The sequence below is a fragment of the Paenibacillus sp. FSL K6-1096 genome (assembly GCF_037977055.1).
Taxonomy (GTDB): Bacteria; Bacillota; Bacilli; order Paenibacillales; family Paenibacillaceae; genus Paenibacillus_AQ.
Map to the genome: position 1 here is coordinate 3633302 of NZ_CP150274.1, position 922746 is coordinate 4556047.

Below are 922746 nucleotides of genomic sequence, written 5' to 3' on the forward strand. Positions count from 1 at the left end.
ATTCCGTTCCTTCAGGCTGACGATCATATTGCGGAACATCCGGGCGAAATATACCCACTGCACCAGCATCAGAGCGATCACCAGCTGGGATAGCCCCGGCCCCAGGATTCCGATCAGACCGAACACCAGGATCATATTGGGAAAAGCCATAATTCCATCGCACAACCGCATCAGCACCGCATCCAGCCACCCGCCTCTGTAGCCGGAGACCACTCCGGCGAACAGCCCTATTCCCAGCGAAGCAGCAAAAATAAGGGCGGCGAGCCCCAGCGATATCCGGGTTCCATACAGCAGTCTGGACAGATTGTCCCGGCCCAGCTGATCCGTCCCCAGTAGATATTCCCGGGAGGGCGGACTGAGCTTCGCTGCCAGGTTCACCCGGATGGGATCATGGGGTGAAATCCAGGGAGCCAGGAGCCCCGCCAGAGTAAAAAGCAGCAGAAGGCTGCCGCAGATGACAATCACTCTCTTGCCTTTGAAGACGCTGCTGAAGTCACTCATCCTTGGCTGACCCTCCCTTTGCGCGCAATCCGCGGGTCCAGGAACAGCTGGAGCAGATCGGCCGCCAGATTGCTTCCCACGATCACACAGACCGAGAGCATGACATAGCACTGGATCACCGGAATATCGCGGTTAATGACCGCTTCAATGAAATAACGGCCGAAGCCCGGCCAGGAGAAGACCTGCTCTACGATAATCGCGCCGGTCAGCAGCTTCCCCAGGTTGATGCCCAGCCCTGTAATCAGCGGAGCTATGGCAATTCTCAGCACATATTTATACAGAATGACACGTTCCTTAATCCCTCTCGCTCTGGCATAACGGACATAGGCCTCTTTGAGTTCTTCCAGGACGGTCGTCCGCAGCAGGCGCGCGTAGATGGCAATCAGCCAGAGCGCCAGGGTAATAGAAGGAAGAATCAGATGCCGGAAGGACCCTCTGCCCTCTACAGGTAACCATTCCAGCTTGACCGAGATAAAGAACATCAGCAGATACCCGATCCAGAAGACCGGTACACAAGCACCGATATAAGCGAACACCCGGATGACATGATCCACCATCCGGTTGTGGTAGATCGCCGCTAACACTCCAAGGGGGATGCTGACCACCAGCGCCAGTACGATACTGGAAGATGCAAGCTGAATCGTCGCAGGCAGCTTCTGGGCAACCTCCTCCCATACAGGCATATTGGATATGTAGGACTGGCCGAAGTCCAGCCGGAGCAGCTTGGCTACGGACTGGACATATTGCACCGGCAGCGGCTGATCCAGCCCGAACTCATGCCGCTTGGCGGCCAGCACCTCATCGTCCGGCTGGATATGGGCCGCTGCCAGATAAGCCTCCGCCGGGTCCACCGGCCCCACCCGGATCATCACGAACATCAGCAGCGAAGAGAACAGAATAATGGGAATGACCGATAGCACTCTTTTTCCGATATATGCGCCCATTTAGAACCCTCCCGGGAGACCGCTATTTCTTCTCAATGCCACGCAGCGGATATTCATCCCGGTTGGACGGGAACTGGAAATTAGCTACATCGTCCCGGTACACGGCCAGCTGCTTGATGTAGGAGATCGGCAGAATAGAGGACTGCTCTTGCAGGGTGGTCAGCACAGAGCCGAACAGCTCAGCACGGGCCTTGTCATCTGTCGTTGCCATGCCCTCCTTGATCTTCTTGTCAATCTCCGCCTTCATCGGCAAGGCCGCCAGTGTATCCGAGACCCCGTAGCCCGGCTGCACAACAGCAGTCATGAAGGAATGCGGATCATACGGCGCACCGAAGGTGGAGTAGAAGTTCATGTCGAACTCGTTGGCTTTGCGGCGCTGGATATAGACGGTCAGCTCCACGCCGGTGATTTTCAGATTCACACCGATTCCTGCCCATTCGGCCTGCAGAGTCTCCGCCATGGCTTTCATGGTCTGATCCGCCTTGTCATACATCAGCTCCAGCTCCAGCGGCTGCCCATCCTTCTCCCGGACGTCCGAGCCTGCCGGCAGCTTCCAGCCTGCCTCATCCAACAGCGCCTTCGCCTGCTCTACATCATATTTCACCGGGCTCACCTTAATATTGGCATAAGGCAGATTCGGCGGCAGGATATGATCCGCCTTCTCCTCCAGCCCCAGCGTTACCCCCTCAACCATCGCTTCCTTGTTGAAGCCCATGCTGAGCGCCTGACGGACCTTCAGATCAGCCAGCTTCGGATTCATCGTATTCAGCACCAGATTGCGGGTAGCCACCGGTTCAGACAGCTTAGTGATGTACTTCCCGGTGCTCTCAAGCTCCTTGTAGGCGTCATAGCTGATCAGGCCTTCGCCGTAGATGAGATCCACGTCCCCTTTTTCAAAAGACAGCACACGGGTCTCCGCATCAGGAATCACCTTCACCACGATCTTGTCCACCTTCGGCTTCTCTCCCCAATAATTAGGGTTCGGGGTGAAGGTTGCCCATTCATCCTTCTTGTATTCGCTTAACACCCAAGGTCCGGTTCCGATGGGGCTCTTCACGCCCTTGGACGTATCACCATCCTCCGGGAAGCCCGCCTCGCCCAGGAAGCGTACAGGCCGCACCACCGCAAGATCATGCAGTACCGGGTAATACGACTCGGTCAGCGTAAGCCGGAAGTCCGTCTCATCCAGTGCCTCCGTCTTCGCAATCAGCGGAATCATTCCCAGCCACGTATGCAGCTTCTTATTATGTAAAACAGCATCGATATTCTTCTTCACAATCTGTGCGTTAAACGCGGAGCCGTCCGAGAATTTGACGTTGCTGCGCAGCTTGAACGTGTAGGTCTTCCCATCGGGCGATATCGTCCAGGACTCCGCCAGCGCAGGGACGATCTTCCCGTCTCTATAACTGACAAGCGGCTCATAGATCATGGATTGGGCTAACAGCTGGGACGGATTATATAGATGCGGATTCATCGGTCCGATATCCCGGGGCCAGGCCATCGTGATTGTTGTGGCAGCCTGCACCCCTCCGGCGCTAGCCGATTTCTCCGTATTATTCGATGAACAGCCTGCAGCGACGAGTGATATAACCAGTAATACGAGCAGGCCTTGCAGCAGCCTTTTGCCTTTAGCTCTAGATGCGGACATAGTGTGAACTTCCTTCTTTCCAATCGAGAATGATTATCATTATAAATCAAAATATTACTGTACCCGACACAATTCTGTCAATGGTAACACTTGTGAGCCCTATACAATGCAAAAAAACCACCCCAGGACCCGGAGTGGCGATGATGTCATACGTTATATGATTGGTTAATCCTGCTGTTGCGTTTCTTCTTCCGGTTCCCCGAATCCCTCATCCGGCACGGGCTTAACGTAAGCCTGCAATATGGAATCCAGCAGCCCGGGGAACCGCTCGTCCAGCTCTTCCTTCCGCAGGGACAGAATACGCTGAGTACCCTGCACCCGGGTATGAATAACCCCCGCTTCGCGCAATGTCCGGACATGGTGAGTCAGTGTAGACTTGACAATCGGCACCTTGAAGCTGTTACAGGCCTGCGGACCGTGGTTACAGATCTCCGACACGACATATAGACGGATCGGGTCGCTAAGCGCATACAATACCGAGGAGAGCTGAATGGCTTCGCGCTCCGGATGATGGAGCTGCTTCATGAATAAGACTCCTTCAGAGTAGTAGTTAATAGTACTTCATTTCTCGATGATTTCCTAATTGCATTTTACATTAGCCCATGCTATATTTCAATAATTCGCAAGTAATCGAACTATACAACAACTTAATGAAGGAGTGGCTTTCTCATGACCTCATCACCTGCTTCTGAGGGCGATCAAGAGCTTTCGACGGCTGCTCCGCAAGCAGCCCTTCCACGGGAAGGACTGTTAACTCTGCTATTCAGCGTTGCTGTCGTTCTTGTCATTATGAATACAGCGATGTTCAATCTGGCCCTGCCTGATGTAACCGAGACCTTCGGCATCACCGCAGCGTCCGCCTCCTGGATTGTAACCGGGTATTCCATCATGTTCTCGATTGCCTCCATCACATACAGCCGGCTCTCGGACTTCCTGCCGATCCGCCGGCTGCTGGTTATCGGGCTGCTCACCTTAGGGCTTGCCGCTGTGGCCGGATTCTTCAGCACCAGCTTTATTTTTCTGCTGATTGTGCGTATTCTGCAGGCGTCAGGTGCAGGCGCGGTGATGTCGCTGTCCCTTGTCCTGTTCACCCGCTACATTCCGCAGGCCCGGCGCGGCAAAGCCATGGCGACGATCATGTCGGCCGTCTCCCTGGGACTGGGTCTGGGTCCGGTAGCCGGCGGCACCATCGTTGAATATCTTGGCTGGACCTGGCTGTTCGCGGTCACTGCCGCCATTCTGCTGCTGGTGCCGCTCTTCCTGGTCCTGCTTCCTAAGGAGGTTCCGGCTAGCGGCTCATTCGACGTCCTGGGCGGGATCTTCCTTGGCGTGGGTACCACCGGGCTGCTGCTGTTCCTGACCAGCGGACTGTGGATTGCGCTGATCGCCGGCATCGCCGCGATTGCCTTATTTGCAGGGCGTATCCGCACGGCCGCTGATCCCTTCGTCCTGCCCGTGCTGTTCAACAACCGTTCATATCTGGTCCTGGCGCTGATCGGGGTTGCCTCTTACCTGTGCAGCTTCGCTACCCTGTTCCTGCTGCCGCAGATTCTGACTCACCGCTTCGGCTTCAGCGCCAGCCATGCCGGGCTTGTTATTTTCCCGGGCTCGCTGCTGGCCATCTTCGTCTCCCGGCTGGTCGGACGGATGATTGACCGCTACGGCAATACCGGAATCCTGCGCTTCGCACCGCTGCTCGTTCTGGCTGCCACCGTATTGTTCGCTCTATTCGCCGGACAGTCCTGGATCGCCGTCATGCTCGTCTACATGATCATGAGTCTGTCCTTCACTGTGCTGTCGAGCAGTGTATCGAATGAGATCTCGCGCGTCCTGCCTGCTTCGCAGATCGGCTCCGGGATGGGACTGTTCCAGCTGCTGCAGTTCTTCAGCGGTGCCTTCAGCGTAGCGATGGCCGCCAGCGCCCTGGAATGGCAGCGCAGCCTGCCGCTTCAGGCCGCCTACTCCAACATCTACTGGGGATTGTCAGCTGCGGCAATTGTGGCGGTTAGCTCCGCCTTCATCTACCTGCGGGGCAGTGGGCGCAGACCGCTGGCCGACATGGCGAACGCCGCAGACTGCCAGATACAATAATTACGCGCATACGCCCGTACGCCAAAACACCCTGCAGCCCTTCCCGGCCACAGGGTGTTTCTTATTCAGCCGTCCTCAGACGACCAGATATTCCGCATTCCGTTCACATTCCGCACATTTCGCCGGCGGGTCCCAGTCCGAGAATTCCGTCTCCTTCAGATCCACAACATCCGGTGCATCCTCGTACTCGTCCACAAATTTGTCGATGGCCAGCTCTACGTGTTCCTTACACACTACATACATTCAATCAAGCATCCCTTTCTGTGCCGCTGAGGCGTAGACTCATACTACTGTTCTACCACACTTCCCCCCAAAAAGGAACCGCCCGCAGCGCAATATCCATCCTTCCCCTGTTCCGCGAACTTATTGATATCCTCCGCAATGAAGCCCAGCGCCTCCCGCCAGAAATCGAGGGAATGCACATCAATATCCATCAGCTTCGCGGCATCCGCGATACTCCGGGTACTGGTTGCTGTGAGGAACTGCTCATAACGGCTCACGAACGCCTTCCCCTGCTTCTTATACTGGGCGTACAGGCCCTTGGAGAATAGCAGTCCGAAGGAATACGGGAAGTTCAGGAACTCATTGCCTGCCATATAATACCCGGCCTTGCTGATCCACTGGTAAGGATGAATAGAGCCCGGCAGCACACTGTCCCCGTAAACAGCTTCCATCGACTCCAGCATCAGCGCATTCAGTTCCTCCACCGTTAAGGGACCGGATGTCCTGCGGGCGTATAACCCGCTTTCGAAGCAATATCTGGCATAAAAGTCCACAATATAATACCCGGCGTCTGAAAGACTCCGTTCCAGAATGGCATCCGCCTCTTCGTCGGGCAGGGATTGCAGCAATTCATAATTAACCAAGCTCTCGCAAAAAATCGACGCTGTCTCCGCAATCGGCACCGGATAATCCATATTGACCATACTTAATCCGGCAAGGCGGCTGCTGTGGTACGCATGTCCGATCTCGTGGGCCAGCACGCTCACATCTATATAATGACCATGGAAGCTTGTGATAATCCGGCTCTCTCCCAGCGGTGCAATATCGACACACATCCCGAAGTTGCCCTTGCCGCTGCGCGGCTCGGCATCAATCCAGTGCTGCCCGAACACCTTGCGGGCGAAGCCGCCCAGCTCCGGACTGAACCTGTCGAAGCCTGCAATAATGATCGCTTGGGCCTCAGCATAGGTGATGCGGGCCGAAGCTTCCTCCCCAATAGGTGCAAAAACATCCCAAAACGGCAGCCTCCCTCCCTCGTGCCCCAAGCGTTCTGCCTTGCTGGCATAATACCGCTGAAAGGCCGGCAGGCTCTCCCGGATCGCCTGAAGCATCACCTCCAGCGTCTCTTGGTCCATCCGCGAGGCGTCCAGCACCTTATGCAGCGGCGAGGCATAGCCTCTTAGCTCATAGACCGCCGTAGCCTCGCCGCTTACCGCATTCAGACAGGCAGCACTCTGTTCAGCTACACTGCGGCAGGCCTCGTGTTCCGCTTGAGACGCAGCCCGCCGCACCGCAGGATCGGGATCATAGACGAGATTACGCAGCTCCGCCAGCGTTACCTTACGGGTCTCCTCCCCCAGCACCATATCGGTGCGCAGGGTAGACAGCGTCTGCATGTACAACCGCTCCCAGGCTTTGGAGCCGGTGCTCTGCAGCCGGGCAATTACCGCTTCGCCCTCTCCGCTAAGCATATGCTGTGAGCGGCTCTTTAATCCGCGCAGGTAGAAGCCATGCTGCTCCAGATATGCACTGGACCGGATGCTCTGCTCCAGCTCATCCGCACTTACCGCAGCCAGCCATTTGCTGAAGCTGACCAGCACTTCGCCCGCACCATAGTTGATCTCCTCCAGCCCGTCCATCAGCCGGACGGCCTCGGTGCAGTCACTGTCCGCACTGAACCTTAACTCCGCATAACTGAACAGGCGTAAATAGATCTGCAGATAAGCATTATATTGGCTCAGGAATTGTTCCATCACTCCGGCAGCCGCTCTTCCGGTATTCCTCTGCTGCGCCGCCGCCCATGCTCCCAGCTCCCCGGCCAGCGTCTCTGCTTGCACCCGGTCCTGCTGAAGCTGCTCCGACTCGAAGGAGGGATAGATGCCTTCCAGATCCCATGTTAATTCGCATGTTGATTCCATTGATTAACCTCTCCTTATTCATAATCGCAGGAGCTCTCCGTTATCACATGCTTCCACCCCGTTCACTGACCCATTTCCAGGATCGACCAATTAAGTGTACCTTAATTTCGCGGGTTTGTCCCATCGACCTGGCGCTTACGCAGAATGTATTCGGTTTTTCGAATACATCTGATCCACACGCCCACACAACGCCAAATGTATTTGGTTTTTCGATTTCATTCGGCCCGCACCCCCTCGCACCTGCCTATTGTAATCGGTTTTTCGATTTCATTCGGCCCACGCGCAAAAAAGCCCTCCCCGCCCCTAACTGGGCAGAAAGAGCTTCTTCCGTCGTACTTACACTTGCCTCGGCTCCAGACCTAGCCGTTACTAACCGTCCGCATCCAGAACTTGCCCCGGCCGGTCCAGTTCATACAGCTTGCGGTAACGCGGCTGCGTCGCCAGCAGCTCGGCATGGGTGCCGCGCATCTCGACCTGGCCGTTCTCCATGAAGATCACCTCATCCATCTGCTCGGCGCCGACCAGATGATGCGTGACCCAGATCAGCGTCTTGCCCGCCATCGCCTCGAACATGGTAGCCAGCAGCTCGCGCTCCGTACGCGGGTCAAGGCCCACCGTCGGCTCATCCAGCACAACCACCGGCGTATTCTGCAGCAGAATACGGGCCAGGGCGATGCGCTGGCGCTCCCCGCCGGAGAAGCGCTGACCCGCCTCCCGTACCGGCGTGTCATAGCCCTCCGGCAGCGAGGAGATCAGCGCATCCAGCTTCGCCAGCTCCGCCGCCTGCCGGACCGCAGCGTCCGAAGCCCCCGGGTTCCCGAGCCGGATATTGTTCGCCACCGTCGTGTCGAACAGATGCGGGCTCTGGTTCAGCACCGCGATGAGTTGCGGAATCCGCTCACCGTATGCCGCCGCGTCAATGCCGTTAATCGTCACAGACCCGCTGGTCGGCGTAATCACGCCCTGGACCAGCTTGAGCAGTGTCGATTTGCCGGCCCCGCTGCGGCCGATTACGGCGACCTTGCGCCCCTGCGGCAGCGCCAGGTCCAGCCCCAGAACCGAGAAGTCGTGGCCCGCCGCATAGCGGTAACCCGCCGACTTCAGTACAATCCAGGCCTGCCCGCTGGCCTGGATGGCCTCCACAGCAGCTGCCGCCTCCGCAACTCCGGCGGCATCCGCCAGCGGCGCAGTCCCCGCCGCCGCTTCCACGCCGTCCAGGCGCTCCAGCGAATTCCGGTACTGCGGAATCCGCTCCACGGCCTCGGACACGGGCAGGAAGGCATCCGCGACCGGGAATACCACCAGCACGAACGCAGCAATCAGCGTTCCGGCGATGGCTCCGTCAGCGTACTGGCCGCCTGCCCAGTAGAGCAGCGACAACACGCCCAGGCCGACCACAGCCTGGCCGATGAACATGCGCACGCGCGCCCAGCGGCGCAGCGCACTATCGGTGCGGGCAACAGCCTGCTCGTCGGCCTCATAGGTGTCAACGAACTGGCGCTGCCGTCCGCTGATTACCCAATCGCCTAGGCCGAGGACGGCATCGGTCAGCTTCTGGTACAGCCGGTTGCGCTGCTGCTTCACCTCGCGCTGGCGCTTCTGGGTCAGCAGCAGGGAGATCAGCGGCAGAACGGCAACCAGCACCAGCATGTACAGCCCCATCAGCAGGGCGAAGGCCCAGTCGAAGGTTCCCAGCGCAATCACCGCCGCGCCATAGATCAGCAGCGCGATGATACTTGGGAAGACCGTGCGCAGGTACACATTCTGCAGATGCTCGATATCATCGGCCAGCATTCCGAGCAGATCGCCGGTCCGGAAGCGCGAGGACAGCAGCAGGGCCTGCGGCTCCAGCAGATGATACAGCCGGACCCGCATCTTCGACAGGATACGCAGAATCGTGTCATGCCCGACCAGCCGCTCCACATAATGGATGACAGCCCGGCTGGTCCCGAAGGTACGGACGCCGACAATCGGCACATAGATCATCAGGATATTTTCCGGCGGAATGGAAGCCTTCGAGATCAGGAAGCCCGAGGTATACATCAGCGAGGACGCCGAGAACACGGTCAAAGCGCCCAACACAACAATTAACACGAACCGCCAGAAATAAGCGGCAGAATAGGGAGCAAACCATCCGTCACGTTTCAATGGATTCCCTCCAGTTGACTCTGAATCAGCCCATAGTAGACACCCTTGCGGGCAATCAGCTCGCGGTGCGTGCCTGTCTCGGCTACCCGCCCCTGCTGCATGACGACAATCAGATCCATATCGGTCATCCAGTGCAGGCGGTGCGTAGCCAGGAACACCAGCTTGCCCTCGAACAGCGGCAGCATCGTCTCCTTAAGCTCGTATTCGGTCTCAATGTCCAGATGGGCCGTCGGCTCATCCAGCAGCATTACCGGGCGGCGGCTCAGCAGTGCCCGGGCCAGCGCCACGCGCTGCTCCTGCCCCCCGCTGAACGACCGTCCGCCTCCGCCGATCATCTCGTTCAAGCCATCGGGCAGCGAGGATACCAGCTTCGACAGTCCGGCAGCGTTCAGAGCAGCTTCAACCGCCTCTTCCGAAGCCTCCGGGTAATAGAACCGTACATTATCCGCCAGTGTTCTGCTGAAGATATACGGGCGCTGCGGAATGTAGGCCGTCTGCTTGCGCCACTGCTCATCCGTAAGCGCACTGACCCGGCTTCCGTTAATGCTGACCGTGCCGGACGTAGGATGCAGGAAGCCGCCCAGGATATCGACCAGCGTAGATTTTCCTGCCCCGCTCTCCCCGATAATCCCAACCTTGGCATAGCCGCTGAAGGCAAGGCTCACCTCCTCCAGTGACGCTGCCCCCTCCGCTTCATGCTTCATTCCTACGGCATCAAGCCTCAGTGCACTGCTATTGTTCCACGTGAAAAAGCTCCCCGCCGGATCTCCGCCCACGCCGTCTCCAAGCTCCAGCACCTTAGCCTGCACCGTCTCCCGGTCGATAATGCTCTTCATGGCTTCCCCGGCCTCCTTGCCGTCCAGTGTAGCATGGAAGTCTGCACCCACGAGCCGCACCGGCAGGAAATATTCCGGCGCCAGAATCAGAATCGTCAGCCCGGTCACCAGTGTCATCTGCTCATTGACCAGACGCAGGCCAAGACTTACCGCGACCGAAGCGACGGACAGCATGGTGAAGAAGTCCATGGCGAAGGAAGACAGGAAGGCTACGCGCAGGGTACGCATCGTGGCCGAGCGGTAGCGGTCGCTGACTGCGGCAATGCTCTCGCTGTGGCTGCGGCTGCGGCCCAGGAACTTCAGTGTCTCCAGGCCGCGCAGTGAATCCACGAAGTGGTTCGATAAGGTGCGGTAGGATTTCAGCTGGCGGTCCATCTGCTTGCGGGCCGTCATGCCGATCAGAATCATGAACACAATGATGATCGGCATCGTTAAGGTAAGAATAACACCGCTGGAGGTATCCTGAGTGTACACATAGACCAGCAGCAGAGCGGGGGTCACCGCCATGCCGACCATCCGGGGAATAATCAGCTCCAGATAAGTGCGGAACTTGGTAACGCCTTCGAGCACTAAGGTGACCACATGTCCTGTTCCCCGGTCGTAAGCCAGTCGCGGTCCCAGCTGGAACAGCTTATCCATCATCTGTCTGCGCATGCTGCTTCCGGTCGCTTCCGCGAAGCGGTAAGCCGCCCGGCTCATCAGCAGGGCACAGGCATGACGCACGAGAAAAGCAAGAAGGAACAAGAGCGCTTTAGCCCCTTGTTCCTTCAGCGGTTCTCCCGCAAACAGCGCAGAGACAACTTCCGCCAGCGACTTCGCCAGCAGAAGAATGGACAGGCTTTGCACCAGGGTAAGGAAGCCAACCAGCACGAAGACAGGCTTTACTCCTTTATACCCAAGCAAATTTTTATCCATTAGTATTCAAGATGCTCCTTCTCATGAACCCGTTTGTGGAAGATGAAATAACTCCAGATCTGATAGCCCAGCACGAACGGCAGCAGGGTCAGCGCAACAATCGTCATCACCTTCAGCGAATAAGGGCCGGAGGCCGCATTCGTGATCGTCAGGTTGAATGCCTGATCCAGCGAGCTGATCATCACCCGCGGGAACAAGCCGATGAAGATCGAGGCCACCGACAGCGCCATCACCGCGCCGGTCATTCCGAAGGCATAGCCGTCCTTCTTCTTGCTCATGAAGTATCCGGCCAGCAGGTAAGCAGCAACACCGAGCACTACGACAATCCACAGCAGCACGCCGCGCTTGTCGAAGATGTCTGTCATGGTGTAGGTCATAATAACGAAGGCTACCAGCAGCACCGCGAGCGGGATCAGCAGCTTCCGGGCCAGCTTGCGTGCCCGTTCCTGCAGATCGCCAATGGTGCGGAGCGTGGTGAACATCAGCCCGTGAACCAGACACATCAGCACGACTGTAATACCGGCAACAACTGTATATCCGTTAACAATATCGAAGAATCCGGCATGCATTTCCATGTCGCTGCCAATCGGCAAGCCCTTGATGAAGCTGGCGAACACTACAGCGAGCAGGAACGGCGGCAGGAAGCTGCCGAAGAAGATGCAGACATCCCATGTCTTCACCCATGCCTTGGAATCGCGCTTGCCTCTGAATTCGAAGGCCACACCGCGGGCAATCAGCGCCAGCAGGGCGAACACGAACGGAATATAGAAGCCGCTGAACAGTGTGGCATACCAATGCGGGAAGGCGGCAAACATCGCCCCGGCGCCTGTAAGCAGCCACACCTCATTCGCATCCCAGAACGGTCCGATCGAGTTGATCAGTACCCGGCGCTCGGTATCATTTTTGGCCAGAATCTGCGTTTCCATCCCTACGCCGAAGTCGAAGCCTTCCAGGAAGAAGAACCCGACGAACAGCACGCCGATCAGCAGAAACCACAGTTCATTAAGAGAAAGCATGAGTTGATCCCTCCTTGTTATACGGATCGTGGGATTCGCCGTGCTCGTTATCCATCGCATACGGGCCTTTGCGGATCACCTTGATGAACAGGCCGACCAGCACCGCACCCAGTATCGCATAGATCGCGGTGAACGAGATCACCGAGAAGAGCACCTGTCCGCTCGTAATATTAGGCGACACGCTATCCTCTGTAGTCATCAGTCCGAATACCGTCCATGGCTGTCTCCCGATCTCTGTCATAATCCAGCCCGAAGTATTGGCGATCGGCGGAAGCAGCAGCCCCCAGAACATAAAGCGCATGAACCAGGTATTTGGTTTGTCCAGCTTTTTGCGCCACATAAGGTAGATCGCATATACGCCAAGTACGATCATCAGCGTGCCTGCCGCAACCATGATCCGGAAGCTCCAGAAGGTTGTTTTGACAGGAGGAATATAATTGCCCGGGCCGTATTCCTGTTCATATTGGGCCTGCAGCTCATTCATTCCCTTCACTTCACCGGAGAATTTACTGTAGGACAGGAAGCTGAGCAGGTATGGTACCTGAATTTCATTCTTGTTGGTTTTGTTCACAGTATCAATTGTGGCGAACACGGTCCAAGGAGCCGGGTCTCCGCTCTTGCCCCACAGCCCTTCGGAAGCAGCCATCTTCATCGGCTGGGTCTCAACCAGGTACTGCGCCTGGGCATGACCGGCAACGGCAACACCGAATGAAGAGATAATGCCCACAATTGCCGCGATTTCAAACGATTTACGGAAGAAAGAAACCTCCTGCTTCTTCAGCAGCTTGTAAGCACTAATCCCTGTGACCAGGAAAGCGCCTGTAGCATATGCGGCAAGGACGGTGTGCGGAAATTCAACCAGCAGCTGGCCGTTCGTAATCAGTGCAAAGATATCATTCATTTCAGCCCGCCCGTTGTTCACTGCGAAGCCTACCGGATGCTGCATGAACGAGTTGGCGGCGAGAATCCAGAAAGCGGACAGCATCGTGCCGAGGGCAACTAACCAGATCGAGGCCAGATGCACCTTCTTGGATACCTTATCCCAGCCGAAGATCCAGATTCCGATGAATGTGGACTCCATGAAGAAGGCCAGCAGCGCTTCAATCGCCAGCGGAGCCCCGAACACATCACCGACGAAGCGGGAATAGTCAGACCAGTTCATGCCGAACTGGAACTCCTGCAGAATCCCCGTGACGACGCCCACAGCGAAGTTAATCAGGAACAGCTTCCCCCAGAATTGCGCCATTCTTTTGTACTCTTCATCGCCTTTTCTGACGTACATCGTCTCCATGATGGCAATCAAGAGCGCTAGTCCGATCGATACCGGCACGAAGAAATAATGAAAAATTGTCGTCGACGCAAATTGTATACGTGACAGCATGACTGTATCCATGTGTCTCCCCTTCCTTCTCCCTATTGGTACGTCTATTCTGTCAAATTTCAGGCAAGGGCAGTGTGACAATAATCACATTATACGCCCTGATTTAGCATTAAAATCAATAAATTTGTGACAAATATCACAAAATCACGTTCATAAAGCAAAAAAAATAAGACGGTTTCACCGTCTTGACATTTGTTCACCTGTATCAGGTCTTGGCTCATAAAGGTTATGGGTCTAGGTAATGGAAATACCTTTCTTAAGCGATTTGAGATCGCCATTTGAATTAAGCAATTGCGGCAGCATCTTCATGCTGCGGGCCATCGGAGAATGGCAGAGAGGACATTCAGGCGCATGTTCAAAAGAGAAATTGTCCCTCATCCATCCGTTGCATTCATCGTTCGTACAGGCCCAGATTGCGGTGTTTTCTTCAGGTATTTCTTCCAGAGGCTTCTTCCGGTAGTTCATTGCCGTTCCTCCTTCCTTTATGCTGCAAGCTGAGGTTACCAGTCTATTCGGTTATGATAAAAAAAGACCGTCCCAACTTTCACAAGCGGGGACGGTTCTTCAATTAATTACAGTTTTACAACGTTTTCGGCTTGTGGTCCACGGTTGCCTTGAACAACGTTGAATTCAACGCGTTGGCCTTCATCCAAAGTCTTGAAGCCTTCGCCTGTGATAGCGCTGAAGTGTACGAATACGTCGCTTCCGCCTTCAACTTCGATGAATCCGAATCCTTTTTCTGCGTTGAACCATTTAACTGTACCTGTTTGCATGTGTGTTACCTCCACAAATTTAAATTAATATGTTCTTTTTATCTTCAGACAAAGAAAAAATTCACACATTGAAAAAGGTTGTTCCAAGTTGACAGCCCTTTTCAATACGAGAATTAGGTATCAATCTGTGTCTGTATAAGTAATTTAATGTTACCACACCTCAATAACAAAGGCAAGCTATCTTATCCTAATTTCTCCGGATTTTCCCTATTCAGGTCCTGCTCCCAATGTAAGGGCTACCAGACAAACAGACGAACCATAAATCATACTATTCTTTACCCCGTTGCCGCCCTTTTGAAACGGCCCCGCCCCCTTATTTATTCTTTAAGGGGACGGCTTGAACCGTTTCCTTGATCGTGACTGCTTCACTATTATATACAGGCAATTCCCAAATTATTCTCCCGGCTTCTCCAAAAGCTTCACGGTCGCCTGCTTCACTTCACCGTTGCGGTAGAAGGTAATCTTCAGCTTGTCACCGATCTTGGTATGATCGTACAGATATTTGCGCAGGGCCAGGGTTGAGGTAATCGGCTTGTCATCGAACTTCGTAATCACATCGTTGAATTGCAGACCCGCTTCCTTCGCTGGTCCAACAGCATCCAGCACCACGACACCGTCGGTGACCGTCTTCGGAAGATTCAGCTCCTTCCGCTGATCCTCGGCCAGCGGCACATACGGATTATTCAAATCCACCGAATACACACCCAGGTACGAACGGGCAATCCGTCCCTTGGCCGTCAGCTCATTGGCGGTATCCATCACATGGTTGGCCGGAATGGCGAAGCCTAGACCCTCTACGCCTGTATCGGAGATCTTCATCGTATTGATTCCGATCACCTTGCCGTTCAGGTCAACCAGCGCACCGCCGCTATTGCCTTCATTGATGGCGGCATCGGTCTGAATGACCTCCTGCTCCCAGTCATATACGCCGTCCTGATTCAGGGATACCGGAATCGTCCGCTCCGTATAGCTGACAATGCCTGAGGTCAGCGTGTCACCCAGCCCCAGCGGATTGCCGATGGCAATAACGGTCTCGCCCAGCCGCAGCTTGGAGGAATCACCGATCTCTGCAACCGTATGGATGCCTTTGGCGTCAATAGAGAGCACTGCAATATCGCTGACCTTATCTGCACCCACCAGCTCCGCTTTGCGTGTCTCGCCGTCAACCGTTACGATCTCCAGCTTACCCGCGCCTTCAATCACATGATTATTGGTAATGATAAATGCCTTATTATCGTCTTTTTTATAGATAACTCCCGAGCCTAATGCCGATTCATCGAGAATATTGAGTTCCTTGTTATCTTCCTTATGGTTAATAATGCTGACTACCGCCGGACGGACATGTGCCGCGGCCTGAATGATCCGGTCATAGGGGTCGGAGCTGCTGGCAGCCACTTTATCAATAATCACCGGAGCCTGGGCCTTCTCCCGGGTGAACTGTCCTGTTACCGTGCCGAACAGCAGGACGGCTACCACCGCACTGCAGAGCGAGCAGATCAGCGCAACCTGCCACGTTGCCAGGGACCGCTTTGATTTACGGACCGCCCATTTGCCATCCGCGAATCCGCCGGAGGATTTGGACTTGCCGTTTCTGCGCCGTGACACCTTGGTTGAATAGAAATCATCATCGAATAATCCCACGTTACCTTCTCTCCCCTCTATTGCCACTGCATTCATGACCTGAACGCCAAGCAACCACGCCCGAGCTTAACTGCTATATCTCTTAGACTTCAAGAAGTGCTAAAAGGTTTCACATGATTTATTCACCACATTTCTGTGGGTTCTAAGCGCAAGGGATGTCTCTTATTCTTGCAAGCTACCAAAATATCAAACGCTTGTATAAGGAATATTTTGCAACTTAAAAGACTACAATAGTGTTAGAACGCTTTATATTGATTGTATCACAGGCAGCGGTGCGGCCCACATTTTTTCTGTGTAAAAAAGCTGTAAATAATTTACTCTCACATAACAAATGATTTCCTAAGGAGGGCTGGAGACAATGGAGTCTTTTTCAGCTAGTATGGATCTGGTACAGTTTATCGGCAAGCTGGGTGACCTGAAGGATGAGCACTACCAGCTGATTCTCGTTCAACATGCGATGATTGAGCTGCTGATTGATAAAGGGGTATTCTCCCGCCAGGAGCTGGAGCACAAGGTGACCGAGATTGACCGCCTTATGACTGGCTCACCTTATCCCATGGCGTAGGCCGGTCATAGTAGGTATCGCAGAGCCGGAATTCGCTGTCTTTATAAAAGCAGCCCCGGTCCTCCATCGCCCCGCGCACGGACATCTTCGCCAGATCCATCATATTATGGTCCCTGCTTAAATGTGCCAGATAGGCGCGTTTGGTCCGTCCCGTCAGAATCTCGCTGAGCGCTGCGCCTGCCGCCTCATTGGACAGATGGCCCAGATCGCCGAGAATCCGCCGTTTCGTATTCCACGGATACCGCCCCATCCGCAGCATTTCAATGTCATGATTCGATTCCAGCACCAGCACATCAGCATCGGAGATGGCCGCTTTCACCTTATCGCTGACATACCCGAGATCGGTCGCCACACACAGCTTCTCCTTGCCGTCGTAGAAATTATAAGCCACCGGCTCCGCTGCATCATGGGAAATCGCGAATGACTCCACCCGCATACTGCCGAAATCCCGGTGCTGTCCGGTCTCCAGAATAATTTTGTTATGCTCGGCAATCTTGCCGATCCCCTTCTCGATTGCCCCCCAGGTGTTCTGGTTCGCATAGATGGGAAGATCATATTTGCGGGCCATCGCGCCAAGCCCCTTAATATGGTCGGAATGCTCATGGGTTACCAGAATCCCGTCCAGATCTGTTCCTGTCAGCTCACGCATCGCCAGCAGCTCATCGATCCGCTTCGCACTTAAGCCCGCATCGATCATAAGTGTGGTCTCGCCGTTACGCACCACCGTCACATTCCCGGTAGAACCGCTGGACAGCACTGTAAATGAAATTCCCATATCTCTCTCCTGCTCCTTCTACTCTGTTGTCTTGGGACTGATAATGTCCGCACTGATCGCATCCATATAATAGGCGCTTCCGTCCTCCAGGATGAACCGCCACATCGGCGAAGCCACCTGACTCTCAGAGTTGAACAGCTCGCCGTAATAGCCCAGCTCAATCTCCTTCACTGCCGCATCCGCCGGAAAATACTTCTCGATCAGACTGCTCAGCGCCTGTGAGGCCGGAAGCACCTTCTGCAGATTATCGCTGCGGCTCGCCCCGATCTCAATCTGCGGCATGCGGTACGCCACAATCTTCTGGTCGCTGTTAATCAGCTCCAGCCTCACTCTGAACAATGACCACTTGCCGTCTACCAGCGGATGCAGGACGAACTTGCCTACCTCACTCTCCTGCGAATCGAACCGGTAATTAGCTATGTCGGGAATCTCGTTCTTCAGCAGGCTGCTCAGCTCAGAGAACGATGAATACATCAGCTTGCTGTCAATCGGCTCCTTCAGCTTCACCGGCGGCTCGTTCTGCTCCTCTCCGGAGTAGCGGTACGTGATATCCGGCAGCTGCGGAGTGGCCGCCGGGATCGGGCACAGCAGCCGGATGCCCTTCTCCTCCATCACCGCCTGGGTCTCGGCGGACAGGGAAGTGAAGTCAAGCCCTGCGCTGACCTGATCGCGCACATCCACCCACAGCTGATAACACAGCAGCAGATTAAGCACCAGAAAGGCGTATATCAGTACACTTTTGGCCCTGCCCCAGTCCATCCCGTTCCCTCCTTAGCTCACAGCTTCATCATCCTTGCCGCCGGTATTTCTCAGTTCAGCATAACCACACTTCCGTCAAGCAGCGTGACCCGCCAGACCGGATGGAGCTGCAGCTTATTCTCCTTCAATGAAGGCATATATGCCGGTGTAAGGTCGGTGATCCGCTGGATACTGCTGACCTGAGCCAGCTGCTGCTTCAGCGCTTCGCCGCCGGACAGCTCGACGATCACCTTCTCTGACTTACTCTCATCCATATACATCAGGGAGCGCTCATAGGACGAGACGGTTCCCTGCTGCAGCTCCAGATGAATGACGCCGTACTGCAGCTGCGGATTACTCATGATCGGATAGGAGCCGGACGGATAAGCCCCGTAATATTGCTGGAATGTAACCTTGCGGTCCTGCCGGCCCTCCTCGGTAGCAGCCAGCCGGTAGGTTCCATTCCATCCGCCGTGCCGGTTGACGAAGTCCACCGCCTCCAGCGCATCCTTGGCCGGGGTGCTGTCGCCGTCAGGCAGGGCAGCCGGATCGCTGTAGCTCATCCAGTTCTGCTCCTGGTCCACCTGCAGGCTGCGCTTGCTGTCGGTGTAGATCCGGGAGCCGTCCTTCTCGGGAATATAACGGGTGCTGCCCGCATCGAAGAACAGATTGCTCTGCATCTGCTCAATGGTGTACATCCCCGCAGGCATGGTCACCTCGACCAGCGGAACCGCCGCCTCCGGCACATAATAATCTCCGTTCACGGTGGTGTATCTGGTCAGATTCCTGCCGAAGTCCACATGCTGCTGCACATCCTGCACCGTAAGGTCGGCCTTGGCTGCCTCGTACACAATATCCCCGCGGGTGCTGAAGAAGATGGCATGGGCCTTGGAGTCATTCTTGACATTGTAGATCCAGATCCGGTCAATGCTCTCCCCCTCGAACAGGGAATCCGGGGAGATCTGCATCACCCGCTGCAGCAGCGTGACCGGAATGCCTGATCCGAATGACAGCTCAATGCCCGGATTCTCGCGGCGGATCTTGTCCCAATCGAAATCCTGCACCGACCGCCGCTGGAAGCTCTCGAAGCTGCGGCCGTTCAGACGGTTCAGAATCAGATTATAGAAGGTGGAGCTGGGATAGAACAGCGTATGCTTGTCCTCGCCCATATGGATAACCATTCTGTCCGGGTACAGCAGATTCTCGACCTTCTCTTCCGGGCCCATATTATCAGTCTTCACATACAGGTTCTTCGACAGCACCGCCGAGTCGCTGCCCGGCAGCCTGTAGATCAGATAATAGCTCTCCACAAGGCTTCCGAGAATGAGCACGACCAGCACCCATGATTTGATTTTCTCCTTCACGCCTCACTCCCCCTTTGCTTCATCAAAGGCAGCGTGAACGTGACCAGCGACCCTTGATTCAGCTCCGACTGCAGGGAAATGGAGCCGCCGTGGGCTTTGACAATTTCCCGGGCAATGGACAGTCCCAGACCTGTGCCGCCCATATTCCGCGAGCGGGCCTTATCCACTCTATAGAACCGTTCAAAAATACGCTCAATGTCCTTCTTCGGAATTCCGATACCGGAATCGCGGACCGACACGGCCAGCATTCCTTCCTCGTTCTTCTCCGCCTCCAGCTGAATCGTTCCGCCCTCCGGCGTATACTTCAAGGCATTGGAGACCAGGTTGCCGAGCACCTGATCGATCTGATCCCGGTCCAGCCAGGCTGTAGCGACCTCCTTGCGCACGCGGGTGCTGATATGAATCCGCTTCTGGCGGATCTGGAAGGAGAAGCGGTCGGCCACATCCTCCAGCATCTCGGAGATATCCGTCTGCTGGATACGCAGGCTGGATTCCTTGGAATCGAGCCGCGACAGATGCAGGAGATCGGTCACCAGCCGGATCATCCGCTCCGTCTCATTGCGGATCACTCCGACGAACCGCACGGCCAGCTGCGGGTCCTCCAGCGCGCCGTCATCCAGCGCCTCCGCATAGCTCTTGATGGTCGTCAGCGGCGTCCGCAGCTCATGCGATACATTGGCTACGAACTCCCGGCGTGATTCCTCCAGATTCTCCTGCTCCGTGACATCCTGCAGCACGGCAATCGTTCCGGCAATCCGTCCGCCCTCGCGGCGGTGGATCGGCGTGAAGGTAACCCGCACGATGTTGGGGTCCTCACCGCCCATGGGAGACAGATGAAGCATCGCCGACTGGGCAATGCCCTGTGTTACCGACACCGACTGCTCATGGTCCAGACCAAGCAGCCCGCCGAGCGGAGCACCCTCCGGAAGCGGCCCGTCTGTCCCCAGCATCAGAGCGGCGCGTGTATTCATCAGAATGACCGCCCCGTTCTCATCGGTTGCCACCACACCATCACTCATGTTCGCCAGAATAGAGGTAAGCTTCTCCTTCTCCTCTTCATTCTGCTGCAGCGCCTCGCGCAGCCTGTCCGTCATATAGTTGAAGGCCTGGCTGAGCTGCCCGATCTCATCGTTGCCGAACACGGGAACCTTGCGGTTGAACCGGCCTTCGGCCACCGCAGTAGCATGCTTGGTCATCTCCTTGATCGGATGGGTAATGGTATGGGCCAGAATAACCCCCAGCACTGCCGTCAAGGCCAGGGCAAGCAGCAGCCCCGAGAGGAATACGCTGTTAATCCGGCTCATCGTCGCATACAGATCCTTCATATCGGCAGCGATATAGATCGCTCCTACGACCTTATCACCGGAGATCACCGGCTTGGCCACTACCTTCTTGCGCACATTATCATCGGCGATGATATATTCCTCGTTATCGCTGATGCCCTGCAAGGCGCGGCTGACAACGGTCTGCGTATTTCGCTGGCCCACATAGTCATTCTGGGAGGGAACCGAGGTGGTAATAATCTTGCCGCTCGCGTCCAGCACCTGAATCTCTGCGCCATTGATATAGAGATTGTTCACCATGCCGCGCAGGCTCTCCACCGCCGATTCCTCATCGGCCGTCCCCGTCTCGCTCCCGAACTTGTCTGCGGTGAGGATCGAGAGCATCTCAGCCCGGGCCTTCAGGTCCTTGGTGAAATTATCGGTCAGCGAGTTCTTCATCGAGCTGACGAAGTACACGCCGATCAGCTGCATCGCAATCAGAATCAGCAGTACATAGATCACAATAAGCCTGGCCTGGATCGTCCGAAAAAAGGACCATGCTTTCATCACAACCCTCCGTTTTTGGGGCTATGCATCAAATAACCGAGTCCGCGCCGGGTATGGATATATTCCGGCTTGCTGGGATTCTCCTCAATTTTCTCTCTGAGCCGGCGGATCGTCACATCGACCGTCCGCACATCGCCGAAGTACTCAAAGCCCCATACGGCCTGCAGCAAATGCTCCCGCGTCATGACCTTGCCGGCATGACGGATCATATAATAGAGCAGCTCATATTCCCGATGCGTCAGATCAAGCGGCTCGCCATCCTTGTAGACCATGTACATATCCGTGTCGATGAATAGTCCGAAATGGTATACGCCCTGTTTGCTCTCCACAGGCTCGCTGGGCGTCTCCGACAGGGCCGGCTTATGCTGGCGGCGCATCTGTGCCTTGACCCGGGCCAGCAGCTCCCGGGTGCTGAACGGCTTGGTCACGTAATCATCGGCCCCCAGCTCCAGGCCCAGCACCTTATCAATCTCTCCGTCCTTGGCCGTAAGCATGATGATCGGAATATCGAGATGCGCCGAGCGCACCTCACGGCAGACATCCATCCCGTCCTTGCCGGGCAGCATGAGGTCGAGCAGCATCAGATCCGGGCGGCTGGACAGCGCCAGCTCAACGGCACTGTTACCGTCGAAGGCACAGATCACCTCGTAGCCCTCTTTTTCCAGATTGAATTTCAATATATCAGCAATAGGCTGTTCATCATCCACTACCAGAATCGTTCCCATTTGCATATGGTCAGCTTCACCTTTCTAACGGTAACTAGAAACCTGATTCCTATATTCTAACATACCTGCCTTGGCGTCACATCTAACGAAATGAAATAAACAACCGCCCGAAATGATCCGGGCGGTTGTCAGAAGTCGGAGCCGTCAATTGTTATCTCAGGAATCTCATCGGGTTCATCGCTGTTCCGTTCTTGCGGATCTCGAAATGCAGGTGTGTTCCGGTAGAGCGGCCGGTGTTGCCCATAATACCGATCTGCGTGCCTTGTCCGACCCGTTGTCCGGCGGAGACCGAGATTCTGCTCAGATGCCCGTAGTACGTAGAGTATCCATTGTTGTGGTTAACGATAACCACATTGCCGTACCCGCGCTGCACCCCGGCGAAGCTTACCGTCCCTGCGTCTGCTGCCTTGATCGTGCGGTTGCCCGAGACCAGATCTAGGCCCTTATGGGTGCGTCCCCAACGCTCGCCGTAGCTGCTGGAGATTCTGGCTCCGGTGACCGGCCAGGCAAACATTCCGGTTGCCTCGCCCACAACCTTGGCTGTAACCTTCTTGGCAGTCTTCTCCGCGACCTTGGTTCCTGAGTAGACCACCTCAGGCAGGGAGGCCTTCACCACTTCCTGGCCCAGCCATTCCTCCTGGACCACCCGCCCGTTCTCTTTGGTCAGCCGGTACTGCATCGTCTTCAGTCCGGTCTGCCCGGGGCGGACCACCTTACGCTTACCGGCCGGGAGCTGATCGCTCTTGCGGATAATGACCTCCGGCTCCGTGACTACCTGCTCGCTGACATGCTCTACTGTGACCACGGTCAGATCCGGCTGGGGAACCGTCAGCTGCAATTCATCGCCAATCTGCAGGCTAAGCTCCTTCACCCCCGGATTGTTGCGGAAGATCTCCGCCTGGGGGATCTTGAACTGGGAAGCGATGGCGGAGACCGTGTCGCCTTCCTGAACCGAATACACCAGCGGCGCTTCCTTGCCTTCGGTCAGCAGCTTCACGGCTTCCTGAACACTCAGCACCTTGTTGGGATCAGCCTTTACCGGAACGACGCTAACCGCTTCGCGGATTTTGACCGATTCCACCTTGTCGGCTGCCGCAGGGGCAGCCGTCTTCGCCTTCGCCGCCGTCTTTACCAGCTTCGCGGAAGGCGCAGCCGCTGCCTGCGGAGTGTAATGCTCCTTCACTGCCTTAAGGACCGCGGCCGCTGTCTCCTGATCCTTCACGATGCCCAGCGGCTCGCCGTCCACCTCCAGCTGTACGCCTACGGCATAAGCTTTGAGCATAGTATCCAGCTTGTCCAGCGTAGCTTCGCTGTCCACCTCCGGCTTATAGGCCTGCTGCGCCTCCGTAGTGATGCCGCTGGTCTGCAGCACCATTTCCGTATCCGGATATTTGAGCTGATACTCCTGGCGCTTCTCTTCGAACAGCTTAGTCAGTTCCTCCTGCCGGTTCAGGGCACCAATCTCCTTGCCCTTCACCAGCACCTTGTAATAGGTTACCGTATTCGCTGCAACCTCTCTCTTGTGTGCCCCTACCAGGAAGGCAGACAGAAGCACCAGGCCGGCTGAAGCCAGAACCCACGAACGCCAGCGTCTCCGGGATTTCGTTCCCGGCTGGAACACACGGGCTTCGCCTGTGCCCATCTCCGCCTGTTGACCTGCTGCTCCGGACCCTGCGGATGCTTCTTCATGGCTTTGCAGGTTCCCCGTCCGGTTCATAAACTTGAATCCTTTCATGAAACTCTCCCTTTCAGTCCGTCCATACGGTCCGCCGTAGCGGCTCAACTAATTTTATGGCCCCGATTTTTATAGCATAACTATATCTGCATATCGTATTATGTCTGTTTGCATGAGTGTGAATTTCCGCTGTGAAAAAGACACACAAAAGGTTACAAAATATTAACCCTTTGTAGTCCTTTTTTACTGTACCATACGCTGCTCAAAGATTTCAACTTTGCGGACACAACAAAACCCGCGGTTTTCGCGGGTTTCTTCCCAATTTTTGCGTTTTAAACAGCGATATCGTGTCCAAAAAGTGACAATTTTTATGATCACTCGGTTCCCTTCTTATCAGGTGTAAGCATTTTCATCAGAGCTGCATATTCATCCGCATCCACATATTTCGCAATGATTCCCTGCAATTCAGCTGCTTCGCTCTCTGTCAACCCGCCTTCCAGCATAGCGGAGATCTTGATCATCTCCTCCTGCGGAAGCTTGTTCATCAGAATATTGAAAATATTGGTTTTCTCGTCTGCGGGGAGGTTCTCCTTCAGATCATTCATCGCCTCCGGCGTCATGACCAGATTCTGGTCCAGTGTCCCCCTGCTCTGTTCCTCTCCCGCAGCTTGTCCCATCACCGGCAGGGCGTCCTCCGGTACATTCTCGTCCACTGTCTTCTCATCCGTGTGACCGGAGGATGCTCCCCCGTCCTTCTTCTCTTCATCCGCCTTCACCTTGCTTGAATCAGCCTTATCTCCGCCCTCCTTAGAGGTTTTCACGGTTTCTTTGGAGGCCGGGCTGCCGCCCATTCCCGTCAGACTCTTCACGAAGCCGCCGATGCCGGGTCCCGGTCCGTCCAGTTTGATCTCGAAGCTGGCCAGCACAGATTGGATATACGTATTTACTACATACGCTGTTGTCAGCATGGACAGTACGCTGGACAGCAGAACAATCAGGCAGATGCCCAGCGTGCGCTTCATTACCTTCATTATCATCTCTCCCTTGCAACCCTGCTCTATCCTACTCATGAGAATCAGTTCCATATGATCCTATTCTCTTAGTATTGACTAGAACACGGCCCGGGAAACGTCCCTGCACCACATAAGCATAGTTCTTCTTCGTACATATACAGCAGAACAGGGACCTCAACGAGGCCCCTGTTCCTGATTCATTCTATTGATTCTAAACTGCTGTGCGCTTAGATATAGATAGGCTGAACTTGATTCGTCTGTTCCCGGTTGCGGCCTACAGAGAAGATCGAGATCGGAATGCCGGTCAGCTCCGAGACCCGTTCTACATATCTGCGCGTATTGGCCGGAAGATCGTCCAGCGTCTTCGCGGAGGTGATATCCTCGCTCCAGCCTGGAAGCTCCTCATATACTGCCTCACACTCCGCCAGCATCTTCAGGCTGGCCGGGTAGTGGGTAATCACTTCGCCGCGGTATTTGTAGCCCGTGCAGATCTTAACCGTCTCAAGGCCGCTAAGCACGTCCAGTGAATTCAGCGACAGGCCGGTAATTCCGCTGACGCGGCGGGCATGGCGCACCACTACACTGTCGAACCAGCCTACACGGCGGGCACGGCCGGTAACCGTTCCGTATTCATGTCCCGTCTCCCGGATATAATCACCGGTGGCATCGTTCAGCTCTGTCGGGAACGGACCGTCACCGACACGGGTTGTGTACGACTTGGCTACACCGATGACCTGCTGAATCTTGGACGGGCCTACGCCCGAGCCGATGCAGACCCCGCCCGCCGACGGATTCGATGAAGTCACGAACGGATACGTCCCTTGGTCAATATCCAGCATGACCCCTTGCGCGCCCTCGAACAACACCTTGGCATCCTTGTCAATGGCATCGTTCAGCACCACTGAGGTATCGGTTACATAGTTACGCAGCACTTCGGCATACTCCAGATATTTCTTCAGAATCTCTTCTACATCCAGCGGCTCGGCACCGTAGACCTGGGTGATGACCTGGTTCTTCTCTGCCATCAGCGGGCGGAGTCTCAGCTCGAATTCCTCAGCATCCATCAGATCGGCAATCCGGATGCCGTTGCGGGCCGCTTTATCCATATAGCACGGGCCAATCCCTTTGCGGGTAGTACCGATTTTGTTCGGGCCCTTGCGGTCTTCCTCCAGCGCATCAAGCACCATATGATAAGGCATAATGACATGGGCACGGTCGCTGATGACCAGATTCTTCGTATCGAAGCCGTTGTCATGAATATAATTAATTTCCTGGATCAGGGCTTCGGGATTAATAACCATTCCGTTGCCGATTACGCAAGTCTTCTCTTTATAGAATACACCCGATGGAATCAAGCTCAGCTTGAACTTCTTTCCGTCAATCAGAATCGTGTGACCGGCATTGTTACCCCCCTGATACCGGGCGACCACATCTGCACTTTCCGCCAGAAAATCCGTGATCTTGCCTTTGCCTTCGTCTCCCCATTGTGTTCCCACGACGACTACCGTTGACATGTTCATTCCTCCGTAGGTGCTTACAGGCACCATTATTTTTCCACATATAAAAGGGGCTCTGTACGCGCTTCTGAAGTACGCAGCCCTCCGGATATCAGGCAGGCGAACCTGCCAAACACAATAATCAGTGTAACAGCGGCACTTTTTAAAGTCAAACAAAAACGAACGATCACCACAAGAATAGTGCGATCGTTCGTGTATTGTGCGAAATTTATCTAACCTGCAAACGGTTCGGCATGGGCCCGCTCGTAGTTGACGAACTTGTTGAAGTTCTTGAGGAACACCAGCTCTACCGTTCCTACAGGGCCGTTACGCTGCTTGGCGATAATAATCTCGATAATATTCTTCTTCTCAGTATCCTGATTATAGTAATCATCGCGGTACAGGAACGCAACGATGTCAGCATCCTGCTCAATCGAGCCCGATTCACGAAGGTCACTCATCATCGGCCGTTTGTCCTGGCGCTGCTCGACACCACGGCTGAGCTGGGACAGGGCAATGACCGGAACATCAAGCTCACGGGCAATCTGCTTCAGGGTACGGGAGATTTCCGATACCTCCTGCTGGCGGTTCTCGCCGGGCTTGCCGCGGCCCTGAATCAGCTGGAGGTAGTCAATGACGATCATGCCCAGACCCTTCTCCTTCTTCAGCCTGCGGCATTTCGCCCGGATGTCATTCACCGTAATGCCGGGCGTATCATCAATATAGATTTCAGATTCGGACAAGGACTGGATACCCATCGTAAGCTTCGACCAGTCATCATCGCTCTTGAAGTCACCGGTACGCATAATGTTGGCGTCCAGGTTGGCCTCCGCGCAGATCATACGCTGTACCAGCTGGGGCGCCGACATTTCGAGACTGAAGATGGCTACAGTCTCCTTGGCCCGTACCGCCACATTCTGGGCGATATTCAGGGCGAACGCCGTCTTCCCTACGGAAGGACGGGCCGCCACAATAATAAGGTCATTGCGCTGGAAGCCGTTCGTCATATGGTCCAGATCGACGAAGCCGGTTGGAATCCCTGACGTTCCGCCCTTATTCTGATGGAGCAGCTCCACCCGGTCGAATACCTGCATCAGCACATCGCGGATCGCGATGAATCCGCTGCCGCTGCGCCGGTTCGAGATTTCCAGAATCCGCCGTTCGGCGTCGCTTAGCATGATGCTTACGTCTTCGCCGCCGGTGTAGCCTTCGCTGACAATCTGTGTGGCGGTGCGGATCAGCCTCCGCAGCATCGCCTTCTCTTCGATAATCTGAGCATAATAGTCCACGTTGGCTGCAGTCGGCACCGCATGTGCCAGCTTAGCCAAATAGCTGACACCGCCAATATCCTCAAGCTCTCCCCGGTCCTGAAGCCGGGAGGTCAGGGTAATCAGGTCAATCGGCTGGCTCTCTTCTCCAAGCTGCACCATCGCTTCAAAGATCATCTGATGCGGTTTGTCGTAGAAGTCTTCCGTACTCACCCGCTCCATCGCGGTTATGAGCGCTTCATCGGACAGCAGCACCGCACCCAGCACGGCCTGTTCCGCTTCCAGATTCTGCGGGGGGACCCGGTCGAAAAAGAGATCTCCGCCCATCCTACTCCTCCGTTACCTGAACCGTGAAGGTCGCCTTTACTTCAGTATGCAGCTTCACACCCACCTGGAACGTTCCGACATGGCGGATCGGATCATTCAGCTCAATCTTGCGTTTGTCTACCACGATGCCGTGGGAGGCAGCCAGGGCTTCGCCGATCTGCTTGCTGGTGATTGCGCCGAACAGGCGGCCGCCTTCACCTGCTTTTGCCTTCAGCGTCAGGGTCAGCTCATCAATCTTCTTGCCGAGCTGTACCGCTTCCTCTTTCTCCTGATCCTTGCGGCGCTGTTCCGCTGCCGTCTGGTTCTCCAGGGTCTTCACATTGCCGTCAGTAGCCAGGCGCACCAGCCCGCGCGGCAGCAGGAAGTTCGTCGCATAACCTTCCGATACCTCTTTGATCTGTCCTTTCTTACCTTGCCCTTTAACATCCTTCAAGAATATGACCTTCATTCAAATAACCCCTCTTTCGCTTCAATTTCGGCCAGTACTGCAAGCAGTCTGGCTTCTGCATCCTTACAGGTTCCTTCAAGCTGTGCGGCTGCATTGGACAGATGCCCGCCGCCGCCCAGCTTCTCCATGACGACCTGCACATTCATCCGTCCCAGGGAACGGGCGCTGATGCCGATGAGGCCGTCAGGCCGCTCGCTGATGACGAAGGAAGCCATCACATTCGTCATTCCCAGCAGCGTATCCGCTGTCTGGGCGATCAGCAGCTGCGGAATCTTCGTCCCGGGCGTTGTTACCACCAGCGCGATATGATCATAGATGATGCGTGCGTGCTTGATAATCTCCGCCTTGGAGATGTACTCCTGCAGGTCCTCCTTCAGCATCCGCTGGATCAGAACCGTATCCGCCCCGACCCGGCGCAGGAAGCCGGCGGCCTCGAAGGTCCGCGACCCCGTGTGCTGGGCGAAATGCTTCGTATCCACCGTAATGCCGGCCAGCAGCATCGTGGCCTCCAGCGGGCTCAGCTTGATCTTCTCATGAATATACTGCAGCAGCTCTGTCACCAGCTCGCAGGTTGACGAAGCATACGGCTCCAGATACACAAGGACCGCATCATTAATGAATTCTTCACCCCGGCGGTGATGGTCCACCACCACGATCCGGCTGGCATGCTGAACCACCTTCGGCTCAATGGTCATAGAGGCCTTATGTGTGTCTACCACAATCAGCAGCGTATGCTCTGTCATCACCTGGAGCGCCTGCTCCGGCGTGATGAAGGTCTTGAAGAGTGCCTCATCCTTGCGGATCTGCTCCATCATCTTGGCAATCGACGGATTCGGGGTCTCCATCACAATGCCGGCTTCCACATTATACATCTGGGCAGCCTTCAGCAGCCCGATCGATGCCCCTATCGCATCAATATCCGGTATCCGGTGCCCCATAATCAGCACCCGGTCGCTCTCCTGCATCAGGTCCCGCAGCGCATGGGCAATAACACGGGCCCGGACGCGGGTACGCTTCTCAGCCGCGTTGCTCTTGCCGCCGTAGAAGGAGAGCCGCTGGCCTGCCTTCACCGCCGCTTGGTCCCCGCCCCGGCCCAGAGCCATATCCAGACTGGACTGGGCCAGCGCTCCAAGCTCACTGGCTGATTCCGAGCCGTAGGCAAGGCCGATGCTGAGCGTCATCGGCACCTTAAGGTCAGCCGTCATCTCCCGCACATCGTCAAGCACCACGAACCGGCTCTCCTCCAGCGCCTGGAGGCTGCGGTGGTTGAGCAGCATCAGATACCGCTCGGAGGACAGGCGGCGCAGATATACATCGTACTGCTTGCTCCACTCTGTGATCTCGCTGGCCACCTTGGCGATCAGCGACGTACGCTGCTGGTCATCCATGCCCTGCGCAGCTTCGTCCAGATTGTCCATCATGACAATGCCGATCGCCAGCTTCTCTTCCTCATACCGTTCACGCAGCACCACAAGCTCAGTAATGTCATATAGATAGAGCAGACGTTCACTCGGAATCACCACGACCTGATAATAGCGTTCATCCACCGTAAGCTCATGGCGGTGATCCTTCAGTACCCCGTCTTTGGCCGGCTCCCGCTTCTGCGCCGTAGTCGGCAGCGAAGCCATCACCTCCGGCATCAGCTCCTGCATGTCTACACCTACCAGAGATTTCCGCGAGAAGATGGTGCCGGCATTGCGGTTATGCCACTCCACCTTGCGTTCTTCGCTGTAGAGGATTATACCCAAGGGAAGCATGCTTACAGCCTCCCCCTCCACCCGCTTGATTCGGAAGGACAGGCCGTTAATGTAATCAACAAGGTTGCGGCGGAACGACAGCTCGGCCTGCAGCATAGTGAAACATAGGGTGCCGGCCAGGAACAGACTGGCCACACCCAGGACCCAGTTATAGATACTGACGACTATAATCAGGACCAGCAGCAGCAAGAACGCCCACACGGTATGATAGCCGTGCCAGCGTCTTTGCAGAAATTTTGGCATGAGCTCTCACCCTATCGTTTCGATTTCTTCACTAGCTCCCGCAGCGGAAACGCCAGATCCACCACACCGATAATCCAGAATCCCGGCAGAGCGATCACAGGGATCGACAGCAGGAGAGCCACAATCTTGCTCCACTTCCGTTCATACACCAGGAAGAAGAGGAAACCGATGGTTTGGATCTTGAACGCAATTTGCAGGAGCGGCAGCAGATTGGCCGAGACCATCAGCATGAAGCCGCTGTCTGCACCGCCGAACAGAATGGTGATCACAGCGCCGATCAGATAATACCAGATGAAGGCTCTGCCCAGCCGCCATTCTCTTGCAGGCTTCAGCTTCGGTACAGCATAATCCATGCTGTTCAGAATAGGACGGACGATGGAATGGGTAATAACAGCAATAATGAAGGCGCTGAGGATCAGCGTCATCGGAATTGCCTGGATGGTCAACCAGCTCATCTGGCCGATCTGATCGGAGGAGATGGTAATTTCGGACAACAACGGATTGCTTGCCCCCATGCTTGCCAGCCAATCCGTATAGGTCTGGAGAACATCGTAGACGTAGTCGTACAGGTTGAACTTAAGGAATGCCGTACTGACCAGCAGGATCAGCAGGAATTCAGCTAATACAGCCACCATGCCGGCGGTTAATGTAGACATCGCTGATGCACGCTTCTTGTAACGGTGTCCCATCACCAGCGCCGGAATCAGGAAGTAGGCCGCGATCAGAATGTAGAACGGAGTAATCAGGCCTACAATCAGCAGGACCGGCACCAGGTGCAGGATGAACTGCTTGGTGCTTAAGGTGGTGTAGAGCACTATGGCCGGAATAATCATAAACAGTGTTGTAATAAGCAGCAACGGGGTTGACAGAGATAACAGCAGCAGCAGATAAGCGATGCTCCAAGCCACAGATGTCCAGCGAAATTTCAACAGTATTCACCTCTTACGCATATGTTCTTCTAACGCAGATATATCCTGGTACCACTCTTCCAGCTGATGCCCTTCCTGCCTGTGCTTTCTCAGCTTCTCCATCAGCAGATCATCCAGATCACGATAAGGGATACCAAGTCTGCGCCCCAGGATATATGAGCTCATAAGCAGGCTGGCCAGGCTGTCGCCTACACGGGCGGTGCTGCCTTCCCACAACGCCTTGAATAATCTTGAGACTTGATCAATCACTTCGGTCTTTAACCACTCAATTACCTTGGCGCGTTTGGCCACATCCAGATCCTTCGGCACATTGGGCACGTCTCTCTACCTCCGGCAAAAAGCATTATTCTCCATTATAGCATAAAAATTTCCGGGCCACACAGCTGCCTCCCGCCCCCGGGGCGAAGGGTACAGCAGCCTTCATACCTTATAACTCACTGCTTTTCCGAAAAAAGCCCGCATTCCGTGATGCCGGAAATACAGGCCTTTGTCCCTTCAGCATTGCCTATCCGATGATGAGATTATAACGATTCCAGCGATTGCCGGGACACGAACTTCTCGCAATATTCAATAATCTGGCTCCGTCTGACAATACCGATGAACCGTTTCATATCGTCTACAACCGGCACAAAGTTCTGCACCTTGGCCAGATTAATCAGATCCTCCATATCCGCATCGATCGAGACCGGCAGATTGTTCATCCGCAGCGGCACATCCTTCAGCAGAAATTTGGAAGCATTCTCAAAAGTAACCGAACCGCCGGACTCCTTCATGTACCAGAGCAGATCACCTTCCGTAACCGTTCCGGCATATTCCCCGTGCTTGTTCAGGATCGGCACGGCCGTATATCGGTGAAACTCCATCCGTTCCAGGGTCTGGCGCAGCGTTGAATCCAGAGTAACGCAGGCTACCTCCTGTTTCGGAAGTAAAAAAAACGCAATATTCATCTCTTGATCCTCCTCAAAGAGTTCCGAAGGAATGATGCTCTACCTTCCTTGCTGTAAGGCCCACCGTAGTTATACGCCTGACGCAGCAGTTCGTTCCACCCCATTATAACATGAAGACAGTAAACAGCAGCCATTAACCTTGCACAATGGCTGCTGTTATTCATGTCTTACTGTACGGCTGGTGTAGCCGTAGGCTCCAGTGCATTGCCGGCCTTGCCCGGTTCAATCAGCTGGTCCACCGGTGTGCCGGGGTTCATCCAGTTATCAATCAGTGCTTTGGCCTTGTTCAGATCCTCTTCGTTCACAATATCGTAGTAAATCCCGTCGATACGCTTGCCTTCTCCCATTACGGTGAAGCTGGAGATATCCATGTCCTTGCCGCCCATGAATTTCTTGGCCAGGCTGATAATCATGGAAGGCTCGATATCCGTTTTGAAATTATCGCCCATAATATCCAGCAGCTCAGGGATATTGCCGATCTGGCTGATCGATAACATTTTATTCGCTACCACATCAATAAAGACCTGTTGCCGCTTCGTGCGGTTGAAGTCGCTATCCTCACGGTAACGGGTATAGTTCAGCGCCTCTTCGCCGTTGTAGTTCGACTTATTGGCTTTAATCGTGAACTTCTCATGGTCTTTGCCTTTGTTGACAATATCCTTCTTGATCGGCAGAGGCACGCCGCCAATGGCATCCACGGCATCCTTCAGCCCCTGAAAGTTGATGGTGGCATAATATTGAATATCATGGCCGAGCAGCGCTTCCAGTGTATCCTTGGACATCTGCTGTCCGCCAAAAGCATACGCATGGGTAATTTTGTCCTTCTTGTTATCCTTATATCCGATGATTTCCGTGTACGTATCGCGGGGGATAGAGATCAGCAGAATTTTGTAGTCCTCCGGCCGGATGACCGCATACATCATCGTATCAGACCGCGCAACCTCGTTGCCCCGCTGATCCGTACCCAGCAGCATCAGAGAGAACGGATCGCTTTTGAGAGCCACGGGTTCTGCCTTAACGGTGGTCGGGGTCTTGGTGGTGTTATTCTCCAGAGGCACATAGGAATCCTGCGCCAGCTTGTTCTCTACCCGGTCGGACAGGAAGAGGTCAAAGGCCAGCACGGCCAGCGGCTTCTGGAACAGAAACGCTCCGGCGGCAATAACAAGTACGAGTATGAGCGCAATGTATCTTTTCTTTATTTTTTTGATCTTTTTCATCATTTGATTCCTTCTTTATGGTGGATTGGACATATAAATGCCGTAATCTATTTACAATGCCCGTCTGGGCGTCCAGACAGTCATGATTGGGCTCTTCCTGCTGCTATGCGCCGCCCTGCTTCAAGATGTATGATACCCCCTTTCCGGGATTCGGGTCGTTCTAATTTTAGAATAAACCTGGGAAACGGCTTTGACACATAAACAATATTTCTATTGTAATCACTTCGCCACTAAAAAGAAACAACAAATAACGACAACTTTAGCAATCTCAGCTTTTTCTTGGCCCTAATGTATATGACGCAGCAGACTGCGTTTTGATTCTTATTTCCGCAAAAAAATAAAAATGACGGTCCATGCTTCCAGCAGGACGCTGCAGCTTGAACCGTCATTTCCGTTCTAATCGTTGGTCTTAATCCACCAGCTCTGCGGGTCGATAATACTGCTCACGGCGTTCGTGGTTACCCCCTGCAGGCGCTTGTTCACTGCGGTAATACTGGAGCGTTCGGAGAAGAAGATCATCGGAACCTCATCATTAATCAGCTTCTGCCATTCATAATAGATCTGTTTGCGGTAATCCTTGTCATATGCCTTCAGACTGATCCCTTCACGGATCAGCTCCTCGCTGCGCTCCGAGGTCCAGCGCGGATAATTCCAGGGATCCTTGGCCCGCCATAAGCCTGTCGGATCAGGATCAATAGCCAGTCCCCATACCCCGTTGAACAGCTCCACCGACGGGTCGTCTTCTTCCACGGCCTCGTAGAAGACATTCAGCTCCTTCAGGCTTCCTCCGTTCAGCCGGACATCAAGTCCCACATCCCGCCAGTTCTGCAGAATGGCCTCGGTCCGGGCCTCGGCTGTTTTGGTTCCGCTCATCGCATCGTAGTGGATAATGAACTTGCCTCCGCCGGGGTCCTCCCGGAATCCGTCGCCATCCTGATCCAGGTAACCCGCCTCATCAAGCAGGCTTCTGGCCTTATCCGGGAGGTAAGGATAGGTGTCGATCTCCCCGTCAGGAATCTTAGCCCAGCTGGAGCTGGGCACAGGCGTCTCGGTCAGTGTCCCGAGACCATACGAGAATCTGTCAATGATGCCCTGGCGGTCCAGCGCGTAATACATGGCTTTGCGCAGGCGCTTGTCCCGGAATTTCGGGTTATCCATCACAACCTGTCCGCGTTCCTCATCCCAGCGTCCGAATTTGAAGCCGATATACTCCAGCGACAAGCCAGGAGCGGTCATAACCTCCACATTATCCAGTTGGCCCACCGCCTGGTAAGCGTCGCGCGGCACCGCCCCCATATCAATGCTGCCTGCTTCCAGCAGAGCGGTCATTTTCTTGCTGTCCACAGTCTTGTAGGTTACGCCATCCAGCAGCGCACTGCCCTTGTAATACTCATTGAACCGTTCCATTTCCACCCGCTCGCCGGGTACGATCTCCGTGATCTTGAACGGTCCGGTGCCGATCGGCCGCTTGCGGACCTGATCGCTGTCTGCCATATCTTTAACAGCTACTCCCTCGAAGTACCGCTTGTTCATCGGATAAGCCCACAGATTGTCGATCAGGTTCACCTGCGCAGAATTCATGGTCACACGCAGCGTATACGGGTCCAGCACCTTCAGCCCCGTAATGCTCTTGGCCTTCCCCTGATGGTAGGCCTCCGCCCCCTTGATCATCTCTACACTATAATATCTGGAGCCGGTATACTCCGGGCTGGCGATTGTCTCCAGCGCGAACTTCCAGTCTTCTACCGTCAATTCATCCCCGTTATGCCAGCGCACCCCGGGCTTTAGCGTGAAGGTGAAGACCGTGTGGTCCTCTGACTCCTGCCAGGTGGCCAGGTTGGGCACTGTAGACAGTTCATCGTCCACCGTGAACATGGCTTCCGTCGTGAATTCCAGCACATTCGCATCGTCCTCCCCTTCAAAGAAAGCCGGCTCAAAAATGCCCTGAAACGCCGACGGATATCCGAAGGTGACCGTGCCGCCCTTTACAGGTTCATCTGCTGATTTGCTGAGACGCTCAATGTAAGACTGCACGGACGGGCTTGACCCGCCGCATGACGATAAAGCCACCACGAAGATCAGCGGTAGCATCAGTCTGCCGATGAGCTGCTTTGACATATAGATATTCCCTCCCGGGTTGGATCACACTTTTATGTAAGCGGTTTCCGAACTAAATTTTACTCTAAAGCCTATTATGCATATTATGGACAATTCATAGTTCCACATTATAGAGGATATACAATATCCGCGCTAAAGTGAAGACCTATATTTATTTTCCTGAGTCCACAGCCCGGTCAGCGTTCATCAAATCACCACAGTTATCGCAGCAAAAAGCCTGCCCTGACGGGCAGACTCCGGTTCACAAATCCCTCTATTTCTCCTCTTCAGGCAAAGTGATGCTTAGTCCTTCAACATGCCTCTTGGCCATCAGCTTGCGCTTCTTCCGGTTCTCCTTACTCTCAAAAATGATATCCAGATCATAGTCCTCCGGGTACAGCTCCTCTTTGGACAGGTACGGCTTCAGCCGCTTGTGGTTCACCGTTATTTTCTGCTTCTGGATCATCACTCCGACCATGCCCCGGCTGTCCTTCTTCGCATAGACAATGCCAGTGCGCCCGAGTGAGCTGACATAGACGGCATCCCCGATCTCATATTCCCGCTTGGCCTGCTCTGCTTCCTCTGCCGGGCTGTTTTGCGGCCCCACCCTATCCGCTCGTTCAGCTCCTTCAGCTTCTCCGGCTTCACCTGTTCCAGCGCTTCTCTTCCTTCTTACAGCACCCTTCCAGGGATCATAGCTGCCCCTGCGGCTCTGCTGTTCCGTTACAAGCTCCCTGGCCCGTTCAATAACCGTCCTTCCGATACCCAGCTTCTCAGCGATCTGCAGCGCATAGCTCTCGCCCGCTTCGCCGATCGTCAGCTTATATAACGGCTGCAGCGTATGCTTGTCGAACTCCATGCGCGCGTTCTCGAACCCCTCCGTTGCTGCCGCGAAGGCCTTCAGCTCATTGAAATGGGTAGTCACAACGATATTGGCCCCCTTGCGGTTCAGCTCCTCCAGGATGGCAATCGATAGAGCGAAGCCTTCCCCCGGATCGGTGCCGGCGGCCAGCTCATCAATCAGCAGCAATACTCCCCTGCCTGCTTCGCCAAGCATCCCTTCGATGCTTTTCATTTGTGCCGAGAAGGTACTAAGCGACTGGGTCAGACTCTGGCCGTCTCCGATCACGCTGATCACATCTTTGAACACGGTGAAGTCACTTCCGGGCTGGGCCGGGATGAGAAGACCAGACTGCACCATCAGAGAGAGCAGGCCCAGTGTTTTGAGCACAACCGTCTTACCCCCGGTATTCGGCCCGGTCACAATCAGTGACTTATACCCCTGCCCGAATTCCAGACTGACCGGCACCATGTCCTTTAACAGAGGGTGCCTACCCCCGTTCATTCTCAGATAACCCCGCTCGTTCAATGACACCCGGACCGCATCCATCCCCTGCGCATACTTCCCTTTGGCAAAAATAAAGTCATACATGCCCGTGATCTCAATGTTCTGCCTGATGGCCGCCTGCTCCTGCTCTAACAGCCCGGTCAGCATACTGAGGATAATTCCCTCTTCACGGGCTTCCTCCGCCGTCAGCAGCTCAATCTCTCCCTGGAGAGACGCTGCCTCCTCCGGCTCCACGAACACGGTCTGCCCGCTGGTAGACTGGTCCAGCACCGTCCCCTTAATCTGCTTATGATACTCCCGCTTCACCGGAATGACATAACGGCCGTTTCGCATACTGACCAGACTCTCCTGCAAAATAGCCTTATGCCGGTTCATAATGCTCTCCAGCTTCCGGTTCAGCCGCTCCTTGGCCATGCCCAGCCGCTTGCGCACCCGCTCCAGCCCTTTACTGGCCCCGGTCTCAATGACGCCCAGCCGGATACAGCGGTCGATCTCCTCTTTAACCGCCCTCAGCTCCTGCAATGAAGCTCCGTAAGCGGCAATACGGGGTGCGGTCTGCTCCTTGGAGGCCATGTATTTCCTCAGCTGTGCGCAGCTGTTCAGGAACTGGGAGACTGCTGTGAAATCCTGCTCATTATACATATATCCGGTTCCCAGCAGTGACAGCACCCATTCAATGCCCTCTAATGAAGGAACCGGCACACTCGCCCCGCGCATAAGCAGCTCCTTCGCTTCCTCCACCTCCTCAAGGGCCCGGTGTATAGCCGGAAGATAGGTCATCGGGGCAAGCTCACTCACATATCTTCTTCCTTCATAGGACACCGCATGGCGCATCAGCTCCTGCCTGACTGTCTCGTATTCCAGCGTATGCAGACTTTGGGTATTCATTGGTATTCCTCCCTCAGGTTTGATTCCTAACGTAAAAAGGGCGAAGACCGCCACCACGGCAGTCTTCGCCCTCATTCATGCTACTCTTCCCTTTGGCTTCTGATAACAGAAAAAACCGTGCTGCAAAGAGCACGGTTGATCACAAAGAGAACAATAGCCGTAAAGAGGCCATCATGACGCTTCGCGTGTGTTCTTAACTAAAGTCATTCATTCCAGCAGTCCGCTCTCATCGATGTGCCAAGGCACAATCTAACAAGACATGCTCCGGTCAAAATTCGGTACATGCCGCGGTTTACTCCGGAATGATATGAAATTGCTTAGTTAAGAACGCTCACCGACATCAATATTTCCCCTTCAGTTATAGGATACCTGTAATTTACTACACCTGGAAATGGTTTGTCAATTGCCGGTAAAGCAATTCAGCACCCAAGTGATTCCGTTTTTGCCGTCAGCAACCTGTCCATGCAGGGCGCCGAAGAAGGTCTGCTGCAGCTCCACCTTGATCTGACCGCCATCCGCTGCCAGCTGCTCATAGATCCGGCGCAGCTGATCTTCATGATCCAGCGTCAATAGGATGCTTACCTGCTCTGTCTTCCGGCCTTTGCCGTAATCATCAGAGAAATGCAGAATACTCGGCCCCAAATGCAGCTCGGCATGGAGCAGCTTACCCTTGTGTTCATTCAGTACCTTAATCTCCCCGCCGAATACACTCTTGTAATAGTCTAGCGACTCCTGCACATTCTCAATAACAAGGTATGGGCTTGCGCTGATCATGGGATCATTCCTCTCTAGTAATCGATAGAATAGAAAAAAGCAGCCGGCTTAGCCGGCTGCTTAAGAAACGTCTTATTCCGTTGTGTAAGGCAGCAGCGCGATTTGACGCGAACGCTTTACAGCAATAGTCAGAGCGCGTTGGTATTTAGCACTTGTTCCAGTTACACGACGCGGCAGGATCTTTCCGCGTTCGCTGATGAACTTCTTCAGAAGCTCAGTGTCTTTATAATCAATGTGAGTGATCTTGTTCACAGTGAAATAGCACACTTTTTTACGCTTGTTGCGTCCACCACGACGTGCTGGTCTCTTGTCGTTGTCTCCGCCTTCTCTTGGTTTGAAAGCCATGTTCTGTTCAGTCCTTCCTTATTAAAATGGCAAATCATCGTCCGATATATCGATCGGTTTTCCATCGCCCGAAAAAGGATCTTGAGTATTGTTGTTACGCGAGAAATTATTGTTATTTCCGCGAGCATTGTTCCCGCCGTTACCACCGCCGTAGGACGGCTCTTCAGGCATACTTCCGCTCTGTGATGCATTTCCGCCTTCACGGCTCTGCGCGGACTCCAGGAAACGGACATTATCAGCAATAACTTCAGTAACGTATACACGTTTGCCTTCATTATTCTCATAGTTCCGTACTTGGATGCGTCCTTCTACGGCTGCCAGTCTTCCTTTGCGCAAGTAATTGGCACAGGTCTCAGCCAGCTGTCTCCAGGTTACTACCGGGATAAAGTCCGCTTCGCGTTCACCATTCTGGCCCGTAAAGTTACGGTCTACGGCAAGCGTAAACTGTGTTACGGCAACACCAGCAGGAGTATAACGAAGTTCTGGGTCACGGGTCAACCGACCGATCAAGATGATGCGGTTCAACAATTAGGTCCCCTCCTTAATAGCGCGATTCGTTACAAAGCTTGTCAGAATCTTAGGCAACGTCGTTCGTAATGAGATAACGAATAACTTCGTCCGAAATCTTCATGATACGCTCAAGCTCAGTAACTACTGCAGGTTCTGCAGTGAAGTTAACCAGAACATAAACGCCATCACGGAATTTCTTGATCTCATACGCAAGACGGCGCTTACCCTGCACTTCGTGCTTTGTAATTTCTCCGCCGTTGGAGATGATGCCTTGGAATTTTTCGACTGCTGCTTGAACGGCTTCTTGTTCAATGTCAGGACGAATAATGTACATGACTTCATATTTGCGCATAATTTTCACCTCCTTATGGTCTGCGGCCCCTGATCAGGTCAGGAGCAAGGAACGAGCACAAACATAGACTCGCACCAAATTAATATACCAAATCGGGTAGCGGATTGCAAGCTTTATTAAAGCGAGGCGAACCAGATGCTGGGCCCACAGAGAGATAATGCTGCCGCTTTCGGTAAGGAAGCCGGAGTAATCACCTATCGTCAGGGTCACAATATTAGAGCTTCATCACTCTACAGCAGGAGGTATCCACACATGGGCGAACAGACCGAATACGAAAAAGGCGACAAAGCCCCCAACCCGGGACTCTACACCGAAGTAGGCGAAGCGCGGAGCTTCCATACCGAAATCCAGAATCCGAAGCAGATCAGAATGGAGAAGGGTGACACCTTCCCTGAGACCACCAACCAGAACCGCAAATGGAAAAAGGTTGAGAAAGCCCGGGTCCATTAATTTGGCGCAGCCAGGTATAAAACCCTGAAGGCTGCACATACTAGTCCCAGGCAGTACAAAAGAGAGGTGTGGTTCCGTTGAACGTCGTAGACGAACACGATCACAGGGATTCTGAATTCAGCACCTATCGTAATCCGGGGAGAGTTAAGCTGGCTCTGTAAAAAGGAGTAACAGCTTTGGCATTACCCAATCACAGTAGTGGCTATAGACAGAGATTTCCGAACATCAATGATGTACTGCCTCTGGAAGAGAGACCTGCGAAGGTCTCTCTTTTTGCATTGAAGATCAACCAGCACACAAAAGGGTACAGCCGCTGGACCCTTATCCTATCGGTTACATTCGGCCCACCGCCCGTGCCGCTGCCCATTGTGTTCGGTTTTTCGATTACATTTCTCCAAACGCCCGCGCTGCTGCCCAATGTGATCGATTTTTCGATTATATTCCGCCCACATGCCTGCGCCATCGCCTATTCTAATGGATTTTTCGATTACATTCAGCTCACCGCCTGCGACATCGCTTATTGTAATCGGTTTTTCGATTACATTCCGCCCACATGCCTGCGCCATCGCCTATTCTAATCGATTTTCCGATTACATTCAGCTCACCGCCTGCGACATCGCTTATTGTAATCGGTTTTTCGATTACATTCCGCCTAACGGCCGTGCGCTTACAACAAAAAAACCTCCGCATCAGATCGGAGGATTCGTAATTTAAATATATAATTGCTGAAGTGGCGGAGAGGGTGGGATTCGAACCCACGCACGCTGTGACACGCCTAACTGATTTCGAGTCAGCCCCCTTGGGCCTCTTGGGTACCTCTCCGCAGCAAGGTTTATTATATCATGCTGATACAATAATTGCAAGCTAAATTATTTCAAGCCATGCCTTCCGCTGTAAGCTCATTATTGATTTTCCACTTCACCTGCTGCGGAATGCAGCACCTTCTTCAGGTTCTTCTCGAATTTGGCTCTGGGAATAAGAACACTATGCTGGCAGCCGGTGCACTTGATCCGGATATCCATCCCCATGCGGATGATCTCCATTTCGTTCGTTCCGCAGGGATGCGGCTTCTTCATCATCACGATATCACCCAGCCCGAATACTTTGCGTTCCATCACTCTTCCCCTTCCTCTCCCTCTTGTGCGGCAGCCACCTGTCTCCTTGGGCTTGCCTCATGCCCTTCACTGGCTCTGCGGGCTTCCTCAGCGGACTGCTGCCTGCGTGCCGCTTCAGCCTCTCTGGCTTCCCGCTCCGCCTGCTCCTGCGCCTCCTGCTCGGCCTTAGCCGCCTCCAGGGCACTCTGCTTCTCCAGCGCCTGCTTGATATCATTCTGAATCTGCCGTTCGGCGGCATCTCTGGCATTAGGCATACAGTTGGCCGCAATCCTGATCACATACTCGGATGTGCTCATGGATTGGATGCCCAGGATATTAGGATACGCTATCACGCTTTCGCTCCGCTCCTCGATGCCCTTCAGCGCCTCGCCAATCAGTGCCAGGGTAGCTTCCAGCCCCCGCTCCATTTTGACCGGAACATCAACTACGGCCAGCGCATTGGCCAGCGAATAATTCGTAACATTGACAATCGTTCCGTTCGGAATAATATGAACCTCTCCCGTTGCACTGAGCAGCCGGGTCGTTCTCAGCCCGATCATCTCCACCGTTCCCTTATAGGTCCCGCTCTGGATCACATCCCCGACAGCGAACTGATCCTCGAATATAATGAAGAATCCGGTAATTACATCTTTGACCAAACTTTGCGCGCCGAAACCGATCGCCAGCCCCACGACCCCTGCCCCGGCCAACAGCGGCTTCAGATCGAAGTTGAACTCCGAGAGAACCAGCAGAATCATTGTAAAGTTACAGAAGAAGGTCACCACATTCTTCATCAGTCCGCCGACTGTGGAGAAGCGCCTGTTGTTCGCTAACATCCGCCCTCTCGTCTCCCGTTCAAGAGAACGGTCAATCAGGCCAGAGACCACCTTGATAATGATCCTCGTCAGGATAAAAATCAACAGAATCCGTATCCCGGCAAACAGCACCGTAGCCCACATATCGGCGTTCGTCAGCCACTCCCATACCCGGTCCTTGAAGCGGACCGCATCCCGGATGGCCTCTTCGCCTGTTGCCTCCAATATCCAGTTATTCATTAAGCCCCTCCTTCTCCGCCTAACTCCACATAACCGTCACCCCGAGCCGCTCTGGCAAAGATCCCCCGGATCTCAATATTCTGCTCGGACACCAGCTGGCGCACGGCCTCCAGATCACCGCGGCTGAACTGGATCGACATCGCACAGCCGGCCGTGATCTCCTTGGGGGTGGGAAAGATATCAATTTCTATCTCTGCATATTCAAGCAGCATCTCGGCGCGCAGCGCCTGCTGGGTTGAATCGAAGGCTATCAGCAGTTCCTCCTCCACACTTCACGCCTCCCTCTAGGCTGTTCGTCCTATCTATTGCTGCCATAGTATAAAAAACCACTTCTATCCATATACTAGGATCATCAGAACACGCTCAGACGGCTTGCCCCAGAAAGGACGATGATATGAACATCTCTACCAAAGCCTCATCTCTGAAAGAACCATCCTGTTTAAAAATATCATATACAGATCCCAATATCTATTCCGCCATCACCCACAGGCTGCTGTTCCACTTCTCGCGTACCCGCCCGGATACACCGGTTGTGATTATTTGTGTGGGCACAGACCGCTCTACCGGGGATTCGTTGGGTCCGCTGGTCGGCACCACACTGGCACGCTTCCACAGCCCGTTGTTCCATCTCTACGGAACGCTGGACGAGCCGGTTCATGCCATTAATCTGGAGGATACCCTTTCCCTTGTCTATGAGAAGCATTCAGACCCGTTTATCATCGGAATCGATGCCTGCCTGGGCCAGTCCACAAGTGTCGGCTGCATCCAGGTCGTTGACGGACCGCTGCGTCCGGGGGCCGGGGTCAACAAGCAGCTTCCGCCGGTAGGCGACATTCATTTGACCGGCATTGTTAATGTCGGCGGCTTCATGGAATACTTCGTCTTACAGAATACCCGGCTGAGCCTGGTGATGAAGCTGTCGGATATCATCTCCTCCAGCCTTTATTCCGCCTTGAAGCAATGGAATCTCCATGCTAGATCTGCTGCAACGCGAGAGCAATAACCTCCTTCTCCTCCGGAGACAGAGCATAGGAGGACTCTCCCTTTTCAAGCGGCTTGGCATAGATATAAGAGCTCTCGCGGTTGTGCAGACTGCTCAGTACAATTCCGCTATGGTTGTCATCCAGAATGGCAAGCGAGAAGCTCAGGTCATTGCCGCGCTCCCCGAAGGCGTTATAACGCTTCATAGCCACCTTCGATTTCATCCCGCGCATTCTGGCATGTGCAGCCTCAATCAGCTCCTTCTGTTCGCGCTGTCCATCCTCCAGCATATCGCTCTGATTCTTCAGATTGACCAGCAGCGTCTCCAGATCCTCTACTCCATTTCCGCTCATCATTGCTTCATATCTGCGGCGCATTTTGCGCAGTCTGGCCCCCTGAACGATCATTAGAATAGCCATCAGAAGTATTACCCCGGTCAGCCCCATCACGAACAATGAGATTTGCTCTATTATGATTTCATTAAGTTCCGACATGTTGATTCACCCTTTATGTTTATCTTGTACGTGATGCGCCGAGCATATCCTGCATGGCATACAGCAGCTTATGAACATCCTCTTCTGTTGAGCTTACTCCGACACTGGCTCTTACCGCCCCGCTGTTCAAGGTATCTACAGCTTGATGGGCCAGCGGAGTGCAATGCATTCCGGCGCGGACAGCAATCTGATATTCCCGGTCCAGGCGGTGGGCAATATTCGCCGAGTCCTGTCCCTCTGCTACAAAGGCGACAATTCCGCTGCGCGGAGCGCCAGCCTCAGGACCAAGTATGCGGATCGATGGAATCGCTGAGAGTCCCTCTATCAGCAGCTGAGTCAGCTCCCATTCCTGCCGGTGAATCTGTCCGATCCCTAGAGCCTTAACTGCCTTCACGCCGGCCATAAGCCCGGCAATCCCGACTGCATTCTGCGTCCCCGCTTCATACCGGTCCGGGCGCACATTAGGCTGATCGCTATTTTCCGATTGGCTGCCCGTTCCCCCATGCATGAGCGGCTCCAGGTCCAGATGCGGTGAAATATACAGCCCCCCTGTTCCCTGCGGGCCGAGCAGTCCTTTGTGCCCTGGAAAAGCCAGCAGATCGATATTCATGGCCGCCACATCAATAGGCAGTGATCCGGCACTCTGGGCAGCATCGACCAGGAATACCGCTCCGTGCGATTTCGCGATATCACCAATCTCGCCAACCGGAAGAATACTTCCCAGCAGATTGGAGCTATGATTGCAGATAACCATCCGGGTATTCGGCCGCATCAAGTTTTTAAGCTCCTGCAGATTCAACTGTCCCTGCTGATTCACCTGCACATAATCCACTTCAATTCCAATCGTCCGGCGGAGGTATTCCAAAGGCCGGCGGACAGAGTTATGTTCAGTCATCGTTGAGATGACATGATCTCCACGTTGAAGTGTACCCTTAATAGCCATATTTAGCCCCATGGTCGTATTATGGGTAAAAGCAATATCCTGAGCGTTTGCGACACCGAACAGATCAGCCAGCAACGCCCGTGCCCGGACCAGCACCCGTCCTGTCCCGATCGCCAGTGAATGGTTGCCGCGCCCGGCGTTTGCGCCTGACTGCTGTAACGCCTCCATCATCGCCGCCGCAACCTCTGGAGGCTTCGGCCAAGAAGTCGCTGCATGATCGAGATATACCAGTCCCTCCATTTTCCACCCTCCCTTTTTTCCGTTTAAAAAACATACCCCTCCATATCCGTATTCAGGATATCTCAGGATATGTTTTCGGCACAAATATCCAAATCAGTTACCCAGCAGCTCCAGTAATCTTTCCAGGTCTTGGGCACTGTAATAGTTTAATTCGATTTTCCCCTTCTCCTTGCCTTGCTTGATTCTGACCGTCGTTTTGAACCGTTCACGCAGCACTTCTTCAATATTATCAATGTACGGATCACGTTTTACAACCTTTGCCTTGATTCCGTTCGCCGGCTTGCGGTCGAGATTCTTCACAACCTCTTCCAGCTCTCTTACACTCCATTGCAGCTCTACGCACTGTGCAGCCAGCTGTTTAATGATTTCTGGATCTTTAAGGCCAACAATTGCCCGGGCATGTCCCATCGAAATTGTTCCACGTGAAACATAATCCTTCACTTCTTCCGGCAGGCTGAGCAGCCGCAGGAAGTTAGCAATATGCGATCTTGATTTACCCACCTTCAGGGATAGCTCCTCCTGAGTGAGCGAGAACTGATCCATCAGCCCCTGATAAGCGACTGCAATTTCCATCGCATTAAGATTCTCACGCTGCAGGTTCTCGATCAGGGCAATTTCCATCACCTGCTGGTCACTAAGGCTGCGGACTACTGCCGGAATCGTAGCTTTGCCGCAATACTGCGAAGCGCGGAATCGGCGTTCACCCGCAATGATCTCATACCCTTTCAACACACTCCGCACGATAATCGGCTGAATGACTCCGTGCTGTCTTATGGACTCAGCCAGCTCCTGGATTGCTTCTTCATTGAAGTCCTTGCGGGGTTGATAAGGATTAGCCCGCAGCTGGGAGAGCGGGATCTCTACGACCTTATCATCTTCATTAATCGATAAGGAAGGTATTAACGCATCCAAGCCTTTGCCTAAACGCTTACTCATAAGAAATCACTTCCTTTGCCAGCTCTAAATATACTTCCGCCCCTTTGGAACGGGAATCATAGGTAATAATTGACTGTCCATGCGAAGGCGCCTCACTCAGGCGCACATTACGCGGAATAATCGTTCTGTATACCTTTTCCTGGAAATATTTCTTCACTTCTTCAATGACCTGAATTCCCAGATTCGTCCGGGCGTCCAGCATCGTGAGCAATACTCCCTCGATTTTGAGATGAGGATTGAGATTCTTCTGCACCAGCCTTACGGTATTAAGCAATTGGCTAAGCCCTTCAAGGGCATAATATTCGCATTGGATCGGAATAATCACGGAGTCGGCTGCGGTCAGAGAGTTAATGGTAAGGATACCCAGCGATGGCGGGCAATCAATGATAATGTAATCATAGTTCACCTTAACAGCATTCAGCGCCTTCTTCAGCTTCAGTTCTCTTGATATTGTAGAGACCAATTCAATCTCAGCACCTGCCAGTTGAATAGTTGCCGGAATAATATGAAGGCCTTCGATCTGAGTCTCCAGAATTGTATCCTGCGGCTCCGCTTCATTAATAAGAATATCATAAATGCAATTTGCTACATCCGCTTTGTTGACGCCAACGCCGCTGGTAGTGTTGCCTTGCGGGTCGATATCTACAAGCAACACCCTCTTGCCCAAAGTTGCCATGCTGGCCCCCAGGTTAACAGAGGTTGTTGTTTTACCGACACCGCCTTTTTGATTTGCTATGGCAATAATCTTAGACACTTAGTTCACCTCGAATTGTTTAGGAAGAATCATCTTGTAGTTCATGCTGTCAAACGGCATAATCATCTGAATATACGGGGCATCACAGTTGCGGAAATACAGAACAAATATGCATGAATTCATCCTTAAGTGTGTATGTGTGATAACATCCGGAGTTAGTCATAGAAAAAGCGGCCAACACCTCAGGGCCGCCTTCAGCTTTTGTTGCCTTCTATCTTTTGGGAATCTGGATCACAATCTCATAATGATCTCCGCGATCATTCTCGGAAGTCTTAATCTCCATTCCCGAGCCGGTTACCATATCTATGGAGTGACGAATTGTATTGAGTGCGAGACGTACATCCTTGGTATAAGATGTCCGTTTGGATTTTTTGGTCTGTGCAGCAGCTTTGTAGAAGGCAATGCGCGCTTCCGTCTGTTTCACGTTCAACTCTTTGGCTATAATCTCAGCCAGCAGCTTCAGTTGCAGCTCTTCGCCGTCCAGGGAGAGCAATGAACGTGCATGCCGCTCTGTGATCTTCCTCTCCATCAGCGCGGTCTTGACCTGCTCCGGAAGATTCAGCAAGCGGATCTTATTGGCAATGGTGGACTGGCTCTTACCCAGCCGCTGTGCCAGACTCTCCTGAGTCAATTGATGCAGATCAATCAGCTTCTGATAAGCAATGGCTTCTTCAATAGAGGTTAAGCCTTCGCGCTGCAGATTCTCGATCAGGGCAATCGACGCCGCCTGGGAATCATTGAACTCGCGAATAAGTGCTGGAATGGTCTCTAAGCCTAGCTTTTTAACCGCCCGCCAGCGTCTTTCACCTGCAATAATCTCATACTGGGAATCACGCATACGCACAACGATCGGCTGGATAACTCCATGAGTTTTGATAGTCTGGCATAGCTCATCTATCTTCTCGTCATCAAAAATCGTCCGTGGCTGATATGGACTGCTAATGACCTCATGAACCGGGATTTGTTTGATCTCTTCTCCGCTGCTCCGCTCCGTAAATCCAAAAAGCTTGGTGAATTGTTCTTTCATTCCGTTCATAACCACCTAATTTCGTTATAGTACGATCCTCTTAACCTTTCATGCGAAAAGCCTATCGTACAGCGCAGGAATAGAATCTATTATCATTCCTAGCAATCATCAACTATCCATAAAAGCCTTACTATAGTATTCTATCACTTTTCTGCTAATAATCCTATTCTCCATCACGACCTATTTTTCCTGCATTTCCCCCTAAGGACGAGTGCCTATTTGCCAAAAAGAAAAGACCAAGCCCAGGGTACACACTGAGCTTGGTCTTGAACTATAAACCTTAACTATCCAAAATTTGTTTCACGTGAAACAATCAGATTAACGGCGACTTGGCCGGCACGCCAGGCTTACGCGGGTACTTGGCTGGTGTAGCACCAGTCTTGCGTACCAGAATAATATGCCTTGAAGAATCTTCCACCGGGAGACTGAAGGACTCCACACGGTCCAGCTCCGCGCGCAGCTCCTTGAAGCTGCGGTTTGCTTCCGCCAATTCCTCTGCCGGGTCACTTCCCTTCATCGCGGCGAAGATTCCGTCCTTCCGGGTGAACGGAAGACAAAATTCATTAAGCAGCGACAACCGGGCCACAGCCCGGGCAGTAACCACCTCATAAGCATCACGATGAGCAAATTGTCTGGCTACATCCTCTGCACGGCCGTGAATAAGCTGGACATCAGTCAGTCTCAATGTGTCACACACATGCTGCAGGAAAGTAATACGTTTGCTGAGGGAATCGACAATCGTCAGCTTCAGATGCGGAAAGCATATTTTCAGCGGAATACCCGGGAACCCTGCCCCGGAGCCAATGTCAGCCAGCGTCTTGATCTCCCCCATCTTGAGGTAGAACGCCAAGGTTAAAGAATCATAGAAATGCTTCGTGTACACTTGGCTCCGCTCGGTGATCCCGGTAAGATTCATTTTTTCATTCCAGGAGACAAGCTCCCGGAAATATAGCTCGAATTGTTCCAGCTGCTCCGGGCTGAGCTGTATTCCATGCTCCCGCAGAGCAGCCGAGAACTCGGCTGCTGTAGTATCCATAGATTATCCTTTCGCCGCTGTCACACGGTTGTAATGCTCCAGATAGACCAGGAGAATAGAAATATCAGCCGGGGTTACACCCGCGATACGTGAAGCCTGACCGATAGAGATCGGCGCGATCTTGGTCAGCTTCTGCCGGGCCTCCATCGCCAGTCCGTGAATCTCATTATAGTTGATATCCTCAGGAATCTTCTTCTTCTCCATCTTCTGCAGCTTCTCTACATGCAGCAGCTGTTTCTCAATATATCCGGCATATTTAATCTGAATCTCGACCTGTTCCTTCATCTCTTCATCCAGCTCCTCTGGAGCAGGCGATATCCGGTCCACAAAGCTGTAAGCGACCTCCGGGCGGCGCATTAAGGTCAGCAGATTGCTTCCGTCTACAATTGGTGCAGATCCATATTCAGCAAGCGTCTCATTCACCTGAACCGGCTTAACCTTCGTCTCCTGCAGACGGATAATCTCCTGCTCTACCCGCGCTTTCTTATCAAGGAAGGCCTCGTAACGAGCCTCAGCAATCAGTCCAATCTCATGGCCGATCGGTGTCAGGCGGAGATCCGCATTATCATGGCGGAGCAGCAGCCGGTATTCGGCACGCGAGGTCAGCAGCCGGTACGGCTCGTTGGTTCCCTTGGTAACGAGGTCATCAATTAGTACTCCGATATATCCCTGTGAACGGTCAAGCACGACCGGTTCCTTCTCCTGCACCTTACGGGCGGCATTGATTCCGGCGATGATTCCCTGTCCTGCAGCCTCCTCATACCCGGAGGTACCATTGATCTGCCCGGCGGTGAACAGCCCGGGCAGACGTTTGGTTTCCAGGGAAGGCCAGAGCTGGGTCGGCACCATCGCATCATATTCGATAGCATACCCGTTGCGCATCATCTCCACCTTCTCCATCCCGGGAATCGAACGCAGCATAGCGAGCTGTACATCCTCAGGAAGACTGGTGGACAGACCTTGTACATAGTATTCCGATGTGTTTTTGCCTTCCGGCTCCAGGAAAATCTGATGCTGCGATTTATCGCTGAACCGGACAATTTTATCTTCAATAGAAGGACAATACCGCGGGCCGGTTCCTTCAATAATACCGGTGAACATCGGCGCCCGGTGCAGGTTGTCATTAATGATCTGGTGTGTATCCGCCGACGTATAGGTCAGCCAACAAGGGAGCTGCTCATTATCAGAAGATTTGGTTTCGTACGAGAAGAACTTAAGCTTCTCATCCCCCGGCTGAATCTCCGTCTTGGAGAAATCAATCGTATCCTTATGCACCCGCGGCGGTGTACCGGTCTTGAACCGGACCAGCTCGAAGCCCAGCTCACGCAGATTCTCGGACAGCTTCACGGACGGCTGCTGATTGTTAGGGCCGCTCTCATAGGTCAGCTCGCCCATAATGACTTTACCGCGCAGATAGGTTCCGGTAGTGAGAATTACAGTCTTGCTGCGATAGACGGTTCCGGTCTTGGTAACAACCCCGGCACAACGTCCGTCCTCGACGATCAGCTCTTCTACCATCCCCTGGCGCAGTGTCAGGTTCGGCGTCTTCTCCATCGTCTCTTTCATCGCATGCTGATAGAGGAACTTATCCGCCTGGGCACGCAAAGCGTGGACAGCAGGTCCTTTCCCCGTATTCAGCATCCGCAGCTGGATGAAGGTCTTGTCAATATTGCGGCCCATTTCACCGCCCAGCGCGTCGATCTCCCGCACCACATGGCCTTTGGCCGGTCCGCCAATCGATGGATTACATGGCATGAAGGCCACCATATCCAGGTTAATCGTGATCATCAGTGTGCGGCAGCCCATCCGTGCAGCAGCCAGTGCCGCCTCACAGCCGGCATGTCCGGCACCGATGACGACAACATCATAGCTGCCTCCATCATAATTCATAGCTGTTATCCCTCCTTTTATTTGCCTAAGCAGAATTGCGAGAAAATCTGGTCCAGCAGTGAATCCGCAGCCGTATCCCCGACAATCTCTCCAAGCTGCTCCCAGGCCAGACGTACATCAATTTGAATCATATCTATAGGAATCAGCATCTCCGCTGCTTCATAGGCATCCTGCAGTGACTTATGGGCCTTCTTCAGCAAGGCAATATGTCTTACATTACTGACGTAAGTCAGATCACCCGACTCCAGCTTGCCTTCAAAGAAGAGCGCCGAGATCGCCTCTTCGAGCTTATCCAGCCCTTCCTCCTCCAGCACAGACATCGGCACAATACTCGCTTCATCGAAAAAGGAGCGCAGTCTGTCCTTGTCCAGACGGGACGGTAAGTCCATTTTATTCATGATGACCAACGCTTGTCTACCGTGGATTTGTTCCATCAGTGCCAATTCATCTTCATGCAGCTCTTCACTGGCATTCAGCACCAGCAGAATCAGATCGGCATCACCGAACGCCGCCTTCGAGCGCTCCACCCCGATCCGCTCCACCACATCCATTGTTTCACGGATGCCGGCCGTGTCCAGCAGCTTCAGCGGAATATTATTAATCGTTACATACTCTTCTATTACATCACGCGTCGTCCCCGGAATATCGGTTACAATCGCCTTATTGTCGCGGGCCAGGGCATTAAGCAGTGAGGACTTGCCTACATTCGGCCGCCCCACAATCGCCGTGGTAATGCCTTCACGCAGAATTTTGCCTTCGTTGGCTGTCCGGAGCAACTGTTCAATGCCGTCCATCACCTCACGGCTCTTGCTCTTAATGAAATCCGCCGTCAGCGATTCCACGTCATGCTCGGGATAATCAATGTTCACTTCAATATGAGCCAGGGTCTCGATCAGGGTATGGCGAAGCGCATGAATCTTCGCGGACAGTGAGCCTCCTACCTGCTTCAGGGCAACAGAGAAGGCCCGGTCCGACTTGGAGCGGATCAGGTCGATGACCGCCTCCGCCTGGGACAGATCAATCCGTCCGCCCAGGAAGGCCCGCTTGGTGAACTCCCCCGGCTCGGCCAGGCGGATGTCCTGCTGCAGCAGCAGGTCCATCACTCTTCTTACAGAGATGATGCCGCCATGGGCGCTGATCTCCACCACATCCTCTGTTGTGAAGGAACGCGGTCCCTTCATGACTGTGACCAGCACTTCCTCCAGCTGCTCCCCGTTCTGAGGACTGACGATATGCCCGTAATGCACGGTATGGGATTCTGCCTCTGTCAGGGGAATGCGGCTCCGGAACAGGGGCGCCACCTGGGGTATCGCCTGCGGTCCGCTCACCCGGATGATGGCAATGCCGCCCTCCCCCAGAGCTGTCGATACAGCGGCAATGGTGTCACTAAGCATGTTGGTATTCACCTCTTCATTGGTTTTGAAAAAAACAATGACCCCTCGTATTGGTCAAGGAGTCATTGCAGCATATAGTTCTACTTGAGCGTTATAACGACGCGGCGGTTCGGTTCCTCGCCCCGGCTGAGCGTATTCACCTGGCGGTGATCCTGCAGCCGGGAATGGATAATCTTGCGCTCCTGCGGGGACATGGGCTCCAGGACAACCTCTTTGCGGGTCCTTACCACACGTCCTGCAAGACGGTCAGCCAGCTCCTCCAGCGTCTTCTTGCGGCGTTCCCGGAAATTCTCCGCATCCAGCACCAGCCGGATGAAGCTGTCGGAATAACGGTTGGCAACAATATTAGCCAAATATTGCAGCGCATCGAGAGTCTGGCCTCTTCTGCCGATCAGCAGCCCGAGATCCGGACCCGAGATTTGCAGAACAGTTGATTCTTTGGTATGCACAATTTCAACTTCTACTGAAAGCCCCATGCTCTTGGCAACATCCACAATGAAATGAACGGCCTCCTGGTAAGCTTCCTCCACCTGTTGTCCGGAATCCTGGCGCGGTACACCGCCGGTAGCCTCTGGTTTGCTCTCTCTGGCTGACTGCTGAGACAGTAGCGGAGCACTCGCCGCTGATGCCGGTGCGGCTTCAGGAATCAAGGTTAATTCGACCTTGGCCCCCTTCGCACCGATCAATCCAAGGAATCCTTTTGACGGCTGTTCAAGTACGTTGACCGTTACCCGGTCCTTGTGAACCCCAAGCTGATTAAGTCCCCGTTCTACAGCTTCTTCAATGGTTTTCCCTGTCGCGACGACTTTGCTCATTTTGACTTTTTGACCCCCTTCTTCCCTTTGCTGGCGTTGCCTTTTGCAGCAGGAGTAACATCTTTGCGGGCGCTGTTATTACTGTTCTTGCTCTTATTCAGATTCACTTCCTTGCTCTTACCGCTGTTGGCAGCAGCATTGGCAGCTACGATAGCCGCTTTGTGCTTATCATTGTTGCGGTACAGGAAGTAGTTCTGGACAATGGTGTAAATATTGCTGTATACCCAGTACAGAGGCAGAGCAGCCGGGAAATTGTAGGACATAATGAAGATCAGAACCGGATAGACCATCATCATGAACTGCATTGGACCCTGCTGTTGTACCGGATTCATCTTGGTCATCATGCGGGTCTGAATGAAGGTGGTTGCGGCAGCCAGTACCGGCAGGATGAACAGGTGATCGGGCTTGCCGAGCTGCAGCCATAAGAAGTCATGCAGTCTGAGATCCGGGTTATAGTAGATGGAATTGTATAGGGCGATAAAGATTGGCATTTGTACAAGCAGCGGCAGACAGCCGGCCATCGGATTAACCTTGTTCTCCTGGAACAGCCGCATCGTTTCCTGCTGTACCTTCTCAGGCTCATCTTTATATTTTTTCTTAATTTTCTCCAGCTCCGGCTGGATCGCCTGCATGGCGCGCGAGCTCTTCACCTGCTTGATCGTCAGCGGCAGAATCAGTGTACGGACGATAATCACCATTACAAGAACGGCGAAGCCGTATTGGCCGTTAAACCACTTCGCGAAAGTATCCAGGGCAATGGCGAAATAATAGACAACATTACTCTGCCAGAAGCCTCCATTTTTCAAATCCTCCGTAGTGTGCGTCACTGATGTCGCAGACGGAGAGCATCCCGACAGAACAGCGATCATTAGAACCATTAACCCGAGGAGAAGAAACATTTTTCCCCGCTTAGTCTTCATTAGAGACACTTCAAAACCCCTCTCATAAACATTCCACTGCACCGTAAATCATAACATAATTATGGATACAAATAAACAAGCCCTCTTCCGGCCCGTTTACTTGCGTGAAGCCTTGAGCAGCTTGGCTTTGCGGAGCACATGCAGCACACTTTTCTCAAGCTCGGCGTAATCCTTGGAAAGCGCTCCCTTTCGGACGATGAACACGATGTCCAGGTTGCCTGCGATCTCCGGCTCATGGTGGCGGACAATCTCCTTGACCAGCCGTCTCATCCGGTTGCGGACCACGGCATTCCCGACCTTCTTGCTGACGGATATGCCCACCCGGAACCGCTCTACCTCTCTACGCGGGAACCAATACACTACATATTGATGATTCGCAAATGACTTCCCATGGCGGTATACGCGGCTGAAGTCAGCACGATTTCGTAATCGTAAACTTTTGTGCACGGGAATCTCCTTGTTTAAATACCGGGCCTTGTCCCTCTCTCCGGCATTTTCATTCTTAATTAGTATTGTCATTCAGAGGATGCCATAAACAATCAGGCTGCCTGCGGCCTGGAGGATCTGCTGATGATTCTCTATATTCAAAAAAAGCCCCGCTAAAGGGGCATCCGTTTCTGCGCTATATATAGTAGAGAAAAAACAAGAGTAAAAAAGGACCACAGCAGTGGTCCTTAAGTGGCCTAACTTACGCACTCAAAACTTTTCTGCCTTTCAAGCGGCGGGCTGCCAGCACTTTACGGCCGTTTTTCGTGCTCATTCTTTTGCGGAAACCATGTACCTTCTTGCGTTTGCTCACATTCGGTTTGAACGTCGGTCTCATGTATTGCACCTCCCTTACAGGAACTTATTTTACTGTCATATAAGCAGAAACGGAACTAGCCGTCCTTAGGTAGGGACAGTATCTACAAGTATTATTGATTTCAGTTGGAGACATATCCTCACAGAAAACACCTTTATATATTTAAACACACACTGGCGTCAAAAGTCAACCGCATCTCTTCCTCCCTCTTTTGCTAAAAAAATAATCCACAGCCCCATCCGGTTATCCACCTGTGATTAAAAAAATCGTCGTTTGCTCACAGCTGAGAACAACCTGTGTATAAAAATCTCGAAGGTTTGGCGGAAGTTGTCGAACGGTGAACAAATTATCAACAATATGTAGTGGTGTTCTTAAAAATTATACACAAGTGATTGAATTTGTGGATAAAATAACGCGGCTCATTGAAAAACAAGGGGGCTTTTGCTATGATGGTATTACTTTTGAATGTGAATAGATTTATTTGTTCAATATATTATCAACAAGCTGTGGATAAAGTTGTGAACAAATCAAATCTATCCATATTTTTTTGTTTCTTTATCTTGCGTACTGGGGATAAGATTCAGCACTAACCCATTTTCTTCGACATTTCCACTTCATGGCTGACGCCACATTTGGAAGATTTAAAGGAGTGACAGTCTGTGGACAGCCATACTTCCGAATTATGGCAGCAAATTTTATCGATTATTCAAACCAAACTAAGCAAGCCGAGCTTCGATACCTGGTTCAAGGCCACCAAGGCCCAGGCGTTCAGCCCCCAGGCCCTGATCATCTCGGCGCCAACAACCTTTGCCGTAGAATGGCTGGAAAGCCGCTACACCAAACTGGTGGGAGCCACAGTATATGAGGTCACCGGACAGCAGGTTGAAGTCAAATTTGTAATTGAAGAGAACAAGCCCTCTGAGCCTGTTGTTCAACAGACAGCGCCCTCTCCCGCAGTATCTCGCGAAGAAGCACAGACGCATTTGCTCAATCCCAAGTACACTTTTGATACATTCGTCATCGGTTCGGGCAACCGCTTCGCCCATGCAGCCTCACTGGCTGTTGCCGAAGCGCCGGCCAAAGCTTATAACCCATTATTTCTGTACGGCGGTGTAGGTCTCGGGAAGACTCACCTCATGCACGCGATCGGCCATTATGTGCTGGAGCATAATCCTAACAACAAGGTCATCTACATCTCGTCCGAGAAGTTCACGAACGAATTCATCAACTCCATCCGTGACAACCGCGGCGAGAGCTTCCGCAACAAGTACCGCAATGTTGACATTTTGCTCATAGACGACATCCAATTCCTGGCCGGCAAAGAGTCAACGCAGGAGGAATTTTTCCATACATTCAATGCGCTGCATGAAGAACGCAAGCAGATCATTATCTCAAGCGACCGGCCCCCGAAGGAGATTCCCACACTGGAGGAACGGCTGCGTTCCCGGTTTGAGTGGGGCTTGATCACCGATATCCAGCCGCCTGATCTGGAGACACGGATCGCCATTCTCCGCAAGAAGGCGAAGGCAGAGAATCTGGATATCCCGAACGAAGCGATGATGTACATCGCCAATCAGATCGATACGAACATCCGTGAGCTGGAAGGCGCACTGATCCGGGTGGTGGCTTATTCTTCCCTGACGAACCAGGATGTAACCACCCATCTGGCCGCCGAAGCGCTGAAGGATATCATTCCTTCCAGCCGTCCGAAGATGATTACTATAGGCGATATTCAGCAGAAGGTCGGCGAATATTACAATTTGCGCATGGAGGACTTCAAGGCGCGGAAGCGCACGAAGGCCGTTGCTTTTCCCAGACAGATTGCCATGTATCTCTCGCGTGAGCTGACCGATTATTCGCTGCCCAAGATCGGCGAAGCCTTCGGAGGACGCGACCATACAACCGTGATTCATGCCCATGAGAAGATTACGCAGCAATTAAAGGCAGACCAGGAGCTGTACAAGGTGGTAAACAATCTATCAGAGAAAATTAAAAATCCTTCCTAAGAGGAATACAGAGCCTATGCACAATCTATACACATGTGGATAGGCTTAATTTTATGCTGCCCGGTGACTTATCCACATAAACGGAGCCCCTACTACTAATACTATTAAATAACTATAATTATTCTTCTTCTAAGAGCAGCGTGCAGAGCAGATGAACAACCAACCGTTTCCCAACTTTTCAGCTAGGAGTGAAAATATGAAAATCAGCATTCTCAAAAATGAACTCAACGAATCCATAAGCCATGTCTCCAAAGCCATCTCCAGCAGAACGACCATTCCGATTCTGACCGGGATCAAGTTCGAGGTGAACCACCAGGGAGTCACCCTGACAGCAAGCGACACCGATATCTCAATTCAATCCTTCATTCCTGCCGAGAATGACAGCCAGACAATCGTTAAGGTTGAGCGTCCGGGCAGTGTGGTGCTTCCAGCCAAATTTTTTGTCGAGATTATCAAGAAGCTTCCCTCCAAAGAGATTCAGATGGAAGTGAAGGAAGGCTTCCAGACCTATCTCTCCGCCGGTTCGACTGAGATTCAGATCGTGGGGCTTGACCCAGAGGAGTTCCCGGTTCTGCCAAGCATTGAGGAGAATGAGACCATCTCGCTGCCGGGCGATCTGCTGAAGAATATGATCAAACAGACGGCCTTCTCCATCTCCACCCAGGAGACGACCCCGATTCTGACCGGGATTCTGTGGAATCTGACGGATAACGAATTCAAGTTCACGGCCACCGACCGCCACCGCCTGGCGACCCGGGCTGCGCATCTGGAAGGAACCGAGAATATCCAGTTTGCGAATATTGTCATTGCCGGCAAAACGCTGAACGAGCTGAGCAAGATCATTCCCGACCAGAATATGCTGGTGGATATTGTCGTCGCCGACAACCAGGTGCTGTTTAAGATCGACAAGGTGCTGTTCTATTCCCGCATCCTGGACGGCATTTATCCGGATACTTCTAGGATTATTCCGACAACCTACAAAACAGAACTGACACTTGACACCAAAAAACTCAGCGAGTCGATTGACCGTGCGTATCTGCTCTCCCGCGAAGAGAAAACCAATATCGTCCGGATGCAGACGCTGGAGAACGGCGATGTCGAAATTTCCTCCAGCTCGTCGGAGCTGGGTAAGGTACGTGAAGAGCTGGAAGTAATCGATTTCAAAGGCGAGCCGCTGCGGATCTCCTTCAACTCCAAATATATGCTTGATGTGCTGAAGGTGGTTGAGAGCGAGCAGCTGGTCATTGCCTTCACCGGCATGATGAGCCCGATTATTCTCAAGCCGCTGGATGAGAGCCGCAGCCTGTATGTTATTTTGCCGTACCGGACAACCAATTAACGCCCTGTCCATGAGCTGTGGATAAGTGGCGGAAAGGAGCAAAATCATGAAAAAAATAGTTATCCACAGTGGATATATCAAGCTGGACCAGTTCCTGAAGCTCGCGGATTGTGTATCCACAGGCGGGATGGCCAAGGCGCTGCTGCAGGAAGGCCATGTACAGGTGAACGGGGAGGCTGAAGAACGGCGTGGCCGGAAGTTATACCCTGGTGATAAGATAGAGGTACAGGATTGCGGCGTATTTGAAGTTGAAGGCGGCGGAGTCAAGGAGGAGTAACCCTAAGGAGGAACAGGCTCTTGTTTGTCAAAAATATCGGTCTGCAGGATTACCGCAACTATGGGCTGCTGCGTCTTGAGCATCTGGGCGAGGTGAATCTCATTCTCGGCCAGAATGCCCAGGGCAAGACCAACCTGATGGAGGCTCTATTTGTCCTGGCGATGACCAAAAGCCACCGGACCTCCAAGGACAAGGAGCTGATCTCCTTCGATGCCCCGGCAGGCTCGGCCCAGATTGTCGCCGAAGTGGAGCGGAAATACGGGGACCTGAAGCTGGAGCTGATGCTGTCCCCCCAGGGCAAGAAGGCCAAAATCAACGGACTGGAGCAGCGGCGGCTGAGCGAGTTCATCGGTTCGCTGAATGTGGTCATGTTCGCCCCGGAGGATCTGGAGATCGTCAAAGGCACTCCGGGCATCCGGCGCCGGTTCCTGGATATGGAGATCGGCCAGGTTCAGCCCAGCTATCTGTTTCATCTGCAGCAGTACCAGAAGATTCTGCTCCAGCGGGGCAATCTGCTGAAGCAGCTATGGGGCAAAGAGGGCGGAGGCCGGGAGCTGCTGGACATCTGGGATACCCAACTTGTAGAGCATGGTGTTAAAATCGTCAAAAAAAGGAAACAATTCATAAAGAAGCTCCAGTTATGGGCAGAAAGCATCCACCGGGGCATTACAAACGGCGGCGAAGAGCTGAAGCTGCTCTATGTCCCCTCGTTTGGTGAGCGTGAAGAGGAAGATGAAGCTGTCTTATTGGACAATTTTATGTTAAAGTTATCACAAACAAGAGATCAGGAAATCAGGCGCGGTATGACGCTGACGGGTCCCCATCGGGATGACCTGTCCTTTTTTATCAACGGAAGAGAAGCTCAGGTCTACGGCTCCCAGGGACAGCAGCGTACGGCAGCTTTATCGCTCAAGCTGGCGGAAATTGAACTGATTCATGAGGAGATCGGAGAATATCCTGTGCTGCTTCTTGATGATGTTCTGTCCGAGCTTGATCCCTACCGTCAGACCCAGCTGATCGAAACCTTCCAGAGCAAGGTCCAGACCTTCATCACCGCTACCGGTGTAGAGGGCCTGAATGCTGACAAATTAAAGGGTGCAGTCCTGTATCATGTTCATGGCGGCAAAGTGGAGCTATAAGAGCGGAGGAAGACCATGTATATTCATTTGGGCGGAGAAAAAATTATTCGGTCCTCAGAGCTGATTGCTATATTTGATATTTCGATTGAGAAATCCTCCAAGGTATCGAAGCAGTTCATGACTCATTCCCAGCAGGACAGGAAGCTGGAACGCATTGGTGAAGAGGAAGCGAAGTCTATTGTCGTGACCAGGAATACAGTCTACTACTCCCCGATCTCCTCCTCCACACTCAAAAAAAGAGCCAAAGTCTTGTTAGAAATATAATGCTGTACTAGTTACTGGAGATAATCTGAAAGAAGTAGGTGAAGGCATGTCAATGAATCAACCGACATATGATGAGAGCCAGATTCAGGTGCTGGAGGGGCTGGAAGCGGTTCGGAAACGTCCCGGCATGTACATCGGCTCCACCAGCTCCAAAGGTCTGCATCATTTGGTCTGGGAGGTTGTCGATAATAGTATCGACGAGGCGCTGGCAGGTTTTTGCGACCGGATTCAAGTCAAGATCCATGAGGATAACAGCATAACTGTAATTGACAACGGCCGGGGGATTCCTGTCGGCGAGAATGTTAAGCTGAAGAAATCCACGCTGGAAGTGGTTATGACAGTTCTTCATGCGGGCGGCAAATTCGGCGGCGGAGGCTATAAGGTGTCCGGCGGTCTTCATGGCGTAGGGATCTCTGTAGTTAACGCATTGTCTGAGAAGGTGGTAGTCAACGTTAAGCGTGACGGCCATGTCTATCAGCAGGAATACAGACGCGGTGTGCCGCAATACGATATCAGAATCATAGGGGATACCGAGGAGACCGGTACGACGACGACCTTCCACCCGGACCCGGAAATTTTTACCGAAACAACGGTTTTTGAATATAATACCCTCCTTACCCGCATCCGCGAGCTGGCCTTCCTGAACAAGGGAATTGAGCTGTCGCTGCTGGATGAGCGGACCGGCGTTGATAATGTATTCAAGTACGACGGCGGGATTGTGGAGTATGTGAAATACCTCAACGAGAAAAAAGAAGCGCTTCATGAGGAACCGATCTACGTGGAAGGCTCACGGGATATGATTGCTGTCGAAGTGGCTCTGCAATATAACGATTCATATACAGAGAACATCTATTCGTTCGCCAACAACATCAACACCCATGAAGGCGGAACGCATGAATCCGGCTTTAAGAGCGCCTTGACGCGGATTATCAACGATTATGCGCGCAAGTCAGGCGTGATTAAGGACAGCAGCCAGAATCTGACCGGGGACGATGTCCGTGAAGGTCTGACGGCGATTATCTCCGTTAAGATACCTGAGCCGCAGTTCGAGGGCCAGACCAAGACGAAGCTCGGCAACAGTGAGGTCCGCGGGGTCGTTGAATCCTTGTTCGGCGAGAAGCTGCAGGAGTTCCTGGAAGAGAATCCGGCCGTCTCGCGCAAGGTGCTGGAGAAGTCGCTGCAGGCTTCCCGGGCCCGCGAAGCGGCCCGCAAGGCCCGTGAGCTGACCCGCCGCAAGAGCGCGCTGGAGGTCAGTGCCCTGCCGGGCAAGCTGGCCGACTGTTCCTCCAAGGATGCATCGATTAGTGAGCTGTACATCGTCGAAGGGGACTCTGCGGGCGGATCAGCCAAGCAGGGGCGCGACCGCCATTTCCAGGCGATCCTGCCGCTGCGCGGGAAGATTCTCAACGTCGAGAAGGCCCGGCTGGACCGGATCCTGTCGAATGCCGAGATCCGGGCGATTATCACCGCACTGGGCACCGGAATCGGCGACGATTTCGACCTCTCGAAGGCGCGCTACCACAAGGTTGTTATCATGACCGATGCCGACGTTGACGGCGCCCACATCAGAACGCTGCTGCTGACCTTCTTCTACCGTTACATGCGGAAGATTGTCGAAGCCGGTTATATCTATATCGCTCAGCCGCCGCTCTTCAAGATCGAGCGCAACAAGGTTGTCCGCTATGCGCAGAGCGAGAAGGAACGGGATGAGATTCTCTCCTCCTTCGGCGAGAATGTGAAGGTTAACGTTCAGCGCTACAAAGGGCTTGGCGAGATGAATGCTGAGCAGCTCTGGGATACGACCATGGACCCTGAGAGCCGGACCATGCTGCAGGTGACCATTGAGGACGCCATGCTGGCAGACAGCATTTTCGATACGCTGATGGGCGACAATGTCGAGCCGCGCCGCGACTTTATCCAGGAGCATGCGCAGTCTGTCAAGAATCTTGATATCTAAGCTGACAAAAGTCAGAGTCGCATAACGAACCTCCGGTTCATCCCTTGCGGGGTGGGGCCGGAGGTTTTTTGCGCTAAAGCTTAAGTGTGCGTTACCTGCGGCTGCCGGAAGCGGTCCGGTTAGGCTTCAAACGTCCGTAGGCAATGGCATAACGCTGGATTCTGCGGTAGATGGCTTTATTGGGGAACTTCTTGAAGACGATGATGGACGGCAGGGTGTTCACTTCAAGCAGCCACAGATCATGATGCTGATCTATCGCCACATCCAGCCCGATCTCCTTGAGCCCGGGATAGGCTGTCTCCAGCTGCGCTCCGATCCGGACGCCCAGTGACTTCAATTGCTGGATGGTTGAAGTTTTCTCATCGGGCGACATATGTTCTCTGAACAGCTCCCCGACCTGGAAAATGCTGCCCCCGCTGTGATAATTCGTGATCACCTTGTGCGGTGCGGCTACCCGTCCCAGCAACCCTGTCGTCTCCCAGGAGCCTTGGAGATTCTTCTGGGTAAGGACCCGCAGGTCGAACGGCCGCCCCTGATGCTGAAGCAGGTCAATGCCCTGCTGAATAAGATACGTAGGCCCGTTGATCCGCGACGACAGGGCATCATGGAGCTCCTCCGGGGTGTTATAGACCTCGGCATCCTTTGCATATCTGAGAATATACATGAGCGTGGGGGCTGCCGGTGCTTCTGCCTCATCGTCTCCTGCTTCTATTGCCGGATCACTGTAATCCGTCTGCAGCTCACTGGGGGTAAGATGGACCAGCCGCCGCTCCACTCGCATCACCCCGCTGCCATAGGTGCCGCGGTCCGGCTTAACGTATACAGTTCCATACATGTCCAGAAGCTCTATCAGATTTTCCAGAGCGTATTTGCGTGTTTCCGGGATGAAGACCGAGAGCTGACGGTTCTGCATAATGACTTTCGTTTTGGCCCATTTGCTGGACACGCGTTGAATCCTCATGATCTGCCTCCGTTTCTTTACGCATAGCGATTTTTCAGGACAAGCAACCGAATCAATGGTATAATAAAAGGATATGGGATCATGTCTTCTGAACGTAATTAGGGTCATTCATCCTTTCTTCTTGTCTTTATAGTCTATGTACTGAAGACACCAGCGGAGAGGGCGTATATCCTTACCCGTACGAAAAGAAAATCAATTAAGACCATACCAGGCTATCATGTTTAATTGTGCTGCATTTGTGAAAGTAATATAATATAGGGTAGCGGTTTTTAACTGAAGGAGGTCCACCAACTCATGGCTGAACAAAATAACCCGCAAATCAGGGATCGGGACATTGGCGTTGAAATGCGTGAATCCTTTATGGATTACGCAATGAGCATCATTGTTAGCCGGGCTTTGCCGGATGTGCGGGACGGACTCAAGCCTGTTCACCGACGCATTTTGTTTGCAATGTCGGAACTTGGAATGTCCTCGGATAAGCCTCACAAAAAATCAGCGAGAATCGTCGGAGAGGTTATCGGTAAATACCATCCTCACGGTGATTCGGCGGTCTATGAAACCATGGTGCGTATGGCCCAGGATTTCTCCATGCGCTATATGCTCGTAGACGGTCACGGCAACTTCGGTTCCATTGACGGGGATATGGCTGCAGCCATGCGTTATACCGAAGCGCGGCTATCCAAAATCGCCGGGGAAATGCTCCGCGATCTGAACAAAGAGACCGTTGATTTCGCTCCCAACTATGATGGTGAAGAGAATGAGCCTGTAGTATTGCCTGCCCGTTATCCGAACCTGCTTGTCAACGGTGTTGGCGGGATTGCGGTGGGGATGGCGACCAATATTCCTCCGCACAATCTTGGCGAGGTTATTGACGGCGTACAGGCGATGATTAAGAATCCAGATATTACGCCTATGGAGCTTATGGAATATATCCAGGGCCCTGACTTCCCGACAGCCGGTTATATTCTGGGCCGCGAGGGAATCCGTCAGGCCTACCGCACTGGACGCGGCTCGGTGACGATGCGCGCCAAAGCGACGATTGAAGAGAATAACGGCAAGGCACGAATTGTTGTGCATGAGCTTCCTTACCAGGTTAACAAAGCAAGGCTGGTTGAGAAGATTGCTGAACTGGTCCGCGAGAAAAAGATTGAAGGGATCACGGATCTGCGGGATGAATCCGACCGTACCGGTATGCGTGTAGTCATCGAAATGCGGCGCGATGTGAATCCGAGCGTTGTGCTTAACAATCTCTACAAGCATACCTCCATGCAGTCCACCTTCGGCATCAACATGCTGGCTATCGTTAATAGTGAGCCGAAGATTCTGAACCTGCGCGATGTGCTGTATCACTACCTGCAGCATCAGATCGAGGTTATCCGCCGGCGGACGATCTTTGAGCTGAAGAAAGCGGAAGCTCGGGCGCATATTCTGGAAGGCTTGCGCATTGCCCTGGATCATCTGGATGAGGTCATTGCCCTGATCCGCGGTTCACGGACGACTGATATTGCCCGTGAAGGCTTGATGGAAACCTTCAGTCTAAGCGTAGAGCAGGCCCAGGCGATCCTCGATATGCGGATGCAGCGCCTGACTGGTCTCGAACGCGAGAAGATTGAGAATGAATATAACGAACTCCTCGCCAAGATCGCTGAATACCGTGAGATTCTGGCGAACGAGCATCTGGTGCTGGAGATCATCAGTAACGAGCTGCAGGAGATCCGGGATAAGTACTCTGATGACCGCCGTACCGAGATCACGGTCGGGGAAGAGAGTATCCTGGACGAGGATCTGATCCCGCGTGAAGAAGTGGTAATCACCATTACCCATACCGGATATATCAAGCGTCTCCCGGTCAGCACCTACCGCAGCCAGAAGCGCGGCGGACGCGGTGTAATGGGGATGGACACCAAGGACCAGGACTTTGTGGAGCATCTCTTCGTGAGCAACTCCCATAATTATCTGATGTTCTTCACCGATAAGGGCAAGGTCTACCGGATTAAGGCTTACGAGATTCCGGAGCTTGGACGCACCGCCCGGGGAACGCCGATCATTAACCTGATTCAGATTGAGCAGGGTGAGAAGATCAGTGCGGTCATCCAGGTAGAAGAAGCGGACAGCGACAAATACCTGTTCTTCGCTACCCGCGAGGGCATCGTGAAGAAGACGCCTCTGGAGGACTATAACAACATCCGCAAAGGCGGCCTGATTGCAATCAACCTCCGTGAGGAGGATTCCCTGATTGAAGTGAAGCTGACTGACGGGCAGCAGAACCTGATTATCGGTACCGCCCGCGGCATGTCGATTACCTTCTCGGAGAATGATGTACGCTCTATGGGCCGCAGCGCTACCGGGGTTAAGGGCATCACGCTGGATGACAATGACCATGTCATTGGAATGGATTGTGTGGACCCTGAACTTGAAGTGCTGATTGTTACCTCCAAGGGGTACGGCAAGCGGACGCCTGCCAGTGACTACCGGTATCAGACCCGGGGCGGCAAGGGCATCAAGACCATTAACCTTACGGATAAGAACGGGCCGGTTGTCGGGCTGAAGGTCGTCAAGCGGGACGAGGATCTGATGATTATTACCACCAGCGGCACCCTGATCCGTACCAGCATGGACGGTATTTCCACGATGGGCCGTTACGCGCAGGGCGTGAAGCTGATTAACATCCGTGAGGATGATGCTGTAGCTACGCTGTGCAGAGCGGACAAAGAGGAAGATGAATTAACCGAACAGGCGGATGGTGAAGAGGTTCAAGCACTAGCTGTGGAGGGTGAAGGCGACAATGGCCAGCCTGATGCAGAAGTAAATGCGGACCACGAAGAGGATCATCAAGAATAGGCAGATATAGAGGAGCATGGGTTTCTGATTTATAGAGACCCATGCTTTTTTTTGGAGTATAATTTAGAGCATTACAGGTGTCACCGAACTAAAGGGGCTGAACGTATGCCGAACATATCCGTTGGAGAGATTCAGGCGGGGGCTAAGATTATTAAGGATGTTATTACTCCTCTTGGAGGGGTGTTATTCAGTAAGGGGAAGATCATTCTCCCGCGGGATATAGAGATATTGCAGGCTTTTCTGATTGGCCAGGTTGAGGTTGAAGGCGCACAGGGAGAAGACAAGGCCGCGGAGCCGGTCAGACCGGCGGGTAAGCAGCAGGCGCCCCGGGCAGGAGCCTTAATTAACGAGTCCGTACTCGCCAAAAGCAATTCCCCGCTTCACGATGAATATGAGAAGATGCTGGTGCTGATCAAACAGAGCTACCGGGCGGCGGCGGCCGCCGCCCTTCCCATCTTCGAGCTGCGGAGCCAGCTGGAGCTGCTGATTAGCCATCTGAAAGATTATCATGTCCTGAAATTTGCACCGCGTGTTCTGCTGGACCAGGATTATAATTATCATAATGCCGTATTATCTGCCCTGACATCATACCGGATTGCCCAGTGGTGCGGATATCCCCAGAAGGACTGGATGCAGGCTGCTTTTGCCGGCTTGCTGCATGATATAGGCAATATCAAGGTGGATGAGGCGCTGCTGCAGAAGCCGACTCCCTTGTCCGCAAGTGAGCTGGATGAAGTGCGCAGACATACAACCTACGGATATCAGCTGCTGCGCAATGTCACTGCGATTAACGAGGGGGTCAGACTGGCCGCTCTCCAGCACCACGAGAAGATCGATGGTACAGGCTATCCGCTCCGGCTGGATGGCACCCAGATTCATTTCTACGCCAAGATCGTGGCGGTGGCTGACATCTTCCATGCCATGACCCTGGGCAAGGCCTACAGGAAGGCACAGTCGCCTTATCTGGTCCTGGAGCAGCTTCAGAAGGAGAGCTTCGGCAAGCTGGACCCGGTCATTGTCCAAACCTTCATCCAGAAAACAACCGATCTGTACAGCGGAACGCGGATACGTCTTAGCGACGGGCGCCACGGGGAGATTATCTTCACTGACCGTACTCATCCCACCAGGCCGATGGTTCAGGTAGAAGGCACCATTGTGAATCTGGCCCAGGAGCGGGAGCTGCATATTCAGGAGATTATTGCTTAAGCATGGTTTTGATAGCGAATAGAAAGCTATGTCATCCGACAGCTGAGTTGCTGTTATAAGGAAAGTGACATAGCTTTCTGTAATTTTCGAAATAACTCTTGCAATGAATCTCTAACCATGGTATATTCTATTTCTGGCCGCGAAACATCAACGCCTTGCTCGAAAAGAAGTTAAAAAAAGAGCTTGCATTGATCGGTCGGATGTGATATATTATAAGAGTTGCTGGCGACGAGATAATGATCGCTGACAACGAGCTTGATCTTTGAAAACTGAACAACGAGTGAGTATCGGAAATCACCTCGGTGATTCCAAATTAGAGAATGTAACCATTCTCGTCAGATGTTTCAAAATGAGCTATCGCTCTTTCTATAAGCGCTTACTTCGGTAAGCGTCCTAATTGGAGAGTTTGATCCTGGCTCAGGACGAACGCTGGCGGCGTGCCTAATACATGCAAGTCGAGCGGAGTCTTGTTGGAAGCTTGCTTCCAACTTGGCTTAGCGGCGGACGGGTGAGTAACACGTAGGCAACCTGCCCCTAAGACTGGGATAACTACCGGAAACGGTAGCTAATACCGGATAATCTCTTTCCTCTCCTGAGGAAAGAATGAAAGGCGGAGCAATCTGCCGCTTGGGGATGGGCCTGCGGCGCATTAGCTAGTTGGCGGGGTAACGGCCCACCAAGGCGACGATGCGTAGCCGACCTGAGAGGGTGAACGGCCACACTGGGACTGAGACACGGCCCAGACTCCTACGGGAGGCAGCAGTAGGGAATCTTCCGCAATGGGCGACAGCCTGACGGAGCAACGCCGCGTGAGTGATGAAGGTTTTCGGATCGTAAAGCTCTGTTGCCAGGGAAGAACGTCCGGTAGAGTAACTGCTGCCGGAGTGACGGTACCTGAGAAGAAAGCCCCGGCTAACTACGTGCCAGCAGCCGCGGTAATACGTAGGGGGCAAGCGTTGTCCGGAATTATTGGGCGTAAAGCGCGCGCAGGCGGCTATTTAAGTCTGGTGTTTAAACCTTGGGCTCAACCTGGGGTCGCACTGGAAACTGGGTGGCTTGAGTACAGAAGAGGAAAGTGGAATTCCACGTGTAGCGGTGAAATGCGTAGAGATGTGGAGGAACACCAGTGGCGAAGGCGACTTTCTGGGCTGTAACTGACGCTGAGGCGCGAAAGCGTGGGGAGCAAACAGGATTAGATACCCTGGTAGTCCACGCCGTAAACGATGAGTGCTAGGTGTTAGGGGTTTCGATACCCTTGGTGCCGAAGTTAACACAGTAAGCACTCCGCCTGGGGAGTACGGTCGCAAGACTGAAACTCAAAGGAATTGACGGGGACCCGCACAAGCAGTGGAGTATGTGGTTTAATTCGAAGCAACGCGAAGAACCTTACCAGGTCTTGACATCCAACTAACGAAGCAGAGATGCATCAGGTGCCCTTCGGGGAAAGTTGAGACAGGTGGTGCATGGTTGTCGTCAGCTCGTGTCGTGAGATGTTGGGTTAAGTCCCGCAACGAGCGCAACCCTTGACTTTAGTTGCCAGCAGGTGAAGCTGGGCACTCTAGAGTGACTGCCGGTGACAAACCGGAGGAAGGTGGGGATGACGTCAAATCATCATGCCCCTTATGACCTGGGCTACACACGTACTACAATGGCCGGTACAACGGGAAGCGAAGCCGCGAGGTGGAGCCAATCCCAGCAAAGCCGGTCTCAGTTCGGATTGCAGGCTGCAACTCGCCTGCATGAAGTCGGAATTGCTAGTAATCGCGGATCAGCATGCCGCGGTGAATACGTTCCCGGGTCTTGTACACACCGCCCGTCACACCACGAGAGTTTACAACACCCGAAGTCGGTGGGGTAACCCGCAAGGGAGCCAGCCGCCGAAGGTGGGGTAGATGATTGGGGTGAAGTCGTAACAAGGTAGCCGTATCGGAAGGTGCGGCTGGATCACCTCCTTTCTATGGAGAATCGTCTTCTGCGATGAAGACATTCAAATTTGAAATCTAGCCGGTCGGCTAGTTGCTCACTCGTTGGTCAGTTTTGAGAGTTTAAGCTCTCAGTTTCTGAAAGGTTTGGACGATCACGAAAGTGCCGTTAAACGTTTCAGACTACAACTTGATCCTTGAAAACTGGATACCGAAACGAATTTGCGTTTTAGAACATTCCTTTAAGCTGAACTTGTGTAAACAAGTTTGAAGTTTTTAGTTATACTAAGTGAAGGTTTTGGATTGTGAGCGACCTTTGGCTTTGAATATTCCAGCGGGCGGATTTATCCGTATGCGCTATTCAAAACAAGATGAGCAAATAAGCCAATACCGGAGCGATTGGTTAAGCTACTAAGAGCACACGGAGGATGCCTAGGCGCCAGGAGCCGACGAAGGACGTGGCGAACAACGAAACTGCCTCGGGGAGCTGTAAGCAAGCTTTGATCCGGGGGTGTCCGAATGGGGAAACCCAGCTGTGGTAATGCACAGTTACTCGTATCTGAATACATAGGATACGCAGAGGCAGACCAGGGGAACTGAAACATCTAAGTACCCTGAGGAAGAGAAAACAATAGTGATTCCGTCAGTAGCGGCGAGCGAACGCGGAACAGCCTAAACCAAGGGGCTTGCCCCTTGGGGTTGTGGGACGTCTCACATGGAGTTACAAAAGGTTAAGGTAGGCGAAGAGGTCTGGAAAGGCCCGCGATAGAGGTAAAAGCCCTGTAGCCAAAAGTTTAACCCCTCCGAGACGGATCCCGAGTAGTGCGGGGCACGTGAAACCCCGTATGAATCCGGCAGGACCATCTGCTAAGGCTAAATACTACCTGGCGACCGATAGTGAATCAGTACCGTGAGGGAAAGGTGAAAAGCACCCCGGAAGGGGAGTGAAATAGAACCTGAAACCGTGTGCTTACAAAAAGTCAGAGTCCTCTATATGGATGATGGCGTGCCTTTTGTAGAATGAACCGGCGAGTTACGTTCAACATGCAAGGTTAAGGTGAGAAGCCGGAGCCGCAGCGAAAGCGAGTCTGAATAGGGCGACTAAGTATGTGGGCGTAGACCCGAAACCGTGTGATCTACCCCTGTCCAGGGTGAAGGTGCGGTAACACGCACTGGAGGCCCGAACCCACGTACGTTGAAAAGTGCGGGGATGAGGTGGGGGTAGCGGAGAAATTCCAATCGAACTCGGAGATAGCTGGTTCTCCCCGAAATAGCTTTAGGGCTAGCCTCGGTGAATGGAGTGGTGGAGGTAGAGCACTGATTGGGTGCGGGGCCCGCAAGGGTTACCAAGCTCAGTCAAACTCCGAATGCCACTTACTTCTTGCCGGGAGTCAGACAGTGAGTGCTAAGATCCATTGTCAAAAGGGAAACAGCCCAGACCATCAGCTAAGGTCCCCAAGTGTGTGTTAAGTGGGAAAGGATGTGGAGTTGCACAGACAACCAGGATGTTGGCTTAGAAGCAGCCACCATTGAAAGAGTGCGTAATAGCTCACTGGTCGAGTGACTCTGCGCCGAAAATGTAACGGGGCTAAATACACCACCGAAGCTATGGCTTGATGCTTGCATCAGGGGTAGGGGAGCGTTGTATGTAGGTTGAAGGTGTACCGTAAGGAGCGCTGGACAGCATACAAGTGAGAATGCCGGTATGAGTAACGAAAAGATCAGTGAGAATCTGATCCGCCGAAAGCCCAAGGTTTCCTGAGGAAGGCTCGTCCGCTCAGGGTAAGTCGGGACCTAAGGCGAGGCCGACAGGCGTAGTCGAAGGACAACAGTTTGAAATTACTGTACCACCGTAATCCGCTATGAGCGATGGGGTGACGCAGGAGGGTAGTGACGCGGACTGATGGATGTCCGTCTAAGCAGTGAGGCTGATGTGCAGGCAAATCCGCACATCATAAGGCTGGGCTGTGATGGGGAGCGAAAATTACAGTAGCGAAGGTCATGATCTCACACTGCCAAGAAAAGCCTCTAGCCAGGAGAAGGTGCCCGTACCGCAAACCGACACAGGTAGGCGAGAAGAGAATTCTAAGGCGCGCGGAAGAACTCTCGTTAAGGAACTCGGCAAAATGACCCCGTAACTTCGGGAGAAGGGGTGCCTCGGTAGGGTGAATAGCCCGAGGGGGCCGCAGTGAAAAGGCCCAAGCGACTGTTTAGCAAAAACACAGGTCTGTGCGAAGCCGCAAGGCGAAGTATACGGGCTGACGCCTGCCCGGTGCTGGAAGGTTAAGGGGAGTGGTTAGGGGTAACCCGAAGCTATGAACCGAAGCCCCAGTAAACGGCGGCCGTAACTATAACGGTCCTAAGGTAGCGAAATTCCTTGTCAGGTAAATTCTGACCCGCACGAATGGCGTAACGACTTGGGCGCTGTCTCAACGAGAGATCCGGTGAAATTTTAATACCTGTGAAGATGCAGGTTACCCGCGACAAGACGGAAAGACCCCATGGAGCTTTACTGCAGCTTGATATTGAATTTGGGTACGATCTGTACAGGATAGGTGGGAGCCGTGGAAAGCGGAGCGCAAGCTTCGCTGGAGGCGCCGTTGGGATACCACCCTGATCGTATCTAGGTTCTAACCTGGTACCCTAAGCGGGTACGGGGACCGTGTCAGGCGGGCAGTTTGACTGGGGCGGTCGCCTCCTAAAGAGTAACGGAGGCGTTCAAAGGTTCCCTCAGAATGGTTGGAAATCATTCGAAGAGTGCAAAGGCAGAAGGGAGCTTGACTGCGAGACCTACAAGTCGAGCAGGGACGAAAGTCGGACTTAGTGATCCGGTGGTACCGCATGGAAGGGCCATCGCTCAACGGATAAAAGCTACCCTGGGGATAACAGGCTTATCTCCCCCAAGAGTCCACATCGACGGGGAGGTTTGGCACCTCGATGTCGGCTCATCGCATCCTGGGGCTGAAGTAGGTCCCAAGGGTTGGGCTGTTCGCCCATTAAAGCGGTACGCGAGCTGGGTTCAGAACGTCGTGAGACAGTTCGGTCCCTATCTGTCGTGGGCGCAGGAAATTTGAGAGGAGCTGTCCTTAGTACGAGAGGACCGGGATGGACGTACCGCTGGTGCACCAGTTGTTCCGCCAGGAGCATGGCTGGGTAGCTACGTACGGACGGGATAAGCGCTGAAAGCATCTAAGCGTGAAGCCCCCCTCAAGATGAGATTTCCCAGTATGTAAGACCCCTTGAAGACGACGAGGTAGATAGGTTGGAGGTGGAAGTGCAGCAATGCATGGAGCTGACCAATACTAATCGGTCGAGGGCTTATCCAATAAACTACCCCAAAAAGTGAAGAAGACGCTGACAAAGCGGATTCCGAGTACTTTCCGGGGGCCCCGTAACAAGGGCAAACGCAGATTTCTGTTTCGGATTCAGTTTTCAGGCGATTAAGCCTGGCAGGAAGTTAAACCGATGGTTTGATATTTTCTGTAGCGATTTCGAGAAGCGTAGGCTTCGAAAAATCATGTTTGGTGGCGATAGCGGAAGGGTTCCACGCGTACCCATCCCGAACACGACCGTTAAGCCTTCCAGCGCCGATGGTACTTGGACCGAAGGGTCCTGGGAGAGTAGGACGCCGCCAAGCACACAAAACCACTGTTGATCACTCGACAGTGGTTTTTTTGTATGCATGGGCTGCATGGCTAATGAGATGGGCGATGTCTGAATGGATCGGATAAACGGGGATGAAAGACAAAGGGGAAGGGGAAGTAGTTGGATTTTGTACACTTGCTGGGGAAGGAATGGACGATCCTCAGACAGCAGTTGGATAAACAACACTTAATTCTTTCGATTCCAGCCCAAGTAACCGTAACGCGTTCCAATAGATGCTATTAATCCAATTGCTTCCACCAAATGCGCAGAAACCAGCAAAATAAGATACGTTTGTCCAACTGCTTCAGCCAAATACACAGACACCGCCGAAGTAGGATAAGTTTATACAGCTCTTTAGTCAAACGCACAGAAATCAGCGAGATGAATTACGTTTTGCTGCTTGTTTTGTTGTATCAGTAGTTTAAGCGGGTTGTACTTGTATAGCAGTGGATAAGGAGCGAAGGTTCTGAAAAGTAGAAGACGGTCCTATGGCGACTGAAGACGATGATTCGACAATAGTATACTTGAGGCCTAGGCACATAGAAATAAAGGGATAGGACTGCGAAACCAAAAATAATAAAAACGCTTACAAACGGGTGACATTTTTGTTACCGACAAGGCGATGGTTCCAAGTATAATGGAAAAGTGCAATTATTAAGCAGATGCCTTAATACGAATGAACTACATTGAAATTCTGACCTGGAATTTTCTTGCGTCTTAAGATGCATGGTAGAGGTAAGGAGGATTTAAGGTATGAAGCGAACCCAACCTATATGGATATTCGTTATTCTTTGTATAGTCGGACTTATGCTGGCTGGTTGTGGAACGAAAGAGCCTGCCTGGGAGACTTTTGATGGTGCGCTCAATGAGAAGGAATTCCCCGTCCCGAAGGAGGCCAGTTCTCCCGACCGGACCACGACGAACGTTGCCATGGATTATGTGCGGTACTCTCTGCCCGGATTGAAGGAGAAGAAGGGTGTACCGGAGCCGTACCTGGAGACTATTAAGGAGTGGGGCTGGGAGGAGCAGGAATCTAATGATGAGGAGTCCGGAAGCTCCCGGGTGTTCGAGAAGGAAGGAACGATTGTACACCTGACTGTTCATGATGGCTACTTCATTGTGATGATTCCGAAGGAGAAGAAGGTCACTACGAAAGGCTTGAAGAGCCGCTAAAAAATCGCCGTCCGGTATTGCGGATGGCGATTTTTTGTGGGAAGGCTGCTGGATTCAAAGTTTATGTATAGCTGATATGGATTATTGGGTGTAATAGGAGGCGTCGGCCGCACTGAATTTGAGCATTCCGTCTTGTGCGGCACGGTTCAGGCGCAGCAGGGTATAGAGCCGCGGCAGAAGGAGCCACAGATGGCATACGGCCAGGGATGACGTGAAAGCAGGCGGAGCCCAGACAATGAAAAGTGCGGCGATACACAGGCCGATCCAGAGGTTATGCAACTGGACTTTGCGGAAGATACCGTAGTTGATGTACTGGTCGGGCATGTAACCGGGCCATGGCAGCCGCAGGGACAGTCTCCAGCGCTTGGCGACCGGATGCCCGGTAATCAGCAGGACAGAGCGCGAGATGACATACTGAATCCACAGCATGACCGGTGCGGCGATAATCATATACAGGATGCTGAACCAGGACAGGAAGATGCTCTCAAGTATCAGGCAGAGTAGGGGGAGGACCAGATATATCCGCACCAGAGGGGCGGTAATATTGATTTTTCTGATAAGCTTGTATTGATAGAATGTTGCTGCACCTTTGGTATTGGGTTCCATACAGGAATTCCGGACCTCCTCAGAAGTGATCTTGTTATTAATATCGGCCTGTGCGTGCGTTTTGTTAAACCGGCCGGACCGGAATCACCGATTGGGGATATGGCGAATATATATATTTCAGGCTATGAAGGGTTAGGAAAAAACTATGAAAAGGTTTAAAATGATAGAAGGTGTAGCATACTGTTCTTAAAAGAGTCAAGGTGGGATGATTATGGAACAGCAACAGCAAACAGGGCAGGCCTGCATCATCTGCGGCCAGGAGAAGGAAGAGGGCATTGTGATTGTCTCACATTTCATCTGTGAGGATTGTGAGAGTGAGATGGTGCATACGGAGGCGGAGGACGCGAAGTACCGTTTTTTCATCGGGCGGATGAAGAAGATCAATCTGATGAAGAATGCTTAACCCAAGTGCTCTGCCTGTATCAGAATTACCCTATAAAGAGCGGGTGGTGAAAATGTGCTTTGTCTCCTGCAAAATGATGTATTCTCTTAACGGCTGCTCTGCCCTGAACGGGTGAGGGGAGCTTTTTTATTGTAAAGGAAAAGTTGTAGGATCTCCGCCAAGCGGACGGGAGTTTATTGAGGATTCGGATGCAGAACAATAGGCGTAAGGCTGGATTTACGCTAAAATAGAAGGTAACCCGAAGGAAGGAAAAGCCGATGGACAAGCTACAGCCTGAAAGGGCGCCTATATACGAAATGTTAGAGCAATACAGACAGAAGGGAAATATATCTTATCATGTGCCGGGCCATAAGAATGGTGCGGCTTACCGGAACCCTGAAGATGCCGGGCTTCTGGTGGAAGTGATGCGCTATGATGTAACGGAGATTACCGGAACGGATGATCTTCATCACCCGGAAGGAGTGATCCGCGAGGCGCAGGAGCTGGCAGCAGCCTGTTATGGCGCGGAGGAGAGCTTCCTGCTCGTAGGCGGAAGCACAGCGGGCAATCTGGCGCTGATTCTGACCGTCTGCCCGGAGCCGGGGATGCTGCTCTTAGTGCAGCGCAACGTCCATAAGTCGGTCATCCATGGACTGATGCTGGCAGGCGCACGCGCCGTGTTCCTGGAGCCGCTGCTTGACCCGGGCAGCGGACTTGCCGTTGCACCGTCACCGGAGACGGTGCAGGCTGCGCTGGCAGCCTACCCGGAGGCTGCCGGCGTACTGGTGACCATGCCGAATTACTACGGCATGGGCAGCGACCTTGCGCCCCTCGCGCAGGCCTGTCACACCAGCGGCGTGCCGCTGCTGGTGGATGAGGCCCATGGGGCGCATTACGGGCAGCACCCGGCGCTTCCGCCCGGGGCGCTGGCCTGTGGCGCGGACGGCGTGGTGCAGTCCACGCATAAGATGCTGACGGCGCTGACGATGGGCGCCATGCTGCATGTGCAGGGCCCACGGCTCGACCGCGCGCTGTTGCGCCAGCGGCTGGCCATGGTGCAGAGCTCCAGCCCATCCTACCCCGTGATGGCTTCGCTCGATCTGGCCCGGCGCCTGCTGCACAGCCGCGGCGCCGCTGCCTTCACGGCGGGGCTCGCCGCCGTGGACGCCCTGCAGCGCGGCCTGGCGGCGCTGCCGCGCTTCCGGCTGCTGCAGCCGCCGGCGCAGCAGCACAGCCCCGGCGGCGCTGGCAACGCCGCCGCCGGGACCGGGCCGCCGCCGCTGCGCCCGGCGGCGTATACGGCCCAGGACCCCTTCAAGGCGGTCATCTATGATGCCGCGGGGGTCCTGGGGGGCTTCGAGCTGCAGCGGCTGCTCGAAGCGAGGGGGATCGTGCCGGAGATGAGCGACGACCGGCACGTGGTGCTGGCCTTCAGCCTCGGCTCGAAGGCGGAGGAGGCAGCGGTGCTGCTGGAGGCGCTGCGGGATATTGCAGCGCAGAGCCCCGGCATCCCGGGGAACACCGCCCAGGATGCATCATATAATGACAGCAGAGAGGGGATACCATCCTCACCTGCTCAACATTCCACGTGGAACAATTTCAGTGTTCCGCAGATTTCGGCCCCGGTTGCGTTCTCTACGAAGCCGGTTGCCGCCGGACAGACAGAGAGCGTCAAGCTTGAAGCCGGTGCGGGCAGGATGGCGGCGGAGATGGTGATCCCCTATCCGCCAGGCATTCCGCTGCTGTACCCTGGAGAGACAATCACAGCGCCTGTACTGGGCAGGCTGATCCGGCTGCGCGATGGCGGGGCCAAGTTCCAGGCCTGTGCCGATCCCGCCTTACAGCGGATTAAGGTATACAACAATCAGAAGGGCGGAGAAGCATAAGTGAAGCGAGAAGGTTTCTTCATTACTCTGGAGGGAGGGGACGGCTCCGGCAAAACAACGATACTGGGCAGAGTAGCAGCCTATCTGCAGAACCACTCCATGCCCTATATCATTACCCGCGAGCCGGGCGGAATCGAGATTGCGGAGAAGATCCGCTCCATCATCCTGGACCCGGCCCACACAGCGATGGATGCGCGGACGGAGGCGCTGTTATATGCGGCGGCAAGAAGCCAGCATCTGGCCGAGGTGGTCGAGCCGGCACTGGAGCAGGGAATTACGGTGCTCTGTGACCGTTTTGTCGACAGCAGTCTGGTCTATCAGGGGGTGGCAAGAGGTCTGGGGATTGAAGCGGTGCGGGAGATTAACCGGTTCGCTACAGGCGGAAGAATGCCGGATCTTACCTTCTACCTTGATGTGGACCCCGAGGTGGGCCTGTCCCGGATTGCCGCCAATCATGGCCGTGAAGTCAACCGCCTGGATCTGGAGAGCCTTGAATTCCATCAGAAGGTGAAGGCGGGCTATGAACAGGTCATTGCCGCAGAGCAGCAGCGGATTGTTGTGCTTGACGCCAACCGTCCCATCCATATGGTGGAGCAGGAGCTGGTGCAGGTATTGAAGGACAGGATTTTGAAGGATTTCTAAAAGGTTTTGTCTAATATAACGGTAGAGGTATAATGATTACACACAGACCTGTAGCGCATAAGCTGCTGCCAGCTCTGTGATTACCAATATGCAGGAGGGGATACGAGATGAATTTGATCATTGCAATTATCCAGGACAAAGACAGCAACCGGCTATCCAGTGAACTGGTTAAGGCGAATTTCCGCGCGACCAAGCTGGCCAGTACAGGCGGATTTCTCCGCGCGGGTAACACTACCTTTCTGATCGGGGTAGATGATATTCAAGTAGATGCTGTTCTCACTGTTATCCGCAACAGCTGCAAAGTGCGTGAGCAATTGGTCACTCCGGTTACGCCGATGAGCGGTACGACCGATTCCTATTTGCCGCTTCCTGTGGAAGTGCAGGTAGGCGGAGCCACCGTATTCGTGCTTCCTGTCGACCGGTTCGAGCATTACTGAGCCTAAGGGGCTACAGACCATAAGGGCGGTAGATATCCTTGAAGATCAACCCGGGCTACAGGCCCCTCAAAAGTGAATTATCGGCGACTGACGCTGAAAGACGGCCGGTTGAACACAAAAACTTCAACGACGTCTTTCAGCAGCATAGCCAGCAGAAGACGATAGATGAGTTAAACCGCCAGATTAAGGACATCCAGCAGCAAGGCGACCGGTTATCCAAATCGATGACTGTCCGCGAGCTGGCGATCTACCGGAACATGATCAAGCGGTTCCTGGAGGAGACGGCCCGCCGCGGCGTCATTCTGAAGGAAACGAAGGGCTGGGACCGGCGGGGGCGCGGCAAGCGTTACAAGCTGCTGGAGGAGATTGATGCCGCGCTGCTGAATATGGCCGATGATCTGCTGGACAGTGAGCAGGGCCGGATCGATCTCCTGGGCAGGGTCGGAGAGATCCGCGGACTGCTGATTAATTTTTCTTTCTGACAGAGTTGGAGGAGCATATGTCTTTTGATGAAATATTAGGGCAGGAGGATGCCAAGCGTCTGCTTCAGAATGCTCTGCGCAAGGATGCGGTAAGCCATGCCTATCTGTTTACCGGCCCCGCAGGCAGCGGACAGGTTAAGACGGCGCTGACGTTCGCCCAGGCGATTTTCTGCACCGGCTGCAAGGATGATGCCTGCGGGGAATGTCTGGAATGCCGGAAGGTGGAGCATGGGAACCACCCGGATTTGACACTGCTTCGCCCTGACGGGGCAAGCCTCAAGATTGACCAGATTCGCGAACTTCAGCGTGTGTTCTCCTACCGCTCGGAGGGAATTCACCCGAAGGTTTATATTATAGAAGGTGCAGACCTTATGACGGTGCAGGCTGCCAACAGTCTGCTGAAATTTCTGGAGGAGCCGCCTGCTCCGGCCGTTGGAATTCTGATCTCGGATAACAGCAGTGCCCTGCTGCCCACGATCCAGTCCAGAACCCAGCGTATCCCGTTCAGCCCGCTTCATCCCGATATAATGCTTCAGGCACTGTCCGGCGAGGGTGTTCCGGTGCCGCTGGCCAGGTGTGCGGTATCCTTAAGCGCAGGCATCGACGGCTGCAGGGAACTTTTGGCACAGAATTGGTTTGCAGAAATGAGAAATCTAGTGTTACAATTAGCGAAGGAGTCCCTGGGCAAGGGCAGCTCTGCGGTGGCGACCGCAGGATCTAAGCTGTTCAAGACCGGACTCGGTGAACATTTGGATATTCTTTTCAGCATGTTTCACTTATGGTTCAAAGATATGCTCTACTTCCTGTACCGAAAGCACGAAAGCATCGTTTTCATAGATCAGTTAGACTTTATTTCCAAGGCTGCCCGCCAGCGGAGTACGGAACAATGGGTGGCTTATATGGAATATGCAGCGGAGAGCAAGCGGAAGCTTCGTTCCAATGCCAATGCCCAGCTCTGTCTGGAGCAGTTCTTAATCCGGCTGGAAGGCTAGAGGTTCGGGTTAAATAAGATAATCCTCAGCACCCTGGAATATCAGGTTTAGCGGACGAGGAAGGACAAGCATGGATCATGAGGGAAACAGTCTTGCTTAAGGGTTCCTTTTACCGTCAAACAAGGGGGTTAATTTTTGTACAGCGTAGTAGGTGTCCGCTTCAAAAAAGCGGGTAAAATATATTACTTCGATCCGCTTGATTTCCCGATTGAACGCGATCAATGCGTAATTGTCGAGACTGCAAGAGGGGTCGAATACGGTAAGGTTGTCGTTGGCAAAAAAGAGGTGCAGGAAGCTGACGTGGTGCTGCCGCTCAAGAAGGTCATGCGGATTGCCGGTGAAACCGACGCGCGCGTGGTGGAAGAGAATAAAGGTGCAGCCAAGGATGCTTTTACGACCTGTTTAAATAAAATCCGCGATCATGGCCTCAAAATGAAGCTGGTGGATGTGGAATTTACGTTTGACCGTAACAAAATCATTTTCTATTTCACGGCTGAGGGCCGCGTCGATTTCCGTGAACTGGTCAAGGACCTGGCGAGCATATTCCGCACCCGCATCGAGCTCCGGCAGATCGGTGTGCGTGATGAAGCCAAGATGCTGGGCGGACTTGGACCCTGCGGGCGGGTGCTCTGCTGCTCCTCCTGGCTGGGTGACTTCGAGCCGGTGTCGATCAAGATGGCGAAGGATCAGAATCTCTCGCTGAACCCGACCAAAATCTCCGGATTATGCGGACGGCTCATGTGTTGCCTGAAATTTGAGCATGATAACTATGAGAGCACGAAGGAAGAAATGCCGGCCGTAGGCAAGATGGTGATCACCTCGCTCGGTGACGGCAAGGTTGTCGGAATTAACGCCGGAAGCCGCACCGTTCATGTACAGTTGTTTGAAGTGGGCAAAGTTAAAGAACTTCCAATGGATGATGTTGTCGTCAAGTAAACCATTATAAGGTTACTTTCGGGGTGGAGACTTGGAGAACAAGAATATATTTGCACACATGCAGGAGATGGAAGCGCAGATTGATGAGATGCGCGCCACGCTTGGCGATTGGAAACAGACGGTCAAAGAGCTGATGGAAGCCAATCAGAAGCTTAGTCTGGAGAATGAGCAGCTGCGTATCATACTAAAAAGGGAAGCACCTTTGGATAAAACCGCCCTTTCTGCTGAGGCCGAGGCCATTCTTGCGGCTGAAGGGAAAGAAGAGGTGGTCGGGGAAGGTTATGATAACCTGGCCCGGCTGTATCACGAAGGCTTCCATATCTGCAATGTCTACTTTGGACATTTGCGGACAGAAGGCGATTGTCTGTTCTGTCTTTCGTTTCTTAATAAATGAGGATATCCAGCCGTAGGAGATTGTCGCCTACGGTTTTTTTGAATGTTGCGCAGGCTATGCTGCTGAAGGCATAGGCTTCACCATAAGTTGAGGAGAATACGATGACCCAATCATTTCATAATTCATCTGTGCCGGTATATGAGGCGGAACGGATTGATGATCTGCTGACCCATAATCTGAAAATCATCCAGAGCGATGAAGTGTTCAGCTTCTCGATGGATGCTGTGCTGCTGGCCCGGTTCGCCAGTGTTCCCCCGCGCGGGAGAGTGCTTGATCTGTGTACGGGCAACGGGGTCATTCCCATGCTGCTGACGACGCGGACGAAGGCTGCCATTGAAGCTGTCGAAATTCAGCCCCGGCTGGCCGATATGGCCCGGCGCAGTGTGGCGCTTAACGGGCTGGAGGAGAGAATCCAGATTCATGAGGGAGATCTGCGGGAGCTGCATACTACGGCAGGCTATGGCGTATATGATGCCATTACGGTAAACCCCCCTTATATGCCGCTGAATGGAAGCGATCTGAAGCTGAATAGCCATCAGGCAATGGCCCGCCATGAAATCGGCTGCACGCTGGAGGAGGTCATTCAGGCCTGTGTACGGCTGGTCCGCACCGGGGGCAAAGTCAGCATGGTGCACAAGCCGCAGCGGCTGGCCGATATCATTAGTCTGATGCGCAAGCACCGGCTGGAGCCGAAGGTGATCCGCTTTGTGCATCCCCGTGCTCACTTAGAGGCCAATATGGTGCTGATTGAGGCTGCGCGGGACGGGAAGCCTGAGGTGCGTTTACAACCCCCGCTTATCGTATATAATGAGGACAATCAATACTGTCCGGAGATTCTGGACATCTACTACGGGAACAAAGAGGATATCCGCCAATGAAGATACAATGCCAAAGCAGCTTTCAGAATAACCAGGCTGGAGCGAAGCCGGACGGATGCGGGAAGCTGTATCTGGTAGCGACGCCGATCGGCAATCTGGAGGACATGACCTACCGTGCCGTCCGCATGCTGAAGGAATGTGACATCATTGCTGCAGAGGACACCAGACAGACACGCAAATTACTGAGCCATTTCGAGATTACGCCGTCCCTGCTGTTCAGCTATCATGAGCATAATAAGGCCGCCAGCGGGCCTGAGCTGATACGCTATATAATAGAAGGTAAAAATTTGGCATTGGTTAGCGACGCCGGCCTGCCGGCGATTTCCGACCCTGGTGCCGATCTGGTCGCGCTGGCCGTCAGCCACGGGATTCCGGTCATTCCGGTGCCCGGGGCGAATGCCGCCTTGTCTGCTCTGATCGCATCCGGTCTGCCCACTTCCAGCTTTACCTTCGTAGGTTTTCTGCCCCGTGAGCGCAAGGACATCCGTACCGTTCTGTCATCCCTGCGTGCGGCACAAGGGACACTGCTCTTCTACGAGTCCCCGCACCGTGTCGCCAAGACACTGGCGCATCTGCTGGAAGCGTTCGGCAACCGCCGGGTCACGCTGGCGCGTGAGCTGACGAAGCGTTATGAAGAGTTCCTGCGCGGAACCCTGGAGGAATGCCTGGCCTGGCTGGAGGAGCATCCACCGCTCGGCGAATACGTCATCGTACTGGAGGGGGAGAGCAAGGAAGAGGCAGAACTGGCCGAATCCTCCTGGTGGCGCGAGCTTGAGGTGGAGGCGCATGTTGCCCACTATGAAGCTTCAGGCTTACCACGTAAAGAGGCTATGAAAAAAGCCGCGTCCGACCGCGGCCTGTCTAAGAGGGATATTTATAACTCGCTGCTCGAGCGGGAATAGAAGATTACTTTGGAAAAAGAAATATTTAAAGGGTATAACTGGTTGTAAATGGTTGAAATTTATTTATATAATAGGTAACAAGCGGTTGGGATTAGCTAACTAATAGAAGCATTCTTATCCAAATCATCCATGGTGTGATGTTCCAACTATATAAAATAAATCCTTCGGCACTATAACTCCTGTCATGGTCGGCGAAGCCGCCATAAGGTCTTGTCATGGCTGGCGAAGCCACCATAAGGTCTTGTCATGGCCGGCGAAGCCGCCATACCGCGCAGCCGCCGTAGGCAATATGCCTATGGCGCCCCCCTCGCGGGTAAGGCCCTGAGGACGTACCGTCAGGGAGTCCGAGAAGGGCCGGTCCTGCGCCGAACATTGCTTCCTTCCGCGCCAGTTGCAGGGATTCGCCGAGCTTCCAGGTGTCCAGAGGGCAGGTGCCCTTTGGGGCCCTCCCCGTGGGGAGGGTTTGGGAGGGGAAGCAGCAGATTTTATAAGTCAAGGTTGTGAAATGGTTGTAAAAATGCTTTCTAGGGAAAAGGGGAATCCGGGGAAAGTCCCCGGAAATTAAGATAAAAAAATACCTCCCGCGCGAACAGGAGGCCAAGGAGATATAAAAAGGTTAGAATTAACAATTGGATTAGTTCCTATTATACCCTATTTATCTTAGTTTGTCACAGGGGTAGGGATAGTAGAAATACATTCATGGCAAACAATTTTACCCTTGAAGTAAGTTACATTCTCAGCATTGCCGCAGAAAATACAAGCAGGCTCGTATTTCTTAAGCATGATCCGCTCACCGTCCACGTAAATTTCGAGCGCATCTTTTTCTCCAATGCCAAGGGTGCGACGCAATTCAATCGGAATAACGACCCGTCCAAGCTCGTCTACCTTACGTACAATTCCTGTTGATTTCATCATTACAATCGTTGCTCCTCTCAATGTTCAAAAGCGTCATTATTCGACATTCTTCACTGTTTTATGATATTTATAATACCAACCATTCCCAAAACAGTCAACCTTTTTTGAGGTTAATTTTAAGGAATCTTTTGCGAAAACTTTTATTCCGCTGGGGAACAAGCATTTTCTTTACAAAGAGCAGTAAAAGTCTTTTGTCGATTTGTCAGTACAATAATCGTCAACTTTCGACATTATATGACACTATTTCTTATAAAACAAGAAAAGGAGTTGAGCTCATGAGGCAGCCTTTGTCTGAAGAGAAAGTATTTAAGGACCCGGTTCACAACTATATTCACGTGCAGGACACCATTATTTGGAGACTGATTAACACCCCGGAATTCCAGCGTCTGCGGCGCATAAGGCAGCTTGGCACCTCTTATCTGACCTTCCATGGCGCAGAGCACAGCCGGTTCTCCCATTCGCTTGGCGTGTATGAGATTACCCGCAGAATCATCTCCCAATTCGAACGGAGCGGCTACAAGGACTGGATGCCTGAAGAAAGACTGCTTACGCTGTGCGCCGCGCTGCTGCATGATCTGGGACATGGCCCGTTCTCCCATTCTATAGAAGAAGCTTTTGAAATGGATCATGAGGACTGGACCCGGCGGATTATTCTGGAGGATACCGAAATTACGGCCATCTTGCGCGATGTGGCAGATGATTTCCCCGCCAAGGTGGCTTCGGTCATTGCCAAAACCTATGAGCACGAAATTGTTGTCAATTTGGTGTCGGGACCGCTGGATGCCGACCGGATGGATTATCTGCTGCGGGATGCGTACTATACAGGGGTGAATTACGGAACGATCGACATCGACCGGATTCTGCGGATGCTGCGTCCGTATGACGGCCGGGTGGTGGTCAAGGAATCAGGAATGCACGCTATCGAGGATTATCTGATGTCCCGTTATCAGATGTATTGGCAGGTCTATTTCCACCCGGTGACCCGCAGCTCGGAGATTATTCTCCGGCAGATTCTCCGCAGAGCCAAGGAGCTGGTGCTGGAGGGACATGCCTTCCGGTTCATGATTGAGCCATTAAGCGATTTGTTCAGCGGAGAGGTGTCGGTGGCCCAGTACCTGCTGCTGGATGAGGCGCTGATGCAGACGGCCTTCATGCAGTGGACGCTGGAGGACGACCCGGTGCTGAGCGATCTGTGCAGCCGGTTTATTCACCGCAGGCTGTATAAATATGTAGAGACGGAGCATCTCGATTCCGAGACGATTGACGAAATCCGCCGCAGCTTCTCAGCGGCCGGGCTGCGTGCCGATTATGATCTGGAGATTGATTATCCCACCGATCTGCCTTATGATGTGTTCCGTCCGGGAGACGGATTCGACAGCAAACAGATCCTGCTGCTGGACCGGCATGAGCGGCTGAGGGAAATCTCTGAGGTCTCGGATATTGTCCGCTCGATCAGCGGAATACACCGGGGGCGGTACCATCTTTATTTTCCGCAGGATAAGGTACAGAAAGCCCTTCCGCAGCTGCCGGCAAGGATAGCAGAAATTTTCGCCAGGTAACCGCTTAAGCTTGACCCTATACTATAGAAATTAAGGCAGAAAGGATGTTCATTCATGCAGTTATTCGACACACATACCCATCTGGATGCGCCGCAATTCGACGAAGACCGCGAAGAGGTGATTGCCCGCGCCCATGCCTCCGGAGTCAGCAAAATGATCAATATCGGCTTCAACCGCGAGACGATTCCGACCACGATGCAGCTTGCTGAGCAATATGATTATATTTATGCAGCGGTGGGCTGGCATCCCCAGGATGCGGTCACTATGAAGGACGGGGACCTCGAATGGATTGCTTCCCTGTGCGCCCATCCCAAGGTCGTTGCCATCGGCGAGATCGGGCTGGATTACTATTGGGATACCTCTCCGAAGGATGTGCAGCATGAAGTATTCCGCAAGCAGATTGGCCTGGCCCGTGAGCTGAAGATGCCGATCAGCATTCATAACCGGGATGCCCATGAGGATGTTGTCCGCATTCTCCGCGAGGAGAAGGCCAGTGAGGTGGGAGGCGTGATGCATTCCTTCTCCGGGAGCTGGGAGACTGCCAAAATGTGTCTGGATCTCGGGTTCCATTTGTCCTTCGGGGGGCCTATCACCTTCAAGAACGCCAGGGTGCCCAAAGAGGTGCTTGCCCAGACTCCGCTGGACCGGCTCCTGATCGAAACGGACTCGCCATACCTGACACCACACCCGTTCCGGGGCAAGCGAAATGAGTCCGCTCATGTGAGATTGGTCGCCGAGGCAGCAGCGGAAATAAAAGGCTTGGAATTACAGGAATTGGCGGAAATTACGTATGCGAACGCACTGGAACGATTTGGGATAGTCTGAAAAAGCGAGTAAAAGCGGTCAAAAATGAAGTATAGCCGATATATTGAACTTTTTTAATCGAAAAACAGCCGGATATTACAATATTTTAATGATTTTTTTACGTAAACGTGGTTGAATCGTCCTTTACAACATGCATCAAAACAGGATATCATCTTTTCAGTGCAGTGAGCTGTTGTTTCAGTGACAGCCACTTATTCATGGATCGTCTCGCTTAATCTCCGTATGGAGAACGGGGGAACCGATAATTGCTCTGCCGCATGAACGTACCTAGCACAGCACAGAATTGCCGCAGACAATTATTTGATTTCTTTACGTGGTCTTTGGGGTGAATTTAAGGGCAACCGCCGTGAGCGGGTGACCTAAGATAGGGCATCTCTCTTATGCCCGAACCCGACAGCTAACCCCGTAAGCGTAAGTAAGAGAGGAAACCTCGTGCATAGCCGCCTGTATTCGACACCGGAGAAGCCACGAAAGAGTCCTCTGTGAACTCTTTCTTGGCTTTTTTGTTTTGAATATTGCGGATGATCCCGGCATACTGTTATATAACAGATCCGGGAGTCACCATGCCGAGAGGCGATCCATGAGCAGGAGACGCTGAAGCAATGCGGGCGTATCCTGTTGTAATCTCAAACTTAGTTTCGTCAGAAGTGATTCAGTCACCTTGATATACTTGGACGACGGGGCTATGTAAGGAGGATGGAGAGAGTGGGCGTATTCCAACCAGAGGTATCCCATGATTCGCAATCATCCAGCAGGTCTTTCGCATTACGGTGGAAGCAAGTCAACCCCCGGGTATTATTGCTTGCCGGTGTGTTATCCCTTGTGATCGCACTGTTCATTCTGCTGTACGTACACGGTCAGAGCAAAAAGGAAATTACTCTAGTCATAGACGGACGGGTACAGACGCTGGAGACGCGCGAGGCGCTGCTCAGTGATGTACTGGCCAAAGAACAGATATCGCTCCAGGAGCATGATGAATTATCTTTTGCCCTTAGTGATGAGATAAAAGACGGCGACCGTGTCGTTATTAACACCGCACAGAGGTTCATCCTTACGGCGGACGGAAAGACAAAGGTATTATTCACGACCGAGGATACTATTGGTCAGGCAATCGGCAAGCTGGGCTATAGCCTGGAAGGCTTAGACAAGATTTACCCTTCGAAAGACACCGCAGTATCTGCCGATATGAAAGTCAAGATTGTCCGGGTTAACAAGCAGGTCGTCCAGCGGACCACCAACCTGCCGTTCCGGGTCATCAAGACAGCAGACCCCTCATTAACCAAGGGAACCGTTCGGGTAGCACAGGCAGGCAAGCCGGGCGTAATGATCCAGCACATCGAGAAGGTCTATCACGATGGCGAGCTGGCATCCATGCGCATGATCGGCAAGGAAGTACACACAGTCACCAAAGACAAGGTGATTGCCGTGGGCACCAAGCCTCTTCCTAAGCCCGTTGTTGTGGCCACAACTTCCAAACCCGAAGCAACCTCCAAATCATCCAAAGTCAGCGCTAAGGCGAACAAGGTAACGAGCAAGGCAGGCGTGAATTTTGAGTATAAGCGCATGATCAAAAATGTATCCATGACGGCGTATTCCTCGCAGGAGCCGGGTATTGGAACCCGTACCGCCTCAGGCACACGTGTGACAGAAGGGCGTACTATCGCTGTTGATCCGAATGTAATTCCGATTGGCTGGTGGGTGTACATTGAAGGATTAGGATTCCGCCGCGCAGAGGATACCGGCGGTGCCATCAAAGGCAATAAGGTGGATGTCTATTACGATTCACTGAGCCATGCGCGTAATTTCGGCCGGAAGTCACGGACCCTCTATGTCATCGGACCGGTGAAGCCGGAGCTGAATTAACGCGGGACTTTTGCAAATTAGCGGTATATAGGATATAGTGAGGGAAGCACTTACGAAGCTTGAGAGCTGCCGCTCATCACTTATACATTCTTTAGCCAAAAAGAAGGGGAGCGAATCCTCTTCTTTTTGCGTTCTGGAGTAAGGAGTCAACTTATCGATGATCAAGGAATTAATTGTTGTGGAAGGCAAAAGCGACACTGTGGCCGTGAAGCGCGCGGTAGAGGCCGACACGATCGAAACCGGCGGCTCCGCCGTGGACCGTAAGGTCATTGCCAAGATAGCGCTGGCTATGGAGCGCAGAGGCGTCATCATTCTCACGGACCCTGACCATGCCGGGGAGCGTATCCGCAAAATCGTCTCCTCCAAGGTGCCCGGCTGCAAGCACGCCTTCATCCCGGAGAAGGACGCAACCCGCAAGGGGGATATTGGCGTGGAGAATGCCTCGCCTGAAGCGATCCGCCATGCGCTGGAGCATGTCCATACCTCCTTTGAGGGCGCTCCGGCCGTAATCGGAATGGACGAGCTAATGGCTGCCGGCCTGATGGTGCATCCCCGCGCGGCCGAGCGGAGAATGCAGCTTGGCAATCTGCTGGGCATCGGGTACTGCAACGGCAAGCAGCTATATAAACGTCTGGCGATGTTCGGCATCACACGCGAGGAGTTCGCGCGGGCAGTCGCCCAAATTGACGAGGGAGGCATCACTTCATGAGCGGCATTGACCATATCTCATCCCCGACCAGAACCAAAGCGATCATTGCGCGCTACGGATTCTCGTTCAAAAAAAGCCTGGGCCAGAACTTCCTGATCGATCAGAACATTCTGGAGAAAATCGTGGACGCCGCCGGCCTGGACAAGGCGGCGGGTGCGCTTGAGATCGGACCGGGGATCGGCGCGCTGACCGAGAAGCTGGCGATGACAGCCGGAGCGGTGACAGCGGTGGAGATCGACCGCAGGCTGATTCCGATCCTGAAGGATGTGCTGTCTATTTACCCCCATGTGAAGATCCGCAACGACGATGTGCTGCAGGTGAATCTGCAGGAGCTGTTCGCTGAGGATTTCGCCGGCAGGGACCGGGTCAGCGTCGTAGCCAATCTGCCGTATTACGTGACAACACCGATCCTGATGAAGCTCCTGGAGGAGAAGCTGCCGCTTGAGAATATCGTGGTCATGATCCAGAAGGAGGTTGCTGAGCGCATGGCGGCCGCGCCGGGCGGCAAGGAGTACGGAAGCCTCAGCATTGCCGTGCAGTATTACAGCGAGCCTGAGCTGGTCTGCATCGTGCCCCGGACGGTATTCATTCCCCAGCCGAATGTGGAATCGGCGGTGATCCGGCTGAAGGTCAGGGAACGCCCTCCGGTAGAGGTGGCGGATGAGGAGCATTTCTTCAGCGTTGTCCAGGCGGCGTTCACCCAGCGGCGCAAGACGATCGCCAATAATCTCAAGGCCCGCTTCTTCCCCGGCGAAGGGCGCGAGCGGCTGGAGGCTCTGCTGGCGGAGGCGGGCATTGAGCCGTCCCGCCGCGGCGAGACGCTCAGCATAGAGGAGTACGCGCGTCTGAGCGCGGTCCTGCTGGCTGCCGGAATATCATAAATCCCCCCCCGGAGGATGAACCAACCGGGGCCTTTGCCCATACCATGGGGTAGAGGTGGTGTTGTAATGAATATAGGAGACTTGGTCATCCGTAAATCCTATGGCGGCGATGTGACCTTCCGGGTAGACAATATATTGCAGAATCGGGCAGTCATCAAAGGAACGGAGTTCCGTCTGCTGGCGGATTCACCGCTGGATGATCTGGTGCAGGTGCCGCCGACGCGGGTCAGCGAGCGGGGGCAGCAGGCGCAGATCAAGGCGAATGAATCGCTCAGCTGGCTGCGCAAGGACCGGCGGGAGCAGAGCCAGCGCAGCGGAGAGAGTGTAGCCGGGGCCTCCGGTTCATGGTCTCCGTCTCCGCAGGAACCGGCGTACTTTGAAGTGCCGGGCAAGGTGCTGCATCTGGACGGAGACGCACTGTATCTCAAGAAGAGCCTGAGCCTCTACGAGCAGCTGCGCATTCCGGCGGAAGGGCATCATGTCCATGAATCCAAAATGGCGGAGACGCTGTTCCGTCTGCTGCCCCGTGTGCGTCCCGATATCGTTGTCATTACCGGCCATGACGGAGTGCTGAAGCAGCAGCAGAATTACGATCTCTACAGCCTGAGCAGCTACAAAAATTCACAGAGCTTCGTGGCTGCAATCCGGGTAGCCCGCGAATATGAGCGTAATTTCGATGCGCTGACGATTGTGGCCGGAGCCTGCCAGTCCCATTTCGAGGCGCTGCTTGGCAACGGCGCGAACTTCGCCAGCTCCCCGGGCAGAATCCTCATTCATGCCCTTGATCCCGTCTATGTGGCAGCCAAAGCCTCATTTACCTCCATCCGCGATACGGTGAATCTGGGCGATGTCCTGAACCATACCATCAGCGGAAATCAGGGGATGGGCGGGATCGAGACGCGCGGGAGCTTCCGCATCGGGATGCCGAAGCTGAATAACCTGGCTACACTGAAGGTGACGCCATCCATAATGTAATTGCGCCTGAAGGCGGACGGGATATGCATAAGTGCATATCCTTTTTTATTGATTTTGAAGACAAGCTGTTCTAATGGAGAGGATAACGTGCTAACGCAAGAATACCGCTAACAAGGTGATTAAGCCGGGACAATCACTGTCTAAAAAAATTCCGTTGACAATGAATTTATCATCCACTATAATTATTTATTTAATTTGACATTCACCTCTTAAGACTGTATAATGGACAAGAAAAGAGGTGGTCGTCAGGAATGGCTAATAACGCGCTGATGGAAATCAAACGCAGTCTCGAAGCTCACGTCGGTCACAAGATTACACTACGGGCTAACGGGGGCCGTCGCAAGACGGTTGAACGTACCGGTGTCCTGGAAGAAACGTACCCTTCTGTTTTTATTGTCAAACTGGATCAGGAGCAGCAGAGCTTCAAGCGTGTCTCCTATAGCTATGCCGATATACTTACTGAATCTGTGGAAATCACAGTTAACGAAGACGATGGGCAGATGCGGATAATGTATGTCAAAGCTTAGCGTCACGGACAGTCCTCCGGCAGGGGGGCTGTTTTTTTTCGAATATAAGAATTTCTATGTTTCACATGATAACTTATCCTTCACATGGAATGGATATGGCCCCTCGGCGCATACTACAGAGGCAGTACGTTCATCATCCACTAGCACAAAGGGAGGAATCCGAAATGAGCCGCAGAAGACGGGGCATGATGTCGGAGGAATTGAAGACGGAGCTGGCGAAGGAGCTTGGCTTCTACGAGACTGTGGAGCGGGAAGGCTGGGGCGGAATCCGGGCGGCTGATGCCGGGAATATGGTGAAACGGGCAATACAGCTGGCTGAACAAGCAGCAGCACGCAAATCGTAGACTGCCGGGGGAGAGGACGTTCATGCATACAGGTATCGCCTGCGGGCGGTGCCTTTTTTTATCGATAACAATTTATATGTTGTGGGGTTGTTTTGGTGTATGAACAGGCTGCGGGGGGATATAATGGACTTCACTGCAAGTTTCTCATATAATATGTTAAGTTGTTTTTACGGGAAAAGCGAGGGTGGGTGAACGCCTTGAAAATGTATGAGAAAGCGCCGGCCAAAATCAATCTGATGCTGGATGTGCTGCACAAGCGGCCTGATGGATTTCATGAAGTAGAAATGATCATGACGATGGTCGATCTGGCCGACCGACTGGAGCTGTCTGAGCTGAAGCGGGATTCCATTATTATCTCTAGCCAGGCCGGATATATTCCGCTGGACGAGAAGAATCTGGCGTTCCAGGCTGCACGGCTGATCAAGGATCGGTATAACGTAAGAAGCGGTGTACATATCCATCTGGACAAAAGAATCCCGGTTGCCGCCGGTCTGGCCGGCGGCAGCAGCGATGCCGCGGCCACGCTGCGCGGCCTGAACCGGCTCTGGCGCCTCGGTATTCCGGCAGAGGAGCTGCAGGAGCTGGGCGCCGAGCTGGGCTCAGACGTCCCGTTCTGCGTCACCGGAGGCACGGCCCTGGCTACGGGCAGGGGGGAACGGCTGACTCCGATCCAGAGCCCGCCGCAATGCTGGGTTATCCTGGCCAAGCCGCCGATCAATGTATCGACGGCAGAGGTATACGGACGCGTACGCGCGAATCAGATCGCGGTTCATCCGTCAGCGCTCCGGATGCGGCAGGCCCTTGAGGCCGGCGATTTCGCAGCTGTCTGTGCGGGCCTGGGGAACGTGCTGGAGGATGTGACCCTGAAGCTCCATCCTGAAGTGCAGCAGCTCAAGGAAGCGATGGAGAAGCTGGGGGCGGACGGCGTATTGATGTCGGGCAGCGGCCCGACAGTCTTCGGCCTGGTCTCCAGGCAGTCGAAGGTAGCCAGAATCTATAACGGGCTGCGCGGCTTCTGCAAGGAAGTCTATGCGGTGCGTTCGCTGAGCTAGCGTATTCCGGCCAGACCGTTTCCACTTGTATAAATCCGTACAATAATGATATTATTCATTATAATATTCGGTTTTGTATAAAGTGAATTTAAGAATCAAGCATAAACGTCATTCTTAAATTCAGCTTATATGGCGAGGAGCATTCCGTGAAGAAACTTAAACGAAGCCAGCGGCTGGTTGATATGACCCAATTTCTGTTGGAGAAGCCGCACGATCTGCTTCCGCTGTCCACCTTTGCAGAGCGGTACGGGGCGGCGAAATCATCAGTCAGCGAAGATCTGGCAATTATAAAAGAGGTATTTGAAGGTGAAGGCGTGGGCGAGCTGCAGACGCTCGCAGGCGCGGCAGGCGGGGTACGGTACATTCCGCAGATGCCGATGGACATGGCGCTGGCCTTCGTGAACCGGCTGTGCGGACAGCTTGAACAGAGTGACCGGATTCTGCCGGGCGGTTATCTGTACATGTCGGATCTGCTGGGCCTTCCATCGCTGATGGAGCAGGCCGGCAAGCTTATAGCGACCGCCTTCTACGGCGTGGAGATTGATGTGGTGATGACCGTGGAGACCAAGGGAATTCCGCTGGCCTACGCGACCGCTGCGCAGCTGGGACTGCCTGTAGTTCTGGTGCGCCGCGACCATCAGGTAACGGAAGGCTCGGCGGTAAGCATTAACTATGTATCCGGCTCGCACAAGAGCATTCATACGATGTCGCTCTCCAGAAGAGCGCTGCGCGAGAAGTCCCGGGTGCTGATCGTGGATGACTTCATGAAGGCAGGCGGCACGGTGCGGGGCATGGTTGATCTGCTGGAGGAATTCAACGCCGAGGTGGCTGGCGTAGGGGTGCTGGTGGAATCCGGCGCCGTGGAGAAGGAAGAGCGCCTGCTGCATGATTATGTGTCGCTTGTGAAGCTGACTGAGGTGGACTCCAAGGTGCGGCGGATTTCGGCTCTGCCGGGCAACTATTTCTCCTCTTGAAATGGCGGAAATTGTCCTTCTGGAAATTCGCTTAAAATGTCGAATCGGTGAGGATTCTTAAGATAACTGCACGAAATCTGTCGAAATCGAAGATTCGGCAAAAATAATCTTCATTATCAGGCATTTTTTGGAATACAAAAGAAGGATTTCGCTTTGCTGTGTGGAATTATACACCAAGTCTCTGATGGAAAAAGGTGGTGAACACACACATGCAAATTACGGATGTCAGACTCCGCCGCGTCAACTCTGAGGGTAGAATGAAAGCAATTGCATCCATTACAATCGATAACGAGTTTGTTGTTCATGACATACGCGTCATCGACGGGAATAACGGGATGTTTGTTGCGATGCCCAGCAAGCGTACACCTGACGGTGAATTCCGCGATATCGCACACCCGATCTCTTCGGGAACGCGCGAGAAGATTCAATCTGCGGTACTGGCCGAGTACGAACGCGCCGCTACGGAAGAAGAGGAAGTCATTGAAGAGGGAGCTTAAGCGTATGCGCTGACTCTCCTGGATTGCTGCCTCCCCAAGGGCGGCGACAGGCCATACCGATTGGTATGTTTCGGGGCCCCCGCCAAGTACCCGGGTCAGCCTCGGAGCCAAAGCCTCACTTTGTGGGGTGATTCTATTGGGGTTCGAAGAAAAGGGAACCATGCAGGCAATGGTTCTCTTTTCTTTTTGCGCGGAATGAGATATATTCAGTAGTGAGTTCAAGAAGTAGGAGGTTGGCATTCTTGAAAAGAATGGCTGTTGTTCTTGCTGCAGGCCAAGGCAAGCGCATGAAATCAAAATTATACAAGGTACTGCACCCTGTCTGCGGGAAACCGATGGTAGGGCATGTGCTGGATACGGTGAAGGCCACCGGCTGTGAGCGTACCGTTGTTGTCGTAGGGCACGGGGCGGAGAAGGTTAAGGCTTATCTCGGCCAGGTTGCTGAATATGTGCTGCAGGAAACACAGCTCGGTACAGGCCATGCCGTCAAGCAGGCCAAGGATCTTCTGGGCAGTGAGGAAGGTACGACGGTTGTGGCTTACGGTGATACACCGCTGATAACCGCAGAGACACTAAAGGGATTGATGGCACTGCATGAAGAGCAGGGCGCTGCTGTTACGGTGCTTACTGCAGTCATGGAAGATCCATCAGGCCTCGGCAGAATTATCCGTAATGAAGACGGTGCTCTGATGAAGATCGTTGAGCAGAAGGACTGCTCTGCTGAAGAGGCAGCGGTCTGTGAGATCAACACTGGGATTTATTGCTTTGATAACGCTAAATTATTCGCAGCACTGGAGGAAGTCACTCCAAACAATATGCAAGGCGAGTACTATTTAACGGATGTTATTGGCATTCTGCGGGAACAAGGAAATCTTGTTCTGGCATTCCAGACGGAGGATGCTACAGAATCTATCGGTGTGAATGACCGTCTGGCATTATCGGAAGCGGAAGGCTACATGCGCGAGCGCATCAACCGCAGACATATGCTCGGCGGAGTAACTATAATTGACCCGGCTTCAACCTATATTGGAGCAGAGGTCGTCATCGGGGCAGATACGGTGCTCTATCCGGGCACGGTACTGAAGGGCAAGACCGTCATCGGTGAGGATTGTGTCATCGGACCGGCCAGCGAAATTGAAGACTGCGTGATTATGGACGGTGCTGCGGTGAAGCAGTCGGTTCTGAATCAGGCACAGGTCGGCACACGGGCTACCGTTGGGCCTTTTGCATATTTGCGCCCGGGCACGGTGCTGGGCCAGGAGGTCAAGATCGGCGACTTCGTGGAGGTCAAGAATGCCACGATCGGCGACGGATCCAAGGTCTCCCACTTAAGCTATGTCGGTGATGCCGAGGTCGGCAGGAATGTCAATATCGGCTGCGGCGCGATTACCGTGAATTATGACGGGTACAATAAGTCGAAAACGGAGATCGGCGATGATGCTTTTATCGGCAGCAACGTGAATTTGGTGGCTCCGGTTACTGTGGGCAAGGGCGCCTTCGTGGTCGCAGGCTCAACCATCACGCGTTCGGTATCAGCGGATGATCTGGCGATTGCCAGAGCAAGGCAGGAGAACAAGCCGGGATACGCGGAGAAGATCCGTGCCCGCGCCAAAGCGAAGAAAGACCAGCATAGTCCATCGTAAGAGGTTCAGGCCAAACGCGCCGGACGGACTTCTTGCACATCCGCGCCGGTGCTGTTTGGACGTTAAATTCCGTCACGGAGGGTTTATATTTTATGACTTATTGTGATTCCAAACTCAAGATTTTCACCTGCAACTCCAATCCCAAGCTGGCCAGCCAGATCGCCGATTATATCGGCATTCCGATGGGCGAGTCCCATACCACCAGCTTCAGTGACGGGGAGATTCAGGTCAAGCTGTCGGAGAGCGTCCGGGGCTGTCATGTCTACATTGTGCAGTCCACCTGCGGTCCGGTGAATGACAATCTGATGGAGCTTCTGGTGATGGTGGACGCGCTTAAGCGTGCATCTGCGAAGAGCATCAATGTCGTCATTCCTTACTACGGGTATGCCCGTCAAGACCGTAAGGCCCGTTCCCGCGACCCGATTACGGCCAAGCTGGTAGCGAACCTGATTGAAAAAGCAGGTGCACACCGTGTCATTACGATGGACCTTCATGCCATGCAGATTCAAGGCTTCTTCGATATTCCGGTCGATCACCTGCTGGGTGTTCCGATTCTGGCCCAATATTTCCGTTCCAAGCAGATCCAGAACCCGGTGGTGGTATCCCCGGACCATGGCGGCGTGGTGCGGGCCAGAAAGCTCGCCGACTTCCTCAATGCCCCACTGGCGATTATCGACAAGCGGCGTCCTGAGCCTAATGTGAGTGAGGTTATGAACATCATCGGGAATATCGAAGGCAAAACAGCGATTCTGATCGATGATATTATCGATACGGCCGGTACGATTGTTCTGGGAGCCAATGCCCTAATGGAGGGCGGCGTGAAGGAAGTTTACGCGTGCTGTACACATCCTGTCTTGTCCGGTCCTGCGCATGAACGTCTGGAGAACTCTCCAATCAAGGAAATTATCGTGACGGATACCATTCCAATCCGCAGCAGCAATCCTACAAGCAAGCTCAAGGTGCTGTCTGTCGCCCCGCTGATGGGTGAAGCCATTATCCGGGTGCATGAGGAGCTGTCCATCAGCAAGCTGTTCGAAATCGAATAGACTGCGCTAAATAGAAAAAGGGTTACACCTTTCCTGATACGGAAGATGTAACCCTTGTCGGCGTGATGCGGGCGGAGCTTCGACTTAAGCCAGAAGCCTTAATAGCCCGGGCGGGAGATGAAGGTGAAGAGGCTGCGGTTATACAGTGTTCCTTGCAGCTCTACGAAGCCTTCGTCCACCGCTGTAATTACACCGATGTCTACGTGCGCGTTCCCCCTATAGACTTCAACAGGCACAGCATTTTGAATATGGTACTGGAAATGGCGCTGTAGTGTTAGAATATCGCCCTGATGTGGCATTGTCATCACCTGTCTCCGGAGAATACACTTATTGTACCAAAAACGGAACTCTTCTGCTGAAAGTAGCATATGGAAAGGATAAACCTTAATTATGAAATGGATTGTTGGACTCGGGAATCCCGGACCGCAATACGCGAAGACCCGGCATAATGTCGGCTTCATGGCGCTAGATCAGCTTGCGGCCAGAAATGGCATCACCTTTAACCAGAATAAATGCAAATCGGTGATCGGCGAAGGCGTCATCAGCGGCGTCAAGACGGTACTGATTAAACCGATGACCTTCATGAACCTGTCCGGTGAAGCCGTACGGGCGTATATGGATTATTATAAGGTACAGCTGGAGGATATGATTGTGGTCTATGACGATCTGGATACCGAGCTGGGCAAGATCCGGCTGCGCTATCAGGGCAGTGCCGGCGGGCATAACGGGATTAAATCGATTATCCAGCACACCGGCACCCAGACCTTCAACCGGGTACGCATGGGTATCTCCCGGCCGGAGCCGGGCTTCGCAATCGTCGACTATGTGCTGTCGGCATTCCCCAAGAAGGATGGGGCGAAGCTGGAGAGCATGATTACCGGCACTTGTGATGCTCTCGAATTCAGCCTGCAGCATACCTTCGAGCAGACCATGGCCAAATTCAACGGCTAATACCAAGGCATAGGGTTCAGTTACTTTGAGGCTAAAGCGATCCAGGGCGGGGCATACTGAAGGTATATACTATCTTCGGGAGGCATATAGATGGCAATACACTATGTATGCAGGCATTGCAGGACATTCCTGGGAAGCATCGGCAGAAGTGACATTACAGAAATGCAGCTTGGGCTGCATTCCTTGACCCCTGCGGAGCGCAGAGATATAATAGCGTATGATTCAGAAGGCGAGATTACGGTGAAGGTGACCTGCGATTACTGCAAGCAGGCGCTGGAGTATAATCCCGAGCTCAGCCTCCTGGCCAGTCCGCTTCAGTAAGGTGGAAGCGCCTGTCTCTATCGTTATCCGCAAGCCTTGGCCTTATCGCTAAGGCTTGTTTTCGATTCTAATTATAACGGGTGTCAGCGGCTCTGCCGCTGTCCGCCTGTTCAGTAAGAGAGGTGCACCTGTTGTTACAAGGTCTTATAGAAGCTTTTTCCAAGGATTCTGATTTCCAGTCTGTCACCAGCGGCCTGGCTGCAGGCATGAAAGAACAGCTCATCTCCGGCTTATCCGGCTCCGCCAGACAGATTATGCTGGCTGCGCTGCATGAACAGACCGGACGGCCGCTGCTTGTAGTAACCCACAATATGTTCTCCGCCCAGAAGATGGCCGAGGATTTGCAGGAAGCGCTTTCCCCGGACCGGGTGCTGCTCTATCCGGCCAATGAGCTGGTGGCTGCCGAAGCGGCGGTCTCCAGTCCCGAGACGCTGGCGCAGCGGATTGATGTGCTGACCCGATGCGCCCAGGGCTTCCGCGGCGTTGTGGTCGTGCCTTATTCCGGTGTACGGAGACTGCTCCCCGCCCCCCATGTGATGGCGGAGGCCCAGCTCACCGTGTCACAGGACAGCACGCTTGTGCTGGATGACTTCCTGCTGTCCATGATAGAGATGGGCTACGAGCGGGTGGAGCGGGTAGAGAACCGCGGCGAGCTTAGTGTCCGCGGAGGAATCATCGATTTCTATCCTATGACTTCTCCACTGGCGTACCGGGTGGAGCTGTTTGATGATGAGGTAGACTCCATACGTACCTTTGACCCGATGGATCAGCGCTCAATCGATAAGGTCAACAGCGTGAAGATTACACCGGCGAAGGAGATCATTGCCGACCAGCTGCGCCAGGACGCGGCTTCTTCAGCTGCGTCAGCCATGCTGGAGCGGCAGCTGGAGAAGATGACCGACCGCCAGGCCAAGCTGCGCCTGCGCGAGGAGATCGGCCGGGAGCTGGAAATGCTGCGCCAAGGCACTTATTTCCCGGAGGTCTACAAATATATCAGCCTGCTGTATCCTGAACGTACCCATCTGTATGACTATATGGCAGAGGATACGGTGCTGATTCTCGATGAGCCGGCGAGACTGCTGGAGACGGCCAAGCAGCTGGAGCGCGATGAGTCGGAGTGGAACCTGCATCTGCTGCAGAACGGCAAGAATCTGCCTGAGCTGCACCTCTCCGTCGAGAACGATGTCATTATGTACAGCCGCCCGTTCCAGAGTCTGTTCATGTCCACCTTCCTGCGCCAGGTTCCGCATATTCAGCCGCAGAACATCCTGGGCTTCATCAGCCGGGGCATGCAGGACTTCCACGGTCAGATGAATGTGCTGAAATCGGAGATGGAGCGCTGGCACAAGTCCGGGGTGAAGGTAATTATGCTCGCCAACGGCGAGGAACGGATCGAACGGGTCCGCCGGGTCCTCGACGATTACGGTATTGAGGAGCCGACCATCCTTCAGGGGAATCTCGGCTCCGGCTTTGAGCTGCCTTCCATCCATCTGGCGGTCATTACGGAAGGCGAGATGTTCTCGCAGAAGCAGCGCAAGGCCCGCAAGGTCACCAAGGGAATGGATAACGCTGAACGCATCAAGAGCTATACCGAGCTGAAGATCGGCGATTATGTGGTACACCAGAACCACGGGATCGGCAAGTACATGGGCATCGGAACGCTGGAGGTCAGCGGGATTCACCGTGACTATATGCATATTCTCTATGCCGGAGGCGACAAGCTTTCAGTTCCGATTGACCAAATTGACCTGATACAGAAATATGTCGGCTCGGAAGACAAGGAGCCGAAGGTATACAAGCTGGGCGGCAATGAATGGACGAGGGTAACCAGCAAGGTGCGCAGCTCCGTCCAGGATATCGCCGATGACCTGATCAAGCTGTACGCAGAGCGCCAGAGCGCGCTGGGCTACGGGTTCGAGAAGGATACCCAGGAGCAGCGTGAATTCGAAGAGATGTTTCCGTATGAGGAGACCCGTGACCAGCTCCGGGCGATCGAAGAGATCAAGAAGGATATGGAGCAGAACCGTCCGATGGACCGGCTGCTCTGCGGAGATGTGGGATACGGCAAGACGGAGGTGGCGATCCGGGCCGCTTTTAAATCAGCGATTGAAGGCAAGCAGGTGGCGGTCCTTGTGCCGACAACCATCCTGGCGCAGCAGCATTATGAGACCTTCCGCGAGCGCTTCGCCAATTATCCGCTGAATATTCAGGTGCTCAGCCGCTTCCGCAGCCGCAAGGAGCAGAACGAGACGATTAAGGGTGTAAGACAGGGGACTGTGGATGTGGTCATCGGGACGCACCGTCTGCTGTCGCAGGATCTGGTCTTCAAGGATCTGGGCCTCCTGATTGTCGATGAGGAGCAGCGCTTCGGGGTTACCCATAAGGAGAAGCTGAAGAAGCTGAAGACCAATGTCGATGTTCTGACCCTGACGGCCACGCCGATTCCCCGTACGCTGCATATGTCAATGCTCGGCGTGCGCGATCTGTCGGTCATTGAGACCCCGCCGGAGAACCGCTTCCCGGTTCAGACGTATGTGGTGGAGCATAGCCAGACCCTGATCCGCGAGGCGGTAGAGCGCGAGCTCGCCCGGGGCGGGCAGGTCTATTATCTGTATAACCGCGTTCAGGGCATCCAGGAGATGGCCGCACAGATCTCTATGCTGGTGCCGGAGGCGAGAGTGGGCATCGGGCACGGGCAGATGTCGGAGTCGGAGCTGGAGAAGACCATTCTCGACTTCCTGGACGGGGAGTATGATGTGCTGGTCAGCACCAGCATTATCGAGACGGGTGTCGATATTCCGAACGTCAATACGCTTATTGTGCATGATGCCGACAAAATGGGGCTGTCCCAGCTGTATCAGCTGCGCGGACGCGTAGGCCGGTCCAACCGGATTGCCTATGCTTATTTCACCTACCAGCGCGATAAGGTGCTGACAGAGGTGGCCGAGAAGCGCCTGCAGTCGATTAAGGAATTCACGGAGCTGGGTTCCGGCTTCAAAATTGCCATGCGCGACCTCTCCATCCGCGGAGCGGGCAACCTGCTCGGCGCAGAGCAGCACGGCTTCATCGCTTCGGTCGGCTTCGACCTGTATTCGCAGATGCTGGCCGAGGAAATCCGCAAGCGTAAGGTCAGCGTGCTGGGCGAAGAGGATACCTCGCTGAAGCAGGGCAATACGGTCATTGATTTGTCGATTGACGCGTATCTTCCGTCCGAGTATATTTACGACAGCATCCAGAAGATTGAAATCTACAAAAAAGTGGCTGCAGTGGCATCCTTCGAGGATGCCGCAGAGCTTGAGGATGAGCTGCTCGACCGGTTCGGCGAATTGCCGGAGTCAGTCGTTAATCTGCTCTCCGTAGCCCGGCTGAAGGTGTACGGCAAGCTGTACGGCATGGAATCGGTTGTCCGGCGCGGAGATGAGGTCTCGCTGAATTTCCATGAAGGAAGCATCGGGGCCTTTGATACGGCGAAGCTGGCCAAGGTTGGTAATAGCTTTGAAAGACGTGTACAATTTGATAAGGATGCCAAAGCCACCATCCGGATCAAGGTGAAGGATCTGGGTGACAAGGAGCTGCTGGATCTGCTGGAGCAATTCCTCGCGGCAGCCGGACAGTCTCTAAAATCGAAGGGAGAATTACACAATGTCGTTAAATAAAAAATCCTGGAAGGTACTGGCGGTCGCGCTGACCGCAGCCCTGTCCTTCTCCATGCTTGCTGCCTGCAGCAACAAGAATAGCGATACTGCAGTGGCGACCTATAAGGGCGGCACGATTACCGAGAAGGAATTCAACGTGGACACGCGTGTAATGAAGTTCCTCTCACCCGAGCAGGCCCAGTACTTAGAGATTGATATGTTCAAGGAATCGATTCTGAAGCAGGAGGTTGCCTTTGAATACCTGGCCGGACAAGCCAAGGATGAGGCGAAGAAGGCAGCCGAGAAGGAAGTCGATACCCAGATTGCCAATATCAAGACTACGCTGGGCGATAACTATAAGAAAGCGCTGAAGGAACAGGATCTGAGCGAATCCGACCTGCGCGCCTATATGCAGCGCGTGCTTACCGTATATCAGGACATGCTGCTGAAGGTAACGGACGAGCAGGTGAAGAAGCAGTATGAAGACACCAAGGCGGACTATACTGTGGCTACACTGCGCCACGTCCTGATCGGCCTGACGGACAGCGCCGGCAAGGAGCGGTCCGATGCCGATGCGCTGAAGCGCGCCCAGGAAGTGAAGGCGAAGCTGGACGGCGGGGCAGATTTTGCCGCTGTGGTGAAGGAATACACCGATGATACCGCTACGAAGGAGACGGGCGGCGAATACAAGGACAAGCCTCTCGTAAATTATGTAGCAGAATTCAAAGCTGCGGCTCAGACCCTGCCGCTGAATACGATCAGTGATCCGGTCAAGAGCAGCTTCGGATATCACATTATCAAAGTGGAGGACCGCAAGGATACTACCTTCGAGACGCTGACGCCGGAGCAGCTTCAGACGGTGAAGAATTCAGCGGCTTCCGCTGCCCTGGAGAACTTCCTGGAGAAGGATCTGGACAGCCTGGAGATCAAAATCAATCTGCCGAAGAGCTCTCCTGCTGCCGGCCAGCCGGAAGCCAGCGCTACGCCGGCTGCAGGCAAGGATGAACCGGCCGCAACCGAAGCGCCTGCGGCAACACCTGCTGCCACCGAAGCAGCCAAATAAATCTGAATGAACAAGCCGCCCTGGTGCTGTACGCATCCGGGCGGCTTTTTTTCAACAAATAATGCTCCAGGGAAGTTATGGTATATAAATCACAAATTATGATCATAACTGGAATGATGCCGGGCCATGGCGTTCTAATTTCAGCTGAGCAATGATATGCAGGACGGGCGATGTATAAGGAACTGGGAAGAGATGAATACTATGGTCAGATATTACGATAAATCACTGGGATTAACCACTCCCTTAATGGACAGTAGTTGGAACATACTTCTTAAGAAAGCGGGGCAACATGTGAAATGAAAGCTACTGGTATTGTTCGCCGTATTGATGACCTCGGACGGGTTGTTATCCCCAAGGAAATTAGACGCACGTTAAGGATTCGCGAAGGAGATCCTCTGGAAATTTTCGTTGACCGTGATGGCGAGGTGATCCTGAAGAAATATTCGCCGATTGGTGAGCTGGGCGATTTCGCCAAGGAATACGCAGAGTCGCTGTATGAAGGAACAGGCCATATTACCATGATTACGGACCGGGACAGCTTCATCGCGCTCGCCGGCGGCTCCAAGAAGGATTATCTGGACAAGCAGGTGGGTATGCTGCTGGAGAAGGTGATGGAGAGCCGTAAGACAGTGCTTGAGACCAATGGCGGCAGCTATGACATCAGCAAAGACCACTCGGAGTTGTTATCGAGTTATGTGGCGGCCCCCATTATCTCCGGCGGTGATCCCATCGGCTGCGTAGTGCTGCTGAACAAGGATGATTCGGTTAAAATGGCGCAGATGGAAGTGAAGATGGCCGAAACAGCCGCCGCCTTCCTGGGTAAGCAGATGGAGCAATAATAGCAGGTGTATTCACATTGAACCCCGCTTTTCCTTAGACTGAGGCCAGTCTAAAGGGAAGGACGGGGTTTTGTTGCGTCAGGGGGCGTCAATTTTCACTTACGGGCTAAGATCAGTTATAATATAGAAATTCATTCTATTCCAAAGCAGGTACATGATGACACCGAATCCGCAAGGCTCGAAGCTGCTGCAAGGCGCATTCATTCTGAGCGCCGCAGCGATATTCTCCAAACTCATCGGCACTCTGCAGAAGATTCCGCTGCAGAATCTGGGCGGTGACGCCGCCTTTGGTATCTACAACACAGTCTACCCGCTGTACACCATTCTGGTTACGGTCGCAATGCTGGGCCTGCCTGCCGCCATCTCCCGGTCCGTGGCCGAGGCTTCGGCGGCGCAGGATGAGCAGAAGGGACGGCGGGTCCTGCTGCTGTCCGCCGGAATTACAGCGGTCAGCGGCCTGGTGCTTGGCGTTCTGGTCTATGCCGGGGCGCCGCTGATCGCGGTATGGGTCGGCAGCCCCCATATTATTCCCGCCCTGCGCAGCAGCGCCTGGGGGCTCGCGGTGGTGCCGGTGATGGCGGCGCTGCGCGGGTATTTCCAGGGGCTGCACAACATGGTGCCCACTGCCGTGTCGCAGGTGGCCGAGCAGTCGGTGCGGGTGGCGGTGATGATCGCGCTGCTACTGTATCTGACCTCGGCCGGAGCAGACGCGGCCGGCATTGCCGCCGGAGCCCTGCTCGGCCCGGCCGGCGGCGGGCTGGCCGGCCTTGGCGTGATGCTGCTGTACTGGCGCAGCCACCGCCGCCGCAGCGTGCAGGCCGGATGGCCGGAGGCTCGGCTGAAGCCCTGTGCCGCTCCGGCATCAGCCCGCAGCGGTCAGGGCGTCTCTGCCCGCCAGCTGCTGGCCTACGGGCTGCCGGTGATGCTGGGCGCGCTGGCCGTTCCGCTGATCGGCCTGGTGGATGTGTTCACCGTTCCCCGCCTGCTGGCGGGAAGCGGCCACAGCGGGACGGAGGCGATGGCCCAGTTCGGCATCTACAACCGCGGCCTGCCGCTCGTGCAGATCGTCACGATGCTGGCGACCTCGCTGTCGGTGGTGTTCATCCCCGCCCTGGCCGAAGCAAAATACAAGGGCGATGAGGCGCTGATCCGCACGCGCATTACGCTGTCGCTGCGCTGGTTCTGGCTCCTGGGCTTAGCCGCGTCTGTCGGCCTGGCCGTGCTTGCCGAGCCGGTGAATACGGCTCTGTACGGGGACGCCGCCGGCAGCGGCGCGATGGCCTGGCTGGCCTTCACCGCCGCCGGCGGGACGGTCAGCATCATCTCGGCCGCGCTGCTGCAAGGCCTGGGCGCCGTGCGCGCGCCGGCGCTGAGCCTCCTGGCCGCCGCTGTGCTGAAGGCGGCCCTGAACCTGCTGCTGGTTCCGCAGCAGGGCATTACCGGGGCGGCCGTCGCCGGCGTGGCCGCCCATCTGTTCGCAGCAGCGCTGAACGTGCTGCTGCTCCGCCGCCAGGGCTATCTGCGGCTGCGCGCAGCAGATGCCCTGGTGAAGCCCGCGGCGCTGCTCGCGGGCCTGGGGCTGGCGGCCGCAGCCGTGAGCCTCGGCGCAGGCCGGGCGGCAGACGCCGCCGGCTTCGGCGGCGGGCGGGCCGCGGCGCTGGCGCAGAGCCTGCTCGGCGTGCTCGCAGGCTGCGCGGTCTTCGCGCTGGGCGCAGTGGCGCTGCGGCTGCTCAGCGAGAGCGAGCTGCGCCAGCTGCCGGGCTTCGGCCCGCGCCTGGCGGACAAGCTGAAGAAGCTGCGCCTGTTCCCTTAAGGCGCCGCGTGTATCACATACATAGTGCAGCCGCCCGTAGTACAGCAGGCGGCTGCCTGGAAGGAGTGGACCTAGCATGAGTGCAACATTAACCGTGGTCGGCCTGGGCTCCGGGAACCCGGACCGGCTGACGCTCGGCATTATCAAGAAGCTGAAGGTGGCCTCCGCCGTATACGTGCGGACCGCTGAGCATCCCGTCATGGCCGCTCTGGCCGAGCTGGAGATTGCCGCAGAGTCCTTCGACGGGCTGTATGAGTCATACTCCTCCTTCCCGGAGGTCTATGAAGCCATTACCGCCCATCTGCTGGAGAAGGCAGCAGCGGCCCCGGACGGCACAGAGATTGTCTATGCTGTGCCGGGCCACCCCATGGTGGCCGAATCGGCAGTGTCGCTGCTGCGCGAGCGCTGCCCGGAAGCGGGGATCGCGCTTACAATTCTAGGCGGTGAGAGCTTCCTGGATGAGGCGTTTGTCCGCCTGGGCTTTGATCCGATTGAAGGCTTCCAGCTGCTGGATGCCTCCGGCATGAGCAGCGCCCAGCTTCACCCGGAGCTGCATACCCTGATCGGCCAGGTCTACGACAGCTTCACCGCCTCCGAGACCAAGCTGTGCCTGATGGAGATCTATCCGCCGGAGTATGAGGTCATTGTGGGTCATGCGCTTGGCGTAGAGGGCGAAGAGCAGATTCTGCGCGTGCCCCTCTATGAGCTGGACCGGCTGGACGGGTACGGCAACCTGTCGCTGGTCTATGTGCCGCTTAACCGTGCCGATGAGGTCCGCAAGCGGTCTTTTGCCCGGCTGCATGAGATTGTCCAGATTCTCCGCAGCCCGGAGGGCTGTCCCTGGGACCGCGAGCAGACGCATGAATCCTTGCGCAAGAACCTGATCGAAGAGACGTATGAGGTGCTGGAGACGATTGATGAGGACGACCCGGACCATATGAAGGAGGAGCTGGGCGACCTGCTGCTCCAGATTATGCTCCACTCCCAGATGGAGGAGGAGCTGGGGACCTTCAGCGTCTATGATGTCATTGAAGGGCTGAATGAGAAGCTGATCTTCCGCCATCCGCATGTGTTCGGCGATCAGGCGGCCGGCAATGCCGAGGAGGCGCTGCAGAACTGGGAGGGCATGAAGGCCGAGGAGAAGCGCCGCAAGGGCGTGAAGCCGGAAGCCCTGTCTGTGCTGAGCGGCGTGCCGCGTGATCTGCCTGCACTAATGAAGGCGTACAAGCTGCAGAAGAAGGCCTCCAAGGTCGGCTTCGATTGGGGCAACACCGGTGATGTATTGGCCAAAATCCGCGAGGAGGTGGACGAGCTGCAGGAAGCGATTGAAACGGGGCAGACTCCCGAAGAGCAGATGCTGGAGCTGGGTGATCTGCTGTTCGCCGCCACCAATCTTGCGCGCTTTATCGATGCCGATCCGGAAGAGGCCCTGACCCGCACCAACCGCAAATTCGTGTCCCGCTTCCAGTATATTGAGCAGCGTCTGCAGGAGAAGGGTACAGGGGTGCAGGACAGCAGCCTGGAGGAGATGGAGGCCCTCTGGCAGGAGGCTAAGGGAGCCGAGCGCAAGCCGATAGATTAGCAGAATATAAGAGTATAAGACGCCGCTGAAACGGCAATGCTGTGGATACGGCCGGAATCTCTGACTTTGCTGATTGGAAACCGGATGAGAGGTTTATAATGTTAGAGTGCCCTGGCTGCTGCTGAATCCTACGCAGGATGTTACTTTTTCAAAAAAAACGGCGGATCACGGCAGGAATTGCGGACAGAAGCAAGAATATCATAAAGACGAAATGACGATTTGCGGCAAAAGCTATGCGGCAAACCTGAATTTCATTTATTTTTTGTATCCTAGGAGGAACTTCAAATTATGAACAAAACAGATCTGGTAAACAACATTTCCGAAAAAAGCGGATTGGCCAAAAAAGATGTAGAAGCTGTAATCAACGGAGTACTGGGTGAAATCACTGAAGCGCTCGCCAGCGGCGACAAGGTTCAGCTGATCGGCTTCGGCACCTTCGAAACACGCAAACGTTCCGGCCGTACCGGCCGCAACCCGCAATCGGGCACACCTATCGAAATTCCTGAATCCACTGTGCCGGCCTTCAAGGCAGGCAACAAGCTCAAAGAAGCCGTTAACTAATGCGTCTGGACAAGTTCCTGAAGGTGTCCCGGCTGATCAAGCGCCGCACGGTGGCCAAGGATGTGTCCGAACAGGGCCGGGTGCTGATCAACGGGCGCGAATCAAAACCGAGCAGCACGGTGAAGATCGGTGACGAGATCACGGTGCAGTTCGGCCAGAAGCTGGTAACCGTCAAGGTGGAGAAGCTGGTGGAGACGACCCGTAAGGACGAAGCCGCCGGAATGTACACACTGCTCCGCGAAGAACCGGTAGCTAAGAGCACCGGGCTTGACTGGTAGAGTATAACGCGTATGTTCAACTGACCATCCAATCATCGAAGAGGTATTCCCGGCAGCCGTAAGACGGCTGATCCGGGAGGCCTCTTTTTTTGATATATGTTTTGGGGTCCCCGCAAAGTACCTGAGTCAACACCTACGCTAAAGCCCCACTTTGTGGGGTTATTTTGAAATATAAGAATGTATATGTTTCACACTGTACATTATCCTTCTATTTCTCGCCGAAACGGTACCGTCCTTTAAAAGGACGGCAAAGCCGTTTCCACTTGGCGGTATGTTGGTTATTATTTGTGGACGGCCTGTTCTAACCCCTGTCCCTTCCTCATAGATTAGAATCAAGAAGGAGGGGTACATGCTATGATCGAGCCAGCCAAAGGAATGAAGCAGCATGATCTTCATATGCGCAGCCGCAAGCAGATTGAGCTGACAGGCGTGCAGAATGTGGAGAGCTTTGACAGTGAGGAGTTTCTGCTTCTTACAGAACTCGGCCAACTGACCATCCGGGGGACGCATTTACATATCAAGAATCTGAATCTGGAGAATGGGCTGCTGTCCCTTGAAGGCAATGTTCATTCCCTGATTTATCTCGACCCCGGTGCGCAAGGCAAAAATAAAGGGATTCTCCGCAAGCTCTTCAAATGAATCCCGCAGTCCAATGGATCACCCTGATCTACATGCTGCTGGCCGGCATTGCCATGGGACTGGCCTATGACAGCTACCGGGTGCTGTCGCTGAAGCTGGGCTTTCCCAAATGGCTGAATGCGCTGCTGGATCTGCTGTACTGGGTGGCTTCGGCTCTGCTTGTCTTCCGTCTGCTGTATGCCGGAAATCAGGGACAATTGAGGTTTTATGTCATTCTTGGCCTCTTTCTAGGCGTATGGATCTATTTTTTGATCTTCAGTATTCCGGTACGGCGATTTGTGGTAATGTTAATTCAGTCAGTACAGTACATGTGCAGGCTGCTGTGGCGGTTTATCCAAATAGCGGTGGGCAGGCCAATTCTTTGGCTGTGGCGTCTCATTAAGGGTACGCTGCGGCTGATCGGCCGGGTTCTTCTGTATATTTTTAAGCTGCTGCTGCGTCTAACTAAGCCAATCTGGGTACTTCCTGTAAGGTGGGTCTCTCCGCATTTGCACCGGTTGTCACACAGCACCCGGGTCAGGCGGATCACCGAATGGATCTCAGGGTGGCGGCAGCGCTGACCTTGAACCGGGAATTGGAGGGTTGCTGAATGAACAGATTCGCTGCGGAAGAGAAGAAGAGTAACCAGAATGCTTCGGCCGCAGGCGCGAAGAGAAGAAGGTTTATTTGGATTTTTGTTATGGCCGTATTCTTCGGCTGGGCCGGCTTCACCTTCTTTGCCCAGAGCGCAGCGATTGCCGACAAGAGCGCACAGCTCGCCCGTAAGCAAGAGGCGAACGACAGTGTGACCGCCTCGCTGAATCAGCTCAAATATGAAGTCCAGCGCCTGAACAACGATGAGTATGTCGGACAATTAGCGCGTAAATGGTACAATATGTATCCTGCAGGTGAATCACCTATCCGTACAGAGCCATCCGGGCAATAAAAGCAGGCGAAAAGGGGCTTCTGCTCTGTTGCCTTGCTTTGTTCTTTCCTGTATAATCAAATCACCGCAGACAGGATAGACAATATATTCGTCTGTATATTTTTAAGGGAGGATCATTTTATTCTATGGCAATTGAAGTGGGCACCAAGTTAGAGGGCAAGGTGACAGGCATCACGCATTTCGGAGCATTTGTGGATCTGTCAGGAGGTGTCACAGGTCTCGTTCACATCTCGGAGATCGCCGATAATTACGTCAAGGATGTTAACGATCATTTGAAGATTGCGGATGTCGTAACCGTCAAGGTGATCAATGTTGACAAAGACGGCAAAATCGGACTTTCCATCAAGCAAGCCGTTGATAAGCCGGCATCGGAAGTACGTCCCCCCAGAGCTCCAAGACCTGAACGTCCAAGCGGTGGAGACCGTTTCGGCGGTGGTGGCAGCGGCGGAGGCGGCGGTGGATTCAATCGTGAACGGGGTGGGCGTCCATTCAAGCCTGCTGCCGGTAAGCCTTCATTCGAGGATAAAATGTCACGCTTCCTGAAAGACAGCGAAGAACGGATGTCTTCGATCAAGAAGAACACAGAAGGAAAGCGCGGCGGCCGTGGAGCCAAGCGCGTATAACCTGAGTTTTGCACATAAACAGCCGCTGGGGCTTATGCCCTTCGCGGTTTTTTTGTGTTTGAGCGCGCGGGCCGAATGTATAACAAAAACCGAACACAATCGGCGGCGTAGAGACGCGTGAACCAAATGTATGTGAAAAACCGAATACAATCGGCGGTGTGGAGGCGCATGGACCAAATGTATGCGAAAAACCGAACACAATCGGCGGTGTGGGAGGCGCATGGACCAAATGTATGCGAAAAACCGAATACAATCGGCGGCGTGGGTGCGTGTGAACCAAATGTATGCGAAAAACCGAACACATTCGGCGGTGTGGGTGCGCATGGACCAAATGTAAGTGAAAAACCGACTACAATTTACTCGTGACGCAGAATGGAGCGCTCACCCCGCCCCTGTTCTATGCCCGGGCGCTCCGGCTTCCGGCTATTTTTGTCGCTACCCGGAAAATTGCCGACAGCATCCATCCCATTCTCACATAACTCCGGGGCAATCGCTGACGAATACCCGCACCCCTGGCGCGGCAAACCGGCAGCGTTACCCGGCCCGGGGGGAGCTGAACTTGTACCCCGTAAGGGATCGGGGCACTTTTTCCGGTAAATGTCGGGACAGGCTTTTTTGTCGGAAATTTTTTACAGATGGCTCTCTGTTTCTGACAAACTTCCTAAAGACCCCCGCTATATAATGGGATTCATAAATTCTTATACGGGTGGTGCTGGGGAATGAGTAAAAGCAATGTGGTGAATTTGCCGGAATGGACAAGAGCTGCAGGTAGCAAAGACAAGAGTCAGAAAGAAGCCTTGGGTGCACGTCTGAAGGCGTGGGGCACGAAGCTGCCGGCTGTCCAGTTCATCACGGTCAAGAAGTGGACGCTGCTGCTGAGCCTGATGGGGTTCCTGCTGGGCCGGGCCATGATATTGGACGAGCTGACACCGTTTGCTGCTGCTTATTTCGCCGTCATTGTATTTATGCGCCGGGACTCCATGCTGCCGGTAGGTGCAGCTATTCTGCTCGGAAGTCTGTTCACCCCGTTTCCCGGGGCGGCTGTTATTGCTGCGGAGCTGGTCATTTTCTATCTGATCTACAAGGGGCTGGAGAGCTTCCAGCGGGTGGAGCTGTCTTATGCGCCTATTATGGTATTCGTGGCATCCTTTATGGTGGGACTGTTCCAGGTAGTCATCGGGCCTTCCCTCAGCTGGTATCCGCTAATGATGGCGACGATTGATGCCGTGCTCGGGTTCGTGCTGACCCTTGTATTTTTGCAGGCGCTTCCTTTATTCACCTATAAGCAGAAAAGCAGGGCGCTCCGCAATGAGGAGGTCCTCTGCCTGATTATTCTTCTGGCCTCGGTCATGACCGGTCTTGTCGGCTGGTCCATTAACGGGCTGTCCCTGGAGCATGTCTTGTCCCGGTTCCTTATATTGCTGTTTGCTCTGGCCGGTGGAGCGCCGCTTGGGGCGGCTGTCGGTGTGGTAACCGGGCTGATTCTCAGTCTTGCCGATATCGGGGCCATCTACCAGATGAGCCTGCTGGCGTTCTCCGGTATGCTGGCAGGCATGATGCAATCCGGACGCAAAGGAGCCGTCTCCATCGGTATGCTGCTCGGCTCAACCATTCTGTCCGTCTATTTCATGGGACCGGGTGATGTGATGAGCTCAACCTGGGAGACCTGCGCGGCGGTCGTGTTATTTCTTCTGACTCCGAAGAGCATGATCAGTGCCATAGCCAAATATGTACCGGGCACCGCAGATCACAGCCGCTCCCAACATGAATATGCCCGAAGGGTAAGAGATATTACCGCAGACCGGGTCACCCAGTTCTCACAGGTGTTCCAGCAGCTCTCCAGCAGCTTCGGCCAGATCCCCCGCGCCGGGGAAGCAGGCAAAAGCGACAAGGAGATGGAGGACTTCATGAATACGGTAACCGAGGGGGCCTGCGCAAGCTGCATCCGGCGCAGCCACTGCTGGGACACCCGGTTCTATCAGACCTACCGGTATATGACCGATATGATGACAACGGTGGAGGAATGCCCGGACATTACCGCAGCGCAGCTGCCGCCGGAATGGAGCCGGATCTGTGGACGGACGGGCGAGGTGCTTGACGTGATGAAAGGCCAATATGAGCTATACCAGCATGATATGCGCTGGAAGCGGCAAATATACGACAGCCGCCAATTTGTGGCTGAGCAGCTCTCCGGCGTCTCCCAGGTGATGGAGGACCTGGCGAGGGAAATTAAGCGGGAAGGTCAGGCGATGTACCGCCAGGAGAGCCAGATCCGGGAGGCACTGGAGCAGCTGGGCTTGTCGATCCACAGCATTGAGATTCTGAGCCTCGATCCCGGACGGGTGGAGATTGAAGTGGTCCATGCCTACACCCGCGGCTTCGATGAATGCCGCAAAATGATCGCCCCGCTGCTCTCCGATATTCTGGAGGAGAATATCGCGGTGGTCAGTGAGACGGCGGTTCATCCCCGCGAGGGCTTGTCGATGGTAACCTTCGGCTCGGCCAAGGCCTATGAGATCAGTACTGGTGTGGCCGGCGCAGCCAAGGGTGGCGATGTGCTATCCGGCGACAGCTTCAGCACAGTGGAGCTGGGCAATGGCACCTTCGCCGTCTCCATCAGCGATGGCATGGGCAACGGGGAGCGGGCCCGCATGGAGAGCAGCGCGGCATTATCGATGCTGGAGAAGCTGCTGCAATCGGGGATGGATGAGAAGCTGGCGGTCAAGTCCGTCAATTCGATTCTGCTGCTGCGTTCTCCGGATGAATTCTATGCCACGGTAGATATGGCGCTGATCGACCAGTATTCCGCACAGACGATCTTCATGAAGATCGCCTCTGCGCCGAGCTTTATCCGCCGGGGCAGCGAGGTGATCCCGGTGACGGCCAGCAATCTGCCGATCGGCATCATCAAGGATATTGAGGTCGATCTGGTCACGATGCAGCTGCGCCCCGGGGATATTCTCATTATGATGACCGATGGTATTTACGATGCGCCCGGATATGCCGTTAATAAAGAGATATGGATGAAGCGCCTGATCCAGGAGCTGGAGGGCGATGACCCGCAGGATATCGCTGACAGCCTGCTGGAGAAGGTGATCCGCTATCAGGGCAATGAGATTCATGATGATATGACCATCGTGGTGAGCCGTGTCGATCACTACCACCCCGAGTGGTCCAGCCTGCATATGCCCGGCGTGGGCCGGATGGAGCGTCCGCGTACGGTTAGTTAGGTGAGCTATTAGGTTAGATCTTGTCTGGAAATCTCTAAATGGAAGTGTTGCACAAAATGCAACTTGGTGCGGAAGATACCTGGGCGTGGAGCTGGATTGCTGCAATAATTGCAAGATTTATTACACTAATTTACTTAAGGGAGGAGGATTCCTGCCTTTTGTGCAACAATTTCGATTTCGGGACGGATCTATGAGAGGAATGTTGCATTTTAGGCAGGATTATGGGCCTTGAAACGGAATAGCCGCGTTTGAAATCTCTCTATCTTGGATATGCTAGTAACTAGATACCAGGCAAAGGGAGGAACGGTCATGAAGCAAATTCTGCTCATTACGGACGGTTGTTCAAACGTGGGGGAGAGTCCGGTGCTGGCAGCGGCCCATGCCCGGCAGGAGGGAATTACAGTCAATGTTGTCGGGGTCGTGGATTACGGGACAATCGGTGAACTGGGCAGCCGGGAGATTGCCGACATTGCCAAGGCGGGCGGCGGGATCAGCCGGATTGTGGGCACCCCCCAGCTCGCCCAGACGATTCAGATGATGACCCGCAAGACGGTGGTTCAGACCATTCAGCAGGCGGTGAATATAGAGGTACAAAAAATTCTCGGCGAGGGCACGCTGGCGGAGCTGCCTCCGCAGCAGCGCTCCCAGATGGTTACGGTGGTCGATGAGCTGACGGAGACGTCGCCGCTGCGCATCGCGCTGTTAATTGATGCAAGTGCCAGCATGAAACCGAAGCTCGGGGCCGTGCTGGATGCGATCCGCGATCTGGCGCTCAGTCTGGAGGCGCGTGAAGGGCGCAGCGAGATCGCCGTGTTTCATTTTCCCGGACGGTCCAGCAGTGAGGATGCCATGCTTGATGTTGACTGGACACGGGATGTGTCCGAGATCCGCTCGCTCTTCTCCAGATTGAAGATGCGGGGGGCTACGCCGACCGGACCGGCGATATTCAAGGTGCTGGAACATTACCGTTGTGATAAACTGGATGAATATCATGATGATCCTCCGGGCGGAGAGGACAGGGCAAGAGAAGGGATGATTGGTGGGTATGTCGTCTAATCCACCCTATCCGGCAGGCACTGTGATTACCGGCAAATGGCGGGGGAACCGTTATGTCGTGGAGCGGGTGCTGGGGAAAGGGGCTAACGGAACCGTATATCTGGTGCAGCGGCAAGGCCGGCGGGAGCGGTATGCGCTGAAGATCGGATACGATACGCTGGAGCTGCAGTCCGAGATTAACGTGCTGACCTCCCTGCAATCCTGCCGCAAGCGCAGTGAGCACCGGGCCCGCCGGGAGTCGCCGCTGTCCTCCTATCTTCTGGAATCGGATGACTTCAAGGACAGGGACCAGATTCCCTTCTATGTGATGCGTTATGTGGAAGGCAAGCCGCTGCATCATTTCCTCTCCAGGAACGGGGCGTCCTGGCTGGGGCTGGTGGGCATGACGATTCTGGAGAAGCTGAACACCTTGCATGAATGCGGGTTCGTCTTCGGCGACCTGAAGCCTGAGAATGTCATGGTCTCTGCCTACGGCGAAGCGGAGCTGATTGACTACGGCGGGGCCAGCCCCATCGGCCGCAGCGTGAAGCAGTTCACCGAGTGGCATGACCGCGGCTTCTGGAACGCCGGCAGCCGGACCGGGGATGAGGGCTATGATCTGTTTGCGTTCGCCATCCTGTGCCTGCGCCTGCTGAATGAAGAGGGCCTGAAGTCGGCCGCCCGGCAGCTGCCGCAGACCAGAAGCACCCAGGATCTGCTGAAGCTGGCCAGGGAGCTGCCCGACCGGAAGCTGTCCTCCTGGCTGTGCCTGGCGCTTCAAGGCGGATTCCCGGGCTCCGCGCAAGCAGCGGAGATCTGGAGAAGCCACATCTACAGGGGGCGCAAGGCCGGCAAGGAGACTGTCGCCACCCCGCGCTGGCTGAAGAACGCGTTTGCGCTGTCACTTGGCCTGCTGGCTTTTACCCTGTACTGGGTATTCCGTTTCTGAGAATTGTACATAATCTTCAAATCCCCGGCTGCCTGAGCCGGAGAAGCAAGGACTGCTGGAAAGGAAGCCGCTGATGGAGCAGATGAAAGAACTGGTGGAATACGTATTGGAGGCCGCGGCTGAACACGCGCTGTGGCAGCCCCATGACACCATTGTAGTCGCAGTTTCCGGGGGGCCGGATTCTGTGGCTCTTTTGCGTATCCTGCATGAAATCTCCCGCACCCGGATGCCGCTTCATCTGGTCTGTGCCCATGTCAATCACGGCTTCAGAGCCGAATCGGCAGCGGAGGCCGAGCTGGTGCGGGGCCTGGCGGAGGAATTGTCCCTCCCGTATGAGCTGGCGGAGTTCGATATTCCTGCGGTGATGAAGGAGAGCGGGCTTGGCCCCGAAGGAACAGCGCGGGAGAAGCGCTACGAATTCCTGATTGACACCGCACACCGGTACAAGGCAAGAGCCGTGGCTCTCGCCCACCATGCAGATGATCAGGCGGAGACGGTGCTGATGCGGCTGCTGCGCGGAAGCGGGCTGTCGGGGCTTGCCGGAATGCGCTGGAAACGGACCGAGAAAAAGGTGGAACTCATCCGCCCCCTGCTGCGTATTAACAAAACGGCTCTTGTCGGCTTATGCCAGAGTGAGGGCTTTGCTTACGCGGAGGATGCCAGCAATCAGCTGGCGATCTATCAGCGCAATGCCATCAGGCTTGAGGTGCTGCCCCTGCTGGAGCAGCATAACCCGCGGGTGAGACAATCGCTTCTGCAGCTGGCTGAAATTGCCGGTGCGGAGGATGAATATATGGAGGCGAATGCGGCAAAATGCTTGGATGAGCTTGTTTTGGCCGAGCATGGAAAATACACCTTAGAGAGAGCAGCTTTTGCGGGCGTACCCTCTGCTTTACAACGGCGTTTGATTAAACTAATATTAAATTATCTGTCGGCGGAATTATCCATGGACTTCTCTAAGGTAGAAGCTGTCCGCCGGAGAGCGCTGCAGGAATACCCTACCGTATGGACACTCGATCTGGGTGGCGGTTATGTCTGCATGCGGCAATATGACAGTCTTGTGTTCTCGTCCAAGCCTTTGATTCAGCAGGTAAGCTATACATATCCCCTGTCTTTGGCCCATCCCCGTATGAACCTTGCGGAGATCGGAAAAGTTATGGAGATGAGGGTCCTGGAGAGAGAAGGTTTCACCGTACAGGAGGAGGGTCCCGGGAAGCGGTCAGCCTGGTTTGACGGAGGCGAGCTTGTCCTGCCGCTCACCATTCGTTCCCGGTTGCCTGGAGATACCATAAGGGTTATGGGATTAAACGGAAGCAAAAAGGTAAAAGATATTTACATTGATGATAAAATACCTTCTTCCGAACGCTCTGCCATTCCCCTCGTTTGTGATGGTCTCGGCAACATTATCTGGATTCCGGGTGTAAGACGCTCGAATCATGCTCTGGTTAAGCGGCACACGGATACAGTTCTGCTTCTGACCCTGGAGGATATGGAACAGGGCGAAGAGACGTAATGGCCGAAGTAAGTCTTTCATAGTATATCTTAGGAGGTTCGCAAGTTGCAGAATGACATTCAGGAAATCTTGATCAGCGAAGAAGAAATCCAACAAAGAATCAGGGAGCTTGGCGCCCAGCTGAGTAAGGAATATGCAGGCCGCACACCTTTAGTGATCTGTGTACTCAAAGGTGCGTTTATTTTTATGGCGGATCTGGTTAAAGTGATTACAGTACCTGTTGAAATGGACTTCATGGCGGTATCCAGCTACGGCGGGACAACCAAATCATCCGGCGTAGTCAAAATCATCAAGGACCTGGACACATCGGTAGAAGGCCGCGATGTTCTGATTGTCGAGGATATTATCGACAGCGGTCTTACACTCAGCTATCTGATTGACATGCTGCAGGGCCGTAACGCAGCCTCTGTCAAAGTAGTCACCCTGTTCGACAAGCCGTCAGGCCGTGCCGTCAATCTCGAAGCCGAATACACGGGCTTTGTGATTCCCGACGCCTTCCTGGTGGGTTATGGACTGGACTATGCCGAGCTGTACCGGAACCTCCCTTATGTCGGTGTACTGAAGCCTGAGATTTATACCAGTTAAACGAATCGACAGCCTAAGATCCACGGATCACTTTTCTGGATTTCCTGACAATTTGAGGAGTCCGGTCAGGCTATGGTACAATAACTTGAGCGTTGTGAGAGGAGGTAGGGGATGAATCGGTTCATCCGGAATTCTGGTTTTTATTTGATTTTATTTTTAGTTGTGGTGGGCATCGTCCAGTTTGTCAGCAATGGAAATGAATCCGCCGATTTCCCTAGTTATGATAAGTTTCGGCAGGAGATTAAGGACAATAATGTGAAGAGCATGACGGTTCAGTTCGAGGGGAATGCCTTCCTGGTGAAGGGCGAATACAGAGAGCAGCCCCCAGAAACGAAATCGAAGAATTTCTCCACATATATCCCTCCTACAGACCAGGCTCTTAATGAACTTGTAGCTGCCAGTGATGCGAATGGCGTTGAACTGACCCAGAAGAAGATGGAAGGGGACAGCATCTGGCTGACCTTCTTATCCTCCATTATTCCGCTGGTGATCATGTTCATCCTGTTCTTCTTCCTGTTCAATAATGCACAGGGCGGCGGCGGCAAGGTCATGAACTTCGGCAAGAGCAAGGCCCGGTTATATAATGAAGAGAAGAAGAAGATCAGCTTCGAGGACGTAGCCGGAGCAGACGAAGAGAAGCAAGAGCTGGTTGAGGTTGTTGAATTCCTCAAAGACCCGCGTAAATTCGCAGCTGTCGGTGCACGTATCCCCAAAGGGGTACTCCTTGTGGGCCCTCCGGGAACAGGTAAAACCTTGCTCGCCCGTGCGGTAGCAGGCGAAGCCGGGGTACCTTTCTTCAGCATCTCCGGTTCTGACTTCGTAGAAATGTTCGTCGGTGTCGGTGCATCCCGTGTCCGCGACCTGTTCGAGAATGCGAAGAAGAATGCGCCTTGTATCATCTTCATTGATGAGATTGATGCGGTGGGGCGCCAGCGCGGCGCCGGACTCGGCGGCGGGCATGACGAACGCGAACAGACCCTTAACCAGTTGCTCGTTGAAATGGACGGCTTCGGCGGCAACGAAGGTATTATCATCGTAGCGGCTACCAACCGCGCCGACATTCTCGATCCGGCCTTGCTCCGTCCGGGCCGTTTCGACCGTCAGATTACGGTTGACCGTCCGGATGTGAAGGGCCGTGAAGCTGTACTGAAGGTTCACTCCCGCAATAAGCCGCTGACCAAGGATGTTAAGCTTGACGTCATTGCCAAGCGGACAACCGGCTTCACCGGTGCGGATCTGGAGAACCTGCTGAACGAAGCTGCATTGCTTGCCGCGCGCCGTAACCGCAAGGATATTACGATGCGTGAAGTGGATGAAGCGATCGACCGCGTTATTGTCGGTACAGAGAAGCGCAGCCGGATCATCAGCGACCGCGAGAAGCGGATTGTGGCCTATCACGAAGCGGGCCATACCGTTGTCGGTTACTTCCTGGAGCACGCTGACATGGTGCATAAGGTTACGATTATTCCGCGCGGCCGCGCCGGCGGATATGTAATTATGCTTCCGAAGGAAGACCGGATGCTGGTGACCAAGCAGGAGCTGTTGGATAAGGTAACCGGACTCCTGGGCGGCCGGGTAGCGGAAGAAATGTTCATCGGCGAGGTTGGTACCGGTGCTTACAGTGACTTCCAGCAGGCCACACGTATTGTCCGCAGCATGATTATGGAATACGGAATGAGTGACAAGCTCGGACCGTTGCAGTTCGGTGCAACCCAGGGCCAGGTCTTCCTGGGCCGCGATATCGGGCATGAGCAGAACTACAGTGATTCCATTGCCTATGAGATCGACCAGGAAATGCAGAACTTCATCCGCAGCTGCTATGAGCGATGCAAAGAGCTGCTGACCAAGCATTCCAAGGAAATGCATCTGATTGCGAACACCCTGCTGGAGAAGGAGACGCTGGAGCTGGATCAGATCAAGGAACTGATTGAGCAAGGCTATCTGACCGAGGACGGCAAGCCGGAGGATAACGGGGCTGTGACTCATGAAGCAGGCGAGCCGGTGATCGATTCAATCGGCGATGTCCGCGTCCGGATTCAGGGCAAAACAGGCGAAGAATCGCCGCTGGACCTGTCCAAGGAGCTTCCGAATAAGCCGGACCCTGAAGAGGGCAACGGATCGGGTGACGATAATAAAGGCGGCGGGAGCCTGACTTAAGGCTTCTGAAGCTGAGGATTGATGATGAAGTCCGGAGAACCACAGGTTCTCCGGATTTTTTGGTATAAACAGGGGCAATTCATCTCTCGATCGGAGGCCCGGTTACATTGACAGGGGGTAGAACCTTGTGTACATTAATGAATAAATATTAAATAGTATTATGCAGCAGATTGCACTGGCGGCAAGCCATGAAGACATAAGGGGGAGAATGACCGTGGAAGCTCTGGCGCTTGAGCGCAAGCAGGAACAGAATCGTGAACTTCGTGTGCGCCTCGAACAGCTCAAGAAAGAACGGAATGCAATAATTCTGGCTCATTATTATCAGCGGGATGAAATTCAGGAAGTGGCGGATTTCCGGGGGGACTCGTTCCTGCTGGCCCAGAAGGCAGCCGAGACCGATGCGGATGTCATCGTGTTCTGCGGGGTCCATTTCATGGGGGAGAGCGCCAAGATTCTTGCACCCAATAAGACGGTTCTGATTCCCGATGAACGCGCCGGCTGCCCGATGGCTGACATGGTCAACGTGGACGGCCTCCGCAAGCTGAAGGCACAGCACCCGAATGCCAAGGTAGTCACCTATATTAATTCCTCGGCAGAGATCAAAGCGGAGACCGATATCTGCTGTACCTCAGCCAATGCCGTTAAGGTGATTGAATCGCTGGATGCTGAAGAAATTATCTGGGTGCCGGATAAGAATCTCGGCCAGTATGTCCAGGATCAGACCGGCAAGAAGCTGATTATCTGGGAGGGCTACTGCAATACGCATGATATGCTTACTGTGAAGGATGTCATGGAGATGAGAGCCAAATATCCGGAAGCGGAATTTGTCGTTCACCCGGAATGCCGTCCCGAAGTGGTAGCTATGGGGGATTATGTAGGCAGCACCACCTCCATTATCGAATACTGCCGGAAGTCGGACCGCCGGCAATTTATTGTGGGTACTGAAGATGGTACCGGATACCAGCTGCGCATGGACAGTCCTGACAAGGAATTCCACTTTGCCACCAAGTTCCTGGTATGCCCGAATATGAAGGTTAACAATCTGAAGAAGCTGGTCAAATGCCTGGAGACGATGAAGCCGCAGATTTATGTACCGCCCGCCGTTGCCGACAGAGCCAGAACATCCCTAGAGCGCATGTTACAAGTCCGGTAACATGCGCTACTCTTTCGTTGAAACAGGTGAAAGCGGTCATGATTCCACAATATTTGGTTGATTTCGAGCTGGAGGGCCTTTCTGTCGTCAAGACAGACTGCCTTGTGATCGGTTCAGGCATTGCCGGATTGTTCACAGCAATCAAGGCGAGTGAGGACCGGAAGGTCATTATGATTACGAAGAAAGCCGTGCTGGAGAGTAACACACGGTATGCCCAGGGCGGCATTGCCGCCGTCATCTCCGAAGAGGATTCGCCTATGTATCACCGGCAGGATACCCTGCTGGCCGGTGCCGGGCTGAACTCCTCTTCGGCTGTTGATGTTCTGGTTAACGAAGGCCCGGAAGGGGTCCGTGAACTGATCCGGCTTGGTGCGATCTTCGATAAGGAGAACGGGGAGCTGGCCTTGACCCAGGAGGGGGCCCATAGCCGCCGCCGGATTCTTCATGCCAACGGGGATGCTACAGGCTATGAGATTGTCCGCGCATTGGCTGATCAGGCGGCCCGGCATGAGAATATTGAGATCTGGGATGACCATTATGTGATTGATCTGATCACAGAGGACGGCGAATGCCTGGGAGCACTGATTCAGCGCCCGGGCGGCAGCCGGCTGTTCCTGCAGGCGGATGCCACGGTCCTCTGCACCGGCGGTGCCGGGCAGCTGTACCGTTACACAACCAATCCTGAAGTGGCTACAGGGGATGGAGTGGCCATTGCCTACCGCGCCGGTGCCCATGTGCGGGATATGGAATTCATCCAGTTCCATCCGACCGCCCTGAGTTACCCTGGGGCTCCGCGCTTCCTCATCTCTGAGGCGGTACGGGGTGAAGGCGCTGTGCTGCGCAATATTAACGGGGAGCGGTTCATGGAACGCTACCATGAGCTGATGGAGCTGGCGCCGCGCGATATCGTGGCCCGGGCAATCGTCAGTGAGATGGAGCTGACCAAATCGACCTTCGTGTATCTGGATATTACCCATGAATCAGCGGAGATGGTGAAACACCGGTTCCCGACCATATATGCAACCTGCATGAGCTATGGACTGGATATTACCACCGACTGGATTCCCGTCGCTCCTGCTGCGCATTATATGATGGGGGGCGTCAAGACGGATCTGAACGGGGAGAGCACCGTAGCCCGCCTGTTTGCCTGCGGGGAGGTCTCCTCTACCGGAGTGCAGGGGGCGAACCGGCTGGCCAGCAACTCGCTGTCAGAGGCCATTGTGTTTGGCCGCCGGATCGTTGACCGCATCCGTCAGCTGCCGCCGCTGGCCAGGGACAACATAGCGGTGTCCTACAATAAGGGCCGGCATGAATCCCCGACACAGCCAATTGTGGAGCGGCGTCTCAAGCTGCAGAAGGTGATGGTGCGGTATGCCGGACTGCGGCGGAACCGGGAGATGCTGAGCAAAGGCCTGGACGAGCTTAAGCGTCAGCTGCCGATTTTTAATGCGGTACTGACCCGCCGGGAAGAATACGAATTCGCCAATATGCTGACCTGCTGTCTATTGATTACCGAATCAGCCCTGGCGCGGGAGGAGAGCCGCGGTGCGCATTACCGTGAGGATTATCCGCAGCGCAGTGACTCGCAGTGGCAGAAGCATCTGCTCCAGATCCGCGAGCTGGGAATAGTGGAGGAATTAAGTGATGATGTTTAACGGCTATAATGAAGAACTGCTTCAGTCTATCAAAAGCTGGCTGCAGGAGGATGTTGGTTCAGGCGATATAACCACCCGTACCACCATCCCTCAGGGCCATGAATCCAAAGGGATTATCCATGCCAAAGAGGACGGGGTGATCTGCGGAATCCCGGTCGCTGAGCTGGTCTTTGACGTGGTAGACCCGGCGCTGGTTTTTACAGCCCTGGTGCAGGAAGGCCAGAAGGTATCTGCGGGCACAATCATCGCCGAGGTGGAGGGCAGTACTCACTCCATTCTTACCGGTGAACGGCTTGCGCTCAATCTGATGCAGCGGTTGTCCGGCGTGGCTTCAAGAACCGCAACCTTTGTGGAGGCGCTTCAAGGTCTGCCTGTAAGGCTGGTCGATACCCGCAAGACCACTCCGGGGCACCGGATGCTGGAGAAGTATGCAGTGCGCATCGGCGGCGGAGCGAATCACCGCTACGGCCTGTATGATGCCGTCATGATTAAGGATAATCATATCAAGGGAGCCGGAGGCATCCGCCAGGCGGTAGGGCGTGCGCGGGCCAACATCCCGCACACCATGACCATTGAAGTGGAGACAGAGAGCCTGGAGCAGGTGGAGGAAGCACTTGCTGCCGGGGCGGATATTATTATGCTGGATAACATGTCCCCTGAGCTGATGGCGGAAGCCGTTACAAGAATCCGCACCAAGGCGAAGCATGTCACCATTGAAGCCTCCGGTAATGTCTCTCTGGACACCATCCACGGGATTGCTGAATCGGGCGTTGATGTGATCTCTGTCGGGCGGCTAACCTATTCGTTCGCCAGCCTGGATATCAGCCTGGACTTGAACGGCAAGAAGGAGGGTGCCCTCTGATGATACTTGTCGTAGACATTGGCAATACGAACATTGTGCTCGGAGTCTACCGGGAGCGCGAGCTGCTGCACCATTTCCGGCTGAGCACAGCCCGCCAATCGACCGTGGATGAATACGGGGTGCTGATCCATAATTTGTTCAGCATGTCGGGCCTCTACTTCAAGGATGTGGAGGGGGTCATCATCTCCTCCGTAGTTCCCCCGCTGGTTCAGGTCATTGTAGAGATGTGTGTCAAATATATCGGCAAAGACCCGCTGCTGGTAGGACCCGGTATCAAGACCGGGCTTAATCTGCGTTACGAGAACCCGCGTGAAGTCGGCGCGGACCGGATTGTGAACGCTGTGGCAGCGATTGAACAATATAAATGTCCGCTGGTCGTCGTTGATTTCGGAACAGCCACCACCTTCGACTGTATCGATGCCGGGGCTAACTATCTCGGCGGCGCGATTGTACCGGGGCTGGGCATTTCTACAGAGGCCTTATACCAGCGGGCCTCCAAGCTGCCGCGGATCGAGCTGGAGAAGCCGAAGAAGGTGATTGGCCGCAATACAGTGCACGCGATGCAGGCCGGAATTATTTTTGGTTATGCCGGCCAGGTCGAGGGCATCGTAAGACGCATTAAGCAGGAGATGAATGCGCCGGTCCTGAAGGTAATTGCTACCGGAGGGCTTGCCTCCCTGATTGCCAGCGAGACGGAATGCATTGATGAAGTGAATCCAATGCTGACCCTGGAAGGTTTGCGCATTATTTACAACCGCAACAAATAATCATAAAGATGACCTTATACAGGCCACAACTGATAGGAGGAGTATGCACCCAATGGAAAAGAAGGATCGGCTGATCCGCGGAACAGCCATGAACGGCAGGGTTAGAGCGTTCGCTGTCCGCACGACAGAGCTTGTGGACGAATTGCGGCGCAGGCACGATACGTATCCGACAGCTACTGCTGCGCTCGGACGCACCGCTACGGCAGCAGCTATAATGGGAGCGATGCTCAAAGGGCAGGAGAAGCTGGCGGTTATGGTCAAAGGGAACGGTCCGCTGGGGCAGATTCTGGCTGAATCCAATGCCCTGGGGGAAGTTCGCGGATATGTACAGAATCCGCATGTGCATCTGCCCAGCAATGCCCAGGGCAAGCTGGATGTTGCAGGTGCTGTAGGGACGGAAGGCTTCATTGATGTCAGCAAGGATCTCGGGCTGAAGGAGCCTTACCGGGGGAGTGTGCCGATCATCTCGGGAGAGTTAGGCGAGGATTTCACCTATTATTTTGCCATATCGGAGCAGACTCCGGCAGCGGTTGGATTAGGTGTGCTGGTGGAGACAGACAACTCGGTAAGAGTGGCCGGAGGCTTCATTATCCAGCTCTTGCCCGGCCTGAGCGATGAGGAGATCACGGAAATTGAGCGGGCGGTTGGAGCTATGCCTTCTGTGACGACACTGCTGGACCAGGGGCTGGAGCCTGAGGAGATGCTGAAGCTGCTCCTGCCGGATGCGGTCGTCCTGGATGAGCTTGAGATCCGGTTCCAGTGCCAATGCTCGCGCGAGCGCATTGAACAGACCTTGATAAGCCTGGGCAAGCATGAGCTTCAGCAGCTGATTGAAGAAGATCAGCAGGCGGAGGTCGTGTGCCATTACTGCAATGAGAAGTATGTCTTCAACAAGGATGAACTGCAGGTAATCCTCGACCAAGCGAAATCGTAGGGCTGTGCGATGATGACAAGACAGGAACGGGTGCTGCGCAATGCGGTCATATTACTCGCCGTCGCGACCCTCATGCTGGGCGGCCTGTTATTCTGGAGTCTGCGGGCCATGGCGCTGCTTAAGGGGGAGACGGCGGAAGGCGAAGCCTCGGATATCGCTGCCGCCGGAGGACAGCCGGTCACGGACCAGGATTGGACCCGGGAGCTGAAGCGCAAGCATGGCGATGAGGTGCTGCTGAGTATGCTTAACCATATTGTAGTGGGCAAGGAAGCGGGAGCACTGGGCATTAAGGTGACGGACGAAGAGATCGAGCGGGAGCTTAAGCGCGGAATGTCCGGGTATGGCTCCGAGGAGCAGTATTACAGCCAGATGGAGTCTGAGCTTGGGCTGAGCCGCGAGGAGCTGCGCGAGGAGACCGCCTACCGGCTGACTCTGCAGGCGGTAGCCACGGCTGGTATTACCATCAGCGAAGCGGAAGTGGATGATTATCTGGAGCAGAATGCGGAGAGCCTCATGCCGAAGAAGCAGATGCAGCTCTCGATCATCACAACAGAGACTTACAGTGAGGCTGGCGAGGTGATGGACCGTCTGGAGCAGGGCGAGGACTTCGCCGGGCTGGCCGCTGAGGTCTCTACCGATGAGGAGAGCCGCCAGCATGGCGGCAATATCGGGATGGTGGAGGAGCAGGACCCGTTCTGGCCGGAGGATATGTTGAAGACAGCCGCGGGCCTTGAGGCCGGCGATATCGCCGGTCCGCTGCAGACCGCAGACGGGTATGCCGTCATCCGGCTGGAGAAGCTGATCGTTCCGGAGCAGCCGGATCAGGAGGAGCTGCGCAGGATGGTCCGCCAGCAGCTTAAGCTGGAGCAGGCCGCCCCTTTGCAGCAGGTGGAGCGCGATTTGCGGGCTAAATATGATACAGCGATATATATTGACAACAGCCTGCAAGATTGATAATATGAATTTAAATACAATACCTACTGATTTAGTCGGAAATAATTAATTTTAATAGTATATAATTCATTTATCATTCCAAGGAGGTTTTATTCATGGCTAAAGTCGTCAATAGTGTAACAGAACTGATCGGAGGTACTCCGCTCGTTCGCCTGGGCCGGATTGTACCGGAAGGCTCTGCAGAGATCTATCTGAAGCTGGAATATCAGAACCCGGGCTCCAGCGTGAAGGACCGTATCGCCATCAGTATCGTAGAAGAGGCTGAGAAGGAAGGCCTGTTGAAGCCGGGCGGCACCATTATTGAAGCGACCAGCGGCAATACCGGGATCGGTTTGGCGCTTGTTGCCGCAGCCAAGGGCTACAAGGCCATTATTGTTATGCCTGAAACGATGAGCCTTGAGCGCCGTAACCTGCTGCGCGCGTATGGCGCTGAGCTGGTACTGACTCCTGGATCTGAGGGAATGAATGGTGCGGTCAAGAAGGCAGAGCAGATTCTGAGCGAGAACCCGGATTATTTCCTGGCTGATCAGTTCAAGAACAAAGCGAACGTGAAGATTCACCGTGAGACCACCGGGCCGGAGATCGTGGAAGCCATTGAATCCATCGGCGGTCCGCTGGATGCCTTCATCGCAGGTGTAGGTACAGGCGGAACCATCAGCGGTGCAGGTGAAGTGCTGAAGAAGCAATACCCTAATGTGAAGATCTATGCGGTTGAACCGGCAGCTTCGCCGATTCTGGCCGGCGGCAAGCCGGGTCCGCACAAGATTCAGGGGATCGGCGCCAACTTTGTCCCTGAGATTCTGAATCAGGATATCTACGACGAAATCATTCATGTAGAGAATGATGAAGCTTTTGAGACGGCCCGCCGTGTAGCGAAGGAAGCAGGCGTATTGTCCGGTATTTCTTCCGGCGCAGCTGTATTTGCAGCCCTCAAGGTAGCCAAGGAGCTGGGTGCAGGCAAGAAGATTGTCGTCATTATCCCAAGTAACGGCGAACGCTACCTGAGCACTCCGCTTTACAACTTTGAAGTATAAATTGCTGGGAACCAGCAGTTCACAAGAGTCTGCCTATCCGCTTCCGCAGGGATAGCGCAGGCTCTTTTTTTGGATAATAGAGGTTACGGGCTTTTCAAAGCCACCCGATGTACAGTATACTGACAGGCAATAAACTAGCTGTGCAGCTACACAAAACTTAAGCGTATGCTTCCGAAGCGAGTTTTGTTGCGAAACAAGTTCAATGAAGGATAGGCTACACAAAACTTTTAGCGTATGCTTCCGAAGCGAGTTTTGTACGAAGCAGGTCAGTGAAGATGAAGCTACACAAAACTTTTAGGAGGATGGGCGTGGAGATCTTAACAGCTTGGCAGGAATGGGAGCAGTGGAGCGGGGCCGGCGAAGCCTGGAGCGTTCTTCCTCTGATTCTGAAGGAACCGCAGGACAGCAAGGGACTGCCCGGCAGCTGGAAGCAGGCCTGGGAGCTGGCCTCGCCCTATTCGGTTGTTCTGGAGAGCGGAAAGGGCGGACGTTACACCTACCTGGGACTGAATCCAGTCTCTGTGATCGAAGGCAGCGGGAGGGCTGCGAGTCTCTATACACTTTCCGGCCCGGGTGAAGCCTCAGGCCAGACGCAAACAGCTCTGATTGAGGGCCAGCCGCTGGAGGTACTGCAGAACTGGATGAAGGCCTACACCTCGCCACGTCTGCCGGCTGAAGGCCTGCCGCCGTTCACCGGGGGCTGCATCGGGTTTCTGGGCTATGATGTAGCCCGCTCTCTGGAGAAGCTGCCGTCTCTTGCCAGACGTGATCCTGATCTCCCCGATTATCTGTTCATGCGGCTGGAGGAAGTGTGGATCTACGATCATCATAAGGATATGCTCTATTGCGCTGTGCATGTTCCTGTCCCTGATTCCCTGTCCGCCCGCTCTGATGGCTTAAGGACGCTGTATGATATGGCTGTGAACCGCGCACAGGATATGCTTAAGCAGTGGCATCTGATCTGTGCATCTGCCCGGGAAGCAGCAGCAGCCGCGCCAGACTATGCTGCAGCCGATCATGCCGAGTCCACCGGCGAGTGGCCCGGCATGAGCTCAGACTTCTCCCCCGCGCAGTTCCAGCTCGCGGTGTCGAAGGTCCAGGAATACATCCGCGCCGGCGATGTATTCCAGGTCAACCTCTCGCTGCGCCAGCAGGCGCGGCTCCGGTCCACACCCGAGAACGTCTACGAATGGCTCCGTAGACTCAACCCGTCCCCGTATATGGGCTTGCTCCGCACGCCCGGCTTCGCGCTCTCCAGCGCGTCGCCGGAGCTGCTCGTGAAGCTGCACGGGGACAAGGTCAGCGCCCGCCCCATTGCCGGCACCCGGCGCCGGGGCCATACTCCCGCGGAGGATGCCGCCATGGAGGCGGAGCTGCGCGGGAGCGAGAAAGAGGTCGCCGAGCATATCATGCTCGTCGATCTGGAGCGCAACGACATCGGCCGTGTCGCTGCCTACGGGACGGTCCGCGTGCCGGAGCTGCTGACCGTGGAGCGCTACTCGCATGTGATGCATCTCGTCTCGCAGGTGGAGGGCATCCTCGCCCCCGGCAGGGATGCCTATGACGTCATTGCTGCCCTTTTCCCCGGCGGCACCATCACCGGCGCGCCCAAGGTGCGCACGATGGAGATCATCGAAGAGCTGGAGCCGGTCCGGCGGGGACCGTATACCGGCTCCATGGGCTGGATTGACTATAACGGCAATATGGAATTAAATATAATCATACGCACATTAGCAGTGAAGGACGGAACCGGCTACATTCAGACAGGCGCGGGCATCGTGATTGATTCGGACCCTTACCGTGAATACCGGGAATGCCACAACAAAGCCAAAGCGGTAGTCAAGGCCATACTCTGCAGCGAGCAAGAGCAGGAATGGCGGGCTGCCCTCGGCGTCAAAGGGGGAAACGCACTATGATCTTGGTCATCGATAATTATGATTCCTTCACGTATAACCTGGTGCAATATCTGGGTGAGCTGGGGGAGGAAGTGAAGGTCGCCCGCAATGATGAGATCACCTTAGAGGAGATTGAGCAGCTGGCCCCGGATCATATTCTGATCTCACCGGGACCCTGCACACCGAATGAGGCGGGCATCAGCCTGGCGCTGCTGGAGCATTTCAAGGGGAGCATCCCGATCTTTGGCGTGTGTCTGGGCCATCAGGCCATCGGACAAGCCTTCGGCGGCAAGGTCATCCGCGCGGAGCGCCTGATGCACGGCAAAACCTCTCCGATTCACCACAAAGGCATCTCGGTCTTCGAAGGGATGGAGTCGCCGTTTACGGCAACCCGCTATCACTCCCTGATTGTCGAGCGCGAGAGCCTGCCTGATTGCCTGGAGATTACGGCTGAGACCGCAGAAGGCGAGATCATGGGTCTGCGCCATAAGGAATACCCGATTGAAGGTGTTCAGTTTCACCCCGAATCCATTATTACGGATCACGGGCACACGATGCTGCGCAATTTCCTGAAACGGAGAGCCGGAGAACCGGCATGAAATATATAGGAGTGAACAACAAAGCAGTCGCAGCCAAAGACGCCGTGGTCTCCGCTCTGGATCACGGCTTTTTGTACGGCATGGGCCTGTTTGAGACCTTTCGTACCTACGGGGGCCGGCCTTTTCTGCTGGAGCGGCATTTGCAGAGAATGGCTGAGGGGTGCAGACAACTGGGGATTCCCTTTGAGCCGGATGAACAGGGGCTGAAGGAATGGATTGCCCTGCTGATGGACAAGAATGAGCTGGACGAAGCCTACATCCGCTACACCGTGACGGCCGGGGAGGATATTCTGGGCCTGCCGTCCGCAAGCTATAACCAGCCTAATCATCTGCTGTATGTGAAGGCCCTGCCGGCAATCCCGCCCGGTCTCTACACAGAAGGCAAAGAGCTTCAGCTCCTCAACCACAGGCGCAACACCCCGGAAGGCCCGGTACGGCTGAAGTCGCTGCATTATATGAATAATATTCTGGCGAAGCGGGAACTGTCACGGTATCCGTCAGCGGCCAGAGGGGCCGAGGGGCTGATGCTGACGGCACAAGGCGGGCTGGCCGAAGGCATTGTGAGCAATATTTTCTACATCACCGGTAATTGTCTGTACACACCCGCTATTGCAACAGGCATTCTGCCGGGAATTACCCGGGAAATGGTGCTCGAACTGGCGTCAGCAGCAGGGCTGAAGACGGAGCAAGGCTTGTATACCATGGAGCAGCTTGAGCAGGCGGCTGAGATCTTTCTTACCAATTCTGTGCAGGAGCTGGTTCCGGTGACCACCCTCTGGACCGGGGAGCGGCAGATCATCATAAGCGGCGGGCGCTGCGGGGAACGGACCAGTGTACTGTTGAAGCTGTATAGAGAAAGGACGGGGCGCGAATGAAGCCGGTTATCTACAAACGGAGCTACCGCTGCGGAAGCACTGAGCTGACCTTGGGCGGTCGGACCCTGATTATGGGCATTCTCAATGTGACGCCGGACTCCTTCTCTGACGGGGGATTATGGACGGACCCGGAGCGGGCGGTTCAGCATGCGCTGCAGATGGCGGCTGAAGGGGCGGATATCATTGATATCGGCGGAGAATCCACGCGTCCCGGCCATCAGCCGGTAGCTGCGGAAGAGGAGCTGGCCCGTGTGCTGCCTGTGATCGAGAGCATACACCGGGCGGCTCCGCACCTAGTGCTGTCCATCGATACCTACAAGGCGGAGGTTGCCCGCCAGGCGCTTCAGGCTGGTGCGCATATCATCAACGATGTGTGGGGGGCCAAGGCCGATCCGCAGATGGCGGCAGTGGCTGCGCAGGCAGACTGTCCGGTTATTTTGATGCACAACCGCCGTGACCGCAACTATCAGGATCTGCTCAGCGATATGACCGAGGATCTGAACGGAAGCATTCAGCTCGCTCTGGCGGCCGGAGTGAAGCGGGATAACATAATTCTGGACCCGGGCATCGGGTTCGCGAAGGATCACACCGAGAATCTTCAGGTCATGACAGGCCTGGGAAGGCTGACGGAGCTGGGGTACCCCGTGCTGCTGGCCACTTCGCGCAAAAAATTCATCCGCACCATACTAAATCTTCCGGCTGAGGATGTGGTGGAGGGCACTGCGGCTACCGTCGCTTTTGGCATCGCCCAGGGCTGTCAGATCGTTCGGGTCCACGATATTGCTTCAATCAAGCGGACCGTAGACATGTGTGACGCCATGCTGTATGCCGGATCACCCCGCTTGCGCGAGTAGAAGAATAATCTCAGAAGAAGGCAGGGACCTTGTTATGGATAAAATGAAGCTCCACCGTATGGAATATTACGGCTTCCACGGTGTGTACGAAGAGGAACGCAGACTGGGCCAGCGCTATTATGTGGATCTGGAGCTGGAGCTTGATTTGCAGCCGGCCGGCCGCAGCGATGATCTGGAGCAGACCGTGAATTATGCCGAAGTGCATGCCCTGGTCAAAAAAATTGTCGAAACCACCTCCTTCAAGCTGATCGAAGCTTTGGCGGAACATATTGCATCCGGACTACTGGACACTTATACTGTTATCAGTGCCGTGACGGTCAAGGTGACCAAGCCGCATCCGCCCTTTGATATTCATTTTCAGGGAGTGACCGTAGAGCTGCGCCGGAGCAGAAAGTGAGACAGACTGATGAATACACATTCCACCTCTGAGGCATCAGAGGCTTATATTGCTTTAGGGGCTAACCTGGGTGACCGGCAGGGCACCTTAAGAGAGGCCTTGAACCGGCTCATGCAGCACGAAGAGATTGAGGTTCTGCGCACCTCCCGGGTGTACGAGACCGATCCTGTCGGCTATCTGGACCAGCCCCAGTTTCTGAATATGGCCGCTGTGCTCCGTACCACCCTGGCCCCGGAAGCGCTGCTTCAGGTGATGCTGGAGACGGAGAATCAGCTCGGACGTGTCCGCGATATCCGCTACGGGCCTAGAACCGTGGATCTTGATTTATTATGGGTAGAGGGAATGAGCATGGATACGCCGGATTTGACGCTGCCGCATCCAAGGATGCTGGAGCGGGCGTTTGTTCTGCTGCCGCTCTGCGACATCGTTTCTGACAATGAAGAGTCCTTCGTATTCCGCAGTTTAATTACATCAGCGCTTCAAGACATAGACGGAAAGGAAGGAATTCGCTTGTGGACAACAAACGTATGGGAAGGCGGGTCAGAGCGTTCCGGAAGCTGAAGGGCTACACTCAGCAGGAGCTGGCGGATTCTGTCGGAATATCGCTTGCTGTGCTTGGCGCAGTGGAGCGTGGCAACAGACGTTTGGAAGATCAAATTTTAAATAAAATTGCAGCTTTTCTCGGAGTGACCGTTGAGGAACTGGCCAACCCGGAGCCTTGAGGCACGGATGAACGCTATTAAAGAGTAAAGGGAAGGGATTCAAGCATGCTGAAGATTGGTGATATTGAATTGAAAAACCAGGTTGTCCTGGCACCTATGGCCGGCGTGTGCAACCCGGCGTTCCGTCTGATTGCCAAGGAATTCGGGACCGGCCTGGTCTGTGCTGAAATGGTCAGCGGCAAAGCAATTGTCCACGGCAACGCGCGTACGCGTGAGATGCTGTTTGTCGATGAGCGCGAGAAGCCGCTGAGCCTGCAGATTTTTGGCGGAGACCGGGAGTCGCTGGTGGAAGCGGCCCGAATTGTCGATAAAGAGACAAATGCCGATATTATTGATATTAATATGGGCTGCCCGGTGCCGAAGGTAACGAAATGTGATGCCGGAGCGCGCTGGCTGCTGAACCCGGACAAAATCTACGAGATGGTATCGGCCGTAGTCGAGGCCGTTGATAAGCCGGTCACCGTGAAAATGCGGATCGGCTGGGACAGCGAGCATATCTTCGTTGAAGAGAATGCGCGGGCTGTCGAACGGGCCGGAGGCCAGGCGGTCAGCGTGCATGGACGTACCCGTGAGCAGCAGTACACCGGGCGCGCCGACTGGAATTATATCCGCATGGCTAAGCAGGCGGTATCCATCCCGGTCATCGGCAACGGTGATGTGAACACCCCGGAGGATGCGCGGGCGATGCTGGACCAGACGGGCTGTGACGGCGTTATGATCGGGCGGGGCGCACTCGGCAATCCTTGGATGCTGTACCGGACCATTCAATACCTGGATACCGGAGTGCTGATGCCGGAGCCGAGCCCTGACGAGAAGATCAAGGTGGCCATTCTGCATATGGACCGTCTGATTGCGCTCAAGGGGGAGGCGGTGGCGGTGCGCGAAATGCGCAAGCATCTGGCCTGGTATCTCAAAGGGTTCAAGGCCGCAGCCCGCGTGAAGGACGTTATTATGGAAGAAACGAAACGTGACGAGATGGTTCGGATTTTGGAGGATTTTGTCGGGCAGCTTCAGCAGGATGAGGAGCAGGATCGCGCAGATCATGTCCTTTCCGCCGTCTGATCGGCACATTTTCCCGGGAAGCAAGTCCTATCCTGTGTGCTTTATTGAGTATCGCTAAACATTATATGGGGCGTCATTGACATTTTGTAGCGGTTCCAATATAATTTCACAGTATAAAATCGCCGTTACAGCAGGAGCAATGGTGCAGGAGGGTTCTTATCCCTCCGGATTCGCATATAGTATGGTGTTTTCAATAAATGTATACGACAGGAGAATCGGTTGAGATGAGCGATAAAGAAGTCATTCTTACACCGGACGGACTTAAGCGTCTGGAAGAAGAACTGGAGACCCTCAAATCCGTTAAGCGCCGCGAAGTGGCGGAACGTATCAAAGTGGCGATCGGCTACGGAGATATCAGTGAGAACTCGGAATATGAAGACGCCAAGAACGAGCAGGCTTTTATTGAGGGCCGTATTATTACCTTGGAGAAAATGCTCCGCAACGCCCGCATCATTAACAGTGATGAGATTGCTACCGATGTGGTCAGTGTAGGAGTTACGGTTACCGTAGAAGATATGGAGTATGGCGACACTATGGAATATACTATCGTAGGCACTGCCGAATCCGATCCGCTCAATAACAAAATCTCCAATGAGAGCCCTGTTGGAAGAGCAATCATCGGCAAGAAGGTCGGTACCATTGTGGATGTAAGTGTTCCAGCAGGCGTCATTCAATATAAAATTCTCGATATCAAAATGAAGTAGATCCGAAAGCTTCCTTAGGGGAGCTTTTTTCGCAATGCTTCTAACCAAAAAATATGGGTGAACACATACAGCTTATATTTTGTACCGGAACGGACTGTCCCCGGATTGGGACGGAGCCGTTTCTTCTTTTGTATACCGCGAGAGTAAGAAAGGATGAAGAACATGACGGAAGAATTGAACAACGTCGAAACCACAGAGAATGAGCTTAGTGAATTGCTGAAGATCCGCCGGGGGAAGCTGGACGAGCTCCGCGCCCTCGGGATTGACCCGTTCGGCAAGAAATATGACCGTACCGCTGCTGCGGGCGATCTTCTGGCCAAATATGACGGACAAACCAAGGAAGAGTTGGACGAGCTGGCCTTGGAGGTTAGTGTGGCCGGACGCATTATGGCTAAGCGGGTAATGGGTAAAGCCAGCTTCTCGCACATTCAGGACCTCAGCGGCAAAATCCAGATTTACGTGCGGCAGGACAGCATTCCCGAGTCCCAATACGCTGCCTTCACCATCCTCGACCTTGGCGACATCATCGGTGTCCGGGGAACTCTGTTCAAGACCAAGACCGGCGAAACCTCTATTAAAGTAGATCATCTGGAGGTACTGTCCAAGTCCCTGCTGCCGCTTCCCGAGAAGTATCATGGACTGAAGGATGTGGAGCTGCGTTACCGCCAGCGTTATGTGGATCTGATCATCAACCCTGAGGTTCAGCAGACCTTCATCACCCGTTCACGGATCATCCAGTCGATGCGCCGTTATCTGGACTCGCTGGGCTATCTGGAGGTCGAGACCCCAACCCTGCACTCCATCGCAGGCGGAGCTGCGGCACGTCCGTTCATCACCCATCACAATACGCTGGACATGCAGCTGTATATGCGGATCGCCATCGAGCTGCACCTGAAGCGCCTGATTGTCGGCGGTCTGGAGAAGGTATATGAGATCGGCCGCGTCTACCGCAACGAGGGAGTCTCGACCCGCCACAATCCGGAATTTACAATGATTGAGCTGTATGAAGCGTATGCGGACTACAAGGACATTATGCATCTGACCGAGAGCCTGATCGCTCATATTGCCCAGGAAGTGCTGGGCAGCCAGGTGATTGAGTACCAGGGGCATGAAGTGAACCTGTCCCCGGGCTGGCGCCGTGTAACCATGGTGGATGCTGTCAAAGAAGTGACCGGAGTAGACTTCGGCGTTCAGATGTCGAATGAAGAGGCCCATGCGCTCGCTAAGGAGCACCGGGTACCGGTAGAGAAGCACATGACCTACGGGCATATCCTGAATGCGTTCTTCGAGCAGTTTGTAGAGGAGACCTTGATTCAGCCGACCTTCGTGATGGGACATCCTGTCGAAATTTCACCGCTTGCCAAAAAGAACGATCAAGACCCGCGCTTCACCGACCGTTTCGAGCTATTCATTGTGGCCCGCGAGCACGCGAACGCGTTCAGCGAGCTGAATGATCCGATTGACCAGCGTCAGCGGTTCGAGGCACAGATTCAGGAGAAGGAGCAGGGCAACGATGAAGCCCATGAGATGGACGATGACTTCATCCGTGCGCTTGAATACGGTATGCCGCCTACAGGCGGACTGGGAATCGGCGTAGACCGTCTGATTATGCTGCTTACCAACGCTCCGTCGATCCGTGATGTGCTGCTGTTCCCGCATATGCGCAATAGAGATTAATCGTTCTTGGATTGATACCAACACTCCCGGGGAAGCTGCTTAGGCGGTTTCCTGGGGACAGTGCTGGGACGAAGGAAAGTTAGACTTAAACTTCTGTAATAAAAAGCTTGCAATGAATCTCTAACCATGGTATATTCTATTTCTGGCTGCGAAACATCAACGCCTTGCTCGAAAAGAAGTTAAAAAAAGAGCTTGCATTGATCGGTCGGATGTGATATATTATAAGAGTTGCTGGCGACGAGATAATGATCGCTGACAACGAGCTTGATCTTTGAAAACTGAACAACGAGTGAGTATCGGAAATCACCTCGGTGATTCCAAATTAGAGAATGTAACCATTCTCGTCAGATGTTTCAAAATGAGCTATCGCTCTTTCTATAAGCGCTTACTTCGGTAAGCGTCCTAATTGGAGAGTTTGATCCTGGCTCAGGACGAACGCTGGCGGCGTGCCTAATACATGCAAGTCGAGCGGAGTCTTGTTGGAAGCTTGCTTCCAACTTGGCTTAGCGGCGGACGGGTGAGTAACACGTAGGCAACCTGCCCCTAAGACTGGGATAACTACCGGAAACGGTAGCTAATACCGGATAATCTCTTTCCTCTCCTGAGGGAAGAATGAAAGGCGGAGCAATCTGCCGCTTGGGGATGGGCCTGCGGCGCATTAGCTAGTTGGCGGGGTAACGGCCCACCAAGGCGACGATGCGTAGCCGACCTGAGAGGGTGAACGGCCACACTGGGACTGAGACACGGCCCAGACTCCTACGGGAGGCAGCAGTAGGGAATCTTCCGCAATGGGCGACAGCCTGACGGAGCAACGCCGCGTGAGTGATGAAGGTTTTCGGATCGTAAAGCTCTGTTGCCAGGGAAGAACGTCCGGTAGAGTAACTGCTGCCGGAGTGACGGTACCTGAGAAGAAAGCCCCGGCTAACTACGTGCCAGCAGCCGCGGTAATACGTAGGGGGCAAGCGTTGTCCGGAATTATTGGGCGTAAAGCGCGCGCAGGCGGCTATTTAAGTCTGGTGTTTAAACCTTGGGCTCAACCTGGGGTCGCACTGGAAACTGGGTGGCTTGAGTACAGAAGAGGAAAGTGGAATTCCACGTGTAGCGGTGAAATGCGTAGAGATGTGGAGGAACACCAGTGGCGAAGGCGACTTTCTGGGCTGTAACTGACGCTGAGGCGCGAAAGCGTGGGGAGCAAACAGGATTAGATACCCTGGTAGTCCACGCCGTAAACGATGAGTGCTAGGTGTTAGGGGTTTCGATACCCTTGGTGCCGAAGTTAACACAGTAAGCACTCCGCCTGGGGAGTACGGTCGCAAGACTGAAACTCAAAGGAATTGACGGGGACCCGCACAAGCAGTGGAGTATGTGGTTTAATTCGAAGCAACGCGAAGAACCTTACCAGGTCTTGACATCCAACTAACGAAGCAGAGATGCATCAGGTGCCCTTCGGGGAAAGTTGAGACAGGTGGTGCATGGTTGTCGTCAGCTCGTGTCGTGAGATGTTGGGTTAAGTCCCGCAACGAGCGCAACCCTTGACTTTAGTTGCCAGCAGGTTGTGCTGGGCACTCTAGAGTGACTGCCGGTGACAAACCGGAGGAAGGTGGGGATGACGTCAAATCATCATGCCCCTTATGACCTGGGCTACACACGTACTACAATGGCCGGTACAACGGGAAGCGAAGCCGCGAGGTGGAGCCAATCCCAGCAAAGCCGGTCTCAGTTCGGATTGCAGGCTGCAACTCGCCTGCATGAAGTCGGAATTGCTAGTAATCGCGGATCAGCATGCCGCGGTGAATACGTTCCCGGGTCTTGTACACACCGCCCGTCACACCACGAGAGTTTACAACACCCGAAGTCGGTGGGGTAACCCGCAAGGGAGCCAGCCGCCGAAGGTGGGGTAGATGATTGGGGTGAAGTCGTAACAAGGTAGCCGTATCGGAAGGTGCGGCTGGATCACCTCCTTTCTATGGAGAATCGTTTCCTGCAACGGAAACATTCAAATTTGAAATCTAGCCGGTCGGCTAGTTACTCACTCGTTGGTCAGTTTTGAGAGTTTAAGCTCTCAGTTTCTGAAAGGTTTGGACGATCACGAAAGTGCCGTTAAACGTTTCAGACTACAACTTGATCCTTGAAAACTGGATACCGAAACGAATTTGCGTTTTAGAACATCTTTTAGCTGAAACTTGTGTAAACAAGTGGAAATAGTTATTAGTTGCTACTGAGTGAAGGTTTTGGATTGTGTAAACAAGCCAATACCGGAACGTTGGTTAAGCTACTAAGAGCACACGGAGGATGCCTAGGCGCCAGGAGCCGACGAAGGACGTGGCGAACAACGAAACTGCCTCGGGGAGCTGTAAGCAAGCTTTGATCCGGGGGTGTCCGAATGGGGAAACCCAGCTGTGGTAATGCACAGTTACTCGTATCTGAATACATAGGATGCGTAGAGGCAGACCAGGGGAACTGAAACATCTAAGTACCCTGAGGAAGAGAAAACAATAGTGATTCCGTCAGTAGCGGCGAGCGAACGCGGAACAGCCTAAACCAAGGGGCTTGCCCCTTGGGGTTGTGGGACGTCTCACATGGAGTTACAAAGGAATATGGTAGGCGAAGAGGTCTGGAAAGGCCCGCGATAGAGGTAAAAGCCCTGTAGCCCAAACTGTGTTCCCTCCGAGACGGATCCCGAGTAGTGCGGGGCACGTGAAACCCCGTATGAATCTGGCAGGACCATCTGCTAAGGCTAAATACTACCTGGCGACCGATAGTGAATCAGTACCGTGAGGGAAAGGTGAAAAGCACCCCGGAAGGGGAGTGAAATAGAACCTGAAACCGTGTGCTTACAAAAAGTCAGAGTCCTCTATATGGATGATGGCGTGCCTTTTGTAGAATGAACCGGCGAGTTACGTTCAACATGCAAGGTTAAGGTGAGAAGCCGGAGCCGCAGCGAAAGCGAGTCTGAATAGGGCGACTGAGTATGTGGGCGTAGACCCGAAACCGTGTGATCTACCCCTGTCCAGGGTGAAGGTGCGGTAACACGCACTGGAGGCCCGAACCCACGTACGTTGAAAAGTGCGGGGATGAGGTGGGGGTAGCGGAGAAATTCCAATCGAACTCGGAGATAGCTGGTTCTCCCCGAAATAGCTTTAGGGCTAGCCTCGGTGAATGGAGTGGTGGAGGTAGAGCACTGATTGGGTGCGGGGCCCGCAAGGGTTACCAAGCTCAGTCAAACTCCGAATGCCACTTACTTCTTGCCGGGAGTCAGACAGTGAGTGCTAAGATCCATTGTCAAAAGGGAAACAGCCCAGACCATCAGCTAAGGTCCCCAAGTGTGTGTTAAGTGGGAAAGGATGTGGAGTTGCACAGACAACCAGGATGTTGGCTTAGAAGCAGCCACCATTGAAAGAGTGCGTAATAGCTCACTGGTCGAGTGACTCTGCGCCGAAAATGTAACGGGGCTAAACACACCACCGAAGCTATGGCTTGATGCTTGCATCAGGGGTAGGGGAGCGTTGTATGCGGGTTGAAGGTGTACCGTAAGGAGCGCTGGACAGCATACAAGTGAGAATGCCGGTATGAGTAACGAAAAGATCAGTGAGAATCTGATCCGCCGAAAGCCCAAGGTTTCCTGAGGAAGGCTCGTCCGCTCAGGGTAAGTCGGGACCTAAGGCGAGGCCGACAGGCGTAGTCGAAGGACAACAGTTTGAAATTACTGTACCACCGTAATCCGCTATGAGCGATGGGGTGACGCAGGAGGGTAGTGACGCGGACTGATGGATGTCCGTCTAAGCAGTGAGGCTGGTGTGCAGGCAAATCCGCACACTGTTAAGGCTGGGCTGTGATGGGGAGCGAAAATTACAGTAGCGAAGGTCATGATCTCACACTGCCAAGAAAAGCCTCTAGCCAGGAGAAGGTGCCCGTACCGCAAACCGACACAGGTAGGCGAGAAGAGAATTCTAAGGCGCGCGGAAGAACTCTCGTTAAGGAACTCGGCAAAATGACCCCGTAACTTCGGGAGAAGGGGTGCCTCGGTAGGGTGAATAGCCCGAGGGGGCCGCAGTGAAAAGGCCCAAGCGACTGTTTAGCAAAAACACAGGTCTGTGCGAAGCCGCAAGGCGAAGTATACGGGCTGACGCCTGCCCGGTGCTGGAAGGTTAAGGGGAGTGGTTAGGGGTAACCCGAAGCTATGAACCGAAGCCCCAGTAAACGGCGGCCGTAACTATAACGGTCCTAAGGTAGCGAAATTCCTTGTCAGGTAAATTCTGACCCGCACGAATGGCGTAACGACTTGGGCGCTGTCTCAACGAGAGATCCGGTGAAATTTTAATACCTGTGAAGATGCAGGTTACCCGCGACAAGACGGAAAGACCCCATGGAGCTTTACTGCAGCTTGATATTGAATTTGGGTACGATCTGTACAGGATAGGTGGGAGCCGTGGAAAGCGGAGCGCAAGCTTCGCTGGAGGCGCCGTTGGGATACCACCCTGATCGTATCTAGGTTCTAACCTGGTACCCTAAGCGGGTACGGGGACCGTGTCAGGCGGGCAGTTTGACTGGGGCGGTCGCCTCCTAAAGAGTAACGGAGGCGTTCAAAGGTTCCCTCAGAATGGTTGGAAATCATTCGAAGAGTGCAAAGGCAGAAGGGAGCTTGACTGCGAGACCTACAAGTCGAGCAGGGACGAAAGTCGGACTTAGTGATCCGGTGGTACCGCATGGAAGGGCCATCGCTCAACGGATAAAAGCTACCCTGGGGATAACAGGCTTATCTCCCCCAAGAGTCCACATCGACGGGGAGGTTTGGCACCTCGATGTCGGCTCATCGCATCCTGGGGCTGAAGTAGGTCCCAAGGGTTGGGCTGTTCGCCCATTAAAGCGGTACGCGAGCTGGGTTCAGAACGTCGTGAGACAGTTCGGTCCCTATCTGTCGTGGGCGCAGGAAATTTGAGAGGAGCTGTCCTTAGTACGAGAGGACCGGGATGGACGTACCGCTGGTGCACCAGTTGTTCCGCCAGGAGCATGGCTGGGTAGCTACGTACGGACGGGATAAGCGCTGAAAGCATCTAAGCGTGAAGCCCCCCTCAAGATGAGATTTCCCAGTATGTAAGACCCCTTGAAGACGACGAGGTAGATAGGTTGGAGGTGGAAGTGCAGCAATGCATGGAGCTGACCAATACTAATCGGTCGAGGGCTTATCCAATAAACTAACACACAAATTCGTTTCGGATTCAGTTTTCAGGCGATTAAGCCTGTAATCGTTTGGTGGCGATAGCGGAAGGGTTCCACGCGTACCCATCCCGAACACGACCGTTAAGCCTTCCAGCGCCGATGGTACTTGGACCGAAGGGTCCTGGGAGAGTAGGACGCCGCCAAGCACACAAAACCACTGTTGATCACTCGACAGTGGTTTTTTTGTATGCATGGACAGCATGGATAATGAGATGGGCGATGTCTGAATGGATCGGATAAACGGGGATGAAAGACACTGGGGAAGTAGTTGGATTTTGTACACTTGCTGGGGAAGGAATGGACGATCCTCAGACAGCAGTTGGATAAACAACACTTAATTCTTTCGATTCCAGCCCAAGTAACCGTAACGCGTTCCAATAGATGCTGTTAATCCAATTGCTTCCGCCGAATGCGCAGAAACCAGCAAAATAAGATACGTTTGTCCAATTACTTTCCCGGCTCACCTAGATTGATTCGGCCAGATCAGCCAGAGGGAAGCTCCCCAGCCAGTGCCATAAAGATGGTGTATACAAAAATGTCCACCACACACGGACTTTCGTCCAAGAATTCGCTTACCTGAGGCCGGTTGGCGAAATCCTCTTCCAGGTGAAGTAATGTTCTTGACAGGCCAAAAGGCCTTTGCTAAGATGGCAATAATATATTTTTGGACTAGCCTCTCAAACCTTAACTGAAGACATTATTATGTTGAACTCCCAGGCTCATACCGCTGTCTATCGGGTATGGACTTGAATCAGGAGTTTCTTTATTCATAAGTTGGCAGGCGGGTGGAGACAAGAACATTTTGAGGAGGAATGACCCAGGTGTGGGAAGATAAGTTTGGTAAAGAAGGATTGACTTTTGATGATGTGCTGCTGGTTCCGCGTAAATCCGAGGTGCTGCCCAAGGAAGTGGATCTTTCTACTGTACTCAGCAGTGGGGTTAAGCTTAACATCCCGCTGATCAGTGCGGGTATGGATACTGTTACAGAAGCTGCTATGGCCATTGCGATTGCCCGTGAAGGCGGGGTCGGCATTATCCATAAGAACATGACTGTGGAGCAGCAGGCTGGGGAAGTAGACCGCGTGAAGCGGTCCGAAAGCGGCGTAATTACCAATCCTTTCTCTCTCACCCCGGATCATCTGGTCTCAGATGCTGAACGGCTTATGGGCAAATACCGTATTTCCGGCGTTCCGGTTGTTGATGAGTCCAACAAGCTGGTTGGCATTATCACGAACCGCGATATGCGCTTCATTCATGATTACAGCGCACCAATCAGCGAGTATATGACACGCGATAACCTGGTAACGGCTCCGGTCGGCACTACGCTTCAGGAAGCTGAAGTGATGCTCCAGAAGCATAAGATCGAGAAGCTGCCGCTGGTGGATGATAATAACATTCTGAAGGGCCTCATTACGATCAAGGACATTGAGAAAGCGATCCAATTCCCGAACGGCGCGAAGGATGCCCAGGGACGCCTGCTGGTAGGCGCAGCGATCGGGATCTCCAAGGATGCCGAAGAACGTGCCCAGGCGCTGATTGACGCAGGTGTGGATCTGCTGGTTGTAGATTCTGCGCATGGACATCATATCAATATTATTGAAGCTGTACGCAATCTGCGCGCTAAGTATCCTGATCTTACGATTGTAGCCGGTAATGTGGCTACAGGTGAAGCTACACGCGAACTGATCGAAGCCGGGGCCTCCATTGTGAAGGTAGGCATCGGGCCGGGCTCGATCTGTACAACCCGCGTCATTGCCGGTATCGGTGTACCGCAGATTACTGCGATCTATGATTGCGCAACGGTTGCCCGTGAATACGGGGTGCCGATCATTGCAGACGGCGGTATCAAGTACTCCGGAGAGATTACCAAGGCGATTGCTGCCGGGGCATCAGCGGTTATGATGGGCAGCCTGTTCGCAGGCACGGAAGAAAGCCCAGGAGAATCGGAATTGTACCAGGGACGCAAGTTCAAGGTATACCGCGGAATGGGCAGCATGAGCGCTATGAAGCAGGGCAGTAAAGACCGTTATTTCCAGGATGATGACAAGAAGCTGGTGCCTGAGGGTATTGAAGGGCGTGTAGCCTTCAAGGGGCCGTTGTCCGATACCGTTCATCAGCTGATCGGCGGACTGCGTTCCGGTATGGGATACTGCGGAACGAAGACGCTGGAGGAGCTGCGCAATGACACCTCATTTATCCGTATTACCGGAGCGGGTCTTCGCGAGAGTCATCCGCATGATGTGCAGATCACCAAAGAAGCTCCGAACTATTCGCTGTAAGCTGCGGAGAATCGCATATTTTGCTGACAGGCAGGACGAATTCGTCCTGCCTGTCTTTTTTTGCAGATACCCCTGTGTTAGAATAGAACAAGCACTGATTTGAGAAGTAAAAGGAGAGTAGTAATCATTGAATTCCAAGCGGAAACTAAGCGGTAAGCAAATTGTGATTAAGACAGCGACTGTAGGTCTGCTTCTAAATATGTTAGCATTTCCGGCGGCTTCTGTAATGGCAGAGGCTGCTTCCAAACCGGCTGCGACATCATCCGGCAATAAAGCGGCAGCTGCAGCCCCGGCCAAAACAGCCGCAGCCAAGATTCCAAGTGTGGAATCGCTGGGGCTGAATGTACGATCAGCAGTGCTGATTGAGCCTACAACAGGCGAGGTGCTGCTCTCGCTCAATGCCGATCAGCCGATGCCACCGGCAAGTATGACGAAGATGATGACTGAATACCTTGTGACGGAAGCTGTCAATAGCGGCAAAATCTCCTGGGATCAGAAGGTTACTATTCAGGAGAATGCATCCAAGCAGATCGGTTCCCGGATTTTCCTCGCTAAGAACGACGAACATACCGTGAAAGAACTCTACATAGCGATGGCCGTAGGCTCTGCCAATGATGCTACGGTTGCCTTGGCCGAACTGGTCGCGGGCTCAGAGCAGCAGTTCGTCACGATGATGAATGAAACAGCGAAGAAGATGGGCATGAAGACGGCTCATTTCATTAACTCGACCGGGCTTGACCGCAAGGACATGCCTGCCAAATTCCGTCCCGAGGCTGAAGGCGAAACGGTAATGTCCGCGATGGATGCTGCTATTCTCGCCAAGTACATTGTCACCGATCATCCGGATTTTACCGATTTCACCACCATTCAATCCTATAAGTTCCGGGAACGCGATGCGAAGCCGATGGTTAACTACAACTGGATGCTGGAAGCCAACAAGGATATTCCGAACTTCAAGGCTTATGCGTATCCTGGTCTTGACGGGCTGAAGACTGGCCATACCTCCAAGGCGGGGAACTGCTTCACCGGAACGGCTGTTAGGGACGGTATGCGTCTGATCAGCGTTGTTATGGGAGCTGACTCTGAAGCCCACCGCTTCACAGAGACGAAGAAAGTGCTGGATTTCGGCTTCAACAACTTTGAGATCAAGCAGGTAGTTGCGCCTAAGGCAGTCATTGCCGGTACGGAGACAGTTCCCGTGCAGAAGGGCAAAGATAAACAAGTATCTGTCGTTACGGATGCGGGGGTTACGTTCATGGTACCGAAGGGAACAACCTCGCCGCAGATCAAGACAGCAGTGGTGACGAATGATCCCGCTACATTGATTGCCCCGATTGCCGGAGGCAGCAAAGTAGGTAAAGTCACCTACTCCTATCAGATTGAAGGGATGCCGCAGGTTCAAGAGAAAACCGTCAACCTGATTACTGCCGAAGAAGCAGAGAAGGCGGGCTGGTTCAAGCTGCTGCTGCGGGCGATCGGGAGCTTTTTCAGCGACTTGTTTAAGGGAATCAAGGACCTGTTCTAAGAAACTGGTTAGCTAAAGCCGGCAGTACGGTCAAATCCCAGCAAATGGGTTGTATATATGACCGCCTTACGGTAGAATTACAAGTTAGATTGGGATAGATTAAGCGGGAGGCGGAGACATGGAGACAGGAACATCGCGGGTTAAGAGAGGTATGGCAGAGATGCAAAAGGGTGGCGTCATTATGGACGTCATGAATGCAGAACAGGCAAAAATCGCAGAAGCAGCTGGTGCAGTAGCTGTTATGGCGCTGGAGCGGGTTCCTTCCGACATCCGTGCAGCGGGCGGAGTTGCACGCATGGCCGATCCCACAATTGTTGAAGAGGTTATTGCAGCAGTGAGCATTCCTGTTATGGCAAAAGCCCGTATCGGCCATTATGTTGAAGCCAAGGTGCTCGAATCTCTGGGTGTTGACTATCTCGATGAGAGCGAAGTGCTCACGCCTGCCGACGAAGTGTTCCATATCAACAAGCATGAATTCACTGTACCTTTCGTATGCGGGGCCAAAGACCTGGGTGAAGCGCTGCGCCGGATCAGCGAAGGAGCTTCCATGATCCGTACCAAGGGCGAGCCGGGAACCGGCAACATTGTAGAGGCTGTCCGCCATATGCGCTACATTAACAGCCAGATCCGTAAAGTGGCAAGCCTCTCGCCGGATGAGCTATATAATGAAGCTAAGACGCTGGGAGTACCATATGAGCTGCTGTTGGAAGTACACCAGCTGGGCAAATTGCCTGTAGTTAACTTCGCTGCCGGAGGTGTCGCTACGCCTGCGGATGCTGCACTGATGATGCATCTTGGCGCGGATGGCGTGTTTGTCGGCTCGGGAATCTTCAAATCGGACAACCCGGAGAAGTTCGCACGCGCCATTGTAGAAGCAACTACCCATTTCACAGACTATAAGCTGATTGCTGAAGTGTCGAAGAACCTGGGGACCCCGATGAAGGGGATTGATATCGCCTCGCTGACCCCGGCTGAACGTATGTCGGAACGCGGCCGCTAAGAGAGAAGGCTTCTGGATGAGAATAGGAGTACTGGCGCTGCAGGGCGCTGTAACGGAGCATATAGTTAGTATCGGGAAGACCGGGGCTGAAGGAGTGGCAATCAAGCGTACAGAGCAGCTTAGCGAGATAGACGGCCTGATTATTCCCGGCGGTGAGAGTACAACCATCGGCAAGTTAATGCGCAAATACGGCTTTATCGAGGCGATCCGCGAGTTTGCCGGGCAGGGGAAGCCGATCTTCGGCACCTGCGCCGGTATGATTGTATTGGCGAAGCAGATCGAAGGCGGAGAATCCGCTCATCTGGAGCTGATGGATATTACTGTTGCCCGGAATGCCTTCGGCCGCCAGCGGGAAAGCTTTGAATGTGATCTTGAGGTGAAAGGCATCACCGAGCCAGTGAGGGCGGTATTTATCCGCGCGCCGCTGATTACCGGAACGGGTAAGGACGTTGATGTGCTTGCTGTCTATAACAGTGAGATTGTAACAGCGCGCCAGGGCAACCTGCTGGTTTCTTCCTTTCACCCGGAATTGACTGATGATTATAGGCTGCATCAATATTTTGCCGATATGGTTGAGGGCAGGATTGCGGCCAATCTATAGAACTGCATATAAGAACATCTTTGACTCTTTCATAGCTGTCCATGACGGCCTGATGAAAGAGTTTGGGCTGTTTTCAGGAGGGAAACGTTGTGTTAGATGTTAAAGTATTGCGCAGTGATTATGCCAGAGTTGAAGAGGCGCTGAATAAAAGAGGGAAATCGCTTGATCTCATTGCCGGCTTCCCGGAGCTTGACCTGCGCCGCCGCGAGCTGTTGCAGGAAACGGAAGGCCTCAAAAACCGCCGGAATACCGTCTCGGCAGACGTGGCCAAGAAGAAGAAGAATGGCGAGCCGGCCGAGGATCTGATCGCAGAAATGCGTACCGTATCCGACCGGATCAAAGAGCTGGACGATGAGGTACGCGAGCTTGAAGCCAAGATTGATGAGCTGACGATGAGCATTCCGAACATTCCGCATGAGTCGGTGCCTGTCGGCAAGTCTGAGGAAGATAATGTCGAAGTCCGCCGCTGGTCGGAGCCCAAAGAATTCGGCTTCACGCCGAAATCACACTGGGAGCTGGCGCAGGAGCTGGATATTATTGATTTTGAAGCGGCTGCCAAGGTTACGGGTTCCCGGTTCGTGTTCTATAAGGGCCTGGGGGCCAGACTGGAGCGGGCGCTGATTAACTTCATGATGGATCTGCACAGCGGTGAGCACAACTATGAGGAAATGCTGCCGCCGTATATCGTCAATAAGGACAGCCTGTACGGAACAGGACAGCTGCCGAAGTTCGAAGAGGATCTGTTCAAGCTGCGGGATACTGAATATTATCTGATTCCTACAGCGGAAGTGCCTGTGACGAACTATTACCGGGAAGAGATTCTGACGGCTGCCGATCTGCCAAAGTATCATGTGGCCTACAGCTCCTGCTTCCGGTCAGAAGCCGGATCTGCCGGACGCGATACGCGCGGCCTGATCCGCCAGCATCAGTTCAATAAGGTGGAGCTGGTGAAGCTGGCCAGTCCGGAGACCTCCTATGAGGAGCTGGAGAAGATGACAGCCGATGCGGAACGTGTTCTGCAGCTTCTGGGCTTGCCTTACCGCGTCCTGCTGCTGTGTACAGCCGATATGGGCTTCACCTCCGCGAAGACGTATGATCTGGAGGTATGGCTGCCGGAGAGCGGAATGTACCGTGAGATCTCCTCCTGCTCCAATACAGAGGACTTCCAGGCCCGCCGCGCCAATATCCGCTACCGTAAGGAGCCTAAGGCCAAACCGGAATTCGTGCATACACTGAACGGCTCTGCACTTGCTGTGGGCCGCACCGTAGCTGCGATTCTGGAGAATTACCAGCAGGAGGACGGAAGCGTACTGATTCCGGAATGCCTGCAGCCGTATATGCGGAATGTGAAGTCGATCAGCCCGAGAACTGCCCAATAATTGTGCTTGCATATGATTTAATCGGTGTGGTATAATTCCTAATGCATGTGAAATTTGATTGCATTGGAGAGGTACCGAAGCGGTCATAACGGGGCGGTCTTGAAAACCGTTAGGGTGCAAGCCCACATGGGTTCGAATCCCATCCTCTCCGCCATTCCCTACAATAATATAATGAAGATGGAAGCCGTTCTCCTCTGGGGGGCGGCTTTTTTGCAGTTTGGTGTGCTCTAATGGAAGGAACCTGGGCTCAGCGGGAATAAAAAGCCGTCTTTCTCCGCAATGTATTAGAGAAGGAGGCTGATAATCAAGATGGACCGACAACTACAAGTAGACCAGCAGAGTCTGGTATCTGCCTGGCAGGAGCGTATGCCTGCACTGATGGAGGAGGGGGAGAGCTTCAGTGTGCAGGGAGATGCCGCTAATCAGAACAGCCTGCTGATCCATTTCAATGCTGCCGGGCGGCAGGGGTATTCTCTGGATTTCCGCTGCACGTATGTAGACAGCCGCGAGGTGGCGGTAGATCTGCTGGATGCGGAGCAGCACGGCGCGCCTGCCGATGATCATCTGGAGGCAGTACAGGCATTAGCGCAGCAGTATACGAGACAGATTCATGAGTGCGCCCAGGCCCTTCAGGGCATAACCAATCCGTAGGAGGTCAATCCGATGAGCAAGCCAAAGAGTATGCCGGTTCCCGGTGTACAGCAGGACGGTCAGGAGCCCCGTAAAGAGCATCATTCTTCAGGGCCGGAGCCGCTGTCCGGGTCCAAAAAGGTGAAGCAGGCCAATCATGTGGATCATCATAATCCTCAGGGCTGAACACAGAATGTAATGAAATTACTGAGAAATGTTTCTCATATTTGCCAAATGGTTTATCATTAAGGAGGGGAAAGAAATTTTGTACATGGGAGAGGAGAAAAATAATGAACAAAAAATGGGGGTTGTCCGCTGCCGCACTGATGCTTAGTGCTGCATTGATCCTGCCGGGATGTGCGAAGAAGGAGGAACCGAAGGAAGCTCTGACCGCTGCCGCATCCAAGGCTACGACGGACATGAAATCTTACGAAATGAAGACGAAGCTTGTCATAAATGATCTGACAATTGATACAGGCACGAATGAAGCAGACGCATCAACCGGGCAGATCATGAGTATGCTGAAGAACGCTGAGCTTACCATTGATGGTGTCTACCAGGCAGAGCCTATGCAGACAGAGCTTACTACAGTTCTGAATCTCAAAGGGGATATGGCCATGTCCTTCACAGTTCCAATGGTCATGACTGGCGACAAGTTGTACGTTAAGGTGCCTTCAATTCCGTTCCTGCCGATTCCGGAGACGATTGTAAATAAATTCGTTGAGCTGGATCTTAAAGAGCTGGCGGAGCAGCAGGGAGCAGAATTCAATCCTTCACAGATGGATGCACAGAAGATGCAGAAGCTGTCGAATGAAGTGATGAATACCTTGCTTGGCGAATATGATGAGACAAAGTACTTCAGCAATATTAAGCCCAAGGATGCCGGCCTGCCTGAAGGCGTAGAAGCCAAGCAGGTCGTTCAGTTCAAGGTGACTAACGATAATGTCAAAGAGGCGCTCACCATTCTGGTGAACAATGCGATGCCGAAGATTATCGATATTCTGGGCAAGGACGAATACAAGGATCTGCTGCAGATTGAACCTGCCAGACTGGCTGAAGCCAAAGAAGAGCTTCAATCCAGTGAAGCTCGTGCTGAATTCGACAAGAATCTGGCTGACCTGAACAAATATCTGACGATCAACCAGTTCCACCTGAATACGGCCCTCAATAAAGACGATTATCCGGTATATCAGGATATGTTGATGGATATTAAGGTAAACGACCCTGATAAGGGTGAGAATGTGACTGTATCGATGAATGCCAGCAACCAGTACAGCAAGATCAACGAGAAACAGACCTTCAAGATTGGTATTCCGCAAGGCGATGATGTGATTACCCTCGAAGAGCTGCAGCAGCAGTTCGGCGGTTCGGGTATGAGCACTACTTATTAATACAAAATAATCCCCACCTGAAGATCCCGCAGAAGCGCTTATGGCTCCTGCGGGATTTTTGGGCGGTGCTGCTTCATTCAGAGGCCGTCTCTGCCCTGGTCAGAAAGTCCTCCGCCAGGATGGCATAAGTGCGGTGGTCCTGCCATTCTCCGTTAATCTTAATGTAACGGCGGGCCAGTCCCTCTGCCTGAAAGCCGTTCTTCTCCAGTACTCTGCGTGAGGCGTTGTTATGGGGCAGGATGGCAGCCTGTACCCGGTGGAGCCCCAGAGAGCGGAAGGCGTACTCCAGGACGAGATGGACGGCTGTGCTGGCGTACCCTTTGCCCTGCCGGGTGTGGTCAATCCAATAGCCAATGTCGGCATATTGCCCCACTCCACGGACTACATTGGAGATTGTAATCTGTCCGATCAGCTCACCGCTCAGAAGAAAGATGCCGAACATATACGCCCGGTCCACCTGAGTCTCCAGTCTGCGCTGATTAATCAGATGATGCTGGCTCTCCAGCGTGTAGTAATCCTCATCCCGCAGCGGTTCAAATTCCTGATGGGCGGTGCGGTTGTTCAGACGCAGTTGAAGCAGCGCCTCGGCATCCTTAAGCTCCAGCAGCGAGAGATAAATCCCCTGAGGGGTGTTATACAGCTTGAATGACATGAAACATCCTCCTTATGAAATTATACATGTGTAGATGCGGGTTAGAGCCGGGCAGGCCTCTGCTGCCGCAGCCGGCGGAAGAAGGAGGTCAGCAGCTCCGCGCATTCTTCCTGCAGGACACCCTGGATCACCTCGGTCCGGTGATTGAAGCGGGATTCCTCCAGCAGGTTCATCAGGGTGCCTGCACAGCCCGCCTTGGGGTCAGGTGTCCCGTATACGGTAAGCGGCACGCGGGCCTGAACCATCGCGCCTGCGCACATCGGGCAGGGCTCCAGCGTAACGTAGAGCCTGCAATCGAGCAGACGCCATGACCCGAGGGCAGTGCTTGCTTCACGGATCGCGACCATCTCTGCATGGGCGGTGGAATCGAGCGTGGTCTCACGCAGATTATAGCCCCGGCCGATGATGGCATTGTTATGAACGACAACTGCCCCGATCGGCACCTCGCCCAGGGCTTCGGCCTTACGCGCTTCTCCGATCGCTTCTGCCATCCAGTGTTCGTGCAAGGCCCGCTCTTCGGCTGACAGCTCTTCCAGACGTATATTCAATTTCATCCTCCCTTCTTAGAGTACCCCTTGTCCAACGAACAAATATTCGCGCTTAACAAATTGTGCATAACTCTGTGGATAAACCGCTACTTATACACAAAATTGTGCACATCAGAGCATGTTTAATTGTAGATATGTGCATAACCTGTGGATGGTCCTTATTTATTGTAGAGAAACTGTGCGAAGAATTCAATATTTTCCGTTGTTTAGGCAGTTTGGAAATGTCTTTTCAAATGAGGGGGCAACAGGTATGATTATGATGAATGCCCCGCTAGGATTTACCAGCGGATAAGAGGTGAAGATTACGCTTGTCCATCAAAACGAAGTTATCAGTGATTCTATTTGGCTCTGTACTCCTGATCCTGATGCTCAATCTTACACTTAATCTGTATGCTGCCCGGAATAACCTGCGTAATGAAAGTGTAAGCAATATGAAGATCACGGCGAAGCAGGTGGCCGTCTCGGTGGAACAGAGCAGTTACAGCTCCAACTATGTTCAGCACAAAATTGCCCAGAACCTCCGGCTGATCGCCATTCTGGCGTCGTATGAGCTGGACCCGGACATTAACAATATTGATAATAGACAGCTAAAGGATCTGGCGAATAAGCTTGCAGTGTCTAATATTTCGCTGCTGGTCAAGACGGATGATGATATTGTCGTTGCCAAGTCATCGGACCCTGCGGAGATCGGGCTGTCAACCAAGGGAATGGGGTACTGGTATGTAGCCTTTCTTGAGCTGTTTGCAGGCCAGCGCGTCTCTGTGGACAAGGGGCAGTCGCTGGAGAATTTCTGGTCCGGCCCGTTTGAGTTTTCGACATCCAATCCCGATTTTATCGACAAATGGGGTTACTATTACGACGGCAAGCGCAACTATATCATAGATCCGTATGTCCGCAGCACAGCGGTAAGCGACTATGTCAAAATCATGAATCCGGAAGAGATTATCCAGGAATCCAAGGCCGTCAACCCGGGGATTCTGGAGATTACGGGCATTAATCCGCAGACCTTCGGTTCGTCCAGCATGATGCCTGACGGCACCGATCCCAAGAATACGAAGCTGCGCAACCGTCCGATTCAATATGGAAGCTACACTTACGGCAATATAGCAGAGGATAAGGCGGCCATCCGGGATGCGCTGAACAAGAGTGAACCGGTAACCCTGGATACAGAAGCCCTCGGCAAAAGAGTACTGAAGAGCTTCATCCCCATCTCACAGCCCGGTGCAGGGGATTACGTCATCAGTGTGGTCATGGACTATTCTACAATCTCCTCTGTCATTAAGGAGCAATTGTTCAATAATATTACCACATCGGTATTACTGCTGGTTGTTTTCTTGCTGGCCAGTTATATTATGGCCGGTGTTGTGACACGCCCGATTAAGGATATACTGGCTAAGGTGAACGATGTGGCCAAAGGGAAGTTCGAGCCGCCACTGAATGTGGCCAGCCGCGATGAGCTTGGGCAGCTGGCCCAGCGGATTAATGCGATGACCTCGCATTTGCTGCAGCACACGAACCGGCTTGGCCAGACACTGGAGGAGAACCGGGCAGTGAAGGAGCACCTGGAATCGGTGATTAACGGAACCTCGGATGCGATTCACACCGTGGACATGGAAGGGCGGATCATCAGCACGAACAGGGCTTTTGAGGAGCTCTACGGCTGGGGAGCGGAGGATGCGCTGGTCAAGCCGCCGTATCTTGTACCGGCTACGGTACAGGAGCAGGAGAATATCCGCCTGCAGCTGCTGAAGGACGGGGCGACACTGCCGCCGGTGGAGACTGTCCGGCTCAAGCGGGACGGCTCGCTGGTGGAGGTCAGTGTCAGCAGCTCGGTGATCCGGGATGAAGAGGGGCAGCCCCAGTCGGTGGTGCATGTCTCGCGTGATATGACCGAGCGCAACCGGATTGAGGAGCTGCTCCGGCGTTCCGAGAAGCTTACTACGGTCGGCCAGCTTGCGGCTGGGGTAGCCCATGAGATCCGTAATCCGTTGACTACCTTAAGGGGCTTCCTGCAGCTTCAGCAGGAGAAGAAGGTGCTGGTCCCCCTGCATATTGACCTGATGCTCTCGGAGCTGGACCGGATTAATATGATTGTCAGCGAGTTTCTGATTCTGGCCAAGCCGCAGGCCGTTCATTTCCAGCAGAGGGATCTGCGGCATATTGTCGGCGATGTGGTCTCGCTGCTCGACAGCCAGGCGCATCTGTTCGGCATAGAGTTTGCTACGAACTTCTCGCCAGAACCAGCCATGGTGCATTGTGAAGAGAATCAGCTGAAGCAGGTCTTTATCAATGTCATCAAGAACGCAATCGAAGCGATGCCGGACGGGGGAACGATTACCCTGGAGCAGCACCGGCAGGATGATTCAATCGTCGTTATCATTACGGATGAGGGCGGAGGCGTTCCCGAAGAGATGCTGCCCAAGCTGGGGGAGCCGTTCTTCACGAATAAAGAATCAGGCACCGGGCTGGGCCTGATGGTCAGCCAGCGGATTATCCAGGCCCACAAGGGCAGTCTGGAGATCAGCAGCGAGTATGGCCGGGGCGCGCAGGTCATTATCAAGCTGCCGGAAGCGGGAGCGTCTGGTCCTGCAGACGGCATGAATACAGAACGGAGTGAAGACAACCATGAGAATCAATAAATTCATCAGTGAGACAGGCTACTGTTCACGCCGTGAAGCGGACAAGCTGGTGGAAGGGGGAAGAGTGACCATCAACGGTGAGCCCGCTTCCCTGGGCAGCCAGGCTGAAGCCGGGGATATAGTGCTGATTGACGGCAAGCCGCTGGAGAAGGGCCACAGGGTCGTCTATATTGCGCTCCATAAGCCGGTAGGGATCACCTCCACAACGGAAGCGCATGTGCAGGGCAATATTGTCGATTTCATCGGCCACGAGGAGCGCATCTTCCCCATCGGCCGGCTGGATAAGGATTCGGAGGGTCTGATTCTTCTGACCAATGACGGGGATATCGTGAACAAAATATTACGTGCAGAGGGCAAGCATGAGAAGGAATACGTGGTGACTGTGGACCGGCCGGTTACGCCGTCTTTCCTCACCGGTATGGCCTCGGGAGTGAAGATTCTGGGCAGCAAGACGCTGCCCTGCGAAGTCACACGTGTCAGCGAGCGGGTATTCCGCATTGTGCTGACCGAGGGCAAGAACCGGCAAATCCGCCGGATGTGCAGCGCCTTCGGATATGAGGTGCGGCGGCTGCAGCGCATCCGGGTTATGAATATCCGCCTGGGTGCCCTGAAGACCGGAGAATGGCGCGAGCTGACCCTGCAGGAGAAGCAGGAGCTGGGCGGTATGCTGAATTATCAGCTGCAATAACACAGAAAGAGCTGTTCTGACAGGCCAGGGCCTGCCGGAACAGCTCTTTCTTTCATTGGGCGGGAGGGGCTGCATTGGTTACATCAGTAGTCTCTGCCGCCGGATCTTTATACTTGCGGAGAATTGACACTTCCACCCGGCGGTTCTTGGCCCGCCCGGCCTCCGTAGCATTGGAAGCGATGGGATGATATTCGCCAGAGCCGGTCGGGCTGAACTTCGTCGGGTCCAGGTTCGGATTCAGCAGCAGAATCTTCATGAAATGAAGGGCCCGGTCCACGCTTAGGTCCCAGTTCGAGGAGTATGTGCTGTTAGAGATCGGAACATTATCGGTATGTCCCTGCACCAATACCTCGTAATCCGGGAATTGCTGCAGCATCGTAGAGATGGACTTGGCGAGCTGGCGGGCATCATCCTTCACCACCGCCTGCCCCGAGGCGAACAGAGCGTTGTCGCTGATCGTAATCATCAGCTGGGACTGGTTCAGCTTCGTGCTGAGCAAGTCGGTCATTCCGTTATTCTTAATATATTGATCGAACTGCTTCTTCAGCTTCTCCAGGTCTTCCTGCTCCTTGGCGCGAAGCTTGGACAGCTCGGCCGTTCCGGTATTCTTGTCAATCACACTGTTCATTTTGTCTTTCTTGCCCTGGTCCAGCTGGGTATCCGTAGGCGAATCGGACCGGTATTCCAGAACGCCGCCGCCGCCGCTGAGCGCTGAGTTGAAGGCTTCGGCCATCTGCTGAAATTTCACAGCGTCCGTAGCACTCATGGCATACATAACCAGGAACAGCGCGACCAGCAGGGTCATCAGGTCAGAATAAGGCAGCAGCCAGGATTCGTCGGCATGTTCTTCGTGATCCTCATGCCTAGTCTTTTTGCTCACTCGAACCGCCCTCCTTCTCGCTCAGCTTGGCGCGTTCGGACGGAGTCAGGAAGACTGACAGCTTCTGGTTAATGGCAATGGTCGATACCCCGGACTGTATTGAGAGCAGACCCTCTACCATCATCAGACGGACTTCAATCTCCTTCTTGGAGATCCGCTTCAGCTTGTTGGACATGGGGTGCCACATGACATAACCGGTGAATATCCCCAGCAGGGTAGCAATGAAGGCACCGGCAATGGCGTGAGCCAGGACGTCCATATTACTCATATCGCCCAAGGCGGCAATCAGCCCGATAACCGCCCCCAGCACCCCTAGTGTTGGAGCGTACATCCCCGCTTGGGAGAAGATCAGTGCGCCGGCTTTGTGTCTATCCTCGGTTGCGTGGATATCCTCCATTAAGACATCGCGGACGAATTCCTGATCGTTGCCGTCAATGATCATCCGCATGCCGTTCCGTAAGAAGGCATCCTCGATTTCATCCACGCTGGATTCCAAAGCCAGCAGGCCCTCGCGGCGGGTGATCGAAGCCCAGTCCATGAACATGGTGATCAGCTCCGGCTTGCCGATCATCTTTCTTTTGACGAACAGAATCTTCATGAGCTTAGGGAAGTTCTTAACCTCTGACATAGGAAAGGCCATGAAGACGGAAGCGGTCGTCCCCAGAAAGATAATGACGTAGGCCGCGGGGTTGTTCAAGCTGGCCAGCGGAGCATGCTTAAGGACCATCCCCCACACTACAGCGATCAGACCAAACACCAGGCCCAGAATTGTTGAAATTTCCATTTATGCACCTCATCCATGAGTAATAAGAAGTGATCGACTGCCCGCGTATTTCGTCCTTGAAGCGCGGGAGAACACACTGCTCGTAACCAAATCACGTATATTCTTATTTATCGACAGCATTCCGTTTTTTGTGAAGTGATTTTTTCGGCTATAATGGATAAGGTAAGGTATTATTCATTAGCGGAGAAAACGGAGTGATTGATGTGGGAGTTAAGCATGGCAGAGATTACAGTGAGATTCTGGTTGATCTGACAGGAGCCGTCGGACGGATTTCGGACGGATACATTTTTTTTGAGATGGACCCTGAGGAATGGGAGCACCTGCCGGAGGAATCGAAGCTGGAGGTGTGGGAGGCGCTTGCGGAGGATCTGTTCTATGCGCTGGGCAATGAGCCGGTCATCCAGGTGGGCAGCGGGGTTGTGATGTACGACAAAGACACCCACCGTATTAATATTCTGCTTGGTGATGAGGATCTGGCTTCCGTTCTGCTGGTGTAAGCCATCCGGCAATTAGCCCCGCGGTTTGTCCCCGGGATCAGCCCATGTTAAAATTGGGAGGAAGTAATATTTGCCGGGAATCAGGAATACATTTAATCAAAAAAATCTTTGGCCTGGCACATCCCTTGGACTTTCAGAAGCTGAGGGATGTTTTATTTAAGGAGAGAGTGCAGTACTGTACAGTTAACTTAGCAAGGGAGGAAGCACATTGCAATTTACAGAGGAAGAGCTGCAGGAAGAGGTCGGCAAGCTGGAGGGCTGGAGGCTGGAGAAGGAGAGCCTGGTGCGCAAGTACATGTTCAGTGAATACATGAAGGGAATCGCTTTTGTGGATGAGGTGGCTGCCATCTCGGAAGCATTCGATCATCATCCGCACATCACCATTGATTACAAGACCGTTATTCTGCGCCTGGCTGCAGATGCGGAGAAGCTGGATATCCGCCAGGCCCATCAATTTAATGAGGCCTTTGAGAAGAACCGTTAGGGAGACAGTATCTATAGATATGGAAATGACAGGTGAGCCTGAATCATAAAAATGCCCGCTCCAGGAGAGAATTCTCTGGCAGCGGGCATTTCACATTGAATAGTAGACGTATTATTTCTTCTCGGCCAGCCATAACGCAATGTTGGCAATTTCTTCAGGGGCCAGCTTGTCTTTGAAAGGAGGCATTTGCCCGCGTCCCTTGGTGACAATCGTGAAGATCTGTGCTGCATCGTGCTTGCCGCCTTCCTGCTGCAGGCTGGGGCCTACACCGCCCTGAAGCTGGTCACCGTGGCAGGAGATACAGCTGGCCTGCACGGTAGCCTCTGCACTGGCAGCATCCAGCACCACCTCAGGCATCGTTGGTTTATTCTCTTCGGCCACCTCGGACTTGCCGGGTAAGGTAAACATTAAGATCACTGCAAAGGCGCAGGCGGCAAAAAACAAACCGCTCATGATCCATTTCTGCATCTGCATCCGTCCCTCCCTGTAAGCTGCTTCTTCCATTATAGCGGATGGTGAAGCGTTATCATAGTATTTGTGTCAAAAAAACGAACGGAAAACCCCTGCTTTTTTGCACATAACCATGCCTCGGGTGTTATTTGTCATAGACCATGCAATAAAACGGCTTATTGCCGGTAGGCGTTCTGCGTTCATACGTATCGGTTATGGTGAACCCGCTCTTCTGGTAAGCGCGGATAGCGCGCTGATTCCAGGTCAACACCTCCAGATCGATCTCCCGCTCCGGGTAACGGGCCAGTGCAGCCTGCACGATAGCCTTCATGAACTGCTGCCCCAGGCCATTGCCGCACAGGTCCGGCCGCATCCCCACGCCGAGCCTGACTACACCCTCCATGGGGAACAGCTGGGCGAACCCGCACAGAATGCCTTGTCCGTCCACCACAGAAACATATTGCTCGCTGCGCAGCTGCGGGTCCCCGAATTCCACGCCTAGTGCCTGCATCTGCTCCCAGGACATCCAGCCGTATATATTGTAAGGCGGGCTATATTCCCACTTGCAGATCTCTTCGGCATGAAGCGATTCCATCGGTACTACATAAAAGGTTAGCGGAGAACGAATCATAGGCCAGTCTCCTCTCGTTAAATGCTCTTGTTAACTATATATACATCATACGCCTGATTCCGCGCAAATTCCTTGCCGGGAGGCGGAAACTTGACAAATGCGAAAAAATATTTTCTGAAATGCCGGAAAGGGTGTTTGGCCAATTCTGAGACGGGTAAGTAGGGAGTAAGAAAGAAAAAGCTCTTCCCCAAAGATGTGTTATCATCCTGGAAAAGAGCCTATGCATTAGCAATATGAAGTCTATTGTACGTCGTCGTTGTCCTGGGAATCCGTCGCTACCGTCTTGTAAGCGTCTGTGCTCATAATGCGCTTGGCACCGATATAACGGTTGACATAATAGCTGTCGCTAAGCGAACTGATGGTAACCCCGCGGGAAGAAGAAGCATGTGCGAAATCGCCGTCACCGACATAAATGCCGACATGGGAGACGCCTCTGCCATTGGTATTGAAGAATACAAGATCGCCTGCTCTTAGCTCATCACGGGATACGGCTGAGCCCATCTGGTATTGGGAACCCGATTGGTGCGGCAGATTAATGCCGATCTTATCAAAAACATACATGGTGAATCCGGAGCAATCAAAGCCATTGGTGGTAGTACCGCCGGATACGTATTTGGTTCCGATGGCCTTGTCGATCACCTTATCCATCTTGGAATCCGCGAAAGCGCTTCCTGCCCCGATTGTGAAGATAATGGATAAGCTCAGTACTGCGGCTGCTAGCTTCTTCTTCAAAAGTAAATACCCCTTCCGATGCCTACGAGGTTAGCTTAAGGGTTCGGTTGAAGGTCCCCTATGACCCCTCTTAGAATAGGAGGTCAATTCACCCAAAACTGGTTCCCCCGTTTCCCTAATTCATTAGGGAACTCGGCACGACTGTTGATTAGGATTAGCTATTTATCCGATTCATGACAAAAACTTGATTAAAAGTCACTCAATAATTACAAAAATGTTACTAAAAGCTCACTGCGATAATTGTAGCAAAGACTGCAGAGATTGGCAATCACTAATAACATATTAATGCATCTTTTTTGTGTTTTTTAGAGTTATAGCCCATCGTTAGGACAAATATCTATGCGTACAGCCAGTTTTATATGTTTTTTTCTTTTGGTTTTCCATAAAATGCTGTTTCAAGATCGGAAATCCGGTGTAAAAGGTAGAATAAGGTAAAGGAAAAACCCGGAAATGATTACGGCAATAATCAAATTCCGGGCTTCTATAAGTTACATTTGGATGTTAGAGGTTAACAGTTGCGGGGTTTGATTCAAACGTTCAGCTCAATCGTACGCGACAGCCTGGTAGGCTGTGGTGCTCATTACCCGTTTGGCGCCAACGTAGCGGTTGGCCCAGTAGGACTGGCTCATTGAAGTGATAGTGACTCCGCGTGAACTGGAAGACTGTGCAAACTTACCGTTTCCGACATAAATACCAACATGGGACACTCCGTTGCCCAGGGTATTGAAGAATACGAGATCGCCGGAACGGAGATTGCTCTTGGATACGGCCGTCCCTACTTTGTACTGTGCCTTAGAGGTGCGCGGCAGGGTAAGTCCTACATTCTTGAACACATATTTGGTGAATCCCGAGCAATCAAATCCGCTGGTGGTGGTGCCTCCGGTTTTGTACGACGTTCCAATGGTTTTGGAAATGACTTTATCCATTTTGGAATCGGCGAAGGCGCTGCCCGCCCCAAGTGTGAATACCATCACAAGACCCAGCGCTGCGGCGGTGCATTTCTTCTTGAAGTTCTGAACTCTCAACAGATGTACTCCTTCCAAGGCCTGCGGGGTTAGCTTAAGGATTCGGTAGAAGGTTCCCCTATGACCCCTCTAAAGCGAGATCAATTCACCCAAAATATGGTTCCCCCACTTCCCGGTGCAAAGGAATTAGGCGTGTTAGGCACCAGAATAGTGACATATCGACAACGTTACATTTCATGGTTGGCAGAAATTCATGTCATAAAGATTACAACTTTGTTACTAGTACAGCCATCATTGTAACAGAGGATTTTCCGATTTGCAAATGCTTTTACCCATCCGGCTGTCTATGCCCAAAGAAAAAAGAGTCCTGCGCCCTGGGGAAGGGGCGGTGACTCTTTTTAGTATGCCGGATTATCCGGAGTTTATTGTGGAAATGATTTGCTGGACCATAGATGGTACTGTGCAGCGATTCCCCACATGTCAAGCAGGTTAGAGGGCAGCGGGGCTGCCTGGCGCAGCAGCAGTGCGGGCAGGCCGGGATACAGCAGCGCGGACGCACTGCAGATCAGCAGCACGGCGAGACTGCCCGCCCCCATAACGATAGATATACCAATGGAGGGCAGCAGTACCTTGAGGCAAACCAGCAGCGAGGAGAACATCCCGGTACCGGCGGTATATCCGAACTGCATATAGAGCAGGAGCTTGCGGATGATGAAGAGGTAGAGGAGCCAGCCCAGCACATAGGGCACAAGCTTCAGCAGAAGCGGATAATTCATGATGCCGCCAAGCAGCAGCCGGTACATACGCGGAAGCAGCCAATAGAGCGGAAGCAGGGTCAGCACCCACTCGGCAAGGCTGAACAGCAGCACAGGCAGCCCGTACTTTTTCATACCCGGAAAAAAGAACAGCCCCCGCGCCCCGGCGCGCTCCTGATGAAGCTCATGCAGCAGACCTGCCCGGATGAAAGGGGAGAGCAGCAGCCGCAGGACCGTCAGGCCCAGGAGGAGCCACAGCCACCGGAGCACCGCAGGATCGCTCTGCAGGGCCGTATGCCCCTCGATATAATACAGCAGCCTGCCCATTTCGCTGCCGCCGGCGCCCGGGTCAGGGTAGCGGAGCAGCACAGGAACCACGGCGCTTTTAATGAATTTGTACAGGAAATATCCCCAGAACAGCCGGTAGATAAACAGCAGAATCAATATATAGAATTGCTCTTTCATGCTGAGCCAACCGCGGGCTATTGAACTTTTCACCATTCCCTCACCTCACCAGCCAAGAGTTCCGAGCAGAGTTTCCAGCAGTGTCGTCGCACTGAGCGTCCAGCGGGAGAGCGTGCGCTCCTCCAGCCCCGCCATGCGGAAATTGTTAAGATGTCTGCTCTCCAGCAGGACAGAATGCATCGGATCAATCTCAGCGGAGACCAGAGGTGCCTTGTACGCTAACTCGAAGGATGTGGACTTGCCCTCGCCATTCCAGTACTGCTGCACGGTGTACCCGTCGGAGAAGGTGAATTTAACGGGGACATCGGAATATAGCGTGCCTTTGTTGCTTACGTCCACTACCGCCTTGTACCCGGGTGCTTCGCTGCCGCCGGCCTCACTGGCAGAGAGCCTTATATCGTCCACTGCGAAATCGGGAGCGCCTCCGGCATAGACATAGCGGTCAAAATAAGTCTGCCAGGACTGCTTGGTTACCTTCTCGACAATCTTCTGGAAGTCGGCGGTGGAAGGATGCTTGAAGCGGTATTTGCGGGCATAGGCGGAGAGAATGGCATCCATATTCTTGGCTCCCGTAATCCGCTCGATATCCTTCAGCACCAGCTTGCCCCGGATATACACATTGCGTGTGTAGGCATCGTCGCCGCTGTATTTCCAGGTCTCCAGATTGAGCGGCTGCGATGACGAGACCAGGCTGGACTGGAGCGGGAGGCTTGCGGCTACACCGTATTCCTGCTCCATCAGCCGGTCCTCGGCGTAAGAGGTGAAGCTCTCATCCAGCCAAGCTTCTTCAAATTCATTGCTGGCCAGCATCCCGTAGAAGTACTGGTGGCCGATCTCATGGATGATGGTGCGCTCCAGCGAGGTTCCCGGCGAGGCCTCCGCAGCGCCGAAGGCGGTGATCAGCGTCGGATATTCCATTCCCCCTGCGCCGTTGCCGGACTCCGGCGGAACGACAATGGACAAGGTGGAATACGGGTAAGGGCCGTACCATTTGCTGAAGGCGGTCAGCGCCGCCTCGGCTGCCTGGAAGTAGCGCTCCTGCAGATTCTTGTGCAGCGGGTCTAGATAGAGCTTGATCCGTACACCCGGCACCTCCGGCGCTGAGAAAGCCTTCTCCGCAACCACGAAATCGGGCGAGGCAGCCCAGGCGAAATCATGCACGTCGTCTGCGTAGAACTGATAGATCTTGCGGCCCTGCGCCAGCCGGGCGTCCTTCACCGGGAAGCCGGTTGCGGCCACGATATACCCGGGGGGAACAGAGATGGTGACATTGTAAATTCCGAAATCACTGTAGAATTCGGAGGTGCCGTGATACTGGTGCAGATTCCAGCCTTCCTCCTTCAGACCTCTTCTGCCGGCCGGCTCGTACACGCTCAGCTTCGGGAACCACTGTCCGGCCATAACGAAGCGGTCAGCAGTGCCCATCCGGGCGAATATTTTGGGCAGCTTGACCTCGAACTTCAGCCGTACGGTCACACTCTCGCCGCCGTTAACCGGCTGGGGCAGGTGGACCTTGAGCAGTGTCCTGTCATGGACATTGCCGTCATCCGGCTGAACGTACTGGGTGCGCTGCATCAGCGACACGCCCTCGGAGGTCCGCAGATCGGTGAGCGTGATGCTGCCGTATCCGCCTGCGGGCATGGAATCTCCGCGCAGCTTACCCCCGGATTCCTTCATGAAGGTAGTATCCGCTGAAGCGAATGCGTTGGGATACAGGTGGAAATAGAGCTCCTGAACCGGTTTTTTGCCCGGATGGGTCCAGGTGAGCGTCTCGGAGGCTGTCAGTGTCCCGGTGTCCGGCAGGAGCTGCACATCCATGTGGTATTCGACCACACGCTGGCTTAGCGCCTCAGTCTCAGGGGGAGACATCGCTTCCTCCGGATAGGTGGACTGGACCGGCTGCTGCCGGGGGATGACGGCGGGGGACTTGGCCTCTTTTGGCGCAGCGGCTGTCCATGCGGCAGGGCTGTGCCCCGCCTTCAGCCAGATTCCGCCTCCAAGCAGGAGGATAACGCCCAGCATTGCGAAGATGAGGGTATACTTTAATGAATGTGGCTTCATATTGTGATTCCTCCCGTGACAAGCATCTACGGGATGTATATGTTTGCAATCGCCGCATTATTAGCTAAAATTAAATAATTAGTGAATGGAGAGGAGTGCTACTGTGGATAACGTACAACCAGGAGGCAAGAAGCAGATTGCCCTGAATATTGTAAATGCCAAAGCGAAGCATAAAGGGTTCGGCGCAGGCTCTATTGATCTGAACAATGTATCGCCCGTCATCATTGACCGGGGGGAGGCCGTTATCGATATCGGTGCCATGCACGCCAAGAGTAAGGTGGAGAAGGGAATCAAATTCTCCACGAACCGTGAGGATGTGCCGGAGGGAAGACAGGTCTGGGTCGTATGGGTGGCTGTAGACCGTACACCGGAGGGACAGCATTACGGGGGAATCACCGCCTGCGAGATGTGGATTGATACGGAGGCCCGCCGCGGCTGGAAGATTCTTGCCGATCATGTGAATAAGCTGGATGCCGCCCTGAAGCGGAAGGTGATCCTGGAGGGACTCGGGAGTACGGAGCGGGCAGCGCTGAAGTCACTGCTGATCGCTCATAATGAAGAGTGGTGGGCCGCCTCGCCCGAAGAACTGAAGGCCGCATTGTCAGAATAGAAGAAGGTGCGCAGGCGCACATAAATGAAGGCTTGGCCCTCTGTGATGGAGAGCCAAGCCTTATGCAGGTTCTGGGTTGGGATGAATAAGGTTACTGGGGAGCCGATCGTCCGGAAGCCCCCAGCTTGCGCTTGAGCTGGCTGACCCTGGCCTGGCTGATGCCAAGGACCTCGGCAAGCTGCTTCTGATTGGCGTAGGGATGATCTTCCATGGCTTGCTGGAGACGTTGACTCATCTCCTCCGTCTTGGTTCTCCGTCCGCGGGGAGGACCCTGAGGCTCCGCTGAGACCGGGGAGGCGATGACCGGTTCTTCTGATCCGCGCGCCGGATCACTCAGCTCCTTCAGGCAGGAATTACAAATAAACTGATCCTTGTAGTACGTTACATGATCAAGGCTTCTGCAAAAGGTGCATTCTGTCGAGGTGTACTTGCGGAGGACGATAATATCGTCATCCAGAATAAAAAATTCGATCGGGTCCCCAATGTCAATATTGCGCGTCATGCGGATTTCTACGGGAACTACAATTCTTCCAAGACTGTCTAGACTCCGGATCATACCTGTATCTTTCATCCCATGTTCCCTCATTTACTTATTTATATTTTTTGTAGATATATATGATTATAACAGTTATTGTAAGTTTAGAGAACGGGGAAAGCGCGTTCAAACAGGGGGAAATATTGTAATTTTATAGGAATGTTTATCATTTTATGGCGAAAGAAAATATTTTGACGAATAAACCTGCCCTGGTACGACAGAAACAGAAACAGCCTCTCCCTGTGGAAAGTTCCAAGGGAGAGGCTGATTAGGGTTCAATTCTATATACCCCGATACAAACCCTGCCGAAACAGCGGTTGGGCAATTCAGTCCGGAGCGAACGGCCGGGCCTGAGGGTCAATGACTGATACATAAGGATTACCCTGGAGATAGAAGCGCCAGGGACGGTCCGCATAGTCTTCGGCATAGGGAATATTGATGCGCGGAGCCTGTACAATGCTCAGGGATTCGGCAGGCTCCCCCTGTTCGATCCACATTGCGCCTTCCTTAAGGTCGAACCTCGACAGGTTCAGACTTTTATCGATCCGCAGCGCCCTGCACAGCTTGCCCGGTCCCCCGGACAGATCAGCGGGCTTCCTGACCGCTATGCCCCTGTAGCGGGCCATTAGCTCGGCATCGCGGGCGGTTAGCGGTTCTACGGCCCGGATGAGGACGGCATGAGGCTCGTCTTCTGCGGCGGTTACGACATTCACGCAATGGTACATTCCGTAGATCAGGTAGACATAGACTGCCCCTCCGCTGCTGAACATCGCTTCTGTCCGAAGGGTGCGACGTCCGCCGTAGGCATGGCTGCCCTTGTCCTCGGCGCCGCCGTAGCTCTCCGTCTCGACAATGCGGCAGCGGATCTCCCCGTCCTCCGTGCGGCGGACGAGGTGCTGGCCCAGAAGGCGGGGCGCAGCTTCCAGGGCAGGCAGCGCATAGATTTCAGGCGGCAAAAGCGTCCCGGCACCCGCCTCCCGGCTGCCGGATGAATTGGGCTTCATGAATGGAGTGGACACCTTCCTGCGGCAGAGTCAGACGCTGGATGCGCCTGCGCCGGATTGTTGTTCCTTCCATCCTAACGCAAGCTGCCTGGAAGCGGCAACCCGGCCCGGTCAGTTCATCCACCAGCGCTTGATGCTGTTCCATAGCGAACGGTCTTCCTTCTCAGGGTCTGCTTTATCGGAAAGGCCGCCCCCGCCCTTGCCTTCGGCAGGAGAGCCCGTCTCCCCTTCACCGTGCAGGCTGCAGTATTCTGTCGGCTCTGTGCCGCTGATGAAGGCTTCAAGCTTCTTCTCAGGGCAGTCGGCGGTAGCGAGCAGGCCGGACTGCGGATTCACATAGACGTTGACCACACCAGGCGGAATCGGGAAAATCTTCGGCGGCACATTCTCCAGCGCCTGTTCCGTGAACTGCGCGAAGATCGGCGCTGCCCGCCTTCCGTCAGCGGTAGCAATCTCCCGGCCCTTATCATACCCCACCCATACGGCGGTGGAGAGCTCCGGGGTGAAGCCGACCATCCAGCCGTCAGTGTCGGTCGTGCCTGTCTTGCCGGCGACCGGGCGCTTGATCATCGCGGCGACCCGGTTGCCTGTCCCCCCGCTCTCGAACACCCCTTCCATCAGCCGGGTCAGCACATAAGCGGCCGCCGGGTCAACCACGGATTCCCCCTGTGGCTGAGGGGCTTCATATAGAAGGTTCCCGGCGTTATCGGTGATCTTCAGGATGGCCGTTACCGGCTGCTTCACTCCGCCATTCGCAATCACCGCGAAGGCGGAGGCCATCTCCAGCGGGCTGACCGGCGAGGTGCCGAGCGCCAGCGAGGGCACGCTGTGCAGCGGGCTCTTGATCCCCAGGGAAGCAGCCATCGCAGCCACCTTGTCCGCGCCGATCTTCATGATCGTGTTCACGGCATAAATATTGTCGGAGGCGGCGATCGCCTGCTGCATATTAATCTCCCCGAGATACTTGTCGCCGAAGTTCCGGGGCTGATAGGTTTTGCGGTTGTTGTCGTAGTGGAACAGGGTCGGCTGGCTGTTGAAGACGGACAAGCCCGTCATCTCCTTGGAGGCCAGGGCCGTCAGATACATGACCGGCTTGAACGAAGAGCCGGGCTGGCGGGTACTGGCCAGGACATGGTTGAACGGGCTGGAACGGTAATTGGTCCCGCCGACCATAGCCTTCAGATAGCCGGTACGCGGATCTATGGAGACCAGCGCGGTCTCCAGCTCACTGGCCGGGTCCATGCCCTGATCCACCGCCGCTTCCGCAGCCTGCTGCATATCCGGGTCAAGCGTGGTGTACACATTCAGCCCGCCGAGGTCCAGCTCGTCGCTGCTGAGCTTCAGCTTGTCCATCACAAGCGTGCGCACATAATCGCGGAAGTACGGCGCAGCCACGGTCGTATCCTTTTGCCCCTGCGGATTAAGCCTTAGCTTCTCACCGGCAGCCTCCCGGGCCTGGGCCTCCGTAATATCCCCTACCTCGGCCATCGCGCTCAGAATAATCCCCTGGCGCTTCCTGGCGCTATCCAGATGGTTATAGGGGGAGTAGTAGGTCGGGCCTTTGGGAATTCCGGCCAGCAGAGCGCTCTCCGCCAGATCAAGCTCTGCGGCAGACTTGCCGAAATACATCCGGGCCGCCGCTTCTATCCCGTACGCACCGTGGCCATAATAGATTTCGTTCAGATACATATTCAGAATTTCGTCTTTGGTATATTTCATCTCAAGCTGAAGGGTATACAGCGCTTCCTTGCCCTTGCGGGTCCAGGTCTTCTCATGGGACAGGTACAGATTCCGCGCCAGCTGCTGGGTGAGGGTGCTTGCCCCCTGGGAGCGCTTGCCCGCCTCCAGATTCGCGAGGACTGCTCTGCCCATCCCCTTCAGGTCAAAGCCGATATGATGATAGAATTTCCGGTCCTCTACTGCCAGTGTGGCCTTGATGAGCAGAGGGGAAATCTGGTTAAGCTTCACAGGCTCGCGGCTGCGTCCGTCTGTGGTGAAGGTGGTCATCACGTTGCCTCTGGCGTCGAACAGCCTGGAACGGACATCATCCCCGAGCGGGGGCAGCGGTTTGTGATATAAATATCCCAGCAGCGCCCCGGCCCCCAGCACGAACAGGAGGGCAGAGACACCCAGCAGCCGGAGAAACAGGCGGAAGCGGCGTCTTGGGACTTGGGGTACGGCAGAATCGCGCGTCATGGCATCAGGCTCCTTCTTATTCAAGCGAAGACACAGCTGGCATAGCAAGGCCGCTGATGGCTTGTATTCCTCATTATGGGAAAGGAAGGGGGGAGATATTCATGGGCGCGAACCTCCCCCCTGTAATTTTGCTGCCCGTTAACCCGATATGGTAAAATTCTCGATATAGTGTACAATGGGAAAGCGAATATGAACTTTATGCATACAGGCAGATATAAGCGAGGAACATGTGATGACTGAAGCGCAGCAAGGTAAATACGGCGTTTCTGTAACGCTGGTGAGTGTGCAGGGTACGGAGCGCAGTGTCGTTCATGCCGCCGGGGAAGCTTTTGCCAAAGGGCAGTCGCTGTATATCCGTTACGGGGAGCTGCAGCCAGGTCCTGACGGGAGAGAGGCTGCTGTCCGCAACACACTGAAGATTACCGGGGACGGACTGAAGCTGATCCGCCATGGCGCGGTCGAGTCGGAGCAGTCATTTCAGCCGGGACAACAGCTGCCGGGGTTCTACCGCTCACCGTATACCCAATTCAATCTCACCACCGACACCAAGACCTTAGACATCCGGCGCAGCGGAAGATCGCTTGACGCTTCCTGGGAATATGATCTCTACGTATACGGGGAATTATCTGGACAGTTCGCCATCAGTTTGAAGATACAGGAGGAACCACAATCATGACACAACGTTTGAATCCGCTCCAGCTTGCCCATGAACGGGTGAAGGAGGCCATCGCCGACGCCGTGGTAGCGGCCGGTCTGGTCGCGCGCGAGGAGCTGCCTGCCATTATTCTGGAGGTGCCCAAGGACAAGGCGCATGGAGATATAGCGACGAATGCTGCTATGCAGCTGACCCGTATTGCCAAGCGCAACCCGCGGCAGATCGCCGAAGCGATTGTTGAGCATCTGGATACCAGCCGGGCTTCTATTGAGAAGGCGGAGATCGCCGGACCGGGCTTCATTAACTTTACTCTGTCCAAAAGCTATCTGTATCCCGTGATCGCGCTTGTCGCCGAACAGGGCGGGGACTACGGACGGGTAGATATCGGCCAGGGCAAGAAGGTTGAGGTGGAATTCGTCAGCGCCAACCCTACCGGCAGCCTGCATCTGGGCCATGCCCGCGGAGCGGCTGTCGGCGATGCGCTGTGCAACCTGCTGGACTATGCCGGATACCAGGTCACCCGGGAATACTATATTAATGATGCCGGGAACCAGATCTCCAATCTCTGCCTGTCGATTGAAGCCCGCTACCTGCAGGAGCTGGGCCAGCCCGCCGAGATGCCGGAGGATGGCTACCACGGCGAGGATATCAAGGGCTTCGCGAAGGAGCTGGTCGCCGAGAAGGGCGATTCCCTGCTGTCGATGACACCGGGCGACCGGGCAGCCTTCTTCCGCACCTATGGCCTGGCCAAGGAGCTGGATAAGATCAAGCGCGACCTCAGCCGCTTCCGGGTGAACTTCGATATCTGGTTCAGTGAGACCTCCCTCTATGAGAACGGCGAGGTGCTGCGCTCACTGGACGAGCTGCGTGAACGCGGAGAGGTCTATGAGAAGGAAGGGGCTACGTGGCTTGCGACCACCAAATACGGTGACGACAAGGACCGTGTCCTGATCAAGAATGACGGTACGTACACTTACCTCACTCCGGACATCGCATACCATAGCGACAAATACGGACGGGGCTACGATACGATGATCAACATCTGGGGAGCGGACCATCACGGTTATATTCCGCGGATGAAGGCAGCCATGGCGGCGCTGGGCAATGATCCCGACAAGCTGGTGGTGCTGATTGCCCAGATGGTCAGCCTGTTCCAGAACGGCGAGAAGGTCAAGATGTCGAAGCGTACCGGCAAGGCCGTGACGATGGAGGATCTGATGGAGGAGGTCGGCCTCGATGCCATCCGTTACTTCTTCACGATGCGCAGCATGGATTCGCATCTGGATTTCGACATGGATCTGGCGATTTCTACCTCCAACGACAATCCGGTCTTCTATGTCCAGTACGCCCATGCACGGATCTGCAGCATCTTCCGCCAGGCGGAGGAGCAGGGCATTGTGCTGCCGGCTGCGGACCAGCTGGATTACAGCAAGCTGACGGCTGCCCATGAATACGACCTGCTCCGCAAGATCGGCGAGCTTCCCGCTGAGATTACGGTGGCCGCCGAGGGCTATGCGCCGCACCGCCTGATCCGTTATGTGTACGATCTGGCTTCGCTGTTCCACAGCTACTACAAGGCTGAGCGTGTCATCACAGAGGATGCGGAGCAGACCTTGGCCCGCCTGGCTCTGCTGGGCGCCACGCGGACAGCTATTGCCAATGTTCTGCGGCTGGTCGGTGTGACTGCACCGGACCGGATGTAGCTTCATATGTATACAGCGCCGCCCCTGTACCCCAGGGGCGGCATTTCTGTCTCCCGCCGCCTATGCCTTCGCGGCGGCCACGGCCTTGGCGCCGCTGCCGCTGGTGCGGCGCCGGGCCCGGATGCCTGCGCGCAGCAGCCGCAGCGCATCGGCAGCCCCGCCGCCCAGCGCAGCGCGGCGCTGGCCCTTGCGCAGCCGCACCGGCATGGAGGTGCGGCGCAAGAGCAGCTTCAGCTCGCGCGGCGTGAGGCCGGGCCTCAGCGCGAGCAGCAGAGCCGCGGCACCGGTGACATGCGAGGTCGCCATAGAGGTGCCGCTCATTTCCTTGTACCCCTCCCGCAGCCAGCAGGAGGGGATGTTCTCGCCCGGACCGTAGACATCGATATACGGTCCGCGGTTGCTGAAGGCGGCGACGCGCTGCCTTCTGTCCAGGGCCCCTACGGCAATAGTCTCCGGATAGCGGGCTGGGTAATCCCCGCCGCGCTTGCCGTCGTTGCCGGAGGAGGCGATGATGGCGATCCCGGCCCGGTAGGCCTTGATCACCACATCGTGCAGTGCCTTGCTCCGGTTTCTCATCCCGAAGCTCATATTGATGAGATCGATTTTGTTCTGGACGCACCAATCGATCCCGAGAACAATGTCGGACACATAGGCGGAGCCGTTGTGGTCGAATGCCTTCACCGGATACAGCAGTGCCCGGGGGGCGACGCCCATCATGTTCCGCGCGCCTCCGGCCGCCGCCAGCGTTCCGGCTATATGCGTGCCGTGGCCGTTGTCATCCAGCGGCATCATGCCGCGGTTCAGCAGATTGACGCCGGAGGCCAGGGAATGCTTCAGATCGGGATGGCGGAAATCGACACCCGTATCAATGACGCCGATCTTCACATGGACGCCGGTCGACCGCGACCAGGCCTGCGGGGCCCGGATGGCCTTGATCCCCCAGGGCATCAGGGAGGAACCGCCTTTGTCCTCAGCCATCGAATGCACTCTGATCCGGGAATCTTCTTCTATACACAGGGAATCGGCATAACGGTCCATCAGCCGCTGGGCTCCGGCGGCGGGCATGACAAAAGCCCGGATCAGCGTAGACACCCGAACCTGCCGCAGCCCGGGCTTCTTGGCCTTCAGGGATTTCCATTGCGCCAGCGCTCCGGCATAATTCCGGGGATCGTTGAAGGTCACAATCTGCCGCTGTGCACTAGTGGGGGCAGCCTTCATTTCTTCAAGCAGCATCTGCCAAAATCCGTAATAATCCATAAGTAACGCCGTCCCCTCCTCGGTGCCGTGCTGACATATAGTATGACAAGGGGAGGGGGGCCGAATGGGAACTTGCCCTTTTTTGAGGAAATAGGCTGCCCATCGTGTCAAAAGGCCTGCGTTTACATAAAATAAACAGAGGGAACCGTAAAGCTCCCTTTGCAACATCCCGTAAGGAGCCGATTCCTTGGCGTGGATACAGTCATGCGCGGAGGGTTTCCCTCCGCCTTTTTACCACCTTCACTCATGATTAGAGCCTTTCCGGAGAGGACAAGCCTCTGCCGGGCGGAAGTTACAGGCGCTCCTCCCTGTAGTCATGAGTAATAGACTTGCAATTTAACCGCAAATAGGTTTTACTTAGGTTTGTTAATGGATATCATGAATGAAGATATAATGAATGGTGAAGAATGTGTGAGAGGAAGTGTCCTTTAGTGAGTACGCCACTCAATTTGAAGCTGGACCCTGAGAAAGTCAAAGAAATGCCGATGGTGGACCTGGCTTTTCTGGTGCTTAAGGCAGCCAATACGCCTTACTATTACCGTGATCTGATGGTTGAGGTAGCCAAGCTGCGCGGAATGACCGACCAAGAGAGCGAAGATACGATTGCCCAGCTATATACCGAGATTAATATCGACGGGCGTTTTGCCTGTGTCGGAACCAACCTGTGGGGCCTGAAGCGCTGGTACCCGCTGGAACGCTCCGATGATCCTGTCGGCAACACCAAGCGTGTGCGCATCATCAACGATGAGGACGACGATCTGGAAGATGATGACTTCACCGAGGAAGAAGATAACTACGCTGCAGAGGAAGAGGACTTCGATGCGATTGACGAAGACCGCGACGACCTCTATTCCGATGACGACAGCGAAGAGGAAGTTGACGAAGATGTGGTCATTGATGAAGACGACATTGACGAAGACGAAGAAGAGTCGGATGACCTGGACGAAGAAGAGGCTGACGGCGAGGATGAAGACGATAATTACTAATCCGTAGTCTTGGCCGGGGGTACAAATTCCACCCTTGACAGCGGCAGGACCGTCAGAGTACACTATTGCATGGGCTTATAATGAAAGTTAATATTGTTTTCCAAAATAAAAAGTGCCCCGGCTCTACGGGTGTCACTTTTTTGTTTTTTTAGAGGAGAAGTAAGGAAGAATTCCGCGGTTTTTCGCGCATTCAAGGTTCCTGATCTTTCTTTGGGTTCCCCGGTTGGATGATGGAAAAAAGGGTTACGATAAGCAACAAGCGTCCCCTGAATTTCTGGACTTTATTTAGGAGGGTTTTTACAGTGACAAAGTATATTTTCGTAACGGGTGGCGTCGTGTCCTCCCTGGGCAAAGGCATTACCGCTGCCTCGCTGGGCAGACTGCTCAAGAACAGAGGTCTGAAGGTAACGATCCAGAAATTCGATCCTTACATTAACGTGGACCCGGGAACGATGAGCCCGTATCAGCACGGGGAAGTATTTGTGACCGATGACGGTGCGGAGACTGACCTTGACCTTGGGCATTATGAACGGTTTATTGACATCAATCTGTCCAAGAACAGCAACGTGACGACAGGCAAGATTTATTCCTCCGTCATCAGCAAAGAGCGCCGGGGGGAATATCTGGGCGGAACCGTGCAGGTCATCCCGCATATTACGAACGAAATTAAGGAACGTGTCTTCCGCGCAGGCCGTGAGACCGGCTCCGATGTGGTCATCACTGAAATCGGCGGCACGGTGGGCGATATCGAGAGTCTGCCTTTTATGGAAGCAATCCGTCAGATCAAGAGTGACATCGGCCGGGAGAATGTCATGTACATTCACGTAACCCTGATTCCTTATATCAAGGCAGCGGGTGAAGTGAAGACCAAGCCGACCCAGCATAGCGTCAAGGAGCTGCGCAGCATCGGGATTCAGCCGAATGTCATTGTGTGCCGTACCGAATATCCCCTGACCGATGATATGAAGGCCAAGCTGGCCCTGTTCTGTGATATTGATGCGAGTGCAGTGGTGGAATGCCGCGACGCCTCGACCCTGTATGAGGTTCCGCTCAATCTGCGCGATGAAGGACTGGACGAGATTGTTGTCAATCATCTGAAGCTGACCACGCCTGCACCGGATATGCGGGAATGGGAGAGCATGCTGGAGCGGATTCAGAAGCTGGAGCGTACCGTTGAGATTGCCATCGTAGGTAAATATGTGGCCCTGCATGATGCCTACCTCAGTGTAGTAGAGTCCCTGTCCCATGCCGGATTTGCTTCCAATGCCGAAGTGAAGATCCGCTGGGTGGATGCCGAACTGGTAACCGATGAGAATGTGGACGAGCTGCTGGGCGGCATCGGCGGTATTCTCGTTCCAGGCGGCTTCGGCGACCGGGGCATTGAGGGCAAGATCTCGGCGATCCGTTATGCGCGTGAGAAGCTGATTCCGTTCTTCGGCATTTGCCTGGGAATGCAGGTGTCCGTCATTGAGTACGGCCGTTCCATGCTGGGACTGGCAGGGGCGAACAGCTCCGAGATCGATCCTGCGACCCCGCATCCGCTGATTGACCTCCTGCCGGAGCAGAAGGATATTGAAGATATGGGCGGCACGATGCGTCTGGGGCTGTACCCTTGCAAGCTGCTGCCGGATTCCCTGGCGATGTCCTGCTATGACGATGAACTGGTGTACGAGCGCCACCGCCACCGGTACGAGTTCAATAACGCATACCGCGATGAGATTGAAAAAGCCGGTCTGGTCATTTCCGGAACCTCCCCGGACGGACGTCTGGTGGAGATTGTCGAGCTGCCGGGTCATCCGTGGTTCCTGTCCGTGCAATTCCACCCGGAATTCACGTCGCGCCCGAACCGTCCGCAGCCGCTGTTCCGTGAATTTGTCGCAGCTTCGCTGACACATTCCGAGCAAATGTAAGGTATTGGGCCAATAGGTAAAATGAACAGGCCGGCCCGGCCTGCGGGAGCCTCCTTAGGGAGGCTTCTTTTTTAAAGGATAGCCCTGCACAACTCCTTCCGGATTGCAAGGGGACTGTACTCCCGCTTTTTCACAGATATCCCCCCTTTATATGGCATAGATTTACGCATTTTAGCCAATTAGCAGGATTTTGGCTGCAAAGCACGAATAATAGGTTTCGTATAGAATTAAGTTGAAGCGGGGCCGTTAGCTGTTGAGAGGGCGCGGTATGGACAATCTGCCTTAAACTCTGGGAGGGTATCGTATGGAAAAGAAGAAAGTATTAATCGTCGACGATCAGAATGGAATCCGGATTCTTCTCATGGAAGTATTCAATAGTGAAGGTTATGCCACCTTTCAGGCAGCTAACGGAAAAATGGCGCTGGACATCGTCAGGACCGAGTCGCCGGATATGGTTCTTCTGGACATGAAGATTCCTGGAATGGACGGGCTGGAGATCCTTAAGCATCTGAAGGAGCTGAATCCGTCAATCAAGGTCATTATGATGACCGCCTACGGGGAACTCGACATGATCAAGGAAGCCACCAAGCTGGGCGCCCTGATGCACTTCACCAAGCCGTTTGATATCGATGAGATGCGTGTCGCCGTCAATATGCACCTGCACAACAAATCGGTAGACCAATGCAGCTAGCTTCAGAAGTTCGGAGTTTGGGAATGTCTTGTTATGGATACGCTAAAATAGGAAAATGATCCGCAGATAAAGGGTTGGCTAAATATCGTCCCACCGGGACATTTTTTTGTGTATCCTATTTAGTATTTAATACAGGATGTGCTATAATAGGCCTGTATGTGATGTCGGCTTATATAAGCAGCCCAATATTTTAGGAGGATTGAAACCATGCCATTAGTATCTATGACAGACATGTTATCCAAAGCACTTGAAGGAAAATATGCGGTTGGCCAGTTCAACATCAATAACCTGGAGTGGACTCAAGCGATTCTTGGTGCAGCAGAAGAAGAGAAGTCACCGGTAATCCTTGGTGTATCCGAAGGCGCAGCCCGTCACATGGGCGGATTCAATACGGTAGTGAAGATGGTTGAAGGTCTGATTCAGGACATGAAGATCACCGTTCCTGTAGCGATTCACCTGGACCACGGTTCCAGCTTTGACAAATGTAAAGAAGCTATCGATGCCGGATTCACTTCCGTTATGATCGACGGCTCCCACCATCCAATCGACGAGAACATTGAAATGACTAAGAAAGTCGTTGAATATGCTCACGCCAAAGGCGTATCTGTAGAAGCAGAGGTAGGTACTGTAGGCGGACAGGAAGATGACGTTATCGGCGGCATTCAGTATGCTGACCTTAACGAATGCGTACGCATCGTTAAAGAGACCGGCATTGACACCCTGGCTCCTGCACTTGGCTCCGTACACGGCCCTTACCATGGCGAGCCTAACCTGGGATTCAAGGAAATGGAAGAGATCTGCAATGCAGTTAAGCTTCCGCTCGTGCTGCACGGCGGTACTGGTATTCCATTGCATGATATCCAGAAGTCCATCTCCCTGGGAACTTCCAAGATCAACGTGAACACTGAGAACCAGATTGCATTCGCTAAGGTTGTCCGTGAAGTGCTTGCTGCTAAGCCTGATGCTTACGACCCGCGTACATTCATCGCACCGGGCCGCGAAGCGATCAAGCAGACCGTTATCGGCAAAATCCGTGAGTTCGGCTCCAGCAACAAAGCCTAATTATTAACCTGCCGCATAACCCGTTTTTCCACACAAGCCATTCGTTTTCCTCAGAAACGGTCGCCGTCCTAAGCTAAGGGCGGCGCAGCCGTTTCTTCTTCTAATCACCAATCACCATTACCGTATGTCTCACAAGCCACAACTGGTATTGCCGCAACAAGATGCAATACACGTAGGGGGAACCTGATAAATTTATGGAAAAGTTAATGATAGGCGGCGGACGTCCACTAGAGGGTGTTGTAACCATCAGCGGGGCCAAGAATAGCGCCATTGCGCTCATTCCTGCGGCAATTCTGGCGGAGTCTGAAGTGGTGCTGGATAATCTGCCTGCGCTTAGCGATGTTGCCGTGTACTCCGAGATTCTGGAGGAGCTGGGCGCAAATGTGTCGTGGACAGGCAGCCAGATGAGAATTGATCCCTCCCGCATCGTCTCCATTCCCATGCCGAACGGACCGGTTAAGAAACTCCGGGCCTCTTACTATATGATGGGCGCCCTGCTGGGCCGTTTCAAGGAAGCGACCATTGGCCTGCCCGGCGGCTGCAATTTCGAGCCCCGTCCGATTGACCAGCATATCAAAGGCTTTGAAGCGCTTGGTGCAACGGTTACCAATGACCACGGCTCCATTCACCTGTATGCCAAAGAACTGCGCGGCGCCAAGATCTACCTGGACGTATCCAGTGTGGGCGCCACCATTAATATCATGCTCGCGGCTTCCCGTGCCAAAGGCTCTACAATTATCGAAAATGCGGCTAAAGAGCCTGAGATTATAGATGTAGCTACCCTGCTCAACTCCATGGGCGCTGTGATTAAAGGCGCCGGCACTGAAACCATCCGGATCGAAGGCGTAAATGAGATGCACGGCTGCCGCCATTCCATCATTCCTGACCGCATTCAAGCCGGAACATACATGATTGCCGCTGCAGCAACGCGGGGCAATGTGCTGATTGATAACGTGATTCCCAAGCATCTGGAGGCGCTGACCGCCAAGCTGCTGGAGATGGGAGTAGACATAGAAGAACTGGATGAGAGCATCAGGGTGATCGGCAGACCCTCTTACGAGCATGTTGATGTCAAGGCATTGATATATCCCGGCTTCGCCACGGACCTGCAATCGCCGATGACCAGCATCCTTACCCAGGCTGAGGGAGTCAGCGTCCTGAGCGATTTCGTATACAGCAACCGGTTCAAGCATGTGCCTGAGCTGGTCCGTATGGGCGCCAAGATCCGGGTGGAAGGACGTTCGGCGATTATTGAAGGCGGCAAGCTGAATGCGGCCAAGGTCAAGGCTGCCGATCTCCGGGCAGGAGCAGCGCTGGTAATCGCCGGGCTTACCGTTGAGGAAGGCATTACTGAAGTAACGGGCGTGGAATTCATCGACCGCGGATATGACAACCTCGTAAGCAATCTGCGCAATTTGGGAGCCGAAGTCTGGCGCGAGCACGAATAATGAGGATACCCGGATATGGAACGTGTATATTTTGCTGTTTATCTGCATATCTCCTTCCAATTCGGGTAATCCTATCCTAATAAGCATTTTCATAGACTCATAGTTTAGAACTCATCATACAAAATTGAATAGGTGGTTATTACATGGATCTTCAAATTTCCGATCTGGAAGAAATGAAGCTGACCGATCTGTATAAGCTGGCTAAGAAATACCAGATTCCTTACTACGGGACGCTTAAGAAGCGGGAGCTGATCTTCGCGATTCTCCGCGCGCAGGCCGAACAGAGCGGCCTGATGTTCATGGAAGGCGTGCTTGAGATTCTGCCGGAGGGCTACGGCTTCCTCAGACCGATTAACTATCTGCCGAGTGCCGAGGATATCTATATCTCTGCTTCGCAGATCCGCAAGTTCGACCTTAGAAGCGGTGACCTGGTCTCCGGGAAATGCCGGACGCCCAAAGAGAATGAACGCTACTTCGGACTCCTGCAGGTCAATGCCGTCAACGGCGAGAATCCGGCAAGCGCAGCGGAACGGCTGCATTTTCCAGCGCTGACACCACTGTATCCGCAAGACAAGCTGCCGCTTGAGACATCCCCAACCCATCTATCTACCCGTATCATGGACTTGCTTGCTCCGGTAGGCCTGGGGCAGCGCGGTTTGATTGTAGCACCTCCCAAAGCGGGCAAGACGCTCCTCCTGAAAGAAATTGCCAACAGCATCTCCACCAACAATCCTGAGATTGCACTGTTTGTTCTGCTGATCGATGAACGTCCGGAGGAAGTGACGGATATGCAGCGTTCAGTCAAAGGTGAGGTCGTGGCTTCAACGTTCGATGAGCTGCCGGAGAATCATATCAAGGTGGCTGAGCTTGTGCTGCAGCGCGCGCTGCGTCTGGTAGAGCACAAGAAGGATGTCGTCATTCTGCTGGACAGCATCACCCGTCTCGCCCGGGCCTATAATCTAGTGGTTCCGCCGTCCGGACGGACGCTCAGCGGGGGGATTGACCCTGCGGCCTTCCACCGGCCGAAGCGCTTCTTCGGTTCCGCGCGTAACGTGGAGGAAGGCGGCAGCCTGACGATTCTGGCCACCGCGCTGGTGGATACCGGGTCGCGTATGGATGATATTATCTATGAAGAATTCAAAGGAACAGGGAACATGGAGCTGCATCTGGACCGCAAGCTGGCGGAACGCCGGATCTTCCCTGCGATCGATATCCGCCGTTCGGGTACACGCCGTGAAGAAGTGCTGCTGTCCAAGGAAGAGCTGGATACCATCTGGTCGATCCGCAAGAATATGAACGAATCGTATGACTTCGTAGAAGGCTTCCTCAAGAAGCTGCGTGACAGTAAGACGAATGCTGAGTTCCTGGCTTCCTTTGATGTAGCCGGCAACAAGGAATCCCAATCGGCAAGCGGCACGGCCAGCAAGGGCGGAACGTCGAACAGCGGGGCATCTGCCCGCCGTACTACCCGGCCTAAGGCACCGACTGTGCCTACAACCTAAGGAATGAGAACAAGAGGAGAATAACATGTATCTGGTATATGCTGACGAGCAAGGAAACGTATATGATCATCCCGAGCTGTATGCTCTTGCCCGCAGCGGCGATATGATTGTCGAGATGCTGGAGGAAGAGCTGATTCCGCTGCCTGAAGGGGCCACTCTGGTGGGACTTCCCTGTACGTGGGCGGTGGGGATGAATCCTGAGACAGGCGAGATGCTGCCGCTGCCGGAAGGCTCCCAGGCGGTCGGGGCGCTGCTGCCGCAGGGATATACCCGTCTGTGTCTTCCGGGTTATGTCAAGACAGACAAGTCGTATAAGCTTCCGCTCTTCGGTTATTCCGCAGTGGTGTGGAAGGATGGCCGGTTCTATGTGGCGGCTGATCTGACTGATGATCCGGAGCAGTGGAATCCTCTGAATTGCGACCGGGAGCTAGTGAAGGCCGGTGTGGGTGACCTGACGGCCAAATATCCCGAGAACCGTCTGTACGGCCATTTATCCAACTGTGCGCTGGGCTATGAATGCCTGACTTCATCGAATACCTTCCTGGGCCGGTGGGAGGGAGCGGTTCCTGTCTCCTATTCCTGTAATGCCGGATGCTTCGGCTGCATCTCGGAACAGCCGGATGACAGCGGATTTGTATCCCCGCAGACGCGGATGAACTTCCGTCCTACGGTGAGTGAAATCTCCCAAGTTATGCTGGAGCACCTGAAGACGCCCCAGTCGATCGTCAGCTTCGGACAAGGCTGTGAAGGGGAGCCTTCCACCCAGGCCAAGCTGATCATTGAGTCTATCCGTGAGGTGCGCGCCATCACCGATATGGGCTATATCAATATCAATACGAATGCCGGGCTGAGCGATCATATCCGCGGGATTGTCGATGCCGGCCTTGACCTGATGCGGGTCAGCACAATCAGTGCTCTGGATGACCATTATAATGCGTATTACAAGCCGCGCGGGTATACATTGGCTAATGTTGAGAAGTCTCTCAAATATGCGGCATCCCAAGGCGTTTACACTTCCATCAACTATCTGATCTTCCCCGGGGTTACCGACCGTGAGGAAGAGATTGAGGCGATGGTTGAATTCGTCAGACGTACAGATCTGAAGCTGATTCAGATGCGGAATCTGAATATTGACCCGGAGAGTTATCTGGCGCTCATTCCGCCGGCGCAAGGCGAGATTCTTGGCATGAAGACGATGCTTGAGATTTTCCGGGAGGAGCTTCCTGGCGTGGTCATCGGCTCCTTCACCCATGTTCCGCCTGCTGAGCTGGCCCGCGCGAAGCAGCGCAGTGTACGGATCTAGCGCTAGCGGATAGACAGCGGCAGAATCTATTGCAGTGCCCGGGCTTCCATGCTAGAATGTAGTTTGCGTAATCATATAACTCTAGGCCCGCATGAGGCTTAGGGCATGAGAGGTGAGATTTTAGATGCAAACAGCCATTCAACCCAAGTACAACGTAACGAAGGTGACCTGCTCTTGCGGCAACACGTTTGAGACAGGCTCGGTTAAGCAGGAGCTTAAAGTCGAAATTTGCTCCAGCTGTCATCCGTTCTACACCGGCAAGCAGAAGTTCCTGGATGCCGGCGGCCGTGTTGACAAATTCAAGAAGAAATACGGAATTTAATGGATCTGCCGCTCTGCGGCTTAAGATGACGGACCCTTGCGGCGATTGGTGCTGCAGGGGTCTTCTTGTGGTCTGCGGCAGAGAGTTGCTCCTGCATGAGGGCGTTGCCAATCTATATGAATAGTTGATTTTTGCCCGGCCGTAAGCTATACTTATCTTCGCCGTGCTAGACGGGGAGGTAGCGGTGCCCTGTAACTCGCAATCCGCTGTAGCGAGGTTGAATTCCTGTTAGAGGTGCTGTCGATGTGAGGCCTTGGTACCTATGGGCTGTGTTGACGGCTGGGTCCTCCGCAATGAGTGCTTGTGAACCTGGTCAGGTCCGGAAGGAAGCAGCCATAAGCAAGTTTTCTCTTGTGCCGGAGGGTGGCCTAGCCCGAGCAGTTTTGTAGGATTACCGCTCGGATCGCAGTCATCAATAACAGGTGCACGGTTTATATACTTGGATATGGATAGCGTCTTTGCCACTAGCGAAGATGCTTTTTGTTTTTTCGGATGATGAATAAGACCTGTGCCTGATTGCCGTATTCCCGTTTCTGCATGGTTAACCACTGGGGAATATAGTATAATAAATTAGCGACAACTGCCGGAAAGCGGCAGCCTGAGAGAGGGTAATGCATAGTGGAACATATCGCGCTGTACCGTGCCTGGCGGCCGCAGTCGTTTCAAGATATGGTGGGGCAGCAGCATATTATCCAGACCCTGCAGAATGCCATCCGCGAACAGCGGGTGTCGCATGCCTACCTGTTCAGCGGTCCGCGGGGAACCGGTAAGACCAGTGCTGCCAAGGTATTGGCCAAGGCAGTCAACTGTGAGCGGGGACCCGGTCCGGAGCCGTGTAACGAATGCCCGTCCTGTCTGCGGATTACCGCTGGCAACATCATGGATGTCCAGGAGATCGATGCGGCGTCCAACCGGGGCGTAGAAGAGATCCGCGATCTTCGGGATAAGGTGAAATATGCGCCTACTGAAGTCCGCCGTAAAGTGTATATTATTGACGAAGTGCATATGCTGACAACAGAGGCATTCAATGCCTTGCTTAAGACACTGGAGGAGCCGCCGCAGCATGTGATGTTCATTCTGGCGACCACCGAGCCCCATAAGCTGCCGGCCACGATTATATCCCGCTGTCAGCGGTTTGATTTCCGCCGGGTCTCGCTGGAGGAGCAGACCGGACGCCTGACGGAGATCTGCCGGAAGGAAGGCATCTCAGCCGATGACGATGCCCTTCAGTATATTGCCCGCCTGTCAGACGGTGGGATGCGGGATGCGCTGAGCATTCTCGACCAGATCTCTTCGTTCACTGACGGGAAGGTAACCTACCAGCAGGTGCTGGGCATGACCGGGGGGATTCCCTCCGAGCAGTTCGCCCGGCTGGCGGCTGCGATTCTTGAAGGCGACATGGGACAGCTGCTGGAGCTTGTAGAGCAGCTCATGCATGAAGGCAAGAGCGCGGATAAGTGTCTGGAGAATCTTTTGTATTATTTCCGCGACTTGCTTATGATCAAGATGGTGCCCGGAGCAGACCAGCTGACGGACCGGGTGCTGAATCCGGCTGATTTCCGTGACATGGCTGCGGCCTACAGCCGTGAGCGGCTGTTCGTGATTGTGGAGACGCTGAGCCGTTATCTGGGTGAGATGAAGTATGCCTCGCATCCGCAGACGATCTTTGAGGTGGCGCTGATGAAGCTGTGCAGCAGCGGATCAACTGCGGGAGATGCGGCGGGGATTCCGGCTGCAGACGCGGTGATGCCTGCAGCGGCGGGTGCCGCGGGGGCGGCCCAGCCGGGTGAGCTGGAGCAGCTCAAGCGGCAGATTGGGGCGCTGGAGAAGAAGCTGGAGCAGGCGATTCAAGCCGGCGGCGTCGGCGGAGGGCGCGAGCAGGCGGCCCCGCAGAGGACGGCTGCACCTCCAAGCGCCCCGCGGGTATCCGCGCCATCGAAGCTTCCGCCGCAACTCGACAAGTTCATCGCGAGTAAGGACAGCTCTGACTTCGGCGAGGTGTATAAGCAGTGGAGTCACGTGCTGCAGGGTGTGAAGGAAGAGAAGGTTACGGTTCATGCCTGGTTCGTCGACGGGGAGCCGGTATCGGTGATGGATGATGCAGTGCTGGTCGCCTTCAAGAACACCATTCACCGGGATACGACGGAGAAGCCGGCGAATCGGCAGGTCATTGAGCATGTGCTGAATGCCAAGCTGGGCAAGCCTTACCGGCTGGTCACCATGATGATGAAGGACTGGAGCGAGGCTGCGACCAAATCCGCCTCCGGTGCCACAGAAGAGCTGCGTCTGGAGCATGAGCATGAAGCCGTTGAAGCGAAGTCTGAACCATGGATTGACGAGGCGATCCAGCTCTTTGGAGAAGACCTTGTTGTCATAAAAGAATAAACTGCAAGCCTATCCGCGCTGGAATGCGCATCCCAAAGGAGAGACGATGTATGAATAATATGAACCAAATGATGAAGCAGGTCAAAAAAATGCAGGAGCAGATGCTCAAAGCCCAGGAGGAACTGGGGAATAAGACGATCGAAGGTTCATCCGGAGGCGGCGTGGTTACCGTACAGGTGAACGGCCACAAGAAATTGCTATCCATTCAGATCAAGCCGGAGGTTGTTGATCCGGAGGATATCGAAATGCTCCAGGATCTCGTAATCACTGCTGTTAATGATGCTCTGACCCAGGCTGAAGAGTTGGCTAACAACGATATGGGTAAATTCACCGGCGGAATGAAGATTCCTGGCCTGTTCTAGGTCATTCCACTCCCGGGCATAAGGAGAACATACTTTGTATTATCCCGAACCGCTAGCCAAGCTGATTGAAGCTTTCACGCGTTTGCCCGGTATCGGCCCGAAGACGGCTGCCCGGCTGGCCTTTCATGTGCTGAACATGAAGGAGGATGAGGTGATTGATTTCGCCAAAGCCCTGGTCAGCGTCAAACGGAATCTTCATTATTGCTCGGTCTGCTGCAACATTACTGATACCGACCCGTGCCGGATCTGCCAGGACAAAACCCGCGATGCTTCCGTTATCTGTGTGGTTCAGGACTCCAAGGATCTGGTTGCTATTGAACGGACCAAAGAATATGGCGGCTACTACCATGTGCTTCAAGGCGCGATATCCCCGATGGAGGGGATAGGGCCGGATGATATCCGGCTGAAGGAGCTGCTGACCCGGCTCAGTGATGAGCGGGTGAAGGAGCTGATTATGGCGACTAATCCCAACATTGAGGGGGAGGCGACGGCCATGTATATTTCACGCCTGGTCCGTCCGTTCGAGCTGAAGATCACCAGAATAGCGCATGGCTTGCCGGTAGGCGGGGATCTGGAGTACGCGGACGAGGTCACCCTGTCGAAGGCGCTGGAAGGCCGCCGTGAGCTGTTCTGAGCGTGCTGCTGCGCTACAATATAAGTTATTAAGGAGCCTCCGGGCTCCTTTTTTCTATTTCCCGTTGTCTTTAGTTCCAATTAAATGCGGTCATATGCTTCCTCAAGGTTCTAAGTTTGTCCCTGTTCCGATATGTATGAGATTAGAGAGTACTGAGCATTGGCTTAGTCTGCACTTATTCATATCAGGAGGGATCGCGATGAAATGGTGGAACGTCAAGTGGCTGGGCGGAGCTGACGGGAGAGCGGAGAGAGCGAAGGCGGAAGAGGAGCTGGGAACGGTGTACCATGAAGTACGCAAGGCGCATTCCGAGTGGGAACGGGCCTATCTGATGTTTGATGAGGCGCTCGGCCAGGACCAGATTGACTACGCCATCTACATTCTGGAGGCAGCAGAACGTAAATATCAGATTCACCTTAAGCACGCCAAAAACCTGGGACTCGACCGGAGCCGGCTGCTGCTATGACCAGACTGATCGGTGGAGGGATGCTGCAATGCTGAGATTATTGGCTATAGCTGTACTGATTGTATCGGGTGTTCTGCTGCTGCTGACGGTATTCCGGCATAAGCTGGGCTGGGCATGGCTGAGTGTATTCGGCACTCATCTGATATTGGCTGCGCTGGCGATATACATTGTTAATTTTTCCGGTGTTGTAACGAATCTGCATGTTCCGCTCAATCCCGCCACGATAGGGACGGTAACCATCCTCGGACTGCCTGGAGTGCTCCTGCTGCTGGGCTTAAAATTAACTTTGTTCTAGAGGTTGACGCCGGCTGCCCATTCGTGATACATTAAGTCTCGGCCCTTTGGACAAGGCATCTTCGGATCACTTGCTGAAAGCTAAAGCGAAAAAGAAATTCAAAAAAACGCTTGACTGAAACAAGGGCGCTGTGATATATTATAAAGGTCGCTGCTGAGACAAAGTTAAGCGACAAAAGATGTGCTTGATCCTTGAAAACTGAACAACGAGTGAGTGGAAATCACCTCGGTGATTTCAAAAAAAATGATGAATTTCACAGCGTCTTGTGCGCTTTAGAAATATCATCTTGAGAATGCAAATTCTCGTCAGATGTTTCAAAATGAGCTATCGCTCTTTCAATACCTAATTGGAGAGTTTGATCCTGGCTCAGGACGAACGCTGGCGGCGTGCCTAATACATGCAAGTCGAGCGGAGTCTTGTTGGAAGCTTGCTTCCAACTTGGCTTAGCGGCGGACGGGTGAGTAACACGTAGGCAACCTGCCCCTAAGACTGGGATAACTACCGGAAACGGTAGCTAATACCGGATAATCTCTTTCCTCTCCTGAGGGAAGAATGAAAGGCGGAGCAATCTGCCGCTTGGGGATGGGCCTGCGGCGCATTAGCTAGTTGGCGGGGTAACGGCCCACCAAGGCGACGATGCGTAGCCGACCTGAGAGGGTGAACGGCCACACTGGGACTGAGACACGGCCCAGACTCCTACGGGAGGCAGCAGTAGGGAATCTTCCGCAATGGGCGACAGCCTGACGGAGCAACGCCGCGTGAGTGATGAAGGTTTTCGGATCGTAAAGCTCTGTTGCCAGGGAAGAACGTCCGGTAGAGTAACTGCTGCCGGAGTGACGGTACCTGAGAAGAAAGCCCCGGCTAACTACGTGCCAGCAGCCGCGGTAATACGTAGGGGGCAAGCGTTGTCCGGAATTATTGGGCGTAAAGCGCGCGCAGGCGGCTATTTAAGTCTGGTGTTTAAACCTTGGGCTCAACCTGGGGTCGCACTGGAAACTGGGTGGCTTGAGTACAGAAGAGGAAAGTGGAATTCCACGTGTAGCGGTGAAATGCGTAGAGATGTGGAGGAACACCAGTGGCGAAGGCGACTTTCTGGGCTGTAACTGACGCTGAGGCGCGAAAGCGTGGGGAGCAAACAGGATTAGATACCCTGGTAGTCCACGCCGTAAACGATGAGTGCTAGGTGTTAGGGGTTTCGATACCCTTGGTGCCGAAGTTAACACAGTAAGCACTCCGCCTGGGGAGTACGGTCGCAAGACTGAAACTCAAAGGAATTGACGGGGACCCGCACAAGCAGTGGAGTATGTGGTTTAATTCGAAGCAACGCGAAGAACCTTACCAGGTCTTGACATCCAACTAACGAAGCAGAGATGCATCAGGTGCCCTTCGGGGAAAGTTGAGACAGGTGGTGCATGGTTGTCGTCAGCTCGTGTCGTGAGATGTTGGGTTAAGTCCCGCAACGAGCGCAACCCTTGACTTTAGTTGCCAGCAGGTTGAGCTGGGCACTCTAGAGTGACTGCCGGTGACAAACCGGAGGAAGGTGGGGATGACGTCAAATCATCATGCCCCTTATGACCTGGGCTACACACGTACTACAATGGCCGGTACAACGGGAAGCGAAGCCGCGAGGTGGAGCCAATCCCAGCAAAGCCGGTCTCAGTTCGGATTGCAGGCTGCAACTCGCCTGCATGAAGTCGGAATTGCTAGTAATCGCGGATCAGCATGCCGCGGTGAATACGTTCCCGGGTCTTGTACACACCGCCCGTCACACCACGAGAGTTTACAACACCCGAAGTCGGTGGGGTAACCCGCAAGGGAGCCAGCCGCCGAAGGTGGGGTAGATGATTGGGGTGAAGTCGTAACAAGGTAGCCGTATCGGAAGGTGCGGCTGGATCACCTCCTTTCTATGGAGAATCGTCACCTGCAACGGTGACATTCAAATCGGAAGCTTGACTTCCATTAGAGCCTTCGGGTTCACACACTCACTCGTGTTCAGTTTTGAAAGAGCAAGTCTCTTTCAACAACGTTTGGTGGCGATAGCGGAGGGGTTCCACACGTACCCATCCCGAACACGACCGTTAAGCCCTCCAGCGCCGATGGTACTTGGACCGAAGGGTCCTGGGAGAGTAGGACGCCGCCAAGCGGATCATTCATTCGTGAATGCATCCAATAGAAGTTTTGTTATATGGGCTTTTAGCTCAGTTGGTTAGAGCGCACCTCTGATAAGGGTGAGGTCGGTGGTTCGAGTCCACCAAGGCCCACCATATAACAAATTTGAATTGAATAGTGCACCTCACTTTGGGGTATTTTATGGGGCCATAGCTCAGCTGGGAGAGCGCCTGCCTTGCAAGCAGGAGGTCAGCGGTTCGATCCCGCTTGGCTCCACCAATTATGTTTTACAAAAGTATATGCAAGACCTTGATCCTTGAAAACTGGATACCGAAACGAATTTGCGTTTTAGAACATTCCTTTAAGCTGAACTTGTGTAAACAAGTTTGAAGTTTTTAGTTATACTAAGTGAAGGTTTTTGATTGTGCAGCGACCTTTGGCTTTGAATATTCCAGCGGGCGGATTCATCCGTACGCGCTATTCAAAACAAGATGAGCAAACAAGCAAAACACCGGAACGTTGGTTAAGCTACTAAGAGCACACGGAGGATGCCTAGGCGCCAGGAGCCGACGAAGGACGTGGCGAACAACGAAACTGCCTCGGGGAGCTGTAAGCAAGCTTTGATCCGGGGGTGTCCGAATGGGGAAACCCAGCTGTGGTAATGCACAGTTACTCGTATCTGAATACATAGGATACGTAGAGGCAGACCAGGGGAACTGAAACATCTAAGTACCCTGAGGAAGAGAAAACAATAGTGATTCCGTCAGTAGCGGCGAGCGAACGCGGAACAGCCTAAACCAAGGGGCTTGCCCCTTGGGGTTGTGGGACGTCTCACATGGAGTTACAAAGGAATATGGTAGGCGAAGAGGTCTGGAAAGGCCCGCGATAGAGGTAAAAGCCCTGTAGCCCAAACTGTGTTCCCTCCGAGACGGATCCCGAGTAGTGCGGGGCACGTGAAACCCCGTATGAATCTGGCAGGACCATCTGCTAAGGCTAAATACTACCTGGCGACCGATAGTGAATCAGTACCGTGAGGGAAAGGTGAAAAGCACCCCGGAAGGGGAGTGAAATAGAACCTGAAACCGTGTGCTTACAAAAAGTCAGAGTCCTCTATATGGATGATGGCGTGCCTTTTGTAGAATGAACCGGCGAGTTACGTTCAACATGCAAGGTTAAGGTGAGAAGCCGGAGCCGCAGCGAAAGCGAGTCTGAATAGGGCGACTGAGTATGTGGGCGTAGACCCGAAACCGTGTGATCTACCCCTGTCCAGGGTGAAGGTGCGGTAACACGCACTGGAGGCCCGAACCCACGTACGTTGAAAAGTGCGGGGATGAGGTGGGGGTAGCGGAGAAATTCCAATCGAACTCGGAGATAGCTGGTTCTCCCCGAAATAGCTTTAGGGCTAGCCTCGGTGAATGGAGTGGTGGAGGTAGAGCACTGATTGGGTGCGGGGCCCGCAAGGGTTACCAAGCTCAGTCAAACTCCGAATGCCACTTACTTCTTGCCGGGAGTCAGACAGTGAGTGCTAAGATCCATTGTCAAAAGGGAAACAGCCCAGACCATCAGCTAAGGTCCCCAAGTGTGTGTTAAGTGGGAAAGGATGTGGAGTTGCACAGACAACCAGGATGTTGGCTTAGAAGCAGCCACCATTGAAAGAGTGCGTAATAGCTCACTGGTCGAGTGACTCTGCGCCGAAAATGTAACGGGGCTAAACACACCACCGAAGCTATGGCTTGATGCTTTGCATCAGGGGTAGGGGAGCGTTGTATGTGGGTTGAAGGTGTACCGTAAGGAGCGCTGGACAGCATACAAGTGAGAATGCCGGTATGAGTAACGAAAAGATCAGTGAGAATCTGATCCGCCGAAAGCCCAAGGTTTCCTGAGGAAGGCTCGTCCGCTCAGGGTAAGTCGGGACCTAAGGCGAGGCCGACAGGCGTAGTCGAAGGACAACAGTTTGAAATTACTGTACCACCGTAATCCGCTATGAGCGATGGGGTGACGCAGGAGGGTAGTGACGCGGACTGATGGATGTCCGTCTAAGCAGTGAGGCTGGTGTGCAGGCAAATCCGCACACTGTTAAGGCTGGGCTGTGATGGGGAGCGAAAATTACAGTAGCGAAGGTCATGATCTCACACTGCCAAGAAAAGCCTCTAGTCAGGAGAAGGTGCCCGTACCGCAAACCGACACAGGTAGGCGAGAAGAGAATTCTAAGGCGCGCGGAAGAACTCTCGTTAAGGAACTCGGCAAAATGACCCCGTAACTTCGGGAGAAGGGGTGCCTCGGTAGGGTGAATAGCCCGAGGGGGCCGCAGTGAAAAGGCCCAAGCGACTGTTTAGCAAAAACACAGGTCTGTGCGAAGCCGCAAGGCGAAGTATACGGGCTGACGCCTGCCCGGTGCTGGAAGGTTAAGGGGAGTGGTTAGGGGTAACCCGAAGCTATGAACCGAAGCCCCAGTAAACGGCGGCCGTAACTATAACGGTCCTAAGGTAGCGAAATTCCTTGTCAGGTAAATTCTGACCCGCACGAATGGCGTAACGACTTGGGCGCTGTCTCAACGAGAGATCCGGTGAAATTTTAATACCTGTGAAGATGCAGGTTACCCGCGACAAGACGGAAAGACCCCATGGAGCTTTACTGCAGCTTGATATTGAATTTGGGTACGATCTGTACAGGATAGGTGGGAGCCGTGGAAAGCGGAGCGCAAGCTTCGCTGGAGGCGCCGTTGGGATACCACCCTGATCGTATCTAGGTTCTAACCTGGTACCCTCAGCGGGTACGGGGACCGTGTCAGGCGGGCAGTTTGACTGGGGCGGTCGCCTCCTAAAGAGTAACGGAGGCGTTCAAAGGTTCCCTCAGAATGGTTGGAAATCATTCGAAGAGTGCAAAGGCAGAAGGGAGCTTGACTGCGAGACCTACAAGTCGAGCAGGGACGAAAGTCGGACTTAGTGATCCGGTGGTACCGCATGGAAGGGCCATCGCTCAACGGATAAAAGCTACCCTGGGGATAACAGGCTTATCTCCCCCAAGAGTCCACATCGACGGGGAGGTTTGGCACCTCGATGTCGGCTCATCGCATCCTGGGGCTGAAGTAGGTCCCAAGGGTTGGGCTGTTCGCCCATTAAAGCGGTACGCGAGCTGGGTTCAGAACGTCGTGAGACAGTTCGGTCCCTATCTGTCGTGGGCGCAGGAAATTTGAGAGGAGCTGTCCTTAGTACGAGAGGACCGGGATGGACGTACCGCTGGTGCACCAGTTGTTCCGCCAGGAGCATGGCTGGGTAGCTACGTACGGACGGGATAAGCGCTGAAAGCATCTAAGCGTGAAGCCCCCCTCAAGATGAGATTTCCCAATTAGTAAGACCCCTTGAAGACGACGAGGTAGATAGGTTGGAGGTGGAAGTGCAGCAATGCATGGAGCTGACCAATACTAATCGGTCGAGGGCTTATCCAAAACCACTAAAATGCATGATTCGTTTCGGATTCAGTTTTCAGGAATTAAGTTCCTGTACGGATTTACATGGCTACCATTTATTTGGAGAGATACCCAAGTGGCTATAAGGGGACCCTCTGCTAAGGGGTTAGACTGCGTAAGCGGTGCGAGGGTTCGAATCCCTCTCTCTCCGCCATTATAAATCCAATCTTTACAGCATGGCGGCGTAGCTCAGCTGGCTAGAGCGTACGGTTCATACCCGTGAGGTCGGGGGTTCGATCCCCTCCGCCGCTATATAGATTTATGGAGGCTTAGCTCAGCTGGGAGAGCATCTGCCTTACAAGCAGAGGGTCGGGGGTTCGAACCCCTCAGCCTCCACCATCTTTACAGCTTCGATTCACCTTACACCGTGCCGGTGTAGCTCAACTGGTAGAGCAACTGACTTGTAATCAGTAGGTTGGGGGTTCAAGTCCTCTCGCCGGCACCATTTTTAACTGCAAATTGTGGAACCGTGGTGTAGTTGGCCTAACATGCCTGCCTGTCACGCAGGAGATCGCGGGTTCGAATCCCGTCGGTTCCGCCATTTTGTATTTTAACTGGCTCATTTACATGGCTCGGTAGCTCAGTCGGTAGAGCAAAGGACTGAAAATCCTTGTGTCGGGGGTTCGATTCCCTCCCGCGCCACCATATGGAGGCTTAGCGAAGTGGCCAAACGCATCAGACTGTAAATCTGCTCACGTACGTGTTCGGTGGTTCGAATCCATCAGCCTCCATTCCTTTTTATGAGCCATTAGCTCAGTTGGTAGAGCACCTGACTTTTAATCAGGGTGTCGAAGGTTCGAGTCCTTCATGGCTCATCTGAAAGCAAACTCAAGTCATCACCATACGGTGGTGGCTTTTTTTGTATGATAAGAATTTGCAAGGGTTATTTTGTCACTCAGGGTTCAGATGGGGTGTGCCGCATCTTGCGGCAAAATATGATAAAATAAGCGAAAAAGCAAAAGTGGTGGAGAATGGTGACGATGGATAGTGAGGTTTTGCGTCAAAAGCTGGAGCAACTCACCGGAAAGCGAACCGGCATTAAGCAGCTCGGAAGACAGCATTCAGCTTCACTTTTTGGCATAGGTGCAGATCAAGATCAGGAGCAGCCGGTAATTCATGAGGGGTACTTATGGATTCCCCTGTATGACAATGACAGCCGTGTAACGGCGGTGTGGGTAGAGACCGAAGGGCTGTCGCCCCTTGAACTGCAGCTGGTGAATTACGCCGGCCGGAACTTCGCGGTCGCGCTTAAGGCCACCGGGCTTAAGGAAGAAGGAGAGATGGAGGCGCGCCAGCTCAGCGGATGGCTGAATTCACAGCTGGAGCAGGAGAAGGACGATGCCGAAATTCCGGATGAGGTCTCTCTGAAGGGCCGGCTGTTCGGCGAGATGATTCCGTTCATGCTGGTGAGCGAGAATGTCCATAACCCGCAGATGACGTACCGTTCATTAATGAAGCTGCTGCGGAGCTATTTCGAGAATGAGGTTCTGCTGGTTCCTCTGCAGGACAAGGAATGGTTAATATTAGCCCGTAAGGAACTGCTTACTGGCGGAGATGATAAAGAGGACGAGGAAGAAAGTGCAGAGGATCTGCTGGCCCAGACGGCCATGGGTCTGCATGAACTGATTGCCAGCGAATGGGTTGGCGTCTTCCACCTGGCGGTATCACCGGCCATTATTCCGGTCAAAGGGCTGACAGGTGCGGTAGCGCTGCTGCGGGAGACGATTGTTCTCGGCCGGATTTTCCAGGTGGGTGATTATATTCATCTGCCGTGGGAGCTGCATATGGAGCGGCTGGTGAACAGTATTCCTGATGAGCGGCGCAGACAGCTCCTGGGCCAGATCGGTGATTATACGGCGGTGCTGGCGGATAAGGAAATGCTGATGACACTGGAGACTTTTTTTGAAATGGACTGTAATGTCAGTGAAACGGCCAAGAAGCTGTATATTCATCGAAATACGCTGCTGTACAGGCTGGACAAGATCAAACAAGAGACTGGAGCCGATGTACGGAGCTTCGGAGATGCCGCGATTGTGAAGCTTGCTATGTTATTGTATAAAGTGACGAAAAGAAAATAGGTTTTTTGTGAACCATGCAAATAGCCATCTGTCCGGCTGTGGGGTAAGATAGGTATACAAGAAAGCGTTTGATTTCTAATCCAATATTAGACTTGAGGGGGAAATACAATGGCAGGCGTACGTTTAGAGCATATTTTCAAAAAATACCCGGGTGCCGATAAAGCAACAGTAATTGATATCAATCTTGATATTAAAGATAAGGAATTCCTCGTACTGGTAGGTCCTTCCGGTTGCGGTAAATCCACAACCCTGCGTATGATTGCTGGCCTGGAAGAAATCTCTGAAGGTAAAATGTACATTGGTGACCGTGTAGTGAATGACGTGGCTCCGAAAGACCGCGATATTGCGATGGTATTCCAATCCTACGCCTTGTATCCTCATATGAGTGTATATCAGAACATGGCCTTCGGTCTGAAGCTGCGTAAAGTGAAGAAAGAAGAAATCGACAAGAAAGTACGCGAAGCTGCCAAAATCCTCGATATCGAGCATTTGCTGGACCGCAAACCGAAAGCCCTGTCCGGTGGTCAACGCCAACGTGTCGCTCTGGGCCGTGCAATCGTCCGTGATCCGCAAGTCTTCCTGATGGATGAGCCGCTCTCCAACTTGGATGCTAAACTTCGTGGTCAGATGCGCGCTGAAATCACTAAGCTGGTGAAACGCCTTGAAACCACTTGTATCTACGTAACGCATGACCAGACAGAAGCTATGACGATGGGTGACCGTATCGTAGTTATGTACGATGGTATCATCCAGCAGGCTGCTTCTCCTGAAGAGCTGTACAATGAACCTACGAACCTGTTCGTAGCCGGATTTATCGGTTCCCCTACCATGAACTTTATCAACGGTACACTGTCCGAAGTGAACGGTTCTGTCCGCTTCCGCGCTGAGAACCTTGATGTTGAAGTTCCTGGCGGCAAAGCTACACTGCTGCGCAACAAAGGCTACATCGGCAAGGATGTAATCATGGGCGTTCGTCCAGAAGATATCCATGAAGAGCCGGTATTCCTGGAAGCTTCCCCTAACACAATCTTCACTTCGATGGTTGATGTTACGGAGAACCTGGGTCATGAAATGCTCCTCTACTTGAGCGGTCTTGGCGCTAACACTGTCATTGCCCGTGTAGACGGACGTTCCACTACCCGCGAAGGCAGCAAGCCTAAGCTGGCGATTGATATGAACAAGATCCACATCTTCGACAAAGAATCCGAACTGAACGTACTGCTGGGATAATACCCTTGCATTACTAATAGAGTCTATAATGAACAAAGCCGCCTGAGAAGGCGGCTTTTTCATGTTGAGATCATGAAGGGTGAAGGGTGCGGCCGAGGGGTTTAAGATTGCATTCACCGGCATTATCCATTAAGATAGCAGGAGAATTACCTGTTGCTGGAATGGCCAGACTGAGGACCAGCAGGCGGGGAGCGGCGCTTGACCGCAGGTGACGAAAGGACGGAAGATATGGCTAAGAAGGTAAAGGTATCCGAGTTGGTGCAGCATTTTCAGTTAGAGGTAGTATCCGGGCATGAGGGACTGAAGAGACCGGTCACGGTGGACGATCTGAACCGTCCGGGACTGGAAATGGCCGGTTATTTCGAATATTATCCCGAAGAACGTGTGCAGCTGCTGGGCAAGACTGAGCTGGCCTTCTTCTCCATGCTCTCCGAAGAAGAGCGGAAAGAGCGGATTCGCGGAATCTGCAATGATAATACGCCATGTATTGTAATTACAAGAGGGCTGGAGGTTCCCCAGGAGCTGGTGGACATCAGTAATGAGAAGGGGCTTCCGGTGCTGCGCAGCGCGATGGCGACGACGATTTTCTCCAGCAGACTGACCAGCTTCCTGGAAGGCAGACTGGCACCGACGGCAACCATTCACGGTGTTCTCTGTGATGTCTATGGGGTAGGGATGCTGATTACCGGCAGCAGCGGTATCGGTAAAAGTGAAACGGCACTGGAGCTTGTAAAGCGCGGCCACCGTCTGATCGCCGATGACGCGGTGGAGATCCGCCAGACCTCGGATAATCAGCTGCATGGTACGGCCCCGGAGCTGATCCGGCACCTGCTCGAAATCCGCGGTGTTGGAATTATCAATGTCATGACCCTCTTTGGCGCAGGCGCCATCCGTAACCATAAGCGCATTACACTGGTCGTCAGACTTGAGGCTTGGCAGCAGGACAAGCAGTACGACCGCTTGGGACTGGATGAGGAGACTACCCGAATTATTGATACTGATGTGCCGCTGGTAACCATTCCGGTACGCCCGGGCCGTAACCTTGCGGTTATCATCGAGGTGGCTGCAATGAATTACCGTCTGAAGCAAATGGGCTTCAATGCGGCGCTGCAGTTCACGAATAAACTTACAGCCACTATCTCTGAAGACATGGATGATCTGGATTAGGAGGGTGAGAGCATGTTCTATTCATTAGCGATTGATCCGATTGTCTTCTCGATTGGATCTTTGCCTGTTCACTGGTATGGCCTAATCCTGGGGCTTGGCGCGCTGGCCGGGCTATACCTGTGTATACTGGAGGGCAAACGGTACGGTATTTCGCAGGAGTTCTTCATGGATATGCTGCTGCTGGGCGTGCCCTCGGCTATCATTGCGGCGCGGATTTATTTTGTAGCGTTCAAGTGGGAGGATTATAAGGACAATCTGTGGGACGTCTTTAAAGTCTGGAACGGCGGTATTGCCATCTATGGCGCGTTGATTGGAGCAGTCATCTGCGGAGTGATCTATTTCCGCTATAAAGGCTACTCGGCTTGGCGCCTCATTGATATTTGTGCACCTGGTCTGTTGGCGGGTCAAATGATCGGACGCTGGGGGAACTTCGTGAATCAGGAAGCTTACGGCGGCGTGGTGGAGGAATCGTTCCTGCGCGACAAGCTGCATCTGCCGGATTTCATCGTCAATCAAATGTACATAGGGGATGCCTTCCGTCACCCGGCCTTCCTGTATGAATCACTCTGGAGCCTGCTGGGCATTGTGCTGCTGTTCGTACTGCGGCGTCAGAAGTTTGTGCGTGCCGGTGAAATTTTTATGTCCTATCTCATATGGTACTCCATCGGCCGCTTCTTCATTGAAGCGTTACGGACGGACAGCCTGGCCTTCAACGGCAGCAGTGGGGCGGCCTCATTCATTAATGCGCTGTGGAGTCCGATGAAGTGGCTGGGCTTCGAGCAGGGGTATCTTGACCCGGCTTACGGCAATATTCGTGTCTCGCAATTACTGTCGCTACTGATTATTGTTGCGGCGATTGCCCTGATCATTATCCGGCGCGTTAGCGTCCGGCCGCTGCCTTATTATTCTGATCCGATTGTCAGCACCAAAGCAGCGGCAGCGGATGCTGTCGTTCCAGAGAGTGCAGCAGGCACGGCCGAGAAGGCACCACGGCCGGAGCAGCCGCTTCCAGAACCGAAGGAAGATAAGGAAACAAAGGAGTAGTTGAATTTAATGATGGAATGCGTGTTATTTGACCTGGACGGAACGATTGTGAATACCAATGAGCTGATTATTAACTCATTCATGCACGCACTGAAGGAGAATAATCTGCCTTCTCTAACCCGGGAGCAAATTATTCCGCTGATGGGAACTACACTCCAGCAGCAGCTAAGCTCGTTCTCCGGCCTGGAGGCGAAGGATATTAGTATGCTGGAGCGGTCTTACCGTTCGTACAACAATGCGCATCATGATGAGCTGGTCCAGGCTTTTCCCCATGTGAATGAGACGATGGAGGAGCTGCGGCGCAGGGGTATCAAGCTTGGGGTGGTGACCACCAAGATCCGGCCCAACACACTGAAGTCGCTGGAGCAGTTCGATCTGCTGAAGTACATGGATACGATTGTGACGGTCAATGATGTAACTCATCCGAAGCCGCATCCCGAGCCGGTTCTCACGGCCGTAGCCAATCTGGGCGTTGATCCGGCGAGAACATTGATGGTAGGCGACAGCGCGGTTGATATTCAGTCTGCCAAGGCGGCAGGAGTACGTGTAGCAGGGGTGGCCTGGTCGCTCAAGGGTGAGGATGTGCTGCGGACCTATGAGCCGGATTACATTATCCATGAGATGACGGACTTGTACACTATTGTGGAACAGGAGACCATGCAGCCGTGAGAAAGATAACCCGTTATCCGGTGGAGGGGCCTAATTCGCTCTGGCATATTTACCGTACGGTGAGCCCGTGGAAGGGTGTGCGCAATTTCATTTTTATTCAGATTGCCCGCTATTGCCCGGTCCTGCCGCTGAAGAACTGGATCTACCGCCGGGTACTCGGGATGAAGGTTGGCAAGCATACAGCGTTTGGGCTGATGGCAATGGTTGATGTTTTTTTCCCGGAGCGAATTACGATTGGAGAGAACTCCATCATCGGGTACAACACAACGATCCTGGCTCATGAGTACCTTATCAAAGAGTACCGGCTGGGGGATGTCGTCATCGGTGATCATGTCTTGATCGGTGCCAACACGACCATTCTGCCGGGGGTCACTATCGGGGACGGAGCGGTGGTCGCGGCGGGTTCGGTGGTGCATAAGGATGTGGCTGCCGGAACCTTCGTCGGGGGCAATCCGCTGCGTGAGCTGCGCTCGGCCTCTACGGAGTCACCCCTTGGCGAATAGTCTCTCGGTATACAGACGGGAACGGAACCCTGCAGTTTCAGATTGCGTGTATCTGCGCAGGAGCTGCGGGGTTTCTTGCGTTACCTGCCTGTTCAGGGCAGAATTGGCGGATGGAGCAACCTTTGAGGGTCAGACGAGTATATATTGGCGTAACACTATAGTGCACTTGGTGGGCTAATCAGGAGGAATGTTCATGCTTCAAAAGGAAAGAATTCCCCAGCTTGATATCTTTCGGGCAATTGCTATTTTTGCGGTTATCGCTATTCATGCTACTTCACGGACACTTGCGGAAACACTGGACACGTCTATGTTCGCTCCGTTCCTGTTCATTAATAAGTTCAGCCAGTTTGCGGTTCCTTCGTTTATTTTCCTGAGCGGATTCGTGCTGTTCTACAATTATATCGACCGCCCCCTGGGAGGGAAGGTACTGGCGAAATTCTACACCCGCAGGCTGATCTATATTATTGTGCCTTATCTGGTCTTCTCGGTGCTGTACTTTGCCCTGAAAATGACGGCCGGACATACCTGGGGTCTGCCTCTGCAGGAGCTTGCAGCGAAGTTCGGCAAATACCTGTGGACCGGCACGGCGTATACACATCTGTATTACATCATCATTATTATTCAGTTCTATGTGTTGTTCCCGCTGATGCTGTGGTGTCTGCAGAAGCTGCGGAAGCTGGCGGCATGGGCACCGGTTGCCGGGCTTGCGCTTCAGTGGGGCTTCGTGCTGCTGAACAAGTATATGGTGAACCACGGGTACTGGAAGCTGTCCAAGGGCAGTCTGGCCATCACCTATTTCTCGTATTTCCTACTGGGTGCGGCCATTGCGGTCTATTACAGCTCTCTGAAAAAATGGCTGATTCCATCCCGCGAAGGCTGGCGCTCCGGCAAAGGGGCCGGCTGGGTCGTGCTATGGCTTCTATGGGCAGCGGCTGGAATCGGGCATGTGGTCCTGTGGTATAACAATTATACGAAGAAAACAGTAATCAACAGCCTGTGGTATGAAGGCTTCTCGAACTTCCATGCCCTGCTCTCCTGTCTGGTGCTGTTCCAGTTGTCCTTCCTGCTGTACGGTGCAGGGCGCAGCCTGCTGACCCGGTTGCTGCTCTCGGCAGGGGCCTGCTCCTTCGGCATCTATCTGCTGCATCCGCTGCTCCTGTTCATGTACCGGAAGATTCCGTTCCACGGCGGATCTCTTGCCTACACGGCGGCGATTGCAGGCGGCTGGCTCGTAGCCCTGCTGGGCTCCTGGGTGGTGGTCGCGCTTGCCTTCCGTTATGTGAAGCCCGCTTGGATGGTGTTCGGCTCGGCACCGCAGAAGCCGGCAGCAGCAGCGAAGCCAACCGGGTCGTCCGTGAATTAATAAAAGCGCCTGCTGGCCGCATATCTTATGCGGCTGGCGGGCGCTTTTGGGCTATATTGAAGATTAATTCGTCTGCTCGCCGGCCTGCTCACGCTGGAACTCGGCAATGGCCTGATACTGGTCCTCCAGGCTGCGGAAGACGGAGATGAAGATCGGCAGCAGCTGCTTGTAGGCTTTGGCATGGGCGGTGACCGGCTCATGGCGGTGGGTGGAGCCGATCATGGGGAACACCGCATCGAAGGAGCTGATCCGGCCCAAGGCGTACAAGCCAAGGACAACAGCGCCAAGGCAGGAGCTCTCGAAGCTCTCCGGGACCACCACCTCCTGGTCGAAGATATCGGCCATCATCTGCCGCCATAGCTCAGAGCGGGCGAAGCCCCCGGTGGCCAGGATTCTGACAGGCTCACCGATGCATTCCTCCATGGCGAGCAGTACAGTATACATATTGAAGATGACGCCTTCCAGCACAGCGCGGATCATATGCTCCTTGCGGTGGTTCATGCTCAGGCCGAAGAAGGAGCCGCGGGCATCGGGATTCCACAGCGGAGCGCGCTCTCCGGTCAGGTAAGGATGGAACAATAGCCCATTGCTGCCCGGCGGCACCTGTGCGGCGATCCGGGTCAATACTTCATAAGGATCTATGCCCAGGCGCTTCGCCGTCTCCACCTCGGAGGCGGCGAACTCGTCCCGCACCCAGCGGAAGAGCATCCCGCCATTGTTCACCGGGCCGCCGATGACCCAGAGCTTGTCCGTGAGCGCATAGCAGAAGATCCGTCCTTTGGGATCGGTCAGCGGGCGGTCCACTACGGTGCGGAGGGCTCCGCTGGTGCCGATCGTTGCAGCAATTACGCCCGGCTCGATCGCGCCAACCCCCAGGTTGGACAGCACACCGTCACTGGCCCCCACCACGAACGGGGTCGCAGGCAGCAGCCCCAGCTCCGCGGCAAGTCCAGGCAGCAGCCCGCGCAGGATCTCGGTGGTCGGTACAGGCCGGGACAGGTGCTCGCGTGTGACACCGGCAATCTGCAGGGCTTCATCATCCCAGTCCAGCTGCTCCAGATTGAACATGCCTGTAGCAGAGGCGATGGAATAGTCGATAACATAGTCGCCGAACAGCTTGAAGAAGACATACTCCTTAATGGAGATGAACTTATGGGTCTGCTTGAACAGTTCAGGATGGTCTTCGCCAAGCCACATCAGCTTGGTAATCGGGGACATGGGATGGATCGGAGTCCCTGTGCGCATATACAGCTCATGTCCGTTCAGTTCATCCTTAAGCCGCGCCGCACTGCGGCTGCTCCGGTTATCTGCCCAGGTAATGCAGGCGGTCAGCGGGGCTCCTGAGGCATCCACAGCGATGACGCTGTGCATCGCCGAGCTGAAGGAGACCAGCAGGACCTGTTCCGGGGAGACACGGCTGTCTTGCATGACTGAGGCAATGGTATGGAAGACGGCCTTCAGAATCAGCTCCGGGTCCTGCTCGGCGACAGAGGGGGAGGGCTGGTGCAGCGGGTAGCCTTGATTACTCTGGGCCAGAATGGTTCCGCTCTCCTCAAAGAGAACAGCCTTGGTGCTGGTGGTTCCGATATCTACGCCTATCATATAGGAGGTACTCAAGCTGTCAGTCCTTCTTTCTGTTATGGAATAGCTCTCTAATTACCTTCATTATATGCGCCGCCTCTACCGGAGGCAAAAGGAACTCTTGCAAAAGAAGGCCAAGGCCATGGAAGTCTGGCTTCCGGCGCGGTATGATTGTAGTGTATTGTTGACGCCGCATGAGAGTCCGTGATACGATATTGCCACTACTTTACTTTGCTACCACTTTACCATGTTGAAGTGTTATGGAGAACCCTTCCTAGATTATCTGATGAGGTGAACATTGACGATGGCTAAGCCCAAGGGATTTGAAAAGCCTGCCGGCGTGAGGGATTATCTCCCGCGTGCGGTGACGAAGCTGCGCAAGATCGAGAAGGATGTGCTCTATTGCATGAGCCGCTGGGGTTACCGGCAGATGATTACGCCTACGCTTGAATATTACGATACGGTCGGTGTGGCCAGCTCCACATCGGACCAGAAGCTGTATAAATTGCTTAACAACCGGGGCCAGGCGCTGGTGCTGCGCTCGGAGATGACGGCCCCTGTAGCCCGTGTGGTCTCGTCTCTGCTCAAGGATGAGCCGCTGCCGCTGCGCCTGTCTTATCATGCCAACGTCTTCCGGGCAATTGAGGAGGAGGCGGGCCGGGAGGCCGAATTCTTCCAGACCGGGGTGGAGCTGGTCGGGGATGATTCGCCGGAGGCCGATGCCGAGGTGGTGGCGCTGGCAATTGCCTCGCTGCAGGCGGCAGGGGTGAAGTCCTTCAAGATTGCCATGGGGCATGTCGGCTTCCTGGACGGCCTGTTCCAGGAGGCGGTGGCCGGTCTGCCGGAGGCCCAGGAGGAGCTGAAGAGCCATCTGCTCAGCCGGGATTATGTCGCCTTCCGCGATACGCTGCGGCGGCTGGACCTGTCTGAAGCCCAGAAGCAGGAGCTGGACGGCCTGCTGCGGCTGCGGGGCGGCAAGGAGATCTGCGGCCAGGCGCTGGAGCTGAGCAGCCATCCGCTGGCGCGCGCATCCATAGAGCATCTGTGCAAGGTGTGGGAGGTGCTGGTGGCTTATGGCGTCTCCGAGCATGTGCTGATTGATCTGACAATGATCGGCGATTTCTCCTACTACACCGGCATGACCTTTGAGGGTTACGCTGCGGAGCTGGGCTTCCCGGTATGCAGCGGCGGCCGGTATGACAATCTGCTCCAGCAGTTCGGACGCCCGGTTCCTTCGACCGGCTTCTCGCTGAAGACGAACCGGATTCTCGATGGCGTTCCGGGGCTGCCGGAGGAGGAGGAGCTGCCGGTTCTGGTACAGTATGACGCCCTCCGGCGTCAGGAGGGGCTTGCTGAAGCCGCACGCTTACGGAGTGAAGGACATGCGGTGGTAACCCGGCTGGCCGCCGGACCGGAGGAGCTGAAGACGGTGAAGCGGCTGGATACGGACACGGTGGAGGCTGAGGGCGAGCGGTACGGGGAGATCTACACGTTCGTATCTTTTGTCAGCGAGCACGGTTGAGTGCGGCAGCGGGTTGTAATCTTGATACGGAATGCCTGACACGGAATGCTGGATATAGAATGCTAAATACGGAATACCTGACAAGGAATGCGTTAGAGCTGTACTGTTACTATAGGAGCGAAACACGAAACGGAGGCGGAATCGTTGGCACAGATTCTTAAGGTGGCCATGCCGAAAGGCCGGATATACAATAAAGCGGCAGAGCTGTTCCGCAAGGCGGGACTGCCGATTCCCCCGGACGGGGAAGAGTCGCGCAAGCTGGTGATTGCCCTGCCGGAGGCAGGGATGGAATTCATTCTGGCCAAGCCGGTGGATGTGCCTACTTATGTAGAGTACGGGGTAGCGGATATCGGCATTGTCGGCAAGGATGTACTGCTTGAAGAGAACCGTGATGTCTATGAGCTGCTGGATCTGGGCATCGCCCGCTGCCGGATGTCCATCATCGGGCTGCCCAACTGGCAGCCGGGCATTCAGCAGCGGGTCGCGACCAAATACCCGAATGTGGCTTCGCGGTACTTCCGCGAGCAGGGCCAGCAGGTCGAGGTGGTCAAGCTGAACGGCTCGATCGAGCTGGCGCCGCTGATCGGCCTGGCCGACCGGATCGTCGATATGGTGGAGACCGGCCAGACGCTGAAGGATAACGGACTGGTGGAGATGCAGAGCATCTTCGAGATCACCAGCCGGCTGGTGGCGAACCGGGTCAGCTACCGGATGAAGAACGGGGAGATTCAGCAGCTGTGCGACCGCCTGCAGAATGTTATCGCAGGGCCGGGGCTGCAGTTGAAATAGTGCTTGAAGAAGAGGCAAAAGGGGGAAGAGCGGTGAAGGTTCAATCCAGCAAGGATTTCAAGCTACAGCGTGAAGTGGAGTATGGCACGCCGGAGCAGAACAAGGCGGTGCGCGAGATCGTGGCAGCGATTAAGCAGGAGGGCGATGCAGCGCTGCTCCGCTACACGGAGCGCTTCGACGGGGTCACTCTGACGCCCGCGCAGCTGCGGGTGACGCAGGAGGAGCTGGAGGAGGCTTACAGCCGGGTAGAGGCGTCCTTCGTGACGGCCATCCGGGCAGCGGCCGATAATATCCGGGCCTTCCATACGCGGCAGAAGCGCAATTCCTGGATGGATCTGCAGCCGGACGGCACGATCCTCGGCCAGATCATCCGCCCGCTGAAGCGGGTGGGCGTGTATGTTCCCGGCGGCAAGGCAGCGTACCCGTCCTCGGTGCTGATGAACGTCATTCCGGCACAGATCGCCGGGGTGCCGGAGATTGTGATGGTGACACCGCCTTCGACAGGCGGCCGTGAAGGCATAGATCCTTATATTCTCGTGGCCGCCGCCGAGGCGGGCGTACACGAGATCTACCGCATCGGCGGCGCGCAGGCAGTCGCCGCCCTGGCCTTCGGCACGGAGTCAATCGTGCCGGTGGACAAGATCTGCGGGCCGGGGAACATCTTCGTGGCCCTGGCCAAGCGCGAGGTCTACGGCGCGGTCGACATCGACAGCATCGCCGGACCGAGCGAGATCGTCGTGCTCGCCGACGATACCGCCGAGGCCGCCTACATCGCGGCCGACCTGCTCTCGCAGGCCGAGCACGACGAGATGGCGTCGGCGATCCTCGTGACGCCGTCGCAGCGTCTCGCGGAGGCGGTGGCTGCCGAGGTGGAGCGGCAGCTTCAGGCGTTGCCGCGCGAGCCAATCGCGCGGGCCTCGGTGGAGAACTACGGCGCGATCATCGTCGTAGACTCACTGGCGGAGGGCATCTCCGTGGTGAACCGGCTGGCGCCGGAGCATCTGGAGATTGTGGCAGCGGACCCGATGGGGCTGGCCGGCGCGATTGAGAACGCCGGGGCGATCTTCCTGGGTCCGTACAGCTCGGAGCCGGTCGGCGACTACTTCGCCGGACCGAACCACATTATCCCGACGAACGGAACCGCCCGGTTCTCTTCGCCGGTGGATGTAGATGACTTCATCAAGAAGTCCAGTCTGATCTACTACAGCAAGGAAGCGCTGCTGCGGGATGGAGCAGCCATTATGGAGCTGGCCCGGCGCGAGGGGCTGGAAGGCCATGCCCGGGCGATTGAGCTCCGGCTGATGAACGAAGCGAAAGGTGGAGACGGAAATGGACAATAATAACGAACAGGCGCTGCGCAAGGCCGGACTGAGCCGGACAACCAACGAAACGGATATTAAGCTATCCTTGGCTGTAGACGGCAGCGGGGTGTCCGAGCTGGAGACCGATGTGCCGTTCCTGAATCATATGCTGGATCTGTTCACGAAGCATGGACAGTTCGACCTTGCCGTGCAGGCACGCGGAGATATTGATATTGATGACCACCATACCGTGGAGGACATCGGCATCTGTCTCGGACAGGCGCTGCGGGAGGCGCTGGGCGACAAAAAAGGCATTAAACGTTACGCAAGTGTCTTCGTCCCGATGGATGAGGCACTGGCCCAGGTTGTGATTGATATCAGCAACCGCCCGCATTTTGAATACCGGGCGGAGTATCCTTCGCAGCAGGTAGGCAGCTTCTCGACAGAGCTGGTGCATGAATTCCTGTGGAAGTTCGCGCTGGAGGCCCGAATTACGCTGCATGTCATCGTGCATTACGGGGCGAACACCCACCACATGATTGAAGCGGTGTTCAAGGCGCTGGGCCGGGCGCTGGATGAAGCGACCCAGGTGGATCCCCGCGTGAAGGGCGTGCCTTCCACGAAGGGAGTGCTGTAGCATGGCCGTAGCAATCGTCGATTACGGCATGGGCAACCTGCACAGCGTCAGCAAGGCGGTGGAGCGGCTGGGCTATACAAGTCTGGTCACCGCCGATGCCGCTGAGATTCTGGCGGCAGACAGCGTTATTCTGCCCGGGGTCGGTGCATTCGGCGATGCGATGGAGCATCTGCGGGAGAGCGGGATGGACACCGTCGTCCGGGCCGCCGCAGCAGCAGGACAGCCGCTGCTGGGTATCTGTCTCGGGATGCAGCTGCTGTTCGACAGCAGCGAGGAGCATGGCGAGCATCAGGGGCTGGGGCTGCTGCCCGGCTCGGTGGTACGGTTCGCGCCCCGGGACGGCTATAAGGTGCCGCATATGGGCTGGAACAGGTTGAGCTTCCGTCAGCCGGAGAGCGAGCTTGTGGCCGGGCTTACCGAAGGCCATGTCTACTTCGTCCACTCCTATCACGCCCTTCCTGCGGAGGACAGCGATCTGATCGCCGTGACGGATTACGGACATCCGGTAACGGCAATTGTGGGGCGGGGCAATGTCTACGGAATGCAGTTCCACCCGGAGAAGAGCGGGGAGCTGGGCATCAAGCTGCTGGATCATTTCCTGCACATCAAGGCACAGCAGGCCTAGGCCTGCCTGGAATCACTATAAATGCAATGAAAGCGGGGAGCGTTCATGTCTTCATTTATCATCTACCCGGCGATTGACATCCGGGACGGCAAGTGTGTCCGGCTGCAGCAGGGCGATTATGCCCAGGAGACCATCTATAACGACAGTCCGGTGCAGGTGGCCAAAGCATGGGAGGAGCAGGGCGGACAGTACATCCATCTGGTCGATCTGGACGGAGCCAAGGCGGGACATCCCGTCAATGATGAGATTATCGGCGCCATTGCCCGGCAGGCGAATGTTCCGGTGCAGGTCGGCGGCGGCCTCCGTACGCTGGCAGACGTGGAGAAGCTGCTGGGCCTCGGGGTCAGCCGGGTGATTATCGGTACAGCGGCGATTAACGATCAGGCTTTTACGGAAAAGGTGCTCGCTGAATATGGCGATAAGGTTGCTATCGGGATCGATGCCCGCAACGGCTATGTGGCTACCCACGGATGGCTGAACACTTCGGAGGTCCGGGCAGAAGACCTGGCCCGTGAGCTGGCCGCCAAGGGTGCGGAGACCTTCATCTATACCGACATCTCCCGGGACGGGATGATGCAGGGGCCGAACGTGGATGGGATTCTGTCGATGGCCAAGGCCAGCGGCAAGAGTGTCATCGCCTCCGGCGGGGTAACGAGCCTGGACGATCTGCTGCGTCTGAATGTACATAACGGCAGCGGAATCGGCGGGGCGATTGTCGGCAAGGCGCTGTATACCGGCAACATTGCGCTGCCTGAAGCCTTGCAGGCGCTGCGCACATCCTCAGCCCCGCAGTAATTAAGAATACGATAGCCTGTGCAATACAAGGAGGGGTCTTAGGATGTTGGCGAAACGGATTATCCCCTGTCTGGACGTGAAGGACGGACGGGTGGTGAAGGGCGTTAATTTTGTGAACCTGCGCGATGCCGGAGACCCGGTGGAGCTGGCGGCGCTGTATGACCGCGAGGGAGCGGATGAGCTGGTGTTCCTGGACATCTCCGCTTCGGTGGAAGGCAGAGCGACTATGATCGAGGTGGTCCGCCAGACGGCTGGAGAGATCGCGATTCCCTTCACCGTCGGCGGGGGGATCTCAACCCCGGACGATATGAAGCGGATTCTGCGCGCCGGAGCGGACAAAATCGGCATCAACACGGCCGCGGTCAATAACCCCCAGCTGATCCTGGAGGGTGCGCGTCGCTTCGGTTCCCAGTGCATTGTGCTGGCGATGGACGCCAAATATAATGAAGCCTGGGGCGAATGGGAAGTGTATACCCACGGCGGGCGCAAGCCCACCGGTATCCGGGCTCTTGCCTGGGCCAAGGAGGCCGAAGCGCTGGGAGCGGGCGAGATTCTGCTGACCAGCATGGATGCCGACGGCACCAAGGACGGCTTCGATCTGAAGCTGACGGCGGCGGTAAGCGATCTGCTGAGCATCCCTGTCATAGCGTCCGGCGGGGCCGGAAGAATTGAGCATTTCTATGATGTATTTACCGAGGGCCGGGCGGATGCCGGACTTGCTGCTACGATTTTCCATTATAAAGAGATTGGCATTCATGACCTGAAGACTGATCTGAAGCAAAGAGGGGTAGAGATCCGATGAGCGAGGACAAGAAGGACATAGCACAGCGCCAGCAGGAAGCGGTGGAGGGCATCCGCTGGAACGAAGCGGGGCTGCTGCCTGCGGTAGTTCAGGATGCGCGTACCCTGGAGGTCTTAATGTTCGCCTATATGAATCCTGAGTCGCTGGAGCGTTCCCTTACGAGCGGCCAGACCTGGTTCTGGAGCCGTTCGCGCAGCGAGCTGTGGCATAAGGGCGGAACGTCAGGCAATACGCAGGCGATCACCTCGATTCACTATGACTGCGACAGCGACACGCTGCTGGTGAAGGTGGTGCCGGAAGGCCCGGCCTGCCACACTGGGGAGAATAGCTGCTTCTACCGCGAGATTCCGCTGGATGCACCGGCGGCCGTAACGGAAGCTCCAGGCGCTGACAGCGGCCGCTTCGCGGTACTGGGTGAGCTGGAGCGTGTGATTGCTGAGCGCGAGGCGAACCGTCCTGAGGGGGCGTACACCACTTATCTGTTCGATAAGGGCGTGGACAAGATTCTGAAGAAGGTCGGGGAGGAAGCCTCCGAGACGATTATTGCCGCCAAAAATAAAGATAACGCTGAGCTGCGTCTTGAGGTCAGCGATCTGATCTATCACCTGCTCGTACTGCTGCAGGAGCGCAAGCTGCCGCTGGATGAGATTCTGGATGAGCTGAGCGCCCGTCATGAGCGGCCCCGCCGCGATTAGGAGGGATGAAGCCGGTATGCATATCGATTATCATACCCATCATGAGCGCTGCGGCCATGCCGTAGGGAAGCTTGAAGAGTACGTGCAGCGCGGCGTGGCCCTGGGGCTGACGCAGCTTGGGCTGTCGGATCATCTGCCGCTGATTCATGTCGATCCCGAGCATTATTATCCCGAGATGGCGATGCCGCTTGCCGAGCTTCCGCGTTATGTGGAGGAATGCCTCACGCTGAAGGAGCGTTACCGCGGAACGATTGAGCTGCGGGTGGGGCTGGAGGCGGATTATATCGAGGGCTATGAGGAGCAGATCCGCGAGCTTTTGGCGCCGTATCCCTGGGATTATCTGATTGGCTCGGTGCATTTCCTGGGCGAATGGGATATTACCGATCATAGGCAGACCCACGGCTGGGAGGGCCAGGATGTAATGCAGGTCTACCGCCGTTATTATAAGGCTGTACAGAAGTCGGCGTTATCGGGATTATATGATATTATAGGACATATGGATGTCATCAAACGGTTTGGATATGGGCCGGTGTCTCCTGAAGAGCAGGCGGAAGCCAGAGCACTGGAGCTGGACACGCTGAAGGTCATTGCAGATTGCGGAATAGCGATGGAGCTGAATGCCTCGGGGCTGTTCAAGCCCTGCGCCGAGATGTTCCCGGCCGGGCATGTGCTTGCTCAGGCATTCGAGCTGGGCATTCCGCTTACACTGGGCTCTGACGCGCATGATCCTATGAAGCTTGGGGACGGCTTGCCGGAAGCCCGGAGAATGCTCTGGCAGACCGGCTTCCGTGAGCTGGCCGTCTTCGAGGGACGCCGCCGCAGCTCCGTGCCGTTTGAAGTCTAAATTGAATCCCAGGAGGGTATTATGCATCATCAATTACGGATTTTTTCCGGTTCGTCGAATCCGAAGCTGGCCGCTGACATCGCGGAGCGCCTTGGCGCACCGCTGGGCCTGGTCAAACTGACACGTTTCAAAAGCGGCGAGATTTATGTGCATTATGAAGAGAGCATCCGGAACTGCGACGTATTTTTGGTGCAATCCCTGGCTCATCCGATTAACGAGCTGTTCGTCGAGCTGCTGGTGATGATTGATGCCGCCAAACGCGCCTCGGCCAGAACGGTGAACATTATCGTTCCGTATTACGGGTATGCCCGGCAGGAGCGCAAATCGGCCCCGCGTGAGCCCATCTCCGCCAAAATGGTCGCCGATGTGCTGACGACTGCTGGCGCGACCCGGGTGATTACCATCGATCTCCATGCGGCGGCGATTCAAGGATTCTTCAATATTCCGGTGGATCATCTGACGGCGCTTGACCTGATCAGCGGGTATCTGAAGGTGAAGGGGCTGAGCGATCTGGTGGTGGTCTCCCCGGATGCGGGACGCGCCTCCATGGCCGAGAAGCTGGCCAGCCGGCTCGATTCCCCGTTCGCCATTATGATTAAGAAGCGTCCGGCCCACAACGAATCGGTGATTACACATGTCATCGGCGATGTGGAGGGCAGAACGCCGATCATTATCGAGGATCTGATCGATACCGGAACCACGATCGTGAACGTGGTCGAGGGACTGAAGGAGCGGGGCGCCCGGAACAGCATTGTCTGTGCAACGCACGGCCTGTTCTCCGGGGATGCGCTGACGCGCATGGATCACCCCAATATCGATGAGATCGTCATCACGGATTCTATCGCCCTGCCGGCTGAGCATTCCAGCCGATTCGCGGTGCTCTCGGTCGCTCCCATGCTGGCCGAAGCCACGAGAATTATCATCGAGGGCGGTTCCATAGACAAGCTGTTCAGAGACGCGGGGATTTAACGCCTGCGTCTCTTTTTTCTGCCCATAGACTCGGCCGGACTGCCGGAGAAGCCCTGTGTTCACCTGTCTATGAGAAACACAGCTGCGAGGCTGCAGCTTTTCAAGCTTTTACCTCCCCCTCAGCCTTCTCTGAGATTGAGAATCTCCCTGCCACATGTGGTATACTGTGTGAAGACAGACAGCCGGAACCGTAAATGGAAACGAACAGGCAAGGCTGGGGAAGCTGATTAAGGGAGGTGTCTTGCTTCCATGATGGAGATAACTTCAGAGCATACCGCAGAGGACCTTAAGGTCATTCCGGTGACTCTGGATGCGAATTTCTTCTTTGAACGAGCCGTGCGGTCGCTGGACCGCTTTCAATATGACAAGGCATTAAAGAATTTTCGCAAAGCTGTTGAATATGAGCCGGATAATCCGGTGAATCATTGCAATATGGCGGGTATATTATCGGAGATGGGGAATTATACAGAGTCGAATAAGATTCTGGCCCATGTCCTGGAGAAGATTGATCCGGCCATGACCGAATGCCATTTCTATATGGCTAATAACTTCGCGAATATGGAAAGCTTTGAAGAAGCGGAGCGCGCGCTGGTCACTTACCTCGAAGAGGATGCCAGCGGCGAGTTCATCGCTGAATCGGAGGAGCTGATGGAGCTGCTGCAATATGAGCTGAACCGTCCGGCTCCGCTGGTGCGCATCCGCAGCCGCGAAGGTGCCTTTGAGCATGACAAGGCCCGCAGTCTGCTGGAGGAGGGCAAATTCCCCCAGGCGGTGGAGCTGCTGGAGGAGATTACGGCGAGCACGCCGGACTTCCTGGCGGCACATAATAACCTGGCGCTGGCCTATTTCTACATGGGCCGGTTCGCCAAATCGCAGGAATGCCTGAACGAGGTGCTGAAGCAGGACCCGGGCAACCTTCATGCGCTCTGCAACATGGCGATCTTCCTGCAGTATGCGGGCGAGAAGGAGCAGCTGGAGCCTCTGCTGGCGATGTTGGAGGCGACTGTGCCGTTCCACCAGGAGCATGTGTTCAAAATGGCGACCACGATGGGCATCCTGGGACGGCATGACGCGGCTTACAGCCATTTCCGCCGTCTGCTGAAGGATGAGGAGGTCTCCGGCGATGCCGGGCTCTACCATTACTGCGCGGCGGCGGCGAGCAACAGCGGCCGGTACAGTGAGGCGCTGCGCTGCTGGAGGCAGGCCGCCAAGCTGGACCCGGACTCGGCTGTGCCGGCGTTCTTCCTGGCCCAGCTTCAGCAGGCACAGGGGGAAGGCCGGTCCATGCCTGCGGTCAGCTACAATTACCAGCTGCCCTTCCAGGAGCAGCTCAAGCAGTGGAAGGGCCAGCCCGGCCGCTTCACGGAAGAGGTGCGGAATAACCCGCTGCTGCGCGCTTCATTCTTCTGGGCGCTGCGTTACGGGGACGCCTCCACGAAGTTTCAGGTGACCGAAGCCCTCCGCTGGATTGAGGACGAGGAGCTGTCCGGGTCGCTGCGCGGCGTGCTGGAGGAGGAGCTGCTGCAGACGGACCGCCTGCAGGAGGCAGCCTTGTTCAGCCTGCAGCGGCTGATCGGGGGTCACCGCGAGGAAGCGGGCGCCCCTCTTGAGAACCAGGAGCCGGCTGGCGGCAAGCTGCCGGGAACGGGTGGCTTGCCGCCATCCACCACCGGAGTGTAAACTGTGCATGATACTTAACCCACTTACAAGGAGGCCAATGCAAATGTACAAGACGATTGTAATCGGAACAGGCCCGGCCGGGCTGACGGCCGCGATTTATCTGGCGCGCGCGAACCTGAGCCCGCTGGTCATTGAAGGCTTACAGCCTGGCGGACAGCTGACAACGACGACAGAAGTGGAGAACTTTCCAGGCTTCCCTGAAGGCATTCTGGGACCGGACCTGATGGACAATATGCGCAAGCAGGCGGAACGCTTCGGCGCTGAGTTCAAGAACGGCTGGGTGGAATCGGTTGATTTCTCGCAGCGTCCGTTCAAGGTGACGGTTGACGGGATGGGTGTGCTGGAAGCGGAATCGGTGATTATCTCGACCGGAGCATCCGCGAAATATCTGGGCATTCCGGGCGAGCAGGAGAATGTGGGACGCGGGGTCAGCACGTGCGCAACCTGTGACGGCTTCTTTTTCCGCGGCAAAAAGATTGTCGTGGTCGGCGGCGGCGACTCCGCCATGGAGGAGGCCAGCTTCCTGACCCGCTTCGCCTCTAATGTTACGCTGGTTCACCGCCGTCCGGAGCTGCGCGCCTCCAAGATCATGCAGGACCGTGCACGCGATAACAGTAAGGTATCCTGGGCACTCAACCGTACCCCGGTCGAGATTACCGTGGGCGATACCGGCGTGAAGGGAATCACCGTGCTGAACAACGAGACCGGCCAGACCGAGCTGCTGGAAGCCGATGGCGTGTTCGTGGCGATCGGGCACACTCCGAATACCGCCTTCCTGGGCGGGCAGATCAACACGGATGCGAACGGGTACATTATCGTGAAGCCGGGCACGACCGAGACGAATATCCCCGGTGTCTTCGCCTGCGGCGATGTGCAGGATAACCGGTACCGCCAGGCGATATCGGCAGCCGGAACCGGCTGTATGGCCGCGATGGATGCCGAGAAGTACCTGGAAGGCAGCATGGTGCATGACTGGAGCGAATCGCTGGACAAATAGGTTTTGAATAATTAAGGGTTTACAATATTTACTGTAACAGGTAGAATACACTCAATTAGATAAGATATCCGCTAGGGGAGCCTGAATAGGCTGAGACGGGAAAATTGAATTTCCGGACCCTTGAACCTGATCTGGATCATACCAGCGTAGGAAAGTGGAGCCGGACCTGTTTGAAATGCAGTCTTATTAGGCTGCTTCTTTGGATAAGCCGCTCCAGGTGGAGCGGCTTTTTGACGTGCAGGAATCCATGAATTCTTCGGCTCAATCTGCTGTATGACCTCTTATCTGATTAGCTCATAAGCCAAGAGGAGGAGATAGGAATGTCAGTAAGGATGAAGAACGAAGCGGTGGATCTTTCACAGTTCCCCGCAAGCCGTAAGGTGTATGTGGAGGGCTCGCGCCCGGATATTCAGGTTCCGATGCGGGAGATTAGCCTTAGCCGAACCGAGGGCGTTGCCGGGGATCAGGAGAATGAACCGCTGCGTGTCTATGACACCAGCGGTATCTATACCGATGCTGCGCAAGCGGCCGATATCCGCACAGGGCTGCCGCCGCACCGTTTGCACTGGATACAGGAGCGCGGTGATGCCGAGGAATACCTGGGGAGAGAGGTGCGGCCCGAGGATAACGGCATCCGCGGGAGCAAGCCGCCTGCAGAAGCATATCCGGGACTGCAGCGGAAGCCCCTCCGGGCGCAGGCCGGGCGCAATGTAACGCAAATGCATTATGCCCGGCAAGGAATCATTACACCGGAAATGGAGTTCATCGCGATCCGCGAGAATACCCGGCCGGAATTCGTAAGGGATGAGGTTGCTGCGGGCCGGGCCATTATTCCGGCCAACATTAATCACCCGGAGAGCGAGCCGATGATCATTGGCCGCAGCTTTCTGGTGAAGATCAATGCGAACATCGGAAATTCGGCAGTCTCTTCTTCCATTGAGGAGGAAGTAGAGAAGATGCGGTGGGCTACCCGCTGGGGAGCCGACACCATTATGGATCTGTCCACCGGCGCGAACATTCATACCACCCGGGAATGGATCATCCGCAATTCACCTGTGCCTGTCGGCACGGTGCCCTTGTACCAAGCCCTGGAGAAGGTGAATGGCATCGCGGAGGATCTAACCTGGGAGCTGTACCGCGATACGCTGATTGAACAGGCGGAGCAGGGGGTGGACTACTTCACCATTCATGCCGGGGTGCTGCTGCGCTATATCCCGCTGACCTCCCGGAGAATGACCGGTATTGTATCGCGGGGCGGCTCCATTATGGCTGCGTGGTGCCTGGCCCATCAGCAGGAGAACTTCCTGTACACCCACTTTGAAGACATATGTGAGATTATGAAGAGTTATGATGTGGCCTTCTCGCTGGGGGACGGACTGCGGCCCGGCTCCATTGCCGATGCTAATGACGAAGCCCAATTCGCCGAACTGGAGACGCTGGGAGAGCTGACGCTACTTGCCTGGAAGCATGACGTTCAGGTGATGGTAGAAGGCCCGGGGCATGTGCCGATGCATAAGATCAAGGAGAATATGGATAAGCAGCTTGAGATTTGCCGGGAAGCCCCCTTCTATACGCTGGGGCCGCTGACTACGGACATTGCGCCAGGGTATGACCATATCACCTCGGCTATAGGGGCCGCAATGATCGGCTCGATGGGTACGTCGATGCTGTGTTACGTAACGCCCAAGGAGCATTTGGGCCTGCCGGACAGGAATGATGTACGCGAAGGCGTGATTACCTATAAAATTGCTGCACATGCCGCAGACCTCGCCAAAGGTCATCCGGGTGCGCAGGACAGGGACGATGCTTTGTCCAAAGCGCGGTTCGAGTTCCGCTGGCGGGATCAGTTCCATCTCTCCCTGGACCCGGAAAGAGCGCTCGCGTATCATGACGAGACTCTTCCGGCAGAGGGGGCGAAGCAGGCGCATTTCTGCTCCATGTGCGGCCCTAAATTCTGCAGCATGCGAATCTCGCATGAACTGCGTAACAGCTATAATCTAAGCAAATCGCTGTCATTCTAATCAGACTCATATCGTGGCTGTCCCTTGCTGTTCATAGCGGGGGGCAGCTTTTTTTAGTTGAGAATTTATATGTTTTGGGGTCCCCGCAAAGTACCTGAGTCATCATCGAAGCTACAGCTTCACTTTGTGGGGTGTTTTGTATGTTTTGGGGTCCCCGCAAAGTATCTGAGTTATCACCTGCGCTATAGCTTCACTTTGTGGGGTCAATTTGTGACTGCAATCACAATGTGACTCCATGCCCTATGCTAAGCTGTGAGTGAGAAGAATTCTCACTTGTGAGGTGGGCAAAACAATGAGCAAAACGTTTAGGCTGGATGAACCGGTCTTCGAACTGGTGAACAGGCACCCGGAGGTTGTGGATATTATGGTGGAGCTGGGCTTCCGTGACATTACCAAGCCTGGAATGCTGCAGACGGCAGGACGGTTCATGACGCTGTCCAAGGGCATGAAGTTAAAGCGTATAGAGCCGGAGACCGTTCGGCGGGCCTTTGAGAGCCGCGGCTTCGAGATTATCGAATAGAAGGAGAGAAGAATATGAGCGAGCTGATTAATAACCGCGAGGCCGGTGTCCCGGAGCAGACGCGCCGTCAGGCGATGCTGCGGGAGATCATCAAGGAGCTTCATGCCGGCAAAAGTGTGGAGGAGGTCAAGGCGCGTTTTGAAGAGGCGGTAGGTGATGTGACGGTCGCGGAAATCTCCGCCATGGAACACTCTCTGATGACAGAGGAAGGTATTCCGGTAGAGGAGGTACAGCGGCTCTGCTCCGTGCATACCGCCATCTTCAAAGGCTCGATTGAGCAGATTCACCGTTCTTCGAAGCCTGAGGAGCAGCCCGGCCACCCCGTGCATACCTTCAAGCTGGAGAACCGGGAAATCGAGCGGCTGGTTAACTTCCGGCTGGAGCTGCATAAGGACAAGTTCAAGAAGAAGGCCAGCGATGAGATGATTTACAAGCTGCTGGAGGACTTAAGCCTGCTGCTGGATCTCGACAAGCACTACAGCCGCAAGGAGAATCTGCTGTTCCCTTACCTGGAGAAGTACGGCATTTATGGCCCGACCAAGGTCATGTGGGGCGTCGATGACGGCATCCGCAGCATGATTAAGGAAGCGAAGAAGGCACTTAACACCTTCAACGGGGAGACAGAGCAGATCGCAGCCTCACTGGAAGAGATTATCAAGGAAGTCAATGAGATGATCTTCAAGGAAGAGAATATTCTCTTGCCGATGGCGCTGGATAAGCTGACCGAGGATGAGTGGGTGCGGATCGCCCGGGAGAGCGCCGAGATCGGCTTCTGCCTGGCAGCCCCGGAGCAGGAGTGGATACCGGAACGCGCTGCTGAGCCTGAGGGTGCAGAGGTGCCGGCGGCGGAAGGGGAAGGGCTGTCGCCGCAGGGCTTCATCCGGTTCGAGACCGGGCTGCTGTCGCTCCACCAGCTGGAGACGCTGATGAATCACCTGCCGGTGGACCTCACTTTTATCGATGAGAACGATGTCGTCCGCTACTTCTCGCACGGCAAGGAACGGATCTTTGCCCGGACGAAGGCTGTGATCGGCCGCACGGTGCAGAACTGCCATCCGCCGCAGAGCGTGCATGTTGTGGAGAAGCTGCTGGCTGATTTCAAGGCGGGCGTAAAGGATGCTGAGGACTTCTGGATTAACATCAAGGACAAGTTCATCTATATCCGGTACTTTGCCGTGCGTGATGCAGACGGGCGGTATATGGGAACGCTGGAATTCACCCAGAATATCGCACCGATCCGTGCCTTGGAGGGCCAGAAGCGGATTTTGTCGGAATAGCATATTTATTATAGAAGAAACAATTGGACTTTCACGCGGGTAGCGGCGCTGAGAGTCTTTTTGCTACGCTGGGACCCGGGTGTATCGCCTTTCCTTGACCGCAGGGGAGGGTTCTATTATAGTGGGTACGTAGGATTAACTATTTTAGCATAGAAAAAGGTGGCTTGTTACATGTCTGAAAATATCTACGTTGGCGTGGATTTAGGTGGTACCACGATTAAGGTTGGAATCTGCAATGCCGAAGGAAGCCTGCTGCACACTTACGAGGGTCCGACAGGGACTGCGGACGGCGTGGATGCTGTCATCGACAATATCGAGAAGTATGTGCGTCAGATTGTAGAGGATTCTCCGTACTCCTGGGACCAGCTGGCCGGTGTGGGAGCGGGGCTCGCCGGGTTTACGAATATTCGTGAAGGCATTATTATCCTTGCGCCGAACATAGGATTTCGGGATGTGCCGATCCGTTCCATTCTGGAGGGTCGTCTGAACAAGCCAGTCAAAATAGACAATGATGCCAACGTGGCAGCGCTGGGTGAAGCCTGGAGCGGTGCAGGACGCGGCATTGACAACTGTGTCTGCTATACGCTCGGTACGGGTGTCGGCGGCGGTATTATCATTAACGGCCGGGTATATCAGGGCTTCGCCGGTCTGGCCGGAGAGCTTGGACATATCTCGGTGGTACCTGACCTGGAGGCGATCCAATGCGGCTGCGGCAATATGGGCTGTCTGGAAACCGTTTCCTCGGCGACAGGCATTATCCGTATGGCGAATGATGCTGTAGCCCGCGGAGACCGCACCTCGCTGTCCACTGTGGAGAAGATTGCTGCGAAGGAAGTATTTGATGCCGCCAAGGCCGGAGATGAAGCTGCCCTGCGGATCGTGAACCGGGCGGCGTTCTACCTGGGCAAATCTATGGCGTCCGTTGCTGCTGTTCTGAATCCGGAAGTGTTCATCGTCGGCGGAGGGGTCTCCAAGGCAGGCGATATTCTGTTCGATGAGGTCCGCCGGGTGTTCGCCAAGCTTGCTCCTGCACCGCTGCAGACCGGTGTCTCGATCGTGCCTGCGGCCCTTGGCAATGACGCTGGTATTATTGGTGCCGCTGGTCTGGTGCTGCGTTCTTAAGCAGCGGGAATTATTCATATACTATTCTTGGGGAGGGATGCTGTAATGACCAACACCGAGCAAACATTACCCGGTCACGCCACCCTGATTATCATTACAGGCATGTCCGGTGCAGGCAAGACGATCGCGGTGCAGAGCCTGGAGGATCTCGGATTCTTCTGCGTCGATAATCTTCCGCCTGTACTCATCCCGAAGTTCGCTGAACTGATTGAGCAGTCGAAGGGCAAAATTGCCAAGGTGGCGCTGGTCATCGACCTCAGAGGACGGGAGTTCTTCACCGCCTTGTCCGAATCTCTGGCGTATATTAAGGATGAGTCTACAATCGGCTTCGAGATTCTTTTCCTGGATGCAACCGATTCGGTGCTTGTCCAGCGCTACAAAGAGAGCCGCAGACATCATCCGCTGGCCCCCAAAGGGATGCCGCTTGATGGAATCCGCATGGAGCGCCAGATGCTGGAGGAGCTGAAGAATTCAGCGACCCTCTGTCTGGATACCAGCAGCATGAAGCCGGCGCAGCTCAAGGCCAAAATCGTGTCAAGGTTCTCCCATGTCGGCAAAAGCACGATCTCGGTGAACATTACCTCATTTGGCTTCAAGTATGGCATTCCGATTGACGCTGACCTGGTGTTCGACGTCCGGTTCCTGCCTAATCCGCATTATGTGGATCATTTGCGGCCCAAGACAGGCCAAGACAACGAAGTGTACGACTATGTAATGAAATGGCCTGAAACGCAAGAGTTCCTGACCAAGCTGTTAGACATGCTTCAATTCCTGATTCCGCAATACCACAAAGAAGGCAAATCCCAGGTTATTATCGGCATCGGATGCACTGGCGGCAAACACCGCTCGGTAGCCATCGCTGAATATCTGGGCAAAATGCTAGGGGTTAGCGAGACGGAATCCGTAGCTGTCAGCCATCGGGATTCCGAACGTGACCGGCATGGATGAGAGAAGGGATAATAGTGGCGGAAGAACAAGGAGTGCGCCCCAAGATCGTCGTCATGGGCGGGGGAACCGGACTCTCCGTAATGCTGCGGGGGCTCAAGGAGAAGCCGCTTGATATTACAGCGATCGTCACCGTGGCGGATGACGGCGGAAGCTCCGGCATTCTGCGCAGTGAGCTGCAGATGCCGCCGCCTGGGGACATCCGCAACGTGCTGACAGCAATGGCGGATGTTGAGCCGCTGATGGCGCAGATTATGCGGTACCGCTTCAGCAGCGGGGAAGGGCTCGCCGGGCATAGCCTGGGCAATCTGATTCTGGCCGCACTGACCGACATCTCCGGCGATTTCGTCACGGCTGTCAGAGAGCTGAGCCGGCTCTTCGCCGTCCGCGGCCGGGTGCTGCCCGCCGCCGGTGAGGCGGTGGTTCTCCATGCAGAGATGGCAGACGGCACCATTGTGTCCGGGGAATCCAAAATCCCCGAGGCGGGGGGCGTTATCAAACGCGTCTTCCTGGAGCCGGTGGATGTGGAACCGCTGCCGGAGGCACTGGAGGCGATCCGCAGCGCAGACGCTATTCTGCTGGGTCCGGGCAGCCTGTATACCAGTATTCTGCCGAATCTGCTGGTGCCTAAGCTGGCAGAGGCGGTAGTCGCTTCAGAGGCGATCAAGATTTTTGTATGCAATGTAATGACCCAGCCCGGAGAGACGGATAATTACACGGTGAATGACCATCTCCAGGCGGTATACGACCATATCGGGCTGCATCTGTTCGACTATGTGATTGTGAATGACGGGGAGATCCCCGAGCAGGTTCAGGTCAAATATGCTGAGAAGGGCGCCCGCCCGGTGCAGCTTGACCGCGAAGCCGTCGACGGGAACGGGTATAAGGTGATCGCCGACAAGCTTGTATTATTCCGGACGTATTTAAGGCATGATACAGATAAGCTGAGCCACCATATTTTCCAGCTGGTGCAGGATTGGATTAACAGAAAGAGTTAACACGAAAGAGGTGAGCCCCTTGTCTTTTGCGGCCCTTACCAAAAAAGAGCTGACGATGATCGAGAGCCCTCCCTGCTGTGAGAAAGCAGAAATGTCAGCGCTTATCCGTATGAACGGTTCGGTGCAGCTTTCGAGCAAAAAGGTCGTTCTTGACATATCGACGGAGAATGCCGCGATTGCAAGGCGGGTATATTCTTTGCTTAAGAAATATTACCAGGTCCATATCGAGCTGCTCGTGCGTAAAAAAATGCGTTTGAAGAAGAATAACGTCTATATCGTAAGAATCCCGAACCAGGTGCAGGAGATCCTGAAGGATCTGCGGATTGTCTCGGAGGGCTTCATCTTCACGGACGGGATTGATGAGGAAATTGTCGGCAAGAACTGCTGCAAGCGGGCCTACCTGCGCGGAGCGTTCATGGCCGGCGGCTCGGTGAATAATCCGGAGGGCTCCTCGTATCACTTGGAAATCGCTTCCATGTATGAGGAGCACTGCAAGGCGCTCGTCCGGCTGGCTGGTGAATTTCACCTGAATGCCCGCTGCATAGAACGCAAAAAAGGCTTCATCCTATACATCAAGGAAGGCGAGAAGATCATCGAGTTCCTCAGTCTGATCGGAGCCCACCAGGCGCTGTTCAAATTCGAGGATGTGCGGATCATGCGCGATATGCGCAACTCGGTCAACCGGATTGTGAACTGTGAAACGGCCAATCTCAACAAGACCATCAGCGCCGCCGTACGCCAGATTGAGAACATCAAGCTGCTGCAGCGCGAGGTGGGACTGGAGAACCTGCCGGATAAGCTGCGGGAGGTCGCCGAGATCAGACTGGCCCACCCGGACATCAACCTGAAGGAAGTCGGGGATATGCTGGGCGGCACCGTCAGTAAATCGGGAGTAAACCACCGTTTGCGCAAAATTGACGAGCTGGCGGACAAGGTGCGGGGCGGCTGATTATTTTTTTTCTAGTGCCGTAGGCGTTATAATGATATAATATTATAAAATTAATGTGAAATTTTTGGGCAGATCTTAAATAGGGGGTAAGCGTTTCATGACAAAGCACCCGGTAGTTGTCCGGTTGAAGACGGGGCTCCATGCCCGGCCGGCAGCCTTGTTTGTGCAAGAAGCTAACAAGTTCTCGTCGGAGATCTTCGTGGAGAAAGACGATAAAAAGGTTAACGCTAAGAGCATCATGGGCATTATGAGCCTGGCAATCAGTTCCGGTACGGAGATTCATATCAGCGCAGACGGCGCCGATGCGGAACAGGCTGTAACCGCTTTGACCAGTCTAGTGAGCAAGGAAGAACTGGAGAACCAATAATTTTTACAATGTCTGACCAAAAGCCCTTAGGGGCTTTTTTTCATACCGCCATAACCGAAGCGGACGGAAATATCATCCGGCGCTTCTGGCTGGACACCAAATAAAATTATCAAATATTACTTATCTCTTATGCAACCTTTACCAGTCTGGCCCGTCTAGAGGGTAATAACACTTAATAGAAGCGAAAGGGGATGGCAAGCGTGAGAACATGGGTGAAATCGGTTGGTGCGGTATTGCTGGCAGGGAGCTTGATGATTGGAGGAATGGGATTGAGCGGAGGACTAAAGGGACCTGAAAGGGCTTACGCGGATGAGGTGCAGAAGAATATTGTGAACGTGGTAGGCAAAGGCGAGCTGTCGATCAAACCGGATATCGCTTATCTCTCCATTGGGGTAACCACTACGGCGGATACAGCGCAGGAGGCACAGAAGGGCACGGCCGCGAAGATCTCCAAGCTGACGGCACTGTTCAAGACTACTTGGGGCATTGCGGACAAAGACATTCAGAGCAGCCAGTTCTACGTACAGCCTAACTACACTTACAGCGAGAAGGACGGCCAGAAGGTAAAAGGCTATAACGCCCAGCACACGCTGGAGGTATCCTACCGCGATCTGACCAAGGTCGGACAACTGCTCGATGCTGCTTCGGCAGCCGGTGCGAACAACATCGGCAACGTTCGGTTTGCGATCGAAGATCCGTCAGCTTTTGAAGCACAGGCAATCGAAAAGGCCATGCAGAATGCAGATGTCAAAGCGGCAGCTATTGCCAAAGCAGCCAAACGCGGACTGGGCATGGTGGTCACTGTAGTTCAGAGTGATGACGGGAATAATCCGGTAGTCTTCGCTCAAGCAGAGGCTATGCAGAAATCCGCTATGGATGGCAATGGTGGCAGCTCCGTGGAGCCAGGGCAGGTTAAGATCACCACTCAGCTCAACGTGACGTACGAGTTGAAATAAACCGCTGTATAAGGTGCTTGCTCTGCTGATTGATTTGGCAGGGCAGGCGCTTTTTTATGCCGCAGGATTATTGAAATCTCTCAATTTGTTTATATAGAGGTAACAATATCTTTAGATAGACCCTTCAAACTTTAAGAAACTGTAAAGCGGATTGTAACATCCCCGGCGCTGGTTCTCCCTATAATAGGAAGAGTGGAACTGAGGCAACACATCAAGAACAAACATAAGAACCGGATGAGAGGAGAACTACTAATGACTAAGAACTCTACTTCAAAAAACAACGCCCGCAGATGGGGTGCCGGTATACTTGCCGCAGGGCTGCTCCTTGGAGGAACGGGAATATTCCCGTCCGGGACTGAGGCTGCTCCGGCTGCCGCCCAGACGAAAGTATCGAAGCCTGCCGCCTCCCTGGTGGTCCTGAAGGTGAACGGCAAGATTACATCCCAGACGGGGCTGTTCAAGGATGGCAAGGTGTGGGTGCCGGTAGCCTTCATGCGCGATTCGCTCGGGCTGCCGTTGTCTTATGACAAGGCGGAGAAGACCTATACGATCGGGACGGGTACTGCACAAACCAAGCTGACCACTACTGACTATGGCATTACAGTTAGCGTGAATAACTATTATATTGGCGAATATGAAGCCCAGCTGTGGAATAACAAGCTGTTCGTTCCGGTTGATCTGCTGAATGATTACCTGGGCTATAAAAGCGACTGGAGCGTTGCCTCTGGACGGCTGAACCTGATGAAGAGAGCGCAGAATGCAGTGACGATCAAGACGGTCAGCTATGTGAAGGATCATAAGGATGCGCCGGTCCGGCTGGATTATCCGCAGGTCAGCGGACTGGCCAGCCCGGAGGCGGAGAAGGCCATCAATGACACGATCAAGCAGACGGTAATGAATTTCGCGGCGGATGCCGAGGATCAAATTGCCAAGCGGGCCGAAGATGACCGGCCCTATGAATTCGATGGCGGTTATGTGATTACCTATAATCAGGATGGTGTGCTGAGTCTGATTACGAATCAATATGAATACACCGGCGGCGCCCATGGTATGACTTACCGCAATGCCTTCACCTTCTCGCTCAAAGACGGAAAGCGCCTGCTGCTGGGCGATCTGTTCGGAGCTAACCCGAATTACAAGAAGCAGCTGAATGCGAAGCTGTCCAAAGAGCTTAAGGCGAGCGGCAGCTACCTGGGCGGGTTCAACGGACTGAATACCGAGAAATACTTCTACTTAAAAGACGGCAAGGCCGTGCTGTTCTTCCAGCTCTATGATTACACGGTCTATGCTGCGGGCTTCCCTGAATTCACCTTCAGCTTCAAGGAGCTGCTGCCGGACGGAAGCAGCCCGTTCGCAGCGCTGAAATAATTCAACCGCTAATCCGGTATACCCTTGTGCTCCTATGACGGGATCACAAGGGTTGTTTGCGTGATGGCCTAATCAGGCGGGCCTGCCGTTACCACTTCACCCGGCCTTTCATAAGCTAAAGAAGGCAAGCAGCTTATTATCACGGGAGGGAAGGAAATGGTCTATCAGTATACGGCGATTGGAGATTCATTGACCACCGGATTCGGCGCGCTGCCCGGTAACGGCTTTGTACCCGTCTACCGCCGGATGGCAGAAGGCCGGCTGCGCACCCAGGTAGTCCCGGCGAATCTTGGAGTCAACGGCCTGACTACGGAGGGGCTGAAGCAGCGGCTGTCATCTGCCACCTACCGCTCGGCTGTGAAGGAAGCGCAGATCATTACGGTATCCATTGGCGGTAATGACCTCATTAAGGCCGCCAAGTCCACAGGTCCGCGGCCTGGGGAATTCCAAAGGGTGCTTCAGAACGCGCTGCAGAATTGCAAACGGAATTTCAGCGATATTATGGGCACCCTGTCACACCTGAAGGCAGGCACCCGCAGCCCGTATATCCTGCGGATCGTAGGCTTGTATAATCCCTATCCGCAGGTGGATGAGGCAACGGAGTGGGTGCGGCAGTTCAACCGTTATGCGGCCGGCTACAGCAGTTACAATGTAGGGTTTGCTTCCATCTATCATGAATTCGCAGGCAATGAGCGGGGGCTGCTGTTTCTGGATCATATCCATCCGAACGGCAGGGGGTACCGGGTGATCGCGGGCAAGCTGGATGCGCTAGGCTATGGCGGCTTGCGATAGAAAAAGGCTGCTTCAGACCATGAAGGTCTGAAGCAGCCTTTTATTTGAATTCCGGGGATGAGTTACACGCCTGCCGGCAGTGTCTTCTCAATCACCTTATCGACGATACCGTATTCGGCAGCATCTGCAGCACTCATGAAGTAATCGCGGTCGGTGTCCTTCTCGATCTTCTCCAGCGGCTGGCCGGTACGTTCGGACAGAATGCGGTTCAGCTTCTCACGCAGCTTGATGATGCGGCGGGCGCGGATTTCGATATCCGAAGCCTGGCCCTGGGCACCGCCCAGCGGCTGGTGAATCATAATTTCGCTGTTGGGAAGAGCAAAGCGCTTGCCCTTCGCGCCGGCGTTCAGCAGGAAGGCGCCCATAGAAGCAGCCATCCCTACACAGATGGTGGAGACATCCGGCTTAATGTATTGCATTGTATCGAAGATGGCCATACCCGCTGTGATGGAACCGCCAGGGCTGTTGATATACAGGTGAATATCCTTCTCCGGGTCCTCGGCAGCCAGGAAGAGCATTTGTGCGATGATAGAATTGGCAACCACGTCATTAACCTCCGTTCCAAGGAAAATGATGCGGTCCTTCAGCAGGCGGGAATAGATGTCATAAGCACGCTCACCGCGGTTGCTCTGTTCTACGACCATAGGAATATAACTCACGTGGAAAACCTCCTTAAAATGGGTGCTTCGGATGTGTTCATTTTTACTGTTACCGTATTAACCACATGATAAACAAATTCAAACAAAAAGTCAAAGAAAGTCAAACTCAGTTTTAAAAAAAAGAGCCCGTAAGCGGCTCTGTTGGTTAATATATGGTATGGCTTGCTAAAACATGCATAAAAAAGCAAAAAAAAGTGGCGCGCCCGCCAAGAATCGAACTTGGATCTCAGGCTTCGGAGGCCTACGTCATATCCATTGGACCACGGGCGCAACAGAAGTTATTATAATATACTTATCAGATAAAAGCAATGTGTAATCTTTGTGCCGCGAAAAATAGTTTTGGTGTGCCTTCATGAAGGGCTGCCGGAGGTGCTGTCCCAGCCTGCGGATGAATGGACAAGCCAGCGGGGAATGATGTATAAGATGAAAGCGCCCGGAGAATTATAGTCTCGGAACACTTGCACTCTGCGTCCGTTTTGGGTAGAATATGGGTGGGACTTAAAAAGTTAACCCGGGACATTTTGAGACCACGAACAAGGGATAAGAGAAAGACGAAGTTGCAGGAGTGAAAGCATGCGTAATTTATTGGAAATCCAAAAGCAGCTTCTGCCTGATCTCATGGACACCCTTAAGAGACGGTACACGATTCTACATCAGATCATGCTGTCCGATATTATCGGCCGCAGGACGTTAGCCGCATCGCTTGATATGACCGAGCGGGTATTGCGCGCCGAGACGGATCTTCTGAAATCGCAAGGGCTCATTGAGATCGAGAGCGTCGGTATGCGCATCAGCGATGCCGGACGCAGACTGCTTGACCTGCTGGAGCCGGTCGCCAAGAGCCTTTTCGGCCTGGATGATCTGGAGGAGAAAATTCGTACCACGTACGGTCTTGCCAAAGTGATTGTAGTGCCTGGTGATTGTGAGACCTCGCCGTTCACCAAGCGTGAGCTGGGTCGTGCAGGCTCCAAGGCGCTGCTGAGTGCGCTGCGCAGCGATGACACGGTCGCCGTTACCGGCGGTTCCACCCTTGCCGAGATGGCTGACCAGCTGACTCCGCCGCTGTCCCCCTCCTATAAGAACGTCTGGGTTGTCCCGGCACGCGGAGGACTCGGGGAGAGCATGGAGATACAGGCCAACACCATTGCTTCAACGATGGCCAAGCGGATTGGCGCTAACTACCGCCTGCTGCATGTGCCGGATCTGCTCAGCAATGAAGCCTATCAGTCACTTGCCATGGACTCCAACATTGGAGAGATTGTACAGACGATCCGCGGATCGCGTATCATTGTACATGGGATTGGCGATGCCATTGAGATGACCCACCGCCGTAAGCTGGATGCTGCTACCATCTCTGAGATTCAGGGCGAGGGCGCTGTAGCCGAATCGTTCGGATACTATTTCGATGAGAACGGCCAAGTGGTACACTCCATGCTGACCATGGGGCTGCGTCTGGAAGACATTATCCGGACAGAGGTTGTTATCGGGATTGCCGGAGGCAAGCGGAAGGCGAAGGCCATTCATGCCATGCTGAAGTTCGGGCAGGAGGATATTCTTGTCACTGACGAAGCGGCTGCTGTCGAAATCGGCAAAGAAATCGACAAAGATTCGCAAAAGGTCCTATAGATTCCATTTAATGGGGCGCGCGAAGCGGTATTATGCATTATACTTAACCTTGTTGTCTTGACTAGCCTTACGGCCTGTCTTGAATAAATAAAACGAAATCTAGGAGGAACTATTCAATGAGTGTAAAAGTGGGAATTAACGGTTTTGGACGTATTGGACGCCTTGCATTCCGCCGTATTCAAAATGTAGAAGGTATCGAAGTGGTAGCCATCAACGACTTGACTGACGCCAAGATGCTTGCTCATTTGCTTAAATATGATACAACTCAAGGTAAATTCCAGGGAGACGTTGAAGTACATGACGGATTCTTCAAAGTAAACGGTAAAGATGTTAAGGTTCTGGCGAACCGCAACCCTGAAGAGCTTCCTTGGGGAGAGCTCGGCGTTGACATCGTTCTGGAATGCACAGGCTTCTTCACAACTAAAGAAGCTGCTGAGAAGCACCTGAAAGGCGGAGCTAAGAAGGTTGTTATTTCCGCTCCAGCTACCGGCGACATGAAGACTGTTGTATACAACGTTAACGATGACATCCTGGACGGTTCCGAAACTGTAATCTCCGGCGCATCTTGCACAACAAACTGCCTGGCTCCTATGGCTAAGGTTCTGAACGACAAGTTCGGTATCGTAGAAGGCCTGATGACTACAATCCACGCTTACACTGGCGACCAGAACACACTGGATGCTCCGCACGCCAAAGGCGACTTCAGACGCGCCCGCGCTGCTGCTGAGAACATCATCCCTAACACTACCGGTGCTGCCAAAGCAATCGGCCTGGTTATTCCAGAACTGAAAGGCAAGCTGGACGGTGCAGCACAACGTGTGCCTGTAGCTACTGGTTCCCTGACTGAGCTGGTAACTGTTCTTGAGAAGAACGTAACCGTTGAAGACATCAATGCAGCTATGAAAGCAGCTTCCGATCCGGAAACTTATGGCTACACTGAAGATGAAATCGTATCTTCCGACATCAAGGGCATGACTTTCGGTTCCCTGTTCGATGCTACTCAGACTAAGGTTCTGACTGTTGGCGACAAGCAGCTGGTTAAGACTGTTGCCTGGTACGACAACGAAATGTCCTACACTGCACAGCTCGTCCGCACTTTGGAGAAGTTCGCTAAGCTCGCTAAGTAAGACCGATTTCATATAAGCGGTACAATAGAGCGGAAACAAGGAAAGTCTGTTTCCGCTCTTTCTAAATGAAATGGCTTCGTGAAGCAACCAATTCTGGGTGTGGAGGAAATAATAATCATGAACAAAAAAAGTGTCCGTGATGTAGAAGTAAAAGGCAAACGCGTATTCGTGCGTGTAGATTTCAACGTGCCTGTGGAAGAGGGCAAGATCACTGATGATACCCGTATCCGCGAAACCCTTCCAACAATTAAGTACCTGATCGAGCACGGTGCAAAGGTCATTCTGGCCAGCCATATGGGCCGTCCTAAGGGTGAATTCGTCGATTCCATGCGTCTGACCACCGCGGCAGAACGTCTGTCTGAGCTGCTCGGCAAACCGGTTGCCAAAGCGGATGAAGCCGTTGGCGATGCCGTGAAAGCGAAGATCGCTGAGCTGAATGAAGGCGATGTGCTGGTGCTTGAGAATGTCCGTTTCTATAAAGGCGAAGAGAAGAACGATCCTGAACTGGCTAAGCAGTTCGCAGAACTGGCTGACCTGTTCGTTAACGATGCCTTCGGCGCAGCTCACCGTGCCCATGCATCGACAGAAGGTATCGCACACTTCCTGCCGGCAGTATCCGGCCTTCTGATGGAGAAGGAATTGTCCGTTCTCGGCAAAGCTCTGTCGAGCCCTGAACGTCCATTTACTGCCATCATCGGCGGCTCCAAGGTTAAAGACAAAATTGACGTGATCGACAACCTGCTGAACCTGGCGGACAACGTACTGATTGGCGGCGGCCTCTCTTACACCTTCACCAAGGCTCAAGGCTACGAAATCGGCAAATCTCTGGTAGACAACGACAAGATTGATGTAGCGCTTGGATTCATCGAGAAGGCCAAGAAGCTGGGCAAGAACTTCCTGCTTCCGGTTGACGTTGTTGTCGCTGATAAATTCGGTGCGGATGCCAACACCAAGATTGTTGATGCAACTGACATCCCTGCGGACTGGGAAGGCCTCGACATCGGACCTAAGACCCGCGAAATGTATGCTGATATTATCAAAAACTCCAAGCTGGTCGTATGGAACGGACCGATGGGCGTATTTGAAATCGACATCTTCGCTGAAGGTACAAAGGCTGTAGCTCAGGCTTGTGCAACTACCGAAGGCTACACAGTCATCGGCGGCGGGGATTCCGCTGCGGCTGCTGAGAAATTCCACCTCGCAGACCAGATGGACCATATCTCTACAGGCGGCGGAGCATCGCTTGAGTTCATGGAAGGCAAGGCGCTTCCAGGCGTTGAAGCACTGAACGACAAGTAAGACCGAAGAGGGAGGCAATACATCACTATGAGTAGAACACCTATTATCGCCGGCAACTGGAAAATGTTCAAAACCGTTCCGGAAGCCGAAGGCTTCATCGCTGAAATCAAAGGCAAGGCAGAGGTTGCAGGCGTTGAGACTGTAATCTGTGCGCCATTCACCAACCTGCCTGCTCTGGTTGCAGCGGTACAGGGCACCAGCATCAAAATCGGTGCACAGAACCTGCACTTCGAAGATAACGGCGCGTACACTGGCGAGATCAGCGGTGTAATGCTGAAGGACCTCGGAGTAGAGTATGTAATCATCGGACACTCCGAGCGCCGCGCTTATTTCGGCGAAACGGACGAGATCGTTAATAAGAAGATGCATGCGGCATTCCGTCACGGCATCACTCCAATTGTCTGCGTAGGCGAAAAGCTCGAAGAGCGTGAAGCTGACCAGACTAAGGACGTATGCAAGGTTCAGACCGAAGCGGCATTTGCCGGTCTTAGCGCAGAGCAGGCAGCAAGCGTAGTTATCGCTTACGAGCCGATCTGGGCGATTGGTACAGGTAAATCCTCCACTTCCCAGGATGCCAACGAGGTTATTGCTTACATCCGTACCCTTATCAAAGGACTGTACGATGAAGCAACTGCTGAAGCTGTACGTATTCAATACGGCGGTAGCGTGAAGCCTGAGAATGTTACAGAATACATGAGCCAGAGCGACATCGACGGCGCTCTCGTCGGCGGTGCCAGCCTGCAGCCAGCTTCCTTCGTGTCACTCGTTGAGGGGGCGAAGTAATGTCAGCACCAAGACCTGTAGCTCTAATCATTATGGACGGGTTCGGATTGCGCAATACGGATGAAGGCAACGCTGTTGCCCAAGCCAACAAGCCGAATTACGACCGTTACCTGAAGCAATATCCGAACACTACACTTACCGCTTGCGGTGAGGCTGTAGGTCTGCCTGAAGGACAAATGGGCAACTCGGAGGTAGGACATCTTAACATCGGCGCCGGCCGGATCGTATATCAGGATCTGACCCGTATCGACAAGTCGATCCGTGACGGTGAATTCTTCGAGAACGAGACGCTGGTAGCTGCTGTGAGAAGCGCGAAGTCAGCAGGCAAGAAGCTTCATCTCTATGCTCTTGTATCGGACGGCGGCGTGCATTCCCACATCAACCACTTGTTCGCGATGCTGGATCTGGCGAAGAAGGAAGACCTGCATGAAGTCTATATCCATGCCTTCATGGACGGACGGGATGTACCGCCGGACAGCGGACAGAAGTTCATTCAGGACCTCATCGCCAAGATTGAAGAGGTTGGTGTAGGAACGATTGCTACGGTATCCGGGCGTTACTATGCTATGGACCGTGACAAGCGCTGGGAGCGTGTAGAGAAAGCTTACCGTGCGATGGTATACGGCGAAGGCCCGAAATATACCGACGCTCTGCAGGCGATCACTGCATCCTACCAGAATTCCGTGTATGATGAATTCGTGGAACCAAGTGTAATTGTGGATAGCCAGAATAACCCGGTAGCGACAGTGGGGAGCGGAGACTCCGTAGTGTTCCTGAACTTCCGTCCTGACCGTGCGATCCAGCTGTCCCAAGTATTCACGAACTCCGATTTCCGCGGCTTCGACCGGGGTCCCAAGTTCCCGCAGAATCTGCATTTCGTCTGTCTGACTACCTTCAGCGAGACCGTTCAGGGCTATGTAGCTTATTCTCCGAAGAACCTGGACAATACCCTTGGTGAAGTGCTGGTTCAACACAATAAGAAGCAGCTGCGCATTGCGGAGACCGAGAAGTATCCGCATGTAACCTTCTTCTTCAGCGGCGGACGCGATGAAGAGCTTCCGGGCGAGACACGCATTCTGATCAATTCGCCGAAGGTGGCAACCTATGATCTTAAGCCTGAGATGAGCGCATACGAAGTGGCGGCGGCCTGCGTAGCGGAGATCGAAGCGGACAGACAGGATGCCATTATCCTGAACTTCGCCAATCCTGATATGGTTGGACACTCCGGTATGCTGGAGCCTACCATCAAGGCGGTAGAAGTGACGGACGAATGTGTAGGCAAGGTTGTAGATGCTGTGGTAGCCAAGGGCGGCGTGGCCATTATCATTGCCGACCATGGTAATGCCGATATGGTCTTCGATGAAGAAGGCCGTCCGTTCACAGCCCACACCACCAACCCGGTTCCGTTCATTGTGACTACTGAAGATGTGGTGCTGCGCGAATCCGGTATTCTTGCCGATGTGGCGCCAACGATCCTGGATCTGATGGGCATTCCGCAGCCTGCGGAGATGACCGGCCAATCCATGATTGCCAGCCGCAAGTAAGCAAGAGACAGACGCTGTTTCCGTTTCAAATGTAATACCAAACCCAATGTTAAAAGGAGATTAACTTACATGACTATTATTTCTGATGTGTATGCACGCGAAGTCCTTGACTCCCGTGGTAACCCTACTGTAGAAGTTGACGTATATCTGGAATCCGGCGCGAAAGGCCGCGCGATCGTTCCTTCCGGCGCTTCCACCGGTGCTCATGAAGCGGTTGAGCTTCGTGACGGCGACAAATCCCGTTACATGGGCAAAGGCGTTCTGAAGGCTGTTGAGAACGTGAACGAGATTATCGCTCCTGAAGTAATCGGTATGGACGCTCTGGACCAAGTGGGCATCGACAAATTGATGATCGCTCTGGACGGAACTCCGAACAAAGGCAAGCTGGGCGCGAACGCAATCCTGGCTGTATCCATGGCTGTAGCCCGCGCTGCTGCAACAGCACTGGATATTCCTCTGTACGTATACCTGGGCGGATTCAACGCTAAGGCTCTGCCAGTACCAATGATGAACATCATCAACGGTGGTGAGCATGCTGACAACAACATCGACGTACAGGAGTTCATGGTTCTTCCAGTTGGAGCGCCTAGCTTCAAAGAAGCTCTGCGTACAGGTGCTGAAATCTTCCACAACCTGAAATCCGTACTGCAATCCAAAGGCCTGAACACAGCTGTTGGTGACGAAGGCGGCTTCGCACCGAACCTGGGTTCGAACGAAGAAGCAATCACTACCATCATCGAAGCGATCGAAAAAGCCGGTTACAAACCAGGCGTTGACGTATTCCTCGGTATGGACGTAGCTTCCACTGAGTTCTACAAAGACGGCAAATACACACTGGCTGGAGAAGGCAAATCCTACACCTCCGCTGAGTATGTTGACCTGCTGGCTTCCTGGGTTGAGAAGTACCCAATCATCACTATCGAAGACGGTATGTCCGAAGATGACTGGGAAGGCTGGAAGCTGCTCACTGAGAAGCTGGGCGACAAGGTTCAACTGGTTGGTGACGACCTGTTCGTTACGAACACTGAGCGTCTGGCCACTGGTATCGAAAAAGGCATCGGTAACTCCATCCTGGTTAAGGTTAACCAGATTGGTACACTGACTGAAACCTTCGACGCCATCGAAATGGCTAAACGTGCCGGCTACACTGCTGTAATCTCCCACCGTTCCGGTGAGTCCGAAGACAGCACGATCGCTGACATCGCAGTTGCTACCAACGCTGGCCAGATCAAGACGGGTGCTCCTTCCCGTACAGACCGTGTGGCTAAATACAACCAACTCCTCCGCATCGAAGACGAGCTGGGCGAATTGGCTCAATACAACGGCCTGAAATCCTTCTACAACCTCAAAAGATAATTTCTTTTGAATCAATAAGTACGTGTGAGCCTGCCGGTTTCCGGCAGGCTTTTTAGTTTGAGAGCAGGATGGCATGTATATGAAAAACCGAAAACAATGGGGGGCTGCGCTGAGGGATGGGCCCCATGCTTCATATAGGCAATAACCGTTATAGTGGAATCCTGTAAGAAGTGCAACAATACTGTCCAATAAAAGCTGCCTATCCTTGAAATCCTGCACGAAAAGCAACAAATCCAGCGCTAACTTGCTCTTTTCACCGGAATTTATGCAAATATTGCAACAATGCACCGCAGCCAGTAATAGTTACAGAAAAATCTTGCAAGATGTGCAACAATGCCGCTTCATTCAAGCTGTCTGAGATTTTCATAGTGTGACAAGGCTGGAATGCAGTCCGGAAGGTTGTATTCATTCTGTGGCTATGTTAAAATAAAAATGCTGTTTATGATACGTGAATACTAATTTAGCATAGATAGTGATGCTTGGACGTAGGAGGTGGAAGTGAATGGATATCTTTTTGAAAGTGGTGCTTCTGATTTTTGCCGTAGGTCTGATCGCGGTCGTTCTTCTGCAAAAAGGGAAAAGCGCCGGTCTATCTGGTGCCATCTCCGGCGGTGCTGAGCATCTCTTCGGCAAAACGAAAGCGCGCGGTATGGAGCTTGTCCTTCAGCGTGTTACGGTTGGTCTGGCAGCCGGATTCTTTATCATGTCAATTGTTGTAGCCATTGTGGTTGATTAATAGGACTACAGTAAGCCTTCGCACTGTTCTGAATGGAATGGGTGAAGGCTTTTTTGATAGATTTGGGGTCCCCGCAAAGTACCTGAGTCATCATCGAAGCTAAAGCCCCACTTTGTGGGGTTATTTTGTATGCAGATTTGACATTGTGAACATCCTAACAGGGATGCCGGGGATTGATTTCGTGTATACTAGGGTATGAAGTAGTAAAGGTAAATTTTACTTGGATGTACTGAATGTGAAGTAGGACAAGACATACATATATGCCAGGGGCATGTATGCTGCGGAGGGCCGAGGTGACGAACATGATAACACAGGAAATTTTACTCGATTTCATGCGGGAGACCGCTTATAAACCATTAACCTATGATGAACTGGTGAGCCATTTCGCCATAGAGGACCGGGAGGACTTCCGGAATTTCGAGGAGCTGCTGATTGCGCTTGAGAAGGACGGGCGGATTGTGCTGACCCGCAACAACCGGTATGGTGTGCCGGAGCGGATGGATCTGCTGCGCGGACGGCTGCAGGCCCATGCGAAGGGGTTTGCCTTCCTCATCCCCGATGACCGGGACCACCCGGATGTGTACATCCACGCCAACGATCTGAAAGGCGCGATGAATGGCGACATCGTATTGGTTCGAATCACCTCCAGAAGCTCGTCCGGCGGGCGTATGGAAGGCGAAGTGGTGCGGATTCTGATCCGGGGCGTGACCCAGACGGTGGGCGTCTTCCAGAGCCTGGAGACGTACGGATTCGTGCTGCCTGATGATAAGCGGATTAACCGGGATATTTTCATTCCCAAGCAGTCGTTCAAAGGTGCAGTTGACGGGGAAAAGGTCGTAGTCCGTATTGTGAACTATCCGGAAGGCCGGGCGGCGGCGGAAGGGGAGATCATTGAGATTCTCGGCCACAAGGATGATCCCGGCGTGGATATTCTGTCGGTCATCCGCAAGCATCAGCTGCCGGAGGCCTTCCCGGCCGAGGTGATGAAGGAGGCAGAGCAGGCCCCGGATTCCATCACGGAAGAGGAGATTATACAGCAGGGACGCCGCGATCTGCGCGGACTGAACATTGTGACGATCGACGGCGCGGATGCGAAGGACCTGGATGATGCGGTGAATGTGCAGCGGCTGGAGAACGGCCATTATAAGCTGGGTGTTCATATTGCCGATGTCGGGTACTATGTGCGTGAAGGCTCGGAGCTGGATAAAGAAGCCTATGACCGCGGATGCAGCGTGTATCTGGTGGACCGGGTGATCCCGATGCTGCCTCACCGGCTGTCCAACGGGATCTGCAGCTTGAATCCGAAGGTGGACCGGCTCACCATGTCCTGTGAGATGGAGTTCGACGAGCAGATGAAGGTCGTGAAGCATGATGTGTTCACGAGTGTCATCCGCACCAAAGAGCGAATGACCTATTCGGATGTACGCAAGATCGTCGAGGACGAAGATCCCGAGCTGTTGGAGCGGTATGCTCCGCTGATTGAAGATTTCCGGCTGATGAAGGAGCTGGCGATGAAGCTGCGCGGGGCGCGGATGCGGCGGGGTGCGGTTGATTTTGATTTTGAAGAGAGCAAGATTATTGTGGATGAGAACGGCAAAGCGATTGATATTGTGAAGCGTGAGCGTTCTGTAGCCGAGCAGATTATTGAGGAATTCATGCTGGCGGCTAATGAGACGGTAGCCGAGCATTTCCACTGGCTGAAGGTGCCGTTCCTCTACCGGATTCACGAGGACCCGGACCCGGAGAAGCTGCAGAATTTCATGGCGTTCGCTGCTAACTTCGGCTATCACGTGAAGGGACGGGGAAATTCCGTTCATCCGCGCGCGCTGCAGGATCTGCTGGAGCAGATTCAAGGCACCAAGGAGCAGACGGTGATCAGCACGATGATGCTGCGCTCGATGAAGCAGGCGAAATACGATGCCGAGAGCACGGGCCACTTCGGACTGGCGGCGGAGTTCTATTCCCACTTCACCTCACCGATCCGCCGTTATCCCGACCTGGTGATTCACCGTGTAATGCGCGAGGTGCTGGAGAATGGCGGAGCACTGACCGAGAAGCGCCATGAATATTTGGCCTCCCGGATGCCGGACATTGCCCAGCAGTCGTCAGAGCGTGAACGTGTTGCCGTTGAAGCTGAGCGCGATACCGAACAGCTCAAGAAGGCTGAGTACATGCAGGACAAGGTGGGCGAGGAATTCGACGCTATGGTCAGCAGTGTCACCAGCTTCGGAATGTTCATTGAGCTGGAGAATACGGTGGAAGGCCTCATTCGCCTCAGTGCGCTGACGGATGATTACTACCACTTCGATGAAGGCCATATGGCGCTGATCGGCGAGCGCACCTCCAAGGTGTTCCGTATTGGCGATGAAGTGAAAATCCGTGTCGCTAAGGTCAACATGGACGATCACACGATCGACTTCGAGCTGCTTGATATGAAGCCGCGCGCAGCCGGGGAGCACCGCAGCTATGGCGGACGGGGCGGCTTCGGCAAGCCGTTCGCCGGTAAGGGCGGAGGCGGCAAGGGCCGTGGCGGTAAAGGTAAGCCCGGGAGTGCGGCCGCCGCGGGCAAGCACGGCGGGAAGAAGAAGGGCGGCGCGGGTAAAAGCGCGATCTTCGGTGCGGCCGGCAAGGGCAAGGGCGGCGCTGTGATGGAGCCGCGCCCTGAAGGTGCGGCGGCCTGGGATGCGGGCGGCGACGCAGGAAGCGGCCGCCAGCACGGGCGCGGGCCGGAAGCAGCGGCCCGGCGCGGTCTGGCCGCCGCGTCTGCCGCAGGCGCGGCGAAGGGTGGCCGCCGGGGTGAAGCCGGCGGTGCTGGCGGTTCGCGCGAGCGCGGCAGAGGCCGCGGCGCGGACGGCGGTGGCGGTGCCGGGGGGCGCGGCATCGCGTTTGGTTTTGGCTCCGGCAAAGGCGGCTACGGCGCGCCGGGCGGTGGCGGGTCTGAGCAGGCGGGCAGTGAGCTGCGCGGCGTAGACGCGAGCACACGGTTCCGCAGCCGCGAGGACCTCGGGCCCGACGGGCGCGGCGGTGCAGCGCCGGAGGGCAAGGGCCGCCGCAAGAAGAAAGGCGGCGTGTTCATTAGCCCCGCCGTGACGCCAGGCAGCGGGGAGTTGCCAGGCCAGGCGGGAGCTGAGGCTGGCGAGCAGAGCGGACGCCGGAAGCGCAAGAAGAAACCTAAGGCGTAGGTAGAACGGTGAGGCTGGGACGTAACCTAAACCTCTAGATGAAGAAAGTGGAATCTAAATAGAGACTCCACTTTTTTCATTATTTTTTGCTTTTTAACACCCAATCGCCTGTATACAACCATAATTCTTCTCCTTCATGCGTTAATTTTAGCTCCTGCCAGTCTCTAGGATCATCACTTTCCAATGTCTCCACAATTTTATATTCTGAGAACGCATTTTTTGTTTCTGGTAACTTGGCAAAAATGTAGTCCTTGGGAGGATGTAATTGTAATAAATCAATTTGCTCAAGCCACTGAATTGCCGTGTCGAGCTCCAGCTTTTTTTCTAGTATTTGAGCATGATCAGCCGCTTGCGCTGTTTTTAGTGCATGAATGAGCTGTTGCCGTTCCACTTTTAGCCCTTGAATTATACTCTCCATATGTACCTCCTTGATAAGTAAATCCTTCAAATATATTGACATGGCGAACATGAAATTACAATATAGTGCAGCTGTATAATAGCCCTCACAAGGCCGCAACATAGGAGCGTTCCTTCCTTGCGCTGGCCGCTTGCCTTTTGATACAATATAGACCTGGTGTCCGTTAAGGATTGCCGGGAATTCGATGCAAGGAGTGACGCTCATGGGTAAAAAAGCAGACGGGAAAGTGCTCGCCCAGAACAAAAAAGCTTCCCATGACTATTTTATTGAGGACACCTACGAAGCGGGGATGGTACTGACTGGTACCGAAATTAAGTCGCTGCGCAATGGACGGGCGAACATCGGCGATGCTTTTGCCACCATCCGTAACGGTGAGATTCAAGTACACAATATGCACATCAGCCCGTTCGAACAGGGGAACCGCAGTAATCCAACCGATCCGACCCGCACACGCAAGCTGCTGATGCATAAGGCGCAGATTCACAAGCTGCTCGGGCAGTCCAAGCAGGAGGGCTATTCGATCGTGCCGCTTAAGGTCTATGTGCGTAACGGTTATGCGAAGCTGCTGATTGGCCTGGGTAAGGGGAAGAAGCAATACGACAAACGCGACTCCGCCGCCAAAAAAGACGCTCAACGCGACATCCAGCGTGCCCTGCGTGAGAAGCAGAAGGTCGCCAGATAATCGGCCCGGCCGGCTGTTCCAGATTCAACCTTCAATGCCTTTAACCCACGTGTTAAAGTGTTGATAAATGTGCTATACTGGGTAAGTAGATTTTAATGCTTCTGAACAGCATCTTATGAAGATCGCTGTGGATTGGATCAGCACTATGCTGGATCGATCCGTTAATCCGAAGCGCCCTTTTTAATGAGGGGCCGTTCTTGGATTCGACGGGGGTAGTTCGAGCATGAGTAGCGAGTAGTGGGGACGCGTCCGCTTCATCAACGCTAAAGCCTATTAAACGGCAAACAACAAAACAACTACGCTTTCGCAGCTTAATAACCTGTGTGCGTGCTTCTACTCTGCATCGCCCATGTGACAGGGATAGGGGCTAACAAGTAGTGGGATACGCTGTCTGGTCTCCGCCTGGGGTCAGCAGAAGAAGATAATCAGGCTGACCCGAAGAGGACCCGGTTACGGGGGGCTTCTAGGGTGACATCAAAACTGTAACTACACTCGTAGAAGCTTATGTGCCGTTATCTTCGGACAGGGGTTCGACTCCCCTCGGCTCCATATGGAGTAAAGTAGAAGACACCTTGAAGGGTGTCTTTTTTCGTTTCCCTTTAAGACTCAGTTCACTTGAAAAATGCTATAATAATAACGAATCTGAGGTGCTGAAGATGAATGAGCCAGGATTGGAGAAGGCAATGGACACCTTGCAATATTTGAGTCAGGATTCAGAGGCCAGACGGTTGTATGAGGCGAGACAGAAATATTTGCATGATGAGGCTTCTATGCTGGGAAGTGCAGAACTAGCAGGTATAAAGAAAGTGGCTAAAAATATGCTTGATTTGAATCTGGACATATCGATTATTGTAAAGGCTACTGGATTATCAGAGCAAGAGATCAATGCTTTGAGAAAGTAAAAAATGTGGGAGCATCCAATGTGAGGGTGCTCCCTTTTTTTGTTACTAACGATGCCTTCCTTTATTAGGGGTGACGATTGATTCATTCAGGGGATTGCAGGAATTTCAAAAATGGAATATTATTACCTTATAATTAACGTATTGGCTTACTAATTAATAATTATATTAATTTTATTGGAGTGGATGTATTATGTATCCCCATCATCAAGCTGCCATTGATACCATCACCAACAAGCTTAAAGCCAGACCCGACGTACAAGGGATCATCATCGGAGGCTCCGTGGCGCATGGTTTTGCTGGCGAAACCTCTGATATCGACATTATGATCGTCCTTTCTGAAGAGGATTACAAGAAAGCTTGTTCCATCCATAATCTGGGGTATTTCGAAACGGAATCCTGTTCTTATGAAGGCGGTTACGTGGACGGGAAGGTTGTATCCGCTTCCTACATCAAGCAAGTGGCCGAATCCGGCAGCGAGCCTGCTAAGTTCGCATTCCAGGATGCGTTCGTCACCTATTCCAATATAGAGGGGCTGGAACGGTTGGTCCAAGACGCTCCCCGATATCCGGTGGAGAACAAGGCAGAGAACATGCAGAAGTTCTATGCACAATTTGAAACCTGGAAATGGTATTACTACGAAGGAATGAAACGCAACAATCGTTTATTAATCGACTACTGTTTGACCCACTATGTCTTCTTCGCAGGCAGGCTGATTTTGGTACATAACGAAACGCTGTTCCCTTCTTATAAGTGGTTCTTAAAGGTTCTGGAAGGGGCCCAAAAGAAGCCGGAGAATTTGTTGGTGGACATCCACCGGGTACTGGAAGAACGAACGCCGGAAGCCGTCGAGAATCTGTACGAGCGTATTGTGGAATTTAATAACTGGTATCAGGCAGAGCATCATTGGACGGTTCAGTTCATGATGGATAGCCAGCTGAACTGGATGGACGGACCGGTTCCGGTTCTCGATTTATAAACTGTTCCGCTAGCACATAACCAGCCGTCTCCCCTGGATGGCTAAGCGGAAAATGATGCCCATACGGAACAACATCAACGTTACCAAGCTGTACCGGAGCAGAATAGCGCCGATCTTGATCTCCCCAGATAATATGAAGATTAGACCTCGGTACTTTGGTGAAATCACCCTGATAGTCTTTTGACAGATAACGGTTGAGCTGAAGAGTTGTATTTAGAATTCTAGGCGAAGTAAAGCTGCTGCGTACTTTGGCAATATAATGCTTCGGAATGCTCTCTGTAGTTTCAAACAGACCATGACCAATTAAATAACGTTCTAAATAATTAGCCGTTGCTGACTTCAATGCCCATTTGTTTATAAATTGAGGGGCATTGAACGATGTGGAATTTTTTTTGGCAACAGGTGGCTGTAGTAAAGTAATTGGATTCTTCGTATCCAGGTACTCTCGCCCTAACGCTTCCAGTAGAATAACCGCTCCGAAGGAATGGCCAATCCAGTGTGCGCCATGAGCAGCTTGTGCTGATAACTCCTTCACTACATTTAAGTAGAGATCCAGAAGATGTGCCTCCCGCTTAAAAGGGGAACGTCCTAAACCTGGAAGATCGGGAATCCATACGGGGCGGCCCGTTTTGTCATGAAGCTCTAGTCCTAAAGGAAATAAATCGGCTCCATCACTGAGTAAACCGTGGAATAAAATAAATGGCTTGCCCTCGCCTGGTATTTGATACATCACTGTGTTTCCGATTAAGGTTCGTTCAAATGCATGACTGTGCTGGTCATTGGGGTACATCAGGCGGTAATCCAAATCTGCTACTACGGCCGGGAAAAAATTCATCACACTCGTCTTAGTAAACCACTCTGCTCCCATGACTTTTTTCGGCAGATCATTTGAAAACGTTCTGTTCGTAATAAAGTTCAGTCCATCCGATGGTATTCGTGTGATTGTACTGAGCCCGCTGTTCATAAGTGCCTTCATGAAGCGAAGCGGCACAGAGATTGTCGGTGCGGCCATATTCATACTTTCTGACATCGCGCCTAATAATTCAGAAATATCCGGATCAAGCTTTTTGTCTGGAACAAGGGTATAGGTTTGAATAGACGACGGCTCACGCTTCACAATCTGAACAATAAACTTCGCCAGTGCATCGTTTGCAATAAGCGGTAATTTATACCCCTTGCCTCCAGGAATTACGGGCATCAGCCCTCTTCGCATACTCTCCACAAGCAAGCCTAAGCCTGCTACCTGCTCCGTACTCCCTGTTGTACTGCTGCCGACTACAGTTGGCGGATTAATTACAGACAGCGGATAGCCTACTCCGGATGCCTGCTGGCGAATATACAGATCAGCTAGAAATTTGGTTCTTTCGTAAGGATTTTTTATTTTCAGATAGTCGTGTCCTTCCTGGAACACATCAATCGCAACCTTGCTATTATCATCATCAAAAGGGCTCATATATCCAACGACATGAACAAAGTGCTGCAAACCCTTCAGTTTATGGATACGTTCAGCGAATTCACTGATATGCTTGGCACCGTTTAAAAATACAGAGGTTGCCGCCTGCGTTGTCGCTTGAATATCCATTTGCCCACCTGCATGAATAATAACATCCGTACTCAATACCTTCTCTTTATCTTCATCGCTTAGACCTAAGTCTGGTTTCGTCAAATCACCTTCCATAAAGTGCATGGCTGCCTCGCTGAAAATACCCTTTTCCTGAAAAACACGTCTTGCTTTACTCTTCGACCGCACTAAAAGGAAAATCATAACCTCCTCTTTAAGTAGCTCCTCCACGAGTTGCCTCCCGATATAGCCTGTTCCACCTGTTAAAAATATGGTCCTCATATCATCTGTTCTCCTTTTTAGTACTGAATGGTACTAATTATGTGTAATAAAAAATGCTTCACTATCGAAGCAAATTGAAAAACTGGCTGGCTGTTCTCGTGATCACCGTTGCATCCTTCAATGTCTCTGAAAGAAACAGTGCTCCTTCAAGATTCGTAATAAAAAGTGCCGCTACCTCGTCAATATGAATCGTATCTCTAAACTCGCCTTTTTCTGCTCCTTGCTTAAGTAATAGAGAGATTTTCGTTTGTAATCCTGTAAAAAAGAGACCAATTTTTTCTTTGATGTGCGTAGCCTGTGCCGGAGTCTGAATATAAAGCGTAATAAACGGACAGCTCCCCTTATACTCTCTGGACTGAACTCCCTGCGATAAATGCTTTAGAAACATCTGGACACGCTCTTCAACGGATAATTGGCTTCGGGAAAGGATTTCATCCATTGCACGCTCATACGTTTCAATCCAATAATCCACGACCCCTGATAACAATGCCTCCTTGTCCGCGAAGTGATAATACACATTCGATTTGGACACTTTGCTTACACGTACTAGTTCATCCATGCTGGTATAAGCAAATCCCTTTTCTAAAAACAATCTTGCCGCGACTTCAATCACACGTTGTTGGTTCATTATTTTTGCATTTGTCATGATTAGAACTATACAGTACTAAATTGTGTATTGCAAGTATTTTCATTTTTGCGAAATCCCCAATAATCCTCTATAATTGTAGGCTACTATACACCTGTCAGGAGGAAATGATGAATTTTATTAAAAAGCACCTAGCAGGATATGGCGTGAGTGAGCAAATGAGTGTGTATCTCTCGAACATCATCATGGTCATATTTATTGCTTTACTCTCTGTAGTGGCTAATCTGGTAGCCAAAAAAATCGTCCTGAAGATCATCATTCGTATGATTAATAACAACCGGTATACGTGGGATAATATCTTTTTGGAGAAAAAGGTATTCCACAAGCTGTCGCATCTTGCACCAGCTTTTATTATCTATTACGCCGCACCTGTGTTCCCGCTGTATCAGTCTCTCCTTGCTAAGCTCGCCTTAGTGTATATGATTATCGTAATGATCACGGTGCTCAATGCCCTGCTTGATGCCATCGATGCGATTTACCGCACGTATGAGGTATCCAAGATTAGGCCGATCAAGGGCTACATTCAGGTTGCGAAGATTATATTGTATATTATTGGTGCGATTGTGGTGATCTCTAACCTCATGGGCCAGAATCCTCTGATTCTTCTGAGTGGCTTGGGTGCTTTATCGGCTGTTCTTATGCTGGTTTTCAAGGATTCCATATTGGGCTTGGTGGCAGGAGTGCAATTATCCTCTAACGATATGGTCCGTGTAGGCGACTGGATTGAGATGCCTAAGTATAATGCTGACGGCAATGTAATTGATATTACGCTGAATACGGTAAAAGTGATGAATTTCGATAAAACCATTACCATGATTCCGAGCTATGCTTTGATATCAGATTCTTTTAAAAACTGGCGGGGCATGGAAGCTTCCGGTGGCAGAAGGATGAAACGGAGTGTCTGTATCGATACAAACAGCATAGGGTTCTGTACCAAAGAAATGATTGAGGAATTCCGGAAGGTCCACTATCTTAGCGATTACATCACGACAAGATTAGCTGAAATTAACGCTTATAATATCGAGCATGATATTAATATGGAGAACAAAGTGAATGGAAGACAGCTAACGAATATCGGGGTATTTCGGGAGTATGTCCAAGAATATCTGCGCAATCATCCCAAAATTCATAAGGATATGACCCTCATCGTCAGACAGTTGGAAGCAGGAGACAGCGGACTGCCTTTAGAAATTTATGCGTTCAGCAATGAGACGACCTGGGGTGTGTATGAGTCGGTGCAGTCCGATATTTTTGATCATATTTTTGCGATTATCCCTCTGTTTGGACTTCGCGTTTTCCAGAACCCGACGGGCCAGGATATTGTTAATTTAAAAGAAAGCAGGGAGTATTCGGCGGGGTATTGAGGGGCATGACTGCATCCGTAGAGGCTTATGTGTTGTTATCTTTGGGAGGGCTTGATTCCCCACAGCTGCATTTGAAAAATGTTATAATAATAACAAAAATGGAGCTGACGCCGATGGATCTGCTGGACCCCAGGGTAGATTTTGTATTCAAACGGATATTTGGCAGCGAGAACAATAAAGATGTACTGTTGGCTTTTCTTAACCGAATCTTTACTGAAGCTGGCGAACCGCCGTTAACCGAGATCATTCTGATGAATCCTTATACGGATAAAGACGATCCGCTCGACAAACAATCCATTTTCGATGTTTACGCCAAGACCTCTGAAGGTAAGCTGATTGATATAGAAATGCAGTTGTTTAATAAGTACGACATAGAGAAGCGGACCCTCTTTTATTGGAGCAAACGGTATGCCAGCCAGCTTAGTGAGGGAGAGAAATATCAGGAATTAAAGAAGTGTGTAACCATCAATATTTTGAACTATGCGTTCCTGAAGAATAAGGAATACCATAATGTATTCCACCTGCGGGAAGACCGGACAGGGATATCCTTAATCGATGACATTGAGGTACATTTCTTGGAATTACCGAAGCTAGATGAACATAATGTTCCATCTGAAGGCGGACTAATCAATTGGCTGTTGTTTCTAAAAGGTGCCGATACATCATACTGGGAGGTGCTTAAGATGAATGAACCCGGATTAGAAAAAGCTATGGACACTTTGCAGTATTTGAGTCAGGATTCTGAGGCCAGACGGTTGTATGAGGCTAGACAGAAATATCTGCATGATGAGGTGTCTATGGTTGAGGGGGCAAAGGCTGCAGGGATTATGGAAGGTAAGCTGCTAGTCGCTCGTAATTTGCTGGCAACAGGAATGGATTATGCCAATGTTGCTAAGTTAACAGGCCTTAGTGAAAAGGAGATCAAGTCTATAGAACTTTAAAATTGCTATGTTTTTGGTAAGCAAAAAAAAGAAGGACATGGATAAGCGATCCAGTGTCCTTCTTTTTTTTGAAATTATGAAGTCACAACTCCGCCCCCCGATACCCCATCTTCCGGTAGCCCTTCACCCGCTTCTTGAACATCCCCATGAGCATGGGGACCTGGAGGTCGATATAATCATATATTCTTACTTCTTCTTTATTGTCATGACTCCGGTGCAGGCGGCCTGCATACTGCTGTAAGGTGCCTGACCAGGAGATGGGATGGACGAGGAAGAGGGTGTCCAGTCTGGCGTCGTCGAAGCCTTCACCGATCAGCTTGCCGGTAGCGATAACAACTCGTTCCTGATCGTCAGGAATAGCGGCGATTTGGGTGCGGAGCGCCTCGCGCTGTTTTTTGCCCATGCGGCCCTTTAGTACAATGACGTTCTTGGCAAAAGCCTGCAGCCGCTCTGCAAAATACTCCGCATGAGCCGTTCGTTCAACCAGCAGCAGCGGAGAGCGGCCTTCGTCCAGACAGGTGAGCAAATCGTCGAAAATAAGGGTGTTTCGCTCTTCATCCTCCACTAACTGCTGATAGATGTCTTGAATCCCGGTAGTCTTGTCTCCTGGCTTAAGTTGAAATGTAGTATACCGGGGAACCACCCTAAGAGAAAATCCTCTGGCGCTGTTAAGGGTTTTGGCATCAATCTTCATGATCACCGGGCCAAGCTGGAACCGCACAATGGCCTCCTGACCGTCCTGCCGTTTTAGGGTAGCGGTTAAGCCAAATACATACTTGGCTCGGACTCTTTGCAGAACCTGCTCGAAGCTGTAGGCAGATACGTGGTGGCACTCATCCACGATGACTTGGCCGTATTCACCTACCAAAGGTTTAACCTCTCCTTTATAGTTAAGGCTTTGAATGACGGCGATGTCGATGATGCCGGTTGGTTTGTTTTTGCCGCCGCCAATGAGTCCGATGGCTTGTTTCGGAACATCCAGAAAAGTGCGCAAGCGCTCCTGCCATTGCTCCATCAGCTCCCGTCGGTGCACCAGAATAAGAGTGTTCGTTTTTCTGGAAGCGATCACGCTGGCGGCAACGACCGTTTTGCCGAATGCGGTGGCAGCGGAGAGAACGCCGATATCCCGGTTCAGGATAGCTCTGGCTGCTGTATCCTGAAGCGTAGTCAGAGTACCGGTGAACTCAGCTTCAATAGCCACGCCAGATGAACGCTGGTCCTCCAGTGACACCTTGACTGCATGTTGCTCGAATAAGGACAGCACCTCCTGCAGGCATCCCCTTGGAAGCACTATAGCATTACCCAGATCCTCTGCGCAGGAGATGACCCGGGGCTTGCCGTAGGTGGAGAGCCGCATGGCTTGTGCCTTGTGGAACTCGGGGTTTGCAAAGGAGGCTATTCGCATTACAGCATGAATGGCACTTGAAGGCAGCCCGGACTTGGATATATACAGACGATCCGACTGTAGAATCTGTATTTCCGCAGGGAGGGTTTCTGGCAGAATCGCTTGCCCATTACTTTGATTCTGTTTAAACAGATTCAATTCATCTGCTTCATCACCAGACCCTGCCGAAATATTGTCATTGCCAAACAGTCCCCGCTCCCCGTGCTTGTGTATAAAGCTCCAGACCTCGTCCTCGCTGATTTTGTCGATTCCCGATAAGGCGCTCCATTGGTCTGCATACGGTTCAAAATGTTCGTCCACAAACACACTATTCCCCTGTTTCCGGGGCCCGCCTTGAAGCGGGAGTGCAATAAGGTTGCCGAAGCCGCCTTTGGGCAGCGTATCCTGATTGGGGAAAAGCCGGTCGTACGATTCCATGCCAATCTGGTATCTGTGGTTCATGGTCAGACTCAGCAGGGTCATTCCAAATCTTCTGGCTGTTGCCGCTTCAATCTTCTGACTGAAGAAAATCCAAATATGCCCGCCGTTGCCGGAACGCGAACGCTCTAAGAGGGCGGGAATTCCATGTTGAGTGCATAGCTCCATCACGGCAGTAACATCCTGCTTCCAATCACGTTTGTCGAAATCCATGGCGAGCAGCCAGCAGGTCTCATCCGGCAGCATGGGATAGATTCCAATGGTCCGGTCTTGCCTTGCATCCAGATGGGCGGACAGAACCTCGGCGGTGAGCGGCATGAAGCTCTGATGTTGGCATACGGAGCATTTCACGCGGGGCTTCTCACACACAGCAGTCCACTCATTGGCGCATACTGGTGAATACCCGGATTTACCCTGCTTGTTGCTCCAGCGGATCGGGTACACATCTTCTCTGCCGCGGAAATAACTTTTATATAGAGCGAGTTTGTCATCTACAGTGGAGTATTGATGAATATTCGATTCGCCAACCGTTATCTCAGCGCTGGATTTTTCAGAAAAAGTGTTTGTTCCGCCCTCCTCCTCGGCATGTCCCAGAAGAGCGCTTAACCGGCTGATCTCCAGCTCAAGCTCCTTGATATATGCCAGCGCCGCCTTATATTTATCCTCTATATTGTCCATTGATAGGTCCTCGTGTTTTCTTTATAGTATACCTTGAAAGCCATCGAGAGGAGTGCTCCAGTGCCGAAACTGAGAAAAACAACACTCAAAAAGCATCTGAACCAATTTACGAAGGAAGAGCTTGTTGAACAAATTATGAATCTGGTGAAGCAGCAGCCGATGCTTGAGTAGAGTGCGGGGTGGACTTCACCCGGGCTTACGGAGACATCGATGAGCGGTTCTATTTGACGGTATCCAGTATTTATAGACAAGCATTGGAATACATTGTGAAGAATGGTTTGGAGGAAAAATTCGTAGACCGGTGCAGAAGGGTGACGGAACGTAGTCAGGGCATTGGCTGGGGATTTGGAGATGCCATGGTCGAATTCTATTATGACTATTTAGGGCACATGGAGGAAGAGGAAGAAGAGGATTAACCCCCGGATTATAGCAAAAGAAAAAGCGATAAGGAACCCCTTCCTTATCGCTTCTTCACGCGCCCCTCACACCTTCCCCCCGCCATCCCCCGCCCGGTACTTCTTCCGGTACTGGGCCGGGGTCATGCCGTATACCTTCTTGAAGCTGGAATAGAAGGTGTTGAGGGATGAGAAGCCAAAGTGCTGGACGATCGGCTCGATCGGCGAGTCGGAGGCAATCAGCTCCTGGCAGATGAAGGTCAGGCGTTTTTCGGATATTTTGTCGGTGATGGACTGGTTGGTCTCGGCTTTGTACAGGCTGCGGAAATAATTGACCGACAATCCCAGGTGATCGGCCAGCATGGTGGCTGACAGATTCGGGTCGGTGAGATGGCTCTCAATGAACTGGTCCACCTGTCCGATCAGGGCGATATTCTTAGACTGGCTGCGGGCCGTGGCAATATCTTCGAGCGTCTTGGTAATCAAGGCTTCCATCCAGGGCATGACGTTATCTATGGTCTCCTGCTGGATGATCTGCTTCTCGATGGACGTCAGTCCCCATGAGCTGGGCAGCGGCTGGGCGGCATGCTCCTGGATGAGCCGGCGAATGTCCATGAACAGGGTGATCAGCGACATTTTACATTCAAAATACGGCAGCTCCCGCAGCTTCACTACCGCCGAGCGCAGCATCTGCAGAATGACGGCGGCGTCCCCCTTAAGGATGGCCTGTGCCATCTGCCGCTCCTGGCTCACAGGCAAATGATACAATTCCCCCGGCGCCTCCGGCAGCCATGCCTTCACAATGAGTGCCCGGTGTCCGAACCGGAACCGCTCCTGCGTCAGCTCATACGTCTCCAGATACACCTCATGCATGTCGGTTAAGCTAGGCAAGGTCCGGCCCCAGGCAATGGTGGTTCCCACGGACAAATACTGCTGGATCAGCTGCCCTGCCACCTGCAGCTCCTTCGCGAATTCCTCAGATAAGTCAGCCGATACGATGACAGCTACGTGGTCGTCCCCCATATCGACTGTCAGCAGCTTGTGCCTGGACGATTGCAGCGACTCCTGAATGATATTGGACATCGCGAACCGGAGCAGACGCCGGTCCTTGTCCGGGTATCTTCCCGAGAACTCCGCGAAGTGGTCGATCCGGAAGATGGCTACCGACAGCTGATCCTCCGGCAGATCAATCCCCCATTCCAGGAACTGCGAACGGATCTCCTCCGCCGAGTGGTAGCTCTCCCCCAGAAAATCCCTTAAGAAGCGTTCTCTGCCCAGAAATTTATTATGCCGCCATTGCTCAGTCAGCTCGTGAATCTGATTATGCTGGGAGATGAAGACACTCGACAGGTATTCCAGCTCATTGGCGTTCACGCCAAGACCCGGCTTCTCCGCCTGATGCTGCTGCATGACCCGGCTGATCAGCTCCTGAATGGGCGAGTACACCCGTTTGGAGATTAGAATAATCACCGCCAGGGAGGCCGCGAACAAGACGAGGAACAGGACCAGACTGGTATCGCGCAGAACAGTGATTTTGCCCAGGATGGCGGATTTCGGGATCATCTCAATGAAGGTCCAATCCTGGATGCCCTTCACGGAGGAGTCGGCATAGACCATCAGCTTCTCCCCCTGGCCATAGGGCTGGAACAGCTTCCAGCCGCTTGCGCCCTTCACCCCGTTGCTTCTAAGCTCCGCAATCTGTTCCTTCGTCATGGCCATGCTGCTGAACACCGTCTCGTCCCGGTCATTCAACACAGTAATTGAACGGCTCGCAAAGTTCGAATTATTCTGCAGCAGGGTCATCAGATTATGGGTGTCCACATTCATGACGAATGCGGAGATGGAGCTGCCTTTTTCATAAAATCTGACGATGGTCATCACTTCTTTGGGCGTGTTCCCGGTAAGAGGGAGGGACAGGGTTCTTGGGATAAGAACGCTATGGTTCGCTGTTTCCGGGTCCCGTAAGCGCTTAATAATATCCTGGTCGTAAAAAGTAGCGGTATCATTCAATCCCAGCCTGGAGTCAATGACCGTATTCGTATAATCGTTAATGAGGTAGACGGAATCAATGGAGGGGTTGGCGTTCTTAATATCCATCAGCTGGCTCCAGACCTCGTAGGTTTCGAAATCGCTGTAATGATCGGAGAGGGCATACACCTTAAGCGCACTGTCATTGCTGGAGGAGAAGCTGAAATCAAGCGCCCATTCCATCAGCCGCGACGTATTCCGGGCCCCGTTCACCAGAAGGGATTCCGAATGATCTCCGATCTCCTGCAGCAGCGTCTTCGAGGATTGCCCATAGAGCAGGACGAAGGATACTCCAAGTACCAGTACATTGGCACTGACAAAATAAAAAATAAGCTTCATATAGGTAGGGTGCCGCCTCAGCGATGCGAAGAATGGTTGTCTGAATTTCATGGCGCTAAGAACCTCCGTAATCATAACTGTCCGGCTCATCATAAGCAGATTCATTATAGCACAACAGGCATTTTCGTCTGCCGAATCGTTTGTTTTGGGAAGAGTGTTGTTTTTGGGAAGGCGGTAAATCTGCGCTTGCGGGAAGGATGAGAGCTTCTCGGAATTGCTCCTGCGGCAAGGGCTTGATAAGGTGACGGCATAGATCACGGAGCGCTTTTCTAGCGGTGACCGGTCTTGAGGAAAGGGGGGATGTATAGATGAACTACCAGCTTAACGCAGGTAAACGTTCAAAATGGAGGCATATTGTGCAGAATCCTTTTCTGTATATTATGGCTGTGCCGGGGCTGCTGTTTTTTCTCGTGTTCAGTTATTTTCCCATTTACGGGATTACGATTGCCTTCAAAGACTATGATTTTGCCAAAGGAATTACGGGGAGTGAATGGATAGGCTTTAAGAATTTCAATTATTTCTTCACCTCAGATGACTTCTGGGTTATTCTGCGCAACACACTGCTGCTCAATGTGCTGTTCATTGTGTTCACAACAGCCGCCGCTGTTCTGATTGCACTCATGTTCAATGAGATCCGCAACAAGTACTTCAAACGGATTTCGCAGTCGCTTATTTTTCTTCCATACTTCATGTCCTGGATTGTAATCGGGATGATTGTGCAATCCTTGTTCGGCGGGGAAGAGCCCATGCTTAATGTCTGGCTGCAGAACCTTGGCATGGAGCCGGTCAACTGGATGTTTGAGTCGAGTCTGTGGCCGTATATTCTGACGGTGATCCGGGTGTGGCAGGGGGCCGGTTATCTGTCGATTATTTTCCTGGCTGCCATTACGGGAATTTCAGAGGATCTGTATGAGGCGGCCCGGATTGACGGAGCTTCTAAACTGCAGATTGTGACGCGTATTACGCTGCCGCTGCTGGTTCCGACGATTATGATTATGACGCTGCTGGCCGTGGGCAAAATTTTCAATGGAGACTTTGCGATGATCTATGCCATCATTGGAGACAACTCGATGCTGTACCCGACTACCGATGTTATTGATACCTTCGTCTTCCGCTCGATGCGGCAGCTGCACGATTTCGGGATGTCTTCCGCAGTGGGGCTGTTCCAGTCGGTGATGGGTCTGATCTTCGTCATTGCCGCCAACTGGGTAACCCGCAGGGTATCCAAAGAATCTGCTTTATTCTAGGAGAGGTACTATGATACAGAAACAAAGCGCTGCGGACCGCACCTTTACGGGATTCGCCCATACGTTTATTTTGTTGTTCACTCTATTTTGTCTGTTTCCGTTTCTGCTGATGATTGCCGGCTCCTTCACGGATGAGGAGGAACTGATTGCACACGGCTATACCTTATTTCCGCAAAAATTATCGCTCGCCGCCTATAAGGCGGTGCTGCAATCCGATGTATTATTCAATGGCTACGGGGTTACGATCCTGATTACGGTGGTCGGGGCGTTAAGCGCCCTATGCATTTCCGCGATGCTCGGCTATTCACTGGCGAATAAACGGAATGTTCTGCAAACGCCCTTTCTGTTTTTTTGCTACCTGCCTATGCTCTTCTCGGGAGGCATCATTCCCTTCTATATTGTAGTCAGCCAGTGGCTGCATTTGCAGAATACGATCTGGGTGCTCATCCTGACGATGCTATGCCAGCCGTTCCTCGTCTTCCTGCTCGTCAGCTTCTTCCGCACCATACCTGAGGAGCTGGAGGAAGCCGCCCGAATTGACGGAGCGAACGAGATGAGAGTGTTCTTCCAGATTATGATTCCGATTTCCAAGCCGATTCTGGCTTCCGTCGGCCTCTTCTATGCGCTAAGCTACTGGAATGACTGGTTCATGGGGCTGATGTTCATCGACAACGAGAAGCTGTTCCCGCTGCAGTTAATTCTGCGCCGGATGGTCTCCAATATGGAAGCGGCCAGGAATCTGATCCCTTCCGGTGCTGCCATTTCAGTGACTCCACCGACGTACGGGGTGCGGATGGCGACGACGGTACTGACCATCGGCCCGATTGTGCTGCTGTATCCGATGCTTCAGAAGTATTTTGTCAAAGGTCTTACGGTTGGAGCTGTCAAAGGGTAAGCCATTCAGATTGTCCATAGATACGGGAGGGTTATGAGATGACGTTAAAAAGATGGTTCGGCACGGCAACAACAGCGGTCTTGGTATCATCACTGGTACTGGCCGGCTGCGGGGGAAATGCGAAGAATGAAGGCAATACGGCGAATTCTACGAATTCTCCGGCCAGTACAGAAGGGGCTGCATCTGCAACCAAGGAAATTGTGACGCTTAAGGCTTATTTCCCGGGAGATAAACCGGCCGGGTTCGACGATGTGCTGAAGGCAGTTAACGACAAGCTGAAAGCGGATAATATCGGAGCTGCGCTGAATGTCAACTTCATGCCATGGTCCGATTACGGAAATGCGGTATCCGTGAAGATGTCTGCCGGGGAAGAGTTCGATATGTATCTGGATGCCCCGTGGTTATCGATGAACCAGATGATTGAGAGCAAATCTCTGCTGGAGCTGGATGCGGCAGTGGATGCACGGCCGGAGCTGAAGGCGTCCATTCCGGAGGAGATGTGGCAATATAACAAGTTCGGCGGCAAAATTATGGGCATTCCGCTCGGCACCACCCAAGGCCAGCTCTACGGCCTGCTGATCCGCAAGGATTTACGCGAGAAATACGGGCTTCCCGAGCTGAAGACGCTGGATGACCTGGAGAAATTCCTGTATGCGGTGAAGGAAAATGAGAAATCCGTCAAGCCGTTTGTCATTAACGGAATCAAGGCCGATAAGCTGCCGTTCATCCTGAGTAGCTCTGCGAATCTGGCGCAGGATGAAGTGCTGGAGATCGGGGTCAACATGTTCTCGTATTCGGTCAAGGATAAGAAGGTCATTGGCCAGTGGGCGAGCCCGACGATTGCCGATGCCTATGAACGCGTTACCAAATACTACAAGGATGGAATTATCTCCAAAAATATCGCCCAGGAGCAAAATGCCGAGACGCTGTTCAAGCAAGGGAAATATGCGGCGACCTACTATGCAGCAGATGGTGTAGAGGGGCTGAAATACTCGGAAATGTTGAAGGATGGCAGCGACAAGCTGGAGATTTTCATTCCGAACGGCGACCAGGCTAAGCCCTATACGGCTTATCAGCAATGGAACTTCCTCTGTATCCCGACGACCTCCAAGCACTCGGATGTCACGATGGACGTCATGAACTGGCTGTCGGTTAAGGAGAACCATGACCTGATGGAATACGGCATTCAAGGCAAGGACTGGGAGCCGGTCGGCGACTCGAGCTACAAGGTGCTGTCCAGCTATACCTTCCCTGGTTATGTGCTGACCTGGCGGCCGACGCTGAACCGTACACCGGACACCATGATGCCGGATGACAAGAAGTGGTTCGACTTCTCGACCCAGACATCCAATTTCACACTTAGTCCAATTGCAGGCTTCAACTTTAACGCCGAGAAGGTGAAGACGGAATATGCCAAAATTACTCCGCTTCACGACTCGATCTTCCTGCCGCTAAGCCAAGGCCTGATCCCTGCGGAGGAAGGAAGAAAAACGATGGAGGACAAAATGGCCAGTCTCGGCGGACAAAAAGTAATTGATGAGATTCAGGCCCAGATTGATGCCGTTACCTCCGGGAAATAACCGTACTTCAAACACAGAAAGAGGTCACTCCAATGAAAATAACACGCAGCGCGCACAACCCGCTGATTGAAGCAGGGGATGTTGCCCCCTCCCGTCCCGATTTCCGGGTGCTGGGCGCGTTCAATGCAGGCGTTGCGCAGTTACAGGATGAGACGATCCTCTTACTGCGCGTGGCCGAAGCACCAATATCAGACCGGGCGGACGAGGTGCTCGTTCCCCGGCTGAATGAAGCAGGAACGGAGGTGCAGGTCGAGCGGTATGACAGGAATGATCCGGGCTATGATTTCGCTGATTCGCGCTTCGTCGCCAAGGACGGGCAGACGGTGATGCTCACCTCCTTATCCCATCTCCGGGTAGCGCGAAGCCAAGATGGCATTCATTTCGAGGTGGAGCCGCAGCCGGCCCTGTTCCCGGAGCACCCCCTGGAAGCATGGGGGATTGAAGATCCGCGTGTGACCCGGATCGGGGACATCTATTATATCACTTACAGCGCAGCCTCCGCGCGCGGTGTTGGCGTCGGGCTGGCGGAGACCAGTGACTTCCGCACCTTCAAGCGGCGCGGGCTGATGCTGCCGCCCGAGAATAAGGATGTCATGATTTTCCCTGAGCAAATTAACGGCAAATACTACGCGCTGCATCGTCCGGTGCCGAAGTCTTTCGGTGCGCCCGAGATGTGGATCGCGGAATCGCCCGATCTTGACCATTGGGGGAATCACCGCTTCCTGATGGGACTCGGCGAACAGGGCTGGGACTCGGCCCGTATGGGCGGCGGGGCGGTTCCGATCCGCACACCGCAGGGCTGGCTGGCGCTGTACCATGGCGCGGACAGCAGCCACCGTTATTGCATGGGGGCGGTGCTGCTGGATCTGGAGGACCCGTCCCGGGTCATTGCGAGATCGCGTGTCCCTGTGCTGGAGCCGGAAGCTCCCTATGAGGTGAACGGATTCTTCGGCAAGGTAGTCTTCTCCTGCGGTGCGCTGCTAATGGACCAGACGGTCCGTATGTATTACGGCGCGGCAGACGAGGTCATGGCTGTGGCGGACATCCCGCTTCAGGATATTTTAGATACCCTTGTGTAAGAGGAAGGAGGCAGTGTGAGCTGCCTTCTTTAATCCCTATATAGATTGAACTTGAAAATACTACGGAAAGGGAAAAGTGGCGGAGGGGAATTTTGGAACTGTAGGAGCGGTAGCGTCCGCCTTTGTCACCGGATTTCATCCGCGAACAGCGGTTTAAATCAAGAAATCTGGGGACAACAGCGGCCGGAAGTCCAAACATTCTCTGGAGTCACGTCTATCCCATAGCAAAAAATCACAAGTATATTCTATATAGTTTAGTAAGCGCTAACAAAATTCTGATGCAGATAAGCAAAGGAGCGTGTACATGACTGGTAAAATGAAAAGCAGGGTCCAGAGATGGATCTGTCTCGTTATGGTTGGTTTGATGATCTCGACCCTCGGGTTCCAGTATCCTGTATCGGCGGCGGATAGCTCGTCGCAGGAGAAGGCCGAAATGAAGCTGATGAAGCAGCGGGCGGTTGATTTCTATATTTCCAAAGACATCATCAATGATGGAACCAATGGCCGGGTTGAGTGGACTTTTAAATCACAGGCCGGCACCTACTTATCCAGTCAACAAGCGAACGGAAGCTGGGCGGATGTAGACTATGCGAATACCACCTCCAGCGCGAACGGCAGAGCCTGGTCGCCTTACCTTGCGCTGGATCGGATGCAATCCATGGCTCAGGCATTCGCAGACCCTAAGGGTCCGTACTATCACGATGAAACCATGTTAGCCGGTATTCAGAAAGCACTGGATCACTGGTTCACGGTCAAGCCGACCTCCACCAACTGGTGGGAGACCGGCATCGGCAAGCAGCTGCGGCTGAGCAAAATTGCGCTGCTGTGTGAAGGCTATCTGACTGCGGAGCAGGCTGCCAATATTATTGGTACGTTAGACAGCGAACCGAATACGGTCGATGGGGCCAATTCGTCCTGGTACAACCAGAATTATATGATCCGCGGCTTGCTGCTGGAGGATGCCCAGAATGTCCGGAATGCGGTGGAGGCGTTCAATGTGCTCTCGGCTGTGACAGTGACGCTAACGGGCATTCAGTCCGACATGTCCTTTTTCATGCATGGGAAGACGAATTATACCACGGGCTACGGCCGAAGCTTCGCCAGAGATATGTCCTTCTGGGCTTATGTGGTCTCGGGTACAAGCTTCGCCTACAGCCAGGCTGCTATTGACTCGTTGTCCTCTTATGTGCTGGATGGAACCAGATATCTGGTGAGAGGCGATGTTGCCGATCTGGGGATGGGGATGAATGGACCGGAGTGGCCGGACTATGAGAGCTCTGCGCTGACCTTCTATGAAGATCCGCTGGAGTGGATGCAGGCGGCCAACCCGAAGCGGGCGGATGAGTTCGCCGTTTTCCTGGATAATATCCGGGGTGTTGGCACAGTCACGGGCAATGGACTGGATGCGAACAATATGACGCAATGGCAGACCCTGGTCTCCTCTCATATGCGGAAGGATTACGGAATCACGGTCAAAATGTCCTCCAGCACGGTCAAGGGCGGCGAATGGAGAACCATTAACCCAAGCGGATACAATCTGCTCTACTGGACTCCGCAAGGCGCCACGGCCATCCAGAGAACCGGGGATGAGTACAGAACCGTGTACCCGCTGATGGACTGGGCTCATGTGCCGGGGACAACAGCTCCCTATGTGCTCACGAAGGACGGGAATTTCAACAATCCGAAGACATTCGTAGGCGGCGTAACCAATGAGCGGTACGGGGCCACGGCATTTGATTTCAATAAGCTGAGTACCAGCGGGAAAAAGGGCTACTTTTTCTTCGATGATGAAATGGTAGCGCTGGGCGCAGGCATCACTTCAACGAATGCTGCTCCGGTCCATACTACCCTGAACCAGAGTCTGGCTGTAGGGGATGTGCTGGTAGACGGCAAAGCAGTGGCAGATGGAACCTCACAGGTGAACGGACGCTGGGCTTATAACGATCAGACCGGGTATGTGTTCCCGGATAAGACGGATTTCCAGGTGAAGCAGGAGACGAAGACCGGGAAATGGAACGATGTAGTTTCCGGCAGCTCAACGGAGCCGATTACTAAGCCGGTGTTCTCAATGTGGCTGGATCATGGCGTGAAGCCGGTCAATGCCTCCTATCAATACATTGTATTGCCGGGTAAAACCGCTGAGGAGGTAGGCAGCTACGCGGAAGCAAACCCGATCCGTATTCTCGCAAATACACCGTCTGTGCAGGCGGTCCGGCATACTTCGCTGGGCATTGCGGAATTGCTGTTCTATCAGCCGGGTACTGTTACGCTAAGAGAAGGCCTCAGCGTAACCGTAGATAAACCGTCGATGGTGATCGTCGATGAATCCGCAGCTCCTGTCCGCATCTCGGTGGCGAATCCCGAAACGCCGGGGATCACAGTCAATGTAACGCTGAACCGGAACGGGGAGCAGACTACGACTACTTACCGGCTCGGCAAAGATACGTTTACCGGCCGGAGTATGACGCTGAGCGAGGGAGCTTCTCTCGATGATAGAGGGTATGATCTGGCTTACAGTAAAGGCACGGTTGCTTCCTCCAGCGTGGGCAAGCAGTTTGCGTCGGGCGCTACCGATCTGTACAGAACCTCCAGTTGGAGCTCGAACGCTTCAGACGATGAATGGATTTATGTGGATTTGCAGGATCAATATATGATCAATAAGGTTAGACTGCATTGGGAGAAGGCGTACGGTAAAAGCTACAAAATTCAGGTATCCGATAATGCAGCCAACTGGAAGGATGTTTATGCGACGTCTATGGGGGATGGCGGCATCGACGACATCTCCTTCGCTAAGACTAGCGCAAGGTTCGTCCGGATGCAGGGCATTCAGCAGGGAACCGGAGAAGGCTACTCGCTCGCTGAATTTAATGTCTACGAAGCGGTACTCCCCAATCTTGCGGAAGGCCAGCCGGTGATGGCAAGCTCGTCCAAAGCCGCCGATGTGCCGGCGGGGAATGCGGTAGACGGCTCATTGACTTCCCGCTGGGGGTCTAACTATGCCGATCCGCAGTGGATTTACGTCGATCTGGGGTCCATTCAGGCGATCTCCAAGGTGATGCTGCATTGGGAGGACGCCTATGGCAAAGAATACCGGATCGATGTCTCCGATACGCTGGACGATTGGAAGACGGTATATAGTACGTCCAATGGAGACGGGGGTGTCGATGAGATCTCCGTAGATCCGGTGAATGCCAGATATGTACGGATGTATGGAACACAGAGAGGGAGCAAATACGGATACTCGCTCTGGGAATTTAAAGTATTCGGTCCAGAGACTGAAGCCCGCGTTCCCGCCCGGGTTGAGCTTGCGGCAGCGCCATCTCCGGTGGTGCCTGGAGGCAAAGTATCCGTTACGGGTGCTGTCTACGCCGATGGCGATCTTCCGTTGTCCGGTGTAGAGGTTGAACTCACAGCAGCCGATGGAAGCCTTGAGCCTGCCAAAGTCACTACAGATGTGTACGGCAAGTTCAGTACGGTCTATACTGCGCCATCGGTTCCCGGCAAGGTATCCATCTCAGCCATCCTGCCGGCAAGTCCAGCTGTGACAGGGGCGGTAACCGTATCCTTAGAAGAAGAGGCTGTGCCTGAAGCAGCCCGGATTGAATTGGAGGCCAACCCGTCCTCCGTATCCGCTGGAGACAAAGTGTCCGTTACGGGAACCGTCTATGACGGTGAGGATCTTCCGTTAGCGGGTGCTGCGGTCCAGGTCATGGCAGCCTCCGGCAGCTTTGAGCCTGCTGTTGCCGTCACGGATGAGCACGGCCGGTTCAGCACGGTCTTTACGGCACCGTCTGCGGCCGGGGATGTGGTTATTACAGCCGTACTGACCGCCAACCCATCCGTGACGAATACGGTAACCGTGTCTGTAAGCAAAGCCATGCCAGTTCCTGTTCTGATTGAACTTCAGGCAGCGCCGTCTGCTGTGAATACCGGAGATGAAGTATCCATCACAGGGACCGTCTCAGGTAGCGACAATCTTCCGGTCTCCGGCCTGGAGGTGGGACTCACGGCTTCCTCCGGCAGCCTTGAGCCTGCTCATGCTATAACGGATGCTTACGGCCGGTTCAGCGCAGTATTTACAGCACCGTCTACACCTGGAGAAGTGACGGTTACGGCAATTTTGAGCGCGTATCCGTCCATTACGGGAAGAATTAACGTTTCGGTTAACGAGCGTTCGGGTGGCGGAAATGGCGGTGATCCGGGAGGCGGAACACCAACGTCTCCGTCAGTACCAGTGCCGCCGGTTATTGTTGGAACGCCTACTAAGCCGAATGAGGGCCCTCAAGCCTCGGCTAATCCTCCGGTGATTGGTCCATCTCTCACCGATATTGCCGGACATTGGGCCGAGGCCAGTATCCGGGAAGCTGTTCAGCTGGGCATCATTACAGGCTATCCGAACGGCTCTTTCCAGCCTAACCGCAACGTGACCCGTGCTGAATTCACGGTGATGCTGGCGAAGGCGCTGAAGCTTCAGAACGCAGAAGCAGCGTTGCACTTCAAGGACAGTGACCGGATCGGTTCGTGGGCCAAGACAGCCGTTGCGCAGGCCGCAGCCCTGGGAATCATCCAGGGCGATAACAACAGCAACTTCCGTCCAGATGCACCTGTAACCAGAGCGGAAATGGCTGTCATGCTGGCAAGAGCATTACAGCTGGCTCCCGTTGCCCGCTCCGCTGGATTCACGGATGACCGCGACATCCCGGCTTGGGCGGTTGGAGCGGCAGCCGAGATGAAGAAGTCAGGACTGATGCAAGGCAAAGGCAATAACAGCTTCTTTCCGAAGGATGCCGCAACGCGGGCAGAGACGGTTACGGTTTTGCTGCGGATGCTGGAGGCTAAGAAGTAAGACATCAGACCCAAAAATAAAAACCAGCTGTCCAAAAGTGACAGCTGGTTTTTATTGTGGGAATCATGAATGCGAAAAACAGCATATATTTGCTGGCGCGCAGGCGTGTGGCCTGAATGTATGCGAAAAACAGTATACATTTTACTGATGCGTAGGCATGTAGCCCGAATATATGCGAAAAACAGTATATATTTGCTGACGCGCAGGCGTGCGGCCTGAATGTATGTGAAAAACAGTATACATTTGCTGACGCGCAGGTAATATCTCATCGCTGTGAACAACGTTCTGTTGCGGAGCGTCCCCCTCCCCTAAGTGCTCACGCTGAATCTACTCCAGCCTAAAGAGCTATCCTAAGCATCCGTTTCGCTTCTGGGACAGCTCCTTTGAATATTCAATGAACAAGTAACATTTTTCAGAAAAATTACTGGAGTTGATTAAAATTTTAGATTAAACTGTTGCTATACTTTTTAATAAGATAGGGGATAGCAAGCTGGAAGATGTATTATTTCATCAGACTGTCGCGGAGCTGTTAGCTCTTTCCGGCAGTAACGTAAAGGTAACCATTGAACCCAGGTTTCAGAAGAACCGGCTGGTCGGCGGTAAATATCATTTAGCCAGTCATACGGTTTATCTATATAAAGAAGAGATTGTCAGACAATGCAATGAACTCTTCGGTTCACCTTGCCGGTTGAAGGAATACATTGCAGTGATATTGGCCCATGAGCTGGGTCATGCTGAAGACCCGGAGCTGGAGCAGCTCGCCGCTGCGCTGGATGGCCCCCTCACTGGAAGGCAAGAAGCCGAAATCCGGCTGAGGATAGAGGAGAATGCGTGGGCGTATGCTGTTTCTTTGCTGAGGGAAGCAGACTCTTCATTTTTGCACATCATTATGGAAGAATCCCTCTTCAGTTACCGGGACCAACTGGACCGGTTCCTGATCGCTTAATTTCAAATATAAGGCCAAGCTCTCTTCTGAGAACCTGGCCTTATATTCATGTTTCATATATTTAGCTAATGCCTGGTGATCTCTTAATTATTGTCACGTTGACGGGCCCGCGCTTCTCCGCCTTTGCGTCCCGCTTCCTCACGGCTCATCTTGCCGTCGTCTCCGCTATTGCCGACTGAGCCGCCTGAATTGCTGCGGCTGCGTGCTTCTCCGCCTTTTTCGCCAATTTCCTGATAGAACTCACGGTCATGATTTCTTGATGTGGCTTCTCCACCCTTACGTCCCGCTTCTTCGCGGCTCATCTTCTGATCGTTCTGGTTGTTCTGTGCCATTTCGAATTCGCTCCTTTTCGGGTATTGAATATTTTTTGTTGCACTCTTACTTTACCCACACCTCTGGGTATGAAACGTAGATTTTGAGAATCCGTCACGAAAAAACTCGATAGATTGATGTCTTTCACAGGATCATGGATGCTGCTGTATCATAGGACCGTATGTTCGTAAAAAAAGGGTTTGATTCCTTCAAATTTGGTATATAATAAAGCTTATTGCCCAGCTTGTTCCAGGGGGATTTACATGAGGAGGAATCACTTATGGCAACCATCCATCAGAGAATCATTCCGCATATCTGGTATGACAAAGAGGCGGTAGCTGCGGCTCATTTTTACGCGTCGGTGTTCCCGGAATCCCGGGTTACGAATGTTACCACCCTTCATGACACGCCTTCGGGTGACTGCGATCAGGTTTCTTTTGAAATTTGGGGGCAGAAGTTTATGGGGATTAGTGCAGGCCCGTATTTTAAGCTGAATCCGTCCGTATCCTTCTTCGTTAACTTTGACCCGTCACGGGATGAGAATGCGGCACAGCAGCTGGATGAGATCTGGGACAAGCTGTCCGAGGGGGGAACTGCATTAATGCCTCTTGGCGAGTATCCCTTCAGTAAGCGGTATGGCTGGATTCAGGATCGGTATGGTGTGTCCTGGCAGCTGATTCTTACGAATCCGGAAGGGGAGGAACGGCCGGCTATCATCCCATCGTTGTTATTTGTCGGGGATCAGTGCGGCAAGGCAGAAGAGGCGATGTCCTTCTATCAATCCGTCTTCAATGATACACGGCAAGGGCTTGTAGCCCGTTATCCTGCCGGAATGGAGCCTGACCAGGAAGGAACGGTGATGTTCGCCGACTTCATGCTGGAGAATCTGTGGTTTACCGTAATGGATAGTGCGCATAATCATCAATTCAGCTTCAATGAAGCAATCTCCTTCATGGTGAAATGCGACTCGCAGGAAGAGATCGATCACTACTGGGATAAGCTGTCTGCGGTTCCGGAAGCGGAGCAATGCGGCTGGCTCAAAGACAAGTTCGGGATATCCTGGCAGATCGTTCCTGGTGGGATGGACGAGATGATGAAGCAGGGTTCACCGGAGCAGCGCGCGCGCGTGACGAAGGCTTTTCTTAAGATGAAGAAGTTCGACCTTGCAGCATTGCGCCAGGCCTATGAGGGTGAGTAGAGGGTAATTATAATATGGGAAATGCGGGGAGAGAGGCTCACCGCTTTTTTTGATGTGCGTTGAAGCGGGTGTTAGAAGCTGGCAACTGGTATGCTATAATAATAGAAATTACTCGAGCGGAGGTGTCCAAGATGCGATGGGTTGAAGTTCAGGAGCGTTTTCCGAATGAATGGGTCGTTCTTGAGGCGACTAAGGCCTACTCTAAGGAAGGCCAGCGCTATATTGAAGAGATGTCCGTGATTGATTCCTATGAGGATTCTACTCAAGCATTGAAGCGGTACAGTGAACTGCACCAGGAAAATCCTCACAGAGAGTATTGTTTCTTTCACACCTCCCGTCCCGAGGTTGTCGCACGAGAACGGTATGTGGGAATTAGAGGGCCCAGATGAGATTAACAGAAATTTATGGGCTTCCTTTCGTAAGCATAACTGTTGTATTTAGGGGAAGAAAGTTAAAGCTGGAGAGGGTTCTGCTTGATACAGGCTCTGCAAGTACGCTTTTAAATGCGGACATTATGCAGGAAATCGGTATGGTTCCTGAAGAAAATGATAACGTTGATATTATAAGGGGTGTAGGCGGTGTGGAGTATGTGTACACCAAGTACCTGGATTCAATTATTGTCGATGAAGCGATACTTAATAATTTTCAAGTCGAAATCGGGAGTATGGATTATGGCATGGAAATCGACGGTATCCTTGGTTTTAACTTTTTGAAACAAACAGGGTCCGTAATTGACACGGGAGAAATGCAATTGAAAACCAATTATATAAATTAGCCAGAAAGACCATCTTCTTAGATGGTCTTTCTATATCCTTCTGGTAAAATATACGTATCTGTAACTTGAAGCGGATGGGTGTGATCAAGATGGCCAAGGATAATTCGTTTATCTCGTCGGGAAATGAAATCGAGTTTATCAAAAATGAACGTGGCGAATTGATATTGCCAAAATTCCGGGTTGCTACATGTCCTGATCAAGTTCGACCTGAGGTGATTGGGGCGTACTGTGATGTGTTTGAAGAGGATCTGGGTATTCTTGAAGACCTAAGAAATCGTTGATGACTACATAAAGGTAAGGTGTCCAAATGGCTGATGAACATATCTGGGTTATTTTTGTTGCCGGGCAGACGGGCCGGTTTCCTAATTTTTATCCTGTAGGAGTTTTTACAATACGGGACAGGGCTGTAGAAGAAATAGACAAGCTGCCTAAGGATAAGAATTATCAGCTTCTACGGCTGCCTGTTAACCGGATGTTTCCGTATTTTCATAAGAAGAGCAGGGAGCTGGTTGGAATGGATGCGATTCATCATGAGCATTTTCATTTCAAAGATTTAGATGAATAAGCTCAACTAAGTCAAGGAGGCTTCATTGATATGAGAGCAGCAGAGCTGCCGCTGAACGATGGCCCTGTAATCCGCAAAGAAAAAATCATAGCTTCAAAGATGATTCGTATCTATTGCAAGAGAAAACATCATGAGCAGGAGCTCTGTGAGGAATGCCGGAATTTAAATGAGTATGTTATGACAAGACTCTCCTACTGCAAATTCGGTGAAGAGAAAACAGCTTGTGCAAAGTGCCCGATTCATTGTTATACCCCAGTCTACCGCCAAAAAATCAAGGGGGTTATGCGTTTCTCAGGACCAAGGATGCTGCTCTATCATCCGTTAGAGTCCATAAGGCATATCCCCTTACCAGAAAAGTTGAAAAGACCGCTGTCCCGATAGCGGGCAGCCATCTCTCACGGCTGCCGGGCGAATGGGACTACACCATCCCCACCCACTCCCGCTTCAATATAGCGAACTGCTGGGTGTTCTCGTACTTCGGCGTTCCGTCTTCATTCGTGGTGAAGGAGATGAATTCGAGGAAGCAGCCCTCCCGGCGCATGCCCAGCTTCTCGCAGAGCTTCTGCGATCTGGAATTGTCGTCCTCGACGTAGGCGTAGATGCGTCTGGCTTCCTGCTCCACGAAAAGATAGCGCAGCAGCGCGCGGGCGCCTTCGCTGGCATAGCCTTTGCCCTCGTAGGCCGGATTAAAGTGCCATCCCACACTGTAGGTGTCCGGCTCCTCCTTCATACAGAACAGGTCGCCAATGATCGCCCCGGTCTCCTTCAAGCTTACAGCCAGATGCGAGTCATCCTGACTTCGTTCGCTGGCGGTGGCGATGGCCTCCTCTAAGGTAGAGATACGCTCGCTAAGGAAGCAGTTGACCCGCGGATTCGCCAGGTACTCCAGCATTCCCGGTGCATCCGTCTCCCGGAAGTTTCTGATGATTAACCGGTCGGTTATAATCTCTTGCATGATGGTTCCTCCTTAAGGTGGGTGGGCGCAGTTTTGTACCCCTATTATAAACAACATGTAGGAATGATGTCTGTAACTTGGACATAGAGTGGAACTACAGGAGGCGGTGCATATGTTAATTCAGCTTAGTGTTGCTTTGGCTGCGGTTGCTTTTGTCGGACTGGTGGTATTCGTGATTCTTACGCTGCGCAAGGGAATGACTACACTCGGGGAAACCAACAAGACGCTGGGCGAGGTGAGGAATGCCATTCACGGGCTGACGGGAGAGGCAACGCAGCTCATTCACACCGCCAATCAGGTCACCCGGGATGTCAAAGGGAAGATTAAGACCATCGACCCGATTTTTGAATCTGCGCACAATGTTGGAGAGGTTATTCAGACCGTGACGGAGACCTTCAAGAAGAACGCTACCGACATCGGCCAGAACCTGAGCCAAGAGCCTGAGAAGCCGGCGGTCAAAAGCAAAAGCGGCCAGATCCGCGTCAATACGAAGTTTCAGTGACCTCAGCATCACCAATAGTAAGCGATAGTTGTAGGCACCCTGAGAGGGTGTCTTTTTGGTGCACAGGTATCATTTCGCTGCAAAATAATCATTAACTCATAATAGTGCATCAACGCCGGAGAACTGAGCAAATGATTGTTTAGTACTATGGGGGTGTCTGCTATGCTCGGGGTGTTCACATACTCTAATCGGGAGGCTTAGGAATGAAAAGAACACCGGCAAAAGGTATCAGTATCCTATTATTGCTGACTCTGGTATTGACGCTAACATTCAGTGGGTGGGGAACTCCATTGGTCCACGCAGCGGGACTTACGGTAACCGGCAGTGGAGGAGGGAATGAAGCTGCTTACGTACAGTGGTCGCCCGTCAGTAACGCATCCGGCTACAAAGTCTATGTTAAAGCTGCAGGCGCAGCAGATTCCCAGTATCAGCAGCTTCACAATGAACTGATCCGCAAATACGCTTCCTATTGGAGAGCGGATGCGGTAGGGCTGGCCGCCGGCAGCTATGTCATGAAGGTTGAAGCTGAGCTGTCCGGCGGGGGAACGGCAAGTGCAGTAACGGGGACGCTGGCTGTGGCGGGGTATGACCGGTCGGGGTTTGCTTTTTCCACTGCATCTCCTTATGGTACAGGCTCCGGTGCTTATAATGACAATGGAACGCTGAAGAGCGGGGCGCAGGTGCTCTATGTCACCTCTCAGAACGCGCAGACTGTAACGCTTCCCGTGGTGGTCAGCAGCTCGGGCACAGTGCAGACGGGGACAGGTCTTGGCAGCATTCTTGCTCTCCGGCAAAAAGGGTATGATACCAACCCGCTAGCCATCCGGCTCATCGGGAAAGTGACAGCGGCCGACCTGAGCGGGCAGCTGAACAGCAACGGTTATCTGGAGGTCAAGGGGAAAAGCAATTATACCCAAATGAACCTGACCATTGAAGGGGTTGGCAATGACGCGTATGCCTATGGCTGGGGGCTGCTGCTCAGATACGCGGGAAATGTGGAGGTGAGGAATCTCGGCCTGATGCTGTTCCCGGATGACGGGATTTCCATGGATACAGGCAATGCGAATATGTGGGTGCATAATAATGATATTTTCTATGGCTCGGCGGGAAGCGATGCGGACCAGGCCAAGGGCGACGGCTCCACCGACCTCAAGAAAGGCTCAACGTATATCACCATCTCCTATAACCACTACTTCGATTCCGGCAAAGCGGCATTGGTCGGTCTTAGCGAAACCGCAGAGTTCTTCGTCACCTTCCACCATAACTGGTTCGACCATTCCGACTCCCGTCACCCGCGGATCAGAGTGGCCTCGGTCCATGTATATAACAACTTCTATGACGGTGTGTCAAAATACGGTGTAGGCGTAACGACCGGCGCATCAGCCTTCGTGGAGAGCAATGTGTTCCGCAATGCCAAATACCCGATGCTAAGCTCCCTTCAGGGGACGGATGCGCTGGGCGAAGGCACCTTCTCTGGGGAGAACGGCGGGATGATCAAGGCCTTCAATAACAGTGTGGTTGGGGCAGCAAGCTTGATCTATGCAAACTCCGGTGCAGGAACGGCTCCGGCGAATGCGACTTCTTCGGATGCTTATCTGGCCTCATCCAGAAGCGAAGCCGTTCCCGGTTCATACAAAGCGCTTGTCGGCGGAACGGCGTATAACAACTTCGATACGCTGGTCGATACAGGTGTCAGCGCAGCTGCTGTCGATAGTGTAAGCGCAGTGGAGCAGAAAGTTAGAGCGGGAGCAGGACGCCAGGGCGGAGGCGACTTTAGCTGGAGCTTCAATAACGCCGTGGACGACACCTCCTACGCGATCAATGCTCCGTTAATGGCGGCGATCCGCAGTTACACCTCGGGGCTGGTATCCGTGGGCGGCGAGGCGAATCCGGGCGGTCCATCGCCGACTCCATCAGCAACGCCTGCGCCAACGGCAACTCCGGTGCCGACAGCGGCGCCAACTTCAACGCCTACCCCTGGAGCGGCGGTGCACAATTTTACCGTATCCGGGACATCGAGCAGCTTCTTCACCATTCAAGGCAACCTCTCTACCAGCAAGGGAACGGTCTCCTATAACGGCCTGACCTTAACCCAGTGCCTGAAGATCGAGAGCGCCACCCGCATTCAGTTCACCACAGCCAAGGCTTCAACGCTAACAATGGTGTTCAATTCAGAGGGCTCGAAGATCAAGGTCGATGGCACCAGCTACCCGATCACGAACGGCATAGCTACCGTTTCCCTTGCAGCGGGTGCGCATACGATTACCAAGGATACTACGGCTAATTTGTATTATTTGGTGGTGGAGTAGATAAGCTCTGGGGTTAAGAGTCTACCCAGGCGGAGTGAACAAAAGACACCTCACACCTTAGGGGTGTCTTTTGCTCTACTTTTTGAGAAGCTTGCCTATTCTTGATCTTCCGATATATCAACTAAATCAATTATTTCCCGTATATCTTCAATGTTTAAAGCCTCTGCAATTCTAACGATATGGCTGAAATTAATGCTTTCTCGTTTTCCATTAGTTAATTCGCTTAATGCTGCGTGGCGGACCTTCGATAATCTAGACAACTCCCGCATCGAAATCTTATGTTTTTTAGTTAGATCAGCTATTTTCACTACTATCCTTTTTTTCATAATAATCCCTCACTCATTCTGAGCCTAAATTATGATGAAACCCATGAAGGAGGTCCCTATGCCCGACATTCCCGATTCCCTATATCACGACCCCCATTACCGCCCGCTCAACAGGCAGATTACTGATTCTCTGGAAGCTTGGAAACAGAGGCTGTCCCCAGAGGAGTTCGAGGAGCTGGAGGCCTTATTGGAGCTGTATTCACAAGTGCAGGGAATGGATATGACCGCTGCATTTGTGTCCGGGTTCAAGGCCGGGACGATGATGATGATTGAAGTACTGGCCGATGATCAGGAACGATCCACGATGAAGAACTGATAGACGACATACAGATTCTCAATAATCAGGATGATGTATAGCAGATTCACGAATGGTTTGGTCTTTTTTGCTGCTGCCTGGTTTGACTTGATCCGGCTTGTTCGGGTTGGAATTGGCCCTGAAAGCGGAGCTGCCTGGTCACGGGATGAGCTGGAAGCAGAGCCCGGAAGAGAGATTTTGGAGATCATAATACTGAACAGAATGATTTGCGATAGGCTCCCAATGGCCATCTCGATCATGCTTAGGATCTTCAGGAACCCTTTGGGCGAGAAATCCCCATACCCCACTGTAAAAAACGTCGTCGCACTAAAATACACCGCATTGAGCAGGCTTAAATGGTAATGCTTGTTCTCGATGTTACTATGATTAACCTCAACCGGGTTACCAGCTCCGTATTCACTATCCGGCAGCAGGATATAATCTCCGGCAGGCTCCTCTTTGTGGATGTTAGAGGAATACTCGAAATCCGGCAGAGAATATGAGATTTCTGATCGTGTCACAGTGGTATTAGAGTAGCCTTGATACAGGATGGCAAACCCTACAATCACCAGGACCATGAACAGGAAGATTTCCAGAGTCACATAGAGCAGATTCTTTTTAACCCTTGAGAAGATAAATAACACAAATTCGCTAACACAGATCAAAACAAACGATAAGAAAATTACCGGCGGTACCCAGAAGTATTCATGTATTGAATTGGCGAAATAAATCTGGGAAGCAGGGAAGCCGGTGTTGAGAATAAGTGCTGAATACAACGCAATAACGCCCAAAACGGTCCTATTCCTAGTATACAAAGTATACACTACAAGACTAAACACAAAGTTAAGCCAGACGAAGACAAGTGTATAAGGAATCGTATTACTGCTCGCCCAACTTCCGGGAAAATCTACATAGACGATGATATCCCACAGCCCGGATTTTAACATCCTCGCCTCTTCTTGTTGAATCAACAAATTAGGGAGCTTACGGTGGTCCTTGGAGACCGTGACAAATCCCGCCTTCACGGCCAATTGATTCAGGGAATGCTGCTTCGCAGAATCCAGATAGACAATGAAAGAATTCGCTGAAGCTTCCTCCAGATACACCGTTGTCCCCAGAACAAGCTCCTGATACAGACGGATGCCCCTGTCTACGAGATGCTCAATGGACTCCCCCTTGAAGTAGGTCCCAGATGTGTATAGCTCCCCTCCCTCGGGCAACTCGACAGTTGAGGCATCTTTTAACTTCTGATTGTATTTCCCCACATATTCATTGCTGATCCCATAGAGTGGAATGATTCTTCCATCCCCGGCTTTGAGCGTCACAAGATCGATCACTTTAGTGATCTTAACATGTTGAAGGGGGAGCGGGTTGTTCTCAGCAGATACCTGCGTATGATTACAGAAGAGACTTATAATCCAGATCAAGGAGAGGACAAGAATGACCTGTCGCCTGAACACCATCGCCTTCACTCCGCCAGCTCCCCATACCTCCCCACCGCCATCTCCGCCGACATCAGCATACGCTGCTTCAGCTGCTCGCCCTCGGTGATCTTCACGCGCAGGCCCAGGAAGCGGATGCGGGAGAGCAGGAATTCGCTGTCATCCCTCATGTAGTGGACGGTGATGTGGTAGAGGCCGGCGGATTCATCGAAGGAGACGGACTTGTCAAAGCAGGAGAAGGCGGCCAAGATCCGCGACAGCTCGGCATTGTAGACGGGAATGACCTGGATGCAGGCGGAGGCCTTCCGGCCATCCAGTAAGCGGGCGATCCGGGCCTTGAGGCCGTCGATGCGCTTAGCCGGGACCGGGGCGGGCCTGACCGAGATGATGTTCGCCAGCTTCGTGGACATGAGCGAGCGCTGCCGGGTGCTGTACCATTGCAGATACCATTCCCGCTTGTACATATTGTACTCCAGCTTGTGGGGGAAGCCGGACGGATCGGTCCGTTCCCCGCCATGCTTGATCGCATAGGTAATCTCAATCCCCTGATCTTGCATGATGATGCGGCGCAGGTGGCGGAGCAGCGGGTGATAGACCTGGCGCTCCTTGCTGCGGGCCTTCTCGATTATGATCTCCCCCACTTCAATCGAGGTTTCGGTTTCCAGCAGGGAGTTCAGTTTAAGCAAGGTTTCCGGTGAAAAAGCCTCGGCCGCCGCCGGATGCCGCAGCATCGTCTTCAGCCAGGAACGCTCCTGCGAGGTCAGCGCCAGAGAGCCTGCCTCCTCCAGGCGGGAGATGATCTGGAAGTTGAATATTTTCTCAAAAGGATTCATAGTAGCTCTTCATCTCCTTCCATTCCTCAATGAACTGCTTACGCAGCCAGCGGGGCTCCAGAATCTCGCAGCTGGAGCCGAAGCTCCGCAGCCACGGCTTGATCTCAAAAATCTCATTCACCGTAATCTCATACAGGAAGGTCGTATCGGATTCCTCTGTAATCACGCCCCACTGCCCCTGCGCCTCGACCCGCTCCCGGATGAAGTTGGCCCCGGACCGTCTGGGGTTAAAGAACCGGACGGCGACCTTGACCGCACGGTTAGTATCGGTTACCCAGCTATGCTTCATCTGGAGCTCCAACTGCTGAAGCCGCTGTGCAAATTCCTCTTCCTCTACAGGCTCACCTTCTTCAATCTGGGTTAGGCCGTCCATCCGTAATTTCTTAATCCCTGTCCGGCTATGATAGCCGATCAGATACCAGCGCCCATACTGATGATCGTAGACGACACGAAGCGGAAGCAGGCTGTCGCTGACACCCGCCGATTCCCGCGCGAACAGGGGATTGGTGTTCTGGGAGGTGTAGTTCATGCCTTTTTTGGGCGACAGGTAGAGGAAGCTAATTCTCCGGCGTTGCTGAATCGCCCCGTGGATCGTATAGAGATGGGCCTCATCCAGAATCCTTGAATGGTAATGGTATTTGTAGCGGTGGGTCTCTGTAGCCTCGGGATTCATCCCCCGTATCCGCAGCGCCTTCTTCAGGTTGTCACGCAGCAGGTAACCCTGAACAGACGGAATCTGCGTATTGGCGATCACATCCACATAATCGAACAGGTCGAGCAGCTCGTCATCCGTCAACTGGTCCAGCAGATCATTGGCTGCCTTGTACCGGTAGGGACGTTTGTCATTCACCCGTACAATTACGCCGACCTCCTCCAGGTATTTCAGGTCTCCCCGGATCGTCTTCTCGTCCGGCAGCGGCGAATCGGCAGGCATCTGGTCACAGCAGCCGTCATGCAGCTCCTTGGCCGTCAGCTCCTGCGCTTGAAGTGCGGTTAACAGCAGCGTCAGCCGGATGCTCTCCGTTTCCTTTAGCGATTTCGCCCGGAACAGAAACAGGAGCAGCGGGTCGGCGGACTCATAGTAATTGTAGCGGAGCCACTCGGACAGCTCGGTGCCTTGCTCAGCAGGCAGGTCCTGCTGCAGGACCGTCACCATCTCCTTGAGATTGCGCAGCGTTTTGTCATAGGTATGTACGGAAATGCCGAGCCGCTCGGCGAACTGCTGCCTGCTGTAAGCGCCCCCGGCTAACGACAATAAGCGAAGAAACTGTATTTCTTTATCGAAGCTTTCTCTGGCCATATGTATTCCCCCAGCCTGTTATGCAGTCAAGAATTGTATTAGTTAATACCTCTATTAAGCACCAGAGTTGCATGAAATGGAAGATTTTTGTCCGCCGCCATACTTCCACCCTGTTCCTCCCTGGCAAAATGAAGGAAGATAAAGCCAGCGAAACCGACTTGGAACGGAGGGACACCATGAATCCTATAAATACGCTCATCCATGAGCAATTGAAGCAGGTTGAACAAGAGGAGCAAGTGACGATCCTCTATGCGTGCGAGTCTGGCAGCCGGGCATGGGGCTTCCCCTCGCAGGACAGCGATTACGATGTGCGGTTCATCTACCTGCATAAGCCGGAGTGGTATTTATCGATCTGGGATACACGAGATGTCATAGAGCGTCCAATTAATAATATGCTGGATTTAAGCGGCTGGGATCTGCGCAAAGCGCTGAGACTGTTCCGCAAATCCAACCCGCCGCTGCTGGAGTGGCTGCAATCCCCGATCCAGTATGCTGAGAAGTTTAGTGTGGCGGAGCAGCTCAGGGGGATCTCGCCGTATACCTTTTCCCCGAAATCCTGTATGTACCACTACCTGAATATGGCCAGAGGGAACTACCGCGATTACCTGCAAGGGGAGCAGGTCAAGATCAAGAAATATTTCTACGTGCTGCGCCCGGTGCTGGCCTGTGAGTGGATTCACCGGTACGGGGAGATGCCGCCGATGGAATTCGAGGTGCTGGTGGACCGGCTGATTCCAAGAAACGGCCCGCTGTGGCCGGTGGTGCAGCAACTGCTGGCCCGGAAGCGGTCAGGAGAGGAGCTTGACCTGGAGCCGCGGCTTAGTGCGATTAATGAGTATCTGGAAGAGCAATTGCAAGCGCTGGAGAAGACAGCAGCGGCATACCTGAGTACCAAGGGGGACAATCGGGACCGGCAGCTTGATGCTCTTTTCCGGGATGCTTTGCAGGAAGTGTGGGGACTGAATTTGTAGAGGAGGCAGACAATCATGGCTATTATACAACTGAGATCAACGAACCCGCAGCTGAGCTTCATCATCCGCAAGAATCCGCAGAGCGGGATGCAGCTGCGCCCGGTCCGCCAGGGTATCGCCTACGGCTGGTATTCGGATGAGACCACTTATAATGTGTATTTTAAGGACGCTGACAATGAAATCTCCTATAAAAAGAACGAAGGCGAGAGCTTCGAGTACCTCAATGTCTCCCGCTATAACACTCCGCTGTTCCCGCTGAATGCGGTGAATGAGTTCTTCTCGGCCCCGTTCAAGGCGCTGGATGATCGCGATGCGGAAGGGTATGAGCATTCTTGGTACATCCAGATGATTCACGTCGAGCGTCTGCATTATATAAAGTTCTTCGCGCAGCATCTGAAGGACTACACGTTCAAGCTGGAGCATCAGGCGCATAAGAGCTACTCCCTAACCATTACTACGCGCAAAAGCCTCTACCACCTCCTGCATGTGGTCAGCGTACTGTCGTTGTTCCTATCGATCTTCGGGGACGAATATATCGATATCTCCGACCGGATTCTGGAGAAGTATATCCCCAGCCTGAGCGTGATGGATGCGCCATTCTATATCCGCAGCCTGTTCGCCCGGAGCCTCTTGAAGACCCGCGAGCAGTTCAGACGGTATAAGGCCGCCATTGAACATACGGAGCTGTATTCGATCGGGCTGGAGTATGGAAGTACCGCCATGCAGCGGCGCACATATATCTCGGGATTGCTTTCATTCGATAAGCCCATCCTGGATGTCGGCTGCGGGGAAGGCTTCTACGCTATTCCGTATGCCGGGAAGATCGAGGGCACCTATTACGCAGTGGATATCAACGAGGAGCTGCTGGAGGCCGTGAACCGCAAGGCAAAAGCCAAGGACATCGACAACATCGCGACCTTCCGCTCGCTGGAGCATTTCCTGGAGTCGTACAACGGGGAGCAGGTGGATGTCATTTTGACTGAGGTAGTGGAGCATATGAGCGAGGCAGAAGCAGCGGCGCTAATCCGCCAGATCATTCGTGAGGTGGACTTCGGGCAGCTGATCGTGACCACGCCGAATGCGGATTTCAACCCATACTATGAGCTGGAAGGCTTCCGGCATGAGGATCATAAGTGGGAAAAGGGTCAGGCGGCGTTCCAGGAGTGGCTGACTGCTACACTGCAAGGACTGGATGTGGAGATCGAATTCTCACTGGTAGGCGACCGGGTAGGCGAGATCCGCACCACACAGAGCGCCATTGTGCGCAGACAGGAGGGATAAACCATGGACATTCAGACGAAGGTACACACGATATTCATGCTGGTTGGCGCGACGGAGTGCGGGAAGTCTACTTTTGCCAAGGAAGTGCTGATCCCCCAGCTTAAGCTTTCGGACAGCGCCACAGGTCTGCGCACGAATGTGCAGTATCTGTCCTCGGATATGATCCGTCAGGAGATCCTGGGCTATGATTACGATAAATACGACCAGGTGATGCTGGAGGCCAGCTCACATACATTCGCGCTGTTGTTCGAGCGGCTGAAGCGGGTCACCTCCTGGCCGATTAATGCCGAGTTTGTCATTCTGGATACGATTGGCCTCGCCGAAGACTACCGCAGCAAGGTGCGGGCGATTGCCCAGGAGAATAACTATAACGTTGAAGTGATTCTGTTCGATTACCGTAAGCGGGAGGATTATTATGCCTCGGAGCGCTCGAAGAAGCTGATTTCCAGCCACCTGAACCGGCTGCGCCGAGAAGTGCTGCCTGTGCTGTCCCGCGAGGGCTACGGTAGTGTTCATAAGGTGCGCGCGAAGGATTTTCTGCTGGAAGGTCTGGAAGGTACTGAAGGTACGGGGAAAAAGCAGCCGAACCCGGATTACCGGGTGCATATTCAGGACTGGGAGGCGTATGCCGCTGCGGTGCTTCCGCAGGATCAGGAATACATTGTGGTCGGAGACGTACACGAATGTGTTCAGGAGCTGCAAGGCCTGCTGCGCAGCTACGGTTACAAGATCGAGGAAGGGAAGCTAAGCGTTACGGATAAGCTGAAAAATACACGGATCATCCTGGCGGGCGACTGGATCGATAAGGGTAAGCAGACCCGGGAGATCATAGAGTTCCTGTATAACAATCAGGAGCATTTCCTGTTCGTCATGGGCAACCATGAGAACTTCGTCTACAAGTATCTGCGCGGGGAGATCAAGGGGGTCGAGCCGGAGCTGTTGAGAAGTTATTTTGACTCCACTCAGGTGTTACAGGAGGACGAGGAGCTGTTCCGACAATTCTCCGTGCTGGTGGAGAGGGCGAAGCCTTTTTACCGTTATATCGGGATGCACGGCCCTTCCTTCTATGTGACGCATGCGCCTTGCCGCAACAAGTATATCGGGAAGCTGGATACGAACTCGCTGCGCCATCAGCGCAACTTCCGGCTGGACCGTGAATCTGCTTACGAGCCGCAGCTTGAATTCCTGAAGGAGGAAGCGGAGGGGAACCATCCGTTTCACCTGTTCGGCCATATTGCGGCGAAGCAGACGTTCCGGATCAAGAACAAGCTTCATCTCGACACGGGGGCTGTGCAGGGGAACGGGCTGACCTCGGTCCGCATCTCCTTCAAGCCGTTCTACAAAAGCCATAAATCCCAGCAGCCTCTACTGCAGGAGGAGTTGCCGGTCCTCTTCCGCGAGGAGCACAAGGTCTCTCTGCAGGAGCTGGATACGGAGTCCATGCGCAGACTGCACTATTCCTCACAGAATAAGGTCAACTTCATCTCCGGGACGATGTCGCCGGCGGATAAGGATGAAGCAACGGGCGAGCTGGAGTCGCTGCGCAAGGGCTTGGACTATTACGCCGGACGCGGGATATCCGAGGTGGTCCTTCAGCCTAAATACATGGGCTCCCGCTGCACGGTGTATCTGTACCGGGACGTAGAGCATTGCTATGCGGTTAGCCGTAACGGTTATAAGGTCAAAGCTGTCGATCTGACGCCGGTTTACGAAGGGCTGCTGGAGCGGTTCGGAACGTATATGGTGGAGCAAGGTATCCGTGTGCTGCTGCTGGACGGGGAGCTTTTGCCCTGGAAGGCGCTGGGGGAAGGGCTGATCGAACGCCAATTCGAGCCGATTGGGCGGGCGCTGGAGAATGAGCTTGCGTTCCTTAGAGAGCACGGGTTCGAGGAATCGCTCGGTGAGCTGATCCAGGTGTATGAAGCCAGCGGGTTCGAGCAGGACCAGCATCATCTGACCAAAGAAGCGCTTAACAAGAGCTACGGCGCGCATGTGTACCAGACGTTTAAGCATGTGCGCAGCATCCGGGACTCTTACGTGGGGCTTGACCAGCGGGATGAAGCATACCGGGTGTATAAGCAGCAGCTGGAGCTGTACGCCGGGGATGCGGAGCTGGACTATAAGCCATTTGCCATCCTAAAAGAGGTGCTGGAGAGCGGGGAGGAACGGCTGCCTGAGGGGGTAACCTCGGAGCAGTACCGCTTCCTGAATGACGATGAGATTCTGGTGCTGGACCTGCAGAAGCCGGAGGCTTACAGCCTGGCTGAGGAATATTTCGCCGCTATTACGGTTGAGCAGAAGATGGAAGGCATCGTCATCAAGCCGGAGCAGGAGCAGCCGGGAGTGGTGCCTTACCTGAAGGTCCGCAATCCGGGGTACCTGTCGATCATCTATGGCTACGATTACCGGTTCCCGCACAAATATGCCAAGCTGCTGAAGCAGAAGAACATCGTGCCGAAGCTGCGGACATCCTTAGCCGAGCACCGGCTGGGCAAGCAGCTGCTGGAGGTCAAGCTGGAGGAGATCTCAGCGGACAACGACACCTACAAGCAGATTGCCGCGAACCTGCTGTTCGAGGTGAAGAAGGAGCAGGAGATCGATCCAAGGCTATAAAATGGTGAGGCAGGCTGCCGGGAGGCTCCCGGTGGTCTGCCTTTGTTTTGTTATAGAGATGATGTTTTACGTCTGAAGATATATACCGCGTGATCCTCCGAGGGCGGCAGGATGAGCCGAGATAAAGACTCATTCAGCTCCATGCTGAAATGGTCCGCCCGGGTATACGTATCGAAGTCGCCCGTAATCGCCGGGTCTCTGCTGCCAATAACGATGTACATATCGGCTGAATTCGAGCTGAATACATGCTTCTCATAATTATTTTTAGGCACTGGCCAGGAGCAGATGACCACCTGGGGTGCATATTTGTTCAGCGCCGCTTTGGCATCGGCCTTCTCTACGTCCTCCGGGTAAGTGATGTAGTGTGCCCAACTGTGATCATCCGTTGCGATGCAGTTCGTCCCGTTGTCCTTCAGGAACCGGGTTAATGTGCCATCCCCCGCAGCAATCTCCACACACTTCTGATCCCCGATCAGAGCGGACAGCTCCTTGATTAGGCGGCTTGAATAGAAGCAGTAGATGCCTTGCTTGTTCACAAGCGGCATTAACACCTTTTTACGGATAATCACGGGCCAGAACAGCCTGAACAGCGGAAGCGAGACAGGCTTGCGTTCAAGCTTCCGCTTGAACAGGAGCTTTTGCAGAATGAAGCCGTCCCATAGATTGAACCTCACGCTCCCGGAGGCAGTCCCGGTGGACACCGCTAGCTGAAGCTGCTCGATCAGATAAATCGCGAAGCGCGCTTTAATAATATCCGGTAAGAAGGCATCCACGGTGGTCTGGTTGAAGCCGCTTTTTAGAATTTTTGACTTGGCGAGCTTGGCACTGCTTGTATATTTGCTCAGCAGATTATGAATCAGGCTAGTTTGCTGGTTGCTGGTCAGACGCTGTATTTCCTGAAGCACCTCCTCTTTGTATTCGGGGTACTCCCGCAGCAAGGTGCTCGTATCTATTTCGTTCATCAGAATTTGCTGGGCATCAATTTTATTGAATGGTTGCATGGTTCTCTCCCGGTCTACGTTATAAGTTAACTATAGCAGGAATGCTAGTATGTTGAAAACGCCTCAAAATTCTAATATAAATTAAAAATTATTAAAGTGATGTATTATACTGACAATTAGAATGTTTAATATTAGGATTTAATTAAATTAATGGAACTTGGGGTGTGAGAATGAAGTTAAATCTCTTTACCACGAATACCTGCAATTTAAATTGCAATTATTGTTATGAAGGTGACAAGAATAAGAACCGGATGACCAAAGAAACAGGCAAGCAGATTATAGACTTTTTTTGGGACAAAGATAAAGATGGTATTTTTAACATTAATTTTCATGGCGGAGAACCGCTTATCGAATTTGAGCTCATTAAGTATCTGGTTGAATACATAAACGAAAAAAGAAAATTAACCAACCCGGATTTCCGGCTGGAATTCTCAATGACGACTAATGGCACGCTGTTGACCCAAGAGATTGCCGATTTCCTGCATGCTCATCAATTTATATTGCGGCTGAGCCTGGATGGAAATGAACAAGCACATAACCTGCATAGAAGAACTTTTAATAATAAAGGATCATTTGAGCAAGTTCTCCAAGGTGCCGGCTATCTCCGAAACGCAGGAGCAGATTTCACAGTACGCATGACCGTTACTCCGGAGAATGTAGTCTACCTTACGGATAGTGTGGAGTGGTTAATCGCTAATCATTTTCTGAAAATCAATATTATTGCCGACTCCTTCGCCAACTGGGATGACCAGTTTGAACGCCTTACTGCTTCGTTTGAGCGGATTAAAGAGTTTTACCTGATAGAGAGACCCGTGAGTAACCTGAAGATTAATCTATTTGACGGCAAATTCTCTTGTTATATGCTGGATTCCCCTCCATTGTTCTGCAATGCGGGGTTTGGCAGCTTCTCGTTAAGCACCTCGGGGGAGATCTATCCATGCGTGTATGTGGTGGATCAGGAAGAGTATTGTATCGGTGATATCTTCCGCGGCATCTCCCCTTTGAAACGCAAAACTTGTATTGAATCCTCGTTGCTCAGAGAGAACGGGTGCGGTGACTGCAGCATACAGGGCTTTTGTCATGCCAGGAAGTGCGGGTTCCTGAACTTGGTGACAAATGGATACCTGGACCGGCCGAATCCATTTTTGTGTAAGCATGAGCAGGTGTTATACAGCATGCAATCTGAAGTGGTTGAGCAACTATATCAGAACGGGGATCAGCAGATCCATTGGATGTTCGATAAGCTCAAAACTATGCCAGAGCTAAAGGTAAATCAGAAGATTGAAAAATACATCCGTGGAGAGGAACGAGTCTATTGACCGGGAACCCATTCAAGGTTGGTCTGGTTGTACCGTTATTTTGTCCTACCCATGAATTCAGTGATATGGTGGTTGAATATTTGGGGTTCGGCTATATCGCCTCGTATCTGAGACAGTTCGGTGTAAGTGTGGAGATTATTGAGCCCTTTGTGGAAAGGTTAAGCATCGAAGAGGTTGCTGAGCGAATCTCACACGGCAAGTTCGACTTTCTGGGCTTCACCCTGATGTCCTCGGATTATTTCAGAGGAATGCGCAGCATATTAGATCAGCTATCCGGGGCAGACCTGGAGAATGTACATATTAATGTCGGCGGATATTACGCAACCTTCTTTAGGGATCAGATTCTTCAGCGGGAGGCTAGAGTTCATTCGCTCACCCTCGGGGAAGGGGAACGAACCATCAAGGAGCTTATTGAGCGGTTGAAAGAGAATGCCTCTATAAAGGATGTTGCCGGCTTACTCTACCGGAGAGAGGACGGGATTGTGCTGAGCAGCGGCGACCGCAGGTTAATGTCCGCCGAGGAGCTGAATGAGCTGCCGTTCCCGGCGCGGGATCATATCGATATCATCTTGCAGAGGAAAGGCCGAATACAGGTGAATTCCAGCCGCGGGTGCTTCGGCCAGTGTACGTTCTGCGCGGTGCATTCTTATTATGATCAGCAGCAAGGCATGAAGTGGAGAGGCAGAAGCGCTGAGAATGTCGTGCAAGAGATTGAGCATCTGGTCACAACGTATGGGGTGAAATATATCCACTTCTCCGATGAAGAATTCGTCGGTCCGGGGATTAGAGGCCAGGAGCGGGCCAGGCAGATTGCACAGCTGCTGCTCGATAAGAACCTGCACATTAAATTCAGTTTGTATTGCAGGGCGGACAGTGTTGATCCGGAGACGTTTCAGCTTCTAGCGCAAGCCGGTCTGGAGAGTATATTTCTTGGTGTTGAATTCGGGGTGCAGAGCACCTTGAATGACTACCGGAAGGGGATAACCGTAGATCAGATAAAGAAAGCGCTCTCTATCCTTAATGGTCTAAAGATTCGCATCAACGTCGGTTTTATGATGTTTGAGCCGCTGTCAACGGTTGAGAGCTTCAGGGAAAATATGAAGTTTTGTATCGAGCATACCAAATTCACGCTAAGACGAGTGATCAGTCGGATGGCTATTTATCCGTATTCGGTTGCGTATCACCGCTTAAAGCCGGTCATCGATATGGATGAGGAGCTGTCGTTCGATGATATGTTTGGCGATCACTATCCGTACAGATTTCAGGATCAGCGGGTGGAATTCTTGTATCATCTGCTGACCCAAAGCCTCAAGGTGATTTCACCGTCCATTAAGTATCTGGAAATCCGCAAGACTCCTTCCCCGCAGCGCAGGGAGCAGCTCTTAGCCCGGTGGTCCTATGAGGTCTATTCGCTGATTGACTCCATATCTGCAGAGATTCAACATGAGCCGGATTTAACTGACGCGAGTCTCCAGGCATACATACAGAAATTCAACAACCAATTAACCGCATGGGATGCGGACGGGAGCCTGGTAAGCCTAACCTCGTGAAATCCTTCATCCATATTACGTGAAGGAGGTGATATCAATGGACAAAGAACAAGAATTGAACCTGACGGCTCCGGCAGAAGAGGAATTTGAAGTGGAAGGCTACTATAGCTGCTCCTCTGCAGCGGCTATGTGCTATCATGACTGCATTTTCTCGACCGTTATATTTACCGAAGCTGACTAATGCATAATGTACAACAATGCCGTCCCGGGTCTTCCAGAGAAAGGACGGCATTGTTATTAAGTCCTGAATGAGGTTTGCTGATGAACAGTATTAAGGTTGCCATCATTGATAGCGGCGTGAATATTAACCATCCGGTCCTTGCTGATAAAGACATCCGTAACCTGCGATTATACGAAGAGAACGGGAATGTGCAGATAGAGAATGATATCCATGATGTCAATGGACATGGCACGGCGGTCGCCGGCATTATCACCGGCAAATGTCCAGAGGTTGAAATCTTAAGTCTCGGCATATTGGATGGGAAACTGAAATGCAGATTTGCTCTGCTGAAGCAAGCCCTTCAGTACGCTCTCGCTGCGAAGGTTCATATTATCAACCTTAGCCTGGGCACAACCATGGAGAAATATGCTCCTGAGCTGCAGGCTCTCTGTGATGAAGCTGAACGGGCCGGAGTCGTGATTGTTGCTGCGTTTAACAATATCACTGAGGTCAGTTATCCTGCCTCTTTCACCAATGTGTTCGGCGTCAAAAGTGAGTATGTGAAGAACAAATATGGCTTTGTATATGATGCCGATTCTATGAATGTGTATGCGAACGGCTTCCAGCAGAAGGTCTGTACCCAAGACGGTGCTTTCACTTATGCGGGAGGCAATAGCTTCGCTTCGGCGCATTTCAGCGGTATTCTGGCACACCTGATGTACACGGGTAAGCACCGAGATAAAGAATGGATCATCAATCAATTAGCTGCCCGGAGCTTGAAGCTGTCATCTATTCATTCCGACCAGGCCTGCAACCGGAGACTGGACATTGAGAAGGGGCTGCTCTTTCCGGTGAACGCAGAGAATATGGAGCGGATCAGAGTCCACCAGAAGGGCGATCCGGTCATTGTAGGGTTCTATGACTACCGAAAATTCGATAGGAATTCTTTTTATATAAGCACAACTGAGGGGCATTGCCGGGTTAAAGTCTTCACCGATCTGGAGGAGGGGCTGGCGCTGGCAGATACTCTATTGATTGGTGACGTCAGTTTTATGCCAGACGAACTTAAAGAGCGGATGATTCATGAATTAATTACCCGGGCGGTACGAATGGGGAGAAATGTTCTGCTTAAGGATGCTCTTCCGCCCGATGTCCATGCTGAGCTGTACCGGTTGGCTTCAGAAGCCAAGGTTTTTATCAAGACCCGTTATATTTAATGCGCTCTGCACATTTATGGAGGTATCTATGTACAAAATAGCGCTGGAATTAACTAAGAATTGTAATTTGCGCTGCAGTTATTGTTATCAGCCCCGCTTCACCAACACCATGGATATAGAGACGGCCTGCAGGGCGATAGATCTGGGGATAGAGAGAGCGAAGGTACTGCCCACCAGGAAGCTGCTGATCAGCTTTTTTGGCGGGGAACCATTATTGCAATTTCCGCAAATGGTCTCGCTGGTTGAGTATTCCAAGTCAGCTGCAGACGGATATGATATCGCTTATGAATTGACTACGAACGGTACGTTGTTGCAGGCTAGGCATATTGATTTTTTTGCAGAGCATCAGTTTTTCTTGAAGGTAAGTATTGACGGGCTCCCAGAGGATCATAATCTCAACAGGCGGAATCCAGGCAATGCGGACAGTTACCAGCTGGTCATCCGGAATCTCGACTTGTTCATGGACTACCAGAGGAAGCTAAAAAAGCCGATTCAGGTAAGCATGGTCATCAGCCGGAATAACTATACTCATTTTCTGGCGAATATCCGGCACCTCGCGGACTTAGGGTTCCGTATGTTTGATACGGCGCTGAATTTCACTGATTGCTGGAGTGATCAGGAGTTGGCCGGCTTGAGAGCCGAATATGAACAAGTTGTCGATCTCTACTTTGAACGCATTCAGAACAAGAGGGGCTTCATCTGGACCTTCATTGATAATGGACTGATGCCGCAGATTAAGCCAAGGAAGAACTATTACTGCGGTGCAGGCATCAGCAGCATGTATGTGAATACAGAAGGGGAGCTGTATCCGTGTTACGCCTGCTTCAAGGATGAGGTGAGAATCGGGTCAACCGCAGAGGGCATCAATGAGGCCCGGGCCAACCGGTTCAAGCACTACCAGCGGGAGCTGACCGGGGATTGTATCGATTGCAGCATCCAGGCCTATTGCCCGGCATGTGATTGCCTGATGATGAACATGGAGCAGACCAATGACTTCTATACCGTGCCTAAAATGTTCTGTGAGCATGCCAAAATGCGCTATGAGCTGACGAATAAGCTGCATCATAATCCGGAATGGAAGCGGATGTTAGAGATGATGAGCGTTCCGAAAGGAGTATAGGAATGAATGATTATATCTGGAGTGCGGATGTGGAAGTGCAGCGCAAGCATGATAAATATTTGTTTATCAATCCGCAGCGGGGCAGCTGGCTCAAAGTAAACCAGACTGCCAAACAGCTCGTCGACCGTATGCTCAGCCATGAGGATGTTCCGGACGTGGATGCCCGCATAAAAACATCAGTGTTTAATAGCTTTCGCCATTCTGGAATGATAGAATCGCCAGATGACTCTTTTCACAGCGATACAGAATCTATCAAGTCCGTCTATTTAATTGTCACCAAATCCTGCAATTTAACCTGCGACTTCTGTTCCATGGGCTCCGGCCCGTGGAGCTTCGAGCAATTAAGTACCTGTGAACTGAAGCATACGATTGATAAGCTCGCTGTCCATAAGGTTGGACGTCTGGTGATCACCGGCGGGGAGCCTTTCATGAGAAGGGATATCCAGGAGATTATAGATTACGCTTACCTTAAGCTGAATTGTAAAATTATCGTCAGCTCCAACGGCTTGTTGCTTACGGCTAAGAAAATAGCTCAGCTTAAAGGCAAGCTCGACCGGGTGGACATCAGTGTTGAGAATATTTACTCGGATGATAATAACTCAACCACAAAAAGAATGAAATCAGTTATTGCCAGCCTGCAAAAGAATGAGATCGGCGTATGCCTGTCCTATGTGCTGACTAAACAGAATTGGCAGCATGTGTTTCCCTTCCTGGATTACGTTAATGCCTCCGGTGTAGGCTTCTCCCTGAAAATTGTTGCGCCTGTGGGAAGCGCCAGAAACCATCAGCATCTGTTCGACTCGGAGGATTCCTTTGAGCAGATCTATTTAAGAATCTTCAAATATATTCATGAACAGGGGTACGCCGGAAGAGCCTTTCACAACTTTGTGTTTCCGCATTTAAGCCCCTCCTACGGTTGCTCGGCCAAGGATAAGATTCTGTGCATCTCATCTGATGGTAAGGTGTATTCATGCCATTCGCTGCTGTTTCCTGAATTCACTGTGGGGGATATTCGTACCGAGGATATTCAGCATATTGCTGAGCATAGCAGGCAGCAGGCCGGGACGCCGCTGTACCAGGAATCCTTTCATGTGGACAAGAGGACATCCTGCAGCGATTGTGAAGTGAGATATTTTTGCCAGGGCGGATGTTATGCAGAGATCCACGATAACGAAGCCCGCCAAGATACTCTTCCCCCGGAATGTGAGATCAAGAAATCGATCATCCTGTTTAAATTATGGGAGTATGATAAGCGGCAGAGCTTCCTTGATAATTTAGAAGGCTTTATACGCTTCTATGAAGATAGAATTCATCGTAAGGAATTGAATAAGATTTTGAAGTAGCATGATGTGAAAAAGAAGGAGAGCAGTCCCGCCGGACGCTCTCCTTCTTCGTATCTCTCTATGCCGTTCCTAAGAACGGCGAATGTTAACCCATCACAACCAGCACTTCGTTCTCCGCCGCCATCCGGGACACTGGAATCAGGTTGCCTTCGATCTCCTCGCCGTTGATAACGATGCGGGTAACGCCTTTCTGCACGCCGTTCTTGTTCTCGACCTGGATGTTCAGCTTCTTCCCGCGGAATTCGCGCACCATGGAGAAGTCGGTCCAGTCCGAAGGGACACACGGGTCCAGACGGAGGCCGTCCTTCTGCGGCTGAACCCCCATAATACCCTCTGCCAGCGAGACCATCACGGTGGAAGCCGTGCCGGTCAGCCAGTGGACATGGGCCCGGCCCTGATACGGGCTGTCTTTGGACTCCACGAACTGGCCGTGGACATAAGGCTCCAGCTTGCGGACCTCCGCATTCTCGTTCATGGTGGCCGGGCTACAGTTCAGGAAGTACTCGAACGCGCGTTCACCGTTGCCGATCATCGTCTCTGCCAGAATGAGCCACCCCTGCGGCTGGCTGAAGATACCGCCGTTCTCCTTTGTAGAGGCATTGAACAGTGCCATCAGTGCTACCGGCAAGCCGTATTTGCGGAACGGCGGGTAGAACAGCATCGTGCCGTAATCGGTCCGCAGGTTGTCATAGACCTTGTCCATGGCCAGCTTGGCCTGTTCTGGGCGGGCTGCGCCGCTTAGCACTGACCAGCTCTGCGGGTTCAGCCAGATCCGGCCCTCATCGTTCTCCCAGGAGCCGATGGTATAGTTGTCCTCGGTGAAGCCGCGGACGAACTGGTCGTTCTCCCAGGCATACTTCTGGATGTTGCCGTCCAGCTCCTCCAGCAGGCCTTGCGCCCACGCGGCATCCTCCAGCTTGTTCTTGTTCTCCGCAATGCCCTTGAAGACCTTGAAGCCCATATATAACTGGAAGGCCACAAACAGCGATTCGCCCTTGGCCCCAAGCCGCAGACAGTCGTTCCAGTCGGCATGGAGTCCGACCGGCATCCCGTGCGCGCCCATCCGGTCCAGGCTGAATTGAAGTGCCTGCCGCAGGTGCTCATATACCGTAGCTTCGCCTTGATCTGAATAAGGAATGACCTCATCCGTGAAGTCCCAGTTCCCGCTCTCATTCAGGTACTTAATCACCGTCGGGAACAGCCACAAGGCATCGTCAGCCCGGTAGTGGGGATGTCCGGTCTCGCGCACATATTCAGGGTCGTCCGGTGTCCCCTCATGGCCCGGGTTATGGTCGAACTTCACCAGCGGCAGCCCGCCGCCGTTAGATACCTGGGCAGAGATCATCAGCCGCAGGCGTTCGAGGGCCATCTCATGGTCCAGATGGATAATACCTTGGATGTCCTGCACCGTATCCCGGTAGCCGAGCCCGTTGCGCAGGCCGGAGTACTGGAAGGAGGCGGCGCGCGACCAGATGAAGGTAATGAAGCACTGGTAAGCATTCCAGGTGTTGATCATATGGTTCAGATTGCTGCTTGGCGTCTGGACCTGGAAGCGGTTAAGCTTGCTGTGCCAGAAGGTCTTCAGCTCTTCCAGCTCCTGCTCCACGACAGACAGGTCCCGATAGTGGCTGAGAATATCAGCTGCACCCTGCTCATCATACTGGCCCAGCAGGAAGGCGACCTCCTTCTCTTCCCCCGGCTTCAGCTCTACATTCACCTGCAGGGCACCGCAGGCATTGGCATTATAGTTCAGCGAGTTCGAGCATTGCCCGTTCTCTACGGAGAGCGGATTCCCATAGCTGCGGTAGTCACCCAGGAAGGTGTCGCGGTCCCCGTCATAACCGGCCACCTCTGCTCCGGCCGCGCCGAAGAATCTCCACGTCTGCTCTCCCGCAATATTTTCATTGATGACCTGGAGGATTTTGTCGTGCTTGAAATAAGTCCGGGAAATAAACAGCGTGTATTGCAGGTTAACCGTATCCTGCTCATAGTTGTTATCGTTGGTGAACTCGGCGAAGCCGAAGAGGGCCAGCCTCCGCGCCGCAGTGCCGTCATTGCGGATCTTCATGCGCCAGACTTCATAGGTCTTGTTCAACGGTACATAGTATAAGGACTCGGTATGAATATTGTCATAATCTGAGACGATGTTCGTGTATCCGGTTCCATGATGGCAGACAGACTTGTATTGACCCAGATCCTTGCCGACCGGCTGCCAGGAGCCGGACCAGTAATCCCCGTTCTCCAGATCCTTCACATAGATATAGCGCCCCGGCTCGTCCTTGGAGTTGAAATGATAACGGATATGCCGTCCGTTGGCCCCGGATTTCACGAAGCTGTAGCCTCCGGCATTGCCTGAGATAATGGCGCCGTATTCCGGCGAACCGAGATAGTTGGCCCAAGGAGCGGGCGTATTCGGCTTCGTAATCAGATACTCCTTGTTCTTGTCGTCAAAATGACCGTATTGCATAACCATTCCTCCTCATGGTAGATGACAGGCAGGGCTATGAACGCGCGTTCACAGACGGCTGAAAGAGTCCCGCCTAATTCCATTATAAGACAATCGGAGCGGGCGTTGCATTCTTTTAGAAAAGTTTTATATTTTGACAGAAATAATAGATATTTTGCCCTTTTTTTGGATCTGCCATATAGAAATTATTGGTTGATTAAAGTATGATCTTTAGTGTTCTACATTAATATACAAAAGTATTTAAGGGGAGTGTTTATGCAGAGAGTAAGAAAAATTTTTATTTTAATGTTAGCAGTATTTATGCTTTGTAGCACATTGGGAGGCGGAACCTCAACAGTCATGGCAGATTCGCCAGCTGGGTCTTTGGAGCTGTCCCTTCCCGCTGATTTGACAGATTGGATTCTGGACGAGAATGCGGGTTACATCTATGCTATATCAAGCAGTGACGATAATCTCTATTTCATCCGTACAAGTGACCTCACGATTGAGAAGACGCTGAATGTTGGTTCCCGTCCCTTGTATATGACAAAAGATGGGCATTCTTTGCAGATTGGGCTTTCCGGCGCAGAAATGATCAAGACCGTTGATCTCTTGACTCAACAGATTTCAGATTCCATCACTACTTCCAGTGTTCCTCTATCAGTCGCTGCAACTTCAGAATATTTGTATTATGCAAACGGTGTAGGTCAGATATATAAATATAACAAGGCCACTAAAGAGAACAGCTTATTACCCTTTAATGCTTTTACAACTTCATACTTAGCCTTGGCGGTTGATGAACCTTCTAATGTACTTTATGTTGGGCAGCTGACTTCATATGCCGGGATACAAGCTATTAATGCCGAGACTGGTGCAGTCCTTAGCGAAGATATTGATGACCATACGGAGATTGGTGGAGGCGCTTACTCTATCAAGCATATTTTTATTGATGAACATTCGGTATATTTTGGAGGACATCAATTCTATAAGCAGAATTTGAATGAGACTACGGGTACCTATGTCCGGGCAAAGGATGATTATACATATCTCGAATCAGTTATATTGGGTATTACTGATAAATATGTGGTTACGACACAGGGTGTATATGATAAAAAAACGTATATGCCATTGACCCAGTTTGAAACGGATCAGAAGTTTGCTTTACTTGCTTCAGACGGGCATGCTTACATTGCAGGAATCGCTAACTGGTATACAGATTCCAAAACAATCAAGCGAGTAAATCTGAGCATTCCTGCTCATTACGATACGGCCGTCTTTACATCGGATACTTATTCCATCAAGAGTGATCATCCAATTACAGATTGGGCAACTGCGGATAACTTACCCTATATTTATGCTATTGTGGGAAGCACCAATGAACTTGTTGTCATTGATAAGCGAGATATGCGAGAGGTACAGAAGCAGTTTGTTGGCTCCAATCCGGCAGTAATCAAAATATATAATAATAAAGCCTATATTATCTTCAAAGGTGAGAATCACATCAATATTATTGATCTCCAAGACGGACTCCCGTCGAAGTCGGCTATCTCCAAAATAACGACTAAGCATTATCCGCTGAACGTCTTCCCTGATCGTACTAATCGTATTCTATATGACGCTGGAAGGTCTGAGTATGGTATCAGTGTGACGTCAGATGTGTATACTTCGGTCTCAGATGCAGTTTATTATGAAAAAAATGCGGGAGTTAGAACTTATGAGAGTTATATTCTAGATGCCGATAACGAACTATTCTACGGTGCAGACAACTACAATCTCTCTATGTATGATAGTCAAACATTCAAGTTAAAGCAAAGTAATGACATCAACGGAGGGTACTACGAACCTACACTCCATCTTGATGAAGATAGTATTTATTTCGGCAGCGGAAGGTATGATGCAAACAATCCTTCTATACTGTATGGCAAATACCCGGAACGAATTATATACGCGCGTGGCGATCTGGTATTCAGTCATGGTTCTGTATATGACAAGGATAGTTTTGCCAAATTGTCCGATCTGTATATGTTTATTAAAAAAGCCTATACGGATGCAGCCCGTACCATTTTTATATCAACGGATCGTCGTTTGTATAAGTTCAACAGCTTGGATGAACTACAAACAGCCATGAAGGAAACAAGAATCCCTTCTAATGCTGTAATGATAGATGAGAGTCTGACTGCTGGAGCAATCGCAGGAAACTTGTTTATTAAACCACCCGCTAACCAGGATGGAATTACAGGATATATTGCTTACTTCCTGGATCAGCAAGGAAATAGGCTTAAGCAAGTAGGTATTTCTAAGAAAGATAATTTATCCAGCGACGAACGTCTTGTATTTGACGTAGGTAATTCGTTGCTGCCTGCGGGTGCAGTAGGCATTGGAATCTATCCTGTTACCCGCAGCGACAATTACGGCAGTGATGGAACCTTTGGACTCTATGCACGCCTGTTGATTAGCTAAATTATGGGAATGTAAGATTATTAGTCAAAAAAGTAATCCATTCTACGGGTAATCGTTGCAGCGTAAATAAGCGGTCAAAATCGGCAAACGTTAGTTTGGCGCTCCAATGAACCACTGCATTTCCTTTGTCAAAGAGGAATTTCAATAACACATAAACCAGTAAAGCGGTATACAACTGTCCGTACACAGCATTGGGTGTGGTCCCAAATAAGGTTGGAATGTTTAAATGCTGCTTAATCCAGCGAAAAAACACTTCGATCTGCCACCGCTTCTTGTAAATTTCTGCAATCCGCTCAGCGGAGTGCCAGTGCAGATTCGTAGCAAGAATCACCGGGTTGCCTTGTGGGTCTCTTAGAATTACTACGCGAAAACGGTTCTTGGAAAGCCGTTGTCCTTTTCCTAATTGGCAGGTGAAATCTTGTTCGAGAGTTCCTGTGAAGGGTTCGCTTCGTATCCGGGCAACCGGGGACTGAAAGAGCGTGTTGTCCCGAAGCCGAATGACAAAGCATTGGTGCTGCTCCAGATACTCATCGAATCGTTTGTGACTGCCATACGCCCGATCGGCTACGATAATAAACCGTTTGTCGATCAGCTCGGGACAGCTTTTAAAATCATGGGAATTCCCTGTGGTCTCGGTCACCTTAAAGAGCCGGCCTTCATCGGCCACCACCGACACGTGTAATTTGATTCCTGCGCGTTCGCCTTTCAGCGGAGCCCAAGGAAGCCGTTCTTTCCCGACGGTAATTTTGGTGGAATCGACGAGAAGTAAGGCTTTGGGAATCCCTAAATGTCTTCGGGTCGAGCGATTACACAGATCAATCATGAGGTTCAGCAATTGCTTAAAAAGCTCGAAGGGAACATCTTTCGCTTTTTTGGAAAGCGTTGAATGGTCTACGGGTCTAAGGCCGCTGGAATCCATGCGTACTTCACCATCCCGATATCCCTCCCACTGCTGGAACGAAGCCTCCGCCAAGAATAAAAAGAGGTCATAGACGGTAAACTTTCTTGCTGTATCGACATATTCAAGTTCTTGAAGAAACGGTGAGAGTTTCTCTTCAGGAATCACTAATTGCAGAATGTTCGAGATTGAAGTAGACTTTTTCATGAGGTCGCCTCGTTTCGGATGTTTGTAGGGGTACAAACACTTTACCGAATGAGTGGCCTTTTTGCTACCTTTTTTTGGCTAATCAACAGGCCTGGACTCTATGCAACAGCTGCGATCTATGATGCTCCGGGTTATCTGCCGATCGACTTTTCAGTAACGGATACAGATCCTGATATGAATATATTCTCTGGTTCTGTTGCATGGAAACCAGGGGCCAGTGAATTGCCAGGAGCTCGTTATTCATTGTACTTTATTGGCTACAATGGTGTCATTGGTGACAAGATAACAGAGGTTAAGGGTGGGGAAAAGAGCTATTCTCTTACGATTAATTCTATCAGTGTGCCTAAGGATGCTTTAGCCATAGCTATATTTATTGAAAATGATGAGCTCGAATCGCCGTTCTACAGTGTAGGAATTTTGGATGATAAAGTGACATTGGATATCCCGTTATCCTCTATTACAGTCAATAAGTATATGGTGAAATCAGATGATGTTGTTGTCACTAACCTTATTGCTGGCGATATTATCCGTATATACAATGAAAAGTCCTATATACTGGGGTATGGAGTTGTCAAACCAGGTGAAACTAGTGTAACAATTCCAATTAGCAACCTTGGAAATCCTGGACAGAAATTACGTATAACCCGGCAGTCACTAGATCGACTAGAAAGTCTAGGAACAATGGTTCTTATCCCTGCTGTTGTTAATGACAGCGGTGGAGGAACTGACGGCGGTGGAGGAACTGGCAACGGTGGAGGAACTGGCAACGGTGGAGGAACTGGCGGCGGTGGAGGAACTGGCGGCGGTGGAGGAACTGGCGGCGGTGGAGGAACTGGCGGCGGTGGAGGAACTGACGGCGGTGGAGGAGCTGCTGGCGGTGGAGGAACTGCTGTTAGCCAGCCTGCTTCTAATGCAACTGGCACAACGTTGACTGATGTTACAGCGGCGCTAATCTCTAAGGCAATGGACAATCCCGAATTCAAGAAGAATCCAGTGATCACCATTAAGGCAGAGGATAAGCCATCTACACTCAGTAGCCAATTCCAGATCAATACGGATGTTCTAAAAGATATTCTAAATAACTCTAAGGAAACTGTTCTCATTCTGGAATCTTCATCCGGCAAGCTTCAGTTGCCTGTGAACTCCCTATTCTCAGCTGTCTCCAAACAGATTGTGCCTGGTCAAAAGATTATTATTACTATCTCTAATGCGGCAAGCGAATATAAAGTTAAGTTATCTGCCCAATTCGGAGGTTCTGCCGGTACTACTCTGGTGGGAGAGCCGATGGACTTCCAGGTTCATCTTGTGGGCAATGGTAAGGAAGCAATAATTTCAAACTTCTCAGACTATGTAGGTCATGTAGTCAATGTCGGCGTTACTCAAGATGTGAATGCTGTATATTCAGGCTTAACCTATGATTCAGTGAATCAAATCTATGTGCCGGTACCAACCACTTGGGAATGGAAAGATGGCGTGCTTCAGGTGACGATGAAGCGTAAAGGGAACTCCGTTTATGCGATTGTTCAGAAAGATGTCCAGTTTAATGATTTGACTAATAGTAATCCGTTTATAGATAGCATCCTAGCCTTAGCAAACCGCAATGTAATTAGCGGATACGCAGATGGAAGCTTCAAGGCGGACCAGGTTGTAACACGCGCTGAATTCGCTACGATGCTTAATCGTGCTCTAGGTATTCTGCCTTCACAGCAATCTGCCAGAAGCTTCAAGGATGTTAAAGCTGGAGCGTGGTATGAAACACAGGTAAATGCTGCTGTTGATGCTGGCCTAATTAACGGGTTTACTGATGGAACCTTCCGTCCAACTCAGGAAATCACCCATCAAGAAATGATTGTTATGCTGGCCAACGCCTTGAATAATAACGGAACAATTCCTGAAAATATCAAACCGGGAACGACAACAGTTCCACAGAATGTGGCGGTCTGGGCCAAACCATATTATGTTATTGCCTTTGAGCATGGTTTACTGCCAATTGACAGTACATTTAAATTTCAGACAAATAAGAAAACGGAGAGACAGGAAAGTGCCTTCCTGCTCTATCAATTGATGAAGGTATTAAAGCTTACGAATGACTTGTAGTTGAACCAACTGTTTATGAGAAAAAGGATACTCTCAGGAGTATCCTTTTTTGCGTGTGCTTACGGTCACATCAAAGTTTTGGATTTCACTCAGAATAGGAATATTCGCAATTACGCAATGATATTTGTCACAAAAAAGGAGATTTGTAGAGTTAATGTAGAGGGCTGTCGGATACTATTAGAAACTAAGAGATTATTATGCACAATCTGTCTGTATTTGTTTCGCACGATTTGGTGAACGCCCGCATAGGAGAGGAGGAATATACGGGTTAAAGGCAAGCGGTCTATGAACCATAGGTAGTGTCCGTTAATCAAATAAAAGTCCCTTAGATGAGGAGAACACACAAAGATGACAATATCGAAGAAATGGAAAAAAAGATGGTCCCGCGCGCTGGCCACCTCTTTGTCAACTGCGCTGGTCGCCGTCAATTTTGCGCTGCCTGGGCCTGTGGCTCATGCGGCTGTAGCGGAGAATGATGGTTCGGAACAAATTTTCACTTCAGAAAAGTACCGGAACTTCACTAAGGATGGCGGGGCGGCTGTAAACTTAACCTTCCCGGAGCTGTTCATTACCTCAGATCCGGATGAAATGATGGCAGGGGCTACGGTTGTCATTAATGGTTATAAAGCGGGCGATCAGATGACTTTCGCCACATCGGGTACGGGAATTACAGTGGCCTCCAGCGGGGACAATGGCGCTTATATCTTAACAGGCAATGCGCCGGTCGAAGTCTACCAGCAGGTATTGGAAAGTGCCCAGTTTAAGATGACTACACCGGGTGAACGCAGCCTGACCTTCGGTCTCGGATCTGTACTCGCTTTTAATAAGAATGGTCACTTCTACGAATATGTGACGGATGCAAGTGTTAAGTGGCCGGATGCCCGGGCGAAGGCCGAGCTGCGGACCTACTATGGACGTCAAGGGTATTTGGCGACGATTACTGACCCGGATGAGAACGCTTTTATTGCGGAGAAGGCTCAAGGAATTGGTTGGATTGGCGGTAAGGACGTAGCCCGTTCAGAAGATGCCAACGGAAGGGCTAACACACGAGTGTTCTCCTTGCAGAATAACAAATATAACGGTTACGGCGATTGGCGCTGGGTAACCGGACCCGAAGGAAAGCTGGAGTACGAAGGTAAGTCCGGGCTTCCTTTCTATAAGGGTTACAATGCTAATGGAGGAAAAAATGATTCCGCCACGGTAACGGATGCTACTTACGGCATCGGCAGTGATCATATCATGCACAATAACTGGGATGCAGGAGAGCCGAATGACTCTACCTACGAGCATGTGGTCCATATCTTTAAAAATGGTACATGGAACGATTATGCTACCAACAGTGTGGTCAATGCCTACCTGGTCGAATACGGCGGTATGCCGGGCGATGCCGACACTAGCATCAGTACTACCATTACACTGGTAGATAAAACTCCGCTGAAAACGGATGCCGATACAGCAGAGGGCTATCTTAATCTTGAGCCGCAGGAATACACAAAGGCCTCTCTGGCGGTTCTGAAGGATGCTTCAGACGCGGCCAAGGCCATCCTTGATGATGAACATGCTTCCCCGGAAGAGATTGAAGCCGCACGCAAGGGTCTGGCGGATGCGGTTGCCGGACTGGTTAAGCAGCCGCCGGTGGCGGACAGCGCCAGCTACACAGAGGGAAGCAGCAACCAGGTATCCATCAAGTTTGATAAGCCTATACAGTTCAAAGAGGGCGATGCCGATTCTACGGATGATTTCCGGGTGACGCTGGACGGCAGACTGGTTGATGTTACGAATGCTGTAGTATCAGACCAAGATCCGAGTATCATTATTCTGACCTTGGACAGCCCGTTGGCCAATGATCCTGTGGTCAGAATCGAATACGATGCCGCGCAATCGGCCATCGAGGCTCAGACGCCGGGAAAAGAGCCGGTTTCAGCATTTACGCTCATTGCGAACGGACCGTTCGGGGATTCCTTGGAGATTCTAACACCTGCCAAGGATACTGAGGTCTATGGAGCAGATTTCCCGCTCCCGGTATCCGGACAAGCTGCCTTGGACTCAGTAGTTACGGCTGCTGTCTACAATGTGGATGCTCATCCGGACGCCTATCTGTTTGACCTTGAGGTAGGCATTACGGTAACTGATGATGTCTATAAGTGGGACACCAAGCTGCCGGGACCGCTGGCACCGGGCTCCTACCATGTGGCGGTGACGTCTACCAAGACCTTCGGTGATGAAGTAAAAAAAGAAACGAAACTGATACCGTTCACCGTGCCGCAGCTGGAATTGACCCATGTGGCGGTAATCGAAGGCCAGCCGGATCATGCGGTGCTGACGTTCAACCAGCCTGTTGGCTCTGCGTTGACCGATGCTGATTTCACCGGGCTTACCGTCGATGGACGGAAAGTGATTGCTGTGAAGTCCGTTCAAGGCGATAAAGTAGAAGTCGTTCTGGAGGAAGCGCTCGGTCCAGATGATGCATTAATCGTAGGGTACGACCCTGCTGCCGGTAATGTTACGGCTGAAGGCAATGTCCTGAACGAATTGAAGCCGATCCAGGCCGGCGACCAGTCCGGCATCACGAAGAATAACAATGTGATTCCGCTTCAGCTCGTTGCTGCTTATCCCGAAGAGGGGCAGCTCAAGCTGGTGTTCAACAAGCCGATCAACGACCTGACCGATCTGTCCGGGTTCACTTACGGCGGCGTGCCGCTTCAGGGACCTTTTGAAATCAATGGTAATGAACTGATCGTTCCCATTCCTTCAGATCATAAGGGCGGCCTGCTCAGTTACGATCCGCAGCTTGGAAGTGTGACTGAGAATGGCAATAAGCATAACCCGCTTACGGGCCTGCAGCCGGGGATTGATCTCGGCGGGGACGGCAAATATATCGCAGACGGCGGCAAGCTGCCGGAGAACGGTCTGGGATTGAGTGCCGGGGATCAGCCGGTATCCTTAAATCCGGGCTTCCAGCCGGATGTGCCAAGCGGCTACCAGGCGACTGTGCCAAATGAAACAGATTCGATTGCCCTCAATCTTGCTCCGGCAGGAGATAACGGTACGCTGCGCAAGGTAAGCCTGAACGGTGTCCAGGTTCCTGATGGTGACTGGAGCAAGCTGCCGCTTCAGGAAGGGGTTAATACCATCCAGGTAGACATTGTCGATGCGAAGAACCCGGGCATTAAGCTGGGGCAATACCAGATTCAGGTTATCCGGGCCAGCGGGAAGCTGGTTTCGCTTGAGCCTTCCAGCGGCACCCTACAGCCGGAGTTCAAGCCTGAAATTGACAAGTATGAAGCAACTGTAAGCAACAGCGTGTATGAAATTTCCCTTAAGCCGTTTACACTGGACCCGGGGGCTGTAGTAACGGTCGGCGTTGCGGGTGAACCTCCGGTACAGGTGAAAAGCGGCGACTGGAGCACAGCGCTCCCGCTGAAGGTAGGAAAGAATGAGGTTGTGGTGACCGTCAAGGATTCCGCAGGCGGAACGAACACCTACACCGTGACCATCACCAGACAAGAGCCTGCTCCATCCGGCGGCGGAGGCGGAGGTTCCGCTCCGGCGGCTCCTGAAACATCCAAAACTGAAGTGATTCAGGTAGATGTCGCTATCGGCGGTGCGAATGCAGCCGGCATTACGAAAGTACCGGTACAGCGGACAACGCAAAGCAATGGCACGATCACAGATCTGGTCCGCTTCACCAAGGATAAGGCTGAGGAAGCGGTGCAGAAGGCGAAGGAGACCGGGCAGAGCATCGCCCGTGTAGTGATCCCGGATGCCGCGGACAATGTCAGTGAGGTTAACGTCCAAGTTCCGGTAGAAACTGCTAAGCTGCTGAAAGATAACGGTATTGTGCTGGAGATCTACACAGAGAATGCAATTGTTCGCATTCCGAACGAATCTCTCGACGGAATCACGCAGGACTTCTATTTCCGGCTTGTGCCGGTAAGAAATGCAGTAGAGCGTAGCGAAATTGAGAAGAGAGCTACACTTGAAGCCGTTGTGCGTGAAGTGGCGAAGGACAACAAGATTGAGGTGGTCGCCAGACCGATGACCATCGAGACGAATCTGTCCAGCCGGGCGGTCACGCTGATTCTGCCGCTGAAGGACGTGAAGCTGCCTGCCGGTGAAGCAGAGCGCAACAGGTTCCTGGCGCAGCTTGGTATTTTCATTGAGCATACTGACGGCCAGAAAGAGGTTGTTAAAGGCAAGCCAGTTACCTACAAAGAGGGATTGCTTGGACTGGAATTCTCGGTAAGCAAATTCAGTACCTTTACGATTATTAATTTCAACAATCAGGCCTCTGCGATGCATGAAGCCTACATCATTGGCTTCCCGGACGGTGAATTCAAGCCGGATGAACGGGTTACACGTTCGCAGATGGCACTCATGATTGCCCGGAATCTGGGTTATGATGCAAGTGCAGCTGTGAGCAGTCCTCCTTTCCCGGATGTGGCTGTCCGTCATTATGCAGCGGGAGCTATTGCCTTCGTGAATGCACAAGGTGTGATGAAGGGCGATCCGGCCGGGCAATTCCGGGGGGCTGCACCGATTACGAGAGCGGAGATGGCCGCTGCTGCTGCCAATTACCTGAAGCTTGCAGTGCCGGCAGACGGACAATCCAGCTTCAATGATACAACCGGACACTGGGCGCAAGGTGTCATTGAAGCCAACGTGAAGGCTGGCCTGCTGAAGGGCTACCCGGACGGCAGCTTCAAGCCGAATGCCTATCTGACCCGTGCGGAAGCGGTGGTTATCGTCAATCAGATGTTTGACCGCGGCCCGCTGTATGGAGCGGATGCTGTCAAGTTCCCGGATGTCTCCAAGAATCATTGGGCTTACCAGGATATCCAGGAGGCTGTGATTGACCATCACTACCAGATTGATGCCGACCAGAGAGAGCAAAGGGTATCGGAATAAAAAAATGGGGGCTGCAGGAGAGGTTTATTCTCCTTCAGCCCCCGAAATCATTAAATTTGAAGTATAATAAACCTAACATTGCATTGATCTGCCCGTAATGAAGGAGATCCGAATGAAAGCAATCCTGATTGATGATGAAGCGCTGGCACTGAATTATCTGGAGCATCAGCTGCGCAAGCTTGGTGAGTTCGAAATCATCGGCAAATATACGGACCCGCTGCTGGGCAAACAAAGGGTGGAGGAGACCGAGGCCGATATTGTGTTCCTTGATATCCATATTCCCGAGCTAAGCGGGATTGAGCTGGCTGAAATGCTGCTGGAGCAGAGACCCGATCTGCAGGTTGTGTTCGTAACGGCCTATGACAAGTATGCTATCAAAGCATTCGAGCTTAACGCGCTGGATTATGTGCTTAAGCCGATTCAATTAGACCGTCTGAGACTTACGGCCCGAAGGCTGGATGCCCGCCGGAAGCCGCGAACTGCCTCGGTGGTAACAGAGCAAAGCTGGAGCATCCTGATGTTCGATGCCTTCCGGATCTTTGAAGGCGTGCGGGAGCTGGCACCGCTTCAATGGAGAACGGCGAAGGCGCAGGAAATTTTCTTTTATCTGCTGCATCATCGCGGTAAGGTGGTCAGCAAAGCGACCCTGATTGAACTGCTGTGGCCCGAATTCGATCTGGACAGGGCTTACCCGCAGCTGTATACCGCAGTGTATCACATCCGCAAAATGCTGGAGCCCTTCAGCCGGGAGCGGATTCTGCTGCAGAACACAGCCGACGGCTATCTGCTGAGGCTGGACGGCGTCTATCTGGATGCAGATGAGTTCGACCATTTCATCCAGGCGGGGATTGAAGTATCGGAATATACGGTACCTGAATATGAACGTATCCTGAAGCTGTTCAAGAGCGAATACCTGGAGGGCTACGATTATGTATGGGCAGAGCTGGAACGCCAGAGATTTCAGCTGCACTGGATACGGCTCAAGCTGAATCTGGTCCACTGGTATATGGAGAACGAAGCGTACGAACAGGCCTTCAAGCACATCGAGCAGGTCTGTACCCGTTATCCGCTGGAGGAGCAGGCGCAATTATTGTATATGAAAATATCCGATCGCATGGGCTTTCATTTTCTGGTACAGCGGCAGTATCTGTTGCTGGAGACGGTGATGGAGGCTGAGGTGTCAGAGAAGCCTGGTCAAGAGGTTATGAAATGGTATAAGGATTGGGATAAGAAGCGGCAGAAAGGGTGAATCCGGGGGATTCATCCTTTTTACCCTATCTAAATTATGATATATTTAATCTTGAACATTTCGTTCTGCAAAGTTTCGGCGAAGGAGACCCCCATGACCCAATTTGTCTACAAGCAGATTATTGCTGACCTCAAAATGAAGATCTTTGCCGGACAGTACGCTGACATGAAGCTGCCGGATGAGCGCAGTCTCAGCGAGGCTTATCAGGTGAGCCGCAGCACCATCAAGCGTGCGCTGATGAAGATGGAGAGCTCGGGTATTATTTTCAAGAAACGCGGCTCCGGCACCTTCATCAATCCGTTATACATAAAGAACGATTCGATCTTCAATTACGAAGGCTCTAATCTCGGGGTGTCGGACAACTTCCAGATGCATGGCAAGAAGCCGGACATCAAGGTGCTGAGCTTCGAGGTCATCCGGCCTACGGAGGAGCTTCAGCGCGATTTGTTCCTGCAGCCTCATGATTTCGTGTACAAGATCGTGCGTCTGCGCCTGTTCGACAGTGCGCCGTTTATGATTGAGACCGGATACATTCCGATCAAAATCGTCCAGAATCTCGACCAGACCATTATCGAAGGCTCGATTTTTCACTATCTGGAGGAGTCGCGCAATCTGGCGGTGACCAAGTCGTTTTTGTCTATTTTTGCCGAGCCTTCACTGCCTGAAGATCAGGAGCTGCTGCATCTCAAGGAGAACGAGCCTGTGGGAATTATGGAGGGAATCTTCTTCCTGGACAACGGGACGCCGTTCGAGTTCTCGCATATGCGGTTCCACTATGAGTATCTGAGGTTCAATACGTTCGTGTCGGTTCATTAACGGGCGGACGGCATAAATACATAACTGAAGCAAGAGCGGCCGGGGAGGAGTCCCGGTCTTTTTTGATTTTTTTAGGAAATGATACTCTATGTCTGCCCGCAGGCACATGGTCTGAATGTATGTGGAAAACAGTATACAATTTCATCATCCATCTGGCTAGCGCTGTATCCCCTCCAGTTAGATCCCTCACAGGTTGAGTTCACCTTTCTTGAATTAGAATATTAATCCATAATTATAAAAATAAACATTATTTTGTGCGTGATTAGCAACGAATTTCATACTATGTTCAAAATTTCACAATATTGGACCGTATTAATTTCTAAAAAGATTGAATTTCTGAAATCCCGATGTATGATGTAACTGTAGAAGTGATACATTCAATTTACAAAGAAAAAATTAGGGAGTGGAAAGACATGGGATTAACAATCGAACAGGTGGATTATTCCTCCAAAACGTATCTGGCAAAGCTTGACGCTTACTGGCGCGCAACCAACTACATCTCTGTAGGCCAGCTTTATTTGAAGGATAATCCGTTGTTAAGAGAACCGCTGAAGGATGCAGACATCAAAGTGAAGCCGATCGGACACTGGGGTACTATCCCTGGGCAGAACTTTATCTATGCGCACCTGAACCGTGTCATCACTAAATATGATCTCAACATGTTCTATATCGAAGGCCCGGGACATGGCGGACAGGTGATGGTCTCGAACTCTTATCTGGATGGCAGCTACACTGAGATCTATCCGCAGATCACCCAGGACATCCCTGGTCTGAAAAAGCTGTTCAAGCAGTTCTCCTTCCCTGGCGGTGTTGCTTCCCATGCTGCTCCTGAAACTCCCGGATCGATTCACGAAGGCGGCGAGCTGGGTTACTCCCTGTCGCACAGCGTGGGCGCGATTCTTGATAACCCTGACCTGATCTCCGCAGTGGTTGTAGGTGACGGCGAAGCCGAGACCGGCCCGCTGGCTGCTTCCTGGCTGTCCAACCGGTTCATCAACCCGATTACAGACGGTGCGGTATTGCCGATTCTGCATTTGAACGGCTTCAAGATCAGTAACCCGACGATCCTCTCGCGGATGAGCAGAGAAGAATTAACCGCATATTTTGCCGGAAACGGCTGGGAAGCCTTCTTCGTAGAAGGTGAGAACCCGGATCTGATGCACCCGGAAATGGCGAAGGTGCTGGATACAATCGTAGAGCGGATTGCCGCAATCCAGAAGAATGCCCGTGAAAATAACGATGCCACCCGCCCGGTATGGCCGATGCTGGTCTTCCGTTCCCCTAAGGGCTGGACTGGTCCGAAATCCTGGGATGGCGTACCGAATGAAGGCTCCTTCCGTGCCCACCAGGTGCCGATTCCGGTAGATCAGAAGAATATGAAGCACGCTCCGGCGCTGCTGGAATGGATGAACAGCTACAGACCGGAGGAACTGTTCGATGAGAACGGCCGCCTGAATGCGGAGCTGGCTGAGATTCTGCCAACCGGCGACAGACGTATGGGGATGAACCCGGTCACCAATGCCGGTAAGCTGATCAAGGACCTGCACAAGCCGAATTTCCGTAACTATACGCTCGATAACTCCGCACCTGGTCAAGTAATTGCACAGGATATGGCGGTGCTGGGCAAATACCTGAAGGAAGTGGTTACGCTCAACGAAGAGAACCGCAACTTCAGAATCTTCGGACCGGATGAGACCATGTCGAACCGTCTGGGACCTGTGTTTGAAGTGACCAAGCGCCAATGGATGGATGCCATTCAGGAACCGCAGGATGAATTCCTGGCTCCATACGGCCGTGTAATTGACTCTCAGCTGTCCGAGCATCAGGCGGAAGGGATTCTGGAAGGGTATGTACTGACCGGACGCCACGGATTCTTCGCCAGCTATGAAGCATTCCTGCGCGTGGTTGATTCGATGATCACCCAGCACTTCAAATGGCTGCGCAAGGCGACAGACCAGAGCTGGAGAGAGGATATTCCTTCGCTGAACGTGATCGCTACCTCTACCGTATTCCAGCAGGATCATAATGGCTATACCCACCAAGACCCGGGTCTGCTCGGCCATCTGGCTGACAAGAAGCCTGAATTCATCCGTGAGTATCTGCCGTCCGATGCGAACAGCCTGCTGGCTGTGTTCGACAAGATCCTGAATGACCGCCAGAAGATCAACCTGATCGTATCCTCCAAGCATCCGCGTCCGCAGTGGTTCTCGGCCGATGAAGCGCAGGAGCTGGTGGACAAAGGCCTCAAGATCATTGACTGGGCCAGCACTGACAAGGGCGGAGAGCCGGATCTCGTCATCGCTTCCTCTGGTACTGAACCTACAATGGAAGCCCTGGCTGCCATCTCGATCCTGCATGAGAAGCTGCCTGAGCTGAAGATCCGCTATATCAACGTGGTCGATCTGCTGAAGCTGAGAAGCCAGAAGCTCGATCCGCGCGGCTTGTCTGACGAGGAGTTTGATCAATTTTTCACAAAAGATAAACCGGTCATCTTCGCCTTCCACGGCTATGAAGGCCTGATCAAAGACCTGTTCTTCGACCGCCACAACCATAACCTGCATGTGCACGGCTACCGCGAGAATGGCGACATCACTACACCGTTCGATATGCGCGTCCTCAATCAGATGGACCGCTTCGATCTCACGAAGGAAGCTGTGCTGAGCCTGCCGGATGCAAGCAAATACCAGACCATCGCTGACGAGATGGATGCTATGGTGCAGAAGCATCACGCATACATCCGCGAAGAAGGCATCGACCTTCCAGAAGTAGAGAGCTGGGTATGGAAGGCGTTGAACTAAGCGTCATTCAATAATGTTATTTCATTAATAATATAGCAGGCTTCAATCAGGGAGCGCTCCGGGGTCAGGCAATGACTGCGGAGCGCTCTTTGTGTGCAGCGGCTGCTTCGGCGCTGCAGCCCTTAGCGGAGGCTTCCGCTGCGCGCCAGCAAGGGCAGGAACACCGCCACTGCCGTTCATCTCCACCATGTGCTTCCAGTAGCGCTTTGGCATCTTGGAGGAACGCAGCCGGTCGTTATAGCGCTCCTTGATGCCGATGGCGTGATAGAAGCCGGTCCACAGGCGGCGGTATGCTTCCTCGGTCTCATCCGGCTCCGGAGGAGTCCATTCGCTTAACGGCACAATGGCCTCCCGTCCGGGCTCATGGATCAGCGCTGCTCCGTGGGTCTGGTCGTAGATCATGAAGCTCTCTCCCTGGAACCGGTCGCAGAAGTGCTCCTTGATTACAGGCAGCACATAGCCCTGCGGCTCAATGACTGCGGCCATGACCGGGCCGTATACGGAGAAGCGGACGAAGCCCGTATACAGATGCGCCTCATGCCGGAGCTGCTGAACGGCCTTCATTAGCGTGTTCACGGTGTCATCGGCCAGCATACTCATCACCTTGCGGCCATGCCGGAAGCCGAGATACAGGAAATTCAGCAGCAGCATTTCTTTATCACGGGCGCAGCTCCAGAAGCCCAGACGCACCAGTTCCTCGGCTTCGCGGCTGATCCGCAGCGGCAGGGACTTCGCTACCCGTGCGGCCTTGTCCTTATCGGTCTCAATCCATTTGGCCTCCAGCAGCAGCCCCTGCTCTGCGTCTGCGGAATGAATTGTCAGCGGAGTCTCCTTCCAGGCATAGCTCTCGAACACACAGCACAGCAGCCCCTCGAAGGTTCCATCATAGGTATACGCGAGGGCGGACGGCTTGAACATCAGGCCTTCGCCCCCTTCGTGAAGCTGTCCCAGTCTCCGGCTGCGGGCAAGGCGGAGAGGTTGAAGTCATCGAACAGCGTGAGCTGCTCGACCTGCGGCTGCTGGAGGGCAAGCTGCTCCCCGGACATGAGCGAGCGGAGCAGGGTATGCTCGCTGACCTTCAGCCCCTCCAGCGGCTTATCCTTGCAGGTGATGAAGAACTGGGCGCGCTTCAGCACAACGCCAAGCTTCTTCAGCGCGTGGAAATCAAGCGCTCCGGCCCGTCTGGCCTTGACGATCCGCTGGGCGCTTCTGACACCAATCCCTGGCACGCGCAGCAGCATCTCATAAGGGGCGCGGTTGATCTCTACAGGAAACTGCTCACGGTGGTTGACGGCCCAGCTGCATTTCGGGTCCAGCAGCGGGTTGAAGTTCGGCACAGCCTCATCCAGCAGTTCATTCGCCTTGAAGCCGTAGAAGCGCAGCAGCCAATCGGCCTGATAGAGCCGGTGCTCCCGCAGCAGCGGCGGCTTCGTATCGAGGGAGGGCAGCAGGGAATCCTCCACCACCGGGGTATAGGCCGAGAAGAAAACGCGCTTCAGCGCGTATTTGCGGTACAAGCCTTCGGTCAGATTGAGAATCTGGTAATCGGTATCGGGGGAGGCGCCTACGATCATTTGGGTGCTCTGGCCGGCAGGCGCGAAGCGGGGGGCATGATTATATTTGACGATATCGGAGCGGTTCTCCTTGATCCGGTTCGTGATCAGTCCCATCGGCTGCAGGATGGACACCTTGCTCTTGTCGGGGGCAAGCCGCCCGAGGCTCTCCTGCGAGGGCAGCTCGATGTTGACACTCATGCGGTCAGCGAGCAGCCCGAGCCGGGACAGGAGAGCATCATCTGCGCCGGGGATGGCTTTGACATGAATATATCCGTTGAAGCGGTACACATTCCGCAGCAGCTCCAGCGCGGCGATCAACTGCTCGGTGGTATAATCCGGGTTCCGCATAATGCCCGAGCTAAGGAATAATCCTTCTATATAATTGCGCCGGTAGAACTGCATAGTGATGTCCGCGATCTCCTCAGGGGTGAAGGCAGCCCGCCGGACGGGGTTAGATTTGCGGTTGATGCAGTAGGCACAATCATAGATGCAGCCGTTGGTCATCAGCACCTTGAGCAGTGAAATGCAGCGTCCGTCTGCGGCGAAGCTGTGGCAGATCCCCATGGCCGTTGTGTTGCCGAGCGCTCCGGTCTGGCCTTTGCGGGTGGAACCGCTTGAGGTGCAGGCTACATCGTATTTGGCCGAGGCGGTTAGAATCTCTAGTTTCTCCATGACATCCACGGGCTCCATCTCCCTTCTATAAGAGCATTATAACCAGAACATGTGTTCCTGTCAAAAGGCATTCCTGTGCGCCCGTCCCGCGAAAATGTATGCGCATTCCCTCTTGTGCTATAATAGGACGTGATGGTTCTTAGCATCCAAGGAATCATACCGTTACTGAAAATCGGGTTAGGAGTGTTGCTGAAGTGAGAGGATATAACATCTGGCGGCCCATTATGCTGATTGCGGTTGCGCTGCTGACAAGAACCCTGGTCAACAGTGTCTGCCTCATGTTTGGCATGTCGCCGGAAACCGCAGGCAGTGTAGCCGTGCTCGGCATGGTGGTTGCCGCGCTGATCATGTATAACCGCATGATGAAGGGCCGCCGCCGCAGATAGCATATAGAGAGGGTCCGGCCGGAGCAACCGGTGAAGCGGGCCCTATAGGAACAGGCTTGAAAGACGCCCGCACAGGTGTCTTTTTATTATATACAGCCCGTTCCTGATCATACGGGCAGGAGGTCTGCCCGGCATTCCGGCAAGCAGTGCTTGAATAATAAGGCCGGAGCTTTTATTCTTAGAAGGATGTGCTGTATAGATACAGGCTTTAAGTTCAAGATAAAGGGTATCCCGCAGGGGAACCGCAATCTATAGAATCAGCAGCACTCAGCCCGGAATTTACAAACAGGAGGAAACCACTTGAGTACACACAAGATTGGAGTGCCCTTAGAGGGTTTTGCAGAATTCAGCCGGAAGGTAGCCGCAGAAGGTGCGGTGCTGCTGAAGAATGAGGGACAGGTGCTTCCGCTGGGGAACGGCGATAGCGTGGCTGTTTTTGGCCGAATACAGGTGAATTACTACCGTAGCGGCACCGGATCGGGCGGAAGCGTTCATGTTGCTTATACAACGAATCTGCTGGACGGCCTGCGCAGCAAAAAGAACATCAGCGTCAATGAAGAGCTGGCTGCCGCCTATGAGGAATGGATTGGCCGCAACCCGTTCGACGACGGCGGGAAGGTCTGGGCCGGTGAACCGTGGAACCAGAAGGAAATGCCGCTTACGGACGAGCTGGTGAAGCAGGCCAGAAGCCAATCGGACAAGGCTGTCGTGGTTATTGGCCGCACCGCTGGTGAAGACCAGGATAACGCCGATACACCGGGAAGCTACCGGCTGACGGAAGATGAGAAGGCGATGCTGAAGCAGGTTACGGCTTATTTTGAACAGACGGTTGTTGTGTTGAATGTGTCTAACATTATCGATATGAGCTGGGTGGATGACGCTGCTTATGTGCATCCTATCTCGGCTGTGATCTATTCCTGGCATGGCGGGATGGAAGGCGGTAACGCGATTGCCGACGTCCTGGCCGGAGAAGTAACGCCAAGCGGTAAACTGACCGATACGATTGCATATTCCATTGCCGACTACCCTTCCACCAAGAACTACGGCAATGAGTTCAAGAACCTGTATGAGGAAGATATCTATGTGGGCTACCGTTATTTCGAGACGTTCTGCCCGGAGAAGGTTCAATATGAATTCGGCTATGGCATCTCCTACACCACCTTCAAGCTGGAGACCGAAGAAGCGAGGCTGGTGGAGCAGGCTGGCGGGGCGCAGATCGAGCTGGGCGTAACCGTAACCAATACAGGAACTGCCTATGCCGGTAAAGAAGTGGTGCAGGTCTATTATGAAGCGCCGCAAGGACAGCTGGGCCAGCCGGCCAAGGCGCTTGCAGGCTTCGCGAAGACCCGGCTGCTTCAACCGGGCGAGTCCCAGCGGCTGACGGTAAGCTTCCCGCTGCACGCTATGGCTTCTTATGATGATGCCGGGGTGACCGGTCATCCGTCCGCTTATGTGCTGGAAGCCGGAACCTACCGCTTCTATGCCGGAACCAGTGTGAAGGCTGTATCGGCTATCTCTCTGGATGGACAAGAGGGTTATGTGCTGGAAGAGCTTAAGGTGGTAGAGCAGCTGCAGGAGGCTATGGCCCCTACCGAGAGCTTCATGCGCATGAAGCCGGGCGCGCGTAAGGAAGACGGCTCCTATGAGCTGACTTCTGCCGAGGTGCCGGTCCGCAAGGTGGATCTGGCCGCGCGGATTGAGAACAACCTGCCGCCGGTAATTGAGCAGACCGGCAATCAGGGATATATCCTGAGAGATGTGCATGAAGGCAAGGTCAGCATGGAGGCCTTCATCGCCCAGCTCAGTGACGAGGATCTGGCCGCGATTGTGCGCGGCGAAGGGATGAGCAGCCCGCTGGTCACTCCAGGCACGGCTTCGGCCTTCGGCGGAGTGAGCGACAGCCTGTTCAACTATGGTATTCCGGTGGCGGCAACCGCAGACGGCCCGTCCGGTATCCGTATGGACAGCGGTGAGAAAGCGACTCAGGTATCCATCGGAACCCTGCTGGCCGCGACCTGGAACGAAGAGCTGGTAGAAGAGCTGTATGTGCTGGAAGGCCAGGAATTGCTGCGCAACCGCGTGGATGCGCTGCTGGGGCCGGGCCTCAACATCCGCCGCAGTCCGCTGAACGGCCGGAACTTCGAATACTTCTCGGAGGACCCGCTGATCTCAGGGATCTTCGCTGCTGCCTGTACACGCGGAATCATGAAGGGCGGTTCGAATGCCACTCTGAAGCACTACGCCTGCAACAATCAGGAGAAGCACCGCAGCAAGGTTGATGCTGTCGTATCCGAACGGGCGCTGCGCGAGATCTACCTGAAGGGCTTCGAGATCGCCGTGAAGCAGGGCGGCGCGAATTGCATCATGACCTCTTACAATCCGGTGAACGGCCATTGGGCTGCTTCCAACTATGACCTGAACACAACGCTGCTTCGCGGCGAATGGGGCTTCCGGGGAATTGTAATGACCGACTGGTGGGCGCTGATGAATGATGTGGTGAACGGCGGGCCGGCAGACCGGAAGTTTACGAACTGGATGGTCCGGGCACAGAATGACCTGTACATGGTGGTCAGCAACTACGGCGCGGAGATCAATGCCTATGAGGACAATACCATTGCTTCGCTGGAGAACGGAACACTTACCCGGGGCGAGCTTCAGCGTTCGGCCATTAATATCTGCGAATTCATTATGAAGGCGCCGGTATTCTCCAGAAAGCATGAGAGTCTGGAGAAGGTAGAGACCTTCAAGGCAGATCCGGGTCTTGCGGCTGAGCAGGTTCAGGTGCTGAGCGAGAACGCGCAGGTGATCCCTGCGGTGTCCGCTCCAACCTATATCGAGGTGAGCGAGGCCGGTCCGTACCGTATGATTGTCAGCATGATGTCCACCGAGCCGGAGCTGGCCCAGAGCGCCTGCAACATGACCCTGAACGGACAAGCCGTGACGACCATTCAGACGCACGGCACGAACGGCAAATGGATCAGACAGCGGCTGGTGAAGATTGAGCTGGAAGCCGGACGGTATGAGATGAAGCTGGACTTCGTCAAGCCGGGCCTGCAGATTGAATGGATCGAATTCAAGCGGGTATAAGCTTTAGAGCAAGCTTGATTCACACCAATATCAGCAAAAGATTAGGCACCCTTACGGGTGTCTTTTTGCCGTAATCAAATGCTCCGCTTGCCATATACTGTACGGTTTCCGCCTGAATCCGCATACCCGCAATCCCGCCGAATAAAATAGGGTATAACGGCTACGATGAAGGAGTGTGTACAAGGATGCAGATACATGTAGTGCAGCCGGGGCAGACGCTGTATGGAATTGCGCAGGCCTACGGCGTGAGCATGGATGCGATTGAGGAGGCGAATAAGCTGTCTGCGCCGGAGCAGCTGGTCTCCGGGCAGGCGCTGGTGATCCCGATTGCCGGGCATTATTACTGGGTCCAGCCGGGCGACAGCTTTTACAGTATTGCCAAAAGGTTCGGCCTGAAGGCCAGCACCCTCGCGGAGGTGAACGGATTGGCGCTGAACCAGCCGCTGCAGACGGGAGTCCGGCTGTATATTCCCCCTGCCGCAAGGCGGGAGGCCGAGGTGAACGCTTATGTGGAGCCCAGAGGAGAGACCTTCTCCCAGACGCTCCAAAAGGCCGCAGCCGACGCAGCCCCGGATCTTACGTACCTTGCCCCGTTCAGCTTCCGCATCCAGCGTGACGGCTCGCTGCAAGCCCCGCCGCTGGATGATCTCGCCTCCATTGCAGCGCAGCATCAGGTGACCCTGATGATGGTCGTAACCAACCTGGAGAATGCCCAGTTCAGCTCGGAGCTGGGGCGTATTATTCTGAATGACCAGGAGGTCCAGGACCGGCTGCTGAAGAATATCATCTCGGAGGCGAAGCGGCTGAACTTCCGGGACATTCACTTCGACATGGAGTTTCTGCGGCCGGAGGACCGGGAGGCATACAACGCTTTTCTGCGCAAAGCGGCTGAGCTCATCCATAAGGAAGGCTTCCTGCTGTCCACCGCCCTTGCCCCAAAGACCAGCGCATCGCAGACGGGGGCCTGGTATACGGCGCATGACTACAAGGTCCACGGTCAGGTGGCGGACTTCGTGATTATTATGACCTATGAATGGGGCTACAGCGGCGGTCCGCCGATGCCTGTCTCGCCTATTGGACCGGTGCGCCAGGTGCTGACGTATGCAGCCAGCGAGATGCCTTCGCGCAAGATTATGATGGGGCAGAATTTGTACGGGTATGATTGGACGCTGCCCTTTGTAGCGGGCGGTCAATATGCCAAGGCGCTTAGTCCGCAGGCGGCGATTGATCTGGCCAGGAACCGGAACGCGGCGATTCTGTATGACTACAGAGCCCAGGCACCGCATTTCAACTACACCGATGATGCGGGCAAGCAGCATAAGGTATGGTTTGAGGACGCCCGCTCCATCCAGGCCAAGTTCGACCTGATCAAGGAGCTGGATCTGCGCGGAATCAGCTACTGGAAGCTGGGCTTGCCTTTTCCGCAGAACTGGCTGCTGCTTCAGGATAACTTCAAGGTGGTCAAAAAATAGCTCTCATCCCCCGCCACCTCCATACAGCTTGAAGGAACGATAAAAAAGGCTGCGCCTCCTACACGGGAAGCACAGCTTTTTTGGATTGTGCGGAGGGCCGGCTTAGCCCATTAAGCTCTTGAGTCCGCCCAGGAAGGGCCGGATTGACTTGATCATATTGTAGCCCATCTTCATGACCGGCATAGCCTTCTGTACCATACCGAACATCCCCATGAGCCGTCCCAGTCCGCCAGCCCCGGCAGCTCCCCCTGCCCCGCCCATGAGCGAACCCAGTAGGGGCATAAAGCTGGAGACATTCGCTTTGTGCGCAGCTGCGGAGGATTTTCTCCGTTTAGACTTGGAGCCTGGACGTGTGCTTGGTCTGGAGAGGATCACGGCCTCCTGATTCAGGTCAGTAATCCACCCGACGTAAGACCGCCCGTTATGCAGCGTGATGCAGACAGGCTGGCCTTTAAGCCGCTGTGCCTGCTTGCGAAGCTTTGCTTGCTGTGCCATTTTTCCTTCACCTCACCGTTTTTACTATATATCTTACTCAGAACCCGGGAGACGGCTTGTGCAGGTATGGAGTTTTAGGGGAATTTGTTAGAACAGGTACGGGCTGTTTTATATATATGATTAGCGTAATATTAAGGGGAGAGTGAGAACATATTCCATTATTTTAGAGGAGGAGAGAGATTATAATGCAAGAAATAGAGAAGCTGGCGCGGTTTATCGCGGCTTGCAATACTGAAAGCCAGCACTGCGGGTATGCGGGCAGCACGCTGGAGGATATCTTACATGACCTCAGTGACGGGTTGGCAGAGAGCAGCTATGTGTTATATGAAGGAGACGATATCACCGGCGCGATGATCCTCGATATCTATGATGTTGGTGGAGATCTGCAGGATATAGAGGTCTGGGGACCTTATTATTCCGTCCATCCTAAGGAGGAGCTCCGGCGTCTGTTCCATGATCTGAATGAAGTGGTCCAAGCCTCAAGCATCCGGTATGTTCACTTCTTCATTAGCAGCGCTAACTTGCCGCTCTATGAATATGTCAGCCGGCATCGTATTGAGAAGGTGAGGGCGCATCACCATTATTCATTAGATACCGCATTCGGGCAGAAGGGCAGCCCATCCGTTGGCCTGACTGTTCTGCAAATCACAGATTCTGAATCCAAGTGGACCGGACAGATTATGGAGCTGCATGACCGGCAGTTTCCAGGCGCTATCCTTACTAATGAGGAGATTCAGGCGGAAATAGAGGATAGCGGGGACAGTGAATATGATATCTATGCCGTGCTTGACGGCGATTCCTTCCTGGGCTACCTGATTGTCCGCAGAAACGAACGGACCCGTGTTCTTCATCTGGAATACATCTGCATCCGTCCTGAAGCGAGAGACAAGGGGGCGGGCAAGCAGTTGATCCAGTATCTGGCGGCGGCATACGGAGCGCAAGGTTATACACGGATTGAGCTGGATGTCAGTGAGGAGAACGAAGCGGCCATCCGCTTTTACGACAGAAACGGGTTCAGCAGGGAGCGTGTTATGAAGCATATTGTGATTGCAACTCAAGTCATATCTACACTCTAGGCCTCTGCTAAAATCAGCAATGAGAGGAGGAGAACAACCATGTACGAATGGAATGAGATGGTTCAGCGCATGATTGACTGGGTGGAGGAGGATCTTGCGGCTTCGCCTACGCTGCTGGAGATGTCGGAGCAGCTGGGGTATTCGCCGTATTACTGCACCCGGCAATTTCATGCGCTGACTGGGATGACGCTGCGGGACTATGTCTGGCAGCGCAGGATCAGCCGGGCGGCCCTGGAGCTTAGGGACACGGAGACGCGCATTCTGGATATTGCCGTGAAGTTCGGCTTTTCCTCCCAGGAGGCGTTCACTCGGGCCTTTCTTAGAGCCTTTAAACTCACTCCCCATGCATACCGGAAGGCTCCCCAGCCCATTCCGCTGGCTATTCGTGCCGAGGTGTTCTCTCCTTATCATTATTTGATTAAGGAGCGGGATAGAATGAGACAGGTGCATTTGCAGGAAGCAGAGATCAAGCTTGAGTTCATACCAGCGCATAAGTTTATCGGTATCCGCGACATCGATTCCAGTAATTACGGCGGGTTCTGGGAGAATGGGCATGACTGTGATGAGGTCTCCGGAACCCTGGAGAGCATGTCGCATGATACGCTGCCCGGGCAACTGGGCCAGACGGCAGGCTGGTTCTATCAGGAGGGGCGCAAAGGCTACCTGTATGGTATCCTTGTCGCGGCTGATTATGACGGGGCTGTTCCTGAGGGCATGGAATGCTGGGATATCCCGGAATCGGAATATCTGGTCTTTTTTCACCCGCCCTTTGATTACTTGCAGGACAATGGACAGGTGATGCGCATCGTGGAGGATGTGGCCTGGAATTATGATCCTGCGGTTATGGGCTATGTGTGGGACGAGGAGGAGAAGCAGGATTATCAGCGGCATTTCCCGGAGGGGTACGGCTATGCGGTGCTGCGGCCGGTCCGTAAAATAAGCTGACCTGAGCTGAGCACCAGGCTGGGTCAAGGAGAAGCGCAGGGCGCTTCTCCTTAAGTGGTTCGACCATTAATGCTCCTTTTAGTTAAGGGTAAGTTTCAGTGCTTTTCGTGCCAGAGCATCCGCCCTGTGCTCCATCGCAGCAACCTCCGCCAGTAGCTCGGCCTGCTGCTCCCGCTGCCGGGGTGTCCAGCTATCTCTGGGAGAGACGCCACTTGAGCGGAGGACCGCTGGGTCGGGCAAGTTCTGATAAGCCTCATCCAGCAGACCGGCCATTTCTCCATAGATCTCAGTCATCTTCTCCAAGGCAGCCTGTTCGCGCGGGGTATCCACCAGCGGCAGGGATTCACGCAGATAAGCTGCGGCGCTCCGGCGGGCATCCGCCAGGGCCATCATGCAGAAGTGATTGACCGATAACCTCCGGCTGAAGGCTTCACCGTCTGCTGAGGCATACCAAGCATGGTCCAGCAGCCCCTCGCTCCACGCCTCCAGTGCTTTGTAGCCTGTTGCATAAGAACTGTGGGCTGCACCCTCAGTCCCCATAGATTCCAGCTTCAAGCGAAGCGAGGCATACAGGTTCTCCAAGGCGGAAGGGGCCGCCGTCTGTTCACCCAGCCGGATGATCCGGTAAGGCCAGTGATCGACAAGGAGATACCCGTGAGATGCCTCCATATGGGCCTGAAAGTCAGGATCGTTCTCAAGCTCCGCGAAGGTCTCATCGTCGAAGTAACTGCGGCACAACAGCACCCTACCATCCTCCAGGTATCCGGTAATCACTCCCCACTCAGGGGCCACCCTCAGGTTAATTGCCACGGGCAGTCTGCCCTGCCGGATATCCTCCAGAATCGCAAGCTTCTCGGCGGCACGCTGCTGCGGCTCCAGACGGCTTAAGCGGGTGGCATCAATTCCATAAGCCCTACAGGCGGGGATTGAATAATCATAGACCACAAGAGCATCCGCAGAGCTGTAATCCCACACCGGCTCAAAAGCCACTCTCCAGCAAGCCCCCGAATTTCCCATAACCTGATCATAGGTTGTCTCTATGCCTCTGGCAGCAAGGGAGACCGTCATAGCCCCTGCCCAGGAGCAATCCATGCTCCGCCCGAAGCCAAGCCGCTGGATGCCTTCCACAATACATTTCTGCTGCGGAGAATCGGCCTGGTACAGGCGGCTGCGGTCTGTGCTGTAGCAGATCCGCTCGCCTTCAGCGCAGCTTACCGCATGAATCCCTTCGGCATTCATATAGACCAGCAGCAGATAATCGTTGCCGTCATTGTCGATCTGGCTTGGGAACAGCTCATGGGTGGCATTGAACTGATTCCAGCGGAAATGCTCGTAATGCTTCATTTTGGCCACGACATTGCGGTTCATCTGATCGTTACCATAGTACGCAGCAATGATTTGCAGCTCCCCGCTAGTCGCGGAATCACCGGCAGAATGGACATCGATGGTGAGCAACTGGCCCTTCAGCACAAAAGTCGAATACACACCGGCAGGTGTCTCATAGGTAACCAGCAGCAGCTTCAGCCGGTCGCTGGTCCAGGTACCAGGGAAAAGATGGTCCCCGGCCATCAGGCTCAGGCGGTCCGAGGCGACATACGGATTCACCAGACGGGTAACCTCCAACTCCTGCTGGCCGTCCGTGCAGATGGCAGAGAGGACCACTAGCTCCTGGGGCAGCAGAATGCTGTCAATCGGGTGGCCCAATGCTGCGGACAGCAGGGGAAGAGTGGCCGTCTCCGGCAGAGATTTCCCGGTTTCCCATTTGGAGACCGCTTGGGCGCTGACCTGTAGCTGTTCAGCTAATTGTTCCTGGGACAAGCCTTTCATTTTGCGGAGGGTGGCAATCCGTTTCCCCACTTTATCGTTATTAATCATGCTTCGTACAACTCCCGTTAATGGATTCCGACGTCGTAAGCTTATTATAATCTCAGCCCCCGGAATAACCCATATATTGGAGTAGGGGGCGGATCGTATGGGAATCAACTGCAGGTTGAGCTATACTTGCCTGCGCTGTTCTAATGCTGATCGTGATAAGTTTATTAAAAAAGCTTGCGCTTCTTCTGAATTCATGATATATTATTTCTTGCGTTGCATTACATCTTTTGCGGTCGTGGCGGAATTGGCAGACGCGCACGGTTCAGGTCCGTGTGGTAGCAATACCGTGGAGGTTCGAGTCCTCTCGACCGCATATCAGCTTTAGCACAATGCACGGAAGGCCCTTCTTGATGAAGGGTCTTTTTTGTTGTGACGAGCAGAATGTAATCGAAAAACCGATCATATTCGGCGCCGAGTAGGCGTGCGGGCCAAATGTAATCGAAAAACCGATTACAATCGGCGTCGAGTGGGTGCGTGGGCCGAATGTAATCGAAAAACCGAATACATTCGGTACTGAGTGGGCGCGCGGGCCAAATGTAATCGAAAAACCGAACACATTCGGCACCGAGTAAGCGCGTAGGCCAAATGTAATCGAAAAACCGAACACATTCGGTGCTGAGTAAGCGCGCGGGCCAAATGTAATCGAAAAACCGAATACATTCGGCGCCGAGTAGGAGCGCGGGCCGAATGTAATCGAAAAACCGAATACATTCGTCGCCGAGTAGGCGCGCGGGCCAAATGTAATCGAAAAACCGAACACATTCGGCACCGAGTAAGCGCGTAGGCGAAATGTAATCGAAAAACAGGCATGACAAGGCAGAGGCCTTGTCACCCCCAGGAATGAAAATAAGTGGTTGGCATCCGTCGCATCCATTCTAAATGAGGCTGTAGTCGTCAACACTTACATATACAAATCAAAGGGCGGAAACGGTTACTGGGACCCACCCCGTTCGAAAAACCGTTCTATTGCGCTTTTCGAGCATCGCCTATTGTAGCCCCCAAAAGTACGTGTATTAAATTACACTCACTCGAGCGCATGATTTGTAAACTGACGATGGAGGATGGTAGGAATGGATGCTGTACGTATGTGTTGCGCCGGTCTGGACGTGCATCAGGAAACCGTTGTAGCCTGCGTGTTAAAAGGACCGATCGAACAGAAACCCCAATATCACCTGAAAACGTTTGGGACGACAACCAAAGAATTGCTCGGCCTGCAAGATTGGCTGAGTGAACACGGCTGCCGGGAAGTGGTGATGGAGAGCACCGGCGTGTTATGGAAACCGGTATGGAACATCTTAGAGGGCAGTTGTGACCTCGTCCTGGCCAACGCCCGGCGGGTAAAGAATACGTCGGGTCGAAAAACGGACATGCAAGACGCGCGCTGGTTAGCGCAATTGCACCGTTGCGGGCTCATTGAAGGCAGTATGGTGCCCGAACAGGACATCCGGGATTTGCGGGATTTGACTCGTTACCGGAGTAAGATGGTGCAGGCGGTGACGGCGGAGAAAAACCGCATTCACAAAATCCTGCAGGATGCCAACATCAAACTAACCACCTTTATGTCCGATCTCTATGGGGTTACGGGACGGGGCCTGCTCCAGAAGATCATGGACGGCGAGGTCGTGGACGAAGTGACCGTTAAAAACCTGGTCAAAACCCGTTTAAAAAAGAAAGTTCCGCAGCTACTCGACGCGCTCAATGGCAAGTTGCGCCGTCATCATCGGGAGATGATTCGAGACCACTGGGACCACTTGGTCTATTTGGAGAAAAGAATCACGGAACTGGAAGCGCGAATCGAGGCGAAGGCAGAACCGTACCTGGAGGTGATTGAACAAATTGACTCCATTCCAGGAATTGAGCGGACGTCTGCTGTGACCATTTTTGCCGAAGTGGGGCCGCATGTCGCGGAAATGTTCCCGAGTGATGCGCAGTTCGCTTCATGGGCGGGAGTGTGTCCAGGGAACAACGAAAGTGCGGGAAAGCGAAGAAAGTCAAAAACGATGCAAGGGAACAAGCATCTGAAAGGTGCGTTGTGTCAGGCGGCTTGGGCGAACGCTCGCTCCTCGAACCGGATCGGCCAATTCTTTCGACGAATCCGGAAGAGACGAGGAGATAAAAAAGCAAACGTCGCCACGGCGCATTTGCTGATTCGAATCCTCCATGCCCTGATGCGGGAGAAGAGGTCATACCAAGAAATAGACGTCTCACTAGGCGATGAGACGTCCAAGAAAAACAGGTTGGATCGGTACGTTCAATATATCCAGCAGTTAGGATATAGCGTGCAACTAAATCCTACCCCATAGTCTTCCCTTTTTCAAAAAAACGAAACGTTTTTTGGGGGCGGTGGGTCTTTTTTTGTCAAAACCCAGTCTGCGGCGCGTTTTCCGGTACTTTTATTTTCGTATTAAACCGAACACATTCGGCGCCGAGTAGGTGCGCGGGCCAAATGTAATCGAAAAACCGAACACATTCGACGCCGAATGGGTGCGCGGGCGAAATGTAATCGAAAAACCGATCACATTCGGCGCTATGTGGGCTAAACAGCCCCCTGTCCCACATTCAAGTGGAGACAGGGGGCTGCTGCATTACCCGTGCATAGCTCACCGCTGCCGGGACAGCGGGTGTCTATCTACTCTATCGATGTTGCCTATGCTATTCTCTCTACCCCTGCCAGATGTCGGCAATCTGCACCGGCTGGCCGGTGCGCATGGAGCGGTTGGCGGCGATGCCGGTCATGATCGACATAGCGCCGTCCAGATGGGAGGCAGCGCGGTTGAAGCGGTCCGCCTGCTTGTCGCCAAAAATATCGCGAAGCAGCACCGGGTCGCCGCCGCCGTGTCCGCCGCTGCCGCTCTCGAACTCTACGCGGTACGGCGCCTTGAAGTGCGGGTAGATCATCAGGCTGATGCCGTTCAGTGCGCCTTCATCCGCTTTGTCGCCGCCGGAGTTGACATAGGATTGCTCCGTAATCCGTACCTCCATCCTCCCCTGCGTGCCGTTGAACACGATAATGAAGCCCTCCCACGGCATATAAGCATTAAGCGAATAGTTCATGACCGTCTTATTCTTGTATTTGACCATAACACTCATCGTGTCCTCGATGCTGATATTGTCCCCGAACACACTCTGGTCGCGCTGATACCCGTCTTCATGCTCGGCGTCCAGATACATGCGCTTCAGGTGTTCATTCTGGTCCAGGTGCAACGCGAAGGGGTCGTTCTCAGCCGCCTTGCTGCCGTACGCCCGCTGGTAGAACTCGGTGATGCCCCGTTTCTCGGCATTCTCCCGGCCATAGAAGCGCAGGTCGCCCATAGCGAAGACCGTGTCAGGCTGCGACCCCAGCCAGAAGTTCATCAGATCAAAGTGATGCGTCGATTTGTGCACCAGCAGGCCGCCGCTGTTCCGCTTGTCGCGGTGCCATCTGCGGAAATAATCCGCCCCGTGCTGGGTGTTCAGCAGCCATTCGAAGTTCACCGACAGAATCTCGCCCAGCACGCCATCCATAATCACCTCACGGATCTTCGTGTTGTGCGGCGCGTAGCGGTAGTTGAAGGTAACCCGCAGACTCCGCCCGGTCCGTTCAATCGCATCGAAGATGTCGCGGCATTTCTCCTCATCGATGGTCATCGGCTTCTCGGAGATTACATCGCAGCCCAGCTCCATAGCGCGGATAATGTACTTATGGTGCGTCCGGTCAATCGAAGTCACCAGCACGAAGTCCGGCCGGGTCTCGGTGATCATGCGGTCGAAATCCTGGGCTTTGTAGGTTGGGACCGCCGGGTATTGGTATTTATCCTGAAGCAGATGATTCGCATAATCCATCCGCGTCTGATTGACATCGCAGAAGGCCACCAGCTCGGATGTATCATTGTAAGCGGTAACAAGAGCGCCATAGAAAAATTCAGCCCGCCCGCCGGTGCCGACGAGCGCATATTTCTTTTTGGACAAGGGGATCACTCCATTTACTTAGGGTTGCTTCTATTCTATAGTATAGAAAATGCAGAAAGTGAACGGGATTTAGTCTCTTTCTCCCCAAAGTAAGCATATCTTATCCTGACAGGAGGTCCGACACAGCAGAATGGAGCCTATCTTTCACATCGAACAGCTGAAGCGAATCGGGCAGTTCAATATGGACACCGACCATTTCCATGATTTCTATGAGATCTACTATCTGCTGTCCGGGCAGCGGCATTACTATATCCGTAACCGCATGTACGCACTGGAGGCCGGAGACCTGGTGTTTATCAACAAAAACCATTTGCACCGCACCACAGGCGGAAGCCATCTGCCGCATGAGCGGGTGCTGGTGAGCTTTGGCGATGCGGACCTTGCGCCGGTGGCTCCTGCACCGGACTGGATGAATGTGTTCGGCGGGGAGAGCTTCCTGCTGCGGCCAACCGCGCATGAGCAGGGACGAATTGCCGATCTGCTTCAGGCCATGCTGGAGGAGCAGAGGGAAGGGCAGCTCTGGAGCATGGAATACATAAGGACGCTGCTGCTGCAGCTGCTGATTCTGCTGGAGCGCATCCGCAAGGCGAAGCCGGCCCTGGTCTCGCCGGAGCAGAGCGAGGGGCAGCGCCGGGTGTACAGCATTATCGAATATCTGGACAACCACTACAGCGAGCGGCTGAGCCTTGGGGGAATTGCCGAGCAGTTCTACGTCAGCTCCACCTATCTGTGCCGGATCTTCAAGCAGACCACCGGATTCACGATCATTGAATACCTGAACTATGTCCGCATCCGTGAAGCCAAGGCGCTGCTCATCCAGACGAATTGGCCAATCACCCGGGTGGCTGATACGGCAGGCTTCGAGAGCATCGCCCATTTCGGACGGGTGTTCAAAGGAATAACGGGACGCTCCCCGCTCCAGTACCGCAAGCAGCACAGGGCATGATGATAGCGAGGCACATCCCTTGTTTCGTTTCGGCAATGGCTGCGGAAATGTTACATATTTTTCAATCTTTGGCCCAGGGTTTGCCTTATAATGGTGAAGGTTGAAATACAAATATTGGGGTGTGTGATGACAATGAAATCAGGGGGCCTCTGGCTTGCTGCCGCCATGCTTGCGGTAACCGTAACCGGGTGTTCCTCGGACAATGCAGGCGCTGGCAGAGAGAGCATGGAGAAGCTGAAAACAGAGATTAGTGAGCTGCAGAAGGAGAACAGATTCCTGAAAGAGGAGAATGACAGGCTGAAGGAGAGCCTGGTGAAGCCTGTGACAGCGGAGGAGGAGCAGGGGGCGGTGAAGCTTCTTAATAACGGGAGCGGTGCTGCTGCGGCTGATTCCGGGGAGGTTTACAAGCTGATCATCAAAGGCACACCACTGGTGATTGATGAGACGGGTGAGTATACCATTACCAAGACCTCTTTCAGCAAGAAGGTAACTCCATCCAATCCGGGGTCATTCTACACTTACTATGAAGCCAAGGAGCCGGGTACAACCTATCTGGCGATCACCTTGAGGGTGAAGAATCTGGCAGGCCAGGCGATTAGTGCGGACAAAGTAGCGGATGTGGAGGTTACATATGACAACAAATATGTGTACAGCACCTTCGCGACGATGGAGAAGAACGGCGGCGAAGATTTCACCTATACCAACATCTCGACGATTGGACCGCTGAAGAACGGTACTCTGGTGTTCCTGGCCGAGGTTCCTGATGAAGTGAAATCCAGCGGCAAGCCGCTATATGCCGACTTCGGGATTGAGGGCGAAACCTACCGCTATACCATTGTAAAATAAAAAAAGAGCCTGTGCGCCGCAGAATGGTCTGCGGTCAGCATAGGCTCTTGTTGATATTATGGGATTAGTCCTGAGCGAAAAAAGCCGGCAGATACTCCCGGTTCGCCTCCAGCATCTCATCCAACAGGGCAATCGCCACTTCCACGGAACGGATGAGCGGGTGATGGGCGAGCGCCTGAATCGCCAGGCTGCGGTCGCCCGTGACGGCAGCGTCGATGGCGAGCTGCTCGTAGGTCTTCACGGCGTGGATGAGCCCTTTGGCCATCGGCGGAATTTTGGTCAACGGCAGCGGGAGGGGACCGGTCTTCGTAACCACACAGTTGACCTCGACGCTGGCGTCATCCGGCAGGAAATCCAGAATGCCGCGGTTCGCCACATTGAGCGTCTGGATGTCATTGGTCCCGTTATAGAGCGAGCGCATCAGATTCACAGCCGCCTCCGAATAAAAGGCTCCGCCGCGCTGCTCCAACTGCTTCGGCTTCTCATTAAGCTCCAGGTCGCTGTAGATGGCGAACAGCTCCTCCTCCACACGCTTAACGACCTCAGCACGGTTTCCGCCTTGTGCTGCGGCTTCCTGCTGCTCTGCAAGCATCGCATCCGTCATGTAGAAGTACTTCAGATAATAGGAGGGCAGGGCGTGCAGCGATTGCAGGAATTCCGGGTTCCACTCGCGTGCCGGCACATTCTTCGCGCTGTAGCCTGCGGTATCCTCCAGCATCTCTTGCAGCTTGTCTTCACCCTCCACATCGATCCGGGTAATCCAGTGCAGGTGGTTCAGGCCGACGAACTCGGCATAGATGCGGTCAGGGGCGGCGTCATACTTGGCCGACACCTGCTTAATTAGGCCAATCGGGGCATTGCACAGGCCGATGCTCTTCACCTTGGAGTACCGCAGCACGGCTTCCGTGACCATGCCCGCCGGGTTGGTGAAGTTGAGCAGCCAGGCGTCCGGCGCCAGCTCCTCAATATCTTGGCAGATGCCGAGAATAACAGGGATGGTGCGCAGCGCCTTCAGCATGCCGCCGGGACCGGTCGTCTCCTGGCCGATCACGCCGTACTTCAGCGGAATCGACTCGTCGCGGGCGCGGGCGTCCAGCATCCCGACGCGGATCTGGGTGCTGACGAAGTCGGCCCCGGCAATAGCCTTGCGGCGGTCGGTAGTGAGATGGACCTCGATCGGCAGGCCCGACTTCTCCACCATGCGCTTCGCCAGAGCGCCTACGATGTTCAGCTTATGCAGGCCTGCTTCAATGTCTACAAGCCATAGCTCCCGGACCGGGAGCTCCTTATAATGCAGGATGAAGCCTTCAACCAGCTCGGGGGTATAAGAAGACCCCCCGCCGATGACGGCAATCTTCAGACCTTGGTTTGCTGTCACAATGAATCACTCCTGTCTGGTGATGATGGTTGGAATCTGCTCAAATTCCTGGTAAGCACGCATCGTCTCATACATATCCCGGCTGATCGTAATCCCGTCCCGCTCCAGCGCCGACCAGACGGCGCCAATCACAGGCTCGGTGGACAGGGTGACCACCGCGGCCCCCGGTGCCGCTTCGCGTACCGCCTGCTCGACCGGACCGCGGATCCAGCCGCGGTCGCCCCGGGTCAGCAGGCTTCCGGCCAGCACCACATCGAAGGTATCCTTCTCCATGCCGAGCCGGCGGATAACGGCCGCCGCCGCCTTGCCCAGCTCCACGCCCTGGCGGTTCAGAATCGCCAGCGCAGCCGCATCGCCTTCCGCTGCCGCCGGGAACAGCAGGCGGGCCGCATCCAGCGGCACCTGCTTCCCGTGATCGAGGAAGTCATCGTACATATCGTCCACCCGCTCATAGCCAAGCAGCCTGAGGAGCGGCTCCGTCAGCAGCGTGGGGACCTCGCGGCCGTCCCAGGCCCGGATGACCGTGCGGAACACCTCGATGTTCAGCGCGCCGCCGCCGCCGAAATCGCCGTACATATAATCGAAGCCGCCGCATTGGAAGTGGCGGCCCTCAGGATTCAGGCCCGCCGCATTGGTGCCGGTGCCGCAGATCAGGGCTACCCCGTAGGGGCGGTCCGTCCCCGCCCGCAGGCCGATCATCGGGTCGCCGCTGATCGTGTAGTCCGCGAATCCGATGCGGCGGATCATCGGATGGAGAATATTATAATCGGTCTGGCGGTCAGCTCCGGCCAGCCCGAGGAAGGCATGACGGAGCTGATCCAGCCGCAGTCCGGCTTCGGCCAGCGCCAGGGAGGCCGCTTCGCGGATATTGTTCTCCGCCTGCGTCACGCCGGTCTGGTGGTTGCCGTTGCCGCTCCTGCCCTTGCCGAGAATGCGGCCTTGTTCATCGCATATGAGGGCGTAGGTCTTGCTGCCGCCCCCGTCGATTCCCATATAATAAGCCAATGGTTTGTCACTCCTATAATTTTATCTTCGTCGATTCCCGCACAATCAGCTCCGGATCGATCTTAATATTGGAGCCGCGCTTCATCTCCCCGCTGATCCGGCGCAGCAGCATCTCGGCGGCGGCCACGCCGATCTTGTCCGCCGGCTGGCGCACCGTGGTCAGATGCGGGCGGAGCCGGGAGGCGATATAGTGGTCGTCGTAGCCGACGACGGCAACCTCCCCGGGCACCTGTATACCGGCCTCCATCAGGGCATTGATCACCCCGAGGGCAATATTGTCATCTCCGGCGAATACCGCCTCCGGCAGCTTGCCCTCCGCGAGCCAGCGCTGCGCGGTGTCATAGCCCATGCCAATCTCGAATTCACCGGGAACGATCTCGAACGGATCAAGGCCCTGCTCCTGCAGCGCCTGCAGGAAGCCCGCGCGCCTCTCCCGCGTGCTGCGGAACATCTCCTGCCCGCAGAGATGGGCGATGGAGGTATGCCCCAGCTCCAGCAGGTGGCGTGCTGCGGCATACCCGCCTTTGAAATTGTCGATGGTGATCGAGTAGCTGTCATTCTCCGGCAGCTGGTTGTCGATCAGCACGTAGGGAATCCCCCGCCGCTTCAGCTCGACAATATAATTATCCTCCTGCATCGGGGAGAGCAGGATGAGCCCGTCAACCCGGTCTTCCTGGATCAGGTAATGATTCTCGTCCGAATCGATGCCTGTCGAGACCGAGACCGCGAGGAAATACCCGTGCAGGGCCAGTGTCTCATTCAGCTCCTTAACCACGGCATCGAAGAAGGAATCCTGCAGGGTCGTTACAATCAGGCCGATGATCCCGGTCTTGCCGCTGGCCAGACTGCGGGCCGCTGCATTCGGGTGGTAATTCAGCTCCTTGATCGCGTCGAGCACCTTCTGGCGGTTCTTCTCGCGCACAGTCCCGGCCCCGTTCAATACCCGCGATACGGTGACCACGGACAGCCCTGATTTTTTGGCAACATCAAAAATACTCACTTTCATCCCAAGCGCTCCTTGCGGTAGATTGTCCGGTACTCTTAAAATATAAGAATTTATATGTTTCACACGATAACTTATCCTTCTATTTCTCGCTGAAACGGTACCGTCCTTTAAAAGGACGGCAAAGCCGTTTCCACTTATTCTATCTCCAGTATACAGGTCGCGCCGCGGTTCCGCTAAACATATAACATCGGCCGGGCCGCCTTATCTCTGGATGATCTCCGTAACCTTCTTCTGAATCACCGGCATCACCTCTTCCAGGGTCTTGTGTCCGGTCTCGACCGGCTGCAGCTCATTGATGAACATGTCGTTGATCTGCGAGTAGTTGGTGATCAGATGGTTATAGGATTCATAGCCGTATTTGACCGCGCCCTCGTAGACCTTCTTCACATCCTCCGGATCAATGCCGTCAAAATGCTTGTAATAGACCTCAGCCGCTTCCGTATTGACTGGCGGATTGCCGCCGCTCAGCTCGATGGACTTCTCCTGAACCTCGGTGGTGATCAGGTATTTGATCCATTCAAAAGCCTCCTTCGGATGCTTCGAATCCTTCAGAATCAGCAGCGGATCAACGAACAGTGTGCTGCGCACCTTGTCGTTGCCTCCCCATGGCACGGCGGCTACGCCAACCTTGAACGGAAAATCGTTAGACCCGGCGAGGTTCCAGGAGCCGCCGACTGACATGCCGATTTTGCCTGCGACGAACGGGTCGCCGTTCTGTCCGGCTACGCTTTTGCTCCACTCGGAGGTCGGGGACACCTTCTCCTTGAACACAAGGTCGAACAGCTTCTGGTAAGCGGCAATCACCTCAGGGGAATCGAAATGCGTCTCGGAAGGAACGCCGCCGTTGGTCCAGGTATCTTCAGAGTAAGGCTCTGCCCCGAAGTACAGCGGCCGCATATCCCGCTCCGCCCAGGTGAAGTCTACGCCGTATTGTGTTTTGGCGATATCGTCCGAGACGACCGTCAGCTTCTTGGCATCCTCAACCATGCGGTCAAAGGTCCAGCTCTTATCCTCATAATCGCTCGGCGGGTAGGAGACGCCTGCAGCATCGAACATATCCTTGTTGTAGAGCATCAGGGTGACGTACATATTGACCGGTATGCCGTAAGTATGGCCGTTTACAGTGTATATTTTCATCAGATTCTCAGGGATATGGTAATCCTCCGCCTTGAAGCCGTCTTCCTTGATAAGGTCCGTCAGATCGAGCAGCATATCCTTGTTGTAATATTCGGCAAATCCTCCGTATCCGTAGTGGCTCGTTACATCCGGGGAATTGCCGCCGGCAATCAGCGTCTGCAGCTTGCTGTCGAACTGCTCATAGGGAGCCTTCTCCACCTTGACCTTGATGTTCGGATGCTCCTTCTCGAATTCCGGGATCAGCTTCTCGATAAAAGTCCGGTCCTCCGAATCAATGGTATAGTGGGATATCGTCACTTGCTCTCCCGAACCGCCGGTATTCCCGGCTCCGCTGTCCCCGGCCGCCACATTGCCTGCCGACTTGCCTCCGCCGCAGCCCGCCAGAACTGCCGCCCCTGTCAATGCTGTTGCCAGCAGCAGCGCATACCTCTTGCTCTTCATCTTATTCTTCATTGTCCAATCCCTCCTGATTTCAAGTGTTGTAACCCGGCAATACTTGGTGCATTACTTGATGCCTGTCAGTACGATGCCTTCCACGAACTGCTTCTGGGCGATAGCGAACAAGGTGACGATCGGAACCATCGCCAGGACGGAGGCGACCATCAGCAGATGCCACGGCGGAATGCGGAAGCGCGATGAGGTGAGGGAGGCCATCCCCACGGGCAGCGTGAATTTGTCCGACGAGCTTAAGTAGAGCACAGGGGTCAGCAGATCATTCCAGCTATAGATAAAAGCGAAGATCGCCACCGTCGCCAGCGCCGGAGCAGACAGCGGCAGCGCGATGGTCCGCCACATTCTCAGCTCGCCGCAGCCGTCAATGCGTCCGGCATCGAACAGCTCCTCAGGCAGCGTGGAGAAGAACTGCCGCAGCAGGAAGATGTTATACGCCGAGCCGAAGAAGGCAGGGACGATCAGCGGGAGGAAGGTGTCGATCCATTGCATCTGAGAGAACAGCACGAACTGCGGGATCATAATGGCCGGATAAGGCAGCATCATCGTGCTCAGCAGCAGGATGAACCAGAAGCTGTTGCCGCGTCCCCGGTACCTGGCGAACCCGTAAGCGACCAGCGCCGAAGAGAGCAGAGTGCCGAATACGGAGAAGCCGGCGATGATCAGGCTGTTCTTGTACAGGGTGCCGAACTGCAGCGTCTCGAAAATATCGGCATAATTGCTCCAGGCCCAGCTCTCCGGGAGAAAGGTCGGCGGGAACTTCAGCATTTCCCGTTTCGACTTCAGCGAGGTGGAGACCATGAAGAACAGCGGCAGCAGCATGAGGAACGTTGTGATGAGCAGCGCGGTGAAGCTGGCGATCTTAACGGGCTTGATTCTCCGGCGCAGCCGGGAAGGCTGGCCAAGCGGGCGGGTGGCCTTAACGGTACTCATCGTTGGCTGCCTCCTTCATAATGGACATAACGGCGCGACAGCCTCATAATGACTGCCGTGAACAGCATGACGACAATCAGCAGCACCCAGGCCAGCGCGGAGGAGTATCCGGCACGGTATTCCTTGAAGGCACTTGTATACAGGTTGTATACATAGAACCAGGTGGAATAATTGGGTCCGCCCTGCGTCATGACGAAGGCTTGCGTGAATACCTGGAAGGAGTCGATCAGACCCATAATCAGCTGAAACAGCAGGACGGGTGAGATCATCGGCAGCGTAATATTTAGGAAAATGCGGAAGCGCCCTGCCCCATCCAGATTGGCGGCTTCGATCAGGCTGGCCGGCACTCCCTGCAGACCGGCGAGGAAGAGGATCATGCCTGAGCCTGCAGTCCAGAAGGACATGATGATTAGGGCGTACAGCGCTGTATCGGGATTCATCAGCCAGGCCGGGCCGTGAATGCCGAACCAGGAGAGCATATAGTTGAAGAGGCCGATCTGCGGATTGAAGATCCAGTACCAGAGGAGCGACATGGCCACACCGGAGACCATACTCGGAAAATACATCGCTGTCCGGAAGAAGCCGCGCCAGGGGAGGGTCTGATGCAGCAGCAGGGCGAAGCCCAGACCGAGCAGCAGCTGTACCGGGACACTGATGAAGGTGTACCTTAGGGTAACTGTCACAGAACGCCAGAACAGCTCATTGTGGAACATCTCCGTGTAATTGGCAAGGCCGATGAATTTGGGCGGATGAATGATGTCATAGTCGGTGAAGCTGTAGAACAGCGAAGACAAGATCGGATACAGGGCGAAGATCAGGAAGCCGATCAGCCATGGGGAGATGAACAGATACATGTAGAACGTCTGCCGCCGGCTCTCACTCTTAATCACGAACACACCAGCCTTTCTTGGTTAAAAGTATAAGCGCTTTAATTTTAGTGGAAAATAAAAATGTAATCTGCCAATATTTTTTATAGTGGACAAATTGTAAGTTAAATCGCTTTAACTTTAATGTCGTCCGTTGACCTAATCATAGTGGATGATCACTAAATAATCAACCCTTTATTTCGGGAATAAAGCGTTACCAGTCAATAAATATAACAAATGAATGGATAATAATGCTGAAAATGATGAAAAATCTGCTGTGACCCGAGATTTTGTGTAAGGTAACCTGACTTTTGAGGCGCGATTTCTAGAGTAGCTCACCTGTGGGCGGCCGATTACTTGCTGGCTTTTCACCTGCGCTGGCCCCGGTAGCTATCGCGCTGCCCAATATACTCGGTTTTCGCATACGTCTACTCCCGAGACAGCAAAAAACCGTCCGGCATTGCCGGACGGCTCCTGCACCACTATCAGCGGGTGCGGGGCTTAATTCCACTGGTGATCGCCGGACAGATACTTCTCGGTCAGTACAGACAGCAGCTCGATGCCCACCTGATTCTGTCCGCCTTCGGGGATGATCAGGTCCGCGTATTTCTTAGAAGGCTCGATGAAGGCTTCGTGCATCGGCTTCACCGTAGTCAGATACTGCGTATGGATCGAACGGATCGTCCGTCCGCGTTCCTCGATGTCCCGCAGCACCCGGCGCAGGATGCGCACATCGGGATCGGTGTCCACGAACACCTTGATATTAAGCTGCTCGCGCAGCTTCTCGTCGGACAGCACATGCAGCCCCTCCAGAATGACGATGTTGTTCGGAGCAAGGCTCACCGTCTTCTCGGTGGAACGGGCATGGATGGTGAAGTCGTAGACCGGAGCGAAAGCGGCTTGTCCGGTCTTAAGGCAATTCAAATGCTCAATCAGCAGGTCGTTGTCGAAGGCCAGCGGGTGGTCATAGTTAATCGCACCGCGTTCGGCCATGCTGAGGTAAGAATGGTCTTTATAGTAGTTATCCTGGGATATAAACGTGACTTTGTCTGAGCCGAGACGGTCAATCACGGAGCGTGCGACTGTGGTCTTGCCGGAGCCGGTCCCGCCGGCGATACCGATAATAAGCATGGTTTTTTCGTAAACCTCCCTAAGCAATTGCCTTTGCAATTCCAATATTGTAGCACAGCAGTCGACTTATTTCATCATGATGGAGAGGAATATCATGTGAACATTCGGATAAATCGGTTATTTTGTAGAGAAATGATATGATTTGAAGGATACGTATAGATGAAGGCCTAATGAGAAGGGGGCAGATTGAACAATATGGATATGCAAAAGGCTCTAATGGAAGCGTTCGGCAGCACACAGGTACAGCTGGCAGGCCATGGCGCACGGGATGCCGCCGTGCTGAAGCGGTCACTGGCGGAAACGGAGGATACCCTTGCAGCCGACATGTACGGGAGCGGGGCTGTGATTGAGGAGTTCCAGGCGGAGATGGCAGAGGTGCTGGGCAAGGAGAGCAGCGTCTTCTTCCCCAGCGGCACGATGGCGCAGCAGATTGCCCTGCGCATCTGGAGCGACCGCGCAGGCAGCCGCAGCGTGGCGTATCATCCGCTGTGCCATCTGGAGATCCATGAGCAGGACGGGCTGAAGGAGCTGCATCATCTGGAGCCGAGATTGCTGGGAAGTGCAGACCGGCTGATTACCCTGGAGGATGTGCAGAGCATGGGGCCTGGGGTAGCCTGTCTGCTGCTGGAGCTGCCGCAGCGCGAGATCGGCGGGCAGCTGCCGGCGTACACCGAGCTGGAGGCCATATCGGCCTACTGCCGGGAGCAGGGGATTAAGCTCCATCTGGACGGGGCGCGGCTGTTCGAGGTGCTGCCTTACTATGGCAAGACGGCGGCCGAGGTCTGTGCGTTGTTCGACAGCGTGTATGTCTCCTTCTACAAGGGGATCGGAGGGATTGCTGGAGCGATCCTGGCCGGAGGCCGGGAGTTCACGGAGGCTTCAAAAATCTGGAAACGCCGCCACGGCGGCGACTTAATCAGTCTCTATCCTTACATTGTACCGGCCCGGTATTACTACCGGCAGAGAATCGGCAACATGGCCAGGTATTACGAGCAGGCCAAGGATCTGGCAGCCCTGTTCAATAGCTGCCACAAGGTATCCACGCTGCCGGAGGTTCCGGTCTCTAATATGTTCCATGTACATTTCGCGATAGCCAGAGAACGTCTTACGCCGGTGCTAATGGAACTGTACAAGGAGACCGGCATCGGCCTGACGCCGCGGCTGAAAGAGACCGGTGATTCTTCTTGTTCCTATGAGATTAATATCGGCGATCTCTACGGTGAAGCAGACCAGACGGCGCTAAGAGAGATGTTCCGGCTACTGGATGAGCGGCTGAAGACGCTCTGAACGGAGCAGGGGCTGTCCCCGGAGCCAAATTAATGGCTAACTCAGGACAGCCCCTGAATAACAACCCCGGCTTACCGGGAACCCTGCGCCTGACCGCGCAGCGCTATTTTGCGTACCGGTCCGGCAACCATCTGCTTCTCCGCCGGATTGAGGCCGAACAGCCACAATGTCAGCGCATAGATGAGGGAGTAGAGGATCACATACAGGCCGAGATACAGGTAGGATGTAATACTGACGAAGCTTAGCAGCAAAATGCCCAGCGCAGTCAGCACCACCACCGGGGTGAATACCCGGAGGATCTGCAGCCAGAAGTGGAGGATATCGAACTTCAACTTGTATTTATAGTAGATATTATTCAGGCAGACGTTGATGAACATCCCGATGGCCGTGGCAATCGCGCAGCCTGTAATACCCCAGAACCGGATGAACCAGAAGGTCAAGGCGACCTTAAGCACCGCAACCGAGAAATAGATGAACGCCTTCACCCGGTGCATATTCATCGCTTCCAGCATCGTGGCGAACAGGGACTGCACAATCGAGGTGATCTGGGGAATGATGATGATCAGGGCGATCGTATAGGCATACCTGTAGCCTTCGCCGAGCCAGATCAGGATGAAGCTCTGTCCGAAGATCACGAACCCGGAGACGATATACCCTACGATCAGCGCCTGAATGCGCCCGATTTTGACCAGCTCCAGCATGAGGGCCGCCTGATCCGCACCCTTGACGATCATCTTGGTGAGCTTCGGCAGGTAGAAGCTGGCCAGCACATTCGAGAAATTAAGAATATACGTATTGAGCTGGGCAGCGATCGCGAAGACCGCGATGGGCATTGCCCCCAGGAACATCCCGATGATGAGCGGGTCGGCATTCGTATAGATCTGGAAGGCGATCGACGACAGCAGAATATACGATGAATAGCTAAAGATCTCCTTGAACAGCTTGGTATCGAAGCCGTGGAATCTGACCTTCAAGTTCAGCTTGGTCCGGCAAAAGACCACATTCAGCACACCAATCGCCAGATTCAGCACCAGCGCGACCGTCACCATTCCCGTGGATCTGAAGCCGAACAGCAGCACCAGCACCATCATGGCCGGAGACAGGACGACGCGGATCAGGTTGATGATTTTGAGATACACGAACCGTTCATAGGCCGTAATAATGGAGCTGAAAATATTCAGCGGGAACGACACCGCCACATTGACCGCCGCAATGATGAAGATCTGCTTCAGAATGCTTAATTCCTTCTCATGGAGACTGCCGAAGATCGAGCCGAAATTAAGCACCAGAATCAGACTGGCCAGGAACGAGACCAGACCGATCGCGGAGAACAGCAGCAGGAACATCCCGTTGATATTGCGCTGTCCTGTAGCGTCATTCTCGGAGATATACTTCGCATTGAAGCGGATGACGGCACTGCCGAAGCCCAGGTCCAGCAGGACGATATAGGCGATAATCGAGTTCACCAGGGAGAACAAGCCGTATTCGGATTTTCCCAGGGTAGATACGATGAAGGGAGTCGAGCCCAGGGAGATAATCACGCCTAAGAATACGGAAGCATAGGTGATGATGGCGGCAAGTTTAATATTGGTTTTCACACAGATCGCTTCCTCGCTACGGAGAGTGTCAGGTGCTACAGCTTAAGCGGTCACGATGGATGAAGCCGCCGCTGCCTCAGCAGGGCTGCCCGACATGGCCTGAATGATCTGGCTGTAATGCGCAGTGGAGAATTCATTATTGTATCTCGGATGATCAAGCTGTCTCAGCTCCTCCAGAAGTTCAGGAATCCGGTCCAGCTCATTCGTGAACTTTACGAACCCCAGGTGCTTGATCCATTCATAGCTGCCTACAACCTTATAGTTGTAATTACCGAGGGCAATGCAAGGCGTAGACGTAATCGCGGCAAAAATCATCCCGTGCAAACGATCCGTAATCACAACCTCCGCCCCCTTGAACTGATCCCACAGCGTGTTCAGCTCCATATCGCGGTCTTGTACAGAGACAGGGCGCTCGATACAGGTGTCCGTGAACGTGATGCTGCTGTAATGCTTCGCGGTGTACGCCTCAATGGTACGCTTGTCCTGATCCCCGAAGATGCTCTCCTTGTCCGCTCTGATGCACAGAAGCGCGCCATGGCGTTCCTTGGGCGGGTCCGTGATATCCAGCGACATAACAATATCCGGTGTTAACAGCACTGCGTTGTTTCTGAAACCGGCTTTCATAATTTCGTACGACGTTGCCTCTCTGGCGACCAGAGTGAGGTCCTTATGGGAACCGTAGAGGTCCTGTGTCTTCTTGAACTCCGCGCGTCCCAGCTCGGTATCGCCGAAGTAGATGGTTTGCGGGAATACGATGATTTTGTTATTAGGGAATTCGGAGATGATCTTGCGTCTTACCTCTTCTTCCCGGAAATATTCAATCCCGAAGTTGCCCCCGCCCTGAAGCACGAAGATATCCTCCGGGGTGCAGAACTCCTCCAGGCACTTCATGTTATGCATCAGCCGGTTGGCGACAATCTCAATCAGGGTATAGTCAGGAAAAGCCTTCCGCAAAAAATTCATCTGCGCATACGTTATGGCATGATCGCCGAGATTGTCATGCTCCGGTGAGCCGACGACATAGATGGCTTTGGTCTTGCCTTTATACGCATTCCGGTAGCTCAGATAGCCCTTATAATATTGGTAGACGGGAATATTGCTTACATAATTGCGGAAGGACAACGGCAGAATCTTCTCAAGGGCTTGGCTCATATCATATTACTTCCCTTCAGGCGGAGTTTGGAATAATACAGCATTTTGTAAATGGTAGAGCTGGTGATGATCAGCACGGAGGCGGTCTTCATCTCCCGGCGGAGCTTCCGGTTGCGGAGAATTTTCGAGATATGCTTGTTCAGGAATCCGCCCAGCTCGACCAGATATTCCTTGTTCATGGCTTTCTCGCCGGTAATCAACTGGTAGTTGCACAGTTCAATTCCTTCGGTCACGGTCCGGCACAGCGAGATTTCTTCGGCCACCGGATAATTCTGCTCCGAGATGGTCTCGTAGATCTCCAGGGCGGCACAGAAGCGGTCATAGTATTTCCGGGTGTTCATCGCGCCGGTGATGCTGTCGCTTCTTTTCAGATACATATATTTGGGGGAGTCGAGCGAGACCGTGGTGCGGGCCTGGAGGAATAGCTTGTAGGTGGTGAAAATGTCCTCGAAGTATTTGCCGACCGGATACCTCACATGGGTGAACAGCTCCGCCTTGTACAGCTTATCCCAGGCCAGATTCTGAATCTCGGTGTCCTCCAGGAGCTTATCGAGGGCTTGCTCGTTATTATAGACATGGACTTCATGGGTGAAGCTCTTCGGAAGCGGCACATCGTCCATAACCTCAACATGGCCGCACACGGCAATATCTGCATCATGGGCGGTCACCAGGGAATATAGGGATTCATACATATCCGGCTCGATCCAGTCATCGCTGTCCACGAATCCGAGATACCTGCCTTTTGCCACTTCAATTCCATAGTTGCGGGCATCGGACAGCCCCCCGTTCTGCTTATGGATGACGACTACCCGGGGGTCCAGCGCCTTGTAGGCCTCGCAGATGTCACCGCACCCGTCCGGCGATCCGTCATTGACCAGAATCAGCTCGAAATCCTTGAAAGTCTGGGCTAAGATCGAATCCACACATTTCTTCAGGTACAATTCCACCTTGTAGATCGGCACAATAATACTGATCTCTGGCTTCACTTGAGCAGTCACTTCCTTTCCAGGGAGAATGCAATCGCAGCTTATTGCTGTATTGAGCAAGAGTCTACGCGTCACTTGAGTTGTGAATATCTTACTATCCGGGTCAAAAGGTTGTATATACTACTTTAGTGTACTTATGGTGCGCAGAAGGTCGTATCCTGCCTGGGACATAGCCGCAATTCCGCAGCAAAAAAGCCGCAGCACCATAGAGGTGACTGCGGCCTTCGCCTGCTGAAATTTAGTTGAACGTAATCGCCAGCGCGCTGGTAAACCCGCCGCCCGGCGGCAGGGAGATGACGTTCTGCTTCTCCCGGATATCGCCGGTGAAGCCGGAGGTATCGGCCACGCCATGCCAAGGCTCGATGCATATGAACGGTGCATTCTTCGGCTGCCAGATGCCGAGATCAGGGAAATTGGTGAAGGCGACTGTTACGCTCTTGTCAGACTGTCTGCTTTTGAGGGCAACCGATTTAGACTGGACATTGCGGAAGACCAGGGCGTCGTGCGCGAACATCTCGTGGTTCAGCGGCAGCTTGTTGTCTCCGCCGAGCATGGCCTCGCTCTTATCCGGAGTAATCAAGCCATTCTCATTCAGGAACAGGCGCTCCAGGCGCTCCGGCTGCTCAAATTCAAGATAATAGTCAGTGAAGCTGCCTTCCCCGCCGATCGGGCAGTTGAAGGCCGGATGGGTGCCTAGCTGGAAGAACATTTCCTTTTCTCCGGGATTCTCCACCCGGTAACCGATGTCCAGCGTGCTGCCGTTCAGCGTATAGGTCAGATATAGATGGAACGGATACGGGTAGCTGGCCAGCGTGTCCTCGCTGTGGGAGAGCCGGAAGATTGCCTGCGTCCCGCTGGATTCCACCAGTGTGAATTCACTGCGTCTGGCGAAGCCGTGGCGGGCCAGCGGATACGACTGTCCGTCTACACGGACCGCTTCGCCTGCGGCTGCCCCGATCATCGGGAACAGCACCGGGGAACGGCCTGTCCAATAGGCGGCGTCTCCGCTCCACATATATTCAGTCTCTGTATCAGTTCTTCTGAAGCTGACCAGCTCAGCGCCCAGTGAACTGATTTCGGCCACGGCCAGGCCGCTGCGTAAAATAGTGTTCATGCTTGTACCCCTCTCGTTTCTCAGTTGATATCCTCACGTCTCATATTCTAACAGAGATTGCCGCAGGTGATGCAAATTACGGAAATTCATCAGCCCATATTTTTTACAGTATGTAAAATGACAAACATGTGTAATCCGTTAACATATAAAGATAGCATTCATTCCATATCAGCGGAAACGGGGGAATAAGCCGATGCAGCTTAAGCAAATATTGGTGAACGGTGAGCGGCTGAAGGAGACGATTGAGGCTTTTGCCGCCTTCGGGCGGACGGACAAAGACGGGGTAACCCGGCTGTCCTTGTCGGAGCAGGATGTGCAGGTGCGCCGCTACTTCGCCGCCTGCTGTGAGGAGCTGGGCATGAGCGTGGAGACGGATGACCTGGGCAATATGTACGCCACCCTTGCCGGGAGTACCGAAGGCCCTCCAATCGTAATCGGCTCGCATCTGGATACGGTGAAGAAGGGCGGCAGATTCGATGGCGTGCTGGGTGTGATCGCCGGCCTTGAAGTGGCAAGAACCCTGGTGGATCACGGTATTCAGCCCCGGCTGCCCGTTACGGTGATGAACTTCACCAATGAGGAGGGGGCGCGCTTCGAGCCGTCCATGATGGCCTCTGGTGTCCTGTCCGGCAAGTTCGATAAGGCGGACATGCTGGAGAAAAAGGATACGGAGGGCGTCAGCTTCGGCGAGGCGCTGGAGGCCAGCGGCTATGCCGGGGAGGCGGAGAACCGGATCAGGGAAGCGGCGGCTTATCTGGAGCTGCACATCGAGCAAGGCCCTGTACTGGAGAAGGAGAACCTCCAGATTGGCCTGGTCGACTGTGTCGTGGGCATGGCCTGCTATGAGATTGAAGTGACCGGGGAATCGGATCATGCCGGAACGACGCCGATGGAGATGCGCCGGGATGCGCTGTTTGCTGCAACCGATCTGATTACGGAGCTGCGCCGCAAGCTGTCTGTGCTGGACCCTGAGCTGGTCTATACGATGGGGCGGATGAACGTGCTGCCGAACATCCATACCGTAATTCCGAACAAGGTAATCTTCACCGTGGAAGCGAGGCACAAGGATATGGACGTGGTCCGGGAGGTCGAGGCGGTCATACACGGCCTGCCGGAGGAGCTGCTGGATTGCACCGTGTCGAAGAGTAAGCTGTGGGGCCGCGATACGGTATGGTTCGATCCGGACATCTGCGGGCTGGTGGCTGACGCAACGCAGAAGCTGGGCTACAGCAGCCGGAAGCTGGCCAGCGGCGCAGGGCATGACGCCCAGTTCGTGGCGGGGTTCCTGCCGTCGGCGATGATTTTTGTCCCCAGCGTGAACGGCAAAAGCCACTGCGAGGAAGAGCTCACCTCCTACGAGGATTGTGAATCGGGCGTGAATGTGGTGCTGGAGACGGTGCTGTCGCTGCTGTCCCGGGCTTGAGCTGGGAGTAGACTGTAGACTAAGCGGAATCCATAGTTTGGCGTTGAAGACACCTAACCGGTGTCTTTTTTTTCGTGTCGGTGAAGGTGCGCGGGCCGATTGTATGCGAAAAACCGAACACATTTGGCATCACGGGGGTAGCCGGGCCGAATGTATGCGAAAAACCGAACACATTCAGTATCGTGAGGGTATCCGAGCCGAATGTATACGAAAAACCGAACACATTTGGCTTCACGAGGGCAACCGGGCCGAATGTATGCGAAAAACCGAATATAATATGCTGGCGAGGTGGTGCTCCAGAATCAATACTGATTCCTCAACATCCATATACAATTTCTGTGATGGACAGGCTGTAAGCAATATATCGATATCGCGGCAAGAATGGGAGATAGTCAAGGCGGAGCTGGAAACGTTAAGTTAGATGGGCGGGAGGGCCGAACGCAGCAGGACGGCAAGTAAAGCAAAGCGAATCGAGTCGTTCACTTCCGGCAGCTCAATATCTATCATGAACATACGGGGGAGATGAGAAGAATGAAGAAAGCTTGGAGAAAGCGGATGCTGCTGGGTGCCAGCCTGTTGCTGGCGGTAGGCGGACTGGCAGGCTGCACGGGCGGCGCAGACGGGAATAAGAATGCGGAGGGGGCAGCGGCCGATGGGCCGACACCAATCTCGATCTGGGCATCGCTGAACACGAATGTCTCGATTACGCTGAAGAATATGAGTGAGATTACGGCGATCAAGGAGTGGGAGAAGAAGACCAACATTAAGACGGAATTCCAGCATCCGGCGGTCGGGGCAGAGACGGAGCAGTTCAACGTGATGCTGGCATCCAACAAGCTGCCGGATGTGATGTTCGTCTATGGCGACTATTCCAAGCTGTACACGGACGGCAGCATCATTAAGCTGAACGATCTGATTGACCAGTACGCGCCTAACCTGAAAAAGATTCTGGACGAGAATCCCGAGATGGCGAAGCAATTGAAAGCGGATAACGGGGACATCTATGCCATCCCGCATCTGCGGCTGGGCAAGTACAAGACCTTCGGCGGCATGTTCATCCGCCAGGATTGGCTGGATGAGCTGAAGCTAGAGCAGCCGGAGACGATTGCCGAGTGGGAGACGGTGCTGAAGGCCTTCAAGGAGAAGAAGGGCGTCACCGCTCCGCTTCTGTACGGCGCTCCGCCCAAACTGACGACGATGGGCCCGGCAGCCGCCAATTTTCTGGAGGCCTACGGCATCACGAATACAATCTTCCTCAAGGACGGCAAGGTGGTCTTCGGACCGGTAGAGCCGGAATTCAAGGAGTTCCTGACCACCTTCCACCGCTGGTATCAGGAGGGGCTGATCGATCCGGACTTTGCCACCAATGATCAGAAAACCTTTGATGCCAAGATTCTTAGCGGCCAGGCCGGTGCCTTCTTCACGTACATCGGCGGCGGGATCGGGCGCTATCTGCCCGCCCTCCAGGAGAAGGAGCCAGAGGCCAATCTGACGGCCGTGCAGTTCCCCATAGTGAACAAGGGCGATGAGCCGATGTTCACCGGCCGGTCCTGGGAGTGGAGCGGTGCCGGAGCCACGATTACCAAGAGCAACAAGCACCCAGAGGAGACCGTGAAGGCGCTGGATTATTTCTTCAGTGAGGAAGGCCATATGCTGAAGAACTTCGGCGTAGAGGGTGTGACGTACACGATGAAGGACGGATATCCGACCTACACGGATGAGATTCTGAAGAACCCGGACGGACTATCGGTGGTTCAGGCGATGGCGAAGCATTTCATTGCCAACTATCCGTTTGTCGGGGAGGATGACGACCGGTACAACGAGCAGTATTACCAGTACCAGCAGCAGAAGGACGCGGTAACGCTTTTTTCCAAATATAGTGACAATACGCTTAAGGTCGGTCTTCCGCCCGTCAGTCTGACTACCGAGGAATCCAGTGAATACAGCAAAATCATGAGCGACATCACCACCTACCGCGATGAGATGTTCATCAAGTTCGTCATCGGCGCGGAGCCGCTGGAGAACTTCGATAAGTTCACAGCCCAGATCGGCAAGTTCAACCTGAAGCGGGCGATTGAAATTCAGCAGGCGGCAGTAGACCGCTACAATGCAAGATAAATCAGGATGAAGGCCACCTGCGGAGCGGCAGAATGAGCTGATTATGCCCCCGCAGGCCGGTCCTGCAAAAGAAAGGAGGGAGACCTGTGACACAGAAGTTATCCCTGGTCTGGCTGAATTACAAGCGGAACAAAGTGATCTACTGGATGGCTTTTCCGGTGGTTCTGTACTTTCTGGTCTTCAAGTATCTGCCGATGTATGGTGCGGTCATCGCGTTCAAGGAATACACCGTCGGCAAGGGCATCTGGGGCAGTGAGTGGGTGGGGCTGCAGCATTTCCGCGATTTTTTTCAGAGCTATTATTTCTGGCGGGTGCTCAAAAACACACTGATCCTCAGCTTCTACCAGCTGCTGTTCGGCTTCCCGGCCCCGATCCTGCTGGCGCTGCTGCTCAATGAGCTGAGGCATGAGATGTTCAAGCGCACGGTGCAGACGGTCTCTTATATCCCCCACTTTATCTCCCTGGTGGTCATTTGCGGAATGGTGGTCGATTTCTCCTCCCGTGACGGGCTGTTTAATTCGATCATTACATTCTTCGGCGGGGAGAGCAGCGCGCTGCTGAGTGAGCCGGGGAATTTCCGCACGATCTATACGGCCTCCTCCATCTGGCAGGAGCTTGGATTCTCGACCATTATCTATCTGGCGGCGCTCAGCGGAATTAATCCCGAGCTCTACGATGCATCGATGGTGGACGGGGCCAGCCGGCTCCGCCGGGTCTGGCATATTACCCTGCCGGGAATTATCCCGATGATTGTCATTCTGCTGATTCTGCGCATAGGCGGGCTGATGGAGATCGGCTTCGAGAAGGTCATCCTGCTCTATAATCCGAACGTCTACGATACAGCGGATGTCATCTCCACCTTCGTCTACCGCAAAGGGATCAGCGAGAGTGCAGAGTTCAGCTATACGACGGCCGTTGGCCTGTTCCAGTCGCTGGTCAATTTCATTCTGCTCATCGGGGCCAACCGTCTCTCCAAGGCCGTATCCGACAATAAGCTGTTCTAAGTGAGGGATTCTCATGACGATTAAACGAACGATAGGGGAAAAGCTGTTTGACAGCCTCAACGTGCTGCTCATGATCCTGCTGATCATCATCACCTTGTATCCGCTGTGGCATGTGCTGAATGCTTCGTTAAGCGACTCCAACCGGCTGATGGCCCATAGCGGCCTGCTGCTGCTCCCGGACGGGTTCAACCTGGACAGCTACAAGCTGGTGCTCAGTAATCCGAGCATTCTCTCCGGCTACCGGAATACGCTGGTGATCGTAGTGTTGGGCACGGCGCTCAATCTGCTTTTTACCATCCTGGGGGCCTATACCCTCTCCCGCAAAAGCTTCATGCTGCGCAATCCGATCATGCTGGCCATTGTGTTCACCATGTTCTTCAACGGAGGCATTATTCCGACCTACCTGCTGATTAACAATACTCTGCATCTTGGCGATAATCTGCTGGCGCTGATTGTGCCGGGGCTGGTCAGCAGTTATAATCTGATCATTATGCGTACAGCCTTTCAGGGAATCTCCGAGAGTCTGCTGGAATCGGCGAGAATTGACGGGGCGGGGGAGCTGCGCATCCTGTGGCGGATTGTCGTCCCTTTATCGATGCCGGTCATTGCGGTCATGATTCTGTTCTACGGGGTGGGCCACTGGAACTCCTGGTTCAGCGCCATCCTGTACATCCGCGACCGTGATCTGTATCCGCTTCAGCTGGTGCTGCGGGAGATTCTGATCCAGAACAGCACGGATTCGATGACCACCTCGGCCGCCATGGGCGACAAGGAAGCGATCGGAGAAAGTGTGAAGTACGCAACGGTGATGGTGGCTACGCTGCCGATTCTGTTTATTTATCCGTTTTTGCAGAAGTATTTCGTGAAGGGCGTCATGATCGGCGCAATCAAGGAATAGACCGGAGCCGCACCAGCACTGCATCCACATCATGAACAAGGAGGAGGAGCGCCTTGAAAAAGAAAAGCATCCTGCTGTCCTGGAGCCTCTCTTATCTGGTCATCCTGCTCATCCCCGTGGCCATCGGGGCGGCTGTATTTGCGGAAGCCCGCAATCTGCTGAAGGAAGAGGTGAACCGCTCCAACATGGTGCTGCTGTCCCAGGTGCAGGAGACGATCGACAGCCAGATCCGGGATATCAGCAGCATCAGCAGCCAGCTTATGGCCGATTCCCAGCTCAGCAGCTTCATTAACCATGCGTCCGAGCAGGATGCCAGATGGCGGCTGATGGGGCTGGAGCTGATTAAGAACCTCAAATCGATCCGCATCGGGAACGGGCTCATCCGCGAGCTGTACATCTATGTGAAGTCTTCCGATGTGGCGCTGTCCTCCTCTTCGCTGATGTCCAAGAAGCTGCTGTATGAGATTTATTATGAGGGCACCGGGGTAAGCGGGCCGGAGTGGACTAAGCTGATGGAGGAGTCAGACCAGAGCGCCTTCCGCAAAATGAAAGTCCTCAGCGAGGACCTCCGCATAGAGGAGACCTTGGTCTACCTTCAGCCTTATCCGGTTCAGGTGTCGCCGGGCAGCCCGGCTACCTTTGTGGTCATGCTGGACCCGGAACGGTTCCAGCAGGCGATCAATAATGTGCGGCTGGAGCCGGAGAGTATAGTGTTCATTCTGGACCGTGACGGGCGTGCGCTTTTCTCCACAGGCACTGTTGAAACCCCTTACACGATCCAGCAATATTTGCAGCAGAACAAGGACGGCGGTAGACGGGCCGGCACGGCCGACTGGAACGGGGAATCGGTGACGGTCTCGCAGATCTCCTCCAATGTGGAGGAGTGGCAGTATGTCTCTATCGTTCCGACCCGGATCTATGCCAAGAAGCTGATGGTCATCCGCAGCATCACCTTCGCCGGTGTAGCTGCGGTGCTGGTGCTGGGCGGTGTGGCCGCCTGGTGGTTCACCCGGCGGAATTACCGGCCGCTCGGCCGGATTATGAATATTATCTCCGATAAGGTCAAGGGGAAGCTGGAGCAGCCGGATGATGAGTTCGGCATTCTGCAGACGGTGCTGACCCGGGCCTGGGAGGAGCAGGACCAGTTCGCCACGCGGCTCAAGGAGCAGCAGACGATGGTACGCAGCAGCTTCCTGACGAGGCTGCTCAAGGGACGGGTACAGCCGGGAGAAGGGCTGGCCGGGGAGATGGAGCGTGTAGGCCTTATTTTTGAGAGCGATTCCTTTGCGGTCTTGCTGGTGCACATAGAGAATTATGAGGGGCTGTTCCGCACAAGGGCCCCGGAGGACAAGGAGGAGAAGCGCCAGTTCGTGCATCTGATCCTGACCAATGTGCTGGAGGAGCTGCTGGGGCCAGCCGGTCCTGTATATTCCGCAGAGATGGATGGACGGATTGCGCTGCTGGTCAATCTCCGGGGAAATACGGCAGAGGCAGTGCCGGAGCTGATCCGGGCGACCGGAGAGGCGCAGCATTTCATCCAGTCCCGCTTCCTGATCTATTTCTCCGTTGGCGTCAGCAGTGTCCACACCTCTCTGGCAGACATCTCCGCCTGCTTCCGGGAGTCGGAGGAGGCGCTGGAATACCGGCTGATTCTCGGCATCGGCCAGATCATTGACCAGGACCGTATCCGCCAGCCCAAGGAGGAGCTGTATTATCCGCTCGATCTGGAGCGTCAACTGGTCAATTATATTGCCACAGGCAACTATGCCCGTTCTACCGAGGTGATGAATGAGATTCTGATGACCAATTTTGCCGGAGAGCCCTTGTCCGTAGAGCTGGCCCGCTGCCTGATGTTCGAGCTGATCGGGACCATGCTGAAGGCCACGGAGCAGATCAAGACGGATGACCAGAAGGAGCTGACCCGGCGCAATGAGCTGATCCGGCGGCTGTTTGCCTGTGAGACCTTCGAGGAGATGGAGACGGAGCTGCTGCAGATTCTGGAGACGGTCTGCCAGATGGTGCATGAACGCAAGCGTTCCCACAACACCGAGCTGAAGGAGCAGCTCCTGGAATTCATTCATGAGAATTACAACGATGTGAATCTGGGGCTGACCCATATTTCGGAGCGCTTCCGGTTCCATGCTACGTATGTCTCCAAGTATTTCAAGGAACAGACCGGCACCAACGTTATCGACTATATCAACCAGTACCGGATTGAAGAGGCTAAGCGGATATTACAGGCGGATGATTTGACGGTGCAGGAGGTCTCCGAGCGCGTGGGCTTCCTGAACAGCAATTCCTTCATCCGGGTGTTCAAGAAATATGAGGGGATCACTCCCGGCCAGTATAAACAGGCCAGCCGGCTGATCCAGCAGGATCATGTATAACAAGGAGGCTATTCTGATATGTGGAAGCAAGCGATTGAGGATGTACTTCAAGTAACGAAACGCAATATTTCAAGATTCGGGGACCGCTTCCCTCATGTGAGTGCCGGGGATGAGCACTATACATTGAATGATAATACGGAGTGGACGGCGGGCTTCTGGTCCGGCATCCTCTGGCTGTGCTCTGAGTACAGTGAAGATCCGGTCTACCGGGAACAGGCGTTAAGCACCGTGCGGAATTTCCGCCGCCGGATGGACCAGAAGATTATTTTCGATCATCATGATATCGGCTTCCTGTACTCTTTGTCTTCCAAGGCCCAGTGGATCATCGAACGGGACGAAGGCGCCCGGCAGCTTACGCTGGAGGCGGCGGACATGCTGATGAAGCGCTGGCGCGAAGGCCCCGGACTGATTCAGGCTTGGGGCCGGGAGGGCGATGCGGTCAACGGCGGACGGATCATTATCGACTGTCTGCTCAATCTGCCGCTATTGCTCTGGGCGCATGAGCAGACCGGCAATGAGGCCTACCGGCGGGTGGCCGAGCTGCATGCGCTTAAGTCCCGCCGCTTCCTGGTGCGTGGGGATGATTCCAGCTATCACACATTCTTCTTCGATCCGGTGACCGGAGACGCTATCCGCGGCGGCACACATCAGGGCTACAGGGACGGCTCGACCTGGACGCGCGGGCAAGCCTGGGGCATCTATGGCTTCGCCCTAATTAGCCGGTATCTGAAGAGCGCAGAGATGCTGGAGACGGCGAAGCGGCTGGGCCGTTACTTCGTGGCCCATCTGCCGGAGGATGGGGTCGCCTATTGGGATTTCGACGCTCCCGTTGAACCGGGAACGAAGCGCGACAGCTCGGCCTCAGCCATTGCTGCCTGCGGGCTGCTGGAGATCGCTTCACAGCTGGAGGCCGGTGACCCGGAGCGCCGCTTCTTCCAGGAGGCGGGGGAGGCGTCGGTGAGAGCGCTGGCGGAGCATTATTCGACACATGGCAGCGATCAGGCGGAGGGTCTGCTGGAGCATGGCGCGTACTCGGCCAGATCCGGGGATTCGCCGGATGATTACACCATCTGGGGCGATTATTATTATCTGGAGGCGCTGATGCGGCTGGAACGGGGGATTCCGGGGTATTGGTATGAGCGGTCCGTTCTATAGATCCCAGCTATGTGGGATGGCAGTTTCTGCGTGCAGCCGGGATAATGGAGCCATGAGCCGGAGCCGGCCATGGCTCCTGCTCATGACTGGAGGGGATAGAATGAACAACAATATAGCTAATGGGGCCAGCCCGTGGGAGCAGGCAGACGGCGATCAGTATGTACAGAATATCAGCCGCAAAATCCCCGGCTACGCGCTGCAATATGACCTGATGGATACGCTGCTGACCGCACGGCTTGGAGGGCGGGAGAAGCCGGAGCTGCTGGTCGTGGGAGCAGGCGGAGGCCAGGAGATACTGAAGCTGGGCCAGAGCCACCCGGACTGGAGCTTCAGCGGGCTGGACACCTCGCAGAGTATGCTCCAGGCTGCGAGGCAGCGGCTGGAGGCTGCGGGTCTGATGGGTCTGCTGGATAGAGTGCGGCTGCATCTTACGGAAATTAGTGCCTGGAGCTGTGCCAGAGCATATGATGCCGCAACCTGTATGCTGGTGCTGCATTTCGTGCAGGGGCGGGAGAACAAGCTGGCTCTGCTCCGCAGCATTGCCGCGCGGCTTCAGCCGGGTGCACCGCTCTGCCTGTCCGCCATCTGCGGGGAGCCGGGCTCACCAGCATGGGAGCTTCAGATGGCGGGCTGGCGGCTGCATATGCTCGGTAACGGCATCCCAGAGGATCAGTGGCAGACCTTTCCGCAGTCGTTCGGGATGACCTCCCATCCGCTTCCTGCCGCAGAGATGGAGCAGCTGCTGGAGGAGGCCGGGTTCACGGCCGTATCCCGCTTCTTCGGCGCTTATCTGATTGACGGCTGGGTGGCGGTGAAGGCGGAGGAACGATAGCATTGCACTTTGTACAATGGAATGCTGTAGAAGAGGCTTCGAAATAGGATCTATTGTATTCCGTACAATCGGATATTGAAAAAAGGCCCTTTTTCACCTCAAACACAACATTCTACTGTATGAATTACAATAGAATCGTATTTTACGGTCAGCAATGCGTTTTCTATTGCAGGAAATACAATCAGTTACTTGAATTGAAGGGTAGAGGTCAGCAACGGGCGCTGGGTCAGCCTAATATCAGCTCTATGTTCAAGCTCAGTCTTTAATTAGAGATAAGTGTATTCTGTGCAACTATAAACAGTGCACCCGAAGGTTTTCCTCGTCTAACGGTATTCTGTACAACTATATTTGCCTGGATGGGCGAAAATCCAGTTATAGAGGCATTTTACTTGTACGAAATACAGCTAAACCGAGATTCGGCGGCACATCCGGCGGTTTAGATGTACAGACTACAATTAAGCCTACCCCTTGCACCTTAATCCGGCACAGCAACCCTGCCCCGTCACCCCTTCACCGCCGAGCTGGCCACTCCTTCAATGATGTACTTTTGGCCGAGCAGGAAGACGAGAATCATCGGGATGATCCCGGCGGTTGCGGCGGCCATCATGCCGTTGTAATCGACATTGTTCTCCAGAATGAAGTTCTGCAGCCCGAGCGGAACGGTGAACAGGTCCTGGTCGATCAGGAAGACGAGCGCATTCTCATAATCGTTCCAGTGCCAGGAGAAATCGATAATCGCCAGCGTCGCCAGCGAGGGCTTGGCCATCGGCAGGATAATCCGCGAGAAGATGCGGAAATGGCCTGCGCCGTCGATGAAGGCGGCCTCCGAGATTTCGTAGGGCACGGAGAGGAAGAACTGCCGCATCATGAATACGCCGAAGATGGTGAACATGCCGGGCAGAATCAGTGCCCAGTGGGTGTTATAGATGCCGGCCCAGTCGAACATGATGAACTTGGGCACGAACAGCACCTGCGGAGGAACCATCATCATCGACAGATAGACCAGGAACATCGTGTTACGCCCCTTGAACTCAATTCTGGCAAACCCATAGGCCGCCAAGGCGGACAGGGAGACGGCGCCGATGGTGCTCAGCACAGCGACCTTAAGGGAATTCAGGTAATAGGGCACGAAGCTGCCCTGGCCGGACCACACCTTTACATGATGACTCCAGTTGAAGTGGTCTGGAATCCACTGGATCGGATAACGGAATACCTCGGATGGGGTTTTGAAGGAGGTGCTGATCATCCAGAGGAAGGGTACAATCATGACGATGCTGAAGAACAGCATGATCAGGGTAGCGGTGATTTTGGTAACGGCGGCTTTATTCATATTCTCAGCTCCTTAGTAGTGAACCCAGCGTTTCTGGCCCAGCCATTGAATCACGGTGAAGATCAGAATGATCAGGAACAGGGCCCAGGAGACCGCGGACGCATAGCCCATCTCGTAATAGCGGAAGGCATTCTGATAGATGAACAGGGATAATACGGTGGTGCTGTTCCCGGGGCCGCCCTGCGTAATCGCCTGGATGATGCCGAACTGCTTGATCGACATAATCAGCCCGGTAATCAGCAGCAGAAAAGTGGTGGGACTGACCAGCGGCCACAGGATGCTGCGGACCGTCTGCCAGGTGCGGGCACCGTCGATGGTAGCTGCCTCCAGCAGCTCGCCGGACACCTCCTGCAGGGCGGCGAGGTAGATAATCATGTTATAGCCGAGCATGAACCAGATCCAGATGATATCAATGGCATACATGGAGGTATCCATCGTGGACAGCCAGCCGGGAGGGTTAGCGATACCCATGGAGCGGAGAATGCCGTTGATCGGCCCGTTATTCGGGTGGAACAGCAGCATCCAGACGAAGGCCACGGCTACGCCGCTGGTAATGTAAGGCATGAAGTAGAGGGCACGCAGCAGCTTTTTGAGATAGACAGAACGGTTCAGAATGACAGCTACCAGAAATGCCAGCCCAATCGATATGGGAACGGAGACCAGGAACAGCAGCGTGTTCTTAATGGCAATATAGAAGACCTCATCCCCCAGCATCCGCCGGATATTCGCCAGCCCGATGAACTTGGTATTGGGACTCATAAACTTGTAATCTGTAAACATGAGATAGAACGAATACATAGCCGGTATAATAAAAAACAGCATCACGCCAATCATATTGGGCCCGATAAACAGATAGCCCAGCAGCTGCTGGCGTCTCATCCAGGTTGCCTTCACAATAGCCCCACTCCTTCAGGTCTTTTGAGTACATAACAAGCATAACAAGCACCCTTCCAGAGGATAAGGAACAAAACCACCCACTTCATGGCACAGAAATATACATTTACGCAAGCGGCGGCAGGCGCTCCGGTCTTAGTTATGTTCTATCCGTGTGCAGACCAAAAAGCAGCATTCCCGGAGGGAATGCTGCTGTAATAGGGTACAGACCGGCAGGCTATAAGCTCAAGCGATCCGGCTTCTCCCGGTGCTGATGCCTGTATTGGCTGGGTGTCTGTGCGGTCAGGCGCTTGAAAATCTTGATAAAGTAGTTGTCGCTTACGAAGCCGACCCGGTTGCCGATCTCATAGACCGGCAGGTTGGAGCCGGTCAGAAGCCGGATCGCCTGATCCACCCGTATACGGTGCAGATAGTGGATGAGGGTGTGGCCGGTTTTCTTTTTGAACAGGGTGCTGACATAATTCTCGGCCATCATGACATATTGGGACATCGACTTCACGGTAATATCCTCGGCGTAGTGTTCATGCAGATAGTGCAGGATCTTCTGGATCTCCGGGTGGCTGGTCAGCTCCTCATGGGCCGGCAGAGACGGGGGCGGGGGAACCTCCTGGTGCATATCCGGCCCTGCCTTGCGGTGCTTCTCCAGCTCGCCGCTGATCTTACGCAGCGTGTCCCGGAGTGAATTGACGCTCATCGACAGCTTCAGAATATAGTTGGACGCCCCGTATTCCATGGCCTGCCGCACATTCTCGAAGTCATTCATACAGGTCAGCATGACGAAGCGGGAATCATAGCCTTCCTCACGCGTTCTGCGCAGCAGCTCGACGCCATCCATCTCCGGCATGACAATATCCGTAATCACCAGATCGGGCGCATCCTCCCGGATCATCTCCAGTGCCTCAGCCCCGTTGCCTGCTTCTCCGCTGACCGTGAAGCCAAGCTCCTCCCAAGCGATAATCTCGCGAACACTCTCCCGTACGAATACCTCATCCTCCACCAGCAGTACCTTCCACATGTGTAATCCCTCCCGTAGTTATGCGCCTTAAGCCGGATGTTCGTTGCCGTATGGTGTGGACAGGAGCAGCGGCAGCGTCAAGCGGACCGTAACGCCTGCGCTGGTCGAGTGCACCTCAAGCTGTCCTTCCTCCCGGAAAAGCAGCCGCAGCCGCTCCTGAATATTACTCAGCCCGATGCCCGGACGCTTGCGCGGAGCCTTGGTGCCGCCGCTCTGCTCCATGCCTACGCCGTTGTCCCTGATCTCGACAATCAGCCGATGCTCCTCGCGGCGGACATTCAGCTCAATGAGGCCGTGGCCGGGCAGTCTGCTGATCCCGTGAATAATGGCGTTCTCCACCAGCGGCTGAAGGCTGAGCTTCGGCACCAGGGCATACAGAACGTCCTCGTCATACGTGAAGGTACAGTCGAATTTGTGGGCATAACGGACCTGCTGAATATGGACATAGGCCTCTACAAGCTCAATTTCATCCTTGAGATGGATCAGATCTTTATCGGTGTTCAGACTGGCCTCCAGCAGCTTGCCGAGCGACAGGGTCATGTTCGTAATATCCTCATTCTGCTCGCGGATGGCGATCCATTTGATCGTATTCAGCGTGTTGAGCAGGAAGTGGGGATTCGTCTGGGCCAGCAGCATCTGAAAATGCACCGCCTCCTTCTGCCGCTCCTCCGCCTTCAGCTTCTGGATCAGCAGGCTGGTGTCGTCAAGCATCGTATTGAAGGTCCGGGTCAGCTCCAGAATCTCGCCGCTGAATTTGTGCTCCGGCAGGCGGATCTTCAGGTTCTTGTGCACCGCCGCCTTCATCTTGTTCTGCAGATGGGATAAGGGCCGCGTTATGGTTGTAGCAATCACGAAGGTCATCATCAGGAAGATGCTTGTCAGCACCAGGAACGTAAGGAAGTACTGCTGCTTCAGCCCCTCGATCTCCACGAACAGCACAGACAGCGGAATCCGGTTGACGATATACCAGTCCAGCGACTCCACATAGATATAATTAATCAGGGCGTTCGATTCTTTGTCGATAAAATACTGCTGTCCCGGCTGTCCGGCAAAGCCCGCTTTCACCTTCTCAGACAACTGGCTGCCCGGAACCGACTGGGAGATGTCCTCGCCCGAGCGGGTAATCAGGAAATACTGCTGCTCCAGATCGGACTGCTTGTGGATGGAGCGCAGCCAGTACGTATAGTCAATGCTGATCCGGGCCATGCCATACGGCTGATTGCGGGCATCCTCCAGATACGCATATAAGGACAGCAGATAGGCACTGGTAGAGACATCGCGCAGCACGTAGTTAGTATCATTGGGCACCCAGTGATAGGAGTTGTTATCCATCTGCTTCCGGTCGAACCCCGGATTAGCCCGCAGTTTGGAATAGACCAGTGGATCTTTGGGCGGATAAGATGTGTATGCGCTTTCAGATAAATCCAGAATCATGAAGTAGACCGAAGGATTATACAGGAAGAAGCTGTTATTCAGATTCTTGAAAATATTCTCCATCAGCCGCTTATTCTCCAGCTCATTACGCTGTTCGGGATGGAGCAGTACAGACTTCACGGTGTCATCCTGCTTCAGGAACAGCAGTGTCTTGAAGGCGATGCTGATCTGGTCCTCCAGCGTGCGGTACATCTGCTCCAGCTGATAGTGGCTCTGCTGGCTGATTTTCTTCTGGACCAGTGTCTCAATGCGCTGATAGTTATAGACATTCAGTGCGCCGAACGGCAGCAGAATCAGGCACACAAACGCGGTGAACAGGCGGTATTTCAACTTCTGGGGAATTAGCACACGCAGCAGCTGTGACACAGGGAAGCACCTCCAAGCCTGACTGAACCCGCCCGCTCAGGGACGGTTGATATGGCTAGATTATAGCATAATCCCTCCGCCGGATTGGCGATATTTCAAATTGCATGGTTTTGTTCCAGCGGGCATGGGAGGATGGCGGAAATGCATAGTTTTGTTCTACCCAGGCTACTTGACAGCGCGAGAAGGCGAAGCGGATCGTTATCCGCTCCGCCTGGTCAAGGGACCTCTTGGAGTATGCAGGGGCATAAGACGTCAGTTTAATCGAATGATGTTGTACTTCAGCGCAAGCAGAAGAAACACCCCAGCCAGGAGCAAGACTCCCGCCGATACTAATCCGCCTATAATGATGGTTCTGTCAAAGGCTTTGAAGCTTCTGAGCATTTCATCACTCCTTTGTAAAGTTAGTCCCTCCTCCCTAATTATAAACGATCTGCCAGTGTGCGCGGTAATGAGGGGTCCTGAACGCTTGTGCCGCCTATGATTGTGGACTGATGGATTGATGGACTGATGACCAACGGATGGACGGACCGACGGACTCACAGACCTTTATATCACTCCAGGTAGCCGGAAATGAAGCTGAAAATGGTAGTTAAGCGCATCTGAGTCCGCGTAGCCTCCAGAATCGCGCGATTCGCCCAAATAAGCGCATCCCAGTCCGCAAGCATACTGCATTTCTCTATTTCTACGCTGTCCACGCTTTCTCCACCTGCGCGCTATTTCTTCTGCTTCAAAAACTCGTTATGCCGAGCTGCCATGGCCTGCAGAGTCTGGTCGAGCGATTGCGAGCCGAGGAAATATTTCTCGTACTCCTGTGAGCGCAGGTCCATTACCTCTTGGGGCAGGCTGCGGACATAGGTCGGCGTCTTATTGTCGAACATGACGTACATCAGGGAGTCCAGATCGTAGGAGTCGCTGTTGTCGCCGATGAGGCTTTTGAGCGCATCCTCCTGCTTGGCATCCTTAGAGGCCGGGAGTCTTCCGCCCGCTGCCATCGGGGCCATGCCGCCATCGGAATACCACTTCAGGAATTCCCAGGCTGCCTCCTGCTTCTTGGACTTGGCGTTGATGGAGATGTAATCGCCGAGGCCTCCGCGGGTCACATAATCACTGGCCGATTCAGCGAGCCGGGGTACCGGAGCGAAGGCGATTTTGAAATCACGCGGGAAGTCGGTGAAGTTATTCGAGCTGCGCAGCAGCCACGCCCCGATATTGAGCATCGGCACCTCTCCGCTGAGGAACACCTGCTCCACCGGCATTTTGGAGGTCAGTTGCTCGCCGAGCGGCGGTGTGGTCTTATCGTCCTGCATCATCCCGTTCAGCGTCTCCAGCCATTGTCTGACCAGGGGATGATCGAGATTCGAGGTGCCGTCCGCCTTGGTATAGCCCTCCTGGGAGAGCACGGAGTCGATCGGGTCAACGAAGGGCTCCATATTTTGAATAAAACCATACGAATCGCCGTTCTTCAGCTTCTTCGCATACTCGCGCAGCTCATCCCAGGTCCATTCCTTCGGCACCGGCAGGCCGGCCTTGTCCAGGGCGTCTTTGTTCAGGGCGATGAAGAACGGGCTTTTGGTTGTCGGAACGCCGTAGAACTTGCCGTCAATCTTCCAGCTCTCCGTGTCCGCGCCCATCTTCTCCTCAATGTTGTAATCGGTGAAGCCGCTGAGGTCCAGGGCCAGCCCCGACTCTACCCGCTTGGAGGCGTGGGAGATCGTATAGTTCACGAACAGATCCACATCCTGGCCGGTAATCATCGCCGTATCCAGCTTCAGATTGCCGTCATCATCATTAACATAGCGTACATATTCCACCTGAATATCGGGGTGTTCCTTGTTCCAGTTATCCACTACCTGCTGCGGGCCGGATTCCGGCGGGACACCGCCCCACATTTTGAGGGTTACGGGTGCATTCTTGCCTGTAGCAGAGCTCTCATTGCCTGCTGAAGATGTATTGCTGCTGTTCCCGCAGCCTGCGGTCAGGCCCATGATCAGAATGAGTGAAGTGATTCCGGCGATAACACGGCTTTTATTCAAAAGCGACAACCTCCCTGTGTGTACTATATAGGCTTGCAACTCAAGAATAGCAGATGGCCGGAAGCGTCAGAAGGAACAAAAAACAGGAGAATATGGAACATAACTTTACATTTCTCTCCCCGGATTAGGGCAAGGGCGGCTATAGTGCAGGGAAACGTTCTATCCCTGGGGCAGCTGCTGCGGCGCTTCAGCCCATTGTGTAAAACCACAATCATGTCAGATCATGTTTTTCTTTTTACCCAAAATGCAGCGCCAAGCCGTATGTTATGATTCTTCACATAAGAGAACCATATCAGACGGGAGCGATGAGAGATGATTATTGGTGTACCGAAAGAGATCAAAAACAATGAAAACCGGGTAGCAATCACCCCGGCGGGTGTTGTCAGCCTGACCGCAGAGGGCCACAAGGTGCTGGTGGAAGCAGGAGCGGGTGTAGGCAGCGGATTCCAGAATGAAGAGTATGCCGCAGCCGGTGCTGAATTGGTGGCAGAAGCCGCCGCAGTGTGGGCTGCCGCTGAAATGGTAATGAAGGTAAAAGAGCCGCTGGCCAGCGAATACGGTTACTTCCGTCCGGGCCTGATCCTCTTCACATATCTGCATCTGGCTCCAGAGCCGGCGCTTGCCGCCGCCCTGAAGGACAAAGGTGTGTTCGCGATTGGCTACGAGACCGTAGTGGATGGACGGACCCTGCCGCTGCTCACTCCGATGAGCGAAGTGGCCGGACGGATGGCGGTACAGCTCGGTGCACAGTTCCTGCAGAGAAACTACGGCGGACAGGGCATCCTGCTCTCCGGTGTTCCCGGCGTAAGCCGCGGCAAGGTCAGTATCATCGGCGGCGGTGTCGTCGGCACCAATGCAGCGAAGATGGCCATCGGCCTCGGCGCTGAGGTGACCATTATCGATCTGAGCGCAGACCGGCTCCGCCAGCTTGATGATATCTTCGGGTCGCAGATCAGCACCCTGATCTCGAATCCGTACAATATCGCCAAGGCTGTTGCCGAAGCGGACCTGCTGGTTGGGGCCGTATTGATCCCGGGCGCTAAAGCTCCTAAGCTGGTAACCGAAGCCATGGTGCAGACGATGAAGCCGGGCTCGGTGATTGTCGATGTGGCGATTGACCAGGGCGGAATTGTGGAGACGATTGACCGGGTGACCACGCATGATAACCCTGTTTTTGAGAAGTATGGGGTCCTGCACTATTCAGTTGCCAATATGCCGGGTGCAGTGGCGAAGACCTCGACCATCGCCCTCACCAACGTCACTGTTCCTTACGCGCTGCAAATTGCCAACAAGGGTGTATTCCAGGCGATCGAAGACAATGCCGGCCTGAAGAGCGGCGTCAACGTAGCGAACGGCAAAATCACCTGCCAGGCCGTAGCCGAAGCGCTTGGGGAAGAGTACTTCACGGTTGAAGCTGCTGTCGAGCAGGAGTTCACGCTGATCTAACTATAGAGAGAAAAGTCGGCTAGAGCAGAGGGGCAATAAAGTAGACAGAGATGGAGTCCGGTGAGCGATCACCGGGCTTTTTTGGCGGAATGGGCCGAATGTAATCGGAAAACCGATCACAATGGACACGTCGAGGGTGAGCGGGTCGAATGTATGCGAAAAACCGAATACAATCGGTCGGCGAGATTCGTGTGGGCTGGATGTATGCGAAAAACCGAATACAATTGGTCAGCGGGAGGCATGTGGGCCGGATGTATGTGAAAAACCGAATACAATCGTTTGGCGGGTGTCGTGTAAGCCAGATGTATGCGAAAAACCGAATACAATCGGTTAGCCGGATTCGTATGGGCCAAATGTATGCGAAATGGCTGATGCTAAGGCCAAGACAGATGTGCCAGATGCACACTCCATGTAAGGTATCGCTCCACACACACAACTTTTGACGCAAATTCTTCATGAGATGTCAGGTTTTCTCCATAATTCTGGTGTGTTCCTATAGGCAACCATCAGGCGGCGTAATATAATGTAATCACTTATTCTGCTATTCTTCAGGTTGAGGTGGGAGCATTGGCGCAAACAGAGCCATCATTTGACCGTTTTTTTGACAGTATGGAATCCCTGGCGGATACAATCAGCGAATCACTCCAGTCCCAGGTGACGATTGAGGACAGCAACCATCATGTGATCGGCTACAGCTCGCATCAGACGGAGAGCGATCCGGCGCGGATCTCGACCATCATTGGCAAAAAGGTACCGAGCGCCGTCATCATCGGCCTGCGCAAAAAGGGCGTCATGCATGAGCTGGAGAGCAGCAGCCATCCGATCCGCATCCCTGCGGTGATGGAGGTCGGGCTTGGTCCCAGGCTGGCGATGTGCATCAGGCACCAGCAGGAGATTCTGGGCTATATCTGGGTGGTGGACCGGGGCAATCTTGCCGCAGGGCAGGCGGAGGAGATTGTGGAGAAGGCTGCCGGCATTGCCGGACGGTATCTGCTGAAGCAGCGCGGCTGGAAGACGAAGCAGGAGAAGGCTCTGGAGGACTTCTTCTGGAAGCTGCTGACCTCGCATTATGAGAGCGAGACCCGTATCCGCCAGGAGGCGGAGGCCGGGTCGGTGCTGCTGCCGGAAAGCTATTACATCGGGGTGCTGGAGAGCAGCGGGCCGGTGAATGAGCACTTCCTGCAGAGCTTCCGCCGGGTCATGGACACCTATACCGGGCAGCGGCTGCTGTTCCAGACCGCCGAGCAGAACCGGCTGATTATCCTGTTCTCCTTCGTATTCCCTCTGGAGGGGACGGAGCGTCTGGCCTCATTCCTGCACGGGCTGCTCCGGGACCTGGGCCAGCGGGAAGACGGCAGACTTACTGCGGGCTGCAGCTCGGGATACCGTGAATATACCTCAGCGGCAGCTGCGTATCGGGAAGCACTACAGATTCTGGAGATGAAGCAGTTACTGCCGTATCATACACGTGAGCTGCTGCTTTATGAGGAGATGGGATTCTGGGCCTATCTTCCAGTCATTCTGGAGCAGAAGCGGAGCCGGACCCGCAGCAGCAGGCTGCTCTATCCCCTGAAGGAGCACGACCGTGAGCATAAAAGTGATTTGCTGAGGACCCTCGCCGTATACCTGTCGCTGGACGGCAATCTGAAGGAATCGGCCGCTTTTCTGCATATTCATGCCAACACCCTGATGTACCGCCTGAACCGGATCGCCGAGATTACAGGCAGGAGCCTCAAGGAGACCGGTTACCGTACCTCCGTCTATCTGGACCTTCTGACCGAGGAGACGGAGCAGATGAATCTCTGGTTCGGGTAATTAACGCTTCCGGGCGATCCGAAACGCATTATTAACCTGTTCTAAGCCAATCTGAGGATAAAAAGACAAAGCCTCCTCGGAAGATAAGAGCACGATGGCTACCTGATCCCCTAATGTCTCTTGAAGGAGCTGCACCAGGTTTTTGCCTATATTACGTTTCTGATACTCTTTGATGACGGCCAGATCCGATAGATAACAGCAATAACAGTAGTCGGTGATGGCCCGTGCTACTCCTACGACCCGGCCGCCATCCCAGCAGCTGATTAAGACATCGGCTTGATCGAGCATTTTCCCCATACGCTCTAAATCGTTGTAAGGACGCTTCAGCCCGGATAATCTAAATACTTCAGCCAGTTGTTCAGGCAGCAGCGGTTCGTTGACTTTGAATTCCAATGCCATAACAACTCTCCTTTTACATCCATTTTTATTATTATAAGCTATAAATGAGCAAAAATGGATTAAGGATATTCTTGCATCGTCTATGATTAAGAATATAAAAAGCCTGCCTTTCAGATGGGCAGGTTCTTTATGTAGAAGTGTCTAGACACCTCAAGCGAAGGCCAATGTGTTGCCCGTCTAAGCTGTGACGACCCTGTTACGGCCGAGGCTTTTTGCTTTATATAGAGCTGTATCCGCCCTATGTAGAACCTCGGAAAAACTCTCGTTGTAGGATCCGTGCGCAATGCCTATGGATATCGTATAATTAACTGTTAGTGCTTCGCATTTGACGCCGCTTGCTTCGACACTTGAGCGCAGAAGTTCGCAAACAGGCAGAAACTCTTTCCCCATCGATTGTTGAGAGATTACAACGAATTCCTCGCCGCCAAGCCGCCCAACACACAGCCCAAGTTTATCACTTACCGCCTTCAAAATACCTGCGAGGTTTACAATAACCGTGTCACCGAAAGCGTGGCCGTAGGCATCATTGATGCTCTTGAACTTGTCGATGTCGATTATTGCCACGTCCAGATGGCTAGGTAACGAATCGACGTAATCCCTCACACCTTTCCGGTTGAGCAACCCAGTCAATGGATCCGTTCTGCTCAAGTGCACAGATTTATCATAAGAATTCAGCAGCTTTTGGAAAACGACAGAATTAATGTAGGTCACAGTGAACGAAATCGTGAACGCCAGAGTGGCTGTTATTGCCGTTCCCACCGCCAGCGCATTAAACGGGTACAGAACTAGCCCCATTTGCATCGCGACCGTAATCACCAAGAGGTATAGCAATATGGCTATTGGAACGATGCACACGCTCACTCTGGTGGCGAACGCAGTTGGGCTGAATGACGGTCGATCGCCGTCCCGAACAATTGGAAAGAGCAGAAATTTAAATATCCGGTAGAAAGGAATGTTAGTCATAAAATGCGCTCACAAGCAAATTTTGTTTCGTACCAAAGTGGCGAAATAATGTTTTCTCAACGGTTAAGGCAATCTCCTGCGTTGTAACACTTTTATATCCTTTTAGCGAGATCAGATCAATCGCCGTTAACATCAGCTTCTCTTTTGTGCTCCGGTTTATTGAATTGGACATTAAGCTCTCCTTTTACCAATATCAGTAACCACTGTAATAAATGAAGACTACCTTTTGAATCAGTCCTTGTCAAGTATAAATTTGAGTGTTCGTAATAGGCGGGATTATGCGTTTTAGAGAATGCGCCCCACTTCATCCATCGCCTGCACGGTGAGTTGAAACGCTCGAATTCTTCTCTTGAGCAGGGTACACTGTTAAATCACGGCATCGGTACATGTAGCACTGTTCTAAACGGCAAAAAGGGCTGTAACCGCTCGCAACAGTCAATTTAAATTCCCCTGTTATAGACGTGCGGCAAAAAAATTATTGTTCTGGTTGTATTCCATCTGTGTAAATCTCCTTATGTAGTGAAGGCATCTGTTCTAAGCCTATATGCTAACTAGAGGAGTGTGATAACCATGAAGAATGTGCTATATGTACCGCTTGATGACCGGCCCGTTAATCTGGATGATGTGATCGTGCAAGGGAGATCGGCTGGCATTCATGTAATTGCCCCGGCTGCAGCTTATATCAAGAACCGTCTGGATTCGCAAAAGACTTCGTCCGGCACGGTCCTGCTGACCACCTCCTCACCGGCTTATGGGGACACCGCCGCAATCCGGCAATTTGTGCTGGATCATGCCGCTTCGGTGGACGGCTTTATCCTCTCAGCGGATATGCTTGTGTATGGGGGATTGATTGGGAGCCGCCGTCTCCGCACGGATGCGGGAGGAGCTTATCCGGCCTATGATGCTACAGCTACAGACCTGCTGGACGTTATCCGCGAGGTGAAGCAAGCGCACCCGGACAAGCCGGTGTATGTGCTGGACACGGTGATGAGGCTGGCTACGACCGCTTTTGCCGAAGGGTTGGACTTGGCTGCTTATACGGAATCACGTAATTTCATGCTCCAGCCCCGGAGAAGCTTTACGGAGTTTGCAGATATTCTCGGAGGATATAATCTGTCGCCTACAGATGTGTATGGAGATCCGGCCACTTTTGATAAAGAACAGTATTACAATGCCAGACGGCATAAGTTCAAGACGAACCGCTATCTTCTGGAGGAGCTGGCGCAGGAGGGATACATCGATTTCCTCGCTATAGGTGTCGATGATGCCAGTACCCAGGGTGTGCAGATCAATGAGATTCACTATGTGGAAGCGCGTATTGATGAATGGCTTGGCGGCTCCGGAGGGCAAAATCCTGACAAGGCTATCATCCTCCCCGATGCAGACGGACTGGGGCAGGCGTTACTGGCGCGGATGGCGAATCAGCTCTACCGGAACGGGACAGCGACCAGGTGTACGGTTGAATATTTCGGACCTCATGGCTCGACTCTTACAAGTCCGTATGAATATATGGATGTGCATCAGAACATTTTGCGCCATCTGGATATTGTCGGGGGAGAGGCGGCAGGCGATGCACGTGAGCTGGAGATTATCGCTATAACTGCTGCGGACCAGGCGCTGGCTGCGGTGAACCGTATAGAAGATAACTTTGCCCGCTGCGTCCCGTCGTTAGTAATTGACTGTGTCGGCGCGGGCGCAGCAGATGCTGCGGTCACTGAAGCCTTGCTCGGCAGCAGGCAGACCGGAAGTCTGCTGGGATACAGCGGATGGAACACGCCAGGCAACAAAATCGGACTCGCCCTGGGTATGGCCCAGGCCCGGTATGCCTTTACGGTTACGGAGACGGCTCCGGCGGCGCTGGATGCTGCGGTTAATGCCCACGGCTCGCTGCTCTTCAAACGTTTCCTCAAGGATTATTACTATAAAAGGCTGGCGATCGGTGAAATCCGGACCTACTCCAGAGCCCATTCGTTATATGAGAATACCGCTGCCTTTGCAGATCAGAATATGCTGCTGTTTAACAGTCCGGAGGATTACTCGTATCTCCAAGACCTGCTGAGAGAGCGGATGCAGAAGCATACGGACACTCTTTTCTGCAAAAATGCCTTCCTGAATGTCTGTGCTGCACCGGCTTCGGCCATCCGCCAGATTGGCGGGGGCGGCTGGTCGCTCTCGCAATATAGCAGTGCTGCACTTCCCTACGATGACCCGGATTATTTGTGGGGGCGTGCGTTTGAAATCACTTTGAATCCTGATGTAACCTTGCAATAATAGACGGCTCCCCGTGGATGATTCGGCGGGGAGCCGTATTTGTGTGCTGAACCAATCTCCTGCGCACCAATATAGGGCCCGACACGTACAATAACCTATATTTCATGACAAGAGGATGAAAGGGGACGGCAGAATGGGATATGGATATATGGCTCCTGCAGATCCGGCGTTCGAGAACAGAATGCGCGGGGAGATTATTGCGGCAGCCCGGGCGATGAATGTGGGAGGGACGGATTTCTCAACGTTCGAGAACTCCCGCTGCAATCCAATGTATTGGAACCGTACGGCTAATGGTGGGTTTGAGCTAAAAGCCAATGTCGCGCCTTCGGCAGCGATCAACGATATTTTTGTAAATGGGCAGCTGTATGCCTTTGAATGTGCGATGGCGATGGTCATGATTCTCTACCGGGCAACAATCAGCATGATCGGGGAGGCTGCGTTCAACCGCTACTTCACGGATCTGTTCCTGTGGGATTGGAACTACGACAGCAATCTGAAGCTGATTACCACGTTCAACCAGTCAGAGCTGCGGCCGGGCGATGTGGTCTATTTCAAGAACCCTGACCATGATCCCTCTAAGCCGGAGTGGCAGGGGGAGAACGCGATCATGCTGTCGAATGACAGCTTTTACGGGCACGGGCTGGGGATTAAGAGTGCTGCGCAGATGATTACTTCACTCAACAGGGAGCGGGTGCCGGGCAGCCGGACTTCGGCTTACCTGACGGATGAGGGGCTTCATCCTGATTTCGCCTATATCGCTTCCCTCGGGAACTCGCGCTTAGGTCCTCCGGCAGCGGCCAAAAACAATCCCAAAACCGCCATCTACACCCGGATTGGAGTCAGATCCTATATTACCCGCTAGAGGAGAGCGGCCTTTCCGTTCATCTTTAGCCAGGCCCCTTGCGGCAAGCCGGACACCTGCACCGGGCTGCTGCGAAGGGGTATTTATGTGTTGTCTCCTATTTATACAGGATATATGCCGGATTGGAGCAGTAATGCACACACCGGGAGCAAATGGAAGAATATTACTATATAAACCAATCTATCTGCTGCGAGCTTCCAGTCAGTTACAAGATAGATTCAGTAGAGAAGGGGTTGATTGGTGATATTCCAAATCTGCGATAAGGGAGACTGAGCGATGAGTTTATTATCAACAGGACCACTGGAGAATAATCCGGTTGGAGGGGTGAGACCCACCACACAGGTGACGGTAAGAGTTGATAACCGCAGTGCGGTTTCGTCTGCCGCCATATTAATAGAGGGTTACTACACTCTGAGCGGAGTAAGAAATATGTACGTTTATCAGACGCTTAATCTAGAGGCCAATGAATCTGTTACTAACACGTATTTTGCGGATTTGGATGCTTTTGAGTTTATGTTTCTTACCCCGGCGGTGACCAATGATCCGATCCAGATCTCGGTATGGGGCAAGGATAGCGCCGGACAGCTCGTCACCGCCCACCGCCTGGTATCGGCTGAGCTGATGGGCGAAACTGTCGGCACGGGAGCGACCGGTGCGACTGGGCCGGCTGGAGTGACGGGAGCAACCGGTCCGACCGGGGCAACGGGAGCGGGAGTGACGGGTGCGACTGGGGCGACCGGAGCAACCGGTCCGACCGGGGCAACGGGAGTGGGCGTGACGGGTGAGACCGGGGCGACCGGAGCCACGGGAGTAGGCGTGACGGGAGCGACTGGTCCGACCGGAGCAACGGGAGCAGGCGTGACGGGAGCGACCGGGGCGACCGGAGCAACGGGAGTAGGCGTGACGGGAGCAACCGGTCCGACCGGAGCCACGGGAGTAGGCGTGACGGGAGCGACCGGGGCGACCGGAGCCACGGGAGTAGGCGTGACGGGAGCGACCGGTCCGACCGGAGCCACGGGAGTAGGCGTGACGGGAGCGACCGGTCCGACCGGAGCCACGGGAGTAGGCGTGACGGGAGCGACTGGTCCGACCGGGGCAACGGGAGCAGGCGTGACCGGAGTAACCGGTCCGACCGGAGCCACGGGAGCAGGCGTGACGGGAGCGACCGGGCCGACCGGAGCCACGGGAGTGGGCGTGACGGGTGAGACCGGGGCGACCGGAGCCACGGGAGTAGGCGTGACGGGAGCGACTGGTCCGACCGGGGCCACGGGAGTGGGCGTGACGGGTGAGACTGGGGCGACCGGAGCCACGGGAGTAGGCGTGACGGGAGCGACTGGTCCGACCGGGGCCACGGGAGTAGGCGTGACGGGTGAGACCGGGGCGACCGGAGCAACAGGTCCTAACGTTGCAACCGAAGGGTTCTCTGCATTGCTGCCAACATTCTCCGTCTCGACAAGCACCCAGCTGACGGGCTGGACCGTGACCTCTCCTTACTATGACAGTGCATCGTTTAATGAAACTACGGGGAATTATACGATTCCAACATCGGGCAGATACTCGTTTGAGGCGACTATTAACTACAGCACTACCGCTGCGATCACGGTAGGGATAGGAACGGGAGTTAATCCGGCCTTTGTTGTGCGGAGAACCTCGCCAACGGTAACCGATCTGGTCAGCGGATTGTTCCCGCTGCTCAATGTTAACATTGCGCTTATCCTGACGCTGCGGACGATCCTTGGAAACGGCACAGTAACACTGGCCGGGGAGTTTGACCTGACGGCGGGCGACGTGATCGGACTCTTCTATGTAGCAGACGGCTTAACCCTGCCGCTTGATCTTGGAAGCACCTCTTCCGGTATTGTCTGGTCTGTTCACCAGCTGACCTAATTCCACAACAGCACAGCAAGGCGTTCCACAGCTAATGTGGAGCGCCTTGTTCGATTTCCAGCCTAATCTCGAAAATAATCATATCGTCCAGGATCTGCGCCTGTATCGTACCCTTCATTGACTGGGTAATTGTCCTGGCAATCGATAAGCCCAGACCGAGATGCCCCTGAGCCTCTATGCGTTCTTCCGTATAGAACCGCTCAAAGATCTTCTCCGCCTTCCCGGGGGCAAGCCGTACCCCATCGTTCTTCACCCGCAGAACCAGGTGCCGGCCTTCAATTGCCGAAGATAGCGACAGCAGATTCCGGGTATAACGGTAGGCGTTGCTGAGTACATTCTGGACCGCCCGCTCAAGCTGATAGACATCAATACACGCCGTAGCCTGATCCTCCGGGTTCGATTGGCCGGCCATCAGCAGAATGCCCAGGAGGACAGCTGTCTCCAGCACCTTATCTGCCAGCATAGCGACCACTATGGCGATCATCCCAAAGGCAAAATAGGAGAAGGCAAAGGCGAGTCCGGTAAGCATTGTGACAGCAAATCCTTCCCAGCCGCCTGATTGGACTGAAAAGAACACCAGAGAATCGCCCCAGCCAAAAAACAGCAGCCCAATCACATATCCTAAAGCAATCATCAGCAAGGTGAGCCACAGGGACAACAGCCATACGGCCAGTACCTTGCCCATGTAATACTCCAGCCTGGAGACAGAGCGGGTTAAAATAAGCTTGATCGTTCCTTGTGAACGGTCCTGAGAGATCATCTGTCCGATATAGATCGCAAGAAAGGTGCCGGTGAACAGGAAGCTGGCCTGCAGATGCTGAATCGGGAACGTTTGGGCATTCCCCAGAGTGAGTACAGAGCCGTTATTTCCCATGATTTTGAAAAAATCGCCGAGGTCTTGGACCGTACCATCCGCCACACCCCAGACCCGGCAAGAATGCCTGCTGTTCTCATGAGGTGCCCCCCTTTACACAAGCAAAGAATACATCCTCCAGATTATCTGCTCTGTAATCCCTCAGCAGGTCATGGACAGCGCCGGATTCGATGAGTGTACCCTGCTGAATGATGCTGACCCGGTTGCAGAGGTCCTGCATTTCTCGGAGCATATGGCTGGAGATCAGAGAGGTAATGTTGTCCTCCCGGGCCAGCCGCTTGATCAATTCCTTCATCTCCCGCAGCCCGAACGGGTCTATGCCATGGGTGGGCTCATCCAGAATAATCAGGGACGGACGGCATAACAGGGCGTTCGCCAGACCCAGCCGCTGCTTCATGCCCAGCGAGTAGGTTCTGACTTTATCGTTCGCGGCACCGGTCAGCCGACAATGTCCAGCACCTCATCGATTCTGGTAAAGCCTATGGTGTCGCGGGCTAACCTGGCGCTTACCCGGAGGTTCTGCCTTGCGGTCAAGCTGCTTGGTGAGCCCCTTCAGCTCCAGAACCGGGACGGGGGTGTGCTCTGCCATGGGTATACCTCCTGTGGTGTGTTGTACAACCAATGTAGCAGAGGCACATAAGTCCCTTATGCGCGAAAATAAAGTTTCGATAAAGTGCATCTCGGTTGCCTATAGACACAGCAAAGAAGCCGGCCCGGAAGAGTTCCGGGTCCAGCTCCTGTTTCAATCAGTGGCTTCTATTGCGGCAGCTCGGTAAAATCCTCCCGGAACCGCTCGTAATCGGCGGCCCGGCATTCCAGCTTCAGGCGTGTGCCCTGCTCCTCATAGCTGACAGCCTGCACATCGGCATGTTCATTGAAGTAGGAGACCAGGCTGCCCCGGTCATACGGGATCAGGATCTCACACTCCATGTAGTCTGTGAAAATACGGCTGCGGATTAGGGTGACCAGCTCCTGAATTCCGCGGTTCTGCACGGCGGAGAGGGTCACCGAATTCTCCTCCACCTGCGGGTACGGCTGGCCGGTAAGATCGGCCTTGTTGTAGGCATACACCGTAGGGATATTGTCAGCGCCCAGCGCCTTCAGCGTCTCCTGCGTGACGGCCATATGCTGCTCATGCTGCGGGTCGGCAATATCCACCACATGAATCAGCAGATCCGCTTCCGTGACCTCCTCCAGCGTCGAGCGGAAGGCCTTCACCAGATGATGGGGCAGCTGGCTGACGAAGCCGACGGTATCGGTTAACAGGAAGGTTTTGTGGCCGGGCAGCTCGATGCTGCGCACCGAGGTCTCCAGCGTAGCGAACAGCATATCCTTCGCCAGCACCCCTTTGCCCGAGCCGGGATGATAGGTCTCCACAAGGGTGTTCATCAGGCTTGACTTGCCGGTATTGGTATAGCCGACCAGACAGACCACCGGCACCTCGTTCTTGTGCCGCTGCTTGCGCTGAATCTGCCGCCGCGACACCTGCGCCTGGAGCTCAAGCTGCAGCGCGGAGATCCGTTCTTCGATCCGTCTGCGGTCCAGCTCCAGCTTCGTCTCGCCGGCGCCCCTGTTCTTCAGGCCGGACCCGCCGCCTTGTCTGCCAAGCGATTCGCGCAGCCCTGTCAGGCGGGGAAGCATATATTGCAGCTGGGCGACCTCCACTTGGAGCTGGGCTTCCTTGGTCTTGGCCCGCTGGGCGAAGATATTGAGAATCAGAATGGTCCGGTCGATTACCTCGCGGTCCAGAGCGGACTCCAGATTGCGGATCTGGGACGGTGACAGCTCATCATTGAAGATGGCGACCGTGGCTTCATGCTGCTCCATCAGGAGCGCCAGCTCCTGGATTTTGCCGGTTCCAAGGTAATGCGAGGGATTCACCCGGCTTGACTTCTGGCTTAGCTCTGCTGCGACCTCAATGTCGCAGGCGTCGGCCAGATTGCGCAGCTCCTCCATTGAATAAGCAAAATTCAGGTCATTCTGCAGCTGTATGCCGACGATGACGGCTCTTGGTTGTACGGTTTCCATATATCGATCATCCTCCATAGTATAATTTGAGCGCAAAAAAACACAGGCAGTCTGCCTGTGCTAACAGTAAAGTGGAGGAACAACAGAATAGGGTATACAGCAATGCCTTACCATAGACGGACATATAGGGTAGAGAACCTCCCGCCGTCGGGACTGTCCCGGAAGCTAAGGGTCAGCATATCCGGCTGGCAGAGGGTGCCTTGAGCCTGTATAGCTGCCCTGCTTCGGAGGCATACGCCTCCTGAATAAGGAGAGTCTAAGGCTCTGGTCACTGCCTTGGCAGCGGATGAATGCTCTTGTCTATTGTCTATGGGAAGCAATGGTTACGGGTCGCCGGTAATGGACAGACCTATCCTGAGTCCTCTGCACAGGGCAGAGCTTTCGCGCTATGAACATTGATTAGCCGCGTAAAGTACGAATCCGGATAAAGTCTATTATCACGTGCAACCCTCCGTTCTCCAAAAGTTAAGTTGATTCTAACACAGCCGGCTGCTTCTGGCAACAACCTCCAGTTACGGAAGTTCCCAGGGCTGTACGGCTGCTCTGTCTGTCAATCGACCAGAAACTTCCAAATTCTGTTGCATATACTGATAGAAAGCAGCTTTCATGGGAGGGTGATCACTGTGCCAGTCCTGACAACTAATATGTTAACAAAGAACCCTACCCCGGGGGCGGGTTCTATCAGCCAGGCTGTGGTGAAGATCGTGAATAATGGAGCCGATCAAGGCTCATTGTATCTGACCGGGCTTAACGGTGACGTCAGTCCGGAGACGTTATTCGCCCAGGAATTATTTCAGCTGGGGTACCGGGAGGTCGTCACTAGAACGTATAATGTGACGCATCCCTTTTTTCAGTTCAATGTCGTGTACTCTCTGGAGCAGATGCGGGTCCGCATCTATCTGGTCGACAGCAGCGGACTGTGGATTTCCGTCCCGTTACAGCCGGTAGTGCTGAACCGGATTACCTCGGAATTTCGCAACAACATTGCGGTAACCGACAGCGACACCGCAGTCATCAGCTTCCGGCGGAGCGCCGCGGTTACCATTCCTGAAGCGGTCGCCGCCGAAATCCGTCCGGACGGGCTGGAGATTCTGGCCTCCACTCCGATCCGTTATAAAGTCATCGCCGGCGGGACCGTGAACGGAACCTTCGTGAATTATCCTACGCCGACTACCGCCATTCCTGCCACCGAAACGGCACTGCTGGTGAACTATACCTGTACGGCGGTCACCGGCGGAAGAGTGATTACGCAGGGCATCGGCTCCGGTATATCCGGGGCTTACCAGAACGTGGCGTTGAATCTGCTGAATCAGCAGCTGCTCTACAATGTGCAGGACAACCCGGTCACGCTGGTGGTCAGCTCGCTTGCCGGTGAGGATAATGTGGCGGCTGCCTTCCGGATGGCGGAGCAGTGGTGAACGGCAGGGCTTCCGGACAGGCGGAGTTACAGATGGCTGGAAGGGCAATCTCTGCGCCGGTCTGCGGTTATCCCACCCACTCCCGGCGCAGGGTGAACAGATCCTTCAGCTCGTCCGTAGACAGCTCTGTAATCCAGCCCTCGGAGCCGGAGATGACATCATCACTGAGCTGCTGCTTGCTCTCCAGCATCTCGTCAATCTTCTCCTCCAGCGTGCCGAGCGAGATGAACTTGTGCACCTGCACATCCCGGGTCTGGCCCATCCGGTAGGCCCGGTCGGTGGCCTGGTTCTCGACCGCCGGATTCCACCATCGGTCGAAGTGGAACACATGATTGGCGGCGGTCAGGTTGAGGCCAACCCCGCCCGCCTTGAGCGAGAGGATGAAGACATTCGGCTGGCCGGAAGGGCCTCCGGCGCTGTCTGCTGCGGCCCCGCCCGCAGGCGCCGCAGGAGCCTGGAACTGCTCGATCATCCGGTCGCGTGTCTTCTTCGGGGTGCTGCCGTTCAGGTACAGCACCGGCTCCTGCAGCTCCTGCCGGAGGACGGCCTGCAGCATCATGCCCATCCCGACATACTGGGTGAAGATCAGGCAGCGTTCGTTCTCTTCGCGCAGCTCGCGGACCATGGCGAGCAGCCTCTCCAGCTTGGCGGAGCGTTCGATCAGCGGTCCGGTGTCCAGTCCGCTGCCGTCCTCCGGCTGAGGCAGCGCCTCCTTGGTGAGCAGCGCCGGATGGTCGCAGAGCTGCTTCAGGCTGGTCAGGGCGGCCAGAATGGCGCCCTTACGCTCCATGCCCTCCAGCTTCTGCATCCGTTCCAGCAGCGTGTTCACATGCTGGTCGTAGAGGGCGGCCTGCTCTGCCGTCAGATGAATATACGTCTTCATCTCGTTCTTCTCCGGCAGATCGAGCTGAATCGCCGGGTCCTTCTTCTTGCGCCGCAGCATGAACGGCTTGACCAGCCGCTGCAGATCGGCGGTCCGCTCGGCATTCCGCTCCTTCTCCACCGCTCCGGCGAACCGGTCCTGGAACCCCTTGGCGGTGCCCAGATAGCCCGGCGTAATGAAGTCATAGATCGACCACAGCTCGGACAGCCGGTTCTCAATCGGCGTTCCGGTCAGGGCGATCCGGTGCAGGGCCGGGAAGCTGCGCACGGCGGCGGACTGCTTCGTTCCGGCGTTCTTGATGTTCTGCGCTTCATCCAGGCATACGGCGGCCCAGGTGAACTGCTTCAGCAGCTCCTGATCCAGCGCCGCAGTCGCGTAGGAGGTCAGGACCACATCGGCCTGCGAGGCCGCGCCGTAGAAGTAACCGGCCTCCAGCCGTCTGCTTCCGTAATGCAGCATGACGTTCAGGGAAGGAGCGAAGCGCTGCAGCTCCTTCTGCCAGTTGCCGAGCACCGAGGTCGGGCAGATGATCAGCGCCGGCCAGCCGGGCGGATCGGTCTGCCGCCGGGCGGCCGGTTCTCCGGAGGCCGCAGCTTCGGCCTCCAGCTCCTTCACGTGGAGCAGGTAGGCGATGAGCTGCACGGTTTTGCCGAGTCCCATGTCATCGGCGAGGCAAGCGCCCAGGCCGAAGCGGCGCAGGAACGCCAGCCAGGCGAAGCCCTCATGCTGGTAGCTGCGCAGCTCGGCGCGCAGGCCGGCGGGAATCTCTGGCTTCGGCCACTGGCTATGCTGGGCGAGCTGGCTGATCAGCTTCAGGAGATGCCCGTTCAGCTCGACTTCGAGCTTCACCCGGGCCGCCTCCGCTTCGGCCAGCTCCGCCGCTTCTTCCGGCGAGCCGCCGTCCTCTCCGCTGCTCAGCAGGTGCAGCTGGAGCACATCCTGGAAGGACAAGCCGCGCGACTTGTCCATCCCGGTCATGGCCCGCTGGATCTGCGCCAGCAGCGCAGGATCAAGCGCAATCCACTGGCCGCGGAACTGCACCAGCCGTTCCCCGCGCGCCACCAGATCAGCGAACTCCGCCTCGGACAGATCGGCGTCGCCGATGGAGATGCGCCAGTCGAAATCGACCAGCGCATCCAGACCGAACAGCGACTGCCCGCGGCCGCCCTCAGCGCTGCTTGAGCTGATCCGCGCCCGCAGGCGCGGCTTCCTGCGGCTGGCGGCTTCCCACCACGCCGGCAGCAGCACCTGCCAGCCCGCCTCCAGCAGCAGGCGGCTGTCCACGCTCAGGAACCGCCACGCGGCCTCGCCGCTCAGCGGTTCCGCCAGCACATCGGCGCCATGCCCGATGTGCTCCGGCAGGCTGCCGCGCAGCCGCGGCAGCCACCCGCCCGCCCGCTCGCGGACATGCGCGTCCCACGCGGCGGGCCACTGGCCATGCGGCTCGCCGTCCCCGGAGAGCCGCAGCGGCACAAGCGCGGACTCGTCGCGCTTGTCCTGCAGGAGCAGCCGGAGCCGCCAATGCGGCAGGTCGGCGTCCGGCTCCAGCAGCTGCAGCACCGGCCGGAACGGCGCGGTGTCTGCCTTCCAGCCGATGGACATCAGCCAGCTGTCTTCGTCCATCCCGGCCGCTGCGCTCTGGTTCCCGCTGAACAGCAGCGGGAACTCACTGCGCAGGTCACCGGCCTGCGCCTCGGTGCCGTAATGCCGCTGGAAGACCGCCGCCGAGAAGGCGGCCTCCAGCCCTGCGGCGAATGTGCTGCGCTCCTGCAGGCTGTGCAGCGCAGCCGCATCGTCCCAGTCAGCTTCGGCGGCGGCCGCCAGCGCCTTCCCGTCCCAGGCCCAGCGGAGCTGGCCTTCCCGGTAGGCTGCAAGGCTGGGCGCGTACCGCTTCGTCTCCAGCAGGTCCGCCAGCAGCGGGGCCAGCTTGATCATCAGCTTCGCATCGCCCTGCCAGCTCCAGCCGACATGGCGGAGCAGCCGCAGATCGGCGAAGAACGGAATCACCTGCTCGGCGGGGAGCACCACCAGCTCGACATCATCGGCCTTCGAGGTGCCCAGCTCCGTACCGTAGAAGGATTCCTCATGCCAGGCGAACAGCTGATGCTTGAGCAGGACGCCAGGCATGTAATCATCCCGGTCATCCACCCCATAGATCAGCGCGTCCCCATACTGGCTCAGGGCCAGCTGGACTGTAATATTTCGCATCATTGTCGTCATGGAATCAGTTTTCCCTTCCGCAGCTCCTCCTGGAGAGCGCGCAGCCGGCTGTGTCTGTCCGTGAAGTTATCCAGGAACTCGTTCCAGCGCGCTTCGCGTTTTGTTTTTTTGTACAGCTTCGCCAGGCGCTTCAGCAGCTTCACCGCCGCCTTATAGCTGTGCCGGTTCTTCTCCAGCACGAAGCGCTCCACCGCCTGATGATAGAACGGCAGGAGCAGCTCCGGCGCATTCTTCTCCACCGGCTGCAGGTCGCTCACCCGGAAGTGGGCAGGCGTGTGGCCGGCAGATAGCTGCATGTCCATCCATTCTTGCCATTTGCCGTAGGCCAGCAGTTGTTCTTCATAGATCTCGCGCGACAGCGGCAGCATGGCGGACAGGGTATCCCACATCTGCGGCTCCGTCTCAGGCAGATGCCGGACCGCCTCATCCCAGCAGCCCGCATAATCCCGCAGATTATACAGGCGGCTGCTGAGCAGCGGCCCGATTGCGGCCAGCCACTGTGCCAGACGCTCCCACTGGCGGGCCTCCGCCAGCGGGGTCACGAAGCTCATCAGCTCCTCCGGGTGCAGCCCGGGCCGCTCCGCTGCGGTGCGCAGCTCCTCCAGGGCTGCGGCATCCTCGTGCAGGAGCGCAAGCATCCGGCTTCTGGCCAGCTGCAGGGCATGGCGGGGCACCCCGGCGCCCAGCTGTTCCTCCGCCTGCTGCAGCTCCTCCAGCTCACGGGTATACAGCTCGGTTCCGCTTAGATTCGGTGTAATCCAGTGCGTCCACAGCAGCGCATAACAAGCGGAAAAATAAGGCTGCTCCCGCGAGCGGTCACGGGCTTCCGTCAGCATCTCGCTGCGCATATAGGCGATGGTATCATAGATTCTGGGCCATTCCTCAGGAGCCTCCGCGAGCGGCAGGCCCTGCTTCATGAGGGCTGTAATCTGCTTTTGCAGCTCGGAGATGGCAATAGAGGTATAGTAGCCGACAGAATAACCAAGGGAATAGATATTGGAGGCCAGCGGCTGTCCTCCGGGTTTAATCAGGCTGTCCAGCACACATAGGCAGGCGTGGAGCTTGAACAGCTTGGCGGCAGCGGGAGCCAGCTTGGGCTGTGCCCCGGAGATGGCGGCCAGCGCCCGCTCGGCATACTGCGGATTGCGTACCGTATGGGCCAGAGGCCCGATCGCCAGGTACATGAATTCACGCCACTGCTGCACCGTCCCTCCGGGAAGCTGGGCCGCCAGTGTCTTCAGCTGTTCATTGCGCTGACCGGGAGGAACAGTATCCGCATAAGACGGAATCTTAGGCCGGTCTACAAGGGCCTTGGCATTGGCGATGGAATGCACCGGCTTCTCCATCCGCTCGGCATAGCTCATCAGCACCGCCGCTATATGCTTGCACAGCCCGGATACGGGACAATCGCAGTGGCTCTCCTCCAGATCGTCCAGATCGATAGAGACCGCATAATCCTCCCTGCCCTCAACCAGCGACATGATCCGGTGCGGCGTAATCATCCGGAAGGCTTGGACCCGCTGCTGCTTATAATATTGAAATCCCCGTTTCAGGGTCAGATCATCGAAATTGCTGGCGACCTCCGAGATCAGCTTGTCCCATCCGGCATCGTCCAGCTCATATTGTTGCTGCATGGCTATCGTTCTCCTGTAGCAGATTGGGTGAATCCGTCGTTCCATTATATCATTTTTGTATAGCGTATCCCGGAAAAGTCTGAAATCCTGTCAGGTATGATATGGCTGACAGCCAGAGGGGGCCATGCTCGTACATTGTAGTGAAATCCTGCAAAATGTGCAGCAATACTGTTTAATAGAAGTGACCGATGCTGAAATCCTGCATGAAATGCAACAAAGCCAGCTCTAACCTGCTTTAAACACCGGAATTCCTGCAATTTATGCAACAATGTGCCGTAGCCCATAAGATTTTTAAGAAAAATCCTGCAAGAAATGCAACAATGTGTAGTTACGCCTGATTTCAAGACCGACCTCTATAACGAAGGCTTCCCGGCGGGAACGTATAATATGGGAACGATTGTTGATATGAAGGCTGTTGCAGGTACAGACAGCAGCTTAACCGTGCGGATTGTCCAGAGAGTGACTGCAGAGGATGAGTACAAGGTGAAGGTGGAGCGGTGGAATTTTGTTTTTGGGCAGGGGGCCATCCAATCTGTGAAGGTTGTACCGGACACTGCAAAATATCTGGACCGGTACACCCTTTTCCCGGGAGCTGACTTTGGGATATAGGTTCCTTACTCCGGGATTGCCCGGATTAGCTCGGTGTAAGAGAGGCCGGGGAATTTAAATGTTGTTACAGTGCCGTCGCTAAGCCTGTGATATCTGCTTCCGAAGCCTGCCATATGGCGGTGGCATCGGCAACGAAATGGCTAGCGGGCCGGGCTGGAAGCAGGGGCTGCCAGAATAACGTTGGGAAGCAGGAATAAGAAAGTCATGCAGACAGAAAGCATTTTCTTAAGCATATACAGTCATCCCCTTCCAGTAATTTGATATATTGATTATATCGTGAAATTAAAATTAGCATAGGTATGGGGGGAAGCATGAACAAAAAGGACTGGATTGTAGTAGCTTTAGTAGTTTCTCTATTCGGAAATGCTATGTTTTTTATGGAGTCTAAGCGTGTCAGCAGGAATGAAGAGTTGAGACATGAATTACTGAATGCTTATATTCAACGAGATCTGGTGCAACTTGAGGAAACTATACAATATCAGCAAGATCATAATTGGGAAAATGAAACTCTTGTTACACAGAAGCTGGATGATGCGATCGATTCGATTATCCTGCACAGTGGAATGGAAAGCGATAAGGAGAAGGAGAATATCCTAATGAAATTGTACGATTATATAAATGAGTTTAAGGCGGGTGACCCTACTTTTGATGTTAGCCTAGATGATAAGCAACGTGCTGATTACACCCATTTAGCTCAAAAGCTGCGTACTAACGGATGGAATTACGGTGTTGGATATGATACAAACTGGGATGCTTTCGCTTCAAAAGTAAACAAGCTCATAGGAGGGTCATAGAATTCTTCACCCTGGCCCGGAAAAAAGCCCTCCAGATGCCTTTATGGCTGGTAGAGGGCTTATAGGGGTTGTATTTTATTTTTTCGCTACAGGAATCCATACCTCGCAGATACATTCATCGTGCTCATCATTCGTCCAGAAGTATTTCTCGATGCACGGACCTTCTACTTGCTCAAAGCCTGACGACGGGAACCATTCCGCATAGATCCGTCGCCACACATTCTTAATGTCTGATCCCAGCTCCGGGTCATTTGGCACTTTATCCAGGCAATCGAATACAGCATACGTCTGGTCGGGTATAGTCAGCTTCACCAGCTCTTCCGGGATCTCCATTCCTTCCGGCAGTTCCATTCCCATCAGATACCGCTTGGTCCCATCCTCACGGAAGTCGTAATAATAGCCGAACAGCAGCGAGCCCGCAGGTCTGCCTGCCATTTCGTTAATGCGGTCATGCGTCCCATCGTTCCAGATCTTCTCTACAAACGCAGGAATTTCACTATAAGCATCCTGGTGGATAATAACCTCCTGCCCTATGACGCTATAGCCCTTCTCTTCAACCATCCTGTAATTCATTTCGCTTTCCCCTTTGATCTGAATTTGAAAGGAGATGCGGGGGAACGATTTGAGCTTCACATTCGGCTTCTTCGCCATATTCGGAGTCACTCCATGCACACGCTGGAACGCTCTTGCGAAGGACTCCGGCGTCTCGTACCCGTACTTCAGCGCAATGTCGATCACCTTGCCGTCCGTTCCTGCCAGCTCTTCCGCCGCCAGTGTAAGCCTCCGGTTGCGTACATATTCGGTAACAGTGAAGCCCGTCAAGGCATGGAACATCCGCTGAAAATGGTACTTCGAGGTCATCGCCGCTCCGGCAATCTCCTCGACGCCGATGGCGTTATGCAGATTCTGCTCTACGTAATCAATCGCCTGCTGGAGCAGCCGTATCGTCTCCATCTCCTCATCTCCCTTTCAATATTCATTGTAAAGAAGCGGGCAGGGCGGGGCCTGACCGGGAATGCTCTGAGTTGTCCGGACTTTTGATCATATATTCCATTCTATGCGTTTCCTGAAACCCGAGGCTGTTACCCTGAAGGTCTGAACGTACACTAACCCGGATAAAGATAGTTCATTCAAGCAGTCCATTCTAGCATTAATAGGTGCTGTTTTTCCACTTTTTTCCGAACACCGCCCGAATACCGGCTATACCCTTAACCTCACTGTCGTAATCTTGCTCTCCTATTTCAATAGGCTGCATAAGCCGGAACGAATCGTTTATACTGGCGGTAAGAGATGAGGGGGAGGTGATGGAGTGGACCCGCAATTGTTCGAACGCATCTATGAAACGGTGGTGCGGCGCGAGCCGACGTATGACGGGATCTACTATACGGCGGTGCTGACAACGCATATTGTCTGCCGTCCATCCTGCCGGGCCCGGACGCCGAAGGCCTCAAATGTGGTGTTCTACGGCTCCTTGCAGGAGGCTGTAGCGGCGGGCTTCCGGCCCTGCAAAAGATGCCGCCCCGAGGAAGGAGGCACCCTCCGGCCGGACGCGGTGCTGGCGGCGCAGACGGATGCGATTATGGACGGGCAGTTCGGCCGCAAGCTGACTCTGGAGGCGATGGCGGCCGAGCTGAAGGTCAGCCCGTTCCACCTGCAGCGGACGTATAAGCGCGTTACCGGCCAGTCGCCGGCAGCGCGGCTGGATGCGCTGCGCGCGGAGGAGGCCGGCAGGCTGCTGACGGAGACGGAGGCGGGAGTGGCAGAGGTCGGCGGGGCCGTGGGGTTCCGCACTCCCTCCCATTTTGCCGCCTGGTTCTTGAAGAAGACGGGGCTATCCCCTACAGAATACCGTACCAAGCATAAAAAAGGAGGAGATCCGCATGAAGCCAAGCCGGAGTAACAGCCGGAGTACAAATACTGTCACGATTTATCATCATACCCTGAATCCCGGAAACGGGGAGTGGACCCTGTGGGCCAGCGATAAAGGCCTGATCCGAGTATCCTTCCCGCAGGATGAAGGGCAATTACCCGCCTCCTGGTTGAAAATGTATGCGCCTGCCCATGAGCTCATTGAGGATGCCAAGAAATTTGAGCAGCTTGGGGTGATCACGCTGCTGGAGCGGTATTTTGCCGGAGAACCGGTGGACTTCAGCAGTGTGGAGCTGGATCTGTGGGGCACCCCGTTTCAGCAGGAGGTGTGGCGGGGGCTGCTTACAATCCCGCATGGTGAGACGGCCAGCTACAAGCAATTGGCTGAGCGTATCGGCAGACCGTTGGCGGTTCGTGCTGTCGGTGCGGCCAACGGCCAGAACCCGGTGCCGGTCATTGTACCCTGCCACCGGGTGATTGGTGCGAACGGTACCTTAACCGGCTTCCGGGGCGGACTCCAGATGAAGCAGGAATTGCTTGAGCTGGAAGGCATTCTGAATGTGAAGGCGGCGGGGCATGAACGATTTGCTTTTTGAGCTGCCGCTGCCGGAAGATTTCGACCTGGATGCCTGTCTGGAATACATGAACCGCTCGCCGCTGGAGTGTCTGTTCCGCACGGACGAGGCAGGGGTAACACGGTTGTTCCGGCTGGCGGGCGGCCCGGTCCTGATCCGGTTGAGCGTGTCCGAAGAGCACAGGCTGAACGTAACCCGGCTGCATGGTGCGGTTCCATCTGTGCCTGAGCAGGAATGGCTTGCCCGCTACATTGTGGAATGGTTCGATCTGGACCGTGATCTTGCCCCGTTCTACAGGCTGGCGGCAGCGGACCCACTGCTCGGGCCGCTGGCCAGCGAGCACCGGGGGCTGCGGATCATCGGCATCCCGGATCTGTTCGAGGCGTTATGTTGGGCGATTCTGGGCCAGCAGGTGAATCTGGCTTTTGCCTACAGGCTGAAGCAGCGCCTGACCGCAGAATACGGGGAGGCGCTGGAATGGGAGGGGCAGACCTACTACCGTTTTCCCGGACCGGAGGTATTCGCGGGGGTGCAGCTTGAGGAATTATGCGCTCTGCAGCTGACCCGCAGCAAGGCGCAGACGATTCTTACAGTCGCCGGGCTGATCGCAGCCGGAGAACTAAGCCGGGAGGAGCTGCTGGCGCTCCCGTCCCCGGAGGCCGCCGAGCAGCGATTGCTTCAGATCCGCGGGATCGGCCCGTGGACCTCACAGTATGTGCGGATGCGCTGCCTGCGCGATACGTCCTCTTATCCGGTCGGCGATGTCGGCCTGCAGAACGTGATCAAGCATCTGACCGGCATGGACCGCAAGCCGACACCGGCAGAACTGCTTGATCTGGCCCGGCCGTGGCAGGGCTGGGAGGCCTACGCCACGTTCTATCTGTGGCGGGCATTATATTAGAACGAAGCCCTGTTCCGCCGGATTCCGGTGGACAGGGCTTCGTTTGCGTTGCGAATGTATGCGGAAAACCGAATACAATTGGACTGTGCGCTCCACGTAGACCGAATGTATGCGGAAAACCGAATACAATTGTACTATGCGAGCCACGTAGGCCGAATGTATGCGAAAAACCGAATACAATTGGACTATGCGCGCCACGTAGGCCGAATGTATGCGGAAAACCGAACACAATTGGACTGTGCGCGCCACGTAAATCGAATGTAATCGAAAAACCGATTACAATGGACGCCGCGATGGCTGATGAGCCGAATGTAATCGAAAAACCGATCACATTGGCCCGCGCGCAGGCACAGGGCTGTGGAGCATAGTGTTCCCCCTAATGTGTGTTTTCCCCAATTCCCATCGCCCCAATGTTACCTCAACTCCCCAGCCTCACCGCTCCCTCATCGTAAAGATCTGGAAGCATACCCCGAACTTATCAGTAACCATGCTGTAAGCGGGACTGTAATAGGTGGGGGCCAGCTCGATATCGACGGTTCCGCCTGCCTTCAGCGCGGTATACAGTTTCTGCGCTTCATCGGCGGTAGCCACCGAGAGGCATACATTGATGCTGTTGCCGCGGCTGCGCGGCATTTCCGGCTCATAATCTGCTACAAAGAATTTGCTGTCTCCCGCCAGCAGCACGGCATGGGCAATCCTTGCTTTTTCCTGCTCCGTCATCGGCTTCTCCGGGTTCTGCGGGCCTTCGCCCACCGTTTGTTTGAACAGCACCTTAGCGCCCAGCGCCTCCTGATAAAAGGCAATCGCTTCTCCGGCAGACCCGTCCACCAGAATATAAGGGTTCACTTGCAGATTCATGTCACATTCGCTCCTCGGAATATTATTTGCCTTGGCTAACCGGCTATGGTTATAGTGTAAGCTGTAATAGTGACAGGTTCTGTCATAGTTAAAATATTTATAAGGAGCGAACACCATGCCGAAATCCAAAAGGCTGCTGGAGCTGATGATGACGGTCAACCGCAAGCGCAGATTCACCGTCAGGGAGCTGGCCGAAGAGTTCCAGGTCTCTGCCCGGACCATTCTCCGCGACCTGCAGGAATTGGGGGAGCTGGGCGTGCCGCTCTACTCTGAAGTAGGGCCGCACGGGGGCTATCAGGTGCTGAAGGAGCGGATTCTGCCGCCGATTGCGTTTACGGAGGGGGAGGCGGTGGCGATTTTTTTTGCGAGCCATGCGCTGCGCCATTACAAGTATCTGCCGTTCAAGGAGGAGTCCTTGTCAGCTCTGCATAAATTCTATAACTATATGCCCGGCGATGTCCGCGACCGGATCGATGAGATGAAGAACAGGATCGATTTCCTGACTCCGGAGCGGCAGGCGGAATTCCCGTATCTCTCCCTGCTGCTGGAGGCGTCCACCGGGCAGAAGGTGCTGCGGATCGACTATGAGTCGAAGGGACAGCGCCGGGAGCGGTGGATTCAGCCTGTAGGCATCTATGCCAGTAACGGCCTATGGTATTGTCCGGCGTATTGCTTCCTGCGCGAAGGGTTTCGCGTCTTCCGCTGTGACCGGATCTACTCGGCAGGGTACGGGGAGCCGGGGCCGGAGGCGCTGGATCTGCGGCAGGTCCATCTGGGCAACATGGCAGCGTTCAGCCGCCCGGCGCAGGAAGAAGCGGCAAGCCCCGTCCGGCTGGAGGTGGAGCTTGGGCGCGGAGGCGTTCAGGCTTGCGAAGCGGAGGTGTGGTCAAGGCAATTACTGCACATCCGTGAAGACGGCACGGGCTGGCTGGAGGGCGAGGTGCCGGGAAGCGACTTAAGCTTCTTCGCACGGTTTGTGATCGGCCTCTGCAATGAGGCCACGGTACAGGAGCCGCCGGAGCTTAAGGCAGAGGTGAAGCGGATGCTGGCCGGTATGCTGGCAAAATACGATGAGCAGGGCTCACGGTCCTGAAGTGGAAGTGGAGAGACTCCTGTGAGCCTGCCTCAGCCACACCCCGGCCAGCCGGCGGATGCCTTCATCGATCAGTTCTAAGGCGATTCCGGCAAAACCCAGGATGAATACGGGTTCATCCCGGTCCGGCTGATCCCACCACGTATAAGACATCGGAGTGACGCGGATGCCTTCTGCTTCTGCGGCAGCGGCAAGCTCCCTTGCGCTGCCTGCACCCGGCGCGGTCAGGGTCAGCAGCAGATGGAAGCCGGCGTCCGTTCCGCTGAGCACAGCGGCATCGCCGAAATACTGCCTGACCGCACGCAGCAGCGCATCATGCTTGCGCTGGTAGAGCAGGCGCATCCGGCGCAGATGCTGCTCGAAATAGCCCCGCTCCATGAAGTAGTGCAGCGCAATCTGATGCAGCCGTGAAGCTGAATGCTCCAGATACAGCTCGCTTCTCAGGCTGTGGTAACGCGGCAGCAGCTCCTCCGGCAGCACCATATAGTGAATGCACAGCGCGGGTGCCACAGACTGCGCGAAGCTGCACATGTAGATGACCGGGCTGCCCTCAGCAAGCCCCTGAAGCGCCGGAATCGGCCGCCCGTGATAGCGGAATTCCCCGTCATAGTCATCTTCAATGATATAGCCGCCCGTGGACCGGGCCCATTCCAGCAAGGCAAGGCGTTTGGTAATCGGCATCGCCATGCCCCGGGGGAACTGATGGGAAGGAGAGAGATACACCGCATCTGCACCGCTGCTATGCAGCTTCCCCAGATCCAGCCCGTCCTCCTCCAGCGGAATCGGCATGATCCTGTAGCCGCTGCGCCGGAAGGCTGCCGGAATCAGGTGATAGCCGGGGTCCTCAATGCCCAGGCTGCTCACCCGGCCCTCCAGCAGGAGGCACAGCAGTGAGCATAAGGTGTACTGGTCGCCTCCAATCACGATCTGCTCTTCTGTACAGTTCAGCCCGCGGAACCGCCGAAGATGGGCGGCGATGCTGTGGCGGAGTGCAGGCTCGCCCTGCGGGTCGCCGTATTGGAGCAGGTCGGCATTCGCAAGCTGTTCCTGATAGAGACTGCGCCAGATCCGGTGCGGGAACAGCGAGAAGTCATTACGTGAGATGTGGAAATCATAAGCGAACCTCCGCGAATCGCGGGGCGTGATTGGACGGGCGGCCGGGCGCGGCCGCTCCCCGCTGTCCGCCGCACTGCCGCTGCTGTGGACCGGCAGAATATAGTAGCCGCTGCGCGGCCTGCTGGAAATGAAGCCCTCCGCCGCCAGCTGCTGGTAAGCCAGCTCTACCGGAGTGGCGCTGATCCCGCATAACGCCGCCAGGCGGCGGATGGAAGGCAGGCGTGTTCCGCTCTCCAGAGCCCCGCCGAGGATGGCTTTGGTGAAATATTCATAGAGCTGTATATAGTAAGGCACCCCGCTGTGTTCATCCAATTTCGGCACAAGCAGCATAGCATTCCCTCCATCTGTCCTTCTAAATATAACGATTCTGTATATTTCATAGTATACAGTTCTATATTACTATAATGGCAATTACAACATTGGGAGTGGACAGGATGAACAGGCAATCCGCGCTTTTGACAGGCAAAACAATCCTTCTGCGCCCCCTCAACGGGGAAGACGCGGAAACGTATTACCATCTGTTCTACGGGGATGAGGTCCGCAGGCTGACAGGAACCAAGAAGCATATTACCAAAGAGCAAATCGAGCAGTATATCGCCCGTAAATCAGGGGATGATAGCTCCGTGCTGCTGCTGATTGCGCTGAAGGAGACCGGTGAGGTCATCGGCGACATCGCCATTCAGGATATTGATCCGCACAACCGGAACGCCAATCTGCGGATCGCCATCGGGGATGAGCGCCATCAGGGGAAGGGGTACGGGCGTGAGGCGCTGCTGCTGCTGCTGGACTACGGCTTCGGCATTCTAAATCTGCACAGAATTGAACTGGAGGTCTACAGCTATAATGCCCGGGCAACGCATGTCTATGAGTCCATCGGGTTTGTCCGTGAGGGCGTTCGCCGCCAGACGCTGTACTATAATCATGAATACCATGATGTCATTATGATGGCGATGCTGGAGAATGAGTACCGGGCGCGTTATCTGAAAAAAGAGCAGTAAGGTCAAAAAAGGTCAATTTTTTAAAAATGTTAAAATTTATACGAAAAACTTAGCCGAAATGCCGGATTTCCCCGGTTTTTCGGCTTATACGGGTTTTGTCATCCCCCGGGACCCGGACTATAATAAAGCCATAAGGTCAAATAAAGTCAAAGTCAAACCAAGACCGAAAAAAGTCAATGAGAGGAGAATGGATTATGTTTGATTTGGTTCCTTTTGGCAAACGCAGAGATGATGCTTTCGGTATGCTGGCGAAGTCGCTGAACGAAGTGTTCAACGATGATTTCTTCTCGCCGCTGACCAGTCACGCTCTGTCCTTCCGGACCGATATCCGTGAGAGCGAAGGGGCGTATCTGATTGAGGCCGAGCTGCCGGGCTTCAAGAAAGAGGAAATCGACATCGATTACTCCAGCCCTTACTTGACGATCAAGGCGGTACGCAAGGAAGAGAACAGCGAGGAGAACAAGGAGCATCAGACCGTGCGCCGGGAACGGCGGTATGGCGAATATGTGCGCCGTTTCTACGTTCAGGATATTGACGATGAGGGCATCCGCGCTTCCCTGAGAGACGGGGTGCTGAGCCTGGAGGTGCCGAAGCGGCAGAAGTCCCAGGGCAAACGGATTCAGATTCAGGACGGCGGCAATGACTCTAACCCGCAGCTGCAGTAAAAGAGGAAGCAAAGCTTCCAAGCCCGGCTGAAGCAGCCGACTATCGCGGGAACCCGGGCTAAGCGGCGGCGGCCGCAGCCTATCCGGTTCCCCGGGCGGCAGATGGAGTTCACCGGGCTTTTCATATAGCAGTTCATACCAGAGGCGCATTGTAGTGGGGATTCCGGCTATGATGCGTCTTTTCCCGGAGAAGCAGATGAATGATCGTCCGTTCCGGGAATAGGCTGAATAGAGAGCGGTATTCTATAAGGTAAGGCATACAGGAAGTTTCCCATTATACGAGAGGAGGAGGTACCGGTGGCAGCCAACTATTATGATACGCTGGGTGTCGGCAGGCAGGCCTCGAAGCAGGAGATCAAGAAGGCTTACCAGAAGCTGGCCAAAAAATGGCATCCCGACGTCAACAAAGCCCCCGAGGCGGAGGCGAGGTTCAAGGAAGCGGCCGAAGCCTACGAGGTGCTGGGCGATGAAGAGAAGCGCAAAATCTATGATGAGGAGCTTCGCTATGGAGCCGGATTCGGCGGATCGCGGGGGCAACGCGGCTCGGCCTCCTCCGCGTCATGGGAATCCCCGTTCGGCGCAGGCTGGGGCAGCGGAGCCGCATCCGGGGACCACTCCGGGGATGATATGTTCGGCATGTTCTTCGGCAGCCGTGGAGCGGCGGACCGCGCGGGCTTCAGCTTCTTCTCCGGCAGCGGCAGCGGCCGCCCGGGGAGAGGCCCGTGGGCCGATGAGTTCAGCACGATGCAGGCCCAGCTTGAGATTACGCTGGACCAGGCTTATAAGGGCGGAACGATCAGCGTCCAGGCGGCGGGGCGGAACCTCAACGTGCAGATTCCGGCACGCTCGGCCGAAGGAACAGTGCTCCGGGTGCCAGGCGGCGGCAGCGGAGCCGGGCAGGAGGGCGATTTGCTGATCTCGCTGCATCTGCTGCCGCATGACATCTATGAGCCGGACGGCGGAGATCTGCTCGCCACAGTGGAGATTGCCCCCTGGCAAGCGGTGCTGGGCGGGGAGGCCAAGGTGCAGCTGCCGGACGGCAGCAGCGTGAAGCTGAAGATTCCGGCAGGATCTAACAACGGCAGAACACTGCGCCTCTCCGGCAAGGGCCTGAAACGGCTGGACGGGACAAATGGCGATATTCTGTTCCGGCTGGAGATTGCCGTTCCGCCTGCGGTCTCCGAGGAGGAGAAGAAGCTGTACCGCCAGCTCGCCGAGGCCAGCGGCTTCCAGGCAGGAGCCAAGCGCAATAGTTCCGGCGGTACACAGCGGACCAAAGCGGCTACAGGGTAATAAAGGAATATAACGCCGCTGCTTACCGGCGGCATCCTATACTAACGAATGGAATGGAAGAGGCGATGAATCTATGGATTTCAACAAACTGACCCAGAAGCTGCAGGAAGCTGTGGCCGAGGCGCAGTCGCTGGCGGCTGCAGCCGGGCATCAGGAGATTGATAATCTCCATCTGCTGAAGGCGCTGCTCCAGCAGCATGAAGGACTGCTGCCCCGGCTGCTGCAGAAGATGAATATTCCCGCAGCCGGGCTGCTGCAGGGCACGGAGGCGCTGCTCCAGCGGAAGCCGAGCGTGAGCGGAGGCGGGGCGGGCACGATGCGCCGCTACGCCTCGCCTGCGCTGATTGCCATGCTGGAGCAGGCTGAGCAGGAAGCGGCGAAGATGCAGGACGAATTCGTGGCGGTGGAGCATGCCGTCCTGGCGATGGTCTCGGATTCCGGCAGCGGGAACCGCGAGCTGCGCGAATTGTTCACCAGCCGGGGCATCACCCGGGAGAAGCTGCTGGAGGTGCTGGCCGACATCCGCGGGCATCAGCGGGTGACCAGCCGGGAGCCGGAGGCCACCTATGAGGTGCTGGAGAAGTACGGCCGCGATCTGGTGGCCGAGGTGCGGGCCGGCAAGGTCGATCCGGTAATTGGCCGGGATGCCGAGATACGCCGTGTGATCCGCATCCTCTCCCGCAAGACGAAGAATAACCCGGTGCTGATCGGGGAGCCGGGCGTCGGCAAGACGGCGATTGTCGAAGGGCTGGCCCACCGGATTGTCCGCCGCGATGTGCCGGAGGGGCTGAAGGACAAGACGATTTTCTCACTGGATATGAGTGCGCTCATTGCCGGAGCGAAGTACCGCGGGGAGTTCGAGGAACGGCTTCAGGCGGTGCTGAAGGAGATCCGCGAGAGTGACGGGCGGATTATTCTGTTCATCGATGAGCTGCACACGATTGTCGGCGCGGGCAAAACCGAGGGAGCGATGGATGCGGGCAATATGCTGAAGCCGATGCTGGCCCGGGGCGAGCTGCACTGTATCGGGGCGACCACGCTGGATGAATACCGCAAATATATCGAGAAGGACCCGGCGCTCGAACGCCGCTTTCAGCAGGTGCTGGTCAGCGAGCCGGACGTTGAGGATACGATCTCGATCCTGCGCGGGCTGAAGGAACGCTTCGAGGTGCATCACGGGGTCAAAATCCACGACAGCGCCCTGGTCGCCGCCGGAGTGTTATCGAACCGCTACATCACCGACCGCTTCCTGCCGGATAAGGCGATTGACCTGGTGGATGAAGCCTGCGCGATGATCCGCACGGAGATTGATTCCATGCCCGGCGAGATGGACGAGGTGACCCGCCGTCTGATGCAGATGGAGATTGAGGAAGCTGCGCTCAAAAAAGAAACCGACGACGCCAGCGCCCGCCGCCTGGAGAGCCTCCAGCGGGAGCTGGCTGACCTGAAGGAGAAGCATCTGGGCATGACTGTCCGCTGGGAGAAGGAGAAGTCGGCAATTCAGGGCATCCGCGACCTCAAGAAACGGCTGGAGCAGGCCCGCAAGGATCTGGTCGATGCCCAGGAGGTCTACGATCTCAACAAGTCCGCCGAGCTGAGCTACGGGATCATTCCTGATCTGGAGCGCCAGCTGAAGGCGGCGGAGGAAGCGGCGCAGCAGGACCAGGAGACCCGGCTGCTGCGTGAAGCGGTGACTGAGGAGGAGATCGCCGATATTGTTTCGCGCTGGACGGGTGTTCCCGTAAGCAGATTGGTAGAAGGCGAGCGGGATAAGCTGCTGCGGCTGGAGGATACGCTGCATGAACGGGTGGTCGGCCAGGATGAGGCTGTCCGGCTGGTAGCCGATGCCGTCCTCCGGGCCAGAGCCGGGATTAAGGACCCGAACCGCCCCATCGGCTCGTTCCTGTTCCTGGGGCCGACCGGTGTCGGGAAGACCGAGCTGGCCAAGGCGCTGGCGGTTTCGCTGTTCGACCGCGAGGACGGCATGATCCGCATCGATATGTCGGAGTATATGGAGAAGCACAGTGTCTCCCGTCTTGTGGGCGCTCCTCCGGGATATGTCGGCTATGAAGAGGGCGGCCAGCTGACGGAAGCGGTGCGCCGCCAGCCGTATACGGTGGTGCTGCTCGATGAGGTGGAGAAGGCGCACCCGGATGTGTTCAACATTCTGCTGCAATTGCTGGATGACGGGCGGCTGACCGATTCGCAGGGCCGAATGGTGGACTTCAAGAACACCATTGTCATCATGACCTCCAACATCGGGTCGCCGCATCTCATTCAGGGCACGGATGACAACGGCGATCTGACCGAAGCCGTTAAGGACAGGGTGATGAAGGAACTGAGTGGCCACTTCCGTCCGGAGTTCCTCAACCGGGTGGATGATATCGTGATGTTCAAGCCGCTGACCATGAATGAGACCGAGAGAATTGTCGTGAAGCTGGTCGATGGGCTGCGCCTGCGCCTGGCCGAGCGGAATATCGGGCTGGTGCTCAGCGGACGGGCGGTCCGCTTCATTGCCGAGGAAGGCTTCGACTCCGTGTACGGCGCCCGGCCGCTGAAGCGGTTCATCCAGCGCAGCCTGGAGACGCGGGTGGCGCGTGCGCTGATCGCCGGTGAAGCGGAGGAAGACTCCGTGATGACCGTCGATGAAGCAGACGGGGAGCTGACGGTCAGCATCGCCAAGCCGGAGTCTGCCGAGACCGTTACAGCCGAATAATAAGTGCTCCTGTCTCACTGGAGCACCGCCAAGCAAGCGGGCAACGCCAGGGGTACTACGGCGTTGCCCGTTTGTTCATGTGTTATCCTCCACCTGAATGAAGGCCAGAATCTCGGTTACAATATGGGAAATGGCATCCTCCCGCGGAATCAGGATGTGCCTGCTGACCATTTCAATGTCCTCCTGAAACAGCTCGATGATCCGGAGCATGGCCTCCGGCTGCTTCTGTCTGGCTGCTGTCAGAAGCTCTGCGAACTGGCTGTCTGTGATAGCTGCCGGAGCATCTTTTGCTTCCATTTGTTAACCCCCTGTTGACTCATATGCAGCTGAGCGGCAACCTCAGCCTCTGTCATCTCCTGCAGGTAAAGCTTCTGCAGGATGACCTTCCCTTTGGCAGGCAATGTATCTAACAATTGCTCGATCGACAACCGGTTGATCATATCCTCCGCCTCATCCCGTTGGGCGGGACGGATATCCATGAAGGTGCACTCATGCCTGCGGGTCCGCTTGCTCCGGTATTGTAAGCGCCAGCCGATCCGGTAGATTTCCTTGCGGTAGCGCTGGATCATTTGCTGTTCCATGCGAGTATGCCTCCTATTCTATATACAACTTTCTAATTATAGGGAAATATTAGGCGGGTATTTACAACTAAAATACGAACTTATGTTCTGTTATTTTAGCATATTTGACAGCAAACCTACAGTAACAGGCAAAAAAAGAAGCCCGGGTCAGGGGCTTCTTACAATTGTATGGCTCAACTCACGGGCATTTCCGCCGCTGGCTGCCTATTCATTCCACGGCACCAGCCGGGGATTCGGATCAAGGATAGACTGATACTGTTCCATCCAGCCGTATTTTCCATCCGGGTCCAGCCGCATGTACCGCTGATATTTCGTATACCTGGATTCCGGATTGGACCAGCCGAGATGCTTCAGCCGCAGGCCGCTTAACTGATGGGGCAATTCCGCAATATTCATGGGCAGCCGCCCGCAATGCTGGGGTGCTCGATTCCAGACATAGTTGAAATCTTCCTGGTAGCGGAGCAGGAGCGGCCAGTAACTTAGGTGAGCCCGCCAGTAAAAATCGTCACGGTAATGATTCTCATCCCAGAAATCGTAAAGGCGGAAACAGAATAAGTCGCAATCTTCTGTCTGCAGCAGGGAGCCTATCTCTTCTGAGAATTTAGCTTCAAAAATCTCATCGGCATCCAGATTTAGAATCCACTCCGGACGGGTAGCAATGACTGCCTCCCACTGTTGCATACGCAGCTCAATCTCATTGCCGAATTTGGAGACGGGATTGTGAATCAGCTGAAGCGGAATACCCTGAAGAACCTCGCGGCAGATGTCTGCTGTATCATCGGTGCTTCCATCATCAATAATGACGGCTTCATCAATATATTTGCGGTGCTCCTGCAGGGCTTGACGCAGAAACCTCGAGCCTTCATTCTTTACAACCATCGTAAGGGTTAGCTTGGGAACGGCTTTTTCCATCTCTGATTCACCTGCATCAGCCGGTTGCTGACGCTTCTCCTCTCGTATAAGCCGGCATGGGCTCCTTTACCGGACTTGATGGACCGGCTGCTGATCAGAGGGCAGATGCCAACTCCGCTGATTCTGATACAGCTTATATGTAATCAATGTATTAAGAGAGGCATTAGAATATGACCTTGACGACTACTAAAAGAGACGGAAAAAGGCCGCGATCCCGGGAAACGGGAAGTACGGCCATCCCGGAATGAGGCGACCTCATACTCAGCTGAATCTTAGCTCATTGATGCTCTGCTGCCTATTCATTCCACAGCACCAGCCGGGGATGCTGGTCCAGAATGGACTGGTATTGCTCCTTCCAGCCGTAACGGCCGTCCGGGTCCAGGATCATATAGCGCAGATATTTCTCCAGCCGGAATTCCGGCTTGGACCAGCCGAGGTGCTTCAGCCGCAGATTGCTCAACTGATGGGGCAGCTCGAAAATATTCTCCGGCAGCCGACCGCAATGCTGCGGCAGGTCATTCCAGAGGTAAGTGAAGTCTTCGCGGTAACGGAGCAGGAACGGCCGGTAGCTATGGTGGGCCTGCCAGTACATATCCTCGCGGTATTTGTCTTCATCCCAGAAATCATAGAGCCGGAAGCAGAACAGATCGCAGCCTTCCGTTCTTAGCAGGGAATCCACGTCTTCGGCGAAGCGGGCTTCAAAGACCTCATCCCCGTCCAGATTAAGAATCCATTCCGGACGGGTCGCCACCACCGCCTCCCACTGCTGCCTGCGCAGCTCGGATTCATTGCTGAAGCGGGACACCGGATTGTGAATCAGCTGAAGCGGAATGCCCTTCAGCACCTCACGGCATAGTTCAGCCGTGTCATCCGTGCTGCCGTCATCAATAATGACGGCTTCGTCAATATATTTGCGGTGTTCTTCCAGAATCTCACGCAGGAACCTTGAGGCTTCATTCTTGACGATCATCGTGAGCGTCAGCTTGGGCCTGCGCTCCGGCCCTCCTGAGGGAACTGCGGCTTGTGCAGCTTCGCCGCCCGGATCTGCAGGCAGCGGCTGCTTGGTTAAGCGCTGCCGGGCTTCAGCTTCCGTCCACAGCGTATCCCACTGGGCAGCGGCTTCCTGTACTCTTTTATCAGCAGCTTCTGTTGTCTCTGTCCGGTTCTCTATGCCAGCCGCCTCCGGGCTGCTCCCGTCCGCTTTATCCGAGGTCCGCTGAACGAACTCCTCCACCAGCTCCAGGTCGCTGTCCCTGTAGAGATGCAGCGCCGGGAAGTAGGTGTCGACGAAAAGCGGAATGCCGAGCGCTGCGGCCCGGATGCAGAAATGACGGTCCTCTCCCCAGTAGGAGATATTGCGCACCCTGTCATAGCTGATGCCTGAAGCAATCGCCCGGCTGCTGATCAGGGTGCAGGCTCCCAGCCCGCCGACCTCGTAGATTCCCGGCTGATGCATCTTCATCAGGAAGGCGAGGAAGCGGCGCTGAATCTCTTCCGCCGAGGGCTGCTCCCCGGGCAGGATCTCCCATTGATTGTATTCGTCATGCATCCACACCTGCGGCTGGAGCAGTGTATCAGGCTTCCACTGGGTCCAGAAGATTTCCGAGATGATATCCTTGCCTGTGCCGATCAGATGCCGCAGGGTCTCCGGCTGAAGAATAAGATCCGAGTCGATCAGGAACAGATAGTCATAGCCGAAGGCCTCCGCCCGCCGGATCATCAGATTCTTGAACTCGGCCACCTTCCAGACCAGATTGGAATGCCAGATATGGGTGTTCTCATCACGGACATACTCGTCGTCATAACCGGAGGCCTGCAGGAAGACGGATCTGCCGCTCTCTGCGAACTGCCGGAGCAGCAGGCTGGAGGCTTCCTCCTTGTTATCGTCAATCAGATAGAAATCGAGTTCAATATTTTCCAGATTCAGCCGCGTCAGAGCCTTCAGGAATTGCTCCAGGATGGCCGGCTTCTGATGGATTGGGCTGCCCAGCAGCACCCGGGTACGCTTCTCAGTCATAGCAGGCACTCCAGAATAGCTTTAGCATAATTGCACATCCCCTTGAATTTACAAATAATTGGTATCCATTATATGTATTCAATATATTCAGAGAAGTACCGCATTTCCCCTATTTCCGCGAAATAATAAGCTGCCGTTATAGAGAGAGTCTATTGATGTCTGTCAGGGGCTGTTGTACAATACCGCTAATATATGATGAAGACCCGAAGGGCAGACAGGAGTGAGAGAATGGACAAGCAACCGTTAAAAGTACAGCAGCTAATCAATTTGCTCCTGGCGATGAATCCGCGTGCCGAGGTGTTCCTGCATACGGCCGCCGGAGAGCTCCGGCCGCTGCTGGATGAGGATGTGGAGGAGATCTATGCGCCTGCACATCCCGCCAAGACCGCAGTCCATATCACCGTGCCGGCAGATGCCGTAAGCCGTGCAGAGGAGGAGACTCCATGAAGCAGGCTCTGATTAGACTGGAACAGGGACAAGAGGTCCGGCTGGAGCTGTTCGACCAGGAGGCTCCGGGAACGGTAGCCAATTTCGCGAAGCTTGCGAACAGCGGCTTTTATAACGGCCTGGCCTTTCAGCGTGTGGTCCGCGGCTTCGTCGCCCAAGGCGGCTGTCCGGACGGTACCGGCAGAGGCGGCACCACCCCTATTCCCTGCGAGACACAGGGGAATCCTCACAAGCATGTGCGCGGCGCGCTGTCTATGGCGCATTTCGGGCCGGGAACAGGCTCCTGCCAGTTCTTTATCTGTTACGATACCTTCGATTATCTGGACGGCTGGCATACGGTATTCGGCAGGGTTACGGAAGGAATGGAGCATGTCGATGCCTTACGGCGCGGGGACATCATGAAGGAGGTCCGCGTCTGGTAAGGACCATGGTAAATTCATACATTGTAATTCCTAGTATTCCGATATATAATGACTCAACAACAAGCGGGAGCGCTTATAGACATGGAGGAGAGAAACAATGCGTAAAGGGATATCAGGGGTTGTCATTCTTATTGTGTTAACATTAATGATCAGTGCTTGCGGAAACGGAAATAATGCGGCATCCCCGAGTGCTACCGCCACCACCTCTGCGGAGGGAACGCAGCAGCCTGCTGCCGGCGAGCCGAAGGATGGCGGAAGTCTGATCATAGGAGTTGCCTCCGATCCTGTAGTACTGAATCCGAACTATGCGGGTGACCGTGTCAGTCTGACGATTGACCAGGCGCTGTATGCACCGCTGTTCCAGGTGAACAACGGCAAGAAGACCTTCTACCTGGCAGACAGTCTGACACCGTCAAGCGATAATCTGACCTATACATTGAAGCTTAAGGATGGACTGACCTGGCATGATGGTGAGAAGCTGACGGCGGATGATGTTGTATTCACCATCGACAGCATTCTTGACGAGAAGCAGAACAGCTTCCTGCGGGCCAACTTCCTGATCGGCGACAAGGCGATTAAGGCTGTCAAGGTCGATGACCTGACTGTGGAGTTCAAGCTGCCACAGGTCAGCCCGGCTTTTGAAGCTACGCTGGTCCAGGTATTCCCGATTCCGAAGCACATTTACGAGAATGAGACCAATATTGAGAAGAGCACGAAGAACGCTTCTCCTGTCGGCTCCGGTCCCTTCAAGTTCAAGGAATACAAGGCGGGCGAATATCTGACGCTGGAACGCTTCGACAATTACTTCGGCGGCAAGCCGCATCTGGATTCGGTGACCTACCGGATTGCCAAGGATACCAATGCGGCGAATCTGGCTCTGCAGAACGGCGAGATTAATGTGCAGTATCTGGATCCTAAGGATGTTCCTACGATTCAAGCGACGAATAATTTCGAGATTCTGCCATACAGCGAAGGCCGCCTCGCCTATCTGATGTTCAATGCGAACAGCGACACCGGCGCCCTTGCCAAAAAAGAAGTCCGTCAAGCCCTATCCCTGGCGCTCAGCCGCGATGAGCTGATTCAGACGGCCTACACCTCTAATGAATATGCCGATCCGGCCAAGTCTTTCCTGACCCCGGATGCGCTGTATTTCACGAATGATGTCCCTAGCTTTGACAATGATGCCGCTAAGGCAAAAGAACTGCTGGCATCTGCCGGCGAGAGCAATCTCAAGCTCCGGTACATCGTACAGAGCGGTAACAAGGCGCAGGAAGCCATCTCGCTGTATGTACAGCAGAAGCTGAAGGCGATCGGCGTGGAGGTTGAACTGCAGAACATGGATTCCTCGGCGTGGGTGCAGAAGTTCATTGATCTGAAGGCCACCGACTACGAGCTGGCACTGACCGGCTATATCATGGGCTATGACCCGGATGCCTACCGTATCCTGTTTACTACGGGCAGCTCGTCTAACTACTCGCATTATTCCAACAGCGAGGTTGATAAGCTGATGAACGACGGTGCGGGCGAAGCCGACCCGGCCAAGCGTGCAGAGATCTACAAGAAAGCGCAGGAGCTGGTGGCTGAGGATGCACCGATCTATCCTATCGCTTATACTAAGACCGTGGTAGCCGTATCGAAGAACTACGGCGGTATTGATGAAGCGGTGCTGAAGCCGGTCGTCATCTTCGAAGACCTATCCAAGATTTACCAGAAATAATCTGCTTTACAAAATAAGCAAGGCAAACAAATAAGCTGGTCCCCCAGCTTATTTTTGCCTGTTAAGAGCTGGGAGAAGCTGCGTATGAGACAACTCATCGTCCGAAGGTTGCTGCAAACATTGCCGATGCTGTTTTTTGTATCGGTGGTCTGTTTTACTATGATTAAGCTGGCTCCGGGAGATCCGGTGCTGTCATTCGTGACGCCCAATATGCATGCCGATGACATTGAGCGCATCCGCCATAATCTGGGGCTGGATAAGCCGGCTTATATTCAATATTTCATCTGGGTCAAGGAGATGGTCCAGGGTAATTTCGGGTACTCGCTGGTCAATCACCAGCCTGTGCTGGATCAGATTCTGGACCGCCTGCCCGCAACTGCGGGTCTGATGGGCAGCGCCATTGCCCTGGCCGTCCTGCTGGCCATTCCGCTGGGCCTCGTGGCCGGTGCGAACCGCAACCGCTGGGTAGACAAGCTGATCAATTTTATCGCTTATATCGGCATCTCCATCCCTTTGTTCTGGCTGGCGATCCTGCTGATGTATCTGTTCGCGATCAAGCTGCATCTGCTTCCAAGCATGGGGATGCGCACCATTGGTGTGGAATCGCCGCTGGATGTGCTGAAGCACGGGATCTTGCCGTGTACGGTGCTGGCCTTCAGTTTCCTGGCCGGGTATGTGCGCTATATCCGCTCCAGCACGATCGGACAGCTCAAGGAGGAGTATGTGCAGATCCAGTACGCTTTTGGCTCGAAGAAATCCACCATTCTGTTCCGGCATGTGCTGAAGCATGTACTGCTGCCGGTGATCACTCTGATCGGTATGTCGATGGGAGATCTGGTGGCCGGGGCGATTGTTACGGAGACGGTATTCTCCTGGCCGGGGATCGGGTCCCTGGGGATGACGGCGGTGAAGGGGATGGACTATCCTGTTATTATGGGGATTACCCTGTTCTCTTCCTTAATGCTGATCTTCGGTAATCTGGTGGCCGATATTCTCTACAGCGTTGTCGATCCAAGAATTAAACTGAAGGGGTGACCTCATGAATCGCAGTAAATGGAAAAACTTGCAGTCCGAGCTGTTTACGAACGGTCTGGGTGTCGCTGCTCTTGTCATATTGACGGTATTTACACTGGGGGCGGTCTTTGCCTTCCTGTCCGGTCATGATCCGAATGCCATGGATGCCATGGCCCGCCTGACGAAGCCCGGCGCTGCGCATCTGTTCGGGACTGACGATTACGGCCGTGATTATCTGTCCAGAGCCTTATACGGAGGCCGGGTCTCGCTGCTGGTCGGATTTGCCTCCATGGTCGTAGCGACCTTTGTGGGCGTGCTGGTTGGGGTGATCAGCGGATATTTCGGCGGCTGGCTCGATAATCTGCTGATGCGGATGCTGGATATTATTATGTCGATCCCGTCCTTCCTGATCCTGCTGCTGCTCAGTGTCTATCTGAAGCCGAGCATCGGCAACCTGATTATTATCATCGCCCTGCTGATGTGGATGAATGTGGCCCGTGTCGTCCGTGCGGAGACCCTGACGATTAAGGAGCGGGAATACGTGCTGTACGCCAGAGCCTCCGGGCAAAGTGCCTTCGGCATGATCTGGCGGCATATCCTCCCGGGACTGGTCCCGGTCATTATCGTAGGGGCAACGAATAATATTGCATCAGCCATTATGATGGAATCATCGCTCAGCTTCCTCGGCTTCGGGGTGCAGCCGCCGAATGCCACGTGGGGCAGCATGCTGAACAGTGCGCAGGGGTATATTGCCCAGGCCCCTTATCTGGCGCTGTTCCCCGGGCTGATGATCCTGTTGACCGTTCTGAGCTTCAATGTGCTGGGAGATATTGTGCGGGTCGGCTTTGAACCAAAGCTGATCCGGAGATAGGAGAGTGGAACATCATGACAGAACGGCTGCTGACTGTTGAAGATCTGCAGGTATCCTTCGCTACCCGGGACGGGGAGAATCAGGCCGTCCGCGGGGTTAGCTTCCATATTGATGCCGGTGAGACGGTAGGCATTGTCGGAGAATCCGGCAGCGGCAAAAGCGTTACCGCTAAGTCTATCATGTCCCTGATTGCGCCGCCGGGCCGGATGACTGCCGGGAAGCTGGAGTTTCGCGGCACAAGCCTGAAGGGGCTGACGGAGAAGCAGTGGCGCTCTTTACGCGGCAACCGGATCGCGATGGTCTTTCAGGACCCGATGACCTCGCTGAATCCGGTCAAGCGCATCGGCCAGCAATTAACGGAGGTTATCCGCAGACACCGCGGACTGGATAAGGCGAAGGCATACACCAAAGCGGCGGAGCTGCTCCGCCAGGTCGGCATCCGCGACCCGGAGCAGCGCCTGAAGCAATATCCGCATGAATTCAGCGGAGGGATGCGCCAGCGGGTGATGATTGCGATGGCGCTCTCCTGCCAGCCGGAGCTGCTGATTGCCGATGAACCGACCACGGCGCTGGATGCGACCATCCAGGCACAGATTCTGGATCTGTTCAAGGAGCTGAAGCAGCGGGAGGATACAGCGGTCGCGCTGATCACTCACGACCTCGGCGTCGTAGCCCAGGTCTGCACACGGGTCATCGTGATGTACGGCGGACTGGTGATGGAGGAGGGGACGGTGGAGGACATCTTCTACCGGCCCCGGCATCCGTATACCCAAGGTCTGCTTCGTTCGATTCCGAAGCGCGGCGGCGGCGCGCGGGAGCGGCTGATACCGATTGAAGGCTCGCCGCCGGATCTGCTTGATCCGCCGCTAGGCTGTCCGTTCATCGACCGCTGTCCGCACGCCTTCGCCCGCTGCAGTGAACGTCCGCCGGTGACCGAGCTTGCCCCGGGCCACCGCTCGATGTGCTGGCTGAATGAAGGTGCAGAAGAGAAGACAGCAGTTACAGCGGGGAGGGATTTCACTTGAGCGAGCGCAAGGTGCTGGTAGAGGTTAACAACTTGAAGAAGCATTTCTCCAAAGGCAAGGATTTGCGCGGCCGGGATACCTCTGTGCTGAAGGCGGTGGACGGGGTCAGCTTCCAGATCCGCCAGGGCGAGACCTTCGGTCTGGTCGGCGAATCCGGGAGCGGCAAGTCCACGGTCGGCCGCTGTCTGCTCCGGCTGTATGATTATACGGACGGTGAGGTGTTCTATGACGGGAAGCCGCTTGGCAGGCTGGGCGAGAAGGGGCTGAAGCCCTTCCGCCGGCGGATTCAGTCGATCTTTCAGGACCCGTACTCCTCGCTTAATCCCAGTCTGAATGTGCTGGAGCTGATCAGCGAGCCGATGAGAATCCACGGTCTCTACCGGGGGAGCGAAGAGCGCAAGGAGGCGGTGGCGGAGCTGCTGGAGAAGGTGGGCTTGAAGCGGGAGCATCTCTACCGCTTCCCCCACGAGTTCAGCGGCGGCCAGCGCCAGCGGATCTCCATCGCCAGAGCCTTGTCGGTACGGCCTGAATTCGTGGTCTGCGACGAGCCGATCTCGGCGCTGGATGTCTCTGTGCAGGCTCAGGTTGTCAATATGCTGGAGGATCTGCAGGCCGAATTCGGGCTGACCTACCTGTTCATCGCCCATGATCTGTCGATGGTCCGGCATATTTCGGACCGGATCGGCGTGATGTACGGCGGCCGGCTGGTGGAGGTGGCAGAGAGTGACGAGCTGTATGACAATCCGCTGCATCCGTATACGAAGGCGCTGCTGTCATCCATTCTGGAGACGGACCCGCAGAAGGCCAGCCAGAGGATACAATTGGAGACTTACCCGGCAGGGCGCGGGAGCGGGGAAGCCGCAGTGCTGCGGGAAGTGAGCCCTGGACATTATGTGGCCGGGGACTATGGCAATTGAATTACTTGAATAGGGAGGATACACCAATGACAGAAACGAAGAGCAAGGTCAAGTTATCGCAGTGGGATGCTCTGCTGCTGGAATCGCTGCGTTCGCAGGGCTGGTCCGACCAGGAGCTGCTGCACAGAGTAACCGGAGAGGATCTTCCGGTGGACGAGAGTAAATACGAGTTCGATTACGGGCAGCTGGCTGCCCTTGCGAACGAACAGCCGGAGCTGTTCCGCCGGGCTGTTCTGGACGGCTACCAGATCAAGTACAATACCATCCGCGGCATCCGCAGCTGGATCGATGTTGCGCTGAATATTGAAGCGAGGCTGGAGCTTGAAGAGGGGCATGAAGCGGTGGAAGCGGAATTAACGGAGGCCGAATATAGCCGGTTACAGGGCGTGCTGTCCTACGGCTGGCAGATCACCGGCGGATCAGCGGCTGACGGCAGTGCCCGAGTCTATACGATTGAACCGGTTCAGCGGTAGCATCCGGGGGAACGGGAAGCGGCGGCTGCAATCATCGCAGGCTGCCGCTCCCGCCGGATCAGTCCGCATCCGCCGGAGGCCTATTACATATTCAATTGAATTTTGCGGGTGCTGAGCACACCTTCCAGGCCGGTAGGGTCGGTGCTGACCTTGCGGGCCACGAAGGCTTCGGCCCGCTCGGAGGTGCGCAGGCGCAGCGGCTTGGTCTCCTGACCGGCCAGCTCCCACATGACGTCTGCAACAGATTCTGCCGTCTGCGGCTCCACATTGCGCTCCAGGAAGGCTGCACGGTAAGCATCCAGAACCGGCTTGTACTCATCTTCAAGTACACCGCCTGTGCTGGCGACATGTCCCATTACGGTTGAATTGAATTCGGTGGAAATCGCCCCCGGCTCCAGCAGGGTGATGTCGATATTGAACTGCGGCTTGTAATAGGTGGCCAGGCTCTCCAGCAGCCCCTCCACCGCGAATTTGCTGGCACAGTAGATCTCATTCATCGGCTGTCCGACCAGCCCGCCGACACTGGAGGTAGCGACAATATGGCCATAGCCGGTCTTCCGCAGCAGCGGCAGGGCGGCTCTGATTGTATGCATCACCCCGTACACATTGGTGTCGAACACCTTCTGAATGTCAGGGAACGGCGCTTGCCCAAGTGCTCTGAGATAACCGAATCCGGCATTGCAGAATAAGATATCCAGCCTGCCCTGCTCCTGTTCAATCCGGCCGATGACCTGCTGAATGCTCTCCGGCTCGGTAACCTCCAATTCAGCGAACTGCAGATTCTCCACCCCGCGGTATAATTCCTGGTCACGCTTCAGATGACGGGTTCCGGCGTAGACGGTCCACCCCTCGTGCGCGAACTTCAGTGCGGTGGCGAGGCCGATGCCCGAGGATGCTCCGGTGATGCAGATGACTTTTGACATGTAGATTCAGCCTCCATCTCATATTAATTTCCAGTGATTGTCCAATTTCGCCCACATTATAGCATATCTAAGTAGATATTGAGGCAAGATGACATAAAGTTTGTTTTTTCGCGTCACAGAGCGGCGGTGCAGTTGCTATAATTGTTTTTGGTACGGTACACTGTAAATAAAAAATCCGAATTGCCCGCGAATGGAGAGGAACAAGGAAACAATGGATGTAATCAAGCGGTATTTTGCAAATTTAACGGTCCGGCGCTTCCTGATATTGGGGCTGATTGGACTGCTGCTCTACAGTATCAGGGATATGCTGAATCTGGTGCTGCTGACGTTCCTGATCGCTTACGTGATGAACAGCTTTCAGGTGCTGCTGAGCAGACGGATCGGCAAGTTCGTGAAGGTGAACAGCAAGGTCATCATCATTATACTGTATGTGGCGCTGATCAGTATGATCGTCATGGCACTCGTCAGATACATGCCCAAGGTCTTCTCGCAGATCAAGCAGTTAACCACCTTTCTCAGTACGCTGACCGCCGATGATATCCCGCAGAATGAGATTATGCAGTACCTGTTCCGCAAGGTCAAGGAGCTCAACTATCAGAGCTATTTGAATCAGGGGATCGAATATGTGTTCAAAATCAGCAACTGGGGCACCACCTTCGTCCTGTCCACCATCCTAAGCCTTGTCTTCATCCTGGAGAAGAACCGCATTGTCAGCTTCACCTCCCGCCTGAGAGACAGCAAGATTTCCTGGTTCTACGTGGAGCTTGAATATTTCGGCAGAAAGTTCATCTCTTCCTTCGGAAAGGTCATTGAAGCACAGATCCTGATTGCACTGTTCAACACTTTATTTACCGTCGTGGGGCTGTGGGTGCTTGGCTTCTTCTTCGAGCCGTTCCCGTATCTCTTTGCCCTCTCCATTATGATCTTCATGCTCAGCCTGATTCCGGTCGTCGGCTTTGTCATTTCACTGATCCCGCTGTGCATCATCGGCTATAATACGGGCGGCCTGATGATGACGATTAACATTCTGATTATGATTGCCCTGCTCCATGTGATCGAAGGCTACTTCCTCAACCCGAAGCTGATGTCCTCCAAAATGAACCTGCCGATGTTCTACACACTTGTCGTGCTGTTGTTCTCCGAGCATTATATCGGGGTGTGGGGTCTGATTCTCGGGATTCCGATCTTCGTCTTTTTCCTGGATATTCTGGATATCAGCCGCGACAATAAGCCTTCGCTGGAATGAGACACCGGGGCAGGTAAGCAGTAATATGCAGCGTATGTATATAGGTGATATTCAACCTGCTTCAGGTTCGGGTATCACCTTTTTTAATTCAATAGTAGGGGGAGTCACAGAATGATCAGATATCCGGTATTAGAGGCAGGAACCGTTATTGGGGTAACCGCACCCTCATCCGGTGTTCCGCAGGAGCTGCATGAATTGCTGAGGCTGGCTGTAGAACGGCTGCAAAAAAGAGGGTATGGCGTAGAATGCGGACCCACAGCGTGGACCCAGGAGAAGGCCAAATCCGCTCCGGCTGCGGTGCGTGCGGCTGAATTCAATGCAATGATGGCCGATGAACGCATCGGACTGGTGGCCCCTCCGTGGGGCGGTGAGCTGCTGATCGAGATGCTGGAGCGGGTGGATTTTGAGGCTATGAAGTGCAAATGGATTCTCGGCTACTCCGATATCAGTGTGCTGCTGCTGGCCGTTACGCTGAAGACAGGCATGGCTACAGCCCACGGCACGAACTTTGTTGATCTCCGGGGAGAAGAGACAGATCCGACAACCGCTATGTGGGACAAGGTATTGTCCACGCCAAGCGGCGGGACTGTACTTCAGCAATCCTCGCAGCAGTATCAGCAGGAATGGGGGACAGGTGAGTCTTCGCCCCATGTGTTCAACCTTACAGAGGCGACAGTCTGGAAAACGGTGGGAGATCAGAAAGTGTCGATGCAGGGACGTCTGCTGGGCGGCTGCATTGACGTCATCCGGCATCTGATCGGCACGCCCTACGGAGATGTCCGGCATTTCCAGCAGCACTATATCCATGGTGAGCCGATTTTGTGGTACTTGGAGAACTGCGAGCTGTCGGTGACTGACCTGCGCCGCTCCCTGGTGCATATGAAGCTGGCCGGCTGGTTCGGGCATTGCAGCGGTCTGATGTTCGGGCGCAGTGCGGCTAACCGCCCTATGGACGGTTACACTGTGGAGGATGTCTACCGGGAGCTGGCCGATGAGCTGGGCCTCCCGGTGGTGTACAACATCGACTGCGGCCACCAGCCGCCACAGGTTACTTTAATCAACGGGGCCTATGCGGAGGTAGAGGCCGGGGGAGGAAAAGGCACAGTGAAGCAGGTCTTCCGGCCGTAAGGGTGCTGTGCCTGTAGAATCTTCTAAGTAATGTTCCGGACGTGCCGGCAGCAGATCGTTCACACCAAGTTTTTATCTTTTTTGTAACGAAACGTTTGCGAACGGGTCTTATAGAGGTAAGGTGGTGAACAAGTGGGCGATGTGGAGCAAATCTACGAGCAATATTTTCAGGACGTATACTTATTTGCCTTGTCGCTAAGCCGGGACCAGCAGATGGCCGAGGAGATTACGCAGGAAACCTTCGCCAGGGCGGTTAAGAATATCGACCAGTTCAAAGGCAACTGCAAGATCAGCGTATGGCTGTGCCAGATCGCCAAAAACACATACTTCAAGCACATGGATAAGCAAAAACGCGTTTTCGTTGGCGAGCTGCATGAGGACACAGGCGGAAACGGCCCTTCGATTGAGCAGAAGCTGATTGACCAGACGGAAGCCTTGCGCATTCATAAGCTGCTGCACAATCTGAAAGAGCCCTATAAGGAAGTCTTCATGTTAAGAGTGTTCGGGGAGCTGTCCTTCGGACAGATCAGCGAGGTGTTTGGCCGGACGGAGAGCTGGGCCCGGGTGACCTTTCACCGTGCAAGAAACAGCATACAAGACTTAATGACGGAGGAGAGCCGATGAACAAGCTGTCATGCGAAATCGTCCAGGATTTGCTGCCGCTATACTATGATGATGTGTGCAGTCCGGATACCCGGAAATCGATTGAGGCCCACTTGGCCACCTGCGCGGAGTGCACCGCTGCTTTACGCAAGCTGCAGCAGAGCAGCAGCCTGCCGTTTGAGGTCATCGCCAAGAATCAACAGGACAGCCGTGCGTTGGCCAGCTTCCAAGGATATTGGAAACGATCGAGGGCGGTTTCCTTCGTTAAAGGCCTGATTCTGGCGACAGCTGTGTGCGGCGTGCTTTTGACCGGATACTATGCCCTGTTTAGCTGGAACCTTACCCAAGTCCCCGCCAGCGCAATCGAAATTACCGAAGTCAGCCGGCTTCAGGATGGAAGAATTGCCTACCATGTCAAGCTGACGGACGGATACCGGTTGAACAAGATCAGCGCCAAAGCGGGAAGCGACGGCATTCTCTACATCACTCCGATGCGGCCTGTCTTCAAATCCAAAGCGGATGAAGCGCAGGGACTCGGCAACCGGTACGATGTCGTTGATGCCGGACAATTGAGCACCCCATCCAGATCCATCAAGGCCATCTATTACGGGCCCAAGGACGATCACCCGATCCTGATCTGGAAGCAAGGGATGGAGCTGCCCCCGGCGAGCGAAGCTGTGGAGGCTCAGTTTGAGCGGCAGGATTAATTCCTTCGTTCTCATACCATAAGCAGTGCTCTCTTAAACAGGTATATTCGTCATATATAATGTGAATTTATGTCGAATTTAGTTGAAAAAAAGTGCTGGGATTATTCAAGGAATGCTCTACGTATGGCTGGTATCCTGTATAATTTGTGAATATACAGACAGCCATAGCTGCCGATTCCTGAGCAGTGAATCCCTCACGAAAGAGAGTAGTGACTATGAAATCCATCGCCTGGGTAACTGACAGCACCAGCACCATTGATTCTGAATTCGCCAAGAATAACCATGTGTATATCGTTCCCCTTCGTCTAATCGTCAATGATGAATGCTATAGAGAGAATATAGATATTAACGCCGATCAGTTCTATGACAAAATGCGGCAGCATGACAAGGTAGGCAGCTCCCAGCCGCCGATTGGCGAGTTCGTAGAATTATACGAGCGTCTGAAGGATGAGTATGACGAGATTATTGCGGTTCATTGTTCCTCCGAGCTTAGCGGGACCTTCCACACCTCAATGCAGGCGGCGGATATCGCTGGAGTGAAGGTAATTGGTATCGATTCCAAAGTAGGCGCATACCCGATCCGTGAGATGCTAATGCGTGGTATTCATTGGCAGCAAGCAGGCTGCTCTGCACAGGAGATCAAGAGCAGAATTGATAATATAGTTGAGGAAATGTCCTTCTATATCATCCCTGCCAGCCTGAGTCAGCTGCACCGCAGCGGACGGCTCTCCGGCTCGCAATTCCTGCTGGGCCAGCTGATGCGGATTCATCTGCTTTTGAGGTTTGATGAGGGTAAAATTGTTGTCGTCGATAAAATACGCACCTTCAAGAAGACGAAGCAAAAGCTGCTGGAGACCATCCAGGAGGAAATCGGCCGCTTCCAGGATGTATGTATTATGCACGCCAATAATAGAGAAGAGGCACTGAGCCTGGAGTGGGCTATTAAAGCTATGTCCCCTTCGGTGCGTACAGAGATTATGCCCTTTATCCCGGTGGTAGGCGCTCATATGGGTGAGGGAACCCTGGCGCTGTCTTGGATTAACCGTACGGCCCTGAACAGTATTGATGCTGAGGAGGAAGTGCTGGAGTCTGTACTCTAGGCTGACTTGCGCCAGGCGTAGCTGCCTGCTCCCGTCCCTAATGAACCTGATAGACGCTTGGACCTCCGTATGTGGAAGGCAAGCGTCTTTTTACTTTGGAGAAGCCGCCGTAAACCCTTGTTGACAGTACTAATCCTATTCGTTATGGTGATGTAAAACAGGATTCAATTGAGAATGATTATCTGTTAGATCATTTTAGGGGGAGTTTGCAAATCAGCTATGGATGCTCTGAGACTTATACAATTATGGAATCAGGTAACGGTGCGCGTGCTTGATGTACGGCTGAAGCAGGCCGGAGCCGGCGGGGATTTGAAGCAGTACCGCTTACCGGCGAGCGCATTTTTATTCGTTTTCCAAGGACAGGGTGAGTTGTGGGTTGACGATGAGGTATGGCTATGCGAACGTTTTTACGTGCTGCACGCCGGTAAAGGTGCTCAGGTGACGATCCGGAGCCGGGAAGCACTAAGCGTATATATCGTACTGTACAAAGCTTCGCTGCCTGCTTCGTCCTTGTATGAATTTCAAAGAATGTTGCAGGATTCCGACCCGTTTCAGGACAACTGGGGCTTTCCGCCCGTTGAACCGCTGGCCCTGTTAGAGCTGCTTCAGACAATATGCGGCAGTTGGCTTCAAGGGGACGACGAATTGACCCGGCTGTCGGTTAAGGGAGATTTCATCCGCTTCGTTCATGCGGTTCTGAGTGAGCGCCTGTTCAGACCCGGTGAGCTATCCTTGTCAGAACAGGTTATTCGGTACTTGTCCAGAAATTACCGTAAGCCTATCTCGCTAGAGGAGCTTGCGCGGCAGCTGAATTACAGCCAGCAATACATTTCGAGAAAATGTAAAGAACAGACAGGACTCAGCCCGCTGGATTATGTCATCCGTTTCCGGATGGAGGACGCGAAGACTCTGCTGGCCGGTACGCTGGCAACACAACAGGAGATTGCAGCGCATGTCGGTTATCCCGATCTTATGTATTTCAACCGCATGTTCAAGAAATATGCCGGTATAACGCCAGGCCAATACCGTAAACGATACGGACCATCCGTTTCAGATTATGCAAGGAATAGGTCACAATCGTCCGTTGTTCCAAGCCGGTCATTACGCTATCCTTTTCATATGAGTGATATTGATTATCAATTTCAGTGGAATGAGGCGAACAAAGTGACCAGAGCAACCAGAAGTTTGTATGCAGTAATGCTGTTATGCTTGACCGTGATGTTAACGGCCTGCGGCGGGCCGGTGAACAACGGGAGCGCTACGCACAGCCAGGTTGCCGTCAGCGCATCTCCAACCGCAACCGGGGCTAAGGCCTCTTCGGCGACCAAGATGGTCAGCACCGCTTTTGGCGATGTCGAGGTTCCTGAACACCCTCAGCGCATAGCGGCAATCTCTTATCTCGGTACTGTACTTGCGCTGGATGTTCAGCCGGTTGCAGCCGAATCGTTCCTGATGTCGAGCCCGTACCTGGAGGGGATGCTGGATGTTGTGACGGATGTCGGCGACTCGCTTGAGAAGCTGCTGGAGCTGAATCCGGATTTGATCATAACGCATAATCCACAGCCTGAGGTGGTGGAGAAATATCAGAAGATTGCCCCAACGGTATCTGTGCCTTACAATCAGTTCGCATCCATTCAGGATGAGATGCTGTATTTCGGCAATTTGCTGGACCGGCGCGAGGCCGCGGAGCAATGGAACGAACAATTCGAGAAGGAAATTGCAGATATTCGGGCGAAGGTTCAACAAGCGGTTCCTGAAGGGAAGACGCTCTCGATTATGCAGGAGTATGATGGAAACGTGAGTCTGTTTGGTCCGAAGTCGGGCCGGGGAGGCCGGTTAATGTATGAAATTATGGGGCTGAAGCCGCCGGCTGCGGTTCCCGGATATATGCTGAAGGAATCCTATTACGAATTTTCATTGGAGAAGCTTTCCGAGTATATGGGGGATTATCTCATTCTGACCACAGACTCCAGCTTGGAATCGCTGCAGGCAGATCCGATCTGGGGGTCGCTCGGCCCTATTGCCAACAATCGGGTGTTTATTTGGACGGAGAATCAATCCTGGTATCGTGACCCGATCGCTGTGAAGAGACAAATCAAAGAACTGACCGACTGGATCATCGAGGTAGCTGGCCGGTAATAGATTCAAGGTTGGGTTGATACAAGCTACGCTGGGAGGGAGCAGTACGATGTTTCTATATCATTATTATGATGCATCCGTAGGTCCGTTTGTCAGCATATCCGATTTGCCAGCCGATCAGGCGAAGGCCGTGCTGGAGACGATCAAGCAGACCAAGCCCAAGGCACAGAGCGCCCAAAGACACGATAAGTATGTGGAATATCGGCGGAACTGCGAGAGCATCATCCGGGCAGAGTTTATTAAAAAGGGCGGTCTGGTCCGCCGCTCCTCCCCGCATTACATGGTGGTGGAACACAGTCCTTGGCTGAGCACTTGGTATGAGAACAGCGCCTGTCTCAAGATTCCGATTGAAGAGTTCGATGTGAATACCGTCTCCTTCACCTATGGAGATTCCATGCCGACCTTCAGTCCGGCGGTTAACGACGGCAAAGAGTACCGGCATACCCTATATACCTATAAGGAGATCGTCGACATCATCGCCAAATACGGCCTGCCGCAGCACTGGAACAACGACGGAACGCACGGCCCTGAGCGTTATATCGAAGCGCATATCTGGAGTGATGAGACGGCCCGCCGGTATCGGTGAAAAGAAGAGTCAGCCCACATTGGACTGACTCTTTTGCATGCTACTTCGTCTTGTTTTGGAGTGCGGTAATCTCAGCCTCAGACAGCCCGGAGGCCTTCACTATAATCGCAGTATCTACACCATGCTTGAGAAGCTCCAGCGCCATCTGAATTGCTTTTCTCCTCTCCCCTTCAGCTAGGGCTCCTTCAATCATCGAAGCTTCATCATGCAGATACTTCTGCCTGTCCTCATACAACCGGCGGGCCTCCGCATCCTGACTAAGAAACTCCAGCGTGTCCATCGCTTTTTTCAGTACAGGTTCATTCATCGTCAGCACCTCCCAATTGGATTTATCTGCACCCTTTAAAAAGAGCAGCCAGTTGATCAATCCGCCACCCTCCAACGGAGTCGCATGCTCGCTTAGTTTGGGCAGCTCAAGAAAGTGTAGTTCCATGTCATCGATGAGGGGGATTCCACTTCTGTCTTCACGAAGATGGAATACGTTATGGTATTGACTGTTGGGAAGAAATGAGTAATTGAGTATGTTGATGGTAACACATTTCTTCAACATTTTATAAGATTGGCCCTCTTGAAGTTGTCCCAGCCGTTTTTAATAGTTACCGGCGAACCGAACAACATGATATTTTTAATACCTTTTTCATAGAGTATGAAATAATATATTTTATAACATATGGGATTTTATATCATAAATTAATCTTTATCTCAAAATTATATTTCTCTCGAAATGCTAGTGAAGAGTTGCTTAATTATGCAATGAGTTTCGCAATAACTGAAGGGATGAACAGTTTGACTAACCCGAATCAGAGCCGCTCTCTTGAAGAGAGATCAAATCCTATCCAAAAGTTATTTTTCACGTGGACACGTTCGTTTACTAGGCAAGCTATTCGTAAGGATCAGCCGCTAAGTGCCATCCAAGAATCCATTCTGACTATTCCCTCCACATATGGAATCGGCCAGTTTCAAGAAGAATCAGCATCCGTACGCAGATCCAAAAAAGTGATGCCGCTGGTTATTCATATCGTACGCCAATTAAAGTCCTCTTTCCTGGCCTATGCACTACTTTCGTTTGTGACCCTGGCCCTGCAATTCTCTATCCCTTACTTGTTCCCGGATATCCTTCGCGCCATTATTAACGATAGCTCACAGCCTCACGGGGCAACACTGGGAGCGATCTTCCTGTTTGTCGCCATTCAGATGGTTAAGGTAATCTCCAATTCTCAATTTTTGCATTTTCGCTGGAAGTTAATTACGTCCATTGAATTCAATTACCGGAACATTCTGTTTAAGAACATTTTGCGAAAAAAAGAATCCGCTCAGCGTGCAGGGCAGCTGATAGATTTGTACGGAAACCAAATTAGCTGGTTCAGAGGCATAGTTTGGTTTATAGACGGCATAAGCAGCGCGCTCGGGATTCTATTCGGTGTTGCACTCCTGGTAATGTATTTAGGCGCCGGGGGCCTTATGGGGTGTGTTTTGCTATTCGCAGCACCTATGTTTTCGAGGCTGCTTCATCAACTGAATCGGGTGGATGCTGAGCTTAGCCAGGCAAACAGTAAGCGGTTATTTGAAATCAATGAGTACCTTAATAAATATAGAGAAGCTAAACAAATGAACTTCACCAATTTCTTCATTCGCAAGATTAATAAAGCAAGATCGCGCCAATCGGAAATTTTACATAAAAAAAGTAAGATTCAAATTCTGCTAACTCTAATCAACTATTCTCTGGTTCCGTTGACGGCCATGATATGTATTGGTTTCTCCTCTTTAATGGGCTATCCGCTAAGTGTTGAGAAAACCATGGCATCTTTTATTGTGTTTGGCCTGCTGGATCGGTGTATCAACGATTTCCTGGTCAGCATCAACACCGTCAGACAAGGGCTAAAGGCTGCCTCACTTGTAAAGGAATATGTTAGCCTGGATGAAGAAGGGGAGGAAAGCAGAGGGACTGTAGAAAAGGCAGGGACCATCTCATTGCAGAAAGCAACATATAGCATACCCAATGATCCTGGCCAGATTCTCCTCACAGATATAGATCTAACGGTCACTCCAGGACAACTGGTTATCATTGTGGGTGAAACGGGGTCCGGAAAAACGAACCTGCTGCGGGCGATTGCCGGATATCTGGAATGCGTTCAAGAAGATCAATCTACGGAGCTGCGCTGTGAGGAGGTCATGGATCATTCACCTTTATTCCCGGTAAGTATTAGAGATAATATCATCCTTGACAAGCCTTATGAGGAAGAGCGTTATCGTCAGATCATTCATTTATGTGAGTTAAGCAAGGATTTGGACCAATGGGCAAGCGGAGATTCCACTGTTATCAACACAGATATGGTCAATCTATCAGGGGGACAGAAAAAAAGAATTTTGCTGGCCCGCGCCGCATATCAGAATGCTAAGACCGTATTGCTGGATCAAATTTTGAATTCTTTGGATGCAAAGGTACGAAAGAGAGTACTTAAACATTTGATTCTGGATTATTGGAGGAATACAACAAGAATTATGGTGGCTGCCACTATTGATCAGGAATTGTTCGAACGGGCAGACCAAGTGATTGTAATGAAACAAGGCCAAATCAAGGATACTTTTAAAAAGAATGCATTCGATTATAATACACTTCGTGACTTTCTTCCTGATGAAAAAGTAATTCAAATGAATAATGAAAGTATCACAAAGGAATTGCCAGAAGAGCAGAACTTGAAGAGGGGAGAGTCGGACCCTGAAGAACAGGAGAAGATTAAGCAAACTAGTCTTAGAGTGCTGAAGCATTACTTTTTAGCACTAGGAAGCAGACCGCTGCTGGTTCTTTTTATAGCTTTATTTATATTAGCGCAGATAATCGATGCTGCCTCTATCTATATTGTACCGCGGTTCGGTGGAAATACGGCAAACCCGATGTTATTCGCCTCTATTTATTTTGGCATAGGCCTATTGCTGGTTATTACCAATGTTGTGCGTATCAGCATCATCTACTTGGGGAATGTAAAAGCCGGTGAAGCCCTTCATCAGCAATTGTTACAACGGGTATCAAAACTCAGCTTTCTGCAGTTCAGTAAACAACAGAACGGCGCATTATCCGCGCGTTTTTCCAATGATATGAAGGTTATCGATATGGATATGAGCGGGTACACCAGCAATCTGCTGGAATCGTTTTTCAAAATTATTGCCGCAGCAATTCTAATTGCTTACTCGGATCTCTATATGGTGCTGGTGCTTGGTGTGTTCCTGATATTTTTTAATAAAATTCAGAAGGAAGTTCGGATCACAGGCAAAATTACATCCAGGTTAGCTAATGAAGCACACGAGCCCTGCCTCGCTGTTCTTAAATCTGTGGCCGCAGATTCTAATTATGTAAGGAAGCAAAGCCTGCAAACTTATTTTACGAATATCTGGGAAGGGAAGATTACAGACGCATTAAATGCAGAGTATACAAGACAGTCAGTGAATAGACTTTATCTGTTCTGGATAGAGGTAGCAGGGTATTTTACATTTTCTGTTTTCTTGATCCTTATGAGCTTGAGGGGCTTCTCGGGAGACTCCGTTATCATCTATGTGACTTTAACCTATACCTTAACGGCATTTTCCAATTTTGAAGTGTTGCTCAGAGATCTTCGTCATATGGAGATTGGGACGAATTCCCTTGAAAGAATTTTGGGGCTTGAGGGCGGGAAATCCCCGGTAAGCGCAACGAAGGCTACACCTACAGTTATGAATACAGCAGGCGGTCTGACAATCAGGAATTTGAGCGCCAAATATAGTGACTCAATACCAGTCATCTCCGGATTGACATTAAAACTTGAGCCCACTGAAAACCTGCTGGTCAAAGGAAGAACGGGAAGCGGTAAATCTACGTTATTCTACTGCCTGACCCGATTTATGGAGTATGAAGGTGAGATTCTGCTCGGAGACACTAATGTTAAGTCTATTCCAGATCATCTGCTGATGAAAAAAATAGTCACCCTGCCGCAGCGTCCGGTGCTTTACCACGGAACGCTAAGAGATAATTTGGACCCCGAGCAGGAATGTACGGATCAGGAGATATGGTCAGTGCTTGAAAAGTTAAACCTTAGAGGGAGAGTAAGCTCACTTCAACAAGAAATTGATGAAGATCAGGGGAGCTTCAGCCAGGGTGAAAAGCAACTTCTTAATTTGGGAAGATGTCTGCTGCTCAAGCCGGAATTGTTATTAATTGATGAAGCAACTACTGATATTTATGGAGCACAAGAATCAGATTTATACAGACTGATAAGCAGGGAATTGCCGAATACGATGGTGATTGGCATTTCACACAAAGAGACCCAGTCTAGCTTTTATCATAACATTCTGGATATGGAAGAGATGAAACTCCAAAAAATACGATAAGGGTCTCTATGAATTAGATGCAGGGAAACTGCTAAACAGCCTTGCCGTATCCCGTCATTACGGTTCGCAGGAAAAACAAAGGATAAACTAATAAATATAGATTAAATCCCCACCAGTAAATATCAAAATCATGGGCGAATGCCCAGAAGGCAATGGCTTGAAGGCCGGAGCAGAAGGTGAGGACGAGTGAGATTAGCGCCCAGGCCCTCCAGGAAGGCAGCTGTTTCCGGTATAAATACAAGCTGCTTAGGCCAGTAATGGAGATCAAGATATCCAGAGGGAAAAAGGACCAGTTCCAATGAACCATGATCGGATTGTTGTAATCTTTGAACGCCATCGACTCTGGGATGATATGAAAGTAAGTAATGATCCAATACAGGATGAAACCGATATCTGTGACAAGGAAAAAAGGTTTTAGCAGCTTCATAGGCCCTCGCAAAGTTAATTAGTATGATTATGTAAAATTATACAGTGAAAATAGTTTTTTGCAACCCAGAGTTGCAGAAGGCGTCCCGGTTTGTTCAACTTACATTCGATTTCCGTTTCAGCCCCTCTATGCTACTATTGGCTTGGTTGAGTAATGGTAGGGGAGGGGAATTTCTAGTGATAGACAATGGCAGAGCCGCCAGAAATATATTGAATTTAAGGAAGGAGCTATCCCTGACACAAACAGAGCTGGCCAGCTTATTAGGCGTAAGCCATCAAGCGGTCTCCAAGTGGGAGCAGGGGGACTGTCTGCCGGATATCGCGGTACTACTGAAGCTTGGACAGGTCTCAGGGAAGTCGGTGGAGGAGCTTCTGTTAGGGGAGAGCATCAGCGGCGGTTCAGCTTCTGAGAGAACTAGCCCTTCCAGCGAGCTGCCGGATAAGGTCTGGACAGAGGCCTTAGAACGCATCCAAGGCCGCATCTCGCCACCCAGCTTCAACACCTGGTTCAAGGGCACGAAGGGGAGGCTTGTGGAGGAGAGCTACTGTATCTACAGCCCGAGCCGCTTTGCTGCAGAGTGGTTATATCAACGGTATTCGGACTTAATTGTACCAATTCTCGAAGACGTAACGGGCACATCCGGCCTTAAGGTCGAGTTCTGCTCTACGGGAGCATGGGACCAATAGATCTGCAAGTTATCTTAAATCAGCGCGGCGAGTGAATCCGTGCCAAATGTAATCGAAAAATCGAATACATTAGGCTGGGAGAAGGCGCGCGGGCCAAATGTAATCGAAAAACCGAACACATTGGGCTGGGAGAAGGCGCGCGGACCAAATGTAATCGAAAAATCGAACACATTGGGCCGGAAGAAGGCGCGCGGACCAAATGTAATCGAAAAACCGAACACATTGGGCCGGAAGAAGGCGCGCGGGCCGAATGTAATCGAAAAACCGAACACATTCGCATTATACCGGCGCAGAGGCAACAGGCCAGACGAGCAACTTAATAGCGCACATTAAAAAAGCTGTCCCGCCGCAGAATTCTGCATGTGAGACAGCTTTTTTCATATCCAGCCGATTGGATGATCTCTTTACGTCAACCGAATTCGCTCACCCGAACGAAGTCAGCACACTCTGCGCCACAATCTCTCTAAGCTCGGCCTTTTGTGCGGTGAATTGCTGCGGGGTGATGCTGCCGCTGGCGAGTCTGGCTTCGAGCTGCTGCGTCAGCTGCTTGACCTGCAGGTTAATGACCTGCGTGACATTGCCGCCGTTCTCTTCTGCGATCGCTTGCAGGGATTTGCCTTCATACAATTCGTCGTACAGCTCTTCATCGGAGGAGGTGTTCAGGTTCAGGGCATCCAGCAGCTCATCGGTATCGGCCACGTCTGAGGTGGACCATTTCGCTACAGGCAGGGTATGTAAAGCCGGCTTGCCCCAGGCCGTTCCTCCGAACGACATCGCGACAACCATCGTTCCGACGATCACGACACGCTGAATATTGATATGTTTTATATGCATTGTTGTTATCCTCTTTTCGCGTTAAGGTTATATTGTTAAGGCTTACGATTTACGGCGGCTAGTGAACTTTAGCTATCTACAGTTTAACCAATAATACTGAAATGAAGCTTAAGTCTTCTTAAAGATAACCTAAAGCTTGGGCCGACCCCTGGTTTCACCGGACAAGCACACACGGAAGGATGAGTCATCTATGAGAAAAATACTGGTCGTCGACGACGAGCCGGCCATTGTGAGTGCGATTGCCTACGCGCTGCGGCGGGAAGGCTATGAGGTCGATACCGCCGGTGACGGCGAGGAAGCGCTGGGTAAGGTGAATACCTTCCGCCCGAATGTGCTGGTGCTGGATGTCATGATGCCGAAGCTGAGCGGATATGATGTCTGCCGCAAGCTGGAGGACCGGGATGATCTCGGCATTATTCTGCTGACGGTTAAGAACGATATTGTTGATAAAATTGTCGGTCTGGAGCTGGGCGCAGACGATTATATGACCAAGCCGTTCGAGATCCGTGAGCTGCTCGCCCGGGTCAAAGCGCTGCTGCGCCGGCTGGAGAAGAACACGCCGGAGGCCCGCAGCGAGCGGCTGGAATACGGCCTCCTGCAGGTGTACCCGGACCGCCGCAGCGCCGAGCTTAGCGGGGAGCCGCTGGAGCTGACCCCGAAGGAGTTCGACCTGCTGCATCTGCTGCTCTCGCATCCGCAGCGGGTCTATATGCGCGAGGAGCTGCTGGAGCAGGTGTGGGATATGGACTACGCCGGAGGGACGCGCACCGTGGACATCCATATCCAGCGTCTGCGCAAAAAGCTGGGCGAGCCCTACCAGAATATCCTGCAAACCGTCTACGGTGTCGGCTATAAGGCTGTGCCGGCCGGGAGCTACCCATGAGGATCAGCATCAAGCTGAAGTTCAGCCTGTTCCTGGCGGTGCTGCTCATTCTGGCTGTCGGCGTGCTGAGCTACTTCGTGCTGCGCGGCGTGGAGCGCAATGAGCTGATCCAGACCGAGCGCATTCTGGCCCAGCATGTCACGACGGTCAATCTGCGTGTGAAGCAGACCTATTATACCGGCGCGCGCCTCACGCCGCAGGACTTCATGCAGCAGCGGGGCAAGGCGCTGGCGGCGGAGCTGGCCGGGTTCACCGGCCTGGAGGTGACTCTGTATGACAGCCGGGGCCGGCAGGCGGGCACCTCGGCGCAGGGCGAGGGCGGGCCCGGGCCGGATGCGGGCAAGCCGGATGTCAGCGCGGCGCTGGGCTATGCGCTAAACAACAAGGTCGCCTACCAGAGTGAAGGCAACCGGCTGTTCTACCTGGCCCCGCTTCAGGGGCCGGAAGGACAGATGGGCGTAGTCCAGCTGCAATATTCGCTGGAGGGCGCGCGCAGCTTCCAGCAGACGCTGCGGAATCTGTTCCTGACCACAGGCGGCGCGGTGCTGGTGTTCAGCTTCATCCTCGGTTATCTGTACTTCAACCGGGCGGCTGCGGCTATCGGGCGGCTGAAGAAGTCGGCGGAGGATATCCGCCGGGCCGACTATATCACGGCTCCGCCGGTGAAGCGCAAGGATGAGCTGGGCGAGCTGGCCGAGGGCATCTACTTCATGAGCCGGGAGATTGAGCAGAGCATAGCCGCCAAGGATGAAGAACGGCGCAAGCTGCAGCTCGCTGTCGAGAAGCTGCAGGCGCTGGAGCAGCAGCAGAAGCAGTACATCGGGAACATCAGCCATGAATTCAAGACCCCGCTGACCTCAATCAAGGCATACGTCGATCTGCTGAATATGTATGACGATGACCCCAAGCTGCTGCATGACGCCAAGATTAATATTGCCAAGGAGACGGAGCGGCTGTACGAGATGGTGGAGAAGGTGCTGCAGCTTACGGCGCTGGAGAAATATGATTTTGAATCCCAGGCGGAGCTGCTGGAGGTCGGGAGCGCGCTGCGGGATATCTGCGGCCGGATGCGCGGCAAAGCGGCGCGGTATGGACTGACGGTCACCCTGGACGCCCAGTCTGCGCATATCTGGATCGACCGGGAGAGCTTCATGCATATCTTCATCAATTTGCTGGATAATGCAATCAAATATAATGTCCCTGAGGGCAGCATTCATCTGCATAGCGAGGTAAGGGATCAGCGGGTATGGATTACCGTGGAGGATTCGGGAATCGGTATCCCGGAGGACTCGCGGGAGAAGATTTTTGAGCCCTTCTACACGGTCAACCGTGACCGTTCGAGAGCTTCGGGCGGGACGGGGCTGGGGCTGTCCCTGGTCCGCAATCTGGTGGAGAAGCAGAACGGGACCATTGCTCTGCTGGATACTTCGGGCGGGGGAGCGGCGTTTGAGCTGTCTTTTCCGCTGGTCACTTGACGGGCACATGTTTACAACTTGGATACAATCGGTGTGCAGTTTGGAAATAAGCATCAGGTATGCTTGAAGCATCAAGAGCAGGAGGGGAGCCTGAACATGAATTCGGAGAAGAACAGATTACGCGGCAAGGCTTGGAGCATCCTGCTCTGCGGGGCTGTACTGCTGTCTGCGGCCGGCTGTGCGGCGGAGGATACAGACACGCGGCAGGTGGTGGAGAAGTCCGGCCAGAAGATAACCGTCCTCGATAATACCAGCGAACCGGTCTACACGGAGCTGAAGCTTGCGGGCATCCGCAAGGTGGAGGGAGTGCGGGGGACGGACTTCGCCAGTGAGGATGTGATGGCCGTGACCCGCGAGAACCGCAGTCTGCCCGCACAGGTCATTGAAGGACAGGAGCTTTATCCGCTCAATCTCTACCTGCATACCCTCTCCACCGGAGAAGAAGCGCCCCTGCAGGAGGGGGAGCTGAACTATGGCGCGCCGCAGCTGTCCCCTGACAAGAAGCATGTATTCTTCAAAGAGATGTATGAGATGACAGGGATCGGATATATCATGGACCTGGCCGGCGGCGCTAAGGTGAAGGTAAGCAATGCGGAATTTCGGATTGAGGAGGGAAAGTGGGCGGATGACGGGCATGTGATTTTTCCTGATATGGAGGGCAATATTATAAGCGCAGATGTGTCCGGCAAGCAGGAGACCCTCTTGAAGACAGGCATCGCTTACGTGCATGAGGTGGTTCAGACGGGCAGCCGGATTCTCTACGTCACAGGGGAAGACAGCCAGCTTAGCGCTTACGATACCGTTACGAAAGAGACCAAGGTGCTGAGCAAAAACGTCGTCTGGGCCGTCCCGTCCCCGGACGGGAGCAGGCTTGCCATTGTGGAACGTACCGGACGGGGAGAGATGACACTGAAGCTCTGCGACAGCGAGGGCAATGAGCAGTCTTCGGTAGCCTCAGGACAGCAGATATTCGGCACCAGCTGGTCGCCGGACGGCCAACTGCTGGCGTATGCGGTCACTGCGTCCGGCTCTGCCGATGACCAGCAGGACCTGTTCATTACCAGGGTGGAGACCGGGGAACAGACCCCCGTCCTGAATGATATTCATGTGGCTGATCTGCTGCACTGGAGCCCCTCCGGCAAGAAGCTGCTGGCCACAACCACAATGCTGAAGGACAATGTCTATCAGTTTCTGACCTATGTGGTCAGCCTGTCGTAACCTTATTCCGCCACAAGCAAAAGGCTGTCCCGCAGAAGCCGAGTATGGCTACCGGGGACAGCCTTGCTTTTATGAGGGGAGCAGCTATGTTGCCAGTATTAAGGCTGGAGGGTAATCGTAGTCTCCAGATTCTTCAGGTACGTGCGTTTGCCCAGATTCTCGCGTCCCGGCAGGAAGTTGCCTATACTGTCGTGCTTCTGCCCGACAATGCTGAAGTCATCGTTCTTCACCGTTAATGTATACGGCTTGATGGTGATGGTCTTCGGCGTGTCAGCAAACGGAGGATACAGCTCATTCAGATGATATTCTGTCTTCGGTCTGCTGCTGAAGAATCCGTATTGATTCGGGTCAATCGAATTCCCCTGGTCATCTACAAGCTCATAGTACATCATGCTGGCATGATAGTCGCCGGATTGCTCTGGAGATTGCGGCACCTCACCCTGGCTGCTCAGCACAAGGCGGGTGGATACCGGCGTCACCTTCAATTGCTCGACCGTGTAGCTGAAGGAGCCTTCCGTTTTGGTGATATTCGGAGTGGCTACCACGGCGTTATCCATTATTTTAACCGGAGCCGTGAATTCAAAGGTTTCATTTACATTCTTGACCTTGACTTGAATCGTCAGCGTGAACGCATCCGGCAGATTCAGATCACCAGTCAGCTCTCCGCGATAGGCATTATCCTGATAAGGAATATCGCCGAATCCTCCCGAAGTGAACTTAATCTTCTGCCCGTCAGCCAAAACGACCGGGTGCTCAATCAACTGCCCCATAGAAGTTTCGCCGGACAGATCCAGTCCGCCCTCATGCTCCAGCTGGAAGCTTAGCCGCGTCCCGTCATAGAGCAGATCTGTCAGCTTCAGAGTAACCCCGTCATGGGTGACGCTCAATCCGGGCTGGGATAAGATCCCCTGGCTCATCGCCAGCTCCACGGACTGCGGGCTTGTCCCCTGATACAGGACGCCGATCCCCGGAATTTTCTTCAGTGTATCAGCCATGACGGGCGACACGAAGCCTGCACCCAGAATGCCTGCACTCAGCACTCCGGCGACCGCTGCGGCAACCGCTGTTTTCTTGAGTATCCCTGGCGTGGTCTTAGCCGCTCTTATTCTATGGACTCTGCTCATTTCATTCTCTCCAATCTTGTTCATAATGATCGTGCTCAACTCCAGGTCCGGCTTGACGGACTCCCGGATATTCTGTTCAATGGCATCCATTTCAGGATGTCTTGTTCGCCCCGGATATTGTTCCATGCATCCTCGCTCCTTCTTTATGGCTTACGCGCTCCAGCAGCTTTCTGCGCAGCCGTTCATATTTCTTGCGGACTGTAGAGGCCTTAAGCCCCATGATCCCGCTGATCTCGTCAAAGGTATATTGCTCCACCGCTTTTAGAAGCAGGATATGGCGTTCTTCAGCGGTCAGATAGGTCAGCAGCTCTGAGGTTACAGATTCGGCTGGCAGTACCTGTAGTTGCTGCTGCTGCTGGCTCTCTTTGAAATGCTCGACTAACCGGAGCCAGCGGCTTTGCTTCTTTTTCAGATTGATCAGATGGTGGTATGCGATCTTGTACAGCCAGGCTGAGAAGGAAGTGCTGCTGCCATAACGGTGAAGGTTCGCATAAGCACGGATGAAGATATCCTGGACAGCATCTTCGGTTTCGGTATGGTTCTTTAGAATATAGAAGCAGTAGGTATAAATCTGACGTTGAAACTGCTTGATAATGATCTCGTAGGACTGCTTGTCTCCTGCCTTCACAGCCGCTACTGCATTCTCAATCCTGGAGTTTCTGTCGTCCGTTTCCCCGGGGACGGTCGATTGCACTGCTTCACCTCCTTTGGCTTGATACCTATATAACAACACGGGAGCCGTGTTTTGTGACATGATTTTATTTAACTTAAATTCATACTTGACAGGTGGGTTTAAGGGGTATATGATAACAGCAATACTTCACCACTAATTAAATGAACAGTGAAAGAATAACACGATGGACAATACTTGAGCTGATTGGACCGCCAAAGGCTCCCGCAGATATTCCCGTATAAGGGATGTTTCCGGGGCCTTTTTGTGTTGCCTGAACCGACAGCAGAGGAGAGAGCGTATGGAGAATACACAGTGGGAGCGGCTGGCGGCAGCGGATCATCTGTTCCGTAAAATGGTGCGCAGGTTCGTCAAGGAGCGTGACCGCGTAAGCGTGGAGGGCGTGGCCCTGCCGGGAATGCTGATTCTGCACAAAATCATCCGCGACGGGGAGCAGCGGCTCAGCGATCTGGCGGAGGAGCTGGATTTCACCTCAGGCGCCATCACAGCGCTGAGTGACAAGCTGGAGGCCGGCGGCTATACGGTGCGCAGGCGCAAGGAGGATGACCGCCGGACGGTGCTGCTGGATATTACCGCCTGCGGCCGGGAGATGGTGGAGCGCAACGGCAGGGCTTCACGGACGAGGAGCTGGAGCAGCAGAGCCGCTTCTATGAGCGGATCATCAGCAATTTGGATGGATTCGCGGATACGCTGCTGAAGCTGGCACAGGAGAACGCTGCTGCTCCCCCGCCCGCCGGGCCTGAACAGAAGCAACGCACAGAGGTGAAGAATAATTATCTTAGCTACTGAGGAATGAAGAGGATACTATACAAATGATTAGGAGAGATGAACATGGGACATTCCACTATATATCCAACAGGGGCAACCGTATATAACCCAAGCAAGGCATGGAGCGGCTACACCGTATTCCAGGCAGGCGACGAAGGCGTAGTGCTGATTGATATGAACGGCAAGGAAGTGCATCTATGGCAGGGCCTGATCGGCTTCCCGGCCAAAATCCTCCCCGGAGGCTACGTCCTGGGCAGCACAGGCAGAAGAGATCCCAAATTCGGCATTCAGGATAATGTGGATCTGGTGCAGGTAGATTGGGACGGCAATGTAGTCTGGAGATACAACGGGTATGAGCATATCGAGGACCCGGGAGTGGAGCCGCTGTGGTATGCGCGCCAGCATCATGATTACCAGCGGGAGGGCAATCCTGCCGGATACTATGCTCCCGGGCTGGAACCTTCGGTTAACAGCGGGACAACGCTGATTCTGGCCCACAAGAATCTGTACAATAAGGAGATTTCCGACAAGCAGCTGCTGGATGACACGATTATTGAAGTGGACTGGGAGGGCAATGTGCTCTGGGAGTGGGCCGCCAGCGACCATTTTGCCGAGCTGGGGTTCGACCAGGCAGCGCGCAATGTGCTGTTCCGCGATCCCAATAGCCGCTCCTTCGGCGATCTGGGCGGCGGTGTAGGCGACTGGCTGCATATCAATTCCGCTTCGTATGTAGGACCGAACCGGTTCTATGACCAGGGAGACGAGCGCTTCCACCCGGACAACATCATCTGGGATGCCCGTGAGGCGAATATTATCGCGATCACCGACAAGCGCAGCGGGGCTGTCGTCTGGCGGCTCGGCCCGGATTATTCCCTGCCAGAGGTGAAGCATATCGGCTGGATTATCGGCCAGCATCACGCTCATATTATTCCGAAGGGCCTGCCGGGCGAAGGCAATCTGCTGGTGTTCGATAACGGCGGCTGGGCCGGCTATGGTCTGCCGAATCCGGCTTCGCCCTTCGGCCAGAAGAATGCGCTGCGCGACCACTCGCGCGTGCTGGAGATTAACCCGGTAACGCTTGCGATAGAGTGGCAGTATACCCCGGCAGAGGCCGGCTTCTCCGTCCCGACCGATTCCTATAAGTTCTACAGCCCGTACATCAGCTCGGCGCAGCGGCTTCCGAACGGCAACACACTGATTACCGAAGGCTCCAACGGGCGGCTGTTCGAGGTGACGGCAGCACATGAGCTGGTCTGGGAATATATCTCCCCGTACAGGGACCGCCGCAATACGAATATGGTCTACCGTTCGTACCGTGTGCCATATGCCTGGGTGCCGCAGCTGGCGGAGCCGCAGGAGCTTGCCATCGAACCGCTCGATGTCTCCAGCTTCAGGGTGCCGGGCGCCGCGCCGAAGGGAACGGATTCGGTCGTGCGGGTGGCGACAACCCTTCCTTTTACAGAGGGGGCGGCTTGTGTAGCTACTACGGATGAAGGAGGTGTACCCCGTTGACCAGATCATGGTACAGCTCAGCCCTCCTGCTCTTATCCTTATCTCTCTTGCTGGTACTCGCCGGCTGCAGCTCCAAGGGGGACGCAGCAGCATCTGCCGGAGGCGGCAGCGGTGCACAGAAGGCCTTGAAGATCAGGATTGCTGATATCAACACGAATCCGACCTTCCGCGTAGCGCTTAGTAAGGGCATCTTCCAGAGCCACGGCATCGATGCCGAGATCATCAACTTCGGGACTCCGGCGGAGGGCGTCAATGCGCTGTTCATCAAGCAGGTGGATGTGGCCTTCGGTGCGGACTTTCCGGTGCTGAACGCCGTTGCCAAGGGCGACTATTCGATTATTGCTTCGGCTGGCCAGGCCACTGATCAGGCTGCGGCCGTATGGAAGCTGTACGCCAGGGACGAGATCCGGTCGGCGGCTGATTTGAAGGGCAAGAATCTGAGCTTCCTGCGCGGCACCTTCCTGCCGTATCTGTGGGACGAATATCTGAAGGAGCAGGGCATCGCGCTGAGCGATGTGAAGCTTACCGGACAGGGAGCGTTCGATGAAGCCTTCATTGCCCTGAAGCAGGGAGATGTCGATGCCGCCTGGTTCAGCGGTTCGGCCCTGACCGATAAGCTGGCAGCGCTGGAGGGCGTGCATGAGCTGACCGATATGTCCAAGACTCCGGTCCGCCTGGGTATGGGAATTGTTGCTGCGGATGCTTATGTACAGGACCATGCCGAAGGCATTGGGGCCTTCCTGGCAGCGGTGGATGAAGCCTCGGCCTATGTGCAGGCACACCCGCAGGAAGTGGCGGAGCTGATGTTCAAGGAAGTGAAGCAGCCGAAGGAAGCGACGCTGAAGGACCTGCCAACCAATCCGTGGAAGGTGGGCTTCACCCAGGCTGCCTATGACAGTCTTGCCGGACAGAAGAAGTATATGGTGGATACAGGGATTATCGCGCAGGACTTTGACCTGAACAGCAAGCTCAGGCTGGAGCCGCTGAAGCAGGCGCTGCCGGATAAAGTGACGTACAGCAAATAAATGATTTCACAGGAGGTGCCCCATGTCTGTAGTTGCTACACCAACGGTAAGGCAGCATGCCATTCATATGGAGCAGCTGAATAAGAGCTATGGCGAGCCGGCGGCCGGGGACGTTCACTACATTATCAAGGATGTGAATCTGGTGATCAAGGGCGGGGAGTTCTTCGTCCTGCTCGGCCCGAGCGGCTGCGGCAAGTCCACACTGCTGAATATGATCGCCGGGTTCGTCTCCAAATCGGGCGGCCGCCTCCGGGTGGATAATCTTGAGGTGAATAAGCCGGGCCGGGAGCGGGCGGTGGTGTTCCAGCAGGCCGATTCCTCGCTGTTCCCCTGGCTGACGGTGCGGGAGAATGTGGAGTTCGGACTGCGGATGAAGAAGGTGCCCAAGGCAGAGCGCCGCAGCATATCCGGCCGGTATATCCAGCTCGTCGGACTGAACGGGCATGAGGACAAATTCCCGAAGGCGCTGTCGGGCGGGATGAAGCAGCGGGTACAGCTGGCCCGGGTGCTGGCGAATGATCCGGCGATTCTGCTGATGGATGAGCCGTTTGGCGCGCTGGATGCCATGACCCGGCGGACGATGCAGAAGGAGCTGGTGCAGATCTGGCGGGAGACCCACAAGACAGTGATCTTCGTAACCCATGATATTCAGGAGGCGCTGCTGCTGGGCGAACGCATCGGCATTATGTCGGCAGGGCCTGCCTCCAATATCACCGATGTCTACGATAATGTGCTGCCTTATCCGCGCGATGTGGCTTCACCTGAATTCTACTCGCTGTATAACCGGATTCAGAGCCATTTTGAAGAATAGAACGGGGGGACACCTGAATGGCATGGGTTGAGAAAAAGTGGGTATCCGTATCGCTGCTATGGCTTACGCTACTGGGCATCTGGCAGCTTGGCGCCTGGCTCTATGGTCCGGATGTTATTCCCGGTCCGTGGGCCACGCTGAAGGGCGGGCGGGAGCTGGTGGAGGACGGGACGCTGGTGCATTATATCGGGGTCAGCCTGTACCGCGTGCTGATCGGCTGGGTGCTGGGCAGCCTGCTGGCGGTTCCGGCCGGGCTGATCATCGGCAAAGTGCATGTCATCCGCCTGTTCGCCGAGCCGTTCCTGAATTTCATCCGCTTCATTCCGCCGATAGCCTTCATTACGCTCTTCCTGGTCTGGTTCGGCATCGGGGAGCAGTCGAAGATCGCGCTGATTATGTATGCCACCTTCTTCATCGTGGTGCTGAACACCCTGACCGGGGTCCTGTCGGTGGAGGAGGATAAAATCCGCTCTGCGCGCAGCATGGGGGCAGGGGAATGGCAAATTCTGCTGCATGTGATTGTGCCTGCTACGGTTCCGTATATTTTCACCGGTGTGCGGCTGGCGATGGGGACCTCCTACATGGCGATTATCGGCGCAGAGATGATTGCCTCGAACGAAGGGGTGGGGTATCTGATCTGGAATTCGCGGCTGTTCTTCCGGACCGACTGGATCTTCGTTGGGCTGATCAGCCTCGGGTTCATGGGCTTCTTCACAGACCGTGCCTTCGGCTGGTTCGGCCGGAGGGTGCTCTACCGGTATGGTGTGGTCAGTGCAGGGGCGGGACGGAGATGAAGATAGCGTTATCCGGGGCTTGAGAACAAGCCGCAGGAATGGCGATGGCGGGATTCATGGTATAATGGGGAAGCTGCAGCGAGCAGGATCAACAGGAAGGAGCATTCCCTTTATATGGAACCAACCGCACAGGAAGTAGCGGAGTGGATGGTGAAGGAGATCCGGTTCACCGGAACCCTGCACCAGAGCGCTGCGATTGAATATGTGAAGGCCAACTTCGGTGAACAGTTTGTATTCGTGAACGAGAACGGCAATACCTCGTTATCCAAGGAAGTGAAGAAGGCGTTCCGCAAGCTGCATGGCGGCCGGATCGCCTGGGACCGCGACGGCTTTCTGTGGGCCTGGACGTAAGGGGCCGCAATAGTCCGTATAAATAAAGGGAGTGCCACAGAGGTTGCGGCACTCCCTTTATGATTGTTCAGGGCTCACTGGTTACGGCCAGTGAGCCAAATGTATGCGAAAAACCGAATACAATCGGCGGCGTGGGCGCATGTAGACCAAATGTATGCGAAAATTCGAACACAATCGGTGGCGTGGGCGCGTGTGATCCAAATGTATGCGAAAATCAGAACACAATCGGACAGCGGATGGCTCGTGGACCAAATGTAATCGAAAAACCGATTACAATCGGCCAACCATCGGCCCAGGGTCCAGATGTAATCGAAAAACCGATTACATCCCCGCTACACCGGGACCTCCCGGGTGCCCCGCTCCATGGGGGAGCTGCACAGCGGGCAGCGCTTGGCGGCCGGGCTTGCACCAGCCCCATCCCCGTCCGCCTTCCTCCGCGTCCAGCCTGGACAGGCCTTGCCGGTGCAGGTCCAGACCGGGACGATGTGGGTTCTCCCGGCGGGAGAACCCGGACGCCGGCCCGCATCCGGGCCAGCCCCATGGCCGCTGCGCGCCGCAGCGGTCCGGACCGTTGCGGCGGCCCCAGCCGACCCCGCTGCCTGCGGGCGGGCCGCCGCACGGAAGGCAGAGAGCATGAAGCGGGATACCTCCGCTTTCTTGCCCCTGTGCCTGGCCGGCGAGCTGATGAACAGCTCCTCGCGCGCGCGGGTAACGGCGACATAGGCCAGCCTGCGCTCCTCCTCCAGCAGCGCCATGCCTGCTTCGGCGGCGGCTCTGGCGGCGGCCGGGTTAACCACCGTTACCGAGGCTCTGGCCGGCTTGCGCTCCTTCAGCCGGTCATGCTCCAGTGCGGAGCTGTGCGGCAGAATTCCCTCCGAAGCCCCGATCAGGAAGACCACGGGGAACTCCAGCCCTTTGGACTTATGGATGGTCATGAGCGCAATCCGGTTTCCCTGCTCCTTGAGGCCCGGCTGCCGGTTCAGCTCATTGCGCTCCGTCACATTGTCAATGAATTCGAGGAACTGCGGAATGGTCGCGAACCGCTCTGCCGAAGACTCCAGCTCATCGAGCATCTCCTTCAGCGTCTCGCGGTGCAGCGTGGCCTGGTGGCGTTCGCTTCCTTCTATGAAATAATCATAGAACTGAGTACGGATCTGGCGGATCGCCTGCACCGGCACCAGCTCGCGCAGGCTGCGGATCAGGTCCAGCCGCTCGCGCAGCTTGGCCGCCTGGAACTCCTCGATGCCCGGCAGGGATAACAGATGAATCAGCGGGCCCTGCTTCGCCTGCGCCGCCTCCATGCGCCGGATATGCTCCATTCCCTTGTCCCGGTTCAGGTACAGGGTCGGCAGAATATTCTCCATCGCGGCGAAGTTGCGGCGGTTAACAGACAGGCGTAAGTGATCCAGCACCGGGGAGATCAGCCAATGCTCGTAGAGCAACTGGCCTTCCCCATAATCAATATATGGAATATCGTGCAGCAGCAGCAGCTCCAGGATCGCCCGGTTGCTGCTTGTTGCGCGGTACAGCAGGGCGAAATCGCGGTATTCCCTGGCCCCCCGCCCAATCTCGTGTTCGATATACTCTACAATCTGTGCAGCTTCCTCATCTGCGGTCTGCGGGCGCAGATACCGGGGCGGGATGCCGCTGCTCCGGGCGGCGAGGAGCGTCTTGGCCCGGCGCCGCGAGTTATGGCGGATAATGCCGTTGCCGAGGCCGATAATCGCCGGGCCGGAGCGGTAATTGATATCCAGGGTAATCACCTTAGCCTGCGGATACAACTTGTCGAACTCCAGAATGAATTCGCTGCGCGCACCGTTGAAGGAGTAGATCGTCTGGTCATCGTCGCCGACCACCATAAGATTGTCCTGCGGGCGGGCGATCATCTTCACCAGCTCATATTGCAGCAGGTTCGTATCCTGGAACTCATCGACCATGACATAGTGATACTGCTGCTGCAGCTCATGCAGCAGATCCGGCCGCTCCCGGAGCATCTGGTAGGCGAGCAGGAGCACATCGTCGAAGTCGATTTTGGCGTGATCGCTCTTCCATTGCTCGTAGCGGAGCAGGATCGCCTTCATCTCCTTCTCCGCCTCCGTAGTCTCCGGCAGCTGCCAGGGCAGGCCCAGGTTCATCTTCCAGCCGGAGAGCACCATCAGCAGATTCTCGGGAGGATAAGCATCCTTCGGCAGCCCCAGCTCGCGCATAATCTGCTTCAGCAGAATATGCTGGCGGCGGGTCTCGTGGAAAATCTCCTGCCGCAGCCCCTGCCGCCGCAGGAAATACAGAAAGAACGAGTGGAAGGTCCGTGCCGCAAGGCGCGCGGCATCCCCCTCGTTTACGCCGGGCAGCAGGGCGATCCGCTCGCGCATCTCGGCCGCAGCCCTGCTAGAGAAGGTCAACAGCAGCAGGCGGCCAGGGGCTATGCCCCGTACAGACAGCAAATACCCGGTTCTGCAGATCAGCACCGAGGTTTTGCCGGAGCCTGCGCCAGCCAGCGTCAGCAGCGGCCCGAGATGATGCCGCACCGCTGCAATCTGCGGCGGATTCAGCAGGATGCCGCCCTCCTCCAGCCTGCGGAAGTAGGCCGCATCGCGGTCCTCCGGCTTCACTGTGTCCCGGCTCGTCCGGGCCGGGGCCACCTTGGCCTGCGGGATGGTCTCGCCGGTCGCTCCAAGCGGAATATTATGAAATGCAAGCTTGTTCATGTAATCACCTTCGTTAACTTCAACTTCTTGGGCCGTTTTGGCCAGTATCCACTATACCATTGCCCGGGACTTTCTGCACAAAGAATGAGAGGATTCACCCGAAATAACGCCATTTATCATAAAGTCCATTTTTTGACATTCGAAGTTAATATATTGGACAAGACAGCTGTCCGGCAGTCCGGGAAAGGCAGGCTTACAGGCCAGCGGTTCCGGGGGCGGCGATCAAGTTCCACACTATTAAATTAGGTCTGGAGGGAAACATATGTTTATTCCAATTCTCACGGAGTTAACTACAGCCGAGCGGTTAACGGTTATCCTGTTTCTTATACTTAACCTGGGCGCGATATCCTTGTGTTTCATTCAGCGCTCAGACACCAAGCGCCGCTAGGAAGAACAGCCTTCGCCTGAAGGCTGTTTAAGCTTTTTACCCGTTGCTCTGAAGATTCAGCAGATGCTGTATTCCTGCCGCTACACCATGCTGTGTGTTGCTTAATGTAACGAAGTCGGCCGCCTCCTTCAGCACCTGGGCTGCATTCTCCATAGCAATCTTGTACCCCGCCATCTCGAACATCGGCAGATCGTTGTAGCTGTCTCCCATCACCGCCACCTGTCCGGCAGGAATGCCGTAGTGGTCAGCGAGCTTTTGTACCCCGGCGCCTTTGTTCGCTTCTTCATGGTTAATCTCGATATTGCTGATATGCGATGCGGTAATGATCAGGCCGGGAATCGCGGCGAAGCGGGTGGAGGCTTCCTTCAGCCGTTCACGGTTCAGGGAGAAGACCAGTGTCTTGTAGATTAACTGCTCCCCGTCGCTCCAGATTTCCTCCATACTCTCCACATAGGTTACCGCCGCTTGCCGGAACTGCTGTTCAATCATGGCCTTCACCAGCCAGCGGTATTCCTCAGGCACCTCATCCTCTTTGAGCGAAGTCAGCTTCTTCTCCAGTTGTACCCGCTTATCCAGCTCTACATACACGTTATCCTGGGTGTACACCTCATAATATAAGTCGTCAATGCCGTTCATCCAGCGGAGGGCCGGAATAATATCCTCTTTGTTCAGCGGTGTGCTTGCGGCTACAGTGCGGTCATGCAGCGTAACAACGGCACCATTCAGACTCACCACAGGACACTCCAGACCGGCCAGCCGCAGCTGGCGCTCCGCATCCATATAAGCGCGCCCGGTAGCAATGATAACGGTATGTCCAAGGCTCTGTGCGTGAAGGATAGCCTCTTTGTTCTCGGGACTGATCTCCCCCTGCCCGTTCAGCAGTGTTCCGTCCATATCCAGTGCAATCAGCATAGTGTTGGTCTCCTGTTCTATACGTCATTGTAGTATTTTCAAGGGTATTGCAGGTTCTGCCTGTATCTTATCATTAATTATCTGAAAATTGTAAATGCAGTTTTCATGTCTGTCCAGTTTACGGCCTGGTGCAGATTTTCAGAAAGGCATTCCCCCGTGGTACAATGAAAAGCAGACCTGAAACGGGTGGGTCAGCCACCTGTGGCCGTTTATGTAAGGGGGATAAATTACTGATGAAATCCAGAAATCTAGCTACGATATCGCTGGCCGTGATGGCCTGCGGTTTCCTGTTCACCTTATTTCTGCCGGAGAATCTGGCGGTGATTCTGCTGAGAGGCGGGTTTGAGGCGGGGCTTGTCGGGGGGATTGCCGACTGGTTTGCCGTGACGGCCCTGTTCCGCCATCCGCTGGGACTGCGGATTCCGCATACCTCGCTGCTGCTGAAGAACCGCGATAAGCTGGTCCAGTCGCTAATCTCTGCCATGGAGAATGAGCTGCTGAACAAGGAGAGCATTGAGAACAAGCTGCGCAGAATCAACATCATAGCACTGGGAGCTACTGCGCTGACCCGGTACTTCTCCAGAAGGAGCGCCAGAGCGGAGCTGCTGGAGCAGTTGAAGGGCTTCGTGCTGCGGCTGCCCGCAGAGAAGGCGGTTCCGCTTATCCAATCGGCTGCCGCGGCCTATCTGCGTGAAGCGAAGCTCGGGGAGGCTGCGGACCAAATAGCGACCCGCCTGATGAATGACAACCGGGATGTCGCGGCTCTGGATTATGCGCTGGAGGGCATCTCCTCCTGGAGCGCGCGGCCGGAGACGCGGGCCATGCTGGGCAGAATCGCCAGCGAGAAGCTGGCCGAGGTGAAGCTGGGCGGGCTGAAGGGGATGGCCTTCCAGGCCTTTGTCGGATTCGTCGATGCCGACATGCTGGGTGAAATGCTCCAGGGCATGGTGCAGTCCACCATCCGTGACTTCAAGCAGGAGGATAACCCTAACCGGGAGCAAGTGATCCGCGAGATCCGGGTCGCGCTGTTCCAACTGATGAGCAATGAAGAGCTGATCGGCTCGCTGAAGAATTGGGCGCTGACTGAGCTTCAGGGGGAAGCGGCTGCGGCATTTCTGCTGGAGCAGCTCGAAGGGCTGCGCAGCCGGGCGGTTACGCTGATTGAAGAGGATCAGGCCGGGGGCGGCCGGAAGCTGCTGCGGCTGTATGCGCTCCTGGTCCGGCGCATCAGCCAGGAGAAGGAATGGCTTCAGACTACCGAGGACCGGATTCGCGGTACACTGATTTCCTTCGTGGAAGCTAATCATTACCGGATCGGACATCTGGTCAAGGAGAACCTGGACCAGATGGATGATGCTTCTCTGGTGAAAATGCTGGAGGAGAAGATCGGCAAGGACCTGCAGTGGATTCGCGTTAACGGAGCGGTGTGCGGATTCGTGGTAGGGCTTGGCCTGACCGTAATTCAACTATTCTAACGGAAGACCCGGAATACGGCTTAGCACACATAGAGGCAGCAGAGCATTCCCGGACCGTCGCTTGAGAGCGGGGACCGGCGGGCGGCTCTGCTGCCTCTTTTTGAAATATAGAATTTATATGTTCCACACGATAACTTGTCCTTATACTTCTCGCTGAAAGGGGTACCGTCCTTAAAAAGGACGGCATCGCCGTTTCCACTTGCTACAACAGGTTCTTGCCGTTACTGATCGTGTAGGCTTCCTGAACCGGCAGGACGAAGATTTTGCCGTCGCCAAAGGAGCCATGCTCTCCGGTTCTGGCCGTGCGCATAATAATACTGATTACGTCATCCTTATCATCATCCTGGACCACAATCATCAGCAGCTTCTTGGAAATTTGATTGTAATGGTTGGTCCCGACCTGGATACCCTTTTGCTTGCCGCGTCCGAGCAGATCCATTTTGCTGATGGAGGGGAAGCCGGCCAGCAGCAGCTCGGCCATAACTTCGTCGGCTTTCTCAGGTCTTACGATCGCTTTGATCATTAACATAATGATGCACCCTTTCTACAGCGGATAAGTGTGTGTTGTAGGGGGTTGCCAATCCTGGTGGCTGGTCTGCTATGCATTGTTTAGTGGCACCGCTTACATGTTTAGTATAAGAATATGTGCGGCTGCATCCTGCGAGAAGGATCACAAAATCTGTATTACATAATGTCGCATCCCGGCCAATCCCGGCCGCATCCGGCCGAATCCAGCCGCCCGTACCGCCGGAGCAGCCCTGGCCGGAGCTTCCCCCGGCTAGTGGGGGGGCACCAGCTCCAGGTAGAGATGCTCCAGCAAGTCTGCGGTATGCTGCCATTCAAACCGCTCCAGAGCATCCGTTCTTCCCTGCAGCCCGATTCTGGCAGCCAGCGCCGGATTGCGGGCGATCTGCAGCATACGGCCGGCAAAAGCAGCCGGGTCCCTGTACCGCTTCACCAGATAACCGTTGTGGCCGGAGGTAATAATCTCCCGGATGCCGCCGTTGCTGGAGGCGATCACCGGCAGTCCGGACGCCATCGCCTCAACATTGACCAGGCCGAAGGATTCATGCTGCTGTGAAGGGCAGACGAAGCAGTCGGCGGCCTGATACAGCGTATGAATCTCCCCGTGCGGGATATTGCCCAGGAACGACACAGATACACCCAGCCGCCGGGCAAGTGCCTTCAGCTGCCGCACATAAGGCGGTTTTCCTCTGCCGGCGATAAGCAGGTGGCAGGGCATGTGCTGCTTCAGCCGGTGCATGGCCCGCAGCAGCACGGGCACGCCCTTGCGCGGGATAACCCGGCCCGCGAACAGGACGGTGAAGCCTGCGGGCAGGCTGTGCACCGCCCGCAGGCTGGCCTTCTCCTGCGGCTGCGGGGGGCGGAAGCGCGACAGGTCCGCTCCCAGAGGCACGAGGCGCAGCCTGCGCCGGATGGCGGGGAACCGCGAGGCGAGCCGCTGCTCCAGAGAGCGGCTGTTCGCCGCGACTGCATCGGCCAGAGCGAGGCTGCGGGCCGTCCGGGCTCCAGGCGGCACGAAGGTCAGGGAATGAAGGTAGGCCAGCACCGGAGTACCGGGATGCTGCCGCTTCACGGCAGCCGCCAGCAGCGGCCGGTTATCGATCTGAAGAAGATCGAACGGCTCCGCTGCCCTGAGGTATGCCAGAACGGAGCTGCGGTACCTTGCAGGGGTGCCGGAGGGCAGCCGGACGAACCGGACCTGCTCCATCTCGGCGGTGTCCGGGAGTCCGGGGGCCCTCCGGCTCACGATGGTCACCTGATGCTTACGCGCCAGCCGCCGGGCGATATTCCAGAGACAAATCTCCACAGAGCCGTCCCCGGGAACCGGGAACTGCTCCGGTGCAATCATGCAGATACGCATTGTGGCTGCTCCTCCTGCTCCGAACCAAAGGTAGTTGTTCTCTACCTAACATATGCGCTCATCCCCCTTGAAGCTACTGGAGCGGCAAGAAACCTGGCGGACCTTGCCGGAATTCCGCCGCTTCAGCTGCGGGCCTGCTTCAGGGCAGCGGCAATCACTCCGGCAACTGCCTGCTCATGCTCTATAATCTTCAATTTGCAGGCTGCAATCTGCCGGTATCCGGACACCGCTGACGACAAGGATTGGCCGGCCAAGGATGAATTCTTCTTGCGGATCGCGGCCTTGAAGTCGCTCCAGTCGGCGGTCAGCCGCTTGTTCAGCGCAGCCGCTGCGCTTCTCTGCGACTTGATCCTGCTCTGCAGGCTGTCCATGCCGGCCAGCGTCTTGCGGACAGCCGCGACCTTGCGGGTCCGGGTGGCCTTGGTGGCCTTCAACAGTGCCTCCTTGTCACGGATGTCCTGACGGGCCGCCTGCACCAGCAGCTTCATCGCTTCAGACTGGGCCCTCAGTACTGAATTCAGCGTCTTGTCCTTCAGGCCTTTGAGCAGGGAGATGCGCTTGTTCAGCGCACTGTATTGGTCGAACAGCGGCTGATAGCGTGCCTTGGCGCTGGTGACAGCTGCGCTCTGCCGGGTGATGGCAGCCAAATCTATATTCTTGACTGCTTCCTTGGCTGTCTTCAGCGCCGCTGTATTCTGATCATGCAGCGACCGGATCTCAGCCTCCCGGCGGTCATATTGGCCCGACAGGAGCTTAAGCTCACTGAACAGACCGTTCAGCTTGGCCCGGCCGGCACTGTCCGCCGTTGCTGCCGTCAGGCCGAAGGAAGCTTCAACGGATGAGGTAATCACCGTTGCTGAGGCGGCAGCCTGGCCGGCCAAGGGGACCAGCACCAGCAGCAGGGACAGCACCAGCAGAGGGACGGCATTGCGCAGATTCTTCATTCTATTCCTCCTCATGGATGTTTCCATGGCCCGGATAACGCCAAAAAGCACCCGCAGCAAAGGCCAACAGGCCTCTATTACGGGTGCTTCCAGCGTAACGAGTCATGAATATAGATATACTTTTTAATATAGCGGGTGCTGCTAGAATAGTCAATATTTTCAATTTAAACTTTGCTTGCAGGTAAGAGGTCTGCCGATTTTGTTCCTTAGTCTTCTTGGCGTATACTGTGAGGACAGATTGGGAAGCGAAGGATAACAGAGGGCCAGCTGAAGCGCCGGACCCGGAAGAGAAGGAGGCCGTATGTAATGGATCACTTGGCTGAACATAGAAGTATTCTGGATCAAGCTTTCCTGTTATCTCCGGTGGGGATGGCTGTACTGTCTCCCGATGGGGAATGGGTGAAGGTGAACCCTGCGTTTTGCAATATGCTGGGCTGCAGCGAAGCCGATTGGCTCTCAGGAGAACGCTCCGGCTGCAGCGGGATTGTGCAGGAGGAGGGGCAGCCGTTCTCTATTCAGGGTGTCACGGAAGAGCTTGGCCGGCTGCAGGGGCAACCCCTGCAGAGGGAGTACCGCTTCCGCGGTCCTGGCGGACACCCGTTATGGCTCTCGCTGACGTTTATTCCGGCCGGCGGGCAGCGTGCGGAGCAGCATATTATGGTATACGCACAGAATGTGACCGACCGCAAAATTGCCGACCAGGTGACGGTGGACAGCCTTGATCTGTACAATCTCTTCATCAAAGATGAACAGAGCATGATCATATTCTCCCTGCCGGACGGAACGATAACCTTCATATCACCATCCTCCTACTCCCAGATCGGGTATCTTCCGGAGGAGATTATCGGCAGGAACCGCGCAGAATTCTATCACCCGGATGATGCTGAAGCAATCAACAGCTCCGGAGGTCTGCTGGAGAACAATATCTCCATCCGCCGCCTGCGCCACAAGGAGGGCCATTATCTATGGTTCGAGACATCCTTCCATGAGGTCCGTGATGAGAAGGGTGAGATCACCCGGATTATGGGAATCGGCCGCAACGTCACCCGGCGCAAGGAGAATGAGGAGGCGCTGGCGTCAGCCCAGCGGGTGGCGAGAATAGGCGCCTGGAACTGGGATCTGGCGAAAGAGAGAATCATGTTCTCTGAGGAGCTGCGGCGCATTTTACAGTATGCTGTACATTCTGGAGATGTGAATCAGGCAGAGTATCTGGAGCTGGTTCACCCTGAAGATATCCAGATCCTGCAGGACGCCGTAGCGCGGGCTGTACAGCAGGGCGAACCCGGGAATACGGCGTACCGGATGATTCTGCCGGACGGGCAGGTCCTGATGGTGCATGTTCAGTGGGACGTCATCCGCGGGCCGGAAGGGCAGCCGATTAGGCTATTCGGCATGATGCAGGATATTACCGAGCGTATGCTCATGGAGGAGCAGCTGCGGGAGAGCGAACGGAACTTCCGGCTGATGTCGGAGAACTCTCTCGATCTGATCTCCCGCCATTCGATTAAAGACAGTATCTTCCTGTACTGCTCTCCGGCCAGCCTGTCCCTGCTCGGCTATGAGCCGGAAGAGATGATCGGCACCAGTGCCTACGATTATCTGCATCCCGATGACCGGGCGATGATTATGGACCAGATGGCCGAGAGCGAGCAATCGGGCATTATTCCGCCTGCTGTCTACCGCTACCGTCACAAGAACGGCACCTACATCTGGTTTGAAACGAACAGCCGGTATATTTTTGACGGGCAGGGCCGGAAGACAGAGGTTATTGCGGTTGGCCGCGATATTACAGAACGCAAGCAATTTGAATCGAAGCTGCAGGAGAGCGAGCAACGCTACAAATCCCTGTTCGAGTATAACCCTGCGGCAGTATATTCCATGAATCTGCAGGGGGATTACCTGACGGCGAACGCCAATCTGGAGAAGCTGAGCGGATACTCGCTGGAGGAGCTGCTGGGCAATTATTTCGGACCGCTGGTCGCCGAGAAGGATATAGGAAAAACGCTGCATCACTTCGGCCTTGCCAGCCGGGGGGAGCCGCAGAGCTATGACCTGACGCTGATCCACAAAGACGGGCACACGGTGGAGATCAATACGATCAATATTCCTATTGTTGTGGATAATGAGGTTGTAGGAGTATACGGAATCTCCCGTGATATCACGGATCACATCCGGTACACCGAGCAGATTGAGAAGCTGAGCAATGATTATACCCTGATCCTCAATGCGGTATCTGAGGGGATCTTCGGTCTGGATAACGGGGGCAGAGTGACCTTCATTAATCCTGCGGGCGCGCATATGCTGGGCTTCGGGCAAGACGAGATTACCGGCCGCCATTACCTGGACCACATTCAGCAGACTGCGCTTGACGGCAATCATTACCGGCCGGAGGAATCGCCTCTGATCCGGGCAGTACAGGCGGGGGAGTCCTATCAGAGCAAGGAGGCGGTACTGTGGCGCAAGGACGGCTCCAGCTTCCTGGCCGAGTATCAGGTGACTCCTCTGTTCGATAAGGGCGAGCGCAAGGGTGCGGTTGTTGTCTTCCGCGACATCACGGATGAGCAGGAGATTATCCGGGCGAAGGAGCTGGCGGAGAAGGCGGACCAGGCCAAATCCGAGTTCCTGGCGATTATGAGCCATGAGCTGCGTACCCCGATGAACGGCATTATAGGCATGACCGATCTGCTGGCCGAGACGGAGCTGGATGAGGAGCAGCGGGGGTATGCCGAGATTATCAGCGCGAGCAGCACATCCCTGCTGTATATTCTTAATGAGATTCTGGATTTCAGCAAGATTGAAGCCGGTAAAATGACACTCTCCTGCGAACCGGTCAGCCTGCGGGAATTGCTCGACAGCATTACGGAACTGTTCATGCCCAAGGCGCGGGAAAAGAATATTGAGCTCTCCTGCCGGATCGCCGGCGATGTGCCGGAGCTGATTATGGGCGATGCTGCCCGCCTGCGCCAGGTGCTGGTGAACCTCGTCAGCAATGCCGTTAAGTTCACGGAGAAGGGACAGGTCGCTATCCGGCTGGATGCGGAATTCTGCGGGGAGAGCCGCAAGCTGGCCCTGAGATTCAGCGTAAGGGATACAGGGATCGGCATCCCTCCCGGGAAGCAGCCGCTATTGTTCCAGTCCTTCTCCCAGCTCCATCCGTCCATCAACCGCAAGTATGGGGGAACCGGGCTGGGCCTCGCCATCTGCAAGCGGCTGGTTGAGCTGATGGGCGGGGCCATCAGCGTGGAGAGCGAGGTGGGGTCAGGCTCTGACTTCTACTTCACCCTGCCGGTGGACCTAGACCCGGAGGGCAGCCCGGCAGAAGAAGAGGAAGGGTCCGGTGAGCCTGAGCCGGCAAGGGAAGAGCTTGCTGAACAGGCACGTGCGGAGGCTGAACTCGGCCGGGCGGAGACGTCAGCGGGCAGTGAGTGGCCGGTTCCGGTCCGGGGACGGTGGCCTGAGGCCGATTATGGTCCCATGCGCATACTGATCGCGGAGGACCACCCTGTGAACCAGAAGCTGCTGCTGACGATTCTGGGCAAAAGAGGCTACACCGCTGATCTGGTGGATAACGGCGAAGCGGCGCTGCAGGCGGTTCTCCATGAGCCGTATGATCTCGTATTCATGGATGTGCAGATGCCGGGGATGAGCGGCCTTACGGCAGCGGACAGCATCCGCCGTGAGGCTCCGCTTGAATATCAGCCGTTCATCACGGCAGTAACTGCCTATGCCCGGGAAGAGGACCGGGAACGCTGCCGTGCGGCGGGGATGGATGATTTTGTCAGCAAACCGTTTCTGACTGCGGATATTGACCGGATATTGAAGAAGTGCCGCAGCCGCCGGGTGATTTCATGAGCCGCGGGTCTTCCGGGCAGCGGATTAATGCAGAGGCGTATACACAGTGGGAGACTGGTGTGGCCTCCCCCGCCTCGGCTTGCGGCCCGGCGACCATGGCTGCGCTTGCGGAATATTGGCATTCGCATCAGGGCAGGCTGTTTGTGCCCGGCATCCGCCATTTCGGCTCCAGAGCGGAGCAGATCAATTATATCTATACCCATCATGGCGGAACGCCCTGGGGAATGAGCGCACGCAGCTTCGCGAGAGGTCTCAGGGCTTACATCCATCAGGCGGCTCCTCCTGGATATGGCCGCTCTACGCCTGTGAAGATATCCCTGTTCAATGACATTGGCCGCTATAAGGAAGAGATCGATGCTGCGCGGCCCGTAGCGCTGAAGTTCGATAAGTGGTTCAGCCTGCGCTGGCGGGGCAGGTATGTCTATGATTATCACTGGGTCCTCGGAATCGGCTATGAGGATGAGCAGGACGGCTCCTGTACGCTGCTTGTTCATGACAACGGAATGCGGCATCGGGGCGGGGGATATACTCCGGGCAGAGAACGGCGGATCTCTTATGAGGCGAACAAGCGGATCATTACCATGGTATCGCTGAACATCCCCGCAGGGCCTCCATGAAATTGAAATCTCAAATTCAAACGTTTGCACAAACGGCACGGGTGCGCTAAAATCTCATATGTATACACCTGATACATAGGCTTGCAGTGAAATTCCCGGGATCAAGGCCATATATTGAGGTAAGGGTAAAGGAGGCGGTCTGCCTTGTCAGTACAAAAAGAAATGAAGGAACCGATTCACTACGGTGATCCGGCGGCTACCGGCGGAATATCCGTGTTTGACCGTGAGTTCGACGAGTTGTTCAGCTATGAGGGGGATGATCTCGGTCTAAGCTATTCTTCTGCAGGCTCTGACTTCTGCCTGTGGGCTCCGACTGCCGGGGAGGCGGTACTGATCCTCTATGACTCCTGGCAGGAGGCTGAAGGGCGGCGGCTTCCGATGGCCCGTGATGTCCGGGGGACCTGGAGAATCAGTGTTCCGGGCGATCTGGATGGACAGTTCTACACCTATGCGGTGCTTATCGGGGGGCAGTGGCATGAGGCGGTTGACCCGTACGCCCGTGCGGTCGGTGTGAACGGTGACAAGGGAGCTATTCTGGATTTGCGCAAAACGGACCCTGCGCGCTGGACAGAGGGCAAACCGCCGCTGCAGGACCCGGTGGATGCGGTAATCTATGAGCTTCATCTCCGCGATTTATCGGTTCATCCGGGCAGCGGAATTAAGCACAAGGGGCAGTACCTGGGTCTGGCGGAAGCGGGGACGCGCGGCCCTGAAGGGATTGTGACAGGGCTTGATCATATTGCTGCGCTGGGCGTGACCCATGTGCAGCTGCTGCCCATCTATGATTATGCTACAGAGAGTGTGGATGAGACCCGCCTGGCGGAGCCGCATTACAATTGGGGCTATGATCCCAAGAACTATAATGCGCCTGAAGGCTCCTATGCCACAGACCCTTATCTTCCGGGTCTGCGCATCCGGGAGCTGAAGACAATGATTCAGGCGCTGCATGACCGCGGCCTGCGGGTCATCATGGATGTAGTATACAATCATGTGTATGACGGCTTCCTTATTAACTTCACCAAGCTGGTTCCCGGCTATTATTTGCGTTATAAGCAGGATGGGCGGCTGTCGAACGGCTCAGGCTGCGGGAACGACACGGCCTCCGAGCGGAAGATGATGTCCCGGTTCATTGTAGAGTCCGTATTGTACTGGGCCAAGGAGTATCATATCGACGGCTTCCGCTTCGATCTGATGGGCCTTCATGATATAGGGACTATGAACGAGATCCGCCGCCGTCTGGATGAGCTGGACCCCTCGATCATAACCATAGGCGAAGGCTGGGTAATGGATATGGAGCTGGCGGAGGAGCTGCGGGCGAACCAGTCCCATGCCAATCAGATGCCGGGTATCGGACATTTTAACGACGGCTTCCGCGATGCGGTGAAGGGCAATATCTTCCTGCATGACCAGAAGGGCTTCATCAGCGGCGGCATCGGCTTCGAACACAATGTGAAGGTCGGCATTGCCGGAGGGATCTGCTATGCACCCGGACTCGGGCAATTCGCCCAGGAGCCGCAGCAGAGCGTTAACTTCGTGGAATGTCATGACAATCATACGCTGTGGGATAAGCTGCTCCTGTCTACCCCGGGAGCGGAAGACGGCCAGCGCATCGCCATGCATCATCTGGCCTCAGCCATTGTGCTGACCAGCCAAGGGATTCCGTTCATCCATGCCGGGCAGGAGTTCCTGCGGACCAAGGGCCTGGTGGAGAACAGCTATAAATCACCGGTAGAGGTGAATTGGCTGGACTGGGTACGCTGCGCTGAGCACAAGGAGTCTGTGGATTACATGAAGCGGCTGATTGCGCTGCGCGCTGCTCATCCCGCCTTCCGACTGCGGACCGCTGACGAGATCCGTGACCATCTGGTCTTCGAGGAAGCCCAGGCCCATACCGTAGCGTTCACGCTCCGCGATCATGCCGGAGGCGATTCCGCGCAGCATCTGTACGTACTATATAATGCCAACGCGGACGGCGCAATCCTGACGCTGCCTGAGCTGGGCGACTGGAGCGTGGTGTTCGGCGGAGAGCATATCAGCAGTCTGGATAGCGGTGTTCTGGCGACTGATAGCATCGGGATGATTGTACTGACTGTTATTTAACTTCATAGTCACACACACAAGCAGGCTGCCGGGGCAGCCTGCTTTGTGCTGTGCAGGGGACTGTAGGCTGGTCGATGCGAGAATGAACCGTCTAAATGAGACACCCCGCTAGAATGTATGCGAAAAACCGAACACAATGTGCAGGTGCAGGAAGATCTGGGCGGAATGTATGCGAAAAACCGAACACAATGGCTCGGTGTGAGGGTGAGTGGGCCAAATGTATGCGGAAAACCGATTACAATGTGCTGGTGTGAGGGTGCGTGGCCAAATGTAATCGAAAAACAGGCATGACAAGGCAGAGGCCTTGTCACCCCCAGGAATGAAAATAAGTGGTTGGCATCCGTCGCATCCATTCTAAATGAGGCTGTAGTCGTCAACACTTACATATACAAATCAAAGGGCGGAAACGGTTACTGGGACCCACCCCGTTCGAAAAACCGTTCTATTGCGCTTTTCGAGCATCGCCTATTGTAGCCCCCAAAAGTACGTGTATTAAATTACACTCACTCGAGCGCATGATTTGTAAACTGACGATGGAGGATGGTAGGAATGGATGCTGTACGTATGTGTTGCGCCGGTCTGGACGTGCATCAGGAAACCGTTGTAGCCTGCGTGTTAAAAGGACCGATCGAACAGAAACCCCAATATCACCTGAAAACGTTTGGGACGACAACCAAAGAATTGCTCGGCCTGCAAGATTGGCTGAGTGAACACGGCTGCCGGGAAGTGGTGATGGAGAGCACCGGCGTGTTATGGAAACCGGTATGGAACATCTTAGAGGGCAGTTGTGACCTCGTCCTGGCCAACGCCCGGCGGGTAAAGAATACGTCGGGTCGAAAAACGGACATGCAAGACGCGCGCTGGTTAGCGCAATTGCACCGTTGCGGGCTCATTGAAGGCAGTATGGTGCCCGAACAGGACATCCGGGATTTGCGGGATTTGACTCGTTACCGGAGTAAGATGGTGCAGGCGGTGACGGCGGAGAAAAACCGCATTCACAAAATCCTGCAGGATGCCAACATCAAACTAACCACCTTTATGTCCGATCTCTATGGGGTTACGGGACGGGGCCTGCTCCAGAAGATCATGGACGGCGAGGTCGTGGACGAAGTGACCGTTAAAAACCTGGTCAAAACCCGTTTAAAAAAGAAAGTTCCGCAGCTACTCGACGCGCTCAATGGCAAGTTGCGCCGTCATCATCGGGAGATGATTCGAGACCACTGGGACCACTTGGTCTATTTGGAGAAAAGAATCACGGAACTGGAAGCGCGAATCGAGGCGAAGGCAGAACCGTACCTGGAGGTGATTGAACAAATTGACTCCATTCCAGGAATTGAGCGGACGTCTGCTGTGACCATTTTTGCCGAAGTGGGGCCGCATGTCGCGGAAATGTTCCCGAGTGATGCGCAGTTCGCTTCATGGGCGGGAGTGTGTCCAGGGAACAACGAAAGTGCGGGAAAGCGAAGAAAGTCAAAAACGATGCAAGGGAACAAGCATCTGAAAGGTGCGTTGTGTCAGGCGGCTTGGGCGAACGCTCGCTCCTCGAACCGGATCGGCCAATTCTTTCGACGAATCCGGAAGAGACGAGGAGATAAAAAAGCAAACGTCGCCACGGCGCATTTGCTGATTCGAATCCTCCATGCCCTGATGCGGGAGAAGAGGTCATACCAAGAAATAGACGTCTCACTAGGCGATGAGACGTCCAAGAAAAACAGGTTGGATCGGTACGTTCAATATATCCAGCAGTTAGGATATAGCGTGCAACTAAATCCTACCCCATAGTCTTCCCTTTTTCAAAAAAACGAAACGTTTTTTGGGGGCGGTGGGTCTTTTTTTGTCAAAACCCAGTCTGCGGCGCGTTTTCCGGTACTTTTATTTTCGTATTAAACCGATCACAATGTGCCGGTGTGGGCAGTGTGGACCAAATGTAATCGGAAAACCGATTACAATGGCTCGGTGTGAGGGTGCGTGGCCAAATGCTAATCGAAAAACCGATTACAATGTGCTGGTATAGGGGGTGTGGGCCAAATGTAATCGGAAAACCGACTACAATGTTAAGGCAGTAGTACACGCCACTATGACCTATATCGGGCTTTACAAGCAGACACTAGAGCTGAACTGGCAATGAACAGCCAAACCAGTAAACAGAGGCCGGCAAGTATCGGAAACAAGCTAACCTCAAACATAGATCGGCCAAGACGGGTCTGAACGACGATCAACAAAATGGCAATTAACCAAGCTATGGAGCCTGTGTGCAGGAGAAGGCGCTGTCTGTCCTGCCGTAGCTTCGAACGTTCCAGCAGCCAGGCCGGTAACAGAAGGGTTTGGAGGGAGTGGAAGCCAATTCCATGCAGCACAATATAATTGCCCCCAGCTCCGGTAAAACGGCCTTGCAATCTCATCATGATCAGTCCGGCCAGATTAGCTATAAATACCGATACCAAGGCATAACGGATACCGATGATAAGTACACGGCGCGATAATGGAGCCTTCATTTTCAGAAATTGGACAGCAAGCAGGATGCCCGCGATGACAAAAGAAAGAGATACGATGCCAAATAAAGCTCCCGCGAGAGTATCCAATGGACCGCCGACCTTAGAGAACCGGGGATTGAAGCCGCGAAAATTCTGCAGGGTTTCAATTACATAGCTGTAAGAAGCAGCAGCAATAAAAATACGGCGAACCACTTTTCTCATACGGGGGGTGAAATCTGCAAAGGGCAAAATCGCAGCAACGGATAACAGAAAAATTCCTAAGGCTGCTGCAAACGAGAATACATTTTGAATATTCCCCTCCGGCAGAACAACAGTTCCTTGAAAGAACATAAAGACAGCAGCACAACCCGCGATAACAAACCCCAGCAGTCCAAGTATAACGAGTGCTTTTTCAAGCTTGAAAATAGAGACGGCAGATGTCATCAACTCGTTGAACATAGTAGGCACGATTAGATCACTTCCTCAAATTTATTTATCGATAAATAAATATTCATTAAAATAATTGCAAGCAGTAACAGATACGAATTGATCCGTTTGCTGCTTGCCCCTCCATCATTCTTTAGTCGTTAGTATGGATTGTTTTATGTCTGATAAATCAAGCACCTCGGACAACGTGACCAGCAGCCCCATGCTCATAAAACGGACTGCATTTCCTTCCGCATCAGCTAACCCGGCTTTCTGGAATTTGGCAGTCACTTCATTAAAAATAGTCTTATAGAGCTTAGCAGAATGTTGTTTGATCCCTGCCTCCGATATGGTATAAGCCTGCATGACCATCAATACTTCGGAACGGTGTGTCTCCATTAAGTCGAAAAAACTGGCACCCATAGCGCCAACCAACTGATCAGCAGGTGCCTGAACCTCCATGAAAGTGTGATGAATCCGATCGTATGCGCGTTTTAACACAGCTATATATAGGTCCTCTTTGTTGTCAAAAAAATGAAAAATGTAGGGCTGTGTAACTCCCGCTGCTTTAGCTACCATGGCTGTTGTTGTCCTGTAGTAGTCATATTCTGCGAATAAGGTTAATGCACTTTCCATAATTTTTTGCTTTTTATCTTCCTTTGCTGCCATTGTGATCAGTTCCAATCTTTTATTTATCGTGCGATAAATGAATCATATAAAAGTATGATTTATCTGTCAATGCTATACTGAGGTAAATACAGTCGAACTTATAAGGACGTGAAACACATGACCAATTATATTAAACAAATCCGGGCATTAGTCGGAACCCGTCCGATCATTATGGCAGGAGCTTGTGTGATTTTGCTGGATTCTCATGGGCGATTATTGTTGCAGCAGAGAACAGATAACGGCTTGTGGGGATTGCCTGGAGGTTCAATGGAGCCGGGGGAAGAGATGATAGAGGTTGCGAAGCGGGAGCTTTGGGAAGAGGTAGGACTAGAGGCGCTGGATTTAGAGCTGCTGGATTTATTTTCAGGGCCGGAGTTGTATTATCAGTATCCCAATGGAGACGAAGTACATAATGTTGTTGCAGCATATCTGTGCAAGGATTACCGGGGAACCATTAGAGGAGACGGGGATGAGGTGCAGGATATTCAGTTTTATGCACTGGATCAGCTGCCAAGTCACATAAGCCCTCCAGACCGGCCCATCATAGCAAGGTTTCTGAGAGATCAGGTGTAGTAGCCCGCTTTTTCAAAAATAAATTCCAATTCATCCTGAAAACTACTTCATCTGTCGTAGTAATTGTGCTACACTGAACTTAATTACTACGACAGATGAAGTAATAGGAGGCAGACCATTGATCAGCAGTGATGTGATCAGGGGATATAACGATACGATGATCCTCTACATGCTTCTGGACGGGGAGTCTTACGGCTATGAGATTTCCAAGAACATTCGTAAGCTCTCGGAGGAGAAGTACATTATGAAGGAGACGACGCTCTACTCGGCGTTCGCCCGGCTGGAGAAGAATGGGTATATCGATTCTTTTTATCTGGATGAGACGTTCGGCAAGAGACGCACCTACTATCGTATCACCCCCCTGGGCCTGGACTATTACCGGGCGAAATGTGAGGAATGGCAGGTCACGCAGGAAGTCATCAACCAATTTATAAAGGAGCTGTGAGGAATTTGGACACCATTATCGGCTATCTGAACAATATGTTCGCTTCCCTGCCCGGAACGGAACAGATGATGAAGCTGAAGCAGGAGCTGCTTGGCAATATGGAGGAGAAGTACCATGAACTGAAGAGTGAGGGGAAGTCGGAGAATGAGGCGGTCGGCATCGTCATTTCCGAATTCGGCAACATTGATGAGCTGATCAGCGAGCTGGGGCTGGAAGAGGTGCGGAAGGATGCGGGGCTGCGGCTGCCTGTGCTTGACGAGTATGCTGTAGAAGAATTTATCGCTGCCAAAAAAAGATCAGGACTGCTCATCGGCCTCGGGACCTTTTTGATTATGCTGGGTGCTGCTCTACTGATCATCATTACGAGCCTGGCGGAGAACGGGTTCATGGCTTCAGTGTTCTCTGAGGATACGATGACTATGATTGGTCTGGTTGCGCTGTTCCTTCTGCTTGTGCCTGCGATTGCAATCTTCATATACAGCGGCAGGAAGATGGAGAAATTCAAATATTTGGAGTCCGCCGAATTCAGCCTGCCCTACCGTTTGGAAGCGTATATTGAGCAGAGACAGTCTGCTTTTGCCGCCACCTATACGCTGTCGCTCATCATGGGTGTCTGTTTATGCGTGTTGGCGCCGATTACCGTCTTCGTGGCTTCTGCATTTGGAGATGAATACAGCTCCTACGGGGCAGCGGTTCTGCTGGGTGTGATTGCTGTGGCGGTGTTCCTCTTCGTGTATTACGGGAATATCCGCGGAGCCTATCAGATGCTATTGAAGTCCGGGGATTTCGGTGAAAAATAGTCCGGTGACCAGATAACCGCTACCACCCTCTTCCCGCTCAGGCCTTCTGCCACAAAACGTTAAAATATAAGGTGACATAGCTCATGTCCGTCTCTTGCATATGATGTTAATATGAAGGCATTTATTCCCCCTATTATAACTGTGCAAGAGCCTGTACCGGGGTGGTTTCCAGCTCCGCTATAGGCTGTTGCTTCACTGCTTTACAGTGACAGATTTGCGGCCGGTGACAGCAGAGAAATGTTTCTTTGCATAAGCCGGATGCGGGCATAAATGCCGCTATGTACCTCTTTTTGGCGGCCAATCAGAGAGACTCGGAGGATGAGAGGGATGGGTAAATCAACCGGATTTTTGGAATATCAGCGGCGGACGCCTGCCGAATGTGAGCCTATGGAGCGGATTAAGAACTGGAACGAATTCTCTGTTCCATTGGATGAAGAGCAATTGCGGGAGCAGGGTGCCCGCTGTATGGATTGCGGAACACCCTTCTGCCATGTTGGGCGTATGCTGTCGGGGATGGCGAGCGGCTGTCCGCTGCATAATCTGATTCCAGAGTGGAATGACATGGTGTACCGCGGGAACTGGCAGGTGGCGCTGAAGCGCCTGCATAAGACGAATAACTTCCCGGAATTCACGGGACGCGTCTGCCCTGCGCCGTGTGAAGGCTCTTGCACAGTAGGGAAGAACGGTGATCCGGTCACGATCAAGTCGATTGAGAAGGCGATTGTCGATAGAGGGTTTGCCGAAGGCTGGATCGTGCCTGAGCCGCCGCTGACCCGCACGGGCAAGAAGGTTGCTGTCGTAGGCTCCGGTCCTGCCGGGCTGGCCTGCGCTGCCCAGCTCAACAAAGCGGGACACAGCGTAACCGTATATGAACGGGCGGACCGGATCGGCGGCCTGCTGACCTACGGCATTCCAAACATGAAGCTGGAGAAGAAGAAGGTGCAGCGCCGGGTGGATCTGCTGGCGGCAGAAGGCATTACCTTCGTCACCCGGACCGAGATTGGCAGAGATATTACTGCTGCACAGCTCCAGGAGGAGAACGATGCGGTGGTTCTCTGCGGCGGATCGACCAAAGCGCGCGACCTGCCGCTCGAAGGCCGGGAGCTGCGCGGTATCCATCAGGCGATGGAGTTCCTGACGCTGAACACGAAGAGTCTGCTGGATTCCGGACTGGCGGACGGAGAATATCTGTCGGCGGCAGGCAAGGATGTGGTTGTTATCGGCGGCGGAGATACTGGGACGGACTGTGTGGCGACCTCCATCCGCCATGGCTGCCGCAGCGTAATCCAGCTGGAGATTATGCCGCAGTCGCCATTGACCCGCCAGCCGGGCAACCCTTGGCCGGAATGGCCGAAGGTGCTGAAGGTCGACTATGGACAGCAGGAGGCGGCTTCTCTGTATGCGGAAGATCCGCGCCACTATCTGGTGAATACGAAGCGTTTTGTTGGTGATGCGGACGGCCATGTGCAGGAGCTGCATACGGTGCGCATTGAATGGAAGCGCACCGAAGACGGACGGATGGCGCCGGTCGAAGTACCGGGCAGCGAAGAGGTGATCCCGGCCCAGCTCGTGCTGCTGGCGCTGGGCTTCACCGGACCGGAGGAGACGGTGCCGGAGCAGTTCGGCGTAGAGCGTGATGAGCGCTCCAACGTTAAGGCCGAATTCGGCCTGCAGGCCACGAATGTGGAGGGGGTCTTCACCGCGGGCGATATGCGGCGCGGCCAGAGCCTTGTGGTCTGGGCGATCAACGAAGGCCGCCAGGCCGCCCGCGAGGTAGACCGCTATCTGATGGGCTCGTCTAACCTGCCTTAAGCAGGGCGGCGTAAGGGAAGCGAGCTTGAGTCTGGCGCTCGCTCTATTATGAGACGTCCTGTTAAGCAAGGCCGGGGCCAAGCGATGTCTGCCAAGAGACGCCCTTCCGGGGCGTCTTGCTTTTATAGAACTTATATGTATTGGGGTCCCCGCAAAGTACCTGAGTCACCACCTGCGCTAAAGCCCCACTTTGTGGGGTTATTTTGCGTTCCCCGCCCCGGCTGCTCGTTTATAGTAGGAGGCAGGTGTGGGGTGGGGCGTTCCCGTCTAATGTTGCACATAATGCAATTTCGACCCGGCAATAGGCAGGGGGCAGGCAGAATTGTTGCACAGAATGCAGGATTCAGCCTGCTATTTCGCCCGGAGGAGAAGGAATGCTGCTTTTTATGCAACATTTTTGGATTGGGCCTGTGGCTGTAAATAGAATGTTGCATTTTTGGCAGGATTTTGGCTGAGAGCTTCAACGGGTTGGGCAAAAAGCGTTATAGTAGAAGCTAGTGATAGGAATATTCACAGAAAGGAAGCACCCACATGAAGCTGATGTTTATTTCCGATATTCACGGATCGCTGTACTGGCTGGAGCAGGCGCTGGCGAAGGCGGAGGAGGAGCAGCCGCACACGCTGGTCATTCTTGGGGATTTCCTGTATCACGGGCCGAGAAATCCGCTGCCGGAGGGATATAATCCCCAGGGGGTCGCCGACAGGCTGAATGCTTATAGCCAATCGGGCAAATCGCTGGCGGCGGTACGAGGCAACTGTGACGCCGAGGTGGACCAGATGCTGCTGCAGTTCCCGATGATGGGCGATTACGTGCTGATCCTGCATGAAGGCCGCAAAATCTACGCCACGCACGGGCACGGGTTCAGCATCGACCATTTGCCGGCATTGTCCCCGCAGGATGTATTCATCCAGGGGCATACCCATCTGCCGGTGGCGGAGGTGAAGGAGGGCATTACCGTCCTCAACCCCGGGTCGATCGCCCTGCCCAAAGAGAACAACCCGAACTCCTACGGGGTTCTGGAGAACGGCGAGTTCCTCATTAAGGACTTCGGCGGCAATATTATTAAGCAGATCGGGCTGTAACCGGCCAGCTTCACACAATAATCCCTCTGGATATTTCCAGAGGGATTATTGCTGCGCGGCAATTGAGCGCACCGGCATATTATTGTATGATGGGTGAGGAGCTTCGCGGGCAGGCCATACAGCCCGGCTTCAAATTCGAACAGCAGAGGTAACTACAATGTATCCAAGAGATTTACACTATACAATGCCGGCGGAGTGGGTGAGGCATGAACGGACCTTTATCTCCTGGCCGGTGCAGGATTCCATGGTGCACCCGGACAATCATGAAGCGGTTAGTGCAGGCTATGCCGAGATTATCCGGGCGATTGCCGAATTCGAGCCGGTGACTGTGGTGGTTAACCCGGACGAGCTGGAAGCCGTAGAGCAATTGGCGCTGGGCGCTAATGTGACGCTGCTCCCGATCGAGCATAATGATGCCTGGCTGCGCGATAACGGCCCGACCTTCGTCGCCTGTCCGGACGGCAAGCTGGCCGGGGTGAACTGGAAGTTCAATGCCTGGGGCGGCAAATACTCGCCTTGGGATCTTGATGACGCCGTAGCACCGCAGATTCTTGAACACCAGGGAATCACGAAATTCGATGCCCCGCTGGTGATGGAGGGCGGCTCGATTCATACGGACGGTGAAGGCACGCTGCTGACCACGGAGGAATGCCTGCTGAACCGCAACCGTAATCCGGAGCTCAGCCGCGAGGAGATTGCCGAGTACGTTAAGCAGTATACCGGAACTGAGTCGATCATCTGGCTGAAGCGCGGCCTCAGCGGGGATGAGACAGACGGGCATGTCGATAATATCGCCTGCTTCGCCGCACCGGGTAAGGTGATCATCCAGGTATGCGAGGACCCGCAGGATGAGAACTATGCGATCACGCAGGAGAACCTGCGTATTCTGGAGCAGGCCACCGATGCCAAGGGCCGCAAGCTGGAGATTGTCCGCATCCAGCAGCCGCCCCGCGTGGACTTCGAGGGCAGCCGCCTGACGCTGAGTTATTTGAATTTCTACTTCGTGAACGGCGGCATCATTCTGCCGGTCTTCGGCGGCACGGCTACTGAGACGGACAAGCTGGCCGAAGAGACGCTGGCCGGGCTGTTCCCGGATCGCCGCATCCGCACAGTGAACGGCATGGCCGTGATCGGCGAAGGCGGCAACGTACACTGTACCACCCAGCAGATGCCTGCGGTGAATTAGACCATATAAGGAGGAACACCCATGAGATTAGTAAAAGTAGCCGCCACCCAAATGAGCTGTTCCGGCAACATAGATGAGAACATCCGCAAGGCGGAGACGCTGGTCAGAGAAGCAGCGGCCCAGGGCGCACAGATTATTCTGCTCCAGGAGCTGTTCGAGACGCCTTACTTCTGCCAAAAGGAGAAGTCGGATTATTATGCTTACGCCACGGAGCTTGAGCAGAACAAGGCGGTGAACCACTTCAAGGCGGTCGCCAAGGAGCTGGCGGTGGTGCTGCCGATCAGCTTTTATGAGAAGAAGAATTATGCGCGTTACAACTCGCTGGCTGTGATTGATGCTGACGGCACAGTACTGGGCAAATACCGCAAGAGCCATATTCCTGACGGCCCCGGCTACGAAGAGAAGTTCTACTTCAACCCGGGTGATACCGGCTTCAAGGTATGGAATACCCGCTACGCCAAAATTGGTGTCGGCATCTGCTGGGACCAGTGGTATCCCGAAGCAGCGCGCGTAATGAGCCTGATGGGAGCGGAGATTCTGTTCTACCCGACCGCGATCGGCTCCGAGCCGCAGGACGGGTCCATCGACTCCAAGGATCACTGGCAGACCTGCATGCTCGGCCATGCAGCCGCTAACCTGATTCCTGTCGTGGCCTCCAACCGGATCGGTGAAGAGGTCGACGAGGATTCCAGCATCAACTTCTACGGCTCATCGTTCATCGCCGGACCGCAGGGCAACAAGGTTGCTGAAGCCGGACGGGACGAGCAGGCCGTGCTGGTCAGCGAATTCGATCTGGATGCCCTTGAGGTGGGCCGGATTGAATGGGGTATCTTCCGCGACCGCCGTCCGGAGCTGTACCGGATGATCGCTTCTTATGACGGAGATCTGACCTTCTAACAGGGCACCTATAGCTTAACCATTATGCAGCCCGAATGCTGCCGGGAGAACGTTTCCCGGGGCATTCGGGCTGCTTTTTTATACCCTTCCGCCTCAAGATGTTACAATATATCGATATTCGTGTAATATTATATAACATTAGTAGGAATTTTAATTGTCACCATTGCTTTAATCTGATAAAATCTGCCTAAGTTGTTTAAACAAATCAGCGGGGGGATTGGAGTATGGGCAGCAGTAAAAAATGGTTGATGTCAGGTATAGTGGCATTTCTGGTTCTGGCGCTTGCCGGATGCGGTGCGGATAAGAATGCCGGAGGCGGCGCTGCAGGAGAGAGCATCAAATTCGCCACGGATGCCAGTTATGCGCCGATGGAGTACATGGATACGGACACGATCAAGGGGTTCGACATTGACTTCCTTAAGGCGGTCATGGCGGAGGCCGGCATGGACTACACCGTGACCAACACAGGCTGGGATACGATGCTGACCAGCGTGAAGCAAGGCACTGAATATCAGGCAGGTGTATCCTCGGTGTCAATTACAGATGAACGTAAGGAAACCTATGACTACTCCATCCCTTATTTTGAATCTACGAACATGATCATGGTCAAGGAAGGCAGCGACATCAAATCCGCTCTGGATCTGAAGGATAAGAAGGTTGCTGTTCAGGCAGCCACTACGGCGGATGATCTGATGAGCGGCATTATGGGGGTCGACAACGGCAATCTGAAGCGGTTCGACAGCAATGCGGTGGCGCTGATGGAGCTCAGCGGCGGCGGCGCGGATGCGGTGGTGGCGGACATTGCCATCGTGAACGAATACATCAAGAACAATCCGAAGGAGAAGCTGACCGGGATCATCGATAAGGAGAACTTCGGCTCCGAGTATTACGGCATCCTGTATCCGAAGGGCAGCGAGCTGAAGGCCAAGCTGGACCCGGCCATCAAGAAGGTGATTGATAGCGGCAAATATGCGGAGATCTACAAGGAATGGTTCGGGGAGGAGCCGGATACCTCAGCACTGTTGAACGCGCAGTAGGATTAGGGCAGCGATAACCGGGTATGCGTAATGATTGCTATTGCGCGTGCCCCTTTTTGTGAGAAGGGGAGAGCTCTATGGATTTCAGATTGGATATTATTGTTCATTATTTACCGGTCCTGCTCAAAGGCACGTTGTTCACCATAGGCGTGTCGCTGGTCTCTATCCTGTGCGGGTCTCTGCTCGGGCTGTTCATCGGCTTCGGCAAAATGGCGCCCAGATGGTATCTACGCTGGCCGTTTCACGCGTACATCAACATCTTTCGCGGCACTCCGCTCTATGTACAGATTCTGATCGTCCATTTCGGCCTGATTCCGCTGTTCTACGGCAAGACCTTTGCGCTGATGAGCGCCTTTGTGGCGCTGTCGCTTAACTCTGCTGCGTATTCCGCCGAAATCTTCCGCGCCGGCATCCAGTCGATCGACCCCGGGCAGCGGGAGGCGGCGCTGTCGCTCGGAATGAACCGGGGCCAGGCGATGCGCTTTGTCATTCTGCCGCAGGCGGTCAAGCGGATGGTTCCGGCCTTCGGGAATGAATTCATCGTCCTGGTGAAGGATTCCTCGCTGCTCGCGCTGATTGCCGCCCCTGATATTATGTACTGGAGCAACACAATGAAAGGCCAGTATCTGCGGATCTGGGAGCCGTATCTGAGCGCTGCGCTGATCTATTTCATTCTGACGTACACTCTGAGCAAGCTGCTGCTGTATGTCGAACAGAAGGTGTGAGCCTGCGGGATGCTGCGGAAGGCGGGGAAAGTAGAATAATGTCATTTTATCGGTTATATTATAGGAGTAAGAAATAGGCAATACGTCCAAGAATGATTTGCTGCCAAGGGCGGCGGGGAGGAGGCTCTGGGATATCTTTTTGTAAAGTATAAGGATGATATTGGTTCTGCAGAATGATTTATCCTTATATTTCCGGCAGACAAGGATAGGGTGCTTAATAGGACTGCGTAAGATTACTGCTGGTTATCATTCCAAAATGACAGAAGGAGAATACGATGAGCACATTCAAAAATTGGCTGAATACCACCAAAAACGGACTGACGGATCAAGTGAAGAAATTCAAAAATAAAGACTTTATGAATGCGGTAGTCGCGGGCTGCGCCCTGGTGGCGGCGGCTGACGGCAAGATTGAGGATGCCGAGAAGAATAAGATGGCAGGGTATATGAACCTCAGCAACGAGCTGAAGGTCTTTGACATGAAAGATGTCATCGCCCAGTTCAATTACTATGTGAGCAACTTCGAGTTCTCGCCGGAGATCGGCAAGCAGGAAGCGCTTAAGGCCATCGGGAAGTTCAACGGCAAACCGGAGGTTGGACGCTTAATCGTGGGCGTGTGCTCGGCGATTGGTGCGGCTGACGGCGACTTCGATGAGCATGAGAAAGCGGTTGTACGGAATATCTGCAGTGTACTTGGACTCAGCCCAAGCGAATTCAGCCTGTAGGCTAAGCTGAAATACATGTGCCAAATGGATGAAACTTAGGCCATTTTCCATCGTATCAGTGATAGAACCAACCGCAAGGCAAATTCTACTTGGAGACGGAGGTACAACAAGTTGGCTGGAATCAATCTGGTAAAAGGTCAGAAGATCGACTTGACCAAAGGCAATGCCGGTCTGTCTAACGTAATCGTAGGACTGGGCTGGGACCCCGCTGAGCCGTCAAGGGGCTTCTTCGGGATCAAGAAACAGGCGAATATCGACTGCGATGCTTCCGCGCTTCTGTTGAACGAGAACGGCAAGCTGACCAATAAGCTGAACCTCGTCTGCTTCCACAACAAACAGAATGCGAACAGCTCCGTCGTTCACTCGGGCGATAACCTGACGGGTGAGGGAGACGGGGACGACGAGCAGATCAAGGTGAATCTGTCACAGATTCCCGCCGATGTCCACAAGGTGCTGGTAGTCGTCAACATCTATGATGCCGTGAACCGTAAGCAGGATTTCGGGATGATCAAGTCGGCGTATATCCGGATCGTGAATGCGGCAGGCAATGCAGAATTGGTTAAGTTTAATCTGACGGATAATTATACAGGCTACACGGCGCTGATCTGCGGTGAGCTGTACCGTCACGGCGCAGAGTGGAAGTTCGCAGCCATCGGGGAAGCGGCCCACGCAGCCCATATTAATCAACTGGCAGAACGCTATATCTAAATTCTAATTTGAGAAAAGAGGGCTCTATTCATGGCTATTAACTTATCCAAGGGACAAAAAATTGATTTGACCAAAACAAATCCGGGCCTGTCCAAAATCACAGTGGGTCTCGGATGGGATACGAATAAGTATGACGGCGGCAAGGACTTCGACCTCGATGTGTCGGTATTCCTGACCAATGCCAGCGGCAAGGTGGATAAGGAATCCAACTTCATCTTCTTCAACAACAAGCAGAACGAAAACGGCTCTGTGGTTCATACCGGGGACAACCGTACCGGTGAAGGCGACGGAGATGATGAGCAGGTTCAGGTAGACCTGCAGAATATTCCGGCCGATGTGGATAAAATTGCGTTCACGATTACAATCTATGAAGCGGAGTCCAGAAGCCAGAACTTCGGACAAGTCTCCCGTTCCTATGTGCGTATCGTTAACGATGCCAACAATGAGGAATTGATCCGCTTCGACCTGGGCGAAGATTTCTCTGTAGAGACCGGCGTTGTTGTCGGCGAGCTGTACCGCAATGGCGGCGAATGGAAATTCAATGCCATCGGCAGCGGCTACAAGGACGGCCTGGCCGGACTGACACGCGATTACGGCCTGCAATAAGCCTCTTTAGGCTTCCGGGAATTCAATCTTTGAGGAAAGAAGGTTTTAGACAGTGACGATCAGTCTTTCCAAAGGACAGCGGATTGACCTGACCAAGACCAATCCGGGTCTGACGAAAGTAGTTGTAGGATTGGGCTGGGATACCAACAAATACAGCGGCGGCAGTGACTTCGACCTTGATGCATCGGCATTCCTGCTGCATGAAGACGGCAAGGCCAAGGGCGAAGACGACTTTGTCTTCTATAACAACCCCAGCGGCGGCAAAGGCTCTGTAACCCATACGGGGGATAACCGTACCGGGGAGGGCGATGGAGACGATGAGCAGATTATCGTAGACTTCAGCCTGGTGCCGGCGAATATCCAGCGGATCGGGATTACGGTAACGATCTATGATTATGAAGCCCGTGCGCAGAACTTTGGACAAGTCTCCAATGCGTTTGTACGCGTGGTGGATGCGTCAAGTGACCGCGAGGTGCTCCGGTTCGATCTCGGCGAGGATTTCTCCACTGAGACGGCTGTAGTCTTCTGTGAATTCTACCGCCATGGGGCGGACTGGAAGTTCCAGGCGATCGGCAGCGGGTTTGCCGGCGGACTAAGCGCACTCTGCAAGAACTACGGATTGGATGCACAGTAACAGCTTAGCTTGGAAGGCGGGATCTTCGCGGGTCCTGCCCTTTTTATACACAAAACCGGTGAATTAGCGCTCTATCTATCGGCAAAGGTGGCGTACGAATGAATACAGAAGTAATCAAAGGACAGAAAGCAGACCTGACCAAAGGGAACCCGGGGCTCCGCAATATTACGGTGGAGATCGGGTGGAAGGCTCCGTCTTCTATGGATATTGATGCTTCCGCATTCCTGCTTGGGGCCGGGGGGAAGGTGAGCGGGGACGATGATCTGATCTTTTATAATAATCCGTCCACTGCTTTTATCAGCTATAAGGATGTACCGGGAACGGCTGCGGGCGGCCGGAAGCAGTTTATCGTCGCGCTGGACCGGATTCCGGCTCATATCCAGAAGATCGCGTTCACCCTTACCCTGTATGACGGCGAGAACCGCAGGCAGAGCTTCGGGCAGATGAGCGAGGCGGAATGCCGGATCATGGATCAGACGAACGGGGCGCCTCTTCTGCGGTGTAACCTTGGAAATCAGTTCTCTGTAGAGACAGCTGTTGTAGTTGGAGAATTATATAGATACGGCGAGGAATGGAAGTTCAATGCGATTGTGGCCGGCTTCTCGGGCGGGCTGAAGGCGCTCTGCGGCAATTATGGCATAGAGGTCGAGGATGAGCCGGCTCCTGCTCCTGCCCCGGTCCCGAAACCGCCGGAGCGTACCCCGCTTCAAGTGCCGCCGCGCACGGAGCCGTCCTCCAGACCGAATATCGTCATTCCTCCCCCGCCCGGGTCTGCGCAGAGGCAGGAGTCGGCCCCGGCACCGGCACCCACACCGCCTCCGGCAGCGAATCTCAATCTGAAGAAGATTGAGCTGAAGAAGAAGGGCGATTCGATCAACCTGAAGAAGTCGGCTGGCGGTCTCGGGGAGCTGCTGATTAACCTCAACTGGAACCAGAAGCAGGGCGGCGGGCTGTTCAGCCGCGGCAGAGGCGGGGTCGATCTGGATCTTGCCTGCCTGTTTGAACTGAAGAACGGGTCCAAAGGGGTGGTGCAGGCGCTGGGCAACGCATTCGGCAGTCTGCAGCAGCCGCCCTATATTATGCTGGACGGTGATGACCGGACAGGTTCCGTAACATCCGGCGAGAATCTGCGTATAAACGGAAGTAAGGTTTCACAGATTGAGAGAATTCTGGTGTTTGCCTTCATTTACAAAGGCGTCACCAACTGGTCCGAGGCGGACGGGGTGGTTACCCTGAAGCAGGATGGCGGGCCGGATATCGTTGTTCATCTGGACGAGCATAACAACCGTAAGGGCATGTGCGCCATCGCAATGATCCGGAATGTGAATAACGAGACCTTCAGCATTGAACGTCTCGTGCAATATTTCAGCGGTCACAGAGAGATGGATGAGGCTTATGGCTGGGGGCTCCGCTGGGTAGCAGGAAGCAAATAATTCATAATTTGATTGTACCGGAGGCGCAAGCGGAATGGACTGGTTCAGTAATTTTTTTAGGAGTATCAGTGAGAATTATGGGCATTTCTTCTCCTGGAGTGATATTGTAGGAACACTCTCTGATCCTGTAAGCTGGGGGATTATCGGCAGCCTGGTGCTGCTGGAGGGCCTGCTCTCCGCAGATAATGCGCTCGTGCTGGCGGTTATGGTCAAGCACCTGCCGAAGGAACAGCAGCGCAAGGCGTTATTCTACGGGATTCTCGGCGCGTATCTGTTCCGGTTCCTGGCGATCGGTCTCGGGACCTTCCTGATCAAGTTCACCCTGGTTAAGGTGCTGGGCGCGCTGTATCTCTTCTACATTGCCTACAAGGGGCTGTTCAAGAGAGGCGGCGAGGAAGAAGGCGAGGCAGAGAACAAGGGAACCTCTTTCTGGAAGACGGTGCTCCTGGTTGAATTGATGGATATTGCGTTCAGTATTGACAGTGTGGTGGCTGCATTCGGTCTGAGCAATGAGGTCTGGGTGCTGTTCCTGGGCGGTATTCTCGGCGTACTGATGATGCGCGGAGTGGCACAGGTCTTCCTCAAGCTGATTGCCAGATATCCTGAACTGGAACAGACCGCATTCCTGCTGATTGCCCTGATTGCCGGTAAAATGCTTGCCGGTGCATTCGGCTACGAGATGCCGCATGTGTTGTTCTTCGGCATTCTGATTGTAGTGTTTGTAGGCACGATCGTATATAGCGCCAGCAAACGCAAAAAAGAGGAGGGCCATAAGGCCTGATTCTCCGCATGAACGGATGTACTGATGTACGAATTCATCTTCATCGCTGTACAGGAAGACGGGGGGTTCACGGGAAGGGTGGACTCCGGCGTGCTTCCGGGTAATCGTTATATGTTATAGCTTGCCTTTGTTGTTTGAGATAGCCGGATGCCGTCCCCGAGAGGACGGCGTATTCGGTTCTGCTGGTCTTTACAATCGGGGCTATTCGTTTTGTGCTGGGCACAACATTAAGGAGGAACGGCCTTGAGATATTTCGATTACCTTACGCCAGAACAGGAAGCCTCATTATTCCATGTTCCGCCGGTCTCATTTGATCATACAACCCGCAAGGATTTACTCGCTTACGCCGTCGGAGCAGCCCTCTACATGCCTGCTACCCGTTCCAGTGTTGTCGAAGATATTATTAAGCTTAGAGCTTCGGGGCTCGTAACGGTAATCATAGATTTGGAGGACGCCATAGGCGACGGTGAAGTGGATTACGCCGAGGAGTCCGTGGTCAGGCATCTGGCGTTCCTCTCTGCTTATGCGGAGAATGAGCCGGAGGGAAGCGGCGGTCTTCCGCTGTTATTCATCCGTGTGCGCAGTCCGGAGCAGCTGCGGGATCTGATCTTCCGGCTGGGATCGCTGATTACGATGCTGACCGGCTTTGTTTTCCCCAAGTTCAATGTCGACAACGGGACGCACTATTTCGAGGCGATCGCCGACTATAATCATACGCGGAGCTATTCCGCACCGGTGCTGTACGGGATGCCGATTCTGGAGAGTGCTCCGATTATCTACCGGGAGAGCCGGATGGACACGCTGCTGGGCATCCGCAGCCTGCTGGCGAATTACCGCGAGTATGTGCTGAATGTCAGAATCGGAGCAACGGATTTCTCCAGCCTGTTCGGACTGCGGCGCAGCCCGGATACCAGTATCTATGATCTTACGCCAATCCGCGACTGCATGTCGGATATTATCAACGTGTTCGGGCGTGTGGAGGAAGGGTATGTGATCTCCGGGCCGGTGTGGGAGTATTTTGCCAGCAAAGGGCACCGGGTGCTCCGTCCGCAGCTTCGCGAGACGCCCTTCGAGGATACCTATGGCCGGCATGGCCGCGAGATGCGCAACAACTTCATTTCGAGCTCGATGGACGGGCTGTTCCGGGAAGTGATTCTGGACAAGGAGAACGGCATTGTCGGCAAAACCATCATTCATCCCTCCCATCTCAGACCCGTACAGGCCATGTACACCGTGATGCATGAGGAGTATGTGGATGCCTTAAGTATTGTGGACAGCAACGATGGCAGCCGCGGGGTATTCAAGAGCGAATATTTCAATAAAATGAACGAAATCAAGCCGCATTTGAACTGGGCCAGACGCATTCTATACCGATCTCAAATATACGGGGTGTTACATGAACAACAGCATTTTGTCGGACTTCTGCCCGAGAACGAATATACACACGTTTAATATTGTCGAGAATCTGCAGGTTACGGTAACGGAAACCTCCAACCCTTTTCATATGCCGGTGGAGGCCCTGTTCTCGATGGCTGCGCGCATCAACAAGAAGCGCTCCTTCCTGTTCGTCAGCAAGGTGCTGGGCAAGCATATTCCGGTGAATCCGTACACCCCGCTGCTTAGCGGAGCGGCGCTCGCCTTGCTGCTGTACCGGGAGAGAGGCGGCGGCAGCGCCGGGACGGAAGCCATGGATGAGCTGATGGACCGGGCGGTCCAAGGCCTGATTCATCCTGAGCGTGCGGAAGAAGCCTACCATGCCCTGCTGGCTGCACGCCTGGTGCTGCCTGAGCCGGTAGTATTTATGGGCTTTGCGGAGACAGCGACTGCTCTGGGGCACAGCATGTACCATGCGTTTGCCGGCGGAGCCGCCTACATCCATACGACCCGCGAGCTGATTCCCGAGCTGGACTCGGTGGTTACCTTCGAGGAGGAGCATTCCCATGCGGTAGATCACCTCTGTTATGCGCTGGATGCGGGCCTGTTGTCGGGAACAGAGCCGATCATACTGGTGGACGATGAGATTACCACCGGCAACACAGCGATCAATACGATCCGCGACATCCAGTCCAAGTTCCCGCGCCGGGAATACGTAGTGGCTTCGCTGCTGGACTGGCGGAGCGAACGGAATATCCGGGCATACCGGGAGCTGGAGCAGGAGCTGGGTATCCAGATTACAGCCCTGTCGCTCCTGCAGGGGACCATTGAGGTTCATGGAACCCCGCTGCTCACGCCCGCAGGAGGCAACGGGGCTGCCAGCTCCACTGGTGAAGCGGAACTGGTAACAACGCATGTCCTGGACGGCCTGGAGCGTCTGCCGGTCACCTCGGTGGACGGGCAGGGGATAGTGAATCCGGCTCCCTATGTGAAGCACAGCGGCCGCTTCGGGCTGCATTCTGCGGATAATGCGCAGATTGATTCCAGTATCAGCCGGGTGGCAGAGCAGCTCCGGGGACTCCGGGAAGGCTCCCGCACCCTGGTGATGGGCGTCGGCGAATTCATGTATCTGCCGATGCGGGTGGCGGCAGAGATGGGCGGGGGCATCGCTTATCAATCCTCTACCCGTTCGCCAATCCACCCGGAGCGGCGTGCCGATTACGGGGTGCACAGCGCGGCGGCGTATCCGTCTGCGGGGGATGAAGAGATTATGAACTTCATCTATAACGTAGATCCAGGCCAATATGACGAGATCTTCGTCCTGCTGGAGCGTGAGGTTCCCCGGCAGCGGATCGCTCCGATGACGGATATTTTACAGCGGCTGGCCGTCAATAAGGTGCATCTTGTGATACTTACCTCAGACCAGAAACGGGAGGCTTGCAGCGATGAAGGGAATCCAGCTTGAAGCAATTAAGAACAGAAGCATCTCCCCTCCGGTTCCGCTGGGCAGCTACCCTGCCTCCGATGTGACCTTCCTGCTGAAGGACCTCAGCGATGTGTCGCTGGAGCGGGGAACGGCCGAACGGGAGGAGGCGATCCAGTCCGGAGTGCATTATTCCGAGATGCTCCCTGTAGAGTATCAGCCGACCGGGCAGTACATTGAACTGTTCCATGAGACGCTGCGGCATACGGCGAGGAAGGTAGCGCTGGCTGTAGCGGTTGTCTCCGAGATGATTGTCGCCCGGCGGGGGCTTACAGGCACGGTGCTGGTCTCCCTGGCGAGAGCGGGCACGCCGATCGGGGTGCTCATCAAGCGCTATATCCTGGCACAATATGGGGCCGACCTGCCGCACTACAGTATCTCGATTATCCGCGGCAAAGGCATTGACGAGAACGCCATCCTGTATATGCTGCAGCAGCACGGGACCGATGCCGACCTGCAATTCATTGACGGCTGGACCGGTAAGGGGGCCATCCGCCAGGTGCTGATCGAGGCCTGTGAGAGCATGAACCGCAAATACGGTCTTACGCTGAACGATGATCTGGCTGTACTTGCCGATCCGGGATATTGCTCCGGCACCTTCGGCACCCGGGAGGATTATCTGATCCCCAGCGCCTGCCTGAACTCCACGGTCTCCGGCCTGATGAGCCGCACGGTGCTGCGCGATGATCTGATCGGACCGGACGAATTCCACGGGGCCAAATTCTACAAGGAGTGGCTGGACAGCGACCTGTCGAATGTATTCGTGGACACTATTACCCCGTATTTCCCGGAAGTGTCCGCAGAAGCCCGGCAGCGGGCCGGGGGGATGACCGCGCAGCCGCCGGAGATTACCTGGCAGGGGCTGGCCGATATCCGCAGCATCCAGGAGACCTTCGGCATTGACAATATCAATCTGGTGAAGCCCGGGGTTGGCGAGACGACCCGTGTCCTGCTGCGCAGAGTGCCTTGGAGAATCCTTGTGGACAGGCTGGATAATCCCAACCTGCGTCACATTCTCCTGCTCGCTGAAGACCGTGGTGTACCGGTAGAGGTCTATCCCGGACTGGCCTATTCCTGCTGCGGCATCATCAAGCCGCTGAAAGGGGAGAGTGAATGATCTACGCCAGCGATCTGGACCGTACCCTGATTTACTCGCTTAATGCAATAGGCGTCCCGGAGGATACTCCCGGACTGGTTCCGGCAGAGGTTATTGAGGGCAGAACGGTATCGTATATCTCCCGGCAGGCTCTGGCCACACTGAAAGAGCTGGCTGCCCGCATTATTTTCATGCCGGTAACCACCCGCACTGTAGCGCAGTACCGGCGGATTAACCTGTTCCAGGAGACCCTCATTCCCGATTATGCCATCACCAGCAACGGGGGCAATATTCTCCGGGGCGGGGTAGTGGATAAGGAGTGGCGGGCGGCAGTCGGCCGCAAGGTAGCCAGCGGCTCCGCTGCCGCTGAGGAGGCGGGCAGGATTGTACACTCCGTTGTCCGGGAAGAATGGATCATCAGCGAGCGCTACTGCGATGAGCTGTTCTATACCTTCGTGGTGCACCGGGAGGACTTGCCGCCGGATGAGATTGCCCGCATGTCCGGGCGGCTGGACAGCCTGGGCTGGAAGGTATCGCTGCAGGGCCGCAAGCTCTATATCGTGCCGGAGGCAGTGAACAAAAGCGACGCTATTCATCATGTCCGGCGCACCGTGCATGCCGAGCCGATGGTCGCTTCAGGCGATTCCCTGCTGGATAAGAGCCTGCTCGCCGCAGCGGACTACGCGATTGTCCCCTGCCATGGAGAAATATTTGCCGAGCAGCAGGCGGGTCTAGTACACTTAGAGTATCCATTTACGAAGCAATCGGGTGTTTTTGCCGGGGATGAGATTCTGCAGTATGTCCAGGAAATCTATACTAATCTGACAGCATTGGGAGTTGGGCCGCAGCAATGAAGAAGGTCAATATTTATTTCAACCGCTGGTTCTCCGTGGCTTATCATTACATGAATCTCATCCGCCGCAATGAAGACGGCATTCCGGTGCAAATCTTCGCCACCCACCCGGACATCCGCCATATGTCGCTGCAGGGCGCGGATGTGGCCGGGACCGAACCGGCGCTGACAGGCATTGAATACGTGCAGTTCTGCGTGGATTTCTGCCGCCGCAATGAGATTGATATCTTCATTCCCCGGCTGCATATGCTCGATATTGCCCTGCATATCTCCCTGTTCGACGCGATCGGCACGAAGGTGCTGGTCTGCCGCGACCTGGACCTGCTGGAGATGCTGATGGACAAGGGCAAATTCTACGAGAGCGTCAAGGCTACCGGCATTATGACGATTCCTGATTATCATGTGGTCAGTAATGCGGAGCAATTCAGGGAAGCCTATGAGGATCTCGCCGCCAAGGGACATAAGGTCTGCTTCAAGCCTACCGAGACCGAGGGCGGCCTCGGGTTCCGGATCATCGACAATGACCGGAATCCGCTGGAGGAGCTGTTCGGCCATGTGACGCCGCTGATTTCCTTCGCGGAGGCCTACCGCATTCTCGCAGAAGCCGGGAGCTTCCCGAACCTGATGGTGATGGAGCTGCTGGAGGGCTATGAATACAGCATTGACTGTCTGGCGGATGAGCACGGCAGCCTGCTCGCGGCAGTGCCGCGGCGCAAGGCGGGCGGACGCCTGCGGCTGATGGAGCAGGTTCCTGAGCTGCTGGAGGTGGCCCGCAGGACTGCAGAGACCTACCGGATTCCCTTCAATTTCAATATCCAGATGAAGTACAGCGGCGGTGTGCCGAAGCTGCTGGAGATTAATCCGCGGATGTCTGGCGGTCTGCATATCTCCTGCCTGTCCGGCATCAACTTCCCTTATCTGGCTGTCAAAAGCGCTCTGGGCGGCGAGGTTACGCCTGCGTCGTTCGAGCACAATGTTCTGGCCAGCCATGTCGAGCAGCCGCTGATTATGAGAATAAACGGAGATTCCGTCATCTCGGAACCCGTGAATGGGGCGTGACCGGATTCACGCTCATAAGAGGTGAGAAGGAATGCAAGCTAAATTCAGAGTATTGGTATATGCCGGTGCCGGTTATGTCCTGGCGGTGCTGACCAGCGGATTCCTGCCCGAGCTGGTCTCGCTGCTGCTTCCGGTTGCAGGGGCCGCACTGGCGCTGCCGGAGTTCAGGCGGCCCAGAGTGAATCTGCCGGTCGAGGTGATACCTGCCGGCCAGGAGCCGAAGGCTGTCTCAGCCGGTTCAGGCGCTGCACCGCAGGCTCCGGCCGCCGCCGGTCTGCCCGCCGCAGCGGGACAGGCCTCCCCGGCCCAGCCCGGAGCCGGGCACGGGGGAGAGCCGCCGATCGGAGCGGAGTTCGCTCCGGTGGTGGAGTACCTTAGTATCCTGGAGGATATGATTATCTCTGAAGGGCAGAAGGATACCCTGGACAATGAGATTGTCGAGAAGTCGCTGGCGCTGTTCGCCAGACTGCAGCGCGTGATTCCGCTGCTGCAGGAGCTGGGCAACGGCGAGATCAACCATACGGTCCGCAGACTGGTGCTTAAGGATCTCAACGGGGTGATTAATCCGTTCCTGCGCCTGGGCGGCGAAGCCAAGACCAAGAACCGGAGAATGCTGCTGAACGGTCTGCGCGATGTTGACTCCAAAATATCCGATATCGCGTCCACGATCGAGCATAAAGACCTGATGGAGCTTCAGACCAAGGCAGAGCTGATTCATCAGCGCTACAGCAGCTCCGAACTATAGGAAGAGGAGGAGAACCATGTCCACACAGTTGATTGAGCTCAAAAAAGAAGATGAACAAAAGGTCGTTCAGGAAGCGTCCCAATTAATCGAGCAGGTAGCCAAGACCGATACCGTAGCCCTGGATTCCCTGATGGATGATATCGGAAGGCTGGGCGTCAAGACGCAGGAGAAGGCAGGACAGACCCTGAAGCTGCTGGACCGCCCGGTCAATGACCTGATGAGCGGCAAGCGGGTGGAAGTGCCGAACATGATTATGAAGCTGCGGAACGAGTGCGAGACGCTGCAGCAGAGCAAGAATGTCAGCTTCTTCGGCAAAATGCTGCGCAAAAGCCCGCTGAAGAATTACGTCTACAAATATCAGTCGGTGCGCACCAACATCGATGCCATCGTAACGGGCTTGAGAGATGGCCGCGATACGCTGGAGGAGAGCATCGTCAATATGCGCCAGCTGAAGCGCACATCCATGGAGGAGATCTACAACCTCCAGACCAAGATTGCCTTCGGCAACAAGCTGAAGGAACTGTTCGAGGCCGAGATCGCGAAGCCGGAGAATGAATCCCGCAAAGCGTATCTGGAGCGCGGGCTCCGCAAGGTAATGGTGCGGATTCAGTCCATGACCGAGATGATTCTGCTCTACAATCAGGCGATTGCGGCAACAGATATCATCAATGACAACAATGACAAGCTGATTGACTCCGTCAACAACGCGATTGATAAGACCTCCAACCTGATTACCGTCTCGGCGATGATTGCCATGTCCCTGGCCGATCAGGAGAATGTCATCAACGCGGTGGAAGCGACCAACAAGACCATCGAAGATCAGTTCAAGGAGAATGCGCGGCTGCTGCGCACCACAACAGAGAAGACAACAGAGCTGCTCTCCAAGCCGTCCATGTCGCTCGAAGCCGTCAACCAGGCTATAGGCGATCTGCTCAGTGCTCTGGATACCTCAGAGCAATCCAACCGGCGGATCATCGAGAGCTGCCAGGATTACACCTCCAAGATGTCCACAATCAACACCCAGCTCAGCAACCGGCTGGGGCTGAACGAGGCATCCCAGCCGCAGGCCCTGAAGCAGGCGGAGAACGGGCTGAGCAGCTTTTTGAACTGATGATTTGATTGGCAGTTATTCATATTGCGCTGCGCTCCCTCATAAGTTGTCACTAAGGCGACCTATGGGGGAGAGGATAAGCGGATGATAATTCTGGGATGCTTGATCGTAGTGCTTATCGTCGTAGCCAGCAATGAGAAGGCGGATACGATCGCCAGGCTGAATGACCCGGAGGATAACGGCTGCTGAAGCAGCGCGGAAGAGCGGAAGCGGACTCCATGAATTATTGACGTTCTGTGATTCAAGCAATTTCCAGTGGTTTATTGGGTATAATAACCCGGAGGCTGTACATCTGCCTCCTGCGAATCACTGAAAATACGAAACGGATACGGAGGTACAAGTGGAGAACGAGGCACTGCTGCAGGTAGAGAAGCTGGCGCTGAAGAAACAAAAGATCTTCCGGCAAAGCGTATGGCGGTACATTGCCAGAGCCATGCTGGCCAGCATGTTTATCGGATTCGGCGTTATCGTAGCCTTTAAGACCGGCAACTTCTTCTATATGGAACAATCGCCGATGACCTATCCGATGGCTGCAATTACGTTCGGCGCAGCCATCATCCTGATTTCCTACGGTGGAGGGGACCTGTTCACCGGGGACACCTTCTATTACACGTATGCGGCACTCAGACGCAAGCTGGCATGGACCGAGGTTGTGCGGATGTGGGTGGTCAGCTATCTGGGGAATATCCTTGGCGCTACGGCGTTTGCTTTGCTTATTTTTCTGACTGGATTGTTCTATGATTCCTCGGTGAACGGCTTCCTGCTGAATGTAGTGGCCCACAAGATGGAGGCCCCGGCGCTGCAGCTGTTCTTCCGGGCGATTCTCTGTAACTGGCTCGTCTGCCTGGCCTTCTTCGTGCCGATGTCGATGAAGCATGACGGAGCCAAAATGTTCGCCATGGTGCTGTTCGTGTTCTGCTTCTTCATCTCAGGGTATGAGCACAGCATTGCCAACATGTGTACGTTCGCCATTGCGCTTGTCCTGGACCATCCCGGAACGATCTCCTGGGGAGGCGTGGTGCACAATCTGGTCCCGGTCACTCTGGGCAATCTCATCGGCGGCGGCGTGCTGATGGGGGTTATGTATTATTACGTCAACAAGCCGTTCCTGGATGAGGAAGCTCATTAAAAGGCAATGGCCCATAAATGCACACAACAGCGATTCTCAGGTTACCGGGGAGTCGCTGTTGTGTGTCTGGCAGCACAAGCTTAGGGGAGTGGAAAGTTTACGGCGTTTCACTGGAGATATTCCAGTACAGAGGCGCATTCTCTTTAAGCGTGCCTTCCAGTGTGCCGCCTTCCTTGCGCCAGTATTCGATGCCTCCGAGCATCTCCTTAACGGAATAACCCTGGGCGGCTAGCCGCGCAGCGGCTCCAGTGGCCCCGTTGCAGGCAGGCCCCCAGCAATAGACGACCAGAACCTCTTCTTTGGACAGCTCCGGCGATTTGCTGTGTATCCGCCCATAAGGCAGAGAGAGGGCTCCCGGCAGGTGAGCTTCAGCGTAAGAACGGGCATCACGGACATCGATCAGCCGGAAGGCTGCTACACCTTCACGAAGATCGTAAGCCACATCGGCCACATCGGTCTCGAAAGCGGCTTTGGCTGCAAAGTGGGCTGCTGCCTCCGCCGGGTCTGCTGCCGGAACGGACAGCACCAGGGATTTTGCCTGTGTTTTCATGGGAATTCCTCCTTGGAATGGGTTGGTTTCAGTATACTAAGGATTTATAATTAGAATTATTTATAGTTCGTAATAATAAATATAGATAATTTTGATAATTCAGGAGGGCGGCATGGAGTTAACTTATTTACGGACCTTTTGTGCTGTGGTGGATAAAGGGAGCTACACCCGGGCAGCAGATGAGCTTGGGTACGCCCAGCCGAGTGTGACTGCGCAGATTGCCAAGCTGGAGTCACTGTACGGGGCGGTGCTGCTGGAACGTTCAGGCCGGGGGATGGTTCCCACCTTCGCCGGCCGTAACTTACTTCCGTATGCAAGGCAGATGCTGGCACTGAGCGCGGAGGCCAAGGCGGTGATCGCCGGCGGCGACCAGGGGACGCTGAACATTGGTTCGATCGAGACACTGGCCGCCTACTATCTGCCTCCCCGGCTTCACCGCTACCGGGAGCAGTATCCTGGAATCCAGCTGCGGGTGCAGCCCGGTTCTGAGGAGGATATCATCGCAGCGGTGCTGGACTGGTCTGTTCAATTCGGACTGATCTTCGATGCGGCTTATTCATCGGAGGACCTGGTTTCTCTGCCGCTGCGGGAAGAGGCGCTGTATGTAGTCACCCATCCGCAGCATCCCTTGGCTGCCGGGAAGGAAGTAACCCCGGAGCAGCTGGAGGGAGAGGTGCTGGTGCTGACAGAGCATACCTGCACCTACCGGAAGCAATTGCTGCAGGTGCTCAGAGAATCCGGTGTAGCCGCCCGTGAGGGTATGGAGTTCGGGAACCTGGAGGGGATCAAGCAGGCAGTGAAGCATGGCTGGGGAACAGGATTCCTGCCGCGTTATTCGGTGGAGGAGGAGCTGCGCACGGGGGCACTGACAGGCATACCTCTAAAAGGACAACGAGAGCGGTTCTACATTCAGCTGATCTACCGCAAGGAGCTGCATCTCTCCCCTGCATTCACGCAATTCATTGCGGAGCTTCATCCAATGTAATGCTCCCGCAAAAAAAGGATTCAGCCCAAACTCCGGCTGAATCCTTCTTACATCCCGTACTCCTCAAGCTACCACTTGGAGCCGCCGGAGCTTCTGCCGGAGCTGCTTCCGCCTCCGCCACCGCCCCAGGAGGAGCCGCCGGAGGAACGCCCGCCGCCACCGCCGCCCCAAGAGGAACCGCCGGAGGAGCGTCCGCCACCGCCGCCGCCGCCCCAAGAGCCGCCGCCGAATCCGCCACCGCCCGCAGAAGGCGGCCCGGAGGAATTGCGCTTACGCTCCTGTTCTCTGCGTTCCCGTTCCCTGCGCTCGCGCTCCTTGCGTTCGCGTTCCTCGATCATGGCCATTCTGGCTGCACGCTCGGCGGCCTCCTTCTGGCGGACCCGCCGGTTCGCTTCCTCTACGAAGTGGGAAATCTGCGAAGCATAGGCGCGTTCGGTGTCCTCCAGATCCTTCAGATTATAAGGGCTGGCGGACAGGCCTTGCTGCAATACAGCGTACTCCGGCAGCGCAGAGAGCTGGAACCGGCCCTGTGAAGCGATCCCCCTGCTTTGCAGCAGATGGTATGCGGCATCGACCCGGTTCTGCCCGTCTGCGAACCGTCTTTTCAACTGCTCCAGCCGCTCATACAGGGAATCCAGGCTGCTGCTGATCTGGTTGAACCGGCCCTCCGTCTCATCCTGCAGGGCAATCAGCCGGTCCAATCCGCTGCGCGCATTGTCATATTCGGCGCGTGTATCGCTGTTCCACGACTCGATCTGCGGCAATTCACCCGCGCCCTGGCGCAGGGCGGCCCCGGCCTCTTCCAGCATCTGCTCCGCCTCGTCAAGGTGCTGCTGCACGAACTTGCGCTTCCCCTCCGCAATCTGGCCCTCCAGCATTTTGCGCCGCTGGGTGAGCTGCTCCCATCTGCTGCGCACATTCTCCAGGTCCCTGCGGTTATTCGCGCGGAGCGTGGCCTGGCGCTCCGTCATGGCGACCGCTTCGACCAGCAGCGCATCCAGCTCCGCCCCGATGCGGCGGACTTCATCCATATCGCCGCTGTGCAGCGGCGCTTCCAGCGAGCGGGCCACAGCTTCAGCCTGCTCCAGGCGCTCGTATGGCTTCACCTTCATATTGTGCAGGGAGTGCTGGTCGATCATTCCGGCAATGCGGCTGCGGGCAGTCCCGAGAACGCCGGGGAAGGCCTTCAGCTTCTCCTCGTAAGTCTCCACATCCTGCATATCCTGTTCAATTCTCTTCTGCATCTCCTGCGCCTTGCCGGTAATCTCCTGGGCAGCAATGGGGTCAAACAACTCTAACTGCTCTGCCTTGGCGGTATCTTCAGCCAGCTCCTGCAGGTCTTCGGCAATCTCCTCCAGCGGATAACCGGTCTCTTGGGAGGCTTCCTGCAATTGCTCCGCCAGCTCAGGCGCGTCCTGCTTCAGCCCGGTAATCTCCTGCTTGACGTTCCGGTCGGCATCGCTGACAACAGCGATCTTCTGCTCCTCTTCCTCAAGCGCAGCGCGGAATTGGCTTTCCGTCCGCTCCAGCTCTGCGGCTGCAATCTTAAGCTCCGATAAGCGGAAGAACGCGGGCAGCGGGGTCTGTCCGGCGGTCTGCAGCGCAGACAGCTCCACCAGCCGGGAGGTCAGGCGTCTCGAGATGCCCTCGACCATCTCCCCGGTCTTGCCCTGGACGATCCCCTGAAAAGGCTGAAGCGAATCAAGCGCCCGGTTCGCCCGCACCAGCAGGTCCGCCACCTGCTCCCGCTGCTCTGCAAGCGCCTTGCGGCGGCGCATTCCGGTAATTACAACGTATAGCAGCAGAACAAGCGCGGCGGCTCCGAGCAAGGCTGCTGCCAGCGGCAGGAGGGACCTGCCGCCGCCTTGGCTGCTGCTGCCGTTCCCGCCTGCGGCAGCCCCGCCGGTCCCGGCTGTAGCTCCGCCAGTTCCTCCGGACCCGGGAGCCGTGCTCCCAGTCCCGCCAGTCTCTGGTGTCGTGCTGCCGGTACCGCCGGTCTCTGGCGCAGCTCCGCCAGTCTCACCATTCCCGGCCGCCGCTCCGCCGGTCCCGCTGTCCGCGCTGCCGCCCGGCGCGCTGCTGCCGATGGAGTCCAGCGCCTTCATCACCGCGCTGATCGCCCCGGCGAAGTCCCCGTCCCGGGCAGCCGGGTTGAAGTACGTCTCCAGCACGCTGCTGATTGCCGCGCTGCCAGCCCCGCCGCCCTGCTCTGCCGACCAGGAATCCAGCGCACTCTGTAGTCCCTTGTTGATGAAGGACAGCTCGGTCTGCCGGTCTCCGTAGCTGATCAGCAGCAGGATGTCCCGGGGCTTCAGCCCCCAGGTATCATAGGCCTCTGCGGCATATTCGGCCGCATCTGCCCCGTCCAGCGAGTCTATGATTAGAACATGGAAGGTGTAACGGTCGGTGTCGGCCAGCCGGGTAAGGGTCTCTATCTGCCGTGAGTTCAGCAGTCCGGCTTCATCTGTAATCACTCCCTGCTGTGCGGGAAGCCCCGCAGCATAGACCCCGGGTATCCACAGCAGCGACAATAGTAAGACCAAGGCGAGGATTTTTCTCAATCTGACAACACTCCGATCTGTAAGCTATTCTTCATAGTATGCTGTTTATTATACTATATCATTACACATTCCGATGGCTGCTTCCGCGCAATCGGCTCTCAATAAGCCCATAAACGCAAAAAAAACCGCCTCCCTCGCAGGGATGCGGCTATATCACAAAACGGACTATCTCGTTTGCAGACAGAGGATATATTGCAATCTGGATTTGATCTCTTTTTGCCATTTCAAATCTCCGACTTTTACAGCAAGATTGAGCAGATCCAGATAATCGTCAACCTGCAAGGCGGTCCGGGTAGTGGCTGCGTTCATGGGTCTTCAGTCTCCTTTTAACTCAAATATAGGAATATGGATGGGTGATAGAAATCCAATAATGATAATCATTATCAACTGTTATTGATATTATCCACATTTTAAACGTAAAAAGCAATATAAATCTAAAATTTTTTGCTTCCAGAGTGATAAAGAAAACGATTATGCGTTATATGCGCATTTTATCAGTTTTGAAGCAGAATGAGCAGGAACCCTACCATATTTTGTCGAATAGGGTTGTATACATACGTTAGCCGATATCAGTTGGATAAAGGAGAATTGCGATGAAGCGGTGTCAATTGTTGCTTCTACTCAGCATGGTGCTCATATTTGCACCCCCCGCTGCCGCTAATGCCGAAAGACAGGAGATCAAGTACCAGGCAGAACTGGAGTATCCGCCCTATAAGTACATACAGAATGGCTATCTGACAGGTTTCGACATTGATCTGACAAGTATGGTGTTTGAGAAGCAGGAATACCGCATCCGGTTCAGCACCGGGGAATGGGAGGAGACATACCGCAAGCTGGCCGGGGGCAGCATTGACACGACCGGGCTGATGGCTGTCAGCGAGGAGAGGAAGCAGGACGTCCTGTTCTCCAGACCGGTGCTGAAGAGCTACATTTCCGTCTATTCGCGCCAGGAGCTGCGGGATGAGGTGAAGCTGGACACGTTAAGCAAGTATAGGATAGGAGTTGGCCGGGGGCAGCACGCCGAGACCATCCTGCAGAGCAAGGTAGGTATTCCTTCTTCGCAATACATAGAATACGCAACCGTACCGGAAGCACTAGAGGCCCTGCGCCAAGGTAAGATTGACCTTCTGTTCGAGAACCAGGGGGTTGTCGATTATCTGATCGTCGAACAGGGGCTAACCGGAAATATCATACGTAAAATGAGCAATCTGTACCCCCAGGATGTTGCATTTGGCATCAGTAAAACCAGGCCGGAGCTGGTATCTTATGTGAATACGCGGTTAACGCGCCTGGAACGCTCGGGGGCTTTTGAAGAGCTGTATCAGCAATATTTCTTCGTTCACTCAGACCATTATAATACGGTGATGCGCAGCCGGGTGATCTCCGGCGTTGCCTTTGGAACCGCTCTTCTGATCTTGGGCGGCATTCTGCTCCGGGTCTATATCCGCCGCCTGCGCCGGACCATTCATTCTGAGCAGGAATTCTTCAAGGATGTCATCGAGAATACCGGAATGATTGTCTGGGCGGTGCACGGGGACAAACGGAGCGTGCGCTTCAACAGGTATGCCGAGGCCATGACCGGACTTAAAGAGAAGGAGGTGCTCGGCGTAAGCCTTGATGAGCTGTCTGACCTCACAGGCGGGGCAGCTGTGCTCAGGGACCTCCTTAGCCGGGCGGTGCAGCAGGATTACGTGACCAATGTAGAGCTGAAGCTTCCTGACCGTTCCCCCGGCGCGCATTATTTCTCTGTCCGCACGACCCTGATCAAAGGGATGGATGAGGAGGCGGAGAACATCTATGTGCTGGCGGGCATCGACATTGATGAACGTAAGCAGAATGAGCTTAAGCTTCAGCTTAGCTACGAGGAGCTGGAGGCCACCTATGAGGAGCTGTCGGCGACGGAGGTGGAATTGCAGGACCAGTTCAAAAAGCTTGCAGCCAGTGAGCGCCGGTTCCGTTTGGCCTCCGAGGGCTCGGGTGCGTACATGTGGGAGCTGGACTGGGAGAGCGGCGTCTACAAGCTCTCGGACCGCTGGTACGAGGTGATGGGCTATACGGAGGAAGAGATTAACTCCTTCGATGGAGGCGTTCTCAGCATCATCCACCCGGACGATCAGGAGTCGGCCCGCAAGGCAAGACTGGAGCATCTGAGCGGATTAACCCCGATCTACGAGACAGAATACCGGATGAGAACGAATCAGGGGGAATATATCTGGTTCGAGGTACGCGGCAAGGCGATTGTGGACCCGAAGGACCAGATTGTCCTGTTCCACGGGTCCCTGATCGATATCAGCAAGCGCAAGCAGGCTGAATTCAATCTGAGCACCAGCTATCAGGAGCTTGAAGCAACCTATGAGCAGCTTACCGCGACCCAGCAGGAGCTTGAAGGCCAATACGATATGCTGCTGGAGAACCAGAAGAACATGCACCGGCTGGCTTATGTGGATTCCCTGAGCAATCTCCCGAACCGCCTCAGTCTGCTGGAGACGATGGAGAAGTATTTCCGGACTCCCGGAGGCAGGGCAGCGCTGCTGTTCGTCGATACGGATAACTTCAAATATATTAATGACACGCTGGGCCATAAATCCGGTGATATTCTGATCCGCCAAGCCAGCGAGCGCCTTCAGTCGGTGATGCGCGAGGGGGATCTGCTGTCACGGCTCGGCGGAGACGAGTTCGTCATCTTCCTCAAGGACATCAAGGGCCGGGAGGAGGTGCTGGAGCTGGCGGAGGAGATTATGCGCGTCTTCCGCAGGTCTTTCCTGATCGGGGAGAGCAATCTGTATGTCTCCTCCAGCATCGGGATCTCCTATTACCCGGAGGACGGGGAGACGACCGAAGAGATGCTGATGAATGCGGATGTAGCAATGTACCGGGCCAAGGAAGAGGGCAAGGGCACTTATGTGGAGTATGACAAATCGATGCATACCGTCTTCAATGACCGGATGAACATCGAGAAGCATCTGCGCAGCGCGATGAATAATAATGAGTTCGAGCTGCATTATCAGCCGCAGCTGGAGCTGGGGACAGGGAGAATCTCCGGGTTCGAGGCGCTGATCCGCTGGAACAGCCCGGTTCTCGGGTTCGTCTCGCCGCTCTCCTTCATCAAGGTTGCCGAGGATTCCAGACTGATTATCTATATCGGTGAATGGGTGCTGCGCGAGGCCTGCAGGTTCATGAACCGCATCCACCAGCTTACCGGAATTCCTTACCGGATATCGGTGAATATCTCCATCATCCAGCTGCTGCAGGAGGACTTCGTGGAGATGGTGCTGGACAGTCTGGAGGAGAGCGGCCTTACTGCAAGCAGCCTGGAGCTGGAGATTACTGAATCCATATTCATGGAATCGTTCGGAAGCACGGTCGGCAAGCTGGAGGCGCTTAAGGCCCGCGGCATCCGGATTGCCCTGGATGATTTCGGGACGGGGTATTCCTCGCTCAGCTATCTGCAGCAGCTGCCCATCTCCACGCTCAAAATGGATAAAATCTTCATCGACTCCCTGGAGGATAAGGCCTACAGCGAAGCTTTTGTCCAGATGATCATTGTCCTGGGCCACAAAATGGGGCTGGATGTTGTCGCCGAAGGCGTTGAGGATGCCGGACAGCTGGAATTCCTCAGGGCTTCCGACTGTGATAAGGTGCAGGGCTATCTGATCAGCCGTCCGGTGCCGCAGCAGGAGGTCATCGGGCTGCTGCTTCCGCAGGGAGGGGAGCAGGCAGAAGACCGGTAATAGGGGGGGCTTACAGGATAACCATCCTGTTCTTGCCGGTCTTTTTGGCCTGGTACAGAGCATCATCCGCCTGCTGGAAGGTAGTGGTCTTGGAATCGCTGCCCCGGTAATCATGCATTCCAATACTGACGGTAACCGGATGATTCTCCATCTCGCTGACCGTAAGGCGGGCGATGCCGCTCCGTATCCGCTCCATAATCCGGCCGGATTCCTCCAGCGGCTTGGCGGTCAGGATAATGGCGAATTCCTCCCCGCCGTAGCGGGCGGCGAAGTCATCCGTTCCGATGTGCTCCAGCATCACTGCGGCCACCTGCTTCAGCACAATATCCCCGACCCAGTGTCCATACTGATCATTTACTTTTTTGAAATTATCGATATCCACAATTGCCAGCTGCATAGGAAAAGGATTGCTCTGCTGATGCTCGATCAGCCAGCCCAGATATTCATGGAAGGTCTTATGGTTGTACAGATCGGTTAGGGGGTCGATTTTGGACAAGCGGTCCATAATGATATTCTGAATACGCAGATCCTGCTCGGACTTGACTGAATTCTCCAGCGACTGCATGAGATCACGGCCGCGGGCAATGACAACGAACCCGGCCAGCGCAGTCCCGGCGAGGATCAGGGTAATGATGATGTTCTGGACACGCAGCGTGTAATCATAGACGGAGGTATTGAGGAACAGGAGGCTGATGTAGATCAGGCAGATGAATGAAGAGAACTTGAGATAGTTCACCTTCAGACAGATCATGGAGGCCAGCATCGGCAGCACCATAATCAGAGGCTTCACATGGTAGTCTGCACTGAGATTCATGATAATTAGTATTCCGTACACATGGCTTGCCAGAATGATCGATAATTCGGATAACAACGGTTTATATCTATAAATAGCTTCCAGAACCAGCAGTATAATGAACAGTACGAAATCTGGAGATGCAATGTGCAAGAGGAAATATTCTGCGGCGGAGCTCCCGGGCGGGCGGTTATGCATCGCGGTGGCGACATATAGCTGGCTGGACAGATAGACCAGGAACACCACCCAGAAAGCGTTGAGGAGCACACGGTTCCAGTGCATTTGGCGGGGAGTTGGCGGCGGGATGTGCATAGGATAATCCTCTTTTCCAGTGACGATATACTTACTATATTCGACAAATATCACTATTTTCCTTCATGATTCGAGTTCAGGTGATAATCAGGGAAATGTTCGTGTTTAGGCAGATGTGATTGGGTCGATTAATGAATTACAACTTTATTGTTGTCTAAAAACGAATTATTTAATGTAATTGTCATTGACACATTCGCATTTTTTCTGTAGAATTCCAATTGCCCCGGAAATTCGGGCGCAGTTGTTCGTATATCCCCGAAGATAAGGTTTGGGGGTTTCTACAGGGGACCGTAAATTCCTGGCTACGAATAGGGTGCATTTTGCATACCTATGGAGTGGCCGGGATTTTTTGTGTGAAAGAATTTATATTTTGGGGCCCCCGGAAAGTACCTGAGTATGCATCGAAGCTATAACATCACTTTGTGGGGCTATTTTGTGTGTTTGCGTAAGTGAACTGATATCTATCACTGGAACGCTTCGGGTGCTGTGGATCAGGGACGAAGCCGTTTCACCCCAGGAGGAACTGAAGCTATGAATAAATACGATGTGATTGTTGTGGGAGCCGGTCCGGCCGGCATTTTCGCCTGTTATGAATTGACGCTTAAGGCGCCTGAGATGAAGATCCTGCTGGTGGATAAGGGACATGATATTTACCGCCGCCGCTGTCCGATTCTGGAGGAGAAAATCCAGCTCTGCCCGCCAGCCTCCGGCCGCAAGGAATTCGCCGGTTGTCTGCCGGCCTGCTCCATTACTGCGGGCTTCGGCGGCGCGGGCGCGTACAGTGACGGCAAATTCAACATCACCACCGAATTCGGCGGCTGGATGACGGATTATCTGCCGCCTTCCAAGGTGACGGAGCTGATTGAGTATGTGGACCGCATCAACCTGGAGCACGGCGCAACGCCGGTGATTACCGATCCGACGACGGAGAGTATCCGCGGCATTGAGCAGCGGGGATACGCTGCCGGTCTGAAGCTGCTGCGGGCACAGGTCCGCCACTTAGGCACGGAGCAGAATCTGGAGATTCTGAAATCCATCTATGAATATCTGAAGACACGGGTTGATATGCTGTTCAAAACAGAGGTTGAAGATATTGTGACCGTCAAGGAAGACGGCGGCCACCGCATTACAGGGATTACGCTGAAGAACGGGGAGAGCTATGGGGCCCCTCAGGTGATGATCGCCCCCGGACGGGACGGCTCGGCCTGGCTGACTGAGGTGCTGAAGAAGCGCAGGCTCAAAATGTACAATAACCAGGTCGATGTAGGGGTGCGTGTAGAGACCTCCGATGTGGTGATGCGGGAGATCAATGAGCATCTGTATGAGGGCAAATTCATCTTCAACACCTCGGTGGGCACACGGGTCCGCACCTTCTGCAGCAATCCTTCGGGGCATGTGGTCGTGGAGAACCACAGCGGCGTGATGGCGGCGAACGGCCATTCCTATAAGGACCCTGCGCTCGGCTCGAAGAACACGAACTTTGCTCTGCTGGTCTCGCATACCTTCACGGAGCCGTTCGATAAGCCGAATGAATACGCGAGGGAAATCTGCAAGCGGGCCAACGATCTGTCGGGCGGCGGTGTCATTGTGCAGAAGTACGGGGACATTCTGCGCGGCCGCCGTTCTACGGAGACGCGGATCAAGGAAGGCTTCCTGGAGCCTACGCTGAAGGAAGCGGTGCCTGGCGATCTGGGGCTGGTCCTGCCGTACATCACGATGAAAAGCCTGATCGAGATGGTCGAGGCCCTGGAGAAGGTGACACCGGGGATTGCTTCTGAGCACACGTTGTTCTACGGCGTGGAGGCGAAATTCTACTCCGCCCGCCCGAAGCTGAACGAACAATTCGAGACCGAAATCTCCGGGCTCTACTGCGGCGGGGACGGCGCGGGCATTACCCGGGGATTGGCCCAGGCCGGAGCAGCCGGCGTCTGGATTGCCCGGGGGATGATGGCGAACCGGCCGGCAGCAACTCCGGCGGCACCGGTTGCTGAAAGAGCATAGACGATTGTAGAATGATGGATGCATAAAAATAGTTTCCTTAATTTAACTCTGCTGCTATAATGTTAGAATACATAACATGATAGAGTGGAGTGAGCGTACAGAATGGGAATTCACCGGGGGAAGGCGGCTGTAACCATTGTTCTGCTGCTGTGTGTAGGTCTATACGGCTCGTGGCTTGAGATGTTTTGGGGGCATAAGCTGGTCTATCTGCTGCTGGCGGCAGCGCTTGCCGGATTCGTGCTGGACAACTGGCGCCGCGGGGCGCAGAGCGTCCGGGAGCTGGCGGATGCCAGAGGCAGAGTGGAGCAGCTTGGCAACGAGATTGTGGTTACCGCAGACCGGCTGCACGGCGCACTGGAGGAGATTTCCCGCCATACCGAAGGGCTGCAGCAGACCGCAGATTATTCCCATGCCTATGAAGTGGACCTGCAGGTCCGCAGCAATGAGGCGAAGGCGAATATTGAGGGCGCTTTTGCCACGATGGGCGGAGTGGCGGCAGTGACCGGACAGATTGAAGAGCTGGCTGCCAGGCTGGACACGGCGATGCAGGCGGCGCGCGCGGGAATGGCCGAGATGGTGGATTCGCTGAAGAATACAGACGGGGTTATGGAGGGGCTCCAGAAGCAGAGTGGCGATATGCTGGACAAATTCACCGCATTAAGCGGGCATATTGCGATGGTCGAGGAGATGAATGCCCTGATCGTCGGCATCGGCAATGAGACCTCGCTCTTGGCTCTCAATGCTTCTATCGAGGCCGCGCGGGCAGGGGAAGCGGGCCGGGGCTTCGCGGTGGTGGCCGGACGGATCAGGCAGCTTGCCGATCAGAGCCGCGACTCGGTGGAGCGCTCCTCCGCTGTGCTGCTGGATCTCAACCGCGGCATGCGCGAGGTGCTGGAATCGGTAACGAAGGAACAGGCGGCGGTAGAGCATGGCGTGAATGAAGTGGCGACCGTGAAGCAGCGTCTCGGGGAGATCTCGGCCCGGGTGGAGGAGGTAGGCACGGTGGTGACGGAATCGGCAGCAGCGGCCGAGCAGCAGAGCCGGCTGATTGAAGAGATGACCGGCGAGCTGAGCGGCGCGGTGGGCATTGTCAATGAGACGATCGCCGGTGTCGATCTCACCCTGGAGCAGGTGACGCGCCAGCGGACACAGATCGGGCAGCTGAACGGAATCAGCGCCAGCCTGCTGCTGGAGTCTCAGGCTCTGCAGCATTCGGTGAACGGCATTGCCGGGCGTGAGGTTATTGAGATGGGCCAATACTCGGCCCGGCTGCAGGAGATGCAGGCCCTGCTCCAGACCATAGCTGGCAAGCCGGAGCTGTATCCTCCTGATGCGGATATCCATGGCCGGGTGCTGGCGGCGTGTATGCGGCAGGCGCCGGATGTGCAGGCGATCTGGTCGAACCGGACAGACGGTACATTTATCTATTCTGAGCCTGCGGCCGGGCTGCTGAATGCGAAGCGCCGTGACTGGTGGAACGGGGCAATGAAGGAAGGGCAGTTCGTATCGCAGCCGTATGTATCGGCGATTACGAAGCGTTCCTGCATCACCCTCTCCAGAACGATCACGGACGAACAGGGAGAGATCGTCGGTGTGGTCGGAATTGATCTGGCGGTGTAAGGCTACTAAACAAAGAGCAGGCTATCCCCGGCAGGGAACAGCCTGCTCTTTGTTTAGGATGTTGCCCGGTGAAGCGGGGCAGCGGCTGTAATAGTTAGGGCGGTAGCATACTAACTGTGGCGCAGGCTGCCGCTAACGCTTCCCTGCCGGTAACACCCGCACACCGGTCCAGATGCTCTGCCAGTTCTTGCGGGCCATTCTCTTCTCATAGACCGGCCAGAGATGCGGATTGGCGGCGAAGTAAGGCGTGGGCCGCACCACCAGCTGAAGCGCATCCTCTACCCCATGGGGAGCGGCCAGAATCACTTCGCCGTCCCCGCGGAGGGAGAGGCCGAGCGCTGTCGCCGTCTCCGGGAACATGGACATGGCATCCGTGGAGGACCGGTAAGGCTTCAGATCATTCACCTTATGCATCCTTGCCTGGTTCTTGACCGACCAGGGAATGCCGGGGTGCTGCTGCGTGAGGCCGGCCTCCCTTAATTTCTCGGTCTCCTCCCCCAGCTCGCTGCGGTCATAGTAGATGACATCAATATCCTGGAGCGGGGTCCGCTCCGTATATCCGTGCTGCACATCCCAGATCTTGGAGCGCACGAACCCGGCGCATACCCACCAGTCCGGCAGTTGCAGCGCAGCGGCTGAGGCCAGAATTTCCATCATCCAGGCATCCTCCTTCACCACCCGGAGAATGTCCGATTCATTATGGAGCTGCATATTTGGCACCCCTTCCTTATCGCTGATTAAGGAATACATGCAGGCGTTCTTCCCTAGCGCTGTACCCGGTCTGTCCATTATATACCATTTGCACAGAGAGCGTTGACCCGATTGCTATAAGAAAGGCCCCATCTTATAATGAACCCGTAGAACATCTGGTGGAGGCGTGAATGTGCAATATAATCTGAGTATTTTGCTGCAATTGTTTGAGCGGGCAGCGCTGCTGCTGATGTGCCTGTTCGTGCTGACCCGGGTGCCGAGGTTTAAAGAGATTTTTGCCAAAGGGGTCCATGCTCCGCAGGAGCTGGCGATGGTTACAGTGATCTTCAGCCTGTTCGCCATCTTCGGAACCTACAGCGGCATTAACGTGGAGGGATCGCTGGTCAATGTGCGGATCATCGCCATTATCACCGGCGGCATTCTGTTCGGCCCCTGGGTCGGGCTGATTACCGGGGTCATCTCGGGTGTGCACCGCTTCCTGATTGATATCGGCGGGGTGACCTCGCTTCCATGCCTGATAACAAGTGTTACGGCTGGGATTGTATCCGGGATTATCTACCGGCGCACCTCCCCGGGCCGCCGCTGGATGGCCGCCATTGCCGCCGGGATGGCCTGCGAGGCGCTGACGATGGCGCTGATCCTGATGATGGCTGATCCCCATTCGCTGGGGGTGGATATCGTGTCGAAGATTGCTTTTCCGATGATTACCGGTCAGGTCTGTGCCGGATTGATCGTTACTCTGGTGCAGAGCGTAGAGGGAGAGAAGGAACGGATTGCCGCCATGCAGTCCAAGCTTGCGCTGGATATTGCCAACAAGACGCTGCCCTATTTCCGCAGTATTAATCCGGAGTCGCTGCGCACCATCTGCGGCATTATCAAAGACGACATCGGAGCGGATGCGGTGGCCATTACCGATACCCGGGTGATTCTGGCTTATGTCGGGGTCGGGGAAGAGTATTATGCCGAGGCCAATGAGATTATCAGTGAGGAGACCAAGCAGACGCTGAGCAGCGGGGAGATCACCATCCGCGATGATGATACGGAGTACCTGAACCGGGATATCCGCTCGCTGATCATCATTCCGCTGAAGGAGAAGGGCGAGGTGACGGGGTCACTCAAGATCTACTATACCAAGGCCCACAAAATCACCTATTCCCTCCAGGCGATGGCTGTGGGGCTGTCGCAGATCATCTCCACGCTGATGGAGGTGTCGCGGGTCGAGGGGATCAAAGAGATGGCCAACAAGGCCGAGCTCAAAGCGCTGCAAACGAGCATCAATCCCCATTTTCTGTTCAATGCGCTGAATGCCATTATCTCCTCGATCCGGGTGGACCCGGACAAGGCACGCGAGCTGATCGTCAATCTGTCGGGCTACATGCGCTATAATCTGGAGCTGAACGATGAATTCATCGACATCCGGCATGAGCTGCAGCAGGTTCAGCATTATGTCGAGATTGAGAAGGCACGCTTCGGCAGCCGCCTGAGCGTTGTGTATGATATTGATGAGCTGGCGGTGCGGATTCCGAGTCTGATTATTCAGCCGCTGGTGGAGAATGCGATTGTGCACGGTATTTTGAAGGCGAAGGGCAAGGGAACGGTAGAGATCTCAGTTAAGGACCGCGGAGACCGCGTAAGGGTGAGAATTGCCGATAGCGGAGCGGGGATCAGTGAAGAGACGATTGCGAAGGTCTACAGCGGAAGCATGGAAGGCAACAAAATCGGCCTCTACAACGTGCACCAGCGGATCAAGCTGATCTACGGCACGGGGCTGACCATCCACCGGCTGGCGAAGGGGACGGAAATCTATTTTGATGTGATAAAGGAGCAGCGATGAGAGCGATTATTGTCGAGGACGAAGTGCTGGCCAGGCAGGAGCTGGCTTATCTGATTAAGGCACACAGCGGGTTCGAGATTGCCGCGGAATTCGAGGACGGGCTGGATGCGCTGAAATATCTGCAGACGGAGCAGGTGGAGGTGATTTTCCTGGATATCAATGTGCCCTCCATCGACGGGGTATTGCTTGCGCATAATATCAGCCGGTTCGCGGTCAAGCCGTACATTGTATTCATCACCGCCTATAAGGAGCATGCCGCTGAGGCCTTCGAGATAGAAGCGTTCGATTATATTCTGAAGCCTTACAGTGAGGCGCGTATCCAAGCGATGCTGAAGAAGCTGGAAGGAGCGATCGCGGCCGGAAGCCGCCAGGGGAAGGAAGGTGCGGTTAAGCCCAGCAGCGGGAAGGTCAATCTGTGGAAAAATGAAAAGATCATCGTCGTCGATGCGGACGAGATCTATTATGCTTCGGCTCAGGAGAAGACGACGAGTGTGATCACTAAGGGGGAGGAATACAGCATGTCCTTAAGCATCAGCGAGTTTCACACCCGTCTGCCCCAGGAGCAGTTCTTCCGCTGCCACCGCTCCTACATTGTCAACCTGTCCAAAATCAAGGAGATCATCCCCTGGTTCAATAATACCTATTTGCTGCGGCTGCGCGATCTGGAGTTCGAGGTTCCGGTCAGCCGCAGCAAGGTGAAGGAATTCAGGCAGCTTATGCGCCTCTAACGGCAATTCATTCCTTGTCTCTGTCATCTCATTCCGGATTTCTCTCAGAATTTGCTCTTTTCGCTACAATGAAGAGGCAAAGCAAGCCTTGAAGCGATTACAGCGACTTCAGAGAGAAAGAAGGAATTCTCATGATAACGGATACAGCCAGCAAACGGTGGCTCATTGTACTGGGCACAGTGATTATGCAAATGGGACTCGGGACGATTTATACCTGGAGCCTGTTCAATGCCCATCTGGTCAGCAAATTCGGTTGGGAGCTCAGCTCGGTTTCTATAACTTTTTCGATCACCAGCTTCGCCCTGGCCTTCGCTACATTATTCGCCGGGAAGCTGCAGGACCGGTTCGGCCTCCGCAGACTGACCGCCGCGGCCGGAATCATGCTCGGGCTGGGGCTGATGTTAAGCTCGCAGGCCAGCTCTCTGCCGGTGTTCTACCTGCTGGCCGGCGTTGTGGTCGGATATGCCGACGGAACGGCGTACATTACGTCACTGTCCAACCTGATGAAGTGGTTCCCGAAGAACAAAGGGCTGATCTCCGGCGTCTCCGTAGGAGCATACGGAACAGGCAGTCTGATCTTCAAATATATCAACGGCAGCCTGATTGAATCGGCGGGGGTGTCGAATGCTTTTCTGTACTGGGGCCTGATCGTCATGGTGATGATTGTGACCGGCTCACTGCTGGTCCGGGAAGCACCTGCGGCTGCTCCGGCAACTGCTGCACCTGCGGCAGGAAACCGGGCATCTGGGGCGGCAGTGCTGCCCAAGGATTATACCGTGAAGCAAATGCTGCGCACGAAGGAAGCATACCTGCTGTTCGTAATCTTCTTCACCGCCTGCATGAGCGGGCTCTATCTGATCGGAATCGTGAAGGACATCGGCGTGCAGCTGGCGGGGTTGGATGTAGCGGCGGCAGCGAATGCAGTGGCAATGATTGCCATCTTTAATACGGCCGGACGCCTGATTCTCGGGGCTTTGTCTGATAAAATGAACCGGCTGAAGCTGATTAGTGCCACTCTGGCGGTCACGGCTATTGCGATGTTCACCCTCAGCTATGCTACGCTCAGCTACGGGCTGTTCTTCGCCTGTGTTGCGGCCATCGCCTTCTGCTTCGGCGGCAACATCACCATTTTCCCGGCGATTGTCAGCGACTTCTTCGGTCTGAAGAACCACAGCAAGAACTATGGCATCGTCTACCAGGGCTTCGGGATCGGCGCATTGTCCGGCTCGTTCATCGCCGCCTTCCTGGGCGGATTCAAGCCCACCTTCATCATCATCGGCCTGCTGTGTGTCCTGGCCTGCCTTCTGGCAGTTTCGCTGAAGCCTCCGGTAGCGGCAAGACGGACCAAAGCCAAGGGAATGAGTCTGAAGCCTTCACGGCATTCAGCTTAAACCATATATAGCAATATGTCGGCTGGACATAATTAGAGACAAAGAGACAAGAGTCAAGAGACAAGAGTCAAAAAACAAAGAGATTAGTTTGGAGAAGAGGCGTTCCTGCGCTTGCGTAAGCGGGTGGGGGAGTGTCTCTTTTTCGTTGTTGGGGAAGCGATGATGTATGCGGAAAACTGGATACAATGTATGCGGAAAACCGAACACATTCGGCGCAGCGTGGGCGTGTGGAAGGAATGTATGCGAAAAACCGAATACATTCGGCGCAGCGTGGGCGCATGGGATCAATATATGCGAAAAACCGAACACATTCGGCGCAGTGTGGGCGTGTGGAAGGAATGTATGCGAAAAACCGAACACATTCGGCGCAGTGTGGGCGCGTGGGCGGAATGTATGCTGAAAACAGTATACAATGGACTCGCGAAAGGTGCGTGGGCTGAATGACTAAGCGCAAGGCAATCGGCTCCAATGTAATCGGAAAACCGACCACAATGGGCACGTTGAGGGTGTGTAGGCAGAATGTAATCGGAAAACCGACCACAATGGGCACGTTGAGGGTGTGTAGGCAGAATGTAATCGGAAAACCGACCACAATGGGCACGTTGAGGGTGCGTAGGCAGAATGTAATCGGAAAACCGACCACAGTGGGTACATCGAGGGTGGCTGCCGGAAACAGACAGGAGGATGGTGGCATAAGCGGGTATGGCGGAGGCGGGGGCACAATCAGCGGATATAACAAAAAAGGCATCCGGGAAGCGTAGGGTTACGCTCCAGCGGGTGCCTTTGTGTTCATCAGGTAAATGGTTGGAGAAGCGATGGGCCGGGGGCTTAGCCTTCCAGCAGCAGCGCCTCAGGGTCTTCCAGCAGCTCCTTGACCTTGACCAGGAAGCTGACGGCCTCTGAGCCGTCTACGATCCGGTGATCATAGGATAAGGCGATGTACATCATCGGGCGGTTGACGGTGCGCTCCTCGTCCAGTGCGATGGGGCGCAGCTGGATTTTGTGCATCCCGAGAATACCGACCTGCGGGGTGTTGAGGATTGGTGTGGACAGCAGGGACCCGAACACGCCGCCGTTCGTGATGGTGAAGGTTCCGCCCTGCAGCTCCGGCAGGCTGAGCGTGTTGGCCCGCGCCTTGGAGGCGAGCTCGCCAATCTGCCGCTCGATCTCAGGGAAGCTCAGCCGGTCCGCATCGCGGACGACCGGAACGACCAGGCCTTCCTTGGCGGCTACGGCAATGCCGATGTCGTAATACTTCTTCAGCAGGAGATCCTCGCCGTCGATCTCGGCATTCAGCATCGGGTAGGCCTTCAGCGCGCCGATGACAGCCTTGGTGAAGAAGGACATGAAGCCGAGTCCGACCTCGTGCTTCTCCTTGAAGGCATCCTTGCGGCGTTTGCGGATGTCGAGAATCGCGGTCATGTCCACCTCGTTGAAGGTGGTCAGCATCGCTGCCGTCTGCTGCGCTTCGACGAGGCGGCTGGCAATGGTCAGCCGCCGCCGCGACATGCGCTTGCGCTCGGTCGCTTTGCCGTCCTCGGCGTGCGGCGCCTTGCCCGCCGCAGCGGACGGCTTCGCCGGCTCCGGCCGCGCCGCCGGAGCCGCTGGCGCAGCCGCCTGCGGCGCAGCTGCGCTATGGCCATTCACATCGGCCTGGCCAATCCGGCCGATAGGGTCGCGGGCAGAGACCTCGCCGAGGTCGATGCCCCGCTCCCGTGCCAGCTTGCGCGCCCCCGGCGAAGCCAGGGCCGCAGCGCCGGCCGCCGCAACTTCGGCGGCGGCAGGAGCCGCAGCGGCGGGAACAGCCGCTGCTGGCGCAGGCTCGGCAGCCGCAGGCGCGCTGCCGCCCTGCGGTGCGCTGGCAGCAGCAGGTGCGCTGCCAGCAGCCCCCGCCCCGGCGGCGGTGTCAATGATGCCGATGGCTTCGCCTACGGCAACATTGTCGCCCGCCTGGCGGAGGATGGAGGAGATCACGCCGTCCTCCTCCGCGCTGATCTCCAGATTGACCTTGTCGGTCTCAAGCTCGGCAAGCACATCCCCCTGGCCGACAGTGTCGCCCTCTTTCACCAGCCATTTGTAGATCGTTCCTTCGGAAATGGATTCGCCCAGATCGGGTACTTTGATTTCGGACACAGGCCGTTACCTCCCCAAATATAGTGGATTGTATGATCGTGAGACCGTCCTGCTGCAATCAGGAGGACGGTACTGGTGCTTGCACTTGAGTATTGAGCTTCAGGGCTTCCCTGACAATCCGCCGCTGCTCGAAGGTGTGAACCTCCGCATAGCCGCTGGCCGGGCTGGAGCGCTCCGGACGGCCGATATACTGGACGGACACGTTCTGCGGAGCGATGGCGCGGAGCCGGGAATCGGCATAGGTCCAGCCGCCCATGTTCTTCGGCTCCTCCTGTACCCATACGATCTCCTCCAGCGAGCGGAGTGTGCTGAGCTGGGCAGCAAGCTCCCGTTCCGGGAAGGGATAGAGCTGCTCCATACGGAGGATATGCAGCCAGGACCAGTCTGTATCGCGTCCGGCCTCCAGCTCCGTCTGCAGATCAATAGCGACCTTGCCGCTGCATACGACCAGACGCTTCACTGCTTCCGGCTTGCTGCCCAGCAGCGGCTCAGGAAGCACCGGCTGGAAGGTTCCGGAGGCGAGGTCCGCTCCCGGCGAGGTGCTGCGCTGGTTGCGGATCAGGCTCTTCGGCGCCATGATGACCAGCGGCCGGGCATCTGCCTGCCCGCCGAGTGATGCCTGGCGGCGGAGCAGGTGGAAGTACTGCGCGGCGGAGGTCAGGTTGGCCACCGTCCAGTTCTCCTCGGCGGAGAGCTGGAGGAAGCGTTCCAGCCGGCCGCTGGAGTGCTCCGGTCCCTGGCCTTCATAGCCATGGGGCAGCAGAATCGTCAGATTGCTGCGCTGCGTCCACTTGGCCCGGCCGGCGGAGATGAACTGGTCGATAATGACCTGGGCCGCATTGGCGAAGTCGCCGTACTGCGCTTCCCAGATGACGAAGGTCTCCGGCGCGAACACATTGTACCCGTATTCGAACCCGAGCACCGAGGCTTCCGACAGCGGGCTGTTGTAGACACCGAAGGAGGCGCGGGCATCGCTGATCTGATGCAGCGGAGAATAGAGCTCGCCGTTCTCGCTGTCATGCAGCACCAGATGGCGGTGCGCGAAGGTGCCGCGCTGGGAATCCTGGCCGCTGAGGCGGATCGGAGTGCCGTCCTTCAGAATGGTAGCGAAGGCGAGGGTCTCCGCCAGCGCCCAGTCCACACGCTCCCCGTCATTCAGCGCATCCTTGCGGCGCTGCAGAATCCGTTCCAGCTTCGGATAGACCTTGAAGCCGGACGGCACACGCAGCAGCTCGCGGTTGATCTCCTGCAGGCCGGCGAGCGGGAAGGCGGTCGGGCGTTTGGCCGGAAGGTCGGCGTCCAGCGCTACAGCGGTCTTGGACTCCGTACCCTTCTGCTTGCCCTCCTTCATCTGCTCGAACGCCTGCTGCAGCACACTTTCGGTCTCGGCAATCATGGCCTTGACGTCATCCTCAGTCACTACCTTCTCACGCTGGAGACGCTCGGCGTACAGCCGGTAGACCGTAGGGTGGCTGCGTACCTTGCCGTAGACCAGCGGCTGGGTCGTATCGGGATCATCCATCTCGTTATGCCCGTGGCGGCGGTAGCCGATCAGGTCAATCAGGAAGTCCTTCTTGAACATATGGCGGTAAGCGCTGGCCAGACGGACAGCGGCAATGCAGGCCTCGGGATCATCGGCGTTGACATGCACAATCGGAATCTCGTAGCCCTTAGCCAGGTCACTGGCATAATGGGTGGAGCGGGAATCCTCGCTCTCCGTCGTGAAGCCGATCCGGTTATTGACGATAATATGCACGGTTCCGCCGTTCTGGTAACCCTGCAGCTTGCCGATATTCAGCGTCTCTGCCACAATGCCTTCGCCAGGGAAGGCTGCATCGCCGTGCATCAGCACAGCCACCGCCTTGTTCGTGTCCAGCTTCGGCAGGCCCGGGGAGCGGCGCTCCTCCTGGGCAGCACGCGTGAAGCCTTCGACCACCGGGTTGACGAATTCAAGGTGGCTCGGGTTATTGGCCAGCGTGATCCGGGTGCGTACCGTTTCGCCCTGGCGGACGGCGCGGTCGGCGCCGAGATGGTATTTCACATCGCCGGTCCAGCCGTAGTTGATCCCCATCGAGCCTTCGGAAGGGAACAGCTCCTTGTTCGGCGAATGATGGAACTCCGAGAAAATAATATCATAAGGCTTGCCCAGAATATGCGCCAGCACATTAAGCCGGCCGCGGTGGGCCATCCCCATCAGGATATGCTCTGCACCGTCATGGGCGGCAGCCCGCACAATCTCATCCAGCATAGGCACAAGGGCATCGTTGCCCTCCAGGCTGAACCGCTTCTGGCCGACAAACGTCTTGTGCAGGAAGGTCTCGAAATGCTCCACCTGAACCAGCCGCTTCAGCAGCTCCTTGCGCTCGGCGTTGTTCAGCGGGGCAGGGGAGGTCATCGACTCCGCCTGGCTGTTCAGCCAGCGCAGCTCGCGTTCATCGTGCACATGCCCGAATTCATAGGCGATGGTCTGCGTGTAGGCCTGGCGCATTCTGTGGACAGCGTCCATCGCAGTGCGTACATCCTCCGGGGCATTGTCCCAGATCAGGGAGGCGGGCATGGCATTGAGATCCTCACGGGTCAGCTCGTATGTCTCCAGCTCCAGCCATTTGGCCATCGGGTTGCTCTTGCGCTCCAGCGGGTCAATGTCGGCGGCCATATGGCCGTATATACGAATATTGGCGATCAGCTTCGAGGCCTTGACGGCCTTCTTCAGCCAGCTGGCATCGGCTGTAACCGCCGGAGCCGGAGTTCTCTCCGCATCCGGGGCCAGAGGGGGCGGGCCGGATACCGTGAACAGATCGCGGTAATGTTGTTCGACAGATGAAGGGTCCTTGACAAACTGGTCATATCTTTCCTGGATGTAGCCCAGGTTGGGGCCGTAGTATTTACTCCAAACCGTGTCACTATAGGGCTCTTTGATTGCCATGAATAGGTCCTCCTAACAGGATAAACTCCACTTCGGGCAGACAAGAGTGCCGCTTGGCGGAGTTACAATGTTTGCGGTTTCATTCTCACCTTATTGTGCTACTTTCCGGCAGGGTAATCAATTCATACTTTGTTCCAATCCGTTCGCAAAAAGGTATGATTTATCATAGAATTCATACGCAACTATCATCAATGAATTGCGTATAGCTATCCCCTTGGAAAGGGGGGCCTCCCTATATGTTTAGACATATCGATAAAATATGAATAAATAAACTTTTAGATGTTTGATTTTTGGTGAAATGGGTAATTGTTTCTATATATTGTCCCAAAGCGGGAAAAGATTCTCTAAGTATTATGTACCCTGCTGCCGGACCTTTGAACGGGATTTGGAACTATTTATACAAGCCATTGGCATTTTTAGCTAAGGTTCTTCACAACTTCACATAAAAAAATTCCAGAAATCGACACACTATTCGCACATGATCTTGTATAATGTAGTTGCGTAAGAGCGGTTTCATGTATTCATGCCAGATCCTTTCATGTAAAGGGTCCAGTTAAAGGTAAACCTGCCGAAAGGCAGGGGCACAAAGTCTCGGATCTAAAGTAGAAATACTATGATGGCCGGACTGCCTGGGGACGCGCAAATTCTAGGAGGAGATTTCTTGGATAAGTCCAACCAGGGGAATGACGAGCTGCGGGCAGTTGAATTGGATTTAGAATGGGTGTACTTGCTGATGGCTGCCCGGGAGGCAGGCATTCAGGCGGAGGAGATCCGCCGTTTCTTAAGCGAGAAGGCACTCCAGGCGATGTAGGACGGTCATCATTGCTTCGGATACATACAGAAAAGGCACAGCGTACCGGTACGCTGTGCCTTTTCTGTATGCCCTGCGGCATACAACCGCGGTTAGTGATCCTTGTGCTCCATGCGCCATTTCTGGTAATCGAGGAATTCCTTGAATTCGCGTTTGCTGATTCCGGAAGCCATCGCTTCCTGAACGAGCCGGAACCATTCCCCGTCCAGCGCCGGCTCCTCAGCCTCCGGGGGCGCTCCATACAGTACGGTGTGAATGGATACCTGAAGCGCATCGGCAATCTTCTCAATGAATTGAATAGACGGGTTCGATTGGATGTTCCGTTCCACATTACTGAGGTATGATTTCGCTACATCCGCCTTATCCGCAAGCTCGGATAGAGAGTACCCCTTCTCCTGACGGAGTTTGTGGATGCGGCTTCCCAACGTATCTGACACGATTACACGCCCTCCGTATTTTTTGCTAACAGTATAACAAAAATCCGCATCACCGACAAAAACGGAGCCGGAAGGCAAAACGGCACATCCCGCCAGAGGTCCGGGACGTGCCGCATTCATTGTGTGCCAGTTTCTGCTATTTAGCTTCCCCGATGCCCTGCAGGGCATCGAAGGTCCAGTTCAGCGCCAGGCTGTCTCCCTGAAAGGCGTTCTGGTCCTGGCCGTTGTCCACGAATTCGAAGGCGACCTTGAAGGTTTTGGACTGTGCGGCGCTGATTCCGCCCGGCAAGGCCCCAAGAGTCACAAGATCGTAGCTCGGGATATTCTTCAGATCCTTCAGCGTGACCTCGGAGAGCACATATCCGTCCGTGGAGCCGCTGGTATACGAATCCTTGAGCAGCTTGACCTTGAAGTGGGCTCCGAGATCCTGGCCCGCGTTATCCCCCTTGGCATCGGTTACGGTATAGCTGGTGGCCAGCTTGAGGAATTTGATATCCAGCGTGCCTTCATTGGACAGGGTGAAGGTGCGGACCGTATAATCGCCCGGCTTCAGGTTGCTTAAGGCTACGGGAGTATTGAAGGAAGAGCCGAGCTTCAGTGTGCCTGCCGCGAAGGTGGCCGTGCTGGTAGCGGTCGAGCTGAAGTATGCGAAGGTGCCTCCCCCGATCAGAGATAATCCCAGTGCTGCCGATGCTGCGCCAAGACCCAGTGTTTTTTTGATACCCATGATTGAATTCCTCCTTAGATTATGTTAGTTAGGGATTTACTTCTGCGTGCCTGCCTCCTGGCTGGCTTCAAAGTTCAAGGTCAGCGCCAGCGAATCGCCCTGGTAATAATTCTGCGGCTGGAGAGTCTCCTTGAAGGCGAACTGGATGGTCAGATTGTCGGAGGTGCCTGCCTTAATGCCGGACTTCTCACCGCCGAGGATGGCTCCGAGAATTCCCCGTGCGACCAGATCAGGACTCTGGCTCTCCAGATCAGCAAGGGAGATGACCAGCAGTGGTGTGGTCAATTTATCCTTGTTGACGAGGAAGGTCACAATAATATCGTCCTTGAAATTATGTGCGCCGTTGTCGCCCAGGGCATCTGTAATGGTGGATGAGGTGTGCAGCACGACTTTGGGAATGTTCAGCGACCCGTCATTTTTCAGTTTGAAGTCTCTTAGAACGGTATCTCCCGGCTTGAGGTTGCTGAGATTGACGATGACGGAAGGGTCCGATTGTAGTGATAAAGTGCCATTGTTAAAAGAAGCCGAACTGGTTGAGGTGCTGCTGAAGTAAGCGAAGGTGCCTCCGCCGACCAGTGTTAAGCCTAAAGCTGCCGATACAACGCCGAGACCTAGTGTTTTTTTGACATTCATGTGTTCATCCCTCTCTCATAGTTCTTGAAAAGTTATTGTGGCTCCGCGTTACGTAAACGGGAGAGTACAATCATCTTATGGCATCAGCTCCGGCAGCTCATCCGGCCCGCCTGCTGCGGGTGGAGTCTTGGGCTTGGCTTCAATGGCAGCAACGGCCTTCCAGGAGGTGTACAGCGCATAGATCAGCAGCAGCAGTCCCGGAACAATCATCAGCACCACGCTTCCGGCTCTGGACACCGCGAAATTCATGGCATACCCCACATAGGGGACGGTCACGCCGGTATATTGGCCTACCACATTCTTCGAGCTGACTGCTGCGGTATCGGCGGCATCGTTATTGTCGCCCTTGGTGGTATAGCTGGCTTCCCCCAGCGCGCTGTTAAGCTCGGCAGCGACGATGCGGTGGGTAATCAGGAGATTGTCGGGGTTCAGAAAAGTGATGACATCGCCCTTCTGGAAGCGGGTCATGTCCCCTCCCGGCTTGATCGCTACAATGGAACCGGTCTTGATGCCAGGCTCCATGGAGCCGGATAAGACGGTTTTGATCTGGTAGCCGAAGAAGGAGGGCTCGCCGCCCGAGGCTTTGGAGATGATTACTGCGGTGATAAGCACCAGGAAAATCAATAGGATCAGTGCAGAAACCGCCGTGCTGGCTATCTTGCGGATACGCATTGTTAATCGCCGCCTTTGCTGATATCGGATGATGGTGCAGGTGAAGGTGAGTCTACAGGTGCCGGTGTTGCAGCGGACTGCCCGCCCTCTGGTTCATTGACGGGTGTTGTTCCATCGGTGACCTCCGGGAGCGGTAGCCCCGGGCCGGCTGTAACGTCCGGTGTAGCGGATGGGACCGGTGCGGCCGCCTCTGGCTGGGGAGCCTTCGTCTGCGCCGGGTCAGGCTGTCCGCCTGCCTGCGGATCTGGACCTGGCTGTGCTGCGGGCGCTTCCTCCCCGGGCGGTCCGGCTGGGGGAGGCGTGCCGGAAGGTGCGGGCGAGGGAGCGGCGCCTCCGGCTTGCGCTTGTTCTTCAGCCTGCTGTTGCTTCGCCTGCTCCGCTGCGGCTTCTTCTTTGGCCTGCTCAAGCGCCTTGGCCTTATCCTGCAGGGCCGCCTGGGCTTCGGCAATCTCTATCTGCTTCTGCTGCAGGCTGCTGATCGTGGAGGCCAGGTCCTCCTTGGCGGCGGTCATCTCTGTATTGAGACCGCTGTAGAAGGCCTGAAGCTCAGGCGCTACTCCCGAATCATCGCTGTAGACAGCTGCCGTGACATTCGGGACAGGCTCTCTTTTGCCGAAGCCGGGGTCCTTCTGCAGCAGCACGCGGTCAGGATTGCTGGTCGGCAATGATCCGCCGAGGTCATGAATCGAATTCAGATAATGCATAATTCCGCTTAACGTCTCGTTCAAGGATTCCGACAGAATGCCGCTGGATTGCAGACTCTCCTCGATCTGCCCGAAGAACCGGACATCACGGATTTCCAGGCAGCCCGGGTCGAGATTCTCCATATACCCTCCGAGTTGTTGCAGGATGGCCGCGGCCTGCCGGGTCTCCTGCAGAATCTGCTGCCATACCCCGGCGTTGAGGCTCAGCTGCATATCCAGTGCGTTGAGTTCACTACCGGCCTGAAGCAGCTGGGCTGAGACATCCTCTGCGGCCTGGGATAAGCCTTCTTGTGACATTTCTCCATTGTTAAAAGAATAATTGTATGCTCCGCTAACACTATAGCCGTGAAGGGAAGCCTTTAGCTCCCTGAGGGTACGCAGATGTCCGCTGAATTCGGTCAGCAGCCGTTCAATCTCCCCGGGGAACACGGAGCAGAGTCCGATCGAGCTATTCTGTTCCTGGGAGGTGTTGAATCCTCCGTACGTACTGCCAATCTGGCCTGATGTGTACAGAAGCAGTACAGATACGGCCACTCCTGACTGCAGCATCCGCAGGCCAAGCTTCCGGTGCTTCCGTTTGCGCCTTTTGGCGGATCTGGGGTACATCCTCGTCAGCCCCCTTCCCTTGCATATTGACAGATGGTTCTTTATATTCGTTCTTAATTAAGAACGATATCGTAAAGAAATCATACACTGCGCGCCCTGCAAAAGAAAAATGTTAATTTCCGCGAAATATTCCCGATAAAGCAGGAAAAATTTGAATTATCGTTCGTTCTCTCCATAGAACGCTGTTTTTCACAAATGTTCTTTATAGAGAACAAAAGGAGGCGCGGATAGGTGTGGGAGAGTGGGGGAGGGGCTGTGGAGCGGGTGTGAGGAGCATAAGTGCACTTGAATTAGGGAAGTCGGCTGGCGATGCGAATGAGGGCATCCGGCCAGGCAGCGCGAAGAATCAGAGGGATAATCCCTCTGATTCCGTGAAAGCAGGTGTCCCGGGCCTGCGGGTGCGACTGCCTATGGCTCCTCAACGACCGCTTGCGGCTCTTACCGGGTGCAACTGAGCCCTAGAATCCGGTATGGTATTTCCTGTCGCTGGAGGAGCGGTGCTTCGTGCCTTCCTTGTCCTTCTCTTCCTGCTGCTCCAGGGTCAGATCCTCGACCGGAATCGGGTCTACATGCTGCTGTTCCTCATCCTGATCGAACAGGCTGGGCTGCTCCGTGGGGTATTGCTCCGGGTGGTCGCGGTCGTCTTGGACCGGCTTTTTGTCCTCGCTCATCTGGATTCACTTCCCTTTTTCAGAGTTTGCTCCCTAATAAACACAAATCCAGCCCGTTAAACAACAATTCCAGCAAGCAGACCTACATCCAGGGGGAGTCTCCTCCCAAACAAAAGGGGAATTGTCCGCTCTGCCGGTAAATGCAGAAGGGACAATCCCCTAAAAAGAAGCCAAGCTTAGTCTGGAGTAATCGGCGTGCCGGTATCATTCAGCCTGCGCGCAACCACATCCGCTTGCAGGCGCTTCAGCCATTTCAGCTCCGTCTGGCAATGCTCATATCTGCCGTACATCAGATGCAGCACCGAGCGGGGCACCACAGAAATGTGCTCCTCGTACAGCTGGTATGCCAGGTTCACCTGATGCTCCGCCTTATGGATGCGCTCCTCCAGCAGCTTGGCAACCTTCTCCTGGTCAATCATATGCATGAGCGACAAGGCGATATGTACCGGATGGTACATGGGATCGTTTTTGCGGATCTGCTGTATAATGAGCTGCTCCATGAAGGCTTTGCCTTTGTCTGTGATCCTGTAGATTGTTTTGTCCGGACGGTCCGGGCTGTGAATGACCTCAACCGCTTCGATATGGCCGCCTGCGGCCAGCTTATCAACCGCATAATACACGGACCCGGTCTGCATCTTGATCACCTGATCCATAGCACGGTCCTTCATGACCAGGGTGATCTCGTAAGGATGCATATTCCGCTCCTGCAGAAGGCCCAGAATCACCAGCTTCATCGGCATCGGCTTACCTCCGTTCGTTATCGATAGCAGGCTGGCCCCCTTGAGGCAGCAGCCGGTCCTTCGGCATCAGCAGGACGAAGACCACCGTCAGCACCGCCGGCACCAGCGCCCACAGAAAAGTATGCGCGATGGACGAGGACAATGCATTCGTAATCTTCTCCAGGACAGGTGCAGGAATCTGGGCCCGTGCTTCAGGCGTCAATGCGGCACGCGGATCGCTGAAGGAGGAAGCCTGGTCTCCTCCGCCGAGTCCGGTGCTCAGCTCCGAGGCGAAGCGGTTGCGCTGGATGATCCCGAAGATGGTAATGCCGAGTGTCATGCCAAGCGAGCGCAGGAAGGTGCTGGTTGAAGTAGCCGAGCCCCGCTGGCGCATATCGAAATGCTGGATGGATGACAGGCTGAGCACCGAGAAGGAGAATCCGACACCGAAGCCGGTCAAGGCCATGAAGACATTCAGCAGCAGCCGGGAGGTGTCCGGTGTCAGTGTGCTGAGCAGATAGATCCCGGCCACGAAGCATACCGCCGACAGCAGCATAATATTGCGGAAGCTGGTCCGGGTCGTAAGCAGACCGCCGGACTGGCTGCCGACTACGGTGCCGATCATCATCGGCATGAGGATCAGGCCGGAGTTGGTGGCCGAGCCGCCATATACCCCCTGCACGTATATCGGGATATACACTGTCGCAACAATGAACGCCGAGCCGTAGAAAAGCCCCAGAATACTGCTGGTGGCGAACAGGCGCTTGCGGAACATGGCGAAGGAGATGACCGGTTCGGCGGCGGATTTTTCAATAAGAATGAAAGCAATAAGGAAGACGGCGAAGCCGCCGAACAATCCAAGAATGGCTGCTGAATCCCAAGGGTACTCATTGCCGCCAAGCTCCAGTGCGAACATCAGGCAGATAATGCCTGCCACGAGGGTGAAGGCACCGCCCCAGTCAATCCGCTGCTTGCTGTGGATGACCGACTCCTTGTAGAAGTAGATAATGAGGAAGAACGAGACGACCCCAATCGGCAGGTTAATATAGAAGATCCAGTTCCAGTTGACGTATTCGGTGATATACGCACCTAGCAGAGGCCCGATAACACTGGATATCCCGAAGACGGCTCCAAATAGTCCGGTTAGCTTGCCCCGCTGCTGCGGCGGAAAAATATCAAATACAATCGTAAACGCAATCGGCATCAGCGCACCCCCGCCAATCCCCTGAATCGCGCGGTAAATGCTGAGCTGGGTGATGCTGGCCGCCGTTCCGCACAGTGCGGAGCCGATCAGGAAGACGATCAGCCCGAAAATGTAGAACCGCTTGCGTCCGTACATATCGGACAGCTTGCCGAAGATCGGGGTTCCGGCCATAACCATGACCATATAGGCGGAGGTGACCCAGACAATTTTGTCCAAGCCTCCCAGGTCGGAGACAATCGTGCCCATCGCTGCGGCAACAATTGTATTATCCATGGCCGACATCAGAATGCCGAGCAGCAGCCCGGCAACGACGAGCTTCAGATTGCTCTCTTTGGTGTGCATGTTGTTCAGACTCCTTTGGTGGCGTAAGTATAAGTTCGAGACTTATTATATTCAAATTTGAATAGGGGGTCAATCTTTTTCGCTAAGCGCTTGTACCAGGAGTCCGGCAAGGTCTTCTTAAGGGAGGCTTACCCATTGTAATTGGTATTCCTTATCGGTCAACACTTTATTCCCGGGAGATGCTTGACATACCCATGGGGGGTATATTATAGTAGGACGTAAGGAGGCTGATTCGTGTGTCAACGAATGAGAAAGGACCCGCCGGACAGGAGTGCGGCGAAGCCTGTCACCCTGCCGCTTCCGGGGTGCGCAAGAGCCATCACTCGCCGGAATTCAAGAACGGGCTGACGGCCCGGCTGAACCGGATTGAGGGGCAGATCCGCGGAGTGAAAGGGATGATTGAGCGTGATACCTACTGCGATGATGTACTTAATCAGCTCGCGGCGGTACAGGCGGCGCTGAACAGCGTCGGGAAGCTTCTGCTGGAAGGCCATATGAAGAGCTGTATTGTTGAGCGCATCGAAGCCGGAGAGCATGAGGTTATCGATGAGCTGCTGGTTACGGTCGGGAAGCTGATGAAATAGAGATTCAACAATAAATATCAGGAGGGAATTCAAATGTCGAACGTAGTATTGAAGGTTGAAGGCATGTCCTGCGGTCATTGTGTCAGTGCGGTAGAGAAGGCGGTTAGCGGTGCAGGGGCTGCGGCGAAGGTAGACCTGCCGGCGAAGACGGTGGCGGTTGAATATGACGAGGCTAAGGTTAGCCTGGATAAGATCAAGGCGGCCATTGAGGATCAGGGCTACGACGTAGTATAAGCGTGAATGTAATGGGAGGGCTTGGAGCCGGGAACCCTGAAGAGGGAGCTGGCCCAATGCCTTTTCTTTTCAATAGATTTATACCCCTTGGGGGTATACGGAGGTGCTTGAGGATGGAAAAGAGTGCAGAAGCCGCCAAGGAGCAGGCTACCCTGCAGATTACCGGCATGACCTGCTCTGCCTGCGCCACGCGGATAGAGAAGGGCCTGTCCCGTATGGAGGGAGTATCCCATGCCAACGTCAATCTGGCGCTGGAGCAGGCCACGGTTGGATATGATCCGGCGGTGGCCGGGGTGCCGCAGTTAGAGGAGAAGATCCGTTCGCTCGGATATGACACGCTGAAGGAATCGGCGGATTTCGATATTACCGGCATGACCTGTGCCGCCTGTTCCGCCCGGATAGAGAAGGTGCTGGGACGGATGCCGGGAATTGCAGCCGTGAATGTGAATCTGGCGCTGGAGACCGCCCATGTGGAGTATTCGCCGGGCAACATCAGCACAGCCGAGATTATAGATAAGGTTAGCAGCATCGGCTACAAGGCAGCGCTGAAGCAGGACCGCAAGGACATTGCCAGCCAGCGCGGAGCGGAGATTGCCCACAAGCGGAACAAATGGATCTTATCTGCCATTCTGTCGCTGCCGCTGCTCTGGGCGATGGCCGGCCACTTCTCGTTCACCTCCTGGATCTGGACGCCTGAGCTATTCATGAATCCGTGGTTCCAGCTGGTGCTGGCGACTCCAGTCCAGTTCCTGATCGGCTGGCAGTTCTACGTCAGTGCTTATAAAGCGCTGAAGAACGGCAGTGCCAATATGGATGTGCTGGTGGTGCTGGGTACATCTGCCGCTTATTTCTACAGCCTGTATCTGACCATCGATTCACTGAGCATGAGCGGGATGCATCATACTGTGGAATTGTATTTTGAGACCAGTGCGGTGCTGATTACGCTGATCCTGGTCGGCAAATGGTTCGAGGCGCTGGCCAAGGGCCGTTCATCGGATGCGATCCGCAGCCTGATGGGGCTGCAGGCCAAGACGGCGCTGGTCGAGCGGGAAGGTGCAGAGCTGAGCATTCCAGTTGAGGATGTCATAATTGGGGACATTGTGCTGGTGAAGCCGGGCACGAAGGTGCCTGTTGACGGGGAAGTGGTCGAGGGGCTGTCTGCTGTTGATGAATCGATGCTTACAGGCGAGAGTATTCCGGTGGAGAAGAAGCCGGGTGACTCCGTAATAGGCGCTACGCTGAACAAGAACGGAATGCTGCGGATCAGAGCCAAGAAGGTTGGCCGGGACACGGCCCTGGCCCAGATCATCCGGGTCGTGGAAGAGGCGCAGGGCTCGAAGGCCCCGATTCAGCGGGTTGCCGATGTGATCTCCGGGATTTTCGTGCCGATCGTGGTCGGCATTGCCGCTGTAACCTTCGCCGTCTGGTATATCTGGGGCGCGCCGGGACAGTTCGCCGAGGCGCTGGAGAAGGCAATTGCGGTGCTTGTCATTGCCTGCCCGTGCGCACTGGGGCTGGCTACGCCGACCTCCATCATGGCAGGTTCGGGCCGGGCCGCCGAGTTCGGCATTCTGTTCAAGGGCGGGGAGCATCTGGAGGCCGCGCAGGGTGTGAAGGTGGTTGTAGTCGATAAAACCGGTACAGTCACCAACGGCAAGCCTGTGCTGACCGATATCGTGGCAACCACCGGTATTGCTGCCCACGGCAAAGTGCTGGCCGAGAACCGGCTGCTGTCGGTTACGGCGGCGGCGGAGAAGCTGTCGGAGCATCCGCTGGCCGACGCCATAGTCGCCGCTGCACAGAGCCGGGGGATCGAGCTTCCGCCCGCCGAGCAGTTCGAGGCGGTGCCGGGCCGTGGCGTTACGGCTGTGGTCGCAGGCCAGAAGGTCAGCGTAGGCACCCGGCGGATGATGCGGGAGAACGGGCTTGAAATCGAAGCCTGGCTGGACATCATGACCCGGCTGGAGCAGGAAGGCAAAACGGCGATGCTGGTCTCACTCGATGATGCCATCGCAGGCGTTGTCGCTGTGGCGGACACCATAAAGACCACCTCACGCGAGGCTGTCGCCCGGCTGCACGACATGGGCATAGAGGTCGTGATGATTACCGGAGACAACAAGGTGACGGCGAAGGCAATTGCCGATCAGGCGGGCATCCGTACGGTGCTGGCCGAGGTGCTGCCGGAGGGCAAGGCGGCCGAGATCCGCAGGCTCCAGAGCGGCGGGGTCAAGGTCGCCATGGTCGGGGACGGCATCAACGATGCGCCGGCGCTGGCGACCGCTGATACAGGCATGGCGATCGGCACCGGCACCGATGTAGCGATGGAAGCTGCGGATATCACGCTGATGCGCGGCGACCTGATGGGAATAGCCGATGCTATCCTGATGAGCCGCAAAACAATGCGCAATATCAAGCAGAACCTGTTCTGGGCGCTGGCTTACAATACCTTGGGCATTCCCGTTGCCGCGCTGGGCTTCCTGGCCCCTTGGCTGGCCGGAGCCGCGATGGCCTTCAGCTCGGTATCGGTGGTGCTGAACGCGCTGCGGCTGCAGCGGGTCAAGTTGTAAGGAGCGTGCGGGGCGCAGCAGATATAGCAGTCCCTAAGAACCGCCGGTGCGTATGCCGGCGGTTCTTAGGGCTGTTTTGCGTTAATGCTGGCTGCGGGCGGGTGCGGGGTTCGCGGCTTTCTTTTGCCGGCCCAATAAGTTCGTGCCTATGACTCCTGCGATGATGAGCGCTGAGCCAATCCCGTGATAGACGGTAATTTCTTCGTTCAGGAAGAACGCGCCCGCAGCAATGGAGACGATGGTGGAGAGGTTGCTGAATACGCTCATGAGCGAGGCCTCGATTTTGGATAAAATATAGGTGGAGGTCAAGGTGGTAACCAGCGAAGCGATGACCCCCAGATACAGTGCGGACAGAATGAAGGTGCCGCTCTTCAGCGGACTGAGGAAATCCCCAAGCGTTCCGCTGGCTGCATGTCCGGTGAGCGAGATGATCAGGAAGGTGGCGAAGCCTGTACCCATCAGCAGGTAGCTAAGCTCAGACGGGCTGAAGTGGCTGGACAGCGAGCGGGCCAGTACACTGTACCCTGCAAACGCAAGACAGGTCAGGAACAGCAGCACGATCCCGGTCATATTGGACAAATCGATGCGGCTCCCCTTCATGATGAAGATGAACACTACGCCGAAGACTGAGAGGAAAATACACAGCTTTTGCGGCAATGTCGTCTTCTCCTTCAGGAAAACCCCGGCGATAATCATCGTCACCACCGGGGTGAACGAATACAGAATCCCGCCTTCGGCTGAGGTGGCGTGCTGAAGCCCGAACACCTGAAGGGTGAAGAAGCCCAGCGGATACATCGCTGCCAGCAGCAGCGCCCGGCCCACCGGCTTGCCCCGGTAGGAGACCTTGACCCAGCCGAAGGCGACCGGAACCGACATGACGGCAAAAGAGGCGGCAAAGCGGAAGGTCAGCGTATCCAGCGGTCCGGCATGAACCAGCGCCACCTTGGTGAACAGAAATGAGAAGCCGATAATGAATGCGTTGAGTACGGCGAAGCTGTAGGCCAGCTTGAGTCCTTGTTTTGGCATAGGGTGCAACTCCTTGTTGTGTTAAGTGATACTTAAAAATTAAAGCAAAGCATGCCCGGCAACAAGGCAAGATTTATGAAACTGTACCGGTACAGTTCGTGGTTTTCTGTATAATTAAGGGGCAAAGTGTAGGATACAATAGGCAGCAGAACGCCATATAAAAGGCATACGGGAGGCGGGCGATGAACAAATATCATCAGGTGCTCACGGAGATGGAGCGGGGGATGAGGGAAGGGCAGTACCGTCCCGGGGACAAGCTGCCGTCTGTACGCCGGGCCGCAGAAATCTACGGATGCAGTATCAGCACCATTCTGCGGGCTTACGGGGAGCTGGAGCGGACCCACATGATCTACTCGATTCCGCAGAGCGGCTATTACATGGTAGAGAAGGCTGAAGAGCCTGAAGCTGGGGGCAGCAGCGGGGAGACCGACTTTGCTTCGGCTTCGCCGGATTTGAATGTGTTCCCTTATCTCGATTTCCAGCATTGCCTCAATAAGGCGATTGACCAGTACAAGTATCATCTGTTCACGTATGGAGATGCGCTGGGGCTGGATTCGCTGCGCCGCACCCTGGTGGCCCATCTGGCCGAGTATCAGGTATTCGCCAAGGCGGAGCGGATTCTGATCACCTCCGGAATTCAGCAGGCGCTTGAGATTCTGGCGCGAATGCCGTTCCCGAGCGGGCGGACGGACATTCTGGTCGAGCAGCCGGGGTACGATATCTATCTGCGGTATCTGGAGGCGGAAGGATTGCCGGTCAGCGGTATCCGGCGTTCGGCGGCCGGTATCGATTTGCAGGAGCTGGAGGAGCGGTTGGCGGGCGGGAGATTCAAGTTATTTTACACGATGCCGAGGTATCATAATCCGCTGGGGACCACCTACAGTGCAGAGGAGCGCCGGGCGATTGCTCTACTTGCGGCCAAATACGATGTCTACATCGCCGAAGATGATTATATGGCTGATCTGGGCATCGGACGGCGTTATGATCCGATCTATGCGTATGACCAGACCTCCCATGTGATTTATCTCAAAAGCTTCTCCAAAATCATCTTCCCCGGCCTCAGACTCGGTGCTGTTGTGGTCCCGGAGCCGCTGCTGGAAGCCTTCCGCGCCTACAAGGGGTACACCGATACCTCGTTGCTGTCGCAGGCTGCGCTGGAGGTCTATATTAAGAACGGCATGTACGGACACCACCGGCATAAGCTGAAGGCCATGTATGCGGCCAGAATCCGCGCGGTCTATGCGGCGCTCAGGCGGCATAATACGGAAGGCCTCATTGAAGCCTCTGCGGACAGCTCCGGCATCTATATCCAGTTCAAGCTGCCGGTGACCGTTAATCTGGAGCGTCTGGTCCGGCGGCTGGGCGAGCGGAAGATCCGGGTGGTGCCCGGGAACGGGTTCTACTTATCCGGTGAGCGGAACCGGGATAAATTCCTGCGCATCAGTATTTCCCGGGCCGGGCTGGGGCAGATTGATGAAGGAATCCGGGCGATTGTCGAGGAGGTGAAGCGCGGGAGGGGGAGGTAGCGGCAACGGGCGGTACCGGCTGCATTCCTCCAGGACGCTTGCAGTTGTATGAGTCTCAGGATATCGTCATAATATGCCTATAACCGATTGAAAAGAGGCGAACGATAATGAACCCTACAAACGAAACCATTGAGCTGCTGAACCGCCATACCTCTGTCCGCCAGTATCAGGACAAGCCGGTCAGTGAAGAGGTGCTGGCAGCGGTAATCGGAGCGGGCCAGATGGCCTCAACCTCCAGCAATGTCCAGGCTTACACGGTGATTGCCGTGACAGAGCCTGCCCTTAAGGCCCAGCTATCGGCCTTGTCGGGCAATCAGGCGTACATCGAGCAGTGCCCGGTGTTCCTGGTCTGGTGCGCCGACCTGTACCGCCTGCGGGAAGCGGCGGCCCCGCATCTTGCGGGAGTCCCCTCGTATGAGGACACGACCGAGAATCTGATCGTGGCTACAGTCGATGTCGCGCTGGCCGCGCAGAATGCGGCCGTGGCCGCTGAATCGCTGGGCCTTGGCATCGTGTACATCGGCGGTATCCGCAATGAGATCGCCAAGGCATCCGAACTGCTCGGCCTGCCGGAGCTGGTCTATCCGGTGTTCGGCATGTGCCTCGGCTATCCGGCCGCCGTGAACGGCATCCGCCCGCGCCTGCCGCAAGCGGCGGTGCTGCACCGCAACGCCTACAACGCTGAAGCGGCAGTAGAGCAGGCCCGGTTATACGACGCGATCTCCAGCGACTATATGCGGGAGCGGACCGGCGGCCAGAGCGCAGCCTCCTGGTCGGAGGTCATGGCGAAGCGCCAGGCCCAGCCCGCGCGGCTGCACATGAAGGAATTCCTGCTGGGTAAGGGATTCATGCAAAGGTAGAGATTTGGTGAGGCCTTCTCCGTGGTCAGCGGGGGAGGCTTTTTTGGGTTGGAGGGGCGCAAGTGGCAATGATGCAACATTGCACCGCAGCCAGTAACATGTCTGGAGAAATCCTGCTAAAAATGCAACAATGCTGCCCAATAGAAGCGGCCAATGCAGAAATCCTGCACCAAATGCAGCAATCTCAGACTTAACCTGCTCAAAACACCAAAATTCCTGCAGAAACTGCAACATTGCACCGCAGCCAGTAGCATGTCCTGGATAAATCCTGCAAAAACTGCAACAATGTTGCTCCATACCGATATAAGCAAGCGGTTGGTGAAAGTGCAAACCCTCAAAATTGGTCAGAGGTAGGCAGAACGCCGCTAAGATGTGCTACTGCGTGGTGGACCGGGGCGAATGTATGTGGAAAACAACATACAATGTGCAACTGGAAGGGTGGTCGGGTCGGATGTATGTCGAAAACCGAATACAATGGGTTTGAGTGAAGGTGAGCAAGCCGAGGCGAGCGGAAGGATATTCTTCCGTTTGATTATTTTGCATTAACAGCAAAATTGCATTTAAAGAAAATTTGCGTGTTGCGAAAATTTGAGGATGGTGCTAAAATTTGGCAAGAGGCAGAATTTCGCTGGACGCCAACAACCGGGCCCGGAATCGCGCCGTAGCCTAATTCCCTCTTCTGTTTCGCGGCTGGTCTGCTGCGGCTGATCTTGAAACAATAGATTCAAGAAGGAGGAGAATGGTATGGTACAGGTAGACGGACAAGAGACTAAGGTGGCTGCACGGTTGACGCATAAGGTGTTCTTTGAGCGGGATGATATTGAGTTCACCTTCCAGTGGCTGCTGTCGTTCGTACATTGCGGCGGTGTGTCACAGGGGGAAGTATTTAAGCTTGCACGGAACATCGATCCGAACTCTATGGCCAGCTGGAAGACGGAATTCGAGAAGGAAGCCGTTAAAATCGAAGCAACGGCGGAGAACTGCCTGAACAAGGGCCATCTGATCAGCGCCAGCGAGGCCTTTATCCGTGCCCACTCGTATTACCGGGCGGCCTTCTATGGAGCTTTTCCCGGGGAACCGGATTTCGCTCGGTATCACGGCAAAAGTGTGGAATGCTTCCGCAAGGCGCTGGATGCGAAGTCTGAGCAGATTCCCCATGAATGGGTCGAGGTCGAATACAAGGGGTATAAGTTCCCAGGCTGCTTCCTGAAGGCAGAACACGGCGATGCGCCCAAGCCGACAATTATCTTTCATAACGGCGGGGAGACCCACAAGGAGGACACTTACTTTCTCGGCGGGCAGGCGGCCATCGACCGGGGATATAACGCCCTGATTGTAGACCTTCCTTATGATGTATGTGTCCGGTTCTACGAGCCTGAGGCAACGGCCCGGAACTTCCCGCGCGAGGAGCTGTATAATGTCTACAGAGCCACCACGGATTTCGTTCTGGCCCGTCCGGATGTGGATCCTGAGCGGCTGGTGGTCAGCGGCATGAGCTATGGCGGGGCCAAGACAATGGTTCATGCAAACTGTGATGACCGCTTCGCAGCGGCAGTTCCTAACTCGCCTGTATATTCTATGGCCACCTTCATTGAACGCGGGATGCCTTCGTTCCTGAGGGGAACCTCAGAAGAAGCTGCTGAGCAGAGCAAGAAGATGCCATATACCGGTCAGGTCCTGTTCGCCGGATTAGCCTGGTCTCATGGCTTGGACAGCATTGCCGAGTGGCATGGTTCAGCCGGAGAAGTGATGGAGGTTGATCCGCAAGACGTCAAGTGTCCCCTGCTCTCCATGTATTCGGAAGCGGAGCATCCCGAGATGCAGCGGCAGGCGATAGACACTTACGAGAAGGCCCCGAATGAGAAGAATGCGATCTTCAAAGGGACCGAAGAGGATGGCGCCGATCTGCACTGCCAATTGAACAATCTGCCGCTTAGCTTCCAGGTGATGTTTGACTGGCTGGATGAGGTGCTGGGTTATAACCTTCAAGTTCCGGTACCGCAATAAATTTACTCCGCAAGAAAATAACGGGTCTGCGGGACTGCAATGGCAGCACCGCAGACCTGTAACTACATACAGGAATGGAGCAATAGAGTGACATGACGAATGAAAAACAGGGCTTGAGAGAACGCAAGAAGGAAGAGACCCGGCGGACACTCAGTGAAGCCGCGCTTAAGCTCGCGCTTGAACGGGGAGTCGCACAGGTCCGGGTGGAGGATATTGCCGTAGCCGCCAATGTGTCTATGCGAACGTTCAATAACTATTTTGCGTCCAAGGAGGCGGCGATTGTCGGCAATGCTTATGAGCGTGCCGAGCGGCTGGCGGCTACCCTGGCCGGACGTCCGCATGATGAACCGCTTGCGGATTCGGTCCGGGCCGCAGTGCTGGCCGGCTTCTCCGAAGCCCCGGACCGGCAATGGCTGGCGCGTGTCGGCCTTCTCCGGGATGATCCCGCATTAATCGGCGCAACGCGGAAGGTGGAGATCGAGATTGAGCAGGACCTCGCCCGGGTCATTGCAGCCCGCACCTCAAAGGATGCGAAGCTTGACCTGCAACCGGCGCTGCTTGCCTCGATGCTGCTTGCGGCGATCCGCACAGCCGTCTTTTATTGGGCTAATGACCCCCGGGGAGGAAGCACGCTCCTGGAGACACTTGGACAAGCCATCTTGCATGTGCAATTCGGGCATTAAGAACTCTCTATACATAACGCAGGTGACAGTTGTCATTTTAAACCGGTGACAGTCCATACTGATGTTCCTCTCCCGCCTCCGGTACTATAGCAATATAGCCAAAGGGCAACAGATTACGGAGGGATACAGATGGATCAAGTCATCGAATTGCAGAATGTCAGTAAAAGCTTCCACGATAAGCAGGCCGTCAATCAAGTCAGCTTTACCATCGGCCGCGGCTCGGTCACAGCATTGCTTGGGCCGAACGGAGCCGGGAAAACTACAACGATTGCGATGCTCCTGGGGCTGCTTGAACCTACGCAGGGAAGCGTGAAGGTATTCGGGCTTCCGCCCAAGGAGGCCAAGGTGAAGCAGCGGACCGGCGCCATGCTGCAGGAGGTCAGTGTCATGGACCGGCTGAAGGTCCGCGAGCTGCTGGCCCTGATCCGCAGCTATTATGCGCAGCCGATGGAGATGGACGTTCTGCTCCAGGCCACCGGGCTGGGGGCGGACGATCTGAACCGCTATGCGGAGAAGCTCTCCGGTGGACAGAAGCGCAGTCTCAGCTTTGCGCTGGCGCTGGCGGGCAACCCGGATCTGCTGTTTTTGGACGAACCGACGGTGGGCATGGATACGACCGCCCGGCGGCAGTTCTGGAATAGGGTTAGGGAACTGGCCGCGCAGGGTAAGACAATCCTCTTCACCACCCATTACCTGCAGGAGGCGGAGGATATCGCGGACCGGATTCTGCTGTTCAACCGTGGCGTGCTGGCGGCGGACGGCAGCCCGGACGAGATTAAGTCGAGGCTTGTGAAAAAGTCGCTGTCCTTCCGGCCGCTCGGCGACCCGCGGCTTCTGCGCAGTCAGTTGCTGGAGCTTCCAGCCGTCGAGGCTTGCTTCGAGAAGGAGGGGCGGCTGCATGTAACAACGGAGAATACGGATGAGACGCTGCGGGCTATTTTTGTGAACGGGCTGGCAGTGAAGGATGTTCAGATCGACCAGGGCAAGCTGGATGAAGCGTTCGAGCAGCTGACCATGAATCAAGAGGAGGCGGCACACTAATGAAACCGATGATGAACCAGTGCAGAGCAGAGCTGCTGCGGATTATCCGCAATCCCTATTATGTGTTCTGGTCGCTGCTGATGCCGATCATGTTCTATTTTATTTTTACCCGGGTGGTGAATACAGGGACGGACGATGTGAAGCAGTGGCAGGCGCATTATCTGATGTCGATGGCGGCCTTCAGTGTGATGGGCTCGGCGATTATGACGCTTGGCATCCGGCTGGTGCAGGAGCAGACTATGGGCTGGAATACGTTCATGCGGATTACACCGCTGCCGTCCTCAGTCTATTTTATCGGCAAAATGTTCGGCCAGAGCGTCATGCATCTGTTCTCGATCCTATGTATTTTTGCAGCGGGGTATCTGATCAACGGGGTGTCGCTGACGGCGGCGCAGTGGCTGCTTAGCGGGGTGTGGCTGCTGGCGGGGGCGCTGCCTTTTCTGGCGCTGGGTACGATTATCGGGTCGATGAAGCGGGTGGATACGGCCAGCGGGGTGAGCAATGTGCTCTATATGGGGCTGGCGGTGGCCGGGGGCATGTGGATGCCTCTGGAGATTATGCCGAAGCTGCTGCAGAAGATCGGGCACTGGCTGCCGTCTTACAATTACGGAGATGGAGCCTGGGCGATTGTGGCGGGAGAGGCCCCGCAGTGGAAGGCCATGCTGCTGCTGGCCGGTTACCTGGCCGTATTTATGTTATTATCGGTTTATATCCGAAAAAAACAGGAAGCGGTGTAATCCATAATGGCGCGTAAGCAGTTCCGGGTTTTTCCCGAAAAGATCGGTTTCTTCCCCTATATCTGGCTGATCTATCTGGTGTTCCCGGTGCTGAACCTGGATGGCTACAGCGGCTACAAGCTGATGGGAGGGTATGCGCTGCTGCTGCTGTTCCTGGTGGCGTACCGCCAGCTCTACTGGGTGACCGAGAAGGCGTATACGGCCTGGCTGGGGCTGCAGTTACTGATTATTGTCGTGTTAACTGTTGTCTACAGTCCCTACAACTTTTATATGGGCTTCTTCACCAGTAACTTCATCGGCTGGTATACCGATGTGCGCCGCTTCAAGCGGGCATTGGCAGTGTTCGCCGCCGTGCTGATCGGACTGGTGGGTCTGTTCTACCTGCCGCAGATGCACGGCCTCGATATCCTGTTCATGCTGCCCTTCGTGCTGATGATGCTGATCACTCCCTTCGGTATCCGCTCGATTAACCGTCGGCGGGTGCTGGAGAAGGAGCTGGATCAGGCCAATGAGCGGATTAAGGAAATGGTCAAGCGCGAGGAACGGATGCGCATCGCCCGGGATCTGCATGATACGATGGGGCACACGTTGTCGCTGATTACCTTGAAGAGCCAGCTTATTGAGAAAATGGTGGTGAAGAATCCCGAGCGGGCGCAGGCGGAGGCGCGTGAGATCCAGCGGACCTCGCGGGCCGCGCTGCGCCAGGTGCGCGAGTTGGTCTCGGAGATGCGGGCGGTCACTGTAGCCGAGGAGCTGGCAGCGGCGGAAGAGATGCTGCGCAGCGCCGAGATTACGCTGGAGGTAGAGGGCGATGCCGCGCTGCCGGGCGTCTCTGATCTGACGCAGAATATCTTAAGCCTCTGCATTAAGGAGGGGGTCACCAACATCGTCAAGCATAGCGGTGCGGATGTGTGCCGGATCGGTATCGCGCTGCTGCCCGGCGAGGTGCGGATTACGGTGGAGGATAACGGAATCGGCGTAGATTGTTCTGGTTCCGGGACGAGCGGGCGCGGGGACGGCAACGGCATGAAGGGGATGGCTGAGCGGCTGGCCCTGATCGACGGCTCCTTGACGCTGGGGCCAGGGACCAGCGGGGGAACGTTGCTGACAGTGACGGTACCCAGAGCGGTCAAGGACAGAAAGGATGGGGAGACGGCATGATCAGCATCATAATCGCTGAAGATCAGCGGCTGCTGCGCGGGGCGATGGCAGCACTGCTGGAGCTGGAGGACGATATGGAGGTGGCGGGCGAGGCCGGGGACGGGGCGGAGGCGCTGGCTCTAATTGAGCGGCTTCAGCCGGATGTGTGCCTGATGGATATCGAGATGCCGCTGATGAGTGGCCTGGAGGTGGCAGAGCTGCTGAAATCGCGGGGCAGTGCCACCAAGATTATTATCCTGACCACCTTCGCCCGTCCCGGATACTTCGAGCGCGGGGTGAAGGCCGGGATTCAGGGCTATCTGCTGAAGGATGAGCCGGTGGACAAGCTGGCGGAGGCGATCCGCCGCGTGGTTAACGGGGGGCGGGAGGTATCGCCGGAGCTGGTCTTCGGCAGCCTGCGCGAGGAGAATCCGCTGTCGGAGCGGGAGCGGGAGATTCTGCGGCTCGCGGGAGCCGGACGGAGCGCCAGTGAGATCGCCTCGGCGCTTCACCTCTCTTACGGCACCGTCCGCAACTACATCTCCGAGATCCTCGGCAAGCTGGAGGTGAAGACCCGGATCGAAGCGGTGCGGCTGGCGGAGGAGAAGGGGTGGATGTAGGGGGCGTAGGCGGGCAGTGAGTGTACAAAGGTACAGGGCTGATTGTAGGGCAGGAGGTGTTGGACGGTGAGTGTATAAGGTGCAGGGCTGGTTGTAGGGCAGGAGGTAGCGGACAGTGAGTGTACAAAAGTGCAGGATGTGTAATGTGTGTGGGAAGCCAGGTCTTAAACGGACAGTTTCGCTATATGATGAGATGTGCTACATGCACTCTGTACAACTAAATCGTCTGATGTACCGCCGAAACTCCATATAGCTGTATTTGGTGCAATTAAACTAACTGGATATCCTGGTTTTCGCCCATATGGGGCTAATTTAGTTGTACCAATTACAGTTATAGCAGACAAACTATGCTTTTGGCTGTTTTTAATTGCACGAAATACAGCTATGGGTGGAATGGTTAGCCCGACTGTATTTTATACAACAGATGTCCCCTGAATCCGCAGCAGACTCGAACCTGTTGTATTCTGTACAGTAGAAGTCTGCGAAAGTGGTGTTTTTGGGCAAATAAACAAAAATCTGCTGTACGATATACAGCAGATTGGAATATTACCTGGATGATTGCCGAATCTATTGCAGGAAATACAATCAGGCAGAGTGATGCCGCTACAGACTACAGGTGGTGCCAAGTCAAGAACGCCTTGCAGATACGCGTAGCAAAGGCAAAGGGCGTAACCGTTCCAGCTAAGTAACGAACGCGAGGAGCCACCGAACAGCCCTCTTAGCTCCGGCTCTTCTCCTGCTCCTCGCGCATCCAGCGCGAGAGCTGGCGCTTGAGCTGGAGGAACTCCGGCGTATCGGCGATCTCTTCGCGGCGCGGGCGCGGGAACGGCACCTCCACCGTGTGGAGGACCGAGCCGGGACGCCCGGAGAACACGTAGATGCGGCTGGAGAGCAGCAGCGCCTCTTCAATATTGTGGGTGATGAACAGCACCGAGCGGCGGTTCTCCTCCCACAGCTCCAGCAGCCAGCGCTGCATCTGCTCGCGGGTCAGCGCGTCCAGCGCGCTGAACGGCTCATCGAGCAGCATCAGCTCCTGCGGCGCGAGCATCGCCCGCAGGAAGGCGGCGCGCTGCTGCATCCCGCCGGACAGCATGTGCGGGTAGGCCCGCTCGAAGCCGCCGAGGCCGGCCTTCGCCAGCCAGTGGCGCGCGGCCTTGCGCAGCTCCGGCGGCGCCGAGCCGCCTTCCAGCTCCGCACCGAGCAGGACGTTGTCCTCTATGCTCCGCCACGGGAACAGCGCGGGCTGCTGCGGCATATAGCTGATCCGGCCGCGCTGCCCGGTCACCGCGAGCCCGTTCATGCTCACGGTTCCGGCATCCGGCAGCGTAAGGCCGCCGATGATGTGGAACAGCGTGCTTTTGCCGCAGCCGGACGGGCCGACAATGGAGACGAATTCCTGCGGCTCCACGGTCAGGGACACCTGATCCAGCACCTGCGTCTCCCGGCGGCGGTGCTTGAACGACTTGCTGATGCCGCTGACTTCAAGTGCAGGCGGCAAGCTCCCTCTATACAGGCGTGCGTCGCCGTCCGCCTTCTCCAGTTCAATCCTCGTAAGCTCAGACACTCCGGTCCGCCTCCATTCTTGTGGGTTATGCTTCCTTGCGCGGCTTCCAGCGCACCAGCCACCGCTCCAGCAGGGCAATCAGTGCGAACAGCACCAGACTCAGCAGTACGATGATGACGATCCCTACGAACATCCGGTCCGCACGGTAGGAGGCCTTCTGCAGCAGCAGATAGTAGCCGATACCCTTGTCGGCGCCGATCCACTCGGCAACCACCGCGCCCATGACGGCGTAGGTGGCCGAGATTTTGAGGCCAGAGAACAGGGAGGGCAGCGAGCCCGGCAGCTCCAGCTTGGTGAAGATCTGCCACTTGCCCGCCCCGGCCATCTTCATATAATTCATCATCACCCGGTCACTTTGAGCCAGCCCGCCCATGGCTGCAACAGCCACCGGGAAGAAGCAGACGAGGGTGATCAGGATGATCTTGGGCAGCAGGCCAAAGCCGAACCAGATAATCAGCAGCGGGGCCAGCGCAAGGGAAGGCACGTTCTGGCTGAGAATCAGCAGCGGATAGATTGCCCGCTTCAGCCAGGGCAGCAGATGCAGCAGCAGGGCCGTAAGCAGGCCGATGCCGGTGCCGACCGGGAAGCCGATCAGGGTCAGCCGCAGGGTGGCGGCGGTATGCTCCCAGATTCCGGCGGCGTTGTTCCTGGACTCACGCGCGATATCCGCAGGGCTGGGCAACTGGTACGCCGGGATGTCGAACAGTATGACCGAGAGCTGCCAGATCCCCACAAAAAAGAGGACCGCCACAACGGGCGGCCACACTAGCTTCCAGGTGCCTCTCACGGCCGGTATTTCTCCGTCAGCTTATCCATGCTGATGCCGCCCGGATTGTGGGCGATCTTGATCTGCGAGATCACACTTGGGCTGCCGGAAGCGATCAGCGCTTCATGCATCTCACGGACAATCTCCAGCAGCTCGGGCAGCTCGCCTTCCATCGTGGTCTCCAGCGGGTTCACCTGATGCTTCACGCCCGACTTCTGAATGACCTCGATGGCCGTGTCTACGTAAGGGATAGAATCCTCGTTGTTCGGGGTCTTCGGAATTACCTGAATGCTCAGCAGTGTGTTAGCCATGATGAATCATTCCTCTCAGTATAAGAATAAGATTCCCGTTATACGGGTCATTATTGCTCCGGCAAAAATTCATTCGTAAACGTGCTCTCCGCATCCAGCGGCTTATCCAGCAGCTTCAGGCCATACATCCAGTCGGCATAATTCTTCCAGATTTCGAGCTTCTGCTCTCCCCAGCGCGGGGCATCGTCTTTATATTTCGGGCTGAGCCATTTCTGGCTGGCCAGCACCAGCTTAGGGTCCAGATCCGGTACAGCATCGGACAAGACTGTTGCGGCTTCCTCCGGGTTGTCGATAGCGTACTGATAGCCCTTGGATGTAGCCTTAAGGAAGGCCTTGACTACCTCAGGATGCTCGGCGATCTCCTTCTCGCTGGTCGTCAGTACCGGAGTGTAGTAATCCAGCTGCGGCGCGTAATCCTTCAGGTACAGCATATCCAGCGGCTCGCCGCGCAGCTCGGCCTCTACCCCGGTCCAGGCGTAGAAGATCCAGGCGAAATCAATATCGCGCTTCACCGCTGTGAAAAAGTCAGCCTCGCCGATATTCACCAGCTTCACCTTGGACACATCCCCGCCTTCAGGGTCCATGATTGCCTTCATGGCTGCCTCTTCCGCAGGCGAGCCCCAGCCGCCGTAGGTTTTGCCCTCGAAGTCCTTCGGCGTCTTGATGTTGCGGTCCTTCGGAGCCGCGAAGCCGGAGGTGTTATGCTGAATGATCGCAGCAATCGACACCAGCGGCACATCCTGCAGCCGGGCCAGGGTGAGCGCCTCCTGGGCGCTGATGCCGAACTGGGCTTCGCCCGAGGTCACCATCGTGTCCGCTCCGGCCGCGCCCGGCTGGACAATCTCCACGTCCAGGCCCTCCTCCGCGTAATAGCCCAGCTCCTTCGCTGCATACAGGCCCGTATGGTTCGTGTTCGGCGTCCAGTCCAGGGCGATCTTGACCGGGGTGAGCGCCTTGGGCGCATCGGTCGCCGCCGCGCTGGCTTCAGGGGCGGCCGTGCTGTTCCCGGCGGCAGGCGCGCTGGCTCCGGCATTCCCGCTGTTGTTCCCGCCTCCGCAGCCCGCTACGGTAAGCAGCAGGATGGAGCTGAGCAGTAGTGTGACTGTTTTTTTGACTCCCATTTCTCTTCTCTCTCCTTCCAGCAATCCCTGTTCTGCCAACATTCAGTATAACCAATACCACCAAGTGGAAACGGCTTGCCGTCCTAGAAGGACGGATCTGTTTCAGCGCGAAATATAAGGATAAGTTATCGTGTGGAACATATAAATTCTTATATTTCAAAAAAGCGTCCCGGAGACCGGGACGCCTGTACTTGCGTGAGGGGATTCAACTCCAGGCTGTTACAGCGCTGTGCTGATTCAACATTCCTACGCTGGCATTATCCAGATCAGGTATAAGGGTCAGTATCTTATGGGATACACTCTCAGCCGGCCAATTCCAGCCCCCCTGGTTCTTATGAAGTTCACGGGTATTGCTATGTTCTTACGGTGTATTATAGACGGCAGCCCCGCGGTTGTCCATAGCAGCCTGCCTAATCCTTCGCATAATGCCGCTTCTTGCGGCGGCTCTTGATGGTGACCCAAGCCTCTCTCAGCGTCAGGAACAGGCTGACTGCGATGCCCGAGAAGGTCAGGAAGAGCGCCAGGTACTCGAAGGGGGAGTACTCCAGCATTACGCTCCAGTCGATGTTGCCCTTCAGATCCTCGATCACCTGGTTCATGCCATAGATGCCGCTGACCACGGTGAAGACCGTTAACACCATCAGCAGCGTATCGCGGCGCTTGGCCTGGAATTTGTCCTGATACTGGAACAGGTCGTTCAGCGTCATTTTCACCTCATCGAACAGGGCATCGTTGCCGTACACCTTGCGCAATTGATAGAAAATCTCCCGCCCCTGCGATTGCGTAATCAGCTCCAGGAAATAGAACTTGGCCGAGAATTTATTGATCAGGAAAATCAGATTCTCGATCTCGTCGTTGTCGTGGTTGATGCGCAGCCGGGAGTGGAGATTGGCGAGCTTGAGCAGCACGATTTTGTGAAAAATATTCAGCAGCAGCCCGTAATAATACTCTCCGTACATCTGATTCACCAGTTGAGTGGCGATATCCGGCCTCGCGCGGCTCACACAGCAGAAGGTCTGCTCGTTGGTCATATAATAGGTGTCCGGTGCCCAGCGGCTGTACCCGTGGTTACGGGTATACTGCTTGATATAGTCAGGATTACTGGCGCTGATGTAAGGCCGGCCCTCCAGGTCCAGCCCATCCACCTGAGAGGCCCGGTAGAGCAGCTCAGTGCTGATCCCATCCTGCCCCTCGGGCAGATTCAGCCCATAGAAGGCCTGCACCAGCATCCGTTCATCCACGAAGAAGGGCAGAGTCTCGAAATAAGCGCCATTGGTCTCCGCCGGGTCCAGGAACGGCTCCAGTACAGTGACGAGATGCTTGAACACGAAATCCTCCACACGGTCAAATCTCTGCTTACTACAATGAATGAACGTATGCTCATCCTTATACGAGACATCCTCCAGCGTACGGAAGCGGTCAGCGAACTCCAGTGCGGTACTGATGGGCAGATCCTCTTCCTCGATAGCGACTCTAAGCGTCAGGAAGCCCAGCTCGAACGGGCAGAGGAACACATCGGTGGAGAGAATGCGGAAGCCGGCAGACTGGAAGGGCATTTCCAGACGGCAGGGCAGATTGTTCACCCGGGAAAAGCGGCGGAAGGAATCGTGGTCCTTCTCCCGCGGAAACAGCACATGGGCTGCGAACGGCAGGTAGCTGCGCTCCATTTTCTCATGGGACACGCAGTAGCCTTCCCCGTAATAGAGAGACTCCAGCTCCTTATTATCCAGGAAAAATCTGGTGAATCCATCCTCCTGAAGGCGGGCGGCCAGCTCCTGGTCCACTCCGGCCTTAATGGAGAAGGGGAAAATAAATTGCAGCAAAGCAGTATGCAGGGTCGGGTCGGCTTGCCCGGTCGTGTTGGCTTGCTCGGCTTGCTGTTCAACCATGCGCAGATGCCACATCCTTGTGTACAGAATTGAATCTTGTAAGCCTCAATTACCCGATTTACCGGATAGCTACGCTTCATTTTATGAGCAGCCTCCGGGATTCAGAATGAAGGGGACGGGTACACTATAATAGACACGAATCTGAAAGGAGCTTGATCGTCAATGGATAACAAAGAGCTGGAGAACAAAATTATACAGGCGCTGGATGACAACGCGTTCGGTTCCTTCGGCACGGTGGAGGCCGGCAACAAGCCCAAGGTACGCTACATGGCAGTCTTTCATGACGGACTTAATATTTATCTGGCGACCAGCCGGAAGACCCATAAGGTAGAGGAGCTTAAGGATAATCCGAATGCCTGTCTGCTGCTGGGTTATGAGCAGGGCGGGGGCAAGGATGTGCTGGAGATCGAAGCCACAGTCGCTGTAACCAAGGACGAGGGTCTGCGCTCCAAGGTGTGGAATCCTTCGCTGGAGCGGTGGTTCGAGGGACCGGATGACCCGGATTATGTCATTCTGGAGCTGTCCCCTTCACGGATTGAATATATGGGCAAGAATCACGAGCATGGCGTGTGGCAGGCCTAGTCTGCATACCAGGCAGCACTGGAGCAGCCTGAGCTTGTTCAAGGGACCATTCATGAATCTGTGTGTTCATGAATGGTCCCTTTGTGCAAATATAAGAATGTATATGTTTCACACCATAACTTATCCTTCTATTTCTCGCTGAAACGGAACCGACCTTTAAAAGGACGGTAAAGCCGTTTCCACTTGTGCCGCCGGATGATTGCGCGGGAGGAATCATGCTATAATTGGCTCAGGCTACAAGACATCTAGGGTGGAGGGAATGCCATGAACTGTGTTGACTGCGCTGACATCGACCCGATTGAGGATGAAGGGGAAGTCAGGCTCCGCGCCTGTCCCGAACCGCTCATGGCTGCAATCAGACATGCAGGCTATGAGATCTATGGGACAGGCAATATCCTTATCATTCCATACTGCCGCAAGGAAGAGCTGCTGAAGCTGATCGAGCTGCTGGGTACGGCTGAGCCCGTAGCGGGTGGCTTATCCCTGTGTATTAAGAGCAAGGGAGTAAGCCTCCGGCCGGACCGTTGGCTGACCCCTGAGCAGCTTATCCTCCAATTCTCCAATGAGCATCTGGTGTCTATTATCCGAAACCATGATTTCTGCAGCCATCTGCAGCCGATTGTCAATTTCCATGAAGAGATTGTCGGCTTTGAATTCCTGCTGCGTCCGCTGCCTCACGGCCATCATTTTCATCCCTACGAGCTGTTCGAGATTGCCCGGAGTACCGGGTTCCATTCCTTTCTGGACCGTGCGGCCCGGATCTCGGCGATTGAGACCAGTGCCAGACTGCTGCCCAAGGGCATCAAGCGGTTCATCAATTTCCTGCCCTCTTCTATTTATAATCCCAAGTATTGTCTAACTCATACCTTCGATGCCATCCGCAGGCTGAACCAGAACCCGGAGGATTACGTGTTTGAGGTGGTGGAGACAGAGCAGATTACGGATATGGCCCATCTGCTCGCCATCTTCGCCGAATACCGCAGTCAGGGGATGCAGGTGGCGCTGGATGATGTCGGTGCGGGCTATTCGACGCTTGAAGTGATGAGCAGCCTGCAGCCCGATTATGTCAAAATTGACCGTAAGCTGATCAGCTTCTGTGACCAGGACCCCGATAAGCAGCGCATCCTCGCAGAGATTATCTCCCGGGCCGGAGAGTTCGGGGCAAGGCTGCTGGCTGAGGGGATTGAACGCCGTGAGGAATATCTCTTCTGCCGCGGCCTCGGGATAGATCTGGGACAAGGCTATCTGTTCGGGAAGCCGGCGGACAGGCCGCCGGCCCGGTTCGGATTCACAGCCTGAAGCAGCAGGAGTTCTTCCCCGGATGGCGGCATCCGGGGATTTGTGATGTCATTACTTAAGACGAAAGGGCGGAAGTGAAGTGAGTGTAACGATACTTTACATAGAAGATGACCGGGAGATCGGCAGTGCGGTCTCGGCAGATCTGCGCGAGCGGGAATATGCGGTCCGCTGGCTGGAGAGCGGGGAAGGGGCGCTTGAAGCGGCAGAGGGCTGCCAGCTCGCGATTCTGGATGTGATGCTGCCGGGGCTGGACGGCTTCACGGTCGGCCAGCGGCTGAAGCGGGCCTACCCGGACCTGCCGGTCCTGATGCTCTCGGCGCGGACCTCAATTAACGACAAGCTCCAGGGGCTGGAATTCGCCGATGATTATCTGACCAAGCCGTTCCATCCTGACGAGCTGGCGGCCAGAATTGAGGTCCTGTTAAGGCGGAGTGCAACGGCAGCGGCTGCGCCCCTAAAGCTTAAGCATCTGATCGTTGAACCGGGCAGCAGCATCGTCAAGGAGGCGGCCAGCGGACGGGAGATCGTGCTTACGGGCAAGCAGTTCCAGATATTCTCCTATCTGCTCCGGCATCTGGGCCAGATTCTGACCAAGGAGCAGATCTATGAAGCAGTCTGGGGCGAGAGCTATATCGAGGGCGACAAGACGCTGATGGTGCATATCCGCTATCTGCGCGAGAAGCTGGAGCTTGATCCCGCAGCGCCGGAGATTATCGAGACGGTCCGGGGCATCGGCTACCGGGTGAGAGGATGAAGCGGGCGGGACGTTTCCAGCATCTGAGCCGTTCCCTGCTCTTCCGGTATTTGCTTATTCTTCTGGCTGCGCTGCTGTTTGTCCCTGTCATTCTTCCGCTGACGGTTACGCTGTACAGCTTGTTCAGCGGGCTTAGTCGTGAAGCTCCGCCGAAGGAATACGAGATATATTCCAGTGTCAAGAAGCTGGAAACGCTGTGGCATGAGGAAGCCGGGAGGCTTCTTGACCAGCCGCCTGAAGCGGTCTCGCAGCGCCTGCGGGTCTTAAGTGAAACGTATCATCTGGCCAGAATCTTCTGGGTGGATGAAGGGGGGCGGACGCAGCTGGTGACGGAGCCTTCAGGCCCTCTGCTGCTATCCGGAGGGGAGGCTGCCGCAGCCATCCCCGCCCGTTGGACCGCATCGCAGGCTGTAGCGTTCATGAAGAACAGTGCGGAGCTCAAACCGCTGGCGATTGTGGCATTCATCGGCGACCGGGCGGAAGCGGGCCAGGGCTTCATGGTGATGCAGATTCCTGAAGAGATTATCCAGATACGGAATTCGGCAGGCATCGATAAATGGTACACGATTGTGATGATGGTATTCCTGCTCACCTTCATGGTCAGCTCCTGGCTGTTCTTCATTATGATCCGCAAAAGGCTGCTGCGGCTGCAGACCGCTATGTCGTTCACCGGGGATGAGGGCCTGCCGCAGGCTGTGCCGCCGGGCAAGCCTGACGAGATCGGGCGCCTGGAGGAGGCGTTCAATACGATGGTCACGGAGCTTAAGGCCAGCCGGGCCAGAGAGGCGGAAGAGGAGGAGCTGCGCAGACGGCTGGTGGCCGATCTGTCGCATGACCTGCGGACTCCGCTGACCGTGATCCGCAGCCATCTGCATGTGCTGGGCAAGGAGGAGCTGTCGGAGCGCGGCCAGTCGTCACTTGAGCTGATGGATCAGCGGATCGAGAATCTCGGCACGCTGATTGAGAACCTTTTGTCCTATAATCTGCTGAACAGCGGGCGCATCACCCTGAACCTGGAGCGGAAGGATGTGCTGCGGCTGGTGCGGGAGAGCGCCGCCGCCTGGTATCCGGTCTGGGAGAAGGAAGGCTACCGTATCGAGATTGATCTGGAGGCGGCGCCGCTCTACTGGGAGGTGGACGAGAGCTGGTTCCGCAGGGTGCTGGATAATCTGTTCCAGAATATTCTGCGCCATGCTCGCAGCGGCCTGTACGTCGGGATCGGCACGGAGATCCGCGATGGCAGGCGGGTCATTATCATTTCGGATCACGGCGGCGGACTTGGACAGCCGTCCGGTTCCGCAGGTGCGGGGCTGGGCCTGTCCATTGTCGATCTGCTGGTGAAGCGTATGGAACTGGAATGGAGCATGGAGAACACGGGGCAGGGGACAGAGGTTATGATCTGGAAGCGGCCGGGCGGATGATTGTCAGCACTTGCCGGGTGCTTTTAAACAAAATTTAAACTTGGTGCTTCTCTGTATTTAACCTTGGGGCGTTATGCTGTTACCGAGGTGAACAGAGAATGAAGAATACAGTGATAGCAACCCGTGATCTGCTGAAGGAATACCGCGGCCGTGCGGCCGTGAAGGGCCTGAATCTGAATATACAGAAAGGGGAAATCTACGGGTTCCTCGGGCCGAACGGCGCGGGCAAAACCACAACGATCCGAATGCTGCTCGGTCTGATCCAGCCGACCTCCGGCCGCATCGAGATCTTCGGCAAGGAGCTGCGGGCCAACCGGATGGAGATTCTGCGCAAGGTTGGCTCGCTGGTAGAATCGCCGTCTTATTACGGGCATCTGAGTGCGTGGGACAACCTGGAGGCGATCCGCCGGATTCTGGGTGTGCCCAAGACGCGTATTGCCGAGGTGCTGGAGATTGTATCGCTTACCGGGGAGGAGAGGCGCCCGGTGAAGGGCTTCTCGCTTGGCATGAAGCAGCGGCTGGGCATCGCTGCCGCCCTGCTTGGCAGTCCTGAGCTGCTGATTCTGGATGAGCCGACCAATGGATTGGACCCGGCGGGCATTCAGGAGATCCGCTCGCTGATCAAGCGGCTGCCCGAGGAACAGGGCATTACGGTGCTGGTCTCCAGTCATCTCCTGAGCGAGATTGAACAGATGGCCGGGACGGTCGGCATTATCCGCGAGGGTCAGATGGTCTATCAGGATACGATTGCCAATCTGCAGCAGCAGGCAGCAGGCAGCCTGAGCCTGGCGGTGTCGGAGCCGCAGGCGGCGCTGAAGACCGCCGTGCGGCGCGGCTGCGGCGGCGAGCTGCAGGAAGGCAGGCTCATTCTGCCCCGGATGAGTGATGCCCGGGTATCGCTCCTGGTTAAGGAGCTGGTTGAAGACGGCCATGCGGTCTACAGAATTGAGGAACACAGGCAGTCCTTGGAGGAATTCTTCCTGCAGGTGGTCGGGGGTGGCGGACAATGATGTGGCGTGCGCTGTCGGCGGATTGGCTCAAGATCCGCGGCAAAGGCATCTGGTTCCTGGTCTTCCTCGGGCCGGTCGGCCTGATTGCCATGCAGGGGCTGAATTTCGGGCTCCGTTATGATTACCTTCGCGGTCAGTACCAGGCCGACCTGTGGGACGGTCTGCTCAGCAATATCGCTTCGTTCGTACCGATTGCCCTCTACCTTGGGGGAACACTGGTCTCTTCGCTGATTGCAAATGTGGAGCATCAGACCAGCGCCTGGAAGCAGCTTCTGGCGCTGCCTGTTCCGCGTACAGCCGTATTCATGGCTAAGCTGCTGCTCTGCCTGCTGCTGCTTGCCGTGTCCTGCCTGCTGCTGTCCGCCGGAACCATCGTGCTGGGGCTGCTGCTCGGCTTCGGTGTTCAGCCCATTCCTTATACCGATGTGCTGCGGATCGGCTTCGCTGCCTATGCTGCGGCCATGCCGGTGATTGCCCTGCAGCTCTGGCTGTCTCTGTCGAGCCGGAACCAGACGCTTCCGGTATCTGTGGGACTGACGTTGTCGCTGCTCAGTCCGTTCGGGCTGTTCTTCTCGGAGTGGGTTCCGCTCTCCTGGCCGGACCTGGCCTGGAGTGCTTCACGCCCTTGGCTGTTCAGCGGAGCCGGGCTGCTGCTGGGTCTCCTCGTGCTTTTTCCAGGAGCTCTGCACTTCGCGCGAAAGGATGTGGATTAACATGCGGACCTTCTTACGGATTGTGTCTGCCGAACATCTGAAGATGGCCGGTTTCCGGACCTGGGTGCTGATTCTGCTCAGCCCGCTGATCGCTCTGCCGATCGGTGCGCTGTCGGATATGAGTGAGGACGGGGCAGCGGTTACCTGGCAGGTGCTGCTTAACACGATGTCAGCCGTTCACGCCCTGCTGTTTCTGCCGGTGCTGTCAGGACTCTTCGCGGCTCTGATCTGCCGCAGTGAGCATAGCGACGGCGGCTGGAAGCAGCTCCTGGCGCTGCCGGTTACCCGGACCTCAGTCTTCTTGGCCAAATATGTGATGATTATGGTCCTGCTGGCTGTCGTTCAGCTCCTGCTGCTGGCCGCCATCCTGGGCATCGGATGGCTGCGCGGGGCGGAAGGGGGCGTTCCCTGGACGCTGCTGCTGAGCAGCATGTTCGGCGGCTGGTTCGCCTGCCTGCCGCTGGCTGCCTTGCAGCTCGCGGTCTCCCAGGGCTGGAGCAGCTTCGGCGCCCCGCTTGCGCTGAACGTCTGCTTCACCATACCGAATATGCTGATTGTCAATTCCTCCACCTACGGGCCTTATTATCCTTGGGCACAGCCGGTATTGGCCATGAATCCCTACGGGGAAGAGCAGTTCGGCGCCTTCAATCTGCCGCTGGAGACCTTGATGCTTGTCGTGGCCGGAAGTCTGGTGCTGTTCCTGGCTGCGGGGCTGATCTCCTTCCGGCGTAAAGCGGTGTAAATGTAACGCAGTTCCTCCTCCAATGGACAATGGGCGAAGTTTTTTCTATAATTAATCGTAGAAGATACTATTAAGCTCCCGGCGGAAGCCGGATTAGCATATGGAGGAGGGCGGGTGCATGGAGCCAGCGGCACTGGATGAATGCGACAATACATGCAATGGTTCCGAGCTGGAGCCGGAATCGGTGGCACTGATTCTGCCGGACCGCGCAACAACGGATAAGATGGCAGAGATGTTCAAGGCGCTCGGTGATCCGACCCGGGTACGGCTGATTTACGCGCTGTCCCAGCAGGAGCTGTGTGTGCATGATCTGTCGTCCATACTGGATATGGGGCAGTCGGCAGTCTCCCACCAGCTCCGCTACCTGCGTAATCTGCGGATTGTGAAGCGCCGTAAGGAAGGCAAGACGGTCTATTATTCGCTGAATGATGCCCATGTCGAGCAGATTTTTCTGCAGACCCATGAGCATATCCGGCACGAATAGCACGCCCGGAACGGAATAAGGGAATGTCCCGCAGCAGCCTATGGCTGCCGGGGACATTCCCTTATTTGTTGCTGGTGGAGCGGCCGCGAGGACCGTGGACCGGATATAATCGAAAAACCGGCTACATTGCGCCGGATGGTGGTGTGCGGGCGGCCCAATTCCGCGATCGGCCGTTACGCCCGGCCGGCAAGGACGGAGCACCGCCGCATTCGCCTCCGGTTACACCGGAAGCTCTCCATGTGTAAGGGTGGCGTCCTCGATCTGGAGCGTGGCGTGCCGGAGGCCGAACCGCTCTTCCACTACGTGAAGCGCCTGCTGAAGCACCTGCTGGTGGCTCTGCCCGTCTGCAATCCGCAGATGGCCGCTGACGGCATCCATTCCCGAGGTAATGGTCCAGATATGCAGGTCATGGACTTCGATGACGCCCTCAACGTCCAGGAGCGCCTCCCGCACCTCCTGAAGATTCACCGCATGCGGAGTTCCTTCCATAAGGATATGGAAGGCCTGCTTGATAACGCCCCAGGCGCTCCGCAGGATGAGCAGTGCGACCAGCACGCTGATGATCGGGTCGGCCACATACCAGGAGAACAGGCTCATGACCAGACCGGCGGCCAGCGCGCCGACTGAACCAAGCGCATCGCTGATAACATGCAGGTAAGCACTGCGGATATTGATGTTGTCCTTGGCTCCGCTTCTGCGCATCAGTGACCAGGCGCTGACCAGATTGGCCAGCAGGCCGACAGAGGCGATCAGCATCATCGAGCCGCTCGCTACAGTTGGCGGCTCGAAGAAGCGCTGCCAGGCTTCCCAGATAATGAACCCGGAGATGACGAACAGGGTCACCCCGTTGAAGAGTGCAGCCATAATCTCAAACCGGAAGAAACCGTAGGAATTCTTCGGTGAGGCGGGTCTCACGGCCATAATCATGGCCACCAGGCTTAAGGCCAGGGAGGCGGTGTCGCTGAGCATATGGCCCGAGTCGGACAGCAGTGCCAGGCTGCCGGTCAACAGGCCGCCGAAGAATTCAAGGAACATGATCCCGCCGGTGATAATCAGTGCGATCAGCAGGCCCTTCTTGTTGTCCGGCGCATGGGAATGAGAGTGTGAATGGGAATGCGAATGAGAGTGTGAATCAGAGTGGGAATGCGAATGTTGATGTGAATGGGAATGACTCATCAGAATGACCTCTTTTCAGATAACATATGAATGATTGCTCATATGTTAATACTATATCGACTGCCGTTAAATTTCAAGCCATATTATAGAATTCTATGTTTACATCATTCTTTTCTCCGAAATTGCCATAATCTATGCGCCCCGCGCATTGACACTGTTAGTTTCAGGGGAATATAATAAGTGTAAGTTAACATATGAACAAATACTCATATATAGGAATGATTAAGGGAGATGAGTCATTTGAGTACGGCTGAAGGCAATGTGAAGCGGAAATGGATACTGGATGGACTGGACTGCGCGAATTGCGCCATGAAGATCGAGAATAAGGTGAAGAAGATCGAGGGGGTCTCCTCCTGCTCGGTCAACTTCGCTACTAAGACCATGATGCTGGAGACGGCGGCTGCGTCCTCGGATGAGATCGCCGAGCAGGCACAGCAGACGGTGACTAAGCTTGAGCCGCATGTGAAGCTGCGCGAGGTTGCCGCTGCGCGGGCGGTCAAGCAGCGGACAGCCGGTGCGGCCCAGGTGCGCCGCGTAGCTGCACAAGGTCACGGTCATGTTCATGACCACGGGGAACCGCATAGTCATGACCATGCCCATGCTCATGGAGACGGCCATGAGCATTCCCACGCAGGCGGCCATTCCCATGCCAAGGCCGCTGCCGCTGCCCACAGCCATGACGATGCTCATGGCCACGGGCACAGCCACGAGCACGGAGCAGGCGATACCCGCCGTATCCTGCTCCGGCTGGGCGGCGGCGCGGTACTGGCCGCAGCAGGGATGTTCCTGCCGCTCAGCGGTATCGCCGAGCTGCTGATCTTCCTGGCCGCCTACCTGATTGTCGGCGGTGAGGTGGTGCTGTCGGCCGTCCGGAATATTATCCGGGGCCAGGTGTTCGACGAGAACTTCCTGATGGCGCTGGCGACCATCGGGGCGTTCGCCATCGGTGAATACCCGGAGGGTGTCGCCGTTATGCTGTTCTATCAGGTCGGCGAGCTGTTCCAGGGGATGGCGGTCAACCGGTCGCGCCGTTCGATTACTGCGCTGATGGATATCCGGCCGGAATATGCCTACCTGAAGGAAGGCGGCAATCTGCGCAAGGTTTCCCCGGATGAGGTGCAGGTGGGCGACAGCATCGTGGTGAAGCCGGGAGAGAAGGTGCCGCTGGACGGCATCATTCTGGAGGGCAGTGCCATGATGGATACCTCGGCATTGACCGGGGAGTCCGTTCCCCGTTCCACCCAGCCGGGCAGCCAGGTGCTGAGCGGATTCATTAACCGCAACGGGGTGGTCACCATCGAGGTGACAAAGGACTTCGGCGAATCGGCGGTCTCGCAGATTCTGGAGCTGGTGCAGAACGCCACCAATAACAAAGCGAAGACAGAGAACTTCATTACAAAATTCGCGCGCGGCTATACGCCGGTAGTAGTCATCACGGCGCTGCTGCTGGCGGTGGTTCCGCCGCTGGTGCTGAGCGGTGCAACCTTCTCGGACTGGATCTACCGTGCGCTGGTGTTCCTCGTAATCTCTTGTCCCTGTGCTCTGGTCGTCTCCATTCCGCTCGGCTTCTTCGGCGGCATCGGCGCAGCTTCCCGCAGCGGTATTCTAATCAAGGGCAGCAATTATCTGGAGGCCCTGAACGATGTGAAGGCTGTGGTGTTCGACAAGACGGGGACACTGACCAAAGGCCAGTTCACCGTGACCGGCAATGTGCCGGCGGAAGGCTTCACAGCGCAGGAGCTGCTGCGCATCGCAGCTTTTGCGGAGAGCCACTCCAGCCACCCGATTGCGGAATCCATCCGCACGGCCTACGGTGAAGCCATTCCCGGCGAAGCGATTGCAGACTATAACGAGATCTCCGGGCACGGCATCGCCGTTACTGTGGAAGGCAAGGCAGTGCTGGCCGGGAATGCCCGGCTGATGGAACGGGAAGGCATCAAGAGCCGGACGCCGGAGCAGCATGGGACGATTGTCCATGTCGCCGTAGATAAGGTCTATGCGGGCTATCTTGTCATCGCTGATGAAGTGAAGGAGGATGCGCTTAAGGCGATTCAGGCCTTGAATGCGCTGGGCATCCGCAAGACGGTGATGCTGACGGGTGACGCCGCTCCGGTAGCCGAGTCTGTGGGCAGACAGCTGGGGATTCAGGAGATTCATGCCGAGCTGCTGCCGGGCGATAAGGTATCAGCAATTGAGCGGCTGGAGCGGGAGAAGGGGCCGCGCGAGAAAATGATTTTTGTCGGGGACGGCATCAATGATACCCCCGTGCTGGCCAGAGCAGATGTCGGGATTGCCATGGGCGGACTGGGCTCGGATGCAGCGATTGAAGCGGCTGACATTGTTATCATGACCGATGAGCCTTCGAAGATTGCAGATGCGATCGGCATCGCCAAACGGACACGGCGCATTGTGTGGCAGAATATTGCTTTTGCGCTGGGAGTCAAAGCGGTCTTCCTGATCCTTGGGGCGTTCGGCATTGCTACGATGTGGGAGGCGGTCTTCTCCGATGTAGGAGTTACCGTACTCGCGGTGCTCAACAGTATGCGTGCCTTGCAGCTGCCGAAGCCAGTCAACCCTGTACAGTCAGCGGCTAACCATTTATAGATGATGAAAGAATTATGAAAAAGCAAGCCTCGAAGATCCTAATAATTGGGTCTAGAGGCTTATTTTTTGTTGGAGTGCTTATGGTTTTTGTCTATTTATGCCGATATATTAATAAGGATTTACAGCATATGGAAGATTACAATGCGTTTTTAGGGGGATTTGGCGGTGGATGAGGCAAAGGTACGGTCCAAACTGAAAATGAATGTAAAGAAAGGAAAAAGCCTGTCGCTGCAAAGCAAATGGTCGATTGCCATTGTAGCCGTGGCGATTGTGCCGCTTATCGGGGCAACGATCTTTTTGATGCAGTACTTCGGAGGAGTGACCCGGGACGACAGCGAGGAGCTGGCGCAGAATATTCTGGACATGAACACGGTGCGGATTCATGAGTGGCTGACCACCAAGACATCCGCAGTGCAGGAGCTGATCAAGCAGCATCCCGAGTTCGATACTTCACGGCCGGATACGATTTTTCCGGTAATTAAGGTACTGGAAGAGAGCGATTCACAATCCGAAGGCTACAGTGTTATTAATAAGGAAGGAATTCTGGCGAACGCGCTCAAGCTTACAGCAGATATCAGCAAATCCGCTTATCTCCAGGAGGCCAAGGCCACGCTTGCCCCGGCGGTCGCGGAGATGTCTTTTCTGGAACAGCTGAATAAGTATATCATTCCGGTCTTCGTGCCGGCGGTGGACAAGAACAACCAGTTTGCGGGAGGTATTGCCTTCTCGGTCACCCCTGACATTCTGAAGGAGATGAGCAAAAACATTCATGTTGGCGACACTGGCTATGGATATGTTATTTCGGGACAAGGGGATTATTACGCCTACTCCGACCCGGAGCGCATCGGCAAGAATATCGCGGAGTATGCGAAGACCCCGGAATTGAAGCAGGCGGTAGAGCGCATTCTTGGCAGGGAGTCCGGCTCTGAGGCCTATAAGGGAGAAGACGGCAAGCAGGTGATTACCTACTTCGATACAGTTCCCGGGACCGACTGGAAGCTGCTGATTACGGTTCCCGCCAGCGAGATAATGGCCAAAGTCTCCTCCGCCCAGCAAATATCTATTTTGTTCCTGGCCGTGGTGATGCTGGTGGTCATTGGAGTGGCGCTGTACCTCACCCGTCTGCTGGTGAAGCCGATTAAGGGCATCTCCGCCGTGATGAAACGGGTGGCTGAGGGACATCTCAGCGAGCGCGTTACCGTGCGGTCTGGCGATGAAATCGGCCTGATGAGCCAGAGCATTAATGATATGATCGGCTCGCTCTCCGGCATTGTCGGCAAAATAGATGCCACAGTATCGCAGGTGGCGGTCTCGGCAGAAGGCGTGCTGAATTACGCCAGCCAGTCCTCCAATACGTCAGCGGAGATTGAGACGGTGGCCCAGGAGGTCGCCCACGGCATGGGCGAGCAGTTCAAAGGCTCGGAGCAGGCGGCACGGGCTACGGAAGAGATGGCGATCGGGCTGCAGCGGATTGCCGAATCCTCCGTCAATGTGTCCGACCAGGCGGAAGCCGTCAGTACGGAAGTTGAGAATGGATACATAGAGATTCAATCCACATTGAAGCAGATGACGGTAATCACTGGTGCAGCGGAAGAGACATCAGCGCTAATCGCCAACCTGACCGGGCAATCCGAACAGATCGGGCAGATCGTCGATGTGATCTCGGAAATCTCCAATCAGACGGGGTTATTGTCACTGAACGCTTCGATCGAAGCGGCCAGAGCAGGCGAGCACGGACGCGGGTTCGGGGTGGTGGCGAATGAGGTGAAAAAGCTGGCCGAGCGCACCAATAGCGCGATTGGCAACATTGTGGAGTTAATCCGCCAGATTCAGGAATCGACCCGGGCGGCCGCTGTCTCCATGGAGAACAGCATTGCGGAAATCGGCGACGGTATGGGCAAAATGCAGAATGTCGGCACCTCCTTCGACCATATCCGTTCCTCAATCCGTGAAGTGTCGGTCCAGATTCAGGATGTCTCGGCGGTGAATGAGCAAATGTCGGCGGGAACCGAAGAGATTACGGCGTCCATCGCCGACATGCTGATTATTGCCAGGGAATCCGCCGAGAGCGCCGAGATGGTTGCGGATGCTTCTACGGAGCAGCGGAACCTGATGAACCGGGTCGTGACCTCGGCGGAATCCCTGAACCAACTGATGGGCGAGCTGCGGAGTGAGATCGAGAAGTTCCAGATAGAGTAAGCCGGACTACAGCTTCTCCTCCAGCTTGAGGCTGTCGATTCCCTTGCGGATAATGCCGCAGGAAGCGGCGAACTTCGCCATCTCGGCTTCATTGAGGTTCAGCTCCAGCAGTTCCTGGATGCCGCCGCTGCCGATGATGGCCGGTGCCCCGGCGCAGACGCCGCGCTGCCCGTATTCACCATCCAGAATCGCGGATACGGCGATGATTTTGTGCTCGTCATTCAGAATAGAACGTGTGATATATGCCAGTGCGCTGCCGATGCCGAAGTGGGTTGAGCCCTTACGGGTAAAAATCTCCCACCCGGCATCCTTCGTCTTGCGGGCGATATCCTCCAGATCCAGGGTGCTGAAGCGCTCGCGGTGCTGCTCCATAATCTGCAGCAGCGGCTTGCCGCCGATGGTGACATGGGACCAGGCCACGAACTGGGACTCCCCGTGCTCGCCAAGCGCATAGCCGTTGACGCTGCGCGGGTCAATGGTGAAGACCTCCGACAGCAGGGTTTTCAGCCGCGAGGAGTCGATGGAGGTGCCTGTGCCGATAATCCGGTGGCGCGGCAGGCCCGATATTTGCCATACCAGATAGGTAACGATATCTACAGGGTTAGCAGCGACAACGAAGATGCCGTCGAAGCCCCCGTCCATAATCTCGGTGATAATCTCCCGGGTGATGACAGCGGCGGCATCCAGCACATCCAGCCGGGTCTGCCCGGGTTTGGGATTGGCCCCTGCCGTCAGGATCACAACATCCATCCCTGCACAGTCGCTGGCGGTGCCTGCATAGACCTTGGTGCGCGTTCCGGTGAAGTCCATACAGTGTGAAAGATCCAGCGCTTGGGCCATCGCGCGGTCATACGTACGGTCAATCATCATAATCTCATCGCAGATGGCCTGATTCACCATGGAATAGGCGCAGCTGGAGCCGACCATGCCGGAGCCGACGATCGCCACTTTTCTTGATTTACTTTTCAATTGCCTGTCCCCGCTCTCTAATAGTAATACCCGGTCCTGTATTCGGAAGGCCATCCAACCTTGTCAGGAATCCTGTGTGGTTGCTTCTATTCTAACTGATCTCATTGTAAGTTACCTGACATTGGGCAGGAAAAACCTGCTGGACCCCTCACCAATTTAGACATAATTGACATGAAGGGTCAGCTTGTTCCGGGCTTGTTGATATAGAATATGCAGATCGCGGGCATTCGGGAAGGTGATGTCATGCGGATAACGATGCAGTTTCAACTGCTATCATGCTTTTTTCCGGAGTATGTTATGTATCCTGGCCTGTCTCTGCTCAGGATTGCGGGAGCTCCGTCTTGGCCGGAAGCATCCGGGTATAGTGCCGGTACATGAACAATCTCCAGTGGAGAATCATGCCGAAGGCCAGAATGAAGAACAGACCGCCGGATTGCGGAACAGATACATACCGGTTGATGAATTCATGAAGCAGGGTGCGGACCAGCAGCAGGCCCAGCAGGATGAAGGCGAAGCTCTTGGAGCGCTGGGCATAGACCAGCCCCTCCCGTTCTTCAAACTTCGTACTGCGGATCAGCGGATAGGCGAAGATAAACCAGCCGACCAGAAATGCGGTAACCGCCCACCACCAGGGAAAACGGACCTCCGGTACGACAAACATGGCGAAGCCGGTGGACATACCCAGCGGGGGAATCCAGATTTTGCGGATGGTTACCGGGCGGGCGCTGGCCTTCAGGCGGATAAAAATCACCATGAGCGCCATAAATATAGCTCCTACGGTGGAGCCGACATGCAAAAGGGAGGGATTGATATTGCCCATCATTCACATTCCTCTCTGTGATATGGATCACTTATTTCTTCATTATAGCAGATAATGAATTCATTTCAGAATACACACGCAAGCAGACCCGCCAGGTTCTATCCCCGGCGGGTCTGTTCAGCAAATATCATATCCGCAGCTTCAGGTACGAAGGCTGCCATTAGTCTTAAGAACGGCTACGTCCGCCAACCGAACGCATAATCAGGCTTACGATGAAGATCAGAACCACAGCACCGATCAATGAAGGGAACACGTAGAAGTCGCTGACCTTAGGTCCCCAGCTTCCCAGCAGCATTCCGCCAAGCCATGAACCGAGAATACCTGCGATAATGTTGCCGATAATGCCGCCCGGAATATCTCTACCCATAATCAGACCGGCCAGCCAACCAATTACGCCACCAACAATCAACATCCATAGTAAACTCATTGTACTTCAGCTCCTTTTTTGTGTTTGTTGTCTTCGATGGTTACTATTAACCGCATGTTCGGCATTTAAACCAAGTGTAAAATATTGCCGTCAGCCTCTAATTAGTATTTTATTGTGTCCATATTTATGCTGTTTAATCCTGATATGAGAACGGGTACATAAACATGTTATAGTAGTTTAACAATATACAATGAAGGAGCCGCTGCCATGCACCAGCCTAATGAAGTATTGTTCTATATAGGGACATATAATGGGGAAAAGGAAAAAGCCATATTGCTCGGCGCACTGGACCAAGAGACGGGGGAGATGAGGGTGCTGGGCGGGACTTCAGGCATTGAAAATCCCTCCTATCTGGCACTTAATGCTTCGCGTACAATGTTATATGCAGTGAGTGAACTGGATGAAGGCAAGGTTCATGCTTATGCCATTGATCCCGGCAGCCAGGCGCTTCGCTCTCTGGGCAGCCAGGCTACCAGGGGCGGCGCGCCGTGTTATGTCTCCGTGGCTCCGCAGGATGATTACATATTCGTATCTAACTACACGGGAGGCAATGTCAATGTGTTCCCGCTGAACCCGGACGGGTCGCTGCAGGAGATGTCCTCCCAGGTGAAGCATGAAGGCTCGGGTATCCGCAGCGACCGCCAGGATGCGCCGCATCCCCATTCGGTCATCCCGGATCAGACCGGAGAGCATGTGCTGGTCTGTGATCTCGGACTGGATCAGATTGTATTCTACCGTGTCGATGACGGGAAGCTTGTTACACACCGCGAGGTAGCGGTGCCGCCGGGATCGGGGCCGCGCCATCTGGCGGTGCATCCTTCCCGGCAATGGATCTATCTGGTCAATGAACTGAGCAATACCGTGAACGTATTCGCCAGTGATGAGCCTGAGGGGGATTTGAAGCTATTGCAGAGCATCAGCAGCCTGCCGGAGCACTACACCGCCGGAAGCGATGACACAGCTGCTGACATCCATGTAGCGCCTTGCGGACGCTATCTGTATGTGTCCAACCGCGGGCACGACAGCATCGCCCTGTTCCATGTTGATAACGCTACAGGTCTGCTGGAAGCACAGGACTGGGTGATCTCCGGGGGACGGACCCCGCGCAATTTCGCCCTGATTGGCGGAATGCTGCTCGCTGCCAACCAGAACAGCGGCAATATTGTCTCCTTCCGCATCGACAGCGAGACCGGCCGGCTGATTCCTACCGGCAACGAGTTGGATGTGCCGTCACCTGTGTGTCTGGTTGCTTTGGATTAGGCTATGACGAAGCCCCCTCTCTGCCGGTTGGCGGAGAGGGGGCTTTTTGTTGATTTGTGGGGAGCTATGCAGGCGAGTGCTGCGAATGTGTTTGAAAAATCGAATAGAATGTGCTGGCGTAAGGTGTTTGTGCTGAATGTATGCGAAAAATCGAATATATTCGGGACGCTACTGGCAAGTTGACCAGATGTATGCGAAAAACCGAATACAATGTGCTGGCGTAAGGTGTTTGTGCTGAATGTATGCGAAAAACCGAATAGAATGTGCTGGTGTAAGAGTGTTTGTGCTGAATGTATGCGAAAAACCGAATACAATATGCTGGCGTAAGGTGTTTGTGCTAAATGTACGAAGAGTGCTGTTACCCTACGCCAGTCCTGTCACTCCTGAGCGACACCGCATTGTTCGCCGCCCGCTGGAGACTACCCGTGTTAGCCATGAGGTGCATGTGTATTATTCCGCTGCCTGATGCTGATCAGAGTAATCTGTATTAACACTTGAAAATTGTATAATAGCCGGTTAATGTGCTCCCTCCAGGGAGTTTTCCCGTTCATAGAATCCGATATCATCCAGCATAATCTTGTCGCCTTCCCCTTGCAGATAGAAGGTGATCTCCGTCAGCTTCCCGGTATCAAGCGCAGGCTCTTCCTCCAGGAACTGCTCGAACGACAGCTCATAGGTTTGGAATACGGCCTCCGAGCGGTCTCCGAATTTGCCGTCCATGATCCGCTCCTCCAGCCACGGGCTAACCGTGAACTCGGTCTGCGGCAGCGGCAGAATATCGGCGGCCTCATCCAAGGGGAGCCTGGCTGCGGCGTCATTGATGTCCGTCAGCTCCACCTCGACCTCCGGGGCGGGAGCCGCTTCATCAGCCTCTGCATCCCCATTCCGGTTGGCCAGCGAGAAGCTCAGCCCTTCTGCCGCTGACTCGGCAAGGGTGCGGGTGAAGGGTTCGCTAAGTGTGATGCTGTAGGCCGCTTCGGAGGCCTCCGGCTGTCCGCCTGGACTGCCGCTGCGCTCCAGCAGAACGCCGTACGAGGGCTTGTTGTTCGCTTCGCGGTCTTTGGCCTGCTCCTCGCTCCATTTCAGGCCTTCTGCTTTCGCCGTACCGCCCCGGACGGTATCACGCTTGCGGTCTTCCTCGTAGTCGGCCACCGTCAGATGCGCCCCGCTCTGGAAGCGGTTATAGTAGGCGGTATCCGGCAGCCACTGCGCCCCGCTGCGGTAATCCCGGAACAGCGGCCGGTATTCCGCCTTGCCGTGCAGGGTCGTCTCCAGAAATGCGGAGACATACACCTTGGCAATCTGCCGCTGCTCCGCTCCGTCTATAATCTGCGAGCGCTTCAGGAACAGGCCGGCGGGCAGCGTCTGGTCATAGAGCCCCCAATCGCTGTTGAACTGGCTGTGGTTGGCACCGGCGATGTAGAGCGAGCTTTTGAAGGCAGCGGTGTTGCCGGTATAGGAGGAGCGCATATATTGCCGGTCCCCGTAGAAGTCATGCACATCACCGTCGCGTGCGCCCTGCAGCGTCAGATAGCTCACATCCCGCAGGGTGGCCTGCTTGCTGTCAATCCCTTTATCAGTAGGCGCGAGAGCAACTATAGAAGTGATGTTGAACTTCCGGGTAGCTTCCAGTGCCGGATCACCGGCGAACCAGCGGGTGGCATCCGCCGCCATGGCTACAGCCTGGCCGCCGCGGCTATGGCCCAGCAGGGCAGTATGGTCATAGTCAACCTTGTGGTAAAAAGGGGTGCCGGATTGCTCCGCAAATCGTTCGATCTGCTGCAGATGCTTCAGGATCATCCAGGTCCGCACCTTGAAGTCATTGTCAGGGATGCCCGACCAGGCCGAATAGTTCAGGAAATTCTCGTCCAGTGTGACTGCGATGAAGCCCCGGCTGGCCAGCAATTCGCCAAGATAAGCGTAGCCGTTCTCCGAATAATCCTCCATCATATGATTGCCGTGAACCATAAGCACCAGCGGATAAGGGCCGTCTCCGTCCGGCATCCATACCCTGGCGTTCAGCGGCAGCGTACCGGGATCGAATCCCCAGAACAGCGTCCGCAGCTTTGGCCAGGATGAGATATAATCCGTGGCATCCACGGAATCGGAGATCAGGGACGCTTCGCCGCCATAACCCTTGCGGTGGATATCCTTGCCGCTGCCATAGGTGAAGGAGTGGAAGGTATATTCTCCCGGCTCCGAAGGATCGGCAGCAATGGCAGGCTGCACCTTGCCCGCTGCGGCTATCGACTGAAGGGAAGGCAAGTAGTCCGGCGGCTTCTCTGTCCCGTATCCGTAGGCCAGCGCAAAAGGAGACAGCATAAGCACCATCGCCAGCAGCCCGCCGGTCAGGCTTCTGCGGGTCCGGACCAGCCCGGCCGCCAGTCCGCCGATGGCACTGGCCAGAGCGGCGATGCCTGCAATTACCGCTGCGGCTTCAGGCTCCAGTCCGCCGAAATACAGAATAAGCAGCGCCCCGCCGAAGGCACTTAGCCAAGAGCCTGTGAACAGCCGCGGAATGCGGAGGCCGGTCAGGGAGAGCAGAACGGCCAGAAGATTGCCCGCGAGTGCCATTCCAAGCGTTGCCGCCCCGGCTGCCAGGATCATGTCCGCTGCGCTTCCGAGGCCCGTAGGGATACCCATAACGGCGATCGTACAAGCCAGAATGCATAGTATCCATGGTCCGCTGAGCGCAATTCTCCACAGTGTGGTGTCGTACCGGTAGGTCTCTGTAATGCGTCTGCCTATTCCTCTAAGAATACGCCTGTGCAGCCGCGGTCTCTGCGGCGCGGGAGCATATTCCAAATCCATTCCCATGCTGATCCCCCCTTCCCAGGAATTATCTGGCAGTCTTCTTCGCCTGTGAAGCTACTTCTTGAAGTGATTTGAATTCGTTCCATAAGATGTAGCAATAATATTACTTTGGGCCGCCAATGACAAGTGGGTCTTACAGGAACAGCGGCCAGTTAGCTTCCGAAATCATGCGGGTGATGTGCCGAGAATGTATGCGGAAAACCGAACATAATGGGTGGCGCGGGGGCGTGTGGGCCAAATGTAATCGAAAAACCGATTACAATGGGAGGCGCGGGGGTGCGTGGGCCAAATGTAATCGAAAAACCGATCACAATGACTCGCGCAATGGCATGTGGGCAAAATATAATCGAAAAACCGATCACTATGACTCGCGCTGGGTGCGTGGAGCAAATGTAATCGAAAAACCGACCACAATGACTCGCGCAATAGCATGCGGGGCAAATGTAATCGAAAAACCGGTTACATCTGCCCCACGCCACCTGAGTGTGTACTAGCATCCTATATCTGTAAGAGAAGTTTTTTCATTATGAAAAAAAGGTTTGACAGCACGGGAAGCTTTCAGTATTATATTCCCATAACCTACTAAGTCGGTAGGAATAATTGAATAAGTTCTTACCGTACAGACGGAGGAACGCCTGCTTCAGGCTAGCAGACACGTGTCTATAGGACCGGTTTGACTTGCCGTGGGCAGGCTTTCCTGCGTCTTTTTTTACCGAAATATTATAGATGGGGGAGTGTTATGTGATGAGAAAAGGGATGAAAAAAGGGCTTATCACCGGGTTCGCGCTTGTATTGACGGCAGGGCTTGCAGCTTGCGGCAATAATAACGCGGGGAACAGTGCGGGGGCGGCAACAGAAGCGCCGTCAGCCTCAGCGGCAGCTACAGATTCGGCGGCACCGGAGGCAACGAAGGCAGCGAACAAAGAGCCGGTCGAACTGCTTAATGTATCCTATGATCCTACACGCGAGCTGTATGAGAACTATAATAAGGCTTTTGCCGCCTATTGGGAGCAGGAGCACGGCCAGAAGGTGACCGTGAAGCAGTCGCATGGCGGATCAGGCAAGCAGAGCCGTGCTGTGCTGGACGGACTGGAAGCGGATGTAGTTACGCTGGCGCTCGGATATGACATTGATGCGCTTCAGGAGACGGGGCTGATCGGCGCCGACTGGCAGAGCAAATTCGAGCATAACAGCTCCCCTTATACCTCGACCATCGTCTTCCTTGTACGCAAAGGCAACCCGAAGGGCATCAAGGACTGGCCGGATCTGCTGAAGGACGGAGTAGAGGTAATCACCCCTAATCCCAAGACTTCGGGCGGTGCGCGCTGGAATTACCTGGCTGCCTGGGGGTACGCGCTGGACCATAATAACAATGATGAAGCCAAAGCCAAGGAATTCGTGCAGGAGCTGTTCAAGCATGTGCCTGTACTGGACACCGGGGCGCGCGGCTCTACCACTACCTTCGTGGAACGCGGCATCGGTGATGTGCTAATCGCCTGGGAGAATGAGGCCTATCTGTCGATCAAGGAGCTGGGACCGGACAAATTCGAGATCGTGAACCCTTCGGAGAGCATCCTGGCCGAGCCGCCGGTAGCGGTGGTAGACAAGGTTGTGGATAAAAGAGGGACCCGCGAGGTAGCGGAGGCCTATCTGAAATATCTCTACTCCGAGGAAGGACAGAAGATCGCAGCTGAGAACTACTACCGCCCGACGCTGGATAGTGTGAAGGAGCAATTCAAGGACCAGTTCCCGGAGATCAAGCTGTTCACGCTTGCGGATAAATTCGGCACCTGGAAGGATACTCAAGAGAAGCACTTCAATGACGGAGGAATCTTCGACCAGATCTACGTGCCTGGAAGCTGATCGGCTCATAAGACGAAGGCGGGAGGAGGATGAACGGGCGTATGAATGTCATCAATGCTGCTGTAAAAGCAAGGCCGCGGCGCAGATTACTGCCGGGGTTCGGAATCACAATGGGCTTCAGCATATTGTATCTGAGCCTTGTCGTTCTGCTGCCGCTGTCCGCGCTGCTCTTCAATTCAACCGGGCTGAGCTGGGATAAATTCTGGGGGGTAGCCACAGATGCCCGAGTTCTGGCTTCCTATCGCGTCAGTCTGAGCACGGCGGCGGCAGCGGCCCTGATTGATGCCGTCCTGGGGCTGCTGCTGGCCTGGGTGCTGGTGCGTTACGAATTTCCGGGCAAAAGAATTTTCGACGCCCTGATCGACCTGCCGTTCGCCCTCCCGACCGCCGTAGCCGGTGTATCGCTGACCGCACTCTATGCCCAGAACGGCTGGATCGGCTCCCTGCTTGCACCGCTGGGCATCAAGATAGCGTTCACACCGCTGGGGATTACGCTGGCGCTGATGTTTATCGGCATTCCTTTTGTGGTCCGTACGGTGCAGCCGGTGCTGGAGGACCTGGACCGGGATATGGAAGAGGCGGCGGCAACGCTCGGTGCCCGGCGCGGCAGAACCTTCCTGCGGATCGTTCTGCCGGAGCTGCTGCCTCCGCTGCTGACCGGCTTCGCCCTGGCTCTCGCCCGGGGCATCGGCGAATATGGCTCCGTCGTGTTCATCTCCGGCAATATGCCGATGCGCACGGAGATTGCCCCGCTGCTGATCATGTCGAAGCTGGAGCAGTTCGATTATGCCGGAGCAACCGCGGTGGCCCTGATTCTGCTGCTGCTCTCCTTCCTGCTGCTGCTGGTGATTAACACCCTCCAGCACTGGGTGCGGAAAAGCGCGCGTTAAGCTTTGGAGGAAGCGGGCCTTTATCACACATACTTTAGGAGGAATAACTATGGCCGGTACGGTTCCCTTACGCGTTTCCGGGCCGGGGACAAGAGCTTCAGCCTCTCCGGCGACAGAGTCCCGGGCAGTGAAGTGGCTGCTCATCTCCCTGGCCGGGCTGGTTATGCTCTGGCTGATTGTGCTGCCGCTGACCATTGTGCTGGTGGAGTCGCTGAAGCGGGGGCTGGATGTCTACTGGGCTGCACTGACTGATCCGGATGCTGCCTCGGCGCTGAAGCTGACTCTGCTGGTAGCGGTCATTACCGTGCCGCTGAATACGGTCTTTGGCGTAGCGGCGGCATGGGCCGTCACCAAGTTCCGGTTTCGCGGCAAGGGCTTTCTGATCACGCTGATCGACCTGCCTTTTGCCGTATCTCCGGTCATTGGGGGGCTGATCTTCATTCTGGTATTCGGCTCGCATGGCTGGTTCGGCCCGTGGTTAAGCGACCATGGGATCAAAATTGTGTTTGCCCTGCCGGGGATCATCCTGGCTACGCTGTTCATTACCTTTCCGTTCGTGGCCCGCGAGCTGATTCCGCTGATGGAGGATCAAGGCACCCGGGAGGAGGAGGCCGCCATCACGCTGGGGGCGCATAGCTGGCAGATCTTCTGGCGCGTGACGCTGCCCAATATCAAGTGGGGGCTGCTGTACGGCATTATTCTCTGCAACGCGCGGGCCATGGGCGAGTTCGGTGCGGTGTCAGTTGTGTCCGGACATATCCGGGGAGAGACGAATACTTTGCCGCTGCATGTCGAAATTTTGTATAACGAATATCAGTTCTCAGCCTCTTTTGCCGTGGCCTCGCTGCTGCTGCTGCTGGCGCTGGTGACGATGATTGTAAAAAGCTTGCTAGTCCGCCAAAATGCTCATTGACAGCTACCGGGGGCCGTGCTAAGTTAATTCATAGTAAACGTGTCGGTTAAATGGTTATTTACTGAAATTGCCCAAGTCCGGGGAAAGGGAGGCCTTTCAAATGGCAAAACCGCTGAAGGTGGATGAGGTATGGCTGGCACGGATCAGAGAGCATCTCGACGATATGGAATTCGGTTCATTGCACATCGTGGTGCACGAGGGCCAAATCGTACAAATGGAGCGCACGGAGCGCAAGCGCTTCGAGAACAGCTCCGCGAATGCCCGCAACAGCGGGGAGACCGGAAGCCGGCGGACCGATATCCGCTCCGGGGGGCGGGGATAGATAAAATAACCCCACAAAGTGGGGCATTAGCGTAGGTGATGACTCAGGTACTTTGCGGGGATCCCAAAACATATAATTTCTTATCTAAGACCTTCGATTGGGGAGCCAATCGGAGGTCTTTTTGCGTATACAGAAAATGTGGCTGCTCACAACGAGCACATGCGCTCCCATTCCTCAAACGACAGCTTGGTTGTGACCGTCTTCAGCTTCTCGGGAACCTCTACATAACACATCAGCTCCAGACTGTTGCCGTCGGGATCATTGAAGTACACGGAGGCATTGCCCTGATTGGGGCGGACAAAGGGTTCAACCGTGGTCCTGCTCCCGAAAGGAACAGCCTCAATCTGGATAGAATTCAGCCAGGCAAGCGAATGCTTGAGATCTTCATAAGTAACCTCAAAGGCAATATGTCTCAGAGAAGGATGATATGGGGTCTCTACCTCCTTGCCTTCCCAAAGTCCGACCCAGCTCCGGCCCTCGACAATCCAGAAAAAGGCGGTATCTTCATCGCGCCAGGCAAATTTCAGTCCGAGCTTCTGATAGAATTCAATGGATGCTTCCAAGTTGGAAACGGGGAGATGTGCCTCATATAATCCTTTAATCATAATGTAAATTCCTTTCTTTGTTTAGCTATTAGTGAGAGTGCCCTTAGTAGCGTGTGTTGCGCCGTGATCCGCTGATCCCTTCCACCAGAAGGATAAGGGCCGTAATGGCGTGCATGAACCAGCCGATAAAAGGAATCCAGGCCACCAGCGAGGTGATCACCCCGACAGCGTTGCCGATGATGGAGCCGCCCTCCCGCAGCATAATGATAATCGCTACCGCATGAAGCAGAAACGCGATCCCGAGCGGTGCCCACGCATTCGCAAGCACAAACGTTCCGCCGATGACCGGCAGGGCCAGAAACGCCTCGTAAGCAAAGGTTCCCCATTTAAATAATTTTCCTACAGGCGACATTCTTTTCACCAACCTTCTTTAGTAGTCAAGCTATTGTCTATCCACAGTTTACCCAAGGAGAGGGGTTAAGAATAACCCGCTGAGCGGCAGCAGATGCAGTTGTAAGCTGTGTTTCTGACTAATTGTACGAAGGTGCGGGGAGGACGTTTCATTTTTCGGGGAGGTTGGACGCTTCTTGCCTGGACACTTAGGGTCCTTTATATTGGTATGAGATAGCGGAAGATGAGGAGGAAACTTGACATGAACCATTCGGCACAGCCGGAGGTACGGCATGAGGTGCCAGCGATTAAGGATTATCTGGCCCTGCGGGAGGAAGCCGGGCTTAGTCCGATGAGTGCAGAGGGAGCGGCGGTAGGACTGCCTAACTCGATGTTTGCAGTGACGCTCTATGAACAGGGGTTACTGGTCGGCATGGGGCGGGTAATCGGTGATGGGGGCTGCTTCTATCAGGTGACGGATATTGCGGTGAAGCCTTCCTGTCAGGGGCGGGGTCTGGGCAAAATCATTATGCGCGAAATCCGCGCATTCCTGGAGCAGGTGCCGGAGCGAGCGTATATCAGTCTTATCGCTGACGGAGAGGCGGCCCGGCTGTATGCCCAGTTCGGGTTCAAGCCGGTCATGCCCGCTTCACAGGGAATGTACCTGCCGCGCTAAGCGGCATGAAGCACGACTATGATTGAAATACTACAGGAAACAGGAAAGTGAGGCGGGATAGCATGGATATTGTAGTTTTTGGAGCATCCGGCAGAGTGGGGAGTGCCATTGTCGAGGAGGCTCTGCGCAGAAAACATGACGTCACCGCAGCGGTACGCAGGCCGGAGGCCTTCGCTATTCAGCATGAACGGCTGCAGGTGGTCGCTGCTGATGTTCTGGACCCCGCTTCTGTTGCAGCGGCTGTGCGCGGACACGGCGAGGTCATCAGTGCGTTCGGCCCGGCGGCCGGGCAGGAGAATGATCTGCTCAAGGCGGCGGAATCGCTGCTTGAAGGGCTGAGAACTGCCGGAGTGGAGCGGCTGATCGTGGTTGGCGGCGCAGGCAGCCTAAAGACGGAATCGGGAGAGTGGCTGATGGATACTGCCGGGTTCCCGGAGTCCTTCCGGGCGCTTGCTGCGGCTCATGCCCATGCGTACGAGATTTACAGCGGCTCGGAGCTGGATTATACGTATCTAAGTCCGCCGTCGGCGCTGATTGCCGGACGCCGTACCGGCCAGTTCCGTATCGGTCTGGACCGGCTGATTGTGGATGAGGACGGCCGGAGCAGCATCAGCATTGAGGACTTTGCAGTAGCGGTTGTGGACGAACTGGAGGAAGGGAATTTCAGCAGAGCCCGGTTCACTGTGGGCTACTAGCTATCTAAGGAGGCTGGAGCTAATGGATGTGGTGACAGCGGAGCAGATGCGGGCCTTGGACCGTGAGACCATAGAGCGGCTGGGCATACCGGCCATCGCGCTGATGGAGAACGCCGGCCGGGCCATTGCCGAGGAGGTTATTGCTTTTTGCAAGCGGCGTGGGGTGCTGGCAGGCGGAGCACTGCGTGGAGCGGGGGCAGTAGGCGGAATGGCCGGTGAGGGAGGAGCACTGCGTGGAGCGGGAGCAGTAGGCGGAATGGCCGGTGAGGGTGGAGCACTGCGTGGAGCGGGAGCAGCAGGCGGACTGGCCGAGGGCGACAGAGCGGGAGTACCCGGGCAGACAGGCGGAGGCGTTAGCGGCGGAGCGCAGCTTGGAGCTGGGATGACCAGCGGAATAGCCGAGGACGGCAGAGCGGAGTGGGGCGGAGCGGGAGTGCCCATGCAGGCCGATGGCGCTGCGCGGGGTTTCTCGGTCAGCGCGGATGCGGCGCTGACGCTGCCTGCCGCCGGCGGAGAGCACTGGCTCGTCCTCGCCGGCAAAGGCAACAACGGCGGCGATGGCCTCGCCGCCGCCAGGCACCTGCGTGAGGCCGGCATCGCCGTCACGCTGGTGTACGCGGCCGCGCCGGAGTCGCTGGCCGGCGAAGCCGCACTGCAGCGGGATGCCGCTGCAGCCCTGGGCCTCCCTGCCGCCGTCTGGGGCAGGGAGGCCGTGGATTTCACGGCCTGCAGCGGCATCGTCGATGCGCTGCTTGGCACCGGCAGCGCGGGCGCCCCGCGCGGTGCCTATGCGGAGCTGATTGCCGCAGCGAACGCCAGCGGCAGACCGGTCGTGTCCGCGGATATCCCCAGCGGGCTGGACGCGGACACAGGGCAGACGCATGAGCCGTGCATTCATGCGGCAGTGACCGTCTGCCTCGCGTTCCTCAAGCGCGGGCTGGTGCAATATCCCGGCGCGGGGGCCGCCGGGCAGGTGGTGGTCCGCTCCATCGGCATCCCCGCTGCTCTGGCCCGGGAGAGCGGCGTCCCGGCCAGCCTGCTGACGCCGGAGGTTCTGCGCACACAGCTCCAGGTGGATGTGTCGCGCCGCCGTTCGCCCGAGGGCCACAAAGGCACCTACGGGCATGTCCTGCTGGCCGCAGGCAGCCTGCGCATGAGCGGCGCCGGGCTGCTGTCTGCCCGCGCTGCGCTGCGCGCCGGCTGCGGGCTGGTCACCTGGGCGCTGCCGGAGGGGCTGTTGCCCTATGTCATCGGCGCCGCACCGGAGCTGATGCTGGCCCCGGTATCCGGGGGCAGCGGGGAGTGGATGGCCGGTACGGAGGCCGAAGTGCTGCGGCTGAGTGCCAGCCGCGATTGTCTGGCACTCGGCCCGGGACTGGGCCGGTTCAAAGGGGAAACGGAGTGGCTCCGCAGACTATGGGAGGGGACTGAGCTTCCTCTCATTGTGGATGCGGATGCACTGAATATACTGGCAGATGCCGATTACAGCTCCTGGAGCCGCCGCCACCCGGTCATTCTGACCCCGCATCCGGGAGAAATGGCCCGCCTGGCAGGAATCTCTACGGCGGAGGTACAGCGGGACCGGATCGGGCTGGCGCTGTCTTACGCTGTAGAGCATGGGGTGGCCCTGGTGCTGAAGGGTGCCCATACGGTGATTGCTACGCCCGAAGGACGGGCGTATATTAACATCACGGGGCATCCGGGAATGGGCACCGGCGGCGCAGGTGATGTGCTGACCGGAATGATCGCCGGCCTGCTGGCCCAGGGGCTGGACGCTGCACAAGCGGCTGCGTTCGGTGTCTACCTGCACGGGCTGGCCGGGGAACGCGCCGCCCGCAAGCGGGAGCATCCCGCCGCGCTGATCGCCGGAGATATTATAGACGCGCTGTAATTACCTCTGAATTCGCCGCCTACGGCCAGACTGTCCAACCGAGGTAATCCTGTGCCGTAACTCCTGCCCGCCTGCATCCCTGCCGCTGAATCAGACCACAACCAGGCAGAGCAGCGGGATGAACAAGGCGAAGAGCGGCAGCAGCAGCGGATAACGTTCGCCGGCGATCTGGGCCAGGCGGAACACCAGGAGCACGGCGAGTCCGGTCAGGCCGGAGGCCAGGGCGTCGCCGCCCTGCTCCGAAGCCAGCCACAGGCCCGCGCCATAACCGGCCACGGCATACAGAGCGAGTGCCGGGCTGAGCGAGGTGGAGCGGAACAGGCGCAGCAGCGCATCGGCCACAATGGCAGCGGGCAGGCTGTAGGCGTAGATGGCATACGGAACCGAGACCGGCCAGCCTGCCGGAATGCCGTCCTCATAACCATGGAGCAGCAGGAACAGGGAGACCAGAATGAAGGTCAATCCGGCGGCGGCCAGCTTGGTCAGGGCGTACATGCCCGCGTTCAGACGGACAGAGGAGGGCAGGTTGTAATCCTTATGTTGAATCATTGGCTAACCATCCTTTCAGGGAGAGAGATGAGTCGGGCTGGTTTGAACCAGGTCATGCCGGCAGCGGATGTGAGACACGGTGCAGGACTGCATGCAGCGGCCGGGCCTAACTGGTCACCATATCCCCGCCGTTCACATGAATACAGGTGCCGGTTACATACGAAGCATCACTGCTGGCGAGGTAGACATAGGCTCCTGCCAGCTCATAGGGCTGCGCCGCCCGCTTGAACGGAGTCTCTGTCCCGAAGACACTGACCTCCTCCGCAGAGAAGCTGGCCGGGATCAGCGGGGTCCATACCGGACCGGGAGCGACGCTGTTAACGCGGATTCCGCTGTCTGCGAGCGAGAGGGCCAGAGAGCGGGTGAAGGAGACGATGGCCCCTTTGGTGGAGGAATAGTCGATCAGTTCCTTGTGGCCCCGGTAAGCGGTGATGGAGGCGGTATTGATGATACAGCTTCCCCGGCGCAGATGCGGAAGAGCAGCCTGGGTCAGGAAAAAGAACGGGAAAATGTTCGTCCGGTACGTCTGATAAAGCTGCTCCTCTGAAATATCCAGGATGCTCTTCTGCGGATATTGAACGCCATGGTTATTGACCAGGATGTCCAGCTTGCCGAAGGTCTGCACGGTATGCCCGACGGCCTGGAAGCAGTTAGCCTTGTGGCGCAGGTCGGTCTCGATCCGCAGGCAGCGCCGTCCAAGCGCTTCAATCCGCCGCTGCGTGTCGGCAGCATCAGAGACTTCGTCCAGGTACGCGATGGCAATATCCGCCCCTTCCCTGGCAAAAGCGAGCGCCGCCGCCCTTCCGATCCCGCTGTCGCCGCCGGTGATGAGCGCGGTTTGGCCTTGAAGGCGTCCATTGCGGTGGTCTTCACGCTGCTCGCTGATGGGGGGCGGCTGCATCAGGCTCTCTAGCCCGGGCTGGCGGTCCTGGTGCTGGGGCGGGAAAGCGACTGGCTGCACGCGGCAGACCGTCTTTTCACCGTAATAGGGGTACACGGGATTCATGGGTGATCCTCCTTGCCTATGGGCTCTTTCGTATAATGGTATGCATGAGCCCAGGGAAGGGTGCGCCGCCCCGTTACATACACAAGACAAAGAATGGGAGAGAATACATGCTATACAGAGCTATGACAGCAGAGGATTATGAAGCAGCGTATCACTTATGGGAAAATACCACCGGGATGGGCCTCAGCGAGGCCGACTCCCGCGAAGAGATTCTCCGTTACCTGGAGCGCAATCCGGGAATCAGCCAAGTGTGCATAGAGGAAGACGGCACCCTTGCGGGCACGGCGATGTGCGGGCATGACGGGCGCAGAGGCTTTATGTACCATGTCGCCGTCAGCAGCGGCAGCCGGGGCCAGGGGGCCGGACGCGAGCTGGTCAAGCGCTGCCTGGAGCGGCTGCGGGAGGAAGGCATTATGAAATGCCACTTGATGGTAATACAGGGAAACGGCCTGGGGCGCAGCTTCTGGACCAGCATTGGCTGGCAGGAGCGGGACGGTCTGGTGCTGTTCTCCCGGGACAGCCGATAGGTGACAACCGGTGTGATAGTGTAGCTTTACTGCGGAAGCAGTATAATATATAGGAGCTGTGCAGGAAGGCATCATTCCATGTGCATTGCCCAATATGGATAGCGGGAGACGTATAACGATGCGGTTTAAAGATGTGTTCTCAATTATTGGTCCGGCGATGGTCGGGCCTTCCAGCTCGCATACGGCAGGGGCGGCCCGGATCGGCAGAGCGGCCAGACAGGTGCTGGGGGAATTGCCCCGGGAGGCGGAGGTTACTTTCTTCGGCTCTTTTGCCGCTACCTATCAGGGACACGGGACGGACCGGGCGATTGCCGGAGGACTGCTGGACTTCGCCACCGACGACCCCAGGCTGCCGGATTCTATCGAGCTTGCAGCGGAGGCCGGAATGGAGGTCACCTTCGGGCAGGGAACGGGTCTGTTCCCGCATCCCAACACGGTCCGCCTGCGTCTGGTCGGCAGTGAGAACGGGACCGAGCTGACGCTTACCGGCACCTCGATCGGCGGGGGGAATATTGAGATTGTAGATATTGACGGCTTCAGTGTGAAGCTGACCGGCATGTACCCGACCGTGCTGATTCAGCATATGGACTATCTGGGTGTGCTGGCCAGTGTTACAGATGTTATGCGGACAGGGCAGTTCAACATCGGGCATATGTCGCTGGACCGGAAAAACCGCAGCGGAGCCGCACTTACAGTGCTGGAGCTGGACGAGGCGGCCACCGGTGAGCTGCTGCAGAATCTGCGGGCGCTGCCTGCCGTGAAGACGGTCAAGGTGGTTGATTTGAACGAGAAGGTACAAGATCAGAAGGGGAAGGACATCACATCATGAATTTTCAAACACTCAGCGAATTAGCTGTATTATGCGGGGAGCGCGGACTCGGCATCGGCGCGCTGATGCTGGAGGAGCAGAGCGCGGAATCCGGGCGCTCCAAGGAGCAGGAATTCGCGACAATGCGCGAGTATTACGGCGTGATGAAAGAGGCGGTCCACCGCGGTATGACCGAGGACACCACCTCGCGCAGCGGACTGACCGGCCTGGACGCCCAGCGGGTGGCGGCTTATAATGCGGCGGATGAGCCTAGTCTCGGCGGCCCGGCCGGCCGGGCGATGGCGTATGCCCTGGCCGTCTCCGAGGTGAACGCCTCGATGGGCCGGATTATTGCCACTCCGACGGCAGGGTCCTGCGGCATCATTCCCGGCGTATTCCTAAGCTGCCAGGAGCGCTTCGGCTGGGAGGATGATTACATGGTGTCCGGGCTGTTCGCCGCCGGGGCGATCGGCTATGTAATTGCGAACAACTCCTTCGTCTCGGGAGCGGAGGGCGGCTGCCAGGCCGAGGTAGGCTCGGCCATCGGCATGGCGGCGGGGGCGCTGACTGAGATGCGCGGCGGAACGCCGGCACAGGCGGTACATGCTGTAGGCCTTGCGCTGAAGAACACCCTGGGACTGATCTGCGATCCCGTAGGCGGGCTGGTGGAGATTCCCTGCATCGTGCGCAACGGCTTCGGTGCCGTTACGGCGCTTGCGGCGGCGGATATGGCGCTGGCCGGCGTGCGCAGCGTCATCCCTTCCGATGAGGTCATCAAGGTGATGCTGGAGGTTGGCTCTGCCATGCCTGAGAAGCACCGCGAGACTGCCGGGGGCGGGCTGGCGCAGACGCCGACCGGCCGCCGGATTATGAAGGATCTGCGGAAGCCCAAGTAACTAAGGTAACTAAGGGCTTCAGGCCCGGACGGTACTCTACTCTGACCCGGTTAGAGCATACGGAAGCGTTCAAGCTGATCCCACAGCCCCTCCTGCCGGAGAATTTCCGCCTGCTTCGGTCCCAAGAGGTCAAAGTGGGGGAACGGCTCACGGTTATGGATATACTGTGCCGGAAGGCCATGCTTCCTGCACCATTCCCGCAGGCGCGGCAGATCACTGCAGCCTACCTTGGTAACAGTTGTGATCCCGGGGAAGCGTTCATCAATCCAGTAATGGGTCAGGAAGGCAATCTCTCCTGCGGCAACCGCCTGCTTCCAGCGGGCTAATTCGGTCCGGTTAATTCCAAAGGCCATAGCTGTCTCATCCTTATTCATCATAGTGGAATTATTATATTCAATTTACCCGGAAGGGGGAGAAGCATATGAACGGGCAAGTCAGAGCCGATATCCGTTCCGGGCTTCAGGTCGAGATCGTACTGAAGCAGGACCAGGCAACCGGCAAGCTCACACAGGGCACGGTGAAGGACATTCTGACGAACTCGCCCCGCCACCCGCACGGCATCAAGGTGCGGCTTGCTGACGGGCAGGTCGGACGGGTCAAGAATATCATCGGCTGAAGCGGGTTCGTTTGCAGGAAACGCCATGGCAGGGCTGCCGGATTGGACAGCCCCGGCCAGGGCGTTTTTTGATTTCAACGGGCGCAGGCCGAATGTATGCGAAAAACCGGACACAATACGCGGTACGTTGGCGTGCAGGCTGAATGTATGCGAAAAACCGAACACAATGCGCGGTACGTTGGCGTGCGGGCCGAATGTATGCGAAAAACCGAACACAATACGCGGTACGTTGGCGTGCGGGCCGAATGTATGCGAAAAACCGAACACAATGTGCTGGTACGTTGGCGTGTGGGCCAAATGTATGCTAAAAACCGAACACAATGTGCTGGTGCGTTGGCGCGCAATAGGCGGCCGTCGGACCGCATGAATTAAGCCTCGCATGAACTGGGCTTTCAGTTACCAGCCAAGGTTACCGCCCCAGGAATTGCTCAAGCGACTGGTCGGCTTTGGTCTGGTTGCACAGATTACAGGCGCAGACACAGTTGTCGGGCGTGGTATGCCCGCCCTTGGCCCGGGGGAGCAGATGGTCGATCGTATCCCCGTACAGGCCGCAGAAGTAACAGGTGTAGTTGTCCCTGTTCAGAATGTAGGCCCGGAAGTCCTTGTTGCTGAACAGGCGGCGGATGGTCCGCCGGTTCACCACGACCGCTGCATGCTCCTTGACCAGCGTTACGGCAAGCTCCAGATCGATCTCCTGATGCCAGCGGCGTCCCTTGTCGCTGTGCCCGCGCATCAGAATCATGCCCTTGGCTGAAGGCACCAGGGCGGAAGCATCCTGCGGATCAGGCTTCGGCCCGCGCTGCGGCGGCAGGCTGCGGCCTGTCTCGGCAGCGCTGCGGGAACGGCCCTTGCCCTTCGGGCCTTTGGCTCCCGAAGCTGGAGCACTGCCCCTGCCGGGCGGACGGGGCTGGCTGCCTGGCGGCTTGGCCGGAGCTGCGCCTGCGGCTCCGGAGACAGAGGCCAGCGCCTTGTCCCGCTTGGCCGGACCCGGCCCGGCCGGGCGTTCCGGCAGCGCCGGCGCGGAGCTTGGATGCACCGGCGGGCCGGGTACGGCTGCCGCCGCAGCCGCGGCCGCCTCGCGGAGCTTGCGGCAGGCCCGGCAGGCTCCGCGCCGGGATGCTCCCTTGGAGCGTTTGCCGGTGCGTCTGCGGAATTCGGAGAGCGGCTTCAGCTGATGGCAATAAGCGCATTTTTTGGATGGAGGTGAAATGATTTCGGTCATAAGTGTATTCGGCAGAAGCGGCATTACGCCGTACCTGTCCAATCCCTTCTGTATTTTGAGAGATAAATAGTTATACTGCTTCCTGCGCTGCGGATTCATGATTTGTTACTAGTATAGCGTAAAGCGCAGGCATTCACACAACCGGTATAGCGTACCGGGGATTTTCAAGCGGGTGTGACATCCTTCCCGGCAGACATGAGGGGAAAACGGTACAATCAAATCAAACTTAGGCGCTGATCCACAATAATCGCTGGAATCAGCCTGAAATGGGGAACCGGAATGGAGTCTGCCCAAAAAAAGCCTGGTGCTGTAATCATGTTATACGTGCTTCTGGCATTTCTGAGTTTGGGGGCCATAGGCGGCGGGCTGTCCCTGCTGGCTGATCCCAGCGGAGAATTAATGGGAATGCCGGCCTCGGGAATGGTCAGATCGCCGTTTGGCAGCTTTCTGATCCCGGGCCTCTTGCTGCTGGTTGTATTCGGCCTGTTCCCGCTTGCTGTAATGTACGGCCTGCATAAGCAGCCGCCGTGGAAGCGGGCATACGCGCTGACCCCATTCAAGGAGCTTCATGCCTCATGGAGCTTCTCACTCTATATCGGCTTCGGGCAGGTGATCTGGATTATGGTTCAGACTTATTTGTGGAATATGGTCAACATCACCCATGTGATCTATATGTCTCTGGGGCTCCTGATCCAGATCCTTACACTGCTGCCTGGGGTACAGCGATATTTTGTGCTGGACGGCCGTGGCGAAAGACGTTAGAATGGCAGTGAACATTAAAGGGCTTTCATTAAGCGGCGGGGGTGAACCGGAAATGACCACAATATACGATATTGCCAAAAGGACCGGTTACTCACCAACCACAGTGTCCAAGGCGTTCAATAACTATTCTGATGTGCGGGAGAAGACGCGCCAGGAGATTCTGCGCACCGCCCAGGAGATGGGTTATCTGCCCAACGCCCATGCACGTACACTGACGACCAAGAAGTCGTGGACCATCGGTGTGCTGTTTGTGGAGAATACGGGGGCGGGCATCCGGCATCCTTTTTTCAGCGCGGTGATTGAGAGCTTCAAGCAGGTTGCCGTAGCGGAGGGCTACGCCCTGATGTTCATCTCGAAGGATGTCGGCGGCAAGAGAAGCGGCTATCTGGAGAACTGCCGGATTCGCGGCGTGGATGGCGTGGTGGTGTTCCTCTCGGATTATGAAGACCCGTATTTCCGGGAGCTGCTGGAGAGTGATATCCCTACGGTTGTCCTTGATTTCGAGACGGCGCTGTCCCATACGGTCTGCTCGGATAACATGAATGGTGCGCGGCAGGCTGTTGAATATCTGGCTCAGCTTGGACACCGCAGAATCGCCCATATCTCGGGTGGCGGCAACACCTATCCGGGGGAGCAGCGGGAGCTCGGGTACAGAACGGCCATGAAGCAACTGGGCTTTGAGGTGCCGGAGGAATATGTTACCGTGGGTGCGTATTACTCTCTGGAGAGCGGTTACGGTGCCATGAAGCAGCTAATGGAGCTGCCGCAGCGGCCAACCGCTGTGTTTGCCTCAGGGGACCTGCTGGCGCTCGGCGCGGTGATGGCTGCCAAGGATCTGGGGCTGAAGGTGCCGGAGGATGTATCTGTGATGGGTTATGATGACATTGAGCTTGCCGGCTATGTTACCCCTGCGCTGACCACGGTCCGCCAGGATACCGGGCTGCTCGGCACCCGTGCGGCGGAGCTGCTGCTGGCCTCCATGAACGGAAACGGTACGCGGGCAAGCCGGGAGCAGGAAGCCGTAGTGCTGCCTGTGGAGATTGTTGTTAGGGATTCCTGTGCACCTCCGGGTCCATCCTGAGAAGTGTGTCCGCGTGCGGGAGTGCCTTTTTTTTCAGTCGAATCGAAACCGGTTTCGATTTCTTTCGTTTTTGATTTTGCTGGCCAAATCATAAAGGAGTGATCGACATGACAACTGTTCAAACCGTAGTCACCGCCAAAGATACGGCGGATCGCCTGAGTCCCAAGAAAGGTATCCGCTTCAAGACCGGTGTCCCGGCGGCAGCGGCCCATCTCAAGCTGCACCCGGAGCAGGAGTATCAGCGGATTATCGGCTTCGGCGGCGCGTTCACGGAGGCAGCGGCTTATACCCTGTCGCGGATGAGCCCGCAGAAGCGGGCGGAGGTGATCCGGCGGTATTTTCACCCGGTAGACGGGCTGAATTACACCATGGGGCGTGTGCATATCCATAGCTGCGACTTCGCGCTCGGCAATTACACCTATGTGGAAGAGGGGGATACGGAGCTGAAGACCTTCGATATCTCGCGTGACCGCAAATGGGTGCTGCCGCTGATTAAGGATGCGATGGAGCAGCGCGGCGGAACATTCACGATGCTGGCTTCCCCGTGGAGCCCGCCCGCCTGGATGAAGACGAACGGGGAGATGAATAACGGCGGCTCGCTGAAGCCCGAATATGCGTCCGTCTGGGCACGGTATTACACCCGGTTCATCGAGGCCTACCGCAAGGAAGGCGTTCCGGTCTGGGCAGTGTCGGTGCAGAATGAGCCGGCGGCGGTCCAGGTGTGGGACTCCTGTGTGTACAGTGCCGAGGAAGAGCGGGATTTCGTCAAAAACCATCTCGGCCCCGCCCTCCGCGATGCTGGAATGGACGATGTGAATATCGTCATCTGGGATCATAACCGCGACATTATGGTGGAGCGGGTGACCCCGGTCCTGTCTGACCCGGAAGCTGCCCAATATGTGTGGGGAACGGGCATTCACTGGTACAGCGGTGAGGAGTTCGGCAAGGTGGAGCAGGTGCATGAGCTGTTCCCGGATAAGCATATTCTGTTCACCGAAGGCTGCCAGGAGGGCGGCGTGCGTCTGGGCGAATGGTTCACAGGGGAGCGCTACGGGCGGAATATGATCGGCGATCTGAACGCCTGGACGGAGGGGTATCTGGACTGGAATCTGGTGCTGGATGAGACCGGTGGACCGAACCATGTGGGAAATCTCTGCGACGCTCCGGTGATTGCCGATACGAACACCGATGAGGTGCACTACAACAGCTCGTACTACTACATCGGGCATTTCAGCAAATTCATCGCCCCGGGCGCAGTACGTATTGGCCTGGAGTCGGAAGCGGCAGAGGTGCTGTCGGCGGCGTTCCGTAACCCGGACGGCAGCCTGGCGGTGGTGCTGATGAACGAAGGCGATGAAGAGCGTTCGCTCACGCTAGAGCTGGAGGGCGAGACCGCTGAATGTGTGCTGCCGGCGCATTCGATTGCCACACATGTGATTACGCTGGGTTAGGGCAGGGTTGGGGGCGGCGAGGTAGACGTTTTATTTTTTTTCGCCGCCCCGTCTCTGTCCGCCGATTGTATTTTGTACAGTAGAAAACTCATTTATTGGTTGCGAAATTGGATCGATTGCACTTTGTACAGCAGAATTTGGCGGAAGGGGCGTCTTAAGGCAGTACACCGGAAATCTGCGGTATGAAATACAACAGAATGCTGTTTCCATCCGGGAAAAGCCGATTCTATTGCACGAACTGCAATCACCCGGAGGGTTAACAGGTATACAGACTTATTGGCCTCAACGGACGTAACCGAATAACGGACTAGCGAGCTTGGGGCCGCTTCGTTTGGCAGAACATCGCCTTTGCCGCTCAGTATGGATACCATAATTCCACACCTGTTCCCTATTGGGCATTGGGCGGTTTACTACAGTAATATTTACTAGGAGGATTAAGCATGAGCAATTATTATTTCGATTCAGGTGCTTTTGTTATTGAGCAGTTTCATGAAGGCAAGCCGTTCGCCAGCTTCCTGCCCGGCCTGGCCGGACTGAAGGGGGTCCCGATGTGGACGTTCTATGTGAACCGCGGACAGGGGATCAGCAGCTTTGGGGTGCGCGACAAAAACTCGCCGATTATGGAATTCTCCCCGGCCAATATCTCCTACAAGAATGTCACCTCCACCGGCTTCCGCACCTTCATTAAGCTGAAGGGTTCAGCGGAAATCTACGAGCCGTTCCAATCGTCACACCCGGACCCGGCCGCCAAGCGGAAGATGACGATTCTGCCGAACGGGCTGACCATCGAGGAGTCCCATGCCGGGCATGGGCTGCAAATCAAGGTCCACTACTTCAATCTGCCGGGCGATGATTATGCGGCGCTGATCCGCCAGGTGGAGATCCGGAACATTGGCGGTGCTGCGCTGGAGCTTGAGCTGCTGGACGGCCTGCCTGAGGTGCTTCCGTTCGGTGTAGCGAACGGCGGTTATAAGGAGATGGGCAACCTGCTGCGCAGCTGGATGGATGTGTTCAACCTGGAGAACGGCATCCCGTTCTACAAGCTGCGCTCCGGCACGAATGACGATGCTGAAATCGGCACGATTGAGAGCGGGCATTTCTATCTCTCCTCCACTGCCGAAGGAGAGCTGCTCCGTCCGCTGGTGGACTACGAAGTGATCTTCGGCAGCAATACGTCGCTGTCCTACCCGGACCGCTTCGCGGCGCTCCCGCTGGCCGAGCTGCTGGCACAGGCGCAGTATCCGGCCAACAAGGTGCCGTGCGGGTTCAGCGGCGCTGCCCGGACGCTCGCTCCGGGAGCTTCGCTTAAGCTGAACACGATCATCGGGCATGTGAACGATATCGCCCGGATCAACCGGCGGGCGGAGGAGTTGAGCCGTGAGGCGTATTTTGAAGTCAAAGCGCAGGAGGCTGCCGCACTGACCGAGGAATTAACAGCGGATATTGCCACCCGCACCTCCTCGCCGATCTTCGATGCTTATTGCCGCCAGTCCTATCTCGACAACTTCCTGCGCGGGGGATATCCGTTTATTTTTGACAACGGGGAAGAGGGCTTCGTCGTGCATCTGTACTCCCGCAAGCATGGCGATATGGAACGGGATTACAACTTCTTCTCGCTGGCACCCGAATATTATTCGCAGGGCAACGGGAACTTCCGCGATATGAACCAGAACCGGCGGAGCGATGTATTCTTCCATCCGAAGGTGGGCAGCTTCAACATCAAGATGTTCTACAGCCTGATTCAGGCAGACGGCTATAATCCGCTCAGTGTGCAGGGCACAACCTTTGAGATTCTGCCGGATGCGGCGGATCAGCTCAAGGGCTGGCTGGCCGGAGCGCTTGCGGAGCAGGATGCCGGACTGGCACGGCTGCTGGCCGGGCGCTTCACCCCGGGCAGTCTGATTAACTACATTGCCGATCATCAGCTTACGCTTAAGGTCAGCGAGCAGGAATTCCTCAGCGGGGTGCTTGCCCTGTCGCAGCAGAACATCGAGGCCGCCTTCGGCGAAGGCTTCTGGTCCGACCACTGGACGTACAACCTCGATCTGGTGGAAGGCTACCTGGACATCTACCCGGAGCGCCGGGCGGAGCTGCTGTTCGGAGATGAGACCTATGCGTTCTATGACAGTCCGGCGTATGTGCTGCCGCGCAGCGAGAAATATGTGATCAGCGGCGGCAAGGTGCGGCAATTCGGGGCACTGCTGGAGGATGAGGAGAAGCTGCACAAGCTGAAGCGCAAGGCTGCGGATACCCACTGGCTGCGGACGGAGGGCGGACACGGGGAGATCTACCGGACCAGCCTGTTCGTCAAAATGCTGTCGCTCGCCCTGAACAAATTCGCCACCCTTGACCCTTACGGCATGGGCGTGGAGATGGAGGCCAACAAGCCGGGCTGGAATGATGCGATGAACGGGCTGCCGGGCCTGATGGGCTCCGGCATGAGCGAGACGCTGGAGCTGAAGCGGATGCTGGTGTTCATGCTTGAAGCACTGGAGAACGGAGCGGAGCTGCCTTCTGCTGTGGTGCTTCCGGTGGAGATCGCGGAGCTGCTGACAGCGGTCGGCGATGCGGTAACGGAAGTGCTGGACGGCTCGCTGGACCAGTTCCCTTATTGGGACCGCGTAGCTTCGGCGCGTGAGGCGTACCGGGCATCCGTTCGCTTCGGGATCACGGGAGAGACCTGCGAAGTTTCCCTTGAGGTGATTCGCGGAATGGTGGAGCAGTGGCTGCGCAAGACGGATCAGGGGATTGCGCGTGCGGTGGAGATGGGCGGCGGACTGGTTCCGACCTATTTCCGGTTCGAGGCTGTCCGCTTCCAGCCGGTGACAGATGAAACGGGTCAGCCGGTTATCAGCGGCTATGGGTTGCCGAAGGCCGTGGTGGAGGAATTCGAGGGCTCCCCGCTGCCGTATTTCCTGGAAGGGCCGACCCGCTGGCTCAAAACCCTGGACAACGAAGAGACCGCCAGGGAAATCTACAACACAGTGAAGCAGAGCGGGCTGTTCGATCCGGTCACGCAGATGTACCGGACCTCGGTATCCCTCGAAGCAGAGGGGCATGAGATCGGCCGTATCCGGGCCTTCACCGCCGGATGGCAGGAGCGGGAATCCAACTTCCTGCATATGTCCTACAAATATTTGCTGGAGCTGCTGAAGGCGGGGCTGTATGAAGAATTCTACAGCGAGCTGAAGACCTCGCTGATTCCGTTCCTTGATCCTGAGGTATACGGACGCAGCACGCTGGAGAATTCCTCGTTCATCTCCACTGGCGGCAACCCTGATCCGGCGACACATGGCCGGGGCTTCGTGGCCCGGCTTAGCGGATCTACGGCGGAGTTCCTGAGCATGTGGAGAACGATGATGGCCGGCAGCCACTTGTTCGCGATGGAAGACGGGGAGCTGACTGCGGCGCTTCATCCGGCGCTGCCCGGCTGGCTGTTCGATGCCCAGGGAGAGGTCTCGTTCACGCTGCTGGGCGGAACGCAGGTGACGTATGTGAATCCGCGTCATGCCGATACGTTCGGCGAAGGCAAGGCGGCGATTCAGCAGCTGAAGCTGAGCTATCGCAGCGGCGAAGAGCGCACAGTATCCGGCGGACGGCTGCGCGGTGCCGATGCCGAGGCTCTGCGGCGCGGGGAGATCGCCGCGATCCAGGCGGTTATGAACTAAATAGATAGCGGATGAGAGGAGGTCCTTGCGGGGGCCTCCTTGCTGTTTGTCTGGAACGTATGCGAAAAACCGAACACAATCGGCTCGCAGGAAGGCTCGTGGCCAAATGTATGCGAAAAACCGAACACATTAGGATCGCGGGAAGGCTTGTGGCTAAATGTATGCGAAAAACCGAACACAATCGGCTCGCGGGAAGGCTCGTGGCTAAATGTATGCGAAAAACCGAACACATTAGGTAGCTGCGGGGAGTATAGGCTGGCACAGACTCCAACATAGGCGCAAATTCACCAGGCCCAAAGTTAGTTTATAATAATTGGATATACATCTGTTAACACGAGAGGAGCATCATCAATAATGAGCGATTTGAAAATGGGACTGATTGAGAAATACTCGATGATTATTCCAGCCGCGCAGCGGGAGGCGTGGGAGGCCAAAGGCTGGACGGAAGAGAGTACGTTCAGGGACTTCCACTATGAAGCTGAGGAGGGCGAGGCGATGATGACCGCCAGACCTCAGACCGTGAGCGAGATAGACACGGACTCGCTGCTGGGCAGCCGGGCTATGGGCTTCTCTACCCACCTGGGCACCTATGGCATGGGCGGGCCCGGTTTTTTCGGCTTGCTGCTGGAGAAGGAAGGCGTTAGACAGTATCTGGTGTATGCCGTCTGGGCATCGGGCCAATATATCCTTCTGGACGGCAGAGTGATTGAATGCCATTTGAATTACAACCAGAGCCACCGGCCGTGGCTATCGAGCTGGGCAGGCGAGCCTGAGGAAGAGCAGTGGGATGAGCTGACCGGGATCGTAACCGGAGGTCTGGTGACCGCTGTCCGTCTGACAGATGAGGAGCTGCAGCTTGAGCTGACTCAGGGGGACGTGCCGCACCGGCTGGTATTCCACCAATACCATCCCGATCTGCCGCCGATGGGAAACGGCCAGCCGCGCAAGCCCGCCTTTGAGGACGGTGTGATCGGCGACTATATCGTATTGTCGGAGGAGAATGCGGTTCTGCATGTGTAACAGGTGTAAACGTTTCGGCTTGGGGAGCTCTGAAGAACTGTCCAAGCCGAAATATGAGCCCCCTAATACGAAATTTGAAACCTTTTAGCGCATGAACAAAAGGCATACAATACATACATAGAGATGAAAACGCTTCAAACCATAAACGATAGGTATTTTGGAGGTCCACACGATGGAGAACAAACGTAACACCAAGCCCGGTCCGGTGATGGGGCAGCTCGTTCCCGCTGCAATCGAAACCGGTTCAGGCCGCAAGCATTCGCTCTGGCGGAAGTTCTTAGCCCAGCGCCATCTGCAGACGATGGCCTTGCTCGGCGTAGCCTGGATGATTATTTTCAACTACATTCCGATTTACGGCTTGATTATTTCCTTCAAGGAATATAACATCGTCAAGTCGATTGCTGAAGCTCCATGGGTGGGGCTGGATCATTTCAGGGAACTGCTGGACGACGACGATCTGCCGAACGTTATCTACAATACGCTGGGAATCAGTCTGATCAAGCTGCTGGTCGGATTCCCGCTGCCGATTATATTCGCGCTGTTTCTGAATGAGGTCCGTTCTCTCCGTTACAAGAAGGCGATTCAGACGATCTCTTATCTGCCGCATTTTCTCTCCTGGGTGGTGCTTGGCGGAATTCTCGCCACCTGGCTCGCCGATGTGGGGATTATCAATAATATCCTGATGGCACTGCATATCATTGACCAGCCGATTACCTATTTGGCGGAGCCGAAATACTTCTGGACCATTATTATCTCCTCTGACATCTGGAAGGAGCTGGGATGGTCAGCCATTATCTATCTGGCGGCGATCGCCGGTGTCTCTCCTGAGATGTATGAGGCGGCGACGATTGACGGAGCCGGGCGGTTCCAGAAAATGTGGTATGTTACGCTGCCGGCCATCCGGGCCACCATCAGCATTCTGTTCATTCTGGCGGTCAGCGGCGTACTCAGCTCCAACTTCGACCAGATTCTGGTGCTGCGCAATTCACTGAATGACAGCGCTTCTAACGTCATTGACTATTACATTTATCAGACAGGTATCGTCTCCAACCGCTTCTCCTATTCTGCGGCGGTCACCCTGGTTAAGGCAGTTATCGCGCTGATCCTGCTGCTGATTGCGAACCAGGTATCCAAAAAAATCAACGACACGTCGCTGTTCTAGGACAAGGAGGAACAATCTATGTTTGCGCTCAATCGCAGAACCAAAAGCGAAGTCTTATTCGATAGCATTAACAACCTGGTGATGCTCTGCATCTGCTTCCTGACGCTCTACCCGATCTGGTATGTGCTGATCAACGCCTTCAATGACGGCAATGATGCCATGCTGGGCGGAATCTACTGGTGGCCGCGGATGTTCACCCTGAAGAACTTTGAGGCGGTCTTCGCAAGCCCCGGCATTATGCTGGCGATGGCCATTACCGTAGCCAAGACAGTAGTCGGTGTGGCCGTGCATGTATTCTTCACAGCAATGGTCGCGTATGCTCTATCCCGCAAGGATCTGGTGGGCGGCAAAATCTACATTCTGATCGGTACGGTCACCCTGTTCTTCAACGGCGGGCTGATCCCGACCTTCCTGCTGAACCGCGACCTGCATCTGCTCGATAACTTCCTGGTGTATATCATCCCGGTGATGTTCAGCTTCTTCGACCTCATTATCTTCATGACCTTCTTCCGGGAAATTCCGGATGGCCTGGATGAGGCGGCGCGGATTGACGGGGCCAACGACTGGTCGATTCTGCTGCGGATTGTGCTTCCGGTCTCCATGCCGGTTATTGCCACCATCGCGCTGTTCCACGGGGTTTATCAGTGGAATGATTATTTTACCGGGATTATCTACATCAACAACGTGGATCTGCAGCCGATTCAGACCTATCTGTTCCGGGTCGTGGCCCAGTCCAGCTCCAATACGATGATGACTGCGGTCCAGGGCAGCGCGGCCACAAGAACGGTCACCTCACAGTCGATTAAGCTGGCCACCATGGTCGTGACCACACTGCCGATCGTGTTCGTCTATCCGTTCCTGCAGCGTTATTTCGTCAAAGGCATGATGATTGGCTCGATCAAGGGCTAAGCATCGGCAAGCCACAGGTAACTCCTCCAACGCCCGGGTGTCTTAAGGGCTACGGGGTTGAGCTTATAAATATTATGATCTAGAAAAGGGGTAAACAAATGGGCATGAAACATAAGCCGAAGAAAACGGTCCTGATGCTCTTGGGACTCATGATGGCCTTCTCTGTTACGGGCTGTGGCAGCAAGGATAACGCCGCGGGCGGAAACACGGGGAACAATAAGCCGGCGAACACGGAGGCTACGGCGGCACCTGCAACAGACGCTGCAACACCGGCGCCTGCGGCTTCAGCCGATGAACCGGGCTGGAAGAGCGATACATCACCGATTACGTTTGACTGGTATCTGAACTTTGCCTGGTTCCCGAACAAATGGGGTGTAGACCCGACCTCCCAATATGTGACCAAGAAGACTGGCGTTAATCTGAACTTCATCGTACCTGCAGGCAATGAGAACGAGAAGCTGAACACGCTGATTGCATCCGGCAAGCTGCCGGACTTCATTACCCTGGGATACTGGGAAGATGCGATCAAAAAAATGATTGAAGGCGATCTGGTCCTGCCGCTGAACAAGCTGGCCGATGAATATGACCCGTACTTCTACAAGGTATCGGATAAGGATAAGCTGGGCTGGTACACTCAGCCGGACGGCAATGTGTACGGTTATCCGAACTCTTCATCCTCCCCGGCTGACTATAAGCAATATGGCGATACCTATGTATCCAACCAGACCTTTGCGGTCCGCAAGGATATCTATGAAGCGATCGGCAGCCCGGATATGCGCACACCTGAAGGCTTCCTCGCTGCGCTGAAGGCTGCGAAGGAGAAGTTCCCTGAGGTGAACGGCCAGCCGCTGATTCCGCTCGGTCTGCATGAGTTTACCGAGAACGGCAACGACTCGCTAGAAGGCTACATTCAGAACTTCCTGAACATCCCTTGGGAGAAGGACGGCAAGGTGTATGACCGTGAGACGGATCCTGAGTATGTCCGCTGGATGAAGACCCTCCGCCAGGCGAACCAGGATGGACTCCTGGCTAAGGATATCTTCATTGACAAGCGTGCACAGATGGAAGAGAAGATCGTACAGGGACGTTACTTCGCCATGCTGTATCAGCGTACAGACTTCGCTTCGCAGCTCGGTACGATTTTCCAGAAGAATCCTGAGCAGGTGTACATTGCCGTAGACGGCCCGGCCAACAGCAAGATGGACCCGCCGGCTCTGAACGGTCCCGGAATCTCCGGCTGGACAGTGACCCTGATCTCCAAGAACGTGAAGGATAAAGCGCGTGCCATCAAGTTCCTCAGCTACCTGAACAGTGAAGAAGGCCAAAAGGATCTTTTCCTGGGTGAAAAAGGGGTCAGCTATGATACAATTGACGGCAAGGACCAATTCCTGCCTGAAGCGCTGGAGCTGATGAACTCCGACCGCGGAGCGTTCGATAAGAAGTACGGTTCTTCATTCACCTTCTGGATGATGCAGAACACCAACATTACCGACCAATGGAAGCCGGAATCGGTTGAGCCTTACAAGCAACTGGAAGACTGGACAAAGGGCAAGTCGATCAACACCTCCGAATTCCAGCTGATCGATCCGACAGGCAACTCGCCGGAAGGCATTATCGCTACCAAGCTGAAACAGCTGCGCGGCAAAACGCTGCCGAAGCTGCTGATGGCCGAGTCTGATGCTGAATTCGACAAGATCTGGTCTGATTATCTGGAGAAGAAAGAAAAAGACGGCCAGGCTACCTTCGATGCCTACCGCCAGACCAAATATGAAGAGAACAAGAAGAAGCTTGGAATGTAAGCTTAATGAATATGGCCCAATTGCCCGCGACCTGCGGGCTTTTGGGTTTTCAACTTGTGCGAGGTGAACATGCGCGAACGAACAGGGGCATTATGGAATTCCTTCCGCTACTGGTGGGGGCGGAGATCGCTGCAGAGCCGGCTGATTGCGGCTTATATCTTCATTATTCTGGGACCCAGCCTGCTGGTGTCCCTCTATTCGTACAGAGCGATCAATAATACGTATAAACGTGATTCGATTGAGAAGAACAGCTATCTGCTGCAGATGGAGAAGCTGTATGTGCTGAACCAAATTGAAGCGATGGAACGGGTCGCCCAGATGGCTTCCACGGATAAAGGGGTGGAGAGCTATCTGGTTAGTGAGGATGAGCCTTCGCTCGGGGAACTGATTGATTTTAATACAACCACCTTTGTGAGCTTGAGCCAGATGCAATTCAATAATCCGAATATTGAGCATCTGCGGCTGTTCTCCAGCAACAAGAATGTGCATGAGCTGTGGCCGGTTATTTTCAGTGATGACCGGGTATCGATGGAACCGTGGTTTCAAAAAGCGCTGCAGATGGAGGGACAGCATTACTGGTCCTTTCAGAAGCGGGATCCCGACCTTATGAAGCGCTATGCGGGGGAAGTGGAGGCTGGCCCGGCCAAGGTGTCGCTGCTGAAGGAAGTCAGCATTCCCAAGGGGCATCATGTCGGGATGGTCCAGGTCGATATGCTGCTGAGCAAGTTCGCGCCAAAGGCGTTCACCTCTGTGCAGGACAATGAATCGCAGATGATGATCGCGGATGAGGAGCTGAACCTGTTCACCCGGACAGACCACTCCTTCCTGCAGGAGAATCCGGGACTCTCTGCGGCGGTTAAAGAACGGCTGGCAATCTACCGTAAGACCGGCGGATGGGAGATGGAGTACCAGGAGAACGGGAATTCGTTCCTGCTGATTCAGGCCCCGCTGGAGCAGATCGACGCTTCCCTGGTCACGGTGGTCTCGATGAAGGGCCTGATGACGGATATCTCGCGTACCCGCAACCTGATTATCGGGGCAAATATCGTTTTTATTTTCCTGGTGACCGTCATTGCCTATATTATGAATGCCTTCATCCTGAAGAATCTCCGCCGCCTGACCGAGACGATGAAAAAGGTCCGCAGAGGTGAGCCTTACGGCAGCATAAGAGTCAGCGGTGGCGGTGAGGTCGGGGAGCTGGCGCATCATTTCTCGAAGCTGCTGAATACGATCAACACGCTGGTGGCCCAGGCGGTGCATAAGCAGGCGCTCTCCAAGGAGGCGGAGCTGCGCACCCTGCATAATCAGATCGATGCCCACTTCCTCTACAATACGCTGGAGAATATCAAAATGCTGGCGGAAATCGAGAATCAGCGCACGATCTCCGATGCCCTTACCCGGCTGGGCGGGATGATGCGTTATAATTTCAAGTGGAGCGGTGAATATGTGAAGCTGCGGGACGAGCTCCGCCACATCGAGAATTATATTGAGGTTATGAACATCCGGTTCGAACACACCATTCAGTTGGAGCTTCATATCGACAGTGCGTATCTGGATGTAGAGGTGCTTAAGATGTCGCTGCAGCCGATTGTGGAGAACAGTGTGAAGCATGCCTGGAATGCGGACGGGGTGGAGCTGACGGACCGTATTGTACGGATTGATGTTACCGAAGCCGAGGGCGATCTCTTCATTGTCCTGCGCGACAATGGCCTCGGGCTGACCCCGGAGCGGCTGGCCGAGCTGCATGAGGCGATCTATGCGAAGGAAGAGCCTGGAGGTGCGGCAGAATCTTCCGGTACCGGCGGGCGTAAGGCAGGAGGCGTCGGATTGCGCAATGTGCATCAGCGCCTGCAGCTGTTCTACGGCGAAGCCTACGGGCTGGAGGTGCAGAGTGAGGCAGGGAAGTGGACTGCGGTCTACATGTCACTGCCCAAAGTTCTATTGACGGGGGACAACCAACTATGACTAATCTGCTGATTGTAGATGATGAGAAGATGATCCGTCAGGGCCTGAAGGCGATGATCGAACGGGAATACCCGTCTGTCTACACCGTATCGCTCGCGGGGAACGGGGCAGAGGCGCTGGAGCTGTACAGGCAGCAGCGGCAAGACGTAATTATTACAGACATCCGAATGCCGATTATGGACGGGATGACGATGCTTGCGCAGCTGTCTGCGGAGGCGGGGCCGGGGGAGGCTCCGGCGGTGGTGATCCTCAGCGGACATGATGACTTTGAATATGCCAAAAGCGCGATCCGCTACCGCGTCAAGGATTATCTGCTGAAGCCGATCCGCCGGGAGGAGCTGTTCGGGATTCTCGAACGGATTGCAGCGGAGGGGGCGGAGCGGGAATCCAGCAGCCGCAGGCAGCAGGAGGAGGCGGAGAGCTACCGCCGCGAGCTGCGGGCAGCCCGGCTGCGCGGTCTCCTGCTGCAGCAGGAGGGAGAGGTGTCTGCTGCCCAGCAGCAGGAGCTGGCGGCGCTGGAAGTGCCTTTTACCGTAGGCGTGTTGAACTATTATCACTCTGACGGCACGAGAATGAAGCCAGGCGAGGTGCAGGGTCTGCTGGAGCAGCTGGCCGGACCGCTGGAGCAGCATTTCGCGGAGATTCTGACGGACGGGGAGGGGCGGCTGGTGCTGGCCGGCAGCGGGGAACGCTTCCGGGAGCTGGCCGGGAAGGCCGGAGCCAAGGAGCTGAAGCGGCTGCTGCTGGGGATCAGCCGGGAGACGCTTCAGGCGGAACAGTTCCGCGCCGCTTACCTGGAAGCCTGCCGGGCGCTGGAATACACCTTCCTGTCCCCGCAGGCCAGCTTCGTGGATTACACTGAGATACAGTCCGGGCGGCTGAGCTTCCCTGCTCCGGAGGAGGAGCTGCGCAAGCTGCTCAATATGCTGGGGACGGACCGGGAGAAGGAGATTAAGGCGCTGCTTGGCGTTATTTTTCAGACCGATCATCTGCCTCATCTGGATCTGAGTTATCTGGAGAACGTAGGCCGGAGCATTAATGAACGTGTGCTGGATGAGGTGTTCCGTGCGCACGGCGAGGCATCGGTGGAGGTGCTGAAGCTCTACCGTCTGGTGGGGAATCTGCATAACTTCCGCCATTTCCATGACTATTACCGGACGCTGGAGCATTTGCTCCTGAGCGTGAACGATTATATAATTGGCATCAAATCGGCTCATACGGAGCATGCCGACATGGAGGAAGCGCTGGCATACATTGAAGCGAATTACAGCCGCCCGCTCAATATGGCGATGGTCAGCAACTATGTGTCCCTGAACTATTCCTACTTCAGCGAAGCGTTCAAGGCTTACACCGGGGAGAGCTTCGTGCTCTATCTCAAAAAAGTCCGCATCCGCCACGCCAAAGAGCTGCTCGCCGATCACCGGATCAAGCTGGCCTCTGTCTCGGAGGCTGTCGGCTTCGAGAACAGCAAGCAGTTCACGCGGGTGTTCAAGGAGCTGGAGGGCATCTCCCCCGGAGAATACCGGGCGAAGCTGCTGCTGGGGCGTTATTCCGGTCCGGCTGGCGATGAGGAGTCTTAAGCTGCTGGGGGAGACGGACGATCGTGAAGGGCCGGGTGGCAAGACTGCCAGTTCTAATCTATGATGGGGATAGACAGAAGTTAGGAGGCTGATTACACTTGGAAGAATTACAAGGAACATTGATTACTGCAGATATGCTTGCCGCCGACTTCCGGCGGCTGGGCGTGCAGGAAGGAATGACGATCCTGCTGCATTCCTCCTTCAAGTCACTCGGACAGTGGGTGGCCGGCGGTCCGGTTGCCGTGATTCTGGCGCTGGAGCAGGTGCTGGGTGAAGAAGGCACGCTGGTCATGCCGACGCAGTCTGCGGATCTGACCGATCCGTCCGGCTGGAGCCGGCCGCCGGTGCCGGAGGACTGGTGGCCGGGTATCCGGGAGCATATGCCGGCGTATGACCCGGACCTAACGCCGGTTAGGGGGATGGGGATTATCCCTGACTGCTTCCGCAAGCAGAAGGGCGTGCGGCGCAGCAGCCATCCGATTGACTCTTTTGCCGCCTGGGGGAAGCACCGGGATGCCATCATTGACGGGCACGGCCTGGAATATGCCTTCGGGGAGCAGTCCCCGCTGGCCCGGATCTATGAGCTGGGCGGCAGTGTGCTGCTGCTGGGTGTGGACCATGGGAACAACACCTCGCTGCATCTGGCGGAGCACCGGGCAGATTATGCCGGGAAGCAGGAGGTCATGGCGGGCGCGCCGATGATGGTGGATGGGGTGAAACAATGGGTGGAGTTCAAGGATTATAACTGGAACTCGGATGATTTCGCCCAGCTTGGCGCGGACTTCGGCCGGGAGACCGGGCGGATTGTAAGCGGACATGTGGCTGCATCGGCAGCACAGCTGGTTCCGCAGCGGGAGATTGTCGATTATGGCGTGAAGTGGCTGGAGCAGCACCGCAGGTAGACCCTGCGGGAGTCGGCTGGGGACATGCCGGTAGACCATCAGAATTAAACAAGTGATTTCATTCCGTAATAGTGGTAAGGGATGAAGCTGGGTTCGTAGCGCAAAACAGGGATAAATGTATTCTGTGCAACTAAAAACAGGGGAACGGGTTAACTTCCTCTCCTAATTGTAGTCTGTACAACTAAATTTGCCCGGATGGGCGAAAATCCAGAACTAGAGGCATTCTAATTGCAGGAAATACAACTAAACGGAGATTGAGCGGCACATAGGGCGATTTAGTTGTACAAATTGCAATTAAGACTATCCCTTGCAGCCTAATCGGGGCTAGATAAACCCTCAGCAAGCCATTAGTTCAAATAATTCTCACACGTTCAGATCTGATGAGCTACTGGTGTAATATCGGACAAGGATGATGAAATCAACGATACATATTGGGTAAAGGGGAATCGGAATTTGACGACGACTACAGTGTATATTACCAGACACGGGCAGACGGAATGGAATGTGCAGAAGCGGATGCAGGGCCATCAGGATTCGCCGCTGACCCCGCTGGGGGTGCAGCAGGCAGAGTGGCTGGGCAAGGCGATGCAGGATGTCCGTCTGGATGCGGTATACGCCAGCTCCAGCCCGCGTGCGCTGCGGACGGCAGAGATTATCCGGGGCGAGCGGGATATCCCGCTGACCGCCTTCGACGAATTCAAAGAGATCCGCCTGGGCATCTGGGAAGGCCGGGACGCCGGGGAGCTGGAGGTTCAGTACCCGGAGCAGCATCAATTGTTCTGGGGCGATCCCGGGCTGTTCAGCATCCCTGGCGGCGAGACCTTCGCCGAGGTGCAGGAGCGCGCGCTCGGCAAGCTGCGCGAGCTGATTGCCCTTCATGAAGGCGGCGCGATCCTGATTGCGACTCATACGGTGGTCGTGAAGGTGCTGATGGCTTATTACGAAGGCCGGGCGATGGAGAAGCTATGGGATCTGCCCTACATCCACCCTACCTGCCTCTGCAGAATTGATATCACGGACGGCGTGCCGGAGATCGTGCTGCACGGGGATACGAGTCATTATGTGACCAGTGAGGGTGAGGCTGATTAGAGAGTGGTTCCGGGTTCCGGGACACGCATGTGGCAGAGGGACAAAAAACAGGCGGTGCGCATGATGCGCACCGCTTGTTTGGCGTGGGCGGGCGGTGGAGAGGAGCTGTAATGAGTGCAAGAATGTGTTTGACAGGAATGAGCAGTGTGTAGATGCTGCAAGGAATGCGAGAATGAGGCATGATTGGAGTGGCCTGCCCGGTAATGCCGTATGAAACACCGTGGTTTGATTGGAGCGGCCTGCATCGAATTGATGCACAAAATGCAACACTGTGGCTCATAAAAAGTAACCGGCGCTGAAATCCTGCACAAAATGCAACAAAGTCAGCTCTAAGCAGCTCCACCCGTTGGAATTCCTGCAAATTGTGCAACATTTCGCCGTAGTCAGTAACCTTTACAGAAAAATCCTGCAGAAAGTGCAACACTGCGGTTTAATCAAAAAGTACAATAACCCAGTCAATCTACATCTATATGTCGCCCGCCAAGGCAGTCTTCCCGGGCTGCCGTCCTGGCAGCTCCGGCGCAGACAGGTCGCCGTCTAGCGTCTTCAGGCCAGGCAGGCAGAATGCCACTCCGGCGTACAGCGCCGGTAGAAGACCTGCGGCCAGCAGAAGCACAGGGAACCCGTACAGCTCGGCCACCGCTCCGGCTGCGAAGGCACCAATGGGGGATAAGCTCCCGCTGATCAGGAAGCGCACCGAGTTCACCCGCCCCTGAAGCTGGCCGGGCACGAGCCGTCCGTGCAGGGAAGAGCTTAGGGAGCTGAAGAACGGCCCCATCAGCCCGGCGGCGAATACGGCAAACAAGGCAAAGCCGTAGCTGGGCATGAAGCCCCAGATCATGGTGATGATGCCGGACACGCCCAAGCTGCCCAGCATGACCGTGCGCCGCTGCGTTATCTCGCCTATGGCCGAGATTATCCCTAATCCGGCCAGGTATCCGAGTGCAGAAGCCGTAGACAGCGTGCCCACCGCCGCCGCATCGCGGTGCAGCACCTCGCGGACATATGGGACCATCATCGTCCAGATGGCAACAGAGCTAAGGTTGCTGACAGCGGCCATCATCATGATGACCAGCATGGCCGGGAACTGCCGGTAGAAGGAGAAGCCTTCGGCGACCTCCCGCAGATAGCCGGGCAATGAGAAGCCGGCGGCCGGCGGCGAGGATGGCTTGCCCGTCCGGGGCAGCCACAGCAGGGTAGCAATCGCCGCCGCATAACAGACGGCGTTGACCCCAAGCGCCGGCAAGGCCCCGCTGGCCGCGGTCAGGATGCCGGCGAGCGCCGGACCGAGCAGGGTGGCAGCACCCTTGCAGCCATCAATGATCGCGAAGGCGCGCATCAGCTTGCCGGTGGAGGCAACACCGGGGATGACGGCCATGGCGGTCGGCAGGAACAGCGCCGAGCAAGAGCCGCTCAGACTGGCGGCGGCGAACAGCTGCCAGAGCTGTAGATGGCCGGCGAGCCCCAGCGAGAGCGGCAGCAGAAGGGCCAGCAGGCGCAGCGAAGCGAGGCAGGCCATGAACCGGACGCGCGGCAGCCGGTCCGACAGCGGAGAGCCGAGCAGGCGCAGCACCTGCTCGGGGATCATGGAGCTGAGCGCCAGCGCTCCCATCGCCAGCTTGGAGCCGGTCAGCTCATAGACCAGCCATTCCATCGCCAGCAGCCCAAAGGCATCGCCGAAGGCGCTGAGTGACACCGTAGATAACAACCCGTAGTAGCTGCGCTTTTGCATAGATATCACCCCTTCAGATAATCCCCGATTTGTCCGGAAAGTCCGTTCAACGCCTCCAGCCGCAGGCTGTAGGAGGTGCTTTTGCCGCTGCTGTGCACAATGATCAGACCCGCTGCCCGCAGCGCGATCAGGTGGTAGTGGATGGTGCTTTTGGACAGGCCTACTGCCTTCACAATCTCTGTGAAATTCAGCTGGCTGCCGGTAAGCAGCCGGAGAATGAACAGCCGGGTCTCATCCGACAACGCCCGGGTCAGCCGCAGCAGTGCGGCAGAGGGCCGGCCTTCTTCCGGAGGCAGCGCATCACAGGAATAGCTGGTGAATACATACTCATCATAGAGAGATGAAATGACCAAGGGGCGCGCGTGATACTGTGGAATAAGAATGACCTGCTTCAGTGTCTCTGCCGGGTACAGACGCATCCCTTGTGTGGCCGCCTCGTACAGCTCCATATCATTCGTGCCGTCCAGCAGCGCTGCCCGCGCAGTAGCCTCCTGCTGCAGTCCTGCGGTAATCGCCGGATCTATGCTTTTGAAATAGCCGTCATTCCATACCCGGATCACTTCAGCGGCAGCATCCCGCAGCTCAGCAAGGTTCGCGGGGACGCTCTGTCCGAAGCGCCCGGAAATCTCATACAGTTCTCCTGGAGACAACGCCGTGAACCAGCCGAGAAATTGTTCTACAGTGCGCTCACCGGGGCAGCTCCAGATATAAGGAGACAAGCTGAAATTATCCGTAAGCTTCATGACCTCTTTCATTCTCTGGAGCTTGACGGGCGCGAACTGTGCCTGCACCTGGCGGACCCAAGGGGGCCCGGCATCCAATGCGTTATGATTCTGCTTGCCGATCAGCGCACTCAGGCTGGTGACGCACTCATAGATGGGCGCGAAGTCTATGGTTACTTTGTAGTCCATATGATATTCCTGCTTTCTGTTGGATTAAGCGATATCGGTATTCAACTGTTTAAGATATTTGTTCTATAAATATAGAACTGTTAATGAGTTTTATGATAAATGAACTACAAGGAATTAGCAAGCAAAAAAAGGCGGTACCCGCAGCGCATCATACGCTGCAGGTACCGCCTTGCGGCAGATAGCCTGTGTTAATTAGTTAATGAACTGGAGCGACTTCAGCGTCTTCTCCAGCATGACAGCCGCTTCTGCGCGGGTAGCCAGCTTGGCCGGAGCAAACGAACCGTCCGGCGTTCCCTGGATGATGCCTGCGGCGGCGATCTCAGCTACCGCTGCTCTGGACCAGGCCGGGATACTTGCCGCATCGCGGAATTTCGCCAGGCCGGCCGGGTCATCCGTCAAGGTCTTGCCGGTGAACTTCATGGCTTTGGACAGGATAGCCGCCATCTCCTGGCGGGTAATCGGGCTGCCCGGCTTGAAGCTGCCGTCCGTGTAGCCGGTAATCAGACCTGCAGCCGCCGCAGTCTGTACAGCATCCGTGTACCATGCGCCAGCACGGACATCACTGAAGGATGCTCCTGCTGCTGCCGGTGCAAGGCTCAGCGAACGGGTGATGAGGGTTGCGAACTCTGCCCGTGTAATAGACTGCGCAGGCGAGAAGGCGGTATTGCTGGTGCCGTTAATTACCAGCTTGGAGGCCAGCAGCTCAATGGAGCCCTGCGCCCAATGTCCGGCAGTGTCACCGAAGGTCTTGGACGATTGTACGACAGTGTAGTAGCTGTTGCTGTTGCGCTTAATCGTTACCTCTGTATGTCCGTCTGCCGGACTTGCGAAGACCGAAGGCACGAAGCTCAGCTTGCCGGTGGCCGGGTCATAGGTGACCCCGGTTGCCCCCGAGGCATTCAGTGCTCCGGTAGCCGTAAGGGTCCGCTTCACATAGGTATTGCCGAAGCTGTTCAGCGGTACGCTGGTGGTGCCTGCCTGGGCAGCAACACTGAATTCAATCACAGGCCCGGCTAACGTGATCCCATTGCCCTGTGCGGCAATGGCCTTGTTCAGACCGTCAAGTGCAGCCGGTTCTGCCTGAAGCAGCGAGACGGTGACGGTGAACTCTTCAGTACCAAGCCGCGTGGCCAGTGCCGGGCCGTTCACAACGCTCAGCGGCAGGGAGTACGAGGCTCCGCCGGTTGAGGTGAAGGTCAGCACAGTGTCCGGACGGGCAGCTGCCTGCTGTACCAGCACACTGCCTGGCAATACAACCTGTGCTCCGCCTGCGGAAGCAGTAAGCGGGATGACCAGCTCACTGGAGCTGGCTGGCAGGGCAGCCAGCTTCGCGGTAAGCTCTGCTGCTGTAACCGTGGTTACCTGCGGCGCTGCCGCGCTAGGAGCAGGGGTTGCCGAAGGCGCTGCCGTAGGCGTCACTCCCCCGGAGCCTCCAGGATTAGAACCACCCGGATTTGTAGTTGGCGCTGGCGTCGGAGAAACGGTCGGGCTAGGACTCGGAACCGCTCCCTTCAGATCGGTGATCCGGCCTTCAAGCTTGGAGGTGACCGGATCATGCTTTTTCAGATAAGCCAGCAGTACCTCAAAATCAGGCAGACCCAGCTCATAGTAACGCCCGTCTGCCTTGGCAGAGGCCAGTGCGCGGTAGAAGTCTCCGCCGCCTGCCATGAAGGAGTTCGTCGACAGAATATAATAGCTTGCCGGATCAATCGGCTGGTAGGTTCCGTCCGCCTGCATGATCTCTACAGAAATGATACGTTCTCCGGTCTGAGTCACTTCACCGGTCAAAGAACTCACAATCTCCGGCTTCTTCGTCGAATCATACGTGTACTTCATCCCGGAGACATGGGCGAACCGTCCCTGGTCGGTTTCCAGGCCGCTGACGGCGTTCTCCAGAGAAGAGATAATCTCCGCGCCGGTAACCTTCAGGGCAACGAGGCTGTTATTGAATGGGAGTGTGGTCAGTACCTCACCCATTGTAATATCGCCCTTGTCAATCGCTGCTCGAATGCCGCCGCCGTTCTGGATGGCAACAACGCCTTTGATCTTACTCTGGTCCTCCTTGGACACGAAGTTAGGCATCAGCTCGGTTACCTTCTCCGCGATGCTGTCTGCAATCATGTTGCCGATCGGTGTCTCTTCCTTACGCACCACGCGGACGGATTTCCCGTCAATGTCGCGATTGGTGTAGAGGTCAACTTCGGAGCGGCCTACCTTCTCGGCCCGCACAGCTGCGAGCTCAGAATCGTATGGGGCGAGAATTTGTTTGGCAACAGTGTCCTCACCGAACAAGTTAACATCCAGCAATTTGCCCTGGTAAGCCTTGACCTCGCCATCCTTATCGAAGGTAACATCAAGCTCACCGAGGAATTGGCTGTACTCACCGGTCTGTACAATCAGCACCTTCTTGTCTGTACCTGCAATCACTACAGGCGTTGGCGGGTTGTCGATTTTGGTATGGGAATGTCCGCCGACGATAATGTCGATCCCTGGAACGGCCTTGGCCAGCTCCTGGTCCACGGTGTAACCCAGATGGGTCACGGCAATGATTTTGTTGATGCCCTGATCTTCAAGCGCTTTAACGGTCCGCTTTGCACTTTCTACATGGTCCTTGAAAATAATCTTATCGCCGGGAGAAGCCAGGCCAACGGTATCCTCAGTCGTCAAGCCGAAGATTCCGACCTTCTCTCCATAGACATCCTTGATGACAGAAGGATAGATATGGCCGTCTTTGGCCGTACTCTTGGACTTATCCGTCTCAAGAATACCTGTTATCTCGTGATACAGATCGGCAAGCTCACTGTTCTTCGTAGTGAAATCAATATTGGAGCTGGCAAAAGGGAACTTGGCCGCTGTCACGAAATTGCGCAGAGTTTCCGGATTCTCCTTATTCATGTCAAACTCATGATTGCCGAAGGTCATCGCATCATAGCCGATATTATTCATGAACTTGATGTCTGCCTGACCCTTGAACTGGTTGAAATACAGGGTTCCTGAGAAGACGTCGCCCGCGTCCAGCAGCACGGTATTGCCTGTCCGCTCGCTGCTGATGGCGGAGGTCCGCTTGGTGATGTTCTCCAGGTGGCTATGGGTATCGTTCGTATGCAGGACCCGCAGATTGAAATCTGTAGTACCGAAATCAATCTGTGCAAGCAGCGGATCATGGTCGCTGATCCGGATGCCGTCTGCATCAGATACAGTACCTTTCGGATAATCTCCCGGGTCTGCAAAATCGGCATTGATATGCACGATATCAAGCTTGCTGGCAGAGGCCAGCCGGTTATTGACGAGGATATGATCCAGCGTCTGGGAGTTGCCTTGGAAGTTGTAGGAATACCGTTCATTCAGCGGCAGGGTATTTACAAGATTCGTAAGTGCACTGCCTTTGAGGATATTCAGCGTGTTAGAGAACTGAAAATCATTCAGATCGCCGAGCACGACAAGATTGGCATCAGGGTTCTTTTGCAGCACATCCTCAGCGAAGCTGCAAACTACCTTGGCGATCTTGGCCCGTTGGACTTCGGTCGAGAGGACTGGCGGTTGAACGGACCCGAACAGATAGCTGTCGCTGCTCTTGGAGTTGAAGTGATTAGCAATGACGATGACATCTTTGTCTCCGAAAATAAACTCGGCAGCCAGCGGCTTGCGTGACTCCACGAAGGCTTCATTCTCCGGATCAATGCGGCCCGGATTCAGACTGAGCCCGGAATCAGCAGTGTAGCTGACAGCCTCAGTGGCTGTACCAGGAGTGCCTGGCTTCAGGGAGACACGGTTCATATTGTACAGGAAGCCGGAGCGGATATTGCCGTCCGGAACGCCGCCATCCTGATTATTTATAGGTGCAATATCCGTATAACCATAGTTAGACGCACCTCCGTCAATAGCTTCAATCGCAGCAATCAGCGCTTTGTAGTTCTCGCTGGCGTCCGTTCCTCCATTGCCGGTTCCATCGTTATCCTGCACTTCCGTCAGGCCGATAATGTCTGGTGTTTTGAGATTGACCACGATATCCTTGGCGACATTGGCGATTTTGGCAGGATCATTATGCTGGGAGAAGTTCTCTATGTTAAAAGAGGCAATGTTCAGCTTGTCCGGTTCTCCGGAGGAGAAGGACGTTACTTCCCGCTTCAGCTTGCTTGGGGAGACATCCGGCAGGTCGCCTGTCTCAGTAGAAATCAGGAATTTGCCGTAATCATACGTCAGAATACCGGTGACATTGCCCAGGAATTGTTGGCCTGTTGTGAGCACCGGGGCGGTCTTCACCGAGAGAATCAGGCGCTGCGGGTTGAAATCGGCCCCAGTCAGTACCAGTCCGCCGGCAGGAGAAGTGACTTCGGTTGTGTTACCTGTACCGTTAACAGTCACCACCGGAATCTCAAAGGTGCTGCTGGAAGCATAGTAGACTGCCGGGCCCACGGTTGTCGGCTTGGCAATCTCCAGCCGCATTCCTTCGAGGCTTTCATAGAAGTCTATAGCATCGGTGGCCGGCTCGAATTTAGCCGGATTCAGGCCGTCATCATCGATCACCGCTGTGGGGATAAGGCGTCCGCCGGTGCCCAGCAGAGTTGGAGCTGGAAGCGGATTGCCGCTGCTGACAACCGTTGTCTGGCTGGCTGTAATCTGGGTGGTGGATAACTGCCCGGAGCGGCCGAATTCCTTCACAATGCCGTCTACAGTAACTGCATCGCCCGGTTTGACAGCACTACTTTTACCTTTTTGATAGATTTGGATGGCCTCTGAGGTCTTGATATCGTTATCCATATCAGCTGCAGCAGATTGGATGTAGAAGCTGTCCGCATCTTTGATGTAGGTAACAATTCCCTTCACATCAGTGACCAGGGCATCCACGTAAGGGGAGATATGTCCTGCGCCCTGAATCTGGTTGATCTTCAGACCTGCCAGTGCAGGAGCGACGCTGTATTCAAAAGTAGATGTTGGACCTTTCTCAGAATCGGGTAATGAGGTATAAGCTGTAATTTTAAGCGAGGTAATACCGGAATGAACAGTAATCGGGGCAGTATACAACTGGTCGGCCACTTCCGCAGTAGTACTCTTGTCAGCGTAGACGCTGTAATACACGCTTGCCGTTACCGGGGTGCTTAGAGTGATCTTTGATCCTGTGCCGATCTTAGTGCCCGAGGCAGGAGATGCAGTAACCGGGGGAGCTTGAGGGGCCGCAGTGGTGTCTGCTGCTATTACCGGCTCTGCCGAGGCCGTCCCATAGCCAGTTGATAATGCCGGGAACATCCCGGTTAATAGCAATGCTACCGCCAGAAATAAACTTAGCGGCTTCCTGCATTGTGAAGAAAGTTTCATGTGAGTATACCTCCCCATAAAATATCATTCGTACTCTATTATAATAGAGATTATATGAATCTAGTGCAATTTTTCGGCAATATTTGTTAAATTCGCATAAAAACATAGATGAAAATACGAAGGAATATAAATTTTTAATATAAACTATATGTAAATCGCTATATTTTCTGAAAACGATGTAAACTACATGTTATCTATAGACTGAAACAGCGTTCTTCTCCTGAGTGTGGGGAACGCTGTTTTTTGTTGTTTTGTTTGTTAACTATGGTCATTAATCCGCTTAAACCAAACTCAACTTGCACGTCTTATCCACTTCAAACGAAACGGACGGTGCGCGGGCCGAAAGTATGTGGAAAACAGTATACAATGGGGCTGTGCGGGGGAAAGAGGGCCGAAAGTATGTGGAAAACAGTATACAATAGAGCTGTGCGGGGGTAAGAGGGCCGAATGTATGTGGAAAACAGTATACAATGGGGCTGTGCGGAGGCAAGAGGGCGAATGTATGCGAAAAACCGATTACAATGTGTTGGCGGTAGGTGTGTAATATGTGTGAAGCTCAAAAGGGGCAAAAATTAGGGGCAGAACTGCCCCTAATTTCACCGATGCCCTGAATGCTTCAGGGCGGGGTACCCCCGAATGCCCCTAGAAGTAGACGGTGGGTAAGGGGAAGGTCAATTAAGTTCAATCCGCTCCGCGCCGCCCATATACGGCCGCAGCGCCTGCGGGATATAGATCGACCCGTCCTCCTGCTGATGGTTCTCCAGCAGGGGAATCAGAATGCGTGGCGTGGCGACGGCTGTGTTGTTCAAGGTGTGGCAGTACTGGAGCCGGCCGTTCTCATCGCGGTAGCGGATGCCTGAACGGCGGGCCTGGAAGTCGAGCAGGTTGGAAGCCGAATGCGTCTCGCCATAGGCCTCCCTGCCGGGCATCCAGGTCTCAATGTCATATTGCTTGTGTGTCTTCATCGACATGTCGCCGCTGCACACAGCCATGACCCGGTAAGGCAGCTCCAGCAGCTCCAGAATATGCTCGGCATTGCCGAGAATCTCCTGGAGCATCTGCTCCGATTCAGCCGGATCGTTCTTGCACATGACCACCTGTTCGATCTTCGAGAACTGGTGGACCCGGTACAGCCCGCGTACATCGCGGCCGGCCGAGCCGACCTCGCGGCGGAAGCAGGCCGACATCCCGGCCAGCCGCAGCGGCTGGTCCAGCTCCAGAATCTCATCGCTGTACAGCGAGACCAGCGACACCTCCGAGGTCCCGGCCAGCCAGCGGTTCTCGCCTGTCAACTCGTAGGTCTGATCCCGGCCGCCGGGGAAGAAGCCGGTCCGCTCCAGCGCCTCCGGGCGGACGATCACGGGCACGTCCATCGCGGTGAAGCCGCGCTGGATCAGCACATCCAGCGCCAGCCGCTGCACGGCGAGGTGCAGAAGCAGCCCGGCCCCCTTCAGCACATAGCTGCGGGGCCCGCCGGCCTTGACGCCGCGCGGAATGTCAATCATGTCGTGCAGCTCTCCGAGCTCGACATGGTCCCGCGCGCGGAACCCAAAGACCGGCGGCGCGCCATGCCGCCGCAGCTCCACATTCGCGCCCTCATCCGGTCCGATCGGCGTATCCGCCGACACGGGATTCGGCGCGAGCAGCAACAGCTCGCGGCAGCGCTGCTCTGCCTCCGCCAGCCCCGTCTCCAGCCTCGCCAGCTCGCCGGCCATCTCCCGCACCTGCTCCTTCGCCCGTTCGCCGCCTGCGGCGTCGCCCTGGCGCAGCAGGCGCTCCACCTCCTTGGTCAGCGCGTTGCGCTCCGCGCGCCGCTGCTCAGTAGCCCGGCGTGCCTCGCGCCGCCGGTCATCCCATGCCAGGAGCTCCGCCAGCGGGAACTCCAGTCTTTTCCATTCGGCCGTCTTCCGTACAAGCTCCTCATTCTCCCTGATCCAATTCATATCCAGCATCTGCATCCGCTCCTTAAGTGTGGGTAAAAAAACGCAAAAAACGCCCTCATCCATGGGACGAGGAGCGTCAGCTCGCGGTGCCACCCAGGTTGACCTCATTCCCGTCAAACAACTCAAAATGCGCAGAATAAGGCCCTCTTTGGTCTTCGCGGTAACGGGCGAAACCCGGTAAACTTAGGGAGCAGAAGTGCGCTCCGGTCGCAGACGCCTCACGGTTGGATGCCGGTCATTGGCCTGGTGGAGATATAGGTTTGCCGTTTATTATAACCAGAGCACCGCGGGTTTGCAAGCAAATTGAGGTTTGACAATATTCCGTGTAGTCTGCTAGGATTATTACTAATTTAAAGTATCGGTGCCCGGCGAATCAGCCCGGTTTATCCTATCATGCGGACAGAAGAGGTGGAGACATGGCCAGAATAGTCGTAATTAACGGGACGCCCTCCCTGGTCTCACGAATCAATGCAGTGATTGAATATGCAGAGCGAGACCTGCAGGAGCGCGGATTCAAAGTGGAACGGATTAATGTGGCAGAGCTTCCGGCGGAGGACCTGATCCACACCAAGTTTGAGAGCGAAGCCATCGTCAAGGCGAACGGCCTGGTGGCCGAAGCCGATGCGGTGATCGTCGTCAGTCCGGTATACAAGGCGTCTTATACGGGAGTGCTGAAGACCTTCCTGGATCTGGTGCCGCAAAAAGGGCTGGCCGGCAAAATCATCCTGCCGCTCTTCATGGGCGGAAGCCTGGCGCATCTGCTTGCGATCGACTATGCGCTGAAGCCGGTGCTGTCGGTGCTGGGTGCGCGTCACATCCTTGGCGGCGTCTACGCCGTAGACTCCCAGGCGGTGCGTAACGACCAGGGCGTGGTCGAGCTGGCGGAGGAGCTGAAGCTGCGCCTCGACAGCGTGCTGGAGGAGCTGGCGGAAGAGACGAACCATAAGGCAGGGCGGAAGGCAGAGCATACAGCAGTGACGGAATAGGCCATGGGCTACAAAAAGGCACTAAACCACCCGGATAGGGCGTTTAGTGCCTTTGTTTTTTATAGAATCATGCCCCTTGAAAGCTAAGCACCGGCTCCCACAGAACAACCGAACCTCCCGCCAGACTCGCCTGAATATCGATGATCCGCTGGTTGCTGCTGCCCCGGTAGGTGAGAGTCAGATCCTTCAACGCCTCCACAAACCGCCCGTCGATTACGACCTGGCATAAGGCCAGCAGCTTCCATTCGACAGAGCCGGGAGAGGCAATAAGCTCCTCGTAGGTGTAGCCGGTGTAGATCCAGACCGGGAAGCCCGGCAGCTCGGCGCGCAGCTCGTGAATGAAGTCCGCAGCCTCCTCCGCCGAGAAAAAAGGATCGCCCCCCGCCAGCGTAAGCCCGTCCAGCAGCGGGTTGCCGGCGATGTCCTCAATAATCTCCCGCCGCCGCTCCGGGGTGAATACCTCGCCGTAATTGAAGTTCCAGGTCTTCGGGTTGAAGCAGCCCGGGCAGCGGTGGCGGCAGCCGCTGATGAAGAGGACGGCCCGCAGGCCCTCCCCTTCATTGATCGACTCCGGGTAATAGCCGCAGATGTTCATAGATGCTTCACGCGGTCCCGTACCTCTGCTTGCTTGGCGGCATTGAAGCGGGTCTGGTAGTCGCCGGTCAGATAGCCGGTAACCCGGCGCAGCCGGCGGATATGAGTGGTGTCCTCATGCGCGCCGCAGGTCGGGCAGTTCGTGCCGATCACGCCTTCATAGCCGCAGCCGGAGCAGCGGTCAATCGGATGATTGATGCTGAAGTAGCTGATGTCCTGCTCCAGCGCGTACTGGATGATTTTGACGAAGGCGGACGGGTTGCTCCGGGCATTGCCGTTCAGCTCCACATAGGAGATGGCTCCGGCGTTGCAGTATTCATGGAACGGGGCCTCCAGGCTGATCTTCTTGGCCGCGCTCACTTCATGATAGACCGGGATATGGAACGAATTCGTATAGTATTCACGGTCGGTTACTCCTGGAATGGAGCCAAGTTCCTTGCGGTCGATCTTGGTGAATTTGCCGGAGAGTCCTTCGGCCGGAGTAGCGAACAGCGTAATGTTGAGATTCAGCTCATCGCTCTTGCGGTCGCAGTATTCGCGCATGTGGCGGACGATGCCCAGCGCCTTGGCGTGAATCTCCATATCCTCGCCATGGTGCTTGCCGTACATTGCCTTCATGCACTCGGCCATCCCGATGAAGCCAATCGACAGGCTGCCGTGCTTCAGCAGCTCGCCCACGCTGTCATCTGGCGCAAGCTGCTCGCCGCCTTCCCAGACGCCTTCACGCATCATGAAATCAGAGGCCTTGGCCTTCTGGGAAGCCTGGATGCGGAAGCGGTGCAGCAGGCCGTCCAGCGCAATATCCATATAGTGATTCAGGTCCTTGATGAACCCTTGCTCGTTAGCGGCGAGACGGCGGCCGGTTACCGTACCGTGTGTCAGTCCAAGGCGCACCAGGTTGATCGTATTGAAGGACAGATTGCCTTTGCCCGAGCAGTGGTTGCGTCCGAAGCGGTCGCCGAGTACACGGGTCCGGCAGCCCATCGTTGCAAATTCGGTGTCCGGGTTGGCCGGGTCATAATATTGCTTGTTCAGCGGAGCATCCAGATTGGCGAAGTTCGGATACAATCTGCGTGCCGAGCACTCCGCCGCCTTCAGGAACAGCTCATAGTTGGGATCGCCAGGCTGCTGGTTAACCCCCTGCTTGCATTTAAAAATCTGAATCGGGAACACCGGCGTCTCCCCGCTGCCCAGTCCGTTCATGGTGGCCGTCAGCAGCGAGCTTATCACCAGCTGGCCTTCCGGTGAGGTGCAGGTACCGTAGTTGATGCTGGTAAAAGGAATCTGCCCGCCCGAGCGGCTGGACATCGTATTCAGGTTATGTACCATGCTCTCAGCAGCCTGGAGCGTCTCGATTTCCGTCTCCTTCATAGCGAAGTTGAACGCGCGCGGATACTGCTCCGCCAGATCGCTGCGGCTCATTGTAATCTCGCCAAGCTGAGAAGCGTCTGCATTGTCCTCGAAATACTCCAGCCCTTTGCGGAACAGCTTAGAGAAGGACTTGGTGACATAAGGAGCCAGATCGTAATCCAGCTTGTTGGCGGATACGCCGCCGTACTGGGCATTCTGCTGGGACTGGAAAATAATCGCCACCAGCGACATCGCCGTCATAATCGAGTTGGGCGGACGCACGCTGCCGTTGCCGGTGTTGAAGCCCTCGCGGAGAAGCCGTTCAAACGGAATGAAGATACAGTTCGTGGTTCCGATGGTGTACTGATCCAGGTCGTGTACATAGACGACATTATCCAGGGTAGCCTGTACAAGCTGCGGCGGCATGGTGAAATTACGGGCGTACCATTTGGAATATTCACTCCCGAATTTGCTCATTTTCCCGGAGAAGCTCTCCCCGTTCAGGTTAGCGTTCTCGCGCAGCAGATCCAGATCCCGGCTGTCGATAATATCCCGTCCCAGATGAATGACTTCCTCCAACAGAGCCTCTTGTGCAGCTTGTCCCTCGTTATAACGTTTCTCCAGCAGCGTCATTATATATCTCTCTCCTCTCGGTATTGTAAGCGTGAATGGTCATCGAAGAATGATCAGGACAGCAGTAAAAAAGCATATCCCGCCGGAATGGCGGAACATGCCCGAATGCGTAACGCAGAAGCCGATACCTGAAGACAATATGTGATCGTCTTATCGTCCTTAGGTATCGGCAGCCTCTGGCCCGGATTCACGGAAGGCTGACTCTGCTTGTGCAGGCCGCATACGGACACCTTGCCTGTTCCTCGCAGGATTCTAGCGGTGCCATCCAAACAGGCAGGTCTCCTGGCTTCCGGTATCTCCTCCGTCGTCTTCCCAAGAGGGAGAATCGTCTCTCAGTGACCTTTGACGGAGGATGGTTCTCCAGCGGAAATTGACTGCCGGAGCATCCGGTTACAGTGGCGGGACCGCAGCGGTTTTGCACCGCGTTTCCCTATTAAGTCTCCTCCCGGTGAAGAGAGAGAAACACCTGTTTATACTAGATTTTGTTGTTATTTATTAAAGCTACCGCAATATATTGTGTTTGTAAATGATTTTTTGTAATCCCGCACGGGGAGCGGGTTCCGCGCTTTTACTCACAGATTAGTCCACAGGTAATCCACAACTTTCCTGCTCTAACCTCTGAAATGATTCATAAATTCTCCGAAAATATGCCACAAAGACTTCATAAATAGTGTGCGTCAAATCCTGGTGACCGGGTGGGGGGATATATGAATAGAATGATAGTATTGCAGCCGTTGATTTGTAGCAGGGCCGCCGAAGAGGTACAATTAGGAAGGAAAACAGGCAAAGGCGGGTACAAGATATTCAGGAGGGATGGCACAATGGCAATTGGCGAAGTGACCGTGATTCCGATTGGCACAGGCAGTACCAGTCTCAGCAGCTACGTGGCTGATATGCAGCGCGTGCTGCAGACGATGGAGGGCATCACCTATGAGCTGACTTCGATGGGGACGATTATAGAAGGACCGGTGGACCGGATTCTCGCAGCGGTAGCCGCGCTGCATGAGTCGCCGTTCACTGCGGGCGCGCAGCGGGTCTCCACCTCGCTGAAGATCGATGACCGCCGCGACAAGCTCTCCACCAGCCGCAGCAAGCTGGAATCCGTGGAGCGCAGGCTGCAATAGGACCCGTCCGGCAGGCCCATTACACAAAAAGGGTTGCGTTTTTGGCTGGAAGAGTTATAATATTTTTTGTTTGGCAGACCTCAGCGTCTGTAAGCTGGTGTAGCTCAGGGGTAGAGCAACGCACTCGTAATGCGTAGGCCGGGGGTTCAATTCCCTTCACCAGCATATTATGAATGGCGATAGTGGCGCGGTATTCGGAACTTCCGAGACCGCGCCATTTGTTTATTATGTAAGGAGACTAAGAGGGGATAACGATTGGATTTTCTCCACTTACTAGTGAACGATTAGACTCTGCTGGGGAGATAGTTGGACAAACAACACTTAATTTTTCGCCTTTCCCCTATTTATAGTGTATCCGTTAAGAATAGATGCTATTTTTCCAACTGCTTCTATTCATTCGGCAGAAATCGCGGAAATAAGATACGTTTGTCCATTTGTTGGCCGCAGGGAGAGTTCAGCAGCTTCATGAGGGACACTCCTTCCCGGCAGTTGCCTTAAGTGTACCATCATCCCCCTGCCATTAATCCATCATCGAAGCTATTTCAAAATAAAGGAGGAAACTCATCCATGAAATGTCTCACCATCCGCCAGCCGTGGGCAACCCTGATTGCGCTGGGCGAGAAACAATTCGAGACCCGTTCCTGGTGGACGCTGTACCGCGGACCCCTGGCGATTCATGCCGGGATGCAGGTGGATAGAGCGATATGCCTGACTGAGCCCTACCGGTCGGTGCTGGCCCGCCACGGTCTTACTTCGGATGATCTGCCGACGGGAAGCATTATTGCAACCAGCCGTATAGCCGATTGCCTAGAAGTTACATCTCATGAGGTACAGCAGGGCTGGCCGGGCGGGAATGAATATGTGTTCGGTGATTATACGGAAGGACGGTTTGCCTGGAAGCTGGAAGAGGTGGTTCCGCTAGTTCATCCGATACCTGCCAAGGGACGTCTGGGCTTCTGGGAATACCCTGTACTTGAAGAGGACATGTGAGTTACCGGCAGCGGTTCATGTATTTTTTTGGCGGGATTAGCCGTTGGCGGGTATAATAAGGATATTCGGCGGTAAATCCTCTTATATATAGAGTAACAGATTCTGCGGCAGATGCCGCTGGAGCCTGAGGAGACGGCCGGGAAGGAGCGTATGCATCATAGATGGGTAGCCTTCTGATTGCATGGCTTTGTATGCTTTGTTTGTACCTTGTGTTCAAGGATCAGGTAAGCCGTAAAATTCTTTACCCGGTAGTTGCGGCAGTGATCTGCGGCACGCTGGGGTTTTGGAAAGTATTGATGTAGCTGTATGCCAAATGTTCTTGTGGTGAAGTCCTGCCTTGCGGCAGGCTTCTTTCTTTGGCCCAATTCTTGAAAAAGCTCACCCCAGCCCGTCCAGCCCCAGATATCTGCGCATGTGCAGGGTGGCTTGGGCGTTAATAACATCATCCAGCAGCAGCATCCGTTCGTGGTAGCCCCGGCAGATGTATTTGGCTTCGACGCCGGCCTCCAGCCGCTGCTGCTCGTAGACCTTCAGCCTGCGGGCCCGCATCCCGGCACGAACCTCCTGCAAGTCAGCCGCCGCCGCGTGAACAGCAGACTGGATGACCTCTAGATAAGGAGCGGGTGTGCGCAGCTCCAAGGACATGACGGAAGCATCGTGTTCGAAGGCGGATAGAATCAGCGGCAGCAAAATATAGGATTTGACCAGCATATTGTCCTGACTGTCTGCTCTATGCATCGGACTCAACCTCTCTATAAGAACATGTATTCCCATTCTAACGCAAAGTTCAAAAAATAATCAATGGGTTTTATCAAACAACCCTATCAATGTGACATAATTCACAAAATAAAATAAAGAATTGCTTTATATTAAATTTTAGATATTAAAGATTAAAAATAAAGCGTTCAAAGGAGAATGGAAATGAGTGTTGATGGAAGTCTCCGCCGTGGTCTGGTCTTCGGGTTCCTGCTCAGCATACCGCTCTGGATGTCCCTGCTTGGCTGGCTTCAACTGCTCTAGGACATATGGACCAAAATTTGATATTTAAAATTTACAATTTTATAGATGGCCTCTGCTCTCTTACGGCTGCATGCAGAAAAGAAAGACTGTGCCAAATCCTTGCGGGGCAAGGGGTTGTCCCGTGAAGTTTTCGAAAAAAACAGGTAAATATCTCCTTGGAATGGATTGACAAAAGGGCTGCAAACCAGCTAAACTTAATTTAGTTCAAAAGTAACAAATGTCATAGACTCGCTCAGCATGAATACATATGTAATGACAAATGCATATGCATATCCAATCATGTACAAACGCAAACCGTATCGAAAGAACGGGACGCAAAGCCTGGAATCTACAGCCGCGCAAGTTGTGGCTAAGGTCGTCCGGCCGCCGTGAAGCTAACCCTTCGTGGCGGTCTTTTTTTGTTATAGTTCTGCGAGAGATTCATAGATTAGTTAATAGGAGGTGCAGACTATTGAAAAAAAGTATACGCAAAACAGCCGCTGTCTTTCTGGCAGGCGTAATGGCCCTGTCCAGCGTTGTCATCTGGGGGACAAATATAAGAGCAACTTCCGGAGCGCCGTACACTCCCGCGGGTGTTTTGGGGGTTGCGGGGAATTTTAATGCTTTTATCTTCGGGGATTTCGCACAAGAGAATGACCAAATTGAGGGGCGTCTTGCGGCCGGGGGGAATATTACTCTAACAGGGGGATATGGAGTAGCAAGAGCTTACAGGGATGCTTCACCCACGGATGTGCTCGTTGCCGGCAAGAAGTTCACCCACTCGGGCAGCGGAGAAATTTACGGAAATGTCGTGTACGGGACCAGTATTTCCGTTAATGAACCTAGTGTGAACATCAAGGGGGCGAAGAAGCAGGGGAGCCCGATAGATTTTGCAGCTGAACAGCAGGCGCTAATCTCCCGCTCCGCAGAGTACGGGGCATTGTCCGACACGGTGGCGATTGACAACAATGGTTACGGGACGCTTAAGATCAAAGCGCCGGATGCCTTCAACGTCGTCCATGTGGATGCCGCTACAATGGCGAAAACCAACTATATTGAGTTCGACATCGCTCCGAGCGCCACGTTGATTATTAACATAAGCGGGTCTACAGTCAATGTGCCGAGCTTCGCGATGAATAACGGCAAGCCCCGCCAGGTATTATTCAACTTTTATCAGGCTAGTCAGGTCAATATCGAATATACCTCGTTCTTGGGGACAATTCTCGCTCCTAGAGCTGACGTTCATTACAAAGGAGCAGAGCTGTACGGGACATTGATTGCCAAAAGCTTCACTGGCGGAGTTGAAATGCACCTTGGACCGTATGAGGGAGAGGGGCCGCCGCCGAGTCCGACGCCTACTGTGACACCGACACCGACGGCAACACCATCACCAACGCCTACGTCGACCGCGACACCGACGCCAACGCCAACAGCAACACCAACGCCAACAGCAACACCAACACCAACAGCAACACCAACACCAACAGTAACACCAACGCCGACGCCAACAGCAACAGCGACACCAACACCGACGCCAACACCAACGCCGACAGCAACAGCGACACCAACACCGACGCCAACACCAACACCAACGCCAGAACCGACACCAACGACGGAGCCGACACCAACGCCAACGCCAACGCCAGAACCGACACCAACACCAACGGCGGTGCCAACACCGACGCCAACACCAGAGCCGACACCAACGCCAACGGCAGTGCCGACACCAACGCCAACGGCAGTGCCGACACCGACGCCAACGGCAGAGCCGACACCGACGCCAACGACGGAGCCGACACCAACGCCAACGCCAGAACCGACACCAACGCCAACGGCAGTGCCAACACCAACGCCAACAGCGGTGCCAACACCGACACCAACACCAGAGCCGACACCAACACCAACGGCGGTGCCAACACCAACGCCAACACCAGAGCCGACACCAACACCAACACCAGAGCCGACACCAACACCAACGGCGGTGCCAACACCAACGCCAACACCAGAGCCGACACCAACACCAACGGCGGTGCCAACACCGACGCCAACACCAGAGCCGACACCAACACCGACCGTGACACCGGGACCAACGCCAACACCAGAACCGACGCCGACGCCAACACCGACACCAGGACCAACACCAACGCCAGAGCCGACGCCAACGCCGACACCAGGACCAACACCAACGCCAGAGCCGACGCCGACGCCAACACCGACACCGGGACCAACACCAACACCAGAGCCGACACCAACACCGACACCAGGACCAACACCAACACCAGAGCCGACACCAACACCAACGCCGACACCAACAGCGACGCCAACGGTAACACCGACACCAACACCAACGCCGACACCAACAGCGACGCCAACGGTAACACCGACAGCAACACCGACAGCAACACCAACGGCGACGCCTACGGCAACACCAACGGCAACACCGACAGCGACACCAACACCAACAGCGACACCGACAGCAACACCAACGGCAACACCAACAGCGACACCGACAGCAACACCAACAGCAACGCCAACGGTAACACCGACAGCAACACCAACGGCAACGCCGACAGCGACACCAACGGCAACGCCGACAGCGACGCCAACGGCAACACCGACAGCAACACCAACGGCAACGCCGACAGCGACACCGACAGCGACACCAACAGCAACGCCGACAGCAACACCAACGGCAACGCCGATAGCGACACCAACAGCGACACCGACAGCGACACCAACGCCAGCGCCAACACCAGTGATACCGGCGTCAACACCAAACCCGGGGCCGCCGTTTAGCTTCCCGACAGTGCCTACGCCGACACCGATTATCGGGTTCATCGTGAACAGTAGTGAGGTGGCGCTTGATGATGATCCGCTGCCGCTTGGACCTGTAGCAACACCTGCGGCAACACCGGGACCAACGCCTTCGGCAAAGGTATCTACAGCCGCAGTAACACCTGCACCAACAGCAACGCCAATACCGGCAACGGAAGTCATTCTTGCGGATGACGAAGTTCCGTTGGGCAGTGTATCCGCAGATACGGTTGCAGGCGGCACGCTGCCTAAGACGGGTGAATCCAGTCCGGCACCGTACTATTTCACCGGTCTGGCACTGGCTGTTCTGGGAGTAATCCTTAGAACGGTGACCAGAAGCAATAGACACAAGTAAAGAACCAGCATTATAGTTCCAACTGGCAAGGGCTGTTTCCCGGAGAAGACGTTCTCCTGGAAGCAGCCTTTTATTAATTAATAAGGAGATGGCGGCTCGTGGCCAAATGTAATCGAAAAACCGAACACATTCGGTGCTGCGTGGGCGCGTGGTCCAAATGTAATCGAAAAACCGAACACATTCGGCGCTACGTAGGCGCGTGATCCAAATGTAATCGAAAAACCGAACACATTCGGCGCAGCGTGGGCACGTGGTCCAAATGTAATCGAAAAAACGAACACATTCGGCGCTGCGTGGGCGCGTAGGCCAAGTTCGCGGGCAAGTGTATGTGCTGGTGTTAAGACGGCGGCCTGCCCGATTTCTTAGTTGACCCTTGACCGTGCTATACTAACCTCAAAATGAAGGTCAGGCAGTAACTTGCATTCCGTATAGGGAATGGCTGCTTGCCGGGAGGAGGAACGCCGATGTGGAGTATATACGTGCTTGCGGCGCTGATTGTGATCGTCGGGGGCTTGGCGTATGCCGGTAATTATTTATATGGAGTCGCCATTAAGCGGGCACCCAAGGAATTCCTGGGCAAGACTCCGGACCTGAAAGCCGATCCTCCGGTGGCCGGGGCTTCCTGGGCAGAAGGAGCGCAGTGGGTGGCACAGCACAGCTTCCGTGAGGTGGAGCTGACGTCTGAGGACGGTCTGAAGCTGCAGGGGTATTATCTTGCCTCGGAGCGCGCCGCAGGGCGTACCGTTATTATTGCCCACGGGTATTCCGGCAAGGCTAAGGATATGGGAGCTACGGCCAAGAATTACTATGACAATCTGGGCTATAATGTGCTGCTGCCTGACGCCCGGGGCCACGGCCGGAGTGAAGGCAATTATATCGGCTTCGGCTGGCCGGAGCGCCGCGATTATCTGCAGTGGATTCAGTTTGTGCTGCAGGAGAACGGCCCGGAGGCGCAGATTGTGCTGCATGGCGTATCGATGGGCGGGGCCACGGTACTGATGACGGCCGGTGAGGAGCTGCCTTCCCAGGTTAAAGCGGTGGTTGCCGATTGCAGCTACACCTCGGTGAAAGCGCAGCTGACCTACCAGCTGAAGCGGATGTACCATCTCCCGGGCTTTCCGTTTGTGCATATTGCGAGCTTCGTGACCCGGCTGAAGGCCGGTTATACCTTCGGGTCCGCCTCAGCGCTGAAGCAGGTGCGCCAGGCCCGGGTGCCTATACTGTTCATTCATGGAGATGCAGACAAGTTCGTGCCTTTTGCGATGATGGATGAGCTGTATCAGGCCTGCCGGAGTCCGAAGGAGAGGCTGGTGGTGCACGGGGCGGGGCATGGTCTGTCTTATGACACGGACAAGGATGTATACATCCGCACTGTAGGCGAATTCGTGGAACGTTATGTCCACAGCCCGGCTGCGGCTGAATTCTTACATTAAAGGCCCTGAAACGTAGACGCGCCCGGTATCCGCAGACAGCGGGTACCGGGCGCTAATTATGTTCCACACATGGGGCCTCTCCCTGACAACAGGGGAGCAGCAAGCCATGTTTATTCGGTATATTCATCCCCCGCCGTCCGTGAGCGTGACGGGTGTCGTTGTTCCTTGTTATTTCCAGCAGCCGTATGGGCGAGAGCAATCCTTCCAAAACGACAAAAGCCCTACCTCTCTTTTGTCCTTGCGGCTCCTAGGCCGCGCCAGTGTGAATCGGAATACTATATTCGAATTTAGTCTCATAAAAAGGAAGAGTCCTGCAAGAAAACGTAAGATTTATTGTCCAAACCGCCGATAATAAAAACAGGTGATTCATCGGCCTGACATCTTCTTGATGGGGATAAACATACACGATAACAAAAATATTACTATATTATAGCATGGAATTCATATAAACACAACTGGATATTGAGCCAAGGCTAGGACGGAAATGAGGGCGCAGATGAGACTATACAGAAGATTTTTGAGGAATCAGGTCCGTAACTACATATTTGGCTCTGCTGTGGCTGTGCTGGCTGTCGGGAGCCTGATCATGCTGTCTTCGCTGGAGATCAGCCGGGCGGAATATATCCGCCTCCTGCTTGTGTTGGCCTTCTCATTCATCATCATGGCCGGTACGGAGATAGTCGTCTTCGTGAACCAGATGAGGCCCATACGGGCGGCATTGCTTGAAGAGAACAGTACACTCCCCATACTGGAAAAAGCCTATCTGCATACTCACCAGCTGCCGAGGCGCGCCGTTCTGCGGATTATGGGCCCGCATCTTCTCGGATTGTCCCTGCCGGCTATACTGATTACGTACTGGATGATCTACAGCGGCTGGGTTACGTTCCCCTATGTCTATCTGATTCTGGGCATGTGCGGAGCGGTGCTTATCGCATCCATGCATGCACTGATTGAATTCTTCCTGACCTGTACCGCCATCGTTCCGCTCATTAAGGAATTCAGGAACCGTGCGCTGGAGCGGCATGGTGTTGATTTCTCGCTGGAGGGCCATGTATTTGTGCCTATCCGCCCCAAATTTCTAATCAGCTGCATGCTGATCGGCACCTTTCCGCTGTTCCTGTTCATCATGGCCACCCATATCCGCTTGAACGGCAGCGGTACGGCGATAGCGGTTGTGGGCCTTCAGAGCTACTGGGCCTGGGCAGGCATGGTGCTGCTGATCGGGACCCTGTTCTCCTCCATCGCCGCCTGGCTGCTGACGGGCAGTGTGCAGCATCCTATTAATGAACTGTACCAGGCCATGAACCAGGTCAAGGATGGCCATCTGGTCCAGGTGCAGGATGAGTATTCCGATGAATTCTCGAAGCTGGTAGCAGGCTTCAATATGATGGTCCGCGGGCTGCAGACTCGGGAGATGCAGAGCAGGCAGCTGCTGGACAGCTATTTCTCCACCCTCGCCGTGGCGCTGGATGCGCGTGATCCCTATACCGCAGGCCACTCGCTCCGGGTTGCCGAGTATTCAGTCATTATCGGGCAATTGGCGGGAATGACCGGCCAGCAGCTGGACGATCTGCGCAAGTCGGCACTGCTGCATGATATCGGCAAAATCGGAGTGAGAGACAGCATTTTATTCAAGGAAGAAGCTCTGACGGAGGAGGAATTCACCCAGATTAAGAGCCACACCGTGCTGGGGGAGAACATTCTGCGGCAGATTGAACCGGCTGAGAAGATGGCACCTTATCTCGGGGGCGTCCGCTCCCACCATGAGCGCTATGACGGCAGAGGATACCCTGATGGTCTGGCCGGTTCAGATATTCCCTTGCACGGGCGGATTATCGCGGTGGCGGATGCTTATGATGCCATGACCTCGGACCGTCCGTACCGCAAAGGGATGGACCATGAGCAGGCGCTGACCATTCTGGAGCAGGGCCGGGGCAGCCAGTGGGACCCGGAGTTCGCCGGGCTGTTCCTGGCATACTATGGACGGAAGACGGAGCTTCCCAAGGCCGATTGTGCGGTCAAAACGGGATAACGGCACGTTGACCCGGCCAGTTCATTGCATAAATGTGAGGCTGAAGCGGACTCTATCCAGTATATGGAGGCTCCGCTTCTGTTTTGCGTGCCTATTTTGTGAACTGGGGCACAAAACCGACAATTCCCGACGACATTCATTGAAGGTTTGGGGGCAGACCGTTATAATTATGAAGTCTGGATTTTAATTAAAAAATAAGGGAGATTTCTATGAAACGCGCAGATGTGCTGCTGATTTCTATCGTTCTGATCGCTGCGCTCGCTTTTCTCGTACCGAGATGGCTGTCAAACGATGCTGATAAAGGTGGGCCGGGCAAAGAGCTGAAGGCCAACATAACGGTAGACGGTAAGCTGTTCAAGACCGTAACCCTCACCAAAGAAGAGCAGACCATTGAAGTCCGCACCGAGCGGGGCTATAACATTCTGAAGGTGCATGATTATGGAATTGAGATGTTCGATGCGGATTGTCCCGATCAGGTATGCCTTGGCTTCGGATTCATCACCCTGCCTAAGCAGACCATTGTATGCCTTCCGCACCGGGTACTCGTTGAAATCGCAAGCGGGGCAGGGGAGGATGAAGTAGATGGGTATGTCCAGTAGTGAATCGGCGACAGCGCTGAAGCGGACGGTTATTATTGCGATTTTTGCAGCCGTTGCCGTTGTGCTGAGTATTGTGGAGGCGCAGATTCCGCTTGCCGGGATCGGCCTGATGCCGGGGGCGAAGCTGGGGTTCGCCAATATTATGATTCTGACCTGCATATACTTTCTGCGCGGGCGCGATGTATTTGTGCTGGTGATTCTGAAGACGCTGCTAACCGCCTTCCTGCTCGGCACGCTGTCCAGCCTGCTGTTCAGCCTGTTCGGGTCGATGTTCAGCTTCATCGCGATGTTCGCGCTGGTGAAGCTGGGCCGCAAGAAGTTCAGTGTCATCGGCATCAGTATTGTGGGCGGTCTTGCCCATAATACAGGCCAGCTGCTGGCGGCATCGTTCGTATTTAATTCAACCAGTATTTTCTATTACCTGCCGGTTCTGCTGATCACCGGTATTGTAACCGGAATTGCGGTCGGCTTCGCCGTGCGGTATGTAGTTGACTCGCTATCCAGAATCTCTTTGTTTGAAGAGTTCCTGAATGGACCGGGCCATTAGCAGCGGAAGGATGAGCAACATGAATCAAGCGTACCAAGATACATTCTCCGGTGAGCAGCCGGTGGTGATTGCACTTGAAGAGGTATCCTTCGGCTATGATCCGGAGCATCCGATTCTTCATGATATCAGCGTATCCATCCCGCAGGGGCAGTGGGTAAGCATCGTTGGACCCAACGGCTGCGGGAAATCTACACTCGTCAAGCTGCTGAATGCGCTGCTGCCGAAGAGCGCCGGCAGTATCTCTGTCTGCGGGCATGTCCTGCAGGAAGAAACGGTTCAGCCTATCCGGCAATGCATCGGGATGGTCTTCCAGAACCCGGATAACCAGTTCATCGGGCAGACGGTCGAGGAGGATATTCTTTTCGGCCTGGAGGGACTGTGCCTGCCCTATGAAGAGATGAAGGAGCGGCTCGATTTCTATACCGCGAAGCTCGGGATCAGCCATCTGCTGTCCAAGCACCCCGGAGAGCTGTCGGGCGGGCAGAAGCAGCGGGTCGCCATCGCCTCGATCCTCGCCATGAAGCCAGGCATCGTCATCTTCGACGAGGCCTCTTCCATGTTGGACGAAGGCAGCCGGGACGAGCTGATGGGCATCCTGCGGGACATGCAGGCGGAGGGAACCTATACGATTCTGCTGATCACCCATGATGCCGATGAGATTCTGGCCTCGGATCGGGTGCTTGCACTGCATGGCGGAGGTATTGCGGCCGATGTGACGCCTGCGGAGCTGTTCCGCGATGCGGAGCTGCTGAAGAGCTGCCATCTGCGGGAGCCCTACACCTGGCAGCTCGCCCGGGAGCTGCAGAGCCGGGGAATTACGGTGGAGGTACCTGCCGGGGAAAAGGAGCTTATAGACACGCTATGGCCATACAACTACAGCAAGTAAGCTACACCTATGCGGACCGCAGCATGTGGCGGCAGACAGCGCTGCACGATATTAATCTGCATATTGCCGAAGGCTCACTGACCGGGATTGCCGGGGCGACGGGCTCCGGCAAATCCACCCTGCTCCAGCTCTTCAACGGGATTCTGAAGCCGACGGAAGGCACCGTGCAGGTATTGGATGTGACGATCACCGCAGGCGAGAAGTCACCGCGGCTGCTGCCGCTGCGCCGGCGGGTCGGCCTCGTCTTCCAGTTCCCGGAGCAGCAGATGTTCGAAGATACGGTCGAGAAGGACCTCATCTTCGGGCCGCTCAACTTCGGCCTTAGCCTGGAGGAGGCCAAGGAGCGGGCGCGCCGGGCGATGACCGACATGGGGCTGGATCTGGCCCTCCTGGAGCGGAACCCGTTCCGCCTCAGCGGCGGCCAGATGCGCAAGGCTGCCATCGCCTCCGTGCTGGCGATGGACCCGGACATTGTGGTGCTGGATGAGCCGACAGCCACCCTCGACCCGGTCAGCCGCGCGGAGCTGATCGCGCTGCTGGAGCGGCTGTGCCGCGAGCAGGGCCGGACGATCATCATCGTGACGCACCGGATGGATGAGCTGCTGCCGTACGCGGACCACTGGGCCCTGCTGAAGGGCGGGGAGCTCGCCTTCCAGGGCAGCGGCCGGGAGCTGGCCGCCGATCCGGCGATTCTGGAGCGCTGCGGCCTGAGGATCCCGCAGTCGCTCCGGTACTGGCAGGCCGTAGCCAAGCGCTTCGGCCTGGAGGACGAGCCGCCGCTCCTGACCGCAGAAAGGCTGGCGGAGCGGATGGCCGCGCTGCTGCGTGAGCGCGGGCACACCGGCGGAGCGGAAGAAATGAGGGATGGCCATGAATGAGCGTCTGCTGCTGGGGCGCAGCATTGACACAGGCTCCTGGGTCCATAAGCTGGATGCCCGCTCCAAAATTACCGGAATGCTGCTCTACGTAGTCATCATCCTGCTGTCCACATCGTGGATGGCGATGGGGCTGCTCGCCGTATTCTCCATCATCGTGATGGCGACCACCCGCATTCCCCTGAAATATTTCATTAAGGCTGCGAAGCCGCTAAGATATCTGATGTTATTCATCTTCATCGTACAGGCGCTGTCCGTGAAGGAGGGGGAGGTGCTGTGGTCGCTGGGCTCCTTCTCCCTGCATGAGGGCGGCCTGCGGCTCGGAGCGTTCTCGGTCATCCGCATGCTGTTCCTGCTGACCTTCACGGCGCTGCTGACCTTCACAACGACCCCGGCCAAGCTCAATCAGGGACTGGAGGGCGTGCTCTCGCCCTTCAGGAAGCTGGGACTGTCGCCGGACCGGATCACGCTGATGATCAGCATCGCGCTGCGTTTCATTCCGACGATTCTGGATGAGGCGCAGATTATCCTCAAGGCGCAGGCCTCGCGCGGCGCGGATCTGAAGGAGCTGCCGCTGAAGGAGAAGGCGCGGATGCTGGTCTCGCTGCTGGTGCCGGTCATCGCCAGCGCCTTCCGGCGGGCGCAGGACCTTATCTATTCGATGGAGGCCCGGGGCTTCCGCATGGGAGCGCCGCGCAGCCGGTATCACCGCCTCAGGTGGGGCGCGGCTGATACGCTGTTTGTTGCGATGTTCGTTGTTCTGGGAATTGCAGTTGCATCATTGTAAGACATTTGGGAGGCTACGAGATATGGCACGTTTTTTTAATGGAAAAGAGATTGAATTGCTGGCACCTGCAGGGACGTTCGAGATCTTCAAGGCTGTGATTGAAGCGAAGTGTGATGCGGTCTATTTCGGCGGTCCGGTGCTGAACATGAGAATGATGCGCAAGGGCTATAACTTAAGCCATGAGGAGATTCTTGAAGCGCTGGATATTGCCCGCCGTCTGGACAAAAAGGTGTATATCACCGTTAATAATCTCTTCAGCGAAGAGGATGTGGAGGAGGCCAGAGAGTACCTGCGTTTCCTGGATACAGCACGGCCGGATGCGCTGATTGTGCAGGACATGGCTGTACTGGAGCTGATCCGCGAGATGGGGCTGTCCCTGCCGGTCCACGCCTCGGTGATGATGAATGTGCATAATCTGGAGATGATCCACGCACTGAAGGACCTGGGCGTCAGCCGGGTCGTGACCTCACGGGAGATGGATCTGCAGACAGCGAAGCTGCTCGGGCGTCAGAGCGGAATGGAGCTGGAATATTTCATTCATGGCGATATGTGTTCCGTACATGGGGCGAACTGTTATTTCAGCTCCCAGGTGTTCGGGATGAGCAGCAACCGGGGCAAATGCATGAAGCCTTGCCGCTGGGATTACCGGATTAAGCGTGACGGTTATGTATTCCCGGCCGAATATCCGCTGGCGGTGAAGGATATGTTCATGTATGAGCATCTGCCGGAGCTGATTGATTCCGGAATCACCTCTTTCAAGATCGAGGGCCGGATGCGCGACCAGGAGTTCATGGTAATGCTGGTGAATGCCTACGGCGATGCGCTGGACCGTTATATTGCTGATCCGCTCGGCTTCGACCGGACCGTGGACTCCAAGGAGCTGCACAAGAACCGCAAGCGCGATTTCTCGACTGCGTATGCCTTCGGCAGACCGGGCTTGTCCAATATCAACCGCCGTTATGAAGGAACAGGCAAGTTCTACAGCACCGGCAAAGTATTCAGTACACCGACGGCAGAGCGTGAGCTGTCTGAGGAACGCGTGATGCAGCTGCGTGAACGCCTGGCTTCCGGCAAGCGGAGTAACCCGGCTAAGCCTGGGCTTGCGGTGCGGGTGAATAATATGGAGCAGGCGCGGCTGGTCCTGGAGATGGGCGTAGATAGCCTGTATCTGCCGGGAGATGTGTTCGAGCCGGACCGGCCTTTTACGAAGCAGGATATCATGGAGCTTGGAGCGGTCAAGGGGCAGACGAAGCTGTATCTGGGGATGCCGCGGATGATGAACGAGCTGCATTTTGACCAATATGACCATCTGCTGCATGGCGAGAAGCTGCCGATTGACGGGCTGATGGTGACGAATCTGGGCGCAGTCCGCCGCTACCGCACTACCGGATATCCGATGATTGGTGATGTGAGCCTCAATATCTATAACCACCTGTCTGCCGGGCTGTATGCGGAGCTTGGGCTTACGAAGCTTACTGTATCACCGGAGATGACGATGGAGCATTTCGCTTCCTTTACCTCGCACTGCGGGCTGCCGCTGGAGGTTGTGGTGCACGGAACGCCGGCGCTGATGTATATGGAGCATGACCTGTTCGAGAATACCGAAGTGATGGAGCCGATCGGCGAGGAAGACAACCAGTACGTGCGCAATGATGTGCTAGTCCTCAAAACCGATAAAGGCGAGAACCCCGTCTACCGCGACCAATACGGCCGCTGCCATCTGCTGTTTGCCAAAGAGCTGTGTTACCTGCCGATGTTGGACGAAATGAAGGACCTGGGCATTGCCACCTTCCGCATTGAAGGAGCCACTTACAGCACACAGGAGCTGCGTACCATTATTGCCGCATATCAGGCTGCACTTCACGGGCCGAAGCGGGAGAACGATCTGCTGGGCGGACTGAAGCCGGTATATGCCGGATACACGCTCGGGTCGCTGCAATTCAACTAACATTATTCAATTTTAAAATATCGCTGAAGCGAGTATAATTAGAGCAATGGTGCATTTATAAGTACTTTTTTTCACAAGTTCAAGGACTGTGGCCTGCCGTACATCCGCAGTTGAAAGTGAGGGTATTAACATGGAACAGAGCAATTATATCGGAAGAGAAGCCGTAGCCGCCAAAAGAAAGCAGCACTTCTACCCGTGCACCGCACATTTCTACCGGGATGCCCCGCAGCTGGTACGCGGACACATGCAGTATCTCTACGATGAGAACGGCAAGGAATACACGGACTTCTTCGCCGGGGTATCGGTGGTCGCCTGCGGCCACTGCAACCCGGCCATCACCTCCCGCACCATCGCGCAGCTCCAGCAGCTGCAGCACACCTCGCCCATCTATCTGACCCAGCCGAATGTGGATTTGGCGGAACGTCTGGAGGGACTGCTGCCGGGTGCCTTGCGCCGGACCTTCTTCGTCAACAGCGGCTCGGAGGCGAACGAAGGGGCGCTCCTGCTCGCGCGGATGCATACGGGGCGCAAGGGCTTCATCGCGCTGGAGGCGGGCCTGCATGGCCGGACTAACCTGACGATGAGCGTAACCGGACTGCAGATGTGGAGAACCGATGCCTATCTGGATGAGGATGTGACGTTCATCAAGCGTCCGTACCACCCGGACCTGACCCTGGAGGAAGCTGCGGCGCAGTCGCTCCAGCATCTGAAAGAGGTGCTGGCCGAGAAGGGCGACACCATCGCCGCCATGATTGCTGAACCGATTCAGGGGAACGGCGGGATGGTTATGCCTGCGCTGACCTATTTCCGTGAGGTAAAAGCCCTGCTGGAGCAGTACGGCGTGCTTCTGATCGACGATGAGATTCAGACCGGCTATGGCCGTACGGGAGCGATGTTCGCGATGGAGCATTACGGCGTAGTGCCGGACATCATCAGCATGGCTAAGGCGCTGGGCAACGGCGTACCAGTCGCGGCATTTTCGACGAAGGATGAGATTGCCGCTTCGCTGAACAAGCCTTCCGCATCGACCTTTGGCGGGAACCCTGTTTCTGCGGCTACCGCGCTGGCGGTGCTGGATTATATCCAGGGCGAGCGGCTGCCGGAGCGTGCGGCTGAGCTGGGCGGACGGCTGAAGCAGGGCCTGCTTGCCCTCCAGCAGCGTTACCCTGCGTTGATTACTGATGTGCGGGGCACGGGTCTGATGCTGGGAGCAGAGCTGGCCGGTTCGGGTACGATGGATGCCGCTGCGCTGACCGACCAGGTACTGGAGGAGCTGAAGGACCGGGGCTATCTAATCGGCAAAAACGGCATAGGCCGCAACGTCCTCGCCTTCCAGCCGCCGCTGGTGGTCACGGCAGAGAACATCGACGCCCTGCTGGCGGCGCTGGATGAAGTGCTGCAAGCGATCCATTGAAGAAAGAGGCACATGATTATGGTTATCTTTAATGCTTTTAAGAATACGGCTCTGAAATTAAAAATGTTCAGCGAGCTGGTGATGTTCTCGCATACGCTGTTCTCGCTGCCGTTTGCCATCATCTCGATGGTGTGGGCGGCGGGAGGCTGGCCTTCGGGCCATATGATGCTGTGGGGGCTGATCGCTCTGATCGGGGCGCGCAACGGGGCCAATGCGTTCAACCGGCTGGTGGACCGCACCTTTGACGGCAACAACCCGCGTACGGCCCACCGCCATCTGCCGCAGCGCCTGCTCGCCGAGAAGGAAGTTATCCTGTTCATTATCGTCAACTATATTCTGTTCATTGTAGCTTCCGGGATGCTGAATCTGCTCTGTCTGCTGCTGTCACCGGTGGCGATTGTACTGATCTCTTCGTACTCATATACCAAGCGCTTCACCTTCCTTAGCCATCTATATCTGGGCTTCGTGATTGCTTCGGCGCCGATTGGCGCGTGGTTTGCGGTAACGGGGAACATCGCCTTCACGCCATTCGTGATCGGAACAGTGGTAATGCTCTGGATCGCCGGCTTCGACATTATCTACGGCACCCAGGATATCGAGTTTGACCGCAACAACGGCTTATGGTCCATTCCGAGCTTCTTCGGTCTGGAGAACGCGCTGCGGATCTCCAAGGGCCTGCATTTCATCATGATTCTGCTGCTGCTGTTCCTCTACGTCTGGCGCGACCTCGGCTGGATGTACCTGGTTGGCATCGGGATCGCTACCGTGCTGCTGATGACCGAGCACAAGATTATTAAGCCGTCCAACCGCAAGCTGATGAAGGTGGCTTCTTATAATTTGAATCAGGTGATCAGTATGGTGATATTGCTGTGCACGTTGATTGATTATTTTTACGTTAGTTAGGGCGGGAGAGGCCGGGATGCTGCACTGCGCTGCATGGCGGGCGGGAGAGGCCGGGAAGCTGCACTGCGCGGAATGTTTGGACTTCCGGTCGCTGTTAACTTCGGATTCCCTGATTGAAACCGCCAGCCGCGGTAGAAATCCGAAGTTAAAGGCGAACGCTGCCGCTCCTTCAGTTCCAAAATTCCTCTCCGTTCCGTCCTGGCCTCCCCCTGGGCAACAACTAACTTCAAAAAGACAACAAGCCTGCCTAGCGGGGCGGGCGGCAGAAAAGCGCGGAAAGCTTAAATCCGCGCTTTTCTTGTTGGGCTTGAAACTTAAGAGCAAGGCCAAAGAGAGAAACCCCGCAACCCCGCAAACCCCAAACCCCAAACCCCAAACCCCAAACCCCAAACCCAAAGGTGAAACCCATTCCCACTGCTAAACACGCTCACGTTCGCTTTGCTGCGTTCGCTTGTTTAGAGGGGGGCTAACTAACTAACCGACCAACCATTGGCATGGCAATTGTACTCTGTACAATAGAATCCGCTGAAATTAGTGTGAGAATCGCATCGGTTGCACTCTGTACAGTAGAATTTGCTTCATGGGCGGGTAATGGACACTTTTTCTGAAATCTAATGTACGAAATGCAGCAGAACGCGTTTGAGTTAAAGATTTAGTGGGATCTACTGTACAAAGTACAATCATCAGCAGTAGACTTCCCACGATGGGCGATGGGCGATGGGCGATGGGCGATGGGCGATGGGCGATGGGCGATGGGCGATGGGCGATGGGCGATGGGCGATGGGCGATGGGCGATGGGCGATGGGCGATGGGCGATGGGCGATGGCGATGGGCGATACCGCCTGTCACAAATTATCCTTCGCCACTCATCAGCGCCAACTCATACTCCAGCCGCCCCTCGAGTGCATAACTGTATTTCGTGCAACTAAAAGTTGGATAATAGACCGATTTCGCACGATAGATGTATTCCGTACAACTAAATTTGCTGAAAAGGGGCGTTTGTGTGAAATAAGGCCGAAATAGGTGTACAGAGTGCAGTTATAGTGGTAGTCGTTCAGATAAAAGGTCCTTTAGATGTACAGAATACAATTAGTGGCTGTCGAGTACAGGTTGGGGTGCTAATGTTCAGCGTGTTATGGGGAGCTGCTGCGAGCGAGGGGGCGAAGGGCGAGGGTGCCGCAGGCGAAGGCGTGAAGGGGCTAGGACCAACAGTCCATCCCCGGTGGCTCCGCAGAGGCCACAAAAAAACGAGCCTGATTAAAGGCTCGTGCTTGGGAAATAATGATAGATGAAGCGAACGGTGCGTGAGGCGGGAATCAGCGGTCACGGCCGGCGAAATAGCGGAGCAGGATGTCCAGATCGGCATGGGCCGGGAAGCTGGACAGCTGCTGCACGATAGCGGCAGCCTGGGACAGGTAGTCCTGGCTGACGGCCTCGGCACGGGTGAGCGCATCGCTGCCCTTGACCAGCTCCAGGACATGAGCGATGTCCTCTGAAGAAGAGGCAGGGCCGATGCTGCGGATCACCGGGGCAAGCTGCGGGTCCTGCAGGGCGAAGAGCACCGGCAGGGTAACCTGTCCGTGGCGCAGATCGCTGCCGGCCGGCTTGCCAAGCACATCTGCGGATTGCGTGAAGTCCAGAATGTCGTCCTGAATCTGGAATGACATCCCCAGTGCTTCACCGAAGGAATAGAGCAGCTGGGCCGTCTCCGCGCTGCTCTCTGTGGACATTGCCCCCACCTTCAGACAGGTAGCCATCAGCAGCGCTGTTTTGTTGCGGGACTTCTCCAGGTACTGCTCCATCGTAAGATCATAGTCGAAGACATGCTCCATTTGCTGATATTCGCCCAGGCATAACTGGGTGGTTGCCACAGAGGACAGGTCATGAACGTACTGGTCCCGGTCCCCCGAATACTTGCTGAGCAGTTCAATGACGCGGGCGGACATATAATTGCCGATGTGCACAGCGGATAAGATTCCGGTCTTCATATGCAAGGCAGGCTCGCCCCGCCGCTGCTCGGCATTGTCGATAATATCGTCATGAATCAATGAGGCCGCATGGATGAATTCAGCCGCTGCCGCTAATTGCAGAGTACGGCGTCCGGGGGTCTTCAGTCCGAACCGGCTGCCGACTACAACCATCAGCGGGCGGAGGCGCTTACCGCCGGAACCCGTCAGCTCAAGAATGCTCTGCGCCAGCAGTGACTTCTTGGGCACATCCTTGTCGCGGACCACCAGATTCTTAATTTCGTTGTTAATTTCATTCAGATCAATATTCAGTGCTTCATGCAGCTTCATTGTGTGTGTTCCCACCTGTCAAATGGCTTTGCTGGTACGGCTTCGTTGTTTGCGCTCCTGAATGAGGAATTCATCAAAGTCCCGGGCCGGATGATGTGCTGTGAACTCTCCATTTGAACGTTTAATCTGCATTTTCTTAATCAAGGGGGCCATGTAGGCCACCAGGTCCAGCTCCCGGCATTTCACTGCGAACTGCAGGTAGAAGCTGTAGAGGTAATCTCCATCCAAAATGTTGCGGGTCAGGTCAGGATGATGCGGGACACATTCCATATGGCGCTGCGCGGCCACGGTAAGAATGGTATAAATGCCTAGCAAATGGACTTTGCGGTCATATTCCAGATCATGGCGTTCCAGTACCGTTAGCAATTGCTCACATTCTGCCGGAGAGAGAGACAACTGAATTCCGGCGATCTGGGACATTTCAGCCTGAAGCAACCGGAACGTATCTTCAATGAGTTTTGGATTCACAAGCTTCTCTCCTTCTTATCGGTTTTGCCGGAAGCAACCATAGCCCTGTTAATCCCTACAAAACCATTGTGCTGCAATATTGCACGAATGTGCATTCACCTTGTTAAACAAGGAGAGTAATGTGTCCAAGGACACATTACTCTTAAGCATAACATATTCAGCTGACAGCAGCCCGCAGGTCAGTCGGTAAATAGATACCAGCGCCGGACGAGCGGAATCTTCTTCCACTGCTTCTTGAGCCAAGGCAGAACATAGTAATCCAGGCCGAACACGCTGCCGGAGCCGCCGATGCAGGCAATCGCTGCACCTACATACCAGAGCATCTCGGTGGCTGCCATCTTGGTGGTCCAGATCATTACCGCCATGGCGATCGTTGCCAGGGAGGAGATGGCTGTGAACAAACCAACGATGAGCATAATACCGAAGACGATTTCGGCACAGACCATACCGATCTGGAACCATTTCGCCAGGAAGGTGTAAGAACCGTCATTGTTGTAGAACAGAAGATCCATGAACCAGTTCGACGTATTATAGATGAAGCCTGGAACCGGCAGAGCCGATACTGCTTCTTTGGCAGTGGAGACTGCGGAAGCGGCAGACTGGGCATCTACTGTAGTCTTCACGGCATCAACGGCTTGGCTTGCTGCCGAAGTGGCGTCTGCATAAGGAGCAGCAGGGATCAGGAAGATCTTGTTCGGATCAACCCATATCTTGCGGATCTTCTCAATCCCTTCGTACAGCCACATGCCGCCAAGCAGCATACGGAGCGGAACCAGCCAGAAGTTCGGCGAGCGCTTGGAGAAGTATCCGCCGACGAAGCTCTTGCGGTTCTCCACATGGAAGAACTCATGCATCATATAAGTCCAGACCTTATTGAAGCCGGCTACCTGGGACAGGTAGAACATATTAATGAAGTGTTTGGACAACATAGCCATGAAGCCGGTCAGCATGAACAGCTTGCCCGGAAGACCAACGTTCGCTACACCGTAGCGGCTGCCGATCGAGACCATGGTGCCGTGGAAGCCTGGTTTGTATGCTTTCTTAGGCGTGCCCTTGATATCAGCGGTAATATTGCCCGCGATTACCGGAGCGGCCTGTTCAGCATTCTCAACCATCTGTGGCACCGGGCGCTCTTCGCCTTCAGGAATGAAGAAGATGTTATCGCCGACAACATAGACATTCTTATGGTCAACACTCTCAAGGTGTTCATTAGTAACAATACGCTTACGTCCCTGCTGCTGAACATCAAGGCCGCCGACAAGCTCGGAGCCTTCGACACCAGCGGTCCAGACGATGGTCTTAGCTTCAACCACGTTCTTCTCGCCGAGAGCTACGGAGCCATCACCAACTTCAGTGATCTTAGCGCCTGTAACGATCTCAACCTTCAGCTTGCGCAGACGGGCTTCGGCTTTCTGGATCAGCTTATCCGGCAGGATAGGCAGGATCTTCGGAGCCATATCCGCTACAATCAGTCTGACTTCAGACGGATCGATGAAGAATTCTCTGCACAGCTCGTCGCGCTGCTCAGCCATTTCACCCACAAGCTCAACGCCGGTGAAGCCTGCGCCGATGATGACGAAGGTCAGCATGGAACGGCGTACGGCCGGATTCTTCTCTTTCGCAGCCTGGGTGTACATATCGCGGATCTGCCGCTTCAGGGCTACTGCATCATCGTAGGACCAGAAGGAGAAGGTATTCTCTTCCGCTCCCGGAATTCCGAAGAAGGTTGGTTTGCTTCCTGTGCCGATGACCAGATAATCATAAGCATAAGTGGCTTTGCCGGATTTCAGCTTCTTGCCTTTGAAGTCGATGTTGGTGATCTCATCAAGAACCACATCAACCTTCAGGCCGGCAAAGATTTTCTTCAGGTCAACTTTGATCGAATCCTCAGGTGCGCGATTCGCAGAAACCTCATGCAGCTCAGTCAAAAGAGTGTGATATGGATTCCGGTCGATCAGTTTGATTTCTACATCTTTGTCGTTCTTAAATTTCTTTGCCAGTTTTTTAGCCGTGAGTACGCCGCCGTAGCCGCCCCCCAAAATGACTATTTTCTTCAAGAGAAACTCACCTCATTCGTCTGATTAGCTGCAAAAGGGTAGCGAATACTTATTTCGCGCCTTCGAGTGCTTTTTGTGCCAGGGTGAAATATTCGCCAACGTGGATCGATACGCCGGAGATAGCGTCTGTCTTGCCTTCGGCATCCAGTGCAGGAGCCTGGCCTTTATTCTCAAGGAAGTATTTCTCGGCAAGTGCGATTTCTTCGTGCCATTCAGCAGAAGCGCCGCCGGCTTTCATGCCGTACTTGCCGTCTACGGAATATTGTTTCTTATCATCGCCTGCTGCATTCACACCGCTGAAATTAACAGCTACAACGTTACCGTTAGCTACTGTCAGGGCTACAGTGGACTTCCAGCCGGATTCGGCATCCATTTCGCCTTCAGCTTTGTATCCGCCGTCTTTGTAAGGACCAGCTTCAGTTGGGCCGGCAGCAAGAGCGGCTTGAGCAGCGCCTACGAAGTCGCTGACATGAACGGATACGCCGGAGATTGCATCGGTTTTGCCTTCTGCATTAACAGTCAGGGCTGCAGGGTCTTGTTTCTCAACGAGGAAAGCTTCTGCCTTAGCTGCCTGCTCATGCCATTCGGCTTGGGCGCCGCCCTTTTCAACCAGACCGTATTTGCCGTCTTCAGATACTTTTTTCTTCAGATCGCCGGCTGTTTTAGTGTTGAACGCATCCCAGTCAGCCTTGGTGATTTTGCCGCCTTCAACAGTCAGGATAGCAAAAGTCTGCCAGCCGGTATCCGGATCAACGTCTACGGTTCCGTAGTAAGTTCCGTCCTGGTATTTGCCTGTTTCAGCAGCAGGTGCAGCAGTGGCTTCAGCAGCAGGTGCTTCGGTTGCTGCAGCAGGAGCATTGGTCGCTGCGGCGTTGCTGTCGTTCTTGTCATTGCCGCATCCGGCGAGCAAAGTGCCAAGAACCAGGGCGCTTGACAGGAGTACAGAAGCTTTTTTCATTTTGATATGACCTCCAAGAAAATAGTTTAAAATATATATATTAAAATGTAAAACATTTTAATAGCGATTGGAAGTGATAAAAATCACTTTATAAATGACAAATGTCACGTTTAAATCGGTCTTAAGTCCCTTTTTGTAGCAGGCATACGACATATATCGGTAAGCAAAAGAAAAAATTTAATGATCTCGTTTCTTGTTCGATGGCATTTTAGCACAAGCAGGGGGATTGTCATGTGAAAATAATCACTTAAATATTAAATAATTTTACTTCTGAAGTATATCAAATTTTATGATTTTTGAATAGCTTTTTTAAAAGGCTTTTATGTGACAATATATGAGTTTTTTCGCGCAGAAAGCGTCAGCGGGCACTTCAGGACGGGCACCCGGTCCGATTCAGCCAAAAGTCATAGGGGTAATACTTCACAAGGAATTATAAGCTTATGCCACACTATAAAAAGACAGCGAAGGAGATGAGCTTGTAGTGGATAACAATGTGATCAAAGGCAAATGGCTGCAGATTAAAGGTGAAGCGAAGAAGCAATGGGGCAAGCTGACGGATGATGATCTGGACGTGATTGCCGGTGAAAAAGACAAGCTGGTAGGCAAGCTGCAGGAGCGTTACGGCCATTCCAAGGAGGACGCCGAAGCGGAATACGATAAATGGGAGCAGTCCTACCGGAGCTAAAATATAGGCTTGAAGTATCAGGAAAAGGAGCGCGGATCAGAGCTGATTCGCGCTTCTTTTCTGCCCGCACCCGCAAGCAGCGCAGGATGCGAAATCAATGTGCGTAAATCAGCCCGCCCTCTCATACACATACATATGTTATAGCCCTGTTGCTTCATGTTTTCATCCCTCTATATATGATACTATAAACAATATCGCTGAGATCTCATTTTTCGCTGCAGGAGTGAAGCTATGGAATATGTCAAAATCTTTTTTGTGAATACAGCACTGCTAATTACACTGTCCTATCTGGCTAATTTAATATACAAGCATACGGTGACCTACGCTTCTGAGCCTGTCAAAAAAATGAGCTGGGTGCTGCTGGCCATCTTCGCAGGGTGGATCAGCAGCTTTTTCGGATACCGTCTGCAGGAGCATGTGATTTTTGATCTGCGGTTTGTGCCGCTCATCATCTCTACCCTGGCTTATCCCCAGCCGCTGGTTCTGCTCATCATCGGAATCGGGACCGGGCTGACCCGGCTGACCTTCGGGGTGACGGAAGCGGCGCTTGTGGGAGTGCTGAACCTGTCGCTCCTGGGTCTGCTCTGTGCCGGCTTAAGCCTCTGGATGCAGCGTTCGGCGATGTCAATGGTCCGCAAGGGCACGGTTGTCATTCTGGCTGTCAATCTGGTGAATACGCTGAATATCGCTGTATTCGGGGTCATTCCCACACGGGAATACATAGCGGATATTATGCCCGTTACCTTGTCTGCGGGGCTGGTGCTCAGTGTGCTGTTTGCGCTGATTATCCGGGACTTCCATCTCGACCTGATGCGAACCGGGCAGATTGTAAGAGCCAATGAGCTGTTGTCGGAACAGACGGAGGAGCTGCACAAGAACAAGATTGTGCTGGAGGAACGGGCCAAGCAGCTGATGCTTGCCTCGCAGTTCAAATCGGAGTTCCTGGCGAATATGTCGCATGAATTGCGGACGCCGCTGAACAGCATTATTAATCTGTCTCAGATGATTGAAGAGAGCGACGATGGGATGAGTGCAGAGGAGCTGTCTGAATACGGCGGAATTATACGCCGCTCGGGGGAAGAGCTGCTCTCGCTGATTAATGACATTCTTGACCTGTCCAAGGTGGAGGCCGGGAAGCTCGATGTAGTGATAGAGGAGCTGAATATCAGCGAGGTGCCGGACCTGCTGGTTCAGCATTTTGGCGTCATTGCCAGACAGAAGCAGCTCACGTTCAACGTGCAGATGGATGAAGCGGTGCCTCCTGTGATCTACACAGATCCCCAGCGGGTGCAGCAGATTCTGCGCAACCTGCTCTCGAATGCCTTCAAATTCACTGCCGCCGGCGGGGTCTGCATGAATATCCGGGTGGCGGAACGGCAGGAAGGGCCTGCTTCGCGCAAGTGGGTCGTCTTCGAGGTGCAGGATACCGGCATCGGCATCCCACCGGAGAAGCATGATCTGATCTTCGAGGCCTTTGAGCAGGCGGACACGAATATAAGCCGTAAATATGGCGGCACGGGGCTGGGCTTATCCATCAGCAGCAACCTGGCCCGGCTTCTGGGCGGCTTCATTACCCTGCATAGCCGGGAGGGTGAGGGCAGCTTATTTTCGTTACATCTTCCGCTTCCTTCCGGGACATCCTGACACCACCAATAACATTTGTGAATTCGGTATATTGACAGACGCCTGACGCGGAGTAGAATGGAGCAAAAGCCGCGTCAAAGGAGAGTCATCACCCCATGAACATCATGAGAAGCAGGCCGCAGCGCAGCCGCTCCAAAGAAGTGCGCAAGGCCTCTGTACACCGCAAGAATCTGCAGATTGCAACCTTCGAGGGGATTCCTTCCACCATCTTTCAGGTGCTGCTGCAAGGCCAGTTCCTGACAGGCTTTCTGTTATACCTTGGCGCAAGCTCCAGCCAGATCGGATTCGTCCTGGCGCTTACCACCCTGGTGAATGTGGCACAGATTGGTGTGGCCTTCCTGATCCAGAAGCTGCCGAGCCGCAAATGGGCGATGGTTACGTTTATCGGGCTGCACAGACTGTTATGGGCCTCCACCGGCCTGGTTCCGTTTATTTTTCCGCAAGAATATTGGGTTACTGCGTTCATTGGCTTATATACCATTGCCTTCATTGCCAACACCGCCGGGGGGGTGCTGTGGAACTCTGTCATCAGCGATCTGGTGCCTGCAAGGGTCAGAGGACGCTACTTCGGCATCCGCAACACATTCCTGAATGCGCTGGGGAGTCTGGTGATGTACGGGGGCGGCATCGTGCTGGACCGTTATCCGGGCGGGCAGGGGTTCCTGATCGTATATATAGTGGTCTGGATTTTCTCCACCGCTAATATTATCGTGTTCTTCTTTTACCCGGATGTGCCGTTTGAGAAATCTGCGGAGAAGAACTTCCTCCCGATGCTGAGGAAGCCACTTCAAGACAAGCTGTTTATGAAGTCTACCCTGTTCCTGGCCGCATGGCTGCTGCTGCAGAACCTGACCGTTCCGCTATACTCATATGTCATGCTTCAACTGTTGAATATCAATTACGAGAAGCTGTCGCTGCTGAATGTGGCCCAGACCGTCTTCATGATGGCCAGCTTCTATGTATGGGGGAACCTCAACGCCAGGCACAGCAACAAGAAGCTGCTGCTCTGGACGCTGCCGATTATTGCCGTCTCCTCTCTGATCTGGGGATTGTTGTCCGTGCTGCCGGTGCTGCCGGTCTTGTTTGCTGCCCATATTGTGTTCGGCGTGGGTGTGGGCGGATTCAACCAGCTGGCGTTCAACTTCATTATCGGGGATACGCCCAAGGGGGAGCGCCCGATGTACATGGCGATGTATGCGGCACTGACCGGTCTGGCGGCGTTCTTCGGCCCGCTGCTGGGAGGACGGATCTATGAATGGATTAAGGAATGGCCTCACGATATACAGGTCTATGGAATGCAGCTTGTCGTAGGCGTGCTGATGATTGCTCTGGCGCTGCTGCTGGGCCGGCGCATCCTGCGGGATGAATAGGGGTTAGGGCTTAACAATAAGGAGGGAATCCGGTGACAAGGATTGCACTGGTATTGGGAGCTACAGGTCTGGTCGGCCGCGCGCTGACCCGGGATTTGCTTGGCGGGAATTGGGACGAGGTCCGGGTACTGGTCCGCCGGCCGCTGGAGCTTAACCATCCTAAGCTGAAGCAGATTGAGGTGGACTGGGAACGGCTGGAGCAGTACGGGGAGCAATTCGCCGGTGTCTCTGCGGTATTCTGCTGCCTGGGAACGACCATCAAGAAGGCGGGCTCGCAGAAGCAATTCGAGCGGGTCGATCTGGAGTATCCGCTGGCTGCGGCGGCTCTGGCCAAGGGCAAGGGCGTGAAGCAGTTCCTGGCCGTATCCTCGATGGGAGCCAATGCGAAATCCCGCACATTCTACAGCCGGACCAAGGGGCGGACAGAGGAAGGGCTGATTGCCGCCGGCTTCCCCGGCCTGCATCTGTTCCAGCCCTCCTTGCTCCTCGGGGAGCGGGAGGAGTTCAGGCTGGGCGAACGGGTGGCCGCTGTGCTGATGAAGGCGCTGGATTTCGCTATGGTGGGCAAAGCCGCGAAATACCGGGCCATCCCTGCGGCTATAGTGGCACGCGCGATGATGAACATTGCCCAGGCGGATACCGGCGGTGTTCATATCTATACCAATGATGTTATTCATGTGATCGGCAGGCATTAGGTTAGGGGGCTGCTGCACCGGAGTTTGCCAACAGCAGGCTACTGGACGTACAATGAGACCATTCATGAAATAGGCTCGGCGGTCTCAAGGCCGCAATGAGCGATCAGGAGGAGAGAAACATGACGAAGAAGCAAGTAGCTACAAGCAAAGCCCCGGGCGCCATCGGTCCATACAGCCAGGCGATTGTTGCCGGGAACTGGGTATATACCTCAGGCCAGCTCGGCATGGACCCGGAGACGGCGGTGCTGCCGGACAGCGTACAGGATCAGGCGCGCCAGTCGCTCAGCAATGTGAAGGCGATTCTGGAGGAAGCAGGGGCCTCGATGGACCATGTGGTGAAGACAACGGTGTATCTGAAGGACATGAATGATTTCGCCGCTGTGAACGAGGTGTACAGCAGCTTCTTCACCGAGCCGTATCCGGCCCGCAGTGCTGTGGAGGTCGCACGCCTGCCCAAGGATGCGCTGGTGGAGATTGAAGCCGTAGCGCGTAAGAAATAAGCATAGCTCACAAGCATAACGAATCCCCCGCACCCTGAATGGGCTGCGGGGGATTTTTGGCATGAAGCCCTGTTCAGAGCTATGGCCCATGCCCGCCTAGTAACGGTTACGGGAACGGCGCGGGGTGAGCAGCAGCCAGATGCTATAGAGCAGCAGAAGTCCTGCGGCAATCAGCCCGGTGAAATACACTTCATTCGTATCCTTATGTTCCACAGCAATGGCGATATAGGCCCAGACGAAGACCAGCGGATAGATGCTGTCCCGGTACGGGAAGCTGACCAGCACAGCCAGCACGGTGCCCACGCAGAGCATAATGACCGCCCAGAACGGGCCGCTGAGCCCGAAGCCGCCCCAGTCGTTCTTCACCAGTACGACGCTGACATTGACGATGGTGGCGACAGAGATCCAGCCCAGGTAGAGGCTGAACGGGAGCCTCACCAGCCATTTCTCGCCGGTTGTAGGGTTCGGGATGAAGCGGGTACGCCGGTAGATAACGATCAGGGAGAGCAGCAGCAGCACCATAGCCGCCAGCGACAATTCAATGTACAGGTAATGCCAGAGGAGCAGCCAGCCCATATTGAACAGACAGCTGAGCATGAACCAGATGCCGATCCGCTGTACGGAATCTCTGGCTCCGGTGGAGCTGCGGAACTGATAGATCACGAACCCGGCCAGCAGCAGATAGATAACGGACCAGATGGAGAAGGCATAACCGGCCGGGGTGAGATACGTATGATACCTGTCCGAAATTTCAGCGGTGCTGTTCCCGCCCAGCGGCAGCGTAACCGATAGGGTATTAACGGCAATTACGCCCAGGAAGAGCAGCAGATTGCCCCATTTATAAGGATTGCTTGCACGCACAGAATCACTCCTTAATCTAAGAATATGAAGCGTTCTTAACCTTGGCCTATATAAAATATACCCGGAACGCCACCCGTTCAGACCATTTTCGCCAAAAAAATGACTGACAGGTCATAAGATCGGCGGATAGCATCCCGCAGGCTCGGGGTAATATGTAGCAAGAAGAGACAATGCAGGAGACGTCACAGGTCCCTGTTGCGTTCGGGATCATACTATCATTATGGAGGGGGATAAGAAGATATGGAGAGCAGCGAGGCAATCCGGCCTGAGAAGATGGGGCCGCTGGTGATGAAGGAGACATGGAATACGCCGGGCGCCGTAGTCTCCTGGGAGCGTTCTGAGAATGTCTATATCGTGCGGGGGGAATGCGCCGGGATGGTGTTTATGTTCCTTAGCGACGATATGTTCCGGATGAAGGTCTTCCACAGCAGGGTGCCGGACCTGACTACCTCGGAGGCGGTGCTGAAGGATTGCTGTATCCCGCATCTGTTCCCGGCGGAGGAGACGGAGGAGGAGCTGATCTTTACCACCGGGTCCATCCGGCTGATCATCGAGAAGGCCTCCTTCCAGGTTCGTGTGGAGAACCCCTCCGGCAAGGTGATTATGCAGCAGAATCTGACCAGCTGGAATCCGCGCGGCGCGAGCCATGCGGAGTATGATATGCAGCCGGATTCGCACTTCTACGGGCTGGGGGAGAAGTCCAGCTTCCTGGATAAGCGCGGGGAGCGGTATACGAACTGGAATACCGATGTGTTCGCGCCGCATCTGCCGGAGATTGAAGCGCTCTACGAATCGATTCCGCTGATCATCCACATGCACGGGGACCTCTCCTACGGGCTGTTCCTCGACAATACGGGCCGCAGTGATTTTGATATGCGCTCGCACGGGGTGGCTTTTACCATTGGCTGCTCTACCGGTGCCTACGATATTTATTTCATTAACGGTCCCGAGATGAAGGATGTTGTCAAAAGATACACCACGCTCACCGGCCGGATCGCGCTTCCGCCGAAGTGGGCGCTTGGCTATCACCAGTCGCGTTACAGCTATATGAACCAGCAGGAGGTGCTGCACCTGGCCCGGACCTTCCGGGAGAAGAGCATCCCGTGCGATGTCATTTACCTGGATATTCATTACATGGACGAATACCGCGTATTCACCTTTGACCCTGTTAACTTCCCTGATCCGCAGAAAATGATCGGTGAGCTGGGCGAGCTGGGTGTGCGCATTGTACCGATTGTCGATCCCGGCGTCAAAAAAGACCCGAAATACGAGGTCTATAAGCAGGGGGTGCTGGAAAAGCATTTTTGCCGCCGCCTGGAGGGGGATATCTTCTTCGGGGAGGTGTGGCCGGGGATCAGCGCTTTTCCTGATTTCAGCGACAGCCGGACAGCCGAGTGGTGGGGGGATCTGCACCAGTTCTACACGGACCTCGGGATTCAGGGCATCTGGAACGATATGAACGAGCCGGCGGTGTTCAATGAGAGCAAGACGATGGATCTGGATGTGATGCATTTCAATAACGGGCATCCGGTGACCCATGAGGAGTACCATAACCTGTACGGGATGATGATGTCCAAAGCGACCTATGAAGGACTGGCGGAGCATATGGGCGGCGAGCGTCCGTTTGTGCTGACCCGGGCCGGGTATGCGGGCATCCAGCGGTATGCGGCGGTGTGGACCGGCGATAACCGCAGCTTCTGGGAGCATATGGCGATGGCGATGCCGATGGTGCTGAACATGGGGCTGTCCGGGCTGGCCTTCGCGGGGCCGGATATCGGCGGGTTCGCCCATCATACGTCGGCGCAGCTGCTGGTGCGGTGGACGCAGATGGGAGTGTTTTTCCCGTATTGCCGCAATCATTCCTCCATCGGAACGCTGCGCCAGGAGCCGTGGTCCTTCGGAGAAGAGGTGGAAGGGATTCTGCGTGAATTCATCGGCCTGCGCTACCGCTGGATGCCGCACCTCTACAATCTGTTCCATGAAGCGGAAAAATCGGGCCTGCCCGTCATCCGTCCGCTGGTGCTCGAATATCCGCGCGACCCGCATGTGACCAACCTGTGTGACCAGTTCTTGCTGGGCGACAATGTGCTGATTGCTCCGGTCTACCGCCCGGACACGGACCACCGCTCGGTCTATCTGCCGGAAGGCTGCTGGCTGGATTACTGGGACGGGGAGATCCATGAGGGCGGACGTCACATTCTGGCTGCTGCGCCGCTGCACATTATGCCGATGTATGTGAAGGCCGGCAGCTTCGTCGCGGAGGGTCCGCTGAGACAGTATGCGCTGGAGGATACGGAGGAGACGATTATTCTCCATCTGTACGGGGCGGAGGCGGAAGCGGGCTTCTCGGCAGATTTCAGGCTGTATGAGGATGACGGCCACAGCTTCAGCTACCGCAAGGGAGAATATACGGAGCTTGCCGTGCAGGCTGAGGGCGGAGACGGGGAGCTTGCGCTGAACTGGGCGTATGCAGTGCATGATTACAAGCCGCGCCGGGAGAAGCTGCGCTTCGCGCTCTGCTATCCGTTCTTCACAGTGGCAGCGGTAGACGGGCTGAAGGAGATCAGTCTGGAGGAGCTGAATGAAGGGGCGCTGGGCTGGGCGCGCAACGGCAAGAATGGAGCGGTTATTGTTCAGGTGGCAGATGACCCGGAAGGCGGGGAGCTGCGGATTCGGGCGGAGGCGGAGTAAGAGTGAGCAGAAATTTGGCGGACATATTCGGACCAAAGCAGGGTTAGGGGGATAGGTGAAAGTGGGGAAGGCGAAATTAGCTAGTAGCGGCTTGCTGAGGGGCTGCCTCACCCCGATTAGGGTGTAAGGGGGAGGCTTAATTGCAATTCGTACAACTAAATCTTCCGATGTGCCGCCAAACCTCCGTTTAGATGTAGTTCGTGCAATTAAAATGCCTCTATACCTGGGTTTTTGCCGATACGGTCAAATGTAGTTGTACAGACTACAATTAGAAAAGGAAGTCCATCCGTTTCACTGTTTTTAGTTGCACAGAATACACTTATCCCATGAAATCACTTGTTTAATTCTGAGGGGCTACTAGGTGGATTGTCTGTTAAAAAGGGCCGGATTCCTTCTGTACAGAGGGGAGTCCGGTTCTTTGGGCTGTATTGGGCGGTCTCAAGAGGAGCGCTTTTGCCGCACTTTACTCCGGTTTGCAGAAAAATCTGCGGAAAATAACAGAAAATAGAGCGAAGGGGTTTTTAAAACCGGGTTTTTTCGTATAAGATGAAGGGATGAGGAAAGCACAGAGGATACAGTCTCCCGCTCAGGAGGGGCTGGCTCTTTCTGTTGGCTGAAAAGAATGGAGATCATCGATGATTAAGCATCTGTATGCGATATGGTTAGGGGATGTGTTATTCTGCTTCTCGGGCGAGACCTCCGAGCCGAAGGTGGACGCATGGACGCGGGTGGTTAAACGGCTGGAGCTGAACGGCGGCTGGCGGCCTTTGGCGGGTGCGGCGCTGCGGCTGGCGGAGGTAAAGTACCCGGCTGCAGCCCCGGCGGATGGAAGACCTGCGCGGCGCACCCTGCCCGGACGCACCCTTGAAGGACTGGCGCTGACCCCGAAGGATGCCTTCGGGCTGCTGCTGGCCTGGGATGAGCAGGCGGCCCGTGCCCAGGGGATCGAGCCGGGCGGCGAGCTGCGCTACTGGGCGGAAGCGGCCCGGTTCGCGCTGGAGCTGATGGGCAAGGGGGCCATTGTGCCCGGCGCCCGGCAGCCGCGTACCGCGGGCACCCGGCGGCGCGGCGGCGAGCAGGCGGCAGCTGTATGCTGGTCGCCGTCCTTCCGGGATGCGGCCGACCATGAATTCTTCCTGCAGCTGGCGGCATCCATGCCGGTGCTTGCGCTCGGCGCGCATGCCGCCGGGGAAGGGGAGGTGTCCTCCCGTGAGGAAGCGGGCGCCTATGTGCTCTATTCGTTCCTGCAGGCGGTCATGACAGCGGAGATCAAGCAGGTGACAGCCGCTCATGAGAGTGAGCTGGCTGCGTACAAGGCCAATTACCGCCGCGGCTATTCCCCGCTGACAGAGCTGTGGTGGAACAGCCTGCTGACCGGCAGCCGGGATATTCCTGTACAGGGCACTCTGGCAGAGGTAACGGAGCTGCTGGAGGCGGTTAACGGCACATCGGATCATGAGATGCCGCATTTTGCTGCAGAGGAAGCGGGCAACGGACAGCTGAGCCTGGGCCTGCGGCTGGAGCCGCCTGAAGAGGACAGCGAGCTGTGGCGGCTCAGCTTCTGGGCCGAGAGCCGGGAGGAGGGGGAATTCTGGATTCCGGCGGAGGCGGTCTGGAGCAGCCGGGAGCGGGAATTCACCTTATGGGGCAAACGCTACCGTAATATCCAGCAGCAGCTGTTAGCCGCGCTGGGGCGGGCGGCGAAGCTGTCGCCGGATATTCAGCGGGCGCTGGCTGAGCCTGCGCCGGACGGCGTGGTGCTGTCACCGGAGCGGCTCTATTTCTTCCTGAAGGAGACGGTGCAGCAGCTGCGCGAGCGGGGAATTACGGTGCAGATGCCTTCGCGCTGGAGCCGTGAAGGCCGGCGGAAGATTGGCATGAGGATGCGGATGCAGCCGCCGGCCGGCGGAGGCGAGGGCCCGGTTAAGTCTGCTCTGGGCATGGAGGAGCTGATCTCCTTCCGTATGGAAGCCTCTCTGGGGGATTCTGATATCACAGAAGCGGAGTTGAATGCCCTGGTGGAAGCGGGGGTGCCGTTTGTGCGCTTCCGTGGAGAATGGATTGAAGTGGACCCGAAGGAGGTCCGTCAGGTCCTGAGATATATGAAGCGCAGCGAGAGCGGAGAGATGACGGCAGCGGAATGGATGCGTCTTGAGGCCGAGGACGGCGAGGAACGGCTGTGGAAGGGGCTGCCGGTCACAGGGATGGAGACATCAGGCCTCCTGGCCTCTCTCATGCACGGCGATGTGCTGCGCGGGCTGCCGCTGCGTCCGGTGCCGGACGGTTTGAACGGAACGCTGCGGCCCTATCAGGAGCGGGGCTATCAATGGCTTGCCGCGCTAAGCGGCCTGGGCTTCGGCGTCTGCCTGGCCGATGATATGGGCCTGGGCAAAACGGTGCAGGTGATCACCTGCCTGCTGGACCGGGCGCTGAACGCCCCGCCCGGGGAGCATCAGGAGCCTGTGCTGATCCTCTGCCCGACCTCGCTGCTCGGGAACTGGCAGCGCGAGCTGCAGCGGTTCGCCCCTTCGCTTAGTGTGCATATTCATCACGGCGGACGCCGGGTACGCGGCGAAGGCTTCAAGGAGCTTGCCCTCAGCCATGAGATTGTGCTGACCACCTATCACTTGGCCGGACGGGACAGCGAGGATCTGGCGGGGGTGCGCTGGTCCACTGTTGTGCTGGATGAAGCGCAGTATATTAAGAACCACCGCACCAAGCAGGCGCAGAGCGTTATGAAGCTGACGGCGCCGCACCGGATTGCGATGACCGGGACACCGGTGGAGAACCGGCTGGGCGAGCTGTGGTCGATTTTTCATTTCCTCAATCCCGGCTATCTGGGGACGTATCACTCCTTCCGCCAGCGTTATGTATCTGGGGAAGGGGGCGAGCGGCTGCAGGAGCTTCACCGTCTGGTTTCGCCCTTCCTGCTGCGCCGCCTCAAAAGCGATCCCGATATCTCAAAGGATCTGCCTGAGAAGCTGGAGCTGAAGTCGTATTGTCCGCTGACGGAGACGCAGGCCGCGCTGTATCAGGGGGTTGTCGATGAGATGCTAGGCGTGATCGGCGAGCGCTCGGGCATGGCCCGGCGCGGACTGGTGCTGTCCTCCCTGACCAAGCTGAAGCAGATCTGCGATCATCCGCAGCTGTTCCGGAGCGAGGAGGGGCGGGGCCTGCGCAGCGAATCCTCCGGCAAAATGGATGTGATGTTCGAGGTGCTGGACAGCATCTCCGAGCTGGGCGAATCCGCGCTGATCTTCACGCAGTATGTGGCGATGGGCGAGCTGCTGGTCAGCCGTCTGGCCAGACGGTACGGCCAGGCGCCGCTGTTCCTGCATGGCGGCATCCCGAAGCGGGAGCGTGACGAGATGGTGCATGCTTTTCAGGAGGGGGAGGGTCCTGCGTTCTTCGTGCTCTCGCTGAAGGCGGGAGGCGTAGGCCTCAATCTGACCCGGGCCAACCATGTACTGCATTATGACCGCTGGTGGAACCCCGCAGTTGAGAACCAGGCGACGGACCGGGCCTTCCGCATCGGCCAGCACAAGAATGTGCAGGTGCATAAGCTGATCTGCCAGGGAACGCTGGAGGAGCGGATCGATGAGCTGATTGAACGCAAAAAAAGCCTGTCCGAGCAGGTCGTCGGCTCCGGCGAGAACTGGCTGACCGAGATGTCCAACCATGAGCTGAAGGAACTGATCGAGCTGCAGGGCCAGGATTGGATGTAAACCGGCTATGACGGTGTAAATAAGGCGAAGAAGATTGGATATGGGCAGGGTTAAGGACTGTGAGAATAAAGGAGGGCGACATCGATGAGTGAGCTGCTGGAGCTGCGGCTGGAGGTGCTGCCTGGAGTGATTAAGGCGACCGGAAGCGTGATGAGCGCTGCTGCAGATGAGGCGGGGAGAGCCGGTGATAAGCAGGGGAAGCGCCAAAAACAAGAGCAGCAGGCGCGGCAAAGCGTGCAGGAAAGACAACGTGAGCTGCGGGAACCGCAGGGTAAGGAGGAGGAGCAGGCACGGCGTGAGGTTGTCACGCTGCGTTTTGCGGAGTGGGCGGCTGCCCGCAAGCGTGAGGTGCTGCGGCTGTTCTCAGAGCAGCCGGGCGGGCTGTACGATCTGCTGCAGGGCAGCCTGAACGGCAGGCTTGCCGGGCTGGAGCTTGTCCCTGCGGATGCGGAGCTGGAGCAGGCCATTCTTGAACAGGGCAGGGGCCTGCTGCCCGTGGGGGAGCTGCTGCGGGGAATCCGGCAGCAGCTGGTGAAGGAGCCGCTGCTGGCGCTTGCGCTGCGCGGCATGTCCAAGGAGGAGCTGCTCTCCGGTGTATTCGCCCTCTGGGCGGATCGGGAGAAGGAGCAGCTCGGAGAGGAAGGGCCGCCTGCGCCGGTGTCGCTGGCGGCCGAGCTGGCCCGGCTGGAGCGCAAGGGTCCGGCCGTCTCCTCCGGCGAATGGCTGGCCGAGGCGGCTGCCGAAGGCTCGCTCCATCAGCCGGGGCCGCTGTTCCATGAGCTGCCGCCACGGCCGTTCCCGGCTTTGCCGGAGGTCATGGAGCCGGGAGAGGACTGGAGCGCGCTCCTGCCCCAGACCCCTAAGGCGCGCGAAGGGCTTGCCCTGCTGATGCGCCGGGTGGCCGAGTCCGCCGCCCGGCGGGCAGCGGAGTTGAATAAGCTGTAGCGGCAGGGAGGTTACTTGTATGTTCGGTCGGCAAACAAAAAAGAGGAGCACAAGTGCCCCTCTTTCATCGTGACCCGCAACCGGGTCTTTGAACCCTCCGCTCAAGACTCATTAAGGCTGCCGTTCTCGGACAGCTCAAGGATCTCGCGGCGCAGGCGCAGCATCCGCTGATCCAGCTCATCGGCGGCGCGCGCGGCTTCCTTCAGCTCCTCGGCCACATGGGCGGGCAGCTGTTTGTCGAATTTGTAGTAAAGGATATGCTCCATGCTGGCCCAGAAATCCATGGCAAGCGTCCGGATCTGCATCTCGGCCTTCACCCAGCGGGTGCCGTCGAGCAGCACAAGCGGGATGGCGACAATCAGGTGCAGGCTCTGGTAGCCGTTCGGCTTCGGATGGGCGATGTAGTCCTTGATCTCCAGTACGCGGATATCCTCGCGGGCGCACAGGTGATCAACCAGCCGGTAGATATCCTTCACGAAGGCGCATACAATCCGCATCCCTGCGATGTCGTGGATATGCTGCTCCATATTTTCCAGGTTAAGCTCGATGCCCTTGCGCTGCATTTTGTGGACGATGCTCTTCGGCTCTTTGATCCGGCACTTCACATGCTCAATCGGACTGAAGCCGTCGCGCACCTGCCACTCTGTGCGGATAATTTCGATTTTATTCTCAAGCTCATTGAGAGCATGGCGGTACAGCGCCGGCAGGGCCTTGAAATTCTCCACCTGCTTGGCGAAATCCTCGTTAATCTGCCACTTCTGCATATCCTTCACATGGACCTGCAACTTGTTCAAAGTTACTTGTGTACTATCATTTTCTTCCACTGATACTCTCCCGGTTTCGTTATTTGTAATTCTATTTTAACCGATGTACAGCCCCGTAAGCAAAATAAAACCGGATTGTTGCCAAAGAGAAACATTCTGCGTTAAGGCGCGTATAGCACATTATATGCATAGCAGGCCTGGGGCGGGACGGCGGTAAGGGGCAGGATTATTTGTTGGTCGGCGAGCCTTCGCCGTAGCCTTCGTCCTCGTATCCCGTATGCTCCAGCTTCTGTAAGACGTTCAGCCCCTCGATCTGCCGGCGCGTCTCCTCTGTGCCGTGATCGTGCAGGTACTGGAATACGCGGATGGTGGCGTCATCGAACTGCTCGGCAGCTTCGTCATGATCGGCGGACTTATAGGGGACAAAAGCACGCCGGAAGGCATAATCATCCCCCCGGGACAGCTCATTCAGCAGGTCCTGAAGCACGGTCAGCTCATCCCCGGACAGCAGAACTTCGTACTCATTGGAATCGTTCCGCGTCTCCTGGATCAGACCGTGGTTCACAGCTACGAAATACCTTTTACGGTTACCGTCAGGCAAAGTGATCCCTCCATATTGTTCAAGTAATGTACTTAGGCTGCGGCGGGTTGCCTTGTGCATCCCGGAAGAGCGGCATAATCCGCCTATACTTGGTATTTACCACCTGAGGGCAAATAATGAATCTGGCCTTAACTTTTGGTATGATAGAGTCACGTTTCCGCTGCGTTCTGCGGTGGTAAGCATGGATGAAGGGTATATGCGGCTGGGATCAGCCTATTTCTCACTCTGGAGAAGGAGGAACTACAATGAATTTACTGCAACGCATTAAAGACGGTGCCAGCCGGGTGAGTGAAAAAGCGCAAAGCTCGGTGGAAGTGAGCAAGCTGAATGGGCAGATCTCTGACCTTGAACATGAGATGCAGGTTGAATTCCTGAAAATGGGGAAGCTGTTCTACGAAGGATACCGTTCGAGGGACATGTCGGCGGCTGAAGGCCCGATGGTCGAGCTGGCGCGCGCCTGCAATAAGATACAGGAGCAGATCGATGGTGTGCGCGCAAGGATTGCCGAGCTCAAGAATGAGCGGCTGTGCGCCTGCGGCCGGATCACGGCGCTCGATGCCAACTTCTGCCCGCACTGCGGGCGCAAGCTGGAGCCGGTTCCGCTGCGCAAGGAGTCGGCGGCTGCCGCAGCTGCAGCACCGCCATCTCCTGCGCCTGAAGCCAAGGTACACACGATTCTTCAGCATGAGGATGAGGAGGATCAGTTCTACGGCGAGGAGGAGCTGACCGAGGAAGAACGGGAATTAGCCCGCAGAATGGAGCCGCGCGCACCCTATTCCGGCACAGTGCCGGAAATCGGGGAGGAAGCGGAGCCTGAAGCATATGAGCCGGTAGCGGCAGGCGGAGACCGGGGACGGCGGGATGCCGATGAGCTGGAGCGCGAACGGGAGCGGCAATTGGAGCTGGACCGCCGCATCCGCGACTGGGAGGCCAGCCGGCCGGCAGAAGTGCCTCCGGTGCTTGAGGGAGAGACCCGGGAGCTTGTGAAATGCCAGATCTGCCGTGCAGATCTGCCGAAGGGCTCGATGTGGTGCCCGCGCTGCGGCTCGGAACAAATCTAGAGGCGGTTGTAAGACAGCTTAGGGGGACAACATAGATGGAACAGTTGCTGCTGCATCTGCGCAATTTGGGTTTCACCGAGATGGAATCCAAAATTATGGTTGAGCTGGCCGGCAAAGGCCAGGCTTCGGGCTACGAGGTGGCAAAGCAGCTAGGAGTATCAAGATCGAATGTATATGCCGCGCTTCAGCGTCTGACCCAGCAGGGCTACGTGCGCTGCGGTGAAGGGGAGCCTGCCCGCTACAGCGTGCTTGATCCGGAAGAGCTGGCAGCGATGATCTCCGGCCGGGTCCAGGCATCGCTGGCCTATATGGAGAGTGAGATGCCGCGCGGCGGGCCGGTCAGCCCCTCATTTTACAATGTGGAGGGCGACCGCAATGTCATGGGAGAACTGGTGCGCCAGCTTGGTCTGGCTTCCCAGGAGATCGTGGTTGATGTATGGCGGGAGGAGGCCTCACTGCTGCGCAGCGAGCTGGAGCAGGCCGAGCTGCGTGGCGTGAAGCTCCTGTGGGCGTTTGACGGCGGGAATGCGGTGCCGGCACCTTACCCGGTGTGGCCGCCTCTTCCGGGCAAGCCGCAGCGCAGCGGCGGCCGGAAATTCTCCTTCGTCATTGACCGGAGCTGGTGCATGCTGGGGATGCGTTATGAGGATGGGACCGCGCAGGCGGTTGTGACTGAGCATCCGGTGCTGGTGGAGCTGCTGCTGAACCATTTTACCCAGGAGATGGTGCTGTTCGAGCTGGAGGAGGACATGGGACCTGAGCTGCAGAGGCGCTATGGGGAACGCTACAGCAAGATCTACAGCAAGTATGTGCTGCATGACCAGGAGGGCGCGGGGGAAGACCCGGCGGAGTAACCCTGCCTGTGTTGCGGTTGTAAGCATATTAGGGAGGTGACAAGCATGGAGTGTATTGTTCATTTTGAAGTGCAGCATCCGGAAGGAGTCAAGCCGCTGCGCGGACTGCTGTTTCTGGAGGAAGGCAAGACTCCCGGGGAACAAGAGCTGGTGGAGATGTTCAAGGACATGAAGTTCAATGTGCGGCTTGAGGACCGGGAGAGGTGGATCTTCAAGCCCGCAGCGCCGGGAGAGACTTATTCGGAGATCCGCATTACCAGCTTCGATAACGGCAAGAAGGGCAGCCAGCAGGAGGGCGAGCTCAAGTCGATTGTCGGCAACCTGCTGCCCCAGAAGCCGACGGGAATTTAGCAGGACAGACAGCACGACAGGAACAGTTGAACAGACAGGGCAAACGACAGGCCTCGGGGTTTATGACTCTGGGGCCTGTTGTTTTTGTGAGTAGGGGGTAAGATATGCGAAAAACCGAACACATTAGGCGAGTACGGGGATGTGCGGCCGGATGTAATCGAAAAAGCGATCACATTGGGGACGGGAATGGCGCGTAGGCCTAATGTAATCAAAAAAGCGATCACATTGGGGACGGGAATGGCGCGTAGGCCGAATGTAATCGAAAAACCGACCACATTGGAGACGGGAATGGCGCGTAGGCCGGATGTAATCGAAAAACCGACCACAATTGGTGAGCGCGGGAGTGTGCGGGCCGGATGTAACGGCAAATCGGAGTGTGCCGGAATTCACGCCAAAAACTCCCCTCCGTCCAGAGCTCTACTGGAAGGAGGGGAGTCATATATGCGGCCGGGCTTAGGCGCTTACGTGGCGCAGCTGGACCCGGCCGCGTCCTGCGTCCCGGCCGCCGCCAGCGGCGAGAGCACGCGCAGCGCTCCCGGCTCGCAGAGCACGGCCAGCGGCGCTGTGCCCAGCGCTTCGCCGTCGCCGATGGCATGGCGCGGCTCCGCAAAGCGGACGGCTGCGCTGTGGCCGCGCAGCATGGTGACATAGGGCAGCCGCGTATGCCTGCCCTTCACCACCGTCGGGAACAGCCGCAGTAATTGCCCGCGGCTGATCCCGTGGACCACGCAGACGTCGAGCAGGCCGTCGGCCGGCTCCGCCTGCGGGCAGATCAGCAGCCCGCCGCCGTAGCTGGGCAGGCTGCAGACCGAGACCAGCCAGGCCCGCTCGAAGGTCTGCTCCTTCCCGTCGCAGGTGACGCTGACCCGGCAGGGCTTGAACGTCATCAGCGTATGCAGAATGCCGATGATATAAGCCAGGCGCCCGGCTCCTAGGGCGTTGCACAGGCGCTTGTAGCGGCTGCCGTTCACATTGACGGCCACCTGCGCGTCAAAGCCGCTGGCGACCGCCGTCAGGGTCAGCCGGCCGGAAGCGGAGAGCAGGTCCGCTTCGAGGCAGCGGCCCTGCAGCGCGGCATCCAGCGCGGCCTCCGGCGCAAGCGGGATGCCGAAGCCGCGCGCGGTGTCGTTGCCTGAACCCGCCGGGATCATGCCCAGCGGGAGGCCTCTGCGCCGCAGCGCGCCCAGCACGCTGTGAATCGTGCCGTCGCCGCCGATCACGAGGGCGGCGCGCCAGTCCTCGCGGCGGGCGAGCGCGTGCTGCACCTTGTTCTCCGCGCTGTCCGCACTCTGCGTGAACAGCGCTTCATAGGGAAGGGCGCGCGCCTGAAGCAGCGCTTCCACGATGCGCCAGATCCGCAGGCCTGCTCCGCCGCCGGAGCGGGAATTTATGATGAACAGATACATGGATGTTCCCCCAGCCTGTAGATTCCTGAATGTCTACTCCATTGTAAGGAGCGGACAGGCAAAAGGGAATCTTTTTGTGCGAAAGCAGCCGTGAACAGGCTACAGCTGCCGGAGCTGGCTCTCGGCGAGGGGCCCGGCCCAGGGAAGCCTGAACCATCTTCCGCCCAGGGCATGGTAGATCATCAGCAGCCAGACGGCGAAGCCGATCAGGGAGAGCAGGGCGGCCACCAGGGGGCCGAGCAGCGGGATGAAGCCGCTGAGAACATGGGCGATCATCAGCGCCCCGAAGGCGATCAGCGATTGCAGTGAGTGGAACAGGACGAAGCGGCTGCGCTTCTCCAGCGCAAGGAAGATAATGGGACCGATGAACGGGATGAAATAGCATAAGGCAGCGGCAAGGTTGTCGGGCAGTCCGGTGGACGATCTGAACGGTGACAAGAGGCTCACTCTCCTTGAGTTAGAGGACACAGGGCAAGATACAGGCTGTATTCCCTAAGAGCCTATGAGGAACCCGCGCAAAGTATGAGCAGGACAGGGAATCTGTCCAATAATTTCTGAAGGATTGGATACACTAGAATCTGTAGCACAATCAGCTTGACAAGCATATCCTATTAAAAATTTCCATTTGCATATTTTACATGGAAAGGTGGAAGTTACGCCGGAATATGCTACAATATAACGATAAGGCCCGGAAGGAGTGATTCAGCAAGTGGCTCTTCGGGTAATTAAAGTGTCAAGGTGTCTGGCATAGGACAGCCTTACTCTCAGCCCAAATCACGGCCTGCATTTCTAGGTTACGGCGGACTTTTCATCATGCATTCTCTACAACGGAGCATTCATTTTCAATGTTTTGGGAGGGAACTGATCATGGCAAGTAAAGGTCATAACGAAGTCAAGGAAAGCCTGCGGGAAATGACACGAATTTTCCGGCCCAAAGATCCCAAGAAATTTGTGAAGGAGTACGTCCGGAAGTACCGGATCACGGGAGGCTATGAAGAAGAGCTGACCCTGGTTGTGGAGCATGAACTGGTTAGAATGAACTCCTCCGTTTCCTGAAGAGACAGAAGCGGACCAACCGGCTCGTCCGGTTTCGTTCCTGGTGATTCCGGCAAATGAAGCAATAAGCCAACATATCCATGAGGATTCTCATAAACCGTGCCCGGGCGGCGTGCCGCTGGAATCGGTTTTTTTTGTATGCGTGAAGCACAGGTTTGTTATGTACGAAGTCACAGGAATGTCAAATGAATTCATAGACACATTTACACTTGAATACGCTTTAAAAGTATTGTAACAGTTTTTGCATAAATTTGAAAGCGCTTTTAAATTCAGTACTGACAAGCATTCTGTATTTCAAAAATGATAATGTGAAATTGTTGTGAACGATTGACAAAATAAGAGGGCGAACTTATATTATTAGTGATTGTTATAATTGACAGGAAAATACTCTAATCTACGAATTCGGGAAAAGCGGGGTAGATCTATGATGAAAACGTGGCAGGCTGGAAAGCGGCTTCTTCCCATGACCGCAGCACTTGGACTCCTTTTGGCCGGATGCGGACGGGAGGACTTGTCGGTACTCAGACCGCAGGGACCCGTAGCGGAAAGCTCCTTTGGACTGATGAAGCTGTCGATTACGATCATGATCGTGGTGCTTCTTATTGTCTTCTCAATTGCAGCCTATGTATTGATTCGCTTCCGCAGGAAGAAAGATCAGGACGAGATTCCCAAGCAGGTGGAGGGCAGCTTCAAGCTGGAGGTTATATGGACAGTCATCCCGCTTATTCTTGTCGTTATCCTTGCGGTACCTACAGTGAAGGTAGTCTTTGCTGCAGGCAATGACCATTCGGATGATAAGGATGCCATCAAGGTCAAGGTGACCGGCCACCAGTACTGGTGGGAGTTCGAATATAAGGATTACGGGGTGACGACCGCGCAGGATCTGATCATCCCTACAGGCAAGAACATCTCCTTCGAGCTGGGCACCAGTGATGTGCTGCACTCCTTCTGGGTGCCTTCGCTGGCGGGCAAAATGGATACCAATCCTGACGGCACGGTCAACCGCTTCAGCTTCAGTGCGCCGAATGAAGGCGTTTACCGGGGCAAATGCGCGGAGCTGTGCGGACCTTCCCACGGCTTAATGGAGTTCAAGGTGAAGGCAGTCAGCGGTGATGCCTTTGAGAAATGGATCGCTTCGATGAAGGCCCCGGAGACCGTCATGCCTGAGGACACGGCGCTGGCCGAGAAGTTCAAATCCCAGTGTCTGACCTGCCATGCCATCGGCAGCATGCCTGCTTCCCCGGCGGCTCCAAGCCTGACCGGAATCGGCTCCCGTGAATCGGTCGCGGGCATTCTGCTCAATGACGATACCCGTGAGGACGGCGCGCCGGTGCTGGAGAACCTGAAGACCTGGCTGCATGATCCGCAGAGCGTGAAGCCGGGCAACACGATGCCGAATCCGAAGGACCTGGGCTTAACCGATGCAGAAATTGACGGAATTGCCGAGTATCTGGCCGGGTATACGCTGGACTGAAGCCTATAACCTGAAGTGATAGCAGCATATTTGAAAAGGGGGTACGTACCTTGGCTCACGCAGCGCAATCCCTGCAGCCCTCCCAGCCCGTGAAGCCTGGCCACAGCGTCACACGGCACACCGGGCTAATGGACTGGATTACTACCGTTGACCACAAAAAAATCGCCATCCTCTATCTCTGGGCCGGCGGACTCTTCTTTGGCATCGGCGGTCTGGAGGCCATTCTGATCCGTATTCAGCTGATAAAGCCGATGAATACCTTTCTGGATGCCCAGACCTTCAACGAACTGATTACGATGCATGGCACGACCATGATCTTCCTGGGGGTCATGCCCATCATCTTCGCGCTGATGAATGCGGTGATACCGCTGCAGATCGGCGCGCGCGACGTTGCCTTTCCTTTTCTGAACGCGCTCGGCTTCTGGACCTTCCTGTTCGGCGGCCTGCTGCTGAACCTGAGCTGGGTGATGGGCGGAGCGCCGGATGCGGGCTGGACAGCGTATACCCCGCTCTCGGGTACAGGCTACAGCAAAACGCACGGGGTGGACTTCTATACGATCGGGCTGCAGATTGCGGGCCTTGGTACACTCATCGGCGGCATTAACTTCCTGGCAACCATTATTACGATGCGCGCGCCGGGTATGTCCTTCATGCGGATGCCAATGTTCGCCTGGGCGACCTTTATTACTTCAGCTATTATTCTATTTGCCTTCCCTGCTGTTACTGTCGGACTGGTCCTGCTGACCTTCGACCGGATTCTGGGTGCCAACTTCTTCGAAGTAGCCGGCGGCGGGAACCCGGTGCTGTGGCAGCATATCTTCTGGATTTTCGGCCATCCCGAGGTCTATATTCTGATTCTTCCGGCCTTCGGCATCATCTCCGAGGTCATTCCGACCTTCTCGCGCAAGCGGCTGTTCGGATATAGCTCCATGGTCTTCGCCACCATTCTGATCGCCTTCCTGGGCTTCATGGTCTGGGCGCATCACATGTTCACCACCGGCCTCGGTCCGGTAGCGAATGCCCTGTTCTCGGTATCGACGATGCTGATTGCTGTGCCGACCGGAATCAAAATCTTCAACTGGCTGTTCACCATGTGGGGCGGGCAGGTACGCTTCACCACCCCCAACCTGTTCGCGGCCGGCTTCATTCCGACCTTCACGATGGGCGGGGTGACGGGCGTCATGCTGGCCTCCGCGCCGGCGGACTTCCAGTTCCATGATACTTACTTCGTAGTGGCGCATTTCCACTATGTCATTGTCGGCGGTCTGGTGCTCGGGCTGTTCGCCGGATTGCACTACTGGTGGCCGAAGATGTTCGGACGGATGCTCAGCGAGAAGCTGGGCAAGTGGACCTTCTGGACCTTCATCATCGGCTTCCACCTGACGTTCTTCGTGCAGCATTTCCTGGGGCTGATGGGGATGCAGCGGCGGGTATTCACCTATCTGCCGAACCAGCAGTTCGACACGCTGAATCTGGTCAGTACGGTCGGCGCTTTCCTGATGGGGGTAGGAACGATTATCTTTTTAACAAATGTGATTCTGACCTCAAGACGTCCTGCTGATGCGCCGGATGATCCTTGGGAGGACGGGCGGACGCTGGAGTGGACGATTCCTTCGCCGCCGCCGGAATACAACTTCAAGCAGACACCGCTGGTGCGGGGCCTGGATGCCTTCTGGAAGGAGAAAATGGCCGGACACAAGGCCATGACTCCCGCCGAGCCGGTCGGCTCCATCCATATGCCTTCGCCAACCATGCTGCCGTTCATGATGTCTGTGGGCATCTTCATCGCCGGCCTCGGCTTCATGTTCAGCCGCGATGAGTTCAACAACAGCATGATGAGCTTCCTGTTCAACAACTATATTGTTACGGCGCTCGGGCTACTCATTACCTTCGGATCAATGCTGATGCGGTCGCTGTTCGACGATCACGGCTGGCATATTGAACCCGAAGAGCTGGAAGGAAGGTGAGCGGATATGACAACAGCACATGCTGAAGCGGCGGACGGGGCACTCCCGCATGAACCGGAGAAGGCAACGCTGGAAGGACGCAACAAGGTGCTGGCCTTCTGGCTGTTCCTTGGCGGGGAAGCGGTGCTCTTCGGCACCCTGTTCGCCACCTTCCTGGCGCTGCGCAATCAGACGAATGACGGACCTAGCGCGAATGAGCTGTTCCATCTGCCGCTGGTGGCGGCTGCGACCTTCCTGCTGCTGGTCAGCAGCTTGACCAGTGTGTTCGCCATCCAGGCGATGCACCAGGGGAATGTGGCCCGGCTGCGGAACTGGCTGGTGGTGACGGTCCTGCTCGGACTCGCCTTCCTGATCCTGGAGATTTATGAGTTCAGCGTCTATGTCAGACATGAGGAATTCGGGATGACCACCAGCGCGTTCAGCTCGGCCTTCTATACGCTGGTCGGCTTCCACGGCGCGCATGTCGCGTTCGGGATTGTCTGGATCGCCGTACTGATCGGCCAGCTCATGCATAAAGGGCTGACGGTGGTTACCGCACCGAAGATCTATGTATCGGCGATGTACTGGCACTTTATTGACGTAGTATGGGTCTTTATCTTCACCGTAGTATACCTGCTCGGAAAGGTGGGCTGAAGCCATGACAACGAATCAGCATTCGTCCTCCGGCTCTCCGGTGAAGCACCGGCACCGCACGGAGGGGCCGCAGCGGCATATTGTCGTGTTCGTGTTCTCGGTCGTCCTGACCCTGATCGCCTTCGCAGCGGTGGCTGCCGGAGGGGTGAACGCAACCTTTGCTGTCATTCTGCTGTTGGTGATGGCTGTGCTCCAGGTGTTCCTGCAGATGGGCTTCTGGATGCATCTGAAGGATAAAGGGCATATGCTGCCGATTATCTTCATGCTGGGCGGCTTTTTCATCGCAGGGACTTGTATTGTAATGGCGCTCTACTGGGTATGGTGGGATTAATAACGGTCCGGGGAGGTCTCGCGTATGCTGCCGGGATTGCAATATTTCAGCTTTAGTGAATTATGGAGCCCGCTGTTTCTGGCCGTGATGCTCCTCCTGACAGCCGGATATTTCGTGCTGATCGGACCGCTGTCCTCCCGGCTCGGGGGCAGCACTGCAGTCCCCTTCTGGCGGAGGGGGCTGTTCTTATGCGGAATGCTGGCGCTCTATCTGGCCCAGGGCGGACCGGTCAGCCTGCTGGGGCATATCCTGTTCTCTTACCATATGGTCAGCATGGCGCTATCCTATCTGGTGGCGGTCCCTCTGATCATGCTGGGTATCCCCGACTGGTGCTGGCGCGCGGTGCTGCGGGTGAATCCGCTGAAGGGGCTGGCTTTTCTCGCGAAGCCGGTTGTGGCCGCTCTGCTCTTCAATGGCCTGTTCTCGCTGTACCATGTTCCTGTGATTCATGATTATGTCATGCTGAACTTCACCGTCCACCGCCTGTATTATGGCGTACTGTTCCTCACCTCGGCGCTGATGTGGTGGAATCTGATTAATCCGCTGCCGGAATACCGGGCGCTCAGCGGACTGGGCCAGGTTGGGTTCATCTTCCTGAACATGGTTCTGCTGACACCGGCCTGCGGGCTGATTATTTTCGCCAGTTCTCCCTTGTATGCCACCTATAGCGATCCTGCGACCTGGGCGAAGGCGATGGGGTATTGTGTACCTCAGCGTCCGGAGGCTCTGCTGCAGGCGTTTGGCGGCCCCGGCTTCTTCGGCACCCTGTCCCCCAAGGTAGATCAGCAGGTGGGCGGTATCGTGATGAAGTTCATTCAGGAATTTATTTTCGCCTCGATGCTTGCTTATGTGTTCTATCATTGGTATAAAAAAGAGAACGGACAGGAGGACACGGAGGTGTCCGCACCTTCCTCTGCACTGGCGGAGGAGGTCTGACCTACAATGAGCTGGTAAGCACCGAGGGGGATATTCATGGATATTTTCACATTGTTTCCTACGATCAGCACATCGTTCATCGTGATTAGTGCGGTGCTGGTAGCGATCGGCTGGAGACAGATCATTCAGGGCAAGCGCGAGGCCCACAAGAAGACGATGATTGCGGCTGCGGTGGCAGCGATTCTCTTCTTCCTGGTGTACTCTTCCCGGACGGTATTCGTGGGGAATACGTCCTGGGGCGGCCCGGAGAACCTGACGACAATCTACCACATCTTCCTGATCTTCCACATCGTGCTGGCTACGGTCGCTGCCGTATTCGGGATCACCACGCTGACGCTCGGCTTCAAGGCCAAGTATGCCAAGCACCGCAAGTGGGGGCGGGTAACGTCTGTCATCTGGTTCATCACCGCCATTACGGGCGTCGCCGTCTATGTACTGCTCTACGTCTTTTATCCGGGCGGCCACACGAAGCCGGTCTGGGAAATCATTCTGGGCGCTTAGGCCGTGAGAAGCCCGGGATCATAGGAAAAGCCTGTCCATCTGCTCCGCTGCTGCGGGGGATGGGCGGGCTTTTTTGTAATGAGGAGCCGGGATGTGGGCCGGATGTATGTGGAAAAACGAACACATTAGGCGGGCAGCGGGCGTGCGGGCGAAATGTAGTCGAAAAACCGATCACATTGCGCTCACCGGAAGGTTCGTGACCAAATGTAATCGAAAAACCGATCACAATTCGCTCATGGGAAGGTCTGTTGCCAAATGTAGTCGAAAAACCGATCACATTGCGCTCGCTGGAAGGCCCGTGGCCAAATATAGTCGAAAAACCGATCACATTGAGCTCGCGGGAAGGCCCGTGGCCAAATATAGTCGAAAAACCGAACACATTTGGCAGGTGCGAGAGTGTGCAGGCCGAATAGTTACATAACTATGTGCTAATTTATGGAGAGGCAGGGCTTGCTATTGAGGAAAATCACCTTTCAAGAAATGAAACCAATCGAAAAAGAAGTGCTTACTGCTGAGAACCTTCATAGCATAACTTTAAAAAGGTACTACCCGCCATCTGACCAAGACGAGAACACCATTAAAGCGATTATCCTGAACAGTATCGGTATTCAGGCCGCGCTCGCACATGAATATTTCTGCCGGCGTAACTTTGAGTCAACTTTTTCTAAAACAGAGCAGATTGTATTGTTTGCTGAGAATGTTGATGAGGCGGGTAACGAGCTAGCCATGATTTTCGACAAGGTCTTCATTTCTCTCTGGGAAGATGGGAGAACGATGAATGTACAGGTTAGTGAGCTCAATTCTCTGGCGCTTCAGGCTTTCTCAGAGCTGATTGCAGACAACCGTATTAACCCCGTTATCCGTCACTTTTACATTGATAGGACATTCGTTCAAGACTTCATACATAAAGCATATTTTGAGATAGAACCGGATCATAGGGAAAGCGAGCCAAATGATTTCTATAATTATTTGTTGCAAGGCTCTCTAATACCTTCGTATGTTAATCCATTATCGATTGATGTGAGCGGTTTTAGTATGGAGGAAATTGAGCAGGATGACCTTATCCGGCAGCTTGCTACACAGGTGAAGAACCTGTATTTAGTCATTCATGAATCAGGAGATCCCGACAACCCGGTTTTTTTCAAAAATTTATGCTGGTATCTCTAGTTCCCCGAAAGGATTGAAGCGAGATGTAACAGCCCCGCTGCATCCAATCAACTATGTTCAAAACTGCACACTGAAGCCATTGAACTGGTGTATCCCCGTTCCAAAATGATCAAGCCCCTGCTCCTGCAGATACCGTGCCGCCCGTTTTGCTTCCAGAAGAATCTCAGGATCAAGTCCGAGGGTGTGGTGTGAGCCGTAGACTTTGCTGATGCCGTTAATATCTGATATGCGCAGCAGGGAGCGCGTCAGATCAGCGGGACTCGTGGAGGGGTAAAAGGCATAGACGGGCAAGGTGTCATAGAGCAGATCGCCACTGAATAAGAACCCCCGACGCTCGTCCCAGAAGCACAGATGACCCGGCGAATGCCCGGGTGTATGATACACCGTGATGATTCGCCCCCCGCCCAGATCAATCCGATCTCCGTCATGGAGCAGGCCAGCGGGCTGCCCCTGATAAGGCTTATAGGTAGAAGGAGCAAAAGTCTCCGGTGTCGGGCGTGTGATGTCTCTGCTGACGTCCCGCCGGATCTGCTCCAGAGACAAGCCCTGAATACCGTGGACTAGCCAATTCTGATCCGCTTCGTGCACATAAATCCGTTCGAATTCCCCATGGCTGCCGATATGGTCCGTATGGACATGAGTGGTGAGGACATCTATGGGCAGAGTGGTCAGTTGGTCAGTGATGGTGCGGATATTCCCTATGCCGAGCCCTGTATCAATCAGCGCCGCCTTGTCCGCTCCGAGCAACAGGAAGGAATGCACCTGTTCCCAATGTCCGTATTCGCTGATGGCAAAGGTTGAATTATCAATCGCTGTTACTGTAAACCAAGAATCATTCATTAGACATCCCTCCAATGTTTCATGATAAAGCATACCCGTCTGCCTGTGCGAAAAAATCCCAAAAAACCTGCAAGCTCCGTTAGGAGCTGCAGGTTTTTGTACAGTTTGCGTAATATTCAACGGAAATAGGTAATAACTATATTATAACTTCATTTTAAGTTAGTTTAAGTTTATTGAAGTTTGTGAAAGTGAAGTGTTAGAATGGAGGTGAGGTGATGTATATGTTTAATGTGGCAGAGAAGGAAATAGCATTGTCGGAAGCCTTAGCCATCTCTGAGGTATTCAAAATGCATCTGCATGAGAGTGAAACACAGATGTCATTGTTTATCAAAGCTTTGGCCAATTACATTGAACGGAATTCCATTCATAATCCTTCCGAAGTACTTCAAGCCGTAAATAACCACCTGGTTCATGGCAATTCTCAACAAGCTCTCCAGAGAGTACTGATTCATATGGTGACAGTAGGGATGGAAGCTGAAACGTTAAACACTAAGGTCTACAGTACAGGAGATGTTGCCCGCTTCTTTGGAGTGAGCATTGCAACAATCCATAATTGGATTGCACTTGGGCGATTCGACGGTATTGAGAAGGGTGAACGTTACAAGCAGGTAAGGTTCCCTGAGAATGCAATATATACCGCCCCTACTGGAATGAAGTCCGTTCTATCAGAGGTTGCAAAACGATATGAAGATGAGCAGACACGCATAGGCAGAAACAAAGAAATGACAGCGGCTGAGGAAATGGCTGAAATCTTTAAAGCTGTGGTGCATTTTGAGAAAAAATATGGCGGGACATTTGAGGCGACTCTAGGCAAAAAAACAGACTTAACTCCAGAGCAATCCCGTGATGCCATACAATGGTCCAGTCTGCTGCAATCCGTAGAAAGAAAATGGGACTGAATACTCGACCACCATCCAACATCAGCCAGTTGGAGAAAGACTTTTCGAATATTATTATGAATTCATATGACGGGGATGGCAGCGGCTTATTCACCTCCATCTCCTTTACACGGCATACCTTCGTATTTAAGTATCTTTCCCGATTATATATAACTGAACATCTCAGCAGGGGACGAATAGAAGTTTATTTCTACGATTGGGTAGATGAGACCGGAGTGGACATCCTGAAATTCCACAGCGAGCCTCACAAAAACGACAAACGCTATCAAACTACCACTGAACCCTATCACGTCCATCCTCCATCGGATGCCAAACTTACTAATATGACACGTTATCCTAATATGCATCACCAAGAGTTGCCAGCTATATTGGAGCACATCTTTTTTTCACTATTATCCGCCAAAAAAATCTAACAACTAAAGTGACACATTCGGCGTTGAAAAAATCCCAAAAAACCTGCAAGCTCCGTTAGGAGCTGCAGGCTTCATGAGTAATAACGACTACAACCGGAACGACGACACGCTGCCCTGCAGCTCCTCGGCCAGGCTGGCCAGGGATTGGGCGGAGGAGGCGGTCTCCTCACTGCTGGCGGCCGACTGCTGGGTGGTGGCGGAGATGCTCTCCACCGCAGCCAGCACATCGGTGGACTGTGCGGCCTGCTCCTCACTGGCTGCGGCGATTTCGGAGATCTTCTGGCCGGCATTGTTGACCATCGTCACAATCTGGTGGAACGATGCTCCGGTCTGCTGCGACAGCTCAGCGCTCTCTTGAACCGCGCTCACGCTGGAGCGCGTATTCACCTGCATCCCCTTGATGATGCTGGTGATCTGCTTCGTGGCCTCGCCGCTGCGCTCGGCGAGCTTACGCACCTCATCGGCCACTACGGCGAAGCCGCGGCCCTGTTCGCCTGCTCTGGCTGCCTCAATCGCGGCATTCAAGGCTAGCAGGTTAGTCTGATCGGCAATATCCTCGATGACATCGATGATCTCACCCACCTTCTGGGAGTCCTCCTCCAGCTTGGACATCTGCCCGCTGACGGTATTCATGCTCTCCATGGAGTCCTGTATAATACGGTTCCCGTTCTCGGCAATCGATACCGTCTCATCGGAGATGACGGAGGCTTGCTCGGTATTCTGGGCCACCGAGTGGATGGCGCTGGACAGCTCTTTGAACAATTCACTGATCGTTCCGGCATCATTCGCTGTAGTGGTGCTGCCGCTGGCCACCTCCTGCGTGCTGGCGGAGATCTCCTCTGCGGCGGCGGACAGGCTCTGGGAGTGCATCAGGATGGCACCCACCGTCTGGCGGAGACTGGTGACCATCTCATTCACCTTGGCCGCCAGCATCCCGATCTCATCCCTGGTGTCAATGTCGGCCTGGCTGCGCAAGTCGCCGCCCGATACCTTGGAGAGAATCTCAACTACCTTGGTCAGCGGTTTTGAAATAATCCGCGAGATCATGTAACCGAGCAGAATGCACAGAATGACAGCGGAGATAATGATCCCTATGGTAATACTCCGCGCCGAGTTGAACAGTGCGGCCCCATCCTGCCGCGCCTGATCCGCTTCCTGGGTATTGATCGTGATCAGCTTGTTCAGAATATCCTTCAGGGCATCCCCCTGGTTGTTCAGCGTATTGCCGCGCAGCATCTCCAGCAGCTTGTCGTCCTGTCCGGCCAGAGAGAGACTGACCAGGGAATCATAGGTGTTCAGGTATTCATTCCAAGCCGCTTCAAACGGCGCGATGGCCTGCACCGAATCCTCGCTCAGCTTGGTTTTGCGGAAGGCGGCGATGCTGTCGAGCACATTTTGCTTCTCCTTTTTATAATCCTCTATCCGTTGCTGCCGTTCTTCCTGCGTCTGTTTGATGTATAAGTCCCTGACGATTACGCGCATAACAGAGAAGCTGTTCTGCGAGCTTTGAAGGGAAGAGACGGGCACCAGATTGTTCACATACATATCATCCAGACTCTTATTGATCGAACCCAGGTTGCCTAGCCCGTAGAACCCGACGAAGGACAGGAAGGCGGCGACAACCAGGAAGGACGAGATTAGCTTGACGCTTGTTTTTAAGTTATAGAACCATTTCATATCAGTTTCCCCCAGTACAGCTGAATTTGTTAAGCGAAAACTCCCGTTGTTAAGAAAAGACTGGCTGTATCTATAATGAGTGCAATAGTGCCGTTCCCTAGAATGGCAGCCCCTGAGATACCCTCTGTCTTGCCCATGTAGGACCCCAGGGACTTAATCACGATGTCCTGATTGCCGACAAGCGTATCCACGGCCAGCGCCAGCCGCTTATCCCCGCGTCCCAGAATGATGAGCGGGAGGGAAGCGGCGTGCCTACCTGCTCCGGCAGGCAGCCTCAGCAGGTCCTGCAGCCAGACTACGGGCACCAGCCGGCCCCGCGCGGTAATCACAGGCCGGCCCCGGACAGAATGCAGCTCATCCTGGGCGGCGCGGATAATCTCGGCCACACTGCTCATAGGGATCACGAAGGTGGCTCCGCCGGCGTTGACCAGAAGCCCGCGGATAATCGCGAGCGTCAGGGGCAGACGGATGCGGAAGCGGGTGCCCTTACCCTTGACGGTCTCAATATCAATCATTCCGTTCAGCCGTTCAATGTCATTGCGGACGATATCCATCCCGACTCCGCGCCCGGAAATATCGCTGATCTGTGCGGCTGTGGAGAAGCCGGGCCGGAAAATCAGCCGCAGCGCCTCCTCCTCCGTCATACTGTCCGCTTCCTCTGCGGTAACAATGCCCTTGCGGACCGCAGAGCGGGCGATTGCTTCGGCATCGATTCCGGCCCCGTCATCCTCAATAACCAGAATGACCTGGTTATCCTCATGGGAGGCGGCGACCCTGATCGTGCCTGCCGCATTCTTGCCGGCGGCGAGCCGGACCTCTGGAGACTCAATGCCGTGATCGGCCGCATTGCGCAGCAGATGAACCAGCGGATCGCCGAGCTCCTCGATCAGGGTCCGGTCCAGCTCCGTCTCCTTGCCTTCAAGGACCAGCTCAATCTGCTTGTCCAGCGAGCCGGACAAGTCTCTGACCATGCGCGGAAGGCGGCTGAACAGCTGCTCGATCGGCAGCATCCGCACCTTGATCATGCTCTCCTGCAGCTCTCCGGTAATCATGGCCAGATGGTCGGCAAGCTGCCCCAGCTCGTCGGTCAGCTCGCCGTTGCCGTATTGCTGGTGGAACCTGCGGTTCAGAAGGTGGAACCGGGTCTGGTCGATCACCAGCTCTCCTGCCAGGTTCATCAGCTTCTCCAGGCGGTCCACCTGGACGCGGATGGTCTGCAGTTTGGCTCTGTCAGCCGCCGCAGGTACGGCCTCCGGCGCTTCCGGGACATCCCGGTCCGCCCGTTCTGCCTGCTCCGGCAGGTGCGTCTTGGCGGGGCCGCCGGGACTCTGGTCCAAATCTGGCAGTTCTTCTATGTAGATACGTTCAACGTCCATGATGGACGAAATTTCATCTTTGAGCTGCTGGAGCGGAACTCTGGGCGCAAGCGTCCAGGATGCCTCGTCAATTCCGCTGTCATGGGCCAGGGTCCCGTCCAGCTCCGGTGTCATCTTCAGGACGGCGGCGAGGGTCCGCAGCTTGGCATCGATCAGATGAAGCCGCGGCAGCTTCATTTCACAGTCCGGCGAGAGCCATACGTGAAGGCGCAGCAGCTGCAGCGGAAGGGAAGCCCCGGCCTGCGCTGCCGGCGGCGGCGTTGCCTGCTCCTGCAGCTCTTCACCCGCGAATGCACTCAGCCTCTGTACCAGCCCGGATACATCGGTCTTCTCCCGGTCTTCTGCAGCAATCTCCCGCTGCAAGGCCCGCATTCCATCCAGCGCCTGGAAGAACAGGCGGATCAGTTCCCCTGATACGCTTCTCTCCCCGCTGCGCATCTGGTGAAGCAGATGCTCCAGATGATGGGTAACCTCCTTCAGCCGGTCATAGCCCATGGAGGCCGACGAGCCCTTCAGGGTATGGGCCGCCCGGAAGATCTGCTGGATGCCCGCCTCTGTCTCCCCGGTCTGCTCCAGCCGCAGCACCTCATCCTCGATCAGCTGCAGCTGATCCTCCAGCTCTTCAAGGAAAATTCCGCGGTATTCCGATAAATCAATCATCCTTCACCTTCTCCCCGTATGGTCATTGTGTTCAGTCCCGCAGCAGAATCTCATCCAGCTTCAGGATGCCGACCAGCTCTTCGGAGGAGAAGCCGACCCCCTTGAAGAAGGAACCGCTGACTCCCGCAATGCTGTCCGGGGCAGGCTGAATATCACTGAAGGTGGTGACCTTATTGACCTTGTCCACAATAACCCCCAGCGCTTCCTCCTGGTGATGAACGACCAGAATGCGGGTATGCTTCGTATAGGCGGTCTCTTCCAGGTCCAGCAGCACTCTCAGGCTGAGCACCGGGACAATTTTGCCGCGCAGATTAATAATGCCCTTCACATAATAGCGCCCGTTAGGCACCTCCGTAATTTCCTGCATCCGGATAATTTCGTGGACCTCCGAGATGGGGATGGCATAATGCTCCTGCCCGATCCCGAACTCCACATATTGCTTTTGTAAGGCGGACTCCATAGTGTACCTCCGGCTTCCTCGAATAGTAGCGTGCCTTGCGTGAGTGTCCTGGCTGCAGCCTCCTTTCCCTCCGGATATGCGCGGTGAATCCTGCTGCCATTCTTGCAGCGCCCCGCTGTTAATCACCTTGTGTAATAATGGATCAAAATACCAACAAAAATGTCGTACAATAACACTTATGCGACATGTTTTACTTCAGAGGAGTGATCAAAAAACAATGAGACAGACGGAATCCGGCAGTACCTTGTTGAGTGTAGTTGACCCGGCGGAAGGCCATATCAGCGATGACCAGATTGTGCAGATGTTTGTGGCTACCTGCTGTACCAATGTGAATACAAGCCGTAATTATAAGCGGGCGATTGCTGATTTCCGCAAATTCCTTGCGGGGACATCCCTTAGGGCAGTGACCTGGAAGGAGATGGAGGCCTATAAAATATTCCTGATGCGGGGAGGCTACAGCTATCCCAAGCAGCTCGCCCCGGCAAGCATTGCCGCATTCCTGGCGCCGCTCAAGTCACTTTATAAATGGGGCAGCAATCAGCATATCGGCATATTCGAGGTGAATCCGGCTTTAAGCGTGCGCATTCCTAAAATTACGGTTACGAGCCGGAAGAACTTTTTGACCAAAAGAGAGGTAGGGGAGCTGTTAAACGAACTGGAGCAGCAGGGACTGCGCAATTACCTGATCGGGCTGACGCTGGTCGTACTGGGGCTGCGCGTATCCGAGCTGACGGCGATGAAGTGGGGGGATTTCCATAAAGACCTGCTGGAGAGCTCTGTCTGGCTGACAGTGGAGAACGGCAAGGGTGGCAAGCCCAGAGAGATCAAGGTACCGCCAACCCTGTGGCAGCTATACGACCGCTTGTCTGCCAGCCTGTCTGGGAAAGGGGAGCTTGGCCCGGAGCAGCGGATGTTCCCGGTAACTCCCAGGCAGGTGGAGCGGATTATCAAACGTGCCGGAGCAGCATGCCAAATTGAGAAAAAGCTGACTCCGCACTGGCTGCGCCACACCAATGCGACGCTTGCGCTGCTGCATGGCGCATCACTTCAGCAGGTACAGGAATCGCTGGGCCATTCCCATATTAATACGACTCAGCGTTATCTTCATACCGTGCAGCAGCTTCAAAAGGCCGCCCCCGATTTTGTCGAGGACAGCCTGCGGATGTTTATTCAATAGACAAGGTTTGACAAAATGCCCTATAATAAACGCATTGCCGCTTGATTATGCGCGAGTGCGATAATATTCTGCTGTTATTACCCCGCAAAAGTCGCATAAGTGTTATTGTACGACAAAATTCGTCATGATATACATACAAGCTGGAGAAGGCCCCACACTGTGGGGTTTTTTGCTGTGCGGAGATATGGATATGAGCCTGGCTGCCCCGCCGGAGCATGGAAATTGTGGAAATTATCCTGCTGGCAGGTTGACACTGGGAATCACTGGTCATATACTGTGTATATAGATATATACAGTAAGCACAGAGAAGTGCACACTGAGGATAAGCGGATCTGCTGCCTGCCGCTCAAGACGAATAAAGCGAGGTTAGAGGTTATGACAACGTTACAACAAGCCTGGGTCATCGTCCGCAGTGAATTCCGCGGTGACCGGTGGAAGCTGCTGTGGGCGCTGCTGTTCTCCGTTCTGTTCATGGGGTACTTCTCGGCAATTACCGGAATGGTCATCGACGATACGCTCACGGCACATGAGAAGCAGCTGCTCAGCGATGTTCTGATGGTTACGATGATGCTTATGCTCACGATCTCCTTTTCCCGGCGGACGATGAAGTATATCTCGGAGGATTCCTATACCCGGATGCTGGCATATATGCGGGCCTTGCCGGTGCCTGTAGCTGCTATTCTCTGTAAAAGAAAGCTGGACACCCTGTTCGCTGTCGTCATGAACAGCACGCTGTTCTTCAGCCTGCTCTATGCGCTCAGCCCTGGAATACGCGCGGAGCTGTCACCTGTTTCGTATCTGGCTTTTGCCTTTACCTGGATTGGTTACAGTCTAATTATCGCAGGCATGTACATCATGATCGAGTTCTCGGTCAGCGGGGTCATGTACTTCTGGATCATCTCCGGCATCATGCTGCTGGCGCTTGGCGTGTCAGGGCTGGTCTATCTGGCAGGAGGTAATATTCTGCTCACTACAGTTGCTGTCTCCAAGTCATGGGCGCTGGGCTCTCCGCTGATGTGGGGGGCGCTGGTGGCGGGTGTGCTGTCCATACAGCTATTCTCCAAGTGGACGATTCACCGGCTGAAGAGCCGTGATCTTGTATGAGACAGGGCATAGCGTTCATCCGTGGACCGGGCCGGGAAGGCGGGTGTGAATAATGTGGATTCCGATACAGATTAATGAGAACAGTGCAGAGCCGCTGTACCATCAGATTGAGACGCAGCTGAGGTCGCTCATTATCTCCGGCGCGATAACCGAAGGGACGCTGCTTCCTTCCATCCGCGAATTCGCGGGTGACCTGAAGTGCAGTGTCATCACCGTCCGCCGTGTCTATCAGGATCTGGAGAACGAGGGGCTGCTGCGGACCAGACAGGGGACGGGCACCTTCGTGTCCCACATCGGGACGGGAGCAATGGAGGACTATAAGCAGGAGACGATCCGCAAGGCGCTGGAGACCGCCGTGGAGGCGGGGCTGTCTGTCCATTGCAGCGAAGAGGAGCTGACCAGGCTGTTCAACGAGATCGTGAAGGACAAATACGGGAAGCGGGCAGAAGGAGGGGGAAGCTGATGGGACAGCAAGCGATAGAGCTGCGGGATGTCTGCAAGAAGCGGCGGAACAAGACGATCGGGCCGCTCAATCTGAGCCTTCCGCAAGGATATATTACGGCACTGGTAGGCCAGAATGGTGCGGGCAAAAGCACGCTGCTGAATATGCTGCTGCAGCTGATTCTGCCGGATGAAGGGGAGATCCGCTGGTATGAAGAGACTTACCGTGATGTGCTGCCGCTGAAGCTCCGCCAGACCATCGCTTACGTGCCGGAGATGCCCCAGCCGGAGGAGAACTTCTGGACTCCCGGCGAGGCGGCCGCCTTCCGCAGCCATTGGTATCCTTCCTGGGACCAGAGCTACTTCGGGGAGCTGATCCAGAGGTTTGAAGTCCCGCAGAATGCCAGACTGGGCAAAATGTCCAAGGGCGAGCGCCGCAAGTTCGAGCTTGCTGCCGCGCTTGCAGCGAAGCCCCGGCTGCTGCTGCTGGATGAGCCGTCTTCCGGCCTGGACCCTTTTGCCTGGAAGACTATGATAGATGTACTGCATAAATACATGGAGGAGCACGAGGCCACGGTCGTCATCTCGACCCATATTGTGGATGAAGTCAGGCGGCTGGCCGATTACATCGTGCTGATGCATCAGGGACAGCTGCTGGGAATGGCTGAGAAGGACAGTCTGTTCAGCTCATGGACAGAGCTGTGGGTACAAATCGAAGGCGAGCAGGAGCTGCAGGAGCTGGCAGCCGAGCTGCCGCAGGCACTGGAGCTTAAGTTTACGGCGCCGGGGATGGCTTCACTTTTAACCCAACAAATTTATCTGTATGAGAAACGCATCCAGGATTTAGGCGTAAAGGTACTGAAGAGCCGCAGCCTGGAGCTGGATGAAATCCTAAGCTTATGGACCCGGGGACATCGTCCGGTTCTGATCGACCAGAAGAGAGGGGAATAAGAATGGAAGCATTGCAGTTGGAGCAGGTAGTGAAGCAGTACGGCGAGAAGACAGCAGTCAACGGAATTAGTCTCAAAGTGGAGCGGGGCGAGATTTACGGCCTGCTGGGTGCCAACGGCGCCGGCAAAACAACGACCATGCGTATGGTCCTCGGTCTGATCTACCCGGACGGCGGCCGTATCCTATATAACGGTAAGCCTTACAGCAAGGAGCTTCAGCATCTGACAGGATATCTCCCTGAGGAACGGGGGCTGTATCCGAAGGTTAAGGTCAGCGACCAGATTATCTATCTGGCCCGGCTGCGCGGGATGCCGGCCAGTGAGGCGGATAAGAGCCTGAAGTATTGGCTGGACCGGTTCGATGTTCCGGAATACTACAATAAGAAGATTGAAGAGCTGTCCAAGGGTAACCAGCAGAAAATGGGCTTCGTCGCTGCCGTGGTTCACAAGCCGGAGATCCTCATCCTGGATGAAGCCTTCAGCGGCCTTGATCCGGTGAATGTGGAGCTGCTGAAGGATACGGTCAAAGAGCTGCGCGATCAAGGCACCAGCATCCTGTTCTCCACCCACCGGATGGAGCATGTCGAGGAGTTATGCCGCAATATTACGATTCTTGACCGCTCGAATACTGTCGTTCAAGGTGATATCCGGGAGATCAAGAAGGGATACCCGCGGGAGCATGTCGTCCTGCGCACTGCCGGAGAAGTGACCGGGCTGGCGGAGATTGCCGGAGTGACCGGAGTGGAGCGGCAAGAGCGGGGATATCTGCTGTCCATCAGCGAGATTGGCGCTGCACAGCGCATTCTGCAGGCGGCGATGGCTCAAGGCGAGGTCGAGCATTTCGAGATCAAGGAACCGACGCTAAACCAAATCTTCATCAGAGCGGTGGGTGAATCCAATGAATAAAATGGCAACCATTATCGGCTTCACATTCAAGAACAAGGTAAAGACGAAATCCTTCATGATCACTACCCTGATCCTGGTTCTCCTGCTCAGCATCGGGATGAATATCCCTTATCTGATCAAGGTGTTCAAGGGAGAGGACGGTGCCAAGGACGCGACACAGATCGGAGTCGTTGCCGAGCAGGGCTTCCGGCCTGCCGAGCTGCTGCTTGCTTATACCCCGCCGGCTGAAGCAGAAGATAAAGTCGTATTCACCGCTTATCCTTCCGCCGAGGATGCAACGCTTAAGCAGGGGATTGAGGATGGGAAAATTGAAGGGTATCTGACTTTTGCCGCAGAGGGCAGTGAAGGTGTGCCCCCGGTAACGTATCACAGCAAAGACGGAGACATCAGCAGCAAGCTGAGAACGAATCTGCAGGCCGCCTTGCAGCAGGTGAACACCGGCCTGATTGTCGGCGACAAGCTGACCGAGAGCCAGGTGGCGGCGATCTTCGCTCCGGTGTCGATCGATACCGCGCAGCTTAGTACGGACGGGGCTGCGGGAGGCGCAGACCAAGTTCGGGATAAACCGCCCATCAATTATGTGGTGGTCTACGTCCTGCTGATGCTGTTCTTCATGTCCGTCATGATGACCGGCAACATGATTTCAGCCGAGATTACCTCGGAGAAAAGCTCGCGCATTATGGAAATCCTCATTACCAGCGCTTCGCCGTTAACTCAAATGTTCGGCAAGGTCATCGGCATTTTCCTGGTCGGACTGATGCAGATTGCCATTATCTCGGCCAGCATTGCAGTTAACCTGATGCTGCCGCACAATTCCGGCATTCTGAGTGATTTTGATATGGATCTGGGCCAGCTGGATGTAGGAATTCTTGTATATGGCTTCATCCTGTATATCCTGGGCTACTTCCTGTACGCCTTGATGTATGCCGCCGTCGGCTCGATTGTCAGCCGGACCGAGGACCTCGGCCAGGCTGTCATGCCAGTGATGATGCTGGGCTTCGTCAGCTTCTACCTGCCGCTGTTCAGCATCTCGAACCCGGATACGCTGCTGGTCAAGGTAGCCAGCTTCGTGCCATTCACCTCTTCGCTCAGCCTGCTGCTGCGCATCGGGGTCGGGGAGGTCGCCCTCTGGGAGATCATGGTCTCGCTGGCGATCCTGCTGGCGACCACCTTCCTCTTCGGCTGGCTTGCCGCCAAGATCTACCGCACCGGCGTCCTGATGTACGGCAAGCGCCCTAGCATCAAAGAGATCAGAAAAGCGATGAAGGCTTATAAAATCTAAGAGTGCACACAACTAAAACCTAAGGGCATAATGGATTTCGCGCAAGGGATGCTGGCAGGATTGTAAGTTACGGGCTGCTTAGACGCTTGTGACCTAATGAATAGTTGTTGTAGAAAGACCCGTCCAGTTCAATGGACGGGTCTTTCTTTGAAACCATTGAACATTAATGAAAAAAATACCATAAAAGTATTGATAGAGGAAGGAATAATATGCAAAATATAACCATATCTAGATTTAATAACTTATGAGGGAGAGGTGCATTATCTACATGCAGAGCAAAAGGAAAGCGCTAACAATTTAGCTTGTAGCATTGCTAACGTTCACTATTCCTATCTTAAATTCTACTGCAAACGCACATGAAATTTATTATACCGGTCCAACGAGTAATCCGACTGCTTATCCAATTAAATGGGATAATATCAGTAATGGTAAGGCTTATTTGAAAATTAATGGAGATAACTTAAGCACTGAATACAGTAGCGCATATACTACTGCCTCATATTTATGGCCCACTTACTCACAAAAAGTAACAACAAGCCAAACCAGTTTTGGGGCTTCCACTCTGGATATTGCCTCGACCACTAAAGCCTATTGGGACCAAAGATTCGGTATTATAGGAACGGGCGTACTTGGAATAACTGACTCTAAGTCAACCGACGGATACATTATTAATTCTTCCAATGTACAAAACTCCTCAAGGAAAATTAGATATGCACAAATTTTTATGACACCCTATACTTCCATGTACAGTGGCTCCAATCCAACTATTCATAAAATTGCAACAATTACACATGAAATTGGCCATGCCCTCGGGTTAGGCCACCCTAACGAACTCTATTACCCAACTAATGCTGAGTCCATTATGAGAACTGGTGGAAACTATGAAGATTATTATGTTCCAAGACCACATGATACTAGTGATTTAAATAATAAATATTAAATATGTTAATGGAGGGTTGAGATGAACATCAAAAAAATAATAACTGCTGCCGCCACGGCATGTATTGCTTTTGGATTAATCACAGGCTGTTCTGGTCCTTCCTCTTCCACTACGGATAAGTCTTCAGCCACCAGCCTATCACCAGAAAAAATAAACGAACTGCGTAAGGAGTATCCATTATCCACGGGCTCACCACAGAATGTCGATCTGCGGGATCTGACGTTTAAAGAGGTGCTGGATTATACTGATTCGGTCATTATAGCTGAAGTGGTTCAGCAAATGCCGGATTTCAGTGTGGACTTGATTACTGAACCTGGCACTCCAGAGGGTAATCTGGCAGAGAAATTAGAAGCATCCGGTGAGGAGCCGTACCGGCCGGAGTTCACCTCATTTCAAGTGAAGGTCGAGGAAGTTGTTACGGGTGAAGAGGTTAGCGACACGATTAACCTTATCTATAACTCTGAGTTTAAAGGAATTGAGCCAGAACTCAAACCAGGCATGAAGATTGTCGCAGCGGTCAAAAAGGGTGTCGGTAAAGAGCAGGAAGGAAGCTACTCTTTTACCCGGTATGGCACGTATTATGTGGTCGAAGACGACTATGTGCTGTCTGCATTTGAGGGACAGACAGAAGAGATGAAGGCCTTCTCCCGGGAGACCAATGGTTATAAGCTCGATCATCTCATTGCCGAGATTGAAGCGATGAAGGGGAATTGAGAATCCCCCACCAGCCCGCCCAAACTGGTTAAACATCTGCCGATAGTGTACCTTAGTACTATTAGCAGTTGGGAGTGATGAGTGGTTATGAAGAAAAGTAGAGGAATTCCCGTGCTGGTTGCGGTCTCGATTCTGCTGATTATTATCAGCAGCCTGATTCCTGCAGACCGGTCTACGTGGCTGGGAGCGTTACAGACCTTGCTGCTGGGTTTGGGGCTGCTGGGCTGCTGCATGGCGTTCATGCGGTTCGTCAAGGGCGGGAAGGGCAAGCGCTGATCTGCGCCATGAGTTAGAGCCGTAGCGGAAGCTGCGGCTTATTGCAGGTTCAGGCCCCTGTGATCAGACCACGCCCTCCCCCTCACCCCGCCGTAGGCTGGTGGACCGCCGGGATCTGGGAGCTGGCAGCCGCCATCTGTTCCCTTATGCTTCTTAGCTGGACCTTCAGCTCCGGGATGCTGCGCTGGAGAATTCCGCTGATGTCGGACAGGGGAAGCTGCAGGCCATACCATAGAGCGCTGACGGTCATATCCTCCCAGCTCAGCAGGGCACAGGTACAGCGGCTGCGGTCCGGGGCCAACAGGGCACACTGCCGGATGCACTCGCGGTAAGCGTCCGCAGCGCCGGCATTATCCGGGAGGCGGCCCTTTGCCCACTCTGTATAGAGCGCTGCGAAGGTAGCGGCAGCGGCTTGTTCGGCGCGGGCTCCTTTTTCCAGCAGCAAGCAGCTAAGGGCATAGACAGGTCCGCTGTAGTCCTGGACATAGTCGGTGAATCCGGCAGCGGCTGCTGCCTGGGGTAAGGGGTCTGGCATGTGGACACGTTCCTTCCTGAATGGCTAACGGATGGGTAAGGCTTCATTAAGCGCAAAAAACCGCAGACAGAGGAAGACCTCTGCTGCGGCTAGTGGTGCAGGCGGAAGACGCCTGACGCCATAACGTGGCGGATCATGATCTCTCTCTTGGCGCTTACGAGGTTAGCTGCCGGATTCGGGCGGTGAGAGTCGCCCTACCTGCCGGAGACGGCGCAAATGGCCCTCTCCTTCGGATTCACCCCAAGTCGGCCTGACGGCCGGATGGTTCCCCCGTTTTCCGCATAGCGGAAATTCAGCGTGCATGAATATGCTAATTTTCATGAATGCGTTCAATTGCTTTCAACACGAATCATACTCTTTTCAGGAGCCCTTTGTAAAAATGGAAAAGAGTGCTTTTTGCCTTGTTTTCAGTAAATGGCTGTATGGCTAATCATCTGGAAGCCAAAACTCATATATGTAGCTGATTATCTGCCATTTATCTCGCTCAATCGCCGGTTTATGTTTTTTTAGCCAATTTACGGTCCTATCACCACCACAGCGGGCTATTCTGATTCTTCCAGGCAATGATCCGCTTAACCTCACGAACCGATCCCGTTGTAATTTCATAGCCGCTGCGCTCTGTAGCATGAAGGTCCAGGAAGTGCAGCATGCCTCCGTAAGTCCCCACGGCCAGCAAGGTCTCATCTGGATTGACAGCTAACCCTGATATGGTGCTCCCGGCATAGTAACGCCACAGTTCTTGGCCTTCTGCATTAATGAGCCTCAAGTAGCCATAAGCATCGCCAATGACAACACCATCCTCCAGAGCGGCTGCCGCATAGACCCGGGCTTCCTCGTTCACGACCGGATAATCCTGTTCCGCAGGGAACTCGCCCGCCTCCACCTGTTCAAGGGACACGGCAAGGGTAGCACCATTATAGAAGTGGCAGGCATTGTACCATACGCTGCGCTGATCCTTCGTAAATATAGTATAGTGCGGGTAGCTGGATTCCGGATTGAAGCTGTGCACCTGCCCTGTAGTGATGTCATACAAAAGATGATCGCTGCCCTGGCTGCCAAGTGCGATCCATCTTCCGTCCGGCGATACAGCACCATGCGCCATATCAATCTCGATATGCTCCATCTCATCTTCCTTATATTCTTCGAGATCCGGGTGCAGCAATTTCACGCTCCATGACTTCTCTTGCGATTGCTCGACCAGGAAGATTCCCTGGCTGGTGACCAGCAATAACGCATGTCCTTCGTTAAAAGGAATCACTTCTTCCAAGGGTAACTCCTGATCCAGGCTGTCTATGTTCAGAACGGGAAAGTCCGGGTCCAGCGATTGAATCTTCCCGTTCAGCTCCCGCCAGGAAAGCTCAGCTACAACTTCTCCCTGCAAGGTGCTGTCCATGGATTGCATAATGGTAATGCCTTGCTTGCCCGCGAGGGCATGGAGCTGATTGCCGGGAGAGGCCCCGACCAGGCTGTATCCGCTAAATACGGAAAAAGCCTCATTGTGCACAGTCACCACAGCATTATTCTCCCAGGGTGAGCCGGTGCTGAAGACGACATCATCATTACTTATAAAATGGATACCGCGAATCGCCCGCATTTCCTTCTGGAACTGCCGTTCCAGCGGCCACGTTGCTGCCGGCAGCTGCTCCCTCAGCTCAGCGATCTTCCCCTGCTCATTAGCCCCGCGGATCATTTTATAGACCTTGGCGGCAAGGGCAGAACGTGAATCCCCTGCGGGCTCATCCCCCGCCTTGTCCCAGCCTTCAGTCAATCCTTTATGGACATAATAATTAATATCGTTAACATAACGTTGTCCTTCTGCGCGCCATTTGGCGGCGGCGTCTTCTTGTAGCCAGTTCAAATGATCATTCCTCCTATTCCAGATATATGTAATTATACAATATTATCATTTATGAATCGCCGATCCCGGCTTGACTTGGACCATACTCCAGCGATTATGATTTGAGACGAAGAAGGAGGTGGACGGCATGGAGCCTGTATACACCATTGCCGAGGTTGCCAAGCGGACAGGGCTTACCCAGGATACCATCCGCTATTATGAGAAGATCAAGCTATTGCCTCCGGCGACACGCAAGGAGAATGGCCAGCGCGCATACAGCAGGCAAGAGCTGGACCGGGTGCATTTTGTGGCGATCCTCAAAAGAACCCATATGCCGCTGCGCAGAATTCAGGAATATATCGCGGCTTCTGCCCAAAGTGACTATGAGGCATGTTATCAGGTGCTGGACGGGCACCGGATGCTGATTGAGGAGCAGCTTGCTGAGCTGACGGATGCGCTGGAGCTGATGAGATACAAGCTTAAGAACTTTCAGGAGATCAAGGACGGCAGGTTCATCGCCGAAATGGAACGGAGGAGGGACGGACAATGAATACAGAATGGAATGATGTGCGGGGGAGACAGCACCCGATTCCTTCAGGCTATGATGCGGACACTACAGCAGAGGAAGTTATACAAGGACATGATCTCAGCGGTAAAATAGCGGTCGTGACCGGCGGGTATTCCGGTCTGGGCCTGGAGACCACGCGTGTGCTGGCTGCGGCCGGCGCTAAGGTGATTGTGCCGGTACGGACACCGGAGAAAGCGCGGCATACCCTGGCCGGCATTCCCGGAGCCGAGATTGCAGCGCTGGATTTGCTGGACCCGGCATCGGTTGATGCCTTCGCCCGGCAGTTCCTGGACTCCTGCCGTCCGCTTGATATCCTGATTCACAGCGCCGGAATTATGGCTACGCCGCTGACCCGGGATGCCCGCGGATATGAGGGGCAGTTTGCCACCAATCATCTGGGTCATTTCCAGTTGGCTGCCCGGCTGTGGCCTGCGCTGGTGAAGGCCGGGTCCGCAAGAGTGATCTCTGTGTCCTCACGCGGGCACCGGATTGCCGGGATTGATTACGGGGATGTGAATTTCGTGCGGCGGTCTTATGACAAATGGGTTGCCTACGGCCAATCGAAGACGGCGAATGTTCTCTTTGCCCTTGAGCTGGATAGAAGGGGGCAAGCTCAAGGGGTCCGGGCATATGCTGTGCACCCCGGCAGCATCCTGACCGACCTGGCCCGGCATCTGTCAGAGGACGAGCTGCGCGGTATGGGAGCATTGGATGAGGAAGGCAAGCAGATTCCGGCCAACCGCATGAATCAGATGAAGACGGTCCAGCAAGGGGCGGCAACCAGTGTCTGGTGCGCAGTGAGTCCGCAGCTTGAGGGGATCGGCGGTGTATACTGTGAGGATGCTGATATTGCTCCACTTGCCGGGTCCGGGGATGCCTATCAGTCCGGCGTACAGGACTGGGCGGTAGATCCGGCAAATGCCCGTCGGCTGTGGGCATTGAGCGAAGAGATGACAGGGGTGGTCTTCCCGGCCTGACCATCCTGAACAATATAAGAAGCTGCCGTCCTGTTGAAGGGCGGCAGCTTCTTGTGGTTATATCTATGCTTGAGCAGCTTCAATCAGCTCCTGGAGCTCAGGAAGATTGAAGCCTTTGACTGCCCGGTCTCCGGAGACGGTGACCGGAATGCCCATGAAGCCGAGCTGCTCGACCTCCTCCTGGTAGACAGAGCTGGCCATGACATCCCTGACCTCGAAGGGAAGTCCCTTGCTCTCCAGCAGCTGCTTCACCTGGCTGCATTCGCTGCAGCCGGTGGTGGAGTAGACAATAATGTTCGCGCTCATTGTCCGGTTGCTTCCTTTATGGCATTTTGGGTAATCTTCCAGTGGGAGGTATTCCAGCGGACTTCACTGTCTTCGAGCAGGAAGATCTGCGGCGACTCATGCTTGATGCCGAAATCCTCGGCAATCTTGTTAGATACAGGACGGTCCTCAATGACATGGACGATCGCTGCAGGCGTATCGGACTGCTGTGCGTAGGCCTGGAATTCCTCATGCGCCTTGGCACTGATCGGGCAGGTGGTGCTGTGCTTGAAGAGCAGTTTTTTGCCGGGCTGGCTGATATATTGCTCCAGTTCATCCGTGGTACGGATCTGTTGAATCGACATGGGAGAATCACCTTCCTGGGATAAGATTTGATGAAACCTGTTGCCAACAATTGTGTTGTTAACAACTATTTATTCCTGATTGTAGCATAGTTCAAAATTAAAGCAAAAGAAAGTTCCGTCCGGCTAGCCCTCCCGCTCCCCGTCCCTTGGGGGATGTTGTTAATGGCTGGCGGTCATGCTAATGTGAGAAAGATAAGCTGGGACCGGTGAATAAATAGCAGGGTTGAGGGGAGAGGGCGGATGAATAGGGTCGCTTGTGTGACCGGCGCGGACCGTGGACTCGGATTGCACCTTGTAGAATTGTTACTGAAGCACAAATACACGGTGTTCGCCGGACAATATATGAAGGACTCGGAGGCACTGGAGGAGCTGAGTGTGCAATATCCGGACCGGCTGCGGCTGATTCCTCTGGATATCGGCAGGACAGAGAGCGTGAAGGAAGCCGCACGGAGTATTGCCGGTAGCACAGGCTATCTCGATCTGATTATCAATAATGCCGGGATTATTCACCGGGCGGACGATGCTACCGTGCTGGTGGATATGGATGATGAAGCGATGGCGCAGCTCTATAATGTGAATACGCTGGGGGCCCTGCGGGTCAGCAATGCCCTGATGGGGCTGCTGCTTCAGGGACGGCAGCGGCTGGTGGTCAATATCTCCTCCGAGGCCGGCAGCATCGGGCGGAACAAGCGGATTAACATGTACGGCTACTGCATGTCGAAGGCTGCGCTGAATATGCAGTCCTCCCTGATGCATAACCATCTGCGGGTCATGGGCGGTCAGGTGATGGTTTTTCATCCGGGCTGGCTGCAATCCTATATGCACGGTGAGAAGAATATGGAGGCGCCGGTCCCGCCGGAGGAAGCTGCCGCGAAGATTATGGCGATCATCCAGAACCATAAGCAGTATCTGGCCGATGAACCGGCCTATATTGATCTGGACGGAAATCTGTGGCCCTGGTAAAGAAGGCAGGAAGCTGCAGGAATAACCTGCGGCGTCCTGCCTTCGTCTCGTTCCGGGTATAATCTAAGAATGATGCCCGCCGGGGATCTCAGTTACAGATACAACCTCATTCTGATACAGCGCCTCAAGCACTTCTTGCCGGAGTGTTTCGGTTACGGCTGCCCATACTTTTTTGCCGGCGTTCAGCTCCTGACGGCCAATCGACTGAAGGGTCTCCAGCCAGAGCCGCTTGTCATTAATGACCCCGAGCTGATCCTGGATATCCTTGTAGAGGGACTCGTGGGCATGGAATTTCTGATCCAGCGCAAAAGCGGCCGCATTCGCCGTATACCGCAGCTCCTTGGCGGCGATCCGCAGCTCATGAAGCGCCTCAAAGGCCTCCTTCGATCCGGCCTCAGAGCCCTTGAACAAGGCTTTGCAGGCTTTTTTCTTCTGGTCAAAAGCGACCTCAAGCTCACGCATCACCACATTCGCATCCGTGCGCGCAGCAAGCTCTGCCAGCCCGTTCCCTATAAAATGAGTCCACGGCGCTTCAAGCGCGCGGATCAGTCCCGGCAGCTCCTTCTTCAGCTTCTTTCGAAACTTCTTGCGCTTCGCCTTCTGATGCCGGATCACCGCCTTGAGCAGCTTGGCGGTCTTGGGCTGATCCGCTGCCTTCGCCGCCTTGCGCCGTTCCTTGAACGATCCGATCAGCACATCGGCGTCCCTGACCTTGCCCAGCCTTTTCTGTGCCTGCTTGAAGCTGCTATACAAGTCTGCTGTTACCGAGTGGCCCGGATCAAGAATGGACAGCAGGGTCAGCAGCTTGCGGCTGTTGACTCTGGCCTGGTGAATATCTTCATCGGCGAAGCCGTTCAGCGCATCCTTGCTGTAATCCTGGAAATTAATATATAGCTTGGTCAAAGCCTGCTCCCATAGTCTGGATTTGCTCATCTGCCTGTCTTTGGACGGGTGTTCAGTGGTCATGCAGCATCACTCCTAAGGGTTGTATATAGCATGAGCTTCAGCGCAAAACTTATTAATGGTATTATTTGTTTACCTAGTTTAAGAATAACGGGTCCGGGCTGTCTTTTCAAATTCCGGGCATCGGTTACAATAGACTAATCATGAGGATGAAGCCGGGGGGAGAAAGAGTGAGAAGTGAGCCGTATCATGTGCTGGAGAAGGGGATAGCCGGCAGGCTGCCGGAGGAGCTGGTATTATTCACGCATCTTGCCAGGGAGGCCGGAGCTGGCGGAGAGAGCGGCGGGGCCGGGGATATGCTGGTTCCGTTTGCTTTTGAGGAGGTGCTGTGCCGGGATGTGGGGTCCGGGAGGGTTCCTCCGGCACTTCATGTCTGGAGCCACCCGGGCGGTGTGGCCCTGGGACTGCGGGACAGCAGGCTGCCGTATGCCGCAGAGGCGATGCAGGCGCTGGAACGGGAGGGCATCCGCACAGCGGTCCGCCATTCAGGCGGTGCTGCCGTGCCGCTGGATGACGGAGTCGTGAACGTGGCGCTGCTGCTCCGGAAGCCGGCGGGCAAGCTGGACTTCCACGATGATTTCCGCCTGCTGGCTTCGCTGATCGCCGAAGCGGTAGCGGCAGCGAGCCACCCGCAGGCAGCGGCGCTGATCCGCGCGGAGGAAATCGCCGGATCGTATTGCCCCGGCGATTTCGACCTGTCGATCGGCCGCCGCAAGTTCTGCGGCATCGCGCAGCGGCGGCAGAGCAGCGCGTATTTCGTCCACGCGTTCGTGAACGTGGACGGCTCGGGAGCGGCGCGCGGGGAACGCATCCGCCGCTTCTATGACCAGGCCTCCGGCGGCGATGCGTCGCTGGATTATCCGCGCGTGCGGCCGGAGACCCTCGCCGCGCTGGGGGAGCTGGGCGGCCCGGCTACGGCGGCCGCCTTCGTCTCCGGCCTCCGGCAGGCCATCGCCGGCCGGGGGTGCCGCCTGCTGCCGGCGGAGCTGCTGCAGCAGACGGCGGGGTACAGCCTGCGGTACAGCGATCCGCAGGTGCTGGAGGCAGCGCGCGTTCTGCGGGAGCGGTACGCCCGCTGAAGCAGCGGTACCGCCGGGTGCGTAGATCCCGGCGCTCGAACAAGCGGGTGCAGACGGTTATGGCGTCTGCACCCGCTTGCCGGTTCTGGTGCGGTTCAAGCTGCCGCCCCCGCACTTGATTACCGCCGAAGCCCGAGCCACGGCTGAACTCCAAGTTACTATCGCATCCGAACCCATACTGTGCTGTCACGCCCCACCACACGCGGACTGGAATTCCGTTATTTCCCGCTAATCAGCACTTTCACAAGCCTCGCGGACTCACAATCCGTTAACTAACCTATTCTGCCTGTTTTGCTGCTCCCAACCTCCGGATAGCGGAATCTCCGCATAAGCTGCTTTGCAATCAACCACAGTCCCCCGTTACCGGTACAGCTCCGGCCGCCGGTCGGCGAAGATCGGGATGTGCCCCCGCACCTCCCGGACCTTGGCGAGGTCAAGCTCGCCGGAGAGGATCTCTTCCCGCCCGGAGGCTTCGCAGACAATGTCGCCCCAAGGATCAATAATCATCGAATGTCCGGCAAAAGCATTCGCCGGATCACTCCCCACCCGGTTGCAGGCCACCACGTAGCACTGGTTCTCAATGGCCCGGCTGATGAGAAGCGCCCGCCAGTGGGCCAGACGGGGAAGCGGCCATTCTGCGCTGATGAACAGCACCTCTGCTCCGGCTGCCATATGGACCCGCACCCATTCCGGGAAGCGGAGGTCATAGCAGATCAGCCCGGCGCACGGAATGCCGTCCAGCCGGAACAGCCCTTTGGCTGCGCCGGGCCGGAGATAGAGATGCTCCTCCATCAGCTTGAACAGATGCAGCTTGCTGTACTCCGCGATGCGTTCCCCGGTGCGGCCGAAGACATACATGGTGTTGGTAATGCCTGACGCCTGCCTGGCGGCCACGGAGCCGGCCACGATATTTACACCATACTCCCGGGCCAGCCCGGAGATGAAGCTGCCGGTGGCCTGTCCTTCCGGATCTGCAATCGCGTCAAGGCGGGTCAGATCATACCCGGTGGTCCACAGCTCAGGAAGGATCAGGCAGTCCGGCCGTCCGGCGGCAGCCTCACGAATTAGGCGCTCAGCAGCAGCATAATTCACATCCGGTTTGCCGAATGCTATATCGAGCTGAATCAGGGCTATTTTCATGTCAAAGCCTCCTCAAAAAAATAGTTGACGGGTCAACGATTCCGGTGTAAAGTGTATTTTGCAAGAAAGATTTTGCACAATATATTTGCGTTAGGGGGTTTATTTTGAGAGAAGCACTGCCGGTTGACCATCAGATCTTTGAACTGCTGCAAGCCCTCCACAAAGGGATCGGCCCCAAGTTCGAACGCTGTGCAGGCGTGACTCCGACCCGGTTCCGGCTGCTGCATGAGCTGTACCTGGCCGATGAGATCAGTCAGATTTCGCTGCAAAAGCTGCTTAACATCGACGCCGCAGCCGTCACCCGCCACCTGCGGGGGCTGGAGGAGGGCGGCATGATTGCCCGCCGGAACAACCCTGACGACAACCGGGTTACGCTCGTCTCGCTGACCGTGCAAGGCCGGGAGCATATCGATGCTTACAGGGAGAACAATATCCAGTTCATCAGCGATCTTTTGACCGGATTCAATGAACAGGAGCGGGCGGTGCTCGCGGACATGCTAACCCGGCTGCAGTATAACATCAATAGACTGTAGCCCTACCCTATAATCAAACCATAAAGGAGCCAAACTTTCATGAACACTACTAAAAACAATGATTTCACCAGTATTATTACAGGACGCCGCTCAATTCGCAAATACGATCCATCCGTCAAAATCAGCAAAGAGGAAATGACCGAAATCCTGACTGAAGCCACACTCGCGCCTTCCTCGGTCAATATGCAGCCTTGGCGTTTCCTGATCATCGAGAGCCCGGAAGCCAAAGCGAAGCTGGCCCCAATCGCCAAGTTCAACCAGACCCAGGTAGAGACCTCAGCCGCAGTGATCGCTGTCTTCGGCGACATGAACAACTTCGATTATGCAGAAGAAATCTATGGAACTGCCGTTGAGCGCGGGCTGATGCCTGCAGAGGTTAAAGAAAGACAGCTGAAGGCCCTCAGCGCCCACTTTGCACAGCTGCCTGCAGCAGTGAACAGAGAGACGGTGATGATCGATGCCGGCCTGGTCTCTATGCAGCTGATGCTGACTGCACGGGCACACGGCTATGACACCAACCCTATCGGCGGGTACGAGAAGGATCAGATTGCTGAGCTGTTCGGCCTCGACAAAGAACGTTATATTCCGGTTATGCTGATCTCGATCGGCAAAGCGGTTGACGAAGGCTACGCTTCGGTTCGCCTGCCGATTGACAAGGTTGCCCAGTGGAAATAAGCCATAACATGAGGGAGCTAAGCCGATGATTATTATTCACGCATTGCTTCACGTTAACCCTGAGCGGGAGTCCGATTTCCTTGCAGCGGCGAAGCCGCTGGTCGCTGCAACACATGAGGAAGAGGGAAACATCTCCTACGAGCTGTACAAGAGCGCAACCGAAGGTAATGTATATATTATGGTTGAAGCCTGGCGCGACCAGGCTGCCGTAGGCGCCCATAATACAAGCCCGCACTTCACCGGCTTTGCCGCCAAAGCGGGAGAGTTCCTGACAGCACCACTGGATGTGAAGGTGTACACCGCTGAGGAGCTGAGCAAATAATATTATTTGCAGGCAAGCGATCTATTCCGGGATGCCCGGCAGTCTTAAGGCTGCTGCGGCATCCTTTTTGCTTACTCCGCCTGTTATTCCCGGTGCGCCGGATCATGTATAATAGCGGTAGACAACAGATGAAGATGGGGCGAAATGAAGATGCGTATACATATTCTTGGACAAGGTCCCCGGAAGGACGAAGTGAGCTTCAGCACCGCTGAGTTCGGGCACGGGAGGGCAATCTGGTGCGGCTCTCCCGTTCAGCCGGGGGATGAGCGGGATGTGGAGCTGGAGGTGCCGGGCCTGCTTATGAGCTGGGTCGATATGGTGCCTGCGGCAGGCGGGACCGTTGGGCTGCGAAGCGAAGGGGATTCAGTTTTTCTTACCGGACTGCTTGAGAATATTGAGGAGGATGGGACCGGAGCCTTGCGGATCGGCGGTGATCTGATCATGTTTGAATGCTTAGGTGAGCCTATGGTGCTAGGGGCGCTTGTGGAGATCAGAACCCGGGAAATCAGACTGTATCCGGTGAATCTGTGAGGACGTCCGGTCCCGGGCAGGAGGAAGGAATTGCGCACCTGGCATAGCCACCTTCCGGCAAATGAGCTACACTATTATAGATTGGCAAGTATAGATAAGGAGCAGAGGCTTGATGAACAGCGATATTCAGCAATTCAAGACGGAATTCTTCAAGGCGCTGGCGCATCCGATGCGGATTCGGATTCTGGAGCTGCTCAGCGAAGGCGAGAAGAATGTGAACGAGCTGCAGTCGATCCTCGGCTCGGAGGGCTCTGCGGTATCCCAGCAGCTGGCCGTACTCCGGGCGAAGAATGTGGTCACCAGCGTTAAGGAAGGGACCACCGTGATTTATGCACTCCGCGATCCCCTGATTAAGGATCTTCTGGCGGTAGCCAGACAGATTTTTGACAACCATCTGGTAAGCACTATCTCTTTGCTTGAAGGCATCCGCAGCGAATAACCCCGGCCTCCGGGGGCGGATTACCCCGTTGACAAGAGCGGCGGGCAGGAGTAATGTGTGTCTTATATTCAAATAATCAGATATTTAGAGAAAAGAAGGTTAGAGCATGACAGGCTGGGGCCGGTTCAAGGGCTACAACATTGCTTCGCTGCGTAAGGATATCATTTCAGGGACAATCGTCGGCGTCATTGCCATCCCTTTGGGGATGGCATTTGCTATTGCTTCCGGGGTTAAGCCGGAATACGGAATTTATACCACCATTGTGGCCGGTATTCTGATCTCTTTGTTCGGCGGCTCAAGATTTCAGATTGGCGGACCGACCGGGGCATTTATTCCGATTCTGTTCGCCATCGCCATGCAGTACGGGTATGAGAACCTGCTGATTGCCGGCATGATGGCCGGAGTCATCCTCGTGCTGATGGGGGCGCTGCGGCTGGGGGTACTCATCCGGTTCATCCCGAAGCCGGTGACCATCGGTTTTACGGCAGGGATTGCCGTGATTATTTTTACCGGACAGATTGCCAATTTCCTGGGCCTGCGCGATATGCAGCGGCATGAGAGCTTCGTGGATAATATGAAGGAGATCGGAGCGCATCTGTCCACAGTCAATCTGTACAGTATTCTGACAGCAGCGGTATGTCTGGGGGTTGTGGTTCTGGGGATGCGGTTTGCCCCGAAGGTGCCGGGTTCGCTGATCGGGCTGCTGTGTGCGACCGTTATCGCAGCCCTGTTCTTCAGCGGCAAGGTCACGACCATCGGCTCGGCCTACGGAGATATTCCGAATACTCTTCCGAGCTTTCACTTTCCGGTGATTACCTGGGACAAAATCAAGCTGCTCATCCGCCCTGCATTCATTATAGCGATGCTGGGCGCGATTGAGTCGCTGCTGTCCGCCGTTGTGGCCGACGGGATGTCAGGCACCCGCCATGACAGCAACCGGGAGCTGATCGGCCAGGGGGTCGCCAATATCGCCGCTCCGCTGTTCGGCGGCATTCCGGCAACCGGTGCGATTGCCAGAACCGCGACCAATATCCGCAGCGGCGCAGCTTCTCCGCTCTCCGGCGTGATACACGGTGTAGTCGTGTTCCTGATTCTGCTGCTGTTCGCTCCGTATGCCTCCAGCATTCCGCTGGCGGCCATGGCCCCCATCCTGATGGTCGTGGCCTGGAATATGAGTGAGCGCAAGGAATTCCTGCACCTGCTGAAGCTGAAGACCGGGGATTCCCTGGTGCTGGTCATCACCTTCCTGCTGACCGTATTTGCGGACCTGACGGTAGCGGTTGAGGTGGGGCTGGTTCTGGCCGTCGTCCTCTTTGTGAAGCGGATGGGAGAGGTGCATAGTGTCGCTAAGGTGCTGCCAGACCCTGCTTCGGTCAAGGTGGCGGCGCATATGGTAACGGAGAGCCATGATTGTCCGCAGATCGGCATCTACAATGTGGAGGGTCCGCTGTTCTTCGGTGCAGCCTACCGCTTCGATCATACGATGCCGGAGCTGGGCCCGGACCAGCCGAAGCTGATCCTGCTGCGTATGGGCAAGGTGCCGCTGATGGATACCACAGGCGAGGCTAATCTGGCCGCGCTGGTCAAGGAGCTTGACGGGATTGGCGGAAAGCTGCTGATCTCGGGCATTCAGAGCCAGCCGCTGGAGCTGCTGAAGAGAACCGGGCTGTACGACCGGATCGGCGCAGCACAGTTCTATGACCATACCGGCGAGGCGATCAATGATGCGCTAGGCAATGTAAATCCGCACCGGTGCCGGGGCTGCGCACATATGGCCTTCAGGGAATGCAGCGCGCTCTGCAGCCCGGAAGAATCCGTATCCCGCAGCGGAACCTTCAAAGGACACACACCGGCTGTCGCCAGGAAACTGAGCGAAGGGGTATAAGGCAACCGCTGGAAGCCAGTCCCAAGGCAGTTGCAGCTACTGTAAATCACACACAGGCAGCGTTTCCCTTTATGGGCGGCGCTGCTTTTTTAATTTTGGGGCAAGGGTGCATAGGGAAATCCTGCAACAATTGCAACAATGCTGCCCAGGCAGAAGCGCTCTGCGATGGAATCCTGCACAAAATGCAACAAATCCAGTGCTAAACTTCCTCTAATTACAGAAAATTCTGCAAATGATGCAACATTTCTCCACAGCCAGTAACATTTATAAATGAATTCTGCAAATGTGCAACAATGTTCTCCATAACAAGCGGCTGGTGAGAGGGACTTTCAAGATTGACCACAGTTAAGCAGAGCGCAGCAATGATAGGGGAGAACACTTCAAGAGTGTATGCGAAAAACCGACTACATTCGACGTAGCGGGGGCGCGTGGGCGAAATGTAATCGAAAAACCGACCACATTCGACGTAGCGGGGGCGCGTGGGCGAAATGTAATCGAAAAACCGACTACATTCGGCGTGGCGGAGGCGTCGTAGGCGAAATGTAATCGAAAAACCGATCACATTGGGCAGCAGCGGAGGGCATACGCGCCAGCACTAATGCCCTTAAGTCCGCCGTCTGCCCCCGGAAGCAGGCGGATGAGTTAACCGCCCGACATTGGACTATCCCGGCCCTTATTTGTACAATCAAATAAATGGACTATACCAAGGTAAGGGGCGTAACACGTTATGAAGGAACTGAATTATGCTAGGGTCTTTATACTTTTGGCGGCAATGACGGCGGCTACACTGGGGGTGTACGGGGTGGTATCGCTGCGGACGGATACATTCTATGCCTTCCTGCTCTGGAACCTGTTCCTGGCCTGGGTGCCGTTCTTCTTCTCCATGGCGGCGCATGAGCTGGATAAGCGCAGGATTGGCGGTCTGCTGATACTGCCGCTGGGGATCGCCTGGCTGCTGTTCTTTCCGAATGCGCCTTACATTATGACCGATCTGGTGCATCTCACGGTCCGCAAGAGCCTGTACATCCTGGATGGAACCATCCAGAGCCGGTACTGGTATGACCTGGTGACCCTGCTTCTGTTCACCTGGAGCGGCTGGCTGACCGGCTTCTTCTCCTTATACCAGTTCCAGCACGTCATCTACCGCAAAAGCAATATGCTGCTCTCCTGGCTCTTCGTGCTGTTCGCCTGTGTCATGGGCGGCTACGGGGTGCTGCTGGGCAGAGTCTACCGGCTGAACAGCTGGGATGTGCTGACAGACCGCCATCAGCTGTACCGGCTGGTCGTGGAGAGCCTGAACCGGCAGTCGGTGTTCTTCAGCCTGTTCGTTGCCTCTGTGCTGCTGGTGATCTATGCCACGATGTATTGTCTGCTGAACGTGCTGGGTGGAGATAACCGCAGGACTTATTCCGGCGGCAGATAATCCTCATCCTCCGGGCCGGCCGCAAATACCTCTTCTAGCTCAGGTCCGGGAACATACTGGTATCGCTCCAGGTCAACCGTGCCCCGCTCGCCGAACACAATGCCCTCACCCTCCAGGTAGAGCCGCTGAAGCGAGGCGGATTCATCCTCGGTAAGCGAGATTCTGCCTTGGGCATTGATGACCCTGTGCCACGGCAGCTTATACTTGCGGCTCATCGAGTGCAGGATGCGTACAACCTGCCGTGCCGCCCTGGGGCTGCCGGCTGCCCGGGCAATCCCGCCGTAGGTCATGACAGCCCCTTCGGGGATAGATTGAATTATGCGGATTACTCGTTCTGTGAATGGTGTCATAATAGCTGCTCCTTTACCGGTAAGCGGACTGCTCTACAGAATCTAGCTCTAATAACCATACCATATTGTTGCCCCGCAGGCAGTCCCTGCGGGGTTATTTGCCGTTCCCGGGCGGGGAAGCCTGTATTCCTCGCGAATAGGAGTCAGAGAGGCGGGGGATAATCAGAGCAATAGACCATAGACCTGTGACAGGAGTGATGGCCGTGAGGAGCAAGGGTACCGCATTGAACAGCAAAGCTGCCGGTGAAAGAGCAGCAGAGCACCGCCCGCTAAGCGCTTCGCTGGAGGAGACGGTGGCGCTGCTGCGGAAGATTTTCAATAATGACGGCACGCTGAGAGTAAGAATTATAGAGAACAGCCAAGGCGCCGCTGTCCGCTGCGGGTTGATCTATGTGGACGGGATGGTGGACCGGAATCTGATCCAGAACGGGATTATTAAGCCGCTGTTGGCTTACAAGCCTGCGGAAGAGGAGCGCCGGGACCCGGCAGGTCTGATGGAGAGCATCCGCATGACCGTTATCGATGCCGCTGATGTGATGGTCTCTGAGGAGCTGGACGGGCTGATCGGGGCGATTGTCAGCGGGAAGGCGGTGCTGCTGGTGGAGGGCTATGCCGGAGGGCTGATCATCAATGTTCAGGGCTGGAATTCCAGAGCGATAGAAGAGCCTAATACCGAGAGGGCAGTGCGTGGTCCCCGGGAAGGCTTCACTGAATCGCTGCTGGTGAATCTGACCCTGATCCGCCGCCGGGTGCAGGACCCGGATCTGAAATTTGAATTCACTGAGATCGGGACACGCAGCAAGACACAGACCTGTATCTGCTATATGGAGAGCCTGGCCTCCCCCGCCATTCTTAAGGAGCTGTATGAGCGGCTGGAGAAGGTGGAGCTTGACCTCATTCTGGATACGGGTTATCTGGCTGAGCTGATCCGCGATGAGCCGTATTCTCCGTTTGAGACCGTCGGCAATACCGAACGTCCGGACACGCTCGTCAGCAAAATCATGGAGGGCCGGGTTGCCGTCCTCATCGAAGGTACCCCTTTTGCGCTGACCATTCCCTATATATTCGTTGAGAATTTCCAGGCCAGTGAGGACTACAATATCAACTATTACTTTGCTTCATTTAACCGCCTGCTCAGAGTAATGGGAGCCTTCCTGTCGATCAGTATCCCGGCCGGGTATATTGCCCTCGTAACCTATGCCCAGGAGATGGTGCCCACCCTGCTGCTGCTAAGTATCGCCACTGCGAGACAATCGGTGCCTTTTCCAACCATTGTTGAAGCGCTGCTTATGCTGACGATCTTCGAGGTGCTGCGGGAAGCGGGGGCACGGATACCGACATCGATCGGCCAGGCAGTAAGTATCGTGGGAGCGCTGGTGCTGGGCCAGGCTGCCGTCGATGCGCGGATTGTCAGTGCTCCGATGGTCATTGTGGTAGGACTTACAGGGATAACGACACTGCTGAATCCAAGGCTGACCGGGCCTTTGATTATAGCGAGACTGCTGCTGCTGGGCACCACCACACTGCTGGGTGTCTACGGATATTTCTTCGGCCTGCTCGGTCTGGTCATTCATCTGATGAGCCTCCGCTCCTTCGGCGTCTCTTATATGCTTGGGGTAGGCTCAATCCGTCCTCAGGATATCAAGGATACCGCTATCCGTGTGCCCTGGTGGGATATGAATCTGCGGCCTGCAGTGATCGGTATGCGCAACCGGAGAAGGAAGCCGCCGAAGAGGCCGGCCAAGCGGTCATGAGAGCCGTGACGAGAGGAATCCACGCCTTAGTCTCAGCAATGCTGCTGCTGAGCCTGGGCCTCACCGGCTGCTGGAATTATACTGAGGTCGATGATATGGCGATTGTGGCCGGAGTGGCCATTGACAAGGATGAGAAGACCGGGAAGCTGCTGCTTACAGCGGAGATTGTGGATACAGGCGAGACAACGGACAAGGCTCAGGCGGGCTACAAGATGGTCAGTCTCAGCGGGGATACGATGTTTGAAATCGTCCGCAATATGATCTCCATGACCGGCAAAAAGCTGTTCTGGAGCCATGCCAAGGTGATTATTTTCAGTGAGGAGGCAGCCAGAGAGGGTCTGGTCAAGGTCATTGACTGGTACAGCCGGGACACGGAGACCCGTTCGGATGTATTCATCTTCGTGTCAGGCGAGAAGACGGCCCGTGAGGTGCTTAATCTGAACAGTACGACCGAATCGATCCTGTCGTTTGAACTGGCCCAGATGATGCGGGATGAGAGATATACGAGCAGCGCCCCGGTCGTGGAGATATGGGATTTCATCGATAAGCTGGAGACAGCCGGGATCAATGCGACTGCACCGGTCATTCACATTCATAAGAAGAATAGCGAGAAGAGAGAGCGGGTAGCCGGTACTGCCATCTTCGTGAAGGACCGGATGGTGGGCAGGCTGAGCGGTGATGAGACGAGGACAATGCTTTTTGTCAAAAATGAACTGCACGGAGGTGTGCTCGTTGTGGATGATAAACGGGGGAATCCTGCGTATTCCCTGGAGATTGTCTCGAATCAGACCAAGCTGAAGCCCGGCATGGTAAACGGCAGGCTCCATATGCAGATTAACCTGAGGACCAGGACCGCACTGGATGAAGTCATGACACCGGAGGGATTTCTCAAGGATGAGAGCATACACGATATCGAGCAAAGGGCCAGTGAGCGCCTGCAGGCGGATATTCTTACGCTAATTCATAAGATGCAGCAGCAGTATAGTGCTGATATTTTTGGTTTCGGGGAGAAGGTATATGAGAACCAGCCCAAGCGCTGGGCCCAGATGAAGGAACGCTGGCCTGAGGTCTTTGCTGATCTCGAAGTGAGTGTCGATTGCAAAGTGACGATACAGAGCACCGCCAAGACTTCACGGGCCATCCGGCTGGGGGATTAGGCATGGTCATTTACGTGATATTGGTCTACGCACTGATCGCGGTAATTGATCCCTACGGCCTGCGTAAGAAAAAAATGAAGCGGGATTTCCTGGTCTGCTCGGCCCTGTACCTGATCTCCTTTGCGCTGGCCTTCGCACTGTCGATGCGCTGGGAGATTCCCAGCCCGTCCCCGCTGATCGTTGAATGGGTGAAAAAGCTGTACTAGAGCGCACCGCGGAAGGAGGAGGAGAGTGTGAACAAAGAGATAATTCCAGCCGGGCAGTCCATCAGCATCGCTGTATTATTTGTCACCGGCGCTTCCCTGTTCCTGGGAACCTCGTCGCAATCCGGCAACAGCAGCTGGATTGCCCAGCTCCTGGCCATTCTGCTGGCCCTTCCGCTTATGCTGATCTATGCGAGACTCCATGCTCTGTTTCCGGGCAAGGATCTGTATGACATGCTGATTGAGGTGTTCGGCTCCGTCCCGGGACGGATGCTCTCTTGTCTGTATATCTGGTATTCTTTACATCTGGGAGCACTGGTGCTGCGCAATTTCGGGGAGTTCAGCAAGACCGTGGCTTTGACCGCGACTCCGATGCTGGCGCCAATGCTAATGATCGGCCTGCTCTGTATCTGGGTCGTTCACGCCGGGATAGAGGTGCTCGGAAGAAGCGCAAAGTTCCTGCTGCTGTTCTCGCTCATGGTTATAATCATCCTGCAGTTTCTCTCCGTACCCAAGTTCGAATACCACCATCTGAGACCGCTGCTCAGTGCCAGGTTTAACCTTATCCTTGCCGATACAGCAGGCTCGTTCACCTTCCCGTTTGCCGAGATCGTGGTCTTCCTGGGCGCTTTCGGATCACTTCCGGCCAAAGGCTCGGCCAAGCGGGTGCTGATTACCAGCACGCTGATTGCCGGGAGCATCATTATCATGATTACGCTGCGCAACCTGCTGATGCTCGGCCCTGATATACTGTCCGGCCTGTACTTTCCCTCTTATGTGGCGGTCAGCCGGATTAATATCGGTGATTTCGTCACCCGGATTGAAGGCTCGGCGGCGATTGTATTCGTTACGGCGCTTTTCATTAAGGTCAGTCTGTGCCTGTACGTAACCTGCAACGGGGTGGCTAAGGTATTCAAGCTTCAGAGCTACCGGTCTGTAGTGCTCCAGATGGGGCTGATCATGGTCTATCTGTCGGAATTCATCTATACCAATATCATGGAAATGGAATATTTCGCTTATCACATCTACAAGATATACGCTCTTCCATTCCAGGTGGTGATCCCTGTGCTGCTGTGGCTGACAGCCGAGCTTGTTGTCCGCAGAAGGGGCAGCAGGCAGCAGGCGCTTCCCGAGCAGCAGCCGGAATAACGTGCCATATCCTCCGCACTGCTGTGCGTGGTCAGTTCTGTTTCAACCTGTGCTGAAGTTAGCTATAATGAGAGGCAGAGCGAGCCTATTAGACAGGTTATGACAGGAAAGGCGTGAACTTAAGATGAGCGTATCCAGCATTGTAATGTCCTCCCATTGGGGCCGGGAAGTGAGACATAAACTGATTACCCAGGAATCCAAGGTGCTGGCGGTGGTGTTCCCCGGACAGAATTATTCGGCTGAGCGGCCGCTGCTGGAATATGCGGGCAAGCTGGCCCGCGAATACGGCTGCGATCTGCTGCAGCTCGAATACGGCTACCAGAGTGCGAGAGTAGCCTTCAAGCGCGAGGAGATCGATATTGTGGCCGAGGAATGCAAGATTGCGCTGGCCTCGCTGCCCGATTATGAGCAGCTGCTGTTCATCAGCAAGAGCATGGGAACCATTATTGCCGGCAAGGTGGCTGCGGACCCGGCGGTTGGGGAGAAGGTATCCCATCTGTTCCTGACCCCGGTTCCCGAGAGCCTTCCGTTCATCCGGCAGAGCCGCGGCAGTGTGATCTACGGCGGAAGTGATCCGATGTTCACCGGGCAGTATCCCGCCGAGCTCAGCACCATGAAGCAGATCAGGGTGTACCGAATTGACGATGCCAACCACGCCCTGGAGGTGGAGAGTGTCAATGAATCGCTGGCCGTGCTGCTGGTCATTATTAATTTCTATCATGAATTTTTCCGTGATTCACTATAGGGGGGAGCTAGCACATGATTACAGAAGCGGCAATGCTGCAGGTGAAGCCGGAACAGACCCGGCAGTTTGAGCAGAGCTTCAGGGAGGCCTCTCCGCTGATTGCTTCGATAGACGGTTATTTGGGCCATGAGCTTCAGCACTGTCTGGAGGATGAGCATAAATATCTGCTGATCGTCAGATGGCGCAGCCTGGAGGATCATACGGTGGGCTTCAGGGAGTCGGCGCAGTATCAGGAGTGGAAGGCCCTGCTACATCATTATTACAGCCCTTTTCCTGTAGTGGAGCATTATACGCAGGTCAGTCTGGATTAGTGGAGAGGGAGTGCGGCTTGGATGCAGGGGAATGTGATTGGTGAGGGTAAAACGGCGGAAGTTAGAGAGTATGGGGAAGGTAAAATCCTTAAGCTCTACCGGGACTGGGTGCCCGCTCAGCATGTGGATTTTGAATACCGGCTCAGTAAGCTGATCTATGAACAAGGCGTGGCTACACCGGAGCCGTATGAGCGGATTCAGGTGGAGGGCAGACAGGGAATTGTATACCAGCAGATTATGGGGCCAACACTGCTGAAGCTGATGGGCCGCAAGCCCTGGCTGATCTTCAGCTGCTTCAGGCAGATGGCCGCCCTCCACTACAGTCTCCATCAGCTGGACGGCCTAGGCGAAGCCGGGGGACAGAAGAGGCTTCTGGAGAGCAATATCACCGATGCCCCTATGCTTGAGGTGGACGAGAAGTCGCGTATTCTGGCTCAGCTGGCCCTTCTCCCGGAGGGGAAGAAGCTGTGTCATGGCGATTTCCACCCGGACAATATCCTGATGGACAATAAGCTGTGGGTGATTGACTGGATGACCGGCGTCAGCGGGAATCCGGCGGCGGATGTGGCACGGTCTTTCATTATGTTCAGCTTCGGAGCTATTCCTGAAGGAGCTTCTTCGTTTATGAAGCGCTTCATCACCTTTGCCAGAAAACGCATGACCGCGCAGTATCTTAGGAAATATTTTAAATTGTCCGGGCTGTCCCCCGGAGAGATTGAGCCATGGATCCTTCCGGTGGCGGCTGCACGGCTGGTGGAAGGACTTTCGCTCCCCGAGAAGGAGCTGCTGGTCAGTGAAATCCGCAGGCGGCTGGCGGCATTGCCTCTGGCCCGTTAATTTTGCAGAGAAGGCAGGGCGCTTATGAATACATACATTGCTTGGCTGCGCGGCATTAATGTCGGCGGCAACAAGGTGATCAAAATGCAGGATCTGAAGACCGCGCTCGGGACGCTTTCATTCAGGAATGTACGGACCTACATCCAGAGCGGCAATGTCGTATTTGAGAGTGAAGCGTTAACTAGCGACGGGCTGGCGGAGATGATTAGCGTGAAGATCCGGGAGACCTTCGGCTTCGCGGTTCCTGTGATGATCCGCTCTCTGGAGGAGCTGGAGGCGGTGATTGCAGGCAATCCGTTCCCGCTGAGTGAGCCGGAAGAATTCAAGCGGCTGTATGTCTCGTTCCTGGCAGCGGAGCCTGCGGCTGAGGCGCTGGAGAAGCTCCGTCCCTATGGGCAGGGTGCGGATCAGGTGCGGTTGATCGGTAAGGAAATGTATACGTACTATGAAGTGAGCGTAAGTGAGTCGCCGCTGTTCAAGGTGCCGTTCGACAAGCTGCTGGGAACGGAGCTCACCGCCCGCAACTGGAATACGCTGAACAAAGTGGCGGCACTGGCCCGCAAGCCATAAATTGAATGGCACTCATTAACTGAAACTTAGATGGATACCCCCGCCTTTTGTCCGGCCGTAGCTATTGAAGCGGTACGGACAACGGGGCGGGGGTAATTTCGTATGCTCTTGTGCCGGAGTCAGATTCAGCAAACATTCAGCGGGATTTCATTATTGGTTAAGCTCCCGATGCCATAATAGGCCTAAGAAATGAATGAATCGGAGTGAACCTAATGACGAAACGGCTGAGAAAAACAAACGCCGACCCGGTGCTGCTGCTGACCCTGCTGCTGGCAGCCGTGCTGTACGGGTACGGAATCTGGAATGATACCTATGCCAATACGTACTATACAACCGCAGTAGGAAGTATGCTGCAAAGCTTCCATAACTTCTTCTTCGCCTCTCTGGATTCAGCGGGGTCGGTCACCGTCGATAAGCCGCCGGTCGCCCTGTGGGTGCAGACCGTCAGCGCCCTGGTCTTCGGACTTCACGGCTGGAGTGTCATTCTGCCCCAGGTGCTGGCCGGTGTGGGTTCGGTAGCGCTGGTCTATCTGCTGGTGAAGCCGTCGTTCGGCCGGGCCGCTGCCCGGCTGGCCGCGCTGGCGATGGCCTCTGCGCCGGTAGCAGCGGCGGTCAGCCGCACGAATAATATCGACACCCTGCTGGTGTTCACCCTGCTGCTGGCCGCATGGTTTCTCTTTAGAGGCACCCGGAGCGGCCGGGCAGGCGGCCTGCTGGCTGCGTTCGGCCTGATCGGGGTGGCCTTCAATGAGAAAATGCTCCAGGCCTACATGGTCCTCCCTGCCTTCTATCTTTTCTATCTCCTGGCTGGCAAAGGGAAATGGAAGAAGAAGGGCGGCATGCTGGCCGCCTGCACGGCCGTTCTGCTGGTTGTGTCCCTATCCTGGGCGGTTATTGTCGATTCCATCCCTGCGGATAAACGCCCTTACATCGGCAGCAGCGGCACCAATTCGGTGCTTAACCTGGCCTTTGGCTATAACGGTATGTCCCGGCTGACCGGTGACCGCAGTCCTGGCGGAAGCGGTGGGGGCGGATTTGGCGGCTTCGGCGGCGGGGTGATGCCTGGGATGAACGGGGAAATGCCGGACTTTAACGGTGAATTCCCGCCCATGGATGGAACGGACGGGCAAGGTGGCGCAGACAGGCAAGGGATGATGAACGGCCGTGATTCCGCCGCCGGGGATAATCAGAGCCGTGACAGCGGCGGGACTGCTTCAGGCCAGGACGGCGGCGGTGGCGGCATGGTGCCGGGCGGTCAGGACGGCGGACGGCGCGGAGAAGAGGAGAACGGCGGATTCGGCGGGTTCGGCGGCCCGGGCGGGTTCGGTGTTCCGGGCGGACGCGGAGGGATGGACGGCGGCGGTGGCATGTTCAATACAGGTACACCCGGCCCGCTGCGGCTGTTCCAGCAGGAGCTGTCCGGTCAGGCCAGCTGGCTGCTGCCGTTCGTACTGTTCGGGAGCATCGGGATTTTAGCCAGCCTGCGTCGCAGGAACTTTACCGCGCAGCATAAGGAGACTCTGTTCTGGCTGGCCTGGCTGGTGCCTGTCATGGGCTTCTTCAGTATCGCCGGATTCTTCCACCAATATTATCTGATTATGATGGCTCCGCCGGTCGCTGCGCTGTCCGGTGCAGGCTGGTCTCAGCTCTGGAGCAGCTATAAGGAGCGCAGAGGCTGGCAGTCCTGGCTGCTGCCGGCAGCGATCCTTGGCACCACACTGCTCGAAGTGTACATCATCCGTCCGTATAACGGTACCATTGGCAGCGGCTGGTCCTCAGGCGTTCTGGCAGCAGGTATTGCTATGGCGGTGCTGCTGGTGATCCTGCGGCTGGTCAAGGCGGTGGGCAGTAAGCAGTCCTGGCTGCATGCTGCTGCGGTCACAGGGTTCCTGGTGCTGCTGATTGGTCCGCTCTACTGGGCGTTCACACCAATCACCTACGGCAATAACAGTATGACTCCCGCAGCAGGCCCGGACAGCAGCGGCCCCTTCGCCTTTGGTATTGGCAATATAAGAAGCATGGGCAACGCGCCTGGCGTGGACACCAGGGCCGGCATGGGCGGAATGGGCGGAAGAAACAACGCTGAGGGGATCAATCCGTCCCTGCTGGATTATCTTAAGGAGCATAACACGGGGGAGCAATATCTGTTCGCGGCGATGGATTACGGAACAGCCGCGCCCTATATCATCGATGAAGGCGAGCAGGTTGTCATCCTTAACGGCTTCAATGCCTCGGATACGCCGTATACCACAGAATCGCTGAAGGCGCTGATCGAGAGCGGTAAAGTGAAATACTTCCTCGTTACAGGCGGCGGAATGGGCGGCGGGCGCGGCGGCAATTCGGACATCACAGCGTGGATCACTGCGAATGGAACGGAGGTTCCGGCGGCCGACTGGCAGGGAACGCAGAATGACAACAATGCCGGAACCTTGTACGAGATCACTCTGAAGTAACTAACCCTAAACTAACCTGCGGGAGCAGAAGAAGAAGCGCGCATACCCGGCTGCGGCCAGGTATACGCGCTTCTTTAATTCTTTGGCTGGATTTATTCTATTATTGGTTCGTCTTTTAGGGCAAATCAAAGTGAGATCTATTGTAGAAAATGCAGGCCTGTTGATTAGCCAAAAAAAGGTAGAAAAAAGGCCGCTCATTCGGTAAAGTGTTTGTACCCCTACAAACATCCGAAACGAGGCGACCTCATGAAAAAGTCTACTTCAATCTCGAACATTCTGCAATTAGTGATTCCTGAAGAGAAACTCTCACCGTTTCTTCAAGAACTTGAATATGTCGATACAGCAAGAAAGTTTACCGTCTATGACCTCTTTTTATTCTTGGCGGAGGCTTCGTTCCAGCAGTGGGAGGGATATCGGGATGGTGAAGTACGCATGGATTCCAGCGGCCTTAGACCCGTAGACCATTCAACGCTTTCCAAAAAAGCGAAAGATGTTCCCTTCGAGCTTTTTAAGCAATTGCTGAACCTCATGATTGATCTGTGTAATCGCTCGACCCGAAGACATTTAGGGATTCCCAAAGCCTTACTTCTCGTCGATTCCACCAAAATTACCGTCGGGAAAGAACGGCTTCCTTGGGCTCCGCTGAAAGGCGAACGCGCAGGAATCAAATTACACGTGTCGGTGGTGGCCGATGAAGGCCGGCTCTTTAAGGTGACCGAGACCACAGGGAATTCCCATGATTTTAAAAGCTGTCCCGAGCTGATCGACAAACGGTTTATTATCGTAGCCGATCGGGCGTATGGCAGTCACAAACGATTCGATGAGTATCTGGAGCAGCACCAATGCTTTGTCATTCGGCTTCGGGACAACACGCTCTTTCAGTCCCCGGTTGCCCGGATACGAAGCGAACCCTTCACAGGAACTCTCGAACAAGATTTCACCTGCCAATTAGGAAAAGGACAACGGCTTTCCAAGAACCGTTTTCGCGTAGTAATTCTAAGAGACCCACAAGGCAACCCGGTGATTCTTGCTACGAATCTGCACTGGCACTCCGCTGAGCGGATTGCAGAAATTTACAAGAAGCGGTGGCAGATCGAAGTGTTTTTTCGCTGGATTAAGCAGCATTTAAACATTCCAACCTTATTTGGGACCACACCCAATGCTGTGTACGGACAGTTGTATACCGCTCTACTGGTTTATGTGTTATTGAAATTCCTATTTGACGAAGGCAATGCAGGGGTGCATTGGAGCGCAAAACTAACATTTGCCGATTTTGACCGCTTATTTACGCTGCAACGTTTACCCGTTGAATGGATTACCTTTTTGACTAATGATCTTGCATTCCCATAATTTAGCTAATCATCAGGCGTGTAGAAAATGCAATTGGAGTTAGACAAGCATGTCTTACTCATGTAAAAGAGGGTGTCTCAAAAGCCATGAAATGGCTGCTTGAGACACCCTTGTTTTTTAGTTAGAGGTACTTACCTCGTGGTGAGGACGCTCCGCGAACGGACTGTTGTTCCCATCGATGATATTACCTGCGCGTCAGCAAAATGTATGCTGTTTTTCGCATACATTCAGGCCATATGCCTGCGTCCGCGCACAATGTATGCTGTTTTTCGCATACATTCAGGCCACATGCCTGTGCATCAGCACAATGTATGCTGTTTTCCACATACATTCAGGCTACATGCCTGCGCATCATCAAAATGTATGCTGTTTTTCGCATACATTCGGGCTACATGCCTGCGCATCATCAAAATGTATGCTGTTTTCCGCATACATTCGGGCCACACGCCTGCACGCCAGCAAATGTATGCTGTTTTTCGCATACATAATTCCCACGATAAAACCAGCTGTCACTTTTGGGACAGCCCCTTTGGCGAGCAGCCGCTGCCTACGCCTTCAGCAGATCATGATCGACATACCGCGTGCCGTTCAGCTCGCTGATGATGTTAACCGCAACCTTGGCGCCGTCTCCGGCAGTGATAATCGCGTGTACACTCATTCCGGCCACGGTTCCGGCGGCCCAGATGCCGTCGATGTTGGTTCTGCCCTCCGGGGTAACAGCGATGACCGTCTTGATTCTTGGCTCGGTGCCGTCCTTGGTCGCAACTCCGGCCGCAGCGGCCAGATCCGTCAGTACACCTGTCGCCAGCACGACATGCTTCGCTTCATAGGAAGCGCCGCTCTCCGTCCCGATGACGAAGCCTTCACCGCGTGACTCCAGAGAGACGGCCTGCCCGGCCACCAGCTCTGCCCCGAACTTCACAGCCTGCTTGTGCCCGGTCTCGACCAGATCAGGCCCGCCGATTTCAGGGATGCCGTAGTAGTTCTCGTACCAGCCTCTGCGGGTCATACCCTTATCATTGTCAATCAGCAGTGTGGATTTGCCTGCTTTGGCAGCAAACAGGGCAGCGCTTGCACCGGCAGGACCGGCACCGATAATGGCGATTTCGTACATGAGATTACCTCCTAAAAGTTTTGATGGGAAAAATGGATAGCATAGCCTTCCTTGAACCACTTCGCAAAGCTCGCTTCGCTCTGTCCTCTATTATATCGCTAACTGCCGCCTCTTAGCGAATCCGGATGATATGGAAGAGTCAGCGTGAAGACGGAGCCTTCACCCGGGGTGCTGGATACGGTGAGCGCTCCCCCGTGTGCCTGGGCAATGGACTTGGCGATGGACAATCCGAGTCCCGAGCCGCCGTATTTGCGGGTGCGGGAGGCATCGCTGCGGTAGAAGCGGTCGAAGATATGGGGCAGATGTTCAGCAGCGATGCCGGGGCCGTTATCCTTCACGGCCAGCTCAGCCATGTCTTCCCGGGCGCGGAGCGACACCCGGATCATGCCGGTGTCCGCATCCGTATGCTGCACGGCATTGTGGAACAGGTTCAGCAGAACCTGTCTGATCCGGTCCGGGTCAGCATGGCACTGTACGCCGGGGGCGATATCGAAGACAACCCTGCGGCTTCCGGCCAGCACCCGCAGCTGCGGCTGCATGTCGCCGATCAGCCCGTCCAGCGGCAGCTCCCGGGTCTGCATCTGCGGGGCGCTGTCCATGCGGGCCAGCAGCAGCAGGTCTTCAACCAGCTGGTTGATCCGCTTGGCTTCGCCGTGCATGGAATGCAGTGCGCTGTATAGCTGCTCCCGGTTATCCGCTGCTCCGCGGAGCAGCACCTCCAGGAAGCCGTAGATTGAAGTCAGCGGCGTCCGCAGCTCGTGGGAGGCATCCGCCGCGAACCGGCGCATCTGTTCCTTGGCCTCGCGCTCCGCCTGGAAGGAGCGCTCCAGCCGCTCCAGCATGCCGTTGAAGGAACGGGCGAGCCGGTCGATTTCAAGCTGGCCCTGCCCGTCCGGGAAGCGGACATCCAGTTTGCCGGCGTCGATCACCCGGGCGGTCTTCCCCATATTGGACAGCGGAATCAGTGTTCTGCGCAGCGCCGGCAGATAGAGAAGGACTCCGGCCAGCAGGGCAGCGGCCGACAATCCGCCGAAGACCAGCAGCTGCCGCAGGATGACCTCCCGTAGCGGCCCGGTCTCCGTGCTCATCTGCAGCAGCATCCGGGTGCCCCCCGGCCGGCCGGAATTCATGACGATGACCAGATGCTCGCTGCCGTCCCCGGCCGGCAGCAGCTGGTAGTTTCCGGCCAGCTTGCCCGGCGGCAGCATCAGCAGGCGGTTATATTCCCTGTTGCTCATTCGGGGCGCAGAAGTCGTGGACAGCGTCTCTTCCTGCAGATCCCTGAAGCTGCCGTCCGGGCTGTAGAGGGCAAGCGTGGCCCGGGCGTCCAGCATCAGCGGCCAGCGGTCACTGCCCTGGTGTCTGCCTCCGCCGGGCCAACCGGGATTGTTCAGCAGGAATTCAACCGGCAGGGAGCGCAGCTGCGCCTCCATCACCTCCGCCCGGTTGGTGTAGATTACATCCCGCATCAGCACGTACTGGAGAATGCCGATCAGAATAAGCAATACAGATAGAATGAGCAGCGAGGCGGCGAGCAATTGCTTGCGTAAAGAGCGGAGGCTTCGGAAACGGCCTTTACGGCCCGGGCGTCTGCCTGTCATATCAGATCCAGCCGGTATCCTGCGCCGCGCAGCGTGCGGATTACCCGGTGCTCCTTGTCCCCAAGCTTCTCCCGCAGGGAGCGGATATACACCTCCACGATGTTCTCCTCACCGCCGAAGTCGTAGCCCCACACCTTGTCCAGAATCATCGGCTTGCTAAGCACCAGCCCATGATTGATCACCAGATACTGCAGCAGCTCATACTCCGTCGGAGACAGCTCCAGCACCGCGTCCTTATAGCGGATTTCCTTGCGGCGGTTATCAATCCGGAAGGGGCCGCAGCGCACTTCGCCGAGCAGCCCCGGGAAATGATTGCGCAGCCGCGCCTGAATCCGCGCCAGCAGCTCCCCGAAGCTGAACGGCTTGACCATATAATCATCCGCGCCCAGATTGAGTCCTGCGATGCGGGTCTGAACCTCGTCCTTCGCCGTCAGCATAATAATTGCCGCTTCCGCCTCCTCCAGACGGAGCTGGCGGCACACCTCGAAGCCGTCCATACCGGGCATCATCAGATCGAGAATAATGACATGCGGCTTGAAGCCGGCCGCCGCTGCAAGAGCAGCCTCGCCATCCGCCGCTGTCTGTACTTCATAGCCTTCATTGACCAGTCCCAGCTCCAGGAACTGGAGGATATGTGGCTCATCATCCACCAGGAGCAGGCGGATGCCTGTGCCTTGTGCCGCTTTCATCAGCAGTTCCCCCATTTTCAGAGATTGTAGTGTGTCCATAGTATGACGCCGGTGCCTGAACGCTGGCTGAATAATAGGTCTATGGAGCCAATTCTCCGATTCATCCCGGCCGTTTACGGTTAATCATAATGGTTAATTTAATTATAGCGAAATCTGAGTACGGAAACGCGGGAACATTCATGAGAAATACAGGGGTCAGCTAAAAGTTGAAACGGACAATAAAGGGTTTTGACGGCGGGCATAGAACACTATTAGAATAAGGATAATACCGGAGAAGCCCATGCGTTTACGCGGCGGTCCCGGCCACTCGTCCCTGTGCACTGTTTCCTTCCCCGTTTGAACCCGGATGTATCCCGTCACATGCATTTCTTATGGTTTACTTCTTTTATTACCTGTTTCAATACCCATAAGTCAAGGAGGCTCTTCCATGAAGAAAAAAGAGATGGTAGCTATGCTATTAGCGGGAGGCCAAGGGAAAAGATTGAAAGGGCTGACCAAGTCGATCGCCAAACCGGCTGTGTATTTCGGAGGAACCTACCGCATTATCGACTTCCCCTTAAGCAACTGCTCGAATTCGGGCATTGACACCGTGGGTGTGCTGACTCAATATGAACCGCTGGTGCTGCATTCGTACATCGGGGTCGGCAGTGACTGGGATTTGAACCGCAAGGACGGCGGCGTATTCGTCCTGCCTCCGCATGAACGGGAGAACGGAAGCAGCTGGTACCGGGGGACGGCGGATGCGATCTACCGCAATCTGAAGTTTGTCGACCAGTTCGACCCGGAGCATGTGCTGATTCTGTCGGGGGACCATATTTACAAAATGGATTACCACGCCATGCTTCAGTACCACAAGTCCAAGAACGCTGACTGCACCATCTCGGTCATTGACGTTTCGCTGGAGGAGGCCAGCCGCTTCGGTATCCTGAATACCGAGGAGGACCTCAAGATCTATGAGTTTGAAGAGAAGCCTGCCAAGCCCAAGAGCACGCTGGCTTCGATGGGAGTATATATTTTCAAATGGAGCGTCCTGCGCAAGCATCTGCTTGAAGACGGGGAGAACACCGGCTCGTCGCATGACTTCGGTAAGGATATCATCCCGATGATGCTGGACGAAGGCCAGTCGCTGTATGCGTATCCTTTTGAAGGCTACTGGAGGGATGTTGGTACGGTAGACAGCCTCTGGGAGGCCAACATGGATCTGCTGAGCGACACGCCGCCGCTGAACCTGAACGATACGGGCTGGAGAATCTACACCCGCAATCCGAATCAGCCTGCGCAGTATGTGGCCCCGGGAGCCAAAGTGTCGAGCTGCATCATCAATGAGGGCTGCATCGTGTACGGAGAGGTGAAGCATTCGGTGCTGTTCTACGGTGTGGAGGTCGGTGAAGGCAGCGTCATTACGGACTCTGTCATCATGCCCAAGGTCAAGATCGGCAAGAATGTGAAGATTCATAAGGCCATCATCAGTGAGAATACGGTCATTGAGGATAATATGGAAATTGGCATCGACCGGGAGGATGAGAATGAAATTCTGCTGATCGACAAACGGAACAAAAGGCTGAAATCGGCAGCAGCCAGAACCATATAACCACAAGAGGACGGGGGATTGACGATGAAAGAGCTGATGGGCGTAATTAATCTTGACCATGAACTGGATAGTCTGAATGAACTGACCTACTTCCGCTGCGGCGCAGCGGTCCCCTTCGCCAGCCGCTACCGGCTGATCGACTTCGTCCTGTCCAACATGATGCGTGCGGAGCTGGAGAGCGTAGGCTTGTTCGTCCGCCGCAAATACCGTTCCCTGATGGACCATCTGGGCGACGGCAAGTCGTGGGATATGAACCGCAAGCACGGCGGGCTGTTCATTCTTCCGCCGGACTGGAATGATCCGACGGATACCTCCCTGGGCGACCTCCAGCATTATCATAACAATCTGGACTTCTTCAAGCGGGCGTCGGCCAAATACATTGTGTTCTCCGGCAGCCAGCATATCAATACGGTGGATCTTCAGGATGTCTACCAGTTCCATTTGGAGCAGGGTGCCGACGTCACTATGGTCTATAAGCAGATTGACCAGCTTCAGCCGGAGCATGACCCCTGCCTGCGGGTGGAGCTTGATGATGAGCACCAGGTAACGAATATCCACCAGGAGAAGCATCACCCGAATGTGTATCTGGATATTTTTATTATGGAGAAAAAGCAGTTCCTGGAGCAGGTGGAGCACTGCATCGCCCATGGCGAGAGCTTCTTCTTCCGGGATGCAATCCAGAAGAACCGCCACAAGTTCAAGATTGCAGCGTATGAATACAAGGGGTACCACTCCGTCATCAATTCGCTGGAGAGCTACTACAAGAACAGTCTGGAGCTATTGAAGCAGGATAATTACTTTGGTCTGTTCAAGGAGAATCCGGTGCAGACCAAGATCAAATATGAGGCGCCTACCCGTTACCTGGACAGCTCGTCGGTCAGCAATTCGCTGGTTGCGAACGGCTGTGTCATTGCGGGCAGTGTGGAGAACAGCGTGATTTTCCGCGGTGTGCAGATCCGTAAGGGGGCCAGAATCATTAATTCTGTCATTATGCAGAAATGCGTCATTGAAGAGAATGCCGTGATTGAGAATGTGATTATGGATAAAGATGTGCACTTAAGCAAAGACCGGATTCTCGTTGGCGACAGCAGGCGTCCGTTTGTCATTGCCAAGAGCAGCAAGATATAATATCTGGATCAGGGGAATGGTGCCGCTAAAGGGATCATTCTTCTGATCCAGTGTTGTAATAGACGCATTTCAGACCACTTCAGGCCATTTCAGAGCCACTATAACCATCTGTTAGGGGGAACCTGCTGTTGTTCAACGATAAGGAAACGTTCAAACAAGTGTTCCGTGACAAGCTCATCGGGAAGTTAGGCAAGCCGCTGGAAGAAGCCTCAAATGCTGACGTATATAATATTCTCGGCAATATGATCCGCGAGAGTGCCGGTAAGGACTGGGCGGCCACCAATCAGAAGTTCAAGATCGACAAGGATAAGCAGGTCTACTATTTCTCTATGGAGTTCCTGATCGGCAGGCTGCTGGGCAATAATCTGCTGAATATGGGCGTGCTGGAGGTTGTCCGTGAAGGCCTTGCGGAGCTTGGCTTCTGTCTGCAGGATATCGAAGAGGTGGAGGCCGATGCCGGGCTGGGCAACGGGGGGCTGGGCCGGCTGGCCGCCTGCTTCCTCGATTCGCTCGCTTCCCTGCAATATGCGGGACACGGCTGCGGCATCCGCTACAAATACGGCCTGTTCGAGCAGAAGATCGTGGACGGGTATCAGGTGGAGCTGCCGGATTACTGGCTGCAGAATGATAATGTGTGGGAAGTGCGCCGCGAGGACAAACAGGTGGAGGTACGCTTCTGGGGCCGGGTCGATACCAGCTGGGAGAACGGTGAGCTGGTGTTCGAGCACCGGGACTATGAAGCGGTGCGGGCGGTTCCGTATGATATTCCGATCATTGGAGCAGACCGCCGGCATGTCAACACCCTGCGGAACTGGAGTGCGGAGTCGATCACCCAGCCTTCAAGAGTATTCAGCTCTTTCGGCGGGAGCGATTACCACAAGTTCCTGGAATACAAACGTTCCGTGGAATCGATCTCGGAATTCCTGTATCCCGATGATTCCGAGTATGAGGGCAAGCTGCTCCGCCTGAAGCAGCAATACTTCCTGTGCAGCGCTGGCCTGCAGAGTATTCTGCGCACCTTCGCCAAGACAGGTCTTCCGGTTGAGAGCCTGCCTGACAAGGTAGCTCTGCATATCAATGACACTCACCCTACCTTGGTGATTCCCGAGCTGATGCGGATTCTGATGGATGTGCACGGTCTGGGCTGGGATCAGGCCTGGGGCATGACTACACAGATGGTGTCTTATACCAACCATACGATTCTGAGCGAGGCGCTGGAGAAGTGGCCGCTCGGCATGGTCAGAGAGCTGCTGCCGCGCATCTTCCTCATTATTGAGGAGATCAATGCCCGCTTCTGCGGCGAGCTGATGAGCAAATATCCCGGCGACCAGGACCGGATTAACCAGATGGCGATCATTCATGACGATCAGGTGCGGATGGCCCATCTGGCGATCGTTGCCAGCCACAGTGTGAACGGGGTAGCGGCGCTGCATACCGAGATTCTGCAAAAGCGTGAAATGCGGCTGTTCAATGAAATGTATCCGCACCGCTTCAACAACAAGACCAACGGCATTACGCACCGCCGCTGGCTGCAGCACGCCAATCCGGGGCTTGCCGGACTGATCAGCGAGTCGATCGGCACCCGCTGGATGCATCAGCCCCAGGAGATGATCGGGTTGATCAAATACAGTGAGGACACCTCGTTCCAGGAGCAGGTGGCCGCGATCAAGCGGAACAATAAGCTGAAGCTGGCCGAATACATCACCGGCAAGCACGGCATCCCGGTGGACCCGGACTCGATCTTCGATGTCCAGGTCAAGCGGCTGCATGCCTATAAGCGCCAATTGCTGAACGTGCTGCATATCATGCACTTGTATAATCAGATCAAGGATAATCCTTCAATCAATATCGTACCGCGTACCTTCATCTTCGGCGCGAAGGCTGCTCCGAGCTACCATCTCGCCAAGCGGGTCATTAAGCTGATTAATACAGTGGCCGATGTCGTGAACAAAGATCCGGACATTAACGGGAAGATCCGCATCTTCTTCCTGGAGAACTATTCGGTATCCCTGGCCGAGAAGATCATTCCGGCCGCCGATGTCAGCGAGCAGATTTCCACGGCGAGCAAGGAAGCCTCCGGCACCGGGAACATGAAATTCATGATGAACGGCGCGCTGACCATCGGGACCATGGACGGGGCGAATGTGGAGATGCATGAGATGGTAGGGGACAGTAATATGTTCCTGTTCGGGCTGCGGGCGGAGCAGGTACTGGATTACTACCAGTACGGCGGATACCATGCCCGCGATATTTATAATGGCGACGGCCGGGTGAAGGAGGTACTGGATCAGCTGGTGATGCCGGGACCGTTCTGCTCCCACGCCCAGGAATTCGATACACTCTTCCAGTCGCTGATTGACAATAACGATGAATTCTTCGTGCTGAAGGATTTCGCCAGCTATGTGGAGACCCATGTCAAGATTGACCTGGCCTACCGCAATCCGAAGGAATGGCTCAAGAAGTCTATCATTAACATCGGACATTCCGGCAAGTTCTCCAGCGATAATACGATCAGCCGTTATGCCTCCGAGATCTGGCACATCGATCCGGTCAGACTGTAATTGCCAATGAAAAAGCCGCTCCATCCAGGAATAATTCCTGCGGTGGGGCGGCTTTGTTCATGTTGTTCATGCAGGCCTTACAGCACTTCGGCGACCATGGCGGCGAACCGTTCCAGGAAGCGACGTTCCTCGTCGTCGAAGCGGTGCTTCAGCGGACTGTCGATATCGAGCACACCGTAAAGGGTATCTCCCTTGATCAGCGGAACCACAATTTCGCTATTGGAAGCGGCATCGCAGGCGATATGTCCCGGGAAGGCATGAACATCGCCTACGACCAGCGTGCGGCGCTCGGCGGCTGCGGTTCCGCAGACCCCGCGGCCCAGCGGAATGCGGATGCATGCCGGAAGTCCCTGGAAGGGACCGAGCACCAGCTCTGTGCCGTCATACAGGTAGAAGCCGGTCCAGTTGGTGTCCGGCAGAGAGAGCTTTAACAGCGCCGAAGCGTTGGCCAGGTTGGCGATTGCGTTCGGCTCACCTTCCATCAGTGCTCCGAGCTGGCTGAGAACGGCCTCGAACCGTTCGCTGCGGGTGCCATCATAAGGCATGGCTTGAAACATGAAGCATCACCTTCCTGTACCTTGAGTCAGTAATGAGTCCCATAACTGTTAACTATCAAGATATTACAGGGAAGCGCAATACGTCAAGCATTAACAAGGCTGCGCCAGGATTTTACTCTTAGTGGAAGGTCTGGAGGAAGGTAGGATTCTGCCTCAGCCCATGTTTCCGGGATCAGCGGGCAGGGTAATGCTTTTATAAATACAGCAGGCTAGTAGCCAGAAGGAGTGGAACATGCGCGCCGATGTACAGAACTTGTTTATGGGAATCCACATGCTTTATTTGGCACACGAGAAGGATTTGACACTGACTGAGGTGCTGCCGGAGCTGGAGAATCTGGGCTACCGGGTAGCTGAACGCGAAGTGAAGCAGGAGCTGGAACGGCTGACTCAGGACAATTTCCTCACAGCCCACGGCGAGGCTTACAGCGTCACCGGGACAGGCATCGAGGAGTTCAAAGCGATTCAGGCCAAGCTTGGGGTGCTGTGCACCGAGGTGCTGAAGCCGGTCAAGGCTGCGGGTGCGTAGGATAAACCCTTGATGGAGCGGGCTGAACCGGACAATACACAATTGGCATACCAGACAGCGTCTGACCGCGTGGCGGCAAGCCATGGGACAGGCGCTGTTTTTGATTCAAATATAAGAATTTGTTTCTTTCCGCTTGCCGGGATACCTGCCTGACGGAATGTCCTTCGGGGAATGCCTGTAATTGATGTATACTGATAGCAGGCTGAAAGGGGACGGGAACATGTATGTATGCGGCGGGATCATCCCGGAATTGAACGGGGCCAGGGTACGGCTGCGGGCCATGGCTCCCGCAGATGCGCAGGCGCTGCTTGAGATCTGGAGCCACCCCCGGGTGGCTCCCTGGCTGAATGCGCCGCCCCTTGCTTCTGTGGAAGAGGCAGCAAGCCTGATCGTCCTCCTGGCCCGCTGGGCGGCGGAGGAGGAGAGCCTGCGCTGGAGCATTCTTGGGCCGGAGGGGGAAGTGATCGGCAGCTGCGGATACAACTATTGGCAGCTGCAAGGCGCGTACCGGGGGGAGATCGGCTTCGAGCTGTCCCCGGCGGCGATGGGAATGGGCTATATGCGGGAAGCGCTGGAGCTTGTGCTGGAATTCGGCTTCGGCACCATGGGGCTGAACCGGATTGAGGCTTTATGCCATCCGGACAACCTCCGGGCAGAGCGGCTGCTTGAGGGGCTGGGCTTCCGGCAGGAGGGGCTGCTGCGGCAGTACCGGCATACCGCTTCCGGTTACCAGGATGTACAGATATATTCCCTGCTATGCGGAGAGGGAGCACAGAACTTAAGAACATAGAGAGAGGATAGGGATTCATTTGAAGTCACCGGGGGAAAGAGAACGGAAGTTAATTTTGACAGGGGTGCTGCTGGCTACATTTCTGGCGGCGATTGAAGGGACGGTGACCGGGCCTGCCGGTCCGGCGATCGTCGGGGATTTCCAGGGCATGAAGTGGCTGAGCTGGATCTTCACAGCTTACCTGCTGGCGATGGCGGTTACCACGCCTATCTTCGGTAAGCTCAGCGATTTGATCGGGCGCAAGCCCGTGTTCATCGGCGGGGCGGCTGTTTTTCTGGCGGGCTCGCTGTTATGCGGCGTGTCGCAGAGTATGGAGCAGCTGATTATATTCCGGGGAATTCAGGGGATTGGCGCAGGAGCGCTGATACCTATGACTTTTACAATTATCGGGGATATCTACAGTCTGAAGGAGCGGGCGAAGACCCAGGGGCTGCTTAGCTCGGTGTGGGGGATTTCTTCCCTGGTAGGGCCGCTGCTGGGCGGGTATGTGGTCGATTATCTGAGCTGGCGCTGGGTTTTTGTATTCAATCTGCCGTTCGGACTATTATCGATCTTGTTCATTACGCGGTATCTCAAGGAGGAGCGGGTGCGCCGTAAGACCACCATTGATGTGGCCGGGGTGCTGCTGTTCGCCGCGGGCATGGGGGCGCTGCTCTTCGGGCTGACGACAGGAGGGCAGAGCCTGGCCTGGGATTCCCCGCTGCTGGTATCGATCCTCGTTGCCGCTGCCTTGCTGCTGGTGCTCTTCCTGTTCGTGGAACGCCGCGCAAGGGAGCCGATGCTGCCGCTGGAGCTGTTCTCGATCCGCAATATTGCGGTCTCTACGGGAGCGAATCTGCTGGTCAGCACACTGATTATCGGCTTATCGACATATGTTCCGCTGTGGGTGCAGGGCGTATTCGGCAAAAGCGCGGCCCTCTCCGGCCTCCTGCTGGCCCCGATGTCCGTGGGCTGGATGCTCGGCTCCATTGCCGGGGGAAGAATGATTCTGCGTGCGGGAACCCGCCGGACAGGGATGCTCGGGCTGTTCCTGGTGGCAACCGCTGCGGTCGGCCTGACCCTGATGGATGCCGGCTCCTCCCAGCTGCTGCTGCTCCTCCTGATGCTGTGCTGCGGGATAGGCTTCGGCTATGCTTCGACAGTCTTCACCATTATCGCCCAGTCCTCGGTGCAGCATGAGCAGCGCGGGGCCTCGACGGCACTGAATACCTTCATCCGCTCCCTCGGGCAGACCGTGGGGGTGGCGATCTTCGGGTCATGGCTGAATTTCAGCATCGACCGGAGGCTGGCAGAGCAGCCGGAAGCGGCTGTGGCCGGGGCGGATATCAACCAGCTCCTTAATCCGCATGGCGGAAGCACCCTGAGCGGGGAAGCCTGGAGCAGTCTGCAAGGGGCGCTGGAGGGCGGGCTGCATTCCCTGTTCATCCTGATGGCGGTGTTCGCGGTAATCTCTCTGGTAATTTCGGCAGGACTTCACAAGGGAGTTCCTTCCATCCAAGAGGCAGGAAGAGAGCCGAAGTCCTGACACAGCAAGCTTCAGATCACATAGATAAACGGCTGCGCATTCCAGCAAGGATTGCGCAGCCGTTCTCTATGGATAGGTTATTTTCTGGACACACTAGTGAATTGATTCACAACCATACCAGCCTCAATAATACTTATTTGCGGGGAAGCGGGGAGAGCTTCTCAGCCTGCAGGCCCATCTTCTTCAGGAGTACAATCATCTGTTCCTTCTCTTCGTCGCTAAGTCCGCTGAAGGCCAGGTGCAGACGCTCGGAATACTTCGGATACATCTCATTCATCAGACGTTCGCCTTCGGCGGTCAGCTCGGCAAAAATAACCCGGCGGTCGCTGGGGCAAGGCTTGCGCTGAAGATAACCGCGTTCCTCCAGCTTGTCGATGACATAAGTGACGTTGCCGCTCTGCAGCAGCAGCTTGGCTCCGATCTGCTGGATCGGCTGCGGCCCCTTGTAATAGAGTACTTCCATGACGGCGAAGGCTGTGGGGTTGAAGCCTTCGATCTTGCTGCCGGTTACGGCATGCTCGTTAATGCTCTTGAATGACTTGGCAAACACCCGGTACAAATGCAGGGTCAACTGAGTATCGCGTTCATAGGATTGGATCATGCTTCTTCACCTCTATTGTTAATCGTGACGGCAATGCCGCACGGTTTGGAATACAAATTCCCGGATATAGCTTTACAATACGTCAAACCTGGAATGAAGAACATATCATTTGTCACAATAAGCACACTTTTAATTATTAAAAATCAAACAATCAGCAAAACGTGCATCCTGTTTATTGGAAGAGTGAAGATTTATGCAGCACAGGCCTGTCCATGGTGTTATGATCGCATTATGTATAGATGCTGGCCTGGAGGAGATGGAGGACAATATGCAAGAGACAGATGAGGACCGGATCAGCCGGGAGGCTGATGAACGTGAAGATGACGAAGATGATGTAGTGCTTGATGTGGACATTGAAGAAGCGGGATATGAAGCAGGAGATGTACGGATTGCAGAGATATCGTTCCAGGTGCGCAGAGGTGAGCTGCTGGGATTAATCGGACCGAACGGAGCCGGCAAAAGCACGACCATCAAGACGCTGCTCGGCCTGCTGAAGCACGCCAAGGCGCAGGTCAAGCTGGGCGGCGGGAACCAATCCTATGCCTATGTGCCGGAGCAGCCGGTCTTCTATGAAGACCTTACCCTGTGGGAGCATCTGGATCTGGCCGCGGCCGCCTACGGCCTCAGCTATGAGACCTTCCAGTCGACAGCGGAGAAGCTGCTGCTGCAGTTCGGCATGGCCGGTGTGCGCGATGACTTGCCCGCAGGCTTCTCGAAGGGAATGAAGCAGAAGATGATGCTGATGCTGGGCTTCCTGGTCCAGCCCGATGTCTATATCGTGGACGAGCCGTTCATCGGGCTTGATCCCCGGGCCACGAAGGACTTCCTGCGCCTGCTGGAGGCGGAACGGGAGCGCGGGGCCGGGGTCCTGATGTCTACGCATGTACTGGATACAGCAGAGAAAATCTGTGACAGCTTCGTGCTGATCTCCGGAGGCCGGATTGCGGCCGAAGGCACACTGGAGGCGATCCGCAAGGAAGCGGGTCTGCCGGAGGGGTCGTTGTTTGATTGCTTCGACGAACTGGCATGAGCCGGCAGTCCTATGCATTCCCTACAGCGGGCAGCCTGTTCCGGCGGAGGCTGTTCTCCCATTTCCGTGAGCAATCCTCTATTATCCGTACAGCCGTAGACTGGACCGTTCTGCTCTACATTCTGATTCCGGGCGGCCTGCTCGGCGGGCGCTTCTACTATGGTTTCTGGAACGGTGAGCTTCCGGGCTGGTTCAGCCAGCTGCCGTTCGTGATGGTGCTCTCGCTGCTCGCGGTACTGCTTGCTACCGGAGGGATCGTCCTGCTGCTGCAGGAGGGCGACTCCCTGTTCCTGCGCCAGCGGCAGAGCTGGATCAATACGATTATCGCCGGAGGAATGGCCTACAGCCTGGCTGTTACGGCACTTAAGATAGCAGCGGTCTTCGCGCTGCTGCTGCCGTTCCTGCTCCGCGGCTATGGCCTCAGTCCGGCAGCGGTCTGGGGGCTGCTGGCGCTGACGCTTGCCTGCAGCTGGGCCGTCAAGCTGCTGGGCCATCTCGTCAGGGTGCAACGGCAGGGCTTCCGCCGCAGATTATGGCTGGTCCCGGCTGTTGCGGTTCCGTGCGGTGTCTACCTGCGTCTGGCCCTCCTCTGGAAGGACAATCCAGTCCTGCTGTTCACAACGGCTTCTGTCTATGCTGCCGCAGCCGCCCTGGCCTTCTGGTACCGCCTGCGTCTGCGCGGCACCTTCATGAACGATGTGCGCGAGGACTACAAGCAGCGGATGCGGATCGCCGCGCTGCTGCTGCGCGGGGTGCTCGACAAGCCGCGGCCGACCCGGCATAAGCCGTGGATCTTCCGCAAATCGCAGCCGCTGCTGGCCTCCCGGGAGCCCGAGAGCCGGTTCGCAGCCTCGGCGGTGAAGGCGCTGCTGCGCAATCCCGCCCACCTCAAGCTGTATCTGTCCTTCACCGGTGTGGCGCTTATTGCCGTCCTGATTGTGCCGGTGGTGCTGAAGTGGCTGCTGTATGCCGTGCTGACCAGTCTGATGGCCTTCTGGCTGTCATCCTTCTGGCTGCTGTTCTCCGGCGACGACTATATCGGCATTCTGCCGTTCACCAAGGTGCAGAAGGCGGATGCCGGCGCCAAAGCGATGCCGATTCTGTTAATGCCCTTTGCTGTCCTGTGCGCGGCTGCGGTCTGCATTCCGGCTTATGGCTGGTGGGGCATTCTGCTCTTCCCCGTTGTCGGTGCAGCGGCCGGGCTGTGGATCGGCCGCCTGTTCAGTACCATCCGCTTCGCCAGATACGAATAACGAACAAGCCTTCCTCCTTGGTCCGGGGGAAGGCTTGTTCGTCATCTGTGAGGTAAGCAGAGCGGACTTATTCCTGATGCTGAATCGCAGCATGCTTGCCTGCGGTATATCCGGTAGAGAAGGCAGCGGTAATGTTATAACCGCCGGTATACCCGTGAATATCCAGAATCTCGCCGCAGAAATACAGTCCCGCTGTCAGCTTGGATTCCATCGTTCCCGGATTCACTTCCTTCAGGCTTACGCCTCCGCCGGTGACGAAGGCTTCTGCCAGGGAGCGCGTCCCGTAGACCTGGACCGGCATTCGCTTCAGCAGGACGGCCAGCGCCTGAAGGCCAGCGCGCGGCAGGTGATGGCCGGTAATATCGCCGTCCAGTCCGCTTTTCTTAAGCAGCAGCGGGATCATGCGCTCCGGCAGCAGCCCCTTCAGCGAATTGCGGATGGCCTTCTTCGGCTCCAGCTCCAGCTTGCTGAGAAGCTGGGCTTCGGTCTCCTGCGGATTCAGGTCAGGGAACAGGTCGATGGACATATCCACGGTATCCGTTCCCGACTTCTGCTGGACCTGGCGCAGGAACTGGCTGCAGCGCAGCGCGATCGGGCCGGATAAGCCGAAATGGGTGAAGATCATATCGCCCCGGTGGGAGATTACCTTCTTGCCCTTAGGGTTCCATACTGTGAGGCTCACGTCGCGCAGGGACAGGCCCTGCAGCTCTCCCGACTTGATCCACTCCTCCCGGGAGAGAATCGGCACCTCGGTCGGGAACAGCTCGGTAATCGTATGTCCGGCTGCGGTTGCCCACGGGTAGCCGTCTCCGGTAGAACCGGTCTGCGGGACTGATTTGCCGCCGGTGGCGATAATCACAGCCCTGGCGCCGAAGGCTTTGCCCGATTCCAGCCGCACACCGGCGGCAGCGCCGCCTTCATACATCACCTCGCGCACCGGGCTGTCCGTCATGATCTGCACGCCCAGGCTCCGTACTTTGCCGACCAGGGCGGAGACTACGCTTGAGGCCTTGTCCGAGACGGGGAACATCCGCCCGTTATCCTCCTCCTTCAAGGCGATGCCCAGCCCTTCGAAGAAGGCCATAATATCCCGATTATTGAAATGGTCAAACGAGCTGTATAGGAACCGGCCGTTGCCCGGAATATGGGCGATCAGCTCTGAGGTATCCTTCATGTTGGTGACATTGCAGCGTCCGCCGCCCGAGATCCCCAGCTTCCGGCCGAGCTTCGCCCCCTTGTCCACGAGCAGGACGGACGCTCCGTGCTCAGCGGCGGCTACACTTGCCATCAGCCCGGACGGGCCGCCTCCAATAACAATTACATCATAACTGCTCATTCATCTGCTCCTTTGCTGCTTACGGTACTCTGTTAACCGCATCATACCATTCTAGGCGTAGCGAGGCTAGGCCTTATAGAACGGAAAGGGAATAACGTTGTCAGGAGTGCGCGGGTATGCTTTAATCTAAAATATTAGGATATTTTGTCCAATTTGGGGAGTGATTGCAATTATATATGCGGTTAAGGATATTTTATTGCAAATATCGGCTGCTTGCTCCTTCGTGTTTCTCTTTCAGTGGAGGCTGGACTGGGGACATCCTGTACACAGGAACAATAAATTCCCGGATGACCGGACATTTCTGATGATCTGCTGTGCACTCAGCATCACGCTGTGCATGGCCTTATCGGCCACCCTGTTCGGTGTGGTCTATCTGAATTTGGCGATCCTTCCCGCCTATATTGGCATTCTGTACGGCAATTTACGCTCCGGCGCTTATCTGGCGCTGTATTTCTTCCTCTGCACCGCCCTGTTCTCGATGCCTTCAGGACTGGATCAGCTCCTGCTGAACACGGGGGTGCTGCTGTACCCGCTGCTGTTCGGCATGGTCCGCCGCTTCAAGCAGGTTAAGCTGGCCGCTAAGATCGGTATCCTGTGGGGCGCGCTGTTTCCGAGTATGCTGTTCATTGTTATCGGTCCGGATCTGCATGGCCGGAGCATCCTGTATACACCGCCCCGTGAGGGAATTCTGGCCGCAGGTTATGTTCTGGCTACCCTGGCCCTCGGCGCTTTGTTCATCACCTACATAGATAGAGCCTGGGATAAGCTGCAGATTCAGATCCGGCTGCAGGGAATCTCCGAGAAGTTCCAGTGGGAATCGGAGAAGCTGCAGCAGATCACGAATCTGGTTCCGCTGAATATTATGGAATTCGATGACAACGGCTATATCACCGGGCTGAATGAATATATGCTCAGCCTGATTCAGCGCCATGCCCCGCAGCTCACCCGGGAGATTATACTGTCCCAGCCGGCGAGCCAGCTCTTCGGGCACAGTGTAGATTATGCTACTCTGAGCAGACTGCGGGAGGTTATGCGGAACCGGCAGCGCTCCAATACCAGAATCAGGGTGGATTCGTGGAGCTATCATATTTTTACCGCACCGCTTGAGCATGAATCGGGCGTGCCGGGCGGCGTAGTAATGATTATTCAGGATTTGACTGAGGAGGAGAAGCTGCGCAGTGAGCTGGATAATGTGGAGCGGCTGTCGCTGGTCGGACAGATGGCGGCCGGGATTACCCATGAGATCCGCAATCCGATGGCTGTCGTGCGCGGCTTCCTGCAGCTGATGCGCGAGAAAAGCCCGGAGGAGCTGCACTCCTATTATCATATTGTCATGGAGGAGCTGGACCGCGCTAACAGCATCATCAATGACTTTCTGTCGCTGGCCCAGACACGGGAGTCGGATAAGGAGCCGGTGCAGCTGCACCTGATTATTGAAGAGCTGGTGCCGCTGATCTGGGCGGATGCCAATCTTCGCGGCCAGAGTGTAGAGCTGAAGCTGGCCGCTTCCATCCCGCTGCTCCAGCTCAATGTCAGAGAGATCAAGCAGCTGATTCTGAATCTGGCCCGCAACGCCATGGAGGCAATGGATGCCAAGGGCGTACTGGCGCTGGAGACGCGGGAGCATGAGGATACCGTGCAGCTGATCATCAGAGATACGGGCAACGGTATTCCCCAGAGCCAGCTCCAGCAGCTGTTCACCCCGTTCTTCACCACCAAAAGCCACGGGACAGGGCTGGGCCTGCCGCTGTGCCTGAGTATTGCCGAGCGGCATAACGGCACGATCCGGGTAGAGTCGGAGGTAGGGGCCGGGACGGCGATGATCGTCGTCTTCCCGGTTGAGGTGAAGGACGGGGCAGCCAGAAAACCGGTGTATATATAGCAGCTTCCCTGTACAGCGGCAGGGGCTTAACGGCTTAGGAATACCGCGCCCGGGCGGGCTGCTTCTCTTGCTTTCACAGAGTATGTATGTATAATAAAGTTAGTAATTAGTGCAGTAACGCGGCAATGTTGTCCGGGTGCTGACACAGCTATCCAATCCTAGCAGTGAAGGAGAGTGCAGAGAAATGTCCATGTCTTTTAACCAATATATGAGGGATTCTATTCAACCGATGCGCGATGATCTGACAAGCATCGGCTTCAAGGAGCTGCTGACACCGGAGGATGTAGAAGCAGCGCTTCCGGCAGCGAAGGGGACTTCGCTGGTAGTCGTTAACTCCGTATGCGGCTGTGCTGCCGGGCAGTGCCGTCCGGGTGTAGCCCAGGCCCTGCAGAACGAGATTCTGCCGGATCATCTGTTCACGGTATTCGCCGGCCAGGAGAAGGAAGCAACCGCCAAGGCGCGCGAGTATTTCGCTCCATATCCGCCATCCTCTCCATCCATCGCCCTGATGAAAGACGGCGAGCTGGTACACTTCATTGAACGTCACGGCGTGGAAGACCGTTCGGCTGCTGAGATCGCCGCTGAGCTGAAGGATGTCTTCAACCGTCTGTGCCAGTAATTTTCTCATCAGGTTCATCGGTACGAATCCCGCATCAGCCATCAGCCGGAGGCTTGGCTTATGCGGGATTTTTTGTAGCAGACTAAGATCATAAGAAACGGGGTGCGGCCTGTGAGTATGCAGGAGGAGATTATTGCAGCACTTGGAGTCAAGCCGGTGATTGATACCGGGGCGGAGATCCGCAAGCGGGTGGACTTCCTGAAGTCCTATACGCGGAAGGCCGGGGCCGCCGGTCTGCTGATTGCCATCAGCGGAGGCATAGACAGTGCGGTGGCTGCGGGTCTATGCAAGCAGGCGACGGACGAGCTGAGCGCAGAGGAAGGCAAGCCTTATATTACCCTCGGCGTCTTCCAGCCTTACGGTGAGCAAGAGGATATCGGGCACAGCTATGCGGTGGCAGAGGCGTTCGGGCTGAAGCATACCGTGGAGACCAACATCGAGGAAGCGGTCAACGAGATTGCCCTTGAGGTGGAGCATAGCCTGAAGGCGCTGGGGCAGCACCGCCATATTACCCATCAGGGCAAGGGGAATGTCAAAGCGAGAACACGGATGGTTATGCAGTACGCGCTGGCCTTCGAGAACAATCTGCTCGTTGTCGGCACCGATCATGCCTCGGAAGCGATCACCGGTTTCTACACGAAATGGGGGGACGGGGCCGTTGATCTGACGCCGCTGTCTTCACTGAATAAGCGCCAGGTACGGCAAGTGGCGGCAGCGCTTGGCGTACCGGCGGAGGTAGTAACCAAGGCGCCGACGGCCGGACTGTGGCCGGGACAGACGGATGAGACTGAGCTTGGGATTACCTATGAGGAGAACAGCGATTACCTGGAGGGGAAGGCGGTCAGCCGCGAGGCGGCGGAGAAGCTGGAGCGCTATTACCTGAGAACTGCGCATAAGCGGGACAAGATTCCGGGGATTTAACAAGCTTAGGCCCAGCCGCCGGAGCGCTGCGCTTCATGCAGACACTCCTGGCGGCTTCTTGTGCTTGCGGAGCAGGCTCCTTACGGTTAGGCCTGCCCTGCCAGCACACGGGCGATGAATTCCCTTGAGGCGGCAATGGCCGTATCGAGCGGCGGGGTAGGTCCGGCAAAAGGATGCACCGTGCCAAACGTGTGGTTGCCGCCCGGAATGCGGACCCATTCAATGTCCGGCCGCAACCGGTTCAGGGCTTCGGAGCCGCGCCGCAGATGCTCGCCGTCCTCGCTGCCCTGAATCAGCACTGCCGGGAAGCGGGCCTGCTTCATCCGTTCCAGGAGGTTATACCGCCCGGCCTGCTGCTCCAGGTCTTCAATAATGACGGCATCCAGCGGCATTTGCTGCCCGGTCCGTCCATTGAGGACATGGGTCCGGCCATGCTCTCTCATCTCGCGCTTCTGCTCTGCGGTGAACAGGTCAAGACTGGTAATTCCGTTCCAGGACAGGACACCGGCGATCTCTTCAGGATGGTCAAGAGCATAGAGCAGACAGACACCGCCGCCGCGGCTGTGTCCGAGCAGGAAGACCGGCAGGCTGCCGAACCGGTGATGCTGGCTCAGATAGGACAGCAGGATCTCCATATCCCTGATCTCACGCTGGTATGTGTTGCGGGCGAACTTCTCAAGCTCCGTGAAGTGGAGCAGGTCTTCACCGATGCCGGCATGCGAGAAGTTGAAGCTGATCACCTCATGCTCATTGCTGAGCGCCTCCGCGACATACGGGAACATTCCCCAATCCTTGAAGCCCTTATAACCGTGTGCGATAACGATCAGGCTCCGGGCCTTGCCCTGGGCCGGAAAGTGTGAGCAGCGCAGGACTGCATCCTCTCCTGCAGGTAATTCAAAATTACGGGGCATAAGGCATACTTCCCTTCTTTATTATTCCGTATCCGCAAGCAGTGCACGGCGGATAGACTTTTGATGGATTATCTTATAGGATAGCAGAATGCTGTTACTCCGGCTATGAAGATCATATCATTAGACGCATGGTAAGAATAGAAGGTAATATAAGATAGGCTGCTGAATGTATTCTTGTGAGAGGTGTGGGCATGTGATCTACGGAATCGGCCATGATATATTGGAAATCGGGAGAGTTGAGGAGATTGCCGCAGGCAGCTTAGGCCGCCGGTTCGCGCAGCGGATTCTGACTGCGCGGGAGCTTGTGCTGGCCGAAGGCAAGGGCGCCAAGGCAGTAGAATTCATCGCCGGGCGTTTCTCGGCCAAGGAAGCGGTGGTCAAGGCGCTCGGCTGCGGAATCGGACAGGCCGTAGGCTTCCGCGATATCGAGATTCTGCCGGATGCAATGGGCAAGCCGGTTGCCGCTCTGTCGGCACAGGCCTGGGCCCGGCTGGGACTGCCCGGGCAGAAGCATATTATTCATCTCACCATTACCCACAGCCGCGGCCTGGCCTCGGCGTTCGCAGTGGTGGAGAGGATGCAGGAATAATGTCTGAAAGAATCAGGAACGGCAAGGAGAATAACGATGACAAATGAGAAGCATAGCGATACACAGCAGGAAGCCAAGTTATTCTTCAGCCGCTTTCTGCTGGAATGGTATCACCTCCAGAAACGGGATCTGCCTTGGCGCCGCCACCGCAATCCCTATTACATCTGGATTTCGGAAATCATGCTGCAGCAGACCCGTGTAGATACGGTTATTCCGTATTTCAACCGGTTCATTGAGCAGTTCCCCACGGTCGAAGCGCTCGCGGACGCGCCGGAGGAAGAGGTGCTGAAATGCTGGGAGGGGCTGGGCTACTATTCGCGCGCCCGGAACCTGCAGGCTGCGGCGAAGCAGGTGAAGGAGCAGTATGGCGGCCAGGTTCCCGATGACCGCGATGCCGTATTCGGCCTCAAGGGGGTCGGGCCCTATACAGCGGGCGCGATCCTCAGCATCGCGTTCAACCGGCCGGAGCCGGCGGTGGACGGCAATGTCATGCGGGTGCTGTCCCGCTACTTCCTGATTGAGGATGACATCGCTAAGGGGCCGACCCGCGTGAAGATGGAGAAGCTTGCGGCGGAGCTGATTCCCGAGGGGGAGGCCGGCAGCTTCAACCAGGCGCTGATGGAGCTGGGCGCGCTGATCTGCACGCCGAAGTCACCGCGCTGCCTGCCGTGCCCGGTGATGGAGCACTGCGCTGCGCGCCTGGCGGGCTGCGAAGCCTCGCTGCCCGTCAAGACCAAGGCGAAGCCGCCGCGCCCCGAGGAGCGGCTGGCCGCCCTGGTGGAGGGCCGCGGCGAGCACGCGGGCCGGGTGCTGATCCGGCAGCGGCCGGCCAGCGGGCTGCTGGCCCGCATGTGGGAGCTGCCGCATTGGCCGGCGCCGCCTGCCGCAGACGGCGGCGCGGGCAGCGCGCTGCTGCCGGAAGCGGCAGCGCTGGACCGGCTGCGCCGGTCCATGAGCCAGGCCGGGATTCACGCCCGGCCGGAAGGGCACTGGATGGCTGCGGAGCATACCTTCAGCCATATTGTGTGGACCCTGCAGGTGTACCGCTGCAGGGAGGAGGCGGCGCTGCCGCTGGCAGCGGAACGCCGCGCCGGCTACACGGCGGCGGCTGACCCGCAAGCGGCAGAGCCGCAGGAGCCCGCGCTGTTCGACAGCGGGGACGCCGCCCTGGATGCGGCAGACCGCGGGGCCCTGCGCTGGATCAGCCGGGAGGACATGGGCAGCTACGCCTTCCCCAATGTGTTCCTGAAGCTGCTGAACAGCTACTTCGATGAACGGGAGCAGGCCGGAGATTAGATCCGGCTGCCGCTCCCGGGGATTTTGGCGTGAGACCAAGGAGGTACAGGATGAAGACGATTACCATATATGATATCGCCAAGGAGGCCCAGGTGTCCGCAGCCACAGTCTCCCGCGTCCTCAATAACACAGCTCCGGTCAAGGAGAGCACCCGGGAGATCATCATGGCTGTGATTGAGAAGCACCAGTTCCAGCCCAATGCCCTGGCCCGCAGCCTGCTGAAGAAGGAGACCGGCACCATCGCCATGATTCTGCCCGACATCACCAACCCTTTCTTCCCCGAGGTGTTCTGGGGGGCCGAGAATGTAGCCAGAGAGAAACGGTATACCTTCTTTCTGTGCGATACGGCGGGGGAGCACAGCCGCGAGTCCGAGTACCTCAGTATTCTCCGCGAGAAAAGAGTGGACGGCATTATCTTCCTGGGCGGCCGGATTAACCTGGCCCAGTGCCCGGCGGAGCTGAGCCAGGAGGTGGTGGAGCTGGCGAAGCATGTGCCGATTGTACTGGTGAACGGAAATCTGCCCCGCAGCGGGCTGCACCGCATCTACACAGATGAAGAAGAGGGAGCAGCGCTGGCGACCCAGCATCTGCTGGAGCTGGGCCACAGCAGAATTGGTTTTCTTGGAGGCATGGAGGAGACCTCTACCACCCAGGTGAAGCTGAGGGCGGTGCGGATGAAGCTGAAGGAGCACGGCCTTACGCTGCGGAAGGACTGGATCATGTTCCATGACTTCTCGATCGACGGCGGCCGGGCGCTGATGGACCGGATGCTGGAGCAGGAAGAGCGGCCGACGGCTGTGCTGTGCGTGAATGATTTTACGGCGATTGGAGCGTTGAAGTCTGCGGTGGAGCATGGGCTGCGCATCCCGGAGGATCTGTCGATTGTCGGCTTCGACAATTCGCCTCTGTCCAGAGCGGTTATTCCCGAGCTGACCACCGTGTCGCAGAACACCAACCGGCTGGGAGAGCTGTCGGTGGAGATGCTTCATGAGCTGATCAGCGGCGGAAATCCCCGGAAGCGGACCGTGCTGGAGCCGCAGCTGGTCGTGCGGGCCAGTACCGGACGCCCGAAGGCATGATGCACGGAAGAGTCGTCCGTGCATTAAAGGGACGGCAATCCCGTTTCCGCTTGTTGTATAGGAGACTATAGTTTCCTCTTGCTGTGGACAAAATGCATGTAAATTTGTGAATAAGAGCTCTTTGAATGATTCGTAGAGTGACTATGTTGCTGAATATATGTGAAAAACAGCATACGTTATGTTCGATTAAAGGTAATCTTATTCACCCGACAGGGTGAGTTTGTTCAAATATAAGAATTTATAGGTTCCACACGATAACTTGTCCTTATATTTCTCGCTGAAACGGCTATGCCGTCCTTATTAAGGACGGCATAGCCGTTTCAGCTTGTAGATAATGTTTTCAAGGGTCCCCGCATAGTACCTGTTCAACATCGGAGCTTAAAGCCCCAATTTGTGGGAGTGTTTTGGAGAATTTACCCAAAGAATCATTGACCAGGGGAAATTCAGCGGCTATAATGAAATGGATTTCATGAAACCCATTTCATTATATATTCCGATTAAGGTAAGCGGTTACCTCCGCTCTATGAAAGGTCTGGAGGGACGAAGATCAATTGCTTCAAATTTAAAGTTTTATGCTTGTCCGGGAGTTTATATACTGGCACACGCCACTATATAAATAAGCATACGGAGAGGGGGCTGTCCACGAAGCTCAGGTAGACCAATATCACAGAACATAGGGGAGCGTGTCGAATAGTGAAACAGTTGAAGAAGAGAAACTCAGCCTGGCTTATTATGTTGACTGCTATTATGACGGGTGTATCCGGCTGCAGCGGCGGCAATAATGCAGCAGCACCGGAAGCAACGCCAGCGGCGGAGGCCACCCAGGCCCCGGCTGAAGCAACGCCTGCACCAACCGAAGCACCGGCGGCAACGCCGGCGGCCGATCTGAACGGGCGGGAGATCCGCATCTCCCACTGGTGGGATGCCACCCCGGCAGGGGATTCCGAGGCGGATGAGCTGGCCCGCGAGCGGATCAAGGCGGTCGAGGAGAAGTACAACGTCAAGATCAAATACCTGAACACCGAATATTGGTCCACCGCCGAGAAGCTGTCGTCATCGGTGATGGCGAACGACCCTTTTGCCGAGATTGTACGGCTGCCGGACGGCTTCATCTGGGGGCTGATGCATGGCGGCTTCCTCACCCCGCTGGATGATTCCCTGAAGGATTCGCAGATCGGCCAGAGCGTGATTGATTCCATGCGCTTCGGCGGCGACAAGGTCTACGGCCTGGAGAGCTGGTATAACCCGAACGACAGCGGCGTGTTCTATAACAAGCGGATTTTTAAGGAAGCAGGTCTTAAGGACCCGCAGCAGCTGATGGATGAGGATAACTGGAACTGGAATACGATGCTTGATGCCGCGAAGAAGCTGACGGTTGACAAGAACGGTGACGGCAAAATGGATCAGTACGGCCTGGCCGGCGCCCATTACGTTCTATCCGAGCTGCTGATCGCCAGTAACGGCGCCAAAATCTACGATGAAGCGGCGCAGAAAGCCATCTTTGATTCACCGGCTTCTATGGAAGCGCTTAACTATCTGTATAAGCTGTACACCGAGGATAAAGTTCTTAAGCCCAACGAGGGCAATGACTGGGAGGACCCGGCCAAGTACTTCGCGGAAGGAACGGTAGCCATGTATCCCGGCGGCCTCTGGGAGATTGAAGGGCGTATTCTCGGCAAAATGAAGGATGAATGGGGCTACGTCTACATTCCCAAAGGCCCGCAGGCTGACAAGTATTATGATCCGCTAAGCCAGACGGCAGCCTATGCCATCCCCAAGGGGGTCAAGGATGCCGACATCATCGTGAAGATCTGGGAGGACCTGCAGCCGTTCGACAGCTGGGAGGAGAACCGCAGACTGTGGCTGGAGAATATTCTGCCGGATGAAGCCAGCATCGCGAATGCCATGAATGATGACGGAAAAAGTGAACGCGTCTACGGCGGCCGTTACGGCGGGCTTGGCGTCAAGGATCAGCTCGACAAGGTGACGGAGAAGTTCCTCAAGGGCGAGGTCACTCCATCTACAGGCGTTGCCCAGGTCATTGGAACGGCGCAGGCGGCGGCCAAAAAAGTGCTGAGCGGCGAGCAGGACAAGGAGAAGAAGGAGTAGACCGGACGCTTGTCATTACAGGCCCAGGCCCGGCCCGCCCTGTCCACAGCGGAGCGGCGGGTAGCCTGGCCCAATGGATCACTCTTATCAATGCATGTCTGCCAGAGGGGGGAACACGAGTGAGAATGTCATTATCCCGCCGGGGGCTTCACCGGACACTTGTAATGGTCATGCTGGTCTCCATGCTGGCCCTGCCCGCAGCAAGTGCAGAGCCGCCTGCTGCCGGGATTGAGGCGCAAGGGACTGAGACGCAAGGGGAAGCGGGCAGCTCGCAGGTGGCGCAGCAGCTCACTGAGGGCAGCTATGACAGTTACCTGCAGCAATATCAGGGCGAGGCGCAGCCCCGCGAAGAAATCATCATTAAGGGAGCCGACTACATAGACGCCGAAGGCATGACCCCGAAGCTGCTGACGGGGCTGGGCGGCGAGACGGGGAGATATGTGAAGACCGAGGAGAGCGGCTCGGTGCAGTGGCAGCTCGATGTACCGGAGTCCGGGCTCTACCATATCAGCGTGCGGTATTTCCCGGTCGAGGGCAAAAGCTCGGATATCGAACGCGAGCTGCGGATTGACGGCAAGCTGCCCTTCGACAGTGCCCGCAATCTGACCTTCGGCCGGATCTGGGTCAATGAGAGCGATGAGATCCGCAAGGATAACCGGGGCAATGATCTCAGACCGCGCCAGGTGGAGTCGCCGTCCTGGCAGGAGACGCTGCTGCGAGATACGGAGGGGTATTATGAGGAGCCGTATCAATTCTATTTCCCGGCCGGACGTCACACCTTGACGATGATCTCGGGCAGGGAGCCGATGGTCATCGATTATATCAAGCTGCACAGCTATGAACCGCCAGCGGTCTATGCAGAGGTCAAGCAGAGCTACGAAGCTCAAGGGTACAAAGCAACCAGCGGCCATACGGTGAAGATTCAGGGCGAAGACGCCGCTTATAAATCCTCTCCAACCCTATACCCGATTACGGACCGCTCCAGCCCTTCGACAGAGCCTTACGATGTCTCCAAAATCCGCATGAACACCATCGGCGGGAACAACTGGCGGGTGCCGGGGCAGTGGATTGCCTGGGAGGTAGCGGTGCCGGAGGACGGCCTCTACCATATCACGGTCAAGGGCAGGCAGGAGCTGCTTAGAGGCATCTATTCCACACGCTCCCTGCGGATTGACGGAGAGATTCCTTTTAAGGAAATGCTGCAAATCCCGTTCTACTATGATTCGGACTGGCAGATGAATAAGCTGGGGAATCCGGAGGAGCCTTATTTGTTCTATCTGAGCAAAGGTAAACATGAATTGCAGCTGGAGGTCAGCCTCGGAGCGATTGCTCCGCTGCTGCGCCAGGTGGAAGCCAGTGTGCTTGAGATCAATGCCATGTACCGGAAAATTCTGATGATTACAGGCAATGTGCCTGATCCGTACCGCGATTACAAGCTGGATGAGCAGATCCCGGATATGGTCTCCGTATTCCGCGAGCAGAGCAACATTCTGTATAGCGTATCGGAGGAGCTGGTCCGGCTGACCGGAGAGAAGAGCGATAAGACCGCAACGTTGAATAAAGCGGCCTATCAGCTGGCGGACATGGCCGACAAGCCGGAAACGGTACAGAAACGGCTGTCCCAGTTCAAAATCAATGTCGGCAGCGTCGGCTCCTGGATTCTGGAGGTGCGGGAGCAGCCGCTGGAGATTGATTATCTGCTGCTGACCTCGCCGGATGTGAAGCTGCCGAAGGCGGACTCTTCCGTATTCCGGAAGATCGGTCATGAGGTGTCATCCTTCACCCATTCGTTCTTCGAGGACTACAACACGATCGGCAATACCTCGGAGAACGGAGAGACCATTGATGTGTGGATCGGAACCGGCCGTGACCAGGCGCAGGTGCTGAAGGCAATGATCGATGATACATTTACCCCGCTGACCGGCATCGGGGTCAATCTGAAGCTGGTGAACCCGGATGTGCTGCTGCGCGCCTCGCTGGCCGGGGAAGGCCCGGATGTGGCGATGCAGGTCGGCAATGATATGCCGGTGAACTTCGGAATGCGCCAGGCGGCGGAGGACCTGTCGGGATATCCCGGCTATGCGGAGGTGGTGAAGCAGTTCAGAGACAGTGCGCTGGTGCCTTACCGGTACGGTGACCAGGTCTTCGCCCTGCCGGAGCAGCAGATCTTCAACATGCTGTTCTACCGCAAGGATATTCTGCAGGAGCTGAATCTGCAGCCGCCGCAGACCTGGGACGATGTGTACGCGATGATCCCGGTGCTGCAGAAGCACCGGATGGATATGGCGCTGCCGCTGGCCCAGACGACCGGCGTGCCGGTGCTGGAGGTTAACCGCGCTTATGCGATGCTGCTCTACCAGATGGGCGGGTCCTTTTATCTGCAGGACGGGGCCAAAAGCGGGCTCGATACAGAGACAGGGCTGGCTGCCTTCAAGAACTGGACCAACTTCTACACCAGCTACAAGCTGCCGCTGATCTTCGACTTCCCGATGCGCTTCCGCACCGGCGAGATGCCGGTCGGGATTCAGGATTATACCTTCTATAACTATCTGACGGTGTCCGCGCCGGAGATTAAGGGACTATGGGAATTCGTTCCCGTTCCAGGCACGAAGCAGCCGGATGGCAGTATCCGCAGGGATGTGGCCAGCGGCGGCACGGCGGCGCTGATGCTGAAGCAGGCCAAGAATAAAAATGCCGCCTGGGAATTCATGAAATGGTGGGTCGGCAAGGATTCGCAGGTCCGCTTCGGGCGGGAAATGGAGGGGCTTATGGGCGCGGCTGCGCGGTATCCGACCGCCAATGTTGAAGCGCTTCAAGAGCTGCCGTGGCCGACCCGCGATTACAAGAGTCTGGAGGAGCAGTGGCAATGGGTGCAGGGTGTGCCGGAGGTGCCGGGCGGCTATTTCACCGGGCGTCATCTCGACAATGCCTTGCGCGAGGTGATCAACAATGGCACGAATACGGCCGATGCCCTGTACGACTATGTGCAGGAGATCGATTATGAGATCGCTCAGAAGCGAGCCGAGTTCCATTTGGAATGACGGCAGGGAGGGACTTGTGTGCAGAAAGTGAAAAATACGGCCAACCCCTTGATCCAGCCCCGGCTGAGCCCTTCCAGGCTGCGTAATTACTGGGAATTGTTCGGCAGGGACGTACGGCGGGATAAGCATCTGTACGTGCTGCTGGCTCCTTATATGGTGCTGTTTATGTTATTTACCGTGCTTCCGGTTATCATCTCGGTTCTTTTCAGCTTTACCCACTTCAACATGCTGGAGATGCCGCGCTGGATCGGCTGGGAGAATTACTCCAAGCTGCTCTGGAACGATGATGTGTTCCTGATCGGAGTGAAGAATACGCTGATTTTCTCCGTCGTGACCGGACCGGTCAGCTATATCGCCTGCTTCCTGTTTGCGTGGCTGATCAATGAGCTGAATCCGAAGCTGCGGGCGTTTATGACGCTGGTGTTTTTTGCACCGTCGATCTCGGGGAATGTGTTCTTCATCTGGCAGATTATCTTCTCCAGTGACTCCTACGGGATTATCAACGGCCTGCTGATGCAGCTTGGCGTGATCTATGAGCCGGTTCAGTGGCTGCAGGACCCGAAGTATATGCTGGGGATCATCATGCTGGTACAGCTCTGGCTCAGCCTGGGGACCAGCTTCCTGGCCTTCATTGCCGGGCTGCAGACCGTTGACAAGACGCTGTATGAAGCAGGGGCGGTGGATGGTGTCAAAAACCGCTGGCAGGAGCTGTGGTACATTACCCTGCCTTCGATGCGGCCGCAGCTGATGTTCGGTGCGGTGATCCAGATTACCGCTTCGCTTGCAGTTGCCGATGTGGCGATGGCTCTCGCGGGCTTCCCGAGCGTGCAGTACGGGGCGCATACGATCGTCACCCACCTGGTGGATTACGGGACGATCCGGTTCGAGATGGGCTATGCCTCGGCGATTGCCACCGTGCTGTTCGTGCTGATGCTGGGCAGCAATCTGATTGTTCAAAAGCTGCTGAAGAGGGTGGGTGAATAAGCGGATGAAGCTGGTCTTACCTCTGCATAAAAAAGTAAACCGCTCCTGGCAGGTGGACGCGCTGCTGTTCCTGGCCCTGGCCGGATTCGGGTCGTTCATGGCGATTCCGTTAATTTATGTGGTTAACAATGCGTTCAAGCCGCTGGATGAGCTGTTTATTTTCCCGCCTACGCTGTTTGTCAGGAATGCGACGCTGGAGAACTTCGCCAACCTGTTCCAGGTGATGAAGAATTCCTGGGTGCCGTTCTCCAGATATATCTTCAACACCGTATTCATTACAGCAGCCGGAACCGCCGGGCATATCCTGCTGGCCTCAGCAGCGGCTTACCCGCTGGCGAAGCATAAATTCCGCGGGTCCAAGGTGCTGTTCACCGTCGTGGTGCTGTCGCTGATGTTCTCGCCGCATGTCACAGCGATTCCTAATTATATGATTATGTCCGCGCTGGGCTGGATGGACACCTACCAGGCGGTTATTGTTCCCGCCTTCGCTTATCCGCTGGGCCTGTACCTGATGAAGCAGTTCATGGAGCAGATCCCGGATGCGCTGCTGGAGGCGGCGAAGATTGACGGGGCCAGCGAATACCGCATCTTCTGGCAGGTGGTGATGCCGCTGGTGAAGCCGGCCTGGCTGACGCTGTTAATCCTGATGATGCAGATGCTGTGGGGGACAGACGGCGGCAGCTTCATCTACAGCGAGCAGCTCAAGACGCTGCATTATGCCATGGGGCAGATTATCCAGGGCGGGATTGCCCGTGCAGGCGTCGGGGCGGCGGTAGCGGTAATTATGATGTCCGTGCCGATTGTGACGTTTATCCTGTCGCAGAGCAATGTGATCCAGACGATGGCTTCGTCCGGCATGAAGGACTAGAGCGATGGAGGCGTTAGGTTTGAGAATAAAGTCAGCGATGCTGGTACTGCTATCGGTGCTGCTGCTGGCCTGCCTGTGTTCAAGGCCGGCGGAGGCCGCACCGTATGACGGGTATACCTATTCTTACTGGGGCGAGGCGGTGAGGTCGCCGATTGCTTATCTTCCTTCGCGGGCGATCACGGGGCTGGAAGCCGGAACGGGCGCCTGGACCGCCCCGGGCGACCTGTTCGTCTCCCCGGAGGGGCTGCTCTATGTGCTCGATTCCGGGAACGGGCGGATTGTCGTGCTGGATCAGGAGTGGACCACTGTCCGGGTCATTGCAGGCTTCCGCAACGGAGGCAAGGACGAGCGCTTCAACAACCCGGAGGGCCTGTTCGTTACGAAGGAAGGCCGGATCTATGTGGCGGACACCGAGAACCGGCGGCTGGTGGAGCTGGATAGCGCCGGACGCTTCATCCGGGAGATTGGAGCGCCGAAGGCGGACGTGATCGGCGACAATTTTGAATATTTTCCCCGCAAGGTGATCGTAGACAAGGCCGGGCGTATCTACGTCGTCGGCAGGGGGGTCTATGAAGGGCTGATCGAATTCGACAACGACGGGCAATTCACGGGCTTCATGGGCACCAACCGGGTGCAGTTCGATCCGGTGGATCTCTTCTGGAAGTCGGTCTCCACCAAGGAGCAGCGGGAGAAGATGGTGCAGTTCATTCCGCTGGAATTCAACAACGCCGATGCTGATGAGGACGGCTTCATCTACACCACGACGGTGGACAAAAAAACCTTCTCCCCGGTCAAACGGCTGAATCCCTCCGGCATCGACGTGCTGAGAGTGAACGGGGAGACCGCGCCAATCGGCGACCTGAGCCTGGAGCGTTCGGCCTTCGTCGATATTGATGTGGTGCCAAGCGGTGTCTACCGGACGCTGGATGCTACGCGCGGGCGGATCTTCACCTACAATGAGGACGGCAATCTGCTGTATGTGATCGGCCAATTGGGCAGTCAGCTCGGCACGTTCAAGAACCCGGCGGCGGTGGAGAGCTATGGCAACGCTATTTATGTGCTGGACCGCGATCTGGGGAGAATTACCGAGTTCAAGGTTACCCGGTTCGGCAGCATGGTGAATGAAGCCAACCAGCTGTACAGCTCCGGCAAGCATAACGAAGCCGCCAGGCTGTGGCAGGAGGTGCTGAAGCTGGATGCCAACTATGAGATGGCCTATGTGGGCATCGGCAAGTCGCTGCTGCGCCAGGGCGAATACAAAGAGGCTATGAAGTACCTGAAGCTCGGTAATGACCGGGAATATTATTCCAAGGCGCTGGGCAAATACCGGCGGGAGTATATGCGTGAGCATTTCAGTGTCTATATGACCGGAATCATTGTTGTGCTGCTGGGGGGCGCTGCGGCGGTCCGCCTGGTGAAGCGGCCAAGACAGAAGGGGGTGGTCCGGGATGCCGTTTCTTAAGGATATTAAATATTCACTGCATGTAGCAGTGCACCCCTTTGACGGATTCTGGGATCTGAAATACGAGAACAAAGGGAAGCTGCGCATGGCGGCAGGCATTCTGTTCGCACTTACCCTGACCATGATCGTGAAGCGCCAGTACGTGGGCTATGTGGTCAATTACAATCACCCGCTGGAGCTGAACAGCATCAATGAGCTGAAATATATCGTTTTCCCGTTTCTGCTCTGGTGTCTGGCCAACTGGTCGCTGACGACCCTGATGGACGGTGAGGGCAAATTCAAGGAGATCGTGATCACGACGGGCTACGCGCTGCTGCCGCTAATTCTGGTTAACATTCCCAATATTCTGCTCAGCAATATGATTACGCTGCGTGAGGCTTCCTTTTATTATCTGCTGGATTCGCTGGCTACGCTATGGTTCCTGTGGCTGCTGTTCATCGGGACAATGACGGTGCATCAGTATACGGTGCTCAAGACGATTACAACGATGCTGCTGACGCTGGCCGTGGTGGGCATCATTATTTTCCTGGGCCTGCTGTTCTTCAATCTGATCCAGCAAATTGTCAGTTTTGTCTACACCATCTATCAGGAGCTGTCCCTGCGCGGATAAGAAAGGAGGAGCCAGGCCTTGAAGAAAAAGCTAACCATCCTTGCACTGGTGCTCATGCTTGCCGGAGCAGTCGTAACACAGCCCGCCAATCTGGCGGCAGAATCCGCACCTGAAGCAGCAGCACAGCCTGATGTACAGCATACGCAGGATACCGCTGCGCAGCCGGAGCTGTCCGCAGAGCTGGAGGCCGTTCTGGAGAACGAGTATCTGACCCTGTACCTCAACCGGGCCACCACCGAGATTGCCGTCCGGGACAAGGCGGGCGGAGCGCTCTGGTATTCCAATCCGCAGGACCGCGGGGAGGATGCTGTCGCCACCGGCTACAACAAATCCCTGCTAAACGTGCAGGCGGAGCTGACCTACTATGACAGCAAGGGCAATCTGATGAGCTATGACAATTACACCCATAGTGTGCAGAGCGGCCAGTTCACGATCGAACAGACGGGGGACAGCCTTAGCATCGTGTATACGCTGGGGGAGGTTAAGAGCAGCATTGACGCCATTCCCAAGTACATCAGCGAAGAGCGGTTCCGCAGCCTGATTATGGACCGGATTGAGAGCGAGCGCGACAAGAAGGAGGTGGAGAAGCGGTTCAGATACGATGAGAAGAACAAGCGCTACGAGCGGAGAGATACATCCTTCAAGGGCGTCGGCCTCAAAAAAGTAACCGGCATCTTCGAGCAGATCGGATACGGCGAGGACCAGATTGCCATTGATAAAGCAGCCTACGGCGAAGAGGAAGGCGGGGCAGCCGTAGTGACGCTCCCGCTCGAATACCGGCTGGACGGGAAGCGCCTGCGGGTAAGCATTCCCGGCGATAAGGTGCAGTACCCGGAGACGATGCACCTCCAGACGCTGACGCTGCTTCCCTTCTTCGGGGCCAGCGGGACGGGGGATGAAGGCTACAGCCTGGTGCCGGACGGCTCCGGCTCGCTGATTCATTTCAACAATAACAAGCTGTATGCCACGCCTTACCGCACGGCTCTGTACGGACCGGATGCGGCACTCCGCCAGCTCGGGCAGGTGCAGCAGGAGGAGACGGCGCGGCTGCCGGTCTTCGGCATGAAATACAAGGACCGCGGCTTCCTCGCTGTGATTGAAGCGGGGGATGCAGTCGCTGCTGTGGAAGCGGATGTCAGCGGGCGGCTGAATGAATATAACACCGTCTTCTCCAGCTACACGCTGGGCAGTCTGGAGGAAGTGACGCTGACCAATGGCTGGCGCTCCAGCACGGTGAAGCAATTCCAGTCCAGGGTCTACTCCGGGGATATTGCGGTGACCTACAGCTTCCTGAATGAGCAGGAGGCCAGCTATTCTGGGATGGCCGGGCGTTACCGGGATTATCTGAGCGAGCATAAGCAATTGACGCGGCTGGAGGAGGACGCGGAGCTTCCGTTCTATCTGGAGCTGATCGGCGGCATACCGAAGAAGAAGTTCTTCCTGGGCATCCCTTACACGGCGTATGAGCCGCTGACCTCCTTCAAGGAGGCCCGGACCATTCTGGAGCAGATGCAGGAGCAGGGGATCGGGGGGATCAGGCTGCGCTATACCGGATGGTTCAACGGCGGCATCAGCCATAACTATCCGAAGTCCGTCTCTGTCGATAAAAAGCTTGGCGGAGCCAAGGGGCTGAAGGCGCTGCAGTCTTATGCTCAGGAGCAAGGCATCGGGCTGTATCCTGACGCCACCTTCCTGCAGAGCTTCCCGGAAGCCAAGGGCTTCAGGAAGTCCCAGGCCTCCCGGCTGATTACCGGCAAGCTGGCCCAGGTCTATCCGTACAATCTCTCTCTTCTGAAGCAGGATCTGAAGCAGCCCTCCGGTTATGTCGTCAGTCCCCGCGTGCTGCCCGCTGCGGTAGACGGCTTTCTGGCGGATTATGCCGGGCTCGGGCTGACCGGCCTGTCGCTCCGGGATTTCGGCGCTGAGCTGAATTCCGACTTCACGGACGCGAAGGTGATGGACCGCCAGCAGGCCGAGCGTGTTATCACGGAGCAGCTGGAGCGGATGAGCGGCTCCGTGCCTGAGCTGATGGTGGAGGGCGGCAATGCGTATGCGGCTCCCTTCGCCCGCCATATTGTTGCTGCGCCGATGCAGAGCAGCGGCTTCAACATCACGGATGAGAGCGTTCCCTTCCTCCAGATGGTGTATCACGGCTATCTGCAATACGCCGGAACCCCCTGGAATATGGCGGACGACCAGGACGCTGCGCTTAATCTCCTGAAGGCGCTGGAGACAGGAAGCGCGCCGTATTATACCTGGTTCTATGCCGATCCTTCTGCTATCAAAATGACCGGATTCGGTCAATTATACTCCGCCGATTACCGGAGCTGGATTGACCAGGCCGCCGGGCAATATCAGGAGCTGAGCCGCGTGCTGGGGAAGGTCCATGCCCAGCCGATCACGGAGCATATGAAGCTTGCGCCGGGTGTGTATCAGACAGTGTTTGAAGCGGGAACGGCCATTGTTGTGAATTATAATGATACGCCGGTCAGCATTGGCGGAACCACTATAGACGGGCGAAATTATTGGGTTGGAGGTGAGAAGCTGCAATGAAATTCAAGAAGCTGTCCCTGGAGCAGAAAAACAGATATTACGGGCTGTACTTCATTCTTCCCTGGTTTGCAGGCTTCTGCTTCCTGTTCCTGACGCCGCTGTTCTCCTCCCTGCGGTTCAGCCTGAGCAACCTCCAGGTTAATGATGAGGGCTTCACGCTGAAGTATATCGGGCTGGCCAATTACCGCGAGGCCTTGTTCTCACATGAGTCCTATGTCCGCACCCTGACGGAATCGGTGCTGGATATTGTGCTGAACACCCCGCTGATTCTGATCTTCAGCCTGTTTTTTGCGGTGCTGCTCAATCAGAAGTTCCATGGCCGGGTGCTGGCCCGAGCAATCTTCTTCCTGCCGGTTATCCTGGCCTCGGGGATTATCGCGAGCATTGAGAACGGCGATCTGATGCAGTCGGTCGTGCGTAGCGCGAATGATACGACAGGCGGAGGCCTGTCGGTCATCAAGAACCTGGAGCTGACCACGATGCTGATTGAATCGGGGATGAGCGTTACGGTGGTCGAATATTTGACCGGGGCGGTCAGCCGGATCTATGAGATCGTCAGCCAGTCGGGGGTGCAGATTCTGATTTTCCTGGCCGGACTCCAGTCTATTTCCCCTTCATTGTATGAAGCGGCCAAGATTGAAGGCTCCACAGGCTACGAGGCGTTCTGGAAAATCACCTTCCCGATGATCAGTCCGCTGATTCTGACGAATCTGGTCTACACCATCATCGACAGCTTTATCAGTGACCAGACCAGCCGCATGGTGGTGGATACCGCGTTCAAGAGCTTCAACTTCGGGTTGAGCGCAGCCATGTCCTGGATGTATTTTGCCATCATTGCGCTATTGTTATGGATCACGACGGCACTCATCTCGCGAAAAGTCTTCTATCAAGACTAGCGGTTGGAAGGAGGAGCTATATGAAGACGGAAACCGCAGCAATGCCGCACCGTTCCGCCAAAGAGCGGCTGCACCGGCTGGCATCAAGCGCCTATTGGACCGAATTTACGAAGAAATGGCTATGGGTCATCGCCCGTTTCGTTCTGGTCTTCGGCATCTCGTTTGTTATTCTGTACCCGATTCTGCTGAAGCTGTCGATTGCGTTCAAGAGCATGGACGATCTGTATGATTCCACGGTGATCTGGATTCCGCAGGCCTTCACACTGGAGAACTTCAGACTGGTGTTCACTGCGATGAATTACCCGGCCGTCCTGCGCAATACCCTGCTGCTGTCGTCTGCGGTCATGGTGCTGCAGACCATCATTTGCGTCCTGGCCGGCTACGGCTTCGCCCGGATCAGGTTCAGGGGGAGCGGGCTGCTGTTCGCTTGTGTGATCTTTACGATTCTGGTCCCCTCGCAGACGATTATGATTCCGCTGTACCTGCATTTCAAGAACTTCGACCTGCTGGGCCTGCTGAAGCTGTTCACGGGCAATCCGGTGAATCTGATTAATACGTATTGGCCGTTTATCATCTCTGCGGTGCTCGGGATGGGCGTCAAAACCGGCCTGTATGTCTACATCTTCCGCCAGTTCTTCCGGGGCATTCCCCGGGAGATCGAGGAGGCGGCTTATGTGGACGGGGCGGGATACTTCGCTACCTTCGCCCGCGTGATTCTGCCCAATGCCATCCCGTCCATGGTGACTGTGATGCTGTTCTCCTTCGTCTGGCAGTGGAACGATTCATTCTTCACCAATATGTATCTGAACGAGCCGAAGGTGATGTCCTCGATGATGTCATCGGCCGGCTACGGCATTGCCACGTACATGACCGGCGGCGGCCAGGCGGCCAACTCGCTTGTCCAGGACCCGTTCTTCATGTCCATGATGATGAACACCAGCGTGCTGATGGCCATCCTGCCGCTGATTATCCTCTATGTCTTCGTCCAGCGGCATTTCGTGGAGAGTGTGGAACGGTCCGGTCTGGTCGGTTAGGAGGAGATCATGCGAAGCAAGCGATTAATGGTTACCGTTGGCGTTATAGTGTCGGCTGCGGTTGTCCTTGGCCTGATTGGCAGTAACACCAGTACCAAGAAAGAGGAGGAACCCCCTGTGCAGCACCAGAACCCGCCGGATGCAGCGGTGAAGATAGACGGCAACATCCGCTATCAGACCATCGATAACTTTGGCGCATCCGATGCCTGGTCCATGGACCCCCTGGGGAAATATTGGACCGAAGAGAATAAGAACAAGGTGGCCGATCTGCTCTTCTCGCGGGACACCGGCATCGGGCTGTCGGCCTGGCGCTTCAATATCGGCGCGGGCTCGGCGGAGACCGATCAGGCCATTATTCCCGATCCGTGGAGAAGAACGGAAGCGTTCAAAATGATGGAGGACGGCCCCTACAACTGGAGCAGGCAGGCCGGGCAGCAGTGGTTCCTGAAGGCAGCCAAGGAGCGCGGAGTGGAGTCGCTGATTGCCTTCGTCAACAGCCCGCCGGTCTGGATGACCAAGAACGGCCATGCCCAGCCCGATCCTGATGTCGGCTCCAGCAATTTGAAGGAAGGTGCTGAAGCGGACTTCGCAGCGTTCCTGATTGATGTCCTCCGGCACTTCAAGGAGGAGGGGCTGGAGTTCGATTATATCAGTCCCGTCAACGAGCCGACCTGGGACTGGAATCTGGCCCAGCAGGAAGCCAGCCGGTACAATAACGAGGATCTGAAGCGTGTGATCCTGGAGCTGCACCGTAAGCTCCGCAGCAGCGGCCTGGAGACGCAGATCAGCGCCCCGGACGGGGTGGAGATTACTTCCCTGCTGGATGACGAACACTTCCGGGAGTTCGCGGGCAGCGGCGTCTACTCCAGCGGAGCGAACAGCCTGGGTCTCGGCAAGTACCGGGAGTATATCAAGGAGCTGCTCGGTGATCCTGAGCTGAAGGAGGCCGTAGGGAACAAAATCGCCTCGCATTCCTACTGGTCCGACTACAGCCATTCCGGCGATGACCGGCTGGTGAAGCTGAGAAGACTGCTCGATCGCAACCTGAAGCAATACGACCCGCAGGCCAAGTACTGGGTCACCGAATACTGCATTATGGGCGACTATGGCCCGGGACGGGATCTGGGAATGGAGCCGGCCCTGCAGGTGGCGCGGACAATCCATTATGATCTGACAGAGGCTAATGCAGCCGCCTGGCAGTGGTGGACCGCCGTATCCAAGGTGGATTACAAGGACGGCCTGATCTACACTGACTTCAATCAGGCCGGAGACGAGCAGAATATTCTGACCTCGAAGATCCTGTGGTCGCTGGGCAATTACAGCCGGTTCATCCGTCCCGGCGCGGAGCGGATTGCGCTCACCGGGCTGAGCCAGGAGGCCGGAAGCGACCTGCTCGGCTCAGCATACTGGCATGAGGCTGAGCAGAGTATGGCGGCAGTGCTGGTGAATGACAGCACTGAGGACCGGCGCGTGCAGCTCACGCTAAGCGGGCTGGGACTGAAGGCGGCGTCGCTGAAGTCCTATGTAACCAGCGCGCAGCTTGATCTGGCGCGCGGAGCGGATGCGGCTGCGAGCGGTGACCAGGTGTTCGAGGCGGCCATTCCCGCCAAGTCGGTGGTCACGCTGGTGGCAGGCGGGCCGGATGGCGGCGGGGAAGCCTCCGCCTCCAGGCAGGAGCAGGCAGCCCAGCCGGCTCAGGCGGCCCGAGTGGCCCAAGTGGGGGAGCTTCCGTCTCCGGAGGCGTATGCCGGTTATCTGTTCAGCTATTTCACAGGTGAAGGCACAGAGGACGGCGAACAGGTCTATTTCGCGCTCAGCGAAGGCAACGACCCGCTGCACTGGAAGGAGCTGAACGGAGGCCGTCCTGTGCTGACCTCCACACTGGGGGCCAAGGGAGTACGGGACCCGTTCATTCTCCGCTCGCCGGAGGGGGACCGGTTCTATCTGATCGCCACCGATCTGAAGATCAACGGCAACTGGGACTGGGGCGCTGCCCAGACGCAGGGCAGCCGGGCGGTTATCGTGTGGGAATCGGATAATCTCGTGGACTGGTCAGAGCCGAGGGAGGCACTGGTCTCGCCTGCGGAAGCAGGCAATACCTGGGCTCCTGAGGTCATCTATGACCCCGGGGGCGGGGAATACTTCCTCTTCTGGGCGTCACGGATGTACGCCGATGCGGGCCATAGCGGAGATGCCTATCAGAAGATCATGTATAGTAAGACGCGGGATTTCCGTACTTTTACGGAGCCGGAGATCTATATGGACTACGGGTATTCAGTGATCGATACCACGATGGCAGCCTATAACGGGAAGATCTACAGATTCACCAAAGATGAACGCGAGCAGGGAGCGGAGGCCCCTTTTGGCAAAATGGTGTTCCAGGAGTCGCTGGATTCCATATTTGCGCCCGCCGTGAAGCGGCTGAGTGACAGTGTAGGGGGAGTGAAGGGCATTGAGGGCCCGACCCTGTTCAAGTCCAACACGGAGGAGAAGTGGTACCTGTTCGTGGATGAGTTCGGGGGAAGAGGGTACATCCCGCTGGAGACGGATGATCTCGATTCCGGCGAGTGGCGTGTTGCTGCGGACTACAGCCTGCCGGCCAGTCCCCGGCACGGAACGGTAATTCCCGTGACTCAGCGTGAGTATGACGCGCTCTCTGCCGCATACACGCGGTAGTACTATAACAAAAAAACAGGTTCACCGCTGCCTTAGGGCAAGAGGTGAACCTGTTTGCTTAGAACAGCCGGTCCGGCTGAGTGTGCTTACTCTTACTTAGCGCTGTCGTAACGCTTGCCGACTTCTTCCCAGTTCACTACGTTCCAGAACGCCTTGATATAGTCAGGACGTTTGTTCTGGTAGTTCAGGTAGTAGGCATGCTCCCATACATCGAGGCCGAGAATTGGAGTTGCGCCTTCGCTGATCGGGTTGTCCTGGTTAGGAGTGCTGGTGATTGCCAGCTTGCCGTCCTTCACCACGAGCCAAGCCCAGCCGCTGCCGAAACGGGTAGTTGCTGCAGTAGCGAAATCTTCCTTGAATTTGTCGAAGCCGCCCAGCTCGCTGTCAATAGCTGCTGCCAGTGCGCCGGTTGGTGCACCGCCGCCGTTCGGTCCGATGACTTCCCAGAACAGAGTGTGGTTGGCATGTCCGCCGCCGTTGTTGCGGACCGCAGTGCGGATCGCTTCCGGTACAGCGTTCAGATCCTTCAGCAGATCTTCGATGCTTTTGCTTTGCAGTTCGGGTGCCTTTTCCAGTGCGGCGTTCAGGTTCGTCACATAAGTGTTATGGTGCCTGTCATGATGAATCTCCATCGTCAGAGCATCGATGTGTGGTTCAAGCGCGTTGTTCGGGTACGGAAGTGCCGGTAATTGAAATGCCATGGAAAAATCCCTCCTGAGTGTGTGTTGGATTTGAACATGATAGTGCCTACCGGTTATGTAACCGGTGAGATATTCTTATTAAAACGTATCTGGAACAATAATGCAACACTAAACAAACATAAGTGTTTGAAAAGTGTTTGCGGCCCTGAAGATCGCATAAATTGTTATGGCTGTGTAAACGCGGAGTACCCCGGCGGCAGGACTTTAAGACTGCTTTTATAACCTAAAATATGTTAAATATGAGAGTTAATTTAATGAAAACGCTTCATATCAAGCGCTTTCAAAAGAAAAGTGATGATATCGCGAGAAATATGTGCTTTAATAGATTTAAAAGCAGGTATTCCTCGGTTTTTGATGCTTTTTTCCACTTTATACTGTTATGGAAACCCCTTCTTTTTGTTAAATTCTAAGCCAAAGGGAGACTTTTACGCATGCACGTTCGTTCCTTTCAATTAAGCGACGTTACTCCAGTGACAGAATTGCTGCAGACCGCATTATCGGAAGAATGTTTCGAGAGCACGATCGAGCCCTTCTCCAGGCAGCTTTCATGGGATTCCGATCTCATTGTAGTTGCAGAGGACGACGGGGAAATCATCGGTGCGCTGATTGGTACGATTGAGAAGAATCACGGCTGTTATTTCCGCATTGCTGTCCATCCTGATTACCGCCGCAGAGGAGTCGGCAGAAGTCTTGTAACAGCGATGGAGAACAGATTTCAGGCACGCAAGGTCAGCGGAATCTTCGTTGCTGTTGACGAGCATAATTCGTTTGCGATGCCGCTGTATGAAGCGATGGGTTATAACGAGAACCAGGTCTTCAAATCCGTGCGCAAGCTAAGCATTGTCGGGTAACTATAGCGAACCGGCACTGTAAGCGGAACCAAGTGTAGAGTAGAGAACAATGACAGGAGATGCCTCCCGGCAGAGGACATTCCTGCATAATCTGTTTCATTATACTAAAGCATATCTTCCCTGTGTCCATTGCAAATGGGCGGGAGATATGCTTTTCTATTGTTATGGATCTGATAACCTAATGGAAGCAAGTAGGTGGCCTATGAACCCTGAGCTTGAAGAAGTATTCATGCGGAGCCGCAAGCAGAGATACAGATCTGTGACTCACCGCAAGTCCGGTCAACGGGCCGGAAGCCAATGGGTGAAAGAGCTGCGGGATTGGCTCGTCATAGCGGGCATAGTCTTCGCAATTATGTCTCTGCTTAATATGTATGTGTTCAATGTGTCTACCGTTATCGGCAAGTCTATGCAGCCTACCCTGTATGAGGGAGAGAAGCTGATTATCAATAAAATCTCCTTAAGCTTCGGCAGCCCGGGCCGCGGGGAGATTGTCGTTCTGCATGACCCCAGCACCGGACCGGACCGCAAGGAGTATCTGGTGAAGCGCATTATCGGTATCCCCGGCGATATTGTCGAGGTGAAGGACCGGCAGCTCTACGTCAACGGCAAGCAGGTGGAGGAGCCCTACACGGATACCACCATTCAAGATCCTGATTTCAGCGCGCTGACGGTGCAGGAGGGGACCTACTTCGTGATGGGGGATAACCGCCATGCCGGCGCGAGCAAGGACAGCCGTTATTTCGGTGCGGTAGCCAAGGGCAGCATCGTGGGCAAAGTCTCGCTGATCTGGTGGCCCTTCTCCAAGCTGAGAACCTTCTAGAGCGTTGACGTATCTATTTCATCCACATAAAGGAGAGCGGAAATGAAACTGCATTCACAGGCCTCTTATGCTCCGCCCCCTTCACGGTGGGAGGAGCTGAAGGCTGACATTAAGGCGGCCGCTTCAGACCTCGGTATTGATGATATCGGGTTCGCTACAGCGGAGCCGTTTTTATATTTGAAGAATATTCTTCAGCAGCACCGGGACAAAGGCTACGAATCCGGCTTCGAGGAGCCGGATCTGGATAAGCGGACCGTGCCGGCGCTGCCGTCCGGAGAGCAGCCGCTCTCGATTATTGCGATTGCCGTCGCCTACCCCTCCAAGCTGGAGGACCCGCCGAAGTCGGAGCCGGGCGCGCGCAGAGGCATCCTGGCCCGGGCCTCCTGGGGCCAGGATTATCACCATGTCCTCCGCGAGGCATTGGCGAAGCTGGAGAGCTTCATCCGGGAGCGTGTCCCGGATGCTGTGCTGGAGAGCATGGTTGATACGGGAGCGCTGGTGGACCGGGCTGTGGCGGAGCGAGCCGGAATCGGCTTCAGCGCCAAGAATTGCGCGATTATCTCCCCCAAGTGGGGATCGTGGATCTATCTGGGGGAGATGGTGACGAATCTCCCGCTGCCGCCGGACCAGCCTGTCGAGGCGGGCTGCGGCGACTGCACGAAATGTATCGACGCCTGCCCTACCGGAGCCTTGGTCGGTCCCGGACAGCTTAACGCCCAAGCCTGCATCTCCTATCTGACGCAGACCAAGGGGTTCCTGAGCGAGGAGTATATGACCAAGATCGGCAACCGGCTCTACGGCTGCGACACCTGCCAGATTGTCTGCCCGCATAACCGGGGCAAGAACTGGAACCACCGCCCGCAGCTTCAGCCTGATCCTGAGATCGTCAAGCCGCTGCTGCTGCCGATTCTGGACCTCAGCAACCGCGGGTTCAAGGAGAAGTTCGGCAACAGCTCGGCGGCGTGGCGCGGCAAGAAGCCGATTCAGCGCAATGCGGTCATTGCGCTCGGCAATTTCAAGGAGGCTGCTGCGGTGCCGAAGCTGACCGAGATTGTGCTGCGGGAGCCGCGCCCGGAGATGCGCGGGACTGCCGCCTGGGCGCTTAGCCGCATCGGCGGCAGCGAGGCCCTGGCCGCCGTTGAACAGGCGCTCACCAAGGAAGAGGACGCTACCGTCCGGGAGATGCTGGAACGCGCGCTGAACAAGCTACTGGAGCAGAAGGCAGCCGGGCCGGAATGAGCTGGAGTAAGCCGGACGGAAGCCGTAATTACCAATTGCTGTCCAGTTGTTGAAATGCTATGATAGATTCGCGTGCCTTCATCAGGGCATGTCCAGACACTAGAGTACAAAGGTGGATTACAGATGAATATTGCTTTGCCTATTATTACACTTGTTGTGGGTCTGATCGGCGGTTTCTTCATCGGCGTATACTATCTGCGCAGACAGATGACCAATATGCAGAATGATCCTGAGATGCTGCAGAAGGTTGCCAAGCAAATGGGTTATAACCTGAACGGGAAGCAGATGCAGCGTGCCCAGCAGATGATGCGTAACGGCAATCAGCCGGGGCGTGCGCCGGCGGCATCCAAGGGAGCAGCCCGCAAGAAGAAATAAGCGGAACAGTGAAATAGAATTAGAGCCAGTTGCAGTGCGGAAGGGGGAGATGTCATGGGGGGACTCAAGGAATACTTGAACGGGAAGGTAGCTGCGAACCGCGAGCAGATTGAATACCATGTTCAGAAGATATTAGAACTGGTCGGTGAAGATACCGGCCGTGAGGGCTTATTGGAGACACCGGCCAGAGTGACGCGGATGTATGAGGAGATCTTCGGCGGATATTCGGTTGATCCGCGCGAAGCGCTGGGCGTAACCTTTGACGAGTCGCATGAAGAGCTTGTGATCGTGAAGGATATTGTCTACTACAGCCAGTGTGAGCATCACATGGCTCCTTTCTTCGGCAAAGTGCATATCGGCTATGTGCCCAGCGGCCGTATCGCCGGGCTCAGCAAGCTGGCCCGGCTCGTTGAAGCCGTCAGCCGCCGGCTCCAGGTACAGGAGCGGATTACCGCCCAGATCGCCGACATTATGACAGAGGTGCTGAACCCGCACGGCGTCATGGTCGTGGTCGAAGGCGAGCATCTGTGCATGTGCGCCCGCGGCGTGAAGAAGCCGGGCAGCAAGACCGTAACGATGGCTACCCGCGGAACCTTCCGCGAGGATGCCGCCGCCCGGGCCGAATTCCTGGCCCTGATCAAGGAGTAGGAATGGATAAGCCCGCCTGCCACTTCATTGTGGCGGCGGGCTTTTTTGCGCGAAGGAGATGCGCGGACGGAATACGCCTATGCCTGTAACAGCAATTTAGGGAATTGCTGCAAGAAGTGCAACAATGCTGCCCAACAGAAGCGGTCTGGGCGGAAATCCTGCACGAAATGCAACAAAGCCAGCGTTCATTTGCGCTAAATACCGAAGTTCCTGCAAATGATGCAACAATCCGCCGCAGCCAGTAACATTTTTATAGAAAATCCTGCTAAAAGTGTAACAATGCTGCTCCATACCAGCGGCTGGTGAGAGCGAAGACGTCCAGAATTGGCCGGAAATAGGTGGGACGGCGAAAAACCGAATACAATGTAGTGACGCGTTGAGGTGCATGGGCCAAATGTGTGCGAAAAAGCGAATACAATGTGACGCGCTGAGGTGCACGGGCCGGATGTATGCGAAAAACCGAATACAATGTGACGCGCTGAGGTGCACGGGCCGGATGTATGCGAAAAACCGAACACAATGAGCCGCGCTGAGGTGCACGGGCCGAATGTGTGCGAAAAACCGAATACAATGTGACGCGCTGAGTTGCGCGGGCCGAATGTGTGCGAAAAACCGAATACAATGAGCCGCGCTGAGGTGCGCGGGCCGGATGTATGCGAAAAACCGAATACAATGAGCTGCACTGAGGTGCATGGGCCGAATGTGTGCGAAAAACCGAACACAATGTGACGCGCTGAGGTGCACGGGCCGGATGTATGCGAAAAACCGAACACAATGAGCCGCGCTGAGGTGCACGGGCCGAATGTGTGCGAAAAACCGAATACAATGAGCCGCACACGGGGCGGACTGTTATTCAGCGCAACAGCGAAACACTCAGAACGGCTGCCAGACCAGCTTGCGGGCGGCGCTGTAGCGCTCGGCGACGTAAGGCCAGTTCACGACCTTCCACCAGTCCTGGATATAATCGGCCCGGTTGTTCTGATGCTTAAGGTAGTAGGCATGTTCCCAGACATCCAGCGCCAGCAGCGGCACCACATCCCACTGGGACAGGTTCTGATGCTTCTCGGCGGTCAGAATCTCCAGCCGGCGGCTGCGCGGGCTCCAGACCAGCAGGGCCCATCCGCCGCCCTCCACTTTGTTGGCGGCCTCGGTGAACTGGGCCTTGAAGGCATCATAGCTGCCGAAGCTGCGTTCAATGGCATCGAGCAGTGATCCGGTCGGGCGGCCGCCGCCCTGCGGAGACATGACATTCCAGAAGATCGTGTGCAGGTAATGCCCCGCCCCGTTGAAGGCAAGCTCCCGCTCCCAATGCTTGACCAGATCATAGTTGTTACTCATGCGCGCTTCTTCCAGCTTCTTTTCCGCTTTGTTGAGTCCGTCCACATAGCTCTGGTGGTGCTTGTCATGGTGAATCCTCATGGTCTTCTCATCAATATACGGCTCCAGGGCATTGTAGGCATACGGCAGCGGGGGAAGGGTGTGGCCGCCGATAGGGACCATCCCTGCCTCGCGCGATTCCCATACCGGGATCGTAAACGTCCCTGTCCCTTGAAGGCTATCTTCAGCCGGAGCCGGGGCGGCAGATTCAATCTGCTTCTGCGGATTCATGCGCATCATCCCGGACCCGTAATCCGCAGGAGTCATCTCCGCAAGCACGGCCAGGAAATATTCGGACTCCCGGATAAAGTGCGCGATGGTGATTCCGGCCAGAGGGAAGGCGTTGACGGCGGCGCTGGCCTCCTTCATGGCCTTCAGATGGCGGATGAATTCAGCCGACTGGTCGCAGGCAGTGTGGACCAGCAGCTCCGTCTCGGCCGCCTGGCTTCCCGGAGCTCCGGGGCCCGGAGCCTGCGGAAGGGCAAGCAGGCTTCTTGCAGCCTGTTCCGTCGCCAGGAAGACCACGGCCCAATCCTGCAGCAGCTTCACATACGGCTCCTCCAGGCCCGGAATCATCTGGATCAGCACCTCGGCATGTTCCTTCTCCTGGTTCTTCCAGAAGGCGATCTCTCCCAGAATCTGCACTGGCAGCGGTGTGACATATACATATGGCATAACCTCTTGTCCTCCCGTCCTTAAGTTCCAACGCTTCATTTATATGCCGGAGAGGGACGGCTTATGAGACTGGCTTGACAAGTATACTGCTGTGTAAGCAGGCGCACCCGGCTGAGCATAAAAAATAAGCATGTACAGAATGTATCCGGGGATACAATCGCACATGCTTAGAGTAGAGAAGCTTATTTGCTTGCTGTGGAGCTGCCGCCTGCCCCGCTGATGGAGGCAAGCTGCACATTGCCGAGGAACTCCGAGACCCGGCGCAGATATTCGCGCGGATGCTCGCGGAACAGCAGCTCATGATGGCTGCCTTCCACGATCCAGGAATCCGAGTACGGATTGCTCTGGTTGGCGGCCAGCTCTTCGGCAATGGGATAAGGCGCCTTGTCGTCCTTCGTGCCGTGCATGAACAGCACCGGGAACGGATAATCCTTCGCCTTGACCTTGGAATAAGGGATCTGATTCAGTCCTGTGCCGTTCAGCACCGGGAAGAGCATCTCCATAATCTCCAGCGAAGGCTGGCGGGGAAGATTGATATTCTGCTTGATGTTATGGTACAGTGTGTCCGGTTCCAGCAGGAACGTGCTGTCCAGAATCATCGCATCCACATCCTTGGACACCAGCCCGGCCTGCAGGGCAGTGCCTGCTCCCATCGAGAAGCCCCAGACGACAATCTGGTCAGCCCCTTCGTTCTTGGCGAACTCGATCGCTCCAAGCAGCTGCTGGGATTCTTTTTTGCCGCCGGTGGCGATATCCCTGTCAGTCTTGGAGGCGAAGCCGTAATCGAACATCACGACATTGAATCTCAGGCTATGCGCATAATGGGCCAGATCGTACATAGGCACCCAGCTCTCCTCGCGGTTGGCGCCGTAGCCGTGGCTGAAGATGATAGTCTTCGTTGCCCCTTTGGATGGAATATACCATCCCTCCATCATGCGGCTGCCGTCCTTCGCCGGAAAGGTGATGTCCTCGTAAGCCAGACCTTTGGCCTCATAAGGGTTGGAGTAGAGAGGCGCTACCGTCGGATTCGAGAGCACCCAGGCGATATAGCCGTGCAAGGCGATGAAGCAGAAGACGAAAAAGAAGAACACGGACAACAGCAAGGCTACCACGATATGCTTGAAGCGTATCATCCGCAGGGAGATTATAGGGGCTGAGGCAGGTTTGTCCTCGTCGTGATTAGGGATACGGGAGACCGGTGCACCGTGGTGACTAGTTGCCAGATTCATAAGGTCCCCTCCTATAGGTTAGTTACATGAATAGTTCATATATTTAATCGTAAAATTATGCCCTTACAAAGTCAATAAAATCGCCTTTTTTGTAATGTAACTGTAAACTGGGGCCCGGCTATATAGGCTGATGAATATACTGGACTTTTTTTAGGCATATGCACTAAGATAGAACTATCATAATAATAATGTAACCGGGTTTCAATAGGTGAAACATATGAAGGGGAGATCGGGTTGGAAGACCGAAAACTGACCGTACGCGCCGTAGAACGTGCGCTGGATATCCTGCTGTGCTTCACTCAGGATCATGATTATGACCTGAGTCTGACGGAAATCTCCGCCAAGATCGGCCTGCACAAAAGCACGGTGCACCGTCTGCTGACCACGCTGGAGGAGAAGGGCTTCCTGCAGCGGGATGAGGGGACGGACAAATACCGCCTGGGCATCCGCATCTGGGAGCTGTCCACGCATCTGCCGACGCTGAATGAACCGGCGGCGCTGCTGCTACCGGCTATGGAGCGGCTGCGTGACCGTCTCGGGGAGACGGTCAGCCTGTATCTGCGCGACAACCTGGAGCGCGTGCGCATCCAGGCGGTGCAGAGCCGCCAGGCGATCCGCCGGGTGGCGCAGATCGGCGCGCGCCTGCCGCTCTCTGTAGGGGCATCCAGCAAGGTGCTGGCCGCCTATGCGCCGCCTGAGGTGCAGGTGCGGCTGCTGGCCGACCCGTCCTGGCCGGAGACGGTGGAGCGGAGCCAGTACCTTGAGCAGCTGAAGGAGGTCACCCGCCGCGGATACGCGACCAGCTTCGAGGAGCGCGAGCCGGGGGCGGCTGCCGTGGCTGTGCCGATTGCCGGCCGTTCCGGCGGAGTGGTGGCAGCGCTGTCGGTGTCGGGACCGGTCAGCCGGCTGTCGCGGGAGACGCTGGAGGAATATGCTGTAATTCTGACAGAAGCTGCTGCCGAAATGGGACTGATGATGGGCTAACCGGCTTGCACAATTCATTGTATATCTAGTCAAAATGAACTATCATTAATCGTATTACTTCTTAAGTTATTGAAGCAACAACAGGAATCCAGAGCATGAGGTGAGGGGATGAAGGCTGGTATACCCAATTCACTGATGGGAGAAATTCAAGAGCTCCAGGATACGTTTGGCGATGTCACAGGCCAGGCTATTGTGCTTACGGATCAGGCGGGAAATGTAGTTACCCGCCCAACGCTTTCCGGAATATTCTATCAGAAGTTGTTCATGTCTTTACAGGAGGCAGAGCGGCCGTTCGAGCCTGCACTGCTGCGATTAGGACCCTTGGCGCATCCTGCCGTCCTTGAAGAATGGGTCCCCGGCTTGAAATATGTGGTTCATCCGCTGGTACCAGATTACGGCCAGACCTACTATCTGTGGTCCGGCCTGTATATGGAGGAGGGTACCCAGGAGCTGGTGCTGCAGGCGTTCGAGGCCAAGATGCGCAAACACCCCGATTATGAGGGGCTGCGGGCTGAAGTAGCAGCGATGACGGAGCTGGACCGGGATGGAATCAGCAGGATCAGAGGGAAGCTTGCTGTGCTTGGCAATATTCTCTCCAAGCTGCTGGCTGGCGCTGTGCTCAAGCCGATGGCCCAGCGGAGCGGGCAGGTGATTTCGCAGCTGTTAACCAATCTGGAGGAGGATTTCCTGCAGATTGAGGTCGTGCTGCAGCATATGGCGGGTTCGCCATCCGGTGCGGAGATGTACGCCTTTGCCCAGGAGGGAGAGGCCGGCCGGTTCAAGGTGGGCTATTCCGCAGGCAGAGAGGCGCCTCTGCTCATGAATGCCGAATTCCAGCAGGGGGACGGCTTCCTGGGACAGGCGGTCCTCGGCAGTGAGCCGCGGCATTGGCAGAATGTGAACAAGGACCCGAGAACAGTATTCTTCACCCAGCGCGGAATCTCGCAGCCGGAGTATTTGTCATGTTATCCGGTGAAGATTCACAGCGGCCGGAGGGCGCTGCTCCTGGCTGTAGGCTTCAGCGGTACACGGCAGATCCAGGACTCTGCCCAGCATGAGCAGAATGTGGCAGCGCTGCTGTCTCTGTCACTGCGCGGGGAGCGGCTGGTGCAGCGCGAAGCGCTCCGCAGCGAAGCCACCCTGCGGCTGAAGGAGGCGGCCAGACAGCTGCCGCAGACAGCTTCCCTTCAGGAACTGGCCGTAAGGCTGCTGGATATGATTATGGGAATGCCTTTCTCGCCTTCTTCAGTCCTTGTGTATTTCGAGGCGTTACCGGAGGACACCCATTACTCCAAGGGGTGGAGACCGGACGAGGCCGTGCAGTATGTCCAGGATCTCCGTAGCCGCTACTCCGTACAATCCTTTCTCTCCTCCACGATTATTAACGGAGAGGCGGAGGGGCAGGTCCTGCTGGAATGTCCGCTCATGGCCGGGAAGATGTTCAAGGGCATCCTGTCGGTCGGCTTCAGGCACCGCAGTGAAGCTGAGGTCTGGCTGCCCTTCGCCGGCTGCCTGGCCAGCCTGGCAGGCACCGCAATTGTCCTGATTGAGAAGGATAACCAGCTCACGAAGCAGGCTGAGGTATTCCTGGAGCATACCCGTCATTATCTGCATATTAGTAACCCGGAGCTGCACCGCCAGTCGGAGGAGGCTGCCTCCATGGCATATGAGCTGGCGCGTTATACCGGTCTGCCGGAGAAGGAGAGCGGGCAGATGAGAACAGCCGGCCTGCTGGCTCCGTTCAGTCTGGATTACCTGCTGGGATACGGATTCTACCAGGAAGAGATCGCTCTCTTGAAGCAGGTAGACCAGTTCGCCTCGTTCTACTTCGAGATCAATAAGCCTGCTGTGTCTGTTCCGGCCCAGCTGCTGGCGCTGGTGCTTCACCATGCAGGCCAGAGCGCGGATAAGGAGCAGCTGCAGGACTCCGATCCGGTCTGGTTAGACCCCTCCCGCTTCCTGCTGGATAACTATATGGTGGGAGAGGTGTACAGCGAGCCGCGTGCTGCTTTCCAATCCTTCCTGCGCAGCCGTGCGGATGTCCAGTCGGCGAGAAGGAACGTATCGGCGGTGAAGCTCCTGAACAGCGCAGCGCTGAAGACGCCGAAGGAGGAATGGGGCATCTCGCCGCGTGAGGAAGAGGTGCTGGAATTAATCATTCAGGGCAAGACCAACAAGGAGATTGCCAGCAGCTTATTTATCAGCGAGCATACCGTCAAGAATCATCTCAGCCGCATCTTCAGCAAAATGGACGTCACTGACCGTTCCCAGATCATCGCGCTGGTCTACAAACGAATATTCGACTCCGAGCGTATTGAGATCCCCTGACTTCAGGGGACAGGCCGTCTGGCCCGCCATACCGGAGCAGGAAGCTGAACGGTCCCCTTTCACTGGAAAGGGGATTTTTTTTAGTCATCATCGAAGTTAAAGCCCCACTTTGAGAGGGGATTTTGTGTTGCCAGTCTGCATACTCTATGTTATTATTACAAGTGATAATGATTATCAATATCATATATAAATACATAGGGGGATTAATTTGCGATACAATAGAAAAAGTCTTGTCCTGTTGGTCTTCAGTCTGGTTATGGCCCTGCTGCTTGCAGCCTGCGGCCAGTCGAATAACTCTGGAGGGGGCTCCGGTTCGGCAGCCAATGCAGCTGCCCCTGCAGCTTCTGCAACTCCTGCTGCAACACCGGCCGCAGCTTCTGATGACGCAAAGATGGTCACCTTCCAGGATGGCGCCGGCGAGGTCCAGGTGCCTAAGAACCCGCAGCGAATCGTGGACACTACAGCCTTTTACACGGGCTATCTCCTGGCGCTGGGTGTGAAGCCGGTAGGGGTCATGGAGGGAACGAAGTCCAGTCCATACCTTGCAGACATGCTTACTGACGCGGAAACGCTGGGTAATGATGTCACTCCAGAGAATATTTTGGCTCTGGACCCTGACCTGATTATTGTGTACACCGGCACGGAAGGCATCGACAAGCTGAAGGAAATCGCGCCTGTGGTACAGATTACATATGGCGCTAAGAATTATAAGGATCAGATGCTTGACTACGGCAAGCTTGTGAACAAGAATGAGGAAGCCAAGGCCTGGATTGAGCAGTGGGAGGCCCGGATTGCTGAGCTGAAGCCGCAGGTGCAGGCTGCTGTCGGCAATAAGACCGTATCCATCCTGAACCCGTATGCCAAGGGGCTGTATGTATTCGGCCATAACTACGGGCGGGGCGGCGAAATTCTCTATGGGGAGTTCGGCCTGAAGGCCCCGGCTGAAGCGCAGAAGGAAGCGATTGACAGCGGAACCGGCTGGGCGTCCATCTCGCTGGAGAAGCTGCCGGACTTTGCCGGCGACATTATCTTCACCTGCCCATGGTCGGGAGATACCTCAGACCCGAAGATTGTGTATGACAATCCGCTGTGGAAGGGCCTTCCGGCGGTTAAGGCAGGGAATGTCTTCCAGCTTAATCCTGCTGCAGATACCCTCAATGATCCAATCTCCCTGGAGAAGCAGCTCGATTTCATTACAACAAGCCTCTTGTCGGTAAAATAAGATATTGCTGCACCCAAAAAAGCTGCGCGGGATCAGGATGAACTCTGATTCCGGCGCAGCTTTTTGTAATATAGGCAACGCTATTCAGGCAGGCTTATTCCACCGGCAGAGCCGATTCCGAAGCGGTCGCATCGGCCAGCATCTGGCGAAGTACGGTCTGCAGAATGCCGCCGTTGCGGTAGTAATCGATGTCCACGCTGCTGTCCAGACGGGCAACGACCGGGAACTCAAACCGGGTGCCGTCTTCACGGGTCGCGGTAACCGTCAGCTCCTGTCCGGGCTGTACGTTATTATCAAGACCGGTGATGTCGAAGGTCTCGCGTCCGGTCAGTCCCATGCTGCTCCAGCCATGGCCTTCCTGGAACTGCAGCGGCAGCACGCCCATACCGACGAGATTGCTGCGGTGAATCCGCTCGAAGCTCTCGGCGATAACCGCCTTAACTCCCAGCAGAAGTGTTCCCTTGGCTGCCCAGTCACGCGAGCTGCCGGTGCCGTATTCCTTACCGGCGATGACAATCAGATTCTGACCGGCAGACTGGTACAGCATGGAGGCATCATAGATGGACATAACCTCATCGCTCGGCAGGAAGGTAGTTACGCCGCCTTCTGTGCCCGGAGCTACTGCATTGCGGATACGGATGTTGGCGAACGTACCGCGCATCATCACCTCATGATTCCCGCGGCGTGAGCCGTAGGAGTTGAAGTCGGCGCGTTCCACGCCATGGCCCCGAAGGTATTCTCCGGCCGGACCAGAGGTAGAGATGTTCCCGGCCGGTGAGATATGGTCTGTAGTGACCGAATCGCCAAGCAGGGCAAGCACACGGGAGCTCTTGATGTCCTTAATGTCGTTCACGCCGTCTGCCAGATGCTCGAAGAATGGCGGATTCTGAATGTAGGTGGAGTTGCTGTCCCATTCATACAGCTCGCCTTCCGGTACAGGAATGTTATTCCAGCGTTCATTGGCTGTGAATACATTCTCGTATTTGCGGCGGAACATTTCCGGGCTCAGAGAGAGTCCGATCGCTTCACGGATCTCGGCGGATGTCGGCCAGATGTCAGCCAGGAAGACAGGCTCGCCCTGCGGGTCATAGCCCAGCGGGTCGGTCTTCAGGTCAATGTTCACTGTGCCGGCAAGGGCATAAGCAACCACCAGCGGGGGGGAAGCCAGGTAGTTGGCTTTGACCTGGGCATGGACTCGGCCCTCAAAGTTACGGTTCCCGGATATTACAGCTGCAACCGTCATATCATGTTCTGAAATGGCTTCGCTGACTTCATCCGGCAGCGGGCCGGAGTTGCCGATACAGGTGGCGCAGCCGTAGCCGGCCAGATAGAAGCCTAGCGCCTCCAGCGGCTTCAGCAAATCGGCCTTCTGCAGATACTCTGTCACCACCAGCGAGCCGGGGGTCAGACTGCTTTTGACATAGCCGGGTTTGGTCAGGCCGCGCTCAACAGCCTTCTTCGCCAGCAGGCCCGCGCCCAGCATAACGCTCGGATTAGAGGTATTCGTGCAGCTTGTGATCGCTGCAATGACAACCGCTCCGGTGCTCAGCTTGCTGGTGGTGCCGTTCTTATGCTGCACTTCTACGGTTTCAGCAATCTTCTCATCGCTGAGGCCGTACCCTCCCTTATCTACAGGTGTACGGATAATACCGTTGAAGTTCTCCTTCATATGGGTCAGCTCCACCCGGTCCTGCGGACGCTTCGGTCCGGCAAGGCTCGGAACCACAGACGCCAGATCCAGCTCAATTGTATCCGTGAACACAGGGTCCGGGGTATCTGCGGTGCGGAACATGCCCTGCGCCTTGTAATAGTCGCCGACCAGCTCCACCAGCTCATCCGGGCGTCCGGTGCTGCGCAGATAGGCCAGCGTCTCGTCATCCACCGGGAAGAAGCCGATCGTTGCACCGTACTCCGGTGCCATGTTGGCTACGGTAGCACGGTCCGCCAGGCTGATGTTAGCCAGTCCCGGCCCGTAGAATTCGACAAACTTGCCGACGACGCCCTTCTTGCGCAGCATCTCGGTTACGGTGAGGGCTAGGTCGGTCGCCGTAGCGCCCTCGATCAGGCTGCCGGTCAGCTTGAAGCCGATGACATCCGGGGTGACGAAATAGAGCGGCTGTCCCAGCATGCCTGCCTCTGCTTCAATCCCGCCGACGCCCCAGCCGACGACGCCAAGGCCGTTGATCATGGTCGTGTGGGAGTCCGTTCCGACAAGCGAATCCGGGTAGACCACAGTCTCGCCGTCAATGGTCTTGGTGGCTGCTACAGAGGCCAGATATTCCAGGTTCACCTGATGCACAATCCCTGTAGCCGGCGGCACCGCACGGAAGTTATTGAAGGCGGTCTGCGCCCAGCGCAGGAAGCGGTAGCGCTCCTCGTTGCGCTCGAATTCCACGTTCATATTATAATCCAGCGCATCGGCTGTTCCGAACGCATCGACCATAACGGAATGGTCAATAACCAGGTCAACCGGCACGAGCGGATTAATCTTCTTCGGGTCGCCGCCTGCCTTCTTGACGGTGTCGCGCATGGCCGCCAGATCGACCACGACAGGCACGCCAGTGAAGTCCTGCAGGACAATCCGGGCAGGAATGAACGGAATTTCCTTATTGCGGTCAATGCCGCCAGACCAGTTGGCCAGCTGCTTCACATGCTCTTCAGTAATCGCCCGTCCGTCGTACTGGCGGACAGCCGCCTCAAGCAGCACCTTGATGGAGAAAGGCAGGGAGGAAATATCACCTGCGCCTTGCTCTTCCAGCGAATTCAAATGATAGTAGCGATAGTTCTTGCCGCCTGATGTCAGATTCTTGGCCAGTGAGAAATGATCCTTGCTTGGCATATATGCGCCTCCTCGTTTCATCTGATGAAACTACATTTCATAATTCCTGTACTTTTAAGTATAACGTTTACAAGGGGGGGAGTAAAGTTTTTTTTGCTGCAGGATGTGAGGTTTGCCGCAGCAGAAATTGGCACAGGACTGCTCCTCCGCAGAGTTAAATCGCCTTCGTGCTGTATAGGTGCAGGAAATCCTTCATATATATAGGACAGCAGCCAAAACGGCAACGAAAGGGCGGAGTATGAAATGGAGCAGCAATGGAAAAAAAGTCTCTATGTCTATGTGGATCAGCTGAACAAGGGGCGGGTTGCCCCCGGGTCTGAGCCGCGGCATACCACCATCAGAGACCCGCGGTTCGTGGAAGAGCAGCAGGCGCGCTCCCGGCGGATCGCCCAGTGGTACAGACGGCGGGGCATTACTCCGCTGCGAGGGGAGACCGGAGTCAGGACCGTACGTACCGTGCGGCAGAATCCGGCCGAGGTCGTTGCCGATGTGGCGCTGCACAGCGCCTTCTATTATGAGAAGGGCGGAATGACGCACCGTGAGGATGTGGTGGAGTCCGAGCGCCTGACCTTCGTGCGCGAGAAGGGCGGGTGGGAGATTGTGACTGTGGAGCACCGTGTTCCGGAGCGCAGCGGAATCCGCAAATTGGTGGAGAGTGACCCGGCGGTCCGCCTCTCGCAGTGGGGAGAGGTGCTGCCTGTTCCGCGCCCGTCCCAGCCGCTGCTGAACCGCCGTGTCCTGGGCGGAGCCGGACGGGAGAGTGCAGTGCGCTACCGCCGGGAGGAGGCCGCTGCGTATGCCGACCGCTGGTGGAAGGACGGGAATCCGGAGTTCGAGATTTTTGAGGTGGACTGCACGAATTATGTCTCCCAATGTCTCTTTGCAGGGGGAGCGCCTATCCACTATACTGGTAAAAGAGAAACGGGCTGGTGGTACAAGGGCTATAACGGTACCCAGGAATGGTGGAGCTTCAGCTGGGCGGTCTCGGACAGCCTGCAGCGCTATTTAAGCGGAAGCCGCCAGAGCGGCCTGCGCGCCGAGCTTGTTGAGCGTCCCGACCAGCTTCAGCTGGGCGATGTCATCCAGTATGACTGGGACGGCAACGGACATTACCAGCACAGCACGATTGTCACTGCTTTTGATGCAGGCGGTATGCCTTTGGTGAATGCCCGGACAGTCAGCAGCCGCCACCGCTACTGGGACTACAAGGATTCCTATGCCTGGACGGACCGGACGGCTTATCGTTTTTTTCATATTAATGACTACTTATAATTCGGAAAGAGGTTAGGGCATGGGAAACGCTAAGACTACCGTAGGACTGGTGTACGGCGGCAAATCCGGGGAGCATGAGGTATCGCTGCAGACGGCTTTTGCGGTTATGAACGCTTTTGACTACGATAAATATGAGATTATTCCGTTCTATATATCCAAGCGGGGCGTCTGGAAGGTGGGCACTGTGCTTACGGCTCCCTTCACCGCCATCGAGCAGCTTAAGCTCACTGAAGCGTCGGGAGATATGGGGACCGCACTGGGCGCAGTGTTCAGCGGGCTGAGCGGCGGCGAGGCGGTCATTGATGTGATGTTCCCGCTGCTGCATGGCACGAACGGAGAGGACGGCACCATTCAGGGGCTGTTCGAGATGGCGAATATCCCGTACATTGGCGCAGGCGTGCTGGCATCCTCGGCGGGCATGGATAAGGTGGTCATGAAGAAGCTGTTCGGCGAGGCGGGGCTGGAGCAGTGTGAGTACTGTTACTTCAATGCGGCGAACTGGAAGCAGCGCAGCCACGAGCTGATTGTCGGCATAGAGGATAAGCTGGGCTATCCGGTGTTCGTCAAGCCGGCCAACCTGGGCTCCAGCGTGGGTATCTCCAAGGCCTCGGACAAAGAAAGCCTGATCAAGGCGGTGGATTATGCCTTCCGATATGATACCAAGGTTATTATTGAGGAGTTCATCGATGCCCGTGAGGTGGAGGTTGCGGTGCTGGGCAATGAAGAGCCGGAAGCCTCGGTTCCGGGTGAAATTGTCTCTTCCGGTGAATATTATGATTATGCGGCCAAGTATACCGACGGCAAATCGCAGATGCTGATCCCGGCTCCTGTCGATCCCGAGGTGGCTGACCATCTGCGTGAATCGGCGATTCTGGCCTTCAAGGCGATTGAGGGCAGCGGGATTACCCGGGCCGACTTCTTCCTGCGCAAGTCTGACGGCAAGATTCTGATTAATGAAGTGAACACGATGCCGGGCTTCACCCCGTTCAGCATGTATCCGCTGCTGTGGCGCGAGACCGGCGTATCCTACCGGGCGCTGCTGGACCGCATGATCGGGCTTGCGCTGGAGCGTTACCGGTTCAGACAGGGACTCAAATACGATAACGAATAAAACATGTTGATCGGCGGGAGCATTCCGGCCGGGAAGGAGAGAGACTTATGGGATTTCAGACAGAGTTCAATTCGGTATGCAAGTTCAAGAATGAGCAGGAGCTATATGAGCTGCTGGAGTATGGACGCACCAAGATGGTGAAACAGGGCTTCCGTGTCTATCCGACCGGCCAGAAGGTGATCGCCTATAACCCGGAGAATACGGCGGTGGCGATTGTCAAAATCTCCGCATCGATTGCTGAAATCAACTTCCAGGGTCATGAGGTCACGGCGGTGGAGATGGATCTGGTCCGCAAGCTGACTGAGGATGAATCGCGTATCCAGACGGCTCTTGCCTATGAGATGTTCTTCGGGGAAGAGGGATGATTGTCCGCTTCGGCTATGTCGCCATGTCTACGGTGATCAAGGACTGCTCTCCCTCCAAAACAATGACGATGGCCAGCTTCAGCAAGCTGGGCGACCGGGAGGCGGCGCTGCGTAAGCTGGAATCCATCGCCCGGATGAATCTGCACAATACGCTCCGTCTGCTGAAGCATAATACCGGCTCGGATATCGAGGTCTACCGGATGACCTCCAAGCTGGTCCCGCTGGCGACACATCCGGATCTGGCGGACTGGCAGCCGCTAACTGCGCTTGCTGCGGAATTCGCTGAAGTGGGCGGCTATGTGAAACGCCACGGGATGCGTGTCAGCTTCCACCCGGATCACTTCACTGTACTGAGCACGCCGCGTCCTGAGGTGCTGGCCAGCTCGGTCCGCGATCTCCGGCATCATACGGACATGCTGGAGGCCATGGGGCTGCCGGCTACCGCCAAGAACAATATCCATATTGGCGGAGCTTATGGGGACAAGCCTGCGTCAGCCGAGCGCTTCTGCGAGCAGTGCGCGGCGCTGCCGCTTGCCCTCCGGGAGCGGATGACGCTGGAGAACGACGACAAGACGTTCAACGCCGTGGAGACGCTTGAGGTCTGCCGCAGGCTGGAGCTGCCGATGGTGCTGGATATCCATCATCAATGGGTGAACAATGAGGGCGAGCTGCCCTGGGAGCTGTGGCCGCAGATTCAGCAGACCTGGACAAGCCCTCTGGCCCAGAAGGATGCGCAGCCCGGGGAGCCGCTGCCGCCGAAGATTCATGTGTCCAGTCCGCGCAGCCCGTCTGATCCGCGCAGCCATGCTGATGGCGTGGAGCTGGCGCCGCTGCTTGCCTTCCTGAAGCGGATTGCCGCCGATACCCCGGCCGTGGATGTCATGATTGAGGCGAAGCTGAAGGACGGGGCGCTGTTCGCTCTGATGGAGGAGCTGAAGGGACTAGCTGCGGGCGGGAACGGAATTATGGTACGAAACGGAGCGAGCGTGAATATAGAACCATAACCGGCAAAAAACTTGACCGTTAGGCCATTTAACTGTGCCGGTTGTGACTTGATAAGTCAGTCTAAATAAGGTACGTTGAATGCAAGTTGAGCAGCCTGAGAATTTGGCGTACTGCTAGAGACAGCGTTCCATGGGAGAACGACATGTTCAAAGAAAGCGGAGTGAAGAGATGAGTCCTGTAAGTCCTGATAACCGAAATGAACGGGAGCCTTATGTGGTTACAAGCAAGGGGCATACGGCGGTAGCCATCAATGCGGCCGCCAAAGCGGGGGAATGGATCAAGACCAGACAAGGCCAGGTCAAGGAGCTGGGCAGCAAGACCTCTGCCCAGGACCTCGTTACGGAGGTGGATAAAGGGGTAGAGCAAATGATCCGCCGGCTGATCCTGACCCATTATCCGGACCATGCCATCCTGGGGGAAGAAGGGGTTCAGCCCGGAGCCGAGGCCGTCACTGCCGCTCTGGAGGAAGCGCGGGAGCATGACTATCTGTGGATTGTCGATCCGATCGACGGCACCACCAATTTCGTGCACGGCTTCCCTTTCTACTGTGTATCGATTGCACTGGTGGTGAAGGGAGAGCTTACGGTAGGGGTCATCTACGACCCGATTCGGGACGAGATGTTCGTGGCCGAGAAGGGCAAGGGCGCATATATGCACGGCATCCGGGCAGCGGTATCGGCGGAGACGGACCCGGGCAGCAGCCTGATTGCCATGGGCTTCCCGCCGGACCGGGTGATTGCCCAGCCGGCCAATCTGGCCGGGCTGCAGCAGATTCTGCCGCAGGTGCGCGGCATCCGCGCCGGAGGCTCGGCAGCGCTGCATCTGGCATATGTTGCTGTAGGCCGTGTGGACGGGTACTGGGAGGTCGGGCTTAGTCCGTGGGACTGCGCGGCAGGCGTACTGCTTGTACTGGAATCCGGCGGTAAGGTCACGGATACGCTGGGGAACCCCTACGACATTAGTACACGCCATGTAGTAGCCAGCAACGGCCAGATTCATGATTATCTGGTAGGCGCTCTGCAGGCAGCAGATGCTACAGGCTTCAAGAAGCAATAGGAGGCTTGAACGTCATGAACGAGAATGACGATCTGGAACAGAAATTAACCGAGCTGCTGGTGGAAGGCGAGATGGAGCAGGCCGACCGCAAGGCCAAGGAGCTCCGCCAGATTTCGCCCAAGTACGAGATCCGGATTCAGACCACCCTTGATCCCATTGTGGAAGAGACGCTTCGTTACCGCAAAATCGCCTATGAGCTGGATGACCGGTACGATAAGTATATGAAGCGGGCCGGATACAGCGGCACGCCGGACGGCGATGGCCCGAGGAAGCCTGCATCGCCCGGCAGCGAGGAGCAATAGAATTGCCGGCCTGCGGCCGGTTAGCTTCAGAAGAGAGCGGTTTTCCGGGTTGGCCGGGAAGCCGCTCTTTTGCGCAGCGGGAACGGGTGTTAGAATGGAATTATACTAATTTAGGGGGAATACGATGCTGAAGACATGGAGAAGATTCATATCAGCCTCTGCAGGCGGACTGCTGTTATTGGCCGCACTAATTCAAGTACAGGCGGGTCCGGCCGTTGCGGCAGCAGCAGACGCAGATCAAGGGGCGGCGCAGGATGTCTTTCGCATCGTGGCACTTGGAGATTCGATCACTGCCGGATATGAGCCGGGGATGACCGATCCGGGCGTGAAGCCGTACGGCTATGCTGAACGGTTATTGGAGCAAGGCTGGTACCACGGCAGAACGGAGCTTAGCAATTACGGTATTCTGGGCCTTAAGACCGCTGGGCTGCTTCAGTATACCAAGGCGATCCAGGAGGGGGCGGCTGTAAACGCAGAGGCGATTCAGCCCGGCCTGCCTGATCCGAGAATTGCCCAGTTCGCAGCGGCTGTTCCGCAGATCAAGGCCGAGCTTGCCGCTGCCGACCTGATTACCCTGACGATTGGCGGCAACGATGTCAGCAGCCTGTTCCTGAATTATAAGACGCTGACGGATACCGACTTCGCCGCCCAGCTGGCCGAGCGCCTCACGGAATATAGCAGCAATGTATCCGCAGCGCTGCAGAATATCCGGGCGGTCAATCCGCAGGCCACCATCCTGCTGGCCGATCAGTATCAGCCGGCTCCGCGGATTGCCCTGGGCGCTTCGTATGACAAGCTGATGAATGCCGCTGCGCAGTTCACTGCAGCCGCCGATCAGATTGCGGCATCGCTTAATCAGGCTGATGCCCCTGTGAAGATCGCTCATGTTGCGGCTGTCTTTGCGGGTACGGAGGCATCGCTCACCCATATTATCGGGGCAGGAGCGGCTGATTTTCACCCTACACAGGTTGGGTATGAAAGGATCGCCAAAGTGTTCGCCGGACTGCAATGGGGGGAATACCGGACTCCGGCAGTACCTGCATTGGCTTCAGGTGCGGCTGCGCCGATGTCCATCGTGGTGAAGGGGACGGAGCTGAACACGCCCAATAAGCCGGTGCTGAAGAACGGGCAGAATTTCCTGGCGCTGAAGGATATTCTGAATGCGGTAGGTGCGCAGGGGAAATGGGATAACAAGACCTCCAGCGCAACCGTCACCTACGGCGGAAGAACGGTAGTGATTACAATCGGGGCGAAGACCATGAAGGTGAACGGTGCGGATGTGGCGCTGGATACCCCGGCCTTCCTGCACAAGGTGGGCAAGGAGGACAAAACCTATCTCCCGCTGGGCGCGCTTGCTACCGGCCTTGGCTTCGATGTGAACTACAGCGCCAAGCTGCGGACAGCTTTCATTAATCCATAATTCCGCATAAGCTATCTAAATGAATCAATTAGGCCTAATCAGAAAAGGTGGATGAACGCAGTTGTCTAATGCCAAGTTTAAGAAGGACTATATCCTCACGATGGATGATATTGTACGGGAAGGAGCACCTGTGCTCCGTACCGTTACCGAGCCGGTGCAGGTCCCGCTCCGGCAGGAGGACCGCGAGGCGCTGCAATGTATGATGCAGTTCCTGAAGAACAGCCAGGATGAGGCGATGGCTGCCAAATATAAGCTGCGGTCTGGAGTAGGCTTATCCGCCAATCAGATCGGGCTGCCGCAACGGATGTTCGTCATGTATCTGACGGATGAGAACGGCCGGAAGGTAGAGTACACCTGGGTGAATCCCAAGATCATCAGCCACTCCATGGCGATGGTGTATCTGCCGGAGAGTGAAGGCTGCCTGTCCGTGGACCGGCCTGTACACGGCTTCGTGCCGCGTTACGAGTCGGTGAAGGTGCGGGGCTTCGATCTGGACGGCCAGGTCATTACCCAGCGGTTCAAGGGGTATCAGGCTATTGTGATCCAGCATGAGATGGATCATCTGGACGGCATCATGTTCTACGACCGGATCAATGCCCAGAACCCGTTCAAGCTGCCGCAGGATGTGGAGATCCGCAGCCTGTATGAGCAGAAGGGGAGTTAGCGGAGAGAGGCGGATGGGCGCGCCTGAGCGTTGTATCTGGCTGTGGCGGATCTGTCCGATTGGATAAGCCAATCGACTTTGAATGATGAATAAGGGGTGTCTCAGGCCATGTGCATGGCTGTTGAGACACCCCTTATTGTTATGCAATTCTGCGTGATGGACTGGGAGGCCCTTATCCAGAGGAATGTTACAACTCCCTAGGCTGATCGGACACAGAGGCCGTTAACCCATCACTTTGCAGTCTCTCTATGCTGAAAAGATGGGTTTAAGAGCTTCTGAGTCCGCGCTAGGCGTAAAAACTGGATTGTTGGGTACAATAGCGCCTTCTCTGTCCGCATAAGTCTATGATAAGCGTATCGAACATTGCTGGCGATGGACTACTTCTCCGCCGCCATCGCCGCGAAGGAGGCTTCGGCTGCTTCCAGCGTCAGATCGATGTCTGCATCTGTGTGCGCGGTGGTCAGGAACCAGGCCTCATATTTGGACGGGGCCAGGTTAATGCCGCGGCTGAGCATGTGGCGGAAGAAGCTGGCGAACAGCTCGCCGTCAGTATCCTGCGCTTCATCATAATTCGTGACCGGATGGCTGCAGAAGTGCGTCGAGAAGGCGCCGCGAATCCGGTTGATGGTCAGCGGAATGCCATGGCGGTCAGCGGAGGCCTGAAGTCCGTCGGTCAGGCGGACCGCCAGCCGTTCCATCTCGTCATAGACGCCTTCGGAGCTGAGCACCTCCAGGCAGGCAATACCGGCGGAGATAGAGGCCGGGTTGCCGGCCATCGTGCCGGCCTGGTAAGCCGGACCGAGCGGAGCGACCTGCTCCATGACATGCTTCCGTCCGCCATATGCGCCGATGGGCAGCCCGCCGCCGATGATTTTGCCGAGAGCTGTCAGGTCGGGGATGATCTCCTCATGATTCTCAAGTCCGGCATAGGTCTGAGTGGAGCCATAATGGAAACGGAAGGCGGTGATGACTTCATCATAGATGACCAGGGAGCCGTTATCATGGGTCAGCTTGCACAGGCCCTCCAGGAAGCCCGGCTGCGGCATGACCATCCCGAAGTTGCCGACAATCGGCTCAACCATCACGGCGGCAACATCCTTACCCCAGGTCTCTAGCGCTTCACGCAGGGCGTCCAGATTATTGAACGGAACGGTGATGACCTCCTGGGCAATACTGGCCGGAACGCCCGCGCTGTCCGGGATGCCGAGCGTGGATGGACCTGAACCTGCGGCGACCAGCACCAGGTCGGAGTGGCCGTGATAGCAGCCGGCGAACTTGATGATTTTGCTGCGCTTGGTGTAGGCGCGGGCTACGCGGATGGTTGTCATTACCGCTTCGGTGCCTGAGTTGACGAACCGCACCTTGTCCATGGAGGGGATCGCTTCCTTCAGCATCTTGGCCAGCTTGATTTCAAGCTGAGTCGGCGTGCCGTAGAGCAGCCCGTTCTGTGCAGCCTCTGTAATGGCAGCGGTGATATGCGGGTGGGCATGTCCGGTAATGATCGGGCCATAGGCGGCCAGATAATCGATATATTCATTGCCGTCCTCATCCCAGAAGCGTGAGCCTCCGGCGCGTTTCATGAATACGGGAGCACCGCCGCCCACGGCCTTGAAGGAGCGGGAGGGACTGTTCACGCCTCCGACGATATGCTGGAGCGCTTCCTGGTATAGCTGTTCTGATGTACTGCGGTTCATAGGGTATGTTCCTTTCTTCTTGGCTTGTGCGCAAGGGAAAGGGCGAACCGCGGCTGATTCCCGCTGTCCGCCCGCCCCGTGTGCCAAGCATGGTTATATTGGGTGCTACTTCGTTCCCGGTGTTGCTGACGGGCTGCTGCCCGGAGAAGCCTCTGCGTCAGGAGCAGGGGTTGGCGTCGGGTCCGGCGCTGTCATTGTATCCTGAACGAACTGCTTCAGCGCCCGCTCGCTGCTGAAGCTGATCACCTGGGAGCCGTCCTTGAGGGTCTTCTCCCGGATCAGCTTCATCGGCGGGATCTGTGCACTGCCGCCCATAGAGCTGTCATAACCTACCGTTGCCAGCTTCCACATGTCATTAACATCAAGGTTCGTGTCGATATACGGCGTGACCTGACCGAGAATATTCGGCAGCTTGATGATCGAAGTGGTGCTGATTACCTTGTCCGCCACCGCTTTGAGGAAGCCGCGCTGGCGCTCGGTCCGGGTGAAGTCAGAGGTGGCATCGTGACGGAAGCGCACATATTGCAGCGCCATTTTGCCGTCCAGGTGCTGGAAGCCTTTTTTGAGATCAATGTCGTATTCCGGACCGTCTGCCTTGGTGGTGTAGTGCATGTCCTTCTCGACCTCATAGTCCACACCGCCCACGGCATCCACCAGCTTAATGAAGCCCTGGAAATCGGTATAGACATAATATTGAATCGGAATGCCGAGCAGGTCGCTTACCGTCTGCATCGCCGTATTGGGTCCGTAAGTAATGGCAGCGTTGATCCGCTGGGTCCCGTGGTCAGGAATATCAACATACGTATCGCGCAGAATAGAGAAGACATAGAACTTCTTCTTCACCGGGTCCAGAGAGGCCACCAGCATCGTATCCGAGCGCGGAACCTCGCCCTTCTTCACCCCGCGGGCATCCACGCCCATCAGCAGGATGTTAACCGGCTCTGTGCCCTCCCATTCAGGGGGCTTAACCGCCTCCGCCGAGGGTGTAGGAACATTAGCAAACGGAGAATCGTCGCCTGTCTTGTGCAGATTATCGAGCTGGTTGTAGATTGCGGTGAAATAATAAACCAGACCTCCTATAATTAGAAGGAGGAAGATTGCCAGAGTCCAGAGCAGCGTTTTCTTCTTTGACTTGCCGGCCTTTGCGTGCCGGTTCTTTCTTGGCGGCATTTCGTTCGTCCTTTCCGGTTCGCAGTCTCTACATTATAATTTCTTTTGGGAAGACGCGTCAATTTCAGGTTCACCAACTATATCGGCAAGGAGTGGATTCTACATGAATATTACCATCGGCCAGGAGGTCCCCGACTTCACGCTCCCCGCATCCACCGGGCGGGAGATTACTCTAAGCGAATACCGCGGCAGGAAGGTGCTGCTCTACTTCTATCCCAAGGACAATACCCCGGCCTGCACACAAGAGGCGTGTGACTTCCGCGACGCCCATGATACCCTGTCTGCGCATGGAGCCGTGGTTCTTGGTATCAGCACCGATCCCATAGCTGCGCACGGCAAATTCAGCACGAAGCTCAGCCTGCCGTTTCCGCTGCTGTCCGATGAGGAGCATAAGGTCAGCGAGCTGTTCGGCGTATGGCAGCAGAAGAAGCTCTACGGCAAGGAATTCATGGGCATCGTCCGCTCGACCTTCCTGATTGATGAGGACGGAATTCTGCGGGCTGAGTGGCGCAAGGTCCGGGTGAAGGGCCATGTGGACGCAGCATTGGAACAAATCGTGAAATAATCAGTATGCTGGGAATTAATTGCATTTGTCTGTTACATTTCTAACAGCCTGGGTCAGGCGCTCTCATGATATAGTTGCCTCATATTACTTCAAATTTGGAGCAAGGTATGGGGGATAGCATGAAAATACTGCGTATAGGGCTAGACGTCGGTTCCACTACGGCCAAATTGGTGGTCATGGAGCAGGGTACCATTATATATCAGGATTATGTGCGTCATTTCAGCGATATCAAAAAAGCAGCCATCACCCTCCTGTCAGATGTGCAGCAGAGATTCCCGGATCGCGAAGCGGCGCTTACGGTAAGCGGTTCCTCCGGCCTGTCCTTATCCAAGCTGGGGGAGATTCCGTTTGTCCAGGAGGTCATTGCCTGCACCAGAGCGATAAGTGAGCGGATTCCGCAGTGCGATACCGCGATTGAGCTGGGCGGAGAGGATGCGAAGATCATCTATCTCAGCGGCGGGGTGGAACAGCGGATGAATACTGCCTGTGCCGGCGGCACCGGAGCGTTCATCGATCAGATGGCCTCGCTGCTCCAGACCGATCCTGGCGGGCTGAATGAGCTGGCCGTGAAATATGAACGGATCTATCCGATTGCCTCGCGCTGCGGCGTATTCGCGAAGAGTGATGTGCAGCCGCTGCTGAATGAAGGGGCGCGCCGTGAGGATGTGGCGGCTTCGATCTTCCAGAGCATCGTGAACCAGACGATCAGCGGTCTTGCCTGCGGGCGGCCGATCCGCGGCCGCGTCGCGTTCCTGGGCGGACCGCTGACCTTCCTGTCCGCGCTCCGCGACCGGTTCACGGAGACGCTGGGGCTGGGGGAGGGCGAGGTGCTGTTCCCGGAGCACTCGCAATATTTCGTGGCCATCGGCTCGGCACTGGCGCCGTCTGATCCCCTGTTCCTGCCGCTCTCCGGCTGGATCTCCCGGATTGCGGCGGTCGACTTCTCGCTGGACCGGGCGGAGGATGCCGAGCTGGCTCCGCTGTTCGGGACGCCCGACGAGCTGGCCCAGTTCAGGCTCCGTCACCGCGCGGCAACGGCACCGCGTGCGGAGCTATCTGCCTATCGGGGGCCGGTCTATCTCGGAATTGATGCCGGCTCGACAACCACCAAGCTGGTGGTTACCGGTGCGGCAGACGAAATTCTGCACACCTTCTATGGAAGCAACAAGGGCAATCCGCTGCAATCGGTTACGGATGCGCTGAAGGAGATTTACCGGGTGCTGCCCTCCGGCTGCCATATTGCCGGGGCGTACGCTACCGGTTACGGCGAGGGTCTGGTCAAGGCCGCCCTGCGGCTTGACGGCGGCGAGGTGGAGACGGTGGCCCATTACAAGGCGGCCTCCCGGTTCATGCCGGAGGTAGACTTCATCCTCGATATCGGCGGCCAGGATATGAAGTGCATCAAGATCAGGGGCGGGGCTATCGACAGCCTGATGCTGAATGAAGCCTGCTCGGCAGGCTGCGGCTCCTTCCTGGAGAGCTTCGCTTCCGCGCTGGAGCTTGGCATTGAGGCGTTCGCAGAGGCGGCGCTCGAAGCCCGGAAGCCGGTCAACCTCGGCTCCCGCTGCACCGTATTCATGAACTCCAAGGTGAAGCAGGTTCAGAAGGAAGGGGCGACGCTGGCCGACCTCTCGGCCGGGCTGGCTTATTCTGTGGTGAAGAATGCGCTGCAGAAGGTCATCAAAATCCGCAACCCCGAGGACCTGGGACGCAGCATCATTGTTCAGGGCGGCACCTTCTATAATGAAGCTGTGCTGCGGGCGTTCGAGCTGCTGACGGGGCGTACGGTGGTTAGACCCGATATCGCAGGTGTAATGGGTGCCTACGGCTGCGCGCTGATCGCCAGAGAACAGGCTGCCCCGGAAGGAATCAGCACGATTCTGGGACCGGAGGAATTGGAGAGCTTCACTTATTCCGTTGCACCCGGCCGCTGCAGCCGCTGCGCCAATAACTGTGCGCTGACGATCAGCCGCTTCCCCGATAAGAGCTTCCATGTGACAGGCAACCGCTGTGAGCGGGGAGCCGGCGGCAAGAAGGAGAAGAACAGCCTGCCGAATCTGATGCAGTATAAATATGAACGCTTCTTCGACTATGAAGGCTTGCCCGAAGTGGCGGCGGTTCGGGGGACGGTCGGCATCCCGCGCACGATGAATATGTTCGAGAATTATCCGTTCTGGCACACCTTCTTCACTTCTCTGCGTTACCGGACGGTGCTGTCCCCCAAATCAAGCAAAAAGCTGTATGAGCGCGGTATGGATACCATTCCCTCGGAGTCGATCTGCTATCCGGCGAAGATGGCGCACGGGCATGTGCAGCACCTGATCGGGCAGGGTGTGGACTTCATTTTCTACCCGGCGGTGGTCTATGAGAAGAAGGAGGATGACGCGGCCCAGAATCATTTCAATTGTCCGGTTGTTGCCTCCTATCCCGAGGTGATCCGCAATAATATGGATGGGCTGAAGGAGCAGGGTGTGCCGCTGATCAGCCCGTTCCTGACCTTCGATGATATTCCGGCTCTGACCCGGGTTCTGGCAAGAACGTTCCCGGAGGTTCCGAGGGAAGAGATTGCTGCGGCTGTCCAGGCCGGACTGGCTGAGGCTGACCAGGCGAAGAATGATGTGCGCAGCAAGGGCGAAGAGACGCTGGTCTTCCTCTCGGAGACAGGCACGAAGGGAATCTTGCTGTGCGGACATCCCTACCATGCCGACCCGGAGATCAACCACGGGATTGCCGATATGATTACCGGGATGGGGTTGGCTGTACTGACCGAGGATTCCATCTGCCATCTGGACCGCAGTGAGGGGGACGTGGGGGTAGTGAACCAATGGACCTACCATGCGCGGATGTACCGTGCGGCCCGGCTGGCGGCTTCAAGGGACGATCTGGAGCTGGTCCAGCTCACCTCGTTCGGCTGCGGAATCGATGCGATTACCTGTGACGCGGTTCAGGAGATCATGGAGCGGCACAACAAGGTCTACACGCTCATCAAAATCGACGAAATCAGCAACCTGGGAGCCGCCCGCATCCGCCTGCGCTCCCTGCAGGCTGCGATGCGCGAGCGCGAAAAGGGCGAAGTGAGACCGCAGCTGCTCTATAAGCCGCAGCCGGGTGTGCCGTTCACGAAGGAAATGAAGGATACCTACACCATTCTCGCTCCGCAGATGTCGCCGATTCACTTCGAGCTGTTCGAGCGGGTCTTCCAGGATGCCGGCTACCGGTTGAAGATTCTGGAATCAACCGGCCCGCAGGAGACGGAGGAAGGGCTGCGGTATGTCAATAATGATGCCTGTTATCCGGCGATTGTCACGATCGGGCAGATACTGTCCGCTCTGAAAAGCGGGGATTATGATCCTGACCGGACCGCAGTCATTATGTCGCAGACCGGCGGGGGCTGCCGGGCGACTAACTACATCTCCCTGCTGCGCAAGGCGCTGAAGGATGCAGGTCTGGGGCAGATTCCCGTGATTTCCCTGAATGCCTCCGGGATGGAGAACCAGCCGGGCTTCCGCATCAGTCTGAAGCTGGCGAACCGTCTGATTGCTGCAGCGTGCTACGGGGATCTGATGATGCGTCTGCTGCACCGCTTCCGGCCGTATGAAGCTGTTCCGGGAAGTGCGGAAGCCCTTTTCCGCCAAGGCATGGAGCGCTGTAAGAGCAGCCTGTCGACCTTCTCCTTCCGCGAATATAAGCGGCTGACACGCGAGATTGTCGGGGAATTCTCCCGTCTGCCGGTGATTCAGGCCGAGAAGCCCAAGGTCGGCATTGTCGGGGAGATTCTGATCAAGTTCCACCCGGACGCGAACAACCGGATCATCGATATGATTGAGGCGGAAGGCGGAGAGGCGGTCATGCCGGACTTCCTGGATTTCATCTTCTATTGTGTCTACAATCCGATCTACAAGGCCGAACAATTCGGCAAAAGCAAACGGCTGGGCTACATCAATCCCATGCTGATCTCGTATCTCGAAATCTACCGCAAGCCGGTTAAGGTGGCGCTGGAGCAGGCCGGCCTGTCCAAGGGCCGGGAGAATATCTACGGCCTGGCCGAGAAGGCGGGCCGGCTCGTATCTGTCGGGAATCAGATGGGCGAAGGCTGGTTCCTGACGGCTGAAATGATGGACCTGCTGGATAACGGAGTGAATAATATCGCCTGCATCCAGCCGTTCGCCTGCCTGCCGAACCACATTACCGGGCGCGGGATGATTAAGGGACTGAAGGATCTGTATCCGGGCGCGAACATCGTCGCCATCGACTACGATGCCGGGGTCAGCGTGGTGAACCAGGCCAACCGCATCAAGCTGATGATGTCGATTGCCAGCGGCCTGACCAGCGGGAAGCAGGCGGCAGAGGAACTGATGCCGCTGTCCCCGGCGCTGGCGGGCAGTGTAGGCTGCCAAGGGTAGGTATAAATATAGCGGACCGGTAAATATGCCGGTCCGCTTGTTTGATATGCAGAAAAACGAATATAATGCGTACTGCTGCGGTGAGAGAAGGGCCCCATTGCACCACAGCCAGTAACATTTATATGGAAATCCTGCAAAAGGTGCAACAATACAGTCTCATAGAAGCGGCCTATGCGGAAATCCTGCACCAAATGCAACAAATCGAGCGCCAACTTACTCTAACCACCGAAATTTCTGCAAATAATGCAACAATCCTCCACAGCCAGTAACATTTATAGAAAGATCCTGCAAAAGGTGCAACAATGCTCCCGTACACGCCCAAACGCAGGCCGAATCTCTATGGAAAACCGAACACAATGAGACCGGAGGCGGCGCGTGGGCCAAATGTAATCGAAAAACCGATCACATTGGCTTGCGCGAGGTAAGCGGGCCGGATGCAGGCCGGGAGCCAACGAGGGGCGGAAGTGTCCCTCTGAATTGGCGGGATGCCTCCAAAATTACTTCTGCTTCTGCAGCTTCTCCTTCACGCGCATCGCTTTATTCAGGTGGACGAATGGATGCCGGGTGGCCGGCATCAGCACCAGGCCGGCTGTCGTTTTGCCCGCCCAATAATCAAGCAGCCACTGCTCCGACTCCAGGACAGCCTGCTCCTCCCTGACTCTGCTGAACTGAGCCGCACTGGCCTTGGCTGTGAACTGTCCCGGCTCCAGCGCAGCAATGACCGAACGCGTCCGCTTCGCGACAGCGTGCCGGTACGCTGCCAATGCCTCCAGATCTATCGCCCCGCTAAGGGCGGCGATATCCTGCCCGCTCATCCCGTTGCCGGAATGAACGTAAGGAATCCCCAGCCTCCGGGTATACTGACCCGAGTGCAGCACCTGCTCACTGTCCGCAACCAGCAGATTCATGGTAATATCCTCAATCCGTGCGCTGTGCCAGAGATGCCAGGCGATGGAGTTGCGGCTGCCGGGGGTTTTCACAGGATAACTGCGCACGGTCTGCTCCAGCAGCTGATCCCATAAGCAATCCTCATAAGTTACCGGTTCCCCGCCGCCGTCTTCCGGAGCGTACAGGGCAGAATGCAGCGCAAGGAAGATTGTGACGGCTGCCGTATGCGCTTCAGGCCTCATAATAATTCCGGATAATTTTTTATGCTGACCGTTCCAGTGATTCCGCTGTTCCTGGTTCATTTTCATGGCCTTCTTTCCATAGTTTTTCAGAAAATTTCTGCAATTAGTTATTGACGGGGAAATAGGTAAATAGTAAAATAGTTCGCATGCGAAGTAAATAGTTCGTATACGAAGTATTATCCTGCTTGTGGAGGGAGATAGGCTTGGAGGAAAAGGAAAAACAGCTGGACGATATTCTGTCCTCTTTCCGCTGCATCAACCATAACTTCCAGCAGCTTCTGTGGAAGTATGGGGAAGAGCTTAATATAACCTCAACCCAGCTCATGGTGCTGCGTAAGCTGGCGATGCATCCTGATGTCGGCATCACGGAGCTTGCTGATCTGCTGCATCTGGGCAACAGTGCGGCCAGCGGGGTAGTGGACCGGATGGTGAAGGCCGGGCTGATTACCAGAGAGCGCTCGCAGAGCGACAGACGCAGCTTCAAGCTGGCAATGACCGAGAAGGGCAAGGAAATCCGTGAGCTTAGCAGACAGTCATTCCGGCGGCATGTGCAGCCCCTGGCTGAGCTTCCCGCTGAGGATGCACAGGAACTGCTGCGGCTGCATGGCGAAATTATCAGAATTCTAGAACAAGGGAGAGACAACAAGAAGCTATGAGTACAATAACTGCTGGCCCTGCAACGTCCAAGACGGTCCGCAGAGGACCGATTATCGCCGCGCTGCTGATCGGCGCATTCGTGGCGCTGCTCAATCAGACACTGATGAACGTGGCGCTGCCCAAAATGATGGAGGATCTTAATATCCTGGCCAACACAGCCCAATGGCTGACGACCGGCTTCATGCTGGTGAACGGGGTGCTGGTGCCGGTCAGCGCTTATCTGGTGGAGAAGTTTACAACCCGCCAGCTTTTTACGACGGCAATGATGCTATTCTCCATAGGTACACTGGTCTGTGCGATCGGAACAGGCTTTGAGATGATTATGGTCGGCAGAGTGATTCAGGCCGTGGGTGCCGGGATTCTTATGCCGCTGATGAACATTGTGTTCCTGCGTATCTTCCCGATTGAAGAACGCGGCAAGGCCATGGGGCTGATGGCGGTTGCGATGATTTTTGCCCCGGCGGTCGGGCCTACCCTGTCCGGCTGGGTGGTTCAGAACTACTCCTGGCGCGTGCTGTTCTACATCGTGCTGCCGCTGGCCATTTTCTCAATGCTGCTTGGCATGAAGACGATGCAGAATGTTGGCAAGCTGACCTCCCCGCGGCTGGATAAGCCGGGGATCATCCTGTCGACCCTGGGCTTCGGCGGGCTGCTCTACGGCTTCAGTGATGCCGGAACCGACGGCTGGGGAAGCACAACCGTCATCCTCTGCCTGATTCTGGGTGTGGTCTCCCTGGCGCTGTTTGTATGGCGGGAGCTGACCACGGATAAGCCGCTGCTGGAGTTCCGCATTTTCCGTTACAACATGTTCTCCCTGACTACCGTGATCAACATCATCGTAACGATGGCTATGTATGCCGGTATGATCCTGCTGCCGATCTATCTGCAGACCATCCGCGGCTTTACGCCGATGGAATCCGGACTGATGCTGCTGCCGGGTGCGGTGCTGATGGGCATCATGTCGCCGATTACGGGAATTATTTTTGATAAAATCGGTGCCAGATGGCTGGCCGTCATCGGTCTGGCCATCACCACCGTAACGACCTGGGAATTCAGCCGGATCAGCACAGACACCACCTATACCCATCTGATTCTGACCTATACCGCGCGGATGTTCGGCATGTCCATGCTGATGATGCCGATCGTCACAGCCGGTCTGAACCAGCTGCCGCAGCGCCTCGCTTCCCACGGTACGGCGATGTCTAACACCCTGCGGACGGTAGGCGGCGCGCTGGGGATGGCGCTGTTCGTCAGCCTGATGACCAACCGCACGAAGAGCACCATCACGGATGCCCTGGTGAGCGGTGCGGTCTCGAAGACTGACAAGGCAGCGATGCTGAAGCTGACGCAGGACGCGACCATTAACGGGATTACCCATGCGTTCGCGGTGGCAACCTGGGTGACGGTGGCTGCCCTGGTGCTGGCCCTGTTCATCCGCAAGACCTCGCCGCAGCCCGACTTCCTGAAGACGGAAGAAGCCGACGGCGGACAGCCGCAGCCGAATCTGGCGAAATCGCAGAGAGCATAATTCAATATTGAGTATCAAAAAAGACGATCCGCTATAACCGTTTACGGTTGCCGGACCGTCTTTTTTGAAATATAAGAATGTATATGTTCCACACGATAACTTATCCTTATATTTCTCGCTGAAACGATACCGCCCTTAAAAAGGACGGCATAGCCGTTTCCACTTGATAGATGGGGTCCCCGCAAAGTACCTGAGTCATCATCGAAGCCAAAGCCTCACTTTGTGGGGGTATTTTGCCGGCTGCTCTTTACCAGTATAGACCGGCAAACCTGACAGCATGGATTCAGGTTTATTTACCCGTGCGGACAAAATGAATTAGGAGGCTGATCAATGCGATTATTGCGGCTCCGGGAGGTCTGACGCGTAGATCGCCGCAACGCCGCGCGCCACCTCGCCCACCCTGCGGCGGACATGCTCCGGCGCCAGCACCTCAAGGGTTGTTCCGAAGCTGAGCAGGAAGCCGTACAGCCAGTCGTTCTCAGGATAGTTAACAGTAAGTATGTATCCTCCGCGCTCATCCTGCTGAAGCGTCCCGCAGTCGAAGTACTCCTCGGCAAGATGCCTGCCTTCCGGTGCGAACCTAAGGGTTAGCGCTACGGTCTGCTGAGGGTCCTTCCACCCGTTGCTCCAGGGCAGCTCCTGCAGCGGTACCTCCTGCCGGGTATACTGCCGCCGCTCCTTCACCAGCGCCTTCATCCGTAGCAGCTTGAAGAGCCGGAAATCCTGGCGCTCTGTACAGAAGCCGTATATGTACCAGGACTGTCCCTTAAGCACCAAGGTATAAGGCTCTATGGTGCGTCTGGTCACGCGTCCCTCCGCTGATATGTATTCAAAGGTGACGGCAACTGCTTCCTCCAGCGCCTCTTTCAGCAGGCTGATCCGCTCCTCCAGCGGGGTCATCAGCTCCCACGGGGAGAGATCGACGATCATCTGGGTGGTTAAGCTGCGGAAGGCTTCCTTCTGGGACGGCGGAATGACACTGCTGATCTTATCCATTAGCAGCTGATGGCTGCCGCCATAGGAGGAGACGCTCTGCAGCGCTGTGAAAATATCGGCCAGCTCACGCTCGGACAGGACGTTGCGGTCGAGCCGGTAGCCCGGCATCAGGCCGATACCTCCCCCGGAGCCCTGGTAGGTGACGACAGGAATTCCGGCGCCGTTAATGCTCTCGATATCGCGGTAGATCGTGCGTACAGACACCTCGAACATATCGGCCAGCTCCTTGGCCTGAATCAGCGGCCGGTTGAGCAGCAGGATGACGATGGAGAGGAGACGGTCGATTTTCATAGGAATACCTTCTTTCGGGCTAAGGCTTAGCGGTTCTTGGAGGTCTCATTGACCTTAGTCTCCAGCCGGGCAACGGATTTGCGGCGCAGCAGCCGGTGGCGCAGGGCGGCCCGGTAACGGTACAGGATAATGACTGCGGCAATGAAGATCACACCCAGAGCGATCCACAGGGCGTAGGTCTCGATCAGGTGAAAGATGCCCATCCATTGGGGACCGAAGATTTTGCCGATGCCTAGGAACAGGACGACCCAGAACAAGGCGCCGCCGTAGGCGTACATGGCGAATTTGCGGAAGGGCAGGGCGATGATGCCGGCAAAGTAGCCGGTGAAATGGCGGACGCCGGGAATAAAGTAACCAATGGAGATCAGGATACTGCCGTACTTCTCGAACCAGCGCTGCGTCTTCTCCAGCTTGGCGGGGGAGAACAGAAACCATTTGCCGTAGCGCTGGATGAAGGGCAGCCCGGCCTTGAGGCCGATGAAATACGTGATGGTCATGCCGATGGTGGTCCCTGCAAAAGCCACAACAATCAGCGTGAAGAAATCCAGTCTGCCGGTGAAGGACAGAAATCCTGCGAAGGCCATGGTGGTCTCTCCCGGAAAGGGCAGGGCAATAAATTCTAGCAGAAGCCCGAAGAACAATACGCTATATCCATAGCTTGCGAACAATTCCTGTATCCATTTCAGCATTTCCATCGATTCTTCACTCTCCAAAGGCTGTGAGCCAATTCTAATCTGAAGCTTGTCTTCATACAATCTACCAAATGGCAGAATCGCGCCAATAGAATGCTGGAGGTAGAGAAGATGAAGGTAAGCCTGGGAAAATCTATCCGCCGCTTGATTATTTGCGGGTTGCTGGTGATTGCAGTAGTGCTCGGTGTGGGGGTGTCAGCCTATGGAGGAAGGGGGGATCTCCCTGCTGCGCAGAATGCGGTCTCCCGGCAGGCTGAGGCCGGCAAGGCGTTACCTCTACTCTCTAAGAATAATCCTCCGGCTGCTCCGGTGCAAGATTTGACGCCTGCGGCGGCCGGGCATGCAGCGGGGAAGCCGCAGAAGCCGCATATCTCTGTCCTATCTGCAAAAGAGAGCACAACAGCTCCGGAACCCTCCGGGCAGGCGAAGCAGAAACGGGTGGTCTATCTGACCTTCGACGACGGGCCGAGCGCAGTCACTCCCCGGGTCCTCAGCATCCTGCAGCAGCAGGGCGTCAAGGCCACCTTCTTCATGCTGGGTGAGCAGGCTGCCGGGCGTCCGGAGCTGGTTAAAGCGGTCTATGAGCAGGGACATGCCATCGGTAACCATACCTATAATCATAATTACCATGATTTATATAGCGGATTCACAGAATTCTGGCGCCAGATCAAACAGACGGAAGAGACCGTGCGGGAGATCACCGGCATCCGTCCGCAGCTGGTCCGGGCCCCGGGCGGGACCTTTGATCATTTCGACAATACGTATTTTGAGCTGCTGAAGCAGGCAGGCTATACGGTCATGGACTGGACCGTGGACAGCGGTGATTCGCGCCGCCGCGGAGTGCCCGCCGCCGAAATTCTGCGGAATTCGGCCGCTGACCTGACCTCGCCCAGTGTCGTGCTGCTGCTGCATGACGGATCGGGGCATGAGCAGAGCGCCAAGGCGCTGCCGGCAATTATTGAACGGTACAAGGCGGCCGGTTATGAATTCGGACTGCTGGACGAACAGAGTGAGCCGGTGCAGTTCAGGGTGTCCGGGAAGGCGGCTGCTCTGCACCGGGCGAAGCCGTCTGATGCTTGGGTCACGGCCAATATTGTGCCCAATGCCGCACTGATCACCCCCGGTAAAGCCCTCGCGCTGGAGGTTGGCGGGGTAGAGGCCAGACTGAAGCCGGGCGAATACCGGCTGCAGGACGGGCAATATGTTGTTCCGCTCCGCGCCACGGTGGAACGCCTGGGCGGACAAGTCGGGTGGAATGCAGAAGCCCGCAGCGGAACGGCAGTTTGGAACGGGTGCAGTCTGACGCTGGATACCGCGAAGCAGGAGATTGGCATTCTGCGCAAGGACGGCAGTGAGGAGTTCAGGCCGGCGTCTGTGCAGCTCATTGATTCCGCGCTCTGGGTTCCCCTGCGGACATTGCTGGAAGCGGCAGGGCATCCTTCTGTAGAGGCCAGAGTGAATGCAGACGAACGCAGCGTGAAGGCTGCATAAACCGGGTGTCCGAGTTAAATAGGCAGAAGAGATTTACAGCAGGCAAGTCCCGCTCAGGCAAAATGAGATCACCGGATGTCTGGGCATCCTTGTTCGTGGGAAGAATAGAGCGTAACAGGCTCCTGCCAGCCTTGCAGCCAGTAAGCTGCTGGTCTGTACCAGGGAGCTAGTCTATGACCACAGGAAGGGTGTCCTCATTGTCCTCATCATCCATGACCGATCCGAAGCTGTACAAGGATATACTTGGTAACACATATGGAAGGTCTGAAGAAGCCGCTATGTTCTCCCGGAGGCGCATGCGCCGTGCGGTCACGGAATGGGGCCGGATGCTGTTCCTGATGGCCGGCGGCGGCGGGCTGTATCTGTGGCGCGGGGGAGAATCCCTGCTGCTCTTGCTGACAGCGGGCGGAATGCTTATGGCCGGCGGCCTGCTGATGTTATTCTTCGGTCCCCGCAGGGTTAGCGTACAACGGACCATATCGCCTGCAAGGCTGTCTGCCGGGGAGGATGCTGTAGTGGAGGTGCAGCTTTCTTGGGCCGCACGCCTGCCGCTGCCCTGGATGATCGTTACCGATTACTGGAGCGGCGGCAGCCATCAGGAGCTGCTGTTCCCCGGCTTCCGGCGCTCCCTCACCTATTCCTATACACTTCAGTCTGTGCCCCGGGGCATCCATCGCCTGGCCGGATGCAGTGTAACCTGGGGCGATCTTCCGGGGCTGTTCACCGGAGGCTGCCAGCCGGGCGGCAGGGAGAGCTTCAAGGTGCTGCCGAGGGCGCTATATGTGAACGTTGTCATGCCGGACCAGGGCTTGCTGCCCGGTGAGCATGTGCCGCCCCGGCAGGGCAGGAACAGCAATCCGCAGGCTGCCGATATCCGCGACTACGCGCCTGGTGACCCGTTCAACCGGATTCACTGGAAGAGCAGTGCCCGTAAGGGCGCTCTGCAGAGCAGGGTGGCCGAACGTGAAGCAGGGCGGATGGCCTGTATCGTGCTTGCAAGCAGTCCGGAGGATTATACGGTTCCGCCGGGCGCGCTTGTGCCGCGCGGGCAGCGCGGGAAGGTGGTTCCCGCCTTCGAGCAGGCGGTATCGGCCACAATGGGCCTGCTGCTCTCCGCTGAGCGTTCGGGCAGCTACGTGCAGCTCTTCAGCGGCGGCTGGCCGGAAGGGATGGCCCGGCATGAAGGACTCGGCCGGATTCCCGGCCGGGTGCAGGATCTGCTCACCGAGATCGAACCGGCCGGTGCCCAGAGTCTCGCCAGCCTGCTGGACACTGCGGCGCAGAGCTGGCTGCCCGGCATGACGGTATCCGTCATTACCGGAAGGCTGGAGGAGGAAGCCGCGCGGACGCTCGCCCGCTTCCTGGTTCAGGGCATCCGGGTCGAGCTGTATTATGTCTGGGATCAGCCTTCCCCGGGCAGCAGGGGGGCGGGAAGTGCTGTGCGCAGCCCCGCCGGGGCGGCAGGGCCTCTGCCTGAGCCCCCCGCCGGCAGCAGGCAGAGGCCAGAGGCTGCAAAGAGTGAGGGTGGAACATCGTGGGGCAGACCGCCTGCAGCGGATTCGATAGCCGGGAGCCTGATGCGGCTCGGCGCGCATCTGCATTGCCTGAATCATGCCTTCCCGGCCGCTCCTGTCCAAGGATACAAGGGGGCGGATTGATGGGCATCCGGGTGAAACGGTCTCGCATTGCGGTTACGCCGGATGAAGGCGGTCCCGTAGAGGGCTATGCTGAGAACAGCTCCGCAGATACAAGGGAGGACTATCCCGGTCCCCTGTACTATCGCGGCCTGTTCTCTTTGGCGATTCTGGGCATCTTCGCCCTGTGGCTGCGGCCGCTCTACCATCTGGGGGCAGCAGCGGAGCATACGCCGCTGCTGCGGGTCCTGATGGTCTCGGCCATCCTAATCCTGGCCTGGGGCTGCCTCCGGCTCCCCCGGCTGGTGCAGGCTGGCGGCCTGCTGCTTCTGATCTTCCTGGCCTGGTACCGGCTCTGTGCCGCCAGCGGGGGAAGCGGCTGGCTGATGGATTATACCCGGGAGATTGGGGCGGATGCTCTGCTGCTTCTGTCCGGGCGGATCGCTTCTATAAGCGAGGACAGCAGGCTGCTGATTCTGGTGCTGGGCTGGGGGCTGCTGGTCTCCTCTGTCCAGCAGCTCGCCTTGTACAGAGGAAGCATTACCCTGTTCGCCGGGGTCACCCTGGCGTATTTGCTGGTGCTGGAGATGGTCTACACACTCCATACCACCGGCGGGCTTCTGCTCTCCGCCAGCCTCATCCTCTGGCTCCGCTCCTTAAGCGGCCTCCTCCGCCTGCAGGAACGGACAGGCAGCCCGGTTCTTCCTTATGCACGCTGGGGAGTCTGGACCTTCACTGCGGCAGCCGCGGTGACACTGGCAGCCTGGATCGCCGGGCTGGGATTCGGCGCGCGTCCGGCGGTTCCCCTCACGCTCCAGCCGGTTCTCAGCCGCCTGGAGCACTGGGCGGAGGCACAGCAGCCGGAGCCTGCCGCGCTCCCTCTGACGGGCAGCACCGGCTACAGCCTGGAGGACCATGAGCTGGGGATGGCGTTATCTCCCGGCAGGGAGGCGGTATATACAGTGACAGCCCCAAGGCCGTACTCCTTGCGCGGGGAGAGCATGGCCTATTATGACGGCCGCCGCTGGATCAGGAGCGGAGCTGCGTATACCCCGCTGAATCTGCTGCGCCTGCCTGAGGCTGTCCCTGAACTGGCAGGGGCAGCGCCGGATGGAGCGGGCATGATTACCCGGCGGATTCAGTTCGTGAAGCCCTCCCCCGGCGGGCTTCCCTTGTTCAGCGCAGGGACCGTAGCAGATGTGCAGAACATTCTGCTAGCGGACGGGAGCAGGCTCGGGTATGTGCTTGCGGACCGGGAGCGGCTCAGCTTCCGGCTGCCGGACACGTATGGCTCTCCGCAGGTGAGCGAATATACGGTGAAGTCGTTCCTGCCCTTAACCGATCCGGCGGTGCTGCGGGGGCTGAAGGGGAAGGACCCGGAGGAGGTCAGCGGCCAGTATCTCCAGCTTCCCGGGACGCTGCCGCCCAGGGTGCATGCTCTGGGTAAGCAGCTCACGGCTGCGCATGCTAACCGTTATGATGCCGCCGCTGCGGTGGCGGATTATCTGCGGACCCGCTACACCTATACCCTGAAGACCCGGGTGCCGCCGCCCGGTGCTGAATTCACCGATGATTTCCTCTTCGGGACACGGCGCGGCTATTGCGTGCATTTCGCCACGGCCATGACGGTCCTGCTACGCAGCAGCGGCATTCCGGCCCGGTATGTTCAGGGCTACGGCCCGGGAACCCCTATTCCCGGCTCCGTGCCGCAGCGCTATACCATCACCGAAGGCGATGCCCATGCCTGGGTCGAGGTGTATTTTCCCGGCGCAGGCTGGGTCCCCTTCGACCCTACGCCCGCCGTTGCCGCCTCCGCAGGCGCGGCGGATGCTGTGGCGGCGGAGGCTTCCGCGCCGCCGCGCCATGCGTCCGCTGCGCTGCACGCGGACGCGCTGCCCGCCGCCCTGCCGCAGGCGGGCGGCCTCGATGATGCGCCGCTCGCCGCAGCGGCGCTGGTGCTGGCCGCCGCGGTCCGCTGGCGGCGCAGCCTGGCCCTGCTGCCGGCGGTGCGCCGCGCCGGCAGGCTGGGCCGTGCGCGGCAGCTGCGCGCCGCCGCGCTGGCCTGGCACGGGCTGGCGGCGCGGTATGGGGCGCCGCCGCCCGGGGTTACCGCCAGGGAGTATGCAGACTCCCTGGCGATTGAGGACCGGCGGCTGCGCGCGGCGGTCCGGGGGTTTGTACGCCAGTGGGAGACCCTGGCGTATGGCGGCGCCGGAGGCGCCGTGCCTTCGGCGGCGAGTTCCGGCGGCGCTGTGCCTTTGGCTGCGGCGAGCTCCGGCCGCGCCCCGCTCCAGTGCCGCGCCCCCGCCAGCGCAGCCGATCCCATCGACGCGGAAGCTTTCCTGGCCCGGTGCCTGCTAATCACCTTTCGCCTGACATGATCCGCTAAGAGGCGTCCCTGCGTATGCAGTGGACGTCTTTTTGACGGATGAGCTTGCCGCGCTCCAAATGTAATCGAAAACCCGACCATATTTGGCGCTGCGCGAGCACACGAACTAAATGTAAACGAAAACCCGACTACATTTGGCGCTGCGCGAGCACACGGACCAAATGTAATCGAAAACCCGACCACATTCGGCGTCGCGCAAACACACGGATCAAATGTTAACGCTCTCCCCATGCCTGACACTGCCTACCGCCACCCGGCGCAGTAATTCTTCTCTGTATTTCCATAACATAGATACCGGCTCCCGGCAGCGGTGTACCGGCAAACATCTGATCATCTGCGAGTATTCCGTGCTCTTCTGGCTACGAGTCTGTTTCCGCGCTCTTTGCCCGTGCCGGTATTCTCTCCACCCCCGTCCCGGCCAGGCCAAATCCTTGCAGCGGAGGGGTTCCATTTCCTTGACGCTGAGAATTAACCATGAGTATAATGAATCCAATAATCAAGGGAGGCAAGTAATGAACAAGCCAAATGAAATTATTGTTGTTCTGGATTTCGGGGGACAGTATAACCAGCTAATCGCGCGCAGAATCCGTGACTTGGGGGTATACAGCGAGCTTCTGCCGTACAATACACCGGTGGAGAAGATTAAGGCACTATCGCCTAAGGGCATCGTGTTCTCGGGCGGACCAAGCAGTGTCTATGCCGAGGATGCACCGCATGTGGACCCGGCGGTTTATGAACTCGGGCTTCCAATTTTCGGCATCTGTTATGGGATGCAATTGATGGCGCAGCAGCAGGGCGGCAAGGTGGAGCGCGCATCCAAACGTGAATACGGCAAAGCGGATGTTGAATTTGCCCCAAGCTCCGTGCTCGCAGCCGGTCTTGACAGCAAGCAGACGGTATGGATGAGCCACGGCGACCATGTGGTCGAGCTTCCGGAGGGCTTCAAGCTGGATGCCGGCACAGAGAGCGCTCCGATTGCAGCCATGAGCAACGATGTACGCAAGCTGTACGCCGTCCAGTTCCATCCTGAGGTGCGCCACTCCGTTAAGGGGAACGAGATGATCTCTAACTTCCTGTATGAAGTGTGCGGCTGCGAGGGCAAATGGACGATGGAGTCGTTCATCGAGGATGCCGTTAAGGATATCCGGGACAAGGTTGGCGACCAGAAGGTGCTGTGTGCATTAAGCGGCGGCGTGGATTCCTCTGTAGTCGCTATGCTGATCCACCGGGCCATCGGCGACCAGTTGACCTGTATGTTCATTGACCACGGCCTTCTGCGCAAGGGTGAAGCAGAGAGCGTCATGGAGACATTTGTCGGCAAGTTCGATATCAATGTGATCAAAATCGATGCCCGCGACCGCTTCCTCGGCAAGCTGGCCGGTGTGTCCGACCCCGAACAGAAACGTAAGATCATCGGCAATGAGTTCATTTACTGCTTCGACGAAGAATCGGCCAAGCTGGGGGAGTTCGCCTTCCTGGCCCAAGGCACGCTATATACTGATATTGTAGAGAGCGGAACCGCAACAGCGCAGACCATCAAGTCGCACCACAATGTGGGCGGACTGCCGGAGGATATGAAGTTCCAGCTGATCGAGCCGCTGAACACCCTGTTTAAGGATGAGGTGCGTAAGCTCGGTGAAGAGCTGGGCATGCCGTCTGCCATCGTCTGGCGTCAGCCGTTCCCGGGTCCGGGTCTGGCGATTCGTGTGCTGGGCGAGGTGACCGAAGAGAAGCTGCAGATCGTGCGTGATTCCGACTACATTCTGCGTGAAGAGATTGCCAAGGCCGGTCTCGACCGCGAGATCTGGCAGTATTTCACCGCGCTTCCTAACATGAAGAGTGTAGGCGTAATGGGGGATGAGCGTACGTATTCCTACACCGTAGGTATCCGTGCAGTAACCTCGATCGACGGCATGACCGCCGACTGGGCGCGTATCCCTTGGGATGTGCTGGAGAAAATCTCAGTGCGCATCGTCAACGAAGTGGACAACGTGAACCGCATCGTCTACGACATTACCTCCAAGCCGCCGGCGACGATTGAGTGGGAATAACAGGAGCAAGCTTATTCTATCTGAAAATGTAGCTATTTCAACCTCGGAAATAGGTGCGTTGCATTTGTGTAGTACGAAGAAGCACACCGGTTCTGAAGTTGGTCTTCTGCCGGTGTGCTTTATTTAAATATAAGAATTTATATGTTTCACACGATAACTTATCCTTATATTTCTCGCTGAAACGAAGCCGTCCTTAAAAAGGACAGCATAGCCGCTTCCACTTGTTTGGAATAAAAAGGAGGGGGACCATGGGTTTCAATCTAATGGATATCGGCCAGTGGAATCGAAAAGAATACTACTTGCACTATATTCAGAATTTACGCTGCACTTACAGCTTAACTACGAATATTGATATTACGCCGCTCAAGCATGAAATGAACAAGCTGAACCAAAAAATATATCCTGCTTTGATCTATATGATCACAACCGCCGTAAATCGTCAAAAGGAATTTCGGATGGATCATGACAATGAAAGCCGTCTGGGGTATTGGGATGAGATGAGCCCCAGTTATACGGTCTTCAACAAAGATAATGAGACCTTCTCAAGCATTTGGACCGGATATGATTCCAGTTTCCCAAATTTCTATAATGCGTGTATGCAGGACATTTCCACCTATTCCAGTTCAACAAGCATGATGCCGAAACCTGATATGCCCCGGAATACCTTCAATATTTCAAGTATTCCCTGGACGGACTTCACAGCATTTAACCTGAATGTCTATAACGAAGGATTATACCTGTTACCTATATTTACGATCGGGAAATTCATCCACCAGGAAGATAAGATACTGATGCCGCTTGCCGTGCAAGTCCATCATGCGGTGTGTGACGGCTTCCATCTGGGAAGGTTCATCAACCATCTGCAAGAAGTAGCAGACCACTATATGGATTGGATGTAAAAACTCCAGCCTCCCTTCATCAGGGGGCCGGAGTTCTTTTCGTATATGCTGTTACATCGTGTTAAATCGCATTAGACGCATTGTAAGCCCTTCAACTCATAAATCTTCTCCAGCGTACGGAGATTCTCCGCCTTCTCGTCCTCCTCCTCCGCAAGAAGATACCCTTCCACCAGCCTGTATCCGAAGACGAGCAGGATAAACTCATAGATGCAGTGGCCGGCAAGCGGGGCAATTCCGCCCGCATACTCCGCGAATCCCTGGTAATAAGCAGGGACACAGCGCTGGTAGTATTCGGCCATATGATCCAGATCCACCTCATCTGCAATCAGGCTGGCGATATCCTCGCCGAGGTAGCCCCAGCCCGAAGTATCCCAGTCGATCAGCGCGATGTTCCCGCGATCATAGATGATGTTGGTTACCCAGAAGTCCCGGTGGCATAACACCAGCGGCAAGCTCTCAATCCGGGCGAAAATGTCATCCGACTGTTCATCAATATCGATGAGCATCTGCCGCACATGCTGCGGGAACTCACAGTCCTCCGAGCGGATATAGTCGTACACAACCGGCCATGACCGGTAATGCAGATATGTGTTCTTCATCAGATCCGCATGACTCAGATTAGTCAGGCTCTTCAGCACCTCCGGCTGCTCTGCGTACAATTTTCCTTGATAGCGCCCCAGCTCCAGCGCAGTCTGTTCGTACATATCAACCGTCAGCTTCAAGCCGGATATGCCGTCGATATATTCCAGCCACAGCTGGTACTCATTCTCTTCCTCATTCATCTTGGCGAGATAACACACCGGCCAGCGGAAGGCATCATTGAAGGTCATACCCAGCTCAGAAGCGTAAAGATCATATTCCCGCCGCCATGAATCCGGGTCATTGTAACGCTCCCATTTCTTTTGAATTTTCAGCACGATGCGGAACGGCAGGCTCTCCCCGGCAGCACTTGCAGCGGTTCCAGTGAGCAATTGGACATCCCCCACAGTTCCGCCGTGTAATTGTAGCGTTTCGTAATCCGCAGAGGTAATCGTTGTATTAAAAAGCTGAGATAGAGCAATATATAAAGCATCTTGGTTTATGTTCATTTGTATCGGCCTCCGTTTTTCTTCATTTGCTTGCGCTGCATTGCAGCGGACTGATTCCGGGCATCCTTGTCCCTGAGATAGTGTGTTCTGTTCTGAACGAATTGGTTCTCCTGCTGCTGGGCCGTGTAGCTCTCCCAGCGTTCATGCGTCAGGGAACCATCTGCAAGGGCAGCAAGCACCGCACAACCCGGCTCGGATTCATGGCGGCAATCGCTGAACCGGCATCCATTGAACAAGTCTTCCACATCGGTGAAGCCGGCGCGGATGCCTTCCTCGGCGTCAAACAGCCCCAGCTCACGCATCCCGGGCGTATCAATGACCATGGCGCCGGAAGGGAGCATGAACAACTGGCGGTGTGTGGTGGTATGACGCCCCCGGCTGTCGTCCTCGCGGATCGACTGGACCTTCATGACATCCTGCTGCATTAAAGCGTTGAGCAGAGAGGATTTGCCGATCCCGGACATGCCGAGGAAGACCACGGTCTTGCCCGGCAGCAGGTAGGGGGCCAGCTCATCTAATCCCAGGCCGGCATGACTGCTGATTGCGTGTACCGGAACATCCGGGATGCTGCGCATGACCACTGCAAGCTGCTGATGATAATCAGGGGCGAGATCCGCTTTGGTCAGAATGATGACCGGCTGGCCGCCGCTCTGTCTGGCCTGGGTCAAATAACGCATCATGCGGTTGACATTGAAGTCCTTGTTCAGGGAAGACAGAATAAATACATAGTCGAAATTGGCGGCTACGACCTGTTCCAGAACCGTTCGGGTATATTCTGCTGCATGGCCGGAATAATTCGCACGCGAGAACTTGGAGCGGCGGGGGAGAAGCGCTGTAATGAGCGAATCCCCGCCGTCGTTCGGACGCAGCAGGACGAAATCACCCACGCACGGGAAGTCCCCGCGGGCTTCCGCACTGTGATAGAACGTGCCTTTGAGTACAGCGGTCAACTCACCCTGCTCAGTAATAACGGTGAAGCGCTCCCGTCGGAGCTCCGTAATTCTGCCGGGGACCAGCCCGGCAGTAACTTCCTCTATTTCGGTGTAGCCATAGGTTGTAAGATTAATCATGTTTTTGGGCTTTAGCTCCTTATCCTGTTGTTTGTGGACGCAAAAATGCCGCGGAGCAGCAGCCTCAAATAGAAGCTACTGTTCAACGGCATTAAGACGCAAAAAAGATACGACCTTCATCGTATCCCGTAAACAGCAATATTCACGAAAGGTTACTTGGGATGGCATACCAAATAATACAGGCATAATGCCCGTAAATCAGAGGTATACCCGCTATTCAGTTGTTAGACTGAAACCACCATATAAGTAGTAGCCAATTAGAACATCCCCTTTCGTATAAGGAACTCATAAGAAATTTGTCTGCTCACCGCAGAACTACTACAGGTTAACATATCTTTGAAGCCGAGTCTATGCCTATTTTTCCAGACTTCTCCTTAGTTTCCTGTTGGAGAGCTGAAGCGGCAATATTATATTTGATGAAAATGTTAAAATTACGAACATTAATCTATTGCCGCTGAATAATGTTCGTATTTATCATTGACAAGCGATGTCATCTCCACCTAAAATGATAAAGCGCTACAGCAAATATATATTCGTATAATTCCGGGAATGGGCCCGGAAGTCTCTACGAGGTCACCGTAATGACCTGGCTACGATTAAGAAGAGCAGCTTCCTCTGGAATAACCGGCAAATGTCCGGGATTCCAGGCAGCCATCTCTTTTTCGGGCCGGTGTCTTCACAGATACCGGCTTTTGTGTTGCTGTCTGGCACAACATATAACCTTAGGGGGAGAACCATTTGAACCGCTTTTTCAAGCTGAAAGAGAACGGCACCACAGTACGCACAGAGATCATGGCCGGGATCACCACGTTTATGGCAATGGCTTATATTCTGTCGGTGAACCCAAGCACCCTGACTGCCTTCGGCCGCATCGATATGGGCTGGTATTCCGTCTTCCTGGCTACAGCGCTGGCAGCAGGTATTTTCACCATTGCTATGGGGGTATTCATTAACTTCCCGGTCGCTCTGGCGCCTGGTATGGGCCTTAACGCATATTTCGCCTCTGTAGTCCTGTCCTCTGCGACCACAGAACATCAATTCACCTGGCAGATGGGTCTGACCGCCGTGTTCATCTCCGGGATCGTCTTCATCCTGTTGACGGTAACCCGGGTCCGGCAGATTCTCCTCACCGCTATTCCGGACAGCCTGAAGCATGCCATTACCGTCGGTATCGGGATGTTCATCACCATTATCGGCCTTAAGAACAGCGGGCTGATGACGATCGGCGTTGAAGCCGGAAGCGACATTCCTGCCAATAAATTCACAGATGTCCTGTCCTTTGAAACGGTTATTCACATGGGCAGCCTGGAGAACACCAATGTTCAGCTCGTCATTATCGGCTTGCTGCTGATTTCCATTCTGATGGTCCTGCGCGTCCGCGGCGCGATCCTGTTCGGGATTCTCGGGACTACTGTAGCTGCTATCCTGATGGGCGCTGTTGATTTCAGCTCACTGAGCAATCCGCAGACCCCTTGGATTCCTGATTTCACCCAGCTCAACTTCTGGGAATTCGACTGGGAAGGCATTATGCACACCGGTATCGTATCGGCCATCGCTACCTTCACCTTCGTAGAATTGTTTGACACCTTCGGTACACTGGTCGGAACGGCTGAACGCGCCGGTATCATGAAGAACCCGGAAGAAGGCAAGAAGCGGGTTGGTAACGCAATGTTCGTAGATGCAGTAGCTGTTGCCGGCGGGGCCATGCTGGGTACTTCCACAACTACCGCTTATGTAGAGAGTGCAGCGGGCGTGGCTGAAGGCGGACGTACAGGTCTGACAGCAGTAACTACAGGGATCTGCTTCCTGCTGGCCCTGTTCCTGGCTCCGGTCATCGCTCTGATTCCGGGTCCTGCAACAGCGGCAGCGCTGATTGTTGTCGGTGTTCTGATGGCCCAATCCATCCGTGAGATCGACTTCCAGGACATGGTGCTGGCGATTCCGGCCTTCCTGACCTTCGTGATTATGCCGTTCACGTACAATATTGCTAACGGTATTTCGTTTGGTATCGTTACTTATGTTATTCTGGCCTGCGTAGCCAATGTTGCGGGCAAGAAGAAATACGATATCCACTGGATGATGTGGGTGCTGGCGATTCTGATTATTCTGCGTTATGTACTGATCGGCAGCCAGGGCTAAGCGCTTCACAGGCAGCCGTGCTCCAATATCTGCGGTCCCTTCATGCGAATGAGGGGGCCGTTTTCTTTTGGATTACCGGCCCTTTTCTTCAACCAATATTTAGATTATATTGTTGAAGAGGTGATAAATGGTGTCCGGCGTAATCCATAGAGCTTACAAGTCCTTCCGCAATCACCCCTGGCCGCTGCTGCTGTTCCTGCTGGGGGCACTGGTCCGCATTCTGTACATAACCTCTATTCCGCCGGGGCTGAACCAGGATGAAGCCTCCATCGGCTATGATGCCTATGCCATTCTTCACTACGGAATAGACCGCAACGGTGTTCATCTGCCTGTTCATCTGATCGCCTGGGGAAGCGGGCAGAATGCGCTGTATGCATACTTGTCCATACCGTTCATCCTGCTGTTCGGCCTGACCCCGCTGTCTGTGCGGCTGCTCAGTGTGGTGATGGGTCTGCTGAGTATGCTCTTCTTCTACCTCATTATGAGAAGGCTGACGGCTTCGCCCGGTGCAGGGACCGCAGCCATGTTCTTCATCGCGGTTAATCCTTGGCATATTATGATGTCCAGGTGGGCGCTGGAATCAAATCTTTTTCCTACGCTGATCCTGATTGCCCTTTATTTCTTGTTGCGGTCCTTTGGGAATCCGCGCTGGCATTACGCATTTACCGCCATGCTTGCCCTCTCTCTGTATGCTTATGGAACAGCCTACTTTTTCGTCCCGTTATTTGCACTTGGCACGGCGGTTCTTCTATTATATAGCAAGGTTCTTAGCGTCCGGACGCTGGCAGGGAATCTTCTCCTGTTTGCGGCAATGGCGTTGCCTATATTACTATTTATTGTAATCAACCGTTATTCTATTCAGGAGATAACCACTCCCTTGTTCACCATTCCTAAGCTGACGATGCCGCGCGTAGAGGAGATTTCATCTGTGTTCGGCGGCCATATCTGGCAGGCGGCTGCGGATAACCTCAGCGCTTTCGCCAGACTGATGATCAGCGGAAGCGACGGCCTGCCATGGAACTCCATTTCACCTTACGGGTATGCGTACCCGCTTGCGCTGCCTTTTGCCCTGCTCGGCCTGATTGTTATCCTGCATTCGTGGTGGACAGGGCGGCGGGAGAGAGAAAGTGCTGGCAAGGGAGTTCTGCTGCTCTGGTTCCTGCTCGCTGTGCTGTTGGCGGGGATTACCACGGTGAATATTAACCGGATTAATATTATTTTCTACCCGCTGATGATGCTGGTAAGCACCGGCTTCGTCTGGATCATCCGCAAAATGAAGTGGGCGGGGATTCTCTCGGCAGCTGTGTTTGGAGTGATGTTCATCATGTTCACCAATAGCTATTTCCGCGAATTCCCGGAGCGGATTGCTCCGGCCTTCTACGATTCCTTCGGGGAGGCGGTGCAGTATGCTTCAGAACACAGCAGCGGAGAGGTCTATCTTACGAATCAGGTGAATATGCCCTATATTTATGTGCTGTTCTATGAGCAGGTCAATCCGCATGATTTCCAGAAATCCGTAGTCTACGCCAATCCGGGAGAAGCGTTCCAGCGGGTCTCCTCCTTTGGCAGATACCGGTTCGAAGATGTGGGGACCGTGCCTGCTGGTGCCGCATTCGTCTATGCGAACGATGCAGCGCCTCCGGCGGCTGAGACGGAGTATACGGTGAAGCGCTTCTCAGGCTACAGTGTAATGCTTACGAAGGCGGGGGCGGACGGACCTCCTTCTACATCTAAGACAGCTATTGCTGAATTGCTGGATGGGGGCTTTGAAGAAGGGGGCCTCGGCTGGACATTCTCTGCGGGAACGGGAGTGGCAGTCAATAAGCCCTATGCCGGCAGCAAGCTGGCGTATCTGGACCCGGGAACAAGCGCCAGCGTGTCGCAGATATTCACTGTACCCGCTGCTGGTGAGTACAGGCTGTCCGTGATGGCTAGCAGCGGGGGCAGCGGCGGAAGAGTCGGCATCCGGGCAGCGGGCACTATTCTGGCTGAGGCCGGGCTGCCCGCTGCAGAAGACTATCAGCAGGTCCTGCTTCCTGCAGTTACACTTGAGCAGGGGGCACAGGCAGAAGTATACATAACCGGCGGTAATGGCTGGATTAACATTGATGAGGTGAGGGTAGAACGATGACCAGAAATGTACGTGCAGCGGCAACCGTTATACTAATGCTCTTATTATTCATTCTTCCTGCAGCAAGCATCCATGCCGAAGGGAACCTTCTGCAGAATCCGGGCTTTGAGGAAGGGGAGGACGGTGCTCCTGCGGGTTGGACCCAGGACAGATGGGTCTCCGGGGATGCCGCAGGCCTGATGTCCATCCAGTCCGAGGAAGTGCATTCCGGCAGCAAGGCGGCGGTCATTGAGAATCTGGAGCCCAATCACCTGAAGTGGGTCCAGACCGTTACCGTTGAGCCGGAGAGCTATTACAGAATCTCTGGCTATGTCAAAATCGCCAGCACAGCCGGAGAAGGTCTCGGGGCGAATATTTTCCCTGTGGGTATTGGCGGCGGTTATCCCGCTACCAGCGATACCGGCGGGGACTGGCAGTACCTGGAGTTCATCGGCCAGACCGGCAAGCAGCAGACCGAGGTCGGAATCGGTGCTGCATTGGGCGGCTACGCCAATCTGATCCAGGGTAAGGCGTATTTTGACGATCTGTCTGTAGAGAAGCTGGATACCGTCCCGGAGGGAAGTAATATTATCTCGCTGGACAGCGGAGCGCAGGCTGCCGGCGGAGACGGGGGCAACGGGGACAAGCCGGCGGAGGTGCCGCATAAGGTATCCCCGGCCAAGCTGCTGCTGATTTCCGGCGTGTTCTGCTGCTTTTTTGCTTTTCTATACCGCAGAGCCTTCCGCAGTGAACGTCTGCTGAAGCAGGAGGCGGTCATCTATACACGCTGGCTGTATGTTCTGTTCGGTGCTGCGTTGATCCTGCGGATCTGGATCGGCCTGACTGCGCAGGGCTATAAGAATGATATGAACACCTTCATGGCCTGGGGGCAGCGCCTGACGGACCTCGGTCCGGGCAAATTCTATGAAGAAGGTTATTTCGCCGACTACCCGCCGGGCTACCTGTACATTCTCTATCTGCTCAGTATGCTTCGCGGATTATTCGGCTTCGCCAACGGGTCAGGTGCAGAGACCGTGCTGTTCAAGCTGCCCGCGATTCTCTCGGATCTTGTGCTGGGCTGGATCATCTACCGCAGCGCACGCGCCAAAATCGGCTCCGGCCTGGCCATCGGTCTGATGATGCTGTTCCTGTTCAACCCGGCCGTGCTGATGGATTCGGCAGCCTGGGGCCAGGCGGATTCCTTCTTCCTGATCTTCCTGCTGCTGAGTATTATGGGCATTGCTGACGGTGCTTTTGTCCGGGCCGCTGTGCTGTTTGCCATCGCTACCCTGATCAAGCCGCAGGCGCTGATCTTCACGCCGGTGCTGCTGTTTGCCTACTATCATCACCGGGCCTGGAAGCAGCTCGCGCTGGGTGCGCTGTACGGACTGGGGAGCTTCATTCTCCTCGCCGCCCCTTTCTTCTGGAATAACGGCGGTCTTGCAGGACTCATTAATCTGTACAAAAGCACCCTGACCTCCTATCCCTATTCGACCGTTAACGCCTTCAACCTGTACGCCTTGACCGATCCGATGTGGTCGGCACTGGATGTGACCTGGCTGGGGATACCGTACCGGATCTGGGGCTTTATTGCCATTCTGGCGGCAGTGGCGCTGGCAGCATATTACTCCTTCAACACAAAGGACCGCAAGAACCTGTCCAAATCCTATTTTATCGGGATGGTACTGATCACTATTGTCTTTGTATTCGGGACCAAAATGCATGAGCGCTACCTGTACCCGGTACTGCTCCTGTCCCTGTTCGCCTTCATTGAGAGCCGGGACCGGCGGTTCCTGACCCTGTTCCTCGGGTTCTCGTTGACGCAATATATCAACGTTGGCTATACCCTGGCCTTCCTGAATACCGGCGGCAACCCGCCGTCAGACGGAATCGTGCTGGTTACAGCGCTGATTACCATTATTCTTGCATTATATATGCTGTATGTGGGGTACGATGTATATATCCGCCAATCCGCCAAGCTTCTGCCTGAGCCTGTTACACCTAAGGAGGCTTATGATGGGGATGTGCAGCTTGCTGAGGGGCTGAAGCCGTTAGCTGCTGCGGAGCGGCGTTCCCCGCTGAAGCTCCAGCGCAAAGACTGGATCTGGATGCTGGCGATTACCGTGCTCTACGGGGCGTTGGCGCTCTATCATCTGGGAGACCGTCAGGCGCCGGAGACGTTATGGGAGCCTGCCGCCAGCGGTGAGAGCTTCTATGTGGATCTGGGCCAGACCCGGCAACTGGAGAAGGTGAATGTCTTCGGCGGGGTGGGCACCGGCAAATTTCAGCTGGAATTCAGCCAGACCCCTGATAATTGGAGTAATCCGCTGGATGTGAACGAGGATGTCGGCAATGTTTTCATCTGGAAAAGCCAGCCGCTTAACGTGTCGGCAAGATACGTCAAGCTTACTGTGACTTCTCCGGGCTTCACGCTGAATGAGATGGCGTTCTATGAGCAGGGTGCGCCGGAGGCTCCGCTTGCTGTAGCCGGCGTTACACCGGATGGCGGAGCCGCTGCCAAAAGAGGGGCGCCGGCCAATCTGTTCGACGAGCAGGCCTTAATCCCGGCTCATTCAAATTTCATGAACAGCACGTATTTTGATGAAATCTATCATGCGCGGACGGCTTATGAGCACTACCACGGCATTGTTCCTTATGAGAATACGCATCCGCCGCTCGGCAAGCTGCTGATCGGGATAGGCATGGAGCTGTTCGGCGTCAATCCGTTCGGCTGGCGGATCATCGGCACGCTGTTCGGCATCGCGATGCTGCCGCTGATCTATATCATGGCGATGCGGCTGTTCCGCAGAACAACCTATGCGGCCCTAGCCTCCGGACTGTTCGCCCTGGACTTCATGCATTTCACCCAGACGCGGATCTCCACCATCGATGTATACGGCGTATTCTTCATCATGCTGATGTTCTATTTCATGCAGCGGTATTTCACGATGAATTTCTACCGGGTGCCGCTGCGGACTACGCTGGTGCCGCTGTTCTGGTCCGGCCTCTTCTTCGGCATCGGGGTGGCCTCCAAGTGGATCGTTGCCTATGGTGGTGCGGGACTTGCCATCATGCTGGCGCTGTCGCTGCTGGACCGTTACCGGGAATATAAGGCTGCCGGACGCCTGCTGGCTGAAGGCAAGCTGGCCTCGCCGGAGCTCAAGGCTGCCTGCCGGACTGCCGACCGTTCCTTCTGGAAGAACACGATCATTACGCTGGCCAGCTGCATCGGGTTCTTCGTCATCATTCCGGCCATTATCTACAGCCTGTCCTTCATTCCGTCGCTTACTGCATCGGCAGACGGCTACACATTGAAAGGGCTGATCGATGCCCAGAAGAATATGTACAATTATCACAGCCAGCTTGTCGCTACGCATCCATTCGCCTCCTCCTGGTGGGAGTGGCCGTTCATGAAACGTCCGGTATGGTTCTTCAGCGGCGGAGACGGCCTGCCTGCGGGCAAGGCCAGCAGCATTGTCACCATGGGCAATCCGCTGATCTGGTGGACCGGAATCTTCGCGATGCTGGCTGCCGTATGGTTCAGCGTGCGCCGCCGGGAGAAAAGCCTGTATATGCTCTGGATCGGCTTCTTCTCGCAGTATGTCCCGTGGATGCTTGTCCCGCGTGAGACGTTCCTGTACCATTATTTTGCGATGGTGCCGTTTATTATTCTCTCGATTGTATATATCATGAAGCTGCTTGAGGACAGATTCCGTGATGTGAAATATCTGCGGTATGGCTATGTAGCGGCTGCCGCCATCCTGTTCGTGATGTTCTATCCGGTGTTATCCGGCATGCTGGTGAACAGCAGTTATATCACCGGCGTACTGCGCTGGTTCCCTTCCTGGGTATTCTAGGGGGACCGGGGCTTACAACAATTAATAGGAGGAACCCAAGGTGAAGGCCAGATACAGTGTCATTGTCCCCATGTATAATGAGGAAGAAGTAATTCAGCATACCTATGAGCGGCTCAAAAAAGTAATGGATGAATGCGGAGACTCCTATGAGCTGGTGTTCGTCAACGACGGGAGCCGCGACCGGACAGCTGAGATTATGCGCGGAATCAGTAATAGCGATGAGCATGTCAAGCTGATCGACTTCTCCCGCAACTTCGGCCATCAGGTGGCGATTACGGCGGGGATGGATTATGCTGAAGGTCAGGCGGTTGTCGTCATTGACGCCGATCTCCAGGACCCGCCTGAGGTCATCCTGCAGATGATTGCCAAGTGGAAGGAAGGCTACGAGGTTGTCTATGCCAAGCGGCTGAAGCGTCACGGTGAGACCTTTTTCAAGAAAGCGACCGCCAAAATCTTCTACCGCCTGCTCAGCAGCATGACCAGTGTGGAGATTCCGACCGATACCGGAGACTTCCGGCTGATTGACCGCAAGGTGTGCGATGTGCTGCGCGGCCTGAAGGAGAAGAACCGCTATGTCCGTGGACTGGTGAGCTGGGTCGGCTTCCGGCAGACCATGGTGGAATATGTGCGGGAGGAGCGCTTCGCCGGCGAGACGAAATATCCGCTTAAGAAAATGATCCGCTTCGCGCTCGACGGCATCACTTCCTTTTCGCATAAACCGCTCAAAATTGCATCCTACGTCGGCTTCTTCCTGTCCTTCTCCAGCTTCATCTATCTGTTCCTGGTCCTATTCCAGAAGTTGTTCACCAACTGGACCGTTCCCGGGTGGGCCTCTATTGTAGGCCTTAACCTGCTCTTCAACGGCATTGTGTTGATGCTGCTGGGGGTTATCGGCGAGTATATCGGACGGATCTATGATGAATCGAAGGACAGACCGCTCTATATCGTGCGTGAGACCAGAGGGTATGAGGATACAGAGACAGAAGGTGCGCGGAAGGACAACGGTTATGCCAGATAAGGCTTGGAGTGCAGGCTTCATCCAGTTCCTGAAATTCAATGCGGTGGGTCTGCTGAACACCCTGGTTGATTTCGCCGTGTTTACGCTGCTGCATTCCATCGGGGTCTATACGACTCCGGCGCAGATCATTTCATATAGCGCAGGCACAGCCAACAGCTTTGTCTGGAATAAAAAAGTGACCTTCCGCGACCGGGGCAATGCCGGCGGAGAGGGCTTCGACCGGATGCAGCTGGTACGGTTCATTGTACTCAATCTGGTGGTGCTGGGCATTTCGGTGCTGCTGATCCATCTGTTGACTGATAGGCTTGGTATCCAGGTGCTGATTGCCAAGGTGCTGGTTACCTTCATTACAGTAATTATTAATTTCTTCGGAAGCCGAAAATGGGTGTTCAGGTGAACGGCAAATCCATCTGTTTCGGGGCGGGAGGATCACAATTCTAGAATACGGAGGCGATTGCCATGCGGAAATTATCCTATTTGATTATTCTTGCCGGGGTCCTGATTATGCTCTATCCCAAAGGAAGCGAATGGTACGAGGACCGTCAGCAGCAGAAGCTGCTGGAAGAGGCTGAACAGGCCTACAGTGACATCGCCCCCTCGGCTGCGCCTGCGGCCGCTGCGGATTTAAGCAAGCCTTACGCGGAAGTGACCCAGCTGCTGGCAGAGGAATCGGGTACGGAAGAGCCGGAGCCTTCAAAAGCGCCGGATATTAAGCTGGGCGGCAAAATATCCGCTATTATTGAAATCGGCAAAATCGATCTGAAGCTGCCTGTGCTGGAAGGTGCCACCAAAGCGAATATGAAGCATGCTGCTGCGCATATGAAAGAGACCGCACCAATCGGCGAGGTGGGCAATGCTGCTATTGCGGCACACCGCTCCAGAACGGCAGGACGGCTGTTCAACAGGCTGAATGAAGTCGGCAAGGGGGATGAGATTACACTCCTTACCAGCGGCCACGAATATAAGTACGTTGTATATGATGTATCCATTGTAGAGCCTACGGATGTATCCGTGCTGAAGGGGAATGGGGATGACAAAATCCTGACCCTGATTACGTGTGATCCGCTTGTGAATCCGACCCACCGGCTGATCATTCATGCGAAGTTAACCTGAGGCCTGCATATTAAGACTGGCTAGGTATAAAACATTAAATTTTAGTCTATTTTTGTAGGATTATAGCATTTTGGGTCTTGATAATAGAACTAGATATGGTAAGATAAAACTATCAAAAGCTAATGCACGATAACGGCAAACCTATCGAAAGGTAGGGACGCAAAGCTACAGGGCCTTCCCGTCATGGATGGCAGCCAGCTACCGAATGAAGAGGCTTTTTTTGTTTGTTCTAAACTCTGATCTAGCATTTTTTGGTAGATGACAGGACAGATAAAGCTTATACGATAACGGCAAACCTATCGAAAGGTAGGGACGCAAAGCTACAGGGCCTTCCCGCAAGAATGGCAGCCAGCTACCGAAAGGGGTTTTATCCAATGAAGAAGGTTTATTTGATGTTGGTTACACTTTTTGTGCTCGTGACTTCCGTGCAGACGGGTACCGCGCAAGCTGCTAACGCCGACACTGGCTGGTTAAATGTAGGACAACTTGATCAAGGGGTCATCGGAGTCTCCTACAATGTTCCTAAGGACAAGAAGATGAAGGTCATGATTACCAAAGATAACAACAGCTACACTTATAACCTGTACGCTTCCAGACCGACTGAGACCTTCCCGCTGCAACAGGGCAATGGTTCTTACAAAGTATCGGTACTTGAGAATACTACAGGCAACAAATACAAGGTGCTGTCTTCTGAGACTGTATCCCTGAGCATGAGTAATGCTAACGCCGTATATCTGAGCTCTGTGCAGAATGTGAAGTGGAGCTCTTCTGATAAAGCCGTTCAAAAGGCAGCGCAGTTAACGAAAGGCCTGACATCCGATGCGGACAAAGTGAAGGCCATCTATAATTACATCGTTAACAACGTGAAGTATGACTACGCTCTGGCGAACAGCGTTACAACAGACTATATCCCTAACAACGATAAAACACTGGCTACCAATAAAGGTATCTGCTACGATTATGCTTCCCTGTTTGCTACCATGCTCCGCAGCGAAGGAATTCCAACCAAGCTGGTAATGGGCAATACAAGCTATGTAACCTCATACCATGCCTGGAATGAAGTATTCCTGGACGGCAAATGGGTAACTATTGATACCACTGTTGATGCCGGACTGGGCAAGAGCAGTGCAGCAACAGGGCTGATCAAATCCGCCAGCAAATACACTCCAGCTAAATTCTATTAAGAATCGTCTTCATTATATAGGTCTTTCCGTAAGTAACCCGCTTAATCATTAAGCGGGTTATTTTTATTGAACGGTCAGGATAGTTGAACGGCTTCTCAATGTTCTGAGGGGAGGTTTACAAGGCGTCCCAGGCAGCGGCCCCGAATCCTTCTTTATTTGAAGACGACGGCCGTGCTTGCGATCTGGAACGCTTCTTCGGCATTTGATTCTGTCTGCTTATAAATGAAATAAGAGAACGGATGTTTTGTTCGGGACGATCATTGACATTTATCCAAATGAACCTTTGCGTTTTTTTCATTGTTTCCCCTGTTCACACTATCTATAATAATGCCTTGAATGATAATCATTTTCAATTAATAGAGAGAAGGAAAGGGGCAACAAGTGTGAAGAAACAACGTAGAAAGCAAATTATACTCTGGGTAGGGAGTTTCCTCCTGTTGTTGATAATATCGGCATGTACTCCTAATGCTAATAACAGCGTGTCTGATGAACAGAAAGAGGAAAGTGAGAAAACTGTTCAATATACAACGATAACAGGTAAACAGATTGAAATACCTGCAGATCCAAAACGAGTTGTTTATATTGGCCAGACAATTGGTGATTTCTTGGCGATGCATATTCCAGTTGTTGGTAACAACCTTCCCCAAGATATTCCTAGTTACTATGAAGGTAAATTTGAAGGAATCGTTGATGTTGGAAATCCTGGTGATTTAGAGAAGATTCTGAGTTTAAAACCCGATCTGATTATTAATGGTTATTACAAGGCAGAAGCAGATCATAATGAGGCATTGTCGAAAATTGCTACTACTATCCCCTTTAATCCAGCTCTTCCTTATACAGAACGTGTAAAGGAGATGGGAAATATCTTTGGCAAACAGGAAGAGGCAGCTCAACTGATTGCTAGGTTTAAAGCACAGTCGAAAGAAATGTTTGATAAGTTTCAATTAGCAGAAGGGGAGACAGCGACAGTTTTCTACCAGTTGGGTAAAACACTTTATGTTATGGGCAATCGTAGCCTGGGTGCTATTATTTATGGGGAGAACGGTTTTGCCGTCCCGCCAGCTGTACAGAAGAATATTCTTGATAAAGAAGGCGTGTCTTTCGTTAACATTTCAGAAGAAGTGCTTTCAGAATTTGCTGGTGATCATTTGTTTGTAGTTGTACAAGATGATGTTGAAAGTAAAACAGAAGCTGACCGACTGCTGCAAAGACCGACATGGACAACTTTGCCTGCAGTTAAAAAGGGAAATGTTCATGTTGTTCCCAGTGAATGGAATACAGATAATTTGTTAGCTTTGGAGCAATTGTTTGAACAGATGCCGCAATGGATGGACCAACAGTAAGAACTTATTTTGACACATTCAGTTCTTTATATCCCTAGTTTTCTAAAATTGCACAGATTCCAACTATTAAAAGCTGAACTACAGTTTGTGGTTGAAAGCAGGTCATTATATGTTACAATGACGATAATGATTCTCATTTTCAATTTTTTGGAGAGTTGCTTATGAATCTAGCATCCCTGTATATTAGGCTGCAACACTATGATAGGTTACAAGTTGACCAGATAATTCCAGTCAATAATGAGGGAATGGATGACACTGAAACCAATTTATGCACTTTATTGATAGCACTCAATCACGGCATACGACTGTATGTAGACAATATTGCAATCGATCTACGACAAGGAAGCTGCATTCTGGTTTTGCCTGTACAACGCTACACTATGGAATCAAGTAACAAAGAGGCACAGCTTGCACGCTTTACCTTTGAAAGCTTTAAAGTAGAAGGAATGACTTTGAATCCGGTTGCTCATCCACCTTTGCTTTGTGGTTACCCCTATAATCTGTTGATTTCTCAAGTCAATCGAGTATTAGGAAATGAAGCATGGATAAGTAACCAATGTTGTTCCTCTCTATCCACATCAGAAATGGCTATGATGCAAGGTAGACTTCAGCTCATTCTGGGGATGATGGCTCAGTTCGATGAGCAAGTTTCCCAGTTGCAGAACAATGAAAAGATAAACTTGGTTCAACAAACCGTACAGTATATGGAACAGCATTATGATGAGGACTTAACAGTTGAAAAACTTGCTAACATGGCTGGAATGGTCAGATGGCAATATAGTCAAAAGTTTAAAATAATGACCGGCAAAAAACCAAATGATTATTTGGTCCAATTACGTATAAACCAGGCAAAAGAACTTCTGTGTAATTCCACCGAGACATTGGGCAAAATATCTCGACAAATTGGGTTTAAGGATGAATACTATTTCAGCCGGTGCTTTCATAAATTAACTGGACACACCCCGCGTGAGTATGAGAATATTCATCTTCGTACTGGGCAAAGAACAGTTATCGATTCATTTGGCAGAAAGATTCATGTTCCCAAAGATACAACACGTATCGTGACTGATGGCAAATTTACGCTTGGAGAATTACTCGTTTTAGCCATGCCCCCTATAGGAGCGGCCATCTCTATAATGAAAGATAACGTGATTTATCACAATAAGTTGCGGAATATTCATAATATCGGGCAGTGGGCAGATCCAGATAAAATTGCACAACTGCAGCCGGAGTTCTTATTGCTTAGCTATGTTCATCCCGAACAAGATTTACAGAAACTAGATGCGATCGCTCCTACTGTTATACTGAACAGTAAGTTTAGACTATTTGAGCGGTTACGATATATTGCTAAACTAGTTGAACGTAGTAAAGCGGCGGAGAAGTGGATTACTAGATATGAGAACAAGGTAAGATTGGTACGTAGGCAATTAGCAGATGCTTATGTTGCTGGAGAGACAGCTGCTGTTTATCTCAAGTTTGGTACAAAACTTTATATTATGGGCCAGAGCGGATTGGCTGCTACCTTGTATGAATCTCTTGGCTTTCGTCCTTCAGCCAATGTGATGCACCTAATCGAGCAAGGGCAAGCATGGATAGAAATTCAGCAGCATCAAATAAATCACTATGCAGGAGATCGTAATTTCGTCTTGGCTTCTCGTCAGGAATTGCAAACTGTTGCTCACTGTCCACATATCGCGGCTTTAGCCGATCTAAGTAACAATAAGACTCATTTTGTGGATAGTATATGGAACTATGATGATCCTATTACACGCGGACAGTCGCTAGAGGTGCTACCGTATATTTTTGATAAGAAAATTAAGTGATCCAAAGATGTAAAAGAGATATATAAAGCAGGACCCATAAGCGCCATAAAGGCTCCGAAAAATCCACCCGTGATTTTGGGGCCTGGTTCCTGCTGCTGATCAGCGTTGTTTTTATCATCCTTAGGACAGTCAGCAGCTTGTTTGGATTCAAAGGTTGCTTTTTGGTAGAGACTTAGGGTATTATAAGTAAGCGTTGTTACAACGGCAAGCTGGATTCAGGAAATGACTTGAATAAGTCGTTTGAAAATAAAGCTTGCATTACTCGAATCAACGTGATATATTATAAGAGTTGCTGGTGACGAGCTAATCGCCACTGACAACGATCTTGATCTTTGAAAACTGAACAACGAGTGAGTATCGGAAATCACTTCGGTGAGATCCAAAAAATGATGAATTTCACAGCGTCTTGTACGCTTTAGAAATATCATCTTGAGAATGTAAATTCTCGTCAGATGTTTCAAAATGAGCTATCGCTCTTTTCAATACTAATTGGAGAGTTTGATCCTGGCTCAGGACGAACGCTGGCGGCGTGCCTAATACATGCAAGTCGAGCGGAGTCTTGTTGGAAGCTTGCTTCCAACTTGGCTTAGCGGCGGACGGGTGAGTAACACGTAGGCAACCTGCCCCTAAGACTGGGATAACTACCGGAAACGGTAGCTAATACCGGATAATCTCTTTCCTCTCCTGAGGGAAGAATGAAAGGCGGAGCAATCTGCCGCTTGGGGATGGGCCTGCGGCGCATTAGCTAGTTGGCGGGGTAACGGCCCACCAAGGCGACGATGCGTAGCCGACCTGAGAGGGTGAACGGCCACACTGGGACTGAGACACGGCCCAGACTCCTACGGGAGGCAGCAGTAGGGAATCTTCCGCAATGGGCGACAGCCTGACGGAGCAACGCCGCGTGAGTGATGAAGGTTTTCGGATCGTAAAGCTCTGTTGCCAGGGAAGAACGTCCGGTAGAGTAACTGCTGCCGGAGTGACGGTACCTGAGAAGAAAGCCCCGGCTAACTACGTGCCAGCAGCCGCGGTAATACGTAGGGGGCAAGCGTTGTCCGGAATTATTGGGCGTAAAGCGCGCGCAGGCGGCTATTTAAGTCTGGTGTTTAAACCTTGGGCTCAACCTGGGGTCGCACTGGAAACTGGGTGGCTTGAGTACAGAAGAGGAAAGTGGAATTCCACGTGTAGCGGTGAAATGCGTAGAGATGTGGAGGAACACCAGTGGCGAAGGCGACTTTCTGGGCTGTAACTGACGCTGAGGCGCGAAAGCGTGGGGAGCAAACAGGATTAGATACCCTGGTAGTCCACGCCGTAAACGATGAGTGCTAGGTGTTAGGGGTTTCGATACCCTTGGTGCCGAAGTTAACACAGTAAGCACTCCGCCTGGGGAGTACGGTCGCAAGACTGAAACTCAAAGGAATTGACGGGGACCCGCACAAGCAGTGGAGTATGTGGTTTAATTCGAAGCAACGCGAAGAACCTTACCAGGTCTTGACATCCAACTAACGAAGCAGAGATGCATCAGGTGCCCTTCGGGGAAAGTTGAGACAGGTGGTGCATGGTTGTCGTCAGCTCGTGTCGTGAGATGTTGGGTTAAGTCCCGCAACGAGCGCAACCCTTGACTTTAGTTGCCAGCAGGTAGAGCTGGGCACTCTAGAGTGACTGCCGGTGACAAACCGGAGGAAGGTGGGGATGACGTCAAATCATCATGCCCCTTATGACCTGGGCTACACACGTACTACAATGGCCGGTACAACGGGAAGCGAAGCCGCGAGGTGGAGCCAATCCCAGCAAAGCCGGTCTCAGTTCGGATTGCAGGCTGCAACTCGCCTGCATGAAGTCGGAATTGCTAGTAATCGCGGATCAGCATGCCGCGGTGAATACGTTCCCGGGTCTTGTACACACCGCCCGTCACACCACGAGAGTTTACAACACCCGAAGTCGGTGGGGTAACCCGCAAGGGAGCCAGCCGCCGAAGGTGGGGTAGATGATTGGGGTGAAGTCGTAACAAGGTAGCCGTATCGGAAGGTGCGGCTGGATCACCTCCTTTCTATGGAGAATCGTTTCCTGCAACGGAAACATTCAAATTTGAAATCTAGCCGGTCGGCTAGTTACTCACTCGTTGGTCAGTTTTGAGAGTTTAAGCTCTCAGTTTCTGAAAGGTTTGGACGATCACGAAAGTGCCGTTAAACGTTTCAGACTACAACTTGATCCTTGAAAACTGGATACCGAAACGAATTTGCGTTTTAGAACATTCCTTTAAGCTGAACTTGTGTAAACAAGTTTGAAGTTTTTAGTTATACTAAGTGAAGGTTTTGGATTGTGAGCGACCTTTGGCTTTGAATATTCCAGCGGGCGGATTTATCCGTATGCGCTATTCAAAACAAGATGAGCAAATAAGCCAATACCGGAGCGATTGGTTAAGCTACTAAGAGCACACGGAGGATGCCTAGGCGCCAGGAGCCGACGAAGGACGTGGCGAACAACGAAACTGCCTCGGGGAGCTGTAAGCAAGCTTTGATCCGGGGGTGTCCGAATGGGGAAACCCAGCTGTGGTAATGCACAGTTACTCGTATCTGAATACATAGGATACGCAGAGGCAGACCAGGGGAACTGAAACATCTAAGTACCCTGAGGAAGAGAAAACAATAGTGATTCCGTCAGTAGCGGCGAGCGAACGCGGAACAGCCTAAACCAAGGGGCTTGCCCCTTGGGGTTGTGGGACGTCTCACATGGAGTTACAAAGGAATATGGTAGGCGAAGAGGTCTGGAAAGGCCCGCGATAGAGGTAAAAGCCCTGTAGCCCAAACTGTGTTCCCTCCGAGACGGATCCCGAGTAGTGCGGGGCACGTGAAACCCCGTATGAATCTGGCAGGACCATCTGCTAAGGCTAAATACTACCTGGCGACCGATAGTGAATCAGTACCGTGAGGGAAAGGTGAAAAGCACCCCGGAAGGGGAGTGAAATAGAACCTGAAACCGTGTGCTTACAAAAAGTCAGAGTCCTCTATATGGATGATGGCGTGCCTTTTGTAGAATGAACCGGCGAGTTACGTTCAACATGCAAGGTTAAGGTGAGAAGCCGGAGCCGCAGCGAAAGCGAGTCTGAATAGGGCGACTGAGTATGTGGGCGTAGACCCGAAACCGTGTGATCTACCCCTGTCCAGGGTGAAGGTGCGGTAACACGCACTGGAGGCCCGAACCCACGTACGTTGAAAAGTGCGGGGATGAGGTGGGGGTAGCGGAGAAATTCCAATCGAACTCGGAGATAGCTGGTTCTCCCCGAAATAGCTTTAGGGCTAGCCTCGGTGAATGGAGTGGTGGAGGTAGAGCACTGATTGGGTGCGGGGCCCGCAAGGGTTACCAAGCTCAGTCAAACTCCGAATGCCACTTACTTCTTGCCGGGAGTCAGACAGTGAGTGCTAAGATCCATTGTCAAAAGGGAAACAGCCCAGACCATCAGCTAAGGTCCCCAAGTGTGTGTTAAGTGGGAAAGGATGTGGAGTTGCACAGACAACCAGGATGTTGGCTTAGAAGCAGCCACCATTGAAAGAGTGCGTAATAGCTCACTGGTCGAGTGACTCTGCGCCGAAAATGTAACGGGGCTAAACACACCACCGAAGCTATGGCTTGATGCTTTGCATCAGGGGTAGGGGAGCGTTGTATGTGGGTTGAAGGTGTACCGTAAGGAGCGCTGGACAGCATACAAGTGAGAATGCCGGTATGAGTAACGAAAAGATCAGTGAGAATCTGATCCGCCGAAAGCCCAAGGTTTCCTGAGGAAGGCTCGTCCGCTCAGGGTAAGTCGGGACCTAAGGCGAGGCCGACAGGCGTAGTCGAAGGACAACAGTTTGAAATTACTGTACCACCGTAATCCGCTATGAGCGATGGGGTGACGCAGGAGGGTAGTGACGCGGACTGATGGATGTCCGTCTAAGCAGTGAGGCTGGTGTGCAGGCAAATCCGCACATCATAAGGCTGGGCTGTGATGGGGAGCGAAAATTACAGTAGCGAAGGTCATGATCTCACACTGCCAAGAAAAGCCTCTAGTCAGGAGAAGGTGCCCGTACCGCAAACCGACACAGGTAGGCGAGAAGAGAATTCTAAGGCGCGCGGAAGAACTCTCGTTAAGGAACTCGGCAAAATGACCCCGTAACTTCGGGAGAAGGGGTGCCTCGGTAGGGTGAATAGCCCGAGGGGGCCGCAGTGAAAAGGCCCAAGCGACTGTTTAGCAAAAACACAGGTCTGTGCGAAGCCGCAAGGCGAAGTATACGGGCTGACGCCTGCCCGGTGCTGGAAGGTTAAGGGGAGTGGTTAGGGGTAACCCGAAGCTATGAACCGAAGCCCCAGTAAACGGCGGCCGTAACTATAACGGTCCTAAGGTAGCGAAATTCCTTGTCAGGTAAATTCTGACCCGCACGAATGGCGTAACGACTTGGGCGCTGTCTCAACGAGAGATCCGGTGAAATTTTAATACCTGTGAAGATGCAGGTTACCCGCGACAAGACGGAAAGACCCCATGGAGCTTTACTGCAGCTTGATATTGAATTTGGGTACGATCTGTACAGGATAGGTGGGAGCCGTGGAAAGCGGAGCGCAAGCTTCGCTGGAGGCGCCGTTGGGATACCACCCTGATCGTATCTAGGTTCTAACCTGGTACCCTAAGCGGGTACGGGGACCGTGTCAGGCGGGCAGTTTGACTGGGGCGGTCGCCTCCTAAAGAGTAACGGAGGCGTTCAAAGGTTCCCTCAGAATGGTTGGAAATCATTCGAAGAGTGCAAAGGCAGAAGGGAGCTTGACTGCGAGACCTACAAGTCGAGCAGGGACGAAAGTCGGACTTAGTGATCCGGTGGTACCGCATGGAAGGGCCATCGCTCAACGGATAAAAGCTACCCTGGGGATAACAGGCTTATCTCCCCCAAGAGTCCACATCGACGGGGAGGTTTGGCACCTCGATGTCGGCTCATCGCATCCTGGGGCTGAAGTAGGTCCCAAGGGTTGGGCTGTTCGCCCATTAAAGCGGTACGCGAGCTGGGTTCAGAACGTCGTGAGACAGTTCGGTCCCTATCTGTCGTGGGCGCAGGAAATTTGAGAGGAGCTGTCCTTAGTACGAGAGGACCGGGATGGACGTACCGCTGGTGCACCAGTTGTTCCGCCAGGAGCATGGCTGGGTAGCTACGTACGGACGGGATAAGCGCTGAAAGCATCTAAGCGTGAAGCCCCCCTCAAGATGAGATTTCCCAACATGTAAGACCCCTTGAAGACGACGAGGTAGATAGGTTGGAGGTGGAAGTGCAGCAATGCATGGAGCTGACCAATACTAATCGGTCGAGGGCTTATCCAAAACCACTAAAATGCATGATTCGTTTCGGATTCAGTTTTCAGGCGATTAAGCCTGGCAGGAAGTTAAACCGATGGTTTGATATTTTCTGTAGCGATTTCGAGAAGCGTAGGCTTCGAAAAATCATGTTTGGTGGCGATAGCGGAAGGGTTCCACGCGTACCCATCCCGAACACGACCGTTAAGCCTTCCAGCGCCGATGGTACTTGGACCGAAGGGTCCTGGGAGAGTAGGACGCCGCCAAGCACACAAGACCACTGTTGATTAGTCGACAGTGGTCTTTTTGTATACTGTGGACAGTATGTGTGAAGAGTGTAGGAAATTCAAGGCGAAGAATAGTTATGCACATGTGGATAGATTTTGATTATTTTATACTTCTCCCCAATCGATGTGGATATCCGGTACAATAATGTGGATAGATACTGGAAATTGGGGATAGATATGCAAAGGAGTGTATGGTTATGGACAAGCAGAGCCAGCTTTTGTGGACAGAGGAATTCAGGATTCATGCCAGCGATACTGATTTCCGTTCGAAGGGAAGGTTATCCTTCTTACTCGATATTATGCAGCGCGCCGCGGATTCGGCAGTGAGCAGTCTTGGACTCAGCAATGAAGGGATGCTTAAAGCCGGGATGGGCTGGATGGTCATTACCATGGATCTGAATCTTCAGCGTGAACCCTTGCAGGGGGAGCAGCTTCGTGTACATACCTGGAGCAAAGGCAACAAAGGGGCACTCTGGCAGCGGGATTACCGTATTTTTGACAGCCAGTCTGCAGAGCTTGCCTCTGCACGCTCGATCTGGGCGCTGGTGGATATCGCTAAGCGGAAGATTTTGCGTCCGTCGGCCCTTCCGATAACAGTGGAGCCTTATCTGGACGATTCGGTGGGAGACCATCCTGACAAAGTAGTGATCCCGCCTGAGCTTACTTTGCAGGAAGCCTACCGTTATCAGGTGAGATACAGCGGCTTGGATAACAACAGACATCTTAATAATGCGCGCTATGTGGATCTGTGCTGCGATGCGCTGACACTGGAGGAATGGGAAGCGCTGGAGTTTACCGGCCTGCATATTACGTATGCCCAGGAAGCCCAGTATGGTGACGAGATTACCATTTTGCGTTCCCCATTGACCGAAGCGGGAGTGTATGTCCGGGGGGAAGGCGGGGGCCGGGTGTATTTTGAGGCTTGCCTGAAGTTGAAGAGACCGGTTACTATCGGTTAAACGAATTTAGATAAGATAAAGTAAAGGCAGTTGCCCTTATCCAGGGGACTGTCTTTTTTGAATTTATATGTTTTGGGGTCCCCGCAAAGTACCTGAGTCAACACCTACGCTAAAGCCCCACTTTGTGGGGTTATTTTGATAATCGGCTATTTCCTTATATGTCACAAATACACAGCCGGCATTCGTTATACAGGTGTAAAAGGAAAATGGAGGTGATTCTTTTGGAGCTAGGCAACCCCGGGGGCCCATTGAATCCAATCAAGATGGAAGAAGCTATTCAAGAGGTACAAGCAGGTGACAGGCAGGCTTTCACTACTATAATCACTGCGTTTGAAAGGCAGATCTATACGTATTGCTACTATTTCTTAAGGAGCCATGAAGAAGCAGAGGATGCTGTTCAGGACATATTCGTTAAGGTATATCAGCAGCTTAAGCGTTATGAGCGGCGGGTTTCTTTTTCGGCCTGGCTGTATAAGGTAGCTTATCATCATTGCCTGGACCAGCTTCGCAGGCGTAAGCGCCGTAGCAGGTTGTTGTCCCTGTATAAATTACAGCTGGTGCCGCATCAGCAAACATTACCGGAGGAGTCTCCAGTGGACCGGATGTTTGAGGACCTTAATCCGGAAGAGCGGGGCTTATTAATCCTGCGGGTGATTGAACAATACAGCTTTGAAGAGATTGCCATGATTACCGGAAGCAGTTCGGCGGCGCTGCGCAAAAAGTATGAACGGCTCCGTAAAAAACTTATCCAGCAAAAAGCGGATGAAGGAGGAGGATGCGCTCATGGAGAAGTGGCAAAATCAAACTGAGCAGCAGGTGCTGGAGCATATTCGCAGCAATTTCCGAAAAGTCCAGCTTCCGGTAGACAGTTATAATGAGCAGATTATGAACCGTATTGAACATTTGGAAACTAGAGGAGGAAATAAATTGCTTAAAAAGACATTAGCAGCCGCAAGTATAGCTGTAGTGATAGGGTTAGGTATGATAACTGCAGGGTTCATCTCCCCTGCTTGGGCCGAGACCTTGAGTCAAATTCCTGTCTTCAGCAGTATATTCAAGCACACGGAGAACCCGGGACTGAAATTAGCGGCGGAACAGGGCCTCACAACATCACCTAACATGAGCGTTACCAAGGATGGCGTGACGCTAAGTGTTACGGAGGTATTTTATGACGGGATTCAGCTGGCCATCGGCTTTGAAAGAAGCGGCGTTGCGGATGAGCGGGTGTTGGCGGAGATTACGAATTATAAAACCCATGAATTCGATCAATCGACGAAAGGATTGCTGGGATTACCCGAAGTAACACTGGCCTCCGGGGAGCCCTTGGGTTACGGTTCCTCTTCCACAGGTGACGTACAAGGGCAACCTAATACCCTTCTCCTGGAACTCAGAGAACTGCACAATACTTCAACCTTGGGAGACGAATTCAAGGTGAATATCCGCGTGCCGGTTGCCCAGATCGCCGAGCCGTTTGAGTTCGAGGTCACGGTGAAGAAGCTGGCAGAGGGCATCATCAACCTTACTCCGGGCCAGGGGGCCAGCAAAGGCTCCTTCCATTATAAAGTGAAGAGTCTGGACATCACACCTGCTGCCATGAGGTTAGTGATAACCAGTGACGGGGAAGTACCTGCGTCACCGGAGCAGACGGGAGAATACGGTCCAACTGAGGTATTCTATGAGCTTGTGGATGATGCTGGTCATGTGATTGGTCCAAAGGGTATCGGTTATGCCATGATGAAGGGAGTTCAGCATCCTATCGTGGATAATCTCTATAATACCTTCCCGCAAGTCCCTAAGACGATTACGGTCAGACCGTATACAATGACTCTCGATAATGAGCCGAAACTCTTGCTGGATGCTGACGGGAAGCCGGTGAAAACTTATCATAAGGATCTTGAGACCACTATAACGATTCCTTGAATGAGGACAAGAGGAAACAAAATAGACTGAGTCTAGTCCGCATCTGTTATGCAGATGCGGGCTTTTTCTGCTGATTAAAGAAGGGTTAAGGGAATGTAGATTTCACTTATGGAGTTTGGGTGATCGGGTCCGAGGTACTCTTTGCCGTAGTATTCAAATTCATATGAAAGGTTCAGGCGGTACTCGGTTCTGGGCAGAAAAGCGCCATAGATATATTTGTAGGTGGCAGAAACTTCTGCGGATGGTCCTTTATGCTTAAATCTGAGATAACGCGCTGGCGGCAGAATGCGGGTAGGAAGGAGGTTGCCTGTATGAACCGTTGTTGAATTATCCAGCTCACAGGCAATGTGAAATGAGATCCCGTTATCCTCATAGTTATCCGGCCAATAGCCTAGCTGGTAATATTGTTCCGGTAGTTTACGGTTCGGGATGTCAGAAAGGCTGCTGAATAGCTGAGCCCATGCAGCCCCGATGACCGACTGATCTTGTGTAACGGTAATAAATGGTCCCTGAAGCTTAATTTCGCCCAGGTCAACGAGGTCAGGTGTGGCACCCATCTGGTTGGACCAGTATGGCAGATCTATTGGTTGTATACGATGAAGTAGCAGGGGGATATCCGGGTTAGACTTATGGCGGACCTCGGTGGGTGTGGTGTGCAGCAATCTTTTGAAGGCCCGGGTGAAGGTCTCGTAATCATTGTAAGAATAATCCAGTGAAATGTCATGAAAAGTCCTCTGTGGCCTGCTTAGAATATCCCGCGCTGCTTCGGAAATCCTCCGTCTTGCCATATAATCGCCCGGCGTGAACCCAGTCACCCCCTGAAACAGGCGGATGAAGTGGTACAGGGAATAACCGGACTCTCTGGAAAGGGTCAGAACAGACAGTGGCTGCCTAAGATTCGACTCAATATAATCAATGGCCTGCAGAATAAGCTGACTGTTCTTCATGGAATCCTCTCCCTGTATGGTCTACTCTACTGTCCACTCCCCCCATGAGGCGGCCCATTCAGGCACTCTAACCTGACGAACACGGTCCGTTGAAGGGAAATAAGCCTTTATATCAAGCACGGGCGTTCCGGGATAGGCATCCAGTCCGCTGACTTCAACAATCCCCTGCTCAAGGTCTACAGATATAATGCGCGCAACTGTAAGCCCAATCGGGTTAGGACGGACGGGAGAACGTGTCGCAAAGACACCGCTCACCGGGGCATTATAGGGAGGCTCGATCTGTGTAGTCCCCCTTAAGCTATCATCTGCAAACTCATGAATCCACCATAGGATCTGGCAGTGGCTGAACGCATCCAACCCCTTGAGGGCAGGTCTGTATTCGGGCTTAATCTTGAGGTGCAGGTTCTGCGGTGTTCCGGTTACTACACCTACTGATATAATATTATACGATTCTGAGGCGGGCATTGGCTGTGACTCCTTTCGGCTACGGGATGATTATAGTCTATCTGAAGTGAAGGGAATTCAGCCTGACGATATTTGCGGACTTTTATCTCATGGTATAATAGGTTGTTGATTGGAGAAGGGGGAGAAGGATGAAGGTACTGGTACTGGCGGAGAAGCCATCGGTGGCCCGGGAGATTGCGAGGGTGCTGGGCTGCGGAAATAAGCAGAAGAGTTATATGGAAGGTCCGAAATATGTGGTGACCTGGGCGCTGGGGCATCTGGTTGGCCTGGCGGAGCCGGAGGACTATAACAATAAATATGCAACCTGGGCGCTGGAGGATCTGCCGATTCTCCCGGACAAGGCCAAGCTGAAGGTGCTGCGCGAGACGAGCCAGCAATACAAGGCGGTGCAGCAGCTGATGAAGCGGCAGGATATTGAAGAGCTGGTGGTAGCCACGGACGCGGCCCGTGAGGGGGAGCTGCTGGCCCGCTGGATCATGAATATGGCCGGTTGGAAAAAGCCGTTCCGGCGCCTGTGGATCTCTTCGCAGACGGATAAGGCGATTAAGGAGGGCTTCGCTTCGCTGCGGCCCGGACGGGAGTTCGACCGGCTGTATGAATCTGCCCGCTGCCGTGCAGAGGCGGATTGGATGATCGGGCTGAATGTAACGCGGGCGTTAACCTGCAAGTTCGGCGCGCCGCTCTCGGCAGGTCGTGTGCAGACACCGACGCTGGGGATGATTATGGACCGGGAGAATGAGATTACCGGCTTCCGTTCCCAGGAATACGACCTGCTGACGGCGGATTTCGGGAGCTTCCAGGCGGGCTGGCGGGCGCAGGGCGGAGATGGGCGGATTTTTGACAGGGAGAAGACGGGGGTTCTCAAGGATAAGCTTACAGGCCGCAGCGGGAGGATTACCAAGGTCCAAAAGAGTGAGAAAAGCGAGCCTCATCCGCTGGCCTATGACCTGACCGAGCTGCAGCGGGATGCCAACCGTAAATTCGGCTTCTCGGCCAAGCAGACCTCCAGTGTGCTCCAGAAGCTGTATGAGCAGCATAAGCTGGTCACTTATCCGCGCACGGATAGCCGTTATCTGACCGCCGATATGACCGGTACGCTAAAAGAACGGCTCGACAGCGTAGCCGTCGGTCCGTATGCCACACTGGCCCGGCCTTTGCTGCGCAAGCCGCTGCCGATCACGAAGCGGATTGTCGATGACAGCAAGGTCAGCGATCACCATGCGATTATTCCGACAGAGCAGACGGTGCTGCTCAATCAGCTTAGTACGGAGGAACGGAAGCTGTACGATCTCATCGTGCGGAGGTTCATCTCGCTGTTCTATCCTCCGGCCCGCTATGATGCAGTGGCGGTGACTGTGAACGTGGAGGGAGAGAGCCTCCATGTCAAAGGAACGACCGTCAAAGATGCCGGCTGGCGTGAGGTATACGGCGGGGACATGAGTTCAAACGAGGATGAGGATAATGAGAGTGACGAGCCGGCAGCAGGCAGTGTGAAGCTGCCGGAGCTGCGGGAAGGCGACCGCGTGAAGGTGGAGCGCTGCATCATTAAGCCCGGACGGACGCAGCCGCCGAAGCGTTATAATGAAGCTTCGCTGCTGACGCAGATGGAGAAGCACGGGCTGGGCACACCGGCCACCCGGGCCGATATTATCGAGAAGCTGGTCAGCTCGGATACGATTGAGCGGCAGGGCAATTCTCTGCATCCGACCGGCAAAGGCAAGCAATTAATTGGGCTGGTATCCAGCCAGCTGCGCACACCGGAGCTGACGGCGCGCTGGGAAGCGGAGCTGGAGAAAATCGCGCGCGGGCAGGGGCGTCCGGAGCCTTTTCTGCAGGGAATCCGCAGTATGGCGCAGGAGCTGGTATCCGGGGTGAAGAGCAGCGGTGCGGAATACAAGCCGCATAATGTCTCTAACAGCCATTGTCCGGAGTGTGGAACAAGGATGTTAGAGAAGAAGACCAAACGCGGCAAGCTGCTGGTCTGTCCGAAGGAGGACTGCGGCTATACCCGCGCGGGCGAGAAGCAGCTGTCGAACCGGCGCTGCCCGCAGTGCCATAAGAAGATGGAGCTGAAGGAAGGCAAGGCCGGGAAGTATGTGCAGTGCCTGGGCTGCGGAATTACGGAGACCATCGATAAGGATCACAAGCACATCAACAAGCGCGAGCAGCAGAAGCTGGTGCAGCAGTACAGCAAGACGGAGAGTGCCGGCAACAATCTTGGCGATCTGCTGAAGGCAGCGATGGAAGCGAAGCAGAAGGGGAAGTAATCCTGAAGCAGGTCGATTGGCCGTGAAGGAAATCAAGGGATCGGAGGAATGAGCAATTAATCCGGTCCCTTCAACTATAGTGGAGCAGGTGATGAATTGGCAGCGGTTGAACGGCTAGGGGATGAAATCACACCGGCAGAGGCTCGGGGCAGACTGGGGAGCAGCCGGTTTTACTTTTTGGGAATTGTCTTTCTGTTCTGGTTCTCGTCTTATATCTATGTTCCGGTATTGTCTCCGTATGTGGAGCATCTGGGAGCTTCTTATGTAATGGTAGGTGCGGTTCTGGGGGTCTACGGCCTGATGCAGATTCTGTTCCGGCTGCCGATCGGCATCGGCTCGGATATGATGAACCGGCGGCGGCCGTTTATCTATCTGGGGCTAATCGCCAGCGGAGCAAGCTGCCTGCTGTTCCTGGCCGGTGCACACCCAGGCTGGGCGCTGGCGGCCCGAGCAGTCTCAGGGATTGCCGCTTCCGCGTGGGTGGTGTACTCGGTGATGTTCGCGGGGTATTTTCCGAAAGAAGAGGCTGGGCGGGCCATGGGCATGCTCCAGTTCACCACCGTGATTGCCCAATTGACGAGCATGATGATCAGCGGGTATATGGTTGAGCACTGGGGCTGGAACACGCCGTTTATCGTCGGGGGGATTGTGGCTGCGGGCGCATTGCTGCTGGCCTTCCGGCTTCCGGAGCAACAGCTGGAGAAGCGGAACGCGATTCAGCTCAAAGACCTGGCCGGCGTGGTCAAAGAACCGCTGCTGGTCCGGGTATCGCTGCTGTCCGTGCTGGCCCATTGTGTGCTGTTCATTACGATGTTTGGATACACGCCGAACCAGGCACTGTATATTGGAGCGAGCAAGGAGAGCCTGGGCTGGCTGACGCTGGCTTTTATGCTGCCTCATGCGGTTGCGACACTGTATGGCTCGCGCCTGTTCGGCAGATGGCTGGGTGACCGGGGAACGCTGGTGCTCGGTTTTGCCGGGAGTGCGGTGTTCACGCTGCTTATTCCGTCGATGCCGACACTTGCAGCGTTATGTGCGACCCAGATCGGGAACGGCTTCATGCAGGGCCTGATCTTCCCGCTCTTGCTGGGCAAATCCGTCTCAGGGGTAGCACCGTTCAAACGGGCGACGGCCATGGGCTTTTATCAGGCGGTATATGCGATCGGCATGTCAGGCGGTCCGTTTGTGGCCGGATGGATGAGTGCGGGGTACGGTCTGCGCGGCGGCTTCTGGCTGGGGGCTGTGGCGGCAGGGCTGGCTGCGCTATTGTCCTGGGTCTGGATCAGAGAGGCCGGGGCTTCCGGGAAACAGAGCAGAATGAAACGGCAGGGCGCGGGCCGGTGATGCGGGATTATTGGTTTTTTGCCGCAATGGGTAATATAATAGAGAGTAGACAGGATGTCAGGAGGAGGGGCCGGGAAGGATGGTCAAGGTTGTTGTGCTGTGGTTCCTGATTATTAACGTAATCGGGTATGTGGTGATGTCGGAGGACAAGGACAGGGCCCGGAAGAGGCGGGACCGCGTGCCGGAGAAGACACTGTTCCTGCTGGCGTTCATGGGCGGGGCATTGGGTGTGCTGATTGCCATGTACCGCAGGCGCCACAAGACCAGGCATACTTCCTTCAGACTCGGAATTCCGCTGCTGCTGCTGCTGAATATGCTGCTGTATGGGTATTTTTTGCGATGAATCTCTTGTAGAATGGGTCATACTTAATAGAAAGAGGTGGCGTATATGTTATTCTCTAAAATTCTGCTTGCCTATGACGGTTCCAAGGCTTCCAACCAGGCGTTGGAGCGCGCGATTGAGCTGGCTAAGGTAACGCCGGGGTCCGCCCTGTACGTCGTTCACGCTTTTGAATTCCCGCGGTTCTTCATCGGGGAAGCTCTCGCGCCTCTGCCTGCATCTGTGAACAAGGATTATTATGACCTTGCAGTCCAGACAACCGAAGAAGTGAAAGGGCGGCTGGAGGCTGAGGGTCTGAACGCTACAGTGGAATTGCTGCAGGGCTCGCCGGCCGAGGTCATTCTGAGTTATGCCAAGGAGCAGGGCGCGGATGTGATCGTCATCGGCAGCCGCGGACTTGGCGGTATCCGGGAGTTCGTGCTGGGCAGCGTCAGCCACAATGTCGTGCAAAGTGCGCGGATACCGGTGCTGGTTGTTAAATAATAGATCTTACTTGTACGGGCAGCGGCTCTCTCTTGTGGAGGACCGCTGTTTTTGTTGATTGGGAAGGGTAACTGGGCTCGTGCTGAGGCATGCGGGCCGAATGTAATCGAAAAACCGACTACATTTGGCTTGGCGGCTAAGATGCATGAGCCGGATGTCAGTTGAGACAATCAACATCATTCACCCATTAGAGTAATTTTGTTCTGCTCTGGCCGATAAATTTTGGAATAAAAGCAAGGGATTTCGCTAAAAAGCGAACGTTCAATCTGGAAAATATCTTAATGTTCGTGTTTAAGTTGACATACAGTGTAGGGGGTTGTTAAACTGAGAGCATGAAGCGCTCGTATATATCCGGGAATAGGGCCCGGAAGTTTCTACCCGGGAACCGTAAATTTCCGGACTACGGGGACAGGAAAGACAAGAAAGGCGGCATCGCTTGCGGTTGATCCGGAAGAGGGGGTGCTGTCCTATTTCGTGTCACTTTTTGCCGGGTGTGCGAAAAATGTCTTTCATCTCCTCCGCAGTCCGAATTTCCCGCAGGTATGCGTTTGGAATTCGGGCTTTTTTTGTGCGAATTATGGAAAACTATAGAGAAATAGCTCAAGATAGAGGATGAAGGACATCACTATCAATTACAATGAAGGGCTGGGTGAACGATGTCTGTGCAAGTAGGTGTCATTATGGGCAGCAAGTCGGATTACGAAACGATGGAACATACGTGTGCGGTGCTTGAGGAACTGGGCGTGTCTTATGAGAAAAAGGTGGTCTCCGCGCACCGCACGCCGGACCTGATGTTCCGTTACGCCGAGGAAGCAGCGGAGCGCGGCCTGCGGGTCATTATCGCCGGGGCGGGCGGCGCTGCGCATCTGCCGGGTATGGTGGCCGCCAAAACCACCCTGCCGGTGATCGGCGTCCCTGTGCAGTCGAAGGCGCTGAACGGCATGGACTCGCTGCTGTCGATTGTTCAAATGCCGGCGGGTGTGCCGGTAGCCACGGTAGCCATCGGCCGTGCCGGAGCGGTGAATGCCGGGCTGCTGGCGGCGCAGATCATCGGCGCTTTTGAGCCGGAGGTGGCAGGAAGAGTACAGCGGCGGCGCGAGGCGACTCAGCGCGAGGTGCTGGAAAGCAGCGAGAGCCTATGAGGCCGGAGGAGATGAACGCCGGTGGCATGGGGCGCGTTGCTGAGGCGGGCGCTGGAGCGGAGCAGGCGAAGACGCTGCTGCCCGGCGCGACGATCGGTGTGCTCGGCGGCGGGCAGCTCGGGCGCATGATGGCGCTCGCGGGCAGCGCCATGGGCTACCGCTTCGTGGCGCTGGACCCGGCAAAGGATGCGCCCTGCGGGCAGGTTACGCCGCAGATTACAGCGGCATACAACGACAGGGACGCCGCGCGTGAGCTGGCGCGGCGCTCCGACGTCATCACGTACGAATTCGAGAACGTGGACGCGGGCGTAGCCGCGCTCCTGGCGGAGGAATCGTACGTGCCCCAGGGCAGCGCGCTGCTGTATACGACACAGCACCGGCTGCGCGAGAAGGCGGCGATCGAGGCAGCCGGCGTGCCCGTTGCCCCGTACCGCAAGGTCGGCAGCCTGGCGGAGCTGGAAGCCGCAGTTGCCGGGCTGGGCCTGCCCTGTGTGCTGAAGACCGCCACAGGGGGGTATGACGGCAAAGGGCAAGCCGTCATCCGCAGGCCGGAGGAGCTGGCCGCAGCGTTCCGGCAGGTCGCGCCGGGCACTCAAGCGCCGGAGCTGGTGCTGGAGAAATTCATCGCCTTCCAGTGCGAGATTTCGGTGGTTGCCGCCCGCAGCGCATCGGGGGAGGTCAAGAGCTTCCCACCGGCCGAGAACATTCACGTGGACAATATTCTGCATCTCTCCATTGTGCCGGCGAGGGTGCCGGAGGAGATTCAGCAGCGGGCCTGCGAGCTGGCTGAGCGGATTGTCTCCGGCATGAATGCGGTCGGACTGCTGGCGGTAGAGATGTTCGTGACGGAGGACGGAGAGCTGTTCGTCAATGAGCTGGCCCCGCGTCCGCATAACTCCGGGCATTACACGATGGACGCCTGCGTTACCTCGCAGTTCGAGCAGCATGTGCGGGCCATCTGCAATCTGCCGCTGGGTGACACCTCGCTGCTGACTCCGGTAGTGATGGTGAATGTGCTTGGACAGCATCTGGAGGGAGCCATTCAGGCGGCTTGCCGCGCGGATGAAGAAGCAAACCGGCTTGGAGTAGCTCCCAAGCTTCATATATACGGCAAGACCGAGAGCAAAACCGGCCGCAAAATGGGCCACATCAACCTGCTCTGCAAGGACGCCAGTGATGCATTGTCCTGGGTGGAGCAAACTAACCTTTGGAGGAACTGACAAGCTATGATCGAACGTTACAGCAGACCTGAGATGCGGGCCATTTGGACCGAAGAGAATAAATTCAACGCGTGGCTGGAGGTTGAGCTATGCGCCTGCGAAGCGTGGGCCGAGCTGGGAGTCATCCCGCATGAGGATGCCGCGAAGCTGCGCAAGGATGCCAAATTCGACATCGCGCGGATTGATGAGATTGAACTGGAGACCCGCCATGACGTGATCGCTTTTACCCGTGCGGTATCCGAGAGCCTGGGCGCGGAGCGCAAATGGGTGCACTACGGCTTGACCTCGACAGATGTGGTCGACACGGCGCTTGGTTATCTGCTGCGGCAGGCCAACGAGATTCTGGAGCAGGATATTCTGCGCTTCATTGAGATTCTGAAGGACAAAGCCGTTGCCTATAAGGATACTCCAATGATGGGCCGCACCCATGGCGTACATGCGGAGCCAACCACGTTCGGACTGAAGATGGCGCTGTGGTACGAGGAAATGAAGCGTAACCTGGAGCGTTTCCGCCATGCGGCCAACGGCGTGCAGTTCGGCAAAATCTCCGGGGCGGTCGGCACCTATGCCAACATCGACCCGTTCGTGGAAGAATTCGTCTGCCGCAAGCTGGGCACCAGCCCCGCTCCGATCTCTACGCAGACCCTGCAGCGTGACCGTCACGCGGAGTATATGGCGGCGCTGGCGCTGATTGCCACTTCCCTGGACAAATTCGCTACCGAGATCCGCGCGCTGCAGAAGAGTGAGATCCGTGAGGTGGAGGAGGCTTTTGCCAAGGGTCAAAAGGGTTCGTCCGCCATGCCGCACAAGCGCAACCCGATCGGCTGCGAGAATATCTCCGGCCTGTCGCGCGTGATCCGCGGGCATATGATGACGGCCTACGAGAACGTGCCGCTGTGGCATGAGCGTGATATCTCACATTCTTCCGTAGAGCGGATTATCCTGCCGGATGCGACCATGCTGCTGAACTATATGCTGAACCGCTTCGGCAATATCGTGAAGAACCTGACCGTGTTCCCGGAAAATATGAAGCGCAACATGGAACGCACCTTCGGTGTTCCGTTCTCCGGCCGCATTCTGACGAAGCTGATCGACAAGGGCTTCAGTCGCGAGCAGGCGTACGATACCGTGCAGCCGCGCGCGATGCAGGCCTGGGAGCAGCAGACCCAGTTCCGTGACATTGTGGAAGCTACCCCGGAGATCACCTCCGTGCTTAGCCCGGAAGAGATCGCGGATGCGTTCAATCCTTCCTGGCATCTGAAGCATGTGGACACCATCTTCCGCAAGCTGGAGCTGATTTGATTTTTTTCTGGGACCCTATTAACCCGAAGGAGAAATTATAGCAAGATCATTCGTTCAAGGGAGGAAAGGTCATGACATCAACGGCCGTATCCACTGCCGTGGAACTTGTAAATGCACCGCTGCTCTACAAAGGCAAGGTTCGTGAGCTGTATGATTTGGGGGATGAGGTGCTGATCGTTGTAACGGACCGGATCTCCGCATTCGATTATGTGCTGGACCCGGCGGTGCCGGACAAGGGCAATGTGCTGAACCGGCTCAGCGCCTTCTGGTTCGGGCAAACTAATGATCTGATAGAGAACCATGTCGTTCATATTGATGTAGACAAGCTCGGGGATATCGCGAAGGACCGCGAAGCCTTGAGAAACCGCATTATGGTGGTCCGCAAAGCCGAGCGGATTGATATTGAATGCGTGGTACGCGGCTGCATTACAGGCGGCGGCTGGCGGCAGTATCAGGAGACCGGACAGGTGAACGGGATTGAGCTGCCCAAGGGACTGCGGAAGAATGCGGTGCTGGCGGAGCCGATTTTCACCCCGGCGGCCAAAAATGATGTCGGTCACGACGAAGACATTCCGTTTGAACGGATGCAGGAGCTGATTGGCGCAGAGCTTGCGCTTGAGCTTAAGGAGAAGAGCCTGAAGCTGTTCGCTTTTGCCAGAGCCTATTGTGAAGAACGCGGCATCATCCTCGCCGATTGCAAGTTCGAATTCGGGCTGCTGGACGGTAAGGTGATACTGATCGATGAGATTTTTACACCGGATGCTTCCCGCTTCTGGGCTAAGGATAAATACGCACTGGACATCGAGATTGACAGCATGGATAAGGAGCCGGTGCGGGCGTACCTCGCCGCTTCCTCATGGGATAAGAACAGCACGCCGGACCCGCTGCCCCCTGAGGTGGTAGAGGAGACAAGCCGCCGGTATCTGGATATCTACCACCGTCTCACCGGGAAGTCCTTATAAAAGGGGATTTGCTTCAGCGGAACCGTCATAACGTGTTAATTGCACTCCATACAACTAAATGGGTTTAAGAAGCTTGAAAAAGCGGTTTAAATGTACTTGGTACAACTAAGATAGGCAAAAGCTCTTAAATACACGGCTATAACGAAATTTAGCTGTACGAAATACAACTACCGTAGTGGTTTTCCTGTAAAACTGGATTTTTAGATGTACAGAATACAGTTAAAGCTTCAGTCCCAATTAAAGTTATAGTCTCAATCAACCGTAAGCGCAGGTTAGTGTTACTTTTCAGATTAAGCCAAGTTCAGTTCATTAAATTCTAGGAGGAACTACAAGCGTATGTTAAAAGCGACAGTCTACGTCACCATCAAGAAAAGCGTGCTCGACCCTCAGGGAGTTGCCGTGCAGGGTGCCCTGCACTCCGTAGGATTCCAGGAAGTAGAAAGTCTGCGGATCGGCAAGTATATGGAGCTGACGCTCGATACCGATAACCGCGCTGAAGCGGAAGGACGCCTGAAGGACATGTGCGAGAAGCTGCTGGCTAACACGGTGATCGAGGATTACCGCTACGAATTGGAGGACTAACAGTCATGAAATTTGCGGTACTTGTCTTTCCGGGCTCCAATTGTGACATCGACTGCTACAAGGCAGTAGAAGAAAGCCTCGGCGAATCGGTGGATTATGTATGGCATACGGCGACAGATCTGTCGGCCTATGACTGCATTCTCGTGCCGGGCGGCTTCTCTTATGGTGACTATCTGCGCTGCGGCGCAATCTCCCGGTTCGCTCCGGTGATGGCTGAAGTGGCTAAGGCGGCAGAGCAGGGCAAGTTCGTGCTGGGCATCTGCAACGGGTTCCAGATTCTGACCGAAGCGGGCCTCCTGCCGGGCGCACTGCGCCGCAATATGTCGATGAAGTTCCGTTGTCATGACACGGTGCTTAAGGTCGTTAATAACACAACCCCGTTTACGATTGACTATGCGAAGGATGAAGAGATCGTTATTCCTATCGCGCATGGCGAAGGCAACTACTATTGTGATGAAGAGACACTGGCAGGCCTTCAGGCCAACAACCAGATTGTGTTCACCTACAGCGATAACCCGAACGGCTCGGTAGCCGATATTGCCGGAATCAGTAATAGGGCGGGCAATGTCGTCGGGATGATGCCTCACCCGGAACGCGCGGTTAATAGCCTGCTCGGTTCAGAAGACGGCAAACGGATGTTCACATCCATTCTTAAGACATGGAGGGATCGTTATGACGCAGCAAGTATCCGCTAAGGAGCCGACCGCAGAGCAGATCGCGGAGCAGAAAATCTACAGTCAGTTCGGTGTGTCAGACAGCGAATATGAGCTCATTACCTCCTTCATGGGACGTAAGCCCAACTATACAGAAATCGGTGTGTTCAGCGTGATGTGGTCTGAGCACTGTGCATATAAGAATTCCAAGCCGCTGCTGAGCCGGTTCCCGACAAGCGGGCCGAAGGTGCTGATGGGACCGGGCGAAGGCGCGGGCATCGTAGATATCGGAGACAATCAGGCCGTAGTGTTCAAAATCGAAAGCCACAACCATCCCTCAGCCGTAGAGCCTTATCAGGGCGCGGCTACCGGGGTGGGGGGGATTATCCGCGATATTTTCTCCATGGGGGCAAGACCGGTGGCGCTGCTGAACTCTCTGCGCTTCGGCAAGCTTGAGAGTGACCGGGTCAAATATCTGTTCGAGCATGTCGTATCCGGGATTGCAGGCTACGGGAACTGTATCGGGATTCCGACAGTCGGCGGCGAGATTATGTTCGACAACAGCTATGACGGCAATCCGCTGGTGAACGCGATGTGTGTCGGTCTGATCGATCATGACAAAATCCAGCGCGGTGTCGCCAAAGGCGTAGGCAACCCCGTATTCTACGTAGGTCCGCCTACCGGGCGTGACGGGATTCACGGGGCGACCTTTGCCTCTGTGGAGCTTAGTGAGGAATCGGAAGCCAAGAAGACGGCAGTACAGGTCGGCGATCCGTTCATGGAGAAGCTGGTCATGGAATCGTGTCTGGAGCTGATCGACAGCGGCATCGTGCTGGGGATTCAGGATATGGGCGCAGCCGGACTGACCTGCTCCAGTGCGGAGATGGCGAGCAAGGCGGGCAACGGTCTGGAGCTGTATCTGGATCTGGTGCCGCAGCGCGAGGAAGGCATGACGCCGTATGAGATGATGCTCTCTGAGTCCCAGGAGCGGATGCTGTTCGTGGTGGAGCCTAAGGATGAGGCGCAGGCCCAGGAAATCTTCGACCGCTGGGGCGTGATCTGCCGCAAGGTCGGCAAGGTGACGGATGACGGCCGCCTGAAGCTGTTCCATCACGGTGAAGTGGTTGGCGATATGCCGGTGAAGGCGCTGGTGGATGAATGTCCTATCTACAAAAAGCCCTCAGCCGTTCCTGCCTACTACGAGGAGAATGCAGCGGTTGACACGCTTCGCTATGAAGAGGTCACCGATCTGGGCGGCGCGCTGCGCACCGTGCTGGGATCGCCTAGCGTAGCAAGCAAAGCATGGGTATACAACCAATACGATTACATGGTCCGCACCAGCACGGCGGTTCGTCCGGGGTCCGATGCGGCAGTGGTTACCATCCAAGGCACCCGCAAGGGCCTGGCGATGACGACGGACTGCAACGGACGTTATGTCTACCTGGACCCTGAAGTGGGCGGACGGATTGCGGTCAGCGAAGCGGCGCGCAACATTGTCTGCTCCGGTGCCCAGCCGCTGGCGATTACGGATAACCTGAACTTCGGCAGCCCGGAGAAGCCGGAGATCTTCTGGCAGATGGAACGGGCCGTAGACGGTATGGCAGAAGCCTGCCGGGTGCTGGATACACCGGTCATCGGCGGTAACGTCAGCTTGTATAATGAGAATGCTACCGGAGCCATCTACCCGACGCCGGTTGTCGGCATGGTGGGACTGGTTGAAGATACCGATCATATTACCACTCAGGCGTTTAAGCAGGAGGGCGATGCTATTCTGCTGCTGGGCGTGACGAAGGCGGAGCTGGGCGGCAGTGAATTCCAGTATGCCGTGCACGGCTTGACCGAAGGCCGTCCGCCGGAGCTGGACCTGGCTACCGAGCGCAAGCTGCTGGATGCCGTGCTCGCGGCAATCCGCGGCGGTCTGGTACGCTCGGCGCATGACCTCTCCGAGGGCGGTCTGGCCGGTGCACTCGCCGAGAGCTGCATCAGCGGCGGTATCGGCGCAAATGTTGAGCTGTCTGCCGGCGGACTGCGCCCGGATGTGGCGCTGTTCAGCGAGAGCCAATCCCGCATTCTTCTGACTGCGGCCCCTGGCCGTGCGGAGGAACTGAAGGCAGCAATTGCTGCTTATGACGTACCTGTAGCCATCATCGGAACCGTCGGCGGAGACCGCCTGCGGGTGGCGCTGGACGGTGCGGCTGCGCTGGATGAAGCCGTTAGTGAACTCAAGACCGTGTGGGAGGATGCTATTCCATGTCTTATGAAATGAAGACCGGGAACAAGCAGGAAGCCCCTGTACTGTGGACCGGCGACTTTTACAATGAGGGAACAGGCTCGGGCGATATTTTTGACACGTTAAAAGAAGAATGCGGCGTCTTCGGGGTCTTCGGACACCCGGAGGCTGCTTCCATGTCCTACTATGGGCTGCACGCCCTGCAGCATCGGGGGGAAGAAAGCGCGGGCATCTGCGTGGCGGACGGACGCGACTTCAACTATCACCGCGGCATGGGCCTGGTGAAGGAAGTGTTCGACAAGGACAAGATTGCTTCGCTGGTCGGGGACATGTCCATCGGGCATGTACGCTACTCCACCAGCGGAGACAGCCGGCTAACCAATGCGCAGCCGCTGGTCTTCAAATACCGTGACGGCGATCTGGCGATTGCCACGAACGGCAACATCGTTAACGAGCCGCTCATCCGCAAGCAGCTGGAGCAGAGCGGCTCCATCTTCCAGACCACCAGCGACACCGAGGTGCTGGCGCATCTGATTGCGCGTTCGCAGAAGGATTTTGTCGAGGCGACGAAGGATGCCCTGTCGCAGCTTGTCGGCGGCTTCGCGTTCCTCCTGATGACCAATGACAAGCTGATTGTCGCTTCAGATACCCACGGCCTGCGTCCGCTTGTTATGGGCCGGCTGGGCGAGGCTTATGTCTTCGCTTCCGAGTCGTGCGCGCTTGAAGTCATCGGCGCTGAGCTGGTGCGTGATATCGAGCCCGGCGAGCTGCTGGTGCTTGATGAGAACGGCTTCCGCGAGGACCGCTTCGCCGAGCCTAAGCGCAAAGCGCTGTGCGCCATGGAATACATCTACTTCGCCCGCCCGGACAGCGACCTGAACGGCTCCAATCTGCACTCCGCGCGCAAGCGGATGGGCAGCCGGATGGCGCTCGAATCCTTCGTCGACGCCGACATTGTCACCGGCGTGCCGGATTCCAGCATCTCCGCCGCCATCGGCTATGCCGAGCAGACGGGCATCCCCTATGAGCTGGGGCTGATCAAGAACAAATATACCGGGCGTACCTTCATCCAGCCCAGCCAGGAGCTGCGCGAGCAAGGCGTGAAAATGAAGCTGAGCGCCGTGCGCCGCGTTGTCGAAGGCCAGCGCGTGGTGATGATTGACGACTCCATCGTGCGCGGCACGACCTCGCGCCGGATCGTCAACCTGCTGCGCGAGGCCGGAGCGGTCGAGGTTCACGTGCGGATTACATCGCCGCCGTTCAAGAATCCGTGCTTCTACGGCATCGATACCCCGGACCGCCGGGAGCTGATTGCCTCCTACAAGTCGATCGAAGAGATGTGCGAGGAGATCAATGCCGATTCCCTGGCCTTCCTCTCCCCGGAGGGACTGATCCAGTCCATCGGCGGTTATAATAGCGACGACTATAAGGGCGGCCTGTGCCTGTCCTGCTTCGATAATGACTACCCGACGCAGGTGGATTTCGGCGGGGAAGAGAAGGACGGGTGTTCCTGTTAGGCGGGGAGTCCCCCTAAAGGATCGTCTTGGAGGCGCTGGGCTTCGCCCGCAGCGCCGAAACCATGCTGTGCAAGGCGCGGAACCTTCGGCTTGCGGCAGGGGGTTAACCCCTGCCGCCCCGAACCCCGCGCCCAAAATAATTGAAATGAGGTGCCCCCAAGTGTCGGAAGCTTATAAAAACGCCGGAGTGGATATTGCGGCTGGCAATGAAGCGGTAGAACGCATGAAGAAGCATGTGAAGCGCACGTACCGTCCGGAGGTAATGACGGAGCTGGGCGGATTCGGCGCGCTGTTTGGCCTGAACAAGGACAAATACGAGGAGCCGGTTCTGGTCTCGGGAACGGATGGCGTGGGAACGAAGCTGAAGCTGGCGTTCGCCGCTGACCGCCACGACACGATTGGCATCGATGCGGTGGCGATGTGTGTGAATGATATCGTGGTGCAAGGCGCAGAGCCGCTGTTCTTCCTCGATTATCTGGCTTGCGATAAGGTTGTGCCCGAGAAGATTGAGGCCATTGTCTCTGGGATCGCCGAAGGCTGCCACCAGGCAGGCTGCGCGCTGATCGGCGGCGAGACAGCTGAGATGCCGGGTATGTATGCGGCCGGCGAATATGATATCGCCGGATTCACCGTAGGGGTAGCCGACAAGGCGAAGCTGGTAACCGGCGCGGACATCGCTCCCGGAGACACCGTGATCGGCCTGGCCTCCAGCGGAATTCACAGCAACGGCTTCTCGCTGGTGCGCAAGCTGCTGCTGGAGAATGGCGGCTACGGTCTGGACGAGGTTCTGCCGGAGCTGGGCGCTCCGCTGGCGGACGTTCTGCTGGCGCCGACTAAGATTTATGTGAAGCCGCTTCTGGCCCTGCTGGAGCAGCTTACGGTCAAGGGCATGGCCCATATTACCGGCGGCGGATTCATTGAGAACATCCCGCGCGTATTGCCGGAGAATGTGAATGTAGAGATCCAGTACGGCTCCTGGCCGATCCAGCCGGTGTTCAGCCTGATGCAGAGCAAGGGGAATGTCAGCAACCACGACATGTTCACCACCTTCAATATGGGGATTGGTCTTGTATTGGTCGTGGCGGAAGCAGACGGAGAGCGTGCGCTGGAGCTGCTCAAGGCCAGCGGTGAAGAAGCTTATGTGATCGGTACAGTTACCGGAGGGGAACGCAAGGTGACCTTCACAGGAGCTGAAGTCTGATGGCGCAGAGCCGGATCGCTGTATTTGCCTCCGGGCAGGGCAGCAATTTCGCCGCACTGGTGCAGGCGCAGCGGGAAGGACGGCTCGGGGCAGGCCGCATCGAGCTGCTGGTCTCGGACAAGCCGGAAGCGCCTGTTGCACAGCGGGCAGAGGAGGCCGGAATTCCCTCCCTGCTGCTGAGGCCGAAGGACTTCGCGGGCCGGGAGCAGTATGAGGCGGCTATCGTAGCCGAGCTGCAGCGCCGGGACATCGGACTGGTGGTGCTGGCCGGCTACATGCGGCTGATCTCGCCGGTGCTGCTGGAACCTTATGTGGGCCGGATCGTTAACATCCACCCGTCGCTGCTGCCGGCCTTTGCCGGGAAGGACGCTATCGGCCAGGCGCTGGACTACGGCGTGAAGCTGACGGGGGTTACGGTGCATTTTGTCGATGGAGGCATGGATACCGGACCGGTTATTGCCCAGCGCAGCGTTGAGGTCCAGCCTGAGGATACCGCCGAATCGCTGGCGGAGCGCATCCATCAGGTGGAATATGCGCTGTATCCGGAGGTTGTCGCCGCGATTGCTGACGGCAGAGTCACATTGAACGGAAGAAAGGCAGTTATTGCCGGTTGATGGCGGGTTTTGTCCGCTGGAAATTTTGACGAAAATCCGGTTTATTTCTGGTGATGTCAGTCCAGCCCGGGCGGATTCTGATATTTCTCGGGAAATACTGCACATAGGCTGTAAACTGTCGAAGTTTAACCATCAGGTGCGGAATCAGCCGCCTGACGGATGATCATTTAGCTCCAACAATCTAGCGTGAATCCAGAGGAGGACTATTCAAAGTGAGTATCAAAAGAGCGCTGGTCAGCGTATCGGACAAACAGGGCATCGTGGATTTTTGCCGCGAATTGTCTGCACTAGGCGTAGAAATCATCTCCACCGGAGGCACCAGCACCCTTCTGGCGAAGGAAGGCGTTCCGGTCATCGGCATTTCCGATGTGACCGGCTTCCCTGAAATCATGGACGGACGCGTCAAAACGCTGCATCCCGCCGTCCACAGTGGCCTGCTGGCAGTCCGTGACAACGAGGAGCATACCCGTCAGATGGAGGAGCTTGGTCTTGGCTACATCGACCTTGTCGTGGTGAATCTGTATCCGTTCGCGGAGACGATTGCCAAGCCGGATGTATCGTATGAGGAAGCGATTGAGAACATCGATATCGGCGGACCGACAATGCTGCGTTCGGCGGCGAAGAACCATGCTTTTGTCAGTGTGGTGGTGGATGCGGCCGACTATGCGAATGTGCTTGAAGAAGTGCGTGCCGGTGGAGATACGACCCTTGCAACCCGCAAACGTCTTGCGGCCAAAGTCTTCCGCCATACGGCGGCTTACGACGCCCTGATCGCCGATTATCTGGCGAATGTCACCGGCGAACCGCTGCCGGAGCGTTATACCGTTACTTACGAGAAAATCCAGGATCTGCGTTACGGGGAGAACCCGCACCAGAAGGCTGCCTTCTACCGCAAGCCGCTGGCCGCGCAGGATACGCTTACCGCTGCCGAGCAGCTTCACGGCAAAGAGCTGTCCTACAATAACATCAACGACGCGAATGCTGCGCTTCAGATCGTCAAGGAATTTGAAGAGCCGGCCGTCGTGGCGGTGAAGCATATGAATCCTTGCGGAGTAGGCGTGGGAACAAGTGTCTATGAAGCATATCAAAAAGCTTACAATGCCGACCCTACCTCCATCTTCGGCGGCATTGTCGCGGCCAACCGGATTATTGATGCGGATACGGCTAATCTGCTGAAGGATATTTTCCTGGAAATTATCCTGGCTCCGGGCTTCACTGAGGAAGCGCTGGACATTCTGACGAAGAAAAAGAACATCCGCCTGCTTAAGCTGGGACAACTCAGCACAGCCGCTTCGCGCAAGAGCAGCTTCGTTGTCACCTCCATTGACGGGGGCATGGTTGTCCAGGAGAGCGATGTGCACTCGGTGAATTCTGACGACTTGCAAGTCGTAACAGACCGCAAGCCAACCGAAGAAGAGCTGAAGCAGCTGCTGTTCGGCTGGAAGGTCGTGAAGCATGTGAAGTCCAATGCGATTGTACTAGCGGCCGATGATATGACGGTTGGCGTAGGGGCAGGCCAGATGAACCGTGTGGGTGCGGCCAAAATTGCGATTGAACAGGCTGGAGATAAGGCCAAGGGCGCTGTACTGGCCTCCGACGCCTTCTTCCCGATGGGCGACACGCTGGAAATGGCCGCTAAGGCCGGAATTACAGCTGTGATTCAGCCGGGCGGCTCCATTAAGGATGAGGAATCGATCAAGGTGGCCAATGAATACGGCATTGCCATGGTGTTCACCGGCGTCCGGCATTTCAAACACTAGCACGCGGGGAGGGGCACAATCATGGATATTTTAGTAGTCGGCGGCGGCGGCCGCGAGCATGCGATCATCTGGAGCTTGGCCCGCAGCCCCAAGGCAGGCAAGATCTACTGCGCACCCGGTAACGCCGGAATTGCCCAGCTTGCCGAATGTGTGCCGATCGGTGTCTTCGAGTTCGACAAGCTGACCGCCTTCGCCAAGGAACGCGAGGTTGGCCTGGTTGTCATCGGACCGGATGATCCGCTGGCGGCGGGGATTGTGGATGCTTTTGAAGCTCAGGGTATCCCGGTGTTCGGCCCGCGCAAGAATGCCGCTGAGATCGAGGGCAGCAAGACCTTCATGAAGGACCTGCTGCACAAATACAGCATTCCGACAGCGGCCTACGAGAAGTTCAGCGACTACGATTCGGCGCTGGCTTACCTGCGGAGCCGGGAAGTGCCGATTGTCATCAAGGCGGACGGGCTGGCCGCAGGCAAAGGGGTAACCGTGGCTTACACCCGGGAGGAAGCGGAGCAGGCCCTGCAGGAGATTATGGTCGACAAGGTGTTCGGCGAAGCCGGGGCACAGGTCGTCATTGAGGAATTCCTGGCCGGGCAGGAAATGTCGATTCTTGCGTTTGTCGACGGCGAAACGGTGCGGCCGATGGCGGCCGCCCAGGACCATAAGCCGGTATTCGACGGCGATAAAGGACCCAATACGGGAGGCATGGGGACCTATTCCCCGCTCCCGCATATTGCGGAGTCGGTAATCCGCGAAGCCGTGGAGACGATTATCGAGCCGACAGCCAAGGCTATGGTGGCGGAAGGGCGTCCCTTCCGGGGCGTGCTGTTCGCCGGGCTGATGATCTCGCCGGACGGCAAGCCGAAGACGATTGAATTCAATGCCCGCTTCGGGGACCCGGAGACCCAGGTGGTTCTGCCCCGTCTCCGCAGCGATTTGCTGGAGATATTCCTCGCGGTAACCGAAGGCAGACTTGCCGAGATCCCGATCGAGTGGAGCGAGGAAGCGGCAGTGTGCGTAATCCTCGCTTCCGGGGGATATCCGGGACCTTATCCGAAGGGTGTGCCGATTAGCGGGCTTGAGGAGCAAGGCACAGCATTGGTCTTCCACGCCGGAACGGCACGCGGCGAGGACGGAAGCTGGTTGACCAGCGGCGGCCGGGTGCTTGGTGTGGTAGGCAGAGGGGCCAGCATTGCCGAAGCGCGTGCAGCGGCCTATGCCGGTGCGGAGCGGATTACTTTTGCCGGCAAGCAGAACCGCAGTGATATAGCAATGAAGGCCCTGGTCTGAGGAGAAAGTCCTAAAAAAAGGACTGACAAGTAGTAGGAGAAGTGCTATAATACAACTCGTACGGGGGAAAATGTACGGATATATACAGATAAAGGGTCTTTCCTTTCATGGAAAGGCCTTTTTTAACAGTTTGCTGGAGCATCTATTTCTTGCAGACAAGGGGATAATAGAAAACCCCGTGCCGGGAAATGTTATAATTATAGGATAACAGCGAAGCTAATACGGATGGTTGTAGAACGTGAACTTAAGAATGTTATATATGGAGCGCCATTGTTAAGTTCATCTTATGTAGCTGCAGATTTAAGGGGGAATTGGTTGTGAGCAAGGTCGGAAGAAATGACTTATGCCCGTGCGGAAGCGGGAACAAATATAAGAAGTGCTGCCTGGAGAAGGACAGAGCGGCAGCCCAGTCCATCCTGCGGCTGGTGACCGCAGAGGATGCGGCCGCGCAGGAGGTGATCATCGGGGAGATTCAGCAGGAACAGCCGGCTCCACAGGCTGCGGCCCCTGCCGGGGGCAAGCTTACGCTGCCCAAGCTGAAGAAGATGGTCACCCGTGAGCTGAAGTGGGAGCATCCGTCCCATGAACAGCTGGCACTGGAGCTGATTGAGAGCATGAAGCCGCTGTACGACCGGGAGCTGATCCTGGAGGCGCTGATGCTGTGGAACGGATTCTCACGCACAACCAAGCCTGCCGTGAAGAAGACCGGCTCCTTCTGTGCTGCGATTGAATATCTGCTGTCTGAGGAATACGGCTTCATGCAGTCCCAGGCTGAGTTGGCCGAGCGGTACAGCGTGACGACAGCCACCATCTCCCGCAAGGTGAAGGAATTCTATAATTACGTCGAAGAGTATGGAATGGGCGGAGAAGCGGATGATCTCACAGAGCTGAACGGTCCGGGCACTCCGCAGGAGAAGGCGCAGGCCCTTCTGTATAAGGCGATGGAGACCTCCTCGGCCAAGCGCCGCATCCAGCTGGCCCAAGCGGCGCTGGAGCTGTATCCGGACAGCCCGGATGCCTACCTGATTCTCGCTGAGGAATCGGAGAACGAGACGGAGGCCCGGGAGCTGCTCAAAGCGGGAATCGCCGCAGGCAGACGGGAGCTGGGCGAGCTCTATTTTACGAAGCATAAAGGGCACTTCTGGGGCCTTCATGAGACCCGGTCGTATCTCAGAGTCTGCCAGAGCTATGCGGAATCCTGCTGGTTCGGCGGCAATGCGGAGGAAGCGGCAGAGATGCTGGAGCATATTCTGGAGCTGAACCCGGATGACGCTACCGGGGCCCGTTATTTGCTGACCGCGGCCTATCTGTACAGTGATCAGCTGCAGGAAGCGCAGCGGATCATTAAGCAATACGGCAAAGACGATGCCTCCGCAGCCTTCGCGTATGACCGGATCGTGCTGGAGTTCAAGCAGAACGGTATCACCTCCCAGCTGAAGATGCTCTACCGGGTTGCCCGCGGAGTGAACAAGCATGTGCCTGACTATCTGCTCGGCGTGAAGCGGCTGCCGCATAATCTCCCTGATTTTGTCGGCATGGGCGACTCCAATGAAGCGATTGAATATGTCATCATGCACTCCCGGCTGTGGGCGAGCCTGCCCGAGCTGCTGAAGTGGATGCTGAAGCAATAGGAATCATATAAGGAATTATGAACACAGTCCTGCGGGGCTGTGTTCTTTTGTGTACCCCTTGCCATTCTAGTCTAATTAGACTATATTATGAGGTGTAGTCTAATTAGACTAATTTTTCAGAAAAGAGGTCCTCGCCATGTTATTTATTACGGGAGCAACTGGAACCGTCGGAAGCCGGGTTGTACATTACCTCAAGCAGAAGGAAGTACGCTTCAAAGCGCTCACCCGCACACCTGAGAAGCTGATGAGTGAGCAGACAGAACACATGACCATCGTCACCGGGGATATCAAGGATTGCAGCGCCTGGGCAGACAGTCTGCGGGGCGTTAAGACCTTGTTCCTGATCCTGCTGGATGATGCTGAAGAGATTCTGCAGGCAGCCCGGGTGAGCGGTGTGCGGAACATCGTGTTCCTGTCCTCAGCCTCGATCAACCGCTCGGACGCCGGTTACAACGAGAATGCGATCAAACATAAGAAGGTGGAGGACCAGATTCAGGCGTATGGCTTTCAGTATGTGTTTATCCGCGCCGAGGCGTTCATGCACAATACCATTTACTGGAGGGACCTTTTTAGATACAATAAGGGGACGATCCGGTTACCGGCTCTGGAGGCTAAGCTGGCGAGCGTACATGAAGAGGATATTGCCGGGGTTATCAGTGAGGTTGTAGCGGATTTCGACCGATTCTCCGGGCAGATCTTGACGCTTACCGGGGCGAATATTCTTAGCCAGCGGAACATTTTGACGGAAATCGCTAAGCAGCTGGGACAATCACTTGTCCTGGAAGAGCAGACCATCGCAGACTTCCGTTCTTATATGAGCAAGTACATTGCTGAAGAGTACATTACCCTGAGAGTCCAGGACTGGGAGTATACCCTGAAGCATAAGCTCGCCGTGACGGACACGGTGCAGACGATTCTTGGCCGGGAGCCCTATACGTTCAGAGAATGGATCGCGGAGCATCTCGGTGATTTTCAATAAATACAGAAAGAGGAATTCACTATCATACCCTTACTTATACTGGGCTTGCTGAAGGACTGCGGGCAATCCAGCGCATACGAATTGCTGAGTGTCTTCAAGGAACGGGATTACAGGTATCTGGTTCATATGACGAAGGGCTCGCTGTATTACAACCTCCAGAAGCTGGCGGGCGAAGGCTTGGTGCGGCTGGTTGAGGTCGTTAGTGTCAACAACTATCCCGAGCAATACATCTACGAGATTACACCGCAGGGCGACGAGCATTTCAAAGCGCTGATGGCCAAATATTCGCTGCAGACGGACGATATTACGTTAGCTTTTTATATGACTACGCTGTTCGCCCATCAGTATGATCCCGGGGAATTCAAGGCGGCTGTAGCCATACAGATGGAGCAGACACGGCGTAAGATTGCCGAGATCGACCATGCGCTGGAGGCCAAGCAAGACCGGATCTACGATACGGCCAAGTCGATGATGAATAATGTCAGAGCGCATCATGAGCTGAACCTGAAGTGGTTTCAGGAGCTGCTGGAGCAGTAGGACTGCGCCTCTTCCCATACTCCCTTTTATTTGTGGAATACCGCAGATAGAGGGGAGTATTTTTTGTGCACATAACCTGACATGAACTAACTGAAATACGGCGAATCGAGGGATTCGACACGATAATTATGAGAAAATACCTGACATAGACACAGTTCTTTCACAGCTTGCGGCGAAACGGTAAAGGGATAAAGGGAATTTTTGCAGAAATAAGTCGAAAAGACAGAGAAGATTCGGGGCTGACCTGAGTCTTTATACATGGAAGGTGGGAGGACCTATGGCACAGGGGAAAAGCAAAAAGGTCAGGGAGAGGGGGCTTATTGCCTCACTCCGCAATATGGGGATTCGCGGCAAGCTGTTTCTGTCCGTGATAGTTGCGGTTGTTGTTATTTTTGTAATGGTATCTGTAGTGATCTATAACAATGCCAAGCAGATGATTACCGATGGGCTGAAGAACTCACTCACGTATGAGAAAAACGCGATCAGCGTGAAGGTGGGCGAGCTGCTGCAGCCTGCGGCGGACAGTGTGGAGCTGCTGAATGCCAACGCCTATATCCGGGACTTCATCACCCGGGCGGATGATGCGCAGACGGTGAAGACGGCCGGCGGATACAGTGAGCTGATCCGTACGCTGAAGCTGGTCAAGGACAGCAATAAGAATCTGCTGAACGTATACATAGGGCTGGACGCCGCGAACAAGGTGATCACCCAGGATGAATTCGAGCCGCCGGCCGATTATGTGCTGAAGGAGCGAAGCTGGTATGCCGTTACGGCAGCTAACAAGCGGCTTACGATAACAGATCCTTATATTGATGCCGGCTCGGGCAAAATGGTCGTCAGTGTCACCGCACCTATTCTGGATGATGACGGCAGGCTGCTCGGGGTGGCGGGGGCCGATATCTCCACCGAACAGATTACTGAGGCGCTGGGTGCATTCAACTACAAGGGCAGCGGATATGCCGTATTGATTGACAAGGCGGGCACCTTCATCTACCACCCTAATCCGGATAATATTCTGCTCAAAAAAACAGCTGATCTTGGCGGGGACTGGAAGGCAGTCGGCGATACGATGGTGCAGTGGGGCTCGAATGTCATCCAGACGAAGATTGACGGAGAGGACAGCTATGTATCGTATTCTCCTGCTGTGGCTAATCAGTGGTCTGTAGCGCTGATCGTGCCGCAGCAGCACGCCGAGCGGGAATTGAAGCGCTTCGAGCTGATCTTCATGCTCTCCATTCTCGCTTCTATAGCCGTGCTGTCTGTTCTGCTGTATGTCGTCTCGGGCAGCATTCTGAAGCAGATTCCGCTGCTGACCGCTGCCTTCCGGCAAGCGAAGAACGGCGACCTGTCGGTAAGAGCGGAGGTGACTGCCAAAGGGGAGATCGGCGTGCTGGCGGAAGGCTTCAACGATATGGTTGCCTCGCAGCAGGCGCTCATTCAGGAGATCATGCGCAACTCGCAGAGCATCTCCGGGGCGGTGGCGAATACAGAGCAGAATGTATCCGGGCTGGATGGCAGCATTACGGATATATCGGGCATTACGGAAGAGCTGTCGGCCGGGCTGCAGCAGACAGCGGCTTCGATGGAGGAGATGAATGCCGGCACAATAGAGTTCGGAGACGCCATTCACGGGATTGCCGTGAAGGCCCAGGAGGGTGCTGAAGCAGCAGGGGCCATCAACGTGCGGGCCGGCCAGCTGAAGGAGCGCGCGCTGGAGTCCCGCAGACAGGCGGAAGCGGTCTACGGACAGAGCGAAGCGAAGCTGCGCCAGGCGATCGAACAGTCGGGATCGATCTCGCAGATTACGGCGCTGTCGGATGCTATTCTGGAGATTGCCGCCCAGACCAGCCTGTTGTCGCTGAACGCTTCGATTGAAGCCGCCCGGGCGGGCGAGGCGGGCCGGGGCTTCGCTGTGGTGGCGGAAGAGATCCGCAGGCTGGCAGACCACTCACGCGAGACGGTGGCTGAGATCCAGGGAGTGACCGGGGCGGTGGTGCAGGCGGTGGCTAACCTGGCTGGGGCCGCAGAGCATATGCTGGGCTTCATGGACCGCCAGGTGCTGAAGGATTATGATGCGATGCAGGAGACCGGGGAGCGGTACAGCGAGGATGCGAGATATATCGATGAGCTGGTAACGGACTTCAGCGCTACCTCCGAGGAGCTGCTTGCTTCGATCCAGACGATGCTGACCGCGATCAGCGAGACGGGCACAGCCACGAATGAAGGGGCGGAAGGGGCGGCGCTTATCGCAGCGGAGGCAGAGCAGATCTTTGCCAAGTCCAGCCATATCGTGGGCGAGATGGAGGGGATCAAGCGGAGCTCGGCGCAGCTGCTGGAGGCGGTGTCGAGGTTCAAGGTCTAGCCTGATTCCGTGAACAGTGGATGGTGTATTGCGTGGAGAGGACAAGGGTTGAAAAAATGTCTCTGGAAGGGTATGTTACAAGAAGCAAATGATACGAAAGAGACAGTGAGGCGAGGAAAAGATGAGAGAAGGCGAAAACCGGATCGTAGGAATGGAAGATATTGTTCGCGCACATCATATGCTGCGGGAGGTTATCGTCCGTACGCCGCTGCAGCTGGATGCGGTGTTATCCGCCAAATACGGCTGCAATGTATATTTGAAGCGTGAGGATCTGCAGATTGTACGCTCCTTCAAGATTCGCGGGGCTTACAATATGATCCGCAGCCTGTCCGCTGAGGAGCGGTCCAAGGGCATTGTCTGTGCCAGTGCAGGGAATCATGCCCAGGGGGTAGCCTATTCCTGCAAGGCGCTCGGCATTAAGGGCAAGGTGTTCATGCCCAGCACAACACCTAACCAGAAGATTAAGCAGGTCCGGCGCTTCGGCGGCGAATTCGTTGAGGTGATTCTGAAGGGAGACACCTTCGATGATGCCTACGATGAAGCGCTGCAGGCCTGTATTGACCATAGCATGACGCTGATTCACCCGTTCGATGAGCCGCGGATTATTGCGGGCAACGGTACGATTGCCATGGAGGTTATGGAGAGCCTGGACAAGCCGGCGGACTTCGTCTTCGTCACAATCGGCGGCGGGGGACTGGCTGCCGGGGTGGCCACCTATATCAAGACGGTTAACCCGGCGACCAAGGTGATCGGCGTAGAGCCTACCGGAGCCGCATCAATGAGCGAGGCGATGGAGCGCGGCGAGGTGGTCACGCTGAAGGAGATCAACAAGTTCGTGGACGGCGCAGCGGTGAAGCGGGTCGGCGGGCTGACCTACGATATCTGCTCGCACCTGCTGGATGATGTGGTGAAGGTGCCGGAGGGCAAGGCCTGCTCAACGATTCTTGCGCTGTACAATGAGAATGCGATTGTCGTTGAGCCGGCGGGCTCGCTCCCGATTGCGGCGCTGGATATGTACAAGGATCAGATTCGCGGCAAAAGCGTGGTCTGCATCGTCAGCGGCGGCAACAACGACATCGACCGGATGCAGGAGATCAAGGAGCGTTCCCTGATCTACGAGGGTCTGAAGCATTACTTCATGATTAACTTCCCGCAGCGCGCGGGCGCCTTGAGGGAGTTCCTGACCGAGGTGGTCGGGCCGGATGATGATATTACCCGGTTCGAGTACACGAAGAAGAACGAGAAGGAGAACGGCCCGGCGCTGGTCGGCATTGAGCTGATGTCTACGGAGGCCTATGCCCCGCTGATTGAGCGGCTGCAGCAGAAGGGCGTTGACTACGTGGAGATCAACAAGGATGTCAACCTGTTCAATATGCTGATCTGATAGTCAGATTATTAAGAAGACCCGTCCGGGTAAGCGGACGGGTCTTCTTATGTGGATTAGGCGGTTCGTCAGAGCTGGGGCACCTCAGTCTTCAGGTACTCTTCAGCCGCGTCGTCCAGCAGATAGCCATTGCTCTTCATCAGCTTCATGAAGCCGTCGAGCTTCTTCAGGAACGGGCTGTCGCCAGTCTCCTTGGAGAGAAGGGCGGTATAAGCCTTCTGTGCCTCCAGGTCCATCTCCAGATTGTCGTAATGGAAGAGCGGCGTGTTGTTCTGGCCGTAGAAGGTATTCCCGGTATAGCGGGCATACAGGTCCTTGACGGCCTGTACCCGGTTGGATTTGGGATAGCTCTGGATGAACCGCTCCTGGGCCAGCGCGCGGGCCGCCACCTCTCCCCAGGCAATCACAAGGCCGTTGTCCTTGGAGGCCGGCTGATCGGATTCGGTTGCCATTATTGAAATATAACTGCGGATATCCTCCGTGACATAGCTGGCATACTTGCGGTAAGCCGCATAATCAATCACCGGGAAAAAGCTTCCCTCCGCCGTCTCCAGCTTGTACCCGCTTGCGGCGGCGCTCTCCAGCAAGGCGCGCAGGGCCGGGTTCTCCGTGCTCTCAGCCAGCTTCTCCATGCTGACGCCCCCGCGGTAGACAGAGATTAACTTCCGCTGCACATCGCTGCTGCTGAACTTCTTCTCCCAGGAGGGGAGCAGGGCCTTATGCAGATTCTCCAGCTTCAGCGTCAGCACGGTCGCCTGATACGGAGTTACCGCATAGAGCTTGGTCCGCATGAAATTCAGAGTTGCGGGCAGATTCCCGCTGGAGAGCAGCGGCAGCGCGGCCTTATACACCGCCTCCGCATGGCTGGCGGCGGTTGTCCCCTCCTTGGCAGCCGGAGCTGCCAGGGCAGGACCTGCCTGAAGGGCCATTAGCAAGGCCAGCGCTGCGGTTAGAACGACATGCTTCTTCATTCAAGTCTCCTCCTGTGTGGAACGGATATGGAATAACAGTCTCTAGGATCGGAAGGATTGTAATTTCAGCCCCAGTCCGCCTGCCAGGGCAAGGGCCAGGCTGACCCACGGGGAGATATGGATGACCGGAAACAGATTGTCGAGGAACATACCGGCGAAGATGGCGGCCACCGCCACCGCGATATAGATGCCCAAGCCCCGGATATCGAAGCTCCTCTGCTTCGGGCGGTCCTCCTCGGCTAAGGAGGCCATCCATTTCATAATAAGTTCAATCAGCACAACTGAACCAAAGGCCACAATAATAATAGTGAAAATGCTGAGCTGGCCGAAGATCTCGGCAGGCCCGCCGCTCCACTGCATCAGGAGTCCGCCCGCCCCCATCGCGCCGAACATAATCGTCAGCGCCGCCATAGAGATCATCAGGGAGCTGGCCAGCCTGCTGCGCGGAGTGCGCGGGGGGCTGCTGTCCATTACCTCCCGGAAATAGTCGGCGGGGTGCTCGCCGAAGATCTGCCGGGCTGTCTTGCCCTTGGCTTGTCCCTTCAAGAGCAGCTCCGCCGCCTCCAGCAGCAGCTTCTCTGCACGTACAGCCTCTACTGAACTGGCGCGCATCGCCAGAATCATATCCTCGTAATAGGAGCGGTTTGCAGGCGTCATCTGCTCCCGCAGCCGGTTATTCTGCTTAATCATAGCTTTGACTTTCATAGTGTGGACCTATACCTCCAGCATAGAGTGATCAGGACTGTCTTTAACCTAGAGTATACGTTTGTGCACCAGCGGTGTGCAAGGACAACGCGTGAATAATCCTTTTGGAAGAGTAAACACTGAAGAGGTGGTCACCTAAGCAACTATCACTCAGAGGAAAGGCAGGGAGTGTTATGGAAGAAGAGAAAGAGCAGGTTCAGAGTACCGCTGAGGACGGTGTGATCCCGGCCGCAACGAATGGAGTAGGCGATTGGGGGAACTCCGACGGCTACAGCCTATGGGAGGCTGCCGGACAAAAGCCGGAGAACGGGCTGGAGGGCTGGGAAGGCCGGCAGGAGACACATGATATGTTTCACGACAGCTATGACTGAGTGAAGCGGGACAGACTAGGAACAGGCCTCTTGCGCTCCTGCGGGTATGCAAGGGGCCTATTCTCTTGTCTACGCTTTGTGTGCGCTTATTGACAAGAAATAAAAGCAGAGACTATAATAAAAAGCAATTAAACATACTAAATTAATCGGAATTATATTATTTAAAATATAAGCCTTCAGGGGAGGACACGGCCATGGAACGGAATATCATCATCCGGCATAAGGGAGAGGAACTGACAGCGAGCATACATTATCCGGCTGCGGACAGGGCGGGAACCGGACGCTGCAAGAACCGCGTGCCGCTGGCGGTGATCTGCCACGGCTTCGTAGGCAGCCGGATCGGTGTGGACCGCATCTTCGTCAAGACAGCCCGCGAGCTGGCGCAGGACGGTTATATGGTCATCCGCTTCGATTATGCAGGCTGCGGGGAGAGCAGCGGCAATTACGGCAGCGAGGATATGGAGTCGATGATCCAGCAGACCCGTGCGGTGCTGGACTATGGCATCAGCTCAGCCGATATCGACCCGCAGCGTGTGACGCTGATCGGGCATAGTCTGGGCGGAGCGGTGGCGCTCTTAACCGGCGTCCGCGACCGTCGGGTGAAGAACCTTGTGCTGTGGTCAGCCGTCGGCTATCCCTTCAACGATATCGTTAAGATTGTTGGACGGGACACCTTCGACCGGTCGGTGAAGAGCGGCTCGGCAGATTATGCCGGGTATACCTTTACTCCCGTGTACTTCAACTCCCTGGCGTCCTTCCAGCCGTTCCAGGAGGCCGGGAAGTTCAGCGGCGATGTGCTGGTCATTCACGGAACCTCCGATGATGTCATCCCGGTGGATTATGCGTTCCTCTACCAGAAGCTGTTCTGGACCCGGCCGGAGGGCCGCTGCGACAAGGAGATTATTTTCCAGGCGGATCATACCTTCTCCTCGGGTCCGGCCCAGGAGCAGGTGCTGAAGCGCACGCGGGAGTGGATGAATCAGCAGGAGCATCTGCAGGAGGAATGGCAGAACTGGATGATATAGCCTTCGTACCGTACTCGCAATAGCCGGGAATTAGCTGTAAAATAAAGGGGCAGACCATACTGGGAAGGAGGCTCTCACCCTATGAAATTACCGGCATTTTTTATTGCGCACGGCTCTCCGATGCTGGCTCTTGAGGATAACGACTACACACGGTTCCTCCAGCGGCTCGGCTCTGATCTGGGGAAGCCCCGCGGCATTGTAATCTTCTCGGCCCATTGGGACAGTCCCGAACAGCTGATTACGGTGGACGCACAGCATGAAACGCAGCATGATTTCTATGGTTTCCCGGAGGAGATGTATGAGCTGGCTTACCCTGCGCCAGGCGATCCTGAGCTGAGCAGCCGGATCTCCGGACTGTTCAGGGACGGCAATCTGGCCCATCAGCCGGTGCTCGGCCGCGGCCTGGACCATGGGGTCTGGGTAATCCTGAACAAGATGTTCCCGCAGGCGGATATTCCTGTCGTGGCGTTATCGGTGGATTCGCTCCGCTCGCCTGAAGAGCAATATAACATCGGCCGGCTGCTGGCCCCGCTGCGCGGGGAAGGCATCCTCCTGATCGGCAGCGGAGGACTGGTGCACAATCTCAGGCTGCTGAAGCAGGATGATCAGCCGGAGCAATGGGCGCAGGATTTCGACCGCTGGATTGCGGAGAAGCTTCAGGCCTGGGATCTTCCCTCCCTGTTTGCCTATGAGAAGAAGGCTCCGTATGTCAGGGAGGCCGTGCCTGCTTACGGCAAGGAGCATTTCATCCCGCTCTTCTATGTGATGGGCGCGGCCGATGAGGGCAGGCGGGCACAGCTGATGATACAGGCCTATCAATACGGGACTTTAAGCCTGAACTGCTGGATGGTTGATTAATACACAGATGAATGCGGGATACAGCCGGTGAGGGCTGTATCCTTTTTTGTGGACAATTGCAGGTGCGCCGCAGACAAACTCTGCCTGCTGTGCTTAAATGAAAGATAGCAAGTCTGACCATACTATTGAGGAGGAACAACGTGCCCATATCGATGAACCGGTCTGTATCCCGTCCTGTATATGCTCTTGTCCTTGCGGCTGTGCTGCTCACGGCCTGCGGTAATCAGCAGGCTGTCACCAGGTTTGCACCTACAGCAGCGCCTATAGTTACAACAGTACCTGAGCCCACGGAAACGGCACAGCCGACCCCGACGGTGACGCCTGCACCCCAGGCGGTATCCGGTCTGACCGGCCTTCCCGCTGAAGAGGGCAGCCTGCCCCGGCCGCTTGCCGTCATGATCAATAATGCCCCGGCTGCCCGGCCGCAGTCCGGGATCAGCGAAGCGGATATCTTGTTTGAGGTGCTGGCGGAGGGCGGCATTACCCGGCTGATCGGGATCTTTCAGAGCCATACCGGCGTGGTGAAGATCGGCCCGATCCGCAGCATCCGCCCGTACCTGCTCGATATCGGCGAGAGCTACGGAGGCATTACTGTACATGCCGGAGGCAGTCCGGCCGCTTACGCCATTCTCCAGCGTCAGAAGAAGGATGACATGGACGAGATCGGCCGGGCCGGCGCTTATTTCTGGCGCGACCAGGAGCGCAAGGCCCCGCATAATCTGTACAGCAACGCGGACAAGCTGCGGGAGGGCGCAGCGAAGCTGGGCTTCGCGGAGAGCGTGGAGGTTCCGGCACTGCAGTTCCAGGGTCCAGGGGATGTCCCGCCGGTTGGCGAGGCTGCACTGGACTTCAAGGTGAGCTTCCTGCTGAAGAGCTATACCGTGGGCTATCAATATAATGCCGAGACACGCTTGTACGAACGCCAGGTCAACGGCAAGCCGCATCTGGATCTGAACAACGGAAATGCGGTAGCGGCGGCGAACGTCATCGTGATGGGGGCGGACCATAAGGTGCTGGATGATGTCGGCCGGCTGCAGGTGGACACCGAATTGGGCGGCAAGGCGCTGCTGTTCCAGAGCGGGGTTGCCGTATCGGGCAAATGGTCACGCAGTCCGGGAGACATCATCCGGTTCGTGAAGGAAGACGGCAAGGAGGCGAAGATGGTTCCCGGAATTACCCATATTCTGATTGTGCCGAACAGCCCGCCTTTCAGCAGCCACATAAATATTGAGCCGGTACCTTCGTCCACCTGACCCCGTTAATCCATTCATCATTCAGATGATTATTTTCGCAATTCAGGGGAATTGTTAGTATAGTGCGAAAAAGTTCGGTTTTTGTCTTCTATCCCTTCGGTCGATATGATAAGATAACAAGGGTTGTCATTCATTTTCATGCGGTTTACATGGGATGACTGCATTTTTTCACGGCAATTTTATGTAAAGGGGTCTTAGGCTAATGAAGTTGAGAAAAAAGGATATATTCTTTGAGACGCTGGAAAATATGGCTGACACCATTGTTCAGGCGGCCGACTACTTCGCTCAGAATATCTCGACTCTTCAGGGCAATGTGGAGAACTTCGCCGGGGAGATGAAGAAATACGAATCCCAATGCGATACCTACACGCACACCGTTATCAAGGAATTGAACAAGACGTTTATCACGCCGCTGGAGCGCGATGACATCATGGATCTGATCACCAGCATGGACGATGTCATTGACGGTCTGGAGGCTTCAGCCTCGCGCTTCTATATGTATAACCTGCTGGATGCTGATGAGTATATCATTCAATTCGCTGAGATTCTCCGCCAGAGCGCGTATGAGATCCAGAAGGCGGTTCACCTGCTCTCCCAGAAGAAGCTGCTGGCCATCCGCGAATACACCATTCGCCTGAATGACCTGGAGAACCAGGGGGATGAAGTGCTGCGTATCTGTACCAAAGCCCTGTTCGAGACTGTGAAAGACCCGATTGAACTGATCAAGCGCAAGGAATTGTACGAGCGGTTGGAGACGACCACGGATAAATGTGAAGACGTAGCCAACATGCTGGAATCGATCATCATGCGCAATTCATAAGGGGCTCTGGGATATGGATACATCGATATATGTACTCGCTTTAGTTATCTTTCTTGCGCTGGCGTTCGACTTCATTAACGGGTTCCATGACACGGCCAACGCAATTGCCACCTCCGTCTCGACACGGGCGCTGAAGCCGCGCACAGCCATCATGCTGGCGGCGTCCATGAACTTTATCGGCGCGTTAATGTTCACCGGTGTTGCGAAGAAGATCGGGGGAAGCATTACCGACCCGACCCTGCTGAATAACGGGATAGACATTGTATCAGCGACGCTGATCGCGGCGATTATCTGGAATCTGGTTACCTGGTGGCTGGGCATTCCCTCATCCTCCTCTCATGCGCTGATCGGTGCTCTGGCCGGTGCGGTCTATGTAGGAGCAGGAACAGAGCATATTAAATGGGGCGGCTTCATTGAGATTGTCGAGGGGCTGGTGTTCTCCCCGCTAATCGCCTTTGTGGTCGGTTATATCGTGATGACGATCCTCAAGTGGATCTTCGCGAAGCGCAGTCCGCATACGGTCAATAAGGGATTCCGTTCGATGCAGATCGTTACGGCGGCCCTGCAGTCGTTCACCCATGGTACGAATGACGCCCAGAAGGCGATGGGGATTATCACCTTTGCCCTCGTGACCTCGGGACGGCTGGATACGATGGAGGTTCCGCTCTGGGTCAAGATCGCAGCAGCTACATCGATGGCGCTCGGAACGTCAATCGGCGGCTGGAAGATCATTAAGACGATGGGCACGAAGATTTTCAAAATTGAGCCGATCAACGGCTTCGCGGCGGATATTTCGGCGGCCTCGGTTATTTTCTCGGCCACGCTGCTGCATCTGCCAGTAAGTACCACCCATGCGATCACCTCCTCCATCCTGGGGGTAGGCTCAGCCAAACGCTTCTCTGCCGTGAAATGGGGAGTGGCCGGACGGATCGTTATTACCTGGTTCATTACCATTCCAATCAGCGCCTTGCTGGCGGGAATTATCTTCAAGCTATTCTTCTAGAGCGTAAATTGAATAGATTGCCTGGACAAGATGTCAGAAGCCGTGATGGGCTGAGGACATCTTTTTTTGTGTATTTTGGCATTAATCAAGAGAGGAATGTCACAAAAAGTCACAAGGGATCGATAAAAGATGTTAATAGGTGCTAAAAGAAAATGAAATACATCACATAATTAAAAGAAAATAACATTATAGAATTTAATTTTACATAGTATTGTGTAGGATTCGGTAGTCTCTACAGTAAGGTTTGATTTAAGTGTTACTATTGCTGACAAACAGACCGGGGAACCAAAGGAGGCCTAGCCGTTGATCGACTTTCATCAGGTAGACAAACATTATGGACAATTCCATGTACTGAAGGGCATTGATCTGCATGTTGAAGAGGGGGAGGTAGTTGTTGTAGTCGGTCCATCCGGCTCGGGCAAAAGCACCATGCTGCGCTGCATCAACCGTCTGGAGACTATCACCAGCGGCGGATTAACCGTGGATGGTATAACTGTAAATGACCGCAAGACGGATATCAATACCCTGCGCAAGGAGATCGGGATGGTCTTCCAGCACTTCAATCTGTATCCGCACAAAAAGGTAATCGACAATATCACGCTTGCGCCCATCAAGGTGCTGGGGCTGAGCAAGGCAGAGGCCGAGAAGACGGCGATGTATTATCTGGAGAAGGTCGGGATTGCCGACAAGGCCGCCTCGTATCCGTCACAGCTCTCCGGCGGACAGCAGCAGCGCGTGGCCATTGCCCGGGGACTGGCGATGAAGCCGAAGATTATGCTGTTCGATGAGCCGACCTCGGCGCTGGACCCGGAGATGGTCGGGGAAGTGCTGGATGTCATGCGCGCTTTGGCCCGCGAGGGAATGACGATGGTCGTCGTGACCCATGAGATGGGCTTCGCCCGCGAGGTGGCCGACCGGGTAATCTTCATGGATCAGGGGCAGATCGTGGAAGAAGCGGAGCCGGAGAGCTTCTTCGCCAGCCCGAAGGAGGAGCGGACGCGGACTTTTCTCAGCCGGGTGTTAAGCCACTAATCAATATAAATATACAGGAGTAAGGGGAGGAAAACGAAATGAAGATGTCGAGAAGCTTCAAAATGGCAGGGGCGCTGCTGATTGCGGCCATGCTGGTGATTGCGGGCTGCGGGAACAACAAGGAGAGCAATACGGCAGGGGGCAACACGTCAGGAGGAGCGGCAACGGATTCCAAGGCGATCGCCAAGATTAAGGAGCGCGGCAAGCTGCTTGTAGGCGTGAAATACGATACCCGGCTGTTCGGCCTGAAGGACCCGGCAACGGGCAACGTGGAGGGCTTCGACATCGATATTTCCAAGGCCATTGCCAAAAAGATTCTGGGAGACGAGAACGCCATTGAGCTGAAGGAGGTTACCTCCAAGACACGTATTCCGATGCTGAATAACGGCGAGATCGACATGGTGGTGGCGACCATGACCATTACGGAGGAGCGCAAGAAGGAAGTCGACTTCTCTGATGTCTATTTCCAGGCCGGCCAGTCGCTGCTGGTGAAGAAGGGCAGCCCGATTACAGGTCTTGAGAGCGTAACGAAGGATACGAAGATCCTTGGCTCCAAGGGGGCAACCTCGATCAAGAATATTAAGGAGAAGGTGCCGGGTGTAACGGTGCTGGAATTCGATAACTATCAGGACGCCTTCAGCGCACTCAAGGCCGGCCAGGGGGACGCGCTGACTACGGATGATGCTATCCTGTACGGAATGGCTTCACAGGACCCGGGCTTTGAGGTGGTCGGGAAGCCGTTCACCGATGAGCCTTACGGCATCGCGGTCCAGAAAGGCAACACTGATGTAGTCCAGGCGATTAATGATACACTGGCTGAACTGAAGGCGAACGGGGAGTACGATGCGATCTATACGAAATGGATCGGCAAGGCTCCGGCCAAATAAGCCAACTATTCTTAGCATAAGCTTCCTTCATAATCTGCCTTGAATTTCTTGTAGAAACGGTACCGCCTTTTCTAAGGACGGCAAAGCCGTTTCTACTTGTTTGTACGAAGAATAATAAGGTTAATCCGCAGGACAAGAAGTCAATTGATTCTCTAAACTAAGGCAGGTGAACATCATGGATTTCTCAATCTTAACGAATTATTTCGGGCTGTATATGGAGGGCTTCTACGGGACGCTGCTGTCCAGTGTGCTGGCCCTGATCGGCAGCTTCCTGATCGGTGCAGTGATTGCCGTCTTCCGCATCACTGCTGTGAGGGGGCTGCGCTGGTTCGGCGCAGTATATGTAGAGTTCATCCGCAATATTCCGCTGCTGCTGGTCGTGTACATTTTCTATTACGGCCCCTCGGCGCTGGGCTTCACGCTGGACGGCTTCAAGGCCGGGACGATCGGGCTCGCCGTCTACACCTCAGCCTTCATCGCTGAAGCGATCCGGGCCGGAATCCTGGCGGTTCCGAAGGGACAGATGGAGGCTTCGCGTTCCTCCGGACTCAGCTACATCCAGACCATGCTGCATATCATTATGCCCCAGGCGATCAAGCTGGTTATTCCGCCGCTGGGCAACCAGTTCATTAACCTGATTAAGAACTCCTCCGTGCTGACGCTGGTGGCCGGGCTTGATCTGATGTATTTTGCAGACGGGATCTCCACGGAGACTTACCGTACCTTCGACACTTACATCTTCGTAGCGCTGTTCTATCTGGTGCTGACCCTTCCGCTCAGCTATGGCGTGCGGGTATGGGAGCGCAGACTTCAGCGCAAATATTAGACATCTGAACTTGAAGGAGGGATCATATGGATTTCATAGGTGCGTACTCTGCCCATAATCTGAGGTTTCTGCTGGACGGGTTGTATATTACGCTGATCGTTGCTTTTGTCTCCATTATCCTGAGCTTTGTCATCGGCTGCATTATCGGGGTCATCCGCTACTCGGAGGTGCCGGTGCTGTCGCCGGTCATGTTATACCTCGTTGAACTGATCCGCAATCTGCCGCTGCTGCTGATTATCTTCTTCATCCGCTTCGCCCTGCCGGAGGTAGGGATCAAGCTGAGTCTGATTACGGCGGCGATTGCAGCACTAACCATCTTCGAGGCGGCGATGATTGCCGAGATTGTCCGCGGCGGGCTAACCTCCATCGACAAAGGACAAATCGAAGCGGCGCGGTCCTCAGGGTTAAGCAATACCCAGACCTTATGGCATATCGTGCTGCCGCAGGGGCTGCGGCGGATGGTGCCGCCGCTGGTCAGCCAGTTCATCTCCCTGCTGAAGGATACCTCGTTAGCCGTTGTCATCTCGCTGCCGGAGCTGATGCATAATGCCAATATCGTCATCGGGCACAGCTACAGCTATGCCATTCCTACACTGGCTCTGGTTGCCTTGATCTATTTCGTGGTCAATTACCTGCTGTCGCTGCTGTCCAGACGGCTGGAGCACCGGACGGTATAATCTGTCCCGGATGGAAGGTATGGCATATTCAAGCAGGTGCGGCTGTGATACTATAGTTGTCAACATCTCTAGGCGGGAGCAGTGGCGATGGGACAATCTATTCTGAGAATGAAGGCTGTGCAGATTCTGCTGGTCGCTGCCGTCACGGCGGTGGCCGGAGAATTCAAAATCAATCCGTTCGACGGCGACATTTTCCGGATTGCCATGGGCAGCAGCGCTTTTCTGCTGTGTCTGCTGTTAATGCGGCAGCTGCCGTATATTATCACCGGGATAGTTACGGGAGTAGTGGTGCTGTTATTCCGGATGGTGATGGAGGCGGCGCTTGGCAGCGGGCTGACGCTGGAGGGAAGCCTCAGCAGCCACTTCTCGGCGATGATCTATTATGTGGTCTTCGGCCTGCTGATGAGTGCCATCAAGAGTCGGATTGATACGTTCCACCCGCTGGTGCTGGGCGCGATTGCCGCCCTGATTGATCTGCTGTCGAATGAAATGGAGCTGCTGGTCCGGCTAATTGTGCTGGATTCGGCAACGTTCCGTCTGAACGAGTGGACGTATCTGATGGCGATAGCGGTCTTGCGCACGTATTTCACCACCGGGGTCTACAGCAGTATCTCGGTCAGCCAGCTGCGGATCAGGGAGCGTGAGCAGCAGGAGCGTATTGAGCAGATGCTTGGCTTCGGCTCCGGCCTGTACGGCGAGGTGTTCTATCTGAAGAAGTCCATCGGGACGCTGGAGCAGGTGACGCTGAACAGCTTCGGGCTGTACCGCGATTTGAAGGACGGGGAAGATACCCGGTCTTATAGTCCTCAGGTGCTGGGGATTACCCAGCAGCTGCATGAAGTGAAGAAGGACTCGCAGCGGATACTGGCCGGGCTGGTGAAGCTGGTGGAACGCGGCGAGGTGACCGTGGATATGCCCTTGCCGGAGATCGTGCGGTTCACGGTCAAGAGCAATGCCAAATATGCGGAAATGCTGGGCAAGCGGATTGAATTCGATACCCATATCACCGCTGGTTATACTACCGGCAGCTATATTCCGTTGCTGACGCTGCTGAATAACCTCACCGCTAATGCGGTGGAGGTCATTCAGGAAGCAGGGACCATCCGGCTGGATGCTTATGAGCAGGGCGGGATGACGGTTTTCACTGTGACAGACAGCGGGGCAGGCATTCAGAGGCGTGACCTGGAGCTGCTGTTCGAGCCGGGCTTCACCACCAAATTCGATGATGAGGGCATCGCCGCCACAGGGATCGGACTGTCTCATGTAAGGGATATTGTCCAGCTGTTCGGGGGAAGCATTACCGTTCAGCCGGAATCGCATACCGGAGGGGCGATGTTTCAGATTACGGTGCCCAGTGCCAAGCTGCGGAAGGAGGAATAGAGAATGCCGCTATCTTTCTGTATTGTGGATGATGATGCATCGGCCAGAAGAATGCTCCAGCATATTATTGAGGACAGCGGGCTGGGGGAAGTCACAGGGACGGCAGAGAGCGGGCAGGAGGGGGTTGCCCTGATCCTGAGTGAAGCGCCGGATATTGTGCTGATGGATCTGCTGATGCCGGACCAGGATGGCATCGAGACCATTCTCTCGCTCCAGGCGCAGGGCTGCCGCTCCAGGTTCGTGATGATCTCGCAGATTGAGAACGGCGATCTGGTCAGCCGCGCCTACCGCAGCGGAATTGAATTCTTCATCCGCAAGCCGATCAACAAGATTGAAGTCGAATCTGTGCTGTACAAGGTGAATGAGCGGTATGCGATGGGCCGCTATCTGGATGAAATCAAGCTGACGCTCGGCAAGCTGGAGGGGCTGCAGCTCGGTCTGCCGCAGATGCCGTCCGGCAAGCGAACGGTCAAGGAGATCGTCCAGCCGATTCTGATGAATATGGGCATGATCTCGGAGAACGGCAGCCGCGATATTATTACCCTGATGGAGCTGGCGGTTGCCGAAGGGAACAGCGGAGGCCTGCCGCCGCTGAAGGAGCTGTATGAGCGGGCGGCTGCCCTGTACAGACCGGTGCCGGCGGATGCGGCCAGAGAGGTCAAGGCGATTGAACAGCGCCTGCGCCGGGCCCTGGCGGCAGGGCTGGCTAATCTGGCTTCGATCGGACTGACGGATTACGGGAATCCGAAGTTCGAGCATTATGCACCGCTGTACTTCGATTTTGAAGAGGTACGGCTGAAGATGAAGGAGATTGAACAGGGCCGGGACTCCGGCAAGGTGAAAGTGAACATCAAGAAATTCCTGCAGGTGCTTCACCTGGAGGTGCTGGAAGGATTGGGCCGCTGATGTGCGGCTGCAATAATTTAGATGAAGAAGCTTAAGAGACCTCCGGAACCGCTGGCCAGCGGACTGGCGGTTATTTTTTTGGGAGATGTTTTGGGGTCCCCGCAAAGTACCTGGCTCATCACCTACGCTAAAGCTGCACTTTGTGGGGTTATTTTGGAAGGACATGCGGTACAATGGTAGCAAGCAATAGCTTAGTAAGGTTGCGGATAGCAGGATAGGGCGGGAGGACTTATATTATGATACGGACACTTGCGGTAACCCATACGGGAGAGGTGCTGACGGACCTGCCGCTTCAGAGCATCGAACTGGAACACTATGCCTGGATCTGGGCAGATTTCGCTGTGCCTACGGAGGAAGAGACGCTGGCGCTGGATACCTATTTCCATTTCCATCCGCTGGCGATAGAGGACTGTATGCATGTGCTGCAGCGGCCGAAGCTGGATTATTACGAGAACGTTCAGTTCTTCGTGCTGCATTCGCTGAATGAAGAGACGCTGGAGGCGGAAGAAATTGACCTGTTCCTCAGCGCCAAATTCCTCGTCTCCTATCATCATCAGGCCAAGCCGGAGATGGATGAAGCGTGGGAGATGGTCCAGGCTGAGATCCATAGCCGCTCGGGCTGGTCCGGCGGGCCGATGGCTGCTGCTTACACAGTCATGGATAAGCTGGTCGATCAATATTTCCCGTCACTGTATACTCTGGAGGATGAGCTGGCAGATCTGGAGAGCCGGGGCGGCAACGAATCGGTGGAAGAGCTGATGAGCCAGGTGTTCAATGTGCGCGGAAGGCTGCTGAAGCTGCGGCGGACGATTGTGCCGATGAGGGACCTGATGTACCGGATTGTCAATTCCCAGCATGTGCAGAGCAATGGCGAGGAACGGGTCTACTTCGGCGATATCTACGATCATCTGCTGAAGCTGACTGATATGATTGAGGCGGACCGGGAGATGACCGCCGATCTGCGGGACAGCTATATCTCGCTGAACTCCAACCGGATGAACTCCATTATGAAGACACTCACTGTAATCACCACTGTATTCATGCCCTTGACGCTGATTGCCGGAATCTACGGGATGAACTTCAGAGTGATGCCAGAGCTGGAATGGGGCTTTGGTTATTATGCGGTGCTGCTGATTATGCTGGTGCTGGGGGTCGGGATGTTTGCCTGGTTCCGGCGGAGCGGCTGGTTTAAGTAAGCGGCCTCCGGCGGCAAGCCCTTCTTGCAAAAGCCTGTAAAAACGCCGCCGTCTAGGAACGGCGGCGTTTCACAGAGGACGGTCCCCCGGATTTGCGGTTTTTGGAGGTGTTTTTGCGGCGCTTCGCAGCGGGGCGTCTTTTTTTGCGCCGTTTGGGGGTGTAAAGTGCAGCATCCTCTTCTGCGGCGAGCGCTCCGGCCCCGCTTCCTTTACCTTTGCCGAATCCGCCCATGACCAGCTTCACCATCGGAGCCATCTGCTGGAAGCCCTGCACCACCTTCTGCACCTTGCCCATGGAGTTGACGATTCCATCGATCCCGCCCAGACGGTCCACAATGCCCTTGATCTGCTCCATGTTGGCCAGATTTCCGAGGTTGCCCAGCCCGCCCAGCAGTCCGCCGGCCTTCGGAGCAGCAGCCTCGGCAGCGGGAAGGGCGACCGCCGTCTCGGTGACTTCAGCCCCATACGCAGGCAGGATCTCAGGTTCCCCGGGAAGCGGGGCAGGTGTATAGGCAGAAAGGCCCGGATAAGGCGACTGCGGATAAGGCGGCTGCGGGTAAGGCTCCGCCAGGGAACGTCTTTGCTTGCGGGAATGATTATAGTAATGCTCAGGCATAATATCACATTCCTTCGTTAGTGTTTGCTATACTGTATGTCATGGGCGAACATACGGTATAGACGAATGCCCGGGTAACCGGGATAGCAGCGGAAAAGGGCGGATGCCCAGAGGATTCGTCCCGGAAGTGAAGAAAACGTGTCCAGGCTTGATTTCGTGCGGTTTTGTAGTACTATGATTAAGGCGGTGAACCTCGGAAGTCCGGGGAGAAGTAAGATTAACCTCATTAATTGTGTACACCTGGGGTGGACGTTTGTCCATCGTTTTCGTTCTTTACAGCGTGAAATCGTTAATGCTTGAAAAATGTGCTTCAGTACAATATAGTAGAGGCAAGATAGTCGCTCACAGTTCATGTTTAGGGGATGATAGACGATGCAGCTAAAGAAGCTGAACGATAAAAGTATCGATCAATTATTTGAGGCTATTTTAACATTGAAAAATATGGAAGAATGCTATGTGTTCTTTGATGACCTGTGCACCGTGAACGAGATTCAATCGCTCTCGCAGCGCCTTGAGGTGGCCCGGATGCTGGGCAAGGGGTCTACATATAACCAGATTGAAGCAGAGACGGGCGCCAGCACGGCGACGATCTCCCGCGTGAAGCGCTGCCTGAACTACGGCAATGACGGTTACAAGCTCACGCTGGAACGTCTGGGGCGCTAATCTATGGTTCCGGGTGTGCTGGTCATCAGTCACGGCTCCCGCGATCAGAACTGGGTGTCAATTGTTGATGAGGCGGTGAGCGGGTTATCGCTTAAGGAGGAACTTCCGGTTGCGGTGTCATTCCTTGAGCTGGTTGAAGGACGATTGATTCAAGATGGTATAGATGAGCTTGAACATGCAGGGGTCACAGATATTATTGTGATCCCCTTGTTTGTGTCTTCCGGCAGCACGCATATCGATGAGATAGCGTATGCGCTGGGGGCGAAGCCGGTTCCTGAGCGGGAGACCGATCTGGAGCCGTTCCGGGTGGCTGCGCGGATTCACTTCGGGTATCCCGTCGACGATGACCCCGATATTGCGCAGATGCTCTGGGAGAAGACCCGGGGACTGTCGCAGCAGCCCGGGCGGGAGGTCCTGCTGCTGGTCGGACACGGCAGCAGGCATGAGGGCTTCCGGCAGCGCTGGGAGCGGGGGATCTCCTCGCTCGCGGCGCGGGTGAGGGAGGTAAGCGGGCTGGCCGCTGCCGATTACGGGCTGCTGAACCCGGATAGTGTGAGAAGCAGAGTGGAGTACTGGCAGGAGCAGGGCTATGAGGTGCTGGTGGCTCCGCTCTTTTTGAGTGAGGGGTATTTCACCAAGGTGATTATTCCGCAGCGGCTGCAAGGGCTGAAGTATGCGTACTCCGGCGAGACGCTGCTGCCGCATCCGCTGCTGCCGCGCTGGATCGGAAGGCAGGTGGAAGCGGCGCTGGAGCCTCTGCGGAGCCGGGAGTGAGCGGAATTAGGTTGCGCTGAAGGAGTCTCCAGTGTTCATTTCCGGCCGTCACCGCATACCTATACTATACGGCCCTGCCCTGCCTCTGCACTTTGGACTGGCGCGGAGCGTATAAATATAGTGTTCTAAGGCGCCCGACATTGCTTGTGGGGTCCTGAATTGGGTATAATCAGTAAAGTTATCCATTATATAAACAGGTGGCGTTCCAGTAATGAAAACTGCGAGATTGATTTATAATCCCACTTCTGGACGGGAAGAAATGAAGAGACGACTCGCCGATATTCTGGACCGGCTGGATGTGGGCGGGATTGAAGCCTCCTGCCATGCAACAACGGGAGAGGGCGATGCCACGGCCGCTGCAGCTGAGGCTGTTCAGCGCGGCACTTATGATCTGATCATAGCTGCCGGGGGCGACGGTACGCTCAATGAAGTGATCAACGGGATGGCGGAGAAGCCGAATCTTCCCCCGCTGGGCATTCTGCCGCTGGGGACTACGAATGATTTTGCCCGGGCGATGGGCATTCCGAAGAATTGGGAGGATTCCTGCGATCTGATTCTGCGCCAGGAATCACGCCTGATTGATCTTGGCAAGGCCAATGACCGTTATTTCATTAATATAGCCGGCGGCGGACAGCTGACGGAGCTGACCTATGAGGTGCCCAGCAAGCTGAAGACGATGATGGGCCAGCTCGCCTATTATCTGAAGGGGATCGAGAAGATGGCCAGCCTCGCTCCGCAGGAGCTGTACATCCGCGCTAACGGGCAAGAGATGATCCACGATGAGTTCATGCTCTTCCTGATCGCCAATACGAATTCGGTAGGCGGCTTCGAGAAGCTGGCCCCGGGCGCGCGCATTGACGACGGCCTGTTCGATGTCATCGCGGTCAAGAAGTGCAACCTGGCCGAGTTCATCCGGCTGGTGCGGCTGACGATCCGCGGGGAGCACCTGAATGACAAGAAGGTAATCCACTTCCGCACCGATGCTATGGAGGTTACCTCCCCCGGCCACGTTCTGCTGAACCTGGACGGCGAGTACGGCGGCACCTTGCCCGGCAACTTCAGCGTGCTGCCGCAGCATCTGCGGATTTTTGCGCAGAATAATTAATGTGATTGTCCGCTGCCGGCGGCTGGTTGATTGCGATCCAGCCAGCGCTCAACCTCAAGCGCACCAGGCTTGCTTAGTTTGCGGACTCAGCGGCGCTTATTCGGCCAAAAAGCTGTTTTTAGACAGCTAAGCGGACTCCAGTGATCTTATGTGCCGATTTGGAGCCGGAAGGTGATTGCCTGAGTTGAAATAAGCGCGCTACGGTCCGCTTGGACGCCGGATTCACAGCTTTTGGAGTAAATAGCGGCTTTACAGTCCGGACAGTTTCATATGATGATTTTAATGATTAACGTGATAAATAGTGAAGAACATGAAAGAAGTGAACCTATAGCTATGAGTAAACACCGCAGCAGGCGCAGTGGAAGCCGCCGGGAACAAGCACCGGCCGCTGTCGCCGGACTGCCTGTGAATAAGAATGACGAGGTCCTGCTCGATATTATTGGCATGACCCATGAAGGTGAAGGGGTAGGCCGCGTTGAGGGCTTTACCCTTTTTGTGCAGGGCGCGCTCCCCGGAGAGAAGGTCCGGGCCCGGGTGCTGAAGACCAAGAAGCAATACGGCTATGCCAAGCTGATCGAGCTGGTACAGGCCAGCAGCGACCGCATCGCACCCCCTTGCCCGATCTATGATCAGTGCGGCGGCTGCCAGCTGCAGCATATGGACTATGGCGCGCAGCTCGCCTGGAAACGGCAGCTGGTAGTGGACAACCTCCAGCGGATCGGGAAGCTGAAGGTGGAAGGGGCGCCAAACGGGGGAGCGGCGGGTGCAGATGCGGCGGGAGCTTCAGGGACTGATGGCGATGGCATCCGTGTGCTGCCAACTCTCGGGATGGACGAGCCATGGCGCTACCGCAACAAGGCCCAGGTGCCGATCGGGGTTACCGAGGGAGGTCTGGTTGGCGGATTCTATGCCCGGGGCAGTCACCGGATTATTGACATGGAGACCTGCCTGATCCAGCATGAGGACAACGACAAGGTCGTTGCCACCGTCAAAAGCCTCGGCCGCGAGCTGGGCATCACCGCCTATGACGAAGAGACCGGCCGTGGACTGCTGCGTCACGTAGTAGTGAAGAAGGCATTCCGCACCGGCCAGATGATGCTGGTCCTGGTCACGAACGGCCGCGATATCCCGCATCTGGAAGCATGGCTCGGCAGCATCCGCGAGCAGCTCCCGGCCGTGGCAAGCATTTGCCAGAATATCAACACCCAGCGGACCAATGTCATCTTCGGCAACGATACCCGCGTCCTCTGGGGCAGCGAGGTCATCTATGACTACATCGGAGAGGTGCAGTTCGCCATCTCCGCGCGTTCGTTCTACCAGGTGAACCCGGCCCAGACCGAGGTCCTGTATGGCAGAACGCTGAAGTATGCCGCACTTACCGGCAAGGAGACCGTGATTGATGCTTACTGCGGCATCGGTACCATCTCCCTGTTCCTGGCGCAGCATGCGGATCAGGTCTATGGGGTTGAAATCGTCCCTGAAGCCATCGAGGACGCCCGCGCCAACGCGAAGCTGAACGGCATGAACAACGTGAAGTTTGAGGCCGGTGCCTCCGAGGATGTCATTCCCGCCTGGAAGGAGCAGGGCATCACCCCCGACGTCATCGTCGTCGATCCCCCGCGCAAGGGCTGCGACCCGCGCCTGCTGGAGACCATCCTGCTGATGCAGCCGGAGCGTGTCGTGTACGTGTCATGCAACCCATCGACACTGGCCCGCGACCTGCGGGTGCTGGAGGATGGGGGATACCGCACGGTGGAGGTTACACCGGTGGATATGTTCCCGCATACGGTGCATGTGGAGAGTGTGGCGTTGATACAACGAGAGCCTTTTTTTCATATTTAGACGTTCAGCAATGAGCGTCTTTTTTCTTGCTTAAAATTCAGACAGGAAGGTCCTCTTACCTGACTGAATGGGATATATCAAGGACATTGTATATAAAAAATGCAGTGATAAAGTTAACCCACTCATATATTTACCCTGTCATATATAGAACTTTCGATGATGTGCCAAAGGATTACGAGCTAATACGCAAAAAAGCAATAGACATACTTCTACAGATAGTCCTGCCACGCTGTTCTTAATTGTTGAATACCTGCGTAGATCTCATCTTGTTTAATAATGGAGAAGCCCAGCAAGATCAGATTCTCAAAATGCTCCCCTGTACTATCCCAGTACTCCCTGGTAGAATATACTCTTACATTTTTTTGCGCAGCCCGATTTATTAATTCCTCTTGTGAAGCAGCTCTATTAATGCGCAGCAATATATGCAATCCTGCATCAGAGCCTATGATATCCACCTGATCACCGAGCAGCTCTTTGCAAGCGGATAAAAGCGTTATGTATTTTTCTTTGTAGACATAACGGGCTCGGCGAATATGCTTGTCAAAGCTTCCATCATTCATATAAAAATACATGACCTTTTGGGACAACCACGAAATTGCCGTTGGATATTCACCATAAACTTTATGATATGAAGATAAGAGCCGTTTAGGTAAAACCATGAAATTTAATCTTAACCCTGGGATTAGAATTTTAGAAAAGGTCCCCAAATAGATGATGCGTCCATAGTCATCAATCGACTGCATAGCAGATACCGGTTGGGAATCATATCGGAATTCACAATCATAATCATCTTCAATAATAATTCCGTCGTTATTCTCGGCCCATTGTATCAGCTGTAAGCGTTCAGATAATGACATAGTATACCCGGTTGGAAACTGATGTGACGGGGTTGTGACCGCAATTCTTGCATTGCTATCCTCTAGATCTTCTTGTAAGCGGTGTTCAGGATATACATTCAGAGGTATGGTTGAGAACCCATAGCCTCTAAAGATATGCCCCCATAAGGGTAAACCCGGTTGCTCAACACCAACCGTCGTACGTGGTAAGATCCGGCAGATTCTTTCAATACTGTCCTGGATTCCGCAGCAAACGATGATTTGCTCAATATTGCATTTTACCCCTCTGCTTAAATTAAGGTATTTTTTAATTTCCTTACGCAGCTCCACTTCCCCTTTCTGATCGTTATAGCAGCCAAGCTTTTCGTTATCATACCCCATCAACGCCTCTGTGGTGTACTTCCGCCATGAGGAGAGTGGAAATAATTCTATAGATTGCTTCTGATAGGTGAAATCATATTTATAGTGTTGTACGGCCGGAATCTCTTCAGTTTCGGGATCTATTGCGATTTTGGAGTTTTTTAATCTTTTCGGCTTGAACTTTTTTAGATCGACAACCTCGTAAGCAGTCCTTGGCGTATTTTCCAGGAAACCCTCAACGACCAATTGAGTATAAGCCCTTTTAATGGTATTAATCCCCACTTTTAATTCATCTGCGATAACTCTAATGGGTTTTAGTCTAGAATGTGCCGGTAACGATCCATTGATGATGTCTTCTCTGATTTGACGATAGATTTGAATATAAATGGGTGTCTTTTCTTGCTTATTAATTGTGATCATCTAGAACTCCTTTATCAACCAAAGATTCCCCTCTGTGTCTAAAATATATGCAAAGTCTGTGTCCTATTATTTGTGATTATATCATTGCTTTAAAGACACTGAAACTTTAAGCTGTTTATAGCAAAATAACTATACTGTCATGATGAAGGGATCTGAATTTGATGTATGAAAAACTTTTTGAACCTATTAACATTGGCACCTTACAAATAAAAAATCGTTTTGTCATTCCTGCAATTTCTACGCTGGATGCTACAACAGATGGGGCATGTACTGAACAGTATGCCGCGTATCTTGAAAGAAGAGCTCAAGGCGGTTGGGGATTGATCATCACTGAATACTATGGAATCGCTCCTAATGTCGGTTTCTTTTCAAGAATGAATGGCATTTGGAATGAAGAACTAATCAAAGGCCACAAGGAAATGACAGATCGTGTACATAAAGCCGGTGCAAAGATTGGCGCACAAATTAACCACGCAGGCAGAGAATCCTTTACAGAGGTTACTGCCGAGAACGTAGTAGCCCCCTCTCCTTATCTTGATGTTCCTGCCGAACATGCAATATCTGAAACTGTACCTAGAGAATTATCAATTCCTGAAATCAAAGATATTATTAGTAAATATGGTGACACGGCTTTGAATCTAAAGAAGGCCGGGTTTGACCTGGTTGAAATCTATGGAGCACATGGTTACTTGGTTTCGCAATTTTTATCCAAATACTCCAACAAACGAATTGATGAGTACGGCGGACCTTTAGAGAATCGTATGCGATTCCTCTTGGAGATTGTAGCAGATGTTAAGAAAAAATGTGGTGATGATTTTCCGGTTTCCGTACGCCTTTCCATTAAAGAATTTGTCCCAGGCGGGTTATCTATTGGAGAAACTCGCGTGATTTGCCGTAAATTAGAACAAGCAGGCGTTAATATGATAAATTGTTCACAAGGTGTCAATGGCTGCTCCTGGAATGCAGTGGAACCCATGTACTATGATTTTGCCTGTTTTGTTGATAATGCAGAGGATATCAAAAAGAGCGTTTCAATACCGGTTATGGCTGCGGGCAGAATTACCGAAGCTTGCGTTGCTGAAGCTGCCTTAGATGCAGGTAAATGTGATCTTGTGGGTATAGGCCGTGCAAGTCTGGCTGATCCTGATTTTCCGAATAAAATTAAAGAGGGCCGCCTTGACGACATCCGTCATTGTATCGGTTGCTTACAAGGATGTCTTGCCAATAACTATAAAGGGATACCTAGCTCTTGCCTGGTAAATCCGGAATTTAACAGAGAATTTGAGTTGAAAATTACCGAGGCGGAGAACAAGAAACATATCTGGATTGCCGGTGGTGGTGTATCTGGCTGTGAAGCAGCAATTGTTGCTGCTAAGCGTGGACATAAAGTGACCATATTTGAAAAGGCAGACCGCATTGGCGGGACTTGGTTAGTTGCGGCATTGCCACTGTACAAACAAGAGCTGCTGACCTTCGTTAGATGGCAGTTAAATGAACTCCAAAAGCTTGGTGTTGAAATCAGATACAATACTGAATTAACGCCTGAAATGGTCATTGAAGGAAAACCGGATGATGTAATCGTAGCTACAGGATGTAAGCCATTTATTCCGCCTATTCCAGGTCATGATTCAAAAATTGTAGTTCAAGCTAATGACGTTTTGACAAACAAAGTCTCTGTTAAAGGGAATGTAGTGGTATTAGGCGGCGGCAGTGTTGGCGTTGAAACCGCAGCATTTTGTGCTTGGTATGGCGCTAAACAAGTTACGATCATTGAGATGCAGGATCAAATCCTTAAGGGATTTGAACGTGAACCTAAAGCCTGTTTAATGCAAGAAGTTAATAAATATAATATGGAAATTTATACATCCTCAAAAGTAACACAAATTAACGATAGCTCCGTTACTTTTGAACGTAATGGTACATCCGTTACGCTTGATGACATTGATTATGTTGTTGTTGCAGCAGGTTCAAAGTCTGTTAATACATTAGAAGCCCCGCTTCAATCAAAGGGGATTGGGGTCACCGTTATCGGCGATGCCAAAAAAGTAAGAAATGGTCTGGATGATATTTATGAAGGCTACATGGTTGGATATGCTATATAAAGAGACATCTTCTCATAGAAATAAATCGTACAATAAGGGTCTGCTTCTTTTAAAGAAGCCAGACCCTTTTGCTTTTCACTAAGTCACCGCTGTACCTACGGTAGCCACGATTTCCTGAGTACCGTCCTGGTCTACATCAGCCTCCAGGGTAGGTGCTTCTATGCTAAGTACCATTGGGGGAGAATATTCAATTTATTAACCAATGCTGTTAACGAATCGCACAAAATGTCATGCACGGCCTCCTTCTCCCTCGTAGAATAGAAAGAAAGGAGGCAAGCCTATGTACTCTCTATCCGCTTACACCCTGGAATTAACAGGAACAAGCTACGAAATTGGCTATAAGCTGGGCAGCATCATTTCCGAAAACACGGCGCTCAAGCTCGCTTACACCCGTACGCTCGAGGGGTTTGGTCCAAACGAATACCAAGAGGCCATCCTGCTATTCGATGAGTGGTGCCCCGGCATTTCCGAGGAGATCGCCGGCTTTGCCGACGCCTTGCAAGTCCCTGCCGGACAAATCGCTTATTACGCCATGACCTATCTGCGGCCGCGTTGCAGCCAGATTGCCTTGCTGCCAGCAATGACCGCACTGAACAAGCCGCTGCTGGCCCGCAACTATGAGTTCCATCATCAGTTGGAGGATTTTGTGTTGGCCCGAACCTCTGTTGCAGGCAAATACACGCACATGGGCACAAGCACGATGAGCTTTGGGAGAGATGACGGATGTAACGAGCATGGACTTGCAGTGACCATGAGTGCCTGCGGGTTTCCGGTCGGGGCTTTGCCCTTTATGCGTGCCCCTCAACTGAAAGGCTTGCATTTTTGGGCAGCCATCCGTGCGGTTCTGGAGAATTGCCGGGATGTCGGGGAATCGCTGCGCTACTTGCAGGAGATGCCCATCGCCAGCAATGTCAACTTCATGCTGCTCGATAAACAGGGGAATGCTGCCCTGTTCGCAACGTTGGATGGCCGAAAAGCAACTAGGCAAATCGATCCAACCACGCCGGAACAGTTCCTCTGGGCCACCAACCATCCGGTGCTTTCTGCCCTGATCCCTTATGAACCCCAGGCGGCTGTCCATTCTTGGCAACGGGGGGAATGGATTGCCGCCCAACTGGAGGGAGCCTCCGCTGTGACAACGGAAGAGCTTAAGAGCATGCTGCTGTCCCCCTACCCGAATGGACTGAACTGTCCGTATTATGAGGATTACTTCGGTACAACCAAGAGCATGATTTTCTCTCCCGCAGACGGTACAATCGAGCTATGCTGGGGAGGCCGTTCCGAGAATGGCTGGCAGACCTATGATCTAAAGCAGACATTTGCCGACACGGCAACCCCTGTACAGATGAGGATGGAGCGAGCTGACAAAATGATGTTCGATTATCGGCCCTTGGCTTGATGGATCCATTAAGAGGAGGGGGCATACATCACAACAGAGGCACTGGATGTTTCACCTGTCGTATACATATCCTTTCTTCATAGTTATACTAACAGATAGGGCGTACTGCTCTTCTTTAACAATAGCTATTAGGAGTTGTTTTTCTTGATCATCAAGTTCATTCGTTTACGTTAATGGAAGGTACAGGCTATTTATTCTCATGTCATTTTTTAAAGGATGACCTGGGTTTATTTAACTGTGCCTTTTTCATTTCCTAAAATGAATGAATGAGGTGTTTTTATTTTGTCTAAAAATAATCGGAAAATTACAAGTGCACGTCTTCTCTCTGAGTATGAAGATCTTTTTAGATGCCCCATATGCTCGAATCCAGTTGAGGTTGTAAATTTAAGGAGCTTAATTTGTTCCAATGGTCATTGTTATGATATATCCAGGCAAGGTTATGTGAACTTATTGTCCCATCCGCCCAAAACAAAATATGATGAAAAACTGTTTGAATCTCGAAGAATGCTTAACCAGAGCGGCTTTTTTGATCCGTTGATTGCTCAGATTTGTGAGAATATGTTAGACGAGTTGAACCCGGCGGGTAAATTCATAAAAATATTAGATGCCGGATGCGGTGAAGGTTCACATTTGTCCAATATACAGCAAAGAATAATTCAACAGTCCCAATATAAATTATTGGGGATAGGTGTTGATATTTCTAAAGAGGGAATCCATATGGCTTCAAGGAGTCCCTCTACAACACTCTGGTGCGTAGCGGATCTCGCCAAGTGTCCATTCACTGATAAACCATTCAATGTCATATTAAATATATTATCGCCATCCAACTATTCTGAGTTCCATAGAATGCTTGAAGATGATGGAATGGTGATAAAAGTTATCCCCGGGAGCAAGTATCTTCAGGAATTAAGAAGGATGTTTTACAATCAAACCGATAGAACGATGTATACAAACGAAAATACATTAGAGCTTTTCAAGCGTAATTTTGCTCTTGTTGACATTAAGCCTGTTCAGTATGGTGTAACAATGGAAAATAAGTATATTGAACAGTTAGTCCATATGACCCCCTTATCCTGGGGAGCATCGGAAGAGCTTATACAACAAGTCCTGGGCCAGGATAGATTGGAAATCACTTTTGACTTTTCAGTCTTGCTTGGGAAGAAAATGAAGGCTCATACTTAAGCAGCAATAGACCGTCACCTTCGACCAGGGGCGGTCTATTCGCATTTGCCTGACATTCCATCCCTACACCAGATCTCCTGTATCCTGGAAGGATCAGCTGAGAAGTGTGTCTATTTTCGTAATATATTAAAATCATTCGTGCATTACCCGTATTTAGACTTTCTCATCCTGTTGTTACTATGAAGCTGTTACAGCCTTCAACCATCCAGTTTTGTGAATGCGTTTTCAAATCTTGTCTGTCATTTACGTTCAGAGGGAGGTGTAGGGATGGATTGCCATGCCAGGCATGGCGTAATCTGCAACACGAAACAACATTATTTGGGGTGACTCTACAACGAGACGTTAGAGGGTTCCTTCAGCAAAGGAGTCAAACTAAGATGAACCGAAGAAAAAATGTAATCAACATTTCCCGCCTCCTCGTCATCATCATGTTGTTCTCCATCTTCACGTATACTCCTATCCCGGCTGCTGCGGCTACAGACGAACCGCCGGTTGAACTGAGCGAGCTTATTGCGCAAGCCGAGGCTCTAAAAACCGGCAATACGGAGTTCCCGCTCCAGGTCAGCCAGTCGGTCTATGGGTCGGTCTATGGTTCCGATGTGAACAAGGCCCTTCCATGGGTGCACGTCGATGAACTTGAAGCTCTTAATGCTGCGCTTGAAATTGCACGTAATCCGAACACTCCCGCAGACGAGGCTATAGCTATACTTAAGGAAGCAATAGTTACTTTTACAGAAAATATCAAATCCGACGGCTCCGATCCTTATTTCCGGCTTGATCCCGGTCCGGGTAAGGTTCCTGTAAAAGTGACTGCGCCCACGAATGCCTGGACGGCCAGAACTCCGCTGGATAACCGTGTTCCTGCCGACTTTGCCGGTGGCACGTTTAAGGTGATTCCGTATCCTTTTGCAGATGCCCAAGGGAAAGCGGAAGTGCTTCAGATTAATTACGCCCATAACGGAAAAAGCACCTTCGGCGGCATCAGTCTGGAATCCCCGTTGTCCCCGGCCGTCAATGTCACAGCGGGTTCAACGATTGAATTCGATGTCTACTATCCGAAGAGTGCGCAAGGCAAATTCATGAGATGGAGAGTCAGAACTACCAATGAAAACCTGGACAGCTATCTCAGAGATTACCAGTACAATAACCTGAACCCGGACTGGGTGGGCAGCTACAACGGTGAATCCTGGCTGAAGGCCCATCACAGTATCACCGCCTCAACGGGTAACTCCTCGAACTTTATTCTTGAGCTTCACGGGGAGAATGCCCGTCCTGAAGAAACTGGCATGCTGCTGGTCTCGAACATCCAGATTACCGCACCAGATCCGAATGGCCAGGCCCTTCCGAACGTAATCAACAAGGAAAACCAGAGGGATGTAGCGCCTCTAAAGAGCCTGTACAATAAGGAGAATGGACTGTTCATGGTCGGCGCGCTTGGCACCGGACCTGTAACCGGAACGAGAGCCAATCACTATGAGATCTTCGTTGACGGCAACAATCTGAAGGCGGATGGCACGCATCCCCGCGGCCCGCAGTGGCTGAAAAATGTGAACGGGGAGGCCTTGAACGGCGCAACCACAACCCCCGGCTTAGCGGAATACAGCTTCCCGACCAACGCTTATCAGGCGATCAGGGATTCCGGAACTCCCGGACAGTATAAATCTCACGGCCATGTTCTGGCATGGTACAACCAGGCTCCTGGATGGATGACACAGATTATTCCTGCGAACCTGTCCTCCGGATATACTGGGGGGGCCGATTTCTATGGACTTGGCAACGGCGTCACAACTACGGTTAAGGTTGACAAAGAAATGGCGAGAAGAGTGCAGTTCAACCATACTATGTATGTGATGCGGCACTTCCTGACCACAGATACAAAGTACGGCTCCAGTGAAGCCCGTGGCATTATTCCGTTCAATTCATGGGATGTGCTCAACGAAGAGGTGCACGAGAGCCGCCACAGCGAGCTCATCCCTAAGGATGCCAACAGCTGGAGAACGAGCCTGAAGCATACCAACTGGCTGGTTGCTATGTCAGATGATGAGATTGGCGGCGACATCACTAACCATTATATTTATCTGCTGTTCAAAAACGCGCACATCGCGGCTCCTAACGCCAAGATGGCGGCAGCTTATAAAGCCAATTACGCTAACCTTCCGGATTACATGAAGCTGGATGGACACGACAAGGACGGCAGCATTGACGCTTATATTGTAGATAATCCCCCGAAGCTGACCTATAACGATTACGGGCTTGCGACCCGCAGCAAAGCGAGAACAGTGTACAATATGGTACTCGAATTAAATACCGCATGGCGCTCCGATCCGCTGTACGACGGAAGACCCCTGATCGAAGACATCGGAATCCAGGGACATGATGCGGTGGGTAAGACCCTGGCAAGCGATAACCAATATGCGATGGCGCTCTATGCCTCACTGGTTGACCGCGGCCTGCTGTCGGGTATTACGTATTCGGAGCTTGATCTTAAGGTGCCGACCGATGCCCCTGGAGGAGGCGCAACCGCTCCGGCCGTGCTTAATGTCAGACAGTCGGATGCCCTTGGTTATCAGTACGCACTGCTCTACAAAATGTTCAACAAGTTCGCCCCGTATATCGATCACATCATCAGCTGGGGTGTAACCGGTTCCGGATGGCAGGGAAGCTATGTCCTGTTTGATGGCCAGAGCAATGCGAATGCCGGGTACTATGGCGCTATGAAACCGGACAGATTCATTCTTGGGCATTCGTATCTGGATAGTTATTTTGCAGGCGAATATCAGGCCATTCAGATGAATAGCATCGACCTTGGCGATCTTGGAGTGTATACACCAAATAGCGTAAATGCCGACCTCAGCAGCTTATCCCTGAGTGCGGGAACACTTGAGCCAGCGTTCAACCCGGCTACCACAGAGTACGATGTGTCCCTTAAGGATGCCGGCAGCATCACCGTTACAGCGGCAGCAGCAGACAGCAGGTCAACCATTAGAGTGAACGACACGGTGGTTGCCAGCGGTACAGCTTCCGAAGCGATAACGCTGACACCTGGCACAACAACAGATATAAAGGTTGAGGTCACAGGTGCAGACGGCAGGGTCAAGACGTATACCCTGATAATAACCAACAGCAAGACGGAGACTCCGGCGAATCCGGAACCAGGAACACCAACTCCATCTCCAACGCCAACGCCTGAACCTGAAACACCTTCAACACCTGCACCTGGTGGAACCTATTCAACGTCTGCACCAGTCGCATCGGCAACACCTGCCCCTTCCGCACCCGTTGTAGAAGGACAGAAAGTAACCATGCAGGCAACAGTGAATAACGGAATCGCAGTGGTTAAGGTGTCGGATCTGGCACAAGCTAAGGAATTCATGGAGAAAAATGTGACGCTGGACATCCCTGCCGCGCAAGGAGTGAATTCATACTCGGTAGACTTGCCTGCTGCAGCACTGACCAGCGGAACAAAGGATAACAAGCTCACTGTTTCGACAGAATTCGGTCAGGTTGTCATTCCCGGTAATCTGTTGACAGGCATGGCTGAAAGCAGCGGCAAGGAAGTAACGCTGGAGATTGGAAAAGGCGACAAGTCGGGGTTCCCGGCCGATGTGCAGGCAGCACTCGGTGATAAGCCGGCCATTCAGCTTAGCCTTAAGGTGGACGGTAAAGGGGCGGCCTGGAGCAACCCTGGTGCACCTGTAACGGTATCCGTGCCTTACCAGCCGTCTGCGGATGAATTGAAGAATCCCGACAAGATCGTTATCCGGTACATTGACGGAAGCGGGAATGTTATGACCGTACCAAGCGGACGTTATGCTTCCAAGACCGGGATGGTAACCTTCACAACCACTCATCTCGGCGACTTCGCAGTAGCTTATGTATCCAAGACATTCACAGATCTAGGAAAGGCAGCATGGGCCAAGAACGCGGTCGAAGTCCTGGCGTCCAAGGATATTCTCAAGACAGAGGGTCAGTTGTTCCATCCGTCAACGGATATCACCAGAGCGGATTTCCTGTACTCCCTGGTCCGGGCACTTGACTTGAATGCAAAGGTAAGTGGAAACTTCAGCGATGTACAGGAGAATGCTTACTATTATAATGAGATTGGAATTGCCAAAGCGCTTGGGATTACGAATGGCCTGGACAACGGCAGATTCGGCAGCACGCTTAAGATCACCAGACAGGACATGATGGTGTTGACCGAAAGAGCCTTGAAGCTGGAGAAGAAGCTGAACAACCAGGGGACGGCTGCGGATCTGGAGAGATTCTCCGACAAGTCCAAAGTGGCTTCCTATGCGCTTAGCAGCGTAGCCGCCATGGTGAAGGAAGGGCTCATCGAAGGCAGCGGTAATAAGGTCAATCCGGGCGGCAATACCACCAAAGCAGAAGCTGCGGTATTCCTTTACAGGTTGTATAATAAGTAAGAGAGCCGCATAAGAACAGGACACAACAAATAGACCGCACTCCGGACAGGAGGGCGGTCTATTTGCGTTTTGGGAACAGCGACATTTTCTACAGCATAATTAAAGCAAATGTCCGCCAGACACTTCAATGTCCTGGGCTGTAACCCACCCGAACTCATCGGACAGCAAGCTCACAATAACCTTCGCTATATCTTCGGGGTGGCCGATTCTGCCAAATACAGATTGCTCCGCCAGCGGCTTAATGAATTCGGGATGTTTATCGAATACTCCATCGCCAAAATTGCTGTGAGTAGGACCAGGCGAGACGGCGTTGACCCGAATCTGGCGGGGTGCGAGTTCTTTGGCAATGTAGCGGGTCCAGGTTGAGAATGCTGCTTTTAACGAGCCATAGACGGAGTAGCCCGGAAAGGATTGATTCTTAGATGAACTCGTAGTATTGACAATAGCTCCGGCGTCCTCCATGAATCCGGCAAGCTGTTGAGTTAGAAAAACGGGTCCTTTGAAGTTTGTATTCAGAATTTTATCGAAATATTCTTCACTCATCTCAGTGAACAGCATGGGGCCGCCGACCCCGCCGTTATTCACCAAGTAATCAAAGGTTGTCCGGTTCCAAACATCTTGGAGACTCTCTTTCACTTCTTGAATAAAGCCTGCAAAGGTTGATATCTGAGTCAGATCCAGCTTCAGTGCGACTGCCCGGACACCTGCATTTTTCTCAAGCTCCTGTACGACAGCTTCTGCACGATCCTTATAGGAATTATAAGTGAGAATGACACTAATTCCGCGTTTGCCAAGCTCCAGCGCCGTCGCTTTTCCAATGCCATTACTTCCACCCGTTACTATCGCAATTGTCATAAGATCCTCCTTGGTTTGTGTTCGGCCTGGTTCTAATTGTAGCCGCAGCTGACGCACCAAAATAGACCTGAAACTGCCTATTGATTGCCTAAAAGCACCATTCGTGTGATAAACTATGTGCATGAAAAACGTCCTTGAAGAAATAATGGAGCTGATGAAGGATGCGGGCACAAGGCAGATTGAGACTGGAGTACCGGGGCTAAGTATGATTAAAGGAGCAGTCCCCAATCATCAGCTTGCAGCGCTATACGAGCCGATGATTGGTTTTACGGTTCAAGGAAGTAAGATTCTATCGATCGGAGGGCGCAGCACGGAACTGGCAGGGCCATCTTATTACGTACTACCAGTGCATGTACCTGCAACGGCGGTTGTACATCCAAACCGTGATGGCCAGCCTTACATGTCCCTTGGACTGAAGCTGAATCAGAATGTTCTGCAGAGTCTGCTAAGAGATCTTCAAGAGCATCTATTACCGGCTGCTTCCGGGCCATTCGCCGCTTGCGACATGGACATAGAATTGATGGAGGCATGGCTGCGCTTATTGCGATTATCGAAAGCACCCAGAGATATTCCGGCTCTTGCACCGGCGTATGAACGAGAAATCCTATATCGTGTGCTGACCGGACCACAAGGAGGGGTTCTGAGGCAATTGGGTCAGCGGGAAAGTGATTTATCTAGAATATCTCAAATTGTAAAATGGTTTCGCAGTAATTTTATGAGGCCCATAGACATTGGTGAGCTGGCATCGAAATCGGGGATGGCTATAAATACCTTTCACCGTCAGTTTAAACGGGCTACAGGGTTAAGTCCTATTCAATTTCAAAAGCAATTAAGGCTCCTGGAAGCCAGAAACCTCATGGCCTTCGAGGGCTATCCGGTAGCAAGTGCCGCCTATCATGTTGGCTATCAAAGTCCCTCACAATTTAGCAGGGAGTATTCCCGCTTCTTCGGTGCATCTCCAGCCCGGGACACGGAGAGTCTGAGACGAATTGAAAGTATGAGGGATTAGCAGGTCATGCCAAGAACCAATTGCAGCTTAATATAACGGTATGATGAGCATAAGCAGCGCAGGGAGATGCATATTGCTGGCTTCAATCCGGTAAACTATGCTGCTGTTCTCAAGCCTTTTGCTGTGAACCGGCAAATGCTGGAAAGCTTCCCGTATGACTCTCTCATCCAGACCGGCTGCACTTACGAGATTCTCCATAGAAACAAAGCAGTCAAAGTCATGCCTGGTCAATTCATATAATGCGAATAATACCGTTAATCTGTCAGCATCCGCATAGGCCCGAAGCACACTGTAAAGGCTTAACAGATGATCTGGCGCGAGTTCCCGTTTATCGACGAGATCAGAAAAGAAGAGCATCCCTTGCCTGGCAATAGTAACTCCTTCCGGTTCGCTGCAAATAGAGGTTCCCCAAGCTTTCTGATCATACGTCTTATCCGGGTCCCAGGGCAGGTAGTCCTTGTAACCTTTGGAAACGACACCCTCATGCAGGTAGAAGGCAATCTTGCAGGCCAGCATGAAACGCTCCTTGGCAGGGGTCTGCTCAAACAGCAGCTTGATGTCTTTCACTACATTCTGATCATTGGCCTCCGGGACACGGCCGAATAGAAAGTCAAGGCTGACCCCGTAATAATTAGCAATCTCGGGTAATAAAGCGGTATCCGGATAGCAAGCCCCGCTTTCCCATTTGGATACGGCTTGATTGGTTACACCGAAAACCTCTGCGAGCTCTTCTTGAGTCTTTCCCTTGTTCTTGCGCAGTTCTTGAAGTTGCTTATGCATACCCGTTGTTTTCATTCTATGCTCCTCCTTTACGCTTGTACGAAATCATTGTACATCCGGAGCCTATCGTATGCCATGTAGCGTTGCTTGGATATCCCTAAGAGTTTTCCAACATTAGGTTGGAAATATGTGAAGAATCGAGTACGCGGTCTCTCCGTTCCACTTATCCAGCTTCTCCACTGTGCAAGAGCTAACTACTGGAAGTACTTCGCAAGCGCAACTACGTCTTCGAACTGGCGCTCACAAATTTGTTAATCACTGTTAACATGCGTTAACACCTGTGGTATAGTATAAGCAGAACAGGCGTACAATGCTAAGAGAGCCGTGCTCTAACACGACTCTCTATAGCAATAGCCGCTTTTAAGGGCGGTAGGCATCAACAACAGGATACGACAAATAGACCGCAAGCCTTTGTCGAGGGCGGTCTATTTGCGTTTATCGGACAGCATCGCTACGATAAGCAAACCGAAGGTTAGCATCAGCATGATTGCTTCAAACACTGTCACAAGGCATCCCTCCCTTCTGAGAGAGGTAGCCGACCGACCCTTTAAGCCTATTCTATTGCTCCAATCAGTATAACATATCAAATGCCTTAGCATTACCTATTTTTGGACTTATTTTGACGTAAATACGTATTTACAATGTAATAAGAGCAGACCCCAATACGGGAGCTGCTCTTATTTGCGCTTGTGGGATTGGCGCTCACAAATTTGTTAACCACTGTTAACATGCGTTAACACCTGTGGTATAGTATAAGCAGAACAGGCGTACAATGCTAAGAGAGCCGTGCGTCAACACGACTCTCTAGAGCAATAGCCGCTTTTAAGGGCGGTAGGCCTCAGGCAAATAGGATACGACAAATAGACCGCATACCTTTGCAGGGGGGCGGTCTATTTGCGTTTATCGGACAGTAACGCTACGATAAGCGAACCAAAGGTTAGCATCAGCATGATTGCTTCAAATACTGTCACAAGGCATCCCTCCCTTCTGAGAGAGGTAGCCGACCGACCCTATAAGCCTATTCTATTGCTCAATCAGTATAACATATCAAATGCCTTATTATTACCTATGTATGGAAAATTTTTGACGTAAATGCGTATTTGTAATGAAATAAGAGCAGCCCCCAATACGGGAGCTGCTCTTATTTGCGTTAGCTCTTACACAACGCCGCTGACCGCAACCTACAACTTCTCCAGCAGTTCAGTATAGTAGCCGTTGCCGTTGCGCTTATCCAGCTTCTCCGCGGTGGCGAGAGCCAACTGCTGGAAGTGCTTCGCAAGCGCAGCTACGTCTTCGGACTGGTGCTCACACGGGTGTCCGGCCGGAAGCTTGACCTGGAAGCGGATGGATTCCTCGGACAGGCGGCGGAACATTTTGGCGGAATAGGCGTTGAAGATCATCTGATCGACCGGGTTCTCGTGATCCAGTGAGGAGGCGACATACTCTTCGAAGACCTCCAGCGCCTTGATTGGATCGGTCAAGGTCAGGTAACCAATATGCTCGCCCTGATGATACAGGAAATCGCGGTTACCTTTGACCAGCTTGTAGCCTTTCTTCTGCAGCTTATCGGCTTCCTTCTGGCGGCCCAGCCGCAGGAGCGGGAACAGCACCTTGGTGATTGTCACATGAGGGACCTCGCCGCAGGTCATTTTACCTTTGAGAATCGGCTCAGCCGCCTTAACGGTTGCTTCATCGTCTCCCTGCTTCGCCAGGAACTCGACCAGGCTATGCTGCTCACAAGCCTCACAATCGCTCATCTCGTCCCGGTCCATGGTCTGGACAATCGCCCATTCGGCCTGTGAAGCTTCCAGCTCCCCGAAATCTTCGAGAATATTCGCCCGGTAATAGTGATAGGTCCGGCTGCTGTAGCCTTCGGCTGCATAGCGGGCCTTCATATCCTCCAGCAGATTCTCAATCTGAGTGCGGCTAATATCTGCAAAAGCGGTGATGCGGTCCAGCACCCATTTGTACGACCACATCAGGCTGTAATCATCGAACCGGCCCGGGTTCCGGTCATACTGCCCAAGCTGCCAGGAAAAGGCGACCAGCGCCTTCATCGGATAGCCATGGAAGCTGCCCAGCTCGACGATCTCGCTGCGGGCCTCATAGCCCTGATCGATATCGCCTGCGGCATCGGCTACCCGTACTGCCTGTTCAAGCAGCTCCAGCTTAGCCTTGCCGCCCGGCATCCCATAGGCTTCTTCCATCAAATCCTCGAAACTCATCTCGGTAAGGTTCATCTATTCGTCTCCTCCTGTGACTTGATTAGCGGTTAATCCCCAATCTATAAATTGAATAATGCCCTGGTTCAGCAGCGCCATCTCCTGGCGGTTCATCGGATAATGTCCCATTAATAGCGCATTGCAGTACAGCATCTCGACAATGGAAGGCAGCATCTTCTGGTGCGCCGGATGAAAAGCCCGCTCAATGACCGGATTGTTCAGGTTGAAGTAGAGCGTGGCGTATGCCGTATCCTTGAGCGAAGCACCGAGGCTGCCAAGCACGGAGGACAGAGCGTCGGTGCTTACTTCCTTCGTTGCCTCCAGCACACGCCACTGGGCGGATTCCTCAGACAGCGTGTAGAGGACAGGAATCTCCTCCGGCTTGAAGCGGCGCAGCTGCACCTGGCAGCGGAATTTCTGCAGCACACTGTCTGCGAGTCTTACGGATTCATAGTAGTTAAGCCGCTCTTGAGGGGTAATATCGGTAAAAGATAACGATACCTCCTCCGGCAGCAGCCGTTCCGTCTCTACATCCGGGTCGATGAGGGGCAGCCGGGACAGCAGCTCGGCATCATAGATGAATCCGCCATTCACCACCAGCATGGATTGGGCCGAGGCGACATGGGTAATCTGGCGGTATTCATCCAGCGTCGCAGTGAAGTACAGGGGAGGCTGCTGCTTCAGCTCACCAAGCGTCTTCCTGCCAAAAGTGCTATCAAACGGCAGCCACTCATGAATGATCGAATAGAATGACAAATCTTCTACCGCAAGGGCCTTCATAGATAAGGCGTGCAGCGAAATAATAGATTGCAGCCGGTCCGGGTCATACTCCGCCATCCGCATCAATTCCTGACGGATCGAGCTCCCCAGCTCTTCCCGCACCTGCTCCAGCTGGGCATTCTCATAGAAATGCTCCCGGGAAGCGGTGGGCTGCAGTTCATCGGTCCAGATCAGGCATTTCACGAAGAACGCCCAGTCCGGCAGGATATTGCTGGCCGCTTCAGAGACCAGCATGTGTTTCAGGTACACCCGGTGATTGCGCTTGGCGTTCAGGTTCACCGCGTGCGGTAGAATGAAGGCGATGCCTCCCGTCCGTCCCGAAGCGGTATGCAGAGGGATGAAGTCACGGAACGTCTCACCCAGCACCTGCTTGCCGAAGGCCAGCACCTCGTCACGGTGCTTCCGGGCCAGCTGCGGATCTTTGACCCACTGCGGGGTTTGCGGATTAATCAGGCGGGTGTTACGGTCTGAAACCAGCTGGATGGGGTAAGGCAGCAGAGCGCCGTAATGGAACAGCCCCTCCTGCAGATTGGCTTCCTCGAAGTAAGCCTCGGAGCCTGCTCTGCAACGCAAAAAAACCTTGGTGCCCGGAGCGTGCTCACCCTCAAGCTTGCGGATTGTATAGGTGCCGTCCGGCTTCCCGCGCCATTCCAGGGCAGGACCGCCTTTGGCTGATTGGGTAACCATGACGATATCGTCGCTCACCATGAAGCAGGACAACAGCCCGATGCCAAACCGCCCGATAAAAGAGGTATTGGTGGACAGAAAGTCCTCGCCCCGCTTGGAGGATTGTCCGATCATGGCCAGGAACTCATGAATCTCTGCCTCGTTTAACCCGATTCCGTTATCTTCGACGAGCAGGGTCGCTCCGGTGGAGGTCCCGCTGACCTCGACATGAATCTTGCCTTCATAACCGGCAGGGGAATAATCCTGCCGTGCAGTAATCGCGTCTATGCCATTCTGGAGCAACTCTCTTAAGAATACCTTCGGGCTGCTATACAAATGGTTAGACAAAATGTTGATCATACCGCTTAAGTTCACCTGAAAGCGGTAGGTATCCCGGTTTTGGTTCTCCATTCTTATTCTCCTGTTCTGTAATCATGTGATATGTAGACGAACGCAACTCTATGTATTACCCAAATGCTGCAATATAAGAAACAGATATTCCCAATCTGTCTACTTTGCCTGCCTTAAAAATACAAAGAAACCCTAGATCATAACCGACCTGGGGTTCCCGTCATTCTATTCTCAATCCGCCATCTTCACCGCGCAGACCCGCAGCCGCCGGTAGTCGGCGATCCATTGGCCCTGCCGGTAATGCTCCGGCCGCAGCTGTTCTTCAACCTCTTGATAGATTGCAGCCTTGTCCGCCGCGCTGACATCGTAGAAGAAGTCATCGGCCATCATGTCCAGCCAATCGCGGATTCCGCTCTCTCCCTGCAAGGGGGTCGGCCGTTCAAAATGCTGGACCAGCGTGACCAGGAAGCCATGCGCCTCCAGCACGGCCGCATATTCTCCGGCGGTAGGGAAATACCACGGATTGCGGCCCTGTGGGTCATAGCCATGTGCGGCCAGTGCAGCCTCGGTGGCACTCACCAGAGCGGCAACGTTGCGGTAGCCGCCGAATTCGGCGACGAACCGCCCGCCGGTCCGCAGTGCGCTTGCTACTGTTACTGCGACCGCGTGTGCGTCCTTCATCCAGTGCAGCGCGGCGTTGGAGAATACCGCATCGAAGGGCTGAGCGGTCCGGTAAGTATACGCATTCCCTACGCTCAGATTCAGCTGCGGATACTTGCTGCGGCCGCGCGCGATCATCTCCGGCGACAGATCGATGCCGGCCGTCTCGGCTCCGGCGGCCGCGATCTTCGCCGTCAGGTCGGCTGTCCCGCAGCCGATATCGAGCACGCGCTCACCGGGTTGAGGCTGCAGCAGCGAGAGCACATCGCCGCCCAGCTTGGAGACAAAATCCAGCTTGTGATCATACGTGTCCGCCTGCCATTGGTTGTTGGAAGCCTGTTGAGTCATGTACTTCCCCTCCTTATGAAGCCAGTATAACGCTGGATAACTTATAAGTGAAATATATAATTGCTATACACTCAATAAGTATTGCCTATAAATGCGATGCGGAAAAATGGACCGCACTCCTCTGTAAGGAGGGCGGTCTATTCATTTGAAATAAAAGAATTAATACACCTGCACACCCGCATCCAGCACGGACGTATTCCCCACGGAATTGCCTGCCAGGAATACCTGCTGCAGGCTAGGCAGCTTACTCAGAACCTCTATATCGGAAATCGCGTTGTTCTCCAGATGAAGCGCTTCGATAGCCTGCCACTTGCTCATGAACGCAAGTGAGGCCAGGTTGTTGTCCTGCAGGGTGAAGGAGCGCAAAGCAGTCAGGTTCGCGAAATAAGGCATGATCTGGTCAACCTCACTAACGGAATCGTTGTTTATGGAGAAGTATGGACGGTCCAAGGTCAAATGCTCAAGCGTGCTGTTCGCTGCCGCTGCGGTCTGTCTGAAATTCAGACGGCATTCGGAGCACACCAGTGTATTTACCTGCTCCAGACCGAATAAGGCATCGCTCTCTGAATACAAGGATGAATCGTAGATACTCAGTGTCTTCAGACGGGACAAGCTGTCCAGTGCGCGAAGCCGGATGATGTCGCCGATCTCCCGGAGGGACAGCTCCGCAAGCTCCGGGAATCTCCCCAGCTCAGCCATGCTCTGCTCCCCGCTTCCGCCCCGCAGTGTCAGGCTGGTGACCGCCGGCGCCTTCAGCCCTGAGAGGAAGGACGTAGGGATCTCCACCCGCTTGACACCCGGCAGGTTAAGCGCATCGGGCTTCTCGTAATAACCCGACAAGGTGAATTCCCGCAGCGAGGTCAGGCTGTTCACCGCCTTTACCGAGCCAAGCTGATTTAAGGAAGCCAGGCGGAGCGAGGTCAGAGAGGTTTTGCCGGCCAGACGCTCCAGACTGGAGAAGCTTAAGTTCTCAATATCCAGCGTTTGCAGCGCAGGCATATTCTGCACGAAGTCGATGGACTTCACATTGGTCAGATAAGACAACCGGAGCTCCTGCAGTCCTGTTAATGCATAGAGCGGCTGCAAGTCAGTGACCTCACTGTAATGAATCGCCAGGGAGGACAGCCCGGTCATGGATGACAACCAATCCAGATCATTGACATACGTCAGCGACAGGGACTTCAACGGCAGCTTGCTCAGCAGATGGAAGTCGGTGACGGACTCATCCGCATAAGTAATAGACAGGGAGCTTAGGTTAGGGAATTCCAGCAGCAGAGCCAGCTCCTGATTACTGCGCAGCTGCGTGGACAGCTCCGTAATCTTGGATTTATCCCCGAAATAACCGGAGAAGGTGCTGAACGATTCGTTGAAGGCGCCGCCGTAGCTTTTTAGTCCGGGTATATGGGCAAATGTGGTCTGATCCGTCTGGGAAATCTCGTAGGTTCCGTTCAGGTCAAGTGCTGTCAGTCCCGTGAACGCTTCGAAATCCCGCTGGTCAATCCGCTGGGTATTCAGTTTTTTATCCTGGGTCACATAAGTGAGCTTCTCAGCCTGTGCATCGCTGAACGGATCGGAGAAGCTGTAGGTGAATTCCCAATGGTCATTGTCCGTATAGTCCACGCTCAGATAGCGCAGACTCGCTATTTCCTCTTCAGCCGGCAGGGCAGAGCCTTTACCCAGAATCTCCCGCAGGAAGGTGAGCAGCACCTCACTCTCGGGCATCGTCCGTACAGACTGAGTAGCCTTGGTTGCCTGCTGCGGAGAGCTTAGGCTGTAATAGACATATGTACCGACCGCGCCGCCCAGCACCAGCAGCAGGACCAGCACCAGCCTTATAGGGATGGAGATCGAAACGGGCGGCTTCGGCGCGGTCTTAGGAGGGGGCGTCCCGTGATAATGGTTAATGGTCTGATCGACATAGTAGACATTATTTTGCTTTAGCAGAAGCTCGGTCTGGCAATAAGGACATTTGAGAATCGCGCCTTCTTTGTATTCAATTCTTCCGCTGCAATTGGGACAATTCAACGGGATAAATGCCACGGGCCGCAGCCTCCTTCATGATGTGATGATATTCCAGTGATCTTATCGGAATTTACGTGAGTTTCGCTGATTTGTTCCAACATTCTCCGGCTCATCATGTCGCGCAGATGATTTTTGAAGGAAGGAACGCCCTTTGCTGTCCAGGAAGATCTTATGGAGAAAGGTGTTATTCTCAACTAGCTCAAGCGCACGGAGCAGGGAAGCTCTGGACGGAAAGGTGCCGTTCTCTTCCACAGCGTAGCAGTTTTCAATTAATTGCGCCATCTGCATTTCAATGCATTGATCAAGCAGCTTCAGAGAAACTTTAAAATGCCGTAGCGCCAAAAAAATGCCTCTTACAGAATGTAAGAGGTAATCTCAGATTTATTCATTAGTCTGCACGATCATATCGCGCAGAACATCATAGGCAATAGGTAGAGTAGTAAAGCCGTCGCTGTCGAGAAAATGTCCGCCGTGCTCCACCTCGTAGAAATCAGCATGAATGACTTGTGCTAATTCCTTGCTGAGCGCGGCTGGCACAATGTCATCATCCCTGGAGGCAATCACTGCGCGCCTTGGGGCTAGCGCTGCGGCCCCGCTGTAGTCGGTCTGCTCCTTCGTGAATTCGTCAAGCATGGGCAGGTCGGGCAGCGGCTTGGTGAAGCCGGATACGAGAACCAGACCGCCGAGCGGCTCCTGCGGCTTCGCGTTCAGCAGATACTTGAGCAGAGAGACACAGCCTAAGCTGTGAGCAACGAAATAGGTGTCTTGGTTCAGCACCGCGGCCTTACTGGAGAGATGCTTCAGCCATTCCTGGAGGTTAGGCGATAAGGGCGCCGGCATTTCCAGAATATCCGCCGTAATCCCGTCTGCCGCGAGCCGCTCCTGTAACCAGCGAAACCAATGATTCGCCGGAGTAGCCCCGTAACCATGAACAATATAAACATGCTTGCCGTTTGTCGGATCAGCCATATCGTAAGCTCCTTCCGTTAAGTAAATATTCCCAATCGCGTATATTATAGATTCTTCTATCCTGAATGCACAACCCCTAAATAGACCGCCCCTCTCTATGGAATGACGGTCTATTTGCATTCATTTATTCACTGGCTGATGGCTCGTCTGCACCGGTTCCGGCAAATCTGGCCAGCAGGAATACTCCAATCAGAACCACGACTATCCCCGACCAGAAGAACCAGAACGGAACGCCGAACCGGTCGGCTACAGGTCCCGCCAGGGCAAGCCCGATCGGGGAGGACAAGAGTCCAATGCTCGTGACAAAGGAAAGCACACGCCCCAAGAGCTCAGGCTCATAAGACTTCTGGATCATCGCCATGTAAGGGCCGTTGAACAAGGGGGCAGCGGCACCCATCAGGAAGGAGAGGACGGTAAAAGCAAGGAACGCCTCGCGCCCTACTATCCCGCTCAGGACACAGGTGAGCCCGATTACAACCAGACTCACACTCATATAGGTGGTGTCCTTCCACCTGGAAGCAAGCACCGACAGCAGCGCACCGCCAAGGATCATCCCGATCCCGAATACGGCCTCGATCAGGCTGGCGCTGTAACCGCCGCGTCCGAAATGGGACAGCGTCATCAAGGGAAACAGCATCGCCAGCGGCATGAAGACCACGCTGAAGACCGCCATGGCAACCGTTACTGTAACAATGGGCTTGTGCGACAGGAAGGCCCGCCAGCCGAGAATAAACTCCTTACGGAACGAGGGTGTTTCGACGCTTTCCGGCTTCGGCTGATGAATGTGAACGAACAGAAGCATAAGGTTAGCGATTAAAGCGCCAGCGACATCTAAGAGCAGCACGGCTCCCAGAGAAGTAGCCGAGTATACCGCTATTCCAAGCGCGGGTCCAAGTACGCTGGAAGCGGAGAAGATGAGCTGGTTCCAGCCTGCCACCCGGGTGAGCTGGTCCTCCGGCGCAATCAGAGGAATCGCAGCCTGGAACGAAGGGGCATGGAAGGACGAGGCTGCCGAACGAATCAGCAGGATGGCATATACGATCCATAAGCTCGGCTCCCCCCATAGATAATAAACACCCAGAGCCAGACTGGATAACGCGATGGCGCTGTCCGACACAATCATAGTGAGCTTACGGTTCCAGCGGTCGAGCCAGACGCCGATGAATGGGCCTAGTACGGCTTGCGGCAGGAACCCGGCCAGCCCGGCAAGCATCAGCACGGTAGCCGACCCTGTCGTCTCGGTGAGGTGCCAGATGATGGAGAACTGAACCATCGCAGATGTTAATATTGAGAAGATTTGTCCGCTGAAGATGAAGGCGAACGTCTTTTTCCATTGAGTAATCATAAGTTTCTTACCTCCCGAAATAAAGACAGACCCAAATCCGGAAGTGGACTTGGGTCTGCAACAATTACATGATGGGACAGTGCGAAACCGGGCATAGTGAAATAAGCCGTAGCGGATCGCAGCCGATGTCCTTAACGTAAATAGAAGCAGCTCAAAAAAGCCCACACTTGGTGAGAAATCAGCTTTTGTTGAACGTGCTTACCATATACGTGGAATCATCGGCTGCCATCCTCCTCGAATTTTATAGGTGGAGTTTAACATTGGAATGGTGAAGGTGTCAACAGGATAGCCCCCGGTTCAATGATCAATGGACCCGTCTTCTCGTAAACAGCCACCCGCCAGCTATGAAAACCAGATAAAGCAGCAGGTTGAATCCGGTGCCCAGCAGGAGAGAATCATTCAGCAGCAGGGTGCGGAAGAAGGAGGCCACGTGAACCCGGAGCTCCGGGATGGCTGTTCCCACCGGAATGGCGGCAACAACCAGTACAGACAGCAGCCAGCCAGCGGGGGTGAAGAACCCCGAAATCAGCATACACAGTAAAGCCATGGCCATCAGGTAAAAGGCTGTTTGATACAGAAAGGAACCGGCAAAGCCATAGTCGTTCCAATGAAAAGCGGAGATCAGATCAATGGCGTTATCATAATTGTGCAAAACATGGACCTGCAAGGCGAGCCATAGGGAGTTCAGCAAGGCGACGGCTGCCGCCCAGACGGCAAAAACGGTATGGATTCCCCTGTAATATTGCATCCGGCTGGCGCCCAAATGAACAATGCGTTTGTAATAGCTCAGCGGCAGGGTGATGGCGAACAACGGCAAGAGAAGAATAAGCATATTGCTCTCCGATAGACGGGAGACGCCCATCGTATCTGTCAGGAAGGTAATTATAAGTTCTGTCGTCCGGCCAAGCACAATAATCATCAGTACCAGCCAGATATATAATTTAAGCTGGCTGTAGGTTGCTTTAAGATGAACGGTCAAAGCACTCAATCTAGAGACCTCCCTCGATCAAATACAGGAATAGCTTTTGCAGACTCAGCGCCTCGACAGATATGTCCTGTTCACGGGCCAACCGTTTGTCCTTGTCACTCAGCCTCTCGTAAAGAGCGGCAAGCGTGCCTCTTCCGTAGTCCTCGCGGTAGATCACCCGTTTACCGGACGTATAAGAGGCTACAGCCTCTGAATTTCCCCGGATCAGATAAGCGGACTGGCGGCATTGCTCCATGTCGTCCTGAAGAAGGAGGGAGCCAGACTCCAGGATAATGACCCTCTCTGCGACCGGCGCGATCTCATCGATCAAATGCGTGGACACCAGAATCGTGCGCGGATGATTGGCGTAATCCTCCATAAGTGCCTTATAGAACCGTTCCCTCATCAACACATCAAGGCTTAGCACTGGCTCATCGTATAAGGTTATCTGCGCCCGGCTGGCCAGTCCGATTACATTCTGGATCAGCGACTGGTTACCGCTGGAGAGCTGCCGGATCTTCTGGTTCTTATCAATCAGAAAGAGGTCAAGGAGCTCGCGGGCATAAGACCAATCCCACCTGGGATAAAAGGCTGCTGCGGTCTTCAAAGCTTCGATGACTCTCATTCCCCCGAAGTGCTGGAAATGATCGCGCACATAGCACAAATCCTCCGGTAATTCTCCTCTGCGCAGCCGCTGTCCGCCAACCTCAATCGTACCGGAATCTGCCGCAATTCCACCCGCAATCGTATTTAGTAAGGTGGTTTTGCCGGCACCGTTGCGTCCGAGCAATGCGTAAATGACGCCTTCCTCCAGCTGTAAATCGAGCGCCCGCAGAGCCGGAGCAGAGCCAAAGGATTTGGTCAGACGGCCGCAAGCCAATGCTATACTCACGGATTTCAGTCCTTTCTCAGTTGTGTAATCATGTCAATGATATCGCCGGTGGTCAGCCCAAGCTTGTCGGCTTCGTTCAGCAGCTCGGACAAGAGCTCTTTGGTAAACCGCTCTCTTCGTTTCAGCTGAATTTTCTCTTTGGCATCGGATGCGACAAACATGCCCAGCCCTCTTTTTTTGTACAGGATCTCTTCATTGACCAGTAAGCCAATCCCCTTAACCACCGTGGCCGGATTAATCTGAAACAGCTGGGAGAACTGGGCAACCGAAAGAATCTGCTCGTCCACGCGAAACGTGCCGTTCAGAATATCATCCTCAATGATATGGGCGACTTGCTGGAATATCGGTAGATTATCATCAAAAGTGATGGTCATGGCTTCACCATTCGTCCTCTTAGTATGTTACTCATATAACATACCACCATAAAGGATGGACAACCAATTGTCAATCCACAGAATTATAGCTCCATGTGACCGGGAAGGCTCATGTTGACAGCTTGAACTTTCGTGTATTACAGTATGCTACATGAGTAACATACTAACATACTGGAGACGGAAATAACAGCCCTAGTCATGCGGCTGTGTGACCTTTCAGACAAGCAGAGGAGATGGAAGCAGCGGTGAATAAGCTGATTGAGTTCAAGAATGTAGCCAAGGAGTATCAAGTAGGGGAGGTGACTATCCGGGCACTTGACGGTGTAGACTTCTCCATATCCGAAGGGGAGTTCGTCGTAGTACTGGGAGCCAGCGGGGCAGGTAAAAGTACCATTCTTAACATTCTGGGAGGTATGGATACGGCTACGTCAGGCCAGGTTCTTGTCGGCGGCCAGGAGATCACGAAATACAGTGAGAAGAAGTTAACCCGCTACCGGGGGGAGAAGGTTGGCTTTGTGTTTCAATTCTACAACCTCATCCCCAACCTGAATGCACTGGAGAATGTCGAATTTGCTGCTGAGGTGTGCAAGGATCATCTGGATGCCAAGGAGGTACTAGACAAGGTAGGGCTAAGCAACCGGAACCGGAACTTCCCGTCCCAGCTATCCGGAGGCGAGCAGCAGCGGGTGGCAATTGCCAGAGCCGTTGCCAAGAATCCGCTGCTGCTGCTCTGTGATGAACCCACCGGGGCACTTGATTATGTGACGGGTAAGGCTGTATTGAAGCTTCTGGAGGACTTGAACAGGGAGACGAACAAATGCGTTGTGCTGGTCACGCATAATTCGGCGATTGCCCAGATGGCGGACAAGATTATTAAGGTGAAGAGCGGCCGGATTGAAAGTATTACGATGAATGAACACAGACAAAGCGCTGAAGGGATTGAGTGGTGAGATGAAGCTTTTATTCAAGCTGTTCCGGGATATCAGGCAGTCGCTCGGGCAGTTTTTCTCTTTTGTGTTAATTGTCGCAGTAGGTGCTTTTTTCTATACGGGTCTGGCGACCCTAAGCAATAATTTGAATGATTATACTAAGACTTATTTTGCTGAGCACACATTAAGCGATCTGAACCTGTATTACAGTCAGCTCCCGCCAGAGAGTATCGCGCCGCTCAGCCAAGTGGAGGGCATCCGTAAGCTGGAGGGGCGGTATACCTTCAGTGCCACGGAGGCTTTTGACGGCTACCGTTCAACACTTAGGGTTCATTCTATTCCTGAGCATAATGAAATCAACACGCTGGCGATGCTGGAGGGAGGGCTTCCGTCCGGGGCAAGTGAGATTGTACTGGATTCCCGTTATGCGGCAGAGCATGACTATGGAGTTGGAGATCAAGTGACGATCCGTGTTCAGGACCGGGAGCTAACCTTCAGGATCAGCGGCTTGGGTGAGAATGTGGAGCATGCGAAGAAGAATGAAACACAGGATCATAAGCATGAGGGTGTTGCTTACGTCAGCGAGGCGGCTATCCCTGAGGTTGCTGGCGCTTATGTTTATAATGAACTGCTGGTGAATGCTAATAAAGGCTACGATGTGGATCAAATCGGCAAGTCTCTAGAGGAGAAATCCAAAGGGCTGCAATATCTCGGCCAGGAGAGTAAGGAACGCTCGTTCAGCTATTCGCGCCTGAAGGCTACGCTCCATAATAACGGCTTAATGAGCAAGGTTATTCCTCTCGTATTATTCCTGATCGAAGCGATTATCTTATTCCTGGCCATGTCCAGAATGATCGATTCCCAGCGGAATCAGGTCGGCATCATGAAGGCATTGGGTATCAAAAAAAGCAGCATCATGCTTCATTATATGGGCTATCCTGTGCTGGTCGGAGTGGCAGGCTCGATTCTGGGGTATATCCTGTCTGCGGCTGTATTTGTGCCCCTTATCGCGGTATCGAATGCAAGGTCCTTCACACTGCCGGGCATACAATTTGACCTGTCGATAGGATTGATTTTTCCGCCCATGCTCGTCTCCAGCCTGTTTGGAATGTTTGCATGCTATTTCAGCGGAAGAAGTCTGTTGAAGGAAAGTGCATCACGGGCCATGCGCCCCAAGCCGCCCAGATCCATACGGCCCATACTCATCGAGAGAATTCCGGGGCTCTGGGGACGGCTGCCGTACAGGTATAAGCTGATTTTGCGGAATATTTTTCTGAACAAGGTTAAGGTTCTGGCAAGCTCGGTCGGGGTGATGGTCAGTACAGTGCTGTTAATCACCGCCTTCGGTACCCAAGCCTCCCTGCAAAAGGTAGCCGGCCAGTTCCGGCAGGTGTACACCTATGACCTTCGTGTCGATTATAAAGCGGGGGAGGTCTTGGCCGGGCAAGCTCTTCCTTCAGGCATCAAAAGCCACTATGCGTTATCCGCCTTTCCCATTGAACTGACAAAGAACCAGCAATCCGAAAAAGCGGAGCTGATTGTTACGGCGCGGGATAACCGGCTCATTCATTTCTATGATGACAAAGACCATCCCCTGCAGCTGGAGGACCATGGTGTACTGGTGCCCAAATCGTATGCCGACCACTACAACATTGCGGAAGGGGATACCATAACCATTGCCTTTACTGCGCCTGAGCTGGGTAACAAGGTGGCAGAGATGAAGGTGCTAGGCATTTCTACACAATACGCAAGCCCGGCTTTTTACATCACGCCAGATTATCTGGCAAGCTTGGGGGTAGTGTACAAACCGTCCACCCTGCTGGTGGAGGCTGACACAGAGGAAGCTCTAGCCGGTATTCGGAGTGATTTCGGGAAGGACCCGAGGGTGGAGGCTATTTCAGGCAAGGATGCACTGGAGAAGGAAGGGCGTTATATTTTGCAGCAAAACAGCTTTGTGTTTATTATGTTCATTGTTTGTGCAGTAATCTTGTCCTTTGGTGCGATCTACACGATCTCGTCGATCAATATGTATGAGAGGAACCGCGAGCTGGCGACGCTCAAGGTATTGGGCTATTACAGGAATCAGATCAACCGGCTTATTTTCCGGGAAAATATAATCATCACCACGGTGGCCGTTCTGTTCGCCCTGCTTGTCTGCGGCTATGTGTATGAACTGGTCGTTCAGGCGTTATCCAGCACCCACCAGCAAATCCCGGATCAATTAAACCTCGCCAGCCTCCTGATGTCGGTGGCGGTTGCGTTCGCGCTTACCTTTATGGCCAACCTGCTGCTTAGACGCAAGGTGACCCGGATCAATATGATTGAATCGCTTAAGGGCCTGGAATAACGGCAGGTGATCCTCCGGATGGAAGCATTCCGATTCCCCAACACTGTATCCCTATAACACAAATGCGTTCCTGTGCGGAGGCGGCGAATTCTGATAGGGTAGATACCGTAAACGCTTTCACCAAAGAATAGGAGGGCATCAGGATGAAAAAACGTTACAGGTGGCGGAGTGTGTTATCAAGGTGGATGGTCTGTCTGTTAGCGGTGAATCTCATGGCCGGTTCAGCAGGGGAGCTCGCAGGCCAGCCGCTGAGCGGCAGGGCATCCGCAGATCCGGCGGCATCAACCTTTGAATCGAGGGCTGCGGCCTTGCTGGAGTATTTCGACACGCATTCCCCGGAGGAAGCGCCGATTCAGAACGGGGTGGATAACCGGTACAAGAATTATGCGAAGTATCACAGCTGGATTGCCGAGGCCAGCTTGGAGCTGGGCAACCTGAGCCGGGGGCTGGAGATGGCAGAGGAGGCGCTTACGCGGACCAGTGATATCTTCGATTTCTATTCAGCGATGGACAGCTATCTGCGGTATAAGGACCTGTATACGCCGGAGATGCGGGAGCTGGCGAAGACGGTCATCGGCGGGCATCCCTCCGGTGCTTATGATGGCGGATCGACGGAGAATCATCATCTGATGCATTCGGTAGCCCGCTATTTAGCCGGACAGGAATGGCCGGAGGTGGCGGATCATGTCGGGGCGAATAAAGGGAGGGACTGGCTGCTGGCGTTCTTCGACCGGGTGCCGCGTGAAGGGATTATGGAGCAGGATTCATCTACCTATATGCCGACCTACACCAGCGCCCTGCTGTCGCTGATCGATCATGCCACTGACAATGAGATGCGTACCAAGGCGAAGCTGACCTATGACTGGCTGCTGGCCCAATGGGCGCCGGAATGGCTGAAGGGCTATCATGTGACGTCCAGCTTCCGCATGTCCACGCCGGAGTTCGAGCCTAAGCATCCGTCGGAGAGCCTGATTGTGGGCTGGCTGTATTTCGGCGGGGAGCAGCCGGCCACCTTCATGCGCTTCCTGGAATCGAACAATGAATGGTACCCGGACGGCATCTTCGCCATCTCGGCGGCGATCTCCAGCTACCGTCCTCCCGCAGCCGTGACAGCCGCCGCACTGGAGCGGACGACGGATTATGTACACCGCGAGACCTCGGATGTGGGCGGCGGCAATGCCGAAGGCTTCAAGCGCTATACGTACATGAACAAGGAGTATGGAGTGACCAGCACGTACAACGGCTACGGCGGCGGGCCGCTCTACCGGGATCAGGTGCATGAGGGACAGGTGAAGTGGGTGTCGGACCAGCCGAACAGCACCTTTTTCATCAATCAGCCGATCAAGGATACGTCGAATGCCAACGTGCAGGGACAGCTCCGGGTGGATGGGGCAACAGGCAATCTCCAGACCTTACAGTACAAGGGCACCCAGGTATCCGTCATCAAAATGAAATCCGGCGACGCCTTCCCGTATCTTCGCGGCCTGGTCTCCAAAACAGCGCTGAATGAAGTGCTGGAGCAGGACGGCTGGATCTTCATAGATGCCGGTCCGGTCTATATTGCGGCGAAAATGACAGCCGGCTCGTATGCCTTCTTCGAGGACGATGGCCGCTACCGCTGGTTCAAGAATACGGCGCTGCAGAACGGTATCATCATCGAGACGGCTCCAGCAGCGGACTATGCAGAGCTGCAGGACTTCGCCGATGCGGTCAAGCTGCTGCCTATCGATGCTTCGGGTGTATCTGCGGCTAATCCGAGCCTGAGCTTCACGAACCTGGAGGGCAAGGTGATGACGATTACGTATGGCGGAACGCGCAGCGTGGCTAGCGTTCCTTATGATTACGCCAACTGGCCGCTGCTCGACAATCCGTGGATACAGCAGGAGCGTCAGGGGGAGCTAACGCTTCAGACGGGAAGCGGGGCCTGCACATATAACTTTGCGGCATGGACAACGACTTGCCCATCCGGCACGCCTGCCGAGGCTGATCTTGTGGTGAATCGGATCGGCTGGACGCCGGAGGACCCGGCAACTGGAGACAGTGTGGTGCTGGAGGCGGAAGTGCAGAATCTGGGCACAGCGGCCATTCCGGCGGCCAGCGGAGCGGTGCTGCAATTTAACGTGAACGGGACAGTGGCTGCCACGGTATCGCTTCCTGCACTTCAGCCTGGGGAGAAGGCAACCGTATCGGCAGACAGCCTGCAGAGCTGGCAGCCTCCGGCGGCGGGAACCTACACCATTACGGCGATCGCAGACGCTGGTGAGCTGATTGCCGAAGCTCAGGAGCATAACAATACGCGCATAAGCAAGCTTGTGCTGTGGAACACGGCTTTTACCGAACCATTCGACAGCGGTACGGCGGCCGGGTGGAGCACTACAGGCGGGCCGTGGGCGGTTAGCGTACCAGAGTCAGTCTACCGTGCAACCGCATTGAACGGCTTGCAGCTGGCAACCTATGCCGGAAGCGGCTGGAGTAACTATTTCGTCAAGACGGACATGCGTATAGATGGCGCGGGCAGCGGTGCCACACCGTCAGCGGGACTGGTCGGCAGATATCAGGATGCCAATAATATGTACTACCTGCGTTATAACTGGACAACCGCGCAGCTTCAGCTGCTCAAGATTGTGAATGGGCAGAATACGGTTCTGCGCAGCGTCAGCCAGACGATAGACAGCGGGACTTGGCACACTTTGGGCCTGAGATTCGAGGGCACGGGAATCACTGCATATCTGGACGGGCTGCCGCGGTTCAGCCTGGTGGATGCGAGTCTCTCCAGCGGAGGCATCGGCCTGCGGGCGTACAATGCCGCGGCTTCCTTCGACAATGTACTGGTGCAGACGCCATAACAGTGCTTTTCCCGTTTCCGCATCTTCAGCCCCGTGTGCTATAGTGGGGGTATTGAAGCGATTACAGGGGGGCGGGAGATGTTCTTTTTCATAGTCATGCTTGTATGTTTCGGAGTGTTCGTAGCACTTGCCTATGTATTCAATGCGAAGCATAAGCTCTTGATGCCGCTGGTCAGCGCGGTGGCGGTCAGTATGCTGGTGCAGGTGCTGGAGCAATTCTATATGAGCAGCATTATTGTTGTGGCGTTCATTCTGTATTTCATCATAAGCAGCATCAGGACCTTCAAGCATGAACAGTTCCAGTTGATGGTGGCGATTCTATTCAGCACGTCCGTCGTGACTCTGGTTCTGACCTCCACCTACTTCAAGCAGCCCGTCGTTCCCTCCGAAGCGGAGATGGTCAGGGTGATGTTCATCTACTATCCGCTGCTGATTCTATTTATCTCCTGCTATACCTACATGCTCCTTAGCGTGTTCAATTTCAAGCTGCTGCAGTCGGGGAATCCGCTCGGGTATGTGATGGGGAAGGTGCGCGGCTTCAGGCGTATGGTCCGTCTGCTCTGGATCGCGTCGCGCAAGGGGCTGAATCATCTGCTCCAGCAGGATCATGCGAAGCTGCCGCAGGTGATTGCTGCCATTCTGGATAACATGGGCGGGGTGTTCGTGAAGTTCGGGCAGGTGCTGTCGACCAAGAAGGATCTGCTGCCTGCGCCATACATTGAAGCGTTCTCCAGCCTGCATGATCAGGTTAAGCCGCTCAGCCGGAAGGAGCTGAAGGAGATCATCGACAGCCGGATCGGCGATCTGGAGGAGACGTATGCGGACTTCGGAATGGAGCCCATTGCAGCCGCTTCGATCGGGCAGGTGCATCTGGCGCGGCTGAAGTCTACGGGCGAGAAGGTCGTCGTCAAAATCCTGCGGCCGGATGTGAAGCAGAAGATGAGCGTGGATCTGGATCTGTTAATCCAATTCGTGACCCGCCTATCCGAGCGCTCCGCCAAAATCCGAAAACTCGGCTTAGTCCAGCTCGCCGAAGGCTTCAAAACCAATCTGATTGAAGAGACCGACTTCGACATCGAAGCGCTGAATACGAATCTGCTGCGTCAGGCGTTCCAGGAACATGATATTCCGATTAGAGTGCCGAAGATCTACGCCGAGTATTCGACCAAGCAGATTCTGACTATGGAATATATTGAAGGGCAGCGCTTCACACAGAAGGTGACCAGCGATGTATCCGAGATGATCATGCACGCGTTCCTGCAGCAGATTCTGATGATCGGCATCTTCCACGCCGACCCTCATCCCGGCAATCTGATGCTGACTAAGGACGGGGAGGTTGCGCTGATTGACTTCGGCTCGGTGGGCTACCTGACGGATGAGGAGCGGGGCGGGATGCTCAACTTCCTGATGGGCTACAGCCGGAAGGATACGAAGCAGATGGCCCAGGGCCTGGCCGGGGTCTGTGAAGAAGGAGAGCTGCTGGATGTGCGGATGATCGAGCGGCGCCTCAGCAGACTTTTGTCGGAAGCCTCGTTCTCTCCTGATCCTACCAGCGTGTTGATGAGACGGCTGATGTCGATGATTACTGAGCTGGGCATGTCCTTGAAGCCGACGGTAGCCGGGGCCTTCCGGGCAATTATTACCGTGGACGGGACCTTGTCCTCCGTAGATGAGTCGTACTCCTTATCCGCAGCAAGCCAGTCCTTCGCAGAGCAGATGGATCAGGGAGAGATCGTCAAGGAACAATTTAACAAGGTGAAGGGGCGGCTGGAGGACTATATTCCGAAGCTGCTGGAGCTGCCGCTGCTGAAGGAGAACCGGATTACGCTGGCGCGTGAGGATAGCCATAGTCTGACGGATTTCGTGGGTACGCTGACGGTGGGGATTTTTACGGTGATCTGCATGGTGATCATGCTGGCAAGCTTCTGGATGCAGGGGGAGATCATGCGGTTTGTCCTCGCTCCCTTATCGATGTCAGGCTTCGGCACGGGGATGATTATTCTAATGATGTCAGTCATTAAGCAGCTGAAACCCAAGGGGTAGAGGAGGGAAGGGATGATGGGGAGTTTACTCTCGAATAAGAAGAGAATACGCGGCTGGAAGCGCAGGGTGAAGCAGATTGACCAGTGGAAAAAATGGTTCATGCACCTCGACCTGGAGGAGCTGCAAACCACGCAGCGGGATTATGTGAAGCTGTGGATCGACCCCTTCTACCGGTTGAACAGGCGCAATCCGCCGGTGTGGTATTCCCGCCTGCTGCTGGAGGCGATGATCGAGGTGTATCACTCCTGGTCCCGGCAGATGGCGGGTCTGAATGAACCTTTTTATCTGCGGATCTGGTTCTATCATCCGAACTTTATCCAGTCGCAGATCGTGGTCGCCTTCCGGGATGCGCTGCATTTCTATGATAATACCTTCGAGGCCGGAAGCGGGAGCCAGACGTTCCCCTGGGAGTTGTACGGGACAGTGTCCGGTCTCCAGGACTTCATCTGGGAGCCGGCCGCTGAGCCGGAGCCTTATTGTCTGCCTGGACAGCCACAATCGAAGGCCGCACAGGTGTGGTTAGGCAGAATTGAATAGCGATGTATGCAAAAGAAGCGAGCTATCCCAGAAGCCATGAAACGGTTGCTTGGGATAGCTCTTTATGCTGGAGCAGCAGCGTGAGCACTTGGGGGAGGGTGGGACGCTTCGATTCGGGCCTGACGCCTGCGTGCGAGGCGAATGTATGCTGTTTTTCGCATACATTCGGGCTACATGCCTGCGCGTCAGCAAATGTATGCTGTTTTCCGCATACATTCGGGCTACATGCCTGCGCGTCAGCAAATGTATGCTGTTTTCCGCATACATTCGGGCTACATGCCTGCGCGTCAGCAAATGTATGCTGTTTTCCGCATACATTCGGGCTACGTGCCTGCGCGTCAGCAAAATGTATGCTGTTTTTCGCATACATACCGCAAAACAAGGGGCTGTCACTTTCAGGACAGCCCCTTGTTTTCACAAGCAGGTTCCAGCCTGCACCGCGAGCTGCACACATTCCTCCAGCAGCTGCTCTTCCTGCGAGATGATCCGGCCCATCCGCTTGTGAATCTTCGCCCGTGCTGACGGCTTGTTGCCGGTCAGTCTGATCTGGAGCATGAACTGATGCAGCAGATTCCACTCTTCTCCGGTCTTAAGGTAACGCTCGGATAAGCTTGCCAGCCCGGGCAGCCGGGCTTCACGGTTCAGCAGCTCCAGGAACAGGCCGAAGCGAATCCGGCTGATCGGCAGCGCGTTCGCATACACCTTGAAGCGGGAGTCGGCTTCGGGAGAAGGGTCGGAGCCGAGCCCTGCCTCCAGATAGGCATCGGCATAGGCCTGGAGATTAGCGGTAACCCCGCCGGGCTGGAGCTGTCCAGCGGGACAGTCCAGCATCTCCTGAAGCGTGGTCTGCCAGTCGGTATATGAACGCGAAGGTGGGCAGAGCTCGAATAAGGCATAGAAGCTGCAGGCTTGCTCCAGCACATCGAAGTCTACAGCTTCAAGCGGCTTGTCATAGTAGGCATCCGTCAGATAGATGATATTGCCGGGGCGGTCCAGACCCACCGCGAGGCAGGCGTGGCTGGTATGCAGCCTGCGGTAGGCTACGCACCAGGGGCAGTCATAGGAATCGAAGCCGACAAGTACCGGCATTCCCGCAGACAGCCGGCTCTCCAGCATGTCCAGCAGGAACTCGCGGCTGCGCTCCGGTCCTTGCCGCTCGATGTAATTGAAGATAAGGCCGTGGTATGAAGCCATGGCTCCGGTATCGATGCGCGGCAGCACCAGCCGTTCAGCCAGTAACTGGCCCGGCGACTGCTCTTCGGCGAAGGACATCTGCCAGGCATGGCCGTACATACATTTGCTGTCCGTTCCCTGCCACTCGGCGACCGCCTGAATGCAGTCATCGATGCAGCTGCGCAGTTTAGGGTAAGGGGTGCTCTTAACGGGGGCAATATTCAGCACTGCCCATCATCTCCTTCGCGGAATCATTGTCGCTGTGCAGCCGGCTCCGGTACGTGGCCGGGGTCATCCCGCTGTATTCACGGAACAGCCGGTAGAAGTACTTCATGTCATAGATGCCGACCTCCAGGGCAACGGACTGGATGCCCAGCTTCGTGAAGGCCAGCAGGATGCAGCTGTATTTCATGCGGATCTCCTGGAGCATCTGGATGTAGGATTTGCCGGTCTTGCTCTTGAACAGCCGCTGGAACTGGCGGGAGCTCACCGCAATCTGCCGGCTGATCTCCTGCAGAGTGATCCGCTCCCTGAAGTTGCTGATCATATAGAGGATGACATCATGCAGCGGATCATAATCATCTGCGGGCTGCGGTGTAAAAGGCACACCGGCTGCGGGCATAATCAGCGCCGCCAGCTCAGACAGCAGCGGATAGAGCCGCTGCTGGTCCTCCGGCGGGCCATAGGCTTGTATCCGGTACAGGCGGCTGATCAGCCGGGACACCTCCCGGCTTCGCTCCCGGTAACCGAACCACTGCTTCATCTCCAGCAGCTTCAGGAGCGGCTGCAGCTTCTCCTGCGGACCGGATTCAGGCAGCCCGCCAGGCATTGCTCTAAGCATCGCGCCAAGCTCCGGCCTGAGCATACAATTGAAGATCAGCAGCGGGTCAGCGCCGGTCAGATCCACCGGGTGAAAGACATGGGACACACCGGGCGGAATCACAAACAGATCACCCTGCCTCACCTGCATCGTATCGCCGCCTGCCAGATGGATGCCCTCCCCTTGAACCACATAAGCGATCTCCACGAAATCGTGCTGGTGACGTACGGAAGTGACTGTTTCCTGCGTCAGCAGCATGTGCAGCGGTGAACAGGAGTCGAATAGGTATTCCCCAGTAAAGACCGGAAAAACTTCCATAGACAAACCTCCGTTTTCCTTATGATGGAAATCTGGAACCATCCAAGTATAGCTGAAGTTTTTGGCGTATTCAACCATATATTAACAGGTCTTTTCTTGGTATATTCATCCTATTCATTCCTAAATTAAGCACATGAAAGGGGTATGTACATGCAGCAGAAAGTCATTGAGATTATCGCTGAAATCAAGGAGGAGCCGGGCCTCATTCAGACCTTGAACGGGGCTTCGGATCTGACGCTGGACGCCGCACTTGATTCGCTGCAGATTATCAACTTCATTCTTAGAATTGAAGATGAATTCGATGTGGAAGTCGATTTCGATACCTTTGATCTGGAACACCTGAAGTCGGTGGACCGCTTCACCGATTATGTCATGGGGCTGGCTGTAAGATGAGGAATGCGGTGCATTGCGGCAGCCTGGAATCGGAACGGTACTGGCGCGAGGAAGATCTGGCAGCGCTGCCTTCGATTCCGGACAGGAAGGCTATGGCCGTTGTGCAGGCCATGGATGAGCTGCTGTTCGTCTTCTGCGGAGACGGTGATGTGCTGTTAACCCGCCATGGGATGGACAAGGCCCAATATGACTATTTGCATTCGCTGGGTTATTCGTTCAAGACTAACAAGGGTCCGTTAACTCTGGGGACGGAGGCACCAGACAATGCCCAGGAGGCGCTGAATGTATTCGAACTGCTGGGCCGGATGGAAGCCGGGCAGGAACCGGACCGGATCATCCCGGAGGGCGCGCTGCTCGAACCGTTCGCCGTGCTGCCCGGTACACATGAGGCCATTAGAAGATACAAGCTGCTGCCTGCTCTCCCGGATGAGCAGACGGCGCGCCGGGTGAATACCAAGACTTATTCTACGGCGATGCGGGACAGGGTGGGGCTGCCGAATATCGCCCATATCGTAGAGAGCAGGGACGAGTTGCTGGCTGCCGGGGAGTCCCTGCTGGAGCAGGGATCATTCCTGATCAAGGATGAATACGGCGTATCCGGCAAAGGCAATCAGCTGGTGGATTCGGAGCGCGTGCTGCGCAGAATCGCCGGATATCTGGAATCCAGCCGCAATCAGGACAAGCGGGTCAGATTCGTGCTCGAACCGCTGCTGGACCGGGAGACGGATTTCTCCTGCCAGTTCCACATTGACCCGGAAGGACGGGTCTCGATCTTGTCCGTGCAGCAGCTTGTTAACCAGGGCTTCGCCTTCGGCGAGTCCCATTCCCCGGAGCCGCTTCTTGTAGAGAAGCTGGACCGGGAGGGATACTGGGAGACTATGCACAGCATCGGGCGGGAGCTGTATAAGGACGGGTATTACGGCGATGTGTGCGTGGATTCGATGCTGCTGCGTGACGGAAGCCTGGCTCCGCTGGTGGAGATCAATGCCCGCAAGTCGATGAGCCTGATTAAGCATCAGGTGGACCGCCGCTTCCGGCAGGAGGGAATGCACACCTGCCTGCTGCAGGTTCCGGTGGCCACCCTGGGCGCGGTCCGTTATGAGGAGCTGCTGGAACGGCTTGCAGAGGAAGCGGTATTATTCTCGCGGGAGAAGGGGGAAGGTATCATCCCTTTGACCTCGGGCACACTTCAGCCGCTGGATTCCTCCCGCTCTTCAGGTTCGGCCAAAGGCAAGCTGTATGCCGCTCTCGCTTACCGCAGTGAGGACAGCAAGAGCCGGTTCACCCGCACGCTGGACGAATCACTTCTCCGTACAGGCTACACTATACTGCGATAGAGAAAGGAAGCTTCCTATGAATAACCGCGTGACGATTCTATGCTCCGGGTTCGGCCTGGGCTTCTATGTCCCTGGTCTGCTGCTGGAGCGTAAGCTCCATGCCCTTGGCCTCCAGGCGGAGATTGAGGTATTCGAGACCCTGATGCCGGACGCCAAAAAAGAGCAGACCGACAACAGCCGCAAAGCGTACCAGCAGAGCTTCGCTGTCGCCCTGACCTCGCAGAAGATCCCGTCAGACATCCGCAGCAGCCTGGATGAGGCCGCGGTAGAGCAGCTGCTGCAGCAATGGCAGCAGGAAGAGCGGCAGCGCTTCATCGTCCTGTCCGGGCATTGGGTCCATGTAATGGACAAGTACCGGGCGATGGCCGGCTTCCCCGTGGAGGCGGAGCTGCTCTATATTGACGCGGAGCTGTCCCCTTCCTGGAAGAATCTCCGCAGGCTGAATCCGGGGTATGCGGAAGGCTGCCGTGAAGTCCATATGTATGATCTCTTGAACCGCAGCATCCAATACCGGATCGATGCCGGAGCTGGAGAGCCGCTGCCAGCATCAGCAAGGAACGGAAGGCTGGTTGTGCATGGCGGCGGCTGGGGAATCGGCACCTTCCGCGAGAAGTTCGCCGCTCTGGAAGCGGCCGGGTATGAGCTGGATATCGCCGCCTACAGCACGGAGGAGATTGGACCGGCTATTCAAGGAAGACGTTATTATATGAATGATCCGCAGTGGCGCACCTGGAAAAGGGACGTCAGCGGGAAATATACCTTCCCGCCGTTCGCAGAGGTGACCGGCAAGGAAACGCACCACTTTCCGCCATGTAATGAGTACGCGCATGGCATGTTCGGTGTGATCCGGCAGGCCTCTGCCGTGATCAGCAAGCCGGGCGGCGGCGCGCTGATCGACTCGCTCGCCTCCGGCACTCCGCTTGTGCTGCTGGACCCCTTCGGCCCGCATGAGAAGATCAACAGTGACTTGTGGGTGGAGCTGGGCTACGGCATCCGCTACGGGAAGTGGGCAGAGTCGGGCTTCGACCGGGCGTTGCTGCGCGGGATTGCGGACCATCTTAAGTCTGCCAAGGACAAGTACCAAGACTATGCCGCCAGCTATGCGGAGCAGCTATCTGCTGCAGAAGGGAGAAGCTAATGCAGCCTACCAGTAAAGTAAATCTGGATGAGAAGTCGTTCGAAGCCCTGAAGCGCACGATCAAGAATGTGGTGGTCCCGCATAGAGAACGCAAGCATGATCCCGGCTTCCGCACCGTGATGCCGGAGATTATGTCGCTGAAGCTGACCAACCGCTGCAATCTCCGCTGCAAGCATTGCTACCAGTGGAATGAAGATGGTTATCATCATGATATGGATAAGGCCGAGCAGAATCTGGACATGGATCTGGAGCTGATTCAGCGGCTGCTGGAGGAGACGGATGAAGCGCAGTCGCGGTTGTATTTATGGGGAGGAGAGCCGCTATTCCACCGGGATGCCCAAAGTATTCTGAAGCTGCTGCAGAAGCATCCCCGGGATACAACGATCTGCACCAATGCTTATATGATTCCTAAGTATGAGGAGGAGCTATGTGCGATCTCCGACAATCTGGAGCTGCTGATCCCGATTGAGGGGTTCCAGGAGGAGCATGACTTCCTGCGCGGCAAGAATTCGTTCCAGAAGGTTATCGAAGCTGTAGACCGCCTGCTGGAGCTGCGCAAGCAAGGCCGCTTCCGCGGCCGGATCTCGGTGCATAATGTCATTAATGATAATATGATCGGCAGATTGTATGAGCTGGTGGAGTTTTTTGAGGAAAAGGGTGTGGATCTGGTCCTGCTCTGCTTTCCGTGGTATATCTCGGAGGAGACCAGCTTCGCCATGGACCGCTTCTATGATGAGCACTTCCAGTGGCTGGCCGAGCTTCCGCCGGAGCACCGGGCGAGCTGGCACGCCTTCAAGTATCATATCAAGCCGGAGAATATCGGCAGGCTGACCGAAGACCTGCGGCGGATCAACACCCACACCTGGCATAATACCCGCATCCGTTACCAGCCGGGCCTCGACTTCGATGAGATTGAGGATTTCGTGGCCGGCAAGCCGATGAAATCCCGCAGCACTGCGAAGTGTCTGGCGCTCAGCACCCGGGTGGATATTGCCCCGAACGGGATGGTGAGTGCATGTAAGTTCTTCGGTGAGCTGGCGATCGGCAATGTGAAGGACACGACGCTGACAGAGATCTGGAATTCAGCCCGCTATGACCGGCTGCGGCGGATTATGGATGAAGGGCTGTCCCCCGCCTGCTCCAAGTGCAACGTCCTGTACCTGAATACCTATGCGGCGCTGGCCCAGGTATGAGGGGCGGGGGAGAGAAGCCAGCCTATAAGCTCGGCATTCTGGGCGCATCGAACATTGCTGTCCCAGCGATGCTGGAGCCTGCCCGGGCAGTGGAGCAGATCCGCATTGCGGCCATTGCCAACCGTACCCGGGACAAGGCGGTGAAGCTGGCGGAGGACTACCAGATTCCTTACGTGGCCGGGAGTCTGGAGGAACTGCTCCAGATGCAGGAGCTGGACGGGGTGTATATTGGTCTCAGCAATGAGCTTCATGCCGAGTGGGCCGCCGCGGCCCTGGCTGCCGGCAAGCATGTGCTGGTCGAGAAGCCGCTCTGCCTTAACCTTGATGAGATGCAGCGGCTTAAGGCGGCAAGGGCACAAGCGGCCGGCCCGAAGCTGGCCGAAGGCCTGATGATTGCCTTCCACCCCTGGCAGCAGGCGCTGAAGGACATTGCCGGTTCCGGGCAGTTCGGCCCGCTCCTCAGGATCAGCACCCGGATTACGGTCCCGGCCAAGGATCGTCACGCCGGTAATTACCGCAGCGTGAAGGCGAAGGGCGGAGGAGCCTTTGCCGACCTGGGCTGCTACTGGCTCCAGTTCGTGCAGACCCTGATCGGCCTCCAGCCGGAGGAGATCACAGCACAGTCGGCGTTCGACGGGCCGGATAGCTGCGACTGGACCTTCCAGGCGGCGTTGAAATTCAAGAACGGTGTGGAAGCGGAATGCCTCACCTCCTTCGAGCTGCCGTTCCGGGCTTCGCATACGCTGTATTTTGAAGAGACGGTGCTGACCGTCCCGGACTTTTTCCGCCCGGTCAAAGGGTTCTACAAGGTCAAGCTCCGCCATGACCTGCCGGACAACCGCAGCACCCTCTGTGAATTCGAGCCGATGAACTATTACGTGTGCCAGCTTGAAGCCTTCGCGGAAATCATGGGCGGCCAGCGGCCGGAGAACCTGGAGGCTTCCTGGGAACGGGTACAGCTTCAAGCCCGGATTATGGAAGCGGCGCAGCGGCGGGGGGTCTATAGTTAATGCAGTTAATGTCCTTAGCTATTCATAGCATGAAAGTTTAGCAGCAGCGGCTCCCGCAACCCGGAGAGCCGCTGCTGCTGTGTTATCTGTCGTACAGGGAGGGCGCTTGCTCCATCCAGGAGCGTTCATTGTTCTGGACATAGATGCCCAGCGCCTGCTCGAAGGTCAGACCATGATTATAGAAGGCCAGCATCCGTGCGGCGAAGCGCAGACTCTGCTCTGCTCCGGGCGAGCGCAGCAGCTCTGCTGCCAGCTTGCGGAAGTTCTTCGGCTTCGCTCCGGCAGCATCCACTGCATCCAGCAGCCCCTTATGGCTGGGGAACAGCAGCCGGTTGTAGGCCAGAATCATCCGGCCGCTGAAGAAGACCAGATTACTGGCGGTATGGGCAGTCAGATAAGGGTCATCCCTGCGGGCCGCTTCCTTGGCGAAATAGAAGGCGAACAGGTGGATCTGGGCGCAGAAATCGCGCAGATTGCGCTCCCGGTTCTCTTCGGGATAGACGGGAATACGGGCGACCAGCTCCGTAAGCTCCGGGATTCTGGAGAAGACCACCTCCGATCCGCCAAAAGCATACCGCGTCGGCTCATTCCCCCGCTGCGCGGCCAGCTCCAGAAACTGCAGATTCACCACCTTGATGTCGGCGTACCCGCCTTCATAGGTGCTGACCTCCCGGTCCACGTAGGACAGCATCTGGTTCCGCTCATATTCAGCATAGGCTTCATCGGTAACGACCAGATGAACATCGACATCCGAGGTCTCCTTCGCTGTTCCCTGGGCGATAGAACCGCTGGTAATGACCGCCAGATTGGCGGGGTCCGGCGCAAGCTTGTCCACCAGACGCTCCAGCGTCTGTCTATGATGCGCATACATTGCTCTCATCCTCTCTTTACGAACTCATCTCCTTGTAAGCGTAATAGCCTGTTCCTGTGTCAGCTATGGTCTATCCTGACATCTATCCGGGATCAACCTGGGGCGGCACTACAGAGTACAGGGCTGCGCCGGTCCGTGGAGGACAGCGCAGCCCTGCGGCTTGTAAATGTTAAGGCTCAACCCCGTAGATCAGCGTGCCCTGATGATACACCGTGATGTGATCATTCGCCGCATAGCTGGTCAAGGCCGGCTGGAAGGAGTAGTCATTGGCCTGGTTGAGATTCGCCCAGTTGGTGTTGTGGATGCGGAACTGGATGTCCCCGGTGTTGCCCGAGGCCGCCAGGGAGCCTGCGCCTGCCGTGAAGCCGATCTCCGCATAGGTGTCAGCACCTGTCACCGGAGTGGCCAGCGGCACGATGCTCGTTACCAGCTTCGACGCTCCGATTGCCGCATAATCGAATTCCAGCGTCTGTGAAGCGTTCCCATCTCTGGTGTACCAGTACCGGATCGTCAGCTCGTTCAGCGGAATCGCCGTGCCGGATTCGTTCTTCAATTGCAGGCTGGCCCGGATCGAGTTGACCGCAGCCCCAGTCTCTCCGGCCCGGTACAATACTGAAGCCTGAAGATCGCCAGACCCCGGTTCACCCGGTCCCCCAGGTTCGCCCGGCCCGCCTGGCTGTCCGCCAATCGGTGTGAAGGTGACCGGCTTCATGATCGTATCCAGCATCGCCTGCTTCGGCTCGTTCCAGGTGGTCCAGTCATCCAGCAGCAGCCCGCCGGTATCGCCGCTGTTCGGATTGACGCACCAGTACGTCCAGTAGAGATTGTTCTGGCCGATGTAGCTGACCAGCTTATTCTGCCATTTTCCTTCTACTGAAGTGGTATCTACGCTGCGCCCGCCGAATTCGCCGACCAGAATCGGGGCAATCTGCTCCTTGCTGATATAGCCCCAGGTATCATCCCACAGCTGCGGCAGATTGTTCGGGAAGTCGGCGGCGTTGAACCAGCTCTGGGAGGCCACGCCCGGACCATAATCATGCGGGGAATAGACGACCCGGTTGGGTACTGTAAGCGTAACCGGATCATTGCGCACCCCGGTCAGGTTCCCGCCCCACCAGTAGCTGCTCGAATTGCCCTGGACATTGGTCTCGATGCCCTCTACGATGATCAGCCAGTTCGGATTGGCGGCGAGAATCGCATTGCCCGCCCGTTCACTGGCCAGCCGCCAGTCGGTGGACAGATTCCCCGTCCCCCAGCTTGCCGTGCCATGCGGTTCATTGTGCAGATCGGCACCTATAACGGTAGGGTTCCCCGCATAGCGCTGGGCGAGCATCACCCAGTCGCTGATCCAGCGGGTCTCGGGATAGGCGGCCGTGTACCACAGCGTGGATTGTCCGCCGGAATCCGGCCGGTGACGGTCGAGGAAGATCTGGATGCCGCGCTGCCCGGCCTTCTGTATCAGTTTATCCATAATCTGAATCGGCTTCAGACCGGCAAGATCGGGGTTTTTGACATAGTCGATACTGTTGGCCTCCGAGCCGGCGTCGAACATCTGGTTGCAGTAGGGCAGCCGGATAAGGTTATAGCCCTTCGCTTTGATCTGATCCAGCACATCGTCCATCGAGCGGGTCCACAGCCCGTGCGGCGAGTAATTCGCCGTCTCGAAGCCAAACCAGTTCAGTCCGTTGAAGACCGCCGTATTCCCTGCGGAATCCACGATTTTGCTGCCCGAGGTGTGATAGAATCCTGTTGCGCCATCAGCCTTCACCTGTTGCCCCGGAAACGCATACATACTTACCAGCAATACACAAGCCACAAACCATACACCCAGCTTCCTCAAACCAAACGACATTCATTCTCCTCCTCTAACTGATTTCAATGAGGTCAGACTGTATAGCATACGGGCAAATCGGCAAGGTATTCGTCTAAATTAGGCGGAAATATGGATGATTGATAACATTAATGTAAAAATATCCTTGTTGCACACTCCCGCTTCCCTCCAAGTCCGGCGGCTACAATTCCCCCAAAGTTATGATATACTTTAGCTTTACTACGCCCGGATTGAGATGATCCGGCACAGATAGAGAGGTACTTCACATGACTAACAATTTCTGGCGTGAATTGCCGCGCCCTTTCTTTATATTGGCCCCGATGGAGGATGTGACCGATGTGGTCTTCCGCCATGTGGTGAGCGCAGCCGGCCGGCCGGATGTGTTCTTCACCGAGTTCGTGAACACAGAGAGCTACGCCCACCCGGAGGGGAAGCAGGCCGTCCGCGGGCGCTTGACGTATACAGCGGATGAACAGCCGATCGTCGCGCATATCTGGGGGGACAAGCCGGAATACTTCCGGCGGATGAGCATCAGCATGGCTGAAGAAGGCTTCAAGGGCATCGATATCAACATGGGCTGTCCGGTCGCGAATGTGGCGGAGAACGGCAAGGGCAGCGGCCTGATCTGCCGCCCGGATACGGCAGCAGAGATTATCCAGGCGGCCAAGACCGGAGGACTGCCTGTCAGCGTCAAGACCCGGCTCGGGTTCACCGAGGTGGACGAATGGCGGGACTGGCTGACCCACATCCTGCGGCAGGACATTGTGAATCTGTCGATTCATCTGCGCACCCGCGAGGAGATGAGCAAGGTTCCGGCCCACTGGGAGCTGATCCCGGAGATTAAGCGGCTGCGCAATGAGATCGCACCGGACACGCTACTGACGATTAACGGCGATATCCCGGACCGGAAGACCGGGCTGAAGCTGGCCGCTGAATACGGGGTTGACGGGATTATGATCGGGCGCGGGATTTTTCAGAATCCGTATGCATTTGAGCAGGAGCCGAAGGAGCACAGCAGTAAGGAACTCCTGGATCTGCTGCGGCTGCACCTGGATCTCCATGACCATTATTCGGCGCTGGAACGCCGTTCCTACAAGCCGCTGCCCCGCTTCTTCAAAATCTACGTCCGCGGCTTCCGCGGCGCGAGCGAGCTCCGCAACAATCTGATGAACACCAAGTCCACCCAGGAGGCGAGAGCGCTGCTGGATGAATTTGCAGCCCAGGCCCAGGATGGAGCAGAGGAGCTTAACGATTAAGGAGGATAGATGAGACTATGAGACGGTTTATTATTTTTGGCGCGAGCAAAGGCTTGGGAGAAGCCTTCGTTAAGGCGCTGCCGGAGCCGGGCGATCAGGTCTGGGTGGTCTCCAGAACGTACCCGGACAGCCTGAAGCTGGAGGATGGGGTTCAGCGGACCTGGATTGAGGCTGACCTGGCGAAGCCGGATGCTGCGGGCCGGATTGCCGAGGCATTGGGCGGCGCTACCCTGGACGTATTTATCTATAACGTAGGCGTATGGGAGAGCAAGGGCTTCAGCGATGATTATGATTTTGAACAGGACGATCCGGCTGAGATTGCCAGCATCATTAACATTAATGTGACCTCGGCGATTACATGCATCCAGAAGCTTTTGCCGAATCTGAAGCAGTCTGAGCATGCCAACATCATCTTCATCGGATCAACGGCAGGCCTGGATAATAATAGCTACACCCAGGTGTCGTTTACTGCGTCCAAATTCGGCCTGCGCGGGATTGCCAATGCGGTCAGGGAACATGTGAAACCTTACGGTATCGGTGTGACTATTATCAATCCTGGCGAAATAGCCACCCAAATTCCGCTGGAGGCCGGAGTCGAGCCAGTCTTGTCTGCCTATAACGGCGCGCAGATTCCGCTTCAGGATATCGTATCCCTGGTGCAATGCGTCATGAACCTGTCCAAGGCTTCCTGTGTGAAAGAGATCAACGTTCCGTCGATGCTGAGCTCGAATGCGTAGGGGCCTCAAAATAACCCGAATAACTCTTCTCATCCTTGCCTTGCTGATCGCAGCCGGGATGGTCTTTCCAACATGGACACCGCGAATCCAAGGGGAATATAGCGTAAGTACGTTACAGCAGATTGAGATCAACGGCACGGGTCATGAAGTGATGATCAGGGGGGCAGACCGGCGCAATCCTGTCGTTATTTTCGTGCATGGCGGTCCCGGCTGTTCGGAGATTCCGTATGTGCGCAAATATCAGGAGCTGCTGGAGCAGAACTTTACCATTGTGCACTATGACCAGCGCGGAAGCGGCAAGTCGTATCACTTTGGGGAGGATTATTCGAATTTATCCACGGATCTGCTGGTCGATGATTTGCTGGCCTTAACGGACTACGTGAAGCAGGAATTCGGGCAGGAGCAGGTGCTGCTGATCGGGCATTCTTTTGGCACCTACATCGGGATCAAAGCGGCGGCCAAGTCGCCTGAGCGGTTCGCGGCGTATATCGGAATCGGACAGATGGCCGATCTGGGAATCAGCGAGCGGGATAGCTGGAAGTATGCCATGGAGCAGGCTACGAAAGCTGGTAATACCAAGGATGTTGCGCGGCTAGAAGAGCTTCGGCGTCCAATCGAGAGCGGCGGGCAGCTGACGCCAAGAGATTTGGTGCGCAAATATGGCGGGGCCGCGAGACTGATAGACGATAACCGCGATTACTATACAGGGTTCCTCTTGAACCCGGAGTACAACCTGCTGGATGTGATCCGCTACCTGAAGGGTGTTTCCCTGTCGCAGGGTATTTTGCTGGACGAAGGGGCCAAGAAGTATATTACGAGTGTTGTGGATAAAGTAGACATCCCCGTTTATTTTGTCATGGGGCAATTCGATTATATGACCTCTGTTCACGCGGCAAAAGAATACTTCACCGCACTGAAAGCACCGGAGAAGGAGTTTGTTATGTTCGAGCATTCTGCGCATTACCCTCAGTTCGAGGAGAAGGAGCGGTTTGCGCAGTGGCTGAATCAGCTTGAGTTGTGAGTATACACCATAAGGGCTGGCCCAAACGTCATTTCAAGGCGTGAGGGTCAGCCCTTTTGCCTGCAAAGTAGAGAAACTGCAAATAGTTCAATCCTTTTCCGCCGCTCAGCCGTCTTATGTCTGGAACATCATTTCGGTCACAACTTCCCTATGGCATACCAACTACAGAAAGAAGGGGGAGGATCAATTGGATAAGCCTATGGACAAGGTTACTCTAATGGAAGCTGTACCGTCTGAAGAAGAGGCTTTTTTTGAACGTCTGTATACCGAACGCCGCAAAATGTACTCCATTGCCCTTCGAACTTGACCCGGATATGTTCAAAGCGGAAACGAAGAAGATAGCAGTCAATCGCACATTAAGCGTGGATGACCAGAACATTAGAGTGCATCAGATCCTCTATACCCCGCTGGCGACATATGTGGATTTGGCCTATGATGAGCAGAACAGCAAACAGATTTTTCAACTGCTGAATCCCGTTCTTACCGGTACAACTGGAGAAAGAAACATGAGTATGTATTATCCTGATGTGATCACATCCGCCAATTCCGAGGTGTACACAGATCGTAACCGTTCTACGCTTGTCTTCAGTCCCCATCCATTGAAGGCATTCGATGAGGTATCTCTCAAAGTAGCCGGGATTGCCGCCTTGGACCGGAAACAAATGAGCATCTCAGTGGATCTGAACAAGAAGGAAATTGTTGCAGCACCCGATCAAGCCTTGACTCTCGCTGAACCGGAGGGGAAAGAGGGGACCGGTGAAATTCTGTTAGGTATAACCTTTAAACGAGATCCCTATTTGACTAGCTTTTTTACGAGGCTGGCTGACAGCTTCACCGATGCCAAGGGGAACACACATCCATTTGTTGAAGGAGTGGGCGCTTCAAGCCGCGGCACATCAGGGGAGAACGTTGAAGAAACGCACATGCTCAATTTCGGAAAAGAGGCCAAGGATTATCCGCAGCCGCTGACCATTGCCATCGAACGCTATTGGGCTCCAATCATGGAGTCGCAAACCCTGGAACTGCACTCCAGATAAGCGGATTCTTAGCCCGCCAGATTTAGCCGAATATCGTTCGTAATACTTCCGCCATGGTCGGTGCTTCCAATTTGAGCGATTATAGACACAGAAGCAATGGGTGATCCGATCATAGGAGGTTAAAAAATATGGCTTATCAAAATATTGACGGTGTGCGTGTGTGGGGGAAGCCGGATGACGGCGCGCTGGTGCAGGCGCGGATGTGTGCGGTGAGCGGAAATGTGGTACAGACGCTGCTGATGGCGGATCATCATAAAGGCTACAGCCAGCCGATCGGCGGCGTGGTCGTCTACGATGGACAGATCTCCCCGTCGGGCGTGGGGTACGATATTGCCTGCGGGAACAAAGCGGTGCGGACCCGCTTGAAGGTCGATGAGCTGCGGCCGCGGCTCTTCGAAGTCATGGATGAGATTGCCCGCAGAATCTCCTTCGGCGTTGGCCGGGTCAATAATGAGCGGGTGGACCATGCGCTGTTCGACGACCCGGATTGGGCGGTGTTCAAGGCGGTGGGCAGCGGAGTGCATGATAAGCTTAAAGCCCTGGCCCAAAGCCAGCTCGGCACCGTCGGCAGCGGGAACCACTTCGTGGACCTGCTCGAAGAGACCGGAGACGGCCGGGTGTGGATCGCCAACCATTTCGGCAGCAGAGGGTTCGGGCATAAGACGGCGAGCGGGTTCCTTAATCTGGCGGCGGGCAGAGATTTTCTGGCGAATGCTCCGGGGGAGAAGATGGACCAGCCGCCTGTGCTGCTCGACTTGAACAGTGAGTTGGGCGATATGTATTACCGGGCGATGAAGCTGGCCGGGCGCTATGCTTATGCCGGGAGAGACTATGTCATCCAGCAGGTCTTGGCTATCCTGGGGACGGAAGCGGACCTTGCGGTGCACAACCATCATAACTATGCCTGGAAAGAGACGCATGACGGCAAGGAGGTCATCGTTGTCCGCAAAGGAGCTACGCCGTCCGCACCCGGCCAGATGGGCTTCATTGGCGGCAGCATGGGGGACATCTCCGTGATCGTTCAAGGCAAGGACAGTGCGGAGAACAGGGAGGCCTACTACAGCACTGTTCACGGAGCAGGCCGAATTATGAGCCGGACCCAAGCAGCGGGTAAAATGAACTGGAAGACCCGCACCCGCAGCGGCGGCCAGATCACAACAGCGCAAATGCTGGATGCGGTCCGGGAATTCGGCGTAGAGCTGCGCGGCGCGGGGACGGATGAGAGTCCTTTTGTCTACCGCAAGCTGCAAGAGGTGCTGGATGCCCACGCGGAGACCATTGAGGTCCTGCATGTCCTGAAGCCAGTGGGCGTATGTATGGCTGGCGCGGATGAGTTCGATCCGTATAAGGATTAAAAAGGGGGGGATTCATGTGCGTCATAATAAGGAAGAAGATGAACAGCTTATCATCAAGCCGAATTCGGCTACACTGGATGAAATCCTGTCACGGATCACCCCGGATAACATCCATAACGAAGTCTCCACAGGCGGACAACAAGGCCGGGAAGTATGATAACATAGAGATATGTGCCGGATGATGGGACTTGATAGAGGTGCAAATCTAACCTCAGAGGTGTATGGACATGACAGGAAGAAATGACCCTTGTCCTTGCGGCAGCGGCAAAAAGTACAAGCAATGCTGTATGCTGAAGCAAGCGGAGGAGCAGACACTGCAGGCGAAGGGGCGGCGCTTTTTTGACCGGAAATTCAAATTGACGAAAGACCTTTATGCCTTTTTGGCTCAGAAGCATGGCGGGGAGTGGACTTTTGATCATCAAAAAGTTCTTCCTTTCAATTTTAATTTAGGATATTCCATAGACGGGGTCGGCAATATGTGGGCGTACTTCTTCCGTGTCTATGATAATGGGATGCGCGGCATTGAGTGGTTCCTGGAGGAGCGGGGCCAGCGTTATTCCGGGGAAGAACGGAGGATGCTGGACAACTGGGCAGCAATGAGACCTTCGTGCTATCAGATGGTGGACCATTATGAGCAGGGAACGGTCATTGAAGACATCTGGACCAAGGAAAGATTCAAGATGCCTTATAATGAAACGATGATAAAGATGCCGCCCTGGACAGTAGCAATCGCTATGCTTGAGCCGTTCGTGGAGGACTTTTGTATACATGGAGTGACGATGTGGGGACACCCTGATATAGCGCGGGAGATCATAGCACGAGTTGGGGCGTTGCAGGAGGAACAAGCTGCGGCTTCCGGGCAGCAGAGCTCACCAGCGGACATCTTGACCAGCCACTACCCCGAACTGCTCGAATTGTGCCAACGGATCAATGAGAAGCCGCGCACCCGGTATCCGGATCACGAAGCTGCTCATGAGGCTACGTCTCAGAGTATGCTGCCTATGCTAATGGAATGGATTCGTGAGGAACAAGCGCAGAGCCCCGGAGAAAGCGCCGAAGCTCTCATTCGGGCGAGAGAATATTGGCAATACCGGAGTAACCCGGAATCCTCGGCGTTGAATCTTCTGCGCGTAGAACTCGGATTACCCGAAGGTCCGTTTGGGGATTATTAAAATACTGGAGAAGAGGCCGGCAGGCCTTCTCCCATTTTCATGGAGGTGATGACTTGTCCTGGAGCAAGCTCAAGCAACAACTGGATGGCTTCCTCAGTCCTGCGGCAGAGGGCCGGGTAGAGTACCGCGCGCCTGCTTACCGCTATTCGCCGGATAAATCAGGCACCTGTTATATTACGGTGGACAAGAAGAACATCCTCAGCATGAACGACAAGTCCAGCCCCATCCGCTGGTATTCGTCCGAGCTGGAGGTCAAGAATGACCCGGAGCTGCATATTTCCGTCACCAATGAGGATATTGAAGCCATCAGGCAGAGTGCCAAGGGGCCGATCCCCGAGGATCGCCTAGTCGTTATGGCCCGAAGCCGCTTAATCACCGAACACGCCAAGTCGCTAATGTCCGCCCAGGCTGCCCTGACGAAATCGAATTTCATCGTGGTAGCGAATAAGTTCCTGGTTACACCTATCGAGGAGAGCCTGGAGAGCAGCGACATCATACTGAACATTCTGGCCCTGCTGGACCGGAGGGTCGGACGGAAGCGGATCGAGGGGATGGCCGGGAAGATGCAGCGGAAGCATCCGGCGGTGGAGTATTTCTATGACCTGCGGCGCGGGAAATAAACCTGTGAATGTTACATAAATTGTGGAATGAATTGGATTATCGGTAATAAAATATAGTACCCTGTGAATGGTCCCCTGGAGGGCCCTTTTTTATTGTTAAGTGTTGGGGCCAGAGCGTCACTTTGTGGGGGGATTTCATATGGGCAAACGATCTAAGGAGGCTTGACTATTGTATAAGAAAGTATCAGTCAGAGCTGTATCCCTAATGTCCGCGTTCGTATTACTACTCTCCGTGTTCTTCACCGCCTTACCGAATGCAGATGCAGCCGCAAGAGGAGCGTGGGCGCCGAACACGGCCTATGCGGTGAATGACACCGTAACGTATGGCGGAGGTACATATACCTGTCTGCAAGCGCATACGTCCCTGACCGGCTGGGAGCCGCCCAATGTTCCTGCACTATGGAAAAGCGGCAGCACCACCACACCCACACCAACGCCCACAACACCACCGGCAACGAACGGAGTCACCTTCTATGCAGACAGGGACTATGGCGGCAAGGCTGTCACGCTGGGAATAGGCAATTATGTGCTGTCTCAGTTGAACGCAGCAGGCATTCCGAATGACTGGATGTCCTCGCTCAAGGTGCCTAGCGGCTGGACAGTGGAGGTATATCAGAACGATAATTTCGGCGGCACGAAGTGGACCTATACCTCAAGCTCCTCCTGGGTCGGCGACAGTGTGAATGACAAGATGTCTTCGGTCAAAATCTACACCGGTTCACCGCCCGCAACCGGCGTCACCCGCCCCTCCGAGGTGCCCAGCCAGATCTGGACGTACGCCATGAATGTGGACAATAAATTCGGCAAAGGCGGAGATTTCGCACTACTACTGAGCGCGGTGATCAAGAAGGAGAGCAGCTTCGGAGCAGGTCTGCCGGGCAGCCCGTCCGCCGGTGACGGCTTGATGCAGGTTGAGCCGAACACACGGGCCGCCTATGCCGCCCAATTCAGCGCCAAATTTGGCCGCACGTATAATCACAGCAGCGAGCAGGATCAGATCGCTTTAGGCGGACTGATTCTCGATGAAAAGATCTCAAGGTTCGGCAACATCTACAACGGACTCTTACACTATAACGGCGGCGACAACTGGTATCCAGGCGCTACCGATTCCTACGGCCGCCCGATACTGGCGGATCAGTATGCCAATGCTGTATATGCAACGTATAAGGGGTACGGGGGCAAGAATTAAGGCAGTACCTTTCTTTCATAGAAAAGACAAAGACGCTCGGGGATTCCCCGCAGCGTCTTTGTTATTGGGTGCTGCTGCGATGAGGGCTGGGGTCGCATGCTCCCTAGCCAGTAGCTTTTTAGAGAAATCCTGCACAAATTGCAACAATACTGCCCAATAAAAGCGGTCTAAGCCAAAATCCTGCACCAAATGCAACAAATTCAGCGCTAACTTGCTCTCTGCACCGGAATTCCTGCAAATAATGCAACATTGTACCGCAGCCAGTAACCGTTATAGTAAAATCCTGCAAAATGTGCAACAATGCGCTCTCCATTCCGTGTGAGCTGAGCAGTAGGGCCTCACCAGCTTATGATATACTTGGGGGTGAATGTCAGAACGATAACATGACGAATGAGGACTTCCAGTATGCCCAAAAAAGACAATCTTCTAGCCATCCTATGGATGCTGAATACCGGCGCTAAGCTGACAGCGGGGCAGATCGCCGAACGGCTGGAGCTTAATATCCGCACCGTGTACCGTTATATCGATGCCCTCTGTGCCAGCGGGGTGCCGATCATCGCCGACTCCGGCCATAACGGCGGGTATCGCCTGCTGAATCATTTCATTAAGGCCCCGCTGCTGTTCGAGCTGGAAGAGAAGAAGGCGCTGCTGCATGCCGCCCAGTTCGCCAAGGATGCCGGATACCCGGGGAGCGAAGCGCTAGACCATGCCGCTTCCAAGCTGAGAATGTACTCCAGCCCGGAGCAGGAGCATACGTTAAGCCGCCAGTTACCCGGATTCGAGGCGATTCAGCGCAAAGTCCCGCCTGCGGTTCAGCCCGTGCTCGCAGCATTGGAGCAGGCGATAGCGGGAGAATATCCGGTGGAGATTGATTACCGCACCGGACGGGAGGAGCAGGCAAAGCGCAGAGTCATTGACCCGTACGGCATGGTGTACTGGAACAGCAAATGGTACACTGTGGGCTTGTGCCACCTGAAGCAGGAGATCCGCAGCTTCCGGACCGACCGGATGCTCACCATCCAGCCGTCCCCGGGACACTTCAAACGCCCCGAAGCCTTCTCGGCCCGCGACTTCTTCCTGGAGAAGCTGCTGCCAGATCCGGCGGGCAAGGAGACGTTAACGACCGTAGTCATCGAAGGCCGGGCCGAGGCCCTGGACGATCTCTGTCTCCATTGGTATCTCGGTCACCATCTCAAGGAGCGAACCCCCGGCCAGGCCATATTTCTACTTGAAGACGAGGCGGTGCAGCACTTCATCCCGCATTTCCTCCTCTCCTACGGAAAGTCCGTCCGAATCCTTGAGCCGCAGAGCCTCAAAGAGCGGGCTGCTGCAATTGCAGCGGATTTGGCGGAGTATTACCGGGGGGAATGAACAATTAAGGAGGTTAAAGCTTATATGCGTAGAGGGAAGGGTTTATTGATACTGAGAATAATATTTGTAGTCCTTCCTATCGTCCTATTGCTCCAAAATCATGGAACCACCATTCGCATCTGGCTCCATCCTGCAACCACAACGATAGGGCAGGTAGCCCCCGTCTTGCCTGACAAGGAGATCACCGCACTTACTTTCATTCCTGGAAATGACGCAGAAAGCGAATTCAGGATAACCAGCGATGATGATCTTAATGATCTCATAACCCGGATCTCCAGCCTGCAAATCAAGGAAAAGACTAAAAGTGACCAAAAAGGAATGGACCAGTCTGACTCCATATATTTAGACGTCCAGGGCAGCTTAAGAGTGACTCTGAATGTCTCCGAAGATAAGAAGGAGCTGCTTCTGCTGAAAATTAGCAAGGATAACACCACCAGCCGCTGGTATGCTGTCCTTAACCAGGAGGAGATGGAGCAGATCTTGAGCTTGATTAGGGAGAAGAGGACAAACAGAGAAGGAAGGTGATGACCGGATGGACACTCATAACTGTAATCTGAATATCTGGGCTCATCTGCCGGATGAGAGTTGGACGAAAGTAGCTGCTCTCTATCAGGCCATGCCTGGTTGGGTGGGCTATACCGACGGAATTCCTTATTGGTTCGGGCAGGAGACGGATGAGATGTTCATCACGGCCTCCGTTGAACCGAGCGGCTTGTCATTCTATGCCCAGATGGAGCAGAGCAAGTGGGATGCGTGGATCGGAAGGTTCAAGGCGGAAGCGACGAGGGCGTTGGGGTTTGCGGTCGGGGAGCCGGAGGATGGAGATTATAATTAATCGACTTATGATAATAGATGCTGTAGAGAACGTTCCGGCGTTCCTCAGGCTGTCGGGAATTTCTCGGCAGCCTTCTTTATGTGATTACGGCAACGTCCAAAAAAAAGAAACCATACGTAAAATATGAGACCTTATGCCGAATTTGAGCTTGCTCTACAATGAGATTACAGCTGGAGTTAAACAAATGAATCAGGGGGATGTGATGGGATGAAGGCGGGAGTGGAGGCTGTAACGGCCCCCGGTATACAACAGAAAAAACGGGGAATCCTGCGCAGAATGTATAGACAACGTTATCTGCAGATCATGGCCTTGCTTGGTGTGGCGTGGATGATCGTATTCAACTATGTACCTATGTATGGAATTGTCATCGCTTTCAAAAATTACGACATTATCGGTTCAATAGCAAATGCGCCTTGGGCGGGACTGGAGCATTTCCGGGAGTTCTTTGAAGATGAGAATCTGGGATATGTGATCAAGAATACACTGGGCATCAGTGTGCTGCGTCTATTGATCGGGTTTCCGCTGCCGATTCTATTCGCCATTCTGCTTAACGAGATGCGGTCCATCCGCTTCCAAAAAAGTGTTCAGACCATTTCGTATTTGCCGTATTTCCTGTCCTGGGTTATTCTCGGCGGAATATTGACGACCTGGCTGGCGGATGTAGGCATTATTAACCAACTGCTGATGAAGCTGCATCTGATTCAAGAGCCGGTCAGCTTCCTTGCCGAGCCGAAGTATTTCTGGGGCATTGCTGTGACCTCCAGCATTTGGAAGGAGTTGGGATGGTCAGCGATCATCTATCTTGCGGCGATCTCCGGGATTTCACCCGAGCTGTATGAAGCTGCCAAGATCGACGGGGCCGGACGCCTCCAGCGCATCCGGAATATTACGCTTCCTTCCATCGCCGGAACAGTGTCCATTCTGTTCATTCTGACCGTCAGCGGCATACTTAACTCTAATTTTGATCAGATCATGGTCCTTCGTAATTCACTCAATGAAAGTGCGAGTAGTGTCATCGACATTTATATTTACCAGACCGGTCTGCAGAACGCCCGATTCTCTTACTCTACAGCGGTAAGTCTGGTCAAGTCGGTCATTGCGCTTGTACTGCTGCTGATAAGCAACAGCGTCACCAAGCGGATCAACAACACGTCGCTGTTCTAATCAAGCAAGGAGGGAGATTCACCCATGTTCCGATTGAAACGAAGAACAGGAGCCGAAATGGCCTTTGATCTGTTCAACAATCTGCTTATGCTGCTTATCTGCTTTGTCACCCTGTATCCCGTATGGTATGTACTGGTCAATTCCTTCAACGAGGGCATGGATGCGATGCTGGGCAATATTTATTGGTGGCCCAGAGTGTTCAGTCTCGACAACTACAAGGCTGTGTTCAACAATAATGGCATTATGCTGGCGATGGGGGTCACCGTGGCCAAGACCGTAGTGGGTACGGTCATTCACGTCTTCTTCACGGCAATGGTTGCTTACGCCTTGTCCCGTCAGGAACTGATCGGGCGCAAATGGTACATGATTATGGGAACGGTCACGCTTTTCTTTGGAGGCGGTCTCATTCCAACCTATCTGCTGATCCGTGATCTGGGACTGCTGGACAGCTTCTGGGTGTATATTCTTCCGGCGGCGTTCAGCTTCTATGATCTGATCATCTTCATGTCCTTTTTCCGGGAGATTCCCAAGGGGCTTGAGGAAGCGGCCGAAATTGACGGTGCGAATGAGCTTCGGATTTTCCTGCAGATTATCATTCCCATATCCATGCCGGTTATTGCTACGATCGCCTTGTTCCACGGCGTGTATCAATGGAATGATTATTTTGCCGGTGTGATCTATATCAACAACTCCGATCTGCAGCCGATCCAGACTTACTTGTACCGGGTCGTGGCGGAATCGAGCTCCAACCAGATGGTTTCTGCGATGGCCGGCAATATACAGAAGTCAGTGACTTCCCAATCGGTCAAGCTGGCGACGATGGTGGTTACAACCGTTCCGATTATCATCGTGTATCCGTTCCTGCAGAAGTATTTCGTCAAGGGAATGATGATTGGTTCGATTAAAGGTTAAGCTAATACAATAGATGAAAAGGGGAATTCATTCATGGTTAAATCGGCTAAATGGCTGTCATCTCTCACAGCATTGGCACTTACTGTTGGCCTGACTGCATGTGGAAGCGGTGCGGATAACAAGGGAGATGCTGCGAAATCCGGCAATGACAATCCGGCACCCTCCAGTAATACGCAGGTAGTTAACGCGGATGAGCCGGGCTGGAAGAGCTGGGCAGAGCCCATTACCTTCGACTGGTATCTTAATTACTCCTGGTTTGCCGACAAATGGGGTGTAGACAAGACAACCCAATACATTACGAAGAAAACCGGCGTGAATATTAACTTCATTGTTCCAGCCGGGAATGAGAATGAGAAGCTGAATACGATGATCGCGTCCAACAATCTGCCTGACTTCATCACGCTGGACTGGAATTCGGACTCGATTGATAAAATGATTCAAGGCGGCCTCGTGCTGCCGTTGAATGAGCTGGCAGAGCAATACGATCCGTATTTCTTCAAGACTGCGGATCCGGACAAGCTGAAGTGGTACACGGAGAAAGACGGGAATGTCTACGGCTATCCGAATCAGTCCAGCTCTCCGTCCGATTTCAAGAAGTACGGCGACAACTTCAATTCTGTGAACACGTTCCTTGTGCGCAAGGATATCTATGAAGCGATCGGCAAGCCGGATATGAGAACACCGGAAGGCTTCTTGAACGCCCTCAAGGCTGCCAAGGAGAAATTCCCGGAGGTGGATGGACAGCCGCTCATTCCGTTTGGTACACAGGAGTTTACAGATACAGGCAATGGTTCGTTCGGAACCAACCTGATGGATTTCCTGGCCATTCCGTATGAACAAGACGGCAAGCTGTATGACCGCTCAACCGATCCGGAGTATATCCGCTGGCTGAAAACATTCCGCGAGGCCAACGAGCAGGGTCTGATTGCCAAGGACATCTTCATTGACAAGCGTCCGCAAATGGAAGAGAAGATCACGCAAGGCCGTTATTTTGCCATGATGTTCCCGCGTTCCGATCTGCAGAACCAGAACATTACCCGGTATCAGCAGGACCCGAATTCCGTATATATTGCTGTTGACGGACCGGCAAATTCCAAGCTGGATCAGCCGAAGCTGAGCGGACCATCCATTGCGGGCTGGACGCTGACCCTAATCTCCAAGAACGTGAAGGACAAGGAGAGAGCGATCCGGTTCTTAACGTATCTCATCAGTGAAGAAGGCAACAAGGATCTCTTCTTTGGCGAGAAGGGCGTTACGTATGATACGATTGACGGGAAAGACCAATTCCTGCCGGAAGTGCTGGATATGTATAACAATGACCGTTCCTCTTTTGCCAAAACCTACGGTGCTTCCTATACATTCTGGATGATGATGGACCCTGCGCTCAGCCTGCAATGGGCTCCTGCTTCGGTGGAACCGGCTAAGCAGCCAGAGGACTGGACCCGCGGCAAAGTGGTTGACAATTCCATCTATGCGAATCTTGATCCGGCGGCCTCTTCTCCGGAAGGGATTGAACTCGGCAGAGTGAACACTCAATGGGGCAAGACGCTGCCCAAGCTGATTCTGGCCGGTTCGGAGGCTGATTTCGATGCCGCGTGGAACGAGTTCCAGCAATACCGCAAGGAACATGATCTGGATAAAATCCAGGCCTTCCAGCAAGCTGCGTTTGAACAGAACGCTGCCAAGCTCGGAAAATAACAGACCTTAAGCGAATAGGATAGCCTATGCCTGGGGCAGATCGGACGCATAGCGCCGGCTCCCCGGGTTTCGTCATGTCCGGTTCCGCTTAGAGCTGTACACTACTTGAGAAGCGGGGTGATGATTAATGAGAACGTATGCAATCGGCATGCTCCGGTCTTTCAGCGGCCACATCGGAAGACTGTCCATTCAGGCTAAGCTGATTCTGACCTACATTCTCGTTATTCTGATCCCGACTACGGTATTCTCCGGCTACATTCTTGATGCCAACTATCAGAACAGTATTACGAGCATTATAAATAAGAATGAGTATTTCCTGAATACGGAGAAGAACAATATTCTCAATCATATGAAGACGATGGAGCTTACTTCGCAGCTTGCGCAGTCCGACAAGGAAGTGCTGGACTATCTGCTCAGCAACCGGGATTTCACAGCGGAAGAATTGATTAATTTCAATACTCATTCGTACCATAACCTGCAGTACATCATGTACAACAATCCTAACATCAGCAATCTGCGTTTCTTTACCGGCAATAAGTATGCCCGTGAGATCTGGCCGATTATTTATAACGAGCAGCGCATCGCTGGTGAAGACTGGGTGAAGCGGTTCTATGCGCAGCCGGAGGCGTCATGGTGGACAATCTACCGGGGGCCAGAGGAATTGCGCAGCAGTGTGGAAGGGGAACGCCAGAATCAATTGAATTTTGCCAGTCTGATCCGGGAGATCAAATACCCGCTCGATCAGCATTTGGCACTGCTGCAGGTCAATATGCGGCTGGATGTATTCTTCTCGAATATTTACAGCAATCTGCAGGAGGCTTCTACGCAGGTGCTTGCGATTGACCGCAGCTCGCAGCTGTATTATAACGAGAGCTCTGCCTTTTACGATAAAATAGCTCCGGAAGACATTCAGCGCCAGGTGGCACTGAACGCCCGGGGAAGCGAAGGGAATTTCCGGTTTACCCATGAAGGTATTCCGTATTTGTGTGTCTATACCGGCATCGAGAGGCTGGATAGCAGGCTGCTGAGCGTGGTGTCGCTGGAATCGTCCTACAATGATATGAATGTAACCCGTCTGGCCATCGGCGGGGCGACTCTGATGCTGGTACTGATTCTCTCACTGATTACGTATAAGCTGCTGTCTGTGATCTTGAAGCGGCTGCATCTGCTGCGCGATTCCATGAAGAAGGTCCGCCAGGGTGATTTCAATGTGGAGATCCCTCAGCTTGGCGGCGATGAGGTGGGCGAGCTCGGTAATCACATCCGCCAGATGCTGAGTAAGATCAATGAGCTGATTGCAGAAGCCGTCAACAAGCAGGCCTCGGCGCAGGAGGCGGAGCTGAATTCCCTCAAGAACCAGATCGATGCCCATTTCCTGTACAATACGCTGGAGAATCTGAAGATGCTGGCGGAAATCGAGGGACAGCTGGTCATTTCAGATACATTAACCTCCCTTGGGGCGATGCTGCGCTATAATCTGCACTGGACGACACACGATGTACGGTTGTACGAAGAGATCCAGCATATTCAGAATTATATGGCGGTGATGAATGTCCGTTACAGCGGCAGACTGGAGCTGCGCCTTGACGTTCCGCAGCAATACCGTCAGCAGGAGATTCTGAAGATGTCGCTGCAGCCGATCGTGGAGAATGCGCTTAAGTACGGAATGAACGGCCCCGGCTTGCGCAGACGCGGATTGATAATCGTGATTCATGCCTACGAGCAGGACGGGTTCATGTATATAGAAATCCGGGATAACGGGGCCGGGATCTCCGCTGAACGCCTGGATAACCTTAATCGGGCTCTTCAGCTGGAGCCGGCTGCTCTGGTTAAGGACTCGCCTCTTGTTAACGGAAGCGGGTCGGGCAGGGGAGCCTCTGCATTTGATGCTTCGGGAAGCGGCATCGGGCTGCGAAATGTTCATTTGCGCATCCAGCTGCATTACGGTAAGGACAGCGGATTATGGCTGGACAGTGTGGAAGGGGAGTATACCAAGGTGACCCTTAGGGTTCCTTATTTGATTCTTTCAGGAGGACTGGCGGAATGACACGTAACGTGCTGATTGTAGATGACGAGGAGAATATCCGCCTTGGGATCCGGGTCATGCTGGAGCGGGAGTATCCTGGCGCGTACCGGTACTTCTCGGCTGAGGACGGGGAGGAGGCGCTGCAGCTGCTCAGCGAAGAATCCTTCGATATTATGATGACCGATATCCGGATGCCGGTCATGGACGGTATCACCTTGATTGAGCGTGTCCAGCAGCTTGAGCACCGGCCTGTTGTGGTCATTATCAGCGGCTATGATGATTTCGAATATGCGAAGCAGGCAATCCGCTACGAGGTCAGGGATTATCTATTGAAGCCGATTGTGCGCAGTGAGCTGTTCCAGACATTCTCGCGGCTGGAGCAGGCGCTGAAGCGGGAGCAGGAAATTGGCGGTATGCTGAGCAAGGCAACACAGAGAGAGCAGGATTACCAGCAAAATGAAATGTACTATATTCTGATGAATGCCGATATTGCAGGAGCAGAAGTAAGTGAACGGCTGAACCGGGCCGGCCTCCAGGAGCTTCAGGCCGGATATTTCATCCTGCTTATTCAGGAGACAGGGGCTAACGGCAGAACGGACGGGGGCGGCGTGCTGTATTCGCGCATTCACGAATTTGTGCATACAGAGGAATATCACTTTCTGGACAAAGAGGGAAGATCGCTGGTCGTTATCCGTGACGGGCAGCGGCTGGTGGAGCTCGCGGAGTATCTTGGACAAGACCGGCTTGTGTCTTGTCAGACGGGAATCAGTGAGTGTATGGTGCGGGCGGAGGACTTCAAGGCTGCTTATGCGCAGGCCTTGAAGGCGCTGCGGTATTTCTTCCTCACCTCCTCAACCGGCGTTATCCGCTACAGCCAGATCAAAGATAAGCCCAGAGACTTCGAGATTCCAACAGAGCAGATCGTTAAGATCGGCAATATGCTGGGTACTGGCCGTGACCAGGAGATGAAGCTGCTGCTGTCGCAGGTGCTGGATTACCGGAGAATACTCCAATATGACATTTCATATATAGAGCAGATAAGCAGGCATATCAACGAGCGGATCTTCGACAAGGCATTTAATATCTATGGCAAGGAAGCGGCAGACATTATCAAAGTGTACCGCCAGATTGGGGATCTGTACAACTCTCCGCATTTCCAGGATTACTATCACGGGGTTGAGAATCTCCTGGACCGGATGAATGATTTCATCAAGGGAATCAAATCGGCTCATCTCAACCAGAAGGAGATGGAGGCAGCGCTTCAGTTCATTGAACAGAATTATGACCGCAGCGATTTCAATCTGACGATGGTGTCGAATCATGTCTCTTTCAATTACTCCTATTTCAGCTCGGCCTTCAAGGAATATACGGGGATGAGCTTCATTCAGTACATCAAGAAACTTAGACTGGCCAAGGCCAAGGAACTGCTGGAGATCAGCAATGATAAAGTATACGAGATTAGCGCAAAGGTCGGCTTCGAGAATCCGAAGCACTTCAACAAGCTCTTCCGGGAAGCAGAGGGGATATCTCCACTGGAATACCGGATGGCAGCCGGCTTGAAGCAGAGCCCTAGTGTGCTCAGAAGCCCAAAGGAGGATCATCAGGAATGAAATATATCATTGAGCCGTCCCCGCGTATGCGTGAGATGGTGGAAGAGTGGGATTTCCGCAGGCTGTTGAATCAGGTATGTTGTCCAACCAACGCCCGGATCGGGAAGCAGATGTCTGAATTCGGAGCAATGTTCTTCTTCTCCGGTGACAAGGCAAGCCTGATGGAGGAGATTGCTTCGTTTCGCTCGGCTTGTGCAATCCCTCCGTTTATTGTCAGTGATCTGGAGAATGGGCCCGGCGATATGATTCAGGGCACGCAGCGGTTCCCCCATATGATGGGGATCAGCCAGGCGGATTCACCCGAGCTTGCGTATGAAGTTGGCCGGGCAGCTGCGCTGGAGGCCGGGCAGCTCGGCTATAACTGGACCTTCTCTCCTGTAGCAGATCAGGCCATGGACCCCGACAGTCCGGTGGTCTCCAGCCGCAGCGCCGGACAGAAGCCGGAGCAGATCGTCAAGATCGCCGGGGCGTATATGCGGGGGCTGCAGGACAACGGAATGATGGCTACGATCAAGCATTTCCCCGGAGACGGCTACGACACACTGGATCAGCATCTGACGACACCTGTCAACCGCCTGTCACCGGAGGAATGGCGTCAGGGACCCGGCCGGGTGTTCAAGGAGTTAATTGAATCCGGCGCGATGGCGGTAATGCCCGGACATATCGCATTGCCGGCTTTCGACAGCCCGGATGAGCGGGGCATCTATCCTCCGGCCACCGTATCGCGTGCCCTGCTGCAGGACCTGCTGCGCGGAGAACTGGGCTTCCAGGGGCTGATCGTGACCGATGCGATGGAGATGGGCGGGATTGCCGGATTCATGAATTATTATGATGCCTGTGCGGCAGCGCTGGAGAATGGCTGCGATATGCTGCTGTTCCCCAGGATCGAAGAGCGCTTCTATCTTGAGATGGAGCGCCGGTACACCGAAGGCAAGCTGACCCGGGAGGCATTAGTGGACCGCGCCTGCCGTGTGCTCTCGCTGAAGGAGCAAATGGGAATGACTGCCGCAGATTCTGCACCGGTGCGGGAACGGGAGCAGCCTGACCGCGATGCGATCGCCCGTCTGGCTGAGCGTTTCGTAGCGGAGAGTCTGACCCTTGTGAAGGACCGGGCCGGCCTGGTTCCTTATCCGCTGAAGCGTGAGACCAGAGTGCTGCATGTTATCATCATGAACCATGCTGACCGGTATCATGAGATGTACGAACGGATCAGGAATGAGCTGGGCAAATATTCTGATCATGTGGAGCAATGGATCGATCCCGGACCGGACCGGCTATTCACCGCCGCACTGCCTGGAACCTACGATGTGATTCTCTGTTCAATCGGCAGCCGGCAGGATTATGGTCTGAATGTCACAAGGCTGCACGGGGAGGTTGCCCGTAATATGATGGGAGGCTGGACGAAGCTCGGGACCCCGGTCATCTTCATCTCCCACTTCCATCCGTTTGTTCATAAAGAATACACGGCGTCCATTGATACCCTGATTAACACTTACGGAGACATTGAGTGTACGGCATCCGTGCTGGTTGCGGCCATTGCGGGGGAGCGGCACATCCGCCGGAAACTGGTCGCCCACGACTGACATAGGGGTACAGGAACGATGATCCGCCGGTCCCATAGGCGAAGAGCCGGTGTCTCAGGCTGTCGGGAGAATCCCGGCAGCCTTCTTTATGTGAAGCTTAAAAGTAAAATTATTCAAAAATGTGTTACTTTTAGTCGACTGATGCGTCGTATAGTAATAGACAGCATGAGCTATTTCGACGAATCACGCTATTACAGATAACCGAAGGGAGGACGTGTATCGCTGTATTGTAGGGCAAAACTTATGAAGAGAGGATGAGTTTGTTGAAAAAGAACCTCCGTTATTTTCTAGGCCTCATGCTCGTATTATTAATGATTCCAATGAGTGTCGCTGCTTCTAGTGCTGATCGTAATGCGGATTTCACTCATACTGTGCCGCGTGCCATTATACAAGCTATGGAATTGCAAGAGCCGGCCCTTCGAGCCTATCAGAATCTCTGGGACAGTTTCGATAAAAATGAACTGGGTACACCGGTGTATCCCGAACATTATGCAGGGGAATATGTCAGCGGCGATAAACTGGTAATTATGTTGGTAGATCCTACTGAAGAGCTGAAAGAGGAGTATATGAGGCGTGCAGAGGATAGTGATCATGTTATATTTGAAAGCGCTTCATATTCGCTGAATTATCTGAAGAGTCTAGATCAAGTCGCCAGACAGCTGGAGGAGCAGGATTACCGCCTCGGAAGCTACGGTGTGGACCGGAAGGCTAACGTGTTCTTTGTCTCCGTGATTGAAGAAGATTACAATAAGCTGATGAACGAGCAGCCCCAGACCCTCCAGAAGACAACGGAGAGCTTGCCGATTCGGATCGAGCCGGGAACAGCTAATTCGAGTACCGCCCAATTATGGGGAGGGGACCGGATTACCAATGAAGACAATGGCGCTGGATTAAGTGTGGGCATAGGCGGGAGCTATGGGGGCGGCAATGCCATCCTGACGGCCGGACACAGCAATGAGAAGGTGGGCTTCTTTTCTCCGAGATATCCTTATATTCAGTATTCAGGGACCCGGACAGGACAGGTCGCTTATCAGCGTGCGAATCAAGCCGTCGGTGCGACTGGCGTTGACTCCCTGGGCGACTTCGCGATGGTGAAGTTAACCGGAAGCGATACGGCGACGAACAAAGTGTATGGAAGTGTATCCATAACCGGTACCTATTCATCGGTTCCTGTGGGAACCACGATCTACAAATATGGAGCAACGACCGGATATTCATGGGGGACGGTGTCACAAGTGAGCATTAATGTCACTTACTCCGATGGCTTGTTCAATACCTATCGCGTGAACGGCCTGTATCAGTCTCTGATGCAGAATTCATCCGGTACGGATGCCGTTGCCGGAGGAGACAGCGGCGGACCGGTCACATGAAGGATGGAAATGCCAATAAGCTGCATGGTATTGTAACGGCCAGAAGCAATCCAACGAGCGGGCCTGCCAAGATCATGTATTCCACCCCTATTTATTATGCGGAGCATGCCGGCTTCACCGTTAAGACTAATTAGTTAACTGTACCCATAAGGAGGATGATGACATGTCTGTTCCCTCAGTCTCTAAGCCATTCCTGTGGTGGTGCGCCGTGATGACGGTCATTATCCTCTTGTGTGTGATTGCCTACCGGACAGGGTCCGCGTGGTATCACAATCACCAGCTACGCAAGGATTTCCCGGCTGCGGCAGCAGCCAGTCCCTATCAACAAGGCGTTCCGCTGGAGCAAATGGATCTGAGCACGTATCGCTCTTATTTTCCCGGTAATATGGCAGAGCCTGCTTACTCCTTAACGCATCGTATCGAAGCGCCTGTGTCCCTGCAGTATTATACTGAGATTCCAGCCGGTGATGCAGCGGTAGCCATGGAAATCCCCAAAGGAACGATGATTAAGGCCATTCCGGAGGAAACACAGGGGTCTTCATTCTATGAGCTAGGATATGGGTATACGAGCTATCCCACGTATGAGCAGGGCTGGCGGTATGTCCGGCCGTTCAAGACGGAAGAGGCGGCAAGCCCTGGATTGGGCGAGGAGTATTATTATATTCAAATAGACAGCTTAGAGGCAGTGTTGGACGCAGCGATTAGAGCAAATAAGCCTTTTCGGGCGGCGGTGCGTCAGCAGCATTGGAGCCTGGAACGAGGAACGCATTCCTTCGCAAGGTATATAGATGACGTACTGCATCAGAATGGAGCGTACCTGTCACCGGATCTGTTCTACCGGTCCTTTGACCGCTGGAATATGCTGCTGCTGGGAGCAGTGGTGGTGATCACCGTTGTCCTGTTAAGGCCAGGCTCATGGTTCCCCCGGATTCGCAGATAGCAAGAGAGTCCAGCTCATGATATTAGCTGTTGGAGAGAACGCCTTGGCGTTCTTTTTGCTATACAGAAGATTCACCAGCCCGAGCCCTAAGCAGAAAGGGTATAATGAATAAAATACTGTCTATTTGGTGTAATTAGGGAGGGATTACAAATTTCGCTTCGTGTTCTGCATACCTGTGAACCCGATGATGATACAACATTCCTGAAGAATCTATACGATAGCCACTACCCTTTAATGAGAAAGAAAGCATATACCATCCTTAAGGACAAGGAGATCATTGAGGATGTTATTCAAGAAGCTTTCATCAGGCTGATTCCCAAGACCTCCTTGTTACGCTCCTTGAACGGCTGCAAAGTGACCTCTTATGTCGTCAACACCATTAAGCATTATTGTTATGACCATATTCGAAGGCGCATCCGCCGTTCCAGGAAGGTCTATATCGGCTTGAACAACGATGTAGCGGAGCAAATCCCTGATCTCACCGCCGCGACAGAAGAGAACTATATCCAAGCTGAAGCAGTAGGAGCGCTAACGGAAGCATTGCTGCAATTGTCTGAACGTGACCGGAATCTGCTCTACTTCAAATACAAGCTGGAGCTGGGGGATCAACAAATCGGGGAGCTTTTGAACATTCCCGCGCAACATGTACGGCAGTATATTTCCAGAGCCAGAGGGCGGGTGCTGCGGACTTTAAGTGAAGCGGGGATGGATTACCAGATCCGTTAACGCAACATAGCCCCTTCAGGCAGAATAACCTTGGAACCGCATGAGGTCATGGTTCCGGTTACGTCTGCTTAAGGGGCTATTTGTTGTTATCGTGAGTGACATTACAGTTCATTCCATAAATGCGGTAAGGAATGAAGCAGCGTTCGTGACGAAAAAACAGGGATAAGTGTATTCTGTACAACTAAAAACAGTGAAACGGGTGGACTTCCTCGTCTAATTGTAGTCTGTACAACTAAATTTGCCCGGATTCGCGAAAATCCAAATAAAGAGGCATTTTAATTGCAGGAACTACATCTAAATACAGATTCGGCGGCACATCCGGCGATTTAGTTGTACAAATTACAATGAAGACAACCCTTGCAGACTAATCGGGGGGAGGTAAACTCCCAGTCAAGCCATTAATTCAAGTAATGCTCACATGTATAGATCTGATGAGCTGCCGGCAGCTTATTTCAGCGCCCCTTCGGTCAGGCCGGCTACGATATAGCGGTGGAAGAAGAGGTAGACGATAATCATCGGGAGGGTAATCATCGCCAGGGCCGAGAACAGCAGCTTATAGTCGGTCATATAGCGGCTGGAGAAGGCCAGCAGCCCTACCGGAATCGTCTTCAGGGAGTCGTCCTGGATGTACAGCATGGCCAACAGCAGTTCATTCCAGGCATTCAGCGCCGAGAAAATCCCCACGGTAGCCATATTCGGCACCAGCAGCGGAAGGATGAGCCGGACGTACATCCGCCAGTCGCCGCAGCCGTCGATCCGGGCAGCCTCCAGCAGCTCCTTCGGGATCGAGTCCAAATACGCCTTGAGCAGGAAGATGGCCAGCGGAAGCCCGGTACCGATATAAGGGAGAATTAAGCCCATATAAGAATCCTTCAGATTCAGCTGCTCAAAAATATAGCTCTGGGCAATGAAAAAGGATTGCAGCGGCATGAACAGTCCGAAGACGAACAACAGCATCAGCAGGCTGCTGCCGCGGAAGCGCAGCTTGCTGAAGGCGAAGGCTGCGAGGCTGGCGAAGAGCAGAATGCCCGCAACCGTGACCGAGGTAACAATTACACTGTTGCTGGCGTAGGTGCTCATGTTGCCGACCGTCCAGGCTTTGGACCAGTTCTGCAGATTGATCTGCTCGGGCAGCGCGAACGGAGAGGAGAAGATCTCCCGGTTCTCCCGGAAGGAAGAGAGAATAAGCCAGAGGATCGGGTAGGCATAGAAGCAGGAAATGACGATCATGAACAGATAATACAGGATATGCGGGAAGGTTCTGCGGCTGGCGGCTTCCCCGCGGTTGTAGGAATTTTTCTTGATATCCAGGGCTGTGGTCGTCAAGGGATACACCTCACTTTCTCATAATGTCAAAGTCTGCAGGTTCCGGGTTCCCCGCTAGTACTCCAGCACACTGGAGTCTTTCTTATTGATTCTACCGGCCACCAGCCCGATCACCGCGATCACAATCGTCATGATGACAGCCAGCGCGGAGCCGTAGCCGATGCTCATATGGGTGAAGACGACTTTGACCAGATAGGTGGTCACGATCTCGGTTGAATTATAAGGCCCGCCGTTCGTCATGACATAGAACAGATCGAAGGACTGGAAGCCGGTGAGCACACACAGCATAATGCCGGTCTCCACCAGATTACGGATCATCGGGACTTTAATCTTGAAGAAGATCTGTGCTTCCCCCGCGCCGTCCAGATAGGCCGATTCATAGACTTCTTTGGAGATGCGCTGGATGCCGGAATAGAAGATGGTCATATAAAAGCCTGCGTACACCCAGCCGGACACGATACAGATGGCATAAAGCGCGGTATCGGGGTTGCCCAGCCAGACACGGGTCCAGCTCGCAAGGCCGATTTTCTCCAGGAGGATATTAATAAGGCCGAAATCGGAATTATAGACGAACTTCCATAGATAGGAGACGACAATCATCGGCAGCATGACAGGCACGAAGAAGGCAAGCCGGAAGATGCCGCTGCCCTTGCGGCCCATCGTGATTAAGCCTGCCAGTCCGAGTCCGGCAATGACCTCAACGAAGACCGTAGCCACAATATAGATCAGCGTGTGTCCGTAGGAGTTAATGTAGACCTGGTCCTGAAAAGCGCGGATATAATTGTCGAAGCCGGTGAAATGCATCGTGCCGATCCCGTTCCAGTCATAGAAGCTGAATACGAACGTCATCAGGACGGGGACAAGGACCACGAAGCCAAACAGCAGGAGGGCTGGAGAGATGAACAGGTAGGGAGAGAGCTTATTGCTTCGGCCGGACATGGGGCCACCTCCAATTCTTGATGTACAAGGAAAAACTTCATTTCCGCTTACCAGATGAAGCCGCCTTGCGGCGGCTTCACCGTTATTTCAGCGGGGCGATGGTGGTCTCCAGCTCAGCCAGAGCATCTTCAGGGGACTCAGCGCCGCCGATCACCTTAGAGGTGGCCATATTAAGCGCGTTGGCGACCTCAATGGAATAGCCGGTATCGGGCGGCGACACCAGCACCGGGGCATTCTCCATCAGATCGTTCAATTCAAGTGAGAGCGGAAGCATGGTCTCTTTGTCGATCCCGTCCTTGGTAATCGGCACAGCACCGGCGTCAGAGAGCTTTTTGGAGGATTCGGGAGAGCTGTAGAGCTTCATGAATTCAATGGCCTCGTCGATCAGCTTGGAGTTTTTATTGACGACCATTCCGTTCAGTACGCCAATCACACTGTCCTGATTGCCCTTGCCGTCCGGCATAGCCGGTGTATTGAAGTAGCCCAGCTCAAGGTCGGGGGTTTCTTCTACTGCGGTCGCAGCCAGCCAGCTGCCGATCGGATGCATTGCGCCACTGCCGTTCAGGAACAGCATATCCGCTTCACTGTCGCTGGCGGCAGTGATATTCTCATTAATGTAGCCTTTGTCCCAGAGCTCCTTCACATAACCATAAGCCTTGACGAAATCAGGGGAATTGAACGGCTGCTTCAGCTGCATCGCCTCACTGTAGGCATCCTCGCCCGCAACCCGTGAGAGGATATGGGCAACCCAGTTGCCTGCCGTCCACAGATCGGAGTTGCCGATGACGAGCGGGGTGATGCCTGCCTGCTTGACGGTCTCGCATACCTTCAGGAATTCCTCCCAGGTGGCTGGCGGCTGCAGACCGAGATCATTGAACACCTTTTTATTGTAAAAGATGACGTTCGTCACATCGCCCGCAGTGGGAATCATATACGTCTTGCCGTCGATCACCATTCCGTTGAAGGTGCCTTCGGCGAACATATCCTTCAGTCCTGAGCTCTCCAGCTGTTCGGTAATATCTGCGGCATAACCGTCTGTTACCCGGGTCTGCAGCCGCTGTCCGGCCCATTCGAAGTACAGATCAGGCGCGTTCTTGCCGCTAAGCAGATTGGGCAGGCCGATCGTCTGGTACGTGTCATCGTCCTGATAGTTGAATTCCACCTTAATCCCCTGATGCTGTGCCTCGAACTCCTTGCCGATCGTCTCCCAGACCTTGATCAAGCCTTCGCCGGGCGAGCCCATTGCAATCCGGAGGGTTTCCTGTTTCGCACCGGAGCTGCCGGTACTAGCTGAGCTATCATTAGAAGCTGTAGAAGAGCAGCCCGTCAAGGCGGTAACCAGCATCGTTGAGACCAGTGCAATCATCCTTTTATTCATTCGTTAATCGCTCCTTAGATTGGTATTGGAAATAAGCTGACGCGACTACGTATCCCCTCTAATTACTGTTCTCCCCTTCGTCTTCACACTCCCCATATGTAATATTACTTAACTCAATTGAGTGAGGTATCTCTGATCTTGTCCGAGATTTGTTGAAGAATTGATAATTTGTAGTAACAATATAGTTTTCATTATTAAGTATAGCAGGGAGGCTGTCAATTGTTTTTTTGAACGAATAGACAGAAAAAATTCATTTTTATCAGAAAACTAGCAGGGAGAAGTTGTTCCTCCGTAAAATTTTGTAAGCGTAAACAATGTTGATAGTACAAGGAAATATACGATGTTATGGGAGGAAGTGGAAAATGGGGGCGCATATATATCTCGGTTTAATAAATGTGTTGACAATTTGTTATGATTAAAAATAGAATGTGTGTAAATGTTACTACAACAACATTAATAACGTTACATGGAGGTGACATGACTGAGGTTGCTCCGCCCCGGCTTTATCGCGTTAACGATTACACTTTGAGGAGGAATGCATATGAAGTTCAGATGGAAGCAGGTGCTCGGAGTATTCGCCGTCGTGTCGTCCGTGGCATTTACGTGCGTGTCCACGGTATCGGCAGCAACAACCGAGAAGATTCCTGCATGGGCCGCCAAGGAAATAGCGTCGTGGAAGGAGATGGGGCTGCTGAAGGGGAATCCGGACGGCCTCGTTCTGCCGGATGACGGAATCCGCAAAACAGAATTCGCCGCCTTGATTAACCGGATCTTTAATTTCAGTGAGGAGAGCAGCCAGAGCTTCAGCGATGTCCCTAAGACAGCCTGGTACGCCTCTGACATCAGCAAGGCGGTTGCCGCCGGTGCGCTTATCGGCAGTGGCGATGGCAAGATTAATCCGCTGGAGATCCTGACCCGTGAGCAGGCAGCGCTGATGCTCAGCAGAGTATTCAATGTTACCGCTTCAGGGAATTCATATGCCCCGTTCACGGATGATGCTCTTATTGCCGGCTGGTCCAAGGAAGCGGTCTATGCGATGAAGGAAGCCGGTTATGTGGAGGGCACGCCGCAAGGTGCGTTCCAGCCCAAGAAGGCGCTGACGCGGGCCGAGGCGGTGAAGATGATCAACAATGCCATGGGAACCCTGATTGCAGACGGGGCAGAGCATTCCGGCATCTCCGGCAGCAACCTGATCGTTAATACAGCAGGAGGTACGCTATCTGATCTGAAATTATCAGGGAATTTATATATTACTCCCGGCGTTGGGGAAGGGAACTTAAGTCTCAATAACGCAGCGGTTGGGGGCGTCGTCTACATCAACGGCGGCGGTGTGAACAGCATTACCCTGACAGACAGTCAGGTGGGCAGCATTGTCATCAGCAAACCCGCCTCCCCGGTAAGAGTTCTCCTGAAGGGGAAGACAACTGCCGGGAAGATGGATGTAACCTCGGGTGCCAGAATCGTTAATGAATCCGGCCAGGCGATAAGTACCATTAACTTGCTTACGCGGGCTTCCGATGCTGTCTCGGTGTCAGGGGATGTTAATGAATTGAATGTGGCTGCACCGGCAAGCTTCACGCTGGAGAGCGGGCAGATTGGAAGCTTCAACGTCTCTCTTAAGGCAGGCGGGTCAGCGATTAAGCTGAACAAAGGCGGGGTCATCAAGACAATGACCTTGAACAGTGCCGCAGCTATAACCGGTGAAGGAACAATCGCAGAAGCAGTGGTCAATGGAGAAGGTGTGTCTTTCTCGGTCAAGCCGGACAAGCTGACGGTCAATGCTGCGAAGGTAACGATAGGCGGACAAGACTATGATGCATCAGGTCATCTTATTAATCCTGCGGCCGGCAATCCAGGAGGATCGGGTTCAAGTGGTGGCACAAGCACCCCGGCTCCAACACCTGCTCCTACTCAGATTCCAACCCCTAGCCCGGACACAGGCGGTCCGACACCAACACCAACACCGACGCCTACACCTACACCAACGCCCAAACCAACGCCGACACCTACACCAACCCCGACACCTGAGCCCAAAGCTGCCGAGCTGTATACCTATGCGGAAGCCTTAAGCTCGTTCAGCTCCACAGGAGCAGAAGGGCTGGCCAAGCAATATCTGACCTTCCTTCAGGACCCGTCCTACAATCCTCCGATAGCAAGCAAGGATGTGGTCATGCCGGACCTTGTGAATGCCGTGACTTTTGTGAACTATGAATTTAATATCAAGCCTTCCATATTCGCTTCGATGCGGGGGATTAACACCTCTGTTCTAGACAAGACCCGTACTTATTTATGGATCGGAACAGACAGCGGAGTCACCAAAATTAATCTCGCCACGAATGAAATGACCAGTTATTCCGCTCAAGGCAAGCAATTGTACGATGATAAGGTGCTGCTGCTTTTGCCGGATGAACATACGGGGGTACTGGTGATCACAAGAACCGGCGTATCGCATATCTACCAATAAGGAAAGGGGAGCTTACCATGGACAAGATGAAAAGAACTGGCATGAAGATCACGGGTGGACTGCTTGCCTTAACGTTGTTCGTACTGCCGGCGGCGCCCGTGCTTGCGGAGAAGCTGCCTGGCGCGGCCTACGCTCCTGTTCAGCTGGAGGCTGTGCAGACCAAGGAAATGACCTATTACAAAGCCGGATCAGCCTCCATCCCGGGCACTATTGAATGGGTCACCGACACTTCAGCGCTCAAATTCCTGCCACTCTCGGTCATTGGCGATGTAACCAGTGTGGTTCTGGACGGGGGAGTCTACTGGATTGGAACGGAGACCGGCTTACAGCGGGTTGATTTCGGTGCAAAAGACACCAAGGATATTGTGCAGTATATGGCCGGACCGAGGTATCTGTATGGCGGAGACGATCATGTGACGGGACTTGCCAGTGACGGACAGAACGGCATCTGGGTCCGGACGGCGAGCGGTGTCACGCATATCGCGATGCCGGAGAAGACGCTGCATGACAAATCCTTTATCTATGAGGATCTGGTGCAGTCGATTCTGGACCGGCGCGGCATGGTGCATGGCGCGGGCTTCACCTTCACGGAGACGGACAGTACGCTGGATGCGGTCAATTACAACTCGGCGACCGGAGTATTCACATCCACGCCTACCACCAGCGATAATGACGGTCTATGGACAACGATGTATGCCATGGGCGAAATTTTCCGCTATAAGGCATTGCAGGAGCAGTACGGAATCAGCCCGGCTTCAGAGGAGCAGGCCGAGATTGCAGCGGCCAGAGCGGCAGCGCTTAGAGCGACCAAGGCAGTGTTGCTGCTTGATTATGTCTCCGGCCGCGGTAACGGGTTCCCTGCACGCTCCTATATGCTGACCAGTGAAGCGAGTGCGGCAACAGTAGGTAATTCAGTCTATGGCTACCAGTCCCAGAACGGCTTCTGGTTCCAGAACTTCGTCGGGCCGGACATGGTTAATCCGAATGGAATCATTCCAAGCATGCAGCGTGACGATGGAGTAGCGCCGATCGGCTATTCCATGGTCAGAGTAACCAAAGACGCAGAGAGCAAGAAAGGCTCCACCCTGTTCCCGAGCGGAGGTACGGATGTACTGAACTACAATGGACTTGGACTTAGTCAAGCCGCCATTGACGAGCTGAATCTGACGCGTCCTGAAGGCGAGAAGCTGGGAATTGATATTAAGACCCGGGTTGGAACATCCGTAACCGGCGCAGTGTATCAGGTGCTGCCAGTCATTACGGCCGCCACGAACAATAATGACGCCAAGGAAGACAAAACAACGGGCCTTCATAATAAGCCGCTGTTTCAGCTGACAGCTCCCGTATATGAGCAGATTCCGCAATTCTTCAACGATCTGTTCCCGGAGAGCGCCATTGTGGACGGCCATATCGACATGAACCAGATTGTGTATAAGGCAGATACTTCGGCAGATGAAGTGGACGGCCATTATGCCATGTTCTATACCGCCTATAAATATCTGATCGGGGACAGCGCCGATCCTGAGCTGCTTGAGCTTAAATCCCTTATTGAAGAAACCACGCACCGAATGACCGAGCTGATCCTGAAGGATGACCATTATTACATTGAGGACGCTACCGGCAAATCAACCCAGTGGTCCAGATGGTTCGCCAAATACTTCAATGACAGCGTTGGGACCATGGAGCGGCAGGAGCAGTGGAAGTCCAAAATCGGCGTCGATGAGAACGGAGACGATGCGCTGTCCTACGGGTACGAGGATGGGCCGCTCAACGCCCTGCAGGTGATGGCTGCGCTGAAATCGGCGAGTTATATTGTCGCTAAGAGCTATCCGGCCGATGCAGCCAAGTATGAGCTGGCGTATGAGCAGGCTTTTGCAGGCAGCTACAGCAAGGAAGAACCGTATATCAACGGCAAGGGCTATATGGCGATGGCCCAGGAATATATTGAACGCAGACTTGTCCGCCAGGCGACCAATGCTTACAGCGAGAACAATAACCAGCCGGTAACGATGGACAATGTGGGAGCCGACACTAACACCAATGCTACGCTGCATAATGACTGGACCCAATATATCAATTATTCGGATGAGGAGCTGGGCTGGTTCCCGGTATTCATTCTGGTGACTCTGGAGCAGGATGCAGACCGGCATGCGCAGATTGTAGCGGCCTTCGACCAATGGTACTCCAATGAGGTGCGGGAGGAGAATCCGTTCTACACCTTCCTCTATCAGCTGGCGCATCCCGACAAGACCGATGTCGATCTGCAATCCGCTGTCCGCTTCCTGTACCGTTTCCCGGAATTCCAGATTGAATTCCCGGTGCAATGGGACCGTCAGGATGTCCTGTATATTGAACCGGGTGACCGCGATGATTACAAGCAGACGAATTACGCGCTGGCTCCGGACGAACGGCGCATCATTAAGCATAACTCGAATCCGTTCGAGAATGACAGCCAGACAACCGGTGCCAATCCGGGGTATAACTACCGTTCGGGCAGCATTGAGGCGGGTTCGGTGTTCACGCTGCCCTACTGGATGGGGAGATATTTCGAGATTATCAAGGAGTAACAGGGGGGACTGGGCAGAAGGTGACCTTCAGCCGAACTGTCTCTCAATCGTATAACTGGGGAAATCCCCCCGGAATACCCCGAAGCTGTACTCCAGCGGCGAACCGTCAGCCAGATAAGTAAAAGTTCTCACTTGCAGGCAAGGGGAGCCTTCTTTGACACCCAGCAATTTGCTGGCGGTTTTGTCCGCGAGTACCGGCTTCAGCTGCTCCACAGAGCGGTGAGCCTTCAGGTTATACTCTGATTCCAGGAAGGAGAAGAGCGATCCGTCCTTATAATCATTGATAAGCCCGGGGGCAAGATCCCAGGCGATATAGGTAGTCTCGTACAGGAGCGGTTCATGATCGGCGTAGCGGAGCCGCAGTAGCTGGTTAACCGGAGCTTTGATTGGAATATTCAGGAATTCATTGAGCGGAATCTCCGCAGGCGTCACCTTGGCTTCGATGATCTTACTGGTTGGCTCTTTGCCGCTCATCAGTACATCCTCAGTGAAGCTGCGCTTCTGGTTAAGCTGAAGCTCCTTCCGTTTGACGAAGGTGCCCTTGCCCTGGTGCCGCTCAAGAATATCCTGGACCTCCAGCTCGCTGAGCGCGAGGCGGATGGTGGTCCGGCTGGCGGAGAACATCTCGCATAGCTCGGCTTCCGTAGGAAGCTTCTCTCCGACGGCATAGTGGCCGGATTGAATCTGTTTCAGCAGTTGTTCTTTAATATTGAAGTATAATGTATTATTTGTTCTCTTTGTCATTACAAGTGTCCTCCGATGGCAATTTGTTATATTATATCACGGAACTAGAGCGGGAGAAACCACTGCGTAACAATAGAGATTACAAGCTGAAGGAAAGCTGTTCGTGCAATATCAGCGTAACAAAGCTAGGACATTTGTAGGAACAATGTCTGTAATTATGACTATTAATATAATAATGGATTAATCAGGAGTGGAAGCTATGTACCTGGCAGGTGTAGACGGCGGCGGAAGCAAGACCATCGCCGTTATAGCGGATCATAACGGCAGAATTCTGGGGTCGGCAGTGACCGGCTGCGGGAATCATCAGATCATTGGAGTCCGGGCGGCTGTGCTCAACATTCGCGGCGCGCTGTTCGGTGCACTTGCGAAGGCAGGGGTCGGCATGGAGCAGCTCGATTATGTGCAGTTCGGTCTTGCGGGCGCGGACCGCAGGGCGGATATGGACAAGCTATATCCCGAGATCAGCAGTCAGTTGAATCTGCGGAGCTGGAGTATTGTCTGCGATACATTCGAAGGGCTTCGTACCGGGAGTCCGGATAACACTGGAGTGGTGCTTGTCTGCGGAAGCAATACGAACGCGGCCGGCCGCAACCGGCTCGGGCAGACGGTGCAGATCGGCGGCTTCGATACCCTTTTCGGGGACCGGGCCGGCGGCTTCTATCTCGCGGCACAGGCGTTCAGCAGAGCGGTGCGCTGCTGGGAAGGAAGGGAGCCGTACAGCGAGCTGGTGGAACGGATTCCGCAGAGGCTGGGTTTTGCGAGCTTCGAAGAGATGGTGGACTGTTATCTCGACGATGACATCACTGCGGCGCCGCTGGAGCTATCGCTGGTTGTTCATGAAGCGGCGGCTTCAGGGGATTGGCTCTCCCGCCAGCTGCTTGCCGACATGGGCAGAGAGCTGGGGATCTCTGCGGCGGCTGTCATCCGCAAGCTGGGCGGATTCGGAGAAGCTGAGGTGCCGGTTGTCCTTACCGGAAGCATCCTGCAATCGGGCAGGAGCCCGCTGCTGCTGGATGCACTGCTTGAGGCAGTGTGGGCGGAGCATCCCCGCGTCACACTGGTAATCCCGGAGCTGCCGCCTGTATTCGGTGCCGTGATGCTGGCAATGGACCAGCTTGGCCTGCCTGTAACCGGTGCAATCATAGAGCAATTCAAGAGAGACGGAGGAAATCACAAATGAAGAAGACACAGTTGAAGCTTGCAGTGATCGGAGGAGGCTCCTCCTATACGCCGGAGCTGGTGGAAGGCCTGATCCGGTATCATGATGAATTCCCGGTGGCTGAGCTGTACCTGGCCGATATTGAGGCAGGGGCGGCCAAGCTGAGTATCATCGGTGAACTCGCGCAGCGTATGATTGATGCCAGCGGCAAGCCGATTAGGCTGCATACGACACTGGACCGGCGCGAGGCGATCCGCGGTGCAGATTTTGTCGCTACACAGATCCGTGTCGGGATGCTGGATGCACGCTCCAGAGATGAGAAAATCCCGCTGGCCCACCACCTAATCGGCCAGGAGACCACCGGAGCAGGCGGCTTCGCCAAGGCGCTGCGCACCATTCCGGTCATTCTGGACATCTGCCGGGATATCGAGGAGCTGGCTCCGGAGGCGTTCATGATTAACTTCACCAATCCGGCCGGTATCATCACAGAAGCCGTCTCCAAGCATTCCCGGGTCAAGTCTGTGGGGCTATGCAATCTTCCAATCAGTACGAAGATGCAGATCGCTGAGCTGTACGGGGTTCCGCAAGCGGAGATGTTCATTGAGATCGTCGGCATCAATCACCTCAACTGGACCACCCGGGTGATGATGCAGGGGGAGGATGTGACGGAGGACTTCCTGAATAAGCTGTCCGGAGCCAAGGGGCCGTCAATGGCCAACATCCCTGATCTGGAATGGGATTCCGAATTCATTCAGTCTGTGGGTGCGCTGCCTTGCCCGTATCACCGTTACTATTATATGAAGGAAGAGATGTACCGGGAGATCTCAGAGCATTATCAGGAGACCGGCAAGACACGCGCCGATGACGTGAAGGAAGTCGAAGCCGAGCTGTTCGAGATCTACAAGCAGCCTGAAGTCAACAGCAAGCCAGCTCAACTAGAGAAGCGCGGAGGCGCCTACTATTCGGAAGCCGCAGTTCAATTGATGAAGTCCATCTATAACGACACCGGCGATATCCAGACCGTCAATGTGCGCAATCAGGGGATCATTCCTGATCTGCCCGCCGATGTCTCCATTGAGATCAACTGCGTCATCAAATCCGACGGCCCGCACGCCCTGGCCCCCACCAAGCCGCTTCCTCCCCAGATCCGGGGCCTGCTGCAGGTCGTGAAGGCTTACGAGGAGCTTACAATCGAGGCTGCCGTTAGAGGAGATTATGCCTCCGCCCTGCAAGCCCTAACCATCCACCCCCTCGTAGGCGACGAGCACATCGCCAAGGAAGTCCTGGCGGACATCCTGGAGCAGAATGCCGATTACCTGCCGCAGTTTAAGGTGCGGGTGAGATAGAGGATTTTATTATAGCGACAGCCCCTTTCAGTAGCGTAACAGGCTGCTGAGGTGGGCTGTTGTTATTTATGAGGAAGAATATGGCGTGAAGTATTGTATATTTGTAAAATAGGTGAGATAAGGGGAGGGAGGCCAGCTAGTCATTGCTTTTTTGGTGTAGGAGCCGGGAGGATGGGCTGAGTAGACGGATATATAGGAGGCTAAGATGGCATTAGTACATGAGTTTTATCTGATTCCTGCTGTAGGAGATGCAGAACACTTATGGATGAACATAGCTAATAACCCGAAAGTAATGGATAGTGTGGTCATACATGACGACATTATTCTGTACATAAACGATACCTTGAAGTGGATTCCAAGCAGTAATCCGGCGTTACCGGGAATGCCGACAGGTGCCGGAATTAACTATTACGGCGTGACTCTTTTCGATCAGCACTCGGCGGCTGCCTTGCACAGGATCTTCTCCGCTTGGAGAGACCTGTTCCTGAATTCACCACAAGTGTTAGAGCTCACCGGAGAATTCTATACTATTGAGGGCGAAGAGCAGTCTGGGCAGTATGAACGATTGATCTACGAGCGGCATGAGGTTATTGAGCAGTTTGCAAAGATGATTTCATTTGCGGATAGGCTTTTTGAAGGCGGGTTTTATTTGTTTCATTGCGGGATTTAGCCTTAAGGCTTTTGAATGGATCAGACCTGAGCATATGGAGCCAACAGGGGACAAAGAATTAGGGCAGATTAGGGCGTTACTGGAAGAGCAGATTAGCGAATGCAGAGAGCTTTTAAAGGAGCTGTGAAACGGAGAGGGGCTACTCTACACAACCACAATGACGGTAAACAACCTGGGGAAGCTTGATGTGTATCAATACATCTATTTCCTGAGTCAGCATGCCAAGCGGCATATTGTGCAAATGCAGAGGGTTAGGGATGAGTATACAGAGCAGAGAGACCAGGGAAGAGCCTTGTTGTAATACTTTTGCCATACTCGTTACTATCAAATTAAGCCATTATAGATACAGAAGTGTACTGAAGAAATACAGGAAGAGGTGTTGTGCACAATGGTTATTTTCTTCGATAGAGCGAAACGCCCGCTGTGGGAGGGCCGCCCCTCCATTTACTCCTATATTAAGGAGCAAGGGCAATCCGTGGATGGATCACTGCCGGATGACGATGAATTCTGGGCCGGTGATCGAATGAGATGGGTGGCAGGAGGCCTAGATGGTGCCTTTGGTCATCATGCTGGACCTGATAAGATGACAGATGAGACTAGAGAGCTGGTTCAATTGCTGGCGAAGCATTCCAGAAAGCCTAAGGACTCAACGAGAAAAGCCCTATATGCCAAGCTAGTTAAGACAGATGTAGGCGGCATGATTGATGCCATTATAGATGAGGTGCGCAAGCAGCCCGGCATTAAGCCCGAATCCGTATTCCTTGAAGGGAAATGGCTCGCGGAGAATGCAGCACACCGGAATGCGGTCAAGTTCGGCATTGCTATGCTGGGTCTTTTTCAGAACGGGCAAGTCAAGGATTTGCTTCTAACGCTGGGGAGACATGAGGAATTTACACTGTATACGACGGTTGCAATCTATAATGGAATGGAAGATAGCAATCAGGTGCTGTTTGAACTCGCTCAAGAGGTACATGGCTGGGGAAAAATACATATCGTCGAGAGACTCGAACCCTCCAGTCAGGAGATCAAGGATTGGCTGCTGCGGCAAGGATGCCGCAATAACGTCATGAACCAATATTTAGCCTGCATTTGTGCAAGAAATGGTGGCTTACGGGAAGCACTTTCGGTTGACCAGGTGGATGGCGAATTACTGGATGGAGCAACCGATATCATTGAAGCTCTTTTGAATGGCGGCCCGGCTGAGGACATCGATGATTATGAGGATGCACCACAGGTGTTATTTGATTATGTAAGGCTTATCCGGGAGCAAGGGACAACAGTACTGCATCTTTCAGTTATATTTAGTATTTACGGTTTTGTATCTGAGGATGAGGAGAAATGGGCTGCCCGGAATTCTGCAAGCTGGAACGAGCAGTTACAGAGCGATATCCGTGCGGGTTGTGAGCGGATTATCGCAGACCCCAAATGGAACAGTATCGTTATGAATGCTGTACGCAGCGGCAATTTAACCGATGCTTACTACGGTGGTGCTTGTGCAGAGAAGCTGGGGATAGATATCTGGGACACGCTCTACGAACAGCTTACTGCTGAACCGCTAGAGGAATTCTATTACTATCAACTCATGAAATCAGACGATAGAGACCGGATTCAAAGATTCGTTCAGTTCGCCACAGGGCACCTCCCCTTGCAGCAGATCGCCACTGGCCCCGGGACTGAGATGGGATTCGGCGAAGAATATGCAGCACACCGGAAGCTGGGCGCTATCTTGCAGAGCCTGGACAGGTTCGAGGGGATAGGCGCAGAGCTAATCCTCACTGGCCTGAACAGTCCAGTCATCTCCAACCGGAACATGGCAATCAACGCACTGGAGAGCTGGGACGTTTCATCCTGGGGAGAGCAGCTAATTCACGCAGTCGCACATTTGTCGGAATTGGAGCCTGAAGAGCAGGTGAGAGAACGGCTGGATCAGCTCCGTAAGGATAAGGGGTTATAGGTATTTGTGAGTTTTCTTAGAGAAGGGGATTTATAATGAAAAAACAAACCAAATACCTGCTAGGAATCGGGGCTCTAATCATTGTTTTGGTAGCAGCTGTCTTTGTATATAATGCTCAGAAGACGACTTCTTTCAAGAAACTGATCACCGATAAAATTAATGTTAATGAAATATCGGCCATTTATATCACCCAAAGATCTTCAGGTGAAGAAGTTAGGCAAGATGAAATTAAAATCGAAGATCGGGAAAAAATAAATAAGCTCATGGCTGAGTTCAATAAGTTAGACTTGAAGAGTGCACATGACGGAAAAATTAAGCTTGTTCCCTATACGTATACCATTCGGATATATGTAAATAGAGAGGCTAGATTCGGCATAGACATATTTAACAAATTTAATATTTCCTTGTATGACAGTAGTAAGACCAAGAATAGACTGCGTGAGTATTCAACCAACAATGGTGAAATAATAAGTAAGCTGGAGAATTATTTTAAATAGACCATGAACCAAAAGGTGTTCTCGAAGGAGCACCTTTTTCTTTCACTATTTTAAATTCAGGATCGGCAATTAATCTATAGTCCTTAACCCCCAATTGCCTGCATCATCCTTCACGAAGTAAAAGGAAAGATTGTCAACCTTAACATCCGAACCATCCTTAACTTTAACCTCTAGAGTTACAACAGTTCTTCCAGCAGAATCATCCTCAACAGAAATTAGCTTATCAAAAGAATACTCTTTGCCCAGCATAAAGCCGTGTGCGTCAGCAGACTGATCATTTGCAAAGGCACTCTTGAATTCTTTCTCATTATTGTTCACTAAAGCCTTCATTACTGCATTCAAACTATTTGTAATCTGTTCATTCAACTTCGTATCATTTACATCGCTTAACTCAATGAATATACCTGTTTTAAAATCGTCCTGGTCTGGTGATGAGTGTGGCGCTGAAGGCTGTGTGTCTTGACTTGTAGCTTCTTGTTTGGGGGTATCATTGGAATTCCCTGCACAGCCTGCTAAAATTCCTATAATTAAAGAGCACGCTATAATCTTTGCGATTTTGTTCATGCTAACCCTCCTTCGGTTTATTGCCTTAGCCTGTAGGGGATGCAGGTCCGATCCTTCGGCTGAAATAGCTTACTACAATATACAAAGGGGATTTGTCATGAAGAAAATAAAAATACTACTCTTGGTAATTGTTCTGATGGCTTGCGCCTTAGGACTAGCTGGATTAAAAATATTCAAAGATAAAACAACAAGCGAAGTAGAAGCATACTTAATAGAAGAACAAGGGTATAATCCGAATGATATATATGAGATTTATACTCAAATTGGTAAAGCTCCTCTGGTGAGTACGACCGTCATTTTTGATGATGATAGAAGCTCCAGATATTTGTATCGTAAAGAAAATGGAAAGATATATCAATACAGTAGGGCTCCTGTCCAAGGTGTGGACGATGGAACAAAACGATATAAGCATGTTGAAGAGTGAAAAGACGAGGCCTTTCGCGAAGCCGATTAGATTACCCGTAGTGCTACCAATAAAACCATAAGCATACAATTGAACAAGCTCTCAAATATTTGTATGGAGGAATATCATGAAAAGATTGATAGGGGTTTCTCTATTGATACTATTGACCGCTTGCTCTAACCCTCAAGAATCTAACCCAACAAAGAAGGATATTACCTTTACCGAAATTAAATCCTCTCTAAGCAACGCATCACCTATATTAAAATGGAATGACCAAATATATTTAATAACTGACGAAAAGGTATCTGCCAGTGAAATTGAGTTGGAAATCGGAACAGTTACCAGTTACTCTATCACAGGCGAAAAAATGACACCGAACAATTTTTCGAATTATTATGGTACAGGCACACCATTTTTCATTATTAAAGGGAAAGACAAAGTAAAAGAATTAGCGATCCAAACTAGTAAAGAAACCTTCGTGAAGGCAATAATTCCAAAGGCAGTTACCAGCTCCAATTCTGAATTCCAACTCTAATATGGTTCAAACCACGCTGCCGGGCTCCAATAGGAGTCCTTTTCTGTGTAATTTTAGGAATATCATAGATTTACATTAGGGATTGGGCTATCATTATTGCATACAGAGAAATTGTGGAAAATTGAATTTGACCAACGGGCGGAGGTACACATGGACGAATTAATGCAGAGAATCATTCAATTCCGTGACGACAGGGACTGGAAGCAATTCCATGATCCCAAGGATCTGGCGCTCTCGATCACGCTGGAGTCTAGCGAGCTGCTGGAGCTTTTTCAATGGAAGAACAGTCAGCAGGCTATAGAGCAGCATTACTCCGACATGCAGGACGAAATCGCGGATATTCTTATCTACACGCTAACGCTTGCCCATGATCTGCAGATCGATGTTAAGGAGGCTATCCTCCAGAAGATAGACAAAAACGCGAAGAAATACCCCATATCCAGCTCCAAGGGAAGCTCACAAAAAAGCACACAGCAGTGAATGAACAGGGGAGAGCTCTATGATTATCTATGAATCGACCAAGCAGCAATTTATGGATGATGTGACCGAGGATACGATCGCCGTAAAGATTCATAACCAGTACGTTCAAAAAATCGGCAGGGCTGCCATGGGCGAAATCAATGCCTGGAACAATTCCATGAACTATCTATATAAAGTACTGAACACCTCGGACATTCCAGATGACGCAGGAATCGCGATTGAATATAGAATTCCGGCGCAGCCAAGAAGAGTCGACTTCATGATTACAGGCTTGAATGAACAGGATCAATACTCCGTGGTTATCATCGAGCTTAAGCAGTGGACAGAAGTGGAGACGGTTGAGGATGCGGATGGTCTGGTCAGAACCTTTTTTAACAGAACCAAGACAAGCACGCAGCATCCTTCGAAGCAGGCATGGTCCTATGCCAGACTCATTCATGATTACAACGAGAGCGTGCAGAACGAAGCGGTCCAGCTCTATCCTTGTGCGTATCTACATAACTATATTCAGAAAGATAATGACCCCTTATTGCACCCTGTCTACGATTCATACATTGAGGAAGCGCCGATTTTCTCCAAGGGAGATGCTCTAAAGCTAAGAGGGTTTATCACGACCTACATTAAAAAGACCGACAGAAGCAAATCACTATACCTTATAGAGCACGGCAAAATTAAACCCTCCAAATCGCTGCAGGATGCACTCCTCAGTATGCTCCAGGGAAATCAGGAATTCATTATGATCGACGATCAGGATGTTGTTTATCAAGAAGCTTTAAGATTAGCGAAGCAAGCCCGGTCTGGAAAAAAGCAAGTCCTGATCGTCGAAGGCGGCCCGGGAACAGGCAAGTCGGTGCTTGGCATTAATCTGCTGGTAGAGCTTACCGCCCGGGAACTCGTCTGCCAATATGTAACCAAGAATAGCGCCCCGCGTTCCGTGTATATGAAGAAGCTCCAGAAGAACGTGAAGAAAGCGGTCATCGATAACCTATTCAAAGGCTCAGGTGTATATTATGATGCATTGCCCAATGAATTCGATTGCCTGATTGTGGACGAGGCGCACCGCTTGAATGAGAAGTCCGGCCTGTTCAAAAATAAAGGGATCAATCAGATGATGGAGATCATCCGTGCTTCCCGGTTCTCGGTATTCTTCATCGATGAATATCAGAAGATTGCCATGCACGATGTAGGCAGCAAGGAGCAGATCAGGCACTATGCGGAGCTGATGGATGCCGACATCACGGAGATGACCCTGTCTTCCCAATTCCGGTGCAATGGCTCGGACGGATATTTGGCATGGCTGGATGATGTGCTCGAAATTCGTGAAACGGCGAATGCAGACGGCTTCGACTTCGAGTATGACATCCGGCTCTACGATGACCCGAATAAGCTGCGGGACGAAATCTTCAGCAAGAATCAGATCAATAACAAGGCCCGAATGCTCGCCGGCTACTGCTGGGACTGGAAGAGCGATGGCAAGAACAATCCCGGCGTGCATGATATTCAGCTAGAGCAATACCAATTCTTCATGAGCTGGAACCTGAGCAATACCACCACCTGGGCCATCGACCCGGAATCCATCGAGCAAGTAGGCTGCATCCACACCTCCCAAGGTCTGGAGTTCGACTATGTCGGAGTAATCATCGGCGAAGATATGCGCTATGAGAACAACCGGATCATCACCGACCCTTTCAAGCGTGCGAAGACAGACAAGTCCCTGTCAGGCTTCAAGACCCTGTACAAAAAAGACAAGGACGAAGCCCTCCGCATAGCCGATCAGATTATCCGCAACACCTACCGGACCCTAATGACCCGGGGAACGAAGGGATGTTATATCTACTGTGTTGATCCTCATCTGAAGGCGTACTTGCAGAGGCGGTTGGCTTTGCAGGGGGCGGTGGTGGGGTTTGGTTGAGGGTAGCAGCGTTCTATAGAGAACTATCATTGATTTGAAAAGATGGAGGATCAGATTAATGGAGCGGGTAACCCCGTGCCAACAATCTGTCCTCTATTTTGTTATAAGGGGGTTACGTGTTCAATAGCAAATTAAGATGCATTTTGGAAAGTTTTCTAGATTAAAAAATTACAAATTAGTCCAAACAACTTTTGTTATTTCTTCTGTTTTAACTGGTAAAGACGATACATTTCTAATTCTTCTTTTAACCGCTGCGCCTCATCTGCTGTTATTTCCTCTAAATTATCCTGTCCAAAGAAAATATAAGGTGGACGGTCTTCTTTTATTAACTCTTTAATGTATGTTCTTTCTTCTCTTCCAATCAAAAAATCCACAGACACTTCAAAATAATCTGCAAGCCTAATTAATGTATTTACATCAGGAATCCTCTTTTTAGATTCGTAACCGGAGATTGATACCTTTGATACTCCTATGGAATCTCCTAATTGTAATTGTGTAAGGTTGTTCTGAATTCTTAACTTTTTTATTCTTTCCGATATTAGCATTAAACCCACCTCAGAAATATCTTACCCCAAAGTTAACAAGAAGTTAATAAATATAATTGAAGTTAACATATGGTTAACCTATAATGAAAATTAACAATGAGTTAACTTTGTTAGGGAGGATGAAGTATGAAAAGAATAGTTTTTTTATCAGGTGGGATTGGAAGTTGGGCGGCAGGAATGAGAGTGATGCAGAAATATGGAAGTGAGGATATCATAAACCTATTTACTGATACGAAAAAGAAAAATGATGGACATCCTCATCGGGGCGAGGATCAAGATTTATACCGATTTTTAAATGAAAGTTGGGGATATATCGGTGGGGCTTTGGAATGGATGTCTGTAGGTAAGCATATATGGCAAGTTTTTGAAGAGGTAAGGTATATGGGGAACACAAGGATTGATCCGTGTAGTAGGATACTAAAAAGGGAGGCGGCAAGGAATTGGATTGAAAAGAGATTTTCTCCAGATGAAGTTACTTTATATCTTGGAATTGATTGGACTGAAGAGCATCGCGCAAAAAAGTGTAGAGACTATTGGAAACCGTACCATGTTGAGTTTCCACTAATTAATGAGCCATATTTGTCTAAAGAGGATATGTGTATCTGGGTTGAAAAGTACGGAGTTAATAGACCACGTTTATATAATATGGGTTTTTCACATAATAATTGTGGGGGATTTTGTGTGAAAGGAGGGCAAGGACACTTTTACAATTTATTAAAGCAAATGCCTGAACGATATGCTTATCATGAAGCCAAGCAAGAAGAACTTTTTCTAATCATAGGGAAGAAAGTTCCTTTCATAAGAAGAACAATAGATAAACAGATGAACTATTTAAGTTTAAAGGAATTTAGGGAGCAAATAGAAAAGGACGAGTTGAACAATAAGGAAATATCGATTGATTTAATGGACATCGGTGGGTGTGGCTGTTTTAATGACATTTGAAAATGAATGTTTACTATATATAATTTCATGAAAACGTTACAAAACACAATAAATAGAACATAAGTTCCTTAAAAAACTATCCATATTTTATATCTTGGTGTATAATCATCCCTGGAGACTATTCTCCAGGGATGATTATTTAAGAAAGGAAGTCCTACATATATGGCTTATGCTAGACATCAAAGTTTCTATATAAGAGATAAGTGGTTCAGCAAAGGATTAAGGGCAGTAAAACAAAATAATAGGTTTTTCTTCAATGAATATGCATTTGAGACAATTGGGCTTGGAAAAAATATGCTTGAAGCTTTAAAATATTGGTTGTTTGCTTTTGATGTTGTTGAGGAACGAACAATAGAGGGACAACGGATACATGTATTAACGGAATTAGGAGAAATTTTATTTAATAGTGATCGCCTTTTGCAAAAAAATGAATCGTTGGCTATTCTTCACTATCACTTGGTAAAGAATAAAAATGATCAATCAACAGTATTTGATTGGTATTTTAACAGCTATCGAGAAACTTCTGTTAGCAGACCTGATTTACTTAGTTCCTTTGTAACATGGGTTAGCCAAAATGAGGCGAAGGATATATCAGGAAATTCTTTGAAACGAGATATAGACTGTTTAGTTCAATTCTATACTAAATCGCCTGATGATAATGATCCCGAGGATACTATGTTTTCCCCATTTTCGAAACTAAAGTTGATGAGAAGTGAACGCTCAGGGGAGAGCTTTGATACAATCAAAAAAATAATCCCTGAGCTTAATTCAATTGGAATAGCCTCACTTTACTACATCCTTCTTGATCTTGACTCTATCCCTGAGGATCGGCTTATTAGTGTCGATGAGATTGTGAATGGTGATAACCTATGGGGGAAAATATTTAATCTGTCTCGGAATAAGGTGGTTGAAGCGCTAAATATTCTTACTAACCACGAAAAGTATCCGATTGAGTACGTAAGAACAAATAATTTGGACTATATAAGAGTACCGTTGATTACGTCGATTGAGTTTATTAAGAGTGAGCTTTTGAAAGGATGAGCTACTAGATATGGCTTTTAAGTCCAGTATTAACATAAAATTCGATTTGGGGAACGCTGATTTAATAACACGTTATATTCCCACGCCTTCCCATGCGGAGGCGATGAAAGGGATAATTAATGGTTTTACTGCTGATGCCAATCGAGCACACATTATTGTTGGTCCATATGGCACAGGTAAATCACTGTTAGCTAATGTAATTGGAAGTATAGTATCAAAAATGGCTAGCCCTTATGATATCGAAACATTAGTGGGGAAGTTTGAACAAGTTGATGATCAAATAGCTTCGAAAATCAAAATAGTTAGTAAACTATCAAAACCCTATTTACCGATTTTATTGAGCGGTAATGAAGGAAGATTTAGACATTCTATTTTATCCGGAATAATAAAAAAACTTAAAGAAAAAGGGATTGATGTTGTATTACCTGGGTTATCCACTAAAATCATAAAGTCTGTTGAGGTGTGGGAACAGCAATTTCCTAATACTTATCGTGAGTTTTGTCATCAGTTGAAGAAAGATGGGAGAAATCCTGACGATTGGATTGAAGAGATAAAAAAGCAAAATGAAGTTGAGATTAAATATTTTTCAGCTATCTATCCATTTCTTAGTGCTGGCGCTAATTTTGATATTGACTACGATTATAGCTTTCTTTCACAAATGGAGTACTTAACAGCCGTTCTTCAGGATAATAACCTGGGAATATTTGTGGTTTACGATGAATTCGCAAGATTTTTACAGGGTTTGAATACGGCTAGATTTAATGAAGCAATGCAAGATATTCAAGATCTTGCTGAGCTAGCCAATAGATCTAGTTCGATTCACTTATTGCTTATTACTCATAAAAGCTTGCGATACTATTTCAGCTCTTCTAATGAGGACGCAGCAAAGGAATTTCAGCGTATTGAGAAAAGGTTTAGTCAATATTTAGTTAAAAGTGACCAAGTAACTTTTCTAAGGATTGCTGAAATCATATTAACAGAGAACCTTAATCAAAAGCCGATTATAAGTACTAAAGAGTTCAATAGTACACGGGAAATGTTGAGGAAATACCCTCTCTTTCCTAGTATTAATCAAACGGAGCGAGATGAACTTGTGGTTAGAGGGATGTTTCCTCTTCATCCCGTAACGATCTTTCTGTTACCAAATCTGACTAGAGTATTTGGACAGAATGAAAGAACATTGTTTACTTTTCTAGAAAGCCAAGAAACTGGTGGTTTATTGAATCATATTAATAAAACTAATGACTATTATTTAGTACATCAGTTATTCGATTTTTTCTTTCCTGATTCTTATGATATCGGCAATGAAGATTTTTCTGAACATATTCTTCTCTATAGAAAAGCAGTGGCTCGTCTTCCTGAGGGGTTCTTAAATAAGAAATCGGCAATGAATTTAGTGAAAATCATAACCCTTTGGAATCTGTGTGCAGTGCAAAGTGAACAGAAATTGAACACCGAATTTTTAAAATTTGCTACTCGAATTAATGAGGAAGAACTATTAGAAATTTTACAAATATTAAGCACGCATAAGGTTATTCGATTTAATCGAGTGAATAATTATTGGGAATTATTTTCAGGTAATTCAGTTGATTTGCAAGAAAAACTTGACCGTGAGAAGCAACTGTTAAAAATAGACCCAGCTAGAGAAATTGAGGTATTACACAATAATCTAATAAACAAATTTTACCTGCCGGAACGTTACAACGATGATAAGGGAATGACTCGCTTCTCTGCAGTGAAAATTGTATACGGACTAGACATAATAGAAGGCAAGTTGAATCAATGGGCTAACGGTTACGATTTAATAATATACTATGTCTTAGCGAATGACCAAGAAATGTATATCACGTTAGATTTAATCTTACAAGATTTAAGCAAAAGATCGGACAGGGAGTTATTCTTTTTACATCCTAAACCGGTATCAGCGATTTTACCTGAAGTATATAATTATAGTGGATTGGATCTATTAAGAAAAAACAAGGATTTGCTCTCTGAAGATAAAGGCGTTAAGGAAGAACTGGAGATACTCCTTAATGAAACTAAATTTAGAATATCCTCATATTTGTCAGAAATATCTTCTTTTAACGAAGAAAAGGATTGGTATATTTGTGGAACAAAAGTATCGATTGCTTCTGAGTTTGATTTAGCAGAGATACTGTCGGATAAGTGCTATGAGTTGTATAATTGTACTCCTGTGATTTTGAATGACTCATTTAATAGGAACATGATCTCGGGGGTACAGAGAAATGCAGCAATACAGATAATTGATAAAATGATTGAGGATCCACGTAATCAGGATTTTGGTATTAAAGGGAATGGACCTGACTATGCTTTATTTGCTGCTATATTTAAAAATAATGATAGGCTTGATGAGAACGTCAATAGCTTAGATTACTCAAACATAAAAAATGAATCCTTTCTTGCACTTAGAACAAAATTGATTGAAAAATTAGAGAATAATCCTACAGGAGATTTTAAAGATATAGTCGAGCTATTTTTAGCTCCACCTTTTGGGATTAGAAAACCATTGATTCCTATTCTTCTAGTAGCATTACTTAGGGATCGTTGGAATGAGTTTATGTTGTATCGGAATGATATGTTTGTTCCAGGTATTAATGGTGCTAAGTTGTTTGAAATTATATTGGAAATAGGCGCGAATAACTACCAGTACGCTTATGAACACATAAATGATAATTATATTGAATTCTTTAACACAATTGAAAGATACTTTGTTGATTTTATAGAAACGCGATTAAATAACCAGTCTAGACTCATATTCATTTGTGGTACTCTACTGAAATGGCTAAGATCACTTCCAAGGATAGCGCAAACTTCATTAAATGTGGACGAAGAATTTAGAAGTTTCAGGGATCTTATTAAAAGGTCTGAGGTAGATCCTCAACAATCAGTTGCACAGCTAATGAGCCGATATTATCACAATAAAGAGCAGTTATTAGTAATTAAAGAATATGCGGAGAATTTCACTACATTGCTAAAAAAAGAGCTGGCTAGTAAGACATTGCAAGTGGTGGGTGTCAGTAGCTTTAATGACTTGGAAAAATGGATTGAGACCCAGAAAGCTGAAAGATCTTACTCGATTAATAAGCTGCCAGAAAGAATCGACGCTGCTCTTTCCTACGAGAACGAAGAAACATGGATAGAACGATTTCCAGAAGAGTACGTTGGGGTTAAAGTGGAGGATTGGTCTGATACCACGCATGATTTATTTTTTACACAGCTTAAACATGATTTAAAGGAATTGATATTAACAGATAATGAGATAAAACAAAATAATTTAAATGTAGTCTCATTTCAACTTAACAATAGTAGAAAACTAATAAATAAAGTTGATCTATCTGTTAAATCTACAACGATCTATTCGAACCTGGAAAGAATTGTGAATAGTGCTGGTAAAAATGTACCACGTCAAGAACTCGAATATCTTATCTATCAACTGTTTGAAAATTATGTAGTAAAATCGGAGTGATAATATGGACATCCAAGAAAAAAAAGTTGTACATGTAGCTATGTTCAGTGGCGGAGCTGGAAGTGCATATGTTGCTAATCATATGGTGAAAACTTATGGCAAAGAAAATTGTATTTTGTTTTTCACTAACACCTTATGGGAAGATGAAGACAACTACCGTTTTATGGAAGAAGTAGCCAGACATGTGGAGTTAGAAATAACAGAAAGACTCGATGGAAGAACCCCAGAGGAAGTTTTCTATGACGAGCGATTTCTTGGCAATTCGCGGTTGGCTAAGTGCTCTGAAGAGCTTAAAGTAAGACAAACCATTCTCTTTTTGGATGACGAGTTAAGGAATCAAAAGAACTTAGAACCAATACTCTATTTTGGAATTGGTCCACATGAGAAACAGCGTGCAGTTAATTTAAAAGAGTTTTACGAGCACCGTCCGATAGAGCCTATTGAAACACGCTTTCCGCTAATCGAATTATTCAGAGAGGATCTTGATGCCAAAGGAATTATTCGAGATGAATGGGGAATTGATTTGCCTCGAATGTACAATATCGCAGAACAATTAGCGGAGAAAGAAAATAACGAAAATGCCAAGTTGGCTCTGAAATATGGTATTAAAGGCTTTTCTCATGCGAATTGTGCTGGCAGATGTGTACGGGGCGGCTTCCAACACTATGCCCTTTTATATTCGATTTGGCCAGAAAGATATCGGGAGCAAGAAGAGATGGAGGAACGTTTTAGAGCTGATTTTAAGAAGGATGTATCAATTCTTAAAAAAGATGGTAGTTCCTATACAATGAAAGAATTTCGCGAAGTCATGGAAAGAGAGGGGTTTGAGAAGTTTTTGTTTAAAGCAGATGCGGATATTCCTTGTGTTTGTTCGTTTTCTTGATATACAAAAAGAAGCTTCCTATTTAAAGGGAGCTTCTTTTTGTATAAAACGAAATCAATCCAATGATATTTTGTTTCTGCAAGCGATCATTTTGGCGATATTTATGATAAAAGATTATTATAAAAGTAGCCTAGGATTTTTGTTATAAGAATCAGTCCTATTGTTTGACAGTCTTCATTTGAAGTATTTGGAAAAAAAGCTGTGACGCATAAAGATTCCAATTATAAAATTTTCCTATCTAGAAAATGAATTTAAAGTATGCACTGTAATTTAAGACTAAAAGAAATAGTCTATTTGAGAGATTGTTGATATAATGCGTTTAGGAAAATATGTAAGGAGGAGAGTTTATTATGCAAAAGAACACTTCTAATTGGATAAACTTTTTGAGGCAGTACGGTCCAATTCCTCAAAATGACAATATGTATGATGAAACTATTCAAAGGATAATTAATAAGAAAAAAGTTGTTCCAATTAAGATAGAAATGCTTTACTTGGATGAATTATTACAAAACTTTCTTTCAGAATCACCTATATCTGTAATTTTAACAGGCACTGCTGGCGATGGAAAAACTTATTATTGTAGAGAACTATGGGGGAGATTAGGAGGAGCAGATCACGAATGGGCTCAGAACAATAAAATAAATGAATTAATAATAAATGGAATAAAGATGATTTTTATTAAGGATTTAAGTGAATTGTCTCTAAATGACAAAGAAATCCTCTCCTTAATGGCAGATTCTATTGCTGGAGAAAGAAAAGACGTTATATTTTTAGTCGCTGCAAATGATGGACAGTTACTAGATTCATGGAAAGACATTTATCAATCTGATAATGTGGTTAAAACTCGCGAGTTGATAGAAAATTTGCTTATTAGTGGGAAAAAGAGGGCGGCTGGTTGTGATTTAAGTCTTTATAATCTAAGCCAATTGAATTCAGCACTATTATTTCCGAAAATTATTGATGAATTTTTGAAAAATCCAGGGTGGGAAGAGTGCAGTTATTGCTCGTATAGTAAAGGGGAGCAAATTTGTCCGATTTTTGAAAATAAAAAGAGATTGGAGGGCAAAGATAACCTAATTGTACGTAGATTAACCCAACTTTTAACTTTGTGTGAAGTGAACGAACTGCATCTCCCCCTTAGACAGTTACTCTTATTAATAACAAATATGGTTCTTGGACATCCAGATACTAGGGATAAGTTATTAAAATGTACTGATATTCCAAAAGTTTTAAGCAAGGATACAGTACATTTAGCAAGTATTTACCGAAACATATTTGGAGAAAACCTTCCTGAAAGAAAAAGAGATAGTTTAGATGTTTTTAAAACTCTTAATAAATTTGGGATTGGTACCGAAACTAATGGAATCATAGATAACATGTTAATTTTCGGAGAAGAAGATAGTAGATACAAAAAAAAATACGAGGAACTTGTTTTAATAGATAGTAAATATGGTGCGGATAAGACCTTTGTCGCTGAAAAGAAAGCCTATTTGGAAGGCGATAGTGTAGATAAGGAAACCTTCTTAAATTTGCTCAAATCTCAACGTCAAAGACTTTTTTTTACTATTCCAACTGATTTAGAAGAGGAACTAATGATTTGGAAGTTAACAACATTTCAGTATGCCGGGGAGTTCCTAAAAGAATTATATACACCATTACATGAGCAAGTAAGAGTGAATTCTCAATACATAAGTAGAATAGCGAAAGGGCTAAATAGGATTATGACAGGTCTATTAGTGGAAGATAAGGATCGTTTGATCTTGTCTACATCAGGAAATCACTCTCAAGCAAAAATCAGCAGAATCCTTGAAGAATTTATTTCTGTTAAACCAAATAGAGGAGAGTATATGAAATTCGAATTGGATAAAGAGAATTTTAAAATATATCTGTCCATTGGATTTTCTAATGATCTTCCTCCAGTACGATTACAGGTACAATTAATTAGATATGAATTTATTTCTCGAGTAGCTGAAGGCGCGTTACCAGGTAGCTTTTCAAGAGAGTGCTATGAAGATATTCTAGCTTATAAAATTATGTTGTTAAAAAGGCTAGAGGAAAGAAGATACACTGAAGATGATAATGATGACGTATCAACACTAAATTTGTTAAAGGTTAACGAAAAGGGTTTAGTTGAATATAAATCATTGGAGGTGTTTTGATGAATTCAACTCTACCAAAAAATTATTCTTATAATAATCTGGATTTTTGGGTTGATGAATCAATTTGGGGGCATAGATTATATGATGAACAAACACCGTGGTTATGTTTTATGGAATTTTTAGGTGTTTTAAATTCCGAATACCAAAATGGGTCGGCATTTGTTGAAGATACATTTAATTCACTAAGCTATAGACCGTACTCACGAATTTATTTAAGAAACTTACTGTTTAACAACCCTTATATCGATGTTATTTACAGAGATTATGAGAATCATAAAGATGAGAAAAAAGCATGGAATGAATGGATCTTAGAAGCGGAAAGAAAATTTGCTGGAATAGATTCCATTCCGGATTTCAGTTATTTGAAGTCAAACTTTGATAGTAATTTTGAAGATTTTTATGAATCGATTAAATTTTTACAGAGTAACACAATTGAAGGCGAGAACAATAAGCGCTGGAGTTCACAGTTTATTTTTCCATATGGAAAAGAATGCTTATATGAAGATTTAAGGATTGATGGGGATAAAGTTCAAAATGATAGAAGATTTTTTGGCAGGACTGGAGAGGTGTTATATTTAATGCTTTCAAGGTCTCGTCGAGGTGAGAACTTATTGCCATTCCTTGAGACAAATATACTGAATTCTTCATCCGTTTTCAATCGACTTGCAAAAAAGTTACAGCCAGATGCTGGTTTGGAAAACCCGGTTAAAGAGCTTAAGGGGACATACTTGCCATACGAAAAACTAGAAGATTTTGAAAACTTGGCCGATGATTGGTTAAATATTTTTGGCTGTGAAATTCCAGCGTATGATAAACTGCCTCACTTAGTAAATATGACAGGTTTACATATGATACTATATTTTCTTAATCGATCTAAGGCAGTATTAAATCAGGATGAAAAGGCGAAATTTATACTTGAAATAATGGCGCCTAAAAAGACTGTGATCCGTGAATTAGCCTCAGATTCATTTGTAAATAATAATAATCTTTCTAGGCAGGCAATCGAGCTGCATATTTATAGTCTCAAGGATTCAATTGAATGGAAAAAAATCTTTAATTGTGGTGACCCAATATTTGAGGCGAAAAAAATATTGCAAGAAAAGTTTATGTGGCCATCAAACGATGAGGATTTAACTATGTATAATAGTCCTGATGACTTATTAAATGAATTAGTTAATAAAGCGTTATTTCGTCATAAACAACACGTTAATAATTTTCATAGAGTTTGGGGAAAAGAAATCGGTCTTTCTTCCAGCAGAAATAGTCAAAGAATAAGATATGCGCCGACGGATAATTTTTTTAAATCTTTAGTTATTACAAACGTTCCGAAGAGAATGGAATTTCAAGATTTCCTCGCCAAGCTATACGGAAAATATGGATTTATTATCGGGGATAAACAAGCAATTGATATAACTGCATCAGGGCAAGCAGATTTAATAGCATTTTCTGAAAATGCTCTAAGGTTAGAACAAAGATTATCGAGTATGGGCCTGGTAAGACGACTTTCAGACGCATATGCTTATGTTGAAAACCCATTTGCAAAAGAGGGATATTGATGGAACAGTTGAAATTAATCGGTAAGGTTGCGGCAGAGTTCTTAAAGAGTAATATTGGAGGAGAACAAGAGGATGGTATAGCGAGATTTTTACTGGATAGGTTATCAAGTCCGCAGGTATCAGTAATATGTAAGGAAATACTTGAAGATCATTATTTAAGCGAAATTGTAGATATTAAATTACCTATTGAACTAGATATAGGGCAAGGACTGCCTGAGGATATTTTCACAACAGAAAGAACTACTAATTTACGACATACGTATACAGATAAACCAGTCTTACTGCTTGCTAACAATAATGATGATCAAGGCCCTTCCCTAAAGAATATTTTTAAAATTGGAACTAATGATCTAAAAGCTAATACTAAGATCTGGGTTAATGTAGCTTCTAGTAATATTCCAACTATAAATGGAAGTCAAAGACTTCTTAATGTTTGGGAGAAGGCATTGATTGGCTTGCTTAATACAACGGATTGCAGTCTTGAGATGTTTAGCAAGTATGTTTCTGATACAAGGAATAAGATAAGTGAAGATGGTGCGACTTTAATAGAAGCATTAGGATGGGCTTTACCTGCTCTAAAGATTCCTAGAGATTCAGGTTATTTTTACTCTATTGCTGATAACAGACAAACTTATAAAAAAAATTGGGAAAATGCTTACAAAGAATTAAAAGAAAAGAGAAGCTGCTTTTTATATAAGCTCACTTCATCAAGAGATGTAATAGAAAATGAACAATTAAAGAGCTCATTTGAGGATATAAAAGAGTATATTCCCGAATATGTTCATTCCGCTATATTAAAGTTTATTTCTTCAAAACCAGCTTGGACTGCAGAATCCGAAATCTTGTCTCAGTTCGAATGGGAAAGTGATGGGATTGATTCATTCTTCTCTGGCATTAGGCTAGCAAAAAAAAGTAGTCTTGCAGATGAAACAAAAAAGCTTTTAGAAGATGAATTCTCTGACTTAATTACTGACGAAGACTATAATTACTTAAACTTACTTGAAAAAAGAAAAGCCAGGGACTCAAATGAAGACGATGTAGAGTTTTTCGATAAGCACAGATATCAAATAGACTTTAATAAAAAGTTGAAGGCCAAATGGGATAAGTTTATATATGGAAAACCAATAGAATGTACTAACTTCCTTGTAGGTCTAATGCGTGCTATTGAAAGGTTGCTTGCACAGTCTGAGGGGTCTAAACGAAGAAAAGTTATCAAAGTAAAGACTCAAAAAAGAGATAAAAAAAGTGCGTGGCTAGATCTAAATACTGATTTAGGTTTGTATTTTAGTACTAGATATAAAGGATTACCAGAATTAATGGCCCCGTACATTGAGTGGGATACGTTTTGGTTGTTTAAGTATGATGAGTTTATTGAAATAGAGCGGAAAAGGCTAAAGCTAAAGTATAGTAAGAATAACTCTATTTCAAAGGGTTCGAGGCAAATTAAGTTTTATATTGAACTTTATTATGAGGATGATTTTGGAGTCGATCAACATTGTAAAGTCCAGTTGGTTTGGGAAGGAGATGTTAATGCTGTAGGAATGGGATTGTATAGTGATCTAGAACGTTTGGTAAACAACCTACAGCATCCATTCCAACGAACCAGCGTTTCTAAAAATCATATAAGTAAGAAGGGGAAGCTCCAAGGTATTTCACTAAGTGATGTTTATACGCTTCAGCCAGTTTATAGACAAAATAGGGGATCCTTTGTAAGTGTATATGATAAAACTATGGATATTCAAAATGAGTTTTTAAGTGAATTAGAAATGGCTAGGGATGAATCTCGGATTAATACAAATGGATATAGTGAAATATTGGATTGCTGGAGAAAATTTTCAGTAACATATAAGACCGCTTTAAATGAATGGCTCGAGGGGGGGCTTATTTCTGAAAATCAAATTTTGCAATCAGAGCTATACGGGAAATTAATGACTTCATTAATGAAGCATGGTAAAGGAGATATTAATAGGCTTAAGTTATGGTATCCGTTAATGAAAATAGGGATTGTTGAAGTAAAGGGCAATAAACCGGTAGCAATTCTTCCTCCTTGGCATCCAATGAGAATGGCTGGTCTTGCAGCGAAAATGCAACAATTAAAAGATGTAATTTTCTATCTTATGAAAGCGGAGAATTTAGAGTTTGGCGATTCGAAGTTATTTTTTGATGAGATAGAATCAGATATTGAACATCCATACTATCCTGAAATTTGCTTGGGATTTCAAGGAGTAGAGCTTCCGGAACTTTTAACTATATCAGATAGTGTGAACGATTATAGTTTAATGGAAATGCCAATAATTAAAACGATTTATCAAGAGACCAATGAAGATCCTAAAGAGGCTAGTGCAAAATTAGTTAATCTACTAGATAGATATCTGGAACTACAGCCCCATGAAGGAGCTAATTTAGGCGTGGTACTTTATAATTCCGATTCCACAAGACTGCCCTTAGCTATTGTGGAATCAATTTCTAAAATGAATCACAAAAATGATAATATTAGGTGCCAGGTAGTATTAAGACATAGAGATATAAACAAATTAAATAATATCTATTCAAAAATGGTTGAAGGTACAGATGCTGATACTGATAATTTTGTTGCTAGTGAGGTTACTAGTGACTTTATGGCTAAGTTAAGAATAGGGGTAATGGCACATCAGTCATCAGTATCTGAAAATGAAGAAGGTAAGCCTTACGACGTGGTGTTCCTTCAAGATGTAATTTCAAGGCATGCAATGTTTGAGTGGGTTAAAATTGACGTTTCTGTCCCCGTTAGGAATATTATTAAGCATTATCCTGCAAGATGGTCACGTCGTCGTCCTACGGCTAAGGATGAGTTAAAGTCAATAACTTACCTTGTTTGTCCTAGTCAAATTGTTGAGGGTTGGGAATATTTGAAGTTTATTAAGAGCATTACGAAATCTAGCGATGAAGATAATGATGAGTGTTTCTTGCCATCAAGACAGATTTCTTTTCAGAATAAAGATACGAAAAATATATTTGATGAATCACATAAACTAGGAGAATGGGTAGCAAATTATGACGAACTGTTAGATCGAAGGCTGTTGAAGAACCAAGGTGTTAATGTTATAAAGTATCAGCATAATAAAACAAACGGCCCCAATTTAGTAGTTTCGACTACAACATCACTACGATTACTTAGAATAATACTAAAAAGAAAGCTGAAATCACTGAACCTAGGAATTGTTGATACTGATATAGAGACACTAGCTGATTATTTTATTCAAGAAGCAAATGAGTTATCAGGGGACATAGTTCTACGGGCTGCTAAATTAGGGAGATATGCTAGTGAATTGCTGGGTGTAGTATTAAGTAAATTAATTATAGCAGAAGAAATGCAAGACCCTACAAACATAGGCTGGTATTTTCTTGATGATTACGCAAGTTGGTTAGGGAAAAATGAGGAGCAAATTGCAGACATTATGGCAATTAGCCCATTTGAAAAAGATGGAGAATTCTATTTGCAACTAATAATTACTGAGGCTAAATTTGTTGATATTAAAAACTTATCAAATTCTAAAAAGATTTCTAAGAAACAACTTGTCGACACAGTTGCTAGGATAAATAACGCACTATTCAAAGAGCCGGCAAGGATGGACAGAGATATATGGCTCTCAAAAATAAGTGACCTGCTTGTGGAAGGAACTGTGTATATGGAAAACTCCTCAATTTCAATTGAAAATTGGCGAGAGTTAATACGAAATGGTAGTGTTAAAATTGAAGTGAGAGGATATTCTCATGTATTTGTGCCTACGAGTGAAGGCGCGGAAAATTTAGAAAGTGAACAAAATAAATTAAATGAACTTATTCATGGATATCAGGAAGTATACTCTAGAGAAGCTGTAAGGGAATTGTTTCTAACAATTATAAACAAACAAAAACTTTACTCAGTTAGATCTAAATTTGCTAATGAGATAACTTGGAACAAGCTCTTTAATATTGAGGATAAACAGATAATAATTGAGGCTGATAGTAACAATAATACAAGTAGCAAAGAACCATTAATTGAAGTTGTAAATAGCAACTCAGCTCAGAGTGATTTTGAAGTATTACCTCCAGGGATAACGGATATTAGCGGAGGAGAAGGCGTTATGCCAAGAAGTTCTAAAACAGTGTCCAATTCTCCTTATAAAAATCAAGAATTTAATGAATGGTTGATTAGTAATTCTAAACAAGGTGTAGATAATGCTAGTGATCAGAACTGGTTGATCAGTGTTGTAAATTCATTAAAAGTTGCTTTAGCGAGTTATGGTTTACAAAGCAAAGTTTTAGAATCGCGTTTAACCCCTAATGCAGCGATAGTAAAGCTTAAAGGTTCAGATCGATTAAGAGTTGAAGATATTGAAAAAAAGAAGTCTCAGTTGCTCACTACACATGCTTTAAATGTAATTAATGTTCTTCCACATCCAGGAGAAATAGTTGTTTTCATTGAAAGACCAGAAAGACAAATAATTCCTTTGGCCACAGTGTGGGCTGCACGTGAAATTAAGAGCGAGAACTTAAAAACTAATCTGAATTTTGTGATAGGTGTTAAAGAGGTTGATGGCGAATTGCTATATTTAAACCTTGATGGACCTTTTGGTGGGCTTGAACAACATGCTCCACATACCCTAATAGCTGGAGAAACGGGAAGTGGTAAGTCGGTCCTAATACAAACATTGATATTAGACATATGTGCAACAAATTCGTTAGAAACTGCGAAGATTTATTTGATTGACCCTAAATATGGTGTGGATTATCAGGGGCTTGAAGATCTCCCTCACTTAACAGAAGGAATTATAATAGATAGAGATAGAGCATCAAAAATACTTGAAGAACTAGTTAATGAAATGGAATCGAGGTATCTGAGGTTCAGAGAACATAAAGTTCCTAATCTTAAAGAATATAATTCCAAAGTGCCTGATGTGGATAAGCTTCCATTTATATTTCTTATACATGATGAATTTGCAGACTGGATGCTCATTGATGAATACAAAAACACAGTGTCCTCAGCGGTGCAAAGATTAGGAGTGAAGGCAAGAGCAGCGGGTATTCATTTAATATTTGCTGCACAAAGGCCTGATAAAGATGCCTTACCTGTACAATTAAGAGACAATTTAGGGAACAGGCTAATACTTAAGGTAGGCAGCATAGGGACATCTGAAATTGCACTTGGAGAAAAGGGTGCTGAAAACTTACTAGGAAGAGGACATCTTGTAGCGAGGCTATCGGGTGAGGCCAATTTAATCTATGCACAAGTTCCATATATCACTAATGATGATATATTTAAGGTAAGTCAAATAATAATGGAATCAATATAAAGATTGCAGGCTAAATACAAAGAATAGCGAGAGTTTTCCTTACCGCTATTCTTTGTATTCATAATATTATTTTAACAGTTAGGGTTAAGCCCTTCTATTTTTTGTGTTATTTTATTTCTCGATAAAAATGAAGTATCTATTAAGTGCTTTTTGGCCTTGTGTTTTATCCTTGAATGATGGCATCCCAACGCTTTGAAAATTTTCAGTATTTCTAATTGCTCCTATCTATCTCTTTTTTTCTTATGCAGCTATATAGTGAGTGACGCCAATTCGGCAAGTTTGTTCTTAGTCAATTCTTTTGCTTTTTTAAAGCTCGCGAACGTGGATCTATCTTCCTAGTGAAGAAGTGGAGTAGGACATTGCTTCATTTCCCTCTATTTGAGACATTATACATACATCCCCTTGATTGCTAAATCTCGTTCGATAATTTGGTTAATCCCCCCTAGTCCTTCACTAGTTTTCAACTCCACACAACGTCTTCCAACGCACAAAACCTATCTAAACAAGCCAAACTTTTCGGACTCAAAAATATCCGAGGGTCCGTGGCCTCATAAGTAAATTCTTCTGTTTCATTTATATAAGTTTTCGTATAGCCACAAAGCTAAACTATATGATGTTTTTTCGATCAGAGCCCCTTGGTGTTGCTTTAATTTGGTTTGGTCACATAAATTTTTTTATATTCGATATTCGCATTAAAATGATGCTTATATAGTTTACAATTTAATAAAACAAATACACATGGAGAATTACATATTTTATATTACATTAATAATTAAAATTTTAAAGAAATATTATTGTTTAAAAAGATGCAGCAGGTAAGGGGAACTTTTAAACTACTGAATATGGAGGAGATGCAGTGAGCTTTCCAGCATGGTTTATAGAAACAATCCAAGGTCGAATGGTGGAAGTAAGCGCAATAATCGAACATGAATCAGAGCCTAGGCTAGCTTTCAATGAAGAGCGAGAAGCTTTTCGAGCATTATTTGCTTCTATGGATATTGCCTGTAAGCCAGAATTTGAAAACTGGGAGGACAAGCTTTCGATAAAGCAATCCGTCATTTATGAACGCTTATATCTACAAGGGCTAAAGGATGGAATGCAACTTGCACAATCCTTTAATGCTCCTTCTGTTCTCTCAGAATAAGAATAGATAAAAACATATGCTTACTTGTTTGGGCTGTTCATGCGACAGTCCTTTTCTTATGCCCATTAATGGCAGGGAATCCTTCCCATATTGTCGAATTACCATACATATTGTAAATCCTGATGACTGGAGTTAACCGAGATGATCAAACAACTACGAAGCTGGTGGAAGGATACAGAGATTCCTAACTTAATTGGGCGTAAGAAAGTAGATTTTTCTATCTTTCGTGATGGCACTCATATTCCGGTGGAGTTTTATCCTGATTTCCTGGAGGCTAATCAAGGTCAACAACCAAACCTGGGTAAAGGGCACCCGATTAAGTTAGTTCATGATGAGCGAAGCTATGAAGCAATATTAATTAATATTAATCAAAAATCTACAGGCCGCGAAGTGCTTCACCTTCGTTATAATGGAAATAAAATATTTAGGGGTTTATTACTAAGAACTTTCTCCCATTCCTACTCCTACATCTTGCAAGAAAGAGAAAATCAACAATCCGATATGGATGTGAAGAAGCCCCAAGTCGTCGTCCCCGAAGATCAGGCGGAATACATAGATTTCTATGCGACAGGTGTTCCTTTTGAATACCGTCTAGAGTTCATTACCTATAAGCCGAATCCTAGCGTATGGTGGGTTAATCAGGGGACTTCTATTCAGGCGGAGAAGGAAGAGGGAATTCTGTGGGCGCCTCTACTGAATACACAAGGGCGTAAACTCTATCACTGGGAGACGATGAAGGAAGTTCAGGAAGGCGATATCATTCTTCATTACTCGAATAAAGCCATTCGTTATGTTAGTCAGGTTACTGCTGCGGCAGTGGAAGCTCCTAAGCCAAGCTCTATGGCGAATACAGGTTGGCAGGAAGAGGGGCGGTTGATCCGTACCACATATGTAGAGTTGATTCCGTCCATTGCGCTGCAACAATTCAATCAGCAAATCATGCAACTGAATATCACTCAAGGACCGCTCCATACTGGAGGCGGAGTGAATCAGGGTTATTTGTTCCGCTTCTCAAGACAAGCCCTTCAAGTGCTTCAATCGCTTACGGCAGAAGTGAATTGGCCGGAGTTTGCTATTCTTGATCCAGATGAAGCGGCCTCTGCACAGGAGAGCTTACGTGAGGTGATTCCTATTTTACCGCCATCCGATACTAGTATTTCAACCCTCCTCCACCACATCCAATCCCACATCCGCCGCCAGGGCTTCTTTTTCCCGGAGCATCTGATTGAGAACTTCTATCTCTCGCTGAAGGCGAAGCCGTTTGTGATTCTGGCGGGGATCTCGGGGACGGGGAAGACGAGGCTGGTGAAGCTGTTCGCCGAGGCGCTGGGGGCGGTGCGGGATAATGGGCAGTTCACGTTGATTCCGGTGCGGCCGGATTGGAGTGATCCTGCGGATCTGCTGGGGTATAAGGATCTGGCGGGGCGGTTCCAGCCGGGGCCGGTGACGCAGGTGTTCGTGGAGGCGCGGCAGCGGGAGAACCGGCATAAGCCGTATTTTATCTGCCTGGATGAGATGAACTTGGCCCGGGTGGAGCATTATTTCAGTGATCTGTTAAGTGTGCTGGAGACGCAGGAGTGGCGGGAGGGGGAGATTCGGACACAGGCCCTGATCTCTTCTGCCCTGCTGGGTACGCCTGAGGATGAGCTGAAGTACGGCGGCCTGGGCATCCCGGAGAATGTGTTCCTGATCGGGACGGTGAATATGGACGAGACCACGCACCCTTTTAGCAAAAAAGTCCTCGACCGCGCCAGCACCCTGGAGTTCAATTACATCAATCTGCAGCAGTATCCAGAGGCGATGACGCAGGAGGCGGACGGTGCCGCTGAGCTGGCGGAGCTGAATCATTTGTTCCTCCGTTCCGATTATCTCTCCTTGGCAGATGCCTACGATACCCATCAGGAGCTTGTGGTGCGGACGACCGTGAGATTGGTTAGGATCAACGCGCTGCTGGAGGATATTCATGCTCATGTGGGGTTCCGGGTGCGGGATGCGGTGTGCTTCTATATGATCTATAACGAGCGGTATGGCCTGATGGATGAGGAAGAGGCGTTCGACTGGCAGCTCCTGCAAAAGCTTCTCCCGCGCATTCAAGGCAGTCATTCCTCGGTGCGCCGGGTCCTGCTGGGCCTGATGAAGGAGGCCATTGGCAATGGTACCGGATTAGCTGTGAATATCGAATCGCTCATGGAGGATGCCTCTCCGCTCTATCTGAAGTGGTCTGGCGGGCAGACGCCGCCTGGGGTGAAGCATCCGCAGAGCGCCCGCAAAATGGCTTACATGCTGAGGAGGCTGGAGGAAGATGGATTCACCTCATACTGGCTCTCGTGATCAGGCGGTCGAATTGCTGCGTGTGGAGACGGAGCTGTTCACGCTGTATCTCCAGGGGAAGCCCTATCATCCTACGGTGGAGACGCTGCAATTGCATCGTTCCCCGGAGCAGGAGTGGGTGGAGGCCACGCTTGGCATAAGTTGCCCGGAGCGGCTGGGTGAGGTGCAGATTAAGGTGTTCTCGCCCGAAGCCTATGGGCTGGTGGATTGGGTGCCGGGAGAGAGGGCTTTTCCTTGCTTTTATGAGACCCAGTCTTACGAGCTGGTGCTTCAGCATAAAAGGGCGGCGAACCTTACGTTCTATCATGAGAATGTGCTGCTCCGGCAGGCGGTGAAGCCGCTGGGGGACTCGATTCTGGCGGGCGTGCTGAACTTCAGGAATGAGGTCGGACTGACGGAATTGGAGATCCGGGGTGACGGGAGGACGCTGCTGCGGGTGGAGATGGAGATTTTCCCCTCGAAGATGGATTACAAGCTGGATTACCAGAACCTTCTGCATGAAGTGAATGCACAGATCTATAATCTGGCCTTCGACTTCCTGCGCCGCACCTACCAGCTCACCGGGCTGCGGGAGACGCAGCATCAGAGCCTGACGGAGTTCTTCGCGATTCTCCAGCATATCTTCAGACAGCTACTGGAGGCTGTTGAGCGGATCAACAAGAACCCTAACTATGCGCTGCTCCAGGACCGCCGTCTGATGGACGCCAATCGGGTCAAAAAAGCCGGAAGAGAGAACATCCGCGAGCTCGCCAAGCACCCTGAACGGTTACGGGAGGACGCGAAGCATGGGTTCTTAAGCATCAACAACCGGAGCTACACGGCCACACACCTGATGGAGACGCGGAAGCGCCTCGCCTATGATACGAATGAGAACCGTTTTGTCCGCTGGATGCTGGAGAGAATTCACGGAAAGCTGAAGGCGCTGAAGAAGCGCTGGAGGGAGAATAGCCGAACCTCAGACCCTTTGCTGATTACAAGGCTGGATTCCATGCTCACGCAGATCGACCGGGTGCTCCAAATGGACTTTGTTCGTGAGGCTGGTGTGCTGAAGCAGATGTCCGTGACATTGGTGCTGCAAATGGCTCCTGGTTACCGGGAGGTCTACCGCTGCTATCTCATGCTGCTCAAAGGCCTGTCGATCCAAGGGGATCTCCTTCGCCTCTCCATGAAGGATGTCGCGCAGCTCTATGAGTACTGGTGCTTCCTCAAGCTGAATCAGCTGCTGGGGCAGAAGTATAAGCTGGTGAAGCAGGATATCATCCGGGTGAACCGGAGCGGGATCTTCGTGACGCTGGACCGTTCGCAGAGTGCGCAGATGGTCTATGAGAATCCGGTCAACGGGGAGCAGTTCATTCTGTATTATAACGCCATACCTGAGAGGGATAAGACGCCGACACTGAGCCAGCGCCCGGACAATGTGCTTACGCTGAAGAAGAAGGATGCGGGGCAGGTTAAGGAGTATAAGTATGTTTTTGACGCTAAGTACCGGTTGAATCCTGCCTATCCCGACACTCCCTATGAGAAAAGGTACAGGCAGCCCGGGCCGGAGGAGGACGACATTAATACGATGCACCGCTACCGGGACGCGATCGTGTATCAGGAGCAGGGCTCGGGGGAGTATGAGCGCAGCATGTTCGGGGCATATGTGTTATTCCCTTACCCGGATGAGGAGCGGTTCAAGAGCCACAAGTTCTACCGCAGCATTGAGCTGCTCAACATCGGTGCCTTCCCGTTCCTGCCGAATGCCACAGGTCTGGTGGAGCAATTCCTGGAGGAGATTATCCGCGACAGCCCGGAGAAAGCCTACGAACGCTCCACACGCCCGCGCGGCACGAAGGAGTATTATGCCGATAAGCTGGCGGGCAAGAATGTACTGGTGGGATCAGTCCGGGGGCCGGGGCAGGTTGGGGTGGCGGTGCGGAACGCTTTTTATCATATGCCGCTTAAGAATCTTGCCAGCCAGAAGCTGCTGACCCAGATCGAATACATCGCCATGTGCCAATCCCGCAAGAAGTTCATTGATCCGGCCAAAACAGGCATTCACTGGGTAGGCAAGGTAGCGGATTGGCAGGTGCTGCGGCGTAAGGAGATTACCGAGGTTCCCTGCCGGCCGGGTACAGAAGAGGAGTTGTATGTGCGGTTCACCATTGAAGAGTGGAAAAGGTTAGCCGACCCTATCGCGTTAGGGGGACAAGGGATTCTCACGGTGCTCCATACCAGCAAGTACATTCTGGACCGGGCCTTGGAGCTTGCCGAGCTTCGCCTGGATACTGAGACTGAGCTACGGGAATGGCGGGAGAAGCGCCGCAAGGGCCGGGTGCAGGTGAGGCTGGATCATGAGGAGTATGTGGATTTGGGGAGAGTTGTGGAGGTGCGGAATATTTGAAAAAAGGAGAGAACAATCATGAATCATCGCCATCATCCATTCTTTCGGCTTGCTATGAAAACCTTGATTATGCTGCTATGCGCTGGTCTGTTGCCACTCGTACATACGGCGGCTCCGGCGCAGGCTGCACCGGTAGTGGGGAATCAGATTAGGCCGCTGCTGATCCATAACCAATATGTGCTGTTTCCGGGGAAGCTGGCGCCCTATATCCAGGAGGGTAAATTAATGGTGCCTGTCCGTGCGTTTGCAGGTGCGCTGGGTGCACAGCTGACCTATGACGCTGCCAGCAAGAGCACCACTATCTCGCTGCTTGGGGAGAGTGTGGGGAAGCTGCGGGCCGGGCAGGCTACGGCGGTAACCAAAGACGGAAGTGCGTTAGCGCTGGGAGTGTCCCCGCAATTGCGGGATGGCGTACTGTTTGCGCCGATGAACCCAATACTCACCGGGCTGAAAAAGCTGAAATGGGAGAACATGTCTAACGTGCTTAACCGCAATGTACTACTTGTGCAGGGCCGAGGGGATACAGTGTTGCCGCAGGCCAAGGCGTGGCAGAGCGTGACTCCGTTTGGAGATGTGCCTGGGGAGAAGCAGAATCCCTTTTATCCGACACTAATGACGCAGTCTGCCGACGGGAAAGGCTTCAGGCTAAGCCTCAGTGTGCTTAATGTCTCCGGGTCTGTTATTCCCAAGGGAGCTTCCAGCTTGGAGTTCGTCGCTGTGAACAGTCAAGGGCAGACCGTAGTCCGGCAGCTTCCCGGCCCTACGCAGGCGACTCCTAAGGCAGGAGCTCTGTCATTCACGATTAATGTGACCACAGCGCCGGATTATGTGATTTTCAATTCACGGATCAAGTAAAAACACAAGGAGGTCAGGCCTTCCATGAACACCCCGGAACACATTCAAAAGCTGCAAGATGAACATCGAAAGGAAGGTTTATCGGCTAAGCCAGAGGCGCGTGTGATACGTTTCTATGAGACGGATAAGCCTTACGGCTGCTTTTCTAATTTTGCGAAGTATCCGATTCTGTTAAAAGGCAAGGAGTGGGCGACAACGGAGTATTATTTCCAGGCGCAGAAGTTCGCAGGGACTGAGCATGAAGAGGAGATCCGGCTTGCCAGTACGCCAATGATCGCAGCCAGGATGGGTCGGGAGCGGAATCGGCCGCTGCGCCCGGATTGGGAGGAGTGTAAGTTGCAGGTGATGCGGGAAGCGCTCGTGGCCAAGGTCGAACAGCATCCTGTAATCAAGTCTACCTTGCTATCTACCGGAGATTGCACGCTTGTTGAGCATACCTCGAATGATGCCTACTGGGGAGACGGCGGGGACGGGAAGGGCGGCAATATGCTGGGGAAGCTGCTGATGGAGATTCGGGATGGTAGATAACTTCATACATTTTCTTACTTTATGAACTGATTTGTGGTATAGTAAAGGCAGAAAAAACGTAGAATACAAAGAGAGCCGTGCTGCGAACACGACTCTCGGAGCAATAGCCGCTTTTAAGGGCGGCGGCTTCAGATAGGTAAGACAGTTAAAGAATAGACCGCTACCCTTCAGAAGGGCGGTCTATTTCTTTTTGAGGTAATTTAGCAGCGCGATAATGAACATGCCAAACATGAACATCAGGGACAATGCTTGATAAACCTCCATTGGCGTCACCTCCCTTCCGGGAGATTAGCCGACCGCCCATATAAGCCTTTCTATTGCTTCAGCGATTATACCATGAATGGAAATATTTGAATATACGAACAGCGCAGACTCTTCCAATGGATCTCGCCGGATGAGTGGGTTCAGGCTAATGAGAAGTTTTGAGAGAGTGGGGCAATAGGCAGAAGAAAGTATAATGAAAAAAGAGAGCCGTGCTCGATACACGACTCTCGGAGCAGTATCCACTTTTAAGGGCGGTGGCTTCAAAAGGTTATCTACTGAAATAGGACGCTTACCTTTGGCCGGGGTGGCCTGATTCTTTTTGTGGAAAGAGAGAATCTACACAACCAGAGTCACGAACGAAATCATTAGGGTCAATGCTTGGTATACCTCCACAGGCATTACCTAAAAGCTCTCGCAGAAAGCTACTTCATAAGCTTAAGCTTTTCCAGGCTACTGAGTAATTCTAAGAGAGCGGTGCAATGGGCAAAAGAAAGTATAATGAAAAAAGAAAGCCGTGCTGGTAACATGACTCTCGAAGCAATCGTCACTTTTAAGGGCAGTGGCTTCAAAAGGTAAACCAGTCAAGAAATAGACCGAATCCTTTGGGGAGGGCGGTCTATTTCTTTTGTAGTAATTTTGAATACACAAACCAAATCCCCTACTCAAGCTCAAAAGCAGGCTCCCCCACCTGCCTTTGGGCTTTTTTTCATGCCTCTAAAAACTCCTCTCTGGAAATTTATTCTTCCCTCGTAATACTTCCGCCATGTTCGTTACCGCTCAGATCGGCGATGATAGACCCTGTAGATAACGCTGAGCGCGTTGATCCTACATCCGGTTCTTATCCGGGCGGGCGTAACGAGGCGGGGATCTCTGGTGATCCCGCAGTGCCGGCATGTATGTTACGGTATCCTGTACGTTCCTTTTCGGTAAGAGCAACCAAGGGGTTCGATTCCCCGATCGCTTTCGCAGCGACGTTGGTTACACTACTCGATTTCCATCGAGCGACTATTGAGCACAATCAGAGTAAAGAAACCAATGAACAGAATCCCTGGCGGCTGGCATAGCGCACTGCGGCAGGGCTTTGTAATCCGTGGATACCGGCAGCAGGGAAGCTTGCGGAGACTGGGGCAAGGACAGAAGGGCACGAAGGCTGGCTGAAGGTTGGGTTAGTCTCAGGTCTCAGGCAGTCCTCCCGGATCTCCCGGCAGAGCGGCTGTCTCAAGCGTGATTCCGTCCGGGTCCGCAGCGGGATTCTGTCATCCATTGGTCATCACATGAAGGGGGGAATACATACGATGTTGAAGCCAATTACGATTCAAGCGGACCAGCGCGGTCTGCTCTTTCATAAAGGAAGCTATGTGAAGCGGCTGCTGCCGGGGACCTACCGTTATTTCTCCTGGTCGCAGTATACTGTGGCAGTAGTGGATATTACTAAGCCTTTTAGCGCTGGGGGGAAGGACCTGCAACTGTTCTTACAGGATGAGGAGCTCCTCCGGGAGCTGGACGTGGTTCGGGTACAGGATCATGAGCTGGTGCTGCACTACGAGGAGGGTCAGTTCATGCAGGTGTTGAAGCCGGGGGTGTACGCGTTCTGGAATCTGCTCAAAAAGCACACCTTCGTCCACACCGACATCCGTGTACCGGAGCTGCCCGCCGGGATCGACCGCTCGATCATCGCACGGATTGCGCCGCACGTGCAGAGCTGCGAAATCGCCAGCTACGAGCTGGGGTTCCTGTTTTATGACCATACGCTTCAGCGGGAGCTGACACCGGGGAAGTATTACTTCTGGAAGGGACCGGTCT

775 protein-coding genes, 15 tRNA genes, 12 rRNA genes, 2 other RNA genes, 4 pseudogenes and 14 riboswitches (2 of these 822 only partly in view) are annotated in these 922746 nt (G+C 54.3%); of the genes and pseudogenes, 565 read left to right on the forward strand and 243 right to left on the reverse strand.

Annotated elements, in window-relative coordinates:
* The 4 genes from nikC to MHI24_RS16175 form a co-directional block, all read right to left on the reverse strand.
* On the reverse strand, window positions 1-501 hold the 5' portion of the coding sequence (gene nikC, locus MHI24_RS16160; RefSeq protein ID WP_340020591.1) for a nickel ABC transporter permease subunit NikC. The gene continues 330 nt to the left of window position 1, outside the view; only the first 501 of its 831 coding nucleotides appear in the window; the start codon lies at window positions 499-501; its stop codon lies beyond the left edge, outside the window.
* Window positions 498-1445: a nickel ABC transporter permease gene (gene nikB, locus MHI24_RS16165; RefSeq protein ID WP_340020592.1), complete on the reverse strand. Its 948-nt coding sequence runs from the start codon at window positions 1443-1445 to the stop codon at window positions 498-500. The genes nikC and nikB overlap by 4 nt, the downstream gene beginning before the upstream one ends.
* A 22-nt stretch (window positions 1446-1467) precedes the next feature.
* Window positions 1468-3093 (reverse strand): nickel ABC transporter substrate-binding protein, encoded by a 1626-nt coding sequence (nikA, locus tag MHI24_RS16170; RefSeq protein WP_340020593.1) that lies wholly within the window; start codon window positions 3091-3093, stop codon window positions 1468-1470.
* 165 nt (window positions 3094-3258) lie between these two features.
* On the reverse strand, window positions 3259-3618 hold the full coding sequence (locus MHI24_RS16175; protein ID WP_340020594.1) for a helix-turn-helix transcriptional regulator: 360 nt from the start codon (window positions 3616-3618) through the stop codon (window positions 3259-3261).
* Between the two features lie 144 nt (window positions 3619-3762).
* Here MHI24_RS16175 and MHI24_RS16180 point away from each other — a divergent pair, with 144 nt between their 5' ends.
* Window positions 3763-5184, forward strand: coding sequence for an MFS transporter (locus MHI24_RS16180; protein ID WP_340020595.1), 1422 nt, complete (start codon window positions 3763-3765; stop codon window positions 5182-5184).
* A 75-nt stretch (window positions 5185-5259) separates the two neighbouring features.
* Here the strand turns inward: MHI24_RS16180 and MHI24_RS16185 are convergent, their stop codons facing one another.
* The 9 genes from MHI24_RS16185 to MHI24_RS16225 all read right to left on the reverse strand — a co-directional run bounded on the left by MHI24_RS16185 (window position 5260) and on the right by MHI24_RS16225 (window position 16035).
* On the reverse strand, window positions 5260-5427 hold the full coding sequence (locus MHI24_RS16185) for a CxxH/CxxC protein (protein ID WP_063829067.1): 168 nt from the start codon (window positions 5425-5427) through the stop codon (window positions 5260-5262).
* Between the two features lie 44 nt (window positions 5428-5471).
* Window positions 5472-7325: a M3 family oligoendopeptidase gene (locus MHI24_RS16190; RefSeq protein WP_340020596.1), complete on the reverse strand. Its 1854-nt coding sequence runs from the start codon at window positions 7323-7325 to the stop codon at window positions 5472-5474.
* Window positions 7326-7694: 369 nt separating this feature from the next.
* On the reverse strand, window positions 7695-9473 hold the full coding sequence (gene cydC / locus MHI24_RS16195; RefSeq protein ID WP_340020597.1) for a thiol reductant ABC exporter subunit CydC: 1779 nt from the start codon (window positions 9471-9473) through the stop codon (window positions 7695-7697).
* Window positions 9470-11224 (reverse strand): thiol reductant ABC exporter subunit CydD, encoded by a 1755-nt coding sequence (gene cydD / locus MHI24_RS16200; protein ID WP_340020598.1) that lies wholly within the window; start codon window positions 11222-11224, stop codon window positions 9470-9472. Before cydD ends, cydC begins: the two co-directional genes overlap by 4 nt.
* Entirely contained in the window at window positions 11224-12240 is a 1017-nt protein-coding gene (cydB, locus tag MHI24_RS16205; RefSeq protein ID WP_340020599.1) for a cytochrome d ubiquinol oxidase subunit II, read from the reverse strand. The genes cydD and cydB overlap by 1 nt, the downstream gene beginning before the upstream one ends.
* Complete coding sequence (locus MHI24_RS16210; protein ID WP_340020600.1) at window positions 12227-13633, reverse strand: cytochrome ubiquinol oxidase subunit I; 1407 nt, start codon at window positions 13631-13633, stop codon at window positions 12227-12229. Before MHI24_RS16210 ends, cydB begins: the two co-directional genes overlap by 14 nt.
* A gap of 222 nt (window positions 13634-13855) precedes the next feature.
* Window positions 13856-14086: a cold-shock protein gene (locus tag MHI24_RS16215; protein WP_340020601.1), complete on the reverse strand. Its 231-nt coding sequence runs from the start codon at window positions 14084-14086 to the stop codon at window positions 13856-13858.
* A gap of 107 nt (window positions 14087-14193) precedes the next feature.
* On the reverse strand, window positions 14194-14394 hold the full coding sequence (locus tag MHI24_RS16220) for a cold-shock protein (RefSeq protein ID WP_039878010.1): 201 nt from the start codon (window positions 14392-14394) through the stop codon (window positions 14194-14196).
* A 393-nt stretch (window positions 14395-14787) separates the two neighbouring features.
* Window positions 14788-16035, reverse strand: coding sequence for a trypsin-like peptidase domain-containing protein (locus MHI24_RS16225; protein WP_340020602.1), 1248 nt, complete (start codon window positions 16033-16035; stop codon window positions 14788-14790).
* Between the two features lie 358 nt (window positions 16036-16393).
* On the opposite strand from MHI24_RS16225, the gene MHI24_RS16230 reads away from it, so the two are divergent.
* Entirely contained in the window at window positions 16394-16600 is a 207-nt protein-coding gene (locus MHI24_RS16230; RefSeq protein WP_340020603.1) for a hypothetical protein, read from the forward strand.
* Here MHI24_RS16230 and MHI24_RS16235 read toward each other — a convergent pair.
* From MHI24_RS16235 to rpsF, 21 genes are all read right to left on the reverse strand, one after another.
* Complete coding sequence (locus MHI24_RS16235) at window positions 16569-17375, reverse strand: MBL fold metallo-hydrolase (RefSeq protein WP_340020604.1); 807 nt, start codon at window positions 17373-17375, stop codon at window positions 16569-16571. The genes MHI24_RS16230 and MHI24_RS16235 overlap by 32 nt on opposite strands.
* Window positions 17376-17393: 18 nt before the next feature.
* On the reverse strand, window positions 17394-18134 hold the full coding sequence (gene yycI / locus MHI24_RS16240; RefSeq protein WP_340020605.1) for a two-component system regulatory protein YycI: 741 nt from the start codon (window positions 18132-18134) through the stop codon (window positions 17394-17396).
* 50 nt (window positions 18135-18184) lie between these two features.
* The gene (gene yycH, locus MHI24_RS16245; protein ID WP_340020606.1) at window positions 18185-19477 is read right to left on the reverse strand and encodes a two-component system activity regulator YycH; all 1293 of its coding nucleotides are present in this window, start codon (window positions 19475-19477) and stop codon (window positions 18185-18187) included.
* Window positions 19474-21306 carry a cell wall metabolism sensor histidine kinase WalK gene (gene walK / locus MHI24_RS16250; RefSeq protein WP_340020607.1) on the reverse strand — a complete coding sequence of 611 codons (1833 nt, stop codon included), beginning with the start codon at window positions 21304-21306 and terminating at the stop codon, window positions 19474-19476. The genes yycH and walK overlap by 4 nt, the downstream gene beginning before the upstream one ends.
* Window positions 21306-22037, reverse strand: a complete 732-nt coding sequence (yycF, locus tag MHI24_RS16255) for a response regulator YycF (RefSeq protein WP_340020608.1) — start codon at window positions 22035-22037, stop codon at window positions 21306-21308. Before yycF ends, walK begins: the two co-directional genes overlap by 1 nt.
* Before the next feature lie 145 nt (window positions 22038-22182).
* Entirely contained in the window at window positions 22183-23766 is a 1584-nt protein-coding gene (locus tag MHI24_RS16260) for a M23 family metallopeptidase (RefSeq protein ID WP_340020609.1), read from the reverse strand.
* A gap of 314 nt (window positions 23767-24080) precedes the next feature.
* The gene (locus tag MHI24_RS16265; RefSeq protein ID WP_340020610.1) at window positions 24081-24737 is read right to left on the reverse strand and encodes a hypothetical protein; all 657 of its coding nucleotides are present in this window, start codon (window positions 24735-24737) and stop codon (window positions 24081-24083) included.
* Between the two features lie 209 nt (window positions 24738-24946).
* Window positions 24947-26233, reverse strand: a complete 1287-nt coding sequence (locus MHI24_RS16270; RefSeq protein WP_340020611.1) for an adenylosuccinate synthase — start codon at window positions 26231-26233, stop codon at window positions 24947-24949.
* Between the two features lie 215 nt (window positions 26234-26448).
* Window positions 26449-27810, reverse strand: coding sequence for a replicative DNA helicase (gene dnaB / locus MHI24_RS16275; protein ID WP_340020612.1), 1362 nt, complete (start codon window positions 27808-27810; stop codon window positions 26449-26451).
* Window position 27811: 1 nt separating this feature from the next.
* Window positions 27812-28258, reverse strand: a complete 447-nt coding sequence (rplI, locus tag MHI24_RS16280) for a 50S ribosomal protein L9 (RefSeq protein ID WP_340020613.1) — start codon at window positions 28256-28258, stop codon at window positions 27812-27814.
* On the reverse strand, window positions 28255-30258 hold the full coding sequence (locus tag MHI24_RS16285; RefSeq protein WP_340020614.1) for a DHH family phosphoesterase: 2004 nt from the start codon (window positions 30256-30258) through the stop codon (window positions 28255-28257). Before MHI24_RS16285 ends, rplI begins: the two co-directional genes overlap by 4 nt.
* Before the next feature lie 11 nt (window positions 30259-30269).
* On the reverse strand, window positions 30270-31187 hold the full coding sequence (locus MHI24_RS16290; RefSeq protein ID WP_340020615.1) for a DUF2232 domain-containing protein: 918 nt from the start codon (window positions 31185-31187) through the stop codon (window positions 30270-30272).
* Between the two features lie 6 nt (window positions 31188-31193).
* Window positions 31194-31496 (reverse strand): MazG-like family protein, encoded by a 303-nt coding sequence (locus MHI24_RS16295; protein WP_340026704.1) that lies wholly within the window; start codon window positions 31494-31496, stop codon window positions 31194-31196.
* 212 nt (window positions 31497-31708) lie between these two features.
* Complete coding sequence (locus MHI24_RS16300) at window positions 31709-32134, reverse strand: CBS domain-containing protein (RefSeq protein ID WP_340020616.1); 426 nt, start codon at window positions 32132-32134, stop codon at window positions 31709-31711.
* Between the two features lie 167 nt (window positions 32135-32301).
* Window positions 32302-33354, reverse strand: a complete 1053-nt coding sequence (locus tag MHI24_RS16305; RefSeq protein WP_340020617.1) for an LCP family protein — start codon at window positions 33352-33354, stop codon at window positions 32302-32304.
* Between the two features lie 393 nt (window positions 33355-33747).
* The gene (opp4A, locus tag MHI24_RS16310; protein WP_340020618.1) at window positions 33748-35469 is read right to left on the reverse strand and encodes an oligopeptide ABC transporter substrate-binding protein; all 1722 of its coding nucleotides are present in this window, start codon (window positions 35467-35469) and stop codon (window positions 33748-33750) included.
* A 253-nt stretch (window positions 35470-35722) separates the two neighbouring features.
* Window positions 35723-37684 carry a DNA mismatch repair protein MutS gene (locus tag MHI24_RS16315; protein WP_340020619.1) on the reverse strand — a complete coding sequence of 654 codons (1962 nt, stop codon included), beginning with the start codon at window positions 37682-37684 and terminating at the stop codon, window positions 35723-35725.
* A gap of 399 nt (window positions 37685-38083) precedes the next feature.
* The gene (locus MHI24_RS16320) at window positions 38084-38458 is read right to left on the reverse strand and encodes a glyoxalase/bleomycin resistance/extradiol dioxygenase family protein (RefSeq protein ID WP_340020620.1); all 375 of its coding nucleotides are present in this window, start codon (window positions 38456-38458) and stop codon (window positions 38084-38086) included.
* 72 nt (window positions 38459-38530) lie between these two features.
* Complete coding sequence (rpsR, locus tag MHI24_RS16325; RefSeq protein ID WP_238654517.1) at window positions 38531-38803, reverse strand: 30S ribosomal protein S18; 273 nt, start codon at window positions 38801-38803, stop codon at window positions 38531-38533.
* Window positions 38804-38824: 21 nt separating this feature from the next.
* Window positions 38825-39331 carry a single-stranded DNA-binding protein gene (ssb, locus tag MHI24_RS16330; RefSeq protein WP_340020621.1) on the reverse strand — a complete coding sequence of 169 codons (507 nt, stop codon included), beginning with the start codon at window positions 39329-39331 and terminating at the stop codon, window positions 38825-38827.
* A 49-nt stretch (window positions 39332-39380) separates the two neighbouring features.
* Complete coding sequence (gene rpsF / locus MHI24_RS16335) at window positions 39381-39665, reverse strand: 30S ribosomal protein S6 (protein WP_020425715.1); 285 nt, start codon at window positions 39663-39665, stop codon at window positions 39381-39383.
* A 252-nt stretch (window positions 39666-39917) separates the two neighbouring features.
* Here rpsF and MHI24_RS16340 point away from each other — a divergent pair, with 252 nt between their 5' ends.
* Together MHI24_RS16340 and MHI24_RS16345 are read left to right on the forward strand one after the other, a co-directional pair.
* The gene (locus MHI24_RS16340; RefSeq protein ID WP_340020622.1) at window positions 39918-40115 is read left to right on the forward strand and encodes a YjzC family protein; all 198 of its coding nucleotides are present in this window, start codon (window positions 39918-39920) and stop codon (window positions 40113-40115) included.
* A gap of 176 nt (window positions 40116-40291) precedes the next feature.
* Window positions 40292-40693 (forward strand): hypothetical protein, encoded by a 402-nt coding sequence (locus tag MHI24_RS16345; protein WP_340020623.1) that lies wholly within the window; start codon window positions 40292-40294, stop codon window positions 40691-40693.
* A gap of 153 nt (window positions 40694-40846) precedes the next feature.
* On the opposite strand, the gene MHI24_RS16350 is transcribed toward MHI24_RS16345, so the two are convergent.
* The 4 genes from MHI24_RS16350 to MHI24_RS16365 all read right to left on the reverse strand — a co-directional run bounded on the left by MHI24_RS16350 (window position 40847) and on the right by MHI24_RS16365 (window position 42533).
* Window positions 40847-40937 (reverse strand) — tRNA-Ser (locus tag MHI24_RS16350).
* Window positions 40938-41017: 80 nt separating this feature from the next.
* Window positions 41018-41230, reverse strand: coding sequence for a DUF951 domain-containing protein (locus MHI24_RS16355; RefSeq protein ID WP_340020624.1), 213 nt, complete (start codon window positions 41228-41230; stop codon window positions 41018-41020).
* The gene (locus MHI24_RS16360) at window positions 41230-42264 is read right to left on the reverse strand and encodes a mechanosensitive ion channel family protein (protein WP_340020625.1); all 1035 of its coding nucleotides are present in this window, start codon (window positions 42262-42264) and stop codon (window positions 41230-41232) included. The genes MHI24_RS16355 and MHI24_RS16360 overlap by 1 nt, the downstream gene beginning before the upstream one ends.
* The gene (locus MHI24_RS16365) at window positions 42264-42533 is read right to left on the reverse strand and encodes a DUF3343 domain-containing protein (RefSeq protein WP_340020626.1); all 270 of its coding nucleotides are present in this window, start codon (window positions 42531-42533) and stop codon (window positions 42264-42266) included. The genes MHI24_RS16360 and MHI24_RS16365 overlap by 1 nt, the downstream gene beginning before the upstream one ends.
* A 125-nt stretch (window positions 42534-42658) precedes the next feature.
* Between MHI24_RS16365 and yyaC the strand changes: the two genes are divergently transcribed.
* Window positions 42659-43267 carry a spore protease YyaC gene (gene yyaC, locus MHI24_RS16370; protein WP_340020627.1) on the forward strand — a complete coding sequence of 203 codons (609 nt, stop codon included), beginning with the start codon at window positions 42659-42661 and terminating at the stop codon, window positions 43265-43267.
* Here the strand turns inward: yyaC and MHI24_RS16375 are convergent.
* The 12 genes from MHI24_RS16375 to rpmH form a co-directional block, all read right to left on the reverse strand.
* Window positions 43239-43739 (reverse strand): DUF4446 family protein, encoded by a 501-nt coding sequence (locus tag MHI24_RS16375; protein ID WP_340020628.1) that lies wholly within the window; start codon window positions 43737-43739, stop codon window positions 43239-43241. The two genes, yyaC and MHI24_RS16375, sit on opposite strands and share 29 nt — an antisense overlap.
* A gap of 19 nt (window positions 43740-43758) precedes the next feature.
* A complete protein-coding gene (locus MHI24_RS16380) occupies window positions 43759-44922 on the reverse strand; it encodes an aminotransferase class V-fold PLP-dependent enzyme (RefSeq protein WP_340020629.1) in 1164 nt (387 codons plus the stop codon).
* Window positions 44923-45015: 93 nt separating this feature from the next.
* On the reverse strand, window positions 45016-45858 hold the full coding sequence (locus MHI24_RS16385; protein WP_340020630.1) for a ParB/RepB/Spo0J family partition protein: 843 nt from the start codon (window positions 45856-45858) through the stop codon (window positions 45016-45018).
* A complete protein-coding gene (locus tag MHI24_RS16390; RefSeq protein ID WP_340020631.1) occupies window positions 45851-46612 on the reverse strand; it encodes an AAA family ATPase in 762 nt (253 codons plus the stop codon). The genes MHI24_RS16385 and MHI24_RS16390 overlap by 8 nt, the downstream gene beginning before the upstream one ends.
* Before the next feature lie 211 nt (window positions 46613-46823).
* The gene (gene noc / locus MHI24_RS16395; RefSeq protein WP_340020632.1) at window positions 46824-47639 is read right to left on the reverse strand and encodes a nucleoid occlusion protein; all 816 of its coding nucleotides are present in this window, start codon (window positions 47637-47639) and stop codon (window positions 46824-46826) included.
* 313 nt (window positions 47640-47952) lie between these two features.
* Complete coding sequence (rsmG, locus tag MHI24_RS16400; protein ID WP_340020633.1) at window positions 47953-48675, reverse strand: 16S rRNA (guanine(527)-N(7))-methyltransferase RsmG; 723 nt, start codon at window positions 48673-48675, stop codon at window positions 47953-47955.
* A 3-nt stretch (window positions 48676-48678) separates the two neighbouring features.
* The gene (mnmG, locus tag MHI24_RS16405; RefSeq protein ID WP_340020634.1) at window positions 48679-50565 is read right to left on the reverse strand and encodes a tRNA uridine-5-carboxymethylaminomethyl(34) synthesis enzyme MnmG; all 1887 of its coding nucleotides are present in this window, start codon (window positions 50563-50565) and stop codon (window positions 48679-48681) included.
* Between the two features lie 17 nt (window positions 50566-50582).
* Window positions 50583-51959: a tRNA uridine-5-carboxymethylaminomethyl(34) synthesis GTPase MnmE gene (mnmE, locus tag MHI24_RS16410; RefSeq protein WP_340020635.1), complete on the reverse strand. Its 1377-nt coding sequence runs from the start codon at window positions 51957-51959 to the stop codon at window positions 50583-50585.
* An 80-nt stretch (window positions 51960-52039) separates the two neighbouring features.
* Window positions 52040-52774 carry an RNA-binding cell elongation regulator Jag/EloR gene (gene jag / locus MHI24_RS16415; protein ID WP_340020636.1) on the reverse strand — a complete coding sequence of 245 codons (735 nt, stop codon included), beginning with the start codon at window positions 52772-52774 and terminating at the stop codon, window positions 52040-52042.
* Window positions 52771-53703: a YidC/Oxa1 family membrane protein insertase gene (locus MHI24_RS16420; RefSeq protein ID WP_340020637.1), complete on the reverse strand. Its 933-nt coding sequence runs from the start codon at window positions 53701-53703 to the stop codon at window positions 52771-52773. The genes jag and MHI24_RS16420 overlap by 4 nt, the downstream gene beginning before the upstream one ends.
* A gap of 87 nt (window positions 53704-53790) precedes the next feature.
* On the reverse strand, window positions 53791-54141 hold the full coding sequence (rnpA, locus tag MHI24_RS16425; RefSeq protein WP_340020638.1) for a ribonuclease P protein component: 351 nt from the start codon (window positions 54139-54141) through the stop codon (window positions 53791-53793).
* Window positions 54142-54382: 241 nt separating this feature from the next.
* Window positions 54383-54517, reverse strand: a complete 135-nt coding sequence (gene rpmH, locus MHI24_RS16430) for a 50S ribosomal protein L34 (protein ID WP_019914530.1) — start codon at window positions 54515-54517, stop codon at window positions 54383-54385.
* Between the two features lie 638 nt (window positions 54518-55155).
* Between rpmH and dnaA the strand changes: the two genes are divergently transcribed.
* The 6 genes from dnaA (at window position 55156) to gyrB (ending at window position 61478) form a co-directional block, all read left to right on the forward strand.
* The gene (gene dnaA, locus MHI24_RS16435; RefSeq protein ID WP_340020639.1) at window positions 55156-56502 is read left to right on the forward strand and encodes a chromosomal replication initiator protein DnaA; all 1347 of its coding nucleotides are present in this window, start codon (window positions 55156-55158) and stop codon (window positions 56500-56502) included.
* A 196-nt stretch (window positions 56503-56698) separates the two neighbouring features.
* Window positions 56699-57841, forward strand: a complete 1143-nt coding sequence (gene dnaN / locus MHI24_RS16440) for a DNA polymerase III subunit beta (RefSeq protein WP_340020640.1) — start codon at window positions 56699-56701, stop codon at window positions 57839-57841.
* Between the two features lie 46 nt (window positions 57842-57887).
* Window positions 57888-58118 carry a S4 domain-containing protein YaaA gene (gene yaaA / locus MHI24_RS16445; protein WP_340020641.1) on the forward strand — a complete coding sequence of 77 codons (231 nt, stop codon included), beginning with the start codon at window positions 57888-57890 and terminating at the stop codon, window positions 58116-58118.
* Between the two features lie 20 nt (window positions 58119-58138).
* Entirely contained in the window at window positions 58139-59257 is a 1119-nt protein-coding gene (gene recF / locus MHI24_RS16450) for a DNA replication/repair protein RecF (RefSeq protein ID WP_340020642.1), read from the forward strand.
* A 15-nt stretch (window positions 59258-59272) separates the two neighbouring features.
* On the forward strand, window positions 59273-59521 hold the full coding sequence (locus MHI24_RS16455) for an extracellular matrix/biofilm biosynthesis regulator RemA family protein (RefSeq protein WP_340020643.1): 249 nt from the start codon (window positions 59273-59275) through the stop codon (window positions 59519-59521).
* 46 nt (window positions 59522-59567) lie between these two features.
* A complete protein-coding gene (gene gyrB, locus MHI24_RS16460; protein ID WP_340020644.1) occupies window positions 59568-61478 on the forward strand; it encodes a DNA topoisomerase (ATP-hydrolyzing) subunit B in 1911 nt (636 codons plus the stop codon).
* 91 nt (window positions 61479-61569) lie between these two features.
* Here the strand turns inward: gyrB and MHI24_RS16465 are convergent, their stop codons facing one another.
* A complete protein-coding gene (locus MHI24_RS16465) occupies window positions 61570-62439 on the reverse strand; it encodes a YheC/YheD family protein (RefSeq protein ID WP_340020645.1) in 870 nt (289 codons plus the stop codon).
* 294 nt (window positions 62440-62733) lie between these two features.
* Here MHI24_RS16465 and gyrA point away from each other — a divergent pair, with 294 nt between their 5' ends.
* The 6 genes from gyrA to MHI24_RS16495 all read left to right on the forward strand — a co-directional run bounded on the left by gyrA (window position 62734) and on the right by MHI24_RS16495 (window position 73226).
* A complete protein-coding gene (gene gyrA, locus MHI24_RS16470) occupies window positions 62734-65280 on the forward strand; it encodes a DNA gyrase subunit A (protein ID WP_340020646.1) in 2547 nt (848 codons plus the stop codon).
* A 105-nt stretch (window positions 65281-65385) separates the two neighbouring features.
* Window positions 65386-66486 (forward strand): HD-GYP domain-containing protein, encoded by a 1101-nt coding sequence (locus tag MHI24_RS16475; RefSeq protein WP_340020647.1) that lies wholly within the window; start codon window positions 65386-65388, stop codon window positions 66484-66486.
* Between the two features lie 394 nt (window positions 66487-66880).
* A 16S ribosomal RNA gene (locus MHI24_RS16480) occupies window positions 66881-68441 on the forward strand.
* Between the two features lie 368 nt (window positions 68442-68809).
* Window positions 68810-71734: ribosomal RNA gene (locus tag MHI24_RS16485) — 23S ribosomal RNA — on the forward strand.
* A 194-nt stretch (window positions 71735-71928) separates the two neighbouring features.
* Window positions 71929-72045 (forward strand): 5S ribosomal RNA (gene rrf, locus MHI24_RS16490).
* The 16S, 23S and 5S rRNA genes sit together here, the layout of an rRNA operon.
* A gap of 761 nt (window positions 72046-72806) precedes the next feature.
* Window positions 72807-73226, forward strand: coding sequence for a hypothetical protein (locus MHI24_RS16495; protein WP_340020648.1), 420 nt, complete (start codon window positions 72807-72809; stop codon window positions 73224-73226).
* Between the two features lie 81 nt (window positions 73227-73307).
* On the opposite strand, the gene MHI24_RS16500 is transcribed toward MHI24_RS16495, so the two are convergent.
* The gene (locus tag MHI24_RS16500; RefSeq protein WP_340020649.1) at window positions 73308-73832 is read right to left on the reverse strand and encodes a hypothetical protein; all 525 of its coding nucleotides are present in this window, start codon (window positions 73830-73832) and stop codon (window positions 73308-73310) included.
* 211 nt (window positions 73833-74043) lie between these two features.
* Between MHI24_RS16500 and MHI24_RS16505 the strand changes: the two genes are divergently transcribed.
* From MHI24_RS16505 to rsmI, 10 genes are all read left to right on the forward strand, one after another.
* Window positions 74044-74235 (forward strand): sigma factor G inhibitor Gin, encoded by a 192-nt coding sequence (locus tag MHI24_RS16505; RefSeq protein ID WP_340020650.1) that lies wholly within the window; start codon window positions 74044-74046, stop codon window positions 74233-74235.
* A 257-nt stretch (window positions 74236-74492) separates the two neighbouring features.
* Window positions 74493-76100, forward strand: coding sequence for an amino acid decarboxylase (locus MHI24_RS16510; protein WP_340020651.1), 1608 nt, complete (start codon window positions 74493-74495; stop codon window positions 76098-76100).
* A complete protein-coding gene (gene tmk, locus MHI24_RS16515; RefSeq protein ID WP_340020652.1) occupies window positions 76101-76742 on the forward strand; it encodes a dTMP kinase in 642 nt (213 codons plus the stop codon). It abuts the gene before it with no gap.
* Window positions 76743-76849: 107 nt separating this feature from the next.
* Window positions 76850-77179 (forward strand): cyclic-di-AMP receptor, encoded by a 330-nt coding sequence (locus MHI24_RS16520; protein WP_340020653.1) that lies wholly within the window; start codon window positions 76850-76852, stop codon window positions 77177-77179.
* A gap of 38 nt (window positions 77180-77217) precedes the next feature.
* Window positions 77218-77661, forward strand: coding sequence for a YaaR family protein (locus MHI24_RS16525; RefSeq protein WP_340020654.1), 444 nt, complete (start codon window positions 77218-77220; stop codon window positions 77659-77661).
* A gap of 17 nt (window positions 77662-77678) precedes the next feature.
* Window positions 77679-78653 (forward strand): DNA polymerase III subunit delta', encoded by a 975-nt coding sequence (gene holB, locus MHI24_RS16530; protein ID WP_340020655.1) that lies wholly within the window; start codon window positions 77679-77681, stop codon window positions 78651-78653.
* 135 nt (window positions 78654-78788) lie between these two features.
* Window positions 78789-79589 carry a stage 0 sporulation family protein gene (locus MHI24_RS16535; RefSeq protein ID WP_238655778.1) on the forward strand — a complete coding sequence of 267 codons (801 nt, stop codon included), beginning with the start codon at window positions 78789-78791 and terminating at the stop codon, window positions 79587-79589.
* A gap of 31 nt (window positions 79590-79620) precedes the next feature.
* Window positions 79621-79983: a DNA replication initiation control protein YabA gene (yabA, locus tag MHI24_RS16540; protein WP_340020656.1), complete on the forward strand. Its 363-nt coding sequence runs from the start codon at window positions 79621-79623 to the stop codon at window positions 79981-79983.
* 101 nt (window positions 79984-80084) lie between these two features.
* Window positions 80085-80861 carry a tRNA1(Val) (adenine(37)-N6)-methyltransferase gene (locus MHI24_RS16545; RefSeq protein ID WP_340020657.1) on the forward strand — a complete coding sequence of 259 codons (777 nt, stop codon included), beginning with the start codon at window positions 80085-80087 and terminating at the stop codon, window positions 80859-80861.
* Complete coding sequence (gene rsmI / locus MHI24_RS16550; RefSeq protein WP_340020658.1) at window positions 80858-81763, forward strand: 16S rRNA (cytidine(1402)-2'-O)-methyltransferase; 906 nt, start codon at window positions 80858-80860, stop codon at window positions 81761-81763. The genes MHI24_RS16545 and rsmI overlap by 4 nt, the downstream gene beginning before the upstream one ends.
* A gap of 660 nt (window positions 81764-82423) precedes the next feature.
* On the opposite strand, the gene MHI24_RS16555 is transcribed toward rsmI, so the two are convergent.
* A complete protein-coding gene (locus tag MHI24_RS16555; protein ID WP_042123095.1) occupies window positions 82424-82678 on the reverse strand; it encodes an AbrB/MazE/SpoVT family DNA-binding domain-containing protein in 255 nt (84 codons plus the stop codon).
* 275 nt (window positions 82679-82953) lie between these two features.
* Here MHI24_RS16555 and MHI24_RS16560 point away from each other — a divergent pair, with 275 nt between their 5' ends.
* The 13 genes from MHI24_RS16560 to MHI24_RS16620 all read left to right on the forward strand — a co-directional run bounded on the left by MHI24_RS16560 (window position 82954) and on the right by MHI24_RS16620 (window position 95573).
* Window positions 82954-84237 (forward strand): HD domain-containing protein, encoded by a 1284-nt coding sequence (locus MHI24_RS16560; RefSeq protein WP_340020659.1) that lies wholly within the window; start codon window positions 82954-82956, stop codon window positions 84235-84237.
* Between the two features lie 54 nt (window positions 84238-84291).
* Window positions 84292-85062: a TatD family hydrolase gene (locus MHI24_RS16565; protein WP_340020660.1), complete on the forward strand. Its 771-nt coding sequence runs from the start codon at window positions 84292-84294 to the stop codon at window positions 85060-85062.
* 198 nt (window positions 85063-85260) lie between these two features.
* A riboswitch (cyclic di-AMP (ydaO/yuaA leader) is annotated at window positions 85261-85489 on the forward strand.
* A gap of 278 nt (window positions 85490-85767) precedes the next feature.
* Window positions 85768-86925, forward strand: a complete 1158-nt coding sequence (locus tag MHI24_RS16570) for a 3D domain-containing protein (protein WP_340020661.1) — start codon at window positions 85768-85770, stop codon at window positions 86923-86925.
* A 157-nt stretch (window positions 86926-87082) separates the two neighbouring features.
* Window positions 87083-87634 (forward strand): ribonuclease M5, encoded by a 552-nt coding sequence (gene rnmV / locus MHI24_RS16575; protein ID WP_340020662.1) that lies wholly within the window; start codon window positions 87083-87085, stop codon window positions 87632-87634.
* The gene (gene rsmA / locus MHI24_RS16580; protein WP_340020663.1) at window positions 87631-88515 is read left to right on the forward strand and encodes a 16S rRNA (adenine(1518)-N(6)/adenine(1519)-N(6))-dimethyltransferase RsmA; all 885 of its coding nucleotides are present in this window, start codon (window positions 87631-87633) and stop codon (window positions 88513-88515) included. The genes rnmV and rsmA overlap by 4 nt, the downstream gene beginning before the upstream one ends.
* A gap of 66 nt (window positions 88516-88581) precedes the next feature.
* Window positions 88582-89490 (forward strand): sporulation peptidase YabG, encoded by a 909-nt coding sequence (gene yabG, locus MHI24_RS16585; RefSeq protein WP_340020664.1) that lies wholly within the window; start codon window positions 88582-88584, stop codon window positions 89488-89490.
* Between the two features lie 251 nt (window positions 89491-89741).
* Window positions 89742-90017 carry a Veg family protein gene (locus MHI24_RS16590; RefSeq protein WP_340020665.1) on the forward strand — a complete coding sequence of 92 codons (276 nt, stop codon included), beginning with the start codon at window positions 89742-89744 and terminating at the stop codon, window positions 90015-90017.
* Between the two features lie 164 nt (window positions 90018-90181).
* Window positions 90182-90361, forward strand: a complete 180-nt coding sequence (locus MHI24_RS16595) for a small, acid-soluble spore protein, alpha/beta type (protein ID WP_340020666.1) — start codon at window positions 90182-90184, stop codon at window positions 90359-90361.
* A gap of 197 nt (window positions 90362-90558) precedes the next feature.
* Window positions 90559-91413: a 4-(cytidine 5'-diphospho)-2-C-methyl-D-erythritol kinase gene (gene ispE / locus MHI24_RS16600; protein ID WP_340020667.1), complete on the forward strand. Its 855-nt coding sequence runs from the start codon at window positions 90559-90561 to the stop codon at window positions 91411-91413.
* 146 nt (window positions 91414-91559) lie between these two features.
* Window positions 91560-92387, forward strand: a complete 828-nt coding sequence (purR, locus tag MHI24_RS16605; RefSeq protein ID WP_238655765.1) for a pur operon repressor — start codon at window positions 91560-91562, stop codon at window positions 92385-92387.
* A 209-nt stretch (window positions 92388-92596) separates the two neighbouring features.
* Window positions 92597-92884, forward strand: coding sequence for a septation regulator SpoVG (spoVG, locus tag MHI24_RS16610; RefSeq protein WP_036696395.1), 288 nt, complete (start codon window positions 92597-92599; stop codon window positions 92882-92884).
* Between the two features lie 242 nt (window positions 92885-93126).
* Window positions 93127-94527, forward strand: a complete 1401-nt coding sequence (glmU, locus tag MHI24_RS16615) for a bifunctional UDP-N-acetylglucosamine diphosphorylase/glucosamine-1-phosphate N-acetyltransferase GlmU (RefSeq protein WP_340020668.1) — start codon at window positions 93127-93129, stop codon at window positions 94525-94527.
* Window positions 94528-94619: 92 nt separating this feature from the next.
* Window positions 94620-95573, forward strand: coding sequence for a ribose-phosphate diphosphokinase (locus MHI24_RS16620; protein ID WP_019914487.1), 954 nt, complete (start codon window positions 94620-94622; stop codon window positions 95571-95573).
* Between the two features lie 98 nt (window positions 95574-95671).
* On the opposite strand, the gene MHI24_RS16625 is transcribed toward MHI24_RS16620, so the two are convergent.
* The gene (locus tag MHI24_RS16625) at window positions 95672-95872 is read right to left on the reverse strand and encodes a hypothetical protein (protein WP_340026705.1); all 201 of its coding nucleotides are present in this window, start codon (window positions 95870-95872) and stop codon (window positions 95672-95674) included.
* A gap of 91 nt (window positions 95873-95963) precedes the next feature.
* On the opposite strand from MHI24_RS16625, the gene pth reads away from it, so the two are divergent.
* The 48 genes from pth to MHI24_RS16865 all read left to right on the forward strand — a co-directional run bounded on the left by pth (window position 95964) and on the right by MHI24_RS16865 (window position 148441).
* Window positions 95964-96524: an aminoacyl-tRNA hydrolase gene (gene pth, locus MHI24_RS16630; protein WP_340020669.1), complete on the forward strand. Its 561-nt coding sequence runs from the start codon at window positions 95964-95966 to the stop codon at window positions 96522-96524.
* 90 nt (window positions 96525-96614) lie between these two features.
* A complete protein-coding gene (locus tag MHI24_RS16635; RefSeq protein WP_238655763.1) occupies window positions 96615-96845 on the forward strand; it encodes an anti-sigma-F factor Fin family protein in 231 nt (76 codons plus the stop codon).
* 131 nt (window positions 96846-96976) lie between these two features.
* Window positions 96977-100501, forward strand: coding sequence for a transcription-repair coupling factor (gene mfd / locus MHI24_RS16640; protein WP_340020670.1), 3525 nt, complete (start codon window positions 96977-96979; stop codon window positions 100499-100501).
* Complete coding sequence (locus MHI24_RS16645) at window positions 100488-101543, forward strand: peptidylprolyl isomerase (protein ID WP_340020671.1); 1056 nt, start codon at window positions 100488-100490, stop codon at window positions 101541-101543. Before mfd ends, MHI24_RS16645 begins: the two co-directional genes overlap by 14 nt.
* Window positions 101544-101839: 296 nt before the next feature.
* A complete protein-coding gene (spoVT, locus tag MHI24_RS16650; RefSeq protein ID WP_340020672.1) occupies window positions 101840-102382 on the forward strand; it encodes a stage V sporulation protein T in 543 nt (180 codons plus the stop codon).
* 157 nt (window positions 102383-102539) lie between these two features.
* On the forward strand, window positions 102540-104195 hold the full coding sequence (locus MHI24_RS16655; RefSeq protein WP_340026706.1) for a polysaccharide biosynthesis protein: 1656 nt from the start codon (window positions 102540-102542) through the stop codon (window positions 104193-104195).
* Between the two features lie 76 nt (window positions 104196-104271).
* Window positions 104272-105777 (forward strand): nucleoside triphosphate pyrophosphohydrolase, encoded by a 1506-nt coding sequence (gene mazG / locus MHI24_RS16660; protein WP_340020673.1) that lies wholly within the window; start codon window positions 104272-104274, stop codon window positions 105775-105777.
* 288 nt (window positions 105778-106065) lie between these two features.
* On the forward strand, window positions 106066-106338 hold the full coding sequence (locus tag MHI24_RS16665) for an HU family DNA-binding protein (protein ID WP_238655758.1): 273 nt from the start codon (window positions 106066-106068) through the stop codon (window positions 106336-106338).
* Complete coding sequence (locus MHI24_RS16670; protein ID WP_036723951.1) at window positions 106338-106616, forward strand: RNA-binding S4 domain-containing protein; 279 nt, start codon at window positions 106338-106340, stop codon at window positions 106614-106616. Before MHI24_RS16665 ends, MHI24_RS16670 begins: the two co-directional genes overlap by 1 nt.
* A gap of 354 nt (window positions 106617-106970) precedes the next feature.
* Window positions 106971-107255: a sporulation protein YabP gene (gene yabP / locus MHI24_RS16675; protein WP_340020674.1), complete on the forward strand. Its 285-nt coding sequence runs from the start codon at window positions 106971-106973 to the stop codon at window positions 107253-107255.
* The gene (gene yabQ, locus MHI24_RS16680; protein WP_340020675.1) at window positions 107252-107815 is read left to right on the forward strand and encodes a spore cortex biosynthesis protein YabQ; all 564 of its coding nucleotides are present in this window, start codon (window positions 107252-107254) and stop codon (window positions 107813-107815) included. The genes yabP and yabQ overlap by 4 nt, the downstream gene beginning before the upstream one ends.
* Window positions 107816-107844: 29 nt before the next feature.
* On the forward strand, window positions 107845-108180 hold the full coding sequence (locus tag MHI24_RS16685; protein ID WP_340020676.1) for a septum formation initiator family protein: 336 nt from the start codon (window positions 107845-107847) through the stop codon (window positions 108178-108180).
* A 125-nt stretch (window positions 108181-108305) separates the two neighbouring features.
* Entirely contained in the window at window positions 108306-108803 is a 498-nt protein-coding gene (locus tag MHI24_RS16690) for a S1 domain-containing RNA-binding protein (protein WP_238655754.1), read from the forward strand.
* Between the two features lie 719 nt (window positions 108804-109522).
* Complete coding sequence (gene spoIIE, locus MHI24_RS16695) at window positions 109523-112033, forward strand: stage II sporulation protein E (protein ID WP_340020677.1); 2511 nt, start codon at window positions 109523-109525, stop codon at window positions 112031-112033.
* A 309-nt stretch (window positions 112034-112342) separates the two neighbouring features.
* Window positions 112343-113089, forward strand: coding sequence for a VWA domain-containing protein (locus MHI24_RS16700; RefSeq protein WP_340020678.1), 747 nt, complete (start codon window positions 112343-112345; stop codon window positions 113087-113089).
* Window positions 113073-114017: a serine/threonine protein kinase gene (locus MHI24_RS16705; protein WP_340020679.1), complete on the forward strand. Its 945-nt coding sequence runs from the start codon at window positions 113073-113075 to the stop codon at window positions 114015-114017. The genes MHI24_RS16700 and MHI24_RS16705 overlap by 17 nt, the downstream gene beginning before the upstream one ends.
* 73 nt (window positions 114018-114090) lie before the next feature.
* The gene (gene tilS / locus MHI24_RS16710; RefSeq protein WP_340020680.1) at window positions 114091-115530 is read left to right on the forward strand and encodes a tRNA lysidine(34) synthetase TilS; all 1440 of its coding nucleotides are present in this window, start codon (window positions 114091-114093) and stop codon (window positions 115528-115530) included.
* Between the two features lie 45 nt (window positions 115531-115575).
* A complete protein-coding gene (hpt, locus tag MHI24_RS16715; protein WP_238655749.1) occupies window positions 115576-116115 on the forward strand; it encodes a hypoxanthine phosphoribosyltransferase in 540 nt (179 codons plus the stop codon).
* 111 nt (window positions 116116-116226) lie between these two features.
* Window positions 116227-118272: an ATP-dependent zinc metalloprotease FtsH gene (gene ftsH / locus MHI24_RS16720; RefSeq protein WP_340020681.1), complete on the forward strand. Its 2046-nt coding sequence runs from the start codon at window positions 116227-116229 to the stop codon at window positions 118270-118272.
* A 214-nt stretch (window positions 118273-118486) separates the two neighbouring features.
* Complete coding sequence (gene nadA, locus MHI24_RS16725) at window positions 118487-119425, forward strand: quinolinate synthase NadA (protein ID WP_340026707.1); 939 nt, start codon at window positions 118487-118489, stop codon at window positions 119423-119425.
* A 38-nt stretch (window positions 119426-119463) separates the two neighbouring features.
* On the forward strand, window positions 119464-121080 hold the full coding sequence (gene nadB / locus MHI24_RS16730) for an L-aspartate oxidase (RefSeq protein WP_340020682.1): 1617 nt from the start codon (window positions 119464-119466) through the stop codon (window positions 121078-121080).
* Complete coding sequence (nadC, locus tag MHI24_RS16735) at window positions 121070-121942, forward strand: carboxylating nicotinate-nucleotide diphosphorylase (protein WP_340026708.1); 873 nt, start codon at window positions 121070-121072, stop codon at window positions 121940-121942. Before nadB ends, nadC begins: the two co-directional genes overlap by 11 nt.
* The gene (locus MHI24_RS16740) at window positions 121942-122709 is read left to right on the forward strand and encodes a type III pantothenate kinase (RefSeq protein WP_340020683.1); all 768 of its coding nucleotides are present in this window, start codon (window positions 121942-121944) and stop codon (window positions 122707-122709) included. Before nadC ends, MHI24_RS16740 begins: the two co-directional genes overlap by 1 nt.
* A gap of 52 nt (window positions 122710-122761) precedes the next feature.
* Window positions 122762-123643, forward strand: coding sequence for an Hsp33 family molecular chaperone HslO (hslO, locus tag MHI24_RS16745; protein WP_340020684.1), 882 nt, complete (start codon window positions 122762-122764; stop codon window positions 123641-123643).
* A 9-nt stretch (window positions 123644-123652) separates the two neighbouring features.
* Complete coding sequence (locus MHI24_RS16750) at window positions 123653-124597, forward strand: peptidylprolyl isomerase (protein WP_340020685.1); 945 nt, start codon at window positions 123653-123655, stop codon at window positions 124595-124597.
* Window positions 124598-124692: 95 nt separating this feature from the next.
* The gene (gene cysK / locus MHI24_RS16755; RefSeq protein ID WP_340020686.1) at window positions 124693-125631 is read left to right on the forward strand and encodes a cysteine synthase A; all 939 of its coding nucleotides are present in this window, start codon (window positions 124693-124695) and stop codon (window positions 125629-125631) included.
* A 302-nt stretch (window positions 125632-125933) separates the two neighbouring features.
* Entirely contained in the window at window positions 125934-127547 is a 1614-nt protein-coding gene (locus MHI24_RS16760) for an anthranilate synthase component I family protein (protein WP_340026709.1), read from the forward strand.
* On the forward strand, window positions 127544-128125 hold the full coding sequence (gene pabA, locus MHI24_RS16765; RefSeq protein ID WP_340020687.1) for an aminodeoxychorismate/anthranilate synthase component II: 582 nt from the start codon (window positions 127544-127546) through the stop codon (window positions 128123-128125). Before MHI24_RS16760 ends, pabA begins: the two co-directional genes overlap by 4 nt.
* Complete coding sequence (locus tag MHI24_RS16770; RefSeq protein ID WP_340020688.1) at window positions 128122-129000, forward strand: aminotransferase class IV; 879 nt, start codon at window positions 128122-128124, stop codon at window positions 128998-129000. The genes pabA and MHI24_RS16770 overlap by 4 nt, the downstream gene beginning before the upstream one ends.
* Window positions 128997-129854 (forward strand): dihydropteroate synthase, encoded by an 858-nt coding sequence (folP, locus tag MHI24_RS16775; RefSeq protein WP_340020689.1) that lies wholly within the window; start codon window positions 128997-128999, stop codon window positions 129852-129854. The genes MHI24_RS16770 and folP overlap by 4 nt, the downstream gene beginning before the upstream one ends.
* A gap of 34 nt (window positions 129855-129888) precedes the next feature.
* Window positions 129889-130251 (forward strand): dihydroneopterin aldolase, encoded by a 363-nt coding sequence (gene folB / locus MHI24_RS16780; protein WP_340020690.1) that lies wholly within the window; start codon window positions 129889-129891, stop codon window positions 130249-130251.
* A 9-nt stretch (window positions 130252-130260) separates the two neighbouring features.
* Complete coding sequence (folK, locus tag MHI24_RS16785) at window positions 130261-130812, forward strand: 2-amino-4-hydroxy-6-hydroxymethyldihydropteridine diphosphokinase (RefSeq protein WP_340020691.1); 552 nt, start codon at window positions 130261-130263, stop codon at window positions 130810-130812.
* Window positions 130779-130973 (forward strand): helix-turn-helix transcriptional regulator, encoded by a 195-nt coding sequence (locus tag MHI24_RS16790; protein ID WP_274529173.1) that lies wholly within the window; start codon window positions 130779-130781, stop codon window positions 130971-130973. Before folK ends, MHI24_RS16790 begins: the two co-directional genes overlap by 34 nt.
* A 45-nt stretch (window positions 130974-131018) precedes the next feature.
* On the forward strand, window positions 131019-132035 hold the full coding sequence (dusB, locus tag MHI24_RS16795) for a tRNA dihydrouridine synthase DusB (protein WP_340020692.1): 1017 nt from the start codon (window positions 131019-131021) through the stop codon (window positions 132033-132035).
* Between the two features lie 224 nt (window positions 132036-132259).
* Complete coding sequence (gene greA / locus MHI24_RS16800; RefSeq protein ID WP_340020693.1) at window positions 132260-132739, forward strand: transcription elongation factor GreA; 480 nt, start codon at window positions 132260-132262, stop codon at window positions 132737-132739.
* A 162-nt stretch (window positions 132740-132901) separates the two neighbouring features.
* A complete protein-coding gene (gene lysS / locus MHI24_RS16805; protein WP_340020694.1) occupies window positions 132902-134416 on the forward strand; it encodes a lysine--tRNA ligase in 1515 nt (504 codons plus the stop codon).
* 403 nt (window positions 134417-134819) lie between these two features.
* A 16S ribosomal RNA gene (locus MHI24_RS16810) occupies window positions 134820-136380 on the forward strand.
* 301 nt (window positions 136381-136681) lie between these two features.
* Window positions 136682-139607 (forward strand): 23S ribosomal RNA (locus tag MHI24_RS16815).
* A gap of 58 nt (window positions 139608-139665) precedes the next feature.
* Window positions 139666-139782: ribosomal RNA gene (gene rrf, locus MHI24_RS16820) — 5S ribosomal RNA — on the forward strand.
* 675 nt (window positions 139783-140457) lie between these two features.
* Complete coding sequence (gene guaB, locus MHI24_RS16825; RefSeq protein WP_340026710.1) at window positions 140458-141915, forward strand: IMP dehydrogenase; 1458 nt, start codon at window positions 140458-140460, stop codon at window positions 141913-141915.
* Window positions 141916-142042: 127 nt separating this feature from the next.
* The gene (locus MHI24_RS16830) at window positions 142043-143440 is read left to right on the forward strand and encodes a D-alanyl-D-alanine carboxypeptidase family protein (RefSeq protein ID WP_340020695.1); all 1398 of its coding nucleotides are present in this window, start codon (window positions 142043-142045) and stop codon (window positions 143438-143440) included.
* A gap of 118 nt (window positions 143441-143558) precedes the next feature.
* Window positions 143559-144440, forward strand: coding sequence for a pyridoxal 5'-phosphate synthase lyase subunit PdxS (gene pdxS, locus MHI24_RS16835; protein ID WP_340020696.1), 882 nt, complete (start codon window positions 143559-143561; stop codon window positions 144438-144440).
* Window positions 144441-144456: 16 nt separating this feature from the next.
* Window positions 144457-145041, forward strand: a complete 585-nt coding sequence (pdxT, locus tag MHI24_RS16840; protein WP_340020697.1) for a pyridoxal 5'-phosphate synthase glutaminase subunit PdxT — start codon at window positions 144457-144459, stop codon at window positions 145039-145041.
* An 89-nt stretch (window positions 145042-145130) separates the two neighbouring features.
* The gene (gene serS / locus MHI24_RS16845; RefSeq protein WP_340020698.1) at window positions 145131-146420 is read left to right on the forward strand and encodes a serine--tRNA ligase; all 1290 of its coding nucleotides are present in this window, start codon (window positions 145131-145133) and stop codon (window positions 146418-146420) included.
* A 65-nt stretch (window positions 146421-146485) separates the two neighbouring features.
* A tRNA-Ser gene (locus tag MHI24_RS16850) sits at window positions 146486-146574 on the forward strand.
* A 155-nt stretch (window positions 146575-146729) separates the two neighbouring features.
* Window positions 146730-147071: a hypothetical protein gene (locus MHI24_RS16855; protein WP_340020699.1), complete on the forward strand. Its 342-nt coding sequence runs from the start codon at window positions 146730-146732 to the stop codon at window positions 147069-147071.
* 12 nt (window positions 147072-147083) lie between these two features.
* Entirely contained in the window at window positions 147084-147236 is a 153-nt protein-coding gene (locus tag MHI24_RS16860) for a small acid-soluble spore protein P (protein WP_340020700.1), read from the forward strand.
* A gap of 104 nt (window positions 147237-147340) precedes the next feature.
* Window positions 147341-148441: a DUF6612 family protein gene (locus MHI24_RS16865; RefSeq protein WP_340020701.1), complete on the forward strand. Its 1101-nt coding sequence runs from the start codon at window positions 147341-147343 to the stop codon at window positions 148439-148441.
* A gap of 73 nt (window positions 148442-148514) precedes the next feature.
* Here MHI24_RS16865 and MHI24_RS16870 read toward each other — a convergent pair whose 3' ends face one another.
* On the reverse strand, window positions 148515-149093 hold the full coding sequence (locus tag MHI24_RS16870; protein WP_340020702.1) for a GNAT family protein: 579 nt from the start codon (window positions 149091-149093) through the stop codon (window positions 148515-148517).
* A 41-nt stretch (window positions 149094-149134) separates the two neighbouring features.
* A complete protein-coding gene (tadA, locus tag MHI24_RS16875; protein WP_340026711.1) occupies window positions 149135-149584 on the reverse strand; it encodes a tRNA adenosine(34) deaminase TadA in 450 nt (149 codons plus the stop codon).
* A 365-nt stretch (window positions 149585-149949) separates the two neighbouring features.
* Here tadA and MHI24_RS16880 point away from each other — a divergent pair, with 365 nt between their 5' ends.
* Window positions 149950-152280, forward strand: a complete 2331-nt coding sequence (locus tag MHI24_RS16880) for an ATP-binding protein (RefSeq protein WP_340020703.1) — start codon at window positions 149950-149952, stop codon at window positions 152278-152280.
* Window positions 152267-152968, forward strand: a complete 702-nt coding sequence (locus tag MHI24_RS16885) for a pseudouridine synthase (RefSeq protein WP_340020704.1) — start codon at window positions 152267-152269, stop codon at window positions 152966-152968. The genes MHI24_RS16880 and MHI24_RS16885 overlap by 14 nt, the downstream gene beginning before the upstream one ends.
* Before the next feature lie 52 nt (window positions 152969-153020).
* Here the strand turns inward: MHI24_RS16885 and motB are convergent, their stop codons facing one another.
* Together motB and motA are read right to left on the reverse strand one after the other, a co-directional pair.
* Window positions 153021-153848 carry a flagellar motor protein MotB gene (motB, locus tag MHI24_RS16890; RefSeq protein WP_340020705.1) on the reverse strand — a complete coding sequence of 276 codons (828 nt, stop codon included), beginning with the start codon at window positions 153846-153848 and terminating at the stop codon, window positions 153021-153023.
* Window positions 153832-154632 (reverse strand): flagellar motor stator protein MotA, encoded by an 801-nt coding sequence (motA, locus tag MHI24_RS16895; RefSeq protein WP_340020706.1) that lies wholly within the window; start codon window positions 154630-154632, stop codon window positions 153832-153834. Before motA ends, motB begins: the two co-directional genes overlap by 17 nt.
* Window positions 154633-154835: 203 nt before the next feature.
* Here motA and MHI24_RS16900 point away from each other — a divergent pair, with 203 nt between their 5' ends.
* Both MHI24_RS16900 and MHI24_RS16905 read left to right on the forward strand, forming a co-directional pair.
* Window positions 154836-155129 (forward strand): hypothetical protein, encoded by a 294-nt coding sequence (locus MHI24_RS16900; protein WP_340026712.1) that lies wholly within the window; start codon window positions 154836-154838, stop codon window positions 155127-155129.
* Between the two features lie 208 nt (window positions 155130-155337).
* Window positions 155338-155613 carry a 4a-hydroxytetrahydrobiopterin dehydratase gene (locus tag MHI24_RS16905; protein WP_340020707.1) on the forward strand — a complete coding sequence of 92 codons (276 nt, stop codon included), beginning with the start codon at window positions 155338-155340 and terminating at the stop codon, window positions 155611-155613.
* 111 nt (window positions 155614-155724) lie between these two features.
* On the opposite strand, the gene MHI24_RS16910 is transcribed toward MHI24_RS16905, so the two are convergent.
* The 6 genes from MHI24_RS16910 to MHI24_RS16935 form a co-directional block, all read right to left on the reverse strand.
* Window positions 155725-156081 carry a cytochrome c gene (locus tag MHI24_RS16910; RefSeq protein WP_340020708.1) on the reverse strand — a complete coding sequence of 119 codons (357 nt, stop codon included), beginning with the start codon at window positions 156079-156081 and terminating at the stop codon, window positions 155725-155727.
* 127 nt (window positions 156082-156208) lie between these two features.
* Window positions 156209-156694, reverse strand: coding sequence for a GNAT family protein (locus MHI24_RS16915; protein WP_340020709.1), 486 nt, complete (start codon window positions 156692-156694; stop codon window positions 156209-156211).
* Window positions 156695-156934: 240 nt separating this feature from the next.
* Window positions 156935-157426, reverse strand: coding sequence for a C40 family peptidase (locus MHI24_RS16920; protein ID WP_340020711.1), 492 nt, complete (start codon window positions 157424-157426; stop codon window positions 156935-156937).
* A 4-nt stretch (window positions 157427-157430) separates the two neighbouring features.
* Window positions 157431-157574, reverse strand: a riboswitch (cyclic di-AMP (ydaO/yuaA leader).
* Between the two features lie 394 nt (window positions 157575-157968).
* Window positions 157969-158397 carry a C40 family peptidase gene (locus MHI24_RS16925; RefSeq protein WP_340026713.1) on the reverse strand — a complete coding sequence of 143 codons (429 nt, stop codon included), beginning with the start codon at window positions 158395-158397 and terminating at the stop codon, window positions 157969-157971.
* A 57-nt stretch (window positions 158398-158454) separates the two neighbouring features.
* A riboswitch (cyclic di-AMP (ydaO/yuaA leader) is annotated at window positions 158455-158594 on the reverse strand.
* Between the two features lie 219 nt (window positions 158595-158813).
* Window positions 158814-159647: a hypothetical protein gene (locus MHI24_RS16930; RefSeq protein WP_340020712.1), complete on the reverse strand. Its 834-nt coding sequence runs from the start codon at window positions 159645-159647 to the stop codon at window positions 158814-158816.
* Window positions 159648-159656: 9 nt separating this feature from the next.
* On the reverse strand, window positions 159657-161672 hold the full coding sequence (locus MHI24_RS16935) for a M1 family metallopeptidase (protein WP_340020713.1): 2016 nt from the start codon (window positions 161670-161672) through the stop codon (window positions 159657-159659).
* A 103-nt stretch (window positions 161673-161775) separates the two neighbouring features.
* Between MHI24_RS16935 and MHI24_RS16940 the strand changes: the two genes are divergently transcribed.
* On the forward strand, window positions 161776-162282 hold the full coding sequence (locus MHI24_RS16940) for a YwhD family protein (RefSeq protein WP_340020714.1): 507 nt from the start codon (window positions 161776-161778) through the stop codon (window positions 162280-162282).
* Window positions 162283-162373: 91 nt separating this feature from the next.
* Here MHI24_RS16940 and MHI24_RS16945 read toward each other — a convergent pair whose 3' ends face one another.
* From MHI24_RS16945 to MHI24_RS16960, 4 genes are all read right to left on the reverse strand, one after another.
* Window positions 162374-162853 carry an AbrB/MazE/SpoVT family DNA-binding domain-containing protein gene (locus MHI24_RS16945; RefSeq protein ID WP_340020715.1) on the reverse strand — a complete coding sequence of 160 codons (480 nt, stop codon included), beginning with the start codon at window positions 162851-162853 and terminating at the stop codon, window positions 162374-162376.
* A gap of 290 nt (window positions 162854-163143) precedes the next feature.
* Window positions 163144-163821 (reverse strand): DNA-3-methyladenine glycosylase, encoded by a 678-nt coding sequence (locus MHI24_RS16950; RefSeq protein WP_340020716.1) that lies wholly within the window; start codon window positions 163819-163821, stop codon window positions 163144-163146.
* The gene (locus tag MHI24_RS16955) at window positions 163763-163966 is read right to left on the reverse strand and encodes a hypothetical protein (protein WP_340020717.1); all 204 of its coding nucleotides are present in this window, start codon (window positions 163964-163966) and stop codon (window positions 163763-163765) included. Before MHI24_RS16955 ends, MHI24_RS16950 begins: the two co-directional genes overlap by 59 nt.
* Window positions 163933-166017 (reverse strand): PBP1A family penicillin-binding protein, encoded by a 2085-nt coding sequence (locus MHI24_RS16960; RefSeq protein WP_340020718.1) that lies wholly within the window; start codon window positions 166015-166017, stop codon window positions 163933-163935. The genes MHI24_RS16955 and MHI24_RS16960 overlap by 34 nt, the downstream gene beginning before the upstream one ends.
* A 232-nt stretch (window positions 166018-166249) precedes the next feature.
* On the opposite strand from MHI24_RS16960, the gene MHI24_RS16965 reads away from it, so the two are divergent.
* Both MHI24_RS16965 and argS read left to right on the forward strand, forming a co-directional pair.
* Window positions 166250-166693: a DUF1934 domain-containing protein gene (locus MHI24_RS16965; RefSeq protein WP_340020719.1), complete on the forward strand. Its 444-nt coding sequence runs from the start codon at window positions 166250-166252 to the stop codon at window positions 166691-166693.
* A complete protein-coding gene (gene argS, locus MHI24_RS16970; protein ID WP_340020720.1) occupies window positions 166690-168375 on the forward strand; it encodes an arginine--tRNA ligase in 1686 nt (561 codons plus the stop codon). The genes MHI24_RS16965 and argS overlap by 4 nt, the downstream gene beginning before the upstream one ends.
* Before the next feature lie 60 nt (window positions 168376-168435).
* Here the strand turns inward: argS and MHI24_RS16975 are convergent, their stop codons facing one another.
* Entirely contained in the window at window positions 168436-169632 is a 1197-nt protein-coding gene (locus MHI24_RS16975) for a S8 family peptidase (RefSeq protein WP_340020721.1), read from the reverse strand.
* A gap of 431 nt (window positions 169633-170063) precedes the next feature.
* Here MHI24_RS16975 and rpoE point away from each other — a divergent pair, with 431 nt between their 5' ends.
* The 34 genes from rpoE (at window position 170064) to MHI24_RS17145 (ending at window position 196630) form a co-directional block, all read left to right on the forward strand.
* Window positions 170064-170618 (forward strand): DNA-directed RNA polymerase subunit delta, encoded by a 555-nt coding sequence (rpoE, locus tag MHI24_RS16980; RefSeq protein ID WP_340020722.1) that lies wholly within the window; start codon window positions 170064-170066, stop codon window positions 170616-170618.
* Between the two features lie 302 nt (window positions 170619-170920).
* Complete coding sequence (locus MHI24_RS16985) at window positions 170921-172528, forward strand: CTP synthase (RefSeq protein WP_340020723.1); 1608 nt, start codon at window positions 170921-170923, stop codon at window positions 172526-172528.
* A gap of 304 nt (window positions 172529-172832) precedes the next feature.
* A complete protein-coding gene (locus MHI24_RS16990) occupies window positions 172833-173219 on the forward strand; it encodes a response regulator (protein ID WP_340020724.1) in 387 nt (128 codons plus the stop codon).
* Window positions 173220-173426: 207 nt separating this feature from the next.
* Window positions 173427-174281 carry a class II fructose-1,6-bisphosphate aldolase gene (gene fba, locus MHI24_RS16995; protein ID WP_340020726.1) on the forward strand — a complete coding sequence of 285 codons (855 nt, stop codon included), beginning with the start codon at window positions 173427-173429 and terminating at the stop codon, window positions 174279-174281.
* A gap of 194 nt (window positions 174282-174475) precedes the next feature.
* On the forward strand, window positions 174476-175729 hold the full coding sequence (locus MHI24_RS17000) for a UDP-N-acetylglucosamine 1-carboxyvinyltransferase (RefSeq protein ID WP_340020728.1): 1254 nt from the start codon (window positions 174476-174478) through the stop codon (window positions 175727-175729).
* 143 nt (window positions 175730-175872) lie between these two features.
* The gene (gene rho / locus MHI24_RS17005) at window positions 175873-177231 is read left to right on the forward strand and encodes a transcription termination factor Rho (protein ID WP_340020729.1); all 1359 of its coding nucleotides are present in this window, start codon (window positions 175873-175875) and stop codon (window positions 177229-177231) included.
* A 25-nt stretch (window positions 177232-177256) separates the two neighbouring features.
* A complete protein-coding gene (locus tag MHI24_RS17010) occupies window positions 177257-178534 on the forward strand; it encodes a radical SAM protein (RefSeq protein ID WP_340020730.1) in 1278 nt (425 codons plus the stop codon).
* Window positions 178535-178658: 124 nt separating this feature from the next.
* On the forward strand, window positions 178659-178856 hold the full coding sequence (gene rpmE / locus MHI24_RS17015; protein ID WP_340020731.1) for a 50S ribosomal protein L31: 198 nt from the start codon (window positions 178659-178661) through the stop codon (window positions 178854-178856).
* 161 nt (window positions 178857-179017) lie between these two features.
* Window positions 179018-179286: signal recognition particle sRNA large type (ffs, locus tag MHI24_RS17020), an RNA gene on the forward strand.
* Window positions 179287-179474: 188 nt separating this feature from the next.
* Window positions 179475-181241 (forward strand): DNA polymerase III subunit gamma/tau, encoded by a 1767-nt coding sequence (dnaX, locus tag MHI24_RS17025; RefSeq protein ID WP_340020732.1) that lies wholly within the window; start codon window positions 179475-179477, stop codon window positions 181239-181241.
* A 50-nt stretch (window positions 181242-181291) separates the two neighbouring features.
* On the forward strand, window positions 181292-181603 hold the full coding sequence (locus MHI24_RS17030) for a YbaB/EbfC family nucleoid-associated protein (RefSeq protein ID WP_340020733.1): 312 nt from the start codon (window positions 181292-181294) through the stop codon (window positions 181601-181603).
* Between the two features lie 34 nt (window positions 181604-181637).
* Window positions 181638-182237 carry a recombination mediator RecR gene (recR, locus tag MHI24_RS17035; RefSeq protein WP_238655875.1) on the forward strand — a complete coding sequence of 200 codons (600 nt, stop codon included), beginning with the start codon at window positions 181638-181640 and terminating at the stop codon, window positions 182235-182237.
* A 199-nt stretch (window positions 182238-182436) separates the two neighbouring features.
* Window positions 182437-182703 carry a hypothetical protein gene (locus tag MHI24_RS17040; protein ID WP_340020734.1) on the forward strand — a complete coding sequence of 89 codons (267 nt, stop codon included), beginning with the start codon at window positions 182437-182439 and terminating at the stop codon, window positions 182701-182703.
* A 28-nt stretch (window positions 182704-182731) separates the two neighbouring features.
* Entirely contained in the window at window positions 182732-182998 is a 267-nt protein-coding gene (locus MHI24_RS17045) for a pro-sigmaK processing inhibitor BofA family protein (RefSeq protein WP_340020735.1), read from the forward strand.
* 343 nt (window positions 182999-183341) lie between these two features.
* Window positions 183342-184902: ribosomal RNA gene (locus MHI24_RS17050) — 16S ribosomal RNA — on the forward strand.
* Window positions 184903-185024: 122 nt separating this feature from the next.
* Window positions 185025-185141 (forward strand): 5S ribosomal RNA (gene rrf, locus MHI24_RS17055).
* Between the two features lie 44 nt (window positions 185142-185185).
* A tRNA-Ile gene (locus tag MHI24_RS17060) sits at window positions 185186-185262 on the forward strand.
* A gap of 48 nt (window positions 185263-185310) precedes the next feature.
* A tRNA-Ala gene (locus MHI24_RS17065) sits at window positions 185311-185386 on the forward strand.
* A gap of 242 nt (window positions 185387-185628) precedes the next feature.
* A 23S ribosomal RNA gene (locus MHI24_RS17070) occupies window positions 185629-188555 on the forward strand.
* Window positions 188556-188638: 83 nt separating this feature from the next.
* Window positions 188639-188730 (forward strand) — tRNA-Ser (locus MHI24_RS17075).
* A gap of 24 nt (window positions 188731-188754) precedes the next feature.
* A tRNA-Met gene (locus MHI24_RS17080) sits at window positions 188755-188828 on the forward strand.
* A gap of 11 nt (window positions 188829-188839) precedes the next feature.
* A tRNA-Val gene (locus tag MHI24_RS17085) sits at window positions 188840-188915 on the forward strand.
* 30 nt (window positions 188916-188945) lie between these two features.
* A tRNA-Thr gene (locus tag MHI24_RS17090) sits at window positions 188946-189021 on the forward strand.
* Window positions 189022-189039: 18 nt separating this feature from the next.
* Window positions 189040-189117 (forward strand) — tRNA-Asp (locus MHI24_RS17095).
* Between the two features lie 28 nt (window positions 189118-189145).
* Window positions 189146-189221: transfer RNA gene (locus MHI24_RS17100), tRNA-Phe, on the forward strand.
* A 3-nt stretch (window positions 189222-189224) separates the two neighbouring features.
* Window positions 189225-189307 (forward strand) — tRNA-Tyr (locus tag MHI24_RS17105).
* A gap of 11 nt (window positions 189308-189318) precedes the next feature.
* Window positions 189319-189391 (forward strand) — tRNA-Lys (locus tag MHI24_RS17110).
* A gap of 165 nt (window positions 189392-189556) precedes the next feature.
* On the forward strand, window positions 189557-190654 hold the full coding sequence (locus MHI24_RS17115; RefSeq protein WP_340020736.1) for a helix-turn-helix domain-containing protein: 1098 nt from the start codon (window positions 189557-189559) through the stop codon (window positions 190652-190654).
* Window positions 190655-190762: 108 nt separating this feature from the next.
* Window positions 190763-191884: a sn-glycerol-3-phosphate ABC transporter ATP-binding protein UgpC gene (ugpC, locus tag MHI24_RS17120; RefSeq protein ID WP_340020737.1), complete on the forward strand. Its 1122-nt coding sequence runs from the start codon at window positions 190763-190765 to the stop codon at window positions 191882-191884.
* Between the two features lie 228 nt (window positions 191885-192112).
* A complete protein-coding gene (hprK, locus tag MHI24_RS17125) occupies window positions 192113-193051 on the forward strand; it encodes an HPr(Ser) kinase/phosphatase (protein WP_340020738.1) in 939 nt (312 codons plus the stop codon).
* A 12-nt stretch (window positions 193052-193063) separates the two neighbouring features.
* Window positions 193064-194095 (forward strand): prolipoprotein diacylglyceryl transferase, encoded by a 1032-nt coding sequence (gene lgt / locus MHI24_RS17130; protein ID WP_340020739.1) that lies wholly within the window; start codon window positions 193064-193066, stop codon window positions 194093-194095.
* A gap of 9 nt (window positions 194096-194104) precedes the next feature.
* Complete coding sequence (gene ppaX / locus MHI24_RS17135; protein WP_340020740.1) at window positions 194105-194764, forward strand: pyrophosphatase PpaX; 660 nt, start codon at window positions 194105-194107, stop codon at window positions 194762-194764.
* Window positions 194761-195267, forward strand: a complete 507-nt coding sequence (locus MHI24_RS17140; protein ID WP_340020741.1) for an acyltransferase — start codon at window positions 194761-194763, stop codon at window positions 195265-195267. The genes ppaX and MHI24_RS17140 overlap by 4 nt, the downstream gene beginning before the upstream one ends.
* Window positions 195268-195460: 193 nt before the next feature.
* The gene (locus tag MHI24_RS17145; RefSeq protein ID WP_340020742.1) at window positions 195461-196630 is read left to right on the forward strand and encodes an acyltransferase; all 1170 of its coding nucleotides are present in this window, start codon (window positions 195461-195463) and stop codon (window positions 196628-196630) included.
* A gap of 63 nt (window positions 196631-196693) precedes the next feature.
* On the opposite strand, the gene gntK is transcribed toward MHI24_RS17145, so the two are convergent.
* On the reverse strand, window positions 196694-198232 hold the full coding sequence (gene gntK / locus MHI24_RS17150) for a gluconokinase (protein WP_340026714.1): 1539 nt from the start codon (window positions 198230-198232) through the stop codon (window positions 196694-196696).
* 283 nt (window positions 198233-198515) lie between these two features.
* On the opposite strand from gntK, the gene MHI24_RS17155 reads away from it, so the two are divergent.
* The 23 genes from MHI24_RS17155 (at window position 198516) to MHI24_RS17265 (ending at window position 221182) form a co-directional block, all read left to right on the forward strand.
* Window positions 198516-199733, forward strand: a complete 1218-nt coding sequence (locus tag MHI24_RS17155; RefSeq protein WP_340020743.1) for an ATP phosphoribosyltransferase regulatory subunit — start codon at window positions 198516-198518, stop codon at window positions 199731-199733.
* A gap of 144 nt (window positions 199734-199877) precedes the next feature.
* Window positions 199878-200522, forward strand: a complete 645-nt coding sequence (hisG, locus tag MHI24_RS17160) for an ATP phosphoribosyltransferase (RefSeq protein ID WP_340020744.1) — start codon at window positions 199878-199880, stop codon at window positions 200520-200522.
* A 32-nt stretch (window positions 200523-200554) separates the two neighbouring features.
* On the forward strand, window positions 200555-201862 hold the full coding sequence (hisD, locus tag MHI24_RS17165) for a histidinol dehydrogenase (RefSeq protein WP_340020745.1): 1308 nt from the start codon (window positions 200555-200557) through the stop codon (window positions 201860-201862).
* Window positions 201852-202460, forward strand: coding sequence for an imidazoleglycerol-phosphate dehydratase HisB (gene hisB / locus MHI24_RS17170; RefSeq protein ID WP_340020746.1), 609 nt, complete (start codon window positions 201852-201854; stop codon window positions 202458-202460). The genes hisD and hisB overlap by 11 nt, the downstream gene beginning before the upstream one ends.
* Window position 202461: 1 nt before the next feature.
* The gene (gene hisH, locus MHI24_RS17175) at window positions 202462-203085 is read left to right on the forward strand and encodes an imidazole glycerol phosphate synthase subunit HisH (RefSeq protein WP_340020747.1); all 624 of its coding nucleotides are present in this window, start codon (window positions 202462-202464) and stop codon (window positions 203083-203085) included.
* Between the two features lie 45 nt (window positions 203086-203130).
* Window positions 203131-203880, forward strand: a complete 750-nt coding sequence (gene hisA, locus MHI24_RS17180) for a 1-(5-phosphoribosyl)-5-[(5-phosphoribosylamino)methylideneamino]imidazole-4-carboxamide isomerase (RefSeq protein WP_340020749.1) — start codon at window positions 203131-203133, stop codon at window positions 203878-203880.
* Window positions 203881-203923: 43 nt separating this feature from the next.
* Window positions 203924-204682, forward strand: coding sequence for an imidazole glycerol phosphate synthase subunit HisF (hisF, locus tag MHI24_RS17185; RefSeq protein ID WP_340020750.1), 759 nt, complete (start codon window positions 203924-203926; stop codon window positions 204680-204682).
* Window positions 204679-205377 (forward strand): bifunctional phosphoribosyl-AMP cyclohydrolase/phosphoribosyl-ATP diphosphatase HisIE, encoded by a 699-nt coding sequence (hisIE, locus tag MHI24_RS17190; RefSeq protein ID WP_340020751.1) that lies wholly within the window; start codon window positions 204679-204681, stop codon window positions 205375-205377. Before hisF ends, hisIE begins: the two co-directional genes overlap by 4 nt.
* A 16-nt stretch (window positions 205378-205393) precedes the next feature.
* Window positions 205394-206221 (forward strand): histidinol-phosphatase HisJ, encoded by an 828-nt coding sequence (gene hisJ, locus MHI24_RS17195; protein WP_340020752.1) that lies wholly within the window; start codon window positions 205394-205396, stop codon window positions 206219-206221.
* Window positions 206222-206242: 21 nt separating this feature from the next.
* On the forward strand, window positions 206243-207190 hold the full coding sequence (locus MHI24_RS17200; protein ID WP_340020753.1) for a ribose-phosphate pyrophosphokinase: 948 nt from the start codon (window positions 206243-206245) through the stop codon (window positions 207188-207190).
* Between the two features lie 249 nt (window positions 207191-207439).
* Complete coding sequence (locus tag MHI24_RS17205) at window positions 207440-208870, forward strand: tetratricopeptide repeat protein (protein ID WP_340020754.1); 1431 nt, start codon at window positions 207440-207442, stop codon at window positions 208868-208870.
* Window positions 208871-208913: 43 nt separating this feature from the next.
* Window positions 208914-209867, forward strand: coding sequence for a thioredoxin-disulfide reductase (gene trxB / locus MHI24_RS17210; protein WP_340020755.1), 954 nt, complete (start codon window positions 208914-208916; stop codon window positions 209865-209867).
* Window positions 209868-209930: 63 nt separating this feature from the next.
* Window positions 209931-210037, forward strand: a riboswitch (TPP riboswitch).
* 162 nt (window positions 210038-210199) lie between these two features.
* The gene (thiC, locus tag MHI24_RS17215) at window positions 210200-211888 is read left to right on the forward strand and encodes a phosphomethylpyrimidine synthase ThiC (RefSeq protein ID WP_340026715.1); all 1689 of its coding nucleotides are present in this window, start codon (window positions 210200-210202) and stop codon (window positions 211886-211888) included.
* A 292-nt stretch (window positions 211889-212180) separates the two neighbouring features.
* Complete coding sequence (locus MHI24_RS17220; RefSeq protein WP_340020756.1) at window positions 212181-212408, forward strand: DUF1858 domain-containing protein; 228 nt, start codon at window positions 212181-212183, stop codon at window positions 212406-212408.
* Window positions 212409-212422: 14 nt separating this feature from the next.
* The gene (locus tag MHI24_RS17225) at window positions 212423-213685 is read left to right on the forward strand and encodes a DUF438 domain-containing protein (protein ID WP_340020757.1); all 1263 of its coding nucleotides are present in this window, start codon (window positions 212423-212425) and stop codon (window positions 213683-213685) included.
* Window positions 213686-213856: 171 nt separating this feature from the next.
* Complete coding sequence (locus MHI24_RS17230; protein ID WP_340020758.1) at window positions 213857-214807, forward strand: ROK family glucokinase; 951 nt, start codon at window positions 213857-213859, stop codon at window positions 214805-214807.
* 45 nt (window positions 214808-214852) lie between these two features.
* A complete protein-coding gene (rapZ, locus tag MHI24_RS17235; protein ID WP_340020759.1) occupies window positions 214853-215755 on the forward strand; it encodes an RNase adapter RapZ in 903 nt (300 codons plus the stop codon).
* Window positions 215756-215808: 53 nt separating this feature from the next.
* Entirely contained in the window at window positions 215809-216750 is a 942-nt protein-coding gene (locus MHI24_RS17240; protein ID WP_238650960.1) for a YvcK family protein, read from the forward strand.
* 19 nt (window positions 216751-216769) lie between these two features.
* Entirely contained in the window at window positions 216770-217699 is a 930-nt protein-coding gene (gene whiA / locus MHI24_RS17245; protein WP_340020760.1) for a DNA-binding protein WhiA, read from the forward strand.
* Window positions 217700-217796: 97 nt separating this feature from the next.
* On the forward strand, window positions 217797-218066 hold the full coding sequence (locus MHI24_RS17250; RefSeq protein ID WP_036690075.1) for an HPr family phosphocarrier protein: 270 nt from the start codon (window positions 217797-217799) through the stop codon (window positions 218064-218066).
* Between the two features lie 191 nt (window positions 218067-218257).
* Window positions 218258-219022 (forward strand): SIMPL domain-containing protein, encoded by a 765-nt coding sequence (locus MHI24_RS17255; RefSeq protein WP_340020761.1) that lies wholly within the window; start codon window positions 218258-218260, stop codon window positions 219020-219022.
* A gap of 252 nt (window positions 219023-219274) precedes the next feature.
* Complete coding sequence (locus tag MHI24_RS17260; protein WP_340020762.1) at window positions 219275-220390, forward strand: DUF4163 domain-containing protein; 1116 nt, start codon at window positions 219275-219277, stop codon at window positions 220388-220390.
* Window positions 220391-220546: 156 nt separating this feature from the next.
* The gene (locus tag MHI24_RS17265; RefSeq protein WP_340020763.1) at window positions 220547-221182 is read left to right on the forward strand and encodes a GDSL-type esterase/lipase family protein; all 636 of its coding nucleotides are present in this window, start codon (window positions 220547-220549) and stop codon (window positions 221180-221182) included.
* A 62-nt stretch (window positions 221183-221244) separates the two neighbouring features.
* Here the strand turns inward: MHI24_RS17265 and clpP are convergent, their stop codons facing one another.
* Window positions 221245-221841, reverse strand: coding sequence for an ATP-dependent Clp endopeptidase proteolytic subunit ClpP (clpP, locus tag MHI24_RS17270; RefSeq protein WP_340020764.1), 597 nt, complete (start codon window positions 221839-221841; stop codon window positions 221245-221247).
* Between the two features lie 195 nt (window positions 221842-222036).
* Window positions 222037-222111 (reverse strand) — tRNA-Arg (locus MHI24_RS17275).
* A 303-nt stretch (window positions 222112-222414) separates the two neighbouring features.
* Here MHI24_RS17275 and MHI24_RS17280 point away from each other — a divergent pair.
* The 8 genes from MHI24_RS17280 (at window position 222415) to rnr (ending at window position 233494) form a co-directional block, all read left to right on the forward strand.
* Window positions 222415-223467 (forward strand): sugar-binding domain-containing protein, encoded by a 1053-nt coding sequence (locus MHI24_RS17280; protein ID WP_340020765.1) that lies wholly within the window; start codon window positions 222415-222417, stop codon window positions 223465-223467.
* A 116-nt stretch (window positions 223468-223583) separates the two neighbouring features.
* Entirely contained in the window at window positions 223584-224594 is a 1011-nt protein-coding gene (gene gap / locus MHI24_RS17285; RefSeq protein WP_340020766.1) for a type I glyceraldehyde-3-phosphate dehydrogenase, read from the forward strand.
* 117 nt (window positions 224595-224711) lie between these two features.
* Entirely contained in the window at window positions 224712-225893 is a 1182-nt protein-coding gene (locus MHI24_RS17290) for a phosphoglycerate kinase (protein WP_340020767.1), read from the forward strand.
* A 27-nt stretch (window positions 225894-225920) separates the two neighbouring features.
* Window positions 225921-226676 carry a triose-phosphate isomerase gene (gene tpiA, locus MHI24_RS17295; protein ID WP_340020768.1) on the forward strand — a complete coding sequence of 252 codons (756 nt, stop codon included), beginning with the start codon at window positions 225921-225923 and terminating at the stop codon, window positions 226674-226676.
* A complete protein-coding gene (gpmI, locus tag MHI24_RS17300; RefSeq protein ID WP_340020769.1) occupies window positions 226676-228220 on the forward strand; it encodes a 2,3-bisphosphoglycerate-independent phosphoglycerate mutase in 1545 nt (514 codons plus the stop codon). Before tpiA ends, gpmI begins: the two co-directional genes overlap by 1 nt.
* Window positions 228221-228289: 69 nt before the next feature.
* Window positions 228290-229576, forward strand: a complete 1287-nt coding sequence (gene eno / locus MHI24_RS17305; RefSeq protein WP_238650537.1) for a phosphopyruvate hydratase — start codon at window positions 228290-228292, stop codon at window positions 229574-229576.
* A gap of 502 nt (window positions 229577-230078) precedes the next feature.
* Complete coding sequence (secG, locus tag MHI24_RS17310; RefSeq protein ID WP_340020770.1) at window positions 230079-230312, forward strand: preprotein translocase subunit SecG; 234 nt, start codon at window positions 230079-230081, stop codon at window positions 230310-230312.
* Window positions 230313-230614: 302 nt separating this feature from the next.
* A complete protein-coding gene (gene rnr, locus MHI24_RS17315; RefSeq protein WP_340026716.1) occupies window positions 230615-233494 on the forward strand; it encodes a ribonuclease R in 2880 nt (959 codons plus the stop codon).
* 79 nt (window positions 233495-233573) lie between these two features.
* On the opposite strand, the gene MHI24_RS17320 is transcribed toward rnr, so the two are convergent.
* Window positions 233574-233912, reverse strand: a complete 339-nt coding sequence (locus MHI24_RS17320) for a hypothetical protein (RefSeq protein WP_340020771.1) — start codon at window positions 233910-233912, stop codon at window positions 233574-233576.
* Between the two features lie 202 nt (window positions 233913-234114).
* Between MHI24_RS17320 and smpB the strand changes: the two genes are divergently transcribed.
* The 4 genes from smpB to MHI24_RS17340 all read left to right on the forward strand — a co-directional run bounded on the left by smpB (window position 234115) and on the right by MHI24_RS17340 (window position 236472).
* Window positions 234115-234594: an SsrA-binding protein SmpB gene (gene smpB, locus MHI24_RS17325; protein ID WP_238650539.1), complete on the forward strand. Its 480-nt coding sequence runs from the start codon at window positions 234115-234117 to the stop codon at window positions 234592-234594.
* Between the two features lie 187 nt (window positions 234595-234781).
* Window positions 234782-235146, forward strand: a transfer-messenger RNA (tmRNA) gene (ssrA, locus tag MHI24_RS17330).
* A 104-nt stretch (window positions 235147-235250) separates the two neighbouring features.
* Window positions 235251-235496 carry a hypothetical protein gene (locus MHI24_RS17335; RefSeq protein WP_340020772.1) on the forward strand — a complete coding sequence of 82 codons (246 nt, stop codon included), beginning with the start codon at window positions 235251-235253 and terminating at the stop codon, window positions 235494-235496.
* A 190-nt stretch (window positions 235497-235686) separates the two neighbouring features.
* Window positions 235687-236472, forward strand: a complete 786-nt coding sequence (locus tag MHI24_RS17340) for a nucleotidyltransferase domain-containing protein (RefSeq protein ID WP_340020773.1) — start codon at window positions 235687-235689, stop codon at window positions 236470-236472.
* Here MHI24_RS17340 and MHI24_RS17345 read toward each other — a convergent pair.
* Window positions 236414-238315 carry an alpha/beta fold hydrolase gene (locus tag MHI24_RS17345; RefSeq protein WP_340020774.1) on the reverse strand — a complete coding sequence of 634 codons (1902 nt, stop codon included), beginning with the start codon at window positions 238313-238315 and terminating at the stop codon, window positions 236414-236416. The two genes, MHI24_RS17340 and MHI24_RS17345, sit on opposite strands and share 59 nt — an antisense overlap.
* A gap of 61 nt (window positions 238316-238376) precedes the next feature.
* Window positions 238377-238943 carry a TetR/AcrR family transcriptional regulator gene (locus tag MHI24_RS17350; protein ID WP_340020775.1) on the reverse strand — a complete coding sequence of 189 codons (567 nt, stop codon included), beginning with the start codon at window positions 238941-238943 and terminating at the stop codon, window positions 238377-238379.
* Window positions 238944-239071: 128 nt separating this feature from the next.
* On the opposite strand from MHI24_RS17350, the gene MHI24_RS17355 reads away from it, so the two are divergent.
* On the forward strand, window positions 239072-240325 hold the full coding sequence (locus MHI24_RS17355) for a mechanosensitive ion channel domain-containing protein (RefSeq protein WP_340026717.1): 1254 nt from the start codon (window positions 239072-239074) through the stop codon (window positions 240323-240325).
* Window positions 240326-240438: 113 nt separating this feature from the next.
* The gene (locus MHI24_RS17360; RefSeq protein WP_340026718.1) at window positions 240439-241266 is read left to right on the forward strand and encodes an Rpn family recombination-promoting nuclease/putative transposase; all 828 of its coding nucleotides are present in this window, start codon (window positions 240439-240441) and stop codon (window positions 241264-241266) included.
* Window positions 241267-241348: 82 nt separating this feature from the next.
* Here MHI24_RS17360 and MHI24_RS17365 read toward each other — a convergent pair whose 3' ends face one another.
* Window positions 241349-243766 (reverse strand): DEAD/DEAH box helicase family protein, encoded by a 2418-nt coding sequence (locus MHI24_RS17365; RefSeq protein WP_340020776.1) that lies wholly within the window; start codon window positions 243764-243766, stop codon window positions 241349-241351.
* Window positions 243767-243945: 179 nt separating this feature from the next.
* On the opposite strand from MHI24_RS17365, the gene MHI24_RS17370 reads away from it, so the two are divergent.
* Entirely contained in the window at window positions 243946-244182 is a 237-nt protein-coding gene (locus tag MHI24_RS17370) for a hypothetical protein (RefSeq protein ID WP_340020777.1), read from the forward strand.
* A 66-nt stretch (window positions 244183-244248) separates the two neighbouring features.
* Here the strand turns inward: MHI24_RS17370 and MHI24_RS17375 are convergent, their stop codons facing one another.
* Window positions 244249-246579 carry an AraC family transcriptional regulator gene (locus MHI24_RS17375; RefSeq protein ID WP_340020778.1) on the reverse strand — a complete coding sequence of 777 codons (2331 nt, stop codon included), beginning with the start codon at window positions 246577-246579 and terminating at the stop codon, window positions 244249-244251.
* 257 nt (window positions 246580-246836) lie between these two features.
* On the opposite strand from MHI24_RS17375, the gene MHI24_RS17380 reads away from it, so the two are divergent.
* The 6 genes from MHI24_RS17380 to MHI24_RS17405 all read left to right on the forward strand — a co-directional run bounded on the left by MHI24_RS17380 (window position 246837) and on the right by MHI24_RS17405 (window position 257121).
* On the forward strand, window positions 246837-247775 hold the full coding sequence (locus MHI24_RS17380; RefSeq protein ID WP_340020779.1) for an ABC transporter permease subunit: 939 nt from the start codon (window positions 246837-246839) through the stop codon (window positions 247773-247775).
* A gap of 10 nt (window positions 247776-247785) precedes the next feature.
* Window positions 247786-248670 (forward strand): carbohydrate ABC transporter permease, encoded by an 885-nt coding sequence (locus tag MHI24_RS17385; protein WP_340020780.1) that lies wholly within the window; start codon window positions 247786-247788, stop codon window positions 248668-248670.
* A gap of 38 nt (window positions 248671-248708) precedes the next feature.
* Window positions 248709-250250 carry a DUF3502 domain-containing protein gene (locus MHI24_RS17390; protein WP_340020781.1) on the forward strand — a complete coding sequence of 514 codons (1542 nt, stop codon included), beginning with the start codon at window positions 248709-248711 and terminating at the stop codon, window positions 250248-250250.
* Window positions 250251-250282: 32 nt separating this feature from the next.
* On the forward strand, window positions 250283-251329 hold the full coding sequence (locus MHI24_RS17395) for a glycoside hydrolase family 130 protein (RefSeq protein ID WP_340020782.1): 1047 nt from the start codon (window positions 250283-250285) through the stop codon (window positions 251327-251329).
* A 304-nt stretch (window positions 251330-251633) separates the two neighbouring features.
* Complete coding sequence (locus MHI24_RS17400) at window positions 251634-256175, forward strand: polysaccharide lyase family 8 super-sandwich domain-containing protein (protein WP_340020783.1); 4542 nt, start codon at window positions 251634-251636, stop codon at window positions 256173-256175.
* 706 nt (window positions 256176-256881) lie between these two features.
* The gene (locus MHI24_RS17405) at window positions 256882-257121 is read left to right on the forward strand and encodes a hypothetical protein (protein ID WP_340020784.1); all 240 of its coding nucleotides are present in this window, start codon (window positions 256882-256884) and stop codon (window positions 257119-257121) included.
* A gap of 83 nt (window positions 257122-257204) precedes the next feature.
* On the opposite strand, the gene MHI24_RS17410 is transcribed toward MHI24_RS17405, so the two are convergent.
* Window positions 257205-257453, reverse strand: a complete 249-nt coding sequence (locus tag MHI24_RS17410) for a KGG domain-containing protein (protein ID WP_340020786.1) — start codon at window positions 257451-257453, stop codon at window positions 257205-257207.
* A 260-nt stretch (window positions 257454-257713) separates the two neighbouring features.
* On the opposite strand from MHI24_RS17410, the gene MHI24_RS17415 reads away from it, so the two are divergent.
* From MHI24_RS17415 to MHI24_RS17435, 5 genes are all read left to right on the forward strand, one after another.
* Window positions 257714-258631, forward strand: a complete 918-nt coding sequence (locus tag MHI24_RS17415) for a VOC family protein (protein WP_340020787.1) — start codon at window positions 257714-257716, stop codon at window positions 258629-258631.
* 385 nt (window positions 258632-259016) lie between these two features.
* The gene (locus tag MHI24_RS17420; protein WP_340020788.1) at window positions 259017-259406 is read left to right on the forward strand and encodes a retropepsin-like aspartic protease; all 390 of its coding nucleotides are present in this window, start codon (window positions 259017-259019) and stop codon (window positions 259404-259406) included.
* An 89-nt stretch (window positions 259407-259495) separates the two neighbouring features.
* On the forward strand, window positions 259496-259687 hold the full coding sequence (locus MHI24_RS17425; RefSeq protein ID WP_340020789.1) for a hypothetical protein: 192 nt from the start codon (window positions 259496-259498) through the stop codon (window positions 259685-259687).
* 26 nt (window positions 259688-259713) lie between these two features.
* A complete protein-coding gene (locus MHI24_RS17430; protein ID WP_340020790.1) occupies window positions 259714-259971 on the forward strand; it encodes a hypothetical protein in 258 nt (85 codons plus the stop codon).
* Between the two features lie 30 nt (window positions 259972-260001).
* Entirely contained in the window at window positions 260002-260352 is a 351-nt protein-coding gene (locus MHI24_RS17435; RefSeq protein WP_340020791.1) for a nitrous oxide-stimulated promoter family protein, read from the forward strand.
* A gap of 37 nt (window positions 260353-260389) precedes the next feature.
* On the opposite strand, the gene MHI24_RS17440 is transcribed toward MHI24_RS17435, so the two are convergent.
* Window positions 260390-260926, reverse strand: a complete 537-nt coding sequence (locus MHI24_RS17440; RefSeq protein WP_340020792.1) for a GNAT family N-acetyltransferase — start codon at window positions 260924-260926, stop codon at window positions 260390-260392.
* A gap of 112 nt (window positions 260927-261038) precedes the next feature.
* Here MHI24_RS17440 and MHI24_RS17445 point away from each other — a divergent pair, with 112 nt between their 5' ends.
* Together MHI24_RS17445 and MHI24_RS17450 are read left to right on the forward strand one after the other, a co-directional pair.
* Window positions 261039-261428: a DUF948 domain-containing protein gene (locus MHI24_RS17445; protein WP_340020793.1), complete on the forward strand. Its 390-nt coding sequence runs from the start codon at window positions 261039-261041 to the stop codon at window positions 261426-261428.
* Between the two features lie 203 nt (window positions 261429-261631).
* Window positions 261632-263737: a pectate lyase gene (locus MHI24_RS17450; protein ID WP_340020795.1), complete on the forward strand. Its 2106-nt coding sequence runs from the start codon at window positions 261632-261634 to the stop codon at window positions 263735-263737.
* 95 nt (window positions 263738-263832) lie between these two features.
* On the opposite strand, the gene MHI24_RS17455 is transcribed toward MHI24_RS17450, so the two are convergent.
* The gene (locus MHI24_RS17455) at window positions 263833-264063 is read right to left on the reverse strand and encodes a helix-turn-helix transcriptional regulator (RefSeq protein ID WP_340020796.1); all 231 of its coding nucleotides are present in this window, start codon (window positions 264061-264063) and stop codon (window positions 263833-263835) included.
* Window positions 264064-264121: 58 nt separating this feature from the next.
* On the opposite strand from MHI24_RS17455, the gene MHI24_RS17460 reads away from it, so the two are divergent.
* The gene (locus tag MHI24_RS17460) at window positions 264122-264379 is read left to right on the forward strand and encodes a DUF6809 family protein (protein ID WP_340020797.1); all 258 of its coding nucleotides are present in this window, start codon (window positions 264122-264124) and stop codon (window positions 264377-264379) included.
* Here MHI24_RS17460 and MHI24_RS17465 read toward each other — a convergent pair.
* From MHI24_RS17465 to MHI24_RS17475, 3 genes are read right to left on the reverse strand one after another with little or no spacing between them, the layout of a single operon-like run.
* On the reverse strand, window positions 264352-265821 hold the full coding sequence (locus MHI24_RS17465) for a potassium channel family protein (protein ID WP_340026719.1): 1470 nt from the start codon (window positions 265819-265821) through the stop codon (window positions 264352-264354). The two genes, MHI24_RS17460 and MHI24_RS17465, sit on opposite strands and share 28 nt — an antisense overlap.
* Before the next feature lie 5 nt (window positions 265822-265826).
* Window positions 265827-266633, reverse strand: coding sequence for a WYL domain-containing protein (locus tag MHI24_RS17470; RefSeq protein WP_340020798.1), 807 nt, complete (start codon window positions 266631-266633; stop codon window positions 265827-265829).
* Window positions 266620-267933 carry a WYL domain-containing protein gene (locus tag MHI24_RS17475; protein ID WP_340020799.1) on the reverse strand — a complete coding sequence of 438 codons (1314 nt, stop codon included), beginning with the start codon at window positions 267931-267933 and terminating at the stop codon, window positions 266620-266622. Before MHI24_RS17475 ends, MHI24_RS17470 begins: the two co-directional genes overlap by 14 nt.
* 176 nt (window positions 267934-268109) lie before the next feature.
* On the opposite strand from MHI24_RS17475, the gene MHI24_RS17480 reads away from it, so the two are divergent.
* Genes MHI24_RS17480 through MHI24_RS17490 form a run of 3 tightly spaced genes read left to right on the forward strand, consistent with a single transcriptional unit; the run spans window position 268110 to window position 272798 of the window.
* A complete protein-coding gene (locus MHI24_RS17480) occupies window positions 268110-268904 on the forward strand; it encodes a nucleotidyltransferase domain-containing protein (RefSeq protein ID WP_340020800.1) in 795 nt (264 codons plus the stop codon).
* 15 nt (window positions 268905-268919) lie between these two features.
* Window positions 268920-270185 (forward strand): class I SAM-dependent methyltransferase, encoded by a 1266-nt coding sequence (locus MHI24_RS17485; protein WP_340020801.1) that lies wholly within the window; start codon window positions 268920-268922, stop codon window positions 270183-270185.
* Between the two features lie 3 nt (window positions 270186-270188).
* A complete protein-coding gene (locus MHI24_RS17490) occupies window positions 270189-272798 on the forward strand; it encodes a metallophosphoesterase (RefSeq protein WP_340020802.1) in 2610 nt (869 codons plus the stop codon).
* 50 nt (window positions 272799-272848) lie between these two features.
* Here MHI24_RS17490 and MHI24_RS17495 read toward each other — a convergent pair whose 3' ends face one another.
* Window positions 272849-273799: a hypothetical protein gene (locus tag MHI24_RS17495; RefSeq protein ID WP_340020803.1), complete on the reverse strand. Its 951-nt coding sequence runs from the start codon at window positions 273797-273799 to the stop codon at window positions 272849-272851.
* Between the two features lie 170 nt (window positions 273800-273969).
* Here MHI24_RS17495 and MHI24_RS17500 point away from each other — a divergent pair, with 170 nt between their 5' ends.
* The 6 genes from MHI24_RS17500 (at window position 273970) to MHI24_RS17525 (ending at window position 280508) form a co-directional block, all read left to right on the forward strand.
* Window positions 273970-275118: a radical SAM protein gene (locus MHI24_RS17500; RefSeq protein WP_340020805.1), complete on the forward strand. Its 1149-nt coding sequence runs from the start codon at window positions 273970-273972 to the stop codon at window positions 275116-275118.
* Complete coding sequence (locus tag MHI24_RS17505) at window positions 275115-276668, forward strand: radical SAM protein (protein WP_340020806.1); 1554 nt, start codon at window positions 275115-275117, stop codon at window positions 276666-276668. The genes MHI24_RS17500 and MHI24_RS17505 overlap by 4 nt, the downstream gene beginning before the upstream one ends.
* Before the next feature lie 37 nt (window positions 276669-276705).
* Window positions 276706-276849, forward strand: coding sequence for a hypothetical protein (locus MHI24_RS17510; protein ID WP_340020807.1), 144 nt, complete (start codon window positions 276706-276708; stop codon window positions 276847-276849).
* A gap of 80 nt (window positions 276850-276929) precedes the next feature.
* Entirely contained in the window at window positions 276930-278045 is a 1116-nt protein-coding gene (locus tag MHI24_RS17515; RefSeq protein ID WP_340020808.1) for a S8 family serine peptidase, read from the forward strand.
* A gap of 28 nt (window positions 278046-278073) precedes the next feature.
* Entirely contained in the window at window positions 278074-279165 is a 1092-nt protein-coding gene (locus tag MHI24_RS17520) for a radical SAM protein (RefSeq protein ID WP_340020809.1), read from the forward strand.
* A gap of 29 nt (window positions 279166-279194) precedes the next feature.
* Window positions 279195-280508: a radical SAM protein gene (locus tag MHI24_RS17525; protein ID WP_340020810.1), complete on the forward strand. Its 1314-nt coding sequence runs from the start codon at window positions 279195-279197 to the stop codon at window positions 280506-280508.
* An 85-nt stretch (window positions 280509-280593) separates the two neighbouring features.
* On the opposite strand, the gene MHI24_RS17530 is transcribed toward MHI24_RS17525, so the two are convergent.
* Window positions 280594-282975, reverse strand: coding sequence for a N,N'-diacetylchitobiose phosphorylase (locus MHI24_RS17530; RefSeq protein WP_340020811.1), 2382 nt, complete (start codon window positions 282973-282975; stop codon window positions 280594-280596).
* A 255-nt stretch (window positions 282976-283230) separates the two neighbouring features.
* Here MHI24_RS17530 and MHI24_RS17535 point away from each other — a divergent pair, with 255 nt between their 5' ends.
* Window positions 283231-285414, forward strand: a complete 2184-nt coding sequence (locus MHI24_RS17535; protein ID WP_340020812.1) for a hypothetical protein — start codon at window positions 283231-283233, stop codon at window positions 285412-285414.
* Window position 285415: 1 nt separating this feature from the next.
* Here the strand turns inward: MHI24_RS17535 and MHI24_RS17540 are convergent, their stop codons facing one another.
* Window positions 285416-286519 (reverse strand): IS4 family transposase, encoded by a 1104-nt coding sequence (locus MHI24_RS17540; protein WP_340020563.1) that lies wholly within the window; start codon window positions 286517-286519, stop codon window positions 285416-285418.
* An 18-nt stretch (window positions 286520-286537) separates the two neighbouring features.
* Here MHI24_RS17540 and MHI24_RS17545 point away from each other — a divergent pair, with 18 nt between their 5' ends.
* From MHI24_RS17545 to MHI24_RS17565, 5 genes are all read left to right on the forward strand, one after another.
* Window positions 286538-288616 carry an S-layer homology domain-containing protein gene (locus MHI24_RS17545; protein ID WP_340020813.1) on the forward strand — a complete coding sequence of 693 codons (2079 nt, stop codon included), beginning with the start codon at window positions 286538-286540 and terminating at the stop codon, window positions 288614-288616.
* A 348-nt stretch (window positions 288617-288964) separates the two neighbouring features.
* Window positions 288965-293524, forward strand: a complete 4560-nt coding sequence (locus MHI24_RS17550; RefSeq protein WP_340020814.1) for an S-layer homology domain-containing protein — start codon at window positions 288965-288967, stop codon at window positions 293522-293524.
* A 112-nt stretch (window positions 293525-293636) separates the two neighbouring features.
* Window positions 293637-294773, forward strand: coding sequence for a response regulator (locus tag MHI24_RS17555; RefSeq protein WP_340020815.1), 1137 nt, complete (start codon window positions 293637-293639; stop codon window positions 294771-294773).
* 93 nt (window positions 294774-294866) lie between these two features.
* Complete coding sequence (locus MHI24_RS17560; protein WP_340020816.1) at window positions 294867-295589, forward strand: GntR family transcriptional regulator; 723 nt, start codon at window positions 294867-294869, stop codon at window positions 295587-295589.
* Window positions 295590-296002: 413 nt separating this feature from the next.
* Window positions 296003-298387: a phosphoketolase family protein gene (locus tag MHI24_RS17565; protein ID WP_340020817.1), complete on the forward strand. Its 2385-nt coding sequence runs from the start codon at window positions 296003-296005 to the stop codon at window positions 298385-298387.
* Between the two features lie 42 nt (window positions 298388-298429).
* On the opposite strand, the gene MHI24_RS17570 is transcribed toward MHI24_RS17565, so the two are convergent.
* Both MHI24_RS17570 and MHI24_RS17575 read right to left on the reverse strand, forming a co-directional pair.
* A complete protein-coding gene (locus MHI24_RS17570) occupies window positions 298430-299305 on the reverse strand; it encodes a TIGR03915 family putative DNA repair protein (protein ID WP_340020818.1) in 876 nt (291 codons plus the stop codon).
* On the reverse strand, window positions 299305-300615 hold the full coding sequence (locus MHI24_RS17575) for a putative DNA modification/repair radical SAM protein (protein ID WP_340020819.1): 1311 nt from the start codon (window positions 300613-300615) through the stop codon (window positions 299305-299307). The genes MHI24_RS17570 and MHI24_RS17575 overlap by 1 nt, the downstream gene beginning before the upstream one ends.
* Before the next feature lie 194 nt (window positions 300616-300809).
* Between MHI24_RS17575 and MHI24_RS17580 the strand changes: the two genes are divergently transcribed.
* The 3 genes from MHI24_RS17580 to MHI24_RS17590 all read left to right on the forward strand — a co-directional run bounded on the left by MHI24_RS17580 (window position 300810) and on the right by MHI24_RS17590 (window position 305560).
* On the forward strand, window positions 300810-301001 hold the full coding sequence (locus MHI24_RS17580; RefSeq protein WP_340020820.1) for a hypothetical protein: 192 nt from the start codon (window positions 300810-300812) through the stop codon (window positions 300999-301001).
* Between the two features lie 300 nt (window positions 301002-301301).
* A complete protein-coding gene (locus tag MHI24_RS17585) occupies window positions 301302-304088 on the forward strand; it encodes a glycoside hydrolase family 3 C-terminal domain-containing protein (protein ID WP_340020821.1) in 2787 nt (928 codons plus the stop codon).
* A gap of 185 nt (window positions 304089-304273) precedes the next feature.
* Window positions 304274-305560 carry a glycoside hydrolase family 18 protein gene (locus MHI24_RS17590; RefSeq protein ID WP_340020822.1) on the forward strand — a complete coding sequence of 429 codons (1287 nt, stop codon included), beginning with the start codon at window positions 304274-304276 and terminating at the stop codon, window positions 305558-305560.
* A gap of 102 nt (window positions 305561-305662) precedes the next feature.
* On the opposite strand, the gene MHI24_RS17595 is transcribed toward MHI24_RS17590, so the two are convergent.
* Window positions 305663-306055 (reverse strand): hypothetical protein, encoded by a 393-nt coding sequence (locus tag MHI24_RS17595; RefSeq protein WP_340020823.1) that lies wholly within the window; start codon window positions 306053-306055, stop codon window positions 305663-305665.
* Between the two features lie 185 nt (window positions 306056-306240).
* Between MHI24_RS17595 and MHI24_RS17600 the strand changes: the two genes are divergently transcribed.
* Entirely contained in the window at window positions 306241-307131 is an 891-nt protein-coding gene (locus MHI24_RS17600) for a GNAT family N-acetyltransferase (RefSeq protein ID WP_340020824.1), read from the forward strand.
* A gap of 39 nt (window positions 307132-307170) precedes the next feature.
* Entirely contained in the window at window positions 307171-308076 is a 906-nt protein-coding gene (locus tag MHI24_RS17605; RefSeq protein WP_340020825.1) for an AraC family transcriptional regulator, read from the forward strand.
* A gap of 78 nt (window positions 308077-308154) precedes the next feature.
* Here the strand turns inward: MHI24_RS17605 and MHI24_RS17610 are convergent, their stop codons facing one another.
* A complete protein-coding gene (locus tag MHI24_RS17610) occupies window positions 308155-309951 on the reverse strand; it encodes a helix-turn-helix domain-containing protein (protein ID WP_340020826.1) in 1797 nt (598 codons plus the stop codon).
* Between the two features lie 229 nt (window positions 309952-310180).
* Here MHI24_RS17610 and MHI24_RS17615 point away from each other — a divergent pair.
* A tRNA-Leu gene (locus MHI24_RS17615) sits at window positions 310181-310264 on the forward strand.
* A gap of 757 nt (window positions 310265-311021) precedes the next feature.
* On the forward strand, window positions 311022-312254 hold the full coding sequence (locus MHI24_RS17620) for an IS110 family transposase (RefSeq protein WP_340020827.1): 1233 nt from the start codon (window positions 311022-311024) through the stop codon (window positions 312252-312254).
* A 358-nt stretch (window positions 312255-312612) separates the two neighbouring features.
* Here the strand turns inward: MHI24_RS17620 and MHI24_RS17625 are convergent, their stop codons facing one another.
* Window positions 312613-313899, reverse strand: a complete 1287-nt coding sequence (locus tag MHI24_RS17625) for a Gfo/Idh/MocA family oxidoreductase (protein WP_340020828.1) — start codon at window positions 313897-313899, stop codon at window positions 312613-312615.
* A 130-nt stretch (window positions 313900-314029) separates the two neighbouring features.
* On the opposite strand from MHI24_RS17625, the gene MHI24_RS17630 reads away from it, so the two are divergent.
* Both MHI24_RS17630 and MHI24_RS17635 read left to right on the forward strand, forming a co-directional pair.
* On the forward strand, window positions 314030-314845 hold the full coding sequence (locus MHI24_RS17630; RefSeq protein WP_340020829.1) for an AraC family transcriptional regulator: 816 nt from the start codon (window positions 314030-314032) through the stop codon (window positions 314843-314845).
* Between the two features lie 126 nt (window positions 314846-314971).
* A complete protein-coding gene (locus MHI24_RS17635) occupies window positions 314972-315691 on the forward strand; it encodes a bZIP transcription factor (protein ID WP_340020830.1) in 720 nt (239 codons plus the stop codon).
* Between the two features lie 64 nt (window positions 315692-315755).
* Here MHI24_RS17635 and MHI24_RS17640 read toward each other — a convergent pair whose 3' ends face one another.
* The 7 genes from MHI24_RS17640 to udk form a co-directional block, all read right to left on the reverse strand.
* On the reverse strand, window positions 315756-317069 hold the full coding sequence (locus MHI24_RS17640) for a 6-phospho-beta-glucosidase (protein WP_340020831.1): 1314 nt from the start codon (window positions 317067-317069) through the stop codon (window positions 315756-315758).
* A 6-nt stretch (window positions 317070-317075) separates the two neighbouring features.
* Window positions 317076-318074 (reverse strand): BadF/BadG/BcrA/BcrD ATPase family protein, encoded by a 999-nt coding sequence (locus tag MHI24_RS17645; protein WP_340020832.1) that lies wholly within the window; start codon window positions 318072-318074, stop codon window positions 317076-317078.
* A 13-nt stretch (window positions 318075-318087) separates the two neighbouring features.
* Window positions 318088-319080 (reverse strand): LacI family DNA-binding transcriptional regulator, encoded by a 993-nt coding sequence (locus MHI24_RS17650; RefSeq protein ID WP_340020833.1) that lies wholly within the window; start codon window positions 319078-319080, stop codon window positions 318088-318090.
* A 201-nt stretch (window positions 319081-319281) separates the two neighbouring features.
* Entirely contained in the window at window positions 319282-320670 is a 1389-nt protein-coding gene (locus tag MHI24_RS17655) for a sugar ABC transporter substrate-binding protein (protein ID WP_340020834.1), read from the reverse strand.
* 51 nt (window positions 320671-320721) lie between these two features.
* The gene (locus tag MHI24_RS17660) at window positions 320722-321600 is read right to left on the reverse strand and encodes a carbohydrate ABC transporter permease (protein ID WP_340020835.1); all 879 of its coding nucleotides are present in this window, start codon (window positions 321598-321600) and stop codon (window positions 320722-320724) included.
* On the reverse strand, window positions 321597-322490 hold the full coding sequence (locus tag MHI24_RS17665) for a sugar ABC transporter permease (RefSeq protein WP_340020836.1): 894 nt from the start codon (window positions 322488-322490) through the stop codon (window positions 321597-321599). Before MHI24_RS17665 ends, MHI24_RS17660 begins: the two co-directional genes overlap by 4 nt.
* A gap of 477 nt (window positions 322491-322967) precedes the next feature.
* Complete coding sequence (gene udk / locus MHI24_RS17670) at window positions 322968-323597, reverse strand: uridine kinase (protein WP_340020837.1); 630 nt, start codon at window positions 323595-323597, stop codon at window positions 322968-322970.
* Between the two features lie 195 nt (window positions 323598-323792).
* Here udk and MHI24_RS17675 point away from each other — a divergent pair, with 195 nt between their 5' ends.
* Window positions 323793-324884 carry a beta-eliminating lyase-related protein gene (locus MHI24_RS17675; RefSeq protein WP_340020838.1) on the forward strand — a complete coding sequence of 364 codons (1092 nt, stop codon included), beginning with the start codon at window positions 323793-323795 and terminating at the stop codon, window positions 324882-324884.
* A gap of 71 nt (window positions 324885-324955) precedes the next feature.
* Here MHI24_RS17675 and MHI24_RS17680 read toward each other — a convergent pair whose 3' ends face one another.
* From MHI24_RS17680 to MHI24_RS17695, 4 genes are all read right to left on the reverse strand, one after another.
* Entirely contained in the window at window positions 324956-326482 is a 1527-nt protein-coding gene (locus MHI24_RS17680) for an oligosaccharide flippase family protein (protein WP_340020839.1), read from the reverse strand.
* Between the two features lie 42 nt (window positions 326483-326524).
* Window positions 326525-327634 carry a polysaccharide pyruvyl transferase family protein gene (locus MHI24_RS17685; RefSeq protein WP_340020840.1) on the reverse strand — a complete coding sequence of 370 codons (1110 nt, stop codon included), beginning with the start codon at window positions 327632-327634 and terminating at the stop codon, window positions 326525-326527.
* Window positions 327631-328620: a glycosyltransferase gene (locus tag MHI24_RS17690; RefSeq protein WP_340020841.1), complete on the reverse strand. Its 990-nt coding sequence runs from the start codon at window positions 328618-328620 to the stop codon at window positions 327631-327633. Before MHI24_RS17690 ends, MHI24_RS17685 begins: the two co-directional genes overlap by 4 nt.
* Before the next feature lie 238 nt (window positions 328621-328858).
* The gene (locus MHI24_RS17695; protein ID WP_340020842.1) at window positions 328859-329734 is read right to left on the reverse strand and encodes an aldose 1-epimerase family protein; all 876 of its coding nucleotides are present in this window, start codon (window positions 329732-329734) and stop codon (window positions 328859-328861) included.
* 193 nt (window positions 329735-329927) lie between these two features.
* Between MHI24_RS17695 and MHI24_RS17700 the strand changes: the two genes are divergently transcribed.
* The 7 genes from MHI24_RS17700 to MHI24_RS17730 all read left to right on the forward strand — a co-directional run bounded on the left by MHI24_RS17700 (window position 329928) and on the right by MHI24_RS17730 (window position 339551).
* Window positions 329928-331157: a Zn-dependent hydrolase gene (locus tag MHI24_RS17700; protein ID WP_340020843.1), complete on the forward strand. Its 1230-nt coding sequence runs from the start codon at window positions 329928-329930 to the stop codon at window positions 331155-331157.
* A 531-nt stretch (window positions 331158-331688) separates the two neighbouring features.
* Window positions 331689-333275 carry an extracellular solute-binding protein gene (locus tag MHI24_RS17705; RefSeq protein WP_340020845.1) on the forward strand — a complete coding sequence of 529 codons (1587 nt, stop codon included), beginning with the start codon at window positions 331689-331691 and terminating at the stop codon, window positions 333273-333275.
* Window positions 333276-333421: 146 nt separating this feature from the next.
* Complete coding sequence (locus MHI24_RS17710; protein WP_340026720.1) at window positions 333422-334279, forward strand: ABC transporter permease subunit; 858 nt, start codon at window positions 333422-333424, stop codon at window positions 334277-334279.
* A 13-nt stretch (window positions 334280-334292) separates the two neighbouring features.
* Complete coding sequence (locus MHI24_RS17715) at window positions 334293-335177, forward strand: carbohydrate ABC transporter permease (RefSeq protein WP_340020846.1); 885 nt, start codon at window positions 334293-334295, stop codon at window positions 335175-335177.
* A gap of 53 nt (window positions 335178-335230) precedes the next feature.
* Window positions 335231-337564 (forward strand): helix-turn-helix domain-containing protein, encoded by a 2334-nt coding sequence (locus tag MHI24_RS17720; protein ID WP_340020847.1) that lies wholly within the window; start codon window positions 335231-335233, stop codon window positions 337562-337564.
* Between the two features lie 18 nt (window positions 337565-337582).
* Window positions 337583-338719 (forward strand): glycoside hydrolase family 88 protein, encoded by a 1137-nt coding sequence (locus MHI24_RS17725; RefSeq protein WP_340020848.1) that lies wholly within the window; start codon window positions 337583-337585, stop codon window positions 338717-338719.
* 100 nt (window positions 338720-338819) lie between these two features.
* Complete coding sequence (locus MHI24_RS17730) at window positions 338820-339551, forward strand: methyltransferase (protein WP_340020850.1); 732 nt, start codon at window positions 338820-338822, stop codon at window positions 339549-339551.
* A gap of 502 nt (window positions 339552-340053) precedes the next feature.
* On the opposite strand, the gene MHI24_RS17735 is transcribed toward MHI24_RS17730, so the two are convergent.
* The 6 genes from MHI24_RS17735 to MHI24_RS17760 form a co-directional block, all read right to left on the reverse strand.
* Window positions 340054-340881 (reverse strand): carbohydrate ABC transporter permease, encoded by an 828-nt coding sequence (locus tag MHI24_RS17735; protein ID WP_340020851.1) that lies wholly within the window; start codon window positions 340879-340881, stop codon window positions 340054-340056.
* 12 nt (window positions 340882-340893) lie between these two features.
* On the reverse strand, window positions 340894-341775 hold the full coding sequence (locus MHI24_RS17740) for a sugar ABC transporter permease (protein ID WP_340020852.1): 882 nt from the start codon (window positions 341773-341775) through the stop codon (window positions 340894-340896).
* A 217-nt stretch (window positions 341776-341992) separates the two neighbouring features.
* Window positions 341993-342790 (reverse strand): response regulator, encoded by a 798-nt coding sequence (locus tag MHI24_RS17745; RefSeq protein WP_340020853.1) that lies wholly within the window; start codon window positions 342788-342790, stop codon window positions 341993-341995.
* A 27-nt stretch (window positions 342791-342817) separates the two neighbouring features.
* Window positions 342818-344590: a histidine kinase gene (locus MHI24_RS17750; RefSeq protein ID WP_340020855.1), complete on the reverse strand. Its 1773-nt coding sequence runs from the start codon at window positions 344588-344590 to the stop codon at window positions 342818-342820.
* A 551-nt stretch (window positions 344591-345141) separates the two neighbouring features.
* The gene (locus tag MHI24_RS17755) at window positions 345142-345285 is read right to left on the reverse strand and encodes a hypothetical protein (RefSeq protein WP_340020857.1); all 144 of its coding nucleotides are present in this window, start codon (window positions 345283-345285) and stop codon (window positions 345142-345144) included.
* A gap of 18 nt (window positions 345286-345303) precedes the next feature.
* Entirely contained in the window at window positions 345304-346623 is a 1320-nt protein-coding gene (locus MHI24_RS17760; RefSeq protein WP_340020858.1) for an extracellular solute-binding protein, read from the reverse strand.
* Window positions 346624-346935: 312 nt separating this feature from the next.
* Here MHI24_RS17760 and ald point away from each other — a divergent pair, with 312 nt between their 5' ends.
* Both ald and MHI24_RS17770 read left to right on the forward strand, forming a co-directional pair.
* Window positions 346936-348069, forward strand: coding sequence for an alanine dehydrogenase (ald, locus tag MHI24_RS17765; protein ID WP_340020859.1), 1134 nt, complete (start codon window positions 346936-346938; stop codon window positions 348067-348069).
* A 567-nt stretch (window positions 348070-348636) separates the two neighbouring features.
* A complete protein-coding gene (locus MHI24_RS17770) occupies window positions 348637-349884 on the forward strand; it encodes a helix-turn-helix domain-containing protein (protein WP_340020860.1) in 1248 nt (415 codons plus the stop codon).
* On the opposite strand, the gene MHI24_RS17775 is transcribed toward MHI24_RS17770, so the two are convergent.
* The 3 genes and pseudogenes from MHI24_RS17775 to MHI24_RS17785 form a co-directional block, all read right to left on the reverse strand.
* The gene (locus tag MHI24_RS17775; protein ID WP_340020861.1) at window positions 349885-350283 is read right to left on the reverse strand and encodes a GNAT family N-acetyltransferase; all 399 of its coding nucleotides are present in this window, start codon (window positions 350281-350283) and stop codon (window positions 349885-349887) included.
* A gap of 177 nt (window positions 350284-350460) precedes the next feature.
* Window positions 350461-351246, reverse strand: a complete 786-nt coding sequence (locus MHI24_RS17780) for a GGDEF domain-containing protein (RefSeq protein ID WP_340020862.1) — start codon at window positions 351244-351246, stop codon at window positions 350461-350463.
* 1 nt (window position 351247) lies between these two features.
* Window positions 351248-351418 (reverse strand): annotated as a pseudogene (locus tag MHI24_RS17785) (TetR/AcrR family transcriptional regulator); the annotation flags it as partial.
* Between the two features lie 398 nt (window positions 351419-351816).
* On the opposite strand from MHI24_RS17785, the gene MHI24_RS17790 reads away from it, so the two are divergent.
* The 3 genes from MHI24_RS17790 to MHI24_RS17800 all read left to right on the forward strand — a co-directional run bounded on the left by MHI24_RS17790 (window position 351817) and on the right by MHI24_RS17800 (window position 356266).
* Entirely contained in the window at window positions 351817-353517 is a 1701-nt protein-coding gene (locus MHI24_RS17790; RefSeq protein ID WP_340020863.1) for a DUF4127 family protein, read from the forward strand.
* A 133-nt stretch (window positions 353518-353650) separates the two neighbouring features.
* The gene (locus tag MHI24_RS17795; protein ID WP_340020864.1) at window positions 353651-354379 is read left to right on the forward strand and encodes a protein-glutamine gamma-glutamyltransferase; all 729 of its coding nucleotides are present in this window, start codon (window positions 353651-353653) and stop codon (window positions 354377-354379) included.
* Window positions 354380-354655: 276 nt separating this feature from the next.
* Window positions 354656-356266 (forward strand): YVTN family beta-propeller repeat-containing protein, encoded by a 1611-nt coding sequence (locus MHI24_RS17800; protein WP_340020865.1) that lies wholly within the window; start codon window positions 354656-354658, stop codon window positions 356264-356266.
* Window positions 356267-356297: 31 nt separating this feature from the next.
* Here MHI24_RS17800 and MHI24_RS17805 read toward each other — a convergent pair whose 3' ends face one another.
* From MHI24_RS17805 to hflX, 3 genes are all read right to left on the reverse strand, one after another.
* Window positions 356298-357185 (reverse strand): ATP-binding protein, encoded by an 888-nt coding sequence (locus MHI24_RS17805; RefSeq protein ID WP_340020866.1) that lies wholly within the window; start codon window positions 357183-357185, stop codon window positions 356298-356300.
* Between the two features lie 31 nt (window positions 357186-357216).
* Window positions 357217-357537: a hypothetical protein gene (locus tag MHI24_RS17810; protein WP_340020867.1), complete on the reverse strand. Its 321-nt coding sequence runs from the start codon at window positions 357535-357537 to the stop codon at window positions 357217-357219.
* A gap of 359 nt (window positions 357538-357896) precedes the next feature.
* Window positions 357897-359168: a GTPase HflX gene (hflX, locus tag MHI24_RS17815; protein WP_340020868.1), complete on the reverse strand. Its 1272-nt coding sequence runs from the start codon at window positions 359166-359168 to the stop codon at window positions 357897-357899.
* 623 nt (window positions 359169-359791) lie between these two features.
* Between hflX and MHI24_RS17820 the strand changes: the two genes are divergently transcribed.
* A complete protein-coding gene (locus MHI24_RS17820) occupies window positions 359792-360586 on the forward strand; it encodes a hypothetical protein (RefSeq protein WP_340020869.1) in 795 nt (264 codons plus the stop codon).
* A 67-nt stretch (window positions 360587-360653) separates the two neighbouring features.
* Here MHI24_RS17820 and MHI24_RS17825 read toward each other — a convergent pair whose 3' ends face one another.
* On the reverse strand, window positions 360654-363689 hold the full coding sequence (locus MHI24_RS17825; RefSeq protein ID WP_340020870.1) for a DEAD/DEAH box helicase: 3036 nt from the start codon (window positions 363687-363689) through the stop codon (window positions 360654-360656).
* Entirely contained in the window at window positions 363686-365323 is a 1638-nt protein-coding gene (locus MHI24_RS17830) for an SWIM zinc finger family protein (RefSeq protein ID WP_340020871.1), read from the reverse strand. Before MHI24_RS17830 ends, MHI24_RS17825 begins: the two co-directional genes overlap by 4 nt.
* A gap of 312 nt (window positions 365324-365635) precedes the next feature.
* Here MHI24_RS17830 and MHI24_RS17835 point away from each other — a divergent pair, with 312 nt between their 5' ends.
* Window positions 365636-365932, forward strand: coding sequence for a hypothetical protein (locus MHI24_RS17835; protein WP_340020872.1), 297 nt, complete (start codon window positions 365636-365638; stop codon window positions 365930-365932).
* A 311-nt stretch (window positions 365933-366243) separates the two neighbouring features.
* Window positions 366244-366726: a hypothetical protein gene (locus tag MHI24_RS17840; protein WP_340020873.1), complete on the forward strand. Its 483-nt coding sequence runs from the start codon at window positions 366244-366246 to the stop codon at window positions 366724-366726.
* A 75-nt stretch (window positions 366727-366801) separates the two neighbouring features.
* On the opposite strand, the gene MHI24_RS17845 is transcribed toward MHI24_RS17840, so the two are convergent.
* Entirely contained in the window at window positions 366802-367680 is an 879-nt protein-coding gene (locus MHI24_RS17845; RefSeq protein WP_340020874.1) for an AraC family transcriptional regulator, read from the reverse strand.
* Between the two features lie 355 nt (window positions 367681-368035).
* Between MHI24_RS17845 and MHI24_RS17850 the strand changes: the two genes are divergently transcribed.
* The 3 genes from MHI24_RS17850 to MHI24_RS17860 are packed head-to-tail and all read left to right on the forward strand — an operon-like array spanning window position 368036 to window position 370071.
* Window positions 368036-368626 carry an Ada metal-binding domain-containing protein gene (locus MHI24_RS17850; protein ID WP_340020876.1) on the forward strand — a complete coding sequence of 197 codons (591 nt, stop codon included), beginning with the start codon at window positions 368036-368038 and terminating at the stop codon, window positions 368624-368626.
* Window positions 368607-369191 carry a methylated-DNA--[protein]-cysteine S-methyltransferase gene (locus tag MHI24_RS17855; protein WP_340020877.1) on the forward strand — a complete coding sequence of 195 codons (585 nt, stop codon included), beginning with the start codon at window positions 368607-368609 and terminating at the stop codon, window positions 369189-369191. The genes MHI24_RS17850 and MHI24_RS17855 overlap by 20 nt, the downstream gene beginning before the upstream one ends.
* Complete coding sequence (locus MHI24_RS17860) at window positions 369172-370071, forward strand: DNA-3-methyladenine glycosylase 2 (RefSeq protein WP_340020878.1); 900 nt, start codon at window positions 369172-369174, stop codon at window positions 370069-370071. Before MHI24_RS17855 ends, MHI24_RS17860 begins: the two co-directional genes overlap by 20 nt.
* A 432-nt stretch (window positions 370072-370503) precedes the next feature.
* On the opposite strand, the gene MHI24_RS17865 is transcribed toward MHI24_RS17860, so the two are convergent.
* The gene (locus MHI24_RS17865; RefSeq protein ID WP_340020879.1) at window positions 370504-370929 is read right to left on the reverse strand and encodes a VOC family protein; all 426 of its coding nucleotides are present in this window, start codon (window positions 370927-370929) and stop codon (window positions 370504-370506) included.
* A 115-nt stretch (window positions 370930-371044) separates the two neighbouring features.
* Here MHI24_RS17865 and MHI24_RS17870 point away from each other — a divergent pair, with 115 nt between their 5' ends.
* Window positions 371045-372022, forward strand: coding sequence for a YafY family protein (locus MHI24_RS17870; RefSeq protein ID WP_340020880.1), 978 nt, complete (start codon window positions 371045-371047; stop codon window positions 372020-372022).
* On the opposite strand, the gene MHI24_RS17875 is transcribed toward MHI24_RS17870, so the two are convergent.
* A complete protein-coding gene (locus MHI24_RS17875) occupies window positions 372011-373468 on the reverse strand; it encodes a PLP-dependent aminotransferase family protein (protein ID WP_340020881.1) in 1458 nt (485 codons plus the stop codon). The two genes, MHI24_RS17870 and MHI24_RS17875, sit on opposite strands and share 12 nt — an antisense overlap.
* A gap of 104 nt (window positions 373469-373572) precedes the next feature.
* On the opposite strand from MHI24_RS17875, the gene MHI24_RS17880 reads away from it, so the two are divergent.
* The 4 genes from MHI24_RS17880 to clpB all read left to right on the forward strand — a co-directional run bounded on the left by MHI24_RS17880 (window position 373573) and on the right by clpB (window position 378810).
* Window positions 373573-374136 (forward strand): GNAT family protein, encoded by a 564-nt coding sequence (locus tag MHI24_RS17880; RefSeq protein WP_340020882.1) that lies wholly within the window; start codon window positions 373573-373575, stop codon window positions 374134-374136.
* 194 nt (window positions 374137-374330) lie between these two features.
* The gene (locus MHI24_RS17885) at window positions 374331-374801 is read left to right on the forward strand and encodes an Hsp20/alpha crystallin family protein (RefSeq protein WP_340020883.1); all 471 of its coding nucleotides are present in this window, start codon (window positions 374331-374333) and stop codon (window positions 374799-374801) included.
* 297 nt (window positions 374802-375098) lie between these two features.
* A complete protein-coding gene (locus MHI24_RS17890; RefSeq protein ID WP_340020884.1) occupies window positions 375099-376094 on the forward strand; it encodes a DnaJ C-terminal domain-containing protein in 996 nt (331 codons plus the stop codon).
* Between the two features lie 73 nt (window positions 376095-376167).
* Window positions 376168-378810 (forward strand): ATP-dependent chaperone ClpB, encoded by a 2643-nt coding sequence (gene clpB / locus MHI24_RS17895; RefSeq protein WP_340020885.1) that lies wholly within the window; start codon window positions 376168-376170, stop codon window positions 378808-378810.
* Between the two features lie 75 nt (window positions 378811-378885).
* Here the strand turns inward: clpB and MHI24_RS17900 are convergent, their stop codons facing one another.
* From MHI24_RS17900 to MHI24_RS17915, 4 genes are all read right to left on the reverse strand, one after another.
* Window positions 378886-379107, reverse strand: coding sequence for a hypothetical protein (locus MHI24_RS17900; protein ID WP_340020886.1), 222 nt, complete (start codon window positions 379105-379107; stop codon window positions 378886-378888).
* Window positions 379050-379391 (reverse strand): sigma factor-like helix-turn-helix DNA-binding protein, encoded by a 342-nt coding sequence (locus tag MHI24_RS17905; RefSeq protein WP_340020887.1) that lies wholly within the window; start codon window positions 379389-379391, stop codon window positions 379050-379052. Before MHI24_RS17905 ends, MHI24_RS17900 begins: the two co-directional genes overlap by 58 nt.
* 204 nt (window positions 379392-379595) lie before the next feature.
* Window positions 379596-380303 carry a glycosyltransferase gene (locus tag MHI24_RS17910; protein WP_340020888.1) on the reverse strand — a complete coding sequence of 236 codons (708 nt, stop codon included), beginning with the start codon at window positions 380301-380303 and terminating at the stop codon, window positions 379596-379598.
* A gap of 295 nt (window positions 380304-380598) precedes the next feature.
* Window positions 380599-382320: a glycosyltransferase family 2 protein gene (locus tag MHI24_RS17915; RefSeq protein WP_340020889.1), complete on the reverse strand. Its 1722-nt coding sequence runs from the start codon at window positions 382318-382320 to the stop codon at window positions 380599-380601.
* A 228-nt stretch (window positions 382321-382548) separates the two neighbouring features.
* Here MHI24_RS17915 and MHI24_RS17920 point away from each other — a divergent pair, with 228 nt between their 5' ends.
* From MHI24_RS17920 to MHI24_RS17955, 8 genes are all read left to right on the forward strand, one after another.
* A complete protein-coding gene (locus MHI24_RS17920) occupies window positions 382549-382767 on the forward strand; it encodes a hypothetical protein (protein ID WP_340020890.1) in 219 nt (72 codons plus the stop codon).
* Complete coding sequence (locus MHI24_RS17925) at window positions 382764-383189, forward strand: peptidylprolyl isomerase (RefSeq protein WP_340020891.1); 426 nt, start codon at window positions 382764-382766, stop codon at window positions 383187-383189. Before MHI24_RS17920 ends, MHI24_RS17925 begins: the two co-directional genes overlap by 4 nt.
* 97 nt (window positions 383190-383286) lie before the next feature.
* The gene (locus tag MHI24_RS17930) at window positions 383287-384906 is read left to right on the forward strand and encodes an ABC transporter substrate-binding protein (protein WP_340020892.1); all 1620 of its coding nucleotides are present in this window, start codon (window positions 383287-383289) and stop codon (window positions 384904-384906) included.
* 84 nt (window positions 384907-384990) lie between these two features.
* The gene (locus MHI24_RS17935; RefSeq protein WP_340020893.1) at window positions 384991-385941 is read left to right on the forward strand and encodes an ABC transporter permease; all 951 of its coding nucleotides are present in this window, start codon (window positions 384991-384993) and stop codon (window positions 385939-385941) included.
* 4 nt (window positions 385942-385945) lie between these two features.
* The gene (locus tag MHI24_RS17940) at window positions 385946-386791 is read left to right on the forward strand and encodes an ABC transporter permease (RefSeq protein WP_340020894.1); all 846 of its coding nucleotides are present in this window, start codon (window positions 385946-385948) and stop codon (window positions 386789-386791) included.
* A 14-nt stretch (window positions 386792-386805) separates the two neighbouring features.
* A complete protein-coding gene (locus tag MHI24_RS17945; protein WP_340020895.1) occupies window positions 386806-387816 on the forward strand; it encodes an ABC transporter ATP-binding protein in 1011 nt (336 codons plus the stop codon).
* Entirely contained in the window at window positions 387813-388733 is a 921-nt protein-coding gene (locus MHI24_RS17950) for an ATP-binding cassette domain-containing protein (RefSeq protein ID WP_340020896.1), read from the forward strand. Before MHI24_RS17945 ends, MHI24_RS17950 begins: the two co-directional genes overlap by 4 nt.
* A gap of 26 nt (window positions 388734-388759) precedes the next feature.
* Window positions 388760-389206 (forward strand): hypothetical protein, encoded by a 447-nt coding sequence (locus MHI24_RS17955; RefSeq protein ID WP_340020897.1) that lies wholly within the window; start codon window positions 388760-388762, stop codon window positions 389204-389206.
* Between the two features lie 83 nt (window positions 389207-389289).
* Here MHI24_RS17955 and MHI24_RS17960 read toward each other — a convergent pair whose 3' ends face one another.
* Window positions 389290-390129, reverse strand: a complete 840-nt coding sequence (locus tag MHI24_RS17960) for an SDR family oxidoreductase (protein WP_340020898.1) — start codon at window positions 390127-390129, stop codon at window positions 389290-389292.
* A 211-nt stretch (window positions 390130-390340) separates the two neighbouring features.
* On the opposite strand from MHI24_RS17960, the gene MHI24_RS17965 reads away from it, so the two are divergent.
* The 7 genes from MHI24_RS17965 to MHI24_RS17995 all read left to right on the forward strand — a co-directional run bounded on the left by MHI24_RS17965 (window position 390341) and on the right by MHI24_RS17995 (window position 397638).
* Window positions 390341-391375: an AI-2E family transporter gene (locus tag MHI24_RS17965; protein WP_340020899.1), complete on the forward strand. Its 1035-nt coding sequence runs from the start codon at window positions 390341-390343 to the stop codon at window positions 391373-391375.
* Window positions 391376-391486: 111 nt separating this feature from the next.
* Window positions 391487-392503, forward strand: coding sequence for a S66 peptidase family protein (locus tag MHI24_RS17970; protein ID WP_340020900.1), 1017 nt, complete (start codon window positions 391487-391489; stop codon window positions 392501-392503).
* A 132-nt stretch (window positions 392504-392635) separates the two neighbouring features.
* Window positions 392636-393127: an RNA polymerase sigma factor gene (locus MHI24_RS17975; RefSeq protein ID WP_340020901.1), complete on the forward strand. Its 492-nt coding sequence runs from the start codon at window positions 392636-392638 to the stop codon at window positions 393125-393127.
* Window positions 393124-393813 carry a zf-HC2 domain-containing protein gene (locus tag MHI24_RS17980; RefSeq protein WP_340020902.1) on the forward strand — a complete coding sequence of 230 codons (690 nt, stop codon included), beginning with the start codon at window positions 393124-393126 and terminating at the stop codon, window positions 393811-393813. Before MHI24_RS17975 ends, MHI24_RS17980 begins: the two co-directional genes overlap by 4 nt.
* Window positions 393814-394028: 215 nt before the next feature.
* The gene (locus MHI24_RS17985; protein ID WP_340020903.1) at window positions 394029-394913 is read left to right on the forward strand and encodes a DegV family protein; all 885 of its coding nucleotides are present in this window, start codon (window positions 394029-394031) and stop codon (window positions 394911-394913) included.
* Window positions 394914-395132: 219 nt separating this feature from the next.
* A complete protein-coding gene (locus tag MHI24_RS17990; protein ID WP_340020904.1) occupies window positions 395133-397052 on the forward strand; it encodes an AraC family transcriptional regulator in 1920 nt (639 codons plus the stop codon).
* A 49-nt stretch (window positions 397053-397101) separates the two neighbouring features.
* Entirely contained in the window at window positions 397102-397638 is a 537-nt protein-coding gene (locus MHI24_RS17995) for a hypothetical protein (RefSeq protein WP_340020905.1), read from the forward strand.
* 40 nt (window positions 397639-397678) lie between these two features.
* On the opposite strand, the pseudogene MHI24_RS18000 reads toward MHI24_RS17995, so the two are convergent.
* Window positions 397679-398218, reverse strand: a pseudogene (locus MHI24_RS18000) (Rpn family recombination-promoting nuclease/putative transposase); the annotation flags it as partial.
* 206 nt (window positions 398219-398424) lie between these two features.
* On the opposite strand from MHI24_RS18000, the gene MHI24_RS18005 reads away from it, so the two are divergent.
* A complete protein-coding gene (locus MHI24_RS18005) occupies window positions 398425-402000 on the forward strand; it encodes an ATP-binding cassette domain-containing protein (RefSeq protein WP_340020906.1) in 3576 nt (1191 codons plus the stop codon).
* Window positions 402001-402031: 31 nt separating this feature from the next.
* Here the strand turns inward: MHI24_RS18005 and MHI24_RS18010 are convergent, their stop codons facing one another.
* Window positions 402032-402427, reverse strand: coding sequence for a YvaD family protein (locus MHI24_RS18010; RefSeq protein ID WP_340020907.1), 396 nt, complete (start codon window positions 402425-402427; stop codon window positions 402032-402034).
* A gap of 176 nt (window positions 402428-402603) precedes the next feature.
* On the opposite strand from MHI24_RS18010, the gene MHI24_RS18015 reads away from it, so the two are divergent.
* The gene (locus tag MHI24_RS18015) at window positions 402604-403113 is read left to right on the forward strand and encodes a helix-turn-helix domain-containing protein (protein WP_340020908.1); all 510 of its coding nucleotides are present in this window, start codon (window positions 402604-402606) and stop codon (window positions 403111-403113) included.
* A 14-nt stretch (window positions 403114-403127) separates the two neighbouring features.
* Here the strand turns inward: MHI24_RS18015 and MHI24_RS18020 are convergent, their stop codons facing one another.
* On the reverse strand, window positions 403128-403385 hold the full coding sequence (locus tag MHI24_RS18020; protein WP_340020909.1) for a hypothetical protein: 258 nt from the start codon (window positions 403383-403385) through the stop codon (window positions 403128-403130).
* 151 nt (window positions 403386-403536) lie between these two features.
* Entirely contained in the window at window positions 403537-403947 is a 411-nt protein-coding gene (locus MHI24_RS18025) for a hypothetical protein (RefSeq protein ID WP_340020910.1), read from the reverse strand.
* A 190-nt stretch (window positions 403948-404137) separates the two neighbouring features.
* On the opposite strand from MHI24_RS18025, the gene MHI24_RS18030 reads away from it, so the two are divergent.
* From MHI24_RS18030 to MHI24_RS18040, 3 genes are all read left to right on the forward strand, one after another.
* Window positions 404138-404830, forward strand: coding sequence for a response regulator transcription factor (locus tag MHI24_RS18030; protein WP_340020911.1), 693 nt, complete (start codon window positions 404138-404140; stop codon window positions 404828-404830).
* Entirely contained in the window at window positions 404827-406305 is a 1479-nt protein-coding gene (locus tag MHI24_RS18035) for an ATP-binding protein (protein ID WP_340020912.1), read from the forward strand. Before MHI24_RS18030 ends, MHI24_RS18035 begins: the two co-directional genes overlap by 4 nt.
* Window positions 406306-406401: 96 nt before the next feature.
* Entirely contained in the window at window positions 406402-407523 is a 1122-nt protein-coding gene (locus MHI24_RS18040) for a hypothetical protein (protein WP_340020913.1), read from the forward strand.
* Window positions 407524-407621: 98 nt separating this feature from the next.
* Here the strand turns inward: MHI24_RS18040 and MHI24_RS18045 are convergent, their stop codons facing one another.
* Window positions 407622-408773 (reverse strand): DUF4179 domain-containing protein, encoded by a 1152-nt coding sequence (locus MHI24_RS18045; RefSeq protein ID WP_340020914.1) that lies wholly within the window; start codon window positions 408771-408773, stop codon window positions 407622-407624.
* Window positions 408739-409341: an RNA polymerase sigma factor gene (locus MHI24_RS18050; RefSeq protein WP_340020915.1), complete on the reverse strand. Its 603-nt coding sequence runs from the start codon at window positions 409339-409341 to the stop codon at window positions 408739-408741. The genes MHI24_RS18045 and MHI24_RS18050 overlap by 35 nt, the downstream gene beginning before the upstream one ends.
* A gap of 277 nt (window positions 409342-409618) precedes the next feature.
* On the opposite strand from MHI24_RS18050, the pseudogene MHI24_RS18055 reads away from it, so the two are divergent.
* From MHI24_RS18055 to MHI24_RS18080, 6 genes and pseudogenes are all read left to right on the forward strand, one after another.
* A pseudogene (locus tag MHI24_RS18055) lies at window positions 409619-410127 on the forward strand (MarR family transcriptional regulator).
* Window positions 410128-410169: 42 nt separating this feature from the next.
* On the forward strand, window positions 410170-411618 hold the full coding sequence (locus MHI24_RS18060; protein WP_340020916.1) for an aryl-sulfate sulfotransferase: 1449 nt from the start codon (window positions 410170-410172) through the stop codon (window positions 411616-411618).
* Complete coding sequence (locus tag MHI24_RS18065) at window positions 411615-412643, forward strand: ABC transporter substrate-binding protein (protein WP_340020917.1); 1029 nt, start codon at window positions 411615-411617, stop codon at window positions 412641-412643. Before MHI24_RS18060 ends, MHI24_RS18065 begins: the two co-directional genes overlap by 4 nt.
* 22 nt (window positions 412644-412665) lie before the next feature.
* Window positions 412666-413454, forward strand: coding sequence for an ABC transporter ATP-binding protein (locus MHI24_RS18070; RefSeq protein WP_340020918.1), 789 nt, complete (start codon window positions 412666-412668; stop codon window positions 413452-413454).
* Window positions 413455-413471: 17 nt separating this feature from the next.
* On the forward strand, window positions 413472-414248 hold the full coding sequence (locus MHI24_RS18075) for an ABC transporter permease (protein WP_340020919.1): 777 nt from the start codon (window positions 413472-413474) through the stop codon (window positions 414246-414248).
* A 114-nt stretch (window positions 414249-414362) separates the two neighbouring features.
* Window positions 414363-414599, forward strand: coding sequence for a hypothetical protein (locus tag MHI24_RS18080; RefSeq protein WP_340020920.1), 237 nt, complete (start codon window positions 414363-414365; stop codon window positions 414597-414599).
* 332 nt (window positions 414600-414931) lie between these two features.
* Here MHI24_RS18080 and MHI24_RS18085 read toward each other — a convergent pair whose 3' ends face one another.
* Together MHI24_RS18085 and MHI24_RS18090 are read right to left on the reverse strand one after the other, a co-directional pair.
* The gene (locus MHI24_RS18085) at window positions 414932-417307 is read right to left on the reverse strand and encodes a UvrD-helicase domain-containing protein (protein ID WP_340020921.1); all 2376 of its coding nucleotides are present in this window, start codon (window positions 417305-417307) and stop codon (window positions 414932-414934) included.
* A gap of 424 nt (window positions 417308-417731) precedes the next feature.
* Window positions 417732-418607: a Cof-type HAD-IIB family hydrolase gene (locus tag MHI24_RS18090; RefSeq protein WP_340020922.1), complete on the reverse strand. Its 876-nt coding sequence runs from the start codon at window positions 418605-418607 to the stop codon at window positions 417732-417734.
* A gap of 233 nt (window positions 418608-418840) precedes the next feature.
* Between MHI24_RS18090 and MHI24_RS18095 the strand changes: the two genes are divergently transcribed.
* The gene (locus MHI24_RS18095) at window positions 418841-420082 is read left to right on the forward strand and encodes a DUF445 domain-containing protein (protein WP_340020923.1); all 1242 of its coding nucleotides are present in this window, start codon (window positions 418841-418843) and stop codon (window positions 420080-420082) included.
* 202 nt (window positions 420083-420284) lie between these two features.
* Here MHI24_RS18095 and MHI24_RS18100 read toward each other — a convergent pair whose 3' ends face one another.
* The 3 genes from MHI24_RS18100 to MHI24_RS18110 all read right to left on the reverse strand — a co-directional run bounded on the left by MHI24_RS18100 (window position 420285) and on the right by MHI24_RS18110 (window position 422911).
* Window positions 420285-420611 carry a P-II family nitrogen regulator gene (locus tag MHI24_RS18100; RefSeq protein ID WP_238650686.1) on the reverse strand — a complete coding sequence of 109 codons (327 nt, stop codon included), beginning with the start codon at window positions 420609-420611 and terminating at the stop codon, window positions 420285-420287.
* Window positions 420612-420860: 249 nt separating this feature from the next.
* Window positions 420861-421967: a glycosyltransferase family 4 protein gene (locus MHI24_RS18105; RefSeq protein WP_340020924.1), complete on the reverse strand. Its 1107-nt coding sequence runs from the start codon at window positions 421965-421967 to the stop codon at window positions 420861-420863.
* A 122-nt stretch (window positions 421968-422089) separates the two neighbouring features.
* On the reverse strand, window positions 422090-422911 hold the full coding sequence (locus MHI24_RS18110) for a hypothetical protein (protein WP_340020925.1): 822 nt from the start codon (window positions 422909-422911) through the stop codon (window positions 422090-422092).
* Between the two features lie 306 nt (window positions 422912-423217).
* On the opposite strand from MHI24_RS18110, the gene MHI24_RS18115 reads away from it, so the two are divergent.
* The 4 genes from MHI24_RS18115 to MHI24_RS18130 all read left to right on the forward strand — a co-directional run bounded on the left by MHI24_RS18115 (window position 423218) and on the right by MHI24_RS18130 (window position 431262).
* Window positions 423218-426763, forward strand: coding sequence for a PAS domain S-box protein (locus tag MHI24_RS18115; protein ID WP_340020926.1), 3546 nt, complete (start codon window positions 423218-423220; stop codon window positions 426761-426763).
* The gene (locus MHI24_RS18120; protein WP_340020927.1) at window positions 426760-427380 is read left to right on the forward strand and encodes a hypothetical protein; all 621 of its coding nucleotides are present in this window, start codon (window positions 426760-426762) and stop codon (window positions 427378-427380) included. The genes MHI24_RS18115 and MHI24_RS18120 overlap by 4 nt, the downstream gene beginning before the upstream one ends.
* Before the next feature lie 144 nt (window positions 427381-427524).
* Complete coding sequence (gene pulA / locus MHI24_RS18125) at window positions 427525-429480, forward strand: type I pullulanase (RefSeq protein ID WP_340020928.1); 1956 nt, start codon at window positions 427525-427527, stop codon at window positions 429478-429480.
* A gap of 549 nt (window positions 429481-430029) precedes the next feature.
* Window positions 430030-431262, forward strand: coding sequence for an IS110 family transposase (locus MHI24_RS18130; RefSeq protein ID WP_340020827.1), 1233 nt, complete (start codon window positions 430030-430032; stop codon window positions 431260-431262).
* 293 nt (window positions 431263-431555) lie between these two features.
* On the opposite strand, the gene MHI24_RS18135 is transcribed toward MHI24_RS18130, so the two are convergent.
* Window positions 431556-432413, reverse strand: a complete 858-nt coding sequence (locus MHI24_RS18135) for a hypothetical protein (protein ID WP_340026721.1) — start codon at window positions 432411-432413, stop codon at window positions 431556-431558.
* A gap of 114 nt (window positions 432414-432527) precedes the next feature.
* Window positions 432528-433049, reverse strand: coding sequence for a TetR/AcrR family transcriptional regulator (locus tag MHI24_RS18140; protein ID WP_340020929.1), 522 nt, complete (start codon window positions 433047-433049; stop codon window positions 432528-432530).
* 117 nt (window positions 433050-433166) lie between these two features.
* Here MHI24_RS18140 and MHI24_RS18145 point away from each other — a divergent pair, with 117 nt between their 5' ends.
* From MHI24_RS18145 to MHI24_RS18255, 23 genes are all read left to right on the forward strand, one after another.
* A complete protein-coding gene (locus tag MHI24_RS18145; protein WP_340020930.1) occupies window positions 433167-433622 on the forward strand; it encodes an NUDIX hydrolase in 456 nt (151 codons plus the stop codon).
* 118 nt (window positions 433623-433740) lie between these two features.
* Window positions 433741-434067: a PadR family transcriptional regulator gene (locus tag MHI24_RS18150; RefSeq protein WP_340020931.1), complete on the forward strand. Its 327-nt coding sequence runs from the start codon at window positions 433741-433743 to the stop codon at window positions 434065-434067.
* Window positions 434068-434072: 5 nt separating this feature from the next.
* The gene (locus MHI24_RS18155; protein WP_340020932.1) at window positions 434073-434867 is read left to right on the forward strand and encodes a permease prefix domain 1-containing protein; all 795 of its coding nucleotides are present in this window, start codon (window positions 434073-434075) and stop codon (window positions 434865-434867) included.
* A 327-nt stretch (window positions 434868-435194) separates the two neighbouring features.
* A complete protein-coding gene (locus MHI24_RS18160) occupies window positions 435195-436679 on the forward strand; it encodes a glutamate synthase subunit beta (RefSeq protein WP_340020933.1) in 1485 nt (494 codons plus the stop codon).
* Between the two features lie 531 nt (window positions 436680-437210).
* Window positions 437211-437762, forward strand: coding sequence for a phosphodiesterase (yfcE, locus tag MHI24_RS18165; protein WP_340020934.1), 552 nt, complete (start codon window positions 437211-437213; stop codon window positions 437760-437762).
* A gap of 157 nt (window positions 437763-437919) precedes the next feature.
* On the forward strand, window positions 437920-438948 hold the full coding sequence (locus tag MHI24_RS18170; protein ID WP_340020935.1) for an agmatine deiminase family protein: 1029 nt from the start codon (window positions 437920-437922) through the stop codon (window positions 438946-438948).
* A gap of 21 nt (window positions 438949-438969) precedes the next feature.
* A complete protein-coding gene (gene aguB, locus MHI24_RS18175) occupies window positions 438970-439845 on the forward strand; it encodes an N-carbamoylputrescine amidase (protein WP_340020936.1) in 876 nt (291 codons plus the stop codon).
* Between the two features lie 224 nt (window positions 439846-440069).
* A complete protein-coding gene (locus tag MHI24_RS18180; protein ID WP_340020937.1) occupies window positions 440070-440882 on the forward strand; it encodes a transporter substrate-binding domain-containing protein in 813 nt (270 codons plus the stop codon).
* 77 nt (window positions 440883-440959) lie between these two features.
* Complete coding sequence (locus MHI24_RS18185; RefSeq protein ID WP_340020938.1) at window positions 440960-441607, forward strand: amino acid ABC transporter permease; 648 nt, start codon at window positions 440960-440962, stop codon at window positions 441605-441607.
* Between the two features lie 275 nt (window positions 441608-441882).
* Window positions 441883-442329 (forward strand): tellurite resistance TerB family protein, encoded by a 447-nt coding sequence (locus tag MHI24_RS18190; RefSeq protein WP_340020939.1) that lies wholly within the window; start codon window positions 441883-441885, stop codon window positions 442327-442329.
* 111 nt (window positions 442330-442440) lie between these two features.
* Window positions 442441-443037, forward strand: coding sequence for a TerD family protein (locus tag MHI24_RS18195; RefSeq protein ID WP_340020940.1), 597 nt, complete (start codon window positions 442441-442443; stop codon window positions 443035-443037).
* 30 nt (window positions 443038-443067) lie between these two features.
* Window positions 443068-443643 carry a TerD family protein gene (locus tag MHI24_RS18200; RefSeq protein WP_340020941.1) on the forward strand — a complete coding sequence of 192 codons (576 nt, stop codon included), beginning with the start codon at window positions 443068-443070 and terminating at the stop codon, window positions 443641-443643.
* Window positions 443644-443695: 52 nt separating this feature from the next.
* Window positions 443696-444277, forward strand: a complete 582-nt coding sequence (locus MHI24_RS18205; RefSeq protein WP_340020942.1) for a TerD family protein — start codon at window positions 443696-443698, stop codon at window positions 444275-444277.
* Window positions 444278-444375: 98 nt separating this feature from the next.
* Complete coding sequence (locus MHI24_RS18210) at window positions 444376-445710, forward strand: TerD family protein (RefSeq protein WP_340020943.1); 1335 nt, start codon at window positions 444376-444378, stop codon at window positions 445708-445710.
* A 34-nt stretch (window positions 445711-445744) separates the two neighbouring features.
* The gene (locus tag MHI24_RS18215; RefSeq protein ID WP_340020944.1) at window positions 445745-446491 is read left to right on the forward strand and encodes a TerC family protein; all 747 of its coding nucleotides are present in this window, start codon (window positions 445745-445747) and stop codon (window positions 446489-446491) included.
* Between the two features lie 243 nt (window positions 446492-446734).
* Window positions 446735-447943, forward strand: a complete 1209-nt coding sequence (locus tag MHI24_RS18220; RefSeq protein ID WP_340020945.1) for an HpcH/HpaI aldolase/citrate lyase family protein — start codon at window positions 446735-446737, stop codon at window positions 447941-447943.
* Between the two features lie 76 nt (window positions 447944-448019).
* Window positions 448020-449330 (forward strand): phosphoribosyltransferase family protein, encoded by a 1311-nt coding sequence (locus MHI24_RS18225; protein ID WP_340026722.1) that lies wholly within the window; start codon window positions 448020-448022, stop codon window positions 449328-449330.
* Window positions 449311-450465 carry a cysteine protease StiP family protein gene (locus MHI24_RS18230; RefSeq protein WP_340020946.1) on the forward strand — a complete coding sequence of 385 codons (1155 nt, stop codon included), beginning with the start codon at window positions 449311-449313 and terminating at the stop codon, window positions 450463-450465. Before MHI24_RS18225 ends, MHI24_RS18230 begins: the two co-directional genes overlap by 20 nt.
* On the forward strand, window positions 450462-451298 hold the full coding sequence (locus MHI24_RS18235) for an HAD family hydrolase (protein WP_340020947.1): 837 nt from the start codon (window positions 450462-450464) through the stop codon (window positions 451296-451298). The genes MHI24_RS18230 and MHI24_RS18235 overlap by 4 nt, the downstream gene beginning before the upstream one ends.
* Window positions 451295-452356 (forward strand): ATP-grasp domain-containing protein, encoded by a 1062-nt coding sequence (locus MHI24_RS18240; RefSeq protein ID WP_340020948.1) that lies wholly within the window; start codon window positions 451295-451297, stop codon window positions 452354-452356. Before MHI24_RS18235 ends, MHI24_RS18240 begins: the two co-directional genes overlap by 4 nt.
* 31 nt (window positions 452357-452387) lie before the next feature.
* Complete coding sequence (locus MHI24_RS18245) at window positions 452388-453101, forward strand: hypothetical protein (RefSeq protein WP_340020949.1); 714 nt, start codon at window positions 452388-452390, stop codon at window positions 453099-453101.
* A gap of 16 nt (window positions 453102-453117) precedes the next feature.
* Window positions 453118-454212 carry a toxic anion resistance protein gene (locus MHI24_RS18250; protein ID WP_340020950.1) on the forward strand — a complete coding sequence of 365 codons (1095 nt, stop codon included), beginning with the start codon at window positions 453118-453120 and terminating at the stop codon, window positions 454210-454212.
* Between the two features lie 340 nt (window positions 454213-454552).
* Entirely contained in the window at window positions 454553-455341 is a 789-nt protein-coding gene (locus MHI24_RS18255) for a formate/nitrite transporter family protein (protein WP_340020951.1), read from the forward strand.
* A 97-nt stretch (window positions 455342-455438) separates the two neighbouring features.
* Here MHI24_RS18255 and MHI24_RS18260 read toward each other — a convergent pair whose 3' ends face one another.
* Window positions 455439-455891 (reverse strand): rhodanese-like domain-containing protein, encoded by a 453-nt coding sequence (locus MHI24_RS18260; RefSeq protein WP_340020952.1) that lies wholly within the window; start codon window positions 455889-455891, stop codon window positions 455439-455441.
* A gap of 112 nt (window positions 455892-456003) precedes the next feature.
* Between MHI24_RS18260 and MHI24_RS18265 the strand changes: the two genes are divergently transcribed.
* Window positions 456004-456876: a LysR family transcriptional regulator gene (locus MHI24_RS18265; protein WP_340020953.1), complete on the forward strand. Its 873-nt coding sequence runs from the start codon at window positions 456004-456006 to the stop codon at window positions 456874-456876.
* 68 nt (window positions 456877-456944) lie between these two features.
* Here the strand turns inward: MHI24_RS18265 and MHI24_RS18270 are convergent, their stop codons facing one another.
* Both MHI24_RS18270 and MHI24_RS18275 read right to left on the reverse strand, forming a co-directional pair.
* Window positions 456945-459437: a TPM domain-containing protein gene (locus tag MHI24_RS18270; RefSeq protein WP_340020954.1), complete on the reverse strand. Its 2493-nt coding sequence runs from the start codon at window positions 459435-459437 to the stop codon at window positions 456945-456947.
* Between the two features lie 165 nt (window positions 459438-459602).
* A complete protein-coding gene (locus tag MHI24_RS18275; protein WP_167336675.1) occupies window positions 459603-459746 on the reverse strand; it encodes a hypothetical protein in 144 nt (47 codons plus the stop codon).
* A 284-nt stretch (window positions 459747-460030) separates the two neighbouring features.
* Between MHI24_RS18275 and MHI24_RS18280 the strand changes: the two genes are divergently transcribed.
* Window positions 460031-463168 (forward strand): EAL domain-containing protein, encoded by a 3138-nt coding sequence (locus tag MHI24_RS18280; protein WP_340020955.1) that lies wholly within the window; start codon window positions 460031-460033, stop codon window positions 463166-463168.
* Between the two features lie 10 nt (window positions 463169-463178).
* Here the strand turns inward: MHI24_RS18280 and MHI24_RS18285 are convergent, their stop codons facing one another.
* Complete coding sequence (locus MHI24_RS18285) at window positions 463179-464273, reverse strand: GGDEF domain-containing protein (protein ID WP_340020956.1); 1095 nt, start codon at window positions 464271-464273, stop codon at window positions 463179-463181.
* A gap of 225 nt (window positions 464274-464498) precedes the next feature.
* Window positions 464499-464598, forward strand: a riboswitch (purine riboswitch).
* A 206-nt stretch (window positions 464599-464804) separates the two neighbouring features.
* On the opposite strand from MHI24_RS18285, the gene MHI24_RS18290 reads away from it, so the two are divergent.
* Both MHI24_RS18290 and MHI24_RS18295 read left to right on the forward strand, forming a co-directional pair.
* Complete coding sequence (locus tag MHI24_RS18290; RefSeq protein WP_340020957.1) at window positions 464805-466274, forward strand: NAD(P)/FAD-dependent oxidoreductase; 1470 nt, start codon at window positions 464805-464807, stop codon at window positions 466272-466274.
* Window positions 466275-466376: 102 nt separating this feature from the next.
* Window positions 466377-467894, forward strand: a complete 1518-nt coding sequence (locus MHI24_RS18295) for a methyl-accepting chemotaxis protein (RefSeq protein ID WP_340020958.1) — start codon at window positions 466377-466379, stop codon at window positions 467892-467894.
* A 132-nt stretch (window positions 467895-468026) separates the two neighbouring features.
* On the opposite strand, the gene MHI24_RS18300 is transcribed toward MHI24_RS18295, so the two are convergent.
* Window positions 468027-468605: a nucleotidyltransferase family protein gene (locus MHI24_RS18300; RefSeq protein ID WP_340026723.1), complete on the reverse strand. Its 579-nt coding sequence runs from the start codon at window positions 468603-468605 to the stop codon at window positions 468027-468029.
* Between the two features lie 172 nt (window positions 468606-468777).
* On the opposite strand from MHI24_RS18300, the gene MHI24_RS18305 reads away from it, so the two are divergent.
* The 3 genes from MHI24_RS18305 (at window position 468778) to MHI24_RS18315 (ending at window position 472558) form a co-directional block, all read left to right on the forward strand.
* Window positions 468778-470439 carry a sensor histidine kinase gene (locus MHI24_RS18305; RefSeq protein WP_340020959.1) on the forward strand — a complete coding sequence of 554 codons (1662 nt, stop codon included), beginning with the start codon at window positions 468778-468780 and terminating at the stop codon, window positions 470437-470439.
* On the forward strand, window positions 470436-471167 hold the full coding sequence (locus MHI24_RS18310) for a LytTR family DNA-binding domain-containing protein (RefSeq protein WP_340020960.1): 732 nt from the start codon (window positions 470436-470438) through the stop codon (window positions 471165-471167). The genes MHI24_RS18305 and MHI24_RS18310 overlap by 4 nt, the downstream gene beginning before the upstream one ends.
* Window positions 471168-471298: 131 nt before the next feature.
* Window positions 471299-472558, forward strand: a complete 1260-nt coding sequence (locus MHI24_RS18315; protein WP_340020961.1) for an OFA family MFS transporter — start codon at window positions 471299-471301, stop codon at window positions 472556-472558.
* Window positions 472559-473386: 828 nt separating this feature from the next.
* Here the strand turns inward: MHI24_RS18315 and odhB are convergent.
* Together odhB and MHI24_RS18325 are read right to left on the reverse strand one after the other, a co-directional pair.
* Window positions 473387-474691 (reverse strand): 2-oxoglutarate dehydrogenase complex dihydrolipoyllysine-residue succinyltransferase, encoded by a 1305-nt coding sequence (odhB, locus tag MHI24_RS18320; RefSeq protein ID WP_340020962.1) that lies wholly within the window; start codon window positions 474689-474691, stop codon window positions 473387-473389.
* Window positions 474692-474749: 58 nt separating this feature from the next.
* Complete coding sequence (locus MHI24_RS18325; protein ID WP_340020963.1) at window positions 474750-477617, reverse strand: 2-oxoglutarate dehydrogenase E1 component; 2868 nt, start codon at window positions 477615-477617, stop codon at window positions 474750-474752.
* 548 nt (window positions 477618-478165) lie between these two features.
* Window positions 478166-478250: riboswitch (cyclic di-GMP riboswitch) on the forward strand.
* A 28-nt stretch (window positions 478251-478278) separates the two neighbouring features.
* On the opposite strand from MHI24_RS18325, the gene MHI24_RS18330 reads away from it, so the two are divergent.
* Window positions 478279-478428 (forward strand): anti-repressor SinI family protein, encoded by a 150-nt coding sequence (locus MHI24_RS18330; protein ID WP_340020964.1) that lies wholly within the window; start codon window positions 478279-478281, stop codon window positions 478426-478428.
* A gap of 92 nt (window positions 478429-478520) precedes the next feature.
* Here the strand turns inward: MHI24_RS18330 and MHI24_RS18335 are convergent, their stop codons facing one another.
* From MHI24_RS18335 to MHI24_RS18370, 8 genes are all read right to left on the reverse strand, one after another.
* Entirely contained in the window at window positions 478521-478865 is a 345-nt protein-coding gene (locus MHI24_RS18335; protein WP_340020965.1) for a helix-turn-helix domain-containing protein, read from the reverse strand.
* Between the two features lie 136 nt (window positions 478866-479001).
* Window positions 479002-479592 (reverse strand): TasA family protein, encoded by a 591-nt coding sequence (locus MHI24_RS18340; RefSeq protein WP_340020966.1) that lies wholly within the window; start codon window positions 479590-479592, stop codon window positions 479002-479004.
* A 36-nt stretch (window positions 479593-479628) separates the two neighbouring features.
* The gene (locus MHI24_RS18345; protein ID WP_340020967.1) at window positions 479629-480225 is read right to left on the reverse strand and encodes a TasA family protein; all 597 of its coding nucleotides are present in this window, start codon (window positions 480223-480225) and stop codon (window positions 479629-479631) included.
* Window positions 480226-480300: 75 nt separating this feature from the next.
* Window positions 480301-480897 (reverse strand): signal peptidase I, encoded by a 597-nt coding sequence (locus MHI24_RS18350; protein WP_340020968.1) that lies wholly within the window; start codon window positions 480895-480897, stop codon window positions 480301-480303.
* A 2-nt stretch (window positions 480898-480899) separates the two neighbouring features.
* Entirely contained in the window at window positions 480900-482207 is a 1308-nt protein-coding gene (locus MHI24_RS18355; protein WP_340020969.1) for a hypothetical protein, read from the reverse strand.
* Window positions 482208-482665: 458 nt separating this feature from the next.
* A complete protein-coding gene (locus MHI24_RS18360) occupies window positions 482666-482878 on the reverse strand; it encodes a hypothetical protein (RefSeq protein WP_340020970.1) in 213 nt (70 codons plus the stop codon).
* 176 nt (window positions 482879-483054) lie between these two features.
* Window positions 483055-483618 (reverse strand): PadR family transcriptional regulator, encoded by a 564-nt coding sequence (locus MHI24_RS18365; RefSeq protein ID WP_340020971.1) that lies wholly within the window; start codon window positions 483616-483618, stop codon window positions 483055-483057.
* 4 nt (window positions 483619-483622) lie between these two features.
* Window positions 483623-485143, reverse strand: coding sequence for an MDR family MFS transporter (locus MHI24_RS18370; RefSeq protein WP_340020972.1), 1521 nt, complete (start codon window positions 485141-485143; stop codon window positions 483623-483625).
* Window positions 485144-485448: 305 nt separating this feature from the next.
* Here MHI24_RS18370 and MHI24_RS18375 point away from each other — a divergent pair, with 305 nt between their 5' ends.
* The 3 genes from MHI24_RS18375 to MHI24_RS18385 all read left to right on the forward strand — a co-directional run bounded on the left by MHI24_RS18375 (window position 485449) and on the right by MHI24_RS18385 (window position 488528).
* Window positions 485449-485727 carry a metal-sensitive transcriptional regulator gene (locus tag MHI24_RS18375; RefSeq protein WP_238650971.1) on the forward strand — a complete coding sequence of 93 codons (279 nt, stop codon included), beginning with the start codon at window positions 485449-485451 and terminating at the stop codon, window positions 485725-485727.
* A gap of 33 nt (window positions 485728-485760) precedes the next feature.
* Window positions 485761-485961 carry a copper ion binding protein gene (locus MHI24_RS18380; RefSeq protein WP_340020973.1) on the forward strand — a complete coding sequence of 67 codons (201 nt, stop codon included), beginning with the start codon at window positions 485761-485763 and terminating at the stop codon, window positions 485959-485961.
* A gap of 113 nt (window positions 485962-486074) precedes the next feature.
* Window positions 486075-488528 (forward strand): heavy metal translocating P-type ATPase, encoded by a 2454-nt coding sequence (locus MHI24_RS18385; protein WP_340020974.1) that lies wholly within the window; start codon window positions 486075-486077, stop codon window positions 488526-488528.
* Window positions 488529-488609: 81 nt separating this feature from the next.
* Here MHI24_RS18385 and MHI24_RS18390 read toward each other — a convergent pair whose 3' ends face one another.
* Window positions 488610-489554, reverse strand: a complete 945-nt coding sequence (locus tag MHI24_RS18390; protein WP_340020975.1) for a DMT family transporter — start codon at window positions 489552-489554, stop codon at window positions 488610-488612.
* Between the two features lie 182 nt (window positions 489555-489736).
* On the opposite strand from MHI24_RS18390, the gene MHI24_RS18395 reads away from it, so the two are divergent.
* The 9 genes from MHI24_RS18395 (at window position 489737) to MHI24_RS18435 (ending at window position 498168) form a co-directional block, all read left to right on the forward strand.
* Window positions 489737-491080, forward strand: coding sequence for a PLP-dependent aminotransferase family protein (locus tag MHI24_RS18395; protein WP_340020976.1), 1344 nt, complete (start codon window positions 489737-489739; stop codon window positions 491078-491080).
* Window positions 491081-491187: 107 nt separating this feature from the next.
* Entirely contained in the window at window positions 491188-491940 is a 753-nt protein-coding gene (gene nfsA, locus MHI24_RS18400; protein WP_340020977.1) for an oxygen-insensitive NADPH nitroreductase, read from the forward strand.
* Window positions 491941-492002: 62 nt separating this feature from the next.
* Window positions 492003-492134, forward strand: a complete 132-nt coding sequence (locus tag MHI24_RS18405) for a hypothetical protein (protein ID WP_340020978.1) — start codon at window positions 492003-492005, stop codon at window positions 492132-492134.
* A 550-nt stretch (window positions 492135-492684) separates the two neighbouring features.
* Window positions 492685-493947 carry a prolyl oligopeptidase family serine peptidase gene (locus MHI24_RS18410; RefSeq protein ID WP_340020979.1) on the forward strand — a complete coding sequence of 421 codons (1263 nt, stop codon included), beginning with the start codon at window positions 492685-492687 and terminating at the stop codon, window positions 493945-493947.
* 92 nt (window positions 493948-494039) lie between these two features.
* On the forward strand, window positions 494040-494630 hold the full coding sequence (locus MHI24_RS18415) for a TetR/AcrR family transcriptional regulator (RefSeq protein ID WP_340020980.1): 591 nt from the start codon (window positions 494040-494042) through the stop codon (window positions 494628-494630).
* Between the two features lie 129 nt (window positions 494631-494759).
* A complete protein-coding gene (locus MHI24_RS18420) occupies window positions 494760-495671 on the forward strand; it encodes an ABC transporter ATP-binding protein (protein ID WP_340020981.1) in 912 nt (303 codons plus the stop codon).
* The gene (locus tag MHI24_RS18425) at window positions 495671-496408 is read left to right on the forward strand and encodes an ABC transporter permease (protein WP_340020982.1); all 738 of its coding nucleotides are present in this window, start codon (window positions 495671-495673) and stop codon (window positions 496406-496408) included. The genes MHI24_RS18420 and MHI24_RS18425 overlap by 1 nt, the downstream gene beginning before the upstream one ends.
* A 6-nt stretch (window positions 496409-496414) precedes the next feature.
* Window positions 496415-497569: a sensor histidine kinase gene (locus MHI24_RS18430; protein WP_340020983.1), complete on the forward strand. Its 1155-nt coding sequence runs from the start codon at window positions 496415-496417 to the stop codon at window positions 497567-497569.
* Entirely contained in the window at window positions 497566-498168 is a 603-nt protein-coding gene (locus tag MHI24_RS18435; RefSeq protein ID WP_340020984.1) for a response regulator transcription factor, read from the forward strand. The genes MHI24_RS18430 and MHI24_RS18435 overlap by 4 nt, the downstream gene beginning before the upstream one ends.
* Before the next feature lie 718 nt (window positions 498169-498886).
* On the opposite strand, the gene MHI24_RS18440 is transcribed toward MHI24_RS18435, so the two are convergent.
* From MHI24_RS18440 to MHI24_RS18460, 5 genes are all read right to left on the reverse strand, one after another.
* A complete protein-coding gene (locus MHI24_RS18440) occupies window positions 498887-499714 on the reverse strand; it encodes an ABC transporter ATP-binding protein (protein ID WP_340026724.1) in 828 nt (275 codons plus the stop codon).
* 43 nt (window positions 499715-499757) lie between these two features.
* On the reverse strand, window positions 499758-500519 hold the full coding sequence (locus tag MHI24_RS18445) for an ABC transporter permease (RefSeq protein ID WP_340020985.1): 762 nt from the start codon (window positions 500517-500519) through the stop codon (window positions 499758-499760).
* Window positions 500516-500809 carry an MTH1187 family thiamine-binding protein gene (locus tag MHI24_RS18450; protein ID WP_340020987.1) on the reverse strand — a complete coding sequence of 98 codons (294 nt, stop codon included), beginning with the start codon at window positions 500807-500809 and terminating at the stop codon, window positions 500516-500518. Before MHI24_RS18450 ends, MHI24_RS18445 begins: the two co-directional genes overlap by 4 nt.
* 50 nt (window positions 500810-500859) lie before the next feature.
* On the reverse strand, window positions 500860-501930 hold the full coding sequence (locus tag MHI24_RS18455) for an ABC transporter substrate-binding protein (RefSeq protein WP_238650751.1): 1071 nt from the start codon (window positions 501928-501930) through the stop codon (window positions 500860-500862).
* A gap of 226 nt (window positions 501931-502156) precedes the next feature.
* A riboswitch (TPP riboswitch) is annotated at window positions 502157-502267 on the reverse strand.
* 73 nt (window positions 502268-502340) lie between these two features.
* Entirely contained in the window at window positions 502341-503819 is a 1479-nt protein-coding gene (locus MHI24_RS18460; RefSeq protein ID WP_340020988.1) for a hypothetical protein, read from the reverse strand.
* A gap of 162 nt (window positions 503820-503981) precedes the next feature.
* Here MHI24_RS18460 and MHI24_RS18465 point away from each other — a divergent pair, with 162 nt between their 5' ends.
* From MHI24_RS18465 to MHI24_RS18500, 8 genes are all read left to right on the forward strand, one after another.
* Window positions 503982-504401 (forward strand): pyridoxamine 5'-phosphate oxidase family protein, encoded by a 420-nt coding sequence (locus MHI24_RS18465; protein ID WP_340020989.1) that lies wholly within the window; start codon window positions 503982-503984, stop codon window positions 504399-504401.
* A 264-nt stretch (window positions 504402-504665) separates the two neighbouring features.
* The gene (locus MHI24_RS18470; protein WP_340020990.1) at window positions 504666-505700 is read left to right on the forward strand and encodes an EAL domain-containing protein; all 1035 of its coding nucleotides are present in this window, start codon (window positions 504666-504668) and stop codon (window positions 505698-505700) included.
* Window positions 505701-505779: 79 nt separating this feature from the next.
* A complete protein-coding gene (locus MHI24_RS18475; RefSeq protein ID WP_340020991.1) occupies window positions 505780-506454 on the forward strand; it encodes a response regulator transcription factor in 675 nt (224 codons plus the stop codon).
* Complete coding sequence (locus tag MHI24_RS18480; RefSeq protein ID WP_340020992.1) at window positions 506451-507875, forward strand: HAMP domain-containing sensor histidine kinase; 1425 nt, start codon at window positions 506451-506453, stop codon at window positions 507873-507875. Before MHI24_RS18475 ends, MHI24_RS18480 begins: the two co-directional genes overlap by 4 nt.
* A 98-nt stretch (window positions 507876-507973) precedes the next feature.
* Window positions 507974-508885: an ABC transporter ATP-binding protein gene (locus MHI24_RS18485; protein WP_340020993.1), complete on the forward strand. Its 912-nt coding sequence runs from the start codon at window positions 507974-507976 to the stop codon at window positions 508883-508885.
* Window positions 508882-509598, forward strand: a complete 717-nt coding sequence (locus tag MHI24_RS18490) for an ABC transporter permease (RefSeq protein WP_340020994.1) — start codon at window positions 508882-508884, stop codon at window positions 509596-509598. The genes MHI24_RS18485 and MHI24_RS18490 overlap by 4 nt, the downstream gene beginning before the upstream one ends.
* 1 nt (window position 509599) lies before the next feature.
* The gene (locus MHI24_RS18495; protein ID WP_340020995.1) at window positions 509600-510340 is read left to right on the forward strand and encodes an ABC transporter permease; all 741 of its coding nucleotides are present in this window, start codon (window positions 509600-509602) and stop codon (window positions 510338-510340) included.
* 118 nt (window positions 510341-510458) lie between these two features.
* Window positions 510459-510824, forward strand: a complete 366-nt coding sequence (locus MHI24_RS18500) for a metalloregulator ArsR/SmtB family transcription factor (protein WP_340020996.1) — start codon at window positions 510459-510461, stop codon at window positions 510822-510824.
* Window positions 510825-511043: 219 nt separating this feature from the next.
* Here MHI24_RS18500 and MHI24_RS18505 read toward each other — a convergent pair whose 3' ends face one another.
* Window positions 511044-512000, reverse strand: coding sequence for a cation diffusion facilitator family transporter (locus MHI24_RS18505; protein WP_340020997.1), 957 nt, complete (start codon window positions 511998-512000; stop codon window positions 511044-511046).
* A gap of 240 nt (window positions 512001-512240) precedes the next feature.
* On the opposite strand from MHI24_RS18505, the gene MHI24_RS18510 reads away from it, so the two are divergent.
* Together MHI24_RS18510 and MHI24_RS18515 are read left to right on the forward strand one after the other, a co-directional pair.
* Entirely contained in the window at window positions 512241-514604 is a 2364-nt protein-coding gene (locus MHI24_RS18510) for a heavy metal translocating P-type ATPase (RefSeq protein WP_340020998.1), read from the forward strand.
* A gap of 165 nt (window positions 514605-514769) precedes the next feature.
* Window positions 514770-516803, forward strand: a complete 2034-nt coding sequence (locus MHI24_RS18515) for a methyl-accepting chemotaxis protein (RefSeq protein WP_340020999.1) — start codon at window positions 514770-514772, stop codon at window positions 516801-516803.
* A 6-nt stretch (window positions 516804-516809) separates the two neighbouring features.
* Here the strand turns inward: MHI24_RS18515 and MHI24_RS18520 are convergent, their stop codons facing one another.
* From MHI24_RS18520 to MHI24_RS18530, 3 genes are all read right to left on the reverse strand, one after another.
* Window positions 516810-517772, reverse strand: coding sequence for an L-lactate dehydrogenase (locus tag MHI24_RS18520; protein WP_340021000.1), 963 nt, complete (start codon window positions 517770-517772; stop codon window positions 516810-516812).
* Between the two features lie 319 nt (window positions 517773-518091).
* Window positions 518092-518592: a cytochrome c biogenesis protein CcdC gene (locus MHI24_RS18525; RefSeq protein WP_340026725.1), complete on the reverse strand. Its 501-nt coding sequence runs from the start codon at window positions 518590-518592 to the stop codon at window positions 518092-518094.
* Between the two features lie 166 nt (window positions 518593-518758).
* Window positions 518759-519019: a GlsB/YeaQ/YmgE family stress response membrane protein gene (locus MHI24_RS18530; protein ID WP_340021001.1), complete on the reverse strand. Its 261-nt coding sequence runs from the start codon at window positions 519017-519019 to the stop codon at window positions 518759-518761.
* Window positions 519020-519226: 207 nt separating this feature from the next.
* On the opposite strand from MHI24_RS18530, the gene MHI24_RS18535 reads away from it, so the two are divergent.
* Window positions 519227-520279: a lactonase family protein gene (locus MHI24_RS18535; RefSeq protein ID WP_340021002.1), complete on the forward strand. Its 1053-nt coding sequence runs from the start codon at window positions 519227-519229 to the stop codon at window positions 520277-520279.
* Between the two features lie 516 nt (window positions 520280-520795).
* Here MHI24_RS18535 and MHI24_RS18540 read toward each other — a convergent pair.
* Window positions 520796-523096 carry an alpha/beta hydrolase gene (locus MHI24_RS18540; RefSeq protein ID WP_340021003.1) on the reverse strand — a complete coding sequence of 767 codons (2301 nt, stop codon included), beginning with the start codon at window positions 523094-523096 and terminating at the stop codon, window positions 520796-520798.
* 741 nt (window positions 523097-523837) lie between these two features.
* On the opposite strand from MHI24_RS18540, the gene MHI24_RS18545 reads away from it, so the two are divergent.
* The 4 genes from MHI24_RS18545 (at window position 523838) to MHI24_RS18560 (ending at window position 527081) form a co-directional block, all read left to right on the forward strand.
* Window positions 523838-524956 (forward strand): sulfate ABC transporter substrate-binding protein, encoded by a 1119-nt coding sequence (locus MHI24_RS18545; RefSeq protein WP_340021004.1) that lies wholly within the window; start codon window positions 523838-523840, stop codon window positions 524954-524956.
* 41 nt (window positions 524957-524997) lie between these two features.
* Complete coding sequence (gene cysT / locus MHI24_RS18550) at window positions 524998-525846, forward strand: sulfate ABC transporter permease subunit CysT (RefSeq protein WP_340021005.1); 849 nt, start codon at window positions 524998-525000, stop codon at window positions 525844-525846.
* Between the two features lie 49 nt (window positions 525847-525895).
* On the forward strand, window positions 525896-526759 hold the full coding sequence (cysW, locus tag MHI24_RS18555) for a sulfate ABC transporter permease subunit CysW (RefSeq protein ID WP_340021006.1): 864 nt from the start codon (window positions 525896-525898) through the stop codon (window positions 526757-526759).
* A 100-nt stretch (window positions 526760-526859) separates the two neighbouring features.
* Window positions 526860-527081 carry a YezD family protein gene (locus MHI24_RS18560; protein WP_340021007.1) on the forward strand — a complete coding sequence of 74 codons (222 nt, stop codon included), beginning with the start codon at window positions 526860-526862 and terminating at the stop codon, window positions 527079-527081.
* A 146-nt stretch (window positions 527082-527227) separates the two neighbouring features.
* Here MHI24_RS18560 and MHI24_RS18565 read toward each other — a convergent pair whose 3' ends face one another.
* Both MHI24_RS18565 and MHI24_RS18570 read right to left on the reverse strand, forming a co-directional pair.
* Window positions 527228-527686 carry a VOC family protein gene (locus MHI24_RS18565; protein WP_340021008.1) on the reverse strand — a complete coding sequence of 153 codons (459 nt, stop codon included), beginning with the start codon at window positions 527684-527686 and terminating at the stop codon, window positions 527228-527230.
* A gap of 43 nt (window positions 527687-527729) precedes the next feature.
* Window positions 527730-528038: a hypothetical protein gene (locus MHI24_RS18570; protein WP_340021009.1), complete on the reverse strand. Its 309-nt coding sequence runs from the start codon at window positions 528036-528038 to the stop codon at window positions 527730-527732.
* A gap of 240 nt (window positions 528039-528278) precedes the next feature.
* Between MHI24_RS18570 and MHI24_RS18575 the strand changes: the two genes are divergently transcribed.
* From MHI24_RS18575 to MHI24_RS18585, 3 genes are all read left to right on the forward strand, one after another.
* Window positions 528279-528692 (forward strand): GNAT family N-acetyltransferase, encoded by a 414-nt coding sequence (locus MHI24_RS18575; protein ID WP_340021010.1) that lies wholly within the window; start codon window positions 528279-528281, stop codon window positions 528690-528692.
* A 62-nt stretch (window positions 528693-528754) separates the two neighbouring features.
* A complete protein-coding gene (locus tag MHI24_RS18580) occupies window positions 528755-529387 on the forward strand; it encodes an NAD(P)H-binding protein (protein WP_340021011.1) in 633 nt (210 codons plus the stop codon).
* A gap of 22 nt (window positions 529388-529409) precedes the next feature.
* Window positions 529410-531278, forward strand: coding sequence for an NAD(P)H-hydrate dehydratase (locus tag MHI24_RS18585; RefSeq protein ID WP_340021012.1), 1869 nt, complete (start codon window positions 529410-529412; stop codon window positions 531276-531278).
* A gap of 90 nt (window positions 531279-531368) precedes the next feature.
* Here the strand turns inward: MHI24_RS18585 and MHI24_RS18590 are convergent, their stop codons facing one another.
* Complete coding sequence (locus MHI24_RS18590; protein ID WP_340021013.1) at window positions 531369-531827, reverse strand: hypothetical protein; 459 nt, start codon at window positions 531825-531827, stop codon at window positions 531369-531371.
* Between the two features lie 106 nt (window positions 531828-531933).
* Entirely contained in the window at window positions 531934-532833 is a 900-nt protein-coding gene (locus tag MHI24_RS18595; protein ID WP_340021014.1) for an SDR family oxidoreductase, read from the reverse strand.
* Window positions 532834-532940: 107 nt separating this feature from the next.
* Between MHI24_RS18595 and MHI24_RS18600 the strand changes: the two genes are divergently transcribed.
* The 3 genes from MHI24_RS18600 to sdaAA all read left to right on the forward strand — a co-directional run bounded on the left by MHI24_RS18600 (window position 532941) and on the right by sdaAA (window position 535064).
* On the forward strand, window positions 532941-533360 hold the full coding sequence (locus MHI24_RS18600) for a GNAT family N-acetyltransferase (RefSeq protein ID WP_340021015.1): 420 nt from the start codon (window positions 532941-532943) through the stop codon (window positions 533358-533360).
* Window positions 533361-533478: 118 nt separating this feature from the next.
* Entirely contained in the window at window positions 533479-534189 is a 711-nt protein-coding gene (gene sdaAB / locus MHI24_RS18605) for an L-serine ammonia-lyase, iron-sulfur-dependent subunit beta (protein WP_340021016.1), read from the forward strand.
* Window positions 534186-535064, forward strand: a complete 879-nt coding sequence (sdaAA, locus tag MHI24_RS18610) for an L-serine ammonia-lyase, iron-sulfur-dependent, subunit alpha (protein WP_340021017.1) — start codon at window positions 534186-534188, stop codon at window positions 535062-535064. The genes sdaAB and sdaAA overlap by 4 nt, the downstream gene beginning before the upstream one ends.
* Before the next feature lie 50 nt (window positions 535065-535114).
* On the opposite strand, the gene MHI24_RS18615 is transcribed toward sdaAA, so the two are convergent.
* A complete protein-coding gene (locus MHI24_RS18615) occupies window positions 535115-535417 on the reverse strand; it encodes a hypothetical protein (RefSeq protein ID WP_340021018.1) in 303 nt (100 codons plus the stop codon).
* Between the two features lie 68 nt (window positions 535418-535485).
* Here MHI24_RS18615 and MHI24_RS18620 point away from each other — a divergent pair, with 68 nt between their 5' ends.
* Entirely contained in the window at window positions 535486-535680 is a 195-nt protein-coding gene (locus MHI24_RS18620; RefSeq protein ID WP_238650784.1) for a YwbE family protein, read from the forward strand.
* A gap of 409 nt (window positions 535681-536089) precedes the next feature.
* On the opposite strand, the gene MHI24_RS18625 is transcribed toward MHI24_RS18620, so the two are convergent.
* Complete coding sequence (locus MHI24_RS18625) at window positions 536090-536944, reverse strand: HNH endonuclease (RefSeq protein ID WP_340021019.1); 855 nt, start codon at window positions 536942-536944, stop codon at window positions 536090-536092.
* A 273-nt stretch (window positions 536945-537217) separates the two neighbouring features.
* On the opposite strand from MHI24_RS18625, the gene MHI24_RS18630 reads away from it, so the two are divergent.
* The 12 genes from MHI24_RS18630 (at window position 537218) to MHI24_RS18685 (ending at window position 554290) form a co-directional block, all read left to right on the forward strand.
* The gene (locus MHI24_RS18630; RefSeq protein ID WP_340021020.1) at window positions 537218-537664 is read left to right on the forward strand and encodes a hypothetical protein; all 447 of its coding nucleotides are present in this window, start codon (window positions 537218-537220) and stop codon (window positions 537662-537664) included.
* Window positions 537665-537716: 52 nt separating this feature from the next.
* Window positions 537717-538745, forward strand: coding sequence for a LacI family DNA-binding transcriptional regulator (locus MHI24_RS18635; protein WP_340021021.1), 1029 nt, complete (start codon window positions 537717-537719; stop codon window positions 538743-538745).
* A 107-nt stretch (window positions 538746-538852) separates the two neighbouring features.
* Window positions 538853-540196 (forward strand): glycoside hydrolase family 30 protein, encoded by a 1344-nt coding sequence (locus MHI24_RS18640; protein WP_340021022.1) that lies wholly within the window; start codon window positions 538853-538855, stop codon window positions 540194-540196.
* A gap of 440 nt (window positions 540197-540636) precedes the next feature.
* Entirely contained in the window at window positions 540637-543864 is a 3228-nt protein-coding gene (locus MHI24_RS18645) for a cellobiose phosphorylase (RefSeq protein ID WP_340021023.1), read from the forward strand.
* A 354-nt stretch (window positions 543865-544218) separates the two neighbouring features.
* Window positions 544219-544884, forward strand: a complete 666-nt coding sequence (locus tag MHI24_RS18650) for a hypothetical protein (protein WP_340021024.1) — start codon at window positions 544219-544221, stop codon at window positions 544882-544884.
* A gap of 172 nt (window positions 544885-545056) precedes the next feature.
* Window positions 545057-546046 carry an ABC transporter permease subunit gene (locus tag MHI24_RS18655; RefSeq protein WP_340021025.1) on the forward strand — a complete coding sequence of 330 codons (990 nt, stop codon included), beginning with the start codon at window positions 545057-545059 and terminating at the stop codon, window positions 546044-546046.
* An 18-nt stretch (window positions 546047-546064) separates the two neighbouring features.
* Entirely contained in the window at window positions 546065-546955 is an 891-nt protein-coding gene (locus MHI24_RS18660; RefSeq protein ID WP_340021026.1) for a carbohydrate ABC transporter permease, read from the forward strand.
* A 98-nt stretch (window positions 546956-547053) separates the two neighbouring features.
* Window positions 547054-548754 carry an extracellular solute-binding protein gene (locus MHI24_RS18665; RefSeq protein WP_340021027.1) on the forward strand — a complete coding sequence of 567 codons (1701 nt, stop codon included), beginning with the start codon at window positions 547054-547056 and terminating at the stop codon, window positions 548752-548754.
* Between the two features lie 69 nt (window positions 548755-548823).
* Complete coding sequence (locus MHI24_RS18670) at window positions 548824-550719, forward strand: histidine kinase (RefSeq protein WP_340021028.1); 1896 nt, start codon at window positions 548824-548826, stop codon at window positions 550717-550719.
* Window positions 550716-552299, forward strand: a complete 1584-nt coding sequence (locus MHI24_RS18675) for a response regulator (RefSeq protein ID WP_340021029.1) — start codon at window positions 550716-550718, stop codon at window positions 552297-552299. The genes MHI24_RS18670 and MHI24_RS18675 overlap by 4 nt, the downstream gene beginning before the upstream one ends.
* A 98-nt stretch (window positions 552300-552397) precedes the next feature.
* Window positions 552398-553201, forward strand: coding sequence for an AAC(3) family N-acetyltransferase (locus tag MHI24_RS18680; protein WP_340021030.1), 804 nt, complete (start codon window positions 552398-552400; stop codon window positions 553199-553201).
* Between the two features lie 453 nt (window positions 553202-553654).
* Window positions 553655-554290 (forward strand): histidine phosphatase family protein, encoded by a 636-nt coding sequence (locus MHI24_RS18685; RefSeq protein ID WP_340021031.1) that lies wholly within the window; start codon window positions 553655-553657, stop codon window positions 554288-554290.
* A 466-nt stretch (window positions 554291-554756) separates the two neighbouring features.
* On the opposite strand, the gene MHI24_RS18690 is transcribed toward MHI24_RS18685, so the two are convergent.
* The 4 genes from MHI24_RS18690 to serS (MHI24_RS18705) all read right to left on the reverse strand — a co-directional run bounded on the left by MHI24_RS18690 (window position 554757) and on the right by serS (MHI24_RS18705) (window position 564201).
* The gene (locus MHI24_RS18690) at window positions 554757-556022 is read right to left on the reverse strand and encodes an MFS transporter (protein ID WP_340021032.1); all 1266 of its coding nucleotides are present in this window, start codon (window positions 556020-556022) and stop codon (window positions 554757-554759) included.
* Between the two features lie 5 nt (window positions 556023-556027).
* Window positions 556028-556933 carry a winged helix-turn-helix domain-containing protein gene (locus MHI24_RS18695; protein ID WP_340021033.1) on the reverse strand — a complete coding sequence of 302 codons (906 nt, stop codon included), beginning with the start codon at window positions 556931-556933 and terminating at the stop codon, window positions 556028-556030.
* A gap of 192 nt (window positions 556934-557125) precedes the next feature.
* Window positions 557126-562249 (reverse strand): S-layer homology domain-containing protein, encoded by a 5124-nt coding sequence (locus tag MHI24_RS18700; protein WP_340021034.1) that lies wholly within the window; start codon window positions 562247-562249, stop codon window positions 557126-557128.
* Between the two features lie 671 nt (window positions 562250-562920).
* Window positions 562921-564201: a serine--tRNA ligase gene (gene serS / locus MHI24_RS18705; protein ID WP_340021035.1), complete on the reverse strand. Its 1281-nt coding sequence runs from the start codon at window positions 564199-564201 to the stop codon at window positions 562921-562923.
* A gap of 407 nt (window positions 564202-564608) precedes the next feature.
* Here serS (MHI24_RS18705) and ssuE point away from each other — a divergent pair, with 407 nt between their 5' ends.
* Window positions 564609-565178 (forward strand): NADPH-dependent FMN reductase, encoded by a 570-nt coding sequence (ssuE, locus tag MHI24_RS18710; RefSeq protein WP_340021036.1) that lies wholly within the window; start codon window positions 564609-564611, stop codon window positions 565176-565178.
* A gap of 67 nt (window positions 565179-565245) precedes the next feature.
* Here ssuE and nrdG read toward each other — a convergent pair whose 3' ends face one another.
* Both nrdG and MHI24_RS18720 read right to left on the reverse strand, forming a co-directional pair.
* Window positions 565246-565773, reverse strand: a complete 528-nt coding sequence (gene nrdG, locus MHI24_RS18715) for an anaerobic ribonucleoside-triphosphate reductase activating protein (RefSeq protein ID WP_340021037.1) — start codon at window positions 565771-565773, stop codon at window positions 565246-565248.
* Window positions 565770-567755, reverse strand: a complete 1986-nt coding sequence (locus tag MHI24_RS18720; protein ID WP_340021038.1) for an anaerobic ribonucleoside triphosphate reductase — start codon at window positions 567753-567755, stop codon at window positions 565770-565772. The genes nrdG and MHI24_RS18720 overlap by 4 nt, the downstream gene beginning before the upstream one ends.
* Before the next feature lie 254 nt (window positions 567756-568009).
* A riboswitch (cobalamin riboswitch) is annotated at window positions 568010-568240 on the reverse strand.
* Window positions 568241-568576: 336 nt separating this feature from the next.
* On the opposite strand from MHI24_RS18720, the gene MHI24_RS18725 reads away from it, so the two are divergent.
* From MHI24_RS18725 to MHI24_RS18735, 3 genes are all read left to right on the forward strand, one after another.
* Window positions 568577-568879 carry an MTH1187 family thiamine-binding protein gene (locus tag MHI24_RS18725; RefSeq protein ID WP_340021039.1) on the forward strand — a complete coding sequence of 101 codons (303 nt, stop codon included), beginning with the start codon at window positions 568577-568579 and terminating at the stop codon, window positions 568877-568879.
* A 93-nt stretch (window positions 568880-568972) separates the two neighbouring features.
* Window positions 568973-569044, forward strand: a tRNA-Thr gene (locus MHI24_RS18730).
* A 402-nt stretch (window positions 569045-569446) separates the two neighbouring features.
* Entirely contained in the window at window positions 569447-569869 is a 423-nt protein-coding gene (locus MHI24_RS18735; RefSeq protein ID WP_340021040.1) for an ASCH domain-containing protein, read from the forward strand.
* A 378-nt stretch (window positions 569870-570247) separates the two neighbouring features.
* On the opposite strand, the gene MHI24_RS18740 is transcribed toward MHI24_RS18735, so the two are convergent.
* Window positions 570248-570607: a hypothetical protein gene (locus MHI24_RS18740; RefSeq protein ID WP_340021041.1), complete on the reverse strand. Its 360-nt coding sequence runs from the start codon at window positions 570605-570607 to the stop codon at window positions 570248-570250.
* A gap of 560 nt (window positions 570608-571167) precedes the next feature.
* Window positions 571168-571260, forward strand: a riboswitch (cyclic di-GMP riboswitch).
* A gap of 80 nt (window positions 571261-571340) precedes the next feature.
* On the opposite strand from MHI24_RS18740, the gene MHI24_RS18745 reads away from it, so the two are divergent.
* The 11 genes from MHI24_RS18745 (at window position 571341) to MHI24_RS18795 (ending at window position 585461) form a co-directional block, all read left to right on the forward strand.
* Window positions 571341-574037, forward strand: a complete 2697-nt coding sequence (locus MHI24_RS18745) for a collagen-binding domain-containing protein (protein WP_340021042.1) — start codon at window positions 571341-571343, stop codon at window positions 574035-574037.
* 464 nt (window positions 574038-574501) lie between these two features.
* Window positions 574502-575470 carry an alpha/beta hydrolase gene (locus MHI24_RS18750; protein ID WP_340021043.1) on the forward strand — a complete coding sequence of 323 codons (969 nt, stop codon included), beginning with the start codon at window positions 574502-574504 and terminating at the stop codon, window positions 575468-575470.
* 496 nt (window positions 575471-575966) lie between these two features.
* Window positions 575967-577502 (forward strand): HD domain-containing phosphohydrolase, encoded by a 1536-nt coding sequence (locus MHI24_RS18755; RefSeq protein WP_340021044.1) that lies wholly within the window; start codon window positions 575967-575969, stop codon window positions 577500-577502.
* A 209-nt stretch (window positions 577503-577711) separates the two neighbouring features.
* Complete coding sequence (locus MHI24_RS18760) at window positions 577712-578101, forward strand: NusG domain II-containing protein (RefSeq protein ID WP_340021045.1); 390 nt, start codon at window positions 577712-577714, stop codon at window positions 578099-578101.
* Entirely contained in the window at window positions 578085-578648 is a 564-nt protein-coding gene (locus MHI24_RS18765) for a Gx transporter family protein (protein ID WP_340021046.1), read from the forward strand. The genes MHI24_RS18760 and MHI24_RS18765 overlap by 17 nt, the downstream gene beginning before the upstream one ends.
* A gap of 19 nt (window positions 578649-578667) precedes the next feature.
* Window positions 578668-579534, forward strand: a complete 867-nt coding sequence (locus tag MHI24_RS18770; protein WP_340021047.1) for an ATP-binding cassette domain-containing protein — start codon at window positions 578668-578670, stop codon at window positions 579532-579534.
* Window positions 579510-580412, forward strand: a complete 903-nt coding sequence (locus tag MHI24_RS18775; RefSeq protein WP_340021048.1) for an energy-coupling factor transporter ATPase — start codon at window positions 579510-579512, stop codon at window positions 580410-580412. Before MHI24_RS18770 ends, MHI24_RS18775 begins: the two co-directional genes overlap by 25 nt.
* Window positions 580405-581196: an energy-coupling factor transporter transmembrane component T gene (locus tag MHI24_RS18780; RefSeq protein ID WP_340021049.1), complete on the forward strand. Its 792-nt coding sequence runs from the start codon at window positions 580405-580407 to the stop codon at window positions 581194-581196. The genes MHI24_RS18775 and MHI24_RS18780 overlap by 8 nt, the downstream gene beginning before the upstream one ends.
* Window positions 581197-581218: 22 nt before the next feature.
* Window positions 581219-583144 (forward strand): U32 family peptidase, encoded by a 1926-nt coding sequence (locus MHI24_RS18785; RefSeq protein WP_340021050.1) that lies wholly within the window; start codon window positions 581219-581221, stop codon window positions 583142-583144.
* Between the two features lie 130 nt (window positions 583145-583274).
* A complete protein-coding gene (locus MHI24_RS18790; protein WP_340021051.1) occupies window positions 583275-584558 on the forward strand; it encodes an aspartate aminotransferase family protein in 1284 nt (427 codons plus the stop codon).
* Between the two features lie 18 nt (window positions 584559-584576).
* Window positions 584577-585461 carry a UbiA-like polyprenyltransferase gene (locus MHI24_RS18795; protein WP_238650817.1) on the forward strand — a complete coding sequence of 295 codons (885 nt, stop codon included), beginning with the start codon at window positions 584577-584579 and terminating at the stop codon, window positions 585459-585461.
* Window positions 585462-586777: 1316 nt separating this feature from the next.
* Here MHI24_RS18795 and MHI24_RS18800 read toward each other — a convergent pair.
* The 4 genes from MHI24_RS18800 to MHI24_RS18815 all read right to left on the reverse strand — a co-directional run bounded on the left by MHI24_RS18800 (window position 586778) and on the right by MHI24_RS18815 (window position 591241).
* Window positions 586778-587758: a polyprenyl synthetase family protein gene (locus tag MHI24_RS18800; protein ID WP_340021052.1), complete on the reverse strand. Its 981-nt coding sequence runs from the start codon at window positions 587756-587758 to the stop codon at window positions 586778-586780.
* Window positions 587759-587776: 18 nt separating this feature from the next.
* Window positions 587777-588226, reverse strand: a complete 450-nt coding sequence (locus MHI24_RS18805; protein WP_340021053.1) for a hypothetical protein — start codon at window positions 588224-588226, stop codon at window positions 587777-587779.
* A gap of 179 nt (window positions 588227-588405) precedes the next feature.
* Window positions 588406-590283, reverse strand: coding sequence for an FAD-dependent oxidoreductase (locus MHI24_RS18810; protein ID WP_340021054.1), 1878 nt, complete (start codon window positions 590281-590283; stop codon window positions 588406-588408).
* Window positions 590284-590332: 49 nt separating this feature from the next.
* The gene (locus MHI24_RS18815; protein ID WP_340021056.1) at window positions 590333-591241 is read right to left on the reverse strand and encodes an FMN-binding protein; all 909 of its coding nucleotides are present in this window, start codon (window positions 591239-591241) and stop codon (window positions 590333-590335) included.
* A 481-nt stretch (window positions 591242-591722) separates the two neighbouring features.
* On the opposite strand from MHI24_RS18815, the gene MHI24_RS18820 reads away from it, so the two are divergent.
* The 5 genes from MHI24_RS18820 (at window position 591723) to MHI24_RS18840 (ending at window position 596135) form a co-directional block, all read left to right on the forward strand.
* A complete protein-coding gene (locus MHI24_RS18820) occupies window positions 591723-591926 on the forward strand; it encodes a CsbD family protein (protein WP_340021057.1) in 204 nt (67 codons plus the stop codon).
* A 231-nt stretch (window positions 591927-592157) separates the two neighbouring features.
* Window positions 592158-593570, forward strand: a complete 1413-nt coding sequence (locus MHI24_RS18825) for an ATP-binding protein (protein ID WP_340021058.1) — start codon at window positions 592158-592160, stop codon at window positions 593568-593570.
* 104 nt (window positions 593571-593674) lie between these two features.
* Window positions 593675-594940: an MFS transporter gene (locus tag MHI24_RS18830; protein ID WP_340026726.1), complete on the forward strand. Its 1266-nt coding sequence runs from the start codon at window positions 593675-593677 to the stop codon at window positions 594938-594940.
* Between the two features lie 32 nt (window positions 594941-594972).
* Window positions 594973-595635, forward strand: coding sequence for an oxidoreductase (locus MHI24_RS18835; RefSeq protein WP_340021059.1), 663 nt, complete (start codon window positions 594973-594975; stop codon window positions 595633-595635).
* 119 nt (window positions 595636-595754) lie between these two features.
* The gene (locus tag MHI24_RS18840; protein ID WP_340021060.1) at window positions 595755-596135 is read left to right on the forward strand and encodes a RidA family protein; all 381 of its coding nucleotides are present in this window, start codon (window positions 595755-595757) and stop codon (window positions 596133-596135) included.
* A 96-nt stretch (window positions 596136-596231) separates the two neighbouring features.
* Here MHI24_RS18840 and MHI24_RS18845 read toward each other — a convergent pair whose 3' ends face one another.
* Window positions 596232-596996, reverse strand: coding sequence for a tryptophan-rich sensory protein (locus tag MHI24_RS18845; RefSeq protein WP_340021061.1), 765 nt, complete (start codon window positions 596994-596996; stop codon window positions 596232-596234).
* Window positions 596997-597236: 240 nt separating this feature from the next.
* On the opposite strand from MHI24_RS18845, the gene MHI24_RS18850 reads away from it, so the two are divergent.
* The 3 genes from MHI24_RS18850 to MHI24_RS18860 all read left to right on the forward strand — a co-directional run bounded on the left by MHI24_RS18850 (window position 597237) and on the right by MHI24_RS18860 (window position 604357).
* Window positions 597237-599687, forward strand: a complete 2451-nt coding sequence (locus tag MHI24_RS18850; protein WP_340021062.1) for a TIM-barrel domain-containing protein — start codon at window positions 597237-597239, stop codon at window positions 599685-599687.
* A 635-nt stretch (window positions 599688-600322) separates the two neighbouring features.
* A complete protein-coding gene (locus MHI24_RS18855) occupies window positions 600323-603412 on the forward strand; it encodes a DEAD/DEAH box helicase (protein ID WP_340021063.1) in 3090 nt (1029 codons plus the stop codon).
* Window positions 603413-603496: 84 nt separating this feature from the next.
* On the forward strand, window positions 603497-604357 hold the full coding sequence (locus MHI24_RS18860; protein WP_340021064.1) for a hypothetical protein: 861 nt from the start codon (window positions 603497-603499) through the stop codon (window positions 604355-604357).
* 101 nt (window positions 604358-604458) lie between these two features.
* Here MHI24_RS18860 and MHI24_RS18865 read toward each other — a convergent pair whose 3' ends face one another.
* Window positions 604459-605121 (reverse strand): GTP pyrophosphokinase family protein, encoded by a 663-nt coding sequence (locus MHI24_RS18865; RefSeq protein ID WP_340026727.1) that lies wholly within the window; start codon window positions 605119-605121, stop codon window positions 604459-604461.
* 226 nt (window positions 605122-605347) lie between these two features.
* Window positions 605348-605722, reverse strand: a complete 375-nt coding sequence (locus tag MHI24_RS18870) for a hypothetical protein (RefSeq protein ID WP_340021065.1) — start codon at window positions 605720-605722, stop codon at window positions 605348-605350.
* A gap of 245 nt (window positions 605723-605967) precedes the next feature.
* Between MHI24_RS18870 and MHI24_RS18875 the strand changes: the two genes are divergently transcribed.
* From MHI24_RS18875 to MHI24_RS18885, 3 genes are read left to right on the forward strand one after another with little or no spacing between them, the layout of a single operon-like run.
* Window positions 605968-606783, forward strand: coding sequence for a zinc ribbon domain-containing protein (locus MHI24_RS18875; protein WP_340021066.1), 816 nt, complete (start codon window positions 605968-605970; stop codon window positions 606781-606783).
* A 35-nt stretch (window positions 606784-606818) separates the two neighbouring features.
* Window positions 606819-607637 (forward strand): helix-turn-helix domain-containing protein, encoded by an 819-nt coding sequence (locus tag MHI24_RS18880; protein ID WP_340021067.1) that lies wholly within the window; start codon window positions 606819-606821, stop codon window positions 607635-607637.
* Between the two features lie 45 nt (window positions 607638-607682).
* Window positions 607683-607988: a hypothetical protein gene (locus MHI24_RS18885; protein ID WP_340021069.1), complete on the forward strand. Its 306-nt coding sequence runs from the start codon at window positions 607683-607685 to the stop codon at window positions 607986-607988.
* Between the two features lie 461 nt (window positions 607989-608449).
* Here MHI24_RS18885 and MHI24_RS18890 read toward each other — a convergent pair whose 3' ends face one another.
* Both MHI24_RS18890 and MHI24_RS18895 read right to left on the reverse strand, forming a co-directional pair.
* Window positions 608450-609394: a diacylglycerol kinase family protein gene (locus MHI24_RS18890; protein WP_340021070.1), complete on the reverse strand. Its 945-nt coding sequence runs from the start codon at window positions 609392-609394 to the stop codon at window positions 608450-608452.
* Window positions 609395-609493: 99 nt separating this feature from the next.
* Window positions 609494-609832, reverse strand: a complete 339-nt coding sequence (locus tag MHI24_RS18895) for a hypothetical protein (protein ID WP_340021071.1) — start codon at window positions 609830-609832, stop codon at window positions 609494-609496.
* 429 nt (window positions 609833-610261) lie between these two features.
* On the opposite strand from MHI24_RS18895, the gene MHI24_RS18900 reads away from it, so the two are divergent.
* The 8 genes from MHI24_RS18900 (at window position 610262) to MHI24_RS18935 (ending at window position 617459) form a co-directional block, all read left to right on the forward strand.
* Window positions 610262-610450: a hypothetical protein gene (locus MHI24_RS18900; RefSeq protein WP_238650836.1), complete on the forward strand. Its 189-nt coding sequence runs from the start codon at window positions 610262-610264 to the stop codon at window positions 610448-610450.
* Between the two features lie 424 nt (window positions 610451-610874).
* Complete coding sequence (gene coxB, locus MHI24_RS18905) at window positions 610875-611924, forward strand: cytochrome c oxidase subunit II (RefSeq protein ID WP_340021072.1); 1050 nt, start codon at window positions 610875-610877, stop codon at window positions 611922-611924.
* Between the two features lie 128 nt (window positions 611925-612052).
* The gene (gene ctaD / locus MHI24_RS18910) at window positions 612053-613891 is read left to right on the forward strand and encodes a cytochrome c oxidase subunit I (protein ID WP_340026728.1); all 1839 of its coding nucleotides are present in this window, start codon (window positions 612053-612055) and stop codon (window positions 613889-613891) included.
* A gap of 6 nt (window positions 613892-613897) precedes the next feature.
* Window positions 613898-614524: a cytochrome (ubi)quinol oxidase subunit III gene (locus MHI24_RS18915; protein ID WP_340021073.1), complete on the forward strand. Its 627-nt coding sequence runs from the start codon at window positions 613898-613900 to the stop codon at window positions 614522-614524.
* Window positions 614525-614528: 4 nt separating this feature from the next.
* The gene (locus MHI24_RS18920) at window positions 614529-614855 is read left to right on the forward strand and encodes a cytochrome C oxidase subunit IV family protein (RefSeq protein WP_340021074.1); all 327 of its coding nucleotides are present in this window, start codon (window positions 614529-614531) and stop codon (window positions 614853-614855) included.
* Between the two features lie 27 nt (window positions 614856-614882).
* Complete coding sequence (ctaG, locus tag MHI24_RS18925) at window positions 614883-615791, forward strand: cytochrome c oxidase assembly factor CtaG (RefSeq protein WP_340026729.1); 909 nt, start codon at window positions 614883-614885, stop codon at window positions 615789-615791.
* Window positions 615792-615827: 36 nt separating this feature from the next.
* A complete protein-coding gene (locus MHI24_RS18930; RefSeq protein ID WP_340021075.1) occupies window positions 615828-616292 on the forward strand; it encodes a DUF420 domain-containing protein in 465 nt (154 codons plus the stop codon).
* A gap of 456 nt (window positions 616293-616748) precedes the next feature.
* Window positions 616749-617459, forward strand: a complete 711-nt coding sequence (locus tag MHI24_RS18935) for a hypothetical protein (RefSeq protein WP_340021076.1) — start codon at window positions 616749-616751, stop codon at window positions 617457-617459.
* A 57-nt stretch (window positions 617460-617516) separates the two neighbouring features.
* On the opposite strand, the gene MHI24_RS18940 is transcribed toward MHI24_RS18935, so the two are convergent.
* Entirely contained in the window at window positions 617517-618299 is a 783-nt protein-coding gene (locus tag MHI24_RS18940) for an MBL fold metallo-hydrolase (protein WP_340021078.1), read from the reverse strand.
* Window positions 618300-618514: 215 nt separating this feature from the next.
* Between MHI24_RS18940 and MHI24_RS18945 the strand changes: the two genes are divergently transcribed.
* The gene (locus tag MHI24_RS18945; protein ID WP_340021079.1) at window positions 618515-619198 is read left to right on the forward strand and encodes a helix-turn-helix domain-containing protein; all 684 of its coding nucleotides are present in this window, start codon (window positions 618515-618517) and stop codon (window positions 619196-619198) included.
* A 500-nt stretch (window positions 619199-619698) separates the two neighbouring features.
* Here the strand turns inward: MHI24_RS18945 and MHI24_RS18950 are convergent, their stop codons facing one another.
* From MHI24_RS18950 to MHI24_RS18960, 3 genes are read right to left on the reverse strand one after another with little or no spacing between them, the layout of a single operon-like run.
* Window positions 619699-621288, reverse strand: coding sequence for a methyl-accepting chemotaxis protein (locus tag MHI24_RS18950; protein ID WP_340021080.1), 1590 nt, complete (start codon window positions 621286-621288; stop codon window positions 619699-619701).
* Between the two features lie 29 nt (window positions 621289-621317).
* Window positions 621318-623324 (reverse strand): chemotaxis protein CheA, encoded by a 2007-nt coding sequence (locus tag MHI24_RS18955; protein ID WP_340021081.1) that lies wholly within the window; start codon window positions 623322-623324, stop codon window positions 621318-621320.
* A gap of 31 nt (window positions 623325-623355) precedes the next feature.
* The gene (locus MHI24_RS18960) at window positions 623356-623784 is read right to left on the reverse strand and encodes a chemotaxis protein CheW (RefSeq protein WP_340021082.1); all 429 of its coding nucleotides are present in this window, start codon (window positions 623782-623784) and stop codon (window positions 623356-623358) included.
* Window positions 623785-624001: 217 nt separating this feature from the next.
* On the opposite strand from MHI24_RS18960, the gene MHI24_RS18965 reads away from it, so the two are divergent.
* The 9 genes from MHI24_RS18965 to MHI24_RS19005 all read left to right on the forward strand — a co-directional run bounded on the left by MHI24_RS18965 (window position 624002) and on the right by MHI24_RS19005 (window position 631574).
* Window positions 624002-624961, forward strand: a complete 960-nt coding sequence (locus tag MHI24_RS18965) for a tyrosine-type recombinase/integrase (protein WP_340021083.1) — start codon at window positions 624002-624004, stop codon at window positions 624959-624961.
* A gap of 375 nt (window positions 624962-625336) precedes the next feature.
* Window positions 625337-626065, forward strand: coding sequence for a hypothetical protein (locus MHI24_RS18970; RefSeq protein ID WP_340021084.1), 729 nt, complete (start codon window positions 625337-625339; stop codon window positions 626063-626065).
* Between the two features lie 52 nt (window positions 626066-626117).
* Window positions 626118-626528 (forward strand): GntR family transcriptional regulator, encoded by a 411-nt coding sequence (locus MHI24_RS18975; protein ID WP_340021085.1) that lies wholly within the window; start codon window positions 626118-626120, stop codon window positions 626526-626528.
* Entirely contained in the window at window positions 626528-627457 is a 930-nt protein-coding gene (locus MHI24_RS18980; RefSeq protein ID WP_340021086.1) for an ABC transporter ATP-binding protein, read from the forward strand. Before MHI24_RS18975 ends, MHI24_RS18980 begins: the two co-directional genes overlap by 1 nt.
* 2 nt (window positions 627458-627459) lie before the next feature.
* A complete protein-coding gene (locus MHI24_RS18985; protein ID WP_340021087.1) occupies window positions 627460-628362 on the forward strand; it encodes an ATP-binding cassette domain-containing protein in 903 nt (300 codons plus the stop codon).
* Window positions 628355-629644 (forward strand): ABC transporter permease, encoded by a 1290-nt coding sequence (locus MHI24_RS18990; RefSeq protein WP_340021088.1) that lies wholly within the window; start codon window positions 628355-628357, stop codon window positions 629642-629644. The genes MHI24_RS18985 and MHI24_RS18990 overlap by 8 nt, the downstream gene beginning before the upstream one ends.
* 310 nt (window positions 629645-629954) lie before the next feature.
* Window positions 629955-630584, forward strand: coding sequence for a zinc-dependent metalloprotease family protein (locus tag MHI24_RS18995; protein ID WP_340021089.1), 630 nt, complete (start codon window positions 629955-629957; stop codon window positions 630582-630584).
* 21 nt (window positions 630585-630605) lie between these two features.
* The gene (locus MHI24_RS19000) at window positions 630606-631298 is read left to right on the forward strand and encodes a hypothetical protein (RefSeq protein WP_340021090.1); all 693 of its coding nucleotides are present in this window, start codon (window positions 630606-630608) and stop codon (window positions 631296-631298) included.
* An 87-nt stretch (window positions 631299-631385) separates the two neighbouring features.
* On the forward strand, window positions 631386-631574 hold the full coding sequence (locus MHI24_RS19005; protein ID WP_340021091.1) for a hypothetical protein: 189 nt from the start codon (window positions 631386-631388) through the stop codon (window positions 631572-631574).
* A gap of 82 nt (window positions 631575-631656) precedes the next feature.
* On the opposite strand, the gene MHI24_RS19010 is transcribed toward MHI24_RS19005, so the two are convergent.
* Together MHI24_RS19010 and MHI24_RS19015 are read right to left on the reverse strand one after the other, a co-directional pair.
* Window positions 631657-632109: a hypothetical protein gene (locus tag MHI24_RS19010; RefSeq protein ID WP_340021092.1), complete on the reverse strand. Its 453-nt coding sequence runs from the start codon at window positions 632107-632109 to the stop codon at window positions 631657-631659.
* 135 nt (window positions 632110-632244) lie between these two features.
* A riboswitch (cyclic di-AMP (ydaO/yuaA leader) is annotated at window positions 632245-632417 on the reverse strand.
* A gap of 218 nt (window positions 632418-632635) precedes the next feature.
* Window positions 632636-633967 carry a hypothetical protein gene (locus MHI24_RS19015; RefSeq protein WP_340021093.1) on the reverse strand — a complete coding sequence of 444 codons (1332 nt, stop codon included), beginning with the start codon at window positions 633965-633967 and terminating at the stop codon, window positions 632636-632638.
* A gap of 127 nt (window positions 633968-634094) precedes the next feature.
* Here MHI24_RS19015 and MHI24_RS19020 point away from each other — a divergent pair, with 127 nt between their 5' ends.
* Window positions 634095-634496, forward strand: a complete 402-nt coding sequence (locus MHI24_RS19020; protein ID WP_340021094.1) for a MerR family transcriptional regulator — start codon at window positions 634095-634097, stop codon at window positions 634494-634496.
* Window positions 634493-635491 carry an oxidoreductase gene (locus tag MHI24_RS19025; RefSeq protein ID WP_340021095.1) on the forward strand — a complete coding sequence of 333 codons (999 nt, stop codon included), beginning with the start codon at window positions 634493-634495 and terminating at the stop codon, window positions 635489-635491. The genes MHI24_RS19020 and MHI24_RS19025 overlap by 4 nt, the downstream gene beginning before the upstream one ends.
* 63 nt (window positions 635492-635554) lie before the next feature.
* On the opposite strand, the gene MHI24_RS19030 is transcribed toward MHI24_RS19025, so the two are convergent.
* Entirely contained in the window at window positions 635555-635797 is a 243-nt protein-coding gene (locus MHI24_RS19030) for a glutaredoxin family protein (RefSeq protein WP_340021096.1), read from the reverse strand.
* The gene (ytxJ, locus tag MHI24_RS19035; protein WP_340021097.1) at window positions 635794-636120 is read right to left on the reverse strand and encodes a bacillithiol system redox-active protein YtxJ; all 327 of its coding nucleotides are present in this window, start codon (window positions 636118-636120) and stop codon (window positions 635794-635796) included. The genes MHI24_RS19030 and ytxJ overlap by 4 nt, the downstream gene beginning before the upstream one ends.
* Before the next feature lie 240 nt (window positions 636121-636360).
* On the opposite strand from ytxJ, the gene MHI24_RS19040 reads away from it, so the two are divergent.
* A complete protein-coding gene (locus tag MHI24_RS19040) occupies window positions 636361-637083 on the forward strand; it encodes an SDR family NAD(P)-dependent oxidoreductase (protein ID WP_340021099.1) in 723 nt (240 codons plus the stop codon).
* A gap of 63 nt (window positions 637084-637146) precedes the next feature.
* Here the strand turns inward: MHI24_RS19040 and MHI24_RS19045 are convergent, their stop codons facing one another.
* Window positions 637147-638049: a CHAD domain-containing protein gene (locus tag MHI24_RS19045; protein WP_340021100.1), complete on the reverse strand. Its 903-nt coding sequence runs from the start codon at window positions 638047-638049 to the stop codon at window positions 637147-637149.
* Between the two features lie 167 nt (window positions 638050-638216).
* On the opposite strand from MHI24_RS19045, the gene MHI24_RS19050 reads away from it, so the two are divergent.
* On the forward strand, window positions 638217-639125 hold the full coding sequence (locus MHI24_RS19050; protein WP_340021101.1) for a lipoate--protein ligase family protein: 909 nt from the start codon (window positions 638217-638219) through the stop codon (window positions 639123-639125).
* Window positions 639126-639485: 360 nt separating this feature from the next.
* Here the strand turns inward: MHI24_RS19050 and MHI24_RS19055 are convergent, their stop codons facing one another.
* Window positions 639486-640265, reverse strand: a complete 780-nt coding sequence (locus MHI24_RS19055; protein WP_340021102.1) for a carbon-nitrogen family hydrolase — start codon at window positions 640263-640265, stop codon at window positions 639486-639488.
* A 104-nt stretch (window positions 640266-640369) separates the two neighbouring features.
* On the opposite strand from MHI24_RS19055, the gene MHI24_RS19060 reads away from it, so the two are divergent.
* The 7 genes from MHI24_RS19060 to MHI24_RS19090 all read left to right on the forward strand — a co-directional run bounded on the left by MHI24_RS19060 (window position 640370) and on the right by MHI24_RS19090 (window position 646073).
* Window positions 640370-640798 carry a MarR family transcriptional regulator gene (locus MHI24_RS19060; protein WP_340021103.1) on the forward strand — a complete coding sequence of 143 codons (429 nt, stop codon included), beginning with the start codon at window positions 640370-640372 and terminating at the stop codon, window positions 640796-640798.
* 39 nt (window positions 640799-640837) lie between these two features.
* A complete protein-coding gene (locus MHI24_RS19065; RefSeq protein WP_340021105.1) occupies window positions 640838-641473 on the forward strand; it encodes a nitroreductase family protein in 636 nt (211 codons plus the stop codon).
* A gap of 25 nt (window positions 641474-641498) precedes the next feature.
* A complete protein-coding gene (locus tag MHI24_RS19070) occupies window positions 641499-641795 on the forward strand; it encodes a putative quinol monooxygenase (protein ID WP_340021106.1) in 297 nt (98 codons plus the stop codon).
* A gap of 144 nt (window positions 641796-641939) precedes the next feature.
* The gene (locus MHI24_RS19075; protein WP_340021107.1) at window positions 641940-642326 is read left to right on the forward strand and encodes a hypothetical protein; all 387 of its coding nucleotides are present in this window, start codon (window positions 641940-641942) and stop codon (window positions 642324-642326) included.
* 112 nt (window positions 642327-642438) lie between these two features.
* A complete protein-coding gene (locus MHI24_RS19080; protein WP_340021108.1) occupies window positions 642439-642765 on the forward strand; it encodes a metalloregulator ArsR/SmtB family transcription factor in 327 nt (108 codons plus the stop codon).
* A gap of 106 nt (window positions 642766-642871) precedes the next feature.
* Complete coding sequence (locus MHI24_RS19085; protein WP_340021109.1) at window positions 642872-644650, forward strand: SulP family inorganic anion transporter; 1779 nt, start codon at window positions 642872-642874, stop codon at window positions 644648-644650.
* A 727-nt stretch (window positions 644651-645377) separates the two neighbouring features.
* Entirely contained in the window at window positions 645378-646073 is a 696-nt protein-coding gene (locus tag MHI24_RS19090) for a DUF1361 domain-containing protein (protein WP_340021110.1), read from the forward strand.
* On the opposite strand, the gene MHI24_RS19095 is transcribed toward MHI24_RS19090, so the two are convergent.
* Window positions 646055-646423 carry an MGMT family protein gene (locus MHI24_RS19095; RefSeq protein ID WP_340021111.1) on the reverse strand — a complete coding sequence of 123 codons (369 nt, stop codon included), beginning with the start codon at window positions 646421-646423 and terminating at the stop codon, window positions 646055-646057. The two genes, MHI24_RS19090 and MHI24_RS19095, sit on opposite strands and share 19 nt — an antisense overlap.
* Window positions 646424-646626: 203 nt before the next feature.
* Between MHI24_RS19095 and MHI24_RS19100 the strand changes: the two genes are divergently transcribed.
* The 10 genes from MHI24_RS19100 to MHI24_RS19145 all read left to right on the forward strand — a co-directional run bounded on the left by MHI24_RS19100 (window position 646627) and on the right by MHI24_RS19145 (window position 656952).
* Entirely contained in the window at window positions 646627-648177 is a 1551-nt protein-coding gene (locus tag MHI24_RS19100) for a spore germination protein (RefSeq protein WP_340021112.1), read from the forward strand.
* Window positions 648174-649334, forward strand: a complete 1161-nt coding sequence (locus MHI24_RS19105) for a Ger(x)C family spore germination protein (protein WP_340021113.1) — start codon at window positions 648174-648176, stop codon at window positions 649332-649334. The genes MHI24_RS19100 and MHI24_RS19105 overlap by 4 nt, the downstream gene beginning before the upstream one ends.
* Before the next feature lie 2 nt (window positions 649335-649336).
* Entirely contained in the window at window positions 649337-649540 is a 204-nt protein-coding gene (locus MHI24_RS19110) for a hypothetical protein (RefSeq protein WP_340021115.1), read from the forward strand.
* Window positions 649541-649567: 27 nt separating this feature from the next.
* Window positions 649568-650686, forward strand: a complete 1119-nt coding sequence (locus tag MHI24_RS19115) for an endospore germination permease (RefSeq protein ID WP_340021116.1) — start codon at window positions 649568-649570, stop codon at window positions 650684-650686.
* 124 nt (window positions 650687-650810) lie between these two features.
* Window positions 650811-651431 (forward strand): hypothetical protein, encoded by a 621-nt coding sequence (locus MHI24_RS19120; RefSeq protein ID WP_340021117.1) that lies wholly within the window; start codon window positions 650811-650813, stop codon window positions 651429-651431.
* Window positions 651432-651445: 14 nt separating this feature from the next.
* On the forward strand, window positions 651446-651742 hold the full coding sequence (locus MHI24_RS19125) for an antibiotic biosynthesis monooxygenase (RefSeq protein ID WP_340021118.1): 297 nt from the start codon (window positions 651446-651448) through the stop codon (window positions 651740-651742).
* A gap of 21 nt (window positions 651743-651763) precedes the next feature.
* Window positions 651764-652579 carry an aminoglycoside phosphotransferase family protein gene (locus tag MHI24_RS19130; protein ID WP_340021119.1) on the forward strand — a complete coding sequence of 272 codons (816 nt, stop codon included), beginning with the start codon at window positions 651764-651766 and terminating at the stop codon, window positions 652577-652579.
* A gap of 24 nt (window positions 652580-652603) precedes the next feature.
* The gene (locus tag MHI24_RS19135) at window positions 652604-653149 is read left to right on the forward strand and encodes a DUF1697 domain-containing protein (protein WP_340021120.1); all 546 of its coding nucleotides are present in this window, start codon (window positions 652604-652606) and stop codon (window positions 653147-653149) included.
* A 212-nt stretch (window positions 653150-653361) separates the two neighbouring features.
* Window positions 653362-655602, forward strand: a complete 2241-nt coding sequence (locus MHI24_RS19140) for a glycosyltransferase family 39 protein (RefSeq protein WP_340021121.1) — start codon at window positions 653362-653364, stop codon at window positions 655600-655602.
* Window positions 655603-655848: 246 nt separating this feature from the next.
* A complete protein-coding gene (locus MHI24_RS19145) occupies window positions 655849-656952 on the forward strand; it encodes an IS4 family transposase (protein WP_340021122.1) in 1104 nt (367 codons plus the stop codon).
* A gap of 547 nt (window positions 656953-657499) precedes the next feature.
* Here MHI24_RS19145 and MHI24_RS19150 read toward each other — a convergent pair.
* The 3 genes from MHI24_RS19150 to MHI24_RS19160 all read right to left on the reverse strand — a co-directional run bounded on the left by MHI24_RS19150 (window position 657500) and on the right by MHI24_RS19160 (window position 660356).
* On the reverse strand, window positions 657500-658066 hold the full coding sequence (locus MHI24_RS19150; RefSeq protein WP_340021123.1) for an FAD-dependent oxidoreductase: 567 nt from the start codon (window positions 658064-658066) through the stop codon (window positions 657500-657502).
* Window positions 658067-658164: 98 nt separating this feature from the next.
* On the reverse strand, window positions 658165-659667 hold the full coding sequence (locus tag MHI24_RS19155; protein WP_340021124.1) for an ATP-binding protein: 1503 nt from the start codon (window positions 659665-659667) through the stop codon (window positions 658165-658167).
* Complete coding sequence (locus tag MHI24_RS19160; RefSeq protein WP_340021125.1) at window positions 659664-660356, reverse strand: response regulator transcription factor; 693 nt, start codon at window positions 660354-660356, stop codon at window positions 659664-659666. Before MHI24_RS19160 ends, MHI24_RS19155 begins: the two co-directional genes overlap by 4 nt.
* A 427-nt stretch (window positions 660357-660783) precedes the next feature.
* Between MHI24_RS19160 and MHI24_RS19165 the strand changes: the two genes are divergently transcribed.
* From MHI24_RS19165 to MHI24_RS19175, 3 genes are all read left to right on the forward strand, one after another.
* Window positions 660784-661947: a glucose-1-phosphate adenylyltransferase gene (locus tag MHI24_RS19165; protein WP_340021126.1), complete on the forward strand. Its 1164-nt coding sequence runs from the start codon at window positions 660784-660786 to the stop codon at window positions 661945-661947.
* 24 nt (window positions 661948-661971) lie between these two features.
* Window positions 661972-663075: a glucose-1-phosphate adenylyltransferase subunit GlgD gene (glgD, locus tag MHI24_RS19170; protein ID WP_340026730.1), complete on the forward strand. Its 1104-nt coding sequence runs from the start codon at window positions 661972-661974 to the stop codon at window positions 663073-663075.
* Window positions 663076-663203: 128 nt separating this feature from the next.
* Window positions 663204-665636, forward strand: a complete 2433-nt coding sequence (locus tag MHI24_RS19175) for a glycogen/starch/alpha-glucan phosphorylase (protein WP_340021127.1) — start codon at window positions 663204-663206, stop codon at window positions 665634-665636.
* Between the two features lie 77 nt (window positions 665637-665713).
* On the opposite strand, the gene MHI24_RS19180 is transcribed toward MHI24_RS19175, so the two are convergent.
* Window positions 665714-666193, reverse strand: a complete 480-nt coding sequence (locus tag MHI24_RS19180; RefSeq protein ID WP_340021128.1) for a GAF domain-containing protein — start codon at window positions 666191-666193, stop codon at window positions 665714-665716.
* 232 nt (window positions 666194-666425) lie between these two features.
* Between MHI24_RS19180 and MHI24_RS19185 the strand changes: the two genes are divergently transcribed.
* The 3 genes from MHI24_RS19185 to MHI24_RS19195 all read left to right on the forward strand — a co-directional run bounded on the left by MHI24_RS19185 (window position 666426) and on the right by MHI24_RS19195 (window position 669034).
* The gene (locus MHI24_RS19185; RefSeq protein ID WP_340021129.1) at window positions 666426-666719 is read left to right on the forward strand and encodes a hypothetical protein; all 294 of its coding nucleotides are present in this window, start codon (window positions 666426-666428) and stop codon (window positions 666717-666719) included.
* Between the two features lie 220 nt (window positions 666720-666939).
* The gene (locus tag MHI24_RS19190; RefSeq protein WP_340021130.1) at window positions 666940-667509 is read left to right on the forward strand and encodes a GNAT family protein; all 570 of its coding nucleotides are present in this window, start codon (window positions 666940-666942) and stop codon (window positions 667507-667509) included.
* 64 nt (window positions 667510-667573) lie between these two features.
* Window positions 667574-669034, forward strand: a complete 1461-nt coding sequence (locus tag MHI24_RS19195; RefSeq protein WP_340026731.1) for an MDR family MFS transporter — start codon at window positions 667574-667576, stop codon at window positions 669032-669034.
* Window positions 669035-669167: 133 nt separating this feature from the next.
* Here MHI24_RS19195 and MHI24_RS19200 read toward each other — a convergent pair whose 3' ends face one another.
* The gene (locus tag MHI24_RS19200) at window positions 669168-669635 is read right to left on the reverse strand and encodes a MarR family transcriptional regulator (protein WP_066374506.1); all 468 of its coding nucleotides are present in this window, start codon (window positions 669633-669635) and stop codon (window positions 669168-669170) included.
* A gap of 268 nt (window positions 669636-669903) precedes the next feature.
* Between MHI24_RS19200 and MHI24_RS19205 the strand changes: the two genes are divergently transcribed.
* Window positions 669904-670665 carry an ABC transporter ATP-binding protein gene (locus tag MHI24_RS19205; protein ID WP_340021131.1) on the forward strand — a complete coding sequence of 254 codons (762 nt, stop codon included), beginning with the start codon at window positions 669904-669906 and terminating at the stop codon, window positions 670663-670665.
* The gene (locus MHI24_RS19210) at window positions 670644-671918 is read left to right on the forward strand and encodes an ABC transporter permease (RefSeq protein WP_340021132.1); all 1275 of its coding nucleotides are present in this window, start codon (window positions 670644-670646) and stop codon (window positions 671916-671918) included. Before MHI24_RS19205 ends, MHI24_RS19210 begins: the two co-directional genes overlap by 22 nt.
* Before the next feature lie 67 nt (window positions 671919-671985).
* Here MHI24_RS19210 and MHI24_RS19215 read toward each other — a convergent pair whose 3' ends face one another.
* Window positions 671986-673254 (reverse strand): NAD(P)/FAD-dependent oxidoreductase, encoded by a 1269-nt coding sequence (locus tag MHI24_RS19215; protein WP_340021133.1) that lies wholly within the window; start codon window positions 673252-673254, stop codon window positions 671986-671988.
* Window positions 673255-673450: 196 nt separating this feature from the next.
* Between MHI24_RS19215 and MHI24_RS19220 the strand changes: the two genes are divergently transcribed.
* The 3 genes from MHI24_RS19220 to nadE all read left to right on the forward strand — a co-directional run bounded on the left by MHI24_RS19220 (window position 673451) and on the right by nadE (window position 676676).
* Window positions 673451-675136, forward strand: a complete 1686-nt coding sequence (locus MHI24_RS19220; RefSeq protein ID WP_340021134.1) for an ATP-binding protein — start codon at window positions 673451-673453, stop codon at window positions 675134-675136.
* 184 nt (window positions 675137-675320) lie between these two features.
* Window positions 675321-675755 (forward strand): BrxA/BrxB family bacilliredoxin, encoded by a 435-nt coding sequence (locus MHI24_RS19225; protein WP_238650905.1) that lies wholly within the window; start codon window positions 675321-675323, stop codon window positions 675753-675755.
* 111 nt (window positions 675756-675866) lie between these two features.
* On the forward strand, window positions 675867-676676 hold the full coding sequence (gene nadE, locus MHI24_RS19230; protein ID WP_340021135.1) for an ammonia-dependent NAD(+) synthetase: 810 nt from the start codon (window positions 675867-675869) through the stop codon (window positions 676674-676676).
* 86 nt (window positions 676677-676762) lie between these two features.
* Here nadE and MHI24_RS19235 read toward each other — a convergent pair whose 3' ends face one another.
* Window positions 676763-677587 carry an alpha/beta fold hydrolase gene (locus MHI24_RS19235; protein WP_340021136.1) on the reverse strand — a complete coding sequence of 275 codons (825 nt, stop codon included), beginning with the start codon at window positions 677585-677587 and terminating at the stop codon, window positions 676763-676765.
* 193 nt (window positions 677588-677780) lie between these two features.
* Here MHI24_RS19235 and acpS point away from each other — a divergent pair, with 193 nt between their 5' ends.
* From acpS to MHI24_RS19300, 13 genes are all read left to right on the forward strand, one after another.
* Complete coding sequence (gene acpS, locus MHI24_RS19240; RefSeq protein ID WP_340021137.1) at window positions 677781-678176, forward strand: holo-ACP synthase; 396 nt, start codon at window positions 677781-677783, stop codon at window positions 678174-678176.
* A 36-nt stretch (window positions 678177-678212) separates the two neighbouring features.
* On the forward strand, window positions 678213-679472 hold the full coding sequence (gene mutY, locus MHI24_RS19245) for an A/G-specific adenine glycosylase (protein ID WP_340021138.1): 1260 nt from the start codon (window positions 678213-678215) through the stop codon (window positions 679470-679472).
* A 50-nt stretch (window positions 679473-679522) separates the two neighbouring features.
* Window positions 679523-680551: a LacI family DNA-binding transcriptional regulator gene (locus tag MHI24_RS19250; RefSeq protein WP_340021139.1), complete on the forward strand. Its 1029-nt coding sequence runs from the start codon at window positions 679523-679525 to the stop codon at window positions 680549-680551.
* 693 nt (window positions 680552-681244) lie between these two features.
* Window positions 681245-682660 carry an extracellular solute-binding protein gene (locus tag MHI24_RS19255; RefSeq protein WP_340021140.1) on the forward strand — a complete coding sequence of 472 codons (1416 nt, stop codon included), beginning with the start codon at window positions 681245-681247 and terminating at the stop codon, window positions 682658-682660.
* 125 nt (window positions 682661-682785) lie between these two features.
* Window positions 682786-685701 (forward strand): extracellular solute-binding protein, encoded by a 2916-nt coding sequence (locus MHI24_RS19260; RefSeq protein ID WP_340026732.1) that lies wholly within the window; start codon window positions 682786-682788, stop codon window positions 685699-685701.
* Window positions 685702-685719: 18 nt separating this feature from the next.
* Window positions 685720-686685, forward strand: a complete 966-nt coding sequence (locus MHI24_RS19265) for a sugar ABC transporter permease (RefSeq protein ID WP_340021141.1) — start codon at window positions 685720-685722, stop codon at window positions 686683-686685.
* Window positions 686686-686689: 4 nt separating this feature from the next.
* The gene (locus MHI24_RS19270) at window positions 686690-687553 is read left to right on the forward strand and encodes a carbohydrate ABC transporter permease (RefSeq protein WP_340021142.1); all 864 of its coding nucleotides are present in this window, start codon (window positions 686690-686692) and stop codon (window positions 687551-687553) included.
* Between the two features lie 19 nt (window positions 687554-687572).
* On the forward strand, window positions 687573-689015 hold the full coding sequence (locus MHI24_RS19275) for a gluconolactonase (protein WP_340021143.1): 1443 nt from the start codon (window positions 687573-687575) through the stop codon (window positions 689013-689015).
* On the forward strand, window positions 689002-689625 hold the full coding sequence (locus MHI24_RS19280) for a Yip1 family protein (protein ID WP_340021144.1): 624 nt from the start codon (window positions 689002-689004) through the stop codon (window positions 689623-689625). The genes MHI24_RS19275 and MHI24_RS19280 overlap by 14 nt, the downstream gene beginning before the upstream one ends.
* A gap of 18 nt (window positions 689626-689643) precedes the next feature.
* Window positions 689644-692178, forward strand: a complete 2535-nt coding sequence (locus MHI24_RS19285) for a DUF5696 domain-containing protein (protein ID WP_340021145.1) — start codon at window positions 689644-689646, stop codon at window positions 692176-692178.
* Window positions 692175-693074 (forward strand): sugar ABC transporter permease, encoded by a 900-nt coding sequence (locus MHI24_RS19290; RefSeq protein ID WP_340021146.1) that lies wholly within the window; start codon window positions 692175-692177, stop codon window positions 693072-693074. Before MHI24_RS19285 ends, MHI24_RS19290 begins: the two co-directional genes overlap by 4 nt.
* Window positions 693075-693094: 20 nt before the next feature.
* Window positions 693095-694108 carry a carbohydrate ABC transporter permease gene (locus MHI24_RS19295; RefSeq protein ID WP_340021147.1) on the forward strand — a complete coding sequence of 338 codons (1014 nt, stop codon included), beginning with the start codon at window positions 693095-693097 and terminating at the stop codon, window positions 694106-694108.
* 9 nt (window positions 694109-694117) lie between these two features.
* On the forward strand, window positions 694118-696784 hold the full coding sequence (locus tag MHI24_RS19300; RefSeq protein WP_340021148.1) for a glycoside hydrolase: 2667 nt from the start codon (window positions 694118-694120) through the stop codon (window positions 696782-696784).
* 92 nt (window positions 696785-696876) lie between these two features.
* Here the strand turns inward: MHI24_RS19300 and MHI24_RS19305 are convergent, their stop codons facing one another.
* Complete coding sequence (locus tag MHI24_RS19305) at window positions 696877-697485, reverse strand: superoxide dismutase (RefSeq protein WP_340021149.1); 609 nt, start codon at window positions 697483-697485, stop codon at window positions 696877-696879.
* Window positions 697486-697916: 431 nt separating this feature from the next.
* On the opposite strand from MHI24_RS19305, the gene MHI24_RS19310 reads away from it, so the two are divergent.
* The 5 genes and pseudogenes from MHI24_RS19310 to folE all read left to right on the forward strand — a co-directional run bounded on the left by MHI24_RS19310 (window position 697917) and on the right by folE (window position 701418).
* Window positions 697917-698336, forward strand: coding sequence for a GNAT family N-acetyltransferase (locus MHI24_RS19310; RefSeq protein WP_340021150.1), 420 nt, complete (start codon window positions 697917-697919; stop codon window positions 698334-698336).
* Window positions 698337-698538: 202 nt separating this feature from the next.
* The gene (gene lepB, locus MHI24_RS19315) at window positions 698539-699156 is read left to right on the forward strand and encodes a signal peptidase I (protein WP_340021151.1); all 618 of its coding nucleotides are present in this window, start codon (window positions 698539-698541) and stop codon (window positions 699154-699156) included.
* A gap of 42 nt (window positions 699157-699198) precedes the next feature.
* Window positions 699199-700383 (forward strand): annotated as a pseudogene (gene queG / locus MHI24_RS19320) (tRNA epoxyqueuosine(34) reductase QueG); the annotation flags it as partial.
* 135 nt (window positions 700384-700518) lie between these two features.
* Window positions 700519-700770 (forward strand): YneF family protein, encoded by a 252-nt coding sequence (locus tag MHI24_RS19325; protein WP_340021152.1) that lies wholly within the window; start codon window positions 700519-700521, stop codon window positions 700768-700770.
* A gap of 54 nt (window positions 700771-700824) precedes the next feature.
* Window positions 700825-701418 carry a GTP cyclohydrolase I FolE gene (gene folE / locus MHI24_RS19330; RefSeq protein WP_340021153.1) on the forward strand — a complete coding sequence of 198 codons (594 nt, stop codon included), beginning with the start codon at window positions 700825-700827 and terminating at the stop codon, window positions 701416-701418.
* Between the two features lie 873 nt (window positions 701419-702291).
* Here folE and MHI24_RS19335 read toward each other — a convergent pair.
* Both MHI24_RS19335 and MHI24_RS19340 read right to left on the reverse strand, forming a co-directional pair.
* A complete protein-coding gene (locus MHI24_RS19335; protein WP_340021154.1) occupies window positions 702292-703470 on the reverse strand; it encodes a Fe-Mn family superoxide dismutase in 1179 nt (392 codons plus the stop codon).
* A 182-nt stretch (window positions 703471-703652) separates the two neighbouring features.
* Window positions 703653-704699 carry an alpha/beta fold hydrolase gene (locus MHI24_RS19340; RefSeq protein WP_340021155.1) on the reverse strand — a complete coding sequence of 349 codons (1047 nt, stop codon included), beginning with the start codon at window positions 704697-704699 and terminating at the stop codon, window positions 703653-703655.
* Between the two features lie 234 nt (window positions 704700-704933).
* Here MHI24_RS19340 and MHI24_RS19345 point away from each other — a divergent pair, with 234 nt between their 5' ends.
* From MHI24_RS19345 to MHI24_RS19355, 3 genes are all read left to right on the forward strand, one after another.
* Window positions 704934-705683 (forward strand): IclR family transcriptional regulator, encoded by a 750-nt coding sequence (locus tag MHI24_RS19345; RefSeq protein ID WP_340021156.1) that lies wholly within the window; start codon window positions 704934-704936, stop codon window positions 705681-705683.
* A gap of 108 nt (window positions 705684-705791) precedes the next feature.
* A complete protein-coding gene (locus tag MHI24_RS19350) occupies window positions 705792-708011 on the forward strand; it encodes a LuxR C-terminal-related transcriptional regulator (protein WP_340021157.1) in 2220 nt (739 codons plus the stop codon).
* A 208-nt stretch (window positions 708012-708219) separates the two neighbouring features.
* A complete protein-coding gene (locus MHI24_RS19355) occupies window positions 708220-709233 on the forward strand; it encodes an ABC transporter substrate-binding protein (RefSeq protein WP_340021158.1) in 1014 nt (337 codons plus the stop codon).
* 94 nt (window positions 709234-709327) lie between these two features.
* On the opposite strand, the gene acnA is transcribed toward MHI24_RS19355, so the two are convergent.
* A complete protein-coding gene (acnA, locus tag MHI24_RS19360; RefSeq protein WP_340021159.1) occupies window positions 709328-712072 on the reverse strand; it encodes an aconitate hydratase AcnA in 2745 nt (914 codons plus the stop codon).
* A gap of 243 nt (window positions 712073-712315) precedes the next feature.
* Between acnA and MHI24_RS19365 the strand changes: the two genes are divergently transcribed.
* From MHI24_RS19365 to def, 8 genes are all read left to right on the forward strand, one after another.
* Window positions 712316-713344 (forward strand): amidase domain-containing protein, encoded by a 1029-nt coding sequence (locus MHI24_RS19365; RefSeq protein ID WP_340021160.1) that lies wholly within the window; start codon window positions 712316-712318, stop codon window positions 713342-713344.
* Window positions 713345-713363: 19 nt separating this feature from the next.
* Entirely contained in the window at window positions 713364-714455 is a 1092-nt protein-coding gene (locus MHI24_RS19370; RefSeq protein ID WP_340021161.1) for a D-alanine--D-alanine ligase, read from the forward strand.
* Between the two features lie 47 nt (window positions 714456-714502).
* A complete protein-coding gene (locus tag MHI24_RS19375; protein WP_340021162.1) occupies window positions 714503-714820 on the forward strand; it encodes a hypothetical protein in 318 nt (105 codons plus the stop codon).
* Window positions 714817-715824 (forward strand): UV DNA damage repair endonuclease UvsE, encoded by a 1008-nt coding sequence (gene uvsE, locus MHI24_RS19380; protein WP_340021163.1) that lies wholly within the window; start codon window positions 714817-714819, stop codon window positions 715822-715824. Before MHI24_RS19375 ends, uvsE begins: the two co-directional genes overlap by 4 nt.
* A gap of 169 nt (window positions 715825-715993) precedes the next feature.
* The gene (locus tag MHI24_RS19385) at window positions 715994-716881 is read left to right on the forward strand and encodes an inositol monophosphatase family protein (RefSeq protein ID WP_340021164.1); all 888 of its coding nucleotides are present in this window, start codon (window positions 715994-715996) and stop codon (window positions 716879-716881) included.
* A 14-nt stretch (window positions 716882-716895) separates the two neighbouring features.
* On the forward strand, window positions 716896-717183 hold the full coding sequence (locus MHI24_RS19390; protein WP_340021165.1) for a hypothetical protein: 288 nt from the start codon (window positions 716896-716898) through the stop codon (window positions 717181-717183).
* Between the two features lie 124 nt (window positions 717184-717307).
* On the forward strand, window positions 717308-718603 hold the full coding sequence (locus tag MHI24_RS19395) for a stalk domain-containing protein (RefSeq protein ID WP_340021166.1): 1296 nt from the start codon (window positions 717308-717310) through the stop codon (window positions 718601-718603).
* 100 nt (window positions 718604-718703) lie between these two features.
* Window positions 718704-719267 (forward strand): peptide deformylase, encoded by a 564-nt coding sequence (gene def, locus MHI24_RS19400; RefSeq protein WP_340026733.1) that lies wholly within the window; start codon window positions 718704-718706, stop codon window positions 719265-719267.
* Window positions 719268-719644: 377 nt separating this feature from the next.
* Here def and MHI24_RS19405 read toward each other — a convergent pair whose 3' ends face one another.
* Together MHI24_RS19405 and MHI24_RS19410 are read right to left on the reverse strand one after the other, a co-directional pair.
* The gene (locus MHI24_RS19405; protein ID WP_340021167.1) at window positions 719645-720961 is read right to left on the reverse strand and encodes a glutamate-1-semialdehyde 2,1-aminomutase; all 1317 of its coding nucleotides are present in this window, start codon (window positions 720959-720961) and stop codon (window positions 719645-719647) included.
* Between the two features lie 105 nt (window positions 720962-721066).
* Window positions 721067-722131, reverse strand: a complete 1065-nt coding sequence (locus MHI24_RS19410; RefSeq protein ID WP_340021168.1) for an LCP family protein — start codon at window positions 722129-722131, stop codon at window positions 721067-721069.
* Window positions 722132-722234: 103 nt separating this feature from the next.
* Between MHI24_RS19410 and bcp the strand changes: the two genes are divergently transcribed.
* Window positions 722235-722696, forward strand: a complete 462-nt coding sequence (gene bcp / locus MHI24_RS19415; protein WP_340021169.1) for a thioredoxin-dependent thiol peroxidase — start codon at window positions 722235-722237, stop codon at window positions 722694-722696.
* A 119-nt stretch (window positions 722697-722815) separates the two neighbouring features.
* A complete protein-coding gene (locus MHI24_RS19420) occupies window positions 722816-727099 on the forward strand; it encodes an acyl-CoA dehydratase activase-related protein (RefSeq protein WP_340021170.1) in 4284 nt (1427 codons plus the stop codon).
* Window positions 727100-727596: 497 nt separating this feature from the next.
* Here the strand turns inward: MHI24_RS19420 and MHI24_RS19425 are convergent, their stop codons facing one another.
* Entirely contained in the window at window positions 727597-728289 is a 693-nt protein-coding gene (locus MHI24_RS19425) for a DinB family protein (protein WP_340021171.1), read from the reverse strand.
* A 143-nt stretch (window positions 728290-728432) separates the two neighbouring features.
* Between MHI24_RS19425 and MHI24_RS19430 the strand changes: the two genes are divergently transcribed.
* Complete coding sequence (locus MHI24_RS19430) at window positions 728433-728885, forward strand: MarR family transcriptional regulator (RefSeq protein ID WP_340021172.1); 453 nt, start codon at window positions 728433-728435, stop codon at window positions 728883-728885.
* Complete coding sequence (locus tag MHI24_RS19435) at window positions 728882-730414, forward strand: DHA2 family efflux MFS transporter permease subunit (RefSeq protein WP_340021173.1); 1533 nt, start codon at window positions 728882-728884, stop codon at window positions 730412-730414. Before MHI24_RS19430 ends, MHI24_RS19435 begins: the two co-directional genes overlap by 4 nt.
* Before the next feature lie 336 nt (window positions 730415-730750).
* Here MHI24_RS19435 and MHI24_RS19440 read toward each other — a convergent pair whose 3' ends face one another.
* Window positions 730751-731701 (reverse strand): YafY family protein, encoded by a 951-nt coding sequence (locus MHI24_RS19440; RefSeq protein WP_340021174.1) that lies wholly within the window; start codon window positions 731699-731701, stop codon window positions 730751-730753.
* Between the two features lie 26 nt (window positions 731702-731727).
* Window positions 731728-732396: a DedA family protein gene (locus MHI24_RS19445; RefSeq protein ID WP_340021175.1), complete on the reverse strand. Its 669-nt coding sequence runs from the start codon at window positions 732394-732396 to the stop codon at window positions 731728-731730.
* Window positions 732397-732504: 108 nt separating this feature from the next.
* On the opposite strand from MHI24_RS19445, the gene MHI24_RS19450 reads away from it, so the two are divergent.
* From MHI24_RS19450 to catA, 5 genes are all read left to right on the forward strand, one after another.
* A complete protein-coding gene (locus MHI24_RS19450; RefSeq protein WP_340021176.1) occupies window positions 732505-733884 on the forward strand; it encodes a polysaccharide deacetylase family protein in 1380 nt (459 codons plus the stop codon).
* Between the two features lie 173 nt (window positions 733885-734057).
* Window positions 734058-735542 carry a DUF58 domain-containing protein gene (locus MHI24_RS19455; protein ID WP_340021177.1) on the forward strand — a complete coding sequence of 495 codons (1485 nt, stop codon included), beginning with the start codon at window positions 734058-734060 and terminating at the stop codon, window positions 735540-735542.
* Entirely contained in the window at window positions 735542-737899 is a 2358-nt protein-coding gene (locus MHI24_RS19460) for a transglutaminase domain-containing protein (RefSeq protein ID WP_340021178.1), read from the forward strand. The genes MHI24_RS19455 and MHI24_RS19460 overlap by 1 nt, the downstream gene beginning before the upstream one ends.
* 520 nt (window positions 737900-738419) lie before the next feature.
* Window positions 738420-739958, forward strand: a complete 1539-nt coding sequence (guaA, locus tag MHI24_RS19465) for a glutamine-hydrolyzing GMP synthase (RefSeq protein WP_340021179.1) — start codon at window positions 738420-738422, stop codon at window positions 739956-739958.
* Window positions 739959-740221: 263 nt separating this feature from the next.
* Window positions 740222-740857: a type A chloramphenicol O-acetyltransferase gene (gene catA, locus MHI24_RS19470; RefSeq protein ID WP_340026734.1), complete on the forward strand. Its 636-nt coding sequence runs from the start codon at window positions 740222-740224 to the stop codon at window positions 740855-740857.
* Between the two features lie 71 nt (window positions 740858-740928).
* Here the strand turns inward: catA and MHI24_RS19475 are convergent, their stop codons facing one another.
* Together MHI24_RS19475 and rsgA are read right to left on the reverse strand one after the other, a co-directional pair.
* On the reverse strand, window positions 740929-741945 hold the full coding sequence (locus tag MHI24_RS19475) for a phosphotransferase (protein ID WP_340021180.1): 1017 nt from the start codon (window positions 741943-741945) through the stop codon (window positions 740929-740931).
* Window positions 741942-743015, reverse strand: a complete 1074-nt coding sequence (rsgA, locus tag MHI24_RS19480) for a ribosome small subunit-dependent GTPase A (protein ID WP_340021181.1) — start codon at window positions 743013-743015, stop codon at window positions 741942-741944. Before rsgA ends, MHI24_RS19475 begins: the two co-directional genes overlap by 4 nt.
* A gap of 513 nt (window positions 743016-743528) precedes the next feature.
* A riboswitch (purine riboswitch) is annotated at window positions 743529-743628 on the forward strand.
* Between the two features lie 125 nt (window positions 743629-743753).
* Between rsgA and MHI24_RS19485 the strand changes: the two genes are divergently transcribed.
* The 15 genes from MHI24_RS19485 (at window position 743754) to MHI24_RS19555 (ending at window position 766082) form a co-directional block, all read left to right on the forward strand.
* Window positions 743754-745154, forward strand: a complete 1401-nt coding sequence (locus MHI24_RS19485; RefSeq protein ID WP_340021182.1) for an NCS2 family permease — start codon at window positions 743754-743756, stop codon at window positions 745152-745154.
* Window positions 745155-745281: 127 nt separating this feature from the next.
* Window positions 745282-747285 carry a glycosyltransferase family 39 protein gene (locus MHI24_RS19490; protein WP_340021183.1) on the forward strand — a complete coding sequence of 668 codons (2004 nt, stop codon included), beginning with the start codon at window positions 745282-745284 and terminating at the stop codon, window positions 747283-747285.
* Entirely contained in the window at window positions 747282-751121 is a 3840-nt protein-coding gene (locus MHI24_RS19495) for a glycosyltransferase family 39 protein (RefSeq protein WP_340021184.1), read from the forward strand. The genes MHI24_RS19490 and MHI24_RS19495 overlap by 4 nt, the downstream gene beginning before the upstream one ends.
* 70 nt (window positions 751122-751191) lie before the next feature.
* Entirely contained in the window at window positions 751192-752139 is a 948-nt protein-coding gene (locus MHI24_RS19500; RefSeq protein WP_340026735.1) for a glycosyltransferase family 2 protein, read from the forward strand.
* Window positions 752129-752536, forward strand: coding sequence for a GtrA family protein (locus MHI24_RS19505; protein WP_340021185.1), 408 nt, complete (start codon window positions 752129-752131; stop codon window positions 752534-752536). The genes MHI24_RS19500 and MHI24_RS19505 overlap by 11 nt, the downstream gene beginning before the upstream one ends.
* Before the next feature lie 62 nt (window positions 752537-752598).
* Window positions 752599-753252, forward strand: coding sequence for a class D sortase (locus MHI24_RS19510; protein WP_340021186.1), 654 nt, complete (start codon window positions 752599-752601; stop codon window positions 753250-753252).
* Window positions 753253-753376: 124 nt separating this feature from the next.
* Window positions 753377-753458: riboswitch (cyclic di-GMP riboswitch) on the forward strand.
* A 73-nt stretch (window positions 753459-753531) separates the two neighbouring features.
* A riboswitch (cyclic di-GMP riboswitch) is annotated at window positions 753532-753612 on the forward strand.
* A gap of 32 nt (window positions 753613-753644) precedes the next feature.
* On the forward strand, window positions 753645-754436 hold the full coding sequence (locus MHI24_RS19515; protein WP_340021187.1) for a transglutaminase-like domain-containing protein: 792 nt from the start codon (window positions 753645-753647) through the stop codon (window positions 754434-754436).
* A gap of 383 nt (window positions 754437-754819) precedes the next feature.
* Entirely contained in the window at window positions 754820-755779 is a 960-nt protein-coding gene (locus MHI24_RS19520; RefSeq protein WP_340021188.1) for an ABC transporter substrate-binding protein, read from the forward strand.
* A 161-nt stretch (window positions 755780-755940) separates the two neighbouring features.
* Window positions 755941-757602, forward strand: coding sequence for an AraC family transcriptional regulator (locus MHI24_RS19525; RefSeq protein ID WP_340021189.1), 1662 nt, complete (start codon window positions 755941-755943; stop codon window positions 757600-757602).
* Between the two features lie 486 nt (window positions 757603-758088).
* Window positions 758089-759649, forward strand: a 16S ribosomal RNA gene (locus tag MHI24_RS19530).
* Window positions 759650-760017: 368 nt separating this feature from the next.
* Window positions 760018-762943: ribosomal RNA gene (locus tag MHI24_RS19535) — 23S ribosomal RNA — on the forward strand.
* 125 nt (window positions 762944-763068) lie between these two features.
* Window positions 763069-763185, forward strand: a 5S ribosomal RNA gene (gene rrf / locus MHI24_RS19540).
* A gap of 215 nt (window positions 763186-763400) precedes the next feature.
* On the forward strand, window positions 763401-764162 hold the full coding sequence (locus MHI24_RS19545) for an acyl-ACP thioesterase domain-containing protein (protein ID WP_340021190.1): 762 nt from the start codon (window positions 763401-763403) through the stop codon (window positions 764160-764162).
* Window positions 764163-764374: 212 nt separating this feature from the next.
* Window positions 764375-764971 (forward strand): RNA polymerase sigma factor, encoded by a 597-nt coding sequence (locus tag MHI24_RS19550; protein ID WP_340026736.1) that lies wholly within the window; start codon window positions 764375-764377, stop codon window positions 764969-764971.
* Entirely contained in the window at window positions 764946-766082 is a 1137-nt protein-coding gene (locus MHI24_RS19555; RefSeq protein ID WP_340021191.1) for a DUF4179 domain-containing protein, read from the forward strand. The genes MHI24_RS19550 and MHI24_RS19555 overlap by 26 nt, the downstream gene beginning before the upstream one ends.
* A 74-nt stretch (window positions 766083-766156) precedes the next feature.
* Here the strand turns inward: MHI24_RS19555 and MHI24_RS19560 are convergent, their stop codons facing one another.
* Both MHI24_RS19560 and tsaA read right to left on the reverse strand, forming a co-directional pair.
* Window positions 766157-767029: an AraC family transcriptional regulator gene (locus MHI24_RS19560; protein ID WP_340021192.1), complete on the reverse strand. Its 873-nt coding sequence runs from the start codon at window positions 767027-767029 to the stop codon at window positions 766157-766159.
* Between the two features lie 21 nt (window positions 767030-767050).
* Window positions 767051-767494, reverse strand: coding sequence for a tRNA (N6-threonylcarbamoyladenosine(37)-N6)-methyltransferase TrmO (tsaA, locus tag MHI24_RS19565; RefSeq protein ID WP_340021193.1), 444 nt, complete (start codon window positions 767492-767494; stop codon window positions 767051-767053).
* A gap of 128 nt (window positions 767495-767622) precedes the next feature.
* Here tsaA and MHI24_RS19570 point away from each other — a divergent pair, with 128 nt between their 5' ends.
* The 21 genes from MHI24_RS19570 (at window position 767623) to ilvA (ending at window position 793291) form a co-directional block, all read left to right on the forward strand.
* Window positions 767623-769761: a DNA topoisomerase 3 gene (locus tag MHI24_RS19570; protein ID WP_340021194.1), complete on the forward strand. Its 2139-nt coding sequence runs from the start codon at window positions 767623-767625 to the stop codon at window positions 769759-769761.
* 96 nt (window positions 769762-769857) lie between these two features.
* Window positions 769858-771105: an MFS transporter gene (locus MHI24_RS19575; protein ID WP_340021196.1), complete on the forward strand. Its 1248-nt coding sequence runs from the start codon at window positions 769858-769860 to the stop codon at window positions 771103-771105.
* Window positions 771106-771184: 79 nt separating this feature from the next.
* Complete coding sequence (locus MHI24_RS19580) at window positions 771185-771448, forward strand: DUF1294 domain-containing protein (protein WP_238653877.1); 264 nt, start codon at window positions 771185-771187, stop codon at window positions 771446-771448.
* 45 nt (window positions 771449-771493) lie between these two features.
* The gene (locus MHI24_RS19585) at window positions 771494-771928 is read left to right on the forward strand and encodes a universal stress protein (protein ID WP_340021197.1); all 435 of its coding nucleotides are present in this window, start codon (window positions 771494-771496) and stop codon (window positions 771926-771928) included.
* A gap of 321 nt (window positions 771929-772249) precedes the next feature.
* Window positions 772250-772351: riboswitch (purine riboswitch) on the forward strand.
* Window positions 772352-772584: 233 nt separating this feature from the next.
* Window positions 772585-773070 (forward strand): 5-(carboxyamino)imidazole ribonucleotide mutase, encoded by a 486-nt coding sequence (purE, locus tag MHI24_RS19590; RefSeq protein WP_340021198.1) that lies wholly within the window; start codon window positions 772585-772587, stop codon window positions 773068-773070.
* 26 nt (window positions 773071-773096) lie between these two features.
* Window positions 773097-774290 (forward strand): 5-(carboxyamino)imidazole ribonucleotide synthase, encoded by a 1194-nt coding sequence (gene purK, locus MHI24_RS19595; RefSeq protein WP_340026737.1) that lies wholly within the window; start codon window positions 773097-773099, stop codon window positions 774288-774290.
* 6 nt (window positions 774291-774296) lie between these two features.
* A complete protein-coding gene (purB, locus tag MHI24_RS19600; RefSeq protein WP_340021199.1) occupies window positions 774297-775592 on the forward strand; it encodes an adenylosuccinate lyase in 1296 nt (431 codons plus the stop codon).
* 71 nt (window positions 775593-775663) lie between these two features.
* Window positions 775664-776554, forward strand: a complete 891-nt coding sequence (locus tag MHI24_RS19605) for a phosphoribosylaminoimidazolesuccinocarboxamide synthase (protein WP_340021200.1) — start codon at window positions 775664-775666, stop codon at window positions 776552-776554.
* A gap of 336 nt (window positions 776555-776890) precedes the next feature.
* On the forward strand, window positions 776891-777136 hold the full coding sequence (purS, locus tag MHI24_RS19610; RefSeq protein WP_039298247.1) for a phosphoribosylformylglycinamidine synthase subunit PurS: 246 nt from the start codon (window positions 776891-776893) through the stop codon (window positions 777134-777136).
* A 5-nt stretch (window positions 777137-777141) separates the two neighbouring features.
* On the forward strand, window positions 777142-777831 hold the full coding sequence (gene purQ / locus MHI24_RS19615) for a phosphoribosylformylglycinamidine synthase subunit PurQ (RefSeq protein WP_340021201.1): 690 nt from the start codon (window positions 777142-777144) through the stop codon (window positions 777829-777831).
* Window positions 777809-780055, forward strand: a complete 2247-nt coding sequence (purL, locus tag MHI24_RS19620) for a phosphoribosylformylglycinamidine synthase subunit PurL (RefSeq protein ID WP_340021202.1) — start codon at window positions 777809-777811, stop codon at window positions 780053-780055. Before purQ ends, purL begins: the two co-directional genes overlap by 23 nt.
* Window positions 780040-781536 (forward strand): amidophosphoribosyltransferase, encoded by a 1497-nt coding sequence (gene purF, locus MHI24_RS19625; RefSeq protein ID WP_340021203.1) that lies wholly within the window; start codon window positions 780040-780042, stop codon window positions 781534-781536. The genes purL and purF overlap by 16 nt, the downstream gene beginning before the upstream one ends.
* 160 nt (window positions 781537-781696) lie before the next feature.
* Window positions 781697-782737 carry a phosphoribosylformylglycinamidine cyclo-ligase gene (gene purM / locus MHI24_RS19630; RefSeq protein ID WP_340021204.1) on the forward strand — a complete coding sequence of 347 codons (1041 nt, stop codon included), beginning with the start codon at window positions 781697-781699 and terminating at the stop codon, window positions 782735-782737.
* Window positions 782737-783351 (forward strand): phosphoribosylglycinamide formyltransferase, encoded by a 615-nt coding sequence (gene purN, locus MHI24_RS19635; RefSeq protein WP_340021205.1) that lies wholly within the window; start codon window positions 782737-782739, stop codon window positions 783349-783351. The genes purM and purN overlap by 1 nt, the downstream gene beginning before the upstream one ends.
* A gap of 212 nt (window positions 783352-783563) precedes the next feature.
* Complete coding sequence (gene purH / locus MHI24_RS19640) at window positions 783564-785111, forward strand: bifunctional phosphoribosylaminoimidazolecarboxamide formyltransferase/IMP cyclohydrolase (protein ID WP_340021206.1); 1548 nt, start codon at window positions 783564-783566, stop codon at window positions 785109-785111.
* A 21-nt stretch (window positions 785112-785132) separates the two neighbouring features.
* Window positions 785133-786398, forward strand: a complete 1266-nt coding sequence (purD, locus tag MHI24_RS19645; protein ID WP_340021207.1) for a phosphoribosylamine--glycine ligase — start codon at window positions 785133-785135, stop codon at window positions 786396-786398.
* A gap of 317 nt (window positions 786399-786715) precedes the next feature.
* Entirely contained in the window at window positions 786716-788029 is a 1314-nt protein-coding gene (locus MHI24_RS19650) for an SEC-C metal-binding domain-containing protein (protein WP_340021208.1), read from the forward strand.
* 136 nt (window positions 788030-788165) lie between these two features.
* Window positions 788166-789008 carry an NmrA family NAD(P)-binding protein gene (locus MHI24_RS19655; protein WP_340021209.1) on the forward strand — a complete coding sequence of 281 codons (843 nt, stop codon included), beginning with the start codon at window positions 788166-788168 and terminating at the stop codon, window positions 789006-789008.
* An 81-nt stretch (window positions 789009-789089) separates the two neighbouring features.
* Complete coding sequence (locus MHI24_RS19660) at window positions 789090-789545, forward strand: PadR family transcriptional regulator (protein WP_340021210.1); 456 nt, start codon at window positions 789090-789092, stop codon at window positions 789543-789545.
* A 277-nt stretch (window positions 789546-789822) separates the two neighbouring features.
* Window positions 789823-791907: a methyl-accepting chemotaxis protein gene (locus MHI24_RS19665; protein ID WP_340021211.1), complete on the forward strand. Its 2085-nt coding sequence runs from the start codon at window positions 789823-789825 to the stop codon at window positions 791905-791907.
* A 121-nt stretch (window positions 791908-792028) separates the two neighbouring features.
* Window positions 792029-793291: a threonine ammonia-lyase IlvA gene (ilvA, locus tag MHI24_RS19670; RefSeq protein WP_340021212.1), complete on the forward strand. Its 1263-nt coding sequence runs from the start codon at window positions 792029-792031 to the stop codon at window positions 793289-793291.
* A 68-nt stretch (window positions 793292-793359) separates the two neighbouring features.
* On the opposite strand, the gene MHI24_RS19675 is transcribed toward ilvA, so the two are convergent.
* Both MHI24_RS19675 and MHI24_RS19680 read right to left on the reverse strand, forming a co-directional pair.
* Complete coding sequence (locus MHI24_RS19675) at window positions 793360-794262, reverse strand: hypothetical protein (protein ID WP_340021213.1); 903 nt, start codon at window positions 794260-794262, stop codon at window positions 793360-793362.
* Between the two features lie 42 nt (window positions 794263-794304).
* Window positions 794305-794967, reverse strand: a complete 663-nt coding sequence (locus MHI24_RS19680) for a DUF1129 family protein (protein WP_340021214.1) — start codon at window positions 794965-794967, stop codon at window positions 794305-794307.
* Between the two features lie 173 nt (window positions 794968-795140).
* Here MHI24_RS19680 and MHI24_RS19685 point away from each other — a divergent pair, with 173 nt between their 5' ends.
* The 13 genes from MHI24_RS19685 to corA all read left to right on the forward strand — a co-directional run bounded on the left by MHI24_RS19685 (window position 795141) and on the right by corA (window position 807201).
* Window positions 795141-795338 carry a hypothetical protein gene (locus tag MHI24_RS19685; protein ID WP_340021215.1) on the forward strand — a complete coding sequence of 66 codons (198 nt, stop codon included), beginning with the start codon at window positions 795141-795143 and terminating at the stop codon, window positions 795336-795338.
* Window positions 795339-795532: 194 nt separating this feature from the next.
* Complete coding sequence (locus MHI24_RS19690) at window positions 795533-796363, forward strand: alpha/beta fold hydrolase (protein ID WP_340021217.1); 831 nt, start codon at window positions 795533-795535, stop codon at window positions 796361-796363.
* Window positions 796364-796444: 81 nt separating this feature from the next.
* Window positions 796445-797221, forward strand: coding sequence for a class III extradiol ring-cleavage dioxygenase (locus MHI24_RS19695; protein WP_340021218.1), 777 nt, complete (start codon window positions 796445-796447; stop codon window positions 797219-797221).
* A gap of 140 nt (window positions 797222-797361) precedes the next feature.
* The gene (locus MHI24_RS19700) at window positions 797362-798474 is read left to right on the forward strand and encodes a DUF3048 domain-containing protein (protein ID WP_340021219.1); all 1113 of its coding nucleotides are present in this window, start codon (window positions 797362-797364) and stop codon (window positions 798472-798474) included.
* Window positions 798475-798676: 202 nt separating this feature from the next.
* Window positions 798677-799294: a DUF47 family protein gene (locus MHI24_RS19705; protein ID WP_238653900.1), complete on the forward strand. Its 618-nt coding sequence runs from the start codon at window positions 798677-798679 to the stop codon at window positions 799292-799294.
* A gap of 13 nt (window positions 799295-799307) precedes the next feature.
* A complete protein-coding gene (locus MHI24_RS19710; RefSeq protein ID WP_340021220.1) occupies window positions 799308-800297 on the forward strand; it encodes an inorganic phosphate transporter in 990 nt (329 codons plus the stop codon).
* Between the two features lie 303 nt (window positions 800298-800600).
* Window positions 800601-801329: an amino acid ABC transporter ATP-binding protein gene (locus tag MHI24_RS19715; RefSeq protein WP_340021221.1), complete on the forward strand. Its 729-nt coding sequence runs from the start codon at window positions 800601-800603 to the stop codon at window positions 801327-801329.
* 44 nt (window positions 801330-801373) lie between these two features.
* Window positions 801374-802216, forward strand: a complete 843-nt coding sequence (locus MHI24_RS19720) for a glutamate ABC transporter substrate-binding protein (protein ID WP_340026738.1) — start codon at window positions 801374-801376, stop codon at window positions 802214-802216.
* 175 nt (window positions 802217-802391) lie between these two features.
* Window positions 802392-803042, forward strand: a complete 651-nt coding sequence (locus tag MHI24_RS19725; RefSeq protein WP_340021222.1) for an amino acid ABC transporter permease — start codon at window positions 802392-802394, stop codon at window positions 803040-803042.
* Window positions 803043-803068: 26 nt separating this feature from the next.
* Complete coding sequence (locus MHI24_RS19730; protein ID WP_340021223.1) at window positions 803069-803719, forward strand: amino acid ABC transporter permease; 651 nt, start codon at window positions 803069-803071, stop codon at window positions 803717-803719.
* Window positions 803720-803806: 87 nt separating this feature from the next.
* Window positions 803807-805099 (forward strand): ATP-binding protein, encoded by a 1293-nt coding sequence (locus MHI24_RS19735; protein ID WP_340021224.1) that lies wholly within the window; start codon window positions 803807-803809, stop codon window positions 805097-805099.
* A 3-nt stretch (window positions 805100-805102) separates the two neighbouring features.
* A complete protein-coding gene (locus MHI24_RS19740) occupies window positions 805103-806005 on the forward strand; it encodes a response regulator (protein WP_340021226.1) in 903 nt (300 codons plus the stop codon).
* A gap of 236 nt (window positions 806006-806241) precedes the next feature.
* Window positions 806242-807201, forward strand: coding sequence for a magnesium/cobalt transporter CorA (corA, locus tag MHI24_RS19745; protein ID WP_340021227.1), 960 nt, complete (start codon window positions 806242-806244; stop codon window positions 807199-807201).
* A 52-nt stretch (window positions 807202-807253) separates the two neighbouring features.
* On the opposite strand, the gene MHI24_RS19750 is transcribed toward corA, so the two are convergent.
* A complete protein-coding gene (locus tag MHI24_RS19750; RefSeq protein ID WP_340021228.1) occupies window positions 807254-807817 on the reverse strand; it encodes a tyrosine protein kinase in 564 nt (187 codons plus the stop codon).
* A 372-nt stretch (window positions 807818-808189) separates the two neighbouring features.
* On the opposite strand from MHI24_RS19750, the gene MHI24_RS19755 reads away from it, so the two are divergent.
* The 4 genes from MHI24_RS19755 (at window position 808190) to rlmD (ending at window position 812201) form a co-directional block, all read left to right on the forward strand.
* Window positions 808190-808480: a YerC/YecD family TrpR-related protein gene (locus MHI24_RS19755; RefSeq protein ID WP_019913624.1), complete on the forward strand. Its 291-nt coding sequence runs from the start codon at window positions 808190-808192 to the stop codon at window positions 808478-808480.
* A 3-nt stretch (window positions 808481-808483) separates the two neighbouring features.
* Window positions 808484-809254, forward strand: coding sequence for a CbiX/SirB N-terminal domain-containing protein (locus MHI24_RS19760; protein WP_340021229.1), 771 nt, complete (start codon window positions 808484-808486; stop codon window positions 809252-809254).
* Window positions 809255-809465: 211 nt separating this feature from the next.
* Entirely contained in the window at window positions 809466-810359 is an 894-nt protein-coding gene (locus MHI24_RS19765) for a diacylglycerol kinase (protein ID WP_340021230.1), read from the forward strand.
* Between the two features lie 333 nt (window positions 810360-810692).
* The gene (gene rlmD, locus MHI24_RS19770) at window positions 810693-812201 is read left to right on the forward strand and encodes a 23S rRNA (uracil(1939)-C(5))-methyltransferase RlmD (RefSeq protein ID WP_340021231.1); all 1509 of its coding nucleotides are present in this window, start codon (window positions 810693-810695) and stop codon (window positions 812199-812201) included.
* 209 nt (window positions 812202-812410) lie between these two features.
* Here rlmD and MHI24_RS19775 read toward each other — a convergent pair whose 3' ends face one another.
* A complete protein-coding gene (locus MHI24_RS19775) occupies window positions 812411-813817 on the reverse strand; it encodes a PLP-dependent aminotransferase family protein (RefSeq protein WP_340021232.1) in 1407 nt (468 codons plus the stop codon).
* A 161-nt stretch (window positions 813818-813978) separates the two neighbouring features.
* Here MHI24_RS19775 and MHI24_RS19780 point away from each other — a divergent pair, with 161 nt between their 5' ends.
* The 4 genes from MHI24_RS19780 to MHI24_RS19795 all read left to right on the forward strand — a co-directional run bounded on the left by MHI24_RS19780 (window position 813979) and on the right by MHI24_RS19795 (window position 822921).
* Window positions 813979-815919, forward strand: coding sequence for an FAD-dependent oxidoreductase (locus tag MHI24_RS19780; RefSeq protein ID WP_340021233.1), 1941 nt, complete (start codon window positions 813979-813981; stop codon window positions 815917-815919).
* 280 nt (window positions 815920-816199) lie between these two features.
* Window positions 816200-817318 carry a C45 family peptidase gene (locus MHI24_RS19785; protein ID WP_340021234.1) on the forward strand — a complete coding sequence of 373 codons (1119 nt, stop codon included), beginning with the start codon at window positions 816200-816202 and terminating at the stop codon, window positions 817316-817318.
* Window positions 817319-817600: 282 nt separating this feature from the next.
* Window positions 817601-818500 (forward strand): putative RNA methyltransferase, encoded by a 900-nt coding sequence (locus tag MHI24_RS19790; protein WP_340021235.1) that lies wholly within the window; start codon window positions 817601-817603, stop codon window positions 818498-818500.
* Window positions 818501-818877: 377 nt separating this feature from the next.
* Entirely contained in the window at window positions 818878-822921 is a 4044-nt protein-coding gene (locus MHI24_RS19795) for an S-layer homology domain-containing protein (RefSeq protein ID WP_340021236.1), read from the forward strand.
* 99 nt (window positions 822922-823020) lie between these two features.
* Here the strand turns inward: MHI24_RS19795 and MHI24_RS19800 are convergent, their stop codons facing one another.
* Complete coding sequence (locus MHI24_RS19800) at window positions 823021-823776, reverse strand: SDR family oxidoreductase (protein ID WP_340021237.1); 756 nt, start codon at window positions 823774-823776, stop codon at window positions 823021-823023.
* Window positions 823777-823921: 145 nt separating this feature from the next.
* On the opposite strand from MHI24_RS19800, the gene MHI24_RS19805 reads away from it, so the two are divergent.
* Entirely contained in the window at window positions 823922-824785 is an 864-nt protein-coding gene (locus MHI24_RS19805) for an AraC family transcriptional regulator (RefSeq protein WP_340021238.1), read from the forward strand.
* Between the two features lie 27 nt (window positions 824786-824812).
* Here MHI24_RS19805 and MHI24_RS19810 read toward each other — a convergent pair whose 3' ends face one another.
* The 11 genes from MHI24_RS19810 to MHI24_RS19860 all read right to left on the reverse strand — a co-directional run bounded on the left by MHI24_RS19810 (window position 824813) and on the right by MHI24_RS19860 (window position 837161).
* Window positions 824813-825580: a helix-turn-helix transcriptional regulator gene (locus MHI24_RS19810; RefSeq protein WP_340021239.1), complete on the reverse strand. Its 768-nt coding sequence runs from the start codon at window positions 825578-825580 to the stop codon at window positions 824813-824815.
* Window positions 825581-826746: 1166 nt separating this feature from the next.
* Window positions 826747-827805 (reverse strand): hypothetical protein, encoded by a 1059-nt coding sequence (locus MHI24_RS19815; RefSeq protein WP_340021240.1) that lies wholly within the window; start codon window positions 827803-827805, stop codon window positions 826747-826749.
* Window positions 827806-829644, reverse strand: coding sequence for an HSP90 family protein (locus tag MHI24_RS19820; protein ID WP_340021241.1), 1839 nt, complete (start codon window positions 829642-829644; stop codon window positions 827806-827808). It lies immediately after the preceding gene.
* Between the two features lie 171 nt (window positions 829645-829815).
* The gene (locus MHI24_RS19825) at window positions 829816-830592 is read right to left on the reverse strand and encodes a methyltransferase domain-containing protein (protein WP_340021242.1); all 777 of its coding nucleotides are present in this window, start codon (window positions 830590-830592) and stop codon (window positions 829816-829818) included.
* 159 nt (window positions 830593-830751) lie between these two features.
* A complete protein-coding gene (locus tag MHI24_RS19830; protein WP_340021243.1) occupies window positions 830752-832632 on the reverse strand; it encodes a leucine-rich repeat domain-containing protein in 1881 nt (626 codons plus the stop codon).
* Window positions 832633-832674: 42 nt separating this feature from the next.
* Entirely contained in the window at window positions 832675-832956 is a 282-nt protein-coding gene (locus tag MHI24_RS19835) for a hypothetical protein (protein WP_340021244.1), read from the reverse strand.
* 39 nt (window positions 832957-832995) lie between these two features.
* Window positions 832996-833583: an alpha/beta hydrolase gene (locus tag MHI24_RS19840; RefSeq protein ID WP_340021245.1), complete on the reverse strand. Its 588-nt coding sequence runs from the start codon at window positions 833581-833583 to the stop codon at window positions 832996-832998.
* Between the two features lie 124 nt (window positions 833584-833707).
* Entirely contained in the window at window positions 833708-834928 is a 1221-nt protein-coding gene (locus MHI24_RS19845; protein ID WP_340021246.1) for an MFS transporter, read from the reverse strand.
* A 304-nt stretch (window positions 834929-835232) separates the two neighbouring features.
* Window positions 835233-835916: a hypothetical protein gene (locus tag MHI24_RS19850; RefSeq protein ID WP_340021247.1), complete on the reverse strand. Its 684-nt coding sequence runs from the start codon at window positions 835914-835916 to the stop codon at window positions 835233-835235.
* A 1-nt stretch (window position 835917) separates the two neighbouring features.
* Window positions 835918-836787 (reverse strand): ABC transporter ATP-binding protein, encoded by an 870-nt coding sequence (locus MHI24_RS19855; protein ID WP_340021248.1) that lies wholly within the window; start codon window positions 836785-836787, stop codon window positions 835918-835920.
* A gap of 5 nt (window positions 836788-836792) precedes the next feature.
* The gene (locus MHI24_RS19860; RefSeq protein ID WP_340021249.1) at window positions 836793-837161 is read right to left on the reverse strand and encodes a GntR family transcriptional regulator; all 369 of its coding nucleotides are present in this window, start codon (window positions 837159-837161) and stop codon (window positions 836793-836795) included.
* A gap of 245 nt (window positions 837162-837406) precedes the next feature.
* On the opposite strand from MHI24_RS19860, the gene MHI24_RS19865 reads away from it, so the two are divergent.
* The 5 genes from MHI24_RS19865 (at window position 837407) to MHI24_RS19885 (ending at window position 845863) form a co-directional block, all read left to right on the forward strand.
* A complete protein-coding gene (locus tag MHI24_RS19865; protein ID WP_340021250.1) occupies window positions 837407-838111 on the forward strand; it encodes an ABC transporter ATP-binding protein in 705 nt (234 codons plus the stop codon).
* Between the two features lies 1 nt (window position 838112).
* On the forward strand, window positions 838113-840437 hold the full coding sequence (locus MHI24_RS19870; protein WP_340021251.1) for an FtsX-like permease family protein: 2325 nt from the start codon (window positions 838113-838115) through the stop codon (window positions 840435-840437).
* 143 nt (window positions 840438-840580) lie between these two features.
* On the forward strand, window positions 840581-843283 hold the full coding sequence (locus MHI24_RS19875) for a CARDB domain-containing protein (RefSeq protein ID WP_340021252.1): 2703 nt from the start codon (window positions 840581-840583) through the stop codon (window positions 843281-843283).
* Window positions 843284-843361: 78 nt separating this feature from the next.
* Window positions 843362-845326 carry an AarF/UbiB family protein gene (locus MHI24_RS19880; RefSeq protein ID WP_340021253.1) on the forward strand — a complete coding sequence of 655 codons (1965 nt, stop codon included), beginning with the start codon at window positions 843362-843364 and terminating at the stop codon, window positions 845324-845326.
* A 12-nt stretch (window positions 845327-845338) separates the two neighbouring features.
* Window positions 845339-845863 (forward strand): hypothetical protein, encoded by a 525-nt coding sequence (locus MHI24_RS19885; protein WP_340021254.1) that lies wholly within the window; start codon window positions 845339-845341, stop codon window positions 845861-845863.
* A 414-nt stretch (window positions 845864-846277) separates the two neighbouring features.
* Here the strand turns inward: MHI24_RS19885 and MHI24_RS19890 are convergent, their stop codons facing one another.
* Together MHI24_RS19890 and MHI24_RS19895 are read right to left on the reverse strand one after the other, a co-directional pair.
* Window positions 846278-847264, reverse strand: coding sequence for a hypothetical protein (locus MHI24_RS19890; protein WP_340021255.1), 987 nt, complete (start codon window positions 847262-847264; stop codon window positions 846278-846280).
* Window positions 847242-848174: an AraC family transcriptional regulator gene (locus tag MHI24_RS19895; RefSeq protein WP_340021256.1), complete on the reverse strand. Its 933-nt coding sequence runs from the start codon at window positions 848172-848174 to the stop codon at window positions 847242-847244. Before MHI24_RS19895 ends, MHI24_RS19890 begins: the two co-directional genes overlap by 23 nt.
* A gap of 150 nt (window positions 848175-848324) precedes the next feature.
* Between MHI24_RS19895 and MHI24_RS19900 the strand changes: the two genes are divergently transcribed.
* From MHI24_RS19900 to MHI24_RS19920, 5 genes are read left to right on the forward strand one after another with little or no spacing between them, the layout of a single operon-like run.
* Complete coding sequence (locus MHI24_RS19900) at window positions 848325-848567, forward strand: acyl carrier protein (RefSeq protein WP_340021257.1); 243 nt, start codon at window positions 848325-848327, stop codon at window positions 848565-848567.
* Window positions 848564-849904, forward strand: a complete 1341-nt coding sequence (locus tag MHI24_RS19905) for a hypothetical protein (protein ID WP_340021258.1) — start codon at window positions 848564-848566, stop codon at window positions 849902-849904. Before MHI24_RS19900 ends, MHI24_RS19905 begins: the two co-directional genes overlap by 4 nt.
* A gap of 16 nt (window positions 849905-849920) precedes the next feature.
* Window positions 849921-851042, forward strand: a complete 1122-nt coding sequence (locus MHI24_RS19910) for a UDP-glucuronosyltransferase (protein ID WP_340021259.1) — start codon at window positions 849921-849923, stop codon at window positions 851040-851042.
* Window positions 851042-852235, forward strand: coding sequence for a radical SAM protein (locus tag MHI24_RS19915; protein ID WP_340021260.1), 1194 nt, complete (start codon window positions 851042-851044; stop codon window positions 852233-852235). The genes MHI24_RS19910 and MHI24_RS19915 overlap by 1 nt, the downstream gene beginning before the upstream one ends.
* Entirely contained in the window at window positions 852232-853245 is a 1014-nt protein-coding gene (locus MHI24_RS19920) for a Gfo/Idh/MocA family oxidoreductase (RefSeq protein ID WP_340021261.1), read from the forward strand. Before MHI24_RS19915 ends, MHI24_RS19920 begins: the two co-directional genes overlap by 4 nt.
* A gap of 82 nt (window positions 853246-853327) precedes the next feature.
* Here the strand turns inward: MHI24_RS19920 and MHI24_RS19925 are convergent, their stop codons facing one another.
* Both MHI24_RS19925 and MHI24_RS19930 read right to left on the reverse strand, forming a co-directional pair.
* A complete protein-coding gene (locus MHI24_RS19925; RefSeq protein WP_340021262.1) occupies window positions 853328-854116 on the reverse strand; it encodes a nucleotidyltransferase domain-containing protein in 789 nt (262 codons plus the stop codon).
* Window positions 854117-854285: 169 nt separating this feature from the next.
* Window positions 854286-855968 (reverse strand): cellulase family glycosylhydrolase, encoded by a 1683-nt coding sequence (locus MHI24_RS19930; RefSeq protein WP_340021263.1) that lies wholly within the window; start codon window positions 855966-855968, stop codon window positions 854286-854288.
* Window positions 855969-856213: 245 nt separating this feature from the next.
* On the opposite strand from MHI24_RS19930, the gene MHI24_RS19935 reads away from it, so the two are divergent.
* From MHI24_RS19935 to MHI24_RS20040, 22 genes are all read left to right on the forward strand, one after another.
* Complete coding sequence (locus tag MHI24_RS19935; protein WP_340021264.1) at window positions 856214-857203, forward strand: tRNA-dihydrouridine synthase; 990 nt, start codon at window positions 856214-856216, stop codon at window positions 857201-857203.
* Between the two features lie 17 nt (window positions 857204-857220).
* Window positions 857221-857940: an SDR family NAD(P)-dependent oxidoreductase gene (locus MHI24_RS19940; protein WP_340021265.1), complete on the forward strand. Its 720-nt coding sequence runs from the start codon at window positions 857221-857223 to the stop codon at window positions 857938-857940.
* Complete coding sequence (locus tag MHI24_RS19945; RefSeq protein ID WP_340021266.1) at window positions 857933-858961, forward strand: alpha/beta hydrolase; 1029 nt, start codon at window positions 857933-857935, stop codon at window positions 858959-858961. The genes MHI24_RS19940 and MHI24_RS19945 overlap by 8 nt, the downstream gene beginning before the upstream one ends.
* Window positions 858962-859251: 290 nt before the next feature.
* On the forward strand, window positions 859252-859998 hold the full coding sequence (locus MHI24_RS19950) for a hypothetical protein (protein WP_340021267.1): 747 nt from the start codon (window positions 859252-859254) through the stop codon (window positions 859996-859998).
* Window positions 859999-860126: 128 nt separating this feature from the next.
* Window positions 860127-861353 (forward strand): RtcB family protein, encoded by a 1227-nt coding sequence (locus MHI24_RS19955; protein ID WP_340021268.1) that lies wholly within the window; start codon window positions 860127-860129, stop codon window positions 861351-861353.
* 16 nt (window positions 861354-861369) lie between these two features.
* Complete coding sequence (locus tag MHI24_RS19960) at window positions 861370-861510, forward strand: hypothetical protein (RefSeq protein ID WP_340021269.1); 141 nt, start codon at window positions 861370-861372, stop codon at window positions 861508-861510.
* Window positions 861511-861580: 70 nt separating this feature from the next.
* The gene (locus MHI24_RS19965; protein WP_340021270.1) at window positions 861581-862525 is read left to right on the forward strand and encodes an SEC-C domain-containing protein; all 945 of its coding nucleotides are present in this window, start codon (window positions 861581-861583) and stop codon (window positions 862523-862525) included.
* A gap of 53 nt (window positions 862526-862578) precedes the next feature.
* Window positions 862579-863145 carry a hypothetical protein gene (locus MHI24_RS19970; RefSeq protein WP_340021271.1) on the forward strand — a complete coding sequence of 189 codons (567 nt, stop codon included), beginning with the start codon at window positions 862579-862581 and terminating at the stop codon, window positions 863143-863145.
* A gap of 169 nt (window positions 863146-863314) precedes the next feature.
* Entirely contained in the window at window positions 863315-864334 is a 1020-nt protein-coding gene (locus MHI24_RS19975) for a carbohydrate-binding protein (protein WP_340021272.1), read from the forward strand.
* A gap of 405 nt (window positions 864335-864739) precedes the next feature.
* Entirely contained in the window at window positions 864740-865705 is a 966-nt protein-coding gene (locus MHI24_RS19980; protein ID WP_340021273.1) for a YafY family protein, read from the forward strand.
* A 24-nt stretch (window positions 865706-865729) separates the two neighbouring features.
* A complete protein-coding gene (locus tag MHI24_RS19985; RefSeq protein ID WP_340021274.1) occupies window positions 865730-866230 on the forward strand; it encodes a hypothetical protein in 501 nt (166 codons plus the stop codon).
* Between the two features lie 7 nt (window positions 866231-866237).
* Window positions 866238-866540 carry a hypothetical protein gene (locus tag MHI24_RS19990; protein WP_340021275.1) on the forward strand — a complete coding sequence of 101 codons (303 nt, stop codon included), beginning with the start codon at window positions 866238-866240 and terminating at the stop codon, window positions 866538-866540.
* A gap of 207 nt (window positions 866541-866747) precedes the next feature.
* Complete coding sequence (locus MHI24_RS19995; RefSeq protein ID WP_340021276.1) at window positions 866748-867704, forward strand: ABC transporter permease subunit; 957 nt, start codon at window positions 866748-866750, stop codon at window positions 867702-867704.
* Window positions 867705-867728: 24 nt separating this feature from the next.
* Window positions 867729-868616, forward strand: a complete 888-nt coding sequence (locus tag MHI24_RS20000) for a carbohydrate ABC transporter permease (protein ID WP_340021277.1) — start codon at window positions 867729-867731, stop codon at window positions 868614-868616.
* 33 nt (window positions 868617-868649) lie between these two features.
* Window positions 868650-870314 carry an extracellular solute-binding protein gene (locus tag MHI24_RS20005; protein WP_340021278.1) on the forward strand — a complete coding sequence of 555 codons (1665 nt, stop codon included), beginning with the start codon at window positions 868650-868652 and terminating at the stop codon, window positions 870312-870314.
* 127 nt (window positions 870315-870441) lie between these two features.
* The gene (locus MHI24_RS20010; RefSeq protein WP_340021279.1) at window positions 870442-872361 is read left to right on the forward strand and encodes a histidine kinase; all 1920 of its coding nucleotides are present in this window, start codon (window positions 870442-870444) and stop codon (window positions 872359-872361) included.
* The gene (locus MHI24_RS20015) at window positions 872358-873950 is read left to right on the forward strand and encodes a response regulator (protein WP_340021280.1); all 1593 of its coding nucleotides are present in this window, start codon (window positions 872358-872360) and stop codon (window positions 873948-873950) included. The genes MHI24_RS20010 and MHI24_RS20015 overlap by 4 nt, the downstream gene beginning before the upstream one ends.
* On the forward strand, window positions 873947-875533 hold the full coding sequence (locus tag MHI24_RS20020) for a glycoside hydrolase family 3 N-terminal domain-containing protein (protein WP_340021281.1): 1587 nt from the start codon (window positions 873947-873949) through the stop codon (window positions 875531-875533). Before MHI24_RS20015 ends, MHI24_RS20020 begins: the two co-directional genes overlap by 4 nt.
* Before the next feature lie 566 nt (window positions 875534-876099).
* Window positions 876100-876903 (forward strand): trypsin-like serine protease, encoded by an 804-nt coding sequence (locus MHI24_RS20025; protein ID WP_340021282.1) that lies wholly within the window; start codon window positions 876100-876102, stop codon window positions 876901-876903.
* Window positions 876900-877037: a hypothetical protein gene (locus MHI24_RS20030; RefSeq protein WP_340021283.1), complete on the forward strand. Its 138-nt coding sequence runs from the start codon at window positions 876900-876902 to the stop codon at window positions 877035-877037. Before MHI24_RS20025 ends, MHI24_RS20030 begins: the two co-directional genes overlap by 4 nt.
* 29 nt (window positions 877038-877066) lie before the next feature.
* Window positions 877067-877843 (forward strand): hypothetical protein, encoded by a 777-nt coding sequence (locus MHI24_RS20035; protein WP_340021284.1) that lies wholly within the window; start codon window positions 877067-877069, stop codon window positions 877841-877843.
* Window positions 877844-878077: 234 nt separating this feature from the next.
* The gene (locus MHI24_RS20040) at window positions 878078-878569 is read left to right on the forward strand and encodes a sigma-70 family RNA polymerase sigma factor (protein WP_340021285.1); all 492 of its coding nucleotides are present in this window, start codon (window positions 878078-878080) and stop codon (window positions 878567-878569) included.
* 447 nt (window positions 878570-879016) lie between these two features.
* Here MHI24_RS20040 and MHI24_RS20045 read toward each other — a convergent pair whose 3' ends face one another.
* From MHI24_RS20045 to MHI24_RS20055, 3 genes are all read right to left on the reverse strand, one after another.
* On the reverse strand, window positions 879017-879895 hold the full coding sequence (locus MHI24_RS20045; RefSeq protein ID WP_340021286.1) for a carbohydrate ABC transporter permease: 879 nt from the start codon (window positions 879893-879895) through the stop codon (window positions 879017-879019).
* Window positions 879896-879949: 54 nt separating this feature from the next.
* Window positions 879950-880834: a sugar ABC transporter permease gene (locus MHI24_RS20050; RefSeq protein WP_340021287.1), complete on the reverse strand. Its 885-nt coding sequence runs from the start codon at window positions 880832-880834 to the stop codon at window positions 879950-879952.
* Between the two features lie 82 nt (window positions 880835-880916).
* On the reverse strand, window positions 880917-882212 hold the full coding sequence (locus MHI24_RS20055) for a sugar ABC transporter substrate-binding protein (protein ID WP_340021288.1): 1296 nt from the start codon (window positions 882210-882212) through the stop codon (window positions 880917-880919).
* A gap of 541 nt (window positions 882213-882753) precedes the next feature.
* Here MHI24_RS20055 and MHI24_RS20060 point away from each other — a divergent pair.
* Both MHI24_RS20060 and MHI24_RS20065 read left to right on the forward strand, forming a co-directional pair.
* Entirely contained in the window at window positions 882754-884676 is a 1923-nt protein-coding gene (locus tag MHI24_RS20060) for an S-layer homology domain-containing protein (RefSeq protein WP_340021289.1), read from the forward strand.
* A gap of 17 nt (window positions 884677-884693) precedes the next feature.
* Window positions 884694-887243, forward strand: a complete 2550-nt coding sequence (locus MHI24_RS20065) for a hypothetical protein (RefSeq protein WP_340021290.1) — start codon at window positions 884694-884696, stop codon at window positions 887241-887243.
* Between the two features lie 27 nt (window positions 887244-887270).
* On the opposite strand, the gene MHI24_RS20070 is transcribed toward MHI24_RS20065, so the two are convergent.
* On the reverse strand, window positions 887271-887987 hold the full coding sequence (locus MHI24_RS20070) for a GntR family transcriptional regulator (protein WP_340021291.1): 717 nt from the start codon (window positions 887985-887987) through the stop codon (window positions 887271-887273).
* A 199-nt stretch (window positions 887988-888186) separates the two neighbouring features.
* Here MHI24_RS20070 and MHI24_RS20075 point away from each other — a divergent pair, with 199 nt between their 5' ends.
* The 5 genes from MHI24_RS20075 to MHI24_RS20095 all read left to right on the forward strand — a co-directional run bounded on the left by MHI24_RS20075 (window position 888187) and on the right by MHI24_RS20095 (window position 893613).
* Window positions 888187-889167 (forward strand): BadF/BadG/BcrA/BcrD ATPase family protein, encoded by a 981-nt coding sequence (locus MHI24_RS20075; RefSeq protein ID WP_340021292.1) that lies wholly within the window; start codon window positions 888187-888189, stop codon window positions 889165-889167.
* Entirely contained in the window at window positions 889164-890492 is a 1329-nt protein-coding gene (locus tag MHI24_RS20080; protein ID WP_340021293.1) for a 6-phospho-beta-glucosidase, read from the forward strand. The genes MHI24_RS20075 and MHI24_RS20080 overlap by 4 nt, the downstream gene beginning before the upstream one ends.
* A 205-nt stretch (window positions 890493-890697) precedes the next feature.
* Window positions 890698-891162, forward strand: coding sequence for a hypothetical protein (locus MHI24_RS20085; RefSeq protein ID WP_340021294.1), 465 nt, complete (start codon window positions 890698-890700; stop codon window positions 891160-891162).
* A gap of 388 nt (window positions 891163-891550) precedes the next feature.
* Entirely contained in the window at window positions 891551-893116 is a 1566-nt protein-coding gene (locus MHI24_RS20090) for a limonene hydroxylase (protein ID WP_340021296.1), read from the forward strand.
* 35 nt (window positions 893117-893151) lie between these two features.
* Window positions 893152-893613, forward strand: a complete 462-nt coding sequence (locus MHI24_RS20095) for a hypothetical protein (RefSeq protein ID WP_340021297.1) — start codon at window positions 893152-893154, stop codon at window positions 893611-893613.
* Between the two features lie 69 nt (window positions 893614-893682).
* Here MHI24_RS20095 and MHI24_RS20100 read toward each other — a convergent pair whose 3' ends face one another.
* Window positions 893683-894177: a hypothetical protein gene (locus MHI24_RS20100; RefSeq protein WP_340021298.1), complete on the reverse strand. Its 495-nt coding sequence runs from the start codon at window positions 894175-894177 to the stop codon at window positions 893683-893685.
* Window positions 894178-894274: 97 nt separating this feature from the next.
* On the opposite strand from MHI24_RS20100, the gene MHI24_RS20105 reads away from it, so the two are divergent.
* The 4 genes from MHI24_RS20105 to MHI24_RS20120 all read left to right on the forward strand — a co-directional run bounded on the left by MHI24_RS20105 (window position 894275) and on the right by MHI24_RS20120 (window position 897507).
* A complete protein-coding gene (locus tag MHI24_RS20105; RefSeq protein ID WP_340021299.1) occupies window positions 894275-894601 on the forward strand; it encodes a DUF3139 domain-containing protein in 327 nt (108 codons plus the stop codon).
* Between the two features lie 106 nt (window positions 894602-894707).
* Complete coding sequence (locus MHI24_RS20110; protein WP_340021300.1) at window positions 894708-895115, forward strand: hypothetical protein; 408 nt, start codon at window positions 894708-894710, stop codon at window positions 895113-895115.
* A gap of 150 nt (window positions 895116-895265) precedes the next feature.
* A complete protein-coding gene (locus MHI24_RS20115) occupies window positions 895266-895595 on the forward strand; it encodes a nucleotide pyrophosphohydrolase (protein ID WP_340021302.1) in 330 nt (109 codons plus the stop codon).
* Between the two features lie 19 nt (window positions 895596-895614).
* Window positions 895615-897507, forward strand: coding sequence for a DUF2075 domain-containing protein (locus MHI24_RS20120; protein ID WP_340021304.1), 1893 nt, complete (start codon window positions 895615-895617; stop codon window positions 897505-897507).
* 194 nt (window positions 897508-897701) lie between these two features.
* Here the strand turns inward: MHI24_RS20120 and MHI24_RS20125 are convergent, their stop codons facing one another.
* Complete coding sequence (locus MHI24_RS20125; protein ID WP_340021305.1) at window positions 897702-898052, reverse strand: helix-turn-helix transcriptional regulator; 351 nt, start codon at window positions 898050-898052, stop codon at window positions 897702-897704.
* Between the two features lie 126 nt (window positions 898053-898178).
* On the opposite strand from MHI24_RS20125, the gene MHI24_RS20130 reads away from it, so the two are divergent.
* From MHI24_RS20130 to MHI24_RS20185, 12 genes are all read left to right on the forward strand, one after another.
* Window positions 898179-898994 carry a hypothetical protein gene (locus MHI24_RS20130; RefSeq protein WP_340021306.1) on the forward strand — a complete coding sequence of 272 codons (816 nt, stop codon included), beginning with the start codon at window positions 898179-898181 and terminating at the stop codon, window positions 898992-898994.
* 162 nt (window positions 898995-899156) lie between these two features.
* Window positions 899157-900035: a DUF4007 family protein gene (locus MHI24_RS20135; protein ID WP_340021308.1), complete on the forward strand. Its 879-nt coding sequence runs from the start codon at window positions 899157-899159 to the stop codon at window positions 900033-900035.
* Between the two features lie 10 nt (window positions 900036-900045).
* Entirely contained in the window at window positions 900046-903522 is a 3477-nt protein-coding gene (locus tag MHI24_RS20140; protein WP_340021309.1) for a hypothetical protein, read from the forward strand.
* Between the two features lie 4 nt (window positions 903523-903526).
* Window positions 903527-904405: a hypothetical protein gene (locus MHI24_RS20145; RefSeq protein WP_340021311.1), complete on the forward strand. Its 879-nt coding sequence runs from the start codon at window positions 903527-903529 to the stop codon at window positions 904403-904405.
* 350 nt (window positions 904406-904755) lie between these two features.
* Entirely contained in the window at window positions 904756-906564 is a 1809-nt protein-coding gene (locus tag MHI24_RS20150) for a hypothetical protein (protein WP_340021312.1), read from the forward strand.
* The gene (locus MHI24_RS20155; RefSeq protein ID WP_340021313.1) at window positions 906564-908120 is read left to right on the forward strand and encodes a hypothetical protein; all 1557 of its coding nucleotides are present in this window, start codon (window positions 906564-906566) and stop codon (window positions 908118-908120) included. Before MHI24_RS20150 ends, MHI24_RS20155 begins: the two co-directional genes overlap by 1 nt.
* Window positions 908120-913435: an FtsK/SpoIIIE domain-containing protein gene (locus MHI24_RS20160; protein WP_340021314.1), complete on the forward strand. Its 5316-nt coding sequence runs from the start codon at window positions 908120-908122 to the stop codon at window positions 913433-913435. Before MHI24_RS20155 ends, MHI24_RS20160 begins: the two co-directional genes overlap by 1 nt.
* Window positions 913436-914291: 856 nt before the next feature.
* On the forward strand, window positions 914292-914579 hold the full coding sequence (locus tag MHI24_RS20165) for a hypothetical protein (protein ID WP_340021316.1): 288 nt from the start codon (window positions 914292-914294) through the stop codon (window positions 914577-914579).
* A 501-nt stretch (window positions 914580-915080) separates the two neighbouring features.
* The gene (locus tag MHI24_RS20170; RefSeq protein WP_340021317.1) at window positions 915081-916910 is read left to right on the forward strand and encodes an AAA family ATPase; all 1830 of its coding nucleotides are present in this window, start codon (window positions 915081-915083) and stop codon (window positions 916908-916910) included.
* Window positions 916882-919296 carry a restriction endonuclease-like protein gene (locus MHI24_RS20175; RefSeq protein ID WP_340021318.1) on the forward strand — a complete coding sequence of 805 codons (2415 nt, stop codon included), beginning with the start codon at window positions 916882-916884 and terminating at the stop codon, window positions 919294-919296. The genes MHI24_RS20170 and MHI24_RS20175 overlap by 29 nt, the downstream gene beginning before the upstream one ends.
* Window positions 919297-919314: 18 nt before the next feature.
* A complete protein-coding gene (locus tag MHI24_RS20180) occupies window positions 919315-920151 on the forward strand; it encodes a copper amine oxidase N-terminal domain-containing protein (RefSeq protein WP_340021319.1) in 837 nt (278 codons plus the stop codon).
* Between the two features lie 102 nt (window positions 920152-920253).
* Window positions 920254-920679, forward strand: a complete 426-nt coding sequence (locus tag MHI24_RS20185) for an NADAR family protein (protein ID WP_340021321.1) — start codon at window positions 920254-920256, stop codon at window positions 920677-920679.
* Between the two features lie 180 nt (window positions 920680-920859).
* Here the strand turns inward: MHI24_RS20185 and MHI24_RS20190 are convergent, their stop codons facing one another.
* The gene (locus MHI24_RS20190; RefSeq protein WP_219214875.1) at window positions 920860-920943 is read right to left on the reverse strand and encodes a putative holin-like toxin; all 84 of its coding nucleotides are present in this window, start codon (window positions 920941-920943) and stop codon (window positions 920860-920862) included.
* Between the two features lie 1295 nt (window positions 920944-922238).
* On the opposite strand from MHI24_RS20190, the gene MHI24_RS20195 reads away from it, so the two are divergent.
* Window positions 922239-922746, forward strand: partial view of a slipin family protein gene (locus MHI24_RS20195; RefSeq protein WP_340021323.1) — the 5' portion only. 596 nt of this gene lie beyond the right edge of the window; only the first 508 of its 1104 coding nucleotides appear in the window; its start codon is at window positions 922239-922241; its stop codon lies beyond the right edge, outside the window.

Coding starts and splice junctions, on each gene's coding strand:
- nikB (WP_340020592.1), bottom strand. CDS start 1,445: ATGGGCGCATATATCGGAAAAAGAGTGCTATCGGTCATTCCCATTATT.
- nikA (WP_340020593.1), bottom strand. CDS start 3,093: ATGTCCGCATCTAGAGCTAAAGGCAAAAGGCTGCTGCAAGGCCTGCTC.
- MHI24_RS16175 (WP_340020594.1), bottom strand. CDS start 3,618: ATGAAGCAGCTCCATCATCCGGAGCGCGAAGCCATTCAGCTCTCCTCG.
- MHI24_RS16180 (WP_340020595.1), top strand. CDS start 3,763: ATGACCTCATCACCTGCTTCTGAGGGCGATCAAGAGCTTTCGACGGCT.
- MHI24_RS16185 (WP_063829067.1), bottom strand. CDS start 5,427: ATGTATGTAGTGTGTAAGGAACACGTAGAGCTGGCCATCGACAAATTT.
- MHI24_RS16190 (WP_340020596.1), bottom strand. CDS start 7,325: ATGGAATCAACATGCGAATTAACATGGGATCTGGAAGGCATCTATCCC.
- cydD (WP_340020598.1), bottom strand. CDS start 11,224: ATGGATAAAAATTTGCTTGGGTATAAAGGAGTAAAGCCTGTCTTCGTG.
- cydB (WP_340020599.1), bottom strand. CDS start 12,240: ATGCTTTCTCTTAATGAACTGTGGTTTCTGCTGATCGGCGTGCTGTTC.
- MHI24_RS16210 (WP_340020600.1), bottom strand. CDS start 13,633: ATGGATACAGTCATGCTGTCACGTATACAATTTGCGTCGACGACAATT.
- MHI24_RS16215 (WP_340020601.1), bottom strand. CDS start 14,086: ATGAACTACCGGAAGAAGCCTCTGGAAGAAATACCTGAAGAAAACACC.
- MHI24_RS16220 (WP_039878010.1), bottom strand. CDS start 14,394: ATGCAAACAGGTACAGTTAAATGGTTCAACGCAGAAAAAGGATTCGGA.
- MHI24_RS16230 (WP_340020603.1), top strand. CDS start 16,394: ATGGAGTCTTTTTCAGCTAGTATGGATCTGGTACAGTTTATCGGCAAG.
- MHI24_RS16235 (WP_340020604.1), bottom strand. CDS start 17,375: ATGGGAATTTCATTTACAGTGCTGTCCAGCGGTTCTACCGGGAATGTG.
- yycI (WP_340020605.1), bottom strand. CDS start 18,134: ATGGACTGGGGCAGGGCCAAAAGTGTACTGATATACGCCTTTCTGGTG.
- walK (WP_340020607.1), bottom strand. CDS start 21,306: ATGAAAGCATGGTCCTTTTTTCGGACGATCCAGGCCAGGCTTATTGTG.
- yycF (WP_340020608.1), bottom strand. CDS start 22,037: ATGCAAATGGGAACGATTCTGGTAGTGGATGATGAACAGCCTATTGCT.
- MHI24_RS16260 (WP_340020609.1), bottom strand. CDS start 23,766: ATGAAAGGATTCAAGTTTATGAACCGGACGGGGAACCTGCAAAGCCAT.
- MHI24_RS16265 (WP_340020610.1), bottom strand. CDS start 24,737: ATGAAGGTAATGAAGCGCACGCTGGGCATCTGCCTGATTGTTCTGCTG.
- MHI24_RS16270 (WP_340020611.1), bottom strand. CDS start 26,233: ATGTCAACGGTAGTCGTCGTGGGAACACAATGGGGAGACGAAGGCAAA.
- dnaB (WP_340020612.1), bottom strand. CDS start 27,810: ATGGGCGGAGATCTCTTTTTCGACCGGGTCCCCCCGCAGAATCTGGAA.
- rplI (WP_340020613.1), bottom strand. CDS start 28,258: ATGAAGGTCATATTCTTGAAGGATGTTAAAGGGCAAGGTAAGAAAGGA.
- MHI24_RS16285 (WP_340020614.1), bottom strand. CDS start 30,258: ATGCCAAAATTTCTGCAAAGACGCTGGCACGGCTATCATACCGTGTGG.
- MHI24_RS16300 (WP_340020616.1), bottom strand. CDS start 32,134: ATGAATATTGCGTTTTTTTTACTTCCGAAACAGGAGGTAGCCTGCGTT.
- MHI24_RS16305 (WP_340020617.1), bottom strand. CDS start 33,354: ATGATGAAAAAGATCAAAAAAATAAAGAAAAGATACATTGCGCTCATA.
- opp4A (WP_340020618.1), bottom strand. CDS start 35,469: ATGTCAAAGCAGCTCATCGGCAGACTGATGCTACCGCTGATCTTCGTG.
- MHI24_RS16315 (WP_340020619.1), bottom strand. CDS start 37,684: ATGAATACCCAAAGTCTGCATACGCTGGAATACGAGACAGTCAGGCAG.
- MHI24_RS16320 (WP_340020620.1), bottom strand. CDS start 38,458: ATGATCAGCGCAAGCCCATACCTTGTTATTGAGAATGTGCAGGAGTCG.
- rpsR (WP_238654517.1), bottom strand. CDS start 38,803: ATGGCTTTCAAACCAAGAGAAGGCGGAGACAACGACAAGAGACCAGCA.
- rpsF (WP_020425715.1), bottom strand. CDS start 39,665: ATGCGCAAATATGAAGTCATGTACATTATTCGTCCTGACATTGAACAA.
- MHI24_RS16340 (WP_340020622.1), top strand. CDS start 39,918: ATGGGCGAACAGACCGAATACGAAAAAGGCGACAAAGCCCCCAACCCG.
- MHI24_RS16355 (WP_340020624.1), bottom strand. CDS start 41,230: ATGGAACGCAAAGTATTCGGGCTGGGTGATATCGTGATGATGAAGAAG.
- MHI24_RS16360 (WP_340020625.1), bottom strand. CDS start 42,264: ATGAATAACTGGATATTGGAGGCAACAGGCGAAGAGGCCATCCGGGAT.
- yyaC (WP_340020627.1), top strand. CDS start 42,659: ATGAACATCTCTACCAAAGCCTCATCTCTGAAAGAACCATCCTGTTTA.
- MHI24_RS16375 (WP_340020628.1), bottom strand. CDS start 43,739: ATGTCGGAACTTAATGAAATCATAATAGAGCAAATCTCATTGTTCGTG.
- MHI24_RS16380 (WP_340020629.1), bottom strand. CDS start 44,922: ATGGAGGGACTGGTATATCTCGATCATGCAGCGACTTCTTGGCCGAAG.
- MHI24_RS16385 (WP_340020630.1), bottom strand. CDS start 45,858: ATGAGTAAGCGTTTAGGCAAAGGCTTGGATGCGTTAATACCTTCCTTA.
- noc (WP_340020632.1), bottom strand. CDS start 47,639: ATGAAAGAACAATTCACCAAGCTTTTTGGATTTACGGAGCGGAGCAGC.
- rsmG (WP_340020633.1), bottom strand. CDS start 48,675: ATGGATACTACAGCAGCCGAGTTCTCGGCTGCTCTGCGGGAGCATGGA.
- mnmG (WP_340020634.1), bottom strand. CDS start 50,565: ATGAATTATGATGGAGGCAGCTATGATGTTGTCGTCATCGGTGCCGGA.
- mnmE (WP_340020635.1), bottom strand. CDS start 51,959: ATGCTTAGTGACACCATTGCCGCTGTATCGACAGCTCTGGGGGAGGGC.
- jag (WP_340020636.1), bottom strand. CDS start 52,774: ATGAGCAAAGTCGTCGCGACAGGGAAAACCATTGAAGAAGCTGTAGAA.
- rpmH (WP_019914530.1), bottom strand. CDS start 54,517: ATGAGACCGACGTTCAAACCGAATGTGAGCAAACGCAAGAAGGTACAT.
- dnaN (WP_340020640.1), top strand. CDS start 56,699: ATGAAAATCAGCATTCTCAAAAATGAACTCAACGAATCCATAAGCCAT.
- yaaA (WP_340020641.1), top strand. CDS start 57,888: ATGAAAAAAATAGTTATCCACAGTGGATATATCAAGCTGGACCAGTTC.
- MHI24_RS16455 (WP_340020643.1), top strand. CDS start 59,273: ATGTATATTCATTTGGGCGGAGAAAAAATTATTCGGTCCTCAGAGCTG.
- gyrB (WP_340020644.1), top strand. CDS start 59,568: ATGTCAATGAATCAACCGACATATGATGAGAGCCAGATTCAGGTGCTG.
- MHI24_RS16465 (WP_340020645.1), bottom strand. CDS start 62,439: ATGAGGATTCAACGCGTGTCCAGCAAATGGGCCAAAACGAAAGTCATT.
- gyrA (WP_340020646.1), top strand. CDS start 62,734: ATGGCTGAACAAAATAACCCGCAAATCAGGGATCGGGACATTGGCGTT.
- MHI24_RS16475 (WP_340020647.1), top strand. CDS start 65,386: ATGCCGAACATATCCGTTGGAGAGATTCAGGCGGGGGCTAAGATTATT.
- MHI24_RS16495 (WP_340020648.1), top strand. CDS start 72,807: ATGAAGCGAACCCAACCTATATGGATATTCGTTATTCTTTGTATAGTC.
- MHI24_RS16500 (WP_340020649.1), bottom strand. CDS start 73,832: ATGGAACCCAATACCAAAGGTGCAGCAACATTCTATCAATACAAGCTT.
- MHI24_RS16505 (WP_340020650.1), top strand. CDS start 74,044: ATGGAACAGCAACAGCAAACAGGGCAGGCCTGCATCATCTGCGGCCAG.
- MHI24_RS16510 (WP_340020651.1), top strand. CDS start 74,493: ATGGACAAGCTACAGCCTGAAAGGGCGCCTATATACGAAATGTTAGAG.
- MHI24_RS16520 (WP_340020653.1), top strand. CDS start 76,850: ATGAATTTGATCATTGCAATTATCCAGGACAAAGACAGCAACCGGCTA.
- holB (WP_340020655.1), top strand. CDS start 77,679: ATGTCTTTTGATGAAATATTAGGGCAGGAGGATGCCAAGCGTCTGCTT.
- MHI24_RS16545 (WP_340020657.1), top strand. CDS start 80,085: ATGACCCAATCATTTCATAATTCATCTGTGCCGGTATATGAGGCGGAA.
- rsmI (WP_340020658.1), top strand. CDS start 80,858: ATGAAGATACAATGCCAAAGCAGCTTTCAGAATAACCAGGCTGGAGCG.
- MHI24_RS16555 (WP_042123095.1), bottom strand. CDS start 82,678: ATGATGAAATCAACAGGAATTGTACGTAAGGTAGACGAGCTTGGACGG.
- MHI24_RS16560 (WP_340020659.1), top strand. CDS start 82,954: ATGAGGCAGCCTTTGTCTGAAGAGAAAGTATTTAAGGACCCGGTTCAC.
- MHI24_RS16565 (WP_340020660.1), top strand. CDS start 84,292: ATGCAGTTATTCGACACACATACCCATCTGGATGCGCCGCAATTCGAC.
- rnmV (WP_340020662.1), top strand. CDS start 87,083: ATGATCAAGGAATTAATTGTTGTGGAAGGCAAAAGCGACACTGTGGCC.
- rsmA (WP_340020663.1), top strand. CDS start 87,631: ATGAGCGGCATTGACCATATCTCATCCCCGACCAGAACCAAAGCGATC.
- yabG (WP_340020664.1), top strand. CDS start 88,582: ATGAATATAGGAGACTTGGTCATCCGTAAATCCTATGGCGGCGATGTG.
- MHI24_RS16590 (WP_340020665.1), top strand. CDS start 89,742: ATGGCTAATAACGCGCTGATGGAAATCAAACGCAGTCTCGAAGCTCAC.
- MHI24_RS16595 (WP_340020666.1), top strand. CDS start 90,182: ATGAGCCGCAGAAGACGGGGCATGATGTCGGAGGAATTGAAGACGGAG.
- spoVG (WP_036696395.1), top strand. CDS start 92,597: ATGCAAATTACGGATGTCAGACTCCGCCGCGTCAACTCTGAGGGTAGA.
- MHI24_RS16620 (WP_019914487.1), top strand. CDS start 94,620: ATGACTTATTGTGATTCCAAACTCAAGATTTTCACCTGCAACTCCAAT.
- MHI24_RS16625 (WP_340026705.1), bottom strand. CDS start 95,872: ATGCCACATCAGGGCGATATTCTAACACTACAGCGCCATTTCCAGTAC.
- pth (WP_340020669.1), top strand. CDS start 95,964: ATGAAATGGATTGTTGGACTCGGGAATCCCGGACCGCAATACGCGAAG.
- MHI24_RS16635 (WP_238655763.1), top strand. CDS start 96,615: ATGGCAATACACTATGTATGCAGGCATTGCAGGACATTCCTGGGAAGC.
- MHI24_RS16645 (WP_340020671.1), top strand. CDS start 100,488: ATGTCGTTAAATAAAAAATCCTGGAAGGTACTGGCGGTCGCGCTGACC.
- spoVT (WP_340020672.1), top strand. CDS start 101,840: ATGAAAGCTACTGGTATTGTTCGCCGTATTGATGACCTCGGACGGGTT.
- MHI24_RS16655 (WP_340026706.1), top strand. CDS start 102,540: ATGACACCGAATCCGCAAGGCTCGAAGCTGCTGCAAGGCGCATTCATT.
- mazG (WP_340020673.1), top strand. CDS start 104,272: ATGAGTGCAACATTAACCGTGGTCGGCCTGGGCTCCGGGAACCCGGAC.
- MHI24_RS16665 (WP_238655758.1), top strand. CDS start 106,066: ATGAACAAAACAGATCTGGTAAACAACATTTCCGAAAAAAGCGGATTG.
- MHI24_RS16670 (WP_036723951.1), top strand. CDS start 106,338: ATGCGTCTGGACAAGTTCCTGAAGGTGTCCCGGCTGATCAAGCGCCGC.
- yabP (WP_340020674.1), top strand. CDS start 106,971: ATGATCGAGCCAGCCAAAGGAATGAAGCAGCATGATCTTCATATGCGC.
- yabQ (WP_340020675.1), top strand. CDS start 107,252: ATGAATCCCGCAGTCCAATGGATCACCCTGATCTACATGCTGCTGGCC.
- MHI24_RS16685 (WP_340020676.1), top strand. CDS start 107,845: ATGAACAGATTCGCTGCGGAAGAGAAGAAGAGTAACCAGAATGCTTCG.
- MHI24_RS16690 (WP_238655754.1), top strand. CDS start 108,306: ATGGCAATTGAAGTGGGCACCAAGTTAGAGGGCAAGGTGACAGGCATC.
- spoIIE (WP_340020677.1), top strand. CDS start 109,523: ATGAGTAAAAGCAATGTGGTGAATTTGCCGGAATGGACAAGAGCTGCA.
- MHI24_RS16700 (WP_340020678.1), top strand. CDS start 112,343: ATGAAGCAAATTCTGCTCATTACGGACGGTTGTTCAAACGTGGGGGAG.
- tilS (WP_340020680.1), top strand. CDS start 114,091: ATGGAGCAGATGAAAGAACTGGTGGAATACGTATTGGAGGCCGCGGCT.
- ftsH (WP_340020681.1), top strand. CDS start 116,227: ATGAATCGGTTCATCCGGAATTCTGGTTTTTATTTGATTTTATTTTTA.
- nadB (WP_340020682.1), top strand. CDS start 119,464: ATGATTCCACAATATTTGGTTGATTTCGAGCTGGAGGGCCTTTCTGTC.
- nadC (WP_340026708.1), top strand. CDS start 121,070: ATGATGTTTAACGGCTATAATGAAGAACTGCTTCAGTCTATCAAAAGC.
- MHI24_RS16740 (WP_340020683.1), top strand. CDS start 121,942: ATGATACTTGTCGTAGACATTGGCAATACGAACATTGTGCTCGGAGTC.
- hslO (WP_340020684.1), top strand. CDS start 122,762: ATGGAAAAGAAGGATCGGCTGATCCGCGGAACAGCCATGAACGGCAGG.
- MHI24_RS16750 (WP_340020685.1), top strand. CDS start 123,653: ATGATGACAAGACAGGAACGGGTGCTGCGCAATGCGGTCATATTACTC.
- cysK (WP_340020686.1), top strand. CDS start 124,693: ATGGCTAAAGTCGTCAATAGTGTAACAGAACTGATCGGAGGTACTCCG.
- MHI24_RS16760 (WP_340026709.1), top strand. CDS start 125,934: ATGGGCGTGGAGATCTTAACAGCTTGGCAGGAATGGGAGCAGTGGAGC.
- pabA (WP_340020687.1), top strand. CDS start 127,544: ATGATCTTGGTCATCGATAATTATGATTCCTTCACGTATAACCTGGTG.
- MHI24_RS16770 (WP_340020688.1), top strand. CDS start 128,122: ATGAAATATATAGGAGTGAACAACAAAGCAGTCGCAGCCAAAGACGCC.
- folP (WP_340020689.1), top strand. CDS start 128,997: ATGAAGCCGGTTATCTACAAACGGAGCTACCGCTGCGGAAGCACTGAG.
- folB (WP_340020690.1), top strand. CDS start 129,889: ATGGATAAAATGAAGCTCCACCGTATGGAATATTACGGCTTCCACGGT.
- folK (WP_340020691.1), top strand. CDS start 130,261: ATGAATACACATTCCACCTCTGAGGCATCAGAGGCTTATATTGCTTTA.
- MHI24_RS16790 (WP_274529173.1), top strand. CDS start 130,779: ATGGGAAGGCGGGTCAGAGCGTTCCGGAAGCTGAAGGGCTACACTCAG.
- dusB (WP_340020692.1), top strand. CDS start 131,019: ATGCTGAAGATTGGTGATATTGAATTGAAAAACCAGGTTGTCCTGGCA.
- greA (WP_340020693.1), top strand. CDS start 132,260: ATGAGCGATAAAGAAGTCATTCTTACACCGGACGGACTTAAGCGTCTG.
- lysS (WP_340020694.1), top strand. CDS start 132,902: ATGACGGAAGAATTGAACAACGTCGAAACCACAGAGAATGAGCTTAGT.
- pdxS (WP_340020696.1), top strand. CDS start 143,559: ATGGAGACAGGAACATCGCGGGTTAAGAGAGGTATGGCAGAGATGCAA.
- pdxT (WP_340020697.1), top strand. CDS start 144,457: ATGAGAATAGGAGTACTGGCGCTGCAGGGCGCTGTAACGGAGCATATA.
- MHI24_RS16855 (WP_340020699.1), top strand. CDS start 146,730: ATGGACCGACAACTACAAGTAGACCAGCAGAGTCTGGTATCTGCCTGG.
- MHI24_RS16860 (WP_340020700.1), top strand. CDS start 147,084: ATGAGCAAGCCAAAGAGTATGCCGGTTCCCGGTGTACAGCAGGACGGT.
- MHI24_RS16865 (WP_340020701.1), top strand. CDS start 147,341: ATGAACAAAAAATGGGGGTTGTCCGCTGCCGCACTGATGCTTAGTGCT.
- MHI24_RS16870 (WP_340020702.1), bottom strand. CDS start 149,093: ATGTCATTCAAGCTGTATAACACCCCTCAGGGGATTTATCTCTCGCTG.
- tadA (WP_340026711.1), bottom strand. CDS start 149,584: ATGGCAGAAGCGATCGGAGAAGCGCGTAAGGCCGAAGCCCTGGGCGAG.
- MHI24_RS16885 (WP_340020704.1), top strand. CDS start 152,267: ATGAGAATCAATAAATTCATCAGTGAGACAGGCTACTGTTCACGCCGT.
- motA (WP_340020706.1), bottom strand. CDS start 154,632: ATGGAAATTTCAACAATTCTGGGCCTGGTGTTTGGTCTGATCGCTGTA.
- MHI24_RS16910 (WP_340020708.1), bottom strand. CDS start 156,081: ATGCAGAAATGGATCATGAGCGGTTTGTTTTTTGCCGCCTGCGCCTTT.
- MHI24_RS16915 (WP_340020709.1), bottom strand. CDS start 156,694: ATGATTCGTTCTCCGCTAACCTTTTATGTAGTACCGATGGAATCGCTT.
- MHI24_RS16925 (WP_340026713.1), bottom strand. CDS start 158,397: ATGGTATTCACACTTGGGGCGGGCAGCGCCTTCGCCGATTCCAAAATG.
- MHI24_RS16930 (WP_340020712.1), bottom strand. CDS start 159,647: ATGGTGAAAAGTTCAATAGCCCGCGGTTGGCTCAGCATGAAAGAGCAA.
- MHI24_RS16935 (WP_340020713.1), bottom strand. CDS start 161,672: ATGAAGCCACATTCATTAAAGTATACCCTCATCTTCGCAATGCTGGGC.
- MHI24_RS16945 (WP_340020715.1), bottom strand. CDS start 162,853: ATGAAAGATACAGGTATGATCCGGAGTCTAGACAGTCTTGGAAGAATT.
- MHI24_RS16950 (WP_340020716.1), bottom strand. CDS start 163,821: ATGAAGCCCAATTCATCCGGCAGCCGGGAGGCGGGTGCCGGGACGCTT.
- MHI24_RS16955 (WP_340020717.1), bottom strand. CDS start 163,966: ATGGAACAGCATCAAGCGCTGGTGGATGAACTGACCGGGCCGGGTTGC.
- MHI24_RS16960 (WP_340020718.1), bottom strand. CDS start 166,017: ATGACGCGCGATTCTGCCGTACCCCAAGTCCCAAGACGCCGCTTCCGC.
- MHI24_RS16965 (WP_340020719.1), top strand. CDS start 166,250: ATGACTGAAGCGCAGCAAGGTAAATACGGCGTTTCTGTAACGCTGGTG.
- argS (WP_340020720.1), top strand. CDS start 166,690: ATGACACAACGTTTGAATCCGCTCCAGCTTGCCCATGAACGGGTGAAG.
- MHI24_RS16975 (WP_340020721.1), bottom strand. CDS start 169,632: ATGGATTATTACGGATTTTGGCAGATGCTGCTTGAAGAAATGAAGGCT.
- MHI24_RS16990 (WP_340020724.1), top strand. CDS start 172,833: ATGGAAAAGAAGAAAGTATTAATCGTCGACGATCAGAATGGAATCCGG.
- fba (WP_340020726.1), top strand. CDS start 173,427: ATGCCATTAGTATCTATGACAGACATGTTATCCAAAGCACTTGAAGGA.
- MHI24_RS17000 (WP_340020728.1), top strand. CDS start 174,476: ATGGAAAAGTTAATGATAGGCGGCGGACGTCCACTAGAGGGTGTTGTA.
- rho (WP_340020729.1), top strand. CDS start 175,873: ATGGATCTTCAAATTTCCGATCTGGAAGAAATGAAGCTGACCGATCTG.
- MHI24_RS17010 (WP_340020730.1), top strand. CDS start 177,257: ATGTATCTGGTATATGCTGACGAGCAAGGAAACGTATATGATCATCCC.
- rpmE (WP_340020731.1), top strand. CDS start 178,659: ATGCAAACAGCCATTCAACCCAAGTACAACGTAACGAAGGTGACCTGC.
- MHI24_RS17030 (WP_340020733.1), top strand. CDS start 181,292: ATGAATAATATGAACCAAATGATGAAGCAGGTCAAAAAAATGCAGGAG.
- MHI24_RS17040 (WP_340020734.1), top strand. CDS start 182,437: ATGAAATGGTGGAACGTCAAGTGGCTGGGCGGAGCTGACGGGAGAGCG.
- MHI24_RS17045 (WP_340020735.1), top strand. CDS start 182,732: ATGCTGAGATTATTGGCTATAGCTGTACTGATTGTATCGGGTGTTCTG.
- MHI24_RS17115 (WP_340020736.1), top strand. CDS start 189,557: ATGGATAGTGAGGTTTTGCGTCAAAAGCTGGAGCAACTCACCGGAAAG.
- ugpC (WP_340020737.1), top strand. CDS start 190,763: ATGGCAGGCGTACGTTTAGAGCATATTTTCAAAAAATACCCGGGTGCC.
- hprK (WP_340020738.1), top strand. CDS start 192,113: ATGGCTAAGAAGGTAAAGGTATCCGAGTTGGTGCAGCATTTTCAGTTA.
- lgt (WP_340020739.1), top strand. CDS start 193,064: ATGTTCTATTCATTAGCGATTGATCCGATTGTCTTCTCGATTGGATCT.
- ppaX (WP_340020740.1), top strand. CDS start 194,105: ATGATGGAATGCGTGTTATTTGACCTGGACGGAACGATTGTGAATACC.
- MHI24_RS17145 (WP_340020742.1), top strand. CDS start 195,461: ATGCTTCAAAAGGAAAGAATTCCCCAGCTTGATATCTTTCGGGCAATT.
- gntK (WP_340026714.1), bottom strand. CDS start 198,232: ATGATAGGCGTAGATATCGGAACCACCAGCACCAAGGCTGTTCTCTTT.
- MHI24_RS17155 (WP_340020743.1), top strand. CDS start 198,516: ATGGCTAAGCCCAAGGGATTTGAAAAGCCTGCCGGCGTGAGGGATTAT.
- hisB (WP_340020746.1), top strand. CDS start 201,852: ATGGACAATAATAACGAACAGGCGCTGCGCAAGGCCGGACTGAGCCGG.
- hisH (WP_340020747.1), top strand. CDS start 202,462: ATGGCCGTAGCAATCGTCGATTACGGCATGGGCAACCTGCACAGCGTC.
- hisA (WP_340020749.1), top strand. CDS start 203,131: ATGTCTTCATTTATCATCTACCCGGCGATTGACATCCGGGACGGCAAG.
- hisF (WP_340020750.1), top strand. CDS start 203,924: ATGTTGGCGAAACGGATTATCCCCTGTCTGGACGTGAAGGACGGACGG.
- hisIE (WP_340020751.1), top strand. CDS start 204,679: ATGAGCGAGGACAAGAAGGACATAGCACAGCGCCAGCAGGAAGCGGTG.
- hisJ (WP_340020752.1), top strand. CDS start 205,394: ATGCATATCGATTATCATACCCATCATGAGCGCTGCGGCCATGCCGTA.
- MHI24_RS17200 (WP_340020753.1), top strand. CDS start 206,243: ATGCATCATCAATTACGGATTTTTTCCGGTTCGTCGAATCCGAAGCTG.
- MHI24_RS17205 (WP_340020754.1), top strand. CDS start 207,440: ATGATGGAGATAACTTCAGAGCATACCGCAGAGGACCTTAAGGTCATT.
- trxB (WP_340020755.1), top strand. CDS start 208,914: ATGTACAAGACGATTGTAATCGGAACAGGCCCGGCCGGGCTGACGGCC.
- thiC (WP_340026715.1), top strand. CDS start 210,200: ATGAAGAACGAAGCGGTGGATCTTTCACAGTTCCCCGCAAGCCGTAAG.
- MHI24_RS17220 (WP_340020756.1), top strand. CDS start 212,181: ATGAGCAAAACGTTTAGGCTGGATGAACCGGTCTTCGAACTGGTGAAC.
- MHI24_RS17225 (WP_340020757.1), top strand. CDS start 212,423: ATGAGCGAGCTGATTAATAACCGCGAGGCCGGTGTCCCGGAGCAGACG.
- MHI24_RS17230 (WP_340020758.1), top strand. CDS start 213,857: ATGTCTGAAAATATCTACGTTGGCGTGGATTTAGGTGGTACCACGATT.
- rapZ (WP_340020759.1), top strand. CDS start 214,853: ATGACCAACACCGAGCAAACATTACCCGGTCACGCCACCCTGATTATC.
- MHI24_RS17240 (WP_238650960.1), top strand. CDS start 215,809: ATGGGCGGGGGAACCGGACTCTCCGTAATGCTGCGGGGGCTCAAGGAG.
- MHI24_RS17250 (WP_036690075.1), top strand. CDS start 217,797: ATGACAAAGCACCCGGTAGTTGTCCGGTTGAAGACGGGGCTCCATGCC.
- MHI24_RS17255 (WP_340020761.1), top strand. CDS start 218,258: ATGGCAAGCGTGAGAACATGGGTGAAATCGGTTGGTGCGGTATTGCTG.
- MHI24_RS17260 (WP_340020762.1), top strand. CDS start 219,275: ATGACTAAGAACTCTACTTCAAAAAACAACGCCCGCAGATGGGGTGCC.
- MHI24_RS17265 (WP_340020763.1), top strand. CDS start 220,547: ATGGTCTATCAGTATACGGCGATTGGAGATTCATTGACCACCGGATTC.
- MHI24_RS17280 (WP_340020765.1), top strand. CDS start 222,415: ATGCGTAATTTATTGGAAATCCAAAAGCAGCTTCTGCCTGATCTCATG.
- gap (WP_340020766.1), top strand. CDS start 223,584: ATGAGTGTAAAAGTGGGAATTAACGGTTTTGGACGTATTGGACGCCTT.
- MHI24_RS17290 (WP_340020767.1), top strand. CDS start 224,712: ATGAACAAAAAAAGTGTCCGTGATGTAGAAGTAAAAGGCAAACGCGTA.
- tpiA (WP_340020768.1), top strand. CDS start 225,921: ATGAGTAGAACACCTATTATCGCCGGCAACTGGAAAATGTTCAAAACC.
- gpmI (WP_340020769.1), top strand. CDS start 226,676: ATGTCAGCACCAAGACCTGTAGCTCTAATCATTATGGACGGGTTCGGA.
- eno (WP_238650537.1), top strand. CDS start 228,290: ATGACTATTATTTCTGATGTGTATGCACGCGAAGTCCTTGACTCCCGT.
- secG (WP_340020770.1), top strand. CDS start 230,079: ATGGATATCTTTTTGAAAGTGGTGCTTCTGATTTTTGCCGTAGGTCTG.
- rnr (WP_340026716.1), top strand. CDS start 230,615: ATGATAACACAGGAAATTTTACTCGATTTCATGCGGGAGACCGCTTAT.
- MHI24_RS17320 (WP_340020771.1), bottom strand. CDS start 233,912: ATGGAGAGTATAATTCAAGGGCTAAAAGTGGAACGGCAACAGCTCATT.
- smpB (WP_238650539.1), top strand. CDS start 234,115: ATGGGTAAAAAAGCAGACGGGAAAGTGCTCGCCCAGAACAAAAAAGCT.
- MHI24_RS17335 (WP_340020772.1), top strand. CDS start 235,251: ATGAATGAGCCAGGATTGGAGAAGGCAATGGACACCTTGCAATATTTG.
- MHI24_RS17340 (WP_340020773.1), top strand. CDS start 235,687: ATGTATCCCCATCATCAAGCTGCCATTGATACCATCACCAACAAGCTT.
- MHI24_RS17345 (WP_340020774.1), bottom strand. CDS start 238,315: ATGAGGACCATATTTTTAACAGGTGGAACAGGCTATATCGGGAGGCAA.
- MHI24_RS17350 (WP_340020775.1), bottom strand. CDS start 238,943: ATGAACCAACAACGTGTGATTGAAGTCGCGGCAAGATTGTTTTTAGAA.
- MHI24_RS17355 (WP_340026717.1), top strand. CDS start 239,072: ATGAATTTTATTAAAAAGCACCTAGCAGGATATGGCGTGAGTGAGCAA.
- MHI24_RS17360 (WP_340026718.1), top strand. CDS start 240,439: ATGGATCTGCTGGACCCCAGGGTAGATTTTGTATTCAAACGGATATTT.
- MHI24_RS17365 (WP_340020776.1), bottom strand. CDS start 243,766: ATGGACAATATAGAGGATAAATATAAGGCGGCGCTGGCATATATCAAG.
- MHI24_RS17375 (WP_340020778.1), bottom strand. CDS start 246,579: ATGAAATTCAGACAACCATTCTTCGCATCGCTGAGGCGGCACCCTACC.
- MHI24_RS17380 (WP_340020779.1), top strand. CDS start 246,837: ATGAACTACCAGCTTAACGCAGGTAAACGTTCAAAATGGAGGCATATT.
- MHI24_RS17385 (WP_340020780.1), top strand. CDS start 247,786: ATGATACAGAAACAAAGCGCTGCGGACCGCACCTTTACGGGATTCGCC.
- MHI24_RS17390 (WP_340020781.1), top strand. CDS start 248,709: ATGACGTTAAAAAGATGGTTCGGCACGGCAACAACAGCGGTCTTGGTA.
- MHI24_RS17395 (WP_340020782.1), top strand. CDS start 250,283: ATGAAAATAACACGCAGCGCGCACAACCCGCTGATTGAAGCAGGGGAT.
- MHI24_RS17400 (WP_340020783.1), top strand. CDS start 251,634: ATGACTGGTAAAATGAAAAGCAGGGTCCAGAGATGGATCTGTCTCGTT.
- MHI24_RS17410 (WP_340020786.1), bottom strand. CDS start 257,453: ATGGCACAGAACAACCAGAACGATCAGAAGATGAGCCGCGAAGAAGCG.
- MHI24_RS17415 (WP_340020787.1), top strand. CDS start 257,714: ATGGCAACCATCCATCAGAGAATCATTCCGCATATCTGGTATGACAAA.
- MHI24_RS17420 (WP_340020788.1), top strand. CDS start 259,017: ATGAGATTAACAGAAATTTATGGGCTTCCTTTCGTAAGCATAACTGTT.
- MHI24_RS17425 (WP_340020789.1), top strand. CDS start 259,496: ATGGCCAAGGATAATTCGTTTATCTCGTCGGGAAATGAAATCGAGTTT.
- MHI24_RS17430 (WP_340020790.1), top strand. CDS start 259,714: ATGGCTGATGAACATATCTGGGTTATTTTTGTTGCCGGGCAGACGGGC.
- MHI24_RS17435 (WP_340020791.1), top strand. CDS start 260,002: ATGAGAGCAGCAGAGCTGCCGCTGAACGATGGCCCTGTAATCCGCAAA.
- MHI24_RS17440 (WP_340020792.1), bottom strand. CDS start 260,926: ATGCAAGAGATTATAACCGACCGGTTAATCATCAGAAACTTCCGGGAG.
- MHI24_RS17445 (WP_340020793.1), top strand. CDS start 261,039: ATGTTAATTCAGCTTAGTGTTGCTTTGGCTGCGGTTGCTTTTGTCGGA.
- MHI24_RS17450 (WP_340020795.1), top strand. CDS start 261,632: ATGAAAAGAACACCGGCAAAAGGTATCAGTATCCTATTATTGCTGACT.
- MHI24_RS17455 (WP_340020796.1), bottom strand. CDS start 264,063: ATGAAAAAAAGGATAGTAGTGAAAATAGCTGATCTAACTAAAAAACAT.
- MHI24_RS17460 (WP_340020797.1), top strand. CDS start 264,122: ATGCCCGACATTCCCGATTCCCTATATCACGACCCCCATTACCGCCCG.
- MHI24_RS17465 (WP_340026719.1), bottom strand. CDS start 265,821: ATGGTGTTCAGGCGACAGGTCATTCTTGTCCTCTCCTTGATCTGGATT.
- MHI24_RS17470 (WP_340020798.1), bottom strand. CDS start 266,633: ATGAATCCTTTTGAGAAAATATTCAACTTCCAGATCATCTCCCGCCTG.
- MHI24_RS17475 (WP_340020799.1), bottom strand. CDS start 267,933: ATGGCCAGAGAAAGCTTCGATAAAGAAATACAGTTTCTTCGCTTATTG.
- MHI24_RS17480 (WP_340020800.1), top strand. CDS start 268,110: ATGAATCCTATAAATACGCTCATCCATGAGCAATTGAAGCAGGTTGAA.
- MHI24_RS17485 (WP_340020801.1), top strand. CDS start 268,920: ATGGCTATTATACAACTGAGATCAACGAACCCGCAGCTGAGCTTCATC.
- MHI24_RS17490 (WP_340020802.1), top strand. CDS start 270,189: ATGGACATTCAGACGAAGGTACACACGATATTCATGCTGGTTGGCGCG.
- MHI24_RS17495 (WP_340020803.1), bottom strand. CDS start 273,799: ATGCAACCATTCAATAAAATTGATGCCCAGCAAATTCTGATGAACGAA.
- MHI24_RS17500 (WP_340020805.1), top strand. CDS start 273,970: ATGAAGTTAAATCTCTTTACCACGAATACCTGCAATTTAAATTGCAAT.
- MHI24_RS17510 (WP_340020807.1), top strand. CDS start 276,706: ATGGACAAAGAACAAGAATTGAACCTGACGGCTCCGGCAGAAGAGGAA.
- MHI24_RS17515 (WP_340020808.1), top strand. CDS start 276,930: ATGAACAGTATTAAGGTTGCCATCATTGATAGCGGCGTGAATATTAAC.
- MHI24_RS17520 (WP_340020809.1), top strand. CDS start 278,074: ATGTACAAAATAGCGCTGGAATTAACTAAGAATTGTAATTTGCGCTGC.
- MHI24_RS17530 (WP_340020811.1), bottom strand. CDS start 282,975: ATGCAATACGGTCATTTTGACGACAAGAACAAGGAGTATCTGATTACG.
- MHI24_RS17535 (WP_340020812.1), top strand. CDS start 283,231: ATGCAGAGAGTAAGAAAAATTTTTATTTTAATGTTAGCAGTATTTATG.
- MHI24_RS17540 (WP_340020563.1), bottom strand. CDS start 286,519: ATGAAAAAGTCTACTTCAATCTCGAACATTCTGCAATTAGTGATTCCT.
- MHI24_RS17545 (WP_340020813.1), top strand. CDS start 286,538: ATGTTTGTAGGGGTACAAACACTTTACCGAATGAGTGGCCTTTTTGCT.
- MHI24_RS17550 (WP_340020814.1), top strand. CDS start 288,965: ATGACAATATCGAAGAAATGGAAAAAAAGATGGTCCCGCGCGCTGGCC.
- MHI24_RS17555 (WP_340020815.1), top strand. CDS start 293,637: ATGAAAGCAATCCTGATTGATGATGAAGCGCTGGCACTGAATTATCTG.
- MHI24_RS17560 (WP_340020816.1), top strand. CDS start 294,867: ATGACCCAATTTGTCTACAAGCAGATTATTGCTGACCTCAAAATGAAG.
- MHI24_RS17565 (WP_340020817.1), top strand. CDS start 296,003: ATGGGATTAACAATCGAACAGGTGGATTATTCCTCCAAAACGTATCTG.
- MHI24_RS17570 (WP_340020818.1), bottom strand. CDS start 299,305: ATGTTCAAGCCGTCCGCCCTCGCGTATACCTATGATGGAACCTTCGAG.
- MHI24_RS17575 (WP_340020819.1), bottom strand. CDS start 300,615: ATGGAGAAACTAGAGATTCTAACCGCCTCGGCCAAATACGATGTAGCC.
- MHI24_RS17590 (WP_340020822.1), top strand. CDS start 304,274: ATGCAGATACATGTAGTGCAGCCGGGGCAGACGCTGTATGGAATTGCG.
- MHI24_RS17595 (WP_340020823.1), bottom strand. CDS start 306,055: ATGGCACAGCAAGCAAAGCTTCGCAAGCAGGCACAGCGGCTTAAAGGC.
- MHI24_RS17600 (WP_340020824.1), top strand. CDS start 306,241: ATGCAAGAAATAGAGAAGCTGGCGCGGTTTATCGCGGCTTGCAATACT.
- MHI24_RS17605 (WP_340020825.1), top strand. CDS start 307,171: ATGTACGAATGGAATGAGATGGTTCAGCGCATGATTGACTGGGTGGAG.
- MHI24_RS17610 (WP_340020826.1), bottom strand. CDS start 309,951: ATGATTAATAACGATAAAGTGGGGAAACGGATTGCCACCCTCCGCAAA.
- MHI24_RS17620 (WP_340020827.1), top strand. CDS start 311,022: ATGGATGCTGTACGTATGTGTTGCGCCGGTCTGGACGTGCATCAGGAA.
- MHI24_RS17630 (WP_340020829.1), top strand. CDS start 314,030: ATGGAGCCTATCTTTCACATCGAACAGCTGAAGCGAATCGGGCAGTTC.
- MHI24_RS17635 (WP_340020830.1), top strand. CDS start 314,972: ATGACAATGAAATCAGGGGGCCTCTGGCTTGCTGCCGCCATGCTTGCG.
- MHI24_RS17650 (WP_340020833.1), bottom strand. CDS start 319,080: ATGAAAGTGAGTATTTTTGATGTTGCCAAAAAATCAGGGCTGTCCGTG.
- MHI24_RS17655 (WP_340020834.1), bottom strand. CDS start 320,670: ATGAAGAATAAGATGAAGAGCAAGAGGTATGCGCTGCTGCTGGCAACA.
- MHI24_RS17660 (WP_340020835.1), bottom strand. CDS start 321,600: ATGAGTACCGTTAAGGCCACCCGCCCGCTTGGCCAGCCTTCCCGGCTG.
- udk (WP_340020837.1), bottom strand. CDS start 323,597: ATGCTTATTATCGGTATCGCCGGCGGGACCGGCTCCGGCAAGACCACA.
- MHI24_RS17675 (WP_340020838.1), top strand. CDS start 323,793: ATGGATATGCAAAAGGCTCTAATGGAAGCGTTCGGCAGCACACAGGTA.
- MHI24_RS17685 (WP_340020840.1), bottom strand. CDS start 327,634: ATGAGCCAAGCCCTTGAGAAGATTCTGCCGTTGTCCTTCCGCAATTAT.
- MHI24_RS17695 (WP_340020842.1), bottom strand. CDS start 329,734: ATGAACACTATTTTACGCAGCGGCCTGGCCGTGGCCGAAATCAGTTCA.
- MHI24_RS17700 (WP_340020843.1), top strand. CDS start 329,928: ATGCAGCTTAAGCAAATATTGGTGAACGGTGAGCGGCTGAAGGAGACG.
- MHI24_RS17705 (WP_340020845.1), top strand. CDS start 331,689: ATGAAGAAAGCTTGGAGAAAGCGGATGCTGCTGGGTGCCAGCCTGTTG.
- MHI24_RS17710 (WP_340026720.1), top strand. CDS start 333,422: ATGGCTTTTCCGGTGGTTCTGTACTTTCTGGTCTTCAAGTATCTGCCG.
- MHI24_RS17715 (WP_340020846.1), top strand. CDS start 334,293: ATGACGATTAAACGAACGATAGGGGAAAAGCTGTTTGACAGCCTCAAC.
- MHI24_RS17725 (WP_340020848.1), top strand. CDS start 337,583: ATGTGGAAGCAAGCGATTGAGGATGTACTTCAAGTAACGAAACGCAAT.
- MHI24_RS17730 (WP_340020850.1), top strand. CDS start 338,820: ATGAACAACAATATAGCTAATGGGGCCAGCCCGTGGGAGCAGGCAGAC.
- MHI24_RS17735 (WP_340020851.1), bottom strand. CDS start 340,881: ATGAATAAAGCCGCCGTTACCAAAATCACCGCTACCCTGATCATGCTG.
- MHI24_RS17745 (WP_340020853.1), bottom strand. CDS start 342,790: ATGTGGAAGGTACTGCTGGTGGAGGATGAGGTATTCGTACGGGAGAGT.
- ald (WP_340020859.1), top strand. CDS start 346,936: ATGATTATTGGTGTACCGAAAGAGATCAAAAACAATGAAAACCGGGTA.
- MHI24_RS17775 (WP_340020861.1), bottom strand. CDS start 350,283: ATGGCATTGGAATTCAAAGTCAACGAACCGCTGCTGCCTGAACAACTG.
- MHI24_RS17780 (WP_340020862.1), bottom strand. CDS start 351,246: ATGACTAACATTCCTTTCTACCGGATATTTAAATTTCTGCTCTTTCCA.
- MHI24_RS17790 (WP_340020863.1), top strand. CDS start 351,817: ATGAAGAATGTGCTATATGTACCGCTTGATGACCGGCCCGTTAATCTG.
- MHI24_RS17795 (WP_340020864.1), top strand. CDS start 353,651: ATGGGATATGGATATATGGCTCCTGCAGATCCGGCGTTCGAGAACAGA.
- MHI24_RS17800 (WP_340020865.1), top strand. CDS start 354,656: ATGAGTTTATTATCAACAGGACCACTGGAGAATAATCCGGTTGGAGGG.
- MHI24_RS17810 (WP_340020867.1), bottom strand. CDS start 357,537: ATGAAGCAGCGGCTGGGTCTGGCGAACGCCCTGTTATGCCGTCCGTCC.
- hflX (WP_340020868.1), bottom strand. CDS start 359,168: ATGGAAACCGTACAACCAAGAGCCGTCATCGTCGGCATACAGCTGCAG.
- MHI24_RS17825 (WP_340020870.1), bottom strand. CDS start 363,689: ATGACGACAATGATGCGAAATATTACAGTCCAGCTGGCCCTGAGCCAG.
- MHI24_RS17830 (WP_340020871.1), bottom strand. CDS start 365,323: ATGCAGCAACAATATGAGCTGGACGATGCCGGATGGGACAAGCTGATC.
- MHI24_RS17835 (WP_340020872.1), top strand. CDS start 365,636: ATGCAACAATGTGTAGTTACGCCTGATTTCAAGACCGACCTCTATAAC.
- MHI24_RS17840 (WP_340020873.1), top strand. CDS start 366,244: ATGAACAAAAAGGACTGGATTGTAGTAGCTTTAGTAGTTTCTCTATTC.
- MHI24_RS17845 (WP_340020874.1), bottom strand. CDS start 367,680: ATGGAGACGATACGGCTGCTCCAGCAGGCGATTGATTACGTAGAGCAG.
- MHI24_RS17855 (WP_340020877.1), top strand. CDS start 368,607: ATGAAGCCAAGCCGGAGTAACAGCCGGAGTACAAATACTGTCACGATT.
- MHI24_RS17860 (WP_340020878.1), top strand. CDS start 369,172: ATGAACGATTTGCTTTTTGAGCTGCCGCTGCCGGAAGATTTCGACCTG.
- MHI24_RS17865 (WP_340020879.1), bottom strand. CDS start 370,929: ATGAATCTGCAAGTGAACCCTTATATTCTGGTGGACGGGTCTGCCGGA.
- MHI24_RS17870 (WP_340020880.1), top strand. CDS start 371,045: ATGCCGAAATCCAAAAGGCTGCTGGAGCTGATGATGACGGTCAACCGC.
- MHI24_RS17875 (WP_340020881.1), bottom strand. CDS start 373,468: ATGCTGCTTGTGCCGAAATTGGATGAACACAGCGGGGTGCCTTACTAT.
- MHI24_RS17880 (WP_340020882.1), top strand. CDS start 373,573: ATGAACAGGCAATCCGCGCTTTTGACAGGCAAAACAATCCTTCTGCGC.
- MHI24_RS17885 (WP_340020883.1), top strand. CDS start 374,331: ATGTTTGATTTGGTTCCTTTTGGCAAACGCAGAGATGATGCTTTCGGT.
- clpB (WP_340020885.1), top strand. CDS start 376,168: ATGGATTTCAACAAACTGACCCAGAAGCTGCAGGAAGCTGTGGCCGAG.
- MHI24_RS17900 (WP_340020886.1), bottom strand. CDS start 379,107: ATGGAAGCAAAAGATGCTCCGGCAGCTATCACAGACAGCCAGTTCGCA.
- MHI24_RS17905 (WP_340020887.1), bottom strand. CDS start 379,391: ATGGAACAGCAAATGATCCAGCGCTACCGCAAGGAAATCTACCGGATC.
- MHI24_RS17910 (WP_340020888.1), bottom strand. CDS start 380,303: ATGGAAAAAGCCGTTCCCAAGCTAACCCTTACGATGGTTGTAAAGAAT.
- MHI24_RS17915 (WP_340020889.1), bottom strand. CDS start 382,320: ATGACTGAGAAGCGTACCCGGGTGCTGCTGGGCAGCCCAATCCATCAG.
- MHI24_RS17920 (WP_340020890.1), top strand. CDS start 382,549: ATGGACAAGCAACCGTTAAAAGTACAGCAGCTAATCAATTTGCTCCTG.
- MHI24_RS17925 (WP_340020891.1), top strand. CDS start 382,764: ATGAAGCAGGCTCTGATTAGACTGGAACAGGGACAAGAGGTCCGGCTG.
- MHI24_RS17930 (WP_340020892.1), top strand. CDS start 383,287: ATGCGTAAAGGGATATCAGGGGTTGTCATTCTTATTGTGTTAACATTA.
- MHI24_RS17935 (WP_340020893.1), top strand. CDS start 384,991: ATGAGACAACTCATCGTCCGAAGGTTGCTGCAAACATTGCCGATGCTG.
- MHI24_RS17940 (WP_340020894.1), top strand. CDS start 385,946: ATGAATCGCAGTAAATGGAAAAACTTGCAGTCCGAGCTGTTTACGAAC.
- MHI24_RS17945 (WP_340020895.1), top strand. CDS start 386,806: ATGACAGAACGGCTGCTGACTGTTGAAGATCTGCAGGTATCCTTCGCT.
- MHI24_RS17955 (WP_340020897.1), top strand. CDS start 388,760: ATGACAGAAACGAAGAGCAAGGTCAAGTTATCGCAGTGGGATGCTCTG.
- MHI24_RS17960 (WP_340020898.1), bottom strand. CDS start 390,129: ATGTCAAAAGTCATCTGCATCACCGGAGCATCCTCGGGCATCGGCCTC.
- MHI24_RS17965 (WP_340020899.1), top strand. CDS start 390,341: ATGGATGTAATCAAGCGGTATTTTGCAAATTTAACGGTCCGGCGCTTC.
- MHI24_RS17970 (WP_340020900.1), top strand. CDS start 391,487: ATGATCAGATATCCGGTATTAGAGGCAGGAACCGTTATTGGGGTAACC.
- MHI24_RS17980 (WP_340020902.1), top strand. CDS start 393,124: ATGAACAAGCTGTCATGCGAAATCGTCCAGGATTTGCTGCCGCTATAC.
- MHI24_RS17985 (WP_340020903.1), top strand. CDS start 394,029: ATGAAATCCATCGCCTGGGTAACTGACAGCACCAGCACCATTGATTCT.
- MHI24_RS17990 (WP_340020904.1), top strand. CDS start 395,133: ATGGATGCTCTGAGACTTATACAATTATGGAATCAGGTAACGGTGCGC.
- MHI24_RS17995 (WP_340020905.1), top strand. CDS start 397,102: ATGTTTCTATATCATTATTATGATGCATCCGTAGGTCCGTTTGTCAGC.
- MHI24_RS18010 (WP_340020907.1), bottom strand. CDS start 402,427: ATGAAGCTGCTAAAACCTTTTTTCCTTGTCACAGATATCGGTTTCATC.
- MHI24_RS18025 (WP_340020910.1), bottom strand. CDS start 403,947: ATGCATATAAAACATATCAATATTCAGCGTGTCGTGATCGTCGGAACG.
- MHI24_RS18030 (WP_340020911.1), top strand. CDS start 404,138: ATGAGAAAAATACTGGTCGTCGACGACGAGCCGGCCATTGTGAGTGCG.
- MHI24_RS18035 (WP_340020912.1), top strand. CDS start 404,827: ATGAGGATCAGCATCAAGCTGAAGTTCAGCCTGTTCCTGGCGGTGCTG.
- MHI24_RS18040 (WP_340020913.1), top strand. CDS start 406,402: ATGAATTCGGAGAAGAACAGATTACGCGGCAAGGCTTGGAGCATCCTG.
- MHI24_RS18045 (WP_340020914.1), bottom strand. CDS start 408,773: ATGGAACAATATCCGGGGCGAACAAGACATCCTGAAATGGATGCCATT.
- MHI24_RS18060 (WP_340020916.1), top strand. CDS start 410,170: ATGGGACATTCCACTATATATCCAACAGGGGCAACCGTATATAACCCA.
- MHI24_RS18070 (WP_340020918.1), top strand. CDS start 412,666: ATGTCTGTAGTTGCTACACCAACGGTAAGGCAGCATGCCATTCATATG.
- MHI24_RS18075 (WP_340020919.1), top strand. CDS start 413,472: ATGGCATGGGTTGAGAAAAAGTGGGTATCCGTATCGCTGCTATGGCTT.
- MHI24_RS18080 (WP_340020920.1), top strand. CDS start 414,363: ATGGAACCAACCGCACAGGAAGTAGCGGAGTGGATGGTGAAGGAGATC.
- MHI24_RS18085 (WP_340020921.1), bottom strand. CDS start 417,307: ATGAACAAGCTTGCATTTCATAATATTCCGCTTGGAGCGACCGGCGAG.
- MHI24_RS18090 (WP_340020922.1), bottom strand. CDS start 418,607: ATGCTGATTGCACTGGATATGGACGGAACACTGCTGAACGGGCAGGGG.
- MHI24_RS18095 (WP_340020923.1), top strand. CDS start 418,841: ATGAAATCCAGAAATCTAGCTACGATATCGCTGGCCGTGATGGCCTGC.
- MHI24_RS18100 (WP_238650686.1), bottom strand. CDS start 420,611: ATGTTAATGATCAAAGCGATCGTAAGACCTGAGAAAGCCGACGAAGTT.
- MHI24_RS18105 (WP_340020924.1), bottom strand. CDS start 421,967: ATGCGTATCTGCATGATTGCACCGGAGCAGTTCCCGGTTCCCGGGGAC.
- MHI24_RS18110 (WP_340020925.1), bottom strand. CDS start 422,911: ATGAAGAATCTGCGCAATGCCGTCCCTCTGCTGGTGCTGTCCCTGCTG.
- MHI24_RS18115 (WP_340020926.1), top strand. CDS start 423,218: ATGGATCACTTGGCTGAACATAGAAGTATTCTGGATCAAGCTTTCCTG.
- MHI24_RS18120 (WP_340020927.1), top strand. CDS start 426,760: ATGAGCCGCGGGTCTTCCGGGCAGCGGATTAATGCAGAGGCGTATACA.
- MHI24_RS18130 (WP_340020827.1), top strand. CDS start 430,030: ATGGATGCTGTACGTATGTGTTGCGCCGGTCTGGACGTGCATCAGGAA.
- MHI24_RS18135 (WP_340026721.1), bottom strand. CDS start 432,413: ATGTTCAACGAGTTGATGACATCTGCCGTCTCTATTTTCAAGCTTGAA.
- MHI24_RS18140 (WP_340020929.1), bottom strand. CDS start 433,049: ATGGCAGCAAAGGAAGATAAAAAGCAAAAAATTATGGAAAGTGCATTA.
- MHI24_RS18145 (WP_340020930.1), top strand. CDS start 433,167: ATGACCAATTATATTAAACAAATCCGGGCATTAGTCGGAACCCGTCCG.
- MHI24_RS18160 (WP_340020933.1), top strand. CDS start 435,195: ATGGGTAAATCAACCGGATTTTTGGAATATCAGCGGCGGACGCCTGCC.
- yfcE (WP_340020934.1), top strand. CDS start 437,211: ATGAAGCTGATGTTTATTTCCGATATTCACGGATCGCTGTACTGGCTG.
- MHI24_RS18170 (WP_340020935.1), top strand. CDS start 437,920: ATGTATCCAAGAGATTTACACTATACAATGCCGGCGGAGTGGGTGAGG.
- aguB (WP_340020936.1), top strand. CDS start 438,970: ATGAGATTAGTAAAAGTAGCCGCCACCCAAATGAGCTGTTCCGGCAAC.
- MHI24_RS18180 (WP_340020937.1), top strand. CDS start 440,070: ATGGGCAGCAGTAAAAAATGGTTGATGTCAGGTATAGTGGCATTTCTG.
- MHI24_RS18185 (WP_340020938.1), top strand. CDS start 440,960: ATGGATTTCAGATTGGATATTATTGTTCATTATTTACCGGTCCTGCTC.
- MHI24_RS18190 (WP_340020939.1), top strand. CDS start 441,883: ATGAGCACATTCAAAAATTGGCTGAATACCACCAAAAACGGACTGACG.
- MHI24_RS18200 (WP_340020941.1), top strand. CDS start 443,068: ATGGCTATTAACTTATCCAAGGGACAAAAAATTGATTTGACCAAAACA.
- MHI24_RS18210 (WP_340020943.1), top strand. CDS start 444,376: ATGAATACAGAAGTAATCAAAGGACAGAAAGCAGACCTGACCAAAGGG.
- MHI24_RS18215 (WP_340020944.1), top strand. CDS start 445,745: ATGGACTGGTTCAGTAATTTTTTTAGGAGTATCAGTGAGAATTATGGG.
- MHI24_RS18225 (WP_340026722.1), top strand. CDS start 448,020: ATGGCTGCGCGCATCAACAAGAAGCGCTCCTTCCTGTTCGTCAGCAAG.
- MHI24_RS18230 (WP_340020946.1), top strand. CDS start 449,311: ATGAAGGGAATCCAGCTTGAAGCAATTAAGAACAGAAGCATCTCCCCT.
- MHI24_RS18235 (WP_340020947.1), top strand. CDS start 450,462: ATGATCTACGCCAGCGATCTGGACCGTACCCTGATTTACTCGCTTAAT.
- MHI24_RS18240 (WP_340020948.1), top strand. CDS start 451,295: ATGAAGAAGGTCAATATTTATTTCAACCGCTGGTTCTCCGTGGCTTAT.
- MHI24_RS18245 (WP_340020949.1), top strand. CDS start 452,388: ATGCAAGCTAAATTCAGAGTATTGGTATATGCCGGTGCCGGTTATGTC.
- MHI24_RS18250 (WP_340020950.1), top strand. CDS start 453,118: ATGTCCACACAGTTGATTGAGCTCAAAAAAGAAGATGAACAAAAGGTC.
- MHI24_RS18260 (WP_340020952.1), bottom strand. CDS start 455,891: ATGAAAACACAGGCAAAATCCCTGGTGCTGTCCGTTCCGGCAGCAGAC.
- MHI24_RS18265 (WP_340020953.1), top strand. CDS start 456,004: ATGGAGTTAACTTATTTACGGACCTTTTGTGCTGTGGTGGATAAAGGG.
- MHI24_RS18275 (WP_167336675.1), bottom strand. CDS start 459,746: ATGAACGCAGCCACTACCCGGACCGCCTTGCAGGTTGACGATTATCTG.
- MHI24_RS18280 (WP_340020955.1), top strand. CDS start 460,031: ATGAAGCGGTGTCAATTGTTGCTTCTACTCAGCATGGTGCTCATATTT.
- MHI24_RS18285 (WP_340020956.1), bottom strand. CDS start 464,273: ATGCACATCCCGCCGCCAACTCCCCGCCAAATGCACTGGAACCGTGTG.
- MHI24_RS18290 (WP_340020957.1), top strand. CDS start 464,805: ATGAATAAATACGATGTGATTGTTGTGGGAGCCGGTCCGGCCGGCATT.
- MHI24_RS18295 (WP_340020958.1), top strand. CDS start 466,377: ATGGGAATTCACCGGGGGAAGGCGGCTGTAACCATTGTTCTGCTGCTG.
- MHI24_RS18300 (WP_340026723.1), bottom strand. CDS start 468,605: ATGCAGCTCCATAATGAATCGGACATTCTCCGGGTGGTGAAGGAGGAT.
- MHI24_RS18310 (WP_340020960.1), top strand. CDS start 470,436: ATGAGAGCGATTATTGTCGAGGACGAAGTGCTGGCCAGGCAGGAGCTG.
- MHI24_RS18315 (WP_340020961.1), top strand. CDS start 471,299: ATGATAACGGATACAGCCAGCAAACGGTGGCTCATTGTACTGGGCACA.
- MHI24_RS18325 (WP_340020963.1), bottom strand. CDS start 477,617: ATGGCAATCAAAGAGCCCTATAGTGACACGGTTTGGAGTAAATACTAC.
- MHI24_RS18340 (WP_340020966.1), bottom strand. CDS start 479,592: ATGGGTATCAAAAAAACACTGGGTCTTGGCGCAGCATCGGCAGCACTG.
- MHI24_RS18345 (WP_340020967.1), bottom strand. CDS start 480,225: ATGAATGTCAAAAAAACACTAGGTCTCGGCGTTGTATCGGCAGCTTTA.
- MHI24_RS18350 (WP_340020968.1), bottom strand. CDS start 480,897: ATGCGTATCCGCAAGATAGCCAGCACGGCGGTTTCTGCACTGATCCTA.
- MHI24_RS18355 (WP_340020969.1), bottom strand. CDS start 482,207: ATGTACCCCAGATCCGCCAAAAGGCGCAAACGGAAGCACCGGAAGCTT.
- MHI24_RS18360 (WP_340020970.1), bottom strand. CDS start 482,878: ATGAGCGAGGACAAAAAGCCGGTCCAAGACGACCGCGACCACCCGGAG.
- MHI24_RS18365 (WP_340020971.1), bottom strand. CDS start 483,618: ATGCCGATGAAGCTGGTGATTCTGGGCCTTCTGCAGGAGCGGAATATG.
- MHI24_RS18370 (WP_340020972.1), bottom strand. CDS start 485,143: ATGCACACCAAAGAGAGCAATCTGAAGCTCGTCGTTGCCGGGCTGCTG.
- MHI24_RS18380 (WP_340020973.1), top strand. CDS start 485,761: ATGTCGAACGTAGTATTGAAGGTTGAAGGCATGTCCTGCGGTCATTGT.
- MHI24_RS18385 (WP_340020974.1), top strand. CDS start 486,075: ATGGAAAAGAGTGCAGAAGCCGCCAAGGAGCAGGCTACCCTGCAGATT.
- MHI24_RS18390 (WP_340020975.1), bottom strand. CDS start 489,554: ATGCCAAAACAAGGACTCAAGCTGGCCTACAGCTTCGCCGTACTCAAC.
- MHI24_RS18395 (WP_340020976.1), top strand. CDS start 489,737: ATGAACAAATATCATCAGGTGCTCACGGAGATGGAGCGGGGGATGAGG.
- nfsA (WP_340020977.1), top strand. CDS start 491,188: ATGAACCCTACAAACGAAACCATTGAGCTGCTGAACCGCCATACCTCT.
- MHI24_RS18410 (WP_340020979.1), top strand. CDS start 492,685: ATGGTACAGGTAGACGGACAAGAGACTAAGGTGGCTGCACGGTTGACG.
- MHI24_RS18415 (WP_340020980.1), top strand. CDS start 494,040: ATGACGAATGAAAAACAGGGCTTGAGAGAACGCAAGAAGGAAGAGACC.
- MHI24_RS18420 (WP_340020981.1), top strand. CDS start 494,760: ATGGATCAAGTCATCGAATTGCAGAATGTCAGTAAAAGCTTCCACGAT.
- MHI24_RS18425 (WP_340020982.1), top strand. CDS start 495,671: ATGAAACCGATGATGAACCAGTGCAGAGCAGAGCTGCTGCGGATTATC.
- MHI24_RS18430 (WP_340020983.1), top strand. CDS start 496,415: ATGGCGCGTAAGCAGTTCCGGGTTTTTCCCGAAAAGATCGGTTTCTTC.
- MHI24_RS18435 (WP_340020984.1), top strand. CDS start 497,566: ATGATCAGCATCATAATCGCTGAAGATCAGCGGCTGCTGCGCGGGGCG.
- MHI24_RS18450 (WP_340020987.1), bottom strand. CDS start 500,809: ATGGCTAACACACTGCTGAGCATTCAGGTAATTCCGAAGACCCCGAAC.
- MHI24_RS18455 (WP_238650751.1), bottom strand. CDS start 501,930: ATGGGAGTCAAAAAAACAGTCACACTACTGCTCAGCTCCATCCTGCTG.
- MHI24_RS18460 (WP_340020988.1), bottom strand. CDS start 503,819: ATGGTTGAACAGCAAGCCGAGCAAGCCAACACGACCGGGCAAGCCGAC.
- MHI24_RS18465 (WP_340020989.1), top strand. CDS start 503,982: ATGGATAACAAAGAGCTGGAGAACAAAATTATACAGGCGCTGGATGAC.
- MHI24_RS18470 (WP_340020990.1), top strand. CDS start 504,666: ATGAACTGTGTTGACTGCGCTGACATCGACCCGATTGAGGATGAAGGG.
- MHI24_RS18480 (WP_340020992.1), top strand. CDS start 506,451: ATGAAGCGGGCGGGACGTTTCCAGCATCTGAGCCGTTCCCTGCTCTTC.
- MHI24_RS18485 (WP_340020993.1), top strand. CDS start 507,974: ATGAAGAATACAGTGATAGCAACCCGTGATCTGCTGAAGGAATACCGC.
- MHI24_RS18490 (WP_340020994.1), top strand. CDS start 508,882: ATGATGTGGCGTGCGCTGTCGGCGGATTGGCTCAAGATCCGCGGCAAA.
- MHI24_RS18495 (WP_340020995.1), top strand. CDS start 509,600: ATGCGGACCTTCTTACGGATTGTGTCTGCCGAACATCTGAAGATGGCC.
- MHI24_RS18500 (WP_340020996.1), top strand. CDS start 510,459: ATGGAGCCAGCGGCACTGGATGAATGCGACAATACATGCAATGGTTCC.
- MHI24_RS18505 (WP_340020997.1), bottom strand. CDS start 512,000: ATGAGTCATTCCCATTCACATCAACATTCGCATTCCCACTCTGATTCA.
- MHI24_RS18525 (WP_340026725.1), bottom strand. CDS start 518,592: ATGGGCAATATCAATCCCTCCCTTTTGCATGTCGGCTCCACCGTAGGA.
- MHI24_RS18530 (WP_340021001.1), bottom strand. CDS start 519,019: ATGAGTTTACTATGGATGTTGATTGTTGGTGGCGTAATTGGTTGGCTG.
- MHI24_RS18535 (WP_340021002.1), top strand. CDS start 519,227: ATGCACCAGCCTAATGAAGTATTGTTCTATATAGGGACATATAATGGG.
- MHI24_RS18540 (WP_340021003.1), bottom strand. CDS start 523,096: ATGGGAATGGATTTGGAATATGCTCCCGCGCCGCAGAGACCGCGGCTG.
- MHI24_RS18545 (WP_340021004.1), top strand. CDS start 523,838: ATGAGAAAAGGGATGAAAAAAGGGCTTATCACCGGGTTCGCGCTTGTA.
- cysT (WP_340021005.1), top strand. CDS start 524,998: ATGAATGTCATCAATGCTGCTGTAAAAGCAAGGCCGCGGCGCAGATTA.
- cysW (WP_340021006.1), top strand. CDS start 525,896: ATGGCCGGTACGGTTCCCTTACGCGTTTCCGGGCCGGGGACAAGAGCT.
- MHI24_RS18560 (WP_340021007.1), top strand. CDS start 526,860: ATGGCAAAACCGCTGAAGGTGGATGAGGTATGGCTGGCACGGATCAGA.
- MHI24_RS18565 (WP_340021008.1), bottom strand. CDS start 527,686: ATGATTAAAGGATTATATGAGGCACATCTCCCCGTTTCCAACTTGGAA.
- MHI24_RS18570 (WP_340021009.1), bottom strand. CDS start 528,038: ATGTCGCCTGTAGGAAAATTATTTAAATGGGGAACCTTTGCTTACGAG.
- MHI24_RS18575 (WP_340021010.1), top strand. CDS start 528,279: ATGAACCATTCGGCACAGCCGGAGGTACGGCATGAGGTGCCAGCGATT.
- MHI24_RS18580 (WP_340021011.1), top strand. CDS start 528,755: ATGGATATTGTAGTTTTTGGAGCATCCGGCAGAGTGGGGAGTGCCATT.
- MHI24_RS18585 (WP_340021012.1), top strand. CDS start 529,410: ATGGATGTGGTGACAGCGGAGCAGATGCGGGCCTTGGACCGTGAGACC.
- MHI24_RS18590 (WP_340021013.1), bottom strand. CDS start 531,827: ATGATTCAACATAAGGATTACAACCTGCCCTCCTCTGTCCGTCTGAAC.
- MHI24_RS18595 (WP_340021014.1), bottom strand. CDS start 532,833: ATGAATCCCGTGTACCCCTATTACGGTGAAAAGACGGTCTGCCGCGTG.
- MHI24_RS18600 (WP_340021015.1), top strand. CDS start 532,941: ATGCTATACAGAGCTATGACAGCAGAGGATTATGAAGCAGCGTATCAC.
- sdaAB (WP_340021016.1), top strand. CDS start 533,479: ATGCGGTTTAAAGATGTGTTCTCAATTATTGGTCCGGCGATGGTCGGG.
- sdaAA (WP_340021017.1), top strand. CDS start 534,186: ATGAATTTTCAAACACTCAGCGAATTAGCTGTATTATGCGGGGAGCGC.
- MHI24_RS18615 (WP_340021018.1), bottom strand. CDS start 535,417: ATGGCCTTTGGAATTAACCGGACCGAATTAGCCCGCTGGAAGCAGGCG.
- MHI24_RS18620 (WP_238650784.1), top strand. CDS start 535,486: ATGAACGGGCAAGTCAGAGCCGATATCCGTTCCGGGCTTCAGGTCGAG.
- MHI24_RS18630 (WP_340021020.1), top strand. CDS start 537,218: ATGTTATACGTGCTTCTGGCATTTCTGAGTTTGGGGGCCATAGGCGGC.
- MHI24_RS18635 (WP_340021021.1), top strand. CDS start 537,717: ATGACCACAATATACGATATTGCCAAAAGGACCGGTTACTCACCAACC.
- MHI24_RS18640 (WP_340021022.1), top strand. CDS start 538,853: ATGACAACTGTTCAAACCGTAGTCACCGCCAAAGATACGGCGGATCGC.
- MHI24_RS18645 (WP_340021023.1), top strand. CDS start 540,637: ATGAGCAATTATTATTTCGATTCAGGTGCTTTTGTTATTGAGCAGTTT.
- MHI24_RS18650 (WP_340021024.1), top strand. CDS start 544,219: ATGAGCGATTTGAAAATGGGACTGATTGAGAAATACTCGATGATTATT.
- MHI24_RS18655 (WP_340021025.1), top strand. CDS start 545,057: ATGGAGAACAAACGTAACACCAAGCCCGGTCCGGTGATGGGGCAGCTC.
- MHI24_RS18660 (WP_340021026.1), top strand. CDS start 546,065: ATGTTTGCGCTCAATCGCAGAACCAAAAGCGAAGTCTTATTCGATAGC.
- MHI24_RS18665 (WP_340021027.1), top strand. CDS start 547,054: ATGGGCATGAAACATAAGCCGAAGAAAACGGTCCTGATGCTCTTGGGA.
- MHI24_RS18670 (WP_340021028.1), top strand. CDS start 548,824: ATGCGCGAACGAACAGGGGCATTATGGAATTCCTTCCGCTACTGGTGG.
- MHI24_RS18675 (WP_340021029.1), top strand. CDS start 550,716: ATGACTAATCTGCTGATTGTAGATGATGAGAAGATGATCCGTCAGGGC.
- MHI24_RS18690 (WP_340021032.1), bottom strand. CDS start 556,022: ATGCAAAAGCGCAGCTACTACGGGTTGTTATCTACGGTGTCACTCAGC.
- MHI24_RS18695 (WP_340021033.1), bottom strand. CDS start 556,933: ATGGACTACAAAGTAACCATAGACTTCGCGCCCATCTATGAGTGCGTC.
- MHI24_RS18700 (WP_340021034.1), bottom strand. CDS start 562,249: ATGAAACTTTCTTCACAATGCAGGAAGCCGCTAAGTTTATTTCTGGCG.
- serS (WP_340021035.1), bottom strand. CDS start 564,201: ATGCTGGATATGAATTGGATCAGGGAGAATGAGGAGCTTGTACGGAAG.
- ssuE (WP_340021036.1), top strand. CDS start 564,609: ATGGCCAGAATAGTCGTAATTAACGGGACGCCCTCCCTGGTCTCACGA.
- nrdG (WP_340021037.1), bottom strand. CDS start 565,773: ATGAACATCTGCGGCTATTACCCGGAGTCGATCAATGAAGGGGAGGGC.
- MHI24_RS18720 (WP_340021038.1), bottom strand. CDS start 567,755: ATGACGCTGCTGGAGAAACGTTATAACGAGGGACAAGCTGCACAAGAG.
- MHI24_RS18725 (WP_340021039.1), top strand. CDS start 568,577: ATGGCAATTGGCGAAGTGACCGTGATTCCGATTGGCACAGGCAGTACC.
- MHI24_RS18735 (WP_340021040.1), top strand. CDS start 569,447: ATGAAATGTCTCACCATCCGCCAGCCGTGGGCAACCCTGATTGCGCTG.
- MHI24_RS18740 (WP_340021041.1), bottom strand. CDS start 570,607: ATGCATAGAGCAGACAGTCAGGACAATATGCTGGTCAAATCCTATATT.
- MHI24_RS18750 (WP_340021043.1), top strand. CDS start 574,502: ATGTGGAGTATATACGTGCTTGCGGCGCTGATTGTGATCGTCGGGGGC.
- MHI24_RS18755 (WP_340021044.1), top strand. CDS start 575,967: ATGAGACTATACAGAAGATTTTTGAGGAATCAGGTCCGTAACTACATA.
- MHI24_RS18760 (WP_340021045.1), top strand. CDS start 577,712: ATGAAACGCGCAGATGTGCTGCTGATTTCTATCGTTCTGATCGCTGCG.
- MHI24_RS18765 (WP_340021046.1), top strand. CDS start 578,085: ATGGGTATGTCCAGTAGTGAATCGGCGACAGCGCTGAAGCGGACGGTT.
- MHI24_RS18770 (WP_340021047.1), top strand. CDS start 578,668: ATGAATCAAGCGTACCAAGATACATTCTCCGGTGAGCAGCCGGTGGTG.
- MHI24_RS18775 (WP_340021048.1), top strand. CDS start 579,510: ATGGCCATACAACTACAGCAAGTAAGCTACACCTATGCGGACCGCAGC.
- MHI24_RS18780 (WP_340021049.1), top strand. CDS start 580,405: ATGAATGAGCGTCTGCTGCTGGGGCGCAGCATTGACACAGGCTCCTGG.
- MHI24_RS18785 (WP_340021050.1), top strand. CDS start 581,219: ATGGCACGTTTTTTTAATGGAAAAGAGATTGAATTGCTGGCACCTGCA.
- MHI24_RS18790 (WP_340021051.1), top strand. CDS start 583,275: ATGGAACAGAGCAATTATATCGGAAGAGAAGCCGTAGCCGCCAAAAGA.
- MHI24_RS18795 (WP_238650817.1), top strand. CDS start 584,577: ATGGTTATCTTTAATGCTTTTAAGAATACGGCTCTGAAATTAAAAATG.
- MHI24_RS18800 (WP_340021052.1), bottom strand. CDS start 587,758: ATGAAGCTGCATGAAGCACTGAATATTGATCTGAATGAAATTAACAAC.
- MHI24_RS18815 (WP_340021056.1), bottom strand. CDS start 591,241: ATGAAAAAAGCTTCTGTACTCCTGTCAAGCGCCCTGGTTCTTGGCACT.
- MHI24_RS18825 (WP_340021058.1), top strand. CDS start 592,158: ATGGAATATGTCAAAATCTTTTTTGTGAATACAGCACTGCTAATTACA.
- MHI24_RS18830 (WP_340026726.1), top strand. CDS start 593,675: ATGAGAAGCAGGCCGCAGCGCAGCCGCTCCAAAGAAGTGCGCAAGGCC.
- MHI24_RS18840 (WP_340021060.1), top strand. CDS start 595,755: ATGACGAAGAAGCAAGTAGCTACAAGCAAAGCCCCGGGCGCCATCGGT.
- MHI24_RS18850 (WP_340021062.1), top strand. CDS start 597,237: ATGGAGAGCAGCGAGGCAATCCGGCCTGAGAAGATGGGGCCGCTGGTG.
- MHI24_RS18855 (WP_340021063.1), top strand. CDS start 600,323: ATGATTAAGCATCTGTATGCGATATGGTTAGGGGATGTGTTATTCTGC.
- MHI24_RS18860 (WP_340021064.1), top strand. CDS start 603,497: ATGAGTGAGCTGCTGGAGCTGCGGCTGGAGGTGCTGCCTGGAGTGATT.
- MHI24_RS18865 (WP_340026727.1), bottom strand. CDS start 605,121: ATGCAGAAGTGGCAGATTAACGAGGATTTCGCCAAGCAGGTGGAGAAT.
- MHI24_RS18875 (WP_340021066.1), top strand. CDS start 605,968: ATGAATTTACTGCAACGCATTAAAGACGGTGCCAGCCGGGTGAGTGAA.
- MHI24_RS18880 (WP_340021067.1), top strand. CDS start 606,819: ATGGAACAGTTGCTGCTGCATCTGCGCAATTTGGGTTTCACCGAGATG.
- MHI24_RS18885 (WP_340021069.1), top strand. CDS start 607,683: ATGGAGTGTATTGTTCATTTTGAAGTGCAGCATCCGGAAGGAGTCAAG.
- MHI24_RS18890 (WP_340021070.1), bottom strand. CDS start 609,394: ATGTATCTGTTCATCATAAATTCCCGCTCCGGCGGCGGAGCAGGCCTG.
- MHI24_RS18900 (WP_238650836.1), top strand. CDS start 610,262: ATGGCAAGTAAAGGTCATAACGAAGTCAAGGAAAGCCTGCGGGAAATG.
- coxB (WP_340021072.1), top strand. CDS start 610,875: ATGATGAAAACGTGGCAGGCTGGAAAGCGGCTTCTTCCCATGACCGCA.
- ctaD (WP_340026728.1), top strand. CDS start 612,053: ATGGACTGGATTACTACCGTTGACCACAAAAAAATCGCCATCCTCTAT.
- MHI24_RS18915 (WP_340021073.1), top strand. CDS start 613,898: ATGACAACAGCACATGCTGAAGCGGCGGACGGGGCACTCCCGCATGAA.
- MHI24_RS18920 (WP_340021074.1), top strand. CDS start 614,529: ATGACAACGAATCAGCATTCGTCCTCCGGCTCTCCGGTGAAGCACCGG.
- MHI24_RS18930 (WP_340021075.1), top strand. CDS start 615,828: ATGGATATTTTCACATTGTTTCCTACGATCAGCACATCGTTCATCGTG.
- MHI24_RS18940 (WP_340021078.1), bottom strand. CDS start 618,299: ATGAATGATTCTTGGTTTACAGTAACAGCGATTGATAATTCAACCTTT.
- MHI24_RS18945 (WP_340021079.1), top strand. CDS start 618,515: ATGTATATGTTTAATGTGGCAGAGAAGGAAATAGCATTGTCGGAAGCC.
- MHI24_RS18950 (WP_340021080.1), bottom strand. CDS start 621,288: ATGAAATGGTTCTATAACTTAAAAACAAGCGTCAAGCTAATCTCGTCC.
- MHI24_RS18955 (WP_340021081.1), bottom strand. CDS start 623,324: ATGATTGATTTATCGGAATACCGCGGAATTTTCCTTGAAGAGCTGGAG.
- MHI24_RS18960 (WP_340021082.1), bottom strand. CDS start 623,784: ATGGAGTCCGCCTTACAAAAGCAATATGTGGAGTTCGGGATCGGGCAG.
- MHI24_RS18965 (WP_340021083.1), top strand. CDS start 624,002: ATGAGACAGACGGAATCCGGCAGTACCTTGTTGAGTGTAGTTGACCCG.
- MHI24_RS18970 (WP_340021084.1), top strand. CDS start 625,337: ATGACAACGTTACAACAAGCCTGGGTCATCGTCCGCAGTGAATTCCGC.
- MHI24_RS18975 (WP_340021085.1), top strand. CDS start 626,118: ATGTGGATTCCGATACAGATTAATGAGAACAGTGCAGAGCCGCTGTAC.
- MHI24_RS18980 (WP_340021086.1), top strand. CDS start 626,528: ATGGGACAGCAAGCGATAGAGCTGCGGGATGTCTGCAAGAAGCGGCGG.
- MHI24_RS18985 (WP_340021087.1), top strand. CDS start 627,460: ATGGAAGCATTGCAGTTGGAGCAGGTAGTGAAGCAGTACGGCGAGAAG.
- MHI24_RS18990 (WP_340021088.1), top strand. CDS start 628,355: ATGAATAAAATGGCAACCATTATCGGCTTCACATTCAAGAACAAGGTA.
- MHI24_RS19000 (WP_340021090.1), top strand. CDS start 630,606: ATGAACATCAAAAAAATAATAACTGCTGCCGCCACGGCATGTATTGCT.
- MHI24_RS19005 (WP_340021091.1), top strand. CDS start 631,386: ATGAAGAAAAGTAGAGGAATTCCCGTGCTGGTTGCGGTCTCGATTCTG.
- MHI24_RS19010 (WP_340021092.1), bottom strand. CDS start 632,109: ATGCCAGACCCCTTACCCCAGGCAGCAGCCGCTGCCGGATTCACCGAC.
- MHI24_RS19020 (WP_340021094.1), top strand. CDS start 634,095: ATGGAGCCTGTATACACCATTGCCGAGGTTGCCAAGCGGACAGGGCTT.
- MHI24_RS19025 (WP_340021095.1), top strand. CDS start 634,493: ATGAATACAGAATGGAATGATGTGCGGGGGAGACAGCACCCGATTCCT.
- MHI24_RS19030 (WP_340021096.1), bottom strand. CDS start 635,797: ATGAGCGCGAACATTATTGTCTACTCCACCACCGGCTGCAGCGAATGC.
- ytxJ (WP_340021097.1), bottom strand. CDS start 636,120: ATGTCGATTCAACAGATCCGTACCACGGATGAACTGGAGCAATATATC.
- MHI24_RS19040 (WP_340021099.1), top strand. CDS start 636,361: ATGAATAGGGTCGCTTGTGTGACCGGCGCGGACCGTGGACTCGGATTG.
- MHI24_RS19045 (WP_340021100.1), bottom strand. CDS start 638,049: ATGACCACTGAACACCCGTCCAAAGACAGGCAGATGAGCAAATCCAGA.
- MHI24_RS19055 (WP_340021102.1), bottom strand. CDS start 640,265: ATGAAAATAGCCCTGATTCAGCTCGATATAGCATTCGGCAAACCGGAT.
- MHI24_RS19065 (WP_340021105.1), top strand. CDS start 640,838: ATGAACACTACTAAAAACAATGATTTCACCAGTATTATTACAGGACGC.
- MHI24_RS19070 (WP_340021106.1), top strand. CDS start 641,499: ATGATTATTATTCACGCATTGCTTCACGTTAACCCTGAGCGGGAGTCC.
- MHI24_RS19075 (WP_340021107.1), top strand. CDS start 641,940: ATGAAGATGCGTATACATATTCTTGGACAAGGTCCCCGGAAGGACGAA.
- MHI24_RS19080 (WP_340021108.1), top strand. CDS start 642,439: ATGAACAGCGATATTCAGCAATTCAAGACGGAATTCTTCAAGGCGCTG.
- MHI24_RS19085 (WP_340021109.1), top strand. CDS start 642,872: ATGACAGGCTGGGGCCGGTTCAAGGGCTACAACATTGCTTCGCTGCGT.
- MHI24_RS19090 (WP_340021110.1), top strand. CDS start 645,378: ATGAAGGAACTGAATTATGCTAGGGTCTTTATACTTTTGGCGGCAATG.
- MHI24_RS19095 (WP_340021111.1), bottom strand. CDS start 646,423: ATGACACCATTCACAGAACGAGTAATCCGCATAATTCAATCTATCCCC.
- MHI24_RS19105 (WP_340021113.1), top strand. CDS start 648,174: ATGAGAGCCGTGACGAGAGGAATCCACGCCTTAGTCTCAGCAATGCTG.
- MHI24_RS19110 (WP_340021115.1), top strand. CDS start 649,337: ATGGTCATTTACGTGATATTGGTCTACGCACTGATCGCGGTAATTGAT.
- MHI24_RS19120 (WP_340021117.1), top strand. CDS start 650,811: ATGAGCGTATCCAGCATTGTAATGTCCTCCCATTGGGGCCGGGAAGTG.
- MHI24_RS19125 (WP_340021118.1), top strand. CDS start 651,446: ATGATTACAGAAGCGGCAATGCTGCAGGTGAAGCCGGAACAGACCCGG.
- MHI24_RS19130 (WP_340021119.1), top strand. CDS start 651,764: ATGCAGGGGAATGTGATTGGTGAGGGTAAAACGGCGGAAGTTAGAGAG.
- MHI24_RS19135 (WP_340021120.1), top strand. CDS start 652,604: ATGAATACATACATTGCTTGGCTGCGCGGCATTAATGTCGGCGGCAAC.
- MHI24_RS19140 (WP_340021121.1), top strand. CDS start 653,362: ATGACGAAACGGCTGAGAAAAACAAACGCCGACCCGGTGCTGCTGCTG.
- MHI24_RS19145 (WP_340021122.1), top strand. CDS start 655,849: ATGAAAAAGTCTACTTCAATCTCGAACATTCTGCAATTAGTGATTCCT.
- MHI24_RS19150 (WP_340021123.1), bottom strand. CDS start 658,066: ATGTACGAAATCGCCATTATCGGTGCCGGTCCTGCCGGTGCAAGCGCT.
- MHI24_RS19155 (WP_340021124.1), bottom strand. CDS start 659,667: ATGACAGGCAGACGCCCGGGCCGTAAAGGCCGTTTCCGAAGCCTCCGC.
- MHI24_RS19160 (WP_340021125.1), bottom strand. CDS start 660,356: ATGAAAGCGGCACAAGGCACAGGCATCCGCCTGCTCCTGGTGGATGAT.
- MHI24_RS19165 (WP_340021126.1), top strand. CDS start 660,784: ATGAAGAAAAAAGAGATGGTAGCTATGCTATTAGCGGGAGGCCAAGGG.
- glgD (WP_340026730.1), top strand. CDS start 661,972: ATGAAAGAGCTGATGGGCGTAATTAATCTTGACCATGAACTGGATAGT.
- MHI24_RS19180 (WP_340021128.1), bottom strand. CDS start 666,193: ATGTTTCAAGCCATGCCTTATGATGGCACCCGCAGCGAACGGTTCGAG.
- MHI24_RS19185 (WP_340021129.1), top strand. CDS start 666,426: ATGCGCGCCGATGTACAGAACTTGTTTATGGGAATCCACATGCTTTAT.
- MHI24_RS19190 (WP_340021130.1), top strand. CDS start 666,940: ATGTATGTATGCGGCGGGATCATCCCGGAATTGAACGGGGCCAGGGTA.
- MHI24_RS19200 (WP_066374506.1), bottom strand. CDS start 669,635: ATGATCCAATCCTATGAACGCGATACTCAGTTGACCCTGCATTTGTAC.
- MHI24_RS19205 (WP_340021131.1), top strand. CDS start 669,904: ATGCAAGAGACAGATGAGGACCGGATCAGCCGGGAGGCTGATGAACGT.
- MHI24_RS19215 (WP_340021133.1), bottom strand. CDS start 673,254: ATGAGCAGTTATGATGTAATTGTTATTGGAGGCGGCCCGTCCGGGCTG.
- MHI24_RS19225 (WP_238650905.1), top strand. CDS start 675,321: ATGTCCATGTCTTTTAACCAATATATGAGGGATTCTATTCAACCGATG.
- MHI24_RS19235 (WP_340021136.1), bottom strand. CDS start 677,587: ATGCCCCGTAATTTTGAATTACCTGCAGGAGAGGATGCAGTCCTGCGC.
- mutY (WP_340021138.1), top strand. CDS start 678,213: ATGACAAATGAGAAGCATAGCGATACACAGCAGGAAGCCAAGTTATTC.
- MHI24_RS19250 (WP_340021139.1), top strand. CDS start 679,523: ATGAAGACGATTACCATATATGATATCGCCAAGGAGGCCCAGGTGTCC.
- MHI24_RS19260 (WP_340026732.1), top strand. CDS start 682,786: ATGTCATTATCCCGCCGGGGGCTTCACCGGACACTTGTAATGGTCATG.
- MHI24_RS19270 (WP_340021142.1), top strand. CDS start 686,690: ATGAAGCTGGTCTTACCTCTGCATAAAAAAGTAAACCGCTCCTGGCAG.
- MHI24_RS19280 (WP_340021144.1), top strand. CDS start 689,002: ATGCCGTTTCTTAAGGATATTAAATATTCACTGCATGTAGCAGTGCAC.
- MHI24_RS19290 (WP_340021146.1), top strand. CDS start 692,175: ATGAAATTCAAGAAGCTGTCCCTGGAGCAGAAAAACAGATATTACGGG.
- MHI24_RS19295 (WP_340021147.1), top strand. CDS start 693,095: ATGAAGACGGAAACCGCAGCAATGCCGCACCGTTCCGCCAAAGAGCGG.
- MHI24_RS19300 (WP_340021148.1), top strand. CDS start 694,118: ATGCGAAGCAAGCGATTAATGGTTACCGTTGGCGTTATAGTGTCGGCT.
- MHI24_RS19305 (WP_340021149.1), bottom strand. CDS start 697,485: ATGGCATTTCAATTACCGGCACTTCCGTACCCGAACAACGCGCTTGAA.
- MHI24_RS19310 (WP_340021150.1), top strand. CDS start 697,917: ATGCACGTTCGTTCCTTTCAATTAAGCGACGTTACTCCAGTGACAGAA.
- lepB (WP_340021151.1), top strand. CDS start 698,539: ATGAACCCTGAGCTTGAAGAAGTATTCATGCGGAGCCGCAAGCAGAGA.
- MHI24_RS19325 (WP_340021152.1), top strand. CDS start 700,519: ATGAATATTGCTTTGCCTATTATTACACTTGTTGTGGGTCTGATCGGC.
- folE (WP_340021153.1), top strand. CDS start 700,825: ATGGGGGGACTCAAGGAATACTTGAACGGGAAGGTAGCTGCGAACCGC.
- MHI24_RS19335 (WP_340021154.1), bottom strand. CDS start 703,470: ATGCCATATGTATATGTCACACCGCTGCCAGTGCAGATTCTGGGAGAG.
- MHI24_RS19340 (WP_340021155.1), bottom strand. CDS start 704,699: ATGAATCTGGCAACTAGTCACCACGGTGCACCGGTCTCCCGTATCCCT.
- MHI24_RS19350 (WP_340021157.1), top strand. CDS start 705,792: ATGAAGGCTGGTATACCCAATTCACTGATGGGAGAAATTCAAGAGCTC.
- acnA (WP_340021159.1), bottom strand. CDS start 712,072: ATGCCAAGCAAGGATCATTTCTCACTGGCCAAGAATCTGACATCAGGC.
- MHI24_RS19365 (WP_340021160.1), top strand. CDS start 712,316: ATGGAGCAGCAATGGAAAAAAAGTCTCTATGTCTATGTGGATCAGCTG.
- MHI24_RS19370 (WP_340021161.1), top strand. CDS start 713,364: ATGGGAAACGCTAAGACTACCGTAGGACTGGTGTACGGCGGCAAATCC.
- MHI24_RS19375 (WP_340021162.1), top strand. CDS start 714,503: ATGGGATTTCAGACAGAGTTCAATTCGGTATGCAAGTTCAAGAATGAG.
- uvsE (WP_340021163.1), top strand. CDS start 714,817: ATGATTGTCCGCTTCGGCTATGTCGCCATGTCTACGGTGATCAAGGAC.
- MHI24_RS19385 (WP_340021164.1), top strand. CDS start 715,994: ATGAGTCCTGTAAGTCCTGATAACCGAAATGAACGGGAGCCTTATGTG.
- MHI24_RS19390 (WP_340021165.1), top strand. CDS start 716,896: ATGAACGAGAATGACGATCTGGAACAGAAATTAACCGAGCTGCTGGTG.
- MHI24_RS19395 (WP_340021166.1), top strand. CDS start 717,308: ATGCTGAAGACATGGAGAAGATTCATATCAGCCTCTGCAGGCGGACTG.
- def (WP_340026733.1), top strand. CDS start 718,704: ATGGATGATATTGTACGGGAAGGAGCACCTGTGCTCCGTACCGTTACC.
- MHI24_RS19405 (WP_340021167.1), bottom strand. CDS start 720,961: ATGAACCGCAGTACATCAGAACAGCTATACCAGGAAGCGCTCCAGCAT.
- MHI24_RS19410 (WP_340021168.1), bottom strand. CDS start 722,131: ATGCCGCCAAGAAAGAACCGGCACGCAAAGGCCGGCAAGTCAAAGAAG.
- bcp (WP_340021169.1), top strand. CDS start 722,235: ATGAATATTACCATCGGCCAGGAGGTCCCCGACTTCACGCTCCCCGCA.
- MHI24_RS19420 (WP_340021170.1), top strand. CDS start 722,816: ATGAAAATACTGCGTATAGGGCTAGACGTCGGTTCCACTACGGCCAAA.
- MHI24_RS19425 (WP_340021171.1), bottom strand. CDS start 728,289: ATGAACCAGGAACAGCGGAATCACTGGAACGGTCAGCATAAAAAATTA.
- MHI24_RS19435 (WP_340021173.1), top strand. CDS start 728,882: ATGAGTACAATAACTGCTGGCCCTGCAACGTCCAAGACGGTCCGCAGA.
- MHI24_RS19440 (WP_340021174.1), bottom strand. CDS start 731,701: ATGAAAATCGACCGTCTCCTCTCCATCGTCATCCTGCTGCTCAACCGG.
- MHI24_RS19445 (WP_340021175.1), bottom strand. CDS start 732,396: ATGGAAATGCTGAAATGGATACAGGAATTGTTCGCAAGCTATGGATAT.
- MHI24_RS19450 (WP_340021176.1), top strand. CDS start 732,505: ATGAAGGTAAGCCTGGGAAAATCTATCCGCCGCTTGATTATTTGCGGG.
- MHI24_RS19455 (WP_340021177.1), top strand. CDS start 734,058: ATGACCACAGGAAGGGTGTCCTCATTGTCCTCATCATCCATGACCGAT.
- MHI24_RS19460 (WP_340021178.1), top strand. CDS start 735,542: ATGGGCATCCGGGTGAAACGGTCTCGCATTGCGGTTACGCCGGATGAA.
- guaA (WP_340021179.1), top strand. CDS start 738,420: ATGAACAAGCCAAATGAAATTATTGTTGTTCTGGATTTCGGGGGACAG.
- catA (WP_340026734.1), top strand. CDS start 740,222: ATGGATATCGGCCAGTGGAATCGAAAAGAATACTACTTGCACTATATT.
- MHI24_RS19475 (WP_340021180.1), bottom strand. CDS start 741,945: ATGAACATAAACCAAGATGCTTTATATATTGCTCTATCTCAGCTTTTT.
- rsgA (WP_340021181.1), bottom strand. CDS start 743,015: ATGATTAATCTTACAACCTATGGCTACACCGAAATAGAGGAAGTTACT.
- MHI24_RS19490 (WP_340021183.1), top strand. CDS start 745,282: ATGGTGTCCGGCGTAATCCATAGAGCTTACAAGTCCTTCCGCAATCAC.
- MHI24_RS19495 (WP_340021184.1), top strand. CDS start 747,282: ATGACCAGAAATGTACGTGCAGCGGCAACCGTTATACTAATGCTCTTA.
- MHI24_RS19500 (WP_340026735.1), top strand. CDS start 751,192: ATGTATAATGAGGAAGAAGTAATTCAGCATACCTATGAGCGGCTCAAA.
- MHI24_RS19505 (WP_340021185.1), top strand. CDS start 752,129: ATGCCAGATAAGGCTTGGAGTGCAGGCTTCATCCAGTTCCTGAAATTC.
- MHI24_RS19510 (WP_340021186.1), top strand. CDS start 752,599: ATGCGGAAATTATCCTATTTGATTATTCTTGCCGGGGTCCTGATTATG.
- MHI24_RS19515 (WP_340021187.1), top strand. CDS start 753,645: ATGTTGGTTACACTTTTTGTGCTCGTGACTTCCGTGCAGACGGGTACC.
- MHI24_RS19525 (WP_340021189.1), top strand. CDS start 755,941: ATGAATCTAGCATCCCTGTATATTAGGCTGCAACACTATGATAGGTTA.
- MHI24_RS19545 (WP_340021190.1), top strand. CDS start 763,401: ATGGACAAGCAGAGCCAGCTTTTGTGGACAGAGGAATTCAGGATTCAT.
- MHI24_RS19555 (WP_340021191.1), top strand. CDS start 764,946: ATGGAGAAGTGGCAAAATCAAACTGAGCAGCAGGTGCTGGAGCATATT.
- MHI24_RS19560 (WP_340021192.1), bottom strand. CDS start 767,029: ATGAAGAACAGTCAGCTTATTCTGCAGGCCATTGATTATATTGAGTCG.
- tsaA (WP_340021193.1), bottom strand. CDS start 767,494: ATGCCCGCCTCAGAATCGTATAATATTATATCAGTAGGTGTAGTAACC.
- MHI24_RS19570 (WP_340021194.1), top strand. CDS start 767,623: ATGAAGGTACTGGTACTGGCGGAGAAGCCATCGGTGGCCCGGGAGATT.
- MHI24_RS19580 (WP_238653877.1), top strand. CDS start 771,185: ATGGTCAAGGTTGTTGTGCTGTGGTTCCTGATTATTAACGTAATCGGG.
- MHI24_RS19585 (WP_340021197.1), top strand. CDS start 771,494: ATGTTATTCTCTAAAATTCTGCTTGCCTATGACGGTTCCAAGGCTTCC.
- purE (WP_340021198.1), top strand. CDS start 772,585: ATGTCTGTGCAAGTAGGTGTCATTATGGGCAGCAAGTCGGATTACGAA.
- purK (WP_340026737.1), top strand. CDS start 773,097: ATGGGGCGCGTTGCTGAGGCGGGCGCTGGAGCGGAGCAGGCGAAGACG.
- purB (WP_340021199.1), top strand. CDS start 774,297: ATGATCGAACGTTACAGCAGACCTGAGATGCGGGCCATTTGGACCGAA.
- MHI24_RS19605 (WP_340021200.1), top strand. CDS start 775,664: ATGACATCAACGGCCGTATCCACTGCCGTGGAACTTGTAAATGCACCG.
- purS (WP_039298247.1), top strand. CDS start 776,891: ATGTTAAAAGCGACAGTCTACGTCACCATCAAGAAAAGCGTGCTCGAC.
- purQ (WP_340021201.1), top strand. CDS start 777,142: ATGAAATTTGCGGTACTTGTCTTTCCGGGCTCCAATTGTGACATCGAC.
- purL (WP_340021202.1), top strand. CDS start 777,809: ATGACGCAGCAAGTATCCGCTAAGGAGCCGACCGCAGAGCAGATCGCG.
- purF (WP_340021203.1), top strand. CDS start 780,040: ATGTCTTATGAAATGAAGACCGGGAACAAGCAGGAAGCCCCTGTACTG.
- purN (WP_340021205.1), top strand. CDS start 782,737: ATGGCGCAGAGCCGGATCGCTGTATTTGCCTCCGGGCAGGGCAGCAAT.
- purD (WP_340021207.1), top strand. CDS start 785,133: ATGGATATTTTAGTAGTCGGCGGCGGCGGCCGCGAGCATGCGATCATC.
- MHI24_RS19655 (WP_340021209.1), top strand. CDS start 788,166: ATGTTATTTATTACGGGAGCAACTGGAACCGTCGGAAGCCGGGTTGTA.
- MHI24_RS19665 (WP_340021211.1), top strand. CDS start 789,823: ATGGCACAGGGGAAAAGCAAAAAGGTCAGGGAGAGGGGGCTTATTGCC.
- ilvA (WP_340021212.1), top strand. CDS start 792,029: ATGAGAGAAGGCGAAAACCGGATCGTAGGAATGGAAGATATTGTTCGC.
- MHI24_RS19675 (WP_340021213.1), bottom strand. CDS start 794,262: ATGAAGAAGCATGTCGTTCTAACCGCAGCGCTGGCCTTGCTAATGGCC.
- MHI24_RS19680 (WP_340021214.1), bottom strand. CDS start 794,967: ATGAAAGTCAAAGCTATGATTAAGCAGAATAACCGGCTGCGGGAGCAG.
- MHI24_RS19685 (WP_340021215.1), top strand. CDS start 795,141: ATGGAAGAAGAGAAAGAGCAGGTTCAGAGTACCGCTGAGGACGGTGTG.
- MHI24_RS19690 (WP_340021217.1), top strand. CDS start 795,533: ATGGAACGGAATATCATCATCCGGCATAAGGGAGAGGAACTGACAGCG.
- MHI24_RS19695 (WP_340021218.1), top strand. CDS start 796,445: ATGAAATTACCGGCATTTTTTATTGCGCACGGCTCTCCGATGCTGGCT.
- MHI24_RS19705 (WP_238653900.1), top strand. CDS start 798,677: ATGAAGTTGAGAAAAAAGGATATATTCTTTGAGACGCTGGAAAATATG.
- MHI24_RS19710 (WP_340021220.1), top strand. CDS start 799,308: ATGGATACATCGATATATGTACTCGCTTTAGTTATCTTTCTTGCGCTG.
- MHI24_RS19720 (WP_340026738.1), top strand. CDS start 801,374: ATGTCGAGAAGCTTCAAAATGGCAGGGGCGCTGCTGATTGCGGCCATG.
- MHI24_RS19725 (WP_340021222.1), top strand. CDS start 802,392: ATGGATTTCTCAATCTTAACGAATTATTTCGGGCTGTATATGGAGGGC.
- MHI24_RS19730 (WP_340021223.1), top strand. CDS start 803,069: ATGGATTTCATAGGTGCGTACTCTGCCCATAATCTGAGGTTTCTGCTG.
- MHI24_RS19735 (WP_340021224.1), top strand. CDS start 803,807: ATGGGACAATCTATTCTGAGAATGAAGGCTGTGCAGATTCTGCTGGTC.
- MHI24_RS19740 (WP_340021226.1), top strand. CDS start 805,103: ATGCCGCTATCTTTCTGTATTGTGGATGATGATGCATCGGCCAGAAGA.
- corA (WP_340021227.1), top strand. CDS start 806,242: ATGATACGGACACTTGCGGTAACCCATACGGGAGAGGTGCTGACGGAC.
- MHI24_RS19750 (WP_340021228.1), bottom strand. CDS start 807,817: ATGCCTGAGCATTACTATAATCATTCCCGCAAGCAAAGACGTTCCCTG.
- MHI24_RS19755 (WP_019913624.1), top strand. CDS start 808,190: ATGCAGCTAAAGAAGCTGAACGATAAAAGTATCGATCAATTATTTGAG.
- MHI24_RS19760 (WP_340021229.1), top strand. CDS start 808,484: ATGGTTCCGGGTGTGCTGGTCATCAGTCACGGCTCCCGCGATCAGAAC.
- MHI24_RS19765 (WP_340021230.1), top strand. CDS start 809,466: ATGAAAACTGCGAGATTGATTTATAATCCCACTTCTGGACGGGAAGAA.
- rlmD (WP_340021231.1), top strand. CDS start 810,693: ATGAGTAAACACCGCAGCAGGCGCAGTGGAAGCCGCCGGGAACAAGCA.
- MHI24_RS19775 (WP_340021232.1), bottom strand. CDS start 813,817: ATGATCACAATTAATAAGCAAGAAAAGACACCCATTTATATTCAAATC.
- MHI24_RS19780 (WP_340021233.1), top strand. CDS start 813,979: ATGTATGAAAAACTTTTTGAACCTATTAACATTGGCACCTTACAAATA.
- MHI24_RS19785 (WP_340021234.1), top strand. CDS start 816,200: ATGTACTCTCTATCCGCTTACACCCTGGAATTAACAGGAACAAGCTAC.
- MHI24_RS19795 (WP_340021236.1), top strand. CDS start 818,878: ATGAACCGAAGAAAAAATGTAATCAACATTTCCCGCCTCCTCGTCATC.
- MHI24_RS19800 (WP_340021237.1), bottom strand. CDS start 823,776: ATGACAATTGCGATAGTAACGGGTGGAAGTAATGGCATTGGAAAAGCG.
- MHI24_RS19805 (WP_340021238.1), top strand. CDS start 823,922: ATGGAGCTGATGAAGGATGCGGGCACAAGGCAGATTGAGACTGGAGTA.
- MHI24_RS19810 (WP_340021239.1), bottom strand. CDS start 825,580: ATGAAAACAACGGGTATGCATAAGCAACTTCAAGAACTGCGCAAGAAC.
- MHI24_RS19815 (WP_340021240.1), bottom strand. CDS start 827,805: ATGAACCTTACCGAGATGAGTTTCGAGGATTTGATGGAAGAAGCCTAT.
- MHI24_RS19820 (WP_340021241.1), bottom strand. CDS start 829,644: ATGGAGAACCAAAACCGGGATACCTACCGCTTTCAGGTGAACTTAAGC.
- MHI24_RS19825 (WP_340021242.1), bottom strand. CDS start 830,592: ATGACTCAACAGGCTTCCAACAACCAATGGCAGGCGGACACGTATGAT.
- MHI24_RS19840 (WP_340021245.1), bottom strand. CDS start 833,583: ATGGCTGATCCGACAAACGGCAAGCATGTTTATATTGTTCATGGTTAC.
- MHI24_RS19845 (WP_340021246.1), bottom strand. CDS start 834,928: ATGATTACTCAATGGAAAAAGACGTTCGCCTTCATCTTCAGCGGACAA.
- MHI24_RS19860 (WP_340021249.1), bottom strand. CDS start 837,161: ATGACCATCACTTTTGATGATAATCTACCGATATTCCAGCAAGTCGCC.
- MHI24_RS19870 (WP_340021251.1), top strand. CDS start 838,113: ATGAAGCTTTTATTCAAGCTGTTCCGGGATATCAGGCAGTCGCTCGGG.
- MHI24_RS19875 (WP_340021252.1), top strand. CDS start 840,581: ATGAAAAAACGTTACAGGTGGCGGAGTGTGTTATCAAGGTGGATGGTC.
- MHI24_RS19880 (WP_340021253.1), top strand. CDS start 843,362: ATGTTCTTTTTCATAGTCATGCTTGTATGTTTCGGAGTGTTCGTAGCA.
- MHI24_RS19885 (WP_340021254.1), top strand. CDS start 845,339: ATGATGGGGAGTTTACTCTCGAATAAGAAGAGAATACGCGGCTGGAAG.
- MHI24_RS19895 (WP_340021256.1), bottom strand. CDS start 848,174: ATGGAAGTTTTTCCGGTCTTTACTGGGGAATACCTATTCGACTCCTGT.
- MHI24_RS19900 (WP_340021257.1), top strand. CDS start 848,325: ATGCAGCAGAAAGTCATTGAGATTATCGCTGAAATCAAGGAGGAGCCG.
- MHI24_RS19905 (WP_340021258.1), top strand. CDS start 848,564: ATGAGGAATGCGGTGCATTGCGGCAGCCTGGAATCGGAACGGTACTGG.
- MHI24_RS19910 (WP_340021259.1), top strand. CDS start 849,921: ATGAATAACCGCGTGACGATTCTATGCTCCGGGTTCGGCCTGGGCTTC.
- MHI24_RS19915 (WP_340021260.1), top strand. CDS start 851,042: ATGCAGCCTACCAGTAAAGTAAATCTGGATGAGAAGTCGTTCGAAGCC.
- MHI24_RS19920 (WP_340021261.1), top strand. CDS start 852,232: ATGAGGGGCGGGGGAGAGAAGCCAGCCTATAAGCTCGGCATTCTGGGC.
- MHI24_RS19925 (WP_340021262.1), bottom strand. CDS start 854,116: ATGTATGCGCATCATAGACAGACGCTGGAGCGTCTGGTGGACAAGCTT.
- MHI24_RS19930 (WP_340021263.1), bottom strand. CDS start 855,968: ATGTCGTTTGGTTTGAGGAAGCTGGGTGTATGGTTTGTGGCTTGTGTA.
- MHI24_RS19935 (WP_340021264.1), top strand. CDS start 856,214: ATGACTAACAATTTCTGGCGTGAATTGCCGCGCCCTTTCTTTATATTG.
- MHI24_RS19940 (WP_340021265.1), top strand. CDS start 857,221: ATGAGACGGTTTATTATTTTTGGCGCGAGCAAAGGCTTGGGAGAAGCC.
- MHI24_RS19945 (WP_340021266.1), top strand. CDS start 857,933: ATGCGTAGGGGCCTCAAAATAACCCGAATAACTCTTCTCATCCTTGCC.
- MHI24_RS19955 (WP_340021268.1), top strand. CDS start 860,127: ATGGCTTATCAAAATATTGACGGTGTGCGTGTGTGGGGGAAGCCGGAT.
- MHI24_RS19965 (WP_340021270.1), top strand. CDS start 861,581: ATGACAGGAAGAAATGACCCTTGTCCTTGCGGCAGCGGCAAAAAGTAC.
- MHI24_RS19980 (WP_340021273.1), top strand. CDS start 864,740: ATGCCCAAAAAAGACAATCTTCTAGCCATCCTATGGATGCTGAATACC.
- MHI24_RS19985 (WP_340021274.1), top strand. CDS start 865,730: ATGCGTAGAGGGAAGGGTTTATTGATACTGAGAATAATATTTGTAGTC.
- MHI24_RS19990 (WP_340021275.1), top strand. CDS start 866,238: ATGGACACTCATAACTGTAATCTGAATATCTGGGCTCATCTGCCGGAT.
- MHI24_RS19995 (WP_340021276.1), top strand. CDS start 866,748: ATGAAGGCGGGAGTGGAGGCTGTAACGGCCCCCGGTATACAACAGAAA.
- MHI24_RS20000 (WP_340021277.1), top strand. CDS start 867,729: ATGTTCCGATTGAAACGAAGAACAGGAGCCGAAATGGCCTTTGATCTG.
- MHI24_RS20005 (WP_340021278.1), top strand. CDS start 868,650: ATGGTTAAATCGGCTAAATGGCTGTCATCTCTCACAGCATTGGCACTT.
- MHI24_RS20010 (WP_340021279.1), top strand. CDS start 870,442: ATGAGAACGTATGCAATCGGCATGCTCCGGTCTTTCAGCGGCCACATC.
- MHI24_RS20015 (WP_340021280.1), top strand. CDS start 872,358: ATGACACGTAACGTGCTGATTGTAGATGACGAGGAGAATATCCGCCTT.
- MHI24_RS20020 (WP_340021281.1), top strand. CDS start 873,947: ATGAAATATATCATTGAGCCGTCCCCGCGTATGCGTGAGATGGTGGAA.
- MHI24_RS20025 (WP_340021282.1), top strand. CDS start 876,100: ATGAGGCGTGCAGAGGATAGTGATCATGTTATATTTGAAAGCGCTTCA.
- MHI24_RS20030 (WP_340021283.1), top strand. CDS start 876,900: ATGAAGGATGGAAATGCCAATAAGCTGCATGGTATTGTAACGGCCAGA.
- MHI24_RS20035 (WP_340021284.1), top strand. CDS start 877,067: ATGTCTGTTCCCTCAGTCTCTAAGCCATTCCTGTGGTGGTGCGCCGTG.
- MHI24_RS20040 (WP_340021285.1), top strand. CDS start 878,078: ATGAGAAAGAAAGCATATACCATCCTTAAGGACAAGGAGATCATTGAG.
- MHI24_RS20050 (WP_340021287.1), bottom strand. CDS start 880,834: ATGTCCGGCCGAAGCAATAAGCTCTCTCCCTACCTGTTCATCTCTCCA.
- MHI24_RS20055 (WP_340021288.1), bottom strand. CDS start 882,212: ATGAATAAAAGGATGATTGCACTGGTCTCAACGATGCTGGTTACCGCC.
- MHI24_RS20060 (WP_340021289.1), top strand. CDS start 882,754: ATGAAGTTCAGATGGAAGCAGGTGCTCGGAGTATTCGCCGTCGTGTCG.
- MHI24_RS20065 (WP_340021290.1), top strand. CDS start 884,694: ATGGACAAGATGAAAAGAACTGGCATGAAGATCACGGGTGGACTGCTT.
- MHI24_RS20070 (WP_340021291.1), bottom strand. CDS start 887,987: ATGACAAAGAGAACAAATAATACATTATACTTCAATATTAAAGAACAA.
- MHI24_RS20075 (WP_340021292.1), top strand. CDS start 888,187: ATGTACCTGGCAGGTGTAGACGGCGGCGGAAGCAAGACCATCGCCGTT.
- MHI24_RS20080 (WP_340021293.1), top strand. CDS start 889,164: ATGAAGAAGACACAGTTGAAGCTTGCAGTGATCGGAGGAGGCTCCTCC.
- MHI24_RS20085 (WP_340021294.1), top strand. CDS start 890,698: ATGGCATTAGTACATGAGTTTTATCTGATTCCTGCTGTAGGAGATGCA.
- MHI24_RS20090 (WP_340021296.1), top strand. CDS start 891,551: ATGGTTATTTTCTTCGATAGAGCGAAACGCCCGCTGTGGGAGGGCCGC.
- MHI24_RS20095 (WP_340021297.1), top strand. CDS start 893,152: ATGAAAAAACAAACCAAATACCTGCTAGGAATCGGGGCTCTAATCATT.
- MHI24_RS20100 (WP_340021298.1), bottom strand. CDS start 894,177: ATGAACAAAATCGCAAAGATTATAGCGTGCTCTTTAATTATAGGAATT.
- MHI24_RS20105 (WP_340021299.1), top strand. CDS start 894,275: ATGAAGAAAATAAAAATACTACTCTTGGTAATTGTTCTGATGGCTTGC.
- MHI24_RS20110 (WP_340021300.1), top strand. CDS start 894,708: ATGAAAAGATTGATAGGGGTTTCTCTATTGATACTATTGACCGCTTGC.
- MHI24_RS20115 (WP_340021302.1), top strand. CDS start 895,266: ATGGACGAATTAATGCAGAGAATCATTCAATTCCGTGACGACAGGGAC.
- MHI24_RS20120 (WP_340021304.1), top strand. CDS start 895,615: ATGATTATCTATGAATCGACCAAGCAGCAATTTATGGATGATGTGACC.
- MHI24_RS20125 (WP_340021305.1), bottom strand. CDS start 898,052: ATGCTAATATCGGAAAGAATAAAAAAGTTAAGAATTCAGAACAACCTT.
- MHI24_RS20130 (WP_340021306.1), top strand. CDS start 898,179: ATGAAAAGAATAGTTTTTTTATCAGGTGGGATTGGAAGTTGGGCGGCA.
- MHI24_RS20135 (WP_340021308.1), top strand. CDS start 899,157: ATGGCTTATGCTAGACATCAAAGTTTCTATATAAGAGATAAGTGGTTC.
- MHI24_RS20140 (WP_340021309.1), top strand. CDS start 900,046: ATGGCTTTTAAGTCCAGTATTAACATAAAATTCGATTTGGGGAACGCT.
- MHI24_RS20145 (WP_340021311.1), top strand. CDS start 903,527: ATGGACATCCAAGAAAAAAAAGTTGTACATGTAGCTATGTTCAGTGGC.
- MHI24_RS20150 (WP_340021312.1), top strand. CDS start 904,756: ATGCAAAAGAACACTTCTAATTGGATAAACTTTTTGAGGCAGTACGGT.
- MHI24_RS20155 (WP_340021313.1), top strand. CDS start 906,564: ATGAATTCAACTCTACCAAAAAATTATTCTTATAATAATCTGGATTTT.
- MHI24_RS20160 (WP_340021314.1), top strand. CDS start 908,120: ATGGAACAGTTGAAATTAATCGGTAAGGTTGCGGCAGAGTTCTTAAAG.
- MHI24_RS20170 (WP_340021317.1), top strand. CDS start 915,081: ATGGATGTGAAGAAGCCCCAAGTCGTCGTCCCCGAAGATCAGGCGGAA.
- MHI24_RS20175 (WP_340021318.1), top strand. CDS start 916,882: ATGGATTCACCTCATACTGGCTCTCGTGATCAGGCGGTCGAATTGCTG.
- MHI24_RS20180 (WP_340021319.1), top strand. CDS start 919,315: ATGAATCATCGCCATCATCCATTCTTTCGGCTTGCTATGAAAACCTTG.
- MHI24_RS20190 (WP_219214875.1), bottom strand. CDS start 920,943: ATGGAGGTTTATCAAGCATTGTCCCTGATGTTCATGTTTGGCATGTTC.